This window comes from Piscinibacter sp. PDB1-1, assembly GCF_056675995.1.
Genome location: NZ_JBWVZJ010000001.1, coordinates 56,620 through 970,552 on the forward strand (window position 1 = coordinate 56,620; position 913,933 = coordinate 970,552).

At 65.7% G+C, this 913,933-nt stretch carries 802 protein-coding genes, 14 tRNA genes, 2 other RNA genes, 3 pseudogenes and 3 riboswitches (2 of these 824 running past the window's edge); of the genes and pseudogenes, 356 read left to right on the plus strand and 465 right to left on the minus strand.

The features are described 5' to 3' along the window. From AC1KAR_RS00245 to AC1KAR_RS00295, 11 genes are all read right to left on the minus strand, one after another. Positions 1-829 carry the 5' portion of a cation diffusion facilitator family transporter gene (locus tag AC1KAR_RS00245; protein WP_480313584.1) on the minus strand. It extends 143 nt beyond the left edge of the window, so 829 of the gene's 972 nt are visible here — the first part of the coding sequence; the start codon lies at positions 827-829; its stop codon lies beyond the left edge, outside the window. Between the two features lie 11 nt (positions 830-840). Continuing rightward, entirely contained in the window at positions 841-1,158 is a 318-nt protein-coding gene (locus AC1KAR_RS00250) for a hypothetical protein (RefSeq protein ID WP_480313586.1), read from the minus strand. Positions 1,159-1,181: 23 nt separating this feature from the next. Continuing rightward, positions 1,182-1,553 (minus strand): hypothetical protein, encoded by a 372-nt coding sequence (locus AC1KAR_RS00255; protein WP_480313588.1) that lies wholly within the window; start codon positions 1,551-1,553, stop codon positions 1,182-1,184. A 93-nt stretch (positions 1,554-1,646) separates the two neighbouring features. Further along, positions 1,647-1,985: a P-II family nitrogen regulator gene (locus AC1KAR_RS00260; RefSeq protein WP_480313590.1), complete on the minus strand. Its 339-nt coding sequence runs from the start codon at positions 1,983-1,985 to the stop codon at positions 1,647-1,649. After that, positions 1,982-5,128, minus strand: a complete 3,147-nt coding sequence (locus AC1KAR_RS00265; RefSeq protein ID WP_480313592.1) for an efflux RND transporter permease subunit — start codon at positions 5,126-5,128, stop codon at positions 1,982-1,984. The genes AC1KAR_RS00260 and AC1KAR_RS00265 overlap by 4 nt, the downstream gene beginning before the upstream one ends. Positions 5,129-5,143: 15 nt before the next feature. Continuing rightward, entirely contained in the window at positions 5,144-6,370 is a 1,227-nt protein-coding gene (locus tag AC1KAR_RS00270; protein ID WP_480313594.1) for an efflux RND transporter periplasmic adaptor subunit, read from the minus strand. Beyond that, a complete protein-coding gene (locus AC1KAR_RS00275) occupies positions 6,367-7,668 on the minus strand; it encodes a TolC family protein (RefSeq protein ID WP_480313596.1) in 1,302 nt (433 codons plus the stop codon). The genes AC1KAR_RS00270 and AC1KAR_RS00275 overlap by 4 nt, the downstream gene beginning before the upstream one ends. Before the next feature lie 55 nt (positions 7,669-7,723). Further along, on the minus strand, positions 7,724-8,122 hold the full coding sequence (locus AC1KAR_RS00280; RefSeq protein WP_480313598.1) for a hypothetical protein: 399 nt from the start codon (positions 8,120-8,122) through the stop codon (positions 7,724-7,726). A 179-nt stretch (positions 8,123-8,301) separates the two neighbouring features. Continuing rightward, positions 8,302-8,772 (minus strand): ubiquitination-like system serine protease family protein, encoded by a 471-nt coding sequence (locus AC1KAR_RS00285; RefSeq protein ID WP_480313600.1) that lies wholly within the window; start codon positions 8,770-8,772, stop codon positions 8,302-8,304. Continuing rightward, positions 8,769-9,950 (minus strand): ThiF family adenylyltransferase, encoded by a 1,182-nt coding sequence (locus AC1KAR_RS00290; protein ID WP_480313602.1) that lies wholly within the window; start codon positions 9,948-9,950, stop codon positions 8,769-8,771. Before AC1KAR_RS00290 ends, AC1KAR_RS00285 begins: the two co-directional genes overlap by 4 nt. Further along, positions 9,925-10,227: a multiubiquitin domain-containing protein gene (locus tag AC1KAR_RS00295; protein WP_480313604.1), complete on the minus strand. Its 303-nt coding sequence runs from the start codon at positions 10,225-10,227 to the stop codon at positions 9,925-9,927. Before AC1KAR_RS00295 ends, AC1KAR_RS00290 begins: the two co-directional genes overlap by 26 nt. Before the next feature lie 160 nt (positions 10,228-10,387). Between AC1KAR_RS00295 and AC1KAR_RS00300 the strand changes: the two genes are divergently transcribed. From AC1KAR_RS00300 to AC1KAR_RS00310, 3 genes are read left to right on the plus strand one after another with little or no spacing between them, the layout of a single operon-like run. Then, entirely contained in the window at positions 10,388-10,978 is a 591-nt protein-coding gene (locus AC1KAR_RS00300; RefSeq protein ID WP_480313606.1) for a hypothetical protein, read from the plus strand. Further along, positions 10,975-11,394: a hypothetical protein gene (locus tag AC1KAR_RS00305; protein ID WP_480313608.1), complete on the plus strand. Its 420-nt coding sequence runs from the start codon at positions 10,975-10,977 to the stop codon at positions 11,392-11,394. Before AC1KAR_RS00300 ends, AC1KAR_RS00305 begins: the two co-directional genes overlap by 4 nt. Beyond that, entirely contained in the window at positions 11,391-12,221 is an 831-nt protein-coding gene (locus AC1KAR_RS00310; protein ID WP_480313609.1) for an ImmA/IrrE family metallo-endopeptidase, read from the plus strand. The genes AC1KAR_RS00305 and AC1KAR_RS00310 overlap by 4 nt, the downstream gene beginning before the upstream one ends. Before the next feature lie 252 nt (positions 12,222-12,473). On the opposite strand, the gene AC1KAR_RS00315 is transcribed toward AC1KAR_RS00310, so the two are convergent. After that, on the minus strand, positions 12,474-13,637 hold the full coding sequence (locus AC1KAR_RS00315; protein WP_480313611.1) for a hypothetical protein: 1,164 nt from the start codon (positions 13,635-13,637) through the stop codon (positions 12,474-12,476). 256 nt (positions 13,638-13,893) lie between these two features. Here AC1KAR_RS00315 and AC1KAR_RS00320 point away from each other — a divergent pair, with 256 nt between their 5' ends. Together AC1KAR_RS00320 and AC1KAR_RS00325 are read left to right on the plus strand one after the other, a co-directional pair. Then, a complete protein-coding gene (locus AC1KAR_RS00320) occupies positions 13,894-14,118 on the plus strand; it encodes a hypothetical protein (RefSeq protein WP_480313613.1) in 225 nt (74 codons plus the stop codon). Continuing rightward, positions 14,118-14,675, plus strand: coding sequence for a GNAT family N-acetyltransferase (locus AC1KAR_RS00325; protein ID WP_480313615.1), 558 nt, complete (start codon positions 14,118-14,120; stop codon positions 14,673-14,675). Before AC1KAR_RS00320 ends, AC1KAR_RS00325 begins: the two co-directional genes overlap by 1 nt. Positions 14,676-14,705: 30 nt before the next feature. Here AC1KAR_RS00325 and AC1KAR_RS00330 read toward each other — a convergent pair whose 3' ends face one another. Then, positions 14,706-15,200 (minus strand): N-acetyltransferase, encoded by a 495-nt coding sequence (locus tag AC1KAR_RS00330; RefSeq protein WP_480313617.1) that lies wholly within the window; start codon positions 15,198-15,200, stop codon positions 14,706-14,708. 287 nt (positions 15,201-15,487) lie between these two features. On the opposite strand from AC1KAR_RS00330, the gene AC1KAR_RS00335 reads away from it, so the two are divergent. Next, a complete protein-coding gene (locus tag AC1KAR_RS00335; RefSeq protein ID WP_480313618.1) occupies positions 15,488-16,504 on the plus strand; it encodes a DNA-binding protein in 1,017 nt (338 codons plus the stop codon). A gap of 235 nt (positions 16,505-16,739) precedes the next feature. Here AC1KAR_RS00335 and istB read toward each other — a convergent pair whose 3' ends face one another. The 3 genes from istB to AC1KAR_RS00350 all read right to left on the minus strand — a co-directional run bounded on the left by istB (position 16,740) and on the right by AC1KAR_RS00350 (position 19,383). Next, entirely contained in the window at positions 16,740-17,573 is an 834-nt protein-coding gene (istB, locus tag AC1KAR_RS00340; protein ID WP_480313619.1) for an IS21-like element helper ATPase IstB, read from the minus strand. Next, positions 17,570-19,075, minus strand: coding sequence for an IS21 family transposase (gene istA / locus AC1KAR_RS00345; RefSeq protein ID WP_480313621.1), 1,506 nt, complete (start codon positions 19,073-19,075; stop codon positions 17,570-17,572). Before istA ends, istB begins: the two co-directional genes overlap by 4 nt. A 92-nt stretch (positions 19,076-19,167) precedes the next feature. Continuing rightward, a complete protein-coding gene (locus AC1KAR_RS00350; protein WP_480313622.1) occupies positions 19,168-19,383 on the minus strand; it encodes a hypothetical protein in 216 nt (71 codons plus the stop codon). Positions 19,384-19,719: 336 nt separating this feature from the next. On the opposite strand from AC1KAR_RS00350, the gene AC1KAR_RS00355 reads away from it, so the two are divergent. The 13 genes from AC1KAR_RS00355 to AC1KAR_RS00415 all read left to right on the plus strand — a co-directional run bounded on the left by AC1KAR_RS00355 (position 19,720) and on the right by AC1KAR_RS00415 (position 37,595). Beyond that, entirely contained in the window at positions 19,720-20,109 is a 390-nt protein-coding gene (locus AC1KAR_RS00355) for a hypothetical protein (protein ID WP_480313623.1), read from the plus strand. A gap of 267 nt (positions 20,110-20,376) precedes the next feature. Further along, a complete protein-coding gene (locus AC1KAR_RS00360) occupies positions 20,377-20,751 on the plus strand; it encodes a hypothetical protein (RefSeq protein ID WP_480313624.1) in 375 nt (124 codons plus the stop codon). Further along, entirely contained in the window at positions 20,732-21,232 is a 501-nt protein-coding gene (locus tag AC1KAR_RS00365) for a hypothetical protein (RefSeq protein WP_480313626.1), read from the plus strand. The genes AC1KAR_RS00360 and AC1KAR_RS00365 overlap by 20 nt, the downstream gene beginning before the upstream one ends. A 9-nt stretch (positions 21,233-21,241) precedes the next feature. Continuing rightward, positions 21,242-21,820 carry an RES family NAD+ phosphorylase gene (locus tag AC1KAR_RS00370; protein WP_480313627.1) on the plus strand — a complete coding sequence of 193 codons (579 nt, stop codon included), beginning with the start codon at positions 21,242-21,244 and terminating at the stop codon, positions 21,818-21,820. A gap of 617 nt (positions 21,821-22,437) precedes the next feature. Continuing rightward, positions 22,438-23,169, plus strand: a complete 732-nt coding sequence (locus tag AC1KAR_RS00375; protein ID WP_480313628.1) for a hypothetical protein — start codon at positions 22,438-22,440, stop codon at positions 23,167-23,169. Next, entirely contained in the window at positions 23,166-25,163 is a 1,998-nt protein-coding gene (locus AC1KAR_RS00380; protein ID WP_480313630.1) for a hypothetical protein, read from the plus strand. The genes AC1KAR_RS00375 and AC1KAR_RS00380 overlap by 4 nt, the downstream gene beginning before the upstream one ends. 15 nt (positions 25,164-25,178) lie before the next feature. Continuing rightward, positions 25,179-26,282 carry an ATP-binding protein gene (locus AC1KAR_RS00385; protein ID WP_480313632.1) on the plus strand — a complete coding sequence of 368 codons (1,104 nt, stop codon included), beginning with the start codon at positions 25,179-25,181 and terminating at the stop codon, positions 26,280-26,282. A gap of 9 nt (positions 26,283-26,291) precedes the next feature. Next, complete coding sequence (locus AC1KAR_RS00390; RefSeq protein ID WP_480313634.1) at positions 26,292-27,731, plus strand: hypothetical protein; 1,440 nt, start codon at positions 26,292-26,294, stop codon at positions 27,729-27,731. Continuing rightward, on the plus strand, positions 27,728-29,068 hold the full coding sequence (locus AC1KAR_RS00395) for a hypothetical protein (RefSeq protein ID WP_480313636.1): 1,341 nt from the start codon (positions 27,728-27,730) through the stop codon (positions 29,066-29,068). The genes AC1KAR_RS00390 and AC1KAR_RS00395 overlap by 4 nt, the downstream gene beginning before the upstream one ends. A 49-nt stretch (positions 29,069-29,117) precedes the next feature. Further along, positions 29,118-30,155 carry a hypothetical protein gene (locus AC1KAR_RS00400; protein ID WP_480313638.1) on the plus strand — a complete coding sequence of 346 codons (1,038 nt, stop codon included), beginning with the start codon at positions 29,118-29,120 and terminating at the stop codon, positions 30,153-30,155. Positions 30,156-30,465: 310 nt separating this feature from the next. After that, positions 30,466-32,214 (plus strand): sensor histidine kinase, encoded by a 1,749-nt coding sequence (locus tag AC1KAR_RS00405; RefSeq protein ID WP_480313640.1) that lies wholly within the window; start codon positions 30,466-30,468, stop codon positions 32,212-32,214. Between the two features lie 195 nt (positions 32,215-32,409). Then, a complete protein-coding gene (locus AC1KAR_RS00410; protein ID WP_480313642.1) occupies positions 32,410-33,549 on the plus strand; it encodes a response regulator in 1,140 nt (379 codons plus the stop codon). Further along, positions 33,546-37,595: a response regulator gene (locus tag AC1KAR_RS00415; RefSeq protein WP_480313644.1), complete on the plus strand. Its 4,050-nt coding sequence runs from the start codon at positions 33,546-33,548 to the stop codon at positions 37,593-37,595. The genes AC1KAR_RS00410 and AC1KAR_RS00415 overlap by 4 nt, the downstream gene beginning before the upstream one ends. Before the next feature lie 256 nt (positions 37,596-37,851). On the opposite strand, the gene AC1KAR_RS00420 is transcribed toward AC1KAR_RS00415, so the two are convergent. From AC1KAR_RS00420 to mltG, 9 genes are all read right to left on the minus strand, one after another. Next, entirely contained in the window at positions 37,852-39,222 is a 1,371-nt protein-coding gene (locus AC1KAR_RS00420) for a nitrate- and nitrite sensing domain-containing protein (RefSeq protein ID WP_480313646.1), read from the minus strand. 108 nt (positions 39,223-39,330) lie between these two features. Next, complete coding sequence (nirD, locus tag AC1KAR_RS00425) at positions 39,331-39,672, minus strand: nitrite reductase small subunit NirD (RefSeq protein WP_480313648.1); 342 nt, start codon at positions 39,670-39,672, stop codon at positions 39,331-39,333. Positions 39,673-39,692: 20 nt separating this feature from the next. Further along, a complete protein-coding gene (nirB, locus tag AC1KAR_RS00430; RefSeq protein WP_480313649.1) occupies positions 39,693-42,215 on the minus strand; it encodes a nitrite reductase large subunit NirB in 2,523 nt (840 codons plus the stop codon). A 558-nt stretch (positions 42,216-42,773) separates the two neighbouring features. Continuing rightward, the gene (locus AC1KAR_RS00435; protein ID WP_480313651.1) at positions 42,774-43,001 is read right to left on the minus strand and encodes a hypothetical protein; all 228 of its coding nucleotides are present in this window, start codon (positions 42,999-43,001) and stop codon (positions 42,774-42,776) included. A 208-nt stretch (positions 43,002-43,209) separates the two neighbouring features. After that, complete coding sequence (locus AC1KAR_RS00440) at positions 43,210-44,010, minus strand: TatD family hydrolase (RefSeq protein ID WP_480313653.1); 801 nt, start codon at positions 44,008-44,010, stop codon at positions 43,210-43,212. Positions 44,011-44,071: 61 nt separating this feature from the next. Beyond that, on the minus strand, positions 44,072-44,476 hold the full coding sequence (locus AC1KAR_RS00445; protein ID WP_480313655.1) for a PilZ domain-containing protein: 405 nt from the start codon (positions 44,474-44,476) through the stop codon (positions 44,072-44,074). Continuing rightward, positions 44,473-45,522 carry a DNA polymerase III subunit delta' gene (gene holB / locus AC1KAR_RS00450; protein ID WP_480313657.1) on the minus strand — a complete coding sequence of 350 codons (1,050 nt, stop codon included), beginning with the start codon at positions 45,520-45,522 and terminating at the stop codon, positions 44,473-44,475. Before holB ends, AC1KAR_RS00445 begins: the two co-directional genes overlap by 4 nt. Beyond that, a complete protein-coding gene (gene tmk, locus AC1KAR_RS00455) occupies positions 45,516-46,127 on the minus strand; it encodes a dTMP kinase (protein WP_480313659.1) in 612 nt (203 codons plus the stop codon). Before tmk ends, holB begins: the two co-directional genes overlap by 7 nt. A 5-nt stretch (positions 46,128-46,132) precedes the next feature. Next, positions 46,133-47,119 carry an endolytic transglycosylase MltG gene (mltG, locus tag AC1KAR_RS00460; RefSeq protein ID WP_480317693.1) on the minus strand — a complete coding sequence of 329 codons (987 nt, stop codon included), beginning with the start codon at positions 47,117-47,119 and terminating at the stop codon, positions 46,133-46,135. 75 nt (positions 47,120-47,194) lie between these two features. On the opposite strand from mltG, the gene ygfZ reads away from it, so the two are divergent. From ygfZ to AC1KAR_RS00475, 3 genes are read left to right on the plus strand one after another with little or no spacing between them, the layout of a single operon-like run. Beyond that, on the plus strand, positions 47,195-48,103 hold the full coding sequence (gene ygfZ / locus AC1KAR_RS00465; protein WP_480313661.1) for a CAF17-like 4Fe-4S cluster assembly/insertion protein YgfZ: 909 nt from the start codon (positions 47,195-47,197) through the stop codon (positions 48,101-48,103). 57 nt (positions 48,104-48,160) lie between these two features. Beyond that, positions 48,161-48,463, plus strand: a complete 303-nt coding sequence (locus tag AC1KAR_RS00470; RefSeq protein WP_480313663.1) for a DUF4936 family protein — start codon at positions 48,161-48,163, stop codon at positions 48,461-48,463. Further along, positions 48,451-49,416: an NRDE family protein gene (locus AC1KAR_RS00475; protein ID WP_480313665.1), complete on the plus strand. Its 966-nt coding sequence runs from the start codon at positions 48,451-48,453 to the stop codon at positions 49,414-49,416. The genes AC1KAR_RS00470 and AC1KAR_RS00475 overlap by 13 nt, the downstream gene beginning before the upstream one ends. Before the next feature lie 43 nt (positions 49,417-49,459). Here the strand turns inward: AC1KAR_RS00475 and AC1KAR_RS00480 are convergent, their stop codons facing one another. Both AC1KAR_RS00480 and AC1KAR_RS00485 read right to left on the minus strand, forming a co-directional pair. Next, the gene (locus AC1KAR_RS00480) at positions 49,460-50,323 is read right to left on the minus strand and encodes a YbgC/FadM family acyl-CoA thioesterase (RefSeq protein WP_480313667.1); all 864 of its coding nucleotides are present in this window, start codon (positions 50,321-50,323) and stop codon (positions 49,460-49,462) included. After that, entirely contained in the window at positions 50,320-51,231 is a 912-nt protein-coding gene (locus tag AC1KAR_RS00485) for an alpha/beta hydrolase (RefSeq protein ID WP_480317695.1), read from the minus strand. Before AC1KAR_RS00485 ends, AC1KAR_RS00480 begins: the two co-directional genes overlap by 4 nt. A gap of 165 nt (positions 51,232-51,396) precedes the next feature. Here AC1KAR_RS00485 and AC1KAR_RS00490 point away from each other — a divergent pair, with 165 nt between their 5' ends. The 4 genes from AC1KAR_RS00490 (at position 51,397) to AC1KAR_RS00505 (ending at position 56,225) form a co-directional block, all read left to right on the plus strand. After that, a complete protein-coding gene (locus tag AC1KAR_RS00490; protein ID WP_480313669.1) occupies positions 51,397-52,545 on the plus strand; it encodes an iron-containing alcohol dehydrogenase in 1,149 nt (382 codons plus the stop codon). A 129-nt stretch (positions 52,546-52,674) separates the two neighbouring features. Then, on the plus strand, positions 52,675-53,649 hold the full coding sequence (locus AC1KAR_RS00495) for a TAXI family TRAP transporter solute-binding subunit (protein WP_480313671.1): 975 nt from the start codon (positions 52,675-52,677) through the stop codon (positions 53,647-53,649). Between the two features lie 80 nt (positions 53,650-53,729). Next, positions 53,730-55,766, plus strand: coding sequence for a TRAP transporter permease (locus AC1KAR_RS00500; RefSeq protein WP_480313673.1), 2,037 nt, complete (start codon positions 53,730-53,732; stop codon positions 55,764-55,766). 6 nt (positions 55,767-55,772) lie between these two features. Beyond that, positions 55,773-56,225, plus strand: a complete 453-nt coding sequence (locus tag AC1KAR_RS00505; RefSeq protein WP_480313675.1) for a DUF1850 domain-containing protein — start codon at positions 55,773-55,775, stop codon at positions 56,223-56,225. Between the two features lie 75 nt (positions 56,226-56,300). Here the strand turns inward: AC1KAR_RS00505 and aceA are convergent, their stop codons facing one another. Continuing rightward, on the minus strand, positions 56,301-57,617 hold the full coding sequence (gene aceA / locus AC1KAR_RS00510) for an isocitrate lyase (protein ID WP_480313677.1): 1,317 nt from the start codon (positions 57,615-57,617) through the stop codon (positions 56,301-56,303). 414 nt (positions 57,618-58,031) lie between these two features. On the opposite strand from aceA, the gene aptA reads away from it, so the two are divergent. The 9 genes from aptA (at position 58,032) to AC1KAR_RS00555 (ending at position 68,739) form a co-directional block, all read left to right on the plus strand. Beyond that, positions 58,032-59,336, plus strand: coding sequence for an omega-aminotransferase AptA (aptA, locus tag AC1KAR_RS00515; RefSeq protein WP_480313679.1), 1,305 nt, complete (start codon positions 58,032-58,034; stop codon positions 59,334-59,336). A gap of 133 nt (positions 59,337-59,469) precedes the next feature. Continuing rightward, positions 59,470-60,267: a gamma-glutamyl-gamma-aminobutyrate hydrolase family protein gene (locus tag AC1KAR_RS00520; RefSeq protein ID WP_480313681.1), complete on the plus strand. Its 798-nt coding sequence runs from the start codon at positions 59,470-59,472 to the stop codon at positions 60,265-60,267. 61 nt (positions 60,268-60,328) lie between these two features. Further along, on the plus strand, positions 60,329-61,696 hold the full coding sequence (locus tag AC1KAR_RS00525; RefSeq protein WP_480313682.1) for a glutamine synthetase family protein: 1,368 nt from the start codon (positions 60,329-60,331) through the stop codon (positions 61,694-61,696). A gap of 124 nt (positions 61,697-61,820) precedes the next feature. Then, positions 61,821-63,194, plus strand: a complete 1,374-nt coding sequence (locus AC1KAR_RS00530) for an aspartate aminotransferase family protein (protein ID WP_480313683.1) — start codon at positions 61,821-61,823, stop codon at positions 63,192-63,194. 181 nt (positions 63,195-63,375) lie between these two features. Then, positions 63,376-64,482 (plus strand): ABC transporter ATP-binding protein, encoded by a 1,107-nt coding sequence (locus AC1KAR_RS00535; protein WP_480313685.1) that lies wholly within the window; start codon positions 63,376-63,378, stop codon positions 64,480-64,482. After that, the gene (locus AC1KAR_RS00540) at positions 64,479-65,408 is read left to right on the plus strand and encodes an ABC transporter permease subunit (RefSeq protein WP_480313686.1); all 930 of its coding nucleotides are present in this window, start codon (positions 64,479-64,481) and stop codon (positions 65,406-65,408) included. The genes AC1KAR_RS00535 and AC1KAR_RS00540 overlap by 4 nt, the downstream gene beginning before the upstream one ends. Further along, a complete protein-coding gene (locus AC1KAR_RS00545; RefSeq protein ID WP_480313688.1) occupies positions 65,405-66,232 on the plus strand; it encodes an ABC transporter permease in 828 nt (275 codons plus the stop codon). Before AC1KAR_RS00540 ends, AC1KAR_RS00545 begins: the two co-directional genes overlap by 4 nt. 91 nt (positions 66,233-66,323) lie before the next feature. Next, positions 66,324-67,820: an aldehyde dehydrogenase gene (locus tag AC1KAR_RS00550; protein ID WP_480313689.1), complete on the plus strand. Its 1,497-nt coding sequence runs from the start codon at positions 66,324-66,326 to the stop codon at positions 67,818-67,820. Then, positions 67,813-68,739: a DMT family transporter gene (locus tag AC1KAR_RS00555; protein ID WP_480313691.1), complete on the plus strand. Its 927-nt coding sequence runs from the start codon at positions 67,813-67,815 to the stop codon at positions 68,737-68,739. Before AC1KAR_RS00550 ends, AC1KAR_RS00555 begins: the two co-directional genes overlap by 8 nt. 4 nt (positions 68,740-68,743) lie before the next feature. Here the strand turns inward: AC1KAR_RS00555 and dusA are convergent, their stop codons facing one another. Continuing rightward, a complete protein-coding gene (gene dusA / locus AC1KAR_RS00560; RefSeq protein ID WP_480313693.1) occupies positions 68,744-69,763 on the minus strand; it encodes a tRNA dihydrouridine(20/20a) synthase DusA in 1,020 nt (339 codons plus the stop codon). Positions 69,764-69,883: 120 nt separating this feature from the next. Between dusA and AC1KAR_RS00565 the strand changes: the two genes are divergently transcribed. Together AC1KAR_RS00565 and AC1KAR_RS00570 are read left to right on the plus strand one after the other, a co-directional pair. Further along, positions 69,884-70,978, plus strand: a complete 1,095-nt coding sequence (locus tag AC1KAR_RS00565; RefSeq protein WP_480313695.1) for a mechanosensitive ion channel family protein — start codon at positions 69,884-69,886, stop codon at positions 70,976-70,978. Positions 70,979-71,094: 116 nt separating this feature from the next. After that, positions 71,095-72,567: a sensor histidine kinase gene (locus AC1KAR_RS00570; protein WP_480313697.1), complete on the plus strand. Its 1,473-nt coding sequence runs from the start codon at positions 71,095-71,097 to the stop codon at positions 72,565-72,567. A gap of 30 nt (positions 72,568-72,597) precedes the next feature. On the opposite strand, the gene AC1KAR_RS00575 is transcribed toward AC1KAR_RS00570, so the two are convergent. The 9 genes from AC1KAR_RS00575 to rimP all read right to left on the minus strand — a co-directional run bounded on the left by AC1KAR_RS00575 (position 72,598) and on the right by rimP (position 83,588). After that, entirely contained in the window at positions 72,598-73,347 is a 750-nt protein-coding gene (locus tag AC1KAR_RS00575; protein ID WP_480313699.1) for an esterase/lipase family protein, read from the minus strand. Between the two features lie 78 nt (positions 73,348-73,425). After that, entirely contained in the window at positions 73,426-74,514 is a 1,089-nt protein-coding gene (locus tag AC1KAR_RS00580) for an enoyl-CoA hydratase/isomerase family protein (RefSeq protein WP_480313701.1), read from the minus strand. A 3-nt stretch (positions 74,515-74,517) separates the two neighbouring features. Continuing rightward, positions 74,518-75,417, minus strand: coding sequence for a DMT family transporter (locus AC1KAR_RS00585; protein ID WP_480313703.1), 900 nt, complete (start codon positions 75,415-75,417; stop codon positions 74,518-74,520). A 17-nt stretch (positions 75,418-75,434) separates the two neighbouring features. Then, positions 75,435-77,264, minus strand: coding sequence for a translational GTPase TypA (typA, locus tag AC1KAR_RS00590; RefSeq protein ID WP_480313705.1), 1,830 nt, complete (start codon positions 77,262-77,264; stop codon positions 75,435-75,437). Further along, positions 77,261-78,244 carry a tRNA pseudouridine(55) synthase TruB gene (gene truB, locus AC1KAR_RS00595; RefSeq protein WP_480313707.1) on the minus strand — a complete coding sequence of 328 codons (984 nt, stop codon included), beginning with the start codon at positions 78,242-78,244 and terminating at the stop codon, positions 77,261-77,263. Before truB ends, typA begins: the two co-directional genes overlap by 4 nt. Continuing rightward, entirely contained in the window at positions 78,219-78,584 is a 366-nt protein-coding gene (rbfA, locus tag AC1KAR_RS00600) for a 30S ribosome-binding factor RbfA (RefSeq protein ID WP_480313709.1), read from the minus strand. The genes truB and rbfA overlap by 26 nt, the downstream gene beginning before the upstream one ends. Positions 78,585-78,665: 81 nt before the next feature. Then, positions 78,666-81,506: a translation initiation factor IF-2 gene (gene infB, locus AC1KAR_RS00605; RefSeq protein WP_480313711.1), complete on the minus strand. Its 2,841-nt coding sequence runs from the start codon at positions 81,504-81,506 to the stop codon at positions 78,666-78,668. A gap of 67 nt (positions 81,507-81,573) precedes the next feature. After that, positions 81,574-83,052 carry a transcription termination factor NusA gene (gene nusA / locus AC1KAR_RS00610; RefSeq protein ID WP_480313713.1) on the minus strand — a complete coding sequence of 493 codons (1,479 nt, stop codon included), beginning with the start codon at positions 83,050-83,052 and terminating at the stop codon, positions 81,574-81,576. Further along, the gene (gene rimP, locus AC1KAR_RS00615; protein WP_480313714.1) at positions 83,049-83,588 is read right to left on the minus strand and encodes a ribosome maturation factor RimP; all 540 of its coding nucleotides are present in this window, start codon (positions 83,586-83,588) and stop codon (positions 83,049-83,051) included. Before rimP ends, nusA begins: the two co-directional genes overlap by 4 nt. Before the next feature lie 317 nt (positions 83,589-83,905). Here rimP and fabI point away from each other — a divergent pair, with 317 nt between their 5' ends. Both fabI and AC1KAR_RS00625 read left to right on the plus strand, forming a co-directional pair. Further along, positions 83,906-84,688, plus strand: coding sequence for an enoyl-ACP reductase FabI (fabI, locus tag AC1KAR_RS00620; protein WP_480317697.1), 783 nt, complete (start codon positions 83,906-83,908; stop codon positions 84,686-84,688). Positions 84,689-84,744: 56 nt separating this feature from the next. Next, entirely contained in the window at positions 84,745-85,350 is a 606-nt protein-coding gene (locus AC1KAR_RS00625) for a DUF2239 family protein (protein WP_480313715.1), read from the plus strand. 15 nt (positions 85,351-85,365) lie between these two features. On the opposite strand, the gene AC1KAR_RS00630 is transcribed toward AC1KAR_RS00625, so the two are convergent. Further along, entirely contained in the window at positions 85,366-87,630 is a 2,265-nt protein-coding gene (locus AC1KAR_RS00630) for an Orn/Lys/Arg family decarboxylase (protein WP_480313717.1), read from the minus strand. A 96-nt stretch (positions 87,631-87,726) separates the two neighbouring features. On the opposite strand from AC1KAR_RS00630, the gene AC1KAR_RS00635 reads away from it, so the two are divergent. The 3 genes from AC1KAR_RS00635 to AC1KAR_RS00645 all read left to right on the plus strand — a co-directional run bounded on the left by AC1KAR_RS00635 (position 87,727) and on the right by AC1KAR_RS00645 (position 89,231). Further along, positions 87,727-88,167 (plus strand): NfeD family protein, encoded by a 441-nt coding sequence (locus AC1KAR_RS00635; protein WP_480313719.1) that lies wholly within the window; start codon positions 87,727-87,729, stop codon positions 88,165-88,167. A gap of 21 nt (positions 88,168-88,188) precedes the next feature. Next, positions 88,189-89,100, plus strand: a complete 912-nt coding sequence (locus AC1KAR_RS00640) for an SPFH domain-containing protein (RefSeq protein WP_480313721.1) — start codon at positions 88,189-88,191, stop codon at positions 89,098-89,100. Positions 89,101-89,140: 40 nt separating this feature from the next. Beyond that, positions 89,141-89,231, plus strand: a tRNA-Ser gene (locus AC1KAR_RS00645). Between the two features lie 157 nt (positions 89,232-89,388). Here the strand turns inward: AC1KAR_RS00645 and AC1KAR_RS00650 are convergent. The 4 genes from AC1KAR_RS00650 to AC1KAR_RS00665 all read right to left on the minus strand — a co-directional run bounded on the left by AC1KAR_RS00650 (position 89,389) and on the right by AC1KAR_RS00665 (position 93,089). Beyond that, complete coding sequence (locus tag AC1KAR_RS00650; protein ID WP_480313723.1) at positions 89,389-90,594, minus strand: branched-chain amino acid ABC transporter substrate-binding protein; 1,206 nt, start codon at positions 90,592-90,594, stop codon at positions 89,389-89,391. Positions 90,595-90,740: 146 nt separating this feature from the next. Next, the gene (locus AC1KAR_RS00655) at positions 90,741-91,163 is read right to left on the minus strand and encodes a hypothetical protein (RefSeq protein WP_480313725.1); all 423 of its coding nucleotides are present in this window, start codon (positions 91,161-91,163) and stop codon (positions 90,741-90,743) included. Continuing rightward, entirely contained in the window at positions 91,160-91,603 is a 444-nt protein-coding gene (locus tag AC1KAR_RS00660; RefSeq protein WP_480313727.1) for a DNA polymerase III subunit chi, read from the minus strand. The genes AC1KAR_RS00655 and AC1KAR_RS00660 overlap by 4 nt, the downstream gene beginning before the upstream one ends. A gap of 22 nt (positions 91,604-91,625) precedes the next feature. Continuing rightward, positions 91,626-93,089, minus strand: a complete 1,464-nt coding sequence (locus AC1KAR_RS00665) for a leucyl aminopeptidase (protein ID WP_480317699.1) — start codon at positions 93,087-93,089, stop codon at positions 91,626-91,628. Positions 93,090-93,115: 26 nt separating this feature from the next. Between AC1KAR_RS00665 and lptF the strand changes: the two genes are divergently transcribed. Genes lptF through AC1KAR_RS00690 form a run of 5 tightly spaced genes read left to right on the plus strand, consistent with a single transcriptional unit; the run spans position 93,116 to position 97,891 of the window. Beyond that, the gene (gene lptF / locus AC1KAR_RS00670; protein WP_480313729.1) at positions 93,116-94,222 is read left to right on the plus strand and encodes an LPS export ABC transporter permease LptF; all 1,107 of its coding nucleotides are present in this window, start codon (positions 93,116-93,118) and stop codon (positions 94,220-94,222) included. After that, positions 94,219-95,331, plus strand: coding sequence for an LPS export ABC transporter permease LptG (gene lptG / locus AC1KAR_RS00675; protein ID WP_480313731.1), 1,113 nt, complete (start codon positions 94,219-94,221; stop codon positions 95,329-95,331). The genes lptF and lptG overlap by 4 nt, the downstream gene beginning before the upstream one ends. Continuing rightward, positions 95,328-95,732, plus strand: coding sequence for a sirohydrochlorin chelatase (locus tag AC1KAR_RS00680; protein WP_480313733.1), 405 nt, complete (start codon positions 95,328-95,330; stop codon positions 95,730-95,732). The genes lptG and AC1KAR_RS00680 overlap by 4 nt, the downstream gene beginning before the upstream one ends. Positions 95,733-95,766: 34 nt before the next feature. Continuing rightward, a complete protein-coding gene (locus tag AC1KAR_RS00685) occupies positions 95,767-96,711 on the plus strand; it encodes a CysB family HTH-type transcriptional regulator (protein WP_480313735.1) in 945 nt (314 codons plus the stop codon). Positions 96,712-96,721: 10 nt separating this feature from the next. After that, the gene (locus tag AC1KAR_RS00690) at positions 96,722-97,891 is read left to right on the plus strand and encodes a pyridoxal phosphate-dependent aminotransferase (RefSeq protein WP_480313737.1); all 1,170 of its coding nucleotides are present in this window, start codon (positions 96,722-96,724) and stop codon (positions 97,889-97,891) included. On the opposite strand, the gene AC1KAR_RS00695 is transcribed toward AC1KAR_RS00690, so the two are convergent. Continuing rightward, positions 97,872-99,740, minus strand: coding sequence for a type IV pilus assembly protein FimV (locus tag AC1KAR_RS00695; protein ID WP_480313739.1), 1,869 nt, complete (start codon positions 99,738-99,740; stop codon positions 97,872-97,874). The genes AC1KAR_RS00690 and AC1KAR_RS00695 overlap by 20 nt on opposite strands. Positions 99,741-99,877: 137 nt before the next feature. Here AC1KAR_RS00695 and AC1KAR_RS00700 point away from each other — a divergent pair, with 137 nt between their 5' ends. The 3 genes from AC1KAR_RS00700 (at position 99,878) to AC1KAR_RS00710 (ending at position 102,736) form a co-directional block, all read left to right on the plus strand. Further along, complete coding sequence (locus AC1KAR_RS00700; protein ID WP_480313741.1) at positions 99,878-100,657, plus strand: oxepin-CoA hydrolase, alternative type; 780 nt, start codon at positions 99,878-99,880, stop codon at positions 100,655-100,657. A 40-nt stretch (positions 100,658-100,697) separates the two neighbouring features. After that, a complete protein-coding gene (locus tag AC1KAR_RS00705) occupies positions 100,698-101,402 on the plus strand; it encodes a Crp/Fnr family transcriptional regulator (RefSeq protein WP_480313743.1) in 705 nt (234 codons plus the stop codon). 95 nt (positions 101,403-101,497) lie between these two features. Further along, positions 101,498-102,736: an acyl-CoA dehydrogenase family protein gene (locus AC1KAR_RS00710; protein WP_480313745.1), complete on the plus strand. Its 1,239-nt coding sequence runs from the start codon at positions 101,498-101,500 to the stop codon at positions 102,734-102,736. A 19-nt stretch (positions 102,737-102,755) separates the two neighbouring features. Here AC1KAR_RS00710 and AC1KAR_RS00715 read toward each other — a convergent pair whose 3' ends face one another. Beyond that, positions 102,756-103,496, minus strand: coding sequence for a hypothetical protein (locus tag AC1KAR_RS00715; protein ID WP_480313747.1), 741 nt, complete (start codon positions 103,494-103,496; stop codon positions 102,756-102,758). A 64-nt stretch (positions 103,497-103,560) separates the two neighbouring features. On the opposite strand from AC1KAR_RS00715, the gene AC1KAR_RS00720 reads away from it, so the two are divergent. Both AC1KAR_RS00720 and AC1KAR_RS00725 read left to right on the plus strand, forming a co-directional pair. After that, positions 103,561-104,253, plus strand: a complete 693-nt coding sequence (locus AC1KAR_RS00720) for a glutathione binding-like protein (protein WP_480313749.1) — start codon at positions 103,561-103,563, stop codon at positions 104,251-104,253. Between the two features lie 150 nt (positions 104,254-104,403). Beyond that, positions 104,404-105,708: a serine/threonine protein kinase gene (locus AC1KAR_RS00725; RefSeq protein WP_480313751.1), complete on the plus strand. Its 1,305-nt coding sequence runs from the start codon at positions 104,404-104,406 to the stop codon at positions 105,706-105,708. Between the two features lie 37 nt (positions 105,709-105,745). Here the strand turns inward: AC1KAR_RS00725 and AC1KAR_RS00730 are convergent. The 3 genes from AC1KAR_RS00730 to hrpA form a co-directional block, all read right to left on the minus strand. Beyond that, a tRNA-Arg gene (locus AC1KAR_RS00730) sits at positions 105,746-105,822 on the minus strand. 26 nt (positions 105,823-105,848) lie between these two features. Next, positions 105,849-105,925: transfer RNA gene (locus AC1KAR_RS00735), tRNA-Pro, on the minus strand. Between the two features lie 46 nt (positions 105,926-105,971). Further along, a complete protein-coding gene (gene hrpA, locus AC1KAR_RS00740) occupies positions 105,972-109,823 on the minus strand; it encodes an ATP-dependent RNA helicase HrpA (RefSeq protein WP_480313752.1) in 3,852 nt (1,283 codons plus the stop codon). Between the two features lie 63 nt (positions 109,824-109,886). Between hrpA and argA the strand changes: the two genes are divergently transcribed. The 6 genes from argA to AC1KAR_RS00770 all read left to right on the plus strand — a co-directional run bounded on the left by argA (position 109,887) and on the right by AC1KAR_RS00770 (position 117,559). Further along, positions 109,887-111,227 (plus strand): amino-acid N-acetyltransferase, encoded by a 1,341-nt coding sequence (gene argA, locus AC1KAR_RS00745; protein ID WP_480313754.1) that lies wholly within the window; start codon positions 109,887-109,889, stop codon positions 111,225-111,227. A gap of 40 nt (positions 111,228-111,267) precedes the next feature. Next, positions 111,268-111,543, plus strand: coding sequence for an oxidative damage protection protein (locus AC1KAR_RS00750; protein WP_480313756.1), 276 nt, complete (start codon positions 111,268-111,270; stop codon positions 111,541-111,543). Between the two features lie 120 nt (positions 111,544-111,663). Then, a complete protein-coding gene (locus AC1KAR_RS00755) occupies positions 111,664-111,972 on the plus strand; it encodes an H-NS histone family protein (RefSeq protein WP_480313757.1) in 309 nt (102 codons plus the stop codon). A gap of 76 nt (positions 111,973-112,048) precedes the next feature. Then, a complete protein-coding gene (gene dnaG, locus AC1KAR_RS00760) occupies positions 112,049-113,887 on the plus strand; it encodes a DNA primase (RefSeq protein WP_480313759.1) in 1,839 nt (612 codons plus the stop codon). A gap of 347 nt (positions 113,888-114,234) precedes the next feature. Further along, positions 114,235-116,457 carry an RNA polymerase sigma factor RpoD gene (gene rpoD / locus AC1KAR_RS00765; protein ID WP_480313760.1) on the plus strand — a complete coding sequence of 741 codons (2,223 nt, stop codon included), beginning with the start codon at positions 114,235-114,237 and terminating at the stop codon, positions 116,455-116,457. 157 nt (positions 116,458-116,614) lie between these two features. Continuing rightward, complete coding sequence (locus AC1KAR_RS00770) at positions 116,615-117,559, plus strand: adenylate/guanylate cyclase domain-containing protein (RefSeq protein WP_480313761.1); 945 nt, start codon at positions 116,615-116,617, stop codon at positions 117,557-117,559. A 23-nt stretch (positions 117,560-117,582) separates the two neighbouring features. On the opposite strand, the gene AC1KAR_RS00775 is transcribed toward AC1KAR_RS00770, so the two are convergent. Continuing rightward, positions 117,583-118,263, minus strand: coding sequence for an HAD family hydrolase (locus AC1KAR_RS00775; protein ID WP_480313762.1), 681 nt, complete (start codon positions 118,261-118,263; stop codon positions 117,583-117,585). 96 nt (positions 118,264-118,359) lie between these two features. Between AC1KAR_RS00775 and AC1KAR_RS00780 the strand changes: the two genes are divergently transcribed. The 9 genes from AC1KAR_RS00780 to AC1KAR_RS00820 all read left to right on the plus strand — a co-directional run bounded on the left by AC1KAR_RS00780 (position 118,360) and on the right by AC1KAR_RS00820 (position 131,160). Further along, positions 118,360-121,908, plus strand: a complete 3,549-nt coding sequence (locus tag AC1KAR_RS00780) for a PAS domain-containing protein (RefSeq protein ID WP_480313764.1) — start codon at positions 118,360-118,362, stop codon at positions 121,906-121,908. Positions 121,909-121,937: 29 nt separating this feature from the next. Beyond that, positions 121,938-122,999, plus strand: coding sequence for a ferrochelatase (gene hemH, locus AC1KAR_RS00785; RefSeq protein ID WP_480313766.1), 1,062 nt, complete (start codon positions 121,938-121,940; stop codon positions 122,997-122,999). Further along, a complete protein-coding gene (locus tag AC1KAR_RS00790) occupies positions 122,996-123,409 on the plus strand; it encodes an RNA-binding S4 domain-containing protein (protein ID WP_480313768.1) in 414 nt (137 codons plus the stop codon). Before hemH ends, AC1KAR_RS00790 begins: the two co-directional genes overlap by 4 nt. Positions 123,410-123,533: 124 nt before the next feature. Next, positions 123,534-124,082, plus strand: coding sequence for a nucleotide exchange factor GrpE (gene grpE / locus AC1KAR_RS00795; protein WP_480313770.1), 549 nt, complete (start codon positions 123,534-123,536; stop codon positions 124,080-124,082). Between the two features lie 87 nt (positions 124,083-124,169). Next, entirely contained in the window at positions 124,170-126,122 is a 1,953-nt protein-coding gene (gene dnaK / locus AC1KAR_RS00800) for a molecular chaperone DnaK (protein WP_480313772.1), read from the plus strand. A gap of 138 nt (positions 126,123-126,260) precedes the next feature. After that, positions 126,261-127,409: a molecular chaperone DnaJ gene (gene dnaJ / locus AC1KAR_RS00805; protein WP_480313774.1), complete on the plus strand. Its 1,149-nt coding sequence runs from the start codon at positions 126,261-126,263 to the stop codon at positions 127,407-127,409. A 58-nt stretch (positions 127,410-127,467) separates the two neighbouring features. Further along, positions 127,468-128,148 (plus strand): response regulator transcription factor, encoded by a 681-nt coding sequence (locus AC1KAR_RS00810; RefSeq protein WP_480313776.1) that lies wholly within the window; start codon positions 127,468-127,470, stop codon positions 128,146-128,148. Beyond that, positions 128,145-129,473, plus strand: a complete 1,329-nt coding sequence (locus AC1KAR_RS00815) for a sensor histidine kinase (protein ID WP_480313778.1) — start codon at positions 128,145-128,147, stop codon at positions 129,471-129,473. The genes AC1KAR_RS00810 and AC1KAR_RS00815 overlap by 4 nt, the downstream gene beginning before the upstream one ends. A gap of 16 nt (positions 129,474-129,489) precedes the next feature. Next, the gene (locus AC1KAR_RS00820) at positions 129,490-131,160 is read left to right on the plus strand and encodes a phosphoethanolamine transferase (protein ID WP_480313780.1); all 1,671 of its coding nucleotides are present in this window, start codon (positions 129,490-129,492) and stop codon (positions 131,158-131,160) included. A 41-nt stretch (positions 131,161-131,201) separates the two neighbouring features. Here AC1KAR_RS00820 and AC1KAR_RS00825 read toward each other — a convergent pair whose 3' ends face one another. The 12 genes from AC1KAR_RS00825 to ppsA all read right to left on the minus strand — a co-directional run bounded on the left by AC1KAR_RS00825 (position 131,202) and on the right by ppsA (position 143,794). After that, positions 131,202-132,344, minus strand: a complete 1,143-nt coding sequence (locus AC1KAR_RS00825; protein ID WP_480313782.1) for a PA0069 family radical SAM protein — start codon at positions 132,342-132,344, stop codon at positions 131,202-131,204. Positions 132,345-132,402: 58 nt separating this feature from the next. Then, on the minus strand, positions 132,403-133,545 hold the full coding sequence (locus AC1KAR_RS00830) for an AraC family transcriptional regulator (protein WP_480313784.1): 1,143 nt from the start codon (positions 133,543-133,545) through the stop codon (positions 132,403-132,405). Continuing rightward, positions 133,505-134,608, minus strand: coding sequence for a lipase secretion chaperone (locus tag AC1KAR_RS00835; RefSeq protein ID WP_480313786.1), 1,104 nt, complete (start codon positions 134,606-134,608; stop codon positions 133,505-133,507). Before AC1KAR_RS00835 ends, AC1KAR_RS00830 begins: the two co-directional genes overlap by 41 nt. A 13-nt stretch (positions 134,609-134,621) precedes the next feature. Next, positions 134,622-135,545, minus strand: coding sequence for a lipase family alpha/beta hydrolase (locus AC1KAR_RS00840; RefSeq protein WP_480313787.1), 924 nt, complete (start codon positions 135,543-135,545; stop codon positions 134,622-134,624). A 196-nt stretch (positions 135,546-135,741) separates the two neighbouring features. Then, entirely contained in the window at positions 135,742-137,166 is a 1,425-nt protein-coding gene (gene dnaB / locus AC1KAR_RS00845; protein ID WP_480313789.1) for a replicative DNA helicase, read from the minus strand. 160 nt (positions 137,167-137,326) lie between these two features. Beyond that, the gene (gene rplI, locus AC1KAR_RS00850; protein ID WP_480313791.1) at positions 137,327-137,779 is read right to left on the minus strand and encodes a 50S ribosomal protein L9; all 453 of its coding nucleotides are present in this window, start codon (positions 137,777-137,779) and stop codon (positions 137,327-137,329) included. An 11-nt stretch (positions 137,780-137,790) separates the two neighbouring features. Continuing rightward, positions 137,791-138,081: a 30S ribosomal protein S18 gene (gene rpsR / locus AC1KAR_RS00855; protein ID WP_047496240.1), complete on the minus strand. Its 291-nt coding sequence runs from the start codon at positions 138,079-138,081 to the stop codon at positions 137,791-137,793. 63 nt (positions 138,082-138,144) lie between these two features. After that, complete coding sequence (priB, locus tag AC1KAR_RS00860; protein ID WP_480313793.1) at positions 138,145-138,426, minus strand: primosomal replication protein N; 282 nt, start codon at positions 138,424-138,426, stop codon at positions 138,145-138,147. Positions 138,427-138,463: 37 nt separating this feature from the next. Further along, positions 138,464-138,832 carry a 30S ribosomal protein S6 gene (gene rpsF / locus AC1KAR_RS00865; RefSeq protein WP_480313795.1) on the minus strand — a complete coding sequence of 123 codons (369 nt, stop codon included), beginning with the start codon at positions 138,830-138,832 and terminating at the stop codon, positions 138,464-138,466. Between the two features lie 172 nt (positions 138,833-139,004). Next, positions 139,005-141,077 carry a sodium:solute symporter family protein gene (locus AC1KAR_RS00870; protein ID WP_480313796.1) on the minus strand — a complete coding sequence of 691 codons (2,073 nt, stop codon included), beginning with the start codon at positions 141,075-141,077 and terminating at the stop codon, positions 139,005-139,007. Further along, positions 141,070-141,333 (minus strand): DUF4212 domain-containing protein, encoded by a 264-nt coding sequence (locus tag AC1KAR_RS00875; protein WP_480313798.1) that lies wholly within the window; start codon positions 141,331-141,333, stop codon positions 141,070-141,072. The genes AC1KAR_RS00870 and AC1KAR_RS00875 overlap by 8 nt, the downstream gene beginning before the upstream one ends. A 64-nt stretch (positions 141,334-141,397) precedes the next feature. Beyond that, positions 141,398-143,794 carry a phosphoenolpyruvate synthase gene (gene ppsA, locus AC1KAR_RS00880; RefSeq protein WP_480313799.1) on the minus strand — a complete coding sequence of 799 codons (2,397 nt, stop codon included), beginning with the start codon at positions 143,792-143,794 and terminating at the stop codon, positions 141,398-141,400. 205 nt (positions 143,795-143,999) lie between these two features. Here ppsA and ppsR point away from each other — a divergent pair, with 205 nt between their 5' ends. Then, positions 144,000-144,818 (plus strand): posphoenolpyruvate synthetase regulatory kinase/phosphorylase PpsR, encoded by an 819-nt coding sequence (gene ppsR / locus AC1KAR_RS00885; RefSeq protein WP_480313800.1) that lies wholly within the window; start codon positions 144,000-144,002, stop codon positions 144,816-144,818. Between the two features lie 3 nt (positions 144,819-144,821). Here the strand turns inward: ppsR and AC1KAR_RS00890 are convergent, their stop codons facing one another. From AC1KAR_RS00890 to rpsB, 16 genes are all read right to left on the minus strand, one after another. Beyond that, positions 144,822-145,604, minus strand: coding sequence for a TrmH family RNA methyltransferase (locus tag AC1KAR_RS00890; protein WP_480313801.1), 783 nt, complete (start codon positions 145,602-145,604; stop codon positions 144,822-144,824). A gap of 2 nt (positions 145,605-145,606) precedes the next feature. Continuing rightward, the gene (rnhB, locus tag AC1KAR_RS00895) at positions 145,607-146,230 is read right to left on the minus strand and encodes a ribonuclease HII (RefSeq protein ID WP_480313803.1); all 624 of its coding nucleotides are present in this window, start codon (positions 146,228-146,230) and stop codon (positions 145,607-145,609) included. Then, a complete protein-coding gene (gene lpxB, locus AC1KAR_RS00900) occupies positions 146,202-147,350 on the minus strand; it encodes a lipid-A-disaccharide synthase (RefSeq protein WP_480313804.1) in 1,149 nt (382 codons plus the stop codon). Before lpxB ends, rnhB begins: the two co-directional genes overlap by 29 nt. Positions 147,351-147,359: 9 nt before the next feature. Beyond that, positions 147,360-148,142 carry an acyl-ACP--UDP-N-acetylglucosamine O-acyltransferase gene (gene lpxA / locus AC1KAR_RS00905; RefSeq protein WP_480313805.1) on the minus strand — a complete coding sequence of 261 codons (783 nt, stop codon included), beginning with the start codon at positions 148,140-148,142 and terminating at the stop codon, positions 147,360-147,362. A 15-nt stretch (positions 148,143-148,157) separates the two neighbouring features. Beyond that, entirely contained in the window at positions 148,158-148,598 is a 441-nt protein-coding gene (gene fabZ / locus AC1KAR_RS00910; protein WP_480313807.1) for a 3-hydroxyacyl-ACP dehydratase FabZ, read from the minus strand. Then, a complete protein-coding gene (gene lpxD, locus AC1KAR_RS00915) occupies positions 148,595-149,629 on the minus strand; it encodes a UDP-3-O-(3-hydroxymyristoyl)glucosamine N-acyltransferase (protein ID WP_480313809.1) in 1,035 nt (344 codons plus the stop codon). Before lpxD ends, fabZ begins: the two co-directional genes overlap by 4 nt. A gap of 3 nt (positions 149,630-149,632) precedes the next feature. Continuing rightward, positions 149,633-150,103 carry an OmpH/Skp family outer membrane protein gene (locus tag AC1KAR_RS00920; RefSeq protein WP_480317701.1) on the minus strand — a complete coding sequence of 157 codons (471 nt, stop codon included), beginning with the start codon at positions 150,101-150,103 and terminating at the stop codon, positions 149,633-149,635. Between the two features lie 44 nt (positions 150,104-150,147). Next, positions 150,148-152,466 (minus strand): outer membrane protein assembly factor BamA, encoded by a 2,319-nt coding sequence (bamA, locus tag AC1KAR_RS00925; protein WP_480313811.1) that lies wholly within the window; start codon positions 152,464-152,466, stop codon positions 150,148-150,150. Between the two features lie 7 nt (positions 152,467-152,473). Then, positions 152,474-153,847: an RIP metalloprotease RseP gene (gene rseP / locus AC1KAR_RS00930; protein WP_480313813.1), complete on the minus strand. Its 1,374-nt coding sequence runs from the start codon at positions 153,845-153,847 to the stop codon at positions 152,474-152,476. 5 nt (positions 153,848-153,852) lie between these two features. Further along, the gene (gene ispC, locus AC1KAR_RS00935; protein WP_480313815.1) at positions 153,853-155,049 is read right to left on the minus strand and encodes a 1-deoxy-D-xylulose-5-phosphate reductoisomerase; all 1,197 of its coding nucleotides are present in this window, start codon (positions 155,047-155,049) and stop codon (positions 153,853-153,855) included. An 8-nt stretch (positions 155,050-155,057) separates the two neighbouring features. Continuing rightward, on the minus strand, positions 155,058-155,912 hold the full coding sequence (locus AC1KAR_RS00940) for a phosphatidate cytidylyltransferase (protein ID WP_480313817.1): 855 nt from the start codon (positions 155,910-155,912) through the stop codon (positions 155,058-155,060). A gap of 4 nt (positions 155,913-155,916) precedes the next feature. Next, positions 155,917-156,690 (minus strand): polyprenyl diphosphate synthase, encoded by a 774-nt coding sequence (gene uppS / locus AC1KAR_RS00945; RefSeq protein WP_480313819.1) that lies wholly within the window; start codon positions 156,688-156,690, stop codon positions 155,917-155,919. Next, entirely contained in the window at positions 156,690-157,250 is a 561-nt protein-coding gene (gene frr / locus AC1KAR_RS00950; RefSeq protein ID WP_480313821.1) for a ribosome recycling factor, read from the minus strand. The genes uppS and frr overlap by 1 nt, the downstream gene beginning before the upstream one ends. An 18-nt stretch (positions 157,251-157,268) precedes the next feature. After that, entirely contained in the window at positions 157,269-157,979 is a 711-nt protein-coding gene (pyrH, locus tag AC1KAR_RS00955) for a UMP kinase (RefSeq protein ID WP_480313823.1), read from the minus strand. 98 nt (positions 157,980-158,077) lie between these two features. Continuing rightward, a complete protein-coding gene (gene tsf, locus AC1KAR_RS00960; RefSeq protein ID WP_480313825.1) occupies positions 158,078-158,974 on the minus strand; it encodes a translation elongation factor Ts in 897 nt (298 codons plus the stop codon). A gap of 119 nt (positions 158,975-159,093) precedes the next feature. Beyond that, on the minus strand, positions 159,094-159,840 hold the full coding sequence (gene rpsB, locus AC1KAR_RS00965; protein WP_480313827.1) for a 30S ribosomal protein S2: 747 nt from the start codon (positions 159,838-159,840) through the stop codon (positions 159,094-159,096). Positions 159,841-160,008: 168 nt separating this feature from the next. Between rpsB and AC1KAR_RS00970 the strand changes: the two genes are divergently transcribed. Genes AC1KAR_RS00970 through AC1KAR_RS00980 form a run of 3 tightly spaced genes read left to right on the plus strand, consistent with a single transcriptional unit; the run spans position 160,009 to position 164,257 of the window. Continuing rightward, a complete protein-coding gene (locus AC1KAR_RS00970) occupies positions 160,009-161,361 on the plus strand; it encodes an amidase (protein ID WP_480313829.1) in 1,353 nt (450 codons plus the stop codon). Continuing rightward, positions 161,361-162,701 (plus strand): FAD-dependent oxidoreductase, encoded by a 1,341-nt coding sequence (locus AC1KAR_RS00975; protein ID WP_480313831.1) that lies wholly within the window; start codon positions 161,361-161,363, stop codon positions 162,699-162,701. The genes AC1KAR_RS00970 and AC1KAR_RS00975 overlap by 1 nt, the downstream gene beginning before the upstream one ends. Positions 162,702-162,757: 56 nt before the next feature. Continuing rightward, a complete protein-coding gene (locus AC1KAR_RS00980; RefSeq protein WP_480313833.1) occupies positions 162,758-164,257 on the plus strand; it encodes an NAD(P)H-hydrate dehydratase in 1,500 nt (499 codons plus the stop codon). Here the strand turns inward: AC1KAR_RS00980 and rnr are convergent. Then, entirely contained in the window at positions 164,240-166,510 is a 2,271-nt protein-coding gene (gene rnr / locus AC1KAR_RS00985; protein WP_480317703.1) for a ribonuclease R, read from the minus strand. The genes AC1KAR_RS00980 and rnr overlap by 18 nt on opposite strands. 25 nt (positions 166,511-166,535) lie before the next feature. On the opposite strand from rnr, the gene AC1KAR_RS00990 reads away from it, so the two are divergent. Next, positions 166,536-166,620: transfer RNA gene (locus tag AC1KAR_RS00990), tRNA-Leu, on the plus strand. Between the two features lie 189 nt (positions 166,621-166,809). Here AC1KAR_RS00990 and AC1KAR_RS00995 read toward each other — a convergent pair. From AC1KAR_RS00995 to AC1KAR_RS01080, 18 genes are all read right to left on the minus strand, one after another. Then, positions 166,810-167,331, minus strand: coding sequence for a phosphoribosyltransferase (locus tag AC1KAR_RS00995; RefSeq protein ID WP_480313835.1), 522 nt, complete (start codon positions 167,329-167,331; stop codon positions 166,810-166,812). Between the two features lie 16 nt (positions 167,332-167,347). Beyond that, entirely contained in the window at positions 167,348-168,670 is a 1,323-nt protein-coding gene (locus AC1KAR_RS01000) for an adenylosuccinate synthase (RefSeq protein WP_480317705.1), read from the minus strand. A 52-nt stretch (positions 168,671-168,722) separates the two neighbouring features. Then, complete coding sequence (locus tag AC1KAR_RS01005) at positions 168,723-169,886, minus strand: ATP phosphoribosyltransferase regulatory subunit (protein ID WP_480313837.1); 1,164 nt, start codon at positions 169,884-169,886, stop codon at positions 168,723-168,725. 114 nt (positions 169,887-170,000) lie between these two features. Continuing rightward, positions 170,001-170,189, minus strand: a complete 189-nt coding sequence (locus tag AC1KAR_RS01010) for a DUF2065 domain-containing protein (RefSeq protein WP_480313839.1) — start codon at positions 170,187-170,189, stop codon at positions 170,001-170,003. Between the two features lie 11 nt (positions 170,190-170,200). After that, positions 170,201-171,094, minus strand: a complete 894-nt coding sequence (gene hflC / locus AC1KAR_RS01015; protein WP_480313841.1) for a protease modulator HflC — start codon at positions 171,092-171,094, stop codon at positions 170,201-170,203. A 17-nt stretch (positions 171,095-171,111) separates the two neighbouring features. After that, the gene (hflK, locus tag AC1KAR_RS01020; protein WP_480313842.1) at positions 171,112-172,473 is read right to left on the minus strand and encodes an FtsH protease activity modulator HflK; all 1,362 of its coding nucleotides are present in this window, start codon (positions 172,471-172,473) and stop codon (positions 171,112-171,114) included. Beyond that, on the minus strand, positions 172,445-173,632 hold the full coding sequence (gene hflX / locus AC1KAR_RS01025; protein ID WP_480317707.1) for a GTPase HflX: 1,188 nt from the start codon (positions 173,630-173,632) through the stop codon (positions 172,445-172,447). The genes hflK and hflX overlap by 29 nt, the downstream gene beginning before the upstream one ends. 88 nt (positions 173,633-173,720) lie before the next feature. After that, entirely contained in the window at positions 173,721-173,963 is a 243-nt protein-coding gene (gene hfq / locus AC1KAR_RS01030) for an RNA chaperone Hfq (protein ID WP_047496328.1), read from the minus strand. A gap of 82 nt (positions 173,964-174,045) precedes the next feature. Then, positions 174,046-175,380 carry a ribosome biogenesis GTPase Der gene (gene der / locus AC1KAR_RS01035; RefSeq protein ID WP_480313845.1) on the minus strand — a complete coding sequence of 445 codons (1,335 nt, stop codon included), beginning with the start codon at positions 175,378-175,380 and terminating at the stop codon, positions 174,046-174,048. 16 nt (positions 175,381-175,396) lie between these two features. Next, positions 175,397-176,515 (minus strand): outer membrane protein assembly factor BamB, encoded by a 1,119-nt coding sequence (gene bamB / locus AC1KAR_RS01040; RefSeq protein WP_480313847.1) that lies wholly within the window; start codon positions 176,513-176,515, stop codon positions 175,397-175,399. Between the two features lie 11 nt (positions 176,516-176,526). Next, positions 176,527-177,213: a YfgM family protein gene (locus AC1KAR_RS01045; RefSeq protein WP_480313849.1), complete on the minus strand. Its 687-nt coding sequence runs from the start codon at positions 177,211-177,213 to the stop codon at positions 176,527-176,529. 28 nt (positions 177,214-177,241) lie between these two features. After that, positions 177,242-178,564 carry a histidine--tRNA ligase gene (gene hisS / locus AC1KAR_RS01050; protein WP_480313851.1) on the minus strand — a complete coding sequence of 441 codons (1,323 nt, stop codon included), beginning with the start codon at positions 178,562-178,564 and terminating at the stop codon, positions 177,242-177,244. A 106-nt stretch (positions 178,565-178,670) separates the two neighbouring features. Then, complete coding sequence (gene ispG, locus AC1KAR_RS01055) at positions 178,671-179,960, minus strand: flavodoxin-dependent (E)-4-hydroxy-3-methylbut-2-enyl-diphosphate synthase (protein ID WP_480313852.1); 1,290 nt, start codon at positions 179,958-179,960, stop codon at positions 178,671-178,673. Positions 179,961-179,965: 5 nt separating this feature from the next. Then, a complete protein-coding gene (locus AC1KAR_RS01060; RefSeq protein ID WP_480313854.1) occupies positions 179,966-180,919 on the minus strand; it encodes a RodZ domain-containing protein in 954 nt (317 codons plus the stop codon). Next, positions 180,912-181,721 carry a type IV pilus biogenesis/stability protein PilW gene (pilW, locus tag AC1KAR_RS01065; RefSeq protein ID WP_480313855.1) on the minus strand — a complete coding sequence of 270 codons (810 nt, stop codon included), beginning with the start codon at positions 181,719-181,721 and terminating at the stop codon, positions 180,912-180,914. The genes AC1KAR_RS01060 and pilW overlap by 8 nt, the downstream gene beginning before the upstream one ends. Further along, positions 181,718-182,869, minus strand: a complete 1,152-nt coding sequence (rlmN, locus tag AC1KAR_RS01070; RefSeq protein WP_480313857.1) for a dual-specificity RNA methyltransferase RlmN — start codon at positions 182,867-182,869, stop codon at positions 181,718-181,720. The genes pilW and rlmN overlap by 4 nt, the downstream gene beginning before the upstream one ends. Before the next feature lie 71 nt (positions 182,870-182,940). Next, on the minus strand, positions 182,941-183,366 hold the full coding sequence (gene ndk / locus AC1KAR_RS01075; RefSeq protein ID WP_480313859.1) for a nucleoside-diphosphate kinase: 426 nt from the start codon (positions 183,364-183,366) through the stop codon (positions 182,941-182,943). An 83-nt stretch (positions 183,367-183,449) separates the two neighbouring features. Then, a complete protein-coding gene (locus tag AC1KAR_RS01080) occupies positions 183,450-184,706 on the minus strand; it encodes a pseudouridine synthase (RefSeq protein ID WP_480313861.1) in 1,257 nt (418 codons plus the stop codon). Here AC1KAR_RS01080 and AC1KAR_RS01085 point away from each other — a divergent pair. Continuing rightward, positions 184,680-184,994: a hypothetical protein gene (locus AC1KAR_RS01085; RefSeq protein ID WP_480313863.1), complete on the plus strand. Its 315-nt coding sequence runs from the start codon at positions 184,680-184,682 to the stop codon at positions 184,992-184,994. The genes AC1KAR_RS01080 and AC1KAR_RS01085 overlap by 27 nt on opposite strands. A 416-nt stretch (positions 184,995-185,410) precedes the next feature. Here AC1KAR_RS01085 and scpB read toward each other — a convergent pair whose 3' ends face one another. Then, positions 185,411-186,301: an SMC-Scp complex subunit ScpB gene (gene scpB / locus AC1KAR_RS01090; protein WP_480313865.1), complete on the minus strand. Its 891-nt coding sequence runs from the start codon at positions 186,299-186,301 to the stop codon at positions 185,411-185,413. Positions 186,302-186,564: 263 nt separating this feature from the next. Further along, positions 186,565-187,536 (minus strand): RluA family pseudouridine synthase, encoded by a 972-nt coding sequence (locus tag AC1KAR_RS01095; protein WP_480313867.1) that lies wholly within the window; start codon positions 187,534-187,536, stop codon positions 186,565-186,567. 115 nt (positions 187,537-187,651) lie between these two features. On the opposite strand from AC1KAR_RS01095, the gene AC1KAR_RS01100 reads away from it, so the two are divergent. After that, positions 187,652-188,425, plus strand: coding sequence for an outer membrane protein assembly factor BamD (locus AC1KAR_RS01100; RefSeq protein WP_480313869.1), 774 nt, complete (start codon positions 187,652-187,654; stop codon positions 188,423-188,425). Positions 188,426-188,445: 20 nt separating this feature from the next. On the opposite strand, the gene yoaA is transcribed toward AC1KAR_RS01100, so the two are convergent. Then, positions 188,446-190,422 (minus strand): DNA repair helicase YoaA, encoded by a 1,977-nt coding sequence (gene yoaA / locus AC1KAR_RS01105; RefSeq protein WP_480313870.1) that lies wholly within the window; start codon positions 190,420-190,422, stop codon positions 188,446-188,448. Then, positions 190,419-190,622, minus strand: coding sequence for a YdcH family protein (locus tag AC1KAR_RS01110; RefSeq protein WP_480313872.1), 204 nt, complete (start codon positions 190,620-190,622; stop codon positions 190,419-190,421). The genes yoaA and AC1KAR_RS01110 overlap by 4 nt, the downstream gene beginning before the upstream one ends. 49 nt (positions 190,623-190,671) lie before the next feature. On the opposite strand from AC1KAR_RS01110, the gene AC1KAR_RS01115 reads away from it, so the two are divergent. Further along, positions 190,672-191,436, plus strand: a complete 765-nt coding sequence (locus tag AC1KAR_RS01115) for a PP2C family protein-serine/threonine phosphatase (protein ID WP_480313874.1) — start codon at positions 190,672-190,674, stop codon at positions 191,434-191,436. 24 nt (positions 191,437-191,460) lie between these two features. Here the strand turns inward: AC1KAR_RS01115 and AC1KAR_RS01120 are convergent, their stop codons facing one another. The 9 genes from AC1KAR_RS01120 to AC1KAR_RS01160 form a co-directional block, all read right to left on the minus strand. Continuing rightward, positions 191,461-192,063 carry a hypothetical protein gene (locus AC1KAR_RS01120; protein ID WP_480313876.1) on the minus strand — a complete coding sequence of 201 codons (603 nt, stop codon included), beginning with the start codon at positions 192,061-192,063 and terminating at the stop codon, positions 191,461-191,463. After that, the gene (gene zapE / locus AC1KAR_RS01125) at positions 192,060-193,169 is read right to left on the minus strand and encodes a cell division protein ZapE (protein WP_480313878.1); all 1,110 of its coding nucleotides are present in this window, start codon (positions 193,167-193,169) and stop codon (positions 192,060-192,062) included. Before zapE ends, AC1KAR_RS01120 begins: the two co-directional genes overlap by 4 nt. Position 193,170: 1 nt before the next feature. Continuing rightward, on the minus strand, positions 193,171-194,598 hold the full coding sequence (gene lpdA / locus AC1KAR_RS01130; protein ID WP_480313880.1) for a dihydrolipoyl dehydrogenase: 1,428 nt from the start codon (positions 194,596-194,598) through the stop codon (positions 193,171-193,173). A gap of 10 nt (positions 194,599-194,608) precedes the next feature. Then, positions 194,609-195,880: a 2-oxoglutarate dehydrogenase complex dihydrolipoyllysine-residue succinyltransferase gene (odhB, locus tag AC1KAR_RS01135; protein ID WP_480313882.1), complete on the minus strand. Its 1,272-nt coding sequence runs from the start codon at positions 195,878-195,880 to the stop codon at positions 194,609-194,611. Between the two features lie 112 nt (positions 195,881-195,992). Then, positions 195,993-198,851, minus strand: a complete 2,859-nt coding sequence (locus AC1KAR_RS01140) for a 2-oxoglutarate dehydrogenase E1 component (protein ID WP_480313884.1) — start codon at positions 198,849-198,851, stop codon at positions 195,993-195,995. Positions 198,852-199,410: 559 nt separating this feature from the next. Continuing rightward, the gene (locus AC1KAR_RS01145; RefSeq protein WP_480313886.1) at positions 199,411-200,370 is read right to left on the minus strand and encodes an NAD(P)H-dependent flavin oxidoreductase; all 960 of its coding nucleotides are present in this window, start codon (positions 200,368-200,370) and stop codon (positions 199,411-199,413) included. An 84-nt stretch (positions 200,371-200,454) separates the two neighbouring features. After that, entirely contained in the window at positions 200,455-202,248 is a 1,794-nt protein-coding gene (locus AC1KAR_RS01150; RefSeq protein ID WP_480313888.1) for an acyl-CoA dehydrogenase, read from the minus strand. 76 nt (positions 202,249-202,324) lie between these two features. Further along, positions 202,325-203,257, minus strand: a complete 933-nt coding sequence (locus AC1KAR_RS01155; protein ID WP_480313890.1) for an electron transfer flavoprotein subunit alpha/FixB family protein — start codon at positions 203,255-203,257, stop codon at positions 202,325-202,327. Positions 203,258-203,279: 22 nt separating this feature from the next. Further along, complete coding sequence (locus AC1KAR_RS01160; protein ID WP_480313892.1) at positions 203,280-204,029, minus strand: electron transfer flavoprotein subunit beta/FixA family protein; 750 nt, start codon at positions 204,027-204,029, stop codon at positions 203,280-203,282. A 176-nt stretch (positions 204,030-204,205) separates the two neighbouring features. Between AC1KAR_RS01160 and murI the strand changes: the two genes are divergently transcribed. Beyond that, entirely contained in the window at positions 204,206-205,006 is an 801-nt protein-coding gene (gene murI / locus AC1KAR_RS01165; protein ID WP_480313895.1) for a glutamate racemase, read from the plus strand. Between the two features lie 5 nt (positions 205,007-205,011). Here the strand turns inward: murI and AC1KAR_RS01170 are convergent. The 3 genes from AC1KAR_RS01170 to AC1KAR_RS01180 all read right to left on the minus strand — a co-directional run bounded on the left by AC1KAR_RS01170 (position 205,012) and on the right by AC1KAR_RS01180 (position 207,525). Further along, a tRNA-Leu gene (locus AC1KAR_RS01170) sits at positions 205,012-205,103 on the minus strand. Positions 205,104-205,144: 41 nt separating this feature from the next. Continuing rightward, entirely contained in the window at positions 205,145-205,822 is a 678-nt protein-coding gene (locus tag AC1KAR_RS01175; protein WP_480313897.1) for a general secretion pathway protein GspB, read from the minus strand. 11 nt (positions 205,823-205,833) lie between these two features. Continuing rightward, positions 205,834-207,525, minus strand: a complete 1,692-nt coding sequence (locus tag AC1KAR_RS01180) for an ExeA family protein (protein ID WP_480313899.1) — start codon at positions 207,523-207,525, stop codon at positions 205,834-205,836. A gap of 66 nt (positions 207,526-207,591) precedes the next feature. On the opposite strand from AC1KAR_RS01180, the gene AC1KAR_RS01185 reads away from it, so the two are divergent. Further along, entirely contained in the window at positions 207,592-208,635 is a 1,044-nt protein-coding gene (locus AC1KAR_RS01185) for an MBL fold metallo-hydrolase (RefSeq protein WP_480313901.1), read from the plus strand. Between the two features lie 12 nt (positions 208,636-208,647). Here the strand turns inward: AC1KAR_RS01185 and AC1KAR_RS01190 are convergent, their stop codons facing one another. Continuing rightward, complete coding sequence (locus tag AC1KAR_RS01190) at positions 208,648-209,961, minus strand: UDP-N-acetylglucosamine 1-carboxyvinyltransferase (RefSeq protein WP_480317709.1); 1,314 nt, start codon at positions 209,959-209,961, stop codon at positions 208,648-208,650. Positions 209,962-210,182: 221 nt separating this feature from the next. Between AC1KAR_RS01190 and AC1KAR_RS01195 the strand changes: the two genes are divergently transcribed. Beyond that, positions 210,183-210,809 (plus strand): hypothetical protein, encoded by a 627-nt coding sequence (locus AC1KAR_RS01195; protein WP_480313903.1) that lies wholly within the window; start codon positions 210,183-210,185, stop codon positions 210,807-210,809. 77 nt (positions 210,810-210,886) lie between these two features. On the opposite strand, the gene AC1KAR_RS01200 is transcribed toward AC1KAR_RS01195, so the two are convergent. From AC1KAR_RS01200 to AC1KAR_RS01240, 9 genes are all read right to left on the minus strand, one after another. Then, positions 210,887-210,960, minus strand: a tRNA-Cys gene (locus AC1KAR_RS01200). Positions 210,961-211,027: 67 nt separating this feature from the next. Then, positions 211,028-211,103, minus strand: a tRNA-Gly gene (locus AC1KAR_RS01205). Between the two features lie 109 nt (positions 211,104-211,212). Then, positions 211,213-213,633, minus strand: a complete 2,421-nt coding sequence (gene lon / locus AC1KAR_RS01210) for an endopeptidase La (RefSeq protein WP_480313905.1) — start codon at positions 213,631-213,633, stop codon at positions 211,213-211,215. 112 nt (positions 213,634-213,745) lie between these two features. Next, positions 213,746-215,014 carry an ATP-dependent Clp protease ATP-binding subunit ClpX gene (gene clpX, locus AC1KAR_RS01215; RefSeq protein WP_480313907.1) on the minus strand — a complete coding sequence of 423 codons (1,269 nt, stop codon included), beginning with the start codon at positions 215,012-215,014 and terminating at the stop codon, positions 213,746-213,748. A gap of 127 nt (positions 215,015-215,141) precedes the next feature. Further along, positions 215,142-215,768: an ATP-dependent Clp endopeptidase proteolytic subunit ClpP gene (gene clpP / locus AC1KAR_RS01220; protein ID WP_480313909.1), complete on the minus strand. Its 627-nt coding sequence runs from the start codon at positions 215,766-215,768 to the stop codon at positions 215,142-215,144. A 145-nt stretch (positions 215,769-215,913) separates the two neighbouring features. Continuing rightward, positions 215,914-217,221, minus strand: coding sequence for a trigger factor (gene tig / locus AC1KAR_RS01225; protein ID WP_480313911.1), 1,308 nt, complete (start codon positions 217,219-217,221; stop codon positions 215,914-215,916). Between the two features lie 30 nt (positions 217,222-217,251). After that, a tRNA-Leu gene (locus AC1KAR_RS01230) sits at positions 217,252-217,338 on the minus strand. A 74-nt stretch (positions 217,339-217,412) separates the two neighbouring features. Continuing rightward, entirely contained in the window at positions 217,413-220,559 is a 3,147-nt protein-coding gene (locus AC1KAR_RS01235) for an efflux RND transporter permease subunit (protein WP_480313912.1), read from the minus strand. After that, positions 220,560-221,693 carry an efflux RND transporter periplasmic adaptor subunit gene (locus AC1KAR_RS01240; RefSeq protein ID WP_480313914.1) on the minus strand — a complete coding sequence of 378 codons (1,134 nt, stop codon included), beginning with the start codon at positions 221,691-221,693 and terminating at the stop codon, positions 220,560-220,562. Between the two features lie 161 nt (positions 221,694-221,854). On the opposite strand from AC1KAR_RS01240, the gene hpnC reads away from it, so the two are divergent. The 4 genes from hpnC to AC1KAR_RS01260 all read left to right on the plus strand — a co-directional run bounded on the left by hpnC (position 221,855) and on the right by AC1KAR_RS01260 (position 225,667). Continuing rightward, positions 221,855-222,712, plus strand: coding sequence for a squalene synthase HpnC (hpnC, locus tag AC1KAR_RS01245; protein ID WP_480313916.1), 858 nt, complete (start codon positions 221,855-221,857; stop codon positions 222,710-222,712). Continuing rightward, positions 222,709-223,551: a presqualene diphosphate synthase HpnD gene (gene hpnD, locus AC1KAR_RS01250; protein WP_480313918.1), complete on the plus strand. Its 843-nt coding sequence runs from the start codon at positions 222,709-222,711 to the stop codon at positions 223,549-223,551. The genes hpnC and hpnD overlap by 4 nt, the downstream gene beginning before the upstream one ends. Continuing rightward, entirely contained in the window at positions 223,551-224,825 is a 1,275-nt protein-coding gene (gene hpnE / locus AC1KAR_RS01255; protein WP_480313920.1) for a hydroxysqualene dehydroxylase HpnE, read from the plus strand. The genes hpnD and hpnE overlap by 1 nt, the downstream gene beginning before the upstream one ends. Positions 224,826-224,899: 74 nt before the next feature. After that, positions 224,900-225,667 (plus strand): IclR family transcriptional regulator, encoded by a 768-nt coding sequence (locus tag AC1KAR_RS01260; protein ID WP_480313922.1) that lies wholly within the window; start codon positions 224,900-224,902, stop codon positions 225,665-225,667. A 70-nt stretch (positions 225,668-225,737) separates the two neighbouring features. On the opposite strand, the gene pbpG is transcribed toward AC1KAR_RS01260, so the two are convergent. The 7 genes from pbpG to AC1KAR_RS01295 form a co-directional block, all read right to left on the minus strand. Then, positions 225,738-226,859: a D-alanyl-D-alanine endopeptidase gene (pbpG, locus tag AC1KAR_RS01265; protein ID WP_480313923.1), complete on the minus strand. Its 1,122-nt coding sequence runs from the start codon at positions 226,857-226,859 to the stop codon at positions 225,738-225,740. Between the two features lie 154 nt (positions 226,860-227,013). Further along, on the minus strand, positions 227,014-228,555 hold the full coding sequence (locus tag AC1KAR_RS01270; RefSeq protein ID WP_480313925.1) for a 2-isopropylmalate synthase: 1,542 nt from the start codon (positions 228,553-228,555) through the stop codon (positions 227,014-227,016). A gap of 43 nt (positions 228,556-228,598) precedes the next feature. Further along, a complete protein-coding gene (gene leuA / locus AC1KAR_RS01275; RefSeq protein WP_480313927.1) occupies positions 228,599-230,296 on the minus strand; it encodes a 2-isopropylmalate synthase in 1,698 nt (565 codons plus the stop codon). 188 nt (positions 230,297-230,484) lie between these two features. Continuing rightward, positions 230,485-231,309, minus strand: coding sequence for a CDP-diacylglycerol--serine O-phosphatidyltransferase (pssA, locus tag AC1KAR_RS01280; protein WP_480317711.1), 825 nt, complete (start codon positions 231,307-231,309; stop codon positions 230,485-230,487). 120 nt (positions 231,310-231,429) lie between these two features. Continuing rightward, on the minus strand, positions 231,430-232,446 hold the full coding sequence (ilvC, locus tag AC1KAR_RS01285; protein ID WP_480313929.1) for a ketol-acid reductoisomerase: 1,017 nt from the start codon (positions 232,444-232,446) through the stop codon (positions 231,430-231,432). A gap of 46 nt (positions 232,447-232,492) precedes the next feature. Next, complete coding sequence (gene ilvN / locus AC1KAR_RS01290; protein ID WP_480313931.1) at positions 232,493-232,984, minus strand: acetolactate synthase small subunit; 492 nt, start codon at positions 232,982-232,984, stop codon at positions 232,493-232,495. Between the two features lie 160 nt (positions 232,985-233,144). Continuing rightward, on the minus strand, positions 233,145-234,920 hold the full coding sequence (locus AC1KAR_RS01295; protein ID WP_480313933.1) for an acetolactate synthase 3 catalytic subunit: 1,776 nt from the start codon (positions 234,918-234,920) through the stop codon (positions 233,145-233,147). Between the two features lie 251 nt (positions 234,921-235,171). On the opposite strand from AC1KAR_RS01295, the gene AC1KAR_RS01300 reads away from it, so the two are divergent. Genes AC1KAR_RS01300 through AC1KAR_RS01325 form a run of 6 tightly spaced genes read left to right on the plus strand, consistent with a single transcriptional unit; the run spans position 235,172 to position 238,514 of the window. Next, positions 235,172-235,738, plus strand: a complete 567-nt coding sequence (locus tag AC1KAR_RS01300) for an RNA polymerase sigma factor (RefSeq protein ID WP_480313935.1) — start codon at positions 235,172-235,174, stop codon at positions 235,736-235,738. Further along, entirely contained in the window at positions 235,735-236,190 is a 456-nt protein-coding gene (locus AC1KAR_RS01305) for a DUF3619 family protein (RefSeq protein WP_480313936.1), read from the plus strand. The genes AC1KAR_RS01300 and AC1KAR_RS01305 overlap by 4 nt, the downstream gene beginning before the upstream one ends. Positions 236,191-236,201: 11 nt before the next feature. Next, positions 236,202-236,978 (plus strand): DUF3106 domain-containing protein, encoded by a 777-nt coding sequence (locus AC1KAR_RS01310; RefSeq protein ID WP_480313937.1) that lies wholly within the window; start codon positions 236,202-236,204, stop codon positions 236,976-236,978. 44 nt (positions 236,979-237,022) lie between these two features. Beyond that, a complete protein-coding gene (locus AC1KAR_RS01315) occupies positions 237,023-237,523 on the plus strand; it encodes an RDD family protein (RefSeq protein WP_480313939.1) in 501 nt (166 codons plus the stop codon). A 32-nt stretch (positions 237,524-237,555) separates the two neighbouring features. Beyond that, positions 237,556-237,933, plus strand: coding sequence for a diacylglycerol kinase (locus tag AC1KAR_RS01320; RefSeq protein WP_480313941.1), 378 nt, complete (start codon positions 237,556-237,558; stop codon positions 237,931-237,933). Then, positions 237,915-238,514, plus strand: coding sequence for an LOG family protein (locus AC1KAR_RS01325; protein ID WP_480313943.1), 600 nt, complete (start codon positions 237,915-237,917; stop codon positions 238,512-238,514). Before AC1KAR_RS01320 ends, AC1KAR_RS01325 begins: the two co-directional genes overlap by 19 nt. Before the next feature lie 70 nt (positions 238,515-238,584). On the opposite strand, the gene AC1KAR_RS01330 is transcribed toward AC1KAR_RS01325, so the two are convergent. Both AC1KAR_RS01330 and AC1KAR_RS01335 read right to left on the minus strand, forming a co-directional pair. Next, a complete protein-coding gene (locus AC1KAR_RS01330; RefSeq protein ID WP_480313945.1) occupies positions 238,585-238,923 on the minus strand; it encodes a P-II family nitrogen regulator in 339 nt (112 codons plus the stop codon). A 35-nt stretch (positions 238,924-238,958) separates the two neighbouring features. Beyond that, complete coding sequence (locus tag AC1KAR_RS01335; protein WP_480313947.1) at positions 238,959-240,632, minus strand: NAD+ synthase; 1,674 nt, start codon at positions 240,630-240,632, stop codon at positions 238,959-238,961. On the opposite strand from AC1KAR_RS01335, the gene AC1KAR_RS01340 reads away from it, so the two are divergent. Continuing rightward, entirely contained in the window at positions 240,633-241,802 is a 1,170-nt protein-coding gene (locus AC1KAR_RS01340; protein WP_480313949.1) for a GNAT family N-acetyltransferase, read from the plus strand. It abuts the gene before it with no gap. Here AC1KAR_RS01340 and AC1KAR_RS01345 read toward each other — a convergent pair. Both AC1KAR_RS01345 and ppa read right to left on the minus strand, forming a co-directional pair. Further along, the gene (locus AC1KAR_RS01345) at positions 241,792-244,521 is read right to left on the minus strand and encodes a M16 family metallopeptidase (RefSeq protein ID WP_480313951.1); all 2,730 of its coding nucleotides are present in this window, start codon (positions 244,519-244,521) and stop codon (positions 241,792-241,794) included. The two genes, AC1KAR_RS01340 and AC1KAR_RS01345, sit on opposite strands and share 11 nt — an antisense overlap. 167 nt (positions 244,522-244,688) lie before the next feature. Next, complete coding sequence (ppa, locus tag AC1KAR_RS01350) at positions 244,689-245,225, minus strand: inorganic diphosphatase (RefSeq protein ID WP_480313953.1); 537 nt, start codon at positions 245,223-245,225, stop codon at positions 244,689-244,691. A gap of 249 nt (positions 245,226-245,474) precedes the next feature. On the opposite strand from ppa, the gene AC1KAR_RS01355 reads away from it, so the two are divergent. The 3 genes from AC1KAR_RS01355 (at position 245,475) to AC1KAR_RS01365 (ending at position 250,335) form a co-directional block, all read left to right on the plus strand. Continuing rightward, on the plus strand, positions 245,475-247,934 hold the full coding sequence (locus tag AC1KAR_RS01355; RefSeq protein WP_480313955.1) for a sodium-translocating pyrophosphatase: 2,460 nt from the start codon (positions 245,475-245,477) through the stop codon (positions 247,932-247,934). Positions 247,935-248,122: 188 nt separating this feature from the next. Beyond that, entirely contained in the window at positions 248,123-249,268 is a 1,146-nt protein-coding gene (locus AC1KAR_RS01360) for an acyl-CoA dehydrogenase family protein (protein ID WP_480313957.1), read from the plus strand. Beyond that, positions 249,265-250,335, plus strand: a complete 1,071-nt coding sequence (locus tag AC1KAR_RS01365; RefSeq protein ID WP_480313959.1) for a CaiB/BaiF CoA transferase family protein — start codon at positions 249,265-249,267, stop codon at positions 250,333-250,335. The genes AC1KAR_RS01360 and AC1KAR_RS01365 overlap by 4 nt, the downstream gene beginning before the upstream one ends. Positions 250,336-250,381: 46 nt before the next feature. Here the strand turns inward: AC1KAR_RS01365 and AC1KAR_RS01370 are convergent. The 12 genes from AC1KAR_RS01370 to AC1KAR_RS01425 form a co-directional block, all read right to left on the minus strand. Beyond that, positions 250,382-250,458: transfer RNA gene (locus tag AC1KAR_RS01370), tRNA-Pro, on the minus strand. Positions 250,459-250,501: 43 nt separating this feature from the next. Continuing rightward, on the minus strand, positions 250,502-250,954 hold the full coding sequence (locus AC1KAR_RS01375; RefSeq protein WP_480317713.1) for a MerR family transcriptional regulator: 453 nt from the start codon (positions 250,952-250,954) through the stop codon (positions 250,502-250,504). A 34-nt stretch (positions 250,955-250,988) separates the two neighbouring features. Beyond that, positions 250,989-251,363, minus strand: a complete 375-nt coding sequence (locus tag AC1KAR_RS01380) for an integration host factor subunit alpha (protein ID WP_480313961.1) — start codon at positions 251,361-251,363, stop codon at positions 250,989-250,991. Positions 251,364-251,376: 13 nt separating this feature from the next. Then, the gene (pheT, locus tag AC1KAR_RS01385) at positions 251,377-253,797 is read right to left on the minus strand and encodes a phenylalanine--tRNA ligase subunit beta (protein WP_480313963.1); all 2,421 of its coding nucleotides are present in this window, start codon (positions 253,795-253,797) and stop codon (positions 251,377-251,379) included. A 14-nt stretch (positions 253,798-253,811) separates the two neighbouring features. Next, positions 253,812-254,855 (minus strand): phenylalanine--tRNA ligase subunit alpha, encoded by a 1,044-nt coding sequence (gene pheS / locus AC1KAR_RS01390; protein WP_480313965.1) that lies wholly within the window; start codon positions 254,853-254,855, stop codon positions 253,812-253,814. A 137-nt stretch (positions 254,856-254,992) separates the two neighbouring features. Next, positions 254,993-255,349, minus strand: a complete 357-nt coding sequence (rplT, locus tag AC1KAR_RS01395) for a 50S ribosomal protein L20 (protein WP_028359507.1) — start codon at positions 255,347-255,349, stop codon at positions 254,993-254,995. Between the two features lie 22 nt (positions 255,350-255,371). Next, positions 255,372-255,575: a 50S ribosomal protein L35 gene (gene rpmI / locus AC1KAR_RS01400; protein WP_480313967.1), complete on the minus strand. Its 204-nt coding sequence runs from the start codon at positions 255,573-255,575 to the stop codon at positions 255,372-255,374. Positions 255,576-255,696: 121 nt separating this feature from the next. Continuing rightward, positions 255,697-256,215 (minus strand): translation initiation factor IF-3, encoded by a 519-nt coding sequence (gene infC, locus AC1KAR_RS01405; RefSeq protein ID WP_480313968.1) that lies wholly within the window; start codon positions 256,213-256,215, stop codon positions 255,697-255,699. 100 nt (positions 256,216-256,315) lie between these two features. Beyond that, entirely contained in the window at positions 256,316-258,235 is a 1,920-nt protein-coding gene (gene thrS, locus AC1KAR_RS01410) for a threonine--tRNA ligase (RefSeq protein ID WP_480313970.1), read from the minus strand. Between the two features lie 186 nt (positions 258,236-258,421). After that, positions 258,422-259,192, minus strand: a complete 771-nt coding sequence (locus AC1KAR_RS01415; protein ID WP_480313972.1) for a class I SAM-dependent methyltransferase — start codon at positions 259,190-259,192, stop codon at positions 258,422-258,424. A gap of 75 nt (positions 259,193-259,267) precedes the next feature. Next, entirely contained in the window at positions 259,268-260,350 is a 1,083-nt protein-coding gene (locus AC1KAR_RS01420; RefSeq protein WP_480313974.1) for a patatin-like phospholipase family protein, read from the minus strand. Positions 260,351-260,363: 13 nt separating this feature from the next. Next, positions 260,364-262,700 (minus strand): Tex family protein, encoded by a 2,337-nt coding sequence (locus tag AC1KAR_RS01425; RefSeq protein WP_480313976.1) that lies wholly within the window; start codon positions 262,698-262,700, stop codon positions 260,364-260,366. 362 nt (positions 262,701-263,062) lie between these two features. Here AC1KAR_RS01425 and AC1KAR_RS01430 point away from each other — a divergent pair, with 362 nt between their 5' ends. Together AC1KAR_RS01430 and AC1KAR_RS01435 are read left to right on the plus strand one after the other, a co-directional pair. Continuing rightward, the gene (locus tag AC1KAR_RS01430; protein ID WP_480313978.1) at positions 263,063-263,962 is read left to right on the plus strand and encodes an alpha/beta hydrolase family protein; all 900 of its coding nucleotides are present in this window, start codon (positions 263,063-263,065) and stop codon (positions 263,960-263,962) included. A gap of 159 nt (positions 263,963-264,121) precedes the next feature. Beyond that, positions 264,122-265,024, plus strand: coding sequence for an alpha/beta hydrolase family protein (locus AC1KAR_RS01435; RefSeq protein ID WP_480313980.1), 903 nt, complete (start codon positions 264,122-264,124; stop codon positions 265,022-265,024). 5 nt (positions 265,025-265,029) lie between these two features. On the opposite strand, the gene AC1KAR_RS01440 is transcribed toward AC1KAR_RS01435, so the two are convergent. The 9 genes from AC1KAR_RS01440 to AC1KAR_RS01480 form a co-directional block, all read right to left on the minus strand. Then, positions 265,030-266,316 carry a TIGR03862 family flavoprotein gene (locus tag AC1KAR_RS01440; RefSeq protein WP_480313982.1) on the minus strand — a complete coding sequence of 429 codons (1,287 nt, stop codon included), beginning with the start codon at positions 266,314-266,316 and terminating at the stop codon, positions 265,030-265,032. A 17-nt stretch (positions 266,317-266,333) separates the two neighbouring features. Continuing rightward, entirely contained in the window at positions 266,334-267,242 is a 909-nt protein-coding gene (locus tag AC1KAR_RS01445) for an SDR family oxidoreductase (RefSeq protein WP_480313984.1), read from the minus strand. Continuing rightward, the gene (locus tag AC1KAR_RS01450) at positions 267,239-268,186 is read right to left on the minus strand and encodes a glutathione S-transferase family protein (RefSeq protein ID WP_480313986.1); all 948 of its coding nucleotides are present in this window, start codon (positions 268,184-268,186) and stop codon (positions 267,239-267,241) included. Before AC1KAR_RS01450 ends, AC1KAR_RS01445 begins: the two co-directional genes overlap by 4 nt. A gap of 21 nt (positions 268,187-268,207) precedes the next feature. Beyond that, entirely contained in the window at positions 268,208-268,651 is a 444-nt protein-coding gene (locus AC1KAR_RS01455; RefSeq protein ID WP_480313988.1) for a PaaI family thioesterase, read from the minus strand. Positions 268,652-268,656: 5 nt separating this feature from the next. After that, positions 268,657-269,448 carry an SDR family oxidoreductase gene (locus AC1KAR_RS01460; RefSeq protein WP_480313990.1) on the minus strand — a complete coding sequence of 264 codons (792 nt, stop codon included), beginning with the start codon at positions 269,446-269,448 and terminating at the stop codon, positions 268,657-268,659. Next, positions 269,445-269,660, minus strand: a complete 216-nt coding sequence (locus AC1KAR_RS01465) for a hypothetical protein (protein ID WP_480313991.1) — start codon at positions 269,658-269,660, stop codon at positions 269,445-269,447. Before AC1KAR_RS01465 ends, AC1KAR_RS01460 begins: the two co-directional genes overlap by 4 nt. A 1-nt stretch (position 269,661) precedes the next feature. Beyond that, positions 269,662-271,491 carry an acyl-CoA dehydrogenase gene (locus tag AC1KAR_RS01470; protein ID WP_480313993.1) on the minus strand — a complete coding sequence of 610 codons (1,830 nt, stop codon included), beginning with the start codon at positions 271,489-271,491 and terminating at the stop codon, positions 269,662-269,664. Between the two features lie 173 nt (positions 271,492-271,664). After that, entirely contained in the window at positions 271,665-271,988 is a 324-nt protein-coding gene (locus AC1KAR_RS01475) for a hypothetical protein (protein ID WP_480313995.1), read from the minus strand. 17 nt (positions 271,989-272,005) lie between these two features. Beyond that, complete coding sequence (locus AC1KAR_RS01480; protein WP_480313996.1) at positions 272,006-274,387, minus strand: DUF3141 domain-containing protein; 2,382 nt, start codon at positions 274,385-274,387, stop codon at positions 272,006-272,008. A 106-nt stretch (positions 274,388-274,493) separates the two neighbouring features. Between AC1KAR_RS01480 and AC1KAR_RS01485 the strand changes: the two genes are divergently transcribed. Then, positions 274,494-275,435 (plus strand): bifunctional enoyl-CoA hydratase/phosphate acetyltransferase, encoded by a 942-nt coding sequence (locus AC1KAR_RS01485; protein WP_480313999.1) that lies wholly within the window; start codon positions 274,494-274,496, stop codon positions 275,433-275,435. Between the two features lie 24 nt (positions 275,436-275,459). On the opposite strand, the gene AC1KAR_RS01490 is transcribed toward AC1KAR_RS01485, so the two are convergent. From AC1KAR_RS01490 to AC1KAR_RS01530, 9 genes are all read right to left on the minus strand, one after another. After that, positions 275,460-276,635 (minus strand): acetyl-CoA C-acyltransferase, encoded by a 1,176-nt coding sequence (locus AC1KAR_RS01490; protein WP_480314000.1) that lies wholly within the window; start codon positions 276,633-276,635, stop codon positions 275,460-275,462. Between the two features lie 29 nt (positions 276,636-276,664). After that, positions 276,665-277,243: an HD domain-containing protein gene (locus tag AC1KAR_RS01495; RefSeq protein ID WP_480314002.1), complete on the minus strand. Its 579-nt coding sequence runs from the start codon at positions 277,241-277,243 to the stop codon at positions 276,665-276,667. 58 nt (positions 277,244-277,301) lie between these two features. Then, the gene (locus AC1KAR_RS01500) at positions 277,302-279,407 is read right to left on the minus strand and encodes a 3-hydroxyacyl-CoA dehydrogenase NAD-binding domain-containing protein (RefSeq protein WP_480314004.1); all 2,106 of its coding nucleotides are present in this window, start codon (positions 279,405-279,407) and stop codon (positions 277,302-277,304) included. Positions 279,408-279,574: 167 nt separating this feature from the next. Next, positions 279,575-280,270 (minus strand): ABC transporter ATP-binding protein, encoded by a 696-nt coding sequence (locus tag AC1KAR_RS01505; protein ID WP_480314006.1) that lies wholly within the window; start codon positions 280,268-280,270, stop codon positions 279,575-279,577. Positions 280,271-280,278: 8 nt separating this feature from the next. Next, entirely contained in the window at positions 280,279-281,082 is an 804-nt protein-coding gene (locus tag AC1KAR_RS01510) for an ABC transporter ATP-binding protein (protein ID WP_480314008.1), read from the minus strand. Next, positions 281,079-282,374, minus strand: coding sequence for a branched-chain amino acid ABC transporter permease (locus AC1KAR_RS01515; protein WP_480314010.1), 1,296 nt, complete (start codon positions 282,372-282,374; stop codon positions 281,079-281,081). The genes AC1KAR_RS01510 and AC1KAR_RS01515 overlap by 4 nt, the downstream gene beginning before the upstream one ends. Position 282,375: 1 nt before the next feature. Further along, entirely contained in the window at positions 282,376-283,323 is a 948-nt protein-coding gene (locus tag AC1KAR_RS01520; RefSeq protein ID WP_480314012.1) for a branched-chain amino acid ABC transporter permease, read from the minus strand. A gap of 317 nt (positions 283,324-283,640) precedes the next feature. Continuing rightward, complete coding sequence (locus AC1KAR_RS01525) at positions 283,641-284,888, minus strand: branched-chain amino acid ABC transporter substrate-binding protein (RefSeq protein WP_480314014.1); 1,248 nt, start codon at positions 284,886-284,888, stop codon at positions 283,641-283,643. A 129-nt stretch (positions 284,889-285,017) separates the two neighbouring features. Beyond that, complete coding sequence (locus AC1KAR_RS01530; protein WP_480314016.1) at positions 285,018-286,664, minus strand: 3-(methylthio)propionyl-CoA ligase; 1,647 nt, start codon at positions 286,662-286,664, stop codon at positions 285,018-285,020. A 119-nt stretch (positions 286,665-286,783) separates the two neighbouring features. Here AC1KAR_RS01530 and AC1KAR_RS01535 point away from each other — a divergent pair, with 119 nt between their 5' ends. The 5 genes from AC1KAR_RS01535 to AC1KAR_RS01555 all read left to right on the plus strand — a co-directional run bounded on the left by AC1KAR_RS01535 (position 286,784) and on the right by AC1KAR_RS01555 (position 290,562). Then, positions 286,784-288,289 carry a protein adenylyltransferase SelO gene (locus AC1KAR_RS01535; protein ID WP_480314018.1) on the plus strand — a complete coding sequence of 502 codons (1,506 nt, stop codon included), beginning with the start codon at positions 286,784-286,786 and terminating at the stop codon, positions 288,287-288,289. After that, the gene (gene msrB, locus AC1KAR_RS01540; protein WP_480314020.1) at positions 288,286-288,687 is read left to right on the plus strand and encodes a peptide-methionine (R)-S-oxide reductase MsrB; all 402 of its coding nucleotides are present in this window, start codon (positions 288,286-288,288) and stop codon (positions 288,685-288,687) included. Before AC1KAR_RS01535 ends, msrB begins: the two co-directional genes overlap by 4 nt. A 37-nt stretch (positions 288,688-288,724) precedes the next feature. Beyond that, positions 288,725-289,378: a septation protein A gene (locus AC1KAR_RS01545; RefSeq protein ID WP_480314022.1), complete on the plus strand. Its 654-nt coding sequence runs from the start codon at positions 288,725-288,727 to the stop codon at positions 289,376-289,378. Positions 289,379-289,387: 9 nt separating this feature from the next. Next, positions 289,388-289,654 (plus strand): BolA family protein, encoded by a 267-nt coding sequence (locus AC1KAR_RS01550; protein ID WP_480314024.1) that lies wholly within the window; start codon positions 289,388-289,390, stop codon positions 289,652-289,654. A gap of 98 nt (positions 289,655-289,752) precedes the next feature. Continuing rightward, complete coding sequence (locus AC1KAR_RS01555; protein ID WP_480314026.1) at positions 289,753-290,562, plus strand: peptidylprolyl isomerase; 810 nt, start codon at positions 289,753-289,755, stop codon at positions 290,560-290,562. Between the two features lie 48 nt (positions 290,563-290,610). On the opposite strand, the gene AC1KAR_RS01560 is transcribed toward AC1KAR_RS01555, so the two are convergent. Next, a complete protein-coding gene (locus AC1KAR_RS01560) occupies positions 290,611-291,285 on the minus strand; it encodes an ABC transporter ATP-binding protein (protein ID WP_480314028.1) in 675 nt (224 codons plus the stop codon). Positions 291,286-291,301: 16 nt separating this feature from the next. Between AC1KAR_RS01560 and AC1KAR_RS01565 the strand changes: the two genes are divergently transcribed. Then, positions 291,302-291,943, plus strand: coding sequence for an arylesterase (locus AC1KAR_RS01565; protein ID WP_480317715.1), 642 nt, complete (start codon positions 291,302-291,304; stop codon positions 291,941-291,943). A gap of 49 nt (positions 291,944-291,992) precedes the next feature. Here AC1KAR_RS01565 and AC1KAR_RS01570 read toward each other — a convergent pair whose 3' ends face one another. Then, a complete protein-coding gene (locus tag AC1KAR_RS01570; RefSeq protein WP_480314030.1) occupies positions 291,993-294,038 on the minus strand; it encodes a DUF6600 domain-containing protein in 2,046 nt (681 codons plus the stop codon). Between the two features lie 387 nt (positions 294,039-294,425). Beyond that, positions 294,426-294,962: a peptide deformylase gene (def, locus tag AC1KAR_RS01575; protein ID WP_480314032.1), complete on the minus strand. Its 537-nt coding sequence runs from the start codon at positions 294,960-294,962 to the stop codon at positions 294,426-294,428. Between the two features lie 105 nt (positions 294,963-295,067). On the opposite strand from def, the gene AC1KAR_RS01580 reads away from it, so the two are divergent. The 3 genes from AC1KAR_RS01580 (at position 295,068) to AC1KAR_RS01590 (ending at position 298,678) form a co-directional block, all read left to right on the plus strand. Then, complete coding sequence (locus AC1KAR_RS01580) at positions 295,068-295,451, plus strand: hypothetical protein (protein WP_480314034.1); 384 nt, start codon at positions 295,068-295,070, stop codon at positions 295,449-295,451. A gap of 106 nt (positions 295,452-295,557) precedes the next feature. Then, positions 295,558-297,627 carry a TonB-dependent receptor gene (locus AC1KAR_RS01585; RefSeq protein ID WP_480314036.1) on the plus strand — a complete coding sequence of 690 codons (2,070 nt, stop codon included), beginning with the start codon at positions 295,558-295,560 and terminating at the stop codon, positions 297,625-297,627. A 118-nt stretch (positions 297,628-297,745) separates the two neighbouring features. Continuing rightward, positions 297,746-298,678, plus strand: coding sequence for an alpha/beta hydrolase (locus tag AC1KAR_RS01590; protein WP_480314038.1), 933 nt, complete (start codon positions 297,746-297,748; stop codon positions 298,676-298,678). Positions 298,679-298,694: 16 nt separating this feature from the next. On the opposite strand, the gene AC1KAR_RS01595 is transcribed toward AC1KAR_RS01590, so the two are convergent. The 5 genes from AC1KAR_RS01595 to smc all read right to left on the minus strand — a co-directional run bounded on the left by AC1KAR_RS01595 (position 298,695) and on the right by smc (position 307,106). Beyond that, positions 298,695-299,303 carry a DUF4124 domain-containing protein gene (locus AC1KAR_RS01595; RefSeq protein WP_480314040.1) on the minus strand — a complete coding sequence of 203 codons (609 nt, stop codon included), beginning with the start codon at positions 299,301-299,303 and terminating at the stop codon, positions 298,695-298,697. Between the two features lie 22 nt (positions 299,304-299,325). Beyond that, on the minus strand, positions 299,326-300,042 hold the full coding sequence (locus tag AC1KAR_RS01600; protein ID WP_480314042.1) for a J domain-containing protein: 717 nt from the start codon (positions 300,040-300,042) through the stop codon (positions 299,326-299,328). A 79-nt stretch (positions 300,043-300,121) separates the two neighbouring features. Next, a complete protein-coding gene (gene ligA / locus AC1KAR_RS01605) occupies positions 300,122-302,200 on the minus strand; it encodes an NAD-dependent DNA ligase LigA (RefSeq protein WP_480314044.1) in 2,079 nt (692 codons plus the stop codon). 258 nt (positions 302,201-302,458) lie between these two features. Beyond that, entirely contained in the window at positions 302,459-303,565 is a 1,107-nt protein-coding gene (locus AC1KAR_RS01610) for a cell division protein FtsZ (protein WP_480314046.1), read from the minus strand. Positions 303,566-303,590: 25 nt separating this feature from the next. Then, complete coding sequence (gene smc, locus AC1KAR_RS01615; protein WP_480314048.1) at positions 303,591-307,106, minus strand: chromosome segregation protein SMC; 3,516 nt, start codon at positions 307,104-307,106, stop codon at positions 303,591-303,593. 171 nt (positions 307,107-307,277) lie between these two features. Here smc and queF point away from each other — a divergent pair, with 171 nt between their 5' ends. From queF to prmB, 7 genes are all read left to right on the plus strand, one after another. Next, entirely contained in the window at positions 307,278-307,754 is a 477-nt protein-coding gene (queF, locus tag AC1KAR_RS01620; RefSeq protein ID WP_480317717.1) for a preQ(1) synthase, read from the plus strand. Between the two features lie 113 nt (positions 307,755-307,867). Next, on the plus strand, positions 307,868-308,425 hold the full coding sequence (locus AC1KAR_RS01625) for an NADPH-dependent FMN reductase (protein WP_480314050.1): 558 nt from the start codon (positions 307,868-307,870) through the stop codon (positions 308,423-308,425). A 53-nt stretch (positions 308,426-308,478) separates the two neighbouring features. Continuing rightward, positions 308,479-309,666, plus strand: a complete 1,188-nt coding sequence (gene dapC / locus AC1KAR_RS01630; protein WP_480314052.1) for a succinyldiaminopimelate transaminase — start codon at positions 308,479-308,481, stop codon at positions 309,664-309,666. Between the two features lie 22 nt (positions 309,667-309,688). Next, positions 309,689-310,513 carry a 2,3,4,5-tetrahydropyridine-2,6-dicarboxylate N-succinyltransferase gene (gene dapD / locus AC1KAR_RS01635; protein WP_480314054.1) on the plus strand — a complete coding sequence of 275 codons (825 nt, stop codon included), beginning with the start codon at positions 309,689-309,691 and terminating at the stop codon, positions 310,511-310,513. A 57-nt stretch (positions 310,514-310,570) separates the two neighbouring features. Further along, positions 310,571-311,794, plus strand: a complete 1,224-nt coding sequence (locus AC1KAR_RS01640; RefSeq protein WP_480314056.1) for a PilT/PilU family type 4a pilus ATPase — start codon at positions 310,571-310,573, stop codon at positions 311,792-311,794. Continuing rightward, on the plus strand, positions 311,794-312,951 hold the full coding sequence (gene dapE, locus AC1KAR_RS01645) for a succinyl-diaminopimelate desuccinylase (RefSeq protein ID WP_480314058.1): 1,158 nt from the start codon (positions 311,794-311,796) through the stop codon (positions 312,949-312,951). The genes AC1KAR_RS01640 and dapE overlap by 1 nt, the downstream gene beginning before the upstream one ends. A gap of 103 nt (positions 312,952-313,054) precedes the next feature. Continuing rightward, positions 313,055-313,945, plus strand: coding sequence for a 50S ribosomal protein L3 N(5)-glutamine methyltransferase (gene prmB / locus AC1KAR_RS01650; protein ID WP_480314060.1), 891 nt, complete (start codon positions 313,055-313,057; stop codon positions 313,943-313,945). Positions 313,946-314,056: 111 nt separating this feature from the next. Here prmB and AC1KAR_RS01655 read toward each other — a convergent pair whose 3' ends face one another. Continuing rightward, positions 314,057-315,289, minus strand: a complete 1,233-nt coding sequence (locus AC1KAR_RS01655; protein WP_480314062.1) for a cystathionine gamma-synthase family protein — start codon at positions 315,287-315,289, stop codon at positions 314,057-314,059. 38 nt (positions 315,290-315,327) lie between these two features. On the opposite strand from AC1KAR_RS01655, the gene AC1KAR_RS01660 reads away from it, so the two are divergent. Next, complete coding sequence (locus AC1KAR_RS01660) at positions 315,328-317,277, plus strand: ABC-F family ATP-binding cassette domain-containing protein (RefSeq protein ID WP_480314064.1); 1,950 nt, start codon at positions 315,328-315,330, stop codon at positions 317,275-317,277. 39 nt (positions 317,278-317,316) lie between these two features. Here the strand turns inward: AC1KAR_RS01660 and AC1KAR_RS01665 are convergent, their stop codons facing one another. Further along, entirely contained in the window at positions 317,317-318,615 is a 1,299-nt protein-coding gene (locus tag AC1KAR_RS01665) for a serine hydrolase domain-containing protein (protein ID WP_480314066.1), read from the minus strand. 134 nt (positions 318,616-318,749) lie between these two features. Here AC1KAR_RS01665 and AC1KAR_RS01670 point away from each other — a divergent pair, with 134 nt between their 5' ends. Together AC1KAR_RS01670 and AC1KAR_RS01675 are read left to right on the plus strand one after the other, a co-directional pair. After that, positions 318,750-319,238 (plus strand): MarR family winged helix-turn-helix transcriptional regulator, encoded by a 489-nt coding sequence (locus tag AC1KAR_RS01670; RefSeq protein WP_480314068.1) that lies wholly within the window; start codon positions 318,750-318,752, stop codon positions 319,236-319,238. A 40-nt stretch (positions 319,239-319,278) separates the two neighbouring features. Continuing rightward, complete coding sequence (locus AC1KAR_RS01675) at positions 319,279-319,704, plus strand: organic hydroperoxide resistance protein (protein WP_480314070.1); 426 nt, start codon at positions 319,279-319,281, stop codon at positions 319,702-319,704. Here the strand turns inward: AC1KAR_RS01675 and AC1KAR_RS01680 are convergent. Then, on the minus strand, positions 319,685-320,641 hold the full coding sequence (locus AC1KAR_RS01680) for an asparaginase (RefSeq protein WP_480314072.1): 957 nt from the start codon (positions 320,639-320,641) through the stop codon (positions 319,685-319,687). The genes AC1KAR_RS01675 and AC1KAR_RS01680 overlap by 20 nt on opposite strands. Before the next feature lie 93 nt (positions 320,642-320,734). Between AC1KAR_RS01680 and lexA the strand changes: the two genes are divergently transcribed. From lexA to AC1KAR_RS01695, 3 genes are read left to right on the plus strand one after another with little or no spacing between them, the layout of a single operon-like run. Then, positions 320,735-321,412: a transcriptional repressor LexA gene (gene lexA, locus AC1KAR_RS01685; RefSeq protein ID WP_480314074.1), complete on the plus strand. Its 678-nt coding sequence runs from the start codon at positions 320,735-320,737 to the stop codon at positions 321,410-321,412. Positions 321,413-321,419: 7 nt separating this feature from the next. Continuing rightward, positions 321,420-321,740, plus strand: coding sequence for a helix-hairpin-helix domain-containing protein (locus AC1KAR_RS01690; protein ID WP_480314076.1), 321 nt, complete (start codon positions 321,420-321,422; stop codon positions 321,738-321,740). Positions 321,741-321,768: 28 nt separating this feature from the next. Further along, on the plus strand, positions 321,769-322,170 hold the full coding sequence (locus AC1KAR_RS01695; RefSeq protein ID WP_480314078.1) for a DUF3224 domain-containing protein: 402 nt from the start codon (positions 321,769-321,771) through the stop codon (positions 322,168-322,170). Positions 322,171-322,192: 22 nt separating this feature from the next. On the opposite strand, the gene AC1KAR_RS01700 is transcribed toward AC1KAR_RS01695, so the two are convergent. The 3 genes from AC1KAR_RS01700 to AC1KAR_RS01710 are packed head-to-tail and all read right to left on the minus strand — an operon-like array spanning position 322,193 to position 325,797. Beyond that, positions 322,193-324,610, minus strand: coding sequence for a penicillin acylase family protein (locus AC1KAR_RS01700; RefSeq protein WP_480314080.1), 2,418 nt, complete (start codon positions 324,608-324,610; stop codon positions 322,193-322,195). 31 nt (positions 324,611-324,641) lie between these two features. Then, complete coding sequence (locus tag AC1KAR_RS01705) at positions 324,642-325,286, minus strand: LysE family translocator (RefSeq protein WP_480317719.1); 645 nt, start codon at positions 325,284-325,286, stop codon at positions 324,642-324,644. Positions 325,287-325,290: 4 nt separating this feature from the next. Further along, a complete protein-coding gene (locus AC1KAR_RS01710) occupies positions 325,291-325,797 on the minus strand; it encodes a DUF1993 domain-containing protein (protein ID WP_480314082.1) in 507 nt (168 codons plus the stop codon). Positions 325,798-325,876: 79 nt separating this feature from the next. On the opposite strand from AC1KAR_RS01710, the gene AC1KAR_RS01715 reads away from it, so the two are divergent. Together AC1KAR_RS01715 and AC1KAR_RS01720 are read left to right on the plus strand one after the other, a co-directional pair. Then, positions 325,877-326,887 carry a D-2-hydroxyacid dehydrogenase family protein gene (locus tag AC1KAR_RS01715; protein ID WP_480314084.1) on the plus strand — a complete coding sequence of 337 codons (1,011 nt, stop codon included), beginning with the start codon at positions 325,877-325,879 and terminating at the stop codon, positions 326,885-326,887. Beyond that, a complete protein-coding gene (locus AC1KAR_RS01720; protein ID WP_480314086.1) occupies positions 326,884-328,107 on the plus strand; it encodes an MFS transporter in 1,224 nt (407 codons plus the stop codon). Before AC1KAR_RS01715 ends, AC1KAR_RS01720 begins: the two co-directional genes overlap by 4 nt. Before the next feature lie 45 nt (positions 328,108-328,152). Here AC1KAR_RS01720 and AC1KAR_RS01725 read toward each other — a convergent pair whose 3' ends face one another. From AC1KAR_RS01725 to AC1KAR_RS01750, 6 genes are all read right to left on the minus strand, one after another. After that, positions 328,153-328,614 (minus strand): DUF302 domain-containing protein, encoded by a 462-nt coding sequence (locus AC1KAR_RS01725; protein WP_480314088.1) that lies wholly within the window; start codon positions 328,612-328,614, stop codon positions 328,153-328,155. 184 nt (positions 328,615-328,798) lie between these two features. Further along, positions 328,799-329,425 carry a uracil phosphoribosyltransferase gene (gene upp, locus AC1KAR_RS01730; RefSeq protein WP_480314090.1) on the minus strand — a complete coding sequence of 209 codons (627 nt, stop codon included), beginning with the start codon at positions 329,423-329,425 and terminating at the stop codon, positions 328,799-328,801. Positions 329,426-329,435: 10 nt separating this feature from the next. Beyond that, positions 329,436-330,173, minus strand: coding sequence for an SIR2 family NAD-dependent protein deacylase (locus AC1KAR_RS01735; RefSeq protein ID WP_480314092.1), 738 nt, complete (start codon positions 330,171-330,173; stop codon positions 329,436-329,438). A gap of 17 nt (positions 330,174-330,190) precedes the next feature. Continuing rightward, entirely contained in the window at positions 330,191-330,940 is a 750-nt protein-coding gene (rlmB, locus tag AC1KAR_RS01740; protein ID WP_480314094.1) for a 23S rRNA (guanosine(2251)-2'-O)-methyltransferase RlmB, read from the minus strand. Positions 330,941-331,041: 101 nt separating this feature from the next. Further along, entirely contained in the window at positions 331,042-331,404 is a 363-nt protein-coding gene (locus AC1KAR_RS01745) for a response regulator (RefSeq protein WP_480314096.1), read from the minus strand. A gap of 34 nt (positions 331,405-331,438) precedes the next feature. Further along, complete coding sequence (locus AC1KAR_RS01750) at positions 331,439-334,330, minus strand: response regulator (RefSeq protein WP_480314098.1); 2,892 nt, start codon at positions 334,328-334,330, stop codon at positions 331,439-331,441. A 185-nt stretch (positions 334,331-334,515) separates the two neighbouring features. Here AC1KAR_RS01750 and AC1KAR_RS01755 point away from each other — a divergent pair, with 185 nt between their 5' ends. Together AC1KAR_RS01755 and AC1KAR_RS01760 are read left to right on the plus strand one after the other, a co-directional pair. Then, entirely contained in the window at positions 334,516-335,769 is a 1,254-nt protein-coding gene (locus tag AC1KAR_RS01755) for a glycerophosphodiester phosphodiesterase (protein WP_480314100.1), read from the plus strand. A gap of 148 nt (positions 335,770-335,917) precedes the next feature. Continuing rightward, entirely contained in the window at positions 335,918-336,175 is a 258-nt protein-coding gene (locus AC1KAR_RS01760) for a hypothetical protein (RefSeq protein WP_480314102.1), read from the plus strand. 26 nt (positions 336,176-336,201) lie between these two features. Here AC1KAR_RS01760 and AC1KAR_RS01765 read toward each other — a convergent pair whose 3' ends face one another. Beyond that, the gene (locus tag AC1KAR_RS01765) at positions 336,202-336,978 is read right to left on the minus strand and encodes a heparan-alpha-glucosaminide N-acetyltransferase (protein ID WP_480314103.1); all 777 of its coding nucleotides are present in this window, start codon (positions 336,976-336,978) and stop codon (positions 336,202-336,204) included. A gap of 119 nt (positions 336,979-337,097) precedes the next feature. Between AC1KAR_RS01765 and AC1KAR_RS01770 the strand changes: the two genes are divergently transcribed. Then, positions 337,098-337,520, plus strand: a complete 423-nt coding sequence (locus AC1KAR_RS01770) for a cupin domain-containing protein (RefSeq protein ID WP_480314105.1) — start codon at positions 337,098-337,100, stop codon at positions 337,518-337,520. Positions 337,521-337,631: 111 nt separating this feature from the next. On the opposite strand, the gene AC1KAR_RS01775 is transcribed toward AC1KAR_RS01770, so the two are convergent. Beyond that, positions 337,632-338,453, minus strand: coding sequence for a glutathione S-transferase family protein (locus tag AC1KAR_RS01775; RefSeq protein WP_480314107.1), 822 nt, complete (start codon positions 338,451-338,453; stop codon positions 337,632-337,634). A 138-nt stretch (positions 338,454-338,591) separates the two neighbouring features. Here AC1KAR_RS01775 and AC1KAR_RS01780 point away from each other — a divergent pair, with 138 nt between their 5' ends. Next, a complete protein-coding gene (locus AC1KAR_RS01780; RefSeq protein WP_480314108.1) occupies positions 338,592-339,827 on the plus strand; it encodes a polyhydroxyalkanoate depolymerase in 1,236 nt (411 codons plus the stop codon). Between the two features lie 131 nt (positions 339,828-339,958). Here the strand turns inward: AC1KAR_RS01780 and AC1KAR_RS01785 are convergent, their stop codons facing one another. The 4 genes from AC1KAR_RS01785 to AC1KAR_RS01800 are packed head-to-tail and all read right to left on the minus strand — an operon-like array spanning position 339,959 to position 343,307. Continuing rightward, entirely contained in the window at positions 339,959-340,978 is a 1,020-nt protein-coding gene (locus AC1KAR_RS01785; protein WP_480314110.1) for a TRAP transporter substrate-binding protein, read from the minus strand. 30 nt (positions 340,979-341,008) lie between these two features. Then, positions 341,009-342,298, minus strand: a complete 1,290-nt coding sequence (locus tag AC1KAR_RS01790; RefSeq protein WP_480314112.1) for a TRAP transporter large permease — start codon at positions 342,296-342,298, stop codon at positions 341,009-341,011. Next, complete coding sequence (locus AC1KAR_RS01795; RefSeq protein WP_480314114.1) at positions 342,295-342,795, minus strand: TRAP transporter small permease subunit; 501 nt, start codon at positions 342,793-342,795, stop codon at positions 342,295-342,297. The genes AC1KAR_RS01790 and AC1KAR_RS01795 overlap by 4 nt, the downstream gene beginning before the upstream one ends. Beyond that, complete coding sequence (locus AC1KAR_RS01800) at positions 342,792-343,307, minus strand: gluconokinase (RefSeq protein ID WP_480314115.1); 516 nt, start codon at positions 343,305-343,307, stop codon at positions 342,792-342,794. The genes AC1KAR_RS01795 and AC1KAR_RS01800 overlap by 4 nt, the downstream gene beginning before the upstream one ends. Positions 343,308-343,509: 202 nt before the next feature. Here AC1KAR_RS01800 and gntR point away from each other — a divergent pair, with 202 nt between their 5' ends. After that, on the plus strand, positions 343,510-344,532 hold the full coding sequence (gene gntR, locus AC1KAR_RS01805) for an HTH-type transcriptional regulator GntR (RefSeq protein ID WP_480314117.1): 1,023 nt from the start codon (positions 343,510-343,512) through the stop codon (positions 344,530-344,532). An 11-nt stretch (positions 344,533-344,543) separates the two neighbouring features. Here the strand turns inward: gntR and AC1KAR_RS01810 are convergent, their stop codons facing one another. From AC1KAR_RS01810 to AC1KAR_RS01825, 4 genes are all read right to left on the minus strand, one after another. Further along, positions 344,544-347,753 (minus strand): efflux RND transporter permease subunit, encoded by a 3,210-nt coding sequence (locus AC1KAR_RS01810; protein WP_480314119.1) that lies wholly within the window; start codon positions 347,751-347,753, stop codon positions 344,544-344,546. 11 nt (positions 347,754-347,764) lie between these two features. Further along, entirely contained in the window at positions 347,765-348,955 is a 1,191-nt protein-coding gene (locus tag AC1KAR_RS01815; protein ID WP_480314121.1) for an efflux RND transporter periplasmic adaptor subunit, read from the minus strand. A 243-nt stretch (positions 348,956-349,198) separates the two neighbouring features. Further along, on the minus strand, positions 349,199-350,299 hold the full coding sequence (gene aroC / locus AC1KAR_RS01820; protein WP_480314123.1) for a chorismate synthase: 1,101 nt from the start codon (positions 350,297-350,299) through the stop codon (positions 349,199-349,201). Between the two features lie 95 nt (positions 350,300-350,394). Further along, positions 350,395-350,904 carry a CBS domain-containing protein gene (locus AC1KAR_RS01825; protein ID WP_480314125.1) on the minus strand — a complete coding sequence of 170 codons (510 nt, stop codon included), beginning with the start codon at positions 350,902-350,904 and terminating at the stop codon, positions 350,395-350,397. A gap of 83 nt (positions 350,905-350,987) precedes the next feature. Here AC1KAR_RS01825 and AC1KAR_RS01830 point away from each other — a divergent pair, with 83 nt between their 5' ends. From AC1KAR_RS01830 to AC1KAR_RS01845, 4 genes are all read left to right on the plus strand, one after another. Further along, positions 350,988-352,289 carry an O-acetylhomoserine aminocarboxypropyltransferase gene (locus AC1KAR_RS01830; RefSeq protein ID WP_480314127.1) on the plus strand — a complete coding sequence of 434 codons (1,302 nt, stop codon included), beginning with the start codon at positions 350,988-350,990 and terminating at the stop codon, positions 352,287-352,289. Beyond that, positions 352,286-353,107 carry an alpha/beta fold hydrolase gene (locus AC1KAR_RS01835; RefSeq protein WP_480314129.1) on the plus strand — a complete coding sequence of 274 codons (822 nt, stop codon included), beginning with the start codon at positions 352,286-352,288 and terminating at the stop codon, positions 353,105-353,107. The genes AC1KAR_RS01830 and AC1KAR_RS01835 overlap by 4 nt, the downstream gene beginning before the upstream one ends. Beyond that, complete coding sequence (locus tag AC1KAR_RS01840) at positions 353,104-353,433, plus strand: Mpo1-like protein (RefSeq protein ID WP_480314131.1); 330 nt, start codon at positions 353,104-353,106, stop codon at positions 353,431-353,433. Before AC1KAR_RS01835 ends, AC1KAR_RS01840 begins: the two co-directional genes overlap by 4 nt. Before the next feature lie 84 nt (positions 353,434-353,517). After that, positions 353,518-354,795: a diguanylate cyclase domain-containing protein gene (locus AC1KAR_RS01845; RefSeq protein ID WP_480314133.1), complete on the plus strand. Its 1,278-nt coding sequence runs from the start codon at positions 353,518-353,520 to the stop codon at positions 354,793-354,795. On the opposite strand, the gene AC1KAR_RS01850 is transcribed toward AC1KAR_RS01845, so the two are convergent. Further along, positions 354,749-356,020 carry a YihY family inner membrane protein gene (locus AC1KAR_RS01850; protein ID WP_480314135.1) on the minus strand — a complete coding sequence of 424 codons (1,272 nt, stop codon included), beginning with the start codon at positions 356,018-356,020 and terminating at the stop codon, positions 354,749-354,751. The genes AC1KAR_RS01845 and AC1KAR_RS01850 overlap by 47 nt on opposite strands. A 19-nt stretch (positions 356,021-356,039) precedes the next feature. Between AC1KAR_RS01850 and AC1KAR_RS01855 the strand changes: the two genes are divergently transcribed. After that, complete coding sequence (locus tag AC1KAR_RS01855) at positions 356,040-356,435, plus strand: DUF2069 domain-containing protein (protein ID WP_480314137.1); 396 nt, start codon at positions 356,040-356,042, stop codon at positions 356,433-356,435. Next, positions 356,432-357,835 (plus strand): FAD-binding oxidoreductase, encoded by a 1,404-nt coding sequence (locus AC1KAR_RS01860; protein ID WP_480314139.1) that lies wholly within the window; start codon positions 356,432-356,434, stop codon positions 357,833-357,835. Before AC1KAR_RS01855 ends, AC1KAR_RS01860 begins: the two co-directional genes overlap by 4 nt. A gap of 38 nt (positions 357,836-357,873) precedes the next feature. On the opposite strand, the gene AC1KAR_RS01865 is transcribed toward AC1KAR_RS01860, so the two are convergent. The 24 genes from AC1KAR_RS01865 to tsaD all read right to left on the minus strand — a co-directional run bounded on the left by AC1KAR_RS01865 (position 357,874) and on the right by tsaD (position 381,154). Beyond that, the gene (locus AC1KAR_RS01865) at positions 357,874-358,323 is read right to left on the minus strand and encodes a DUF1178 family protein (RefSeq protein WP_480314141.1); all 450 of its coding nucleotides are present in this window, start codon (positions 358,321-358,323) and stop codon (positions 357,874-357,876) included. 19 nt (positions 358,324-358,342) lie between these two features. Next, positions 358,343-358,948: an NUDIX domain-containing protein gene (locus AC1KAR_RS01870; protein ID WP_480314143.1), complete on the minus strand. Its 606-nt coding sequence runs from the start codon at positions 358,946-358,948 to the stop codon at positions 358,343-358,345. Positions 358,949-358,958: 10 nt separating this feature from the next. Then, a complete protein-coding gene (nuoN, locus tag AC1KAR_RS01875) occupies positions 358,959-360,440 on the minus strand; it encodes an NADH-quinone oxidoreductase subunit NuoN (protein ID WP_480314145.1) in 1,482 nt (493 codons plus the stop codon). Between the two features lie 25 nt (positions 360,441-360,465). Beyond that, on the minus strand, positions 360,466-361,941 hold the full coding sequence (locus AC1KAR_RS01880) for an NADH-quinone oxidoreductase subunit M (protein WP_480314147.1): 1,476 nt from the start codon (positions 361,939-361,941) through the stop codon (positions 360,466-360,468). 21 nt (positions 361,942-361,962) lie between these two features. Next, positions 361,963-363,984: an NADH-quinone oxidoreductase subunit L gene (nuoL, locus tag AC1KAR_RS01885; protein WP_480314149.1), complete on the minus strand. Its 2,022-nt coding sequence runs from the start codon at positions 363,982-363,984 to the stop codon at positions 361,963-361,965. A gap of 4 nt (positions 363,985-363,988) precedes the next feature. Then, complete coding sequence (gene nuoK, locus AC1KAR_RS01890; protein WP_480314151.1) at positions 363,989-364,315, minus strand: NADH-quinone oxidoreductase subunit NuoK; 327 nt, start codon at positions 364,313-364,315, stop codon at positions 363,989-363,991. Beyond that, on the minus strand, positions 364,312-364,962 hold the full coding sequence (locus AC1KAR_RS01895) for an NADH-quinone oxidoreductase subunit J (protein ID WP_480314153.1): 651 nt from the start codon (positions 364,960-364,962) through the stop codon (positions 364,312-364,314). The genes nuoK and AC1KAR_RS01895 overlap by 4 nt, the downstream gene beginning before the upstream one ends. A 57-nt stretch (positions 364,963-365,019) precedes the next feature. Continuing rightward, on the minus strand, positions 365,020-365,517 hold the full coding sequence (nuoI, locus tag AC1KAR_RS01900; protein ID WP_480314155.1) for an NADH-quinone oxidoreductase subunit NuoI: 498 nt from the start codon (positions 365,515-365,517) through the stop codon (positions 365,020-365,022). A gap of 12 nt (positions 365,518-365,529) precedes the next feature. Then, positions 365,530-366,627, minus strand: a complete 1,098-nt coding sequence (gene nuoH, locus AC1KAR_RS01905; RefSeq protein WP_480317721.1) for an NADH-quinone oxidoreductase subunit NuoH — start codon at positions 366,625-366,627, stop codon at positions 365,530-365,532. Positions 366,628-366,629: 2 nt separating this feature from the next. After that, positions 366,630-368,948, minus strand: a complete 2,319-nt coding sequence (gene nuoG, locus AC1KAR_RS01910; RefSeq protein ID WP_480314157.1) for an NADH-quinone oxidoreductase subunit NuoG — start codon at positions 368,946-368,948, stop codon at positions 366,630-366,632. 31 nt (positions 368,949-368,979) lie between these two features. Beyond that, positions 368,980-370,335 carry an NADH-quinone oxidoreductase subunit NuoF gene (gene nuoF, locus AC1KAR_RS01915; RefSeq protein WP_480314159.1) on the minus strand — a complete coding sequence of 452 codons (1,356 nt, stop codon included), beginning with the start codon at positions 370,333-370,335 and terminating at the stop codon, positions 368,980-368,982. A gap of 14 nt (positions 370,336-370,349) precedes the next feature. Then, positions 370,350-370,853: an NADH-quinone oxidoreductase subunit NuoE family protein gene (locus AC1KAR_RS01920; protein WP_480314161.1), complete on the minus strand. Its 504-nt coding sequence runs from the start codon at positions 370,851-370,853 to the stop codon at positions 370,350-370,352. Next, a complete protein-coding gene (locus tag AC1KAR_RS01925) occupies positions 370,850-372,103 on the minus strand; it encodes an NADH-quinone oxidoreductase subunit D (protein WP_480314163.1) in 1,254 nt (417 codons plus the stop codon). Before AC1KAR_RS01925 ends, AC1KAR_RS01920 begins: the two co-directional genes overlap by 4 nt. Positions 372,104-372,187: 84 nt before the next feature. Further along, positions 372,188-372,784: an NADH-quinone oxidoreductase subunit C gene (locus AC1KAR_RS01930; RefSeq protein ID WP_480314165.1), complete on the minus strand. Its 597-nt coding sequence runs from the start codon at positions 372,782-372,784 to the stop codon at positions 372,188-372,190. Between the two features lie 7 nt (positions 372,785-372,791). Further along, positions 372,792-373,268 carry a NuoB/complex I 20 kDa subunit family protein gene (locus tag AC1KAR_RS01935; RefSeq protein WP_480314167.1) on the minus strand — a complete coding sequence of 159 codons (477 nt, stop codon included), beginning with the start codon at positions 373,266-373,268 and terminating at the stop codon, positions 372,792-372,794. Positions 373,269-373,280: 12 nt separating this feature from the next. Next, positions 373,281-373,640 carry an NADH-quinone oxidoreductase subunit A gene (locus tag AC1KAR_RS01940; protein ID WP_480314169.1) on the minus strand — a complete coding sequence of 120 codons (360 nt, stop codon included), beginning with the start codon at positions 373,638-373,640 and terminating at the stop codon, positions 373,281-373,283. A gap of 59 nt (positions 373,641-373,699) precedes the next feature. Beyond that, positions 373,700-373,784, minus strand: a tRNA-Leu gene (locus AC1KAR_RS01945). 151 nt (positions 373,785-373,935) lie between these two features. Beyond that, positions 373,936-374,349: a preprotein translocase subunit SecG gene (secG, locus tag AC1KAR_RS01950; RefSeq protein ID WP_480314171.1), complete on the minus strand. Its 414-nt coding sequence runs from the start codon at positions 374,347-374,349 to the stop codon at positions 373,936-373,938. 65 nt (positions 374,350-374,414) lie between these two features. Further along, the gene (gene tpiA / locus AC1KAR_RS01955) at positions 374,415-375,155 is read right to left on the minus strand and encodes a triose-phosphate isomerase (protein WP_480314172.1); all 741 of its coding nucleotides are present in this window, start codon (positions 375,153-375,155) and stop codon (positions 374,415-374,417) included. 20 nt (positions 375,156-375,175) lie between these two features. Continuing rightward, on the minus strand, positions 375,176-376,162 hold the full coding sequence (locus AC1KAR_RS01960; protein ID WP_480314174.1) for an NAD(P)H-quinone oxidoreductase: 987 nt from the start codon (positions 376,160-376,162) through the stop codon (positions 375,176-375,178). A 40-nt stretch (positions 376,163-376,202) separates the two neighbouring features. Continuing rightward, positions 376,203-378,320: a polyribonucleotide nucleotidyltransferase gene (pnp, locus tag AC1KAR_RS01965; RefSeq protein WP_480314176.1), complete on the minus strand. Its 2,118-nt coding sequence runs from the start codon at positions 378,318-378,320 to the stop codon at positions 376,203-376,205. 204 nt (positions 378,321-378,524) lie between these two features. Continuing rightward, a complete protein-coding gene (gene rpsO / locus AC1KAR_RS01970) occupies positions 378,525-378,794 on the minus strand; it encodes a 30S ribosomal protein S15 (RefSeq protein WP_480314178.1) in 270 nt (89 codons plus the stop codon). A 148-nt stretch (positions 378,795-378,942) separates the two neighbouring features. Further along, a complete protein-coding gene (locus AC1KAR_RS01975) occupies positions 378,943-380,094 on the minus strand; it encodes a pyridoxal phosphate-dependent aminotransferase (RefSeq protein ID WP_480314180.1) in 1,152 nt (383 codons plus the stop codon). A gap of 28 nt (positions 380,095-380,122) precedes the next feature. Beyond that, positions 380,123-381,154: a tRNA (adenosine(37)-N6)-threonylcarbamoyltransferase complex transferase subunit TsaD gene (tsaD, locus tag AC1KAR_RS01980; protein ID WP_480317723.1), complete on the minus strand. Its 1,032-nt coding sequence runs from the start codon at positions 381,152-381,154 to the stop codon at positions 380,123-380,125. A gap of 152 nt (positions 381,155-381,306) precedes the next feature. On the opposite strand from tsaD, the gene AC1KAR_RS01985 reads away from it, so the two are divergent. The 5 genes from AC1KAR_RS01985 (at position 381,307) to AC1KAR_RS02005 (ending at position 385,610) form a co-directional block, all read left to right on the plus strand. Continuing rightward, positions 381,307-381,624: a hypothetical protein gene (locus AC1KAR_RS01985; RefSeq protein WP_480314182.1), complete on the plus strand. Its 318-nt coding sequence runs from the start codon at positions 381,307-381,309 to the stop codon at positions 381,622-381,624. Positions 381,625-381,709: 85 nt separating this feature from the next. Next, entirely contained in the window at positions 381,710-382,357 is a 648-nt protein-coding gene (locus tag AC1KAR_RS01990) for an ANTAR domain-containing response regulator (RefSeq protein WP_480314184.1), read from the plus strand. A gap of 285 nt (positions 382,358-382,642) precedes the next feature. After that, positions 382,643-383,866, plus strand: a complete 1,224-nt coding sequence (locus AC1KAR_RS01995) for a CmpA/NrtA family ABC transporter substrate-binding protein (protein ID WP_480314186.1) — start codon at positions 382,643-382,645, stop codon at positions 383,864-383,866. A gap of 20 nt (positions 383,867-383,886) precedes the next feature. Continuing rightward, positions 383,887-384,786, plus strand: coding sequence for a nitrate ABC transporter permease (gene ntrB, locus AC1KAR_RS02000; RefSeq protein WP_480314188.1), 900 nt, complete (start codon positions 383,887-383,889; stop codon positions 384,784-384,786). 23 nt (positions 384,787-384,809) lie between these two features. Further along, positions 384,810-385,610, plus strand: a complete 801-nt coding sequence (locus AC1KAR_RS02005) for an ABC transporter ATP-binding protein (protein ID WP_480314190.1) — start codon at positions 384,810-384,812, stop codon at positions 385,608-385,610. Positions 385,611-385,818: 208 nt separating this feature from the next. Here the strand turns inward: AC1KAR_RS02005 and fdx are convergent, their stop codons facing one another. The 9 genes from fdx to uvrB all read right to left on the minus strand — a co-directional run bounded on the left by fdx (position 385,819) and on the right by uvrB (position 393,887). Then, positions 385,819-386,157 (minus strand): ISC system 2Fe-2S type ferredoxin, encoded by a 339-nt coding sequence (fdx, locus tag AC1KAR_RS02010; protein WP_480314192.1) that lies wholly within the window; start codon positions 386,155-386,157, stop codon positions 385,819-385,821. A 9-nt stretch (positions 386,158-386,166) separates the two neighbouring features. Continuing rightward, complete coding sequence (gene hscA / locus AC1KAR_RS02015; RefSeq protein ID WP_480314194.1) at positions 386,167-388,023, minus strand: Fe-S protein assembly chaperone HscA; 1,857 nt, start codon at positions 388,021-388,023, stop codon at positions 386,167-386,169. Between the two features lie 4 nt (positions 388,024-388,027). Continuing rightward, positions 388,028-388,546, minus strand: a complete 519-nt coding sequence (gene hscB / locus AC1KAR_RS02020; RefSeq protein ID WP_480314196.1) for a Fe-S protein assembly co-chaperone HscB — start codon at positions 388,544-388,546, stop codon at positions 388,028-388,030. A 70-nt stretch (positions 388,547-388,616) separates the two neighbouring features. Continuing rightward, positions 388,617-388,940, minus strand: coding sequence for an iron-sulfur cluster assembly protein IscA (iscA, locus tag AC1KAR_RS02025; RefSeq protein ID WP_296689542.1), 324 nt, complete (start codon positions 388,938-388,940; stop codon positions 388,617-388,619). A gap of 1 nt (position 388,941) precedes the next feature. Further along, complete coding sequence (gene iscU / locus AC1KAR_RS02030) at positions 388,942-389,328, minus strand: Fe-S cluster assembly scaffold IscU (protein ID WP_480314199.1); 387 nt, start codon at positions 389,326-389,328, stop codon at positions 388,942-388,944. A 38-nt stretch (positions 389,329-389,366) separates the two neighbouring features. Beyond that, positions 389,367-390,581 carry an IscS subfamily cysteine desulfurase gene (locus AC1KAR_RS02035; protein ID WP_480317725.1) on the minus strand — a complete coding sequence of 405 codons (1,215 nt, stop codon included), beginning with the start codon at positions 390,579-390,581 and terminating at the stop codon, positions 389,367-389,369. Between the two features lie 26 nt (positions 390,582-390,607). After that, positions 390,608-391,141, minus strand: a complete 534-nt coding sequence (gene iscR / locus AC1KAR_RS02040; protein WP_480314201.1) for a Fe-S cluster assembly transcriptional regulator IscR — start codon at positions 391,139-391,141, stop codon at positions 390,608-390,610. Between the two features lie 185 nt (positions 391,142-391,326). Next, positions 391,327-391,794: a low molecular weight protein-tyrosine-phosphatase gene (locus tag AC1KAR_RS02045; protein WP_480314203.1), complete on the minus strand. Its 468-nt coding sequence runs from the start codon at positions 391,792-391,794 to the stop codon at positions 391,327-391,329. Next, complete coding sequence (uvrB, locus tag AC1KAR_RS02050; RefSeq protein WP_480314205.1) at positions 391,791-393,887, minus strand: excinuclease ABC subunit UvrB; 2,097 nt, start codon at positions 393,885-393,887, stop codon at positions 391,791-391,793. Before uvrB ends, AC1KAR_RS02045 begins: the two co-directional genes overlap by 4 nt. 177 nt (positions 393,888-394,064) lie before the next feature. Between uvrB and AC1KAR_RS02055 the strand changes: the two genes are divergently transcribed. From AC1KAR_RS02055 to nth, 4 genes are all read left to right on the plus strand, one after another. After that, on the plus strand, positions 394,065-395,264 hold the full coding sequence (locus AC1KAR_RS02055; RefSeq protein WP_480314207.1) for an amino acid aminotransferase: 1,200 nt from the start codon (positions 394,065-394,067) through the stop codon (positions 395,262-395,264). Positions 395,265-395,454: 190 nt separating this feature from the next. After that, entirely contained in the window at positions 395,455-396,831 is a 1,377-nt protein-coding gene (locus AC1KAR_RS02060) for a polyhydroxyalkanoate depolymerase (RefSeq protein ID WP_480314209.1), read from the plus strand. Then, entirely contained in the window at positions 396,828-397,409 is a 582-nt protein-coding gene (gene rsxB / locus AC1KAR_RS02065; RefSeq protein ID WP_480314211.1) for an electron transport complex subunit RsxB, read from the plus strand. Before AC1KAR_RS02060 ends, rsxB begins: the two co-directional genes overlap by 4 nt. Then, positions 397,406-398,062 (plus strand): endonuclease III, encoded by a 657-nt coding sequence (gene nth, locus AC1KAR_RS02070; protein ID WP_480314213.1) that lies wholly within the window; start codon positions 397,406-397,408, stop codon positions 398,060-398,062. The genes rsxB and nth overlap by 4 nt, the downstream gene beginning before the upstream one ends. Here nth and AC1KAR_RS02075 read toward each other — a convergent pair. Genes AC1KAR_RS02075 through AC1KAR_RS02115 form a run of 9 tightly spaced genes read right to left on the minus strand, consistent with a single transcriptional unit; the run spans position 398,008 to position 407,029 of the window. Next, positions 398,008-398,577, minus strand: a complete 570-nt coding sequence (locus tag AC1KAR_RS02075; RefSeq protein ID WP_480314215.1) for a histidine phosphatase family protein — start codon at positions 398,575-398,577, stop codon at positions 398,008-398,010. The two genes, nth and AC1KAR_RS02075, sit on opposite strands and share 55 nt — an antisense overlap. Beyond that, entirely contained in the window at positions 398,562-399,341 is a 780-nt protein-coding gene (locus tag AC1KAR_RS02080) for an adenosylcobinamide-GDP ribazoletransferase (protein WP_480314217.1), read from the minus strand. The genes AC1KAR_RS02075 and AC1KAR_RS02080 overlap by 16 nt, the downstream gene beginning before the upstream one ends. Beyond that, positions 399,338-400,378, minus strand: coding sequence for a nicotinate-nucleotide--dimethylbenzimidazole phosphoribosyltransferase (gene cobT / locus AC1KAR_RS02085; protein ID WP_480314219.1), 1,041 nt, complete (start codon positions 400,376-400,378; stop codon positions 399,338-399,340). The genes AC1KAR_RS02080 and cobT overlap by 4 nt, the downstream gene beginning before the upstream one ends. Beyond that, on the minus strand, positions 400,375-401,838 hold the full coding sequence (locus tag AC1KAR_RS02090; RefSeq protein ID WP_480314221.1) for a cobyric acid synthase: 1,464 nt from the start codon (positions 401,836-401,838) through the stop codon (positions 400,375-400,377). Before AC1KAR_RS02090 ends, cobT begins: the two co-directional genes overlap by 4 nt. 1 nt (position 401,839) lies before the next feature. Continuing rightward, positions 401,840-402,604, minus strand: coding sequence for an ABC transporter ATP-binding protein (locus AC1KAR_RS02095; RefSeq protein WP_480314223.1), 765 nt, complete (start codon positions 402,602-402,604; stop codon positions 401,840-401,842). After that, complete coding sequence (locus tag AC1KAR_RS02100; protein ID WP_480314225.1) at positions 402,601-403,620, minus strand: FecCD family ABC transporter permease; 1,020 nt, start codon at positions 403,618-403,620, stop codon at positions 402,601-402,603. The genes AC1KAR_RS02095 and AC1KAR_RS02100 overlap by 4 nt, the downstream gene beginning before the upstream one ends. Continuing rightward, on the minus strand, positions 403,607-404,503 hold the full coding sequence (locus AC1KAR_RS02105; protein WP_480314227.1) for an ABC transporter substrate-binding protein: 897 nt from the start codon (positions 404,501-404,503) through the stop codon (positions 403,607-403,609). Before AC1KAR_RS02105 ends, AC1KAR_RS02100 begins: the two co-directional genes overlap by 14 nt. Continuing rightward, positions 404,500-405,063 (minus strand): bifunctional adenosylcobinamide kinase/adenosylcobinamide-phosphate guanylyltransferase, encoded by a 564-nt coding sequence (locus tag AC1KAR_RS02110; protein ID WP_480314229.1) that lies wholly within the window; start codon positions 405,061-405,063, stop codon positions 404,500-404,502. The genes AC1KAR_RS02105 and AC1KAR_RS02110 overlap by 4 nt, the downstream gene beginning before the upstream one ends. 4 nt (positions 405,064-405,067) lie before the next feature. After that, a complete protein-coding gene (locus AC1KAR_RS02115; protein WP_480314231.1) occupies positions 405,068-407,029 on the minus strand; it encodes a TonB-dependent receptor in 1,962 nt (653 codons plus the stop codon). Positions 407,030-407,098: 69 nt separating this feature from the next. Then, a riboswitch (cobalamin riboswitch) is annotated at positions 407,099-407,333 on the minus strand. Positions 407,334-407,385: 52 nt separating this feature from the next. Between AC1KAR_RS02115 and AC1KAR_RS02120 the strand changes: the two genes are divergently transcribed. From AC1KAR_RS02120 to AC1KAR_RS02130, 3 genes are all read left to right on the plus strand, one after another. Then, positions 407,386-407,613, plus strand: a complete 228-nt coding sequence (locus tag AC1KAR_RS02120; RefSeq protein ID WP_480314233.1) for a DUF904 domain-containing protein — start codon at positions 407,386-407,388, stop codon at positions 407,611-407,613. Continuing rightward, complete coding sequence (locus AC1KAR_RS02125; RefSeq protein ID WP_480314235.1) at positions 407,610-407,921, plus strand: cell division protein ZapA; 312 nt, start codon at positions 407,610-407,612, stop codon at positions 407,919-407,921. The genes AC1KAR_RS02120 and AC1KAR_RS02125 overlap by 4 nt, the downstream gene beginning before the upstream one ends. A gap of 316 nt (positions 407,922-408,237) precedes the next feature. After that, positions 408,238-408,708 (plus strand): EVE domain-containing protein, encoded by a 471-nt coding sequence (locus tag AC1KAR_RS02130; RefSeq protein ID WP_480314237.1) that lies wholly within the window; start codon positions 408,238-408,240, stop codon positions 408,706-408,708. Between the two features lie 6 nt (positions 408,709-408,714). Here AC1KAR_RS02130 and AC1KAR_RS02135 read toward each other — a convergent pair whose 3' ends face one another. Continuing rightward, positions 408,715-409,749, minus strand: a complete 1,035-nt coding sequence (locus AC1KAR_RS02135) for a sensor domain-containing diguanylate cyclase (RefSeq protein WP_480314239.1) — start codon at positions 409,747-409,749, stop codon at positions 408,715-408,717. Positions 409,750-410,054: 305 nt separating this feature from the next. Between AC1KAR_RS02135 and AC1KAR_RS02140 the strand changes: the two genes are divergently transcribed. Next, complete coding sequence (locus AC1KAR_RS02140) at positions 410,055-411,272, plus strand: MFS transporter (RefSeq protein WP_480314242.1); 1,218 nt, start codon at positions 410,055-410,057, stop codon at positions 411,270-411,272. 11 nt (positions 411,273-411,283) lie between these two features. Here the strand turns inward: AC1KAR_RS02140 and AC1KAR_RS02145 are convergent, their stop codons facing one another. Further along, complete coding sequence (locus AC1KAR_RS02145; protein WP_480314244.1) at positions 411,284-412,993, minus strand: bifunctional protein-serine/threonine kinase/phosphatase; 1,710 nt, start codon at positions 412,991-412,993, stop codon at positions 411,284-411,286. A 185-nt stretch (positions 412,994-413,178) separates the two neighbouring features. Here AC1KAR_RS02145 and nirB (AC1KAR_RS02150) point away from each other — a divergent pair, with 185 nt between their 5' ends. From nirB (AC1KAR_RS02150) to ybiB, 4 genes are all read left to right on the plus strand, one after another. Then, entirely contained in the window at positions 413,179-415,638 is a 2,460-nt protein-coding gene (gene nirB, locus AC1KAR_RS02150; RefSeq protein ID WP_480314245.1) for a nitrite reductase large subunit NirB, read from the plus strand. A gap of 46 nt (positions 415,639-415,684) precedes the next feature. Continuing rightward, the gene (nirD, locus tag AC1KAR_RS02155) at positions 415,685-416,110 is read left to right on the plus strand and encodes a nitrite reductase small subunit NirD (RefSeq protein ID WP_480314247.1); all 426 of its coding nucleotides are present in this window, start codon (positions 415,685-415,687) and stop codon (positions 416,108-416,110) included. Positions 416,111-416,133: 23 nt separating this feature from the next. Continuing rightward, positions 416,134-418,899: a nitrate reductase gene (locus tag AC1KAR_RS02160; RefSeq protein ID WP_480314248.1), complete on the plus strand. Its 2,766-nt coding sequence runs from the start codon at positions 416,134-416,136 to the stop codon at positions 418,897-418,899. A gap of 78 nt (positions 418,900-418,977) precedes the next feature. Then, a complete protein-coding gene (gene ybiB, locus AC1KAR_RS02165; protein ID WP_480314250.1) occupies positions 418,978-419,931 on the plus strand; it encodes a DNA-binding protein YbiB in 954 nt (317 codons plus the stop codon). Positions 419,932-420,054: 123 nt separating this feature from the next. On the opposite strand, the gene nadB is transcribed toward ybiB, so the two are convergent. Then, positions 420,055-421,785 (minus strand): L-aspartate oxidase, encoded by a 1,731-nt coding sequence (gene nadB, locus AC1KAR_RS02170; RefSeq protein ID WP_480314252.1) that lies wholly within the window; start codon positions 421,783-421,785, stop codon positions 420,055-420,057. Positions 421,786-421,907: 122 nt separating this feature from the next. On the opposite strand from nadB, the gene AC1KAR_RS02175 reads away from it, so the two are divergent. From AC1KAR_RS02175 to AC1KAR_RS02190, 4 genes are all read left to right on the plus strand, one after another. Beyond that, the gene (locus tag AC1KAR_RS02175; protein WP_480314254.1) at positions 421,908-423,191 is read left to right on the plus strand and encodes a roadblock/LC7 domain-containing protein; all 1,284 of its coding nucleotides are present in this window, start codon (positions 421,908-421,910) and stop codon (positions 423,189-423,191) included. A 74-nt stretch (positions 423,192-423,265) separates the two neighbouring features. Beyond that, positions 423,266-423,967 carry a hypothetical protein gene (locus tag AC1KAR_RS02180; protein ID WP_480314256.1) on the plus strand — a complete coding sequence of 234 codons (702 nt, stop codon included), beginning with the start codon at positions 423,266-423,268 and terminating at the stop codon, positions 423,965-423,967. A gap of 120 nt (positions 423,968-424,087) precedes the next feature. After that, entirely contained in the window at positions 424,088-425,059 is a 972-nt protein-coding gene (gene surE / locus AC1KAR_RS02185; RefSeq protein WP_480314258.1) for a 5'/3'-nucleotidase SurE, read from the plus strand. A gap of 11 nt (positions 425,060-425,070) precedes the next feature. Next, complete coding sequence (locus tag AC1KAR_RS02190) at positions 425,071-425,712, plus strand: hypothetical protein (protein WP_480314260.1); 642 nt, start codon at positions 425,071-425,073, stop codon at positions 425,710-425,712. A gap of 63 nt (positions 425,713-425,775) precedes the next feature. On the opposite strand, the gene clpB is transcribed toward AC1KAR_RS02190, so the two are convergent. From clpB to AC1KAR_RS02205, 3 genes are all read right to left on the minus strand, one after another. Further along, positions 425,776-428,367 carry an ATP-dependent chaperone ClpB gene (gene clpB, locus AC1KAR_RS02195; protein ID WP_480314262.1) on the minus strand — a complete coding sequence of 864 codons (2,592 nt, stop codon included), beginning with the start codon at positions 428,365-428,367 and terminating at the stop codon, positions 425,776-425,778. A gap of 66 nt (positions 428,368-428,433) precedes the next feature. After that, positions 428,434-428,814 carry a fluoride efflux transporter CrcB gene (gene crcB / locus AC1KAR_RS02200; RefSeq protein WP_480314264.1) on the minus strand — a complete coding sequence of 127 codons (381 nt, stop codon included), beginning with the start codon at positions 428,812-428,814 and terminating at the stop codon, positions 428,434-428,436. Continuing rightward, complete coding sequence (locus tag AC1KAR_RS02205; RefSeq protein WP_480314266.1) at positions 428,811-429,293, minus strand: molybdenum cofactor biosynthesis protein MoaE; 483 nt, start codon at positions 429,291-429,293, stop codon at positions 428,811-428,813. The genes crcB and AC1KAR_RS02205 overlap by 4 nt, the downstream gene beginning before the upstream one ends. A gap of 263 nt (positions 429,294-429,556) precedes the next feature. Here AC1KAR_RS02205 and dapA point away from each other — a divergent pair, with 263 nt between their 5' ends. Continuing rightward, entirely contained in the window at positions 429,557-430,441 is an 885-nt protein-coding gene (dapA, locus tag AC1KAR_RS02210) for a 4-hydroxy-tetrahydrodipicolinate synthase (RefSeq protein WP_480314268.1), read from the plus strand. On the opposite strand, the gene AC1KAR_RS02215 is transcribed toward dapA, so the two are convergent. Genes AC1KAR_RS02215 through AC1KAR_RS02240 form a run of 6 tightly spaced genes read right to left on the minus strand, consistent with a single transcriptional unit; the run spans position 430,438 to position 436,421 of the window. Next, complete coding sequence (locus AC1KAR_RS02215) at positions 430,438-430,689, minus strand: MoaD/ThiS family protein (RefSeq protein ID WP_480314270.1); 252 nt, start codon at positions 430,687-430,689, stop codon at positions 430,438-430,440. The two genes, dapA and AC1KAR_RS02215, sit on opposite strands and share 4 nt — an antisense overlap. Then, positions 430,686-431,918 carry a molybdopterin molybdotransferase MoeA gene (locus AC1KAR_RS02220; RefSeq protein WP_480314272.1) on the minus strand — a complete coding sequence of 411 codons (1,233 nt, stop codon included), beginning with the start codon at positions 431,916-431,918 and terminating at the stop codon, positions 430,686-430,688. Before AC1KAR_RS02220 ends, AC1KAR_RS02215 begins: the two co-directional genes overlap by 4 nt. Continuing rightward, the gene (mobB, locus tag AC1KAR_RS02225; protein ID WP_480314274.1) at positions 431,881-432,420 is read right to left on the minus strand and encodes a molybdopterin-guanine dinucleotide biosynthesis protein B; all 540 of its coding nucleotides are present in this window, start codon (positions 432,418-432,420) and stop codon (positions 431,881-431,883) included. Before mobB ends, AC1KAR_RS02220 begins: the two co-directional genes overlap by 38 nt. 4 nt (positions 432,421-432,424) lie before the next feature. Then, complete coding sequence (gene thrC, locus AC1KAR_RS02230; RefSeq protein WP_480314276.1) at positions 432,425-433,831, minus strand: threonine synthase; 1,407 nt, start codon at positions 433,829-433,831, stop codon at positions 432,425-432,427. Between the two features lie 11 nt (positions 433,832-433,842). Next, complete coding sequence (locus AC1KAR_RS02235) at positions 433,843-435,159, minus strand: homoserine dehydrogenase (protein WP_480314278.1); 1,317 nt, start codon at positions 435,157-435,159, stop codon at positions 433,843-433,845. A 32-nt stretch (positions 435,160-435,191) separates the two neighbouring features. Continuing rightward, on the minus strand, positions 435,192-436,421 hold the full coding sequence (locus AC1KAR_RS02240; protein WP_480314280.1) for a pyridoxal phosphate-dependent aminotransferase: 1,230 nt from the start codon (positions 436,419-436,421) through the stop codon (positions 435,192-435,194). Between the two features lie 94 nt (positions 436,422-436,515). Between AC1KAR_RS02240 and AC1KAR_RS02245 the strand changes: the two genes are divergently transcribed. The 4 genes from AC1KAR_RS02245 (at position 436,516) to AC1KAR_RS02260 (ending at position 439,971) form a co-directional block, all read left to right on the plus strand. Next, positions 436,516-436,887, plus strand: coding sequence for an Mth938-like domain-containing protein (locus AC1KAR_RS02245; RefSeq protein WP_480314282.1), 372 nt, complete (start codon positions 436,516-436,518; stop codon positions 436,885-436,887). 103 nt (positions 436,888-436,990) lie between these two features. Beyond that, the gene (locus tag AC1KAR_RS02250) at positions 436,991-437,470 is read left to right on the plus strand and encodes a peroxiredoxin (RefSeq protein ID WP_480314284.1); all 480 of its coding nucleotides are present in this window, start codon (positions 436,991-436,993) and stop codon (positions 437,468-437,470) included. Positions 437,471-437,699: 229 nt separating this feature from the next. Next, positions 437,700-439,355, plus strand: a complete 1,656-nt coding sequence (locus AC1KAR_RS02255) for a PhoH family protein (protein WP_480314286.1) — start codon at positions 437,700-437,702, stop codon at positions 439,353-439,355. A gap of 19 nt (positions 439,356-439,374) precedes the next feature. Beyond that, a complete protein-coding gene (locus AC1KAR_RS02260) occupies positions 439,375-439,971 on the plus strand; it encodes a hypothetical protein (RefSeq protein WP_480314288.1) in 597 nt (198 codons plus the stop codon). Here the strand turns inward: AC1KAR_RS02260 and AC1KAR_RS02265 are convergent. Then, positions 439,953-441,851, minus strand: a complete 1,899-nt coding sequence (locus tag AC1KAR_RS02265; RefSeq protein ID WP_480314290.1) for a propionate--CoA ligase — start codon at positions 441,849-441,851, stop codon at positions 439,953-439,955. The genes AC1KAR_RS02260 and AC1KAR_RS02265 overlap by 19 nt on opposite strands. 175 nt (positions 441,852-442,026) lie before the next feature. Between AC1KAR_RS02265 and AC1KAR_RS02270 the strand changes: the two genes are divergently transcribed. Genes AC1KAR_RS02270 through mobA form a run of 3 tightly spaced genes read left to right on the plus strand, consistent with a single transcriptional unit; the run spans position 442,027 to position 444,410 of the window. Further along, complete coding sequence (locus AC1KAR_RS02270) at positions 442,027-442,674, plus strand: C40 family peptidase (RefSeq protein ID WP_480314292.1); 648 nt, start codon at positions 442,027-442,029, stop codon at positions 442,672-442,674. A gap of 37 nt (positions 442,675-442,711) precedes the next feature. After that, the gene (gene moaA, locus AC1KAR_RS02275; protein WP_480314294.1) at positions 442,712-443,836 is read left to right on the plus strand and encodes a GTP 3',8-cyclase MoaA; all 1,125 of its coding nucleotides are present in this window, start codon (positions 442,712-442,714) and stop codon (positions 443,834-443,836) included. After that, positions 443,829-444,410, plus strand: a complete 582-nt coding sequence (gene mobA, locus AC1KAR_RS02280) for a molybdenum cofactor guanylyltransferase MobA (protein WP_480314296.1) — start codon at positions 443,829-443,831, stop codon at positions 444,408-444,410. The genes moaA and mobA overlap by 8 nt, the downstream gene beginning before the upstream one ends. 15 nt (positions 444,411-444,425) lie before the next feature. Here the strand turns inward: mobA and AC1KAR_RS02285 are convergent, their stop codons facing one another. The 4 genes from AC1KAR_RS02285 to AC1KAR_RS02300 all read right to left on the minus strand — a co-directional run bounded on the left by AC1KAR_RS02285 (position 444,426) and on the right by AC1KAR_RS02300 (position 450,125). Next, the gene (locus tag AC1KAR_RS02285) at positions 444,426-447,509 is read right to left on the minus strand and encodes an efflux RND transporter permease subunit (protein WP_480314298.1); all 3,084 of its coding nucleotides are present in this window, start codon (positions 447,507-447,509) and stop codon (positions 444,426-444,428) included. 15 nt (positions 447,510-447,524) lie between these two features. Further along, on the minus strand, positions 447,525-448,718 hold the full coding sequence (locus AC1KAR_RS02290; protein WP_480314300.1) for an efflux RND transporter periplasmic adaptor subunit: 1,194 nt from the start codon (positions 448,716-448,718) through the stop codon (positions 447,525-447,527). A gap of 64 nt (positions 448,719-448,782) precedes the next feature. Next, positions 448,783-449,247: a ribonuclease HI gene (gene rnhA, locus AC1KAR_RS02295; protein WP_480314302.1), complete on the minus strand. Its 465-nt coding sequence runs from the start codon at positions 449,245-449,247 to the stop codon at positions 448,783-448,785. Positions 449,248-449,297: 50 nt separating this feature from the next. After that, positions 449,298-450,125, minus strand: coding sequence for a class I SAM-dependent methyltransferase (locus tag AC1KAR_RS02300; protein WP_480314304.1), 828 nt, complete (start codon positions 450,123-450,125; stop codon positions 449,298-449,300). Between AC1KAR_RS02300 and gloB the strand changes: the two genes are divergently transcribed. Both gloB and AC1KAR_RS02310 read left to right on the plus strand, forming a co-directional pair. Next, entirely contained in the window at positions 450,124-450,897 is a 774-nt protein-coding gene (gene gloB, locus AC1KAR_RS02305) for a hydroxyacylglutathione hydrolase (RefSeq protein WP_480314306.1), read from the plus strand. The two genes, AC1KAR_RS02300 and gloB, sit on opposite strands and share 2 nt — an antisense overlap. Beyond that, positions 450,894-452,435 carry a transglycosylase SLT domain-containing protein gene (locus AC1KAR_RS02310; protein ID WP_480314308.1) on the plus strand — a complete coding sequence of 514 codons (1,542 nt, stop codon included), beginning with the start codon at positions 450,894-450,896 and terminating at the stop codon, positions 452,433-452,435. The genes gloB and AC1KAR_RS02310 overlap by 4 nt, the downstream gene beginning before the upstream one ends. Before the next feature lie 25 nt (positions 452,436-452,460). On the opposite strand, the gene recR is transcribed toward AC1KAR_RS02310, so the two are convergent. The 3 genes from recR to dnaX form a co-directional block, all read right to left on the minus strand. Continuing rightward, positions 452,461-453,048 (minus strand): recombination mediator RecR, encoded by a 588-nt coding sequence (recR, locus tag AC1KAR_RS02315; RefSeq protein ID WP_480314310.1) that lies wholly within the window; start codon positions 453,046-453,048, stop codon positions 452,461-452,463. Positions 453,049-453,142: 94 nt separating this feature from the next. Then, positions 453,143-453,469 (minus strand): YbaB/EbfC family nucleoid-associated protein, encoded by a 327-nt coding sequence (locus tag AC1KAR_RS02320; protein ID WP_480314312.1) that lies wholly within the window; start codon positions 453,467-453,469, stop codon positions 453,143-453,145. 16 nt (positions 453,470-453,485) lie between these two features. Then, positions 453,486-455,279: a DNA polymerase III subunit gamma/tau gene (gene dnaX / locus AC1KAR_RS02325; RefSeq protein ID WP_480314314.1), complete on the minus strand. Its 1,794-nt coding sequence runs from the start codon at positions 455,277-455,279 to the stop codon at positions 453,486-453,488. 78 nt (positions 455,280-455,357) lie between these two features. Between dnaX and AC1KAR_RS02330 the strand changes: the two genes are divergently transcribed. Continuing rightward, entirely contained in the window at positions 455,358-456,479 is a 1,122-nt protein-coding gene (locus AC1KAR_RS02330) for an AIR synthase-related protein (RefSeq protein ID WP_480314316.1), read from the plus strand. Positions 456,480-456,533: 54 nt separating this feature from the next. Then, positions 456,534-456,631, plus strand: an RNA gene (ffs, locus tag AC1KAR_RS02335) — signal recognition particle sRNA small type. 47 nt (positions 456,632-456,678) lie between these two features. On the opposite strand, the gene AC1KAR_RS02340 is transcribed toward ffs, so the two are convergent. The 3 genes from AC1KAR_RS02340 to AC1KAR_RS02350 all read right to left on the minus strand — a co-directional run bounded on the left by AC1KAR_RS02340 (position 456,679) and on the right by AC1KAR_RS02350 (position 458,003). Beyond that, the gene (locus tag AC1KAR_RS02340) at positions 456,679-456,984 is read right to left on the minus strand and encodes a hypothetical protein (RefSeq protein WP_480314318.1); all 306 of its coding nucleotides are present in this window, start codon (positions 456,982-456,984) and stop codon (positions 456,679-456,681) included. Continuing rightward, positions 456,981-457,223: a hypothetical protein gene (locus AC1KAR_RS02345; RefSeq protein ID WP_480314320.1), complete on the minus strand. Its 243-nt coding sequence runs from the start codon at positions 457,221-457,223 to the stop codon at positions 456,981-456,983. The genes AC1KAR_RS02340 and AC1KAR_RS02345 overlap by 4 nt, the downstream gene beginning before the upstream one ends. A 372-nt stretch (positions 457,224-457,595) precedes the next feature. Continuing rightward, positions 457,596-458,003, minus strand: a complete 408-nt coding sequence (locus AC1KAR_RS02350) for a BLUF domain-containing protein (RefSeq protein ID WP_480314321.1) — start codon at positions 458,001-458,003, stop codon at positions 457,596-457,598. 104 nt (positions 458,004-458,107) lie between these two features. Here AC1KAR_RS02350 and AC1KAR_RS02355 point away from each other — a divergent pair, with 104 nt between their 5' ends. After that, on the plus strand, positions 458,108-458,845 hold the full coding sequence (locus AC1KAR_RS02355) for a Crp/Fnr family transcriptional regulator (protein ID WP_480314323.1): 738 nt from the start codon (positions 458,108-458,110) through the stop codon (positions 458,843-458,845). Positions 458,846-458,929: 84 nt separating this feature from the next. On the opposite strand, the gene AC1KAR_RS02360 is transcribed toward AC1KAR_RS02355, so the two are convergent. The 4 genes from AC1KAR_RS02360 to AC1KAR_RS02375 all read right to left on the minus strand — a co-directional run bounded on the left by AC1KAR_RS02360 (position 458,930) and on the right by AC1KAR_RS02375 (position 468,197). Beyond that, the gene (locus AC1KAR_RS02360; protein ID WP_480314325.1) at positions 458,930-460,120 is read right to left on the minus strand and encodes an ABC transporter substrate-binding protein; all 1,191 of its coding nucleotides are present in this window, start codon (positions 460,118-460,120) and stop codon (positions 458,930-458,932) included. A gap of 283 nt (positions 460,121-460,403) precedes the next feature. Continuing rightward, entirely contained in the window at positions 460,404-462,245 is a 1,842-nt protein-coding gene (locus AC1KAR_RS02365) for a serine/threonine protein kinase (RefSeq protein WP_480314327.1), read from the minus strand. Positions 462,246-462,447: 202 nt separating this feature from the next. Then, positions 462,448-465,681: a UvrD-helicase domain-containing protein gene (locus tag AC1KAR_RS02370; RefSeq protein WP_480314330.1), complete on the minus strand. Its 3,234-nt coding sequence runs from the start codon at positions 465,679-465,681 to the stop codon at positions 462,448-462,450. Continuing rightward, positions 465,678-468,197 carry a PD-(D/E)XK nuclease family protein gene (locus tag AC1KAR_RS02375; protein ID WP_480314332.1) on the minus strand — a complete coding sequence of 840 codons (2,520 nt, stop codon included), beginning with the start codon at positions 468,195-468,197 and terminating at the stop codon, positions 465,678-465,680. The genes AC1KAR_RS02370 and AC1KAR_RS02375 overlap by 4 nt, the downstream gene beginning before the upstream one ends. Before the next feature lie 132 nt (positions 468,198-468,329). Here AC1KAR_RS02375 and trxA point away from each other — a divergent pair, with 132 nt between their 5' ends. The 4 genes from trxA to AC1KAR_RS02395 all read left to right on the plus strand — a co-directional run bounded on the left by trxA (position 468,330) and on the right by AC1KAR_RS02395 (position 472,326). Beyond that, positions 468,330-468,659: a thioredoxin TrxA gene (trxA, locus tag AC1KAR_RS02380; RefSeq protein ID WP_480314334.1), complete on the plus strand. Its 330-nt coding sequence runs from the start codon at positions 468,330-468,332 to the stop codon at positions 468,657-468,659. Positions 468,660-468,916: 257 nt separating this feature from the next. Then, positions 468,917-470,179 (plus strand): transcription termination factor Rho, encoded by a 1,263-nt coding sequence (gene rho / locus AC1KAR_RS02385; RefSeq protein ID WP_480314336.1) that lies wholly within the window; start codon positions 468,917-468,919, stop codon positions 470,177-470,179. A 102-nt stretch (positions 470,180-470,281) separates the two neighbouring features. Next, positions 470,282-470,536 (plus strand): type B 50S ribosomal protein L31, encoded by a 255-nt coding sequence (locus AC1KAR_RS02390; protein ID WP_480314338.1) that lies wholly within the window; start codon positions 470,282-470,284, stop codon positions 470,534-470,536. A 113-nt stretch (positions 470,537-470,649) separates the two neighbouring features. After that, complete coding sequence (locus AC1KAR_RS02395; RefSeq protein ID WP_480314340.1) at positions 470,650-472,326, plus strand: hypothetical protein; 1,677 nt, start codon at positions 470,650-470,652, stop codon at positions 472,324-472,326. A gap of 169 nt (positions 472,327-472,495) precedes the next feature. Here AC1KAR_RS02395 and phoR read toward each other — a convergent pair whose 3' ends face one another. The 11 genes from phoR to AC1KAR_RS02450 all read right to left on the minus strand — a co-directional run bounded on the left by phoR (position 472,496) and on the right by AC1KAR_RS02450 (position 484,254). Then, positions 472,496-473,842: a phosphate regulon sensor histidine kinase PhoR gene (phoR, locus tag AC1KAR_RS02400; protein ID WP_480314342.1), complete on the minus strand. Its 1,347-nt coding sequence runs from the start codon at positions 473,840-473,842 to the stop codon at positions 472,496-472,498. Between the two features lie 4 nt (positions 473,843-473,846). After that, the gene (phoB, locus tag AC1KAR_RS02405; protein ID WP_480314344.1) at positions 473,847-474,548 is read right to left on the minus strand and encodes a phosphate regulon transcriptional regulator PhoB; all 702 of its coding nucleotides are present in this window, start codon (positions 474,546-474,548) and stop codon (positions 473,847-473,849) included. Positions 474,549-474,561: 13 nt separating this feature from the next. Next, a complete protein-coding gene (phoU, locus tag AC1KAR_RS02410) occupies positions 474,562-475,269 on the minus strand; it encodes a phosphate signaling complex protein PhoU (RefSeq protein ID WP_480314346.1) in 708 nt (235 codons plus the stop codon). 16 nt (positions 475,270-475,285) lie between these two features. After that, positions 475,286-476,071, minus strand: coding sequence for a phosphate ABC transporter ATP-binding protein PstB (gene pstB / locus AC1KAR_RS02415; RefSeq protein ID WP_480314348.1), 786 nt, complete (start codon positions 476,069-476,071; stop codon positions 475,286-475,288). A 15-nt stretch (positions 476,072-476,086) separates the two neighbouring features. Continuing rightward, positions 476,087-476,953 (minus strand): phosphate ABC transporter permease PstA, encoded by an 867-nt coding sequence (gene pstA, locus AC1KAR_RS02420; protein WP_480314350.1) that lies wholly within the window; start codon positions 476,951-476,953, stop codon positions 476,087-476,089. Then, positions 476,950-477,927, minus strand: a complete 978-nt coding sequence (gene pstC, locus AC1KAR_RS02425; RefSeq protein WP_480317727.1) for a phosphate ABC transporter permease subunit PstC — start codon at positions 477,925-477,927, stop codon at positions 476,950-476,952. Before pstC ends, pstA begins: the two co-directional genes overlap by 4 nt. 125 nt (positions 477,928-478,052) lie before the next feature. Next, positions 478,053-479,090: a phosphate ABC transporter substrate-binding protein PstS gene (pstS, locus tag AC1KAR_RS02430; protein ID WP_480314352.1), complete on the minus strand. Its 1,038-nt coding sequence runs from the start codon at positions 479,088-479,090 to the stop codon at positions 478,053-478,055. Between the two features lie 132 nt (positions 479,091-479,222). After that, positions 479,223-480,551: a phosphoglucosamine mutase gene (gene glmM / locus AC1KAR_RS02435; protein ID WP_480314353.1), complete on the minus strand. Its 1,329-nt coding sequence runs from the start codon at positions 480,549-480,551 to the stop codon at positions 479,223-479,225. A 32-nt stretch (positions 480,552-480,583) separates the two neighbouring features. Beyond that, a complete protein-coding gene (folP, locus tag AC1KAR_RS02440; RefSeq protein ID WP_480314355.1) occupies positions 480,584-481,438 on the minus strand; it encodes a dihydropteroate synthase in 855 nt (284 codons plus the stop codon). A gap of 92 nt (positions 481,439-481,530) precedes the next feature. Beyond that, positions 481,531-483,414 carry an ATP-dependent zinc metalloprotease FtsH gene (gene ftsH, locus AC1KAR_RS02445; protein ID WP_480314357.1) on the minus strand — a complete coding sequence of 628 codons (1,884 nt, stop codon included), beginning with the start codon at positions 483,412-483,414 and terminating at the stop codon, positions 481,531-481,533. 159 nt (positions 483,415-483,573) lie between these two features. Then, positions 483,574-484,254 (minus strand): RlmE family RNA methyltransferase, encoded by a 681-nt coding sequence (locus AC1KAR_RS02450; RefSeq protein ID WP_480314359.1) that lies wholly within the window; start codon positions 484,252-484,254, stop codon positions 483,574-483,576. 32 nt (positions 484,255-484,286) lie between these two features. Between AC1KAR_RS02450 and AC1KAR_RS02455 the strand changes: the two genes are divergently transcribed. After that, a complete protein-coding gene (locus AC1KAR_RS02455) occupies positions 484,287-484,760 on the plus strand; it encodes a YhbY family RNA-binding protein (RefSeq protein WP_480314361.1) in 474 nt (157 codons plus the stop codon). A gap of 16 nt (positions 484,761-484,776) precedes the next feature. Here the strand turns inward: AC1KAR_RS02455 and AC1KAR_RS02460 are convergent, their stop codons facing one another. From AC1KAR_RS02460 to carA, 4 genes are all read right to left on the minus strand, one after another. Beyond that, positions 484,777-485,226: a DUF4149 domain-containing protein gene (locus tag AC1KAR_RS02460; RefSeq protein ID WP_480314363.1), complete on the minus strand. Its 450-nt coding sequence runs from the start codon at positions 485,224-485,226 to the stop codon at positions 484,777-484,779. 11 nt (positions 485,227-485,237) lie between these two features. After that, a complete protein-coding gene (greA, locus tag AC1KAR_RS02465; protein WP_480317729.1) occupies positions 485,238-485,714 on the minus strand; it encodes a transcription elongation factor GreA in 477 nt (158 codons plus the stop codon). Between the two features lie 89 nt (positions 485,715-485,803). Continuing rightward, positions 485,804-489,058 (minus strand): carbamoyl-phosphate synthase large subunit, encoded by a 3,255-nt coding sequence (gene carB / locus AC1KAR_RS02470; protein ID WP_480314365.1) that lies wholly within the window; start codon positions 489,056-489,058, stop codon positions 485,804-485,806. Further along, positions 489,051-490,208: a glutamine-hydrolyzing carbamoyl-phosphate synthase small subunit gene (carA, locus tag AC1KAR_RS02475; RefSeq protein ID WP_480317731.1), complete on the minus strand. Its 1,158-nt coding sequence runs from the start codon at positions 490,206-490,208 to the stop codon at positions 489,051-489,053. Before carA ends, carB begins: the two co-directional genes overlap by 8 nt. A gap of 288 nt (positions 490,209-490,496) precedes the next feature. On the opposite strand from carA, the gene bfr reads away from it, so the two are divergent. Together bfr and AC1KAR_RS02485 are read left to right on the plus strand one after the other, a co-directional pair. Beyond that, positions 490,497-490,976, plus strand: coding sequence for a bacterioferritin (gene bfr, locus AC1KAR_RS02480; protein ID WP_480314367.1), 480 nt, complete (start codon positions 490,497-490,499; stop codon positions 490,974-490,976). Positions 490,977-491,103: 127 nt separating this feature from the next. Continuing rightward, positions 491,104-491,322 (plus strand): (2Fe-2S)-binding protein, encoded by a 219-nt coding sequence (locus AC1KAR_RS02485; RefSeq protein ID WP_480314369.1) that lies wholly within the window; start codon positions 491,104-491,106, stop codon positions 491,320-491,322. Positions 491,323-491,340: 18 nt separating this feature from the next. On the opposite strand, the gene AC1KAR_RS02490 is transcribed toward AC1KAR_RS02485, so the two are convergent. Next, positions 491,341-491,754 carry a GlcG/HbpS family heme-binding protein gene (locus AC1KAR_RS02490; RefSeq protein ID WP_480314370.1) on the minus strand — a complete coding sequence of 138 codons (414 nt, stop codon included), beginning with the start codon at positions 491,752-491,754 and terminating at the stop codon, positions 491,341-491,343. Between the two features lie 142 nt (positions 491,755-491,896). Between AC1KAR_RS02490 and AC1KAR_RS02495 the strand changes: the two genes are divergently transcribed. Further along, positions 491,897-492,598, plus strand: a complete 702-nt coding sequence (locus tag AC1KAR_RS02495) for a Bax inhibitor-1/YccA family protein (protein WP_480314372.1) — start codon at positions 491,897-491,899, stop codon at positions 492,596-492,598. 81 nt (positions 492,599-492,679) lie between these two features. On the opposite strand, the gene rlmD is transcribed toward AC1KAR_RS02495, so the two are convergent. From rlmD to surE (AC1KAR_RS02520), 5 genes are all read right to left on the minus strand, one after another. Beyond that, positions 492,680-494,032, minus strand: coding sequence for a 23S rRNA (uracil(1939)-C(5))-methyltransferase RlmD (gene rlmD, locus AC1KAR_RS02500; RefSeq protein WP_480314373.1), 1,353 nt, complete (start codon positions 494,030-494,032; stop codon positions 492,680-492,682). Between the two features lie 30 nt (positions 494,033-494,062). Further along, positions 494,063-495,025, minus strand: coding sequence for an RNA polymerase sigma factor RpoS (gene rpoS / locus AC1KAR_RS02505; RefSeq protein ID WP_480314375.1), 963 nt, complete (start codon positions 495,023-495,025; stop codon positions 494,063-494,065). 134 nt (positions 495,026-495,159) lie between these two features. Beyond that, positions 495,160-496,107 (minus strand): peptidoglycan DD-metalloendopeptidase family protein, encoded by a 948-nt coding sequence (locus AC1KAR_RS02510; RefSeq protein ID WP_480314376.1) that lies wholly within the window; start codon positions 496,105-496,107, stop codon positions 495,160-495,162. Continuing rightward, positions 496,107-496,916 (minus strand): protein-L-isoaspartate(D-aspartate) O-methyltransferase, encoded by an 810-nt coding sequence (locus AC1KAR_RS02515; protein WP_480314377.1) that lies wholly within the window; start codon positions 496,914-496,916, stop codon positions 496,107-496,109. Before AC1KAR_RS02515 ends, AC1KAR_RS02510 begins: the two co-directional genes overlap by 1 nt. Continuing rightward, the gene (gene surE / locus AC1KAR_RS02520; RefSeq protein ID WP_480314378.1) at positions 496,913-497,668 is read right to left on the minus strand and encodes a 5'/3'-nucleotidase SurE; all 756 of its coding nucleotides are present in this window, start codon (positions 497,666-497,668) and stop codon (positions 496,913-496,915) included. Before surE (AC1KAR_RS02520) ends, AC1KAR_RS02515 begins: the two co-directional genes overlap by 4 nt. A gap of 95 nt (positions 497,669-497,763) precedes the next feature. Between surE (AC1KAR_RS02520) and AC1KAR_RS02525 the strand changes: the two genes are divergently transcribed. The 4 genes from AC1KAR_RS02525 to AC1KAR_RS02540 all read left to right on the plus strand — a co-directional run bounded on the left by AC1KAR_RS02525 (position 497,764) and on the right by AC1KAR_RS02540 (position 502,939). After that, on the plus strand, positions 497,764-498,741 hold the full coding sequence (locus AC1KAR_RS02525; RefSeq protein ID WP_480314379.1) for an NADPH:quinone oxidoreductase family protein: 978 nt from the start codon (positions 497,764-497,766) through the stop codon (positions 498,739-498,741). Positions 498,742-498,804: 63 nt separating this feature from the next. Further along, positions 498,805-499,794 (plus strand): phosphate/phosphite/phosphonate ABC transporter substrate-binding protein, encoded by a 990-nt coding sequence (gene phnD, locus AC1KAR_RS02530; protein WP_480314380.1) that lies wholly within the window; start codon positions 498,805-498,807, stop codon positions 499,792-499,794. 70 nt (positions 499,795-499,864) lie between these two features. Then, positions 499,865-500,608, plus strand: a complete 744-nt coding sequence (locus tag AC1KAR_RS02535) for a LuxR C-terminal-related transcriptional regulator (RefSeq protein ID WP_480314381.1) — start codon at positions 499,865-499,867, stop codon at positions 500,606-500,608. 27 nt (positions 500,609-500,635) lie between these two features. Beyond that, positions 500,636-502,939, plus strand: a complete 2,304-nt coding sequence (locus AC1KAR_RS02540) for a sensor histidine kinase (RefSeq protein WP_480314382.1) — start codon at positions 500,636-500,638, stop codon at positions 502,937-502,939. A 60-nt stretch (positions 502,940-502,999) separates the two neighbouring features. Here the strand turns inward: AC1KAR_RS02540 and AC1KAR_RS02545 are convergent. The 8 genes from AC1KAR_RS02545 to uvrC all read right to left on the minus strand — a co-directional run bounded on the left by AC1KAR_RS02545 (position 503,000) and on the right by uvrC (position 509,698). Continuing rightward, positions 503,000-503,075: transfer RNA gene (locus AC1KAR_RS02545), tRNA-His, on the minus strand. A 43-nt stretch (positions 503,076-503,118) separates the two neighbouring features. After that, complete coding sequence (locus AC1KAR_RS02550; RefSeq protein ID WP_480314383.1) at positions 503,119-505,047, minus strand: peptidylprolyl isomerase; 1,929 nt, start codon at positions 505,045-505,047, stop codon at positions 503,119-503,121. Positions 505,048-505,195: 148 nt separating this feature from the next. Then, positions 505,196-505,271 (minus strand) — tRNA-Val (locus tag AC1KAR_RS02555). Between the two features lie 12 nt (positions 505,272-505,283). Further along, positions 505,284-505,556: an HU family DNA-binding protein gene (locus AC1KAR_RS02560; protein WP_480314384.1), complete on the minus strand. Its 273-nt coding sequence runs from the start codon at positions 505,554-505,556 to the stop codon at positions 505,284-505,286. 203 nt (positions 505,557-505,759) lie between these two features. Beyond that, the gene (locus AC1KAR_RS02565) at positions 505,760-506,638 is read right to left on the minus strand and encodes a DMT family transporter (protein ID WP_480317733.1); all 879 of its coding nucleotides are present in this window, start codon (positions 506,636-506,638) and stop codon (positions 505,760-505,762) included. A gap of 42 nt (positions 506,639-506,680) precedes the next feature. Then, the gene (gene pgsA / locus AC1KAR_RS02570) at positions 506,681-507,247 is read right to left on the minus strand and encodes a CDP-diacylglycerol--glycerol-3-phosphate 3-phosphatidyltransferase (RefSeq protein ID WP_480314385.1); all 567 of its coding nucleotides are present in this window, start codon (positions 507,245-507,247) and stop codon (positions 506,681-506,683) included. 59 nt (positions 507,248-507,306) lie between these two features. Continuing rightward, positions 507,307-507,795: a hypothetical protein gene (locus tag AC1KAR_RS02575; RefSeq protein WP_480314386.1), complete on the minus strand. Its 489-nt coding sequence runs from the start codon at positions 507,793-507,795 to the stop codon at positions 507,307-507,309. Beyond that, the gene (uvrC, locus tag AC1KAR_RS02580) at positions 507,782-509,698 is read right to left on the minus strand and encodes an excinuclease ABC subunit UvrC (RefSeq protein WP_480314387.1); all 1,917 of its coding nucleotides are present in this window, start codon (positions 509,696-509,698) and stop codon (positions 507,782-507,784) included. Before uvrC ends, AC1KAR_RS02575 begins: the two co-directional genes overlap by 14 nt. A 35-nt stretch (positions 509,699-509,733) precedes the next feature. On the opposite strand from uvrC, the gene earP reads away from it, so the two are divergent. The 4 genes from earP to mnmC all read left to right on the plus strand — a co-directional run bounded on the left by earP (position 509,734) and on the right by mnmC (position 514,328). Next, the gene (earP, locus tag AC1KAR_RS02585; protein ID WP_480314388.1) at positions 509,734-510,744 is read left to right on the plus strand and encodes an elongation factor P maturation arginine rhamnosyltransferase EarP; all 1,011 of its coding nucleotides are present in this window, start codon (positions 509,734-509,736) and stop codon (positions 510,742-510,744) included. A 72-nt stretch (positions 510,745-510,816) separates the two neighbouring features. Continuing rightward, complete coding sequence (gene efp / locus AC1KAR_RS02590) at positions 510,817-511,371, plus strand: elongation factor P (RefSeq protein WP_480314389.1); 555 nt, start codon at positions 510,817-510,819, stop codon at positions 511,369-511,371. 69 nt (positions 511,372-511,440) lie between these two features. After that, a complete protein-coding gene (locus AC1KAR_RS02595) occupies positions 511,441-512,367 on the plus strand; it encodes a heme-dependent oxidative N-demethylase subunit alpha family protein (protein WP_480314390.1) in 927 nt (308 codons plus the stop codon). After that, positions 512,364-514,328 (plus strand): bifunctional tRNA (5-methylaminomethyl-2-thiouridine)(34)-methyltransferase MnmC2/FAD-dependent 5-carboxymethylaminomethyl-2-thiouridine(34) oxidoreductase MnmC1, encoded by a 1,965-nt coding sequence (gene mnmC / locus AC1KAR_RS02600; protein WP_480314391.1) that lies wholly within the window; start codon positions 512,364-512,366, stop codon positions 514,326-514,328. Before AC1KAR_RS02595 ends, mnmC begins: the two co-directional genes overlap by 4 nt. Positions 514,329-514,353: 25 nt before the next feature. On the opposite strand, the gene AC1KAR_RS02605 is transcribed toward mnmC, so the two are convergent. Beyond that, positions 514,354-514,545, minus strand: a complete 192-nt coding sequence (locus AC1KAR_RS02605; protein ID WP_480314392.1) for a hypothetical protein — start codon at positions 514,543-514,545, stop codon at positions 514,354-514,356. A gap of 86 nt (positions 514,546-514,631) precedes the next feature. Then, the gene (gene rpiA, locus AC1KAR_RS02610) at positions 514,632-515,288 is read right to left on the minus strand and encodes a ribose-5-phosphate isomerase RpiA (RefSeq protein ID WP_480314393.1); all 657 of its coding nucleotides are present in this window, start codon (positions 515,286-515,288) and stop codon (positions 514,632-514,634) included. Positions 515,289-515,369: 81 nt separating this feature from the next. On the opposite strand from rpiA, the gene AC1KAR_RS02615 reads away from it, so the two are divergent. Further along, a complete protein-coding gene (locus AC1KAR_RS02615) occupies positions 515,370-516,410 on the plus strand; it encodes a quinone-dependent dihydroorotate dehydrogenase (protein WP_480314394.1) in 1,041 nt (346 codons plus the stop codon). A gap of 36 nt (positions 516,411-516,446) precedes the next feature. Here AC1KAR_RS02615 and AC1KAR_RS02620 read toward each other — a convergent pair whose 3' ends face one another. Then, positions 516,447-517,085 (minus strand): CoA transferase subunit B, encoded by a 639-nt coding sequence (locus AC1KAR_RS02620; RefSeq protein WP_480314395.1) that lies wholly within the window; start codon positions 517,083-517,085, stop codon positions 516,447-516,449. Between the two features lie 25 nt (positions 517,086-517,110). Beyond that, positions 517,111-517,812, minus strand: a complete 702-nt coding sequence (locus AC1KAR_RS02625) for a CoA transferase subunit A (RefSeq protein WP_480314396.1) — start codon at positions 517,810-517,812, stop codon at positions 517,111-517,113. Positions 517,813-517,936: 124 nt separating this feature from the next. Here AC1KAR_RS02625 and AC1KAR_RS02630 point away from each other — a divergent pair, with 124 nt between their 5' ends. Then, entirely contained in the window at positions 517,937-518,500 is a 564-nt protein-coding gene (locus AC1KAR_RS02630; protein ID WP_480314397.1) for a LuxR C-terminal-related transcriptional regulator, read from the plus strand. Here AC1KAR_RS02630 and AC1KAR_RS02635 read toward each other — a convergent pair. The 4 genes from AC1KAR_RS02635 to AC1KAR_RS02650 all read right to left on the minus strand — a co-directional run bounded on the left by AC1KAR_RS02635 (position 518,490) and on the right by AC1KAR_RS02650 (position 522,862). After that, on the minus strand, positions 518,490-520,874 hold the full coding sequence (locus tag AC1KAR_RS02635) for a transporter substrate-binding domain-containing protein (RefSeq protein WP_480314398.1): 2,385 nt from the start codon (positions 520,872-520,874) through the stop codon (positions 518,490-518,492). The two genes, AC1KAR_RS02630 and AC1KAR_RS02635, sit on opposite strands and share 11 nt — an antisense overlap. A gap of 5 nt (positions 520,875-520,879) precedes the next feature. Beyond that, positions 520,880-521,308: an acyl-CoA thioesterase gene (locus AC1KAR_RS02640; RefSeq protein ID WP_480314399.1), complete on the minus strand. Its 429-nt coding sequence runs from the start codon at positions 521,306-521,308 to the stop codon at positions 520,880-520,882. A 21-nt stretch (positions 521,309-521,329) separates the two neighbouring features. Then, positions 521,330-521,992, minus strand: coding sequence for a YceH family protein (locus AC1KAR_RS02645; protein WP_480317735.1), 663 nt, complete (start codon positions 521,990-521,992; stop codon positions 521,330-521,332). Between the two features lie 87 nt (positions 521,993-522,079). Further along, positions 522,080-522,862 carry an SDR family oxidoreductase gene (locus AC1KAR_RS02650; protein WP_480314400.1) on the minus strand — a complete coding sequence of 261 codons (783 nt, stop codon included), beginning with the start codon at positions 522,860-522,862 and terminating at the stop codon, positions 522,080-522,082. A gap of 162 nt (positions 522,863-523,024) precedes the next feature. Between AC1KAR_RS02650 and AC1KAR_RS02655 the strand changes: the two genes are divergently transcribed. From AC1KAR_RS02655 to gcvP, 4 genes are all read left to right on the plus strand, one after another. After that, positions 523,025-524,710, plus strand: coding sequence for an electron transfer flavoprotein-ubiquinone oxidoreductase (locus tag AC1KAR_RS02655; RefSeq protein ID WP_480314401.1), 1,686 nt, complete (start codon positions 523,025-523,027; stop codon positions 524,708-524,710). Positions 524,711-524,730: 20 nt separating this feature from the next. After that, a riboswitch (glycine riboswitch) is annotated at positions 524,731-524,831 on the plus strand. Positions 524,832-524,853: 22 nt separating this feature from the next. After that, a riboswitch (glycine riboswitch) is annotated at positions 524,854-524,967 on the plus strand. A 60-nt stretch (positions 524,968-525,027) separates the two neighbouring features. Beyond that, a complete protein-coding gene (gene gcvT / locus AC1KAR_RS02660) occupies positions 525,028-526,164 on the plus strand; it encodes a glycine cleavage system aminomethyltransferase GcvT (RefSeq protein ID WP_480314402.1) in 1,137 nt (378 codons plus the stop codon). Positions 526,165-526,220: 56 nt separating this feature from the next. Beyond that, positions 526,221-526,595 (plus strand): glycine cleavage system protein GcvH, encoded by a 375-nt coding sequence (gene gcvH / locus AC1KAR_RS02665; RefSeq protein WP_480314403.1) that lies wholly within the window; start codon positions 526,221-526,223, stop codon positions 526,593-526,595. A 41-nt stretch (positions 526,596-526,636) separates the two neighbouring features. Further along, positions 526,637-529,570, plus strand: a complete 2,934-nt coding sequence (gene gcvP / locus AC1KAR_RS02670; protein ID WP_480314404.1) for an aminomethyl-transferring glycine dehydrogenase — start codon at positions 526,637-526,639, stop codon at positions 529,568-529,570. A gap of 6 nt (positions 529,571-529,576) precedes the next feature. Here gcvP and otsB read toward each other — a convergent pair whose 3' ends face one another. Beyond that, positions 529,577-530,332 (minus strand): trehalose-phosphatase, encoded by a 756-nt coding sequence (gene otsB / locus AC1KAR_RS02675; RefSeq protein WP_480314405.1) that lies wholly within the window; start codon positions 530,330-530,332, stop codon positions 529,577-529,579. 9 nt (positions 530,333-530,341) lie between these two features. After that, positions 530,342-532,561, minus strand: a complete 2,220-nt coding sequence (locus AC1KAR_RS02680; protein WP_480314406.1) for an alpha,alpha-trehalose-phosphate synthase (UDP-forming) — start codon at positions 532,559-532,561, stop codon at positions 530,342-530,344. A gap of 113 nt (positions 532,562-532,674) precedes the next feature. Here AC1KAR_RS02680 and AC1KAR_RS02685 point away from each other — a divergent pair, with 113 nt between their 5' ends. Next, entirely contained in the window at positions 532,675-534,471 is a 1,797-nt protein-coding gene (locus tag AC1KAR_RS02685; RefSeq protein WP_480314407.1) for a glycoside hydrolase family 15 protein, read from the plus strand. 15 nt (positions 534,472-534,486) lie between these two features. Here the strand turns inward: AC1KAR_RS02685 and AC1KAR_RS02690 are convergent, their stop codons facing one another. Then, positions 534,487-534,894: a hypothetical protein gene (locus AC1KAR_RS02690; RefSeq protein WP_480314408.1), complete on the minus strand. Its 408-nt coding sequence runs from the start codon at positions 534,892-534,894 to the stop codon at positions 534,487-534,489. Positions 534,895-535,024: 130 nt separating this feature from the next. Between AC1KAR_RS02690 and AC1KAR_RS02695 the strand changes: the two genes are divergently transcribed. Further along, entirely contained in the window at positions 535,025-535,852 is an 828-nt protein-coding gene (locus AC1KAR_RS02695) for a helix-turn-helix domain-containing protein (protein WP_480314409.1), read from the plus strand. 55 nt (positions 535,853-535,907) lie between these two features. Then, the gene (locus AC1KAR_RS02700; RefSeq protein ID WP_480314410.1) at positions 535,908-538,118 is read left to right on the plus strand and encodes a molybdopterin-dependent oxidoreductase; all 2,211 of its coding nucleotides are present in this window, start codon (positions 535,908-535,910) and stop codon (positions 538,116-538,118) included. Positions 538,119-538,259: 141 nt separating this feature from the next. On the opposite strand, the gene AC1KAR_RS02705 is transcribed toward AC1KAR_RS02700, so the two are convergent. After that, entirely contained in the window at positions 538,260-539,078 is an 819-nt protein-coding gene (locus AC1KAR_RS02705; RefSeq protein ID WP_480314411.1) for a metal-dependent hydrolase, read from the minus strand. 99 nt (positions 539,079-539,177) lie between these two features. On the opposite strand from AC1KAR_RS02705, the gene AC1KAR_RS02710 reads away from it, so the two are divergent. Next, positions 539,178-539,771, plus strand: a complete 594-nt coding sequence (locus tag AC1KAR_RS02710; RefSeq protein WP_480314412.1) for a TetR/AcrR family transcriptional regulator — start codon at positions 539,178-539,180, stop codon at positions 539,769-539,771. Positions 539,772-539,775: 4 nt separating this feature from the next. Here AC1KAR_RS02710 and AC1KAR_RS02715 read toward each other — a convergent pair whose 3' ends face one another. From AC1KAR_RS02715 to purL, 3 genes are read right to left on the minus strand one after another with little or no spacing between them, the layout of a single operon-like run. After that, a complete protein-coding gene (locus AC1KAR_RS02715) occupies positions 539,776-541,011 on the minus strand; it encodes a flavin-dependent oxidoreductase (RefSeq protein ID WP_480314413.1) in 1,236 nt (411 codons plus the stop codon). Between the two features lie 4 nt (positions 541,012-541,015). Beyond that, complete coding sequence (locus AC1KAR_RS02720) at positions 541,016-541,258, minus strand: hypothetical protein (RefSeq protein WP_480314414.1); 243 nt, start codon at positions 541,256-541,258, stop codon at positions 541,016-541,018. A 23-nt stretch (positions 541,259-541,281) separates the two neighbouring features. Further along, positions 541,282-545,256, minus strand: coding sequence for a phosphoribosylformylglycinamidine synthase (gene purL, locus AC1KAR_RS02725; RefSeq protein WP_480314415.1), 3,975 nt, complete (start codon positions 545,254-545,256; stop codon positions 541,282-541,284). A gap of 95 nt (positions 545,257-545,351) precedes the next feature. Here purL and map (AC1KAR_RS02730) point away from each other — a divergent pair, with 95 nt between their 5' ends. The 3 genes from map (AC1KAR_RS02730) to asd are packed head-to-tail and all read left to right on the plus strand — an operon-like array spanning position 545,352 to position 549,736. Continuing rightward, complete coding sequence (map, locus tag AC1KAR_RS02730) at positions 545,352-546,173, plus strand: type I methionyl aminopeptidase (RefSeq protein WP_480314416.1); 822 nt, start codon at positions 545,352-545,354, stop codon at positions 546,171-546,173. A 3-nt stretch (positions 546,174-546,176) separates the two neighbouring features. Further along, entirely contained in the window at positions 546,177-548,816 is a 2,640-nt protein-coding gene (locus AC1KAR_RS02735; protein WP_480314417.1) for a [protein-PII] uridylyltransferase, read from the plus strand. A 56-nt stretch (positions 548,817-548,872) separates the two neighbouring features. Continuing rightward, a complete protein-coding gene (gene asd, locus AC1KAR_RS02740; RefSeq protein ID WP_480314418.1) occupies positions 548,873-549,736 on the plus strand; it encodes an archaetidylserine decarboxylase in 864 nt (287 codons plus the stop codon). On the opposite strand, the gene AC1KAR_RS02745 is transcribed toward asd, so the two are convergent. The 5 genes from AC1KAR_RS02745 to phaC form a co-directional block, all read right to left on the minus strand. Beyond that, a complete protein-coding gene (locus AC1KAR_RS02745) occupies positions 549,674-550,633 on the minus strand; it encodes a pseudouridine synthase (RefSeq protein ID WP_480314419.1) in 960 nt (319 codons plus the stop codon). The two genes, asd and AC1KAR_RS02745, sit on opposite strands and share 63 nt — an antisense overlap. Continuing rightward, positions 550,575-551,369, minus strand: a complete 795-nt coding sequence (gene trhO, locus AC1KAR_RS02750; protein WP_480314420.1) for an oxygen-dependent tRNA uridine(34) hydroxylase TrhO — start codon at positions 551,367-551,369, stop codon at positions 550,575-550,577. The genes AC1KAR_RS02745 and trhO overlap by 59 nt, the downstream gene beginning before the upstream one ends. 93 nt (positions 551,370-551,462) lie before the next feature. Beyond that, positions 551,463-552,200, minus strand: coding sequence for an acetoacetyl-CoA reductase (gene phbB / locus AC1KAR_RS02755; protein ID WP_480314421.1), 738 nt, complete (start codon positions 552,198-552,200; stop codon positions 551,463-551,465). Positions 552,201-552,293: 93 nt separating this feature from the next. Beyond that, on the minus strand, positions 552,294-553,472 hold the full coding sequence (locus tag AC1KAR_RS02760) for an acetyl-CoA C-acetyltransferase (RefSeq protein WP_480314422.1): 1,179 nt from the start codon (positions 553,470-553,472) through the stop codon (positions 552,294-552,296). Between the two features lie 63 nt (positions 553,473-553,535). Further along, positions 553,536-555,221, minus strand: a complete 1,686-nt coding sequence (phaC, locus tag AC1KAR_RS02765; RefSeq protein ID WP_480314423.1) for a class I poly(R)-hydroxyalkanoic acid synthase — start codon at positions 555,219-555,221, stop codon at positions 553,536-553,538. A gap of 46 nt (positions 555,222-555,267) precedes the next feature. On the opposite strand from phaC, the gene AC1KAR_RS02770 reads away from it, so the two are divergent. After that, positions 555,268-555,606: a hypothetical protein gene (locus tag AC1KAR_RS02770; RefSeq protein WP_480314424.1), complete on the plus strand. Its 339-nt coding sequence runs from the start codon at positions 555,268-555,270 to the stop codon at positions 555,604-555,606. Here AC1KAR_RS02770 and pgeF read toward each other — a convergent pair. From pgeF to AC1KAR_RS02785, 3 genes are read right to left on the minus strand one after another with little or no spacing between them, the layout of a single operon-like run. After that, complete coding sequence (gene pgeF / locus AC1KAR_RS02775) at positions 555,538-556,242, minus strand: peptidoglycan editing factor PgeF (protein WP_480314425.1); 705 nt, start codon at positions 556,240-556,242, stop codon at positions 555,538-555,540. The two genes, AC1KAR_RS02770 and pgeF, sit on opposite strands and share 69 nt — an antisense overlap. A gap of 49 nt (positions 556,243-556,291) precedes the next feature. Then, the gene (maiA, locus tag AC1KAR_RS02780; protein WP_480314426.1) at positions 556,292-556,930 is read right to left on the minus strand and encodes a maleylacetoacetate isomerase; all 639 of its coding nucleotides are present in this window, start codon (positions 556,928-556,930) and stop codon (positions 556,292-556,294) included. 10 nt (positions 556,931-556,940) lie between these two features. After that, a complete protein-coding gene (locus tag AC1KAR_RS02785; RefSeq protein ID WP_480317737.1) occupies positions 556,941-557,648 on the minus strand; it encodes a fumarylacetoacetate hydrolase family protein in 708 nt (235 codons plus the stop codon). A gap of 114 nt (positions 557,649-557,762) precedes the next feature. Between AC1KAR_RS02785 and AC1KAR_RS02790 the strand changes: the two genes are divergently transcribed. The 3 genes from AC1KAR_RS02790 (at position 557,763) to AC1KAR_RS02800 (ending at position 562,086) form a co-directional block, all read left to right on the plus strand. Further along, on the plus strand, positions 557,763-558,308 hold the full coding sequence (locus tag AC1KAR_RS02790; RefSeq protein ID WP_480314427.1) for an NUDIX hydrolase: 546 nt from the start codon (positions 557,763-557,765) through the stop codon (positions 558,306-558,308). Between the two features lie 18 nt (positions 558,309-558,326). Continuing rightward, positions 558,327-560,534, plus strand: a complete 2,208-nt coding sequence (locus AC1KAR_RS02795) for a type I secretion system permease/ATPase (RefSeq protein ID WP_480314428.1) — start codon at positions 558,327-558,329, stop codon at positions 560,532-560,534. Positions 560,535-560,616: 82 nt separating this feature from the next. Beyond that, positions 560,617-562,086, plus strand: coding sequence for an HlyD family type I secretion periplasmic adaptor subunit (locus tag AC1KAR_RS02800; protein ID WP_480314429.1), 1,470 nt, complete (start codon positions 560,617-560,619; stop codon positions 562,084-562,086). Here AC1KAR_RS02800 and AC1KAR_RS02805 read toward each other — a convergent pair. Then, positions 562,065-564,047, minus strand: coding sequence for a sensor domain-containing diguanylate cyclase (locus AC1KAR_RS02805; RefSeq protein WP_480314430.1), 1,983 nt, complete (start codon positions 564,045-564,047; stop codon positions 562,065-562,067). The genes AC1KAR_RS02800 and AC1KAR_RS02805 overlap by 22 nt on opposite strands. Before the next feature lie 386 nt (positions 564,048-564,433). Between AC1KAR_RS02805 and AC1KAR_RS02810 the strand changes: the two genes are divergently transcribed. Then, positions 564,434-581,926 (plus strand): VCBS domain-containing protein, encoded by a 17,493-nt coding sequence (locus AC1KAR_RS02810; protein ID WP_480314431.1) that lies wholly within the window; start codon positions 564,434-564,436, stop codon positions 581,924-581,926. A gap of 106 nt (positions 581,927-582,032) precedes the next feature. Here AC1KAR_RS02810 and AC1KAR_RS02815 read toward each other — a convergent pair whose 3' ends face one another. Both AC1KAR_RS02815 and AC1KAR_RS02820 read right to left on the minus strand, forming a co-directional pair. Continuing rightward, a complete protein-coding gene (locus AC1KAR_RS02815; RefSeq protein WP_480314432.1) occupies positions 582,033-583,952 on the minus strand; it encodes a bifunctional diguanylate cyclase/phosphodiesterase in 1,920 nt (639 codons plus the stop codon). Positions 583,953-583,980: 28 nt separating this feature from the next. After that, positions 583,981-584,667, minus strand: a complete 687-nt coding sequence (locus AC1KAR_RS02820; RefSeq protein ID WP_480314433.1) for a transglutaminase-like cysteine peptidase — start codon at positions 584,665-584,667, stop codon at positions 583,981-583,983. Between the two features lie 286 nt (positions 584,668-584,953). On the opposite strand from AC1KAR_RS02820, the gene AC1KAR_RS02825 reads away from it, so the two are divergent. After that, the gene (locus AC1KAR_RS02825; protein ID WP_480314434.1) at positions 584,954-586,801 is read left to right on the plus strand and encodes a TolC family outer membrane protein; all 1,848 of its coding nucleotides are present in this window, start codon (positions 584,954-584,956) and stop codon (positions 586,799-586,801) included. Between the two features lie 15 nt (positions 586,802-586,816). Here AC1KAR_RS02825 and AC1KAR_RS02830 read toward each other — a convergent pair whose 3' ends face one another. The 5 genes from AC1KAR_RS02830 to aceE form a co-directional block, all read right to left on the minus strand. Continuing rightward, positions 586,817-587,827: an alpha/beta hydrolase family protein gene (locus AC1KAR_RS02830; protein WP_480314435.1), complete on the minus strand. Its 1,011-nt coding sequence runs from the start codon at positions 587,825-587,827 to the stop codon at positions 586,817-586,819. A gap of 99 nt (positions 587,828-587,926) precedes the next feature. After that, a complete protein-coding gene (gene lpdA, locus AC1KAR_RS02835) occupies positions 587,927-589,726 on the minus strand; it encodes a dihydrolipoyl dehydrogenase (RefSeq protein WP_480314436.1) in 1,800 nt (599 codons plus the stop codon). Between the two features lie 26 nt (positions 589,727-589,752). Further along, positions 589,753-590,325, minus strand: coding sequence for an MFS transporter (locus AC1KAR_RS02840; RefSeq protein WP_480314437.1), 573 nt, complete (start codon positions 590,323-590,325; stop codon positions 589,753-589,755). Positions 590,326-590,409: 84 nt separating this feature from the next. Then, positions 590,410-591,792, minus strand: a complete 1,383-nt coding sequence (aceF, locus tag AC1KAR_RS02845; protein ID WP_480314438.1) for a dihydrolipoyllysine-residue acetyltransferase — start codon at positions 591,790-591,792, stop codon at positions 590,410-590,412. 42 nt (positions 591,793-591,834) lie between these two features. After that, positions 591,835-594,543 carry a pyruvate dehydrogenase (acetyl-transferring), homodimeric type gene (gene aceE / locus AC1KAR_RS02850; protein WP_480314439.1) on the minus strand — a complete coding sequence of 903 codons (2,709 nt, stop codon included), beginning with the start codon at positions 594,541-594,543 and terminating at the stop codon, positions 591,835-591,837. Between the two features lie 171 nt (positions 594,544-594,714). Between aceE and AC1KAR_RS02855 the strand changes: the two genes are divergently transcribed. The 5 genes from AC1KAR_RS02855 to AC1KAR_RS02875 all read left to right on the plus strand — a co-directional run bounded on the left by AC1KAR_RS02855 (position 594,715) and on the right by AC1KAR_RS02875 (position 601,506). Next, complete coding sequence (locus AC1KAR_RS02855) at positions 594,715-597,243, plus strand: PAS domain S-box protein (protein ID WP_480314440.1); 2,529 nt, start codon at positions 594,715-594,717, stop codon at positions 597,241-597,243. Between the two features lie 10 nt (positions 597,244-597,253). Continuing rightward, a complete protein-coding gene (locus AC1KAR_RS02860; RefSeq protein ID WP_480314441.1) occupies positions 597,254-597,877 on the plus strand; it encodes a response regulator transcription factor in 624 nt (207 codons plus the stop codon). Positions 597,878-597,939: 62 nt separating this feature from the next. Next, positions 597,940-598,794, plus strand: coding sequence for a bifunctional methylenetetrahydrofolate dehydrogenase/methenyltetrahydrofolate cyclohydrolase FolD (gene folD / locus AC1KAR_RS02865; protein WP_480314442.1), 855 nt, complete (start codon positions 597,940-597,942; stop codon positions 598,792-598,794). Positions 598,795-598,807: 13 nt separating this feature from the next. Then, positions 598,808-600,826, plus strand: coding sequence for a M3 family metallopeptidase (locus tag AC1KAR_RS02870; protein ID WP_480314443.1), 2,019 nt, complete (start codon positions 598,808-598,810; stop codon positions 600,824-600,826). Positions 600,827-600,876: 50 nt separating this feature from the next. Further along, on the plus strand, positions 600,877-601,506 hold the full coding sequence (locus AC1KAR_RS02875; protein WP_480314444.1) for a glutaredoxin family protein: 630 nt from the start codon (positions 600,877-600,879) through the stop codon (positions 601,504-601,506). Between the two features lie 53 nt (positions 601,507-601,559). Here AC1KAR_RS02875 and AC1KAR_RS02880 read toward each other — a convergent pair whose 3' ends face one another. Beyond that, positions 601,560-601,997, minus strand: coding sequence for an Lrp/AsnC family transcriptional regulator (locus AC1KAR_RS02880; protein WP_480314445.1), 438 nt, complete (start codon positions 601,995-601,997; stop codon positions 601,560-601,562). Between the two features lie 129 nt (positions 601,998-602,126). Here AC1KAR_RS02880 and AC1KAR_RS02885 point away from each other — a divergent pair, with 129 nt between their 5' ends. Next, the gene (locus AC1KAR_RS02885; protein WP_480314446.1) at positions 602,127-604,307 is read left to right on the plus strand and encodes a hypothetical protein; all 2,181 of its coding nucleotides are present in this window, start codon (positions 602,127-602,129) and stop codon (positions 604,305-604,307) included. A 46-nt stretch (positions 604,308-604,353) separates the two neighbouring features. Here the strand turns inward: AC1KAR_RS02885 and AC1KAR_RS02890 are convergent, their stop codons facing one another. The 4 genes from AC1KAR_RS02890 to AC1KAR_RS02905 all read right to left on the minus strand — a co-directional run bounded on the left by AC1KAR_RS02890 (position 604,354) and on the right by AC1KAR_RS02905 (position 608,328). Next, complete coding sequence (locus AC1KAR_RS02890) at positions 604,354-605,802, minus strand: DNA recombination protein RmuC (protein WP_480314447.1); 1,449 nt, start codon at positions 605,800-605,802, stop codon at positions 604,354-604,356. 12 nt (positions 605,803-605,814) lie between these two features. Next, positions 605,815-606,816: a 2-hydroxyacid dehydrogenase gene (locus AC1KAR_RS02895; RefSeq protein ID WP_480314448.1), complete on the minus strand. Its 1,002-nt coding sequence runs from the start codon at positions 606,814-606,816 to the stop codon at positions 605,815-605,817. Between the two features lie 127 nt (positions 606,817-606,943). Beyond that, a complete protein-coding gene (locus tag AC1KAR_RS02900; RefSeq protein WP_480314449.1) occupies positions 606,944-607,393 on the minus strand; it encodes an acyl-CoA thioesterase in 450 nt (149 codons plus the stop codon). Beyond that, the gene (locus AC1KAR_RS02905) at positions 607,390-608,328 is read right to left on the minus strand and encodes a histone deacetylase family protein (protein WP_480314450.1); all 939 of its coding nucleotides are present in this window, start codon (positions 608,326-608,328) and stop codon (positions 607,390-607,392) included. The genes AC1KAR_RS02900 and AC1KAR_RS02905 overlap by 4 nt, the downstream gene beginning before the upstream one ends. Positions 608,329-608,474: 146 nt before the next feature. On the opposite strand from AC1KAR_RS02905, the gene phaP reads away from it, so the two are divergent. Further along, on the plus strand, positions 608,475-609,029 hold the full coding sequence (gene phaP / locus AC1KAR_RS02910; protein WP_480317739.1) for a TIGR01841 family phasin: 555 nt from the start codon (positions 608,475-608,477) through the stop codon (positions 609,027-609,029). 195 nt (positions 609,030-609,224) lie between these two features. Here the strand turns inward: phaP and AC1KAR_RS02915 are convergent, their stop codons facing one another. Beyond that, on the minus strand, positions 609,225-610,175 hold the full coding sequence (locus AC1KAR_RS02915; RefSeq protein WP_480314451.1) for a patatin-like phospholipase family protein: 951 nt from the start codon (positions 610,173-610,175) through the stop codon (positions 609,225-609,227). A gap of 151 nt (positions 610,176-610,326) precedes the next feature. Here AC1KAR_RS02915 and AC1KAR_RS02920 point away from each other — a divergent pair, with 151 nt between their 5' ends. The 18 genes from AC1KAR_RS02920 to AC1KAR_RS03005 all read left to right on the plus strand — a co-directional run bounded on the left by AC1KAR_RS02920 (position 610,327) and on the right by AC1KAR_RS03005 (position 627,981). Further along, entirely contained in the window at positions 610,327-611,094 is a 768-nt protein-coding gene (locus AC1KAR_RS02920; RefSeq protein WP_480314452.1) for a sulfite exporter TauE/SafE family protein, read from the plus strand. 10 nt (positions 611,095-611,104) lie between these two features. Beyond that, positions 611,105-612,808 carry a nitrite/sulfite reductase gene (locus tag AC1KAR_RS02925; protein WP_480314453.1) on the plus strand — a complete coding sequence of 568 codons (1,704 nt, stop codon included), beginning with the start codon at positions 611,105-611,107 and terminating at the stop codon, positions 612,806-612,808. Between the two features lie 14 nt (positions 612,809-612,822). Further along, a complete protein-coding gene (locus tag AC1KAR_RS02930) occupies positions 612,823-613,356 on the plus strand; it encodes a DUF934 domain-containing protein (protein ID WP_480314454.1) in 534 nt (177 codons plus the stop codon). Continuing rightward, the gene (locus AC1KAR_RS02935; protein WP_480314455.1) at positions 613,353-614,120 is read left to right on the plus strand and encodes a phosphoadenylyl-sulfate reductase; all 768 of its coding nucleotides are present in this window, start codon (positions 613,353-613,355) and stop codon (positions 614,118-614,120) included. The genes AC1KAR_RS02930 and AC1KAR_RS02935 overlap by 4 nt, the downstream gene beginning before the upstream one ends. Continuing rightward, entirely contained in the window at positions 614,117-615,076 is a 960-nt protein-coding gene (gene cysD / locus AC1KAR_RS02940) for a sulfate adenylyltransferase subunit CysD (RefSeq protein ID WP_480314456.1), read from the plus strand. Before AC1KAR_RS02935 ends, cysD begins: the two co-directional genes overlap by 4 nt. 2 nt (positions 615,077-615,078) lie before the next feature. Further along, positions 615,079-616,368 (plus strand): sulfate adenylyltransferase subunit 1, encoded by a 1,290-nt coding sequence (locus AC1KAR_RS02945; protein WP_480314457.1) that lies wholly within the window; start codon positions 615,079-615,081, stop codon positions 616,366-616,368. Positions 616,369-616,370: 2 nt separating this feature from the next. Next, positions 616,371-617,192, plus strand: coding sequence for a uroporphyrinogen-III C-methyltransferase (gene cobA, locus AC1KAR_RS02950; RefSeq protein ID WP_480314458.1), 822 nt, complete (start codon positions 616,371-616,373; stop codon positions 617,190-617,192). Beyond that, on the plus strand, positions 617,189-617,515 hold the full coding sequence (gene fdxA, locus AC1KAR_RS02955) for a ferredoxin FdxA (RefSeq protein ID WP_480314459.1): 327 nt from the start codon (positions 617,189-617,191) through the stop codon (positions 617,513-617,515). The genes cobA and fdxA overlap by 4 nt, the downstream gene beginning before the upstream one ends. A 16-nt stretch (positions 617,516-617,531) precedes the next feature. After that, a complete protein-coding gene (locus AC1KAR_RS02960; protein WP_480314460.1) occupies positions 617,532-618,638 on the plus strand; it encodes an NAD(P)/FAD-dependent oxidoreductase in 1,107 nt (368 codons plus the stop codon). Positions 618,639-618,844: 206 nt separating this feature from the next. After that, positions 618,845-620,992: a TonB-dependent siderophore receptor gene (locus AC1KAR_RS02965; RefSeq protein WP_480314461.1), complete on the plus strand. Its 2,148-nt coding sequence runs from the start codon at positions 618,845-618,847 to the stop codon at positions 620,990-620,992. A 36-nt stretch (positions 620,993-621,028) separates the two neighbouring features. Continuing rightward, positions 621,029-621,104: transfer RNA gene (locus AC1KAR_RS02970), tRNA-Asn, on the plus strand. Between the two features lie 224 nt (positions 621,105-621,328). Next, complete coding sequence (gene napE, locus AC1KAR_RS02975; RefSeq protein WP_480314462.1) at positions 621,329-621,493, plus strand: periplasmic nitrate reductase, NapE protein; 165 nt, start codon at positions 621,329-621,331, stop codon at positions 621,491-621,493. A gap of 1 nt (position 621,494) precedes the next feature. Further along, positions 621,495-621,821 (plus strand): chaperone NapD, encoded by a 327-nt coding sequence (locus tag AC1KAR_RS02980; protein WP_480314463.1) that lies wholly within the window; start codon positions 621,495-621,497, stop codon positions 621,819-621,821. Continuing rightward, a complete protein-coding gene (gene napA / locus AC1KAR_RS02985; protein WP_480314464.1) occupies positions 621,793-624,300 on the plus strand; it encodes a periplasmic nitrate reductase subunit alpha in 2,508 nt (835 codons plus the stop codon). Before AC1KAR_RS02980 ends, napA begins: the two co-directional genes overlap by 29 nt. Next, the gene (locus tag AC1KAR_RS02990; protein WP_480314465.1) at positions 624,297-624,824 is read left to right on the plus strand and encodes a nitrate reductase cytochrome c-type subunit; all 528 of its coding nucleotides are present in this window, start codon (positions 624,297-624,299) and stop codon (positions 624,822-624,824) included. The genes napA and AC1KAR_RS02990 overlap by 4 nt, the downstream gene beginning before the upstream one ends. A 12-nt stretch (positions 624,825-624,836) precedes the next feature. Beyond that, entirely contained in the window at positions 624,837-625,493 is a 657-nt protein-coding gene (locus AC1KAR_RS02995; RefSeq protein ID WP_480314466.1) for a NapC/NirT family cytochrome c, read from the plus strand. A gap of 177 nt (positions 625,494-625,670) precedes the next feature. Further along, positions 625,671-627,056 (plus strand): class II fumarate hydratase, encoded by a 1,386-nt coding sequence (gene fumC, locus AC1KAR_RS03000; protein WP_480314467.1) that lies wholly within the window; start codon positions 625,671-625,673, stop codon positions 627,054-627,056. Positions 627,057-627,327: 271 nt separating this feature from the next. Beyond that, positions 627,328-627,981 carry a response regulator transcription factor gene (locus AC1KAR_RS03005; protein WP_480314468.1) on the plus strand — a complete coding sequence of 218 codons (654 nt, stop codon included), beginning with the start codon at positions 627,328-627,330 and terminating at the stop codon, positions 627,979-627,981. Between the two features lie 36 nt (positions 627,982-628,017). On the opposite strand, the gene AC1KAR_RS03010 is transcribed toward AC1KAR_RS03005, so the two are convergent. The 19 genes from AC1KAR_RS03010 to AC1KAR_RS03100 all read right to left on the minus strand — a co-directional run bounded on the left by AC1KAR_RS03010 (position 628,018) and on the right by AC1KAR_RS03100 (position 647,402). Further along, positions 628,018-628,464 (minus strand): hypothetical protein, encoded by a 447-nt coding sequence (locus AC1KAR_RS03010; RefSeq protein WP_480314469.1) that lies wholly within the window; start codon positions 628,462-628,464, stop codon positions 628,018-628,020. A gap of 201 nt (positions 628,465-628,665) precedes the next feature. Beyond that, positions 628,666-629,823 carry a BamA/TamA family outer membrane protein gene (locus AC1KAR_RS03015; RefSeq protein WP_480314470.1) on the minus strand — a complete coding sequence of 386 codons (1,158 nt, stop codon included), beginning with the start codon at positions 629,821-629,823 and terminating at the stop codon, positions 628,666-628,668. 219 nt (positions 629,824-630,042) lie between these two features. After that, entirely contained in the window at positions 630,043-631,125 is a 1,083-nt protein-coding gene (locus AC1KAR_RS03020) for a TonB family protein (RefSeq protein ID WP_480314471.1), read from the minus strand. A gap of 2 nt (positions 631,126-631,127) precedes the next feature. Further along, positions 631,128-631,613: an ExbD/TolR family protein gene (locus AC1KAR_RS03025; RefSeq protein ID WP_480314472.1), complete on the minus strand. Its 486-nt coding sequence runs from the start codon at positions 631,611-631,613 to the stop codon at positions 631,128-631,130. 13 nt (positions 631,614-631,626) lie between these two features. Beyond that, entirely contained in the window at positions 631,627-632,127 is a 501-nt protein-coding gene (locus AC1KAR_RS03030; protein WP_480314473.1) for an ExbD/TolR family protein, read from the minus strand. Between the two features lie 84 nt (positions 632,128-632,211). After that, positions 632,212-632,862 carry a MotA/TolQ/ExbB proton channel family protein gene (locus tag AC1KAR_RS03035; RefSeq protein ID WP_480314474.1) on the minus strand — a complete coding sequence of 217 codons (651 nt, stop codon included), beginning with the start codon at positions 632,860-632,862 and terminating at the stop codon, positions 632,212-632,214. 51 nt (positions 632,863-632,913) lie between these two features. Continuing rightward, the gene (locus tag AC1KAR_RS03040; RefSeq protein ID WP_480314475.1) at positions 632,914-633,228 is read right to left on the minus strand and encodes a hypothetical protein; all 315 of its coding nucleotides are present in this window, start codon (positions 633,226-633,228) and stop codon (positions 632,914-632,916) included. Beyond that, positions 633,225-633,932, minus strand: coding sequence for a tetratricopeptide repeat protein (locus tag AC1KAR_RS03045; protein ID WP_480314476.1), 708 nt, complete (start codon positions 633,930-633,932; stop codon positions 633,225-633,227). The genes AC1KAR_RS03040 and AC1KAR_RS03045 overlap by 4 nt, the downstream gene beginning before the upstream one ends. Next, positions 633,919-636,720, minus strand: a complete 2,802-nt coding sequence (locus AC1KAR_RS03050; RefSeq protein ID WP_480314477.1) for a tetratricopeptide repeat protein — start codon at positions 636,718-636,720, stop codon at positions 633,919-633,921. The genes AC1KAR_RS03045 and AC1KAR_RS03050 overlap by 14 nt, the downstream gene beginning before the upstream one ends. Beyond that, positions 636,707-638,674: a tetratricopeptide repeat protein gene (locus tag AC1KAR_RS03055; protein ID WP_480314478.1), complete on the minus strand. Its 1,968-nt coding sequence runs from the start codon at positions 638,672-638,674 to the stop codon at positions 636,707-636,709. The genes AC1KAR_RS03050 and AC1KAR_RS03055 overlap by 14 nt, the downstream gene beginning before the upstream one ends. 19 nt (positions 638,675-638,693) lie before the next feature. After that, positions 638,694-639,290, minus strand: coding sequence for an AraC family transcriptional regulator (locus tag AC1KAR_RS03060; protein WP_480314479.1), 597 nt, complete (start codon positions 639,288-639,290; stop codon positions 638,694-638,696). A gap of 17 nt (positions 639,291-639,307) precedes the next feature. Next, the gene (locus AC1KAR_RS03065; protein WP_480314480.1) at positions 639,308-640,474 is read right to left on the minus strand and encodes a DUF3570 domain-containing protein; all 1,167 of its coding nucleotides are present in this window, start codon (positions 640,472-640,474) and stop codon (positions 639,308-639,310) included. After that, positions 640,461-640,703 carry a DUF4266 domain-containing protein gene (locus tag AC1KAR_RS03070; RefSeq protein ID WP_480314481.1) on the minus strand — a complete coding sequence of 81 codons (243 nt, stop codon included), beginning with the start codon at positions 640,701-640,703 and terminating at the stop codon, positions 640,461-640,463. The genes AC1KAR_RS03065 and AC1KAR_RS03070 overlap by 14 nt, the downstream gene beginning before the upstream one ends. Positions 640,704-640,708: 5 nt before the next feature. Further along, positions 640,709-641,230, minus strand: coding sequence for a TlpA family protein disulfide reductase (locus AC1KAR_RS03075; RefSeq protein ID WP_480314482.1), 522 nt, complete (start codon positions 641,228-641,230; stop codon positions 640,709-640,711). Positions 641,231-641,251: 21 nt separating this feature from the next. Then, a complete protein-coding gene (locus tag AC1KAR_RS03080) occupies positions 641,252-641,911 on the minus strand; it encodes an outer membrane beta-barrel domain-containing protein (protein ID WP_480314483.1) in 660 nt (219 codons plus the stop codon). An 8-nt stretch (positions 641,912-641,919) separates the two neighbouring features. Further along, positions 641,920-642,693, minus strand: coding sequence for an SH3 domain-containing protein (locus AC1KAR_RS03085; RefSeq protein ID WP_480314484.1), 774 nt, complete (start codon positions 642,691-642,693; stop codon positions 641,920-641,922). Beyond that, positions 642,690-643,325 carry a hypothetical protein gene (locus AC1KAR_RS03090; protein ID WP_480314485.1) on the minus strand — a complete coding sequence of 212 codons (636 nt, stop codon included), beginning with the start codon at positions 643,323-643,325 and terminating at the stop codon, positions 642,690-642,692. Before AC1KAR_RS03090 ends, AC1KAR_RS03085 begins: the two co-directional genes overlap by 4 nt. Then, positions 643,316-646,357: an HzsA-related protein gene (locus AC1KAR_RS03095; RefSeq protein ID WP_480314486.1), complete on the minus strand. Its 3,042-nt coding sequence runs from the start codon at positions 646,355-646,357 to the stop codon at positions 643,316-643,318. The genes AC1KAR_RS03090 and AC1KAR_RS03095 overlap by 10 nt, the downstream gene beginning before the upstream one ends. Before the next feature lie 43 nt (positions 646,358-646,400). Beyond that, complete coding sequence (locus AC1KAR_RS03100) at positions 646,401-647,402, minus strand: FAD:protein FMN transferase (RefSeq protein ID WP_480314487.1); 1,002 nt, start codon at positions 647,400-647,402, stop codon at positions 646,401-646,403. Between the two features lie 427 nt (positions 647,403-647,829). Between AC1KAR_RS03100 and ccmE the strand changes: the two genes are divergently transcribed. Genes ccmE through ccmI form a run of 5 tightly spaced genes read left to right on the plus strand, consistent with a single transcriptional unit; the run spans position 647,830 to position 652,511 of the window. Further along, positions 647,830-648,300, plus strand: coding sequence for a cytochrome c maturation protein CcmE (ccmE, locus tag AC1KAR_RS03105; protein ID WP_480314488.1), 471 nt, complete (start codon positions 647,830-647,832; stop codon positions 648,298-648,300). After that, positions 648,297-650,240, plus strand: a complete 1,944-nt coding sequence (locus AC1KAR_RS03110; RefSeq protein ID WP_480314489.1) for a heme lyase CcmF/NrfE family subunit — start codon at positions 648,297-648,299, stop codon at positions 650,238-650,240. Before ccmE ends, AC1KAR_RS03110 begins: the two co-directional genes overlap by 4 nt. Then, positions 650,237-650,764 (plus strand): DsbE family thiol:disulfide interchange protein, encoded by a 528-nt coding sequence (locus AC1KAR_RS03115; RefSeq protein WP_480314490.1) that lies wholly within the window; start codon positions 650,237-650,239, stop codon positions 650,762-650,764. Before AC1KAR_RS03110 ends, AC1KAR_RS03115 begins: the two co-directional genes overlap by 4 nt. Continuing rightward, positions 650,761-651,231 carry a cytochrome c-type biogenesis protein gene (locus AC1KAR_RS03120; protein ID WP_480314491.1) on the plus strand — a complete coding sequence of 157 codons (471 nt, stop codon included), beginning with the start codon at positions 650,761-650,763 and terminating at the stop codon, positions 651,229-651,231. Before AC1KAR_RS03115 ends, AC1KAR_RS03120 begins: the two co-directional genes overlap by 4 nt. Then, positions 651,231-652,511 carry a c-type cytochrome biogenesis protein CcmI gene (gene ccmI, locus AC1KAR_RS03125; protein WP_480314492.1) on the plus strand — a complete coding sequence of 427 codons (1,281 nt, stop codon included), beginning with the start codon at positions 651,231-651,233 and terminating at the stop codon, positions 652,509-652,511. The genes AC1KAR_RS03120 and ccmI overlap by 1 nt, the downstream gene beginning before the upstream one ends. Positions 652,512-652,526: 15 nt before the next feature. Here ccmI and AC1KAR_RS03130 read toward each other — a convergent pair whose 3' ends face one another. The 3 genes from AC1KAR_RS03130 to AC1KAR_RS03140 form a co-directional block, all read right to left on the minus strand. After that, positions 652,527-652,853: a hypothetical protein gene (locus AC1KAR_RS03130; protein ID WP_480314493.1), complete on the minus strand. Its 327-nt coding sequence runs from the start codon at positions 652,851-652,853 to the stop codon at positions 652,527-652,529. A gap of 245 nt (positions 652,854-653,098) precedes the next feature. Next, positions 653,099-653,899 (minus strand): alpha/beta hydrolase, encoded by an 801-nt coding sequence (locus AC1KAR_RS03135; RefSeq protein ID WP_480314494.1) that lies wholly within the window; start codon positions 653,897-653,899, stop codon positions 653,099-653,101. Continuing rightward, positions 653,896-655,347: an RNB domain-containing ribonuclease gene (locus AC1KAR_RS03140; RefSeq protein WP_480314495.1), complete on the minus strand. Its 1,452-nt coding sequence runs from the start codon at positions 655,345-655,347 to the stop codon at positions 653,896-653,898. The genes AC1KAR_RS03135 and AC1KAR_RS03140 overlap by 4 nt, the downstream gene beginning before the upstream one ends. A 77-nt stretch (positions 655,348-655,424) precedes the next feature. Between AC1KAR_RS03140 and AC1KAR_RS03145 the strand changes: the two genes are divergently transcribed. Then, the gene (locus AC1KAR_RS03145; protein ID WP_480314496.1) at positions 655,425-656,024 is read left to right on the plus strand and encodes a M15 family metallopeptidase; all 600 of its coding nucleotides are present in this window, start codon (positions 655,425-655,427) and stop codon (positions 656,022-656,024) included. Here the strand turns inward: AC1KAR_RS03145 and AC1KAR_RS03150 are convergent. Next, positions 656,008-656,886 carry a YihY/virulence factor BrkB family protein gene (locus tag AC1KAR_RS03150; RefSeq protein ID WP_480314497.1) on the minus strand — a complete coding sequence of 293 codons (879 nt, stop codon included), beginning with the start codon at positions 656,884-656,886 and terminating at the stop codon, positions 656,008-656,010. The genes AC1KAR_RS03145 and AC1KAR_RS03150 overlap by 17 nt on opposite strands. Positions 656,887-656,925: 39 nt before the next feature. Further along, positions 656,926-657,363 (minus strand): hypothetical protein, encoded by a 438-nt coding sequence (locus AC1KAR_RS03155; RefSeq protein WP_480314498.1) that lies wholly within the window; start codon positions 657,361-657,363, stop codon positions 656,926-656,928. Positions 657,364-657,639: 276 nt separating this feature from the next. Here AC1KAR_RS03155 and AC1KAR_RS03160 point away from each other — a divergent pair, with 276 nt between their 5' ends. Genes AC1KAR_RS03160 through AC1KAR_RS03170 form a run of 3 tightly spaced genes read left to right on the plus strand, consistent with a single transcriptional unit; the run spans position 657,640 to position 660,189 of the window. After that, positions 657,640-658,635: an XdhC family protein gene (locus AC1KAR_RS03160; protein WP_480314499.1), complete on the plus strand. Its 996-nt coding sequence runs from the start codon at positions 657,640-657,642 to the stop codon at positions 658,633-658,635. Positions 658,636-658,669: 34 nt separating this feature from the next. After that, entirely contained in the window at positions 658,670-659,449 is a 780-nt protein-coding gene (aat, locus tag AC1KAR_RS03165) for a leucyl/phenylalanyl-tRNA--protein transferase (protein WP_480314500.1), read from the plus strand. Further along, positions 659,446-660,189, plus strand: coding sequence for an arginyltransferase (locus AC1KAR_RS03170; RefSeq protein WP_480314501.1), 744 nt, complete (start codon positions 659,446-659,448; stop codon positions 660,187-660,189). Before aat ends, AC1KAR_RS03170 begins: the two co-directional genes overlap by 4 nt. A gap of 19 nt (positions 660,190-660,208) precedes the next feature. Here AC1KAR_RS03170 and AC1KAR_RS03175 read toward each other — a convergent pair whose 3' ends face one another. From AC1KAR_RS03175 to AC1KAR_RS03185, 3 genes are read right to left on the minus strand one after another with little or no spacing between them, the layout of a single operon-like run. Beyond that, positions 660,209-661,504 (minus strand): TRAP transporter large permease, encoded by a 1,296-nt coding sequence (locus AC1KAR_RS03175; protein ID WP_480314502.1) that lies wholly within the window; start codon positions 661,502-661,504, stop codon positions 660,209-660,211. Beyond that, positions 661,501-661,971 carry a TRAP transporter small permease gene (locus tag AC1KAR_RS03180; RefSeq protein ID WP_480314503.1) on the minus strand — a complete coding sequence of 157 codons (471 nt, stop codon included), beginning with the start codon at positions 661,969-661,971 and terminating at the stop codon, positions 661,501-661,503. The genes AC1KAR_RS03175 and AC1KAR_RS03180 overlap by 4 nt, the downstream gene beginning before the upstream one ends. A 7-nt stretch (positions 661,972-661,978) precedes the next feature. Next, on the minus strand, positions 661,979-662,965 hold the full coding sequence (locus AC1KAR_RS03185) for a sialic acid TRAP transporter substrate-binding protein SiaP (protein ID WP_480314504.1): 987 nt from the start codon (positions 662,963-662,965) through the stop codon (positions 661,979-661,981). 170 nt (positions 662,966-663,135) lie between these two features. Between AC1KAR_RS03185 and AC1KAR_RS03190 the strand changes: the two genes are divergently transcribed. The 12 genes from AC1KAR_RS03190 to AC1KAR_RS03245 all read left to right on the plus strand — a co-directional run bounded on the left by AC1KAR_RS03190 (position 663,136) and on the right by AC1KAR_RS03245 (position 675,538). Next, entirely contained in the window at positions 663,136-664,233 is a 1,098-nt protein-coding gene (locus AC1KAR_RS03190) for a PEP-CTERM sorting domain-containing protein (protein ID WP_480314505.1), read from the plus strand. Continuing rightward, positions 664,230-665,315, plus strand: a complete 1,086-nt coding sequence (locus AC1KAR_RS03195; protein WP_480314506.1) for a PEP-CTERM sorting domain-containing protein — start codon at positions 664,230-664,232, stop codon at positions 665,313-665,315. Before AC1KAR_RS03190 ends, AC1KAR_RS03195 begins: the two co-directional genes overlap by 4 nt. Before the next feature lie 88 nt (positions 665,316-665,403). Beyond that, entirely contained in the window at positions 665,404-668,007 is a 2,604-nt protein-coding gene (gene mutS / locus AC1KAR_RS03200; protein ID WP_480314507.1) for a DNA mismatch repair protein MutS, read from the plus strand. After that, entirely contained in the window at positions 668,004-668,840 is an 837-nt protein-coding gene (locus tag AC1KAR_RS03205) for a proteasome-type protease (RefSeq protein ID WP_480314508.1), read from the plus strand. The genes mutS and AC1KAR_RS03205 overlap by 4 nt, the downstream gene beginning before the upstream one ends. 2 nt (positions 668,841-668,842) lie before the next feature. Then, on the plus strand, positions 668,843-669,673 hold the full coding sequence (locus AC1KAR_RS03210) for an alpha/beta fold hydrolase (RefSeq protein WP_480314509.1): 831 nt from the start codon (positions 668,843-668,845) through the stop codon (positions 669,671-669,673). 73 nt (positions 669,674-669,746) lie between these two features. Further along, entirely contained in the window at positions 669,747-671,414 is a 1,668-nt protein-coding gene (locus tag AC1KAR_RS03215) for a CTP synthase (RefSeq protein ID WP_480314510.1), read from the plus strand. Then, on the plus strand, positions 671,411-672,268 hold the full coding sequence (gene kdsA / locus AC1KAR_RS03220) for a 3-deoxy-8-phosphooctulonate synthase (protein WP_480314511.1): 858 nt from the start codon (positions 671,411-671,413) through the stop codon (positions 672,266-672,268). The genes AC1KAR_RS03215 and kdsA overlap by 4 nt, the downstream gene beginning before the upstream one ends. Positions 672,269-672,285: 17 nt before the next feature. After that, a complete protein-coding gene (locus tag AC1KAR_RS03225) occupies positions 672,286-672,573 on the plus strand; it encodes a DUF1330 domain-containing protein (RefSeq protein ID WP_480314512.1) in 288 nt (95 codons plus the stop codon). A gap of 58 nt (positions 672,574-672,631) precedes the next feature. Continuing rightward, entirely contained in the window at positions 672,632-673,915 is a 1,284-nt protein-coding gene (gene eno, locus AC1KAR_RS03230; protein WP_480314513.1) for a phosphopyruvate hydratase, read from the plus strand. An 87-nt stretch (positions 673,916-674,002) separates the two neighbouring features. Then, on the plus strand, positions 674,003-674,281 hold the full coding sequence (gene ftsB, locus AC1KAR_RS03235; RefSeq protein ID WP_480314514.1) for a cell division protein FtsB: 279 nt from the start codon (positions 674,003-674,005) through the stop codon (positions 674,279-674,281). A gap of 10 nt (positions 674,282-674,291) precedes the next feature. Next, the gene (gene pnuC / locus AC1KAR_RS03240) at positions 674,292-674,921 is read left to right on the plus strand and encodes a nicotinamide riboside transporter PnuC (protein ID WP_480314515.1); all 630 of its coding nucleotides are present in this window, start codon (positions 674,292-674,294) and stop codon (positions 674,919-674,921) included. Continuing rightward, positions 674,918-675,538 carry an AAA family ATPase gene (locus AC1KAR_RS03245; RefSeq protein WP_480314516.1) on the plus strand — a complete coding sequence of 207 codons (621 nt, stop codon included), beginning with the start codon at positions 674,918-674,920 and terminating at the stop codon, positions 675,536-675,538. The genes pnuC and AC1KAR_RS03245 overlap by 4 nt, the downstream gene beginning before the upstream one ends. A 6-nt stretch (positions 675,539-675,544) precedes the next feature. Here AC1KAR_RS03245 and AC1KAR_RS03250 read toward each other — a convergent pair whose 3' ends face one another. The 3 genes from AC1KAR_RS03250 to AC1KAR_RS03260 all read right to left on the minus strand — a co-directional run bounded on the left by AC1KAR_RS03250 (position 675,545) and on the right by AC1KAR_RS03260 (position 677,615). Beyond that, positions 675,545-676,021: a CopD family protein gene (locus AC1KAR_RS03250; RefSeq protein ID WP_480314517.1), complete on the minus strand. Its 477-nt coding sequence runs from the start codon at positions 676,019-676,021 to the stop codon at positions 675,545-675,547. Positions 676,022-676,030: 9 nt separating this feature from the next. After that, positions 676,031-676,987 (minus strand): Hsp33 family molecular chaperone HslO, encoded by a 957-nt coding sequence (hslO, locus tag AC1KAR_RS03255; protein ID WP_480314518.1) that lies wholly within the window; start codon positions 676,985-676,987, stop codon positions 676,031-676,033. Positions 676,988-677,090: 103 nt separating this feature from the next. Further along, complete coding sequence (locus AC1KAR_RS03260; RefSeq protein ID WP_480314519.1) at positions 677,091-677,615, minus strand: gamma carbonic anhydrase family protein; 525 nt, start codon at positions 677,613-677,615, stop codon at positions 677,091-677,093. A 38-nt stretch (positions 677,616-677,653) separates the two neighbouring features. Here AC1KAR_RS03260 and AC1KAR_RS03265 point away from each other — a divergent pair, with 38 nt between their 5' ends. From AC1KAR_RS03265 to AC1KAR_RS03280, 4 genes are all read left to right on the plus strand, one after another. Continuing rightward, positions 677,654-678,454: a ferritin-like domain-containing protein gene (locus AC1KAR_RS03265; RefSeq protein ID WP_480314520.1), complete on the plus strand. Its 801-nt coding sequence runs from the start codon at positions 677,654-677,656 to the stop codon at positions 678,452-678,454. Between the two features lie 120 nt (positions 678,455-678,574). Further along, positions 678,575-679,432: a basic amino acid ABC transporter substrate-binding protein gene (locus tag AC1KAR_RS03270; RefSeq protein WP_480314521.1), complete on the plus strand. Its 858-nt coding sequence runs from the start codon at positions 678,575-678,577 to the stop codon at positions 679,430-679,432. A 15-nt stretch (positions 679,433-679,447) separates the two neighbouring features. Then, positions 679,448-680,200 (plus strand): amino acid ABC transporter permease, encoded by a 753-nt coding sequence (locus AC1KAR_RS03275; RefSeq protein ID WP_480314522.1) that lies wholly within the window; start codon positions 679,448-679,450, stop codon positions 680,198-680,200. 172 nt (positions 680,201-680,372) lie between these two features. Next, positions 680,373-681,338, plus strand: a complete 966-nt coding sequence (locus AC1KAR_RS03280; RefSeq protein WP_480314523.1) for a porin — start codon at positions 680,373-680,375, stop codon at positions 681,336-681,338. Positions 681,339-681,406: 68 nt separating this feature from the next. Here the strand turns inward: AC1KAR_RS03280 and AC1KAR_RS03285 are convergent, their stop codons facing one another. Next, a complete protein-coding gene (locus AC1KAR_RS03285; protein ID WP_480314524.1) occupies positions 681,407-682,000 on the minus strand; it encodes a MarC family protein in 594 nt (197 codons plus the stop codon). A gap of 24 nt (positions 682,001-682,024) precedes the next feature. Further along, positions 682,025-683,860 carry a DNA mismatch repair endonuclease MutL gene (gene mutL / locus AC1KAR_RS03290; RefSeq protein WP_480314525.1) on the minus strand — a complete coding sequence of 612 codons (1,836 nt, stop codon included), beginning with the start codon at positions 683,858-683,860 and terminating at the stop codon, positions 682,025-682,027. Positions 683,861-683,898: 38 nt separating this feature from the next. Between mutL and AC1KAR_RS03295 the strand changes: the two genes are divergently transcribed. Beyond that, positions 683,899-684,552: a DedA family protein gene (locus tag AC1KAR_RS03295; RefSeq protein ID WP_480314526.1), complete on the plus strand. Its 654-nt coding sequence runs from the start codon at positions 683,899-683,901 to the stop codon at positions 684,550-684,552. A 7-nt stretch (positions 684,553-684,559) separates the two neighbouring features. Here the strand turns inward: AC1KAR_RS03295 and AC1KAR_RS03300 are convergent, their stop codons facing one another. Further along, positions 684,560-685,876, minus strand: a complete 1,317-nt coding sequence (locus tag AC1KAR_RS03300; protein WP_480314527.1) for an N-acetylmuramoyl-L-alanine amidase — start codon at positions 685,874-685,876, stop codon at positions 684,560-684,562. Next, positions 685,873-686,340: a tRNA (adenosine(37)-N6)-threonylcarbamoyltransferase complex ATPase subunit type 1 TsaE gene (gene tsaE / locus AC1KAR_RS03305; protein WP_480317741.1), complete on the minus strand. Its 468-nt coding sequence runs from the start codon at positions 686,338-686,340 to the stop codon at positions 685,873-685,875. The genes AC1KAR_RS03300 and tsaE overlap by 4 nt, the downstream gene beginning before the upstream one ends. Between tsaE and queG the strand changes: the two genes are divergently transcribed. Beyond that, the gene (gene queG, locus AC1KAR_RS03310; protein ID WP_480314528.1) at positions 686,341-687,444 is read left to right on the plus strand and encodes a tRNA epoxyqueuosine(34) reductase QueG; all 1,104 of its coding nucleotides are present in this window, start codon (positions 686,341-686,343) and stop codon (positions 687,442-687,444) included. It begins immediately after the preceding gene. Here the strand turns inward: queG and AC1KAR_RS03315 are convergent. Further along, on the minus strand, positions 687,437-688,327 hold the full coding sequence (locus AC1KAR_RS03315) for an AEC family transporter (protein WP_480314529.1): 891 nt from the start codon (positions 688,325-688,327) through the stop codon (positions 687,437-687,439). The genes queG and AC1KAR_RS03315 overlap by 8 nt on opposite strands. Positions 688,328-688,430: 103 nt before the next feature. Between AC1KAR_RS03315 and AC1KAR_RS03320 the strand changes: the two genes are divergently transcribed. From AC1KAR_RS03320 to AC1KAR_RS03345, 6 genes are all read left to right on the plus strand, one after another. Then, entirely contained in the window at positions 688,431-689,399 is a 969-nt protein-coding gene (locus AC1KAR_RS03320) for a tripartite tricarboxylate transporter substrate binding protein BugE (RefSeq protein ID WP_480314530.1), read from the plus strand. 109 nt (positions 689,400-689,508) lie between these two features. Further along, positions 689,509-690,417: a site-specific tyrosine recombinase XerD gene (gene xerD, locus AC1KAR_RS03325; protein WP_480314531.1), complete on the plus strand. Its 909-nt coding sequence runs from the start codon at positions 689,509-689,511 to the stop codon at positions 690,415-690,417. A gap of 117 nt (positions 690,418-690,534) precedes the next feature. Continuing rightward, positions 690,535-691,356: an alpha/beta hydrolase gene (locus tag AC1KAR_RS03330; protein ID WP_480314532.1), complete on the plus strand. Its 822-nt coding sequence runs from the start codon at positions 690,535-690,537 to the stop codon at positions 691,354-691,356. A gap of 66 nt (positions 691,357-691,422) precedes the next feature. Next, positions 691,423-692,991 (plus strand): pseudouridine synthase, encoded by a 1,569-nt coding sequence (locus AC1KAR_RS03335; protein WP_480314533.1) that lies wholly within the window; start codon positions 691,423-691,425, stop codon positions 692,989-692,991. Further along, positions 692,988-693,644: a 4'-phosphopantetheinyl transferase family protein gene (locus AC1KAR_RS03340; RefSeq protein ID WP_480314534.1), complete on the plus strand. Its 657-nt coding sequence runs from the start codon at positions 692,988-692,990 to the stop codon at positions 693,642-693,644. The genes AC1KAR_RS03335 and AC1KAR_RS03340 overlap by 4 nt, the downstream gene beginning before the upstream one ends. A gap of 254 nt (positions 693,645-693,898) precedes the next feature. Continuing rightward, a complete protein-coding gene (locus tag AC1KAR_RS03345; protein WP_480314535.1) occupies positions 693,899-695,026 on the plus strand; it encodes an ABC transporter substrate-binding protein in 1,128 nt (375 codons plus the stop codon). A gap of 13 nt (positions 695,027-695,039) precedes the next feature. Here the strand turns inward: AC1KAR_RS03345 and AC1KAR_RS03350 are convergent, their stop codons facing one another. The 3 genes from AC1KAR_RS03350 to AC1KAR_RS03360 all read right to left on the minus strand — a co-directional run bounded on the left by AC1KAR_RS03350 (position 695,040) and on the right by AC1KAR_RS03360 (position 697,835). Beyond that, positions 695,040-696,119, minus strand: a complete 1,080-nt coding sequence (locus tag AC1KAR_RS03350; protein WP_480314536.1) for a type 1 periplasmic-binding domain-containing protein — start codon at positions 696,117-696,119, stop codon at positions 695,040-695,042. Positions 696,120-696,485: 366 nt separating this feature from the next. Further along, positions 696,486-697,409, minus strand: a complete 924-nt coding sequence (locus tag AC1KAR_RS03355; RefSeq protein ID WP_480314537.1) for a PA2778 family cysteine peptidase — start codon at positions 697,407-697,409, stop codon at positions 696,486-696,488. 15 nt (positions 697,410-697,424) lie between these two features. Beyond that, positions 697,425-697,835 carry a PA2779 family protein gene (locus AC1KAR_RS03360; RefSeq protein WP_480314538.1) on the minus strand — a complete coding sequence of 137 codons (411 nt, stop codon included), beginning with the start codon at positions 697,833-697,835 and terminating at the stop codon, positions 697,425-697,427. Positions 697,836-697,930: 95 nt separating this feature from the next. Here AC1KAR_RS03360 and AC1KAR_RS03365 point away from each other — a divergent pair, with 95 nt between their 5' ends. From AC1KAR_RS03365 to AC1KAR_RS03390, 6 genes and pseudogenes are all read left to right on the plus strand, one after another. Beyond that, positions 697,931-698,227 (plus strand): hypothetical protein, encoded by a 297-nt coding sequence (locus AC1KAR_RS03365; RefSeq protein WP_480314539.1) that lies wholly within the window; start codon positions 697,931-697,933, stop codon positions 698,225-698,227. Further along, positions 698,224-699,480, plus strand: coding sequence for a multidrug effflux MFS transporter (locus tag AC1KAR_RS03370; RefSeq protein ID WP_480314540.1), 1,257 nt, complete (start codon positions 698,224-698,226; stop codon positions 699,478-699,480). The genes AC1KAR_RS03365 and AC1KAR_RS03370 overlap by 4 nt, the downstream gene beginning before the upstream one ends. After that, complete coding sequence (gene miaA, locus AC1KAR_RS03375) at positions 699,477-700,436, plus strand: tRNA (adenosine(37)-N6)-dimethylallyltransferase MiaA (RefSeq protein ID WP_480314541.1); 960 nt, start codon at positions 699,477-699,479, stop codon at positions 700,434-700,436. The genes AC1KAR_RS03370 and miaA overlap by 4 nt, the downstream gene beginning before the upstream one ends. 1 nt (position 700,437) lies before the next feature. Next, positions 700,438-701,085 (plus strand): ABC transporter ATP-binding protein, encoded by a 648-nt coding sequence (locus AC1KAR_RS03380; protein ID WP_480317743.1) that lies wholly within the window; start codon positions 700,438-700,440, stop codon positions 701,083-701,085. Between the two features lie 4 nt (positions 701,086-701,089). After that, positions 701,090-703,593, plus strand: a pseudogene (locus tag AC1KAR_RS03385) (FtsX-like permease family protein). 115 nt (positions 703,594-703,708) lie between these two features. Continuing rightward, positions 703,709-705,283, plus strand: coding sequence for a methyl-accepting chemotaxis protein (locus AC1KAR_RS03390; RefSeq protein WP_480314542.1), 1,575 nt, complete (start codon positions 703,709-703,711; stop codon positions 705,281-705,283). Between the two features lie 7 nt (positions 705,284-705,290). On the opposite strand, the gene ppk2 is transcribed toward AC1KAR_RS03390, so the two are convergent. Further along, entirely contained in the window at positions 705,291-706,196 is a 906-nt protein-coding gene (ppk2, locus tag AC1KAR_RS03395) for a polyphosphate kinase 2 (RefSeq protein WP_480314543.1), read from the minus strand. Positions 706,197-706,269: 73 nt separating this feature from the next. Here ppk2 and AC1KAR_RS03400 point away from each other — a divergent pair, with 73 nt between their 5' ends. After that, positions 706,270-706,863, plus strand: a complete 594-nt coding sequence (locus AC1KAR_RS03400) for a DUF1415 domain-containing protein (RefSeq protein ID WP_480314544.1) — start codon at positions 706,270-706,272, stop codon at positions 706,861-706,863. Positions 706,864-706,891: 28 nt separating this feature from the next. Here the strand turns inward: AC1KAR_RS03400 and AC1KAR_RS03405 are convergent, their stop codons facing one another. After that, on the minus strand, positions 706,892-708,322 hold the full coding sequence (locus AC1KAR_RS03405) for an aminotransferase-like domain-containing protein (protein ID WP_480314545.1): 1,431 nt from the start codon (positions 708,320-708,322) through the stop codon (positions 706,892-706,894). Positions 708,323-708,499: 177 nt separating this feature from the next. Between AC1KAR_RS03405 and AC1KAR_RS03410 the strand changes: the two genes are divergently transcribed. Together AC1KAR_RS03410 and AC1KAR_RS03415 are read left to right on the plus strand one after the other, a co-directional pair. After that, positions 708,500-709,123: a glutathione S-transferase family protein gene (locus AC1KAR_RS03410; RefSeq protein WP_480314546.1), complete on the plus strand. Its 624-nt coding sequence runs from the start codon at positions 708,500-708,502 to the stop codon at positions 709,121-709,123. Continuing rightward, entirely contained in the window at positions 709,120-709,395 is a 276-nt protein-coding gene (locus AC1KAR_RS03415; RefSeq protein WP_480314547.1) for a hypothetical protein, read from the plus strand. The genes AC1KAR_RS03410 and AC1KAR_RS03415 overlap by 4 nt, the downstream gene beginning before the upstream one ends. A gap of 63 nt (positions 709,396-709,458) precedes the next feature. Here the strand turns inward: AC1KAR_RS03415 and AC1KAR_RS03420 are convergent, their stop codons facing one another. Next, on the minus strand, positions 709,459-710,469 hold the full coding sequence (locus tag AC1KAR_RS03420) for a Bug family tripartite tricarboxylate transporter substrate binding protein (RefSeq protein ID WP_480314548.1): 1,011 nt from the start codon (positions 710,467-710,469) through the stop codon (positions 709,459-709,461). A gap of 128 nt (positions 710,470-710,597) precedes the next feature. Here AC1KAR_RS03420 and AC1KAR_RS03425 point away from each other — a divergent pair, with 128 nt between their 5' ends. Beyond that, entirely contained in the window at positions 710,598-710,960 is a 363-nt protein-coding gene (locus tag AC1KAR_RS03425) for a DUF1304 domain-containing protein (protein WP_480314549.1), read from the plus strand. Positions 710,961-710,991: 31 nt separating this feature from the next. Here the strand turns inward: AC1KAR_RS03425 and AC1KAR_RS03430 are convergent, their stop codons facing one another. Continuing rightward, complete coding sequence (locus AC1KAR_RS03430) at positions 710,992-712,416, minus strand: alpha/beta fold hydrolase (RefSeq protein WP_480314550.1); 1,425 nt, start codon at positions 712,414-712,416, stop codon at positions 710,992-710,994. A gap of 123 nt (positions 712,417-712,539) precedes the next feature. On the opposite strand from AC1KAR_RS03430, the gene AC1KAR_RS03435 reads away from it, so the two are divergent. Both AC1KAR_RS03435 and AC1KAR_RS03440 read left to right on the plus strand, forming a co-directional pair. After that, on the plus strand, positions 712,540-713,088 hold the full coding sequence (locus AC1KAR_RS03435; RefSeq protein ID WP_480314551.1) for a DUF3617 domain-containing protein: 549 nt from the start codon (positions 712,540-712,542) through the stop codon (positions 713,086-713,088). 163 nt (positions 713,089-713,251) lie between these two features. Continuing rightward, positions 713,252-714,250 (plus strand): hypothetical protein, encoded by a 999-nt coding sequence (locus AC1KAR_RS03440; protein WP_480314552.1) that lies wholly within the window; start codon positions 713,252-713,254, stop codon positions 714,248-714,250. Positions 714,251-714,277: 27 nt separating this feature from the next. Here AC1KAR_RS03440 and AC1KAR_RS03445 read toward each other — a convergent pair whose 3' ends face one another. The 3 genes from AC1KAR_RS03445 to AC1KAR_RS03455 form a co-directional block, all read right to left on the minus strand. Then, positions 714,278-714,682 (minus strand): type II toxin-antitoxin system VapC family toxin, encoded by a 405-nt coding sequence (locus tag AC1KAR_RS03445; protein ID WP_480314553.1) that lies wholly within the window; start codon positions 714,680-714,682, stop codon positions 714,278-714,280. Next, positions 714,682-714,945 (minus strand): antitoxin, encoded by a 264-nt coding sequence (locus tag AC1KAR_RS03450; RefSeq protein ID WP_480314554.1) that lies wholly within the window; start codon positions 714,943-714,945, stop codon positions 714,682-714,684. The genes AC1KAR_RS03445 and AC1KAR_RS03450 overlap by 1 nt, the downstream gene beginning before the upstream one ends. A gap of 79 nt (positions 714,946-715,024) precedes the next feature. After that, positions 715,025-717,856, minus strand: a complete 2,832-nt coding sequence (locus AC1KAR_RS03455; protein ID WP_480314555.1) for a DEAD/DEAH box helicase — start codon at positions 717,854-717,856, stop codon at positions 715,025-715,027. 56 nt (positions 717,857-717,912) lie between these two features. Between AC1KAR_RS03455 and AC1KAR_RS03460 the strand changes: the two genes are divergently transcribed. Both AC1KAR_RS03460 and AC1KAR_RS03465 read left to right on the plus strand, forming a co-directional pair. Further along, positions 717,913-719,001 (plus strand): lipocalin-like domain-containing protein, encoded by a 1,089-nt coding sequence (locus AC1KAR_RS03460; protein ID WP_480314556.1) that lies wholly within the window; start codon positions 717,913-717,915, stop codon positions 718,999-719,001. A gap of 118 nt (positions 719,002-719,119) precedes the next feature. Beyond that, positions 719,120-719,947, plus strand: coding sequence for a diguanylate cyclase domain-containing protein (locus tag AC1KAR_RS03465; RefSeq protein WP_480314557.1), 828 nt, complete (start codon positions 719,120-719,122; stop codon positions 719,945-719,947). Positions 719,948-719,987: 40 nt separating this feature from the next. Here AC1KAR_RS03465 and AC1KAR_RS03470 read toward each other — a convergent pair whose 3' ends face one another. Further along, positions 719,988-721,283: a hemolysin family protein gene (locus tag AC1KAR_RS03470; RefSeq protein ID WP_480314558.1), complete on the minus strand. Its 1,296-nt coding sequence runs from the start codon at positions 721,281-721,283 to the stop codon at positions 719,988-719,990. A gap of 92 nt (positions 721,284-721,375) precedes the next feature. On the opposite strand from AC1KAR_RS03470, the gene AC1KAR_RS03475 reads away from it, so the two are divergent. Both AC1KAR_RS03475 and AC1KAR_RS03480 read left to right on the plus strand, forming a co-directional pair. Then, complete coding sequence (locus tag AC1KAR_RS03475; protein ID WP_480314559.1) at positions 721,376-722,197, plus strand: symmetrical bis(5'-nucleosyl)-tetraphosphatase; 822 nt, start codon at positions 721,376-721,378, stop codon at positions 722,195-722,197. A gap of 49 nt (positions 722,198-722,246) precedes the next feature. After that, a tRNA-Ser gene (locus tag AC1KAR_RS03480) sits at positions 722,247-722,334 on the plus strand. A 26-nt stretch (positions 722,335-722,360) separates the two neighbouring features. Here the strand turns inward: AC1KAR_RS03480 and AC1KAR_RS03485 are convergent. The 4 genes from AC1KAR_RS03485 to AC1KAR_RS03500 are packed head-to-tail and all read right to left on the minus strand — an operon-like array spanning position 722,361 to position 729,526. Beyond that, positions 722,361-722,993 (minus strand): hypothetical protein, encoded by a 633-nt coding sequence (locus AC1KAR_RS03485; RefSeq protein WP_480314560.1) that lies wholly within the window; start codon positions 722,991-722,993, stop codon positions 722,361-722,363. Between the two features lie 45 nt (positions 722,994-723,038). After that, positions 723,039-724,742, minus strand: a complete 1,704-nt coding sequence (locus AC1KAR_RS03490; protein ID WP_480314561.1) for a sensor domain-containing diguanylate cyclase — start codon at positions 724,740-724,742, stop codon at positions 723,039-723,041. Between the two features lie 31 nt (positions 724,743-724,773). Beyond that, positions 724,774-727,032, minus strand: a complete 2,259-nt coding sequence (locus AC1KAR_RS03495; protein ID WP_480314562.1) for a putative bifunctional diguanylate cyclase/phosphodiesterase — start codon at positions 727,030-727,032, stop codon at positions 724,774-724,776. Between the two features lie 19 nt (positions 727,033-727,051). Continuing rightward, entirely contained in the window at positions 727,052-729,526 is a 2,475-nt protein-coding gene (locus AC1KAR_RS03500) for a response regulator (RefSeq protein ID WP_480314563.1), read from the minus strand. Positions 729,527-729,633: 107 nt separating this feature from the next. On the opposite strand from AC1KAR_RS03500, the gene AC1KAR_RS03505 reads away from it, so the two are divergent. Further along, complete coding sequence (locus AC1KAR_RS03505) at positions 729,634-730,800, plus strand: sensor histidine kinase (RefSeq protein ID WP_480314564.1); 1,167 nt, start codon at positions 729,634-729,636, stop codon at positions 730,798-730,800. Positions 730,801-730,920: 120 nt separating this feature from the next. On the opposite strand, the gene AC1KAR_RS03510 is transcribed toward AC1KAR_RS03505, so the two are convergent. From AC1KAR_RS03510 to flgB, 14 genes are all read right to left on the minus strand, one after another. Further along, a complete protein-coding gene (locus AC1KAR_RS03510; protein ID WP_480314565.1) occupies positions 730,921-731,517 on the minus strand; it encodes an ANTAR domain-containing response regulator in 597 nt (198 codons plus the stop codon). 115 nt (positions 731,518-731,632) lie between these two features. Then, positions 731,633-735,259, minus strand: a complete 3,627-nt coding sequence (locus tag AC1KAR_RS03515; protein WP_480314566.1) for a PAS domain-containing sensor histidine kinase — start codon at positions 735,257-735,259, stop codon at positions 731,633-731,635. A 119-nt stretch (positions 735,260-735,378) separates the two neighbouring features. After that, positions 735,379-736,584: an EAL and HDOD domain-containing protein gene (locus tag AC1KAR_RS03520; RefSeq protein WP_480314567.1), complete on the minus strand. Its 1,206-nt coding sequence runs from the start codon at positions 736,582-736,584 to the stop codon at positions 735,379-735,381. A gap of 25 nt (positions 736,585-736,609) precedes the next feature. Next, the gene (gene flgL / locus AC1KAR_RS03525; RefSeq protein WP_480314568.1) at positions 736,610-737,803 is read right to left on the minus strand and encodes a flagellar hook-associated protein FlgL; all 1,194 of its coding nucleotides are present in this window, start codon (positions 737,801-737,803) and stop codon (positions 736,610-736,612) included. Positions 737,804-737,830: 27 nt separating this feature from the next. Next, a complete protein-coding gene (flgK, locus tag AC1KAR_RS03530) occupies positions 737,831-739,798 on the minus strand; it encodes a flagellar hook-associated protein FlgK (protein WP_480314569.1) in 1,968 nt (655 codons plus the stop codon). 120 nt (positions 739,799-739,918) lie between these two features. Next, positions 739,919-740,812: a flagellar assembly peptidoglycan hydrolase FlgJ gene (gene flgJ / locus AC1KAR_RS03535; protein ID WP_480314570.1), complete on the minus strand. Its 894-nt coding sequence runs from the start codon at positions 740,810-740,812 to the stop codon at positions 739,919-739,921. A 213-nt stretch (positions 740,813-741,025) separates the two neighbouring features. Then, on the minus strand, positions 741,026-742,171 hold the full coding sequence (locus AC1KAR_RS03540; protein ID WP_480314571.1) for a flagellar basal body P-ring protein FlgI: 1,146 nt from the start codon (positions 742,169-742,171) through the stop codon (positions 741,026-741,028). Positions 742,172-742,210: 39 nt separating this feature from the next. Beyond that, complete coding sequence (locus AC1KAR_RS03545) at positions 742,211-742,888, minus strand: flagellar basal body L-ring protein FlgH (protein WP_480314572.1); 678 nt, start codon at positions 742,886-742,888, stop codon at positions 742,211-742,213. Then, positions 742,888-743,670 (minus strand): flagellar basal-body rod protein FlgG, encoded by a 783-nt coding sequence (gene flgG, locus AC1KAR_RS03550; protein ID WP_480314573.1) that lies wholly within the window; start codon positions 743,668-743,670, stop codon positions 742,888-742,890. Before flgG ends, AC1KAR_RS03545 begins: the two co-directional genes overlap by 1 nt. 28 nt (positions 743,671-743,698) lie before the next feature. After that, on the minus strand, positions 743,699-744,427 hold the full coding sequence (flgF, locus tag AC1KAR_RS03555; protein WP_480314574.1) for a flagellar basal-body rod protein FlgF: 729 nt from the start codon (positions 744,425-744,427) through the stop codon (positions 743,699-743,701). A 156-nt stretch (positions 744,428-744,583) separates the two neighbouring features. Next, positions 744,584-745,846, minus strand: a complete 1,263-nt coding sequence (gene flgE, locus AC1KAR_RS03560; RefSeq protein ID WP_480314575.1) for a flagellar hook protein FlgE — start codon at positions 745,844-745,846, stop codon at positions 744,584-744,586. 34 nt (positions 745,847-745,880) lie between these two features. Next, positions 745,881-746,528: a flagellar hook assembly protein FlgD gene (locus AC1KAR_RS03565; RefSeq protein ID WP_480314576.1), complete on the minus strand. Its 648-nt coding sequence runs from the start codon at positions 746,526-746,528 to the stop codon at positions 745,881-745,883. Between the two features lie 29 nt (positions 746,529-746,557). Then, positions 746,558-746,980, minus strand: coding sequence for a flagellar basal body rod protein FlgC (flgC, locus tag AC1KAR_RS03570; protein ID WP_480314577.1), 423 nt, complete (start codon positions 746,978-746,980; stop codon positions 746,558-746,560). Between the two features lie 52 nt (positions 746,981-747,032). Further along, the gene (flgB, locus tag AC1KAR_RS03575) at positions 747,033-747,446 is read right to left on the minus strand and encodes a flagellar basal body rod protein FlgB (RefSeq protein ID WP_480314578.1); all 414 of its coding nucleotides are present in this window, start codon (positions 747,444-747,446) and stop codon (positions 747,033-747,035) included. Between the two features lie 138 nt (positions 747,447-747,584). Between flgB and flgA the strand changes: the two genes are divergently transcribed. From flgA to AC1KAR_RS03600, 5 genes are all read left to right on the plus strand, one after another. Continuing rightward, entirely contained in the window at positions 747,585-748,304 is a 720-nt protein-coding gene (gene flgA, locus AC1KAR_RS03580) for a flagellar basal body P-ring formation chaperone FlgA (protein ID WP_480314579.1), read from the plus strand. A 115-nt stretch (positions 748,305-748,419) separates the two neighbouring features. Next, complete coding sequence (gene flgM, locus AC1KAR_RS03585; RefSeq protein ID WP_480314580.1) at positions 748,420-748,740, plus strand: flagellar biosynthesis anti-sigma factor FlgM; 321 nt, start codon at positions 748,420-748,422, stop codon at positions 748,738-748,740. A gap of 39 nt (positions 748,741-748,779) precedes the next feature. After that, positions 748,780-749,202 (plus strand): hypothetical protein, encoded by a 423-nt coding sequence (locus AC1KAR_RS03590; protein ID WP_480314581.1) that lies wholly within the window; start codon positions 748,780-748,782, stop codon positions 749,200-749,202. 121 nt (positions 749,203-749,323) lie between these two features. After that, positions 749,324-749,878: a methyltransferase family protein gene (locus tag AC1KAR_RS03595; RefSeq protein WP_480314582.1), complete on the plus strand. Its 555-nt coding sequence runs from the start codon at positions 749,324-749,326 to the stop codon at positions 749,876-749,878. Positions 749,879-749,913: 35 nt separating this feature from the next. Next, positions 749,914-750,783 (plus strand): helix-turn-helix domain-containing protein, encoded by an 870-nt coding sequence (locus AC1KAR_RS03600; RefSeq protein ID WP_480314583.1) that lies wholly within the window; start codon positions 749,914-749,916, stop codon positions 750,781-750,783. Positions 750,784-750,819: 36 nt separating this feature from the next. Here the strand turns inward: AC1KAR_RS03600 and AC1KAR_RS03605 are convergent, their stop codons facing one another. From AC1KAR_RS03605 to flhF, 9 genes are all read right to left on the minus strand, one after another. After that, a complete protein-coding gene (locus AC1KAR_RS03605) occupies positions 750,820-752,058 on the minus strand; it encodes a complex I 51 kDa subunit family protein (RefSeq protein WP_480314584.1) in 1,239 nt (412 codons plus the stop codon). A gap of 8 nt (positions 752,059-752,066) precedes the next feature. After that, positions 752,067-753,719 carry an FAD-binding protein gene (locus AC1KAR_RS03610; RefSeq protein ID WP_480314585.1) on the minus strand — a complete coding sequence of 551 codons (1,653 nt, stop codon included), beginning with the start codon at positions 753,717-753,719 and terminating at the stop codon, positions 752,067-752,069. 13 nt (positions 753,720-753,732) lie between these two features. Continuing rightward, positions 753,733-754,374 carry a 2Fe-2S iron-sulfur cluster-binding protein gene (locus AC1KAR_RS03615; RefSeq protein WP_480317745.1) on the minus strand — a complete coding sequence of 214 codons (642 nt, stop codon included), beginning with the start codon at positions 754,372-754,374 and terminating at the stop codon, positions 753,733-753,735. A 25-nt stretch (positions 754,375-754,399) separates the two neighbouring features. After that, entirely contained in the window at positions 754,400-755,905 is a 1,506-nt protein-coding gene (locus tag AC1KAR_RS03620; RefSeq protein ID WP_480314586.1) for a DASS family sodium-coupled anion symporter, read from the minus strand. Between the two features lie 166 nt (positions 755,906-756,071). Next, positions 756,072-756,773 (minus strand): class I SAM-dependent methyltransferase, encoded by a 702-nt coding sequence (locus AC1KAR_RS03625; RefSeq protein ID WP_480314587.1) that lies wholly within the window; start codon positions 756,771-756,773, stop codon positions 756,072-756,074. Positions 756,774-756,836: 63 nt separating this feature from the next. Beyond that, entirely contained in the window at positions 756,837-758,189 is a 1,353-nt protein-coding gene (locus AC1KAR_RS03630) for a methyl-accepting chemotaxis protein (protein ID WP_480314588.1), read from the minus strand. Between the two features lie 61 nt (positions 758,190-758,250). Then, on the minus strand, positions 758,251-758,964 hold the full coding sequence (locus AC1KAR_RS03635) for an RNA polymerase sigma factor FliA (protein ID WP_480314589.1): 714 nt from the start codon (positions 758,962-758,964) through the stop codon (positions 758,251-758,253). A 17-nt stretch (positions 758,965-758,981) separates the two neighbouring features. Next, positions 758,982-759,761 (minus strand): MinD/ParA family ATP-binding protein, encoded by a 780-nt coding sequence (locus tag AC1KAR_RS03640; RefSeq protein ID WP_480314590.1) that lies wholly within the window; start codon positions 759,759-759,761, stop codon positions 758,982-758,984. Between the two features lie 43 nt (positions 759,762-759,804). Then, positions 759,805-761,430: a flagellar biosynthesis GTPase FlhF gene (gene flhF / locus AC1KAR_RS03645; RefSeq protein WP_480314591.1), complete on the minus strand. Its 1,626-nt coding sequence runs from the start codon at positions 761,428-761,430 to the stop codon at positions 759,805-759,807. A 405-nt stretch (positions 761,431-761,835) separates the two neighbouring features. Here flhF and AC1KAR_RS03650 point away from each other — a divergent pair, with 405 nt between their 5' ends. The 7 genes from AC1KAR_RS03650 to AC1KAR_RS03680 are packed head-to-tail and all read left to right on the plus strand — an operon-like array spanning position 761,836 to position 772,096. Then, positions 761,836-767,865 carry a protein kinase domain-containing protein gene (locus tag AC1KAR_RS03650; protein ID WP_480314592.1) on the plus strand — a complete coding sequence of 2,010 codons (6,030 nt, stop codon included), beginning with the start codon at positions 761,836-761,838 and terminating at the stop codon, positions 767,863-767,865. A gap of 28 nt (positions 767,866-767,893) precedes the next feature. After that, positions 767,894-768,622: a methyl-accepting chemotaxis protein gene (locus tag AC1KAR_RS03655; protein WP_480314593.1), complete on the plus strand. Its 729-nt coding sequence runs from the start codon at positions 767,894-767,896 to the stop codon at positions 768,620-768,622. Between the two features lie 5 nt (positions 768,623-768,627). Continuing rightward, a complete protein-coding gene (locus AC1KAR_RS03660; RefSeq protein WP_480314594.1) occupies positions 768,628-769,227 on the plus strand; it encodes a hypothetical protein in 600 nt (199 codons plus the stop codon). 55 nt (positions 769,228-769,282) lie between these two features. Continuing rightward, positions 769,283-769,651 (plus strand): response regulator, encoded by a 369-nt coding sequence (locus AC1KAR_RS03665; protein WP_480314595.1) that lies wholly within the window; start codon positions 769,283-769,285, stop codon positions 769,649-769,651. An 18-nt stretch (positions 769,652-769,669) separates the two neighbouring features. Further along, positions 769,670-770,263 (plus strand): hypothetical protein, encoded by a 594-nt coding sequence (locus AC1KAR_RS03670; RefSeq protein WP_480314596.1) that lies wholly within the window; start codon positions 769,670-769,672, stop codon positions 770,261-770,263. 58 nt (positions 770,264-770,321) lie between these two features. Further along, positions 770,322-771,728 (plus strand): sensor domain-containing diguanylate cyclase, encoded by a 1,407-nt coding sequence (locus AC1KAR_RS03675; RefSeq protein ID WP_480314597.1) that lies wholly within the window; start codon positions 770,322-770,324, stop codon positions 771,726-771,728. 2 nt (positions 771,729-771,730) lie between these two features. Then, on the plus strand, positions 771,731-772,096 hold the full coding sequence (locus tag AC1KAR_RS03680) for a response regulator (RefSeq protein WP_480314598.1): 366 nt from the start codon (positions 771,731-771,733) through the stop codon (positions 772,094-772,096). A gap of 23 nt (positions 772,097-772,119) precedes the next feature. Here AC1KAR_RS03680 and AC1KAR_RS03685 read toward each other — a convergent pair whose 3' ends face one another. The 4 genes from AC1KAR_RS03685 to AC1KAR_RS03700 all read right to left on the minus strand — a co-directional run bounded on the left by AC1KAR_RS03685 (position 772,120) and on the right by AC1KAR_RS03700 (position 776,538). Continuing rightward, on the minus strand, positions 772,120-772,626 hold the full coding sequence (locus AC1KAR_RS03685) for a cupin domain-containing protein (RefSeq protein ID WP_480314599.1): 507 nt from the start codon (positions 772,624-772,626) through the stop codon (positions 772,120-772,122). A gap of 71 nt (positions 772,627-772,697) precedes the next feature. Then, positions 772,698-774,785 (minus strand): flagellar biosynthesis protein FlhA, encoded by a 2,088-nt coding sequence (flhA, locus tag AC1KAR_RS03690; RefSeq protein ID WP_480314600.1) that lies wholly within the window; start codon positions 774,783-774,785, stop codon positions 772,698-772,700. After that, positions 774,782-775,945, minus strand: a complete 1,164-nt coding sequence (locus AC1KAR_RS03695; protein ID WP_480314601.1) for an EscU/YscU/HrcU family type III secretion system export apparatus switch protein — start codon at positions 775,943-775,945, stop codon at positions 774,782-774,784. The genes flhA and AC1KAR_RS03695 overlap by 4 nt, the downstream gene beginning before the upstream one ends. Before the next feature lie 173 nt (positions 775,946-776,118). Continuing rightward, on the minus strand, positions 776,119-776,538 hold the full coding sequence (locus tag AC1KAR_RS03700; RefSeq protein ID WP_480314602.1) for a GNAT family acetyltransferase: 420 nt from the start codon (positions 776,536-776,538) through the stop codon (positions 776,119-776,121). 110 nt (positions 776,539-776,648) lie between these two features. Here AC1KAR_RS03700 and AC1KAR_RS03705 point away from each other — a divergent pair, with 110 nt between their 5' ends. The 5 genes from AC1KAR_RS03705 to AC1KAR_RS03725 all read left to right on the plus strand — a co-directional run bounded on the left by AC1KAR_RS03705 (position 776,649) and on the right by AC1KAR_RS03725 (position 779,236). Then, positions 776,649-776,897 carry a DUF6868 family protein gene (locus AC1KAR_RS03705; RefSeq protein ID WP_480314603.1) on the plus strand — a complete coding sequence of 83 codons (249 nt, stop codon included), beginning with the start codon at positions 776,649-776,651 and terminating at the stop codon, positions 776,895-776,897. 17 nt (positions 776,898-776,914) lie between these two features. Beyond that, complete coding sequence (locus AC1KAR_RS03710; protein ID WP_480314604.1) at positions 776,915-777,265, plus strand: DUF2200 domain-containing protein; 351 nt, start codon at positions 776,915-776,917, stop codon at positions 777,263-777,265. Positions 777,266-777,329: 64 nt separating this feature from the next. After that, on the plus strand, positions 777,330-778,076 hold the full coding sequence (gene map, locus AC1KAR_RS03715) for a type I methionyl aminopeptidase (protein ID WP_480314605.1): 747 nt from the start codon (positions 777,330-777,332) through the stop codon (positions 778,074-778,076). A gap of 41 nt (positions 778,077-778,117) precedes the next feature. Then, positions 778,118-778,579: an SRPBCC family protein gene (locus tag AC1KAR_RS03720; RefSeq protein ID WP_480314606.1), complete on the plus strand. Its 462-nt coding sequence runs from the start codon at positions 778,118-778,120 to the stop codon at positions 778,577-778,579. Between the two features lie 3 nt (positions 778,580-778,582). Further along, positions 778,583-779,236: an SOS response-associated peptidase gene (locus AC1KAR_RS03725; protein ID WP_480314607.1), complete on the plus strand. Its 654-nt coding sequence runs from the start codon at positions 778,583-778,585 to the stop codon at positions 779,234-779,236. Between the two features lie 51 nt (positions 779,237-779,287). Here the strand turns inward: AC1KAR_RS03725 and AC1KAR_RS03730 are convergent, their stop codons facing one another. Further along, positions 779,288-779,788: a hypothetical protein gene (locus AC1KAR_RS03730; RefSeq protein ID WP_480314608.1), complete on the minus strand. Its 501-nt coding sequence runs from the start codon at positions 779,786-779,788 to the stop codon at positions 779,288-779,290. A gap of 11 nt (positions 779,789-779,799) precedes the next feature. On the opposite strand from AC1KAR_RS03730, the gene AC1KAR_RS03735 reads away from it, so the two are divergent. After that, positions 779,800-781,149, plus strand: coding sequence for a hypothetical protein (locus tag AC1KAR_RS03735; protein ID WP_480314609.1), 1,350 nt, complete (start codon positions 779,800-779,802; stop codon positions 781,147-781,149). A gap of 16 nt (positions 781,150-781,165) precedes the next feature. Here AC1KAR_RS03735 and fliR read toward each other — a convergent pair whose 3' ends face one another. From fliR to fliF, 14 genes are all read right to left on the minus strand, one after another. Continuing rightward, positions 781,166-781,927, minus strand: coding sequence for a flagellar biosynthetic protein FliR (fliR, locus tag AC1KAR_RS03740; RefSeq protein WP_480314610.1), 762 nt, complete (start codon positions 781,925-781,927; stop codon positions 781,166-781,168). Between the two features lie 34 nt (positions 781,928-781,961). Next, entirely contained in the window at positions 781,962-782,231 is a 270-nt protein-coding gene (gene fliQ / locus AC1KAR_RS03745; protein ID WP_480314611.1) for a flagellar biosynthesis protein FliQ, read from the minus strand. 194 nt (positions 782,232-782,425) lie between these two features. Further along, entirely contained in the window at positions 782,426-783,214 is a 789-nt protein-coding gene (fliP, locus tag AC1KAR_RS03750; RefSeq protein ID WP_480314612.1) for a flagellar type III secretion system pore protein FliP, read from the minus strand. Then, a complete protein-coding gene (locus AC1KAR_RS03755; protein WP_480314613.1) occupies positions 783,204-783,560 on the minus strand; it encodes a FliO/MopB family protein in 357 nt (118 codons plus the stop codon). The genes fliP and AC1KAR_RS03755 overlap by 11 nt, the downstream gene beginning before the upstream one ends. Positions 783,561-783,564: 4 nt before the next feature. Next, positions 783,565-784,011, minus strand: a complete 447-nt coding sequence (gene fliN, locus AC1KAR_RS03760; RefSeq protein WP_480314614.1) for a flagellar motor switch protein FliN — start codon at positions 784,009-784,011, stop codon at positions 783,565-783,567. Beyond that, positions 784,001-785,005, minus strand: a complete 1,005-nt coding sequence (gene fliM / locus AC1KAR_RS03765) for a flagellar motor switch protein FliM (protein ID WP_480314615.1) — start codon at positions 785,003-785,005, stop codon at positions 784,001-784,003. Before fliM ends, fliN begins: the two co-directional genes overlap by 11 nt. Positions 785,006-785,142: 137 nt before the next feature. Then, entirely contained in the window at positions 785,143-785,721 is a 579-nt protein-coding gene (locus AC1KAR_RS03770) for a flagellar basal body-associated FliL family protein (protein WP_480314616.1), read from the minus strand. A 173-nt stretch (positions 785,722-785,894) separates the two neighbouring features. Then, positions 785,895-787,076 carry a flagellar hook-length control protein FliK gene (locus AC1KAR_RS03775; RefSeq protein WP_480314617.1) on the minus strand — a complete coding sequence of 394 codons (1,182 nt, stop codon included), beginning with the start codon at positions 787,074-787,076 and terminating at the stop codon, positions 785,895-785,897. 23 nt (positions 787,077-787,099) lie between these two features. Then, positions 787,100-787,573, minus strand: coding sequence for a flagellar export protein FliJ (gene fliJ / locus AC1KAR_RS03780; RefSeq protein WP_480314618.1), 474 nt, complete (start codon positions 787,571-787,573; stop codon positions 787,100-787,102). Continuing rightward, entirely contained in the window at positions 787,570-787,764 is a 195-nt protein-coding gene (locus AC1KAR_RS03785) for a hypothetical protein (RefSeq protein ID WP_480314619.1), read from the minus strand. The genes fliJ and AC1KAR_RS03785 overlap by 4 nt, the downstream gene beginning before the upstream one ends. A 19-nt stretch (positions 787,765-787,783) precedes the next feature. Further along, on the minus strand, positions 787,784-789,223 hold the full coding sequence (fliI, locus tag AC1KAR_RS03790; protein ID WP_480314620.1) for a flagellar protein export ATPase FliI: 1,440 nt from the start codon (positions 789,221-789,223) through the stop codon (positions 787,784-787,786). Continuing rightward, on the minus strand, positions 789,220-790,005 hold the full coding sequence (locus tag AC1KAR_RS03795; RefSeq protein ID WP_480314621.1) for a FliH/SctL family protein: 786 nt from the start codon (positions 790,003-790,005) through the stop codon (positions 789,220-789,222). The genes fliI and AC1KAR_RS03795 overlap by 4 nt, the downstream gene beginning before the upstream one ends. After that, a complete protein-coding gene (fliG, locus tag AC1KAR_RS03800; RefSeq protein ID WP_480314622.1) occupies positions 789,992-790,987 on the minus strand; it encodes a flagellar motor switch protein FliG in 996 nt (331 codons plus the stop codon). The genes AC1KAR_RS03795 and fliG overlap by 14 nt, the downstream gene beginning before the upstream one ends. A 12-nt stretch (positions 790,988-790,999) precedes the next feature. Next, positions 791,000-792,691: a flagellar basal-body MS-ring/collar protein FliF gene (gene fliF / locus AC1KAR_RS03805; RefSeq protein ID WP_480314623.1), complete on the minus strand. Its 1,692-nt coding sequence runs from the start codon at positions 792,689-792,691 to the stop codon at positions 791,000-791,002. A gap of 157 nt (positions 792,692-792,848) precedes the next feature. On the opposite strand from fliF, the gene fliE reads away from it, so the two are divergent. Continuing rightward, positions 792,849-793,178: a flagellar hook-basal body complex protein FliE gene (gene fliE, locus AC1KAR_RS03810; protein WP_480314624.1), complete on the plus strand. Its 330-nt coding sequence runs from the start codon at positions 792,849-792,851 to the stop codon at positions 793,176-793,178. A 72-nt stretch (positions 793,179-793,250) separates the two neighbouring features. Here the strand turns inward: fliE and AC1KAR_RS03815 are convergent, their stop codons facing one another. Continuing rightward, complete coding sequence (locus AC1KAR_RS03815; RefSeq protein ID WP_480314625.1) at positions 793,251-793,892, minus strand: response regulator; 642 nt, start codon at positions 793,890-793,892, stop codon at positions 793,251-793,253. Positions 793,893-793,962: 70 nt separating this feature from the next. Next, positions 793,963-795,129 carry a hybrid sensor histidine kinase/response regulator gene (locus AC1KAR_RS03820; protein ID WP_480314626.1) on the minus strand — a complete coding sequence of 389 codons (1,167 nt, stop codon included), beginning with the start codon at positions 795,127-795,129 and terminating at the stop codon, positions 793,963-793,965. 226 nt (positions 795,130-795,355) lie between these two features. Between AC1KAR_RS03820 and AC1KAR_RS03825 the strand changes: the two genes are divergently transcribed. From AC1KAR_RS03825 to AC1KAR_RS03870, 10 genes are all read left to right on the plus strand, one after another. Further along, entirely contained in the window at positions 795,356-795,820 is a 465-nt protein-coding gene (locus tag AC1KAR_RS03825) for a hypothetical protein (protein WP_480317747.1), read from the plus strand. A 61-nt stretch (positions 795,821-795,881) separates the two neighbouring features. Beyond that, complete coding sequence (locus tag AC1KAR_RS03830) at positions 795,882-796,244, plus strand: response regulator (RefSeq protein WP_480314627.1); 363 nt, start codon at positions 795,882-795,884, stop codon at positions 796,242-796,244. Between the two features lie 57 nt (positions 796,245-796,301). Next, positions 796,302-798,440, plus strand: a complete 2,139-nt coding sequence (locus AC1KAR_RS03835; protein WP_480314628.1) for a chemotaxis protein CheW — start codon at positions 796,302-796,304, stop codon at positions 798,438-798,440. A gap of 42 nt (positions 798,441-798,482) precedes the next feature. Beyond that, on the plus strand, positions 798,483-800,051 hold the full coding sequence (locus AC1KAR_RS03840) for a methyl-accepting chemotaxis protein (protein ID WP_480314629.1): 1,569 nt from the start codon (positions 798,483-798,485) through the stop codon (positions 800,049-800,051). A gap of 27 nt (positions 800,052-800,078) precedes the next feature. Beyond that, positions 800,079-801,629 (plus strand): methyl-accepting chemotaxis protein, encoded by a 1,551-nt coding sequence (locus tag AC1KAR_RS03845; protein ID WP_480314630.1) that lies wholly within the window; start codon positions 800,079-800,081, stop codon positions 801,627-801,629. Positions 801,630-801,675: 46 nt separating this feature from the next. Next, positions 801,676-803,487: a methyl-accepting chemotaxis protein gene (locus tag AC1KAR_RS03850; RefSeq protein WP_480314632.1), complete on the plus strand. Its 1,812-nt coding sequence runs from the start codon at positions 801,676-801,678 to the stop codon at positions 803,485-803,487. Between the two features lie 61 nt (positions 803,488-803,548). Then, positions 803,549-805,309 carry a methyl-accepting chemotaxis protein gene (locus AC1KAR_RS03855; RefSeq protein WP_480314634.1) on the plus strand — a complete coding sequence of 587 codons (1,761 nt, stop codon included), beginning with the start codon at positions 803,549-803,551 and terminating at the stop codon, positions 805,307-805,309. A 137-nt stretch (positions 805,310-805,446) separates the two neighbouring features. Next, positions 805,447-805,965, plus strand: a complete 519-nt coding sequence (locus AC1KAR_RS03860) for a chemotaxis protein CheW (protein ID WP_480314636.1) — start codon at positions 805,447-805,449, stop codon at positions 805,963-805,965. Between the two features lie 86 nt (positions 805,966-806,051). Then, positions 806,052-807,983 carry a methyl-accepting chemotaxis protein gene (locus AC1KAR_RS03865; protein ID WP_480314638.1) on the plus strand — a complete coding sequence of 644 codons (1,932 nt, stop codon included), beginning with the start codon at positions 806,052-806,054 and terminating at the stop codon, positions 807,981-807,983. A gap of 37 nt (positions 807,984-808,020) precedes the next feature. Continuing rightward, positions 808,021-809,571: a methyl-accepting chemotaxis protein gene (locus AC1KAR_RS03870; protein ID WP_480314640.1), complete on the plus strand. Its 1,551-nt coding sequence runs from the start codon at positions 808,021-808,023 to the stop codon at positions 809,569-809,571. Between the two features lie 18 nt (positions 809,572-809,589). Here the strand turns inward: AC1KAR_RS03870 and AC1KAR_RS03875 are convergent, their stop codons facing one another. Beyond that, entirely contained in the window at positions 809,590-809,877 is a 288-nt protein-coding gene (locus AC1KAR_RS03875; RefSeq protein ID WP_480314642.1) for a hypothetical protein, read from the minus strand. Positions 809,878-809,987: 110 nt separating this feature from the next. On the opposite strand from AC1KAR_RS03875, the gene AC1KAR_RS03880 reads away from it, so the two are divergent. The 7 genes from AC1KAR_RS03880 (at position 809,988) to AC1KAR_RS03910 (ending at position 817,223) form a co-directional block, all read left to right on the plus strand. Then, on the plus strand, positions 809,988-810,863 hold the full coding sequence (locus AC1KAR_RS03880; protein WP_480314644.1) for a helix-turn-helix domain-containing protein: 876 nt from the start codon (positions 809,988-809,990) through the stop codon (positions 810,861-810,863). A gap of 143 nt (positions 810,864-811,006) precedes the next feature. Continuing rightward, positions 811,007-812,665: a carboxylesterase/lipase family protein gene (locus AC1KAR_RS03885; protein ID WP_480314646.1), complete on the plus strand. Its 1,659-nt coding sequence runs from the start codon at positions 811,007-811,009 to the stop codon at positions 812,663-812,665. Positions 812,666-812,694: 29 nt separating this feature from the next. Next, positions 812,695-813,933, plus strand: a complete 1,239-nt coding sequence (locus AC1KAR_RS03890) for an alpha/beta hydrolase family protein (RefSeq protein ID WP_480314648.1) — start codon at positions 812,695-812,697, stop codon at positions 813,931-813,933. 6 nt (positions 813,934-813,939) lie between these two features. Next, positions 813,940-814,557 carry a hypothetical protein gene (locus AC1KAR_RS03895; protein WP_480314650.1) on the plus strand — a complete coding sequence of 206 codons (618 nt, stop codon included), beginning with the start codon at positions 813,940-813,942 and terminating at the stop codon, positions 814,555-814,557. Positions 814,558-814,622: 65 nt separating this feature from the next. Further along, on the plus strand, positions 814,623-814,787 hold the full coding sequence (locus tag AC1KAR_RS03900) for a hypothetical protein (RefSeq protein ID WP_480314652.1): 165 nt from the start codon (positions 814,623-814,625) through the stop codon (positions 814,785-814,787). A 41-nt stretch (positions 814,788-814,828) separates the two neighbouring features. Continuing rightward, a complete protein-coding gene (locus AC1KAR_RS03905) occupies positions 814,829-815,743 on the plus strand; it encodes a CE1 family esterase (RefSeq protein ID WP_480314654.1) in 915 nt (304 codons plus the stop codon). Between the two features lie 25 nt (positions 815,744-815,768). After that, positions 815,769-817,223 (plus strand): DUF3237 family protein, encoded by a 1,455-nt coding sequence (locus AC1KAR_RS03910; protein ID WP_480314656.1) that lies wholly within the window; start codon positions 815,769-815,771, stop codon positions 817,221-817,223. Positions 817,224-817,287: 64 nt separating this feature from the next. Here AC1KAR_RS03910 and AC1KAR_RS03915 read toward each other — a convergent pair whose 3' ends face one another. The 4 genes from AC1KAR_RS03915 to AC1KAR_RS03930 all read right to left on the minus strand — a co-directional run bounded on the left by AC1KAR_RS03915 (position 817,288) and on the right by AC1KAR_RS03930 (position 822,357). Further along, on the minus strand, positions 817,288-818,916 hold the full coding sequence (locus AC1KAR_RS03915) for a DHA2 family efflux MFS transporter permease subunit (protein ID WP_480314658.1): 1,629 nt from the start codon (positions 818,914-818,916) through the stop codon (positions 817,288-817,290). A gap of 24 nt (positions 818,917-818,940) precedes the next feature. After that, complete coding sequence (locus AC1KAR_RS03920) at positions 818,941-820,248, minus strand: EmrA/EmrK family multidrug efflux transporter periplasmic adaptor subunit (protein WP_480314660.1); 1,308 nt, start codon at positions 820,246-820,248, stop codon at positions 818,941-818,943. 60 nt (positions 820,249-820,308) lie between these two features. Continuing rightward, a complete protein-coding gene (locus tag AC1KAR_RS03925) occupies positions 820,309-821,790 on the minus strand; it encodes an efflux transporter outer membrane subunit (RefSeq protein ID WP_480314662.1) in 1,482 nt (493 codons plus the stop codon). Positions 821,791-821,874: 84 nt separating this feature from the next. Then, positions 821,875-822,357, minus strand: coding sequence for a MarR family winged helix-turn-helix transcriptional regulator (locus tag AC1KAR_RS03930; RefSeq protein WP_480314664.1), 483 nt, complete (start codon positions 822,355-822,357; stop codon positions 821,875-821,877). 116 nt (positions 822,358-822,473) lie between these two features. Here AC1KAR_RS03930 and AC1KAR_RS03935 point away from each other — a divergent pair, with 116 nt between their 5' ends. The 12 genes from AC1KAR_RS03935 (at position 822,474) to AC1KAR_RS03990 (ending at position 834,026) form a co-directional block, all read left to right on the plus strand. Continuing rightward, positions 822,474-824,270, plus strand: coding sequence for an ABC transporter transmembrane domain-containing protein (locus AC1KAR_RS03935; RefSeq protein ID WP_480314666.1), 1,797 nt, complete (start codon positions 822,474-822,476; stop codon positions 824,268-824,270). A gap of 120 nt (positions 824,271-824,390) precedes the next feature. Beyond that, positions 824,391-825,053: a YiaD family glycine zipper/OmpA-like lipoprotein gene (locus AC1KAR_RS03940; RefSeq protein ID WP_480314668.1), complete on the plus strand. Its 663-nt coding sequence runs from the start codon at positions 824,391-824,393 to the stop codon at positions 825,051-825,053. A 171-nt stretch (positions 825,054-825,224) separates the two neighbouring features. After that, complete coding sequence (locus tag AC1KAR_RS03945) at positions 825,225-825,551, plus strand: ArsR/SmtB family transcription factor (RefSeq protein ID WP_480314670.1); 327 nt, start codon at positions 825,225-825,227, stop codon at positions 825,549-825,551. A gap of 8 nt (positions 825,552-825,559) precedes the next feature. Further along, on the plus strand, positions 825,560-826,060 hold the full coding sequence (locus tag AC1KAR_RS03950) for an arsenate reductase ArsC (RefSeq protein WP_480314672.1): 501 nt from the start codon (positions 825,560-825,562) through the stop codon (positions 826,058-826,060). A 1-nt stretch (position 826,061) separates the two neighbouring features. Beyond that, positions 826,062-826,559: an arsenate reductase ArsC gene (locus AC1KAR_RS03955; RefSeq protein WP_480314674.1), complete on the plus strand. Its 498-nt coding sequence runs from the start codon at positions 826,062-826,064 to the stop codon at positions 826,557-826,559. A 2-nt stretch (positions 826,560-826,561) separates the two neighbouring features. Next, the gene (arsB, locus tag AC1KAR_RS03960; protein ID WP_480314676.1) at positions 826,562-827,641 is read left to right on the plus strand and encodes an ACR3 family arsenite efflux transporter; all 1,080 of its coding nucleotides are present in this window, start codon (positions 826,562-826,564) and stop codon (positions 827,639-827,641) included. A 52-nt stretch (positions 827,642-827,693) separates the two neighbouring features. Continuing rightward, positions 827,694-828,017 (plus strand): ArsR/SmtB family transcription factor, encoded by a 324-nt coding sequence (locus tag AC1KAR_RS03965; RefSeq protein WP_480317749.1) that lies wholly within the window; start codon positions 827,694-827,696, stop codon positions 828,015-828,017. 26 nt (positions 828,018-828,043) lie between these two features. Then, positions 828,044-829,573 (plus strand): NAD(P)-binding domain-containing protein, encoded by a 1,530-nt coding sequence (locus AC1KAR_RS03970; protein WP_480314678.1) that lies wholly within the window; start codon positions 828,044-828,046, stop codon positions 829,571-829,573. A gap of 18 nt (positions 829,574-829,591) precedes the next feature. Continuing rightward, the gene (gene arsH, locus AC1KAR_RS03975; protein WP_480314680.1) at positions 829,592-830,314 is read left to right on the plus strand and encodes an arsenical resistance protein ArsH; all 723 of its coding nucleotides are present in this window, start codon (positions 829,592-829,594) and stop codon (positions 830,312-830,314) included. Between the two features lie 9 nt (positions 830,315-830,323). Then, a complete protein-coding gene (locus tag AC1KAR_RS03980) occupies positions 830,324-831,520 on the plus strand; it encodes an MFS transporter (RefSeq protein ID WP_480314682.1) in 1,197 nt (398 codons plus the stop codon). Between the two features lie 163 nt (positions 831,521-831,683). Beyond that, on the plus strand, positions 831,684-832,580 hold the full coding sequence (gene thyA / locus AC1KAR_RS03985; RefSeq protein WP_480314684.1) for a thymidylate synthase: 897 nt from the start codon (positions 831,684-831,686) through the stop codon (positions 832,578-832,580). 195 nt (positions 832,581-832,775) lie between these two features. After that, entirely contained in the window at positions 832,776-834,026 is a 1,251-nt protein-coding gene (locus tag AC1KAR_RS03990; protein ID WP_480314686.1) for an alpha/beta fold hydrolase, read from the plus strand. A gap of 21 nt (positions 834,027-834,047) precedes the next feature. Here AC1KAR_RS03990 and AC1KAR_RS03995 read toward each other — a convergent pair whose 3' ends face one another. The 6 genes from AC1KAR_RS03995 to scpA all read right to left on the minus strand — a co-directional run bounded on the left by AC1KAR_RS03995 (position 834,048) and on the right by scpA (position 842,243). After that, positions 834,048-834,518, minus strand: a complete 471-nt coding sequence (locus AC1KAR_RS03995; RefSeq protein ID WP_480314688.1) for a VOC family protein — start codon at positions 834,516-834,518, stop codon at positions 834,048-834,050. Between the two features lie 37 nt (positions 834,519-834,555). Then, a complete protein-coding gene (accC, locus tag AC1KAR_RS04000) occupies positions 834,556-836,556 on the minus strand; it encodes an acetyl-CoA carboxylase biotin carboxylase subunit (RefSeq protein WP_480314690.1) in 2,001 nt (666 codons plus the stop codon). 130 nt (positions 836,557-836,686) lie between these two features. After that, entirely contained in the window at positions 836,687-838,219 is a 1,533-nt protein-coding gene (locus tag AC1KAR_RS04005) for an acyl-CoA carboxylase subunit beta (RefSeq protein ID WP_480314692.1), read from the minus strand. A 35-nt stretch (positions 838,220-838,254) separates the two neighbouring features. Further along, positions 838,255-839,058, minus strand: a complete 804-nt coding sequence (locus AC1KAR_RS04010) for a hypothetical protein (RefSeq protein WP_480314694.1) — start codon at positions 839,056-839,058, stop codon at positions 838,255-838,257. Beyond that, positions 839,052-840,071 carry a methylmalonyl Co-A mutase-associated GTPase MeaB gene (gene meaB, locus AC1KAR_RS04015; protein WP_480314696.1) on the minus strand — a complete coding sequence of 340 codons (1,020 nt, stop codon included), beginning with the start codon at positions 840,069-840,071 and terminating at the stop codon, positions 839,052-839,054. The genes AC1KAR_RS04010 and meaB overlap by 7 nt, the downstream gene beginning before the upstream one ends. A gap of 6 nt (positions 840,072-840,077) precedes the next feature. After that, a complete protein-coding gene (scpA, locus tag AC1KAR_RS04020; RefSeq protein ID WP_480314698.1) occupies positions 840,078-842,243 on the minus strand; it encodes a methylmalonyl-CoA mutase in 2,166 nt (721 codons plus the stop codon). Between the two features lie 260 nt (positions 842,244-842,503). On the opposite strand from scpA, the gene AC1KAR_RS04025 reads away from it, so the two are divergent. After that, positions 842,504-843,172, plus strand: coding sequence for a GntR family transcriptional regulator (locus AC1KAR_RS04025; RefSeq protein WP_480314700.1), 669 nt, complete (start codon positions 842,504-842,506; stop codon positions 843,170-843,172). A 16-nt stretch (positions 843,173-843,188) separates the two neighbouring features. Further along, a complete protein-coding gene (locus AC1KAR_RS04030; protein ID WP_480314702.1) occupies positions 843,189-843,695 on the plus strand; it encodes a dihydrofolate reductase in 507 nt (168 codons plus the stop codon). 87 nt (positions 843,696-843,782) lie between these two features. On the opposite strand, the gene AC1KAR_RS04035 is transcribed toward AC1KAR_RS04030, so the two are convergent. After that, positions 843,783-844,334, minus strand: a complete 552-nt coding sequence (locus AC1KAR_RS04035; RefSeq protein ID WP_480314704.1) for a hypothetical protein — start codon at positions 844,332-844,334, stop codon at positions 843,783-843,785. Positions 844,335-844,700: 366 nt separating this feature from the next. Between AC1KAR_RS04035 and AC1KAR_RS04040 the strand changes: the two genes are divergently transcribed. After that, entirely contained in the window at positions 844,701-845,102 is a 402-nt protein-coding gene (locus AC1KAR_RS04040; RefSeq protein ID WP_480314706.1) for a response regulator transcription factor, read from the plus strand. 89 nt (positions 845,103-845,191) lie between these two features. On the opposite strand, the gene AC1KAR_RS04045 is transcribed toward AC1KAR_RS04040, so the two are convergent. After that, positions 845,192-845,824 carry a response regulator gene (locus AC1KAR_RS04045; RefSeq protein ID WP_480314708.1) on the minus strand — a complete coding sequence of 211 codons (633 nt, stop codon included), beginning with the start codon at positions 845,822-845,824 and terminating at the stop codon, positions 845,192-845,194. Between the two features lie 57 nt (positions 845,825-845,881). Here AC1KAR_RS04045 and AC1KAR_RS04050 point away from each other — a divergent pair, with 57 nt between their 5' ends. The 5 genes from AC1KAR_RS04050 to AC1KAR_RS04070 all read left to right on the plus strand — a co-directional run bounded on the left by AC1KAR_RS04050 (position 845,882) and on the right by AC1KAR_RS04070 (position 849,107). Then, positions 845,882-847,237 (plus strand): CHASE3 domain-containing protein, encoded by a 1,356-nt coding sequence (locus tag AC1KAR_RS04050; RefSeq protein ID WP_480314710.1) that lies wholly within the window; start codon positions 845,882-845,884, stop codon positions 847,235-847,237. 168 nt (positions 847,238-847,405) lie between these two features. Beyond that, the gene (locus AC1KAR_RS04055; protein WP_480314712.1) at positions 847,406-847,570 is read left to right on the plus strand and encodes a DUF1328 domain-containing protein; all 165 of its coding nucleotides are present in this window, start codon (positions 847,406-847,408) and stop codon (positions 847,568-847,570) included. 73 nt (positions 847,571-847,643) lie between these two features. Continuing rightward, complete coding sequence (locus AC1KAR_RS04060; RefSeq protein WP_480314714.1) at positions 847,644-848,015, plus strand: hypothetical protein; 372 nt, start codon at positions 847,644-847,646, stop codon at positions 848,013-848,015. Positions 848,016-848,034: 19 nt separating this feature from the next. Continuing rightward, positions 848,035-848,418 carry a hypothetical protein gene (locus AC1KAR_RS04065; RefSeq protein ID WP_480314716.1) on the plus strand — a complete coding sequence of 128 codons (384 nt, stop codon included), beginning with the start codon at positions 848,035-848,037 and terminating at the stop codon, positions 848,416-848,418. Continuing rightward, positions 848,415-849,107 (plus strand): hypothetical protein, encoded by a 693-nt coding sequence (locus tag AC1KAR_RS04070; protein ID WP_480314719.1) that lies wholly within the window; start codon positions 848,415-848,417, stop codon positions 849,105-849,107. Before AC1KAR_RS04065 ends, AC1KAR_RS04070 begins: the two co-directional genes overlap by 4 nt. A gap of 121 nt (positions 849,108-849,228) precedes the next feature. Here the strand turns inward: AC1KAR_RS04070 and AC1KAR_RS04075 are convergent, their stop codons facing one another. Further along, complete coding sequence (locus AC1KAR_RS04075) at positions 849,229-850,620, minus strand: phospholipase D-like domain-containing protein (RefSeq protein WP_480314721.1); 1,392 nt, start codon at positions 850,618-850,620, stop codon at positions 849,229-849,231. Between the two features lie 94 nt (positions 850,621-850,714). Next, the gene (locus tag AC1KAR_RS04080; RefSeq protein WP_480314723.1) at positions 850,715-850,873 is read right to left on the minus strand and encodes a DUF3309 family protein; all 159 of its coding nucleotides are present in this window, start codon (positions 850,871-850,873) and stop codon (positions 850,715-850,717) included. A 388-nt stretch (positions 850,874-851,261) separates the two neighbouring features. Here AC1KAR_RS04080 and AC1KAR_RS04085 point away from each other — a divergent pair, with 388 nt between their 5' ends. The 5 genes from AC1KAR_RS04085 (at position 851,262) to AC1KAR_RS04105 (ending at position 862,686) form a co-directional block, all read left to right on the plus strand. After that, positions 851,262-851,507, plus strand: a complete 246-nt coding sequence (locus AC1KAR_RS04085; protein ID WP_480314725.1) for a hypothetical protein — start codon at positions 851,262-851,264, stop codon at positions 851,505-851,507. 3 nt (positions 851,508-851,510) lie between these two features. Next, positions 851,511-860,180: a glycoside hydrolase family 94 protein gene (locus AC1KAR_RS04090; protein WP_480314727.1), complete on the plus strand. Its 8,670-nt coding sequence runs from the start codon at positions 851,511-851,513 to the stop codon at positions 860,178-860,180. A 284-nt stretch (positions 860,181-860,464) separates the two neighbouring features. Continuing rightward, the gene (locus AC1KAR_RS04095; RefSeq protein WP_480317751.1) at positions 860,465-860,974 is read left to right on the plus strand and encodes a ferritin-like domain-containing protein; all 510 of its coding nucleotides are present in this window, start codon (positions 860,465-860,467) and stop codon (positions 860,972-860,974) included. A gap of 68 nt (positions 860,975-861,042) precedes the next feature. After that, positions 861,043-861,360 (plus strand): BON domain-containing protein, encoded by a 318-nt coding sequence (locus tag AC1KAR_RS04100; protein WP_480314729.1) that lies wholly within the window; start codon positions 861,043-861,045, stop codon positions 861,358-861,360. Between the two features lie 126 nt (positions 861,361-861,486). Beyond that, entirely contained in the window at positions 861,487-862,686 is a 1,200-nt protein-coding gene (locus tag AC1KAR_RS04105) for an AI-2E family transporter (protein WP_480314731.1), read from the plus strand. 40 nt (positions 862,687-862,726) lie between these two features. Here AC1KAR_RS04105 and ntrC read toward each other — a convergent pair whose 3' ends face one another. The 10 genes from ntrC to AC1KAR_RS04155 all read right to left on the minus strand — a co-directional run bounded on the left by ntrC (position 862,727) and on the right by AC1KAR_RS04155 (position 873,151). Beyond that, on the minus strand, positions 862,727-864,265 hold the full coding sequence (ntrC, locus tag AC1KAR_RS04110; RefSeq protein ID WP_480314733.1) for a nitrogen regulation protein NR(I): 1,539 nt from the start codon (positions 864,263-864,265) through the stop codon (positions 862,727-862,729). 40 nt (positions 864,266-864,305) lie between these two features. Continuing rightward, a complete protein-coding gene (glnL, locus tag AC1KAR_RS04115; protein ID WP_480317753.1) occupies positions 864,306-865,328 on the minus strand; it encodes a nitrogen regulation protein NR(II) in 1,023 nt (340 codons plus the stop codon). Between the two features lie 74 nt (positions 865,329-865,402). After that, a complete protein-coding gene (locus AC1KAR_RS04120) occupies positions 865,403-865,933 on the minus strand; it encodes a hypothetical protein (protein ID WP_480314735.1) in 531 nt (176 codons plus the stop codon). 175 nt (positions 865,934-866,108) lie between these two features. Next, a complete protein-coding gene (gene glnA, locus AC1KAR_RS04125) occupies positions 866,109-867,524 on the minus strand; it encodes a type I glutamate--ammonia ligase (RefSeq protein WP_480314737.1) in 1,416 nt (471 codons plus the stop codon). Between the two features lie 264 nt (positions 867,525-867,788). Continuing rightward, positions 867,789-868,610 (minus strand): competence/damage-inducible protein A, encoded by an 822-nt coding sequence (locus AC1KAR_RS04130; protein WP_480314739.1) that lies wholly within the window; start codon positions 868,608-868,610, stop codon positions 867,789-867,791. Further along, positions 868,607-869,479 carry an EI24 domain-containing protein gene (locus AC1KAR_RS04135; protein WP_480314741.1) on the minus strand — a complete coding sequence of 291 codons (873 nt, stop codon included), beginning with the start codon at positions 869,477-869,479 and terminating at the stop codon, positions 868,607-868,609. Before AC1KAR_RS04135 ends, AC1KAR_RS04130 begins: the two co-directional genes overlap by 4 nt. Before the next feature lie 36 nt (positions 869,480-869,515). After that, positions 869,516-870,505: a sterol desaturase family protein gene (locus AC1KAR_RS04140; RefSeq protein ID WP_480314743.1), complete on the minus strand. Its 990-nt coding sequence runs from the start codon at positions 870,503-870,505 to the stop codon at positions 869,516-869,518. Between the two features lie 13 nt (positions 870,506-870,518). Beyond that, complete coding sequence (locus AC1KAR_RS04145; RefSeq protein WP_480314745.1) at positions 870,519-871,289, minus strand: polysaccharide deacetylase family protein; 771 nt, start codon at positions 871,287-871,289, stop codon at positions 870,519-870,521. After that, positions 871,273-872,268, minus strand: coding sequence for a YncE family protein (locus AC1KAR_RS04150; RefSeq protein WP_480314747.1), 996 nt, complete (start codon positions 872,266-872,268; stop codon positions 871,273-871,275). The genes AC1KAR_RS04145 and AC1KAR_RS04150 overlap by 17 nt, the downstream gene beginning before the upstream one ends. 67 nt (positions 872,269-872,335) lie before the next feature. Continuing rightward, positions 872,336-873,151 (minus strand): TIGR00266 family protein, encoded by an 816-nt coding sequence (locus AC1KAR_RS04155; protein ID WP_480314749.1) that lies wholly within the window; start codon positions 873,149-873,151, stop codon positions 872,336-872,338. Between the two features lie 175 nt (positions 873,152-873,326). Here AC1KAR_RS04155 and AC1KAR_RS04160 point away from each other — a divergent pair, with 175 nt between their 5' ends. Beyond that, positions 873,327-874,991, plus strand: coding sequence for a Na/Pi cotransporter family protein (locus tag AC1KAR_RS04160; protein ID WP_480314751.1), 1,665 nt, complete (start codon positions 873,327-873,329; stop codon positions 874,989-874,991). 88 nt (positions 874,992-875,079) lie between these two features. Here AC1KAR_RS04160 and ssrA read toward each other — a convergent pair. From ssrA to ompA, 4 genes are all read right to left on the minus strand, one after another. Further along, positions 875,080-875,451, minus strand: a transfer-messenger RNA (tmRNA) gene (gene ssrA, locus AC1KAR_RS04165). 13 nt (positions 875,452-875,464) lie between these two features. Then, positions 875,465-876,133, minus strand: a complete 669-nt coding sequence (gph, locus tag AC1KAR_RS04170) for a phosphoglycolate phosphatase (RefSeq protein WP_480314753.1) — start codon at positions 876,131-876,133, stop codon at positions 875,465-875,467. Continuing rightward, the gene (ubiG, locus tag AC1KAR_RS04175; RefSeq protein WP_480314755.1) at positions 876,130-876,834 is read right to left on the minus strand and encodes a bifunctional 2-polyprenyl-6-hydroxyphenol methylase/3-demethylubiquinol 3-O-methyltransferase UbiG; all 705 of its coding nucleotides are present in this window, start codon (positions 876,832-876,834) and stop codon (positions 876,130-876,132) included. Before ubiG ends, gph begins: the two co-directional genes overlap by 4 nt. A 99-nt stretch (positions 876,835-876,933) precedes the next feature. Continuing rightward, positions 876,934-877,587: an outer membrane protein OmpA gene (gene ompA, locus AC1KAR_RS04180; RefSeq protein ID WP_480314757.1), complete on the minus strand. Its 654-nt coding sequence runs from the start codon at positions 877,585-877,587 to the stop codon at positions 876,934-876,936. A 270-nt stretch (positions 877,588-877,857) separates the two neighbouring features. Here ompA and gyrA point away from each other — a divergent pair, with 270 nt between their 5' ends. The 12 genes and pseudogenes from gyrA (at position 877,858) to AC1KAR_RS04240 (ending at position 891,401) form a co-directional block, all read left to right on the plus strand. Continuing rightward, entirely contained in the window at positions 877,858-880,485 is a 2,628-nt protein-coding gene (gyrA, locus tag AC1KAR_RS04185; RefSeq protein ID WP_480314759.1) for a DNA gyrase subunit A, read from the plus strand. Beyond that, positions 880,482-881,093, plus strand: a complete 612-nt coding sequence (locus AC1KAR_RS04190) for a DUF2059 domain-containing protein (RefSeq protein WP_480314761.1) — start codon at positions 880,482-880,484, stop codon at positions 881,091-881,093. Before gyrA ends, AC1KAR_RS04190 begins: the two co-directional genes overlap by 4 nt. 74 nt (positions 881,094-881,167) lie before the next feature. Further along, positions 881,168-882,274: a prephenate dehydratase gene (gene pheA, locus AC1KAR_RS04195; RefSeq protein WP_480314763.1), complete on the plus strand. Its 1,107-nt coding sequence runs from the start codon at positions 881,168-881,170 to the stop codon at positions 882,272-882,274. Between the two features lie 18 nt (positions 882,275-882,292). Then, on the plus strand, positions 882,293-883,177 hold the full coding sequence (locus AC1KAR_RS04200) for a prephenate dehydrogenase (RefSeq protein WP_480314765.1): 885 nt from the start codon (positions 882,293-882,295) through the stop codon (positions 883,175-883,177). A gap of 29 nt (positions 883,178-883,206) precedes the next feature. Beyond that, a complete protein-coding gene (locus tag AC1KAR_RS04205) occupies positions 883,207-885,201 on the plus strand; it encodes a bifunctional 3-phosphoshikimate 1-carboxyvinyltransferase/cytidylate kinase (RefSeq protein WP_480314767.1) in 1,995 nt (664 codons plus the stop codon). Between the two features lie 176 nt (positions 885,202-885,377). Beyond that, positions 885,378-887,066, plus strand: a complete 1,689-nt coding sequence (gene rpsA, locus AC1KAR_RS04210; RefSeq protein WP_480314769.1) for a 30S ribosomal protein S1 — start codon at positions 885,378-885,380, stop codon at positions 887,064-887,066. 11 nt (positions 887,067-887,077) lie between these two features. Further along, positions 887,078-887,440: pseudogene (locus AC1KAR_RS04215) on the plus strand (integration host factor subunit beta); the annotation flags it as partial. A gap of 15 nt (positions 887,441-887,455) precedes the next feature. Beyond that, the gene (locus AC1KAR_RS04220; RefSeq protein ID WP_480314771.1) at positions 887,456-887,809 is read left to right on the plus strand and encodes a LapA family protein; all 354 of its coding nucleotides are present in this window, start codon (positions 887,456-887,458) and stop codon (positions 887,807-887,809) included. Further along, positions 887,799-888,956, plus strand: a complete 1,158-nt coding sequence (gene lapB / locus AC1KAR_RS04225) for a lipopolysaccharide assembly protein LapB (protein ID WP_480314773.1) — start codon at positions 887,799-887,801, stop codon at positions 888,954-888,956. The genes AC1KAR_RS04220 and lapB overlap by 11 nt, the downstream gene beginning before the upstream one ends. Next, positions 888,956-889,897, plus strand: coding sequence for a D-glycero-beta-D-manno-heptose-7-phosphate kinase (gene rfaE1, locus AC1KAR_RS04230; protein WP_480314775.1), 942 nt, complete (start codon positions 888,956-888,958; stop codon positions 889,895-889,897). Before lapB ends, rfaE1 begins: the two co-directional genes overlap by 1 nt. After that, positions 889,894-890,895: an ADP-glyceromanno-heptose 6-epimerase gene (rfaD, locus tag AC1KAR_RS04235; protein ID WP_480314777.1), complete on the plus strand. Its 1,002-nt coding sequence runs from the start codon at positions 889,894-889,896 to the stop codon at positions 890,893-890,895. Before rfaE1 ends, rfaD begins: the two co-directional genes overlap by 4 nt. A 185-nt stretch (positions 890,896-891,080) precedes the next feature. Continuing rightward, positions 891,081-891,401: a ComEA family DNA-binding protein gene (locus AC1KAR_RS04240; protein ID WP_480314780.1), complete on the plus strand. Its 321-nt coding sequence runs from the start codon at positions 891,081-891,083 to the stop codon at positions 891,399-891,401. 160 nt (positions 891,402-891,561) lie between these two features. On the opposite strand, the gene AC1KAR_RS04245 is transcribed toward AC1KAR_RS04240, so the two are convergent. The 4 genes from AC1KAR_RS04245 to dnaE all read right to left on the minus strand — a co-directional run bounded on the left by AC1KAR_RS04245 (position 891,562) and on the right by dnaE (position 900,091). After that, positions 891,562-893,988, minus strand: coding sequence for a membrane-bound PQQ-dependent dehydrogenase, glucose/quinate/shikimate family (locus tag AC1KAR_RS04245; RefSeq protein ID WP_480314782.1), 2,427 nt, complete (start codon positions 893,986-893,988; stop codon positions 891,562-891,564). Positions 893,989-894,266: 278 nt separating this feature from the next. Beyond that, positions 894,267-895,517 carry a patatin-like phospholipase family protein gene (locus AC1KAR_RS04250; RefSeq protein WP_480314784.1) on the minus strand — a complete coding sequence of 417 codons (1,251 nt, stop codon included), beginning with the start codon at positions 895,515-895,517 and terminating at the stop codon, positions 894,267-894,269. Then, positions 895,414-896,409: a 2OG-Fe(II) oxygenase gene (locus AC1KAR_RS04255; RefSeq protein WP_480314786.1), complete on the minus strand. Its 996-nt coding sequence runs from the start codon at positions 896,407-896,409 to the stop codon at positions 895,414-895,416. The genes AC1KAR_RS04250 and AC1KAR_RS04255 overlap by 104 nt, the downstream gene beginning before the upstream one ends. A gap of 184 nt (positions 896,410-896,593) precedes the next feature. Further along, on the minus strand, positions 896,594-900,091 hold the full coding sequence (gene dnaE, locus AC1KAR_RS04260; protein WP_480314788.1) for a DNA polymerase III subunit alpha: 3,498 nt from the start codon (positions 900,089-900,091) through the stop codon (positions 896,594-896,596). A 42-nt stretch (positions 900,092-900,133) separates the two neighbouring features. Between dnaE and AC1KAR_RS04265 the strand changes: the two genes are divergently transcribed. Continuing rightward, positions 900,134-900,931, plus strand: a complete 798-nt coding sequence (locus tag AC1KAR_RS04265) for a sulfurtransferase (protein ID WP_480314790.1) — start codon at positions 900,134-900,136, stop codon at positions 900,929-900,931. On the opposite strand, the gene AC1KAR_RS04270 is transcribed toward AC1KAR_RS04265, so the two are convergent. Then, the gene (locus tag AC1KAR_RS04270) at positions 900,898-901,617 is read right to left on the minus strand and encodes a DUF599 domain-containing protein (RefSeq protein WP_480314792.1); all 720 of its coding nucleotides are present in this window, start codon (positions 901,615-901,617) and stop codon (positions 900,898-900,900) included. The genes AC1KAR_RS04265 and AC1KAR_RS04270 overlap by 34 nt on opposite strands. A gap of 27 nt (positions 901,618-901,644) precedes the next feature. Beyond that, a complete protein-coding gene (locus tag AC1KAR_RS04275) occupies positions 901,645-902,346 on the minus strand; it encodes a pirin family protein (protein WP_480314794.1) in 702 nt (233 codons plus the stop codon). A 134-nt stretch (positions 902,347-902,480) separates the two neighbouring features. Here AC1KAR_RS04275 and AC1KAR_RS04280 point away from each other — a divergent pair, with 134 nt between their 5' ends. The 4 genes and pseudogenes from AC1KAR_RS04280 (at position 902,481) to AC1KAR_RS04295 (ending at position 905,729) form a co-directional block, all read left to right on the plus strand. Continuing rightward, positions 902,481-903,488 (plus strand): LysR substrate-binding domain-containing protein, encoded by a 1,008-nt coding sequence (locus AC1KAR_RS04280; protein ID WP_480314796.1) that lies wholly within the window; start codon positions 902,481-902,483, stop codon positions 903,486-903,488. Positions 903,489-903,514: 26 nt separating this feature from the next. Next, positions 903,515-904,381: pseudogene (gene gluQRS / locus AC1KAR_RS04285) on the plus strand (tRNA glutamyl-Q(34) synthetase GluQRS); the annotation flags it as partial. Between the two features lie 51 nt (positions 904,382-904,432). Then, positions 904,433-904,780 carry an FKBP-type peptidyl-prolyl cis-trans isomerase gene (locus tag AC1KAR_RS04290; RefSeq protein ID WP_480317755.1) on the plus strand — a complete coding sequence of 116 codons (348 nt, stop codon included), beginning with the start codon at positions 904,433-904,435 and terminating at the stop codon, positions 904,778-904,780. A gap of 58 nt (positions 904,781-904,838) precedes the next feature. After that, a complete protein-coding gene (locus tag AC1KAR_RS04295) occupies positions 904,839-905,729 on the plus strand; it encodes a transglutaminase family protein (RefSeq protein WP_480314798.1) in 891 nt (296 codons plus the stop codon). Between the two features lie 80 nt (positions 905,730-905,809). Here the strand turns inward: AC1KAR_RS04295 and AC1KAR_RS04300 are convergent, their stop codons facing one another. Together AC1KAR_RS04300 and orn are read right to left on the minus strand one after the other, a co-directional pair. Further along, positions 905,810-907,420, minus strand: a complete 1,611-nt coding sequence (locus tag AC1KAR_RS04300; protein WP_480314800.1) for a DEAD/DEAH box helicase — start codon at positions 907,418-907,420, stop codon at positions 905,810-905,812. Positions 907,421-907,781: 361 nt separating this feature from the next. Then, positions 907,782-908,351: an oligoribonuclease gene (gene orn, locus AC1KAR_RS04305; protein WP_480314802.1), complete on the minus strand. Its 570-nt coding sequence runs from the start codon at positions 908,349-908,351 to the stop codon at positions 907,782-907,784. Positions 908,352-908,398: 47 nt separating this feature from the next. On the opposite strand from orn, the gene AC1KAR_RS04310 reads away from it, so the two are divergent. The 3 genes from AC1KAR_RS04310 to rsgA are packed head-to-tail and all read left to right on the plus strand — an operon-like array spanning position 908,399 to position 910,888. Further along, a complete protein-coding gene (locus tag AC1KAR_RS04310) occupies positions 908,399-909,667 on the plus strand; it encodes a M48 family metallopeptidase (protein ID WP_480314804.1) in 1,269 nt (422 codons plus the stop codon). Between the two features lie 50 nt (positions 909,668-909,717). Further along, positions 909,718-909,999: a 4a-hydroxytetrahydrobiopterin dehydratase gene (locus AC1KAR_RS04315; RefSeq protein ID WP_480317757.1), complete on the plus strand. Its 282-nt coding sequence runs from the start codon at positions 909,718-909,720 to the stop codon at positions 909,997-909,999. Further along, positions 909,989-910,888 (plus strand): ribosome small subunit-dependent GTPase A, encoded by a 900-nt coding sequence (rsgA, locus tag AC1KAR_RS04320; RefSeq protein WP_480314806.1) that lies wholly within the window; start codon positions 909,989-909,991, stop codon positions 910,886-910,888. Before AC1KAR_RS04315 ends, rsgA begins: the two co-directional genes overlap by 11 nt. Before the next feature lie 23 nt (positions 910,889-910,911). Here rsgA and AC1KAR_RS04325 read toward each other — a convergent pair whose 3' ends face one another. The 5 genes from AC1KAR_RS04325 to rimM all read right to left on the minus strand — a co-directional run. Further along, positions 910,912-911,901, minus strand: coding sequence for a CobD/CbiB family protein (locus AC1KAR_RS04325; RefSeq protein WP_480314808.1), 990 nt, complete (start codon positions 911,899-911,901; stop codon positions 910,912-910,914). A gap of 36 nt (positions 911,902-911,937) precedes the next feature. Further along, positions 911,938-912,624 carry a CoA pyrophosphatase gene (locus AC1KAR_RS04330; protein WP_480314810.1) on the minus strand — a complete coding sequence of 229 codons (687 nt, stop codon included), beginning with the start codon at positions 912,622-912,624 and terminating at the stop codon, positions 911,938-911,940. Positions 912,625-912,694: 70 nt separating this feature from the next. After that, positions 912,695-913,048: a 50S ribosomal protein L19 gene (gene rplS, locus AC1KAR_RS04335; RefSeq protein WP_436020181.1), complete on the minus strand. Its 354-nt coding sequence runs from the start codon at positions 913,046-913,048 to the stop codon at positions 912,695-912,697. Between the two features lie 97 nt (positions 913,049-913,145). Continuing rightward, positions 913,146-913,898 carry a tRNA (guanosine(37)-N1)-methyltransferase TrmD gene (gene trmD / locus AC1KAR_RS04340; protein ID WP_480314813.1) on the minus strand — a complete coding sequence of 251 codons (753 nt, stop codon included), beginning with the start codon at positions 913,896-913,898 and terminating at the stop codon, positions 913,146-913,148. Between the two features lie 14 nt (positions 913,899-913,912). Next, positions 913,913-913,933 carry the 3' portion of a ribosome maturation factor RimM gene (gene rimM / locus AC1KAR_RS04345; protein ID WP_480314815.1) on the minus strand. It continues 573 nt past the right edge of the window, so the window shows 21 of its 594 coding nt (coding positions 574-594); the start codon falls outside the window, past its right edge — the gene reads right to left on this strand; it ends in the stop codon at positions 913,913-913,915.

The window sequence follows — 913,933 nt, forward strand, 5'->3', positions numbered from 1 at the left end:
TGAAGCGGTCTGCCAGGGCCTCTTGAATGCGCTTGATCAGTTCGCTGCCGCCCGCTTCGGGCGTGTGAACGACGTGCGCCGTCAAGGCGTTCTTCCCGCTGGTCAGCACCCAGACGTGCAGGTCGTGAACGCTGGTCACCCCTGGAACGGCCAGGATCTGGCGCTGGACGTCCGCCACCTCCACGCCTTCGGGCGCACCTTCCAGCAGGATGTTCAGGCTGTCGCGCAGCAGGATCCAGGTACGCGGCAAAACCCACAAACCGATGCCAACGGCCACCACCGTATCGATCCACACCCAGCCACTGACTCGGATGATGAGGGCGGCAGCGATGACACCAATCGAGCCGAGCATGTCCGCCCAGACCTCCAGGTAGGCGCCTTTCACGTTCAGGCTGCTGTCCTTGCCGCCGCGCAGAAGCCGCATGCTGAGCAGGTTCACGCCCAGGCCGATGCCGGCCACGACGAGCATGCCCATCGATTGCACTTCCTGTGGCGAACTCAACCGCTGATAGGCCTCGTACAGGATGTACACCGCCACGGCGAACAGCAACACGGCGTTGAAGGCGGCCGCCAGGATTTCGAAGCGGTGGTAGCCATAGGTGCGCTGGGCGTCTGCCGGCCTGCGGGCCACGCGCACGGCAGCCACCGCGATGGCCAAGGCGGCGGTGTCGGTGAACATGTGGGCTGCATCGGCCAGCAAGGCCAGGCTCTGAAACACGATGCCGGCAACCACCTCGGCCACCAGGAAGAGGGATGTCAGGCCGAGCGCTGCCCACAGGGCGCGTTCGTTGTCGTTCAAAGGGATTGCGTGATCGTGGGCTGCGCCCATGGCACCTCCTGTCAGTGTTTGCGTTCGGCGTGGTGCCGCTTTCGTCGGTGCTTGGCGTGCTGCTTCGAGTGACTTGGAGACTCGTCGTCGATCCCGGGCGCGTGGCGGTACTCGTCATCTTGCAAGCCGCCATGGCCACTCGCCGCGCCGTCCTTGCCATGCGCGAGCCGATCTCGCAGCGAGCGCGCATAGCTCGGGTGTGCCTTCGCAGGCACATCAGGGCGTCGGAACCTTCGTTTCAGCCACCATGCCACGGCCACGACGCCAACGACGCCCAGCCAGATCCACAGCATCGTCAGAGCGAGCCCCTGATCGAGGTGCCGGAACATCTCAGCCCTCTGACACCTGCGACTTACTTCAACGTAAAGCGTGCCGACGCGGCAGGCTTGCCGTTGACGGCGACTTCCGCCAAGACCTTGGTGCCCGGGGCGACCTTGAAGCTGCCCTTGGCTTCGAGCCTGTCGCCCACCAGCGCCAGCGGCGCCTCGGTCTTGTTGTTGCCATTGAAGACCGTCACCTTGCCGGTGCCACTGGTGAGCTTCATCGGCTTGCCGTGGTCGCTGACGTGGATGACGATGACGTCTGGCTTGGCGACCAGTTCCAGGTCACCGGCCTTGGTTTCCATCACGACGCCACCGTGCTTGGGGGCATGGTCGTCGGCGGCATAGGCCGGAAGCGCAGCGGCACACGCAGCGATTGCAAGGGAGAGAAGATTGCGGTTCATTGGAAATTCCTTTGTTCAGTAGGACGGGGGTGTCACGAAAGATGGGGTCACGGCCGTGGCGGCCGTGGCGGCCGTGGCGTTCTGACTCCGAACTCAGTGGATGGGAATGGCCTGGTTGATGTCGCTCACGGTGATCAAGCCTCCGTTGGGTTTGCCGGTGTGCGCGGCCGTGACGAGGATGCTGACGATCTCGTCAACCTCCTGGTCTTCGCACAGCAACTCGAGCTTGAACTCGTGGACGACTTCGTGCCCGAGGTCCATGGAGTAGTGCAGTTCCCACTGATCTGCCGGCAATATCAGACTCCTGATCTGACACACGGCGAGGTTGTGGCGCCGGTCACCAAGCTCGCCCCCCCAGTTGGGGCTGTCCTTCAGCGCAGCAATCACGTTGGCCACGTGGCCGCGATGCACATAGGCCGATATTTTTTTCATGGTGTCTCCTTGGTGAGTTGCGGAGGTGGGGTGTCGAGAGCGTTTTCTCGTGCAAGGCGTTTGACTTCAGCGCGCGATTCGCTCCATTCCCAAATCAGAGGCAGGAGCAAGAGGGTCAGCAGGGTTGAAGTGATCAGCCCACCAACGACCACCGTGGCCAACGGACGCTGCGTCTCCGCACCGACCCCGGTGGAGATCAGCATCGGAACTAAGCCGAGGATGGCTACCGAGGCGGTCATCAACACCGGCCGCAGCCGCAGGGCCGCGCCTTGGCGCACGGCGTCGCGGATCGACAAGCCATGCCGGCGCTGGTCGTTCAGGAAGGTCACCAGCACGATGCCGTTCAGCATCGCCACCCCGAAGACCGCGATGAAGCCGATGGCCGACGGGACGGACAGGTACTGGCCGGTGATGAACAGACCGACGATGCCGCCGATGATGGCGAACGGCACGTTGGCGATGATCAAGGTGGCGTGCCGAACCGAGTTGAACGCGGTGTAGAGCAGGATGAAGATCAGGCCGATGGTCAGCGGCACGATCAGACCCAAGCGGGCCATGGCACGCTGCTGGTTCTCGAACGCGCCACCCCATTCCACCCAATAGCCAGCGGGCATCTTGACCTTGGCGGCGATGGCCGCGTTGGCGTCCTTGACGAAGCTGTCCACGTCGCGGCCTTGCACATCCATCTGCAGCACGGCGTAGCGCTGCAGGGCTTCCCGGCGCACGAAGGTGTAGCCCTCATCAAGTTCGATCTTGGCCACCTGGGAGAACGGCACGATGGCGCCTTCGGCGGTGCGGATCGGGATGGCCGCAATCGCCGCCGGGCTGCGACGGAACTCCTCGCCCAGGCGCACCGAGATATCGAAGCGGCGCGTGCCCTCGATCAGGGTCGACACGGTCTCGCCGCCGATGCCCGCCTGCACCACGGACAGGATGTCATCCGCGTTCAGCCCGTAGCGGGCGGCTGCGGCACGGTCCACCTTGATGACCATCTGCGGCTTGCCCTTGTTGGCTTCGGCCGAGAGGTCGGCCACACCCGGCACGCCGCCGATGACGCTCTTGACGGAGGTGGACAGTTCCTCGAGCTTGTCCAGGTCCTCCCCGTAGACCTTCAGGGCCAAAGTCGCCCGCACGCCCGAGATGAGCTCCTCGACGCGCATCTGGATGGGCTGGGTGGCACCGAACACGGCGGTTTGAACCTGGGTCTCCAGGTACTCCTGCATGTCCTTGCCCAGCGCACCATAGGACTGCTTGGTCGGCCACTCCGATTGCGGCTTCAGGTCGAGCAAGACCTCCATGTAGTTCACGTCGGCCGTTTCGCCTTTCTCGGCGCGGCCGATGGTGGCCAGGACCGAGCGCACTTGCGGGTACTGGGCGCGCAGCTTGGCGTCCATCACGTTGGACACCCGGATCGATTCCTCGAGCGACGTGGACGGGATGCCGACGACGCGGAACATGATGGCGCCCTCCTGCAGGGTCGGCATGAACTCCTTGCCCAGGAAGGGGAACAGCGCCAGCGACGCCACGAGCAGGCCCACGGCCGCGCCGATCACGGCCTTCTTGCGATCCAGTGCCCAGTCGAGCGCCGGCAGGTAGAGCCGCTTGGCGTGGCGCACCAGCCAGGTGTCCTTCTCCTCCTTGGGCTTGAGGATCAGGGCGGCCAACACCGGCACCAGCGTGAGCGACAGCAGGAGCGAGCCCGCCATGGCGAACGTGATGGTCAGCGCCATGGGCTTGAAGAGCTTGCCCTCCAGGCCGGTCAGAGAGAACAGCGGCAGGAAGACGACGATGATGATCATGATCGCGAAGGCGATCGGATTCGCCACCTCACGGGCGGCTTCGAGCGCGATGTGGGTGCGGTTGATCGGTCGTCCCGACTCGCGTGCGTGCGACAACAGCCGGAAGGCGTTCTCCACCATCACCACGGCACCGTCGACCATCATCCCGATGCCGATCGCCAGGCCCGCGAGCGACATCAGGTTCGCCGACAGGCCGAAGCGGTTCATCATGATGAACGCGAACAACATGGCCAGCGGCAGCGTGACGATCACCACAACGGCCGATCGGAACTCCCCGAGGAAGAGGAACAGGATCACCGCCACGAGGATCGAGCCTTCGATCAAGGCGTTGGTCGACGTGGACAGCGCCTTGTCGACGATCTCGGTGCGGTCGTAGACCGGCTTGAGCTCGATGCCCTTGGGCAGCGCGGCCTGGGCGGTGGCGAGCTTGGCCTTGACCGCCTGGACCACGGTGGCCGCGTTCTCGTTCACGCGCGCCAGGGCGATGCCCAGCACCGTTTCCTGGCCGTTGCGGGTGACCGCGCCGAATCGCACCGCCGGCGCTTCCTTGACCTCGGCGACGTCGCGGACGTAGATCGGCGCCCCGTTGCGCTCGGCCACCACGATGCTGCCGATGTCGGAGGCGTTGCTGACCAGGCCGAGGCCGCGCACCAGGTACTGCTCGACCCCGATGTTGAGGTACTGCCCGCCGACCTGCTTGTTGTTGGCGGCCAGGCGCTCCATGACCTCCTTGAACGACAGGCCGTACTTCACGAGGCGCCGCGGATCGATCTGTACCTGGTACTGCTTCTCGTGACCACCCCAGGTGGTGACGTCGTCCACGCCTGGCGCCGTGCGCAGGATGAGGCGCACGGTCCAGTCGTGCAGCGTGCGCAGATCCATCGCGCTGAGCTTCTTGTCGGCGTCTTCGATCGTGTACCAGAACACCTGGCCTAGACCGGAGCTGTTCGGCCCGAGCACGGGCTCTCCGTAGCCGGCGGGCAGGCGACCCTTGACCTCCTGCAGCTTCTCGCCGACCAGCCTGCGGGCGAAGTAGATGTCGACCTCGTCCTTGAAGTACACGCCGACGTAGGACAGCCCGAACAGCGAGACGGAGCGAACCACCTCGACATCGGCCAGGCCGGCCATGGCGCCCTCGATCGGCACGGTGAGCAGCCGTTCGATATCCTCGGCGGCGACACCTGGCGACTCGGTGTAGATGTTCACCTGGGCAGGCGTGACATCGGGGAAGGCATCGACCGGCACCTGCCGATAGGCCATGACCCCGAGGCCGACCAGTGCGGCAAACGCAACCAGCACCAGCACCTTGTAGCGCAGGCTGGCATCAACAATGGCATTGAGCATGGCGTGAGTTCCCTCTCAATGGCCGTGGCCGAGCTGTGACTTGAGCTTGCGGGCCTTCAATGCGTAGGCGCCAGCAACCACCACCTGCTCGCCGGCCTTGATGCCGGACTTCACGATCGTGCGACCGGCAATGCGATCTCCCGGCTCCACCTGACGCGCCTCGTACGCACCTTGGTGCAGCACAAAGACGTTGGGCTGTCCGGCCAGCATCACGATGGCGTCGTCGGGCAAAGCAATGCCTTCGCGCTTGTCACCGGCAACTTCGATGCTGGCGGTGGCGAACATCTCGGGCTTCAGGCGCCCATCCGCATTGGCCACCTCGATCCGCGCGGCCACCGTACGGGTGTCCTTGTCGAGCGAGGCACCGATGTAGGCGACACGGCCGCTGAACACTTCCGACGGGTAGGCCGGCACGGTGACCTTGGCGTTCGCGCCGACCCGCACCTTCGCAAGCGCCGCATCGGGCAGGTCGGCCTGGATCCACAGGTGGCTCAGGTCGACGACCGTGAACATCGGCTCAGCCGGGTTCGCAAGGTCGCCCAAGGTGGCTTTCTTCTCGATCACGGTACCGGCGAATGGCGCCGTCACCGCGAAGCCGGACACGCTCTTGCCGCTGGCACGTGGTGCCCCGCCCAGCAGGCGGAGCCGATCCTCGGCGGCTCGCAGTGTGGCTGCGGCCTTGTCGCGATCGGCTTGGGCACGCAGGAAGTCCTTGCGCGGGATGATCTCGTCCGCGCTGAGCGATTCCGCCCGCTTGAAGCTGTCTTCGGCGATTCGCAGTTCCGACTGCGCCTGCGCCCACGCCGAGTGGGCTTCTCCCACCTCGACGCTGTCGAGTGTGGCCAGCGTTTGGCCGGCGCTCACGCGGTCGCCGAGTTTGGCCGGTGCGGACGTGATGCGTCCGCCGATGCGCGGTGCCACCCGGGCGAGGCGGTCCTGGTCCGGGCGGATCGTCGCGGTCACCTCAACTGCATCGCCCAGGGGCTGCGACTTGATCTCTTCGACCTTGATGCCGGCAGTTTCTGCCTCTTCGGTCGTCAGGGTCAGTTCCTCTTCGCCCTCGGCGTGTCCGCCTTCCTTCTTCTCGCCACCCGCTTCGGCGTGCCCGCCAGCCTCGGTGGCTGCTGCTTGCGCTTGGTCGCCTCCCTTGCTGCAAGCGCCTAGAGCCAAGGCAGCGGCGACAGCCAGCGTGAGCGATGCCAGCCGCCAGGGACGCTGTGCGTTGTTGTGCAGCGTGATCATTTCGTGGATCCTTCCTGCGACCATCCGGCCGCGTTTTCGAGTTCGATTCGGGTGGTGTGCAGTTCGCCCAGGGCGTCGTTCAGATCGCGCTCGGCGTCCAGCGCCTGGCGGTTGACGAGCAACTGGTCCAGAACGCCGATCTGGCCGGCCTGGCGCGATTTCGTGGCCAGCTGCTGGTTGTCGAGCGAAGCCGGGCCGAGGGTCTTCTGGAGCCGTGCCACGCGATCCCGCTGGCTCTCCAGTCGGTTCCACAGGCGGCGCACCTGGGCCTGAGCCTCTCGCAAGCCTGACGTGCGCTCGATCTCGGCCTGGGTGGCCTCGCTCATGGCGCTGCCGATGGCGGCATCGTTGCGCTTGAAAAACGGCAGCGGGACCGACAGCGACAGGGTGGTGACCTTCTCGCGGACGATCTCGGGGCCTTCGCGGCCGACGCTCAGGCCGACCGTGACGTCGGGATAGCGGCTGGCACGCTCCAGTCCGAGCTTGGCGCGTGCGGCGTCTTCTCGGGAGGCCAGCGCGCGTTGGCGAGGCAGGTTCTGGACGGAGGCGAGCAGCTGGTCCAGGCCGCCGTAGGGGAGGGCGTCGCCGAACGGCATCGTGAGTTCGCCCATCACCTCGGGCGCCGCCGATGGCGGGAGCTGCAAGGTGTTGGCCAACTCGACGCGCGCGTCCAGCAGGTGCTCGCGCGCCACCGCCAAGGCGTTGCGCGCTCGCTCGGACTCGATCAGTGCGACGTTGGCGTCAAGCCGGGTGTCTTCGCCAGCGACTCGGCGTTTGGCGACTGCCTGCGTGGTGCTCTCGAAGAGCGCCATCGAGCGTTGCTCGATCTGAACCCGTTGCTGAGCGGCCAGCACGGCGTGGAACCGCAGCGCCGCTTCGGTACGCGCAGCCCGGCGCGCATCCTCGATCTCGGCTTGCAGGGCGTCCATGGCCGCAGAAGCTGCCTCGCGTCGCCGTGACTGCTGGCCACCGATCTCGAAGGGTTGTGCGATGCCCGCGCTCCATTCATTGACGCGGCCTTCGGCGGCCTGTCGGCGCGTTCGATCGGCACTGAGCGCTGGGTTGTTGAACAGCAGCGACGAGGCCTCACGGCTCACTCCTTCGGCTGCAGAGAGCTGCGCTTCGCGCGCGCGCACCGCGGGGTGCACGATTTGCGCCAAGCGCAATGCCTCGGCCAGCGTCAGCGGCGCCGAGGCGGGGATTGCAGGGGGTGGCGCCGCATTCGCGGGCGCCTGGGCACGGGCGGGGTGGGTCGTGGTCGCCAGCACAAGCGCCAGCGCCAAGATGGGGAATCGCATCGAATCATCCTTCTCGTCTCAGTGAGAAGCGATTCGAGGGCGACGTCGGGGATCGTCAGGTAGTCACGAGATCGAACGCAACGTCGCCGCCGAATCGCGCGGCAGCGAGGTGGTTGGTTCGATCGGGACGTTCGGGTCCTGAAGGGACGTGTGAGGCGTAGGAGGAAGCGCCGCCGCCTATGACGACGACGTGGTTGGGCATCGGCGTGATGTCGACACCCATGGCCGGGAGCGTCACGCTGCAGCCGAGATGGCAGCTTTCGCAGTCGAGGTGGTTGCCGTTGCTGCCATTGCCGGAGGCGCTATTCGCACCTTGGTGCTTGTGCTCATGGTGGCCGAAATGCTTCGCTGCGGCCGTAGATTTGGCTTCGTGCGCGCAATACGGAGCGGCCGCAGCCCAGACCATCTGGAACGGTACGATCAGAAGCAGAGCGATGATGAGCCAGCGACGCATTGCGCAAAGATTGTAGTCGGATCAATGTATGGAGGGGCCTCTGTCGGCATGAGCCATGCACCGAGCAAGCGTTCAATCCTGCGGAATGCGAGCTACCGACGGCGCCGATGGCCGGCGTCAATCCCAAAGCGGCTACCCCTGAGTGTTGACCTTCGGCAGTGCTCGACAACACCCAGTCTCTACCCAATGCGCAGCCAATTCGCCACACGCGACAACCATCCAGGACGGTGCTCCTCGGCTGGCACGACCGCAGACCGGCCAGCCGATGGGGTGCTCGCGCGGGGCACACCACGATCACCGTAGTAGGCAGCTTTCAACTGGCGATCACGAGCGCGCCCGGCATCGATCAGCTGCTGTGGCATGTCGCCACTCCATTCGACCCGGTTGCGGTCGATCCAGTAGTGCGAGCGACAAGGGAAGCCCCAGTTCCCTACCGAGGGCGAAAGAGAGACCGATTCGCCGTCGAACGTGAGCTGCCAATCCGTCGGCGACAACGGTGTCACCACCTCACGGCCGCAGCCGCAACAGCATCGATGCGCTGCGGTTGCATAGGTCGTCGACACGTAGAGCACACCTTCCTGCAGTGTTTCGGGCACGAACTCGACGAACTCATGCGACAGGCGTTGCCTGCCGGTGCCTCGCTTGTTCATGTCGTGTCGTCCCCAGTGAGCAAGTTGCAGTTGGTGGTGTAGGTGCTGTCGTGCTCGTGCTCCAGATCCTGATAGAAGCCGCAGAACTTCTTCCATCTGATCACCGCAAGGGCAGCGGTCAGTGCGTTCAGATCAGCAATCTGAATGTTGCGCTCGTAGTCGCCGTCGTCGGCTGGAGCCGCGAATGAAACCCGCCGTGGCACATGGTCGGTCATTGCGGCCGTACTGGTTGTGACGCGGCAAATGGCCCACAGTTCTAGGCTTTCCTCGATCGTCTGCACGCCCAAGCCGGTGTCGATGAACGGAGTTCCACTGGCATGCAAGACCTCAATGATCAGCTTCTTTGCCGGCCCGGTGTCCATGCACAGGAACACGAAGTCGAAGCCTTGGAGCTGGGCGACGTTCTCTTCGCCGATGTACTCGTGGTGCGCGTGGATGCCTCGGCGCATCTTGGCGTAGTTGGTGTAGTGGTAGTCCACCTTGCTCGGGCGGTCGCGAAGCTCTTCGACCGACGCGGCACCAGGAGACCGGAACGCGTTGTGCTGCAGGAAAAGATCTCCGTCGTAGAGGTGAATCTCAACAACCGGTGTCTTTGACACGAGATCGAGAACAAACGACCCCGTCCCACCCAACCCAACGATGGCCACACGCTGCATGGCCAGCTTGGCGGTGATCGCGCCAATGCCGGCCCGGGAGGAGGCGGTGTCCACGTAGTTGAAGACGCCGTCGCCGTCTGCAGCCTCGATGACCTTGTACGTGCGGGCCGTCACATCTGCGCAAAGTGATGCGGCCGGCGCGCTGATGATCGCGATATACCGGGTTAACTTTTCGTGGTAGTCCGCATAGCCCTGGGGCGGCTTGTTGGAGAACGAGTGCTGCGCAATGAGGTCAGGCGCCAGCGTCATCTGATGACTCTGGTGCTTGATTTGCGCGATCTCGGTGCCATCGCGGTTGCAGGGGTGCTCGCCGATGAACATCATGATGTGACTGCCGGGGCGGCTCGTCACGTCGCCTGCAAGGGTAAGTTCCGACACGGCGCAGCCAAGGGCAACGTCGCCCCGGGCGTTGACGTAGGGCACCGAATGCACGAGCAGGTGCCCCGATCGAACCTCGACCTCGTAGCCGTCGTTCTGCAGCCGCAGCAGATCCGGGCTACGACTTATCAGTGCGCGCGACATTGAAGATCATCCCTTCCTTGACCTTGACCGTTTCACCTTCGACAAGCGTGCCTTCCGGTTTGTCGCCGTGGCCGCGCTTGAAGGTGACCGTGTAGATAGTCACGTCGTTGAACACCGCGTCGTCAAACGCCAAACGCACGACTTCCTCGAAGCTGAGTTCCTTGGCGGAGGTCTGCTTCTGGCGTCCGTTGACGATGATGTTGGTGAGCTTGGCAGGCGGGGCGCCTTTGCCGTCATGTCCGGGTTCACCCCGGTCGGGGGTTGCAGCTGACTGCATGGATAATTTCCTTTCCAGGTTCGCGTGCCGCCTTGAAAGTGGTGCCCGCTTACTTGGTAGGACTCCTGAGGCCCGCTCCGTGGACGCGCCGCCCAGAAAAAAATTCTCAGACCCGCATCCATAGAGGGGTGGTGGGGAGTCCAAGCGAGGGAGAACCACTATGTCTTCGCCACCACCACCCGACGACGACCTGAGCCTGGCCGAGGTCGACGCCACGCTGCGAGCGCTGTCGCCGGCCGACTGGGAGCGTGCGCTGCGAATGGCACGCTTTCGCGTCAGCGGCTTGGCCGACTGGACGCCAGAATCACTGCTCGCCGAAGCGCTGGCCAAGCTGCTTTCTGGCGAGCGCGTCTGGAGGCGCGGCGTTCCTGCGCTCCAGACGCTCAAGAACGTGCTGCACAGCCTGGCCAGCAACGACCGGAAGAAGCAGAAAGGTGCGCCAATCGACCGGTTTGCATCGGTCGACGTCGGCGTTGGGGACGACGAGGGCGATGACCGCGTTCCCGGTGTTGCTGCCGTGGATGATCGCTCGCCCGAGCGCATCATGGATGGACGGAGCCAGCTGGCGGCGATCGAGAAGTTGGTGGCGGACGACGAGGATGCCCAAATGGTTCTCTTGGCTTGGTCGGAGGGAATCCGAGGCAAGGAGGCCGCCGCCGATCTGGGCTTCGACTCGAAGCGATACGACGCGGCCAGGCAACGGCTGCTGCGCAAGTTAGAGCCCATCGCGAATCTGAGGAAGAACCCATGACTGCTACGCGCAAGCCCGATCCGATGGAAGTTCTGATGGATATCTATCTGGCAGAGCTGACTGAGATGAGCGATGAAGCGGTTCTCGACGGCAAAGATCCAGATTCGGTTCAGGCTGCAGGACTTCAGCTGTTGGACGGCGCCCGAGGTGAAGCTGGTCGCCGCCGAATGGCGGTAGCCCGCCAGAAGCTGCAGGCGAGGAACGCTGCGCAGGACGATGGGGCACAGGCGGCAGGCATCTCGGCAGCCGATGCCCGAGCGGCGCTTCGACGCGCTGCGGCATCGAACGATGGACGCTATACCTTGGCTGCGCGTCAGCTGGACGAGATGGCTGACGAAGATGTAATTCGCGCCTACGTGCAACTCCGCCGGCTTGAGGCCGAGGACAGTTCAGGCAACCCAGGTGCCGTCGAATGACACCGGGGCAGCGTGCTGAGGTACGCATCGCCGGCCTGGGCATCACCGATCCGCGCGACCTGGATGTCGATCTCATCGCCATGGATGCGAACATGGAGGTGATCTACGAGCCACTGAAGGGCTGTGAGGCAACACTCATCGGTGTTGGCAACCGTGCGATCGCCACAGTGCGACGTTCAGCGGTGCGAGGAAGAGAGCGGTTCTCGGTGGGTCACGAGCTTGGGCATTGGGACATGCACCGTGGCCGCTCGTTTCGCTGCCGCCTCGACGACCCCGATCAAAACTGGGCGTCCGACATTCAGTTGGAGAAGGAAGCCGATATCTACGCCTCGCACCTGTTGATGCCTGCAACGATGTTCAATCCTCGCGTTCAAGCGCTGGGGCGGCCGGGCTTCAGGGAGATCGAGGACTTGGCAGAGGTCTTCGCGACGAGCGTACTGGCGACGTGCATGCGGCTGGCGGATATCAACAAGCTTCCGGTGATTCTTGCGTGCTACAGCGCGCGCGGGATCCTCCGGTGGCAAAAGCCGGCTGCTGACTTGCCGCGTCGGTGGTGGCTTCGAAAGCAACTGGACGACGACAGCTTCGCACACGCCCTTCTGCAAGGCGGGAAGGCTCACCCCAACCTGGGGAAGCAACCTGGCGAGGTCTGGTTCGAGAACCAAGACGCTGAGAGGTATGAGATGTCGGAGGCTTGCATTGCGGGTCGCGCTGGCGAGGTCGTGGTTCTGTTGTACCTGGGATCCTCAATGCTCGACGCGGGGTACGACGCCGACGTCGGTCACCGCAAGTTCAACGAGTATGGATCTCGCCTGACACGCCGGTAGGGCAGCAAGCCTCGCTGTCGGTCAAACCAGAGGCGCCAGCGCGGTTGAGTGCGGTCGTTCTGTAGGTGTCGGCGCGGCAGGCTGGCTCCTCAACGTATGCCGTAGCGAGCAGGGGTTGTCCCGCAGGCGTCACCGCAATCTTCTGCATCGGAATTGAGATCACCCCGACACCGCACAGACATCTTCAGACCAGCTAGAAACGGACGGCCCACGCGACAGCAGCGGCTTGCAGCCCTGAGATCGAGGACGCGCTCAGGTCGTCGATCGGGCACGTGCCGCCCAGTCAAAATAAGACGCTTGCATCTCGGCCTTCAACACGGCGATTTGATCTTTCACAGGGCTCGGATCCTCGCGCAGGGCCGCAACCTGCCGGGCTGAGTTGATTACCTGCCATGCGGGATAGTCGTGGAACGGGTTGAGACCAATCAGATTTCCTTCAACCCCTGTCGCGGCGGTGGGCAGCGTGCTCAGCGTCGAGAACATGACGCTGGCGCGGTCAACGTCCCAGTCGCTCATGAATAGCAGCAGTGCGCTCAATGCCAGAAGCGAATGGCCATGTGATCCCCAGTCGGAAACGTGCCCAGTGAAAACCTTGGGTGCCTTCGCGCCGGCGACGTTGAAGACGTAGTTCGCCGCAAACCCCGCCAGCAGCACGACGGCTGCGTACTTGTCGCGTAGCGCCGTCGGATCGAGCACTTTGGTGCCTGCGTACTGGGCGAGCAGTTGCAAGGGGCGCTGAACCGTTTGCTTCCTGAAATGCACGCGCCACTCCACAGCCTTGAACAGGTGGGCGTTGCGCCGCGCCCACTCGCGCCCAGCGACACCGTCCCAGTCGAAACCAGGAAGCTGCCCATGCTCGGGTCGGAATGTGATCTGATCCAGCGACCAGAATCGGTCGGCGGCGTACATGTCGACGCACCAATGGATCAACTCGGGTGTGACGTCCAGCGTGATGGCGTGCTCGGTCCTCTCCTGCAGGAACCATAGGCGCATACGCCGCATGTCCGCCTGGCTGAACAAGGCGGCATGGATGCCTCGACAAACGAGATCGCGAACCGCGCGGGTCAGCGCGGTCTTCTCGCTCGCAAAGTTGGCCCGGTACTCGGTCCCGCGCTCGGTTTGATCGTCGTAGAAGTCGCAGAGCGGGTCGTGCGGATTGGCGCCGCCAGCAGCACCAAACCGGAAATGCCCCTGGCTCACTGCGCGCCCAATTCCTTTGGCGCGAGCGACTCTGACCAGAGTTGCACCGCGAGCGAGGCAGCCGCTGCACTCGAGATCCATAGCCGCCTTGGCACGCAGCTCGGACGGCATGCGCGCCAGCAGTGGATCGTCTTGCGTCGAGTAGCCGTTCAGCGCCAGCCACTGCTCCAGATCCAGCTCGCGCGAGGCTTCGTTCGAATACGCAGTGATCGGCATCGTTTCTCCAGTTGGGCTGATATGTTGCGTCTTCGGAGCGGGTGCAACCCGGCATCGATTATCGGGACGGTGTCCGGTGCGGGCCGGCTGCCATCGCTGCAATGGGAACCGTTCAAGAACTGTAGCCTTGATCCTTTTTGTCTTAATAAACAACAACTTAGCCCGCTTTTTGGCGAGCTGCTAATTCCCGGCCACCCTGGTCATGCGCCTCACACTTGCTTGCGCACAGGAAAAGCTGAGCGGTTAGACTTCCAACATGTTCAAGAAGAAGCCATCGCTGACCAAGCCTGCAGAGCAGCGCCTGCAAAAGGTGGCTGTGAAACGGGTGCGTGTTGCCAAGGCGCAGCGGGCCACTTTTCTTGCTCAGGTGAAGGCCACACAGCCCACGGAAGCCACCGAACAAAAAGCAGGTCGCTTGGTCGAGCGCGTTCGCGCAGCCAAGTCTGCGGACTTCCTGCAGCAGTACCGCACCGTCGGCTGATGCCGTTGCCGGAGGACGGACATGGCCTGCTGCCGGCCATTGAAGTTGACCCCGTTCTGTTGGCCGCATTCCACTGTGGCAAGGCTCACCTCGACACATTTCTCTCGCAGGCGGCCGACTTTCATCGTGCCCGGCTCGGTCTCACTACGGTGGCTTTCCACCGCGACGTGGCCGGCGTTATCGGCTACTTCACACTGGCCAATGACGCGCTTCCTCTGACAACGTCCGAACAGTTGGAACTCAACGTCGACGTGGCTCTCAAGGCCTATCCGGCGGTGAAGCTCGGTCGTCTGGCTGTAGCTAGCCACCTGCAAGGCCAGGGGATCGGTGAGCAGCTCATGTCGTTCATTCACGGCGAAATTCTCGACTCCGATTCACTGTCGGCGGCTCGCCTGGTCATTCTGGATGCCGACAACGAACCCCGCGTCGTGGCCTTCTATCGCAAGTCTGGCTACCAAGAGTCTCTCTGGGCCGAAGCCCAAGCGAAGAACCACCGTCCGGGCAAACCAGGCGCACCGCCGTCAACGGTGAAGATGATCAGGGACATCCTTGCCTAGCGAAACCCAGGGCAGCACTCAGAAGACCCGTCAGCTGCCGTCACACCTCGTGGAAAGTTGCACGTCCGGCACTTGAAGAGGTTGGACAGGAACACGCCACCGCTGCGCTTCCTGACCCATGTCACCCGCTCGCAGATCCGTCGTCACCGTCAGTCCTGGGACGGCTCCGCTGCGAAGCGCAGACCAAAAATCGTTCGAAGCCCAAACCTCGTGGAGGGCAGTGATGACCAAGCGACCACTAGGTGGCGACATGCGCTTGCCCACCGCCAAGAGCAGAGCGCCGGCATAGCCCTGGCGACGAAACTTCTCGTCAACCCACAGCCCGTCGACGTAGATGCGATCCTGCAGGGGCGACACACCGAAGCTAACCCGGCACACCGGGTTCGTGTGACCCGGCGCGCGGCCCTCCGCTCGCTGCCATGGGTTGGGAGCAACAAAGGATCCAGTGACGAAATCGACTTCGATGTCGACGTCCAAGTGCGGTGGCACCCGTTGCCGCCTTATCAAACCCAGCCAGCCAAACATCACGGATTTCCTTTTCTGGCAGCGCCTTGGTCTTGTGGAACTGCCGAACACGGTGGCACCACATAACGCCACTGTCGAGTGGATTACGAACCATGTGGAGCGGTTTCAGGCTGTTTGAAGAGGATTACGGGCAATTTTTCAAAGAAAGCGTCTCATGGAGTCGCCTCAGATGAGCTAATCCTTTATTAACCGATGTCAGAGATAGCCTCATTTTGCCTTGCACCTTCAGTCACTTCCATATGTAATATGCCAATACGTACTACAGTACGAAATCCGCGGAGAGGTACATGGCCCGAGCCGGCATCTATAAATCAGACGTGGTCCGCGCCCGGAACGCCCTGGTCGCGCAGAGGCGCCATCCATCGATCGACGCAATACGTATCGAACTTGGGAACACGGGGTCCAAGGGCACCATTCACCGCTTCCTCAAAGAGATCGAGGAAGAAGAGTCAGGCACGTCGTCCAAGGTGAAGACCAGCGAGGTCGTCCAAGACTTCGCGTCGCGTTTGGCCGAACGGCTTGAGCTGGAAGCCCGCGAGCAGTTGGTGGAAGCGGAAGGCCGCCACACCGAGCGGGTGGGGCAGATGCAGGCCCTGATCAACACCGGAACCCTGGCCTTGGCGGACACCCAGGCCAAGTTAAAGCGGGCAGAGGCCGGCCTGGCGCAGGAATCGACACGGTTGGCCGAGGCGGCCGCGCAGGTCTCCCAGCTGAATCTCGAGCTCACTCAGCTGAGGGCTCAGCTCGCAGGCCAGCAGGGGCTTGTGACCGAGCTGCAGGCCCATTCGGCCTCCCTCGAGGCGATGCACCAACACGCCCGGGAAGCCCTGGAGCATTTCCGGGCCGCCGCCAAGGAGCAGCGCGAGCGAGAGCAACGTCAGCACGAGCAGCAGGTGCAACACCTGCAATCCGAGCTGGCCAGGTCGAACGAGGCCTCGGCGGGCAAGCAGGTGGAGGTGCGGGCGGCCCTGCAGGACAAGATGGATGCACTGACGCAGGTCCAGGTGGCTCGCGCAGAGGCGCGGCAGCTGGAAGAGCGCATCCGGGAGTCCAAGCCGCTCAAGGACCAGGTGGCGGCGCAGACCCAGTTGGTCGAGCAGTTGCGAGCCCAGCTGGCCCAGCAGGTCGAGCGGCAGGACGAGACCCGGGCACGCAACCAGGACCTGGAGCGGCGTAACCTAGAACTCGAACGCCAGCTCGCCTCGGCCACGGCCGCCAGCGACGCCAGAGACGGCTTGCTGAAGGACGTCATGGCGCGGCTCTCCGATCCAAGACTCACGACCAGCACCGGTCAAAGCAGCTAAGCACGGAGGAACCATGGCCGAATCCGCGATTGAATGGACTGAGCACACCTGGAACCCGCTGAACCGGGCCCATAGCGGGCTGTTCAGCACGCTGATCTGTCGCATCAGAGCCTGAGTTCGGGAGCGCGACTCGCTACCTCCTTCGCGACGGCCCGCCAGCGGCAAAGGCCTGAGTGTTGATGCTCGCGGTGAACTGACCCGGTCTGCTCGTTCAATACTGACCCACCCCTGAAGGCTACCCGAGGGAGCCTGTGTCTGTGGATATCTCTGAGGTCTTGGGGGTCGGTGAGGTTCCTTTCCTGCGTTGAACCGATGGTTTGGTGCGAGCTGCCGCGACGGCCGTGCTGCTGTGCTTGAAGCGCCAAGACTCGTTGCCGCTCTCGACGATGTGGCAGTGATGCGTGAGCCGGTCCAGCAGCGCGGTGGTCATCTTGGCGTCGCCGAAGACGCTAGCCCATTCGCCGAAGCTCAGGTTGGTCGTGATGACCACGCTGGTGTGCTCGTAGAGTTTGCTGAGCAGATGGAACAGCAGCGCTCCGCCGGCCTGGCTGAACGGCAGGTAGCCCAGTTCGTCCAGGATGAGCAGATCCACGTAGGTGAGCCGGTGCGCGATCTGCCCAGCCTTGCCCGCGGCCTTCTCCGCCTCCAGCGCATTGACCAGTTCCACCGTCGAGTGGAAGCGCACCCGCTTGCCATGGCGCTGGATGGCCTCGATGCCCAGCGCCGTGGCCAGGTGTGTCTTGCCTGTGCCGGGCCCGCCGATCAGCACCACGTTATGTGCGACCTCGGTGAACGCGGTCGTATGCAGCTTGCGCACCAGCGCCTCGTCCACCGAGCTGGCCTGGAAGTCGAAGCTCGCCAGGTCACGGTGCGCGGGGAAGCGAGCTGCCGTCATCTGGTACGCGATGGAGCGCACATTGCGTTCGGCCCCCTCGGCGTCCAGTAGTTGCTCGATCAGTTGCTCAGGCTCCAGCGCGGCGTGCCGGCAATGCGCCAGCAGCTCAGGCCAGTTCGACGCCATGCCGTGCAGCTTGAGAGCCTTGAGCCTTGCCACGATCTCTGTGCTCATGGGCGAGCCTCCTGCTTGCTGCGCAACGCGTCGTAGCGTTGCACATCGGCGCGTGGCTCTTCCTTCAGTGCCGGTGTGGGCTGCGCCAGGTCACGGATGGCGGATGCCCCGTCCTTGAGGCGAGCCACCACGTTGAGTACGTGCTCGGCACTGGGCCGCCCCGCCTCCAGCGCAAGCTCCGCGGCCACCAGCACCGCTTCGAGCCCGTGCACCGGCACGGCCGCCAGCACCTGCGCCATCACACGGTCACCACCCGCATGGCGCAGCAGATGGCGTTGCAGGGTCTGAAGCACCTCGGGCATAGCCTTGAACGGCGCACCGTTGCGCAAGGCCCCGGGCTTGGTCTGCACCAGCGGGATGTAGTGCTGCCAGTCGTAGAAGGTCAGGTCGCGCTCGAAGCTGCGGATGTGCCGGGCCACCTCGACGCCGTCGGCCACCAGCGCCAACGTGTCGGGGTAGGCGCGCAGGCTGAGCACGGCGTTCACATGCCGCGTCGGCACGCTGTAGCGGTTGCGCTGGAAGTGCACCAGGGCCGTGGCAGAGACGCGCACGGGTTGCTCGACGTAGCCGTCGAAGGGCTTCGGGCATGGCATCAGTCGCGCCTGTTCGTCCTCAAGAACCTCTGCCACGGTGAGGCCAGACCACTCGGGGTGACTCGTCTCGGCCCAGATCGCTTGGCAGCGTTCGCCCAGCCAGGCGTTGAGCGTGGCCAGATCGGGCCAGCGCCGCTCGCAGGCTTCGCGCCAGATCTGGCGTCGGCGGTCTTGCACGTTCTTCTCGACGATGCCCTTCTCCCAGCCAGACGCCGGGTTGCAGAACTCGGGCTCGAACAGGTAGTGCGAGCACATGGCCTGGAACCGCGCGTTGACCGCGCGCTGCTTGCCCACGCCGACCTTGTCAACAGCGGTCCTCATGTTGTCGTACACGCCCCGCCGCGGCACCCCGCCCAGCGCCTGGAAGGCGCGTGCATGGGCGTCGAACAGCATCTCGTGGCTCTGGGTCGCGTAGGCCGTGAGCCAGAAGGCCCGGCTGCTGGCGAGCTTGGTGTGCGCGACTTCGAGCCGACGGCGCAGACCGCCAACGAAGACGTACTCGCAGCTCCAGTCAAACTGGAAGGCATCTCCCAGCTCGAAGCTCATCGGCACGAAGGCCGCTCGTCGTGGCGCCGCGTCCTGCTCGGCCCGCCAGGTGCGCACCCAGCGGGTCACGCGGGCGTAGCTGCCGGCGTAGCCCAACGCCCGGATCTGCTCGAACAGCATCTTGACCGTGCGCCGCTCGCGCACCGGCCGGTTCTGGTCGGCCTTCAAGGCTGACCCGAGATGCTCGGCCCAGGCGTCCACAACGCTCTTGGTCTCGCGCTTGAGGTACTTCGGCTCGGTCACGCCCTCTTGGCGCAACCACTGGCGCACGGTGTTCCGGGACAACCCGGTCTTGCGGCTCACCTCGCGGATGGACAGTCCATCGCGCAGGTGCATCCTTCTGATCTTGGCCAACATGCCCACGCTGATCACTCCTGCTTCCCCTGCTCATCCATTGAGCAGGTCAGTGTGTTTGCGTGGGTCAGTTTTAAGCGAGCAGCACCCAGGTAGGAGGGTCAGTTTTCAACGAACATCAACAGGAAGTCCCTTGCCAGGTCCGATAGCCGCGTCGTCGCCAAGGTGCTGGCTAGTTGGCCGTGCGTCAGCCAAGCTGCCACAAAGAGCACCGCACGGCGACGGACCTGGCTGGAAAAGCGGTCAACAACCTGGTCCGAAGCCACCAAAGCAATCAGCTCATCGGTATCGACGCGGTGCAGCGGTGTTGGGCTCAACTAGATTGGCGAATGGGTTGTTGGAAGCAGGACAGTCCGAAGTGCTTCTGGAATGAGAAAGATGGGGCTATGCTGCATTCAAGCGACCATTTCATCCAGAGCACCCTCACTCAGCTCCAGAAAGTCAGCACGCCATGGATACGTCGACCGCACAAGTTTTGGTGTTTGGGATCCTAGCGCTCCTATTCTTCGGATTCGCCTCATACATGGCGGATCGCGAAGCGCCATCCACGAAGGATCGGGAAAAAGCCGAAGAGCCACCGACGCTCCTCTGATGGTGCGCGATTTGCGTGCTGGTCATAAGGGTCGTGCGCAACTTCCGAGCAAGTTACTGACATGCCGCAACCCACACGCAGTTCGCTGAGATCCAAGGCACTGGTCGAGTTTGCGGGTGGGCCAGCTGATGCGCGGATCTCTGTCATCGTTGAAGCGAGACGACCGCCTGTGCCGTCGTCGCTGGTGCAGGCGATTAAGCACCCGGGCCGGCGGATCGGCTCCCATGCGAAAGCGGCCAGTAGCCTGCAAAGCATGGCCCGCCAGCCGACGCAGATGACTGAGGTTGAGGCCGAGCTCAGGCGCTTGGGGCTGGAATCGAAGGCACGTCGACTCGAACTGGCTGGTTCATTTGTGGTCGAGGTCAGTCCCCAACAACTGAGTCAGTTGGCGGCAGTTCCTTCAGTGCAGGCTATTCGGCCCAACCGCTTCAATCGGCGAACCGTGCTCTGATCGCCAAGCCGCTCTGGTTCACCACAGTTTTCTCGATGGCGTGCCCCAGTTCGAAATTGCGCTCAGTTTTACTTCGCGGTATGCGCTCTGTTTCACTTCGCTCGACGAAGATCGACCACATCAACGCCAAGCGCCAACGCAAGCCTCTCGACGTTGTCCAGCGCGACGTTGCGCTCTTGTCGTTCGATTGAGCATCACGAGTTGGGCTTGCAACCGCTGGTCGGTTGAGTTAAATTGACAAACTTAACGAACTTGTCCAACTGAACAATGCTAACCATCAACCGGATCATTCTGGTCGGCAACCTGGGGCGTCTGAGTAGCCCCTCAAAGTGGGACGGGGACAGCATCCGTGCCGCTCAGGCAGAGTTGCACGAGGCAATCGCACGCTACGGCCGGCTGTTTCGCATCAAGTTCGGAATGACGGACCTCGAGGTGCTGCGTGAGTGCGAGGCGCGCGGCCTAGCCTCGGACACACTCAAGGCGATCGCTCAACGCCTTGCGGTCGCTATCCAGCAATGGCAGGAGGCGATCTCCAAGGTTCAACCCGCTGTCCAATCCATCCTGACGCCGCGCCTGCGGACCGTCGCTCGCGCCTCAGCGTTCTTCCACGCTAACAAGGTCGATGAGCGCAACTTGCCCTGAGGTTGATTTGAAGTCTGCTGCCACCCTCATCGCAACCGATTCCCGTGCCAATGCCAGGAATCGACGACCCAAAGCCAAAGAATCAAATGACTTCGTGTCGCTCTCTGAAACGCGCGCCTTGCTCGCCGGCAGTGCCGTCGTACGCCAGCAGCGTCTCCAGGCGGGTGACATGATTTCCACAGATGACGCCGCAGAAATGATCGGTACGAGTCGCGTAACGATGAACGCTTGGATTGCCAAAGGCCGCGCGATCGGCCTGACGCAAATCAAGCGCGGTTTTCGCATGCCTGCTTGGCAGTTCGACCACCCCATGTGGGACGCGCTGCCGGCGGTATCGAAGGCCCTCGGTACGCCAGAAGGCTGGGCGCTGCTGGCATTCCTCGAGACACCCATCGGAGGGCTCGACGGACGCACGCCTCGCGCGGCCATCGAACAAGGCGAAGCTGAACGGGTAGTCGATCTGGCATCGCGGGGTAGCTGACCCGCCCAGATGCTTCTCCAAGACCTCGAATATCTCAACCACTACACCATTGCAGCAGGGCAATCGTTCTATCGCATCCAGCGTGTGCGTTCGGTTGCTGCGACGGTGAAAAGAGGCCCGCTCAAGCTCGCCCCCGCGGGCACCTTGAGCGGACGCTTCGACCTACAAAACCAGCCGACGGCTTACCTCGCCGAATCGCCCGACACCGCGCTGTACGAGTCCGTCTTCCGCAGGGAAGCGGCCTTCGTCTCACTGGCGCTGCTTGCGCAGCGCGAACTGATCGCGGCGCAGCTTGTCGATGAGCTTCGGCTGGGGGACTTGCGCCCGCACTGTTCCACCTGGCCGGTGCTGCAGTCACTGCGCCACTCCGTGACACAGCAACTTGCGGAGGATGCGCAGGCAGCGGGTTTCGCGGGGCTCGTCTATCGCTCCGCGCAGCAGTTTGGCCAAGACTGCATTGTGCTTTTCAACCCACCAGCCAACGTGGTGAAGCTGCTGTGGCGTTCTCCGCTCGTGAGTGCCGCAGGCGCCTTGAACCGTTGGGTCGCCATGGCAGCGCGTGGCTCACAGGTGCCACTGGTGCCGTGAGCGAAGCGCTGTTCGACACGCCCACGCCCAAGACATGAAAAGTTTGGCGCCGAAGACGCGCCAACGGTTTAGTCGCGAAAGCTAAGGAGGCGAGAACAACTTTGCCTTCAAGAGCGGGAACAAATTTAGGTTTCCGCACGGCTGCAGCGAGTTTCGATTCTGTGCACAACGAACGAAACGCACAGATCTCTTTGAGCCTCGGAATCACGCTCCCGCGCGATAAACCCGACGAGTCGAGCGACTCAAAATCCTCTTGATGTTTGGTAAGCGGACGCCTATCAATAGCACTCCATCAATCCGGAAGGAGTGCGCGTCACCACAAGGTCGAAAGGCCAGCTGCGGGAACAGCTGGCCTTTCCAATGTCCAAATATCAAGCCTCCACACGCCAGTGTTTCAGCCCCTTGAAGACTAGGCCTCGACAGGTCTGATGTCAAGGGCAGGGGATCGTTTCGCCAGAAGTTTCAAACGTTCAAGTTAACGATAGACCAGGACACCTTGCCAGGTGATCGCGTGCAGACCTTCCGACCAGCGTTCGGAGGCTTTGCATGTGCTTCGACATTCACAACGGTGCAGCCATTTGCCCTGAAGGCTGCAGGTTCGCGATCGGCGCTGCGCCATGAGCGCCGCGACGAAGAAGGGCGCCGCCAAGCGCTCGGGACGTCTTGGCACGCAACTGCGCGGCAAGCTGCAAGAGGACTACGACGCGCGCGGCAAGCAAAAGACCAGCCTCTGGTACGTCTATAGCCCGAAGGGCCGCCGCGACTTCGTGTTGCACGGCGACCTCCGCTATGGGCACTTCTTGTATGTCGAGTCCGACACCGCGGTCGAGCGCATCGACTACAAGCCGCGCGAACGCGTGGCGCGCATCGTTGGCGAAGACATCGCACGCTGCATCGATGCCGAGCTTCATCTGCATGACGGCGCGGTGGTGTGGCGCAGCGTCCGCTCCAGCGCGACCGCAGGGCGTGCCGCCCAGCCGCTCGCGAGTCTGCAGCTCCTGATCGACACGCGGTCGCGATCGGACCTTCCAACCCGGCTGGAGTGCCTGACCGAAAAGGAGATCTACGCGCAGCCGCTGCGCATCCAGAACTGGAACCGGATGGTTCCGTGGATGGCACAAGCGCGCAGCCTGCCGCTGCATGAGCACGGCAACGACGTCGCGACCCTGCTGCACACCCACCGCGAGGTCCTGCTTGGCGATGTGCTGGCTCTCGGCAAAGGGGACCAGCGCGCGCTTTACGTCGCCGCGCTTCTGCACGGCCTGCAGCTGGGGCGCTTTGAAAGCGATCTGAACGAGCGGCCCTGGAGCTTGCGCTCGCGCTTCTACGTGCGGGAGGCCGCGTCATGAGCAAGCGAACCTCCACCCCCAACGCCCCCGCCATCACGCCCGCCCAGCCCCGCAGGGAGGCCTACACCTTCAAGACGGTACCGTTCGAATGGCGTGACTGCGGCGCCTGGCCCAGGGTCAGCGTGGAACACCTGGACGACGACGATCGGACCCGTTTCGACCGCCTGGAGAAGGCCATCCGCGTCTACTTGGTCGATGGCTCGCTTCGAAAGGCGGCCGACGAAGGTGCTTGCGCGAAGCAGACCGTGCTCGACAAACTCAACCGCTGCTTGACGCTCACGGAGGAGGGCACACCGGTCGGCTGGCGCGGACTGCTGATGCATGAGCGTTTGGGCATCACGTACTCGCGCTGTGAACTGCCGGCCGGCGCGCGCGCCGCCGAATCGGGTGCGGCGGGCGCCTTTGAGCGTTTCCTGCAGGCATGGCCAGAGATCCGCGAGAAGCTCCACGCGGCCATCCGCTCGGGCGGATCGCCCACAAAGACCAGGTCGCGGCTGCCTACCTTCCGCAGCGTCTTCGCCAGGTTCACTGATGCCTGCAGGGACGCTGAACTGACCGACAAGGACTATCCGCTCAACTCCAAGAGCAAGGGGCGTCGCTCGGTCGAGCGCTATGCCGTGGCATACATCCGGCAGGATCCGGCATCAGTCGAGACTTGGTACGGCCAGGACGCTCGCGACGGCATGTCCCTAGGCACCGGCAAGAAGGGATTCCCGCTCGCGCTGGCTCCTCTGGACTACGCCGGCGCCGATGCACACAGCTTCCACTGCGTCGGTGTCGTCGTGATTCCCGGGCCCGCTGGCCCGCAGCGGGTACCGATCGAGCGCATCTGGGTCTTCCCCGTGCTCGACAAGGTGTCGAAGTGCGCCTATCGCTATGCCGTCTCGATCTCCAGTGAGATCTCGGCCGCCACCATCGAAGAAGCCCTCGAAGCCTGCTCGGTTCCCTGGACGCCTCGCGAACTGAAGGTGACCGGGCAACAGTACGCGCCGGGTGCGGGCTTTCCGGTGGGCTCGATCGAGGGGCTCAGCGAGTGCCGGCCAGCGGTGCTGCAGGTCGACAACGCCGCCCAGCACTTCGCGAACGCCATCGCGACCGGTGCCCGTCGTGCCTGGGGCTGCGCTGTGACCTGGGGACCGATCGGCGCCTGGTGGCGCAATGGCTTCACCGAGCGCTTCTTCCGCACGCTCGAGATGTACGGCTTCCAGTGCTTGCCGTCGTCGACCGGATCGAACACGCAGGACGTGCGCCGCGGCAAGCCCGCCGCCAACGCGATCCGCCACGAAATCACCTGGGAGGAACTGCTCGACCTCTGCGACGTGCTGTTCGCCAACTACAACGGCCGCTCGCACTCGAGCTTGGGCGGGCGCTCACCGCTGGAGGTGATGCGCAGCGGGCTGAGGGAGCACCAAGCCACCTACGTGCCGCGGCTGCCGGTGCCCGTGACCGTGCACTCGCCGGCGATGGGCGTGACGGTCGAGACCCGCCCCATCCGCGGCGGCATGAAGAAGGGCGCCACGGTGCTGCCATACGTGCAGATCGACGAAGTCCGCTACACGGCGCCCCCGCTGTCGTCGCGCCTCGAGCTCATCGGCCAGCCCATCGTGGTTCACATCCGCGAGCGCGACATGCAGGTGCAGGGCTTCCTTGAGAACGGCCAGGCGCTGGGCGTGCTGACCTGCATGGATGCTGGCTGGGCGGCGCATCCGCACTCGCGCGACATGCGCAAGGCGATCAACGCGTTGATTCGCAACGGCGACCTGCCTGGCGTCGCCCCGATCGCCGAGTACGTGGCGTACCTCGCCAAGAAGGCTTCCGCCGAAGCCCGCAAGAACCCGAACAAGGTGTCCGCCGCGGGCACCCAGCTCGCACAGGCGAGCCGCGTGACCGGCCTGAGCGTGCCGGCGGTGCCGGCGCGCCCCGTCCTCGTCCAGATCCCACCCCGCCCGATTCCCGGGCACATCCAGCGTCCCACCTGGGGCGCCCGCCGTTGACCAAAGGAGATTGCCATGAACGAAACTCTGACCGACGATCGGACCGAACAGCTCGATGCTGCGCCCGAACTGGCGCAGGAAGCACCCAAGCGCAAGCGCCGTCCAGCTGACACTGCGCGCGAAGCCGACGCGCCCGTCGAGGCACTGCGCCGCGATGCGCTTGAACCCGGCGAGACCCGGAACCACTTCTATGAGAACCACCCGCTGACCAGGAACGAGGTGGCGGTTGCCACACCGCCGCTCAAGGCCGCGTATGACGTGATCCAGGATGTGGTTGTGCACCGCGACTCGGGCACTTGCTTGCTGGCGGCGTTCCGTGTCGGCAAGACCACGGCCATCGAGGCGGCCGTCCTCGAGCTGAGCCGGACCTTCCCGAAACTGCCGGTGGGGATTGCCTTTGCCAAGGCCCACGACGCCTTCACGCAGGGGGTGTACTTTTCCGATCTGCTGCATGACTTCGGCCATGCCGGTGCCCTGCGCGGGACGGCGCAGGAGAAGCGGCTTCGCCTGTTGAACATGTTCATCACGCAAGCCCGACAGTGCGGCAGCGACCGTTATCTCCTTCTCGTGGACGAGGGTCAGAACTGGGGCGAGGCGCAGTTGACGTGGCTGCGCGATCTGGCCAATGACCTGCAGGCCAAGCAGGTTCGGCTCATCACGGTGACCTTTGGGCAGACCACCGAGATGCTGCTCCTGCGCGCTCGCCTGATCAGTCGCGCCCGCACCGACCTGGTCGGGCGCTTCTTGCTGACCCCGCGCGAGTTCCACGGCATCCGCTCGCTGGAGGAGCTTCACGAGACGCTGGCTGCCTACGACGACCCCGAGCAAAGCGAGTACCCTGCACAGAGCGGCATCAGCTACACCGAATTCTTCATGCCCACGGCGTGGAAGTCGGGCTGGCGCCTGGCCAAGGAAGCCGGGACGATGTGGACGGAACTGCGTGCCGTTGCTGCACGTAAGGATCAGCCCCACTGCAACATCGGCATGAACTGGATCGGCGGCACGATCCGCAATTTCCTGTTCTCCCAACTGCAGAACGACGGCGCCGGCTTCGCCGGCACTCCGGAGGTCTGGGCCCAGGCCGTGGAGGCGAGCGGCTACGAGTCGACGCTGTTCTAGGCCGGCGCCATGCCCTTGAACCGCAGCTTGTTCACCACGGTCGAGGACGGCCTGGTCGGGGCGCAACCCTGGCTGGCGCCGTGGGAGGGCGCGTACACGCGGGTGGCCAAGCTGGCGATCCTCAACGCGCTGGACGCGAAGGTAATGTGCGAGCTCCTGTTTGGGAAGCGAGTCTTGCAAGCGAGCTACAGCAGCGTGCACGGGCGCAGCTTCCTGAACAGCGCATGGGCGGTGCCGGGCGCCAAAGGCGCGGTCGGCGCCTCGGCCATTGCCGGCTTCCTGGACGGCACCTGCGGTCGCTGGGCTGTGCGCATCGCTTCGGATCGAAGGCTCCGATTGTGCTGCAGCTGTGCGGATCAGGGCTTCCAGTCGGCCCTGTTCCAGATCGAGGCGCTCAAGGCGTGCCCGATTCACGGCGAACCCTTGATCGACGCCTGCCCGCACTGCCAGGCTCCGACGCCTCGCTACGCGCTGACGGTGGAGGGATTCGACACGCCGATGCAGTGCGTGCACTGCGGCATGGGGTACGGGCGTGCATGGACAGGTGCCGCTGATCTGGACCACTGGTACGGTCCGCGGGACCTCTCTGCGTTGGCGGACATCGGCCAGCGATTCGCCGCCCTGGAGCGCAGCCACGTCGACTGGCCCATGGCGACCAGTTGGGTGGTCGACCCAACACGGACCGACGACACAGGCTCCAAGGCCCAGGTGTATGAGGTCCTGTGCGGGATGGCCCCCGAGGTCGACGACACGGCCCAGGACGCCCACCAGCCAGGGCAGGGGACCGTGGCGCTGCGCAGTTGGCCTTGCGACCCTCCGGGGGTGTTCTTCATCTCAACGGAGAACGAGGCGCGGGACACGCGCATCGCCATCTACAAGTCCATCCGGCGGCACGTGATGCGACGGTTTGGGCTGCGTCCGCGACTTCAGAGCAAGCGTCTCGAAGACGACTTCTATTTCCACCGTGTCACTGAAGCGCTCCTCCCAAGGGCGTCCAGCAACTGCCCGCCAGCGCTGCACGCCTTCGTGCTGTGGTCGCGACGCTGCGAAGAAGGGGACCATCACATACCGCGGGAGCGCTGGCGTTGGCACCGCAGCGGGGTTCGCCTGCGGCAGCGCATCTTGCGCTGGCCCACCGACCGACACGTGTGCCATGCCGCCTGGGGGCACTTCATTTGGAGCAGCTTCTTGGAGGACCTCTGGACAGCACAGCGCTGGGCGACCCACAGCGCCCCGCTCGGCGATCCGTTCGATGAAGAGATGCCACAGGACGAGGAGAACCAGCGTCGGCGAACGGCCTACCTGGAGTTGCTTACCACCTGGACGCCGCGCTTGAGCTCACTGATGCAGGCGTGGTCGAGCGGCATCACCTACCTGTTGTGGCGTCACGACCAAGGGCCTGAGCGCCTGTGTCTGGCCACGATCAACCGACAAGGAGATTTGCAATGACGTCATCGTCCTTCCTGGACAGTTTGAACGCGCGGAGCGCAACACCTGCAGCGCCCGCGATCCCGGTCGCCGCTTCCCCGCGTTCACATGCCAACGCAACCGCAGCGCGCAAGCAGGGCCATGCAGGAATCGCCTCGCTGGAGCACTTTGTCAGCCCACCGGCCTTGGATGGGCAGAACGGTCTGCACCGCTGTACCGTCACCGCTTCGATCGACGCCAATGACGACCTGGCGGCCATCAGGTGCTGGGTCGAGACTGCTGAGATCGAAGACACGGCCCGGGCGCGCCGCTCTGCGGGCGAGAAGCTCATCAACTGGGCCAACCATGTGTGCGGCAAGGCGGTCTCTTCGCTGGACGTCGAGGACTTCGCGGCCTTCTCGCGCTTCCTGGCCGACCCGCATCCAGTCGAACTCTGGATTCATCCAGACCGGGTGCCACGCGACAGCCCCCAATGGCGGCCGTTCAGGCGCGTGCCATCGCTCGGCGCCCGCAAGGCCATCTTGCAGCAGGTCTCGGCGCTGGCGAGTTGGCTTGAAGAAAAGCGCTACGCCCAGCTTCAGCCACTCTACGGCGTTCGGAACATGAATCAAGGCTTCAGCCGCAGTGCCTTGGCCGAGTTCACGGCCGGCAAGCACAAGGCGGAGGACAGCATGAGCCTGGCCGAGTGGGAGTGCATCCGGCAAACGCTGGACGCGGAGTATCCGAAGGAGCAGGCTTCGGCGGAGCGACTGATCGTCGAACTCCTGTACTACGCCGACTGCTTCGCCTCCGATCTTGCGAAGCTCACGCATGCGAATTTCGCTGCCCCGGACCGCTGGCGCGGCCGCTGGCGGCTCCTGCGCGGTGGTCAGCCTGCGCTTCGGGATATCACTCGCGACCACCGAGATGGCCTGCTGGCTGAGCCGCTGAGCCAGACACTGTCGGCGTGGTTTGCGGTTCTCGAGCCGCGACACCTCGGTTACCTCACGATGCGACTGCGACCGCTACACGATCCGCTCTTTGCCATGACAGCAGCGCAGATCGCGGCCAAGGGAAAACAGGTGATCCGCCATGCAGCGCGTCGCGCGCTGCAGGCGGGCAGGGTGGAGCTGGGCCTGCAACTGCGCGAGCGGTCCCTGCTCGGATTCCGGGGGGCGTATCAGAAGCACCAGTTGCCAAAGCGAGAGCAGCCTGGTGCCGAATACGACCTGACCCGTGAAGCGCGCTTGAGCCCGGCGCTGCTTCTGCGGCTGTACCGCCATCTGCATGAGCGCCCGTCGGACTTCGGCGAACAACATATGAAGTGCGCTGGTGCGGCTGCGGGCGTTGCTGGAAAGGACCATCGTGGGCGCGCGTGAGGATGGGCAGGGCAACGCGGGCCGGGTCCGATCTCGGGCGCTCCCGAAGGTGGCGGAAACCACCACGGCAGAAGCCGCGCGCTTCGATCCGGACAGCGACCCCTGTTGGGATTACAGCTATGCGGCTCAGCGGGCAACGTTTCTGCTGTACCGACCGGTGCACCGCTTCGTGGCCAAGCACGTGCTCGGCAAGGCGCACCGACGGGTTCGACGCTTGCTGGAGCTGAGGACGCCGGAAGCGCTCGGCAGGGCCCTTGCCGACGACCCACGCGACCGGGATGCGTGGGCACTCGCGATGTGGCAGATTGCGATCGAGCCTGACGCCCAGCAGCGGCTGTGGATCAGCCATGAGCCGAGCGTGTACCGCTCGTATAAGCAAGAGCCGCTGTGGGTGAAGCTCGGTCATCAGCTCAACTTCGAGCTGAAGGTGGACGTGGGCAACAGGCAACTCAACCTGACGCACGCCGACTGGCTGCTGGCCCACGCCGCCGGTACCGCGATGCGAGCCTTGTGGGCGGACGCAAAGAATCTCGCCAAAGGCATGGCGCGCGCCGCCGACGGGTACTGGGATCCCGAGATGCTCTGTCAGACCGTGCCTCTGCAGCTAAACGGTCGCCTCAGTCCGTCTGGCGCCGTGAGTGTCACGTACGAGGGCGCGGCCATCGGACCGGTGATGCAGCCCAGACTGCATCGGAACAAGGCAGCACGCCGTCGTGCCATCGAACAAGCTGATGCAGTTCGGCTTCAGTCGGTCCGCGACCTGTGCAAGGGACCCTGCCTGCGGTTTTCGTTCGAGCATGGCTGGCGAGCGGTCGACTCCAGCGAGCCAGCCAGACAGGCGGTGCCGTTGGACGTCCGCAAAATGCGGCTCTTTGCCCCCGGGCGGCCACACTTCTATTGCTTCAAGACCGACAGGGACCAGTGGTGTGCGCGGCTCAAGGATCGCCCGCTGGAAGTGATTGAGGACGAACGCTGGAAGGCAGTCGACACCCTGCGGCATGCCGGAGCACGCTACCTGAAGATGTATGGGCAGCTAGTCGGTCCGAAGGATGCGTCCAGTGGCGCTGCGGTCCGCGCCAGCGCCTAATTCCGAGCCGGTTGCGTTCGGGGAGTCGGGGATTTCTGTCGTACGACATGATTTCCCGAATTGCCGGAGATTCGGTCAGGTCGGGACTTTCTGTCGCATTTCCCCGGGGAGCGTTAAGTGAAATTGCGTCGCCGGACTTAGATGGCCCGACCTCAACGCATGCACACTCTCTTAGACTTTACATAATATACATTGTGGCGCTTTGGTAAATGCCTGAAAAGCCGGAACATGTTGATGGCCCCGTCACAATGCAACACCCCGTCGGTGATCCACAGCATTGGGGCGAACTGGCCTAACCCGGGAGGTAACTGTGTCGCAAACCAAATCGCACGCGCGAGTTTCTCCGCCAGCAGACACACTGCATCTGCACGATGTGATCGCGACACCGCTTTTGCAGCAGCGGCTCTCCCGAGCGCCTGACTACCAACGAGAAAGCGAAGCCTTGAGCTCGCTGGCCACAACGTTGTCTGAAGCGCCTTACGAGATTCCACAGCAATTGGTGGATTTGGCTTGCGCCCTGACCGGAGCGGGCTCTGCTGGCATCAGTCTTCAAGAACGAGTCAACGATGAACCTGTGTTTCGCTGGGTTGCCACTGCAGGAGCGTTCAAGGCGCTAGCAGGCCAGACCCTCCCGCGACACTTCAGTCCTTGCGGCGTGGTTTTAGATCGCGGTGACGCGCTTCTGATGAATGAGCCCGTCCGCAGCTTTCCCTATATCGCGGACCTGCCGGTGCCAGTGCGCGAAGTCCTGCTCGTTCCGTTCATGCAAAACGGTGTGCCCAATGGCACCGTGTGGGTTGTCCACCATGACGAGCACAGGCAATTCGACAGCGAAGACCTGCGTCTTGTCCGCAGCCTCAGCGCATTCGCAGCTGCTGCATCCGGAACTGTCGGATTGGTCGGCAAGCTGCTTGACAGCAACGCCAATGGAAGACGGCTCCTCGAGGCATCCCAAGAGCAAAACCGCATCCTTGCCCAGTGGTTCAAGCAGGCACCTGGGTTTGTCGCACTGCTGCGCGGTCGAAAGCATGTGTTCGAGGTGGTCAACGACGCCTACTACCAAGTTGTGGGTCGTCGCCCTCTCTTGGACAAACCGGTCATCGAGGCGCTTCCTGAAGCTGCAGGCCAGGGTTTCGTGAAGCTTCTTGACCAGGTCTACGAGACCAACGAGGCGTATGTCGGGCGCGACGTGCCAGCCCTGTTGAGCCGCGACCCTCAATTGCCGCCTGTGCTGGCGTATTTGGACTTCGTCTATCAACCCGTCCAGGACGAGGATGGCAGGGTCACCGGCATCTTCGTTCAGGGCAACGATGTGAGCGATCGTCACCGACAGATGGAGCTGCTCCAGCAAGAGGACGCGCGCAAAGACGAGATGCTTGCGGTTGTCGCCCATGAGATGCGCAACCCTCTGTCGCCTATGGTCGCAGCGGTCCACCTGTTGAAGAAGAGGATCGTCGACCCGATCGACAGAAAGAACCTGGCCATCCTGGAGCGGCAGACAGGCCAGCTGAGTGCCTTGATCAGTGATCTGTTGGATGCAACCAGCATTCGCACCGGCAAGGTTTCGTTGCGCCTCACACCGGTGTCGCTCCAGGATGTTGTCGTACGGGCCGTCGAGGGATGCAAGGACGAGCTGGAGAAACGACGCCACGACTTGACACTCGATGTTCCGCAAGAAAGCGCGATAGTGGAAGGGGACGTCGCACGCCTCACCCAGGTGCTGATCAATCTTCTCAACAACGCGATCAAGTACACGCCTGAAGAGGGAAGCATCACCGTGGCAATCGAAGCTGTTGGCGAGTCCGCTGAACTCAGCGTCCACGATTCCGGCCTCGGGCTCGCGCCTGAACTCCTCACACGTGTTTTCGACATGTTCATGCAGGTCCCGGAGGCCTCACGGCATGCAGGAGGCGGGTTGGGGATCGGCTTGGCGCTGGTGCGGCGAATTGTCGAGTTACACGGCGGTGCGGTTCGCGCGGAAAGCGCTGGCGTGGGTCTGGGGAGCCGTTTTGTGGTCTCTCTTCCGCTTTGTCGAAGCCAACCAACAACAGAGACCTAACCTCTCAAATGGCTATCGCATTGCCTTGGGGCTGCGCCGGTAGGTGTCCGTCGAGCGAAGTTAGTCGGCCGCTCGACCGATGTTCCCTTGACCTGCGCCTGAAGAACAGCGAGTTGCAGGCCGTCAGCTACATTTCGCGAGAGCAACAATCGATTCGACTCGCCCCATGGTGCGGGTCCATCAACGGGAGGCAGCATGACCGAAGCAAACGGCGGCGAGCTCAGGCAGACGATCCTCGTGGTCGACGACACTCCGGACAACCTGAGCCTCATGGCGGGCCTGCTCAAGGACCTTTACCGGGTCAAGCTTGCCAACAGTGGCCAGAAGGCGCTGCAACTTGCCCGGCAATCGCCGTCACCCGATCTGATCCTGCTCGACGTGATGATGCCGGAGTTGGACGGCTACACCGTGTGTGCCAAGCTGAAGAGCGACCCGGACACGAGCGACATCCCGGTGATCTTTTTGACCGCCCTCACCGACTCGGTGGACGAGGAGTTCGGCCTCAGCCTGGGCGCGGTGGACTTCATCACCAAGCCGGTGAACCCGCCGATCCTGATGGCCCGCGTGGCAGCGCAGTTGCAGCTCAAGCGTGCCGCCGATGTGCTGCGCGACCAGAATGCGTTTCTCGAAGGCGAAGTCGCCTGGCGCACGCGGGAGCTGGCGGCCATCCAGGACGTGACCATTCTTGCTATGGCCTCGCTGGCCGAGACGCGCGACAACGAAACCGGCAACCACATCCGCCGCACGCAGCTTTACGTGAAGCTGCTCGCTGAGCGCCTGCAATCGCACCCGCGGTTTGCGCCGGTTCTAACCGACGCCTTCATCGCCACGCTGTACAAGTCGGCGCCTTTGCACGACATCGGCAAGGTAGGCATCCCGGACCACATCCTGCTCAAGCCCGGCAAGTACGAGCCGCACGAGTTCGAGATCATGAAGACCCACTGCAAGGTGGGCCGCGACGCCATCCAGCAGGCCGAAGACCGGCTGGGGATCAATGTCGACTTCCTGACGGTGGCCAAGGAGATTGCCTACAGCCACCAGGAAAAATGGGACGGCTCTGGCTACCCCGAGGGCTTGAAGGGCGAGCAGATCCCGGTCTCCGCACGGCTCATGGCGCTCGCCGATGTGTACGACGCATTGATCAGCCGCCGTGTCTACAAGGAAGGCATGCCCCACGAAAAGGCCGTGCAGATCATCGTGGAGGGGCGCGGTCGCCACTTCGACCCCGACGTCGTCGATGTGTTCATTGACGCGTCGACCACGTTCCATGAGATCGCCAGGCGCCATGTGGACACCGACGCAGACTTGCAGGCCAAAGCCAAGAGCGCGCAATGATCGGCCTGCGCTGGCTGGAGCGCCGGCAACTGCGAACCAGGCTCGTGCTCGGCCTGGGCACCTTGATCGTGATGCTCGTGGTGCTGGAGGTGGGCAACCTCATCACGCAGCACGAACTTCGCACGCAGATCGAGCAGATCTACGAGCGTGACTTGCTGGGTGTCTCGAACGCCAAGGACGCGCAAGCGGCCTACATCACCATCGGCCGCGAACTGCGCCAGGCGCTGATTGCCGACACCGCCGCCGATCGCGCAGCCGCCATCGGCCGGGTGAACGAGCTCGATGCAAAGCTGAAGGAAGAACTGGCCCAGCTGCGGCCGAGGGTCTTTCGCACAGAGAGCAGGCGTTTGCTGGTGCTGTTCGAAGACGCCTACGGCCTCTACAAGCGCAACGTGACCCACGCGCTCACGCTGCTGGAGCGCGGTGACGCCGCGCAGGCACGCACCTTCATCACCTCGCAGAGTTTTCAGGACACCGGCGACACCGTGCGCGCGCGCATGGACGAACTCGTGCAGGGCAAGGAAGACGGTGCCCGCTTGAACATGGCCGAAGGCTTGGCCCAAGCGAACCGTGCACGCACGCGCACGCTGGTGCTGCTGGTAGGCGGCGCCACACTGGGTTGCCTGCTCGCCTGGATGACGGCCGCGTCAATCCGCCGCCCTGCTCTGCGCGTTCGAGACGCCGTCGAAGACCTGGCCCGCGGTCAGCTTGCCACCGAGGTGCCCCACCAGGACTATGACAACGAGCTGGGCGACATGGCCCGCTCCATCCATGTTCTGCAGACGGTTGCGCAGGAGATGCAGACCGAGGGCTGGCTGAAGAGCCATCTGGCGCGTATCTCGGCCCTGCTGCGAACCGCCACGCAGCCGGCCGAGTTGGCGCAGACCTTCTTCGCGCAGCTAGCGCCCATCGGTGGCATCGCCCAGGGCCTGCTTTACGGGCACGACGAAGCCCTGGGCCGGTTGAGCCTCGTGGGCAGCTATGCGCCCCACGACGCGCCGTCGAGCGCGCCCGGCTTCGCGCTCGGGCAGGGTCTGGTCGGAGAGTGCGCGCAGCAGCAGGCCGCCATCGTGCTGAGCCCGGCACCGGCCGGCTACCTGCGCATCACCTCCGGCCTGGGCGAGGCGGCGCCGGGCACGATCGCCCTCTTCCCGTTGCTGCGCGGCGAGCGACTGCTGGGCGTACTGGAGCTGGCCACGCTGTCGAGCTTTGGCGAGCGCGAGCGGGCCCTGCTCGACGCGTTGACACCCGTGCTCGCCACCAACCTCGAGATCCTCGATCGCGCGGCGCGCACGAACACACTGCTCGAAGAAACGCAGCGGCAAGCCATCGAGCTTGAGGCGCAGAAGGCCGAGATCCAGGCCACCGAGACCTGGTACCGCGGCGTGATCGAGGCGGCGCCCGATGGCATGTTGATCGCCAACGCAGACGGCCTGATCGTGATGGTCAACCCGCAGCTGGAGCGCATGTTCCGGTACGCGCCGGGCGAGTTGCCGGGCCAGCCCCTCGAATGCCTGGTGCCCGAAGACCGGCGCGCCCAACACCCTTCCCTACGCCAAGGGTTCATGCAGCACGGAGGCACGCGCGCCATGGCGGCGCGCGGCGGTGTGCTGCACGGCCGCCGCAAGGACGGCAGCCTGTTCCCGGTCGACGTGGGGCTCTCGCAGCTGCCGCCTCTGGGCGGGCGGGGTATGTGCGTGTGTGCGTCCGTGCGCGACGTGACCGAGCGCATGCAGATGCAGGGCGAAATGGCCCGTGCCAAGGAGGCCGCCGAAGAAGCCACCCGCGCCAAGAGCGAGTTCCTCGCGAACATGAGCCACGAGATCCGCACGCCGATGAACGCGATCATCGGCATGTCGCACCTGGCGCTGCAGACCTCGCTCGACAAGAAGCAACGCAACTACATCGAGAAGGTGCATCGCTCGGGCGAGAACCTGCTTGGGATCATCAACGACATCCTCGACTTCTCGAAGATCGAGGCCGGCAAGATGACGCTGGAGGTGGTCGACTTCCGTCTCGAAGACGTGATGGACCATCTGGCGAACCTCGTGGGCCTGAAGGCCGACGACAAGGGCGTGGAGCTGCTGTTCAACGTGAGCCCCGAGGTGCCTACTGCCCTGCGCGGCGATTCCCTGCGGCTGGGCCAGGTGCTGGTCAACCTGGGCAGCAACGCGGTCAAGTTCACGGAACAGGGCGAGGTGGTGGTCGGCGTGGAAGCCGTATCGCGCGACGCACAAGGCGCCGAATTGCACTTCTGGGTGCGCGACACGGGCATCGGCATGTCGCCCGAGCAGTGCGAACGCATGTTCCAGAGCTTTGCGCAAGCCGATGCCTCCACCACGCGGCGCTACGGCGGTACGGGCCTGGGCCTGGCGATCTCGCGCAACCTGGTCGAACTGATGGGCGGCCACATCTGGGTCGACAGTGCGCTGGGCCAGGGCTCGACGTTTCACTTCCGCGCACGTTTCGAGGTGCAGAGCCACCCACAGGAACGCCGCATGTTCCGCGCCGACGAACTGCTGGGCACGCGCGTGCTGGTGGTCGACGACAACGCCTCGGCGCGCGAGATCCTTTCGGGCATGGCCCGCACCTTCGGACTCGAGGTCGACGCCGCGTACAGCGGGGCCGAGGCTCTGCGCATGGTCGCCCACGCCGACGAGCAGGGCCTCCACTACGACCTGGTGCTGATGGACTGGAAGATGCCGGGCATGGATGGCGTGGAGACCATGCGCCGCCTGAGCACCGAACGCCTCAGCCGCGTGCCCACCGTCATCATGGTCACGGCCTACGGCCGCGACGAAGCGCTCGGCGCAGCGCAGCACCAAGGCCTGCTGCCGGCCACGGTGCTGACCAAGCCGGTGACGCCCTCGAACCTGCTCGAAGCCGTGGCCGAGGCGCTTGGCAAGGGCGGCATGGTCGAAACACGCGCCGTTGAAAAGGCCGACCTGCATGCGCAAGCCATGGCACAACTCGCCGGTGCGCGGCTCCTTCTTGTGGAAGACAACGACCTGAACCAGGAGCTCGCGCTCGACCTGCTCAACGACGCCAACATCCAGGTGGTCTGCGCGAACCACGGCCGCGAGGCGCTCGAGATTCTGGAGCGTGACGCCGAGTTCGACGGCATCCTGATGGACTGCCAGATGCCCGTGATGGATGGCTACACCGCCACCGAGCAGATCCGCGCGAACGCAGCGTGGCTGCACATTCCCATCATCGCGATGACCGCCAACGCCATGGCCGGCGACCGCGAGCGGGCGCTGAACGCGGGCATGTGCGACCACGTGCCCAAGCCCTTGAATGTGGGCACCATGTTCATGACCATCGCCAGATGGGTGGTGCCATCAGCCAGGCGCGAGCGGCCTGCCGCTGAGTCCACCGTCGCCAACCCGGAGCCCGGCCCATCGGCGGCATCGGTGGCAGCTGCGGCGCACTTCCCTGCCCTGCCCGGCATCGACGTGGCCCGCGGCCTCGCCACGGCGGCGGGCAAGCCTGCGCTTTACCGGCGGCTGTTGCTGAGGTTCCGGAGCAGCCAGGCCGATTTCGAGGCCGCCTTCGCCGCCGCGCAGCACGCTGCCGACCCGGGTGCGGCACAGCGCGCAGCGCATACGCTCAAAGGCACAGCCGGCAACATCGGCGCGGCGCGTCTGCAGGCCGCAGCGGCACGGCTCGAATCTGCCAGCGGGCCGGGTGCTGAACCCACGGCCATAGGCGCCTCGCTCGATGACGTGCGCAAAGCCCTCGCGCCAGTGCTGGCGGGGCTCGATGAATGGGCAACAAACGAACCAGTGGCCGCGCAGGATCACGCCAAGGCAGCCCCCGGTGCTGCGGCCGAATCGCCCACGGCGCTGGATACGCGCTCGCGCGAGTCCATCCAGCGGCTCGTGCAACTTCTCGAAAGCGGCGATGCGGAATCCGCCGACCTGGCCGACGCGTTGCTGGAGCAGGCGCACGAGCCGCGGTTGCGCCATGCCCTGCGGCTCGCTGTGCAGGCGCTCTCCGACTTCGATTTCGATCGGGCGATCGCCGCGTTGCGCGAGTCGGTCTGAGCGACCGCCCGCAGCTCGGTGCGGGTGCAGATGCGCAGGCAATGACGAAGACAGGTGACAAACTGCGCTGCCGGAGCGATACTGTATGCACATACAGTACTCACGGAGCTCAGCATGTCCAAAGCCACCCTGCGCCAGAACTTCGTCCCACCACCGCGCATGCCCCAATGGCTGGAGCGGGTCTGGCGCTGGCTATGAGCCCTGTGAGGCCCGCTTGGTCTGCACCTTGACCGGCTGCGACCAGGGCGCGACGCCGCTAAGAGCGCCCGGCCTCCAGCGCCCGATCCACCCCTGAGAGCCCCGAAAACGCGAAGTTCGGCAGCGAGAGCGTCGCCTCGGCCACGTCCACCAGGCGCCGGTTGTGGTCCATCGAGGTCTTCTGCAGCGCGCGGAACGCGTCTTCTTCGCTGAGCCCGAGCCGGGCCATCAGCATGCCCTTGGCGCGCTCGATCACCTTGCGTTCGTTGAGCGTGCGGCGCGCACTCTCCAGCTCGGTCTCCATGCGCTGCAGGCGCTGGCTCTGCGCCTGCAGCAACTCCAACAGCGAGGTCGATTCGTCGCCTTTGCTGGTACTGACGAGTTCAGGCGCCGCCTGAGGCGCCGTGCCGATGTCGAAATAGCGCTCCACCGCGTGGGTGTGGGGCGGCGGGTGGTCGCGCAGGTTGTGCAGCAGCGCTTCGGAGTTCGACAGGTCTTGCTCGGCAGCACGGATCTGCGCATCGCATTCGTCGCGCAACTGCTTCACGAGTTCGATCTGCAGGTGCCACAGCTCGGTGATCCGGTCGCTGCAGACATCGAACCAGGTGTCGCTCGCGTTGCTGTCGAGCATGCCGCCCGATTTGGCGGTGTACAGCGCACGGCGCAGGCGCTCGAGCTTGGCGACACCCGGCAGCACCTGTTGCTGCTCCCAGCGGGCTTGCAGCGTGTCGTCGGCAAACTCGCTGAAGACCTGCAGGCTGCGCTCCTGTACATCGATCAATTGCGCCACGCGCTGCTGGTGCGCTTCGCTGCAGATGCCAGAGGCAAAAAGCAGCGCACCCACGGCCCGCTCTTGCCCAGCAGCTTCCTGTGCCTGCATCAGGTGCAGGAACGCCACCATCTGGCGCGAAATGCGCGGCAGCAAGGTGGCATCGGCCACGTGAAAAACCAGCTCGATCAAACCGGCGATGAGCCGGCTGAACGCCGCCACCGAATCGTGTGCACTGAGGCCCTGGCGCTCGATCTGCGCGCGCAACTCGTGCATGGCGTCAAGCCCGATCAATGCCCAGGCCATCAGCGAAAGCATGCGCGCGGTGGCACCTTTCTCCGGGGCCAATTGCGCGGCAATGAGCTTGCGCAACTGCGCCTCGACGGGCATCGCTTCTTCGACCGCGGCACGCCGCACATCCGCAAACCTTTGGCCGCGCGAGGCAAGGTAGATGCTCGTGGCACCACGTTCGCGTTGCAGCGCGTGCATCAACTGGCCGATCACGTCGACGAGTTCGGCGCGCCCGGCAAGGTGGCGAACGGCGTCGATCTCAAGCCGCTTGGCTTGTAGGACGAGGCGGGAGACGTCGTCCGAGGGCGCGCCCGGCGACGGGTTGGAAACTGGCTGCGAGGGCGACTCGGGCACGGCCGGCTGGGTCATGCACACACTCCTGGAAACGGGGCCGCCGCTTACTGTGCTGCGGCGAGATAGCGCGATTGTCCCTTGCCCGCGCCGCCCCCGCTCCCGCGTGTGGTGCGCCGAGGCGCGTCAGCCCCCCAGCGCCACCCTCACCCGCCCGCCGTCGAGCGCCACCGCATGAGCCTTCACCGAGAACTCGGGCAGTTCCAGGCACGCGCCGGTGCGCAGGTCGAAATGGTTCTTGTAGAGCGGCGAGGCCACGACGATGCTGTCGCCGAGGTTGCCGACCAGCCCACGCGACAGCACGCTCGCACCGGATTTCGGGTCGACGTTGTCGATTGCGTAGAACTGCTCGCCACCCACGCGAAACACGGCCACATGGCGGCCCTCGACCAGCGCGCACACGCCGGTGTTGGGCAGGATCTCTTCGGCCGCGCACACGTCGGTCCAGGTCAGGGTCTCGGTGTTCATGATGGGTCTCCGGTTGCGGCTCAGGTGGGGGTGGTTTCGGCCACGCGCTCCTCGGGGCGCGCCGGGCGGATCTGCCCGCGCTCCTTGACGAAGATCACATGCTCGTCGGGCTTGTCGCTGTTCACGAACGAGCGGAAGCGCTTGCGGGTCTCGGCGTCGTTCACCGCCGTCTTCCACTCGCACTGGTAGGTGTCGACCACCGACTGCATCTGCGCTTCGAGTTCGGCGCCAATGCCCAGCGTGTCGTTGATCAGCACGCCCTTCAGGTAGTCGAGGCCACCCTCGAGGTTCTCGCGCCAGGTGCTGGTGCGCTGCAGGCGGTCGGCCGTGCGCACGTAGAACATCAGGAAGCGGTCGACCAGCTTGAGCAGCTCGGCCTTGGTCAGGTCGGTCGCGATCAGCTCGGCGTGGCGCGGTTTCATGCCGCCGTTACCGCAGACGTAGAGGTTCCAGCCCTTCTCGGTGGCGATGATGCCAACGTCCTTGCCCTGCGCTTCGGCGCACTCACGGGTGCAGCCCGAGACGCCGAACTTGATCTTGTGCGGCGCGCGCAGGCCCTTGTAGCGGTTCTCGATCTCGACCGCGAGGCCCACGCTGTCGTCCACGCCGTAGCGGCACCAGGTGCTGCCCACGCAGCTCTTCACCGTGCGCAGCGACTTACCGTACGCATGGCCCGATTCGAAGCCGGCGGCGATGAGCTCTTCCCAGATGAGCGGCAGCTGCTCCAGGCGCGCACCGAACATGTCGACCCGCGCGCCGCCCGTCACCTTGGTGTACAGGCCGTACTTCTTGGCGACCTGGCCCACCGCGATCAGCCCGTCGGGCGTGACTTCGCCGCCCGGCATGCGCGGCACCACCGAGTAGGTGCCGTCCTTCTGGATGTTGCCCAGGAAGTAGTCGTTGCTGTCCTGCAGGCCGGCGAGCTCCTTCTTCAGCACGAACTCGTTCCAGCACGACGCGAAGATGCTGGCCGCCGCGGGCTTGCAGATGTCGCAGCCCATGCCCTTGCCGTGCTTGTGCAGCAGGTCGGCAAAGCTCTTGATCTCGCCCACGCGGATCAGGTGGTACAGCTCCTGGCGCGAGTAGGCGAAGTGCTCGCAGATGTGGTTGTTGACGGCCATGCCGCGCTTGCTCATCTCGGCCTTCATGACCTGGGTGACCAGCGGCACGCAGCCACCGCAGGTGGCGCCGGCCTTGGTGCACGACTTCATCTGCGCGATGGTGCAGTTGCCCTCGCCCACCGCGGCGCAGATCTGGCCCTTGGTGACGTTGTTGCACGAACAGATCTGGGCGGCATCGGGCAGCGCATCGACGCCCAGGCCCGGCTTGGCCTTGCCGTCGCTCGACGGCAGGATCAGGAACTCAGGGTCTTCCGGTAGCGTGATGCCATTGAGCGCCATCTGCAGCAGCGTGCCGTACTCGTCGGCATTGCCCACCAGCACCGCGCCGAGCAGCTGCTTGCCGTCTTCGCTGACGACGATCTTCTTGTAGACCTGCTTGCGCTCGTCGATGTACTGGTAGTTGCGGCAATGCGGCGTGCGGCCATGGGCGTCGCCGATGCTGGCCACGTCCACGCCCATCAGCTTGAGCTTCGTGCTCATGTCGGCGCCCACGAACTGGGCGTCTGTTTCACCGGCGAGGTGGCGCGCCGTCACGCGGGCCATGTCGTAGCCCGGCGCAACGAGGCCGAAGGTCTGCTCGTTCCACGACGCGCATTCGCCAATCGCGTAGACGTTGTGATCGCTCGTGAGGCAGTTGCTGTCGATCACCACGCCGCCGCGCGGGCCGATGGCCAGCACGCATTGGCGGGCCAAGTCGTCGCGCGGGCGGATGCCGGCCGAGAACACGATCATGTCCGTCTCAAGCCAGGTGCCGTCGGCGAACACCATGCGGTGGCGAGCGGTGGCGCCATCGGTGATCTCGGTCGTGTTGCGACCGGTGTGCACCTTCACGCCGAGTTCTTCGATCTTGGCGCGAAGCACCTTGCCGCCGCCGTCATCGACCTGCACCGCCATCAGGCGCGGCGCGAACTCGACGACGTGAGTCTCCAGGCCCATGTCGCGCAGCGCCTTCGCGCACTCCAGGCCCAGCAAGCCACCGCCCACGACCACGCCGGTCTTTGATTTGGCTCCCGAGGCCTTCATGGCCTCCAGGTCCTCGATGGTGCGGTAGACGAAGCAATGCGGGCGGTCACGGCCGGGCACCGGGGGCACGAAGGCGTTCGAGCCGGTCGCCATCACGAGCTTGTCGTAGCTCAGCACCTCGCCATCGGCGGTGGTCACAGTGCGATCGCGCCGCTCGATGGCCACGGCACGCGCCTTCAGCTTCAGGTTGAAGCGAGTGCGCTCGAAGAAGCCGGGCTCCACCAGCGAAAGCTCGTCGGCCGACTTGCCACTGAAAAACTCGGAGAGATGAACCCGGTCGTACGCCGCCCGAGGCTCTTCGCACAACACCGTGACGTCAGCGCCAGCAAGGCTGGTCTCGGCCAGGCTTTCGAGGAACTTGTGGCCCACCATACCGTGGCCGACAACGATGATCTTCATGTCTGATCCTGCACAAGGAGCGGGCAACGGAGCTGTGCAGGGACACTGCGCCTCGGCCCACCCGGGTAAGGTCCGTCTCCGGACCGAAAGGGCGAACGAAATGGGTTGGAACCTCACCTGGGCGCGCGAATGCGACACCTGGGTCAGGGTTCCGCCGTCATCAGCGGAGGCTCAAACGAGTCCACAGCACCGTTACTGCGGACGGCAGTCAGTTCGCAAGGTCTGTGCCCGCTCGTGCTTCGGGGCTGCGCCCTCGGGAACGGGGCGCGACACCGGAGCAGCGCACGAACACCGTACTCCGCGAGGTATCAGCGCTCACCTGTTTTGGTGCGCGAAAGCCCCATCTAGGCGCGCAATCGCTACGCTGGGCACCGCAAGGGAGCAAGGCTTCGGGCGCGGCCCGGGAGTAGATGGTGGCCAGTGCTTGGGCAGTGTTGCTGCAACTTGGTTTGCCGCAACAGTGAACTGCGGCGGGCGACAAGCCCAACAGCGCAGCGGCGTCTCACGACGCCTCACTGATAGCACCGGCTCGGAGAGAACCGGTGCCGTCTGGTCAGATCAGGGCATCAAGCCTTCATCGCTCTCGTTCTCTGCATCGATCGCGCGGTCGTATTCGCCTGCGTCGATGACCGACCCTTCCTTGCGGGCAATCAGAGGCTTGTCCAGCGGGCGGCAGACGCGGCGTTGCAGTCGGTCGAGGCGCGTCGAGCGCTCCATGGCCTGGACGACTTCGGCCGGATTCATCATCAGCGCGAACGGGTTCGACAGGATCTCAGCGGTCTGCATGGTCAGCTCCAAAGAACTGTGGTTGGTGCATTCAATGTAGGCGTCGCCTCATTCCAGGGGCAGTCGTCCGGGCACCAAAGCAGGGGTCGGAATTTCCCTGACAAACGTGTCAGTGCGAGCCCCTTCGGTGACCAAGGCGCCCTGATATAAAAACCAATGACGACATCAACTTAGAGACACTACGTAATGTTTTACGTGAGGTCATATTTCACGCATTTTCAGTATCAATTTGGGCCCCTCGAATGAGCGGAAACAGCCGCTCGAAGTTGCGGCTCGTCTGGTCGCCGATCTGCTCCGCGCTGCACCCCTTGAGCTGCGCGATCTGCTGCGCAACGAAGGGCACGAAGGCCGGGCTGTTGGTCTTGCCGCGATGGGGCACGGGCGCGAGGTAGGGGCTGTCGGTCTCGATGAGGCAGCGGTCGAGGGGCACATAGCTGGCCACCTCGCGCAAGTCGGCCGCGTTCTTGAACGTCAGGATGCCGGAGAACGAGATGTAGAAGCCGAGGTCGAGCGCCGCACGCGCCACAGCCATGGTCTCGGTGAAGCAGTGAAAGACACCGTTGCCGGCGCCCTCTTCCTTCAGGATGCCGATGGTGTCGTCCGACGCGCTGCGCGTGTGGATCACCAGCGGCAGACCGGTTGCCTTGGAGGCATGGATGTGCGCGCGAAAGCGATCTCGCTGCCAGGCCATGTCGGCCACGCTGCGGCCGTTGAGGCGGTAGTAGTCGAGGCCGGTTTCGCCAAGGCCCACCACGCGCGGCCGTTTGGACAGCTCGATCAGGTCGGCACTGCTGGGCTCGCGCACGTCTTCGTTGTCGGGGTGGACGCCGACCGTGGCCCAGAAGTTGTCGTAGCTCATTGCGAGGCCGTGGACCTCGTCGAACTCTTCAAGGGTGGTGCAGATGCACAGCGCGCGGTCGACCTGCGCTGCGGCCATGGCCGCGCGGATCTCAGGGAGCTTTGCCTTCAGCTCAGGAAAGCTCAGGTGGCAGTGGGAGTCGACGTACATCCGGGGATTGTCCGGCAGGCTGACGCAAACGTGGCGCAGCCGAGCCGGGGCCGCCACGCGGTCAGATCGTCTGTGTCGGCTTGGCCGATGCGATCGACGTGCCGAGGATCTCTTCGATCTTCAGCTTGAGCAGTCGGGTCTTGTCGTCGGCCGGGAACCGGACCCCCACGCCTTGCGTGCGACCGCCCGAGGCGTTGACCGGGGTGATCCAGGCCACCTTGCCTGCCACCGGGTAGCGCTGCGGGTCGTCGGGCAGCGAGAGCAGCAGGTAGATGTCTTCGCCCAGCTTGTACTCGCGCGTGGTCGGCACGAACAGGCCGCCGTCGGCAAAGACCGGGATGTAGGCGGCGTAAAGCGCGCCCTTTTCGCGAAACACCAGCTGAATGACGCTCGGCCGCGCCCCGCCTGCACCGGTTGCAGGCGCGTTGCCGGCTGTACGAATGGGGCTGGCGGAGGCTTCGCTCATCGCGCCGAGTGTACAGAAGGGGCCTTGCGCGAGGCGGGTTCCGCAAGGGCCTGACGGGCCTGAAGTACCAAGGATTCCACCATCACGGGCAAATTCCACGGATGCTCGGCATGCCTGAGGGCCTGGCGCAACTCTCGCGACCAGGCCACCAGCGCCGGGAGCTTCGCACCGCCCGGCATCGACGCCTGCGGAAAGTAACGAGGCGTTGCTCCGTTGGCGATGCACATGGCGTCATGGCAGAGCTTGTTCATCGCGTCGAGAAGGCGTGGCAGCGGCCATGACGACAGACCCGCCGCCTCGCCGGCCGCAAGCTGCCGGGGCAGGCGCGTCCAGGCGACGGCATCGAGCCCGTCGCGCACCCACTCCAGCGCCTCCAGGGGCTGACCACCGGCCGCGGCAAGCAGAACCGCCGGTTGCGCAACCTGATGCTGGGCCAGCCATTTCACGGCCACGTCGGTATCGGGCAATGCCATCGGTACGGCCTGGCAACGGCTGCGGATCGTTGGCAACAGATCGTCCGGCGCGCCGCAACTCAGTACGAAACGCGCATCGCCGGGCGGCTCTTCGAGTGTCTTGAGCAAGGTGTTGGCTGCGATGGCGTTCATGCGCTCGGCCGGGTGGATCAGCACCACCTTGCGCCGCCCGCGCGATGAGGTGCTCTGCGCGAATCCAACTGCCGCGCGCACGGCCTCGACCTTGATTTCCTTGCTGGGCTTGGCCTTCGATGCCTTGGTCTCGCCGCCCTCGCCTGATTCGTCGCCCGCTGCGGCCCAGCCGAGGGATTCGACCAGCGCCTCGGGCAACAACACCAGCAGGTCGGGGTGCGAATGGGCCTGCACCAGCCGGCAACTGGCGCAGGTGCCGCAAGGTTGGCCTGTCGGTTCGGTGTCGCACAACCAGGCCTGCGCCAGCGTGAGTGCAAGCTCGAACTGGCCGATACCTTGTGGGCCGTGGATCAGCAGGGCGTGCCCTCGCTGGTTGCGCAATGCCTCTTCGAGAGGTGCCGCAAGCCAGGGCAGCGGCAATGCGCCGTCGGGGCCTACCACCCGCGCTGCTCCATGGCCGCTGCGATCTGCGACCAGACTTGCTCGCGCGTCTGTGACGCATCGAGCCGAGCAAAGCGCTCAGGCGCCGCGCGCTGGCGAGCGGCGTAGCCCTCGCGCACGCGGTTGAAGAAGGCGACGTCGAGCTGCTCGAAACGATCGGGCGCACGTGCTGCGGCGCGGCGATCGGCGGCCGTCTCGGCGGGCAGGTCGAACCAGAAGGTCAGCGCGGGTTGCAGCCCCTGCTGAACCCAGCCTTCGAGAGTGGCAAGTACGCCCAGGTCGAAACCGCGGCCGCCACCCTGATACGCAAAGGTGGCATCGGTGAAGCGATCGCACAGCACGGTGTGCCCTTGCGTGAGCGCCGGCGCAATCACCTGTCGGATGTGATCGTGCCGCGCCGCAAAGACCAGCAAGACTTCGGTGAGCGGGTCCATGGCCGTGTGCAGCACCTGCTCGCGCAACGATTCGGCCAGCGGCGTGCCGCCCGGCTCACGGGTGCACACGACCTGCTCGCCACGCGCGCGGAGGCGCTCGGCCAGGGCGTCGATGTGCGTCGACTTGCCCGCGCCGTCGATGCCTTCGAAGCTGATGAATCGCCCTGGCATGGCCGTCACTTCTGGTATTGATTGACGGCGCGATTGTGCTCGGTGAGCGAATCGCTGAAATGGCTGCTGCCGTCGCCCCGTGCCACGAAGTACAGCGCCTTGGTCACGTCGGGCCGCACCGCCGCAAAGAGCGATGCACGGCCGGGCATCGAGATTGGCGTGGGTGGCAGCCCGCCTCGGGTGTAGGTGTTGTAGGGCGTGTCGGCGAGCAGGTCTTTCTTGCGCAGGTTGCCGTCGAATCGCTCGCCCAGGCCGTAAATCACGGTCGGGTCGGTCTGCAAGGGCATGCCGATGCGCAGGCGGTTCACGAACACGCCGGCCACCAGGCCTCGGTCCTTGGCCGCGCCGGTTTCCTTCTCGACGATGGAGGCGAGCGTCAACGCCTCGTCGGCGCTGCGCAGCGGTGTGTTGGCGGCGCGCTCGGCCCAGGCGGCCTCCAGTTGCTTTTGCATCGCGCGGTAGGCGCGCTTGAGTACGACGACGTCGCTCACGCCCTTGCTGAAGGCGTAGGTGTCTGGGTAGAAGCGGCCCTCGGCTGCAACGCCCGGGGCGCCGATGGCCGTCATCACCTCGGCTTCGGTGAACTGGGCGGTCACCTGTTTAAGGTCAGGCGCCTTGGCCAGTTCGGCGCGGAATTGCTTGAAGGTCCAGCCCTCGATGAGCCGCACGGTGGCCATGACCTCATCGCCACGCACCATCTTGTCGAGCAGGCCACGCGGGGTGATGCCCCGCTCGATCTCGTAGCTGCCCGCGCGGATCTTGCGGGCCTGGCCCGACCAGCGAAACCATTCATACAGAAGGCGCGGGTCCGAACGCACGCCCGCTTGCACCCAGGCCTGGGCCACATCGCGCGGAGACGTCTTGGGTTCGATGGAGACCTCGACCGAGTTGCCGGCGAGATCGAGCGGCCGTTCGAGCCACCACATCGTTGCTGCTGCCACCCCCACCGCAGCCAGCACGGCCAGCAACAGCAGGCGGCGCAGAAGCTTCATCATCATCGTCGGGCGGCCCGGGGGCGCATCACCCCTGTAGGCAGTTGGCACATGGGGGCTGATGATAATCGGCGCATGACGACCCCCTACCCTCTCGACGGCGCTGCGCCGCTGCCCCGCTGGGGCGTGATCCGTGCCCAGGGCGCCGATGCGGCGAGCTTCCTGCATGGCCAGCTCACCAACGATTTCGTGCTGCTCGACGGCACCCAGGCGCGGCTCGCCGGCTACTGCTCGGCCAAGGGCCGGCTGCTCGCGAGCTTCATCGGCTGGAAGCGCTCGGACGACGACATCCTTCTGATCTGTAGCGCCGATCTGCTCGCCCCCACGCTGAAGCGCCTGTCGATGTTCGTGCTGCGCTCCAAGTGCAAGCTCAGCGATGCGAGCACCGAATGGCGCCTGCTCGGTTTGGCGGGCGCCTCGGCAACTGCCTATGCAGGCGCCGCATCGGTGTGGTCCCACTCGACCCGCGATGGCGCCGACATCATCCGCCTGCCCGACGCCGCAGGCGTTGCCCGCTACCTGTGGGCCGCGCCGCTCGACACCCCGGCGCCCGCCCTGCCCGCGCTCGATGCGGCCGCCTGGCGCTGGAGCGAAGTCGCAAGCGGCGTGGTGACGATCGAAGCCGCCACGGTCGACCAGTTCGTGCCGCAGATGCTCAATTACGAACTGATCGGCGGCGTCGACTTCAAGAAAGGTTGCTACCCCGGGCAAGAGATCGTGGCGCGCAGCCAGTACCGCGGCACCATCAAGCGGCGTACCTTCCTGTTCAGCAGTGAGGCCCAGGCCAGCGCCGGCCAGGAGGTTTTCCACAGCGCCGACCCGTCACAGCCGGCGGGCTTGGTGGCCAATGCCGCTGCCCAAAGCGCGTTAGTCGAGATGAAGCTCTCGGCCCTGGGCGGCGGCAGCCTGCACCTGGGCACGCCCGACGGCCCGCGCATGCACCAGGCCGAGATGCCATACACCGTGCCGATCGAGGCCGCCTGAGAACGGCAGCGCCCATCCGCGGCAACAGTTCACACCCCACCCTGTTTGTGAACCATCGTGCGCGAACTGTTCATCTACTATCGAGCGACGATAGAAAACGCCAGCGTTCTGCGCGATGCGGTGCTCGCTCTGCAAGCTGATCTGCAAGAGCGGACACCGGGCCTGCAGGCCCGGCTCTTGCGCCGCCCCGACGCGGCAGACGGTATGCACACCTGGATGGAAATCTACGCTGCGCCCGCACGCCCACAAGGCATTTGCGAGTCTCTGCAACACGAGATCGAATCAGCAGCCGCGGCGACACTCGCCACGCTGATTCACGGCCCTCGCCACATTGAAAGCTTCGTCGCATGTGCCTCGTAGCCATCGCCCTCGATCAGTCACGCCGTTTCCCGCTGGTGCTGGCCACCAACCGCGATGAGTTCTACCGTCGCCCGGCAGCCCGGCTCGGCTGGTGGTCGCCCGGCGCGGGCCTGCCCGACATCCTCGGCGGGCGTGATCTCGAAGCCGGTGGCACCTGGCTCGGCCTGACGACGCAGGGCCGCCTCGCGCTCGTCACCAATGTGCGGGAACCCGGCAACAAGGATGGCAGCGCGCCCTCACGCGGTGGCATCGTGCCGCGCTGGCTGGCCGGCGACCTGACCCCTGATCGTTTCTGGATGCACACCGCGCTGTCGGGCTACAACGGCTTCAATTTGCTCGCGGCCGATTTCCAACGCGGCGAATGCTTCTGGGCCTCGAACAACCACGCGCACCCGATGCGCCTTGAACGCGGCCTGTACGGTTTGTCCAACGCATCGCTCGACACACCCTGGCCCAAGGTCGTCGCGCTCAAGGACGACATGCGCGAGGCCATCGAGGCCAGCGAATCGACCGACGATCTCATCGCGCGTCTCTTCGAGGCACTCGGCGACCGCACCGTGACGCCGGATCAGCACCTGCCCTCGACCGGCATCCCGCGCGAACTGGAGCGCGCGCTGTCGCCCGCGTTCATCCGCACGCCAGACCAGGCCTATGGCACGCGTTGCAGCACCTTGATCGTGACCGAGCGCGTGAGCAAGCGCATGGTCACGCATGTGCTGGAGCGCACGTACAGCGCCTCGGGCGGCATGGCCCTGCTTCGCCGCTCGACGCTCAAGGACTGGCCACCGCGTTACACCGAAGAGACACCGGCCGAGGCGGTGATGCAAGGCGCCGTCACCGAAAGCGAAGACCGCGCGGGGGACCCGCCTGCCGCTCGCAAGACCCGCGTGCGCAGCCTGCTCAAGCCGGAAGGCTCGCGCCGCAAGCGCGGAGCGCCGATCACCGTCTATTGACGACCACTGCCGGGCGCGGGCCAGGCGCCTGCAGTGAGCCGGATCAGAGGCTTCGCACCATCTCGATGTGCGGGATGCCGACCTCTTCGAACACCACGCCCCGCGGCACAAAACCGGCCCGGGCGTAAAAGGATTCGGCCGAGGTCTGCGCGTGCAGCACCGCCTCCCGGTAGCCGTTGTCGCGCGCCGTCTTCATGAGCGCATCGAGCACCGCGCGGCCCACGCCGCTGCTGCGCATGGTCTGCGCAACTGCCATGCGGCCGATCTTGGCCACGCCGGGCACGTGCTCCATCAACCGGCCGGTGGCCAAGGGCATGCCGAAGCGGTTGTAGGCCACCGCATGCACGCAACCCGGGTCGGGGTCGGCCTCGTCCCACTCCATCTGCATCGGGATGCCCTGCTCTTCGATGAACACCGCGGTGCGAATGCTGCGCGCGTCGCGCTCCAGTTCGCCCCAGGCGCCCACGCGCACGTCGACCATCGGCTTGCCGGCCTCGAAGGCCTGCAGCAGGTCGCGCAGCTCCTGCGGCACAGGCTTTGAGGTTTGCGTGATGGGGTCGGCGAACACGTAGACCAGTTCACCGCTGACCAGCATCTGTTCTTGCTTGAACACGGCGCAGTTGAAGACCATCGACGAGTTGCCGATGCGGCCGCAGCGCACGCCGATGTCGAGCAGGTCGTCGTAGCGCGCCGAGCCTTCGTACTCGACAGTGGCCTTGCGCACGAAGAGATCGCCGCCCAGGTACTGCATGGTCTGGCCGTAGGGCATGGCCATGGCGCGCCAGTAGCCGCCGACCGCAGTGTCGAAATACAGCAGGTAGTGGCCGTTGAAGACGATCTTCTGCATGTCGACTTCGGCCCAGCGCACGCGCAGGCGCTCTGCAAATCGGAACTCGCTTCGTTTCATGTGCTGAATGCTTCTTTGAGGGCGGCCGCGGCGGCATCCAGGGCCGCCGTAGCCTCGGGCAACGATCGGCCCATCTTGATGAAATCGTGCGTGACCCCGCGGTACAACTCGAGCGCGACCGGCACGCCCGCCGCACGCAGCTTGTCGGCATAGGCGACGCCTTCGTCGACCAGCGGGTCGCACTCGGCCAGGATCACGCAGGCGGGCGCCACGCCCTCGACTGCATCGCGCAGCAGTGGCGCAAAACGCCAGTCGGTGCGCTGCTCACGCGGGATGTAATGGTCGAAGAACCAGGAGATGCCTTCAGCCTCGAGCAGGTAGCCCTTGGCGAAGCGCGTGTGCGAGGGCGTGTCCTGGTGCGCCGTCGTGCCGGGCGTGATGAGCAATTGCAGGGCCAGAGGGATGCCGGTGTCGAGCGCATGCAAGGCGCTCACCGCAGCCAGCGTACCGCCGGCGCTGTCGCCTCCCACCGCGAGCCGCGAGCCATCGAGGCCGAGCGCATGGGCCTCGGCCCGCAGCCACTTCATCGCGGCCCATGCGTCATCGACCGCCGTCGGGAACCGGTGCTCGGGCGCGAGCCGGTAGTCGAGCGACACGACCGCCGCGTCGCTTCGCAGCGCCAGTTGGCGGCACAGGCTGTCGTGCGTTTCGAGGTTGCCGATGGTGAAGCCGCCGCCGTGCAGGTACAGCAGCACCGGCAGGCGCTCGGTGCTCGGGGCGTACAGGCGTGCTGGCAATGGGGTGCCGTCTGCGGCGGCGATGGTCAGCTCTTCGACGCGCGCGAGCGCAGCGCGTGGCAGGTCGAGCACCTCGGACACCATCGTGTACATCTGGCGCGCCGCCTGTGGCGGCATCTGGTGCATCGGCGTGGCGCCGGCGCGAGCGATGCGGGTGAGCACGCTGCGCATGGAAGGAGTCAGGAGCGGGTCGTTCACGAAAGGCCACCGGGCTGTGGGTGCCAAGGCAGCGTGTGCCGAGGCGATGTGGCAATGGGCATGTACCAATGCAGCGGGCAGTGTGCCAGAGCATACTGATGGGCTCCCACACGGCTGATGCGCACTGCGCCCCCACCCATGGCATTCATCAACTACCTCACGCAGATTCATCTCGACTTCGGCGCCGTCTCGCTGCTGCCGCAGGAGTGCGAGCGCGTCGGCATTCGCAAACCGCTGGTGGTGACCGACGCAGGCGTGCGCGCGGCAGGCGTACTCGATCGTGCGCTGGCCGCACTCGGCAAGCTGCCGCACGCGGTGTTCGACCAGACACCCTTCAACCCGACCGAAGCTGCCGTGCGAGCCGCGGTCGATGTCTACCAGGCCGAAGGTTGCGACGGCCTGATCGCCGTCGGCGGCGGCTCGAGCATCGACCTGGCCAAGGGCGTGGCCATCGCCGCCACGCACCCGGGGCCGATGAAGACCTACGCCACCATCGAAGGCGGCAGCACGAGGATCACCGACGCCGTGGCGCCGCTGATCGCCGTGCCCACCACCGCCGGCACCGGCAGCGAGGTGGCGCGCGGTGCGATCGTGATCGTCGACGATGGCCGCAAGCTCGGCTTTCACAACTGGGGCCTGGTGCCACGCGCCGCCATCTGCGACCCGGAGCTCACGCTGGGGCTGCCAGCCTTCCTGACGGCCGCCACCGGCATGGACGCTATTGCACATTGCATGGAGACCTTCATGGCCCCGGCCATCAACCCACCCGCAGACGGCATCGCCCTCGACGGCCTGGAACGCGGCTGGAAGCACATCGTGCGAGCCACCGAGAACGGCGGCGACCGTGAGGCGCGCTGGAACATGATGTCGGCCAGCATGCAGGGCGCGATGGCGTTTCAGAAGGGCCTGGGCGCCGTGCACTCGCTCAGCCACAGCCTGGGTGGCGCCAACCCGAAACTGCACCACGGCACGCTGAACGCGATGTTCCTGCCCGCAGTGGTCAAGTTCAACGCGGGGGCCGAATCGATCCAGAAGGAGCAACGCTTGCAACGCATGGCGCACGCCATCGGCATCGGGTCGTGCGACAGCCAAGGCACCGAATTGGCCGAGGCGTTGCGCGACCTGAATCAACGCCTGGGCCTGCCCTCGGGCCTGCGTGCGATGGGTGTCACCGAGGATCTCTGCGACCGCATCATCGAAGGCGCGATGAAGGATCACTGCCACAAGACCAACCCGCGCGTCGCCACCGAAGCGGAGTACCGGGAGATGATCGCGGCGTCGATGTGAACTCCGAGATGGTGTGTGGGGACTACGGATGCCCGGGCATGCCTGGGCGCAGTAGGGTAAACGACCCGCCGCCTACGCGCCCCGACCCGGAGCGGTGGCAGCGCGAACCGACCCCACAAAGGAGACACCATGCACCCGATCGACACCAACCCTTCCGCCCTGCGACGCACCCTGGTACTCGGCGCGCCCCTGCTGGCGCTCACGCCGCTCGCACAGGCCCAAGGCAAGTTCATCAACGTGTTGACGGGCGGCCAGAGCGGTGTGTACTACCCGTTGGGCGTGGCCCTCAGCCAGATCTACGCCAAGGCCATCCCTGACGTGAAGACCAGCGCCCAGGCCACCAAGGCCTCGGCCGAGAACCTCAACCTGCTGCAGGCGGGCCGCGGCGAAGTGGCCTTCTCGCTGGGAGATTCGCTCTCCGACGCCTGGAAGGGCGACGCCGAAGCCGGGTTCAAGGCACCGCTGACCAAGCTGCGCACCCTGGCCGGCATCTACGCCAACTACATCCAGATCGTGGCCACCGCAGACTCGGGCATCAAGACCCTGGCCGACCTCAAGGGCAAGCGCATTTCGGTGGGCGCCGCCAAGTCGGGCACCGAACTCAACGCCCGCGCGGTGCTCAAGGCTGCGGGCCTGAGCTATGGCGATTTCGCGAAGGTCGAGTACCTGCCGTTCGGCGAATCGGTCGACCTGATGAAGAACCGCCAGCTCGACGTCACGCTGCAATCGGCCGGTGTCGGCGTGGCGTCGATCCGCGACCTGGCCAGCGCCGTGAAGATCGTGATCGTGCCGGTGCCGGCCGACGTCACCGCCAAGATCGGTGATGCGGCCTACCAGCCGACCACCCTGCCGGCCAACACGTACACGGGCCAGACGAGCGCGGTGCCCACAATCGCCATCAAGAACTTCCTCGTCACGCACGAGGGCGTGCCGGCCGATCTGGTCTATGCGATGACCAAGGCGCTCTTCGACAACCTCGACACCATGGTCGCCGCCCACTCGGCCGCCAAAGGCATCGCAAAGGAAGAAGCCGCCAAGGCCCCGCCGGCCCCGCTGCACCCGGGCGCCGAGCGCTACTACAAAGAGGTGGGCTTGCTGAAGTGACTGGCTCGCTGAACTGACGCCCCTCCCCCCGGGCCGCTATCGCGGCCCGTTTTGCATGATGCTCGCCCGAGGTGCCTCCCATGAGCCCGAACCCCGCTCCGCCTGCAGACGAACCGCACACCGCCCAGCCACTGGTGGGCGCCATCTTCGCCGTGGCGGTCCTGTTCTCGACCTTCCAGGTGATCACGGCGGCCTTCAGCCCCTTGTCGAGCATCGTCGTGCGCGCCATGCACGTGGGCTTCTTGCTGCTGATGGTGTTCGTGATGTACCCGCCGCTGCGGCAACGCTGGGCGGGCTGGCTGCTGGGCGCCGCGGCCATGGCCACCGGCGTGTACCAATGGGTGTTCGAGGCCGATCTGATCCAGCGCTCGGGCGAACTCACGCAATCCGACATGGTCGTTGGCGTGGTCGTACTGGTGCTGGTGTTCGAAGCCGCGCGGCGCACGCTCGGCCTGGCGCTGCCGGTGATCTGCCTGGGCTTCTTGCTCTTCGGCCTCTTCGGTCAGTACCTGCCTGGAGCGCTGGCGCATCGCGGGTACGGCATCGACCAGATCGTCTCGCAACTCAGCTTCGGCACCGAAGGGGTGTACGGCACGCCAACTTACGTTTCGTCGACGTACATCTTCCTGTTCATCCTGTTTGGCGCCTTTCTTGAACAGGCCGGCATGATCTCGCTCTTCACCGATTTCGCGCTCGGCATGTTCGGCCACACGCGCGGCGGCCCGGCCAAGGTGGCGGTGGTGTCCTCGGGCCTGATGGGCACGATCAACGGTTCGGGTGTGGCCAATGTGGTGACCACCGGCCAGTTCACCATCCCGTTGATGAAGCGCTTCGGCTACAAGTCGGCGTTCGCGGGCGGCGTGGAGGCTACCTCCAGCATGGGCGGCCAGATCATGCCGCCGGTGATGGGCGCCGTGGCGTTCATCATGGCCGAGACGATCGGCGTGCCCTACGTGGAGATCTGCAAGGCCGCCATCATCCCGGCCCTACTGTATTTCGTCACTGTCTTCATGATGGTTCACCTGGAGGCCGGCCGCCTGGGCTTGCACGGCATGCCCAAGGACGAGATCCCCGACCCCTGGGCCGCCGTGCGCAAACGCTGGTACCTGCTGCTGCCGTTGGGCATGCTGGTGTGGTTGCTGTTTGCCGGGTACACGCCGCTCTTCTCGGGGCTGGTGGGCCTGGCGCTGACGGTGGTGCTGATCTTCGGTGCGTCGCTCACGCGCACGGTCGGGCCCCTGGGCATGCGCGTGCTGATCTGGATCGCCATCGGCAGCGCCTGCTCGGGCTTCTTCAAGTTCGGCATCGGGGCGGTGATGGTCTTGCTCGCCGTGATGACCGTCCTGCTTTTCGTGGCCCGCGGCGGGCGCGACACCTTGCGCGTCGCGCTCGGCGCGCTGGCCGAAGGGGCGCGCCACGCCATCCCCGTGGGCGTGGCCTGCGCGCTGGTGGGCGTGATCATCGGCGTGCTCGCCCTCACTGGCTCGGCCACCACCTTCGCGGGCTACATCATCGGCCTGGGCGAGAAGAGCCTGATGCTCAGCCTGATGCTCACGATGGTGGTCTGCCTCGTGCTCGGCATGGGCATCCCGACCATCCCGAACTACATCATCACCAGCTCGCTCGCTGCACCCGCGCTGCTCAAGCTGGGCGTGCCGCTGCTGGTGTCGCACATGTTCGTCTTCTACTTCGGCATCCTGGCCGATCTCACGCCGCCGGTGGCATTGGCAGCGTTCGCCGCGGCGCCCATCGCGCGTGAGACCGGCACACGCATCGGGGTGCAGGCGGTGCGCATCGCCATCGCCGGCTTCATCGTGCCCTACCTCGCGGTGTACGACCCGCAGCTCATGCTGCAAGGCGACTGGACACTGCTGGGCGTGGCCTACATCGTGTTCAAGGCGCTGGTGTGCATCTGGCTCTGGGGCGGTACCGCCATCGGCTACTGGTTCGACAAGCTGAGTCTGGCGGAGCGGGCCATCGCGTTCGTGGCGGCGGCGATGCTGATCGCCTCAGTGCCGAGCACCGACGAGATCGGCTTCGCGCTCGCCGTTGCGATCACGGCGTGGCACGTATGGAAGTCCCGCCGGCACGCGGCACTGCGAAGCCGCTCGGGCTGAGCCTTCATGGCGCCGGCGGTGTTGTGCCTGTGGGCCGCGCTCTCGGCTTCGCCGCAACCACAGCCGCAGCGCGTTCCCCTGCCCGACGGCCGCTTCACGTTGGTGTGGATGCATTCGATCGAAAAGATCGACTGGGAAGAAGACTACCTCGTGGCCGGCGGCTGGCTGCTGCTCGAAGAGGCCCGCATCCGCGGCAACGGCGCCGGCATGGACGTGCCGGACGACGCTCGGCGGATCCCGGGCGGCTGGCGATACCGGCCCGCCTTGCGCTGGCAGCAGGCCTTGAGCCTCACGCGCTCGACCTTCACACCCGACTACCGGCTCTGCGTCGGCGGCCAGTGCGCCCCGCTCACACGTTGGTTGCCGCTAGACGGCGAGGTGACCGCAGTCACCGATTGCACAAGCGCTCCCGACAAAGCGGGAGCATCAGAGCAACCTGGAGCCTCCGGCCAGAAATGAAAAAACCCGGGTGCCTTGCGGCCCCGGGTTCTGCGCTGTGCGGCAAGGCCGTGGCCCTGCCGCGCAACGTCGATCTCAGTGGAACTGCTCTTCTTCGGTCGAGCCGGTCAGCGCCTTCACCGAGGACGAACCGCCCTGGATCACGGTGGTGACGTCGTCGAAGTAACCGGCGCCCACTTCCTGCTGGTGCGACACGAAGGTGTAGCCCTTTTCGCGCGCTGCGAATTCCTTCTCTTGCACCATGTCGGTGTAGTGCTTCATGCCTTCGCCGCGGGCGTAAGCATGGGCGAATTCGAAGGTGTTGTACCAGTTGATGTGGATGCCAGCCAGGGTGATGAACTGGTACTTGTAGCCCAGGTCCGACAGCTTCTGCTGGAACTCGGCGATGGCCTTGTCGTCGAGGTTCTTCTTCCAGTTGAACGACGGCGAGCAGTTGTACGACAGCAGCTTGCCCGGGCACTTGGCGTGCACGGCTTGCGCGAACTCACGGGCGAAGCCGATGTCCGGCGTGCCGGTTTCGCACCACACCAGGTCGGCGTAGGGAGCGTAGGCGACACCGCGGCTGATGGCTTGCTCGAGGCCGTTCTTCACGCGGTAGAAGCCTTCTTGCGTGCGCTCGCCGGTCAGGAACGGCTTGTCGTTCGCGTCGTGGTCGCTGGTGATCAGGTTCGCAGCTTCAGCGTCGGTACGGGCCAGAACGATGGTCGACACGCCCATGACGTCAGCGGCGAAACGAGCCGAGATCAGCTTCTCGCAGGCTTCTTGCGTCGGCACGAGCACCTTGCCGCCCATGTGACCGCACTTCTTCACGGCAGCCAGCTGGTCTTCGAAGTGCACGCCGGCAGCGCCCGCGGCAATCATGTTCTTCATCAGTTCGAAGGCGTTCAGCACGCCGCCGAAACCGGCTTCCGCGTCAGCCACGATGGGCAGGAAGTAGTCGACGAATTCCTTGTCGCCAGGGCCCACGCCACGCGACCACTGGATCTCGTCAGCGCGCTTGAACGTGTTGTTGATGCGGCGAACCATGGTGGGCACCGAGTCGTACGCATAGAGCGACTGGTCGGGGTACATGGTTTCGGAGGTGTTGCCGTCGGCGGCGACTTGCCAGCCCGACAGGTAGACGGCCTCGAGGCCCGCCTTGGCTTGCTGCATGGCCTGGCCGGCGGTGATGGCACCGAAGGCATTGACGTAACCCTTCTTGGCGCCGCCGTTGACCTTGGCCCACAGCGTTTCAGCGCCGCGCTTGGCCAGCGTGTACTCGGGCTGCAGGCTGCCGCGCAGGCGCACCACGTCGGCAGCGGTGTAGCCGCGCTTCACGCCCTTCCAGCGCGGGTTGGTGGCCCAGTCCTTTTCGAGGGCGGCGATTTGTTGCTCACGGGTCAGAGTGGTCATGTCGAACTCCAGAGGTTTGAGAGAGAAGGAACGAAACGAAGAAATCTGGTGAAGAAGGATAGCCGTGCAATCCAAAAAGGGGAAGACTTATGTCTTATATAAGACATAAACGCACATTCAATTAAATCAAAGACTTAGGGTTCATTTTTCTGTATGTGAAAGCAAGTTCTCTCATACGGAAGAAATTGCCGCAGCGCAGCACGCACCTCTCTTGCATTGTGAAACGAGCTTTCTTCTATGTGGAAGCCATCGGATCACGCCAGCGCTGCAGCGATGGAATTGCCAAGTCACCCGACGGCTCACGCAGGCGCGTCGTACGATGATTCGCATCCGCCTCGATTCATTCAACCTTCAACCGAAACGGCGGATTAATATTCATCCGACATATCAATGCCACCCACTAAGGAGCCTTCGATGAACGACAAGCTCGCGGCCTACTGGATGCCCTTCACCGCCAACAGGCAGTTCAAGCAAGCTCCGCGCCTCGTGTCGCGCGCCGAAGGCATGCATTTCTGGACGCCCGAAGGCCGCCAGGTGCTCGATGCGGTGGCCGGCCTGTGGTGTGTCAACGCCGGGCACTCGCGCCCAAGGATCGTCGAGGCCATCCGCCAACAGGCGGGCGAGCTCGACTTCGGGCCGCCGTTCAACATGGGCCACCCCAAGCAGTTCGAGCTGGCAGAGCGCCTGGTGCAGCTCGCACCGCCCGGCATGAACAAGGTGTTCTACACGAACTCGGGCTCCGAATCGGTGGATACGGCCCTCAAGATGGCGCTCGCCTACCACCGCGCCCGCGGCGAAGGCTCGCGCACACGCCTCATCGGCCGTGAACGCGGTTACCACGGCGTCAACTTCGGTGGCATCTCGGTCGGTGGCATGGTGGCCAACCGCAAGATGTTCGGCACGATGCTCTCAGGCGTGGACCACATCCGCCACACGCACGACGCGCGCAACGCCTTCAGCCGTGGCCAGCCCGAGCACGGCGCCGAACTCGCCGACGACCTGGAGCGCCTGGTCGCCCTGCATGACGCATCGACCATTGCCGCGGTGATCGTCGAGCCGGTGGCGGGCTCCACGGGCGTGCTGGTGCCGCCCAGGGGCTACCTGGAGCGGCTGCGCGCGATCTGCGACAAGCACGGCATCCTGCTGATCTTCGACGAGGTCATCACAGGGTTCGGGCGGCTCGGCTCGGCTTTCGCCGCCACGCACTTCGGCGTGACGCCCGACCTGATGACCACGGCCAAGGGCCTGACCAACGGCTGCGTTCCCATGGGCGCGGTGTTCGCGAGCCAGAAGATCCACGACACCTTCATGACCGGGCCGGAGCACCTCATCGAGTTCTTTCACGGCTACACCTACTCGGGCCACCCGCTGGCCTGCGCGGCGGCCCTGGGCACGCTCGATACCTTCGCCGAAGAAGGGTTGCTCACACGCGGCGCGCAGATGGCGCCTGCGTTCGAGAACGCCGTGCATTCGCTGCGCGAGCTGCCGAACGTGGTGGATGTGCGAAACATCGGTCTCGTCGGCGGCATCGAACTCCAACCCATCGCGGGTGAGCCGGGCAAGCGCGCCTTCTCGGTGTTCCTCGACTGCTGGGAGAAGGGCGTGCTGATCCGCACCACCGGCGACACGATCGCGCTCTCGCCCCCGCTCATCATCGAGAACAAGCACATCGACCAGATCATCGGCACCGTGTCCGATGCGATCAAGCGCGCAGCGTGATCTGAGGCGTATGCCCCTGAACGACGCAATGACGAGGTTGACTTCACGAATCAGCTAGGCACACTGATTGCTCAGGAAACGGTATACAGAAAAGCCCAGTGCGCCGGCCAAGAACCGAAGCGCAGCAAGCCCAATGAACGCCACGACAGCCAGTGTGCCGGCCCGAAAGCCGGTGGTTTTGATCCCCGCCTGCAACCGCATGATCGGAGCCCACCCGTTCCATGTGGCGGGCAAGAAGTACATCGACGCCGTTCGCCTCGCGGGTTGCCTGCCGCTCGTCGTGCCCTTCGTGCACGCAACTGAAGTCGACGAACTACTCGACCACGCCGATGGCGTGCTGCTCACCGGATCACCCTCCAACGTGCACCCCAGCCACTTCGGCGAAGAGGTGTACGACACCACCCTCCCCCTCGACCGCGACCGCGACGCCTGGGTGCTGCCGCTGATACCTCGGGCGCTGGCGCGCGGTATCCCGCTGTTTGCCATCTGCCGCGGGTTCCAGGAGGCCAACGTGGCGCTCGGGGGCAGCCTGTACCAGGCGGTGCAGGAGATTCCCGGCCAGCATGATCACCGCGGCATCACCGACAAGACACCCGACGATCAGTACGGCTTTGCGCACGACGTGATCGTCGTGGCCGGTGGCGCACTGGACAGCATCGTCGAGCAGACGGAGTTCAAGGTGAACACCGCGCACGGACAGGGCGTTCGCGACCTGGCGCCAGGCCTGCGTGTCGAGGCGCGCGCCCCTGATGGGCTGGTCGAAGCGTTTTCGCTGCCGTCCGCCCAAGGCTTCAACCTCTGCGTGCAGTGGCACCCTGAGTGGCGCGCGGCCGAAAACCCGGTTTCGCTGCGCCTGTTCAAGGCGTTCGGAGCCGCCTGCATGTCCTTCCGAGACCGTCACCGGGAGCGCCACCAAGACCCTGATCGATAGCGCCGCCTTCGGGCGAACCCGCCAGTGCCGCCCCCTGGCCCGCAACTCAGACAGGTGTCCCATGGTGGAACAGAAGAACTTCAGCTTCAGCGACCTGGAGCAATGGCTCAACGAACGGCGGGTGACGGAGATCGAATGCCTGGTGCCCGACCTCACCGGCGTGGCGCGCGGCAAGATCCTCCCCCGAGAAAAGTTCACCGAAGACCGCGGCATGCGCCTGCCCGAGGCCATCGTCGCCATTGGCGTGACGGGTGAGTTCCCCGAAGAAGGCCCGTACTACGACGTCATCCACGCCACCGACCGCGACATGCACCTGCGTCCGGACCCGAGCACGGTGCGCATCGTGCCCTGGGCCGTGGACCCGACCGCACAGGTGATCCACGACTGCTTCGACCGCCACGGCAACCTGATCCCCTACGCGCCGCGTTCGGTGTTGCGGCGCATCTGCGACCTCTACGCCGCCGAAGGCTGGTTGCCGGTGGTCGCGCCCGAACTGGAGTTCTATCTTGTCGAGCGCAACTCCGACCCCAACACGCCGCTGCGCCCGCCCAAGGGTCGCAGCGGCCGGGCCGAGACCTCGCGGCAGGCTTACTCCATCGACGCGGTGAACGAGTTCGACCCGCTGTTCGAAGACCTCTACGCGTACTGCGAGCAGATGGAACTGAACGTCGACACCCTCATCCACGAGGTGGGTGCGGGGCAGATGGAGATCAACTTCTTCCACGCCCACCCGCTGGGGTTGGCCGACGAGGTGTTCTTCTTCAAGCGCACCATCCGCGAGACCGCGCTGCGCCACGAGATGTACGCCACCTTCATGGCCAAACCGATGGCCAACGAACCGGGCAGCGCCATGCACGTTCACCAGAGCGTGGTGCAGCAAGGCAGCGGCCAGAACATCTTCAGCAACGCCGACGGCAGCCCGAGCAAGGAGTTCTACTGGTACATCGGCGGCCTGCAGAAGTACACGCCGGCCGCGATGGCGCTCTTTGCGCCCTACGTCAACTCGTACCGCCGCCTCGCGCGCTCGATGGCCGCGCCGATCAACATCCAGTGGGGCACCGACAACCGCACGGTAGGCATCCGTTCGCCGGTGGCATCGCCCGCCGCACGCCGCATCGAGAACCGCGTGATCGGCGCCGACGCCAACCCCTACGTCGCGCTGGCCGCCACGCTCGCCTGCGGCTACCTGGGCATGAAGAACCGCATCGAGCCCTCGCCCGAGTTCAAGGGCGACGCCTACCTGTCCGAATACCAGCTCCCGCGTTCGCTGTCCGAGGCGCTGGGCTGGCTCGACGACGAGAAGGATCTGCACGACGTGCTGGGCAAGCAGTTCATCACCGTCTATTCGGAGATCAAGGACATCGAGCACGAGGAGTTCATGAAGGTGATCTCGCCATGGGAGCGGGAGCATCTGCTGCTGCATGTGTGAGATCTGAACCGGGCTTCGATACCTCCGCCTGAGCGGCCAGGGAGTGTTTGAAGACCCTCGCGCACAACCACCCGCTCAGGCCGAGGTATCGACGCCCAGACCCATTCGTCGCAGGACAACTCACATGACCCGCACCACCAAAGACCTTCAGGCCGCCGACGCCGCGCACTACCTCCACCCCTTCACCGACTTCAAATCGCTCTCGGCCAAGGGCTCGCGCATCATCACGCGCGCCGACAACATCTACCTCTGGGACAGCGAGGGCCACAAGATCCTCGACGCGATGAGCGGCCTGTGGTGCGTGAACGTGGGGTACGGGCAGCGTGAGCTGATCGACGCCGCCACGAAGCAGCTCGAAATCCTGCCCTTCTACAACTCGTTCTTCCAGACCGCCACGCCGCCGGCCATCGAGCTGGCGGAGTTGCTGGCGGAGGTGACGCCACCGCAGTTCAAGCACGTGTTCTTCAGCGGCTCGGGCTCGGAGGGCAATGACACCATCGTGCGCATGGTGCGCCGCTACTGGGATCTGCAGGGCCAGCCGCAGCGCAATGTGATCATCAGCCGGCACAACGCGTACCACGGCTCCACCATGGCCGGCGCATCGCTCGGCGGCATGAGCGGGATGCACGAGCAAGGCGGCTTGCCGATCCCCGACATCGTGCACATCGAGCAGCCGTTCTGGTTCGAGAGCGACCGCAGCCTGAGCCGCGAGGACTTCGGGCTCAAGGCCGCACGCGCGCTCGAAGCCAAGATCACCGAGATCGGCGGTGACCGCGTGGCCGCTTTCATCGGAGAGCCCATCCAGGGCGCCGGCGGCGTGATCGTGCCGCCCGCCTCCTACTGGCCGGAGATCCAGCGCATCTGCGATCAGTACGGCATCTTGCTGGTATCGGACGAGGTGATCACCGGGTTCGGCCGCACCGGCAACTGGTTCGGTTGCGAGACGCTCGGCTACAAGCCTGACCTGATGACCTTCGCCAAAGGCGTGAGCTCGGGCTACATCCCGCTTGGCGGCGTGATGGTGGGCGAGCGCGTGGCGCGCGCCCTCATCGACCAGGGCGGTGAGTTCACGCACGGCTACACCTACTCGGGCCACCCGGTGGCCTGTGCGGTGGCGGTGGCGAACATCAAGCTGATCCAGCGCGAGCGGCTGGTGGAGCGGGTACGCGAGGAACTGGGGCCGCACCTCGCCCGCCGCTTTGCCGAACTGGCCGAGCACCCGCTCATCGGCGAGGCGCAGACCTGCGGAATGATGGGCGCGCTGCAGATCGTGAAGGACAAGGCCACCGGCCTGACGTTCGACAGCGCGCTGGAGGTGGGCATGCTCTGCCGTGCGCACTGCTTCGGCAACGGCCTGATCATGCGCGCCGTGGGCGACCGCATGATCGTCGCTCCGCCTCTGGTGATGACCACCGCGCAGATCGACGAGATGGCAAGCCTGATCCGCAAGTGTCTCGACCTGACGCTGGCTGAACTCAGGCAACGCGGCTGGCACTGACGCTCGGCCGCGCCCGGCCCGGGTGGGGTGCTGACTCCATGGAAAATCGCGCCTGTTGCCCAGAAGTTCCGCCAAACGGCTCGGCCGGCGGCGCACCTGCCTGGGTGGCTTGAAAGATGCATCCATTAAAGTCTGCGGCCGTGGTCAGAACAGCCGGCCGCCGGGCCCACCCTCACCTGAAATGAACAACACCTCTGCACCTGCTGCGTCTGCCTTTCTGCAGATCCGCGATGTGGTCAAAGATTTCGGCGCCCATCGGGCCGTCAACAACGTCAGCATCGACATCGCCAAGGGCGAGATCTTCGCGCTGCTGGGCTCCTCGGGCTGCGGCAAGACCACGCTCTTGCGCATGCTGGCGGGTTTCGAGACGCCGACCTCGGGGCAGATCGTCCTGAACGGCCAGGACCTTGCCGGGATGGCACCGCACGTGCGGCCGCTGAACATGATGTTTCAGAGCTACGCGCTCTTCCCGCACCTCACGGTGTGGGACAACATCGCCTTCGGCCTGAAGCGCGACGGCCTGCCGGCCGATCAGATCGCCACGCAAGTCGAGGCCATGCTCAAGCTGGTGCAGCTCTCCAAGTTCGCCAAGCGCAAGCCACATCAGCTCTCGGGTGGCCAGCAGCAGCGCGTGGCGCTGGCCCGCAGCCTGGCCAAGAAGCCGCAACTCCTCTTGCTCGACGAGCCGCTGGGCGCGCTCGACAAGAAGCTGCGCGAGGAAACGCAGATCGAGCTCGTCAACATCATCGAGAACGTGGGCGTGACCTGCGTGATGGTCACGCACGACCAGGAAGAAGCCATGACCATGGCCTCGCGCATCGCGGTGATGAGCGAAGGCCGCTTCCTGCAGGTCGGCACGCCCAGCGAGATCTACGAGACGCCGGCCACCCGCTTCGTGGCGGACTTCATCGGCAACGTGAACCTGATGGACGGCACGCTGACGAGCGACCAGCCCGATCACGTGGTCGTGACCTGTGCCGACTGTGTGCACTACGTGGGCCACGGCATCACCGGCACCGAGGGCATGCCCGTCACCGTGGCCGTGCGACCCGAGAAGATCCGACTGCAGTCCACCGAGCCCAGCGGCCCGCACAACCATGCGCGCGGCACCATCAAGGACATGTCGTACTTCGGCAGCTACACCGTCTACCACCTCGCGCTGCCCAGCGGCCAGGTGCTCAAGGTGAGCCAGAGCAACACCGAGCGGCACCACGAGACGGCCCTGACCTGGGGAGACACCGCATGGGCCTGCTGGACACCCACCGCTCAGGTGGTGCTCACGGCATGAGCCTCACAGACCGACTGCGCTCCCTCGCTCGCGGCCGCGTGGCCGTGATCGGCATTCCCTACGTGTGGCTGCTGGTGTTCTTCCTGCTGCCGTTCCTGATCGTGATGAAGATCAGCGTCTCCGAGATGGAGACCGTGGGCTTCAAGGACCTCACCACCTGGAGCGACGGGGTCCTGCAACTCTCGCTGCGCCTGAGCAACTACATCTTCGTGGTGCAGGACGACCTGTACTTCGAGACCTACCTCTCCAGCATCAAGTACGCAGCCGTCACGACCGTGCTGTGCCTGTTCATCGGCTACCCCTTCGCCTACTTCATGGCGCGCGCCAAGCCCACGGTGCAACCTGCGCTGCTGATGCTGGTGATGCTGCCGTTCTGGACGTCCTTCCTGCTGCGCGTTTATGCCTGGAAAGGGTTGCTCACCGACAACGGCTGGGTCCACAGCGCCATCACCGGCATCGGCCTCGATCGCGTGCTGGTATCGCTGGGCCTCATCCCGGCTGCCGGGCAGCTGATGAACACGCCCTTCTCGCTGGTGCTGGGCATGACCTACACCTACTTGCCCTTCATGATCCTGCCCCTGTACTCCAACCTCGCCAAAATGGACCTGCGCCTGCTCGAAGCCGCGTCCGACCTGGGCGCCACCGCCTGGGTGGCCTTCTGGAAGGTGACGGTGCCGCTGTCCAAGGCCGGCATCATTGCCGGCAGCATGCTGGTGTTCATCCCGTGCGTGGGCGAATACGTCATCCCAGAGCTGCTCGGCGGGCCGCAGACGCTGACGATCGGCCGTGTGATGTGGGACGAGTTCTTCAGCAACAACGACTGGCCCATGGCATCGACCGTGGCCGTGATCATGGTGCTGCTGATCCTCGTGCCGCTGGCGATCTTCAACAAGTACCAGGCCGAGGCGCAGGAGGGCCGCAAGTGAAGACGGCATGGTTTGGCCGGGGCTGGCTGCTCGCGGGTTTCGTCTTCCTGTACCTGCCCATCGTGGCGCTGGTCGTCTTCTCGTTCAACGACTCGCCCGTGCCCAACGTGTGGCGAGGCTTCACGCTGAACTGGTACACCAAGCTGGCCGCCGACGGCGAGATCCTGAGTGGCTTCTGGCTCTCGCTGAAGATCGCGTTTCTCACCGCGACCACCGCCGTCGTTCTCGGCACGCTCGCGGCCTTCACGCTGGTCAAGTACCGCCGCTTCGGTGGCCGCACCCTGTTCTCGGGCATGGTCAACGCGCCGCTGGTGATGCCCGAGGTGATCGTCGGCCTGTCGCTGTTGTTGATGCTCGTGTCCGTCCAGCGGGTGCTTGGCTTCCCCGAACGGGGCATGCTCACCATCTGGCTCGGCCACCTGCTGCTGGGCATGGCCTACGCCACAGTGGTCATTCAGGCGCGCCTGACCGACCTGAACCCGCAGCTTGAAGAAGCCGCGCTCGATCTCGGGGCGCGCCCCTGGCAGGTGTTCTATCTGGTCACGCTGCCCATGATCGGGCAGGCCCTGCTCTCGGCCTGGCTGCTCACCTTCACGCTCTCGCTCGATGACGTGGTGCTCTCGGCCTTTCTCTCGGGGCCCGGCTCGACCACCTTGCCATTGGTGATCTTCTCGCGCGCACGACTCGGCCTGAACCCGAGCGTGAACGCGGTGGCCACCCTCATCGTGCTGGTCGTCTCGATCGGGGTGGTCGCTGCCAGCCTCTGGATCGCGCGCAACGAGCGCCGTCGCGCCCGCGAAATGGCCGAGGCAGCCCGCGGCTGAAGGGCCATTCACCTGGGATCGCGCCCTTGAGGCTTCACGGGTTCTCCATCAGCGGCTAGCCTTGGGACTGCCGCCGACACTGGAGACCCCCATGAACACGCCCGCCCCCGACTGGCATGCCAAGGCCGACGCCCTTGCTCTCGACGGGCGAGCGTTGATCGCTGGCCGGCGCACCGCAGCCGCGTCCGGCGAAACCTTCGACAAGACATCGCCCCTGCACGGCCGCGTCATCGCGCAGATCGCCCGGGGCCAGGTGGCCGATGTGGACACAGCCGTTGCCTCCGCCCGCCGCGCCTTCGACGACGGGCGCTGGACTCATCAGCCGCCGGCTGCGCGCAAGAAGGTGCTGCTCCGCTTTGCTGAAAAGATCCTGGCGGCGAAAGACGAACTCGCCCTGCTCGAAACGCTCGACATGGGCAAGCCCATCAAGTACAGCCAGTCGGTCGACGTGCCTTCCGCCGCACGCTGCATCGCGTGGTACGGGGAGGCGGTCGACAAGGTCTATGACGAGATCGCGCCCACGCCGCGCAGCGGCCTGGCACTCATCACGCGCGAGCCGATGGGCGTGATCGGCGCCGTGGTCCCCTGGAACTACCCGATGATCATGGCCGCCTGGAAGCTCGGCCCGGCGCTGGCGGCTGGCAACTCCGTCGTGCTCAAGCCGAGCGAGAAATCACCGCTGACCGCCCTGCGCCTGGCCGAACTTGCGCTCGACGCCGGCCTGCCCGAAGGCGTGTTCAACGTGGTGCCGGGGTTCGGCCACGAGGCCGGCGAGGCGCTCGCGCTGCACATGGACGTCGACGCGATCGGTTTCACCGGTTCCACCCGGGTCGGCCGCAAGATGCTCGAGTACGCCGGGCGCAGCAATCTGAAGCGGGTCTACAACGAGCTGGGCGGCAAGTCGGCGTTTCTCATGTTCCCCGACTTCGACGACATCACGCGCGCTGCCAAGACGGTGGCCGGCAGCATGTTCTTCAACCAGGGCGAATCGTGCAACGCGCCCTCGCGCGTGCTGGTGCACGAGAGCGTGGCCGACGAGTTCGTGCGTGTCGTGGCAGCCGAAGCACCGGCCTATCAGCCGGGTGACCCGCTCGACGCCAGCACCGAGATGGGCGCTCTTGTCGACGAGACCCAGTTGCGCACCGTGCTCGGCTACATCGAATCCGGCCGCGACGAAGGCGCACGCCTCGCCGTCGGCGGGCGGCAGGCACGCGCCGAGAGCGGCGGCTACTTCGTGGAGCCCACCGTATTCGATTCGGTCAGCAACGGCATGCGCATTGCACGCGAAGAGATCTTCGGCCCGGTGCTCTCGGTGATCCGCTTCAAGACAGAAGAAGACGCCATCGCGCTCGCCAACGAGTCAAGCTACGGCCTGCAAGCGAGTGTCTGGAGCAGCAACATCAACCGCGCCCACCGCGTGGCACGCGCGCTGCGCGCCGGCACCGTGCATGTCAACCAATACGACGAGGACGACATCACCGTGCCCTTCGGCGGCTACAAGCAAAGCGGCAACGGGCGCGACAAATCACTGCACGCCTTCGACAAGTACACGGAGCTGAAGACGACCTGGATCCGCATCGATGGCTGAGGCCTTCCCGACGCGTCACGCGCCCTGGCTGGCCTTTCTGTGCCTGGGCAGCAGCATGGCCCTGGTGGGCAGCTACGTGGGGTTCTCCAAGCTGCTGGTGCTGGTGTTCCCGGTCTTTCTGCTTGCATGGCTGCGCTTTGGCATCGGCGCGGTCGCCATGGCGGGCTGGGTGAAGCGCGCGCCAGGCGAGGCACCTCTCAGCCGCCATGCCCGCTTGTTGCTGTTCTTCGAGTCATTCCTGGGCAACTTCCTGTTCTCGATCTGCATGCTGTACGGCGTGTCGATGACATCGGCACTCGCGGCTGGCGTCATCATGGCCGCCTTGCCGGGCATGGTCGCCTTGCTGTCCTGGGCCCTGCTGCACGAGCGCATCACCCGTCGCGTGGCCTGTGGCATCGCATGTGCCGTTGGCGGCATCGCACTGGTCTCGCTGACACGGCACGACGATGGCTCCGCGCAGACCTCGCTCCTGGGCAATCTGCTGCTGTGCGGTGCCGTCACCTGCGAGGCGAGCTACGTCGTGATCGGCAAGAAGCTCACCGGGCAGGTCTCGGCCAAGCGCATCAGCGCGCTCGTCAACCTGTGGGGGCTGTTGCTGGTGACGCCATTCGGTCTGTGGCAGGCGTGGCATTACGACTTCGCCGCTGTCACTCCCACGACCTGGACGCTGCTACTCTTCTACTCGCTGGCCGCGAGCATGGTGACCGTGTGGCTGTGGATGACCGGGCTGCGGCATGTGCCGGCCTCGTCGGCGGGGATCTTCACTGTGCTCTTGCCGGTAAGCGCTGCCGCGGTTGGCGTGGCCTTTCTCGGCGAACGCTTCAGCGACGTTCAGGTGGCCGCCTTCGGGCTGGCACTGGCTGGCGTGGTGCTCGCCACGTGGCCGGCGCGCGCGCCGCTGGCCGTCAACGCACGCTGAACCCCTACGCCGCCTGCGCCGATACCAGCCCACGCGCCAGGCGGCTCACGAGTTCGGGGGCCTCACCCTTCAAGCGGTGGTCGGACCACACCTGCCGCCACCGGCGCGCACCGGGCAGGCCGTGGCGCAGCCCGAGCATGTGCCGCGCCACGCGTGACCACGGCTCGCCGGCATCTGCGCCGCGCTGCATGTAGGCCACCATCGCGGCTTCCACGGCGTCGCGGTCGGGCGCGCTGTGCTCGTCACCGAAGAACTGCGCATCCCACTCGGCCATCACCCAGGGGTTGTGATAGGCCTCGCGCCCGAGCATCACGCCGTCGATGTGCCGGAGATGCTCGTCGACCTCGGCATTGGTGGTCACGCCGCCATTGATCACGATGGTGAGCGACGGGAACTCGCGCTTCAGCCGGTACACCGTGTCGTACCGCAGCGGCGGGATCTCGCGGTTCTCCTTCGGGCTCAGGCCCTTGAGCCACGCATTGCGGGCATGCACGATGAACACCTCGCACCCGGCCTCGGCCACCGTGCCCACGAAGTCACGCACGAATTCGAAGTGCTCGATCTGGTCGATGCCGATGCGGTGCTTCACCGTCACGGGCAGAGAAGTCGCATCGCGCATGGCCTTCACGCTGTCGGCCACGAGCGGGGCTTCGTTCATGAGGCAGGCGCCGAACGCGCCGCGCTGCACGCGCTCGCTCGGGCAACCGCAGTTGAGGTTGACTTCGTCATAGCCCCACTGCTCGGCCAGCTTCGCGCAATGCGCCAGGTCACCGGGCTCGCTGCCTCCGAGTTGCAAGGCCACCGGGTGCTCCTCGGCGTTGAAGTCGAGATGCCGCGGCACGTCCCCATGAAGCAGCGCGCCGGTGGTCACCATCTCGGTGTAGAGGCGCGTGTGGCGGGTCAGCAGGCGGTGGAAGTAGCGGCAGTGCCTGTCAGTCCAATCCATCATCGGGGCAACGGAGAGGCGCCACGGAGAGACCGGCGGGGTTTCAGTGCTTTGCACGGCAAGCGTCAAGGGAACCATGGAAGGCCGGTATTGTCCCAGGCACTGGACCCGAGCGCCCCGTCCCGGAAATATCCGCGTGTACCCAGCTTTTATCGGGCCTGCCGATTGCACGTCACAGATCACTCACGAACGCTCGCCATGAACCTCAGCGCCTTGCCCCCTTGGTGGCACCTAGCCCTTCTCGCCGTCGCGATAGTTCTTGCCGCACAAATTGCGCATCGCATCACGCGGCCCATCGTCGTGCGGCTCAGCAGCCATTCCTTGCTGCTGAGTGCGATCACCAGGCGGTGCGACAAGCCCCTGCAGTGGCTGGTGCCCCTGCTGGCCTGGCAAGTTGCCCTGCAGGGGATGCCGGAAGACCTGAAAGGGCTGGCGCAAGTGGAGCACCTGACCGGGGTCGTGATCATCGCGGCGGCCACATGGCTCATCGCCTCGGTCATCCGCGGAGTAAGCGACGGTGTGGTGGCCCGACACCCCTCAGACACGGCAGACAACCTCGCCGCCCGCCGCATCCAGACCCAGACCCGCATGCTGGCGCGCATGGCGGTCGGCCTCACGCTCTTCGCGGGGGTCGCCTTCATCCTGATGACGTTCCCGAAGGCTCGGCAACTCGGCGTGAGCCTGCTGGCATCGGCCGGGGTGGTCGGTCTGGTGGCCGGTATCGCAGCGCGATCGGTCTTCAGCAATCTGCTTGCGGGCATGCAGATCGCGCTCGCCCAGCCCATTCGGATCGATGATGTCGTGATCGTCGAAGGCGAATGGGGCCGGGTGGAGGAGATCACCGCCACCTACGTCGTCATCAAGATCTGGGACGAGCGCCGCCTGATCGTGCCGCTGTCGTGGTTCATTGAGCACCCGTTCCAGAACTGGACGCGGCGCAGTGCGGACATCCTCGGCACCGTGTTCCTGTGGGTCGACTACACGCTGCCGGTCGAAGCCATCCGCGCTGAGGCACGCCGCATGTGCGAGGCATCGCCCAACTGGGACAAGCGCGTGTGCGTGGTCCAGGTGACCGACACCACCGACCGCGCGATGCAGCTGCGCATTCTCGTGAGTTCGGTGGCATCCGGCACCAACTTCGACTTGCGCTGCGAACTGCGCGAGGGGCTCATCAACTACATCCAGCGCGAGCACGGCCAGGCCCTGCCGCGCATGCGCGCCGAGATGGATGGCCTGCAGGTCACGCCCGGCGACCAGGGCGCTGTCACGGGCCTTGCGCCTTCCCCGGAGTGATCCGCTTCATCGTTCTCGCCACACCGGCCCTGCGTTTCAGGGGGAGCCAGCAGGCATAAGCCCGTGCGGGCGGGTGAGAATTCCCGGGGCCCTGCAGGCCCGCCCTGCCCTTACCCATGCCCACTGCCCCGTCCGGCGCCCTTGCCGACCCAGACATTCCGTTGAACGCCAGCGTCTGGCTCGCGCACATGGATGCGTTCGAGTCCTTCGCGGTGGTGACCGGCACGGTGATGCTGGTGATCGCAGCCGCCCAATGGCTCGCGTCGTATGCCACCGACCGGCGCGCGCTGCGGCTCTTCTCGCTGCGCTACGCACTGGCCGCGCCGGGCTGGTACTTCGCGCACCCCGCCGCGTTGTTCACCGGCACGGCCGTGCCCTTCGCCTCGGTCGCCGTGGCGATCGCGCTGCTCGCGCTCAACGTCTGCGCGCTCGATGACTACATCGGCAACGCCAGCCGGCGTCGTGTGCTGATCACCCTGTCCGCGTCGCTCGCCACCGGCACGGCGCTGTGGTTCTACCTGGGTGCGAATCCGACCGACGGCATGGCGGTGTACCTCGTGCTCGGGGCAGCGATGGCGTGGTGTGCTGGCATGTCGTGGCGTGCTTCGCGCCGCGAGCCGCACGCCGGCCACGCATGGATTGCCGCGGCATTTGCCACCTATCCCATCGTGCTGCTGGCCACCCTGTTCTTCCCCCTGGCCAAGCAGCGCGTGGAGTTGGCCTACCTTGTGGCCTTTCCTGCCACGGTGGTGGGCATCACCATCCTCGTGGTGAGCCTGATGCGAGCGTGCCGGCGCGTCGAGAACGAGCTTCAACTGCGCCTGCAGGCCGAAGTGGCGCTGCGCGAACTCAACGGCAGCCTGGAGCAGCGCGTAGAGAGCCGAACGGGCGAGCTGCAGACCATGATCGAGGGGCTGGAGTCCTTCACCCGCAACGTGTCGCACGACTTGCGTGGTCCGCTCGCCGGCCTGGCCGGCCTGGCGCAATTCGCCACCGAGGCGCTGGACGAAGGCGATGCCACGCGCTCACGCGAACTGATGGGCGCCGTGAGCGACCAGGCGCAGCGGCTGCAAGCCATGGTGCAAGACCTGCTCACGCTGTCGCGCGTGAACAGCGTGGAGTTCGAGCGCGGCCCGCTCGCACTGCGCGACGCGGTGAATGCAGCCGTGCGGCAACTCGAACTCACGCCCGAGAGTAGCCGCGACCTGAAGCAGGTACATCTGCAGGTCGACGCTCTGCCCCAGGTACTGGGTGACGCCGATCTCCTGCGCCAGGTGTTCGTCAACCTGATCGGCAACGCGGCGCGCTTTGCTGCATCGGGGCCGCAGGCTCCGGGTACGGTGCGCGTCGGCAACCGCCAGCGTGATGGCGAGAACGCCTTCTACGTGAGCGATGACGGCCCGGGCTTCGACCCTGCACGCGGCGAAGATCTGTTCAAGCCGTTTCGCCGGCTCCACGACGCGCGCCTGTCTCACAACGGCATCGGGCTGTCGATCGTGCGGCGCATCGTCGAGCGCCACGGCGGGCGCGTATGGGCCGAAGGCAGGCCCGGAGCCGGTGCGACCTTCTGGTTCACGCTCGGGCGTTGAGGCGTCGGGCGTGTGAACACCATGGGTGAATCAGTTGACCTTGAAGAACCACTTGCGCCGGCCATCGACGTCGAAACGTCGCCACCCCCCGGGCTTCTGCGCAAGCCGATCGGCCAGCGCGTAGAGCGCGAGCGGGTTCATTCCCATGCCGAAGTGGCTGGACTGGACCGCGATGTTCTCGGTGTGCGGTGCAGGCTCGTTGAGGCTGCACCGCCATGACACCACCCCATCGGTGCGTGAATAGATCGAGGTGGTAGGCACGCTCGGCGCCTTGCGCACCTCGGCCATGAGCGTGTCGTCGTCGAGTTTCTGGCCGCTCACCAGTTCGTACAGCCACCACGCGTTGTTGGCGCGCGGGTGGCCGCCGAAGGGCGTGCCGAGCGTGACCACGCAGCGCGACACGTCAGGCAGCATCTTCGCCACCTCGCGCGCGTAGATGCCACCCAGGCTCCAGCCCACCAGGCTGACCGGTTCGCCATGCTTGGCGAAAATCTCTTCCGCCCGCGCCCGGCAGCCGTCGAGCACGCCTTCGCGCGGGCCGAGGTTGAAACCCTGCTCCCAGGTGTAGGCCTCGTAACCGTGCGCTCGCAGGAAGTTGCGCAGCGGAAAGGTCGTCACGTCCGGCGCGCCGAGACCGGGGTAGACCAGGACGGGGTGGCCGTCGCCAGCCGGCAACTTGTTCAGCCAGGGGGTGGACGCCATCATCGCAGCCAGCTCCCATGGGGCGCGGCCTTCCAGAAGCATAAGCAAGGCATTGGGTGCCTTGGGTTCGGCGGTCATGGGGTGTCGGGCCTCGACGTCAGGCCGGATGGAATACACGGCCCGATGGTACCCAGCGGGTATGACTGGTTGGTGGAGCTAGCGGTCTAGATTGCGCAGGGGATGGGCAGCCGCGGGCCAGGGGCTGGTAAAGAAGGCGGCCACGTCTTCGGCCCTCACGTCCTCCAGCCGCGCGGGATTCCAGCGTGGCTGATGGTCCTTGTCGATGGCGAGGGCCCGGATACCTTCCACGGTCTCGCCAGCGCGACCGGGGCGCAGATGAAAGCAGTGGCGCACCATGTCGCGCTCCATGCGCAGCTCGTCCGCCAGTACCATCATGCGCGCCGCGCGAATCTGCCTCAGGGTGACTTCGAGCATCAAGGGGGAGCGCTTGCGCAACTGGGCCGCGACATGTCTGGCGAAGGGCTCACGGTCGGATTCAAGCGCGCGGACGATCTGCAAGGCCGTTTCCTGTGCGAAGTGGGTGTCGATGAGATCGCGGTGCCCCGCCTCGAACTCACCCGCCGGCGGCGTAAGCCCCCTCGCCTTCACCGTGGCAAGCGCCTGCGCGCCGCTCTCCATTGGCTGGTCGGCCAAGGACTCGACCAAGGTCGGCAGCATCACACTGGGCAGGTACACATCGGCCAGGCCCCACCCGATCGCGTCGCCCGCGCCCAGCACCTGACCGGTCAGCGCGAGAAATTCACCCACGCGGCCGGGGCAGCGAGACAGGAACCAGCCGCCCCCGACATCCGGAAACAGCCCGATCTGGGTCTCGGGCATGGCCAGTTTGCTGTGCTCCGTGGCCACACGCAGGCTGCTTGCTTGCGCCAGCCCCATGCCGCCACCCATGGTGACGCCGTCCATCAGAGAGATGGTCGGCTTGGGGTAGTTGTGAAGAAGATGATTGAGGCGGTACTCCTCGGTGAAGAAGTCGTCCAGTGCCGCATCACCTGCCAGCGCGGCCTGGTGAAAGAAGCGGATGTCGCCGCCCGCGCAGAAGGCAGGCGCCTTGCCTTCACGGCCCGCACCCCGCAAAAGCACCGCAGTCACCTGTGCGTCGTCACGCCACTCCAGCAAGGCCGCGGTGATGTCGCACACCATCGGCAGCGACAGCGCATTCAAGGCCTGAGGCCTGTCGAGCGTGATGACGCCCAGGTTGCCTCGCAACGCGCTCAGCACACTCATGGCTCAAGCCCTCTTCCGCTGCGTCACGCGCAGGGCAACCAGTTCATTGGCCACCAATGCGCCGATGACCAGTGCGCCGCCGGTCAGGGCCGTGGCACCTGGGGCTTCGCCGGCGAACCACCAGGCCCACAGCACACCGAAGATCACCTCCAGCAAGCCGAGCAGTGCGAGTTCGGGTGCCGGCAGCACGCGGCTGAGCCGCACGACCAGCATGCAGGGCACCGCAAGCTGGAAGACGCCCAGCAGCGCAAGCAACCCCAGATCGCTGGCACTGGCTCGAAACGGAGCCGCCAACGGGAGCGTGACGAGGGCAGAGATTGCCGCGCCGATGAGCACGGCGGGCAGCATGTCCTGCCCTTCCTCGCGTTCACCATGCCCGACATGCTGCAGCACCGTCCAGTTGATGGCCGCCGCCACAGGCACCGCCAAGGCGACCAGCGTGCCGATCAATGACTGCGCATCACCGGCACGCGCACCGTGCCCGAACATCCAGGCAATGCCCAGGCCCGCCACCACGATCGCGGCCCAGGTGCGCCACGCCAGCGGCTTGCGCAAGAAGATCCGGGAAAAGAGTGCCGTGATCAACGGCCCGAGCGCCATGGTGATCAGCACGTTGGCCACCGTCGTGAGCGTGATGGCCACCATGAACGCGGTGAACATCACCGACCAGCACAGGCCCGAGACCGAGACCGGCCAGCGGGCTCTCGCAATGCGGCGCCAGATGGCGGGGCCGCGCATCCAATGCAGGGCCGCGCCGAGGGCAAGCGCGTTGAAGGCGCTGCGCCAGAAGGTGACTTCGAAGCTGCGCGCTGAATCGAGGTGCCGCGCCACGACGCCCGCAACGCTCCAGAGGAGCGTCACCAGCACCATGAGCGCAGCGGCGCGGCCGTGGGTCAGCCGCATGACTCACCCCCGGTGGATCAAGCCGCTTCGCGCGAGGCGCGCTTGCGATCGTGTTCCTTCAGGTGGCGCTTGCGCACGCGGATGCTCTTGGGCGTGATCTCGACGAGCTCGTCGTCGTCGATGAACTCGACGCCGTATTCCAGCGTGAGGTCGATCGGCGGCGTGATCTTGATCGCGTCTTCCTTGCCGGAAACACGGAAGTTCGTGAGCTGCTTGGTGCGCGTTGCGTTCACGACCAGATCGTTGTCGCGGCTGTGGATGCCGACGATCATGCCTTCGTACACCGGGTCATTCGGCTTCACGAACATGCGGCCGCGGTCGTCGAGCTTGCCCAGCGCGTAGGTGAAGATCTCCCCGTCGTCCATCGAGATCAGCACGCCGTTCTTGCGCCCGCCGATCTCACCCTTGTGCGGCTCGTAGCCGTCGAAGATGTTGCTGATGAGGCCCGAACCGCGCGTCAGGTTCATGAACTCGTTGGCGAAGCCGATCAGGCCGCGCGCAGGAATGCGGTACTCCAGGCGCACGCGGCCACGGCCGTCCGGCTCCATGTTCACGAGTTCGCCCTTGCGTTCGCCCATGGCCTGCATCACGCCGCCCTGGTGGCCTTCTTCGATGTCGGCCGTGACCAGCTCGATCGGCTCGCAACGCTCGCCGTTGATCTCGCGGAAGACGACGCGCGGCTTGGACACGGCCAGCTCGTAGCCTTCACGGCGCATGTTCTCCAGCAGGATGGTCAGGTGCAGTTCGCCGCGGCCCGACACTTCGAAAATGCCGTCTTCACCGGTTTCGCGCACGCGCAGTGCCACGTTGTGCTGGAGCTCCTTCTGCAGGCGGTCCCAGATCTGGCGGCTGGTCACGTACTTGCCTTCGCGGCCGGCCAGCGGGCTGGTGTTGACGCAGAAATTCATGGTCAGCGTGGGCTCGTCGACCTTCAGCATGGGCAGCGGCGAAGGCTCGGTGACGCTGGTGATCGTCACGCCGATGCCGATGTCCTCGATGCCGTTGATCAGCACGATGTCACCGGGGCCGGCTTCGGCCGCCTGAACGCGGTCGAGGCCCTGGAAGGTCAGCACCTGGTTGATGCGCCCCTTGAGCGACTTGCCGTCCGGGCCTTCCATCACCATCACGTCCATCGACGGCTTGATCGTCCCCTGGCTGATGCGGCCCACGCCGATGCGGCCAACGAAGGTGGAGAAGTCGAGCGCGGAGATCTGCAGTTGCAGCGGAGCTTGCGGGTCACCGCTGTTGGGCGGCACATGCTTCAGGACGGTGTTGAAGAGGGCCGACATGTCGGGGCCCCATTGCGCGCCGGGTTCGCCTTCGGTCAGCGAAGACCATCCGTTGATGCCCGAGGCGTAGACGACCGGAAAGTCGAGCTGCTCGTCACTCGCGCCGAGCTTGTCGAACAGGTCGAAGGCGGCGTTGATGACCGCGTCAGGCTTCGCGCCGGGTTTGTCGACCTTGTTGACCACGACGATCGGCTTCAGGCCGAGGGCCAGCGCCTTCTTGGTCACGAAGCGCGTCTGCGGCATCGGGCCTTCTTGCGCGTCGATCAGCAGCACGACGCCGTCGACCATGGAGAGCGCGCGCTCCACTTCGCCACCGAAGTCCGCGTGGCCCGGGGTGTCGACGATGTTGATGTGCGTGCCTTCCCAGCTGACCGCGCAGTTCTTGGCCAGGATGGTGATGCCCCGCTCGCGTTCGATGGCGTTGTTGTCCATCACGGTGTCGACCACCTTCTCGTGTTCGGCGAAGGTGCCCGACTGGCGAAGCAGTTGGTCCACCATGGTGGTCTTGCCATGGTCGACGTGGGCGATGATGGCGATGTTGCGAATCTGACGGGTCATACCTTGCTCTCTGCAGTTTCTGTGGTCAGGAGGCCTTGCACCTCGATCGGGCTCAGCAGCCTGGTTGAAATGAGTTCGCCACCGGCGATATGGCCGCTGCCCAGAAAGGCGCGCGGCTGGGGTCCATAGACACGCACACACGGCGCGTCGGCCAGCGGCAACCGGCGGCGCACGCCGCTCAGGAACCGGCCGGCGCCTTCGTCATCGAGCCGCACCACCGGCCAATCGGCCAGCAGCGTGTCGGCGCGCATCAGCTTGCTGTCACGCTCGGGCTCGCTCATGTCGGCGAGTTGCTCCAGCGTGCAAGCTCCGGCCAGTGTCAGCGGGCCGCTCGCCATGCGGCGCAGCGCACTGAGGTGGGCGCCGCAGCCAAGTGCCTCGCCAATGTCTTCGGCGAGCGTACGGATGTAGGTGCCCTTGCTGCAACGCACGTCGATCGTCAGCGCGTCATGCTGCCAATCGATGATGTCGATGCTGTGAATCGTGACCTGCCGGGCCTCGCGTTCGACTTCGACCCCCGCCCGCGCGTACTCGTAAAGCGCCTTGCCGTCACGCTTGAGCGCCGAGTACATCGGTGGCACCTGGGCGATCGGGCCGGTGTATCGGCCGCAAGCCGCCTCGATCTGCTCAAGCGTGACCTGCACCTCGCGAATCTGGAGAACCTCGCCTTCGGCGTCGCCGGTACTGGTCTTGGCGCCCAGCATCAGGGTCGCGCGGTAGGTCTTGTCAGCGTCCAGGCTCACCTGCGAGAACTTCGTCGCAGCACCGAAGCACAGCGGCAACAGGCCGGTGGCAAGGGGGTCGAGGGTGCCGGTGTGCCCTGCCTTCTCGGCACGGTACAGGCGCTTGGCCTTCTGCAGCGCGTCGTTGCTCGACAGGCCCAGCGGCTTGTCGAGCAACAACACGCCGTGTACGGCACGCCTGGGGATGCGAACACGATCGGTCTTCACGATCTCAGTCTTCCTTGGCGCGTGTCGCATTGGCCTGCTGGATCAGCGCGCTCAACTCCGCGGCGCGCTCGGTCGTGCGATCGAAACTGAAGTGCAGCGTCGGCACCGTGTGGATCTGCAGACGCTTGAAGAGCCCGTTGCGCAGGAACCCTGCGGCCTCGTTGAGCGCAAGCTCCGTTTCCTCGACGTCACCCACCAACACCGAGAAGAACACCTTGGCGTGGGCGTAGTCAGGCGACACCTCGACAGCCTGGAGCGTCACCATGCCGACGCGCGGATCTTTGAGCTCGCGGATCAGCTCGGCCAGATCGCGCTGGATCTGGTCGGCCACTCGAAAGCCACGGTTGGGGATGGAGCGCTTGTGTCGCATGAGGTTCCTTCTCGCCGCCTACAAGCACAAACCCCGCCGTCTTTTGGGAGGGCGGGGTTTGCGACCGTGGGCAAATCCGCCTTACAGCGTTCGGGCCACTTCCTTCAATTCGAAGAACTCGAGCTGATCGCCTTCCTTGATGTCGTTGTAGTTCTTCAGCTTGATACCGCATTCGAACCCGGCTGCGACCTCGCGGACGTCGTCCTTGATGCGGCGCACCGACTCGACCTCGCCGGTGTAGACCACCACGTTCTCGCGCAACAGGCGGAAGCGTGCGTTGCGGCGCACGATACCGGCCGTGACCATCGAACCGGCGACCGTGCCGATCTTCGACGCCACGAACACGGTGCGGATTTCGGCGGTACCGATGACCTCTTCGCGCTGCTCGGGAGCCAACATGCCCGACATCGCCGCCTTCACGTCATCCACTGCGTCATAGATGATGTTGTAGTAACGAATGTCGACGCCGTTGTTCTCGGCCAGCTTGCGCGCGCCGGCATCGGCTCGGGTGTTGAAACCGATGATGACTGCCTTGGAGGCAATCGCCAGGTTGATGTCCGATTCGCTGATGCCACCGACGGCACCGTGCACGATCTGCACCTTGACCTCAGCGGTCGACAGCTTGAGCAGCGACTGCGAGAGCGCTTCCTGCGACCCCTGCACATCGGCCTTGATGATGAGCGGCAGCGTCTGCGCCTGGCCTTCGCCCATGTTCTCGAACATGTTCTCCAGCTTGGCGGCCTGCTGCTTGGCCAGCTTCACGTCGCGGTACTTGCCTTGGCGGAAGGTGGCAATTTCGCGGGCGCGGCGCTCGTCGCTCAGCACCATGAACTCGTCACCTGCTTGCGGCACATCGGTCAGGCCCTGGATCTCGACCGGCAATGACGGGCCGGCTTCGAGGCACGGCTTGCCGTTCTCGTCCAGCATCGCGCGCACGCGGCCGTAGGTCGATCCGGCAAGCACGACATCGCCGCGCTTGAGCGTGCCCGACTGGACCAGCACGGTCGCGACCGGGCCACGGCCCTTGTCGAGCTGGGCTTCGATCACGAGGCCCTTGGCTGGGGCATCCTTGGCAGCAGTGAGTTCGAGCACTTCGGCCTGCAGCAGAACCTGCTCGAGCAGATCATCGATGCCTTGGCCGGTCTTGGCCGACACGGGCACGAACGGAGAATCGCCACCGAACTCTTCCGGCACGACTTCTTCGGCCACCAATTCGCTCTTCACGCGCTCAGGGTTGGCTTCGGGCTTGTCGATCTTGTTCATCGCCACGACGATGGGCACGCCCGCCGCCTTGGCATGGTGAATCGCCTCCTTGGTTTGCGGCATCACGCCGTCGTCGGCAGCCACCACCAGGATCACGATGTCGGTCGCCTTGGCGCCGCGCGCACGCATCGCCGTAAAGGCCGCGTGACCTGGCGTGTCAAGGAAGGTGATCATGCCCCGCGGGGTGTCCACGTGGTACGCACCGATGTGCTGGGTGATGCCGCCGGCTTCGCCCGCGGCCACCCGCGCACGACGAATGTAGTCGAGCAGCGAGGTCTTGCCATGGTCGACGTGGCCCATCACGGTCACGACTGGTGCGCGCGGCAGCACCTCGTGTGCGGACTCGACGGACTCGTCTTCCAGGAAGGCTTCCGGGTCGTCCAGCTTCGCGGCAAATGCCTTGTGCCCCATCTCTTCGACGAGGATCATGGCGGTCTCCTGATCGAGCTGCTGGTTGATGGTGACCATCTGGCCCAGCTTCATCAACTGCTTGATCACCTCGGAGGCCTTGACCGACATCTTGTGCGCCAGATCGGCCACGCTGATGGTCTCGGGCACATGCACCTCTTGCACTTGCTGCTCGACCGGCGCGACGAATGTGGAATGCGAGTTGTCGCCACGATCACCGCGACGGCCGCTGCGCGGCGCACGCCAACCGGGGCGCGCACTGGCACCGCCAGGCGCGTCGGTGCGCCCCTTGACCGCACGCTTCTTGGCGGCGTCATCGGCCCAACTGGACGACAGCTTCTCGGATTTGATCGACTTCTTGTCGCCTGGCTTGGCCGCGGTCGACGAAGGCGCCGCACCCGGCGCGGCCGTGGGCTTGTGAATCGTGCCCTTGATCCCTTCCTTGGCGCCCTCGGCGGGCTTGGGCGGCTCGTCCTTCTTGGCCTGCAGCACGCGCTTGGGCGCGTTCATCATCGCGCGAATGGCTTGCGCCTCATCCTCGGCAGCCTTGCGGCGCTTGGCGAGGTCGGCAGCGCGCTGCTTTTCTTCGTCGACCACGTCGGCAGCCTTGATGACGCGCAGTGCCGGCTTCGCAGGCTCGGCGGGTGGCGCCACGGGCGCTGGTGCGGCGGCCTCAGCCGGCGCTGCCTTCGGGTCCGCTTTGGGTGCAGCGGCAGCAGCAGCGGCCGCCTCGGCAGCAGCCTTGGCCGCGGCTTCAGCAGCTTCGCGCTGACGGGCTTCGGCCGCCTCGCGCTCGCGCTGCTCCTGCTCTTCACGCAGGCGGCGCTTCTCGGCCAGCTCTTCTTCCTGACGGCGCAGTAGTTCGGCCTGGGCCTGGGCCTCATCTTGGCGTCGCTGCAGTTCTTCCTCGCTGATCACCGGTTCGGCCGGTTCGTCCGCGACCGTGTCGTCACGCTTGACGAAGGTGCGCTTCTTGCGCACCTCGACCTGGATCGTCCGCGCCTTGCCGCTGGCGTCCGCCTGCTTGATCTCGCTCGTCGACTTGCGGGTCAACGTGATCTTCTTGCGCTCGGTGCCCGCCCCCGTTCCGTGCGCAGTGCGCAGGAAGTCGAGCAGCCGCTCCTTGTCGGACTCGGTCAGCGCGTCGTCGGTCGACTTCTTGGCGACGCCGGCCGACTGGAGCTGTTCGAGCAGTGCCGCGGCAGAGCGGTTGAGCTCGGCGGCGAACTGGGCGACGGTGGTCACAGCCATTGTGGATATTCCTTGCTTATTTAGCTTGCGGTGCTGCGGTACGGGTTCGATTCAGATGGCCGAGGGCTCAGGTGGTGAACCAGTGCTCGCGCGCCTTCATGATCAGCGCCATGGCTTCTTCTTCGCCCACGCCAGTGAGCTCGGTCAGTTCGTCGACGGCCAGATCGGCAAGATCGTCACGCGTGTGCACACCGCCGTCCGTCAGCTTGGCGATCAGCGCGGGCGTCAGACCTTCAAGGTCGCGCAGGTTCTGCGACACGTCGTCGACCTTTTCCTCACGCGCGATCTCCATCGTCAACAGCGCATCCTTTGCGCGGGTGCGCAGTTCATTGACCGTGTCTTCGTCAAAGCCTTCGATCTCCAGCATCTCCTGCATGGGCACGTAGGCCACTTCTTCGAGACTGCTGAAACCTTCGGCGATCAGGATGTCGGCCACCTCGGTATCTACGTCAAGCTTGTCGACGAACAAGGTGCGGATGGAATCCGACTCTTCGTTCTGCTTGGCCTGCGATTCCTCGGCCGTCATGATGTTGATGCGCCAGCCGGTCATCTCGGAAGCGAGACGCACGTTCTGGCCACCGCGGCCGATGGCGATTGCGAGGTTCTCCTCGTCGACCACCACGTCCATGGCATGGCGCTCTTCGTCCACCACGATCGACTGCACATTGGCCGGAGCCAGCGCGCCGATCACGAACTGGGCCGGATCTTCGGACCACAGCACGATGTCCACACGCTCGCCCGCCAGTTCGTTCGTGACGGCATTGACGCGCGAACCTCGCACGCCAACGCAGGTGCCGATCGGATCGACACGCTTGTCGTGGGAGACGACGGCAATCTTGGCGCGCGAGCCCGGGTCGCGAGCGCAGGACTTGATCTCGAGCAGACCTTGTTCGATCTCCGGCACCTCTTGCGCGAAGAGTTCGATCATGAAACCCGGAGCGCTGCGCGACAGCACGATCTGCGGGCCACGCAGCGTCGGGTCGACTTCGGCGATGAAGGCACGCACGCGGTCGCCCGAACGCAGGTTTTCCTTCGGGATCATTTCGCTGCGCTTGAGGCGCCCTTCGACACGACCGGATTCAACGATCACGTCGCCCTTGTCGAGGCGCTTGACTGTGCCGACAAAGATCTTGTCACCGCGCGACAGGAAATCGGTCAGGAGCTGCTCGCGCTCCGCATCGCGAATCTTCTGCAGGATGACCTGCTTGGCGGCCTGCGCACCGATGCGGCCGATGGTGACGGATTCGACCGGTTCTTCGATGTAGTCGTCGACTTCGATATCCGAGATCTGCTCTTGCGCTTCGAACAAGAGGATCTCCGAATCCGGCAATTGCAGGCCAGCCTCGTTGGGCACCACGTGCCAGCGGCGGAAAGTGTCGTACTCGCCGTTCTCTCGGTCGATGGTGACGCGGATGTCGACCTCGCCGCCATGCAATTTCTTGCTGGCCGAGGCGAGCGCGGCCTCGACCGCATTGAACACGACTTCGCGATCCACGCTCTTTTCGCGCGAGATGGCGTCCACCAGCATCAGCAGTTCACGATTCATTGCTTGTGATCTCCGTCAACGTCACTGCCCGCAGGTGCGTCGCCTTGCGATGGTTCGACAGGCTGAAAGCGCCGGCCTTTGAAGTCCACCACAGGCACCAAACGGGCCTCCTTTACTTCTTCGAGCGAAAAATCCAGTGCCTGATCGGCCTTGCCGTCATTGAAGACGAGGCGCCAACCCTCAGGCAGGGCCTCCAGGACACCGCGGTAATGCTTGCGGCCCTGAAAGGCCAACTTGAGACCCAATTCAATCTCTTGGCCCACAAAGCGCTGGTAGTCGGCCAGCTTCTTCAGCGGGCGATCCAGGCCTGGAGACGAAACCTCCAGACGCTCGTAGGCGCAACCCTCGACCTCGAGCACGTGTTGAAGCTGGCGTGTGACCTTCTCGCAGTCTTCGACCACGATGTACTCACCTGCCGGATCATTCGCCACGCGATCGATGTACACGCGAAGCAGCCCCTTGGGGCTGCGTTCACAGTCCACGAGGTCGTAACCGAGACCGGTCACGGTGTTCTCAACTACGGTTTGCCAGTTCACGCTTTGCTGTCGCCTACTTGCCTTGGCTTGCGCCTTCAGTCCTGCTCAGCTTGCTCAGGCCTGCTCGTTCCGTGCGCCGGTCAAAAGCCGGCTCAAGGCACCACTGCAAAGTCGATCAAGCAAAAAAAAAGGGCTGGAAGAATCCGCCCATGCAGTTTTCTTGCGAAAAACGCATTGTAGCGCGGGCAGGAATTACCGGCAACCCCTGGGTTTGTCAAGCCAGCATGAAACAGCGCTGGTGGCAAGGTACGCGGGCCTCTCAGAACAGGCAGCGTGCCAGAATCACGCCTCATTTTTCACTACAGCGCGGAGACAGTATGGGATTCCTGGCCGGCAAACGCTTTCTTATTACCGGCGTCCTTTCCAATCGCTCCATTGCCTACGGCATTGCGAAGGCATGCCGACGCGAAGGGGCGGAACTCGCGTTCAGTTATGTGGGCGAGCGCTTCAAGGATCGCATTGGCGAATTCGCCGCGGAGTTCGATTCCAAGCTGGTGTACGACTGTGACGTCGGTGATGACGCCCAGATCGCGGCCCTGTTCGAGCAGCTTGGTCAGGTCTGGCCGCAATTCGACGGCTTCGTGCACTCGATCGGCTTCGCGCCGCGCGAGGCGATCGCTGGCAATTTTCTCGACGGCCTGAGCCGCGAGAACTTTCGGATCGCACACGATATCTCGTCCTACAGTTTCCCCGCGATGGCCAAGGCGGCCCTGCCCTTGCTTCGCCCCGGCAGCGCGCTGCTGACGCTGACCTACCTGGGAGCCTTGCGCAGCATGCCCAGCTACAACACCATGGGTCTCGCCAAGGCGTCGCTCGAAGCGAGCGTGCGTTATCTGGCCGCCGGCCTCGGGCCCAAGGGCGTGCGGGTGAACGGCATCTCGGCCGGCCCGATCAAGACGCTGGCGGCGTCCGGCATCAAGGGTTTCGGCAAGATGCTCGAGATGACCGCGCAGTCACCGCTGGGTCGCAACGTGACGATCGACGACGTCGGCAATGCCGCGGCCTTTCTGCTTTCTGACTTGGCCGCCGGCATCACGTCCGAGATCACCTACGTCGATGGCGGTTTCAGCCAGACGGCACTGGGCGGTTTGACGGAGTAGTCGGGTTCGTTGCAATTTATCCGGGTGAATTTATTTCACCCGGATATAATTAGGGAATGAACACCGCGCCCACCCAGGCCCTCGCCTTCGAAGGCACAAACCAGATCGCAGCGGGCCCACTCGGCGTCGTCGCAGTCGCTGTCAAAGCAGCTGTCAAGCGTAGCGACCATGGCCCCATCCTGATCGTTGACGCCCGAACGAGCGCACTGATAGAGATCGACACCCAGGGAAGCGAGGCCGATGTCGCGGCTCGGTATCCACCGGCCCTCGAACCAGCACCCGCAGCCGAACCCACCGCTGACGAGACCGCGCCCCGCTCCCGCGGTCGCCCTCGCCTCGGCGTGGTCGCGCGTGAAGTCACCCTGCTTCCGCGTCACTGGGAGTGGCTTGCGGATCAACCTGGCGGTGCCTCTGTCGCACTGCGCAAGCTGGTCGAAGAAGCCCGCCGCGCTCATGCCAGCAGCGACGCTCGCCGCGCGGCACGCGATGCTGCTTACCGCTTCATGTCGGCTCTGGCCAGCTCGTTTGCGGGCTTCGAAGAGGCCACGCGAGCGCTCTTCGCCGCAGACCAGCAGCGCTTCGAATCGATCACCACCACCTGGCCCTTGGACGTCGCCCGGCACGCCGTTGCTCTGGCGGGCCCGTCGTTCGCTGCCGACTGAGCGCAGCTCACCAAGTCAGGCGTCGTCGCGAACGCAGTCGACGTAGTACGAGTGCGTCTCGGCGTCACCGTCTTCCTCGACCAGGCCGTGGACGTCGGTGTCGAACCCCGGGAACTGCGCATTGAAGGATCGGGCGAAGCGCAGGTAATCGACGATCTTTCGATTGAAACGCTCGCCCGGGATCAGCAGCGGGATTCCCGGGGGATACGGCGTCACCAGCGACGCGGTAATGCGCCCTTCCAGATCGTCGATGGCCACGCGCTCTGTCTGGCGATGCGCAATGCGTGCAAACGCGTCGCTCGGCTTCATGGCGGGGTGAAGATCCGAGAGGTACATCTCGGTGGTGAGCCGCGCGATGTCACTCTTCGCATAGGCCTCATGGATGGCCTGGCTCAGGTCGCGCAGGCCCATGCGCTCGTAGCGCGGGTGGGCTGCCACGAACTCCGGCAACACACGCCACAAGGGCGCATTGCGGTCGTAGTCGTCTTTGAACTGCTGCAGGGCAGTCAACAGCGTGTTCCAGCGGCCCTTGGTGATGCCGATGGTGAACATGATGAAGAACGAATACAGCCCGGTCTTTTCGACCACCACGCCGTGCTCGGCGAGGAACTTGGTGACGATGGCCGCCGGAATACCCGTCTTGGCGAACTTGCCCGACATGTCGAGCCCCGGCGTGATCAGCGTGCACTTGATCGGGTCGAGCATGTTGAAGCCTTCGGCCAGATCGCCGAAGCCATGCCACTTTCCACCGGCCTTGAGCACCCAGTCTTCGGCCTCGCCGATGCCGCCCTCGGCCAGCTTGTCCGGCCCCCAGACCTTGAACCACCAGTCCTTGCCGTACTCCTTCGCCACCTTGCGCATCGCACGGCGGAAATCGAGCGACTCCTGAATGCTTTCCTCGGCCAGCGCCTTCCCGCCCGGCGCTTCCATCATGGCGGCCGCCACGTCGCAGCTCGCGATGATGGCGTACTGCGGGCTCGTGGAGCTGTGCATCAGGTACGCCTCGTTGAAGAGGTGACGGTCGAGCTTGCGCGTCTGCGAGTCCTGCACCAGCACCTGAGAGGCCTGGCTGATGCCGGCCAGCAGCTTGTGCGTCGACTGCGTCGCGAAGACGAGCTGGTCCTTCGGGCGCGTGCGGTGGCGGCCCATCGAGTGATAGAAGCTGTAGAACGGGTGGAACGCCGCATGCGGCAGCCAGGCTTCGTCGAAGTGCAGCGTGTCGATGTAGCCGTCGAGGCCGTGCTTGATGGTCTCGGTGTTGTAGAGCACACCGTCGTAGGTGCTCTGCGTCAGAGTGAGGATCCGCGGCTTGACCTTCTTGGCGTCGACGCCCTTGAGCAAAGGGTTCGCGGCAATCTTTTTCTGGATCGCGGCCTTCGAGAACTCGGCCTCGGGGATCGGGCCGATGATCCCGTAGTGGTTGCGCGTTGGCCGCAGGAACACGGGCACCGCACCGGTCATGATGATCGCGTGCAGGATCGACTTGTGGCAGTTGCGGTCCACCACCACCACATCGCCCGGCGCCACCGCGTGGTGCCACACCATCTTGTTGCTGGTGCTCGTGCCGTTGGTGACGAAGAAGCAGTGGTCGGCGTTGAAGATGCGCGCAGCGTTGCGCTCGCTCTCGGCCACCGGGCCGGTGTGGTCGAGAAGCTGGCCCAACTCATCGACGCTGTTGCACACGTCGGCCCGCAGCATGTTCTCGCCGAAGAACTGGTGGAACATGCGGCCGACCGGGCTCTTGAGGAAGGCGACGCCGCCGGAATGGCCGGGGCAGTGCCATGAGTAAGAGCCATCCTGAGCGTAGTCGACCAGCGCACGGAAGAACGGCGGCGCCAGCCCATCGAGATACGACTTGGCCTCACGGATGATGTGGCGCGCCACGAACTCCGGCGTGTCCTCGAACATGTGGATGAAGCCGTGCAACTCGCGCAGCACGTCGTTCGGCAAGTGCTGCGAGGTCTTCGTCTCACCGTACAGATAGATCGGGATCTCGGCGTTCTTGAACCGGATCTCCTGGATGAACTTGCGCAGGTTCAGGACGGCAGGGTCGATCTCCGGCCCGCCAGCGACCTCTTCGTCGTCGATCGACAGGATGAATGCGCTCGCACGGCTTTGCTGCTGCGCAAACTGCGACAAGTCGCCGTAGCTCGTGGCTCCGAGCACTTCGAAGCCTTCTTTCTCGATGGCCTGCGCCAACGCGCGAATGCCCAAGCCCGAAGTGTTCTCGGAGCGGTAGTCCTCGTCGATGATGACGATGGGAAAACTGAAGCGAAGCATGGCCACCCCGGAGCACTGAAGCTGAAAGAGCGCGAAGTGTAGAGCCGTTCGATGACGCGCATACACTGCCGCCACACGCTGCACGGAGGAGATCGGATGGACCTTTCTGAATCGACGTTCTGGTGGGTGATGGCCGGAGTGGCCGTCGCGGTCGAACTGGCGACCGGCACCTTCTATCTGCTCATGCTCGCACTGGGCATGGCGGCCGCAGCGATCGCCGCACACCTCGGTGCACCAATCAGCGCGCAGATCGTCACGGGGGCAATCGTCGGAGCAGGAGCCACCGCGATCTGGCATTGGCACCGTATGAAAAATCCGCGGTCACAACCGGCCGCCGAGAACCGGGACGTCAACCTCGACATCGGAGAGCGAGTCCAGGTGGATGCCTGGGGCTCGGACCGCACGGCGCGTGTGCTCTACCGCGGCTCACTGTGGACCGCGCACCTTCAACCCGATTCCCCTGCCCAGGCCGGGCCCCACGTGGTCAAGGCTGTCGAAGGCAACTGGCTGGTTCTCGCCCCACTTTCGTCCCACTGAACCCTAGCAAGGGCAACGCACATGCAGATTGCAATCATCATCGCGGTCATTGCGGCCATCTTCATCTTCCAGACCTTCAAGATCGTCCCGCAGCAAAACGCCTGGGTGGTCGAACGCCTGGGCAAGTACGACCGCACGCTAACGCCGGGCCTCAAGTTCGTCGTGCCATTCATCGAGCGGGTCGCCTACAAGCATTCGCTGAAGGAAGTGCCGCTCGACGTGCCCAGCCAGGTCTGCATCACGCGCGACAACACCCAGCTGCAGGTCGACGGAATCCTGTACTTCCAGATCACCGACCCGATGCGCGCGAGCTACGGCTCGAGCAACTACATCATGGCCATCACGCAGTTGGCGCAGACCCTGCTGCGTTCGGCCATCGGCAAGATGGAGCTCGACAAGACCTTCGAGGAGCGCGACGCCATCAATGCCACGGTGGTGAACGCGCTCGACGAAGCCGCCGCCAACTGGGGCGTGAAGGTCTTGCGCTACGAGATCAAGGACCTGACTCCGCCGGCAGAGATCCTGCGCTCCATGCAGGCGCAGATCACGGCCGAACGCGAGAAGCGCGCCCTGATCGCCGCATCCGAAGGCCGCAAGCAAGAGCAGATCAACATCGCTACCGGCGAACGCGAAGCCTTCATCGCCCGATCCGAAGGCCAGCGCCAGGCCGAGATCAACAAGGCCCACGGCGAAGCCGCCGCAATCGTGGCGGTGGCCGATGCCACGGCAGATGCCATCCGAAAAGTCGCCGAAGCGATCCGCGCGCCCGGAGGCGAGCAGGCCGTTCAGCTCAAGGTTGCAGAGAAGGCAGTAGAGGCCTTCGCACAACTCGCCCAGAAGAACAACACGATGATCGTGCCGGGCAACATGAGCGAGGTGTCCTCGCTGATCGCGACTTCGATGGCACTTATCAAGAACAAGACGCCGAGCTGACGCGAAGTGCTCGCCGCGTCGGCTAGAATCCGCGGCTTCCGGAGAGGTGGATGAGCGGTTTAAGTCGCACGCCTGGAAAGCGTGTGTGGGTTAATAGCCCACCGCGGGTTCGAATCCCGCCCTCTCCGCCAGATCGAGCACAAGCCCGCAGCAGCGGGCTTTTTTTGTTGCTCGCTCGGTCATCGCGCGTGAGTCCGCTCGGGGCCCAACTCGCCCATGCAGCGCTTGCTGCCCAGCAAGACAAAGGGCGCCCGAAGGCGCCCTTTGAAGTTGGATACCTACGCTGGCTCAGCGAACCACGGCGATCTGCTCGCGCTTGTCACCCTTGTAGGTGTAGAGCGTCAGTGCACCGTTCTTGACGTCACCCTTCTCGTCGAACGAGATGGTGCCAGTCACGCCCTTGTAGTCAGCCGTCTTGGCCAGCTCAGGCAGGTACTTGGCCGGGTCGGCCGAATCCGCCTTGACCATGGCAGCCACCATCACGTTCAGCGCGTCGTACACGTACGGTGCGTAGATCTGAACGTCAGCGTTGAACTTGGTCTTGAACTTGGTCTTGAACTCTTCGAGGCCGGCCTTTTGCTCGCCTTCGACACCGCCCGCTTCAGCGCAGACCACTTGGCCGTCGGCCATCGCGCCACCGGCCAGCTTGGGCAGTTCGCCCGTGCAGATGCCGTCGCCACCCATGAACTTGGCCTTGATGCCGAGTTGCTTGGCCTGGCGAATCATCGGGCCGGCCACTGCGTCCATGCCGCCGTAGAACACGACATCAGGCTTGGACGCCTTGATGGCAGTCAGGATGGCGGTGAAGTCCGTGGCCTTGTCGGTGGTGAATTGACGTGCGCCAACCTTGCCGCCAGCGGCAACAACGCCCTTCTCGAACTCTTCGGCGACGCCTTGGCCATAGGCCGTGCGGTCGTCGATGACGGCGATCGACTTGCCCTTCAACTCGGTGATCGAGTACTTGCCCAGCGTGCCACCCAGATGCACGTCATCGGCCACCACGCGGAACGTGGTCTTGAAGCCCTGACGGGTGTACTTGGGGTTGGTTGCCGACGGCGAGATCTGCGGGATGCCGGCGTCGCTGTAGATCTTGGAGGCCGGGATGGTGGTACCTGAATTCAGGTGACCGATCACGCCGTTGACCTTGGAGTCGACCAGCTTCTGGGCGGCCGCGGTACCTTGCTTGGGGTCGCCTGCGTCGTCTTCGGCGATGAGTTCGAACTTCACCGTCTTGCCGCCGATGGTCACGCCCTTGGCGTTGAGTTCGTCGATCGCCATGCGCGCGCCGTTCTCGTTGTCCTTGCCAAGGTGGGCGATGGCGCCGCTGGTGGGGGCCACGTGGCCGATCTTGACGATGGCGGATTCGGGCGCTGCGGCCACGGGGGCGGCAGGTGCTGCGGGCGCTGCTGCGGCGGGCTCCTCTTTCTTGCCGCATGCCGACAACGCCAGCGCGACGGAGGCTGCGGCGGAGAGCGCGTAGATCGATCTCTTCATATCGTTTCCTTCAGGGTTGGGAAAACTAACTAGCAAAGCTTGTGCCGATGCTTGCTGCTCAAGCAGGCCGCCATGATCACGAATGCCGCAGGAGAAATCAAGACACGTTGTTGCTCATACGGCGCACCTTCAGCGTCCGAACGGCGTCAGCGCTTCTGCAGGCGATCGAGCTCGGCGGATACCGCCTTGGCCACCATCTCGCGCAGACTGCTGGCCAACTGGTTGCGCATCTCGCGCAGCAGGGTGTCGGTCGTGCGCGTGAGCACGGGCGTGAGCGCCTCGCGCAGGCGCTGCTCGAACATGAGGTCGAGCTGGCGGTCCAGATCGGCCAGCACGCGTTGGGCGACCGCTGCCTCGTCGAGCGTGGCCATGGCCACCGGCTCTAGCGCGCGCCTGGCTGCCGGCTGGGGATCGAAGGCCGCCGGTGCCGTGGCCGCGTAGGCCGCGTCCGAAACGGGGTCGAGAAGCGGCGACTCGTAACCGTCATCTTCCGGCGCTGCACTCTCGGGCAGCACCACCACCTCGGTGAGCACCGGAACGCTGCGCGGCGGCTGGGCTGTGGGCTTCATGCGGGCGCATCCTGCGCCACGTCGTGGCGCGCGATCGAGTAGCCGCGGTCGCTGTAGTGCTTCCAGCGCGCCCTGCCAGCCATGCGGTCGTCACCGTCGGCCGAGACCAGCTCGAACACTCGCTCGAACGTCTCGAACCCCTCGACAAGCTCGTCGCCCAGGTTGAGGAGCATTTCGTGGTGCGGCGCCTGGTTCACCCGCTCGGTGAGCCACACAGGCGTTGCCAGGAGCCGCGGGGCAATCGCCTGCCCGGGCTTGGCATGCAGGTGGGGCACGAAATCGAGTGGCTCGAAAGTCCATAACTGGCGGTCCAACGCCGCCAGGGTGGGTTCCGGTGCAGAAACGACCACCCGCGCCCCCTTGCGCACCGCCTTGCGCAACAGGCGGCACGCGTACCCGATGCGATCGGGCACGTTGAAGTGGAAACTGACCTCGGTCATGGCGCCTGGCGGCAGCTGCTGATCAACCCGCCTGCGACAGCACGAAGTGCGTCAGGAGCGGGACGGGGCGGCCTGTCGCACCCTTGCTCGCACCCGACTTCCAGGCCGTACCCGCGATGTCAATGTGCGCCCAGCGGTACTTGCTCGTGAAGCGCTTCAGGAACATGGCCGCCGTGATCGCGCCGCCCGGGCGCGGCCCCACGTTGCCCACGTCGGCAAAGTTGCTCTTCAGCCCTTCGGCGTATTCGTCATCGAGGGGCATGCGCCAGGCAGGGTCGAGTGCGGCCTGGCTGGCGGCCAGCAGATCCGCCGCCAAGGCGTCGTCCGGGGAGAACAGCCCGGAGTTGATGGCGCCGAGCGCAATCACGCACGCGCCGGTGAGCGTGGCCACATCGACCACCACGGCGGGCTTGAATCGCTCCACGTACGTGAGCGCATCGCACAGGATCAGGCGCCCTTCGGCGTCTGTATTCAGGATCTCTATCGTCTGGCCGGCCATGCTCGTGACCACGTCGCCGGGTTTGACGGAGCGACCGCTGGGCATGTTCTCGCAGGTCGGGATGACGCAGATCAGGTTGAGCTTTGGCTTGAGTTCGGCCACGGCCTTCAAGGTACCGAGCACGCTGGCTGCCCCGCCCATGTCGTACTTCATCTCGTCCATCTCGGCGGCCGGCTTGAGCGAGATACCGCCGGTGTCGAAGGTGATCCCCTTGCCCACCAGCACGATCGGAGCCTGCGCCTTGGTGGCGCCGGTATACCGCGCCACGATGAAACGCGGTGGCTCGTACGACCCCTGGGTGACCGCCAGGAAGGCGCCCATGCCGAGCTTCTCGATCTCCTTGCGATCGAGCACCTCGATTTTGAGTTGCTCGTAGTGCTTGCCGAGCTTCTTGGCCTGCTCGGCCAGGTGGCTTGGCGTGCAGACGTTGCCCGGCCGGTTGCCAAGCTCGCGCGCGAGCGCCACGCCGTCGGCGACGGCTTTCCCGCGGATCAGCCCGGCCTGGACAGCCTTGGCCTGAGCCCTGTTGCACAGCAAGGTCACTTGCGACAGGCCGGAGGCGGCAGGCGCGCTCGGCTTCGTGTGGCGATAGATGTAGGTGGCGTCGGCAGTTGCAGTGACAGCGGCCTCGGCGTACTGATCGTCGAGTTCGGAGCCACCGACCCCGGCGATGGCAACGCTCTTGGCGCCGCTCCCCTTGATCTGGTTGATGCCCTGCGTGACGGCCGCCTTGAATGCCTTGACCGTCGTGCCACCCGCTACAGCCACGAGCACGCGCGCAGCCTTCACGCCGGTCGGGCGATGAAGATACAAAGTGCGGCCGGCCTTGAGCACGAGATCACCGTGAGCCACGGCATCGTTCAGGGGGGCGGCGAGCTTCGCATCGAGCGACGCGTCGATCGCCTCGCCGGAGACCACGAGAACGAGCGCGTCAGCCGACTGTGTGGAGATGGCGCCGAGGGAAGAAACCTGATGTCGGAAGTCCATAATGCGGCCCATTCAAGAATCCAACGATGTTATTCGATTCCTCTCTGAGGCGAGACCTCTCGCGGACCTTCGGCGCCACGCTGGTCGTCATCCTGACGATCGTGCTGACGATGATGCTGATCCGCACCCTCGGCCAGGCCGCGCTCGGGCGAATCTCACCGCAGGATGTCGTCCTGTTGCTGGGCTACTTCGCGCTGGGGCACCTGCCCACGATGTTGACCTTGTCGCTCTTCATTTCGGTGGTCTCGACGATGAGCCGCATGTACCGCGACACCGAGATGGCCATCTGGTTTGCAAGCGGCGTGGGTCTCTCTCGCTTCGTGCGGCCCGTGCTCATGGTCAGCTGGCCGGTGCTGCTGGTGATCGCCCTGCTCGCGCTCTTCGTGTGGCCTTGGGTCAACCAGCGCAGCACCGAGATGCGCGAGCGATTCGAGCAGCGATCCGACCTGTCTCGCGTCGCGCCGGGACAGTTTCAGACTTCGCGTGACGGCCAACGCGTCTTCTTCATCGAACGCTCGACCGACGACGGCCGCGAGGGGCGCAACGTGTTCATCCTCACGAAACAGGGTGACGCGGAGTCCGTCACGTCTGCGCGCAGCGGCCACATCGAGAACACGCCCGAGGCGAGCTTTCTGGTGCTCGATCGCGGACAGCGCAATGAAGAAAACCTCAAGACGAACGAGAAGACCGTCGCGCGCTTTGAAACCTACCGCGTGCAGGCCGGGGAGCGCGCGCTGAGCAAGGTCGACAAGCTGCCGCCCAAGGCGCAGCGCACGATCGAGCTGCTGCGCGGCGCGGAGCCACGGGCCCAAGGTGAGCTGGCGTGGCGCCTCGGCCTGATGTTGGGTGCGGCCAACCTGCTGCTGCTGGGCATTGGCTTGTCGGCCTCCCAGCCCCGGCGCGCCAGCAACTGGAATCTGTTGTTCGCGCTGCTGGCGTTCGTCATCTACTACAACCTGATCAATCTCTCGCAGGCCTGGGTGGCCAACGGCAAGCTCGAGATGGGTGCCGCGCTGGTGCTCACCCACGGCAGCGCGTTCCTGCTCGCGCTGGGCCTCATATGGTGGCGAGAGAACGGCACCAACATCGCGCTGTGGCGCGGGTGGCCTCGCGTTACAAGGGCGGCCGCATGAAGACGGTCCGCCGCCTGCTCTATGCAGACATCGTCTCGGCCGTGGCGTTCGTCGCGATCGCTTTCCTCTCGCTCTTCTTCTTCATCGACTTCGTCGACGAGCTCGCGGACGTCGGCCAGAACTACTCTGCCCTGCACGCCGCTCTCTACTCCGTACTGGAGTTGCCGGGGCACCTCTACGAGCTGTTACCCATCGCCGTGCTGATCGGTGCGATCTACGCCCTCGCCCGGCTCGCGCAGTCGTCCGAGTTCACCATCTTGCGCACGGGCGGCCTCGCGCCCGGCCGTGCACTGGTGCTTCTTGCCGGGCTGGGCGTGGCCTTTGGCGTGATGACCTTCCTCGTGGGCGACTACCTTGCCCCGCTCAGCGAACGCACAGCGGCCCTCCTGCAAGCTCGCTTCAAGGGCGGCTTCAGCTTCGGTGAATCCGGCGCCTGGCTCAAGGACCGGGCCGTCACACCAGAGGGCGAGCGCTCGTACTCTGTCAATGTGGAACGCGCCTCGGCCGACGGCGAACTGCAGAACATCCGCATCTTCGAGTTCGACGAGAACGGCCGGCTGCTGCGTCGCATCGGTGCAGAAACGGGCCGCGTGGGCGCGAACGATGTCTGGAACCTGAGCAAGGTCAACATCACTGACTGGAGCCAGGCCGCCAGCTCGACCGATCGCGTGAATGTGACGGACCAGACCCTGGCCACCCACAACTGGGCGAGCACCCTGCGGCCAGGGGTGGTCGCCGCTGCGGTGCTGCCAGAGAACTCCATGTCCACGCTGGAGCTCTTCCGCTACATCACCCACCTGTCGGACAACGAACAGGCCGCGCAGCGCTACGAGATCAAGTTCTGGAAGCGCGCGCTCTACCCGCTGGCTTGCCTGGTGATGATGGGCCTGGCCCTGCCCTTCGCCTACCTGCACGGGCGCGCCGGTGGCGTGAGCCTCAAGGTTTTCGGCGGGATCATGCTGGGCATCAGTTTCGTGCTGCTCAACAACGTGGCGGCGCACATCGGTCTGCTGAAGGATTGGACGCCCTGGATCGTGGCTGCCACGCCGAGCCTGATCTATCTCGTGCTCTCCTTTGCGGCTTTCAGTTGGCTGGTGCGCTACCGATGAAACCACCGACGAGGCACGGCCTGCTCCTGTTCGCGCACGGCGCACGCGACCCGGCATGGAAGCAGCCCTTCGAGGCGGTTGCCGAGATCGTGCGCCGTCAGCGGCCCACGCTGCACGTCGAGCTGGCATTTCTCGAGTTCATGGCCCCGACACTGCCCGAGGCCTGCGAGCGCCTGGCCGCCGACCACTGCAACCAGGTCGACGTGGTGCCGCTGTTCCTGGGGTCGGGTGGCCACGTGCGCAAAGACCTGCCCCAACTCCTGGGGGAGATGGCACAGCGCCACCCGCGCGTCACCTGGCGATTGCAGCCGGCCATCGGAGAGGTACCCAGCGTCATCGACGCCATGGCGCAGGCCACCGTGACGATGGCCATTCAGAGCGCGGCTTCAGACACAAAGTGAAATAATCCGGGCAGTTCACATACTGCTTTGGAATATGAACCTGCACCAGTTTCGGTTTGTCCAAGAGGCGGTTCGGCGCGACCTGAATCTCACGGAAACCGCCAAGGCCCTGTTTACCTCGCAGCCCGGCATCTCCAAGGCCATCCTGGAGCTCGAAGGCGAACTCGGCGTCGACATCTTCGCGCGGCACGGCAAGCGCCTGCGTCGCGTCACCGAACCGGGCATGCACGTGCTCAAGTCGATCGAGATCATCATGCGCGAGGTTGGCAACCTGAAGCGCATCGGCGAAGAGTTCTCGAAGCAGGACAGCGGCACTCTATCCATTGCCACCACGCACAGCCAGGCACGCTACTTTCTGCCAGAGCCGCTCGCGCAACTCAGGAAGCGCTTCCCCAAGGTCAACATCAGCCTGCATCAGGGCTCCCCGGCGCAGGTTGCGCAGATGCTGCTTGAAGAAGTGGCGGACATCGGCATCGCCACCGAGGCCATCGGCGACGTGGATGAACTCGTCTCCCTGCCCTGCTATGAGTGGCAGCACGCGCTGGTGATGCCGGCCGGCCACCCCTTGGCGCAGGTCGAACGGGTCTCGCTCGAAGACCTGGCGCGCGAGCCACTGGTGTCGTACCACCCGTCGTTCAGCGGTCGCACGCGCGTCGACGAAGCCTTTGCCGCGCGGCGGCTGAAGCCGAACATCGTGCTCGAAGCCATCGACGCCGACGTGATCAAGACCTACGTGCGCCTCGGCCTGGGCGTGGGCATCGTGGCCGAGATCTCCGTTCGAGACGACCCGCCAGGAGGCGACCTGGTGTCGCGCCCCGTCGGCTACCTCTTCGGGCAGAGCATCACCCGCGTGGCGTTCAAGCGCGGCGCGTACTTGCGCAACTTCGTCTACGCCTTTGCAGAGATGCTGTCCGATCGACTCTCGCGAGCCCTCATCACGCGTGCGCTGAGCGGCGACTCCAACGACTACCAGCTTTGACCTGAGCCCGATGAGCACCACGTACGCACCGCCCGCCCTGACGAGCCGCTTGCCCCAGGTGGGCACGACCATCTTCACCGTGATGTCGGCCCTGGCCCAGCAACACGGCGCCGTGAACCTGGGCCAAGGTTTCCCCGACTTCGATTGCGACCCGCGTCTGCTCGATGCGGTCAACGCCGCCATGCGCCGCGGGCTGAACCAGTACCCACCCATGGCGGGCGCCGTGCCGTTGCGCGAGGCAGTAGCCGCCAAGATCGCGGCGCTCTACGGCCACAGCTACGACCCGGGTAGCGAGATCACGATCACGGCCGGCGCCACGCAGGCGATCTTGACCGCGATCCTCGCCATCGTGCACCCGGGCGACGAGGTCATCGTGCTCGATCCCTGCTACGACAGCTACGAGCCGAACATCGAACTCGCGGGTGGCAAGGCAGTGCACGTGCCGCTCGTGCCGCGCAGTTTCCGGCCCGACTTCGATCGCATCGCCGCCGCGATCAACCCGCGCACTCGGGCCATCCTGATCAACACGCCGCACAACCCGAGCGCCACGATCTGGAGTGAGGCCGACATGCAGCGCCTGGCTGCGCTCCTGCGGCCGACGAACGTCATCGTGATCGCCGACGAGGTCTACGAGCACATGGTGTTCGATGGGCAGCGGCACGAAAGCGTGTCACGCCACCCCGAACTGGCGGCGCGCAGCTTTGTGGTGTCGAGCTTCGGCAAGACCTTTCACGTGACCGGCTGGAAGGTGGGCTACGTGGCGGCGCCGGCTCCGCTCATGGTGGAGTTCCGCAAGGTGCATCAGTTCAACGTCTTCACCGTCAACACGCCGATGCAGCATGCGCTGGCGGACTACATGGCAGACCCTCAGCCCTACATGGGGCTGCCTGCGTTCTATCAACGCAAGCGCGACCTGTTTCGCTCCGGTCTGGCATCGACCAAGCTGCAACTGCTGCCCAGCGCCGGCAGCTACTTCCAGAGCGTGGACTACTCGGCCGTGAGCGACCTGCCCGAGGAAGAGTTCTGCCGTTGGTTGATCACCGAGGTGGGCGTGGCCGCCATTCCGCTGTCGGCGTTCTATCAGGGCGGCTTCGACCAGAAACTCGCTCGCTTTTGCTTTGCCAAGAAAGACGAGACGCTCGAGCTGGCGCTGAACCGCCTCAACGCCCGGTTTTCTTGAGGTCGTCGGCGCGATCTTCCAGCGTGAAGAGTGGCGGCCGATCGGTCGATACGTCGAGATCGAGCGAGAACGGCACGAAGCCCGAAGCCGTCGCGCCGGTCGGCGCTGAACTGGTCATCCCTGCACCACCTGGCGAGGGAGACAGGTTGCTGAAGGTCGCCGACAGTCCCGAGTCGTCGAAAGGCAGCAGGAGGTCGACACCGCCCTCCCCGGCACCGTGCTCCGCCAGATCGCGCGCAATGCCATACAGGAATAGCAATTCGCGGTAGGCGGGCACTTCGAATGTCGGGCCGGCATCCCGGCGGAAGAGCGCCGTATCGAGCAACTCCATCGCTCGCGAAGGAGCCTGCCAGGCCTTCTCGATGCGGCTCATCACCTCGGGATAGTCGTCGAGCTTGAGGCCCGCGTCTGGGTCCACGCCCCATTCGGGCGCATAGGCATTGAAGCGGCGGTTGAAGCGCTCCCGCATGCGGTCGTACGGCTCTCGTTCGTCGCGCCGGCGGTAGATCTCGAGCAACTTCAAGTAGGGCAAGGGGCTCACGCCGCCAGTGCTGCGTACGTGCCCCATCAGCAAGTCAATGGCCGCATCGTCCTGCCCCAGCACGACGAAGAATTCAGCCTGTTGCTCCAGGTCGATCAGCTCTTCTGCCGACATGGGCCGGCGGGGCTCGTCTGCTGACTCCGACGCCGAAGTGGGCGGGGTCGCGATGCTCGTCGAAGGGGCCAATGGCGCGAACAATGGCGGAGATGCCTCCGGCCGAGGGGGCGGCATCGGTGCCGAGGGCATGGGCTGCGGCTCTGAGAGATCCGGGATGTCCAGCTCGCCGCCGCCACGGGTCGACTGGCGAGACGCCGGCGCGCCGGCCGTTTGCGGCGCCCACCAGCCGGCCGCCATGCGATCGCGGCGGCGCAACCACCACATGCCGGCGAGGCCAGCGGCCAGCACGGCGCACAGCAGGGTCAGCAGGTAGACCAAGGGGTTGGCGTAGCGGCCAGCGTCTGCCTCGCGCAGGCGGAGCTGCATGTCGGCCAGGGCATTCTGCGTGGCCTCGCTCTCGCTGCGAAGCTTGAGCAGCGTCGCCTCCATCGATTTGAGACGCTCCAGCTCATGCTGGCGTTCTTGGGTTTCGGGGTCGACGAAGCGCGGGGCGCTGCCACTGGCGGGCGGCGGCTCGCTGAGCTTGGTCGCAAGCTTCAGCGAGGGGAAGATCAAGGCATCGGACTCCGCCGGATCGAGCTTGAGCACCGGTCCGGCGGGGGGCTTGCCTCCGGCGGCGTCACTCTTGCCTGCGCGCGCAGCCGGGGTCGCCTTGCGGCCCGATTCCGCACGGCTGGCAGGGCGGCTGGCCCGGCCTGCCGCAGGACGCGTTGGCGAAGCAGCGGCCACGATGCCGCTGACCGGTGTGTCGGCCCGTTCACTCGACCACGCGCCATCGGCACCGCCTGGTGGCGGCTCGGCGACGGCAGCACGCGCGGGCGGGTCGGCAAACACTGGGAAGGTGCCCGACAGGGTAGAGGCACAGCCTATGTGCACCACCACGTTGAGGACAGGCTCATCGACCGCGACGGAAGTCGTGACCTTGACGCGCCGCTCACCGCTGGTGGCCGCGGTTTCGATGCGGGCCTGCACTTGCGCATCGGCCAGCTGCCGATCGCCGAAGCTCACCTCGGCCTTGACGCAACGGGGTTCGACGCTCTCGCTGGCATCCAGCCTGAGCCCGACCGTGAGGTTGAGCGGCTGACCCAGCGTGGTATTGGAGCTGACCTTGCCAAAACCCACCGCCATCGCATCGCCCATGCCCAAACCAAGAGCAAGGATGAGGGTGAGCGAGGTCTGAAATCGCGTCATTCGGCGGGTTGGAAGGAAGCGTTTCACTCTAGCACGCGGCCTCGGTTTTCAGAGGTGCCGCCCTGGCACAAACACGAGCAAGCATGCTGCATGACACAATCTGCGAACCCCCGTTGCGCGCGCCCTGCCCCTCGCCCATGCCTTCTGAATTGCACGCCGAACGACGCGACAGCACGCTGATCCTGAGCATCAGCGACGCGACCTCACGCAACGCGCTTTCCGAGCAAGTGTTCGCAGCCGGGATCGAGGCCCTCGGAGTGGCCGAAACCGACGCCGAGATTCGCTGCGTGATCCTGCGAGGCGATGGCGAGCACTTCAGTGTCGGCGGCGATCTGCATCAGATCAAGTCGCGGCGCGAGGCCGACCCCTCGGTGCAGGACGGCATGCTCCGGCACTTCCACGATTTCGTCGAAGTGCTGCGTGTGTTCCCCAAACCCGTGATCGCCGCTGTCGAAGGCGCCGCTGCCGGGGGTGGCTTCTCGCTGGCGCTGGCGTGCGACATGATCGTTGCCGCGGACACCGCCAAGTTCGTCATGGCCTACGGGCGCATCGGCTTGTCGCCAGACGGCGGCGCGAGCTGGCAACTCATGCAGCGCCTGCCTCGAAACCTCGCGCTCCAGTTGCTGTGGCTGGCGGAACCGATCTCTGCTCAACAACTCCATACACATGGCATCGTCAACTGGGTCACCTCGACCGGGCAGGCGCTGGCCAAGGCGATCGAGGTGGGTGAACGCCTGAGGGACTGTGCGCCCAATGTCATCGCCAGCGTCAAGGACTTGGTGAACCAATGGCCCGCACACAGCCTGTCCGAGCAACTCGATGCGGAGCGCGTTCACTTCCTCGAGAACTTCTTCAACACCCACTGCGGCGAGGGCCTGCAATCCTTTCTGGACAAGCGGCCTCCTCGCTTCGTTTGACGGTCGGCCGGTCATTCGCCTGTCGCATCTGAGACCCACCATGAGCAACCCCGTTCTTACAATCGAAGAGCAGTCCAACATCGAGTCAGGCGCGTGGTTCTCGAAGCTCTCACAGCCCTTGCGCGAAGCCATTCTGTCGAGGTCGCATGTGCGTCGCCTCGCAGATGGCGCGATGCTGTCCTCGCGTGGCGCGGCACCCGATTCGTGGTGTGGCGTGGCCAAGGGAGCGGTGCGTGTGAGCTCGGTGTCGCTCTCCGGCAAGGAGATCGTGCTGACCTATGTAGAGCCGGGCGTCTGGTTCGGCGACATCTCACTGTTCGACAGTTTCCCGCGCACGCACGACTCCAACGCTCACGGCGAAACCACCTTGCTCGTGGTGCGCAAGGCCGACTTCCACGAGTTGCTGGCGCAGCATGTCGAGCTCTACGAGGCGCTCTTGCGCCTGAACTGCCGGCGCCTTCGTCTTATGTTCGACATGATCGAAGACCTCAACACCCGCCCGCTCTCGGCGCGGCTGGCCAAACAGATCCTGCTGCTGGCGCGCGGCTACGGCGTCAAGCAAGGCGACGAGACGCGCATCGGCCTTCAACTCGCGCAGGAAGATCTGGCACAGCTGCTCGGCGCCTCGCGCCAGCGTGTCAATCAGGAGCTCAAGGGCTTCGAGCGCGAGGGTGCACTGCGCATCGAACCCACGCGGCTCGTGGTGATCTCCAAAGAAAAGCTGCTGGCACTCGCCGAGCGCTGACCCTCCCGATTCGGTCTTCCACTCGAGGCGCGGCGCGAACCACTTCGCGCCGCGCTGGCTGAGCTCACTCCGCGTTCCAACTGAAGGAGATCATGATGGACTTTTCCTACTCGCCTCGCACGCAGGAACTCCAGAGCAAGCTGCTGCGCTTCATGGAGGAGCACATCTACCCGGCCGAAGCACGCTACGCCGCCGAGATCGAAGCCAACACCCAGGCTGGCAAACGCTGGACGCCGCTGCAGACCATCGAAGACCTGAAGCTCAAGGCGCGAGCCCAGGGGCTGTGGAATCTGTTCTTGCCCCCGAGCGCCGACGGCTCTGCGCGCGAAGCGGAGTACGGCCCCGGCCTGAGCAACCAGGAGTACGCGCCCTTGGCCGAAATCATGGGCCGCGTGATGTGGTCGAGCGAGGTGTTCAACTGCTCGGCACCAGACACCGGCAACATGGAAACCATCATTCGGTACGGCACACCCGAGCACAAGCGGCGCTGGGTCGAGCCGCTGCTCGACGGCAAGATCCGCAGCGCGTTTGCCATGACGGAACCCGCGGTCGCCTCGTCCGACGCCACCAACATCGAAGCTCGCATCGAGCGCCATGGCGACGACTATGTCATCAATGGCCGCAAATGGTGGATATCCGGTGCAGGCGATCCGCGGTGCGCGATCTACATCTTCATGGGCAAGACCGACCCCACGGCGCCCAAGCACAGCCAACAGTCCATGGTGCTGGTGCCGGCCGACACCAAAGGCATCACGGTGAAACGCGCCTTGCCTGTCTTCGGCTACGACGACGCGCCGCACGGTCACTGCGAGATTGATTTCAAGGACGTCCGCGTCCCAGTGAGCAACATCCTCCTCGGCGAAGGCCGCGGCTTCGAGATCGCCCAGGGCCGCCTTGGGCCAGGCCGCATTCACCACTGCATGCGCCTGATCGGCCTGGCCGAACGCGCGCTCGAATTGATGTGCAAGCGTGCATCTTCACGGGTGGCTTTCGGCCGCACCTTGGCCGAACAAGGCGTCACACGCGAGCGCATCGCCGAGGCCCGCTGCATGATCGAGCAGGCACGCCTGCTGACGCTCAAAGCCGCCTGGCTGATGGACGTCGCCGGCAACAAGACTGCCAAGACCGAGATCGCGATGATCAAAGTGGTGGCTCCCAGCATGGCCTGCCAGGTCATCGACTGGGCGATGCAGGTTCACGGCGGGGGTGGCGTGTCGGACGACTTCCCGCTCGCCTACTTCTATGCGATGGCTCGCACGTTGCGGTATGCCGATGGCCCGGACGAAGTCCACCGCAACGCCATCGCCAAGATGGAGCTCGGGCGCTACGCCTGATATCCCGAGTCCAAGTGGCTCAGCGCCGCTTGGACTCTTCGGCGTCGAGTTGGTTTTGCCAAGCGGTTGAACCGGTCGATGACCAGTCACCGCCTTTCTCGTTGCCGAGGTTCGCCACCCGCAGGGCCTGCAAAACAGCCGTCTCGAACACGCCGATGGCCGCGCCGATGTGCCTCACATCCGGGTCGGCAAGCTGAAGGCGCAAGTAGGCGCGCCCGCGCAGCAGCATCAACACGAAAGGAGGCTCGTGCCGCAGAAAACCCTGCGAGGCGGCTTCCATCTGATGCGCCAAGGCGCCTTCGACCCAGGCAGCCGCCTCGCCCGGCACGTTTCCCAGAAGGCCGAAACGCATGCGCAAGTCTTTGGACGCGCTGTATGGCACCTTGGGGAACATGGCGAGCCAGCGCATCTCTTCGGGAGTCGCACCATCGATGATGGTCTGCGTGCTTTCGGTGTAGCGCTCGAAGGTCTGGCGCTCCAGCGTCTCGAGCAGCGGCTGCGAGATCAGCAGCATCTGCAGGTTCGGCGACAGCCCCAATTCCATGCGCAGGCGCAACTCGTTGCCCTCGATGTAGCTGCGCTGCGGCGGGCCCCATTCGAGCCGCCAGGGCTTGCTCTCCATGCCGCCGATGAGAGCGAAGCCGTTCCCTTCGGACTCGCGCTTGAAACCGAGCTTGTGGCGCTTGGCCCATTCAGACACTTCACGCCAATCGGGGCCGGGTGGCGGCCGCGAGATCAGCTTCTTGAAAGCGTCAAGCATCTTGGGTTCGCATCAACTAGAGTGGCACACACGGCAGGTGCCGCGTCGACAGGAGTACAAGGCGATGATCGAAGTGTATTCGTGGCCCACGCCCAACGGCCACAAGGTTCACATCATGCTCGAAGAATGTGGGCTCGCCTACCGAGCCCACCCCGTGAACATCGGGACCGGGGACCAGTTCAAACCGGAGTTCCTGGCTATCAGCCCGAACAACAAGATCCCCGCGATCGTGGACCCTGAGGGCCCCGAGGGACAACCGATCTCGATGTTCGAGTCGGGCGCGATCCTGCTTTACCTTGCTGGCAAGACGGGCATGTTCCTGCCTCAGTCCGTCACCGAGCGCTATCAGATGCTCGAGTGGCTGATGTTCCAGATGGGCGGTGTGGGCCCCATGCTCGGCCAGGCGCATCACTTCCGCATCTACGCGCCGGAGAAGATCGAGTACGCCATCAACCGCTACACCAACGAGGCCAAACGGCTGTACGGCGTGATGGACAAGCGCCTGTCCAAGAGCAAGTACATCGCCGGGCCGCAGTACACGATTGCCGACATCGCCATCTTCCCGTGGCTTCGCTCCTGGAAGAACCAGGGCATTGACTGGAACGACTACCCGCACCTCAAGGGCTGGTTCGATGAGATCTCTGCACGCCCCGCCGTGAAACGCGGCGTGGAGGTTCTCGCTGACCTGCGCAAGCCACTTGTAGACACCCAGGCCCGTGACGCGCTCTTTGGCGCCCAGCAGTACGAGCGCCGCTGAACGGCCCAAGGGCCCCCGAACCGAGGTGCGCGCAGTGGCCTTGGGCCCCGTCAATCGCGGCAAAATGCACGCTTTCAGCCACTCGGGTCCTGAATTCAGCCTGCCGCGATGAACCTGAACGAACCGCTTCAGCCGTCTGCACACCTGCCCGTGGGCGCAGGGCGCGCGATCGCGGTCGGCGCCACGCTCGAAGACTTCCAGGTCACGCAGGTACTGGGGCTCACGCGCGCCAGCGCCCTCTATCTCGCAACCCGTGGGTCCGATGGCGGCAAGGTCGTCATCAAGGAGTACCTGCCATCCGCCATCGCCGACCGTAGCGCTGACGGCCAGGTGCGCCTGCTCGACCCGTCGCACTCACTCTCCTTCCAGCGTGGGCTGGAGTCGTTCGCGGCCGAAGCGCTCACCCTGTCGCAGTTTGATCATCCCAGTCTGCTTCGGGTGAACTGCATCTGGGAAGGCAACGGAACGATCTACCGGGCGATGCCGTACCTGACGGGCACGCACCTCATGGCTTGGCGAGTACGTGCTGATGGCCCCGCGAACCAGGAGCAATTGCTGGTGCTGATGGAGGCTCTGCTGAGCGCCCTGCGCCCGCTTCATGGCGCCGGCCTGGGGCACCTGCGCGTCGACCCCGGCAATATCGTGATGACAGACGACGCGCAGCCCGTGCTGATGGACTTCGATTCTGTGCACCAGGCTGTGGCAAGCGACGTTCGTCAGCCCTACATGGACGCGTACGCCAATCCGGCCAGAAAGCAAAAACAAGCCGATGACCTGTACAGCGTGGCCGCGGTGCTGCACTTCGCCATCAGCTGCGAGTGGCACCCCGCCGCGGCTAGGTACACACCGCTTGCGGACGTGCTCGCACGCCTGAAGGACAAGACATCGGTGCTCGGCTACCAGCCTGAGTTCCTGGGTGCGATCGACGCCATCCTCGCGCTTCCGCCCGCGGATCGCCCCCAGAACGAAGCGGCTTTTCGCGCCCTGTTCGAGCACAAGCCCGCCGTGGACGCACCCGCGACGAGCGAACAAGCTCAGCAGCAGCCGCCAAAGACAGCCGAACCGCCGAGGCATCCGCGCCCGGAAGCTCAGAAGAGCCAGCCGCCGGCAGTCAATGCCTCTGAGAGCGTGTTGGCGCTGCTGGCGAAGTTCGACAACCGGCCTTCGGATGGCATCGACGACATCGAGCCGTTTCAGCCCCCGCCTCTGCCAACACTGACCGACGAGGCCGAGCCGGCCCTGCCCCCGTTGCGCGAAAACCCGTTCGACACGATCGAGACGAATGACATGCGTGCACAAGAGGAAAGGGAAGCGTCCGCCACGTATACGCCATTGCCCTACCGCCCGATGCCGACGACGCGGGTCAACCGCTGGCACCGAATCAGGCTGATCGCCGGCCTATGCGCTGGTACAGCGCTGTGCATTGGCGCGCTCGGCTGGGTCTTGCTCAGCTGAGCACCAGCGAAAGGCAGAGGGGCGAAAGGACAGAGGCTGGCCTGCCCGGAGGGACTCGAACCCCCGACCTGCTGCTTAGAAGGCAGCTGCTCTATCCAGTTGAGCTACGGGCAGTGCGGGGGATGGCCAAGAGAAGATATTGGTCGGAGCGGCGGGATTCGAACTCGCGACCTACTGGTCCCAAACCAGTTGCGCTACCAGGCTGCGCTACGCTCCGATCAGCCGCGCATTGTACTCAGAAGCGGGCCGCTTCCGGCCGACTCTCATGCATTGATTTGCTGCCAGCTCTTTTCGAGGCGTTTCACACTGACGGGCTGTGGCGTACGCAACTCCTGGGCGAAAAGGCTCACCCGCAGTTCCTCGATCAACCAGCGGAACTCGTCGAGGCGAGCGTCATGCACACCGCGCCTTTCGGCCACGAGGCGCAGATAGCGCTGCTCGATGGGGCGCAACTCGCTCGAGCGCGCAGCATCGCGCGTGGGGTCGGCGCGCTGCTTGTCCAGGCGCAACGTGATCGCCTTCAGGTAGCGCGGCAGGTGCGCGAGTTGCGCCCAGCTCGTGTTCGCCACAAAGCGTTTGAGCACCAGCCGCGACAACTGCGCCTGAATGTCGTCGGCCACATCCTTGGGCGCTCGCGCATCCTTGAGCTTGCGCGCTGCCGCCGCGTACTCCGTCAGCACGGCCATCGCACTGCGCGCCACTTCGTTGGCAATCAGCGTGAGGCGCCCTCGCCCCTCGTCGAGACGCCGCTTGAAGGCAATCGCATCGGTGGGCAGCGGGTCGGCGAGAAAGGCCCGATCCAAGGCGACATCGATGACCTGCTCTCGCAACTCTTCAGCCGTGCCGAGCGAGGCATAGAACATCGACATCTTCTGCAGATCAGGGATGTTCTTCTCCAGGTACTTGAGCGCGTCGCGGATCTGCACTGACACCAGTCGACGCAAGCCCGCGCGATGCTTTGCCGCAGCGATATCGGGCTCGTCGAACACCTCGATCACCACGTGGTCGCCACGGTCGATGAGTGCCGGGAACCCCACGAGCGTCTGAGCGCCTCGGCGAACCTCCATCAGTTCGGGCAGCTCACCGAAGCTCCAGTCGGTGAACTTCTGATCGGCCGGCGTCGCCGGCGCGCTGTCTGCCGCGGGCAGCGCAGCGGCCGCGGGCGACTTCACCGCGGCGCCATGCACCTTCGGTGGCGACTCGGGGGCTGCGGGTGTGGTCGTGCGCAACGCCGCCAGCGCCTGGAAGGCCGAGCGCGCCTGGCCGCCGAGCTCAGCCTTCAGGCTCGCGAGGTTTCGCCCCGTGCCCAACTGCCGACCGTGCTCGTCGACCACGCGGAAGTTCATGAACAGATGCGCGGGCAACTGGTCCAGCTTGAAGTCGTTGCGCTGCACCGCAATCTGCGTGCGCTCGCGCACGGCCTTCAGCAGCACGTCGAGCAACGCACCCTGCGCGAAGGGCGTGAGCTCGCAGAACTCGCTGGCGTAGTCGGGCAGCGGAACGAGACGCGAGCGCGGCCTCTGGTGCAAGCTCTTGACGAGGGCCAGCACCTTGTCGCGCAGCATGCCCGGCACCAACCATTCGCAACGCTCCTCGTTGACCTGGTTGAGCGCAAAGAGCGGGATCGTGACGGTGACGCCGTCCTTTGAATCGCCGGGCTCGTGCAGGTATGTCGCGCCGCAATCGATGCCGCCCAGCCGGATGGTTTTCGGGAACGCAGCGGTGGTGATCCCGGCCGCTTCGTGGCGCATCAGTTCCTCGCGGCCGAGATGCAGCAGCTTGGGGTTCAGCTTGGCGGCCTCACGGTACCAGCGCTCCAGGCTGGGGCCGCTGCAGACGTCCGCAGGGAGGTGCTGGTCGTAGTAGGCGTAGATCAGCTCGTCATCGACCAGCACGTCTTGCCGGCGCGACTTGTGCTCCAACTCCTCGACCTGGGCGATGAGCTTGCGGTTGGCGGCGAGAAAAGGCAGGCGGGACTCCCACTCCCCATTGACCAGCGCCTCGCGAATGAAGATCTCTCGTGCTGCAGCTGGGTCCACCTGGCCGAAGTTCACCCGCCGGTTGCTGTAGATCACGATGCCATAGAGCGTGGCGCGCTCCAGCGCGATCACCTCGCCGGCCTTCTTCTCCCAGTGCGGCTCCAGCAGTTGCGTCTTGATCAGATGCCCGGCGATCCCTGGCAGCCATTGCGGCTCGATGGCGGCCACGCCACGCCCGAAAAGTCGCGTCGTCTCGACCAGTTCCGCCACAACGATCCACCGCCCCGGCTTCTTGCTGAGGTTGGCGCCGGGGTGCTTGTAGAACTTGATGCCACGCGCCCCGAAGTACCAGTCTTCGTCGTCGCTCTTGAGACCGATGTTGCCCAGCAAGCCCGCGAGCATGGACAAGTGCAGTTGCTCGTAGGTGGCTGGCGAGCCGTTCAGGCGCCAGCCGTGCTCGGCCACCACCGTGTGCAGTTGCGAATGAATGTCGCGCCACTCGCGCACCCTGCGGGGCGAGATGAAGTTCTCGCGCAGCAACTGCTCCTGCTTGCGGTGCGAGAGCTTGTGTTCGCCCTGCCCGCCCTTGGCGTCTTCGAGCCATTTCCAGAGCCTGATCGTGCCGAGAAACTCAGACTTCTCGTCGTCGAATTTCTTGTGGGCAGCATCGGCGGCGTGCTGATGCTCCAGGGGTCGGTCGCGAACATCCTGCACGCTCAGCGCCGATGCAATGACGAGCACTTCGGCCAGCGCCTGGCGGCTGCGTGCCTCCAGGATCATGCGGCCCACCCGCGGGTCCAGCGGCAGCTTGGACAACTCCCGCCCGGTCGGCGTGAGGTCATTCTTGTCGTCGACCGCACCCAATTCGTTGAGCAGTTGATAGCCATCGGCCACCGCCCGGCGCGGTGGTGGCTCGATGAAGGGGAAGTCTTCGACCAGGCCCAGCCCAAGCGACTTCATGCGCAGGATCACACCCGCAAGCGAGGAGCGGAGGATCTCGGGATCGGTGAATCGCGGGCGCTCGTTGAAGTTCTTCTCGTCGTAGAGGCGGATGCATATGCCATTGCTCACCCGGCCGCAACGACCGGCCCGCTGGTTGGCCGCGGCCTGGCTGACATCCTCGATCTGAAGTTGCTCGACCTTGTTGCGGTAGCTGTAGCGTTTGACGCGGGCGGTTCCGGCATCGATCACGTACTGGATGCCTGGCACCGTGAGCGAGGTCTCGGCTACGTTCGTCGCCAGCACCACGCGGCGCGCACTGTGGGGCTCGAAGACCCGGTCCTGCTCCTGCTGGCTGAGGCGGGCGAAGAGCGGCACCACCTCGACCCCAGGCGGGTGGTGCTTGCGCAGGTGCTCGGCGGCTTCGCGAATCTCCCGCTCGCCGGGCAGGAACACCAGCACATCACCCGAGCCCTCGCGCCAGAGTTCGTCCACGGCATCGCCGATGGCGTCGTTCAGGCCGTACTCGCGGCTCTCCTCGAAGGGGCGATAGCGCTGCTCGACCGGAAACAATCGGCCCGAGACCTGGATCACCGGCGCCGGGCCATGGCGCGAGGCGAAATGCTGCGCAAACCGATCGGCATCGATCGTGGCCGAGGTGACGATCACCTTCAGGTCGGGCCGACGCGGCAGGATCTGCCGGATGTATCCGAGCAGAAAGTCGATGTTCAGGCTGCGCTCGTGGGCCTCGTCGATGATGAGCGTGTCGTAGGCCTTGAGCAAAGGATCTGTTTGCGTCTCGGCCAGCAAGATGCCGTCCGTCATCAGCTTGACGCTCGCGCCCGGCGACAAGCGATCCTGGAATCGAACCTTGAAACCGACGTGCTCGCCCAGCGGCGAGTTCAACTCCTGGGCGATGCGCTTGGCCACGCTCGACGCGGCAATTCGCCGTGGCTGGGTGTGGCCGATCAACCCCTTGCCACCTGCGCCACGGCCCCGCCCCAGTGCCAGCGCAATCTTCGGCAACTGGGTGGTCTTGCCCGAGCCCGTTTCCCCGCACACGATGACGACCTGGTTCGCCTCGATCGCCCGCGCGATCTCGTCGCGGCGGCCGGAGACGGGCAGCGATTCGGGAAAGGTGATCGGCGGTATCGGGTTCGCCTGCGGCGGGTTGCCGCGGCACGCGGGAAGATTCATCAGGTGTGCCCCGGTTTGAAAGGGGCCTTCGTGCAAAATCATTGATTATTTCAAAGTAACGCCATGAGCCTTGTCTTTCCACATACCTTTGTTCCGTGGTTCCGTGCGGTTGCGCCGTATATCCACGCGCACCGAGGAAAGACCTTTGTCGTGGCGATCGCCGGCGAACTGGTGGCCGCAGGCAAGCTGGCCACCTTCGCACAGGATCTGGCCATCCTGCATGCCATGGGTATCAAGCTGGTGCTCGTGCACGGCTTCCGCCCGCAGGTCGAAGAGCAGCTCAAGGCCAAGGGCCACACCTCCCGCTTCAGCCACGGCATGCGCATCACCGATGCCACGGCGCTCGACTGCGCCCAGGAGGCTGCCGGCCAGATGCGATATGAGATCGAGGCCGCGTTTTCGCAAGGGCTGCCCAACACGCCGATGGCCCACGCGCAGATCCGGGTCGTCTCGGGCAACTTCATCACCGCACGCCCGGTTGGGATCGTCGATGGCGTGGATTTCCAGCACACGGGCTTCGTGCGCAAGATCGATGCGGCCGGCATTCGGCGCGCAGTCGACTTCGGCGCGCTGGTCATGTTGTCGCCCTTCGGCTTTTCACCGACCGGCGAAGCCTTCAACCTGAGCATGGAAGACGTGGCCGCCAGCACGGCCGACGCACTGCAGGCCGACAAGTTGATCTATGTCACCGAAGTGCGAGGTATCCCGCTCGACCCCGCCGACCCCAACAGCGAGATCGACACCGAACTGGCGCTGGCCGACGCCAAGAAGCTGCTCGCCAACCTGCCTAACCCGGTGCAGCCCACCGACACCGCGTTCTATCTGCAACACGCCGTCAAGGCATGCGAGGCGGGGGTGGAGCGCGTGCACATCGTTCCGTTCTCGGTGGATGGATCGGTGCTGATGGAGTCGTTCACCCACGACGGCGTCGGCACCATGATCGTGGACGAGAAGCTGGAGAGCCTGCGCGAAGCCACTGCCGACGATATCGGTGGCATCTTGCAGCTCATCGAGCCTTTCGAGCGCAATGGCACGTTGGTCAAACGCGACCGCACCGAGATCGAGCGCGATATCGATCACTACACCGTGATCGAGCATGACGGCGTGATATTCGGCTGCGCGGCGTTATACCCCTATCCGGAAGCGCGCACAGCCGAAATGTCGGCGTTGACCGTATCCCCCCATGTGCAAGGGCAAGGCGACGGCGAGCGGATTCTCAAGCGCGTCGAGCAGCGCGCCAAGGCCAGTGGGCTCGACAGCATCTTCGTGCTGACCACCCAAACAAAGCACTGGTTTCTCAAGCGCGGGTTTGCGCTTGTCGACCCCGATTGGTTGCCCGAGGCCCGCAAACGCAAATACAACTGGGACCGGCGTTCGCTGGTGCTCGTCAAGAAACTCGGCTGACACCCGAGCGCCTCACGATTCATTTTTCAAGGAGTACTCCATGGCCCGCACCGTTCAATGCGTTCATCTCAAGAAGGAAGGCGAGGGCCTGGATTTCGCCCCGTATCCGGGTGAACTGGGCAAGCGCATCTACAACGAAGTCAGCAAGGAAGCCTGGCAGCTGTGGATGAAGCACCAGACCATGCTCGTCAATGAAAACCGACTGAATCTGGCCGACCAGCGCGCCCGTCAATACCTCGCACGCCAGATGGAGCGCTTCTTCTTCGGCGAAGGAGCGGAACAACCCGCCGGATATGTTCCACCGAGCAATTCCTGAGTATTGCCGGGGGTGTTATTGACTTCCGCGGGTTAAGGAAAACCTCACGACATACCCCATATCTCCTGAACTAGAATCTGCGGCATAGTGGCTTGTGCCGCATATTCAAGGAGGTACGACATGTCATCACTACAAGATTTGCTGGCGAAACGCGCGGCCCTCGAGCAGGAAATCGAGGCCACTCAAAAGCGCGAACGCCAAGACGCCATCAGCAAAGTCAAGGCGTTGATGTCTGAGTATGGTTTGACGGTGGCCGACCTGTCGGCCAAAGGCGGCCCCAGCAAAACCGCCTCCAGCAAGGGTGCCAAGGTGGCTCCGAAATACCGCAATGCCGCCACGGGCGATACCTGGAGCGGTCGCGGCCTGCAACCCAAATGGCTGAAAGCCGCCGTCGCTTCGGGCAAGAAGATCAGCGATTTCGCCATCTGACCGCCGACCCAATTGCTTCACAAACGCCGCCTTCGGGCGGCGTTTTGCTTGGGCGCCCCTTCGTTAGACTCCCCCAGTGATCCCAGCCACCTTCGTACAAGAACTGATCTCGCGCGCCGACATCGTCGAGATCGTGGGCCGGTACGTGCAGCTCAAGAAGGCGGGCATCAATCACAAGGGCCTCTGCCCTTTTCACGGGGAGAAGACCCCGAGCTTCATCGTGAGCGCAACCCGCCAGACGTACCACTGCTTCGGTTGCGGTGTGCACGGCAACGCCATCGGCTTCCTGATGGAGTACTCGGGGGTAGGCTTCATCGATGCGGTGCGCGACCTGGCGCAACAGGTCGGGCTGACGGTGCCCGAAGACGATCGCTCGCCCATGGAGCGCGAGAAGGCGGCTGAACTCAAGGCCCGCCAGGCCACGCTGAACGATGTGCTGGCCAAGGCGGCCGAGCACTACCGCCGCGAACTGAAGGCGAGCCCGCGCGCCATCGAGTACCTCAAGGGCCGAGGCCTGACAGGCGAGATCGCTTCGGCCTTCGGGTTGGGCTATGCGCCCGAAGGCTGGCGAGGTCTGGCCAGCGTGTTCCCGAAGTACGACGACCCGCTGCTGGAAGAAGGCGGCCTCGTCATCGCCACGGGTGAAGACGAGGCGGACCGCAAACGCTACGACCGATTCCGCGACCGGATCATGTTCCCGATCCGGTCAGTCCAGGGCGACGTGATCGGCTTCGGTGGCCGTGTGCTCGACAAGGGCGAACCCAAGTACCTCAATTCGCCCGAAACGCCAGTGTTCGTGAAAGGCCGCGAGCTGTATGGCCTGCACGAGGCGCGCTCGGCCATGCGCCAGCGCGGCTACGTGCTCGTCGTCGAGGGCTACATGGACGTGGTTGCGCTCGCCCAGCTCGGCTTTCCGAATGCCGTGGCCACGCTGGGCACCGCCTGCACGGCCGAGCATGTGCAAAAGCTCTTTCGCTTCACCGATTCGGTCGTGTTCAGTTTCGACGGCGACAGCGCCGGGCGCCGGGCGGCCGGCCGCGCGCTCGAAGCGGCCCTGCCGCACGCGAGCGACACCCGCACCGTGCGCTTCCTGTTTCTGCCACCGGAGCACGATCCGGACTCCTACGTGCGCGAACACGGCACCGAAGCGTTCGAGAAGTACGTCGCCCAGGCGGTGCCCCTCTCTCGGCAGTTGATCGAAGCCGCGCGCGATGGCGAAGACCTCGACAGCGCCGAAGGCCGCGCCAAGCTGCTGGCCAATGCGAAGCCGCTGTGGTCCGCCCTGCCCGAAGGCATGTTGAAGCTCCAGCTGCTCGGCGAACTCGCCCAGCTCGCAGGGCTGGCGGCAGCGGATCTGGGGCAGATCTGGCAGGCCGGCGCTACCGCAGAGCGGCAGGCCGCACCTCCGCGAGCCGCCCGCCTGCGCGATCCGCTCGCACCGGCTGGGTCGCTTCGGCCCCGACGCCTGGCCACGCGCGCGGCGCCGGCCAGCCCGGCCGACATGGCGGTACGCCTGCTGCTGCTGAACAGCGCATGGTGGCAGCAGCTTGATGCCGACGACCACGAGTTGCTCGCCGGCATGCCCGACCCCCATGGCCCGCTGTGCGCGTGGTTGGAACGACACCTCAACGAGCACGGCAAGACCCCCTGGGCCGTTCTGGAACAGGCGCTCCAAGAGACCGAATGGGCTGCAACGTTGCCCCGAGTGCTTCCCGAGAGCGCTCTGGCCGACGAACTGCAGTTCTCTGACCTTCGCCGCGTCGTCGACGGCATGTGGATCAAATCCCTGCAGGCCGAGCAAGAGTCACTCATTCAGCAGGCAGCGACCAACCCCGAGGCGCTCAAGCGCTGGCGTGAACTCGAAACGCGTAGAAAGCACCTCTTAAGCCTTGCGCAACAGAGCGCTTTGACGTAAGGCTTACCTTCGACGATAATTAAGGGTTTGTTACGCGGCAAGAGTGACAGCAGCACCTCCGGGCCCCGGCCACCCTTTGAACCAGGGTCCCCACACAAGGCCAACCTTCCCCGCAAGGGCTGCAACTCATGGGATGGTCACGCCAGCTTGTCCGCCAATGTGTCAGAGCCATGAGCCAACCCTGTGCAGGCGAGCCGCTGCATTGGATGGCTTTGCTTGATGCCCACCCTGCCGTCGCACCAGAACGATTGCGCTTCGTCTTCGTCCAGACACGAAGCTGAATCCGTACGCGTGCGCGCGGGCCAGGAGCAGAAAGCCGTGACGCCCACCACCATTCGAGGATTTGCATGACCGCAAAGAAGAGCGCTCCCGTCAAGGCAGCCACCCCTGCTGCGCCCACCAAGGCAACGAAGGCTGCCAAGGCCGAAGTCGAAGAAAAGAAGAAGCCTGCGGCGAAGGCCGCTACTGCCGCTGCGAAGCCAGCCGCCAAGGCGGCCGCCGAGCCCAAGGGCAAGCCTGGCCGCAAGCCGAAGGCCGCCGCCGCCAAGAAGGAAGAGATCGCCGAAGAAGATTTTTCCGACATCGAGGCCGATCTGCAGGGCGAGCCCGAAGCCGAAGTTGACGCCACAGACGAGAAGGCCGCCAAGGCCAAGCCCCTGCGCATGAAGGTGTCGCGCGCCAAGGAGCGCGCCCTGATGCGTGAGTTCGGCCTCGACGAGACCGCGCTCACCGAAGAAGAAGTCGCCAAGCGCCGCCAGGAGCTCAAGACGCTCATCAAGATGGGCAAGACGCGTGGTTTCCTGACTCACCAGGAAATCAACGACCACTTGCCCGAAAAGCTGGTCGACGCCGAAATCCTCGAAGCCATCGTGTCGATGCTCAACGACATGGGCATTGCGGTCTACGAGCAAGCCCCTGACGCGGCCACGCTGCTGATCGCAGGCGGCGGCACCACCACCGCCACCGAAGAAGAAGCCGAAGAAGCCGCTGAAGCGGCGCTCTCTACCGTCGACTCCGAGTTCGGCCGCACGACCGACCCGGTCCGCATGTACATGCGCGAGATGGGTACCGTCGAGCTGCTGACGCGTGAAGGCGAAATCGAGATTGCCAAGCGCATCGAAGGCGGCCTGCAGGCCATGATGCTGGCCATCAGCGCCTCGCCGACCACCATCGCCGAGATCCTGGTCTACGCCGACAAGATCATCGCCGGCGAGATGCAGATCTCCGAGGTCGTCGATGGTTTCGTCTCGGAAGACGAAGCCGACGACTACGTGGCCGAAGAAGACGTGGACTTCTTCGACGAGGAAGACGACGACGACGGCCAGGGCGGCAGCAAGGCGCTGACCAAGAAGCTCGAAGAGCTGAAGACGGCCGCCGTGGCCAAGTTCGAGAACCTGCGCGGCAACTTCGACAAGATGCGCAAGTCCTTCGAGAAGGACGGCTACCAATCACCGGCGTACAACAAGTCGCAGGCGGCCATCAGTTCCGAGCTGATGACGATCCGCTTCACGGTCAAGACCATCGAGAAGCTATGCGGCATCCTGCGCTCGCAGGTGGACGACGTTCGCCGCTACGAACGCGAGCTGCGCAAGATCCTGGTCGACAAGTGCGGCATGCCGCAGGAATACTTCATCAAGCATTTCCCGCCGAACCTGCTCAACACCAAGTGGCCCGAGAAGGAAGCGGCCGCCGGCAAGCCGTACAGCGCGATCCTGTCGCGCAACCTGCCGGCCATTCAGGAGCTGCAGAAGAAGCTGAGCGACCAGCAGGCCCGCGCCGTCGTGCCGCTGGAAGACCTGAAGGGCATCAACAAGCGAATGAGCGAAGGCGAGAAGTCTTCGCGCGATGCCAAGAAGGAAATGATCGAGGCCAACCTGCGCCTCGTGATCTCCATTGCCAAAAAGTACACCAACCGCGGACTGCAGTTCCTCGACCTGATTCAAGAGGGCAACATCGGCCTGATGAAGGCGGTGGACAAGTTCGAGTACCGCCGCGGCTACAAATTCTCGACCTACGCCACGTGGTGGATCCGCCAGGCCATCACCCGCTCGATCGCCGACCAGGCGCGCACCATCCGCATCCCGGTGCACATGATCGAGACGATCAACAAGATGAACCGCCTGTCGCGCCAGCACTTGCAGGAGTTCGGCTTCGAGCCCGACGCCCCGACGCTGGCCGAGAAGATGGAGATCCCCGAGGACAAGATCCGCAAGATCATGAAGATCGCGAAGGAGCCGATCTCGATGGAGACCCCCATCGGCGACGACGACGATTCGCACCTAGGAGACTTCATCGAGGACACCAACAACACCGCGCCGATCGAAGCGGCAATGCAGGCCGGCCTGCGCGATGTGGTGAAGGACATCCTCGACTCGCTGACCCCGCGCGAAGCCAAGGTGCTGCGCATGCGCTTCGGCATCGAGATGAGCACGGACCACACGCTGGAAGAAGTCGGCAAGCAGTTCGACGTGACGCGCGAGCGCATCCGCCAGATCGAAGCCAAGGCCATTCGCAAGCTGAAGCACCCGAGCCGCAGCGACAAGCTGCGCACGTATCTGGACAACCTGTAAGGCCTGGCTGGATGCGTGGCTCGCGACAGTGAGCTGCTCTGATTAGTTCGAAGCCGCTGCGCCTGTCGCCCACGCGTCAGGTGCAGTCAGCACAACCCCCAAGCCTCGGCGCCTGTCGCCGGGGCTTTTTTCATACGTGTTGCCATAAACTTCACGGATGGCGCAGATTCTTCAGCGAACCGTCCTGTTTGCCGATTTGCGCGGCAGCACTGCGCTCTACGAAACCCTCGGCAACACCGAGGCCACCACCGTCGTCACGCGGTCCGTTTCACTGATCGCCCAGATCGTTTCCACCTCCGGCGGCGTGGTCGTCAAGACCTTGGGCGACGGCCTGATGGCCGTCTTCGCGGAACCCGATGGCGCCGTGGCCGCGGCCGACGAGATGCACGAGTCGCTCGATCGCCTGATCCCGCCGAACGCACACAGCCCCCAGCGCCACATGCCGGTGCTTAAGCTGCAGGTCGGGCTCGCGCATGGCGAGGTGGTCGAGATGTCGGGCGATTGCTTTGGCGACGCGGTCAACGTCGCAGCCCGCCTGCTCGATCACGCGGGTGACAACGAGACGCTCGTCACCGCCAGCGTGCTCGCTCGCCTGCCGAGCGATCTGCGTCTGCGCTTTCGAAGCCTCGACAAGGTGCAATTGCGCGGTCGCGTCGAACCCGTCCACGTGCATCTGCTTGAGAGCAAGCGGTTCGGCGACACCGCCGCCACGGCCTATGGCGAATTGATGCCGACCGTCGAACCCGAGGGCATCCGACTCGTGTGGCTGGACATGAACCGCGTCTATGCCGGGCCGAGCCTTCCGGTGGTGCTGGGGCGCAGCCCTCAGGTCACGTACTGCATCGACGACTCACGGGTCTCGCGTTCGCATGCCCGCATCGACTGGCATGGTGGCGCGTTCCAGCTCACCGACCTGAGTTTCAACGGCACCTACGTGCGCTTTTCCAATGACTCTGAGGTGGTGTCCCTGCGCCGCGGCACCTGCACGCTGCACGGGTCCGGCCTGATCGGGCTGGGCGCCACGCTCACCGACCCGACCTCGCCTTCCGTGCGCTTCGAGATCCTTCGGTTTTCGGACACACAGCCGCAAGAGGCCTACTAGCGCCCAAGCGGGCGCGGCCCAGACTACGGCAAGAGTTCGTCAGCCAGCTCGCCCAGCGTGCGATAGGTGCGGTAGCCCGCACCATGCACCGCCTCGCCTTCGCGGCGCAACCAGGCGGCTCGCATGCCGGACTGCACGGCACCGACAACGTCGAGTTCGTAGTCGTCGCCGATGTGCAGCACGTCCGCCGGTTCGCAGCCGAGTTCTTTGCAGGCCTGCAGAAAGATGCGCCGATCCGGCTTGGCCACGCCCGCCGTGCGTGCCGTGACGCTGCCACTGAAGTAACGCGCGAGCCCGACCCGCTCCAGGTTGGCGTTGCCATTGGTCAGTGCGACGATGGGGTAGCGCTGGACGAGCCGATCGAGCACGCCGAGCACCTCGTCGAAGAACACGACCTGCTGGCGCGCCTCGAAGAAGATGTCGAAGGCGACCTCGGCCAGCGATTCGTTGTCGCCCGCATGGCGCAGTGCGCGGCGCAGGCATTCGAGTCGCAGCGCACTCAGATCGTGGCTCAGATGCGGGTTGTCCAGTTCCACCTCGCCGCGCAATGCGCGCATCCCCACCCGGTCGAAGCGGCCGGCCGTAGCGGGCGCATTTGCACCGAGCCAGTCGTGCAAGGCGATCTCGGCCCGCTCGATCGTCGGGCCGATCGGCCACAGCGTGTCGTCGAGATCGAGTGTCAACGCGCGGGGAAGTGTGTGCATGAGTCGACGATGTTGCGGGGGAACCTGGGACCTCAGCGCGCATTGTCTCCGCTACATTGATCGGCGAGAGAGGGACGCCATAGCGGTGGTGATGGGATGAATGCCGTGTCCGATGATGCCGGTCGTCAGCAGGTGCTGACCGAACTGGCCAGACTCGCTGGGCGGTCTTTGCCGACGCTCGATGCACTGGTGCGGCTGGCAGCATCGCATCTGCGTTGCCCGATCGCATGGGTCGGGCTCTTCGACGGAAGCGAATTCGCGCTCTTCGCCCGCACGGGGCTCGCCATCGAGCGCATGCCGCTGCCGCCGGCCGAAGGACTCCAGGCCCTTACCGCGCGCGAAGGGGTGCAGCTTCTCGGCGCCGAGTTGTCCGGCGACGCCGCCCACTGGCTGGCCGCCTGCGGCGCCGTTCGATCACTCGTGGCGGCCCCGCTGCGCGTGGCCGGCCACACCGTCGGCCTGATCTGCGCGATGAGCCCCGAGCCGCGGGCCAAGTTTGAGCAAGCCGACATCACCAGCCTGCTCGATCTCGCCCGCGTCGCAAGCGGCACGATCTCGGACCGCCTCAACGAAGCACGCCTGCACGCCCACGGCGAGCGCGTGCGACAGGCGGGCCTGTCCAGCAGCGATTGGCTCTGGGAGAGCAACGAGCACGGGCGCGTGCAATGGGTATCAGCCGGGGTGGAATCGCACACCGGGTTTCCGCCCAACCGGGTTCTGGGGCGTTCTCTTGCCGAGATCAACCGGCCCTGCCCCGCCGACACCACCAACTCGTGGCAACGCTACGCAGACGCCCGCGCCAGGCTCGCCCCTTTTCGCGACGTCATCTTCGATCGCGAAACCAGCGCCGGCGAGTCGATCACGGTCAGCATCAGCGGCACGCCCGTGTTCGACGACGACGGCGGTTTTCGGGGCTACCGGGGCACCACCAGCAACATCACGCAACGCATGGCCGAGCGCCTTGCGGCCGTCAAGGCCGAGCGGCTGCTCGAGGGGGCGCTCGACAGCCTGAATGTGGGCGTGATGATCAGCGACGCCGATGGCCGCGTGCTCCACGCCAACTCGCGCTGGCTCGCGAGCATTGGCGAGTACATGCAAGACGGCGCCACATGGCCTGAGATCGTCGAGCGCCTGGCAGCTGCCGGCCACTACCCCGACATGCGCGACCCTCGAGAGTTCGTGCGCTGGCGCCTCAACCTGGCCTCACCGCGCGGCGAACAACACGAGCTGCGCTGGCGTGACCGCTGGGTGATCGTGAGCGACCGCCGGCTGCCCGATGACACCGTGGTTCATCTGTCGATCGACATCACCGACCGGAAGAACGCTGAACTTGCGCTGGCCGAGAAGCAAGTGCAGCTCACCGAGTCGCGTTCGCAGCTCAGTGCCGTGCTGGGCGCCGTGCCCGACCTGTGGTTCGTGCTCGATTCCGAAGGGCGCTACCTGCAGTGCAGCTCCGACAAGCACCCCTTTCTCGTCCACAGTTGGGAGAGCGTTCGCGGGCAGCCCTTCGAGGCTGGCGTACCCAAGCCACTGGCCGACCGGGTGGTTGCGGCGGTCAGGCGGGCGCTGGATACCGGTCTCGTGCAGCGGGTCGACTACGACCTCACCATGTCCAGCGGCGAGTTGCACTTCTTCGAGGCACGCATCTCGCCGATGGCGCAGGACCGGGCGCTCTACGTCACGCGCGACCTCACCGAGCTGCGCAACCTCGAACGCGACGTGCTCATCATGCAGCGCGCGCTCGAGGCCGACGCCTCGTTGCCCATCAGCGTGGCCGATGCCACCCAGCCGGGCATGCCGCTGATCTACGTCAACCCGGCGTTCGAGCGGCTGACCGGGTATGGCCGTGGCGAGGTGCTGGGGCGCAATCCGCGCTTCCTGCAAGGGCACCTGACCGGGCAAGCCGGCGCGACCACGCTGCGCGATGCATTGGCCGCGGGTCGGGCCGCCAGCGTCACGCTGCACAACGTCCGCAAGGACGGCACGGTGTTCAGCAACGCGCTGCACGTGGCTCCGGTGCGAGACGCCGCGGGCCAGCTCACCCACTACATCGGCGTTCAACGCGACGTGACCGAACAAAGCCGCTCGGCCGACAAGCTGCGCCTGAGCGAGGAGCTGTACCGCTCGGTTGCATCAGCGATCAGCGACGGCCTGCTGGTGGTCACGCCGGGGCTGTCGATCATTGCCGTCAACCCGGCCGGCTGCGACATCCTCGGCGTCGAGAGCAGCGCCCTGGTGAACCAGCCCGGTGCCTGGCCATTCGAGTTTCTCGATTCCGAGGGGCTGGCGCTGCCGCCGCAATCGCACCCCGTGCACCAGCTGGTGGCCGCGGATCGGCCGCTCATCAACCAGATCCATGCGCTGCGCCGGCCCGACGGCCAGTTGCGCTGGTTGGCGCTCAACGCACACCCGCTTCAGTTGCGGCCCGAGGGCAGCACGTTCTCGGTGGTGCTGACGTTCCGAGACATCACCCAGCAGCGCCTGGCCGAGCAGATGCAGCGCGAGAAGCACGCCGCCGAACTGGCCAGCCGTGCCAAGAGCGAGTTCCTCTCGCGCATGAGCCACGAGATGCGCACGCCCTTGAACGCGGTGATCGGCTTCTCGCAGCTTCTGGCGATGGACCCGGACACCCTGGGCTCGAAAGGCGTGCGCGACTACGCCGGCCACGTGCTCGATGCGGGCGAGCACCTGTTGAGCCTCGTGAATGATGTGCTCGACCTGCAGAAGATCGAGGAAGGCGCGCTCACCTTGCACATGGGCGTCATCGAGTTGCGCCACGCGGTGTCGCGCTCGATGGAACTGCTCTCACCGGGGTCGCAGGCCCGCCAGGTGGCGTTCGACAACACAGTGGACGCAGGCGTCTGGGTGCACGCCGACGCCCAGCGGCTTCGCCAGGTGCTGCTCAACGTGGGCTCGAACGCCGTCAAGTACAACCGCGACGGCGGTCGCGTGCGCTGGAGCGTCGAGCAACACCGCGCGGGCAGGGTCACCCTGTGCATTGAAGATACCGGAGACGGCATCAGCCCCCTGCAGATGGGCCGCCTGTTCCAGCCCTTCGAGCGGCTGGGCCGTGAGACATCGGGCATCGACGGTACGGGGCTCGGCCTCATCATCGCGCGCAGCCTGGCCCAGGCGATCGGTGGCCGGCTGAGCATCTCCAGTCGCGTGGGCCACGGCACCTGTGTGCGCCTTGACCTGCAACAGGCCGAGGCGCCGTCGGTCGCCGCGCCGGAGGTGGCGGTGCCGATCGAAGCGCCCCAGCCCGCGGGGCTTCGCATGATGTATGTCGAAGACAACCGCATCAACGCCCTGCTCTTCGAGGAGGCCATGCGCATGCACAGCCGGCACATCGAGTTGCGCGTGGCCGAAGACGGCCCCGAGGCGATCGAGCTGGCCCAGGCGTGGCAACCCGATGTGCTGGTGCTCGATGCGCACCTTCCGGGCATCACGGGGTTCGAAGTGCTGCGCCAGTTGCGCTTGCTGCCCGGGCTCGACAACGTGCCGGCCTACATGTGCTCGGCCGACGCAATGCCCGACGACATCCAACGCGCTTACGAAGCCGGTTTTGCCGGTTACTGGACGAAGCCCATCAACATCGGCGCGATCCTGGCCGACCTCGAATCCCACTTGCAGCGGGCACGATAATCGCGGCCTCCCCGCTCGCCCCGCCCTCCATGCCGTTTGCCCGCGAACCCGCCCCCGCCTCGTCGGGGTCGGCGCCAGACACTGCGATCCTGCTGTGCAACCTCGGCACACCCGACGCGCCCACGGCCGGCGCCGTGCGGCGCTACCTGGCGGAGTTTCTGAGCGACCCACGGGTGGTCGAGATCTCGCGCCTGCTGTGGTGGCCGATCCTGCACGGCGTGGTGCTGCGGGTGCGGCCCGCCCAGTCGGCCAAGCGATACGCAAGCGTCTGGACACCCGAGGGCTCGCCGCTCACGGTCTGGACGGACAAGCAGGCCAAGCTGCTGGCTGGCTATCTCGGCGAGCGCGGGCACCGCGTCACCGTGCGATTCGCCATGCGCTATGGCTCGCCCGCGATCGGGCAAGTGCTGGACGAGCTCAAGGCCACCGGCGCCAGGCGGGTGCTCGTCATGCCCCTGTACCCGCAGTACTGCGCAGCCACCACCGGCAGCGTGATCGACGCCGTGGCCACCTGGGCCACCAAGGTGCGCAGCCTGCCGGAGTTGCGCTTCGTGAACCGCTACCACGACGAACCGCGCTACATCGACGCCCTGGCCCAGCGGCTGCTCCAGCACTGGCAGACCCACGGCCGGGCCGACAAGCTGGTGATGAGCTTTCACGGCATGCCCAAGCGCACCCGAACGCTCGGTGACCCGTACTACGACGAGTGCCAGCAGACGGCGCAGGCGGTGGCGCAGCGCGCCGGCATCAAGCCCGAACACGTGCTCGTAACCTTCCAGAGCCGGCTCGGCCGCGCCGAGTGGCTGCAGCCCTACACCGAGCCGGCGCTCGTCAAGCTGGCACGCGAAGGCGTTCGCCGGGTCGACGTGATGTGCCCCGGCTTCGCCGCCGACAACCTCGAAACGCTCGAAGAAATCAACATCGAAGCGCGTGAGGCCTACTTGAAAGCGGGTGGGCAAGAGTTCAACTACGTGCCTTGTCTCAACGACCAGCACGAAGGCATGGCAGCCCTCACCGCCCTCGCCCTGCAGCACATGCAGGGCTGGGACACCCGGGCCGACCCATCCCCGACGCAACACGGCAAAACATGAGTTCCGCACCGCAGGCCGTGCGCCTGGACAAATGGCTGTGGGCCGCGCGCTTCTACAAGACGCGCGGCCTGGCCACGCAGGAGATCGACAAGGGCCGCATCCAGGTGAACGGGCAGGTGGCCAAGCCATCGCGTGATCTCAAGCCCGGCGATCGCGTCGAGATCCGCCAGGGCCCGGTGCTGCGGGAGATTCAGGTCCGCGCCCTGAGCAGCGTGCGCGGCCCGGCGCCGGAGGCCCAGGCGCTCTATGAGGAAACGCCCGAAAGCCTGGCCCGGCGCGAAGAAGCCGCGAGGCAGCGCCGTGAAACCCCCGAGCCGGCGCTCGCGATCGGGCAGGGCCGCCCCACCAAGCGCGACCGCCGGCAGCTGGCCGACTGGAACCGCTGGAGCGCCTCGGCCGATCCAGACTGAGCGCCGGCCGCCTCAGCAGACCGAAATCGCCCGTCTGGCCCGGATTTCTTCGGAAATCTTCAGAAAGGGCCCTTGAAAACCGCAGCGAGGCACCCAGATGCCCGCCTTCCAAAGGGATATGCGCATGCAGAACACAGAAGACAACACCCAGAACCCCGGTGCCGCCGACTCCGCGACCGCTCAGTCCGGCGCCCAGCCGACCCCTGAATTCGCAACCGCGGCCACCGGCACCGAGCCGTCGGTCGACGCCCGTCTGGCCGAGATGTCGGACGCCTACCTCCGGGCCAAGGCCGAAGCCGAAAACGTGCGCCGCCGCGCCGAAGAAGAGATCAGCAAGGCCCGCAAGTTCGCCGTCGAGAGCTTCGCCGAGAGCCTGCTCCCCGTGAAAGACAGCCTCGAGGCCGCCATCGCCATCCAGGCCGCCACGCCCGAGCAGTTGCTCGAAGGCGTGCACGCCACGCTGCGCCAGCTCGCGCAGGCCCTAGAGCGCAACAAGGTCATCGAAATCAACCCCCAGCCCGGCGCCAAGTTCGACCCCCACCAGCACCAGGCGATCAGCATGGTGCCGGCCGACCAGGAGGCCAACACGGTCGTGGCGGTCCTGCAGAAGGGCTACTCCATCGCCGAGCGCGTGCTGCGCCCCGCCCTGCTGACGGTGGCCGCGCCCAAGTAAAGAAATCCACAAGCGGCATTACTTGAAATTGCCGCAGTTATCCACAACTCGAAGACATCCAGTTTTTTTGATTCAGGAGAGCACAACATGGCAAAGATCATCGGTATCGACCTCGGGACGACCAATTCCTGCGTGTCCATCATGGAAGGCAACACCACCAAGGTGATCGAGAACAGCGAGGGTGCACGCACCACGCCGTCCATCGTGGCCTACCAGGAAGACGGCGAGATCCTCGTCGGCGCCTCGGCCAAGCGCCAGGCCGTCACCAACCCCAAGAACACGCTGTACGCGGTGAAACGCCTGATCGGACGCAAGTTCACCGAGAAGGAAGTTCAAAAGGACATCGACCTGATGCCCTACAAGATCGTGGCCGCCGACAACGGCGACGCCTGGGTCGAAGTGCGTGGCCAGAAGCTGGCAGCGCAGCAGGTCAGCGCTGAAATCCTGCGCAAGATGAAGAAAACGGCTGAGGACTACCTCGGCGAAGCCGTCACCGAAGCGGTGATCACGGTGCCCGCGTACTTCAATGACGCGCAGCGCCAGGCCACCAAGGACGCCGGCCGCATCGCGGGCCTGGACGTCAAGCGCATCATCAACGAGCCGACCGCGGCCGCGCTGGCCTTCGGCCTCGACAAGAACGACAAGGGCGACCGCAAGATCGCCGTGTATGACCTGGGCGGCGGCACCTTCGACATCTCGATCATCGAGATCGCCGATGTCGACGGCGAGAAGCAGTTCGAAGTGCTGTCGACCAACGGCGACACCTTCCTGGGCGGCGAAGACTTCGACCAGCGCATCATCGACTACATCATCACCGAGTTCAAAAAGGAACAAGGCGTCGACCTGTCGAAGGACGTGCTGGCCCTGCAGCGCCTGAAGGAAGCCGCTGAAAAGGCCAAGATCGAGCTCTCGAACAGCGCGCAGACAGACATCAACCTGCCTTACGTGACGGCCGATGCCTCGGGCCCGAAGCACCTGAACATCAAGCTCACCCGCGCCAAGCTCGAAGCCCTGGTCGAAGAGCTGATCGAGCGCACGATTGCGCCTTGCCGCACCGCCATCAAGGACGCCGGTGTCAACGCGAGCCAGATCGACGACGTGATCCTCGTCGGCGGCATGACCCGCATGCCCAAGGTGCAGGAGAAGGTCAAGGAGTTCTTCGGCAAAGACCCGCGCAAGGACGTGAACCCCGATGAAGCCGTTGCCGTGGGCGCGGCCATCCAGGGCCAGGTGCTGGCCGGCGACCGCACCGACGTGCTGCTGCTCGACGTGACCCCGCTGAGCCTGGGCATCGAGACCATGGGCGGCGTGATGACCAAGATGATCAAGAAGAACACCACGATCCCGACCAAGTTCTCGCAGGTCTTCTCGACCGCCGAGGACAGCCAGCCGGCCGTCACGATCAAGGTGTTCCAGGGCGAGCGCGAAATGGCGTCGGGCAACAAGAGCCTGGGCGAGTTCAACCTCGAAGGCATCCCGCCGGCACCGCGCGGCACGCCGCAGATCGAGGTCACGTTCGACATCGACGCCAACGGCATCCTGCACGTGAACGCCAAGGACAAGGGCACCGGCAAGGAGAACAAGATCACCATCAAGGCGAACTCGGGCTTGAGCGAAGACGAGATCCAGCAGATGGTGAAGGACGCCGAGCTGAACGCCGCCGAGGACAAGAAGAAGCTCGAACTGGTGCAGGCACGCAACCAGGCCGACGCACTCGTCCACAGCGTGAAAAAGTCCCTCGGCGAACACGCCGAGAAGCTCGATGCTGGCGAGAAGGAAAAGATCGAGGCCGCGCTGAAGGATGCCGAGGAAGCCCTCAAGGGTGAAGACAAGGCAGACATCGAGGCCAAGACCGAAGCCCTCATGACGGCCAGCCAGAAGCTGGGCGAGAAGGTCTACGCCGACGCGCAGGCAGCGCAGGCTGCAGCGGGTGCCGCTCAAGCGGAGCCGCAGGCGCAGGGCGGTGGGTCTTCTTCGTCGAAGCCGGCTGACGACAACGTGGTCGACGCCGAATTCACGGAAGTGAAGGACAAGAAGTAAGGCAGCCGAGCCATTTGGCCCGATGCATGCTTCCCCCGTGGGCTGTCACCAGCGCACGGGGGAATTTGCGTTCAGCTGGCGCAACAGTTGACGCAACTGACGACGCCCCGAAAGTGACCCCCAGCGGTAGCAAAGCACATGGCAAAGCGTGACTATTACGAAGTTCTCGGCCTGGCGAAGAACGCCTCCGACGACGACATCAAGAAGGCCTACCGCAAGCTGGCCATGAAGTACCACCCTGACCGCAACCAGGGTGACGGCGCCAAGAAGGCAGAAGAGCAGTTCAAGGAGGTCAAGGAGGCCTACGAGATGCTCTCGGACGAGCAAAAGCGTGCCGCCTACGACCAGTACGGCCACGCCGGCGTCGACCCGAACATGGGCGGCGGCTTCCGCCCAGGCGGACCGGGCGCTGAAGGCTTCGGTGGCTTTGCCGACGCGTTCGGCGACATCTTCGGCGACATCTTCGGCGGCCAAGGTGGCCCGCGCCGCGGCGGCCAGCAGGTCTATCGCGGCTCTGATCTCAGCTACGCGATGGAGATCACGCTCGAAGAGGCCGCGCAAGGCAAGGAGACGCAGATCCGCATCCCGAGCTGGGACGAATGCGGCACCTGCCATGGCAGCGGCGCCAAGCCCGGCACCAGCGCCAAGACCTGCCCCAGTTGCAATGGCGCCGGCCAGGTGACGATGCGCCAGGGCTTCTTCAGCATCCAGCAGACCTGCCCGCATTGCCACGGCACCGGCAAGATCATCCCCGAGCCCTGCGCCACCTGCCATGGCCAAGGCAAGGTCAAGAAGAACAAGACGCTGGAGGTGAAGATCCCCGCCGGCATCAACGAAGGCATGCGCATTCGCTCGGCCGGCAATGGTGAGCCTGGCACCAACGGCGGCCCGGCCGGCGATCTCTACATCGAGATCCGCATCAAGCAGCACGAGATCTTCGAGCGCGATGGCGACGACCTGCATTGCACCGTGCCCGTCGGCCTGACGACCGCGGCGCTCGGTGGGCAGATCGAGGTGCCCACGCTCGGCGGCAAGGCTGAGATCGACCTCCCGGAAGGCACGCAGCACGGCAAGACCTTCCGCCTGCGCGGCAAGGGCATCAAGGGCGTGCGCTCCAGCTACCCGGGCGACCTGTACTGCCACGTGAGCGTCGAGACGCCGGTCAAGCTGACCGAGCACCAGCGCAAGCTGCTGCGCGAACTCGACGAGTCGCTGTCCAAGTCGGCGGACCGCCACTCTCCCAACAGCAAGGGCTGGGCGAACCGGGTGAAGGATCTCTTCAAGTAAGCCCTCGGTCTGCGATGTTCAGATTGCAGTCAGTGGAAGCAGTAGCAGAATCATCGCCATGCACATCACGCTGATCGAAGACGATATCGATCTCGGCCAAGCGGTCGCAGATCATCTCGTGGCCCAGGGCCACGCCGTGGAATGGCTCAAGACAGCCGCGCAGGCGCGCGACGCGATCGGGCGGCTGAACGAAGAGCGAAGCAGCGACCTGGTGCTGCTCGACCTCGGCCTGCCCGATGGCGACGGCATGGATCTGCTGAGCGTCGTGCGCGCGCAGACGCCGCCGTTTCCGGTGCTGATCCTGAGTGCCCGCGATCAATTGCGCGATCGGATCCAGGGCTTGTCGTCGGGGGCTGACGACTACCTCGTCAAGCCCTTCGATCTCGAAGAACTGAGCGCACGCGTGGATGCCGTGGCACGGCGCTACGCGCTGACCTTGGCGCCCGTGCTGCTGCTGGCCGGCGGCGCGCAGGTCGAGTTCCATGCTCAGGTGGCGCGGCGTGATGGCATCAACCTCTCGCTGACAGCCATGGAATGGGCCCTCTTGCGCTGCCTTGCCGTCAACCCGGGCCAGACCTGGAGCAAGGACGCCCTCACCCGCCGGCTCTACACGCAAGGCGAGACCAGCGACAGCAACACACTCGAAGTGCTGATCAGCCGACTGCGCAAGAAGCTCGGGCCTGAGTCCATCAGCACCACGCGCCAACTCGGCTACCGGCTCGAACGCGCTCCCGAATGAAGCCTCGCCGCTGGAGCCTGGCGCGCGTGCTTCGGCGCCGCCTGCTGGCTGCGGTGGCTGTGTTGTGGTCGGCGGCCGCTGTGGTGGCAGCTGTCGCCGTGCGATTCGAACTCAACACCGTTCTCGACAGCGCCCTGGTCGCGGTGGCCGACCAGATCCCGCTGGAAGGCGCCGCCTCGGCGCTGCAGCCGCCTGCGGCGAACCACGTGCCGGCCCTGCTGCCGAACGCCTTGCCCGACGAGGTGATGCACGTGCTGATCCGAGATGGCCAGGGCACGGTGCTCTGGCACAGCGGGCCGCGCACCAGCCTGCCGTGGCCGCTCGATGCCAAGCCAGGCCTGCAGACCTTCGATGGCTGGCGGGTGGCGACGCGCAGGCGCGACGACAACCATCTCATCGTGCAAGTCGGCGAGCCGCTGGCCGAGCGACGCGAGGCGTTGGGCGAAAGTACCGCAGCGCTCGTACTGCCGCTGCTGGCGCTCCTGCCGCTGGCTGCGCTGCTGATCGATCTGCTGCTGCGCCGCTCGTTCACTGGCGTGAACCAGGCCAGCGAGCAACTTCGCGCCCGACCCGAGGGCGACATATCGCCCCTGCAGGCCAACGACCTGCCCACCGAGTTCGAGCCGATGATGGCGTCGATCTCCGCGCTGGTCGCGCGACTGCAGGGCATGGTGCGGGCCGAACGTGCGTTTGCTGCCAGCAGCGCGCATGAATTGCGAACCCCTCTTGCGGCGGCACGCGCCCAGGCGCAGCGGCTGGTGGCCGAGTTGCCGGGCAAGGATGCGCAGGAGCGGGCCTTGGGCCTGGTGCGATCGCTCGATCGCCTGAACAACACCGCGACAAAGCTCTTGCAGCTCTCGCGCGTGGAGTCTGGCATTGCTCTGGCCCGCGAGCCGGTCGATCTGAGCCAGCTTGCAACGCTGGTGCTCGATGAGTTCCGCCACCACGCAGGCGCGATGCACCGCATCACCCTCAAGTTGCCCGATGACCCCATCGTGGTGAACGGCGACATCGACGCCCTCGGCATCGCCATCCGCAATCTGATCGAGAACGCACTCAAGCACGCGCCCGGGGCTCAGGTGGAGGTCTCGGTCGAGGCACCCGGGCGGGTGCTGGTGTCCGACAACGGGCCCGGCGTGAGCGCCGATGTGCTCGGCACCTTGTCGCAGCCTTACCAGCGGGGCACCACCCGGATCGAAGGCACCGGGCTCGGGCTGGCGATCGTCGCGCGCATCGCGCAGCAGCAGCGAGCCAGCCTGAAGCTGGAGTCGCCGCCACCGGGCGTGGACAGGGGCTTCCGTGCCACACTGACCGTTGCCTCCTGACCCTGCACGTGCGCCCATGCGACTGTTTCATCGATCAGCCTCCGATGGCCGATCCGCTCACACCACCGACGGCTGGAACCCGCTGACCCTCAGTTGGCTGGCCAGCCTGTGGATGGCGGCGCTGGCCAATTGGCCGCTGTGGAGCGCGCTCACCCACCTGCCCGAGATGGCATCGGTGCGCGGCAAGCTCTTCATGCTTGCGTTCTTCGGCATGGTGGCCGGCCTCACGGCCCTCGTCCTCACCCTCTTCAGCTGGCGCTGGGCGATCAAGCCCGCGCTGCTTGTGTTTTTGCTCACGGCAGCGTCGGTGGCCTATTTCATGGGCACCTACAACGTCGTCATCGACAGCTCGATGATCGTCAACATGCTGCAGACCGACGCGCGCGAAACACGCGATCTGCTGAACCTGCGATTTCTGCTCACGCTGCTGATCCTGGCGGGCGCCCCTTTAGCCTGGCTGATGCGCGTTCGAGTGCAGTCGCTCGGCACGTGGGGGCAACTCAAGAGAAACCTGCTGGGCGCTGCTGCCGCGCTGGCCTTGCTGGCCGTTCTGCTGTTCACCTTCTTCGCTGACATGTCGGCCACCATGCGCAACCACAAGCCCCTGCGCTACATGATCAACCCGCTCAACGCCTTCTATGCGCTGGGCAACGTGGCGGCCCAAGCCAGCGCCAAACCGAGCGGTCCACCCGCCGCCGTGGGACTCGACGCCGTACTCCCGGACCGGCCCGCCGGCAAACTGCCACCGCTGGTGTTGCTCGTGGTGGGGGAAACGGCACGGTCCGACCACTTCTCGCTCAACGGCTATGCACGGCCCACCAACCCGCAGCTTGCGAAGCACGACGTGGTCAGCCTGCGCGAGGTGCGGTCTTGCGGCACCAGCACGGCCACCTCGCTGCCATGCATGTTCTCGGTCTTCGGCAAGGCGAGTTTCGAATCCGAAAGCCATGAACGCGAGAACCTGCTCGACGTGCTGCAGCGCGCCGGCCTGGCGGTGCTGTGGCTCGACAACCAGGCGGGCTGCAAAGGCATCTGCGATCGCGTGCCCAACGCCTATGCGCACGACGGCGCCCAACTCCCAGCCGCCCTGTGCGACGGCGCCGAGTGCTTCGACGAAGCCCTTCTGCATGGCCTGGACGCGCGCCTCGCAGCGCTGCCCGCCGAGCGCCGCGCCAGGGGTGTCGTGATCGTGCTGCACCAGATGGGCAGCCACGGCCCGGCGTACTGGAAGCGTTCGCCGGACGACAGCAAACCCTTCAAGCCCGAATGCCAGACCAATGTCTTGCAGCAGTGCGATCGGCAGGCACTCGTCAACACCTACGACAACTCGATCGCCTACACCGACCGCGTGCTGGCAGGCGCCATCGAGTGGCTGCGGGCCAGGACGAACACCTATGCGGGCGCCATGGTCTATGTGTCCGACCACGGTGAATCCCTGGGGGAGAACAATCTCTACCTGCACGGCCTCCCTTATGCGTTTGCGCCGCGAGAGCAAAAGCACGTGCCATGGGTGATGTGGTTCTCGGCCCCGGCGGGCGGCAGCCAAGCGGCCACCTGCCTGCAGGCGCAACGTGACACCGCATACAGCCACGACAACCTGTCGCACACCGTGCTGGGGCTCACAGGCGTGCACACGTCGGTGTACCAACCCGCGCTGGACGTGGCGGCCACCTGCCGCTCACGCTGATCCCGGCCGATCTTCGATTCTTCGATTGGCGGCAAGTCAGATCAGAACAGCTCGCCTTGGTCTGATGACGACGCGGCGGCGGCCACGGGAGGCGCAGCACGGCCCGGTTTGCGGAACAAGGACAGGTCGAGCTCGATGCGCGTGCGGTTCAGGCCGAAGCGCGCGCAGGCCTTGTGGAAGCGCTGCCGCAACAACTGCGCCCACACGCCTTCGCCCACCATGCGCGAGCCGAAGCTCGCGTCGTAGTCCTTGCCGCCCCTCATCTCTCGCACGCGCGCCATGACCCGCGCGGCACGATCGGGGAAGTGCTGCTCCAGCCACTGCTGAAACAGCGGATTCACCTCCCAGGGCAAGCGCAGCACCACGCTGAAGGCAGAGGTGGCGCCAGCTGCCGCCGCAGCTTCGAGAATGCGTTCGACCTCAGGCTCGTTGATGAACGGGATCACGGGCGAAACGCTCACGCCTACGGGCACGCCAGCTCGCGCCAGCGTTTCGATGGTGCGCAGCCGGCGGTGCGGCGCGGCCGCCCGAGGCTCCAGGATGCGAGAGAGCTTGGCGTCGAGCGAAGTCACCGACACGTAGACCGCGACGAGACGGTCGGCCGCCATGGGTGCGATCAGGTCGAGATCACGCTCCACGCCCGACGATTTCGTGACGAGCGAAAAAGGGTGCCGGCATTCCGAAAGCACCTCGATCACCGAGCGGGTGATGCCCAATTTGCGCTCGACCGGCTGATAGGCGTCGGTCGCCGATCCGATGTTGATCATCGACGGCTCGTAGCTTCGCTTGGCGAGCGCTTCTCTCAATCGCTCGGCCGCATTCACCTTGGCCACGATGCGAGTTTCGAAGTCCAGACCCGGGGACATGTTCAGGTAACTGTGCGTCGGCCGCGCGAAGCAATAGATGCAGCCGTGCTCGCAGCCGCGATACGGGTTCACCGAGAGGTCGAAGTTGATATCAGGCGAGTCGTTCGACGCGAGAACCGACTTGGCGTGCTCCTCGATGATCTGAGTCTCGCGCGGCAGGTGCGCCTCTTGCGCCATCTGGTCCACCGTACCCCAGCCGTCGTCGAACTCCTCGCACCCCTGACCTGCGAAGCGGTGAAGGATGCTCCAGCCCGTGCCGCGCCCCTTGAGCGCGTCTTGCCCGGTGTGCTTGGGTTTGTCGGCTGGCTGGTGGTTCATCTGGCGCGCTCGGTAGGCGCCAGTATGCATCAAACACTGTATACACGTACAGCTTCCATCAACGCCCGTTGTGGCGCCGACGCCAGTCGCCCGGCGTGAGCCCCGTCCATCGCTTGAACGCGTGCTGGAACGCCGACTGATTGGCAAAGCCCAGGGCCAACGCGATCTCGCTCAGGCTCACCTGCGGCTCGGCCAGGTGCAACTTGGCCTGCGCCTCGCGGATGCCATCGAGCAATGCGCGAAACGTGAGGCCGTGCTCTTCGAGACGACCCTGCAAGGTGCGCGGCGCCATATCGAGGTCGGCCGCCAGGGCTTCGAGCGTCAAAGCTCCGGTACCCAGCCGCTCGCGTAGCCGGCGGCGCAGTCGGCCCAGCACGGTCGTGGCGCCGCCATCGATTCGATCCAGTTCGGCCGCGGCTTGGGCGCGCAGCACGCTGTTGACGCACGGATCATGCTGCCGGACCGGCAACGACAAATAGTCGCTCGCCGCCCGCACGGCAGTGATGGGGCTGTGAAAACTCACCCGGCCCCCGAAGCAGCGCTTGTAGGTGGCCATGTCGGCGAGCGGCGACCCCTCGAAGCGAGCGTCGAAGCTCACCTCGGGCTCGCCGGTCAACCAGCGGGCACGCCAGACCCACCCACCCATCAGCAGATGGGCGAGCCGCGGCGACACGGTGTCGCTGGTCGCCACGAGCCGCATCTCGAATTGGCGGTCGTCGAGCGAGGCCTTCACGCGGTAGGCATTGCTGAACAGGCGCTGGAAGCGCACGAGCAGGGCACCGACCTCGGCGATCGACGGGCTGGTCATCAACGCGAACCCGAGCACGCCGCCTTCGTAGGTCTGGATGAATTCCGACGCCTTCAGCGCGATACCCGGGTCGCCAAGACGCTGTTCGGCCAGGTCGAGCACCGCGTGGAACTCATCGAGCGCGATGGCCGGCACGGTGTCTGCGCGCTCGATGCGTTGCAGGATCGACGCGGCGTACACACCCGCCGGGTCGACGCCCTGCTGGCGCAGGTATGCGAGCACGGCCCTGCAGTAACCCACGTGAACGTTCAACACCCGGGGAGCCACGAGTTCGCGCGCGGTGCGCCGACCCGGCAGCACCTCGTTGGCAGCATGCGAGCCTGCGGGGTGAGCGACGTGCGGGCCGGCGTCGTCAACCGGGAGCGGCAGGTCGAGAGGCCGAGGAAGCGTCACGGGCGTTCGACTCCTTGATACGTTCGATCGACTCGATGCGGATGCGCTCGCCACCGATGAAGGCCTCGTTGCGCAGCGCCTCGACCTGCTGGAAGCGCGTCGCTTCGGCCAGGCTCGCGTCAGCGAAGATCTCCGCGCGCCGTTGCAGGTAGGCAGCCACGCGACTATCCCACGCAGAGGTTTCGCGATCCAGTGTTTCGAGGCGATCGGCGGCGTCGCGGCCCACCAGGGTTTCCCTGATCTCGTGCAGTTCGCCCGCGTTGCCACCCCGCTCTCGCCACGCCGTGGTGAGTTCGTCCAGCGTCTGCACTGTTTCGACGATGCCCATCTGCTCGCGCACAGATGCCGGCAGTGAGGCCTGCAGTTCGGCCATTCGCGCCGCCTTCTGCACAGGCGTCAGGCTCGCATCGTTCAGGATCGCGACCTTGTTCAGGCTGTGCCGATCGTAGGCCTCGTCGTCAGCAAAGAAGGCAGTTGCCACCTCGGGCTGAAAGTGGCGCGCTCGCAGTGCCGATGCCGTGGCCAATCGGCCCTGCAACTCGGCCAAGGTCGTCGCCCTCGCGCCCGACAGACTGCGCGCAAGCTCCCTCTTGTAGTCGACATAGCTGTCGAAGAGCGCAAGCGCCTGCGTGCCTGCCGGCGCACCCGCCGCGAGGCGGCCCAGGTGGGCCCGCACGCGATCGCGAAGGCGCGCGTCGGGTTCTTCGCCGCTGGCCGAAAGGAAGTAATCGAACATCAGCCGCAAGCCCCGGGTGGGCTTCAAGTTGCCGCGTTCGTCCATGGCCAGCTCACCCGCGATCTCGGTGCCCTGCAGCGACGCAGGCAACATCTCGAGGCCGGTGCGGAAGACGGACTGTGCTTCGTCCACCACCGCGCCCGAGGTGCCGGCGCGCAACCACACATCCACGCCGGCCGAGTCGGCATGGGCCACAGTGGGCGGAGCGGCTGCCTCGCGGCGGCCACCCCAGGCCCACAGCGCCAGCGTCGCCAACACGACGATGGCGCCGCCGACCCACAGGCGGCGCCGCGACGCATCGATCCGAAGGATCTGCGCGTGCTTCATCGCTGTGCCCCGATCAAAGGCCGGCGAGCTTCAGGCGGTTGGCGTGCTGCCGGTACAGCGCCACCGGGTCGGTGAAGCCCGTCACGCCGAAGAAGTGATTCATCGTGTCGATGTGGTTCAGCCCGTAGTTGCTGCGAAGCACCACGCCGAGGTGGCTGTCGCACTGCCCGACCAGGCCGTCGTTGGGCTGCCCCTTGAAGGCCAGCGCCGTCAAGGACAGCGCGTAGTCACCCGGGTCGAGCAGGTTGGTGATCGGCGAGGTGCCGCTCCACGAGTAGTAGCGCACGCCGTTCACCACCGCGGCGCCTTGGCCGCAACGGGTCGTCGGGACACCCTGCGGGAAGTTGCGGTTGAAATTGGCGGCCCCCGCTGTCGTGAGCGAACTCAGCACGCCATTGCCGTCGGCCGGCAGGCCCGAGCTGCCCGAGAGCAGGTCGATGATCTGGCCCAGGCCGGACACGACGGAATTCAAGACCGCGTTGGTGAAGCTGCCGCCTGGCGCCACGCCCGCAATGACGTCGGCCACAGGCGAGCCTCCCGTGGTACCGCTGACAGACGTGACCGACGCCACCTTCTGCGGCGCCACTGCTGCCACATAGCGCGTCGACTGGTTGCCTTGGCTGTGGCCGATGAGGTTCACCTTCTGCGCGCCGGTGATCGCGAGAATGGTGTTCACCTGCGCCAGCAGCTGTTCACCGCGCACCTCGGACGAATTGACGGCCGAAACCTTGGTCGTGTAGACCTTCGCGCCGTTGCGCTGCAGGTCACCGGTGATGCCATACCAGTAGTCGATACCGACCATGGTGTCCCAGCCCATCAGGCCATGGCCGAGAACGATGGGGTACTTGGTGGCGGCGTAGGTGCCGGCGGCGCCGGCAGAGGCGGATGCGCCGATGAGTGCGGCGCAGGTCAAGGCGCCGAAGAGGTGGCGGTTCATGCGAGTCTCCTGTTGTCGTCGGGTTCTGCCGGCCAGAATCCTGGCCTCGGCAGGGGGCGATGGTGTGCGCCCTCCCCCAACGCGTATTGCCCGTACGCGCGAATGTTTTGCTCAGACGCGTGGAGCTAGGGCAAACACGGAGCCTCGCTCCGACCGGATTCGGCCTGCCACAGCACCCGCGGCGGAACGCCGTCGATCAGTAGAAGTCGCCGCCGGAACTACCCGGCGCCATGTTCTCGAACTTGGTCAACGGCTTGAGGAAGGCCAGCTTCACCGTCCCGGTGGGGCCATTCCGTTGCTTGCCGATGATGATCTCGGCTACGCCGGGTTCCTTCGACTGCTCTTTCATGTAGTAGTCGTCCCGGTAGATGAACATGATCACGTCGGCATCCTGCTCGATGGCGCCGGACTCGCGAAGGTCGCTCATCATCGGGCGCTTGTCGGTGCGGGTTTCAACGCTCCGGTTGAGCTGCGACAACGCGATCACAGGGCACTTGAGCTCCTTGGCCAGCGACTTCAGGCCCCGCGAGATCTCGCCGATCACCGTGGCCCGGTTTTCTTCGCTGCCGCCACCGCTGCCGCTCATGAGCTGCAGGTAGTCGACCACGATCAACCCGAGCTGGCCGCATTGCCGTGCTTGGCGGCGTGCGCGGGCCCGCAGTTCGCTGGGGCTCAGGGCCGATCCCTCGTCGATGAACACAGCTGCCTTGCCGAGCTTCTCGACGGCCTCGGACAGGCGGCCCCATTCATCGTCCTGCAGCTTGCCGGTGCGCAGGTGGCCCTGGTCGATGCGACCGAGCGAGCCGACCATACGCAGCGCCAATTGCGCCGCACCCATTTCCATCGAGAACACCACCACGGGCAGGCCTTCGTTGACCGCGACGTTCTCGGCGATGTTCAACGCGAAGGCGGTCTTGCCCATTGATGGTCGCGCCGCCAGAACGATCAGATCGCCGGGCTGCAGGCCGGCGGTCATCTTGTCCATGTCGTAGAAACCGGTGCGCACGCCTGTGACTTCCTCGGCGCCGTTCTCGTGCAACTCGTTCACGCGGTCGATCAACTGGACCACCAGGGTGTCCATGCTGATGAAGCCCTGGCGCGACCGAGATCCCTCTTCACCGATCTTGAATATCTTGCTCTCGGCCTCGTCGAGGATCTGCGGCACCGGCCGGCCTTGCGGGTTGAAAGCCGCCGTGGCGATCTCGTCACTGACTGCCACCAGCTTTCGAAGCACTGCCCGCTCGCGAACGATCTCGGCATAGCGGCGCAGGTTGGCCGCACTGGGCACGCTCTGCGCCAGCGCATTGAGGTAGACGAGACCGCCGCAGTCCTCGGCCTTGCCAAGGCTTTGCAGCTGCTCGAAGACGGTGATCACGTCGGCCGGCTTGGCGGCATTGATCAAGCCACCAATGGCGGCGTAAATGAGGCGATGCTCATGGCGATAGAAGTCGCTGTCGTTGAGCAGGTCCCCCGCGCGATCCCAGGCGCTGTTGTCGATCAGCAAGCCCCCCAGCACGCTCTGCTCGGCCTCGATCGAGTGCGGAGGGATGCGCAGGCGAGCAACCTCGTCGTCGGGACGGGAAGCACCTGGGAGTTCGTTGCTGGAGAAGACTGCGGCCATCGCGGGATCATACGAACGCCTCGCGCCACGGCTGTGGACAAGGCTGGGGATAAGCGGGGGGCTTCAGGTGGAAATGCGATACCACCAATGAAAAAGGGCCGGCAGAGCCGACCCTTCGTCGCAGACTGCGGGTAAACCGCAGTCGCTCGTACTTCGATGATCAGTCGGTTTCGCCGACGACGACCACCTTGACCTCGACCACCACATCGGTGTGCGGAGCCACATTGACGACGTGCTCGCCAACGGTCTTCAGCGGGCCATTGGGCAGGCGAACCTGAGCCTTGGCGACCTTGAAGTCGATGCGCGTGAGCGCTTCGGCAATGTCGAAGTTGGTGACGGAGCCGAACAGACGGCCATCGACACCCGCCTTTTGCGTGATGTGGACGGTGCGACCGTTCATCTTCTCGCCCAGAGCTTGAGCAGCAGCCAGCTTTTCAGCGGCAGCCTTCTCGAGTTCGGCGCGACGGGCTTCGAATTCCTTGATCGCGGCCTCGGTGGCACGGCGAGCCGTGCGCGTGGGGATCAGGAAGTTGCGTGCGTAGCCGTCCTTGACCTTGACGACATCGCCAAGGTTGCCGAGGTTGGCGACTTTTTCCAGCAGGATCACTTGCATGTCGTTGCTCCTCAGACCTTGTGCTGGTCGCTGTAAGGCAGCATCGCCAGGAAGCGAGCGCGCTTGATGCAGGTGGTCAGCTGGCGCTGGAAGAACGCACGCGTACCCGTCAGGCGGGCCGGCGTGATCTTGCCGTTTTCGCCGATGAAGTCGCGCAGCGTGTCGATGTCCTTGTAGTCGATCTCTTCGACGCCGGTCACCGTGAAGCGGCAGAAGCGCTTGCGGCGGAACAGCAGGGATTGTTGGTTGCGCTTGGGCTTGCGGTCCTTCGAGAACCGACCTTTACCACGTGGCGGGGGCATATTTCACCTCACTTGAATATCTATCCGGAACAAACATTGAGCGAAGAACGGTTGGGTTCTGGCTCACTCGAATTCAGTCACATGCAGAACAGTGCCGCGGCCGTTTCGCTGGTGGGTCAGAAAGCCGGCAAAGGTGCCAGCCGCTCCGATCTCCAGCCGGGCCAAGCGCTGCGCGATCTCCCCGATGGCCACCGCGCGCATCTCCAGGGAGACCTTGCGGGGTTGTCCGGCTTCGCTGACTTGCGACTCGTGCTTGAGGCCGAGATCGCAGGCCGGCAGGCCGGCGGGGGTGTATCGCATCGCGCCCCGCTCCACCATCTGGGCCGACAGAACCACGCGGTTCATGCCGCCTCAGGCGTGTGAAGCGCCGGGCACTTCGGCGTCAGGCCGAAGCCTCCTGTTGCTGAGCTGCCTTGCGGGCATCTTCCTTCTCGACCGACTTCATCATCACCGAGGGGCCGGTCTCGGCCTTGCTCTTGACGACGGTCAGGTGACGCAGGACGGCATCGTTGAAACGGAAACCCGTTTCGAGCTCGGCGAGGACTTCCTTGCTGGCTTCGATGTTGATGCACAGGTAGTGGGCCTTGGCGAGCTTCTGGATCAGGTAAGCCATTTGGCGGCGGCCCCAATCTTCCACTCGGTGCACCTTGCCACCACCGGCGGTGACGATGCCCTTGTAGCGCTCCAGCATGGCCGGAACCTGTTCGCTCTGATCCGGATGGATGAGCAGGATGATTTCGTAATGACGCATTGAGACTCCTTCTGGTTTCCTGTGTCCCGCCGGACATCGACGGGCTTTCAGGGCAGCCACCCCGTAGGCGTCTGTGACAGGCAATCAGCTGCTGCTGAGAAGCCCGATCAACCGGGTGTGGCAAGGTGAGCCTGCGATTCTACTCCGAAACGACCCTCCCCCGCCAGGGCGCTCACCTCGGCAAGCGGATGCCGTCGACGAAGCTCTGGGCGCGCGCTCCGCCGGGCGCGCTGAGCAGGCTGCCGATGACCAGACCGAGGAACCCGGCAAGTACGCCGAACACACCGGCAGAGATCGGCTGGATGCCGAACCAGAGCTGGATCGGCATCGAGATGCCAAAAGCTTCACGGATCCAAGCTTCGTTGCGCGCCATGTAGTAGATGGTGACCAGCATCCCGGCACTCATTCCCAGCACAGCGCCACTCGCAGTCGCGCGCTTCCAGAAAATGCCGAGCACCAGCGCCGGAAAGAGCGCAGAAGCCGCCAGAGAGAACGCTGCCGAGACCAGGAACACGATGTCCGCCGGCTTCTGCGCGGCAACCGCTGCAGCGCCCAGCGCCCCCACCAGCAACAGCATTTTCGAGGCCGTCACCCGGCGACCGTTGGATGCCTGCGGGTCGATGATCTTGAAGTACACGTCGTGCGACAGCGCGTTGGAGATGGTCAGCAGAAGCCCGTCCGCCGTCGACAGCGCCGCCGCCAAGGCCCCGGCAGCCACCATGCCCGAGACCACGAATGGCAGCCCCGCGATCTCGGGAGTGGCCAGCACGACCATGTCGGAGCCGAGCCGGATCTCGCCCAGTTGCAAGATGCCATCGCGGTTGATGTCGTGCACCGACAGCAGGCCCGGGTCGACCTTCGACCAGTTGGCGATCCACGCCGGCAGTTGGTCGAACGGTGTCCCCACCAGCACGTTGAACACCTCGAACTTCACGAGCACTGCCAAGGCCGGGGCCGACAGGTAGAGCAGCAAGATGAAGAAGAGCGACCACGTCACCGACTGCCGCGCCTGCCGCACGGAAGGCGTCGTGTAGCTGCGCATCAGGAGGTGTGGCAAGGCCGCGGTGCCAATAGTGAGGCAGAACACCAGAGCCATGAAGTTAAGGCGCGAATCATTGAAATCTCGACGCCCGGCCTCCGTTCCCTGCGGGTCACCCGCAAACGGCAATGCATGGGGCGGCAGACCGCCCAGCGGTTGGGCTCGTGATTCGTTGCTGGACTTGGCCTGTTCCCACATGCGGCGCGCCGACGAGACGTCGCGCGGGAGCGCCAGCAGGGCCTTCTCGGCGGCTTGCACCTGCGCAAGCGCGGCGTCAGCGGCACGCAAGTCGCTCACCCGCTGTCGCGCCGTCTGTTGCTCGCGCGCCAGCGCCGCAGGCACATCCTTGAGCTTCTCGGCGTACTCCTGCGCCCGCATTTCGTAGAGCGCAATGACTTCGAGCTCCTTCGGGTCGGTGCTTAACACCTGTTCTCGCGCTGTCACCTTCTCCAATTGAGCGCCGTAGATCGCCTGCGGAAATGGCACGCCGGTCTGCTTGATCGACAGCCAGAACACCGGCACGAGAAAGGCGACGATGATGACCGTGTACTGCGCAATCTGTGTCCACGTGACTGCCCGCATCCCCCCCAGGAAGGAGCACACGAGCACGCCGCCCAGTCCGAGAAATATCCCGATCTCGAACGCCACCCCGGTGAGGTGCGCCGTGATCAGCCCGATCGCGTAAATCTGCGCGACGACGTAGGTGAACGAGCAGAGGATGGCGGCCACGACTCCCACCAGGCGCGGCCAATGGCTGCCGTAGCGCTCACCCAGAAAGTCCGGGATCGTGTACTCCCCGAACCGCCGCAGATAGGGCGCCAGCAACAGCGCAACAAGGCAGTAGCCCCCCGTCCAACCCAGGATGAAGGCCAAGCCAGCGTAGCCCTGCAGGTACATCGTGCCGGCCAGGCTGATGAAAGATGCCGCCGACATCCAATCGGCCGCCGTGGCCATGCCGTTGTAGACAGCCGGCACTCGCCGCCCCGCGACGTAGTAGTCGTCGGCATTCGTCGTCCGGCTCATCACGCCGATGCCGGCGTACAGCAGCACCGTAGACAGCAGAAAGATCGCACCGATCCAGCGGCGCGAGACCCCCAGCATCTCGAGCCCGGACAGCGCCGCGATGAAGCACAGCAACGCCAGCAGGTAGCCGCCGTAGATCCGATGGAGCCGCCGGGTGAACGCGATCTGAGGCACGTCAACCATGGGTCTCGTCGCTCTCCAGCGTGGCATCGAGCCGGTTCATCGCCCAGGCGTAGTAGCCAATGAGCGCCAGGTACACCAGCAGCGCGCCTTGTGCCGCGACCCAGAAGCTGAAAGGCCAGCCGAAGAAACTGAAGGCGAGATCACGTGCAAAGAAGACGCCGCCGAACGTGACCAGAACCCACACGCACAGCAGTGCGGCGGTGATTCTCAAGGTCTTGCGCCAATAGGCGGCGCGCGGGTCGTCGAGTTGCCCCATGGTCGGGGGCGATTCTCAAGCGCCGGGCCGTGCCGGCGCCATCCTCAACAACCCGCGTCAGGGCTCAACGCCGCGCCAGACGCCGCCAGGTGTCGACAACAGTGTCGGGGTTGAGCGAGATCGAAACGATGCCCTCGGCAGCGAGCCAATCCGCGAAGTCGGGGTGGTCGCTCGGGCCCTGGCCGCAAATACCGACGTACTTGCCGACCGCACGGCAGGCAGCAATGGCGCGCGAGATCAAGGCCTTGACCGCCGGATCGCGCTCGTCGAAGTCTTGCGCGAGGATCTCCATGCCCGAATCGCGGTCGAGGCCCAGGGTGAGCTGGGTCAGGTCGTTCGAGCCGATCGACATGCCGTCGAAGTACTCGAGAAACTGCTCAGCCAGAACGGCATTGCTCGGTACCTCGCACATCATGATGATGCGCAGGCCGTCTTGCCCTCGCTTGAGGCCCTTCTCGGCCAGCATCTCCGTCACACGCTTGGCCTGGCCGATCGTGCGCACGAACGGCACCATGATCTCGACGTTGTTCAGGCCCATGTCGTTGCGCACGCGCTTGAGAGCCTCGCACTCCATCGCGAACGCTTCGCCGAAACCTTCACTGACGTAGCGCGATGCGCCGCGAAAGCCCAGCATCGGGTTCTCTTCCTCGGGCTCGTAACGCGAACCGCCAATCAGCTTGCGGTACTCGTTGCTCTTGAAGTCCGACAGCCGCACGATCACCGGCTTGGGCCAGAAGGCAGCCGCAATGGTGGCGATGCCTTCGGTCAGCTTGTCGACATAGAACGCACGCGGCGAGGCGTGCCCGCGCGCCACCGACTCCACCGCCTTCTTGAGATCGCTGTCGATGTTGGGGTAGTCGAGGATCGCCTTCGGGTGAACGCCGATGTTGTTGTTGATGATGAACTCGAGCCGCGCGAGGCCCACGCCGCTGTTGGGCATTTGCGCGAAGTCGAAGGCCAGCTGCGGGTTGCCCACGTTCATCATGATCTTGATCGGGCAGTACGGCAGTTCGCCGCGCTCGACCTCGGTCACTTCGGTCTCGAGCAGGCCGTCGTAGATGTAGCCGGTATCGCCTTCGGAGCATGCGACTGTCACCAGCGCCCCGTCCTTCAAGGTGTCGGTTGCGTCACCGCAGCCCACGACTGCGGGGATGCCGAGTTCGCGCGCGATGATGGCCGCGTGGCAGGTGCGCCCGCCGCGGTTGGTCACGATGGCGGCGGCGCGCTTCATCACCGGCTCCCAGTTGGGGTCGGTCATGTCGGTCACGAGCACGTCACCGGGTTGCACCGTATCCATCTCGGCCAGGCTGTGCACAATGCGCACGGGTCCGGTGCCGATCTTCTGGCCGATGGCGCGGCCTTCGGCCAGCACGGTGCCGGTGCCCTTCAGCTTGTAGCGCTGCTCGGCCTTGCCCTCTTGCTGGCTCTTCACCGTCTCGGGGCGCGCCTGCAGGATGTAGAGCTTGCCGTCAGCGCCGTCCTTGCCCCATTCGATGTCCATCGAGCGGCCGTAGTGCTGCTCGATGATGAGCGCGTACTGCGCCAGCTCGGTGACGTCGGCATCGGTGAGCGAGTAGCGGTTGCGTTGCTCGGTGGCGGTATCGACCGTCTTGACGAGCTTGCCTGAGGCTGCCTTCTCTTCAGGCGTGGCGAACTCCATCTTGATCAGCTTGGAGCCCAGGTTGCGGCGAATCACGGCCGCCTTGCCCGCCTTCAACGATGGCTTGTGCACGTAGAACTCATCGGGGTTCACGGCGCCCTGCACCACCGTCTCACCCAGTCCATAGCTCGAGGTGATGAACACCACGTCCTTGAAGCCGCTCTCGGTGTCGATGGTGAACATGACGCCAGCAGCGCCGACGTCGGAGCGCACCATGCGCTGCACGCCCGCCGACAGCGCCACATCGGTGTGCGCGAAGCCCTTGTGCACCCGGTAGCTGATCGCACGGTCGTTGTAGAGGCTCGCGAACACCTCTTTCATCTTGTGCAGCACGTCGTCGATGCCGACCACGTTGAGGAAGGTCTCCTGCTGGCCGGCGAAGCTCGCGTCGGGCAAGTCTTCGGCGGTCGCCGAGGAGCGCACGGCGAACGACGCGCCAGGGCTGCTCGCAGTCAGCTTGGCGAACTCCGTCGTGATGGCAGCCTGCAAGTCGGCCGGGAACGGGGTGTCTTCAACCCATTTGCGGATCTCCGCACCCGCCTGGGCAAGCGCGCGCACGTCTTCGGTGTTGAGGGCAGCAAGCCGCGCATTGATCTTGTCGGCCAGACCGTCGTGCGCCAGAAAACGGCGGAATGCGTGGGCCGTGGTGGCGAAACCGCCAGGCACCCGCACCCCGGACGCAGCCAGCTGACTGATCATTTCGCCGAGCGAGGCGTTCTTGCCGCCTACGGTCTCGACGTCAGTCATCCTCAGATGTTCAAACGGTACGACCAGGGCGGTCGCCGGGTTTGTGGTTGACATGGGAAAACTCCGTGATGTTGCAAAACCGGGGGTTCCCAGGCCAGTCGCGAGCCGAAAGGCGGCTCAAGCGTTTGCGTTGCGGCCCGCTGCGCGATGCATTCTTTAAATGGAGCAGGCGGCTGCATGGTGGTTAGCTGGGAAACGTCGATTTCATTCTACGGGTGATTGCCTATGATCGGACATCCTATGACTTTGGCCCGGAACCATGCCAAACCGCACGGTCTACTTCGTTTCAGACGGCACTGGCATCACCGCTGAAACTTTCGGCAACTCGATCCTGGCGCAGTTCCCGGGCAAGCCGCGGCACGTGCGCAGGCCGTTCGTTGACACCGCCGACAAGGCCCATCAGGTGGTTCGCGAGATCAACCATTCGGCTGATCTCGAAGGCGTGCGCCCGGTCGTGTTCCTCACCCTGGTCGAGCCTGAATTGCTGCAGATCCTGAAGGACAGCAGGGGCTTCGTGCTGGACATGTTCAATACCTTCATCGAGCCGCTTGAAGCGGAGTTCGGCGTCAAGTCGAACCACCGCGTGGGGCGGTTTGCGGACGTGTCCAAGAGCCAGGAATACACCGACCGCATCGAAGCCATCAACTTCTCGCTGGCCCACGACGACGGCCAGTCAGCCAAGAACCTCGAACAGGCAGATGTCATCCTGGTCGGCGTAAGCCGTAGCGGCAAGACACCTACCTCGCTCTACCTGGCAATGCAGCACGGGATCAAGGCGGCGAACTACCCGCTGATCCCTGAAGACTTCGAGCGCGATGAGATTCCGCGCAGCCTGGCGCCGCACAAGGGGAAATGCTTCGGGCTCACCATCGCCCCGGAGCGACTGGCCGAGATCCGGCATGAGAGGCGCCCGCACAGCAAGTACTCCAGCCTCGACAACTGCCGCCAGGAGGTGGCCGCAGCCGAAGCGATGATGCGCCGCGAAGGCATCTCGTGGCTCTCGTCCACGCACAAGTCGATCGAAGAGATCGCAACCACGATCCTGCGCGACATCCGGCCCGATCGCCTGATGTACTGAGGCCTAAGGCGCCGCCCGCTGCCGCGCCGACTCGTACAGGCAGACGGCCGCGGCGGCCGCCACGTTGAGCGATTCTTCCCCGCCCGGCTGCGGGATGCGCAGTGCCTGCGCGCAGCGCTCCATCAACGCGGTCGACACGCCCTGCCCCTCGTGACCCAGCACCCAGGCGCAGGGCCAGGGCAGCGCCACTTGCTGGATCGCCTGATCGGCGTGCGAGCTCGTGGCGAGCAAGGGCACACCGATGGCGTCGAGTTGCGCCAGATCTGCCGCTTCCACCAGGTGGAGCCCGAAATGCGCCCCCATGCCTGCCCGCAATACCTTTGGTGACCAGAGCGCGGCCGTGCCCTTGAGGGCGACCACCTGCGCAAAGCCAAATGCTGCTGCGCTGCGGATCACCGCACCCACGTTGCCGGCATCCTGCAGGCGATCGAGCACGACGGTCGCAGCGCCGGGGCGCAAGTCACCCGCGCCGGCCCAGGGGAGCGCGAATGCGAGCGGAGCAGGTGACTCGAGGGTGCTCAGGCCGGCCATCAGTGCCTCCGAGACGACGGCGACCGCCCCCGCTTGCGAGGCCAGTTCGCGCATCTCCGGCCGTTCCCAGGCCGCCTCGGTGATCACTGCCTGCGGGGCGACGCCGCCGCGCTTGAGATAGGCGGAGCAGAGATGGTCGCCTTCCAGCCAGATCTCGCCGAGCTTTCGATAGGCGGCCGGGTCGGCGGCCAGCTTGCGCAGCCGGACGAGCAAGGGGTTGTCACGCGAGGTGACCGACTTGATGGCGGCCGCCATGTTCAGAGGCTGCCAAGTACCTCGCGCACGGGCGCGAACGAGCGACGGTGGTACGCGCAGGCGCCGTGCGCGCGCAGGGCCGCCAGGTGCTCAGGCGTGGGGTAGCCCTTGTGACCATCGAACCCGTATTGCGGGTGGTGCGCGTGCAGCACCATGCAAAGGCGATCGCGGTGAACCTTGGCCAGGATCGACGCCGCAGAGATCGACTTGATCTTGGCATCACCCTGCACGATGGCTTCGGCCGACACCTTGAGCACCGGCAAGCGATTGCCATCGACAAGCACCTTGGCAGGCTTGAGACGCAAACCCTCCACCGCGCGCCGCATGGCCAGCATGGTCGCCTGGAGGATGTTCAGTGTGTCGATCTCTTCCACCGATGCCTCGGCCACTGCAAAGCACAAGGCCTTGGCCCGGATTTCGTCGTAGAGATGCTCGCGTTTGGCTTCGGAGAGCTTCTTGGAATCGTTCAACCCCCGTATGGGCTGCAGATCATCGAGGATCACCGCGGCCGCGACCACAGGACCGGCCAAGGGGCCGCGCCCGGCCTCATCCACCCCGGCGATTAGGCCCTGGACCTCAAACCTCAGGCCGAGCTGTTCAGGCATTGAGAACCTTCTCGATGACATCGGTGGCGGCCTGGGCGGTGTTGCGGCGAAGTTGCTCGTGCAGCGTGACGAATCGCTCGCCAAGGGCTGCGGCGGCCTGCGGATTGTCCAACCACTCGAAGGCCGCGCGCGCGAGTTTCGGCGCCGTCGCGTCGCCCTGGAGCAACTCGGGCACGGCGAACTCACCCAGCAGGATGTTCGGCAAACCGACCCAGGGTTGGTAACCCATGCGCTTCATCATCTGCCAGCTGATCCAGTTCATCGTGTACGTGATGACCATGGGCCGCTTGAAGAGCGCCGCTTCCAGCGTAGCCGTGCCGCTGGCGATCAGGGTGACATCGCAGGCCGCCAGGGCCTCGTGCGATTGTCCGTCGAGCAACGCGATCCCCGCAGACGGGGCGTGTGTGGAAACCAGCGGCTCAACGAGGCTGCGCAATCCCGGGACGATCGGCAGAACGAAATGCAGCTCGGGTCTCTCACGCTTCATGGTTGCAGCCGCGGCCAGGATGCTTGGCGCCACGTACTCGATTTCTGAGCGGCGGCTGCCAGGCAGCAGCGCCACCACGTGCGCGTCCTCGGGCAAGCCGAGCTTGTGGCGAGCCGCGTCGCGCGGAACGTCCATCGGGATGGCATCCGCGAGCGGATGCCCCACGTAGCTGGCCGGAATGCCTTGCGCCTCGTATATGGCCGGCTCGAACGGGAAGATGCACAACACGTGATCGGCAGCGGCACGGATTTTCTCGATCCGCTTGGCGCGCCAGGCCCAGATCGAGGGGCTCACGAAGTGAATCGTCTTGACGCCTTCAGCCTTCAGCCGTGTCTCGAGCCCCAGATTGAAATCGGGAGCATCGACCCCGATGAATGCATCTGGCCGCTCGCTCAGCAAGCGATCTCCGAGCGACTGACGGATGCCGACCAACTCACGGTAGTGACGCAACACCTCGACATAGCCGCGAACTGCAAGCTTCTCGTGCGGCCACCAGGCATTGAAGCCGTGCTCGGCCATGCGTGGCCCGCCAATGCCGAAGGACTGCATCCCAGGCCAACGCGCGCGCAGGCCACCGAGCAGAAGACCCGCCAACAGGTCGCCAGATGCCTCACCAGCCACCAACCCGAGTCGTGGCGCTTTCGCCTCAGTCATGAACGCCGTTCAGCGCACCAGGCCGCGGGTCGAGGCTGCGAGGAAGCCCAGCATCGTCTGGATGTCCTCGTCACCGCCCTGCCCGCGCAACGCCTCGATGTCCAACTTGGCCTGCTCAAGGGTCGCACCGCTGCGAAACATCAGCTTGTGCATCTGCCGGATTAGGCGCTGGCGCTCGTCGCTGAAACCGCGTCGCTTCAGGCCGGTGAGGTTGACGGCGCGCACGGCGAGCGGGGAACCATCCACGGTCATGAATGGAGCCACGTCTTGTGCGACGTGCCCCTGGAAGCCGATCATCGCGTGGGTGCCCACATGAACGAACTGGTGCACCCCCGACAGCCCACCGATCACGGCCCAGTCGCCCACGTGCACGTGGCCAGCAAGCGTCACGTTGTTGGCCAGCACCGTATGGCTCCCCAGGCGAACGTCGTGCGCCACATGCACGTAGGCCATGATCCAGTTGTCACTGCCCACACGCGTGATGCCATCTTCCTTGAGCGTACCCAGGTTGATGGTGCAGAACTCGCGGATGGTGTTGCGGTCACCGATCTCCAGCGACGTCGGCTCGCCGGCGTAGCTCATGTCCTGTGGCACGGCGCCAATCGAGTTGAACTGGAAGATGCGGTTGTCGCGGCCGATGCGGGTCCGACCCTCGATCACGCAATGGGCGCCGATAGTCGTGCCCTCGCCCACCACCACATGCGGGCCGATGATCGAGTACGGACCGACGCTGACCGACTCGGCGAGTTGAGCATTCGCGTCGACGATGGCTGTGGGGTGGATGTTGGCCATGCCTCAGCCCTTCGATCAGGCGATCCGGCGCATGGTGCAAGTAAGCTCGGCTTCGACCGCCAGCTCTTCGCCAACGAGTGCCCGTGCCTTGAACTTGCACACGCCCGCCTTCATGCGCTCCAGAGTGACGTCGAGCATGAGCTGATCGCCGGGTTCGACCGGGCGCTTGAAACGAACGCCATCGATACCGGCGAAGTAAAAGACGGTCTGATCGTCGAGGCGAATTTCCAGCGTCTCGATCGCAAGAATGGCCGCGGCCTGTGCCAGTGCCTCGAGCATCAACACACCCGGCATGACTGGTCGGTGCGGAAAGTGGCCCGCAAAGAATGGCTCGTTGATGCTGACGTTCTTGTACGCCAGGATGTGCTTGTTCTTCTCGAGAGAAACCACCCGATCCACCAGCAGGATGGGGTACCGGTGCGGAATGATTTTGAGGATCTGGTGAATGTCGATCATGGTGAGCCAATCTTCTTTTCCAAGGCCTTCAAGCGCTCGCGCAAGGCGTGAAGTCCACGCAGCGTTGCCGCGTTCTTTTCCCAGGCCGCATTGTCGTCGATGGGGAAGAAGCCGGTATACGTTCCCGGCTTCAAGATCGAACGTGTGACCGCGCTGCCCGCCGAGATGATCACACCATCCACAAGCGTGAGATGACCCATGACCATGGCCGCCCCACCCACGATGCAGCGCGAGCCGATCACGGTGCTGCCCGCCACGCCAGCGCAGCCCGCCACCGCTGAGTGCTTGCCGATCCGCACGTTGTGGCCAATCTGGACCAGGTTGTCGATCTTCACTCCGTCATCGAGCACGGTGTCGTCGAGCGCGCCTCTGTCGATGCAGGTGTTGGCGCCAATCTCGACGTCGTGGCCGATGCGCACGCCACCCAACTGCTCGATCTTTACCGCCCCTTGCGGGCTGGCCGCAAAGCCGAAGCCGTCCGCGCCGATGACCACGCCGCTGTGTACGAGGCCGCGGTCGCCAACGTGGCAGCCATGCTCGAGCGTAACGCGCGGCGCGAATCGGGTAGCACAGCCCACGCTTGAGCCGCGCCCGATGAAACCGTGAGCGCCAATCACGGCGCCTTCACCGACAGAGGCACCCGCTTCGATCACCACGAAGGGGCCGATGCTCACGCCCTCTGCCAGCGACGCCGTCGGGTCGATCACCGCGGAGGCATGCCGCCCCGGCACCGGCACCGGGCGCTCACGTGCCGCCCACCACTGAGTCAGCCTGGCAAATGCGACATAGGCGTCCGGAACGACGAGGGCTGCTCCTCGTGCAACGGCCGCGTCTCGAAATGCCGGCGACACAATCACGCAGCCTGCCGCTGTTGCAGTCAGCTGATTCAAGAAGCGTTGATTCGAGAGGAACGAAATGCTGGAGGGCGTCGCGCTGTCCAGCGGGCTGATGCGCTGGACACACAGCCCTGCGTCGCCGATCAGTTCACCGCCGAGATGCGCGGCGATCTCGCCGAGCGTGGCCTCAGCCACCGATCACTTGCCGCTTTGGGCGTTGAGCGCCTTCACCACCTTGTCGGTGATGTCGATACGCGAACTGGCGAACACAGCTTCCTGCACGATCAGGTCGTACTTATCCTGGTCGGCAATCTGCCGGATGATCTTGTTGGCGCGATCCACCAGAGCTGCCATCTCTTCGTTGCGGCGTTGGTTCAGGTCTTCCTGGTACTCGCGGCGCTTGCGCTGGATCTCGCGGTCCTGGTCAACCAGCTCACGCTGGCGCCGAACGCGTTCGGATTCAGCCAGGGTTGCGCTTTCCTTGTCGAGCTTGTCGGCAGCAGACTTCAAACGGGCCGACATTTCGCTGAGATCCTTCTCGCGCTTGCCGAACTCGGCTTCGATCTTGGTGTACGCCGCACGAGCGGGCAATGCGTCACGCAAGACCCGATCGCTGTTGACGTAGCCGATCTTCATCTCCTGCGCTTGCGCGCCCCAGGCCGCCACCATCAAACAGGTGGCAGTCACCAAGAATCTGATGATTGAGCTGTTCATTAGAAAGCGGTCCCGATCTGGAATTGCAACTTTTGAATTCTATCTGTTGGGACGTAACGGATCGGCTTGCCGTAGCTGAGCTTCAGAGGGCCCACCGGGGAAATCCAGCTGAGGCCAAGACCGACCGAGACGCGCAATGGGTCGTCCATGGCCTTTTCCGTCTCTCCCCAAACGTTACCGGCGTCGAGATAGGCAAAGAAGCGCAAGGTGCGATCGTTGCCTGCGCCAGGGATCGGCAGGTAAAGCTCGTTGTTGATGTTCAGCCGCTTGTTGCCGCCCGTATACCCGCCCAGCGCGTCCACCGGACCCAAGGTGCCCTGGTCAAACCCGCGAACGGTTCCGAGGCCGCCGCCGTAGAAGTTCTTGAAGACGGGATACGGCTTCCCGTCCAAGCCGACTCCATAGCCGAGTTCGGCATTGAACGCGTAGGTGTATTTCTTGGTGATGGGGATGAACTGCTGGAGCTGAAAGTTCGTCCGCAGGTACCGCGTGTCGCCGGCGGCACCCCATTCGGCGTTGATGCGCTGGAAGCGCCCTGAGGTCGGTACCAGCGCGCTGTCCCGGCCATCGCGCGTCCAACCGACAGTGATCGGCACCGAGTCGGTCACCTCACCGAACTTGGCGACCTGGGTCCAGTAGTTGTTCGGCAAGCCAACCGAGCCACGGATCTCGGTACGCTCGTAGCCGATGCCGAAGTACACGGTGTCGTACTCGCTGAACGGCACACCAAAGCGGGTCGAGGCCCCCTTCGTCACGAACTCGTACTCTTCGCCCTGGCTGTTGATCGGCTTTTGCGTCCGGTAGTACAGGTCAAATGCTCGCGAGATGCCGTCGATCGTGAAGTACGGGTCAACGGCGCTGATGACAAGGGTGCGCGCAGATTTGCTCGTGTTGATGTCGATACCGAGATAGTTGCCGGTGCCGAAGACGTTGTCCTGCTTCATCGAAGCGGACAGGGCAAGCTTGTCCGCACTCGAGAAACCGGCACCGAGCGAAATGTTGCCAGTGGGCTTCTCGACCACGGTCAGTGTCAGGTCAACCTGGTCCGAGGTGCCAGGAACCTCATTCGTCTCGACACTCACCTCGCTGAAATAGCCGAGCCTGTCGACGCGATCGCGCGACAACTTGATGCGCCGTGCGTCGTACCAGGACGATTCGAACTGGCGGAACTCTCTTCGGATCACCTCATCACGCGTCCGACTATTGCCGGCGATGTTGATGCGACGGACATACACACGCCGCTGGGGCTCTGCCACCAGCACCACGACAACCTGCCCTGTAGTGCGGTCAATTTCTGGCCGGGGTTCGACGCGAGCAAATGCGTAGCCGTATGCGCCGAACCGGTCGGTAAAGGCCTTGATGGTTTCGGCCACCGTCTCGGCGCGGTACGGCTCACCCGGCTCGATCTTCACCAGGGACTTGAACTCGTCCGCCTTGCCGAAGTATTCGCCTTCGAGCCGGACGCCCGTCACGGTATAGGGCTGCCCCTCGTTGACGGTGATCGTGAGCGTGATGTTCTGTTTGTCGGGCGAGATCGCCACCTGGGTTGATTCAACATTGAATTCCAGATACCCGCGATTCAAGTAGTACGCACGCATCGTCTCCAGATCGGCCGTCAGCTTGGAGCGCGAATAGCGGTCACCCTTGGTGTACCAGTTCAACCAGCTACCGTCGTTGAGGTCGAACAGGCCTTTGAGCGTGCCTTCCGAAAAGGCCTTGTTGCCCAGGATGCGTATCTCGTTGATCCGGGATACGCCGCCTTCGGTGACGGTGAACGTGACATTCACGCGGTTGCGCTCTTGCGGCGTTACCGTCGTCACCACCTCGGCGCCGTACAGGCTGCGCGTGAGGTACTGGCGCTTCAACTCCTGTTCCGCGCGATCGGCAAGAGCCTTGTCGAAGGGCAAGCCTTCGCCGATCCCGAAGTCTTTCAAGGACTTGATGAGGACGTCTTTCTCGAACTCCTTCAGGCCGACGAAATCGATGTTGGCAATGACGGAGCGCTCGTCGACGATCACGACGACCACATCGCCATCGACTTCGACGCGCACATCCTTGAAGAGGCCGGTGGCGAACAAGGCACGCAGTGCGGCCGCCCCCTTCTCGTCGGTGTAGGTGTCGCCGATCCGAAATGGCAAAGATGCGAAAACCGTACCGGCATCGGACCGCTGGAGCCCTTCGACCCGGATGTCCTTCAAGACGAAAGGAGCAACCGCCCATGCAGAGCCAACCTGCAACGCACCGGCGAGCGCAACCGCGAGAACGGTCGGGCGCAAAAAGGGCAAACGGGGAGAGAACAAGAGAGGGGGATTGCGCATGCGGTAATCAGTGCAGGCCCAGTAGGCGGGCCACATCGTTGTATAGCGCGAGTGACATCATCATGAGCATGATGGCCACCCCACCGCGCTGCAGCCGCTCAAGCCACACATCCGAGAGAGGCCGCCCAGTCACCGCTTCAAAAAGATAATACATCAGGTGCCCCCCATCGAGGATGGGCAAGGGGAGCAGGTTCAGCACACCCAGACTCACGCTGACGATGGCAAGAAAGCCCAGGTAGTACGCAAGGCCGAGCCGCACCGATTGACCGGCGTAATCGGCAATCGTCAAGGGCCCACTCAGGTTCTTTAGAGAGGCTTCGCCAATCAGCATTCGGCCGAGCATTCGCAGCGTCAGTGCCGAGGCATCCCAGGTACGGGTCACCGCCTGGGCGAAACCATCCCAGGCGCCGTAGCGCACCACAACCATCTCCGGCGGGCGCCCGAGGCCTGCCTCGATACGGCCAATGCGCTTGTCGCCATCCAGGATGACCATGGGGTGCACATCGAGTTCAACTGCTTCGTCACCACGTTGAACGCGCCAATGCAGAGGAGCCGACGATACGCGGTCGGCGCTCGCGCGGATCGTGGCCAGGAGTTGCGCCGTGCTGCGAATGGGCTCGCCGTCGACGCTCAGGACCACGTCACCTTCACGCAGGCCTGCCAGCGCTGCGGGCCCGCCAGGCTTCACTCGGCTGATTTCTGCGGCGTCGCCCGTATAGGGCGCACCAAGGCCGATGCGGCGCATCGTCGCGGCATCCAGATCCTTCGCATCGAGACTGTCCAGATCGAGCACGGCAACCCGCTGCCCATGCCCTTCACCGTCGCTCAGCAAAAGGTGGAGGCGTTGGCCGCGCAGAACGGCTTGTGTGACCTCCCAGCGCAGGTCCGTCATCGAACGGACGTCTTCCCACTGGGCTCCGTCATAGGAGAAAGCCCTCACCCAGTCGCCCGACCGAAGGCCAGCGCGCTCTGCGAGGCTCTGAGCCTCGGGCGCCCCGAAGCGCGCCTTGGGTTCATCTACGCCGATCCAGTGCTGTCCGGCATACAGCAACACGGCCAGCAGAAGGTTGGCAACTGGCCCGGCGGCGACCACGGCTGCGCGCTGCCACAGCGGCTTTCGGTTGAACGCGAGGTGCAGCTCATGGGGAGGCACAGGTCCCTCACGCTCGTCCAGCATCCGCACATAGCCGCCTAGGGGCAACGCCGAGAGAACGAACTCCGTACCACCCGGCCGGGGCTGGCGGCGCCAGATCACCTTGCCGAAGCCAACAGAAAAACGCAGCACCTTGACGCCACATGCAACTGCCACGCGGTAGTGCCCGTACTCATGAATGACGATGAGCACGCCAAGCGTGAGCAGGAATGCCAGTACGGTGATCATGCCGATCAGACTTGGGTCAGCAAACCTTCGGCAATGCGCCGCGATTCGGCGTCGAGAGCCAGCAGGCCGTCGACAGAGCTGCACGCGTTGGCAGAAGGAGAGAGAGCGTCCAGAGTGCGGGCATTGACGCTGTGAATCTGATCGAAGCGAATGGTTCCCGCCAGGAAGGCAGCAACGGCCACCTCGTTTGCGGCGTTCAGAACGGCTGTCGATCCTTCAGGCCCACGCAAGGTATCCCAGGCCAGTTGCAGACCGGGGTACCGACCGATATCGGCGGGCTCGAAATGAAGCCCCGCAATCCGAGTGAAGTCGAGCACCGAAGCGCCGGACTCGATGCGCTCCGGGAACGACAAACCGTAGGCGATGGGAACCCGCATGTCCGGCGTGCCAAGCTGCGCGAGCACCGAGTTGTCACGGCAGACCACCATCGAATGAATGATGCTCTGCGGATGGATCACGACGCGGATCTGCTCGGGCCTGAGATCGAAGAGCCAGCGCGCTTCGATCACCTCCAGCGCCTTGTTCATCATCGTCGCCGAATCGACGGATATCTTGCGGCCCATCACCCAGTTGGGATGCGCGCATGCTTCATCTGGCGTGACGGCATGCAGCGTCGATACGTCACGCTGCCTGAACGGCCCGCCCGATGCGGTGAGCACGATGTGATTGATGCGACTCGCCCACGAAGATCGGTCCTCAGGCAGGCATTGGAAGATGGCCGAATGTTCGCTGTCGATCGGGAGCAGCGTGGCACCACCCTCCTTCACGGCCCGCATGAAGAGCGCGCCACCCACGACGATGGCCTCCTTGTTGGCAAGCAGCAGGCGCTTGCCTGCGCGCGCCGCAGCAATACACGGCTCCAGGCCAGCCGCGCCCACGATGGCAGCCATCACAACGTCCACATCCGCGTGAGCGGCAAGCTCAGTCAGCGCAGTGGCACCGTCGAGCACTTCGGTGCGCAGGCCCGCAGCGCGCAGGCCGTCACGAAGGGTGCTCGCAGTGCCCGGATGGGTCATCACTGCATAGCGAGGCTTCCACGTTTGGCATTGCGAAAGCAATTCGTCGACACGGCTGTGCGCGGTGAGCGCGAAGACTTCGAATCGATTCGGATGACGCGAAAGCACGTCGAGCGTGTTGACGCCAATGCTCCCGGTCGAGCCGAGAACGCAGACACGCTGAAGTGCACCAGAGGCGAGTGACATGTGTGCGATCAGTGCGTACCGAGCGAGCTGAGCGCCATGGCGATCGGAAACACCGGCAGCAGCGCATCCACACGATCGAGCACTCCACCGTGCCCCGGAAGCAGGTTGCTGCTGTCCTTGGCGCCGGCGCTTCGCTTGACGAGGGATTCAACGAGGTCGCCCACCACGCTCATCGCGCTCAGGAAGACCAAGGCCAGGACCAGGCTGGGCGCGCCGAGAGCAGCGAGCAAAGTGGTGAAAACGCTCGCTGACTCGCGCGCAGGCAGGTTCCAGTAGGTGTCAGCCCCAATCCAGCAGAACGCGAGCACTTGAACGCCCAGCATGCCGCTCCAAACCCCTTCCCAACTCTTGCCTGGGCTGATCGCCGGCGCCAGCTTGCGCCGGCCAAAGGCCTTGCCGCCAAAGTAAGCGGCGATGTCGGCCACCCACACGAGACAAAAGATCGACAGCAGGAAGTTGATCCCCGCGACCTTGGCGCTGGACAAGGCAAGCCAGGCCATCCAGATGGCCGTGACACCCAGCAACCATCGGGCAACGCGCGGGATCCCGGGCCAGGACGCAACGCCAAGCTTCAGCGCGAAGACGCCCCCGAGCACCCAGACCGCGCAGGCAATCCACCAGGTGACGTTCGGAGCCGTGCTCACCCAGCCCGCCCACATGGCTGACGCGCAGGCGACGGCCGCCACCCCACCAAGCAGCACGGAAACCAAAGGCGATGCGCCATTCAAGCGCCCCCACTCCCAGGACGCCGCGCCTGCCATGACCAACATCAGCAGGGCGAATGGCCAAGCAGACGGCGCAAACAGGGTCGGCAACAGAACCAACAGCAGGATGACCGCTGTGATGACGCGCTGCATGAGCATGGGGTCAGGCCCTCGTCGTGGACGCAGCATCTGCCGCGGAGACCAGACCGAAACGCCGGTCGCGCCGGGCATAGTCGGACAAGGCGGCGTCGAGCTCGGCTTCACCGAAGTCAGGCCAAAGACAATCGCTGAACACCAGTTCCGAGTAGGCAACCTGCCACAGCATGAAGTTGCTGATGCGAACCTCGCCACCCGTGCGAATGAAGAGATCCGGGTCGGGCGCGAAATTCATCGCCATGTAGTGCGACAGCGCACCCTCATCGAGAGATGCTGGGTCCAAGCCATCGGCGAGTGCCTTGCGGCAAGCCTGCAGCACATCCCACCGTCCACCGTAGTTGAATGCCACCGAGAGGTTGATGCGCGTGTTGTGGCGAGTCGACTCCTCTGCATGCTCGAGCGCGGCGCGGACTGATTCGGCCACGTGGGAGCGATCCCCGATGATTCGGATTCGCACACCCTCGCCGATCATGCGCGTCAGGTGCTTCGAAACCGTCGAGATCGCCAGGCCCATCAAGCCAGAGACCTCTTCCGCGGGCCGCTTCCAGTTCTCGGACGAAAAGGCGAAGACCGTGACGTATTCGATGCCTCGATCAGCGCAGGCCTTGACGATCCCGACCAACGCGTCAACGCCGTACTTGTGCCCCACGAAGCGCGGCATGAAGCGCTTCTTCGCCCAGCGACCGTTGCCATCCATCACGATGGCGACGTGCCGTGGAACGCGTCGTTCGGTGCTCAAGGGCTTTGTCGCCAAGACAGATTCAAGAGACGACGGCCGCATCAGACGGCCATGATCTCCGCTTCTTTGCCGGAGGTCAGCCGATCGATCTCTGCGATCACGCGGTCAGTGAGCTTCTGCACTTCGTCGAGCGAGCGCCGCTCTTCGTCTTCGGTGATTTCCTTGTCCTTCAGCAGCTTCTTGGCCTGTTCGTTCGCGTCTCGACGCAGGTTGCGCACGGCGATCTTGGCGTCTTCGCCTGCCCCACGCACCACCTTGGTCAGCTCACGGCGACGCTCTTCGGTCAACGCGGGCATCGGCACGCGGAGCAGATCGCCCTGCGTGGAAGGGTTCAGGCCGAGATCCGACTCACGAATCGCCTTCTCGATCTTCTGGCCCATGCCCTTCTCCCACGGCTGCACGCTGATCGTGCGCGCGTCGAGCAGGGACACGTTGGCCACCTGGCTGATGGGAACCATCGAACCGTAGTAGTCGACCTGCACCTGATCCAGGATGCCCGGATGCGCACGGCCGGTGCGAATCTTCTGCAACTCGCTCTTGAACGATTCGATTGACTTGGCCATTTTTTGCTCGGCCGTAGTGCGAATGTCTGCAATGCTCATGTCGATACTCTCCTGAGATCAAACGTGGACGAGCGTGCCCTCGTCCTCACCCATCACCACGCGCTTGAGCGCACCCGCCTTGAAGATGCTGAACACCTTGATCGGCAGCTTCTGGTCGCGGCACAGCGCGAACGCGGTGGCATCGAGCACCTGGAGGTTTCGTGTGATGGCCTCGTCGAAGCTCACTCGCGAATAGCGTGTGGCGGTCGGGTCCTTCTGGGGATCGGCCGTGTAGACGCCATCGACCTTGGTTGCCTTGAGGACAATCTCCGCCCCGATCTCTGCGCCGCGGAGTGCGGCCGCCGTGTCTGTCGTGAAGAACGGGTTGCCAGTACCGGCCGCGAACACAACCACCTTGCCCTCTTCGAGGTACTGCAAGGCCTTGGGCCGCACGTAAGGCTCCACGACTTGCTCGATGCCGATTGCGGACATCACGCGAGCAGTCATGCCTTCCTGGCGCATCGTGTCGGCCAAGGCCAGCGAGTTCATCACCGTCGCCAGCATGCCCATGTAGTCAGCCGTGGCGCGATCCATACCGACCGACCCACCCGCCACGCCGCGGAAGATGTTGCCACCGCCAATGACGACAGCAACCTCGCAGCCCAGTTGGGTGATCTCTTGAATCTCGCGCACCATTCGAACGATGGTGGCGCGGTTGATGCCGTAGGCATCCTCGCCCATGAGGGCCTCACCCGAGAGCTTGAGCAGGATGCGCTTGTACGCTGGCATGCGGATTACCTCCAGAGGTGGCTGTCTAGGGTGCGGTGCAGTCTATCCGCGAAGACGGGGGGTTCGCGCCCCCCTTTCAGTCTGGCTGATCGCCTCTCTCAGGCGCCCTTCGCTGCCGCGACCTGAGCAGCCACTTCGGCCGCGAAGTCATCGACCTTCTTCTCAATGCCTTCGCCCACGACGTAGAGGGTGAAACCCATCACGTCGGTCTTGGCTCCCTTCAGGTACTGCTCGACGGTTTGCTTGCCGTCTGCCGCCTTCACGAACACCTGATTCAGGAGGCTGACCTCCTTCAGGTACTTCGCGACGGACCCTTCGACCATCTTGGCCACGATGTCGGCCGGCTTGCCGGATTCGGCTGCCTTGAGAGCAGCGACCGAACGCTCCTTCTCGATGAGCGTAGCCGGCACGTCGGCGGAAGACAGCGAGACCGGCTTCATGGCAGCCACGTGCATGGCCACGTCCTTGGCGGGGACGTCTTCGCCCTCGAACTCCACGATGACGCCGATACGGGTGCCGTGCAGGTAGCTTGCCAACTTGCCACCGCCGGCATAGCGCTTGAAGCGGCGGAACGACATGTTCTCGCCGATCTTGCCGATCAGACCCTTGCGTACGTCCTCGAGCGTCGGGCCGAAGCCGTCCTGCGCGTACGGCAGGCCACCCAGTGCCGCAATGTCGGCCGGGTTGTGCTTTGCGATCAACTCTGCCGCGGCCTTGGCCAGGGCCAGGAAGGAGTCGTTCTTGGTGACGAAGTCGGTTTCGCAGTTGACTTCGAGGATGGCACCAGTGTTGCCTTCAACAGCCGCCGCCACGACGCCTTCTGCAGTGACGCGTGACGCGGCCTTGCCAGCCTTGCTGCCCAGCTTGACGCGCAGAAGTTCTTCAGCCTTGTCGAAGTCACCTTCGGCTTCGGTCAGGGCCTTCTTGCATTCCATCATCGGCGCATCGGTCTTGGCGCGCAGTTCGGCGACCATGCTTGCGGTAATTGCAGCCATCTCAAATCTCCTATCGACGAAGCGAACAGCGCATGCTGCTCGCCAGAATCACGTTGAAAAAAAGGGGCTGAAGCAGCCCCTTTTGATGCTCACCGTTTCGGTGAAGCAGGGGCGTTCGCTCAGGCGTTCTCGCTGACTTCCACGAACTCGTCACCCTCGCTCGACACTGCCTGCACCACCTCATTGTTGGCGTTGGCCTTGCCTTCGAGAACGGCGTCAGCCACGGCACGGGCGTACAGGGCGACAGCCTTGGAGGAGTCGTCATTGCCAGGGATCACGTAGTCGATGCCATCGGGCGAGTGGTTGGAGTCCACGACGCCGATCACCGGGATGCCAAGCTTCTTGGCTTCGGCAACGGCAATCTTGTGGTAGCCAACGTCGATGACGAAGAGCGCGTCGGGCAAGGCATTCATGTCTTGAATGCCGCCAATGTCCTTCTCAAGCTTTGCCAGTTCGCGTTGGAACAGCAGCGCTTCCTTTTTGATACGGATCTCGGTGCCGGCCTCGATCTGGGCCTGCATGTCCTTCAGCTTCTTCAGGGAACCCTTGACGGTCTTGAAGTTCGTCAGCATGCCGCCCAGCCAGCGCTGGTCGACGAAGGGCATGCCGGCGCGCTTGGCTTCCTGGGCGATCACTTCGCGCGCTTGACGCTTGGTGCCGATCATCAGGACGGTGCCGCGTTTGGCGGACAGCTGGCGAATGAACTTCATCGCGTCCGTGAAGAGCGGCTGCGTCTTCTCGAGGTTGATGATGTGAATCTTGTTGCGATGGCCGTAGATGTACGGGGCCATCTTCGGGTTCCAGAAGCGGGTTTGGTGGCCGAAATGGACGCCGGCTTCCAGCATCTCACGCATGGTGACTGACATGAATAACTCCAAAGGTTGGTTCTAGAATCCGGCCTGAATTGCGGCCCTCCGGGAAGGAGAACGCAACACCTTTCAACAGCCGGATTCGCGATTTGTTGACCTTTGCTCGCTCGACATGAGGAGCACTGAGGTAAACCCGCGGAGTATAGCAGGCCTTCACCCCACTCCATGCTGAAAGACCTGGTTTCCGCCCGCAACGCCATTCTCGAACGGCGCCTTCGTGCCGCTGACGCGCTTTCAATCTGCACCGAGCGCGCGGAATCCCCCGAAAACACGCACACCTACCTGCGTCGATTCGACGCACAGGCCCGTGCGGCGGCAGGCACCGCCGACACCATGCTCGATGCCGGAGCACCCCTTGGGCGACTGGCCGGCCTTGCCGTGAGCGTGAAGGACCTCTTCGCGGTGCACGGCCAACCGGTAACCGCGGCGTCGCAAGTCCTGCAGGGGAGCGCACCGTCGGAATCGGACTGCCCGGCCGTGGCCCGCTTGCGAGCCGCCGGCGCGGCGCTGACCGGGCACACCAACATGACGGAATTTGCGTTCTCGGGCGTGGGAATCAACCCGCACTTCGGCACGCCCGCCAACCCGGCACCGGCATTCGTCGGACAGACTCCGCGGATACCGGGCGGATCCACTTCCGGCGGGGCCGTATCTGTCGCGACAGGCGCGGCCTGGGCGGCATTGGGGTCCGATACCGGTGGGTCCATTCGCATTCCCGCGGCGCTGCAAGGCCTGGTCGGATTCAAGAACACGGCTCGCCTCACGCCCACCGCGGGAGCCATACCACTGTCCACCACTTTGGACACAGCCTGCGCCATCACGCATTCAGTGCGAGATGCGGTGCTCCTGCATGAAGTGCTCGCTGATCGACGCGTGAATCTCACCGCTCACCCGATCTCGACGCTGCGGCTGGGCGTGCCGACCGAGCTGCTTGCGGGCATTGATGCAACCGTGGCAGCCGCTTTCAACCAAACCCTCGCGGCACTGCGCCAAAGTGGCGCGCGCCTCGAAGAGATCTCCTTGAACGAACTCGACGATCTGGCCGCCATGAACGCTACCGGCGGATTCTCCGCTGCTGAAAGTTGGGCGTGGCATCGCCACCTGCTCCGCGAACGCCCATCCGATTACGACCCGCGTGTCGCCGCTCGCATACACCGCGGCGAATCCATGAGCGCGGCTGACTACATAGATCTGTGCGCGGCTCGGGAACGCTGGATCGATCGCATGCGGTTGAGGCTCCAACGATTCGACGCCCTCCTGAGCCCCACGGTACCGATAGTGGCACCCACCATCGCCAGCCTGGCGAGCGACGAAGCCTTCTTCGCCACGAACGCGCTTCTTCTTCGCAACCCTTCGATCGTCAACATGCTGGATGGGTGCGCGCTGTCACTCCCCTGCCATTCACCCGATCAGATGCCAGTCGGTCTGATGATCTGGAGCTATGCCATGCAAGACGACACCGTGCTCGATGTATCACTCGCCATCGAGCATCTGTTAGCCATCGAGAGGATCCACTGATGCGCGTCGCTGTGATCGGCGCCGGCATCGTCGGCGTGACATCAGCCTATGAGCTCGCGGCCGATGGCCATGAAGTGACCGTGTTCGAGCGACGAGGCAGCGTCGCTGCCGAGACGAGCTTTGCCAACGCCGGCATCGTGGCGCCTGGCTACGTGACGCCATGGGCCGCACCAGGAATGCCTTGGCACGTGGCTCGACACCTGTTCGCCCGCCACGCACCGGTGCGCTTGAACGCACAACTCAGCCCTGGAACGCTGCGCTGGATGTGGCTCTGGTGGCGCGCTTGCGGCAAACACACCCACAAGTTGAACCGCACGCGGCTGCAGCGCCTGGCGGCGTACAGCAAGACCCGCCTTAACGCCCTCACCCACCTGCTGCAGCTCGACTACGAGCGCGCGGAGGGCTACCTGGTGCTGCTGCGCACAGCCCAGGACACCGCAACCGCCCAGCATGGGCTGTCGATGCTGAAGGAAATGGGCGTGCGACATCAACTGGTCGATGCTGCTCAATGCCGTCGCATCGAGCCCGGCCTGAATGCCGACGCGGAGTTGGATGCCGGCATCCACCTCGCGAGCGACGAGGTCGGCAACTGCCGCCAGGTCGCCCTGCTCATGCGCGATGAAGCCGAGCGCTTGGGCGCAAGCTTCCGTTTCCATACGACCGTTCAATCGATCCAGCCCGGCAAGCCAGCCACCGTCACATCGATGTACGCACCGATGGAGGAGTCGACCTGGGTCAATGCCGATGCCGCACGCGCTGACAGTACGCCGAGCGAGGCACACGGTCCGGAACCCGAAACACAGAGCTTCGATGCCATCGTGGTTTGCGCGGCCCTCGGCGCGCCCGATCTCCTGGCGACACACGGCGTGAAGCTGCCGCTGGCACCGGTGTACGGGTATTCCGTCACAGCGCCTCTGCGCCGGCTGGATGCCCACCCAGACCTGGGCCCACACTCAGCCGTGATGGACGAGCGATACAAGGTCGCCATCAGCCGCCTCGGATCGAGGCTGAGAGTGGCCGGCAGCGCCGAGTTGGGTGGCAACCCGCAACAGCACAACCGTGCAGCGCTCGAAACGCTCTATAAGGTGCTCAACGACTGGTACCCCGGTGCTGCGCACATGAGCCAGGCCCAGGTCTGGAAAGGCGCTCGGCCCATGCTCCCCGACGGGCCGCCCGTCCTTGGAGCAAGCGGCCTGCCCGGCGTGTGGCTTAACCTGGGCCATGGTTCGAGCGGTTGGGCACTGGCTTGCGGATCGGCGCGTGTGATCGCCGATGTGATCTCCCAGCGCTCGGCCGCCATCGACACCGAGGGCTTGGGTGTGGAGCGATTTCGACACTGAGTGCCAGCGTCAGCAGCAGGCCGGGACAGGCAACCGCCACACCCTCGTCAACACCCATGAAACGCATCACGCTCGATGGTGGCGACTGGGACTTGCACGATGCCGCCAGCACTCGGCGCGTCGAACAACAAGCGCTCGCCGCATCCGCTCCTCATGAACTGATGCGGCGCGCCGGCCTCTCCGTCGCGCGCCTGGCACGTGCGCTTGCGCCCCACGCACGAACGGCGTGGATTGCTTGCGGCCCTGGCAATAACGGCGGCGATGGCCTGGAGGCTGCGTGCCATCTCCACACGCTAGGAATCAATGTCGAGCTGACCTTGCTTGCCGATCCAGCAAGACTGCCTGATGACGCTCTGGATGCCCACGCCCGGGCGCAGGCAGCAGGCATTGCCATCACGCCCCAACCCCGCCCCACCACAACGCCCGACCTTGTGATCGATGCCCTGCTTGGCCTCGGCAGTGCCAGAGCACCCTCTGGCGCGCTGGCTGCCTGCATCCGAACGATCAACGCGCAAGCGTGCCCCATCCTCGCCGTCGACCTCCCTTCAGGGCTGGCTCCCGATACCGGTCAGCCGTACGGCGATATCTGCGTGCAGGCGTCGCACACACTCGCGCTCCTCACGCTGAAGCCGGGTCTGTTCACCGGCACAGGGCGGGATCATGCTGGCCAGGTGTGGCTCGACGACCTCGGCACGAAGACGACGGCGCCGTCAACTGCCAGCCTGTATGCCAGCCCCCCGCAATCCTCGAATCGTCGCCATGCACAGCACAAAGGCAGCTTTGGCGATGTGGCCGTTGTAGGTGGAGCCCAAGGCATGACCGGTGCCGCCTGGCTCGCGGCACGCGCCGCGCACGCCGCAGGCGCTGGCCGCGTCTTTGTCGATCTGCTTGACCGGACGGCATCGGGCATCGACCCCGGCCGACCCGAACTCATGTTTCGCGACGACTGGTGGCAATCAGATGCGCAGGCACTCAAGAACTCGACCGTGGTGTGCGGCTGCGGTGGCGGAGACGCAGTACGCGCCGCACTCCCGCGCTTGCTGGCTCTTGCCGGTCAATTGGTGTTGGACGCCGACGCACTCAACGCCGTGGCGTACGACGGTGCCTTGCAGCAGCAACTGATGGCACGGCACGCGAGGGGACTGCAAACGGTCATGACACCTCACCCACTTGAAGCGGCGCGGCTGCTCTCAACCACGACAGCCGATATTCAAGCCGATCGGATCCTTGCGGCGACGCGACTCGCCGAACACTTCGAGTGCGTCGTCGTTCTCAAGGGCTCGGGCTCAGTGATCGCAACGCCCCATACAGCGCCGAGCATCAACGCCACAGGCAGCGCCGCGCTTGCCACCGCCGGCACAGGCGACGTACTGGCCGGATGGATCGGCGGCTTGTGGTCGGTATCAAAGTGCGACGCACTTCAGGCCACCAGGCAGGCCACTTGGCTGCACGGATACGCGGCCAACCAGAGCGACCGCCCGTTGATGCGGGCGGCTGACCTCATCGAAGCAATGGCGGCCCTGCCTCAGGCCAGGCGCTCAACTGCGCCGCTGTGACTTGCCAGCGGTCTTGCGTGCCGACGTCTTGGCCGCGCGAACAGGGTGAGCAGACGTCTTCTTCCCTGCAGATGATGCGCCTTTGCGCGCCTTCGTCGCCGCCTTGACGGCCCGATCTGCCTCTTTCACGGAGGCGAGCTCTGCCACCGCAGACCCTGACTTTTCTCTGCTGCCCCCCTTGTCGCGCCTGCTGCGCGAAATCACGGCGCTCTCTTCGCCTTCGTGCACCATGCGGAAGTCGATCTTTCGACCATCCAGGTCCACTCGGCTGACCTGCACCCGCACGCGCGAGCCCACGACATAGCGGATGCCAGAACGCTCGCCGCGAAGTTCCTGACGAGCCTCGTCGAACCGGAAGTATTCGCCGCCCAGTTCAGTGACGTGGATCAGGCCTTCTACATAAAGGCTGTCGAGCGTGACGAACAAGCCAAAGCTCGTCACAGCGCTGACGGTGCCGCCGAACTCTTCGCCGAGGTGTTCGCGCATGTAGCGGCACTTGAGCCAGGCCTCGACATCGCGTGAAGCCTCGTCGGCGCGCCGTTCGTTGGTGCTGCAGTGCACTCCGACAACTTCCCATTCTTCCTGCTCTGTCACGCCCCCTTTGCCCTTTCGGGCCTTGGATGGCGCCTCGACTGCACCCGTCTGCAGGTTGTAGCGTTTGCCGAGCAACAGTGCCTTGATCACACGGTGCACGAGCAGATCAGGGTAACGCCGAATCGGGCTGGTGAAGTGCGTGTAGGCCTCGTAGGCCAAGCCGAAATGGCCGCTGTTGGTGCCGGTGTAGATCGCCTGCTGCATCGAGCGAAGCAGCATGGTGTGAATCTGCTGCGAATCGACACGATCCTTGGTGGCCAACGCGATGGCCTGGAACTCACCGGGCGTCGGATCGTCGCCGATGCTCAAGCCCAGCCCGAGCTGCTTCAGATAGCTCTGCAGGACTGCCCTCTTCTCGGGTGTGGGCCCCTCATGTACACGGTAGAGCGACGAGTGCTTGGATTGCGCGATGAAGTCGGCCGAACACACATTGGCCGCCAGCATGGCCTCTTCGATCAATCGGTGCGCTTCGGTTCGCGTGCGCGGCACGATCTTCTCGATACGCCCGTTGTCGTCGCAGATGATCTGCGTCTCGGTCGATTCGAAATCAACCGCCCCGCGTTTGGCTCGTTCCTTCAGCAATGCGCGGTACACGTCGTGCAAGTTCAGGAGGTGCGGAACGAGGTCCTTGCGTCGCGCGGCCTCGGGGCCACGCGTGTTCGACAAGATCGCCGCCACCTCGTTGTAGGTGAACCGCGCGTGCGAACAAATCACTGCAGGAAAGAACTGGTACGCATGGATCTCGCCAGATTCCGTGATCAGCATGTCGCACACCATCGACAAGCGGTCTTCGTTGGGGTTCAGAGAACAAAGCCCGTTTGAGAGTTTCTCCGGCAGCATCGGGATGACCCGGCGCGGAAAGTACACCGACGTGGCGCGCTCGTACGCGTCTTCATCAATCGGCTCGCCCGGCTTCACGTAGTGGCTCACGTCGGCGATCGCCACCACCAAACGCCACCCTTCGAATGCGCTCTTGCCACGGCCCAGCTTGGCGGGCTCGCAATAGACGGCGTCATCGAAGTCGCGTGCATCTTCGCCATCGATGGTGACGAGAGGCACATCGGTCAGGTCGATGCGATCACGGCGGTCCACCGGCCTGATGCGATCGGGCAAGCCCGCTGCCTGCGCCAGGGTCTCCGGCGAGAAGCGGTGCGGCACTTCGTACTTGCGCACCGCGATCTCGATCTCCATGCCCGGGTCGTCGATTTCGCCCAGTACCTCGGTCACGCGACCCATCGGTTGCGAGTAGAGCGAGGGCGGCTCGGTCAACTCGATCGCGACCACCTGGCCAACAGTCGCGTTGGCGATCGCATTCTTGGGCACCATGATGTCTTGCCCGTATCGCTTGTCTTCGGGCGCGACGAGCCAGACACCACTCTCGTGCAACAGGCGCCCGATGATCGGCGCCTTCTTGCGCTCGAGGATCTCGAGCACGCGGCCTTCGGGTCGCCCCTTGCGGTCATAGCGAATGACGCGCGCCTTGACACGATCGCGGTGCAGGACCGCACGCATTTCCTGCGGCGACAGGTAGAGATCGGGCTGCCGGTCATCGCGCACGATGAAGCCATGCCCGTCACGATGACCCTGCACCGTGCCCTCGACTTCACTCATCAGCTCAGCGCCGATTGAAGAAGCATTTGAAAAGTTGTTTTGTTTGATGATATGATCCAAGACTTCCTGAAATGCCCAGGTGGCGGAATTGGTAGACGCACTAGTTTCAGGTACTAGCGGGTAACTCCGTGGAGGTTCGAGTCCTCTCCTGGGCACCAAGATAAAAAGAAAAGTTAGTAGCCAACGAGGCCTGCATGCAAATGCAGGCCTTTTTGTTTGGCCACGCTTGATGCGGCCGATTGCTCGACTGCCGTCTGCAGTTGCAGCTCGTGACTTGGGAGCCTGCTGCGCTCAACGAACTCAATGCGAATGGTGCCGACACGGTCGCATTATTCGAGCGTTTCCCGTCAAATCGCAAACTTCTTTGCGAGGCCGTCGGGGCGCAACTCGTCGTACTCTTCGAACGGCTGATGAATCCACGGGCTCGTGGGAAGCAGCTCGACGTAGTAGTCGGGTGTGTAGCTCGACACACCCTTGGTCCAGATCACCGCCGAGCGCAACTCTGCAATCGCCGGCATGCTCCGCAGCCGCTCGACCACAGCGCGCAAAGTGACGCCCGAGTCCGCGAGGTCATCGACGAGCAACACGCGCCCCGCAAGCTCACCCTTGGGCAAGGTGATGTACTTGGCCATGTCCAGCCGACCCTGGATCGTCCCGCTTTCTGCACGATACGAACTGGTCGACATGATGCCCAGCGGCTTGTCGAACACGCGCGACAGCACATCGCCAGGGCGCATGCCGCCCCGCGCAAGGCAAAGGATCTGATCGAACTCCCAGCCGGATGCGTGCACCTTGAGCGCAAGGCGTTCGATCAGCAGGTGGTACTCGTCCCAGGAAACGTAGAGGTGCTTGCCGTCATCGGTCAGCATGAGTGAACTCCTTGGCTCAGCCTTGGTACGGGTGGCGCAGCAGGATCGTGTGGTCGCGGTCCGGGCCCGTGGACACCATGTCGACCGGCGCGCCGATGAACTCCTGCACGCGCTCGAGATACCGCCTGGCGTTGAGCGGGAGTTGATCCCACTGCGTGATGCCAGCCGTCTTCTCTGTCCAACCCGGGAAGGTGTCGTAGATCGGCACGCAGGCCGCGATGTCGTCTGCGTCGAGCGGCAGGATGTCGATGCGCTTTCCATTCAGCTCGTAGCCGACACACACCTTGATCTCGGGCAAGCCATCGAGCACGTCGAGCTTCGTGATGCACAGGCCCGAGATGCCGTTGATGATCATCGACCGCTTCAACAGCGCAGCATCGAGCCATCCGCAGCGGCGGGGGCGCCCGGTGACGGTGCCACGCTCCTGGCCTACCGTCGACAGGTGATGGCCCACGGAGCCCGGCGTATCCATGTCGAGCTCGGTCGGAAACGGGCCGCTACCGACACGCGTGGTGTAGGCCTTGGTGATACCCAGGATGTAGTGCAGGAAGTCGGGGCCAACGCCCGCACCTGCTGCCGCATTGCCCGCCACGCAGTTGCTGGACGTGACATACGGATAGGTGCCGTGGTCGATGTCGAGCAGGGTCCCCTGCGCCCCTTCGAACAGAATATTCGCGCCCTTCTTGTGCGCAGTGAAGAGCGTATAGCCCACGTCCGCCAGCATCGGCTTGAGCTGTTCCGCGACCTTCATCGCGTGATCGAAGATTGGCTGGAACTCCAGCGGCTTGGACTTGAGGTACCCCGAGAGCGCAAAGTTGTGCAGTTCGAGCAACTCGCGCAGTTTCTTGGCGAACCGATCCGGGTGCTTGAGATCCTGTACGCGCAACGCACGGCGCGCGACCTTGTCTTCATAGGCGGGGCCGATGCCCTTGCCAGTGGTGCCGATCTTCCCTGCCCCGCTGGTCTCGCGCAGCGCCTCGCGCGCACGGTCAACCTCAACGTGAAAAGGCAGGATCAACGGGCACGACTCGCTGATGAAGAGGCGCGAGCGAACTTCCACGCCGATCGCTTCGAGCCGTTCAATTTCGCTCAACAAGTGCCCGGGATCGACGACCACACCGTTGCCGATGTAGCAGGCTACGCCCTCGCGCATGATTCCCGAAGGAATCAACTGGAGGGCCGTCTTCACGCCCTTGATCACCAAGGTGTGACCCGCGTTGTGCCCACCTTGAAAACGCACCACCGCCTGCGCGTGGTCCGTCAACCAGTCGACGACCTTGCCCTTGCCTTCGTCACCCCATTGGGTGCCAACGACGACTACGTTGTGGCCGCTGCGCATCTGTTGCATAACTTGAAAGTCCGTTTACTTGAGAGTTCGGTAGCGGCGGAAGTCAGAGCGCACGAACGCGCCATTGACCGCCCACTTCGGCCAGTTCCCGATCGCAGGCGAATTCTTCGCCCTCGTGCTCGTGACCGGGGAGGATGCAGACAACGGTCTCACCTTGCGCGCGTAGTTGGCGAACCGCGAGCCGCAAGGCAGCGTCCTCGCCCCACGGGGCGCGGACTGCGGGGCGCAGAGCTCTCGCGGGAGTCAACGCGACCAGTTGCTTCAGATCCATGCTGAAACCCACTGCTGGCCGATTCCGGCCGAACACGGCGCCCACTTCGTCGTAGCGACCGCCCCGCACGATGGCATCGCTGGAGCCAGCGGCATAGATCGCAAAGCGCGCACCACTGTAGTAGGCGTATCCGCTCAGGTCGGCCAAGTCGAAACCGACCCGCACCTCAGGATAAGCCTGCCGCAGATGCTGCGTGAGCCAATCCAGATCGTCCAGAGCCGCTTGAATCAATGGATGCCCAGGCAACTCGCGCCGAGCCGCGGCGATCACTTCCTCGCCGCCATAGAGTCTCAGCAAGGCGAGCAGGCCCTGGCGAACACTTGCTCCCAAGGCCGCGGTAGCGGCCTGCAGCGCCGAGGAGTCCTTGGCTGCCAGAGCCGCGTAGACCTGCCCGAGCGTGCCAGCGTCGAGAGCGACGTCGCCCAGCACACCGCGCACGATGCGAGCGTCGCCCAAATCCAGCGTGATCTCGGAAACGCCTGCACGCTGCAAGGCGTCCAAAGCCAACTCCTGGACTTCTAGATCGGCCTCCAGGTCGCCATGGCCATAGATTTCAGCCCCGAACTGCAACGGCTCGCGGGTGCCATGCAGCTTGTCCGGCCTCGTGTGCAAAACAGGGCCGCAATAGCAAAGGCGTGTCACCCCGCCGCGGTTGAGCAAGTGGGCATCGATGCGAGCCACCTGAGAGGTGGTGTCGGCCCGCACGCCGAGAGTGCGCCCGCTGAGCTGGTCAACCAGCTTGAATGTCTTGAGATCGAGTTCTCGCCCGGCACCAGACAGCAAGGAGTCCAAATGCTCCAGCAAAGGCGGCATCACGAGTTCGAATCCGTAGCCCCGAGCCGCGTCGAGCAGATCACGACGGAGTTCTTCGATGCGCCTGGCCTGTGCGGGCAGAACATCGGCAATGTGCTCGGGCAGAAGCCAAGCAGACGACATGTGAAATGACCGGGGGGTTAAAAAAGAGATTGTACCGGCCTGAATTGGCCGGTTCCGAGATTTGGCCGGGTCGGGAAGCGAACGGCCCGGGTGACGAAAGTTATCCGGACAGCTTCAGGGCCACACCACTAACAGGGCAAGCAATCCACCCACCAGTCCAGTGAGCCCCAAGAATCGAATCTGGCCGTCGGTCATCTGAAGGGCGCGCTCAAACACACGCCGCCACGTCGTCGGGCTCAGAAACGGCAGCAAGCCTTCGATCACGAGCGCCAAGGCACAGGCTGCGAGCAGCACGTCCCACATGGAACCCTGCATCAGTTCCTGGTGCCACCGGGGCCCGTATCCCCCACCCCGCGCATCACGCGGAAGAATTCGCTCGAGGGGTCGACCACGATCACATCGGATTTACCTTGGAAGGTGGTGCGGTAGGCCTCGAGGTTGCGATAGAACTTGGCGAACCGAGGGTCGCGGCCGAACGACTCGGCATACAAGGCAGAGGCCTTCGCATCGCCTTCACCCTTGACGGTCTGCGCATCGCGATACGCCTCGGCCAAGATGACGTCGCGCTGGCGTTCTGCATCGGCGCGAATCTTCTCGGCCTCGGCGGAGCCAGTCGATCGCAGTTCATTCGCCACGCGCTTTCGCTCTGACTCCATCCGACCGTAGACAGAACTCGTGATGTTGGCGGAGAAATCCACACGCTTGATGCGCACATCGATGATCTCGATACCGAAGGCTTTGGCCTCGTCGGCGAGACGCGATCGCACGCCCTGCATCACGTTGTCGCGGTCAGTCGAGAGCATGGCCTGCACCGTCCGCTTGGTGACTTCTTCATTGAAGGCGCCCTGGATGATGGGACTCAGCCGAGCTTCGACATTTCGCATGTCGTTGCCGTTGTTGCGGATGAACTGGCGTGGATCGGTGATGCGCCATTTGATCAACCAGTCAATCACCAGACTCTTCTTCTCGGCGGTGAAGATCGGCCTCGTTTCGGGGCTGTCGAGTGTTTGCACGCGCCGGTCGAGGAAGACCACGTTCTGCAAAGGCGGGGGCATCTTGAACTTCAAGCCAGGTTCGTTGATGACCTGCTTGATCTCACCCAGTGCGTAGATCACAGCGAACTGTCGCTGGTCGACGATGAAGAGCGTGGAGTAGAGAACCATCAGTGCCACGATGGCACCAATCACGATAGGACCGATTCGATTCATTCTTCTTCTCCCTCCGTTCACCGCGCGTCACGGTCACGACTGCGCTGACCTTCGCGCAGACGATTCTCGGCAGAACCACTCGACCCAGGCGTGGCGCCCTCTGGAGCCGTTGCGGCCGGCGACGTAGGCGTCGACGTGCCACTCGCCGCTGACTGCTGAATGAGCTTGTCGAGCGGCAGGTACAGCAGGTTGGAGTTGTTGCGGCTTTCGACCATCACCTTGGTCACGTTGGAGTAGATCTGCTGCATGGTGTCGATGTAGATGCGGTCACGGGTGACGCCTGGAGCCTTCTGGTATTCCGCCAGAACCGCGTTGAACCGCTGCGCGTCACCTTCGGCACGCGCGACCACGCGTGCCTTGTAGGCTTCGGCCTCCTCATGCAAGCGTGCGGCACTCCCCTTTGCCTTGGGAATCACGTCGTTGGCGTAGGCCTGGCCTTCGTTCTTCGCACGCTCACGGTCAGCGCCGGCGCGAACCGCATCGTCGAAGGCGGCTTGAACCTGCTCAGGAGCCTGGACGCTCCCAACGTTCACGTTGACCACCAAGATGCCTGTATTGAGGCGATCCAGCTGCGATTGGACAGACTGGACGAGTTGACTGGAGATCGCATCGCGTTGCTCGTACAACACCGAATCCATCTCGCTCTTGCCGACGATTTCACGGACCGCCGATTCGGCAGCTTGGACGACGGCATCGTCTGGGCTTCTGTTCTCGTACAGATAGGCTCGCGCATCTTTGAGGCGGTACTGCACGGTGAACCGGATGTCGACGATGTTCTCGTCCTTGGTCAGCATCGACGACTCACGCAGGCCCGTGGCCTGGACTACAGCATTACGCCCCACTTCGACCGAACGAAGCTGGGTGACCGCCACGACCTCGTTGGCCTGAAACGGATACGGAAAGCGCCAGTTGAAACCCGCATCGACCGTGCGAGTGAACTTGCCAAACGATGTCACGACCGCTTGATGACCTTCCTGCACGATGAAGAACCCACTTGCGGCCCACACAAGCACTACCAGCCCGGCGACAAGGCTCACGCCCACGCCGGCGTTCTTCATGTCCGGCTGAAAGCTCGGACCACCGCTGCCGCCCGGGTCGCTAGGTCGCTGCCCCCCTTTGCCGCCAAACAGACCACTGAGCTTGCGATTGAAGTCGCGCCATAGTTCATCCAGATCCGGAGGCCCATCGCCTCGCCCCCCGCTGTTTTGGATCGGTTGCGGGCGGCCCAGGAGCCGGCGGGCTGCACTGCGGCCGAGGCCAGCAACCAGCGCCAGTGTGGCCTGCGCCACGAGTGTCACGCGGGCTGTCAGATCGCCGGGGTATGAAGAAGCGCTCATGTTCATGGGGAGGTCAGAGTTGCCTTCTTTGCGCGGGTTCATCAAATGGGTCGAAATTACTGTCAGGGGATTCGAATCGAGGGTCTCGCTCACCATCTTCCGGGCCGGATGGAAGAGTGCCCGCAATCGCGGCGGACAACAAACGCCGCAGTTCCAGCAGGCCGTTGCCGTGGATCGCGCTCACGAAGACTCGCGGAACACGCACGCCGCCATCCATTTCGAGAACGTCGCTTTCGACCAGAGGTCGTTGAGACTCGTCGAGATTATCGAGCTTGTTGTAGACGAGGATCTGCGCGATGCCCTCTGCCCCGATGTCACCAAGAACGCGCTGCACTTCTGCCATTTGCTCGTCGAGCACCGGGCTGGCCGCATCGACCACATGGAGCAGCAGGTCTGCGTCCGCAGCCTCTTGCAGCGTAGCTTCGAATGCCTCGACCAATTTGTGAGGCAGATCGCGGATGAACCCGACCGTGTCGGAAAGCGAAACCGAGCGCCCCACGTCTTCGAGATAGAACTGACGTGTGGTGGTGTCCAGCGTGGCGAAAAGTTGGTCGGCGGCGTACGTGCGCGCCTTCACGAGGGCGTTGAACAACGTCGACTTGCCCGCGTTGGTATAGCCAACCAGCGAGACACGGAACGTGCCGCTGCGCTCACGCGACTTGCGTTGTGTGCCGCGCTGCCGCTTGACGCGAACAAGCCGCTCCTTCACGGTCTTGATGCGCTCGGAGATCATGCGGCGATCGAGCTCGATCTGGGCTTCGCCGGGGCCCCCGCGGGTTCCGATGCCGCCACGCTGGCGCTCAAGGTGACTCCACCTGCGCACGAGCCGCGTCGAAAGGTATTGGAGCCGGGCCAACTCAACCTGGAGCTTGCCTTCGTGGCTCTGCGCCCGGGCCGCGAAGATCTCGAGGATCAGCATCGTGCGATCCGCCACCGCAACACCCAGATGCCGCTCGAGATTGCGTTGCTGAGCGGGGGACAAAGCCTGATCGAAGATCACGGCCTCGGCCTGGTGGCCTTCGACCAAGGCCTTGATTTCATCTGCCTTGCCCGACCCGACGAAGAGCGCCGGGTCTGGTGCCTTTCGGCGAGCGATCACTCGGGCCACAGGTGTATCGCCAGCCGATTCCGCGAGCAAGGCAAGCTCATCCAGGGAATCGTCGAAGTACGACCTGCCGCCGAAATCAACGCCCACGAGGATGGCGCGAGGAGGGGTACCTGCCGATGCGTCGGCAGAGCTTGCCGCTGAAGTCAAGTGGAGTACCGCCTCAGCAACCGGGATCGCGTCTTCAGGTTTGCTCCGGCGTCTCGGCAGCGTGGAAGTTCACGGCCCGGCCCGGCACCACGGTGGAGATGGCGTGCTTGTAGACCATCTGGGTCACGGTGTTGCGCAGCAGGACGACGTATTGGTCGAAAGACTCGATGTGGCCCTGCAGTTTGATGCCGTTCACAAGGTAGATCGACACCGGAACGTGCTCCTTGCGAAGCAGGTTCAGAAACGGGTCTTGTAGAAGCTGCCCTTTATTGCTCACGATATGCTCCGTGATGAAAAGTGAAGAGGCTGGCACGTTAACACAGCCCCATGCGGCAGTGCCGCATGCACCGTCAATGCACCTAGTCTTTGTCGGCGAACGGGTTCTTCGACAGGCGCATCTCGATTCGCAGGGGTGTTCCGACCAGCTTGAAGTGCTCGCGGAATCTCGCCTCCAGGTAGCGCTTGTAGACATCGGATACGTGTTCCAGCGAATTGCCGTGGATCACGATCACGGGCGGGTTCATCCCACCTTGGTGCGCGTAGCGCAGCTTGGGGCGGAAGGTACCGGCGCGCTTGGGCGTCTGGAACTCGACGGCCTCGTGGAGCAACCGGGTCAACACCGGCGTACTCATCTTGCGGTGGGCCGATGAGTACGCGTCGGCGATGGCCTGCCAAACCGGGCCGAGGCCTTGGCGACGCAAGGCCGAGATGCGCAGAACCGGTGCGAACTTCAGGAAAGCCAGCCTCTGCGCAATGGAACGCTCCAGCGTTTCGCGCTGATAGTCGTCGATCGCGTCCCATTTGTTGACGGCAATCACCACCGCCCGACCGCTCTCGAGCACGTAGCCGGCAATGTGTGCGTCCTGTTCCGACACGCCTTGTGTGGCATCCAGCAGCAGGAGCACGACATCGGCGCTTGCGATGGCCTGAAGAGTCTTGACCACCGAGAACTTCTCGATGGCTTCGAACACCTTGCCCTTGCGACGCAGCCCCGCCGTATCGATGAGCTGGAACTTCTGACCATGCCGCTCGAACGGGACAGTGATCGCATCCCGAGTGGTGCCCGGCATGTCGAAGGCCACCAGACGTTCTTCACCCAGCCAAGTGTTGATGAGCGTCGACTTGCCCACATTCGGTCGCCCCGCGACCGCAAGGCGGATCACGGTACTTTCTTCGTCGACCTCTTCCGATTCGTCCTCCGGCCCGAAATCATCCAGCACTGCATCGAGAAGGCTGCGGATACCCTGGCCGTGCGCAGACGAGATCGGGTGCGGCTCGCCCATGCCGAGTTCGTAAAGCTCGCCCAGAAGCGGCGACTCGATCATTCCCTCGGCCTTGTTCGCCGCCAGAATGACCTTCTTGTTGGCCGTTCGCAGATAACGCGCGATGTCGTGATCTTGCGCCGAAACGCCGGCACGGATGTCGACGACGAAGATGACCGCATCCGCCTCGGCCACCGCTTGCCGGGTCTGCTTGGCCATCTCTTTGACGATGCCGGTGGAGCTGTCGGGCTCGAACCCACCGGTGTCGATCACGATGAACTCGCGATTGCCCAGGCGACCGTCACCGTAGTGACGATCTCGCGTGAGGCCCGAGTAGTCGGCAACGATGGCGTCCCGGCTCTTGGTCATCCTGTTGAACAAGGTCGACTTGCCCACGTTGGGCCGGCCGACCACCGCGATGACGGGTTTCATGCGTGTTGTGCCCGGGTCATTCGGGCCGGAAGGCGTAGACGCCGCCCTTGCTGGTCACAACCAGCAAGGTCAGGCCTGATGCGACGGGCGCCGTCTTGATGGCCGAGCCATCTGTGGGCAGGCGCAGAACCGGTTCACCCTTGCTGCGCGTGAACCAGTGCACCATGCCGTCGACGTCTCCGACCACGAAGGACTCCGCGATAACGAGAGGCGCAGTCAAGTTGCGGTAGAGAAGCTTCTCGTTCGTCCAGCTCACGCTGCCGCTGCTGAAGCTCCAGCCTGAGATCCGATCCGAGGCGTCGGCGCCAACGACCATTTCCGAATCAGCCCCCACGCCCACGATGCCCCCGGTATTGCGCGACCACACGGTGGTGGCGCGTTCGGCGTTGACGCATGCCACCGCCGACTGGAATGCGCGCGCGCAAATGACCTCACCCACGCGGGCTGCAGGCGCCACCAATTCGGCCAGTCGCTCCACTTCATTCGTGCCGCGCGGTGCCGAGACAGTGGCTTCCCACCGCACGCCGCCGCGCAGCGGGTCGAGGCCGGTCAGCCTGCCTCCCTGCCCAACGACCAATGTGTCCTTGTACGGCATCAGAACACCTGGGCTCGACAAGATCAGCGCGTCGCTCGGCCGCTGAAAGGTCCACAGTTTGCGCCCATCGATCGCGTCAAACGCCAGCACGGTGCGATCGATCATCAGCACGAACACGCGCTCGCCCGCGACCAAGGGCGCGGTCGCCACCCGGGAGGGCAATGCCTGGCGCCATGACACTTTCCCGGCGTCCAGGGTGACGAGTTCATTGTCGCGCGTGACCACGCTGGCGAAGCGCCCGTCGCTGCCCACGCCCGCGCTCAGCTTCGCGCCGACGTTGGCCCGCCAGACTTCTGTCCCATCCTCGGCCTGGATGGCCATCACGTCGCCGCTGTCATCGGCCACGGTGAACACGCCACGATTAACTGCGACAGACAGCGGAAAGCGCACCGTGTCCATGTCGAGCTTCCAGATCTGACGCCCCTTGATCTGAGGCTCCAGCGGCTCGAGCGGGGTCGGATCTGGCCGACCGGTCCCGGCGCAACCCGCCAGCACAACGCCGAGAAGCGCCGCGGCGAGCGGAAACGACCAGCGGCCCATGCGGCTCACCCTCATTTGCCCGCCTCGGCAGCCGCGCCGGTCTTGGCTTGTTCGGCCGACGGCGCTGCGCCCAGCGCCATCAGCTTGGATTCGACCATACGGCGGTACTCGGCCGTTTCGTCCATCGACCTCCAGGCTTGTTCGTATGCCGCCTTGGCCTCGTCCTTCTTGCCCTGGGCCAATAGCACGTCGCCGCGACGGTCGGCGACCAGTCCAGCAAACTGTTTCGACGTGGCGCCATCCAGTGCCTTGAGCGCCTCGTCGTACTTCTTCTCGTCGAGCAGCAAACCCGCCAAGCGCAAACGCGCGATGCTGCGGTACTCGTCCTCGACGGCGTTCTCACTCACCCAGGCCAGGGTCGCGCGAGCCGGTTCGAACTGCTTCTTGTCGAACTGGACCTTGGCGGCTAAAAGCGCCGCTTGCTGGGTGTAACCGGTGCTGGGGAAGCGCTCTTTCATGTCGGCAAAGACGCGCGAAGCCTTGTCGACATCACCCTCGCGCGCGGCCCTGTCGAGCTCGTCGTAGAGAGCCCCGGCCTTGACGGCTTGCTCCTGCTTCCAGTTGGTCCAGACCGTCCAACCGACGTAACCGGCCAGCACCAGGATCAACACCCACGTGATGAGGTTGCCGTACTGCTTCCAGAAGGCTTTCAGCTGGTCCAGCTGTTCTTGTTCTTCAAGGTCGAGATGCGAGGCCATGGCAATGAGCTTTCAAACAGATCGAGGATTATGCGTTGAGCAGGTCGGCAGACCACGTGGCCACCTGGGCGAGAGCAAGGCTGCGCTGTTCGGCAGACGGGTCCCGCAACGACTTGAGCGACACCTCACCGCGCGCCACCTCGTCGTCGCCGAAGATCAGCGCATAGGCTGCGCCGCTGCTGTCGGCACGCTTGAACTGCGACTTCATGCTGCCACCACCGGCATGCATGAGAGCCGATACGCCGGCCTGACGCAGGGTCTCGAGGGCCGCCATCGCCTGGGGCACGACAGCCGCCGATGGCACGATGGCGTACACACGCGGCGCGCTGCTTGGCACGGGAACCGCGAGCTCTTGCAGCAGCAGCAACAAGCGCTCGATCCCGAGACCGAAGCCCACCGCTGGGCTCGGCTTGCCACCGAGCTGCTCGAACAGGCCGTCGTAGCGGCCACCCCCGCAAACCGTGCCTTGCGAGCCGAGTTGGTCCGTCACCCACTCGAACACGGTCAGGTTGTAGTAGTCCATCCCGCGGACCAGACGCGTGTTCACGCGATACGTGAGACCCGCCGCGTCGAGGACCGCGCGCACCGCATTGAAATGCGCTAAAGACGCCTCGCCGAGAAAGTCCATCAGCTTCGGCGCGGCTTCGACGAGCGACTGCATCGCGGGGTTCTTGCTGTCCAGGATTCGCAGCGGGTTGCTGTGCAGCCGACGCTTCGCGTCATCGTCGAGCAGGTCGGCGCTTTGTTCGAAGTGGCGGATCAGCGCCTCGCGGTGGGCTCGCCGTTCCTCGGGCTGGCCAAGGCTGTTGATCTCAAGTCGCACGTGCTCGCCTTCGACAAGGCCGAGTTCGCGCCACAGGCTGCGCGCCATCAGGATCATCTCGGCATCGACATCAGGCCCGGCGAAGCCCAGAGCCTCGACGTCGAGTTGATGGAACTGCCGGTACCGCCCCTTCTGGGGTCGCTCGTGGCGGAACATCGGCCCCATCGTCCAGAGCCGCAACGGGCCGTTGTACAGGGCGTTGTGCTCGACCATTGCGCGCACGATGCCAGCGGTGGCCTCGGGGCGCAGCGTAAGTCGGTCGCCATTCATCGAATCGGTGAACGAATACATCTCCTTTTCGACGATGTCGGTCACCTCGCCCAGGCCACGCACGAAAAGCGCAGTGGGCTCGACGATAGGCGTCAGCAAATATTGGTAGCCGTAGCGAGACAGCACCTGGCGCACCGTGGTCTCGAACCAGGCCCAAAGCGCGGAGTCAGGCAACTTGTCCTTGCGCGGCACGCTGGCCGGCAGGATGTCATTCATGCCCTTGACGGCTTGCAGAGCTACGTTGTTTTTATCGGCCATTTGGGCAAATCAGGAAGAGAGCGAAACACGAAGAGACCACTACGCGAAGACGAGCGGCGGCGGCACTTGTCTCACCCGAACTGTCACGCGTTGCTACGCGGTGGGGTCAGACCGGAGCCGTCGTATGCTGGCTGGTGGCAGCGCCGTAGCGCTTCTCGATGTAGTCCTCGACCAGGGTCTGGAACTCCTGCGCAATGGCCGGCCCACGCAATGTGAGAGCTTTCTCACCGTCGATGAACACGGGCGCAGCAGGCGCCTCGCCGTTACCTGGCAGGCTGATGCCGATGTCCGCGTGCTTGCTCTCGCCCGGCCCGTTGACGATGCACCCCATCACCGCGACCTTCATCTTCTCGACGCCTGGATAGCGTGCGCGCCACACCGGCATCTGAGCGCGCAGGTAGTCGTCGATCTGCTTGGCCATCTCCTGGAAAGTAGTGCTCGTGGTACGACCACACCCCGGACACGCAGTCACGCTCGGGTTGAACGAGCGCAAACCGAGAGCCTGGAGGATCTCGAGCGCCACCACCACTTCTTGCGTACGGGCCTCACCAGGCTGCGGCGTGAGCGACACACGGATGGTGTCGCCAATGCCCTCTTGCAGCAACAAGGAAAGCGCCGCGGTAGACGCCACGGTGCCCTTGGTACCCATGCCGGCCTCGGTGAGCCCCAAATGCAAGGGGTAGTTGCAGCGTTTGGCAAGCGCGCGATACACCGAGACCAGATCCTGCACGCCAGACATCTTGCAAGACAGCACGACCTGATCACCACGCAGGCCGATCTCTTCGGCGCGCTTGGCCGACTCGAGCGCCGAAGTGATGATGGCGCGATACATGATCTGCTGCGGCTCGAAAGGCTCGGCGCGCTTGCCGTTCTCGTCCATCATCTGGGCGAGCAACTCCTGATCGAGACTGCCCCAGTTGACCCCGATTCGAACGACCTTGTCGTACTTGGCAGCGGCTTCGATCATCTGCGCGAACTGCTTGTCGCGCTTGTCACCCTTGCCCACATTGCCGGGGTTGATTCGATACTTCGAAAGGGCCTCGGCACACGCCGGGAACTCGCTCAGCAAGCGGTGCCCGTTGTAGTGGAAGTCTCCGACCAGCGGCACGTCGATGCCCATCCGATCGAGCTGCTCGCGAATATGCGGCACGGCCGCAGCGGCTTCAGGCGTGTTGACGGTGATCCTCACCATCTCGGAGCCTGCAACGGCGAGCTCCTTGACCTGGATGGCCGTCTCGATGACATCGACCGTGTCCGTGTTCGTCATGGACTGAACGCGCACGGGTGCACCACCGCCCAGCGTCACAACGCGCTCACCCCATCGCACCCGCGCCTGAAGCGATGGCCGCGCTGCCGGGCTCGCCGGCTCGATGAAATCGTCGATCGCTTCAGTCATGGCAATTACTTGAGTTCGAACCTGGCCACGTTGTCGCGGGCAGCGGCCAGATCCACCGCCCTGCCCTTGTATGAAACCTTCGTGGCCGCCGCGTTGCCGATTTTCACCCGCAGCGGAGAGGCCCCATCGAGACCGACGCTTTCCCCCCGCTGGAGCACACGCGAGATGAGCGCATTGCCATTGCCATCGATCACCTCGACCCAAGACTCGGCCGTTGCGCTCAACAGAAGCGCACCCGACGCGGCAGGCGCCGGCGCGGATGCAGCGGGCGTCGCCATGGCCACGGAAGACGAAGGCACCGCGGAGACAGCCTCGATTGACGCAGGCGCCGAGGCTGGGTTGATCGGCTCGACGACGATGGTCGAAGTTTGTTCTGGCTCTGACGCAGCGTCCGCCACGACAGGCGCATCTGCCGTCGCAGACTCGGGGACCGCAACAGCCTCGGTGGGGCTCGCCGTGACGGGCGAAGGGGCTACGCGCTGGGTCAAGTCATTGATCCATCCCGCGGGGAATAGGTAAAGCGCAGCACTGGCGAGGACCAGAAGCGCGGCGCCCAGGATCACGGGGTTCTTCACGAACTGCAGATCGTTGGGGACATGCCTGCCAGGCTTGTCACGGAAGGGTGCGTTCAAGCCCCTGCTGAGCTGGGTCAGGTTCTGGTCATTGGTGACCGGCAACAGTGCCAGGACAGGCCCTGCGTCGATCTTCAGGGTCCGGCACACGGTCTGGGCCAGCGCTCGGGTGAACGTGGCGCCGGGCAATTCGTCGTAGCGGTCAGCTTCGAGCATCTCGAGCTTGCGGGGCGCGACCTTGATCGACGTGGCAAGTGCTGCGATGTGAAGGCCCTTGGCCACGCGGGCATCACGCAACAGCGAGCCAGCCGTGGCGGCGGCTGGCGCCCCGCCCACCACCGGTGCGTCTTCGTTGCTGGGCGTGTCGCGCAACGGCTCGTCACTCATTGAACTGCCCCCGGTCGAACGCAGCCGATTCGCGAGACTGAGGGAAGCGGTTGCGCAACTGCAGGCCGTACTCGTTGGCCGCAGTCCGATTTCCCATCTTCATCTCGATACGCGCCGCCAGCCACAGGGTCTGCGCCGTCGATTGATTGGGAACCGAATTGACGCGCCGAATGTAGAAGCGCGCGCGCTCCGCATCGCCGCGACGCAGCAGCACTTCTGCCAGGTTGGTGGCCGTGGCCGGGTTCGTCGGGTCGCGCTCGTAGGCGCGGGTGAGCGTTGCCTCGGCCTCGGCCCACTTGCCGGCGTAGGCCTGGCAGATGCCACTCGTCAGCAAGGTGCGCGTGGTGCCGAAATAGTTCGGCAGTGCCATCGCGCGCTGGAACAGCGCCTCGGCTTCGGTGTAGCGCTTTTGCTGGCACATGTGCCAACCGTAGTTGTGCATCGTGTCGCCGTCGTTCGGATTGATCTGAAGCGCACGGTCGAAGCTTTCGGTGGCGAGGCGATCGTCCCCAAGGCCAGAGTAGATGAGCCCGCGCAGGTTGTAGGCCTCACCCATGGTCGGGTCGGCCACCAGCGCCAGCTTGACTTCGTCGAGGGCCGTGGTCAGCTGGCCGCGGCTGAAATACGCCATCGCCAGCTCCATGCGGGTGCGCGCACGTTTGCCGACGTCAGTCTCGTCGGACGCCGTCACGCGATCCTTGCTCGACCCCGACGCACCACCCGGGGCGGCACAGCCGGAAAGCAAGGAACTGAACACCCAGCAAACGGCAGCAGCCCACAAGCTCAAGCGTCCAACAGTCATTGATGCTTCTCCGGCGATTTGGATTCGGATTTCTCTGAGGTCGTGCGATGGATCTTGATCGGTGCCCGAGTCATCCGGCGGGATACGTTGGTGCGGTCTTGCACCTCGCCAGCGAGCTGGCCGCACGCCGCGTCGATGTCATCGCCGCGGGTTTTGCGAACCGTGGTAACCACACCGGCATCCTGCAGCACGCGAGCAAAGGCCGTCACACGCTCGCGCGGCGAGCGCTTCAAGCCAGACTCGGGGAACGGGTTGAACGGAATCAGGTTGAACTTGCAGGAGATGCGCGTGCTCAGGCGAACCAGCGCCTGGGCATGTGCGGGGGTGTCGTTGACGCCATCGAGCATGCAGTACTCGAACGTGATGAAGTCGCGCGGCGCCTTGTCGAGATAGCGCTGGCAGGCGTCGAGCAGTTCTGAAATCGGGTACTTGCGGTTGAGAGGCACGAGGTCGTCGCGCAGCGCATCGTCGGGTGCGTGGAGCGACACGGCCAGGGCCACAGGGCAGTCTTCGCGCAGGCGATCGATCATCGGCACCACACCCGAGGTCGACACGGTCACGCGCCGCCGCGAAAGGCCGTAACCATGGTCATCGAGCATGACCCGCAATGCCGGCACGAGCGCCGAGTAGTTCTGCAGCGGCTCGCCCATGCCCATCATGACCACGTTCGTAATCGCGCGTTCGCCTGGGGCCAGATCGAGTCGCTTGCGCAAGTGGTGCTCGGCAAACCACAACTGGGCAACGATCTCTCCCGTCGAGAGGTTGCGGCTGAAGCCCTGGTGCCCGGTGGAGCAGAAACGGCAACCGACTGCGCAACCCGCCTGCGATGACACACACAGGGTGCCTCGATCGTCTTCCGGGATGAACACGGTCTCGACGGCATTTCCGCCGCCCACGTCGAACAGCCACTTGATGGTGCCGTCGGTCGAGGCTTGCTCGCTGATCACCTCGAGCGATTGGACGACCGCCACGCCCGCGAGCTTGTCGCGCAGCGATTTGGCCAGGTCGGACATGGCCGAGAACTCAGCCGCGCCCTTCTGGTGAATCCAGCGGAACAACTGGGTCGCGCGGAAGCGCTTCTCACCGAGTTGCTCGCAAAACGCGGCCAATCCGTCGAGGTCGAAATCGAGGAGGTTGGCCGGTGTCATGGGGTGATCCTTGCGCTGGGCTGCGGGCAAAGCCTCAGCGAGGCGCAAGGCGTTGCCCGATTCTTCAGGCCTCAGCGGCTGAAGACATTCATGCCGGGGAAGAAGAACGCCACTTCGACAGCGGCAGTCTCGGGAGCATCCGAGCCGTGCACGGCGTTGGCGTCGATGCTGTCGGCGAAGTCGGCGCGGATGGTGCCCTTCTCGGCCTTCTTGGGATCGGTCGCGCCCATCAGGTCGCGGTTCTTGGCGATAGCGCCCTCGCCTTCGAGCACCTGGATCATCACGGGGCCAGACACCATGAAGTCGACCAGATCCTTGAAGAAGGGACGTGCCTTGTGCACAGCGTAGAACTCTTCGGCTTCACGGCGCGACAGATAAGCCATGCGCGAAGCAACGACCTTCAGACCAGCGCCTTCGAAGCGGGCGTAAATCTGGCCGATCACATTCTTTGCGACCGCGTCGGGTTTGATGATGGAAAGAGTACGTTCGATCGCCATGATTTTTTCTCCTGAATCAAGCACTTGGCAAAGCCTTGGATTCTAACGCTTGAACCCGAGTTCCTTCGTGTCAACCCGAACAATCAGCGCCCGCGACGGCCACCGCCACCGCCGCCACCACCGCCCCCAAAACCACCACCGCCGCCGCCGCCCCCACCACCACGGTTGCCACCGCGGCCGCCGCGATTGCCCTTGTTGCGGAAAGCATCCGCTCCGATGTACCCCACCGAGGTTTGCAGCGGATCAGGCTCGCGCGGCCCGCCCTTCTTGTTGCCGCCCTGTTGCTGCGAGCGCACCGGGCCACTGCCGCCAGCGCCGAACCCACCGCCGCCACGACCAAAGCCCGCACCACCTACCGGCCCGCGCGCCTTGCCCTGCACGAAACGCTTGTCAAAGGTCTGCTCCAGCGGATTCGGAATCTTGCTTGGATCGAAGTCGAGGTCTTCGTCGTCCCGCTCGACATCGGCGAAGCCAGAGTCACGGGCCTGTGCCGGCATCTGGTTGCCCTGCCGTTGCTGACCCTGCGGGCCGCGCTGCTGGCCCCTGTCGTTGCGCCCACCGCGATCATTGCGCTGCTGGTTGCCGCGGTTATTGCGGTCGCCGCTTCGCTCATTGCCACGGTTGTTGCCTTGTTGGCGTTGGGCGCCTGCCCCACCGGCATTGCCCCCGCCACCGGCAAGCCGGCGAATGGTGCGCACGTCGTTCTCGTCGAGATCGACCCATACGCCACGCTTCAGACCACGAGGAAGCACCACCGTGCCGTAGCGAATGCGGATCAAGCGGCTCACGGTCAGGCCGACAGCATCGAACAACTTGCGGACTTCGCGGTTGCGACCCTCCGTGATCACCACGCGGTACCAGTGGTTGGCGCCTTCGCCACCACCATCTTCGATGGACTTGAAGCTGGCCGACTGGCCTTCGATGTTGACGCCGTTCAGCAGCTCCTGCTTGCTTTCTGCGCTCAGGGTGCCCAGCACACGAACAGCGTATTCGCGCTCCACACCGAAGCGGGGGTGCATGAGTTGGTTGGCGAGTTCACCCGATGTCGTGAAGAGAAGCAGCCCTTCGGTATTCAAGTCGAGGCGGCCGACCGATTGCCATTTGCCCTGCTGCAATCGGGGCAACCTGCGGAATACAGTGGGGCGGTTCTCCGGATCGTCGAGCGTGACCACTTCGCCCACCGGCTTGTGGTACGCAATGATCCGAGGAGGCGGAGGCACGATGCGCACCCGAACCGGCTTGCCATTGACCTTGATCTGGTCGCCGAAGGAGATACGTTGCCCCACGTGCGCGGGCTCGTCGTTGACGGTCACGTGGCCGTCTTCGATCAACTGCTCCATGTCTCGGCGCGAGCCGATGCCAGACTGGGCCAATACCTTGTGCAGCTTGGGAGCATCCGGCTCGGCGGACAGCACGCGCTTGTACTCGCCCGCGCCTTCTTCTGCTACCTCGGCCAGTTCTTCCTCGACAGCGGGAGGTTCCACGTCGAAGTCGCCCGCCAGAACCTGGGCGAACACCTCGCCCACCTGGGCCGCCGACGCCTGATCCTGCGCAACGGCACCTTCAGCGCTCGCTTCGCGCTCTTCACCGCGCTGCCGATCCTTGCGGCCTCGGCGGCGATTCCTTGAGCGAGGCCGGTCGGAAGATGCACCACCTGCCTCGTCCCCGCCGCCCCCCTCACCAGGACCACCACCCTCATCGCCACGATCGCTCGCGGAATGCTCAGCAGCGCCACTGGCGTCGCCAGGCAGACTTGCCTGGGCCGCCGCAGCCGGGGAATCCATTGCTGCGGGCGTCGTCGGCGACTCTTGGCTGGGTTCGCCTTCTGCCTTCGGCGCAGCGCGACGTTTGCGGGCCGGCTTCGCAGGGGCCTCTGACGCGGGCTCGTCGGCTGGCGAACTCGCATTCCCTTCGCCCTCACCCGGAGCGCCTGCCGAAGCGTCGGCCTTTGGTGCGCGACGGCGACGCGCAGGCTTGGCCTCCGCGGTCGTCGCGTCTGCTGTGGCGCCCGGCGCTGCGGCCGGGGTGTCGTCTTCGGGGAAATTCATGCTTGGGGATCCATCGGCGCGGCACCAGCCGCAGACTCGGGGTGAGAGGAGAGTTCTTGGCGGTCGGATTCCGCCGAATTGGTGTTCGTTGTGTCTTCGGAGCCGCTGTTGACGTCGGCGGCCTGTGCCCCTGCCGCAGAGGCTTCCTCGGGCGGCTCTGGCGGTGCATCGTCGTCAGCGGGCAGAGCTTCGGGCATCTCAGTCGGGCCAGCCAAGGCAGCGACTACTTCCACGGGATCAGCGCCCGAATCCGCGACGTCTTCCACCGGCGCCGCGAGTCCCGCCTCGTCGTCCAGCAACAGCGCACCTTGCGTTGACTCTTCAATGAGCGACGCTTGGTCCGGCATCGCGTCGGCCAGGGTGGCGATGCCCTGGGAGCCGCCTTCGAGCATGGGCAACTGCTCCAGGCTGGCCAGGCCGAGATCGTCGAGAAACCCCTTGGTCGTGGCAAACAGCGCGGGGCGCCCGGGGGCCTCGCGGTAGCCGATCGCTTCGATCCAACCGCGATCCTCGAGCTGCTTGATGATCTGGCTGTTGACCGTCACGCCTCGGATGTCTTCGACATCGCCACGGGTGACCGGCTGACGATAGGCAATGATTGCCAGCGTTTCCATCACCGCACGCGAGTACTTGGGCGGCTTTTCCGGGTTGAGGCGATCGAGATAGTCGCGCATCTCGGGCCGGCTTTGAAAGCGCCAGCCCGTCGACAAGGCCACGAGCTCGACACCTCGGCCCTCCCAGTCGCGCATCAACTCGTCGAGCAGCGCCCGCAGGCTGTCCGCGCCGAGTTCGTCGTCGAAAAGTGTGCGCATGTCCCGTAAAGGCAGGGGCTGCTGCGCGCAGATGAGCGCGGTCTCTAGGACGCGCTTCGCATCCTGTGTGTTCATGGGCGTCGTCTGTATCCTCGGTCAGGACAGGCCAGAAGGGGATCTGGGGAACGGGCTCTTTCACAGCAGCTTTTGCGCGGACAGGCCGAATGCGGCGGGTCCATGACAGGCTGCTCAGTGGGTGACCTCAAGGCTCGTGCGACCATCGCGACGAACCGCTCGTCGCGCCGCTATCGGCGCGGTCGCTTCCGTGGGCGGCCAGTTTGGGTGGCGAGAACGCTCGCGCGTCACGGAAGGGTTGGAGCGCATTGTATCGAACCTGCTCAAGCCACGCCATGCCTGGTATCCACCTGTTGCCAGGCGAGGGCCATGTCGGCCGGCAGCGTGGCGTCGAACCACAACTCGCGCCCAGTGTCTGGATGAACCAGACCCAGGCGCGCGGCGTGCAGTGCCTGCCGCGTCAACCCGAGCGCTGGACGGCCGCCATACATGGCGTCGCTGATCAACGGATGACCGCGAGAAGCGAGATGCACGCGGATCTGATGCGTTCGCCCCGTGTGCAGCTTGCACCGCACGGCGCTCACCCAGCTGTCGTTCCATTCGGCAGCAGCCACCTTGAACACATCCGTTTGCGCAGGCTTGCCACCGGCGACGATGGCCATCCGGACGCGCGACTGCGGATCACGGGCCAGCGGTGCGTCAATGAGGAAAGAATCCTCCTTGAGCCGGCCGTGGACGAGGGCCTGGTACTCCCGATGCACCTCGCGCACTGAGATCGCGCGCACCAGCGCCGTCACGGCCGGCAGCGTCTTGCCCACGACCATCAGCCCGGAGGTGTCCTTGTCGAGGCGGTGAACAATGCCAGCGCGCGGCAAACTTGCCGCGCCTGGGTGGTGCGCCAGCAATCCGTTCAGCAGCGTGCCCGACCAATTTCCAGCGGCCGGATGTACCACCAGGCCCGAAGGCTTGTTGACAATGAGGACGTGTTCATCCTCGAACACGATCGGCAGGGCCATGGGCTCCGCGCGAAACGCTCGGCTCTCGGGCGTCGGCACGAGCTCGACCTCGATCGCCTGCCCGGCGCGAACCTTGCGCGACGGCGAACTGGACACCGCGCCATCGACGAGCACCCTGCCATCCTCGATCAGGCCTTGCAAGTGGCTGCGCGAAAACTCGCCGGCCATCGTGACGATGACCTTGTCGAGTCGCTGGCCGTGCAGCTCGCTGCTCACCATGGCACTGCGGCGCTCGGGTGCATCGTCGACTTCTGGCTCTGCGAGCAGGGTCTCGTCCATGGGCGCGGGGGGGTGAACCATATAATCTTCGCTCTCTTTGTCTCACTGAAAGCATCGCTCCCGCGGTGCGATGTCGCGCATGAATCGGAACCGCTCGGTAGGTCGCCTTTGGGGCATGGCTGCTTTGGCCGCTTTGGCGATGTCGCTCGGCGCCTGCGATTCCATCCCCAAGGACGAAACCGCCGGGATGAGCGTCGAGAAATTGTATGCAGAGGCGCGAGACGAGGCCGCCGCCGGTAGCTACGAGCGCGCGCTGAAGCTCTACGAGCGCCTCGAAGGGCGCGCCGCCGGCACCTTGCTCTCGCAACAGGCTCAGCTTGAGCGCGCCTACATCAACTACCGCACCGGCGAAAAGGCACAGGCTCTGGCGATCGTCGACCGCTTCATCAAGCTGCAGCCCACCAGCCCGGCGATGGACTACGCGCTGTACCTGAAGGGCATCATCAACTTCAACGACAACCTCGGCTTGTTTGGCAACCTCGCGAACCAGGATCTGACCGAGCGTGACCAGCAGGCGTCGCGCGACTCCTACCAGTCGTTCAAGCAACTGAGCGAACAATTCCCGAACTCCAAGTACACGCCCGATGCGCTCATCCGCATGCGGTACATCGTGAACTCCCTAGCGTCGTACGAAGTGCACGTGGCGCGCTACTACATCCGGCGCGGCGCGTATCTCGCAGCTGTCAACCGCGCCAAGCAGGTGCTTCAGGACTTCCAGCAGACGCCGGCCGCCGAAGAGGCGCTGTCGATCATGGTGCAAGGCTACGACCGCCTCGGCCTCACGCAGCTTCGCGACGACTCGGCCCGCGTGCTGCGCCAGAACTTCCCCAACAGCAGCTTCCTGGCTTCGGTGCCTGCCCCTGCGGCCGAAGCGACGACCACGAAGTAACCCCGGCCGACCGCGACCGATCAGAACGGCAGCGCCGCCGCGCCCAGGGTGTCGAGCCAGGCGATGGCTTCGGCCTCGGAGGCAAGGCGCGTCATGGGCGGCAAGGCCTCGCGCAAGCGGCGACCATAGTTCATGCCCGCCATGCGGGGATCGCAGATCACGAGCAAGCCTCGATCCGTCTCGCTGCGAATCAAGCGCCCCGCGCCCTGCTTGAGCGACACGGCCGCTTCGGCCACGAAGTAGTCGGCAAACGGATTGCGGCCTTCGCTCTCCAGTCGTTTGACCCGCGCCTCGACCAGCGGATCATTCGGTGGCGGGAACGGAAGCTTGTCAATCAGCACGCATTGAAGCGCGTCACCGGGCACGTCGATGCCTTCCCAAAAGCTCTGGGAGCCGACGAGCACCGATCGCGGTTGATTCAGAAACTGCTGCAGCAGTTGCCGCTTGGGGGCACTGCCTTGCAGCAGCACCTGGATCGAGTCGCCTTGCGCTTCGAACTCCTCGCGCAAGCGCTCCCCGATCGCCTGCAAGGCTCGCAGTGTTGTCGTCAACACGAACGTGCGGCCACCGAGCGATCGCGCACAGCGAGCCGCAAGCTCGGCAACGGCCACAGGGTGGCCAGGCTCGTTGGGCTTGGGGAAGCCGCTGGGGATGTACAGCCGCGCGTGGGCGGGGTAGTCGAACGGGCTCCCCACGCGCAAGGTGGTGGCGTCATCGAGACCTGCGGATTCGGTGAACCAACTCAGCCGATCATCGTCGCCCAGAGTTGCCGACGTGAAGATCCATGCCTTGGGCGCCGCCCCGATCTGCTCTCGCAGCGCCTCGCGGATGTCGAGGGGTGACTCGACGAGCCGTGCCTGATGCGCCGACAGGTCGATCCAGCGAACCCGCCCGGGCGTCACGCCCCCGGCAAACAGACGTGCCTGCCGGGCAAGCACGGTTGCGCGCTCGGCGAGCTTGGTGAAATCGGGAGCGGCTTCGTCTACCGTCTCCAGCCCCGCACCCGCAGCCGTACAGGCGTTGGCAATAGCGTCGAGCGCTGCGCCAAAATCCGCGCGCCCTGCTCGATCCTCCCACCGCAGCTTGAGCGTGCCGCGAACTTCCCGCATGGGTCCGGCTGCGGCCAGGCGCAGCTCCCGCGCGGCCACGTCGCACGCGCTGGCCAGCTCCTGCCACGGCACGAGGCCGCGCGCATGTTGCAAGCCGGCCGCCAGCATGTCACGCGCGAAGTCGATCACCTGGCCGGTGCCGAGCGTGGTGCCTAGAAACTGCACACCGGCCTCGGCGAGCTGATGGGCCTCGTCGAAGACCGCCACCTCCACGCTCGGCAGCAGTTCGGCCACACCGCTGTCGCGCAAGGCCATGTCGGCGAAGAACAGGTGGTGGTTGACGACCACAACGTCTGCCGCCATGGCCTCGCGACGCGCCTTCATGACGTGGCACTGCCGGTACTCCGGGCATTCGCTGCCCAAACAGTTCTCTCGCGTGGACGTGACCAGCGGGATCACGCTGGACCGTTCGTCCAGGCCTTCGAGTTCGGCCAGATCGCCACTGCGAGTCACCTGCGCCCAGGCTTCGATCTTGGCGAGCGTTCGCACAGCCCATCGGTCGGGCAACTGGGCCGACTCGCGCGCGATGGTCATGCGGTGCGTGCAGAGATAGCTTGCCCGCCCCTTCAGCAGCGCCAGCGTCACGGGCAGTTGCAGGGCGTCACGCAGGCGCGGTAGATCACGCAGAAAGAGCTGGTCTTGCAGGCTTTTCGTCGCCGTACTCACGAGCGCTCGCTTGCCCGACAGCAGCGTTGGCACGAGGTACGCAAAGGTTTTGCCGACACCCGTTCCCGCCTCGGCGACCAGAACTCGGCGGTCGTCGATGGCCGTGGCCACATCATGCGCCATGCGCTGCTGCACCTCACGCTCGACGTAGCGCTCGTCGGCTTGCGACAGCGGCCCGCCCGGCGCAAAAGCTTGCGCCACATCCTCACGCAATGGGCTCATGCGGGTTCCGGGGGGTCGAGTTGGATCTCGAGCCTGGCGATCTGATCACGCAGGACGAGCCGTCGCTTCTTCAAGCGGCGCAGCACCAGATCATCGAGCGGTCGATCGTCGGCAGCTTGATCAATGAGTGCATCGAGATCGGCGTGCTCCATGCGAAGCTCGATCAATCGGCGCTGTGGCGAATGCAGGTTGTCATCCATGAAAGCGCGAATGCGAGCGAAAAGGGCAAAGCGATTATAGTTTTCGCCCATGAGCACCCCCCCTGGCTATCGCCTGTCAGCCGCCACTGGCATCCACCGCGGTGACCGCGCCTACCAGCAAGACCAGGTCGATATCCTCCCCCACCACCGTGTGCCCGGGTGCGCCCTGGCCGTGCTGGCAGACGGCATGGGTGGCAAGAGCGGCGGGCGCAAGGCGGCCGACCAGGTGATCCTCACGGCCAAGCAGCTCTTCGAGCGCTACAGCCCCAATCAGGACGACCCGTCGGAGCTGCTCAAGCAACTGGTGCTCGAAGCCCACCTGATGATCAAGCTCACGGCAATTACCGCCGAAGAAGAGCCGCACAGCACGGTCACGGCCTTCCTCATCAGCCCCTCACGGGAATGCGATCTGATCCACGCCGGCGACTCGCGCGTCTATCACTTTCGCGGGCCCGACATGGTCAAGCGGACCATCGATCATTCGTTCGTGCAGCGGCTTGTCGACGAAGGCCAGATCACCGAAGACGAGGCCAACACGCACCCGCAGTCCAACTTGCTGACTGGTTGCCTCGGCACGCTGCAAGACCCACCTCTCACCCTGCACCACATCGATCGCCTGGAAGTGGGCGACACGATGCTCGCGTGCTCCGACGGCCTGTGGCACTACTTCACGCCCAAGGAGCTCGGCGCGATCGTGCACACCCTGCCGCCGCGCGAGGCCAGCGAGATGCTCGTGAGCAAGGCGCGCCAGCGTGCGCGCGGTGCCGGCGACAACCTCTCGCTCGCACTGATCCGGATCGACGCGCTGAGCTGATCGGCGCCGACTTCGGCCCGCCCGTCAGAACTTGCTCGTATTGGCCGGGACCGGCAAGGGTTGGGGCGGCTTGTCACCTCGACCCGCGTTTCGCTTCTCAATCTCTTCGCGGTGCGCTTCGATCTCACGCTGGCGAGCTTCATAGGCCTCGCGCTTGCGTGATTCTTCGGCGTTGCGCTCGGCGGCAGACACTGTGTCCTTCTTCGGCTGCTTCGCCGTTGCCTTTGGCGCCTTGGGTGTCTTGGAACCCTTGGATTCGCTGCTCACTTTCGGGGCTTCAGCGGCTCGCTCGGCGCCCGCCTGGCGAGCTTCCTGATCTCGGTCAGCCGCCGCGCTGGCCTTCTCGGCCAGACGCTCGTCGCGGGCCTTTGCGCGCTCGCGGCGTTCGGCGTCATCGACCCGTGCTTCGCGCTCGCGCAAGGGCCTGAGCTGGCTCGCGCGATCGGCGCGTGCCTTCTCAAGACACGAAGTCACCACGAACTGCTTGCGGCACGCGTCTTGTTGTTGCGAATAGCGCAGTTCGAGCGCGTCACGATCCTGCTTGATCTGTGCCCGTTCCGCCTCATGGTCAGCAGCATGCGCCAGCGCACACCCCAACAACAGCATCGAAACCAGCCCGCCCTTCATGTGATGGAGGTATCGACGTCGCGCCGGGCCAATGCGAGGAACTCGGCGGACTGCATCTCCTTGAGGCGAGACACCGTGCGCGGGAACTCGTGGGCAAGGGGGCCGTCCGTGTACAACATCTCAGGTTGGACTTCGGCCGACATGATGAGTTTCACGCGGCGATCGTAAAGAACGTCGACCAGCCAGGTGAACCGCCGCGCCTCGGAGGCCAGGCGGGGTGACATCTGCGGCACATCCGACAGCAGAACGGTATGGAACTGCGAGGCCAGCTCCAGATAGTCGTTCTGCGATCGAGGTCCGCCGCAGAGTTGCTTGAAGTCGAACCAGACCACGCCGCCAGCCTTGCGGCGAGCGTGCAATTCGCGGTGCTCGATGTGCAGCACGGGCGGTTCGTCCTTGCTCTCTGCAAGCCTGCCGAAGGCCTCCGTCATGGCTGCATCGGCCGCCTCACCCAATGGCGAGTGGTAGAGGGCGAGCTGCTCCATCGTCCGGCCGCGGTAGTCCGTGCCGTTGTCGACGTTGATGACCTCCATCTTCTCCTTCAGGAGCTCGATGGCCGGCAGGATGCGATCGCGATGCAAGCCATTGGGATAGAGCTCGTCGGGCTTGAAGTTGGAGGTGGTGACGATGCTCACGCGATGCTCGAACAAGGATTCGAGCAAGCGGTGCAAGATCATCGCGTCGGTCACGTCTGCGACATGAAACTCATCGAAGCAGATCAGGCGGTACTTCCGTGCCATGCGCTTGCCGAGCGCATGCAGCGGGTTCACGGTCCCTTTGAGTTCGGCCAGCTCGCGGTGCACCTCGCGCATGAACTCGTGGAAATGCAGCCGCGTCTTGCGGGTCAGCGGGACGGCATTGAAAAAGCAATCCATCAGAAAGCTCTTGCCCCGCCCCACCCCACCGTACATGTAGACGCCCCGGGGAATCTCGGGCCTTACCATCAGCTTGGTCAGCGCGTTGCCGCGCCGCGCCTTGTAGGCAATCCACTCCTGCTCGCAGCGCTCAAGCGCATCGATGGCGCGGAGCTGGGCCGGATCGGCCTTGAAGCCCCGCTCCCCGAGGGTCTGCTCGTAGAGCGCCCTGACCCCCACGGCCTTCCCCACGTCAGAAGTTCAGCGTGCGCTTGTCGACTGCGAGCGCTGCTTCCTTGGTGGCTTCGCTCAGGCTCGGGTGAGCATGGCAGATGCGGGCGATGTCTTCGGCCGAAGCCTTAAACTCCATCGCGACGACGGCTTCAGAGATGAGTTCAGAAGCCATGGGGCCGACGATGTGCACACCCAGAATCTCGTCCGTTTTGGCATCGGCCAGGAACTTGACCATGCCCGTGGTGTCACCCAGCGCGCGCGCACGGCCATTGGCCATGAACGGGAAGGTGCCCGCCTTGTAGGCACGGCCCGACGCCTTGAGCTGCTGCTCCGTCTGGCCGACCCACGCGATCTCCGGTGACGTGTAGATCACCCATGGGATGGTGTTGAAGTTGACGTGCCCGTGCTGGCCGGCGATTCGCTCGGCCACCGCGACACCCTCTTCTTCGGCCTTGTGCGCGAGCATCGGCCCCCGCACCACGTCACCCACCGCCCACACGTTCGGCACATTGGTCTTGCAGTCGTCGTCGACAACGATGGCGCCACGCTCGTCGAGCTTCAGGCCGACGGCTTCGGCGTTCAGGCCAGTGGTGTTGGGCACGCGGCCGATCGACACGATGAGCTTGTCGACCTCGAGCGTCTGGGCCTCGCCTTTGGCGTTGGCATAGGACACCGTGACGCCCTTCTTGCCCGACTTGACTTCGCTGATCTTCACGCCCAGCTCGACCTTCAAGCCCTGCTTGACGAAGGCCTTCTGCGCCTCCTTGGCAATCTGCTCGTCGACTGCGCCGAGGAAGGTCGGGAGCGCTTCGAGGATGGTCACCTCGGCGCCCACTCGGCGCCACACCGAGCCCATCTCCAGGCCAATCACGCCGGAGCCGACCAGGCCCAGCTTCTTCGGCACGCCGGCGATGCGCAAGGCACCGTCGTTGCTCAGGATGTTTTCTTCGTCGAACGGAGCGCCGGGCAAGGCCCGCGCACTGGAGCCAGTCGCCAAGATGATGTGCTTGCCGGTGATCGTCTCCTCAGCCGAGCCCGCCACCTTGATCTCGTAGGCGCCATCGGCCGCCTTCGCGAATGAGCCTCGGCCATGGAAGAACGTGACCTTGTTCTTCTTGAAGAGGTACAGGATGCCGTCGTTGTTCTGCTTCACGACGGTGTCCTTGCGAGCCAGCATCTTGGACACGTCGATGCTCAGGTCCTTCAGGCCGATGCCGTGCTCGGCAAAGTGCTTGCCGGCATGTTCATAGTGCTCGCTCGACTGCAACAGCGCCTTCGAGGGGATGCATCCCACGTTCGTGCAGGTGCCTCCGGGTGCGGGGCCGCCCTTCTCGTTCTTCCACTCGTCGATGCAGGCGGTGTTGAAGCCAAGTTGCGCGGCGCGGATGGCAGCGATGTAGCCACCAGGGCCGCCGCCGATGACGACCACGTCGAATGATTTGCTCATGCTCGGGTCCTTAGATGTCAAAGAGGAGGCGTGCCGGGTCTTCCAGCGCTTCCTTCATCGCCACCAGGCTCAGCACGGCTTCGCGGCCGTCGATGATGCGGTGGTCGTAGCTCATCGCCAAGTAGTTCATCGGGCGGATGACGATCTGGCCGTTCTCGACCACGGCTCGGTCCTTGGTGGCGTGCACGCCCAGGATGGCCGACTGCGGCGGGTTGATGATCGGCGTCGACAGCATCGAGCCGAAGGTGCCGCCATTGCTGATGGAGAAGGTGCCGCCGGTCAGGTCATCTAGCGAGAGCTTGCCGTCCTTCGCCTTCTGGCCGAACTCGGCGATCTTCTTCTCGATGTCGGCGAAGGTCATCTGGTCGGCATTGCGCAGAATGGGCACCACCAGGCCGCGCGGCGAACCCACCGCAATGCCGATGTCGAAGTAGCCGTGGTAGACGATGTCGTTGCCATCGACCGACGCGTTGACGACCGGGTAGCGCTTGAGCGCAGCCACGGCGGCCTTCACGAAGAAGCTCATGAAGCCCAGCTTCACGCCGTGCTCCTTCTCGAACTTCTCCTGGAACTTCTTGCGCATCTCCATCACCGGGGCCATGTTCACTTCGTTGAACGTGGTCAGGATGGCGTTGGTCGACTGCGACTGCACGAGGCGCTCGGCCACGCGGGCGCGCAGCCGGCTCATCGGCACGCGCTGCTCAGGGCGGTCGCCCAGGTTCATCGCAACAGGGGCGGCCACGGCGGGCAGCGGCTTGGCCACGGCGGCATTCACCGGGGCACTCACGGGCGCGGCCACAGCGGGCTTGGCGCCGCCACCGGCGATCGCGCCGAGCACGTCGCCCTTGGTCACACGGCCATCCTTGCCCGTGCCGGGCACCGAGCCGGCGGCCAGGTTGTTGTCGGCCATCAGCTTGGCCGCGGCAGGCATGGCCACGTCGCTCTTGCTGCCACCTGCGGCAGGCGCGGCCGCCGCGGCGGGGGCCGGTGCGGGCGCTGCGGCGGCCGCAGCCGCGGCGGGCGCGGCTGCGCTGGCCTTGCCTTCGGTGTCGATTCGAGCGATGACTTCATCGCTCACCACGCTGGCACCGTCGCCCTTGACGATCTCGCCGAGCACGCCGGCAGACGGTGCCGGCACTTCGAGCACAACCTTGTCGGTCTCGATCTCGATCAGGATCTCATCGATCGCCACGGCTTCGCCGGGCTTCTTCTTCCACTGCAGCAGCGTGGCTTCGGCCACGGATTCAGAGAGCTGCGGAACCTTGACTTCTACGATTGCCATTTCAATTCTTCTTTCGTTCGTTCACATCACCCCGCGCGAATGGCCGTCTTGTTGACGCGGCCGAGCGCACGAACGACGGTGGCGCAGGGCAGCCACCGCCGTTGTGTGAACCTTATTTGCTGAGGACGAAGCCCTTGAGCTTGCCGAAGGCCTGATCGAGCAGCGCCTTCAGTTGCTCCTGGTGCAGGTGCGAGTAGCCGACGGCCGGCGAGGCGGACGCCGGGCGACCGGCATAGCCCAGCTTCTGGCCTTCGAGCATGTTCTCGTGGATGTAGTGCTGCACGAAGAACCAGGCACCCTGGTTCTGCGGCTCGTCCTGCGCCCACACCACCTCGGTGGCGTTCGGGAATTTCTTCAGTTCGGCCGCGAATGCCTTGTGCGGGAACGGGTACAGCTGTTCCACACGAAGGATCACGGTGTCGAAGGCCTTCTTCTCGTCGCGGCGCTTCATCAGGTCGTAGGCCACCTTGCCTGAGCAGGCGATGACTCGCTTGACCTTCTGCGGGTCGATCTCAGGGTGGTTCGGCCCGATGACCGTGCGGAACTCACCCTTCGTGAACTCGGACAGCGGTGACGACGCATCCTTGGCGCGCAGCAGCGACTTGGGCGTCATGATGACCAGCGGCTTGCGGAACATGCGCACCATCTGCCGGCGCAGCAAGTGGAAGATCTGGCTCGCCGTGGTGGGCTGCACGACCTGCATGTTGTTGTCGGCGGCCAGCTGCATGAAGCGCTCGAGGCGGGCCGACGAGTGCTCAGGGCCTTGGCCTTCGTAGCCGTGCGGCAGCATCATCACGAGGCCATTGGCGCGGCCCCATTTCACTTCACCAGAGGCGATGAACTGGTCGATCACCACCTGGGCGCCGTTGACGAAGTCGCCGAACTGCGCTTCCCAGATCACGAGCGTGTTCGGGTCGGCGGAGGCGTAGCCGTACTCGAAACCGAGCACGGCCTCTTCGGACAGCAGCGAGTCGATGACGACGAACGGAGCCTGGTTGTCGGCGATGTGCTCGAGCGGCGTCCAGGTGCCCTCGTCCCACTTCTCGCGGTTCTGGTCGTGCAGCACAGCGTGGCGGTGGGTGAAGGTGCCGCGGCCGCAGTCTTCACCCGACAGCCGCACCGGGTAGCCGCTGGCCACGAGCGAGGCGTAGGCGAAGTGCTCGGCCATGCCCCAGTCGACATTGATCTCGCCGCGGCCCATGGCCGCGCGGTCGGCCAGCACCTTCTCGACGAGTGGGTGCGGCTTGAAATTGACCGGCAGCGATGTGATGCGCTCAGCCAGCCGCTTGACCTCGGCCAAGGGCAGCGCGGTGTCCGCGGAGTCGGTCCACTTTTTGTTGAGGAACGGCGACCAATCGACCGCGTACTTGCTCTTGTAGTTGGTGAGCACCGGGTCGACCGTGTGCTTGCCGGCGTCCATGGCGGCGCGGAAGGCCTTGACCATGTTGTCCGGGCCATCAGCTGCGAGCACGCCTTGGGCGACCAGCTTGTCGCCGTAGAGCTTGCGCGTGCCGGGATGCTGGCCGATCTTCTTGTACATCAGCGGCTGGGTGAGCGAGGGGGTGTCCTGCTCGTTGTGGCCCAGCTTGCGGAAGCAGACGATGTCGACGACCACGTCCTTGTTGAACTCCTGGCGATAGTCGAGCGCCAGCTGGGTGCAGAGCACCACGGCTTCGGGATCGTCGCCGTTCACGTGCAGCACGGGCGCTTCGATCATCTTGACGACGTCGGTGCAGTACAGCGTGGAACGGGTGTCGCGCGGGTCGCTGGTGGTGAAGCCGATCTGGTTGTTGATAACGAGGTGCAGCGTGCCGCCGGTGTAGTAGCCGCGGGTCTGCGCCAGCGCCAGCGTTTCCATCACGACGCCCTGCCCTGCGAAGGCCGCGTCGCCGTGCACCAGCACGGGAAGCACGGTGTCGCCTTCCTTGTCGCCGCGGCGGTCCAGGCGGGCCTTCACCGAGCCTTCGACGACCGGGTTCACGATCTCCAGGTGCGAGGGGTTGAACGACAGGCTCAGGTGCACCGGGCCGCCGTCGGTCGACACGTCGCTCGAGAAGCCCTGGTGGTACTTCACGTCACCCGAAGGCAGGTTCTCGGGGGCGGTGTGGTCGAACTCGGCGAACAGGTCCTTGGGCATCTTGCCCAGGGTGTTGACGAGCACGTTCAGACGGCCGCGGTGGGCCATGCCGATCACGACCTCTTGCACGCCCTTCAGGCCCGAGCGTTGCACCACCTCGTCCATCGATGCGATGAAGCTCTCGCCACCTTCGAGCGAGAAGCGCTTCTGGCCGACGTATTTGGTGTGCAGGTAGCGCTCCAAACCTTCGGCAGCGGTCAGCTTCTCGAGAATGTTCTTCTTCTCGTCGGGGGTGTAGTTGGGCTTGGAACGGATCGACTCGAGCTTCTGCTGCCACCAGCGCTTCTCGACCGGCTCGGTGATGTGCATGAACTCGGCGCCGATGGAGCCGCAGTAGGTTTCACGCAGCGCCTGCAGGATCTCGCGCAGCGTTTGCTGCTCGGCCGTGGTGAAGTAGGTGTTCGTGGCGCTGAACGTGATGTCCATGTCGGACTCGCTCAGGTCATAGAACGCCGGCTCCAGTTCCGGGATCTTGGGGCGCTCCTGGCGCTTGAGCGGGTCCAGGTCGGCCCAGCGGGCGCCGATCGAACGGTAAGCCGCAATCAGCGACTGCACGTGGACCTGCTTGCGTGCGACGGTCAGCTCGGAGCTGCTGGTCTTGACCGCGAAGGCATTGGCCTTGGCGCGTTGAGCGAATGATTCAACAACCGGCGCGTGCGCAACGTCGCGGGCTTCGGAGCCGTCGGTCGCCGGGACGTTCTGGAGGGCGTCGAAATACGTACGCCAGTTGTCGGGCACGGAGCCCGGGTTGTCGAGGTAGGCCTCGTACATCTCTTCGACGTAGGGCGCATTACCACCGAACAGGTACGAATTGGACCTGTATTCCTGCATCATTTCGCTCACCTTTCGCACCGGTTTCCGGGGCTGTAGTGGGTTGATAAACCTTCCGCGACACGGCTTAACCGACTGGCGGATTGCGACCCGCCTTGACTGACATCAAGGGGACGGGAAGGACCTGAAAAGTCTGGGCGCGACTGTAACACCGGGATGGATCCACTGTCACTTCGCGGATTCTGACCATCCGCCACTTCGCACAATGTGAACAGGGACAAATCTCGAGTTCACATGCACGAAATCATCCTCATCCATGCGCAGGCTCAGCCAAAACCCGCGTTTGGCGCAGCGTGCAATGGGTGTGGTGTGTGCAGCCTGGCCGAGCCGTGCCCGATCGGGATGCTGCTGAGCCGCCGGCGGCGTGGTGCCTGTGCGGCACTTCAGTGGGATGGAGCCGCAAGTCGCTACTGGTGCGGGGCGATCCGCGAGCCGCAGCGGTACATCAAGCCTCGTTGGCTTGCCGCGATGCTCGCCCGCTGGGCGATGCGCATGATCGCCGCGGGCCAGGGATGCGATTGCGACATCACGGCCGAAGCGCAACCCTGAGGGGGGGCCGTCGTCAGGCCAAGGCCAGGCGAGACCGCGCGGCGTTGTACTCGTCTGAGAGGCGCTGCACCAGTTCCCTCGTGGGGACCACCTTCTTGATCGCGCCGATGCCCTGGCCCGAACCCCAGATCTCCTTCCAGGCCTTGGGCTTGGCGCGGTCGGAGCCGAAGCTCATCTGGCTGGCATCGCTGACTTCCAGATTGTCCGGGTCGAGGCCGGCCGCACGAATCGAGGGCGCCAGGTAGTTGCCGTGGACGCCGGTGAAAAGGTTCGAGTAGACGATGTCGTCCGAGGTGCCGGCCACGATGGCCTCCTTGTAGCCGTCGACCGCACGCGCTTCCTCGGTCGCGATGAAGGCCGTGCCGATGTAGGCAAAGTCGGCACCCAGTGCCTGCGCTGCCAGCACGGCATCGCCGGTAGCGATCGAGCCGCTCAACGCAACGGGGCCGTCGAACCACTCGCGAATTTCCGAGATCAGCGCGAACGGGCTTTTCACACCGGCATGGCCGCCGGCACCGGCTGCCACGGCGATCAGACCATCGGCGCCCTTCTCGATCGCCTTGCGGGCGAACTTGTTGTTGATGATGTCGTGCAGCACCACACCGCCCCAGTTGTGCACGGCCTGGTTGACGTCTTCACGCGCGCCGAGCGAAGTGATCACGATGGGCACCTTGTACTTGGCGCACAGCGCCATGTCGTGCTCCAACCGGTCATTGCTTTTGTGCACGATCTGGTTGATGGCGAACGGTGCCGCGGGCTTGGTCGGGTTGGCCCTGTTGTATGCCGCCAGCGTCTCGGTGATCTCGGCCAGCCATTCGTCGAGCAATTCCGCGGGCCGCGCATTCAGAGCCGGCATCGAGCCGACGACGCCTGCCTTGCATTGCTCGATCACGAGCTTGGGGTTGCTGATGATGAAGAGCGGCGAACCGATGATGGGCAAGGGCAGGTTCTGCAGAACGGGAGGCAGGGCCACGGAGATCTCCGAAATGTGTTTTTGAGTGAGGCCGAGCGTGCGGCAGACGCCCGGCGCTTGCAGTCACGCGCGTGACGAGAACGATCAGAAGGCTTCGAGCGCGAGCGCCGTGACGCTCTCTGCGCCCTCGATGATGGCGTCGCGCTGGCCAGGGACGCGGCTCAGGATGTGGTCGGCGTAGAAACGCGCGGTCGTGACCTTGGCCTTCAGAAAGGCTGCATCGCCCTCGCCCGCCTTGAGTTGCGACTCTGCCACCAACAGCGCTCGTGCGAGTTGCCAGCCTGCCATCAGGTTGCCGGCGAGCATCAGGTAAGGCACCGACCCCGCGAATACCGCGTTGGGGTTGCCCTTCGTGCCGCCCGCCACGAAATCGACCACCGCCTCGAAGGCCACGCGGGCTGCGCTCAGGCGCTTGGCCATGGCGTGTGCTGCCACGCTGTCGCGCCGGGTCAGCTCGGCTTCAGTGGCCTCGATCTGCTTGGCGATGCCCTTGGCCGTCTGGCCGCCATCGCGCGCCGTCTTGCGGCCGACCAGGTCGTTGGCCTGAATCGCGGTCGTGCCTTCGTAGATGGTCAGGATCTTCGCGTCGCGGTAGTACTGCGCGGCGCCAGTCTCTTCGATGAAGCCCATGCCGCCGTGCACCTGTACGCCGAGGCTCGTCACCTCCAGGCTCATCTCGGTGCTGTAGCCCTTGACCAGCGGCACCATGAACTCGTAGAAGGCCATGTTCTGCTTGCGCTCCTCGGCATCCGGGTGGGCGTGGGCAGCGTCATAGGCGGCAGCGGCGGTGAGAGCCATCGCGCGGCAGCCTTCGACTTGTGCGCGCATGGTCATCAGCATGCGCTTCACGTCGGGGTGGTGAATGATGGGCGCGCTCTTGTTGATGGAGCCATCGACCGGGCGCGACTGCACGCGGTCCTTCGCGTAGGCCACGGCCTTTTGGTAGGCGCGCTCGGCGATCGCGATGCCCTGCACTCCCACGGCGTAGCGAGCAGCATTCATCATGATGAACATGTACTCGAGGCCGCGGTTCTCCTGGCCCACCAGCGTGCCGATGGCACCGCCGTGGTCGCCGAACTGCAGCACGGCCGTCGGGCTGGCCTTGATGCCCAGCTTGTGCTCGATGCTCACGCAGTGCGCGTCATTGCGCTCGCCCAGCGAGCCATCGGCATTGACCAGGAACTTCGGCACCACGAAGAGACTGATGCCCTTCACGCCCTCCGGCGCACCGGCCACGCGGGCCAGCACGAGGTGCACGATGTTCTCGGCCATGTCGTGCTCACCATAGGTGATGAATATCTTGGTGCCGAAGATCTTGTAGGTGCCGTCGGGCTGCGGCTCGGCGCGGGTGCGCACCAGGGCCAGGTCGGAGCCGGCCTGCGGCTCGGTGAGGTTCATCGTGCCAGTCCAGGTACCCTCGATCATCTTGGGCAGGTAGATGGCCTTCTGCTCGTCGGAGCCGGCGGTCAGCAGCGCCTCGATGGCGCCATCGGTCAGCAGCGGGCACAGCGCGAAGCTCATGTTGGCGCTGTTGATCATCTCGATGCAGGCTGCGCCGATCGTCTTGGGCAGGCCCTGGCCGCCGAAGTCGGCCGGGTGCTGCAGGCCCTGCCAGCCGCCTTCGGCGAACTGGCGGAAGGCTTCCTTGAAACCCGGTGTGGTGAACACCTTGCCGTCTTTCCAGTACGAAGGGTTCCTGTCACCCTCGAAGTTGAGGGGCGACAGCACGTCCTGGTTGAACTTGGCCGACTCTTCCAGCACCGCCTGCGCCGTTTCCAGCCCAGCTTCCTCGAAGCCCGGCAGTTGCGCCACGGCTTCGATGCCAGCGAGTTCCTTCATGCAGAAAAGCATGTCCTTGACGGGAGCGACGTAGCTCATGGTGTCTCCTTCAATACTTCACACAGACGAGAAAGCCCGTCAGCTCATGACCGACGGGCTTGGGTTCAACTGGCGCTCAGAGCGCCTTGACGAGTTCCGGCACAGCCGTGAACAGATCGGCTTCGAGGCTGTAGTCGGCCACGCTGAAGATCGGTGCCTCGGGGTCCTTGTTGATGGCCACGATCACCTTGCTGTCCTTCATGCCGGCCAGGTGCTGGATCGCTCCCGAGATGCCGGCGGCGATGTACAGCTGGGGTGCCACGATCTTGCCGGTCTGGCCGACCTGCCAGTCGTTGGGGGCGTAGCCCGCATCGACCGCGGCGCGGCTGGCGCCGAGCGCAGCGCCGAGCTTGTCGGCCAGCGGGGTCAGCACTTCGTTGAACTTGTCGCTGCTGCCCAGCGCCCGGCCACCGGAGACGATGATCTTGGCGGCGGTCAGCTCGGGGCGGTCGTTCTTGGCGATCTCGCTGCCCACGAAGCTGCTCTTGCCGCTGTCGGCTGCTGCAGCAGCGGTTTCCACGGCGGCGCTGCCACCGGTGGCAGCCGCGGCGTCGAAGCCGGTGGTGCGCACGGTGATGACCTTCACCTTGTCACCGCTTTGCACGGTGGCGATGGCGTTGCCGGCGTAGATGGGGCGCTCGAAGGTGTCGGGGCTGACGACCTTGGTGATGTCGCTGATCTGGCCGACGTCGAGCTTGGCCGCCACGCGCGGGGCGACGTTCTTGCCGCTGGCGGTGGCGGGGAAGAGGATGTGGCTGTAGTTCTGGGCAATCGCCAGCACTTGCGCGGCGACGTTCTCGGCCAGGCCGTGGTCGAGCTGGGCGCCGTCGGCGTGGATGACCTTGCTCACCCCGGCGATGGCGGCAGCGGCCTGGGCGGCTTCGCCTGCGTTGGCTCCGGCGACGAGGACGTGCACGTCGCCGCCAATGGCAGCGGCGGCGGTCACGGTGTTGAGGGTGGCGCCCTTGATGGATTTGTTGTCGTGTTCAGCGATGACGAGGGATGTCATGGTTCTTGTCCTTCCCGTGTTCTCAGATGACCTTGGAGACGTTCTTGAGCTTGTCGACCAGGGTGGCGACATCGGGCACCTTGATGCCGGCGCTGCGCTTCGGGGGCTCGGCAACCTTGAGGGTCTTGATGCGCGGGGCGACGTCGACGCCCAGGGCCTCGGGCTTGACGGTCTCCAGCGGCTTCTTCTTGGCCTTCATGATGTTGGGCAGGGTGACGTAGCGCGGCTCGTTGAGGCGCAGGTCGGTGGTGACCACGGCCGGCAGGCTGAGCTTCAGGGTCTCGAGGCCGCCGTCGACTTCGCGGGTGACGGAGACGCCGTCGGCCGAGAGTTCGACCTTGCTGGCGAAGGTGGCCTGGGGCAGGTCGCCGAGGGCGGCGAGCATCTGGCCGGTCTGGTTGCAGTCGTCATCAATCGCTTGCTTGCCGAGGATGACGAGGCCGGGTTGTTCCTTGTCGACCAGGGCCTTCAAGAGCTTGGCGACGGCCAGGGGCTGCAACTCGGCGTCGGTCTCGACCAGGATGGCGCGGTCGGCACCGATGGCCATGGCGGTGCGCAGGGTCTCCTGGCACTGGGTGGGGCCGGCGGACACGGCGATCACTTCGGTGACGACACCCTTCTCCTTCAGGCGAACGGCTTCTTCGACCGCAATCTCGTCGAAGGGGTTCATGCTCATCTTGACGTTGGCGATGTCCACACCGCTGCCGTCACTCTTCACACGTACCTTCACGTTGTAGTCCACCACGCGTTTGACGGCTACCAGCACTTTCATATCGCACTCTCCTGAGACATGGATTGAATGAAACCTTGGGCTGCCCTGAAGGGGCTGAAAACGAGCGTTCGGGCGATGGCAATCGCATAAAAACGAACGATCGTTCGATTCCGTGATTGTCTCACGACTTGGCGCGAAAACGCAGCCTTTGCCCCCACTGCTAGACTGCGCGCCCCATGAGCCCCCCACAAGCCCCACTCGTCGGCGTATTCGATTCGGGTGTCGGTGGCTTGTCGGTGCTGAAGGCGCTCCACCAGCACCTGCCGAGCACCCCTCTGCTCTATGTGGCCGACTCCGCGCATGCGCCGTACGGCGAGCGGTCGGACGAGTTCATCATCGATCGCACGCACCGCATTGCCAGCCATCTGCTTGCGCAGGGTGCGGGGCTGTTGGTCCTGGCGTGCAACACCGCCACCGCCATGGCCGCCGCCAGCCTGCGCGCTCGTTGGCCTGGCGTGCCCGTCGTCGCGGTCGAGCCCGGCATCAAACCGGCCGTGGCAGTCACCCGCAATGGCCGCATCGGCGTGATGGCCACGCCCGCCACGTTGCGCAGCGACAAGTTCAAGCGTCTTTTGAGTGCGCACGGGAGCGGCATCGAGGTGCATCTCCAGCCCTGCCCGGGCCTGGCGGGCCTGATCGAACGAGGTGATCCGACGGCGCCAGCTCTGCTCGCGCTGATCGAAGAGTTCAGCGGCCCGCTGATGCACGCGCAGGTCGACACCGTGGTGCTGGGATGCACGCACTACCCCTTCGTCGCAGCCCAGATCCAGGCCGCCTTCGGCAGCGACGTGCAGTTGATCGACACCGCCGAGGCCGTGGCGCGGCAGGCCGCGCGCGTCATCGGGAGCTTGGGCGCCGCTGCCAGCTCGGCGCGCCACGTCATGCTTCAGACCACCGGGGATGCGACCCACCTTGCTGCGCTCGCGTCGCGCTGGCTGCCCTTCGAGTGCGAGACCGCCCACGCGCTGTGCCTTTGACTCGATGGTGCCTGGGACGGGGGTCGAACCCGTACGCCCTCTTTCAAGAAGCGGCGGAGTTTAAGTCCGCTGTGTATACCAATTTCACCACCCAGGCGGCGGCTGGATTATCGGCCGGCGCTGCCGGCCTGCTGCGCATCAGTAGCTGATGCTGTAGCGATGGCCCTTGTACGAGAGCACTGCCGATTTCAATCGGATCTGCTCGAGCGTCATCAAGCCCGCCACCTTGTCGCCCTCATGGAACACCTGCCCGTTGAGGATAAGCATACGGTTGGCAGGTGTCTTGGAGTACATCGCGCCGCCAATGATCAGTTGGGGCAACTCGCGCTTGATGTTCTCGGGCAGCGTTGCGTAGTCGGGCACACGCTCCTCCGTGGCGGACACGGCGGGTGCTGCCGAGGCCTTGGTATCGGGCTTCGCGGGTGCGCGCTCCGCGGGCTTGGGTGGCGGCGCCGGCACTTCCGGGGGCGCTTGCACCAGCAGAGGCGGCGGAGGCGGTGGCTCTGTCGCGGCTACGGGCGGTACGGGCTCCGGGTTGGGCTGCACAGCGGCGGGCGGCGGGGGAGGCGTATAGGTGACGGCCGGTGTAGACAAGTCCTTGAGCGCAGTCCGCCCCAGGAGCAACCAACCCAGAACGGCGGCCAGTACCACCGCCAGGCCAATCACGGCCCACAGCAATGGGTGCGCGCGGCGCTCCCTCGGCTCGTCGTCACCATCGGCAACGGCCGAAGGCATGGTCTTGGCATGCAGGTTGGGGACAGCGCCTCGTTCTCGTTCGGAGTCGGCGCGCCTGAGTGCATCGAGGATGTACGACATCGACTCGCCTTTCAGTTGGACACCGGCTCAGCCTGCAGGCGTGGCTCGGCCACGCCCACCGCACGATTGAGCTGCATGAGCGTGAATGGCCCTGCCCGGCCGTCAGGGCGCAGGCCCTGCGCCACCTGAAAGGCCGACACCTGGGCCTGCAATGTCGAATCGAAGCGCTGCCTGCCCGAGGGCGGCTTCTCGTTGCTGGCCTTCGCCAACTGCACGGCAAGCCAGTCGACGGCTTGGCCCGTGCTCCCCGGGGAGATCTTGCTGTCGAAGCCGGGAGGTGTGCGCCACAGGGTCGCGAACTCACCGCGCCAGATGCCGGAGAGCGCCTGCAGGCTGATGGCCTGCGTCACGCCACCGGCACGCAGCCTGGCGCTGTCGCTCGTGAGCCCGACGAGCAAGGCGTAGCCAGGGCGGCCCGTGTCGTCATACAAGGTCAAGATGGCAGGCCGCGCCAACTGGCGGATCAGCGTCAGCCCGCCGTCGCTCTTGAAGCACTGCAGTTGCTGGCGCGGCGCGGTGGCGCAGGGGTCACCTTCGCCCAGGGTGGCTTTCCACAGTGACGCGAGTTCGTACCACCCGGCACTTTCCGCGATCAGGTTGAGCCGCACGGGCACGTTGGGTTCGGGCACTGCCTCGCTTGCCGCCTTGGCGGAGACAACACCGGATGCCACGCGCGATGCGTTGGCAGGCCGAGCACTGGCAGCGAGAGCCGGGGAACTGGCCGCCGCGGACACCGGTGCCCCTGCCGACTTGCCACCCGAACTCCTGTCGGCGGCCCAATTCACAAGGCCGAACAAAAGCGCCCCAAGCACCACCCCGGCCACCGAAGCCATCACCGCCACGCGTGCGAGTTTGCCTTTGGGCACGGCGGGCACTTCATCATCCTGACCGAAGACCTCGCGTGCCGCCTTGTCGACGGTCGCCAGATCCACCCGCCCCTGGCCTGCTCCGTAGGCTCCCAGCAACGCGCGATCGCACAACAGGTTGATTCGCCGCGGCACGCCGCGTGACAGCTGATGGATGCGCTTGCGGGCATGCCGATCGAACGGGATCAGGCCACGCAGGCCCGCCACGCCCAGGCGGTGGCGGATGTACTGCATCGTCTCCGTCTCGGTGAGCGCCGCGAGGTGATAGCGCGCCGTCACCCGCTGCGCGAGCTGCTCGAGCTCGGGGCGGGCCAGCATGTCGCGCAGCTCCGGCTGGCCGATCAGGATGATCTGCAACAGCTTGCGCTCGTTGGTCTCCAGGTTGGTGAGCAGGCGCAGCTGCTCGAGAACTTCGCTCGAGAGGTTTTGCGCCTCGTCGATGATCAGCACGTTGCTCTGCCCTTCGGCATGCGACTTGATCAGGAAGTCGTTGATCGGATCGATGTATTCCTTCACCGTCTCGCCATGCGGGTGCTCCGCAGGCTGAGGAATCCCGAACTCGTCGCACACGGTGCGCAGCAGTTCGATGACGGTGAGCTTGGGGTTGAAGATGTAGGCGAAATTGCAGGTCTTGGGGATCTGCTCCAGGAAGCAGCGGCAGACCGTAGTCTTGCCGGCACCGATCTCCCCGGTGAGCAGAACGAAGCCGCCACCACCCCGCAAACCGTACAGCAGATGCGCCAGGGCTTCGCGGTGCCGCTCGCTCATGTACAGATAGCGCGGGTCGGGCGCAATGGAGAACGGCTCGTGACGCAGACCGAAGAATTTGGCGTACATGGTGTCCGCGAGTCTATCCGCGCGCCCAAGTCTCGCCGCAGCCCGCCCCGCTATGCTGCATGCCGCATGAACCCTTACTTCGACCCTGCCAAGCCCCACCATCGCCCAGATGGCTTTCAGAACCGCCACGGCGAGTTCACGCCAAAGACGCTTGCCGAGGTGCTGCGCTGGCGGTTCGATGCCATGCGCCACGGTTTGCCCCGGCCGCCAGCGCGCCCGATCCCGCAGGTCGCAGCCGACCTGGGCTTCCTGCACGGCAACCTCGGGCAGGGCATGCAGCCCGCGGTGACATGGGTCGGGCACGCCACCGTGTTGGCGCAGATGGGCGGCATCACCCTGCTCACCGACCCGATCTTCTCGAACCGAGCTTCACCCAGCCAGTGGATCGGTCCGAGACGCCATCAGCCGCCCGGCGTGGCATTGCATGATCTGCCCCGGGTGGACGTGGTCCTCGTCTCACACAACCACTACGACCACCTTGATGCAGCGTCCGTGGAGGCACTGAACCGTCAGCGCGGTGGCCCACCTGTGTTCGTGGTGCCTCTGGGCTTGAAGCCATGGCTCGCCTCGCGCGGGGTCTCGAACGCCGTGGAGCTCGACTGGTGGGACAGCCATCGTGTGGCTTCGGCCAGCGGCGAGATCGAAGTCATGCTCCTGCCGGCACACCACTGGTCCGCCCGCGGGCTGAACGACCGCATGAGCACGCTCTGGGGCGGGTTTGCGGTGCTCTCCCCCGATTGCCACCTCTTCTACGCGGGCGATACCGCGTACTCGCGCGACTTCATCGACATCCGCGAGCGCCTGATCGATCGCCAATCGGCCGCCGAGGGCGGTGGCTTTGACATCGCATTGCTGCCCATCGGTGCCTACGAGCCGCGCTGGTTCATGTCGCAGCAGCATGTGAACGTCCCCGAGGCCGTCAAGATCCACATCGACGTAGGCGCCAAACGATCACTGGGCGTGCACTGGGGCACTTTCGCACTCACCGACGAGCCCCTGGACGAGCCACCCCGCGTGTTGGCGGCCGAACGCCACGCTCGTGGGCTGGCCGATGATGCATTCGTCACCATCGCCATCGGCGAGACCTTGCGGATTGCACCGCGCCGCTGAGCAAAGCTCCCCTCAGTTCACCCATTCGATGTCCGCCCCGAGGGCGCGCAGGTTCTCCACGAAGCGCGGGTGAGCGCGCCGGATCGGCGCCGCATGGCGGATCACCGAGCGGCCCTCGATGCTGGCCGACAGCATCAACATCGCGATGGCCACGCGGATGATGTAGGGGCTGTCGACTTGCGCAGGTACCAAGGGTTTGCCGCCGAACGTGACGACGCGATGCGGGTCGGAGAGGAATGTGTGCGCGCCGAACTTGGCCAACTCCGCGGTCCAGCCCATGGCGCCGTCGTAGACCTTGTTCCAGAACATCACACTGCCTTGGGCCCGCACGCCGAGTGCGATGAAGATGGGCAAGAGGTCGACCGGCAGGTACGGCCAGGGAGCGGCTTCGATCTTCTGTAGCAGGTTGGCGGTGAACGGCTGGCTCACCTTGAGTTCGCCTTGCAGCCGTGCCCTCGACCAGCCGTCTTGGTGCGTGACCTCCACCCCGAGCTTGGCAAAGCAGCGATCCAGCAGCGGGAAGTGCTCCGGTGCCGTGTTGCGAACCGCCACGTCGCCGCCGGTGATGGCACCTAGCGCGAGGAAGGTCGCCACTTCGTGAAAGTCTTCGACGAAGGAGAACTCTGCGCCGCCCAGGCTCCCATCCACGCCGTCGATGGTCAGCCGCGACGTTCCAATGCCCTCGACGCGTACCCCAAGCTTCTGCACAAACGCACAAAACTCCTGCACATGCGGTTCGCACGCCGCATTGGTCAGCACCGAACGCCCGCAGGCGAGCACCGCGCAGAGCACGAAGCTCTCTGTCGTGGTGACCGATGCGTAATCCAGCCAGTGCTGGTTCGCGCGCATCGGAGCGTCCATGCGCAGGACCAACGCGTCCACGCTGCGATCGACCCGTGCGCCAAAGCGCTGCAAGACCTCGACGTGAGGGTCGATCTCGCGCATCCCAAGCGTGCACCCCTTGACGTCATGCTCGATCCGCACTTCCCCAAATCGTGCGAGCAGCGGTGGCACCAGCATGATCGAGGACCGCATGCCAGCGGGGAGCCGGTGCAATTGCGGATCGAAACTGCACGCGCCGTGGTGATGCACGTCCAGAAGGCCTTGGTCGAAATCCACTCGAACCAAGCTGCCGAGTTGTCCGAAGAACTCGAGGATCTTGCGCACGTCCGTGATGTCCGGCACACCATGCAGACGAACGGGCTCGCGGGTGAGCAAGGTGCCGCACAGTATCGGCAGCACGGCGTTCTTGTTTGCGGACGGGAAGATGCGCCCGGCAAGGGGCTTGCCGCCGCGAACGACAAGGTGATCGCCATGGGCCGCCATTTCAGGACGGCACTGCGGTGATGGGAGAAGTTGAACTGGCACAAGGGGTCTCCTGGCTGGGCGCCACCCAGGTGGGGCGCAGCGCAAGGATCGGCGGCGGACACGAACGCGGTATGAAGTGATCGGCACGCGTGTGAAGCCTGCGTGAACACCGCTATTGCCCATGCTGCCGAAACCCGACACCATGCGTACAGTTTCCCGTTGGCAGTCCGGATATCCGCATGACCATTCGACATTCAACTCTGATCACCGCCCTGCTCGTGTGCTGCGGCACTGGTGCGCATGCTGCTTCGCCAGCGACAGAAGCGGCACAGGCCGCCGAGAAGTGCGAGGCCGCAGTCGTCGACACCATCAAGGAAATGAGAGGCCGCGACGCACAAGATGTCCAGTTCAGCAAGGACAAGCGAGTTCTGGCACCCACCACCGGCGACGACACCGACGTCAAGGGCGCCGGCCGCTACCGCGGCCCCGGCGGCGCGTCGATGCCGTTCACCTACGGGTGCGCCTACAACGGCAAGACCGGAGACACGTCCGGCATCGTGTTTCGTGACTCCGCGGCACTCCGCGCATCGGAAGAGAAGCCCTGGCAGCCCGACTTGATGAGCATCTCGCCCGAAGCCTGCGAAGCGGCCGTAGCCTCGGCGCTCAAGGGCAAGCACCCTCGCGTCGGCCGCATCACGTTCGGCTCAGATTCAAGGCAGTTGCGCCCGGCTCCATCGGGCCGCTCCAGCCTCGAAGGCATTGGCGCCATCCAGCGCGCCCCCGGCATGAACCTCAATCAGTTCAGCTATCGCTGTGAGTTCGAGCCTGCCAACGGAAAGCTCGCCGCGGTGCAGACGTTCGAGTAGGTCTGGCGCATGCCCGCAGAACCGTTCCACGCAACGAAAAACGCCCCGGCTAACCGGGGCGTTTTTCGTCGAATGTTTGGAGGCGCGAGCCGGAGTCGAACCGACCTACACGGATTTGCAATCCGGTGCATAACCGCTTTGCTATCGCGCCCCGAAATCTGGAGTCTAGCGGCGGATCTGAATTGGCAAAAAGGGAAGCCGAAGCTTCCCTTTGAATTTGGAGCGGGATAAGAGGCTCGAACTCTCGACCTATACCTTGGCAAGGTATCGCTCTACCAACTGAGCTAATCCCGCTTTGTGCCTTCGATCAAATCAGACAGTGTCTGAATCAACCGAAGCTCGCATTATAGGACGAAAAATCTGTGGAAATCAAGAGCCTCCACAGAAGTTTTTCGCCGTTCTTTCAATGCTTCAACGAGTCACCCGGGGCTGCCGCGGCGGGCTCCGCCTTCACGCCCTCGACCTTCGGGGGCTCCTCTTCGGCGAGCGGCTCCGGAACCGATTCAAGTGCGACTTCGAGCACTTGATCAATCCACTTCACCGGCACGATCTCCAGATGGTTCTTCACGTTCTCAGGAATGTCCTGAAGATCCTTTGCATTCTCCTCAGGGATCAGAACCGTCTTGATGCCACCGCGGTGTGCTGCAAGAAGCTTCTCCTTCAAGCCGCCGATCGCAGTGACCTCGCCACGAAGCGTGATCTCGCCCGTCATGGCCACGTCGGCGCGCACGGGGATGCCAGTCAACGCGGAAACGAACGCCGTCGTCATGGCTGCACCCGCACTTGGGCCATCCTTCGGTGTGGCACCGTCGGGCACGTGAATATGGATGTCACGCTTCTCAAAGAGTTCGTCCTTGATGCCGAGGCGGCGAGCGCGGCTACGCACAACCGAGCGAGCAGCTTCGACGGACTCCTTCATGACGTCGCCGAGCGAGCCGGTTCGAAGGATGTTGCCCTTGCCCGGCATCACCGCGCTTTCAATGGTGAGCAAATCGCCGCCGACTTCCGTCCACGCCAGACCGACCACCTGTCCGACCTGGTTCGCCTTCTCCGCGCGCCCGTAGGAGTACTTGCGCACGCCCAGGAAATCGTTGAGATTGTCCTCGGTCACCACCACCTTACCCGTGAAGGTCTTGAGCTGAAGCCCCTTGACGACCTTGCGGCAGATCTTCGACACCTCGCGCTCGAGTGAACGCACGCCAGCCTCACGCGTGTAGTAGCGAATCACGCCGCGCACCGCCGATTCGGTGACGTCGAGTTCTTCATCCTTCACGCCGTTGTTCTTGCGTTGCTTGGGCAACAAGTAGCGGGTGGCGATGTTGACCTTCTCGTCTTCCGTGTAGCCGGAGAGGCGGATCACTTCCATCCGATCCAGCAGGGCCGGCGGAATGTTCATCGAGTTCGACGTTGCGATGAACATCACATCGCTCAGGTCGAAATCGACCTCGACATAGTGATCGCTGAACGTATGGTTCTGCTCAGGGTCGAGCACCTCGAGCAGCGCCGAAGACGGATCACCGCGGAAGTCCATACCGAGCTTGTCGATCTCATCGAGCAGGAACAGCGGGTTGCGCGTACCGACCTTCGACAGGCTCTGCAACACCTTGCCCGGCATGGAGCCGATGTAGGTGCGGCGATGGCCGCGGATCTCCGCCTCGTCGCGCATGCCACCCAGCGCCATGCGCACGAACTTGCGTCCGGTGGCGCGCGCCACACTCTGGCCGAGCGATGTCTTGCCCACACCCGGAGGGCCGACCAGGCACAGGATAGGTGCCTTGACCTTGTCGACGCGCTGTTGCACCGCGAGGTACTCGAGGATGCGATCCTTGACCTTCTCGAGGCCATAGTGGTCCTCGTTCAGCACGTCCTCGGCATGCGCCAGATCGTGCTTGATCTTGGTCTTCTTGGTCCACGGCAGGTTGATGAGCGTGTCGATGTAGTTGCGCACCACGGTGGCCTCGGCCGACATGGGCGACATCAGCTTGAGTTTCTTGAGCTCGGCATCGACCTTCTTGCGCGCATCCTTGGGCATCTTGGCCGCAATGATCTTCTTCTCGAGCTCCTCCATGTCGGCGCCTTCTTCGCCGTCACCGAGTTCCTTCTGGATCGCCTTGACCTGCTCGTTCAGGTAGTACTCGCGCTGGCTCTTTTCCATCTGGCGCTTGACGCGGCCACGGATGCGCTTTTCCACCTGGAGGATGTCGACTTCATGCTCGAGTTGCTCGAGGAGCTTCTCCAGTCGCTTGTCGACCGCGAAAAGGTCGAGCACCGACTGCTTGTTCTCGAGCTTGAGCGGCAGGTGCGCCGCGATGGTGTCGGCCAGCCGGCCGGCATCATCGATACCCGCGATCGAAGTCAAGATCTCGGGCGGGATCTTCTTGTTGAGCTTGACGTATTGGTCGAACTGCTGAGTCACAGCGCGCCGCAGGGCTTCGACCTCCGGCTTGGCATCAGCCTCGGGCGGAACGGGGCTGACCTCGGCCATGAAGTGCTCGCCGTTGTCACTGATCGACAGCGTGTTCGCGCGCTGAATGCCTTCCACCAGCACCTTCACCGTGCCGTCGGGCAGCTTGAGCATCTGGAGGATGCTGGACACGCAGCCCACCTCGAACATGTCGTCAGGCTTGGGCTCGTCCTTGCCGGCGGCGCGTTGCGCAACCAGCATGATCTGGCGACCGGCCTCCATCGCAGCTTCAAGCGCCTTGATGGATTTGGGGCGACCCACAAACAACGGAATCACCATGTGGGGGAACACCACAACATCCCGCAAGGGGAGCAGCGGCATGGTGATCGGCTCAGCAGGCAAAACAGGATGTCCGGACATTGGAACCTCTCTTTCTCAGACCCATTTAGGGCCCGAGCATTGATTTGCAAGATGCCCGCGCCTTGCAGCGCGCGGGCCATTCAGGGTCCTCAGTCTCAGCAACGAGGCGGCTTCAGGCACTGGCCTTGGCCTGTTCGCGATACACCAACAAGGGCTTGGCGTTCTCTTCAATGGTGTGCTCATCGAGCACCACCTTGTCCACACCATCAAGCGTAGGCAACTCGAACATCGTGTCGATCAAACTCAGTTCCATGATCGAACGCAGCCCGCGGGCGCCGGTCTTGCGGGCCAGCGCCTTGCGCGAGATCGCAGCAAGGGCCGAGGGGCGAATCTCAAGCTCAACCCCATCCATGGCGAACAGCTTCTGGTACTGCTTGACCAGGGCGTTCTTCGGTTCCGTCAGGATCTGGACGAGCGCGTCTTCGGTCAGCTCGCCCAAGGTGGCTACCACGGGCAGGCGCCCCACCAACTCGGGAATGAGACCGAACTTGATGAGGTCTTCGGGCTCGACCTCACGGAACACCTCGGAGACCCGCTTCTCGCTCTTGGTATGCACCGTGGCACCGAATCCGATGCCCGACTTCTCGGAGCGGTTCTGGATGACCTTTTCCAGGCCATCGAATGCCCCGCCGCAGATGAACAGGATGTTGGTCGTGTCGATCTGCAGGAAATCCTGGTTGGGGTGCTTGCGCCCACCTTGCGGTGGCACCGAAGCCATCGTGCCTTCGACGAGCTTGAGCAGTGCCTGCTGGACCCCCTCACCCGAAACGTCGCGCGTGATGGAGGGGTTGTCCGCCTTGCGCGAGATCTTGTCGATCTCGTCGATGTACACGATGCCTCGCTGTGCCTTCTCGACGTCGTAGTTGCAGTTCTGCAGCAGCTTCTGAATGATGTTCTCGACGTCCTCACCCACGTAGCCAGCCTCGGTCAGCGTGGTGGCATCAGCAATCACGAAGGGCACGTTGAGCAGGCGCGCTAGGGTTTGGGCGAGCAAGGTCTTGCCGGAGCCTGTGGGTCCGATCAAAAGAATGTTGCTCTTGGCCAGCTCCACCTCGTCCTTGGTGGCGGCCATGTGCTTCAGGCGCTTGTAGTGGTTGTAGACCGCGACTGCCAGCGTGCGCTTCGCCGCGTCTTGTCCGATCACGTACTGGTCAAGGCTGGACTTGATGTCGCTCGGAACGGGCAGATCGGATTTCGCTGCACGGGCCTCAGGGGCATCCGCCGGGACTTCATCGCGAATGATGTCGTTGCACAGCTCGATGCATTCGTCGCAGATGAACACCGAGGGGCCTGCGATGAGCTTCTTCACCTCGTGCTGGCTTTTGCCGCAGAAGGAGCAGTAAAGAACTTTCTCGCTGGAGGAGCCTTTTTTTTCGGCCATGAATGGGTGCGCTGAGGCGTAGAAGAAGAGGCTGAGTGAATGATAGAGCAAAAGGAAACGGGGCCCTGGAGGTAAAAAAGGCCCCGTTTCGATCGCAGTTACGGGCCTTGGCCCGGGGTGCGCAATGTCAGGGCGCGGCGCCCGGCATCGCACGCCGGTTCACGACCTGATCGATCAGGCCATAAGCCTTTGCCTCCTCTGGATCCATGAAAAAGTCACGTTCCATGTCGGCACGGATCTTCTCCAGGGGTTGCCCGGTACGCTCCGCGTAGATCTTGTTGAGCTGCTCGCGGGTCTTCAGGATTTCACGGGCATGGATTTCAATGTCGGTGGCCTGACCTTGAGCACCGCCCGACGGCTGGTGAATCATCACCCGTGCGTTCGGCAGCGAGAAGCGCTTGCCTTTGGCACCCGCCATCAGCAGGAATGAGCCCATGCTCGCGGCCATGCCCACGCACATGGTCGACACGTCAGGCTTGATGAACTCCATGGTGTCGAAGATCGACATGCCGGCAGTCACCGAACCACCGGGCGAGTTGATATAGAAGTGGATGTCCTTGTCCGGGTTTTCGCTTTCGAGGAAGAGCAGCTGCGCGACGACCAAGCTGGCCGTCTGGTCGTTGACGGGGCCGACCAGGAAGATGATGCGCTCGCGCAGCAGACGGCTGTAGATGTCGTAGGCGCGCTCGCCGCGGCCAGACTGTTCGATAACGACGGGCACCATGCCCAGACCTTGAGTTTCCAGCGCGCTCATGTGTCGGATCCTTGAAGAATGAACGGTACAGATTGGGTTGGATTATGTCGCGTCAAGAGCAGCGCCATGAAACCGAGCCCAACAATGACAAAGGGCACCAAAGCCTCGCGGCCTGGCGCCCTTTTGGGACAGCGGTTCGACCCGATCAGCCAGCCATCAGTTCGTCGAACGGAACAGCCTTGTCGGTGACCTTGGCCTTGCCGAGCACGAAGTCGGTGACGTTGTTCTCGATCACGACACCCTCGACCTCGGCCATGCGCTCACGGTCGCTCAGGTACCAACGAACAACCTCTGCCGGCCGCTCGTAGCTTTGGGCCATCTCTTCGATGTGCGCCTGAAGCTGCTCGGGCTTGGCCTGGAGGTTGTTGGTGCGAACCAGTTCGGCGACCACGAGACCCAGGCGAACGCGGCGCTCGGCCTGCGGCGTGAAGAGTTCTTCTGGGATGGGCGCCTTGTCGGCGTCCTTGATGCCGCGCTTCTTGAGGTCGGCACGTGCGTTCTCGATCATGCGATCGGTCTCGCCCTTGACCAGCGCCACCGGCACGTCGAGCTCAGCGGTCTTGGCGACCGCATCCATCACGGACGCCTTGTTGCGCGCCAGGACACGGAACTTCACTTCACGCTCGAGGTTCTTCTTGATGTCGGCGCGCAGCGCCTCGACAGTGCCGTCGGCGATGCCCAGGGCCTTGGCGAAGGCCTCGTTCACTTCGGGCAGGTTCTGGGCTTCGACCTTGTTCAGGGTCACCATGAAGTCGGCTTCCTTGCCAGCGACTTCCTTGCCTTGGTAGTCCTCGGGGAACTGCAGCGGGAAGGTTTTCGAATCGCCGGTCTTCATGCCGCGCACAGCCTTCTCGAAGGCTTCAAGCATCTGGCCTTCGCCGAGGATGAACTGGAAGCCATCAGCCTTGCCGCCGTCGAACGGCACACCATCGATCTTGCCTTCGAAGTCGATCGTGACCTGGTCGCCGTCGGTTGCCGCTTCGGACTTGGCGCGCTGGGCAAAGGTACGGCGCTGCTTGCGCAGGATGTCGACAGTCTTGTCGACTGCGGTTTCGGTGACTTCGCTGCTGATGCGCTCGACTTCGGCGCCGCTCAGATCGCCGAGCTTGACTTCGGGATAGACCTCGAAGGTGGCGTCGAATGCCATCTGGCCTTCAGGGGCCGATTCCTTCTCGGTGATCTTGGGGGTGCCGGCCACGCGAAGGTTGGCCTCGTTGGTGGCCTGCTGGAAAGCCTGGCCGACCTTGTCGTTCATGACTTCGTACTGCACCGAGTAGCCGTAGCGCTGGGCCACGACGCTCATGGGCACCTTGCCCGGGCGGAAACCGTCGGCCTTGACCGTGCGGGCCAGCCGCTTCAAGCGCGATTGCACTTCGTTGTTGATGGTGTCGGCGGCGAGCGTCAGCGTGATGCGGCGTTCGAGCTTCTCGAGGGTTTCAACAGTGACAGCCATGATGTTCTGGACTCTCTGGTTTGATATTGCTGGTGCGCGGGGCGGGACTCGAACCCGCACACCATTGCTGGCGTCAGGACCTAAACCTGGTGCGTCTACCAATTTCGCCACCCGCGCAGGTATCAGAAGGGAAGGGGGGCCGCCGCGGCGCCCCCTTCTCGATCCGGTGGGAATTCGGTGAACCGCGGATTTTAGCCGCTTGCGGCCGTGCGTTCCAATTCCGCCGGTTTGACGCGGAACCAGGCCGCGTACAAAGCGGGCAGCGCCAGCAAGGTGAGCGCGGTGGCAACGATCAGTCCACCCATGATCGCGACCGCCATCGGCCCCCAGAACACGCTGCGCGACAGGGGGATCATGGCCAGCACCGCGGCCGCGGCAGTCAGGATGATCGGCCGAAAGCGCCGGACCGCAGCCTCCACGATGGCGTCCCAGGTAGGCACGCCACGTGCGCGATCCTGTTCGATCTGATCGATCAGGATCACCGAGTTGCGCATGATCATGCCCATCAGCGCGATCACGCCCAACAGGGCCACGAACCCGAACGGCCTGTCGAGCACCAAGAGCGCGGCGGCAACACCCGCGATGCCCAGGGGGCCCGTGAGGAACACCAGCACCGCACGGCTGAAGCTTTGCAGTTGCAGCATCAGCAAGGTGAACATGATGAACAACATGAGCGGCGCGCCGGCTGCGATCGAGCCCTGACCCTTGCTGCTCTCTTCGACCGCGCCGGCCACTTCGACGCGGTAGCCCTGAGGCATCTTGGCGCGAAGCGGGCCGAACAGCGGATCAAGCTGAGCCGTGACGGTGGCGCCTTGCAGGCCATCGACCACATCGCCTTGCACGGTTGCCGCGTAGTCACGGTTCTCGCGCCAGAGCACGCCGGGCTCCCACACGAAGCTCCCCTTGGCGATCTGCCCCAGCGGGATGCTCCGGCCAGTGGTCGTTGGCACATAGGCGTTGGCAAGGTCGGTGAGAGCGTTGCGCTCTTCGAGCGGCTGGCGCAGCACGATGTCGATCAGCTTGTCGCCGTCGCGGTACTGCCCGATCGGCGTGCCGCTGTTCAGGGTGCGCGAGGCTTGCGCGATGGCCTGGCTCGACACACCCAGCGCTCGGGCCTTGTTCTGGTCGACCTCCAGGCGCAGCACCTTGATCGACTCGTTCCAGTTGTCGTTCACGCCGCGCATGTTGGGGTTGGCACGCATGATGGCCTTCACCTCGTCGGCATATACGCGCACCTTGGCCGGATCGGGGCCGACGACGCGGAACTGCACCGGGTACGGCACCGGCGGCCCGTTCGGCAACAGCTTGGGCCGCGCGCGCACCTCCGGGAACTCGGTGGCCAGCAGCGCGGGCAGCTCGCGCCGCAGGCGCTCGCGCGCACGCAGGTCCTTGGGCAGCAACACGATCTGGCTCACGTTGCTCTGCGGGAAGATCTGATCAATCACGAGTGCGAACCGGGGCACGCCGCTGCCCACCCAGGTCGTCACGTGGTTCACGCCATCGAGCGTCATCAGCCTGGCCTCGACACGCCTGGTGACGGCTTCGTTGGCGCTGTACGAGGTGCCCTCGGGGTACCAGAGGTCGATCAGCACCTCCAGGCGATTCGAGTCGGGGAAGAACTGGTTCTGCACCTTGCCCATGCCCACGAAGCCGAGCAGGAGCGTGCCGATGGTGAGTGCAATCGTGATCCAGCGGTGCGCGACGCACCAGTTGACCAGCCGCCTGAAGCGCGCATAGAACGGCGTGTCGAAAAGCTCATGCGGCTGGCCTTCGGCATGCGGCCTCGTCTTGAGCAGCAAGGTGCCGAGGTATGGCACGAAGTACACCGACACCAGCCAAGAAATCAACAGCGCAGCCGCGGTGACGGCAAAGATGGCGAAGGTGTACTCGCCCACCATCGACCTGGCCATGCCGATCGGCAAGAAGCCGACTGCGGTGATCAAGGTGCCGGTGAGCATGGGCATGGCGGTCGCCTCGTACGCAAAGGTCGCCGCCCGCGCCTTGTCGTAGCCTTCTTCCAGCTTTCGAACCATCATCTCGACGGCAATGATCGCGTCGTCCACCAACAGGCCCAGAGCAATGATCAGCGAGCCAAGCGAGATCTTGTGCAGGCCCACGCCCCAGTAGTACATGGTGACGAAGGTGATGGCGAGCACGAGCGGAATGGTGATCCCCACCACCAGGCCCGGGCGCCAATCGAGTCGCAGTGGCTTGAAGTGGAGGCCGAGGCTGACAAAGCTCACCGCCAGCACGATCACCACGGCCTCGATCAGCACGCCGACGAACTCGTTGACGGAACGAGCCACCACGGTCGATTGGTCCTGGAACTGGTGGAGTTCGATGCCCGCCGGCAGGTCGTCGCGAATGGCCGCTGTCGCCTTCTTCAGAGCCTTGCCCATCTCGATGATGTCGCCGCCCTTGGCCATCGAGATGCCCAGCGCAATCACCTCGTGGCCTTGATGGCGTACCTTCACCTGCGGCGGGTCCACGTAGGCTCGTTTCACCTGCGCAATGTCACTCAGCTTGAAGGTCGCGCCATTGGCGCGTATCGCGAAGTTCTCGAGCTGCTCTACCGAGTTGAACTGCCCGCCCACGCGCACTTGGACATAGTCGGTCGGCGAGTTGATGACACCGGCGGACTCCACCGCGTTCTGCTGCCCTAGCTGCGCCAGCACCGCGTTGAAGTCCAGGCCGAGCTGTGCGAGTCGCCTCTGGGAGATCTCGACGAAGATCTTCTCGTCTTGCGCGCCAAAGACCTCAACCTTGTTGACATCCTTCACCTTCAGCAGGCGCTGACGCACCTGGTCGGCATGGTCCTTGAGTTCGTCGTAGGTGAAGCCATCGCTCGACAGCGCGTAGATGGACCCGTACACGTCCCCGAACTCGTCGTTGAACAATGGCCCCAACACCCCGCTGGGCAAAGTGCTGCGCACGTCGCCGATCTTCTTTCGCACCGTGTACCAGGTCTGTTGGACTTCCTTGGGCGGCGTGGAATCCTTCAACTGGAAGATGATCAGCGCCTCGCCCGGCTTGGAGTAACTGCGGATCTTGTCGGCGTAGGGCACCTCTTGAAGCGTCTTCTCCAACTTGTCGGTGACCTGTTCGGCCATCTGCTGCGCTGTCGCGCCCGGCCAGTAGGCTCGCACAACCATCGCGCGGAAGGTGAATGGCGGATCCTCGTCCTGGCCCAGCTGGAAGTAGGCCGCCAGCCCCAGCAGGAGCAGCACGACGAGCAGGTAGCGCGTCAGGGCCGGATGCTCCAGCGCCCAACGCGAGATGTTGAAACGGTGTGCGGCGATTTCCGCTGGTGCTGAAGAGCTCACTGGCTGATCGCTCATTTACTTCACCGTCACCGGCGTGGCTACCGAAGCACCCAGTCCTGAAGGCACTGCGGGGTCGACATAGAACTTGACCTTCTGGCCCGGGCTCAGCACGTGCACGCCAGCCGTCACGACGATCTGGCCTGGCGCGACACCGCCGGCGATCACCGCGTCGTTGCCGTCCGCGCCGGTAATCTGCACGGGCACCGAGGAGACCGTCATGGTCGATTTGTCCACCAGCCACACGCTCGTGCGGCCTTGATCCTCTCGCAGGGCTGAGAGCGGCAACTTGGTCACACCCGCGGTGCGAGGCAGTTGCACCACGACGGTCGCGGTCTGGCCCAGCCGCACCGTGCTGGAGGTGGCCGTGGGCAAATCGGCCTTGACGGTGAAGGTGCGCGTGACAGGATCGGCTGCCGCCGCGATCTCACGGATGTGCGCCGGAGCGAGCTCCGTGCTGCCCCACATGCGCACAGCCACCGGGAGGTGCGCTGCAGACAGCGACTTGATTCGGCCGACCTGATCTTCGGACACGTTGAAGACCACATCGCGGGGGCCGTCGTGCGCTAGCCGGACGATGGGCATGCCCCCCGAGACCACCATGCCGGGTTCGGCTTCGACCACAGTGATCACGCCGCTCACGTCCGCCACCAGGGCCGCATAGCCCGCCTGGTTGCCTTGCACGGCGAACTGCGCCCGGGCTTGGTCGAACTGCGCCTGCGCTGACTTCACCGCGGTTTCACGCCGCTCCAGGTCAGCCGAGCTGATGAAACCCTGGTCACGCAACTCCTTGAAACGCTTGAAGTCCGCCGCGTTCTGTTCAAGCGTCACGCGTGCAGCGACCAGCGTCGCGTTTGCAGCCTCCTGCCCGAGCCTCAGGTCTTGCGGGTCGAGTTGTGCGATCAGCTGGCCGGCCTTGACTGCATCGCCCACGTTCACCAATCGCTTCACCACCTTGCCGCCAACCCGAAACCCCAACCGGGATTCGGTTCGCGGGCGGACTTCGGCGGCATATTCGTACGCCGCGCCCGCACTCTCCGTGGCAACCACCACGGTACGCACGGCGCGTATGGGCACAGGTGGCGTTTCGGCTTTCGTGCAGGCTGCCAGGGCGGCAGCGGCCGTCAGCACGAGGGGCAAAGCAAGGCGCATGGATCTTCTCCGGACCGCAGGTTGAACGGGTTGATTGTCATTTGCAACTGACTGACCGGTCAGTACTCTATGCGGGTGATCCCGCACTGTCAAACGCGAAATGCGTGCCGAATCCACGTCACGGAGCGCTACAGGAGACGCGGCGACAATGTGCGCTGCCCATGAGCGTCGATCACTACGAAAACTTCCCCGTTGCCTCGGTGTTGTGCCCTCCGGCGCTGCGCCCTGCGGTGTCCGCGATTTACTGGTTCGCACGCACGGCCGACGATATCGCCGACGAGGGCGACGCACCCGCAGCCCAGCGCCTGGCAGATCTCTCGGACTACAGGGCTGAACTGCGCGCCGTGGCTTCCGGTGCCACGCCTGCGGTCCGGTGGATGCAGGTGTTCCAGCCATTGCGTACGGCGCTGAGCCAGTACGCCCTGCCCGTGCCGCTGCTCGAAGACCTGCTCGACGCCTTCGAGCAAGACGTCCGCCAACACAGCTACGCGGATCGCGGCGACCTCCTCGCCTACTGCCGCCGCTCCGCCAACCCGATCGGCCGGCTGCTCTTGCACCTGTACGGCGTGGGCGACAGCACCGCACTTCGCCAGTCAGACGACATCTGCAGCGCGCTGCAGCTCATCAACTTCTGGCAGGACCTGAGCATCGACACGGCGCGCGGCCGCGCCTATGCCCCGCAAGCGGACCTCGATCGCCACGGCGTGCCGCTGGCCGCCCTGCTCGGGCGGCAAGAATCTGTGCAGTCACGGGCTCTGGTCGCCGACCTCGTGAGCTGGGCCAAGGACATGATGCGAACCGGAGCGCCGCTGGTACACGCCCTGACCGGCCGAGCCGGCTGGGAACTGCGATTGGTGGTCCAAGGCGGGGTGCGCATCATCGAGAAAATCGAGCAGATGAACTACCGAACCCTCGTCGAGCGCCCGCGTCTGCGCTGGTACGACGCGCCCCTTCTCATCTGGCGCGCCTGGCGCATGCGGCCTGCGGCCCCGTCTTCACTGAGCGAGGCCCGCCCGTGACCACGACACCCGAGCAGTATGTGCAGGAGAAGGCCGCCAAGAGCGGATCGAGCTTCTATTACGCGTTCTTGTTCCTGCCCCCGGCGCGTCGTGCCGCGATCACGGCGTTCTACGCCTACTGCCGCGAGGTGGATGACGTGGTCGACGAGGTCATGGACCCGAGCGTCGCCGCGACCAAGCTCGCCTGGTGGCGCAAGGAGGTCGTCGCCTCATTCGCCGGGCAGCCCACCCACCCGGTGATGAAGGCACTGATGCCGCACACCAAGGCATTCGACATCCGCGCCGAACACCTGCTGGCCGTGGCCGAGGGGTGCCAGATGGACCTCGACCAGGCTCGGTACCTCGACTTCGCCGGGCTTGCCCGCTACTGCCACCTGGTGGCCGGCGTGGTCGGCGAGGTAGCGTCGGGCATCTTCGGCCGCACGGAAGCTGCCACCGTGCAGTACGCGCACAAGCTGGGGCTGGCCATGCAGCTGACGAACATCATCCGCGACGTGGGTGACGACGCGCGGCGTGGTCGCATCTACCTGCCGGTCTCCGAGCTCCAGCGCTTCGACGTGAAGGCGCAGGAGATCCTCAACCGCGGCTACAGCGATCGCTTCACCGCCCTCATGCGCTTTCAGGCGGAGCGCGCACATCGCTGCTACGACGAAGCCTTCGCGCTGTTGCCCGCAACTGACCGACGCAGCCAGAAGCCGGGCCTGATGATGGCCAACATCTACCGCACGTTGTTGCGCGAGATCGAGGCCGACAATTTCCAGGTGCTGCACCAGCGCACCTCGCTCACCCCCTTGCGCAAGCTCTGGATCGCGGCGCGCACCAACTGGCAGGGCCGCTGATGCCATCGGGCAAGCGCGTGGCCGTCATCGGGGGCGGCTGGGCCGGCTTGGCCGCCGCCGTCGAAGCCACTCGCCGCGGGCACCACGTCATCGTGTATGAGATGGCCCCGCAGTTGGGCGGCCGCGCTCGCGCGGTTGATTTCGGCAACGCCGTGCTCGACAACGGCCAGCACATCCTGATCGGCGCGTACACGCAGACGCTGGCGCTGATGCGGCTTGTCGGCGTGGACACCGATTCCGCATTGATGCGAACGCCGCTGCGCATCACCTACCCCGATGGCGCCGGGCTGCAACTGGAAAGTGGTTCGCCCGTCGTGTCCTTCGTGCGAGCAGTGCTGCGCTATCCCGGCTGGCGCTCGCGCGACAAACTCGCCCTGCTGGCCGCAGCCACTCGTTGGACCGTGCAGGGCTATCGCTGCGATGCGGCCCTCACGGTCGCGCAACTCACTTCGGGCATGCCGCCCGTCGTCCGCCACGAGTTGATCGACCCGTTGTGCGTGGCGGCGCTCAACACACCCGCGCCGCAGGCCAGCGCAGCCGTGTTCCTGCGCGTGCTCAAGGATGCTCTCTTCTCAGGCCCCGGTTCGGCCGACCTGCTCCTGCCCCGCCAGCGCCTGAGTGCGCTATGGCCCCTGCCGGCCGCACGCTGGCTGCAGGCACACGGCGCGACGATCCTGCTTTCGACGCGTGTGGAGCAGATAGAACGAATGGCGAGCGGGTGGCGCGTCAACCACGCTGCCGTCGACGCCGTGATCCTGGCCTGCACCGCTCACGAAGCCGCCCGTCTGACGGCCGCCATCGCTCCAGACTGGTCGCGAGAGGCGGCCGCCTTGAACTACGAGCCGATCATCACCGTGTACGCGCATGGCGCGAACGCTCGATTGCCACAGGCCATGATGGCGCTGCACAGCGACGACGCCTCGCCCGCGCAGTTCGCCTTCGACCTGGGCCAGATTGCCGGGCTTGATGGCGTGATCGCCCTGGTCGTGAGCGGCGCTGCGCCCTGGGTGACGCGAGGGATGGATGCCACTGCGGCGGCCGCCCTCGCACAAGCGAATGCCGCGTTCGGTGGTCGGTCGACCGAGCCGCTGACGCTCTTGCGCGGCACCACAGAGAAGCGCGCCACGTTCCTGTGTACGCCGCAGTTGCGGCGCCCCTCGGCTCAGGTGCTGCCACACCTCGTGGCCGCGGCCGACTACGTGGCCGGTCCTTACCCAGCCACGCTTGAAGGGGCCATGCGCTCCGGGCTGGCCGCGGCGGCATCTATCGGTTGAACGGCTCGGAAGAGTAAACCGCGAAGTGCCGTTTCGCGATGCAAAATCAAGCGAAACTGCGTCAGAATGGCCCCATGAAAAGCAAAGAGGACCAAAAGCCCGCCATCCAGGTACTCGAGCGCATGTTCTCGCTGCTGGATCTGCTGGCCTCGCACCAGGACCCCGTGTCGCTCAAGCTCATCAGCGAGCAAACGGGCCTGCACCCCTCCACCGCACACCGCATCCTGAACGACCTCACCGTCGGCCGCTACGTTGATCGCCCGGAGGCCGGAAGCTACCGCCTCGGAATGCGGCTCTTGGAGCTGGGCAATCTCGTGAAGGCGCGCCTCGACGTGCGCGACGCGGCGCTCGGGCCGATGCGGGAGTTGCACAAGCTGACCCACCAGCCCGTCAACTTGTCGATGCGCCAGGGCGATGAGATCGTCTACATCGAGCGCACCTACAGCGAACGCTCCGGCATGCAGGTCGTGCGCGCCGTCGGCGGGCGTGCGCCATTGCACCTCACCTCGGTCGGCAAGCTGTTCCTCGCCCACGACGACCCGCAACGCGTGCGCGCGTATGCCACGCGCACCGGCCTGGCCGGTCACACGCGCAACAGCATCACCGAGGTCGGAGCACTGGAGCGCGAACTCTCAAAGGTGCTCCAGTACGGCACCGCGCGCGACGACGAAGAACTCGAACTAGGCGTGCGCTGCATGGCGGCAGGCATCCTTGACGACCAGGGCAAGCTGGTAGCGGGTCTGTCAATCTCCGCCCCCGCTGATCGGCTCGAAGACGCGTGGCTCGAGCGCCTCAAGGCGACGGCCTCTCAGATCTCCGCAGCGCTCGGTCACCGCGGCTGATAGATCCTCAGACCACCAAAGCAAACAGCCCGGCAGTGCCGGGCTGTTTGCTTTGGTGGCCGGTTCTCGATCAGGAGGTGAGCTTGGGCAGCTCGCGCACGCTGGCCTCCGCGGGCACTGCAGGCGCCGCCTCCGGCATCGGAGCCGCGACAGGAACAACCGCTGGGTGGGAAGAAGCCTTGGTCGCAGCCGGCGTCGTCGTACCCACCACGGGCAGTTCGCTCACCCAACGGCGAACGCGCTCGGCGTCGCCGATCCGCGAATACTTGCCGGCCGAGTCGAGGAAAACCATGATGAGCTGACGCCCAGCCAACTTGGCCTGCATCACAAGGCACCGGCCAGCTTCACTGATGTAGCCGGTCTTCTGCAAGCTGATGTCCCACATGGGGTTGCTCACCAGGCCATTCGTGTTGCGGTACTGCAGGTGGCGACGCCCCACAGCGACCTGGTACTCGGTCGAAGTCGACAGCTCGCGGATGAGAGGATAGTTGTGCGCCACGCTAACCAGCGTCGCCAGATCGCGCGCGCTGGACTGATTGCGGCTCGACAGCCCCGTCGGCTCGACATAGCTGGTACTCGACATCCCGAGCTCGACCGTCTTGCGGTTCATCGCCGCGACGAACGCATTCAGCCCACCCGGATAGTGACGGCCGAGCGCATGGGCAGCACGGTTCTCGGAAGACATCAGCGCCAGGTGCAGCATCTCGCCCCGAGTCAGCTGCGTGCCGACGACGAGCCGCGACGAGCTTCCCTTCTCGGTGTCAACGTCGTCTGCGGAGACGGTGAGCACTTCATCCAGCGGAAGGTTGGCTTCGATGACGACAAGGGCCGTCATTAGCTTGGTCAGCGACGCAATCGGAAGCACCGCCTGCGAGTTCTTGCTGAACAAGACTTCATTGGTCTCTTGATCGACCACGAGCGCAACACTGGACTTCAGATCGAGCGGATCGGACGTGCCGTGCAGGCCATTGATCTGGCCGAACGAAGGACGCGCCGGCTCGGCACGAACGACACGAGCCGAGCGGGTTCGCACGCTGGCGCGCTTGCTGCTGCGAACGGTGACCGCTTTGACCTTGGGCTTGGACGCCGACGACTGCGACACCGCGCTCACGCGCTTCTTGGTCGATTTTTCGGCAGCGCCGACGGAGAGAGGCAGACAGGCGGCAATCGCCAGCGCAATCAGGGCGCGCAATAGAAACGATGCCGACTTTTGTGTAGATACCACCACAAGACCCCTTTACATCCGGTCAACCCAGTGTAGGTGAAAGAAAAAAACCACGCAAGATCAAAAACTTGCGTGGTTTTCCTCAAGTCCGGCAATGGCCTTGTCAGGTCTGTGACAAAGATCACCCTTGGGCGGCCACCCGCTCGTTCTTGCTATGCAGCTTGTTCAACGCAGCGAGATAGGCCTTGGCAGACGCCACCACGATGTCTGGATCTGCGCCCACGCCATTGACGACTCGGCCACCATGTTGCAGCCGGACCGTCACCTCGCCCTGGGATTCTGTGCTTCCGGAGGTGATGGCATTGACCGAATAGAGCAGCATTTCAGCGCCAGACTGGAGCTTCGCCTCGATCGCCTTGAGGCTTGCATCGACGGGCCCGTTTCCGTCGCTCTCTGAGTGATGCTCTACCGATCCCGCTGCGAACGCGACCTTGGCGTGCGGCCGTTCGCCCATCTCGGATTGCTGCGACAGCGCGAGCAAGCGATAGAACTCCGATTCAGCCGTCACGGATTCATCCATCACCAACGCCAGGATGTCTTCGTCAAAGATATCGCTCTTGCGGTCAGCCAGCTCCTTGAACTTGGCAAATGCGGTGTTGATTTCCGCCTCCGACTGCATCTCGATGCCCAGGTCTTGCAGGCGCTGCTTGAACGCGTTGCGCCCCGAGAGCTTGCCCAGCACGATCTTGTTGGCCGTCCAGCCCACATCCTCGGCGCGCATGATCTCGTAGGTATCGCGCGCCTTGAGAACGCCGTCCTGATGGATGCCCGACGCGTGCGCAAAGGCATTGGCACCAACCACCGCCTTGTTGGGCTGCACCACGAAGCCCGTGGTTTGTGAAACAAGCCGCGAGGCGGCCACGATCTGCGAAGTGTCGATGTCGAGCGAGAGCCCGAAGTAGTCCTTTCGCGTACGTACGGCCATCACGATCTCTTCGAGCGCGCAGTTGCCGGCGCGCTCGCCAAGGCCGTTGATCGTGCATTCGATCTGCCTCGCCCCACCGATCTTCACGCCCGCCAGCGAGTTGGCGACGGCCATCCCCAGGTCGTTGTGGCAGTGAACAGACCAGACGGCCTTCTCCGAATTCGGAATGCGTTGGCGCAGGTCGAGGATGAAGTTCCCGTAGAGCTCCGGGATCGCGTAGCCCACGGTGTCGGGGATGTTGATGGTGGTGGCCCCCTCGGCAATCACGGCTTCGAGCACGCGGCAAAGGAAGTCGGGATCAGAACGGTAGCCGTCTTCTGGCGAGAACTCCACATCGCCAGACAGGTTGCGCGCAAATCGGGTGGAGAGTCTGGCCTGCTCGAACACCTGGTCGGGTGTCATGCGCAGCTTCTTCTCCATGTGCAACGCGCTGGTCGCGAGGAACAGGTGGATTCGGGTGGAGTTGCCATCCTTGAGCGCCTCGGCTGCACGCGAGATGTCGCGGTCGTTGGCGCGGGCGAGCGAACAAACCGTGCTGTCCTTGATGGCCTGCGCAATCGCGCGCACCGCTTCGAAATCACCATTGGAAGACGCGGCAAAACCTGCCTCGATCACGTCGACCTTCAGTCGCTCCAGTTGGCGCGCAATGCGCAGCTTCTCGTCCTTGGTCATCGAGGCACCCGGCGACTGCTCGCCATCGCGCAAGGTGGTGTCGAAGATGATGAGCTTGTCGGTCATGGGTGGACTCCTCAGTAGGCTGTTCGAACTGTTGTCTGCAATGTTAGGCGAGCGCAGGCTGCGGGAAATGCAATCGGCCCTGCCGCCGTGCACGCTGCAGGCCGGAGGTGATGGCTTTCAGTGACGCCGAGACGATGTTCGAATCGATGCCCACGCCGAAGAGGGTGAGGCCGTCGCCGATGCGCAGCTCGAGGTAGGCCACCGCCTTCGCATCGGCGCCGCTGCCAATGGAATGCTCGTGGTAGTCAAGCACACGGACCTTGCTGGCGAGCTGGCGGTTCACACCTTCGACGAAGGCCTCGATCGGCCCGGTGCCCTGCCCTTCGACATGCATGCCGTGGCCGTCGACATGCACACTCGTCGAGAGCTTCACCTGCCCGCCTGCCAGCGGCGTGATGCTTGCATGCACGATCTGCGCATCCCACGCGCCAGTCGCGCTGTACTCGCGTTGGAAGATGCTCCAGAGCTCGGCGGCGGTTTGCTCCTTGCCGGTGTCGTCCATCACGGCTTGCACGACCTGGCTGAACTCGATCTGCAGACGGCGCGGCAGCTCGAGGCCGTACTCATTCTCCAGCAGGTACGCGATGCCACCCTTGCCGGACTGGCTGTTGACGCGGATCACCGCGTCGTAGCTGCGGCCGAGATCCTTCGGGTCGATGGGCAGGTAGGGCATGTTCCAGACGTCGCCCTCCTTTCTTGCAGAGAAGGCCTTCTTGATCGCGTCCTGGTGCGAACCCGAGAACGATGTGTAGACCAGGTCGCCAACGTAGGGATGGCGCGGGTGCACGGGCAGCTGGTTGCAGTGCTCAACGCAGCGGCGCACTTCGTCGATGTCCGAGAAATCGAGCATCGGCGACACACCTTGCGTGTAGAGATTGAGCGCGACGTTCACGATGTCGAGGTTGCCGGTGCGCTCGCCATTGCCGAAGAGGCAACCTTCCAGGCGATCGGCACCGGCCATCAAGGCCAGCTCACCGGTGGCGGTGCCGGTGCCGCGGTCGTTATGCGGGTGCACCGAGAGCACGATGCTGTCGCGGCGTGCCAGATGCCGGTGCATCCACTCGACCATGTCGGCAAAGATGTTCGGCGTCGAGCGCTCGATGGTGGTGGGCAGGTTGATGATGCACTTGCGCTCGGGTGTGGGCTGCCACACGGCAGTCACCGCATCGACGATGCGACGGGAGAATTCGAGCTCGGTGTCGGAGAACGTCTCGGGCGAATACTCGAAGCGCCACTCGGTCTCGGGTTGTTCGGACGCGAGCTGGCTCATGAGGCGGGCATGCTCCACCGCGAGGGCGACCACACCATCCTGATCAAGACCCAATACGACATCACGCATCACGGGCGCGGTGGCGTTGTAGAGGTGGACGATCGCACGCTTGGCGCCTTTCAACGACTCGAAGGTTCGGCGAATCAGGGGCTCTCGTGCCTGGGTCAGGACCTGGATCGTCACGTCGTCTGGCACCAAATCTTGCTCGATGAGCGTGCGCAGGAAATCGAACTCCGTCTGCGAGGCCGAAGGGAATCCGACCTCGATCTCCTTGAAGCCCACGCGCAGCAGCATCTCGAACATGCAAAGCTTGCGCGAAATGTCCATGGGCTCGATCAGCGCCTGGTTGCCATCGCGCAGGTCAGTGCTGAGCCAGACGGGGGCCTGCGTCAGCACGGCGTCGGGCCAGGTGCGATCGCGCAAGGCAATGGGAGCGAACGGGCGGTACTTCTGCTGTGGTTGCTTCAACATGATCATCCCTGAGAGAGTTGAACGGCAACCAGCAAACCAAAATGCGAAACGGCCCGATGCTGGTTGCAAACGGGCCGTTGGGAGCGAAAACGATGGACGTGAACGATCAGCGGGCCCGGGGCACCTCTAGTAGGGCTAGCGCGAAAGCGGTCGAAAACGTCATGGCGGCGAATATAGCACGCTGAATATCAGCGGTGCAGCCCTTCTTCATCCGGCTCGTCGGTCGAGGTCGCGATCACGCTGACCGGCCTGCCCTTGACCCGCTTCCAGACGTACACGGCGTACCCCGACAGACCGTAGAAGCAGAACAGGCCGAACAACACCGAAGGGGCATGGATGTTGATCACCGCAATGCCCAATGCGATGGCCACGATGACGATGAATGGAACGGTGCGCTTGAAGCTCACGTCCTTGAAGCTGTAGAACGGCACGTTGGTCACCATCGTCAGGCCGGCGTACATCGCAAACGCGAACGCGGTCCAGCGCAGCCACTCGCCCTCGTTGGCCACTTTGAATCCCAAGTCGTCCATCAACCAGATGAAACCCATCACGAGCGCTGCCGCTGCGGGGCTGGGCAAGCCCTGGAAGAAGCGCTTGTCAACCACTGCGAGGTTCGTGTTGAAGCGGGCGAGTCGCAAGGCGGCACAAGAGCAATAGACAAAAGCCGCGATCCAACCCAGTTTGCCAAGGCCCTTGAGCGCCCACTCGTAGATGATCAGCGCCGGCGCCGCGCCGAAGGAGACCATGTCGGACAGGCTGTCCATCTGCTCGCCAAACGTGCTCTGCGTGTTCGTCATACGTGCCACGCGGCCATCGAGGCTGTCGAGCACCATCGCGCAGAAGATGCCGATGGCCGATTGCTCGAAGCGCCCGTTCATCGCCATCACGATCGCGTAAAAGCCCCCGAACAAGGCTGCAAGCGTGAAGAGGTTCGGCAGGATGTAGATGCCCTTGCGCCGCGGGCGCGCAGGCGCATCATCTCCGTCGGCAACGGGTTGGACGCCATCGTGCATGTCATTCATGTGCCAAACGTTGATCGGGTGCTTGCAAGCGGCGAAGGATACCGCAGCGCGAAACAAAAACGCCGCAAGGGAAGCCCTTGCGGCGAGTCCTGGATGACAGGCCAATGTCGATCAGTTCTTGCTCTGGTCGACCAGGCGATTCTTCTTGATCCAAGGCATCATCGCGCGAAGCTGCTCACCGACCTGTTCGATCGGGTGCTCGGCCGTCAGGCGACGGCGCGACAACAGCGTGGGAGCACCGGCCTTGTTCTCGAGGATGAAGCTCTTCGCGTATTCGCCGGTCTGGATGTCCTTCAGGCACTGGCGCATTGCGTTCTTGGTGTCTTCGGTCACCACGCGCGGGCCGGTGACGTACTCACCGTACTCGGCGTTGTTGGAGATCGAGTAGTTCATGTTCGCAATGCCGCCTTCGTAGATCAGGTCGACGATCAGCTTGAGTTCGTGCAGGCATTCGAAGTAGGCCATCTCGGGCGCATAGCCGGCTTCGGTCAGCGTCTCGAAACCTGCCTTGATGAGTTCGACAGCGCCACCGCACAGCACAGCCTGCTCACCGAAAAGGTCAGTTTCCGTTTCTTCGCGGAAATTGGTCTCGATGATGCCGGCCTTGCCGCCGCCATTGGCCGCAGCGTAGCTCAGCGCCAGGTCGCGCGCCTTGCCGGTCTTGTCGGCGTGAACGGCGATCAGGTGAGGAACACCGCCACCTTGGCTGTAGGTCGAACGAACCGTGTGGCCCGGCGCCTTGGGGGCAACCATCCAGACGTCAAGGTCGCCACGAGGAATCACCTGCCCGTAGTGCACGTTGAAACCGTGAGCGAACGCGAGCGAGGCGCCTTGCTTGATGTGCGGTTCGACGTCGTTCTTGTAGACCGATGCGATCTGCTCGTCGGGCAGCAACAACATGACGATGTCTGCCGACTTCACAGCCTCGGCGATCTCGGCGACCTTCAGGCCAGCCTTCTCGACCTTGCTCCAAGAGGCACCGCCCTTGCGTAGACCGACCGTGACCTTCACGCCGCTGTCGTTCAGGTTCTGGGCATGAGCGTGGCCTTGCGAGCCATAGCCAATGATCGTGACGTTCTTGCCCTTGACCAGGCTCAGGTCGGCGTCCTTGTCGTAGTAAACCTTCATCTCTATCTCCTTCGGATCAGTTCAATGCGGGGTTTCGGGGGGTCACTTACGCGCGCAAGATGCGCTCGCCGCGACCGATCCCGCTGGTGCCGGTGCGTACGGTTTCCAGAATGGCGGTGCGATCGATGGCTTCGATGAAGGCATCGAGCTTCGAGGCATCGCCGGTCAATTCAATGGTGTAGCTTTTTTCGGTAACGTCGATCACGCGGCCACGGAAGATGTCGGCCATGCGCTTCATCTCCTCGCGCTCCTTGCCAACGGCGCGCACCTTGATCAGCATGAGCTCGCGCTCGGTGTAGCTGCCCTCGGTCAGATCGACGACCTTCACGACTTCGATGAGTCGGTTCAGGTGCTTGGTGATCTGTTCGATCACCTCGTCGGAACCCGAGGTCACGATCGTCATGCGCGAAAGAGACGGATCCTCGGTGGGCGCTACTGTGAGGCTTTCAATGTTGTAGCCGCGGGCAGAAAACAGCGCAACGACGCGAGACAAGGCGCCGGGCTCGTTCTCGAGCAGCAGGGCAATGATGTGTTTCATATCGGTTGATGCGCGCTCTTCAGAACGTTGGCGGTAACCAACGCCCCTTGGCGGCGCTCTCCAGAATCAAGGTTTAGAAAATTCGCTGAAGCAGATCGGGGCTTCTCCGCCGGGTTCGGGTGCGCGCGGTAACGCGCACGCTTGCCAGCGGTTCAGCACGTCACAAGTCTTCAGAACCCAGCAGCATTTCACTGATGCCCTTGCCCGCCTGCACCATCGGCCAGACGTTCTCGGTCGGGTCGGTGCGGATATCGAGGAACACGGTCCGGTCCTTGAGCTTGATGGCTTCGCGCAAAGCGGGTTCGACATCGGAAGGCTTCTCGACCAGCAAGCCGACATGGCCATACGCCTCGGCGAGCTTCACGAAGTCGGGCAGTGCGTCCATGTAGCTGTGCGAGTAGCGGCCTTCGTAGTCGAGCTCTTGCCACTGCCGCACCATGCCCAGGTAGCGGTTGTTGAGCGACACGACCTTCACCGGCGTCTTGTATTGCAAACAGGTCGAAAGCTCCTGAATGCACATCTGGATCGAGCCCTCGCCGGTCACGCAGAATACGTCGGAGTCCGGCTTGGCGAGCTTGATGCCCATGGCGTACGGCAGGCCCACGCCCATCGTGCCCAGGCCGCCGGAGTTGATCCAGCGGCGCGGCTCCTCGAAGCGGAAGAACTGCGCAGCCCACATCTGGTGCTGGCCGACATCCGACGTGATGTAGGTGTCGCGGTTGCGCGTCAGCTCGCACAGCGTCTCGACCACGTACTGCGGCTTGATGACTTCTGCGCTGTTCTTGTACTTGAGGCACTCGCGCTTGCGCCATTCGTTGACCTGGCCCCACCAAGCCGACAGAGCCTGGACATCGGGCTTGGCTTGCGATTCCTTGATCTGGGCGATCAGCTCCTGCAAGACATCCTTCACGTCACCCACGATCGGAATGTCGACCTTCACGCGCTTGGAGATCGAAGACGGGTCGATGTCGATGTGGATGATCTTGCGTTCGACCGAGGCGAAATGCTTGGGATTGCCGATGACCCGGTCATCGAAGCGAGCACCGACGGCAAGCAGGACGTCGCAGTTCTGCATTGTCATGTTGGCTTCGTACGTGCCGTGCATGCCGAGCATGCCGAGGAACTTGGGATCGCTGGCCGGAATGGCACCGAGCCCCATCAGCGTGTTGGTGCACGGATAGCCGAGCAGGTCGGCCAGTTCACGCAACTCAGCTGAGGCGTTGCCCAGAACCACGCCGCCGCCTGTGTAGATGTACGGGCGCTTGGCCGAGAGCAGCAACTGAACGGCCTTGCGGATCTGCCCACCATGGCCCTTGCGCGCCGGGTTGTACGAGCGCATCTCGACGGTGGCCGGGTAATGAAACGGCGTCGTCTTGAGGGACACGTCCTTCGGGACGTCCACCACCACCGGCCCGGGCCGGCCAGTGCGCGCGATGTGAAAAGCCTTCTTCAGCGTCAGCGCGAGGTCCCGCACATCCTTCACGAGGAAGTTGTGCTTGACGATGGGGCGGGTGATGCCCACGGTGTCGCACTCCTGGAATGCATCCAGCCCGATCGCGGGCGTTGGAACCTGCCCGGTGATGATCACCATCGGGATCGAGTCCATGTAGGCCGTGGCGATGCCCGTGATGGCGTTGGTGACCCCGGGGCCCGAGGTGACAAGCGCCACGCCGACGTCACCAGTCGCGCGGGCATAGCCGTCAGCAGCGTGTACCGCCGCCTGTTCGTGGCGGACGAGCACGTGCTCGATGCTGTTTTGCTTGTAGAGCGCGTCGTAGATATAGAGGACCGCGCCACCTGGGTAGCCCCAGAGGTACTTGACGCCTTCGGCCTGAAGGCAGCGGACCAGGATTTCCGAGCCGTTGGGCTCGGCGGAGGAGGAGTTTTGCGGCTGCGCCGTGGCGGCGCGCTTGATGTCCGCGGCAGACATGTCCATGTTGAACCTTTGTGAATTTCTCTAACGAAAAACCATTGGTGCACCTCTCCTCGCCCTCGTGAGGCGGGTGTGGTACCTGCTGGGTCAAGAAACAGGGCACCCAGGTCGGGCAGCCGAATTCAGACCAAATGATAGGAATCGAGCATTATAGGGTGCATAGCTGCGTGCGTGCGTTCTGCTCCGTGCGACACCAGCCGCGGTGCGATAATCAAGGCTGTTTTTGACCGGCTTGCCGCGGCAGGCACACCCTCTTGGCGTCTGACAAAGAGCTCTCCGAGTTTCTGAAAAGCATAGAGAAGCGCGCTTTCAAGCGTGTGGCCTACGCTGTGCGAGACGAAGATGCTGCGCTGGACATCGTCCAGGATTCGATGATCCGCCTGGCCGAGAAGTATGGCGACCGGCCTGCCGCCGAGTTGCCCCTCATTTTCCAGCGAATCCTGTCCAACGCGACCATGGACTGGTTTCGACGGCAGAAAGTCCGTCATGCGGTGGTCAGGAATTTCTCCGACTTCGACCGAGTGGATGACGACGGCGACTTCGATCTCCTCGAAACGCTGGAGACTCAGAATGAGTCAAGCGCCACAGAAAGTGCCGCCGAATCGGTCTCCCGGGCTCAGATTCTGCTAACCATCGATGCCGAAGTGGCGCGGTTGCCCACTCGTCAACGGGAAGCGTTTCTATTGCGTTACTGGGAGGAACTCGATGTCGCCGAAACCGCTGCTGTCATGGGTTGCTCGGAGGGAAGCGTCAAGACCCATTGCTCGCGCGCAGTGCACGCCTTGTCCGACGCCCTGAAGGCAAAGGGAATTGAGCTATGACCACCTACCAACCTCGAAACTACGCCCCAGCCGAACTGGACGCCCAGGAGGCGCGCCTCGCCTTTCGGCTGACCGCGGCGCTCACCGAGCGCACGGCCAGCCTGCCGGCCGACGTCAGCGAGCGCCTGCGCTTCGCCCGCGAGCAGGCGCTTTCTCGCGCCCGCGCGGCGCGATCCACCACAGCGGCCGAGGTGGACGTGATCGTGTCCAACGGGCGCTCACTCTCGATAGGCCGGGGTTCGAGCGGCAAGCCGGGTTGGTGGATGCAACTGGCTGCGCTTGTGCCTCTCGTAGCTCTGGCTGCGGGCCTAATCCTGATCCAAGGGCTGCACGACAGCGACCAGATCGCGGCCGCCGCGGAGATCGATGCGTCGCTGCTGGCTGACGACCTTCCGCCTGCTGCCTACAGCGATCCAGGGTTCCTGGAGTTCTTGAAGACCCCCCAAGATTGACCGGCCCCTCCATGCCTGACCCCGTGGTCGCGCCTTCCTTCCGACGTAGATCGACATTGCACCTGCTGGCCTGCGGCAGCTTCGTGCTTGCCGGGGGGTGCGCCTTCCCCGCCATGGCTCAGGCGCAGCCGGCCGCGGTGAGCCAGACGGCGAAGCCCGTACCCGATGCTTCCTGGAACACGCTCACCCCCGCCCAGAAAAACGCGCTTCGGCCGTTGGAGCGCGAATGGGGGAGCATCGACGCCGAACGCCGCAGCAAGTGGCTCGATATCGCCAAGCGATTCCCCAACATGCCACCTGACGAGCGGGCCCGCATCCAGAATCGCATGGAGGACTGGGCCAGGCTTTCTCCGCCTGAGCGCGGCCAGGCACGCATGAATTTCAAAGAGGCGCAGCAGGTGCCGGCCCAGGAGCGCAAGAGCCGATGGGAGGCGTACCAAGCCCTGCCGCCAGACCAGCGCGAGGCGCTGGCCCAACGCAAGCAACACGGTGTGCAACGGCCCTCCAATGCAGATGGCACGAAGTCCAACCTCGTACCGAACCCGTCCTTCGCGCCCCGCCCCAAGGCGGTCGCACCCACGGTCTCGCAAGCAAGGCCAGGTGCAACCACGAACCTGCTCACCAATCGACCCAACCCTCCTCCGCACCAACAGACCGGCCTGCCCAAGATCGCGGCTTCGCCGGGCTTCGTCGACCAGTCGACGCTGCTTCCGAAGCGGGGCCCGCAGGGCGCCGCCGCGCGCTCGGCAACCGAGCCTGCACAGCAAGCGCCCTCCTCTCGCAAATGACGGGCGCCGCGTACACGCCCGCCGCCCTCGCGGAGGTGCCCAGCTTGCGACGCCGCTTGGCGAGCTTCACGTATGAAGGGCTCATCCTCTTCGGCATGTTGTTGATTCCGGGGGCGTTGGGCGCGGTACTCGTGGCCATCACCGGCGAGCAGCACTCACGCCAGAGCGACCTGATCCTCGGGGTGTTCAGCTTTCTGCTCTACGGTGCTTACTTCACTTGGTTCTGGTGGAAGCGGGGTCAGACACTGCCGATGCAAACATGGCACATCAAGTTGGTGGCGGCGGATGGTCACTCGATCGGCGCCGGCCGCGCCATCGCTCGCTACATCGCCAGCTGGCTCTGGTTCGGGCCGGCGCTACTCGTGGCCACGGCCAATGGGTGGAACATGCATGACCAACCTCGCCTGATGGTGGGTTGCCTGGTCGTTGGCGTCGCCGCCTATGCACTGATCAGTCGTTGGCTGCCAAACCACCAGTTCCCGCACGACCTGATCTGCGGTACTCGCCTGATCACCGAGAAGGTGCAACCCCGCCACCGCCCGTAGGCTTTCAAATGCCCAGGGCACAATCGCCGCCCATGAGCAATCCATACAAGGGGCGCACGGGCCTGGACCGCATCCGCCGCGCCACGGGCTATTCGTTCGACGGGCTGAAGACAGCGTATCGGGGTGAAAGCGCGTTTCGCCAGGAAGTCTGGCTCGCGGTATTCATGATCCCGGCAGCCTTCTGGATCGGTACCAACTGGGTCGAGGTGGGCATGCTGATCGGCGCGGTGCTGCTGGTCATGATTGTCGAGTTGCTCAACTCGGGCATCGAAGCCGCCATCGACCGCGTGTCGTTCGAGCTGCACGACCTCTCCAAGCGCGCCAAGGACCTGGCCAGTGCCGCCGTGTTCCTCTCCCTGGTCTTGTGCGGCGGACTGTGGGGTGCAGCGCTATGGAATCGATTCCTGTGAGCCGACTCACCCTGTGCGTGTACTGCGGCTCGCGCCTTGGCGCACAGCCTGAGTTCCAAGCCGCCGCGAGCCGCGTTGGCGCGCTGATCGGTGAGATGGGGTGGCAATTGGTCTACGGCGGCGGCAACGCCGGCCTGATGGGCACCGTGGCCAACGCGGCCCTCGCGGCTGGCGCGCGCGTCGTGGGCGTGATCCCGAGCACCTTGATGGAACGCGAACACGGCCACAAGGGCTTGGCCGAGTTGCATGTCGTCGAGACCATGCACCAGCGCAAGCAAATGATGGCCGAGCGCGCAGAAGCCTTCCTCGCCCTGCCCGGCGGCATCGGCACCTTCGAAGAACTGTTCGAGGTCTGGACTTGGCGCCAACTCGGCTACCACGACAAACCCCTGGGCCTTCTCAATGCCGGTGGGTACTACGACGGCCTGCTGGCGTTCATGGACAAGGCGACTGTCGATGGCTTCGTGCAACCGGCGCAGCGCGATCTGCTGCTGACTGGGAGCGACCCCGCCGAGCTGCTGCACCGCCTTGGGGAACAAGCATGTCGGGCCTCTGCACCCGACGACTACGGCCGGATCTGACGCGTTCCGCAGCAATCAACAAGAAGGCCCGCGTCGAGCGGGCCTTTGTCTTGGATCGATCGAGGCCGCTTCAGACGGCAGCCTCGTCGGTCTCACCGGTACGGATACGAACCACCTGCTCGACAGCCGTCACGAAGATCTTGCCGTCGCCGATCTTGCCCGTCTTGGCCGCCTTTACTACCGCCTCGATGCAGCGCTCGACGTCGCTGTCCTTTACGACGACCTCGACCTTCACCTTGGGCAGGAAGTCGACCACGTACTCGGCACCGCGGTAGAGCTCGGTGTGGCCCTTCTGGCGCCCGAAACCCTTGACCTCGGTGACGGTGAGGCCCGTCACGCCCACATCCGCCAGCGCCTCGCGCACCTCTTCGAGTTTGAACGGCTTCACGATTGCGGTGATCTGCTTCATGGCGGGTCTCCAGGGGCGAATGAGATGAACGTAGTTTAAGCGCGGAACTTCGAAGTGATCGGGTAGCGCCAGTCACGCCCGAAGGCGCGGTGGGTTATCCGGATGCCGATCGGCGCCTGCCGCCGCTTGTACTCGTTGACTTTGATCAGGTGAGTCACGCGTTCGACGTCGGCAGGTGCGTATCCGGCGGCCACGATCTCCTCGATGCTCTGGTCGTCTTCCATGTAGCGCTGCAAGATTCCGTCCAGCACCTCGTACGGCGGCAAGCTGTCCTGGTCGGTCTGGTCGGGGCGCAATTCGGCCGAAGGTGGGCGGGTGATGATCCGTTGCGGGATGACCTCCTCGCCCTGCGCGTTCTTCCAGGTGGCCAGGCGGTAGACGAGTGTCTTGGCCACGTCCTTGATCACGGCAAAACCGCCGGCCATGTCGCCATACAGCGTGCAGTAGCCGGTGGCCATCTCGCTCTTGTTGCCCGTGGTCAGCACGATCGAGCCGAACTTGTTCGACAACGCCATCAGCAGCGTGCCCCGGATACGCGCCTGGATGTTCTCCTCGGTCGCGTCCTCTTTCAGACCGGCGAACTCCTGGGCCAGGCTGCGCTTGAACTCCTCGAACATCGGGACGATCGATATCTCGTCGTAGCGCACGCCCAGGCGCTCGGCCATGTCTCGGGCATCGATCCATGAGATGTCTGCGGTATAGGGCGAAGGCATCATCACGGTGCGCACCCGTTCGGGGCCCAGTGCATCGACCGCCACGGCGAGCACCAAGGCGGAATCAATCCCGCCGCTCAGGCCCAGCAAGATGCCGGGGAAGCCGTTCTTGCCGATGTAGTCGCGCACGCCCGTCACGAGGGCGCCCCAGGCCTGGGCTTCGATCTCGGGCACTGGCGCGACCTCACCGCTCACGGTGGTCGCGTCGAGCTCGACCATCAGCAAGGCCTCTTCGAAGAACGCAGCCCGTGCGCCTACGCGGCCCTGAGCATCGAGCGCAAACGACGCTCCGTCGAAGACGACCTCATCCTGGCCACCCGTGAGGTGCGCGTAGAGCACCGGCATGCCGACGTCGCGTGCGCGCTCGCCCATGCGCTCTTCGCGCTCTGACACCTTGCCCAGATGGAAGGGCGATGCATTGAGCACGCAAAGCACTTGGGCGCCGGCCGCCTTGGCCGCGCGGGCCGGTTCATCGAACCATGCGTCCTCGCAGATGTTTAGCCCGAACTTGATGCCACCGACGTCGAACACGACGGCACCGTGCCCGGCGTCGCGGCCGGACGCGAAATAGCGTCGCTCGTCGAACACCTGATAGTTGGGCAGCTCGCGCTTGGCATAGGTGGCCAGCACCTTGCCCCCTGAGAGAACCGAGGCCGCGTTGTAGCGCTGCTGCACGGCATGCGACTTCGACCTAACATCTCCGCGCTCACCCCATTGATGCGGATGCCCCACCACTACATGCAAACCCGGCAGATCGGCCAGCGCCTGCGCGCACTCGGCAAGGCTCGTCGCGCAGGCCTGCATGAAGGCCGGGCGAAGCAGCAAGTCTTCGGGCGGATAGCCGCACAGGGCCAGCTCGGGCAAGAGCACCAACTGCGCTCCTTGCGCGTGGGCGCGGCGCGAAAACTCGATGATCTTGCGGGCGTTCCCGGCCAGGTCGCCCACCGTGGCATTGATCTGCGCGAGTGCGACTTTGACCCGTGGTTTGGATGACATATGCGTGATGAAAAAGGCTCGAAAGATTATGTCATTCGGGTCTTCGACCACCCTGCTCACATTGATGCCGGAAGCTGGAACGCCCTGCTTGCAGATCAGCCCAGCGCCACGCCCTTCATGCGGCACGAGTACCTGGTGGCGATGCACGAGTCAGGTAGCGCCACCCAAGGCACGGGGTGGTCACCGCAATTCCTGGCCGTGCACCAAGGTGGAGAGTTGGTCGCCGCCTGCGCGGTCTACCTGAAGGCGCACTCCTACGGCGAGTACGTCTTCGACTGGGCGTGGGCCGATGCCTACCAACGCCATGGTCTGCGCTACTACCCCAAGTTGCTCTGTGCCGTGCCTTTCACGCCCGTGCCAGGGCCGCGGCTGATGGCCCGCGATGGCACGGCTCGGCTCGCCTTGCTCGACGCGATGACGCAGTTCAGCCGCCAGGCCGAGTTGTCGTCGGCCCACCTCCTGTTCCTCGACGAAGCGGACCAGGAAGCTGCGCGCGCGGCCGGCTGGATGATGCGCAGCACGGTGCAGTTCCACTGGATGAACCGCCAGCCGCAGGCGTATGCGAGCTTCGAGGAGTTCCTCGCGAGCCTGCAACGCGAAAAGCGCAAGAAGATCCAGCAGGAGCGCCGCCGCGTGCAGGAGTCAGGCGTGCAATTCAGCGCCCTTCAAGGCGAGCAGATCGGCCCGGACGACTGGGACTTCTTCTACCGCTGCTACGCCCTGACCTACCGCAATCACCATTCGTCGCCTTACCTCACGCGCGACTTCTTCAGCCGCATGGCGCAGACCATGCCGGGGAACTGGCTGCTGTTCATTGCGCGGCGCGGCGGCGAACGGGTCGCCGCCTCGCTGATCGCGATCGACCCGGAGCGCCGCGCCGCTTACGGCCGCTACTGGGGCGCGACGGAACACATCTCCTGCCTTCACTTCGAGGCCTGCTACTACCAGCCTCTCAGCTGGTGCATCGACAACGGCTATCAACGCTTCGAAGGTGGTGCCCAGGGCGAGCACAAGATGGCGCGAGGACTTCTCCCGGTGCAGACGTGGTCGGCGCACTGGCTCGACCACCCGCAGTTCGCCGAGGCCGTGGCCGACTTCCTGGCCCGCGAAGGCGCCGGCGTGTCGAACTACCTCGACGAACTGAACGAGCGCCAGCCCTTCAAGGCTTGAAGTCGCCCGCAACGGCACTGGTGAAGCCCTCCGGCTTGACGTAGGTGCGCAGCGCCGCATTGACCTGTTCCAGAGTCAGCTTGCCCAGGGCATCGTCGACCCGGGCCGACACCGCAAAGGTGCGGCCGAGATCGAGGTTGCTCGCGAGCGCACCGGCCAGGTTGCCGTCTTGTGCGCGTGCCAGTTGGCGATAGCCGAGCAGGCCATGCTTGCCTTCATCGAGCTCCTGCGCGGTAAAGCCTTCTTTCAACGCACGAGCCACTTCCTCCTTGAATGCCGTTTCGACCTTCGCAAGGTTCTGCGGCGCGAAGATGGCGTGGGCCTGCCACAGCGAATTCGAGTCCTGGTTGCTCCACGACACGCTGCTTCCGACGTCGTACGACAAGCCTTCGGTCTCACGGATGCGCTTCCACAAACGCGATTGCTGGCCCGAGCCGAGCATGAAGTTGGCCATCGTCAGGGCCGGGTAGTCGGCATCGGCGTCCGACAGGGGCATGCTCTGGCGAACGAGCATCGTGGCGTTCTGCTTGTCCGGCGTGGCCAATTGCAGGCGCTGCGCCTTCACCGCCACGAGCAGCATCGCGATGCGGGTGTAAGGCTGCGCACTTGCCCAGCCGTTGAAGCCCTTGTCGAGCGCGGCACGCACTGCTGCCACGTCCATGTCACCGACGGCCCCGAACTCGGCCCGGCCAGCACCATAGAAGCGCTTGTGGAAGGCCTTCAACTGGTCGACGGTGATCGCATTCATGTCGCTCACCATCTCATCGAAGGTACCCACATAGCGCACGTCACCACGTGGGTAGGTGCTTCGTGCGCGAGACAAGGCGTTGTCGGCCACCATGCCGGGCTCCTTGCGCTGCTGCTCGATATCGGCCACGGCCTGGCGCTTCAATTCATCCAGCGCGTCGGCGGGGAACGAAGGGTTTCGCAACAGATCGGCCGCGAGCGCAATGGCCGCAGCCAGGCTCTCGCGCCTCGAATTCAGTGCGATGGTGACGCTGCCCGGCCCGCCCCCCACGCCCATCTGCGTCTTGAGTTCGTCGAGCTGATCCTGGATCTGCTGGCGACTGCGTGTCGCGGTTCCCTTGTCGAGCATCGCGGCCACCATGTCGCCAACATCGCCCTGACCGAAGAGGCTCTTCTCGTCACCGTAGTGGAGGGTGAGAACCGCATGCACTGCTTCACCGCGCGCCGGCTTGGGCAGAACGGCCACCTTCAAGCCCCCGAGGTCGAAGCGCTGCGTGAGCTTGTCGATGTTGGCCGGGGATGCATCGAACGCAGCGACGGCCGCCGCTGCAGCGGCGGGCTTGAACGCCTTCATCTGCTCGGCCACATCGACCTTGGCCGGCGCCGGGGCGCGCAGCGGCGCCTCTGTGGGCAAATAGGTGCCCAGCGTGCGGTTCGACGGAATCAGGTACTGCTCCGCCACGCGTTGCACGTCGGCGAGCTTGAGGTCACGGACCCGGTCTCGCAGCAGGAAGAAGAGGCGCCAGTCACCCATGGCCACCGACTCGCTCAATGCGACACCCACCGTCTCGGGGTTGGAGAACGCATGCTCCCAGGACTTGGCCCATTGGGCTTGTGCGCGCTTGAGCTCTTCGTCGGTGATGGGCTCGCGCGCCGCGGACTCGAGCGTGGCGAGGAGCTCCTTGCGTGCAGCCTCCACATCCTGCCCCGGTGCGAGTTGCGCGCCGTAGATGACGAATCCCGGGTCAGCCAATGACTGCGTCAAACCGAAGGTGGCTGCGGCGAGTTGCTTGGCCGTCAGTCGCTTGTGCAGACGACCTGAGGGGTTGTCGCTCATGATCGGCTGCAGCACTTCCATCGCCGCGTAGTCAGGATGAGCCGCCGGCATGATGTGATACGCCGCCATCAGCACGGGCACACCGCCCGCACGGCGCAGGTTGACGGCGCGGTCGCCGTCTTGCACCGGGTCGAGCGTGTAGCGCACCGGCAGCTTGCGCGTGGGTCGCTTGATCTTTCCGAAGGACTTTGCCACCCAGCCCTGTACCTTGGCCTGGTCGAACTTGCCCGCGATGATCAGCGTGGCGTTGTCGGGCTGGTAGTGCGCGCGGTAGAAGGCCTGCAGGCGCGGGATGTCGACGTTCTCCACGTCTGCTCGCGCGCCGATGGTGCTCTTGCCGTAGTTGTGCCACTGGTACATCTCGGCGACTGTCTTCTCGTAGAGGATGCGCTCCGGGCTGTTTTCGCCCATCTCCATCTCGTTGCGCACCACCGTCATCTCGGTGTCGAGATCCTTGCGTGCGATGAGGCTGTTGACCATCGCATCGGCCTGCCAGTCGAGATACCACTTCAGGTTGTCGTCATTGCTCGAGAAACTGGCGTAGTAGTTGGTTCGGTCGTACGAGGTGGTGCCATTCGCGGCCAGGCCGCGCTTGGAGAACTCGCCGAGCAGATTGCGGTGCGTGGGCGTGCCCTTGAACATCAGGTGCTCGAGCAGGTGCGCCATGCCGGTCTCACCGTAGTTCTCGCTGCTGGAGCCCACGTGGTACGTCATGTTCACCGTGGTGGTCGGCTTGGAGCCATCCGGCACCAGCAAGACCTGCAGGCCGTTCGACAGCTTGTACTCGGTGATTCCTTCGACCGACTGCAAGCGAGTCATCCCGGCGGGCAGTGTCTGAGACATCGCCATCGGAGCAACGGCGGCCATAACCACCATCGCAAGCACGCACCGAATTCGAAGCAGCTGAAGCAGCATGACACTGATCCCGAAAGACAAAGAGGCAGTGTAGAGGCCCGACCCCGTGCGGCAGTTCCCTTCGCAATGCGTGCCGGCATCCCCAGAAACGACAAAGGGAGCCGAAGCTCCCTTTTGCGTGAATGCATGTGCGCGAAAGTATGCGCACAGACGCGTTCAGCTCTCGATCAGGCTGCTGCCTTCTTGTAGGCCTCGATGCCCGAGCGGATCTCTTCCTTGGCCGATTCCGGGCCTTCCCAGCCCTTGACCTTCACCCACTTGCCGGCCTCGAGGTCCTTGTAGTGCTCGAAGAAGTGCTGGATCGCCTTCAGGCGCATCTGGTTGATGTCTTCCGGCTTCTGCCAGTGCGTGTAGATCGGCAGCACCTTGTCGATCGGCACGGCAAGCAGCTTGCTGTCGCCACCGGCTTCGTCTTCCATCTTCAGCACGCCGATCGGTCGGCAGGTGACCACCACGCCAGGCGAGAGCGGGAACGGCGTGATGACCAGCACATCGACCGGGTCGCCATCGTCCGACAGCGTCTGCGGCACATAGCCGTAGTTGCACGGGTAGTGCATGGCCGTCGTCATGAACCGATCGACGAACAACGCACCGCTTTCCTTGTCGACTTCGTACTTGATCGGGTCGGCATTCATCGGGATCTCGATGATGACGTTGAACTGGTCGGGCGCCTTGGCGCCGGGGGTCACGTTGTGCAGGCTCATGGTGTCTCTTCTCGGTAATAAGTGCGCGGGAAAACCCGAATTTTAGCCGCGCCTTTCAGGCCGCCCTTCGCGCCCTAACGCACCGATCTGGAACCGCTGGAAAACACCATGCGGTGTTCGTTGCCTTGACACAGGCCTTCCCGTAGCATGCCCCGCGGACCCGCCCATACCTGCACGCCGGGTGAAGTAGCGACGGGCCTTCGTCTCTCTCCCTTTGTGTTGTGAACAACGAAACGAGGAGTCCCACCGATGTCGACGAACTTGGCGCTGTACTTTGCGCTTGCCTGCGGCGTGGCCGCAGTGTTGTATGGCTTCGTGCAGCGAAGCTGGATCCTGAGCCAGAGCGCGGGCAATGCGCGCATGCAGGAGATCGCCGCGGCCATTCAGCAAGGCGCCGCTGCTTATCTCGCCCGCCAGTACAAGACCATCGCCATCGTCGGCGTGGTTCTGGCCGTGCTCATCGGCATCTTTCTTGATCTCACCACCGCCGTCGGCTTCGTGCTTGGTGCCGTGCTCTCGGGCGCCTGCGGCTTCATCGGCATGAACGTCTCTGTGAAAGCCAACGTGCGCACGGCCGAGGCCGCGACCAAGGGCATTGCCCCGGCGCTCAATGTCGCCTTCAAGGGCGGCGCCATCACCGGCATGCTGGTGGTTGGCCTCGGGCTGCTGGGCGTCACGCTGTTCTTCCAGTACCTCACGGGCAACGGCACCAACACCGCCACGCCCTTGGCCGCACAGCTGAAGCCCCTGCTCGGCCTGGCATTCGGCGCCTCGCTCATCTCGATCTTTGCGCGGCTCGGCGGCGGCATCTTCACCAAGGGCGCCGACGTGGGCGCCGACCTGGTCGGCAAGGTCGAAGCCGGCATCCCTGAGGACGACCCCCGCAACCCGGCCGTGATCGCCGACAACGTGGGCGACAACGTGGGCGACTGCGCCGGCATGGCGGCCGACCTGTTCGAGACCTACGCCGTCACGCTCATCGCCACCATGGCGCTCGGCGCCCTGATGATCAGCGGAGCGTCCACCCTCAATGCCGTGATCTACCCGCTGCTGCTCGGCGCCGTGTCGATCATTGCCTCGATCATCGGCTGCAGTTTCGTCAAGGCCTCCCCGGGCATGAAGAACGTGATGCCCGCGCTCTACAAGGGCCTGGCGGTGTCCGGTGTGCTGTCGTTGATCGCCTTCTACTTCGTCACGACCACCATGTTCCCGCAAGGCGCGGCGCTCGCCAGCGGCACCATCGTGTCGGCCGGCGCGCTCTTCGGCACCTGCATCGTCGGCCTGGTGCTCACGGCCGCCATGGTCTGGATCACCGAGTTCTACACCGGCACGCAATACAAGCCGGTACAGCACATCGCGAAGGCCTCGACCACCGGCCACGGCACCAACATCATCGCGGGCCTGGGTGTCTCGATGCGCTCCACCGCCTGGCCCGTGATCTTCGTGTGCATTGCGATCCTGGTTTCGTACTGGCTCGCTGGCCTCTACGGCATCGCCATCGCTGCCACCTCGATGCTCAGCATGGCCGGCATCGTGGTCGCACTCGATGCGTACGGCCCGATCACCGACAACGCCGGCGGCATCGCCGAGATGGCCGAACTGCCCAAGGAAGTACGCGACGTGACCGACCCGCTCGACGCCGTGGGCAACACCACCAAGGCCGTCACCAAGGGTTATGCCATCGGCTCGGCCGGCCTCGCCGCGCTGGTGCTGTTTGCCGACTACACCCATTCGCTCGAAGGCCGCGGCATCAGCGTGAGCTTCGATCTGAGCGACCCGAAGGTCATCGTCGGCCTGTTCATCGGCGGCCTGATCCCTTACCTGTTCGGCGCCATGGCCATGGAAGCCGTGGGCCGGGCCGCGGGCGCGGTGGTAGAAGAAGTCCGCCGCCAGTTCCGCGACATCAAAGGCATCATGGACGGCACCGGCAAGCCCGAGTACGGCAAGGCCGTCGACATGCTGACTGGCGCGGCGATCAAGGAAATGATCGTCCCCAGCCTGCTGCCAGTGATCGTTCCGATCCTCGTCGGCTTGCTGCTCGGCCCCGCCGCTCTGGGCGGCCTGCTCATGGGCACCATCGTCACCGGGCTGTTCGTCGCGATCTCGATGTGCACCGGTGGCGGCGCCTGGGACAACGCCAAGAAGTACATCGAAGACGGCCACCACGGCGGCAAGGGCTCCGAGGCGCACAAGGCCGCCGTCACCGGCGACACCGTGGGCGACCCCTACAAGGACACCGCTGGCCCGGCCGTCAACCCGCTGATCAAGATCATCAACATCGTCGCGCTGCTGATCGTGCCGCTGTTGCCCGCAGCCTCGGGCAGCGGCAACGCCGTTGTGCACGCTGCGCCCGCGTCATCGCCGGTCGTCGTCCTCTTGGAGGTCGCGTCGTTCAAGGTGGTCGACGGGGTGGTGAAGTTCTACTTCGCGACCGGCAAGCACGATGTCGCCACAGGCGCCGAAGGGGCTCTCGCAGAGGTTGCCCGAAGCGTCAGCGAAGGCAAGACCGCCGTGGTCAGCGGGTATACCGACGCCACAGGTGACCCCGCTCAGAACGAAGAGCTCGCCAAGTTGCGCGCATTCGCCGTGCGTGATGCGCTGAAGGCCGTCGGCGTCCCCGAAGACAAGATCGAGTTGAAGAAGCCCGAAGTCACCACAGCCGGCGGGAGCAATGTCGAGGCGCGCCGCGTGGAGGTCTCGCTGCGATAGCGCGCAAAGCCAGTACCCAATCTGGCACCCCGAATCGATGGCCCAGGTGAGCAAGCCCTGGGCCTTTTTCTTTCCTGGTCCGACCGTCACGGCCACCCTCCCCCGTTCAAACCACCATCGCGCTGCCCAGCGACGAAGACTAGGATCGCGATGGGCCGCGCACCGGCTTTCACTGAGGACCCGACAGCATGCTGCCTCAACTTCATCGTCACGCGTGGATGGACGAATCCATCGAGGCGTTCCGAGACCAACTGCGCCGCTACATCGGCGCCGAGCTGGTTCCATGCCTCGACGGCTGGCGCCGTCAAGGCTTTGTTCCGCGGGAGGTGTGGCGCAGGTTCGGCGAGATGGGCTACCTGCTGCCCGAACTTGCCGAAGCCTATGGGGGCTCAGGCGCAAGCCTCGCCTACCAGATGGTGGTGCAGGACGAACTGGCCCGCGCCGAGATGCCACCTTCGACCGCGGTCCACACGATCGCTGCACACTACATCGAGGCCTACGGCACCGAACCCCAGAAGCAACGATGGCTGCCTCAGTTGGCCAGCGGCGAGAAGATCGCCGCCATTGCCATGACCGAACCAGGCGCTGGCTCGGACCTCAAGGCCCTGCGAACAAGAGCGGTTCGCGAAGGCGATCACTACGTGATTGACGGCGCGAAGACCTTCATCACGAACGGATCGACCTGCAACCTTCTCGTCGTTGTTGCGCGAACGAGCGACAACGGCAGCAAGGGGCTCTCCCTCATCGTCCTGGAGACCGATGCCTTGCCAGGTTTCCGAGTCGGACGCGTGCTGGAGAAGATCGGCCTGCACGCGTCCGATACCGCCGAACTCTTCTTCGACGCCGTACGTGCCCCGGTAGCTCACCTCATTGGCGAACAGGAAGGCGACGGCTTCAAGCAACTCATGGGGCAACTGCCCTACGAACGCATGCTCATCGCCGTGCCGGCAGCAGCGGTGATCGAGCAGGCGCTCGCGTTGACGGTCGACTACACACGCCAGCGCAAGGCCTTCGGCCAACCCTTGCTCGACTTCCAGAACACGCGATTCAAGCTCGCCGAGGTGGCGACGGCGGCGCACATCGTCCGCACCTTCGTCAACGACTGCATACAACGCCTGGTCGACGGCACGCTGGACGACCAGGCCGCCTACATGGCGAAGTGGTGGTGTACCGAACAACAATGCCGCGTCACCGACGAATGCCTTCAGCTCTTCGGTGGCTACGGTTTCATGGAGGAGTATCCGATCGCGCGCATGTATGCGGCGTCGCGCGTGCAGAAGATCTACGGCGGTTCGAACGAGATCATGAAAGACCTGATCTCGCGCTCTCTGTGAACGCGCCCGCGGCACTCGGCGCGCCATTGCAGGGCGTGCGCATCATCGAATTCGAAGGCATCGGGCCCGGCCCGCTGGCAGCACGCATGCTCGCGGACATGGGCGCTGACGTGACTGCCATCGTGCGCCCCGGTGGGTCGGCCACCGCAGAGCGCCTCGGCGGCACGGGAGCCAACCCGCTGCGTCGCGGCAAGCGCATCCTCGTGATCGATCTCAAGTCGCCAGCGGGCCGGGCGCAGGCGCTGGACCTGTTGGTCGATGCCGACGCGCTGATCGAAGGCAACCGCCCCGGGGCCATGGAGCGACTCGGCCTCGGTCCGCACGATTGCGCCGCACGCAACCCGCGCTTGGTCTATGGGCGCATGACCGGTTGGGGCCAGCATGGGCCGCTCGCGCACGCCGCCGGCCATGACCTGAACTACGTGGCGCTCACCGGGCTCCTGTCACTGGCTGCACGGTCTGGCGTGCCGCCCATCGTTCCACCCACCGTCGTCGGCGATGCAGCGGGCGCGCTGGGCTTGGCGTTCGGCATGGTCTGCGCCCTGCTCGATGCGCGCGCCACGGGCCGAGGACGGGTGGTGGACGCAGCCATTGTCGACATCGTCGCCATGCTCGGTGGGTTGGTGCAGTGGGTGCGGGCCGCAGGCCAGATCGACGGCAACGAACCCAGCCCGTTCCACGATTCACCGTTCTACGACACCTACGAATGTGCCGACGGCGGCTTCATCACCCTCGGCGCACTGGAGCCCCAGTTCTACGCGCTCTTGCTGACCAAGCTCGGCATGACCGACGTGGACCCCGCGGCACAACACGACAAATCCGCCTGGCCCGCCCTCAAGGCCCGTTTCACCACTCACTTTCGCAGCCAGCCCCGCGAGAACTGGAGCGCGCTGCTCGAAGGTACGGACGCCTGCTTCGCACCCGTGCTCACGCTTGCCGAAGCGGTCTCGCACCCGCACATGGCGGCACGAGGTGTTCACGTCAGGACAGAGAACGGCGAGACCGACATTGCACCGGCACCTCGGTTTCTCCCGCTGAACTCGCCGGAGGGTCACCACGAGTTCTGAAAAGCAAAAAGCCCGGCACCTTTCGGTGCCGGGCTTTTACTTTTCTTGGTCGGGGTGGCGGGATTCGAACTCGCGACCCCTTGCACCCCATGCAAGTGCGCTACCAGGCTGCGCTACACCCCGACGTAAGCCGCGCAGTATAGCCTGAAACCAGGCTTCAGCCCCCTCAGACGACAAGCAAGCCGCGAATCGAAATCAACTCCTGGCGCATCTGAACCATGGACAGCTCAGTCGTGACGACCTCGGGAACTGGCACCTCGAGATCGGCTTTCGCGTGCTCCTCGGCGGCAGCGGCCATCTCGTCGGCAAGCTCGGCATCCTCAGGCCTGCTGTCGTGAGGCGCGGCAATCTCGTGGCGTGAGTGGACGAGTTCTGTGAGCCGGTTTCGCGCTCCGCTGATGGTGAACCCCTGTTCGTACAGGAGTTCGCGGATCCGGCGGATCAGCAGCACCTCATGGTGCTGGTAGTAGCGACGATTGCCCCGGCGCTTCATGGGCTTGAGCTGCGTGAACTCTTGCTCCCAATAGCGCAGCACATACGGCTTCACGCCGCACAAATCGCTCACTTCTCCTATGGTGAAGTAGCGTTTGGCAGGGATGGCGGGAAGCGCTTTCTCCATGTAAATCAATAAGATCGGGAGAGAAAGCTAGACTTTACTCGAAGTCGTCTCCCGAAGGGATGTCGCCTTGAACAACCCCCTTAAGTTTGTGACTGGCGTGAAATGTGACGACATTGCGCGCCTTGATCGGGATGGCTTCGCCCGTCCGGGGGTTCCGGCCGGGCCGGGGCGCTTTGCGCCGGATGTTGAAGTTGCCGAAGCCCGACATCTTCACATCATCCCCGGCAACCAGCGTTCCATGGATGATGTCGAAGAACGCTTCGACCATGTCCTTGGATTCCCGCTTGTTCAGCCCGAGACGCTCGAAGAGCAACTCGGCGAGTTCCGCCTTTGTGAGGGTGGGCGTTTCCAGCGTGGACAACAGCGCGATGCGCTCGGGCGGTTTTTCGTCTGGTGGGTTGGTGGTCATGGGTACTTCAAGGTCAACCACGAAGGCGAACCCCCAGCTTGGACTGGAGAACGTTCAGGACATCTGACTTGACCGCTTCGATGCGGTCGTCGGTCAGGGTGGCGGTGTCGTCGAGCACCTCCAGACGGATCGCCAGGCTGCGCTCGCCCGCGGCCATGTCGGTCGATGCCCCCGCGGAAGGCTTGTAGACGTCGAAGAGCTTCACGGACCGGATCAGGCTGGCGTTGGCCGACTTCACCGCGTCGATCAACGCATCGTGCGTCACGGCTTCGCCGGCGATGACGGCGATATCGCGCCAGGCCGATTGCTGGCGCTGAATCGCTTCGAACACCGGCACATCGCGTTGCTGGAGTGCCGCAGCGTCCATCTCGAACACGATCGGTGCCGTGGGCAACTCATAGGCCTGGCGCCAGCGCGGATGGAGTTCGCCAACCACGCCGATCGGCTTGCCGTCGACTTCGATCGTGGCAGATCGGCCCGGGTGCAAGGCGGGGTGCTCGCTCGGAGTGAACCGCGCGACACGCGGGCGGAGCATGGCTTCGATATCGCCCTTGACGTCAAAGAAGTCGACCGCGCGCTCCTTGCTTGCCCACTGGGTCTCGTCTGCACTTCCGTAGGCCAGGCCGCCGACGCGCACCGGTTGTTCAATGCCCGCCACGGCAAAGCTGCCGTCGACGGCATTTGCATTGCGAGAAAACACGCGCCCTACTTCAAAAACTCGCACGCGAGTGGCCTTGCGCGCGAGGTTGAAGCGCAGCACCGCCACCAGGCTGCCGAGGAGACTCGATCGCATGACGGACAGCGGGCTGGCGATCGGGTTCAGCACGCGAATCGGGTTCTCGTTGCCTGCGAGTTCACGCTCCCAGCGCTCCTCGACAAAGCTGAAGTTGATCGTCTCTTGATAGTCGAGTTGAGCGATCTGACGCCGAACGGCGTGCAGGCTGCGCTGCGCTTCGGGGCGCACGCGCGCCGTAATGGGTGCCAGCGGCGGCGACAGCGGCAGCGTTTGGTAGCCCAGCACACGAATGACCTCTTCGATCAGGTCTTCTTCGATCTGCAGATCAAAGCGCCAGCTCGGCGGCGTCACAGTCAACACACCCGGTACAGACGAGAGGGGAAGACCGAGTCGAGTCAGGACACCGGCGCATTGCTCTTGCGTGACGGGCATCCCGATCACCTTGGCCGCACGATCAACGCGCAGGCTCACCGGTTTGCGCTCGGGCAGGTTGACGAGCTGGTCGTCCATGGCGGCAGCCTCGCCGCCGCAGATATCGAGGATGAGCTGGGTGATGCGCTCGATGTGCTCGACGGTCAGCGCAGGGTCCACGCCTCGCTCGAATCGGTGGCTCGCATCGGTGCTGAAGTTGAAACGACGAGCCCGTCCGGCGACAGATTCGGGCCACCAGAAGGCTGCCTCCACGTACACGTTTCGCGTGTCGTCTGACACCGACGTCGCGTCACCACCCATGATGCCGGCCAGCGACTCGACGGCCTGGTCATCGGCAATCACACCGACGCTTGCGTCGAGTTCGATGGTGGTGCCGTTCAGCAGTTTCAGGGATTCGCCAGCGCGCGCCCAACGCACGTTCAGGCCACCATGGATCTTGTCGAGGTCGAAGATGTGCGACGGCCGGCCGAACTCGAACATCACATAGTTCGAGATGTCCACGAGCGCGGTGACCGAACGTTGGCCGCAACGCGCCAGGCGATCGACCATCCAGACAGGCGTGGCGGCCCGCGTGTTGACGCCACGAATGATGCGCCCAGAGAAGCGCCCGCACAGATCGGGGGCCTGCACCTTCACCGGCAGCTTGTCGGCGTGCACGACACGTGCCGCAGGAAAACTTGGTTCCACCAACGGCGAACCAGTCAGGGCAGCCACTTCACGAGCGATCCCGTAGACACTGAGGCAATGCCCCAGGTTCGGCGTGAGCTTCAGGGTGAACAGCGTGTCATCCAGTCGCAGATGCTCGCGGATCGAGGCGCCAATGGGCGCGTCGTCGGCCAGGATCAGCAGTCCGCCGTGATCTTCCGAGAGCTTGAGCTCGCGAGCCGAGCACAACATGCCCTGGCTCTCTACTCCACGCAGCTTGCCAAGTTTGATGTTGAACGGTGTGCCACCTTCTTCAGCCGGAGGAAGCTGTGCGCCCACCAGGGCACATGGCACCTTGATTCCAGCGCGCACGTTCGGAGCGCCGCACACGATATTCAGTACCGAAGAACCGCCAGCATTCACGCGGCAAACGTTCAGGCGATCGGCATCCGGATGGCGGCTCACCTCCAGCACTTCGGCGACAACGACCTGGGTGAATGGCGGCGCCACTGGCCGCAACACTTCGACCTCCATGCCCGCCATCGTCAGGGTGTCGGCCAGCTGCTCCGTCGTGATCGGGGGGTTGCAGAACTCTCGCAACCAGGACTCAGGAAATTGCATCTCGTGTCTCTGCCTTACTTGAACTGCGACAAGAAGCGCAGGTCACCTTCGAAGTACAGGCGCAGGTCATTCACGCCATAGCGGAGCATCGTCAGACGGTCCGGCCCCATGCCGAATGCGAAGCCGATGTATCGCTCGGGGTCGAGCCCGAAGTTGCTCACCACCTTCGGATGCACCTGACCCGAGCCGGCGACTTCGAGCCATCGGCCCTTGAGCGGGCCGCTCGTGAAGGCGATATCCACCTCGGCTGACGGCTCGGTGAAGGGGAAGAACGACGGACGAAAGCGCAACTGCAGATCGTCGGTCTCGAAGAAGCTGCGAAAGAAATCCGTGAAGACCGACTTGAGGTCCTTGAAACTGACGTTCTCGCCGATCCACAGGCCTTCGCACTGATGGAACATCGGTGAATGGGTGGCGTCACTGTCGATGCGGTACGTGCGGCCCGGCGCGATGACGCGAATCTCGGGCATCTCCGCCTGGCCCGCATACTTTGCGGCGTGCGCGCGCGCGTGACGGATCTGCATCGGTGACGTGTGGGGGCGCAGATTGAGCCAACGACCCTCGCTGTCCTTCATGTCGACGTAGAAGGTGTCCTGCATCGAGCGGGCCGGGTGGTTCTCCGGGTTGTTCAGCGCAGTGAAGCTGAACCAGTCGGTCTCGATCTCGGGGCCATCGGCCACATCGAAGCCCATGGAGCCAAAGATGGCCTCGATGCGCTCCATGGTGAGCGAGATCGGGTGCACGCTCCCCGTGCCACGGCCGCGCCCCGGCAGGGTCACGTCCAGGGCCTCGGCCTTCAATTGCTGCGCGAGCTCGGCATCAGCCAGCGATTGCCGGCGGGCATTCAGCGCCGCTTCGACCTGCTGCTTGGCCACATTGATCTGCGCGCCGCGAGACTTCTTCTCTTCGGGAGGGAGTGCGCCCAAGGCCTTGAGCAACTCGGTCAGCCGACCGGCCTTGCCGAGATATCTTGCCTTGGCGTTTTCCAGATCGGCAGGTGCCGCAGCCTGCGCGAATTCAGACTGCGCGTCTTGCACCAGTTGATCGAGGTCATTCATCGGTTCAGTGATCTGTCTCGGACATGAAAAAAGGCCGCACACGAGGTCGGCCTTTGAGAGCTTGCCTCAGCTGGCAGAAACCAGCCGAGGGCTTGCGGTGGTGCCGAGCAGTACTGCACTCGGCACGATCACGGCATTCAAGCGAGCTGGGCCTTCACCTTCTCAACGATGCTGCCAAACCCGGCAGGATCATTCACAGCCATGTCGGCAAGGACCTTGCGGTCGATGTCGATGTTTGCCTTCTTCAGGCCAGCCATGAACTTGCTGTAGGTGACGCCCAGGCCCCGGCTTGCCGCGTTGATACGGGCGATCCAGAGCTGACGGAACACACGCTTCTTCGTACGGCGATCGCGATAGGCGTATTGCCCAGCGCGCATGACCGCTTGTTTGGCGATGCGAAATACGTTCTTGCGGCGGCCACGGTAACCCTTGGCGAGTGCGAGAACTTTCTTGTGACGAGCACGTGCGGTTACACCACGTTTGACGCGAGGCATGTCGTTTCCCTTCTAGAAGTGGTCAAAGACCAGCGAACGGCAGCATTTGCGCCATACCGCTCATGTTGGTCTCATGGACGGAGACAGCACCGCGGAGCTGGCGCTTGTTCTTCGTCGACTTCTTGGTCAGGATGTGGCGCTTGAACGCTTGACCGCGTTTGACAGTGCCACCCGGACGCACGCGAAAGCGCTTCTTGGCGCTGCTCTTGGTCTTCATTTTGGGCATGAACTGCTCCTTTTAAATTGCTCCTGCAGGCGCCCGCAAACCAACTTGCGGTCTTGTAAGCCTGCAGAGGCTTCTTGCGGAACCTTGGCGACCAAACCAAGGTACCGAAACTCACATCAAATCACGAACGCTTTTTCGGGCCCAGCACCATGATCATCTGGCGCCCTTCGAGCTTGGGCATGTTCTCGACCACTGCCACATCGGCCAACTCATCACGAATACGCTCCAGGAGGCGCATGCCGATCTCCTGGTGGGTAATTTCGCGGCCGCGATAACGCAACGTCACCTTGCCCTTGTCGCCGTCTTCACCGATGAAGCGCCGAAGATTGCGCATCTTGATCTGGTAGTCGCCTTCGTCCGTACCCGGGCGGAATTTGACTTCCTTGATTTCGATGACCTTCTGCTTCGACTTTGCTTCCGCAGCGCGCTTTTGCTCCTGGTACTTGAACTTGCCGTAGTCCATCAAACGGCAAACAGGAGGATCAGCCTGCGCGGCGATCTCGACGAGATCGACGTCCAGTTCGCCGGCCATGCGCAAGGCTTCTTGCGTAGGGACGATGCCCAGCGGCTCGTTGTCGACACCGTTGAGCCGAACTTCCGGCGCCATGATCTCGCGATTCAGTCGGTGCTTGCGCTCCACATTGGGCGCGCGGCGATCAGCAAAAGTAGCGATAGCTCAAATCCTTCAACGGATTCCAAGGCAAGGAAATCCAAAAACCATCAAATCGCGGGCTCCGCTGTCAGACCCGATTGGCGATGTCACCCGCGATCTTCGACTGGAAGTCGGCGAGAGACATGACACCGAGGTCTTGGTTGCCACGAGCGCGCACGGCAACAGCCCCGTTTGCCTTCTCCTTGTCGCCAACGACGAGGAGAAACGGGGCCTTTTGCATGGAATGCTCGCGGATTTTACGGGTAATTTTCTCGTTGCGCAAATCGCTCTCAACTCTAAGCCCTTGTTTTTGCAGCGTTTTCGTTACTTCACGAGCGTAATCGGCCTGGTCGTCGGTGATATTCATGACCACCGCTTGAACCGGCGCCAGCCATGTCGGTAGCGCGCCGGCATGCTGCTCGATGAGGATTCCGATGAATCGCTCCAGGCTGCCGACGATGGCGCGGTGCAGAACAAGGGGCGTTTTCCGCTCACCGGATTCATCCACATACTCGGCGCCCAGGCGTTCGGGCATGTTGGGGTCGACCTGAATCGTCCCGCACTGCCACTGGCGCCCGAGCGCGTCTTTCAGCGTGTATTCGATCTTCGGCCCGTAAAAAGCCCCCTCGCCGACCGCAATCTCGAACTCGCAACCGGAGCGGCGCAGGCTTTCCATCAAGGCGTGCTCGGCCTTGTCCCAGGCTTCGTCACTACCGATGCGGGCCTCTGGCCGCGTGGCGACCTTGTAGATGATGTCGGTGAACCCGAAGTCCTTGTAGACCCGCTGCAGCAGCTCCGTGAACGCGGCGCATTCCTCGAAGATCTGCGCTTCGGTGCAGAAGATGTGGCCGTCGTCCTGGGTGAAGCCGCGCACGCGCATGATCCCGTGCAAGCCACCCGTCGGCTCGTTGCGATGGCACTGGCCGAATTCGCCAAACCGCAGGGGCAGGTCGCGGTAGCTCTTGATGCCCTGCTTGAAGATCAGGATGTGCCCGGGGCAGTTCATCGGCTTGAGCGCGTAGTCACGCTTTTCCGACTCGGTGGTGAACATGTTGTCGCGGTACTTGCCCCAGTGGCCGGTCTTCTCCCACAGCGACTGGTCGAGGATCTGCGGGCCTTTCACCTCTTTGTAGCCGTTGTCGCGGTAGACGCGACGCATGTACTGCTCGACCTCCTGCCACACGGCCCAGCCCTTGGGGTGCCAGAAGACGGTGCCGGGCGAGTGTTCGTCGATGTGGAACAGGTCGAGTTCCCGGCCGAGGCGGCGGTGGTCACGCTTCTCTGCCTCTTCGAGCATGTGCAGGTACTGCGCCAACTCCTCCTTGCTGGCCCAGGCCGTGCCGTAGATGCGCTGCAGCATCTCATTGCGGTGATCGCCACGCCAGTACGCGCCTGCCACCTTCATGAGCTTGAAGTGCTTCAGCTTGCCGGTACTGGGCACATGCGGGCCGCGGCACAGGTCCTCGAACTTGCCTTCGCGGTAGAGCGAGACGTCTTCGTTGGCGGGAATGCTGGCGATGATCTCGGCCTTGTAGAACTCGCCCAGACCCTTGAAATACTTCACCGCTTCGTCGCGGGGCAGCACGCGGCGCTCGACGCGTTCGTCCTTCCTGGCCAGTTCGCTCATCTTCGATTCGATGGCGACGAGGTCCTCGGGCGTAAACGGCCGCTTGTACGCGAAGTCGTAATAAAAGCCGTTCTCGATCACCGGACCGATCGTGACCTGGGCTTCAGGAAACAACTCCTTCACCGCATACGCCAGCAAGTGGGCCGTCGAGTGGCGGATGACCTCCAGGCCATCGGCGTCCTTCTCGGTGACGATGGCCAGCGCCATGTCCTGGTCGATGCGGTAGCTGGTGTCCACCACGCGGGCATCGGCCCCCTGCCCCACGCGGCCAGCCAGCGCAGCTTTGGCTAGGCCGGTGCCGATCGACGCAGCCACCTCGGCCACAGTGACCGGGCCTTCGAACTGACGCTTGGACCCATCGGGCAGTTGGACGGAAATCATGATCTGGAACTCCAAAAACAGAAAAGCGCGGGGGTAAGCCGCGCTTTCGAGAGATGACGAGAAAAGAGACGTGACGGAGCCGCGGCCGACTAAAGCTGTACCTGCTTGGTCGTAGTTCGCGGTGTCATAACCATGGTGCCCTTCTCGCTCTTGTTCGTTGACGAAACCCGAATTGTAGAGGAGGCCTCAACCGCGCGCCGTGTACTCGGAGAAGATCCCGACCTCGACATAGCGATTGGCTTCATGCAAACCGGCGGCGGCAAGCGTGGCGAGCACCTCTGGCGGAGCCACGCAGGTGTCGATCGTGTCCCAGTAGTAGCGCCAGAGCATCGGCGTGGCAGGCGCCTTCGAGACAAAGCGCGCAAGGAAAGGTGCCAGGCCACGCATGTACGCCTTGAGGACGGCGGTGGCGATGCGGCCCTTCGGCCGGGTGATCTCCAGGATCAGCAAGCGGCCACCCGGCTTGAGCACCCGGCGGAACTCCGCGCAGGCGACCGAAAAGTCGCTGATGTGGCGCAGCGCATAGCCCATGACGAGGAAGTCGACCGATGCATCCGGCACGGGGATCTCTTCAGCGCGGCCAATGCGGCAAGACACCTGCGCCGGCAGGCGCGCCTGGGCCATCATGCCCTGGCTCGGGTCGACGCCGACGAGGTTCTGCGGCTCGTGCGTCACGTTCAGGATCTCTTGCGAAACCAGGCCCGTTCCCATGCCCACGTCGACGACTTGCATGCCCGGCTTCAGGCCTGCGCGTAGCAAGGCCATGCGACGGTAGCGCGAGCCGGTACCCAGTCCAAGAATCCGCTCGACGCGGTTGTAGTCGACGGCGGTGTCGTCGAAGTTCGAACGCAGGAATCGCTCGCGTGCGGCCATGTCGCCACTTGCGTAGTACTCAGGCAACGGGCTGTGCGGAAGGTGAACCACGGGCTTGCCGTCGTTGTTTGGGCTGGGCTTCATCTGCGTCGGGCGGGGTCGAAAGGCGGTAGTGTCGCTCAGACTTGCGCGCCGTCGGCCGACGGGCAGCCCAACCTTTCAGAGGGCTTGCGCCTCGATGGGCTTGCCCGTACCGACCAGGGAGTCGAACTCGTCAGCCAAACGCTGGCTCTCGGATACGGCGCGTGACCACGCCTTGATGCGGGCCGGGATGTCCCGGTCGTAGCGCTTGAAGTCCGATCGATCCGGCAGCTTGCCGTTGGGCAGCGTGGCAACCCACTCCGCGCTCGGCGCCAGCACCACCACGTTGTCGAGGTGGGCACTTGCCCGGTGGCGGTACTTCAAGGCCTTGTCGAGCCACCCGGGGATGACTGCGCGCTGGAAGTGCGGGTACAGCACCAAGCCGTCGCTCATGGACGCGTAGTTCAAATGCAGGTGGTAGTCGGTGATGCCGCCATCCCAGTAGGCCCCCCGCGGCGCTCCAGGTATGTCATGCACTGCGTCGAGCCAGAACGGAATCGAACAGCTGGCCAGGATGCTGGGCTGCAGGTTGCCCGCATCCAGCGGGACCGTCTGGCTGCGGTAATCCTGCAGATGCAGCGGCAGTGGCTCGCGCGGATCGGAGAACACCACGCGCTCCAGCCAGGCCCCCATGGCGCGGCGGCTGATCGCGTTGGTGGCAAACGCGCCCAGGTAACCCAAAGGGGTCGTCAGCCCCGACAGGCGCCGCCCTTCGCGCTTGAGCATGTGCCGCCCGCGGCTCGTGACCACATGCAGCCTGAAGCGTGGGTGCGTCAGCAACTCGCTCTCGCGCCCCGCGAAGGTCTCTGCGAGCTTTGCACCGAACACTTCGCTCACGTGCGTGGGCGTGGGCGATCTGCCGTGCTTGTGCTCGTATTCCTGGCGGATGTAGTCATCGGCCATTCGGGCGAACGCCTGCCTGGGGTCATGGAGACACGCGGTCGCCATGCGCCACGCACCGATCGACGCCCCGACGAGGTGAACGGTTTGATCGCTCTGCGGGAGCCAGCCCCCAAAGAGGTGCTGGTCAAGCGCGCTGAGCACGAGGCCCTTCGGGCCGCCTGCCGCCCCGGGCACGATGCGAACGTCGTGCGGCTGCAGGCCCTTGTCGCGCAAGGTCGCCAGCGCGCGTGGGCCGGCATAGATCTGCAGAGCCTTCATCGTCAAGCCGGCGTCAACGCTTGGTCTGGAGCTTGGCAAACGCCGCAGCCATGGCCGACGCACCTTGCGGCTGGCTCACTCCGCGCGAGCCAGCGTTCGAGCGCTCGCCGCGCGCCGGCGGCCGATAGCTGTTGTCGCTGCGCTCACCGCGCGGCGCCACGGCGGCGTCGAGCTTCATGGTGAGCGAGATGCGCTTGCGAGCCAGGTCCACTTCCAGCACCTTCACCTTCACGATGTCGCCGGTCTTGACCACCTCGCGAGCGTCGTTGACGAACTTGTTGCTGAGCTGGCTCACATGCACGAGGCCGTCCTGATGCACGCCGAGGTCGACGAACGCACCAAACTGCGCCACGTTGCTGACCGTGCCTTCGAGCGTCATGCCGGGTTGCAGGTCCTTGATGTCTTCCACGCCGTCGTTGAAGCGGGCGACCTTGAAGTCCGGCCGCGGGTCGCGCCCAGGCTTCTCGAGCTCGGCCAGGATGTCCTTCACCGTGATCGCACCGAACTTGTCGTCGGCGAAGGCATCCGGCCTGAGCGTACGCAAGACATCGCTGCGCCCCATCACTTCGGCCGCCGGCTTGGCGACGGACTTGAGGATCTTCTCGACAACCGGGTAGGTCTCCGGGTGCACGCCGGTTTGATCGAGCGGGTTGTCGCCACCGCGGATGCGCAGGAAACCAGCGCTCTGCTCGAAGGTCTTGGCCCCGAGGCCGCTCACATCGAGCAACTGCTGGCGGCTGCGGAAGGCGCCATTGGCATCACGCCAGCGCACGATGCTGCTGGCCACGGCCGTGCTCAGCCCGGACACGCGCGACAGCAGCGGCGCAGAAGCGGTATTGAGGTCCACCCCCACTGAGTTCACGCAGTCTTCGATGACAACATCTAGGCTGCGAGCCAGCTCGCTCTGGTTCACGTCATGCTGGTACTGGCCGACGCCGATGCTCTTGGGGTCGATCTTCACGAGTTCGGCCAGGGGGTCTTGCAGTCGGCGCGCGATGCTTACGGCGCCGCGCAGGCTCACGTCGAGTTCGGGCAACTCCTTGCTGGCGTACTCGCTGGCCGAATACACCGACGCGCCGGCCTCGCTCACGACCACCTTCTCGATGTGCGTGCCGGGTGCGAGTTGCTGGATGCGCTTGATCAGGTCGGAGGCCAGCTTGTCGGTCTCGCGGCTGGCGGTGCCGTTGCCGATGGCGATCAGGTTCACGCCGTGCGTTGCGCACAGGCGGCCCAGCGTGTGGATGGAGCCTTCCCAGTCGTTGCGCGGCTCGTGCGGGTAGACGGTGTGGGTGTCCAGCACCTTGCCCGTGGCGTCGACCACGGCCACCTTCACACCGGTGCGAATGCCTGGGTCCAGGCCCATCACCACGCGGGGGCCGGCGGGCGCGGCCAGCAGCAGGTCGCGCAGGTTTTCGGCGAAGACCTTGATGGCGACCTTCTCTGCCTCTTCACGCAGACGGCTGAAGAGATCGCGCTCCAGGCTCAGGCTGAGCTTGACCTTCCAGGTCCAGGCGATCGTCTTGCGGATGAGGTCATCGGCGGCACGCTTGGCGTGGCTCCAGCCGAGGTGAATGGCGATGCGGCCCTCAGCCTTCGACGGTTGCCCCGGCACCAGCTCTTCATCGAGCACCAGCTTTGCATCCAGGAACTCCTGCGTGCGGCCGCGAAACACGGCGAGCGCGCGGTGCGAAGGCACGCGGTTGATCGGCTCGTCGTAGTCGAAGTAGTCGCGGAACTTGGCGATGTCGGGGTTGTTCTCGTCCTTGCCGTCCATCAGCTTGGAGCGAAACAGACCTTCGTCCCACAGCCACTCACGCAGCTTGCCGATCAACGCGGCATCTTCGGCCCAGCGCTCGCTCAGCAGATCGCGCACGCCGTCGAGCACGGCCAGCGCATCGGCAAATCCCCCGTCGGCGTTGATGAACGCGGCGGCTTCGTCCAGCGGCAAGAGTGTCGGGTCGGCAAAGAGCTTGTCGGCCAGGGGTTCGAGGCCGGCTTCGCGGGCGATCATGCCCTTGGTGCGGCGGCGCGGCTTGTAGGGCAGGTAGATGTCCTCAAGGTCTTGCTTGGTGGGCGCGGATTCGACCAGGGCGCGCAACTCCGGCGTGAGCTTGCCCTGTTCATCGATGCTCTTGAGCACGGCAGCGCGGCGGTCTTCGAGCTCGCGCAGGTAGCCGAGCCGTGCTTCCAGGTCGCGCAGTTGCGTGTCGTCGAGGCCGTCGGTGGCCTCCTTGCGATAGCGGGCAATGAAGGGCACCGTGGCGCCACCGTCCAGCAGCTCCACGGCTGCGTTCACTTGCGCCGGGCGAACCTTCAGTTCGGCGGCCAACTGCAGAAGAATCTTGTTCAAAACGAGGGGCCCGTGGCAGGGCTGCAGAGGGAAAGCGGGGCAGTTTGCCATATGCGAATCAGGCCTCGGCGAGCACCCTGTCCGGCCTGCCGGACACCCGTGCAAAACACTCGACACCCTGATCGGCTCACGGTTACCCGCACACTTTCCACAGCAATCAGCGGCGCGGACTCAGTTAGTAGTCATATGCAATTTCGGCTTCTTTCCGCGACATTGAGCCTGAATTGCGTATGAACCGAAACCATTCATATCCGGCTCAGGGAAACCGATATACGCGCCAAACTGCACGGCCGTTCATGATTGGACGGTCGGTCACAAATTGCGATCGACCAACCTAAACCAAAAGACAGACAGGAGACATCATGAACATCACAGCGCAGAAGTTCGCGCATCGCGCCACCGCCTTCGCCAAGGCTTCGTTGGTCGTGGCATCACTGCTGGCATCGAGCTATGCCGCAGCCCAGTACGAGAAAGGGCCGGACCCCACGGTCGCCGGCCTGGAGCGCGACGGTTCCTTCACCGTGCGCACCACCACCGTCTCGCGCCTGAGCGCCAGCGGCTTCGGCGGCGGCACCATCTATTACCCGAGCGCCACCGGCACCTACGGCGTGGTTGCCATCTCGCCTGGCTTCACCGCCTACCAGTCATCTATCAGCTGGATCGGTCGCCGCCTGGCGTCGCACGGCTTCGTGGCCATCACGATCGACACCAACACCACTTCCGACCAACCTGACAGCCGCGCCCGCCAACTGAAGGCTGCGCTCGACAAGGTGGTCAGCCTGAGCGCCGGCCGCACCAACGTGCTGTACGGCAAGGTCGACAGCTCGCGTCTGGCCGTGGCCGGTCACTCGATGGGCGGCGGCGGCACTCTGGCGGCCGCACGTGACTACCCGCAGCTGAAGGCAGCTGTGCCGCTGGCTCCGTGGCACACCACCAAGAGCTTCTCGTCAGTTCGCGTTCCCACGCTGATCATCGGCGCTGACGGCGACACGGTCGCTGGCGTTTCCAGCCACTCGATCCCGTTCTACAACAGCCTGCCGAGCTCCACCCCCAAGGGCTACCTCGAACTGCAGAACGAGGACCACTTCTTCCCGCAAGACAGCGGCGAATACGGCCTGGTCGGCAAGTACATGATCTCGTGGTTCAAGCGCTTCGTCGACAACGACGCTCGCTACAGCCCGTACCTGTGCGGCGCCCCTCACCAAACCCAGGTGGCCAACACCCTGCGCGTCTCCGATTCGCGCACCAACTGCCCGTACTGATCGGGTCTGAGCGGCAGGGCGCAAGCCCTGCCGCTTTTTCTTTGCTTGTCTGACTTCCTGTCCCTCACGAAATCCCCCGGACGTCAGCGTCCACCCTGACGGCCGGTCACGAGCGTCTCGAAGGCGCCTTCATTCAACCCGGTGGACCCAGGAGACAGTATGAAAATCACAACGCATGCATCCATGCGCAGCGTCAAGGCTTTCGCCCAGGCTTCCCTCGTCGTCGCCGCGATGGCGGTGTCGTCGCTGGCGAGCGCCCAGTACCAGAAGGGCCCGGACCCCACGACATCCGCCCTGGAGCGCACGGGCAGCTTCACCGTTCGCACCACCACCATCTCGCGCCTGAGCGCCAATGGCTTTGGCGGCGGCACGATCTATTACCCCACCGCATCGGGCAGCTATGGCGCGATCGCCATCTCGCCGGGTTTCACGGCCTACCAGTCGTCGATCAGCTGGATGGGCACCCGCCTCGCGTCTCACGGTTTCGTGGTGATCACCATCGACACCAACACCACCTCTGACCAGCCTGACAGCCGTGGCCGCCAGCTCAAGGCCGCGCTCGATCGCGTGGTGGCTCTGAGCCGCTCGACCAGCAGCCCGATCTACAACAAGGTCGACAGTTCACGCCTGGGCGTCGCCGGGCACTCGATGGGCGGTGGCGGCACGCTGTCCGCGGCACGTGACAACCCGTCGTACAAGGCAGCCGTCCCCATCGCTCCGTGGCACACCACCAAGAGCTGGCGCACGGTCGGGGTTCCGACTCTGATCATCGGTGGCTCGACCGATACGATCGCTGGCGTGTCATCGCATTCGATCCCGTTCTACACGAGCCTTCCATCGAGCACCGACAAGGCGTATGCCGAACTTCGGGGGGAAGGACACTTCTTCCCGCAGCTGTCGTCCAATTACCCTATCGTCGGCCGCTACATGATTTCGTGGTTCAAGCGATTCATGGACAACGACACGCGGTACAGCCCGTTCCTGTGCGGCGCACAACATCAGTCTGACCTCGGCGGTCTCTTCGGCCCCTTCTCCGACTACCGCGAGAACTGCCCGTACTGATCGGCTCAGGCCGATGCACGCGCCGCGTCGGGAGACGCGCGCCGTGCAGCCAGCCAGGCCAGGGCACCAGCCCCCGCCGCGCGCCCTGAGGCGAGGCAGGCCGTCAACAGGTAGCCCCCGGTGGGGGCTTCCCAATCAATCATCTCGCCGGCGCAGAACACGCCCGGTGCAACTTTCAGCATCAACCCCTCGTCGAGTGCGTCGAACGACACACCGCCCGCCGTACTGATGGCTTCGGCGATCGGGCGTGCCGCCACAAGGCGTAGCGGCAAGGCCTTGATGAAGCTCGCGAGCCGAGTCGGGTCGCCCATCACGTCGCGGGGAACCACCTCGTGCAACAACCCCGCTTTCACGCCGTACAGGCCAAGCCGTGTCTTCAGATGGGTCGACAGCGAACGCGAGCCACGCGGATGGGCCAGTTCGGACTGCACCCACTCGTGGCTGCGCGCCGGGAGCAGATCGAGTTCCAGGGTGGCGTGGCCCTGCGAAAGCAACTCGTCACGCAAGTGTCCTGAGGCGGCATAGATCAGGCTGCCTTCCACGCCCGACTCGGTCACGACGAACTCACCCAGTTGGTGGAATGCGGGGCCGTTGCGATCGTCGCTACCGCATGACACACCCACCGACTTGAGCGCATGCCCCGCATACCGGCTACGGAAGTGCTCCGTCCAGCCGATGTCGAACCCGCAGTTCGACGGCTGCAAGGCCGCGATCGACACACCACGCTTCGCAAGCCAAGGCACCCAGGCACCGTCCGAACCGAGGCGCGGCCAACTCGCGCCACCCACGGCGACGAGTACGGCATCACCATGCACGTGCAATGCGCCCTCGGGCGAATCGAACCGAAGCTGCGCCTGCTCGCCAGCTGCGCCAAAGCCCACCCAGCGGTGCCGCATGTGAAAGCGCACGCCTTTCGCGCGCAGCCGCTGCAGCCACGCGCGCAACAGCGGGGCAGCTTTCATGTCGGTCGGGAACACGCGACCCGATGAGCCGACGAAGGTGTCGATGCCCAGGCCATGCACCCAATCGCGCAAGGCCTGCGGGCTGAACTGGTTCAACCAGGGCTCGACGTTCGCTTGGCGCTTGCCATAGCGCGCCGCAAAGGCCTGGAAGGGCTCACTGTGGGTAAGGTTCAACCCGCCTTTGCCCGCCAGCAGGAACTTGCGGCCCACCGAAGGCATGGCGTCATAGACATCGACTTGCGCGCCGCCCTCGGCCAGCACCTCGGCGGCCATGAGGCCGGCCGGGCCGCCGCCGATGACGGCGACACGAGGTGCAGCGAGCGCGGGCAAAGCGGGCGAGGCGCGTGTCAGTCCGCGGCGCGCAAGGCTTCGCGCAGTTGCGCGCCCACTTCGGGGCGTGCGGCGAATGGGTCCGACGGGTTGCGGCCCGCCATCGCGTCTTCAAGGCGCGTCTGCACGCCACCCAGCGCATGGGGGTGGCTGAAGATGTAGAAGCGCCCTTCTGCCACGGCATCGAACACCGACTGCGCCATTGTGGCCGCCGTCACCTTGCCGCTGGTTACCGCCTTGGCGCTCATGGCGCGGGCAATGATCTGGCTCTTGGTGAGCTTGCCTTCGGTCTGCATGTCGGCCGGGCGGTTGCGCGCGCTGTTGTGGATGCCGGTGGGGATGAAGTACGGGCACAGCACCGAGGCGCTGACCTGGTCGGTGACGAGGCGCAGGTCTTGGTACAGCGTCTCGCTCAGCGACACCACCGCATGCTTGGTGACGTTGTAGACGCCCATGTTCGGCGCATTGAGCATGCCGGCCATCGACGCGGTGTTGACGATGTGCCCTTGGTAGGACGAGTCCTTCTTGGCCGCATCCAGCATCATCGGCGTGAACACGCGAACGCCGTGTGCAACCCCCATCAGGTTCACGCCGACGATCCATTCCCAATCCTTGACCGACTGTTCCCAGATCAGGCCACCACCGCCCACGCCGGCGTTGTTGAAGACGAACGAGGGAGCCCCGAATCGCTCCAGCGTCGCGGCCCCCATGGCTTCGACCTGCTCCGCCTTGGAGACGTCGAGCTTGAAGGGCAGAACCTGCGCGCCCAGCCCCTTGATCTCGGACGTGGCCAGTTCCAGCGCGTCGGCCTGCACGTCGGCCATGACGACATTCATGCCGAGCTTGGCTGCAATGCGCGAGGCCTCCAGCCCGAAGCCCGAGCCGGCGCCGGTGATGACGGCGGTACCGCCCTTGAAGTTCTTCATTTGCTATCTCCTGATTCGACTTTGGGTTTCTTGATCTGGTAGCCGATGCGCGGGAAGTGAACATGCACCGTGCCCGCGCGTTCGTCGGTGCGTTCGATGACGACTTCATGCGTGTTGAGACCGATGAGCGTGCCCGACACGATATCGGTGGCGTAGTCGGTCGGCGCCACAGTGACCGCGTCGCCAGCCGCGAAGCCGGCACCCGGTTCAACCTGTGCGGCAGCGAACTTCCGGGTTCTGGCCGACAACTCGAGCGCGTCGGAACTCGACATTTTCTCCGAGCTGCCATGCCCGAACGCCGCCACCCGCTCATACCACGCGATCAGCTTGTGGAAGGGCGCGAGCACCGTCGCCACCGGGGGCGCGCGGCGGATGTACCAGACCGACTGAGCCACCGAAAAGTCGGCGATGCAAGGCTTCTCGCCAAGCAGGTAGCTGCGCCCGTCCGCGAGCTCGGCCTCCAGCCAGCCGAAGTAGCTGGCGAGTTGCGCGGCCGCGTCGGCCACGGTCGCGCGACGCACGCCGGCCGTCATGGCAGCACGGTCGGCCCCGAAGGCCTTGAGGAAATCAGGCGGTGCGCCCTGGAACATGTGCGCCGCACCGGCCGGCTGCATGGTGTACGGGATCGCCGTCCAGAACAGGGTGCTGTCGGCCCACTGAGCCAGCACATGTTGAGCGCCCGAGGCCGACACCGGGTACAGCGGAGGCTGCGGTGCCACGGACTCGATGACGCGACACATCAGCGCCGTGTCGCAGTAGATATCGGCGCCGACCTGCAGGAAAGGCGTGCGGCGGTATCCGCCGGTGAGCGCCACCACATCGGGTTTGGGCAGCATGACCGGCACCTTGACCGACTTCCACGCCAAGCCCTTGAAGCCCAGGATCAGGCGCACCTTCTCCGAGAAGGGCGAACTGTCATAGTGGTGAAGAATCAAGTCAGACATGGCGTGGCTCTCGAAAAGCGCTCAATCGGATGCATCGGGGCGCATGATCTTGCGCCCACCCGCGGGCAGGCCCTTGAGGTACTTGAAGGTGCCGCTGGCTTGCGCCACGAGCGCGCCCTTCTCGTCGAAGACCTGTGCTTCGCAAAACGCCAGCGACGCGGTGCCGTGCACACGCCGGCCCTTGGCGTGCAGGCGGCCCAAGCCGGGTCGCATGAAACTCGTCTTCATCTCGATGGTGACGACGCCGATGCCGTTGCTCTGCCCTTCCCCGCCGAGACCCTGTGCGCGAGCGGCATGCGCCATGGTCACGTCAAGCAAGGTCATGGTCACGCCGCCGTGGGCCACGCTCCACGAGTTGCACAGCTCCTCGCGCAAGGTGACGGCGATCTCGGCCTCGCCGTCTTCGAACTTCAGCAACTCAAAGCCCAGGTGCTCGACGAAGGGGATGAAGGTATGAAACTTCATCTCGCTCAACCACCGTGGATGGCACTCACCCCGCCGTCCACGGCCAGGATCTGCCCGGTGATGTGCTTGCCCGCCGCCGAAGCGAACAGCAGCACGGCGCCCTTCAGGTCGTCGTCGTCGCCAATGCGTTGCAACGGTGCGCGCGAGGCCATCTTCTCGGCGCCCACGCGCTCCAGCGTGCCCATGGTCATCTTGCTCGGGAAGAAGCCTGGCGCGAGCGCGTTGACGGTGATGCCGTACTTGCCCCATTCGCCGGCGAGCGTGCGCGTGAAGTTGACAGCCGCGCCCTTGCTCGTGCCATAGGCGATGTACTGGATGTCGGGGCCCGCGCCCGAGAGGCCTGCGATCGATGCCACGTTGATGATGCGGCCCTGGCGGCGCGGGATCATGCTCAGCTTGCCCACCGCCTGGCTCATCAGGAAGATGCTGCGGATGTTGAGGTTGAGCACCTTGTCCCAGGCTTCGAGCGGGTGGTCTTCGGCGGGTGCGCCCCAGGTGGCTCCGGCGTTGTTGATGAGGATGTCGACCTGACCCAGGCGCTGCATCGCATCGGCCGCCACGCGCTGGATCTCTTCGGGTTGGCTTGCGTCGGCCGCAACCCACATCGACTCGATGCCGCGCGACTTCAGATGCGCAGCAGCCTCTTCGAGATCGCCGGCCTTGCGCGAGGTGAGCAGGATCTTCGCGCCCGCTTCGCCGAGCGACTCGGCGATCTGCAGGCCCAGGCCTCGCGAGCCGCCGGTGACGAGTGCGGTCTTGCCGGTGAGGTCGAACAGCTTTTGAACAGGAGTGCTCATGTCTTCTTATCCGAGGTTGGAGGTATCTCGCCCTTCATGCGCGAGCGAACGTAGATGAGTGCCAGGCCGAGTGCAGCGATCACCACACCCACCGAGACCAGAATGCCACTCAGGGAGCCGTCGCTGCCCCGTACCGAGAGGCCCAGCGCCACGCCAATCAGCCCGCCGTAGATCAGCACCCAGATCCAGACCTCCAGCGTGCTGGCTTTCATGTCAGAACCAGGCGTCGTTCATGGTGCGGCAGGTGGCGTCACGCGTCTCGACCACCTTGAGCCACGCAGGAACTCGCGGCAACTCGTAGCGGAAGAAGTAGCGCGCCGCGGCAAGCGAACCCTGGCGCACGTTCTCTTCGGCCTGGCTCGCCTGCGCGCACAGCGCCACATCGAGCCACACCCACGCCAGCACCGCGTGGCCGAAGGCCTGCAGGTACGGCACGGCGTTGGCCAGAGCTTCCTCAGGCACGCCTGTGGCCCATGCCGACTTGGTGGCGTTGCCCAGATGCTTGAGTGCGCCCGCCAGGGCGTTCGCTTCTTCGGCCCACTCGGGCAGCTGCAAGGCGCGCTGGAGTGTGGCGTTGATCGTATTGGCCAGCAGGGCCAGGCCCTTGCCACCATCCATGAGCACCTTGCGGCCGAGCAGGTCCAGGCCCTGGATGCCGTGGGTGCCCTCGTGGATCATGTTCAGGCGGTTGTCGCGCCAGTACTGCTCGACCGGGTAGTCGCGCGTGTAGCCATAGCCACCGTGGATCTGGATCGCCAGGCTGTTCGCCTCCAGACACCATTCGCTCGGCCAGCTCTTGGCAATGGGGGTGAGCATCTCCAGCAGCAGGCCAGCCTCTGCCTTCTGGTCGCCTTCGCCGGTATGCAGTTCATCGACGAGGCGCGAGCAATAGAGCTCCAGCGCGAGCGCACCTTCGCAGTACGACTTCTGCGCGAGCAGCATGCGCTTCACGTCGGCGTGCTGAATGATCGGCACCTGCGCCTGCTTCGCGTCCTTGCCGCCCACGCCGATCGGGCGGCCCTGGGGGCGGCCCTGGGCGTACGCCAGGCTGGCCTCGTAGCCTGCGTAGCCGAGCATCACGGCGCCCAACCCGACACCGATGCGCGCCTCATTCATCATGTGGAACATGGCCTTCAGGCCATCGCCCGGCTTGCCCACCAGGTAGCCGATCGCCCCCGGCTTGCCACGCACCGCGTACTTGCCTTCACCGAAGTTGAGCAAGGTGTTGGGAATGCCGCGGTACCCCAGCTTGTGATTCAGCCCCGCAAGCGCCACGTCGTTGCGCTCACCGGTGAGCCTGGCGTCGGTGTCGACCAGCTTCTTGGGCACGATGAAGAGCGAGATGCCCTTGGTGCCGGGGATCAGGTTGCCATCCGGGCCGGGGATCTTGGCCAGCACGAGGTGCACGATGTTCTCGGTCAGCTCGTGCTCGCCGTTGCTGATCCACATCTTGTTGCCGCGAAGGCGGTAGCGTGGGCCGAGCGGGTCGGTCTCGAAGTCGTCACCATCGGGTGTGGCGCGCGTGACGATGTCTGACAGCGACGAGCCGGCCTGCGGCTCGCTCAGGCACATGGTTCCGAAGAAGCGGCCGGAGAACTCGTTCTTCGCGAACACCTCTTGCTGTGCCGGCGTGCCGTGCGCCATCAGCAAGTTGGCATTGCCGGCGGTCAGCATGCCGCCGCCGCCCAAACCGATGCTCGCCTTCGAGAAGAAGGTATTGGCCGCCATCTCGACCACGCAGGGCAGCTGCATGCCGCCGATCTCGTAGTCTTGCGCGGCGGCCAGCATGCCCGACTCCACGTACGCCTTGGCCGCATCGTGCGATGCCTGCGGCAGGATCACCTTCTCGCCGTCGAAGTGCGGCTCCTGGGTGTCCGACAGGCGGTTGAACGGCGCGAACTTCTCGCGGGCGATGCGCTCGCAGGTGTCGAGCACCGATGAGAACGTCTCGCCCGAGTGGTCGGCGAAGCGCGGGCGCTGCGAGAGCGATTCGACCTTCAACCAGTCGAACAGCAGGAAATCCAGGGTGGTGCGGTAGCTCATGATCAGCGCGGCGGTTCGATGAGGTGCGAACCCCGCACTATGCCGCAGTGAGCCGCCCGTGAACTATCGCCATGGCGACTGCCCGGCGCGTGGCAGTGCCATAGGGCAGCGCTGAAAAGCGCCCCGCGAGGTGGGCTGCGCTTGCGGCTTGTCCCGCGTCGCCCCGAGGGCAGTCAGAGCCCGCCCAACTGATCGCCGATGCGCGGCGCCAGGTGCTCACGCACCTTGGCGCCGATGGCCTCGGCCTCTTCTTCACCGAGCGCCAGCGCGATCTCCTGTCGAGCCGTGGCATGCATGTTGAGCAGCCCGCGCAGCTTGCGAAACGCCGCCGGGTTGTCGGCACCGCACACACTGGCGTCGTCTCGAAGCACACGCTCCACGACGCCCGGGTCGAGGAGCTTCACGTGGCAGATCACCGCCTCCTGGACGATGCACAGGTCGATGCTCTCCAGCAGCGTGGCCCAATGGTCGTGGGTGAAGTGGTCGGAGCCTTGCATGTCAGATCGAAGCGCACTCACGCGGTGGCGCTCCCACGGCGGGCTTTGGAGGCCGGCGCGCGGCGTGCCGACGGCATGCGCGCCACTGCCGGCGCCTTGGTGCGGGCTGCCCCGCGCTTGGCCGGCATCGGCGTGACGCCAGGTACAGACTCGGCATGCTCTCCGGCGGCCCGCGTCGCAACCGTCTGTGCGAGCGATACGGCAAGAGCCGCCACACGCGCCGGATCGACACCCAGTTTCTTGCCGATCTTTGCCATGGCGGGAGACTCGGCCCGGCGCGGCGCGGCCAACAGCACGGCAGCGGCGACAGCCAGCGCCTGTTCGCGCTCGACCCGGCTGGGCAGCAGGTGCGGCAGCGCGGCCAGGGCTTCGTCGTGCGCGAATGTCATCACGAGGGTCTGGCCGTCCAGCAATTGCTCCCAGTCGTCGCGCCGGCTGCTCGCCGGCGGCACGATGGCGTGGTGCGCCAGTTCGGTATGCGATTGCGCGATCAGCTCACCCAGGCGCAGGCTGCGACGCTCGATGCCGCCGCCTTGCTCGATGCCAGCCAACACCATGCGGCACACCGCTTCGGCGAAGCCGCCTTCATCGGCACGGGCCAGCGCGACCAGGCGAGCGGTTTGCTCGTCGCCCTTGGCGCGCTCGAGGGCCGCCGCCTCGCCCGGCGGTTCCGGCCTGAGCACGGCACCCAAGCCTTGCGGGCTGTAGGCAGCGGTAACCCATTGGGCGGAGGCATCGTCGCGCACGCCCCCGACGAAATCCAGCGCCTGGACGATGCTGTCCGAGACCAGTTTCTCCCAGCCGCGCCAGAGGTTGTCACTTTCGGTCGGCTTGCGATCGCTGCGTGCCTGCTCGGCCGCCTGCCTGAGCCAGGGTGCCATGAGGTTGAGCGACGAGAACGCCAGGTGCTGTTGCCGCAAGGGGTGCATCCAGCGCATGGCGTCCCCCAGCGCCCTGCTGCCTACGGCACGCACGAAAGGCTGTGCCCACTGGCGATAGGCCTGCATGTTGAGCTCCGACAGTTGCGCGACCGTGCTGAACAGGGCCTCGTCGCGACGCCCTTCGACGTTGAGCGCGCGGATGTCGTCGAAGCTGCGGTCTTCGAAGCGCACCGTGAACGCGCCCGATTCCAGTTCGGCAAAGGGTGCCTTCGGGTCCTTGGCTTCGATCTTCATCTCGAACAGACCGGGCGGAAGGGCTTCGATCTGGTCGAGCGTGTTGACGATCTGATCGTGCTCCTTGCGGGCCGTAGCACCGCCCACGAAGATGCCCAGGTGCCCGATGGTGGGGTGCAACATGTACACGATGGTGCGGCCGGCGGCGATGAGCGCCTTCTCGTCGCCCCACACGTCGAGCATCCAGTCGAGCGCTTGTTGCGGCGGCGTGATGTTGTCGCCCCACGAGGCAAAGATCACGAGCGGCGCGGTGATGTTGCGCAGGTCGACCCGCTTGCCATCCACCACCACCTCACCCCGCGCCAGCTTGTTGCCGACGAACAGGTTCTCGACGATGGACTCGATCTCTTCGCCCGTCATGCGGAAGTAGCCACCCCACCACCGCTCGAACTCGAGAAAGCGCTCGCGCTCGGTGTCGACATTGGCGTAGAGGTTATATAGCTTGCCCCACAGCGTATTGCCGAGGTTCAGGTTCTCGAAGTTCTCGACCAGCCAGGCGCCGTCGAATCGGTCGCCCGACAGATCGGCCGTGAACGCGGAGAGCCACGCACCGCCCAGCATGCCGCCCGAATAGCGCATTGGGTTCTGCTTGGCACTGCCGGCCCAGTACGACAGCGGCGCCCCATTGAGCACCAGCGGCCCCATGATGTCGTTGCGCACCGACGCCAGCGCCGCCACGGCCCAGCCAGCCTGGCAGTTGCCGATGACGGCGGGCTTGTCCGGGCACCTGGGGTGGCGGCGGATCACTTCTTCGATGAAGGCGGCTTCGGCACGCGCCACGTCGAGCAGCGTCTGGCCATCGACAGGCTCGGGGGCAAAGGTGATGAAGTAGACCGGGTGCCCCGCATGCAGTGCCACACCGACCTCGGAGTCGGGTTTGAAGCCCCCAATGCCAGGCCCGTGCCCCGCGCGCGGGTCGACGACGACGATCGGGCGATGGGCGTCATCGACGCTCACGCCGGCCGGCGGCACGATGCGCAACAGCGAATAGTTGCAGGGGTGCGGCAAGAATTTGCCGTCGATCAGCAGTTCATGCTCGAACTTCAGCAAGGGCGGCTTGCCCGCGATGAAGTGAGCGATGAAGATGTCACCGCGCTCACGCAGCACGTCGAGCGTCAGGACGCCGCGCTGCCAGGCATCGAGCGCGTATGAGGTGGTGTCCTGCGCGAGCCGCGCGAGTGCGCCGCCGTGTGGCGCGGATGAAGTAGGTTCGGGCTTGGCCATGAAGAATCGCGTCCGGGTCTTGATCTGTTGCATTGCAGCATGCAGGATGCAACTTTCAAACCTGCTATTGCCCTGAACCGATCAGGGCCTCTACACCGAGCTGCACATGCCAAGCACCCACCCCCACTACGACCGACTCATCTCCGCAGCGCGCGAGCGCCCCCCGCTGAGGGTCGCCGTTGTGCACCCATGCAGTGATGTGGCGCTACAGGCCGCGCTGGAATCGGCCCGGCTCGGCTTGATCACGCCGCTCCTGATCGGCCCGCGCGCCAAGATCGAGAGCACGGCCGCCGAGGCAGGTGTCGATCTGTCGGGCCTGCTCGTGATCGATGCGCCGCACAGCCATGCCGCCGCCGACACCGCCGTGACCATGGCGCTCAAGGGCGAGGTCGACACCTTGATGAAAGGCAGCCTGCACACCGACGAGCTGATGTCTGCCGTGGTGCGAAGCCAGGGCGGGCTGCGCACCTCTCGCCGGGTGAGCCACTGCTTCGTGATGGACGTGCCCGGCCACGCCAAGCCGCTCATCATTTCAGACGCCGCCATCAACATCGCGCCCACGCTCGAAGAGAAGGCGGACATCGTGCGCAACGCCATCGACCTGGCTCAGGCGCTGGGCATGCAGGACATCCGCGTGGCGGTGCTGTCGGCCGTGGAGACGGTGAACTCGCGCGTGCCCTCCACCATCGACGCCGCCGCGCTGTGCAAGATGGCCGATCGCGGCCAGATCACGGGCGCGCACATCGATGGCCCGCTCGCCATGGACAACGCCATCGACATGGACGCCGCACGCATCAAGGGCATCGTCTCGCCGGTCGCCGGCCAGGCCGATGTGCTGATCGTGCCGGATCTGGACGCCGGCAACATGCTGGCGAAGAGCCTGAGCTTTCTGGCCGGGGCCTACTCGGCAGGCATCGTCCTCGGGGCCAAGGTGCCAGTCATCCTGACGAGCCGCGCAGATTCGGAACCATCGCGGCTGGCATCGTGCGCCGTGGCGTCGATGCTGGCCACCGCATCCCGCGAGGGCCGCATCAAGGCGGTGGGCTGAGCGCCCTGCCCGCCGCGCCTGGGTTTACAAGACTTCGAACACGCCGGCAGCGCCCATGCCGCCGCCGATGCACATCGTGACCACCACGCGCTTGGCGCCGCGGCGCTTGCCTTCGATCAGCGCATGGCCGGTCAGGCGCTGGCCGCTCACGCCGTAGGGGTGCCCCACCGCGATGGCACCGCCGTTGACGTTGAGGCGGTCCATCGGGATGCCCAGCGTGTCGGCGCAGTACAGCACCTGCACGGCGAAGGCTTCGTTCAACTCCCAGAGGTCGATGTCGCTGACCTTGAGGCCCAGCTTCTTCAACACCTTGGGCACGGCGAACACCGGGCCGATGCCCATCTCGTCGGGCTCGCAGCCTGCGACCGCAAAACCCAGGAAGCGGCCGAGCGGCTTGTAGCCGCGCTGCTCGGCGAGTTTTTCGCTCATCAGCACGCAGGCGCCCGCGCCATCGCTGAACTGGCTGGCATTGCCGGCCGTGACCAGGCCACCGGGCAGCGCGGGCTTGATACTCGAGATGCCTTCCTTGGTGGTGCCTGCGCGCAGGCCTTCGTCTGCGCTGATGGTCACCTCTTTCGTGCGCAGCCCCAGCACCGGGTCGGCAACGCCGGCGCTGGTGGTCACGGTGACCATCTCGTCGTTGAACTTGCCGGCTTCTTGTGCAGCGCAGGCTTTCTGCTGGCTGGCGGCACCGTACTCATCCATGCGGTCGCGTCCGATGTTGTAGCGCTTGGCCACTTGCTCGGCCGTCTGCAGCATGCTCCAGTAGATCTCGGGCTTGTGCTCCTTGAGCCAGCCATCGGCCGCCATGTGGCGGTTGGCTTCGTTCTGCACGCAGGAGATGCTCTCCACGCCGCCGGCCACGTAGACGTCACCCTCGCCCGCGATGATGCGCTGGGCGGCGGTGGCGATGGTCTGCAGCCCGCTTGAGCAGAAGCGGTTGATCGTCATGCCGCTCGCGGTGATCGGCAGCCCCGCGCGCAGCGCGATCTGGCGGGCGATGTTGCCGCCGGTGGCACCTTCTGGCGTGGCGCAGCCCATGATGACGTCATCGACCTCGGCCCCTTCGATGCCGGCGCGCTCCACCGCCGCCTTGACGGCGAAACCGCCCAGCGTCGCGCCATGCGTCATGTTGAAGGCACCCTTCCAGCTCTTGGCGAGCGGCGTGCGGGCGGTGGAAACGATCACGGCTGATGTCATGGGGTACTCCGGGGGTGGCGGTTGTGGTGTCAGGCCGCCTTCTGGGCCGGCATGTAGATGCTGTTCTTGGGCTTGGCGAACACGGCACGCAGTGCGGGTTCGAACTCGTTGATGGGCAGTGTCTCGCCCTTGGGGTCGAAGGCCGGGTTGTCATACAGCGCGCAGAACTCGGCCGTGCGTTCGTACGACGGGTGGCCACTGAACTGGTCGCGCAGGTTGCGGTCCAGCCCGAGGTGATGGAAGAAGTAGTAGCCCTGGAAGATGCCGTGGTTCTGCACCATCCAGAGGTTCTCGGCGCTCACGAAGGGCTTGAGGATGGCCGCGGCAATGTCGAAGTGATTGGCCGGTCCGAGTGTGTCGCCAATGTCGTGCAGCAGCGCGCAGACAACGTACTCGTCGTCGCGGCCATCCTTCAAGGCACGCGTGGCGGTCTGCAACGAATGGGTATAGCGGTCGACCGGGAAGCCGCCGTAGTCACCTTCGAGCAGCTTCAGGTGCGCCATCAGCCGCTCGGGCAGGCCGCGCTGGAACGCACCGGCCTCCTCCTTGATGATGGCCCAGTCGTCGGCCGTGCTGGTTTCCATGCGGGTGAAGGTGGCGCGCTTCATGGTGTGTGTCTCCTGGGTTCTGCCTGGGATCTGATGCGTGTCGTTCGTCAACGCGGGTTCAGCTGAACGTCTTGCCCTCGGCGGCGAGCTTGGCGAGCAGTGGTGCCGGCTCCCAGAACTTCGCGTCGTCGAGCGGGTTCTTCTGGAAGCGCTTCATCGCCGCCACCACGTTGAAGAGGCCCTGCGTGTCGGCGTAGCACATGGGGCCGCCGCGGTGGGCAGGGAAGCCGTAGCCGGTGAGGTAGACCATGTCGATGTCGGAGGCGCGTGACGCGATGCCTTCCTCCACGATCTTGGCGCCTTCGTTCACGAGCGCGTACACTAGGCGCTGCACGATCTCTTCGTCGCTGATCTTGCGCGGGGTGATGCCTTTCTCGGCACGCACTTTCTCGATCATCTCGACCACCTCCTTCGAAGGGATGGCGTCGCGCTTGCCCGGCTTGTAGTCGTACCAGCCTGCGCTGGTCTTCTGGCCAAAGCGGCCCATCTCGCACAGCACATCGGCGGTCTTGCTGTAGAGCATGCCGGGCTGCTCGATGGCGCGGCGTTTGCGGATATACCAGCCGATGTCGTTGCCGGCCAGATCACCCATGCGGAAGGGGCCCATCGCAAAGCCGAACTTCTCGATCGCCTTGTCGACCTGCTCGGGCGTGGCGCCCTCTTCCAGCAGGAAGCCGCCCTGGCGCGAGTACTGCTCGATCATGCGGTTGCCGATGAAGCCATCGCACACGCCCGAGACCACGCAGGTCTTCTTGATCTTCTTGCCAAGCGCCATCACGGTGGCGAGCACGTCCTTGGCGGTCTTCTCGCCGCGGATCACCTCCAGCAGCTTCATCACGTTCGCCGGGCTGAAGAAGTGCGTGCCGATCACATCCTGCGGGCGCTTGGTGAAGGCGGCGATCTGGTTCACGTCGAGCGTGGAGGTGTTGCTCGCGAGGATGGCACCGGGCTTCATCACCTCGTCGAGCGCCGTGAAGACCTTCTCCTTCACGGCCATGTCCTCGAACACGGCCTCGATCACCATGTCGGCGTCTTTCAGGTCGGCGTAGCTGAGGGTGGTGCTCAGCAGCGCCATGCGGGCGTCGAGCTTGTCTTGCGAGAGCTTGCCCTTCTTGACCTGCGCCTCGTAGTTCTTGCGGATGGTGGCGATGCCGCGATCGAGCGCCTCCTGCTTCATCTCGAGGATAGTCACCGGGATGCCGGCGTTCAGGAAGTTCATCGAAATGCCACCACCCATGGTGCCGGCCCCGATCACCGCGATCTTCTTGATGTCGCGCAACGGCGTGTCGGCGGGCACGTCGGGAATCTTGCTCGCCGCGCGCTCGGCCACGAACACGTGCCGCAGGGCGCGGCTTTCGGGTGTGAGCATCAGCGCCTGGAAGGCCACCAGTTCCAGCCGCATTCCTTCGTTGAACGGCTTGTAGACGGCATTCGCCACAGCTTCGACGCACTGCAACGGCGCAGGATAGTTGCGCGACATCGCCCCCACCGTGTTGCACGCAAACTGGAAGTAGCCATCCGGGTTGGCATGCGTGGCCTTGAGATTGCGCACGAGCGGGAGCTGTCCGTTCTTGCCACCACGATCAGCGACTTCAGCCGCGAATGTGAGGGCGGCCGCGACGACATCCGCATCCACCAGCTCGTCGAAGAGCTTCTGGCCGGGCAGCGCCGCCAGCATCTCGGCCTTCACCGCATCGCCGCTCACGATCATGTTGAGTGCCGCCTCGACGCCGATCACGCGTGGCAGGCGCTGCGTACCACCCGCACCAGGGATCAGTCCGAGTTTCACTTCAGGCAAGGCGACCTGCGTGCCCTTGGCCACCACGCGGTAGTGGCAACCCAGAGCCAGTTCCAGCCCGCCCCCCATGCATACGCCGTGGATGGCAGCCACCACCGGCTTGCTGCACGCTTCGAGTGCCGCGATCACGCTCAGCAGGTTGGGCTCGGCCAGCGCCTTGGGCGAGCCGAACTCCTTGATGTCCGCGCCACCGGAGAAGGCATTGCCGGCGCCAGTCACCACGATCGCCTTGACGGCCGTATCAGTCGAGGCTTTCTCCAGGCCCTCGGTGATGCCCAAACGGGTCGCGAGCCCGAGCCCGTTCACGGGCGGGTTGTTCAAGGAGATGACAGCAACGCTGCCGCGCAGTTCATAGGTGGCGCTCATGGCGGTGGCCCTCAGAGGTTGCCAGACAGGCAAAAGAAAAAACGAACGATCGTTCGAGTCTAGAAAGCACAACGGCCGGCTCCTGTCTCGTCAGCGACAAAACGCACGTGCGATTTGTCGTTCGGAGCCAGTGCCGGCCGGTGTGGCGGCTGAGACTGCGGTCGATCTTAGACCTCCAGCCACTCCTTGCGAACGCTCGTATTGGCGCGCAGTTCGTCAGGGGTGCCCTCGAACACCACCTGCCCATGCCCCATCACGTAGCAGCGCTCGGAGATCGACAGCGCGATGGTCAGCTTCTGCTCGACCAGCAACACAGAAATCCCGCGGCGCTTGAGTTCCTTGAGGTACTCGCCGACCAACTCGACGATCTTCGGGGCCAGACCTTCGGTCGGTTCGTCGATCATGATCAGGTCGGGGTCGCCCATGAGCGTGCGGCACAGCGTCAGCATCTGCTGCTCGCCACCCGACAGCACGCCAGCCTCGGTGTGCTGACGCTCCTTCAGGCGCGGAAACATCTGGTACATGTCGTCGAATGACCAGCGCGGCTTCTTGCCCTTGCCCTTCTCGCCGAGCATCAGGTTCTGGTGCACGGTGAGCTTGGGGAAGATGTCGCGGTTCTCGGGCACGTAGCCAATGCCGGCATGCGCGATCTCGAAGGCCTTCTTGCCGAGGATCTCCTTGTCGCGAAACTTCACCGACCCATGGCCATCGACCAGGCCCATGATGGTCTTGACCGTCGTCGAACGACCCGAACCATTGCGGCCCAGAAGCGCCACGATCTCGCCCGGCCTCACGTTCATGTTCACGCCATGCAGCACATGGCTCTTGCCGTAATAGGCGTGCAGATCTTGCAGTTGAAGCATCGTCATGTTCAGTGCCCCGCAGCTTGCTGATCGGCCAGCACGGAGCCAAGGTAGGCCTCTTGCACACGCGCATTGGCGCGCACGGCTTCTGGCGTGTCGAAGGCAATCACTTCGCCGTACACGAGCACGGCGATCTTGTCGGCGAGGCCGAACACCACGCCCATGTCGTGCTCCACCGTGAGCAGCGTCTTCCCGACGGTGATCTCACGAATGAGGTCGATGAAGCGCGACGTTTCGCTCTTGCTCATGCCGGCCGTGGGCTCGTCGAGCAGGATCACGCTCGCGCCACCGGCAATGGTGATACCCACTTCGAGCGCACGCTGCTCGGCATAGGTGAGGTTCATTGCCGACTCGTTGCGCTTGGTCTCCAGCTTGATCATCTTGAGCACCTGCTCGGCGCGATCATTGGCATCGTGCATGTTGGCAAGGAAATGCCAGAACACATAGCGATAGCCCATCGACCACAGCACGGCGCACCGGATGTTCTCGAACACCGACAGGCGACCGAACAGGTTTGATACCTGGAAGCTGCGCGCCAGTCCACGGCGATTGATCTCGAACGGCCGAAGCCGGTCGATACGCTCACCGTGCAGCTTGATCTCGCCACTGCTGAGGCCGAAGCGGCCGCTGATCAGGTTGAACAGCGTGGATTTGCCGGCACCGTTCGGGCCGATCACGGCCACACGTTCGCCTTCCTTCACCTTGAGTGAAGCACCACGGATGATCTCGGTCTTGCCGAAGCTCTTGCGGCAGTCGTTGAGCTCAAGCGCCCAACCGCCCTTGTTGTTTGTTGCCACGTTGCCCTGGCTCATGCAGCACCTCTGCGGTGATTCGCTTTCTCGATCTCTTCCTGGATGCCGTCCCACGTCAGCTTGAAGTGGCGACGCACCACTTCAAACAGGCCTCCGCCCACCACTAGCAGCGCAGCCGCCGTCAACCAGTGAGACATCTCCTTGACGTTGAGCACCTGACCAAGGAACTTGACGGTGTCGCCCGTGCCCGACTCCAGCTGGTAGTGATAGACCATCTCGATGATGGCCGACAGGCCGAGCAACCACATCACCGTGGTGACGATCAGCCCCGCGTATGGCAACAGCAAGCGGCGGAACTTGCCGAAGCTGGCCACACGAATGTTCATCACCACCAGGCTGGCGATGCCGCCCGGCGCGAACATCACCATCACCAGGAACACGATGCCCAAGTAGAGCAACCAGGCCTTGGTGATCTCGGACAACAGCACAAAGGCCAGCACTGACAACACCGCGCCGATGATCGGGCCGAAGAAGAAGAGTGCTCCGCCCAGGAAGGTGAACAGGAGATAGCCACCTGAACGCGTTGCGTGCACCGATTCGGCCGTCACGATCTCGAAGTTGAGCGCGATCAGACCGCCACCGATGCCGGCGAAAAAGCCGGCAATGATGAACGCCATGTAGCGCACCACCTGCGTGTTGTAGCCAATGAACTCGACCCGCTCCGGGTTGTCGCGTACGGCATTGAGCATGCGACCCAGCGGGGTGCGAGTCAGCATGAACATGAGGCCCGTGCAGATGAAGCAGTACACGGCGATCAGGTAGTACACCTGGATCGCAGGCCCGAAGGTGATGCCGAAGATGGGCTGACCCACCACCCGGTTGCCGCTCACGCCACCTTCGCCCCCGAAGAAACCGGAGAACATCAGCGACATGGCAAACACGAGTTCACCGACGCCCAAGGTGATCATCGCAAAGGTATTGCTCGATTTCTTGGTCGTCACCCAACCCAGGATCGCCGCGATGGCCGCACCAGCAATACCACCGACCACGGGCACCAAACTGACCGGAATCGGCAGCGTGCCGGCGCTCGCAAGATTGAGTGCGTGAATGGCGAAAAAGGCGCCCAGGCCGGTGTAGACGGCGTGACCGAAGCTCAGCATGCCGCCCTGACCCAGCAGCAGGTTGTAGCTGAGGCAGATGATGATCATGTAGCCGATCTGAGACAGCACGGTGAGCGCGAGACTGCTCTTGAACAGCAAGGGCGCGATCAGCAACACGAGCGCGAACCCGCCCCAAACGAACAGGCGGCCAAAGTTGAAGGGCTGGAACTGGAAATACTGTGTCTTGCTCATGTCAGCCCTCGCGCGTACCCATCAAGCCCTTCGGGCGGAAGATCAGCATCAGCACCAGCAGCAGATACGGCAGGATCGGTGCAACTTGCGAGATCTTCAGGTCGAGCAGCGCATAGCCAAAGGTGGAAGGAGAAACGTTGACGTTCATCGTGTTCAGGGCGCCGAGCAGTGATTGGTCCATCGCCACAGCGAACGTCTGAACGACGCCGATCAGCAGCGACGCGGCGAACGCCCCGGCCAGTGAGCCGAATCCGCCAACCACCACCACCACGAAGATGATCGGGCCGACGGCCGCCGCCATGCCCGGCTCCGTGACATAGGCATTGCCACCGATCACGCCCGCAAGGCCAGCCAAGGCGGCACCTCCGCCGAACACCATCATGAAGACGCGCGGCACGTTGTGGCCGAGCGATTCAGACATATCCGGGTGAGTCAGCGCGGATTGAATGACCAGGCCGACGCGCGTCTTGGACAGCAGGAGCCACAGCGAGAGCAGCATCAGGAATGCCACCAGCATCATGAAGCCGCGATACATCGGGAACTGCGTTCCGTACAAGGTGAATAGCGGGCCACTCAGTGCCTCGGGCACCTTGTAATCGACTGGCAGGCGGCCCCAGGTGAGTTGCACCAGTTCGAGCATCACGAAGGACAGACCGAAGGTCACGAGAAGTTCAGGCACATGGCCGAACTTGTGCACGCGCCGCAAGCAAAAGCGCTCGAACGCCGCGCCCAGCAGGAAGGCCACGAGTGGCGCGACGATCAGCGCCGGCCAGTAGCCCACGTATTTCGTCGTGGTGAAGGCCGTGTAGGCCCCGAGCATGTAGAAGCTCGCGTGGGCGAAATTGAGCACGCCCATCATGCTGAAGATCAGGGTCAGCCCCGAGCTCAGCATGAACAGCAGCAGCCCATAGCTGACGCCGTTCAATAGCGATATGGTGAAGAACTCCATCGCGTCGTTTGGTCCAAAGGTGAGAGTGAAAAACTCGCAAGCGCACGCGTGGGAGTGCGGCCTTGCTCGAAGCGGCGTCCTGACGAAATGGGCGCCAGCGTACTACGTGGCGCAGCGCAAAGCGCGTCGCGGTCGAGACAAATCAATCGTCTCTTTTGCGGCAACCCAATACAAATCGGACCGTAGTTGAAATTCTTGAGGCGTGCGCTAGGGAGTACCCCGTTGCAACGCACAAAAGAGGCAAGCCCGTGAAGGCTTGCCTCTTTGCTCGGAAGGCAGTCCCACGGCCTAACGAGGCCATCGGACTTTCTGCGCGATCAGCCCGGACGCTTCATCTGGCAAGTGGTCGGGGTGCTGGCCACATAGGGCTCGAACACCTTTTCCGCGATCCAGGTATTGCCGGTGTTCTCGCGGTTCACCGGGTTCTTCTTGTCGACCTTGCCCCAGCTTGCCAGGTACAGGGTCTGCTGAAGCTGGTGATCGCTGGCGCGCATCTGGACATCGCCCGAATACGCCTTCACCGTCAGACCTTCCATCGCCTTGGCAACCTTCACCGGATCGGTGGACTTCGCCTTGGAGATCGCTCCGCCAAGAACGTCAAACACAGACAGCGAGGTGGCGGTGCTGAAGTCTTCACCCTTGAAGCGGGTTTCGAAGGCCTTCATGGTGTTCTGGTACTCACCCGGCAGGTTGGGGTAACCCGGGTACACATAACGGATCTTGCCCAGGCCGTAGTCGCCAATGGCTGCAGGCGTGCCTGCTGCACCAGCGTAGTAGGTGTACCAGTTGACGTCCAAGCCAGCGTCCTTCGCAGCCTTGAACAGCAGGGCCATGTCATTGCCCCAGTTGCCGGTGATCACGGTGTCGGCACCCGACTGCTTGATCTTGGCAACGTAGGGTGCGAAATCCTTCACCTGGGCGATCGGGTGGAGGTCTTCACCGACGACTTGCACATCGGGACGCTTGCGAGCCAGGTTTTCCTTGGCGAACTTGGCGACCTGGTGACCGTGCGAGTAGTTCTGGCCAATGATGTAGACCTTCTTGATGGACTTGTCGTCCTTCATGTAGGTCGTCATGGCTTCCATCTTCATGGACGTGTCAGCGTCGAAGCGGAAGTGCCAGTAGTTGCACTTGCTGTTGGTCAGGTCGGGATCCACTGCTGCGTAGTTGAGCAGGACGACTTCCTTGCCGGGGTTGCGCTCGTTGTGCTTGCTGATTGCATCGACCAGTGCCATGGCGGGCGCTGAGCCGTTGCCGTTGACGATGTAGCGGATGTTCTGGTCGATGATTGCCTTCAGGACGCTCAGGCTTTCCTGTGCCGAACCCTTGTTGTCGAAAGGAACGATCTCGTACTTCACGCCAGCTGGGTTGCCCTTGCCGCTCTTGAGGTCCGCGACCGCCTGGAAGGTGTGCAGGATGTTGGTACCGATATTTGCCATCGGGCCCGAAAGGGGGTCGACAAAGGCCAGCTTGACAGTCTCACCGGCCTGGGCGAACGCCGCGCTTGCGCTCAGCGCAAGCGCCGCCACGCCTGCCAGACCTACCACGTTTTTGCGGAACTTCATCAACTTCTCTCCTTGAGTACGAAATGCGAACTGCGCAACATTAACTGAAGATTTTGCTGGGTAGATTCAAGGATTACCCGGAATTTGCACAACAGTGCAATACAAACCGCACTGCAGAACTGCCCATTTTCAGGACGCGGGCAACCGATGCTCTTTGAACGATTCCCGCAGCTTGAGTTTCTGGATCTTGCCGGTGGCCGTATGAGGGATTTCGCTAACGAAGACGACGTCGTCGGGGATCTGCCACTTGGCAATTCGACCCTCGAAGAAGCCCAGCACCTCATCGCGCGAGACCTCGGCGCCCGGCTTCTTGACGATCACGAGCAGCGGCCGTTCGTCCCACTTCGGGTGTCGACAGGCGATCGCCGCGGCTTCGTGCACTGCCGGGTGCGCCATGGCGATGTTCTCCAGGTCGATGGAGCTGATCCACTCGCCGCCGGACTTGATGACGTCCTTGCTGCGGTCGGTGATCTGCATGTACCCGTCGGCATCGATGGTGGCCACATCGCCGGTCGGGAACCAGTCGAGCCCTTCGACCTTGACCAAGGGGGAGTCGCTGCGCTGAAAGTAGCTCGCGATCACCCACGGCCCGCGCACAACCAGATTGCCTGACGACTTGCCGTCCCAGGGCAGCGGCTTCTCGTCGTCGTCCAGGATCAGCATGTCCACGCCATAGACCACGCGCCCCTGGGTGAACTGCAGCTTCTCCTTCGCGTCCTTGGACAACTCCACATGCTTGCCCTTGAGTCGCGCGAGCGTGCCCAGCGGCGACATCTCGGTCATGCCCCACGCATGGATGACTTCCACGCCGAAATCGTCTTGAAGAGTGCGCAGCATCGAGGGCGGGCAGGCCGACCCGCCAATGACGGTGCGCTTGAAGGTGCTGAACCTCAGCTTGTTCTGCACCACGTAGTTGATGAGCCCCAGCCACACGGTGGGCACGCCCGCGCTGAAAGTGACCTTCTCCGACTCGAACAGTTCGTAGAGCGATTTGCCGTCGAGATGCGGCCCGGGCATGACCAGCTTCGCACCGACGAGCGGGCCTGAATATGGCAGGCCCCATGCGTTGACATGGAACATCGGCACCACCGGAAGAATCACGTCCTTGGCGGAGCAGCCGAGCGAATCCGGCAAGGCGCTCGCGTAGGCGTGAAGCAGCGTGGAGCGATGGCTGTACACGGCGCCCTTCGGGTTGCCGGTGGTTCCGGACGTGTAGCAGATGCTCGAAGCCGTGCTCTCGTCGAACTCGGGCCACGCGTAGTCGCCGTTCTCTGCGTCGACCAGCTCGTCATAGCAGAGCAGCTTGTCGATCGTGGTGCTGGGCGGCATGTGCGCCCGATCGGTCATCAGCACGAAGTGCTTGACGCTCTTGAGCATGGGCGCAAGCTTCTCGACGAGCGGCAGGAAGGTCAGGTCGAAACACAGCACGCCGTCCTTGGCGTCCTCGGCGATCCAGACGATCTGCTCCGGAAAGAGCCGCGGGTTGATGGTGTGACACACCAGTTCCGAACCAGACGCGCCGTAGTAGATCTCCAGATGGCGGTAGCCGTTCCAGGCCAGGGTGCCGACCCGGTCGCCGGGCTTGCAACCCAGCCGTGCGAGGGCCTGCGCGAGCTTTCGTGAACGCAGTTCGCAATCCTTGTAGGTGTAGCGGTGGATGTCACCTTCGACGCGCTTGGAGACGATCTCCGTGTCCGCCGAATGGCGCGCCGCATGCTTGATGAGCGACGAGATCATCAACGGCATTTCCATCATCTGACCGAGCAAACGCGACATGTCCAACTCCAGGAAAAAACTGCTGCGATGCAACGATGATAGGAACGCACGAAGGCGCTGAATTCCTGCTGTTTACCCCTAGGCCCGCCCGGTCAAGATCCCGTCGCTAAACTGCCGCGATGCCTGCAGTATTCGACGACGTTTCCGCCCCCCCTGTGCTGGGAGCGCGCTGGACGAATCGTTTCGCGTCGCTCGGCGACACCTACTTCACTCCCCTGCCCCCGCAAGGTCTCCCGAGCCCGCATTGGGTGGCCTGGAGTGAAGCTTGCGCACAGGCACTCGGCCTGACGCATCAACCACGCGACGACCTCACCTTGCAGGTGCTGAGCGGCAACGCACTTGGCACAGGCATGCAGGCGCTGGCCAGTGTCTACAGCGGCCACCAGTTCGGTGTGTGGGCGGGCCAGCTCGGCGATGGCCGCGCGCACTGGCTGGGCGAGCTGGATACGCCGAGCGGTCCGATGGAGATTCAGCTCAAGGGTGCCGGGCTCACGCCGTACTCGCGCATGGGCGATGGCCGGGCGGTGCTTCGTTCATCGATCCGCGAGTTCCTGGCGTCAGAGGCAATGGCGGCTTTGGGCGTGCCAACGACGCGAGCCTTGTGCGTCACCGGGTCGAGCCTGCCGGTGCGGCGCGAGACCGTAGAGACCGCGGCGGTGGTCACGCGCGTGGCGCCCAGCTTCATCCGGTTCGGCCACTTCGAGCACTTCGCTCACACCGCCGAGAACGTCGAGGCGTTGCGCGGGCTGGCGGATTTCGTCATCGCTGCGTACTACCCGCAGTGTCGCGATATGCCACAACCTTACGTGGCGCTGCTCGAGGCGGTGTCGATCCAGACGGCAGAGCTGATGGCGCATTGGCAGGCGGTCGGCTTCTGCCACGGCGTGATGAACACCGACAACATGTCCATCCTGGGGCTCACCATCGACTATGGCCCGTATGGCTTTCTCGATGCCTTCGACCCCGGGCACGTCTGCAACCATTCCGACCACCAGGGCCGCTACGCCTACGCGCGGCAGCCCAACGTGGCGTTCTGGAACCTCCACGCGCTGGCTCAGGCGCTCCTTCCCCTGATTGGCGAGGGCGAAGCTGCGAGCGAGTCGGCGCTTGAGGCGCTGGAGGTCTACAAGGCGCGATTCCAATCGGCGATCGAGAACAAGATGCGCGCCAAGCTGGGTCTGGCAACCGCACAGCCCAGCGATCGCGATCTCATCGACGGCCTGCTCAAGCGCATGGCGAGCGACAAGTGCGATTTCAGCATCACCTTTCGCAGGCTGGCCGAGTTCGGGGCCGCGGCAGATGCCGGTGGGGCATCCGTTCGCGACATGTTCATCGACCGCGAGGGTTTCGACGCCTGGGCCGGCGACTACGCAATCCGCCTGCGTGCCGAGGGCAGCATCGACGCCGAACGGCGAGAGCGCATGAATCGCACCAACCCCAAGTACGTGCTGCGCAACCATCTGGCCGAAGAGGCCATTCGGTCCGCGCAGCAAGGCGACTTCAGCGAGACGAATCGCTTGCTGAAAGTTCTGATGCGCCCGTTCGACGAACAGCCCGAACATTCGGCGTACGCCGACTTCCCGCCCGAGTGGGCGCAATCGATCGAGGTGTCCTGTTCATCATGAGTGATTACAAAGTCAAGAAGACCGACGCCGAGTGGCGCGCGCAGCTCGACCCCATGCAGTACGAGGTGGCCCGCCATGCAGCCACCGAGCGCGCGTTCACCGGCAAGTATTGGGATCACTTCGAGCAGGGGCAGTACAACTGCGTCGGTTGCGGCATCCCGCTGTTCCGGTCCGACACCAAGTTCGACGCCGGCTGCGGCTGGCCCAGCTACTGGGAGCCGGTCAACAGCGAAGTCATCGAGCGCGTGGTGGACAAGAGCCACGGCATGGTGCGGGTCGAAGTCCGCTGCAACAACTGCGGCTCGCACCTCGGCCATGTATTCGAGGACGGCCCCGAGCCCACCGGCGAGCGCTTTTGCATCAACTCCGCGGCGATAGACTTCAAGCCCACTCCCTGAACGACGGTTCGACTCCCTCGAACCCGCCCCCGCGCCGATGAAACTCCTCCTCGATTTCCTGCCGCTGCTGCTGTTCTTCGGCACCTTCAAGTTCGCCGAGGCCCACAAGGATTGGGCGGCCACCTTCGCCAGCACGCACCTGGGCTTCATGGTGTCGGGCGGCGTGGTCGGCGTCGAAGAGGCGCCTGTGCTGCTGGCCACCTTGATCGTGATCGTGGCTACGGTGGTCCAGGTGATCGTGCTCAAGGCCATGCGCCGCAAGATCGACCTGATGCTGTGGATCACCCTCGCGCTGGTCGTGGTGCTGGGCGGCGCCACGGTGTGGTTCCACAACGCAACCTTCATCAAGTGGAAGCCCAGCGTCGCCTTCTGGGCCATGGCGTTGGCGCTGTGGGCCAGCCAGACCCTGTTCGGCAAGAACCTGCTCAAGTCGATGATCGGCGGGGAGCTCAAGCTGCCCGATGTCATCTGGCAACGCCTCAACTTCGCGTGGGTGGCGTTCTTCGCGATGATGGGCTTGATCAATGTGTACGTGGCGTACAGCTACTCCACGTCGACCTGGGCCACCTTCAAGGTCTTCGGCGTTTACGGTCTGATGATCGTCTTCACGGTGGCGCAGGTGCTCTACCTGAGCAGGCACCTGAAGGAAGAAGGCGCGGGCGAAGCGGCCTCGCCCGATCAGCCGAGCTGAGGTCTCGCCATGGCCGTATCTGCTCAAGACATCGAATCTGCGCTGCGCGACTCACTGCAGCCCAGCGCCCTCGAGATCACCGACGACAGCCACCTGCACGCCGGCCACGCCGGGGCCCGTGAAGGGCGCCACTTCAGCGTGCGCATCGTCAGTGAACGCTTCGCCGCTGTGCCCCGCGTACAGCGGCATCGGCTCGTATATGATGCCCTTCACCTCTTGATTCCGCGCGGCATCCACGCGCTTGCCATCGACGCCCGCGCGCCGGGCGAAAGCTGACCTCTCTGCTCCTGCGCTCCAACCCGGCCTCGGGTGCAGAGTCGGTGCTCTCGGCCCCCACCCCTTTCCCTCTCTCCGCTGTCGAAAGACCCTCGCCCATGAAGAACCTGTCCTTTGCCGCCCGTGCTTCGCTCGTGGCCGCCGCCATCGCCCTGGCCTGCCCGCTGGCCGTTCAGGCACAGAACATCGCCATCGTGAATGGCAAGCCGGTGCCCAAGGCCCGCGTCGATGCCCTGATCGACCAGGCCACCAAGCAAGGCCAGCCCCGCACGCCTGAGCTCGAAGCCCAGGTGCGCGACGAAGTGGTGCTGCGCGAGATGTTCATGCAAGAGGCCGAAAAGCGCGGCCTCGCCGGATCGCCCGAATACAAGACCCAGATGGAACTGGCTCGCCAGAGCATCCTGATTCGCGAACTCTTCGCCGACTACACGAAGAAGAACGAAGTGACCGATGCCGAGATCCAGGCCGAGTACGACAAGTTCAAGGCGCAATCGGGCGGCACCGAATACCACGCCCGCCACATCCTGGTCGAGAAGGAAGACGAGGCGAAGGCGTTGATCGCCCAGATCAAGGGCGGCGCCAAGTTCGATGACCTGGCCAAGAAGTTCTCCAAGGACCCGGGCTCGGGCCAGAACGGCGGCGACCTCGACTGGGCCAATGCCAACTCGTACGTGCCCGAGTTCTCGCAAGCCATGCAGGCGCTCAAGAAGGGCGAGATGACGCAGACGCCGGTGAAGAGCCAGTTCGGCTATCACATCATCTTGCTCGAAGACACCCGCACCGCGCAGTTCCCGAGCCTGGAAGAAGTCAAGCCGCGCATCAAGCAAGGCCTGAACCAACAGCGCCTCGCCAAGTTCCGCGAGGAGGTCAAGGCCAAGGCCAAGACCGACTACAAGTTCTCCAACTGACGAGCCGCAGCTTCGTCAACAAAGGCGCTCTTCGGAGCGCCTTTTGTTTTATGCGGCAGCGAGGCGCCCGGCCTCGATGCGCAGTTGGCGGTCGCAGCGGGCGGCAATGCCCCGGTCGTGCGTGACGAGCACAAGCGTGGTGCCGGCTTCGCGGTTCAGCTCGAACATCAGCTCCATCACCTTCTCACCGGTGGCGAAGTCGAGGCTGCCGGTGGGTTCGTCTGCGAGCAGCACGGAAGGCTTCACGACAAACGCGCGGGCCAGCGCCACGCGCTGCTGTTCGCCACCCGACAGCACCTTGGGGTAGTGCCCCAGCCGCTCGCCCAGCCCCACGCGCTGGAGCATTTCGATGGCCAGGATGCGCGCGTCGTTGCGGCCCTGGAGTTCCAGCGGGAGCATCACGTTCTCGAGCGCCGTGAGGTTGCCGAGGAGCTGGAAACTCTGGAAGACGAACCCGAGCTGCGCCGCACGCACGGCCGCGCGTGCGTCTTCGTCGAGCTTGAAAAGATCGTGGCCGGCGAGGCGAACTGTTCCGGTGCTCGGCGTGTCCAATCCCGCGATGATCGACAGCAGTGTGCTCTTGCCAGAACCACTGGCGCCCACGATCGCGGCCGACTGCCTTCGTGCCAGCGTGAAATCGATCTCGTGGAGTATCGTGAGCGTGCCACTGGAGTCTTGAACCTGCTTGGTGACGCGCTCGACGGCAATGATGGTTTCAGACATGAAAGGCGTGTCTCGGATGGGAATGTCGCGCAGGAAGATGCTGTTTCACTGTACCGCGCTCGCGCTGGCGACGGCGGGCCTGCCGGTGATGGCCGCAGGCGACCCGGTGATTCTGGTCGTGGGCGACAGCCTCTCGGCCGAGTACGGGCTCGAACGTGGCAAGGGATGGGTGGCGTTGCTGGAGCAGCGGCTGGCCAAGCAGAAGCTGCCCGGCAAGGTGATCAACGCCAGCATCAGCGGCGACACCACCTCGGGTGGCCGCTCGCGGCTGCCGGCCTTGCTCAAGCAGCATCAGCCCAGCATCGTGATCCTCGAACTCGGTGGCAACGACGCACTGCGCGGCCTGCCCCTGAGCATGACGCGCGACAACCTCACCGCCATGGCCCGCGCTAGCAAGGCGGCCGGTGCCAAGGTGCTGATCGCCGGCATGCAGGTGCCACCCAACTACGGGCGCAAGTACGGTGACGATTTCGCGGCGCTGTTCGCTGGCGTGTCGCAGGCCGAAGGCACTGGCCTCGTCCCGTTCCTGTTGAAGGGCGTGGCCGACGCACCGAACGCCGAGTCGCTGTTCCAGGCAGACCGCATCCACCCTCGCGAACAGGCGCAGCCCGCGATGCTCGACAACGTCTGGGTGGCGCTCAAGCCGATGCTGCGCTGATCGCGCACTGGCCGCAGCGCTCCTGCCAGCGCTCCAGACACCGCCCCCGCTACCGCGCCTGATTGCGGGGCATTCCGCGGTCACCGCCCGGGCTGTTGTCGGAGCGCTGCTGTTGCGGCGGGCCCGACCGGTCGTGCCCACGCCCACCCACCTGCGGTTGCTGCTGCGGCGCCTGTTGGGGCGGCTGCTGCGGCGGCTGGCGGAAGACCGGCGGCTGCGCCACCTGGGGCATCTGATGCGGTGCCTGGATCTGCGGCGCCTGCATTGGCGGGGATTGAACGGCACGCGGGGGCGGCCCTGGCATCTCGTGATGGCGCCGGCGCTCATCGCTGCGGTACACCGGTGGCGCTGTGGCGCGATCCGGTGGGCCGCCTTCGTACGGGGGTTGGCGGCGCGTGCGTTCATCGCGGTCGTGCCGGTCATTCCTGTCGTCGCGGCCATCGCGCTCGCGGGGCGCAGCCCAGGCGGGTTGGTTCACCTGTGGCATCGCATTCGCACCGGGCGGAGGTCGGCCGTTGTCGCGCGGGCCATTGCCGTAACGCGGCGGATCGTGGGGCCGCGGCGCGGGCGTGGGCTCGATGCCACCAGGCGGCCGGGGCCGGCCCGGGCCGTTGTAGTCGCGCCCCGGGGGCGATCCAGGCAACTGGCCAGCCACCGGGCGATCGGGCGCGCGGCCAGGCACATGCCCAGGCGCAAATCCGGGGCGCCAGCCGCGCGGGTCGACGGCCGCCGGGCGCTGGCCGCCTGACCAGCGCGGCGGCCCGGCCACGGGCGCCTCGGCGCGCGGGCGGTCGTGGGCCATGTCGCGCAGCACCTGGTCGTTGACGCGGCCGATGGATGGAGCCACCGGTTGCCGGCGCTCCATCACCGTGCTCGGCACCACCGTGACGGCACGCGACACGCCGCGATTCATGTAGCGCGCGCTGGCCATGTACTGACCCGGGTTGTTGATGATGGTGGTCACGTTGGTGATGTTCGTCACGTGCGTCACGTTGACGTTCTGAACATACCGCGGGCTCACACGATAGCCGGGCACATATACCTCGCGGGGCCCGAGCGGGAACCAACCCACAGTCGGCGGCCCACCCACGCGCACCGAGACGTTCACGCCCGGCCCGCCCATCCAGGCCACCAGTGCCGGCGCGTAGACAGGGCGCGCCACGTAGCGGCCCGGCGCCCAACCCCAACGGTCACGGTAGTAGACCCAGCGGCCATAGTGAAACGGCGCAAAGCCCCAGGGAGCATCGTCGACCCAGGTCCAGCCCCAGGGGCGCACCCAGGCCCAATGACCCATGCGGTAGGGCGCCCAGCCGGAAGCCACGACGCGCGGCGTCCAGAGCACGCCGTACTCGGTGGTCTGTTGCCATGCGCCGTACTGGTCGAGGTCTTCGACGCCCGTCATCTCGGGCGACACGTAGCGCGTGGCCACGGCGCGGTCTTCCATCTCGTCGCGTGCGAGGCCCCAGGTGGTGAAGGCATCGCGCGCAGGGCTGCTGATCACGTACTGCGGCGCACCCCGCTCCTTCCAGAACTCGGCCTGCTGCCCCTGCATCACGGTGAGCGCAGTGCCATCGCTTTCGTACACGGCCTGCCCGCTCAAGGCGGTGGCGTGGCTGGTTTCGCCGTTGCGGTCGAAACGGTAGTTGCCCACCGATTCGAGGCGGAACCGGCCCTCGTCGGTGACGACGCCAAACTCGCTCGCGGATTCACGCGTTCGCACGCGTGCGCTCAGACTGCCGGCGCGCAGGTTCAGGTCGATGCGCTCATCGTCGAGGCGCAGCACATCGACTTCGGTGTTGGCGGCCACGCGGAACACGCTGGAGCCCACCCTCACCTCGGCCCGGCCATCGCCTTCGGTGGAGATGCGGTCCCCGGTGGTGATCGGGCGGTTGCGCACGGCGGTGATCCACTCGTTCGCTTCCGTGTCGAAGACCCAGACCTTGCCATTCAATTCGGACACCCGACCCACACGGCCCGGAGGGTCCTCACCATCGGCCGCGAGGCACGCGAACGACAGCAACCCGGCCAATGCCAGGCCGAGAAGGCGCCCCAGCCAAAGCCAGGGTGAAGGGGAAGTGACCAGGTTCTTTTGCATGAGCGTGTCTCGATTCGATGGCACGGAACCGCCGAGGTTCCTCCTTCAACGCACGCAAATGAACTCAGGCTGACGACAGAAACGTTTCTTCGCAATCGGCGGCCGGCGCCGCACGCGGATTAGGGCCTGTTCACACTAAATGAGCCCCCACGTGACTCATCAAAAGCCCGCCAACAAGGCGCAAAGCGCAGCTGTAGCACTTGCTACAGCGAGCATTTGCAACGCCGTGGGCGGGCTTTTGATGAGATCACCCGAAGGGCCAAGGCCTGTGGGCGCGCACGGCGGCGTTGCAGCCTCGTTGTGTGCCGCGGGCACACGGCCTCGGCCGCGCCTTGCCGTCCACGCCCACAGGCCTTGGCGTGGGGGCTCATTTAGTGTGAACAGGCCCTAGTCGTCGTCCGACGCGTCCAGGCCGGGGAACAGCACGCTGGTGTAGCCAAAGCGCGAGAAGTCGCGCACCCGCATCGGGTAAAGCTTGCCGATCAGGTGGTCGCACTCGTGCTGGACCACTCGCGCATGGAAGCCCTCGGCCTCGCGATCAATGGCCTGCCCTCGCGGGTCGAAGCCCGTATAGCGGATGCGGGCAAAGCGCGGTACGACCCCACGCAGGCCGGGCACGGAGAGGCACCCTTCCCAGCCTTCTTCTTCCGCCTCCGACAACGGCGTGATCGTCGGGTTGATGAGCACAGTCTCGGGCACGGGCGGCGCCTCGGGGTAGCGATCGTTCTTCTTGAAGCCAAAGATCACCAGCGCGAGATCGACGCCGATCTGCGGCGCCGCCAGGCCCGCGCCATTGGCCGCGTGCATGGTGTCGAACATGTCGGTGATCAGCGCCTTCAACTCCGGGGTGTCGAAGTGCGTCACGGGTTGGACCACGCGCAGCAGGCGCGGGTCGCCCATCTTGAGGATTTCGCGAACAGTCATGCGTGCATTCTGATGGATGCTCGCCGCACGCAAGCACGGACACACACGGCCGCGACAGTCGCATGTGGTAGTTTCCGAGCCTCGCGCGCCGCCCCTCCCTGCCCCATGCACCGCCTTCAACATGCTCGACTCCGCCGCTGGATGATCCAGTGGTCGCTGTCCTTGCTGGTGCTGGTTCAGTTCCTGGGCCTGCTGCACGGCGTGGCGCACCGTCCGCACCTGTCGGCAAGTGCCGCCACGCTGGCGGAGCGGGCCAGCACGGGCGCGGACAGTCGCGCAGTCAGCCACAACCCGGGCTTCGGCCACGAGCACGGCACCCTCGAGTGCCGGATCTTCGATCACCTCGCACACGCTGACCTCGCCTTCGGTGACGTACCGGCGCTGCATTGCGAGGTGGGCGCCACGCCGCAAGCGGCGCATACCGCCGAAGGGCACACGCCCCGGTTCGAGCGCACCTACGCCGCCCGAGCGCCGCCCGCTGCGGCCTGACGCGGCAACGCGTCTTTCTTCCTCCTCCCCTTCGTTTCCTTCCATCGAGCGTGGCCGCGCCTGTGCGCGCCGCGCATGCACGCCTATTTTTCCGAGAGCCACTCTCATGCATACCCCTGCCCGTTTTCCTCGTGCCGCGCTGGCCAGCGCCATCGGCACCGCCCTGGCTTCCATCACCCTGTCGTCCCTCGCCCAAACGCAGACGGCGGCCCCCGCGCCGGCGCCAGCCGCCAGTTCATCGACAACCACGCTGCCGCCCGTCGTCGTCACCGGCAACCCGCTCGGCAGCCGCGACCTCGCCCTGCCGGTCACGGTGCTCGAAGGCGATGCGCTCACGCTGCGCCGAGGCAGCACGCTCGCCGACACACTGAGCGGCACGCCCGGCGTGTCGTCCACATGGTTCGGCCCCAACGCGAATCGCCCGGTGATCCGCGGCCTCGACGGCGACCGGGTCCGCATGCTCAGCAACGCCGGGGCTTCGCTCGATGCCTCGGCACTGAGCTTCGACCACGCCGTTCCCATCGACCCGCTGCTCGTCGAGCGCGTCGAGGTGCTGCGAGGCCCTGGCGCCCTGCTCTACGGCGGCAATGCCATCGGCGGAGTGGTCAACGCGATCGACAACCGCATCCCCGCCGACCGCGTGGACGGCGTCGGCGGCGATGTCGAATTGCGCGGCGGCGGCGCTCAGTCGGAGCGAGGCGGCGCCGCGCTGGTCGAGGCGGGCAACGGTCGTCTCGCCTTTCACGCCGATGCCTACAGCCGCGAAACCAGCGACCTGCGCGTGCCGAACTACACCCCCATCGAAGACGGAACCCCACTCGCACCCACCGAGCGGGTGCGCAACTCCGCGAGTCGCACACGAGGCGGTGCCGTGGGCGGCACGGTGTTCTTCGACCAGGGGCACCTCGGGCTCTCTGCGGACACCTACGACAGCCGCTACGGCGTGGTCGTGGAGCCCGACGTGACGATCGACATGAAGCGCGATCACGTGGGCCTCGCCGGCGAGCTGCGCTTCGACGGCGCACCGATCCGAAAGCTCAAGGCGCTACTCAACCATACGCGCTACGAACACCAGGAGCTGGAAGGCACGGGCGAGGTCGGCACCACGTTCGAAAGCTCCGGCAACGAAATCCGTATCGAGGCACAGCACGCCCCGATCGGCGCCCTGCGCGGCACGGTCGGCGTGCACACCGAAGACATCGATTTCTCGGCCCTCGGTGAAGAAGCCTTCGTCCCGTCGACCCGCACGCATCGCCAAGCCCTCTTCTTGCTGGAAGAACTGCCCTGGAGTGGAGGCACGCTGAGCGCCGGCCTGCGCCTCTCACGCGAACGGGTGGCCTCCGATGGCGACGCCGACCCCGCAGACGCTCGCTTCGGCCAGGCGATGGAGCGGCGCTTCTCGCCCCAGAGCGCCTCGCTGTCCAACGTTTTCAAGCTGACGCCCGAGTGGTCGCTGAGCGGCGCCGTCAGCCTGAGCGAACGTGCGCCGACTTCGTACGAGCTGTACGCCAACGGGGTGCACGTGGCAACAGGCGTGTACGAGCGCGGCGACTCGGCGCTCGACACCGAACGCGGCACCAATCTCGACGTGGCGGTGGAATGGTCTTCCGGCCCGAGCCGCTGGCGCCTCGGCGCCTTCGGGGCGCGGTTCTCGAACTACATCGCACTCGAGTCGACGGGGACCGACATCGATGTCGATGGCGAAGGCTTCGGCGAGTACGCCTACCGCCAGATGCGTGCGCGCCTCTACGGCATGGAGCTCGACGGTCAGCAGCGCCTGATCGACGGCCCCACCACGCTGGACTTCACCGGCAAGGTGGACCTCACGCGCGGCGACAACACCGAATCGGGCGAACCGCTGCCCCGCCTCGCGCCGTTGAACGTACGGGTCGGCCTCGACGTGGGCCACGGCCCCTGGAGCGGGCGCATCGAACTCGACCACGCCGGCCGCCAGGACCGCGTACCGGCCGACGACGTGGCCACGCCGGGCTACACGCTCGTGAACCTGTCGCTCTCGCGCAAGTTCACGCTCGCGGGCAGCGCGGGCCTGTGGTTCGTTCAGGTGCAGAACGCTGGCGACAAGCTGGCCTACAACGCCAGCAGCATCCAGACGGTGCGCGAGCTCGCGCCGCTGCCCGGACGAGCGCTGAAGGCGGGCGTGCGCCTGAGCTTCTGAGCGGCGGCCGGTCGCCCGCCGGATTCGTGCGGCAATTCGCGAGTGCCGCACGGGCGGCGGAACTTTGTCATCATGGCCGTCATCTGTGCCAGCACATTCGCTCGCGACAGAACGGTCCATGACGACACGCTTCGCCATCCAACCCAAGGGCTCGCGCCTCTTAACTCGCATCTTCACGCGCCTCTCCTCGCGCACCCGGCTCGCGCTGGGTGCCGTGGCCATCGGCGTGGCCCTGGGGCTCCAGCTCGGCTGCAGCACACTCGACGAGAAGCAGCGCTCATGGATCTTCCAGCCCAGCGACCGCACCTGGGCGGGCGGGTTGGCTGCCGCCGAAGGCATGGAAGACGTCTGGGTCAGCTTCTCGCCCCAGGCGCCAAGCCTCGGCACCCATGAGCCCGTCAAGCTGCACGGTCTGTGGCTGCCGCAGGCCGATGCCGAGGCGCCCGTGCTGCTTTACCTTCACGGTGCCCGCTTCGATGTGCGCGGCAGCGCCCCCCGCATGCGGCGCATGCACGAACTGGGCTTCTCGGTGCTGGGCATCGACTACCGCGGATTCGGGCGCAGCAGCGCTGGCCTGCCCTCGGAGGCGATGGCCGTCGAGGATGCCCGCGCCGCCTGGGATTGGCTCGCCAAGCAGCACCCGCAGTCGCGCCGCTACATCTTCGGCCACTCGCTGGGGGGCGCCATCGCGGTGCAACTCGCGTCAGAGGTCGGCGATGAATCGGGGTTGATCGTCGAGGGCAGCTTCACCTCCATCCCCGACGTGGTGAGCACCTTCCGCTGGGGCTGGTTGCCGGTCTCGCCCTTGATCACACAGCGCTTCGACTCAGCCTCGCGGATCGCTGACGTCGGCTCGCCGGTGCTGATCGTTCATGGCAGCAACGATTCGCTCATTCCACCGGCGCTTGGACAGGGCCTCTACGAGCGCGCGCGCGAGCCCAAGCGCTTCGTGCTCGTCGAAGGCGGTTCACACCACAACACCAATTCGGTCGGGCAATCGCAGTACCGCCACGCCATGGGCGAGCTGTTCGGGCTGCCGGCCACGCCCTGAGGCTGAGGCCGCGAGCTCAGTTGCGCGGCGCTGAGGCAGGCGCGGCGGTGGCTTCGGGCGCTGGCATGTCGCTGATCTCGGCGATGCGGATCTCGCCGCCTTCGAGGGTGAGGCGCACCAATTCGAGCTTTTCGGTGCTGTTGGAGCGGCGCATTGCATCAACGCGCTCGACCCGGCGGCACGCCATGCGCAGCGTCTGCGACAAGGCCTCGGGCCGGCCCTCGCTGCAGGCCCGCTCGCTCTGGTAGCGGTGAGACGCCATCACCACGCGGGTGACGGCATCCATGTAGGCCGCCTGCCCCACTTCGTTGCGGCCGCGCTTGTCCAGTTGCATCGACTTGAAGTTCATGGCCAGAAGGCGCCCTGCCGACGCCATGTCGCGCTCGTTCACCGCGCCGTCGAAGCGGCGCAAGGTTTCGAGCGCACCTTCGGTCGTGAGCTCGGCCGCCTTGACCGCTTCCCACTTGGCAGATGGCGCCTTGGCCTCGCAGGGCCGATCTTGAAAGCTCACCTTGCCGGCCGCGTTGGTGCAGGTCCAGGCGGCCGTGGCGCTGAACGGCAGGCACGAGGCCAGCACGGTCGCAAGCGTCAGGGCGATGCGAAGCGGGGAGCGGGACGGGTGCATGGTGCGGGGCGTGGGGCGCGGGTTAGCGGCTGCAGGTGAGGCGCTTGCCTTCGCCACGGTTGATGACCAGGCGTTGTGCCGCCAGTTCTTCGACGGCGAAGCTGTTGGACTGCCCCTCGTCGCTGAACACGAGCGTGCTCGCCGTGAGCTTGTAGTAGCCGCGGATCGGGTCGCCATCGGCGTGTCCGGCATAGGTGCCCTCCGGCGCGAAGCTCAGATCAAGGCCACGCCCCGTCAGCGGGCCCTTGCAGTGCCAGCCGCCGCCGTACAGGAGCGTTTCAGGCGACGGCGCGACCGAGGCGGCTTCGACAGCCACGGGCTCGACGACGGGTGCGACCGCCGCCGTAGCGACCGGCATTGCAAGCTTGGCATCGGGGTTTGACTTCGCAGGGGCAGCAGGTGACTTCATGAGCCACCAGCCTGCGATCAGCAGCACGGCGGCGGCGCCCACCAGCAACAGCTTGCGCCTGCGGCCGGTGATCTCGTCGGCGGCGGCGTCGTCGTCCAGCGCCTCGACGGGCGGCAGCGCGCGCTGGCGCAACTCGTCGTCGTAGGCGGCGCGGCGGCGTTCGCTGGACAGAACGCGATGCGCTTCTTTCACGGCCAGGCGCCGCGCCTCGTCTGCTTTCGTCGATGCGGCCGACAAGGCATCGAACGCCGCCTGGATCTCGGCAGGCGTCGCCTCGGGTTTCACACCCAGGATCTCGTACAGGGTCTTCTTGCGGGACGCTTCTGTCATGGGCTCCATCCTGTGGAGCCCCGAGTCTAGGTTTGGATCGCTGCACGGCGTTGCCGGCCGTGCAGCGATTGCGCACCGTTCATCCGGCCGCCGGCAGCAGGGCGCGCAGCGCCGCCTCGTCGATCACCTCGATGCCGAGTTCTCGCGCTTTGTCGAGCTTGCTGCCGGCCTCGTCACCGGCCACCACGTAGGTCGTCTTCTTCGACACCGAACCCGACACCTTGCCGCCTGCGGCTTCGATCATGTCCTTGGCTTCGTCGCGCGAGAGCGCGGGCAGCGTGCCGGTCAACACGAAGGTCTTGCCCGCCAGCGGCTTCGGCGCCAGGTCGCCAGCGCCCTCCGACTCCTGCCACGACACGCCCACGGCCTTGAGTCGCTCGACCACCTCGCGGTTGTGCGGCTGTTGGAAGAAGGTATGGATGCTTTCGGCAACGATCGGCCCGACGTCGGGCACCTCGAGCAACTGCTCGACGCTCGCACCCATGATGAGATCGAGCTTGCCGAAGTGCTTGGCCAGATCCTTGGCCGTGGTCTCGCCCACCTGCCGGATGCCCAGCGAGAAGAGAAAGCGCGCGAGCGTCGTCTTCTTGCTCTGCTCCAGCCCCGCGAGCAGGTTCTGTGCACTCTTCTCGCCCATGCGTTCCAGCGCCGTCAGCTTGGCAAGCCCGAGGGTGTAGAGCTCGGGCAGCGTGCGCACGAGGCCCGCGTCGATCAGCTGATCGACCAGCTTGTCGCCCAGGCCCTCGATGTCCATCATGCGGCGCCCGGCAAAGTGCAGGATCGCCTGCTTGCGCTGCGCGGGGCAGAAGAGACCACCGCTGCAGCGCCAGTCGGCGCCACCCTCCTCGCGTGCGATGTCGCTGCCGCACACGGGGCATTTGCCGCCGAGGCGCTTGTAGAGATCGAATGGCTCGCCCACGTCGGCCGGCCGCTTCTCCAGCACCACGGCGACCACCTCGGGGATCACGTCACCGGCGCGTCGCACGATCACTGTGTCGCCGATGCGAACGTCCTTGCGGCGGGTTTCGTCTTCGTTGTGCAACGTGGCGTTGCTGACCGTCGTGCCACCCACGAACACCGGCTCCAGCTTCGCCACCGGCGTGAGTTTGCCGGTGCGGCCGACCTGGATGTCGATGTCTCGCACAATCGTCATCTGCTCCTGCGCCGGGTACTTGTGCGCCACCGCCCAACGCGGCTCGCGCGACACGAAGCCGAGCTTCTTCTGCAAGTCCCGCGAGTTGACTTTGTAGACGATGCCGTCGATGTCGAAGGGCAGGCTGTCGCGCTTGTCGCGAATCTTCTGGTGGAAGGCGACCAAGCCCTCGGCCCCCTGCACCACCACGCGGTCCGTGTCCACAGGCAGGCTGAAACCTTGCAATGCATCGAGCATGGCGCTGTGCGTGGGCGGCACCTCCCAGCCCTGCACATCGCCGAGACCATAGGCGAAGAAGCTGAGCGGCTTCTTGGCAGCAGCGGCCGAATCAAGCTGGCGCACGGCACCGGCCGCGGCATTGCGCGGGTTGACGAAGGTCTTCTCGTTCTTCGCGCCACCCGCGATCAACTCGCGCTGCCGCTCGTTGAGCTTCTCGAACTGGTCGCGGCTCATGTAGACCTCGCCGCGCACCTCAAGCACCGGCGCATCCACTCCAATGAGTCGCAGCGGGATCTGCCCGATCGTGCGGATGTTGTGGGTGACGTCTTCGCCCTTCTCGCCATCGCCACGCGTGGCCGCCTGCACGAGCACGCCGTGTTCGTAGCGCAGGTTGATGGCAAGCCCGTCGAACTTGAGTTCCGCCGCGTATTCCACCGGCGGATCGGCGTCAGTCAACTTGAGTTCGCGGCGCACGCGTGCGTCGAAGGCCACAGCCCCACTGGATTCGGTGTCGGTCTCTGTGCGAATGCTCAGCATCGGCACGGTATGGAAGACCGGCGTCAGCCCATCGAGCACCTGCCCGATGACCCGCTGGGTGGGCGAATCGGGGGTGAGAAGTTCGGGGTGCTCGGCTTCCATCGCCTGCAGCTCCTGGAACAGGCGGTCGTACTCGGCGTCCGGGATCTCCGGATCGTCGAGCACGTAGTAGCGGTGCGCGTGGTGGTTGAGCTTCGCGCGCAACTCGGCGGCGCGCGCTTCAGGGCTGGGGGCGGAGGACGGCGGCATGCGCCAAGTTTAGGCGTCCGCCTCTCCTCGCAAGCACATCAGAAGATGAGCCAGAGCAGCAGGATGACGGGGATGGGTACGCCGATGGCCCAGAGAAGAATCGTTTTCATGGCAGGACTCCAAAGTCTCGATAAGGAGCCCCGAGCGTAGGGAACGCCACGGCCTGCAGATACCGGACGGCGCGCGGCATCAGCGCCACCGAAGCCCGCGCTTGCGTGTCGGAGCGCTCCGACACGGCACGACGCTCGCAGCCGCCTGTCAGCTGAACAGCCGGCGGGCCACCATCGAGCCGGCGGCGATGTCGCGCGACTCCAGCGCTTCGTAGAGCTTGCCCAGTTCGCCACCGATGGAGGCGAAGCCTTGCGCGCTGAGCAGCTGGCCGTTGTCGTCGACGATGGAAGCATCCATGCCGAGCGACAAGGCCTGGGCGCTCGCCTGCCAGGCCGAGAACGGCTCGGCAGACGCCGCCGTCTGCGGCACATCGAAGCTGAGCATCACATCGCGCACGGCGGCACGGTTCGGGTCGTCGGCGAGTGCAGCTTGAGAATCGAAGGTCAGGGTGAGCACCGGTGGCGCGCCCTCTTCATGCGATGGGAGCACCAGCCGGCCGGGCACCATGCCCTGCACGAAACCATGGCGTGCAGCGTGCTGCTGGATGTAGCCCACGCTCCACGCCGCAGCGCGCGCCTGCAGGTGAACCGCCAGTTGCGCATCGCATTCGCTGGCGAAGGCGTCGAGCTCCTTGGCGCGCGAGGCAGCGTCGAGCATGTCCGGGAAGTCCGCCATCGCACCGATGGCTTCGGCGAAGGGCTCGATCTTCTGCACGAACTCGGAGTACTCGATCTGGTTCATCGGCCCGGTGCGGTTGGCGAGTTGCACGCCGATCTGAAGTTCACCGTACTGCTGACCGGGCACGGGCGCTTCCCACTCGCCCGTCTGGGCGTTCAGCCCTTCGATGAGAAACGGCTTGCTGCCGGCGCGCCGGCTGGGCGGCTGATGCGCGAGCACCATGTCACCACTCACCGGGGCGTCGAGCGACAACGTGGCGATGGCGTCGATGAGCGCATCCACGCGCTGCACGGGCCGGCGCGGCAGGGGAACGGCGAGGGTTGGCTCCTCGCGATCCGAGACGCCTGCCGAACGCTCAGCGCGCACGGTGTCGCCGGCGATCGGGGCACCGGCATCCGGCTCGCCCGGCGCATCGCCCAGCACCGGTTCGCGTACCTCTCTCGGCTCACGCGCATCCGCAGGAGCGGCCTCGGGCTTCTTCGGGCCAGCCTTGCGGGCCTGCCAGGCACCATGCGCCACGACACCGGCGAGAACCAGCCCCCCGAGGCAGGCCAGTGCGATGCTGAGACTGTTCATCTGGCCGCCCTGTGTCGCCTGCGGATCAGGCCGCTTCGGCCATGCCGACGGCCGATTCCATGTCGACCGCCACGATGCGCGACACGCCCTGCTCCTGCATGGTCACGCCGATCAGTTGCTCGGCCATCTCCATCGCGATCTTGTTGTGGCTGATGAACAGGAACTGCGTGCCCTTGCTCATTTCGCGCACCAGCTTGGCGTAGCGCTCGGTGTTGGCGTCGTCCAGCGGCGCGTCCACTTCGTCCAGCAGGCAGAACGGGGCCGGGTTCAACTGGAAGATCGCAAACACCAGCGCGATCGCGGTGAGCGCCTTCTCGCCACCCGAGAGCAGGTGAATCGTGCTGTTCTTCTTGCCCGGCGGCTGGGCCATCACCTGCACGCCGGCGTCCAGGATTTCGTCGCCCGTCATCACGAGCTTGGCCTGGCCGCCGCCGAAGAGGCTGGGGAACATGCGACCGAAGTGGTCGTTGACCTGGTTGAAGGTATTGCCCAGCAGGTCGCGCGTCTCCAGGTCGATCTTGTGGATGGCGCCTTCGAGCGTGGTGATGGCTTCGTTGAGGTCGGCGTTCTGCGCGTCAAGGAAGGTCTTGCGCTCGCGCGACGAGGTGAGCTCATCGAGCGCCGCCAGATTGACCGCACCCAACGCATTGATCTCGCGGTTGATGCGGTCAATCTCGCCTTGCAGGCCATAGAGCTTCACGTTGTTGTCGGCGATGTTCTGCGCGAGCGCTTCGAGATCGACGCTGGCCGCCGTGAGCTGGTCCATGAACTGCGCACCGCCGAGCTGCGCGGCCTGCTCTTCGAGCTGCAGCTTGGTGATGCGGTCACGCAGCGGCTGCAGACTCTGCTCGTGCTGCAGGCGCTGCTCGTCGGCCCTGCGCAGGCGCAGGGTGAGATCGTCGTACTCGCTGCGCTTGGCGCCGAGCGCCGATTCGCGCTCCAGCTTGACGGAAAGTGCCGCTTCGAGCCCTGCCTGGGCCGATGCGTCGGTCAGGCGAGTCAGTTCTTCCTGCAGCTGCACCGCCGATTGCTCGTTGGACGCCACCTGCTGCGTAGCCGTCTCGATGCTGCGCTGCAGCTCGTTGCGCCGCGCCGCTAGGGAGCGTGACGAGAACTGTGCCTCTTGCGCCTGGCGCTCCAGCGAACGCAACTGTTCGCGCGCCTCGGAGAGCTTGCGTTCGGCCGAAATGACGGCCTCTTCGAGCTCGGCGTGGCGCTCCTGTGTGTTGGCGAGCTGCATGTCCAGCTCCTCGAACTTGGCTTCGCCGGTGGCGCGGCGCTCGTTCAACTCTTCGAGCTGGCCATCGACCTCGGCGAGTTCGCCATCCAGTTGGCCCCGGCGCGTGCTGGTCTGCTCGGCCTGCTGCGACAGGCGCAACAGCTCCACGTGCAGTTGGTGGGCGCGGGTCTGCGTTTCGCCCGCTTCACGGCGCGCGATCACCAGGCGCTGCGACGCATCGGTGTAGGCCGCTTCGGCGCGCACCAGGCCACTCTTGGAGTCTTCGGCGATCAGCGCCTGCGCCTTGAGTTGCCGCTCCAGGTTCTCGATCTCCTGCGCGCGGGCCAGCATGCCAGCCTGCTCGGAATCGGGTGCGTAGAAGGCCACCGCGAACTGGCTGACCGCGTGGCCTTCGCGGGTCATGATGACTTCGCCGTGCGTGAGCTTGCTGCGCTCGGCCAGTGCTTCATCGATGCTCGTGGCGGTGTACACACCCTCCAGCCAGTCGTTCAGCAGCGCCTTCAAACCGGCGTCGCCCAGGCGCAGCAAGTCACTCAGGCGCGGCAGCGTCTGGTGCGTATTGGTCAGAGCGGCCTGCGGCGGTGTGTAGAAAGCGAGCTTGGCCGGCGGCGCATCGACGGCAAAGGCGCGGACCATCTCGATGCGGCCCACCTCCAGCGCGTTGATGCGCTCACGCAGCGCCGATTCGAGCGCGGTCTCCCACCCGGTCTCGATATGAATCTTGGTCCACAAGCCTTGCAGGCCTTCGAGGCCATGCTTGGCGAGCCAGGGCTTGAGCTTGCCTTCGGTCTGCACCTTCTCTTGCAAGGCACGCAGCGCTTCGAGGCGCGCGCTCAGGTCGGACTGCCTGGCCGTTTCGGTGTTGACCAGTTCCTGCTTGCCGCGGCGGTCGTCATCGAGCACAGGCACCTGTTCACTCAACTCGTGCAGGCGTTCGTCGGCCACCGCCTGGGCCTCGTCGGCCACGGCGGTCTGCTGCTTGAGCTCTTCGAGCCGCACCATGTCGGGCGTGGCGAGCTGGCGGCGCTCGCCATCGAGACGCTCACGCCGCGCGTTGAGCTGGCGGCTCTGGTCTTCGATATTGCGGCTCTCTGCTGCCAGCACCTGGATCTGCTGCTGCACGCTGGCGACCGAGGTGCGCTGCTCATTGGCGCGGTTCTGCGCCGCACGCACCGCGTCTTCGGTGTTGGGCAGGTTGCCGGCTTGCTCTTCCGCCTGCGCGGCGAGGATCTCGCTCTGCTCGTCGGCCCCGGCGATCTGCTCTGCGATGTGTTCCAGCTCGGCCTGTCCTTCGGCCTGCCTTTCGCCCCACTGCTCGTTCTGCGCCTTGATTTCGACCAGGCGTTGCTCGACACGCTGGCGGCCTTCGACCACGTAGCGGATGCGCTCTTCCAGGCGGCTCACTTCGAGCGAGGCTTCGGCCAGCGAACCCTGCGCGGTGTGCAACTCGTCGCTTGCGGCGTAGTGCGCCTGGCGGATGGTCTCCAACTCGGCCTCGCCATGGCGCAACTCGGCCATGCGCGCTTCGAGCGCATTGGTGGCCTCGAGCACCTCTTTCTTGACCCGCTCCTGCTCGCTCGCCGCGTCTCGGTGCTTGAGGAACCACAACTGGTGCAGCTTGAGCGTGCCGCTCTCCTGCAGGCCGCGGTATTGCGCGGCCACCTCGGCCTGCTTCTCCAGCTTCTCGAGGTTGGCGTTGAGTTCGCGCAGGATGTCTTCGACGCGGGTGAGGTTCTCGCGCGTGTCCTTCAACCGGTTCTCGGTTTCTCGGCGGCGCTCCTTGTACTTCGAGACACCGGCGGCTTCTTCGAGGAAGAGGCGCAACTCTTCAGGCTTGGATTCGATGATCCGGCTGATCGTGCCCTGGCCGATGATGGCGTAGGCACGGGGGCCCAGGCCGGTGCCGAGAAAGACGTCTTGCACGTCACGGCGGCGCACCGGCTGGTTGTTGATGAAGTAGCTGCTGGTGCCGTCGCGCGTGAGGGTGCGCTTGACCGCGATCTCGGTGAACTGGTTCCACTGGCCACCCGCGCGAGCGGTGCTGTTGTCGAACACCAGCTCCACGCTGGCGCGGCTCGCACCCTTGCGGTTGCCCGAGCCGGCAAAGATGACGTCCTGCATCGACTCGCCGCGCAACTCGCTGGCCTTGGATTCACCGAGCACCCAGCGCACGGCGTCCATGATGTTCGACTTGCCGCACCCGTTGGGGCCGACGACGCCGACGAGCTGACCCGGGAGCTGGAAATTCGTGGGCTCGGCAAATGACTTGAAGCCCGAAAGCTTGATGGAGTTCAGACGCATGGAGAGAGCGGCCCACGGCACACGCCCGCAGAACACAGGGCGCAACTAAGTACTTGATTTATTTGAGAAATATCGGGTTTCCCCGAGCTTTCAGCGAGGCGCGATGATACCATCGCCCCCTCGCGCAGACGCCCTATCTGAAACCTCTCGAAACCGATCCCCATGGCCAAGATGTCCGCCAAAGTGCCCGCCCCCAAGCTGCCCCTGAAGCAGCGCGAAAAACCGGCCAAACCGCCCACCGCACCGAGCAAGCAGCTCGACGTGTTCCCGAACCCGAGCCCGAAGCGCGACTACGTGATCCAGTTCCAGGTACCCGAGTTCACCTGCAACTGCCCGCTGACCGGCCAGCCCGACTTTGCGCACTTCACCATCGACATGGTGGCCGACAAGTTGTGCATCGAGCTCAAGAGCCTGAAGCTCTACTTCTGGAGCTACCGCAACGAGGGCGCGTTCCACGAAAAAGTGACCAACACCATCCTCGACGACATCGTCAAAGCCATCGACCCGCGCTTTGCTCGGGTCACGGCCAAGTGGTACGTGCGCGGCGGCATCTACACGAACGTGGTGGCCGAGCACCGCAAGAAGGGCTGGAAGCCGCAGCCGGTGATCGACATGCCGGCCCACGGCCACGCGACCGGCCTGCTCTGACTGAGTTCGGCCCGCTGAATTCCTGCTGAGCGCCATCAAGACCCGCCACGCCACCGGGACACCCGGCACGGGGCACCATCCGTTGTCGTGCACGCCCCCCAAGGAGAACCCTCATGGCAACAACGCGAAACATCGCCCTGCTGATCGGCAGCCTGCGCAAGGAATCCATCAACCGCAAGATGGCCAACGCGGTGGTGGCCGCAGCGCCGGCCAACTTGAAGTTCACGATCATCGAGATCGGCGACCTGCCGCACTTCAACCAGGATTGGGAGAACGACCCGCCCAAGGTGGTGAGCGACTTCAAGGCAAGCATTGCGGCGTCTGATGCGGTGCTGTTCGTCACGCCCGAGTACAACCGCTCGATCCCGGGCGTGCTGAAGAACGCGATCGACGTCGGGTCCCGGCCCTATGGCAAGAACTCGTGGAGCGGCAAGCCGACGGCCGTGATCACCGTCTCGCCCGGCGCCATCGGAGGTTTCGGCGCCAACCACCACTTGCGCCAGGCGTTCGTTTCCCAAAACGTGCCGGTGATGCCGTTCGAGGCCTACATCGGCAACGGCAACACGCTGTTCGACGACGGCGGCAAGCTGGTGAAGGACGATACGCGCGAGTTCATCGGCAAGTTCCTGGCCCAGTTCGAGAAGTGGATCGATAGCAACGCGCCACGCTGAGGCGCGCGACTGGAGCGTCCGCGGGCCAGGGTGGGGGCCGATAATCCGCCGCCATGAACCCGCTGCTGTCCAAGCTCCACCCCTACCCCTTCGAGCGCCTGGCGGCGCTGACCAAGAGCATCACGCCGAACCCGGCCTACAAGCCGATCAGCCTCGGTATCGGCGAACCCAAGCACGCCACGCCCAAGCTGGTGCTCGAAGCCATCACCCAGGGCTTTGGCGCGCTGGCGGGTTACCCTGGCACGGCCGGTGAACCCGCCCTGCGGCAAGCCTGCGCGGCATGGCTGAAACGCCGCTACGACGTGAGCGTCGACCCGATGACGCAAGTGCTCTCGGTGAACGGCTCGCGCGAGGCGCTGTTCGCTCTGGCTCAGACCGTGATCGACCCGACGCGCCCCGGCGCGACCGTCGTCTGCCCGAACCCGTTCTATCAAATCTATGAAGGCGCCGCGCTGCTTGCAGGCGCCACGCCGTACTACGTCAACAGCGTGCCGGAGCGCAACTTTGGCGTCGACTGGGCCTCGGTACCTGAAGAGGTGTGGGCGCGCACGCAGCTCGTCTACGTCTGCTCGCCCGGCAACCCAACCGGCGCGGTGATGCCGCTCGACGAGTGGAAGCTGCTGTTCGAGCTGAGCGAGCGACACGGCTTCGTGATCGCCTCCGACGAGTGCTACTCCGAGATCTACTTCCGCGACGAACCGCCGCTCGGCGGGCTGCAGGCCGCCAGGCTGCTGGGCCGCGAATTCCGCAATCTGATCGTGCTGACGAGCCTCTCGAAGCGCTCCAACGTGCCAGGCATGCGCTCGGGCTTCGTCGCAGGCGACGCGGATCTGCTCAAGCAGTTCTTGCTGTACCGCACCTACCACGGCAGCGCGATGAGCGGCACCTTCCAGCGCGCAAGCATCGCGGCCTGGAATGACGAAACACACGTGATCGACAACCGCGAGAAGTACCGCCGCAAGTTCGCGCAGGTCACGCCGGTTCTCGCCGAAGCGCTCGACGTGGCGCTGCCGGATGCAAGTTTTTACCTCTGGGCGGGTGTCCCCGGGGGTGACGACGTCGACTTCGCCCTGAAACTGCTGGCTCAATACAATGTTGTGGTCCTTCCGGGCAGCCTTCTGGCGCGCCACGCCCATGGCATCAACCCCGGCGCCGGGCGAATCCGGCTGGCCCTGGTGGCCGAAGTCGACGAATGCCTGGAGGCGGCGCAACGCATCGTCTCCTTTGTCAAATCGCTCTGATCCGCAATCGCTGTAGAACCCCATGACCCAACAACTGCAAACCCTGATCGACGTCGCGTGGGAAGACCGCGCCAACATCTCCGCGCAAAACGCCAGCAAGGAAACGCGCGAGGCCGTCGAACACGTGATCAATGAGCTGAATTCCGGTCGCATCCGCGTCGCAGAACGCCAGGGCGTGGGTCAGTGGACGGTCAACCAATGGATGAAGAAGGCGGTTCTGCTGTCCTTCCGCCTGAACGACAACGCACTGATGCACGCTGGCGAGTTGGCCTTCTTCGACAAGGTGAAGACCAAGTTCTCGAACCTCGACGAAGCCAAGGTGCGTGAAGCCGGCGTGCGCATCGTGCCGCCTGCCGTGGCTCGCCACGGTTCGTTCATCGCCAAGGGCGCAGTGCTGATGCCCAGCTACGTGAACATCGGCGCCTATGTCGATGAAGGCACCATGGTCGACACCTGGTCCACCGTGGGCTCGTGCGCCCAGATCGGCAAGAACGTGCATCTGTCTGGTGGCGTGGGCATCGGCGGCGTGCTGGAGCCGCTGCAAGCCAACCCGACCATCATCGAAGACAACTGCTTCATCGGCGCCCGCTCGGAAGTGGCCGAGGGCGTGATCGTCGAAGAGAACTCGGTCATCTCGATGGGGGTGTACCTGGGCCAGAGCACCAAGATCTTCGATCGCGCAACAGGCGAGGTCATCTACGGCCGCGTGCCGTCGGGCTCGGTCGTGGTGGCAGGCAACATGCCCAGCAGCGACGGCAGCCACAGCCTGTACTGCGCCGTGATCGTCAAGCGCGTGGACGCCAAGACCCGCAGCAAGACCAGCATCAACGAACTGCTGCGCAGCTGATCTGACACACCACCTTCCCCTTCTTCTTGATCGATCCATGGGCCTGAAAGGACATCCATGAACACCACGACGAACGGCGCAGCCTCCGCGGGCAGCGGCGGCAACATGGAACGCGTTCTTCGGCTGATGGCCGAAAAGGGCGCGTCCGACGTCTACCTGTCGGCGGCCACGCCGATCCTGATCAAGATCAACGGGCAGATCCTCCAGCTCTCGGATCAACCGCTGTCCGCCGCACAGCCCCGCCAGCTGCTGGCCGAACTGCTCACGCCGAGCCAGCTCGAAGACCTGGAAGACACCGGCGAACTCAACGTCGGCATCGGCATCACGGGCGTTGGCAGCTTCCGCTTGAGCGCGTTTCGGCAACGCGGTTCGATCGCTGCAGTGTTTCGCTGCATTCCACACGACATCCCGGCGCTGGGCAGCCTGAATCTCCCGCAGATCCTCAACACGCTCGTACTCGAGAAGCGCGGTTTGATTCTGCTGGTGGGCGCCACCGGCACGGGCAAGAGCACCACGCTCGCATCGATGCTGGAGCAGCGCAACCAGCAGCTCGCTGGGCACATCCTCACGATCGAAGACCCGATCGAGTTCATCTTCCACAACAAGCGCTCGATGGTGAACCAGCGCGAAGTGGGCCGCGATACGCAGTCACTTCAGATTGCGCTGAAAAACGCACTGCGCCAGGCGCCGGATTGCATCTACATCGGCGAAATCCGCGACCGCGAAACCATGACGATGGCGATTTCGTATTCGCTGTCGGGCCACCTGGTCGTGTCGACCCTGCACGCCAACAACAGCTACCACGCGCTCGGCCGGATCCTGTCGTTCTACTCGCCCGAGTCGCGCCCTGCTCTGCTGGCCGACTTGGCGGCGGGGCTGCGCGCCATCGTCTCGCAGCGCTTGGTGCGTTCCACGGCCGGCGGGCGCCGCCCGGCGGTCGAGGTCATGCTCAACACCAAGCTCGTGTCCGAGTTGATCGAGCAGGGTGATTTCAACGGCGTGAAAGAAGCCATGGAGAAGTCGCTTGCCGAGGGCTCGCAGACCTTCGAAGCCGACCTGGCTCGCCTGATCGGCGAAGGCGTGATCACCCGTGACGAAGGCCTGGCCTACGCCGACTCGCCCACCAACCTGATGTGGCGCCTGCAGAACGACATGGAGCCTGTGTCGCGCCTGCAACCCAAGCGCGAAGAGGTCGATGACCAGCCGACCTTCACCGAGATCACGCTCGACGTGCCCGGCGACGACGGCCGCAACAGCGGATTCCGCGCCACGCGCTTCTGATGTCGCTTGTGTTGTCGTCCGCCCTCTCGCTCACTGAACAACTGATCGCACGACGCTCGGTCACACCCGAGGACGACGGCTGCCAGGAGTTGATCGCCGTCCGCCTGAAGCCACTCGGCTTCGAATGCGAAGCACTTGCCTTCGGGCCGGACGACTTTCGGGTGACCAACCTGTGGGCCGTGAGGCGCGGCCGGCCGGGCAGCAAGCTGCTCGTCTTCGCAGGCCACACCGACGTCGTGCCGACCGGGCCGCTGGCCCAGTGGTCCAGCGACCCGTTCGTACCGACACATCGCAACGGCCAACTCTATGGCCGCGGTGCCGCCGACATGAAGACCTCGATCGCGGCGATGGTCGTGGCCATCGAGGAGTTCGTGGCGCGGCATGGCGAGCGGTGCGGTGGCATCGCGCTGCTGATCACGAGCGATGAAGAAGGCCCTTCGGTGGACGGCACCGTCAAGGTCTGCGAAACGCTCAAGTCGCGCGGCGAGAAACTTGATTACTGCATCGTCGGTGAGCCGACCTCGGTGAACCGCCTCGGCGACATGATCAAGAACGGCCGCCGCGGCTCGCTCTCGGGCAAGCTCACGGTGAAAGGCGTGCAAGGCCACATCGCCTACCCGCAACTGGCCCGCAACCCGATCCACCTCGCAGCGCCCGCCCTCGCCGAGTTGGCTGCCATCGAGTGGGACCGCGGCAATGAGTACTTCCCGCCGACGAGCTGGCAGATGTCGAACATCCACGGCGGCACCGGCGCAAGCAACGTCATCCCGGGCGAGCTGGTGGTCGACTTCAACTTCCGCTTCTCGACCGAGCAGACGGTCGACACGCTGAAAGCGCAGGTCCACGCCCTGCTCGACCGCCACGGCCTGGAGTACAACCTGGCGTGGTCGCTGAGCGGCGAGCCGTTCATCACGCCACGCGGTGCCTTGGTCGAATCCCTAGAGGCGGCGATTCGCAGCGAGACCGGCGTGTCGACCGAACTCTCGACCACAGGCGGCACGTCGGATGGCCGCTTCATCAGCAAGATCTGCGGGCAGGTCGTCGAGTTCGGACCGCTCAACGAGAGCATTCACAAGATCGACGAGCATGTGCGGGTAGACGACATCGAGCCGCTCAAGAACATTTACCGCAAGACTCTGGAAGGTTTGCTCTTATGAACGACTTCAAGACTTCAGAGCGAGCCCGAGCACCGGGCCGCCCCAGGCCGGGCGAGCCCCTCTCGGAGGGTCGTTCGGCGTTTGCGCCGAACGGGGAGTTGTCATGACGCTCATCGACTGCATCACCGCACAAGCTGCCCGCCTCAAACAGGCGGGCGTTTCATTTGGGCACGGCACGACCAACGCCTTCGACGAAGCCGCATGGCTGGTGCTGTGGTCGCTGGGCATACCGCTCGATGAATTGGAGCCGCACGCCAAACGCGCACTGAGCGATGCCGAGCTGGCAAAGATCGAAGCTGTCGTCACCGAACGCATCGACAGCCGCCGCCCCGCCGCCTACATCACCAAGGAGGCGTGGCTGCAGAACGTGCCCTTCTACATCGACGAGCGCAGCATCGTGCCGCGCTCCTTCATCGCCGAACTGCTGGCCGATGGTGAAGGCGAAGGCACGCTGGATTCGTGGCTCTCCGATCACACGCAACGGGTTCTCGACCTGTGCACCGGCAACGGCAGCCTGGCGGTCATCGCTGCGATGGCCTACCCCGAGGTGACGGTTGAGGCGGCCGACATCTCCGACGATGCGCTGGCGATCGCCAAGATCAACGTCGAGAAGCACAAGCTCGCCAAGCGCATCACGCTGCACAAGAGCGACCTCTTGAGCGATCTGACCGGCCCTTACGACCTGATCGTCTGCAACCCGCCCTACGTCAACGAGACGAGCATGGGCGAGCTGCCACAGGAGTACCGCCACGAACCGCGTCTGGCCCTTGCCGGTGGCGACGACGGCATGGACGTCGTGCGCCGCATCCTGAAAGATGCCCCTTCACGCCTGAGCGACATCGGCGTGGTGGTGCTGGAGATCGGCAACGAGCGCGCGCACTTCGAGCATGCTTTCCGCAAACTTGAAGTGGTGTGGCTGGAGACGAGTGCGGGCAGCGACCAGGTGCTGCTGGTGACGAGGGATGCGCTCGCGCGTTGGGTGGCGAAGGCTTGAGCGGGGCTTCGATACCTCAGCCTGAGCGGCTCGAGTGTGTTTGAGGGATCAACGGGAACACACACCTCCGCCCGCTCTGGCTGAGGTATCGAAGCCCGGTTGTCCTGCCCCTCACACCTTCGCGAGCGCCTGCTCGAAATCCGCCTGCAGATCGGCGTAGTCCTCGATCCCCACAGAGATCCGCACCAGCGACTCGCTGATCCCCATCTTCTGGCGCTTCTCCAGACCCATCTCCCAGAAGATGGTTTGGGCGACAGGAATGGCGAGCGTGCGGTTGTCCCCCAGGTGGCTCGACTTGATGACCAGTTCGAGCGCGTCGAGCATGGCCAAGGTGTCGTGACCGTCCTTCAGCTCGAAGCTCATCAGCGTGCCGAAGGCTTTGAACCGACGCTTGGAATCTTCGTGCTGGGCGTGGCTCTCCAGGCCGGGGTAATGCACCGCGGCCACCTTCGGATGCCGCTCCAGCCAGGTCGTCAGCTTGAGGGCGTTGTCGCAACCGCGGTCCATACGCAGCGCCAGCGTCTCGGCCCCGGTGGCGATGCGGTGCGCCGCCTCGGCGCCCAGCGTGGCGCCGAAGTCGCGCAGGCCCTTCTTGCGGATCTGCAAGAGGCCCCACGTCTTGGGTGCGCCCTTCTTGTACGGCGCCTGTATGTTGGGAAAGGTGGTCCAGTCGAAAAGCCCGGTGTCGGTGATGGCGCCGCCCAGCGCGTTCCCGTGGCCACTGATCGATTTGGACAGCGAATTCATCACCAGCCCCGCCTTCACCGATGACGGGCGAAAGAGGTACGGCGTGGTCATGGTGTTGTCGATCACGTAGAGAATGCCGCGCTGCGCACACAAGTTGCCGATACCTTCGAGGTCGGCCACCTGGGTCCGCGGGTTGGCGATCGTTTCTGCGAAGACAATACGCGTTTGCGGCGTGATGGCCTGGGCGACCTGGTTCACATCGGTGGCGTCGACCAGCGTCACCTTGCAGCCCAGCGTTTCGAGGGTCTGCATCAGGCTCGCGGTGTTGCCGAAGAGGTACTGGCTCGACACGATGTGATCGCCCTGCTTCAGCAACGCGATGAGCATCGAGCCGATGGCACCCATGCCTGTTGCGAAGCTCACGGTCCCCACGCCGCCTTCGAGCATGGTGATCTTGGCTTCCATGGCCTGCGTGGTGGGGTTGCCCTGGCGGGCGTAGACGTGGCCGTTGCGCTCGCCCTGGAATACGGCGGTCAGGTCGGCCGCCGTCTCGTAGCCGAAAGCTGCCGAGGTGTGCAGGGGTTTGTGGGTGGCGCCGTGCTCCACGCCGGCCAGGCGGTCGGCATGGAGAAGTTGTGTGGTGAGGCCGCGGCTCATGTCAGGTCTCGAATGAATTGGATTGAAGCAGTCTCAGCATGATAGTCATCAAGAACGTCACCCTGCGCCGCGGCACGAAGATCGTGCTGCAGGACGCAAGCGTCACCCTGCAACCGGGCGAGAAGATCGGCCTCGTGGGTCGCAACGGAGCGGGCAAGTCGTCGCTCTTCTCCCTGCTGACGCATCGGCTGCAGTCGGATTCCGGCGATGTGAGCATCCCGCCGCGCTGGCGTGTGGGTGAAGTGGCGCAGAACATGCCCGAAACGGAACAGGGCGCGACCGATTTCGTGCTCGAAGGCGACACCCGCCTGATGGAGGCCCAGGCCGCGCTCGTCGTTGCCGAGGCCGCCGACGACGGACACGCCATGGCCGAGGCCCACCACGAGATCGCCGAGGCGGGCGGCTTCGAAGCCCGCCCCAAGGCACAGGCACTCCTGATGGGCCTGGGCTTTCGCCTCGACCAGCTCGATGACCCGGTGAACAGCTTCTCGGGCGGCTGGCGCATGCGCCTGCAACTCGCCCGCGCGCTGATGTGCCCGGCCGACCTGATGCTGCTCGACGAACCCACCAACCACTTGGACCTGGACGCGCTCGTCTGGCTCGAAGCCTGGCTGCAAAAGTACGAAGGCACGATGTTCGTGATCAGCCATGACCGCGAGTTCCTCGACGCGATCACCAAGGTCACGCTGCACCTCGACGAGACACGCCTCACCCGCTACACCGGCAACTACACCGCCTTCGAAGAGATGCGCGCCGAGCGCCTCCTGCAGGCCCAGGCCAATTTCGCCAAGCAGCAGGAGCGCATGGCGCACCTGCAGAAGTTCATCGACCGCTTCAAGGCCAAGGCCAGCAAGGCCAAGCAGGCGCAGAGCCGCGTGAAGGCGCTCGCCCGCATGGAAAAGCTCGGCCCGGTGCTGACCAGCAGCGACTTCCAGTTCGAGTTCCGCGAACCGCAGAGCCTGCCCAACCCAATGCTCGCGTTCTCGATGATGAACTGCGGCTACAACGGCACGGCCATCGTCAAGGACATCAACCGTTCGGTGCTCGCCGGTCAGCGCATCGGCATCCTCGGCGCCAACGGTCAGGGCAAGTCGACGCTGGTGAAGACCATCGCGAAGGAGATCCCGCTCATCTCGGGCGAAGTCACCGAAGGCAAGGGCCTGTCGATCGGCTACTTCGCCCAACAGGAGCTCGACGTGCTCTCGCTCGACGATGGCCCGCTGATGCACATGGTGCGGCTCGCGCGCGACGTGGGCCCCTCCGGCCGCGAACAGGAGCTGCGCGATTTCCTGGGCTCGTTCCGCTTCGTGGGCGACATGGTCCAGCAGGCAGTCGGCACGCTCTCGGGCGGCGAGAAGGCGCGCCTGGTGCTGGCGATGCTGGTGTGGCAGCGCCCCAACCTGCTGCTGCTCGACGAGCCAACCAACCACCTGGACCTCACCACCCGCGAGGCGCTTTCGATGGCGCTCAACGAGTTCGAGGGCACGGTGATGCTGGTGAGCCATGACCGCGCCCTGCTGCGAGAGGTGTGCGATGAGTTCTGGCTGGTGACCGAGGGCACCGTGAAACCCTTCGACGGCGACCTCGACGACTATCAGAAGTGGCTGCTCGAAACCTCACGCGAGATGGCGCGCGCGGCCAAGGAAGGTGCCTCAGCCAAGTTCAAGGAGAAGAAGGCCGCCGCGGCCGCACCTGCGCCCGCCACCTCGGCCAAGCGCGACGACCGCAAGACCTCCGGCCAGGCACGCCAGAAGATTGCCGAGCAGACCAAGCCTCTGCGGCGCGAACTCGACACGCTGGAGAAGCGCATCGCCGCGCTGAACCAGGAGAAAGGCAATATCGAAGCCGCCTCTGCGCGATCGGACATCACGCCAGCGCAGCGCGTCGAGCAAGGCAAGCGGCTGAAACAGATCGGCGATGAAGTCGATCAAGCCGAAGGCCGCTGGCTCGAACTGACAACGCAGATCGACGAACTGACCGCAGGCTGAGACTTGCGCGCGGCCTTCGGCGCTACCCTTTGTGGAGCATCAGCCTCGGAGCGCCTGCGCGACCGCGTGGTACGCCGGCAAGGCGACTGGGTCGTTGAGCCCGTTGGCCGCGCCCGGGTGCGACGCAAACCTTGCGATCACCACTTCGGCCGCCGGGTCTACGTAGATCGCCTGCCCGTGGATGCCGCGGGCCATGAACGCGCCATGCGGGTTGTGCGAGACCCACCACATGCTGCGGTAGCTCCAGCCGTCGAGGATGGGAAAGCCCGCACGCGCGCACTCGCCCGCTTGCCCGCCCCGGCGGATGTCGGCCACCACCTGCGCCGGGATCACCTGCCGGCCGTTGAACGTGCCCTCGCAGCGCATGGCTTCACCAACGCGCGCCATGTCGCGCAGCGCGAGGCTGAGGCCGCCGCCCGCAAACTCGGTGCCCCAGGCATCGATGGTGAAGTAGGCGTCGAACTCCATGCCCAGCGGTGCCCACAGCCGCTCGTGCAGTAGCTGCGACAGGCTCACGCCGCTCACCCGCTTGAGCACCCACGCCAGCACATCGGTATTGGCGGTCTTATAAGCAAAGGCCTTGCCGTGCTCGCCCTGCTTGCGCACGCCGATTAGAAAGTCGGTGAGCGAGGCGGCATCGCCCGGCTCGCGCGGCGACAGGCCCGCTGCGCGGCCCATGCGGATCGCACCGGCGTTGGGGTCGAGGTAGTCCTCGGAGTAGTCGATGGCGGTCTGCATGTCGAGCACCTGGCGCAAGGTGGCGTCGCCGAAGCCGCTGCCGGTCAACTCGGGCACGTAGTGATCCACGCGCTTGCCTTCGTCGATCGCGCCCTCGGCGATCAGCATCGCAGCCACGGTTGCCACGAAGGACTTCGTGACCGACATGGCCAGATGCGGCCGGTGCGCAGCCAGGGCACCGAAGTAGCGCTCGTCCACGATGCGGCCCTTGTGGAGCACGACCACGCCGTCGCTCCAGGTAGCCTTGAGCCCCTGTTCCCAGCCCATGGCGGCGCTGCCCGCGATGGGCGTGAACCGAACGCCGTCAAGGCTGTGCTGGGCCCGGGGCAGCAGCGACGCCGGTGCATCCCCGCGCCAGACCTCGCTGGTTGGCTGAAAGTGCCGCTGGTTACTGAACGACCACCTGATCTGCGGAAAGCGGTGGCGGCTGTTGTCGGCGAACAAGATGCGGCGCTCGGGCTGCGGGGGCGCCCCGCTCATCCAGCCCATGCGCTGCGGGTCGGTGGCGTCGGCATCCGGGTATTGCGCGCTGAACGCGGCTGCAGCCTTCGCGGCGGCCAGGGCAGCGTCACTGTAGGGAGCGGGTTGAGCGGGGGTCATTCGAGGTCTCCGTTTGGCTTCACCCCACCATAGCCCGAGCCGTGAGACCCCACCAACCCGGTACAACCCTGCGGCGCGCGCGGCTTTTATATTGCACACAATTTAATTGTTCAGCATTCACTAGACTTCACCCCATGCCATCGACGACCACGCGCACCGAAGGCCAGACCGACTGGCTGCAGCTCGACCGCCAGTTGTGCTTCGCGCTGTATTCCAGCTCGCTTGCCATGACCAAGCTGTACAAGCCGCTGCTCACGCCGCTTGGGCTCACCTATCCGCAATATCTGGCTCTGCTGGTGCTGTGGGAGCGCGACGGCCTCGCAGTGGGCGAGCTCGGCGAGCGGCTGTTTCTCGACTCCGGCACGCTCACGCCACTGCTCAAGCGCATGGAGGCGGCCGGCTGGATCCGACGCGAGCGCGCCGCCGAAGACGAACGCCGCGTGCGGGTGAGCCTCACGCCCGAAGGGCGCGCGCTGCGCCAGAAGGCACGCCGCGTGCCCCTCCAACTGGCCGAGGCCACGCGCTGCGATGCGCGCGAACTCGCCAGCCTCGTACAACGCCTGCAGGAGCTGCGCACGCAGTTGCTGGGCGCTGCGGACGATGCGGCCACACCGCCGCATTGATCGATCCTCGTTCCCACAACACCACTGAATGGAGCTTCACATGGCACTCGACAAAGTTCTCTACACCGCCACCGCCACCGCCACGGGCGGCCGCACCGGCACGGCGTCGTCGTCCGACGGCGCACTCAAGGTCGATCTCAGCACGCCCAAGGAATTGGGCGGCGCGGGCGGTTCGGGCACCAACCCCGAGCAGCTGTTTGCAGCCGGCTACTCGGCCTGCTTCATCGGCGCGATGAAGGCCGTCGCCGCAGGCCAGAAGATTAAGCTGCCCGACGACGTGTCGATCACGTCCGACGTAGGCATCGGCCCGATCCCGGCTGGCTTCGGCATTCAAGTGGCGATGAAGATCACCATCCCTGGCTTCGAGAAGGCGCAGGCCGAGGCGCTGGTCGCTGCGGCCCACAAGGTGTGCCCGTATTCGAACGCCACCCGCGGCAACATCGACGTCACGCTGACGGTGGTCTGAGCTCCGCCAGGATCGAGAGCATCAACTCGATCCGCGCCTTGACCGGCGTGAGTTCTCCGGCCGACGGCAAGGTGTCGCCGGCCTTCTCGAACACCTGCCCATCCAGGCAACGGCTGCTGCGAAGCACCCGCACGCCGCGGCCCTGCGCCTCTTGCAGGGCCGCTTCGAGTTCTTGGTGGACTGTGCCGCCGCCGGTGGTAGCGACCACCAGACCCTGCACGCCTGCGGCCTGCAATGCGCGCACTGCCGCGCCGCCTGCTCCGGCATGGCTGCCGACGATCTCGACGTACGGCCACGCCTTCTCGTCTTCAGGCAGAGCCTGCACACCGAGCGCGCCACCCTGCGGCCAAACACGCCATTGGCGCACCTGCCCTTCTACGATCACGCCCAGCGGCCCCGCCTCGCCGGAATTGAAGGCATCCAGCCGGTAGGTGTGAGCCTTGCGCACGGCGTGGGGGGAGTGGATGGTCCCTGCGACAACCACGACGGCGCCGCTCACCCCCGCATGCGCCGCCACACGAACCGCGTCGAGCAGGTTCTGCGGGCCATCGGCTTGCAACGACGTGGCCGGGCGCATCGCGGCCGTCAGCACCAGGGGCTTGGCCGGTGCCAGCACGCGTTGCAGGAAGTACGCGGTCTCCTCCAACGTGTCGGTGCCGTGCGTCACGACCACGCCAGCCACCTCGGGCCGCGCCAAGTGGTGCGCCGCGCGCAGCGCCAATGCGCACCACACGGCAAACCCCATGTCCTTGCTGTCGATCTGCGCCACCTGCTCGCACTCGACTGCCAGGCGAGCCAACTCGGGAACGGCGGCCACCAGCTGATCGACACCGATCTGCGCCGCCGTGTAGCCAAGGTTGTCAGCAGCCACGCTCGACGTGCCGGCGATGGTGCCGCCGGTGCCCAGGACCACGATCAGGTGTGCGTCTTTTTGCATTTTTTGATAAGCTGGATGAAAATACAGCCACTGGATGGAAATTCAGTTGTACACCACAGCCGCAGCGCCCACCCCGTATCCACAAGGATCGCCATGTACGAAGCGCCCAAACTCACCGATCGCCAGCAGCAGATTCTCGACCTGGTGCAAAGCGCCATCGAGCGCACCGGCGCACCACCCACCCGCGCCGAGATCGCTGCAGAACTCGGGTTTCGCTCCGCCAACGCGGCCGAAGAACACTTGCAGGCCCTCGCCCGCAAAGGCGTGATCGAGCTCGTGGGCGGCACCTCGCGAGGCATCCGTTTGAAGTCTGACACATTGCGTGCGCTCAACGAGAGTCGCGGCAAGCAGTTCAGCCTGCCCTTGCCCAGCCTGTCGCAACTCACGCTGCCGCTGGTCGGGCGCGTAGCGGCCGGCAGCCCGATCCTCGCGCAGGAGCACATCGACCAGACCTACCTCATGGAGGCCAGCATGTTCCCGCGCCGTCCCGACTACCTGCTCAAGGTCAAGGGCATGAGCATGCGCGACGCCGGCATCATGGACGGCGACCTGCTCGCCGTGCAGAAGGCCAAGGACGCCAAGAACGGCCAGATCGTCGTGGCGCGGCTGGGTGATGAGGTGACCGTGAAGCGCTTCAAGCGCACACGCACCAGCATCGAGCTGCTGCCCGAGAACCCTGACTTCCAACCCATCGTCATCCCGTTCGGCGATGTCGACTTCGAGCTCGAAGGCCTGGCCGTGGGTTTGATTCGCAACAACATGCTGATGTGAGGCGCTCATGGTGTCGAGCAAATCGATCCGACCGATCAAGTCGCCCAAGGCTCACAGCGCCGAAGAGTGCGAACGCCTGGAGCAACTGCCCAACATCGGCCCGGCCTTGGCCGAGGACCTGCGCCTGATCGGCATTGCCCACCCGCAGCAACTGCGTGGCAAAGATGCCTTCGTGCTGTACCAGAAGCTGTGCGACGTCACGGGCCAGCGCCATGACCCCTGCGTGCTGGACACCTTCATGGCAGCCACCGACTTCATGAGCGGCGCTGCCCCCGCCCCGTGGTGGACGTACACCGCCCAGCGCAAGGCGCTGTTCGGGCAGGTCTGATCGCGGTCATCAAGGCAGGCAGGCAGGCATGCTCCGCATCCGCGCCACCGGGTCTTTCGAGGTCAAGCTCACCCCGCAAGCCACGGTTCACTCGGGCGAGGGCCTGGGCCGCATGTCTCTCGACAAGACGTTCAGCGGCGATCTACAAGGCACGGGCCGGGGTGAAATGCTCTCCGCGATGACCGCTGTGACCGGGTCCGCCGCTTATGTCGCGCTCGAATTCGTGGCCGGCAACCTGCACGGCAGGCGGGGGAGCTTCGTCCTCCAACACACCGGTGTGATGGACCGCGGTGCGCCACAGCTTGTCGTCACGGTGGTGCCAGATTCGGGCACCGGCGAACTCACGGGGCTGTCCGGCAGGCTGGCCATTGACATCGTCGACGGCCAGCATCTCTACACCTTCGACTACACGCTGCCGGAAGCGCCCTGAGCGCCCCGCTGGCAACCCTCCCTCAGGGTCGCGGCTTCAGTATCAGCGTGCGCCGGGCCTCACCGACCCAGACCGGCACGTCCTTCACCTGCGCCCAGGGTTTGACGAACGCCCGATACAGCGGCGAGAACACGATCCCCGACTGCCCACTCGATTGCATGAAGCGTGAGTTGGCCGGGTCGCCCAGGTCGTAGAGCGCCCGGAACGACGGCCCGTGCTCATCCAGGTACAACTCGCCCGTCGTCGGGTCGGGCCGCAGGCTGACGCGGGACACGTCCACGGTGTAGGTGTCGCCCCCCACCGGCGTGCGCGATTCGAACCAGCGGTTGAGCGGTTTCACGCGGCTGAACGGCCGGTGTTCGCTCCGCGCCTGGTGCGCCTTTCCCCATTGCCACTTCGACACGTCCGAACCGTGGGCGGCCTGCAACTCGTCGAGCGCACGGGTGAAGGCTTGGTTGACCTGCTCGCCGCAGCTCTCGGCCACTGGCGTGGCCTTGTTGTCGCACCACCAAGCGTTGCCTGATTCCAGCACGCCCTCCAGCGCCTCACGGAAGCTGCGCGTGGCGATCTGCTGGCGGTACAGCGGCTCACCCAATTCGTCGCTGAAGATGCCCTGCGTGAGCTGTCGCGCCCAGGCCCACGCAATCAGCGGGGCGGCCTTGTCTGCCGTGACCTTGCCACCGAACGACCCCAGTTCCCGCTGCGCCGCCTCGGCCAGCGGGTGCGCAGAGGTGGCTTTGCGAAGGATGGGCATCAGGCGCATCGTGCCGATCGAATACACGTCGGCCTGGATCTCGCGCAGGCTCGCGAGCGTGTGCTTCGGCTTGGCCGCGAGCAATTGCTCTATGCGCTGGTGGCGGTACGGAGCCGCCCATTCGCTGGTGATGAAGTGGGGGTAGTCGACCGGGTGGATGCGCTGGTTGGCGGTGGCGATCCAGCCGCGCGGCGGATCGATCTCTCTCGGCGTCCAGGTGGGTTCCAGCACGCCGGCCCAGTCGTACTTCGCATCCCAGCCGGGCGCGGGCACGAGGCCCTTGAGGTCGTTCTCAGGCTTGCGCACCGGCACGCGCCCGGCAGACACCACGCCGATGTGGCCCTGGTCGTCGGCCACGGCCATGTTCTGCATGGGCGCGAGATGCTTGCTGGAGGCAGCCACGAACTCGGCCACGCTGCGCACGGTGTTCAGCTCGATCGCCGCGTCGATGGTGCCGGAGTCCAGGTCGAGCGCCGTCCAGCGCATCGCTAGGGCATAGCTCGGCTTCGAGGTCGGCCCGGTGAGGCCGGTCGTGGCTGGAGCACCTGAGTCGGAGATCACAGGCCCATGGCGCGTGGCGCGGGCCAGCAGCGTGACGTCAGGCTTGCCTTTGACCTTGATGATCTCCTCGAAGGTCTGGAACCTGGCCCATCCGTCGGGTGTCTGGTACTGCGTAGAGTCATCGGGCTTGATGCGCTCGAGATACATGTCTTGCACATCGGGCGCGGTGTTCGTGAAGCCCCAGGCCACATGCTCGTTCTGGCCTAGCACCACGAAGGGCAACCCCGGCATGGTCGCACCCGCCACCTTGAACCCGGGGGCTTCCATGCGAGCCAGGTACCACAGCGCAGGCGATGTGAGCTTCAGGTGCGGGTCGTTGGCCAGCAGCGGCTTGCCCGATTCGGTATGGGACCCCGCCACGACCCAGTTGTTGGAGCCCACGCCTTCCACGCCCGACTCCGGCGCGAAAAGAAGCGCCTGCTGGCCGATCTCGCCACTCACCTTGAGGCCGCGAAACAGCGCCGCATAGTCTGCGGTGGGCAGAGGCTTGTCGCCCTCGTACGGCGGCAGCAACTCGTTGATGCGCTCCACCGGCAGCTTGAGCGAGACCCGCATGCGCAGCAGCTCGGCCGACCAGTTGGCGCCCAGGTCCCAGGCCATCATGGTCGCCCAGGCCATGCTGTCTTCAGGCACCCAGGGTTCAGGCTGGACGCCGAGCAGCATGAACTCAGGCGGGCGGGCGCTGAGTTCGTTCTGCACGAATGCGTTCACCCCGGCGGCGTAGGCCGCCAGGGCATCACGGGCCGGGGCACTCACCTGCGCGTACTGCTGGGCCGCGATGCGACGCACGCCGAGAGCGCGCAGGAACTTGTCCGTCTCGAGGGCCGACTCGCCAAAGGCCTCGGCCAGGCGTCCCGATGCGATCCGCTTGTGTGTTTCGAGCTGCCAGAGGCGATCCTGGGCGTGTACGTAGCCCAGGCCGAACATGGCGTCTTCCCGAGATGACGCCTTGATGGTCGGGATGCCGTGCTCGTCGCGCTCGATGCGCACCTCGGCCGTCGGCCCGGGCAGCGTCAGCGTTCCTTGGGTGATCGGCAACGCACGACGGCTGTACACGAAGAGCGTGATCGCCACGAGCACCACCACCAGCAAGACACCCCGCACGATGCGGCGCAGCCATTTCATAAGACTCGATCTCCAAGGAACCGGCAACTCGTCAGCGGCCACCGATTGCAAGTCGAACACCCATGCCCACGAAGAGCGCACCCGCCGCGCGATTCAGCCACAGGCCCCAGCGCGCTGCATGACGGTTGCCCGACCAACGCTGGTGCGCCATACCGGCCAGCCAGCCCAATGCCAGTGTGACGAGCGTGCCGTTCAGCGTGAACACGATGCCCAGCAACGCGAACGCCCAGGCCTGGTGGGCACTGCCCGGCGCGATGAACTGCGGCAGGAAGGCCAGAAAGAACAAGGCCACCTTGGGGTTCAGCACGTTGGTGAGCACACCGCGCCAGAACACGCCCTGCCCCCGCTGCTCGGCAGGCGCAGCGCTCGCCGGCGCACCGCTCTCACGCGCGCGCAGCATGCCCACGCCCATCCAGACCAGGTAGGCCGCACCCACCCACTTCAGCGCTGTGAAAGCCAGATCAGAGGCGGCGAGCAGCGCAGACAAGCCCAGCGCCGCGAGGGTCACATGGAAGAGGCAACCCGCACCGATGCCCAATGCCGCCATCGCGCCCGCCCTGCGGCCGCCCGAGGCGGCGCTGCCTGCCACATAGAGCAGATCGGCGCCTGGCGTGAGGTTGAGCAGCAGCCCTGCCACCACGAAGAGCGACAGGTCGTGAATGCCGAGGTTGGCCAGCAAATCAGGTCAGGCCCAAGAAGTCGCCCTTGCCCAACTCCACGCCGTTGTGGCGCAGCAAGCCATAGGCGGTGGTGACATGGAAGTAGAAATTGGGCAGCGCGTAGTGATTGAGGTAGGCCTCGCCCTTCATCATCATCGTGCCGTCGCGGCGCGGCACGGCGATGTCGTTGGCATCAGAGCCCGCGATCTGCGCTTCGGGCACCGACTTCACGAAAGCGATGGTCGAGGCGATACGCTCCTTGAGTTGCGCCAGGGTGGCTTCGCTGTCGTCGTGCTTGGGCGCCTCGATGCCGGCCAGGCGAGCGATGCAGAACTTGGCGGTGTCGCACGCGATCTGGACCTGCTTGGTGAAGGGCAACATGTCGGGCGCCAGGCGAGCCACAAGGTACACGCTGCCGTCGAATTTCTTGGCCTGTGCGTGGGCCTCGGCCTTGTCGATCCATTTGCTCAGGCTGCCGAGCTTGCGAACGAACACCGGCACGCTGGCGGTGTACATGGTGTTTTGCATGGTGTCTCCGTGTTTCTGCAGGTCGCATGCTACTGCGGGAGCGGGCACAATGCTTCGTCCCTCTCAGCAGTGTTCCGTGATGAACATCATCATCCTCGACGACTACCAGGACGCGGTCCGCAAGCTCAAGTGCGCCTATCGCCTGGAGGAGCTCAACGCGAAGGTCTTCACCAACACCGTGAAAGGCATCGGGCAGTTGTCGGTGCGCCTGCGCGATGCCGAAGTGCTGGTGGCGATCCGCGAGCGCACGCACTTCCCGAGGCAACTGCTCGAGAAGCTGCCCAAGCTGAAGCTCATTGCGCAGACCGGCCGCGCCGGCCCGCACATCGACATCGAGACCTGTACGCGCCTTGGCATTGCCGTGGCCGAAGGCGTGGGTTCGCCGGTGGCACCGGCCGAGCTCACCTGGGCGTTGATCATGGCGTCGATGCGCCGCCTGCCCCAGTACGTGGGCAACCTCAAGCACGGGGCGTGGCAACAGTCGGGGCTGAAATCGGCCTCGATGCCGCCCAATTTCGGCATCGGCATGCTGCTCAAGGGCAAGACGCTCGGCATCTGGGGCTACGGCCGGGTGGGTGAACTGGTGGCCGGCTATGGCAAGGCCTTCGGCATGGAGGTGATCGTGTGGGGCGGCGATGCCTCGCGCGAACGTGCTCGGGCCGCCGGTGTCGCGACGGCCGAATCGCGAGAAGCGTTGTTCGAGACCAGCGACGTGCTCAGCCTGCATCTGCGCCTGTCGGACAGCACGCGCTCCATCGTCAAGCTCGACGATCTCTCGCGCATGAAGGCCACCTCGCTGCTGGTGAACACCTCGCGCGCCGAGCTGATCGAAGAAGGCGCGCTGGTGTCAGCGCTGAACCGCGGTCACCCCGGCATGGCGGCGGTCGACGTCTTCGAGACCGAGCCCATCCTGCAAGGCCACCCCTTGCTGCGGATCGAGAACGCGGTGTGCACGCCCCACATCGGCTACGTGGAGCAGGACAGCTACGAGCAGTATTTCGGTGCGGCGTTCGACAACGTCGTCAACTTCGTCAACGGCAACCCCACCGGCATCATCAACCCCGCCGCATTGAAAGTGCTGCGCGGATGAGCGCTGCTCAGGCGAGCGCTCTCACGCCTCACCAGCAACTCGCCCGCGCCCGCTGGGCGCTGATGTTCGGCAACTTCTCCATCGGCTGCGGCGTCATGGTCGTGGCCGGGTCACTCAACGATCTGGTGCGATCCCTGGAGGTGAGCGTGGCGCTGGGTGGCCAGCTCATCTCGGTGGCTGCGGTGCTGATGTGCTTCGGCGCGCCGGTGGTCGCGGCGCTGGTGGGGGGTTGGGACAGGCGCCGTCTCCTCACGTTTTCGCTGGTGTGGTTCGCCATCGGCCACGCACTGTGCGCCCTGGTCCCCAACTACGCCTTGCTCCTGCCGCTTCGCGCGCTGTGCGTGATCGCGGCCTCGGTGTTCACGCCGCAGGCCGCCGCCGCCATCGGCTATGTGGCCCCGCCCGAGGAACGCGGGCGCGCCATCATCTTCATCTTTCTGGGCTGGTCTGTCGCCTCTGTGGTGGGCATGCCGGTGCACAGCTTCATCGGCGAGCAGTTCGGCTGGCGCTGGGCCTTCTGGCTCGTCACGCTGCTGTCGGGTGGCGCGGCGTGGTGGGTGTGGAAGGTGATGCCCGACGGCGTCAAGCCGCCCGCCATGCGCCTGGCCACCTGGCGCGAGGTGTTCACGCACCCGGTGCTGATGGCGATCGTGCTGGTGACCGCGCTGTCCGGCGCGGGTCAGTTCTCGCTCTTTGCCTACATGGCCCCCTACTACCGGCAGGTGATCGGCGCGAACGCCGCCGAGACGAGCTTCCTGTTCTTCTGGTTCGGTGCCTTTGGCCTGCTCGGCAACCTGCTGCTGTCGCGCTACATCGACCAGGTGGGGGCTGCGCGCATCGTGGCGCTCTCGTTGAGCGCCATGGCTCTCAGCATGCTGGTATGGCCGCTTGCGACGAGCGTGATCGCAGTCGCGCTGGTGATGGTGCCCTGGGGCCTGGGCGGATTCGCCTCCAACTCGGCGCAGCAGGCCCGATTGGGGCTGGCCGCCCCGGAGCTGGCCACGGCACTGATGGCCCTCAACACATCGGCCATCTACCTCGGGCAAGCGGTGGGCGCAGCCGGCGGGGGCGTGGTGGTGGCGGCGCACACGGCCCTTGGCCACTCAGGTCAGGAGGTGTACGGCAGCTTGCACTGGATCGGGCTGGCCTGGACAGTTGTCGCCATTGCGCTCAGCCTGTGGGCGCAGAGCAAGATGCGAAAGAGCGGCGGTCGGGTCTGAGCCGTCGCGGTGCGCCGCGCGCACTGTCTCGCGAGGGGTCGTCATTCAAGCTCGCAAGGCCTCGTCCAGCATCGCCGGCAACTCGGCCAGATCGCCCTGCACCTGGGCAGGCAAGTCTTCAGGCAGATCACGCAGCGCGCCTTCGTGCAGGAAGATCTCGGTGCCGCCCTGGCGATCACGCCGCAGGTACACGCTGAGCAGCAGATCGGGCTGCGAATCGGCCGTGACCATCTGAACCGGCGTGCCACCCTGCGAGGACTCGAGCACGATCAGATAGTGCTGCGATTCGCCGGTCAGCCTGTTGGCCTGGTCCGGCAAGCAGGCCAGCACATGCATGCCGTGCCGCTGGGCTGTGGCCTCGATTCGGTGCACGGTCTCGGTCACGCTGAATCTGCTCACGCGGATTGGCGCCACGCGCTCCTCGGCGGCGAAGCTGCGACCCCCGCCGACTGCTGCGACCATGATGGCCACGCCACTCGTCATCCAGAAGCGAAATGGTTTCTTCATCAGACTTCCTTTGCGCTTTGAGCAAGAACCTTAGCGGCGTACCTCGCAGCGAACAAGCATCCGACTGCGAAGAAACGTAAACGTTCCCATCGGAACGGCGCCACTCGCACGGCACCAGGGGAGCCGAATATCCGGTATGCCCGTGACAAGCGCTTGACCAGCAGCAGCGTGCGGGCTTTCAACCCTACTTCGTGCCGAAGATCTTGTCGCCCGCGTCGCCCAGCCCCGGAATGATGTAGCCCAGTTCGTTGAGATGGCTGTCGATGGCGGCCGTCCAGCAGCGCACGTCTGGGTGTGCCTTTTGCAGTGCGGCAACGCCCTCGGGCGCAGCCACGAGCACCAGCGCACGCACATCGCTGCAGCCCCGGCGCTTGAGCAGATCGATGGTCGCGATCATCGAGCCCGCAGTGGCAAGCATCGGGTCGACGATGAGCGCCGTGCGTTCGTCGAGGTGACCAACGAAGCGCTCGAAGTAGTGCTCCGGTTGCAAAGTCTCGTGGTTGCGAGACAGCCCGACCACGCTCACCTTGGCGTTGGGCACCATGTCGAGCACGCCATCGAGCATGCCGAGGCCAGCGCGCAGGATGGGCACGACCGTCACCTTGCGGCCCTTGACCTGATCGACATACACAGGGCCGCTCCAGCACTCGATGGTGGTCTTCTCAAGCGGAAAGTCGGCCGTGGCTTCATAGGCCAGCAAACGGCCCAGTTCGTTGGTCAGTTCGCGAAAGTGCTTGGTCGAGATGTCTCGATCGCGCAGCAGGCCGATCTTGTGTTTGACGAGCGGGTGCTGGACTTCGATGACGGGCATGGCGCGGCTTTCAAGTCGGGTCGAGCGGGCCCATCAACATAGGCAACATCCGTGCCGCCGTGCCCCGAAGCAACAGGTGCGCTTCACTGTCGATCTCGCTGGCCTCGGGGTTGAGGATGATCACCTTGGCGCCCGCCTGCCGCGCGATGCGTGCAAAGCCCGCCGCAGGGTAGACCGCACCCGACGTGCCGATGACCAGCATCACGTCGCAGCTCTCGGCCAGCAGTTGCGCGCGATCCAGCGCCTGGGCCGGCAGCATCTCGCCGAACCACACCACACCCGGTCGCAGCATGTTGCCGCACACGGCACAGCGCGGCGGGCTGCCGGGCTGCACGCGGCTCATGTCGCAGGGCCGGCAGCGCCCCGCATCGAGCCACGAGTCTTGCAGGATGTCGCCATGCAGGCGGATCACGTCGGTGCTGCCGGCGCGCTGATGCAGGTCATCGACGTTCTGCGTGACGATCGTCAGGCGCCCAGGATGACGGCTCTCGAACTCCGCCAACGCGACGTGTCCCTCGTTGGGCAGCGCGCGTCGGACACCCTCGCGGCGCTCGGCGTACCAGTCCCACACGAGCGACGGGTTCTCGCGGAAGCCCTCGGGGCTGGCCAGTTGGCCGGGGTCGAACTTCGACCACAGCCCGGTCTGCGCATCACGGAAGGTCGCGATGCCGCTCTCTGCCGACATGCCCGCACCCGTGAGCACCGCCAGCCGGCGCGCGCCATGCACCAGCGCGCGCGCATCGTGCATGGGCGCGGCCGTCGGGGTCAATCCTGCGATCCCCCGTGCGCCTCGCGCTGGCGCAGTGCTTCGTACAGGCACACGCCGGAGGCCACCGACACGTTCAGGCTTTCGACCGCGCCCTTCATCGGCAGCCGCACGAGCTCGTCGCAGGTCTTGCCGGTGAGTTGGCGCATGCCAGAGCCTTCGGCACCGAGCACCAAGGCCACTGGCCCCGTGAGGTCGATGTCGTAGAGCGACTTCTCGGCCGAATCCGACGTGCCGATGACGCGAACGTCACGCTCCTTCAACTCGTTCAGCGTGCGCGCGAGGTTGGTCACCATGAAGTACGGAACCGTCTCGGCTGCGCCGCTGGCCACCTTGGCCACGGTGGCATTGACCCCCACGGCGTGGTCCTTGGGCGCAATGACTGCGTGCGCGCCAGCGCCGTCGGCCACGCGCAGACAGGCGCCCAGGTTGTGCGGGTCGGTGATGCCGTCGAGCACCAGCAGCAACAAGGGTCCCTCGATGGCGTCGAGCGTGTCGTCGATCGAGTGGCTCATCGCGACCGCTTCGACGCGCGCCACCACCCCTTGGTGGCGGTGTGTCCCGCACATCTTGTGCAGGCGCTCGTCGTCGCTGTCGACAAGGCGCACACCGGCTTCTTTCGCGCGCTCGACGAACTGCCGCATGCGCTGGTCGCGCCGTGTGGCGTCGACATGGATCTCGATGATCGAACGCGGCGCCGTCTTCAGGCGCACAGTGATGGCGTGGAAGCCGAAAAGGATCTTGCTCATGCGCCGATGGTAGTCCCCTACCCTCAGGCGACGCTGAACGTGTCGACGAGAAACGCGCCGTCCGCGCGGGGCATGTTCAGCGTTGCCTCGGTTCGCCCGCGTCAGGTGAGCGCGGCCTGAACCACCTGAGTCAACTCTTCGTAGCGGTAGGGCTTGGCGAGGTAGCCATCGCAGCCGCCCGCCAAGATGCGCTCGGCATCGCCCTTCATCGCGGCCGCCGTGATCGCCACCACCTTGATGTGTGCCGTGCAGGGGCTGTTCTTGAGGAGTCGCGTCACGGCCAGGCCGTCGAGCCCGGGCATCTGCACGTCCATGAGCACCAGATCGGGCTGGCGCTCGCGCGCCATGGCCAGGCCGGCCTCGCCGCTGCCGGCCGAGAGCACGCCGTAGCCCGCCTGCGTGAGGACGACTTCCGCGAGCTTGAGGTTCTGCGGGTCGTCTTCGACCACCAGGATGGTTGTCATTGCGCTGCCACCTTTCGCTTGGTCTGGGTCCTGTTCACAAGGGACTCACCTCGCGCCGCCGGCGTCGCGCAACCAAGGCCCGCTTCACTTCGGCCACCAGCGCGCCGGCGTGGAAGCTGGTCTTCTCCATCACCTGCTGGACCTGGCCGCGCAGCAGTTCCCGATCGGCCGGGGTCAGCGTCTTGGCGGTGAGCACGACGATGGGCACATCAGACGTCAGCGGGTGCGCCCGCAATCCGCGCACCACGTCGAAGCCCGACACCCTGGGCATCGTCAGATCGAGGATCACGAGCGCAGGAGGGTCGGTGCAGGCCACGTCGAGCGCCTCTTGCCCCCCATAGGCACCGAGCGGCGTGTAGCCGGCCGCCGACAGGTGCTCACTGACGAGGGTGACAGCCTTCGGGTCGTCGTCGACGACCAGCACGCAGGCCTCGCCGTCGGGCTCGTCCAGACCGGCGGCGGCCAGCGCGTCCAGCAGGTCGTGCTTCAGGACCGGCTTCACCAGCACCTGTGCCGCACCGAGCGCAAAGCCGCGCCGCGCATCGTCGGTCACGGAGGTGATGACCACCGGGATGTGGCGGGTCTCATCGCGCTCCTTCAGCCGCGCCAGCATGTCCCAGCCGTCCATCCCGGGGAGGACCACGTCGAGGACCAGCGCAGACGGTCGAAGCTGCGCCGCCATCGCCAGCCCGTCTTCGGCAGTGCGGGTGAAGCGCAGGCGATAGCCGTGCGAGCGCAACTGCGCCTGAATCAGGCTGGCTGCGCGCGGGTCGTCTTCGACGACGAGCACCAGCGGCGCCTCAGGCGCGGCGCCCGGATCGACGTCATCGAGCGCGCCAGGTTGTGTCGCTGGGCCTGCCCGAGCGGATCGATCATCTTCAAGACCTTCTTCGGCCACCGCCCGTTCGGCACCCGGGTCACGCCAGGGCAACCACACGGTGAACACCGAGCCCCCCCCGCGCACGCTGCGCACGGTGAGCCCGCCGCCGTGCAACTCGGTCAGGCGCTTGACGATGGTGAGGCCGAGCCCCGTGCCAGCGTATTGGCGCGACAGCGATGAATCGATCTGCACAAAGGCATGGAAGAGCTTGGCCAGGTCGTCGGCGGCGATGCCGATGCCGTTGTCGCTGACACGTATCTCCAGGTAGCACGCGTACGTGAGGTCGAGCGGCTCGAACACGCGCGTGCCCAAGCCGTCACGCGAGAGCATCACGTGGTCGCGCGACACCTTCTCAAGCTCGAGCGAGACCTGCCCGCCCTCGGGCGTGAACTTGAGCGCGTTGGCGAGCAGGTTGTAGATGATCTGCTTGACCTTGCGTGAATCGATCTCGAGCACCCCTAGGTCGCTCGGGCAGTTGAAGCTCAACTGCACGCGCGCGGTGTCGGCCCGTTCGCGCATCAACGTCTGCGCCGCAGCGGCCAGGGTCGATGGTTCGATCTCCTCGAGCGCCAGCGACACCTGGCCCGACTCCACCTTGGAGAGGTCGAGGATGTCGTTGATCAGGGACAGCAAGTGCCTGCCGCTGGTATGGATGTCACCCAGATACTCGCGCTGCTTGGGCTGCATCGGCCCCGTCAGGCCGTCTCTCATGATCTCCGAGAAGCCGATGATCGCGTTCAAGGGTGTTCTTAACTCGTGAGACATGTTGGCGACGAACTCGCTCTTGGTGCGGCTGGCTCGCTCCAGCTCGGCGTTCTTGCGCAGGATGTCTTCGCCACGGCTTCGCAGTTGCTCGGCGAGCAGCGACAGCTCTTCGAGCTGACCCAGGTTGTGCAAAGCCACCCCGAGCTGGGCACACAAGCGCTCGACGAACTCGCGGTCACGTGCCGTGAGGCGTGCACCCGAAGAGAGGGCCAGCACGCCCATCAGTCGATCATGGTGCTCGACCGGACACATGAACAAGGCGGCAGGTTGCAGCGTGGCCAGGCCGGTTTCAATGCGCAGGCCTTTCGTTTCGGTGTGTGCGTCATCGAACCTGCCGTCGCCCGAGTCGATGTAGACCGGCCGGCCTTCACGAGCAGCAGTGCCGACGAGGCCTTCGTCCAGGCGGAGCGTGGGCCGGATGTCGGCCGACACTCCGCGAGACGCCGCCAGGCTCAGCGCGCCGCCCCACTCCTCGTGCGCGTAGAAAGCGCTCACCTGAAACTGCGGCTTCTCGGCCAACAGCGAGAGCGTGCCCTGAAGCACGGCCTCGCGGCAGTTCTCGGCATTGAAGAGCGTCAGGGCGCGCGCGTGCATGGCATCGAAGGCACGCTCTTCGGCCACCTGCAGTTCGGCCCGACGCCGCGCCGTGTTGTCCCGGTGCAATCGCCACAAGAGCCCCGGCATCACCACCAGCAACACCAGCATGAACGCCGCGAAGAGCGTGCCGGTGGTGCGGGCGTGTTGTCGTTGCTGCTGTTCGCCTTGCGCCAGCAAGCGATCCTCGGCATCGGCCAACGCATAGATCATGGGCTGAACACTTTGCAGCGCCTGGGCTCCCACCTCGATGTGACGATCGGCCGACCCGTCGCCCGCCCGGCCGTCGCTACGCAGCACCTGCGCCTCGTTCTGGCGGTACAGCTGGGTGCGCACGCTCAACTCCCGGCGCAGCGTGGCGGCACGCTCGACCTGGCCCGCGTCGCCAGGAACCAAGGCTGAAAGCGACGCCATGTTCTTGTCGAGCAGATCGAGCGCCAGGTTGCGCTCCCGGCGATAGACCGTATCGCGCGTGGCGAGGAACGCCCGCTGCCCGGCCTCGGCTCGGTAGAGGCTGGCTTCCAGCTCGTGGATGGCGACCTTGACACCATTCGAATGCGCCACCCGCGCCGCCGCGTCCACGCTCAGCCGCGCGAAGTGCCAGGCCAAGCCGGCCAAGGCCAGGATCACGGCGGTGGCCACCGCGATACCGGCCAGGGGGAGCTCTCTGTTGCTCGATTGCGTCATTCGTGCTCCCGCCTGGCCATGCCCCGGCTGTGCTGCTGTCGTCTGCTTTTCCTCACCGCCCCGACGGTATCGACGCGGCCGCCCGGCTTCAACTGACATATCTGTCAGGGCCCATGCCGGAACCCGCGTTCATGGAGGTGTCATTCCTCGGTCCTATGGTTCGGCACCCAACCAGGAGGACTCGCATGAACCCGATGAAATGCCTGCAACGCACGCTCGTGGCTGCGCTTGGCTGCGCCGCACTCGCCACGCCCGCCTTCGCCGACCCTTCCGACCGCCATGGAAGCCACGATCGCAACGCCCGTACGCCAGCGCCTCTCGTGATCGGACACCGCGGCGGCGCGACCGGCTACCTGCCCGATCACACGCTGGAGAACTACGCGTTGGGTATCGAACTCGGGGCCGACTACATCGAGCCTGACCTTGTGGCCACGAAGGACGGCCATTTGATCGCCCGCCACGAGCCCAACCTGATCGACACGACCAACGTGAAGGACCTGCCGCAGTTCGCCAACCGCCGCCGCACGGTCGTGGTGGATGGCGTTGCGACCGACGGGTTCTGGGCCAGCGATTTCACGCTGGCCGAAATCAAGAAGCTGCGCGCCATCCAACCGCAAGGCGACCGCGACGCATCCTTCAACGGCAAGTTCGAGATTCCCACCTTCGCCGAGGTGATCGATCTCGCCCGGCGCAAATCGCGCGACGAAGGCCGCACGATCGGCATCTACCCGGAAACCAAGCACCCCACCTACCACCAGCAGATCGGCCTGCCGCTCGAAGACCGATTGCTCGCAGCGCTCAGCCGCGTGGGCTGGAACCACCGAAACGCGCCGGTGTTCATCCAGTCGTTCGAGACTGCCAACCTGAAGTACCTGCGCTCGCGCACCAGTGTTCGCCTGGTGCAACTGGTGGACGCCAACGACGTGAACGCGGATGGCTCGCTCGACTTCAGCAAGCCCTACGACAAGCCCTACGACTGGGAGGTCTCGGGCCGCGCCGGCTTGTTCAAGGATCTGCTCACGCCCCAGGGCCTGGCCGAGGTACGCACGTATGCAGACGGCGTCGGCCCCTGGAAGACCTATCTCATCAGCAGCAAGTGCAAGGTGCTGGCCGGCTCTGCTTGCGCCGACAGCAACGGCGACGGCGTGGTCGACGAACGCGACCGCGAACTGCTCCCGGCCACCGACATCGTCGCCAACGCACACAAGGCCGGCCTTCTGGTGCACCCGTACACCTTCCGCAGCGAGCAGCGCCGTCTCGCCGGCAACTATGGCGGCAGCGCAGTGAACGAGTACCAGGCCTTCTACAAGCTGGGCGTGGATGGTGTGTTCGCCGACAGCGCCGACGACGCCTATGTAGCCCGCGCGATCCACCTGCTCAAGACCGACGCCGGCTACGCCCGCTGCCTGGTGAACGAGCGGCGTTGCGGTCGCGATTGAGTCATAGCGCGGCGGTCCGATCCGAGGCAACGCAATCCGAGAAGTAATCGGCACGAGGCCCGCATCTTGCGGGCCTCGTACGCCACGGGCCCCCTCCCCCCGGCGGGGCGAACGGCACAATGGCGCCACCCACGTACCCGGAGCAAAGATGTCTCGTTACCTCACTCTCGTTCTACCGCTGCTCTTGATGGCGGGCTGCGCGAGCAATTCTTCCAAGCCAGAACAGGATCAAGCCACCGCAGGCAGCGACCAGGCGGTCTGCAGCCGAGAAGTCCGGGTGGGCTCGAACATCGCGACCACCGTGTGCCGCACGCCGCAAGCCGAGGAAGAACGCAAACGCGGGCTCGAGGAAATCCGGAACCGGCAGCAGATGAGCAAGCCCCCGGCGGGCTCTGCGGGCGGCTGACATCTCGACGCACAGGGCGGCGCAAATCAGCCGGCGGGCAGCATCGCCCGCACGGCCATCAGCAACCCGATCAGCACCGGCTGGTGCACCATGTAGACGCTCAACGACCAGCGGCCGAGCGTGGCCAGTGGTGCCATCGGGCTGGCCAGCGGGCCGGTGAGCCATTCGCGACGGCGCTTGAGCACCCATTGCCCCGCGGCCAGGCCCCACCACATGACGCCGATCCAGGGCAGCACGGGGGCGTAGTCCTCGGTGATGGGCTTGCGCGTGATGAGGCCCACCCAGTTGGTGAGGCGCGTGTCGAAGAACTCGTGTTGCGCCACGTGCGGTAGCAGCACGGCCACGGCGCCCATCAGCCAGAGCCAGCGGCCCGCACCCGCGGTGAGCCGGGTGATGATCAACATCACCGCCATCCCATGCAGGATGCCGAAGCTGATGTAGCTGCGCGGGAACATGAAGTACGAGCCTGCGCTGACCAGCAATGCGCAGCCCGCCACCTGTGCCCAGCGCCGCCAGAAGCGCGGCCACCCTTGCTGCTGCTCCCAGGCCACTGCCTGGCCCAGGCCCGCGCAAAAGACGAAGAGGCTCACGATCATCGTGCGCTGCACCGTCCAGAACGGGTCACGGTAGAAGTTCTCCGAGATGAACCCGAAGTGGTTCAGGTCGAAGCAGAAATGAAAGGCCACCATCCAGACGATGGCTGCGGCGCGCAGCGCATCGAGCCGCTCGAAGCGCGTCGCGCGTGGTGCCTTGGCGGCAGGCTGGCCGTCTGCGAAGGTGGAGGTCACGCCCCAGGGGTTCATGGCAGCGCATTGTGAATGCGTCCGCGGCAGCCGGCACCGCGCGGGCCCTCAAAAGATGCACGGGCGATGGAACGCTTCATGCATGAGCCGCGGCATCCATGCACCCCTGGAGGCCCGCGATGTTGGACACGACGACGACCCTGTTTTCTCACGTGAAGCCGGCAGACACCGGGTGGCGATCCGACGGCCTGCGCGATTTCTTTCTCTACAAGGACCTGGGCGTGGCCGAGGCGACCCACGGCAAGGTCATCGCCCACCTGGTCAAGGCCAACATGGCACCCGAAAAGGGCACCGGCTGGCACCGCCATGAGGCGCAATTCCAGATCGTCATCATGACCAAGGGCTGGGCCAAGTTCATGTACGGCGACAAGGAGACGCTGGTCGAGGCAGGCGACTGCGTGCACCAGCGCCCTGGCATCGTGCACTACCTGTTCGACTACTCGCCCGACATGGAGTACCTGGAGATCGTGAGCCCGGCGGACTTCAAGACGATCGACATGCCCGCGCCGTGTGAGGTACCACCCTTCACCCCCTGGAAGTAAATAGAGCGAGCGAAGCAAGCGACCGATCAAGCAACGCCCGCGGATCCGGCTCTGCCGGTCCGCTGGGCGGCGCCCCTTTGGGGCAGGAGCGTCAGCGACTGGGGGGCTCGATCAGAAATCCATGTCCAGCTCTTCGATGTCGTCGGGCTCCGCCTTGGCCGCCGCCACCCACTCCTTCATCTCTGGCATCGCCATGATGGTCTGGCAGTACATGATGCAGGCCTTGTTGAGCTTCACGTCGTAGGTCAGGAAGCGCGTGGCCACCGGCGCGTACATCGCGTCGGCCATGGTGCGGTGCTTGCCGAAGAGATAGGGGCCGCCATAGGTGGCCAGGCATTCGGTCCAGATTTCGATGATGCGGTCGATGTCGGGCTGCGCACCGGCCCAGATCTTGTAGCCGGGGTGGTGTGCCTTGAGATTCATCGGCAGCGAGGCGCGCAGGTTCGAGAAGCCCGAGTTCATCTCGCCGCTGATCGAGCGGCAGTGCGCGCGGGCGATGCGATCGTCCGGCATCAGGCCGGCATTGGGCTTGATCTCGTTGAGGTACTGGGCAATTGCAAGCGTGTTCCACACCCTCGCGCCATCGTGGGTGAGGCATGGCACCCGGATCGACGGGGCGAGAAGGAGCAGCTCCTTGCGCACGTCGGCGTCGTCGGGCGAGACCATCACTTCCTCGAAGTCGAGCCCCACGAACTTGGCCATCAGCCAGCCGCGCAGCGACCACGACGAATAGTTCTTGCTCGAGATCGTCAGCGAGGCCGACGGCCTGCTCGCCTTGCGTGCGGCGGCAGCGGCTTTGGCGGCGGGTTTCTTGGCTGCAGGTTTGGTGGTGGATGCCTTGGCGGGCGTCTTGGCAGCGACAGGCTTCGCAGCCGGCTTGCTGGTCGTCTTGGCGGCCGTCCTGGCCGGTGCCTTGGTGGCGACTTGCGACATGGGCGGCATCTCCTCGGTGAGGTGTTGATGTGGATACGTACAACCTGCAAGGCGTGTGCCATCTCTGTGCATGGCAACGGGGCAGATGCTGGCGCGCAAGTTGCAGATGAACGGGCATCTACAAATGCAGGAGACCTCATGTACCAGGCCTATCAAGCTCACGCTGATCTGATGTGGCCGTTGCGCACCTGGGCCAAGAACGCCCTGCCGATGTTGCAGGACCAGACCTACGGCTGGGCCGGCCTGGACGCCAACCGAAAGGTGGCCGCTGCGTGCGCCGTCATCAAGCTCGGCGAGATCACCCACAAGCGCCCGCCCTTCGGCATCAGCAGCGTCGTCTGCGAAGGCGAGCCCGTCGCCGTGACCGAAGAAGCCAGCCACGTCACCCCGTTCGGCACCCTGCTCCACTTCAAGAAAGAGAAAACCTTCGCCACGCCGCAGCCCCGCGTCTTGATCGTGGCGCCCATGTCGGGCCATTTCGCCACGCTCTTGCGCGACACGGTCGAGACGGTGCTGCCCGACCACGACGTCTACATCACCGACTGGCACAACGCACGCGATGTGCCTCTCGCGGCGGGCCGCTTCGGCCTCGACGAATACACCGAGCACCTGATCGAGTTCCTCGGCGTGATCGGCCCGGGCGCTCACCTGATGGCGATCTGCCAGCCCTGCGTGTCGGCACTGAGCGCAGTGGCGCTGATGTCTGAGGACAACCACATCGCCACCCCGCTCAGTCTCACGCTGATGGCCGGCCCGATCGACTGCCGAATCAGCCCGACCGAGGTCAACAAACTCGCCATGACGCGCGGCATCGACTGGTTCGAGAACAACCTGGTGAGCCAGGTGCCCTGGCGCTTCGCAGGCGGCGGCCGGCGCGTCTACCCCGGCTTCATGCAGCTCACGGCGTTCATGTCGATGAACAAGGAGCGGCACGTGAACGCCTTCAAGGAGTACTACGAGAACCTCGCGCAACCCGAGCCAGACGAAGAGACGGTGCAAAAGGCGGAGCACACCCGCCGCTTCTACGAGGAGTACTTCGCGGTGGCCGACCTGCCGGCCGAGTTCTATCTGGAGACCGTGAGCCTGGTGTTCCAGGAGTACGCGCTGCCGCTGGGTGAACTCAAGTTCCGAGGCCGCACCATCAACCCGGCGGCGATCCGTCGCACGGCACTGCTCACGGTGGAAGGTGAGCGCGACGACATCTGCTCAACCGGCCAGACGCTGGCCGCGCAAGACCTGTGTTCAAGCCTGCGGCCCTACATGCGCACGCACTACGTGCAGGCCGGCGTGGGGCACTACGGTGTGTTCAGCGGGCGGCGGTGGAAGAGCCAGATCTACCCGGTGGTGCGGGATGTGATCCACGTGTCGCAGTAGTTGGTGTGCGACGGGCTGAGTAGGGCTTCGATACCTCAGCCTGAGCGGACTGAGAGTGTTTCTAGCCCGCCGCATGCCACCGCCCGCTCAGGCTGAGGTATCGAAGCCTCGCACCCCAGCCCGCAAGCCCCTCACTTCTTGCGGATCTTGGCGAGCTCCGCCTGCGTCTCGTTCCACAGGTCGTGGCCCACGTTGTCGGCCACCGACTTGTTGATCGCACCCAGCTTGTCGCGCATGCGGCCTGCCTCGGCCGGTGAGAGTTCGTTGATCTGCATGCCCTTGGCCTTGAGGTCGGCCAGCGCCTTGGCGGCCTCGTCGCGCGTGTCCTTGCGCTCGTAATCTCGGCTCTTCACGGCAGCATCGGTCAGCACCTTCTTCTCGGCCGGCGAGAGCTGATCCCAGAACTTCTTGCTCACGGTCACGATCCACGGGCTGTAGACGTGGTTGGTGACGGTGAGGTACTTCTGGACCTCGTAGAACTTGCTCGAGAGGATGGTGTTGAACGGGTTCTCCTGACCGTCGACCGCCTTCGTCTCGAGCGCCGTGAAGAGCTCGCTGAACGGCAGCGGCACGGCGTTGGCGCCGAGCGTCTTGAAGCTGTCGAGGAAGACCGCGTTCTGCATCACGCGCAGCTTGATGCCGTCGAGGTCTTCAAGCTTGGTCACCGCGCGCTTGTTGTTGGTGAGGTTGCGAAAGCCGTTCTCCCAGTAGACGAGCCCGACCAGGCCCTTCTCTTCGAGCTTGGCCTTCACCTTGGTGCCCACCGGGCCGTCGAGCAGCGCATCGGCCTCTTGCGCGTTGTTGACGAGGAAGGGCGTGTCCCAAAGCGCCATCTCCTTGGTGATGCCGACCAGCGTGGCGGTGGAGCCAACCATCATCTCCTGCGCGCCGCCGATCAGCGCCTGCTGCATCTGCACGTCGGTGCCCAGGCTGGCCGCACCGAAGGCGCGCACCTTCATCTTGCCGCCCGAGAGCTTTTCGACCTCGTCGACGAAGACCTTGGTGGCGCGGCCCTGGTTCGACTGCTCGTTGAGGCCGTAGCCGAAGCGGATGAGGCGCGGCTTGATGTCCTGCGCGAAGGCGGGCGCGATGGACGCGGTGGCCAGCAGCACGGCGATGGCGAGCAAAGAGCGGCGGATCAGGGTCTTCATGGATGTCTCCTTCTGGTGGGGATCAACAAGTCAGCGCAGCCACGCGAGCGGCGCGATCACGATCTGCGGGAACACAACGAACAGCGCGAGGATTGCGACGTAGGTGATGAGAAACGGGTTCACGCCGCGGATCACCTCGTCGAGCCGCATGCGGCCCACGCCGGCCACGACGTTGAGCACCGTGCCCACCGGCGGCGTGATCAGGCCAATGGCGCCGTTGAGCACGAACATCAGACCGAAATACACCGGGTCGATGCCGGCCTTGACGGCGATGGGCAGCATCACCGGCGCGAAGATCAGGATGGTGGGCGTGAGGTCGAGCGCCGTGCCGATCGCCACCAGCACCAGCATCATCACGGCCATCAACACCTTGGGGTGATCGACCAGCGGGCCCAGCCAGCCGGTGAGCGTGGCCGGCAGGTCGGCCAGGGTGACCATGTAGCTCGCCACCTGCGCGCCGGCGCACAGGAACATGACGATGGCGGTGGTCTTGGCCGCACGCACCAGCACGCCGTGCAGTTGGCCGAGCGTCATCTCGCGGTGCACGAAGAAGGCGATCACGAGCGCGTAGAACGCGGCCACGACCGCCGCCTCGGTCGGGGTGAACAAGCCGCTCTTCATGCCGCCGATGATGATCAGCGGCATCAGCAGTGCCCAGAACGCCTTGGCCGTCGCACGCAGGCGCTGTGCCATCGGCACTGGCTGCGCGCCCGGCAGGTCGAGCTTGCGAAGCTGCAGCTTCCATGCAACCACGAGCCCGGCCCCCATGAACAGCCCCGGCACGATGCCCGAGAGAAAGAGCTGCGAGATCGAGGTGTTGGTCGTGACGCCATAGATCACGAACGGCATCGATGGCGGGATGATCGGCGCGATGATCCCGCCCGAGGCCATCAGCCCGGCCGAGGTGGCCATCGGGTAGCCATGCGCTCGCATCATCGGCAGCAGGATGGTGGCAAGCGCCGCGGTGTCGGCCAGCGCCGAGCCGCTCATGCTGGCCATCAGGATGGCCGCGCCGATGGTCACGAACCCGAGCCCGCCCTTGATGTGGCCCACCCAGGCCTGCGCCATCTCGATGATGCGGCGGCTGATGCCGCCGGCATTCATCAGCTCACCCGCGAGGATGAAGAACGGCACCGCCAGCAGCGGAAAGCTGTCGACACCCGCCACGAGGTTCTGCGCAAAGAGCTGGGTGTCGAAGAACCCCAGCGCCCAGGCCATCGACGCACCGGTGAGCACGAGCGCGAACGCCATGGGCACGCCGATGCCCATGAACACCAGCATGGCCACGATGAAGATGGCAGCGACGAGTGCTTCGTTCATTCAACCTCCGCCTCGTGACCGAAGTCGATGCCCTTGCCGCGAAGCAGATTGACCAAGGCCATCACGCCGATGGCCGCCGACGCCAGCAAGGCAGGCAAGGGCAACAGCGCCATGGGGTAACCCATCACCACGCTCTGGCTGTCCAGCCCCACCACCACCTGCTGCCAAGCGCCCCACCCCACCAGCGCGCAGCTCAGCACCACCAGCGCATGGATCACGCTCGTCATCGCCTTCAACACGGCCGGCCTGGATTGCAAGGGGCGCAACAGGCTGGTGAACGCCATGTGCTCGCCGAGTGGATACGCGGCCGTGGCGCCGAGGAACACCATCCAGACGAACAGCAGGCGCGAGAGCTCTTCACTCGCCGCGATGCCGCTGCCAAATCCGTAGCGCAGCACCACGTTGATGAACACGGCACAAGCCATCACACCCAGGGTGATGGCCATGGCCGTTTCGGCGAGTCGCTGCATGCGATCTCTCGGGGCAGGGTTGTTCATGCGGGTCTCCCAGGAACGAGCCACTCGGCAATCTCGCGGGCCAGGTCCTCACGATCGCGCAGTGCGTCGACGCACAGCACACCCGGCTCGCCGTGCGGTGGCTCCAGCGTGGCGAACTGGCTGTCGACCAGGCTTGGCGGAAAGAGATGCTCGGCAGCACGCGCAGCCACGCGTTCGAGCGCGTGCGGCTTGTCGATCTCCAGAAACACGAAGCGCAACCCGACGCAGCGGCTGCGCAGCAGATCGCGGTAGCTGCGCTTGAGGGCCGAGCAGGCCAGCGCCATCGGTGCCCCACGCTGTTGCGCCTGGGCGAGCAGGCTGCCGAGTTGGGCCAACCACGCGGCGCGGTCGGCGTCGTCGAGCGCGATGCCCTCGCGCATCTTGTCCTTGCTGGCAGCGGAGTGGAAATCGTCGCCTTCGACAAGCCGCCAGCCCAGCCTGGCCGCGACCGCCCCCGCGGCGCTCGACTTGCCGCAACCGGCGACACCCATGAAGACAGCGGATGTGAACATGCTGAGGAGTCCGGGTTTTGGATAGCGCTATCTCGTGGATTCGAAATAATCAGCCCAAACGCTGCTCTTGGGCCGATGACGTAATTTCATCCTTGCTGGTGCATCGCCCTCTTGCACGACTTGTCGCGCACCATCGGATAGCGCTATCCTAGGCGCCGATTCATCTCCTACCCATGCGGGATAACCCGCAATCTTCTTGCCCATGACATCTCACCGACGCCCTCGTGCCACTGGGCGCGTCACGCTCGGCGACGTCGCCAAGGCCGCCGGCGTGAGCCCGATCACGGTCTCGCGTGCCCTGCGCGGCGAACGCAGCGTCGCCACCGAGCTGGTGGAACGCGTGCGGGCCGCTGCCCAGCAGCTCGGCTACGTGCCCGACCCTGCCGCCCGGGCGCTGGCGTCCAGCCGCAGCTCGCACGTGGCGGTGCTGATCCCGCTGCTGACCAACACGCTCTTTGTCGACCTGCTCGAAGCCGTGCATCGCACCCTGCTGCCGGCGGGCTTCCAGACGCTGATCGGCGTGACCCACTACGACCCAGCCGAAGAAGAACAGCTGCTCCACAGCTACATGGCTCATCGGCCCGCCGGCTTGCTCGTCACCGGCTTCGACCGGACCGAGGCGAGCCGCCGCCTCATTGCCGCGAGCGGCGTTCCGTGCGTGCACGTGATGGAGACCACCACGGCTGAAGGCGTTCACAGCGTGGGCTTTTCGCAAGCGGAGGCGGGGCATGCCATCACTGCACACCTGATGGCGCGCGGCCGAAGGCGCATCGCCTTTGTGGCGGCCCAACTCGACCCACGTGTGATGCAGCGCGCCGAGGGCTACCGCCGCTGCCTGCGCGACGCCGGGATCTACGACCCGAAGCTCGAACTGCTCAACCCCGAGCGCTCATCGCTCGCGCTCGGTGGCCAATTGTTCGAGCACACGCTCAAGAACAACCCCGAGGTGGACGCGATCTTCTTCTGCAACGACGACCTGGCCCAGGGTGGCCTGCTGGCAGCGCTGCGCCTGGGCGTCCCCGTGCCCCAGCGCGTCGCGGTGGCGGGCTTCAACGACTTGAACGGCAGCGACCAGATGCTGCCGCCTCTCACGACGGTGCACACACCGCGCACCGAGATCGGTGAACAGGCGGCGCAGATGCTCCTGCAGCTGATGCGACGCGAGCCGCTGCAACGCACGCACGTCGATGTGGGCTACCGGCTCGTCGTGCGCGGTAGCAGCTGAGCCGGCGGGTTCTACTTCGCGATCAGGTCACCCGGCAGCACCGCCGATTTCACGACCTGCGCCTTCGCCTTCCGGTCTCTCGCCAGGTACGAATACAGAACCGGCACCACGACGAGCGTGAGCAAGGTCGACGTGATCACCCCGCCGATGATGGCTCGCCCCATCGGCGCCTGAATCTCGCCGCCATCGTTGAACGCCAGCGCCAGGGGCAGCATGCCGAACACCATGGCCGCCGTCGTCATGAGGATCGGCCGCATGCGGGTGAGGCCCGCCTGCATCACCGCCTCTTCCATGCTCGCGCCCGCCTTGCGAGCGTGGTTGGCAAAGTCCACCAGCAGGATCGCGTTCTTGGTCACCAGACCCATCAGCATCACCAGGCCGATCATCGAGAAGATGTTCAAGGTGGAGCGCCAGAACAGCAGGGCGAGCATCACGCCGATCAGCGAGAGTGGCAGGGAGGCCATGATCGCGATGGGCTGCAGGAAGCTGCCGAACTGGCTGGCCAGCACGATGTAGATGAACACCACCGCCAGCAGCATGGCGCCGAGCATGGCCGTTGTGGCGTCCGCCTGCTCCTTGGTGTCGCCACCCACGTCGAAGCTGAACCCCGGCGGCAGGTTCGTCTGCGCCACGAGCTTTTGCACCTCGTTGCCCACATCGCCCGATGGCCTGCCCTGCACCCCGGCAAAGATCGCCTCGCGGCGCTGCAGGTTCTGGCGCCGGATCACATCGGGGTTCGAGACCGGGTCGATGGTGGCCACGCTCTCGAGCGTGATGGGGGTGCCATCCTTGGTGAAGGCAACCGGCAGCTGACGCATCTGCGCCACCCGTTCACGCTGGGCTTCGGGTAGCCGCAACAGCACCTGCACCTGCTCGCCGTCGGGCGTGGTCCAGTAGGTGGAGATGTCGCCATTCACGTAGGCTCGCAAGGACGAAGCCAGTTGCGGGGCCGTCAAGCCCAGCTCGCGAACAGCGCTCGGGCGCAGCCGCACGGCATAGGCCGGCAGGCCGGGTTTGGCCGAGAGGTCGACGTCGACGATGCCAGGGATCTTCTTGACCTTGTCGGCGAACTCCTGCGCCACACGGGTCAGGCCCTCCGGGTCGCTGCCCAGGATCGCCACGTAGATCGGCCGGTTGAAGCCCACCGAGACCTCCACGCCGGGGATCTTGGCGATGCTCTCGCGGATCGCGTCTTCCACCTGCTTCTGGGTGCGCTTGCGCTGCGCGCGCGGCACGAGGCCGATGTTCAGCGTGGCCTGGCCGCGGCCGACCGAGAAGCCGTTGCCCTGCCCGCCCACGTTGGTGGAGACGCTCGCCACCTCGGGGAAGGTGGAGACGATCTCCTCGACCTGCCGCACCTTGTCGTCGCTGCGCACAAGGCTTGAGCCGATCGGCATGCGCAACGAGAGCTGGGTGAACCCCTGGTCGGTCTGCGGCATGAACTCCGTTCCCACCAGCGGCGCGAGCATCAAGGCCACGACGAAGCTCAGGCCGCCCGCCATGAGGATGAGCCCGCGCGGCGACACGGTGAGCCACCGCCAGCGGCGCGGCTGCGTACGGTCGCGCTTGCCATCGACCACCGGCCGCGCGTAGGCCGCGATGGGCGGCACGAACAGCCGATAGCGCCGCTTGGAGAAGGCCCAGTGGATCAGCTTCTCGTAGGCCGAGTGCATCAGGTCGAGGCCGCGGTCGGTGCCCGAGATCAACTGCTTGATCACAGGCATGTTGCGCAGGCGCTTGCTCGGTGGGTCGTGCCACACGGCCGACAGCATCGGGTCGAGCGTGAAGCTCACGAAGAGCGAGATCAGAACTGCCACCGCCACCGTCACGCCGAAGGGGTAGAAGAACTTGCCGACAATGCCGCCCATGAACGCGACCGGCACGAACACCGCGCAGATGGCGAATGTGGTCGCCATCACGGCCAGGCCGATCTCGTCGGTGCCGTCTCGCGCAGCGGTGTGGTGGTCCTTGCCCATGTGAACGTGGCGCACGATGTTCTCGCGCACCACGATGGCATCGTCGATCAACAGCCCGATGCATAGGCTGAGCGCCATCATGGTCATGAAGTTCAGCGTGAAGCCGAACGCGTACACCGCGATGAAGCTGGAGATCACCGCAATGGGCAGCGTGAGCCCGGTGATGATGGTGCTGCGCCAGGAGTGCAGGAACAGGAACACGATCGCCACCGTCAGCAGCGCGCCCTCGATCAGCGTGTGCTGCAGGCCGGTGAGCGAGTTCTTGACGAAGTCGCTGTTGGCGTAGATGAGCTTGAGCTCCATGCCGCTCGGCAGCGACTTCTCCAGCTCCGCCCTCGCCTCCTTCACCGCCTCGCCCGTCGTCACGATGTTGGCGTCTTGCTGCTTGAAGATATTGAACGTCACGGCCGGCTGGCCGTTGATGCGCGAGATCGACTCCGGCTCCTGCTCGCGCTCGATCAATTCGCCCAGGTCACCCAACAGCACAGGCGACCCGCCGCGATGCGCGACAACCACCTCGGTGAACTGCTTGGGGTCACGCACGCGGCCCTCGACGCGAAGGATGGCGTCCTGCGTCGAGTTGGTGAGCAAGCCCACGGGCTGGTCAGAGTTGGCGGCGGCCAGCGCCGCGCTTACGTCGGCTGGTGTGATGGCATAGGCGCGAAGGCGCGCAGCATCTAGATTGATGCGAACCTCGCGCTTGGTCAGGCCTGAAATGTTGACCATGGCAACGCCTTCGACCCGCTGGAACCGCTTGCTCACGATCTGGTCGGCCACCAGAGACAGCTCACGCGGGCTGCGAGTCTTGGAGATCAGCGCCATCACGACCACCGGTTGGTCGTTCTCGCTGTCGAAGCGCGAGACGGTGGGCATCTTCGCGTCTCTCGGGAACGCGGCCTGCACCATGCCCAGGCGGTCGCGCACGTCCTGCATGGCTCGCGCCATGTCGGCGTTGAGCGTGAACTCCACGCTCGTCTGGCTGCGGCCCTCGAAACTGCGCGAGGTGATCCGCTTGACACCCGCAATGCTGTTGAGCGACTCCTCGATCAGCTTGGTGATCTCGCGCTCGACCGCCTCGGGCGAGGCGCCCGGGTAGGCCACGTCGACAAATGCCACCGGCACGGTCACGTCGGGCGTTTGCTCCAGCCCCAGTTTGCTGTACGAAAACAGGCCGAGCACGCACAGCGCGACCATCACCATGGTGGCGAAGACCGGGTTGTTGATCGCCACACGGGTCATCCACATGTCGCGGCCCCTTATTTCAGCGCAGGGCTCGAGGCCGCCGCCATCGACACAGACGCCGCCGAAGCCGCCTTGGGCGCTGCCACCGACGCCTTGGCGCCGTCGCGCAGATTGTCGAAACGAGCGGCAAGCACTGTCGCACCGGGCTTGAGACCTTTCAGCACCTCGACCCGGGCCGTCGCGTCATCGCGCCGGCCGGTGGTGATGGATCGCCTCAGCAAGGCGCCGTCTTCGATCACCCAGACCTGTTCCTGACCGGACGTGGTGCCGATCGCAGCCACCGGCAGCGTCAGGCGCTGCGTGTCGTCTGCGAGCACGACGCGCGCCATGGCATACAGCCCGGCGCGAAACTGCTCAGTCTTGTTGTCCAGCGCCACCACGACGCCGATCGAGCGGCTTCCCGCCTCGGCCGCGGGAGCGATTCGGTCGATGCGTCCTTTCACCGGTTGCGCGGCTCCCTCGATCTGCACATCGACCTCCTGCCCGGGCTTGAGCTGGGCCACCGCGTAGGTGCCGACCGAACCCGCCAGTTCGAGTGATGAGAGATCGACGACGGACAGCAGTTGCTGCTCGGCGCTGACCTTTTCTCCCGGCACGGCATATCGCTTCCCGACGATGCCGGTGATAGGTGCAATCAAGGCAGCCTCTTTCACGCCCAGCCTCACGGTGGCGAGTTGCGCCTGAGCCGCCTTGTACTGCGCGCGGGCGGATTCGAGCCGCGCTCTCGATGACTCCAGGCCGGTCGATGAGATGAAGCTCTGGCTCGCCAGGCCCTCGTTGGCAGCGTGCTGGCGCTCGGCCTCGACGAGGGCGGCGTGCGCGGCGTCAACGCTCGCGCTACGCTCGGTCACGCGGCTGTGCAGGTCAGCCAGGTCGATCTGGCCAAGCATGTGCCCCGCCTTCACCCGATTGCCTTCGGAAACCGCCAGGCTCAGGAGGGTTCCGGGCGCCTTGGCACGCACGATCGCCGTGCGGGGAGCCACCAACGGACCCGAGAACTCGATCACCAGCGGCATGCTGGTGAGAACGGGCCGCACCACCTCGCCGGCGGCGAACTCCAACGGGACCTCGGGCTTCTTGCTGTCGCCGGAGGGCGGGCGCTTCGCTCCATCCCCCCTGCTCGATACGACCGCCAGGGCGATGCCGGCGAGCACGCATGCCGCAATGCCGCTGCCGATCCAGAGGCGGCGCTTGTTCATTCCCATCCCGTTCACTCCTGTGGGCGCGGGCCCTTGTGAGGCCGCGCCGGTTGTTTGTCTGATCTGGTCACGGCCGGCAGTCTAGGCGCGGGGTTACCTGGCGCCAGCCACGCTGCGACAAACTGCAGTTTGAGCGGCCCGAACCGTGCCGGCGTGCGACAGGCGGGGCCAAAGGAATGCGCAGTTTAGTGGCCAGCTGCCCCGGCAAATCCCCCTAGGACAGGGCGGTGCGGCGCGACTTCGATCGCCTCAGCCGGCCTGGCCGGGGATCGGCGCGCCTGGCACGCTCACGTCGGCGCATTGCGCGCGGTGACGCAATGCGTGATCCATCAGGACGAGCGCGAGCAGCGCCTCGGCGATCGGCGTGGCACGGATGCCCACGCAGGGGTCGTGGCGCCCGAATGTCTCGACCGTCGCCGGCTGGCCCTGCAAGTCGACCGACTGGCGGGGGCTGCGGATCGAGCTGGTGGGCTTGATCGCAATGGACACGGTGATGTCCTGGCCGCTCGATATGCCGCCCAGGATGCCGCCCGCGTTGTTGCTGCGAAAGCCCTCGGGCGAGAGCTCGTCGCCATGCGTCGTGCCGCGCTGCGCCACGCTGGCGAACCCTGCACCGATCTCGACGCCCTTGACCGCATTGATGCCCATCATCGCCTTGGCGATGTCGGCGTCGAGCCGGTCATACAGAGGCTCGCCCCAGCCCACCGGCACGCCGTGCGCGCGCACCGACAGCCGCGCGCCGCAGCTGTCGCCGGCTTTGCGCAGTTCATCCATGTAGGTTTCGAGACGCGCGATGTCGCTGACGTTGGCCGCGAAGAAGGGGTTGTTCGGCACATGCGCCATCGACTCGAACGGGATCTCGATCTCGCCGATCTGCGTCATGTGGCCGGAGAAGGTGGTGCCGTACTGCTGCTGCAGCCACTTGCGCGCGACCGCGCCCGCCGCCACGGTGGGCGCAGTCAGGCGAGCCGACGAGCGGCCGCCCCCACGCGGATCGCGGATGCCGAACTTGTGCCAGTAGGTGTAGTCGGCGTGCCCCGGTCGAAATGTCTGCAGGATGTTGCCGTAGTCCTTGCTGCGCTGATCGGTGTTGCGGATCAGCAGGCAGATCGGCGTGCCGGTGGTCTTGCCCTCGTACACGCCCGAGAGAATTTCAACCGCATCGGCCTCGTTGCGCTGCGTGACGTGGCGCGACGTGCCCGGGCGCCGGCGATCGAGTTCAGGCTGGATGTCTGCCTCGGACAAGGCCATGCCCGGGGGGCACCCATCGATCACGCAGCCGATGGCCGGGCCGTGGGATTCACCGAAGTTGGTGACACAGAACAGGGTGCCGAGGGTGCTGCCGGACATGGAAACCTTGGAGGGTGCGCGCAAGAACCGGCAATTTTACGAGCAGCACACATGCCTTCCGCGCGAGCGCAGCGAAGCGCCCCTCAAGCCACAAGCTACGTACGGGTTGCCCGGACGTCAGCTTGGCGCCCCTCGGGGGCAGGAGCGACAGCGACTGGGGGGCTGTCATCCTCGACCGGCCAGTCGCGGATGTACGCCTTGAGCATGCGGTTCTCGAAGTCCTGGCTTTCGACCACGGCCTTGGCCACGTCGTAGAACGAGATCACGCCCATGAGGGTGCGCTGGGTCATCACCGGCATGTAGCGAGCGTGGCGCTCGAGCATCATGCGGCGCACTTCGTCGATCTCGGTCTCAGGTGTGCAGGTGAGCGGGTGGTCGTCCATCACGCTGCGCACACGTGTGTTGCCCACCGTGCCGCCGTTCTTCACGACGGCCTGGATCACCTCGCGAAACGTGAGCATGCCCACGAGGTCACCGTGATCCATCACCACGAGCGAGCCGATGTCGCGCTCCGACATGATCTGGACCGCTTCGCCGAGTGCGTTCTCGGGCGTGGTGGTGAACAACGTGCCGCCTTTGACACGCAGGATGTCTGCGACTTTCATGGTGATCTCCCCGGGCAGGTGACGGTTCATATTAGCCCACAATGGTTTGCAGCAAAAGACGTAACTCCGCACGGAGAACTGCCATGCCCGGCCATTCCGACCCCGGTTTCGACACGCTGTCGCTGCATGCCGGCGCGACACCCGACCCCAGCACGGGTGCGCGGGCCGTACCCATCTACCTGAGCACCAGCTTCGTCTTCGAGAGCAGCGACCATGCGGCCGCGCTGTTTAACATGGAGCGCTCAGGGCATGTGTACAGCCGCATCTCCAATCCGACGACTGCGGTGCTCGAAGAGCGTGTCGCGGCGCTCGAAGGCGGCGTGGGTGCGATCGCTACCGCAAGCGGCCAGGCCGCGCTGCACCTCGCCATCGCCACCCTGGCGGGGGCGGGATCGCACATCGTGTCGAGCAGCGCTCTCTACGGGGGCTCGCACAACCTGCTGCACTACACGCTCGCGCGCTTCGGGATCGAGACCACGTTCGTCAAGCCGGGCGACATCGACGGCTGGCGCAATGCAATTCGCCCCAACACGCGGCTGCTGTTCGGCGAGACGCTCGGCAACCCGGGGCTCGACGTGCTCGACATCCCCGCCGTGAGTGCCATCGCCCACGAGCGTGGGTTGCCCCTCCTGGTCGACTCGACCCTCACATCGCCCTACCTCATCAAACCCTTCGACCATGGCGCCGACCTGCTTTACCACTCGGCCACCAAGTTCCTGAGCGGCCATGGCACCGTCGTGGGCGGCGTGCTGGTGGACAGCGGTCAGTTCGACTGGGCTGCAAGCGGGCGCTTCCCTGAGTTGAGCGAGCCCTACGCGGGGTTCCACAACATGGTGTTCGCCGAAGAGAGCACGGTGGGTGGCTTTCTGCTGCGCGCGCGCCGCGAAGGGCTGCGCGACTTCGGTGCCTGCATGAGCCCGCACACCGCCTGGCTGATCCTGCAAGGCATCGAGACCTTGTCGCTGCGCATGGAGCGCCACGTGGGCAACACACGCAAGGTGGTCGAACACCTCGCCTCGCATGCGATGGTCGAGAGCGTGGGGTACCCCGAACTGCCGGGCCACGCCAGCCACGCGCTCGCCGCTAGGCTGCTACCGCGCGGCTGTGGTTCGGTCTTCAGCTTCAACCTCAAGGGCAATCGCGCCCAAGGCAAGGCGTTCATCGAAGCATTGAAGGTGTTCTCGCACCTTGCCAATGTGGGCGACTGCCGCTCTCTCGTCATCCACCCGGCGTCGACCACTCACTTTCGTATGGACGACTCGGCGCTCGCGCAGGCGGGCATCACTCAGGGCACGATCCGCCTGTCGATCGGGCTCGAAGATGCCGACGACCTGATCGACGACCTCTCCCGCGCACTGAAGGCCGCGCAGAAGGCAGGCGCATGAAGCTCAACGTCCAGGGCCGCGAGGCGTTTGCGTATACGGGTGGCAAGCCCTTCGACGCCGGCTTGCCGGTCGTCACCTTCATCCACGGCGCGCTCAACGACCACAGCGTCTGGGGGCTGCAGACGCGCGCCCTCGCCCACCATGGCCATGCCGTACTCGCGGTCGATCTGCCCGGGCACGGGCGCAGCCCGGGGCCCGCGCTGGTGAGCGTGGAAGACGCGGCCCGGTGGCTGGTCGATCTGTTGGCCGCAGCCGGCGTGCAGCGCACCGCGCTGGTCGGCCACAGCCTGGGCTCGCTGATCGCGCTGGATGCCGCGGCCCGCCTGGGCGAGCGCGCGAGCCGCCTGGTCATGGTCGGAGCGGCCTTTCCGATGAAGGTGACACCCGCGCTGCTCAGCACCTCGCTCGATGCCCCGCTGAAGGCCATCGACATGGTCAACGCCTTCTCGCACTCCACCCTGGGTGCCACGCCCTCTGCGCCCGCGCCGGGCTTCTGGCTGCAAGGCGGCAACCGCGCGCTGATGCGCCGCATGCAGGCCGGCTACGCAGCAGCGGGCCACGGCAACCTGTTTCATCAGGATTTCCTCGTCTGCGATGCCTATGCAGGCGGCCTGGAAGCAGCATCCAACGTACGCTGCCCCACGCGCCTGATCCTCGGCGAGTACGACCAGATGACGCCCCCCAAGGCCGCCTCGGCGCTGGCCGCCGCCCTCGGCGCGGAATGCGTCACGCTCCCCGCGGGGCATTCCCTGATGGGGGAGATGCCCGATGCGGTGTTGAATGGCATCCAATCCTTTCTTTGTGCGAGCCGATCATGAGCAGTACCTCCGCACCCGTCGATCCCAAGACGATCAAGACGTTCAATGAGTTCTACCCTTTCTACCTGAGCGAGCACAGCAACCGCACCTGCCGCCGGCTGCATTTCATCGGCTCGACCCTCGCACTGATCTGCTTCGCGACAGCAATCGTTCGGGGTGAACCGATCTACCTCCTCTATGGCCTGCTGTGCGGCTACGGCTTTGCCTGGCTGGGGCACTTCGGATTCGAGAAGAACAAGCCTGCGTCCTTCAAGCGCCCGTTGTTCAGCTTCATGGGCGACTGGGCCATGTACAAGGACATCTGGACTGGCAAGATCCGGCTGTGATCAGATCGCTCTGACCCACTTTCCCTGATCGCCCCCATACCCGCCCGTCAGCCCCGCGGTACCCCGCTTGCCAGTTCGCTCGCGATGTCAGCCCATCTCCTGCCGACAACCGACCGCCTCGCGCACATCGAGCGCCTGGTCGACGCCATCGATCTGCCCATCGGGCGCTGGGATCGCAACAACCGCCTGGTCTTCTGCAATACGCCCTATCTCCAATGGGCCGGCCGGGGCCGCGATGAGCTGATCGGCCGCACCCTGCAAGAGTTGTTCGGTGACGACGCATGGGCCAGCGCGCACGCCGCCTTCGGGCAGGCGTTCGCCGGGCAGACGGTGCACTACGAGCGCAGGCTGACCCACCGCGAGGCGGTGCGCTGGGCACGGATCCAGGTGTTCCCTGACGCCGATTCGAACGGCGAGGTCGAAAGCGTCTTCACGATTGCCGTCGATATCCACCAGGACGTGCTCGAACGCGAAGCACTCTCGGCGGCGCGCCAGCGCCTCGCTCACTTCACCGAGAACATCCCCTACCCGCTCACATACGTCGATCGCGAGTTCGTCCTGCGCTTCGTCAACAAGGCCTATATCGACGCAACCGGCCAATCCCCCGCGGACATGCTCGGCCGCACGATCGGCGACGTGCGTGGCGCGCAGCGCTGGGCCGAGCACAAGGCCTACTTCGAACGCGCCCTCGAAGGCAAGACGGTGCAGTACACCCGCCTGGTCGACCTGCCGGAGCAGGGCCCGCGCTGGGTGCGGACCAGCTACGTACCGGACTTCGACAGCACCGGCGACATTGCCGGCCTGTACACGGTGACGGTCGACGTGCATGAACTGACGCTCAGCCAGGAGAACCTCAAGCGCAGCGTCGAGCGCGACCCGCTCACCGACGTGCTGAGCCGCCGCACGATGATGGATCGCCTCGAATCCGCCATGGCCACCGCCCCAGAGACTCCGGTGGCGCTGTTCTTCGTCGATCTCGATGGCTTCAAGGCCGTGAACGACAGGCTCGGGCACCGAGCCGGCGACGCCCTGCTCGTGGCGGTGGCGCAGGCGCTGCAAAGTGCAGTGCGCGCCGAGGATTCCGTCGGCCGATTCGGCGGTGATGAGTTCCTGGTTCTGGCCGCGCTACGCGACCCGGCTGGTGCCGACACGCTGGCGATGCACATGCTGGCCGCCGTGCACAGCGTCACGACCGAATCGGTGAGCGCGAGCATTGGCTACGCGCTTGCACCCTTCGATGCGCAGCAGCCCCTCAAGCTGCTGCAGCTCGCCGACGAGGCCATGTACGAAGCCAAGCGCCAGGGCAAGGACCGCGTCATGCGCGGGCGGGCAGCTCCGCAGGCGCAACAGGCGCAGGCTTGAGCAGGTCTTGCAGCGTCATCTCGTCGAAGCCCGCGTGGCGCCAGAAACCCTGCAGTTCGACCGAGGGCTCCACCAGCACCTTGGCCAGCAGCTTGTTCGCCTTCGTCGTGGCCGGGTCGCACAGCAGCACATAACGCGCGCTGCCGTCTTCGTCGAGCCGGCCCGCCCAGTCGATCTCGACCAGAGCATCGAGCAAGGGTTCTATCTGCAGCGGGTCGGTGCGAAGGCGGCGTGACAAACGCGCGGCGCTGAGGCCGTGGTCGTCGGCCGAACGGGCCTGCCACAACTCGCGCAACATGCCCACCACGAGTTGGAACCGATAACCCGGCACTGCGGGCCGCCGCACCACCCTCATCTGCAAACTCGGTGCGTAGGCCGCGATCACCGCCCCGAGCAAAACCACGACCCAGCTCAGGTAGACCCAGATCAACAAGATGGGCGCCGTGGCAAAAGCCCCGTAGACCGTGCTGTACGTGGGCACGCTGCCGAGATACAGGCCCAGGCCACGTTTGGCGAGTTCGATGCCCACCGCCACAAAAATCCCGCCCGCCCAGGCGTGCCGCCACTCGACCACCGTATTGGGCACATAGTGGAAGAGGCTGGCCATGGCGCCCGAGAGCATCACGAATTCGATCGTGTTCAGCAGAAACGACACACCCCCTGGCATCGTACCCACGAAGCCCTTGCCCGCAGAGATCGCGTATGAGGTCATCGTGAGGCTCACGCCCAGCAGCAAGGGGCCGAGCGTCATGGCCGCCCAGTAGACCAGCACGCGCTGAGCGATCGGCCGCGGCGTGCGCACGCGCCAGATGTTGTTGAGCGTGCGGTCGATGGTGAGCATCAACGCGAGCGCCGTGAAAAGCAGCAGCACGAGACCGAACGTGCCCAGGCGGTTTGCCTTGGTGGCGAACTGCGTCAGCGCGCCCAGCACCGGCTTGGCGATGCTGTCGGGCACCAAGGCTTGCAGGAAGTACTTGTTCAGCGAGTCCTGGAACTTGGCGAACATCGGGAACGCGGTGAACAAGGCCAGCATGACCGTGACGAGCGGCACCAGCGAGATCAGCGTGGTGAAGGTGAGGCTGCCGGCCGTGAGGCCCAGGCGATCTTCGCGGAAGCGCTGGCGAAGCGTGCGCAGGGTGTCGCGCCATGGCCAGTGCTGAAGAGTCTCAAGCAACTCAGCGATGCGCTCCTGCATGCTCTGCTTGAAAGGGGTCGGCACATTCATTTGCGGCATCATAGCCACCGTGATTACCTCCGCCCCCGACGCCATTCCCCCCTTCGTCAACCGCACACGCGCGGCTGCCGTCGCCAGCCTGCTGGCCCTGATCGTTCTGTGCATCGCATGGGAGCTGTGGCTGGCCCCGCTGCGACCCGGCGGCACCTGGCTCGCGCTCAAGGCGCTGCCACTCACCTTGCCGCTCGCAGGCTTGCTCAAGAACCGCATGTACACCTACCGTTGGGTCAGCCTGCTGGTGTGGATCTACTTCACCGAAGGCGTGGTGCGCGCCACCAGCGACCGCGGGCCGAGCGTGCCGCTGGCCGTGATCGAGGTGCTGCTGTGCCTCGTGCTCTTCACGGCTTGCGCCATGCATGTGCGTTGGCGGCTGAAACAGGCCAAGGGGCGATCGGTCGCGCCATGAGCGATCTGCTGCAGGCCCTGCGCACGGCGGTAGGCGCAGCCCATGTGCTGGTCGGCGGCGATCTGTCTGCTTACGAACACGACTGGCGCAAGCGCTACCGCGGCCGCGCACTGGCCGTCGTGCGCCCGGCCACCACCATTGAAGTCGCCGGCGTGGTCAGGCTTTGCGCGCGCTATGGCGCCGGCCTGGTTCCGCAGGGCGGCAACACCGGGCTGGTCGGCGGCTCCGTGCCCGATGCCAGCGGCTCGCAGGTGCTGCTCAGCCTGGGTCGCATGAACCGCGTACGCGAACTGGATGACGCGAACCTCACCCTCACGGCAGAGGCCGGCTGCGTGCTTCAGGCCGTGCAGGAAGCTGCCGCCGCACGAGGCTTTCTGTTCCCGCTTAGCCTTGCTGCCGAGGGCAGTTGCACCATCGGTGGCAACCTTGCCACCAACGCTGGCGGCACGCAAGTCCTGCGCTATGGCAATGCGCGAGAACTGTGTCTCGGCCTTGAAGTCGTCACCGCTCAGGGCGAGGTGTGGGAAGGTTTGAGCGGCCTGCGCAAGGACAACACCGGCTATGACCTCCGCGATCTGTTCATCGGCAGCGAAGGCACACTGGGCATCATCACCGCCGCCACGCTGAAGCTGCATCCGCAACCCGCAGCGCGGATGACCGCGCTCGCCGCCCTGCCCTCGCTGGAAGCCGCCGTTTCCCTGCTGCAGATGGCGCAAGCCCGGCTCGGTGCCGGGCTGACGGGCTTCGAGGTCATGAACCGCTTCTCGCTCTCGCTCGTACGCAAGCATTTCCCGCAACTGCGCCAGCCGCTGCCCGCGTCGGATTGGACCGTGCTGCTGGAGCAATCCGACACCGAGGGCGAACTGCACGCGCGGGGCTTGTTCGAAGCCCTGCTCGAATCAGCCATCGAACGCGCGCTGATCAGCGATGCCGCGGTCGCAGAGAGCATCGATCAATCGCGCGCCATGTGGCACCTGCGCGAGTCGATCCCGCTCGCACAGCCGGAGGAAGGCCCGAACATCAAGCACGACATCTCGATCCCGGTGTCGCTCATCCCCGCTTTCGTGGCAGCTACCGACGCGGCCTTGCAGGCAGCCCACCCCGGCACGCGCTCGGTGAACTTCGGCCACCTGGGAGACGGCAACCTGCACTACAACCTGCAGGCGCCGGTGGGCACGGACGGCGCGGCTTTCCTGCGTCAGCACGAACCTTCGGTGAACCGGATCGTCTACGACTCGGTGAGTCGATACGGCGGCTCGATCTCCGCCGAGCACGGCGTGGGCGCGCTCAAACGCGACGAGCTCGCGGCGCGCAAGTCACCGGTGGCCATGCAACTGATGCGGGCCATCAAGCGCGCGCTCGACCCGCAAGGCACGATGAACCCCGGCCGCATGCTCTGAGGCGCCGAGAACTCGGCGCCGCATCTTCGGCTTCGCGCTTACTGGATGCGGCCCTTCGCGCCGGCCGGCAAGGCCAGCGACATCACCTCGATGCCCTCTTCCTGCAGGACCACCGCATCTTCGCGACTGGCCTGACCACGAATTGCACGCTCCTCCACCTCGCCATAGTGAATGCGGCGAGCTTCCTCCGCGAAACGCTCACCGACGTCATCGGTGTGGGCCAGAACGTGCTGCACCGCACGCAGCCACATCGACTGCATCGTCATAGCCTCCGGCGTCATGCCAGGCGGATTGCTGCTCTGGGGGTCGGCCCCACGCGCACCCGAGACGTTCAGACGCGGCGCCGTCGGCATCTTGCTGATGGCCTTGTCGGCGCACAGAGGGCACTCGACCAAACCGCGATCGAACTGCGATTGAAAGTCGTCTTCGGACGCAAACCAGCCTTCGAACTGGTGATCGTGGGTGCAGCGCAGGTTCAGGACCTTCATGGCACCGAATTATGGACAGCTATGCAGTTGGCGCAGCTTGCCAGGTGATTTGCCAACGGCCAGAACGCCAACTTTGCAACCACATGAGGCCAATCAGCGTCTTGGCATCGGTGAGATCGCCACTCTGAGCCATGTCGTCCAGCGCTTCCACGCTGCTCGTGTCCACATCGAGGAACTCGCCTGCGTCGAGGCTGCGGTCACCGAGCTCCAGGCCTCGGGCAAACCAGATCTCGATGCCTTCGGTGGAATAAGCTATGGCGTTGTGGAGGATCCCCGCTCTCGCCCACTCCCGTGCGGTGTAGCCCGTCTCCTCGGTGAGCTCACGAATGGCGCATTGCAAGGGCGGCTCGCCCGCGTCGATCTTGCCGGCCGGAAACTCGAGCATCACCCGGCCCATCGGGTATCGGAACTGGCGCTCCACCACCACGCGCCCGTCATCAAGCAGCGGAACGATCATCACCGCGCCGGGGTGGACGATGTACTCGCGAGCAGCCTGGCCGCCATCGGGCAGGCGCACTTCGTCGCGCCGAACGTCGAGAAAGTGCCCTCGGTACACCTGGCTGGTGCTGACCTGTTGCTCGCGCAGGTGCGCGTCGTCGTCAACCTTGCTCACGCCGTCACTCATGGCGTGGCGTTCAAGTCTTCAGGGCCTGCAGAACCGCGTTGGCGCACAGCGTCATCAGCCAGCCCGGAAGGATGCCGAAGGCCAGCACGGCAGCGCCGTTGAGTGACAGGAGCACGCGCACTTCGCCGGTAGTGGAGATGGGTGCCGTTTCCTTGGGTTCGTCGAAATACATCACCTTCACCATACGAAGGTAGTAGTAGGCCGCCACCAACGAGAGCAACACGGCGACGACTGCCAGAACGATGTAGGCGCTGTCGTTGGTCGACACCAGCGACTGAAGCACGGCCAGCTTGGCGTAGAAACCGACGGTCGGCGGAATACCGGCCAGCGAGAACATGAACACCGCCATCACGGCCGCATACCAGGGACTGCGCTTGGCCAGCCCTTTGAAGTCATCGATGTTCTCGCTCTCGAAGCCAAGTCGAGACAGCAACATGATGACGCCGAAAGTACCCAGCGTGGTCAGCACGTAGCTGACCAAGTAGAACAGCGCCGACGAGTAGCCGTTCGCCGCAGAGAAGGTGTTGTTGGAGATGACGGTCGGCGTGAAGCCGAGCAGCATGAAACCCACCTGCCCGATGGTCGAGTAAGCCAGCATGCGCTTGAGGTTGGACTGCGCAATGGCAGCCAGATTGCCCACCAGGAGCGAAGCCACCGACAACAGGATGAGCATCTGCTGCCAGTCGGTTGCGACACCGGACATGCCCTCCACCAGCAGGCGGAAGGTGATGGCAAAGGCGGCAAGCTTCGGGGCACCGGCAATCAACAGCGTCACGGCCGTCGGCGCACCGTGGTAGATGTCGGGGATCCACATGTGGAACGGGACCGCGCCAAGCTTGAATGCCAAACCCGCGACGACAAACACCACGCCAAACACCAGTACGGCCTTGTTGATCTGCCCCGTGGCGATGGCATTGAAGACCTGCGGGATGTCGAGCGAGCCCGTTGCGCCGTACATCATCGACAAGCCGTAGAGCAGGAAGCCGCTCGCAAGCGCACCCAGCACGAAGTACTTCATCGCGGCCTCGGTGGCTTCGATGTTGTCGCGGCGCAGGGCAGTCAGCGCGTAGAGCGACAAGGACATCAACTCCAGACCCAGGTAGACGATCAGGAAGTTGTTCGCCGAGAGCATCACCGAGATGCCAAGGTAGGAGGTGAGGCTCAGCGTGAACAACTCACCCTTCAGGATGTCGCGATGCTCGGCGTAGGGGCGCGCGTAGGCGAGCGCGATCATCAAGGCCACGCCAGCAAACGCACCCAGCAAGTGGCCCAGCGGATCGGACACGACCATGCGCTGCATTCCATAGAGCACCACACCGCCGTCGAAATACAGCCAGTGCATCAGCGCCACCACGGCCAGCGTGGCCTGCGTCAGAAGGTAGGTCGGCGTGCGGCGCGGGTGCGTGACCCACAAGTCCACCATGGCCACGAAGCAGGTCATGCCCAGCAGCACGAGCTCGGGGTAGATGGCCAGCCAGTTCATGTCGTTCATGTTCTTGCGCTCAGTTCAGCTTCGCTCAATTGAGCTTCGATTGGGCAACGTGCTTCAGCAGTTCGGTCACGCTCACATGCATGGTGTCGGTGAACGGCTTCGGGTACAGGCCCATCCACATGACCGCAATCGCCAGCACCGCCAGCATCAGGTACTCACGCGCATTGATGTCTTCGAGCGCACGCACGTCTTCGTTCGCCACCGGGCCGAAGTACACGCGCTTGACCATCCACAGCGTGTAGGCAGCGCCGAACACCAGCGTGGTGGCCGCAAGCGCACCGAGCCAGAAGTTGACCTTGACGGTGCCGAGGATGACCATCCACTCGCCCACGAAACCGCCTGTGCCCGGCAGGCCGCAATTGGCCATAGCGAAGAACACCGCGAAGGCCGTGAACTTGGGCATGGTATTGACCACACCACCGTAACTTGCGATCTCGCGCGAATGCACGCGGTCGTACAGCACGCCGATGCACAGGAACATCGCCCCCGAGACAAACCCGTGCGAGATCATCTGCACAAGGCCACCGGAGATGCCGAGTTCGTTGAACAGGAAGAAGCCCAGCGTCACGAAACCCATGTGGGCGATTGACGAATAGGCAACCAGCTTCTTCATGTCCTGCTGAACCAGCGCCACCAGGCCGATGTAGACCACGGCGATCAGCGAGAGGCCGACCACCACCCAGGTCCACTGATGGCTCGCATCGGGCGCGACCGGCAGCGAGAACCGAAGGAAACCGTAAGCACCCAGCTTGAGCATGATCGCCGCCAGCACCACCGACCCGCCCGTAGGCGCCTCGACGTGGGCATCCGGCAGCCAGGTATGCACCGGCCACATCGGCACCTTGACCGCGAACGCCGCGAAGAAGGCGAAGAAGAGCAAGGTCTGCTCTGTCATCGTGAGCGGCACGCTGTGCCAGGTCTGGATCGAGAAGCTGCTGCCCGACTTGAAGTACAGGAAGATCAGCGCGATCAGCATCAGCAAGGAGCCGGCCAGCGTGTAGAGGAAGAACTTGAACGCCGCATACACCCGACGCGGCCCGCCCCAGATGCCGATGATGATGTACATCGGGATCAGCGTGGCCTCGAAGAAGACGTAGAACAGCAGGCCATCGAGCGCCGAGAAAACACCCACCATGATCCCCGAGAGGATCAGGAACGCGCCCATGTACTGGTTGACGCGCTCGGTGATGACTTCCCACGCGGCGATCACGACGATGATGGTGATGAACGCCGTCAGCAAAACGAACCACACCGAGATGCCGTCCAGGCCCAGGTGGTAGCGCACGTTGAAGCGCTCGATCCATGCCAGATTCTCCTGGAACTGCATGGCCGCGGTGCTGTTGTCGAAGCCCAGGATGAGCGGGATCGTGACGACGAAGGCAAGCACGGCGGCCACCAGCGCAAACCAGCGCACGGCCGTGGCGTGGTCATCGCGACCGAGCGCAAGCAGCAACACGCCGGCCAGGATCGGCAACCAGATGGCAAGGCTAATCAAACCCATGTTCTTGTTCTCCGTGACCGATCAGCGCGCGAGCATCGCGTTGAGGTAGGGCCACAACTGCCAGGTCATCAACCCGATCACCCCGAGGATCATCACCAGCGCGTACCAGTAGAGGTGGCCTGTCTGCACGAGGCGAACCACCGACGCGATACCGCCGATGCCGCGAGCCGTGCCGTCGATCAGCACGCCATCGATCACGGCCCGATCACCGCCCTTCCAGAGGCCCGTACCGAGCAGGCGCGCGCCAGCGGCGAGCACGTTCTCGTTGAACCAGTCGAAGTAGTACTTGTTCTCGAGAACCTTGTCGATGAACGAGAAGCGGGCCTTGATCCAGGCCGGAATCTCGGGCTTGATCATGTAGAAGAAATACGACGTAACCACGCCGGCCAGTGCCAGCCAGAACGGCAGCGTGCTCAGGCCGTGCAATGCCATCGCGCCCGCGCCGTGGAAGGCTTCGGCCAACTCTTTCATCGCGTGGTGCTTGTCCAGGTCGATGAAGATCGAATCCTTGAAGAATTCGCCATAGAGCATGGGCGCGATCGTCAGGTACCCGATCACCACCGACGGGATCGCCAGCAGCACCAGCGGCAAGGTCACGACCCACGGAGACTCGTGCGGCGTGTGGGCGTGGTCACCGTGATCGTCGTGGTGGTCGTGTTCACCTGGGAATGGCTTGTGATGGAAATGCTCCTTGCCGTGGAAGACAAGGAAGTACATCCGGAACGAATAGAAGGCGGTCACGAAAACCCCGGCCATTACCGAAAAGTTCGCGAAACCGGAACCCCACAAGTGGCTCTCATGCACCGCCTCGATGATGCTGTCCTTCGAATAGAAGCCCGAAAAGAGCGGCGTGCCGATGAGCGCCAGCGAGCCAAGGAGCGAAGTGATCCAGGTAATGGGCATGTACTTGCGCAACCCACCCATGTTGCGGATGTCCTGGTCGTGGTGCATCCCGATGATGACGCTGCCAGCCGCAAGGAACAGGAGCGCCTTGAAGAACGCATGCGTCATCAGGTGAAACACGGCGACCGAATACGCCGACGCGCCGAGCGCGACCGTCATGTAGCCCAGCTGCGAGAGCGTCGAATAGGCCACAACGCGCTTGATGTCGTTCTGGATGATCCCGAGGAAGCCCATGAACAGGGCGGTGATGGAGCCGATCACCATCACGAAGCTCAGGGCCGTGTCCGACAACTCGAAGAGCGGCGACATGCGCGCGACCATGAAGATGCCAGCCGTCACCATGGTGGCGGCGTGGATCAGCGCGGAGATGGGCGTGGGGCCTTCCATGGAATCGGGCAGCCACACATGCAGAGGGAACTGCGCGCTCTTGCCCATCGCACCGATGAACAGGCAGATGCAGGTCACCGTGATCAGCATCCACTCGGTGCCAGGGAAGGTGAGCTTGGCGAGTTCGCCTGCCTTGGCGAAGGTCTCGTTGTAGTTCAACGTGCCGGCGTAGGCGACGATGAGGCCGATGCCGAGGATGAAACCGAAGTCACCCACACGGTTGACCAGAAACGCCTTCATGTTGGCGAAAATCGCTGTCGGCTTGGTGTACCAGAACCCGATCAGCAGGTACGACACAAGGCCCACCGCTTCCCAGCCGAAGAAGAGCTGCAGGAAGTTGTTGCTCATCACGAGCATCAGCATCGAGAAGGTGAACAGCGAGATGTACGAGAAGAAACGCTGATAGCCGGCGTCTTCCTCCATGTAGCCGATGGTGTAGATGTGCACCATGAGCGAGACGAAGGTCACCACGCACATCATCATCGCGGACAGTCCGTCGATCAGGAAGCCGATCTCCATCTTCAGGCCTCCCAGCACCATCCACTCGTAGACCGTGGCATTGAACCGGGCACCCGCGATCACATCCTTCAGCGTGATGGCCGACAACACGAAGGCGATGAACACGCCGAGGATCGTCGCGATGTGCGCACCGCGCCGGCCCACAGCCTTGCCGAAGAAGCCCGCGATGATCGCGCCGGCCAGGGGCGCCAAGGGCACCGCCAGCAGCAGGCCCGGAGAAAGTTGAGCGGACATCGGCTTAGCCCTTGAGCACGTCGAGCTCTTCGACGCTGATGTTGGATCGGTTGCGGAACAGCACGACCAGAATGGCCAAGCCGATGGCCGATTCAGCCGCTGCAACGGTCAGGATGAAGAACACGAAAACCTGGCCGGCCATGTCGCCGAGATAGTGCGAGAAGGCGACGAAGTTGAGATTGACCGCAAGCAGCATCAACTCGATCGCCATGAGCAGCACGATGAGATTCTTGCGGTTCAGAAAAATGCCGATGACCGACAAGGCGAACAACATCGCCCCCACGGTGAGGTAGTGCCCCAGCGAGACGGAGCCAAGCGCGAGACCGGTCATTTCGTTTCTCCAGTGGGCGAGGCAGGCGGCGCGGGTGGCGCGGGCGGCGGCTCGACGACGGGCTTCATCTTGACGATGCGCAAGCGGTCGGCCTTCTTGACCTTGAGCGCCAGCGCCGGATCGATCGCCTTGCTGTCCTTGCGCTTGCGCAGGGTGAGCGCGATTGCCGCAATGATCGCCACCAACAGAACGAGCGCGGCAATCTGCAATGGATAGAGGTACTGGGTGTAGATCTCGATGCCCAGCATCTTGGTGTTACCGAGTTCGATGGCCTTGGCATCGGGCGCAGGCGCTGCGCGGAGATCGAAGCCAGGGATGAGCACCAGTGCCATCTCCAGGGTGATCACCACGCCCACCAATGCGGCGACGGGGAAGTGCTTCCAGAACCCCACACGCAAGGCATCGACGTTGATGTCGAGCATCATCACGACGAATAGGAACAGCACCATCACCGCGCCCACGTACACGAGCACCAGCGAGATGGCCAGGAACTCGGCACGCAGAAGCATCCACACGCACGATGCCGAGAAGAATGCGAGCACGAGAAAGAGCGCCGAATGCACGGCACTGCGCGCCGTGATGACGCGAAATGCCGCCAGCAGCATCACTGCCGAGAACAGATAGAAGAGCGCGGTCGATGTAGCCATGTTGTTCTTGAGCGCAAGATCGTCGACGGGCGAGCCGGCAGCCAGCCGGCCGAGCCTTCAGCGATAGCGCGCGTCAGCCTCCTTGTTGGCGGCGATTTCTTTCTCGTAGCGGTCGCCCACGGCGAGCAGCATGTCCTTGGTGAAATAGAGGTCGCCCCGCTTCTCACCGTGGTACTCGAAGATGTGGGTCTCGACGATCGAGTCGACCGGGCAACTCTCTTCGCAGAAACCGCAAAAGATGCACTTGGTGAGGTCGATGTCGTAACGGGTGGTGCGGCGCGAGCCGTCGTCGCGCACATCGGACTCGATGGTGATCGCGAGCGCCGGGCACACGGCTTCGCACAGCTTGCAGGCGATGCAGCGCTCTTCGCCGTTCTCGTAGCGGCGCAGCGCATGCAGGCCGCGAAAGCGCGGGCTCAGGGGCGTCTTCTCTTCGGGGAACTGGACGGTGATCGTGCGCGACAGAAAGTGCCGCCCCGTCAGCGCCATCCCCTTGAGGAGCTCGGTGAGCATGAAGCTCGAAAACAGCTCTTTGACGGAAGCCATAGCAGCCATGGTTCTCTTCCTTTACTTCCAGATGTTCCAGGGCGACTGAATCCACAGCCCGACGACAAGCAGCCACACCAGCGTGACGGGGATGAAGATCTTCCACCCCAGACGCATGATCTGGTCATAGCGATAGCGCGGGAAGGTGGAGCGCACCCACAGGAACACGGTCACGACCGCGAAGGTCTTGCCGAACAACCAGAACCAATCCCAGAACCAGGACGTGGCTTCGATCCATGCCGGCGTTTGCATGCCAATGGCCGCAAACGAGATCGGTGCCAGCCAACCGCCCAGGAACATCGTCACCGCCAACGCGGACACGAGGATCATGTTGGCGTACTCGGCCAGGAAGAACATCGCGAAGGCCATGCCCGAGTACTCGATCATGTGGCCGGCCACGATCTCCGACTCGCCCTCGACAACGTCGAACGGGTGGCGGTTGGTTTCGGCCAGGCCAGAGATGAAATAGACAACGAAGATGGGCAGCAGCGGCAGCCAGTTCCACGAGAGGAAGCTGAAGCCCCGGTCGGCGAACATGCCCTTGCCCTGCCCCATCACGATGTCGCTCATGTTCAGGCTGGCTGACACCATCAGCACGACCACGAGCGCGAAACCCATGGCGATCTCGTAGCTGACCATCTGTGCCGACGCGCGCAGCGCGCCCAGGAACGCGTACTTCGAGTTAGAAGCCCAGCCGGCGATGATCACGCCGTAAACCTCGAGCGAGGTGATGGCCATCAGGAACAGCAGGCCGGCATTGATATTGGCCACCGCAACATCCGGGCCGAACGGCACCACGGCCCACGCTGCCAGAGCCGGCATGATCGTCATGACAGGGCCGAGCAAGAAGAGGCTGCGGTTCGCCGCCGACGGAAGAATGATCTCCTTGAAGATCAACTTCACGGCGTCGGCGATGGGTGTCAACAGACCGAACGGGCCGACGCGGTTGGGGCCGGGGCGGATCTGCGTCCAACCGATCGCCTTGCGCTCCCACAGGGTGAGGTAGGCGACGCAGATCATCAGCGGCGCCACGAGCGCAATGATCTTGATCAGCGACCATACGGTCGGCCAGAGGCCACCGAGCATTGAACTGCCAAAAGCATTGAAGCTGTCGATCATGCTCAAGCCCTTTCGACAGTGATCGGGCCGAACATGGCGCCCAGCGTAGCCGTGAGAGGGTGTCCCGCCGGCACGCGAACGGCGGTCGTCGCGAGCGTTTCATCGACTTTCGCAGGCAACACGGCGCTTGCCTGGCCCTGTGCCACGCGTACGGTCGCCCCCTCCGCGAGACCCATTTGCGCCCAAAGGGCCGTGGGCAGGCTCACGACCGGCGGCTGTGCATCGGCGGTGAGTTGCAGCGAGGTAGCGCGACGCACCAGCGAATCGGTGGCGTAGATGGGCACGTCGGCGACACGTTCGAGCGACGCGGTCTCTGCGCTGGGCTGAGACACCGCGGCACTGGGCGTGTTGCTCAGGCGGGACGCGATCGTCGACACGTCACCCAGCGCTTCGGCGCGGACTTCTTCAGACGTCTCGTACTCGAACCCGCTCAATCCGAGCATGTTGCCCAGAACTCGCAGCACCTTCCAGGCGGGGCGCGTATCGCCGAGCGGCTTCACGACACCATGGAAGCTTTGCACGCGGCCTTCGGCGTTCACAAAGGTGCCCGAGGTTTCGGTGAACGGAGAAATGGGAAGGAGTACGTCTGCACAATCGACGGCCGCCGTCTTGAACGGAGTGAGTGCAACGACCATGTCCGCCGATTGCAGCGCAGCCCGCGCGGCAACGGGGTTGGCGGCATCGAGCGTGGGCTCCAGGTTCAGCAACACGCAGGCCTTGAGCGCCGAGCCGCCGAGCATTTGCCCGGCATGAAGGCCGCCTTGCCCCGGCAATGCGTTGACGAGTTGCGCACCCACCGTGTTGGCCGCTTCGGTGAGATAGCCCACCGATGCTCCGGTCTGCTCACCGATCCAGTTGGCCAACGCCAGAAGTTGAGCTGCCTGCGGATGCTGCGCCGCGGCGTTGCCCAGCAGGATGGCCTTTTGCTCGCCTTGCAGCAGCGCCGCCGCCACGGACTGGGCTTCCTGCCCTGCGCTTGCCGAGACAGGCGATGCGACGCCCTTGCCCGCGGCAACCGCCGAGGCCACCTCGGCCAGCACCTTCAGCCATTGGCTCGGCGCTGCGCTCATGCGCGCCGACATGGGCATCAACCAGTCGTCATGCGCCGCGTTGATGCTGAAAATCTTGGCACCCTTGCGTGCCGCCTGGCGAAGGCGCTGCGCGAACAGCGGGTGGTCCTTGCGCAGGAAGGAGCCCACCACCAGCGCAGACTGGAGCGAAGACAATGAGGCCACCGCAGTCCCCAGCCAGCGGACGCCACCGGTGTTGCTGAAATCGGCGTATCGAGTGCGGTGGTCGATGTTCTCGCTGCCCAGGCCACGGGCGAGGCGAGCGAGAAGGTGCAGTTCCTCCACCGTGCTGTGGGCGGAACCCAAAACGCCGATGGCCTTGGCGCCATGATCGGCCTTGATCTGCTTCAGGCCATTGGCCACGTATTCGAGCGCGGTGGTCCAGTCGACCGTCTTCCACTCGCCGCCCTGCTTGATCATCGGCGAGGTCAGGCGCTCGTCGCTGTTCACTGCCTCATACGAAAACCGGTCGCGGTCGGCCAGCCAGCACTCGTTCACGTCCTCGTTCTCGAGCGGAACGACGCGCAGCACCTTGTTGTTCTTGACCTGGACGATGAGATTGGCACCCGTGCCGTCATGCGGGCTCACACTCTTGCGGCGTGACAGCTCCCAGGTTCGCGCGCTGTAGCGGAAAGGCTTGCTGGTGAGTGCGCCAACCGGGCAGATGTCGATCATGTTGCCCGAGAGCTCCGAGTCGACCGTGTCGCCCACCACCGTGGTGATCTCGGAGTGTTCGCCACGATGGATCATGCCGAGTTCCATCACGCCCGCCACTTCCTGGCCGAAGCGAACGCAGCGCGTGCAGTGGATGCAGCGGCTCATCTCTTCCATCGAGATCAACGGGCCCACATTCTTGCGGAACACCACGCGCTTCTCTTCGGCATAGCGCGATGAAGAAGCGCCGTAGCCAACCGCGAGATCTTGCAACTGGCACTCGCCGCCCTGATCGCAGATGGGGCAGTCGAGCGGGTGATTGATCAGCAGGAACTCCATCACGCCCTGCTGCGCCTTGATGGCCTTGTCGCTCTTGGTGCGAACGATCATGCCTTGCGTCACGGGCGTGGCGCAGGCCGGCATTGGCTTCGGCGCCTTCTCCACATCGACCAGGCACATGCGGCAGTTGGCGGCGATGGAGAGCTTCTTGTGATAACAGAAGTGCGGGATGTAGGTGCCGGCCTTGTCGGCGGCATGCATCACCATGCTGCCTTCGGCGACCTCCACCTTGCGGCCATCGAGTTCGATTTCGATCATGTCGTCGTTCTTTGCTTAGACCGTGCGTTGCTCAGACATGAGCCGGTACCACGGCGGTCTTGTGCTCGATGAGATGAACAAACTCATCGCGGAAGTGCTTGATCATGGCGCGCACCGGCATGGCAGCGGCGTCGCCCAAGGCGCAGATCGTGCGGCCCTGGATGTTGTCGGCCACCGAGTTCAACAGGTCGATGTCTTCGATGCGGCCCTGGCCGTTGGCGATGCGATCGACCATGCGAAACAGCCAACCCGTGCCTTCGCGGCACGGCGTGCACTGGCCACAACTTTCATGCATGTAGAAATACGAGAGGCGCAGCAGGCTCTTGACCATGCAGCGCGAGTCGTCCATCACGATCACCGCACCCGACCCCAGCATCGAACCGGCCTTGGCGATGCTGTCGTAGTCCATGGTGAGTTCGTTCATGATGGCCGCCGGCAACACCGGCGATGAAGAACCACCCGGGATCACCGCCTTCAGCTTGCGGCCGGTGCGCACGCCACCAGCGAGTTCCAGCAGCTTGGTGAAAGGCGTGCCCATCGGAATCTCGAAGTTGCCGGGCTTGTTGACATCACCCACCACCGAGAAGATCTTGGTTCCGCCATTGTTCGGCTTGCCAACCTCCAGGTACTTCTGGCCACCGTTGCGGATGATCCAGGGCACGGCCGCGAACGTTTCGGTGTTGTTGATCGTCGTGGGCTTGCCATACAAGCCATAACTCGCCGGGAACGGCGGCTTGAAGCGCGGCTGGCCCTTCTTGCCTTCGAGGGACTCCAGCAACGCGGTTTCTTCACCGCAGATGTAGGCGCCGAAGCCATGCGACGCATGGAGCTGGAAGTTGTACGAAGAACCCATGACCCCGTTGCCGAGGTAACCCGCCGCGCGCGCCTCTTCCAAGGCCGCTTCGAAGCGCTCGTAGACCTCGAAGATCTCGCCGTGGATGTAGTTGTAGCCCACGCTGATTCCCATCGCGAACGCGGCGATCGCCATGCCCTCGATCACGATGTGCGGGTTGAACATGAGGATGTCGCGGTCTTTGCAGGTCCCCGGTTCGCCTTCGTCAGAGTTGCAGACGAGATACTTCTGGCCCGGGAAGGCGCGCGGCATGAAGCTCCACTTCAAGCCGGTCGGGAAGCCTGCCCCACCCCGCCCGCGGAGGCCAGACGCCTTGACCTCGGCGATGACCTGGTCCGGCGTCATCGGCTCGAGGCCGTCGCCCCCTTGCAAAATGCGACGCAGCGCCTGGTAGCCACCACGCGCTTCGTACTCTTTGATCGACCAATTCTTGCCGTCGAGATCGGCGTAGATCTGCGCGCCGATGTGGCGATCGTGAAAGCAGGTCTCCGTACCGGTCGACTGGAACTTGGAGAGGTCCAACAGGGGTTGCATCGTTGACACCTCAGTCAGTTCTTGGCGCCAGTGCGCAGGGTCTCGACCAGCGCGTCCAGCCGCGCTTCGTCCATGAAGCTGCACATCTGGCGATCGTTCACCAGCAACACGGGTGCGTCTGCGCAAGCGCCGAGGCACTCGCTCTTCTGGATCGTGAAGACGCCGTCAGCCGTGGTGCCGCCCTCTTCTACACCGAGCTTGCTGCAGAGGTGATTGAGTGCCGTCTGGCCGTTGCGCAACTGGCACGGCAGGTTGGTGCACACGTTGATCTTGAACGCACCCAGCGGCTGCTGGTTGTACATGTTGTAGAAGGTCGTGACCTCATGCACCGCAATGGGCGGCATGCCGAGGTAATCGGCGATGAGCTTCTCGCTCTCGGCCGACACGAATCCTTGCTCTTGCTGCACGATCGCCAGGCAGGCCATCACGGCCGATTGCTTCTGCTCGGCCGGGTACTTGGCCACTTCGCGGTCGAAGCGGATGCGAGTCGCATCGGACAAGGTGGCGACGGAACTCATCGGTCGATCTCTCCAAACACAATGTCCATGGTGCCGATCACCGCAACGGCGTCGGCAATCATGTGGCCTCGGGCCATTTCGTCGAGCGCGGCCAGGTGCGGGAAGCCTGGCGGACGAATCTTCAGGCGATACGGCTTGTTGGCACCGTCGCTCACGAGGTAGATGCCGAACTCGCCCTTCGGGTGCTCGACGGCGGCATACACCTCGCCTTCGGGCACGTGGAAGCCTTCGGTGAAGAGTTTGAAGTGGTGGATCAACTCTTCCATGCTCGACTTCATGTCGACGCGAGAGGGCGGAGCCACCTTGTGGTTGTCGGTGATCACGGGACCGGGGTTCTTGCGAAGCCACGCGGAACACTGTTGGATGATGCGATTGGCTTCACGCATCTCGTGCACACGAACCAGATAGCGGTCGTAGGTATCGCCGTTGGTGCCCAGAGCCACGTCGAAGTCCATGTGCTCATAGACGTCGTAGGGCTGGTTCTTGCGCAGATCCCACTGCACGCCCGAGCCGCGCAGCATAGGCCCGGTGAACCCGAGATTCAGCGCGCGCTCAGGTGACACGACGCCGATGCCTACGGTGCGCTGCTTCCAGATCCGGTTGTCGGTGAGCAGCGTCTCGTAGTCATCGACGTTGGCCGGGAATCGCTTGCAGAAGTCGTCAATGAAATCGAGCAACGAACCGGAGCGGTTCTCGTTGAGCCTATCGATTGCCTTCGCGTTGCGGATCTTCGAGACCTTGTACTGCGGCATCGAGTCGGGCAGGTCACGATAGACGCCACCCGGACGGAAGTAGGCCGCATGCATGCGCGCGCCCGAAACGGCCTCGTACATGTCGAACAGGTCTTCACGCTCGCGGAAGCAGTAGATGAGCATGTTCATCGCACCGCAATCCAGCCCGTGCGCACCCAGCCACATCAGATGGTTCAGCAGGCGCGTGATCTCGGCGAACATCACGCGGATGTACTGCGCACGCTCGGGAACGTCGATACCCAGCAGCCGCTCGATCGCGAGACAGTAGGCATGTTCGTTGGACATCATCGACACGTAGTCGAGACGGTCCATGTAGGGCAACGACTGAATGAAGGTCTTGCTTTCGGCCAGCTTCTCCGTGGCGCGGTGGAGCAGCCCGATGTGCGGGTCGGCGCGCTGAATGACCTCACCGTCCAGCTCGAGAACCAGGCGCAACACGCCGTGCGCGGCCGGATGCTGAGGGCCGAAGTTGAGGGTGTAGTTCTTGATCTCTGCCATGTCAGGCTTCCTGCCGGGCCGACCCATGGGTGGCCTGCGCCCCCACGGGGGGCAGCGGACGAATGTGAGCGCGGGGGCGGTTCATCAGTGAAGGCCGCCGTAGTTGTCTTCGCGAATGATGCGCGGTGTGATCTCTCGCGGCTCGATGGTCACCGGCTGGTAGATCACGCGCTTCTGCTCGGGGTCGTAACGCATCTCCACGTGGCCGGACACCGGGAAGTCCTTGCGGAAAGGATGGCCGATGAAACCGTAGTCCGTGAGAATGCGACGCAGATCGACGTGACCCTCGAACAGGATGCCGTACAGGTCGAAGGCTTCACGCTCAAACCAGTTGGCGGAGTTCCACACAGGAGTAACTGACGCAACCGACGGGAGGTCGTCGTCGGGGCAGAACACCTTCAGGCGCACGCGCCAGTTGTGCTTGACCGACAGCAGATGCGAGACAGCCGCGAAACGCGGAGCCTCGCGCGGCTCGTCCTTGTACGAAGAGTAGTCGACGCCGCAGATGTCGACCAACTGCTCGAAGCGCAACGATGGGTCGTCGCGCAGTTCGGTGGCTACGGCCAGATAGTCGGCGGCAGCGACGGTGAGCGTGAGCTCGCCCCGATCGCGGACTAGGCTCTTGATGCGCGCGCCGAAGGCCGCCTCCAGAGCAGCCTGAAGTGTGTCAAGTTTGCTCATGCGTGCCTCAGCGGGCGATTGTGTTTTCGCGACGGATCTTGGCCTGCAACTGCAGGATGCCGTAGAGCAGCGCCTCTGCCGTCGGCGGACAGCCCGGAACATACACGTCTACCGGCACGATGCGATCACAACCGCGCACGACCGAGTAGCTGTAGTGGTAATAGCCGCCACCGTTCGCGCAGGACCCCATCGAGAGCACCCAGCGCGGCTCGGCCATCTGGTCATAGACCTTTCGCAGCGCCGGCGCCATCTTGTTGCACAGGGTCCCGGCAACGATCATCAGGTCACTCTGACGCGGGCTGGGGCGGAACAACATCCCGAATCGGTCGATGTCGTAGCGCGCCGCGCCAGCGTGCATCATCTCGACCGCGCAGCACGCGAGACCGAAGGTCATCGGCCAGAGGGAACCGGTCTTCGACCAGTTGATGACGGCATCGACCGAGGTGGTGACGAAGCCTTCCTTCAGAACGCCTTCAATTCCCATGGTGGTACTCCGTCACTCCCAATCGAGGGCACCCTTTTTCCACTCATAGGCGAAGCCTACGACCAGAATGCCCAGGAACATCATCATGGCCCAGAAGCCCACCGCGCCAATCTCGCGCAAGGCGACGGCCCAAGGGAAGAGAAACGCAATTTCCAGGTCGAAAAGAATGAAGAGGATGGCAACCAAGTAGTAGCGCACATCGAACTTCATGCGGGCGTCTTCGAAGGCCTCGAAGCCGCATTCGTAGGGGGAATTCTTGGCGGCGTCAGGGCGACGCGGGCCGAACAAGAAGCCAAGCACCTGTGGGGCTACACCCACCGCCACACCAACCAGGATGAACAAGATCACAGGCAGGTACGGTTCCAGATTCATGGTGCGTTCTTTGGCTTGAGATTCCGACAAGGCACCGATAAGCGCCTTGTCGATAGATCTGGTGCCGACGGCGAGACTCGAACTCGCACAGCTTTCGCCACTACCCCCTCAAGATAGCGTGTCTACCAATTTCACCACGTCGGCCTAACTGCATTGCCAGTTTGACGGCATCTGGATTGCATGAGGAGTCGCTCACCAGACAGCCGCAAATTCTAACCTCAAACACATCGTGTCGCAGCTGACTGCTGCAACGCAACAGTCGACTATTGAGCGAACTGCGCGCGTGAGGGGAGCCTTATTTGGTAGGGATCGCGGGCGCCGAAGCAGCGGGCACGGATGCCGCAGCAGCTGCGGCAGCTGCCGAGGCAGAAGGCACTGCACCAGGGATAGGCATCGCGCTCCCGCTAGGAGCGCTCGCCGCAACACCGGCGCGATCCAGCACGCTCCCACCTGCCGGGCTGCTGCGGCCGCGATCATTGGCCGAGTAGGCCAGCGCCAGCGTGCAGCAGAAAAACACCGCGGCACACACGGCCGTCGAGCGCGAAAGGAAGTTGGCGCTGCCCGTGGCACCGAAGAGGCTTCCGGACGCGCCACTACCAAAGGATGCACCCATGTCCGCGCCCTTGCCATGCTGAACCAGCACCAGACCGATCATGCCCAGAGCGGCAAGGATCTGCAGGACCACTACAACGTTCATCAACACATGCATTTCTTATTGCTCCAGAAAACTCTTCAGCTTCGATTCAAGTTCGTGCTCGGCAAACCGCGACGCGTTCAACCGGCGGCTTTGCAAATGGCGGCAAAATCCGATGCCTTCAGCGAGGCACCACCAATCAGGCCGCCGTCAATGTCAGGCTGCGAGAAAAGTTGCACCGCGTTGTCTGCCTTGACACTGCCGCCGTAAAGAAGCTGCATGTCCGCCGACTTCTCGGTGGCCGCATGCAATTGAGCGCGCAGAACGGCGTGAACTGCCTGCGCCTGCTCCGGCGTCGCCGTCTTGCCGGTGCCGATGGCCCAGACGGGCTCATACGCCACGACCACTTGTGAGATGCAGTGGCCCAGCGTGTGGATCACGGCAGACAGTTGACGCTTGACCACCGCATCGGTCTGGCCCGCCTCACGCTCGGCCAGCGTTTCGCCCACGCACACGATCGGGGTGAGCTTGTGCGCGAGGACGGCCTTCGCCTTGTCGGCCACGAGTTGGTCTGACTCGCCGTGATAGGCGCGCCGCTCGGAGTGCCCCACGATCACGTAGTGGCAACCGAACTCGACCAGCATCGACACCGACACCTCGCCCGTATACGCACCCGACTCATACGCCGAACAATCCTGCGCACCCCAAAGAATGCGGCTGCCCTGCAGCGACAGGGCAACGTCACCCAGATACGGGAAAGGCGCGCACACCGCGACGCCTGCATCCCAGGGTTCCGCGGCCTTCAGTGCGGCCAGCAGTTCAGCATTGGCGACGCGGCCGCCATTCATTTTCCAGTTGCCTACCACCAGCTTGCGACGCATGGATTTGCCTTCTCTCTGATTCACCACGTCAAAACGAGCTTGCCGATGTGCTCGTTCGACTCCATCAACGCATGGGCCTGCGCAGCCTGCGCCGCCGGGAACACCTTGTAGATCACGGGCTTGACCTTGCCCGCGAGCAACCACGGCCAAACGGTCTGCTGCAGAGATCGCGCGATCGCAGCCTTGAACGACACGGGGCGCGGCCTCAAGGTCGAACCGGTGACGGTGAGCCGCCTGCGCATCACGACACTGGCATCGACTTGCGCATCGACACCGCCCTGCACCGCGATAACGACGAGGCGGCCATCCTCGGCCATGCACGCCAGCTCACGCGCCACGTACGAACCCGCCACCATGTCGAGCACGACATCGGCGCCACGCTGCCCGGTGACCCGCATCACCTCGGCACTGAAGTCCTGCGCACGGTAGTTGATGGCGTGGTCTGCGCCGAGTTGCACGCAAGCTGCACACTTCTCGTCGCTTCCGGCCGTCGCGATCACGGTGGCGCCCCAGGCCTTGGCCAGTTGAATCGCAGTGACACCGATTCCACTGGTGCCGCCTTGGATTAGCACAGTCTCGCCGGGCTGCAATCCGCCGCGATCGAACACATTCGACCAAACGGTGAAGAAGGTTTCCGGCAGGCTGGCCGCTTCGATGTCGCTGAACCCCTCAGGAACCGGAAGGCACTGGCCAATGGGCGCGACACACAACTGCGCATATCCACCGCCCGCAACCAGCGCGCAGACGCGATCACCCACCCGCAAGCCCGCGTCCGCCATCGCAACGGCATCGCCACCCACGATGGCGCCTGCCACCTCGAGACCGGGCAGATCCGAGGCACCCGGCGGCACCGGATAGCGGCCCTTGCGTTGCAGCACGTCCGGACGGTTCACGCCGGCCGCCGCAACGCGAATCAAGACCTCGCCAGCGCCGGCGACCGGATCGGGCCGCTCGACAAGGCGAAGTACCTCCGGGGCTCCGAAGGACGAGATTTCGATGGCGTTCATGGGGCAGACCTGACATCGGGCCCACGCGGGCCCGGTGCCATTACTCCTGTGCGGGCTGCTGTGGCTCGCGATCGATCAGAGCCTTCATGGACAGCTTCACACGACCCTTGTCGTCCGTTTCGAGCACCTTGACCTTCACGACCTGGCCTTCCTTCAGGAAGTCCGTGACCTTCTCGACGCGCTGGTGCGCGATCTGGCTGATGTGCAGCAGACCGTCCTTGCCGGGCAGCAGGTTGACCAGCGCACCGAACTCGAGGATCTTGGTGATCGGGCCTTCGTAGATCTTGCCCACTTCGACTTCAGCGGTGATCTCTTCGATGCGCTTCTTGGCGTAGGCCGCCTTGTCGGCATCGGCCGAAGCGATCGTGATGGTGCCGTCTTCGCCGATGTCGATCGTGGTGCCGGTCTCTTCGGTCAGCGCGCGGATGGTGGCGCCGCCCTTGCCGATCACGTCACGGATCTTCTCGGGGTTGATCTTCATCGTGTACAGGCGCGGAGCGAACTGCGACACCTCGGCCTTGGCCTCGCCCATCGCGTCGGTCATCTTGCCGAGGATGTGCAGGCGGGCTTCTTTGGCCTGCGCCAGTGCGACCTGCATGATTTCCTTGGTGATGCCCTGAATCTTGATGTCCATCTGCAGGGCGGTCACGCCAGTGGTCGTGCCAGCCACCTTGAAGTCCATGTCGCCCAGGTGATCTTCATCACCCAGGATGTCGGTCAGCACGGCGAAGCGGTTGCCGTCCTTGATCAGGCCCATGGCGATACCGGCCACGTGCGCCTTGAGCGGCACGCCAGCGTCCATCAGCGCGAGGCAGCCGCCGCACACCGAAGCCATTGACGACGAGCCGTTCGACTCGGTGATTTCCGAGACGACGCGCATCGAGTACGGGAACTCGGTACGGTCCGGCAGCACGGCGACGAGCGCGCGCTTGGCCAGGCGGCCGTGGCCGATTTCGCGGCGCTTCGGCGAGCCCACGCGACCGGTTTCGCCGGTGGCGAACGGAGGCATGTTGTAGTGAAGCATGAAGTGCTCGCTGAACTCGCCGGCGAGCGCATCAATCTTCTGCGAATCGCGGTCGGTGCCGAGGGTGGCAGCAACCAGTGCCTGCGTTTCGCCACGGGTGAACAGCGCCGAGCCGTGCACGCGCGGCAGCACGCTGTTGCGGATCTCGATCGGGCGCACGGTGCGCGTGTCGCGGCCGTCGATGCGGGGCTCGCCCGACAGGATCTGGCTGCGCACGATGCGGGCTTCGATCTCGAACAGCACGTTCTCGACCTTCACCTTGTCGTAGGCAACACCCTCGCCGTCGAGCGCGGCGAACACGTCGGCCGTGGCTTGGCGGGTGGCTTGCGTACGGGCTTGCTTGGAGCGGATCTGGTAGGCCGCGCGCAGCTTCTCTTCGGCCAGCGAGGTGACCTTGCCGATGAAGGATTCGTCCTTCGCAGGGGCTTGCCAATCCCAGGCCGGCTTGCCGGCGTCACGCACCAGCTCGTTGATCGCGGCGATGGCGATGTTGCCCTGTTCGTGACCGAAGACCACGCCGCCGAGCATCACTTCTTCGCTCAGTTGCTGCGCTTCGGACTCGACCATCAGCACGGCAGCCTGCGTGCCGGCGACGACCAGATCCATTTGCGATTCGAGCAGTTGGGTCTTGCCCGGGTTCAGCACGTACTGACCGTTGACATAGCCCACGCGTGCGGCGCCGATCGGGCCGTTGAACGGGATGCCGGAGATGGCCAGCGCAGCGCTCGCGCCGATCAGCGCGGGGATGTCGGCCGAGACCTCAGGGTTCAGCGAGACCACGTGGATGACGACCTGCACTTCGTTGTAGAAGCCATCCGGGAACAGGGGGCGCAGCGGGCGGTCGATCAGGCGCGAGGTCAGCGTCTCGAGTTCGCTCGGGCGGCCTTCGCGCTTGAAGAAGCTGCCGGGGATCTTGCCGGCGGCATAGGTCTTTTCGAGATAGTCGACGGTCAGGGGGAAAAAATCCTGGCCGGGCTTGGCGTTCTTGGCGCCGACCACGGTCGCCAGGATGACGGTGTCTTCGACATCGACGAGCACCGCGCCGGAGGCTTGACGGGCGATTTCACCGGTCTCGAGCTTGACGGTGTGCTGGCCCCATTGGAAGGTCTTGGTGATTTTATTGAACATGCTCATGCGTCTCTCCTTTGCTTGTCAGCGCCTCTTGGGCGGCGCCTTGTGGCCCGGAGCATCAGCAACCTGGCGCGATGCCATTCCAGCGAGACTCCACAGTGGTGAAACGCCGCTGGAATGACACATCGTCATCGATGGGTGCCTGGCTCCAAATGCAAAGAGCCTGTGCTGGTGGATCCAGACAGGCTCTTCACTCTTGTGCGCGAATTACTTGCGCAGACCCAGCTTCTGGATCAGTGCGGTGTAGCGATCCGCGTCCTTGTTCTTCAGGTAGGCCAACAGGCTCTTGCGGGTGTTGACCATCTTCAGCAGACCACGGCGACCGTGGTGGTCCTTGAGGTGGGTCTTGAAGTGGGGGGTGAGTTCGTTGATGCGTGCGGTCAGCAGGGCGACCTGGACTTCGGGCGAACCCGTGTCAGCAGCGCTGCGGGCGTTGGCCTTGACGATCTCGGACTTGTTGATATCAGCGACAGACATGTCAGTTTCCTGGTTTCCGGCCGCAGGATGCTGACACTTTCGCCAGATGTGCACTGCGGTTTCGGAGGTTGCGACTTGCGGTAGCGGGAGAAACCTTCCCGCGCCGTGCTAGGGTTCTCTGCACAGGCGAGCTGCACAGAACTGGGGATTATAGCCCAAGCGCTCGCCCCAGCCGGGCCGCCCCTTCTATCAAACGCCCGGGCTCACGAGACGCGAAACACCAGCGCAGCCAGCCCTCGGCCTCCTCCCCGAAAGCCACACCCGGCGCCAGGCCAAGTCCGTGCGTTTCCACCAGCCGTTTGGCAAAGGCAAGCGAGTCATCCTGCCCTTCGACACGAAAGAAGGCGTACATGCCACCGCGCGGTGTAGCCACGCTCACGCCAGGCAGGGCCGCCAGACGCGGGATCAACGTGTCGCGGCAAACCTTGAGGCGCGCCGCGAGATCCGGCACAAACCCGTCTGACCCTCGAACCGCCGCCAAACCAGCGCGTTGGACAAAGACCGGCGCGCACGACGTATTGAACTCGATTAGCTTGGCAATGTCGCCCTGCAGCCCCGCAGACAGCACCAGCGATCCCAAGCGCCACCCCGTCATCAGGAAGCTCTTGGAAAAGCTGTGCGCCACGATCAGGCGATCCTGCGGCTCGGCAATGTCGAGAAAGCTCGGCGCCGCGGTCGCTCCCTCTTCAAAGTAGAGACGTTCGTAAACCTCGTCCGCCACGATCCAGGTGCCAGTGCGGCGGCAATGCACCAATACGGCCTCCTGTTCGGCGCGCGTCATCGTCCAACCGGTGGGGTTGTTCGGCGCGTTGATCAAGACGGCGCGCGTTTGGGGTGTGATGGCCTCCAGCAGCGCCGGAAGGTCCAACTCCCAGCCACCATTCACGACGCGCAGGGACACCCGCCGCACGGATGCCCCAAGGATGGCAGGCTGCGCGGTGATGTTCGGCCAGACCGGAACCACGGCAACAACCTCGTCGCCGGCACCCACGAGCAGCTGATTGGCCAGCATCAAGGCGCTCACGCCCGAGGACGTGACGGCGACCCGCTCGGCATCGATCGGCGAATGCAAGCGGCTCAGGTATCCAGCCAGAGCCTCTCGCAGTTCGACGAGGCCGAGGTTGTGGGAGTAGAACGTTTCGCCCGCGCGGATCGACGCGGCGGCAGCCTCGCCAATGAATGCAGGAGTGACTTCGTCGCTCTCGCCGAACCAGAAGGCGAGCACATCGCTGCGGCCCAGCCCGGCATTGGCCACCTCTCGGATCTTCGAGGCAGGAAGGTCGGCAATCACAGATCTCATCAGCCCTCCCGTTGACGCTTGCGGTTGCTTAGGCCGCGACCAGATCCCACCGCGGCTGCACGTTGAACGCATAGTCGTGGCCGGGATTGGCCAGGCCACGCTGCAGGCGCATCGCGGCAGCGAGAGCAATCATGGCTCCGTTGTCGGTGCACAGCGCCAGTTCAGGGTAGTGCACGCGAAATCGCCGCTTGGCACATTCCGCATCGAGCATCTCGCGCAGCCGCGCATTCGCCCCGACGCCGCCGGCAACCACGAGACGATTCAGCCCGGTGGATTTCAGGGCTGCGAGCGACTTCCTGACCAGTACTTCGACGATCGCCTGTTGGGTCGATGCCGCCAGGTGAGCCTTGTCCTGTTCACAGACATTGCTTCCCAGCTTCAACAACTGGGTGCGCACGGCCGTCTTCAGGCCTGCGAAGGAGAAATCGAGGTTGCCGCTGTGGAGCAGCGGCCGGGGCAGATCGAAAGTGGCCGGGTCGCCGAACTCGGCCAGTCGCGCAAGCGCCGGCCCGCCCGGGTAACCAAGACCCATCATCTTGGCGGACTTGTCGAAGGCTTCGCCCGCAGCATCGTCGATGGTCTCGCCCAGCAACTCATAGCTTCCGACATCGTCAACCCGCATCAATTGGGTGTGACCGCCCGACACCAGAAGCGCCACGAACGGAAACTCGGGCGGATCGCTTGCCAGGAATGGCGACAGCAGATGCCCTTCGAGGTGATGCACGCCGACCACCGGCCGCGACAGCGCCGCCGCAAGCGAGCAGGCCACGCCCGCACCAACGAGCAAGGCACCCGCCAAGCCGGGGCCTCGCGTGTAGGCGACGACATCGATCTCGTTCAACATGCTGTCCGCCTGCTCCAGCACATGCTGCGTCAACGGGAGTACGCGGCGAACGTGATCGCGCGACGCCAATTCGGGCACCACACCGCCATAGGCCTGGTGCATGTCGATCTGGCTGTGCAAAGCGTGAGCGAGCAGGCGCGGCACGCCCGACACACCGGCGTCGACCAAGGCCACGCCGGTTTCATCGCACGAAGACTCGACGCCCAGGACTTTCATGTGCCAAAGTGTACCGAGCGCAACACTTTGAGCCCTATCAGCTGTACTTACCCACAGCACCCCACCCGTGTTTGCCCTAAAAGAGTGCCCGGACACTTTCAGGAAGTGCACAGCCGGTCTAATCTGTGTCTCCGAGTCGTCACCTCGATGTGATGACCGAAACCAAAGTCGTTGGGATCACCATGAAGGAATACCGGCTCGTCGCCTGGGCGGAGCTTCCGGCGCCCTATCACCGCACGGCTTACCGCCGCATGCTGACCGACATGTCGCACCGGCACATGTCGCCCGCCCGCTTGGCGACGTGCAGCGGCCTCAAACGCAAGGACGTCCAGCAGTTTCTCGAGATGCTCGATGGCCGCGGCCTGCTCGCCGAGCGTGATCTGTTCGCCCCCGACTCGGTGTTCGACTCACTGCGCCCCCTGGGTGGCTGGATCAAGAAGGCGTTGGGCCCGACCGCCAGCGACCACTAACACAAGCCCCCGCCCGCCTCCGCCACGAGCCCGCGTTCACGCGGGCTTCTTTGTGTCTGGCGTGGATGTTGCTGCCTCATGCACCATGAAAGTGCCACGAACGAGCTTCCCGCCCCCTGCTCTACGCATCGTGATCGTGGCTCCGGACTTGGCACCGGATGGCACCGACGCTCAAGCCGGTACCGAGGCCGAGCGCTCCCGTCGGCTGCGAATCGGGCTGCTGGAGAACGGCTACAACATCGTGGCCGTGCTGCCTGTCGATGTCTTCCTGCCTGACCGGCTGGCGCAGATCGCCCCCGACATGATCATCGTGGACGCCGAAAGCCAGGCCCGCGACACACTGGAGCACGTGGTGCTCGCAACGCGCGACGCACGGCGGCCGATCGTGCTTTTCACCGAAGACGAAGACATGAGCCACATGCCCGACGCCATTGCCGCCGGCGTGACGGCCTATGTGGTGGCGGGGCTTGCATCGGAGCGTGTCAAACCCGTTCTCGACGTGGCCATGGCCCGCTTCCGCCATGAAGAAGGGCTGCGGCGCGAGCTGGCCGACGCCCGCACTGAACTCTCGGAACGCAAGCTCATCGAGCGCGCCAAGGGAATCTTGATCAGCCACCACTCTCTCACCGAAGCCGAGGCCTACGCGCGTCTTCGCAAGACGGCCATGGACAAAGGCCTCAAGCTGGCCGAAGTGGCGCAGCGCCTCATCGATGTGAGCGACCTGATCGGCTGATGCGCACAGCGCGCGTGCGCAAACCTCGCGAAAACCCACGATTGGTGCAGCGCAACGCGCAAACCGCGGCAATCAGGGTGGCACAGGCTTTGCGTACTTGAGCGCAGAAGATCAACGGCGATCTTCTGGAGACATCGGCTCGCACCAAGGAAGGTGCTTGACCGATGGGACGACGGCGTCCCCACGAGTTCGGGTTCTACCCGGCAACGTGCGGACGCCTTTTTGTTTTTGTCATTTCCTTCCGAGATTCACATGACCCGCCCACTCGACCGAAAGACACCCCTCATGAGCCGTCGAACCCTCATCAAAGCCGCTGCCGCTGGTAGCGCCGCAGGCTTGGTGCCCGGACTGAACACCGCCGTATACGCCGCCGGCTCCGACAAACCCGAGAAAGCAGAAGTCAAGATCGGCTTCATCCCGTTGACCGATTGCGCATCGGTCGTGATGGCCTCGGTGCTGGGCTTCGACAAGAAGTACGGCGTGAAGATCATCCCCACGAAAGAGGCTTCGTGGGCTGGCGTGCGTGACAAGCTCGTGAACGGCGAGCTCGACATGGCGCATGTGCTGTACGGCTTGGTCTACGGCGTGCATCTCGGTATCGCCGGCCCCAAGAAAGACATGGCCGTGCTGATGAGTTTGAACAACAACGGTCAGGCCATCACGCTGTCGAAGGCCCTGGCCGACAAGGGCGCCGTCGACGGCCCTTCGCTCGCCAAGCTGATGGCCAAGGAGAAGCGCGAGTACACCTTCGCGGGCACCTTCCCGACCGGTACGCACGCCATGTGGATGCACTACTGGCTGGCCGCCGCCGGCATCAACCCGCTGAACGGCGCCAAGCTCATCACCGTGCCGCCGCCGCAGATGGTGGCGAACATGCGAGTGGGCAACATGGATGGCTTCTGCGTCGGTGAGCCCTGGAACCACCGCGCCATCATGGACGGCATCGGGATCACCGCCAACACCACGCAGGACATCTGGAAGGACCACCCCGAGAAGACACTCGGCACCACGGCGGACTTCGTCAAGAAGAACCCCAACACCTGCCGCGCCGTGATGATGGCCGTGCTCGAAGCCAGCCGGTGGATCGACGCCAGCCTTCAGAACAAGATGAAGATGGCCGAAACGGTGGCCGAGAAGTCGTACATCAACACCAGCGTCGACGTGATCAACCAGCGCATCCTGGGCCGATACCAGAACGGCCTGGGCAAGACCTGGGACGACCCCAACCACATGAAGTTCTTCAACGACGGCGCGGTCAACTTCCCGTACCTGAGCGACGGCATGTGGTTCCTGACCCAGCACAAGCGCTGGGGCCTGCTCAAGGAGCATCCGGACTATCTGACGGTGGCCAAGCAGATCAATCAGATCGACCTCTACAAGGAGGTGGCAGGCGCACTCAAGATCAACGTCCCCAAAGACGTGCTGCGCACCAGCAAGCTCATCGATGGCGTTGTCTGGGACGGCAAGGATCCCAAGAAGTACGCCGAAGGCTTCGCCATCAAGGCTTGATTCACTTCCAGGAGAACACCATGGTCAGTGCCGTCTTTCACTCCCCGCTCGAGGCTTCGAAGCAGCTGCGCGCTGCCGCCGCAGCCAGCAAGGGCAACCCGGCCACGCCGGTGGCCGCCCAGCCCGCTGCAGCCAGGACACCATTCGATTGGTCCGCGCTGTGGCTCAAGGTCTTGCCACCGATCGTCGGTGTGGGCCTGCTGGTCGGGATATGGGCCTTGTTCACCATCAAGAGCACTACGTTCCCGACACCTATGGCCACCTTCGAAGAGGCCTTGAACGTGTTCTCCGACCCGTTCTACAGCAACGGGCCCAACGACCAGGGGATCGGCTGGAACATCCTGTTCTCGCTTGAACGCGTGGCGGTTGGCTTCGGCCTGGCGGCGCTGGTAGGCATCCCGCTCGGCTTCATGATCGGCCGCTTCAGCTTCCTGAACAGCATGGTCTCACCGCTGATCAGCCTGTTGCGCCCGGTGTCGCCGCTCGCGTGGCTGCCGATCGGCTTGCTGGTGTTCAAGTCGGCAAACCCGGCGGCCATCTGGACGATCTTCATCTGCTCCATCTGGCCAATGATCATCAACACGGCCGTCGGCGTGCAGCGCGTGCCGAGCGACTATCTCAACGTGGCGCGGGTGCTGAACCTGTCCGAGTGGAAGGTGATCACGCAGATCCTGTTCCCGGCCGTGCTGCCCTACATGTTGACCGGCGTGCGCCTCTCGGTGGGCACCGCGTGGCTGGTGATCGTGGCGGCCGAAATGCTGACCGGCGGCATCGGCATCGGATTCTGGGTGTGGGACGAGTGGAACAACCTCAACGTGAAGCACATCCTGATCGCCATCTTCGTGATCGGCATCGTGGGTCTGCTGCTCGAATGGGCGCTGATCTCGATCGCCAAGCGGTTCACCTACAACGAAGCCTGACGCACTACGAAAGAGAGCCAGCCATGCAGAACTTCATTCAAGTCCAAGGCGCCGAGATGGTGTTCAACACCAAGAAGGGCCGCTTCCATGCCCTGCGCGAGATCAACCTGAACGTTGCCAAGGGTGAGTTTGTCACCCTCATCGGCCACTCGGGCTGCGGCAAGTCGACACTGCTCAACCTGATTGCCGGCCTCACGCTGCCGAGCAGCGGCGTGCTGATCTGCGACAACCGCGAGATCGCCGCGCCCGGGCCCGAACGGGCGGTGGTGTTCCAGAACCACTCGCTGCTGCCGTGGCTCACCTGCGAGGAAAACGTGCACCTGGCCGTCGAGCGCGTCTTCGGCCGCAGCGAAACCAAGACCCAGTTGAAGGAACGCACCATGGCGGCCCTTCAGCTCGTGAACATGGGGCACGCCGCCACCAAGCGGCCGCACGAGATCTCTGGTGGCATGAAGCAGCGCGTGGGCATCGCCCGGGCCCTGGCCATGGAGCCCAAGGTGCTGTTGATGGACGAGCCCTTCGGTGCACTCGACGCCCTGACACGCGCCCACTTGCAAGACGAGCTGCTGAAGATCGTGGCACGCACGCACAGCACGGTGGTGATGGTCACGCACGATGTGGACGAGGCCGTGCTGCTGTCGGATCGCATCGTGATGATGACGAACGGCCCCGCGGCCACGATCGGCGAAATTCTGTCGATCGACCTACCCCGCCCCCGCAATCGTGTCGACCTGGCGGAAGACGCCAAGTACGTCCACTACCGCAAGGAAGTGCTCGACTTCCTGTACACGCGCCACGGGCATGTGGAAAAAGTCGCAGCCTGAGGCTTTGCTGCGCCGCGTCGCTCAAAACGGGCACGGGCCTTGCTGATGTACTTGCGGCAAAAGCGATGCGATTGCCGACTGTCTCCTCAGTAGGGCCCCCGGCCCTTTCATCAAACCCCTGGTCGAAAACCAGGGGTTTTTTTTCGATCCGAGGCTAGACACGCAACAAGCGTCACCGTGCTGGTGCGCCCGTGCGCGCGCTTGCGGCTCAGTGCTTTTCTTTGGCGTGGTTGATGGAGTACTTCGGGATCTCGATGGTCACGTCCTGCTGAGCCAGGATGGCTTGGCAGGACAGGCGCGAGCTCGGCTCCAGGCCCCAGGCGCGGTCGAGCAGGTCTTCCTCGACTTCATCGAGGTCACCGAGCGAGCTGAAGCCCTCGCGCACCACCACATGGCAGGTTGTGCAGGCAGCGCTCATCTCGCAGGCGTGTTCGATCTCGATGTCGTGCTCGAGCATGGCTTCGCACAGCGAGGTGCCCGGCGTCGCTTCGATCTGCGCGCCCTGTGGGCAGTACTCCGGGTGGGGAAGGATCTTGATGATGGGCATGGCGGCTTTCTAGACTTCTTCGACACGCCGGCCGGCCAGCGCCTGGCGGATGCCTCTGTTCATGCGTTGGGCGGCGAAGGACTCGGTGCCCTTGGCCAGAGCCTCCACTGCAGTGTCGATGGCGGCATGGTCTTCACCCTGGCGGGTCGCTTCCAGAGCGGCGAGCAAGCCGTCGATCTGCGCGCGCTCTTCGTCAACCAGCAGATCGCCATCGGCATGCAGGGCGGACCGGGTGGCGAGCAGCATGCGTTCGGCCTCGACGCGTGATTCGCGCAGGCTGCGCGCGCGCATGTCGCTCTCGGCGGTGCTGAAACTCTCGGTCAGCATGCGCGCCACCTCATCGTCGGTCAGGCCGTAACTTGGCTTCACGTCGATCGAGGCTTCGACACCCGCGCCCTCTTCTCGGGCGCTGACCGACAGCAGCCCGTCGGCGTCTACCTGGAAGCTCACACGAATGCGCGCAGCCCCGGCGACCATCGGCGGAATGCCACGCAACTCGAAGCGGGCGAGCGACCGGCAATCGCTCACCAGCTCGCGCTCACCCTGCACGACGTGGATGGCCATGGCCGTCTGGCCGTCCTTGAAGGTGGTGAAGTCCTGGGCACGCGCCGTCGGGATGGTGCTGTTGCGCGGGATGATCCGTTCGACCAGCCCGCCCATGGTCTCCAGGCCCAGCGACAGGGGGATCACATCAAGAAGCAGCAGGTCGGCCGCACCGGCGTTGCCTGCCAGCGCATGCGCCTGGATGGCCGCACCCAAGGCGACGACCTCATCGGGGTTGAGATTGGTCAAAGGCGTCTTGCCGAAGAACTCGCCCACCGCGGTCTGCACCAGTGGCATGCGGGTCGAGCCACCGACCATCACCACGCCATGCACGTCGTCCTTCGATGCCTTGGCGTCACGCAGCAGCTTGCGCATGATGCCCACCGTGCGTGTCACCAAGTCGCGCCCGAGCTGGTCGAAGTCAGCGCGCGTGACACGCACCGACAACTCGCCACCGCTCAACGGGCAGGCGAGCGTCGCGTGATCGCTCGACGAGAGCTTCTCCTTCGCCGCACGGGCGGCCACCAGCACAGCCCGCTTGTCTTGCGGCGTCGAGGCCTGAAGGTTCGCCTTGCTCAGCGCCCAGTCAGCCAGCAGGCCGTCGAAGTCGTCGCCGCCCAGCGCGGAATCGCCGCCAGTGGCGACGACCTCGAACACGCCTTCGCTCAAGCGCAGCAGAGAAATATCGAAGGTGCCGCCGCCCAGGTCATAGACGGCGTAAAGGCCTTCGGAGCTGTTCTCCAGGCCATAGGCAATCGCGGCGGCGGTGGGTTCATTGATCAGGCGCAGCACGTTGATGCCCGCGAGTTGCGCGGCATCCTTGGTCGCCTGCCGCTGTGCATCGTCGAAATACGCCGGCACGGTGATCACGGCACCGAACAGCTCGTCGTCGAAGGTGTCTTCGGCACGGAACCGAAGTGTGGCGAGGATCTCGGCCGACACCTGCACCGGCGACTTCACGCCATCGACGGTGTTCAATTGAACCATGCCCGACGCATCGACGAACTCGAAAGGCAGCTTCTCGCGTTGAGCAATGTCAGCCAAGCCGCGACCCATAAAGCGCTTGACCGACACGATCGTGTTGCGCGGGTCGGTGGCGGCCTCGCGCAAGGCGTCGTGGCCGATCTGGCGCCGCCCGCCTTCGAGATACCGCACGGCCGAAGGCAGGATCACGCGCCCTTCGCTGTCGGGCAGGCATTCGGCAACGCCGTTGCGCACTGCAGCCACGAGTGAGTGCGTGGTGCCGAGGTCGATGCCGACTGCAATGCGGCGCTGATGGGGGTCCGGGCTGCCACCGGGTTCTGAAATCTGAAGCAAGGCCATGGCGCTATTGTCCCAGCGCTTCGAGGCGCTGTTCCACATCGTCGGCAAAGCGCTCTACGAACATGAGGGCTCTGACTTGCGCCGCGGCATCGCTGAAGTTGCCTTCGCCATCGATGGCGGACTGCAAGCGCGCCAGCGCCTGCACGCGATGGGTAGAGACTGCATTGGCCAAGGATTCGATCTCTTTCAGCGAGGTTGCGTCGTCGAGGAACTCGCGCCACTCCATCTGCTGCATCAAGAAGTCGGCCGGCATGGCGGTGTTGTTCTCGGCGTTGATGGCCGAACCGTTCAGTTCGCACAGATAGGCCGCGCGCTTAAGCGGATCGCGCACACGCTGGACCGCCTCGTTCACACGCACCGCCCATTGCATGGCGATGCGTTGCGCGGCCGCGCCATCCGCTGCAAAGCGGTCCGGGTGGACCTTGGCCTGCAATTCACGCCATCGCGCGTCGATCAGCGAGCGTTCCTGCGCGAAGCGCCGCGGCAGACCCAACAAGGTGAAGTCATCGTCGTCCAGCTTCACGGCGCGCTCGATTCGTCAGAAACGGAAAGGCGCGACCTTGGCCGCGCCTGGAGTAGAGAGAAGACGGCAATCAGACGCGGAAGGATTCCCCGCATCCGCAGCGGTCTTTCTCCCGCGGGTTATGGAACTTGAAGCCCTCGTTCAGGCCTTCGCGAACGAAGTCGAGTTCGGTGCCATCGAGGTACGGCAAGCTCTTGGGATCGATCAGCACCTTCACGCCATGCCCCTCGAACACCACGTCTTCGGGCGCCACGTCATCGGCGTACTCAAGCTTGTAGGCCAGGCCCGAGCAGCCCGTGGTCTTGACGCCCAGACGCACCCCCACGCCCTTGCCGCGCTTGGTGATGTAGCGAGACACATGGCGAGCCGCAGCTTCGGTCAGCGTAACCGCCATTTCAGTGTGCTTTCTTCGCCTTGTAATCGTTCACTGCGGCCTTGATCGCATCTTCGGCCAGGATCGAACAGTGGATCTTCACCGGCGGCAACGCCAGTTCTTCGGCGATCTGCGTGTTCTTGATCGTCAATGCTTCGTCGAGCGACTTGCCCTTCACCCACTCGGTGACGAGCGAACTCGATGCGATCGCCGAGCCACAGCCGTAGGTCTTGAACTTGGCGTCTTCGATGAGGCCGGTGGCGGGGTTCACCTTGATCTGCAGCTTCATCACGTCGCCGCACGCTGGCGCACCGACCATGCCGGTGCCCACGGTCTCGTCACCCTTTTCGAACGAACCCACGTTGCGGGGGTTCTCGTAATGCTCAACCACTTTTTCGCTGTAAGCCATGTCAGTTCTCCAATCTCATTTCCAGTTCGCCAACCGATTCAATGGGCAGACCATTGAATCGTGCTGATGTCGATGCCATCCTTGTGCATCTCCCACAGCGGCGACAACTCGCGCAGCTTGGCCACGCGGTCTTTCAGCGTGGCAATCACGTAGTCGATCTCTTCCACGGTCGTGAAGCGACCGATGGTCATGCGCAGCGACGAATGCGCAAGTTCATCACTGCGGCCAAGTGCGCGCAGCACATAGCTGGGCTCCAAGCTGGCCGAGGTGCAGGCGGAACCCGACGACACCGCGATGCCCTTGATGCCCATGATCAGCGACTCGCCCTCGACAAAGTTGAACGACATGTTCACGTTGTGCGGCACGCGTTGCGTCGGATGCCCGTTCAGAAAGGTCTGCTCGATGTCGGACAAGCCTGCGATCAAGCGCTGCTGCAGCATGCGGATACGTTCGCTCTCCGCGCCCATCTCGGCACGTGCAATGCGATAAGCCTCGCCCATGCCGACGATCTGGTGCGTGGCCAACGTGCCCGAACGCATGCCGCGCTCGTGACCGCCGCCGTGCATCTGCGCCTCGATGCGCACGCGAGGCTTGCGGCGCACGTACAGCGCGCCGATGCCCTTCGGCCCGTAGGTCTTGTGCGACGCCAGGCTCATCAAGTCGACCGGCAATGCGGCAAGATCGATCGCCACCTTGCCGGTCGCCTGGGCACCGTCGACGTGGAAGATCACGCCGCGCTCGCGGCAGATCGCGCCGATGGCCGGGATGTCCTGAATGACACCGATCTCGTTGTTGACGAACAGCACCGACACGAGGATCGTGTCCGGCCGCAACGCCGCCTTGAACGTGTCCAGATCGAGCAAGCCGTCTTCCTGGACATCCAGGTAGGTCACTTCGAACCCCTGGCGCTCCAGTTCACGCATGGTGTCGAGCACGGCCTTGTGCTCGGTCTTCAGCGTGATGAGGTGCTTGCCGCGTGTCTTGTAGAACTGCGCCGCACCCTTCAGCGCCAGATTGATCGACTCCGTGGCCCCAGATGTCCACACGATCTCGCGCGGATCGGCATTGACCAACTCCGCGACTTGCTCGCGTGCCTTCTCGACGGCAGCCTCCGCTTCCCAACCCCATGCATGACTGCGAGAGGCCGGGTTGCCGAAGTGCTCGCGCAACCACGGAATCATTGCGTCCACCACGCGTTGATCAACGGGCGTGGTGGCGCCGTAGTCCATGTAGATCGGGAAATGCGGGGTCATGTCCATAGCGGTACAGCGGAAACGATTTACTTGTTGAACGCGTTGCCCAAGGCAAAGACCGAGTTCGGGGCGGTGATCTTGATGGGCTTGACGACCGGCTGAGTCGAGATGGCGCGCTTGACCGGGTGCTCCTCGATCGAGATGCCCTTGGCCAATTGCTCTTCGACCAGCTTGCGCAGCGAGATGGAATCGAGGTACTCGATCATCTTGGAGTTGAGGCTCGCCCACAGGTCATGCGTCATGCAACGACCCGAGTCTTCGCCCATGCAGTTTTCCTTGCCGGCGCAACCGGTGGCATCGATGGGTTCGTCGACGGCGACGATGATGTCGGCCACGGTGATCTCTTCGGACTTGCGTCCGAGCGAGTAACCGCCGCCGGGGCCACGGGTGCTTTCCACCAGTTCGTGGCGGCGCAGCTTGCCGAACAACTGCTCAAGGTAGGACAGCGAAATCTGCTGGCGCGCACTGATGGCGGCCAAGGCAACCGGACCGGTGTTCTCGCGCAGGGCGAGATCGATCATGGCGGTAACAGCAAAACGGCCTTTTGTGGTCAGACGCATGAAATCCTCCTGGTGCCGATAAGACACAACAATTCAATGAAAGCGAGCAAGGTTGGCTTCACGCTTCTCGAACCCGCCCGATGAGCGGGATAACCCTCGGCTTGAATCCGACAGGTTTACTCAAGTATAGCCGAAGCCTAGTGATTCGGTCGGCATTGGCTGGGGAAGTTCCCCTGCCGTCGTCCTTACTTTTTGCGTAGCAGCATGGCGACAATCCCGTCGCAGGCGTCTTCGACCAGATCTAGCACATGCTCAAAGCCAGCGGCCCCACCCTGATACGGATCGGGCACGACGCGCACCCCGCTCCGAGCCCCGTGATCGGTCAGCCGCCCCAGTTTGGTGCAATGCGGCGATGGACAGCGCTCGCGCAGGATGCTCAAGTTGTCGTCGTCCATGGCCAGGATGAGGTCGAAGTCACTGAAGTCGCTGGCCAAAACCGGGCGGGAGCGAATGCTGGAGAGGTCGTAGCCACGCCGGCTTGCATGCGCGATCGAACGAGAGTCAGCAGGCGCACCGTCATGCCAGCCGTGGGTACCGGCCGAGTCGACTGTCACTGATTCGCCCAAACCCGCCGCAGCCAGCTTGTGGCGCAGCACGGCCTCGGCGGTGGGAGAGCGGCAGATGTTGCCCATGCAGACCATCAGGATCTTCATTTCGAGGCCCCGGAGTCTGGCGGCACGTGGTCACCTCCAGGCGCCCCGAAGGCCTGTTCGCGCAATAGGGCCAACTGGTCGCGGACACGAGCAGCCTTCTCGAATTCGAGATTGCGCGCGTGCTCGAGCATCTGCTTTTCAAGTTGCTTGATGCGCTTGCTCAAGTCCTTCTCCGACAGTGCCTCGACAGCGGCCGCCTCCAGGTCTCGCTGCTGGCCCTTGGTCTTCTCGGAGTACACGCCATCAATCAGGTCTCGCACCTGCTTGTGCACGCCGCGCGGAGTAATGCCGTGTTCGGTGTTGTGCGCGATCTGCTTGGCTCGGCGCCGCTCGGTTTCGCCCAACGCAAGCTTCATCGAATCAGTGATCCTGTCGGCATAGAGGATCGCCTTGCCATGCAGATTGCGCGCCGCCCGCCCGATGGTCTGGATCAGCGAGCGCTCCGAGCGCAGGAAGCCTTCCTTGTCGGCATCCAGGATCGCCACGAGAGAGACCTCGGGAATGTCGAGCCCCTCACGCAGCAGGTTGATGCCGACCAGCACGTCGAACGCGCCGAGGCGCAGATCACGGAGGATCTCGACCCGCTCGACCGTGTCGATGTCGCTGTGCAGGTAGCGCACCTTCACTCCGTTATCAGCGAGGTAGTCGGTGAGCTGTTCGGCCATGCGTTTGGTGAGCGTGGTGATCAGCACGCGCTCGTTCTTCTCGACCCGTTCGCGGATCTCCTGCAAAACGTCGTCGACCTGGTGCGTCGCCGGCCGAACCTCGACGACCGGATCGATCAGCCCGGTAGGCCGCACCAACTGCTCAACGACCTGCCCCGTGGTTCGCTTCTCGTAATCGGCAGGCGTGGCTGAAACGAACATCACCTGCCGCATCTTCTTCTCGAACTCCTCGAACTTCAGCGGTCGGTTGTCGAGCGCACTCGGAAGGCGGAACCCATATTCGACGAGCGTGGTCTTGCGTGCGCGGTCGCCGTTGTACATGCCGCCGAGCTGGCCGATGAGCACATGAGATTCGTCGAGGAACATCAGCGCATCGCTGGGCAGGTAGTCCACCAGCGTTGAGGGCGGCTCGCCGGGCAAGGAACCCGAGAGGTGCCGCGTGTAATTCTCGATGCCTTTGCAATGCCCGATCTCCTGCAGCATCTCAAGATCGAAGCGCGTGCGCTGCTCAAGTCGCTGGGCCTCGACCAGCTTGCCGTCCTTCACCAGTTGATCGAGCCGTTCGCGCAACTCCTGCTTGATGGTGTCGATGGCCGCGAGCACACGATCGCGCGGCGTCACGTAGTGGCTCGACGGGTAGACGGTGAAGCGGATGATCTTCTGCTTGATCCGCCCGGTGAGCGGGTCGAAGAGTTGCAGCGTTTCGACTTCGTCGTCGAACAGCTCGATGCGAACGGCCAGCTCCGAATGCTCGGCCGGGAAGACGTCGATGGTGTCGCCGCGCACGCGGAAGGTGCCGCGCGAGAAATCCTGCTCGTTGCGCGTGTACTGCATGCGGATGAGTTGCGCGATCACGTCGCGCTGACCCATCTTGTCGCCGGTGCGCAGCGTCATCACCATGCGGTGGTAGTCACTCGGGTTGCCGATGCCGTAGATGGCCGAGACGGTCGCCACGATCACCACGTCGCGCCGCTCCAGCAGGCTCTTGGTGGCGCTCAAGCGCATCTGTTCGATGTGCTCGTTGATCGAGCTGTCTTTCTCGATGAAGAGATCGCGCTGAGGCACGTAGGCCTCGGGCTGGTAGTAGTCGTAGTAGCTGACGAAGTACTCCACCGCGTTCTTCGGGAAGAACTCGCGGAACTCGCTATAGAGCTGGGCCGCCAACGTCTTGTTCGGAGCGAACACGATGGCGGGCCGGCCAAGCCTCGCGATCACGTTCGCCATGGTGAAGGTCTTGCCGGAGCCCGTCACGCCCAGCAGCGTCTGGTACGACAGGCCGTCGTTCACGCCTTCTACGAGATGCGCAATTGCCGCAGGCTGGTCGCCCGCCGGTGGGTACGGCTGGAAGAGCTGAAAGGGTGAATCGGGAAAGCTGACGAATTCCCCTTGCGGAGCTTCTTCGACAGGGGCATCGGACAGTTCGGCCATGGCAGATAAAATTCTCGGGTTTCCCCGCAATTGGGGCCTACTGGGCAAACATCCAGAGTAGCCCAATTCCTGTTCCCGCTCTACTGACAGCCCCCAGGGCTCGTCCAGCCGAGCCCGCCCCCGAGGGGTCAAGAAACTCGGGAGCGGCCCTTCGCCTTCTTGAGACAAGGACTGTCCATGACCTCGCTGTTCGCCGCCGTTGAAATGGCCCCCCGTGACCCGATCCTGGGCCTCAACGAACAGTTCAACGCCGACCCCAACCCTGCCAAGGTCAACCTCGGCGTCGGCGTCTACTACGACGACAACGGCAAGCTGCCGCTGCTCAAGTGCGTGGCGCAGGCCGAGAAGCAGATGATGGAAACGCCCACGGCGCGCGGCTATCTGCCCATCGACGGCATCGCGGCGTACGACAAGGCCGTGCAAGGCCTGGTGTTCGGGGCCGACAGCGCAATCCTGAAAGAAGGCCGCGTGGCCACCGTGCAGGGCATCGGCGGCACCGGGGGCCTGAAGATCGGCGCCGACTTCCTGAAGCGCGTGAACCCCGCCGCCAAGGTGCTCATCAGCGACCCGAGCTGGGAGAACCACCGCGCCTTGTTCACCAATGCCGGCTTCACGGTCGATGCGTATCCGTACTACGACGCCGCCAAGCGCGGGGTCAACTTCGACGGCATGCTCGCCGCGCTGAAGGCCGCCCCTGCGGGCACCATCGTCGTGCTGCACGCCTGCTGCCACAACCCGACCGGGTACGACATCACGCCGGCGCAATGGGAACAGGTCGTCGAAGCGGTGAAGGCGCAGAAGCTCGTGGCCTTCCTTGACATGGCCTACCAGGGCTTTGGCGAGGGCATCGCCGAAGACGGCGCCGTCATCAGCCAGTTCGTGGCCGCCGGGCTCGATTTCTTCGTCTCTACGTCGTTCTCGAAGAGCTTCTCGCTCTACGGCGAGCGCGTCGGCGCATTGAGCGTGGCCTGCGCCAGCAAGGACGACGCCGCCCGCGTTCTGAGCCAGCTCAAGATCGTGATCCGCACGAACTACTCCAACCCGCCGACCCACGGCGCCCAGGTGGTGGCCACTGTGCTCAACATGCCCGCGCTGCGCGCCATGTGGGAGGAAGAACTCGCCGGCATGCGCATCCGCATCAAGGAAATGCGCGTGCAGCTGCTCGCCAAGCTGCAGGCCGCCGGCCTGAAGCAGGACATGAGCTTCATCACCCAGCAAAAGGGCATGTTCAGCTACTCGGGGCTCAGCAAGGAGCAGATGCAACGCCTGCGCAGCGAGTTCGGCGTCTACGGCGTCGACTCCGGCCGCATCTGCGTCGCCGCGCTCAACAGCAAGAACATCGATGCGGTGGTCAGTGCCATCGCCAAGGTGAGCTGACGCGCACCAAACTGTCACACGCGTGACACCAGTGCGTGCCAGAGCGCACGCACTGGGTGCAAGAACAGGTCCTTTTTGGGGTTTCTCCCCGCGGGCACCCGATGCACGATCTTGGTTAGCTGCCTAGAATGTTGCAACGCACAATCGTGCGCCGCCCCATTCGGCACCACGATCTCAAAAGGGAGCCCCGATGCTGTACCAGCTCTACGAAACCCAACGCGCGCTGCTGAGCCCATTCTCGGAGTTCGCGGCCGCGTCCGCCAAGCTGTACAACCACCCGCTTTCTCCCTTCACGCACACGCCGATGGCGCACCGCGTGTCGGCCGGGCTGGACCTGATGCACCGGCTGAGCAAGGAGTATGAAAAGCCGGAGTTCGGCATCACCTCGGTCAAGGTGCGCGGCACCGACGTGGCGGTGCAGCAGCAAGTGGCCGTCGAGAACCCGTTCTGCCGGCTGCTGCGCTTCAAGCGCTACACCGACAACGCCCCTCTGCTCGACGCCATGAAGCAGCAGCCCACCGTACTGGTGGTTGCACCGCTGTCGGGCCACCACTCCACGCTGCTGCGCGAAACGGTCAAGATGCTCTTGATCGACCACAAGGTCTACATCACCGACTGGACTGACGCCCGCATGGTGCCCATCGAGGCCGGCCCGTTCCATCTGGATGACTACATCGCCTACGTGCAGCAGTTCATCCGCCACATCGGCCCCGAGGTGAACGTGATCTCGGTGTGCCAGCCGACGGTGCCGGTGCTGGCGGCCATCTCCCTGATGGCCAGCAAGGGCGAGTTCACCCCACGCACCATGGTGATGATGGGCGGCCCGATCGACGCTCGCAAGTCGCCCACCGCGGTGAACAACCTGGCGATGAACAAGAGCTACGAATGGTTCGAGAACAACGTGATCTACCGTGTGCCGGTGAACTACCCCGGCAACGGTCGCCGCGTGTACCCGGGCTTCCTTCAGCATGGCGGGTTCATCGCGATGAACCCAGACAGGCACCTGAAGTCGCACTACGACTACTTCATGGACCTGATGCGCGGCGAGGATGAGAGCGCCGAGTTCCACCGCTCGTTCTACGATGAATACAACGCCGTGCTCGACATGCCGGCCGAGTACTACCTCGACACCATCAAGACGATCTTCCAGGACTTCGCGCTGGTCAACGGCACCTGGGAGGTGGACGGCCAGCTCGTGCGCCCGCAGGACATCACGACCACCGCCCTGCTGACGATCGAAGGCGAACTCGACGACATCTCGGGTGCCGGGCAGACACGCGCCGCGCACGACCTGTGCACGGGCATTCCGAAGTCACGGCAGTTCCACTACGACGTGGAAGGCGCGGGCCACTACGGCATCTTTTCGGGCCGCCGCTGGCGAGAGAAGGTCTACCCGGAGCTGCGCGATTTCATCGCCAAGTTCCAGGCCGAAGGCAAGGCGGCAGACCAATCAACGCGCAAGCTCGCCGCGCCGGCGAAGGCAGCGGCCGCCAAGACAGCCGCAGCCAAGAAGCCCACTGCCAAGACGGCAAGCGCACCGCGAAGGCACAGTAAGCTTCGCGGGTGAACCGCCCCGACCTTGCCCCGCCTGCTCTTGTAGACGCGCTGAACGACGCACTGCCACAGACGCAGTGCACCCGTTGCGGCTACCCCGACTGCCATGCCTATGCACAGGCCATGGCCGACGGCGACGCCGAGATCAACCAATGCCCGCCGGGCGGTGCCGAAGGCATTGCCCGGCTGGCGCGCATCACCGGGCGCCCTGCCCTGCCGCTGAACCCCGAGCACGGGCTTGAAGGCCCGCGCCAGCTCGCGGTGATCGACGAGGCCTGGTGCATCGGCTGCACGCTGTGCCTCAAGGCCTGCCCTGTCGATGCGATCGTGGGCGGCCCCAAGCTGATGCACACCGTGATCGACCCCCAGTGCACGGGCTGCGAACTGTGCATCCCGGTATGCCCGGTCGATTGCATCTCGCTCGTCAATGTGAGCGGTGAACAGACGGGCTGGCGCGCCTGGAGCGGCGAGCAGGCACACGAAGCGCGCGACCGCTACGCGTTCCATACCTTTCGCGAGCAGCGCGACGAGCGCGAGCGCGTGGCGCGCCTGGAAGCGGCCGCGCGCGCACGCGCGGCCAGGCAGCCATGAAGCAGGCGGACATCGAACCCTTCTTCGCCACGCTGAAGGCCGCCAACCCGCACCCGGTGACCGAGCTCGAGTACACCAACGCGTTCGAGTTGCTGGCAGCGGTGCTGCTCTCGGCGCAGGCGACCGACGTCGGCGTCAACAAAGCCACCCGCAAACTCTTCGCCGTCGCCAACACGCCGCAGAAGATGCTGGCCTTGGGCGTCGAAGGTGTCAGCGACTACATCAAGACGATCGGCCTGTACCGCAACAAGGCCAAGAACCTCGTCGAGACCTCGCGCCTGCTGATCGAGCGCCACGGCGCGCAGGTGCCACGCGACCGCGAGGCGCTCGAGGCCCTGCCCGGCGTGGGCCGCAAGACGGCCAACGTGGTGCTCAATGTGGTGTTCGGCGAGCCGACGATGGCCGTCGACACGCACATCTTTCGCGTCAGCAACCGCACCGGTCTCGCGCCAGGCAAGAACCCCTATGAAGTGGAGATGCGCCTGCTGGAGCGCGTGCCCTCGCACTACCTGGAGCATGCGCACCACTGGCTGATCCTGCATGGCCGCTATGTGTGCCAGGCACGGCGGCCACTCTGCGAGCAGTGCAGCGTGGCACGCTACTGCGATTCGGCCCCGGTGGCCTTGCGCTCAAGAACGAGCGAAGCGGCGTAGGGCAGCGCGCGCGGCCACTCGGTGGCGCTCGACGGCTCAGGCAGGTTCGCGCACACGCGCAGCGCGGCATTGATCCAGCCTGCGTGGCCCACGACGCAGCATCGATCCGCCGCCACCTCGTTCAGGAACGCACGACTGCGCACCATCAAGTCAGTCACCGACTCTCCGCCGCCCGGCGCATGGGTGGCGAAGGCGTCGGTCCATGCGCCCACCTCGGGCTGCGCGATCGACGACCACAGGCGACCCTCCCAGGCACCGAAGTCGAGTTCACACAAGCGCTCATCGACACGATGGCGCCAGCCCCAGCGGGCCAGCCATTCCCCCACCGCTGCACCACGGCGCAGGGGCGAAGTCCAGACCACGCGCGGCAGGTGTTCACGCCGAGCGCGCGACCGGATTCGATGCGCGAGCCGCTTGGCTTTGCGCCGGTCCACCGGTACATCGGTCCGACCGATGCAGCGCCCGACTACGCCTTGCGGGCGCGGGTGGCGCCACACGACTAAAAGCGCACCCATGCCAGACACCCGAGCAGGATTGCCAACTCGCTGACTTGCTGCGTGGCGCCAAGGGTGTCGCCCGTCATGCCCCCCAGGCGGCGCTTCAGCCAGCGCGTGCTGGCCACGGCACTCATGAATGCCACCGCAAGACCGAGCACGGCAATTTGCCACCAAGGCGCGCGACACAACGCCACCGCGGCAGCCACGCCGATCGCCCCGGCCCACGCCCACGCCAGGTCGGAGCGCGAAGCACGCTGCGCCAGCGGCTTGGCCTTGGCGTGCGCCGCGTCACCGGCATAGGGCAGCCACCGGATCACGGCCACGGCGCTGGCGCGAGAGAAGGTGTGACCCAGGACAAGCGCGGCATACGCGAGTGGCGCAGGGAGCGCTGCGAGAGCCGCCGCCTTCAGGCCCAGCACCAGAATCAGCCCGACGGCCCCGTAGGTGCCGATGCGCGAGTCCTTCATGATCTCGAGGGCGCGCTCGCGGCCGACAGCGCCGCCCAGGCCGTCGCAGGTGTCGGCCAGGCCGTCCTCGTGGAACGCGCCCGTGAGCAGCACGGTCGCGGCCATCGACAGGCCCACGGCCACCGGCATCGGGAACACCCAGAGCGAGGCCCACAGCACACCCGCAGCCGCCATGCCGACGACAGCGCCCACCAGCGGAAAGTAGCGCGTGCTCTGTTGCAGCCACTCAGGCTCGAACCCCACCCATCGCGGCACCGGCACGCGCGTGAAGAACTGCAGCGCCACGAAGAAGAGGCGCAACTCGTGGCGGATCATGGGGCGCGGTCCGACACGCCCGCCGACTCGAAGCTGGCCATCTCATCCAGCACGCGCACCGCGCTCTCCAGCAGCGGCCAGGCGAGCGCCGCGCCGGAGCCCTCGCCCAGGCGCAGGTCGAGATCGAGCAGGGGCTGGGCACCCAGATGGCGCAGCAACAGGCCGTGGCCACTCTCGGCCGAACGGTGCGACCACACGCAATAGCCCAGCACGGCAGGCCTCAGCTTGGCCGCGACCAGCACGGCGGCGCCGGTGATGAACCCGTCGACCACGACCGTGCGCCGCTCGCTCGCGGCCTGGAGCACCGCGCCCGCCAGCGCAGCGATCTCGAAGCCCCCCAGGGCCGCCAACACCGCCAGGGGTTCGACCGCCGCCGCGTGCTTGCTCAGCACCCGCGACAGCACATTGCGCTTGTGCGCGAGGCCGGCGTCGTCGAGCCCGGTGCCACGGCCCACGCACTGAGCGATCTCTGCGCCCGCGAGGCGCGACAACAGCAGCGCCGCACTCGACGTGTTACCGATGCCCATCTCGCCCAGCAAGACGGCGTTGCCGGGTAAGGAGCGCACCACCTCGCGGCCGAGGTGAACGGCGGCCAGGCACTGCGCCTCGGTCATGGCCGGCCCGCCCAGCGAGTCGGCCGTACCGCCGGCCACCTTGCCAAGCCAAAGGCCAGGGCGCGGCGCGAACTCGTGTCGAACGCCGGCGTCGACCACCGTCAGCGCCAGGCCATGCTGGCGTGCCAACACGCTCACCGCTGCGCCACCAGCGAGAAAGTTCTCGACCATCTGCCAGGTGACATCGCTGGGGTAGGCCGAGACGCCGTGCGCAGCAAGACCGTGATCGCCTGCGAACACGATGAGTTGCGGCGCCCGCCAGCGTGGCGAGTCGGTCTGCTGGATCAGGCCCGCCTGCACGGCCAGGGCCTCCAGGCGGCCGAGCGCGCCAAGCGGCTTGGTCTTGCGGTCGATGCGGTGTTGCAGCCGCTGCTCGAATTGCGGGTCGTGCACCGCGGCGACGAATGGGGTATCCAGTGTCATGGCGTCAGCAAGCTCATCAAGGAACCTGGTTCGAAGTGTGGGTCGATAAAGTCGGCGAGCCCGTCGAACACTTCGTCGTGGCTGCGGACCTTTGCCTTGAAGAGCACATTCAACAGCTCGGCCGATTCGAACAGGCCGTGCGCGTAGACACCCAGCACGCTGCCGCGCTGCCAGCCGATGGGCTCGCCCTCGGCATTGCGCAGCGCCACCGAGCCGCTGTCCGACTCGGTGCGGCCGTGACGGATCTCATAGCCCTCGAAGGCAAGGCCCGACAGCGCCGACCACGGTTCACCAAGCGACTGCCACTGCGCGCAGCCATGGCGCAGCAACTTGTCTGGCGAGAACTGCGTGCGCACGGGCAACAGGCCCAGCCCCGTGGCATTGCCGTCTACACCGTGCGCATCGACCAAGCCCTCACCGAGCATCTGCAGGCCACCGCACACGCCCAACACCGGCCGTGAGGCGGCGGCGTGGCGCGCGATGACGGCATCCATGCGCTGCTCGCGCAACCATGCCAAGTCGCCGCTGGTGTGCTTGGAACCAGGCAGCACGATCCAGTCGGCACCTTCGAGCTGCGAGGCATTGCGCGCCCAGCGCAGCGACACGCCGGGAACGTGCCGCAGCGGCTGGAACTCGTCGAGGTTGCTGATGCGCGGGTAGGCCACCACGACCACGCGCAACGCACCCGACCCGGAGCCGCCCTCGTCGAACACACCGTCTTCTTCGGGCAGACCGTGGTCGCGCCACATGGGCAGAACAGCCAGCGTGGGGACACCCGTGAGCTGCCGCAATTGCTCAGGGCCGGGTGCGAGCAGGCTGGCGTCTCCGCGAAAGCGGTTCAGCACGTAGCCCCGGATCAAGCGGGCTTCGGACGGCGGCAGCAACTGGTGCGTGCCGAAGAGGTGGGCGAATGCGCCACCTCGGTCGATGTCGGTCACGAGAAGGCATGCCGCGCGTGCTTCGAGCGCGGTGCGCATGTTGACGTAGTCGCTCGCATGCAGGTTGATCTCGGCTGGCGAGCCGGCGCCTTCAATCACCACCACGTCGTTCTCGGCCATCAGCGCATGCAGCGCGGAGCGAGCATGTGGCCACAAGGCCTCGCTGCGCTCCCGCCAAGGCACGGCAGCCAGGTCGGCGCGCACCTCGCCCATCACGATCACCTGGCTGGCGGTGTCGCGCTCGGGCTTGAGCAGGACCGGGTTCATGCGCACATCCGGCACGCGCCGCGCGGCCAGCGCCTGGAAGTACTGGGCGCTGCCGATCTCGCCCGATCGGCCGCCCGGACCCGGCACAACGCGCGCGTTGTTGCTCATGTTCTGCGCCTTGAATGGCGCCACCCGCAGGCCCTGGCGCGCGAACCAGCGGCACAGGGCGGTGGCCAGCCAGCTCTTGCCCGCCGCGCTGGTGGTGCCGAGCACCATCACGGCACGCGCCTGAGGCCTGGGGTGCTGGCTTGTCATCTCAGTCCAGCCGCGGCAGAGCCACCCAACGATCGCCCACCCGCTCGATCTGGATCGCGTGGTCGAACACTGCCAGCAGCGCAGCCTGAACCTGCGCGTCGCCGACCGGGCCCTCTGCGATCACGCGTCCCGCCTGGAGGATCACCAGGCGATCGGCCTGCAGCGCGAGCGGCAAGTCGTGCAGCACGCTGACCACCGTGCGTTCGTGCGCCAGCCGCTTGAAGAGCCGCACCAGCGCAACCTGATGCTGGGGGTCGAGGTGCGTGGTGGGTTCGTCGAGCAGCAGCATGGGAGCCTCCACTGCCAGCGCACGCGCCAACAGCACGCGCTGCCGCTCGCCCCCGGAGAGCTGGTGCAAGCGCCACTGCGGCCACGCATCGCATTCCGCAGCCAGCATGGCCCGCAGCACGGCAGCCGCGTCTTCGGGACCGGGCTCGGCGAACATGCCCAGGTGAGGCAGGCGGCCCAGTTCTACGACTTCGCGCACGGTGAGATCGCCCGTAGCCGTACCTTGTTGCGCCAACCAGGCAATCTGCCTTGCACGCTCGCGGTTAGGCCAGGCGTCGATCGCTTGGCCTTGGATCAGCACACGGCCGGAGTCCAGCCGCTGCAAACCGGCCAGGCTGCGCAAGAGCGTCGACTTGCCCGCGCCATTGGGGCCGACGATGGCTGTCCAGCCCTTGCCCAGCGTGACAGACACCCCGTGCAAGACGCGCGTGCCGCCCAGCGACACGCACACGTCATGGGCTTGCAGCGCAGCGCTCATGCGATCTTGCGCCTGTGCAACAGCCACAGCAGGTATCCCCCACCGAGCACGGCTGTGAGCACACCGACTGGCAACTCACGCGGCGCAAGCATCGCGCGCGCCAGCACGTCAGACGCCATCAGGAGGACACCCCCCATCGCGGCGCTCGCCACCAGCGTGTAGCCATGCGCCGCTGGCGCAAACCGCCGCACCAGATGGGGCGATACGAGCCCCACGAACGCGATCAGGCCCGCCTGCGACACGGCCATGCCCGTGGCCAGCGCGAGCGCGCTCACGAGCGCCACGCGCACAGCCGACAGCGAAAGCCCGAGGCTCTGGGCGCTCTCTTCACCCAGCGTGAGCGCATCCAGCGCACGCGAGAGTCGCCAGGCGAGTGGCAAGGCCACCGCCAGCCCACCCGCCATCAGCACGCAGTTGCTCCACCCGAGAAATGCGGTCGAGCCCAAAAGAAAGGCCTGCTTGCCTCGCAAGGCATCGGGCGCCACGTTGGTCAGCAGGTCGCTCAGTGCACCAAGCAGCACCCCCACCACCACGCCCGCCAACAGCAGGCGCGTCGTCTCCTGCGCCCCCCGGGCCAGGGCGAGCGTGAGCAACACGCCGAGCAGCGCCCCGATGAACGCGGCCCCCACCAGCCCGAGCTGAGCGATCAAGCCCGCCGTGGCCAGGCTGAGGCCCTGGCCTGCCAGCATGCTCGCGGCCAGCACCAGCACCACGCCCAGCACCGCGCCGGACGCCGAGCCCAGCAAGTAGGGGTCGGCCAGCGGATTGCGGAACAGGCCTTGCGCCACGGCACCGGCCAGCCCCAGCAACGCGCCGGTGAGCCACGCACCCAGGGTGCGTGGGGCGCGGATGTCGCCGACGATGAGAGCGCCATCGGGGCCCGCCAGCAACGCCCAGGTCTGGGCGAGCGACCATCCTTCGCTGCCTGCCGCCAAACCTGCCACAACGAGCAGCAGGCTCAGCCCCCCCAGCGCCGCGCCGAGCCGCAGCCGTGCGCGCCGCTCAGCGGCCGACATGCCCGCGCTCCCGCTGCCGCGCCGCGACTGCCACCAGGCAATCAGCCAGCAGGTTGGCCGCTTCGCCCATGCGCGGGCCGGGGCGGACGATCAATTCATAGCGATCCAGCTCGAAACCGCAGGTGCGGCCATTCATCAGCGCCTGCAGCCTGGCCCACCCCGGGCGTTGCGGCATCTCAACGAGGTTGCGTTGCGCCGCGATCACGATGTCCGGCCGCGCCCTGATCACGAACTCCGGGTTCAGCCGCGGGAACGGCCCCAGCTCCGGCGGCACGATGTTGCCCATGCCCAGGCGCGACAGTGTCTCCCCGATGAACGACCCTGCACCTGCCGCGTAGGGCGTCGAATCGACTTCGAAATAAACCCTCTGCCCCCGCAGCGATGCCGGCACGCGAGCGCTGGCCCGCGCCATCTCGGCCTCGATCCGCGCCCAGGTCGGCGCCACATCGGGTTGCCGCTCCAGCAGCTCGCCCAGAAGCTGCAAGCTGCGTTTCACGTCGGCGTGCGTCTTGGCGTCGATCACCAGCACCTTCAAGCCCAGCGATTCAAGGCGCTCGATGGCGCGCGCCGATGGCTCGACCAGCACCACGTCGGGCCGCAGGGCGGCGATGCGTTCGACCTGCGCATCCTCGATGCCCCCGAGCTTGGGCAGCGACTTCACCTGCTCCGGCGCGTTCGAGAACCGATCGGTCCCCACGATCCGGTCACAGGCCCCCAGCGCGCAAACGCTCTCGGTGAGTGAAGGCAACAGGCTGACGATGCGCTGCGGGCTGCGTGCCCAGGCGAGCGTCACACCCCGGTCATCGCGAATGCGCACATCGGCCAGCGCCTGCAGTGGCAGCAGCAGGCAGCACAGCCACAGCGCCATCAGGCGTCGGGTCATGGCACGCTCCGCTTCACAGGCATTTCGATCCCGGCCACCATCCACGTGACGGCGTCACAGCATGCGGCGACCGCCTGGTGCAAGCGGCCCAGGTGATCGACGAATCGGCGCGCCTCGCGCGACAGCGGTGAAACACCCTGGCCGATCTCGTTCGAAACGATCACGAGCGGTCCGGCCGCGTGCGCGACGGCCTCGCACAACGCCTCGCCTCGCAACTGCCAATCGGCGTCATCGAGGCCCGAAGCGTCCATGGGCATCAGCAGATTGGTCGCCCACAAGGTCAGGCAATCCACCACCACCAGGCGGTGCGCAGCACTCCACCGGCGCAGCGCGGCCGGCAGGTCGAAGGGGACTTCTTGCGTTGCGAGATCGGGTGCGCGTTGCGCACGGTCGACGCGATGGCGCTCGATGCGAGCGCGCATCTCGTCGTCGTGCGCAAGCGCCGTGGCCAGCACGACGGCCGAACGACCTGGGTGCCGCAACCAGGCCGCAGCCCGCTGCTCGGCGCAGCGCGACTTGCCGCTGCGCTGGCCACCCAGGATCAGTTCGGCCCGCGTCATCGGCTCAGAACGCCACCCGCAGCGACGCAGTGACCTTGCGCCCTGCCTCCGGGTAGATGGCGCCGGGCTGCCCGCCTGCGCACGCGTAGGCCAGCGTGTAGTACTGCTTGTCGGTGATGTTGGTCACGCCCAGAGAGAACTCCGCCGGCCCGGCCTGATAGGCGTAGCGCAGGTCGGCCGTCGTGTACGACGGGACCTTGCAGGTGTTCTCGAAATCGACGTACTGCGAAGACACCGTGTTGACCTGCCCGTTCAGTTTGTGCGCCGCGGCGATCTGCCAGTCGGCACCGAACGATAGGGTGTACTTGGGCACCAGCGCAACGCTCTTGCCGTCGTTCGGGCCTTCGGTGAACTCGGCCTGGCGCGCCGCCGCGTTCAGGCGCAGCAGCCACTGGGCAGTGAGGTCATGGCGAAGCTCGACCTCCGCGCCCTGCCGCCGCGTGCCGGGGTAGTTCACGTTGGCACCAAAGCCACCGTAGCTGTTGGCCGCCTCGGGGTCGTACCCGATCTCGTCCGTCAGATCGTTGCGATAGAAGCGCAACTCGGCCCGCCCTGGGCCATAGGCCCAACGGGCACCGAAGTCGAGATCGCGCGACGTCTGCGGCTTGAGATCGACACCGGGCGACGTGAAGCTGAACTCATCGGCATTGGGGTAGCGGAAGCTGTTCCCGTAGCGCGCGAACAGCGCAGCGCCCTGGCCCACGGGCTGAAGAATGCCGAGGTCCCAGGCCGTGCGGCGTTCGTCGACCGGCGCCAGCGTCGAGAACGCGTCGGTCAAGGTCTTCTCGACGTGCTGAGTGCGCACACCGGCGCCGAAGGTGGTGCCGCCCGCGAGCTTGAAGTCGTCGCGCACATAGAAACCGGTGGAGGTCTGATCGGCGGTGGAACCGAAATCGCCGCGAACGACGCGCGTCCAGTCATCACGGTCGACACCCGCGACGAAGGTGTTGTGCATGTCGCCGACCGGCGCCGCATGACGTGCGCGCAAGCTGCGGGTGCTGGCGTCGATGTCGTACGCGTAGGTGTACGACTGCTGGCTGACCAGCGTCTTGGTGCGATCGTTGGTATCCAGCGCGATCTGCCAGTTGCCAAGCGTGACCTCGCCGAACAGGCCGCGCGAGTGGTTGTCGATGTCGGCGTAGTCGTTCGGGTTGTTCGTCTGCCGCGGGTTGTCCTCGAACTGCTGAAGGGAAAGCGACCCCGGCAGGCCCGAATGCAGCTTGTCCTGGGCCGTCCGCACGCCCACGCGCAACCATTCATTGCGCCACTGGCCCGTGAGCGAGAGGCCTTCCACATCCGACGCGAAGTTGTCGCGGTAGCCGTCGGTGCTGCGCTTGTTGCCCGCCACATCGAGCGAGAACCCACCGGCCGCGAGCGTGGCGGTGCCGCGCAAGTCGAGAAGGGAGTCGCTGCCCATGCCCACGTAGGCCGAGGCGCCATTGCTCGCGGCCACGCCGCGCGCCGCAGCCTTGGTGGTGATGACGATGGCGCCGCCCGTCGCACCTTCGCCATACAGCACGGCGCTGCTGGCGCGGACCACCTCGATGCGCTCGACGCTGTCGATGGGGATGCCCGCCAGGCGCGTGCCGCCCATGTCGGCCTCGCTGATGCGAACGCCGTCGATGATCACCACCTGGTTGCTGTCGGCCGTGCTGCCAAAGCCGCGCAGGTCGAGGCCGTAGTTGCCGCCGCCGTAGAGATCCGCCCGGCCCGGAACGCCAAGCAATCGGATCAGCGCTTCGTTCACTGTGGCAACGCCAGCGTTGCGGATGTCGGTCGCGCGAATCACGCTGACGCCGAAGGGCAAGGTGTTGGCGTCTTCGACGAACCGCGTGGCCGTCACGGTGACCGGTGGCAGCAACGTTGAGGCCGGAGAGGCCTGCGCCACGGCCATCGTGCAGGCGGACGCAAGAACGGACAGGGCGAACACCTTGGTCGGTGCGCCCGCAGGAATGGGAAGAATCATGAACTACTCACAGAACGAACTGTGCGCATCGGGTTCCCCGCCGACACACACGACATGGCATGCGGCGAGCCGCATGCCTCCTTGTTGGCCGGTATCCGGGCTGGCAGACGAACCATGAGAACCTTCCCGGCACTTCGCAGCACCAGTGGCGTTTGCACATGATCGAGAGTCAGGCTCTCGTCTGCTTACCGTTGCGGGGGCAGCGCAGGTGGGTCTTCCGCCGTGGCGGCTGGGCGACCTCTGCTTCCCGTTTAACTGCGCCGATGTGAAAACCGGCACGTGCACCAACGGGCGAGATTGTAAGCAGCCGCGTGCCGGCCCCCTACAATGAACCATTCGCAACCCCCCAGGGCGCCATGTCGAATACCCAAGAACTCGCGGATCGCGTGGAGCGCTTGCTGCTTCGCCACGAAGAGCTCAAGCGCACCAAGGAATTGCTCGAACAGCAAGTGAGCACGCTCACGAACGAGCGAGACAACTTGCGCTCGCGCCTCAACGCCGCGCGCAGCCGCATCGATGCGCTGCTCGACCGCCTGCCGGTCGACGCCCCGACGGCTGGCGACAGTGAAGGGAATGCACCGTGAAGCAAATGGAAGTCACGATCATGGGGCAGAGCTACATCCTCGCCTGCCCGGAAGGCGGCGAGGCTTCTCTCCTCGAAGCGGTGAACAACGTCGACCGCGAGATGAGCGGCATCCGCGACAGCGGCCGCGTGAAAGCCCGCGAGCGAATCGCCGTGCTGGCGGCCCTGAACCTGGCCTATGCGCTGGCAGAACGCCCCCTGCCCAAACCCGCCGCCGAGCGTGGCCAGGAAGCGACCGATGACGTGGATGTGGACGCCCTCATCCGCCGCATCGATCAAGCCCTTGGTGCCGACGGTCAATTGCTCTGATCGCTGGCCCACTCGCGAGGGCGACGCGTAAAATCACCGTGTCCGTTGCGTTCGCGTGAGTCTTATATTTCCTTGAACCGATGCTCGCAAGAGCAAGGGCTTGGAACATCGCCTCGTTGGTGTGATCGTCTCGCGTCAGATGAACCCGAAGCTTGGCTGACCTCGCCCACCTGAACTGCCTGGGTTCAGGAATGCGGCTCATGGTTCGTGACGGACACCTCACACGACACATCCGACGCTCCCGCGCACCAAGTCGCCCAATCGGGCGCCATCACGTCTGCGATCGGCGGATCTCCACGATGGCACAGGCCCCGACATGCCCCAGTACTGGTTGATGAAGAGCGAGCCCAGCGAATGCTCGATCGATGATCTGGCGGCAGCGCCCAATCAAACCGTTGCATGGTTCGGCGTTCGCAACTACCAGGCGCGCAACTTCATGCGCGACCAGATGCAAGTGGGCGACGGCGTGCTCTTCTATCACTCGTCGTGCCCCGAACCGGGCATCGCGGGCCTGGCCACCGTTGCGAGCGCGCCCTACCCCGACGACACCCAGTTCGACTCCAAGAGCCACTACTTCGACGCGAAGTCTTCGCGCGACAACCCGCGTTGGAGCCTGGTGGACGTCAAGCTAGACCGCAAGACGAGGCTACTGTCTCTGGGCGAGATGCGGCTTTCGCCAACGCTGGCCAGCATGGTGGTGCTCAAGCCAGGCAATCGGCTGTCGATCACGCCGGTGACGCCGGCTGAATGGAAGGCGGTCGGCAAGCTGCTGCAAGCAGCCCGATAGCAGCGTTCAGCCTTCGAAGCGGATGCTCGCGAGCGTGACGTGGTTGCCTCCGCGCTTTTGCGACTGTTCGAGCGCCATGTCGGCCGACAGCAGCAAGTCTTCCTGCGTGTGCGCTGTGTGAGGGAAGCTCGCTACGCCCATCGACACGGTGAAGCCCATGTCCTGCCCATTGAGCATGACGATCTGGGTGGCGCATTGGCGGCGCAGGCCTTCCATGCGCGCATGCGCCGTCGCCAGGCCAACGCCTGACAGCAGGACGGCGAACCGGTCTTCGCTGAGGCGGCATGAGGCATCCATGGCGCGGGTTCCGCTGCGCAAGAGGCGGCCGAGCGCTTCGAGCACGCGTGTACGGGCCTCCCCGCCCGCGGCACGGGTGGCGTCGGTGAGCGGATCAAGTGCCACCGAAACGAGAGCGAACTCGCGGTGCTCGCGCGATGACAGGTCCACCTCGCGGCGCAGCTGGTCGTCGAAGTGCACCCTCTGGTACAGACCGGTCACGTTGTCGCGCACGGACTGGTCCTGCATCTCACGACGCAGGGTTTCATTGGCCTGCTGCTGGTCTTCGAGTTGCTTCAGCGCCGTGTGCAACTGCGCCTCGGTCTGGCGATGGGCGGTGTGGTCCACCCACACACTGCAAAGGTAGCGTGGCGTAGCACCGGCCTGGGCATCGGCCAGCGGCAGCCGCGTCACGGTGAACTCTCTCTTGGTGCCGGAGACGTCGAGCGCGTGCTCGCTGATCTGGGGGACGGTCTGCACCATCGCCGACTGATCGGCCACACGCAGCGTCGCACACGCATCGGTCTCCAGCCAGTCTTCGTCCGCCAGGCCCTCCACCGGGCGGCCGATGAGTGTGGCCATTCGGGTGTTGCCGAAGACGTAGCGGCCGGTCTCGCTGTCCTTGATGGCCATCATGGCGTCGGCACGCTCAATCAGCGTCATGGCCACCACGCCCCAGGCGTGCGGCGCCAATCCCAGTGAGCGGGTCAGCGCCTGCGATTGCTCACCGCGCGCCGACAGTGCCTGCTGGATGGATTCCGTCATTCGTGCCTCATATTTGCCCGCAGGCTGCCAACGATGGCGGGAGGGTCTACGCCCACGTCATTTATGCACTGCGAGGCCGGTCTGCAAACCCCTAGGTTGATCATAGCGGGCGGGTTTGGCCCGACGGAGCGCACACCTGATGTGCGGGGTGTGCAGATTGCGCACAAGACAGAGGCTCAATGCCCACCCTGGGTGCAACAGCCGGCGCACAGAGCGCACATCTTTGGCACGGCTTTCGCTTGTGCACGGCAGAACAAAAACACCGCGCCCGCAAACAGGGCGTACCACCTGCCTGAGGATCTTCCGTGTCTGGTTTCAAGAGCTTCCTGAAGACGGGGCATGCCCCCACCCTTTTCGCCGCATTCCTCTACTTCTGCTTCTCCTGCTGCATCTGGGTTCTCAACGGCGCCATGGCGCCTTTCATCAGCGAGACCTTCAATCTCACGCCCGCGCAAAAGGGCCTGATGCTTTCCATCCCGATCATTGCCGGCGCACTGATGCGCTTCCCGCTGGGGGTGCTGGCGCAGTACATCGGCCGCAAGAAAGCCACGCTGGTGGAGATGGGCTTGATCGGGGTGGCCATGTTGTTCGGCTTCTTCTTCGTCAACACCTTCAACGACTTGCTGGCCATGGGCGTGCTGCTCGGCATTGCCGGCGCGAGTTTCGGCGTGGCCCTGTCGCTTGGCTCAGGCTCGTTCCCCCCGCGTCACAAAGGTCTGGCGATGGGTCTGGTGGGCGCGGGCAACATCGGTACGGCCCTTTCGGTGCTGGTCGCCCCGCCGCTCGCGCAAGCCTTCGGCTGGCAGGCGGTGTACGGATTCGCGGCCGTGGCGATCCTGATCCCGATGATCGTCATGATCGTCTTCGCGCAAGAACCGCCTGATCTCGACGCGCATGCGAGCCTCCGCCAGCACGTGGCCTGCCTGTTCGAAAAAGACGGCTGGGCGTTCAGCCTGATCTACGGCATCACCTTCGGCGGCTTCATCGGCCTCACGACCTTCTTGCCCACCTACTTCTTCGACCAGTTCCACGTGAGCAAGGTGCAGGCCGGCCAGCTGACGATGCTGGCTGCCTTCATGGGTGCCACGGTGCGCATCTTCGGCGGCTGGATCTCCGACCGGTGGGGCGGCATCAACACCTTGACTGCCGTGCTCATCACGGTCATGGTCTCACTCGTTGCCTGCGGCTTCGCCGACCACTCGCTCGCGCTCTCGACACTGCTGTTCATGGTGTGTTTCGCGGCATTGGGCGCGGGCAACGGCGCGCTGTTCCAGCTCGTGCCTCTGCGCTGGCCGCTGAGCACGGCCGTGGCCGGCTCGATGATTGGCGAGATCGGGGCGCTCGGGGGCGGCCTGGTGCCCAACGCTATGGGCCTGTCCAAGCAGTACACAGGCACGTATGCCTGGGGCTTCGTGGTCTTCGCGGTGCTTACGCTGGTCGTGCTCGTGATGATGCGCACGATGCAGATGCGCTGGACGCGCACCTGGGCTGAAAAGGGCGGTCGCGCCCGCGTGTTGGCCTGATCGCGTCTGGCTTACCGGGTTGGCAGGAACAGCAACCAGTAGATCAACAACAGGTTGAAGAGCACCGACACGGCGAGCCCGGCCTTCCAGAGCAGGCTGGGGTCGCGCGCGATCAGCGGTGCGTTCGCCTGTGCAGCCAACGGGCGCGATGCGCCGCGCTGCAGCGCCAGCTGGAACTCTTCGGCCGTTTCGAAACGCTGCTTCTTGTCGAAGGCGATGGCCTTCAGCACGATGTGATCGAGCCAGATCGGCACGTCGGGTCGGTGCCGCGACGGCGGCCGCGGCGGGCGACGGTAGCGCGCCGTCTGGTAGGGCTCGATGTCGCCGAACGGTAGATGTCCGGTGAGCAATTGATAGAGGCTCACGCCCAGCGCGAACAGGTCGGTCTGTGGGTCGACCGGCTCATCGCTCCACAGCTCCGGGTTCATGTAGCTGGGCGTGCCGGCATGCAGGCTGCGCTGCTCGGCAGGTTCGTTGCCTGACACTGCCACACCGAGATCGAGCAGCCGCAATTGGCCGTCTTCGCCCAGATGCAGGTTTCCAGGCTTGATGTCGCGATGGACGACACCCAGCCGATGCAACTGCGCGATGGCCTTGGTGGCAGTCAGGCACCAGCCCACCACGTCGCCCACAGGGATCAAGCCCTCGCCGCGCTGTGCGGCGATCTGTTCCAGCGTTTTGCCGGCGTGCCAGTCGAACAGCAGGTAGAACGCGCTGGCATCCTTCACCTCATGCAGCTTGACGAAGCCAGCCCCCGCCCGCTCATTGACGCGCATGCCCAGCCAGGCCTCGTGCGCCAGCATCGCGCGCTCTTGAGGATCGCCGGCGCGCGACGGATGAAGTGTCTTGACCACACGCAAGCTGCCGCTGGCATGGTGTCGAACCTGGTACAACAGGTGTACACCCGTGTCAGCCACCAGCCCCGTGACGCTCAGGCCATCGATCTCGTCGCCCACCTTCAATCGGGGTGGCGCAGGGAGCTGGCGGCTGAGCAGCATGGCGTCTTCGAGGCGGGAACGAGCGAGGCCGAGTACGCGCACCACGAGCGCTGTCGCATTGTCTGGCGTGCCCGCCGCCAGGGCGGCCCGCACGATGGCCGCGCTGGCATCCTGCGCCGACAACGAGGGCTGATCCAGCAGCTTCACCATCTGCTGGCTGGAGAGCCTGGCGTGAACGCCGTCGGACACCAGGACGAAGGTGTCCCCCAGATGCAACTCGCCCTGGATGTAGTCGACGCGAACCGCGTCTTCTTGCCCCATGGCGCGGGTGAGCTGACTGCGCAGATCAGGGTGGTCGAGACAGTGGTCTTGCGTGAGACGCCGGCACTCTGCCCCGCGCACCAGATAGGCGCGCGTATCACCGACGTGCGCCACCGTCCAGCTCTGACCGCGCAGCGCGAGGGCCGTCAGCGTGCTCATGGCAGCACCGACATGGCGCCGGTTGTGCATGGCGAGCCAGCTGTTCTGCGCCGTGATGATGCGGTCCAGCACCACGCTGGTGTCCCACGTGGGGGGCGCTGAAAAGTAGTCCTGAACGAGGGAGACCACACTCGTCTGAGCGGCCATGAGGCCGTCGCCACCGGCCGACACGCCGTCGGCGATGGCGGCGATGAAGCCCAGCGCTTCCTCGTGTTCAGCGGGGCGCATGGCCGCCGCGAAATCTTCGTTGTGAGTGCGCGGGCCACGATCGCTCGTGTAGCCCATGTCGATGTCAAAGCTCATGGCGGGGGCCTGCGCACTCAGGCGGGGCGCTTGGTAGATGCGCACCCTGGCTAGCAAGATGCTTGCCCGAACTTAGTGCGCCAGGCACCAGATTGCAGCCGAATTGGGGTAACCCCCTGGCACCATGTTTGCTTCCTTTAGGGGCACTGAGAACAGTGTTGAACAGTGTCAGAGGAAGCACCTGCATGAAGAAGATGAAGCTGGTGATGGTCGGGAACGGGATGGCCGGGGTTCGCACCCTGGAAGAGCTCTTGAAGATCGCTCCCGATCTGTACGACATCACCGTGTTCGGCGCCGAGCCGCACCCCAACTACAACCGCATCCTGCTCTCGCCGGTGCTCGCGGGTGAACAGACGCTGGAAGAGATCGTCCTCAACCCGCTGAGCTGGTACGAAGAGCACAACATCAAGCTGCACCTGGGCAAGAAGGTGGTAGATGTCGACCGCCGCAACCGAATCGTCAAGGCCGCAGACGGCACCGAAGAACCCTACGACCGCCTGCTGATCGCCACCGGCTCCAACCCTTTCATCCTGCCCGTGCCGGGCAAGGACCTCGAAGGCGTGATCGCCTACCGCGACATCGCCGACACCAACACGATGATCGAGACGGCGCAGAAGTTCAAGCATGCCGTCGTGATCGGTGGCGGGCTGCTCGGCCTCGAAGCTGCCAATGGCCTGATGCTGCGAGGCATGACCGTCACCGTCGTCCACATCATGCCGTGGCTGATGGAGCGCCAGCTCGACAACACCGCCGGCAAGCTGCTGCAGAAGTCGCTGGAAGACCGTGGCCTCAAGTTCATGATCGGTGCGCAGACACAAGCCCTGATCGGTGATCAAGACAGCGGCAAGGCCGGCCGCGTGATGGCGGTTCAGTTCAAGGACGGCACCGAAGTCCCGGCCGACCTCGTCGTGATGGCCGCCGGCATTCGCCCCAATACCGAACTCGCGCTGAAGATCGGCCTGCACTGCTTCAATGACGGCCGAGGCGGCATCGTCGTCAACGACACGATGCAAAGCATCACCGACCCACGCATCTACTCGGTCGGCGAATGCGCTGCGCACCGCGGCATCGCCTACGGCCTGGTGGCGCCGCTGTTCGAGCAGGGCAAGGTGTGCGCCACGCATCTGGCCGAGTTCGGCATTGGCCGCTACCAGGGTTCACAAACCTCCACCAAGCTGAAGGTCACCGGCATCGATCTGTTCTCGGCCGGCGAGTTCATGGGCGGAGATGGCTGCGAAGAGATCGTGATGAGCGACCCCTACGGCGGCGTCTACAAGAAGCTCGTCATCAAGGACGACAAGCTGATCGGCGCCTGCATGTACGGCGACACGGTCGATGGCAGCTGGTACTTCAAGCTGCTGCGCGAAGGCCGAACGGTCAACGACATCCGCGACAAGCTGATGTTCGGCGAATCGAATATTGGCGACACCGGCCACGAGGGCCACAGCAAGGCCGCCGCCATGGCCGACACCGACGAAGTCTGCGGATGCAACGGCGTCACCAAGGGCGCCATCTGCAAGGCCATCACCGAAAAGGGCCTGTTCACGCTCGAAGAGGTGCGCAAGCACACCAAGGCCAGCGCATCGTGCGGCTCGTGCACAGGCCTGGTCGAGCAGCTTCTCATGTTCACCGCCGGCGGCGACTACTCGGCCACGCCCAAGAAGAAGGCCATGTGCGGCTGCACCGACGCCAGCCACCAGGAGGTGCGCGACGCCATCCGCGAGCAGAAGCTGATCACCATTGACAGCACCTACAAGGCGCTCAACTGGCGCACGCCCAACGGCTGCTCGAGCTGCCGCCCGGCCGTCAACTACTACCTCATCAGCACCTGGCCCAAAGAGGCCAAGGACGACCCTCAGTCGCGCTTCATCAACGAGCGCAGCCACGCCAACATCCAGAAGGACGGCACCTACTCCGTCGTTCCGCGCATGTGGGGCGGTGAGACCACGGCCGATGAACTGCGCCGCATCGCCGATGCGGTCGACAAGTACAAGATTCCCACCGTCAAGGTCACCGGCGGCCAGCGCATCGACTTGCTGGGCGTGAAAAAGGAAGACCTGGTCAATGTCTGGAAGGACATCGGCATGCCCAGCGGCCACGCCTACGCCAAGGCCTTGCGCACGGTGAAAACGTGCGTGGGTAGCGAGTGGTGCCGCATGGGCACGCAAGACAGCACCCAGATGGGCAAGGATCTCGAGCGCGCCATGTGGCGCATGTATGCCCCGCACAAGGTGAAGTTCGCCGTCTCGGGCTGCCCGCGCAACTGCGCCGAATCGGGCATCAAGGACGTCGGCATCATCGGGGTCGATTCCGGCTGGGAGATGTACATCGCCGGCAACGGCGGCATCAAGACCGAGGTGGCGCACTTCCTCGTGAAGCTGAAGACCTCCGCCGAGGTACTCGAGTACACCGGCGCCTTCTGTGAGTTGTACCGCCAGGAGGGCTGGTACCTGGAGCGCACGGTGCACTACGTGAACCGGGTGGGCCTGGACTACGTGAAGAAGCGCATCCTCGATGACGCCGAGGGCCGCAAGGCGCTGTGGGAGCGCTTGCAGTTCGCGCTCGATGGCGAACCCGACCCCTGGTTCGAGTTCGACAAGGCCCAGTTGGACACCCGCCAGTTCACGCCGGTTCATGCGGCCTGAACAGCGATCCGCCCGCACTGCTCACGACCCTATCGAGACTCGCTTCATGCCCCACTGGACTCTCATCTGCCACACCGAAGACATCACGCCGCTGGGCGCGCGTCGCGTCACGCGCGCCAAAGGTGCGCCCGTAGCCGTGTTTCGCGCCCAAGACGACCAGATCTTCGCCATCCTCGACCGCTGCCCGCACAAGGGCGGCCCTCTCAGCCAGGGCATCGTCTTTGGCACCAACGTCGCCTGCCCGCTGCACAACATGAGCATCGGCCTGGCTGACGGCCGTGTGAAGGAGCCCGACGAGGGCTGCGTTCCCAAGTTCGCCGTCAAGCTGGAAGACGGCGCGATCTATCTCGACTCCGACGAGCTCGGCTCCCTGGGTGTCGACCTGGCCCTGCCTGTGGCCGGTCCGTGTGCGACCCGCGGCGCTGTAGGCGGTGGGCAAGTCTTCGACGTACAGACACCCCATACACCTTGAACCTGCCCAGCAGGGGAGTCGACATGCAGGAAACACGTACCACCTGCCCGTACTGCGGCGTGGGATGCGGCGTCATCGTCGAGAGCGACGGGACGCAGATCACCGGTGTGCGGGGCGACCCCGATCACCCCGCCAACTTTGGCCGCCTGTGCACGAAGGGCAGCACCCTGCACCACACGGCCAGCCAGCCCATCACGCTGCAGGCCCGCCTGCTGCAGCCCGCCCATCGCCCTGCCCGCAAGCAACCCGCACAAGCGATGTCATGGGATGCCGCACTCACCCTGGCAAGCGACAAGTTCGCCAGCGTGATCCGTGCGCACGGGCCCGACGCTGTGGGCTTCTACATCTCGGGCCAGTTGCTGACCGAGGACTACTACGTCTTCAACAAGCTCGCCAAGGGGTTGATCGGCACCAACAACGTCGACACCAATTCGCGCTTGTGCATGAGCAGCGCGGTGGCCGGCTACAAGGCCACGCTGGGCGCCGACGCGCCACCGGCCTGCTACGACGACGTCAAGCACGCGACCACGCTCTTCATCACGGGGTCGAACACCGCCTACGCGCACCCGATCTTCTTCCGCCGCATCGAAGACGCGAAGCGCGCCAACCCCGGCATGCGGATCATCGTCGTCGACCCGCGCCGCACCGAGACGGCCGAGATGGCCGACCTGCATTTGCAGATCCTGCCCGGCACCGATGTCGCGCTCTATCACGGCATGCTGCACGTGATGCTCTGGGAAGGCCTCATCGATCAGACCTACATCAACGCCCACACGCAAGGCTTCGACGCGCTGCGCAACCGAGTGCGCAACTTCAATGCCAAGGAAGTCGCCACCGTCTGCGGCATCACCGAAGACGCCCTGCTGCAGGCCGCGCGCTGGTTCGGCGAGGCGAATGGCCGCACGCTCTCGCTCTACTGCCAGGGGCTCAACCAGAGCAGCAGCGGCACGGCCAAGAACGCCGCACTCATCAACCTGCACCTGGCCACTGGCCAGATCGGCAAGCCGGGTGCGGGCCCCTTCTCTCTCACCGGGCAACCCAATGCGATGGGTGGCCGGGAAGTCGGCGGGCTCGCAAACCTGTTGAGCGCCCACCGCGACCTCGCGAACGCCGCTCACCGCGCCGAAGTGGCCAGCCTGTGGGGTGTCGACGACGTGCCCGCCGCCCCGGGCCAGACCGCCGTCGAGATGTTCGAAGCGGCGGCCGACGGCCAGATCAAGGCGCTCTGGATCGCCTGTACCAACCCGGCCCAGTCCATGCCCGACCAGACCACCGTGCGCCGCGCGCTGGAACGGGCCGAGTTCGTCGTCGTGCAGGAAGCCTTCAACTCGACCGCCACCTGCGACTACGCCGACCTTCTGCTCCCGGCCACCACCTGGGGCGAAAAGGATGGCACCGTCACCAACAGCGAGCGCCGCATCACCCGCGTGCGCCCGACCATCACCGCGCCCGGCGCTGCCCGCCACGACTGGGCAACGGTGGTCGATTTCGCTCAGCGCCTTGAGAAAGTACTCCGCCCAGGCCGCCCCACGCTGTTCCCGTACGACACGCCCGAGTCGGTGTGGAACGAGCACCGCGAAAGCACCCGCGGCCGTGACCTCGACATCACCGGCCTGAGCTATGCCCGCATCGAAGCCAAGCCCGCGCAGTGGCCATTCCCCGAGGGCGCCAGCGACGGGCGCGTGCGCCTGTACGAAGACGGCGTCTTCCCGACAGCCAGCGGGCGCGCGCAGTTCGCCGACGTCGACTACGACAAGGTGGCCGAACCGCGAGACGCGCGCTACCCGTTCTCTCTCAACACCGGCCGGCTGCGCGATCAGTGGCACGGCATGAGCCGCACGGGCACCATCGGCCGTCTGTTCGGCCACGTGCCCGAACCCTGCGTCGAGCTGAACGCGCAGGACATGACGCGCCTGTCTCTCAACGAAGGCGACCTCGTCTACCTGACTTCGCGCCGGGGCTCGATCGTGATGCCCGCCCGCGCCAGCGAGCAAGTCGCCACCACACAGGCGTTCGTGGCCATGCACTGGGGCGAGGAGTACGTATCGGGCAGCACCAGCACGGGTGCGCGCATGACGGGCATCAATGCGCTGACCACGCCGGTGTTCTGCCCCAAGTCCAAGCAGCCCGAACTCAAACACGCCGCCATCAAGATCCTGAAGGCCGAGCTGCCATGGCGGCTGCTCGGCGTGGCTTGGTTGCCCGAAGACAAGGCCATGCTCGCACGCCAGCAGCTCAAGGCCGAGATGGGTGCCTTCACCTTCGCGAGCTGCGTGCCCTTCGGGCGCGAGCGTACGGGTGTGCTGTTCCGCGCCGCCGCGTACGAAGCGCCACCCGACGAACTGATGGCGCGCATCGAAGGCATCCTGGGCCTGGGCGGCGCCGAGGTGCTGCACTACGTCGACAAGCGGCGTGGCCAGCGCCGCACCATGCGGCTGGCGCAGGTCGGCGAGAAGGTGCAGCTCGAAGGCTTCTTGCTCGGCGGCGACATCAGCGCCGAGGTCTGGATCAAGCCGCTGTTGCAAGACGAGTTGCCCGCGCAGGCCTATGGCCGCCTGCTGCTGGTGCCTGGCGCACGCGCGCCGGTGGCGGTGCAATCGCGCGGGCGGCAGGTCTGCACCTGCTTCAACGTATCGGAGCCCGACATCCTCGGCACGCTCGAAAGCTGCCAGGGCGAGCCCGACGAGCAACTCGCGCAACTGCAAGGTGCGCTCAAGTGCGGCACCAACTGCGGCTCGTGCATCCCTGAACTCAAGCGCATGATCCGCATGCAGGTTCGCGTGGGGTGACCGCCGGTTTCTAGAATCGCGGTCCCCGGTGTGCATTGCATGGCCCGGGTCTTGCGGATACGGAATCAGGGACACACCATGAGCATCAGCCACTACATCAAGGAAATCGGCCGCGGCAAGGACGGCGCGCGGTCGCTCGGCGCAGAACAGGCGCACGACCTGATGTGCCAGGTGCTCGATGGCCGCATCACCGATCTCGAACTCGGCGCCTTCGCGCTGGCCATGCGCATCAAGGGCGAAACCGTGGCCGAGACCGCCGGCTTCCTGAAGGCCGCCACCGAGCGCTGCGTGCCCATCGCCACCAGCCGGCCGGCGGTGATCCTGCCGTCGTACAACGGTGCGCGCAAGCTGCCCAACCTGACTCCGCTGCTGGCCCTGTTGCTGGCGCAGGAGGACATCCCGGTGCTCGTACACGGCATGCCCGAAGACCCAAGCCGCGTGACCACGGCCGAGATCTTTCACGACCTGGGTCTGCCCATGGCACGCGACGCCGAAGACGTGGCCGCGGCCTGGCAACGCCACGAGCCGGTCTACATGCGCACCGACGCGCTCTGCCCGCCACTGGCGCGATTGCTCGACGCGCGCTGGACCATCGGCCTGCGCAACTCGGGGCATACCGTGGCCAAACTGCTCGACCCCTGTGCTGCGGGCACGGCACTGCGCGTGGTGAACTACACGCACCCCGAATACGCGACCATGCTCACCGAGTTCTTGCAACACACGGTGGCCAACGCCATGCTCATGCGCGGCACCGAAGGCGAGCCGGTGGCCGACCCGCGCCGCACACCGCGGCTCGATGTATTCATCGACGGCGTGCTGCGCAGCGATCTCAGCACGTCAGCGCACGATGGCGTTCTGCGTGAATTACCAGTGTTGCCGCGCACCTGCGACGCCGCCACCACGGCGGTGTATATCCAATCCGTCATCAGCGGCGAGCAGCCCGCTCCCGCGCCGCTGGTGCGACAGGTTGAAGCGCTTCGCACCGCCCTTGCCGCCTTGCCGAACGCACACCCGCAGGAAAAATCCGCATGAGCAGGCGCCTCGGCCGGGTCATGCTCGCGGGGGCTGGGCCCGGCGCCCCGATCAGCTGACGATCAAGAGCGTGACTGCCATTCACGCATCTCGCTGCCGTCAACTCACTCGCAAGCCGCCTGATCAGCGCCAGAGGCCCGTCGGCCCTGCCCCCTGGGCCTGCGGCTTGCCACGCGAGCGCCCCGCCGGGCGCATCAGGATCGTCGGGAAGCTCACCGGCAGCGTCTGCGGGAAGTCGCGGCTGTAGTGCAGGCCGCGGCTCTCGTGGCGCATCAGGGCCGAGCGCACGATCAGCTCGGCGCAGTCGACCAGGTTGCGCAGTTCGAGCAAGTCGCGCGTGACACGGAAGCTGCCGTAGTAGTCGTCGATCTCGCTGCGCAGGAGCTGGATGCGGTGCAGAGCGCGTTCCAGGCGCTTGGTGGTTCGCACGATGCCCACGTAGTTCCACATCAGCAGGCGCAGTTCGTCCCAGTTGTGGGCGATGACGACCTGCTCATCGGCGTTCTCGACCTGGCTCTCGTCCCAGGCGGGCAGCACGGGTGTCGACTCCGCCGAGCGCGCCATGATGTCGTCGGCGCAGGTCTTGCCCAGCACCACGCACTCGAGCAGCGAGTTGCTTGCCAGCCGGTTCGCGCCATGCAGGCCGGTGTAGGTGGTCTCGCCCACGGCATACAGGCCGGGCAGGTCGCTGCGGCCCTTCAGATCGGTGACCACACCTCCGCAGGTGTAGTGCGCCGCCGGCACCACCGGAATGGGCTGCTGCGTGATGTCGATGCCGAGCTTGAGGCAGCGCGCATAAATGGTCGGGAAGTGCTCCTTGAGGAACTCGGCGCCCAGGTGCGTGGCATCGAGCAGCACGTAGTCAACGCCATGCTTCTTCATTTCGAAGTCGATCGCGCGGGCCACGATGTCTCGCGGTGCCAGTTCACCGCGCTCGTCGTGCTCGAACATGAAGCGCGTGCCGTCCGGCAGCTTGAGCTGCCCGCCCTCGCCGCGCAGGGCCTCGGTAATGAGAAAGCTGCGCTCCTGCGGGTGGTACAGGCAGGTCGGGTGGAACTGGATGAACTCCATGTTGCCCACGCGCGCACCGGCCCGCCAGGCCATCGCGATGCCATCACCCGTCGACGTGTCGGGGTTTGTGGTGTAGCGGTAGACCTTGCCCGCGCCGCCCGTTGCCATCACGACCGCCGCTGCAGGCAGGGTCTCGACGCGCTGGGCGGCGATGTCGAGCGCGTAGACGCCGTAGCAGCGCGGCTGTTCGTCGATCTTGAGGTGCCGCGAGGTGATCACATCCACCGCCATCCAGCGCTCCAGCAGGCGGATGTTCGGGTGGCGCGCCACTTCATCGAGCAGTACATCGTGGATGGCCTTGCCGGTCGCATCGGCTGCGTGGGCGATTCGGCGCACCGCATGGCCGCCTTCACGTGTGAGATGCAGGCCGAGCGGGCCGTCGGGGTCGGGCGAGAACGGAACACCACGCGCCACCAGCCACTCGATCGCCGCTGCGCTGTGTTCGGCAATGAAGCGCGCGGTGTGCTCGTCGACCAGGCCGGCGCCGGCGTCTTGCGTGTCGCGTACATGGGATTCGATGCTGTCGTCCGTGCCCAGCACGCCGACGATGCCGCCCTGCGCCCAGGCCGTCGCGCCCTCGTTCCTGCTGCGCTTGGCCAGTACGACCACCGGCTGGGTCTCCGCCAGATGCAAGGCCACGGTCAGGCCCGCGAGCCCCGCACCGACGATCACCACGGGGAGCTTCGACGAGGCGGACACGGGGGTGGTCATGGCGGTTCGGAGCCGAAGTTCGAGGGAGCCGGAGATTCTATCGACGGGGTGCCTCGCAGACCGGCCAGGCACACGACGCCCTGCTTGGCCTTAGGGATGTGCGCAGCCGCCCAGCCGTTGTGAAATCGTCCGCATCGCATCACGTCACACTTTGAAACATTCGCCCTACACTGCGGCGATTGGCAAGGCCACTCATGTCGACCTACCCCACCAGCCACCCCTCAACCCCCACCGGCGACGACGACGGCTGGCAGGCCACGCGCGCGCAGACCATCGTCGCGACGCAACTGCTGGAACGCGACGACGACCACGAGGGCGGTGCGGCGCCCGACATCGGCCGCCAGATCAACCCGGTGCAGCGCGAGCTGTTCGTCTCGTGCGACCCGGGCGAAGCGCTGCAGCAGCAGTTCGACCACCTGCAGCCCGAGTTCATCGCGCTGCATGACGTGGGCACGCAGTCATCGCGCAAGCTCCTCGCGGGCGTGGCCGCAGCCAGCAGCCGCCATGTGCAGAAACTCGTCGTGCGCCGCCAGGGGTATGGCACCTCGCTCGCCACGATCGAGTTCATCGACTTCACCGAAGGCCGGCGCTCGTTGCGCATTTACTCCACGGAGACCGATGCCGACACCGTCGCCCGGCAGGAAATCGCGCGCGTTCTCTTGAGCTACAGCCGCCTCGGCGTGATGCTGGTGGGCGACATGCCGCCGCACCTGCTGCAGTCCACCTTCGAGCCGCTGCGCGAGGCGATGATCCGCAACACTTGGCACAACCGGCAGATGCTGCTGCTGCCGTTGGCGACCTCCACCGCGCTCACTCAACAAGGCACCGAGCTCAGCCGCGGCACCGGCGTGCACGTGCGCACCACACCGCAGGTGACACGGCCCGCCGACGCCTGGGCCTTCATCAGCGGCACATGGAACCGGCTGCGCGAAACCCTGCACACGGATGCTCGCGGCCCGCTGCCTCAATTGCCCGGCGCCAGCAACCGCCCTGCCGGTGCGGCGCCGGTTGCGCCCGTCGCGCAGCCACCCGCGCCCGCCCCATCGCCCACCGCCCCCCTGGCCATGAAGCCCATGCCCACCGTAGGCCAAGCAGAGCCCAAGCCAGCGGATTCGCTTTTGGCACGGTACGTGGAACAACTCGTCGGGCTGACCGGCATGGTGAGCGTGGCGATCTTCGACGTGGCTACCGGCCAGCCGGTGCTGCATGCCGGCGCGCGGCCCGGCGCCGACGAACTGGCGCAACACGGTGCCACCCTGCTTGCCGCCATGTCGCAGACCAGCCGCACACTGGGCCTCGGCCACACGCTGCCCGAAGCCGCGATCACGCTCGGCACCCATCACTTGCTGCTGCGCGCCGTGCACAAGCACCCCGGCCTGGCGCTCCACGCCGTGCTCGACAAGACGCACGCCAACCTGACGCTTGCGCGCTTGCAGATCCAGCGCATGGACGCGGTGCTCGACAACTCCGGAAGCTGATCGCTTACAGGGTATCGGCGCCCTCCACAGCCGCCCCGGCAGGCGGCGAGCACGTGGCGAGACACAATCCACAGATGGACCGCCTCGCCACCCAACTCGACCGCCTCTACGGCCCGCTCACCACCGAGCCGCAGCAAGCGGTGCGAGCGCTCGTTCTCGAACTCACCGGCACCGACGCCTGGCAACGTCTATCGAACGTCTGGCAGGGCGTGCAAGAAGCGCTCGAACTCCCCGCCCCAGCCATCGCGGTGTCGGGCACGAACGGCTTCCAGTTGTGGTTCGCTTTGGCCACGCCAGTCACACCTGCCGCTGGGCAAGCGTTCCTCGACGGGCTGCGTGCTCGCCACCTGTCAGACCTGCCCGCGCCCCGCGTGCACACGTACATCGGCGAGGCACGCCCTCGCGTGCCCGCCGAACAAGCCGGCGGCAACTGGTCAGCCTTCATCGCGCGCGATCTCGCACCAGTGTTTGCCGAAACACCCTGGCTGGACATCCCGCCAGGCGCCGACGGGCAAGCCGATCTGTTGACCGCGCTGCGCACCATCTCTGCGGACCAATGGGGAGCGGCATCGGCTGCGCTGAGCACACCACCGCCCGCGGCAGAACCGAGCGCGCTGACACAGGCCGCTTCCTCGACCGCGGGAGCATCCACCTCGTTCACCGACCCGCGCAGCTTCCTGCTGCATGTGATGAACGACCTTGCCGCGCCCCTCGCTCTGCGGATCGAGGCCGCCAAGGCTCTGCTCACCGCATCGCGGCCCTCCGACGCGGAATGAACGCTGTTCGCACGGCTTCGCGGTTCTGAAGCGAGCGCGTCACCGAGTCGTCACGAAGCATCGGGATGATGCGGCCCGGTCTGCCAAGCCCGGCAGTCGCCTCAACCCGCATCACACCCCATGCCTTCGCAGTTCCGCGCCCTCGCTGGTGCCGCCCTGCTCGCCCTCGCGAGCCCCGCCTTCGCCCTCAACATCCTGGTCACGAACGACGACGGCCTGACCAGCAACCTCAAAGCGCTGTACGACGCGCTGAAGGCTGACGGCCACGACGTCATCGTCTCCGTGCCGTGCAGCCCGCAGAGCGGCCGCAGCGGCGGCATCGTGATGTACAGCAGCACCGTGATCGCCGCGACGAACGATGCACAAATCACCGCCGAGAACGGCTGCCACAACGGTGCGGCGCCGGTTGGCGCACCCGCGGCCGGCCCCTTCACCAAGGCCGGCTACACGAACGGCGACTTCTTCTACGCCCACGGCACGCCGGTGATGGCGGCGATGTACGGCCTCGACATCGTTGCGCACCAGCGTTGGTCCAAGGCGCCCGACTTGGTGCTCTCCGGCCCGAACGAAGGGCAGAACATCGGCAAGCTGGTGCTGAACTCCGGCACCATCGGCAACGCGCAGGCGGCCGCGATTCGCGGCATCCCGTCGATCGCTCTGAGCGCCGGGTCGAACACCGTGGACGACACCAACCTCGCCAACGCGAACTCGGCCGTCGTCGCCCAGCAGACGGTCAAGCTCATCAGGGAGTTGGTCGCGAAGGCCGGCGCCGGTGCGCTGCTGCCCAGCGGCCTGGCGCTGAACGTCAACTTCCCGAGCAACGTCAGCGCGACCACGCCATTCGCGTTCTCGCGCATCGGCAGCTTCGATCAGTACACGCTGAAGTTCAACGTGTCGACGGCCAACGGCGTCACGACCTACGGCATGGGCGGCGCCATCAATCAGGCGCAGCCGAGCGCCGCGCAGGCCGAGGACGAATCCGTCGTCAACCGCACCAAGATCTCGGTCAGCGCGATGCAGCTCGCATACGACCACCGCCCAGCCGGACAGCAGTGGCTGCGCCTGCGCCTGCGCAACCTGTTTGCGCAATGAGGGGCGACTGGATGAACCGACTTCTCCTGAGCGGCCTCGCGTGCGCGCTGCTGGCCGCGCTTGCCGCCTGCGGCGGTGACGACGCCGCAGAACCAGCGCCGACCATCGCCGTCGAAGACGCTGGCACCGGCACCTACGCTGTCTCCGTCGGCACCGCCGAAGCACTGACCACCGGCAAGTACTACGCCGCCGCCGACGGCAGCCGCCTGCTCGTGCTTCAAGGTGCGGACGAGCGCACGCACCAGGTCTATCGGCGCGCGGCCAGCGGCGGCGCGTGGACCGCCGTGCCGGCCGCCGCGAATGCCGTCAATGTCGCTCTCGCCACCAAGAGCGCCGTGGCCGTGAGCACGCCTACCGTGGCCGCACTCGCCGGCAGGTACCGCGTCGCGCTCGACAACGGCAGTGCCGACTTCACGCTCGCGGCCGACGGAAGCCTCGCGGCAGGAACGTCCACGTGCAAGCTGAGCGGCACCGTAAGCGCAGGCAGCTTCGCCGGGACGCTCAAGCTGACGCTTGCCACGAGCGGCTGCGGCACGCTGCCGGCATCGGCCAGCGGCGTGCTGGTGACCGATGCCGATGACCAGCCCGCGGCTTTCCGGCTCGTCGCAGACGACGGCCGCACCGTGGTCGACCTCTGGGCGTACGCAGACTGACGCCCCCTCAACGACAAAGGCCCCGGTGTCGCCACCGGGGCCTTTGTCTTGTGGATCGACCGCTCAGTGCACCACGCGGCTGAACGTGAACTGCCCGTCCTCCACGTCGACCGGGATCACATCCTTCGGCCCGAAGCGCCCCTCGAGAATCAGCTTGGACACCGGGTTCTCGATGCGCTGCTGAATCGCCCGCTTGAGCGGCCGCGCACCGAACACCGGGTCGAAGCCGACCTTCGCCAGTTCGCTGAGTGCGGCCTGCGACACGTCGAGCTTCATGTCCATCTTCTCCAGGCGGCCCTCCAGCACCTTGAGCTGGATCTTCGCGATCGATTCGATGTTGCTGCGGTCGAGCGCATGGAACACCACCGTCTCATCGATGCGGTTCAGGAACTCTGGGCGGAAGTGCTGCTTCACCTCGACCCACACCGCTTCGCGGATGATCTCGCTGTCCTGCCCCGCCATCTGCATGATCTGGTGCGAGCCCAGGTTGCTCGTCATCACGATCACGGTGTTCTTGAAGTCGACCGTGCGGCCCTGGCCATCGGTGAGGCGGCCGTCGTCGAGCACCTGCAGCAGCACGTTGAACACATCGGGGTGAGCCTTCTCCACCTCGTCGAGCAGGATCACGCTGTAGGGCTTGCGGCGCACGGCTTCCGTCAGCGCACCGCCTTCGTCATAGCCCACGTAGCCAGGCGGCGCACCGATCAGGCGGCTCACCGAATGCTTCTCCATGTACTCGCTCATGTCGACGCGGATCAGGTGATCCTCGCTGTCGAACAGGAAGCCCGCCAAGGCCTTGCAGAGCTCGGTCTTGCCCACGCCCGTGGGGCCGAGAAAGAGGAACGAGCCCGTCGGCCGGTTCGGATCGCTCAAACCCGAGCGTGAACGGCGGATGGCGTTGGACACGGCGCTGATGGCTTCCTCTTGCCCCACCACTCGCTCGTGCAGTTTGGTCTCCATGTGCAGCAGCTTCTCGCGCTCGCCCTGCATCAGCTTGGACACGGGGATGCCGGTCGCGCGCGCCACCACCTCGGCGATCTCTTCGGCACCGACCATCGTCCGCAGCAGCTGCGGGCGGCCCGGCTGGGCGCCCTTCTTCAGCTCCTTGGCCTGCGCGTCCTTGAGCGTCTTCTCAAGCTCGGGCAGCTTGCCGTACTGCAGCTCGGCGACCTTGTTGAAATCGCCCTTGCGCTTGAACTCCTCGATCTGCGTTCGGATGCGGTCGATCTCTTCCTTCACATGGGCCGACCCCTGGGCCGCGGCCTTCTCGGCCTTCCAGATCTCTTCGAGATCGGCGGCCTCGCGTTGCAGGCGGGTGATCTCTTCCTCGAGCAGGCCGAGCCGCTTCTGCGAAGCCTCGTCCTTCTCCTTCTTCACCGCCTCGCGCTCGATCTGCAACTGGATCAACCGGCGGTCGAGCTTGTCCATCGCCTCCGGCTTGGAGTCGATCTCGATCTTGATCTTGGCCGCGGCCTCGTCGATCAGGTCGATGGCCTTGTCGGGCAGGAAGCGGTCGGTGATGTAGCGGTGCGAGAGCTCGGCCGCGGCCACGATGGCCGGGTCGGTGATCTCCACGCCATGATGCACCTCGTACTTCTCCTGCAGGCCGCGCAGGATGGCGATCGTGGCCTCGACGCTCGGCTCGCCGACCAGCACCTTCTGGAAGCGGCGCTCCAGTGCTGCGTCTTTCTCCACGTACTTGCGGTACTCGTCGAGGGTGGTCGCGCCGATGCAATGCAACTCGCCACGCGCGAGCGCGGGCTTGAGCATGTTGCCGGCGTCGATGGCGCCCTCGGCCTTGCCGGCGCCCACCATGGTGTGGATCTCGTCGATGAAGACGATGGTCTGGCCTTCGTCCTGCGCCACTTCCTTGAGCACGCTCTTGAGCCGCTCCTCGAACTCGCCGCGGAACTTGGCGCCGGCCAGCAGCAAGGCCATGTCGAGCACCAGCACGCGCTTGTTCTTGAGCGAATCGGGCACCTCGCCCGCGATGATGCGCTGCGCCAGCCCTTCGACGATGGCCGTCTTGCCCACGCCCGGCTCACCGATGAGCACGGGGTTGTTCTTGGAGCGCCGCTGCAGCACCTGGATGGCGCGGCGGATCTCGTCGTCGCGGCCGATTACCGGGTCGAGCTTGCCCTGGCGCGCACGCTCGGTGAGGTCGAGGGTGTACTTCTTGAGAGCCTCGCGCTGGCCTTCGGCCTCGGGGCTGTCGACCTTCTGGCCGCCGCGCACCGCCTCGATGGCGGTGTCGAGCGACTTGCGGGAAACACCGTGCTCCTTGAGCAGCGGCCCGATGCTGGTCTTGCTGTCAGCCGCGGCCAGGATGAACATCTCGCTGGAGATGAACTGGTCGCCGCGCTTGCTGGCTTCCTTCTCGGCGCCTTGCAGCAGCGCGGCCGTGTCGCGGCTGGCCTGCACCTGCTCGCCGCCTTCAACCTGAGGCAGCTTCTTGATCTCGCCTTGCAGCGCCGCCTGCAGTTTGGCGGTGTTCACGCCGGCGCGGTCGAGCAAGGCTCGGGGGCCGTCGGCCTGGGCCAGCATGGCCGCCAGCACGTGGACGGGTTCGATGTAGGGGTTGTCGCCAGTCACGGCCAGGCTCTGGCCTTCGCCCAGCGCTTCCTGGAACTTGGTGGTGAGTTTGTCGAGACGCATTGAAATCCTCCGAATTGCAACGGATGTGAGGCGAATGGCCTCGTTTTCAAGCCTCGGGGCCGGATCTCAGCCCAGCAGGGCACGCATCAATCTAAAGCCAAGTGCCGCGCACGCAAGAGAGCCCACCACATGGGCCAGGGCATGCGCCATGGCGAGCGCGACGTGACCGCGCTGCAGCAGAGCGAGCGATTCGCCCGAGAACGCAGAGAACGTGGTCAGCCCGCCCAGAAAGCCCGTGACCAGCAACAAGCGAAGAAGATCGTTGGGCGTGCGCGCGAACCAGGCCAGGGCAGCGCCCATCAGCAGGCCGCCCACGCAATTGACCAAGAGAGTTCCGAGCGGGAAACCCGCCCAGCGTGCGTTCAGCCAGACACCCACGCCCCATCGCACCCACGCGCCACAGGCGGCCCCAACGCCCACCGCAACGAACTGCCCCGCCGCGCTCATGCGGCAGCGTTCCCGCTGGCAATGCCCCAGCGCTGCAGCGCGGCGTCGTCCTGGGATCGCGCGTCCACCCAGTGGGCCCCTTCGGGCGTGTGCTCCTTTTTCCAGAAGGGGGCCTGGGTCTTGAGATAGTCCATCAGGAACTCGCAGGCCTGGAAGGCCTGCCCGCGATGGGCGGATGCAACGACGACGAGCACGATCTGATCTTGCGGAGCGAGGGGCCCCACCCGATGGATGATGCGCACGCCCCGAATGTCGAAGCGCTCGTGCGCATCGTCGACCATCGCCTCGATCGCACGCTCGGTCATGCCGGGGTAGTGCTCGAGTTCCATTCGTTGCACCCCTTTGCCATCGCTCAGGTCGCGCACCGTACCCACGAAGCTGACGACAGCCCCTACACCGGCATCTGCGGCGCGCAGCGCGGCGACTTCCGTGGAAATGTCGAAGTCCTCGGTCTGGACGGTGACGTTCTTGGTGACCATGCATCGCATTGTCGGCCACAATGCCGCCCATGCTTTCGCGCTCCTTCTTCCACGCTCCGCGCTGCCCAGGCACGGCTGCATGCGCGCGCAAAGCCAAAAAGCAATCGCTCACCTGACCGGAGCGTTGCGGTTCCGTCCTCAGATGAGCGACGGAACCAGCGCAAGGCGTCAGACCCTTCTTCTTTCTTACCCGCCCCAGCCTGATCCCATCGCTCCTTTGAACGGGCCTGTCATCGGTCAATTCACGTTCAAGGAGATGCCCTGTGGCTCAGTTCGATTTCAATGGTTTGTGGATTCCCCTCGTCACGCCCATGCGTGACGGCGCTGTCGATGTGGAGGCGTTGCGCCGCCTCACAAGACATCTTGCGGACGAAGGCGCCAACGGCTTCGTTGCCTGCGGCAGCACGGGCGAAGCGCATTCGCTCAGCCATCGCGAGCAATTGCTGGTACTGGATACGGTGATCGGCAGCGCCGACACCAGGCCCGTGATGATGGGCCTGGCCGGCACGCAATCAGCCGAGATGCTGGAGCGGCTGCACCAGTTTGCGCAGGCCGGTGCGGGTGCCGCCCTGGTTTCGGCGCCCTACTACCTGCGGCCTTCGCAAGCGGGGCTGCTGGCTCACTACCGGCAATTGGCCGATGGCAGCACGCTCCCCGTCGTGCTCTACGACGTGCCCGCCCGCACCGGGGTCACGATCAACCTCGACACCTTGCTGGCCCTGGCGGCCCACCCGCGCATCGTGGCCATCAAGGATTGCGGGGGCGATGCAGAGAAGACGCGCGCTCTGATCGAAGACGCCCGCCTGGCCGTGCTGGCGGGCAACGACGAGGCAATCTTCTCTACGCTCTGCCTTGGCGGAGCCGGGGCGATCGCCGCGTCGGCTCATGTGTTGACGAGCAGTTTTGCCGGCTTGGTCGCCGCGCTTCGCGCATCCAAGCTGACCGAAGCACGGCGTTTCTGGCATGCGCTGGCGCCCGTCGTTCACGCCTTGTTTGCAGAACCCAACCCGAGCGTCTTCAAGGCCGTATTGGCTCGGCAGGGATGGCTGGCGAACGAGCTTCGTGCGCCGCATGCCTTGGCAAGCGCTGAAGGCGCGGCGCGTGCACTGGCGGCGCTGGACGCCGCGAAGCGCTCCCTTGGCGTTTAGCCGCCTGTGACGGGGGGGAAGAACGCCAGTTCGGCCCCATCGCGCAGGGCAGTGCTCTCGGCGCACAGCACTTGGTCGAGAGCGCAACGCACGGCCCGCCCGCGCGCCAGGGCCTGGGCGTGCGCACCACCACGTGCGATGAGGGCATCGCGCAGTTGGGCGATGGTGCTGCCTTCGGCAGCCTCAACGGATTCGGCGGCGCCGAGCGCCTCGCGCAACGAGGCGAAGTAGCGCACCGAGACCTTCATGCCACCCACTCCGCAAGCGAAATGAAGCGCACGGGGTCGCCACGCCGGATCGGGTTCTCCGGCGGGTTGTCGACCAGCCCATCGGCCCAGACGGTGGAGGTGAGAACGCCCGACCCCTGGTTGTCGAAGAGTTCGACGCCGCCGTCGGCATTGCGGCGAACGCGCAAGAACTCGCGGCGCTTGTCGGCGCGCGGCCAGTCGAAATCGGCACGCAAGTCCACGGCTTGCGGGCGCGCCGCATCAGCGCCTTGCAATCGCATCAACACCGGCCTCACAGCCAGCAGGAAGGTGATGAAGCTCGACACCGGGTTGCCAGGCAGGCCGATGAACCAGGCGCTGCCCTGCCCCGATCGCCGAACACTGCCGAACGCCAGAGGTTTGCCGGGCTTGATGGCCATCTGCCAGAGGTCGAGCGAGCCCTCCGCCTGGACGGCAGGCTTCAGATGGTCTTCCTCGCCTACCGAAACCCCGCCACTCGTGACGATCAGGTCGTTGCCCTCGGACGCCGCCCGCAACGCCTCGCGCGTGGCGGCGAGCCGGTCGGGCACGATCCCGAAGTCGGTGCACTCGCAGCCCAGCGACTGCAGCAAGGCGCGCAGCACGAATCGATTGGAGTTGTAGATGCCGCCGGGCTTGAGCGCCTCGCCGGGCATGGCGAGTTCATCGCCTGTGGAGAAGAGCGCCACGCGGGGACGACGAACCACGGTGAGCGTGGCAGCCCCCGCGGCGGCCGCCAACCCGAGCGCCTGCGGGGTGAGACGCATGCCGCGCCGCAGCACCTGGGCTCTGTGGGCCAGGTCTTCGCCACGGCGGCGAATGGCCAGGCCGGGCACTGGCACGGTGTTCACACGCACCGCACCATCGAGAGCCTCGCACTGCTCCTGCATCACGACGGCATCAGCACCAGGCGGCACCGGTGCGCCGGTGAAGATGCGCGCGGCGGTGCCGGGCTGCAGGGTCGTACCGACCGCCCCCGCTGCCACGCGCTGGCTCACCGGGAGAAGCGTGCCGGCGGCCGGCACGTCGGCACAGCGCATCGCGTAGCCGTCCATCGCGCTGTTGTCGAGCGGCGGGACGTCGACAAGCGAGCTCACGTCAGCCGCGAGAACGCGGCCAAGCGCATCGAAGGTCGAGACAGTTTCGCTGCCCGCGAGGGGCGTTACGGCAGCCAGCAGCCTCGCCAGGGCCTCGTCAAGCGTCAGCAGCGTCGAAGGGCGAGAGGTAGTCATAGCGGCTCGGGTCGGCCATCAGGAAATCAACCACCGCCTGCGGCTCGCTCAGGCCGAGCACGGGCAGTGAAGTCGGCTTGGGCAGCTTGCTCGGGTCGTCGGTGGCCACGGCCACGATGAAGGGGTCGTCGCCATAGCGCGCGGGCTCGCCGGTTTCTGCACGCCAGATCTCGATCTTGAGCAGGTCTGCGTGCTTGAAGCCTTCGACCAGCGCCCAATCGCAATCGGCCAGTTCGGCCAGCAGCTGATGAACCGTCGGGTCACCTTCGACCTCGTACTCGCGAATCTTGGCGAGCCTCTTGTTCGAGGCCACCACCACCTCGAAGGCCCCGGCCTGCCGGTGGCGCCAGGAGTCCTTGCCGGGTTGGTCGATGTCAAAGCTGTGGTGCGCGTGCTTGATGACCGACACCCGTTGCCCCGCTGCACGAAAGCAGGCGATGACCTGTTCGATAAGGGTCGTCTTGCCCGAACCCGAGAACCCGCTGAAGCCGATGACCTTCATGGCTTTACGCGTGCGCCGCGATGTAGGCCTTGACCGCTTCCGCATCGGCCTGCATCACCTCGAACCGCTTGGGCAGGCTCTCGATGCCTTGAAGCGCCGCCGGGCGATCGGGTTCGCGGCCCAGCGCCTCCACGATCGTCTCTGCAAACTTGGCCGGCAGCGCGGTCTCGAGCACGATCATCGGCACGCTGGCCTCGAGGTACTCGCGGGCCACCTTCACGCCATCCGCCGTGTGGGTGTCGATCATCAGGCCATGCTCGTTGTAGGTCTGGCGGATCGTGGCCACGCGATCGGCGTGCGTGCTGTGGCCAGAGAGGAAGCCGTACACCGAGATGCGCTCGAACTCGGCGGGGTCAAGCTGGAAGTGGCCCCGCTGCTCGAGTTGCGTCTTGAACATCTCGCGGGTGCGATCGCCATCCCGGCCGAGCAGGTCGAACACGAAGCGCTCGAAATTGCTGGCCTTGGAGATGTCCATCGACGGGCTCGACGTCTCGTACGTCTCTGCACTCGCGCGCGGGCGGTACGTGCCAGTACGGAAGAACTCGTCGAGCACGCGGTTCTCGTTGGTGGCAAGCACCAGCCGCTTGATCGGCAGGCCCATCATGCGCGCCACGTGCCCCGCGCAGATGTTGCCGAAGTTGCCCGAAGGCACGGCAAAACTCACGCGCTCCTCGTCGCTCGCCGTCGCCTGGAAGTACCCCGCGAAGTAGTACACCACCTGGGCCAGCAGCCGCGCCCAGTTGATGGAGTTCACCGTTCCGATCTTGTAGCGGCGCTTGAACTCCAGGTCGTTCGACGTGGCCTTGACGATGTCCTGGCAATCATCGAACACGCCTTCGATGGCGATGTTGTGGATGTTGGCGTCTTGCAGGCTGAACATCTGCGCCTGCTGAAAGGGGCTCATTCGGCCGTTCGGCGACAGCATGAACACGTTGACGCCCTTCTTGCCCCGCATCGCGTACTCGGCCGCGCTGCCCGTGTCACCGGAGGTCGCGCCCAGGATGTTGAGCGTCTCGCCACGTCGGCCGAGTTCGTACTCGAACAGGTTGCCCAGCAACTGCATCGCCATGTCCTTGAAGGCGAGCGTCGGACCGTTGGAGAGCGCTTCGAGAAAGAGCCCCGGCTGCACGGGCTTGAGCGGCGTGATCTCCGGGGTGCCGAAGACCTCGGGCGTGTACGTCTTCTCGACGATGCGGCGCAGATCGGCCTCGGGGATGTCGTCTATGTACAGCGAGAGGATCTCGAACGCCAGCTCGTGGTACGGCAGCGCTCGCCACTGCGCCAGCATCGAGCGTGTGACGATCGGATAGTGCGTGGGCAGGTAGAGGCCGCCGTCGGGCGCCAGGCCCTCAAGCAAGATGTCGGAGAAGCCGCGGGGGGTCTTGTCGCCCCGGGTGCTGAAGTACTTCATGGTCGCCTGGTTCAGTTCAGCTCTTCTTTGCGAATTCGAACGATTGGCGCCAGCACGGTGGGCAGCGCCTGCATCTGCGCGATGGCCTTGTTCATCTCGCCTTCGACGGTGTCGTGCGTGAGGATGATCACATCCGTCTGCGCCTCACCCTCGGCCGACTCACGCTGGAGCAATGCATCGATCGAGATGTTGTGTTCGGCCAGGATGCCGGTGATGCGCGCGAGCACCCCTGCCTGGTCAGCCACCTGCAGGCGCAGGTAGAACGAGGTGATGACTTCGTCCATGCCGAGGATCGGCGTGCTCGACAGCTCCTTGGGCTGGAATGCCAGGTGCGGCACGCGGTGATCGGGGTCGGCGGTGTGCAGGCGCGTGATATCGACCAGGTCGGCAATCACGGCCGACGCGGTGGGCTCGGCGCCAGCGCCCTTGCCGTAATACAGGGTCGTGCCGACGGCATCGCTTTGCACGACCACGGCATTCATCGCGCCTTCGACGTTGGCGATGAGGCGCTTGCTCGGAACGAGCGTGGGGTGGACGCGCAGCTCGATGCCGCCCTTGTCGTCGCGCCGCTTGGTGATGCCCAGCAGCTTGATGCGATAGCCGAGCTGCTCGGCGTAGGTGATGTCGGCGGCCTGCAGCTTCGTGATGCCTTCGACATGGGCCTTGTCGAACTGCACCGGGATGCCGAACGCAATGGCGCCCATGATCGTGACCTTGTGGGCCGCGTCCACGCCTTCGATGTCGAAGGTCGGGTCGGCCTCGGCGTAGCCGAGACGCTGCGCCTCCTTCAGCACCACATCGAAGTCAAGGCCCTTGGCCCGCATCTCCGACAGGATGAAGTTGGTGGTGCCATTGATGATGCCGGCGATCCACTCGATGCGGTTGGCCGTGAGGCCTTCACGCAGCGCCTTGATGATCGGGATGCCACCCGCGACAGCTGCCTCGAAGGCAACGATCACGCCCTTCTCGTGCGCGGCCGCGAAGATCTCGGTGCCATGCACGGCGAGCAGCGCCTTGTTGGCCGTGACCACATGCTTGCCCGCAGCGATGGCTTCCATCACCAGGACCTTGGCGATGCCGTAGCCACCGATCAGCTCGATCACGATGTCGATCTCGGGGTTGGCAATGACCTCCCTCGCGTCGCTCACCACCTTGGCGGCATCGCCCACGACCGCCTTGGCACGGGCGGTGTCGAGATCGGCCACCATCGTGATCTGAATGCCGCGGCCCGCGCGGCGGCGGATCTCTTCCTGATTGCGCTGAAGCACGTTGAACGTGCCGCTGCCGACGGTACCGATGCCCAGAAGGCCGACTTGGATGGGTTTCATATCGTTCGCTCTTGTCGCTCTTGCGGTGGGGGTCAGTGGTGACGCTTGGCGTATTGATGAAGGAAGCGCGCGATGCGTCCGATCGCATCGGTGAGGTCGTCGCTATTGGGCAGGAAGACCACTCGGAAGTGATCGGGCTGCGCCCAGTTGAACCCGGTGCCCTGCACGATGAGCACCTTCTCCTCGGCCAGCAGTTCATACGCGAACTGCTGATCGTCGCTGATCGGGTACATCTTCGGGTCGAGCCTCGGGAACATGTACAGAGCAGCCTTCGGCTTGACACACGTCACGCCAGGAATATCGGTCAGCAACTTGTAGGCAAGGTCGCGCTGGCGGCCCAAGCGGCCGGTGGGCGCAACCAGATCCTTGATGCTCTGGTAACCGCCGAGCGCGGTCTGGATCGCGAGCTGCCCTGGCGTGTTGGCGCACAGGCGCAGCGACGCCAGCATGTTCAGGCCTTCGATGTAGTCCTTGGCGTGACGCTTCTCGCCTGACACCACCATCCAGCCCGCGCGGTAGCCGCAGGCACGGTAGTTCTTCGACAGGCCGTTGAACGTCACGAACAACACGTCGTCGGCCAGCGAGGCCATGCTGGTGTGGGTGTGGCCGTCGTACAAGGTCTTGTCGTAGATCTCGTCGACCAGCACGATCAGCTGGTGCTGGCGCGCCACTTCGATGATGTCGAGCAGCACGCTTTCGGGGTACAGCGTGCCGGTCGGGTTGTTTGGGTTGATGACGACGATGGCGCGCGTATTGGGCGTGATCTTCTTGCGAATGTCCGCCACGTCGGGCATCCAGTCGGCCTGCTCGTCGCACATGTAGTGCACAGGTGTGCCGCCGGACAGCCCGGTCACGGCCGTCCACAGCGGGTAGTCGGGCGCCGGAATCAGCACCTCGTCACCGTTGTTGAGCAGCGCGTTCAGGCTCATCGCGATCAACTCGGAGGCCCCGTTGCCGAGGTACACGTCGTCGACCTTCACACCGGCAATACGCTTTTCCTGCGTGTAGTGCACGACCGCCTTGCGCGGCGCGAACAAGCCCTTGCTGTCGGTGTAGCCCGCGGCCACCTGCGACGGCAGGTTGCGGATCATGTCCTGCACGATCTCGTCGGGCGGCTCCAGGCCGAACGCGGCCACGTTGCCGATGTTCAGCTTGATGATCTTGTGGCCCTCTTCTTCCATCGCCCGCGCCTTCTCCAGCACCGGGCCGCGGATGTCGTAGGCCACGCTGGCCAATTTGCCGGACTTGACGATGGGCTTCAACGAGGTCTCCTGAACGGCGCAAAGCCTAGAATTATCAACGATCACCCTACCCGCCACACTCTGTGGCGGCCATCCATTTTCGCGAGCCCGTGAATTGAAGCTGCAACCTGATCGCATCGAAGGTGTGAACGTCATTTCCGGGATCCTGACGGACACGGTTTCGGTCAACGGCGTGAGCTACCGGAGCGGCATCGTCGTCCCCTGGGTGGGTCAGGTGGCTGCTTGGGGCGAAGCCGGTTTCGAAGCCCTCACGGCCGAAGATTTCGACCGCCTCGGAGAGCTCAGCCCGGAGCTGATCATTTTCGGCAGTGGGGCTCGGCTGCGCTTTCCGCCGCCCGCACTCATGCGAGGCCTGATGGCCCGCCGCATCGGCGTCGAGACCATGGACACGGGTGCCGCCTGCCGCACCTACAACGTGCTGGCTGGCGAGAGCCGCCGCGTGGTCGCTGCGCTGCTTCTGGGCTGACCCGTCGCCCCCCAATTTCCGTGCCTTGCCGAGCCGAACCGGGGCCACCTCTGGCCTTATAATGACGGGCTACGCCTGTCGGGGCGCAACTCCAGATTTCTTCATGACGCCAGCTCTCAATAAACCCCTCCCGGAATTTGAAGCGCTCGCAACCGGTGGCGTGAAGTTCACGCCGCAGGCTTTCGCCGGGCAAACGGTCGTTCTGTACTTCTACCCCAAGGACAATACCCCTGGCTGCACCACCGAAGCCATGCAGTTCCGCGATCGCCACAAGGACTTCCTGAAGGCTGGCGCCGTCGTCTTCGGCGTGTCGCGCGACAACATGGCTTCGCACGACAAGTTCAAGCAAAACCTCGAACTGCCCTACGAGCTGATCGCCGACACCGAAGAAAAGCTCTGCCACATGTTCGGCGTCGTGAAGAACAAGATCATGTACGGCAAGAAGGTCAAGGGCATTGAACGCAGCACCTTCCTGATCGACGCGGCGGGCGTGCTTCGTGCCGAGTGGCGTGGAATCAAGGTGGCCGGGCATGTGGACGAAGTGCTCAAAGAGGTCAAGTCGCTCAAGAAGGCTGCTGCCTGAGTCTGATTTGATTTGCACTCAGCGCCGTCCGTTGGGCGCACTCAACAAAAGGCCGCTGATGCGGCCTTTTTTGTTTTTCAACCACGCTCGATTCATGGCGGTTGAGTCGACACCTCACATGTGCATAATGGTTTCATGCCCGTGAGTTGTGACTCCCGCACACTAAAGACCAAGCCGCACAGGCGACTGTGCGGCTTTTTTGTTTCCGCAGCCCACCTGAACACAGCCCATGCCACTGCCTAAGCCGCCTGTCAAACGAGCCGCCCTCCTCACCCCCGCCGATTTCGAATCACAGGCCGCCCCAAAACCGGGCAAAAGAACGCAAAAAAACGCCGCGTCCGAGCCCGCCGGCCCGGCCGTACTGGATCTGCTGGAGCCCCCGCGCGAAGCCGCGCCACTCGCCGCCAAGTCAATACCAATCCAAACCAGGGCACCCGCCCGCCCACCCGCCCCCGAACCGCGACGCCGCAAGCCGCGCGGCGACGGCCCGGCCAAGCTCTTCGTGTTGGATACCAACGTGCTCATGCACGACCCGATGAGCCTCTTCCGCTTCGAAGAGCACGACGTGTATCTGCCCATGATCACGCTCGAGGAGCTCGACAACCACAAGAAGGGGATGTCGGAAGTCGCCCGCAACGCGCGCCAGGTGAGCCGCGATCTGGATGCCCTGGCGGCGAGCCTGTCCGACCGCGAATCGGCCGACATGGCCGATGGCCTGCCGCTGAACTACACGGGCCACAAGGACGCCGGCGGCAAGTTGTTCTTCCAGACCACGCTCGTCAACATCAGCCTGCCCGCGGGCCTGCCGCAGGGCAAGGCGGACAACCAGATTCTTGGCGTGGTTCAGGCCCTTCGCGACCAGAATCCCAAGCGCGATGTGGTGCTGGTGTCGAAAGACATCAACATGCGCATCAAGGCGCGCGCCCTGGGACTGCCCGCCGAGGACTACTTCAACGACAAGACGCTTGACGACGGCGACCTGCTCTACACCGGCGTGCTGACACTGCCTTCGGATTTCTGGGAGCAGCACGGCAAGACGATGGAGAGCTGGAACCAGGGCGGGCTCACCTACTACCGCATCAGCGGGCCGCTCGTGCCCTCGCTGATGATCAACCAGTTCGTCTACCTCGAGGCGCCTGGCGCCGCGCCGTTATACGGAAAGGTCACCGAGATCACCGGCAAGACCGCCGTGCTGCGCACGCTGCGCGAGTACACCCATCAGAAGCACTCGGTCTGGGGCGTGACGGCGCGCAACCGTGAACAGAACTTCGCGCTCAATCTGCTGATGGACCCGGAGGTCGACTTCATCACCCTCACCGGCACCGCCGGCACCGGCAAGACGCTGATGACGCTGGCGGCCGGCCTCTCGCAGGTGATGGACGACCGTCGCTACACCGAGATCATCGTGACGCGCGTGACCGTGCCAGTCGGCGAAGACATCGGCTTCTTGCCAGGTACGGAAGAAGAGAAGATGGGCCCCTGGATGGGCGCACTCGACGACAACCTCGAAGTGCTCTCCAAGACCGATGGCGGCGCCGGCGAATGGGGACGTGCGGCGACCAACGACCTGGTGCGCAGCAAGATCAAGATCAAGAGCCTTAACTTCATGCGCGGGCGCACCTTCCTGAACAAGTTCGTGATCATCGACGAGGCGCAGAACCTCACGCCCAAGCAAATGAAGACACTGATCACGCGCGCTGGCCCGGGCACCAAGATCGTCTGCCTCGGCAACCTGGCGCAGATCGACACGCCCTACCTCACCGAAGGCAGTTCGGGCCTGACCTATGCGGTCGACCGCTTCAAGGGCTGGCCGCACTCGGGGCACGTCACCTTGGCCCGCGGCGAGCGTTCACGGCTCGCGGACTTCGCATCCGAGGTGCTCTGAGAGGTGCGTCGCCCTGCGCATGGACCTCACCGACCGCGAACTGATCGAGCGCTCTTCCAACTTCACCATCAAGCTGCTGACGCCAGATGAGAAGCGGGAGGGCGGGCTTGACGCTCGGCACGCCATCCATGAAACCGTGCTGAGGCCGCTGCTCGCGATGGCCGATGGCTGCTGGGCCTACGGCATCGTCAAGGACGGCCCGATCTGGAAGCGGGCTGCCGACATCCTGGTTCCGGACCGTGGCAAGTTCCGGGTTGACCTGACCGGCGACCCCATCCGGCGGCGCGAACGGCTCTGGAACGCCAGTGGCGGCAAGCGGGGCACCATCGTCATCACGGTGCCGGTGGGTCGGTTCGACGGCGCGGCCCTGTTCCCGAACTGCATCGGCGTGACGGTGTTCGACAACTACCGCGCCGGGCACACACCGGCTGCCATCGCCCTGGCGAAGAAGCGCGCCGACGAAGGCGGGCACGTCGTCGTGTGCCTGCCGCGAAACAACGGCATCGAGTGGGCCGAGGTGTTCGCGCCGCGGCCCGTCGTGTTCACGCTGCATGCGCAGGCCGTCGCCGCCACGGCGGCACCGAGGCGCGTGGCCTCTCAGGCCACGTCGAGCTGATCGCGGATCTGCTGCAGCGCGGCCGGGTCTTCGATCGTTGTCAGGTCGCCCGGGTCGCGCTGCTCGCACACCGCCTGGATGGCGCGGCGGAGCAGCTTTCCCGAGCGCGTCTTGGGCAGCAGGCTCACGAATCTCACGCGTGAAGGCCGCGCAAGCGCACCGAGTTGCTGGTCGACGGTCTTCATGATGTCGCCCTCAAGCTGCAGTCGGCTCGCCTCGTCGCCCACGGCGCTCGCGTCTCTCAGCACCACGAAGGCCATTGCCACCTGGCCTTTCAGCGAGTCGGCCAGGCCAACCACGGCGACCTCGGCCACGGCCGGGTGGCTGGAGATGCTTTCCTCGATCTCGCGCGTGCCGAGACGGTGCCCGGCCACGTTGATGACGTCATCGGTGCGGCCCAGGATGAAGTAGTAGCCATCGGCGTCGCGCACGCCCCAGTCGAAGGTGCTGTAGACCAGGCGGCCAGGGATGGTCTTCCAGTAGGTGTTGACGAACCGCTGGTCGTCACCCCACACCGTCTGCATGCAGCCTGGGGGCAGCGGCCCTTCGATCACGACCACGCCCTTCTCGTTGGGGCCGGTGATCTCCTTCCCGGTGGCGTCGTCGATGAGCTTCACGTCATAGCCGTACATCGCGAAGCCCGGACTCCCGTAGCGGCTGGGCGCGCGCTCCACGCCGTCGGCGATGGTGAGGATGGGCCACCCCGTTTCGGTCTGCCAGTAGTTGTCGACCACCGGCTTGCCCAGGCCGCGCGAGATCCACTGGGCGGTGGGCTCATCGAGCGGTTCACCCGCAAGGAAGAGAGTCCGCAGCGACGACAGGTCGTGCTTGGTCAGGTACGCCGCATCGTGCTTTTTCAAGATGCGAACTGCGGTCGGCGCGGTGAACATGAGGCTCACCTTGTACTTTTCGATCAGGCTCCACCAGATGCCGGCATCCGGGCGCATGGGCAGGCCTTCGTACATCAGCGTGGCCATGCCGGCGATCAAGGGACCGTAGACGATGTAGCTGTGGCCGACGACCCACCCGATGTCGCTCGCGCAGAAAAACGTCTCGCCCGCCTGACCCTGGAAGATGTGCTTCATGCTCGCCGCCAGCGCCACGGCGTAGCCACCGGTGTCTCGCTGCACACCCTTCGGCTTGCCGGTGGTGCCGCTCGTGTAAAGCGTGTAGCTCGGGTGGGTGGCATCGACCCACGTGCAGGGCACATGCGCCTTGAGGTGCCGCTCGCGCAACGGTGCGTAAAGCTGGTCCCGCCCGTCCTCCAGCGGCATGGGCGCCAGGCCCCGGTCTATCAGCAGAACATGGGCCGGCTTGTGGCTGGACAAGCGCAGCGCCTCGTCGAGCAAAGGCTTGTACTCGATGACCTTGCCGTTGCGGCTGCCGGCATCGGCGCTCACCACGATCGTGGGCGCGGCATCGTCGATGCGGCTGGCAAGGCTGCCACTCGCAAAGCCGCCAAACACCACGCAGTGGATCGCCCCGATGCGGGCGCAAGCCAGCATGGCGAATGTGGCCTCCGGGATCATGGGCATGTAGATGAGCACGCGATCGCCCTTGCCCACGCCGAGCGCGAGCAGGATGGCGGCCATCCGCTGGACCTCCTGATGCAGCTCGCGGTAGGTGAAGGTGCGCTCTTGCCCGACTTCGGTCGACACCCAGATCAGTGCATTCTGGTCGGCACGCGAGGCCAGATGCCGATCGACAGCGTTATGGCACAGGTTGGTGCGACCACCGACGAACCAGCGGGCAAACGGGGGGTTGCTGTAGTCGCACACCTCATGGAAGGGCTGCTGCCAATCGATCAACCCGGCCTGTTCGGCCCAGAAACTCTCGGGATCGCGCAGCGAGCGGGCGTGGAACTCCGCGTAGGTCGTCATGGATTGTCTCCCCCTGGCGTTTTGAGTGTCGGCGCAGCTTAGGCCGTGAATCTTGCGCCAAACTGTCCCTGCCGCCCCGCCCACCCTGGGGAAAACATTAAGAATCGCACCCAAGTTGGCGCCAGCGTTAACTTTTTAATTGACTGCAGAACAGGCGGCATCTATTCTTTCGCCCATGTTTGGCGTGACCCCCGTTTCGGTTCGCACGGTGCTGGTGGCGCTGGCTCTCGGCCTGCCTGCCGCGTGGGTGCAGGCGGCCCCCGACTCAGGCGACCCGATCGCGCAATTGCTCGCCGACAAGGGCGTCAACCAGGTGCGAGACGCCACGTCCGATCTGGTGGTTTCTGCCATGAACTTCCTCGGGGTGCCCTACAAGCGCGGCGGCAACACCGACGCGGGGTTCGACTGCAGCGGGTTCACGCGCCACATCTACGAAAGCAGCCTGGGCCTGCTGCTGCCACGCAAGGTGGACGAGCAGGCCAAAGCCGCCGGGTTGGCGCCTGTCCAGCGCACCGAGCTGCGGCCGGGTGACCTGGTGTTTTTCAACACGCTCAAGCGCACTTTCTCGCACGTGGGCATCTACATCGGCGGCGACAAGTTCATTCACGCGCCCCGCCCCGGTGGCGAGGTGCGCGTCGAAAGCCTGGACGTTCGCTACTGGGCCAAGCGGTTCACCGGCGCACGGCGGCCCGACTCGGCGAGCCCGGTGGCTACCCTGACGGCCAAGCCGGCTGGGCCCAGCCTCTCGCCGGCGAACGCATCCATGCCTGCTACGCCGCAGGCCGCCATCGGCACCGGCTTCCCTGGCGACATTCCGCCCTGAGCGGCAGAGGCCGCCCCCACAGGGGCACAATGAGCCGATGACCGAGAAAGTCATTCCTCTCGCGGACCACCGTTATGCAGCGGCCGTGCCGCACATCCCGGCCCAGGCCATCCCCGGCACGGGCCTGCTTTCCGACCGGCTGGGGCGGCCGCTGCGCGATCTGCGCATCTCGGTGACCGACCGCTGCAACTTCCGCTGCGGCTACTGCATGCCCAAGGAAGTCTTCGACAAGCACTATGCTTTCCTGCCCCAGCAATCGCTGTTGAGCTTCGAAGAGATCACGCGCGCGGCCCGGCTGTTTGCCTTGCACGGCGTGCAGAAGATCCGCCTGACCGGCGGCGAGCCGCTGCTTCGCAAGCACATCGAGGTGCTGATCGAGATGCTGAGCCAGCTGCGCACCGCAGATGGGCAGGTGCTTGATCTCACGCTCACCACCAATGGATCGCTGCTGGCCCGCAAGGCGCAGGCGCTGAAAGACGCCGGCCTGAAGCGCGTCACGGTCAGCCTCGATGCGCTGGACGACGCCACCTTTCGCCGCATGAACGACGCCGATTTCCCGGTCGCCGACGTGCTCGCAGGCATCGAGGCGGCGCAGCGCGTGGGCCTGGGCCCGATCAAGGTCAACATGGTGGTGCAGCGCGGCGTCAACGACCACGAGATCGTGCCGATGGCGCGTTACTTCCGCGAGCACCATGGCGGCCAGGTCGTGCTGCGCTTCATCGAGTACATGGATGTGGGCGCCACCAATGGCTGGCGCATGGACCAGGTGCTGCCCTCGGCCGACGTGCTGGCACGACTGAACTCCTACTTCCCCTTGCAGGCCATCGGTGCCAACCAGGCGGGCGAAACCGCCGAGCGCTGGCGCTATGCCGATGGCGGCGGCGAGTTGGGCGTGATCTCCAGCGTCACGCAGGCCTTTTGCCGTGACTGCAACCGCGCGCGGCTTTCCACCGAGGGCAAGCTATTCCTGTGCCTCTTCGCGAGCCAAGGGCATGACCTGCGGGCACTCCTTCGGGGCGACTTCAGTGACGAGCAGATCGCAAGCGCCATCGGCCTGATCTGGCAGGGGCGAGGCGACCGCTACTCCGAGTTGCGCAGCGAGAGCCCCGATCCCGCCGCCCCGGGCGAGCGCCGCGTCGAGATGCACTACATCGGTGGTTGAGGCCCAGGGCATCACCGGACTGATCCTCGCCGGTGGCCAAGGCACCCGCCTGGGTGGCATCGACAAGGGCCTGCAGGTGTTCGAAGGCCAGCCGCTGGCGCAGCGAGCACTCCAGCGCCTGCAGCCCCAGGTGGGCCAGATCATCATCAGCGCCAATCGGCATCTGGACCAGTACCGGCGCTTGAACGCCGACGTGTGGCCCGATGAGGACGCGCCCGGCAGCTTCGCCGGACCGCTGGCGGGCTTCGTGACGGGCTTGCGCCACTGCCAGACGCCCTACCTCCTGAGCGTGCCGTGCGACTGCCCGCACTTCCCGGTCGACCTGGCCGCACGACTGGCCCATGGCCTGAACGCGGCCGATGCGGATCTCGCCATCGCGCGCACGCCCGCAGGCCTGGAGCCGGCCTTCTGCTTGATGAAGCGAGAGTTGCTCGCGAGCCTGGAGCGCTATCTGCACTCTGGCCAGCGCAAGATCGAGCGCTGGACGGGCAGCGAGCGCCGCGTCGAAGTGACCTTCGACGACAGCGCCGCCTTCCTCAACATCAACACGCCTGACGACCTCGCCCGCGCCTGAGCGGCGCGCACACCTTCAGGCGTGTGCGGTATCGCTGCCCGCGTCGGGTTCTTCAGGTGTTTCGATCGCACCCGGCACCTGACCGCGTGCGAACAGCGTGTAGATGGTGGGCACCACGAAGATCGTAAGCACCGTGCCGAGCGACATGCCTCCCACGATCACCCAGCCGATCTGTTGGCGGCTCTCTGCCCCCGCCCCCTGAGCAAGGGCCAGGGGTACCGCGCCGAGCACCATCGCCCCGGTGGTCATGAGGATGGGGCGCAGGCGCAGCGATGCTGCCTCGACCACCGCGTCCAGCAGCGGCCGCCCCTGCTGCCGCAGCTGGTTGCTGAACTCCACGATCAGGATGCCGTGCTTGGTGATGAGGCCCACCAACGTGATGAGCCCGATCTGCGAGTAGACATTGAGCGTGCCCCCGGCGAGTTGCAGCGCGCCCAACGCACCCACCATCGACAAGGGAACGGCAAGCATGATCACGAGCGGGTCGACAAAGCTCTCGAACTGCGCGCTCAGCACCAGGAAGATGAACAACAGCGCCAGCACGAAGACCAGGGCCAGCGCCCCGCTCGACGACCTGAACTCGCGCGACACGCCGTTCAGTTCGGTCGCATAGCCCGGCTGGAGCACCTTGCGTGCAGTGTCGTCCATGAATTGCAGCGCCTCGCCCAGTGAATAGCCCGGAGCCAGATTGGCTGTGATCGACACCGACCTGCGCTGGTTGAAGTGATTCAACTCGCGCGGGCTCACCGACTCGCGAACCTTCACGAGGGACGACAGCGGCACCATCGTGTCCCCTCGCCCGCGCACGAAGAGCTTGTCGATGTCTTCCGGCGTCGTGCGGCCGCGCATCTCGGTCTGCACCAGCACGTCGTACTGCTCGGCGTCGCGCTTGTAGCGGGTGACGGCGCGCCCGCCAAGCATGGTCTCCACCGTACGCGCCACCTGGTCGACGCTCACGCCGGCGTCGGCCGCCCGGTCGCGATCGACCTCCAGCAAGATCTCGGGCTTGTTGAGCTTCAGATCGGTGTCGACTTGGACGAAACTGCCCTGGCGGTTCATCTCGGCCACCATCTGCTGCGACACCTTCGACATGTTCTCGTAGCTGTCATTGGTGACGATCACGTAGTTGATCGCCCGCTCACGAAAGCCCTGCCCCAGGCTCGGTGGTGTGACCGTGAAGGTGCTGACGCCGGGCAGCCCGGACAGGCGAGGCTGCAACTCGCGCGCAAGATCGAGCGTGCTGCGCTTGCGTTCGTCCCAATCGACCGTGCGCAGGAACGAGGTGCCTTGCGAGACAGTCGGGTTGCCCGCAACCACGAACACCCGATCGAACTCGGGGTACTCGCGACCGATGTCCTCGATCGCGCGCAGGTAGCGCGCGGTGTACTCCAGCGTGGCGCCATCGGGGGCACTCACGTTGGCGAGGATCACGCCACGGTCCTCCATCGGCGCCAGCTCGCTCTTGGCGGTGCGAAAGAGCCACCAGCTCCCGCCCGCGGCCACAGCCATCACCAGCAGCACCACCCAGCGGTGCGCCAGGGTCCAGCGCAACGCGCCGGCATACGCATTGGTGAGGCGGTCGAGGCCGGATTCCATCCAGACGTCGAACCGCGTGGGCCGAGCCTCGTGGCGCAGCAGCTTGCTGCACATCATCGGCGTGAGCGTGAGTGCCACGAATCCCGAGACGATCACCGCCCCGGCCAGCGTCAACGCGAACTCGGTGAACAGCCGCCCGGTGCGGCCCGGTGCGAAGGCCAGCGGCGCAAACACTGCGGCCAGCGTCATCGTCATCGCGACGACCGCGAAACCGATCTCCTTCGAGCCCTTGATGGCCGCCTGGAACGGCGGCATGCCTTCCTCGACGTGGCGGAAGATGTTCTCGAGCACCACGATGGCATCGTCGACCACCAGGCCGATGGCCAGCACCAATGCCAGCAGCGTCAGCGTGTTCACCGTGAAGCCCGTGGCGGCCATGATCGCGAAGGTGCCGATCAGGCTCACCGGGATCGTGACGAGCGGGATCACGGCCGCGCGCAGGTGCCGCAAGAAGACGAACACCACGAGCGCCACCAGCACCACGGCCTCGGTGATGGTGCGGTACACCGACTGCACCGAGCGATCGATGAAGACCGAGTTGTCGTTGGCCACCTGCACGGTCAGACCGGCCGGCAGATCCTGCTGCAGCCTCGGCATCATCTCGCGCACCCCGGCAGACACCTCCAGCGGGTTGGCGGTGGCCTGGCGGATCACGCCGGCCGACACTGAAGGCACGCCATTGAGCCGCACGCTGCTGCGCTCATTGGCGGCGGCCTGTTCTATGCGGGCGACATCACGCAGACGTACCGTGTAGTTGTCGACCGTCTTGAGCGCGACGGCCGCGAACTGCGCTTCGGTGTTGAGGTCGGTGCGGGCCGTGACGCTGAATTCGCGCTGCTGACTCTCGATGCGGCCGGCAGGCACCTCCAGGTTCTGCTTGCGCAGCGCCTCCTCGACGTCCTGCACCGTCAGCCGGTACGAGGCCAGCTTGTCGGGGTCGAGCCAGATGCGCATGGCGAATGTGCGGTCACCGTTGACGCGGACATCGGCGACGCCAGAGACCGTCTGCAGCCGCGGCTTGACGATGCGGTTCACCACGTCCGTCACCTGCAGCGGCGAGAGCGTGTCGCTCGTGAACGCGAGCCAGATGGTGGGTGTCGCATCGGCCTCCACCTTGGCAATCACGGGCTCGTCGACCGCATCGGGCAGGCGAGCTCGCACGCGCGAGACGCGGTCACGCACGTCGGCCGCGGCGTCGTCGGGGTTCTTCTCGAGCTTGAAGCGCACCGTGATCTGGCTTTGCTCCGGGCGCGAGATCGAGGTAAGGATGTCCACGCCATCGATGCCGGCAATCGAATCTTCGAGCGGCTTGGTGACCTGCGACTCGATCACCTCGGCCGACGCACCGATCAGGCGTGTGTTGACGGTGACCGCGGGTTCGTCGATGCGCGGGTACTCGCGCACCTGGAGCCGCATGTACGACACCGCCCCCACGAGAACGATCAGCAGCGACAGGACGGTCGCGAAGACCGGCCGGCGAATCGCAGTGTCGGAGAGCAGCATGCGTGCGTCTCCGGGTCAGGCCGGTGTAACGCCGGCCACCCGCCCAACGCCTGATGCCGGCACGGGCGAGCCGGCCGATGCACCACTTGCGGGCCGCGCAGGGAGCGCGATGTCCACCACCTTGACCGGCACAGGCTCCGCCCGCATCACGCGCGCCTGGCCGGCCGTCACGACCACATCGCCACGCGAGAGGCCGCTCAGGATCTCGACCTTGCCCGGCAGGCGCAGGCCAATCTGCGCCTCGAGCCGGTGGGCCATCTTGCGGCCATCGGGGCCATCGACCACCTTGACGAGGTACTGCTTGCCGCCCTGGGGCACCAAGGCCTCTTCGGGCACGACCGCCGCGTTGGCACGCGAGGCGAACACCACACGCGTGCGAGCGAACATGCCCGAGCGCAACTCTCCTTTCGGGTTGGGCAGGCGCGCACGGACCAAGAGCGAGCGCCCGTCCGCGTTGAGCAGCGAATCGATGGCGTCGACCTGTCCCTTGAACGACTTGCCCGGCAGTGCATCGAGGCGCGCCTCGACCGGCTGCCCCGCCTTGAGCCGAGAGACGTAGCGCTCGGCCACCCGAAAGTCGAGCAGCACCGAAGAGAGGTCTTCGACGTTCACCAGATCGGTTCCGTCTTTCACGTAGTCGCCCACGTTCACGCTGCGAATGCCCGCCACGCCGTCGAACGGCGCCTGGATGCGCATGCGTGCGAGTTGGGCGCGTGCCAGGGCCACCTGGGACTCGGCCACCTGCATGGCGGCCTCGCTTTGGTCGACCACACTGCGGCTCACGAAGTTGGCGGCGAGCAGTTCGCGGTTGCGCTGCAGATTGGTACGCGCAATGCTGGCCTGGGCCTCGGCTTGCTGGGCCTGCGCGGCCTGCAAGGTGTCGTCGAGTTGCACGAGCATCTGGCCGCGCTTGACGGGCTGGCCGTCGCCAAAACCGAGTTTGGAGATGCGCCCGCTGACCTCGGGGCGCAATACCACGCCCTGCTTGGAGCGGACAGCGCCCACGCCCTGGGCGTCATCGTCGATGGAGATGAACTCCACGTTGCCCACTTCGACGGTCAACGGCTCACCTGCACTCGCTGGCTGTGCTGCCAGCGGGGTGGCTCCCGATGACGGTTGCGTGCCTGTGTTCCGGTTCTGAACCCACCAGGCCACGCCGCTGGCGACCGAAATGCCAACGATCGCCACCACCGTATGCAAAGTCTTCACGCTCGATCCTGGGTTTGCTGCTTCGCGATTCTGCCGGACCGTACGGCCGCGAAGGAGCCGGTTTTCACGTAGTCGCCGACTCCACGCCTCGGTTGGCCAGTGCGTCGGCCCGCTCGTTGCCTGGGTCGCCCGCATGCCCCTTCACCCAGCGCCAGTCCACGTGATGGAGATTGCGCAAAGCGTCCAGGCGTTGCCAGAGGTCGGCATTCTTCACCGGCTTCTTGTCGGCGGTCTTCCAGCCTCGCGTTTTCCAGCCGTGAATCCATTCGGTGATGCCTTGGCGAACGTATTGGCTGTCGGTGTAGACGATGACGTCGCAGGTGCGCTTGAGTGTGCTGAGTGCCTCGATCACCGCGGTGAGTTCCATGCGGTTGTTGGTCGTGAGCTTCTCGCCACCAAACAGTTCCTTCTCGTGCTGACCCATGCTCAACCAGGCCCCCCAGCCGCCGGGGCCGGGGTTTCCCTTGCAGGCCCCGTCGGTGTAGATGGTGACGGCGGGGCGTTGCGGAGCGGGTCGGGAATCAGTCATGGGCGGAGGGGATGATGTGAGGTCTCGAGAGGCGATCAAGAAAAGGGCGACTACGCGTGATCGCGACGATGGTGTCGATGGCTGCTCGCCACCGCAGGCGCTGCCTTGGACTTGGTCCGTTGCCGCTTGGCGAGGCCCACCAGGCGCATGCCCCGCACGCGCTTCACCGCCACCAGCATGTAGACGGCTCCGAGCACGGGCCACCATCGGTCGCCGGTGGTTTCAATCCACTCGAGGCGCGCGAGCCATTTGTCGGATCGGAAAGGCGGCCGATAGCAACCGAATCGCCCGCCTTCAATCTCGAAGCTGAGCAAGCGAAGCCAGTCGCGCAACCGCCAATAGCCGAGCAATTCGCCTTCGCTGGGCATGAAGAGCGCACGCTCCTTGCTAAGGCCCAGGCCACGCCCCATGCGCCCGGCGTGCTGCCGCAGGGCCCACATGCTGCCGGGGTTGAACCCGAGGATCACGACCCGCCCCTCGGGCATCAGCACCCGCTCGACTTCGCGCAGCGCCTGGTGCGGGTCGCGTGCCCGCTCGAGCGCATGGGGCAGCACCACCAGATCCAGGCTGTTGCTGTCAAAGGGCAGTGCCTCTAACTCGCAGTGCAGAACGGCCGCGCGTGGCCGTGCTTCTGCGGGAACTTCCGTCGCCGCACTCGACTCCATTGGCGGCGCCAGGTGGTCTACTGCCAACCAGCGGTGAGGCATGCGATTGGCGCGCAGCGCATCGAGTTCGGGCAAGCCGAGTTGAAGCGCGTGAAAGCCGAAGATGTCGGCCACGCAGCGATCCAGCTGCGCCTGTTCCCAAGCCAGCAGATAGCGGCCCGGCGGCGTCTTCAGCCAGGGGGCCAAACTTATAATCCCGCCGAGTTCCACCATGAACCTGCTAGCACTGCCTGCCTTCAGCGACAACTACATCTGGATGCTCCACGATGGCCGGCAGGCGATCGTCGTCGATCCGGGGGAAGCAGCACCGGTGGCGCACGCGCTCGACGCGCACGGCTTGGTGCTCGCAGGGATTCTAGTGACCCACCACCACGCCGATCATGTCGGCGGGCTTTCGCAGTTGCGGCCCCGGCTGCAGGGGCCGGTATATGGCCCCGCGCGTGAAGAAATACCGCAACCCTGCATCGCGCTCCGTGGCGGTGATCACATCGAACTCCTGGGCTGCCGATATGACGTGATCGACGTGCCCGGCCACACGGCTGGCCACATCGCCTACTTTCATGCACCCACCGATGGCGAAGCACCGATCCTCTTCTGCGGCGACACGCTCTTCTCAGGTGGCTGCGGCCGCCTGTTCGAAGGCACGCCGGAGCAGATGCATCACTCACTGTCGCACCTGGCCGCCCTGCCCGGCGCCACGCGGGTGTGCTGCGCCCACGAGTACACCTTGTCCAACCTGAAGTTCGCACGCGCCGTCGAGCCGCACAACGACGACCTGCTCGCGTACACCGCGCATTGCGAGGCCCTGCGCGAACGAGGCGACGCCACGCTGCCCAGTTCGATCGAGCGCGAGCGTCGCATCAATCCCTTCATGCGCTGCAATCAACCCCAGGTGGTTCAGGCCGCACTGGCCCAAGGTGCCCACAGCGCCAGCGAAACCGATGTCCTGGCCGCCCTGCGCCACTGGAAGAACAATTTCCGATGATTCGAATCCTCCCCTGCCTCCGGCCTCTCGCCGTTTCCACCCTTGCGCTCCTGCTGAGCGCCTGCGCCACCTTCATCGAGCCGCCCGACCAGCGCGGCGACATCCCATCCGCCATCGCGAATGCGCCGTTGTCGGCTGACTCAGCGGCTTCGGCCGCTACGGCCGCAGCGTCTGCGGCATCGAGTGCCGCATCGGGCGTGGCCGAAGCGCCTGTCGCTGCCGCGCCGGTTGACCCCTTGCGTCCCGAAGAGGCTGTCGACCTCGATTCCAAGGCCGCGTCGATCGATCTCTGGGAGCGCTTGCGCCGGGGATACGCCATGCCCGACCTCGACACCGATCTCGTGCGCACCGCCGAAGGCTGGTACGCCTCGCGCCCCGACTACGTGCAACGCATGACAGAGCGCGGGAGCCGCTATCTCTTCCACATCGTCGAAGAAGTGGAGCGCCGTGGCATGCCCACCGAGCTCGCCTTACTCCCCTTCATTGAGAGCGCCTTCAACCCGCAGGCCGTGTCATCGGCCAAGGCTTCGGGCATGTGGCAGTTCATGCCAGCCACGGGCAAGGACTACGACCTGCGCCAGAACGTGTTCCGTGATGACCGCCGCAACGTCCTGGCCTCCACGCGCGCTGCTCTCGACTACCTGCAGCGCCTGCATGACATGTTCGGCGACTGGCACCTCGCGCTCGCCGCATACAACTGGGGCGAAGGCAATGTGCAGCGCGCCATTGCGCGCAACGAACGCGCCGGCAAACCGACCGACTACCTCAGCCTGCGCATGCCCAACGAGACGGCCTATTACGTGCCCAAGCTGCAGGCCATCAAGAACATCGTGCGCCAGCCCACGTCTTTTGCGCTGACCCTTCCGCCGCTGGCCAACCACCCTTACTTCCTCAGCGTGCCCATCGAGCGGGACATCGACGTCTCCGTGGCCGTCGCACTGTCGGGCGTGTCGCTGGACGAGTTCAACACACTCAACCCGCAGATGAACAAGCCAGTGATCCTGGCTGCCGGCACACCGCAGATCCTGCTACCCTACGACAACGCCAGCCTGTTCGTGCGCAACAGTGCAAGGCACCGCGGCCCGTTCGCCACCTGGACAGCCTGGGTTGCGCCGAAGACGCTCAAGCCTGCCGACGCCGCCAAACAGGTCGGCATGTCAGAGCAGGAGCTGCGCAGCGTCAACAAGATCCCGCCACGCATGCTCGTGAAGATGGGCTCGACGCTGCTCGTGCCCCGCGCGGAGCACCTGGTGAAAGACGTGTCGCTGCACGTCGCCGACAACGCGATGATGCTTCTGGCCCCTGAAGCGCGCCCGCCGCGCAAGGTGACGCATCGCGCAGCCAAGGGTGACACTGTGACCAGCGTGGCCCGGCGCTATCGCGTCAGTGCAGCCGACGTGGCGAAGTGGAACGACGTGTCATCTGGCGCGCGTTTCAAGACGGGCCAGAGCGTGGTGGTGTACGTGCCGCAGCGGGCCGCGGCCGCCAAGAGCAAATCGACAAAGAAACCTGCGTCGGCCAAGCGCAAGTCGCGCTGAAGGCTCACCGCAGGCGGCGATCGCCTCAGCGGCGATCGACCAGGGCGTGTGCGATCGTGCCCAGATCCACGTACTCGAGCTCACTGCCGATCGGCACGCCGCGCGCCAGGCGGGTCACGCGCAAGCGGCGGGGTTTCAAGGTTTCTGCAATCACGTGCGCCGTGGCCTCGCCTTCGGCGGTGAAGTTCGTTGCGACGATCACTTCATCCACGGAGCCATCGGCCACGCGATCGATCAGCTGCTGGAGGCCGATGTCTCGCGCGCCGATGCCATCGAGCGGGCTCAGGCGCCCCATCAGCACGAAGTACAGGCCGCGGTAGCTGCCCGTGCGCTCCATCGCGGCCTGGTCGGCTGGCGTCTCGACCACACAAAGCAGGCGGTGATCGCGGGCCTCGTCAAGGCAGGTGCGACACATCGGCGCCTCGGTGAATGTGTGGCAGCGCTCGCAATGGCGGATGTTGTTGACGGCACCTTGCAGCGCCTGCGCGATGCGGCCCGCGCCCTCGCGGTCGTGCTGAAGCAGGTGAAACGCCATGCGCTGGGCCGACTTCTGGCCCACACCCGGCAAGCGGCGCAGGGCTTCGATCAGTGCATCGAGCGCAGGTTCTGTCATTGGGCGCGAGTTGGCTGCTGCCGCGCCACCCCAAGGCGGGCGAGCCCGCCCGGTGCTTGGTGAAGCGTCGAAGCGGCAAGCCTGGGAGAACGCATCAGAACGGGAACTTCATGCCAGGGGGCAGCGGCATGCCCGCGGTGAGCTTGCCCATCTTTTCCTGCGACACGGCTTCGGCACGCCGGATGCCGTCGTTGAATGCGGCGGCCACCAGGTCTTCGAGCATGTCCTTGTCGTCACCGAGCAGGCTGGGGTCGATCGCGACGCGCTTCACGTCGTGCTTGCAGGTCATGGTCACCTTGACCAGGCCTGCGCCGGACTGGCCCTCGACCTCGATGTTGGCGAGCTCGTCTTGTGCCTTCTTCAGGTTGTCTTGCATCGCCTGGGCCTGCTTCATGAGGCCCGCGAGTTGGTTCTTCATCATGTAGAGTTCTCCTGGATCAGTGGGGCTTGACCGACCCCGGCACGATGCGCGCGGTCTTGAACTGCTGCATCAAGGCCTGCACCAGCGGGTCGTTGTGAATGATCTGTTCGGCTTCAGACTGGCGTCGTGCGCGTTCGGCAGCGGCGCGCTGCGCCGGGGTGTCGCTTGCTGTGCCCGCCTCGACTTCCACCTGCACGGCGCGTTGCAGCAGCTCGGTCATCGCGGCCTGCAGCTTCTCGCGGTGCGCCGGAGCGCGCAGCGTCTCTCGCTCCACACGCAGGCGCCAGGTGGCACGCTCACCAGCTTCGTCGATGGCGGTGCATTGGGCCTGCATTGCCATTTCGCGCACCAGCGCGCTGATGCTGTTGGTCTGCACGAGTTGCAGCACCAGGTCGTTCCAGCGATCACCCAAGGGCGTGCGCGCGACTGCAGAAGGCTGCGGGGTTGTCGGTACGGCCGGCACGGCTTCCTGCGCTCTGGGTGGCGCGGCGACGGTCGGTTCTTCGTCCGGCACGTCCAGCCAGGGAGGGGGCTCATCGCTCGCGGCAGGCGCGCCTTGCGCAGGCTTGGGGGGCGCAGCGGGAACGGGCTTCGCGACTTGCGCTGGGGCACGAGGCGCCACGGGTGCCGACGCGCGCGCCGGCGCCACCGCGACGGAGGCCTTGGCTGGCGTGGTTGCCACGGCAGGACGCGCAGCCTGTGTCGACGCGCTCCCCGGCTTGAAGGCCAGCATGCGGAGCAACACCATCACGAGGCCGCTGTATTCATCGGGCGCCAGGCCCAGCTCGGCGCGCCCATGCAGCACGATGCTGTAGAGAAACTGCGTTTCATCTGGCGCCAACAAACCTGCCAACCGGGCCGCCGTGGGCGAGTCGGGATCGCTCTCATCGGCCGCCTCGGGCACGGCCTGCAGCACCGCCATCTGCTGCAGCAAGGCTGCCATCTCTTCGAGCGTGCCAGTCGCCGAGAGCCCGAGGCTTCGCAGGTCGTCGACGGCAGCGATCACCTCGGCGCCCTGGCCTGCAGCAAGCGCTTCGACAATGCGCACGGCGTGGCTGCGGTCGACGGCACCGAGCATCTGGCGCACGCCGGCTTCGGTCAGGTGACCGGCACCGAACGCGATGGCCTGGTCCGACAGCGACAAGGCATCGCGCATCGAACCACGCGCCGCGCGCGCCAACAGACGCAGCGCGCCTGTCTCGGCTTCGATCTGCTCGGCCGCCAGCACGCTGGCAAGGTGCTCCTGCACGGTCTGGGGCGCCATCGGGCGCAGATTGAACTGCAGGCAGCGCGACAACACCGTGGGCGGCACCTTCTGGGGGTCGGTCGTCGCGAGCACGAACTTGAGGTACTCAGGCGGCTCCTCCAGCGTCTTGAGCATCGCATTGAATGCGGTGTTCGAGAGCATGTGAACTTCGTCGATCAGGTAGACCTTGAAGCGCCCCACCACCGGCTTGTAGACGGCCTGGTCGAGCAGCTGGGAGATCTCTTCGACGCCGCGGTTCGAAGCGGCGTCGAGCTCCACGTAGTCAACGAATCGGCCGGAGTCGATGTCGCGGCAGGCGCTGCACACGCCGCACGGGTGGGCCGTGATTCCGCCGTTGCCGTCCGGCCCGGTGCAATTGAGGGCCTTGGCCAGGATGCGAGACACCGAAGTCTTGCCCACGCCACGCGTGCCGGTGAACAAATAGGCGTGATGCAAGCGCTGCTGCGTGAGCGCATTGGTCAGCGCCTGCACCACATGCTCCTGGCCGACAAGCGCTTCGAAATCGCGCGAACGGTACTTGCGAGCCAGGACGAGATAGGACATTGGTCGATTCTATAAGTGCGACCGACCCCGACCAGCGTGTGCCGGATAATCCTGCTTTTGCCAGCTCAGCCTCTTGCGATGAACCCCACGCCCCCGAACGACAGCACCCTCAGCTACGAACAAGCCGGCGTCAACTACGACCTGATCGACCCGCTGAAAGTGGCCGCCCAGCGCGCGGCCAAGGCCACCGGCACCCACCTGGCAGCGCATGGGTTCAGCGAGGTCGAGGCGTCGCGGGGTGAGTCGGCCTATGTGGTCGACGTGGGGCCGTTCTACCTGGCGTCGATCGTGGAGTGCCTTGGGTCGAAAGCACTCGTCGCCGACGAGATGATGACCCTCACGGGCAAGAGCTACTACGACAGCATCGCGCAGGACACCATCGCGATGGCGATCAACGACCTCATCACCGTGGGCGCCACGCCGCTCGTGGTTCAGGCGTACTGGGCCGCGGGTGGCTCGGACTGGTTCTCAGACGCCCAACGCGCGCAGGCCCTCGTGGCCGGCTGGAAGCGCGCCTGCGATGTCTGCAGCGTGTCGTGGGGCGGTGGTGAAACGCCCGCGCTCGCGGGCATCGTGGCCGAAGGCCGCATCGACCTTGCGGCCAGTTGCACCGGCATCATCAACCCGAAGGAGCGGCTCTCGGTCGGCGACAAGCTCGCCCCGGGCGATGCCATCGTGTTGCTCGCCTCCAGCGGCATCCATGCGAATGGCCTGAGCCTCGCGCGCAAGCTGGTAGAACGCTTGCCCCAGGGCTACCTGACCGAGGTGGAACCGGGCCTGAGCTATGGCGACGCGCTGCTGGCACCGACGGTGCTGTACTCACCCGTGACGGAAGCCCTCTACAAGGCCGGCATCACGCCGCACTACTGCGCCAACATCACGGGCCACGGTTGGCGCAAGCTCCTGCGCCACCCTGCGACGCACACCTACCGCATCCACACCGTCCCTGACGTGACGCCTGTACTGAAATTCATCCAGCAACACGCCAAGCAAGATGACCAAGAGGCCTACAGCACGCTCAACATGGGTGCGGGCTTTGCGCTGTTCGTCAAGGCCGAAGACGCACAGTGCACCGTCGAGGTGGCGCAAGCGCAAGGCGTCAACGCAGTGATCGCAGGTCAGGTGGAAACGGGGCCGAAGAAGCTGATCATCGAGCCGCTGAACATCGAGTTCGGAGACGACGCGCTGCAACTGCGCTGAGCTCGAAGGCCTTTCAAGCGCGAGGCCGCGATGGCCTCGCCTACAATCCGCGTTGACGGGCCTCCCCGCATGGGAGCGCGCCCAAACGGGTCAGGTGGGGAACCAAGCAGCCCTAAGCGTTGCAACCAGTGCCGGGGGTAAGGCTCGTCAACTCTCCCTTCCCCTTCTTGTCTCGCGCGGCCCACTCGGGCCTCTGGGCTCAACCCAGCGCGAAGCACCTCATCTCGAACGCCGCAGGCTCGGCCGCCACCAACTGGCGGCACGCATCCAATGCGATGTCCGTCGGCGCCGCACAGGCCTTGCCGAAACGCGTGAGGTTCTCAATCACCATTCCGTCGTCGTCGATCACTTCGGTCAGGTACTGGTGATCCATGCCAAAGAGCAGTGCCCTTTGCGTGATGCGACCGGTAGTGCAAGCAGCAGTGCGGTCACTCAATAAAACGAGGAAGCGGGCGTTGTAGCCACTGTCTTGTTCTGTCGGTCGATTTTTAGATATGAACTTCACCTTCGTTCGCTCTTCTTTTCTTTGGTAGGGGTCTTCTGCCGCTGATAGGCGGCATCCATGGGCACGCCTCGATCGGTATCGACCTTTCCGGAGACCACATCGGCATGGGCCTGATGCATCTCGGGCCGCTCGACTTCGCTCACCTGGCTGTCGGACGACTCGTCGTGCTCATGTGGCAGGCGCGGCGCCGATTCGGTCTCGACGACCGGCTTGGTCTGCCCGCGGGGGCGCCGGCTCACCACCGTTGTCCGGTTGACGCGCCGCGCGGGTGCGAGCCGCCGAGTTCTTCTGCATCCATCAGGTCCTCGGCATCGCGCGCATTGCGGGGCCAAGCCTTGCGGGAGTCCTCTCCCATTCGGGCACCATTTGCCATGCCGTGCCTCGATTTCTCGTGGCGGCGGCCGGTTTCGCGGTCACGCTCGCCATGTGCGCGGTTCTTTCGAATCGACTCTCTCATGACTCGTCTCCCAGGATGGGTGTGAACATGGGCGAGACGATAGGCGTCATGCGCGGCGTGCACCACGTATGAGCAGCGCGGCTACGGGTCGGATCGGGTGCCTGCGTCCGGTAGGAACTCTCCGACGCGGCTTGCGCACGCAAGTAGCGGGGCCTCAGGTCGACATCACACAGCGGGTGACCATCTGCAGGAACGCGTCGACGGCGGGTTCGCCTTCGAGTGCGAAGGGGCCACAAAAGATGTCCAGCCCTGCGTCGTCGCAATACCCGCTGCGCCACTCGCCCATGCGACGTGGCACAGGAGTCAGCGCCACGTAGAGCATGCGCACCCCGAGGTGGCGCGTGTCGAACTCAAGGTCACGACACACCTCGGACAAGGCTTCGCTGCTGCCCTCGAGCAACTCGCAGAAACGTTCGCCGTCGAACACCATGGCGCCTGTGAGACCGAGCCGCGCATTGCGCTCGCGCGCGGCGCGCCAGATGGGAGACACCGCACTCACATGCAGCAGCGGCGAAAGGTGGCTGAGCCACAACACACAGCAAACCGATTCGTCTCGAGACACGTCATCCCCACCCGGAAGCCCGCGCGAATCTAGCGCCAGTGCGAAACCGCCGTTATGTCGTTTGACACATACTTCAGGCGGCAAGATTCAAGCGGGAGGACGAGATGACGCCTGTGCCCTGCAAGGACTGCCCCTTGCGCACACTCACGCTGTTCACTCCGCACACCGATGCCGAGTTGAACCTGATCCAGTCGCTCAAGCGAAGCCAGATCTCCGTGCGCGCCGGGGCCGACATCATTCGCGAAGGCGAGGCCGATTCGGCGCTCTTTACGCTCTGGTCCGGTTGGGCGTTTCGCTACAAGACGCTGGCAGACGGGCGGCGGCAGATACTGAACTTCCTGTTGCCGGGGGATTTCATCGGCGTGCAGCAGAAGATGTCCGACGCACTGAGCCACGGCGTCCAGGCGCTAAGCGACACACAGCTCTGCGTGTTCGCACGAGACGCGCTCTGGGAGTTGCACCGTGCGCACCCGCTGATGGGGTTCGACATCACCTGGATCACCGCACAGGAACAAGCCCTGGTCGACGAGGGCCTGCTCTCCGTCGGGCGGCGCAACGCCGAAGAACGGGTCGCCGCACTGCTCATCCTGCTGTTCAAGCGCGCAGCCGCACTGCTGCCCGACGGCGGACGCGGCGGCGTGCCCTTCCCTCTCACGCAGCAGCACATTGCCGACGCCCTTGGGCTCTCACTGGTGCACACGAACAAGACGCTGCGCAAGCTCGAACGCCGCGGCCTGCATCACATCGAGAGCGGCCTGCTGTTCCTGAAGGACAGCCAGGCACTGGCGCAGACGGCCTCGCTCTACGGAGATGGCCAGCCGTCGCCACGGCCGCTCGTCTGACCGCCGCCCACAAACGCCAACGGCAGGCCGCAAGGCCTGCCGTTGTCTCACCACAGGCGATCGAACGCCCGCAGCGAAGGAGAGTCAGCGCATCCAGCGGCCGCCAGGGCCCACGATGGTGATCTCGACCCAGTTGGAGCCGTGATGCTTGTTCGGCCCATAGCTGACGCTGTAGCCACCCAGGTCGTAGCGGGTCATGCCCTCCATGGCCCGGGTGATGTTGGCTGGCGTCACCGACTTGCCGGCGCGGCGCAGGCCTTCGATCAGGATGCGCATGTTCATGTAGCCGAACATGTAATCGTAGGCCGGCTCCAGCTTCTCGCGCGACAGCGCGGCCCCCAGATCACGCGTGAGTGCCGTGGTCTGGCGATACGGGTAGGGCACGAGCTGCGTGAAGGCCAGGCCGCGAGCGTCGTCGCCCAGCGCCTTGAGGATCTGCGGCGAGTTCGAGATGGACACGCAGTAGATCGGCACGCCAACGTGCGCGCGTACCGCCTTCACCATGGGGATGATCGACGGGCCGAACGCCATCACGATGACAGCCTGAGGGCGGCCGACTGCGAGCGACTGGGCGCACGCCACGGCGTCGCTGCCGTTGGCTTCCAGCGGAGACTGAGCGACCAGGTGGGCGCCCTGCTCCTTGACGACCTCTTCAACCACCGGCTTCATGAGCTGGCCGAAGGCGGCGTTCTGGTAGACAAGGCCGATGTCCGACTTCTGCAGCGTGACCAGGTTGCGCACCATCTGCACGACTTCGTCGCGGTAGCTGGCCATCGTGGTGAAGAAGTACGGATGCTGCTTCATGCGCAACACGGGCGAGCCGGTGTACACGCACACCAGCGGCACCTTCTTCTCGGTGAGGATAGGCAGCGTGGCCATCACGTTCGGCGTGGAGGCCAGGCCGTACAGCGCCACGACCTTCTCGTCGTCGATCAGCTTGTTCACGTTCTCCACGCACCTCTTGGTGTCGTAGGCGTCGTCGAGCGTGATCAAGCGGAGCGGTCGGCCGTTGATGCCGCCCTTGCGGTTGATTTCATCGATGGCCAGTTGCTGGCCCTTGATCACCGGAACAAGCGCGGGGCCGAGCGGGCCGGTCAAGTGCGCGCTCTGGCCGATGCGAATCTCATTGCCGCTCGCAACCGCGATGGCGGGCGCACCCGATGCAGCAGCAGCGGGCTCCTTGGCGTCTTGCGCACGCACTGGCAGTGCGGCCACGGCACTGGCTGCGGCCACAGCGTTCAGCGCTTGGCGACGGGTCCATTTCGTTTGGGTCATTTTCTTCTCCGTGGATGGATGGGCTGTTGACGGCGCGATCCTGCATGCGGCCTCAGACCCACACAAGAGGGCCTTCATCGAGTCCACCCTACACAGACAGAACAAGCGTGACCGGCATCACGACATTGCGTCGCGCCGTGTTGCGTGGCTGTTCAATTCGCCTGCGCGATGGCTGCGAACGACTCGCAACTCGCCGCGCTCCGCGGTGAGAGTTCCCTCTCACTTTGCGTGATGGCCGCGTGGCAGCGCAGGGGCTGCGAGCAGCGGAACCAGCCTCGAGCCCCTATCGCGTGCCGCGTTCAGCGATCAGCGCCGAGAACTCGGTCGTCCCCGGGTCACCCTGCGGCACGTCTTCACGCTTGGGCGCCTGGGGCACGGGCGCAGACGCCCCACTCCTGAGGGCAGCACGCGCTTGCTGGAAGCCCTCGGTGAGGTCCTTCACCGTGATTGACAACGGGCGTGCGTAGCGCTGTGCGATCTGGTTGAGCGCAGCACCCAGGCGTTGAGCGGGTTGCTGTGTCATCGCGTCGATGACTTCGTTCGCCGCGCTGGCCGTCAGGCGCAGCATTTCGCCGTCGGTGTCGGCCACGCGCACGGGGCGATCCACCGGCAGACGGCGGATCATGTGAAGCACCTCCTCGGCCATCCCCCAGTGCTTGGCGACAGCGGCGCCCAGTTGCTCCGTCGCTGCGCCGAGCACGGCGAAGGATGCTGCCTCTTCCGTCATGCCATGCAGGTCGGGCTCGCCTTCTTTCTCGGCGGCGTGGTGCTTCATCAGCTGGCGAATCTGTTCGGCCTCGTCCGGGAAGTGGTACTGGACCATCAATCGGCCAAGGTTCTGCATCACGGCGATGAGATAGACCACCTCGGGGTCGTAGCCCGCGGGGCGCAGCGCCTGCGCCATGTGGCCGGCCAGCCGAACTTGTTGCATAACCCGCTGCATGACCGCAGCGTGCACATCGTTCAGCGGCCCGGGCCATGCACGCAGCGTTGCCGCCGCCTGCCGAACACCTTTGAGACCCACCAGCGAAACCGCGCGGCGAATCGTGAGCACTGGCCCGTTTCCGGCGATCTGCGTGCCCTGCACTTGGGCAGAGTTCACGGAGCGGAGCAACTCGAAGCTCAGGCCGAGGTCTTGAAGGATCTGCTCGGCCATCTCGTCGGTGCGCTGCCCCTCGGCCACCGCCAGCCGCGCCACACGTGCCCCCACGCCAGGCGATGCGGGCAGATGGCCGATGCTGCGTAGGCGGTCGATCAGCAGCCCGAGCGCTCCGTCCTTGTCCTGCGCGTTCGCGTCGGTCCAGCCGCGCAATGCGGCCAGCAGCGTGCGTGCGTTGTGGTACCGCTGGCGTTCTTGCGTGGTGGTGCTGCGATTGACGATCGCCCGGAGCGCCTCCGGCACGGGCTGAGGCGTCGTCCACGGCAGGCGCACGATCTCGCGCGACAGGCGCGGGATGACACGGGAGCCATCGTGCTCTTCGAGGGCCGGCGCACCGGCCAGCATGTGGTGCAGCACCAGACCAGCGCTGAGGACATCGCGCACGGCGGCCTCACGTGTCGCGCGCAAGTGGTTCGGGTCGAGCGGCATGGCGCGGTCATGCGCGTGCTCGGCGCCGTGCGTGGCGAGCAGGCTCGCACCCACGGCCATGAGTCGCACCGTGCCCTGCTCGCTGACCAGAACCTGGTGCAACTGCACGTCGCCATGAGCCATGCCGGCTTCGTGCGCAAAGGCCATTCCTTCGAGCAACTGCATCGCCCAGGCCACGATCTGCTCTGGCGCCGGATGGCTTGCGTCGGCAAGGCGCTCGCCCAGGGTCATGCCAAGCGCGCGATCAACCGCGACGAAGGGCCAGTGGTCATGCGCCCCCACCTCCACCACATGGGCGAGGTTCGGGTGATTGAGTTTGGCCGCGTGCCGGGCATCGGCCGCCCACAGTTCCAGGGCAGCTGCGTTGTCCGGCTGCACGCGAGGCAAGGTGAGCATCAGCTCCTGGTTCGTGCGGGGATCGAAGGCCAACCACGACATCGTGCGATCGCTCTTGCCCAGGAGCTTGCGCAGCTCGAATCGGCCGAAGGTCCGATGGGGGTTCGGCTTGGCAGCGGGTTGGTCGGTGGTTTCAAGCATGGGAGCGCATCGGCACGGGTGCGGAATGGCAGGCGTAGAGGCAAACGTACAGGCAGACGATCAACAGTCTGGCGAACGATAGATGGACAGACAGCAGCGTGATCCGATTGGATCGCGCCCCCGCGTGACGCAATGCGCGAATCAGGATCGAAAACACCGCTCTTTTCGACGGCCCGGTGCTCACGCGCCGGGTCCAATCGGATCACGTGACTTCGATCACGCTCCCTGCGCCATTCACCAGGGCGCAGCGCACTGCGTCCCCGGGTTGCAAAGCCATCACCGCCGCGCGGTAACGCTGCATCTGGTCGCGATATCCGCCCTGTTCTTCGGGCCTGAGGGCCAGCTTGTAATCCAGCACCCACCACACCCGTTCGCCGTCTTCATCCAGTTGAACCAGCCGGTCGATGCGCAACAACTCGCCGGCGTCCGACACCGGCACCTCGTTGCCTGCCCACTTCAGGGCCGGCCCGCTGAAGAACCGCTGGCAGGCTGGGCTGCGCCAGATGCCACCTGCCAGGCGCTCGACCTCGGCCATCGGTGCCCCGAACTCGGCCGCCGCCGCCTGGGCCAACTCTGCAAAGGCCGCAGCATCCCTGTGCGCAGGCGCACTCGCCGCCGCCCATTCCAGCACGCGGTGCACGGCCTGGCCGAGACGGGTGACAGCGCTGTCGGGATCGCGCGGCGGCCGCACCGATGCCGCAGGCTGAGTCCACGTGGGCAGGCCCGGCAGCTGGAAGGCAGACGCAACTGCGCCTCGTACCGCGCCGTGCGCTTCGGCAGGCACCCAGGCCCGCACCAAAGCTTCGACCCGTTCCCACCAGGATGGCCCCGAACGAAAGGGCTGGGTGCGGCTGAACACCAGCATCTCGCGCGCGCGGGTCATGGCCACGTACAGGCCGTTCAGCTCCTCGCGCCGGCGCTCGACGTGCTCCGCTTCGAGCACGATCTTCAACGAGGGCGGGCACTCCTTCTCTGAATAGATGAACGCGCAGCGCTCTGGCCGCTCGGCGTGCACGGGCCAGTCGATCAGCAGGGTGGCGTTCTCGGCCTTGGGGGCTTCGGGCTCGCTGTCCATCACGAACACGACCTTGGCCTCGAGCCCTTTGGCGCCGTGCACCGTGAGCAATTGCACCGCGTCGGCCTGTACCGGGGCGGCCACGTGGATCGCCCGGCGCTTGAGCGCACGCACGAAGTTGTAGGGCGTGGCATAACGCGCCCCATCGAGCATCAAGGCCTGGCCGAGCAACGCGGAGACTGCGTCGAGCGCCGCCACGCGCCTCTCGGCCGGCACGGCGGCCACAACGCGCTCGCGGTAGTCGCCTTCGAACACGATGCGGTCGAGCAGGTCGTGCGGTGGTAGCCGGCGCGCGGCCTCTTGCCACGCCAGCATGAGGTGCTGCGCCCGCTGCAGCGCCGGCCGACCGACGTGATCCGCCTCGGTGAGCACGGCCCACCAGTCGCGCCCGTCTCGCACCTGCAGCGCAATCGCGATCAGGTCTTCATCGCTCGCACCAAACAAAGGGCTGCGCAGGGCCTGAGCGAGCGAAAGCTTGTGCGATGGCGACGCCAGTGCATCCAGCGCCGCCACCAGGTCGCGCACCTCGGGAGCATCCATGAGAGCGAACTCCTCGACCGCGGCATAAGGCAGGTGCAAGGCCTGCAGCGCCTGCGCCAGCAGTCGCAGCGAGGCACGCTTTCGACACAGCACATAGACCTCACCGGCAGCGGCGCGGCCCGCCCTGATCAGTTCATGGATCGCGCTGGCCACCCAGCGAGCTTCTTGTTCGCGCAAGAGTTCGTCGGGTTCGTGGCGTGGTGTCGTGAGGCTGTCGCGCCACGCGAGCCCTTCCGTCTCGTCAGCTTGGTCGGGCTTGCCCGGCCGCAAGACAGGCGGCAACGCGAGCAAGCCCGCACCCGGCACGGGTGCGAGTTCGGTGGTGTGGGCCCGATAGCCGCTGTACTCACCCGCTTCGCTGGCACGCAAGAACACATCGTTGATGGCCGAGAGCACCTCGGGTGCATTGCGCCGCGTGTGGTCGCAGGCGAGCCACGTCCCGCCCAGGCCGTCGACAACGAAATCGCGCGCCGCCGCAAACACGCGAGGTTCGGCGCGGCGAAAGCGGTAGATGCTCTGCTTGGGATCGCCGACGATGAAGACCCCCGGCGGACGCTGCCCACTCGCCCCGCCACCTGCACCGGCATAGGCCGAGAGCCAGCTGTGCAAGGCGTGCCATTGCAAGGGGCTGGTGTCCTGGAACTCGTCGATCAGCACATGGCGGATTCGCGCATCGAGGCGCTCTTGAACCCACGCCGAGAGCGAACTGTCGCGCAAGAGCGCCAAGGCGCACCGCTCCAGGTCGGCCATGTCCGCGAGGCCGCGTGCGCGCTTGTAGACCGCAAGCTCACGCAGCAGCACGCGAGACAGTCGCACAAGGCGCATGTGCTCCAGGTGAGCCTCGTACTGATGTACCCGCGCGGCCAGTGCCTCGACCTCTGACTGCGTCGATTCGAGGTCTGGCACCTTGCCGAGTTGTTTGCGTGGGGAGCCGCTCTTGGTGAAGAGCGCTTCTCGCACGCCGGTGAAGGTAGCCATGGGGTCGGGCTGGGCGATTGCCATCACGAGCCCCGTGGCGGCGTCCTGCGCCTTGACGCCGCCCCGCCCAAGCGCCATGGCCAGCTCGCGAAGCGTGTGGCGCCAGGCCGCGCCATGAAGGGCGCTCGCGGGGTGGCCTTCGCCATCGGGCGCGGGCACGCTGCTTTCAAGCACGCCGGCATCGTCGGCGAGTTCCAGTTCAACCCGCTTGTTGAGCGCCGCGTGGAGCCACGCGCTTACCCTGTCGCGGCCGCGCCTTTTGACCAGTTCAGCGTAGTCGGCGCGCAGGGCATCGTCGGCCAGGATCGCCGCATGCAAACGCCGGAACACCGCAGGCAGATGCTCATCGAGATCTTCCATGAGGCTCATCCCGGGCGACAGGCCCAGCTCGCTCAGCAGATCGAGCGGCGCCGCCCGCAGGAGCTGCGAGAACCACGCGTGGAAGGTGCGGATCTCAACCGCGCGCCCTGCTTCGAGCAAGGTCTCGTGCAAGCGCCCCAAGGCCGGCGCCAGCGAGACGGCCTGCTCTTGCGGAACGCCGCGCACCTGCAGCTCTTGCGCGCGCTGCTCGTCGCTCATCTCGAGCTCGGAGAACGCGCGCAGCCAGTCGGTCAGGCGATCGCGCATCTCACCTGCGGCCTTGCGGGTAAAGGTGATGGCCAGGATCTCTTGCGGCTGCGCGCCTTCGAGCAGGGCACGCAGAATGCGCGAGACAAGCATCCAGGTCTTGCCTGCCCCCGCGCATGCCTCGACCACCACGCTGCGCCTCGGGTCGCACGCGATGGCATAGAAGGCCTCACGCGAAGTCGGCCGGCCATCGGCTTGATAGGCGGGTGTCGTCATGGCGTGTCGGCCCAGTGGTCGCGCCGGCACAGGCCACGCGCTTCGCAGAACTCGCAAACCTGCCCCTCGCCAAGCGCAGGCAGGCCCGCGCCATCGCGCATGCGCGCGAGCTCGCCCGCCAGCCCCTCGACAAGCGCACGAGCGCTCTCATCCACATCCGGGTGCTCAACGGTTTCAATCTCGCGCCCCAGGCTGAGGTACGCCGCCTGCCGCGGCGCGGCCGAATCACTGCGCATCAAGGCGGCGTAGAAGGCGAGCTGCGTGTCTTCGAGCGGCTGCCTGACCTTCTCCTTCAACCCCTGCGAGCTGCCGGTCTTGTAGTCGATCAACTCCGTTGCGCCATTGCGCAAGGTGTCGATGCGGTCGATGCGACCGAAAAGCGAGATGCCATGCCACTCGGGCGGCGCGGTCTGCCGTTCGATCTCGCCCTGCGCCCACTGCGCGCCCTCGCGGTCGCGTTCATGCACCCACGTGATATAGCGGGGCGCAAGTTCGGCGAATGCCGCCATGTACGGCAAAAAATCGGCTGCATCGAACCCATGATCAGCCTGCTGCGCGTAGGCGATCTCCATCAACCGCACGCACTCTTCCTGCGCGCTGCGCGGCTGTCCTCGCTCCTCGTGAAAGGCCATCAGCACCGCATGCAGCCAGGTCCCGTAGTCGCGCTGGGCCAGTTCGGTCTCCAGTTCATCCGCTTCGCGCAACTTCAAGAGATGCAGCGCATGGAATCGATACGGACAGGCACGCAAGGCCTCGCACGCACTCGCCGACAGTCGCGCCGGCAGCAGGCTTGCGCCGCTGGGCGCCGGCATGGTGACAGGACGCGGCTCGACCGTATGCGACGCTCGCACATCGGCCCACTCCGCGAAATCTCGCCCCGCGCGCCGCAATCGCAGCCGCAGGCGCTCGATAAGTGGGCTCGCAGCGAGTGGATCGGCACCGTCACTTCTGCGATGAAACAGGTAAACCGGCGGGCCGCTCACGGCGTGCGCGAACGCAAGCGCCTCGGACTCGCGCCGCTGCGCGGCCGTGGGCACGCCAAGCACCTCGGCTTGCGCATCGCTCAATAGAGCTTGCGGGGACGCTGCTGCACCCAGGTGGCGGTCGTCCGCACCCGGAAAGACAATGCCCGCGAACGGCCGCAGCGCAATACGTGTCAGCGGCGTGATTACCACGGTCACCGGCTCGGTGGGGGGCGCTGGCAGAAACGCTTCGTCCTCCAGCACACCATCAACCCAGGCGCTGAAGTCTTCCAGGCTCATCAGCGTCTGCGCGGCCTGCTGGCTTGCCCATGCAGGATCGGTCACGCGAAGCGCGCGCAGGACCTGGCTGCCTGCCTCGTCTTCCGAGAGCCCATCCCAGGCGTTGGCGGACTGCAGGGCCGCCCGCAGTGCTGCGAGCCAGGAAACCAGAGCCTGACGCCGTTCGACATGCAGCGGGCGCAAGACATCAAGCGCTCTGCCATAGGCCTCGGCCGCAACCGTACCCAACCGCGTCGCGTTCACATCGGTCACGCGCCGCCAGCCGTAACGTCGGCATGCGGCCTCCAGTTCAACCACGCCTGCGGTCAGGCCGGGGCCGGAGCCTGCCTTGAGCCAATCCAGTAGCAAGTCGCTTCCCGCTTCGGCTGCGGCGGCCCGCAAGAGGCTCATGACCTGCGCTGCGGCTCGCGTCGTCGACAACTTCCAGCCCGTCTCATCGACAAGGGCGACCCGCTGGCGCTCCAAGAGTGCTCGCACGCGGCGCACCAGAACGCGGTCCTGCGCCACCAGTGCGACCGGTGAAGCGCCTTGCCCCAGCGATGCCATCACCTGGGCAGCGGCGCATTCGGCTTCTTGCTCGAAACCATCACAGGCTGCGAACGAGACTTGCGAAGGCACCGCCGAACGCGCTGCAACATCACAGTCCACAACCAGGCCCGGCGCGGTGGCGAGCAGTGCACGCGCCAGGGGATCAACCCCACCCGCTTGAATGACGATCCAGGCGCTTGGCGAGAGCGTGAACAGACGATCCGTCAACCTGGGCGAGGCGAGCGCCGCCCACTCGAGCGCCAGCAGCGCCAACACGCGCTCGCTCGCACCCGGCCCGACCCCACGCCCCAAGGCGTCGCGCCCCCGCTGCCAGTGCGCAGCACGCTCCGCTGGCGCGACAGCAGAGGCCGCCTTCACCATGGCGTGGGCCGTTGCGACGACAGCCGCCACCGCTTCGTCGAAGGCCAGCGGGTCCATGCGCGCCAAGGGTTGCGATCGCAGCATGCGCGCGGCGGTCAATCGGTCGGTGCTGGCATCGAGTGTGATCTGACCGTCTTCGGATCGGGGCGCAGGCCCGAGGGCCGCCGCCAAGGTATTCGTCGTCTCGATGCGGGGCTGCCAGCCACCCTGCTGCGCCCAGGCGCGTCGGGCCGGCGCAAGCTGCTGCGCGTAGGGCACGAGCACGACGGCGGCCCGCACGTCGACGCCACCGGAACTCGCCCACTCCGAGGCACGGCGGGCGATGTCGTGCCAGGCCAGCGGCATTTCAAGTGAGTCGCTCGCTATCAATGCCATAGAAAAGGTACGGGCTGCGCAAGGGCACGCCGCAGGGGGCTTTGTGTCAGAATCATTCCGCCTTGTCGCTCGCAACGAGCGACGAAAGTAGAGGACAGGACAATGAGCAGTGACTTGATCAAACACACCACCGATGCGTCGTTCGACGCCGATGTGCTGAAGGCATCCAAGCCGGTGCTGGTGGATTACTGGGCCGAATGGTGTGGCCCGTGCAAGATGATCGCGCCGATTCTCGACGAAGTGTCGAAGGATTACAGCGATCGACTGCAGATCGCAAAGATGAACGTCGACGAGAACCGTGACGTGCCTGCGAAGTTTGGCATCCGGGGCATCCCCACGCTGATGCTGTTCAAGGGTGGCCAACTCGCCGCCACCAAGGTGGGCGCCCTTTCCAAGGCCCAGTTGACGGCCTTCCTCGACGGTCATCTATAATCTTCGGCAATCGTGGTCGGCGCTGACCGCGGGCTCAAGAGGCCCACCAGCGCTACCGCCTGAAGACATGGCCACGGCGCCCATCTGAGACGCGCCGGCTCGGCCCCAAACTCCAGCGTTTCGTTCTTCGTTAGCGTCTTTTCGCTCGCAACGCGGCTTTCCCCCTCGGCGCATTTTTCCGGCCGCTGGTGGGCTCAGCCCCAACGCCGGCCCGGCTGCACGCAGCCCACACGGCATACACCCCAGGGTCCCCGCCCATGCATCTTTCCGAACTGAAAGCCCTCCACGTCTCGGCCCTCATCACGATGGGCGAAGAGCTGGAGATCGAGAACGTCTCGCGCATGCGCAAGCAGGAGCTGATGTTCGCGATCATGAAGAAGCGCGCCAAGGCCGGCGAACAAGTCTTCGGCGATGGCGTACTCGAAGTGCTGCCCGACGGCTTCGGCTTCCTGCGCGCGCCCGACACGAGCTACATGGCGTCGACCGACGACATTTACCTCTCGCCCAGCCAGATCCGCCGCTTCAATCTGCACACCGGCGACATGATCGAAGGCGAAGTGCGCGTTCCGAAGGATGGCGAACGCTATTTCGCGCTGGTGAAGGTCGACCGCGTGAACGGCCTGACGCCCGAGGAGAGCAAGCACAAGATCATGTTCGAGAACTTGACGCCGCTCTTCCCGAAAGAGGCGTTCAAGCTCGAGCGTGACATCAAGGGTGACGAGAACATCACCAGCCGCATCATTGACCTCATCGCACCGCTCGGCAAAGGCCAGCGCGCTCTGCTGGTCGCGCCGCCCAAGAGTGGCAAGACGGTGATGATGCAGCACCTTGCCCACGCGATCGTGGCCAATCACCCCGACGTGCACCTCATCGTGCTGCTCGTCGATGAACGCCCCGAAGAAGTGACCGAGATGCAGCGCACCGTGCGCGGCGAAGTCATCAGCTCGACCTTCGACGAACCCGCGGCTCGCCATGTGCAAGTGGCCGAGATGGTGATCGAACGCGCCAAGCGCCTGGTCGAAATGCGCAAGGACGTGGTGATTCTTCTCGACTCGATCACCCGCCTCGCCCGCGCGTACAACAACGTGCTGCCCTCTTCCGGCAAGGTGCTCACCGGCGGCGTGGATGCCAACGCGTTGCAGCGCCCCAAGCGCTTCTTCGGCGCTGCTCGCAACATCGAAGAAGGCGGCTCGCTGACCATCATCGGCACGGCACTCGTCGACACCGGCAGCCGCATGGATGAGGTGATCTACGAAGAGTTCAAGGGCACCGGCAATTGCGAAATCCATCTGGATCGCCGCATGGCCGAGAAGCGCGTGTACCCGTCGATCTTGCTGAACAAGAGCGGAACGCGCCGCGAAGAGCTGCTGCTCAAGCCCGAGATCCTCCAGAAGACCTGGATCTTGCGCAAGTTGCTCTACCCGATGGACGAGATCGAGGCGATGGAATTCATCCTCGACAAGATGAAATCGACCAAGAACAACCTCGATTTCTTCGACATGATGCGCCGCGGCGGCTGATGGCCGTCGTGCTCGTGGCATAATCGCGGGTTTTCCGCATTCTGGAAAGTGCGCCAAATGGTTTGGCGTGGCTCCCGGCACTCACCAGCGTAGAGGTACCCCATGAAAGAAGGCATTCACCCCAACTATCGCGACGTCTGCTTCGTCGACCTGTCGAACGGGTTCAAGTTCGTGACGCGTTCGTGCGCACAAACCAAGGAAACCACCAAGCTTGACGACGGCCGTGAAGTGCCTCTCTTCAAGCTGGAAACCACCAGCGAATCGCACCCGTTCTACACCGGTACGCAAAAGAGCGTGGACTCGCTGGGCGGCCGCGTCGAGAAGTTCCGCAACAAGTTTGCGCACCTCAAGAAGTAAATCGACCGCGCCCTCGGGCACAGAAAAGGCAGCTTCGGCTGCCTTTTTCTTTGGCGCCGGCGATCGCCACGCCAAGTTGCTGCATCATCGCCGTCTGTTGATTCCGTGACATCTTGAACACTCCCAAGCCCGCCCTGGTCACCGAACGCGCCGCGCGCCGATTGCCGCGCGTGGCCCTGCTGCTCCTCTGCGCTGCCTATCTGCTGCCCGGCCTGTTCGGCCGTGACCCGTGGAAGAGCGCCGATCTGATCGCATTCGGCTACATGTCCAACATCGCGCAGGGGCACACGCCGTGGCTTGCACCGATGGTGGGGGGGCTACCCGCCGATGCAGCGCTTCTGCCCTACTGGCTGGGTGCGGGATTCATCAAGCTGTCGGGCGGGCTCATCGCTCCCGAGCTTGCTGCACGCGTTCCGTTTGCCCTGCTGCTCGGCCTGAGCATTCTGCTGACCTGGTACAGCACCTACCACTTGGCTCGCACCGACGCCGCCCAGCCCGTGCCCTTCGCATTCGGCGGCGAAGCCAGCCCGGTCAACTACGCCCGCGCGATCGCCGATGGCGCGCTGCTGGCACTCATCGCTTCGCTCGGCCTGTTGCAGCTGGGGCACGAGACAACGCCGGAGCTCGGGCAGCTCGCAAGCGTGTCCCTGTATCTCTACGCCCTATCGGCCAGCCCGTTTCGCGCCTGGCAAAGCCGTATCGCCGTCCTGATCGCACTGCCTGGGCTGGCAGCCAGCGGCGCGCCGAGCATCGCGCTGCTGCTGGCTCTCGCAGGCGTGATCGCCTGCTGGCGGTCCAGCTACGAGACGACCCGCCGATTCACCCTCTGGATCATGGCCGGCGCGGTGCTTGCCGCGGTCGCCGCCACCGGGCTCGGCGCCTGGGGCTTTCGGCTGGAAACGTACGATGGCGCTCGCATCGGCAGCGTGGTGCGCCTGCTGGCCTGGTTCACGTGGCCAGCGTGGCCATTGGCGTTGTGGACGCTCTGGCGCTGGCGCGCGCAACTTCTGCACCGGCATATTTCGGTGCCGCTGGGCTGCGCGCTGGTCAGCCTCGTGGCATGCCTGTCCATGGGTGGCTCTGACCGCGCCCTGATGCTCGGCCTGCCGCCCCTGGCTGTTCTGGCATCGTTCGCCCTGCCCACCCTGCACCGCGGCACCTCCGCCGCGATCGACTGGTTCTCCGTCTTCTTCTTCAGTATCTGGGCGATCGCCATCTGGGTGATCTACGCATCGGTGTACTCGGGCTTCCCCGCCAAACCCGCCGCCAACGTGATGCGGCTGGCACCCGGCTTCGTACCGAGCTTCTCTGCGTTCGCCTTGGTCATCGCAATGCTGGCGACCGTGGCATGGCTGTGGCTTGTGCAATGGCGCACCGGCCGCAACCGACACCCGCTGTGGAAGAGCATGGTGCTGCCGGCCAGCGGGGTGTCACTGTGCTGGCTTCTTGTGATGACACTCGGCCTGCCTCTGTTCGATTACGCCCGCAGCTACCGCCCCCTGATCACGCGCGTGATGCAGTACGTGCCACTGGACACGTGCATCGCCGCCCCTGGCATGACGCGCGCGCAGCTCGCCGCGCTGGAGTTCTTCGGCGGATACCGAGTAGATGGCAACGCGACCCACGACAACGCGAGTTGCGAGTTCTTGCTTCTGGCGGAGACCGTGTCGCGCCGCGCGTCCGTCGGTCCCGGATGGCAACTGGTGGCACGCGAGCAGCGCCCATCCGACAAGGAAGAGGTGATCGCCATCTACCGGCGCAGCGCTTCAGACTACCCCGAGCGCCCCTAGGGCGGCGCCAATCAAGTCCCACGCGGACGGCACAACCTTGTCTCGGGCGGTCCGCGACGTTGCAGATGCGCTCGATACCAACGGGTGTCGCTCTGCCTTGCGCCTTGCAGCCCCTCCCGAGACAAGGCACCCGCCTCGCGGGGACTTACCGGCGTCGCGCAACCGCCCGCTAGCCGGCGTGCGCCGGCTGGGTCAGCGTCGCAGCATCTCCGAGGCGAAGTCGCGCCGCCGGGAAAATGAGGCTGAAGCTCGATCCTTTGCCCGGCTCGCTTTGCACGTCGAGTTCGCCGCCGTGCCGCTGAACGACATGCTTGACGATGGACAGGCCGAGCCCGGTACCACCGGTTTCACGCGAGCGACTGCCGTCGACACGATAGAAGCGCTCTGTCAGCCGCGGAATCTGATCCCGGCTGATGCCGATGCCGGTGTCGTTGACCGTCACGACACCTGACCCATCTTCACGAATCCGCCAGGCAATGCCGATGCGCCCGCCCTCTGGCGTGTAGCGCACCGCGTTGGTGACCAGGTTGCCGACGGCGCTCAGCAACTCGCTTTCAATGCCTGCAAGTTGAGCCGACCCGGCCTCGGACACACTGAACTGATGCCGCCCCATCGACAAGGCGACGGCGTCGGCATGCGCCTGACCAATCAGCTTGCTCACGGCCACCCAACGGTCGCTCGGCGGCCGCGGGCTGCCCTCGAGCTGCGCGAGCGTCAGCAGGTCGCTCACCAGGGTCTGCATGCGCTGAGTCTGCTGCCCCATCAAGGTCAGCACCCGGCGCCGCTCCACTTCGGTCAGCGGCAGGTTGCTCATGGTTTCGATGAAGCCCGACAGCACGGTGAGTGGCGTGCGAATCTCGTGCGACACATTGGCGACAAAGTCTCGCCTCATGCCGTCAGCCTGCTCGCGCGCAGTCACGTCCTGTGAGAGCACGAGCTTCAGGCGATCGCCGTAGCCGCGCACCAGCACCGACAGCGTGCCGCGACCGCGCGCCTGCGGGATCAGGATCGCCTCGTCAAACCGCCCGGCCTGCAGGTAGGTCACGAAGGCGGGAGCCCGCACAAGATTGGTCACGCGCTGGTGCCTGTCTCGAACCGGGTCCAGGCCGAACTGGTCGGCCGCCAGCGAGTTGCACCAGAAAATCTGGTCGACCTCGTTGAGCAGCATCACACCGTTAGGCGACGCTTCAATGGCCGACAGGAATTCGGCCAGGCGGGCCTGTTCGCGTGCGACCGTCTTCTCATGGCCGCGGATGGTGCGCTCGATGCGGTACCCGATCTCACCCCAGAGGCCGCGAATCCGCGGCGCAGGCTGCTCCTGCGTTCCGCTCAGCCATCGAATCACGCGGTAGCCGCGCAAGGTGTCGATCACCGCCAGCAAGCTGACGCCGATCGCCCCGCCTGCCACCGCGCCGATCACCGGCGCATGAATGAATACACCCACCACGTAGCCCGCACATCCACCAGCCAGCATGGCCAGCACGCCGGCAAGCAATCGCGGCAGAAGCCAGTCCACGCGATCAGGCAGACAGCGTCTGCGCTTGCTGGGTCAAACGGTAGCCAGCACCGCGCACGGTCTCGATCATGCTCGAGCAGCTCACGGGGCCGAGCGCTTCGCGCAGGCGCTTCACGTGGACGTCTACCGTGCGTTCTTCGATGAACACATGGTCGCCCCAGACGCGATCCAGAAGCTGCGAGCGGCTGTGCACTCGCTCCGGGTGCGTCATGAAGAAATGCAGCAGACGGAACTCCGTCGGACCCAGGCGAACCTCTTGCCCATCGCGAGCGACGCGCCGCGTCGAGGGGTCGAGCTTCAGCGCGCCCACTTCAACGGCCGAGTCGAGTGCCTCAGGGGCCTTGCGGCGCAGAACGGCGCGGATGCGCGCCATCAGCTCATGCGGCGAGAAGGGCTTGGTGAGGTAGTCATCGGCACCCGCGTCGAGGCCGGCAACCTTGTCGGCCTCTTCGGCACGCGCCGTGAGCATGATGATGGGGAGCTCGCGCGTACGCGCCTGGGCGCGCCAGCGCTTGGCGAGCTGCACGCCCGATTGCCCAGGCAGCATCCAGTCGAGTACGACGAGGTCTGGCAGTACGCGGTCCACCTGCACCAATGCTTCGTCCGCGGTGGCAGCCACCACCACCTCGTAGCCGGCATGGCGCAGGTTGATCGCCATCAGCTCGGCAATTGCCGATTCGTCTTCGACCACCAGAACTTGGCTCATGCTCGGCTCCTGATCACTTGACCATCGATTCGACGGTCTCGACAGGGTTGTGACGTACGTCCATGCCCTTGACGATGTAGATGATGACCTCGGCGAGGTTCTTCGCATGGTCGCCCACGCGCTCGATCGCCTTGGCCACGAACACCAGGTCGATGCTCGACGAGATGGTGCGCGGGTCTTCCATCATGTAGGTGATCAGTTTGCGCATCAGGCCATCGAACTCCTGATCGATCTTGTCGTCCTGCTTGAGCACTTCGACCGCCTTGACGGTATCGAGCCGGGCAAAGGCATCGAGCGCCTTGCGCAGCTGGGCGATCGCCAGGTCGCATTCGTAGCTGAGGTCGCTGACGGGCAGACGCAGGCGTGTCGAGACACCGGTATTGATAAGGCGCTGAACCGTGCGCGCGATGCGGGCCGCCTCGTCACCGACACGCTCGAGGTTCGCGATGGTCTTGGAGATGGCGATCAGCAGGCGCAGATCGCGTGCCGTCGGCTGGCGCCGCGCAATGATGGTCGACAGATCCCGGTCGATCTCGACCTCCATCGCGTTCACGCGTTCTTCGTTGCGCAAGACCTCGGTGGCCACGTCGCCGCTGAAGTTCGTGAGCGCGTAGACCGACTGCGAGACTTGCGACTCGACCAGCCCGCCCATCTCGAGAACGCGGGTGGAAACGCCGCTCAGTTCGGCATCGAACTGTGTTGAAAGGTGCTTTTCTGACATGGTGCAGTCTCCGCCTTCAGCCGAAGCGGCCAGTGATGTAGTCCTCGGTGTCCTTCTTCTTGGGCTTCATGAACAGCTCCGAAGTCGGACCGAACTCGATCAGGTCACCCAGGTACATGTAAGCCGTGTAGTCCGAGCAGCGTGCGGCCTGCTGCATGTTGTGGGTGACGATGACCACGGTGTACTCGTTCTTGAGTTCGTGGATCAATTCTTCGATCTTGCCCGTGGAGATCGGGTCCAGCGCCGAGCAGGGTTCATCGAGCAGCAAGACCTCAGGTTTGATCGCAATGCCTCGGGCGATGCACAGGCGCTGCTGCTGCCCGCCCGACAGGCCCGACCCGCTTTGCGTGAGCTTGTCACGCACTTCGGTCCAGAGCGCGGCCTTCTTGAGCGCCCACTCGACCCGCTCATCCATCTCGACCCGCGAAAGCGACTCGAACAGGCGCACGCCGAATGCGATGTTGTCGTAGATCGACATCGGGAATGGCGTGGGCTTCTGGAAGACCATGCCGATCTTGGCGCGAATCAGCGACACATCCTGCTTGCTCTTCAGGATGTTTTCGCCGTCGATGACGATCTCGCCCTCGGCTCGTTGATCTGGGTAGAGCTCGAACATGCGGTTGAAGGTGCGCAGCAAGGTCGACTTGCCACAACCCGAAGGGCCGATGAAGGCCGTCACCTTGTTCTCCGGGATGTCGAGATTGATGTGCTTGAGCGCGTGGAAGGCGCCGTAGTAAAAGTTCAGATCGCGGATGGCCAGCTTGACCTTCTGGCCGCTTGCCGCTTCGACTTTGGTGTCCATGAGGTGAACTCCGATTCAGTACTTGTTGCGCAGGAACACCCGCGCCAGGATGTTGAGAGCGAGCACGCCCAGCGTGATCAGGAAGACGCCGGCCCAGGCCAGTTGCTGCCAGTTCTCGTACGGGCTCATCGCAAACTTGAAGATCGTCACCGGCAGGCTGGCCATCGGCGCGCCCAGGTTGCTCGACCAGAACTGGTTCGACAGCGCAGTAAACAACAACGGAGCGGTCTCGCCGGCAATGCGCGCGAACGCCAGCAGGACGCCGGTCAGAACCCCCGCCCGCGCGGCCTTCAGCGTGACGGTGGAGATCACTTTCCACTTGGGCGTGCCCAGCGCGTAAGCCGCCTCGCGCAGCGAGTTCGGAATCAGCGAAAGCATGTTCTCGGTAGTGCGAATCACGACCGGGATCACGATCAGAGCCAACGCGAGCACCCCGGCGAAGCCGGAATACGTCTGCATCTTCGCCACGACCACCGCATAGATGAAGAGGCCGATCACGATGGAAGGTGCCGACAGCAGGATGTCGTTGATGAAGCGCGTGATGAAGCCCAGCCAGCCCTTCTGACCGTACTCGGCCAGGTACACACCGGCCATCACACCCACCGGCGTACCAATGAGCGTCGCGAGAGACACCATCACGAGGGAGCCGAAGACGGCGTTGGCCAGGCCACCGGTCTCCGCTTGGGGCGGGGGCGTCATCTCGGTGAGAACCGCCAGAGACAAGCCGCCCAAGCCCAGGCGCAACGTTTCAAAGAGGATCCACGCCAGCCAGAAGAGGCCGAAGGCCATGGCCGCCATGGACAGCGTGAGCGCCACGGCGTTGATGGTCTTGCGGCGCCGTTGACGGGAAGAGCGAGCAGCGCTCTGTGCAGAGATGTTCATGTGCGTGCTCCCTCGCCCTTCTTCAGCCTGAGCAACAGCAGCTTCGAGAGCGCCAGCACGACGAAGGTGATGAAGAAGAGGACCAATGCGAGGTACAGCAGCGAAGCCTGATGCAGGCCGGGGCTCGCCTCGGCGAACTCGTTGGCGAGCACCGAGGTGATGCTGTTTGCGGCCTCGAACATCGACAAGCCCGCCAGCTGGTTGGCATTGCCAATGACGAAGGTGACGGCCATGGTCTCGCCCAGGGCGCGCCCAAGGCCCAGCATGATGCCGCCGATGACACCGGTCTTGGTGTATGGCAGGACCACCTTGAACACGACTTCCCAGGTCGTCGAGCCCAGGCCATAGGCGGATTCCTTGAGCAGGGGTGGCGTGACCTCGAAGACGTCGCGCATGACCGAGGCGATGAAGGGGATGATCATGATCGCCAGGATGATCCCGGCCGAGAGGATCCCGATGCCGACCGGAGCGCCGGATACCAACCCCTTCAGATACGGCGTGGTCCCGATCAGCGACTGCAGCGGCTGCTGCACGTAGGTGGCCAGCACCGGGCTGAAAACCAGCAGGCCCCACATGCCGTAGACGATTGACGGAATGGCCGCCAGCAACTCGACCGCAGTGCCAAGCGGCCGACGGAGCCAGCCCGGCGCGAGTTCAGTCAGAAAGAGCGCGATGCCGAAGCTCACCGGCACCGCGATCAGCAGTGCGATCAGCGACGTGGCCAGCGTGCCGTAGATCATCACAAGGCCGCCGTACTTGTCCTGTACCGGATCCCAGTCGCTGCTCCAAAGGAAGCTCAGGCCGTACTCGCGGATCGCGGGCATGGCACCGAACAGCAGTGAGAGAAGGATCCCGGCCAGCAGAGCCAGCGTCAGGATGGCTGCGCCATGCGCGAGCACCGAGAACACGGTGTCGGCCCAAGGCGACGCCCGCCGTGCGGCGGGGGGGCGCCCCATCGGGTCGGAGCGATCCATCTTGTCAGGGTCGTAGTGGGATGCGGGAAGTGTAGCGGCCACGGCTCTACTCCGAAGTGGTCGTAGGCGGCGCTCCGCTGGGGAGCGCACGCCGCTTGTGCGTCAGACGCAGGAACAACCGATGGTCAGTTCGAGGCGACGGCCTTGCCAGCGCCGTCCTTTACCTCGGCCCATTGCTTGCGGACCAGGTCCTTGACCGACGCCGGCAGAGCCACGTACTCCAGATCGGCGGCAGCCTGGTCTCCATGCACATAAGCCCAGTCGAAGAACTTCAGGGCAGCCGCGGCCTGGGCCGGCTTGTCCTGTTGCTTGTGCATCATGATGAAGGTGGCCGCAGTGATGGGCCAGGCATCCTTGCCAGGCTGCTCGGTCAGGACCTGATAGAAGCTCTTTGCCCAGTCCGCACCGGCAGCAGCCGCCTTGAAGGTTGCGTCGTCAGGAGCGACAAAGTTGCCGTCCTTGTTCTTCAACAGCACGTGCGACATCTTGTTTTGCTTGGCGTAGGCGTACTCCACGTAGCCGATCGAGTTCGGCAGGCGTTGCACGAAAGCCGAAACGCCTTCGTTGCCCTTGCCGCCCGCACCGGTCGGCCAGTTCACGGCCGTGCCCTCACCTACCTTTTCCTTCCACTCGGCGTTGACCTTCGAGAGGTAGTTGGTGAAGTTGAAGCTGGTGCCCGAACCGTCAGCGCGGCGCACCACGGAGATGGCGGCATCCGGCAGCTTGACGCCCGGGTTGAGGCCCGTCACAGCTGCATCGTTCCACTTGGTGATCTTGCCGAGGTAGATGTCACCCAGCACCTGGCCGGTCAACTTGATCTGGCCGGGCGTGATGCCGGCGATGTTGACGACGGGCACCACACCGCCGATGACGGTCGGGAACTGGATCAGGCCGCTCTTGGCGAGATCGTCGTCCTTCAGGGGCGCGTCGGAGGCGCCGAAGTCGACCGTCTTGGCCTGGATCTGCTTCATACCGGCGCTGGAGCCGACGGACTGGTAGTTGATCCGGGCGCCGGTGGCCTTGTTGTACGAGTCGGCCCACTTGGCGTAGACAGGGGCCGGGAACGAGGCGCCGGCGCCGGTAACGTCTTGCGCCAGGGTGGCAAACGGCACGAGGCCCAAGGCTGCGGAAATGGCTGCAACGCGCAGCGTGATCTTGTTCATGTGAGCACCTTTCCAGACGACTGGTTGTGGAATGGCGCCACTGTAAGAATCACATATGACAGCGTCGTGACACGCCGGAGCGACTTGTCATCGTCACGCAAACGTCATGCAACAGTCACAAGCCCCGTTCGGTCAGCGAAACAAGGCGGCGAGCCGATCCGCACAAGCCCTGGCCTGGGCCGAATCTCGGGCTTCGACCATCACGCGGACCAGCGGCTCCGTGCCAGAGGGGCGGATCAGCACACGGCCTGCGTCACCCAGGTCGCGCTCCACTTCGGCCTGGGTCTCGGCCAAGCGAGGGGCCAGCTTCCAGTCCTGGCCAGGCTGCAGCTTCACATTGACGAGCACTTGCGGAAAAAGCCGCACCGGCGCCAACAACTCGGCCAGCGTCTTGCCACTGCGGCTGACGCTTTGCAGCACCTGCAGCGCGCTGACGATGCCGTCGCCCGTCGTGTGCTTGTCGAGCGCCAGCAGATGGCCGGAGCCTTCGCCGCCGAGAAGCCAGCCACGGGCGGCGAGCTCTTCGAGCACGTAGCGGTCGCCAACCTTGGCCCGCACAAATTCGACATCCAATGCCTTGAGGGCAAGTTCCACGGCCTTGTTAGTCATCAAGGTGCCCACGGCACCCGGCACCCGCTGCCCTTGCGCAAGGCGGTCGACCACCATCACGTACAGCAGTTCATCGCCGTTGTAGAGGCGGCCAGAGCTGTCGACCAGTTGCAAACGGTCGGCATCACCGTCGAGCGCCACGCCGTAATCCGCCTTGTGCTCCTTGACCGCTTGCACCAGCGCGGCCGGTGCCGTGGCACCGAAACCGGCGTTGATGTTGATCCCATCGGGGCTGCAGCCAATGCCGACCACCTCGGCCCCGAGTTCGTGAAAGACCTCGGGCGCGATCTGGTAGGCCGCGCCATGCGCCGCATCGACGACGACCTTCAGCCCCTTCAGCGACAAATCGTTGGCAAACGTGCTCTTGCAGAACTCGACGTAGCGCCCGCGGGCGTCGTCGATCCGTCGGGCCTTGCCCAATTGAGCGGATTCCACGCAGCCCAGGTCCTGCTCCAGGGCCGACTCGACATCGCGCTCCCAGGAGTCCGGCAGCTTCTCGCCCGCGGCCGAGAAGAACTTGATGCCGTTGTCGGGGTAGGCGTTGTGCGACGCACTGATCACGACGCCCAGGTCCAGCCTCAAGGCGCGAGTCAGGTACGCGACCCCCGGTGTCGGGAGCGGCCCGGTGAGCAGCACATCGACACCGGCAGAAGCGAACCCGGCCTCCAGCGCGGATTCGATCATGTAGCCCGAGATGCGGGTGTCCTTGCCAATCAGCACGCTCGGGCGCGCGATCTTCGCCTTCAGCACGCGCCCCACGGCGTAACCGAGGCGCAGCATGAAGTCGGGCGTGATGGGTGACTGGCCCACGGTCCCGCGAATGCCGTCCGTGCCGAAATAGGTTCTGCTCATATAAGTACGCCCCTCGTTGGGGCCCGATTGTGTCAGTGCGAGCTGGCCGGTTGCGCGCTCAGCAAACCCGCCGCCGTCACCACCTTGAGGGCATCGACGGTGGCGCCAACGTCGTGAACTCGCAGGATCTTGGCGCCGCGCTGTGCCGCCGCCACGGCCGCCGCCACGCTTGCGGCCAGACGGTCGCCAGGTGGCCTGCCCGTCAGTGTGCCCAGGCTGCTCTTGCGCGACCAGCCGAGCAGCAAGGGGTAGCCCAGACGCAAGAGTTCGTGCTGACGCGCAAGCAATTCGAAGTTGTGCTCGACGGTCTTGCCGAAACCGATCCCGGGATCGAGTGCGATGCGTTGGGAAGCGACCCCCGCAGACAGAAGGCCACGCGCCCGCTCGTCGAGAAACTGCGCCACCTCATCCAGCACATCGCCATAAATCGGCTTCGCCTGCATCGACAGCGGCTCGCCTTGCATGTGCATCAGGCAGACGCCACACGAATCGTGGGCCGCCACCGCTTCCAGAGCGCCAGGCCATCGCAGGGCGTAGATGTCGTTGACGATGTCTGCACCGAGGTCGAGCGCTGCGCGCATGACCTCGGGCTTGTAGGTGTCGATCGAAATCGGGGCGCCAAGCGTCACCGCCTCGCGCAGAACCGGGAGCAAGCGATCGAGTTCCTCGTCCAACGGCAGGGCCTCCGCCCCCGGACGGCTGGACTCGGCCCCCAGATCAAGGATGTCTGCCCCCTCTGCAAGGAGCCGCTCGCAATGAGCCAGCGCACCCGAGGCCGTGGCGAATCGGCCGCCGTCCGAGAACGAATCGGGCGTCAGGTTGACGATGCCCATCACCTGCGGTCGACTCAGGTCGATGCGAAATCGAGTGGTCTGCCAAGCTGACATGCGGCCTCGCTGCCAAGAAGGGTCGCGCTGGAACGTCGCAACAAACAAAAACGGGGCCGAAGCCCCGTGGTCACTTCAGATGCCTGAGCGCATCAGGCCGCTGCCGGTGCGCCGTCCGGCTTGACCGGGGGCGTCGGGCCGCCGGGCTTGCTGGTCGTCGACGACCAATCCTTCGGCGGGCGCGGCGGCTTGTCGCTCATGATGTCGTCGATCTGATCGCTGTCGATGGTTTCCCATTCGAGCAGGGCCTTGGCCATGGCGTGCATCTTGTCCTGGTTGTCCTCGATGTGCTTGCGCGCAACGGCGTATTGCTCATCGATGATGCGGCGCACTTCCGCGTCGACCTTCTGCATCGTCTCTTCAGACACGTTGGTCGTCTTGGTCACCGAGCGGCCCAGGAAGACTTCGCCTTCGTTCTCGGCATACACCATCGGGCCCATGGCCTCGCTCATGCCGTAACGCATCACCATGTCACGAGCGATCTGAGTTGCTCGCTCGAAGTCGTTGCTGGCGCCGGTCGTCATCTCATTCATGAAGACTTCTTCGGCAATGCGCCCACCGAACAGAATGGAGATGGTGCTCAACATCCGCACCTTGTCGCTGCTGTACCTGTCACCCTCCGGCAACTGCATCGTGACGCCGAGCGCGCGTCCGCGCGGAATGACCGTCACCTTGTGCACCGGATCGGCCTTGGGCATCAGCCGGGCAACCAAGGCGTGACCCGACTCGTGGTACGCCGTGTTGCGGCGCTCTTCTTCGGCCATGGCCATGGACTTGCGCTCCGGGCCCATCATGATCTTGTCCTTGGCCTTCTCGAAGTCGACCATGTCGACCACCCGACCGTTGCGACGGGCAGCGAACAGTGCCGCCTCGTTGACCAGGTTCGCCAAGTCGGCACCCGAGAACCCCGGGGTACCGCGCGCCAGGATGTCAGCACGGATGTCTTGCCCGACAGGCACCTTGCGCATGTGCACATTGAGAATCTGCTCGCGGCCGCGCACGTCGGGCAAAGTCACGTAGACCTGACGGTCGAATCGGCCCGGGCGCAGCAGCGCCGGGTCGAGGATGTCGGGCCGGTTGGTCGCCGCCATCACGATCACGCCGAGATTGGTCTCGAAGCCATCCATCTCGACCAGCATCTGGTTCAAGGTCTGCTCGCGCTCATCGTTGCCGCCACCCAGGCCCGCGCCACGATGGCGGCCCACAGCGTCGATCTCATCCACGAAGATGATGCAAGGGGCACTCTTCTTGGCCTGCTCGAACATGTCGCGCACGCGAGCTGCGCCCACGCCGACGAACATCTCGACGAAGTCGGAGCCTGAGATGCTGAAGAAGGGTACCTTGGCCTCGCCGGCAATCGCCTTCGCAAGCAAGGTCTTGCCGGTGCCCGGAGGGCCGACCAGCAACACGCCACGAGGAATGCGCCCGCCCAGTTTCTGGAACTTCTGGGGGTCCTTCAGGAAGTCGACCAACTCCTTGACCTCTTCCTTGGCCTCGTCGCAGCCAGCGACATCGGCGAACGTGGTGCTGTTGTTGGCCTCGTCAAGCATGCGCGCCTTCGACTTGCCAAAGCTGAATGCACCGCCCTTGCCGCCACCTTGCATCTGGCGCATGAAGTAGATCCAGACGGCGATCAGCAACAGCATCGGGCCCCAGGAAACCAGCATGCTCATCAAGATGGAGGGTTCTTCGTCGGCCTTGCCGGTGACTTGAACGCCGTACTTCATCAGGTCGCCGACCATCCACAGGTCGCCCGGTGACGCGATGGTGTAGGGCTGCCCGTCCCCAGGCGTGACCTTGAGGTTGCGGCCTTGAACTTCGACGCGCTTGACCTTGCCCGCCTTGGCGTCGTCCATGAACTGCGTGTAGGTCACGCTTTCCACAACGCGAGGCTTGTCGAACTGTTTGAAAACGGTGAACAGCACAAGCGCGATCACCAACCAAACAGCGACTTTGGAGAACCATTGATTGTTCACCGCGGCTCCTTTAGCAAATCAATACTTCCGCACAGGCGCACGACGTGCTCCTCGTCCACGGCATATGGGGCGGATTCTAGTTCAGACAAGGGGATTCGCCGGTTGACAGCGCCCCTGCCCTTCAAGGGTGAAAGCGGGTCGAATCGCAATTTGTCACGTTCAGCTTTCGGATGGGGTCGCAATTCTTTTCAGACCGATTCCGACGAGAAAGGTTTCGGCCGACTTGTCTCGCGAGGCCTTGGGTTTAATGGGTTTCACGACCCGGAATGTGTCTTTGAACAGTTCGGTCAATGTGGTATGGCTGCCGCCATGGAACACCTTGGCAACCAGCGCGCCACCCGGGCGAAGGCGATTCTGGGCAAAGTCCACCGCGAGCTCCACCAGATGCTCGATGCGCGCCGCATCCGTCGCGCCGATTCCTGACAGGTTCGGAGCCATGTCGGACACCACCACATCGACCGGGCGCCCGCCCAATACGGCGTCGAGCTCGGCGAGGATGGCTTCCTCGCGGAAGTCCCCCTGGATGAAATGCACACCTTCGATCGGCTCCATGGGCAGGACGTCGAGGGCAATGATCGTGCCGTTGAGTTCGCCCACCGCCGCGCCGCCACTGCCGACGAACTTGCGGCGCACATACTGGCTCCAGGCACCGGGCGTCGAACCGAGGTCGACCACCAACTGACCCGGGCGGATGAGCTTCAGGGTTTCGTCGATCTCCTTGAGTTTGTAAGCGGCACGAGCGCGATAGCCATCCTTCTGCGCCAGCTTCACATAGGTGTCGTGGACATGGTCGTGCAACCACGCCTTGTTCACCTTCTTGCTTTTTGTCTGTGTTTTCATGTGTGTGCTCTGCGCCGGTCGATAATAGAGCCATGCCTGCCCTCGAACTCCGCCCTGCACAACGCAAGGAAAAGCGCGCCGAAGCCCATCACCTCGAACCCGTGGTTCGAGTTGGGGGCGACGGTCTGACACCCGCCGTGATCAAGGAAGCCGATGCGGCGTTGTCTGCGCACGGCCTGATCAAGGTGCGCGTGTTCTCCGACGAGCGCGAGGTTCGCGAGGCCATGTTGGTCAAGTTGAGCGATGAGCTGAACGCCGCGCCCATCCAGCACATCGGCAAGCTGCTGGTGTTGTGGCGGCCGATCCAGCCGAAGGAAAAGGTCGAACGCGAGGACCGTGGCGCTGGCCCCAAGGTTGTGAAGGTCCTCAAGTTCTCCAAGAGCGGGAACAACCGGCCGCAGATCAAGAAGATCAAGCTGCTGGGCAACCAACGGCTCGCTGCCGGCGGTGAAGTGAAGCGTGCTCGCAAGCGCGTGACCAGCGTCAAACGCACGGCCGCCGAGTAAGTCTGTTCTGGGGTGTTCAGCGCGTTGACGACAAGCGCCACGCCAATGCCAAGGCCAGTAGGCCCTTAAGGCCAAAGAACACCACCGAGACCGCGTGCAGGGCAGCAAACGACCACACCCCCTGCCCGGCGCGAGCCGCGGTCATCATCGGCTGCACGGCGAAGTAGCCAAACAGCGTGCAGAACAGCGACCCCAGCGCCAGAACCATGTTGGTGCTGAAGACCGATCCACGGCCGCTCTGCGCATCTGCGCGCGCCAGCGACTTGGCGATCAGCAGCAAGACGACCGATACCGCCAAGCCTAGGTAGGCCTCGTGCTTGAACATCCTGCCGACAATTCGCCCCGCATCCGCGGCGGCGACGTTGGCAAACACCGCCGGCGCTGCGATCGCGGCGATGGCGACAATCAGGCCGGCCCAAAGCCCGGCCAAGCAAGCCCCCAACCGGCGCGTGTCGAGGCCTGCCATCCGGCGCGACATCAGATGTAGCGCACCTTGACGACTTCGTAGCTCTTGATGCCGCCGGGTGCCTGTACTTCGGCCACGGCGCCTTCTTCCTTGCCGATCAGCGCCCGCGCAATCGGCGAGCCGATGGAGATGCGGCCTTGCTTCAGGTCAGCCTCATCCTCGCCGACGATCTGGTACGTGACCTTGGTGCCGGTTTCCTCATCTTCGAGATCGACCGTTGCGCCGAACACTACGCGGCCTTCCGCATTGAGAGCCGCCGGATCGATGACCTGCGCTGCCGCCAACTTGGCTTCGACTTCGAGGATCCGGCCTTCGATGAAGCCCTGCTTGTCTTTGGCCGCTTCGTACTCGGCGTTCTCGGACAGGTCGCCTTGTGCGCGCGCTTCGGCAATCGCCTGGACGACGGCATGGCGCTCAACCGTCTTCAGGCGATGCAGTTCTTCCTTCAGCAGTTGGGCTCCGCGTACGGTGATGGGGATGGTAGCCATGGTGAAACCTTGAAACTCAAAAATGGAACCGCCGCCCACTCCCTTGCGGGAGGGTTGGCGGCGGCCGATGGATGAAAGATCGGAAAAGTCTAGTGCAGTTCCGCGTGCAGTTCTTGCAGGGATAGCACCACCAGATCATCCTGGTGCTTCATGCCCTCCACCGCTGCCTCGCAGCCGGCCATGCTGGTGTAGTAGGTGATGCGGTTGGCCAGCGCAGCCTGGCGGATGTGTCGCGAATCGGCAATTGCCGTGCGCGTTTCATCGACCGTCGTGAACACCAACTGGATCTCGCCAGCCTTGATCATGTCCACGATGTGCGGTCGGCCGTCCTTGACCTTGTTGACAGCAGTAACCGGGATCCCACCTTCGGCGATGGCCGCAGCCGTCCCCTTGGTCGCCACGACCTGGAAGCCAAGTGCATGCAGGTCGCGTGCGACCGCCACGGCGCGAGCCTTGTCGTTGTTCTTCACGGTGATGCAGACCGTGCCCTTGGTCGGCAGGCGCGACCCCGCGCCAAGTTGGCTCTTGAGCATGGCTTCGCCAAAGGTCCGGCCTGCGCCCATCACTTCGCCGGTCGATCGCATCTCCGGCCCGAGGATCGGGTCCACGCCAGGGAACTTGTTGAACGGGAAGACCGCCTCCTTGACCGAGAAGTACGGCGGGATCACTTCTACCGGCGCGCGGCCGCGGCGATCCTTCTGGTCAGCGAGTTTCTGCCCCACCATGCAGCGCGCTGCAATCTTGGCCAGCGGCTGGCTGGTGGCCTTGGACACAAAAGGAACGGTGCGCGAGGCACGCGGGTTCACTTCGAGCACATAGACGATGGCGCCTTCACCCTCGCCCTGGATCGCAAACTGCACGTTCATCAGGCCCTTGACCTTGAGGGCCTTGGCCATGGCGATCGTCTGGCGACGCAACTCGTCCTGCAGCGATTTGGGCAGCGAGTACGGAGGCAAGGAGCAAGCCGAGTCGCCTGAGTGGATGCCGGCCTGTTCGACGTGCTCCATGATGCCGCCGATCATGGTGGCCTCACCGTCGCTGATGCAGTCGACATCGACCTCGATCGCGTCATCCAGGAATCGATCCAGCAGCACGGGTGACTTCTCGCTCACCTTGACGGCTTCGCGCATGTAGCGTTCGAGGTCCTTGTCGCCGTGCACGATTTCCATGGCGCGCCCACCCAGTACGTAGCTGGGCCGCACGACCAGCGGGTAGCCGATCTCCTGCGCCAACTGCAGCGCCTGCTCCTCGGTGCGCGCGGTGCGGTTGGGTGGCTGCTTCAGGCCGAGCTCGTGCAACAGCTTCTGGAAGCGCTCGCGGTCTTCTGCAATGTCGATGCTGTCGGGCGAGGTGCCGACGATGGGCACACCGGCACGCTCCAGGTCGAGCGCGAGCTTCAGCGGGGTCTGCCCGCCGTACTGAACGATCACGCCGACCGGCTTTTCCTTGGCGACGATCTCGAGCACGTCTTCCAGCGTAACCGGCTCGAAGTACAGACGATCCGAGGTGTCGTAGTCGGTGGAGACGGTTTCCGGATTGCAGTTGACCATGATGGTCTCGTAGCCGTCCTCGCGCATGGCGAGCGCAGCATGGACGCAGCAATAGTCGAACTCGATGCCCTGGCCGATGCGGTTCGGTCCACCGCCCAGCACCATGATCTTCTTCTTGTCCGTGGGCTCGGCTTCGCACTCCTCGTCGTACGTGGAGTACATGTAGGCCGTTTGCGTGGCGAATTCGGCGGCGCAGGTGTCCACCCGCTTGTAGACCGGGCGCACGTTCTTCGCCCAGCGGGCTTCGCGTACGGCGTGCTGGTTTGTGCCCATCAGCTTGGCCAGACGCTTGTCGGAGAAGCCCTTCTGCTTGAGATAGCGCAGCTCGTCGGCGCTCAGGCTGTCGAGCGCTCGGCCCGTGATGGCCTTTTCGATCTGCACCAGTTGCTCGATCTGCGCGAGGAACCAGGGGTCGATGGCTGTCTCTTCAAAGATCTCGTCCAGCGACATGCCGATGCGGAAAGCGTCTCCCACGAAGAGGATGCGCTCCGGGCCTGGCTCGCCGATCTCTTCGATGATCTCGTCGCGATCCGTGCTGCGCTCAGTGAGGCCGTCGATACCGGTTTCCAGACCACGCAGCGCCTTCTGGAAGCTCTCCTGGAAGGTGCGGCCCATCGCCATCACCTCGCCCACCGACTTCATCTGCGTGGTGAGGTGGGAGTCGGCAGCCGGGAACTTCTCGAATGCGAAACGCGGAATCTTGGTGACGACGTAGTCGATGCTGGGCTCGAACGATGCCGGGGTGGCACCGCCAGTGATGTCGTTCTTCAATTCGTCGAGCGTGTAACCCACTGCCAGCTTGGCCGCCACCTTGGCAATCGGGAAGCCGGTTGCCTTGGAGGCCAGCGCAGACGAGCGGCTCACACGCGGGTTCATCTCGATCACGACCATGCGACCGTTGTCGGGGTTGATCGAGAACTGCACGTTTGATCCGCCGGTGTCCACACCGATCTCGCGCAGGATAGCGACCGACGCGTTGCGCAGCAGCTGGTATTCCTTGTCGGTCAGCGTTTGGGCGGGGGCCACGGTGATCGAATCACCGGTGTGGATGCCCATCGGGTCGAGGTTCTCGATGGAGCACACGATGATGCAGTTGTCGGCGCGGTCGCGCACGACTTCCATCTCGTATTCCTTCCAGCCGATGAGGCTCTCTTCAATCAGCAGCTCTTTGGTGGGCGAGAGGTCGAGGCCGCGCTTGCAGATCTCTTCGAACTCTTCGGGGTTGTAGGCGATGCCGCCGCCCGTGCCACCCAGGGTGAAGCTCGGGCGAATCACCATCGGGAACCCGGTGCCGCCAATGTCTTGCATGATGCGACGCTGCACCGCAAGTGCTTCTTCCATCGAGTGCGCAATGCCGCTCTTGGCCGAGTGCAGACCGATGCCGGTCATCGCATCCTTGAACTTCAGGCGGTCTTCGGCCTTCTCGATCGCCTTTTCGTTGGCGCCGATCATCTCGACGTTGTATTTGGCGAGAACGCCGTTCTTGTGCAGGTCGAGCGCGCAGTTGAGCGCTGTCTGGCCGCCCATTGTGGGCAGCACCGCATCGGGGCGCTCCTTGGCGATGATCTTCTCGACCACCTGCCAGGTGATGGGTTCGATGTAGGTCACATCGGCCATCTCCGGGTCGGTCATGATCGTCGCGGGGTTGCTGTTGACGAGGATGACGCGGTAGCCCTCCTCGCGCAACGCCTTGCAAGCCTGGGCGCCGGAGTAATCGAACTCGCAAGCCTGGCCGATGATGATCGGGCCAGCTCCGATGATGAGGATGGACTTGAGGTCTGTGCGCTTAGGCATTCTTCTTCTCCATCAGCGCAGTGAAGCGGTCGAACAGGTAGCCAATGTCATGCGGTCCGGGTGAGGCCTCGGGGTGGCCCTGGAAACAGAAAGCAGGTTTGTCGGTGCGGGCCAGGCCCTGCAGCGTGCCGTCGAAGAGGCTGACGTGCGTGGCGCGCAGGTTGGTGGGCAGCGTCGTCTCGTCCACGGCGAAGCCGTGGTTCTGGCTCGTGATGCTGACGCGGCCATCGTCCAGGTCTTTCACCGGATGGTTTGCACCGTGGTGGCCGAACTTCATCTTGAATGTCTTGGCGCCAGAAGCCAGCGCGAGGATCTGGTGCCCCAGGCAGATGCCAAAGGTGGGAATGCCGGTCTCGATCAACTCCCGCGTGGCACGGACGGCGTAGTCGCACGGCTCAGGGTCACCGGGGCCGTTGCTCAGGAAGATGCCATCGGGTTTGTAGGCGAGCACATCAGCGGCCGAGGTCTGCGCCGGGACCACCGTGACCTTGCAGCCACGGCTTGCGAGCATGCGCAGGATGTTGCGCTTGACGCCGAAGTCAAACGCCACCACATGAAACCTGGGGGATGCGAGCGAGCCGTAGCCGCCTTCGAGCTCCCACTCTGTTTCGGTCCATTCGCTGACACCGGTCTGACTCACCACCTTGGCGAGGTCAAGGCCGCTCATCGAAGGAGCCGATTGGGCCAATTCCACCGCCTTGTCGGCGTGCGCAGCAGTCAGCGACTCGCCTAGTGGCAGGGTGAAGATGCAACCGTTCTGGGCGCCCTTACTGCGCAGGATGCGCGTCAGCCGGCGCGTGTCGATGCCGGCGATCGCGACCGTGCCTTCATCGCGAAGATAGTCGGACAAACCGGACGTCTGACGGAAGTTGCTGGCGGCGATCGGCAAGTCCTTGATGATCAAGCCGGCGGCGAAGACCTTCGAGGCCTCGACGTCTTCAGGATTGACGCCGTAGTTGCCGATGTGCGGATACGTCAGCGTGACGATCTGGCGGCAGTAACTCGGATCGGTAAGGATCTCCTGGTAGCCAGTGAGCGATGTGTTGAACACCACCTCACCAACGGTGTGCCCGGCAGCGCCGATGGACACACCTTTGAAGACCGTTCCGTCCGCAAGTGCTAGGAGAGCCTGAGCTTGATTTGGCAGCAATGGCGGGGGCACACGATTCTCCGATTTGTGCGCGCCCAGCTCTGCTCTGCAAGCACGAGTCCGGTTGAGAAAACTGGGGGAGTTTTCGGCAAGAAACAGCGAGAGTTCGCTGGGCGGTGGGGGTTGCGGGTAAACCTTCGAATTGTACCCGAGGGTTGCCCCTCAAGTCCCCTCCACGACTAGGAACGCTTATCGTTTCTAGAGCCCTGCGGCCACTCTGGGGCAACCATCCTTTGTGCAGGGTCGGCTTCGATAATCGGCGGTGATCACAACCTACCGGAGAGAACAATGAAGGGCGACCCGCGAGTCATCGAACTGCTCAATGCTCAACTCAAGAACGAGTTGACGGCGATCAACCAATACTTCCTCCACTACCGCATGTTCAAGCACTGGGGCCTGGACAAGCTTGCCGCGAAGGAATACGCGGAATCCATCGGCGAAATGAAGCATGCCGACAAGCTCATGGACCGCATCTTCACGCTGGACGGCCTGCCGAACCTGCAAGACCTCGGAAAGTTGCTCGTTGGTGAAGAAACGGTCGAAATCCTGACTTGCGACCTCACCTCCGAGACGGCCGCGCAGGCGACCATCAAGGAGGGCATTGCCCACTGCGAATCGGTTCGCGACTATGTCTCTCGCGATCTTCTCCAGGAGATCCTCGACGACACCGAGGAGCACATCGACTTCCTCGAGACTCAACTCGACCTGGTCACCAAAGTGGGGCTGCAGAACTATCTACAAACCCAGATGGGCGAGATCCAAAGCTGACCGGGCGGCCCAAAGCGTGCAAAAGCCCCACCCCCTCGCATGGGCGTGGGTGTGACGCTTGAATTACGAATCATTCCCATTTAAGATCGCACCCAGCGGCCTGCAATTTGGGCCGGGAGCGATTCGAATGATCGTCTGCGTGTGCAACAGGGTTTCAGACCGCGACATTGAGCGCCATGCTCATAACGGCTGCGCCAGCTTTGACGACCTCCAAATGGACAGCGGCGTCGCCTCGTGCTGTGGTCGCTGCACCGATTGCGCCCGCAGCGTGTTCGAGTCGGCTCGCGCTGCCGGCGGCCGCCCCCACCACGCGGCAACCTTTGCGCTGATTCCCGTCGCTGCCTGAGCGGGAGCTGGGCAGCGCTTAGCTGCTGGCTCCCAGTGCGGCAATACCAGCCTTGGCCACTTGCGCGTCTTCGACTGCCTTGACGCCGCTCACGCCTACAGCGCCTACGCACTGCCCCTGCACCAGGATGGGAACGCCGCCCTCGAGCAGGCCGTCGACCGTCGGGACGCTCAAGAAGGCGGCACGCCCCTGGTTGATCATGTCTTCGTACACCTTGCTTTCGCGCTGACCCATTGCCGCCGTACGCGCTTTCGCCGGCGCAATATGCGCCGAGATCGCTGCAGCCCCGTCGAGACGCTGTAGCCATAGCAGGTGGCCGCCGTCATCGGTGATCGCTATGGTCACCGGCCAGCCCTGCGCGACCGCTTCGGCCTCCGCCGCAGAGGCGATCCTCTTGATGTCTTCCAATTCGAGCACCTGTTTCGTCTTCATGAACACTCCTTCAAGTACCCTTTAGCCAGCATGGGCTGTGCCAAGAATCCGCCGAATTCGGGTTTCGTTCAGACCCGTGCAAGGAACTAGAATCTGTTACGTCGACTCCCAGTCCCGGTAGTCCATTCCCTTAGGAGGCTTCATGAACGACAACCTGCAGAACGCGTACGGTTTCACCGGCACGGTCTCGTCCACCGCCCAGCGCAACCGTGTTCTGCGCAACACGTACTGGTTGCTGGCACTCTCCCTCGTCCCCACCGTGGCTGGCTCGTGGGTCGGCCTCCAGATGGGGTTCAGCTGGTTCGGTGCCAACCCATTCATCGGTTTCATGGTGTTCATGGGCGTGGCGTTCGGCTTCTTCTTTGCCATTGAAAAGACCAAGAACTCCGGTCTGGGCGTCGTCCTGCTGCTTGCCTTTACGTTCTTCATGGGGTTGATGTTGTCTCGCCTGCTTGGCGGGATTCTTGGCAACTTCCGCAACGGCAGCCAACTGATCACGATGGCTTTCGGTGGCACGGCGCTGGTCTTCTTCGGCATGGCCACCTTGGCATCAACCATCAAGCGCGACATTTCGGGCCTTGGCAAGTGGTTGTTCGTGGGGCTGATCGGCATCATCCTGGCAAGCGTGGCCAACATCTGGCTTCAAATGCCCGCGCTCATGGCGACAGTCTCGGTGTTGGCCATCCTGATCTTCTCAGCCTATCTGCTGTATGACTTGAAGCGAGTCATCGACGGCGGCGAAACGAACTACGTCACCGCCACGCTGGCGGTGTATCTGGACGTCTACAACATCTTCACGAGCCTGCTGAGCCTGCTCGGCATCTTCGGCGGGGAACGCGACTGATCTCGAGGCGCTGACTGTCCATTGAAAAGGGGCCCGTCGGGCCCCTTTCTCGTTGTCCACCACGTGTGCTCGCCACCCTGCTCAGGGAGTGTCAGCCTTCTCGAAGACAGCCATGCTCTCCACATGCGCAGTGTGAGGGAACATGTTCACCGCACCCGCCGCTATGCAACGGTAGCCCGCTTGATGCACCAGAAGGCCAGCGTCGCGCGCCAAGGTGGCCGGATTGCAGCTGACGTAGACGATGCGCGAAGGCAGCACATAGTTCGCAGGCAAGCTGGGGGCGTTGTGCAGATCGGCCAGCGCCTTCGCCAAGGCGAATGCCCCTTCTCGCGGTGGATCGACCAGCCATTTGTCCGCGGGGCCGTAGCGCACCAGATCTTCCGGTGCCATCTCGAACAGATTGCGGGCCACAAAGCTCGTCTTTGCCTCCAGCCCGTTGGCGAGCGCGTTCTCGCGCGATCGCGCCACCAATGCCTCGCTCCCTTCGATACCCAGCACCTCGCGCGCCTGCGTGGCGATCGGCAAGGTGAAGTTGCCGAGACCACAGAACCAGTCGATGACCCGCTCATGGGGCTCGGCCGCAAGCAAGCCGAGTGCGCGACTCACCAGGACTCGGTTGATCTGGTGGTTCACCTGCGTGAAATCGGTCGGCTTGAACGGCATCGTGATGCCGAACTCGGGCAGCGAGTACGACAGTGCCGCGCCCCCCTCATCCAGCAGGTGGACCGTGTCGGGCCCCTTGGGTTGAAGCCACCACTGCACCTGGTGCTGCCCCGCGAAATCCCGCAGGCGCTTGAAGTCGGCATCACTCAGCGGCTCGAGATGGCGCAGCACAAGTGCGGTCACCCCTTCGCCCACGGCGACTTCGATCTGCGGCAGGCGATCGCGTTGGTCCATGCCAGCCACCAAGTCCCGCAATGGGATGAGCATCGCGCTCAGGCGCGGTGGCAGAACCTCGCAGCTGTCCATGTCTGCCACGTAACTCGACTTCCGCTCGTGAAAGCCCACCAGCACCTTCTGCTTCTTGACGACATAGCGCACCGAAAGTCGGGCGCGATAGCGATAGCCCCAGGCGGGCCCTTCGATCGGGCGAAGCATGCGCTCGGCCTTGACCTTGCCGAGATGCCAGAGAGCATCTTCGAGTGCGCGCTGCTTGGTCGCCACCTGCGCACCCACATGGAAGTGCTGCATCTTGCAGCCACCACACGTGCCGAAATGTCGGCATGCGGGTTCGACGCGCTGCGAGCTCTCGCGGCGCATCGCCACCGGTGTGGCCAGTTCCCAGTTGTTCTTTTTGCGCTGTACGCTGACCTGGACCTCTTCACCGGGCAATGCCCCGTCGATGAAGACCACCTTGCCTTCTGCGTTGTGCGCCACGCCTTGCGCTTCGAGGTCGAGCGACTCGACCTTGAGCCATTCATCTGCTGCTGTCATGGGGCCGATTGTCTCAGCCCCGAACGGCAGCTAGAACACCGAGTCGCGATGGATTCCGCTACGCGCCATGCGGCGCTTCAGCTTGACCAGAGCTTCCTGCTGGATCTGGCGGATTCGTTCGCGCGTGAGCCCGAGGCGCTCCGCCAGTACCTCCAGCGTCTCAGGTTCACGGTCTCGCAACCCGTAACGGCCTGCCAGCACTTCGCGCTCCCGGTCGTTGAGCTCGTCCAGCCCGTGCTGCAAAAGCACGCCCACTTCATGACTCAATGTCAGGCTGACCGGATCGCTGGCGCCCTCGTCGGCGACGCTGTCGAGCATCGACTCGGTGCCGTCGCGGTCGAGCGGCGCATCCAACGAGGCAGGGGATTCCGAAAACTTCAGGAGTTCCGCCACCTCTTGCACAGGGCGTCCGATGCGCGCAGCGATGTCTTCGACCCGCACCGCCTGATCGCCGCCCTGGAGGTGTGACACCTCGGCCTCGATGGCACGCCGTGCTCGCAGCACCTGGTTCAGTTCGCGCACGACATGCACCGGCAGACGCACGAGGCGCGCCTGATGCATGATGGCCCGCTCGATGCTCTGGCGTATCCACCACGACGAGTAGGTCGAGAAACGAAACCCGCGTTCTGGCTCGAACTTGCCGATGGCATGCATCAGCCCGAGGTTTCCTTCCTCGATGAGATCGGTCATTGGCAAGCCGCGCCCGAGGTAATTCTTCGCGATGCTCACGACCAGGCGCAGATTGCGCTCGATCATCGCTTGGCGCGCTGCAAAGTCGCCCGCCCGCGCCCGCGTGGCCGTCTCGAACTCTTCTTGTGGCGTCAGGAGCGGCGCGCGACGGATCTCGCGGAGATAGGTCTGGAGCGTGTTCCCGACTTCTCCCTCGCCCGCGGCCAGCTCGATGTTGTTCGGCAGGTCTTCGGTCGGTGCTGCGTCTGCGCCATCGGCACGGTCACCGCGATCGGCCGCCGGTTCGATGCCGACTTGCAGCACCGACTGCAGGCTCAGCGGCGCAAAGGGCGGCAGTGGCGCACCTTGCGCGCCCCCGGTGGCCAGACCGTTCCCCGTGGTGCTGCGTCGCTTGCTCATCGTTGCGCACAGTGGGGTCAGGCCGCAGCGTCAGTCGCTCAGCGCGGCGGGAGAAGCTTGGCCGGATCGACCGGCTTACCTTGCTTGCGGACCTCGAAGTGCAGTTGCACCCGTTCCGCGTCCGTCGAGCCCATCTCGGCGATCTTCTGACCGCGCTTCACCGTCTGCTCTTCCTTGACCAGCAGGGCCTGGTTGTGGGCATAGGCCGTGAGGTAGGTGTTGTTGTGCTTGAGGATCACGAGATTGCCGTAGCCGCGCAGGCCAGACCCGGCATACACAACCTTGCCGTCGGCAGCGGCCATGACGGGGTCTCCCGCCTTGCCGGCGATCGCCACGCCCTTGGTGCGCGATTCGTCGAAACTCCCGACGATCGGCCCGCTCGCGGGCCAGAGCCAGTTGACGTCGTCATCACCGTCGCGTGGTGCAGGTGCGGTCGGCAATGAGGACGGCGCGGCAGCGACCGACGCCGTGGGGGTCACGGCCACCCCAGATCCGGCCGCGGCTTGCGGCTTGGGAGCATCGAGCCCGCGCGATTCAACCTTGGCCGAGCTCACACCTCGCGTCGCCACCGCGTTGGGGTCGACACCGGGCGGCACCACGCGCAGCACCTGCCCCACCTCGATGACATTCGGGTTGTCGAGGTTGTTCCACTTGATGATGTCTTTCCAGTTCTGGCCGGTCTCCAGGCCGATTCGGATCAGCGTGTCGCCGGGCTTGACGGCATAGAAGCCCGGCTTGCCCGCGTTCTCGGCACCGGGCAACGGCTTGACGTCCGGAGCTGCACTTGCGGCACTCGCCGCGGCACCAGGTGCAGGTGCAGCGCGGCTGGAGGCGGCACGGTCCTCGACCGGCGCGCGGTACTTGTTGGGCGATGCGCAGCCCACGAGCGCCAGTGCGGCCAACGCACCGATTGCGAGCCGCACGAAGCCAGAGACGCGCTCACCGCGCACTGTGCTTGTTCGGTATCCCATCATGGCCAATGTCATCAATCCGTTCCTGATTTTAGAGGGACGAAGTTCACGGCCTCATGCACTGAGCGCTCGTAAGCTTCTTCTGTTCGATCCACCACCACCAGCACCTGACGGCGACCGCTGGCATCGTGCACGGGTGCCACGAGACGGCCACCGATTGCGAGTTGCGCGAGCCATGCGTCGGGCAGAGACTCGCCTCCTGCGGCGGAGATGATGCTGTCGTACGGTGCGTTGGGGGCATGCCCTCGCATCCCGTCACCATACACTAGGCGGATGTTCGTGAGACGCAACGGCCCCAGCAACTCACGTGCTTTGTCGTGCAGCGGCTTGAGTCGCTCGATGCTCATGACCTGGCGAGACATCTGCGACAGCACGGCCGCCTGGTACCCACAGCCCGTACCGATCTCGAGCGTGTGCCCGAGCGAGCCGCGAGCGCGCGCCGATGCACCAGCCATCAGGAGTTCGATCATGCGGGCTACAACCGACGGCTTGGAGATCGTCTGGCCAAGCCCGATCGGCAGACTCGTGTCCTCATAGGCCTGCGTCGCAAGCGCGGTATCCACGAAGAGGTGCCTCGGGACCTTGCCCATCGCTGCGATCACGACCTCATTGCGCAGACCAGCCGCCTGCAGGCGCACCACCATGCGCTGCCGCACGTCGGCCGAATCGAGGCCGATGCCCGAAGGCCTGACGGCACGTGCCGAGTCGGTAGCGGCCTGATGCAAGGGTTGCTGCGGTCGAAGCAGCGCACGCTTCTGCGCCGGCGGACTCAACCCGTCGAGCTGCAGTGGGAAGCGGGGGCGCGGACGCTCTGGCTTGTTCATGCGCGCACCCCGCCTGCCCAGTCGCGCCAAGCGCCCAGCCGTGCATGGTCGGTCAAGTCGATCTGCAAGGGCGTGATGGACACGCTGCCGTGCGCCGTGGCATGGAAGTCGGTGCCGTCGGCTGCGTCGCGCGCGTCGCCAGCCGGGCCGATCCAGTAGATGGGTTCGCCGCGCGGGTTGGACTGGCAGATCACCGGCTGGCTCGCATGGCGCCGGCCAAGTCGCGTCACTACGCGCGGCAGGCCCGGCGCATCGGGGCGGTTGGGGATGTTGACGTTCAGCAGCCAAGGGCCTGCCGCGGGCGGGGTGGCCAACACCTGTTCGACGATGGAGCGCGCCGCCTTGGCCGCAGCGTCCACATGCGCCCACCCTTTCTCAACCTGCGAGAACGCGATCGCCGGGATGCCGAACAGGAAGCCCTCCATCGCCGCGGCCACCGTGCCCGAGTACAGCGTGTCATCACCCATGTTCGCGCCGTTGTTGATCCCAGAGAGGATGAGATCAGGCCGATGTTCGAGCAAACCAGTGAGCGCCACGTGAACGCAGTCGGACGGTGTGCCGTTCAGGTAGCGATAGCCGTTGCTTGCCGCGTAAACCGACAGCGGCCGGTTCAGCGTGAGTGAATTCGACGTTCCGCTGGCGTTCTGCTCCGGGGCCACGACGTCAATATCGCCGAGCCCTTCGCAAGCCTTGACGAGAGCCGCGAGCCCAGGTGCCAGGTAGCCGTCGTCGTTGGCGATGAGAATGCGCATCCCGAAGATTGTAAGGACTCGTCACCTCCGGGACGGGCTCATCAATCACTGCCTGCTTATCATCGGCAGCGATCAAAACCTCAGTGGAGACGAACATGAAGGCATGGCTTTGCGAGAACCCGACCGGCCCCGACGCACTCGAGTGGAAGGACCTGCCGACACCTGAGCCCAAGGCGGGCGAAGTGCGCATTGCAATCCGGGCCGCAAGCCTGAACTTTCCGGATCTGCTGATCGTCCAGAACAAGTACCAGTTCAAACCACCCCTGCCCTTCGTGCCCGGCTCCGAGTACGCCGGTGTGATCGAAGCCGTCGGCGAAGGCGTCGCCAACTACAAAGTGGGCGATGCCGTGGCGGCCTTCGGCGGCGGCGGCGGATTCGGCACGCACGTGGTCTCGAAGCCTGCGATGCTGATGCCGCTGCCGCAAGGCTTCGCCTTCGACGACGCCGCAGCCTTTCTCTGCACGTATGGAACCACCCACCATGCGCTGATGGACCGCGGCGAACTCAAGGCCGGCGAAACGGTGCTGGTGCTCGGCGCGGCAGGCGGCGTGGGCACCGCAGCCATCCAGATCGCCAAGGCCGCGGGCGCCAAAGTGATTGCCGCCGCATCCACCGACGAGAAGTGCGCGCTTTGCAAGGAGCTCGGCGCCGATGCCACCATCAACTACAGCACGGGAAACCTGCGCGACGAGTTGAAGGTGCTCACCGAAGGCAAGGGCCCCGACATCATCTATGACCCCGTGGGCGGCGACATGGCCGAACCGGCCTTCCGTTCGATCGGCTGGCGCGGGCGCTACCTGGTGATCGGCTTCGCGCAAGGCGGCATTCCTGCGCTGCCGCTCAACCTCGCCCTGCTCAAGGGCGCATCGATCGTCGGCGTGTTCTGGGGTGAGTTCGCCCGCCGCGAACCTCAGAACAATGCAGCCGCACTGGCGGAACTGGCGACCTGGTATGCCCAAGGCAAGATCAAGCCCGTGATCGACACCCGCCTGCCGATGACTGGCCTGAAGGACGCCTTCACCCGGATGGGCAGCCGCCAGGTTCGCGGCAAACTGGTTCTGGTCAACGAGTGACGGCCCCGACGGCGCACCGCTGATAATCCGCCGCGCGAGCTTCTTCGCGGAGGACGATTTCCGGTGCGCCGACTGTTTCTCCATCTACCGCTCATCACGTTGTGGCCGCAGGTCGTACCGGCCCAATTCCGCAGCGAGCCACTGCACTTCGGTGTCATCACCACATCCACGGTCGAAGACTCGCGTAGGACCTGGGAGCCCTTCTTCGCCGACATGCGCGCCGCCACCGGCGTGAACGTGCAAGGCTGGTATGCCAAGAGCTACAGGGACGCAGCCGAAGCGCTGGTAACCAACCAGGCGCAACTCGCATGGGTATCGAGCAAGGCAGCGCTCGAGTGCATCGAACGCGCGAACGTGGAGGTGTTCGGCCAACTGGTCGACTCGAACGGCTCGCTCGGCTACCGCGCACTCGTGATCACCCGGCGCGACTCCGGCGTTCATTCGATCGAGCAACTGCTGTCGCGGGCCAAGGTTCACAGTTTCGCCCTTGGTGAAGATATCTCAACCAGCGGGCACCTGATGCCGTCGTACGCCCTGTTCGTACCTCGCAACATCCGGCCGGACATGTTCTTCAGTTCGCTGACACGAGGAACGCACGCACAGACGGTCGAGGCCGTGCTGTCAGGCGGCGCCACCGCGGGCACATACAACACCGAGGAGCTCGACCGGCTCAAGATCCGCCAACCCGCCCAGGCCGCCCAGATCCGCGTCTTGTGGGAGTCGGCCTTGATCCCCAAGGACCCATTGCTCTGGCGCACGGACCTGCCGTTGTCGGTGCGTACGCGCATCGCGAACTTTCTCTTCTCGTATGGCAAGAACGCTCAGGAGAAAGAGCGGCTCGCGCAGATGTTCGACCTGGCGGGCTTCAAGGCCTCGAGCAATCAGCAGTTGAAGTTCGTGTTGGAAATCGAAGACTTCAAGCTGCGATCTGAAGTGCTCCTCGACAGCCGGCTGAGCGAGGCGCAGAAGAACGAAAAGCTGCTCGATTTACGCGATCGTTACGGTCGCCTCGCCAAGGCGCTTCAGCCCAGTGCAAACGGCCCCCGTCCCTGAGAACTGAGGGATATCCGCTCCCGGGTGTCTGCGCTACGATGGACGCTCCCTTTCGAGAGCACCCTACGGCATGGCCATCAAGGTATTGATCGTCGAGGACAACCCGGTTGCCCGGAGCTTCCTGTGCCGCGTCGTGCGCGAGAGCTTCAGCGACGTCATCGTCATCACCGAAGCCGGTGATTTGGAATCCGCACGCCGCCAGGTCGGCGTACTCGATCCGCAACGCGGCGAGCCGCCGTCGGATCACTTCAAACTGATCCTCGTCGACCTCGAACTGCCGGACGGCAACGGCATGGAGTTGCTGGCCGAGCTGGCGCGCTATCCGGCCACCAAGATAGTCACCACGCTGTACTCCGACGACGACCACCTCTTCCCTGCGCTGCAATGTGGTGCCGATGGCTACCTACTGAAGGAAGACCGCTTCGAGGTCCTCGTCGAAGAGTTGCAGAAGATCGTACGCGGGCAACCACCGTTGTCTCCGGCCATCGCGAGGCGCCTGCTCGGCCACTTTCGCCAAGGGCCGGGCAGCGTGAGCGGCTTGTCCGAACCCGGTTTGGCAGGCAGTTCGGGCTTTCAGAGCAGCCGTCCCATGCCTCTGGGCCGTGGCGCACCTCTGGATCACGAACGACTGACGCCCCGCGAAAGCGAGGTTCTGACGTACCTCAGCAAGGGCTTCACCATCAAGGAAATCGCAAACCTGATGGGCATCAAGTGGTTCACGGTCAATGACCACATCAAGTCGATCTACAAGAAGTTGAACGTCTCGAGCCGCGCCGAAGCGGCCGTGCTGGCCAGCAAGCAAGGCCTGGTCTGAGCGCCAGCGCCGCTGAAACTCATCAACATGGAGATGCGCTCGCGCGGTGAGCTCGGATCGATTCCGAGTTCCACCCTTGGCGAGCCGAGTGGTTTCGGCGTTACCCCGGAGGGCGACGCCACAAGCGTCGCGGCGGATTCCCGCGCCCTCGAAAGCCTTGCCAGCGGCGACGAACCCTTGTCGCGCTGGATGGGCTGGCGACTGCGCCTGCTGGTCGGCGCTGCATTGATCGGCTGTGTCGGCGTGCTCTTGCTGGCGCGCTGGCTGGCGGAATCGCCTCGCATCGACGCCCGCTGGAAAGCAGGATCACAAGGCCAGCTCGAACTCGTCAGCTCGCCCGACGCTGCGCTCAATCTCCAGGCCGGCCGCGCCCTCATAGGCGTGATCGGCGGCGCAAACAGCGTCGCCGTTGTCGATGGGCTCACGCTTCAGCGCTCCTCGCGGTGGCTGAGCGACGACGTCGAGCGTGACCGCCACCGCGCCATGCACCAGCAACTCGACGCCACACTGTCAGGCGAGAGCGTGAAGCTCTTCTTCTCGGAAGGAGCCATGGTCGAGCAGCCGCTGCACGCGCGAGGCTTGGGCTCGCTGGGCATCACGTTCTGGCTGATGTGCGCCTTGGCGCTGGTGCTCTATCTCGTCGCGATGGTGGTGCTGCTGGCGCGCCCTTCGGCGCGCAACTGCCTGTATTCGCTGGCGTCCTTGTGCCAGGCAGGCAATCTTGCCTTCATCGCAGCCGAGTCGACCATGAACCTCGCCCTGCCCTGGCCGATGCCAGCCCTGGATATGCCCGTGCGGACCAGTCTCGATCTGGTCACGGCTGCGGCCGTCGTTCACGTCTCAGCGTTGCATCCGCGGCATGTACCCGGGGCCACGAGCATCGCGTGGGTCACTTGGCTGGCTGTGGGCGCACTCATCGCATCGATGACGCGCGGTGAGCTGTCCAACGGATGGTGGTGGGCCCAGGGTGGCGTCACAACCTTGTGCCTCGCCACGATCGCGATACAAACGCTCTCGCACCGCATCGAGCCGCATCCCTTTGCCATCGTGATACGGCGCCTCAGTGTGCTGGCCGTAGCCACCTGGGTGCTGCTTACGGTCTCGCTCACCACTGCGTCGAGCATGCCGAGCGTGCAGCAGCAGATCGCCGCGGTGGGACCGACGATCTGGTATGTGTTCCTGGCATCGCTGCTGTTGCTGCTGCCCTTCCTGTCCAAATCGCAGCAGGTCATGCGTGAGTTTTCGCTGCTGGCCGCCATCAGCACGATCGCCACGTCACTCGACCTGCTCTTCGTCGCTGTCTTTTCGCTGGGCCAGTTCGCCTCACTCACGTTGGCATTGTTTCTATCGCTCGGCCTGTACTCGGGTGCCCGGCAGTGGTTGCTCAACCAGTTGCGAAACCAGAACGTGCTCACGACCGAGCGCATGTTCGAGAAGCTTTACCGCATAGCCCGGGAGGTCGAGGCTCACCCCGAGCGCACGCCCGCCCTGCTGACACAGTTGCTGAAGGAATTGTTCGAACCGATGGAAGCCTCGGTGATCGAGAAGCACAGCCCTGGCGCACGCGTCAGCGGCGGCGGTTCGACACTGCAGATCCCCGTCCCTGAGCTGGCCGGTAACACGTCGGAAGGCACCTCCATCGTCATTCGGTATGCACATCATGGGCGTCGCCTCTTCACAACCGAAGATGCACGCTTGGCCGAGCGCGTCGTCGAGCAACTCCGCCGCGCGGTCGCGTTCGACAAGGCCGTGGAGCAGGGCCGCAGTGAAGAGCGCCTGCGCCTGGCGCAAGACCTGCACGACGACATCGGCGCGCGCCTGCTCACGCTCATGTACAAGGCGCAGTCGCCGGAGATGGAGAACTACGTTCGCCACACCCTGCAAGACCTGAAGACGCTGACCCGAGGCCTGGCCGCACCCAGCCACCCGCTCTCCCACGCCGCAGCCGAGTGGAAGGCCGATCTGACCCAACGCCTCACCGCAGCCCACATCTCCCTCGGTTGGGACTTCAGTGCCGACCGGGACATTTCACTCAGCGTGGTGCAGTGGTCCGCCCTCACCCGCGTGATGCGTGAGTTGGTCAACAACGTGATCTCACACTCGCAAGCCCGCCGCGTGGAGATCGCCTTTCAGCTCGAAGGAGACCGCCTCGATCTCAGCGTCAGCGACAACGGTGCGGGGCGCAATCCTCAGGCGTGGGCGCACGGACTCGGCTTGGGCGGTGTCCGCAAGCGCGTGAAGCAACTCGGGGGAGAGGTTGAGTGGCGCGAGGTCCCCGGCGGCGGAATCTGCTGCCGGGTCTGCATCCGACAGCTTTCTGAGCCCATCTGACCCACGGGGAGCCCCAGAAAGCAAAAGGCCCTCAGCGAACTGAGGGCCTTGCTTATTCCTTGGGGTGGCTGATGGGACTCGAACCCACGACGACCAGAATCACAATCTGGGACTCTACCAACTGAGCTACAGCCACCGCAGAGCCGCAGATTATAGCGGACCGCGGCGCCCACTCATCATTACTTGCCTTGGGCCCCGTCGGCCGTGCCGGGAAGATGTTCTTCGACCTTGAAGCGCGCCTTCAGCGCTGCGTAGTAGGCCTGAGCCTCCGCGGCGGCCCAACTTTGCGAATACTGCGCTTCAGTACGCGCCTGATCGGCAGCGACCGGATCACGCCCGAGCACCTTCAGAACGCGAACGACAGCAAATCCCTGATCCGCCAGGTCGACCCCCTCCACAGCCGGCAATGACGTTGTCGGCGCCTTGAGTGAGGCCTCGATCAGCGGGCGCGGGACATCCCTCGCGGCAGCGCGCGAGACCGTTTGCGTGGGGGTACCCAAATCCGTCGCAGGCGCCTTGCGCAGTTCAGCCAGGCGTGCCTCGCCTTCCTTGCGCGCCATGGCAGCCGCCTGAATGGCAACGACCTTCTCCCGCACGCGCGCGCTGACCTCGGACAGCGGCGGCGTGGCGGCCGGGCTGTACTCGGTAATGCGGGCCGAGACCAGGGTACTCGGGCCGGTTTCGACGGCTTCGGTATTGCGCTTGTTGCGCAGCGAGTCGGCATTGAACAAGGCGTCGAGCAGCTTGGGCGAGGCGAGCGGGCCTTGCGCGTCTGGCGCAGGCGCACGCGTCACGCCCTTCGCCGTTTGCAGTTGCAGCTTGAACTTGTCGACCACAGGCTTGAGGCTGTCGGCCTGTTCGTAGACCATGTTGCCGAAATCGCTGGCCGCCCTGGCGAACTCCACCTGTGCCAACTGCTTCTTGCGCAGCGCCTCGATCTCGCTGCGCACGCTTTCAAAGCTGCGCTTCTCGCCGCCCCGTACACCCTTCAGCTGGACGATGTAGTAACCCTCCTTGGTCTCGGTCACGGGACTTACGTCGCCGGCCCTCTTCAGTGCGAAGAGCGCATCTTCATAGGCCTTGTTCGTGTCGCCGCGAGCCAGGAACAGACCGAGCTCGCCGCCCTTCTCTGCCGAGCTTGCGTCTTGCGAGTTCTTGCGCGCCGTATCGGCAAAGGCGGCGGGGTTCTTGACCAACTCCGCGTGAAGCGCATCCGCCTTGGCTCGGGCTTTGGCACGCTCATCGGCAGAAGCATCCGGTGCTGCTTTGATGAGGATGTGACTGGCCTGGCGCTCCTCGGCCACGGTATAGCTCTTCTCGTTCTCGGCGTAGTACTTCTTGAGCTCCTCTTCCGGCACCTTGATGTCCTTGGAGATGCTGTCGAGGTTCAGTACGACGTACTCGATGTCGGCTTTCTCCTGCGTTTGAAACTCCGCCGCATGCGCCGGGTCCTTGTAATAGGCCTCGAGATCTGCCTCGCTCGGGGTCACCTTGCTCAGGTAGTCCTTGGTGGCGAAGCGTTGAACCTGCACTTCGCGTTGCTGGAACATCGCGTCGATGGCAGCCGATGCCGATGTGGCCGGCGCGATGGCGCTGCCGAGAAGGCCCATCTGCACCTGACGCATCATGAGTTCTTCGCGCTTCAGGCGATCGAAGCCCTGCTTCGTGAGGCCTTGCTGAGAGAGCGCCATCTCCAGCGCCTCGATGTTCAGGCTGCCGTCGGGCCGACGGAAGGTGTCGAACTGCCTGTCGGTCTGGTACTCGCGCAGCAGGCGATCGTCGGTCGTCACGTACCCGGCCTTTTCAGCCGCCGTCAGCATCACACGTTCGCGCACGAGGTTGTCGAGCGTGTTGCGCTTGGCCTCCGGCGTATCGAAGAGCTTGACGTCGACGGTGGGCATCTGCGCACGCAGCATGTCGACCTGGCGACGATGCGCCGCATCAAGCTCGGCTTGCGTGATCTTGTGACCCGCCACATTGGCTACCGCTGTGTTGCCGGCCTCGCTGCGGCTGTAGCCCTGGATGCCGAAGAAGACGAACGACGGGAAGATCAGCAGCACGAGGACGAACTGCAGGATGCGCGTGTGCTTGCGGACAAAATCAAACATCAATGACCTCGAACGTTGGGGTCGCGAAGCGAGAAACTGAAGCACCCCAGATGCAACAAAGGCGAACCAAGGTTCGCCTTTGAGGGGTGGACACTGACAATTTTAGCGGATGGCCCGAAGCCCAATTTCAGCTGGCCTGGCGTCTCGCTGGTGGGTGCTGAGGGGCTCGAACCCCCGACCTACGCCTTGTAAGGGCGCCGCTCTACCAACTGAGCTAAGCACCCGAGAAACCGATATCAGTTGACCGCGTCCTTCAGGGCCTTGCCCGGACGGAACTTCGGCACCTTGGCCGCCTTGATCTTGATCGTGGCGCCGGTGCGGGGATTACGACCCGCACGAGCGGCGCGCTTGCTGACGCTGAAGGTGCCGAAACCCACCAGCGACACGCTGTTGTTCTTCTTGAGCGTTGATTTCACGCCACCAATGACAGCTTCCAGTGCGCGCGTCGCTGCCGCTTTGGAAATGTCAGCCTGCTTGGCGATGTGTTCAATCAATTCGGATTTGTTCACGAAGGTTACCCCCTCTAAAAAGGTGTCTCGAAAGATTCGGTTGGGATGATCTGGGCCGCAGATCAGGTGGCACGATGGCTCAATTGATTACAGCCTCGCACTCACCCAGTGTCAAGCGCGGAAGCGGATTCTATGCGTAATCAACTGCTTCCTCGGGGCGCTGTGCCGCGTGCTTCCTCGCTTGACAAGGTAGGCCCCCCTGCCTAACCGGGGGGCCTTGTCGCCGAGGCCTCTTCGGGCTTTCCCTCGGCTCCAACTACCAACGAGACTCCCACCGCGGTCAACGCCACACCGACCAGCATCGCGATGGTGATGGGCTCACTGAACAGAGCCCAGGCCATCAAGGCGGTGGTGGGCGGCACGAGGTAGAGCAAGCCCGTGACCTGGGTCGCCGCGCCGCGCTGAATCAGTAGGTAGAGCAAGGAACTGCCACCCAAGGTGAGGCCGATCACAGACCAGACCATGGCACCAATGAAGTGCGGGTGCAGCACGATGGTTTCAGACTCCAGCAGCGCGAGTGGCACGCTCACCAGCAGCGCAGCGATCAACTGGACCGTGTTCGCCGTGCGCACGTCGCACGGCGCCACGAACCGCTTCTGGTAGAGCGTGCCAGCCGTGATGGAAAAGAGTGCCAACGCCGCGAGCGACAGGTTCACGCCGGACAGTTCGCCTCCACCCAGCTTGTTCCAGAGCACGAGAACCAGGCCGCCGAACCCCAACAACAGGCCCAGCCACTGCCTTGGCGACACCCGCGTACGCGCCATCGCGCTGAGCCAGACAGCCGTCAGCACGGGCTGCAAACCGACCAGCAGGGCCACGGTGCCGGCTCCCATGCCTGCCTTCACTGCGGCCCATACGCCGCCGAGGTAGCCAGCATGCATGAGCACGCCAGTCAGACCGAGGTGAGCCCACTGCGCGGGCGTCGTCGGCCATGCGGCGCCGCTGAGCGCGATCCAGACTCCGAAGCACAACACCGAGAAGAGGTAACGAAGGCAAAGGAAGCTGATCGGCGGCGCGTACGGCATGCCATAGCGCGCGACGATGAACCCGGTACTCCAGATCAGCACGAACACCACCGGCATGGCACGCAGCAGCGCGCTGCGTTGGTCCTGCGTCACGACGTGCTACCGGGCCTTGGCCCGGATCTCCGGCAGCGCCTTCTGGAGGTAATAGACCATCGACCAAATGGTGAGCACCGCCGCAATGTAGATGAGCACCGTGCCCCAGAGATGGGTGTCGATGAGACCGAACAGCGTGCCGTTGTAGAGCAGGAACGGTATCGCCACGAGCTGAACCGTCGTCTTGAGTTTGCCGAGCATATGCACGGCCACGCTGCGCGATGCGCCGATCTGCGCCATCCACTCGCGCAAGGCCGAGATGGCGATCTCGCGGCCGATGATCACGAGTGCCACAAAGGCACCCACACGGTCGAGCTGAACAAGGATCAGCAATGAGGCGCAAACCAGGAACTTGTCTGCCACCGGGTCGAGGAAGGCGCCAAACGACGATGTCTGGTTCAGCTTGCGTGCGAGAAAGCCGTCGGCCCAATCCGTAAGGGCCACGACGATGAACAAGACCGTGGCCACCAGGTTCTTGGTCGGCTCATGGCCTTCCCAATAGAAGATGCCGACGATCAGTGGAATCGCGACGATGCGAGCCCATGTCAGCAGAGTCGGCAGATTGAAGAACATTCAGGGATTGTGCCCAAGTTGCCCGTCATGAACGGGCGTGTGCTCATTGCGAAGCGCGATCAGCGGACGTCGAGCGTGCGCGGCTTGAAGCGGCGATCATCGTTGAAGAGGAAGACCTCCGAAAACTTCCAGGGTCTGGGCAAGGCGCTCACATCACCAAAGGGCGCGGCGCGCTTGACCGCATCGATCGCCATCTGAAGCGTTTCAGGGGCCTGCCCAGGGCGGCGCATGACGTCGATGCGACGGATGCTGCCATCGGCATTGAGTTCGACTTCAAGCACCGGAATGGCCAACAGAACCTGCGGCACCTCACCCAGGTACACGCCGTTGGGGTTGGTCTGAACGAGGCGGTTCGCCGCGTACACCTTGAACTCGTCCCACGTGCGGTGTGCCTTGGGCGACGCACTCGTCGACTGGCCGGCAGAGGTGGGCGAGGCGGGCAGGAGCGGCACGCCGCCACAACCAGCCAGCGCGAGCGTCAATGCAAGAAGCACCGACCAAGCCGTGCCATTGCGGCGTACCGGGAATGTGACGTCAGTGAAGCGCACGGTAGATCTCCTCCGCAAGTTCTCTTGATATGCCATCCACGCTTGCGAGATCTTCCACGCTTGCATGACCCACGCCGCGAGCCCCTCCGAAGCGCTGGAGCAGTTTCGCACGCTTCTTCGGGCCGATACCCGGGATGTCTTCGAGCACGCTGCTGCCCGTACGCACGCTCGCTCGCCTCGCGCGCATGCCTGTGATCGCGAAGCGGTGCGCCTCGTCGCGGATCTGCGCCACGAGCATCAGCGCCGCCGAATCGTGGCCAAGGTAGACCTTCTCGCGCCCATCGGCGAACACGAGTTCCTCCAGGCCGACCTTGCGGCCCTCGCCCTTCTCCACGCCCACGATCAAGCTGAGGTCCAGGCCGAGCTCTTCGAAGACCTCTCGCGCCATGCTCACCTGGCCCTTGCCGCCGTCGACCAGCACCAAATCGGGCAGGCGCGACTCGCCGGCCTGCGCTGCAGCGGCCAGCTTGCTGTAGCGACGCGTGAGCACCTGGCGCATGGCGGCGTAGTCATCGCCGCCCGTCACGCCTTCGATGTTGTAGCGGCGGTACTGTGAGTTCTGCATCTTGTGGCCCTCGAACACCACACAGGATGCCTGGGTCGATTCGCCCGCCGTGTGGCTGATGTCGAAGCACTCGATGCGGAAGGTGTCGAGGTTCTCCGCCGCCAAATCCAGCGCGTCGACGAGGGCCCTGGTGCGCGCCTGCTGCGAGCCCTCTTCAGACAACAGCCGCGTGAGCTTGATCTCCGCGCCCTGGATGCACATGTCCAACCAGGCCCGGCGTGCGTCACGCGGCTGGTGCTGCATGGTCACCTTGTTGCCGCTGTGCATGGAGAGCGCCTCGATCAACGCCTTGTCCACGGCATGGCTCACCACCAGCAAGGGCGGCACCGCACTTTGCAGGTAGTGCTGGGCAATGAAGGCTTCGAGCACCTGCACCTCTGGCGAGGCGCGCTCCTCTTGCTGCTCGAGATCCACCGTGGTGCCCTCGTCGACGTGGCTAGGGAAGTACGGCCGGTCACCCAGATGGCGCCCGCCGCGCACCATGGCAAGGTTGACGCACGCACGCCCGCCCTGCACCTTCACGGCGAGGATGTCGGCGTCCTTGGTCGAGACACCGGTGTTGTCTTCGACCGCCTGCTGGTGCAGCACCTTGGACAAGGCACCCAGCTGGTTGCGGATCTCCGCGGCCTGCTCGAACTGCAACGCGTCGGCATGCGCCATCATCTGCGCCTGCAGGGTGTCCATGACCTCCTGCTGCTCGCCCAGCAAGAAGCGTTCGGCATGGGCCACATCGCGCGCGTAGTCCTCTGCGCCGATGTACTGCACGCAGGGGCCTGAACATCGCTTGATCTGATACAGCAGGCACGGCCGGGTGCGGTTGTTGAAGACCGTGTCTTCGCAGGTGCGCAGCCTGAACACCTTCTGCAGCAGCTGGATCGATTCCTTCACCGCCCACGCGCTCGGGTAGGGCCCGAAGTAGCGGTGCTTGCGATCCACCGAACCACGGTAGTACGCCATGCGCGGATAAGCGTGCGAGGCGATCTTGAGGTACGGGTAGCTCTTGTCGTCGCGGAACAGGATGTTGTAGCGCGGGTTGAGCGTCTTGATGAGGTTGTTCTCGAGCAGCAAGGCCTCGGCTTCAGACCGCACGACCGTCGTCTCCATCCGAGAGATCTTGCTGACCATGTGCCCGATGCGCGTTCCGCCGTGGTTCTTCTGGAAGTAGCTGGACACGCGCTTCTTGAGGTCGCGCGCCTTGCCCACATACAGAACACCGTCCTGCGCATCGAAGTAGCGGTACACGCCAGGCCGTGCAGGCAGCGCGGCGACTTCGGCCAGCAGCCGCTCGTGTGCCGGATCAAGCGCGTCGCCGTTGTCGTTAGGGGGGGCTTCACTCATCGCGACGGCGATTGTGCCGCCTCGATAATCCACGCATGCAATGGGATGTGTTCTGTCGCGTGGTCGACAACTTTGGCGACATCGGCGTGTGCTGGCGGCTTGCGGCCGACCTCGCGGCGCGCGGCGAGCAGGTGCGCTTGTGGACGGACGACAGCTCGGCGCTTTCATGGATGGCTCCCGGCGGCCAGCGCGGTGTGACCGTGCACCACTGGGAAGAGGCTTATCACGCAGAGCAAGTCGGCCAGGTCGTCATCGAGGCCTTCGGTTGCGAGCTGCCTGACGCATTCGTGACGCGCATGGCGCAGTCGCGCCCGGTGTGGGTCAACCTCGAATACCTGAGCGCCGAATGCTACGTCGAGCGCAGCCACCGACTGCCATCTCCGCAGTCGACCGGGCCCGGTCGCGGGTTGGTCAAGCACTTCTTCTACCCCGGGTTCACTCCGGCCACGGGCGGGTTGATCCGCGAAGAGGGTCTGATGCAGGCACGGCACGCCTTCGAGCGCACGACCTGGTTGCGCTCACACGGCGTCGAGGTGCGCGAGGGCGAACGGCTGGTCAGCATGTTCAGCTACGCCAACCCCGCCTTACCCGCCATGCTCGAAGCGCTGACCGACGCGCCCACCCTGCTCCTGCTGACACCTGGCACGCCCGAACCCGCGCACCTGCCGCCTGGCATGCGCCGCGAGCGGCTGCCGTACCTCGCGCAGCCCGACTACGACCGGCTGCTCTGGAGTTGCGATCTCAACTTCGTGCGGGGCGAGGATTCCTTCGTTCGCGCACAGTGGGCCGGGCGCCCGTTCGTCTGGCACATCTATCCGCAAACCGACGACGCGCACTTGGCCAAGCTCGCTGCCTTCCTCGATCGCTTCCCCGGTGTTCCCGGCCTGCGCGAGACCTGGAGCGGCTGGAATGGACCGGCGCCCATCCCTCTCCGCTTGCCCCCGCTGGATGCCTGGCAATCGGCTTGCGAGGCGTGGCGTGAACAGTTGCTCTCACAGGTGGACTTGAGCACCCAACTGATGGGTTTCGTCGCTGAATCGGGCTAAAATGCTCGGCTTTGCGCGTTCTGGTGAAGAAACCCGGTGCGCGCCCCAACAGCTCCCGCATCGGAAATCGCTATGAAGATTGCTCAAGAAATTCGCGCTGGCAACGTCATCATGCAGGGCAAGGACCCGATGGTCGTGCTCAAGACGGAATACAGCCGCGGTGGCCGAAACGCCGCCACGGTGCGCATGAAGCTCAAGAGCCTGCTCAACAACTCGGGCACCGAAGTCGTCTTCAAGGCCGACGACAAGATGGACCAGATCATCCTGGAAAAGAAGGAGTGCACCTACTCCTACTTCGCCGACCCGATGTACGCGTTCATGGACGCCGAGTACAACCAGTTCGAGGTCGAGGCCGAGAACATGGGCGACGCCATCCAGTACCTGGAAGACCAGATGCCCGTGGAAGTGGTGTTCTACGAAGGCAAGGCCATCTCTGTCGAGTTGCCGACCAGCCTGGTGCGCGAAGTGACGTACACCGAACCCGCCGTCAAGGGCGACACCTCGGGCAAGGTGCTCAAGCCCGCCAAGCTGGCCACCGGCTTCGAGGTCTCGGTGCCGCTGTTCGTTGAGACCGGCGACAAGATCGAAATCGACACCCGCACGCACGAGTACCGCAAGCGCGTGTAACGCCTGTCGGCGTGAGGGAAGGTGGGCCCGCTCTGCGGGCCCTTTTCGTTTTCTGGGCATGATTTGCGAATGGCCTTTGATTTCGCGAGCGTCAGCGCCCCGTTCCGCATGCAGCCCGGATTGCGCCGGCTCGCGCCCGGCGCGGCTCAGCTGACGCCCAATGCACCCGGCGATCGGGCCCTGCGCGAGAAGCTGGCCGTGCTCAGTGCGTATCCAGAGCAGGCCTTGCTGCAGGTGAGCGGCTTTGACGCGCAACCCGCGCTCGAGGCGCTGAGCAGGCAAGCGGCCGTCGAGCATCCGTCGGCTTGGTCCATTGGCCCTGATGGCGCACTGCATGCCCTGCGGCTGGGCTGTTCGCTGCACGGTGACGACGTGGTGCAGCATGGCGCCGCCATGCCAGAGGTTGTCGCGTGCGTGAAGGCGCTGCCGCCGCCATGGCGCCACGCTGCCCTGCTCTGCCTGGCCTTCGCCGAAGACTTCGCCATCATCGATGGCCGCCATGCCACGATCCCCTGGTTGGCCGTGTGCCTGCCGTCGGGGTGGGCACCTGAAGAGAAGATTGGCCGCCACTTCGCCGAGGTGCACGCGCCTGTCGCCGACAACCAAATGCTGCTCGGCGCGAGCGAGCATCTGGCGCGGCTCGTCACGGGCCCGGAGCGGTGGGAGCGCTTCGTGTGGACGATCACGCGCCACCCACGCTTGCACGCACACCCCGCGCGCAAGGAGCACTCTGCCTGGCCGGCGAACGCATCGCCCGATGAACTCGTGCGCGAGACTCGCTTCCGCACCGAGCGCCAGACCTTCATTCCATTGCCTCAGTTGGGCCAGGCGGTGTTCACCATCCACGTCGAACTGACACCCTTGACACTGGCCTTGTCGACGGCCGAGCAACGAATGCAGGTGCACGACGCCCTCGCGAGCATGAGCGCAGCCGTGCTCGCCTACCGTGGCCTGACAGATGCTCGCGCTCGCCTGCTGGAGTGGCTGGGCCGATGAACTCGCAGCCGATCATCCCGGCCCTGCTGAGATTCACCGATGAAGGCCTGCCGTATTCACCGGAGTTCCAGGACGTCTACAACCCGCAGGCCGACGCCTTCTCGCAGACGCGACATGTGTTCCTGAACGGCAACGACTTGCCAAGGCGCTGGCATGGCCGCGAGCGATTCGTCGTGCTCGAGACGGGCTTCGGCCTGGGCAACAACTTTCTCGCTACCTGGCAGGCGTGGCGCGAAGACCCGGCGCGCTGTCAACGACTGGTGTTCCTCTCCATCGAGAAGCACCCGTTTCGCGCGAGCGACATGCGCCGAGCCCACGAGCGCTCCCCGCTCGCGTCGCTCGCCAGCGAACTCATCGCAGCCTGGCCGCCGCTCACCCACAACCTGCACACGATGCACTTCGAAGGCGGTCGGGTGCAGCTGATGCTGGCACTGGGCGACGTGCAGGCGTGGTTGCCCGAACTCACCGCACGCGTCGATGCCTTCTACCTCGATGGTTTCAAGCCTGCGTGCAATCCGCAGATGTGGCAACCGCAAGTGCTGAAGGCGCTGGCGAGATTGGCCGCGCCCGACGCGACCCTGGCCACCTGGACGGCCGCCGCCGCCGTACGAACGGGGCTGCGCACCGCCGGCTTCGAGGTGCGCAAGGCGCCGGGCAGTGGAGGCAAACGAGACATCACGCTCGCCCGATACGCACCGGCGTTCGTGCCGCGAAGCGCGCCGGTTCGGCGCGGTTCGAGCAGCACTGAACAACGCGCACTCATCGTCGGCGCGGGGCTGGCCGGCAGCGCCACGGCCGCGGCGCTTGCGAAGCAAGGCTGGCACAGCGTCGTCTGCGACCGCCACGCGCACGCCGCGCAGGAAACCTCGGGCAACCCGGCCGGTCTCTTCCACGGGGTCGTCAACTCGCAAGATGGCACGCACGCGCGCTTCAACCGTGCGGCTGCCCTGCTTGCGCAACGCGGGATTGCAGATGCGCTGCAGGCTGGCGCTGTCGCAGGCTCAGCGACCGGCCTGCTGCGGCTGGACGATGGCGACCCCGTCACCATGGCCGCCACCTTGACCCGCCTCGGCCTGCCCACCGACTACGTGCGCGCCCTCTCGCCCGGCGAGGCCAGCGAGATGTCCGGCCTGCCACTCGATCAGGCGGCCTGGTTCTACCCCGGCGGCGGTTGGGTCGACCCTGCCGCGCTGGCCCGCCACTGGCTCGATCGCGCACGCCCCTGGGCGCTTCTTCGCGGTGACACGCGGGTCGAGGGGCTGCGCCGGCACGGCCCCCGCTGGCAATTGCTCGATGCGCACGGCAGCGTCATCGACGAGGCCGAGGTCGTGGTCCTGGCCAACGCCGGCGACGCACAACGCCTGCTTGGCCACGCGCTCTGGCCGATCGCCCCGCTGCGTGGCCAACTCAGCCAGATCGACGCCACCCGGTTGCCGCGCACACGGCTGCCTATCGCGGGTGCCGGATACCTGCTGCCGCCCGTCGATGGCCGCACCACGTTCGGCGCGACCTCGCAAGCACACGACATGGACCCCGCGGTGCGCGAGATCGACCACCGCGCCAACCTCGAACAACTGGCGCGGCTGCTGGGTGTACCGGCCATCGAACTGCCGATGTCCGAACTGGATGGCCGCACCGGCTGGCGCTGGTCGACGCCCGACCGCCTGCCCTTGGTCGGTGCGGTGCCAGACATGCAGGCGACCTCTGCCATGGCCCGCCCGCTGGACCAGCCTCGTTTCGTACCTCGGTTGGATGGGCTCTATGTGCACGCCGCGCTCGGCTCGCGCGGCATCACCTGGTCAGCCCTGGGCGCTCAGACCGTGGCGGCGCTGATCTCGGGCGCACCCTGCCCGATTGAAACCAGCCTGCTCGATGCGATCGACCCCGCGCGCTTCATCAGCCGCGCGGTGCGGCGCGCGTCGCGGCCGGGAGATGCGGCGCCGGCGGCGTCGGCGGACTGAGCCGCCGGCCGACGCAGCCCACGCTTCAGACCTGGTTGGGCGGCGGCGCGGCGCCTTCCTCGGTCGTCTCGGAGCCGGCTTCTTCGCCCGGCTCGGCCTCGTCCTGCCCCGGCCCGCCCGATTTGCGTTCGGCGCGTTCCTTGATCTTCTCTTCTTTCTTCTTCTTCTTCGCCAGTTCTCGCTGGCGCTTCTCGAACGAATAGTTTGGTTTGGCCATGGGCCGTCCTTCCTCTGAGCGCAGCTCGGTTCGCTGTGAAACAGCCCCGAGGGTACGCGGTGTTGGATCGCGCTGGAAGTGCGCGATCAGAAAGTCAGCGTTTTCACGCCCTGCGCCGTGCCCAGGAGGCACACGCTCGCCTTGTTGCGCGCAAAGATGCCCACGCTCACCACGCCCGGCCACTGGTTGATGTCGCGCTCCATGGCAGTGGGGTCGGTGATCGACAGCCCGCGCACATCGAGGATGTGGCACCCGTTGTCCGTCACCCCGGCGCGGAGCTGCGCGTCACCACCCAGCGTGCGCAGCCGACGGGCCACTTGCGCTGCCGCCATCGGGATCACCTCCACCGGCAGCGGGAAGCGCCCCAGTGTCTGTACGAGCTTGGACTCATCGGCGATGCAGATGAAGCGCTCGGCGATGTCGGCCACGATCTTCTCGCGCGTGAGCGCCGCGCCACCACCCTTGATCATGTGGCCGCCGTGGTCGATTTCGTCGGCCCCGTCGATGTAGACCGGAATGCTGTCGACGCCGTTGCTGTCGAGCACCGAGATGCCATGCGCGCGCAGGCGCTCGCTGCTTTTCTCGCTGCTGGAGACGGCACCGGCGATGCGGTCCTTCATGCCGGCGAGTGCGTCAATGAAGCAATTGACGGTCGACCCGGTACCGACACCGACCACACTGCCGGGCACCACGTAGGCCAGCGCGGCCTGGCCTACCAGGGCCTTGAGTTCGTCTTGAGTCATGGGGTTGCGTGGCACCGGTGGGGCCACGGGCGTTTGAGACAATCCGGTGATTATCCAAGACCCCTTCTGCGTCGCCTCGGCATGTCCTTCGTTCCCTACGCCCTCACCCGCCCTTTCCTCTTCGGCCTCGATCCCGAGCAGGCCCACGACCTGACCCTGGGTGCGCTCGCACGCATCCAGCACACCCCGCTGATCTGCGCCGTGGCGCAGACGCCGGTGGAGGACCCGCTGACGCTGGCCGGCCTCAAGTTCCGCAACCGTGTGGGTCTGGCCGCGGGGCTGGACAAGAACGGCCGCGCGATCGACGCGTTCGGCGCCATGGGGTTCGGCTTCGTCGAAGTGGGCACGGTCACGCCCAAGGCGCAGCCGGGCAACCCCAAGCCGCGCATGTTCCGCCTGCCCGAAGCCCAGGCGCTGATCAACCGGCTGGGCTTCAACAACGAAGGCCTCGACACCTTCGTCGCCAACGTCAAGCGCAGCCGCTTCCGCCAGCAAGGCGGCATCCTGGGCCTGAACATCGGCAAGAACGCCGCCACGCCCATCGAGCGGGCAGTAGACGACTACCTGATCTGCCTCGACGGCGTGTACCCGCACGCCGACTACGTGGCGGTCAACATCTCGTCGCCCAACACCAAGAACCTGCGCGAATTGCAAAGCGATCAGGCACTCGATGCGCTGCTGGCCGCCGTGCAGGAGCGCAAATCGAAGCTCGCCCAGACGCACGGCAGGCAGGTGCCGATCTTCGTGAAGATCGCGCCCGATCTCGACGAGTCGCAAGTGGCGGTGATCGCCACCTCCATCCGCGAGAACGGCATCGATGGCGTGATCGCCACCAACACCACGCTGGCGCGCGATGCCGTGAAACACCTGCCGCATGGCGAAGAGACTGGCGGCCTCTCTGGCGCGCCGGTGTTCGAGGCCAGCAACCGGGTGATTGCGCAATTGCGCGCCGCCCTGGGTGCCGGCGTTCCGCTCATCGGCGCCGGCGGCGTGATGAGCGGCGCCGATGCGCAGGCCAAGCTTGCGGCCGGCGCCGACCTGGTGCAGCTCTACACCGGCTTCATCTACAAGGGCCCGCCGCTCGTGACCGAGGCTGCGCAGGCCATGAAAAAGGGCCGCTGAACGCGGCCCGTCTTCGTGGGTTTGGGCGTAAGCGGCTCAGTGCAGCGGCACGCCGGTCTTGCTCTGCAACTCTTCGCGGCTCACACCTGGAGCCATCTCTACGAGCTTCAGGCCTTGAGGGGTGACGTCCATCACCGCCAGGTCAGTGATGATGCGGTTGACCACGCCGACACCGGTGAGCGGCAGCGTGCACTTGGGCAGGATCTTGAGGTCGGTGCTGCCGTCCTTCTTCTTGGCCACGTGCTCCATCACCACCAGCACGCGCGGCACGCCGCCCACCAGGTCCATGGCGCCGCCCATGCCCTTGACCATCTTGCCGGGGATCATCCAGTTGGCGAGGTCGCCCTTCTCGCTGACCTGCATGGCGCCGAGGATGGCGAGGTTGATCTTGCCGCCACGGATCATCGCGAAGCTGTCGTGCGAGCCGAAGATGCTGGTGCCGGGGATGGTCGTCACGGTCTGCTTGCCGGCGTTGATGAGGTCGGCGTCGACTTCGTCTTCGGTCGGGAAGGGGCCGATGCCCAGCATGCCGTTCTCGCTTTGCAGCCACACCTCGATGTCGGCCGGCACATGGTTCGCCACGAGCGTGGGGATGCCGATGCCGAGATTCACGTAGTAGCCGTCCTTCAGCTCGGAGGCGGCCTTCGCGGCCATTTCGTCTTGGGTCCAGGGCATGTCGTTCTCCTTCTTGTGCTCAGGGTCAGGCCGCCGGGCGGGTGAGGCGCTTCTCGATGCGCTTCTCGGGCGAAGCGTTCACCACGATGCGGTGCACGTAGATGCCGGGCAGGTGGATGGCATCCGGATCGAGCGCGCCGGTCTCGACGAGTTGCTCGACCTCGACGATGGTGATCTTGCCGGCCATCGCGCACGCCGGGTTGAAGTTGCGTGCCGTGCGGCGAAAGACGAGATTGCCGCTCTTGTCCGCAATGTGCGCCTTGACGAGCGCCACATCGGGCACCAGCGACTTCTCCATCACGTAGAGCTGGCCGTCGAACTCGCGCGTCTCCTTGCCTTCGGCGACCATCGTGCCGACACCGGTGCGGGTATAGAAGGCCGGGATGCCCGCACCGCCTGCGCGCAGCTTCTCGGCGAGCGTGCCCTGCGGCGTGAACTCCAACTCCAGCTCGCCGGCCAGGTACTGGCGCTCGAACTCCTTGTTCTCGCCCACGTAGCTGGAGATCATCTTCTTGATCTGGCGTGATTCGAGCAGCAGGCCGAGGCCGAAACCGTCGACCCCCGCGTTGTTCGAGATGGCCGTGAGGTCCTTCGCGCCGCTGTCGCGCAGCGCTGCAATCAGTGCCTCGGGGATGCCGCACAGGCCGAAACCGCCAACAGCCAGCAACTGGCCATCCTTGACGACCCCTTTCAGCGCCTCGGCGGCACTGGGATAGACCTTGTTCATGTCCTGTCTCTCCTCACGGTGGATTGCAGCCGGCAAGGGTACTACTTAACGAATTACGTAGTCGTTACGTAGAATTCATTACACACATACCCGGCACCTGGCCGGCGAAGCGGTGCCTCACACGATGACTCTGAACGCCGACGACTACCGAACCGCCTTCGACCTCGCCCCCGTGGGCATGGTCTTGTCGCGCAACCGGCTGATGGTGGACTGCAACCAGCAGCTGCTGGAGATGTTCGGTGCGTCGATCGAGCAACTGCTGGGCCAATCCTTCGAGATCCTCTACCCCACCCACGACGAGTTCGAGCGCACCGGCGCGCGCATCGTGGCCAGCCTCAACGCCAACGGCTGGTATGCGGACGAACGCGTCATGAAACGGGTGAGCGGCCCGCAGGGTGGCGAGCTGTTCTGGTGCCACGTGGCAGGCCGCGCGCTCGACCCGAAACAGCCCCACGCCGCAGGCATCTGGACGTTCGAAGACCTCTCGCCGGTGCGCCAGCTCAAGGCCGAACTCACGGCACGCGAACGTGAGATCGCCGCCCTGTTGATCGACGGCCTGACCAGCAAACTGATCGGCAAGAAGCTGGGCATCAGCCCCCGCACCGTGGATGTCTATCGCGCGCGGTTGATGCGCAAGTACGCCGCCGCCACCACACCCGAACTGGTGCACAAGCTGCTCAGCGTCTGATCGCGAGCGGCACCCGGACGGTGAACACCGCCCCTTGACCGGGCGTGCTGCGTGCCTCGACGCGCCCGCCCATTGCCACAACAATCTGGCGCGCGATCGCCAGGCCCAGGCCCGCGCCATGGCGCAGCCGCAGCCCTTCGGCACCCTGCGCGTAGGGCTCGAATATGCGCGTGATCTCATCGGCCGACATGCCGGGGCCGTTGTCGGCCACGGTGATCTCGAAGTCACGCAAGATGGAATCCGCGTTGCCGCTCACCCATCGCCCCCGAACACTGACGCCACCCTTGTCGGTGAACTTGACGGCGTTGTGCAGCAGGTTGCTCATCACCTGCTGCAGCCGTGGGCCGTCAACGTTCACCGTTTCGCCATGGGCTTCGCACCGCGACTCGAAGCCGATGCCCTTCTGGTGCGCCGCCAGCTGGCCCGGCGCGACCATGCGCGTCCACAGAACCGACAGGCTCTGCAACTGCGCTTGCAGTTCGATTGGCTTGGCCAGCGTCTGCTCGTAGGCCAGCGTGGACTCGAACACCTGGCTCAGGCCGTGCATCGATTCGGACATCGCATCGAGCAGCGAGCCCCGGAATGTCTCGTCGGGGTGGTCCTTGGCCATTTCCGCCGCGCTTGCCACCGTGCCCAGGGTGCCGCGCAACTCGTGCGCCAGGTAGGACAGGAACTTGCTGCGCGTCGCCGCCGCGTCCTCGGCCAGCTTTCGGCCCTGCGCCTCGATCGCGCGCGCCGCCGCCATCTTGCGGCGGCTGTGCCAGAGCAGCGCCATGCCCACGAGCGCTGCCAGCAGGATCGGCGCGCCCCAGGTGATGAGCTTGCGCAGCGAGACACCGGGCTGCACTTTCACCACCAGCCAGCGTTCGGCGATGTCGCTCGACTCGGCTTCGCTCACGGCGTCGAGCCCCTTGCGCAGGATCTGCTTGAGTTCCGGCTGGCCGGCGCGCACCCCGAAGTACAACTCGCTGTCACCCCCCGCGACCGTGCCGGTGATGCGCAGCACGCCACCGAAGCGGCGCTCGATCAGCTCGTTGACCACCTTGACGTTGCCCAACGCCACGTCGGCCCCGCCCTCGGACAGCGCCTCGAGCACCTGATCGATCCGCTCCAGCTCCACGAGATGGATGCCCGGGTAGCGCGCCTTCAGTTCGGGGATCAGAAAGTGCCGCTTCATGACGGCCACCTTGCGAACGCCGAACTCGCGCACATCGCTGAGCAGGCTCGGGTCGTCTGCGCGCATCACGATGGCCGTGGGCACGCGCGAGAAGGGGCCGACGAAGTCGTAGTCGGGCCGACGCTGCGGGATGCGGGCCAGCCCCACGAGGACGTCGAACTTGCTGGCCACCCCGTCGGAATAGATGCTGGTGAAATCACCGCCCTGCTCGGTCTGTATCGACAGGCCGGTCTTGCGCGCCACCAGCCTCATGTAGTCGATCGCCAGGCCCTGGGCCTCGCCCAGGTCACCTTGCCGCGAGATGGGCGAGAAGTTCGCGTCGTAGCCGATGCGCACGCGGCCATTGCGGCCCACCCAGTCAGCTTCGGCCGGCGTGAGCTCGGCCTTGGCGCCGCTCGGCGACGCCAGGCGACTGGCTGGCAACCAGCGTGCAGCCAGGGCCGATCGGTCGGCGGCGGTCACCGTACCGATGGCCTTGTCCAGCACCTCGCGCAGCAACTGCGCGTCGCGCCGCACTGTGGGGCCGATGACGACGCTGCCGGGCCCGAGGTTGCGGCGGATCACCAGGTTGGCCAGAAAGAGCTTCTCGACGTGGTAGACCACCACTTGCTGGTACCCGATGAAAAGATCGGCTGTACCGGACGCAACGGCCCTCAGCGCATCCTCGGGCGTTGCAAACAATGCGACCTTGGCGCCCGGGTAGCGGGTGGCCAGCATCGCCGCAGCCGGCGAGCCCTCGACAACGGCCACGCTGTGCTGGCCGAAATCGCCGTTGGCCGAGACGTCGGGCACGTCACGCCGCGCGACCAGCACCTGGTCGGCCGAGAACACCGGCAGGGTCGCCAGCGCATTGCCCGCCTGCGGCAAGGCGTAGGGGACCATGTCGATCTCGCCTGCCAGCAAGGCACGAACGGCTTCGTCGTTGTTCTCGAAACGACGCAAGTCGACCGACATGTCCAGCCGCTCGGCCCACAGGTCGATCATGCTGATCACGAACCCATGCGGACGCTCCGGCGCTGGCGGCACAAAGTAATACGGCGGGTATTCGCGCGACACACCGACTCGCAGTTGCGGATGGGTCTGCACCCAGGCACGCTGCACGGCCGTGAGGTCGATTCCTTGCACTGGCTCCTGGGCCCGCGCGGCGGCGGCCAGCGCCATCACAGCCATGAGCATGAGGGCGCGAAGGAGCGGCATCGTGATCACACGGTCGGGTCGATCAGAGTGCGCAGGCGATCGGGGAACGGCATCGACTTCTGTTGCGGAAAGTTCACCCACACGATGGTGGCCCCGCCCGCCGCGCTGACCACGCCGGGTTGATCGAGGCGCTCCAGCGTGGTGAAGGAATCGAAGCTGCTGCGGCCGAGATTCGCCGCGTAGGTCTTGGCGAGGATCTCGCCGGGATACTCGAGCTGCTTCAGGAAGTTGCAGAAGGCATTGATGATCACGAAGCCTTCGCCGCCCGGGTCGGGCTGGAAGCCCGCTTCATTGAGCCACTCGATACGTGCCGTCTCCAGGTAGCGGAAGTAGCTCACGTTGTTGACATGGCCCATGGCGTCCATGTCGCCCCAACGGATGGCAATCTGCATCTGGTGAACCAGTCGCTTGTGCTCCGGGATCTCGATGCGCATGCGCCCTCCCTCTCCTTGGCCTCAAGTCTTACCGACGCCCAGCTCGACGTAAAGCCTTTCCACGAGGGATCGCAGGTCGTGTAGTTCGCTCTGCATGGCTTGCTGCTGCGCGCGAAGCGCGGCCAGCTCCGTCGCCGCGACGAAATCTTCAGGCGCGGCCGACACCGCAATCGCTGCCACGTCGACCTCACCGCACAGCAGGTGTGTCCAGCGCGCTTCGCGGGCGCCTGGCGCGCGCGGCAGCTTGAGCGCCAGGGCGCCGCCCTTCTCGTCGGATCGATTGGCCAGTTCGTCGAGAAAGGCCTCCACCGACGACACGTCCGCAAAGCGATGCAGGCGATCGCAGTTGGCGCGCAATTCGGCGCTGGTCTGCGCCCCGCGCAGCATGAGCACAGCCAGTATCGCGACCGATTGCGATGGGAGCGCGAGCGTGCGGCCGAGGTTGTGCTCATAACGAGCTACCCGGGAGCCGCTGGACTCGAATACCAGGTGCAGCTGCTTCAACGCATCGACGGCCACCTGCACCTCGGCGTCGGTCGCGTTCATCACCGGGTCGCGTGCGGTCTTCTGGTTGCAGCCCGACGCCAGCGCGTTGAGCGAGAGCGGGTAGCTGTCTGGGACGGTGTGCGCCTTCTCGATCAGCACGCCCAGCACGCGCGCCTCAAGCAGCGACAAATCACGCATGCGCGCCGCCCAGCGCCGGGTCGCCCCAGTCAAGGCGGCATCCCCTCGCGGGATCGACGGGTGTACTCATCCGGCGACGGCTCGCCATCAGAGCGCGAAGCCGTCGTCGGCCTGGATCACGGCGCCGTTCACGAAGTGACTCTGGTTGGAGCAAAGCATCATCAGCACCACGTCCAGGTCCTGCGGCTGGCCGACGCGCTTTCGCGGCAGCATGCTGATGAGTTTCTGGCCCTGGTCGGTATGCCAGTGGTGGTGGTTGATCTCGGTGTCGATGTAGCCGGGGCAGATGGCGTTCACGTTGATGCCGTAGCGGCCCCATTCGAGCGCCATGGCGCGGGTCATGTGAACCACCGCGGCCTTGCTCATGCAGTACACGCCGATCTGGCCGAGCACCTTGAGCCCCGCCATCGACGCAATGTTGACGATGCGCCCACCCGTGAAGGTGCCGGGGGCCGCGCCCCGGGAGCGCGCGATCATCCGCTTGCCAACCTCTTGCGCCACGAAGAAGGCACCCTTCGTGTTGGTGTCCATCACGTGGTCGTAGTCGTCGGGCGAGACCTCGGTGAGCTTCTGCGTGGTGCTCACACCCGAGTTGTTGACCAGGATGTCGATGGTGCCCACCTCGGTCTCGGCGTGCGCCACGGCTGACTTGATGCTGTCGTGGTCGGTCACGTCGAGTTCGACCACGTGGGCATCGCCGTCCGAGGCTTCGATCTCGGCGCGCAGCGCTTTCAGCCGCTCGACGCGGCGACCTGCGAGGACAACTGCGGCCCCTGAAGTCGCCAAGGTCTTCGCGAATTGGGTGCCCAACCCACTCGAAGCACCGGTCACCAGGGCCACACGGCCCGACAGATCGATGGTGTAGCCCATGTCGTACTCCTCAACGTCGTCTTCGGAAAGTGGCGATGAAGATATCACGCAGCCACGACATCACTGGCCTCGCGCCTGCACAGCGAAACAGAAACGAACGACCGTTCTTTTCGGTCTTCTCCGCAATTAGAATGCGCGGTGATGCTTAATCAAGGAGACTGCATGACCCCCGCCGAAATTCTTGCCCAGTACGGTCCTCGCGAGGCCATGGAATATGACGTGGTCATCGTCGGCGGCGGCCCGGCGGGCATGGCAACGGCGATTCGCATCAAGCAACTCGCGGCTGCCCAGGAGAAGGAAGTCTCCGTGGTCGTGCTCGAAAAGGGCTCCGAGCCCGGCGCACACACGCTGAGTGGCGCGGTGATGGACCCGAAGGCCCTCACCGAACTGATCCCAGACTGGAAGGAAAAGGGCGCACCGCTCAACCAGGCGGTCACCGGCGACAAGCTGCTGTGGCTGACGCAGGGCGGCGCGTTCGACACGCCGCAGTTCCTGATTCCCAACTGCTTCCACAACGAAGGCAACTACATCGTCGGCCTGGGCAACGTGGTCAAGTGGCTCGGACAGCAGGCCGAAGCGCTCGGCGTGGAGATCTTCCCCGGCTTCGCGGCCGCTGAGGTGCTCTACAACGAAAACGGGTCGGTCAAGGGCGTGGCCACCGGCAATGTCGGCATCGGCAAGGACGGCCAGCCCAACGAGAACTTCCAGCTCGGCATGGAGCTGCACGGCAAGTACACCGTGTTCGCCGAAGGCTCGCGCGGCCATCTGGGCAAGCAGCTCATCGCCAAGTTCCACCTCGACGAAGGCCGCGACCCGCAGGCCTACGCGATCGGCGTGAAGGAGCTGTGGGAGATCGCCCCGGCCAAACACAAGGCCGGCCTCGTGATCCACACCGCTGGCTGGCCCATGAAGGACGACACCTATGGTGGCGGCTTCATGTACCACCTGGAAGACAACAAGGTCACGCTCGGGCTCGTCACAGGCCTCAACTACAGCAACCCCTGGCTGAGCCCGTTCGAGGAGATGCAGCGCTGGAAGACGCACCCGCGCATCAAGCAGTTCCTCGAAGGCGGCAAGCGCCTGAGCTACGGCGCACGCGCCATCACCACGGGCGGCATCATGAGCCTGCCCAAGACGATCTTCCCGGGCGGCGCGCTCGTGGGCTGCGACGCGGGCTACCTGAACGGGGCGCGCATCAAGGGCAGCCATGCGGCGATCAAGAGCGGCATGCTGTGCGCCGAATCGTTGTTCAAGGCTGTGACGGCTGGCCGCGAGGGCGACGAGCTCACGGACTACCCGCAGGCCTTCGAGAAGAGCTGGCTCAAGCAGGAGCTGGAGGGCTCGCGCAATTTCAAGAGCTGGTTCAAGTTCGGCAACCTGTTCGGTGCGCTGATGGTGGGCATCGAGCACTGGGTGCTGCCGCGCCTGGGCTTCAAGGCGCCGCCGTGGTCCTTCCACCGCGAGAAGGCCGACCACCTGTACCTCAAGCCGGCCGCCGAGTGCGAGCAGATCGCCTACCCGAAGCCTGACAACAAGATCACCTTCGACCGCCTGGGCTCGGTGTTCGTCTCGAACACCAACCACGAAGAGCACCAGCCCTCGCACCTGACGCTGAAGGACCCCAGCGTGCCGGTGCAGATCAACCTCGCCAAGTACGCGGGCCCGGAGAGCCGCTACTGCCCCGCTGGGGTGTACGAGTTCGTCAAGAACGCGGACAACACCGACCGCCTGCAGATCAACGCGCAGAACTGCGTGCACTGCAAGACCTGCGACATCAAGGACCCGACGCAGAACATCGTCTGGGTCACCCCGGAAGGCGGCGGCGGCCCGAACTATTCCGGCATGTAAATCGCCGCGGGGGGACTACACTCCCCCAGCCAGGAGAGAGCTTCCCCGAGAAGCCGCCGAAGGCGCAGGGCCCAGCAAATGCCGGGCTCGAACGCTCAGGCAAAAGGACTGGCAAACGCTTCGCGTCATGTGCACGACGTGTGGCGTACCTCGCTGGAGAGAGGCCCACCCCGAGTGGGCCCACCGAAGGGGCAAGTGCGAAGCCGGTCTGACCGGCCCGCATCAATCTCTCAGGTAGAGCGGACAGTGAGGGCATTAAGGCATTCATCGCGCAGGCGATGGATGCTTTGACAACAACAATGCCCTCGGAGATCGTCATGTCCGCCCAACCCTTGCCGCATAGCCCCGCCCTGCTGACAACGCCGCTCTACGCGCTCCACGTCGAACTCGGGGCCAAGATGGTGCCTTTCGCTGGCTACGACATGCCGGTGAACTACCCCGGCGGCATCATTGCGGAGCACAAGCACTGCCGAGAATCGGCGTCGCTGTTCGATGTGTCTCACATGGGCCAGGTACGACTCGTGGGCGCCGATGCCGCCAAGGCGCTCGAATCGCTGGTGCCGGTCGACGTGGTCGATCTGGCGGTCGGCAAGCAGCGCTACGGCTTCTTCACCAATGCCAGCGGCGGCATCCTCGACGACCTGATGATCACGCGGCGCGAAGACGACCTCTTACTCGTCGTCAACGCCGGCTGCAAGGCGGCCGACGTCCGCCACCTCACCACCCACATCGGTCACCGCTGCAGCGTGCAAGCGTTGCCCGACAACGCCCTGCTGGCGCTGCAGGGGCCGAAGGCCGTGACGGCCCTGCGCCGCCTTAACCCGGCCGTGGCCGATCTCACCTTCATGACCGGCATGCACGCGCACATTGCCGGTGCCGATTGCTTCGTCACGCGGTCCGGCTACACCGGCGAAGACGGCTTCGAGATCTCGGTGCCGGCCGACGTGGCCGAGGCGCTGGCACGCGCACTGCTTGCCCTGCCCGAAGTCAAGCCCGCCGGCCTGGGGGCACGCGACACGCTGCGCCTGGAGGCCGGCCTGTGCCTCTATGGACACGACATCAACGACAGCACCACACCGGTCGAAGCCGGTCTCACCTGGGCGATCCAGAAGGTGCGCCGTGCCGGCGGCGCCCGCGCCGGTGGCTACCCCGGGGCCAACGTGATCGACAGCCAGATGGCGCATGGCGCCAGCAACAAGCGCGTGGGCCTGCTCGGCCTGGAGCGCGTGCCGGTGCGCGAGGGCGCCAGTCTGGTCGACGCCAAGGGTCACAAGCTCGGCCACGTGACGAGCGGCACGCTGTCGCCCACCGTCAATCAGCCCATCGCGATGGCCTACCTCGCCAGCAACCATGCGCTGGCGCACCACGAGGTGTTCGCCGAGGTGCGCGGCAAGGCACAACCCATGCGGGTGACCACAATGCCTTTCACGCCACACCGCTACCACCGCGGTTGATCGGCTTTCCTCTTTCTTTCCAGCCCTCTTCGTTTCTTCCCATACCAGGAGCACCCATGACGACCATGTACACCCCCGATCACGAGTGGATCAACATCGAAGACCACGAGGCCGCCACGGTGGGCATCACGCTGCATGCGCAGGATGCTCTGGGCGACGTGGTGTTCGTGGACCTGCCCGAGGTGGGCCGCAGCTTCAAGAAGGGCGAAGTGGCCGGCGTGGTCGAGTCCGTCAAGGCGGCCGCCGACCTGTACATGCCGGTCAGCGGCGAGATCGTCGAAGTCAACGAGGCATTGCGCGCCGACCCGGCCCTGGCCAACACCGATCCGCTGGGGAACGGCTGGTTCTTCAAGGTCCGCGTGGCCGACATGGCCGAGTTCGAGCACCTGCTCGATGCGCCCGCCTACGACGAGCTCGTCAAGAACGCCTGATCCTTCTTTCTCCGACAGCTATTCCCCTGCCCTGCACCGCCATGTCGACGCCTGCGCTCCAATCTCTCGGTGAGCTCGAGAACTCCAGTGAATTCGTTGCCCGCCACATCGGCATCGAACCCGAGGACGAACGGCGCATGCTGTCCGCCATCGGTGCGGCCTCGCGCCAAGCACTGATCGAGGCCATCGTGCCGCGCGCCATCGCGCGCCCCAAGCCGATGGATCTGCCGGCGCCGCTCACCGAGGCCCAGGCGCTGGCCGAACTCAAGGCATTGGCGGGCAAGAACAAGGTGCTGAGGAGTTTCATCGGCCAGGGGTACCACGGCACGCACACGCCGGGCGTCATCTTGCGCAACATCCTCGAGAACCCCGCCTGGTACACCGCGTACACGCCCTACCAGGCCGAGATCTCGCAAGGGCGCATGGAGGCGCTGGTCAACTTCCAGACCATGGTGTGCGACCTCACCGGCATGTCGATCGCCAACGCGTCGATGCTCGACGAGGCCACCGCCGCCGCCGAGGCCATGACGCTGGCGCGCCGCAGCGTGCGTGCCAGCGGCAACGTGTTCGTGGTGTCGGGCGATACCCACCCGCAGACGCTCGAAGTGCTGAACACCCGCGCGCAGCCGCTGGGCATCACCGTGAAGGTGGCGAATTCGCACGACGAGTGGACGGCTGCCGTCAACGCCGACGACTACTTCGCGGCGATGGTGCAGTACCCGGCCAGCAGCGGCTGGATCTACGACTGGACGGCTGAAGTCGAAACGGTCCACGCCAAGAAAGCTGCGTTCATCATGGCGGCCGACCTGTTGGCACTGACGCTGCTCAAGACCCCGGGCGAGATGGGCGCAGACATCGTGCTCGGCACCACGCAACGCTTCGGCATGCCCATGGGCTGCGGTGGCCCGCACGCGGCCTACCTGGCCACCAAGGACGAGTTCAAGCGCTCGCTGCCCGGCCGGCTGGTCGGCGTGAGCGTCGATGCGCACGGCAACCCGGCCTACCGCCTGGCGCTGCAAACGCGCGAGCAGCACATCCGCCGCGAAAAGGCCACCTCCAACATCTGCACGGCGCAGGTGCTGCCCGCCGTGGTGGCGAGCATGTACGCCGTCTACCACGGCCCGCAGGGCCTCACGCGCATCGCGCAGCGCGTGGCGCGCTACACCGCGATCCTGGTGGCCGGCCTGCAAAAGCTTGGCCTCGACCTCTCGACCACGGCCACGCACCACCTGGAGCGCGGCACCTTCGACACCTTGTGCATCCGCACCGGCGACAACACCGAGCGCCTGATGCAGCGCGCCGTGTCGCTCGGCGCCAACCTCCGTCGCGCATGGGACGGCTGGGTCTGCATGTCGCTCGACGAGACCACCACACGCGACGACCTCGCGCTGCTCTGGCGCGTGTTTGCCGACGACAAGCAAGCGCTGCCGAGTGTGGACGACCTGGCCGGCGCGCCCGACCTCATCCCGGCCGCGATGCGCCGCAAGACGCCTTTCCTCACGCACCCGGTCTTCAACACCCACCACTCCGAGACCGAGATGCTGCGCTACATCCGCAGCCTGTCGGACAAGGACATCGCGCTCGACCGCAGCATGATCCCGCTGGGCTCGTGCACGATGAAGCTCAACGCGACCAGCGAGATGATCCCCATCACCTGGCCCGAGTTCGCCAACGTGCACCCCTTCGCGCCGCAGGATCAGCTGCAGGGCTACGCCGAGCTTGACCAGCAGCTGCGCGACTGGCTCTGCCAGGCCACCGGCTACGCCGGCATCAGCCTGCAGCCCAACGCCGGCTCGCAGGGCGAGTACGCCGGCCTGCTGGCCATCAAGGCCTTCCACGAGGCCAAGGGCCAGGGCCACCGCAACATCTGCCTGATCCCCGAATCGGCCCACGGCACCAACCCCGCCAGCGCGCAGATGGTGGGCATGCAGGTGGTGGTGACCAAGTGCGACGCCGACGGCAACGTCGACCTCGCCGACCTCAAGGCCAAGTGCGAGCAACACAGCGCCCACTTGGCCTGCGTGATGATCACCTACCCCAGCACTTACGGCGTGTTCGAGACGCGCGTGAAGGAGCTGTGCGCGCTGATCCACCAGCACGGCGGCCGCGTCTATGTCGACGGCGCCAACATGAACGCGCTGGTCGGCATTGCTGCGCCGGGCGAGTTCGGCGGCGACGTGAGCCACCTCAACCTGCACAAGACCTTCTGCATCCCGCACGGCGGTGGTGGCCCGGGCGTCGGCCCCGTCTGCGTGGTCGAAGACCTCGTGCCCTATCTCCCGGCGCACCGCGCGGCCGGCCTGGGTGCCGAGACCAACGTCGGCGCCGTCAGCGCCGCACCACTCGGCAACGCAGCCGTGCTGCCGATCAGCTGGATGTACGTGCGCATGATGGGCGCCGATGGCCTGAAGCAGGCCACCGAGACCGCCATCCTGAGCGCCAACTACATTGCGGCGCGCCTGGCCGAGCACTACGACATCCACTACAGCGGCAACATCGCCGGCGTGAAGGGTGGCGGCGTGGCGCACGAGTGCATCCTCGACCTGCGCCCGCTGAAGGACAGCTCGGGCGTGACCGCCGAAGACGTGGCCAAGCGCCTCATCGACTACGGCTTCCACGCGCCCACGCTGAGCTTCCCGGTGGCCGGCACGCTGATGGTCGAGCCGACCGAGAGCGAGCCTCTGGTCGAGCTCGATCGCTTCTGCGACGCAATGATCGCCATTCGCCAAGAGATCGCACGCGTCGAACAGGGCCAGTGGCCGCAGGACGACAACCCGCTGAAAGCCGCGCCGCATACCGCACCAGCCTTGCTCAAGAACGAGTGGCCCCACCCGTACACGCGAGAAGAGGCGGCCTACCCGGTGAAGAGCCTGCGCCTGCAGAAGTACTGGGCGCCGGTGGGTCGTGTGGACAACGTCTACGGCGACCGCAATCTCTTCTGCAGCTGCGTGCCACTCAGCGAGTACGAGGGCTGACGCAGCTCAGGCGTTGTTCGCCCGGGCCAGCTCCAACAGGCGCTGCAGCAACTGGCCCATGTCGTCCTGTGAGTCGACGACGAAGCGCGCCTTGCTCGGGTGGCCGTCGTTGCCGACCTTGATCGTGAGCCAGTCGGACGGCACGCGCTCGAAGACGGGCTCGTCGTTGATGTCGTCGCCAGCGAACAGCGCGGCATCCACGCCGCTGCGCCGCACGAGCGACATCACCGCATCGGCCTTGTCGTCGGCATCGTCGGGGGCGATGTTCAGAACACACTTGCCGTGGAACAGGTGCAGCCCGGTGTGCGCCCCATCGAGCAAGTTGTCGATCCACGCCCGAGCGGCGCGCTGGTCAGGCGCCTGACGGTAGTGCAAGGCGAGCGAGAAAGTCTTGTCTTCAAGCGAGATGCCCAGGGCGTGCCATTCAGACGAGAGCGCCCCCAGCTTGCTGCGCACATCGTTCAGGCGGTGCAGCGAGCCCGCCGCCATCGCGCCGTGCGGGTCTTCGGCGCCGTGGTTGCCGAGGATGTAGCGCGGCGAGAACGGCAGGCGGGTGGAGACGTCGGTCACGGACCGGCCGGTGACGATGGCTGTGGGCAACAACGTGGCCAATTCGGCGAGCGTGTCCGACCAATCCGCAGGCACGCGCGCGCGCTCCGGGCGCGTGACGATGGGTGACAGCGTGCCGTCGAAATCAAAGGCCAGCAAAGGCTTGCGCCGCATCAGTTCGACCAGCGCCTGATCGCCTTGTGGCGAGAACATCGGCTCCATTCAATCCACCCGATGCTTCAACATGCGCGCCTCGACACGGCTTCGCAGGCGCAGGCGTGCCGCGTGCGACAGCATCCGGCCGGCCCAGCGGAAGACGTTCGACTCGCGCACCGTGGCGCGCATGTTGGCCATGCGCTCGCGCTGTTCGGCGGGCGGCATGTTGATGGCGCGGTACAGCGCTTCGGCCGTCTCCTCGACGTGGTACGGGTTCACGATCAAGGCCTCGCCCAACTCGCGCGCTGCGCCGGCGAAGCGGCTGAGCACGAGCACGCCCTGCTCGTCGTCACGTGCAGCGACGAACTCCTTGCACACGAGGTTCATGCCGTCGTGCAGGCTGGTCACGGCACACACGTCGGCCGCGCGGTACAACTCTGTCAGCGCCTGGTGCCCGTGGTGCTTGGCCAGCAGGTGCACCGGCTTGTAGCCCGTCTTGCCGTAGCGGTCGTTGATGCGCTGCGTGACCTGCATGATGCGGTCCTGGAAGACGCGGTACTCCTCCAGCGACGACCGCGTAGGCGCAGCGACCTGAACGAATGCGAACTGACCCACGCACTCGGGGTGCTTGGCCAGCAGGTTCTCGACCGCGTGCAAGCGCTCCAGGATCCCCTTGGTGTAGTCGAAGCGATCGACGCCCACCGCCAGCTTCAAGGTGGGCGCAAAACCCATGCGTGCGAACACCTGCTCGCGGCACACCGCGGCCGGCGCCACGGCCTGACTCTCTTCGATGCTCGGCCATGCGATCGAGATGGGGTAGCTCTCGATAAGTGTCTCGTCAGCCTGGTACGAGATGGTTGAGTGTTCGTGCTCGATGCGCGCTTCGAGGTTGCGGTCCACCGTCTCGATGAAGTTCTTGCAGTGAAAGCGCGTGTGAAATCCAAGGATGTTGCTGCCGAGCAGGCCCTGCAGCAACTCCTGCCGCCACGGGCAGATGCTGAACGACTCGGGGTTGGGCCAGGGGATGTGCCAGAAGGTGATGATGGTTGCGCGCGGCAGCTTCGCGCGCACCATGGCCGGCACCAATGCGAAGTGATAGTCCTGCACCAGCACGATTGGGTCTTCACCACGCGCCTCGGCCACAACAGCGTCCGCAAAGCGCTGGTTGACCTCGCGGTACATGCGCCAGTCTGATTCGCGGAACACAGGGCGCACGTGCGCCACGTGACACAGCGGCCACAGGCCTTCGTTGGCAAAGCCGTAGTAGTAGCCCTGCTCTTCTTCCTGCGTGAGCCAGATGCGGCGCAGCACGTACTCGGGCTTGCCGGGCGGCACCTGCACACGGTCGTTCTCATCGACGGTGCTGCGGTCGGCATCGCCGCTGCCATGCGCGATCCAGGTACCCGCGCAGGCTCGCACGACCGGCTCCACTGCCGTCACGAGGCCGCTGGCCGGTTGCTCGATGACGATGCCATCGGGCGTATTCACATGGATGTAGGGCTCCCGGTTGGAGACGACGATGACCTGGTCATCGCGCATCTGCGTCTGCAGCAGCGAGCGAAGGCGATCGGGGTTCCATTCTTCGTCGCTGCCGAGGGCGCGACGGTACTCGTCTTCGAGGTCACGCAGCCGGGCGCGCACGTCGGCCGCCAGGGGCGCAAGCTCGGGGGGCGCGCCGCCACCCGGCAGCGGCTTGATCAGGCCTTCGCCGCGCAGGATCGAGCGCATGCCCTTCACCCAGCCATGCCAGCTCAGCTGCGCCACGACCATGGTGATGATGGCCATCATCACGCCGATGGCCACGATCAGCAGGATGAGGTAGCGCCGCGTGTCCTGGCTGCGCCTGTCGATGAAACTCAGGTCGTGCAGGAGGATCAGGTCGGCGACATGTCGCCCCTCGTTGTCGACAGGGTAGAGCCCCACCTGCAGCGCGCCGCCGGAGACTCGCAGCAGCGGCTCCTTCGACGACGCCGTGTCCTGTGCCGCGCGACAGTCGAGCGTCTTCGGGTAGCCCGACGTGTGTTGCAGCAAGCGGCCGTCCTCGGCACACAAACCGACGGCCACCAGGCGCTCGTCTTGCACTGCGCGATTGAGCAGCGTCTGCACGCGCGAATCGCGGCCCTGCTGGAGGGCGTCTTCGATGGATTCGGACAAGGCGCTCGCGACCAGCGCGCCGCGCATGTTGAGATCGCGTGCGAACCATCGCAGCGTCAACTTGTCCATCAAGGGCAGCGCGATGTAGGCCGCGGCCGTGAGCGTGAGCACCAGCGGGACCAAAAATCGCAACTGCAACCGCAGCGTTTTCAATGAGAATAAATCGGACAGCAGAGCGAGCCTTTCGAAAGAGGGGCACCTTACCACCAGCAACAAATGCAAGACCTATTCCCACGAAGGAAGCCATGAAGAACTCTGCATCTCTTTCGCTCGGCGTCATCGGCAATTGCGCCATCAGCGCGCTCGTGGACAAGCAAGGCCGCATTGGCTGGTGCTGCTGGCCGCGCTTCGACGGCGACCCCATCTTCCATTCACTGCTCAATTCGACAGAAGGTCTTGCCGATTCCGGCAGTTTTTCCATCGAGATCGAGGAGTTCGCCCGCAGCGATCAGGCCTACGACGCGGGCACGGCGATTCTTCGCACGCAGCTGCACGACACCCACGGCAACGCCGTCGAGATCACCGACTTCGCGCCGCGCTTCTTCAACCGCGACCGCGTGTTCCGCCCGGCCCAACTGGTGCGCCGCGTGCGCGTGCTGGCCGGCCGGCCGCGCATCCGCATCGTGGTGCAGCCTGTGGGCCGGTGGGGCACCGTTGCTCCGGTGCTCACCCACGGAAGCAACCACATCCGCTACGTCGGTCCCGACCAGACGCTGCGCCTGACCACCAACGCGCCGCTCACCTACATCGGCAAGGAGAACTGGTTCGCGCTGCACGTGCCCATCAGCCTGGTGTTCGGCCCGGACGAGACTCTCGCCGGCGGCATCGAAGAAACCGCGCGCGACTTCGAGGAGCAGACCGCCCTCTACTGGCGCACCTGGACACGCCGCCTCGCGCTTCCGCTGGAGTGGCAAGACGCCGTGATCCGGGCGGCCATCACGCTCAAGCTGTGCCAGTTCGAGGACACCGGCGCCATCATCGCCGCCATGACCACCAGCATCCCCGAGGCGCCGCACAGCCAGCGCAACTGGGACTACCGCTACTGCTGGCTGCGCGATGCGTTCTTCGTGGTGCGGGCGCTCAACAGCCTGTCCGAAGTAGGCACGATGGAGGAGTACCTGCGCTGGCTCAACGACGTCGTGCGCGGCTCCAACGGCGATCACGTGCAGCCGCTGTACGGCATCGGCATGGAGAAGGAACTCCCCGAAAGCATGCTCACCCACCTGAGCGGCTACCGCGGCATGGGCCCGGTGCGCGTGGGCAACCAGGCGGCAGAGCACTTCCAGCACGACGTGTACGGCAACATCGTGCTCGGCGCGGCGCAGGCCTTCCACGACCACCGGCTCTTCCGCCGCGGCGATGCCAACGATTTCGCCCTGCTCGAAGGCATGGGCGAGCAAGCCTGGAAGCTGCACAACCAGCCCGACGCCGGCATGTGGGAGCTGCGCACCCGCTCGCGCATTCACACCTCGTCGTCGCTGATGTGCTGGGCAGCCTGCGACCGCCTGGCCAAGATCGCGCGCACGCTGGGGCAGGCCGAGCGCGCCGCCTTCTGGGGCGGGCGCGCGACGATCATCCGGGACACCATCCTCGTCAACGCCTGGAGCGATTCGCGCCAGGCGTTCGTCGAGAGCTTCGGCGGCAAGGACCTCGACGCCAGCGTGCTGCTGATGGCGGAGGTGGGCTTCATCGACCCCCGCGACCCGCGCTTCGTGAGCACCGTCGAGGCGCTCGAGAAGTCGCTGTGCGACGGCCCCTTCATGCGCCGCTACGAGGCACCCGATGACTTCGGCCTGCCCGAGACAGCCTTCAACGTCTGTTCGTTCTGGCGCATCGATGCGCTTGCGCGCATCGGCCGCACCGCGCAGGCACGCGAGATCTTCGAAGCCTTGCTCGCGAGCCGTAACCACCTGGGCCTGCTGTCCGAAGACCTGCACACCACCACGGGTGAGCTGTGGGGCAACTTCCCGCAGACCTACTCGATGGTGGGGGTGATCAACGGCGCGGTACGGCTGTCCACGCCCTGGGACACGGTGGTCTGACTCACGGCGGCCCGATCAGGCCATCGCGCGGGGTTGCGCGGCGCGGCGCAGGCAGGTGAACTGCAACTCGGCGAACACCAGCACCGCGACGATCTGCACGCCAAGGAAGGCCTGCCCCAACGCCGTGGGCGTGAATGCGCCGCCGAAGCCGACCACGCCGCACTCGACAGCCCAAGCGGTGTTGCCGACAACCAGCACCCACAGCACCGGCCGCGGAAGGCTCTCGCGGCGCGAGAGCCAGGCGAGTGCCGCTGCGTAGCCGAGCAGGAACACGCCCGCCGGCATCAGCAGCGCACCGGGCAGGCCGAGGAGCGACAGCAACGCAGCGCCACCGAACACCATCAATGCACCGGCTGCGGCGCTCACGCCAGCGTCGGCGAGCAGCACGTTGCGAACGAAACGGGTCACGAGAACGTGGGACATGGTGGATCTCCTTGGTGAATCGCCACCGCGAAGGCGATGGCAAGGCCCGCATGCTGCGCATCGGCTGGCGCAAGGTCCATGACCTGCGAGGTCATGGGCTCGGCGCAGCGCCTGCGCTAAGGTTGCTTCCATGCAGACCGTACACACCTCCGTCTCGGCCCCCGTGGGCACGCTGCTGCGCGAGTGGCGCCAGCGCCGGCGTTTGAGTCAGCTCGATCTGGCCACCGACGCCGACATCTCCACCCGCCACCTGAGCTACATGGAGACCGGCCGCGCCACGCCCAGCCGCGCGATGGTGTTGCACCTGGCCGAGCAGCTCGAGGTGCCGCTGCGCGAGCGCAACGCCCTGCTCACCGCCGCGGGTTACGCGCCGCTGTACCCCGAGCGCAAGCTTGACGACCCTGCCTTGCAGGTGGCGCGGCAGGCGGTGGAGCAGTTGCTCAAGGCGCACGAGCCCCACCCTGCGCTGGCCGTCGACCGCCACTGGAACATGCTGGCGCACAACCAGCCTGTGCTGCTGATGCTCGATGGCGTGTCGCCCGAACTGCTTCAGCCGCCGGTGAACGTGCTGCGGCTCAGCCTGCATCCGAAGGGCGTGTCGCCCCGCATCGTCAACCTGCGGTCGTGGCGCGATCACCTCTTTGAGCGCTTGCGCCACCAGATCAACGTGAGCGCGGATCCCGTGCTCGCCGACTTGCTGCGAGAACTTCAGTCCTACCCCGCCCCGGACGAGGGCGAATCCCACGCGCCCATCGCCAGCGACGCGGTGGCCATCCCCTTGAAACTGCGCTCGCCGCAGGGCGTGCTGTCGTTCCTGAGCACCACCACCGTGTTCGGCACGCCGGTCGACATCACACTGTCCGAGTTGGCGCTGGAGACCTTCTTTCCGGCGGACGCGTTCACCACCGCAGCGCTGCGTCGCCTGAGCGACGGACGGGCGGGCTCGCCGCAGGCATAACGCCGCATCGGAACAGGACCCAAAGCGCAAGGCACAAGGCACAAGGGAGACCAACATGAGTACGACGCACCACCACATCTGCCCCGTCTGCGAAGCCACCTGCGGCCTGGAGGTGCAGGTGGATCACGGCAAGGTCATCGCCATCCGCGGCCAGGCGAGCGACAGCTTCAGCAAGGGCTACATCTGCCCCAAGGGCGTGGCGCTCAAGGATCTGCACGACGATCCGGACCGCCTGCGCACGCCGCTCATCAAGCGCGATGGCCGCTTCGTCGAGGCGAGCTGGGCGGAAGCCTTCGACGAGATCGAGCGGCGCCTGATGCCGCTGCGCGCAACCCACGGCAACGACAGCGTCGCCCTCAGCGTGGGCAACCCGGCAGGCCACAAGTTCGGTGTGATGCTCTACCTGGGGCGGCTGGCCAAGGCGATGGGCTCGCGCAACATCTTCTCCGCCTCCACGCTCGACCAGATGCCCAAGCAGCTCTCGGGCGGGCTGATGTTCGGCCACTGGCTCACCATCCCCATCCCCGACATCGAGCGCTGCGACTTCCTGCTGATGCTGGGTGCCAACCCGATGGCGAGCAACGGCAGCCTGTGGACGGTGCCCGACTTCCGTGCCAAGGCCAAGGCCCTGCGCGAGCGCGGCGGGCAGTTGATCGTGATCGACCCGCGCCGCACCGAGACGGCCGAGATCGCCAGCCGCCACCTCGCCATCCGCCCCGGTGGCGATGCCTTCCTGATGCTGGGCATGGTGCACACGCTCTTCGCCGAAGGCCGGGTGCGGCTGGGCCGCATCGCAGAGCACGTGGCGGGTGTGGATGATCTGCAGCGGGCGGTGAAGCCCTTCACGCCTGAAGCCGTGTCGGCTCGCTGCGGCATTGCGGCGGATGACATCCGCCAGCTGGCGCGCGACCTCGCGAAGGCCGAGCGCGCGGCGGTCTACGGCCGGCTGGGCACCTGCACGCAGGCCTACGGCACGCTGGCCAGCTGGCTGATCGACGTGCTCAACGTGCTCACAGGCCACCTCGACGAGCCGGGCTGCGCGATGTTCGCCAAGGCCGCGGCCTTCTCGTCCAACACCGAAGGCACGCCGGGCATCGGCAAGGGCGTGAGCACGGGCCGCCACCGTTCGCGGGTGAGCGGCGCGCCCGAGGTGTTCGGTGAGATCCCGATGGGTTGCCTGGCCGAAGAAATCGAGACCGGTGGCCCCGGCCAGGTGAAGGCGCTGATCACCTTCGCCAGCAACCCGGTGCTGTCCGCGCCCAACGGCGCGCGGCTCGCGCAGGCGCTCGACCAGCTCGACTTCATGCTCAGCTACGACATCTACCTCAACGAGACCACGCGCCACGCAGATGTGATCCTGCCCGGCCTCGCGCCGCTGGAAGATGCGCATTTCGACGTGGCGCTGCCCCAGTTCGCCTACCGCAACCACGTGCGCTACAGCGCCCCGGCCCTGCCTGCCCCCACGGGCCACCTGCGCGACTGGCAGATCATGGTCAAGCTCATTGGCCTGTTCAACGGCAAGGGGGCGCGTGCCGACGTGCAGCAGCTCGACGACGAGATGGTCTTCGCCGAGCTGCAGCGTGGCTTCGGCGAGCAGGCACAGGCGGTTATGCGCGAGATCTCGGCCCACACCGGCCCGGAGCGCAGGCTCGATCTGTCGCTGCGCAGCGGGCCCTACGGAGACCGCTTCGGGCAGAACCCAGAGGGCCTGACGCTCGCCAAGGTGGCGGCGGCCGAAGGCGGCATCGACCTCGGGCCCCTGCAGGCACGCATCCCCGAGGTGCTGCGCACGCCCAGCGGCAAGGTCGAACTCGCACCGCCGCTGCTGCGCGACGACCTGCAACGCGCAGCCGCCGATCTGACTGCGCCGCTGCCCGAGATGGTGATGATCGGCCGCCGCCACGTGCGCTCGAACAACAGCTGGATGCACAACCTGCCGCTGCTGGCCAAGGGGCCGTTCCGCTGCACCGCGATCGTGAACCCAACCGATGCGGCGCGGCTTGGCTTGTCAGACGGTGCGACCGCACGCATCGCAGGCCACGAGGGCGCAGCCATCGAGGCACACGTGGAGGTGAGCGACAGCGTGATGCCCGGGGTCATCTGCCTGCCGCATGGCTGGGGCCACCACCTGCCCGGCGCCCGCCTGGGCGTGGCAGCCGAGCGCCCGGGGGCAAACTTCAATGCGGTGCTGGACGAGCGCTTGCGTGATCCGCTGTCGGGGAATGCGGTGCTGGGAGGGGTGGCGGTGGAGGTTTCCGCGGCGTAGGTGTGCGGCGTAGGTATGCGGGGTTGGTGAAGGGGTTGGCGTGGGGCTTCGATACCTCAGCCTGAGCGGGTGGTGATGCGCGAACGCTCTTCTTCGAGCACCTCTGTCCGCTCAGGCTGAGGTATCGAAGCCCCGCTCCACCTACCGCCCCACCACCGAGAACTGCCCCGCGTTCTCCTTCAACCACGCCTGCGACAAGGCATCGTCCTGCTGCCGCGGGTGAAAGTCTTCGCGCAGATACGCCTTCCACGGCCCATACGTCTTGCGCACCAGCCCGCTCTTGCCGAACAGGTAGCCCCAGGCGCTGCGCCAGGTCTTGAAGCTGAAGAGCGCCCCGTCGTGCCACAGGTTGCGCACGGTCTGGCGCGCCACATCCGTGAGGAAGAGCGTGGTCACGCGCTTGAACCACTTCACGCGCCATTCGTGGTTGCCACCCAGCGCCACGTAGACATCGAACGCGGTGCTGCGGTGCTCGCTTTCTTCGGAGGCGTGCCACATCCACATCGTGCGCAGGCGCGGTTCGGCATCGGCCAGTGCCCAGGTGTTCTCGAGCATCCATTCGGCCAGGATGGCGGTGAAGTGCTCGGTGGCCGCGGTGGTGGCGACCACGTGGCGCGCATCAACCTGATCGAAGATCGGCGTGCGCTTCGTGATGCGCTGTTCCCAGGTGTTGGTGTAGCCCTGCTTGTCGAGGTGGCCGTTGAAAAGGCCGTGGATGCGCCGGTGCGTGGCCTCCTGGCCGATGAAGCCCTGCACTTCCTTCTCGAAGCGCTCGCGCTCGTTCTCGGGCAGCTGCTTCATGCCTGAGCGCAGCGAGTCGATGAAGAACTGCTCGCCCACCGGGAAGCTCATCGACAAGGCATTGAACAAGGCGGTGCGAAAGGCGTCGCCACCGCACCAGCGGCGCGGGATGGGGGCTTCCAGGTCGATCAGCAGGCGGCGAACCACGAGGTCGGTCACGTTCAGTCTCCATGATCTGGTACGCGTGGGTACCAATGCCGTGAATCTGCCGGCCACCCGTGGTACTGTCAAGTACCAATTTCGACCGATCGTGATCTCATGCCTCATTCAGCCGCACCGGATGCCAGCCACCGCCGCCGCCTGCTCGACGCAATGGGCGAAGCCGTTGCCCGCAAGGGTTACGCCGACACCACCATCGCCGACCTGGCCGCCATTGCGCGAGTGTCGCGGCGCACCTTCTACGAACACTTCGCGAGCAAGGAAGACTGCTTCGTGGCGCTCTACGAGGCCGCCAGCAAGCAGGCGCTGGGCGTGCTGCGCGATGCGCTCGACACGACCCAGGACCCGCTCACCCAGGCCGAGCGGGCGCTGACGGCGTACCTCACCACCATGGCCAGCGCCCCCGGCCTGATCAAGACGTTGTTCATCGCCATCCTCAGCCTCGGCCCGCTCGGGCTGCAGGCGCGCCGACGCGTCAACCAACAGTTGGCCGACTTCATCGTCGAGGTGGTCAACCGCCCGCACGACGGTCGCCAGCACCCCCCGCTCTCAGGCGAACTGGCCATGAGCATCGTCGGCGGCGTGAACGAACTGGTGCTGCAGAAGGTGGAGCAAGACCGCGTTGACGAACTGCCGCAACTCGGCGCCACCACCGCCGAGTTCATCCGCGCAGTGGTGTACGGGTCGCGCTGACCACTCAGCGTTTCTGGGCGACCTGGCTCTTGTCGAAGCCCGCCACCTGCTTGTAGCGGGCGGCGATGCCTTCGAGTTCTTCGCGCGGCATCACGTCGTGGATGTGCTTGAAGCCCTCGGGTGCGCGCTGCTCGGCGATGGCCATCACCTGCTCGGGCCCGTTCTGGCGGTTGAGCAGCACGATGTTGGCCGTCTTGGGCAGGCGCTCGGCCTCGTAGGCGTCGAGCGCGGCTTCGATCTGGCCCTTGCCGGTCAGCGCGTCAGCGAGCGCCCGCACGTCGAGGATGGCCTGCGAGGCACCGTTCGAGCCGATGGGGTACATGGGGTGCGCCGCATCGCCCAGCAAGGTGACGCGGCCCTGGCGCCAGTGCGGCAGCGGGTCGCGGTCGACCAGCGGGAACTCGTAAACCTTCGAGGCGCCGCGGATCAGCGCCGGGATGTCGATCCACTCCCACTTCCAGCCCTGGAAGGGGCCGGCGAAGACGCTGGGGTCGACCTCGCGGTTCCAGTCGGTGCGCGACGGCATTTCGGGGACCGACAGCTCCGCGATCCAGTTGATGCGCGAGCGGCCCTGCTCGGCCAGCTTGCGCGAGATCGGGTAAGCGACGAACTTCACGTCGGGGTGGCCGGCCATGAACATCGAGCGGCCGTCGCCAAACGGCTCGCCCTCGGTGATGGCGCGCCACAGCACGCGCTTGCCGTAGCGCGGGGCGCCTTCGTCCGTCCACATCTGCTTGCGCGCGGCGGAGTGGATGCCGTCGGCGGCGACGAGCGCATCGGCTTCGACAGTCACCGCAGTCCCATCGCTCAGGCGCTGGAAGCTCGCCTGAACCTTCTGCCCCGCATTCAGGAAGCCGGTGAGCTGGTGGCCCAGCACCACGCGCTCTGATCCCAGACGATGCAGCACCGCCTCGAGCAGGATCATGTGCAGCTCGCCACGGTGGATGGAGTACTGCGGCACCGGGTAGCCCGCGGCCAGCCCGCGCGGCTCGCTCCAGATCGTGTGCCCGAACTTGTTGTAGTAGGTGAGCGATGCAGTCTCGATGGCAGTCGCCGCCAGCGATTCCTGCAACCCCAGATCGGCGAGCTCCTTCACCGAGTGAGGCAGCAGATTCACGCCCACGCCCAGCGGGCGAAGCTGCGGCGCGGCCTCGTAGACCGTGCACGAGATGCCACGCTGATGCAATGCGAGGGCCAGGGTCAGGCCGCCGATGCCACCACCGGCAATTGCGATGTCCATGGGCTCAGACGTCCAGCGTGAAGACCTGTGCTGCGCGGCGTTCCGGCTCGCCGTGGCCCACCAGCACCTTGGCCCAGGTCGCGTTGTTCGCGTCCTTGGCCGGGGTGAGGCCCTTGGTCATCACGGCCACCTCTTCGGAGCCGGCGTCGATGTCGTTCACGTGAACGAAGGCGCTGTCGTAGAGCTTGGCGACCATGGCGCCATCGGATTCGATCAGGACCAGGTACTTGACCGGCGTCTTGTGCATGAAATCTGTCTCCCTGATTTGATTCAATCGGCCCAGCGACGGGCATTGCGGAACATCTGCATCCACGGGCTTTGCTCGCTCTTGTCGCCCGAGGTCCAGCTCATCAATACATTGCGGAACACACGCTCGGGGTGCGGCATCAGCACGGTGAAGCGGCCGTCGGGCGTGGTCACCGAGGTGAGGCCGTCGGGGCTGCCGTTGGGGTTGGCCGGGTAGGCTTCGGTGGCTGCGCCGGTGTTGTCGACGAAGCGCATGGCGCGGTGCACTGCCTTCGCGTCGCCGCGTTGCGAGAAATCGGCGAAGCCCTCGCCGTGCGCCACCGCGATGGGCAGGCGGCTGCCGGCCATGCCCGTGAAGAAGATCGACGGGCTTTCCAGCACCTCGACCAGGCTCAGGCGTGCCTCGAACTGCTCGCTCTTGTTGCGGGTGAACTTGGGCCAGGCCTGCGCGCCAGGGATGATGGGCGACAGCGCAGCCATCATCTGGCAGCCGTTGCACACACCGAGCGCGAAGGTGTCGGTGCGCTGGAAGAAGGCGGCGAACTGCTCGGCCAGCACGGGGTTGAACATCACCGAGCGCGCCCAGCCTTCTCCGGCGCCCAGGGTGTCGCCGTAAGAGAAGCCGCCGCAGGCGATGAAGCCCTGGAACTGGTCCAAGCGTGCGCGACCGGTCTGCAGATCGCTCATGTGCACGTCGAAGGTGTCGAAGCCGGCCTGGTCCATCGAGTAGCTCATCTCGATGTGGCTGTTGACACCCTGTTCGCGCAGGATCGCCAGCTTGGGGCGCGTGGCCTTGATGGCCGGCGCCGCGGGCGTGAACGTGAGGTGGACGTGCAGGCCGGGGTCGTCGGCACGGCCCGCGGTTGCGTGCTCGGCATCGGCGCAGGCGGGGTTGTCGCGCAGCTGGGCGATGCGCCAGCTCACCTCGTCCCAGGCTTGGTGGAGATCGCGCAGCGGCGCATTGAAGATGGATTGCGCGTCGCGCCAGACCTCGACCACGCCCTTGTCATTCGGCTTGCCGACGAAGTGGCTGTGCTTGGACAGGCCGTGCTCGCGCAGCACCTGCATCACGTCGTTGCGCACCGCGGTCGGCACCTGGATCAGGGCACCGAGTTCTTCGTTGAAGAGCGCGCGCAGGCTAAGCTCGGCGCGCCGCGCACTTACCTGGCCAGCCCAGTTCTTGGAGTCGCCGAACTCGGCGCGGCTGTCGCTGATGCCATCGCCCTCGGTCACGAGCATGTCGATGTTGAGGCTGACACCGAGGTGGCCGGCGAAGGCCATCTCGCAGGCCGCCGCCCACAGGCCACCGTCGCTGCGGTCGTGGTAGGCCAGCAGCTTGCCTTCGCTGCGCAACTGGTTGATGGCATCGACGAGCGCCTTCAATTGCTGCGGTTCGTCGAGGTCGGGAACTTCGTTCCCGAACTGGTTGAGGACCTGGGCCAGCATCGAGCCACCCATGCGGTTCTGGCCATTGCCGAGATCGATCAGGATCAGCGTGGTGTCGCCCGGTTGCAGTTGCGGCGTGAGCGTGGGCCGCACGTCGGAAAGCGTGGCGAAGGCCGAGACGATCAGGCTCACCGGGGCGGTGACCTGTTTGCTCGCGTTGCCGTCGCTCCAGCGGGTGCGCATCGACAGGCTGTCCTTGCCGACCGGCACGCTGATGCCCAAAGCCGGGCAGAGATCCATGCCGACGGCCTTGACCGTGTCGTACAGCGCGGCGTCTTCGCCCGGCTCGCCGCAGGCGGCCATCCAGTTGCAGCTCAGCTTCACACGCGGCAGCTCGATCGGCGCCGCCAGCAGGTTGGTGATCGCCTCGCCCACCGCCATGCGGCCCGAGGCCGGCGCGTCGAGCGCGGCCAGCGGCGTGCGCTCGCCCATGCTCATGGCCTCGCCGCGGAAGCCGCTGTAGTCGGCCAGCGTGACGGCCACGTCGGCCACCGGCACCTGCCAGGGGCCGACCATCTGGTCGCGGTGATTCAGGCCACCCACCGTGCGGTCGCCGATGGTCACGAGGAAGCGCTTGCTGGCCACGGTCGGGTGGCGCAGCACGTCGAAGGCCACCTTGTCGAGCGACACGTCGTTCAGGTTCAGCGCGGGCAGCGTGCGGGTCACGCGCTCCACCTTGCGATGCATCTTGGGCGGCTTGCCCAGCAGCACCTCCATCGGCATGTCGATGGCGCGGTCGTCAGTGTCGGGCTGATCCAGCGTGAGTTGCTTCGCATCGGTGGCGATGCCCACGATGGCAAACGGGCAACGCTCCCGCTCGCACATGGCCTGGAACAGCGGCAGCGCGTCGGCGCGCACCGCCATGACGTAGCGCTCCTGGCTTTCGTTGCACCAGATTTCCTTCGGCGCCAGGCCGCTCTCTTCCAGCGGGACCTTGCTCAGGTCGAAGCGCGCGCCGCGGCCGGCGCCGTCTACCAACTCCGGGAAGGCGTTGGAAATACCGCCCGCACCCACGTCGTGGATCGCGAGGATGGGGTTCACGTCACCCAGCGCCCAGCAGTGGTTGATGACCTCTTGCGCACGGCGCTGGATCTCGGGGTTGCCTCGCTGCACCGAGTCGAAGTCGAGCTCGGCGGCATTGGCGCCTGCCGCCATCGAGCTGGCTGCACTGCCGCCCATGCCGATGCGCATGCCGGGGCCGCCCAGCTGGACGAGCAGCGTGCCAGCCGGGAACTCGATCTTTTGCGTCTGCGAATCCGAGATCGTGCCCAGGCCGCCCGCGATCATGATGGGCTTGTGATAACCGCGCACCAGGTCACCGACCTGCTGCTCGTAGACCCGGAAGTAGCCACCCAGGTTGGAGCGTCCGAACTCGTTGTTGAACGCCGCGCCACCCAGCGGGCCGTCGACCATGATCTGCAGCGGGCTGGCGATGTGCTCGGGCTTGCCGTAGCGCACCTGCTCCCAGGGCTCCTTGGTGCCGGGCAAGTGGAGGTTGGAAACGCTGAAACCGGTCAAGCCCGCCTTGGGCTTGGAACCCCGGCCGGTGGCGCCTTCGTCGCGGATCTCGCCGCCAGCGCCGGTGGAAGCGCCCGGGAAGGGCGAGATGGCCGTCGGGTGGTTGTGCGTCTCCACCTTCATCAGCACGTGCACCGTCTCCTGGCGAGCACCGTACTGCGGGGCGTTGGTGTAACCCTGCGGCAGCCAGCGCTCGGTGGGGCCGCCCTCCATCACCGAAGCGTTGTCGCTGTAGGCGATGACCGTGTGCTGGGGCGCGAGCTGGTGCGTGTTGCGGATCATGCCGAACATCGACTTCTCTTGCGCCACGCCGTCGATGGTGAACTGCGCGTTGAAGATCTTGTGACGGCAGTGCTCGCTGTTGGCCTGCGCGAACATCATCAGCTCGACGTCGGTCGGGTTGCGCTTGAGGCCGGTGAAAGCGCTGACCAGATACTCGATCTCGTCGTCGCTGAGCGCCAGGCCGAACGTGGTGTTGGCCTGTTCCAGCGCGGCACGGCCCCGGCTCAGCACATCGACGTGCTCCATCGGTTTTCCGGGTTGTTCGTCGAAGAGATGCGTGGCGTCATCGCGGGCCAGCAGCACGCTTTCGGTCATGCGGTCGTGCAGCAGCGCGGCTGCGGCCTGCAGATCGTCGGCGCTGAGGGGCTTGGTGCCGCCGAGCAGCCCGCTCTTCAAACTGAGCCGGTATTCGGTGACGCGCTCCACCCGCTTGATGGCCAGACCGCAGTTGTGGGCAATATCGGTCGCCTTGGAAGCCCAGGGCGACACGGTGCCCAGGCGCGGTGCCACCACGATCAACGCGCCGTCCTGCGGGCCTGCGTAGGCATCGCCGTAGGCCAGCAAGGCAGCCAGCTTGTCGCGGGCAGATGCATCGAGTGCCGACTCGCTCCAGACCCAGTGCACATGCCGGGCGTGGACGCCGGTGATGCGCGGGTTCACCGCTTGAAGCCTTGGCAGCAAGGCCTGGACGCGGAATGCGGACAAGGCGTTGCCGCCCTCGAAATGCAGCAGATGCTTGGGGGTGGAAGTCACGCTGGGGCTCGGGTGCGGTTGGGTGGCCCGCCCGGGGATGGGGCTTGGCCGTGGAAACCCTGCATTTTACGGGGCCGGTGAGATAATCCCGCCCCATGACGATCACGATCAAAACCGCAGCCGACGTCGAAGCCATGCGCATCGCCGGACGGCTCGCCTCCGAAGTGCTGGACATGCTCACGCCGCACGTCAAGCCCGGCATCAGCACCGAAGAGCTCGACCGCCTCGCGCACGACCACATCGTGAACGTGCAGCAGGCCATCCCGGCGCCGCTGCACTACCAGCCGCCGGGCTACACGCCCTACCCCAAGTCGATCTGCACCTCGATCAACCATCAGGTGTGCCACGGCATCCCGAACGACCGGCCGCTGAAGAACGGCGACATCGTCAACATCGACGTCACCGTCATCAAGGACGGCTGGCACGGCGACACCAGCCGCATGTTCGTGGTGGGCGACGGCTCGATCGCCGCCAAGCGCCTGTGCGCGATGACGTATGACGCCATGTGGAAGGGCATCGCCAAAGTCAAGCCTGGCGCTCGCCTGGGCGATATCGGCCACTCGATCCAGACCTTCGCCGAGAACGCGGGCTTCACCGTCGTGCGCGAGTTCTGCGGCCATGGCATCGGCCAGAAGTTCCACGAGGAGCCGCAGGTTCTTCACTACGGCCGCCCCGGCACGCTCGAAGAGCTGGTGCCGGGCATGGTGTTCACCATCGAGCCGATGATCAACGCCGGCCGGCGCGACATCCGCGAGACGGGCGACGGCTGGACCATCGTCACGCGCGACCGCTCGCTCTCGGCGCAGTGGGAGCACACGGTGCTCGTCACCGAGACCGGCTACGAGATCCTCACGCTGTCCGCCGGCAGCCCGCCCCCGCCGGCCTTCGTGACGGCGCCTGACAAGGCAGCGGCCTGAACGATGTCCGCTGTGCCGGAGTCGGGGGCGCCTCCCGCAGGCGTTCGAAGCATCAGCGAGCAGCGCGCTCGCTTTCGTGAAGGCAAGGCAGCGCTGCTGGATCATTTCCGGCAGTCGCGGGCAACGGCACCGGCGGCTGCGCGGCTCGTGCGCGCACTGGCACGCCACGTCGACCAGACCCTGAACCAGCTCTGGGAGCACGCGATGATGCCCCCCGGCGCGGCGCTGGTGGCGGTTGGTGGCTACGGCCGTGGCGAGCTCTACCCGCACTCCGATGTCGACGTGCTCGTGCTGCTGCCCCCCGGCGACGCGCTGGCAAACGCGCGGCTGGCGGGCTCGTCGAACGACGCACTCAAGTCCTCCGTCGAAGGCTTCATCACCGCCTGCTGGGACATCGGCCTGGAGATCGGCTCCAGCGTGCGCACGGTCGACGAATGCGTGGCCGAGGGGCTGGGTGATGTGACTGTGCAGACGGCGTTGCTCGAATCGCGCTTCCTGTGCGGATCGCGGCGCCTGTTCGGCACCTTCCGGCGCGCCAACGACGAAGCCATGGACCCCAAGGCCTTCTTGCGCGCCAAGACGCTCGAGATGCGCCAGCGCCATCAGAAGTACGAAGACACGCCCTACTCGCTGGAACCCAACTGCAAGGAAAGCCCGGGCGGCCTGCGCGACCTGCAGATGCTGATCTGGGTCGCCCGCGCTGCAGGCCTCGGCAAGAGCTGGACCGAACTGGCCGCCAAGGGCCTGATCACGCCCTTCGAAGTGAAGCAGTTGCAGCGCAATGAAGGCCTGCTTCGGCTGATCCGCGCGCGGTTGCACATGGTGGCGGGCCGGCGCGAAGACCGGCTGGTGTTCGACCTGCAGACCGCGGTGGCCGAGAGCTTCGGCTACAAGGCGACCAAGGGCCAGCGAGTCTCCGAAGTTCTGATGCGCCGCTACTACTGGGCCGCCAAGGCGGTGGCGCAGCTCAACCAGATCCTGGTGCTCAACATCGAGGAGCGTGTGTACGGCTCGCAGGATGCGCCGATGCGGCCGATCAACGAGCACTTCCTGGACCGCGCCGGCATGCTCGAAGTGGCCAGCGACGACCTGTACGAACGCAACCCGCACACGATCCTGGAGACCTTTCTCGTCTTCCAGCAGTCGCACGGGGTCGAAGGCCTGTCGGCGCGCACGCTGCGTGCGCTCTACAACGCCCGCGAGGTGATGGACAGCGAGTTCCGCCGCGACCCGGCCAATCGCGACACCTTCATGCAGATCCTGAAGGCGCCCGAAGGCCAGACGCACGCCTTTCGCCTGATGAACCAGACCAGCGTGCTCGGGCGCTACCTGTGGGTGTTCCGCCGCATCGTGGGACAGATGCAGCACGACCTGTTCCACGTCTACACGGTCGACCAGCACATCCTGATGGTGCTGCGCAACGTGCGCCGCTTCTTCATCGCCGAGCACGCGCACGAATACCCGTTCTGCTCGCAGCTAGCCTCCACCTTCGACGACCCGTGGGTGCTGTACGTGGCCGCCCTGTTCCACGACGTGGCCAAGGGCCGCGGTGGCGACCACTCCGACCTGGGCGCGTTCGAGGTGCGTCGCTTCTGCCGCGATCACCTCATCGGCCGCGAAGACGCCCTGCTGATCGAGTTCCTGGTGAAAGGCCACCTCACCATGTCGCGCATCGCCCAGAAAGAAGACCTGAGCGACCCCGACGTGATCGAGTCCTTTGCCAAGCTGGTGGGCAACGAGCGCCGGCTGACGGCGCTGTACCTGCTGACGGTCGCCGACATTCGCGGCACGAGCCCCAAGGTCTGGAACGCCTGGAAGGGCAAGCTGCTGGAAGACCTGTACCGCCTCACGCTGCGTGCGCTGGGCGGCTCGCGGCCCAACCTGGACGCCGAGATCGAGGCCCGCAAGCAGGAAGCACGGCACACGCTCAACCTGTACTCGATGCTGCCCGACACCGAGACGGCGCTGTGGAAGACGCTGGAGCTGAGCTATTTCGTGCGCCACGATGCGGGCGACATCGCCTGGCATGCGCGCTCGCTGTTCCGCCACGTCAGCACCACCGAACCGATCGTGCGTGCGCGGCTGTCTTCGCTCGGCGAGGGCTTGCAGGTGCTCGTCTACGCGCCCGACCGGACCGACCTCTTCGCCCGCATCTGCGGTTACTTCGAAAGCGCCGGCTTCAACATCCTGGACGCGAAGATCCACACCACCACCGCGGGCTACGCGCTCGACACCTTCCAGGTGATCAGCCCGCAGGTCGATCAGCAGCACTATCGCGACCTGATCTCGCTGGTCGAGACGCAGGCCACTCTCGCGCTCAAGGCCGACGGGCCCCTGCACGAACCCTCGCGCGGGCGGCTCTCGCGGCGGGTGAAGTCCTTCCCCGTCACGCCGCGCGTGACGCTGCGGCCCGACGAGCGCGGGCAGCGCTGGCTGCTGGGCGTATCAGCCAGCGACCGCTCGGGCCTGCTCTATTCCATCGCGCGCGTGCTGGCGCGCCACAGCATCAACCTGCAACTCGCCAAGATCACGACGCTGGGCGAACGGGTCGAAGACACCTTCCTGATCGACGGCTCGGCCCTGCAGCAAAACAGGGCCCAGATCGAGATCGAGACCGAACTGCTCGACGCCATCTCCGCCTGACCCATATAGGCCCGCTGGCTAGAATTCCGCCCCTTTCCTCACCTTGGGTGACCGCCTTGTCCGACCGCCTCGCCGTCCTGCCGCAATACCTCATGCCCAAGCAGGCGCTCACGGCCCTGGCTGGCCGGGCGGCCCGCGCACAGGGCGGCACGCTCACCACCCAGGTGATCGACTGGTTCGTGAAGCGCTACGGCGTGAACATGAACGAAGCGGCCAACCCCGACACCGCCAGCTACCCGACCTTCAACGAGTTCTTCACGCGTGCGCTGAAGCCAGGCGCGCGACCGTTGCTCGACGCCGACCTCACCTGCCCGGTAGACGGCGCCATCAGCCAGTTCGGCGCCATCGAACGCGACCTGATCTTCCAGGCCAAGGGGCACCGCTACACCACCACGGCGCTCGTGGGCGGCGATGCCGCGCTGGCCACCCGCTTCGACAACGGTCATTTCGCCACGCTGTACCTGAGCCCGCGCGATTACCACCGCATCCACATGCCTTGCGACGGCCGCCTGACTCGGATGATTCACGTGCCGGGCGCGCTGTTCTCCGTCAACCCGACCACCGCGCGCGGCGTGCCGGGGCTGTTCGCGCGCAACGAGCGCGTGGTGTGCGTCTTCGAGACGGCAGGCGGCCCGTTCGTGCTCGCGCTGGTGGGTGCCACCATCGTGGGCAGCATGGCGACGGTGTGGCACGGCGTCGTCAACCCGCCGCGCCCCGGCCATCTGCGTGAATGGCACTACCCTGAATCGAACCAGGGTCAGCAGATCACGCTCAGGCAAGGCGAGGAGATGGGCCGCTTTCTGTTGGGCTCCACGGTGGTGATGCTCTTCCCGCAAGGGCCGCTGCAGTTCAACCCGTCATGGAAGCCCGGTGGTGCCATCCGCATGGGCGAGGCGATGGCGGCTCTCAAATCGGCGTAGTTCGCCGCTGATCGGGTCGGTGAACGCGAGCGAGCGAGCCAGCAACTGCAAGGGCCGCGTGTAGTCGGGCACCGCGGCCTCGGGCTGCAGAGTCGGATAGATCTGGTCGTTGACGATGGGCACGCCCAGTGCCGCCATGTGCGCGCGCAACTGATGTCGCTTGCCGCTCAAGGGGCGCAGGCCGTAGCGCGCCAGTGCGCCATGGCGCTCCAGCAGCTCGACGGTCGTTTCGGCATTCGGCTCGCCGGGCGCTTCATGCATCGTCATGAATGAATCGCCCTCTTCCAAGCGGCTGCGGTAAATCGAAGGCAAGCCTGCCCGCCAGGGGGCGATGGCTTCGTAGCGCTTTTCAGCCGCGCGCTCGCGAAACAGCGCCTGGTAGCGGCCCCGGGTAGCGGGTTGCACCGTGAACAGCACCAGGCCGGCCGTCTCGCGGTCGATGCGGTGCACCGGGGCCAAGGTGTCGATGCCGAGCTTGCGCTTCAGGCGCACCAGCAGCGTCTCTTGCAGGTAGCGGCCCGATGGCGTGACGGGCAGGAAGTGCGGCTTGTCGGCCACGACGATGAAGTCGTCCTGGTACAGCACCGCCTCGTCAAAGGGAATGCGCGGCTCGGCGGCCAGCCGCCGGTAGTAGTACAGCTTGCGATGCGGGGTAAACGGCGACTCTGGCCTAACAGCCGCGCCGGACTCATCGACCACGTCACCGCTTTCCACCCGAGCCAGCCATTCGCTGCGCGCGATCTGCGGAAAGCGGTGAGCAAGAAAATCGATCTGCGTGGGCCAGTCGCCATGCCCCGGCAGGGCCACGCAACTGCGACCCACGCCATCGCGCACCTCGTCAACCGGCGGCATCGAGGCGCCGTGCGCGCTGCAGACGCCATTCGCCGTCGGGTTCATCGGCATAGACCTGTTCAGCCGTGGTGTCGGTCTCTTGCAGGCGCGTGTCGAGCGCAATGCGGTTGTCGAACACGAAGCACTCGCCGTCCCACTCGCGCTCGGCATCGGGCAGGCTTTGAAAGTAGTTCAGGACGCCGCCCTCGAGTTCACGCACGCGCAGCCCCAGGCCCTGCATCCATGCACTGGTCTTCTCGCAGCGAATGCCCCCGGTGCAGTACATCGCCACCGTCTTGCCTTCGGCCTGCCACTGCGCTGCGTGCGCCTGCACGTAGCGCGGGAAGTCGCGGAAGTTGGTGACGCCCGGGTCGATGGCGTTCCTGAAGTGGCCCAGCCGGTACTCGAATCTGTTGCGGTTGTCGAGCACGACCACATCGTCTCGCGCGATCAACTCGCGCCAAGCTATCGGGTCGACGAGGGTATCGGCCGACGCCCCTCCGCCAGGCACACCCACGGCCACGATCTCCGGTTTGACGTGAACCTTCAACCGCGCAAACGGCGGCGTGCGGCAGGCACTGCGTTTGAAAACGATGCCGGCGAAACGAACGTCTTGCTGCAGCCCGCGCTCGAAGGCGTCGAGCGCGCCAGCGGGCCCGGCAAGCACGCCGTTGATCCCTTCATGCGCCACCAGCACGCTGCCCAGCAGATCGGCGGCGAGCAGGCGAAGGTTCGCCGCGACAGCATGCGGGTCATGCAGCGCGGCGAAGCGGTAGAACGCAATGTGAAAGGTGGCAGACATGCAATCGGTGCGGTGTCCCGGCGATCGCCGGGCCCCGCATTGTCGCAAGCCGTGCCTGCAGCAGGCCCCGGCATGCGCCGGGGCGACGCCGCATCAGCCCATGTGCAGGCCGCCGTTGACCGAGAAGTCGGCCCCGGTCGCAAAGCCGGATTCGTCGGAGGCCACCCACGACACGATGGAGGCGATGTCGTCCGGCGTGCCCAGGCGCTTGACCGGGATGCCGGCCACGATCTTGTCGAGCACGTCCTGGCGGATGGCCTTGACCATGTCGGTCGCGATGTAGCCCGGGCTCACGGTGTTCACCGTCACGCCCTTGTTGGCCACCTCTTGCGCGAGCGCCATCGTGAAGCCGTGCATGCCCGCCTTGGCCGCGGAGTAGTTGGTCTGTCCGAACTGCCCCTTCTCGCCGTTGACGGACGAGATGTTGATGATGCGGCCCCAGCCGCGCTCGAGCATGTCGTCGATGACCTGCTTGGTCACGTTGAACAGGCTGGTCAGGTTGGTCTCGATGACCGCGTCCCAGTCGGCGCGGCTCATCTTGCGGAACATGCCGTCGCGAGTGATGCCGGCGTTGTTGACCAGCACGTCGATCGGGCCCAGCTCGGCCTTGGTCTGCTGGAAGGCAGCGACCGTGGAATCCCAATCGCCGACGTTGCCGACCGAGGCGTGGAAGGAGTAGCCGAGTGCCTTCTGCTCGTCGAGCCACTTCTTGAAATCGCGGCTCGGGCCGCAACCGGCCACGACCGTGAAACCATCCTTGTGCAAACGCTGGCACATGGTGGTTCCGATGCCACCCATGCCCCCGGTGACGTATGCGACCTTCTTGCTCATTGTTTTTCTCCTTTAAAGATTCGATTCTGTAGCGTCGCGCCCGGCGACAACCCGGTCAACCGGGTTCCCCCCATAGCAGTGCAATTCCGCGGCTCAGCGCTCCACCGTCAGTGCAACGCCCATGCCGCCGCCGATGCACAGGCTGGCGATCCCCTTCTTGGCGTTGCGGCGCTGCATTTCGTGCAGAAGCGTCACCAGAATGCGGCAACCCGATGCACCGATGGGGTGCCCGATGGCAATCGCACCGCCGTTGACGTTGACCTTGCTCACGTCCCAGCCCATCTCGTTGTTGACGGCGCACGCTTGTGCAGCAAAGGCTTCGTTGATTTCGAGCAGGTCGAGATCGGCCGGCTTCCAGCCAGCGCGTTGCAGCGCCCGCTGCGACGCCGGGACCGGGCCCATGCCCATGAGGGAAGGATCGAGCGCGACCGTGGCAAAGCTCTTGATGCGCGCCAGCGGCGTGAGGCCCAGCTGATCGGCCTTCTTGGCGGTCATGACGAGCACCGCCGCGGCACCATCGTTGATGCCTGAGGCATTGCCGGCGGTCACGCCGCCGGCCTTGTCGAAGGCCGGGCGCAGGCCCGCGAGCGCTTCGGCATTGGTCTTGCGATTGATGAACTCATCGGCCGCGAAAACCAGCGGATCGCCCTTCTTCTGCGGGATGACGAACGGCACGATCTCGTCCTTGAACTTGCCGGCGTCCTGAGCGGCCACCGCCTTCTGCTGCGAGGCCAGCGCCAGCGCGTCCTGCGCTTCACGGCTGATGCTGTACTTCTTGGCCACGTTCTCGGCCGTGATGCCCATGTGGTACTGGTTGTACACGTCCCACAGGCCGTCGGTGATCATCGAATCGACGAGCTTCCAGTCGCCCATGCGCTGGCCGTCGCGCGAGTTGGGCAGCACGTGGGGCGCGAGGCTCATGTTCTCCTGGCCACCGGCGATGACGATCTCGGTGTCGCCGTCGCGGATAGATTGGGCCGCGAGCATCACGGCCTTCAAGCCCGAGCCGCACACGGCGTTGATCGTCAGGGCGGGCACCGACTGGGGCAAGCCGCTCTTGATGACCGATTGGCGCGCGGCGTTCTGGCCGGAGCCGGCGGTGAGCACCTGGCCCAGGATCACTTCGCTGATCTGGTCGCCTGTGAGCTTGGTGCGCTTGAGCAGGTCGGCGATCACGGCGGCGCCCAGTTCGGGCGCGGGCACCTTGGAGAGGCTGCCGCCGAACTTGCCCACGGCGGTGCGGGAGGCTGCAACGATCACGATGTCAGTCATGGTGTTCTCCTGTTTGTCGGGTCTGGGTGTGAGAGGTCTCTGCAGGAAGCGGGCCGGCTTGCGTCAGGCCTTCTGCTTGACGTAACGCCCCGGTGCGGGTTCGGTCGGTTTGTATTGTCTGTTGCCGGGTGACTTGGGCGCAGTCACTTGCTTGCCGGAATGGCCTTTGAGCCATGCGTCCCAGTCGGGCCACCAGCTGCCAGCTGTCTCGGTCGCCTTCTCGATCCACGCCTGGTGCGTGGCCGGCAGCGTGGCGCCGCCAATCCAGTGGCTGCGCTTCTTCTTGGCGGGCGGGTTGATGACCCCTGCGATGTGCCCCGAAGCGCCGAGCACGAAGCGGCACTTCGCGCCCTTGAGCACCTGCGTGTTGCGGTAGGCACCGTCCCACGGGACGATGTGGTCCTCCTTGGAGCCATACACGTACGTGGGTGTGGCGATGCGCCCCAGATCGACCGGCACGCCGCACACGCTGGTCTTGCCCGGTTTGACGAGGTTGTTCTCGAGGTAGGTGTTGCGCAGGTACCAGCAGTACATCGGCCCCGGCAGGTTGGTGCTGTCGCTGTTCCAGTAGAGCAGGTCGAAGGCAGGCGGCGTCTCGCCCTTGAGGTAGTTGCCCACCACGTAGTTCCAGACCAGGTCGTTGGGCCGCAAGGCACTGAAGGTCGAGGCCAGCTCCTGGCCCTTGAGCAGGCTGCCGCCGCCCGCGCTGTCGGGGCCGAGCGTGAGCTCACGCATCTGCACCATGGCTTCGTCGACGAAGAGATCGAGGACACCCGTGTTGGTGAAGTCCAGGAAGGTCGTCAGCAGGGTCATGCTGGCGGCCGGCTTCTCGCCGCGGGCGGCTAGCACGGCCAGCGCCGTAGCGAGGATGGTGCCCCCCACGCAGAAGCCGAGCGTGTTGATCGTCTTGGCGCCGGTGATGCCCTGCACCACACCGATCGCCGCGAGCGGGCCTTCGGTGATGTAGTCGTCCCAGGTCTTGCGGGCGATGCTCTCGTCAGGGTTGCGCCAGCTCATCACGAACACCCGGTGCCCCTGGTCGACCGCGTGGCGGATGAGCGAGTTCTCGGGCTGCAGATCGAGGATGTAGAACTTATTGATGCACGGCGGCACCATCAGCAGTGGCCGCTCGTAGACGGTCTTGGTGGTGGGCTTGTATTCGATGAGCTGGAACAGCTCGTTCTCGAAGACCACGCTGCCTTCGGTGACGGCCACGTTGCGGCCCACCTCGAACACCGATTCGTCCGTCTGCGACAGGTGCCCCTGCTGAAGGTCTTGCCACAAGTGCTTGATGCCCTGCGACAGGCTCTCGCCTTGCGTCTTCATGGCCAAGCCCATGGCCTCGGGGTTGAGCGCGAGGTAGTTGCTCGGCGAGGCCGCGGCCAGCCACTGCTGTACGGCGAAGCGCACACGCTGGCGCGTTTTCTCGTCGCCCTGCAGGCTCTCGGCCAACCGGGTCAGGGTGCGTGCGTTGAGCAGGTACAGCTCGGCGTTGAATGCCGACATGGGGTTGCTCGCCCACGACGGGTCGGCAAAGCGCTTGTCTTCGAGGTTCGGCTTGGCCGACGCCGCCTTGGCCGGGTTGACCACCCGGTTCCAGAGCTCGGTCGCCTCCCTGAGGTACTCGCCCTGCACTTCACTCAGGGCCGGGAATGGCAGGTTCAGATCGGTCAGGGCCTTGAACGCGACACCCACCGTTGAACCGTAGGCCTGCGCCGCCGGGCGTTCACTCGTTGTCTTGTTGCTCATGTGTCTCCTTGCGGGCTCGTATTGGCGGTGCCGGCAACGCTACAGTGTGCGCCGCAGCCTGCGTCACTTTCATGATCAGGCGGGTGAAAGAACAAAAATGTATCTCGTGGCCATCGGTTGGATGTTCGTGGTTGTGATGATGGCGGCCGCCGAAGCGATGAGCCCCGTCGGCACGGTATTGGGCGCCTTCTTCACGCTGATGCTGTACGGCGTGCTGCCGCTGTCGATCGTGCTGTACGTGATGGGCGCGCCCATGCGGCACCGCGCCCGCAAGGCCGCCGAGCGTGCGCAGGCCGATGCGTCGGCCGAGGCGGCGTCAGGTTCGCCAGATGGCAGCGGCCATGCGGCCGGTGATGCCATCGCGTCGGAACGAAAAGAACCTTGAGCGGCCGCCGTGGGTGTCACCGACGGTGCACCACTGGCCACCCGTGACCTGCCCCACGCCCAGCGCGGCCAGGCGGTCACGCGCGAGTAGCGGCAGGTTCGCAAGCCACTTGCCGGGCCGCAAGGGCTTGAAGCGCAGCTCATCGGCCTGCGCCGGATCGGCATTGAAACCTTCGAGAACATCGGCCCCCACTTCGAACGATGCAGGGCCAATGCAAGCTCCGAGCCAGGCGTCGATCTCGCTCGAGGCGCAGCCGCTTGCATCGCACATTGCCCGCACCGTAGCTTCGATCACGCCACCGGCCAGGCCTCGCCAGCCCGCATGCGCGGCCCCCACCACGCCAGGGCCGCACAGCAGCACGGGCATGCAATCGGCGATCTGCACCGTGCATGCCAAACCGGCCTCGGTGGTGATGCAGGCGTCGGCCTCTTGAACGGGCCGGCCGAGGTCAGCCTCGACCAGGCGCAGCACGCGCGTGCCATGCACCTGCTTCATGAATACCGGGCGCGCGCCGCCGAGCGCCTGCTCGAACCGCGCGCGGTTGTGCGCCACGTGAGCCGGGTCGTCGCCCACGGCGACCCCGAGGTTCATGCTGTCCCACGGGGCTGCACTGCAGCCGCCCGAGCGCGTGCTCATGAGGCTCGCGACGCCGGGTTGGCGCCAATCGGCCCTCAGCCAGTCTGGATCAGGCTGCATCGGGGCACGCCGAGGGCTGCGCCGCCTTGAACGCCTCGTGCTTCATGCACTCGTCGAACACGCGCATCACCTCGGGGACGTGATCGGTGCGGCAGTCCACGCGCTGGGCATTGAAGATCTGCGGCACCAGGATCACGTCGGCCATCGTGGGCGTGTCTCCGTGACAGTAGCGGCCAGTGGCAGGGTTGGCGGCGAGTTGGCGCTCCACCGTCTCCAGACCCGACTCGACCCAATGCCGGTACCAGGCGTTCTTCTGCTCCTCGCTCAGCTTCATCTCGTGCACGAGATAGCGCAGCACGCGCAGGTTGTTGAGCGGGTGGATCTCGCAGGCGATGTCGAGCGACAAGGCCCGCACTCTGGCGCGCCCCAAGGCATCTGCCGGCAGCAACGGCGGTTCGGGGTGGGTTTCGTCCAGGTACTCGATGATCGCGAGCGACTGCGTGAGAAGCTCGCCGCCGTCTTCGAGCGCGGGCAACAGATGCGCTGGCAGGAACTTGTCGTAAGGCGCCTTGAGATGCTCGCTCCTGACCAGGTGCACCGGAACATAGTCGTAGCTCAGGCCCTTCAAGGCCAGCGCAATGCGAACGCGGAACGACGCCGACGAGCGAAAGTAGTTGTAGAGCTTCAAGACAGGCCGCTCAGTTGGCGCTGATCTTGACCTGCAGCGTGCCCACACCGTCGATGCGGGCATGCAGCACATCGCCTTCGAGCACCGCAGCCACGCCTTCGGGCGTGCCGGTGAAGATGAGGTCGCCGGGCGCCAAATCCCACGCGGTCGAGAGCTGCTCGATGATCTCGGGCACGCTCCAGATCAGCTTGCCGATGACACTGCCCTGCCGGGGCGTGCCGTTCACGTCGAGCGCAATGCGCGTGGCCGAGTTGACATAGCACTGCGCCGCCGGGCGCACCGGGCCGATGGGCGCTGATTGATCGAAGCCCTTGCCAATGCACCAGGGGCGGCCGAGCTTCTTGGCCTCGCCCTGCAGATCACGCCGGGTCATGTCCAGGCCCACGGCGTAACCCCATACATGGCTCAGCGCGTCGGCCGCGCGGATGTCTCGCCCGCCCTTGCCGATGGCCACCACCAGCTCGACCTCGTGGTGCAGGTCGCGGGTGAGGCTCGGGTAGCGCATCTCGCCCACCTCGCCCTCGGCCACGGGCAGCACGGCGTCGGCCGGCTTCATGAAGAAGAACGGCGGCTCGCGCCCGCTGTGTCCCATTTCGATGGCGTGGTCGACGTAATTGCGGCCGACGCAGTAGATGCGGTGGACAGGGAACTGAGCCCCCGGCTCGGTGCCGGCAACAGGCACGGCGGGCGTGCGGGGCACTTGCAGCACGTAGGTCATCGGCGGCGACTCCAGGGTGGGCAGACGCATTCGATGATGCCACGCGGGCACACACGTTGCCGAGGCAGGGCTTGCGCCTACACCCATTCCTCGCACACGCTCTAAACTGCCCCGATGTTCACCCCACGCAGCTTCAAACACTGCAAGGCCTGCGGCTCGGCAGTGGAGTACACGATCCCCGCCGACGACAACCGCGAACGCGCCACCTGCACGGTGTGCGCGACGGTCCACTACGAGAACCCGCTGAACGTAGTCGGCACCGTGCCGGTGTGGGGCGAACAGGTGCTTCTGTGCCGCCGCAACATCGAGCCGCGCCACGGGTTCTGGACGCTGCCCGCAGGTTTCATGGAGATCGGCGAGACCACCGAAGAAGGCGCCGTGCGCGAGACCGTCGAAGAGGCGGGCGCCCGCATCGAGCTTCAAGGCCTGTTCAGCCTGCTGAACGTGGCCCGCGTCGGGCAGGTGCATTTGTTCTACCGCGCGCGCCTGCTCGACACCGAATTCGACCCCGGCCCCGAGACCATCGAGGTCCGGCTTTTTGCTGAAGACGAGATCCCATGGGAAGAACTCGCCTTCCGTACTGTGCGCGAAACCCTCAAGAGCTATTTCGAGGACCGGCGGCAAGGCTGCTTTGGTCTGCATTGTGGCGACATCGCCTGAGCGAACACACCCCACACGATGCCCAATACCGGACCTGGACCCCACCCTTCGCAAGCCGCTGCTGCAGGCGGTGCCACCACGCACCTGCGCGAAGACCTCATCAACCCCGACCCGCTTCTCGACTGCCTGGTCGAGGTGTGCCGCCTGCACGGCCAGGCGGCCTCGCGAGCTTCGCTGTCGGCGGGGCTGCCGCTGGGCAACAACGGCAAGGGCCTGCTCACGCTCGATCTGGCCGAGCGCGCCGCCTCGCGCGCCGGCATGTCGGCCAAGCTGCAGCGTCTGTCGCTGGACCGGATCAACGCGGCCTCGCTGCCGGCGATCCTGGTCCTGCGAGACAACCAGGCCTGCGTGCTGATGGGCTGGGAGGCCGGTGGCGAGATCGCCCGCGTGCTGCTGCCCGAGACCGGCCAGGGCACGGTCAGCATCGGCCGAGGTGAACTGGCGGCGCTCTACACCGGTGTGGTGCTGTTCGTGCGCCCTCATTTCCGCTTCGATGCGCGCACGCCCGAAGTACGCAACGTCAAGGTCAAGCACTGGTTCTGGGGCGCGATGGTCGGCCAGCGATTCGTCTACCGCGACGTGCTCTGGGCCGCGCTGCTCATCAACATGTTCGGTCTCGTGTTCCCGATGTTCAGCATGAACGTCTACGACCGCGTGGTGCCGAACAACGCGACCGAGACACTCTGGGCGCTGTCGGTCGGCGTGGTGCTCATCATGTGCGCCGATGTGTTCATGCGCAGCCTGCGCAGCCACTTCGTGGACGAGGCGAGCGCGCGCATCGACGTGCAGATCTCCTCGCGCCTGATGGAAAAGGTGCTCGGCATGCGGCTCGAGAACCGGCCCGAGTCAGTGGGCTCGTTCGCATCGAACCTGCGGGGCTTCGAGCAGATGCGCGACTTCATCGCATCGTCCACCGTCACGGCACTGATCGATCTGCCCTTTGCGCTGATCTTCATCCTGGTGCTTGCATGGATCTCTCCCTGGCTGGCGATCCCCGTGGTGGTGAGCTTCGCTCTGATACTCATCATGGGTTACGTGCTGCAGTACCGCCTGCACGAGCTGGCCCAGACCACCTACCAGGCCAGCGCGCAGCGCAACGCCACCCTGGTCGAAAGCCTGACCGGCATCGAGACCATCAAGTCGCTGGGCGCCGAAAGCGTGGTGCAAGCCAAGTGGGAGCGCGCGAACATCTTCCTCTCGCGCACCAACGTGAAGATGCGCGAGATGTCGTCCACCGCCACATCGCTGACCGGCTGGCTGTCGCAGGCCGTCACGGTGTCCATCGTGATCATCGGCGTCTACCTGATCGGCCACCGCGAGCTGACGATGGGCGCGCTGATCGCAGCGTCGATGCTCGCCGGCCGGGCGCTCGGCCCCGCAGGCCAGATCGTGGCCCTGCTGATGCAGTACCAGGGCGCACGCACCGCGCTCGAATCGCTCGACAAGATCATGGAGAAACCCGTCGAGCGGCCGGTGGGCGGCAACTTCATCCAGCGCCCCCTGCTGCGCGGCGACATCGAGTTCCGCAACGTCAAGTTCAGCTACCCCAACCGGCAGGATTCAGCACTCGACGGCCTGAGCTTCAAGATCACCGCCGGCGAACGCGTGGCGCTGATCGGCCGCGTGGGTTCGGGCAAATCGACCATCCAGCGGCTCATCATGGGCCTATACCAACCGACCGAAGGCGCGGTGCTGCTCGACGGCATCGACCTGCGGCAGCTCGACCCGGCAGACGTGCGGCGCAACCTGGGCTACGTCTCGCAGGACGTGACGCTCTTCTACGGCACCCTGCGCGAGAACGTGACCTTCGGCCTGCCCTACGCCGACGATTCCGCGATCGTGGCAGCGGCCGAACTGGCGGGCATGTCGAGCTTCATCAACCGGCACCCGCGCGGCTTCGACATGCCGGTGGGCGAGCGGGGCGAATCGCTCTCGGGCGGGCAGCGCCAGGGCATCGGGATCGCCCGCGCCGTGCTTCACAACGCGCCCATCCTGTTGCTCGACGAACCCACCAGCGCGATGGACTTCACCACCGAAGCGCAGATCACCCAGAACATCACCCACTTCGCGCACAACAAGACCGTGGTGCTGGTCACGCACCGCACCTCGCTGCTGTCGCTCGTGACGCGTGTGATCGTGATCGACGGCGGCAAGATCGTGGCCGATGGCCCGCGCGACCGGATCATGGAAGCCCTCTCCACGGGCCGCATCGCGAGGGCCGCATGAGAATGACCGCCACCCAGTCGCTCCGCTCCTGCCCGGCAGGCCGTGCTGGGCCAGAGGCCCAGCTCTTCGCGAGGTGCAACGCATGAGCCCAGAGACTCCAGAGCAGCCGCAAGGCCGCACCTACGCGCAGCTAAGCAGGGCCGGTAACCGGGTGCTGGCCGTGCTGGAGAAGGTGCGCGTCGCCATCACGCCGCTCACCGATCGCGTGTTCGGCGGTTCGGCCACCGACCCCAACGCCGCACAGGCAACTGGTTTTCGCAGCTTCGAGAACCAGGCCGACGAAGTCATGTCGCGTAGCAAGACGCAGCGCGCCCAGAAGATAGTGCGGGCTTCGGTGGTGGTGGTACTGCTGCTCCTGCTCTGGGCGGGGCTCGCGCAGGTGGACGAAGTGACGCGCGGGGAAGGCAAGGTCGTGCCGTCGCGCCAACTGCAGGTGTTGCAGTCGCTGGATGGCGGCGTGGTGTCGGAGATCCTGGCCAAAGAGGGCCAGGTGGTCGAAGCCGGCCAGTTGCTGCTCAAGATCGACGAAACGCGTGCCACGTCCGGCGTGCGCGAGAGCGCGGCGCAGGGCTTCGCATTGCGTGCGCGCCAGGCCCGCCTGAGCGCACTCGCCGACGGCGCCGAGTTCCAACCACCCGCGCTGACCAACAACGACCCCGAGGAGGCGCGAATCCTCCAGGGCGAGCGAGCCTTGTACGAGGCCAAGCGCACCGAGCTGTCGACCATGCTGTCGATCAACAACCAGCAGTTGCAGCAACGCCAGCAGGAGCTGGCCGAGATGCGCTCGCGCAAAAGCTCGGCCGAACGCTCGCTCGATCTCGGGCAACAGGAGCTGGCCAAGACACGCCCGCTGCTCGCCACGGGCGCCGTGAGCGAGGTCGACATCCTGAGGCTGGAGCGCGAGGTCTCGCGCAGCCGTGGTGAAGCCGAACAGTCCACGGCGCAGATCGCCCGCGTGCAGGCCGCCATCGGCGAGGCGCAGCGCAAGGTCCAGGAGACCGAGATCGCCTTTCGCAACGAGGCGCGCAAGGAGCTGGCCGAAGTGGTGGGCAAGCTCAACGCGCTGAACGAAGGCCAGGTGGCGCTGACGGACAAAGTGGAGAAGTCGCAGGTGAAGTCGCCGGTGCGGGGCCGGGTGCAGCGCCTGCTGGCCAACACGGTGGGCGGGGTGGTCCAGCCCGGCAAGGACATCGTCGAGATCGTGCCGCTCGACGACCAGCTCGTGCTCGAAGCGCGCATGGCGCCGAAAGACATCGCCTTCATCCGCCCCGAGCAAAACGCGCTGGTCAAGTTCACCGCCTACGACTTCTCCATCTACGGCGGGCTCGAGGCCAAGGTCGAGAACATCAGCCCCGACACCGTGATCGACGAGAAGGGCAACGCCTACTACCTGGTGCGGGTGCGCACCACGCGCTCGAACTTCAGCGAGAAGCTGCCCATCATCCCGGGCATGACGGCCGAGGTGGACGTGCTCACTGGTCAGAAGTCGGTGCTGTCGTACCTGCTCAAGCCGGTACTCAAGGTGAAGGCCTACGCGCTGCGCGAGCGCTGAGCTGCACCGGCCGTGCCGGCGAGAACACAGCGGTTGCGGCCGGCGTCCTTGGCGGCATACAAGGCAGCATCGGCGTCGGAGATGAACGCCGAGGCGTCCTGGTTCGGCTGCGCGACGGCGGCCTTCACACCCAGACTCACGCTGAGCGGCACGCGGCCACCGCGATAGATGAACTCGATGCCCTCGACCGCCTTGCGGATGCGCTCGGCCACGTCCATGGCATGCGCACCGTCCGTGGCGGGCAGTACCACCACGAACTCCTCGCCGCCGTATCGAGCCACGAGGTCGGTGGAGCGGCCGACGCAGGTGGTGAGCGCAGCAGCGACCAGCCGCAGGCATTCGTCGCCACCCAGGTGGCCGATGCTGTCGTTGATGCCCTTGAATCGATCGATGTCGATGAGCAGCAGCGCCAGCGGCAGGCCAGTGCGCGCTGAGCGGTCGAGCTCCTTGCCCAGCACCTCGTCGAAGTAGCGGCGGTTGTGCACCTTGGTGAGTGCATCGGTCACGCTGAGCTTGGCGAGCTGCACGTTGGCAAGCTCCACGTTCTCCATCGCGCGCTTGAGTTCGGCGGTGCGGTCGAGCACGCGCAGCTCCAGGTCTTCGTTCGCCTTGCGCTGCACGTCCAGCGCGTGGTCCTGCGCGCGGATCTTCTCTTCACGCTCTTGCTCGACCTTGCGCGCCAGCACCAGGGCTTCGCGCTGCGCACGCATGCGGCTGCTGCGTTCGCGCTTGATGCGGTCGGCCAGCGCGATCGACAGCAACACCGTCTCGACGACGAAGCCGATGTGCTGCGAGTTCGTCACCAGCAGGTTGCCCTCGATCACACCGGTCAGGAACAACAGCGTGACCGAGGTCGCCGCGATGAGCGCGCCCCAGGCGATGGCGAAGTACAGCGCGATGCGGCTGCCGCGCACGGCGAGGTAGACGGTGGTGTACAGGGCGAGCACCCCAGACACCAGGCCACCGACGCTGACGCACACCGACAACGCCATGCCGCTCGTGAACGCGCTCATCACCGTGCAGCCCACGAAATAGCACAGCAACCCGAGGTTGATCACGTTCAGGTGCCGCTTGGCCTGCCGCAACTCCAGCAGGTGGCGCACGAAAACCGTGGCGGTCAGGAAGCTCATGCTGGCAAAGAACAGATAGCCGCGCTCGCGCAGCGGCTCGATGCCACCCCAGACGTAATGCAGGCCGTACCCGGTGACCGCCAGCTCGTACAGGATGATCGAGATCAGGTACGCGCTGTACCAGCCGTAGCTGGCGTCGCGCGTGAAGACGAAGAGGCTGAGGTTGTAGAAGAACATCACCCCCAGGATGCCGAACAGCAAGCCCATGAACAGGGCATCGTTGCGGCTCTCGGCGTTGAAGGCTCGCTCTTGCCAGACCTCCATGGGTGCCGCGATCTGCGCCTCTGAATCGAGACGGATCAGCAAGGTGGCTTCGGCCCCACTCTCGAGCGCGAGCGGGAATGGTGCCTGCGGGCCAAAGAGCGTCTGGTGGGTGGGCGGCCGCGCGCTGCCGGCCTTGAACGACGCCAGTTCGCGGCCACTCGCCGCATCGAACAGGTGGTAGTCGACCCACTTGATGAGCGGTGAGCCGATCGAGAGCAGCCAGCGCACCTCGGGCCCCGCCTCGTTGCGCAGCTTGAACCGTACCCACACGGGGTGGGCCTGGATGCCCAGGTTGAACCGCTCGTTGGCGTAAGTCAGCCACCGGGACTCAAGCTCGGGTGACAGGACCCGACCCGGCGTCAGCCCTTCATCGGGTCCTTCCATCAGGTACTCGATCCCGCGGCCGATGGGCCGGGAGGTCTCGCCCTGCTGGAGCACCACGGTCAGCGCGGGGGCCGCGAACGCCCCGCCCGCACCCGCCAGGGCTGCCAGCGCCAGAACGAATACCGCGGCCATGCGCAGCGCACCACGCACAGACCGATTGATTGCAGGGACGAACAATGCCACCCCAGGATTGTCTGGCGGTCGCGCCGGGCAGGCCAGCCACTACTTCACGCCAACACCGACAGCGAGAAGGTGAAGACCCTAGTTACAAGTGCGGCTCAACAGAACGCCCCTGCACGACGGGCCTCAAGTTCTTCAAACTTTTGCCGACAACCGAATCTGAGGGTTTGCGGCTGGGTATTTGTTCACGCGCCCAGTTCAGCCGGCCGGGTTTCTTATACGACCCGATCCCTGGCAAGACGGTGATTCAGTTCACGCAATCTGCCGGTTACAAAGCACATAAGGCGGGAGCCCGCCGGTATCCTGCCCAAGCACTCTGAGTGATATCTCGACCGAGGTCTATGCGCATGCCCACCATCTTTCAAACTGCCAACGGGAAAATCGTCGCTATGTGGGGCACCGCCCTGCGCAGGCTTCCCAACGGCAAACTGGTTCCGCTGCAGATCGGGGACGAGATCCATCGCGGCGACGTGATCCTGACCACGCAGGCAGGCATCGTCGAGATCGGCCCGGCACCCGAGCTTGAGACCAAGGCCGCAGCGGCCCCCAAAACCGACGACGACGACATCGATCGCGTCATCGCCGGCCTGAACGAATCCGACGAAACCACCGCGCCTGGCGCCGGCGTCTACGGTGGCGACGGCTCGGGCATGCAACCGGGCCTGCGCGTGGAGCGCGTGTCCGAGAACGTCACCGCCGCGTCGGCCTTCGTGCAGACCAATGAGCTCGCGCGTACGCAGTTCGAGCAGACGCGTGCCGTCAACGGCGATCAAGCCGCGCCCGCACCCGGCCCCGACCCGATCACGCCTGTACCGCCGCCCCTGCCGGACCCGAACGTGGCGCCAACCGCCAACGCCGGCACCGCCACCGGCCTGGAAGACAGTTCGCTGCCTATCCCGCTCACCGGTCAGGACAGCGACGGCAGCATCGCGAGCGTGCGCATCACCGCGATGCCCGCCGCTGGAAGCGTGTTCCTTGCCGATGGCACCACCCCCGTCACGGTGGGCCAGGTGCTCACCCCCGCCCAGGCCGCCGGCCTGGTGTTCGTGCCTGCAGCCGACTTCAATGGCGGCACCGTGATCAGCTTTGTCGTCACCGACAACGAAGGCCTCGATTCCGCCCCGGCTTCGGTCCAGATCAACGTGACGGCCGTGAACGACGCGCCGGTCGCGCGTGCCGACAGCTTCACCACCGACGAAGACACCGCCCTCACCGGCAACGTGCTCACCAACGACAGCGATGTCGACGGCCCGGCCGCCCTGAGCGTGGTGCAGTTCAGCGTCAACGGCGCCAATCAGGCGGCCGGCACGGCCGCCGCCCTGCCCGGCGTGGGCACGCTGCTGATCAACAGCGACGGCAGCTTCGTCTTCACGCCCGCCGCCAACTACAACGGCCCGGTGCCCGTGGTCACCTACACGGTGAGCGATGGCAGCCTCGCCACCACCTCCACGCTCACGCTCGGCGTGGGCGCGGTGAACGACGCCCCGGTGGCCGGCGACAGCACGGTCGCCACGCCGATCAACACGCTCACCACCATCAGCGTGGTCGCCACCGACGTCGACGGCGACCCGCTGACGGTCGGCAACGCCACGTTGAGCGACCCGACGCAGGGCACCGTGACGATCAACGCCAATGGCCAGATCGTCTACACGCCGGCCAGCAACGTGACCGGCCCGGTGACCATCACCTACACCGTGACCGACCCCTCGGGTGCGAGCGACACCGCCACCGTCACCGTCAACGTGGGAGCCAACACGCTGCCCACCAGTGCGGATGTCAGCCGCACGATCGCCGAAGACACGAGCTACACCCTCCAGACCAGCGACTTCGGCTTTGCAGACGCCGACGCGAGCCAGAGCTTCGCCGGTGTACGCATCGACAGCCTGCCGGCTGCTGGCAGCCTGCTGCTCAACGGCGCGGCCGTCGTGGCCGGCCAGGTGGTCTCGGCCGCCGACATCGCCTCGGGCGCCCTCGTCTACAGCCCCGCTGCGGATGCCAACGGTGCGCCCTACGGCAGCTTCGGCTTCAGCGTGCAAGACAGCGCGGGCGCCTTCGACGCCAGCCCCAACACCGTCACCTTCAACGTCACTCCCACACCTGATGCACCGGTCATTGCCGGATCGCTCACCGGCGCCGTGACCGAAGACGGCACGCTCGCCGCCACGGGCGCGTTGACCGTCACCGACCCCGATGCGGGCGAATCCAGCTTCGTTGCACAAAGCGCGACCGGCACCTACGGCGACTTCAGCATCGACGCAGCGGGCAACTGGTCATACACCCTGCGCAACGCCGACGCCAACGTGCAGGCGCTCACCAGCAGCCAGCACCCGACCGAGGCGTTCACCGTCAGCACGGCCGACGGCAGCACGCGCGTCATCACCATCACGGTGAACGGCGCCAACGAGGCGCCCACGGCCACCGTCACCGCCGCCAGCGGCGACGAAGACACACCCATCGCCGTGACCCTCGCGGCCAGTGACGCCGATGGCTCGATCGCCAGCTTCACCCTCACCGCCCTGCCCACCAACGGCACGCTCTACTTCAACGGCACGGCCGTGGCCGTCGGCGACAGCATCCCCGCAACCGCCGGTGCCGCAGTCCTGAGCTTCGTGCCCACGGCCAACTGGAATGGCAGCACCTCGCTGAGCTTCAGTGCCACCGATGGCGAAGGCGCCAGCTCGCCTGCCGTCAACCAGTCGATCACGGTCAACCCCGTCAACGACGCACCCGTCGCCGTGGCCGACGCGGCTTCGACCGCCATCAACACGCCGCTCACCAACATCGACGTGCTGGCCAACGACAGCGACATCGAGGGCGACACGCTCAGCGTGGTCTCGGCCACGCTCGCCAACGCCGCACTCGGCACCGTCTCCATCAACCCCGACGGCACGCTGAACTTCACCCCGGCGCTCAACGTCGTCGGGCCGGTGCTCGTCAACTACACGGTGCAAGACCCGGCCGGTGCCAGCCACACCGCCACGCTGACCGTCACGGTAGGCACCAACACGCTGCCCGCCGGCAGCGACGCCACCATCACGCTGCTTGAAGACGGCTCGCGCGCCTTCGCACCTGCCGACTTCGGCTTCGCAGACCCCGACGTTGGCCAGAGCCTCGGCGCGGTGCGCATCGACACCCTGCCCGCGGCAGGCAGCCTCACCTACGGCGGCGCGCCCGTCACGGCCGGCCAGCTGATCCCGGCTTCTGACCTCGCGAACCTCGTCTTCACCCCGGCCCCTAACGCCAACGGCACCGGCTACGCCACCTTCAGCTTCAGCGTGCAGGACAGCGCGGGTGGCTTCGACGCCACGCCCAACACCGTCACGCTGAACGTGACGCCAGTGAACGATGCGCCGGTTGCCAACGCCGATCACTACACGATCGACGAAGACCAGCCGCTGGCGATCACCCTGCCCGGCCTGCTGGCCAACGACACCGATGCCGATGGCGACACCCTGGTCGTGTTCTCGGCCGGCAACATCCAGCACGGCACGCTCAGCTATGTCGGCGGCGTGCTGACCTTCACGCCCGAAGCCAACTACAGCGGCCCCGCCTCGTTCACCTACGGCATCCACGACGGCCACGGGGCCACCGCCTTCGGCACCGTCAACATCACCATCAACCCGGTCGACGACCCGAGCGTGCTCGTGGCCGACACGATTGCCATCAATGAAGACGGCGGCCCTGCCACCGGGAACGTGCTGAGCAACGACTCCGACGTCGACAGCGTCTTGAGCGTGGACGGGTTCCAGATTGCCGGCCTCTCCGGCAGCTACACCGCCGGCCAGGCGGTCGCCATCCCCGGCGTCGGCACCTTCACGCTCGGCGCCGATGGCGCCTACAGCTTCACCCCGCTGGCGAACTGGAACGGCACGGTGCCGCTGGTCACCTACACCACCAACACCGGCGCCAGCAGCACGCTGACCATCGACGTGACGCCGGTGAACGATGCACCGGTCGCCAACGACGACGCCTACACGATCAACGAAGACCAGCCGCTGGCCATCTCGCTGCCCGCCCTGGTGGCCAACGACACCGACATCGACGGCGACACGCTGGTGGTGTTCACGGCGGGCAACGTCCAGCACGGCACGCTCAGCTATGTCGGCGGCGCGCTGACCTTCACCCCTGACGCCAACTACAGCGGCCCGGCCTCGTTCACTTATGGCGTGCACGACGGCCACGGCGGCGTCGACTACGCCACCGTCAACATCACCGTCAACCCGGTCAACGACCCGGCCGTGATCGGTGGCGACGACAGCGGTGCCGTCACCGAAGACGTGGCCGTGCTGGCCGGCCTGCTGAGCGACAGCGGCGCGTTGACCGTGAGCGACGTCGACACTGGCGAAGCCGCGTTCAACGCCGGCCCCGCCACGCCGGTCGGCAGCAACCTCGGTGCGCTCTCGGTCACTGCCGGCGGCACATGGACCTACACCGTGGCCAACGCCGACGTGCAGTACCTGGCCGCCGGCCAGACGCGCACCGAGTCGTTCACCGTGAGCAGCCTTGATGGCACCACGCACGTCGTCACCGTCACCATCACCGGCACCAACGACACGCCGGTGACCACCGGCAGCAGCTTCACCGTGGCCGAAGACGCCGCGCTGGTGAGCGGTGCCGTCACAGCCACCGACGCCGACACCGGCGCCACGCAGAGCTTCGCCTTGAGCGGCGCGGCGCCCGCCGGCTTGGTGTTCAACACCAACGGCTCCTACAGCTTCGATCCCTCGAACGCGGCCTACCAGTCGCTGGGCGTGGGCCAGTCGCGCGTCATCACCGTGCCCTACACCGTGACTGACGACCAGGGTGCCAGCAGCACGGCCAACCTCGTCATCACCGTCACCGGCACCAACGATGCGCCGGTCGCTGCGGCCTCCAGCTTCACCGTCGCCGAAGATGCCGCGCTCGTGACCGGCAGCGTCACCGCCAACGATACCGACGCCAACACCACCCTCGGCTTTGCCCTGAACGGCACGGCCCCGGCCGGTCTCGCGTTCAGCAGCAACGGCAGCTACAGCTTCGATCCGTCCAACGCCGCGTACCAGTCGCTCGGCGTGGGCCAATCGGTCACGCTGACCGTGCCCTACATCGTCACCGATGACCAGGGCGCCACCAGCAGCGCCAACCTCGTCATCACCGTCACCGGCACCAACGATGCACCGGTCGCTGCGGCCTCCAGCTTCAGCGTGGCCGAAGACAGCGCCGTGGTGAACGGCAATGTGAGCGCCACCGACGTCGATGCAAACGCCAGCCTGAGCTACGCACTGAATGGCACGGCACCTGCCGGCCTCGTGTTCAGCAGCAACGGCAACTACAGCTTCGACCCGTCGCATGCGGCCTACCAGTCGCTCGGCGTGGGCCAGTCGCAGGTCATCACCGTGCCGTACACGGTCACCGACGACCAGAGCGCGACCAGCACTGCCAATCTCGTCATCACCGTTACCGGCACCAACGATGCGCCGGTGGCCCAGCCTGCTTCGTTCGCGATCGCCGAAGATGCGGCCACCGAGACGGGCTCGGTGCTCGCGACCGACCTCGACGCCAACGCCAGCCTGAGCTTCGCGCTCAACGCCAGCGCCCCCGCGGGCCTGGTGTTCAACACCAACGGCACCTACAGCTTCGACCCATCGAACGCGGCCTATCAGTCGCTGGCCCGGGGCCAATCCCTGACGTTGACGGTGGCCTACACCGTCACCGACGACCAGGGCGCCACCAGCAGCGCCAACCTCGTCATCACCGTCACCGGCACCAACGACACGCCAGTGGCGCAGGCAAGTTCCTTCACGACGGCCGAGGACGCCGCGGTGGTCACCGGCTCGGTGCTCGGCACCGACGTCGACGCCCTCGCCACGCTCACCTACGCGCTGACCAACGCTGCGCCGGCCGGCCTGGTCTTCAATTCGAACGGCACCTACAGCTTCGACCCGTCGAACGCCGCCTACCAGTCGCTGGCCGTGGGCCAGTCGACACAGCTCACGATCCCGTTCACCGTGAGCGACCAGTACGGCGCCAGCAGCACGGCTGATCTCGTCATCACCGTCACCGGCACCAACGATGCCCCCGTGGCCGTCGACGACGTGCCCAGCTTCGGCGGCTCGCCGCTGCTGGTGCCCGAGGGCAGCAGTTTCGTGACCGTGCGCGCCACCGGCGTGCTGCGCAACGACAGCGACATCGACAACGGCGACACGCTGCAGGTCTCGGGCGTGTCGATCGGCGGCAACACCGCCAACGTGGGCGACACGCTGGTCGGCACCTACGGCACGCTCGTGATGCAGTCCAATGGCGCCTACCGCTACGAGGCCACCACCGCGGCGGCCGATGCGCTGCGCGCCGGGCAGACCGGCACCGACGTCTTCACCTACACCGTGCGTGACACCGCCGGCGCCACCGCCACCGCCACCCTCACGCTGACGGTTGCCGGCAGCAACGACGCCGCCGTGATCGGCGGCGTGAGCAGCAGCGCCGTCACCGAAGACCTCGGCGTGCTCGCCGGCCGCCTGGCCACGGGTGCCGCGCTGACCATCTCTGACCCCGACACCAGTGAAGCCGCCTTCGTGTCAGGCACGGCCACGCCGATCGGCAGCAACCTGGGCACGCTCACCATCGCCAGCAACGGCGCCTGGGGCTACAGCGTGGCCAATGCCGATGTGCAGTACCTGGCCGAGGGCCAGACACGCACCGAATCCTTCCGCGTGAGCAGCATCGACGGCACCACGCACGTCATCACCGTCACGATCAACGGCACCAACGATGCGCCGGTGGCCGCAGGCAGCAGCTTCTCGGTGGCCGAAGACGCCGCCGTGGTGAGCGGCGCCGTCAGCGCCACCGACGTCGACACCGGGGCCACGCTCAGCTTCGCCCTGAACGGCGCAGCCCCGGCTGGCCTGGTGTTCAACACCAACGGCAGCTACACCTTCGATCCGTCTGCCGCCGCCTACCAGTCGCTGGGCGTGGGCCAGTCCCGCGCGCTGACGGTGCCCTACACCGTCACCGACGACCAGGGCGCCACCAGCACCGCCAACCTCGTCATCACCGTCACCGGAACCAACGATGCACCGGTGGCCGCGGCATCGAGCTTCAGCGTGGCCGAAGACAGCGCCGTGGTGAACGGCAGCGTGAGCGCAACCGACATCGACGCCAACGCCACACTCGGCTACGCACTCGATCTTGCCGCCCCGGCAGGCCTGGTGTTCAACGCCGACGGCAGCTACAGCTTCGACCCGTCGCATGCCGCCTACCAATCGCTCGGCGTTGGCCAAAGCGCCGTGCTGACCGTGCCCTACACCGTGACGGACGACCGCGGCGCCACCTCGGGCGCCCAACTCGTGATTACCGTCACCGGCACCAACGACGCGCCGGTCGCCCAAGCCGCCGCCTTCAGCGTGGCCGAAGACGCCGCCGCCATGACCGGCTCGGTGCTCGCCACAGACACCGATGCCAATGCAACGCTGACCTACGCGCTGAACAACGCCGCCCCGGCAGGCCTGTCATTCAACACCGACGGCAGCTACAGCTTCGACCCTTCGAACGCCGCCTACCAATCGCTGGGCGTGGGGCAGTTCCAGATCATCACCGTGCCCTACACGGCCACCGATGACCAGGGCGCCACCAGCACCGCCAACCTCGTCATCACCGTCACCGGAACCAACGACGCACCGGTGGCCGCCGCCTCGGCCTTCAGCGTGGCCGAAGACAGCGCCGTGGTGAACGGCAGCGTGAGTGCAACCGACATCGACGCCAACGCGAGCCTCAGCTTCGCGCTCGATGGCACGGCACCAGCCGGCCTGGCCTTCAACGCGGACGGCAGCTACAGCTTCGACCCATCGAACGCCGCCTATCAATCGCTGGCCGCAGGCCAATCGCTGCAGCTCACCATCCCCTACACCGTGACCGACGACCGCGGCGCCACCTCGGGCGCCAACCTCGTGATCACCGTGACGGGCACCAACGACGGCGCCACCATCGGCGGCATCGTCGCGGGCAACGTCGTCGAATCGGGTGGCGTCAACGCGAGCGTGCCCGGCACGCCCACGGCCAGCGGCACGCTCACCATCGCCGACGTCGACGCCGGCCAGGCCGCGTTCGACACGCCGGTCAGCCTCAATGGCACCTACGGCAGCTTCAGCTTCAACACGGCCACCGGCCAGTGGGTCTACACGCTCGACAACACCCGCGCTGCCACGCAGGCCCTCAACGCCGGTGACACCGCGCAAGACACCCTCACCGTGGCCAGCCTCGACGGCACGGCCAGCCGCACCATCACCGTCAACATTGACGGCGCGAACGACAACGCCAGCATCTCCGGCAACGCCAGCGGCAACGTGACCGAATCGGGTGGCGCGAACGACGGCACGCCGGGCGTGCCGGCTGCAAGCGGCCAGCTCGCCGTGAGCGACGTCGACGACGGCGAGAGCAGCTTCCAGGCCCCCAACACCGCGCAGCTCGACCGCATCTACGGCAGCTTCAGCTTCGACGCCGCCACCGGCGAGTGGACGTACACCCTCGACAACACCCGCGCCGCCACGCAGGCCCTGGGCAACGGCGACGTGGTCTACGACACGCTCACCGTGACCAGCCTCGACGGCACGGCCACGCAAGTGATCACCGTCACGATCAACGGCAGCGACGACGACGCCACCATCGACGGCACCGCCACCGGCACCGTGATCGAAGCCGGCGGCGAGAACAACGCGCTGCCGGGCACGCCCACGGCCAGCGGCCAGCTCACCGTGACCGAGCTCGACGGCGCCCACACCGGCTTCCAGCCGCCGCCGTCGCTGAACGGCACCTACGGCAGCTTCAGCTTCGACGCCGGCACCGGCGAGTGGACTTACTCGCTCGACAACGCGCGCGCTGCCACCCAGGCGCTCGCGGCGAACCAGCAGGCCCACGACACCTTGACCGTCTACAGCGCCGACGGCACCGCCTCGCGCGTGATCGACGTGACCGTGGTCGGCTCGAACGACAACGCGTTCATCGACGGCAGCATCTCGGCCACCGTGACCGAAGCCGGCACCGCGAGCGCGGGCACGCCCACCGCCAGCGGCACGCTGAACGTGCGCGACGTGGACACCGGCGACGAAGGCTTCCGCACGCCAGCCGGCCTGACCGGCACCTACGGCGCGTTCACCTTTGACACCGCCACCGGCGAGTGGACTTACGCGCTCGACAACACCCTCCCCGCCACGCAGGCGCTGATCGCCGGCCAGTCGGTCAGCGACACGCTCACCGTCTACAGCGACGACGGCACCGCGTCGCAGGTCGTCACCATCACCGTCAACGGGACCAACGACGCCGCGAGCATCGGCGGCACCGCCACCGGCGACGTCACCGAGGCCGGGGGGCTGAACAACGCCAGCGCCGGCACGCCGACCACCGGCGGCACGCTCACCATTGCCGATGCAGACGCCGGCGAAGCCGCCTTCCAGGCACCCGCGAGCCTTGCGGGCAGCTACGGCAGCTTCACCTTCAACGCCAGCACCGGCGCTTGGACCTACGCGCTCGACAACAGCCTCGCCGCCACCCAGGCGCTGCGCGCCACCGACACCGCCACCGACTCGATCACCGTGACGAGCCTCGACGGCACCGCCACGCAGGTGATCAGCGTCACGGTCGCGGGTTCGAACGACACGGCCAGCATCAGCGGCACCGCCACCGGCACGGTCACCGAAGCCGGTGGCCTCAACAACGCCAACGCCGGCACGCCCACCGTGAACGGCACGCTGAGCGTGGCTGACGTGGACTCCGGCGAGGCCGCGTTCCAGACGCCGGCCAGCCTGAACGGCACCTACGGCAGCTTCAGCTTCGACGCCAGCAACGGCACCTGGAGCTACACGCTCGACAACAACCGCATTGCCACGCAGGCGCTCGTCACCGGCCAGAGCGTGAGCGACTCGCTCACCGTGCGCAGCCTCGACGGCACTGCCTCGCAAGTGATCTCGGTCACCGTGCGCGGCAGCGACGACACCGCCACCATCGGCGGCACCGCCACCGGCGATGTCACCGAGGCCGGCGGCGCCGGCAACGCCAGCGCCGGCACGCCCACCACGGGCGGCACGCTCACCGTCGGCGACGAAGACGCCGGCCAGGCCCTCTTCCAGGCGCCGAGCAGCCTGAACGGGCTGTACGGCAGCTTCAGCTTCGACAGCGACACCGGCGCGTGGACCTACACGCTCGACAACACCCGCCCCGCCACGCAGGCCCTCAACGCGGGCGACGTGACGCACGACACGCTCACCGTGGCCAGCCTCGACGGCAGCGCCACCCAGGTGATCGACGTCACCGTGCGCGGCAGCAACGACAACGCCAGCATCGGCGGCACCGCCACCGGCACCGTCACCGAAGCTGGCGGCGTCAACAACGCCACGCCGGGTACGCCCACCGCCACCGGCACGCTCACCGTCAGCGACGTCGATGACGGCGAAGCCGGCTTCGGCACGCCCACGACACTGGCAGGCACCTACGGCAACTTCAGCTTCAACACCGCCACCGGCGTGTGGCAGTACCAGCTCGACAACACCCGCGCTGCCACGCAGGGCCTCGCGGCCAATCAGTCGGTGCAGGACACCCTCACCGTCACCTCGACCGACGGCACCGGCTCGCAGACCGTCACCGTCACCATCGTCGGCACCAACGACGCGGCGCTCATCACACCGGCCGTGGTCAACCTGACCGAGACCAACGCGGCGCTCAGCACCGGCGGCACCCTGGCCATCACCGACGTGGACAGCCCGGCCACCTTCACGGCGCTGACCAACGTGGCCGGCTCCAACGGCTACGGCGTGTTCAACGTTGCCACCGATGGCACCTGGACGTACACCGCCAACTCGGCCCACAACGAGTTCGTGGGCGGCACCACCTACGCCGACCAGATCACCGTCACCTCGGCCGACGGCACCACCAGCACGATCACCGTCAACATCCTCGGCACCAACGACGGCGCGGGCATCACGCCGGCCGTCATCGGCCTGACCGAAACCGATGCAGTCCTGACCACGGGTGGCACGCTCGCCATCGTTGACGTGGACAGCCCTACCACCTTCACGGCACTGAACAACGTGGCCGGCTCCAACGGCTACGGCGTGTTCAACGTTGCCACCGATGGCACCTGGACGTACACCGCCAACTCGGCCCACAACGAGTTCGTGGGTGGCACCACTTACACCGACCAGCTCACCGTCACCTCGGCCGACGGCACCACCAGCACGATCACCGTCAACATCCTCGGCACCAACGACGCCGCTGTGATCACCGGCACCGCCATGGGCAACGTGACCGAAGACAGCACCGCCACCGCCACCGGCACGCTCACTGCCACCGACGTGGACAGCACGGCCACCTTCACCGCTGCCTCCGCCACCGGCACCTACGGCGACTTCTCGATCAACGCCGCCGGCACCTGGACGTACACGCTGCGCAATGGCGACGCCAACGTGCAGGCCCTCACCAGCGCCCAGCACCCGACCGAGAGCTTCACCGTCACCACGGCCGACGGCACGCAGCAGACCATCACCGTCACGGTGAACGGCGCGAACGAGGCGCCGACCGCCACCATCACCAACGCCAGCGGCAACGAAGACGCAGCGGGCATCCCGGTCACGCTGACCGGCAGCGATGTCGACGGCTCCATCGCCAGCTTCACCGTCACCAGCCTGCCGACCAACGGCACGTTGTACTTCGGTGCGACCGTGGTCACCACCAGCACCTTGATCACCGCCACCAGCGGCTCCGCCACGCTGAGCTTCGTGCCGAATGCCGACTGGAACGGCAGCACCACGCTGAGCTTCCAGGCGGTTGATGCGGAGAACGCCTCCTCGCCGGTCGTCAGCCAGACCATCACGGTCCTCGCCGTCAACGACGCGCCGATCGGCGCCGACAACAGCGGTGCCGTGGCGGAAGACGCCACGCTCAACACCACCGCCGCCACCGGCGTGCTCGCCAACGACAGCGACGTGGACGGCAACCCGCTCAGCGTGAGCGCCATCCGCACCGGCACCGAAGGCGGCACCGGCTCGGCCGGCAGCGTGGGCTCGGCCCTGGCCGGCACCTACGGCTCGCTGACGCTCAACGCCGACGGCTCCTACACCTACGTGGCCGACAACGCCAACAGCCTCGCAAGCGGCCAGACGGCGACCGACACTTTCACCTACACCGTCTCCGACGGCCAGGGCAGCACCGACCGGGCACAGCTCACCATCACCATCACCGGCACCAATGACGCTGCCGAGATCACCGGCGCCGCCACCGGCAGCGTGACCGAAGACGGTGTGGTCACGACCACCGGCGCGCTCAGCGCCACCGATGTGGACAGCCCCGCCACCTTCACTGCGGCGTCTGTCACCGGCACCTACGGCAGCTTCTCGATCAACGCCGCCGGGCAGTGGACCTACACGCTGAACAACGGCGCCGCCAACGTGCAGGCGCTCACCAGCAGCCAGCACCCGACCGAAAGCTTCACCGTGCGCACGGCCGACAACACGGCGCACACCGTCACCATCACGGTGAACGGTGCGAACGAGGTGCCCACCGCCACCATCACCGCCGCCAGTGGCAACGAGGACACCTCGATCGCCGTCACGCTGGCCGCAAGCGATGTGGATGGCTCGATCGCGAGCTTCACCGTCACCAGCCTGCCCACCAACGGCACGCTGTACTTCAACGGCAGCGCGGTGACCACCGCCACCGTGATCACCGCCACCGCCGGCGCGGCAGCACTCTCCTTCGTGCCCACCGCCGACTGGAACGGCAGCACCTCGATCAGCTTCCGCGCGGTCGACGGCGAAGGCGCCACCTCGGCGCCCGTCAGCCAGTCGATCACCGTGAACGCCGTGGCCGACATCGCGGCCGACGCCTTCACGCTGAACGCCAACGGCAGCGCCACGCTGAACGTGCTGGCGAACGACAGCTTCGAGAATTCAGGCCACAGCATCACAGCCATCAACGGCACGACGATCACGTCGGGCGGCTCGGTCGCGGTAAGCAACGGCACGGTCACGCTCGCCGCCAACGGCCAGTTGCTCTTCACGCCGACCGCCAACTACACGGGCCCGGCCAGCTTCAGCTACACCGTCAGCAGCGGCGGCACGACCGAAACGGCGAACGTCAGCCTGACAGTCGCACCGGAAACCAATACCCCGCCGATCAACAACGTGCCGGCATCGATCACTGCGCGTGAAGACGTGTCCACGCCCATCAGCGTGTCGGTGAGCGACAGCAACACCAGCAGTGGGCTGCAGGTCAACAGCGTGCAACTCAGCGTCTCGAACGGCACGCTGAGCGTGGCACTCACCGCTGGCGTCACGATCAGCGCCGGCACCAACGGCAGCGCCAGCTTCACGCTCTCGGGTAGCCAGGCCGGCATCAACGCCACGCTGGCGTCACTGAACTATCGCGGCAACCCCAACTACAACGGCGGCGACACGCTGGTCATCGGCACCACCGACGGCGCCAGCGGCAACGACTGGGACAGCGTGCCCATCACCGTCACGCCGGTCAACGATGCGCCCGCCGGCACCAACGCCACCGTCACCCTGCTCGAAGACGGCATTCGCACGCTCACCGTGGGCGACTTCGGCTTCCACGAAGCGGCCTCCAACGAGTACAACAACCTGCTCGAAGTGCGCCTGAGCGCACCGAGCGCAGGTGTGCTCACGGTCAACGGCGTGGCAGTCACCGGCACCGTGACCATCACCCCTGCCCAGCTCTATGCAGGCCAGGTTGTCTTCACGCCGGCAGCCAATGCCAACGGCAGCGGCTACGCCACACTCAACTTCCAGGTGCGCGATGACGGCGGCACCGCGAACGGCGGCGTCGACACCGACCCCACCCCGCGCACGCTGACCTTCGACGTGACACCGGTGAACGATGCACCGGTGGGCGTGAACGACACCGTCAGCACGCCAGAAGACACGCCGCGCACCGGCAACGTGCTGGCCAACGACACAGACATCGACAGCACGCTGAGCGTCACGCAGTTCGTCGTCAACGGCACCACCTATACAGCCGGCAGCACCGCCACCATCACCAACGTGGGCACATTGCTCATCAACGGCAACGGCAGCTACACCTTCACCCCGGCGGCCAACTACAACGGCACGGTGCCGGTGGCGACCTACACGCTCAGCGATGGCAGCCTGACCACGACCGCCACGCTCGCCATCACCGTGACACCGGTCAACGACGCACCGATTGCGGCGAATGACAGCACCACGACCGCCGAAGACACGGCCGTGTCGGGCAACGTGCTCGCCAACGACAGCGATGTCGAAGGTTCCGCGCTGAGCGTCACGCAGTTCGTGGTCGGCGGCTCCACCTACGCCGCCGGCGCGTCCGCTGTACTGGCGGGAGTCGGAACGCTCGTCATCAACGGCAACGGCAGCTACTCCTTCACGCCGGCCGCCAACTACAACGGCACCGTGCCGGCGGCGACCTACACCGTGAGCGACGGCAGCCTCACCTCCACCGCCACGCTGGGCATCACCGTCACCGCCGTGAACGACGCGCCGGTCAACACCGTGCCGGGTGCGCAGGCCACCGCCGAAGACACCTCGCGCGCCATCACCGGCCTGAGCGTCTCCGACGCAGATGCCGGCTCCAACCAGGTGACAGTCACGCTGGCCGTCACGAACGGCACGCTGAGCGTCTCGGGTGGCACGGCATCGATCACGGCCAGCGGCACGAACAGCGTCACGCTGACCGGCACCCTGGCGCAGATCAACGCCACGCTGGCCGCCAACGTGACCTACGTGCCCACCGCCAATTTCAACGGCGCGGCCACGCTGACCATGACCACCAACGACGGTGGCAATGCCGGCACGGGTGGTGCGCTCAGCGACACCGACACCGTGGCCATCTCGGTCACGGCCGTCAACGACGCGCCCGTCAACACCGTGCCGAGCTCCATCACCCTGGTGGAAGACACCCCCACCGCCATCACCGGCATCAGCATCAGCGATGTCGATGCCGGCTCGAGCACGATGACCGTGCAACTGGGTGTGCCCTCCGGCACGCTCGCCGCGGTCTCGGGCTCCGGTGTCACGATCACCGGCTCGGGCACCGGCAGCCTGTTGTTGAGCGGCTCGTTGGCCAGCATCAACAGCTTCATCGCTGCGTCGGCCGTGATCTATACGCCGGCGGCCAACGCCAACGGCAACGTCACGCTGACCGTGACCACCAGCGACCTGGGCAACACCGGCGCGGGCGGCACGCTGACCGACGTCGACACTGTCACGCTGGCCATCTCGGCCGTGAACGACGCGCCGATCAACATCGTGCCGGTTGCGCAGGCCACCGCCGAAGACACCCCACGTGCCATCACAGGCTTGAGCATCTCCGACGTGGACGCGGGCTCCAGCCAGATGAGCGTCACGCTCGGCATCACCAACGGCACGCTGACGGTTTCGGGTGGCACCGCCACCATCGCCAGCTCGGGCACGAACAGCGTCACTCTCACGGGCACGATGGCGCAGATCAACGCCACGCTGGCCGCCAACGTGACCTACGTGCCCACGGCCAACTTCAACGGGTCGGCCACGCTGACCATGACCACCAACGACAACGGCAACACCGGGTCGGGTGGGGCACGCACCGACACCGACACCGTGACGATCACCGTCACCCCGGTCAACGACGCCCCGGTGGCCGGGAACGACGCTCGCACCACCGCCGAAGACACACCCCTGACGATCACGACCGCGTCCCTGCTCGCCAACGACTCCGATGTGGACGGCGACACGCTGAGCATCACCAGCGTGCAAGGCGCCGTGAACGGCACCGTGAGCCTGAGCGGCGGCAACGTGGTCTTCACCCCCACGTCCAACTACAGCGGCCCGGGCTCCTTCACCTACACCGTGAGCGACGGCCGCGGAGGCACCGCCACCGCCACAGTCAACGTGACGGTCACGCCGGTGGTCGATGCCCCGAACCTGGTCATCGGTGCCGCAGCGGACATCGGCGGCACCTTCACGCCCCCGGCCAGCACCGGGCTGACGCGGCAGTTCTACGACAACGTGGCCACGGTCGGCAGCAACAACGCAGCCAATATCTCGGTCGTCGAGGCCAACATCGAGGCGACGACGCCCACCTCGACCACCATCACCACCGGCTCGGTGGACATCGCCGACGTCGGCACCGACGACGCCTACCGCTACACCGGCTACATCTACCTCGCCGCCGGCAGCAGCTACACCGTCACCGGTTCGCGCGACGACACGCTGCTGGTGAAGCTGGGCGGTACCGCGGTCTACAGCGTTGGCTTCAACAACTACGGCAACTTCACCGCCACGACATTCACGCCAACTGTGTCGGGCTACTACAGCCTTGAAGTCATCGCCTACAACGGCGACGGCGTCGGCAACCTGGATCTCAACGTCTCGGTGAACGGCGGCGCAGCGCGCGACCTCAGCAGCTCCAACTTCAGCCTGTACGCGGTGAACGTGGACGTCGTGAACAGCGGCACCACCACCGGCAGCGCCGTGACCAACGGAGACGGCAGCTACTACACCGTGGTGGCGAACGGCACGGCCACCGAGGCCATCGCACTGAACGCCGTCTCGGCCACGCTGCGAGACACCGACGGTTCGGAGTCACTGGCCGTGTCGATCTCGTCGATCCCGGTGGGCGCCCTGCTCAGCGACGGCACGCGCAGCTTCACCGCCACGACCACCAGCACGACAGCATTGGTGACGGGCTGGAACCTGTCGACGCTCACGATCACCCCGCCCGCCAGCGCGGCTGGCACCTACGCGCTGACGGTCACCGCAGTCGCCACCGAATCGGATGGCACAACGGCAAGCTCCAGCGGCACGCTCACCGTGCAGGTGAACCCGGCTGCCGACACGCCCGCACTGGCCGTGCCGAGCGCCGTGATCGCCGTGGGCCAGGGCAGCGGCGCCTATTCCGTCGATCTGCCGATCATGGCGGCGCTGCGCGATACCGATGGCTCTGAGACGCTCAGCATCCAGGTCAGCGGCCTGCCCACCGGTGCCACGCTCAACCACGGCAGCGTGAGCGGTGGCGTGTGGACAGTCGCCGCAAGCGACCTGCACGACCTGACGCTCAACCTGGCCTCGGGCTACAGCAACGACGCCACCAACGGCACCACGCTCACCATCACCGCCATTTCCACCGAATCGGTGGGCGGCGACACGGCGACGACATCGTCGACGGTAACGCTGTTCGCGGACTACACGACCACGTCGACGACGGTGTCCGTCTTCCAACCTGACGGTACCGTCACAGGCGGGGGCACCGACGACTACATCGTCGGCCGTGGCGGCGCCAACACACTCACCGGTGGTGACGGCAACGACCTGATCTACGGCCGCGCCGGCAACGACTCCATCACTGGCGGCAACGGCAACGACGTGCTGTTCGGTGAAGACGGCATCGACCGCATCTACGGCGGCGCCGGCCGCGACCGCATCGTCGGCGGCGCCGGCAACGACATCATGACCGGCGGCACCGGTTCGGGCGCCGACAACATGACCGACGTGTTCGTGTGGAACCTCGCCGACAAGGGCACCACCAGCGCCCCGGCGACCGACACGATCACCGACTTCGACAACACCACCGGCCGGGGAGACACGCTCGACCTGCGCGACCTGCTGCAGGGCGAAACCTACGCGATGAGCGGCTCCAACGGCAGCTACAGCGGCAACCTGGACCACTACCTGCACTTCTCGTACAGCGGGACCGACACCACCATCCAGATCAGCTCGGCCGGCTCGTTCGCGGGCAACGGCGTGGTGAATGGGTCGGTGTCGTCGAACACGGTCGATCAGACCATCGTGCTGCAAGGCGTGAACCTGACGAGCGGCTTCACCACCGACACGCAGATCATCAACGACCTGCTGCAGCGCGGAAAGCTGATCACCGACGCGGGTTGATCGGGCGAGGGAGCCTGTGTCACTCCGGCCCATGCCGGGGTGACACAAGCGCAGGCCTTTCGCTCACCAGCCGCGCGGCCTCGTGTGTGAGGCTACGGCCGTACGCTCACGCCCGCTGCTGCGCACTCACCCACGGCCCGGTGACGCCATCGATGCCGCACTGCCACAGGCAGGCCGCGTCGGCCGCGTCCGTCACGCCCTCGGCATAGACCTGCAGCGACAGGCCGTGCAGCAGCGTGACAGTGCTGCGCACGAACACCTCGCGGTTCTGGTCGGCAGCCACGCCGCTGGCCATGGCGGCGTCGAGCTTCACGTAGTCGAGCCCGGCTTCGAAAAGGCGCGGGATCATGCCCAGGCGCTCGCCCGCGTGCTCGAGCCCCAGGCGCACGCCGGTGGGTCGCAACTGGCGGCTCAACTCCTGCAGCAGATCGAAATGCTCCACCGCGGCGATCTCCGAGACCTCCAGCGAGATCAGGCGCGCCACGCGCGGTGAATCCCACAACAGGGCACGCAGGCGCGAGGCAAAGCTGCTGTCGGCGAGCGACGCCGGCGAGAGGTTCACGCAACGCGGCTGGCCGTCGCTGCCGGATTCGGCCAGCGCCAGTGCCAGCGCGCGCTCGTCGATCTCGACCGTGAGCTTGCTGCGCATGGCCAGCGGCAGCCAGCGCGCGGCGGGCTCGAACCCGCCCTGCTCCTCGAGTTGGAGGCGCAAGGGGCATTCGAGGTGGATGAGGTCGTTGCGCGCATTGACCACCGGGTAGCTGACCAGGTGCACGCGCCCCTGCGCGAGCGCCTCGCGGATGCGCAGGCGCCAGGCGCCCTCGCCCTGCATCACGACGTCGTCGACCGCCTCGTTGCCCAGTTCGACGGCGTAGGCCCCGCGGGCCTCGGCGCGTGCGAGCGCAGCGTCGGCGGCGCTCATCACCTGGCCCGGCGTCATGTCGCGCCTCAATTCGACAGCCCCCACGCTGACCGCCACGCCCGAACCCAGGCTCGGCAACACGCTGGCCAGCGCATCGGAAAGTGCCTGCGCCGTTTCGCGCGCCATGCCGGCCACCGGCAGGCACATCGCGAAGTCGGAGCCGTTCAGGCGGCCCAGAAAGCAGCCTTTGACTCGCTCGGCGTAAGGCACCAGCGACTGGGCGATGGCCGTGATCACCCGATCGGTGGCCACATGGCCGAGGTTGCGGTTGATGCCCGCCAGATCGAGCACGCGCAGCAGCACCAGGCCGCCTTCGGCCGTTCCGTCTTCGCGCTGCAGCGCCGTGCCGAGCTGGCCGAGAAAGTGCGCACGGTTCGACAAGCCCGTGAGCCGGTCGCAGTTGGCCTGCCTGCGCAGGCTGTCGAGCTGCTCGGCCTGCGCCTGGAAGGTCACGCGCAGGCGGCCCACCATGCTGTTCATGGCACGCGTGAGCCGCTGCAGCTCGGGCACCCGCGGCTCGGGCACGATGCGGAACTCGCCCTCGACCAGCGCGTGCGCCTGCTCCACCGTCGAGTCGAGCGGCTTGCGAATGCGCCGCACCACGAGCATGGCCACGCCACCCGCGATCAGGCCCACCCCCGCCAACGCGAGCGCCGACCGCAGGCTGCTGGCCCAGAGCTCGTCGTAGGCGAAGTAGGTGTGGCTCACCACCTCGACTTTGCCGAGCGCACGCCAGCCATCCGACACCTGCGCGAGGCCCGGCTCCGACTCGATCGGCACCAGGTTCACGAACCAGGCCGGCGCCCGCGTGGCCGTGGGCTGTGCCTCGCGAACGAACCCGACCTTGCCATCAGCCGCGGTGAACTTCACGCGGCGGTAGAACCCGGTATCGAACTGGGCCGACATCAGCAAGCCCATCAACTCGCTGTCGCCCTTTTGCTGCGAGAGCGCCAGCGCCAGCGAATTGGCGTTGTCGGCGTTCTTCAGCCGAAGCTGGGTCTGCAGGTAGCCGCGCGCCGATTCGACCGCCACGGTGACGCTGCCCACGAAAGCCAGGAGCACGGTGCCCAGCAACAACAACCAGATCTGTCGGATCAGCGACATGCCGTCTCCTTGTTCTCAACCCTCGACATCATTGGAACCCCTCCGCCCGCGCCTTCTCGAGCACGCCCCGCCAGCGCGAGAGGCGCGCGCTCGGGTCACCGGCCGCCTGCGCCCCCACACCTTGCCACAAGCCTTCGCTGTTGAAGCTGAACACGGGCACGAGGTCGGGCCGGCGCGAGGCGGGCCGCACCTCGGTGATGAGGTTGTCGAGGATCAGCGGCTCGGCCCCCGGCGCCGCATAGTAGGCCAGCACCATGTGCGCCTGCTGCACGCCATGAGGCCCACCAATCTGCGCCCGCACGTATACGAGCCGAAGCTTGTCGATCGGCATGCCGATGGCCAGCAGGCTGAAGTACTTGGCGATGGCAAAGTCCTCGCAGTCGCCCTGGCCCTTGTCCAGCGTCTCGAGCGGGCTGGCCCAGTAGTCCACCTGGCCCCAGGCCTCGGCGTCGTCGCGGAACAGCACGCGGCGATTGAAGAACTCGTTGACCGCCTGCAGTTGCACCACCTCGCCCTGGTCGGCCGCCTGGGCGATCAGCGGCTGCAACGCCTGGGCGCCGGCCACGGCCCGCGGCGACATGCGCTTGGCCGCCGCCAGCATGCGCACCGAATCCCAGGCCTGCAAAGGCGCGAGCGGGCCGCACAGCAGAACGAACAGCACCACCGCCACCCGCAACGGCGCCCCGCGCCACCGACGCCGCAACGCGCCGGCCATGCAGGGTCTGCGCAGAGAGGGGGGCGAAGGGGGCACGGGCTGTGAGCGGATGGCCGGGTCAACGTCTCGTTGTCGACAGCGGCGCTGCCGACTTGAGCTCGCCGCACCTCGTGGGGACCCAGACCTTCCCCGAAGCTGCATTCGGTTGCAAGTTGCGTGAAATAGTCCCAGGCGCGCACATGGACAGGGGGGCGTTGGGGACAGGGGCCGATGGCTAAACTCGACCGCCAGTGAAGGAACCCCTCACTACGCAGTACTTTTCGACCCTGAGAGAGATCCGAAACTGATGCCGTTCAAGACCCAAGCATTGTTCGTCGCGGCCATGTTGGCGTGCGTCCCTCACGCCCAGGCCCAGACCAACGAGGTCTTGAAGGCCGCAGCGCAGAAGGCCGTCAACGTCAACCCGGACGTCACCGCCCGCTTCAATGCGTACCGTGCCGCTGTCGATGCGGTCGATGCCGCCCGCGGCGGCTACTACCCCCGTCTCGACCTGAATGCTGCCGTCGGCCAGGACCGCGACAGCATCAACTCGCGCACACCCGAAGACCAATCGATCAACCGCAGCGGCGCAGCGCTCTCGCTCACGCAGCTTTTGTGGGACGGCTTGGCCACCAAGAACGAGGTCGGCCGGCTCGACCACGAGCGGCTTGCGCGCTACTTCGACGTGATCGAGATCACCGAAACCACCGCGCTCGAAACCACCCGCGCCTACTACGACGTGCTGCGCTTCCGCCGCCTCGTGCAATTGGCCGAAGACAACTACGTGCAGCACAAGAGCGCGTATTCGCAGATCCAGTCGCGCTTCAAGGCGGGTGTCGGCCGCGGTGTCGACCTCGAACAGGCCGGGGCGCGCCTGGCGCTGGCCGAGTCGAACCTCAGCACCGAGTTGTCGAACCTGCACGACGTCTCCACGCGCTACCAGCGCATCGTGGGCGATGTGCCGCCGGCGAGCATGCCGCTGCCAGTGCCGCTCAAAGACGGCATCCCCGTGAGCGCCAGCGATGCGTCGACCGAAGCCGTGCGCCGCAGCGCCGCCGTCAGCGCCAGCATCGAGTCAATGCGCTCGGCACGCTCGCTCGCATCGGTGCGCGAATCGGCCTACCAGCCCAAGGTCGAGGCCCGCGTGCGTTCGGGTGCCGGCAACAACTTCGACGGCGTGCGCGACCAGAGCCGCAACTCCACCGGCGAGATCGTGCTCACCTGGAACCTGTTCAACGGCGGCAGCGACATGGCACGCGTGCGCCAGCAGGCCAACCTGGTGAACCAGGCCGCCGACGTGCGCGACCGCGTCTGCCGCGACGTGCGCCAGCAGGTCGCCATCGCGTACAACGACACCCGCAAGCTGACCGATCAACTCACCTACCTCGACCGCAACACCATCGCGATCGAGAAGGCACGCGACGCCTACCGCCAGCAGTTCGGCATCGGCCAGCGCAGCCTGCTCGACCTCTTGAACTCCGAGAACGAGCTCTACACCGCCCGCCGCTCGTACGCCAATGCGGAGTTCGATCTGGGCATTGCCTACGCGCGCACGCAGGCAGGCATCCAGCGCCTGGGCGCTCAGCTGGGCCTCATGCGCGGCGACGACACCCCCGTGCCGCCCGACGCGCTCGACAACTGGGGCGCCGGTGAAGACGGCCCCGGCCGCTGCCCCACGCTGGCCATCAGTACGCCCGAGATGGACTACGCACGCCTGGACAAGCGTGCCGCCGACATCACACCGTCAGCCACCGTGGTGCCCGTGTCACCCGCGGCAAGCACGCCAGCCGGCGCGCGGCCGGCCGTTGCGCCCGGCTCACCCGCCGCCCAGACGGCGCAGCGCCTGAACGCCTGGGCGCAAGCCTGGGAGGCCAAGGACGCCACCCGCTTCCTGAGCTTCTACGCGCCGAGCTTCGTGCCCAGCAGCGGAGACCTCACCACCTGGAAGGCCCAGCGCCGCACCCTGATGAACCGGCCGGGCAACACCACCGTGCGCCTCGAAGACGTGACCGCCAACGTCGTCGCACCCGACCGCGTCGAAACCCGCTTCAACCAGATCTACCGTTCGCAGAACATGGACGACGTGACGACCAAGCAGGTGACCTGGCAGCTCATCGACGGCGAGTGGTACATCGTCAGGGAATTGACCCGCTGAGCTTGCACCCGCGATCTACAGCGCGAGCGTGCGGTCGAAGAAGGCCCGCACCGCGGCGTTGAGATCGCGGTGGAACGCCACCCGATCGAAGCCCGGCGCGCTGGCGCACAAGGGCGGCGCGAGGGCCGCGAACGCAGCCGAGCACGGCGCCAGGAAGTCGAAGTGCCCCGCATTCGGCACTTCGCGGTAATCCACCGACCGCACCGGCAATCCGGCCCGCACGGCCTCCGCATACCAGGGATGCGGCAACACCTCGTCGTTCTCCGCACGCCATAGCTGCACCGGCAGATGGATGGCGTGCAGTGATTCACGGCTGAAGGTGAAGCCCAAGGCCGGTGCCAGCGACACGATGGCTTTCACGCGGGCATCACGCACCGGCTTGGCCGGGGCTTCCGCAGCCGCCCGCGCCACCTCGGCATTGCGTTTGATGACGGCGCAGGCGTAGTGGCTCGGGTGTTCCGTGCAGTGCGGCACCACGCGCCGCAGGTCCGCATCGCCACCGGCGAGCGCCAGCACGGTGAAGCCACCCGACGAGAAGCCCAGGGCACCCACGCGCGAAGGGTCGATCCGCTCGCGGCCCGGCCAGATCGCCAGCATCCCGTCGAGCGCACGGCTGAGATGCACCGGCCGCTCGAGCACAGCCGCCGAGCGGCTCTGGTCGGCGTGGTTGTCCCCCGGGTGTTTGACCGCAGCGACCACGTAGCCCGCCTCGGCCAAGGCCACCGCCGTGTCGTGGTGGCTGAGCGCCGAACCCCCGTTGCCGTGCGACACCAGAACAAGAGGCAGACTGCTGCCCACGACCGGCGCGTTGCGCGCCACCGTCATCGTGAAGGGGCCGAACTCGCCGGCCGACGCCGGCGCGTCGGTCGGGTACCAGACCGACACCTCGATGGCCGGACCTTCAGCGGTGGCCGGCAGCGTCAGTTGCGCATAACCGGCCGAACCGGCCCACGCCGACAGACCGGCCCACGAGAGGCCCACGGCCCCGAGGAATCGCGCGGTGCGACGCAGAATGGATTTGTTCATGGCGACAGGCCGTCGTGGAGGAGAGGCGCATTGAAGCATCCCCCTCCGTGGCCTGCATGCGGATCGCGACGAAACGCCGCACCGGAGCGTGAACTGCAGTCAGCGCTTCGTCGGCGGCAGGTCGGTGCAGACGCCCTCGGCGGCCTCGGCAGCCATGCCCAGGCTCTCGCCGAGCGTGGGGTGCGGGTGGATGGTCTTGCCGATGTCCACCGCGTCGGCGCCCATCTCGATGGCGAGTGCGACCTCGCCAATCATGTCGCCCGCGTGCGTGCCGACGATGGCACCGCCCACGATGCGGTGCGTCTCTTCGTCGAACAGCAACTTGGTGAAGCCTTCGTCACGCGTGTTGGCGATGGCGCGGCCCGAGGCCGTCCACGGGAACAGGCCCTTCTTGACCTTGATGCCTTGCGCCTTGGCCTCGTCTTCCGTCAGGCCGACCCACGCGACCTCCGGGTCGGTGTAGGCCACGCTCGGTATCACGCGGGCATCGAAGGCTGCGTGCGCATCACCGGCTGCCACCTCGGCTGCGACGTGCGCCTCGTGCACCGCCTTGTGCGCGAGCATGGGCTGGCCGACGATGTCGCCGATCGCAAAGATGTGCGGCACGTTGGTGCGCATCTGGATGTCCACCGGGATGAAGCCGCGATCACTCACCGCCACACCGGCCTTGTCGGCCCCGATGCGCTTGCCGTTGGGCACGCGGCCCACCGCCTGCAGCACCAGGTCATAGAGCTGCGGCTCCTTCGGGGCGTTTTCGCCCTCGAACTTCACGAGGATGCCCTTCTTCGTCGCCTCGGCCCCGACCGTCTTGGTCTTGAGCATGATGTTGTCGAAGCGCGGCGCGTTCATCTTCTGCCAGACCTTCACCAGGTCGCGGTCGGCGCCTTGCATCAGGCCGTCGAGCATCTCGACCACGTCGAGTCGCGCGCCCACGGTGCTGCTGTAGACCGTGCCCATCTCCAGGCCGATGATGCCGCCGCCGATGACGAGCATGCGCTTGGGCGCCTGCCGCAGTTCGAGTGCGCCGGTGGAGGTGACGACGCGCGGATCATCCTTCGGCAGAAACGGCAGCTTCACCGCCTCGGAGCCCGCCGCGATGATCGCGTTCTTGAACTTGATCACCTGCTTGCCGCCGTCGGCCTTGGTGACGCCCAGGTGATAGGGGTCGAGGAACTCGCCCGTGCCCTGCACCACCGTGACCTTGCGCATCTTGGCCATCGCGCTGAGGCCGCCGGTCAGCTTGCCCACCACCTTGTCCTTGTGGGCCTTGAGTTTGGCGATGTCGACCTTGGGCTCGCCGAAACTCACGCCGAGCGCGTCGAAGTGCTTCACCTCGTCCATCACGGCGGCCACATGCAGCAGAGCCTTCGACGGGATGCACCCGACGTTCAGGCAGACGCCGCCCAGCGTTGGGAAGCGCTCCACCAGCACCGTCTTCAAACCGAGATCGGCCGCGCGGAAGGCGGCGCTGTAGCCGCCGGGGCCTGCGCCGAGCACGAGCACGTCGCACTCGAGGTCGGAGCCGCCGCTGTGCGTGGCGGCGGGGGGCGCGGCCACGGCGGGAGCCGCTGCGGTGGCTGCCTTGGCAGCGCTTGCGGGCGATGCCGGGGCGGAAGCCGCGGGTGCGGGTGCGGCTGCGGGTGCCGGTCCAGAAGAAGCGCCCTCGCCTTCGAGCACGAGAAGCGGCGAACCCTCGCTGATCTTGTCGCCGATCTTGACGCGCATCTCCTTCACCACGCCGGCGTGCGACGATGGAATCTCCATCGAAGCCTTGTCGCTCTCGACCGTGACGAGCGACTGGTCCTTGGCCACGGTGTCGCCGGGCTTGACCAGCACTTCAATGATGGCGACGTCTTTGAAGTCACCGATGTCCGGGACCTTGATCTCGATGGCGGGCATGGCTTGTCGTCTTTCTCTTGGGTGTCTTATGTGTCGAGTGCGAGCGTCTGCACCTTCACCGGGCCGGAGGAGTTCTTGTCGAACTCGCAGCCGGCGAGCACGCCGATCTCGGCCAGCTCCTTCGCGCTCGCGGTGCGGTCGAACGCGGCGTGCATCGCGCCCAGCGCAAACGCGCGCCCGGAGCCAATGGCCCAGAAGCGATCGAACTCGAACACCTCGCGGTACGAGTACACGCCGTAGATGCCGCTGGCGTTGGCGATGAGCGCGGTGAACTGCGAGCTCTCGTAGGGGTCGGCGTCTTCTTCCTTGGGGTTGAGGTAGAAGACTTCCTTCAGCTTCGGGTGGATGCGCAGAAAGGTGTCGAACACGTCGTCGCGCGAGTGCAGCTTGAGTTCTTCGGGCGTCAGCCAGTTGAGCGCGCGGCGCAGCACCGGAAAGTGCGCCGTGCTGCCCGCCATGCCAATCCACGAGTCGGCCACCTTGAACAACTTCTCGTTGTTTTCGTAGCCATGCGGCAGGCGGGTGTCGCCGAAGGTGACGAGGCTGTCCCCGGCGATGGCCACCTGGCCGGCTTTGCGGACGACGACGACTGTCGTCACAGCCCGATCCTCCGCAGGGCCGCCCCAAGGAGGATCGCGCCCCCTCGGGGGGCAGGAGCGAAGCGACGTGGGGGCATCATGAAATTAGAGAATCACGCGCCGGAAGTCGGCGAGCACCTGCGCCAGGAAGGCGTTGAAGCGTGCAGCCGCCGCGCCATCGATCACGCGGTGGTCGTAGCTCAGGCTCAGCGGCAGCATCAGGCGCGGCTGGAACGCCTTGCCGTCCCACACCGGTTCCATCACGCCACGGCTCAGGCCGAGGATGGCCACCTCGGGCGCGTTGATGATGGGCGAGAAATAGCGCCCGCCGATGCCGCCCAGCGAGCTGATCGAGAAGCAGCCGCCGCTCATGTCGGCCGGGCCCAGCTTGCCGTCGCGCGCCTTGGCGGCCATCTCGCTCATCTCCTTGCTGATCTGCAGGAGGCCCTTCTTGTCGGCGTCTTTCAGCACCGGCACCACCAGCCCATTCGGCGTGTCGGCGGCGAAACCGATATGAAAGTACTGCTTGAGCACCAGCGCGTCGCCATCGAGCGAAGCGTTGAACTCAGGGAACTTCTTGAGGGCCGCCACCACCGCCTTGATCACGAACGCGAGCATGGTCACCTTGACGCCGCTCTTCTCGTTCTCCTTGTTGAGCTGCACGCGCAGGGCTTCGAGCTCGGTGATGTCGGCGTTGTCGTGGTTGGTGACGTGCGGGATCATCACCCAGTTGCGGTGCAGGGCTGCGCCGCTGATCTTCTTGATGCGGCTCAGGTCCTTGCGCTCGATCGGGCCGAACTTGGCGAAGTCGACCTGCGGCCAGGCTGGCAGGCCCGGGAAGTTGCCACCACCCGATGGCGCAGCCGCGCCGCCCTTGGCCGATTGAGCCTTGGTCTGCACCTGGCCGGCCATCACGCCCTTGACGAAGCCGTGCACGTCGTCGTGCGTGATGCGGCCTTTGGGGCCACTGCCCTTCACCTCTTCGAGCGGCACGCCGAGTTCACGCGCGAGCTTGCGAATCGTGGGCGAGGCGTGCGGCAGATCGCCGCGCGGGGCGGTCGGTTCGTGCGCTGGCAACGCGGCGGTCGGCAGCGTGCGTTCTGCTGCGGGCGCCGCCAGCGGGGCCGGTGCGGGCGCCACGGCGAGCTCCACGGGCGCGACCTTCTGCGTCGATACATCGGGCTCGGATTGCGGTGCTGGTTCAGGCGCCGCGGCTGGAGCGGTCGCCGCACCGGAAGCCGCTGCGCCACCGGCCGCTTCGATCATCAGCAACAGAGAGCCTTCGCTGATCTTGTCGCCGAGCTTGACCTTCATCTCCTTGACCACGCCGGCGTGCGTCGAGGGGATCTCCATCGAAGCCTTGTCGCTCTCGACCGTGACGAGCGATTGTTCGGCCTTGATCGTGTCGCCGGGCTTGACCAGCACCTCGATGATCTCGACGTCCTTGAAATCACCGATGTCCGGGACCTTCACTTCCACCAGGGCCATGTTCTTGTCTCTTTCTTGCGTGTTGTCTGGAGGTCGGTCGCGTCAGGCGTACAGCGGGTTGACCTTGTCGGCGTCGATACCGTACTTCTTGATGGCCTCGGCCACCTTGGCTGCCGGGAGAGTGCCCTCATCGGCCAGGGATTTGAGAGCAGCCACGACGATGTAGTGGCGATTCACCTCGAAGTGCTCGCGCAGCTTGCTGCGGAAATCGCTGCGGCCGAAGCCGTCGGTGCCCAGTACCTTGTAGGTGCGGCCCTTGGGGATGAACGCGCGGATCTGGTCGGCGTAGTTCTTCATGTAGTCGGTGGATGCGATCACCGGGCCGGCGTACTTGTCGAGCTGCTGCGCTACGAACGGCACGCGAGGAGTCTCGGTCGGGTGCAGGAGGTTCCAGCGCTCGCAATCCTGGCCGTCGCGGGCCAGCTCGTTGAAGCTCGGGCAGCTCCAGATGCTGGCCGACACGCCCCACTCCTTGGCGAGCAACTCCTTGGCGGCAATCGACTCGCGCAAGATGGTGCCGCTGCCCAGCAGGTTCACGCGCGGGGTCTTCTTGGCACCCTCGTCGAGCAGGTACATGCCCTTGATGATCTGCTCCTCGGTGCCCACCTTCAGGCCGGGCATCGGGTAGTTCTCGTTGAGCAGGGTCAGGTAGTAATAGACGTTGTCCTGCTTCTCGACCATGCGCTTCAGGCCGTGGTGCAGGATCACGCCCACCTCGTGAGCGAAGGTCGGGTCGTAGCTGATGCAGTTGGGGATGGTGCCGGCCAGGATGTGACTGTGGCCGTCTTCGTGCTGCAGGCCCTCGCCGTTGAGCGTGGTGCGACCCGAGGTACCGCCGAGCAGGAAGCCGCGCGCTTGCATGTCGCCGGCCGCCCAGGCCAGGTCACCGATGCGCTGGAAGCCGAACATCGAGTAGTACACGTAGAACGGGATCATGATCCGGTTGTTCGTGCTGTACGAGGTGGCCGCCGCGATCCAGCTGCTCATGCCGCCGGCCTCGTTGATGCCCTCTTGCAGGATCTGGCCGGCCTTGTCTTCCTTGTAGTACATGACCTGGTCCTTATCGACCGGCGTGTACTTCTGGCCTTCGGGGTTGTAGATGCCGATCTGGCGGAACAGCCCTTCCATGCCGAAGGTGCGCGCCTCGTCCACCAGGATGGGCACGGCGCGCGGGCCGATCTCCTTGTCGCGCAGCAGCTGCGTCAGGAAGCGCACATAGGCCTGCGTGGTGCTGATCTCGCGGCCCTCCGCCGTGGGTTCGAGCACTGCCTTGAAGGTCTCCAGGGCCGGCACGGCGAGCGTTTCATCGGCCTTGGTGCGGCGGTGCGGCAGGTAGCCGCCCAGCTCCTTGCGGCGCTCGTGCAGGTAGCGCATCTCGACCGTGTCGTCGGATGGCTTGTAGAAGGGGATGCCCTTGTCGATCTGCTCGTCGCTGACCGGGATGTTGAAACGGTCGCGGAAGCTCTTGATGTCGTCGTCGGTGAGCTTCTTGGTCTGGTGCGCGGTGTTCTTGCCCTCGCCGCTCTTGCCCATGCCGAAGCCCTTGACGGTCTTGATCAGCAAGACCGTGGGCTGGCCCTTGGTGTTGACGGCCTTGTGGTACGCCGCGTACACCTTCTGCGGGTCATGGCCGCCGCGCTGCAGGCGCCAGATGTCGTCGTCGCTCATCTTGGCCACCATCTCCAAGAGCTTGGGGTGCTGGCCGAAGAAGTGCTTGCGGACGAAGGCACCGTCGTTGGCCTTCATGGCCTGGTAGTCGCCGTCAATCGTGTCCATCATCACCTTGCGCAGGATCTCTTCCTTGTCGCGGGCGAGCAGCGGATCCCAGTAGCTGCCCCACAGCAGCTTGATGACGTTCCAGCCCGAGCCGCGGAACTCGCCTTCGAGCTCCTGGATGATCTTGCTGTTGCCGCGCACCGGGCCATCGAGGCGCTGCAGGTTGCAGTTAACGACGAAGATCAGGTTGTCGAGCTTCTCGCGCGCTGCGAGGCCGATGGCACCCAGCGACTCGGGCTCGTCCATCTCGCCGTCACCGCAGAAGACCCAGACCTTGCGGTTCTCGGTGTTGGCGATGCCGCGTGCGTGCAGGTACTTCAGGAAGCGCGCTTGGTAGATCGCCATCAGCGGGCCGAGGCCCATGCTGACCGTGGGGAACTGCCAGAACTCGGGCATCAGCTTGGGGTGCGGGTAGCTGGAGAGGCCCTTGCCATCCACCTCTTGCCGGAAGTTGATCAACTGCTCTTCGCTGATGCGGCCTTCAAGGTAGGCGCGGGCATACACGCCGGGTGAGCTGTGCCCCTGGATGTAGAGCAGGTCACCGCCGTGGCCCTCGCTCTCGGCGTGCCAGAAGTGGTTGAAGCCCGCGCCGAACATGGTCGCCAGCGAAGCGAACGACGAGATGTGCCCGCCCAGATCGCCACCATCGGCCGGGTGAAGGCGGTTGGCCTTGACCACCATCGCCATCGCGTTCCAGCGCATGTAGGCGCGCAGTCGCTCCTCGATCTCGACGTTGCCCGGGGTGCGTTCTTCCTGGTCCGGCGGAATGGTGTTCACGTAGGCCGTGCGGGCTGAGAACGGCATGTCGATGCCGGCCTGGCGCGCATGGTTGATCAGCTCTTCAAGGAGAAAGTGGGCGCGCTCGCCCCCTTCGGTCTGGATCACGGCGGAGAGGGCGTCCAGCCACTCACGGGTTTCCTGCGAATCGGCGTCGTTTGCGGACGCGCCAAGAAACGCCTCGGGCATTGCAGACATGCTTGTCTCCTTGTGATTTGGCTGTACTTGAACTTGCGCGGCAGTGTCGCATAAGGCAAGAAATTTTCAAATAGCGCCAATCGCTTTCATATTGCGAACTTCTCGTTTCGTCAGACGCATCGGGGTGGCCACCGTAACGGCCCATCGGCCCCACCCTCGATAATTCGCGCCATGCCTTCGTCACCCGCGCCTGCCTCCCGAAAACCCATCTCCACCTGGGTCCGCCGACTGTTCGGCGGGTGGTGGCGCCGCCAGTCGCCTTCACGCCAGGACCGCTACGCGACGCTCGGCCCGCTGGTGTCGGTGCTGCTGTTTCTCGCCGCGATCATTGCGGCCTTCTGGTATCTGCGAAACGAGGAGTTCGAACGCGAGCAGGAGTCCGTACGACGCGATACCGAGATCGCGCAGCAGCAGATCCGCCTGCGCCTGATCGAGAACCAGGAGCAGCTCGTGCGAATCGCGCGCGAGATCGTCACCCGCACCATCGACCAGGACGAGTTCCTCGGCCAGGCCGCCAGCTTCACGCGCGAGCGGCCCGAGGTGACCAACCTCATCTGGGTCACCGGCAACGGCACGCGCCGGGCCAGCTACTCCACGCTGATGGCGCAGACCGAACTCGGCATGCCGGTGGCCGAGATCGGCCGCTCGCTGCCCGAGCAGGCCAACAAGGAAGCGCACGACGCATTCAAGGCCGCACGCGAACTGCGGCTGCCGGTGTACTCGCGGACCTTCGCCGACTCCTACGGCAACACGGTGTTCCAGGTGCATGTGCCGCTGCTGGATCGCAGCGCGTTTTCGGGCTCGCTGATCGCGGAGTACTCGATCGACTCGCTGGTGCGCTACTTCATCCCGACCGAAGTTTCGCGCCGCCACACCATGACCCTGCTCGACGCGCAGGACCGCGTCGTCGCGAGCACCATGCCCGTGACGCCCGGGCAGGCCGCCAAGCCCGCGTCCATCCTGTACGACGTGCCGCTCGCACCCGCCAGCAATGGCCTGGTGCTGCGCGGCCAGGGCCACCGCACCTCCATCGGCCTGATCAGCAACACCCTGTTCTGGATGGTGGCCGCGCTGAGCGTGCTCACCGTGTGGATGCTTCTCGGCACCTGGCGCCACATGCGCCGGCGCCTGCAAATGCAGAACACGCTGGTGTCGGAGACGAACTTCCGGCGCGCGATGGAGAACTCCATGCTCACCGGCATGCGCGCCATGGACATCGAAGGCCGCATCACCTATGTCAACCCGGCGTTCTGCGCGATGACCGGGTTCAGCGAGTCCGAACTCATCGGCCGCACGTCGCCCTTCCCGCACTGGCCGCCTGATCGCTACGAAGAGAACATGCGCCTGTTGCAGCAAGAGCTCCAGGGCCGCAGCCCCGCCGGCGGCATCGAAGTGAAGGCCATGCGCAAGGACGGCACCCTGTTCGACGCGCGCATGTACGTCTCGCCGCTGATCGACCCAAAGGGCATGCAGACCGGCTGGATGACGTCGATGACCAACATCACCGAGGCCAAGCGCGTGCGCGACCAGCTCTCGGCGTCGCACGAGCGCTTCACCACGGTGCTCGAAGGGCTCGACGCGGCGGTGTCCGTGCTGTCGGTGCAGCAGGGTGAACTGCTGTTCGCCAACCGCTCCTACCGGCTCTGGTTCGGCGCCGATGCGCGCGGCCACGGCCTGCTGGCCGGCGGCGAGGCAGGCCTGCCGCTGATCGCCGACCTGGGCGACTCCGTGGACAGCTTCGGCGGCATCCCCACGCAGGAGCTCACCAGCGCCGGCTCCGACCCACGCGAGGTGTTCGCCGAGCCGCTGCAGAAGTGGTTCGACGTCCGCGCGCGCTACCTGCAATGGACCGATGGCCGGCTCGCGCAAATGCTCATCGCAACCGACGTGACCTCGCGCCGTCAGGCCGAGTTGCAGGCGCAGCAGCAGGCCGAAAAGGCGCAGGTGACGAGCCGCCTCGTGACCATGGGCGAGATGGCGTCATCGGTGGCGCACGAGCTGAACCAGCCGCTCACCGCCATCACCAACTACTGCAACGGCATGGTGTCGCGGGTGAAGAGCGACGCCATCGCCAAGGATGACCTGGTCGCAGCGCTCGAAAAAACGGCCAAGCAGGCCGAGCGCGCGGGCCAGATCATTCGCCGCATCCGCGCCTTCGTGAAGCGCAGCGAGCCGCAGCGCCAGGCGTCGGAGGCGCGCAACATCGTCGAAGACGCCGTCGAACTGGCCGGCATCGAACTGCGCCGCCGCAACGTGTCCATCCATGTGTACGTGGCGCAGCGCCTGCCCACGCTGATGTGCGACCCGATCCTGATCGAACAGGTGGTGCTCAACCTGCTGAAGAACGCCGCCGAGGCCATCGACATGGCCGGCCTGCCCCCGGCGAGACGCAACATCGAGCTGCGCGTGGTGCCCAAGCACACGCCCGAAGAAGGCGGCGTGATCGAGTTCGGCGTCACCGACACCGGGCCGGGTTTGAAAGAGGAAGTCATCTCGCGGCTCTACGAAGCCTTCTTCTCGACCAAGGCCGAAGGCCTGGGCATCGGGCTGTCCTTGTGCCGCTCGATCATCGAGAGCCACCGGGGCCGGATCAGAGCGCAGAACTTATACAATGGCGACCTCGCTGTCGGCTGCCGTTTTACCTTTACGCTGCCGGTCGAAACCGCCAAATCCACAGGCCTTGAACCGGCCATGACATGAGACAGCACCCATGAGCTTGATTCCGAAAAAAGGCACCGTGTACGTTGTCGACGATGACGAAGCCGTGCGAGATTCGCTGCAATGGCTGCTGGAGGGCAAGGATTACCGCGTGAAGTGCTTCGACTCCTCCGAGTCGTTTCTCTCGCGCTTCGACCCGCGTGAAGTCGCCTGCCTGATCGCCGACATCCGCATGGACGGCATGAGCGGCCTGGAGCTCCAAGACCGCCTGCTCGAGCGCAAATCGCCGCTGCCCGTGGTTTTCATCACAGGTCATGGCGATGTGCCGATGGCCGTGAGCACCATGAAGAAGGGCGCGATGGATTTCATCGAGAAGCCCTTCAAGGAAGAAGAACTGCTCAGCCTCGTGGAGCGCATGCTCGACCAGGCCCGCAGCGCCTTCTCGCACCATCAAGAGGCAGCCAGCCGCGACGCCCTGCTGTCGCGCCTGACCACCCGCGAGTCGCAAGTGCTCGAGCGCATCGTCGCCGGCCGGCTCAACAAGCAGATCGCCGACGACCTGGGCATCAGCATCAAGACGGTCGAGGCGCACCGCGCCAACATCATGGAAAAGTTGAACGCCAACACCGTGGCCGACCTGCTGAAGATTGCACTCGGCGCCCAGTCCAAGGCCTGACGCACCGCAAACCCCGAAGGGCCGCTCGCAGCGGCCCTTTTTAGTTTCAAAGGACCATTCCCATGACTGCACAACTCATCGACGGCAATGCACTCGCCAAGAAGATCCGCGCCGAAGTGGCCGAACGCGCCGCTGCACTCACCGCCAAAGGCCACCAGCCCGGCCTGGCCGTGGTGCTGGTCGGTGACGACCCGGCCAGCCAGGTCTACGTGAGCCACAAGGTCAAGGACTGCGAAGGCAGCGGCGTGCATTCGGTGCTCGACCGCTACCCCGCCGACATGCCGGAAGCCGCGCTGCTCAAGCGCATTGCCGAACTGAATGCCGACACGAGCATTCACGGCATCCTGGTGCAGATGCCCGTGCCCAAGCACATCGACCCGCAGAAGGTCATCGCCGCCATCGCGCCCGAGAAAGACGTAGACGGCTTCTCGATCCTCAGCGCCGGCGCCCTGGCCAGCGGCCTGCCCGGCTTCAAGTCTTGCACGCCGTATGGCTGCATGAAGCTGATCGAAACCACCGGCATCGACCTGCGAGGAAAGCACGCCGTCGTGATCGGGCGCAGCAACACCGTCGGCAAGCCGATGGCGCAATTGCTCTTGCAAGCCAATGCCACCGTCACCATCTGCCACAGTGCGACCGCCGACCTCGGGCACCACACGCGTCAGGCCGACGTCGTGGTGGCCGCCGTGGGCCGCCGCAATACCTTGACGGCGGACATGGTGAAACCCGGTGCCGTCATCATCGACGTGGGCATGAACCGCAATGACGAAGGCAAGCTGTGTGGCGACGTGGACTTCGCCGGCGTCTCGCAGGTCGCCGGCCACATCACCCCCGTACCGGGTGGCGTGGGCCCGATGACCCGCGCCATGCTGCTCGCCAACACCATCGAAGCTGCGGAACGCGTCGCCGCCAACTGATTCATATTCATCCATGAGCAACCCTCTCCTCGCGTTCGACGGACTGCCCCATTTCGCCGAGATCCGGCCCGAGCATGTGGGGCCAGCGATCAAGCAACTGCTCGCCGAAGCCGACGCGGCGCTGGAGAAGGCCACCGGGGCCGATGTACCCGCCGACTACGACGCCATGTCGGCCGTGCTCGACGTGGCCACCGATCGCCTGCGCAGCGCCTGGGGCGCGGTCTCGCACCTGACCCAGGTGGCCGACACGCCCGAGCTGCGCGCGGCCTACAACGAGAGCCTGCCGGCTGTCACCGAGTTCTACACGCGCCTTGGTGCCGACGAGCGGCTCTACGCGAAGTACAAGGCCATCCACAACAGCCCGGCCCACGCCCAGTTGAATCCGGCGCGCCGCCAGGCGCTGTCGAACGCCATGCGCGACTTCGTGCTCTCGGGCGCTGAGCTGCAAGGTGCCGCGCGCGAACGCTACGCGCAGATCCAGGAGCGTCTGGCTGCGCTCTCGCAATCCTTCTCCGAGCACGTGCTCGACGCCACCGATGGCTACGCGCTGTACGTGAGCGAAGACGAGCTGTCGGGCGTGCCGGCCGACGCCAAGCAGGCCGCCCGTGAGGCTGCCGAAGCGCAGGGCAAGGAAGGCTACAAGCTGACGCTGCACTTCCCGAGCTACTTCCCGGTGATGCAGTACGGCGAGAACCGTGCACTGCGCGAGAAGCTCTACACCGCCTATGCCACCCGCGCAAGCGAGCTCGGCCCGGCCGAGCAGGACAACGGCGCCGTGATGCGCGAGTTGCTGGCGCTGCGTCAGGAAGAGGCCCGGCTCCTCGGGTACGCCAACTACGCCGAGGTCTCGCTGGTGCCGAAGATGGCCGACTCGCCCCGGCAGGTGAACGAGTTCCTGCGCGACCTCGCCCAACGCGCCCGCCCCTTCGCCTTGAAGGATCTGGCCGAGCTGCGCGAGTTCGCCCGCGCCGAACTCGGCCTCGCGGAACTGCAGTCGTGGGACCTCAGCTACGCCGGCGAGAAGCTCAAGGAGGCACGCTACGCCTTCAGCGACCAGGAGGTGAAGACGTATTTCACCGAGCCCAAGGTGCTCTCCGGCCTGTTCGGCATCATCGAAACGCTGTTTGAAGTCAGCATCCGGCCCGACACGGCCGAGGTGTGGCACCCCAGCGTGCGCTTCTTCCGCATCGAGCGGGCAGGCCAACTCGTCGGCCAGTTCTATCTCGACCCCTACGCCCGCCCCGGCAAGCGCCCCGGCGCCTGGATGGACGACGTGCGCGGCCGCTGGGCCCGCCCGGAAGGCACGATGCAAACGCCCGTTGCGCACCTGGTGTGCAACTTCACGCCGCCCGCGGGCGGCAAGCCGGCGCTGCTCACGCACGACGAAGTAACCACGCTGTTCCACGAGTTCGGCCACGGCCTGCACCACATGCTCACGCAGGTGGATGAAGTGGGCGTTGCCGGTATCTCCGGCGTGGAGTGGGACGCCGTCGAGCTGCCCAGCCAGTTCATGGAGAACTTCTGCTGGGAATGGGAGGTGCTCAAGCACCTGACGGCGCACGTGGACACCGGCGAGCCGCTGCCCCGTGCCCTGTACGACAAGATGCTCGCGGCCAAGAACTTCCAGAGCGGTCTGCAGACGCTGCGCCAGATCGAGTTCTCGCTGTTCGACATGCGCCTGCACGGCGAACCGGGTACCGAAGACCGCATCCAGGCCATCGTGGACGAAGTGCGCTCCGAAGTCGCGGTGTTCCCGCCGCCCGCGTTCAATCGCTTCCAGCACTCGTTCTCGCACATCTTCGCGGGCGGCTATTCGGCCGGCTACTACAGCTACAAGTGGGCCGAGGTGCTGAGCGCCGACGCCTGGGGGGCCTTCGAGGAGACCGGCGCGCTGGACCGCGGCACCGGCCGGCGCTACCGCGAAGCCATCCTCGAGGCCGGCGGCAGCCGCCCGGCGATGGAAAGTTTCAAGGCATTTCGCGGCAGAGAGCCACGAATTGACGCACTTTTGCGGCACCAGGGGATGGCCTGATGCATAGAATTTCCGGCGCGCGCAGTATCGAGCGCACACGGAGCATCCGCATGACCTCACGTAAGCAAGCAGTCTTCACCTTGGCCACTTCGGTTGCCGCAGCCGCGCTCTTCACGGCCACGCCGGCCTTGGCGCTGTACAAGGTGGTCGGCCCGGACGGCAAGGTCACCTACACCGATCAGCCGCAGGTCGCCCCCGAGAACAAGGTCCAGACGATGGGCACCCGGGGTGGCGTCGCCAACGATGTCTCGCTGCCCTACGAGCTGCGCCAGGTGGCCCAGCGCTACCCGGTCACGCTGTACGTCGCAAGCGAATGCGGCCCCTGCGACTCCGGCCGCCAGTTTCTGCGCCAGCGCGGCATTCCCTTCGCCGAGAGGCTCGTCACCACCGCAGACGACAGCAAGGCGCTGGAGCAACTCACCGGCGGCAACAACCTGCCGGCCATGACCATCGGCGGCCAGGTGGTGCGCGGGTGGCAACGTGAGCAATGGGCGTCGTACCTCGACGCGGCCGGCTACCCGAAGGAGTCGCGCCTGCCGGCCAACTTCCCACAGGGCAAGGCCGAGCCACTGACTGAAGCCAAACAGGCCACGCCACAGCCGGCGCCTGCAACTCGCCCGACTCCCGCCCCGGCCGCCGAGCCTGCACCGGCACCGCCGCCCTCGGGCATCCGCTTCTGACGCACCCGGAGGGCGGCTGAGGCGCTAGCGCTTTGGCCCACGCCCCGCCGCGCTCATACCATCCCCGACAGCTCGATCTCGCGCAACACCAGGCGCGTGTAGGTATCGCTCACGCCTGGGTGTTTGCGCAGCGCCTCGGTCACCTGCATCAGTTCATTGCTGTTCTCGCAGGCCACGCGGATCGCATAGTCGAACGACCCCGTCATCAGCGCAGCCTCCATCACCTGAGGCATGTGCCGCAGCGCGTTCTCGAATTCGAGCGCTGAAGTCTGCGCACTCAACTTGATCTCGATCTGGGCTTCCAGACTGCGGCCCATCGCCTGTGGGTCGAGCACGGCTCGGATGTGCCGGATGGTGCCGCTCTCTTGGAGGCGGCGGAACCGCTCGGCCACCGCGTTGGCGCTCAGGTGCACGGCTTCGCCGAGCTCGCGGAAACTCAGGCGGCCATCCCTCGTGAGGTGTCTGAGTATTTCGTTGTCAATTCTGTCCATGGCAGCGTTTAGCTCCGCTCAGTTACGCCATTTGACCTGATAACCGCATTTCCGGAATCAGCAATCTCCATAAAGTTTGAAGCATTCCTTCACAACGACCCGGATGCGCGCTGGCCCGCAGCACGCCGTATGAGCTCCAGACGACGCCCTCCCTCCGAATCGACTCGCATCAGCCGCCGTACCCTGCTCGGCTGGGGTGGCAGCAGCGCACTTCTGACCGCCTGCGGCGGCGGCGGTGGCGACGGGGACGGTGGTTCGCCATCGCTGCCTGACCCACCCGAGCCGACGCTCCCTGCCGCCCAGCGCCTGCTGGCCCTCCAAGCCGTGGCCGCCGAGTACCAGCGCCTGTGTGACGGCGCCATCAGCGCCTCCAGCGAGACCGTAGCGGCGTTCATGCGCACCCGGCCGGAATACCGGCGCGTCACCGTGATGCCCGACGGTTGCGTGTGCGGTGAGTTCACTGATGGCCAGTTGCACGTTGTCGGCAACAACCAGCGCAGCGGCCAGCCCCAGGCGCGCACCACCGCAAGAGCCTATGCAGAATCGCCGGCACGACGCCGCGAGGCCCTGCGCAGCGCCGACTCCGGAGACACCCGTGCCACCGCAGTGGGCGATGCCGCACTGACGGGTGTGCCGTCATCCGCAGCCGGCGTCTCGACCAGCAGCTTCGGTGGCTACGCCAGAACCGACGGATCCGATGGCGACATCGACCGCTACACGAGCCTGTTGACGGCCGCAGGTCTCGATCTGTTGCCCGACTGGTCGCCCACCGTCGAGAACCTCAAGTACTTGCCCGAGTTGGGCTTCTTCAATTGGATCACGCACGGCGGCATGCTGCGGGCCGACGGGGGCATCACCCACGCCCTGATGACGGACACCCTGGCCGACATCGAAGGCATCGTCGCGCACCTGCTGGACCTGCAGGCAGGCAACCTCGTCTACTACACCGCGCAGTACACGTTCAATCGCGGCAAATGGTGGATCGACACCTACCTCGCCATCACGCCGGCCTTCATCCAGCGCTACGCATGGCGCTTCAGTGCCAACAGCATCGTGCTCATCCATGCGTGCGCGAGTGATTTCGTGGGGTTTCGCGACGCGTTTCGCGGTGCAGGGGCCGGCGTCTATGGCGGATGGTCGAAGCCGGTATTTGTTTACGCGGCCGTCGACGCCATGCACTGGATGCTCGACAAATTCGTGGCCAGCAACCTGGCCGTTCCCACACCGTCACCGCGCAATCGTCCGCACGACTACGAAGTCATCAAGCGCACCGGCGACGAAGCAGGCTACCTGACCTATGACGACCCGAGCGAAGGCGGCGCGGTGGAATTCCGCTTCACGCGCGTGAACGACACCCCCGGCGGTCTGCTGCCGAGCATGGTGCGCATGGCCGTCAACGAAACCCTGGGCCAGCTCGTGCTGCACGGCAGCTTCGGCCAAGTACAGGGCAAGGTCGTTGTCGGCACCTCGCTCGCGACCGAACCGAACGGGCTCCACAATTTCTTGCCATGGCGCCCGGCCGAAACGCTGACCGAACTGACAGTGATGCAATGGGCCTCCGACGAAGTGATCGTCGAGCTTCCTCGCACCGGCGCCGGGTCAGCCGGCCATGTAGCCGTTCAGGTCGGCAGGCGCTTCAGCAACGCGCGCGCCCTGACCCGCTGGAACGGCGAGATGCTCGTGCGTTCGCAAGGGCCTGGCAACCTGCTGTTGACGCACACGCTGCAGTACAGCGCGCGCTGCGACATCGGCCTGTGGCGAGACGAGCCCGACGGCCCGCTCCAAGACGCGCCAGCGGCCTGGACCGCCACACCCGACGAAGCCCCGTCGAGCTGGACGTGGGCCGCTTCCGGGCAGCATTCCCACACCGAGCCGGGCCCGGTGACGACCACGGTGAGCTGGAGCGGCACACAGCGCTTCGACTTGCCCGCAACGCCCGGCTCCACGCCGACGCAGTACTACAGCGTGTTCGGCGTCGTCGATCGCACGCTGGGCCAGTTCAGGTTTGCGATCTCGGGGGGCGCTTTGGGCGCGATGCCTGCCACCCTGGTGATCACGACGCCGGACAGCAGCACGCGGCTCGACAACCTCGTCAACATCGGCCTTCCCCTCGCTCTCTCGCCCACCACCTACCCACCGGGCATCGCATGCGCGCTGGCCGCAGACTATTCCGTGGCGGGCGGCGCCCTCGACGTGTCGGAGCCCACTTTGCTGCCCCTGGCTGACCCGGCGCTCAACCGCCTGAATCACCGCATCGACTGGGATGAGATGAGCGCGGAGTACCCACCGCAACGCTTCGGCGGCGATTGAGCTTCGCCGTGAGAACGGCGATCAAAGAGGGGCACCGAAACGACGATCAGGGGTCGAGCAGGTCGCCTGAGCTGACTTGCCCGCCGTCGGCAGGCAGCGGCAGCACGAGCTTGGCCTTGGCTTCTGGCAGCGCCTCGACGGAGCGCAGCTCCCGCGCCATCACCCGCGCACGCGTCTCGGCCTGAGAGATGTTGTTGCTGGCCTCGTCGAGCTTCTTCTTGGTCTTGGCGAGCACCTCGCCAAACTTGCCGAACTCGGTCTTCACCGCACCCAGCACCTCCCACACCTCCACCGAGCGCTTTTCCAGCGCCAGGGTGCGAAACCCCATCTGCAGGCTGTTGAGGGTGGCCAGCAGGGTGGTCGGGCCGGCCAGCATCACGCGGTACTCGCGCTGCATCGACTCCATCAGGCCCGGGCGACGCAAGGCTTCGGCGTACAGCCCTTCGGTGGGCACGAACAGAATGCCGAAGTCGGTGGTGTGCGGCGGGGCGACGTACTTGTCGCGGATGTTCTTCGCCTCCAGGCGCAGCCTCCCCTCGATCGCCTTGGCGGCCGCCTCGGCGGCTGGCGCGTCGGCCAGCGCCTGCGCGTCGAGCAAGCGCTCGTAGTCTTCGCGCGGGAACTTGGCGTCGATCGGCAGCCACAGCGGCACGCCGTCGGCGCGCTGGCCCGGCAATCGGATGGCGAACTCGACTCGCGCGCCGCTGGCCGGCACCGTCTCCACATTGGTCCCATATTGCTCGGGCGTGAAGACCTGCTCCAGCAGCCCGGCGAGTTGCACCTCGCCAAAGATGCCGCGCGTCTTGACGTTGGTGAGCACGCGGTTGAGCGAGCCCACGTCGCGCGCCAGGCCCTGCATTTCACCCAAGCCCTTGTGCACCTGCTCCAGGCGATCGGCCACCTGCTTGAAACTTTCGCCGAGCCGCTGCTCGAGCGTGGCGTGCAGCTTCTCATCGACCGTGGCGCGCATCTGTTCGAGCTTTTGCTCGTTGCCCTGCTGCAGGGCGGTGAGGCGCTGCTCCACCGTGCCACGCACTTCGGTCAGCCGGCGCTCGTTGCCCTCGGACAGCGCCCGCAGTTGCTCGCTGAGCGTGTCGCCGAATCGCTTCAGGCTCATGTCCTGCGCATCGCGCGAGGCGGCCGATTGCGCCACCTGCGAACTCGCCGCCTGCTGCAGGGCATCGTTCACCGACTGCTGCATGGTTGCGAGCTGCACGCGGAAGCTGTCGATCTGCTCGTTCTGAAGCCGCGCGACGCCGGCCTGCGCGCTGGTGAGCGTCTGCTGCAGGTGGGCCAGCGTACTGGCCACCTCCTGGCGCGTGCCCTGCGCGCTGCGGCCAAGCTCGTCGCGCAGTTCGCGCTCCAGGCGTTCGGTGCCCGATCTCAGCTCGCTCCTGAGCGATTCATCGACCGGCGCGCGCCGCAACGCAATCCACAACAACAGCAACAGATTGACCGCGGCCAGCGCCGCCATGACCCACCAGAGTGTCTCCATCTGGGGATTGTCTCAGCCGGCCGGGCGCATCACTTCGGGGTTGAGCGGCGTGGGCGGGCGGCCTGCATGGGGGCCGGCGCCCAGTGCAGCGATCAGGTTGTCAGCGGCCAGATCGGCCATCGCCCGGCGCGTGGCAATGGTCGAGCTGGCGATGTGCGGAGTGAGCACCACGTTGGGCACCTTGAGCAGTTCAGGGTTCAGTGCGGGCTCGCCCTCGAACACATCCAGGCCCGCGGCGGCAATCTGCCCGGCGGCGAGGGCCTTGGCCAGCGCGGCGTCGTCAACCACGCCACCGCGAGCGATGTTGGTCAGCGTCGCGGTCGGTTTCATCGTCGCCAGCTCGGTCGCGCCAATGGCATGGTGCGATGCGGGCGAGTACGGCACCACGATCATCAGGTGATCGGCGTTCTGGAGCAGGTACTCCTTGCTCACGTAGCGGGCCTGGCATTGCTGCTCCACCGCCGGATCGAGCTTGCTGCGGTTGTGATAGATCACCTGCATGCCAAAGCCGAGCGCACCGCGCCGAGCGATCGCCTGGCCGATGCGGCCCATGCCCAGGATGCCCAGGGTCGCACCATGGACGTCGCTGCCGGCGAACATGTCGATCGCCCACTTCGTCCACTCGCCGCGGCGCAGGTAGTGCTCGGACTCCGTGACGCGGCGCGCCGCGGCCATCATCAATGCGAAGCCGAAGTCGGCCGTGGTCTCGGTGAGTACGTCAGGGGTGTTGGTGCACAACACACCACGCGCAGTCGCGGCGGCCACGTCGAGGTTGTTGAAGCCCACGGCGATGTTGCACACGGCACGCAGATCGGTGCAGGCCGCCAATACGCCCTCGTCGATGCGCTCGCTGCCCGTGGTGAGCACGCCCTGTTTGCCCTGCAGCCGGGCGATGAGTTCGTCACGGGGATAGATGTCGTCGGTGGCGTTCACTTCGACCTCGAAGTGTTCACGCAAGCGCGTCACCACCTCGGGCTGGATGGCGCGTGCCACCAAAACTGCGGGTCGATTCATGGCAAGAACCTCACGTTGTTGGCTACTGGCGCAGCGCCCTCGATCGCATGTGAATCGGCATGGCCCGGCGCCGTGCCGCAGAAGTGCATCTCGATCGACGACGCGGATGCCGCCTTGCATGCGAGCCTCATCGCGGCGTGATCTCCTGCAGCGCCCGGGTCAGCGCAGGCGGCAAGGGGACAGGCCGGCGCGTATCGCGGTCCACGTAGACATGCACGAAGTGTCCGCGCGCAGCGCACAGCGGCTCGCCGCCCGCGAAGATGCCGATCTCGTAGCGCACGCTCGACGAACCCTGGTGCGCCACACGGATGCCCGCCTCCACCATCTGCGGGAACTCGACCGACGCGAAGTAGTTGCAGTGCGTCTCGACCACCAGGCCGATCACCTCGCCGCGGTGGATGTCCAGCGCGCCGGCCTCGATCAAGTAGCGGTTCACCGCCGTGTCGAACAGGCTGTAGTAGACGACGTTGTTGAGGTGCCCGTAGGCATCGTTGTCCATCCATCGCGTGGCAAGCGGCGTGAAGTGGCGATAGGCGTCGCGGCCGTCGGGCTGGGGTCGGGGGGTCGAGGTGCTCATGGGCGGTCATTGTTCCACTGGCGCCAGCTTGCGAGGGCCTCGCCCAGCGTGTTGATCTGCACCTGCACGGTGGTCGCGATGTCGCGCCCGTAGCCGCCTGCCATCGACATGGCCACAGGGATGCGCCGCTCCCGGGCCGCCGCGAGCACGCGCCGATCGCGCTCGGCCATTCCCTCGGTGCTCAGCTTGAGTCGGCCCAGTCGGTCGCCTTCGTGCGGATCGGCTCCGGCCAGGAAGAAGATCAGGCCGGGTGCGCCATCGCGATGGCGGTGCCAGAGTTCATCCAGGGCGCCGTCGAGCGCCTCCAGGTAGTGAGCATCGCCGCAGCCGTCGGGCAGGTCGACATCCAGGTCACTCGGCTCCTTGCGGAAGGGGAAGTTCTTCGCGCCGTGCATCGACAGCGTGAAAACCGTCGGGTCGTCACTGAAGATGGCAGCGGTGCCATTGCCCTGGTGCACATCGAGGTCGACCACGGCCACGCGCAGCAGCCGCCGATAGAGCCGATGCCACTCGGCCTGCATCAGCCGGGCGGCCACCGCCACATCGTTGAACACGCAGTAGCCACCGCCCTTGTCCGCGCTGGCGTGGTGCGTGCCCCCGGCCAGATTCGCCGCCAGCCCGTGCTTCAAGGCCGCGCGGGCGGCCTGGACCGTGGCCCCGACCGAACGGCAGGCCCGCTCGGCCATCCGCTCCGACCACGGGAACCCGATCTCACGCTGCTGCGCCGCGCTCAGGTGGCCCTGCAGCACGGCAGTGATGTAGTTCGGCGAATGCGCCAGGGCCAGCTCGCCCTCGCTGGCTGGCAAGGCCTGCTCCAACCGAAGGCCCGGCAACTCGCTGGCCACCCGCTCGCGCAGCAGCCGGTACTTCTGCATCGGAAAGCGGTGCCCCTCGGGCAACTGCAAGACAAAGTGGTCGGCGTAGAAGGCCTGCATGCAGGTAATTTAGGGCAAGGCACCTAAATTGGTGCATTGCAGCAAAAAGTGCTTGTAATGCCAGACCAGCTCCGTATACTTTGCCTCATGGTGCAGCGCAACAAAAGCTGTGTCAGTCCCCTGAATCTAACCAATGGAGATTACGAATCATGCTGACCGCTGAACAAGTCATTGCCGCCCACAAGGCCAACGTAGAAACCCTTTTCGGCCTGACTGGCAAGGCATTCGAAGGCATCGAAAAGCTGGTGGAACTGAACCTGCAAGTGGCCAAGACCGCTTGGGGAGAAGCCGCCGAGAACACCAAGGCTGCACTGTCCGTGAAGGACGCGCAAGAGCTGCTGGCCCTGCAAGCCGGCCTGCTGCAACCGGCCGCCGAGAAGGCCGCTGCGTACGGCCGCTATGTCTATGACATCGCCGCCAGCACCAATGCCGACATCAGCAAGGTTGCCGAAGCACAAGCCACCGACGCCCAGAAGAAGTTCATGGCGCTGGTCGACACCGCCGTGAAGAACGCGCCGGCTGGCTCCGAGAACGCCGTGGCCCTGGTCAAGTCGGCCGTGGCCGCTGCCAACAACGCCTACGAATCGGTGCACAAGGCTGCCAAGCAGGCGTCCGAAGTGGCCGAAGCCAACATCCAAGCCCTGACCAGCACCGCTGTGAAGGCCACGCAAGCCGCCACCAAGACCAAGCGCGCTGCCTGATCACAAAACTTTTTGGCTGTGAGGTTGAACTTCTTGCCGAGAGCCGTATCTGAAAGATTCCACGGGCGATGCTCGTGGTCTCCCTGAAAGGTTGTCTCCTCGGTATCCACGAATTTCTTCGTTACAGATACCTTTTCGGCCCGGTGGCAACACCGGGCCGTTTTGTTTTTCAGGGCAGAACTCGGCTCTAGGCGCTCAGTGCATCTTGGCGGCGATCCGCGACTTCAGTTCCGGGAGCATCGCCAGAGCCACCTCGCGCCCCGCCTGGATCGAACGCTTGCGCGACGAGAAATCGGCGCTCGATACTCCGGCCAACTTGGGCCGCATCACCACGTCGGCCTCGCGCAGTTCGAAGCTGTTGATGCTCTTGCCCATGATGGCGAAGGTCTGCAGCAGCATGCGCATCGGGTCACCCGTGGGATTGCCGTCGGGTATGGCCGATATATCCACCGCAACGACTACCTCGGCGCCCATCTGACGGGCGAAGCGAACCGGTACGGGTGACACCAGGCCACCATCCACGTACTCGCGCGTGCCAATGCGCACGGGCGTGAACACCGCCGGCACCGCGCTGGAGGCCCGCACGGCCACGCCCGGGTCGCCCACCTGGAACAGGATGGGCTGACCGTTGTCGAGGTCGGTCGCGACGATGCCGAGCGGGATCAGCATCTGCTGGATCGATCGCCCACCGGTGTGCGTGCGGACGAAGCGCGCCAGTGCCTCGCCACGGATCAGACCGCGGCCGGGGAACGCCCAGTCGGCGAACGCCGATTCGTCCATGCTGTCGGCCATGGTCGCAAGCGCCTTGCCGTCCTTGCCCGAGGCATACAGCGCGGCCACAAGACTGCCGGCGGAGGTGCCGGCGACGCAATCGACCTTGATGCCGTTCTCTTCCAGCACCTGGATGACGCCGATGTGCGCGAACCCTCGGGCTGCGCCCCCGCCCAGTGCCAGGCCGACCCGCGGCGGCCGCAAAGTGGGGGCAACGGGCGCCGGCGCGGCGGTATCAGGAGGAGTGCTGGTTCCGACTGACGGAACGGGCGACGTGGGAGCGATGGGAGCGGTCTGACAGGCGGCCAGGGCCGCAAGGCAAAGCGGCAGGCCTATGCGCCGGGCGCTGCGCGCAAGATTCGAGCGTTCAAGCATGCGGCGGATTCTAGGTTTGTGCTTGCACGCCCAACCCGACTTATCCTCTACTGGAATAAGCACCCTACATATTTGTACTTTCTATATATATAGACGCTGAATAAAGTGCGGCCCTGCTCGCGTGCCCTTGCGCGAGCCCACCGGGCATTCCATGGACTTGATTGCGATCGTGAGCGGTTTCGGGGTTGGCGCCATCGTCGGGCTGACCGGCGTGGGTGGCGGCTCCCTGATGACGCCCCTGCTGCTGACCGTGTTCAAGCTGAACCCGGCGGTCGCCATCGGCACCGACCTATGGTTCGCGGCCATCACCAAGACCTCGGGCTCCATCGCCCATCACCGCCACGGTCACGTCGACTACAAGATCCTGTGGCAATTGCTGGCCGGCAGCATCCCGGCCGCCATCGCCACGCTGGCACTGATGCACTTCACTGGCGTGACCAAGGGGTGGGCAAGTGCACTCACCTTTTCGCTCGGCATCGCACTGCTGCTGACGGCCGTCACGGTGGCCTACAAGAAGGCGTGGCACAACGTCGGGCTGAAGCTCGAGCGATGGATCCCCGAGTCGCGCAAGCCTTATTTCACGGTCCTGTCGGGGCTGATCCTGGGCGTGCTGGTCACGCTGAGCTCGATCGGCGCGGGCGCCATCGGGGCGACGCTGATCCTCTTGCTGTACCCGCGCCTCGAAGCTCGCCGCCTGGTCGGCACCGACATCGCGCATGCCGTGCCCTTGACACTCGTGGCCGGCGCCGGGCACGCCATGATGGGGCACATCGATTGGTCGCTTCTGGCGGCCTTGCTGGTGGGTTCGATCCCGGGCATCTGGGTCGGCGCCCAGTTAACGCGGAAAATGCCGGACCGCCTGGTGCGCACGCTGCTGTGCGTTTCACTGGTGACGGCCGGCCTGAAAGTCATTCACTGAGTCTCCAACGATGTACCAGTACACCCCCTTCGACACCCAGTTCGTCAAGCAACGCGCAGCGCAATTTCGCGATCAACTCGAGCGCAATCTCGCCGGCAAGCTGGCAGAAGACGATTTCCGCGCGCTGCGCCTGCAAAACGGCTGGTACATCCAGCGCCACGCACCGATGGCACGCATTGCTGTGCCCTACGGCGAACTGAGCAGCGCCCAGTTGCGCATGCTGGCACGCATCGCCCGCGAGTTCGACCGCGGCTACGCCCACTTCACCACGCGCCAGAACTGCCAGTACAACTGGATTCCACTGCCCCAGGCAGCCGACGTGATGGACCTGTTGGCATCGGTCTCGATGCACGGCATCCAGACCAGCGGCAACTGCATCCGCAACATCACGAGCGACTGCTTCGCCGGCGTGGCGGCCGACGAGATCGTCGACCCGCGCCCGTACTGCGAAATCATGCGCCAGTGGAGCACGCTGCACCCAGAGTTCGCGCACCTGCCGCGCAAGTTCAAGATCGCCGTCAGCGGCGCCAAGGAAGACCGCGCCGCCATCGCCTGGCACGACATCGGCCTGCAGTTGCTCAAGAACGACGCGGGCGAGGTCGGCTTCAAGGTGCTCGTGGGCGGCGGCATGGGCCGCACGCCGATCACCGGTACGGTCATCAGCGAGTTCACGCCCTGGCAGAACATCCTCGTGTTCATCGAGGCGATCGTGCGTGTGTACAACCGCTACGGTCGCCGCGACAACATGTACAAGGCGCGCATCAAGATCCTCGTCAAGGCCGAGGGCCAGAAGTTCATCGACGCAGTCGCGGTTGAATACAAGAACATCCTGGAGCGCGACCTCGACGGTTCCTCGCACATCCTCACTCAGGCCGAGTTCGACCGCGTGAACGCCTGCTTCGTGCGCCCCGCCGGCGTGGCACCCATCGCAGGCAGCAAGCTCGTGGTGCCCAGCGATGCGCCCGACGCGTTCAAGCGCTGGACCGAGCGCAACGTGCACGCGCACCAGGTGACCGGCTACCGCGCCGTGACGCTTTCGCTCAAGCGCACCGGCCAAGCCCCGGGGGACGCGACCGACACGCAGATGGAACTCGCCGCAGAACTCGCTGACAAGTTCAGCCATGGCGAATTGCGCGTCTCGCACGATCAGAACCTCGTGCTGCCCTGGGTGAAAGAGAGCGATCTCTTCGCGCTGTGGGAGGCCGCACGCGCCGCGAGCTTCGCCACGCCCAACATCGGCCTGCTCACCGACATGATCGCCTGCCCCGGTGGCGACTTCTGCGCACTGGCCAATGCACGCTCCATCCCGATCGCTGCCGACATCACCGAGCGCTTCGACGACATCGACGAGCTCTACGACATCGGCGACATCGATCTGCACATCAGCGGCTGCATCAACAGCTGCGGGCACCACCACAGCGGGCACATCGGCATCCTCGGCGTGGATAAGGACGGCAAGGAGTGGTACCAGGTCTCGTTGGGTGGACTCGATGGCTCGGCCATCAGTGGCCACGCCTCCACGGCCGGCAAGGTGATCGGCCCTTCGTTCTCGGCCGACGAAGTGGCCGACGTGGTCGAAGCGGTGCTCGACACCTACCGTGCCCAGCGCAGCAGCGCGGCCGAGCGCTTCATCGACACCGTCAAGCGCATCGGCCTCGACCCCTTCAAGACCGCCGCCAACGCCCAGCGCCGCACGACCGCCCAGCACGCCTGAAAGAGATCGACAGCATGAAGTTCATCGTTACCACCCACGACAGCTGGCACACCCTGAGTGGCGAGGACGGGCCGCTCGTCACCGTGACCCCCGCCGCCAACAGCCTGCTCACCTGGAGCCAGTGGCAAGGCACGCGGGCCAGCTGGCCGCAGGGCATGCCCGTTGGCGTCATCTTCCCCAACGACGCCGACATCGAAAGCCTCGAAGCCGACCTGCCCCGCCTCAGCCTCGTCGTGCTGCAGTTCCCCAAGTGGACAGACGGCCGCGCGTACAGCCAGGCGCACATCCTGCGCGCGCGCTATCGCTTCGCGGGCGAGATCCGCGCGACCGGCGAAGCCTTGGTCGACATGGTCACCCTGATGGAGCGCAGCGGCTTCAACGCCGTCGCGCTGCGCGCTGACCAGTCGCTCGAAGCGGCGGACCGTGCGCTGCACTTCTTCCCGGGCTACTACCAGGGTGACGTGAACGAGCGCCGCCCGCTCTTCGCTCGCCCGACCGGCGAGGAGTACGCGAAGGAAGAGTTCAACCAGGCCGGTTCATCGATATGAGCGCCATCGACCTCTACGACCGGCTCACCCCCGATTTCGACCGGCGCGTGGCCAACGCCTTGACCGTGCTGAAGCAGGCCGCGGCCGAGCACCCCGGCAAGGTGGTTCAAGCCACGAGCCTCGGTGTCGAGGACATGGTGCTGACCGACCTGATCGCCCGTCACCAGATTCCCATTGCGCTGGGCACGCTCGAAACCGGCAAGCTGCACGCGCAGACGTCGGCGCTGATCCCGCGCATCGAATCGCACTACGGCCTGCAGGTCGAGGTCTACCGCCCTGAAGCCGACGCAGTGATCCATTTCGTCAAGAACCACGGCGAGAAGGCGATGTACGAGAGCATCGACCTGCGCAAGGGTTGCTGCGGCATCCGCAAGCTGGAGCCGCTGTCGCGCATGCTCGCCAACCGCACGGCCTGGGTCACCGGCCTGCGCCGCGAGCAGAGCAACAACCGCGGCGACGTGCCCTTCAGCGAGCTCGACGACAAGGGCCGCACCAAGTTCCAGCCGCTGGCCGACTGGACCTGGAACGACGTCTGGCATTACGTGGCCATCCACAACGTGCCCTACAACCCGCTGCACGACGAGTTCATGCCCAGCATCGGCTGCGAGCCCTGCACGCGGGCCATCGCCGTGGGTGAAGACTTCCGCGCCGGCCGCTGGTGGTGGGAAGACGAAAAAGCAAAGGAGTGCGGCCTTCATGTGCATGGTGCAGATGCCCTTGGCTCAGAGACGGCCGCTGTCTCGATGATCGGAGAACGCAAATGAATGCCCCCCTGACCGTGGAGCAACTGCTCCCCGAGCTGGATCACTCCCACCTCGACTGGCTCGAAGAAGAAGCCATCTTCATCCTGCGCGAAACCGTGGCCGCCTTCGAGCGCCCCGCCCTGCTGTTCTCGGGCGGAAAGGATTCGTGCGTGGTGCTGCGCCTGGCCGAGAAGGCTTTCAAGACCCGTGGCAAGGACGGCGAGTTCAAGGGCCGCCTGCCCTTCCCGCTGCTGCACGTGGACACCGGCCACAACTTCCCGGAAGTGATCGAATTCCGCGACCGCCGCGTGGCCGAGATGGGCGAGCGCCTGGTGGTGGGCCACCTCGAAGACTCGATCAAGCGCGGCACGGTTCGCTTGAGCCACCCGCTCGAATCGCGCAATGGCCACCAGACCGTCGCCCTGCTCGAAGCCATCGAAGAACACCGTTTCGACGTGCTGATGGGAGGTGCCCGCCGCGACGAAGAAAAGGCGCGCGCCAAGGAGCGCATCTTCAGCCACCGCGACAGCTTCGGCCAATGGCAGCCCAAGGAGCAGCGCCCCGAACTCTGGACGCTGTTCAACACCCGCATCAAGCCGGGCGAGCACATGCGCGCCTTCCCCATCAGCAACTGGACCGAACTCGACGTGTGGCTTTACATCGCCCGCGAGAACATCCCGCTGCCGAGCCTGTACTACGCACACGACCGGCAGATCATCCGCCGCAAGGGCCTGCTGGTGCCGCTGACCGAGGTCACGCCGCCCGAGGGCGACGAACAGATCGAGACCGCGCAAGTGCGTTTCCGCACAGTGGGCGACATGACCTGCACCTGCCCGGTCGAAAGCCCCGCCGCCAACGCCACAGACATCGTGGCCGAGACGCTCAAGGTCACCGTGAGCGAGCGCGGCGCCACCCGCATGGATGACCGCACCTCGGATGCTTCGATGGAGCGCCGCAAGAAGGAAGGCTATTTCTGATCATGAGCAGTACCGCAGCCCCCCAAGTGAAAGACCACCGCGCCCTGCGCTTCCTGACCGCAGGCAGCGTGGACGACGGCAAGAGCACCCTCATCGGCCGCCTGCTGTATGACAGCCGAGCTATCCTCGCCGACCAGCTCGATACGCTGGAAAAGCGCGCCGCCGGCGCACCGATCGACCTCTCGCTGCTGACCGACGGTCTCGAAGCCGAGCGCGAGCAAGGCATCACGATCGACGTGGCCTACCGCTACTTCGCCACCAAGCAGCGCAAGTTCATCATTGCCGACGCCCCCGGCCACGAGCAGTACACGCGCAACATGGTGACCGCCGCGGCCGGCAGCGACGCCGCCGTGGTGCTGGTCGACATCACCAAGCTCGACACCTCGGTGAACCCCGTGCCTCTCTTGCCGCAAACGCGCCGCCACGCGCTGCTCGCGCACCTGCTTCGCGTGCCCAGCATCGTGTTCGCCGTGAACAAGCTCGATGCGGCCGCCGACCCGGCGCACGCCTTCAAGGCCGTGAGCGAGTCGCTGACCGCGTTCGCCCAGCAGGCTGGCATTGCCGTCGCCGGCATCATCCCCGTCTCGGCCCTGCGTGGCGACAACGTCACCCAGCCGCTCGATGCCGACTGGTACGACGGCCCCTCGCTGCTGCAATTGCTCGAATCCCTGCCGGCGTTGCAGGAGCGCAAGGACGGTGACCTGCTCATCCCCGTGCAGTACGTCGCCCGCGAAGGCGAAGGCACGGGCAACCAGTCACGCCAACTCTTCGGCCGCGTGGCCCATGGCCGCGTGAAGCCCGGTGACGAGGTGCAGATCTTCCCGAGCGGCCAGACCGCCGTCGTCGCCGAGGTTCGGCTCGCAGGCGAAGCCGTCGGCGAGGTCGAGGCTGGCCGCTCTGCCGGCGTGGTGCTCGACCGGCAACTCGACGTCTCGCGCGGCGACTGGATTGCCACGCCCAAGACCATCCACGAAACCACCCGCTTCAGCGCCACGCTGGCGTGGCTCGACACCGAGCCCGCGCAGGTGGGCCGCAAGTACTGGGTGCGCCACGGCAACCGCTGGGTGCAGGCGCGCATCGCCAGCATCGAGAGCCGCCTGGACATCCACTCGCTCGAAGCGACCGAAGCGCACCAACTCGCGGTGAACGAGATCGGCCACGTGATCGTCGAGACACAGCAGCCGCTGCCGGTAGAGCCCTTCGAGTCCAACCGGGTCGGCGGCGCGCTGATCATCGTCGACCCGGCCAGCAACCGCACCAGCGGTGCGCTGCTGGTGAAGGGCCAGGCCTGAGCATGACCGGTCGTGTGATCTTCATCGGGGCAGGCCCTGGAGCCGCCGACTTGATCACCTTGCGTGGCGCGCGACTGCTCGCCACTGCCGACGTCGTTCTGTTCGACGCACTCACCGACCCGGCCCTGAAGGCGTTTGCACCTCAGGCCAACTGGGTCGATGTGGGCAAGCGCGGCTTTTCAGACAGCACGGCCCAGACGGAGATCAATGCCCTGCTCGTCCAGCATGCCCGCGAAGCCGCCACGGTCGTACGGCTGAAGGGCGGCGACCCGAGCATCTTCGGCCGGCTGGAAGAAGAACTCGACGCCCTGGCCGAAGCCGGCATCTCCTGCGAAGTGGTGCCAGGCGTCACAGCCGCCATTGCGGCGGCCGCCAGCAGCCTGCGCCCGCTGACGCGCCGGGGCACGGGCCGCAGCGTGAGCCTGGCCACCGCCATGACGCGCAGCGGCGACATGCACGCCACCCGCACCGCCGACACCGAGATCTACTACATGGCCGGCAAGCAACTCGCCGCGCTGTCGCGCCAGTTGCTCGACGCCGGCTGGCCTGCCGACACACCCGCCAGCCTGGTGTCGCGTGCCGGCTGGCCAGACGCCCTGCACACCGAGCACCGGGTTGACGAGCTTTCGCAGGCGAGCATGCTGCACGCCGGCCGCCCGACCGTCGTGACCGTGGGGGCTGGCGCTCGCGCCTTGACCTGCACGCCAGCCGGGGCTTCAGGGGATTCCTCCCTCTCCGTGGAAACCCTCGACCGACTAAAATACGCGGTTTCGCTCCCGGGCGAAGCATCGCCACCTGCCACTTCTACCAAGCAAGAGCCATGACCCACGTCGTCACCGAAGCCTGCATCCGCTGCAAATACACCGACTGCGTGGACGTGTGTCCCGTCGATTGCTTCCGCGAAGGCCCGAACTTCCTGACCATCGACCCCGACGAATGCATCGACTGCGCCGTGTGTATCCCCGAGTGCCCGGCCAACGCGATCCTGCCGGAAGAAGACGTGCCTGCCGATCAACTGCACATGATCAAGCTCAACGCAGAACTCGCAAAGAGCGGTTGGCCGAGCATCACCAAGCGCAAGCCCGCGCTCCCCGACGCCGATGAATGGAAAGACCGCACCGGCAAGCTCTCGGAGCTGATCAAGTAAGTCTCGCCGTCACCCGATGGACCTGAGCGTCAACAGCACCGAGGTATCGGCTGCCAGCAGCCTGCAAGGCAGCCCGATCGAAACTGACGCGCTGATCGTTGGCGCCGGCCCCGTCGGGCTGTTCCAGGTGTTCGAGCTCGGCCTGCTTGAGATCAAGGCCCACATCATCGATTCGCTCGCCTACCCGGGCGGACAGTGCATCGAGCTGTACCCCGACAAGCCGATCTACGACATCCCGGCCGTGCCCATGTGCACCGGCAAGGAACTCACCGACAACCTGCTCAAGCAGATCGAGCCCTTCGGCGCTACCTTTCACCTTGGCCACGAAGTGAGCGTGGTGCGCAAGCTCGACGACGGCCGCTTCCACGTCGAAACGAACAAGGGCACCCGCTTTCTCGCCAAGACCATCTTCATCGCCGGCGGCGTGGGCGCTTTCCAGCCGCGCATGCTGAAGATCGACGGTCTCGACAAGTACGACGGCAGCCAGCTTCACTACCGCATCAAGAACCCGGCGCAGTTTGCCGGCAAGAACCTGCTGATCGTCGGGGGCGGTGACTCCGCGCTCGACTGGACGCTCAACTTCGCGCAAGACGGCCCCAACAAGGCCGCAAGCGTGATCCTGATGCACCGCCGCGATGGCTTCCAGGCCGCGCCGGCCAGCGTGGCCAAGATGCGCGAGCTGTGCGAAGCAATGGAGATGCAGTTCATCGTCGGCCAGGTTACCGGCATCGAGGAGGCCGACAGCCGCCTCACGGGCGTCAAGGTCACCGGGAGCGACGGTGTGACGCGCGTGGTACCGCTCGACATGCTTCTGGTGTTCTTCGGCCTGAGCCCCAAGCTCGGCCCCATTGCCGAATGGGGGCTCGATCTCGAACGCAAGCAGATCGTCGTCGACACCGAGAAGTTCGAGACCAGCACGCCCGGCATCTTTGCGGTAGGTGATGTGAACACCTATCCGGGCAAGAAGAAGCTGATCCTCTCGGGCTTTCACGAGGCTGCGCTCGCGGCCTTTGCTGCGGCGCCGTACGTGTTCCCGGACAAGCGCATCCAGCTGCAGTACACGACCACCAGCCCGAAGCTGCACAAGGTCCTGGGTGTCGAGACGCCGAGCTTCGACGACTGACCGATAATCCCGCCGCTGCGCACTCTGCGCGGCACTCGCTAGGGGTGTTGAACACGGTGGCCTGCAAGGCCTCGGGTTTGACTGAGAGAGTCCCTTTGAACCTGATTGAGGTAATCCTCGCGCAGGGAAGCATGCACCGGGCCCCACGCCCCCGCGCCGAAGCGGCCTGTGCTCGCCAACCTGCCATCGCTTTCCCGGACCACACGATGGCAACGATCCGCCCGCTTCACGTCTCCCGTACACCCCTTGCCGCCGCCGCCCTGCTCCTGACCGCAGCCACTGGCGCGCAGGCCCAGAGCGCAACGCTCGCACCCGTCACCGTCACCGGCCGCATCGAGCCGGTGGCGTCGGTCGCGGGCTGGGGTGACACCCCCCTCTCAGCCACACCCGTGCAAGGCACGGTCATCTCGGCCGAGCAATTGCGCGATCGGGGCGCGCAGCGACTGGCCGACATCGTGAAGTTCGACCCTTCGGTCAGCGACGCCTACAACTCCGATGGTTACTGGGACATGCTCAGCGTGCGCGGCTTCGTGCTCGACAACCGCTTCAACTACCGGCGCGACGGGCTGCCGATCAACGCCGAGACCTCCATTCCGCTCGACAACAAGGCCACCGTTGAAGTGCTCAAGGGTCTGAGCGGTGTGCAGGCGGGCACCAGTTCGCCCGGCGGCCTGGTCAATCTGGTTGTCAAGCGGCCCACCGATGCGCCCGTGCGCGAGGCACAACTCGCCTGGCGTGAAGCGGGCTCGGTGCTCGGGAGCGTCGACCTCGGGCAGCGCTTCGGCGATCAGGGTGCATTCGGCGCGCGTGTCAACGCAGCCTACGAGCACCTCGACCCCCAACTGCGCAGCGCGAAGGGCGAGCGATACCTGTTCTCGGTGGCCGGCGATTGGCGCATCAGCCCGGCCACGCTGCTCGAAGCCGAGTTCGAGACCAGCCACCGCTCACAGCCCAGCCAACCGGGATTCAGCATGCTGGGCGCCAACGTGCCAGGCCCGACCGACCCGCGCATCAACCTCAACAACCAGCCGTGGTCGCAACCGGTCGTGATGGATGCCGACACCGCGTCTCTGCGCGGTACCCACAAGATGGACGGTTGGAGCCTGAGCCTTCACGCCGCCACGCAGCGCCTGAAGACCGATGACCGGCTCGCCTTCCCCTACGGATGCGAGGCCGAAGGCAACTGGGATCGCTATTGCAGCGACGGCACCTACGACCTCTACGACTTCAGAAGCGAGAACGAGCGCCGCCAGACCGACACGCTGCAGATCGCCGCGCGGGGCGAGGCCGTGACAGGCAGCCTGCAACACACCTGGGAAGCCGGCACACTTTTCACCCGCATCAAGAACCGCTTCGGTGAGCAGACCTACGACCGCAGCTTTGCCAACCCCTTCGAGACCGTGCCCTCGGGCATCGGCAACATCGAAGGCACACTCGCCACCTACCCGAACAACAGCCACAACGACACCGGCACCAACCGCGACGAACGATCCACCGAGCTTTTCATGCGAGACGCGATGCGGCTTACCGACAGCCTCACGTTGTGGCTGGGGCTGCGCAACACGCACCTCAAGCGCGAGTCAGTGCGTACAGATGGCACCGAATCCACCAGCTACTCGCAGTCGTTCACCACGCCCTCGGTCGCGGCCACCTATACCTTCGCGCCCGAACAGATGATCTACGGCAGCTGGGGCCAGGGGGTCGAGAGTGAAGTCGTCCCGAATCGCCCGAGCACCTACAGCAATGCGGGCCAGGCCCTGCCCGCATCCAAGAGCCAGCAGTACGAGGTGGGCGTGAAGGTCGGCACGGCCCAGGCGAACTGGGGCTTCGCCTGGTTTTACATCGAGCGGCCCGAGTGGGGCACGGTGAGCGGTGAACTCAAGGAAGACGGCGAAGCCGTGCACCAAGGCATCGAAGCCAACGCCGCGTGGCGCGCCGGCCCATGGATGTTCCAGGGCGCGCTGCAAGCGCTGCGCGCCCGCCGACACGGCAGCGTGGGCACGCCCGAGTCCAATGGCCAACGCCCGGTCAACGTGTCCGCCCAGACCGCCAAGCTGCAGGTGCGCTACGACCTGGCGGCCCTACCCGGCCTCAGCCTGCAAGCCGACGCCCTGGGCGTGAGCGACCGCATGGTGCTGCCCGACAACAGCGCCCGCATCCCCGGCTACGGCCTGGCCGACCTGTCGGCCCGCTACGAGCAGAAGCTGTCGGGCACGGCGCTCATCTGGCGTGCCGGCGTCGACAACGTGTTCGACCGCCGCGCCTGGCGCGAATCGCCCTACCAGTACGACCACGTCTACCTCTATCCTGTGGCGCCGCGCACCTTCCGCCTGTCGCTTGAATTCGCACTCTAAGCGCTGGCCAAAAGTCAGGCTATAATGCGAGGCTGTTCCTCGATAGCTCAGTCGGTAGAGCGCCGGACTGTTAATCCGTAGGTCCCTGGTTCGAGCCCAGGTCGAGGAGCCAATATTCAAGAGGGGCCCACTGCAAAGTGGGCCCCTCTTTCGTTTGGCACGTCTGTTGAGCCATGCCAGTCGGCCGCCTCGCGGCGGTCGATGCACCAACGGCAGCACTGGCCTGCCCTTTGGTGCCGCGATGGCACCGGCTCATTGACCATCCTGGTGCATGGCGCTAAAACCGGCCCCGACGCCCGACCCCTTGTTCGGGCTCAAGCCAGCCGGAGGTCCAACGTGGACGATAGCCAGCCCGTCACCAAAGCCGAAGAAGTCAAGAGCTTCCTCTTCCTCACAGCCGTGATGGCGCCCCTTCTGGCGGTGATCATCGTGGCCGGCTATGGGTTCCTGGTATGGATGTACCAGGTGTTCGCGGGCCCGCCCGGGCCCATGGGGCACTGAGATGCGCAGCATTTCCGCCGCTGCGCCCGACGCCGCGGACGAAGTCCACATCGCCAGCTTCATCGTGCACGCCATGCCCGCCCAGGTGCTGAACGTGGCCGCCAGCGTCGCCGAGATCCCCGGCGCCGAAGTGCATGCCGCCACGCCCGAAGGCAAGGTGGTCGTCACGATGGAGGCGCTTGGCAGTGGGCCGATCCTCGATGCCGTGTCAGCCATCCAGCAGTTTCAGGGCGTGATCAGCGCAGCGCTGGTGTACCAGTGCGCGGATACCGCCGAATCCATGAACGAGGAGGTTTCAGATGCCGATCGCCCGCAGGGACTTCATTAGGCAGACCGCCGCTTCCGCCGCGGCCGCCGCCGCTGGCGTGACATTGCCCGCCACGGCGCAGCAGGTGTGGCCCGGCGAAGAAGCCGGGCCGGCCAATCTCAAGTGGTCGAAGGCACCCTGCCGTTTCTGCGGCACAGGCTGCGGGGTGATGGTGGCGGTGAAAGACAACCGCGTGGTTGCCACCCACGGCGACCGCGATGCCGAGGTCAACCGCGGCCTGAATTGCGTGAAGGGCTACTTCCTCTCGAAGATCATGTACGGCGAAGACCGCCTGACACGACCGCTGCTGCGCAAGAAGAACGGCAAGTACGCGAAGGATGGCGAGTTCGAGCATGTGTCGTGGGACGAGGCCTTCGACGTGATGGCCGAGCAGTTCAAGCGCGTGCTCAAGGAGAAGGGCCCGACCGCCGTGGGCATGTTCGGCTCGGGGCAGTGGACGGTCTGGGAAGGCTACGCCGCCGTCAAGCTGATGAAGGCGGGCTTTCGCTCCAACAACCTCGACCCCAACGCACGCCACTGCATGGCATCCGCCGTGGTCGGGTTCATGCGCACGTTTGGCATGGACGAGCCAATGGGCTGCTACGACGACATCGAAGCCACCGACGCCTTCGTGCTCTGGGGCTCCAACATGGCCGAGATGCACCCGGTGCTGTGGACTCGCGTGGCCGACCGCCGCCTGAGCGCCCCGCACGTGAAGGTGGCCGTGCTCTCGACCTTCGAGCACCGCTCTTACGAGCTGGCCGACCTGGAACTGACCTTCACGCCGCAGACGGATCTGGCGATCCTGAACTACATCGCGCATCACATCATCAAGACGAACCGCGTGAACAAGGAGTTCGTCGCCAAGCACGTGAACTTCAAGCTCGGCAACGCGGACATCGGCTATGGCCTGCGGCCCGAGCACCCTCTGCAGAAGGCGGCGAAGAACGCAGGCGACGCCAACGGCTCCAAGCCGATCACGCTGGATGAGTTCGCAGCGTTCGTCTCCAAATACGATCTCGACTACACCGCCAAGCTCACCGGCGTGCCGAAGAACCGCCTGGAGGCGCTCGCCGAGCTGTACGCCGACCCGAAGACCAAGGTGGTGTCGTTCTGGACCATGGGTTTCAACCAGCACACCCGCGGTGTGTGGGCGAACAACATGGTCTACAACATCCATCTGCTGACCGGAAAGATCAGCACCCCCGGCAACAGCCCGTTTTCGCTCACCGGGCAACCCTCGGCCTGCGGCACGGCGCGCGAGGTGGGCACCTTCTCGCACCGCCTGCCTGCCGACATGGTGGTGACCAACCCCAAGCACCGCGCGCACGCCGAGGAGATCTGGCGCCTGCCCGAAGGCACCATCCCAGACAAGGTGGGCTACCACGCCGTGCTGCAGAACCGCATGCTCAAGGACGGCAAGCTCAACGCCTACTGGGTGATGGTCAACAACAACATGCAGGCGGCCGCCAACCTCTCGCAGGAGGGCTACCCCGGCTACCGCAACCCGGACAACTTCATCGTTGTGTCGGACGCGTACCCCACTGTCACCGCCGTGGCGGCCGATTTGATCCTGCCTTCAGCGATGTGGGTCGAGAAGGAAGGCGCGTATGGCAACGCCGAGCGCCGTACGCACTTCTGGCACCAGCTCGTGAACGCGCCCGGCGAGGCGCGCTCCGACCTGTGGCAGTTGATGGAGTTCAGCAAGCGCTTCAAGACCGACGAGGTCTGGCCGGCCGAGTTGCTGGCCAAGAAGCCCGAACTCAAGGGCAAGACGCTGTTCGAAGTGCTGTACCGCAACGGCAATGTCGACAAGTACCCGGCCAGCCAGATGGAAGCCGGGTTCGCGAACGACGAGTCCAAGGCCTACGGGTTTTATGTGCAGAAGGGCCTGTTCGAGGAGTACGCCGCCTTCGGGCGTGGCCACGGTCACGACCTGGCGCCGTTCGACAGCTACCACCAGGTGCGCGGCCTGCGCTGGCCGGTCGTCAACGGCAAGGAAACGCGCTGGCGCTACAAGGAGGGCACCGACCCCTACGTGAAGGCCGGTACCGGTTGGCAGTTCTATGGCAACCCGGATGGCAAGGCCAACATCTTCGCCCTGCCCTACGAGCCGCCCGCCGAGTCGCCCGACAAGGACTACCCGTTCTGGTTGTCGACCGGCCGCGTGCTGGAGCACTGGCACTCCGGCTCGATGACGCGCCGCGTGCCCGAGCTGCACAAGGCCGTGCCCAATGCCGTTTGCTACATGCACCCCGATGACGCCGAGTCGCTGGGCCTGCGGCGCGGCTCCGAGGTCGAGATCGCCTCTCGGCGCGGCGCAATGAAGGTGCGCATCGAGACGCGCGGGCGCAACAAGCCGCCGCGGGGCCTCGTGTTCGTGCCCTGGTTCGACGCGAGCGTGCTCATCAACAAGGTCACGCTCGACGCGACCGACCCGCTGTCCTTCCAGACCGACTTCAAGAAGTGCGCGGTCAAGATCTCGAAGGTGGTGGTATGAGCGCGCGCCTCATCCATATCGCCCTCGCCGCGCTTTGCCTGGTGGCCGGCCAGGGCCATGCGCAGCAGCAGGCGGCGGCTGCCGCCTCAGCGCCCTCGTTCATCGATGCCGCACGCGGCCCGACCCCCATCCCCGAAACGACCACCCCACCCCGGCTCACGAACTGGGTCAACAACGACGAGCGGCGGCCCCGCGCCTACGACATGCAGCCGCCGACGATCCCGCATCGGATCGACGGCTACCAGGTGGACCGCAATTTCAACAAGTGCCTCGACTGCCATGCGCTCGAACGCACCGGCTTCACGCAGGCGGTGCCGATCAGCCCGACGCACTACATCAATCGCGCCGGCAAGACGCTGCCGACGATCTCCACGCGACGCTACTTCTGCCTGCAGTGCCACGTTGCGCAGGAGCCTGTGCGCCCGATCGTGGGCAACAGCTTCGAGACCATCCAGACCTTGATGGGCAAGAGCCCCGCGGCCGCGCCTGCGACGGCGCCCGCGAAGACACCCGCCAACAAGTAAACGGGGGCCGACATGCTCATCAAACTCGCCAAGCGGTACTGGAAAGTCATCAGCCACCCGGCCACGCACATCAGCCTGGGCGTGCTCACGATCGCGGGCTTCGTGGCCGGCATTGTGTTCTGGGGCGCCTTCAACACGGCCATGGAGGCCACCAACACCGAAGCCTTCTGCACGGGTTGTCATGAGATGCGCGACAACGTCTTCGCCGAACTGAAGACCACCATCCACTACAGCAACCGATCCGGCGTGCGCGCCGTGTGCTCCAACTGCCATGTGCCGCACGACTGGACGTCGAAGATGGCGCGCAAGATGCAGGCGTCCAAGGAGGTGTGGGGCAAGATCTTCGGGACCATCAGCACGCAGGACAAGTTCCGCGACAAGCGGCTCGAGCTGGCGCAGCACGAGTGGGCGCGCTTCAAGGCCAACGACTCGCTCGAGTGCCGCAACTGCCACAACTACGAGTCGATGGACTTCACGCGCCAGAGCCCGCGCGCACAAGAGATGCACACCAAGTACCTCGTGACGAGGGAGAAGACCTGCATCGACTGCCACAAGGGCATTGCGCACCACCTGCCGAACATCCCGGCCGGAGAGGGGCCCAGCGACACGCCGGGGCAGACCAAGCCGACGCCCGAGCCATTCGAGCCGGCTGCGAGTTCAAGCTCCTGACGGCCGCGGCGGGGCTGGCGCCCCGTCGCTCGCCAAGCCGCTGCCAGGGATGGGGTCATGGCCCGCAGGCTGGCGGGCGGTCGCACCAGATGACTAAGCTCTCGCTCCCGGGCGAATCGGCTGCGTGCAGGTGCGCGCCCACAGCCAGCCTGCCAGCCTCACTGCGGAGCACTCATCATGGCGACACGAATCGAACGCGACACCTTCGGCCCCATCGACGTACCGGCCGACCGGCTCTGGGGCGCCCAGACACAGCGCTCGCTGCAGAACTTCGACATCTCCGGCGAGCAGCAGCCGCGCGAGATCATCCGCGCGCTCGCGCAGGTCAAGCGCGCGTCGGCCACGGTGAACCACGCGCTCGGCCTGCTCGACGTCAAGAAGAAGGACGCCATCGTCGCCGCCGCCCAGGAGGTCATCAACGGCAAGCACCCTGGCGAGTTCCCGCTCGTGGTCTGGCAGACCGGCTCGGGCACGCAGACCAACATGAACCTCAATGAGGTGATCGCCAACCGCGCGAGCGAACTGCTCGGCGGCGAGCGCGGAGAGGGCCGCCTGGTGCACCCGAACGACGACGTGAACAAGAGCCAGTCGTCGAACGATGTGTTTCCGACCGCGGCGCACGTGGCCGCCGTCGATGCGCTGACGAACAAGCTGCTCCCCTCCATCGACCTGCTCCACGCCACCTTGCAGGCCAAGGCCGAGGCGTTCGACGACATCGTGAAGATCGGCCGCACCCACTTGCAAGATGCGACGCCGCTCACGCTGGGCCAGGAGATCTCGGGCTGGGTGGCGCAGCTCGCGCACGGCAAGAGGCACGTTCAAGCCTCGTTGCCGCACCTGCAGGAGTTGGCGCTGGGCGGCACGGCAGTCGGCACCGGTCTGAACGCCCCCAAGGGCTACGCCGAAGGCGTGGCGGCCGAGATCGCCACCATCACCGGTTTGCCCTTCATCACCTCACCCAACAAGTTCGAGTCGCTCGCTTCGCAAGACGCGCTGGTACACGCCCATGGCGCGCTGAAGACCCTCGCTGCGAGCCTGACCAAGATCGCCAACGATGTGCGCTGGCTCGCCAGCGGCCCGCGCAGTGGCATCGGTGAGTTGACGATCCCCGAGAACGAGCCAGGCTCGTCGATCATGCCGGGCAAGGTCAACCCGACGCAGAGCGAAGCGGTCACGATGCTGGCCGCGCAGGTGTTCGGCAACGACGTCGCCATCAACATCGGCGGCGCCAGCGGCAATTTCGAGTTGAACGTGTTCCGCCCGGTGGTGGCGCACAACTTCCTGCAGAGCGTGCGCCTGCTGGCCGATGGCATGGTGAGCTTCAATAACAACTGCGCCGTCGGCATCGAGCCCAATCGCGAACGCATTGCCCAGCTGGTGCAGGGCTCGCTGATGCTCGTAACCGCCCTCAACCCGCACATCGGTTACGACAAGGCGGCCTACATCGCCAAGAAGGCGCACAAGGAAGGCACGAGCCTGCGTGAAGCCGCGATCGCCTCGGGTCACCTCACCGGCGAGCAGTTCGACAGGTGGGTGGTGCCGCAGCACATGGTCGGGCGCTGAACCTTCGAGCAATCCCCCAACAGGTTCACGGCACCTTGGGGCAGAAAAAAGGGCGGCGATTGTGCTCTGTAATTTCGTGAAACTGCTTGCCTCCGACCCAAACCCGTGAGGACTGTCATGGAATTGGAACTTGTCACAGGTTGGCGCTAGATTCGCACCCACCCGCCCTTCGTTTCAGGGGCCCCGCACCAAAGGGCACTTGAAATTCGGGGCCCACGGCGGCGGCGCCCAACCCAATGAAAAATGAGGTTAGCGAATGCTCGAGGCAGTGGTGAGTTCCCAGCCGAAGGAGTCACCCATCGTTCGTCTGATCGACGACGACGCTGCGTACCGTACGTCCGTCGCACGTGTCTTCCGTGGTGCAAACCTGCAGGTTGCAGAGTACGCCTCGGTCGGCCAGTTGTTGCTGGAGGGCATTGGCCACGCACCTGGTTGCCTGGTGCTCGACATCCATCTCCCCGGCCCCAGCGGCCTCGATCTGCAGCAAATGATCTCGCTGGAGCCTCAGCCTCTGCCGGTGATCTTCGTGACCGCCGAGGCGACGGTCCACGAGACCCTGCGCGCCATGAAGGCCGGCGCGGCCGACTTCCTCTTCAAGCCAGTCGACAAGCAGGCACTGCTGGGGATCGTCGAGCGAGTGGTGGAGAACGACTCGGCGCGACGCGCTTCCCAGCAGCGGCTGGTGAGCCTGCACGCCCGCTACGCCCGACTGACCAACCGCGAGCGCGATGTGCTTGAAATGGTGGTCGGCGGCGCACTCAACAAGCAGATCGGCTGGAAGCTCGGCGCGGCCGAGCGCACGGTCAAGGCACACCGGGCTCGCATCATGGAGAAGATGGAAGTGGACTCGCTCGCCGAACTGGTGCGGGCGGTCTCCATGCTCAGCCTGCAGGTGGCACCCGTGCGCAGCGTCGTCAACGCCTGAGCGCCGGCGCCCCATCGGGCGGAGTCGGCAAGACGGTCAGCGCGGAATCACCCGCGCCTGCTCGCCCGACCCCTCGATGTAGACCCGCTGCCCGACGCTCAGCTCGCGCGTGAGCGGCTGGGTCACGAACAACAGCACGCCGTTGCCGATGCGCACCACGATGTCATGGCCGTCGATGGGTTGCTCGTACCTGCGCTGGATATCGTCGCCATTGGGCGGGTTGCCCCCCAGGGCACCGATCACATCGGCCACGTCGCGCCCCGTGCCGCCCCCCACGAGGTTGCCGATGCCCAGGCCAGCCACGCCGCCGACGACAGCGCCCACCCCGGTGTGGCTGGCGCCCGCAATCTGTGTCGGCGTGATCCGCTCGATCGTGCCTTGGCGCATGGGTTGCAGTTCGGGCGAGAGCGCACTGCTGGCGCAGGCCGCAAGAAACAAGGTCGGCAACAGCGCGCCGACGAGTCGGTGGCAACGGGAGATCATCGGTGGTGCGGCTTCCTTGGCGTGGGCGTCGGGCGGATCATGGACCGAAGTGCTGGCTTCGTGAAGTGGTCGGTGCAGATTCTCTTGCCGGCTCGCAGTCTGACGTGGGCCGGGCACAGTGTCGGTCAGTGCCCTGCCCTTTGATGAAGGCCGGCGCTGCAGGCGTGCACATGGGTTCGGGAGGATCCCGCTCCACGCCCCTCAACGCCAGGCGTTGCCCACCTGGATGTAGCCGGCACCACCCTCGGGTCCGCGCGCGTAGTCGACGCCCACCCAGATGCCCAGCCGCCGCGCGATCTGGTAGCGAAAGCCAACCCCCTTGCTGACCAACGAAGGCGCCTCGTCGAACTCGACACTTCGCCCCCACACGCGCCCCGCGCCGATGAAGCCCACCACGCCCCAGCGCGGCGTCACGCTCCAGCGCAGCTCGGTTTCGAGCAGGCCGGTGTTGTCGTCCTGATAGCGCGCGGCCGGTATACCGCGCATGTCGATGAAGGGCAGCATGTAGAACGGCGTGCGCCCGCTCACGCTTCGGCCATCGGCGCGCCCTGCGACCACCAGGTCCTTCGCCGCAGGCCAGTAGGCGAATACGTGGGCGCGGTAGGCCTGGAAGCGCGTATCGCTGCCCCAGTCGGGGTCGTAGAAGCTCGCGTTGAGCGCCCCGAGCCAGCCCCGCGAGGGAGTGAAGATGTTGTCGCGCGAATCGTGCTCGAGCGTGAGGCCGAGGCCCGAAGCCTTGCGGCTGAATTCGTGAGGCAACAGGTTGGAGATCGGCCCGCCGGGCGTGTCGAAGGCGCTGTCGAGATCCAGGTAGATCCAGCGAAAGCCAAGCCAGTTGTTGGTCTGCCCCAGCCGACGCAGCACCTGCTGCATCGACATCCAACCGTCTAGCGAGTAGCCCACACTGTTGGCACCGGTGGTGCTGTTGCCGATGCCGTAGAAGTCGAGGTTCACGTCCGCCCGGCCGACGCCGCCGCGGTAGCGCCAGCGCCCTTCATCGAAGCTGGCCATGCCGCCCGCGAATCCGACCTTGGTGCCGTTCTCCGTGGCCGCACCGCCCACCACCCAGATGTCTGGCGGCTCCAGCAGGCCGGTCTCCTTCGCCTTTTCGGCGCTTTCGCGCATGGAGTTGCGCAGGAACATGAGCGCCAAGCCGCCGCCATAGCCGACGGCAGGCTCGGTGATGATGATCGGAACCGGCAGAAAGCCCTTCCGGTCAACCAACCACTCCGAGAGATCGAGTTGCTGGTCTTCGGGGTCGCGGAACGCCTCGGGGAGGGCATGCGCCACCGGAGCGAACGCCCCCTGCAGCAAGGCGGCCATCGCCACGGCGACCAGCCGGATCAAGGGACGTTTCATATGGAATGACGATTGCTCAAGGTGAGAACGGGGCGGCCCGAACGGCTACCCGCAGTCCCTCACATCATGCGGGACCCGAAAGCTCAGAGCAATCCGCTGGGTGACTCGATCGGCCTGCCCTTTGGTGCAGATCCACGTTCCCCCACCCCAAATCGACGACGGGAGGCTGTTGCCCCCTGCGCGATCAAGCGATCTGATCCGGCCGATCGCGCCCAGCCCTTACGACGGCAGGAAGTCCATCGGGTAGGTCGCCACCATCGGCTCGACCTGCTTGGCCCCGAAGTCGAACTGCTTGATGCGCGCCAGCAGCTTGCGCTCCAGGTCGGGCGAGTTCAGTTCGCTCGACTCGATGCGCAGGTCGGTCACTTCGCCCGAAGGCGCGATCGTCAGCTTGAGCACGACCTTGCCTTGCAGCGTCGGATCTTCGCGCAGGGCACGGTTGTAGATCGCGTAGATCGAGCCCTTGTTGCGCTCGAATACGAGGCGGATGTCTTCGATCGAGCGTGAGGCCTTGCCACCGGCGGCGCGCTGCAACGTGCCACCGCCACCGCCCTGGCCAGAACCGGCGCCCGTGCCGCCACGGCCACCACCACCCAGGCCACCGCCCCCACCGCCACCGGCCACGCCTTCGACCAGCGTGGTCGATCGACCCGCCAGGCCGCCGCCGCCCGTGTCGCGGCTGTAGCCGGCGGTGTTGATGCCACCGCTGCCGCCCGTGGCGTTGGAGGTGATCATGGCGCGATCGGGCACGCCGGCATCCTTGCCGGCCCCGACACCCACGCCCACACCCGAACCCACGCCAGGGCCCTGCTTCACGTTGGGATTGAGCTGCACCGCGGTGGGCGCGCTGTGCATCTCGGCCAGTGTTTCCTTCATGGCGAGCAAACCCACGCCGGCAGCCTTGCGGCGCGCACCTTCGATCTCACCCGGCGGGCGGTTCGGCTGCGGCACACGCGCCTCGGGCACGGGGGCGGCCTTCTTTGCCGGCTCGGGTCTGACTGGCTCGGGCGTACCCGGCTTGGCCTCTGGGACGGGAGCGTCGGTGTTCTTGGTGAGCTCCGGTGCCTTGGGCGGCGGCTTGGGAGGCTCGCGCTGCTCGATCAGCAGCTTGGCCACCGGCACCGACAGTTCGACCGGCGCGGCGCGGTCGACGACTGGCTTGGGCATCAGCAGCAAGAAGATGCACAGCAGCGCGACGATCGCCAGCACCACGTTCAGGATGCGTCGGAAGCGCTGGTCGTCTTCGGGCACGCTGGCCCAGGCCAGCACATCGGGACGGAAGGTGATTGCGAGAGCGGCCATGGTCAGGTCTTCCTCTGCACGGCGAACGCGATCTCGGTGAAGTTCGCGCGGGCGCTCGTGTACATCACCTTGCGCAGCAGGCTGTAGGGGATGTTCTTGTCGCCCATGATCGTCACCGCCCTGGCTGCGCCGTCCTTGTCGGCGCCGAGCACCTGGCGGCTGGCGAGCAGGTCGAGCTCGGCCTTGAGGCCGGGGATGAGGTCGTCCTTCAAGGCGCTCGCTTCGGCCACGCTCGCCACCTTGCGCCCTTCGACCACGATGTCGGTGTCGCTCACCGCCACCACGATGGTCTGGCGCGGCACCTTCTCGGACGTGGACAGCGGCAGCTTCACGGAGCGCGCGTTGGTCAGCACCTCGATGCCGGTGCTCGACATCAGGAAGAAGATCAGGATCGTGAAGATGTCGATCAGCGCCACCAGGTTCATGTCGAGCCCGGACTGGTTGCGCGCCAGCCGTGCGGCGCGCTTCTCGATCGGCGTCATTTTCATGGGAGGCCCTTCGCTATTTCTTGGCGGCGCTGACAGGCGCGTCGCCGACCGAGATGTCCGGGAACAGCTCGAAGTTCGGCGTCTTGGCCTTGGCATCGGCAGGCCGTGTCTCTCGCACCGCATCCATGACCTGCACCAGCACGTCGTAGGCGGTGTCGGGCTGCGCGAGCACACTGGCCGACTTGGTGTTCGGGAACTTGGTCTTGATCTGCTGCATCAGCGTGGAGAGCGCGGTGTAGTCATAGCCCTGCGCGTTGTTCGGGATGTGCTGGATCAGGCCGCCGATGCGGTCTCCCACGTCCATCGCGTTGGGGCGGATGACGACCTCCAACTTGAGATCGTCGACCTTCAGTTGCTCCACGCCCGAGTTCTGCGCCGGCAACGAGAGCTCCAGCGTCGACAGGTGCGAGAACACCGCCGTGGACAGCAGGAAAGGCACGAGCACCACGATCACGTTGATGAATGCGGTGACCTCGAGGTGCACCGGTTCCTTGCGCAAGCGTCTGCCAGCCATGGTCAGGACTCCGGCTGGGCCGCCCCAAGGGAGGCCTGCGCCCCCTCGGGGGGCAGCGAACGAATGAGAGCGTGGGGGCTCATCTCAGCGCGCCCCGACCTGCTGCTCGGCCTTGATGCGCCCGGTCACGTTGAGGAAGCTGATCTTGGCGGCTTCCAGCCCGTCGACGATCTCGGTGGTGCGCGCCTGCAAGAAGGCGTGGATCAGCAGGAACGGAATGGCCACCGACAGCGCGAACGCGGTGTTGTTCATCGCGATCGAGATCGATGCCGACAGCAGCTCAGCCTTCTCCGCCGGGTTGACCGCAGCCACCGCCGTGAAGCCCTTGATCAGGCCGATGATGGTACCGAGCAGACCGACCAGCGTGATCACGTTGGCGAGCGTGGCGATGTAGTGCGTGCGCTTTTCCAGGCGCGGCACGATCTCCATCATCCCTTCTTCCATCGCGGCGTCGATGTCTTCACGCCGGGCCGGGCTTTGCATGCGCTCCAGGCCGTTGGTCACGATCTTGCCGATGGCGGCGTGGCTGCCCGCAGCGGCGTTGTGCACTTCCTTGAACTTGCCGCTTTGCAGCATGGGCAGCACCTTCGCCCAGAGCTTGCGGTTCTCGCTGCGTGCACGACGCAGGAAGACGAAGCGCTCGATGGCGATCGCCAGGCCCACCGCCATGATGGCAATGCTGAAGTAGATGGCAACGCCACTGTCCTGAAAAAACTTGACTGCGAAATCGATCATGGGGCTCTCCTATTGCGGCTAATTCGGGGCATGTTCGGGGGTGATTGGGGGCTACTTGCCGGGCTGCGGCGCGGCGGGCGCTGCCGAGCCTGGCGGGGTGCCAAGCATCTGCGTGTCGTACTGCACCTGGCGGCGGAACACGTCGCGGTCGATCGGTGCCAGCGCCTCGTCGAGGATGCTGGCCATGGGCTTGCCCGCGAGGTCGCTGGGCAGCGGCTTCTTCCAGGGCACGATGTACAAGACCTTGGGCAACTCGCGGTTGCCGATGATCTTGGTGCCGTCGATGTCGGCGCGGTCTTGCGCGCAGGCCGGCGCGGCGCAGACGATCGCTGCCGCGATGGCCAGGGCCTGGGGCAGGTGCTTCATTCCTTCTCCTTGCGCGCGCCGGCGTTGGCAGCGGGTGCCGCCGCCGTTGACTTGGTGCGGTTCTTCAGGTCGGCCACCCATTTGTTCACGGTGGCGTCGCCGCCAGGCGTGAGCGCGAGGTAGCGGTCATAGAGTTCGAGGGCGCGCTTGGCGTCCCAGAGATAGAGATCGCTGAGGATGCCGAGGTTGAGCGTCGCGGCGCTGTAGTTCGGATCGAGTTCGATAGCGCGCTCGTAGGCTTCGCGCGCCTTGGCGAACTGGCCCTGATGGCGGTAGGTGATGCCCAACTGGTTGAAGTACACCGGCTGGCGCGGGCTCGCCTTGGTGGCGAGTTCGAGCTCGCTGGCAGACTGCGGCAGCTTGTTGGCCTGGCGGTAGATCACACCCAGGTTGGCGTGCGGTCCGCCGAGTTCGGGCTGCAATTGCACCGCGGCCTTGAATCCGCGCTCGGCTTCTTCCACGCGGCCGGCACGCAGGGCGCGCCGTGCGTCGTCGAACGCGCGTTGGGCGGCGGGGTTGACGACCACGTCTGCCGGCGACGCTGTCGGTGTCGCTGCCGGCACCGAGGCGGAAGACTTGGACGGGGCGGCCGCCGCGCTGGCCGGCGACGCGGTGCCATCCGCGCCGGGCATGAGGCCGCAGGCCGCCAGGCTGGCGCAAAGGGCCAGCGCCGCCGCACGGGGGGCCATGTCAGCGGATCGCATCGACCACTCCTTCTGCGCGCTCGGTCTTTCCGTAACGGGCCGGACGCAAGGTTTTGAGCGCGTCGAAACTGCGCTTGACCCAATCGTCGTAGATGCCGTCTGCCGTGCGCTTGACGTTGATCTCGTGCAGTTCGATCGACTTCTCTTCGAACGGGTAGGCCTGCTCTTCGAGCATCACGTTGTATTGCTCCAGTTCCAGCTTGGAGAGCTTCTTGGGCCGCTGCGAGCTCATCATGGCCTTGCCGAAGTCCTGGTACAGCGCCGCGATCTGGTACGTGGCCGCGGTGGCCACATCGGCCACGCCCGAATTGGCGGCCACGCTGTAGGCCTGGAGCACGTCGTCCATGCGGGCCTTCTTGAGCTTCAGGTTCTTGGCCAGCGGCTCCACCAGCGCCACCTTGCGGTAGGCCTCGTACGCGGGCTCGGCCATCGAGAGAGCGCCCAGCGCACCCAGATAGCGCGTGCGATCGGTGCGTGCGCCGCCGCCGGCCTGGTCGGCCACGTAGATCTCGCGCATCAGCGTGGCCTCGCGGGCGGTGTTGCCGTCCTTCTTGGCGATCTGGGCGATGCGGTAGCGCGCTTCGAGGTTGGTCTCCAGCGGATCGGGGTACTGCTTCAGGAAGCGTTCGTAGGCCTTGGCCGCCTGCGCACTCGCCCCGCCCTTCTCGTGCAACTCGGCGGCCTGCCACAACGCGGCACGCGCCGCCTTGGGGTCGGTGCTGCTTGCAGCAAAGCGCTCCAGTTCGCCAGCAGCCTGGCTCCAGTCGCCCTTCTCCAGGTAGATCACGCCCAGCTTGCCGCCCACCTCGGCCTGCAGCGGGTGCTTGGGGTAGCGCGTGCGGAAGTCTTCGAGCGAGCGGGCGGCGGCGTCCCAGTCCTTGAGCGCGATGAGCGCTGCCGCGGCGTCGAACTGCGCATTGGCGCGCACCGACGACTGCGGTGCCACCGTGGCCACGCGATTGAAGTGCTCGACGGCTTCGCGCAGGTTGCCGGCGTCGCGCGCCTGTTCACCCTGCTTGTAGATCGACGCCGCCAGCCGCTCGGTGAGCTCACCGCGGGCGGCATCTTTCTCGGGCGTGAGCGCGAGCACCTCGGTGTAGGCCCTCTCGGCGTGCAGGTAGTCGCCCTTGTCGAACGACGTGTGGGCGACGACCGTCCAGGCGACACGCCTCTGCCCCGCTGGAGCCGGCGGGTTGAGCGCCAGTACCTGGCTGGCCACATCGGCCGAGCGTGGGTCGCGCAGCGCAAAGAGCTTCTCTGCCGCATTGGTCAAGACGGTGGGCGTGCGGTTGTCGGCCGGGAAGCCCTTGGCAAAGCGCAGCGAGCTCTCGACACCGGTGCGTTGCAGCGCAGTGGCCTCGGAGGCCGGCGCGCGCTTCTCCAGCGCGGCGTAGCTCAGCAAGGCCGAGTAGCCGGCATCGGCGCTCTTGGCGTGCGTGGGGTATTGGTAGGCGGCTTTCTCGTACTCGACTGCGGCCTCGCTGAACCGGTTGTCTTCGTAGAGCAATTCAGCCAGCAGGAAGTTGTTCTGCGCGGCCTCGGGGTCGGTCGGGAAGGACGTGAGGTACGCGCGGTACCACTTGACGGCCTCTTGATAGTCTGCGCTGGCCTTGCTCTTTTGCGCAGCCGCGTGATAGTGGCGCGCCAGCTCGGCCATGTGCGTCTTGACCAGCGGCTGGGCGGCCTCCCAGCCTTCGGGGTTGGCCTTGCGGAAGTCACTCTCGACGCCGTAGCGGGTGACGTAGTCCTTCTTGGCATCGAGTGCGAGCGTGGCAAAACCTGTGCTCTGGTAGATGTCGATCACGCGCGCCTGCAGGATTGGCGCCTGTGCATGCAGCGGCTGGCGCTTGGCGAAGGCCCCGAAGGCGTCGGCTGCGTCTTTCGGGCGCTCCTGTCGGATGTAGAGCTCGCCGAGCTGCTGGTACACGCGGAACTCGTAGGCGCGCCGAACGTCGTTCGTGATGTACGCCGGGATCGACTCGGCGCCTTGCAGGTTGGCGAGGCTCAGGCTCGTCACCCGGAAGGTGTCTTCGACCAGTTCGCGCTCGGCGCGAGTCAGGCCTTCGATGCTGTCGAGCTCGGTGCCACCTTCGCGTTGCCCGATCTTGAGGTCGAGCACGCCGAAGAAGCTTTGCAGCGACTCCTCCATCTTGCCCTGCTTGAACTGCGACCAGCCCTGCATGTAGAGCGCGCGGTCGTGGTACACGCCGCCTTCACCCGCCTTGAGCACGATGGCGTAGGCCTGTTCGGCCTTCACGTAGTCGCGCGTGGTGAATAGCAACTCGCCGCGGCGGAACTGGGCTTCGGCCAGGTAGGCCGTGTTGGGGTACTGCGCGACCAGCACGTCGAGCGTCTTGAGTGCCGATTCGAGATCGCCGCCCTGCTCGTACGCGCGGGCGATCTGGTAGTGCACGCGGTCGTTGCCCTTGTCGTTCGGGTAGGCCGCGAGGTAGGCCTGGTAGCGCGCGATCGCGGCCTGGTAGTCGGGGTTGGTGGCGTCACCGTTGGCCAGCTTGTTGTCGGCGGTGTCCATCTCCAGGTCGCCGAGGCGACGCATGGCCTCGGAGCGCTGCGGTGCCTTGGGCGCGACCTCGAGGAATTTGTTGTAGGCGGCAATGGCCTTCTGCTCATCGCCAAGCGCCACGCCCTCATCGGGGCGCACCTCGACCTCGCGGCCCGCCAGCGTCTTGATGGTGGGCGGCTCGGGTTCGCTGCGGAAGAAGCGCTTGCCCGCACACGCGCTCAGGCTCAAGGCCAGCGCCAGAACGGCTGCGTTACTTGCGCGCATTGGTGGGCGCGTCCTTCGGCGCATCGTCGGCTTCCTTGGGCTTGCTGCCGCGGTCATAGAGCTGCGCCACGGCAAATCGCGCCTGCATGGCATATGCCACCAGGCGCTCTTTCTGGCGGGTGAGCTCGGCCACGGCTTGCTCCTGCAACGCGCCCTGCTGCTCCTTGGCGAGCGCATCCACGCGCGGCATCAAGGCCTGAACGCGTTTGTCGAGTTCGGCGATGCGTTGAGCGTAGCGATCGAACTTGGCCGGTTCGTCACGCTGCGCCTGAGCCAGCCTGCCTTCGCTCGCGCGCGCCGACTCCAGGCCGGACTGCAGCGCCTGAAGATCGCGCCTGGCATCGGCCATGCGCGCGGGGTACGACTGGGCCAGGCGCCAGATGAGCGCACCGGCGCTCAGGCGGTAGCGCTCGCGCGCCGCAGCGGTCTCGGGGGTGTCGCCCAATGCCGCCAGATTGGCTTGCACGCTCTCCAGGCGCTCGCGCAGATCGCGCTCCTGGGCATCGGCAAATGCGACGCCATCGGCACGCTCTTCGGCGGTGCTGAGTTCGCTGGCGAGGCCGGTGGCACGTTGGGTCATCTCGCCCAGGCCGGAGTTGTTGTCGCGCAGTTTGTCGAGGATGCCGGGCAGTCGCTCGGCGTAGGCCTTGCGGCGGTTGTCGAGCACCTCGCCGAATACGCCGAGGCTTTCCTTCCACTGCTGCAGGTTGCGGCCCAGGAACTGCAGGTCGCGGTAGTTCTTGAACGCCTCCTGGAACTCATGCCCCGCCAGCACCTGCGTCAGGTGACCGGCATGCGGCATCTCGGGCAGCTCGTCGATGTTCCAGAACCAGCCCATCTCTTCGCCGGGATTGCGTTCGAGCAGGCCTTCGAGGAACTTGCCAGAGCGAATCGCGGCGATGGATTCGTCGAGCCCGGTGTTTTCGCGCTCGTAAGTGGCGATCGCGTTGTTGTAGCCCTCGAGCGCCTGACCGTGCGCACCGAGTTGGCCGAAGGCGTAGGGCGCTGCGATCTGCGCTTCGAGCACGGCGGAATCGCTCGTATCGCGGCCGGCGAGTTCTGTCCACGGCACGAGCGCCTGCTTGTAGTTCTTCTGCGAGGCGGAGGCCCAGCCGAAACCCAGCAGGGCCTTGTTCGATTGCGGGCCGTTCAGGCGCACGCGTTCGAGATACGGCCCGGCCGCTTCGGGGCGATCGGCCTGCAGCGCCGTGAAGCCGAGCGCCACATTGGCCTTGTCGCGCAGGGCGCGGAACTCTTCGGTGGCGCCGTTGGGCGTCGGCGCCTTGCCCAACTGATCGAGCAAGACACTGCCGCCATCGGGGTTGCCGCTGCGCACCAGGGCCACGCCGAGGTTGTAGCGCGCATAGAGGCTGGCGGTGGTGGTGCCCTTGGAGATCTCTTTGTTGACATCGGGCAGCGCATTGAGAACCGCAGCGGCACCGGTGTAATCACCCAACGCCATCAGAACGTTGGCTTGCAGCAGCACGCGCTCCTCTTCCATCGCGGGCGGCAGGTTCTTCTCGATGCGCTGGAGTGCGTCCTGCGCCTCGGCATTGAAGCCGCGCTGGTAGCGAATCTTGGCGAGGAAGTACCAGGCGCGGTCGCGCACCGCAGGCGATGCGCCTTTCTCGATGAGTTGCGCAAAGATCTCGCCGGCCTCCTTGTGCATGCCGTAGGAGAGCAGCAGGCCGCCGCGCAGCACCTCGGCCTCGTCGGCGTGCTGCGACACGCGCTCGAAATGCTGCGAGACCATCAAACCGGTGATGGCGCTGAAGTACTTCTCCTGGAAGAAGTAGAACAAGGTGTCGCCGTAGTGCGGGTCCTTGATGGAATGGTCGGGCTTGGGGTCGGCGGCGAGCGCTGCGCCCTGGCTGGCCACGGTGACACCGACAGCGATGGCCGCGACCGCGCCCAGGCGACGCAGCAAACTGCTCGACGAGAGCGGGAGCTTCATGAAGTCGCGTTGCCCTCGCTCACTGCCAGACCTTGACCACGAACTCCGGCTGCAATTTGCCGGTGGAGTCCTTGATCTGCAGCTCGATGTACTTGGGCTCGGTGCCCTTGTCAAACTTGACGGTGGCTCCGCGCTTGTAGTCGCGGTAGTGCGGGCCGCCGCCGGTGAACAGCGCCACCAGCTCGTGCGTGCCTGCCTTCAGGTTGCCGATGTACATGCGCTGCACGCCGCCGCGGTGCAGCGCCTTCACCTCGGCGGGCGTGTAGAGGTAGTTGGCGACGACCTTGTCATCGAGCTTCACCTGCACCGAGCCGAGTTCGAACATCTTGCCCACGTCCATCGACACGAACACCGCCACCTGGGTGTTGGCCGGGAACAGGAGCTCTTCTTCGAGTACCAGGAGATCGCGGTTGAGGCGGATCACATCGCCTTTGGCCTCTTGAATACGGGTATCGAGGCTGGCCGTCGACGCAGGCGCGCTCGCAGTGGCTGCGGGCGCGGAGGCCACGGTGGTCGGCGCGCTCGCGGCAGCCGCAGGCGCATCGGCGGCCCATGCGGTGCAGGCCAGCGAGAGCGAAGCGGCGGCGAGCCATTTGAAGAGGTAATCGAGGTGCATGAAGCAAACCTTCATCATCAGAAAACGATGGTTGCGAACAGCTGAAGCACGTTGCCGTTGTGCTGATACAGCGAGCCGTCGCGAACGTCGGTGAAATCGGCGTACTTGTACTGAGTGAACTCGTAGGCCGCGTTGAGGCGGATCTCGTAGCTGCCCGGCACCTGCTTGACGGTGTAGGCCGCCTTGGCGCCGAGGCTCATCGATTTGAAGGTACTGAGCTGGCGATTGCGCGAGATGTAGGTCATGTCGCTGGTGGCGTCGTCGCTGTAGAAGAGCGCCTTGCTCTGCGAGTAGTAGCGGCCGTACCAGTCCACCAGCCAGCGCTCGCCGAACTGCCGCGTGTAGCCGGCGTCCAGCGTGTGGGCCCCGATCTCCCAGTTGTCCCAGAAGTAGCGATAGCCGGCGCGCACCGCGTTGCCCGGCGTGATCTCGCCGATGGCCGAAAGCTTGAGCGCCCGGCTGCTGCGCGTGCGAGGGTTGTTCTCGGGCACGGTGGTGCCGAAGGCGCGCGCCGCACGATACGGGTTGCCGAGGTAGCCGTCGTCGGACACCGCTTCGAGGTTCGCGCTCATCAGCCACGTGGGGCTCAAGATCTGCGTCACACCAAGGCGATAGCGCCAGTGGGTGGCGTTGTCGAAGAAGCCCTCGCCCTTGCGGCCGACGTCGTCCTGCCCGCGCGTGAAGCCGAGGTTGATCGTCGTCATGCCACCGAAAACCTCTTGCGAGATGTCGAGGCTGGTCGCGTCGGCGATGTAGTCGGGCTCCTTGCTGTGCGAGGTCTTGAGCGAAATGATCGAATCGCGCGTGAGGTAGTCGAAGCCGATGGCGTACTCGTTGCGCGTTTCCTTGTACGGGCTGGCCGTGGTCACGACGTCGATCGACGCGTTGCTGACCATGTCGACGTAGTAGCTGCCCGTGAGCGAGAGGTTGTCGGTGACCTTCTTGCGCACCAGCAAGGCTGGGCCATCGGCGACCAGCCCATCGGCGTCGTAGCGGTGGTACATCAGGTCGGCGCGGTCTTCGGCCAGCGTCGGTGCCGCATGCGCCACGCTGCCGGCCAGTGCGCCGCCGATCAGCCCGGCCGCGCGCATCGCATGCAGACGGCGCCGGCGCAACCCCGCCAGACGGCGCAGCAACTGCCGCCACACGTGCACTGCCGGTCGCCAGGTCTTAGTTGCAGCCACAGCCACCCCCTTGCACACCAGTGGCGCCGCGGGCCCCCTCGCGTACTTCGCGCACGTGCTCGAAGTGCTTGTCGGACAGGCCATCGCGCGCGGTCTGCATCACCGGTGCGGCCAGGCGCTCGCGCTCGTAGGGCTTGACCCAGGGTTCGGCGGAACTGCAACCGACAGCCAGCAGAGCGCAGCCCATCGCCGCGGCGCAGCGCATGAGGGCCGTGGAGAGTTGCGGCATGGTGATCATTCCTTCAGCAGATCGCGGATCTGCTTGTCGTAAAGGTTCTCGTAGCCGCTCTGGTAGCCGCGGTGCACGTAGCGCACGCGGCCGCTGCGGTCGATCACGAGCGTGGACGGCATGCTGCTCAGGTCGTACAGGCGGCTGACCTTCTTGTCGGTATCGAGCAGCACAGGGAAGTTGACGCCCAGCTTGGTGGCGACATCTGCCGCCTTGCGCACGTCGTCGTCGATGTTCACGCCCAGCATCACCAAGCCGGCCGACCGGTACTTGTCGGCGATGCGATTGAGGTGCGGCATCTCCTGGCGGCACGGGCCGCACCAGGTGGCCCAGAAGTTCACCAGCACCACCTGGCCGCGCTGCTCCTGCAGGCGCAGGTTGGGGCCCGAGAGCGAACGCAGCGTGAAATCAGGGGCCGCTTGCCCGACGGACGTGGCCGCGACAGCCAGTGAGCCGGCCGCGCTCAGGATCAAGGCCGTGGCCGCGAGGGCAGCGCGGCGTAGGGGCAAGGTGTTGCGGGTGGTCATGACTGCACCGGTCCGTGGAAATCAGAAGAAGAAGGTCGCACCAATCGTCATCTCGAGGTTCTGCGTGCTCTGGCTCTTGCCCAGCAGGTCGAGCGTGAAGAAGTGGTCTCGCACGTCGACCTGGAACGCCGCCCAGTCCTTGACGAACACGCGCGCACCGAAACCGAGGTTGAAGGTCTGCTTCTTCTGGTTGTTGAAGTCGGTGCTGCCGGCGCCGCCGATGATGTAGAGCGCCGAGGCCATGGCGGTGTTGCGGCCGATGAAGACCTCGCCGGGCAGCACGTTGTAGCCCAGCGAGATGTTGTAGTAGCTGAGCTTCTCTTCCTTGTCGACGAAGATGCCGCCCGGCAGGATCTGGCGGAAGGTCTCGTCGTTCACCTTGGTCTGGCCGTACGCACCTTCGACGAAGAAGTCTTCGGTGATGTGATACCCCAGGCGCACACCGCTCACGAGGTTGGAGCCGAAGTTCTGGGTGGCGTAGGTGCCCACGAACAAGCCGATCTCGAAGTCGTTCGACGGGATCTTGGGCACGCGCACCTCGCGGCGATCGACCTCGGGCACGATGACCTGTTCGTTTGCGGGCTTCGGATCCTTGGGGGCGGCGTCCTGCGCGAAGGCGGCGAGAGGCGTGGCCAGCAGAGCACCGGCCAGCAGCAAGGGGACGATGGAAGTATTAGGCATGGATGGCATCAGAAGAAGAACAAGAGCCCGGCGCTGATGGCGCGGTACTCGCCCGATCGGGTGTCGGAAAGGAAGGCGGTGTAGAAGGTGTAGTCCAGCCGCGCAACGAAGCGATCGCTGATGTAGTAGCGCATGCCCAGCGTGCCCACCGCCATGTTGACGTTGGTGGTCTGGTCGTCGACGAGGCTGTCGTTGGGGATGTTCTTGAACTTGCCCACACCGATGCCGAAGTACGGCGACCAGCGCTGGTTCGACCAAGGCTCGGAGTTGATGTTGACGTGCCAGAACTCGGTGCCCGAATACACGCCCTGCACCTGGCCGATGGTGGCTTCGAGCGCGAGCGTGTCCGACAGCCGATAGGCAGTCCAGACCTTGAACATGGGCTCCGACTTGAACTGCCCCCAGGCCGCGCCCATCTCGACCCGACGCACGAGGTAGTCATCGACGGCGATGTCGCGGAAGGTCTTGGCACTGCCCGCCGCGGTGAGCGTGGCTTCGAGTTGGCGGCGCGTGACCCAGCCTTGCTTGCCGCTGTCCGTGCGCACCTTGAACCAGTCGGTGTGGCGCAACTCCACCTCGATCGAATCGCCTCGCTCGACCACATGGAACACCGGATAGCCGCGGCCGGGGCCGGTGTGCATTTCGAGGTAGGGGTCGGCCACCGTCAGGCGCTCGAGTGGCTCCTCAGCCGCGAGCGCAGGCGTCGCAGCGCCCAAGGCCACCAGGAGCCCCAGCACGCAGGCCACGCATGCATTTCTCGAACCCGCGAACAAGGAACTCATGACGTGCTGCAGGTACCGTTGCCCGGGTCGGCGCTGAACTCGGTCTGCCCGACCGGCGCGGGGTGCGACATCCAGTAGCGCATGAGCACGACGTGCGGGTCGGCGTCGCTCGAGAAGATCAGCCCGCCCCCATGCAGCACGCCCTGCACGCGCGGCTTGGTGATGAGGCGGCTCTGGGCCACGTTGCCCATCACGACTTCGCCCTGCGCCGAGTAGAAGTTCTTGTACATGTCGCTCGCCTGGATGGCGGTGATCTGCGCCGGCGTGAGCGTCGACAGATCGGCCGGCAGCGGGATCGCCGCGGCGTTGGGGATGACGCGAAAGGCACCACCCGTGCCGTTGGTGTTGTCGTGGCAGCCCGATCCGGCGCAGGTGTTGGTGGTGGCAGTGCCGATGATCGGCAGCAGCTCCAGGAAGATCGGGTTGATGCAACGCTGGAAGTAGGCAAAGGAGAGCTTCTGCCCTCCCGTTCCTGCTTCGTTGGTGATGTCCGGCGGGTTGCCGAGCGGGCCGCCACCACCGCAGCCGGTGGCGAGGGCCGCCACGGCGGCGCATGCAGCGCCCCAGCGGATGTACGTGGGGGCAATGCGCCTGGGTGGCGTGGTGCGGGGTACTTCTCTCGTCATCGACATCCCGTGGCGATCCAGGCCGCAATCGTGTTGTAGTTGGCGCTTCCCACCGGCAGGACGGCCGTGGTCTGCGCGCCGGCACCGGCCGGGTGCGGCACGGTGGACGGCCGGCTCAGCAGGTAGTTCGATGCCGCGTTGCAGGTGTCCGAGATCATGGACAGCGTGACGCCGTAGTCACCCTCGGCGCTGCCCGTCAGCACGAAGCGGTTCTCGCGGAACGATGCACCGGCCGGCGTGGTCTGGTCGCTGCCGATGGCCTGGTGGCAGCTGGCCGCGCAGGTCGAGCGCAGGATGGGCTGGATGGTGGTCTCGAACGCGGTCTCGCTCAGGCCGTAGACAGAACGCACGCCGCCTGCAGGGTCGAACGGGTCGTTGTAGTACTGGCCTCCCAGGTCCATCCACTCGGTCAGCACGCGCTTCTCGGCGGCGTTGAGCATGGTGGCGTGGTTGGGTGCGCTGGCAGGCGGGTTCGGGTGCGCCGTGGTGGCAGCCGCCCCGGCCAGCAGGGTCTCGCCGAACATGATCTCGGCAAGGCGGCTCTTGCGCGCACCGCCAGCCGAGTTGGCGGCACTGGAGCTGGTTTCCACCAGCGCCGCACCACGCACGATCATGGGCACGCCGTCTTCGAGGCGGAACTGCGGCAGGCCGGTTGCCGAGTCGATCACCGGGTCACCGAGCACGAGTTCTTCGTAGGCGGTGACGCGGCCGGTGCCGGCGATGGTGCCGCGCAGGTCAAGCTTGGCCGGGTCGGCGTGGCAGGTCGTGCACTGATTGTCACCGCCACCCGCCACCGGACGCGAACGCGTGAACAGCGGAGCGATGTGGTCGCGGAAGTTGATGACGCCGGCCTTCACGCCGGTGGTTGCCGGCGCCGGCGTAGCCAGGTCGTCGGCCGCGTTCGCATTGCCCGTGTAACGCACCAGGTAGCTCGCGCGGGCCTGCGCCGCGTCGGCCCAGACATCGGTGAAGGTCGGGTCGGCCGCCAGGGCCAGCAGCGTGTCGTTGAGGCGCGTGCGCGTGGCGGCCATGGTCTCGCCGGAGGCGTGTTGGTCGCGCAGGGCCGCGACCAAGGCGGCGGGCATGGTGTTCACCACGGTGCCCGAGTTCAACGAGGCGCCGCGGCGTGGGCTGTGGCAGCCGTCGCACGTGCGGCGCTCGCCCGGGCGCACCTGAATCCAGTTGGTGTGGGTCTGGATCGCGCGGCCCTTGTTATCGATCACTGAAAGCGCGATCGGCGTGTCGGCCGGAACGTGCATCTTGAACGACCCATCGGGTTCGATCGGGGCATAGCCGAGGATCTGCTGCTGCTCGAAATCGGTCTCACCGATCGAGCCGCGCAGGCCGGTCATGCCAGCCGGCGGGGCCACAGCGCGCATGACGCGCACCATGCGCACCGGCGAGCACTTGTAGGCCGGGTCGGCCGGGTCTTTCATGCGCACGAGATCGGCCACCGAGCTGCGGGTTTCGTTGGGCTCGTGCGGCGGCGAGGTCATCGCGATGCCGCGGCTGCAGCCGGCCGGCAGGTCAGAGGCCGCCAGCATGCCTTCGCTCATGCGGCCAAGGCCGTCGGTGTCGTACACGCTGCGCACTTCGATCAAGGCCAGGCCTTTGGCGGCCAGCGCGTCGTCGACCGCGGTCGGTTGAGCCGCGTTGGGCTCGGCGCGAGCCTGCAGCGGGATCGGATCGGTGTACATGAACCCAGGCGGCGGCGCCGCGACCACACGCCAGGTCTGGTTGGCGGGGTTGAACATGTAGACCGCGTAGGCGGCGGGTGCGTTGTCGCGCAGTGGGTCGGAGGCGACGTCGGCGGCCATGCGGTTACGGTTGCTGACGCGGGATTTCTCTTCGGCCGTCAATGTGGCGCAGGCCACGACCACGCCATTGCGCGTGACTTCACAGGGGCGGTAGGACACCAGGATGCGGTTCGTGCCATCCCACAGCGGGTATGGCGTGGTGACGCGACCGAACTCCGACAGGCCCATGCCGTCGTTGAGGGCCTGGGCCGTCACCGACCGCTGCCCCCCGTTGCTCGGCACCGACGTGAAGGCCGGCGTGTTGTTCTCCGAATAGTTGAAGGCATCGACCACCATCAGGGCGCCGCCTTCTTGTGTGCGCGACAGCGGCATCAGCGAGCTGGCCAGATGGCCCTTGTAGGGCCCGCTCGGGTCCATGTCGCGCGGGTGCAGGAAGCTGTTGCCCGGGCTTTGCGCGCCGTAGAGCACGAACATGTCGGTGCCGTCGGGCTTGACCTTGAACACGGCGAAGCGGTTGCGGTCGCCCACGTGCTCCCAGCGGGAGAACATGATCGTGCCGTCAGGGCGCACCACCGGGTTGCGGTCGTGGCTCTGGTTGAACGAGATCTGCTTGATGTCGCCGCCGTTGACGTCCATCGTGTGCAGGTTCATGACCTGCTCGCGCTCGTACTCGTCGAGCGCCTTGTAGTCCACGCCCAGCGCCTGGTTGACCGCCAGGCCCTGGACCTGGTTGCGGCGGGCCTTCTCCTGGCGGTTGGACGAGAACACGAAGCCGCCACCCGCGGGCAGGTAAGCCGGATCGACGTCGTCGTCCTGGGTCGAGCTGGTGATGCGACGCAAGGTGCCGCCGGCCATGCCGCCGGTCGACATGTCGTACTCCCAGATGTTCCAGCGGCCGGTACAGGCGCGCGCGGAGCCGATCATCGACGTGTTCGAAGTGGGGCAGCGCAGCGCAAAGACGAGCTTCTTGCCGTCGTACGAGACCTCGGGGTCGGAGGCATCGCCCACGCCTTGCGTGATGCGCGTGGTGATGTTGTGCTCGGGGGCGCTGGGTGACGACTTCTCGCGCACCATCAGGTCGCCGCCCGGTGCGCTGGGGTCGCCATCGGTGGGGTTCATGCTGAGCGCGGTCGAGCGCTTGACATAGGCCAGCGGCACATCGCCTTCGACGGTGACGGTGTCTTCGCCGTCGGCGCTGCTGCCGCTGCCGCAACCCACCAGCAAGGTGGCCGCAACCGTGGTGCACGCCAGCGTGCAGATTCTTGCCAGGACTTTTTTCATTGTTTCCTCCATCCGGTCCGTTCGATCACAAGCTTCTTGGGGCTCATTGGCGCGGCTTCGCCGCAGACAGCAAGCCCGACGAGTAGTGCAGCGCGCCGTGCGCGTCCACCACCACTGCATCCACATTCGGTTGCGACTCGATCAGCCGCATGCCGCGTTCGACACCCATCACGAACAGGCACTTCGACAGTGCCTCGGTGGTGAGCCCGTCGTCGGCGAGGATCGTCACGCTGCGCACGCCCGTGGGCGACTTCCCCGTGCTCGGGTCGATGAGGTGGTGGCACCGCTCGCCGTCCTGGTCGAAGTAGCGCTCGTAGTCGCCCGAAGTGGAGATCGACACGTTTTCGAGTGGCAGGACCGCCACCACGCCGCCCGCTCGGCGCGGGTCGCGGATGCCGATGCTCCAGGGGCGCCCACCGCGGTCGCCCATCACGTAGCTGTCGCCACCGGCTGCCACCGTCGCATTGGCGATCCCCAGGCGGCGAAGGATGGCCACGCTGTTGTCGACCGCATGCCCCTTGGCAAAGCCGCCGAGATCGATGCGCACGCCCGGCCGGGCGAAGCGCAGCGTGCGCGCCCGGGTGTCGAGAATCAGGTTTCGGTAGCCCACCGTGGCACGCCCCGCGGCCAGGGCCTCGTCGCTCGGCTTGATGCCCAGGCGGTAGTCGTAGAGCTGGCCGACACCGGCGTATGTGATGTCGAAGGCGCCCGCCGAGAATTCCGAGAACCAGATCGCCCGAGCGATCAGGCGGGTCATCTCGTCGCTCAGGGCCACCGGGCCGTTCGCGGCTTCGCGGTTGATCGCCGACAACTCGGAGTCCGGCTTGTGCGGGCTCATGGTGCGGTCGATGCGGTGCATCTCGGCCATCACGGCGTCGATGGCCACGCGCCCGGCATCGACCGAATCGGCCCACAGCTCGACGCGAACCGCCGTGCCCATGATGGCTTCTTCGCGCTCGAACCAGCCGCCTGCAGCAATGGCGCGCGCGCCGCCCCGGGCCGCATGGGCCGGGTTGGGCAGTCGCCTGGAGGTGCCGAACAGCATGGCTACTGCGGGCGCCCCGAGTGCATGGGGTTGGTGAACACGCGTGACTCCGATCTTGTTGTCTGTCAGGCCGTGCGCGCCTCTGAATGGCGGGCGCGCCAGCTCCCTCTTCTCTCGCTCCGGCCGGATCATCGGCGTTCGCGGCCGGGAAAATAACGTCAATAGTTGGCAAACGTCAGCAGGCTTACAGACGGTCGCACAAGATACCCAGCGCGGTGATCTCGCCGCCCTCTCGCCGCCGCGACGCTGCGTCGCGGAACTCAGCAGGCCGGATCAGGCACTGAGGGGGGCCGGTAGATAATCCGGCGTTCGGCGAGACCTGCCCGTGCACGCCGCCGCGCAGAGTTCGTCACGAAACTCAGAGAGCCGTTGCTCACATGTTCAGCCCAAGCCACACCTCGCCTGGCCTCGACCAGGCCGCGCAGCCATGAAGCCCCGACACAAACGCATTGCGATCATCCTGGGGGCGCTGGCCGGCCTCGGTGTCGCCGCGGCCCTCGTGCTCAATGCCTTGCAGAGCAACGTCGCCTTCTTCTTCACGCCGACTCAGGTGTTGGCCGGTGAGGCCCCCAAGGGCCGCGCCTTCCGCGTCGGCGGGATGGTGCGCGATGGCAGCGTCAAGCGAGAGCAGATGACGGTGCACTTCGTGATCACCGACACCGCCAAGGACGTGCGCGTGAGCTACACGGGCATCCTGCCCGACCTCTTCAAGGAGGGCAAAGGCGCCGTGGTGCAGGGCAAGCTCGACGCCAACGGCGAGTTCCTGGCCACCGAAGTCCTGGCCAAGCACGATGAGAACTACATGCCGCCCGAAGCCCAGCACGCCGTCGATCAGGCGCACAAGGCGGGCAAGTCGATGAAGCAAGGCGGCGCGACGCCATACGAGGCCAAACCATGACCCCTGAACTCGGACACCTCGCGCTCATCCTGGCGCTGCTGATCTCGGTCGTGCAGGGCACGCTGCCGCTGATCGGCGCGCACCGCGGCCACACCGGCTGGATGGCGATTGCGCGCCCTGCGGCGCAGACGCAGTTCGTACTCGTCGCCTTCGCGTTCCTGTGCCTGATGCAGGCCTTCGTCGCCAATGACTTCTCGGTTTCGTATGTGGCGAATCACTCCAACTCCAAGTTGCCGCTCGCGTATCGCGCCGCGGCCGTCTGGGGCGGCCATGAAGGCTCGTTGCTGCTCTGGGAGCTCATGCTGACCGGTTGGGCCTGCGCGGTGAGCCTGCTGTCGCGCCAGTTGCCACTGGCCATGGCAGCCCGCGTGCTCGGCGTGCTCGGCCTCGTCGGCACGGGTTTCCTGCTCTTCATGCTGCTCACCTCCAACCCCTTCGAGCGGCTGCTGCCGCCTGTGGCCGAAGGCCGCGACCTGAACCCGCTGCTGCAAGACCCGGGGCTGGTCGTCCACCCGCCGCTTCTCTACATGGGTTACGTGGGCTTCTCGGTGGCCTTCGCATTCGCCGTGGCTGCCCTGCTGGCCGGCAAGCTCGACGCCACCTGGGCGCGCTGGTCGCGCCCCTGGACCAACGTGGCCTGGGTGTTCCTCACCCTCGGCCTGGCCCTCGGCTCGTACTGGGCCTACTACGAGCTGGGCTGGGGTGGCTGGTGGTTCTGGGATCCGGTCGAAAACGCCGCCTTCATGCCCTGGCTGATCGGCACGGCGCTCATCCATTCACTGGCCGTGACCGAAAAGCGCGGCAGCTTCAAGAACTGGACGGTGCTGCTCGCGATCTCGGCCTTTTCGCTCTCGCTGCTGGGCACCTTCCTCGTGCGCTCGGGCGTGTTGACTTCGGTGCACGCCTTCGCCACCGACCCGCGGCGCGGCATCTTCATCCTCGCCTTCCTGGTCATCGTGATCGGCAGCTCGCTGCTGTTGTTCGCATGGCGAGCCTCCAAGGTGAGCATGGGCGGCGCCTTCGGGCTCTTCTCGCGCGAGACGCTGCTGCTGATCAACAACGTGCTGCTGGTCGTGGCCTGCGGCTCGGTGCTGCTGGGCACGCTTTACCCGCTGTTCATCGACGCACTGGGCCTGGGCAAGCTGTCGGTCGGGCCGCCGTACTTCAACTCGGTGTTCGTGCCGATCATGGTGCCACTGCTGTTCCTGATCGCCATCGGCCCGCTGGCTCGCTGGAAGCACGCCGACCCACGCGACATGGCCCAGCGCCTGCGGCTGGCAGCCGTGCTGGCGGTCGCAGCGGGCGTCGGCCTGCCCTTCCTCATCGGCACGTGGAGCCCACTGGTGGCGCTCGGACTGCTGCTGGCGGTCTGGATCGGCGCGAGCACCGTCTTCCAGGTGCGTGAACGCCTTCGCTCGGGCTGGCCGCCGCGCTCGTTCTGGGGCATGCACATCGCGCACTTCGGCATGGCGGTGTTCGTGATCGGCGTGACCATGGTCAAGGGCTACGAGGTCGAGAAAGACGTCCGCATGGCCATCGGCGACACGGTCGAGATCGGTGGCTACACGGTGCGCCTGCGCGGTGTGTCCGAGGTGCCGGGCCCGAACTACATCGCACAGCGCGGCGACATCGAGCTGCTCAAGGGCGGCCAGTCGGTGCGCGAGATGCACCCCGAGAAGCGCAACTACTTCTCCTCGCAGATGCCGATGACCGAGACCGCCATCGACACCGGCATCACCCGCGACCTCTACGTTTCCCTCGGAGAACCGCTGGACGCCCAGGGCAGCGCCTGGAGCGTTCGCGTCTACTACAAGCCCTTCGTGATGTGGATCTGGGGCGGCTGCCTGCTGATGGCCATTGGCGGCTCTGTCGCCGCCGCCGACCGGCGCTACCGCGTCAAGGCCTCCAGCCAGCTCGCCGCGCAAGGGGCGCCGGCATGAAGCGTTTGTTGATCCTGGTGCCGCTCGCGCTGTTCATCGCGCTGGCGGTGTTCCTCGCCATCGGCTTGAACCGCGACCCGCGCGAGGTGCCCTCGCCGCTCGTTGGCAAGCCTGCGCCCGACTTCTCATTGCCGCAACTGGGCACCGAGGGCCGATTCGGCCCCAAGGATCTGGCCGGCAAAGTCTGGATGCTCAACGTGTGGGCCTCGTGGTGCGTGTCGTGCCGCGAAGAGCATCCGCTGCTGGTGGAGTTTTCCCGCTCGAAGCTCGCCCCGCTGATCGGCCTCGACTACAAGGACACGCCCGACGCCGCCATGAACTGGCTGGCGCGCCACGGCAACCCCTACGACTTGTCGGCGGTCGATGCCGACGGCCGCGTGGGAATCGACTACGGCGTGTACGGCGTGCCCGAGACCTACGTGATCGACAAGGCCGGCACCATCCGCTTCAAGCAGATCGGCCCGGTGACCCGCGACGTGCTCGACAACAAGATCGTGCCCCTGATCAAAGAGCTGCAGAAATGAAGATGCCCAAGCCGCTGGTGGCACTGGTGTTGATGCTGTCGCTGGCACTGCCTGCCCACTTTGCATACGCCGACGAGGCCGCGCCGCTGGCCGAAGACCCGGTCGTCGAACAGCGCCTGACCCACATCGCCGAAGAGTTGCGCTGCCTGGTGTGCCAGAACGAATCTCTCGCGGGCTCGCGCGCCGATCTGGCGATGGACCTGCGCCGCGAGGTCCGCTCCCTCATCAAGCAAGGCAAGTCGGACCAGGAGATCCGCGACTACCTCGTCAGCCGCTACGGCGACTTCGTTCTCTACCGCCCGCCGGTCAAGCCGACCACCTGGCTGCTGTGGGGCGGGCCGTTCGTGCTGATGGTCCTGGCGGTGGCAGGCCTGCTGATCTTCGTGCGCAAGCGCGCACCCGCCGCCGCGCCGCTGACACCCGAAGACCAACGCCGGGCCGAAGCCCTGCTCAAGGGAGATTCCTGATGACGGCTTTCATGCTGTGGGCCGCGGCGCTGGTCGCCGCCACCCTCTTGCTGCTGCTGCGTCCCTGGCGCCGTGCGGCGCAGAACGGCACCGCCTCCTCGGCCGGCGATGCCAACACCGGCATCTACCGCGATCAGTTGCGTGAACTCGACCGCGACCTCGCCGCCGGCACCCTGAGCCCCACCGATCACGAACAGGCGCGCGCCGAGCTGCAACGCCGCCTGCTCGAGGACGCCGCAGACAGCGCCGCGCCGGCATCCCCGGCCACGTCAGCATCCGGCCCGTTCGGCATGCGCCGCACCGCGCTGGCGCTGATGTTCGTTCTGCCCGTGGCGGCCGCCGGCTTGTACGCCTTGATCGGCACGCCGGCGGCACTGGCGCCGTTCGCCACCGCCGCACCCACACAGCAAGACGTCGAGCAGATGGTTTCGTCGCTCGCCGCGCGGCTCGACAAGAACCCCGGCGACACCAAGGGCTGGGTCGTGCTCGCCCGCAGCTACCGCGTGATGGGCCGCCTGCCAGAGGCCGCCGCCGCCTACGAGCGCGCCGGGCCTGAGGTCGAAGGCAACGCCACCCTGCTCGCCGAGTACGGCGATGTGCTGGCCACGCGCGCCATGGGCAACTTCGAGGGCAAACCGCAAGAGATCGTCGACAAGGCGCTCAAGCTCGACCCCGAAAACCCGATGGCCATCTCGCTTGCCGCCACGGCCGCGTACAACCGCAACGATTTCGCCGGCGCTGTGAAGCACTGGGAACATCTGCTGAAGATCGTGCCGGCCGAATCGGACGACGCCAAGTGGCTCAACGAAGCCGTGGCCAAGACACGCGCCCAGATGCCCGGCACGCCCGGAGTGAAGACCGTAGCCGCCAGCACCGACAAGCCTGCCGCGCCGGCAAGCGCCAGTGAAACCAACAACAGCCCGGTCGCCAGCAGCCAGACCGCCATCAGCGGCCGCGTGGCACTGGCGCCCGAACTGGCCTCCAAGGTGCAGCCCACCGATACCGTCTTCATCTTCGCGCGGCATGCGCAGGGCCCGCGCGTACCGCTGGCGGTGCTGCGGGTGAAGGTGTCCGACCTGCCGATGGACTTCAAGCTCGACGACTCGATGGCCATGAGCCCCGAGTTCAAGCTCTCCAGCGCGACCGAAGTGCGCGTCGAGGCCCGCGTGTCCAAGACCGGCAGCGCCACGCCCGCGTCGGGCGACCTGGTCGGTGCCGGCCCGGTTGTCAAGCCGGGCGCGAACCAGGTGACGGTGACGATCGACCAGACCCGCCCCTGAGCGGGGTACGGTCGATCAGGCGATCTCGCCTTCACCCACGGGCTCGTCGGAACTCGAGATGCGCGAGTTGTTGTAGCCGTTGTCGTTGTTGAAGAACACGGTGATCGGCTTCTCGTTTCGCAGCATGTCGATCAGGTGCGGCAACTGGCTGTGGTGGTAGTAGAAGGCGTAATAGTTGCTCGCCACCACCGAAGCCGGCGGCAGCAACGCCGACGGGTCTTCGACGAACCACACCGAGCAGGTCTTGCCGCTGCCCTTGAGAATCAGGTTGGTCTTGCCCGTGCTGCGTGACGACCAGTTGTAGTACTGGTAGGTCGAGACCTGGAAGCTGTCGGTAGCCATGGTGTGTCTCCCCTTGAATGCATTCGGCTGGCGCCGTGATCTCAGGCGACGCTGAACGGGTCCCCGCGAGGCGGCGCGCCTTGTCTCGGGATGGGCTGCAAGGCGCAAAGCACAGCGATACCCGCAGGTATCGCGCGCATTTGCAACGCTGCAGACCGCCCGAGACAAGGATGCGCAGTCCGCGTGGGACTTGTTCAGCGTTGCCTCGACTTTGGGCGCTCACCGCGTGCACTTCAACTGCCATCCTAGGGAGCCGGGCCGCGCATCCCCCGCACACAAGTGGTGTCTCGCGCGAACACGCCAGCGTCGAGCACCTGCTGCCACAGGCGCCGCCATGGCGCCCACTCGTGGCCGCCGGTGGTGATGAACGCGCGATCGTCGGGCAGCGCCTCGCGCAGCACGCTCGCATTGAAGGCGAACCGGTCGTCGAGGCCGTAGCCCAGGTAGATCGGGAGCCTCTTCCCGCCGCGAGCGGCAGGGGCGGTCTGGCCTTGCAGCCAGCGCCACACACGTACGTCGGCATCGTCACCGTTCGATTCGGGCGGCGCCACCCAGGCGCCCAGCCCGCCGGCATCGCGCACCCGCTGGGCCGTTTCGCGGCTGCCCAGGTATGGCGCCAGCAGAACGATGCCGTCGATCTCGCCCGGGTGCTCTTCAGCGGTGAGCATCGCGCCGAGACCACCCAGCGAGATGCCGATCAGCCAGATGTGTTGATAACCCGCGCGGCGTGCCGGTTCGATCACATCGGCATTCAGGCGGATGACGATCGAACGCTGCTCGTAGTAGCCGCGGTGCGCGTCCACCAACAAAACGTCCGCGGCGATCTGCCGCGCACGCACCGCCTGCACGAAGGCCTCGCGCTGGAACTCCTCGGGTTGCGAGTAGATGCCCGGCAGCATCACCAGCAAGGTGTCGGGACGCACCGGGCACGGGGCGGGTTCGGCAAGGGTGCGCAGAGGCACCGTGGGTTCTCGCGTGGTGGCGCAGCCGGTCAGCAAACCGACCGCGGCAACCACCCCTGCAATCACCCCGCGCAGGCCACTCATGCGCGCTCGAAGTCGATGAAGCGCTGCGCGGCGTCCACGCTGCGCAGTCGAACTCGCAGCGTGTCGCCCACGTCGAGCCCCTCGAAGCCGCCCACCACGCGTCCTTCGACCAGCGGCGAGGTGATGCGCACGAAGGTGCCCTTGGTCGCCACGCCGGTGACGATGGCATCGAAGGTCTCGCCGATGCGCCCCTGCAGCAAGAACGCCGCGGCTGCCTTCAAGACACGCCGCTCGATGGTCGACGCCTTGTCTTCCTGCACGGTGCAGTGCTGTGCGATGGCGTCCAGTTCGGCCAGCGAATAAGGCGAAGCCGCACCGGCCAACGCGGCCTTCAGTAAGCGCTGCGTCACGAGATCGACATAGCGCCGGTTGGGCGCCGTGGAGTGCGCGTAGTCGTTGACGGCCAGGCCAAAGTGCCCGGCCGGCGGCGCACCCGGCGACGCTGCCGCGTACGCTCCGGAACCCAGCAGCTTGACGACCGAGAGCGAGAGGTCTTCGAAGCCCGCTGCGTCGGCCTGGCGCCGCCCGGTCAGAAACCCATCGAGCGCTAGCGCATCCGGCTGCGGCGGGAGCGTGTGTCCGTACTGCGCCGCGAGTGCAATCAGCCGATCCCACCGGCGCGGCTCTTGCAACACACGGCGCAAGGACGGCAAGCCGCGCTGGGCCAGGAACCGCGCCGTGGCGCCGTTGGTCGCGATCATCAGGTCGGCAATCATGTCCTTGGCGCGGTTCTTGTGGTCAGCGCGCAGGTCGACGAGTTGGCCGCCTGCGAACACGGGGCGCGCTTGCGCGGTGGCCACGTTCAGCGCGCCGCGGCGGTGGCGCCACTGGCGCAGCGAACTGGCCACGCGGTCGTGCAGATGGATCTGTGCCTGGAGCGCCGGGCTGGCCGCCACCTCGGCGGGCGCCGCGCCCGTGCCGTCGAGCCATGCGGCCACGCTGTCGTAGGCCAGCTTGGCCTGGTTGCGCACGATGGCGCGGCAGATCTGCGCGGACTGCACTTCACCAGCACCATCGATCGCCATGTCGACCACCATGGCCAATTTGTCCAAGCCGGCATGCAAGGAGCTGCGGTCGTTGGAGAGAAGCTGGGGCAGCATCGGGAACACACCGGCTGCGGTGTAGACCGAGGTGGTGTTGGCGGCCGCATGCTCGTCGAGCGCGCCGCCGCGCGGGGCGAACACATCGACCTCGGCCACGGCCACCGAGACCAGTGCACCGCCATCAGGGCGCGCCTCGGCCCAGCTCAGCTGGTCGATGTCGAGCGTGTCGTCGTTGTCGATCGAGAACCACAGACGCTCGCGCAGATCGACGGTGCCGGGGCCTACGCCAGCCACCGGGTCAGCCGTGGCCTCGGCCTCTTGCAGCACCGCGGCCGAGAACGTCGGGCGAAGCCCTTTCGACTGCATCTCGTCGGTGGCGATCCGTGCAAGCTCGTTGGCATCCATGGGGAACGTTCGTTGGTGGAACGGGTCGATTGTGAAGGGCTTGCCCTTTGGCCTTGCATCACTCCACACTCGTCCTCATGCGCTGCGAAGACATCGGCTCCCACCCCAGCTTCCGCCGGCTGGCCTCGATCCCCGCCATCGGCGTCGACCTGCGCTATGCCGGCGTTCGCAACTTCGTCGGCCGCGATCTCTACGGCAGCCTCGATTGCGCCTGGCTCCACCACCTCGCCGCCACAGGCATCGAGCAGGCCGCCGCTTTGCTCGAACGCGAGGCTCCCGGGCATCGCCTGCTGGTGCTCGACGCCCTGCGGCCGCACCGCGTGCAGATCGAGCTGTGGGATTTCCTGGACGGTACCGGCCTGCGCGAGTACGTGGCGGACCCGGCGCGCGGCTCGATCCATTCCTTCGGCATGGCGCTCGACGCGACCATCGTCGACGCCCAGGGCCGCGAACTCGACATGGGCACCGGCTTCGACGAGATGACCGCGCTGTCGCACCCGGCGCTCGAGGCCCAGCACCTGGCCAGCGGCGCGCTCACACCCCGGCAGCATCGCAACCGCGACCTGCTGCGGCGCGTGCTGCGCCACGGTGGATTCAACGGCATCGACAACGAGTGGTGGCACTTCGACATGCTCGACCGCAGCCACGTGCGGCAGCACTTCACCCGCGTGGACTGAGTTTGGCCTCAATCCGTTCGTACTCTGAAATCACCTGCGCGCCGAACAGCAGCAGCGCGGCGGCGATCTCCAGGCTGAGCAGCACCACAATCGCCGTCGTCAGCGAGCCATAGACAATGTTCACCTGCGAGAGCGTGCTGAAGTACCAGACCAGCGCGTGGCGAGTGATCTCCCAGAGCAGGGCTGCCGTCAGCGCGCCGATCAGTGCGTGGCGCAGCGCGAGCTGGCCTACAGGCATCACGAGGTAGATCGAGGCCAGCACGAACACCTCGCCGGCCAGCCCGAGCAGGTACAGCAGCGTCCCCGAGAAGCCACTCAGGGACCACTCGCGCCCGAACAGCGACACGCTCTCCTGCCCGATGGCCTGCAGGCTGCCAGCCACCAGCGTGACCAGCAGCAGCCCCGCTCCCAGCGACAGGATGTAGGCATACGGCAGCAAGGCCGACACCATGAAGTGCCGCCGCCTCACCTGCATGCGGTGCAGAAAGATCACCGACATCGCGTTCTCGAGCACCGTGAACGCGAGCGAGCTGAAGAACAGCATCGTGGCGAGCAGCACCCAGCCCATGTAGCCGCGGTGCGTGAGGAAGTTGCCCAGCTCCCCCACGATGGCACGCGACTGGCCGGGGATCAGCCAAGCGATGTATCGCTCGATCGTGCCCAGCAACTCGCGTTGATCAATGAGGTGCGACAGCGCGATCACGAACAGGATCAGCAGCGGCACGATCGACAGCAACGCGTAGTACGCCACCGCCCCGGCAAGCAGCAGGCCCTGATTGGAGCGAAACGCCTTGAGGCAGTTCAGCAGGAACGTGCCGGGCGCTGCCAGCACATGCCTGGCGGTCGGGCCGATGATTTGCATCGGCCCACCATAGCGCAAGGCGAGAAGCCCGGCCCGCCCTCACCAGGGATGGGCATGCCCCACCGAATGGATATGCCCGAGCAGGCGTGGTGGCACGAAGATCTGCGAGGCCCCGCCGCCGCCGCCGATCTCATGCTGCCAATCGTGCGCCAGACGCGAGGCCGTGCCTTCGAGCACGGTCAGCTCGGCGCTCACCACGAAATGGTGCAACTCGCGCCCGGCCAGGCCATCGAAGATGCCCAAGCCATCGCGCCCCGCACCGCGCAGGCAGAACCAGTTGCCTACATTCAGGCCCGGCCGGCCACTCGCCGGGCGGCGCATGTACTGGTACAGGTCAGCGCCGGGTTCCAGACGTTGCTCGTACATGGGCTGCGCAGGGTCGAAGCCCGACAGCACGTTGTCCACCAGGGTCGGGTGGGCCACGCCGTTTCGCTCCAGATAGTCACGTACTGCCGCCCTGTTGACCAGCAAGGTCATGCCGCGCCCCTCTCGTGTGATGGTCCTCGGAAAGGGCACGAGTCTGCGCAGGCGGTGTCGCGCAGGCATCCATCAACGAGAGGATGCCTGAGGCGTCAGGCGGTTGACCGCAGGCGGCCGGGCGGGCGCACAGGCTGTAGGAAGACGCAACACCAAATCTCCCCACGAGCACCTCTTGGCACCATCATGGTGCACAAGATTTCGCCGGGGAAACCTCGCTCTGCACCCATCTCCGCCTGCAAGCTACGATCCTCTGACTCCTGCCGCAACCCCTCGATGGACAGCCTCGATCTCCAAGTTCTGACACAAGCCCGCGCATGGCATGCCGACGGCCACGCGGTGCGACTGGTCACGGTGATCGAAACCTGGGGCTCAGCCCCGCGCCCCCCCGGCGCCCTGCTCGCCATGCGTGGCGATGGTCTGGTGGTGGGCTCCGTGTCGGGCGGCTGCGTCGAAGACGATCTCATCGAGCGCGTGCGCGCCGGCGACGCGGTGACCGCACCCTCGCTCGTGACCTACGGCGTCACCAAGGAGGAAGCCGCTCGCTTCGGCCTGCCTTGCGGCGGCAACCTGCGTCTGGTGCAGGAGCCCGTACGCGACACCGCCTGGATCGACGAGGTGCTCGCCCGCACCCAGCGCCACGAACTGGTCGCGCGCCGCCTCGACCTGCGCACAGGGCAGGTGACCGTGGAGGCCGCCACGCGTGGGGAAGCCTTCAGCTTCGACGGCCAGGTGCTGCGCGCACTGTTCGGCCCGCGCTGGCGCATGCTGGTGATCGGCGCGGGTCAACTCTCGCGCGTGCTGGCGCAGATGGCGCTCGCCCTCGACTTCGAAGTCATCTGCTGCGACCCGCGCGAGGAATACCACCTCACCTGGGACGTACCCGGCACCCGGTTCAGCCGCAGCATGCCCGACGACCTGGTGCTGGAGCTGCAGCTCGACCCGCACAGCGCGGTGGTGGCCGTGACGCACGACCCCAAGCTCGACGACATGGCCCTGCTCGAGGCACTCAAGTCACCGGCCTTCTATGTGGGCGCACTGGGCTCGCGCAGCAACACCGCCAAGCGCCGTGAACGCCTCAAGCTCTTCGACTTGTCGGACGACGAGATCGCCCGGCTGCACGGACCCATCGGCCTCGATCTGGGCGGGCGCACACCGGCAGAGATCGCGGTGTCCATCCTGGCCGAGATCGTCGCCGTGCGCCATGGCGTGTTGCTCACGCAGAAGAAGCCGGTCCAGTCCGGCGAAACCTGCCCCGCACGAGAGGCATGAGAACACCGCAGGGCACTGGCCTGAAGGAGCCAGCATGATCCCGTGGCTGCGCCACCCGCTCGACCCGCTGCCTGACACGCAGCAGGCGCTGCCGCCCGACTCCGATGCGCCGGGCCTGCTCGCCGCCGGTGGCGAGCTCACCCCCGAGCGCCTGCGCGAGGCCTACAGCAAAGGCGTGTTCCCCTGGTACAGCGCGGGCCAGCCCATCCTGTGGTGGTCACCCGACCCGCGCATGGTGATGTTCGTGGGGGAGTTCAAGCTCGCCCGCTCGCTGCGCAAGACCGTGCGCCGCTTCGCGCTCGACAGGCACTGCGAGATTCGCATCGACAGCGCCTTTCGCCGCGTCATCACCGCTTGCGCGCAAACACCGCGCGATGGCCAGGCCGGCACCTGGATCGTGCCGGAGATGATCGACGCCTACTGCGCCTGGCATGCGCTCGGCACGGTGCACAGCTTCGAGACCTGGGTCGACGGCCAGCTCGTCGGCGGGCTGTACGGCATCAACCTCGGCCGCATGTTCTTCGGGGAATCGATGTTCTCGCACCGCACCGACGCCTCCAAGCTGGCCATGGCCGCGCTGATCTGCTTTTGCCGCAGCCACGGCATCGACCTCATCGACTGCCAGCAGCGCACCGGCCACCTCGCCTCGCTGGGCGCACGCGAGATCCCGCGCAGCGAGTTCGAGGCCCTGGTCTCCCCACGGATCAGGGAGCCTTCGGTCGATGATTGGTCCTATCATCCGGCGATGTGGGCGCAACTTGAAGTCGATGAGGCCGCCCCGCAGATCCCGCCGATGCAGGAGCCTGGCACGTGACGCACCCGAAAGAGCTTCCGCTCTCATCGATCCAGTTCTACGCCACCGCGCCCTACCCGTGCAGCTACATCCCTGGGCGCATGGCGCGCTCGCAGGTGGCCACCCCCAGCCACCTGATCCATGCCGACGCTTACTCCGGCCTGGTGGCCAACGGCTTTAGGCGCAGTGGCATGTTCACCTACCGGCCCTTCTGCGATGGCTGCCGCGCCTGCGTGCCGCTGCGCATCCCCGTCAAGAGCTTCGAGCCAACCCGCAGCCAGCGCCGCGCCTGGAAGCAGCACGCCAGCCTGCAAGCGCGCGTGCTGCGCCTCGGGTTCGTGCCCGAGCACTACCAGCTCTACCTGCGCTACCAAGCCGGCAGGCACAGCGGCGGCGGCATGGACAACGACAGCGTCGACCAGTACACCCAGTTCCTGCTGCAAAGCCGCGTCAACTCGCGGCTGGTGGAGTTCCGTGAGCCCACGGCCGACGGCACGCCCGGCGCGCTGAAGATGGTCTCCATCCTCGACATCCTCAACGACGGCCTGTCGGCGGTCTATACCTTCTACGAACCCGAAGAGCGCACCAGCTACGGCACTTACAACGTGATGTGGCAAATCGAGCAGACCAAGCTGCTCAAGCTGCGCCATGTGTACCTGGGCTACTGGATCGGCGACAGCGACAAGATGGCCTACAAGGCGCAGTTCAAGCCGAACGAATTGCTGGTGAACGAGCGCTGGGTCAGCGGCTCGAACGCCTGAGTCCCGCGCGCGCCGCGCGCTACTTCAGCCCGTAGCCCAGCGCCTGCGGCAGCCACAACACTGACTGCGGCACGAAAGTCACGATCGTCAGTGCGGCGATCAACATCCCGATGAACAACCAGCTCTCACGGATCATGGCCTTGAGCGGCACACCGGCGAGCGCGTTGATCACGAAGAGCAGCATGCCGAAAGGCGGCGTGACCATGCCCACCATCATGTTGACGACCACCATCACGCCGAAGTGAACGAGATCGACGCCCAGCAACCGTGCTGTGGGCAACAGCATGGGCACCAGCACCAGCAGCATGATCGAGGTGTCGAGAAAGCAGCCCAGCACCAGGAACAGCAGGTTCACGCCGATCAGAAAACCCAGCGGCGAAAGGTTGTAGCCATTGAGCCAGGTGGCCAATGCGTTCGGTACGTTCTCGGCAGCGAAGGCGTAGTTGATGAGGTACGCGGCCGCCACGATCAAGGTCACCGAAGCACTCGATTTCGACGACTCGACGAGCACCTGATAGAAGCGCCGCAGGCTGAGCGCGCGATACACCACCGCGGCAAGGAACAGCGCATACAACGCCGCCACCGCGGCGGCCTCGGTCGGCGTGAACACCCCCGTGTAGATGCCCCCCAGCAACAGCACCGGCAGCGAGATCGGCAGCGCGCCACGCCAGAGCACACCGGGCAGCGCCTTCGCCGCCACGGGCTCGCCGCGCGGCAGGCCACGCCGCCGCGCCACGAAATGCACGCCGAGCATGAGCGACGCGGCCATCAACAGGCCCGGGATCACGCCACCCAGGAACAGAGCGCCGACCGAGGTGTCGGACACCAGCGCATAAATCACGAGCGGGATCGACGGCGGAACGATCGGCCCGATGGTCGACGAGGCCGCCGTGATCGCACCGGCAAACGCGGGCGAGTAGCCGTGCTTTGTCATCGCGCGGATGCTCACCAGGCCGGGGCCGGCCGCATCGGCGATCGCGCTGCCGCTCATGCCGGAGAAGATCACGCTCACCACCACGTTGACCTGCGCCAGCCCCCCGCGCAACCTGCCGACCAGCGCTTGCGCGAAGGCGAACAAGCGGTCGCTGATGGTGCCGGAGTTCATGATGCCCGCCGCGAAGATGAAGAGCGGCACCGCCAGCAGCACGTAACCGTTGTACAGGCCGTTGAGCACCTGCTCGGCGGCGAGGCCCACGTCCTGCCCCTTCACCAGCAGGTAGGCCACCCCGCTGGCCAGCATGCCCAAGCCGATGGGCAGGCGCAGCAGCAACGTCAGCAGCAGCATGCCGAGCAGAACGACCAGCGCGAGGCTCACAGCGCCTGCTCCCAGTCGCGCGACAGTAGGCGGCATGCCTTGCGCAGGTACATCAGCACCACCGCGAACACGAACACGAGGAACGGCGCGAACACGTACGAGAAAGGCACGCCCAGCACCGCCGTGGGCTCACGGTGCATGAAGCTCACGTAGTCATACGCGTAGGGCAGGAGCACGCCTAAAAGGCCCGCCATCAACAAGGCGCCCAGCAGGGCCGCAATGCGCCGGCCCTGCGGGGGCAACGTGGCATAGACCAGGTCGAACATCACGTGCTCGCGCTCTTGAAGCAGCCAAGCGGCCGACCAGAACACCATGGCGATGTAGAGCACGACGACCAGTTCGTCCGTCCACGCCAGGGGGCGGTCGAAGAGATAACGTGCGCTCACCTGCAAGACGAAGGTGATGAACAGCAGCGCGAACAGCGCCGCGGCAACGGCCTGCGCCGCCTGGACGAGCCTGGCCCGCATCGACCGCCTACTTGACGGCGTTGATGCGGTCGAGCAGCCCGGCCGGCCAGGCCTTGGCCTGCTCGGACGCGACGTACCTCGCCTGTACAGCCTTGCGGAAGGCCTCGACATCCGGTGTGCTCACCTGCAGCCCCTGCTGCTTGAAGAAGGCGATCAGCTCGGCCTCGTCGCGGATGCGGTTCTCGTCGTTGTACTGGGCAGCCGCCACGGCGGCGGCGCGCACCTTGGCCTGCTGGTCAGGTGACATGGCCTTCCAGGTCTTGCTGGCGATCGAGATGAAAAGGCCATCGACCAGGTGGCTGGTGAGCACGATTTGCTTCGTCACCTCGTGGAACTTGGCGGAGCGAACGGTCGGCAGCGGGTTGTCTTCGCCGTCGATGGTGCCCGTCTTGAGCGCCAGGTACACCTCGCCGAAGGCCATCGGCATCGCGGTCGCTCCGAGCGCGTCGCCGAGAAAGAGCCATTCCTTCGTGGCCGGCATGCGCAGCTTCACGCCCTTCAGATCGGCCGGCGTCTGAACCTTGCGCGGCTCGCGCAGCGCGAGCTGGCGCGTGCCGAGGTAGGCCACGGTGAGGATCTGCACATCCATCTTGGCGGCCACGGCCCGGGCGAACTCCTCGCCGATCGGGCCGTTGAACACCTTCTTCTGGTGGGCCGGGTCGCGAATCAGGTAGCCCGCGGTGTAGATCGAGTACTCGGGCAGGATCTTGGCGATGTCCTGCGCAGAGACAGTCGCCATCTCCAGGCTGCCACGCGCCATGGCGGTCGGCTCCGCGCCTTGCTTGAAGAGCGAGGCATTCAGGTGCACCTGCACATCGAACTGACCCGGTGCGGACTTCTCCAGCTCGCCCTTGAACACCGTCCACATCTTCGCGTGCCAGTCTTCCGGCACGGCGGGCGTGGAGATGCGAAGCGGGATCTTCGTCTGCGCGAGGGCGCTGCCGGCCAGCAGCAGGCCTCCCAACGCGACTGCCCAGAGGCGGCGGCGGTTCATGGTGTCTCCTCGTTCGAGTGGTTTTGATGACAAGCCCGCGATGGTAGCGACTGGCCTGAACCGGAACGCCGATTGCCGGCCTGCGGCAGCGCCAGCCATCGCCATGCTCGAAAGCAGTCCAGAGACGCTGCCCTGACTTGCGCGCGCACCCATCACTTGAGGAGACATGCATGCCACGGAATCCATCACGCGGCCGCGCTGCAGTTCTTGCCGCACGGTCTGTCGTTCTTGCCGCTTTGTTCGCCCTGGGGCCGCTGGCGGTCCAGGCGCAAGTCCTGCCGGACTACAGCTTCAACTTCTTGCCGTCCGAAGGCGGCACCCATCTGCAGCCGGCCGACATCAACAACCATGGTCTGGTGGCGGGGACGGTCGGGCAAACCCACGTCCCGCAAGCCGTGATCTGGGACGCTCTACAGCCCTCGCAGGGCCCGCGCTATCTGCCATTTGCCGGCCCGTGCTGCGGGAACACGCAGACCTCGGGACTCGCCATCAACGACCTCGGGCAGGTCGCCGGCGTAGACGCATCCCGCGCCGCCGTCTGGACCGGGCAGAACACGCCCACCCTGTTGGCCGGGAACATGTTCATCGATTCCGTGGCCCGAGGACTGAACGAAACCGGCGCCGTGGTGGGCCGGTCTTCACTGGGCGCCACGCTGTGGGATGGCACCGGCGCACACGCGCTGGGCTCGCTCGGCGGCTCGTACAGCGAAGCCTTCGCGATCAACGAGGCCGGTGCGGCGGTGGGCATGAGCACCGTTGCCGGGCCCGACTACGAGTCCCGCGCCGTGCTGTGGCGAAACGGAGGCATCACGGACCTGGGTGAGGGTATTGCCCTCAGCGTGAACGACCACGACGTGGTGGTCGGGCAGAGCGACCAGCGCGCCGTGGTCTGGAACGGCGGTCAGGCGAGCTTCCTCGATGGCCTGGGCTCCGAGGCGTCGGACATCAACAACAGCGGCTGGGCCGTAGGCAGTTTCTACGACGAGGACGGCAGCCCAACGCGCGCCATGCTGTGGCGAGACGGCCAGGCCATCGACCTCAACAGCTTCCTGGGCCAGGCCGAGCGCGATGCGGGCTGGCAACTCGTGTCGGCCAGCGGCATCAATGACCTCGGATGGATCGTGGGCAAGGCTTTCAACAACGGGAACACCTCAGCCTTCGTGCTGTCGATCCCGGCGGTGCCGGAGCCAGCGTCGATGCTGCTGCTGTTCACCGGTTTGGGCGTCATCGGCGCTGCAGCGCGCCGCACCCGGAGGAGTCGGCCATGAGCCCGACTTCGCTTCGCTCCCTCGGCCTGTCGATGGCTCTGCTGGCCTGCGCCGCAAGCGCAGATGCGCAGCGATATCAGTTGAGCATTCTTCCTACCGACGCCTTCGGCACGGGCATGTGGGACACCGGAAGCGGGATCAACAATGCGGGACAGGTCGTCGGCACCGCCAGCGGCACGCATGAGAGATCCGGGCAGCTCTGGACCACCCCGACGACCGTCGTCGCCTTGCCCACCTCGCGCTGCTGCACGCACACTGAGACATACGCGCACGACATCAACAACGCCGGCTGGATCGTTGGAGAAGACACCTATCGAGCCGCGCTGTGGATCAACAACCAGTCCAGCCTGCTTCCAGAGCTTGCGGGCGGGCGGGCCTCCACGGCCTGGGCTCTCAACGATTCCGGCCAGGTGGTGGGCCAGACGGCTACCCCGTCCGGTACACGAGCCACGCTCTGGGCAGGGGGCCAGGCGATCGATCTAGGTACCTTGGGTGGCAATGCCAGCTACGCCTTCGACATCAACAGCAGCGGCATGGTCGTGGGCTCCAGCCGCGTGGACGCCACCAACAGCGAAGCACCCACCCTGTGGCACAACGGGACGATCACGCGCCTTGGCGCGGACGGAACGGCCACGGCGATCAACGACGCGGGGCACGTCGTCGGCAGCAGTGCCGGGGTTGCGACCCTCTGGGGGGACGGAACCATGTCCCGCATCAGCAACGTGAACTCCGCTGCCAACGACATCAACAACCGCGGCCAGGTGGTGGGCTGGGCCTTGTACGCCACCCCAGACGATGCCGAGAGCTGGGATGACCGCCAAGCCACGCTGTGGAACGGCACCCGCGCCATCAACCTGAACAGCTTCCTGAGCCAGAGTCAGCGAGACGCGGGATGGGTGCTGGAAGACGCGCTCGCTATCAATGACCTTGGATGGATCACCGGCATGGCCTACAACCCCCTGACCTTCGGGCGCGTGCCCTACCTGTTGTCGATCCCGGCCATCCCAGAGCCGGCGTCGATGATCCTGCTGCTCGCCGGCCTTGGCGTGATCGGCACGGCGGCGCGCAGACGCCGCGCCTGAAACGCGCGCCCGTGAGCTCGCGCACGGCCCTGGCGAGTGCATGACAATTGGCGGCTACGCCTCCAGCCGCCCTTTGTCGCCCCTTCGCATGACCCTCGCGCCCGCCGCCGACGACCTCGCGCACCACACGCCGATGATGCAGCAGTACCTGCGCATCAAGGCCGAGCACCCCGACACGCTCGTCTTCTACCGAATGGGCGATTTCTACGAGCTCTTCTACGAAGACGCCCGGCGCGCCAACCGCCTGCTCGACATCACGCTCACGCAGCGTGGTCAGAGCGGCGGCGAGCCGGTCGTGATGGCCGGCGTGCCGGTGCATTCGGTCGAGAGCTACCTTGCCAAGCTCATCAAGCTGGGCGAAGCGGTGGCGATTGCCGAGCAGGTGGGCGATGTGGCCACGGCCAAGGGGCCGGTGGAGCGCAAGGTGGTGCGCGTCGTGACCCCTGGCACCGTCACCGACACCGAACTGCTGGCCGACAAGCGCGATGCCTTGCTGCTGGCTGTCTCGCAGCAAACCAGGCGCGGTGTGGTGAGCTACGGTCTCGCCTGGCTGGGCCTCTCGAACGGCCAGCTGGGCATGACCGAATGCGGAGAGCGCGAGCTGGCCGGTTGGCTTGCCCGACTGAACGCCGCCGAAGCCCTGGTCGACCGCGAACAGATCCCTGTTGCATTGGCGCAGTCGCGCATCGCCCTCACGCCGCGCCCGGCCTGGCAGTTCGACACCGCCCTCGGCCTGCGCAAGCTGTGCGAGCAGCTGCGCGTGGCCAGCCTCAGCGGCTTCAACGCGCAGGACATGGCGATCGGCCAGGCCGCGGCCGCGGCCCTGCTGAGCTACGCCGAACACACGCAAGGCCAGGCACTGGCCCACGTGCGCACCCTCACGGTCGAGCGCGCGAGCGACCTGCTCGATCTGCCGCCCACCACCCATCGCAACCTCGAACTCACGCAGACGCTGCGCGGCGACGAGGCCCCAACTCTCCTCTCTCTGCTGGACACCTGCCGCAGCGGCATGGGCAGCCGCGCGCTGCGTCATTGGCTCACGCACCCGCTGCGCGAGCGCGCCGTTGCCACGCAGCGCCACGATGCCATCGAGGTGCTGCTCGACACCTCACCCGAGCCGTTGCGTGAAGCCCTGCGCGGCGTGAGCGACGTCGAACGCATCACCGCCCGCGTTGCGCTTCGCCAGGTGCGCCCGCGCGAGCTGACGGGCCTGCGCGCCACGCTGCAGGGCCTGCCTGCGCTGCGCGAGCGCGTACCGCTCGACAAGGCCGTGCTGCTCGACATGCTGGCCGAGGCGCTCACCCCCTCGGCCGAGATCGAGGCCCTGCTAGGCCAAGCCATCGCCGACGAACCTGCCGTGCTGCTGCGCGACGGCGGCGTGATCGCCACCGGCTACGACGCCCAGCTCGACGAGCTGCGCGGAATCAGCCAGAACTGCGATGCCTACCTGCTCGACCTCGAAGCCCGGGAGCGTACGCGCACCGGCATCGCCAACCTGCGCGTGCAGTTCAACAAGGTTCACGGCTTCTACATCGAGGTGACTCAGGGTCAGGCGAGCAAGGTGCCGATGGACTACCAGCGCCGCCAGACGCTGAAGAACGCCGAGCGCTTCATCACCCCCGAACTCAAGTCCTTCGAGGACAAGGCGCTGTCGGCGCAGGAGCGGGCGCTGGCGCGCGAGAAGCTGCTCTACGAAGCCGTGATCGACCAACTGCAAGCCCACATCGACGCCCTGAGCGGTCTTGCCCGCGCGCTCGCCAGCCTCGATGCGCTGGCGGCGCTCGCCGAGCGCGCCAGCACGCTCAGGTGGTGCCGCCCGCAGTTCGTGCGCGAGCCCTGCATCGACATCGAAGCCGGCCGCCACCCGGTGGTCGAGGCGCGGCTCGCCGAGACGGGCGCCGGCAACTTCATGGCCAACGACTGCCGGCTCGACGCCACCCGCAAGATGCTCGTCATCACCGGCCCCAACATGGGCGGCAAGAGCACCTTCATGCGCCAGGTGGCATTGATCGTGCTGCTGGCCGCCGTGGGGTCGTTTGTGCCGGCGAGCAGCTGCCGGCTCGGCCCCATCGACGCCATCCACACCCGCATCGGCGCGGCCGATGACCTGGCCAACGCGCAATCGACCTTCATGCTCGAGATGACCGAAGCCGCCGCCATCATCCACAGCGCCACCGAGAACTCGCTGGTGCTGATGGACGAGATCGGCCGCGGCACCAGCACCTTCGACGGCCTGGCCCTGGCCGGCGCCATTGCCAGCCACCTGCATGAGCGCAATCGCGCCTTCACGCTGTTCGCCACGCACTACTTCGAGCTGACGGAGTTCCCGGTCAAGCACGAGCGGGCGATCAACGTGCATGTGTCGGCCGCGGAGAGCGGTGACGACATCGTCTTCCTGCACGAGATTCTGGCTGGCCCCGCCAGCCGCAGCTATGGCGTACAGGTAGCGCGCCTCGCCGGCATGCCCGGTGGGCTGGTGCGGCAGGCGCGCGCCTCGCTCGAAGCGCTGGAGGCGCAGCAGAAGTCGGGGGATGCTCAGATCGATCTCTTCGCTGCGCCAATTCCTCCCGCGCAAGCTGAACCCTCGGCCGTGGACAAGGCGCTGACGTCGATCAATCCCGATATGCTTTCGCCCAAAGAAGCGCTCGACGCGCTCTACCGCCTCAAATCTCTCCAGGAAAACCTCTCATGACCTACTGCGTGGGCATCAAACTCGACGCCGGTTTGGTGTTTCTCTCCGACTCGCGCACCAACGCAGGGCTCGACCAGATCAGCACTTTCCGCAAGATGATGGTCTACGAGAAGCCGGGCGACCGCTTCATGGTGCTGCTCTCGGCGGGCAACCTGTCGATCTCGCAATCGGTGCGCGAGATCCTGCAGGTCGAGAAGCTCGACAACGGCGACCCTGAATCGACAGAGCCGCCCATCACCATCTGGAACGCCAAGAGCATGTTCGACGCTGTGCGCGTGCTGGGCAGCGCGGTGCGCCGTGTGTACGACCAGGACGGCCCGTCGCTCAAGCAGGCTGGGATCGATTTCAACGCCTCGATGATCTTCGGCGGGCAGATCGAGGGTGAGGCCATGCGCCTCTTCCTCGTGTATTCGGCCGGCAACTTCATCGAGGCCACCCGCGAGACCTGCTACTTCCAGGTCGGTGAATCCAAGTACGGCAAGCCCGTGCTCGACCGCATGATCACGCCACAGACGCCGCTGGCCGAAGCCGCCAAGTGCGCGCTCGTCTCGATGGACTCGACGCTCAAGTCCAACCTCTCGGTGGGGCTGCCGCTCGATCTGCTGGTCTACGAGGCGGGCAAGCTCGAAAGCGACCAGCTCGTGTGCATCGACGAGCAGAACCCGTACTTCCACATGATCCGCACCTCGTGGGGCCAGAAGCTGCGCCAGGTGTTCGAGTCCATCGACGACCCGCAGTGGAACGGCAGCACCTCGGAGCACCCACTGTGCGCCAGCGCCGGCCGCTACGAGCCGATGCGCAAGATCACCACCCCGAGCGAGAAGATCATCTGACGATGGCCAAGCGCGCCCACCGAGGCACCATCGTCTTCTCGCACGCCAACAGCTTCCCGGCGGGCACCTACCGCGTGCTGTTCGAAGCCTGGCGCGCCGCGGGGTACACCGTTCACGCGCTCGAGAAGTACGGCCACGACCCCGACTACCCGGTCACCGAGCACTGGCCACGCCTGCGCGATCAGCTCGTGCACTTCGCGCAGCAACATGCCAGGGAGCCGGCGTTCTTCGTCGGACATTCGCTGGGTGGGTTCTTGAGCGTGCTGGCTGCGGCCAAGCACCCCGAACTCGCCCGCGGCGTCGTGCTGCTCGACTCGCCGCTCATCGGTGGGCTGCTCACGCCCACGATCCAGTTCGCCAAGATGACCGGTTTTGCCGAGCGCTTTTCGCCCGCCAATATCTCCAAGAGCCGACGCACGCACTGGGCCGACAAGCAGGCCGCGTATGCCCATTTCGCGGCCAAGCCCAGTTTTGCCCGCTGGGCGCCCGAGGTTCTGCACGACTACATCGAAAGCGGCATCCAGCCCGATGCCGCCGGTGGCGTCACGCTGAGCTTCAGCCGCGAAGTCGAGACCGACATCTACCGCACGCTGGCGTACGACATCCCGCGATTCCTGCGCCGCCACCCGCTGCAGCATCCGCTCGCCTTCATCGGCGGCACGCGGTCGACCGAGGTAAAGCAAGTGGGCATGCTTGCCACGGAGCGCGTGGCCGAGGGCCGTGTCTCGTGGATCGAAGGCACGCACTTGTTCCCGTTCGAGCAGCCCGCTCTCACCGCCGCGGAGGTCGTGCGCTGGTTGAAGACCCTGTCCGAGGTGCCGGCGACCGCCTGAGCCTGCCGGGGTAGGCGCCTATAATCGCGCTTTACCACCAGCGCATTTGCGACACTCGCAAGTGCCACCAGCAATGACCAAGTTCGTCTTTGTCACCGGCGGTGTGGTGTCCTCGCTGGGCAAGGGCATCGCGGCTGCATCGCTCGCGGCGATTCTCGAATCGCGCGGCCTCAAGGTCACTCTCATCAAGCTGGACCCGTACCTCAACGTCGATCCGGGCACGATGTCGCCCTTCCAGCACGGCGAGGTCTTCGTCACCGACGATGGCGCGGAAACCGATCTCGACCTCGGCCACTACGAGCGCTTCATCACCACCAAGATGAAGAAGTCGAACAACTTCACGACCGGCCAGATCTACAAGAGCGTGCTCGAGAAAGAGCGCCGCGGCGACTACCTCGGCAAGACGGTGCAGGTGATCCCGCACGTCACCAACGAGATCCAGGAGTTCGTGAAGCGCGGCGCCGGGCTGGGTACCGACCACGCGGTCGACGTGGCCATCGTCGAGATCGGCGGCACGGTGGGCGACATCGAGTCCCTGCCCTTCCTCGAAGCGGTGCGCCAGATGAGCCTGCGCATGGGCCCGAACAGTTGCGCCTTCGTTCACCTCACGTATGTGCCCTATATTGCGGCCGCCGGTGAACTCAAGACCAAGCCCACGCAGCACACCGTGCAGAAGATGCGCGAGATCGGCATCCAGCCCGATGCGCTGCTGTGCCGCGCCGACCGCGTCATCCCCGACGAAGAGCGCGCCAAGATCTCGCTTTTCACCAACGTGCCCGAATGGGGCGTGATCTCGGTGTGGGATGCCGACACCATCTACAAGGTGCCGCGCATGCTGCACGAGCAGGGCCTTGATGGCCTGATCTGCGACAAGCTGCGCATCAACACGCCGCCTGCCAATCTCAAGCGCTGGGACGATCTCGTGAGCGAGGTCGAGCACCCGCAGCGCGCGGTCACCATCGGCATGTGCGGCAAGTACACCGACCTGTCGGATTCGTACAAGTCGCTCAACGAGGCGCTGCGCCATGCGGGCATTGCCAACCACGCCAAGGTCAACATCGAGTACATCGATTCCGAGACGCTGAGCACCGGCAACATCGCTCAACTGGAGCGCTTCGACGCCATCCTGGTGCCGGGCGGCTTCGGCAAGCGCGGCGTCGAGGGCAAGATCCTCACTGCCCAGTTCGCACGCGAACACAAGCTGCCCTACCTCGGGATCTGCCTGGGCATGCAGGTCGCCACCATCGAGTACGCACGCCACAAGGCCGGCCTGAACGACGCCAACAGCACCGAGTTCGAGCCCGAAACGCCACACCCGGTGATCGCGCTGATCGAAGAGTGGCAAGACGCCGACGGCTCCATCCAGAAGCGCACGGCCAACTCCGACCTCGGCGGCACCATGCGCCTGGGCGCTCAAAGCTCGGACGTGAAAGCAGGCACGCTGGCGCACGAAATCTATGGTGACGTGGTCACCGAGCGCCACCGCCATCGCTACGAGGCCAACGTCAACTACCTCGACAAGCTCACTGAAGCGGGCCTCGTGATCTCTGCCATCACGCAGCGCGAGAAGCTGACCGAAATCGTGGAGTTGCCGCGTACCGTGCACCCGTGGTTCATGGGCGTGCAGTTCCACCCGGAGTTCAAGTCCACGCCTTGGGGCGGTCACCCGCTCTTCAAGTCGTACATCGAGGCGGCGCTCAAGCACCAGGCCTCGCGCACTGAGAAGAAGGTGGCAGCATGAAGCTCTGCGGATTCCCCATCGGCGTCGACCAGCCGTTCTTCCTGATCTCTGGCCCCTGCGTGGTGGAATCCGAGCAGTTGCAAATGGACGTGGCCGGGCGGCTGAAGGAGATCACCTCCGCGCTCGGTATCCCGTTCATTTTCAAGAGCAGCTACGACAAGGCCAATCGCTCCTCGGGCACCTCGTTTCGCGGCCCGGGCATGGACAAGGGCCTGGAGATCCTGGCCAAGGTCAAGCGCGAGCTGAACGTGCCGGTGCTGACCGATGTGCACAGCGAAGCCGAGATCGCTACCGTCGCGTCGGTGGTCGATGTCCTGCAGACGCCCGCCTTCCTGTGCCGCCAGACTGACTTCATCCACGCCGTGGCGCAGTCGGGCAAACCGGTGAACATCAAGAAGGGCCAGTTCCTCGCGCCGCACGACATGAAGAACGTGATCGACAAGGCTCGCGCGGCCGCCAAGGCCAAGGGCCTGCCCGAAGACAACTTCATGGCCTGCGAGCGTGGTGCGAGCTTCGGCTACAACAACCTCGTCTCCGACATGCGCTCGCTGGCCATCATGCGCGAGACCGGCGCGCCAGTGGTGTTCGACGCCACGCATTCGGTGCAGCTGCCTGGCGGCCAGGGCACGAGTTCGGGCGGTCAGCGCGAGTTCGTCCCGGTGCTGTCGCGCGCAGCGATTGCCGTTGGTATTGCGGGTGTCTTCATGGAGACGCACCCCGACCCCAAGAACGCCATGAGCGACGGCCCGAATGCTGTGCCGCTCCAGCACATGAAAGCGCTGCTGGAACAACTGGTTGCGCTCGATCGCGTGATCAAGAAGCAGCCGCTGCTCGAGAACGACTTTTCCTGCTGAACCCGCGATACCAGCCCATGAGCGCCTACATCATTGCCGACGTCACCGTCACCGATGCCGAGAAGATGGCGAAGTACCGCGAGTGGAGCACCCGCGCCATGCAGGAACACGGCGCCGAGGTGCTGGTGCGCGGCGGCGAGTTCGAGGTGCTCGAAGGCCCTTGGACGCCCAGCCGCATCATCGTGCTGCGCTTCGCCGACCGCGCCAAGGCCAAGGCCTTCTATGCCAGCGAGACCTACACGCACGCTCGCACGCTGCGCGAAGGCGCTGGCGTCATGCGCATGATCGTTGTCGACGGCGTGTAGTTCGTCTCGACCGACAATCGCCCCACAAGATCACTGATAACTGCCAAGAGGAAGATAGATGAGTGCCATCGTTGACATCGTCGGCCGCGAGATTCTCGACAGCCGCGGCAACCCGACCGTCGAATGCGACGTGCTGCTTGAAAGCGGCACCATGGGCCGCGCTGCCGTGCCCTCGGGTGCGTCCACCGGCTCGCGTGAAGCCATCGAGCTGCGCGACGGCGACAAGGGCCGCTACCTGGGCAAGGGCGTGCTCAAGGCCGTCGAGCACATCAACACCGAGATCAGCGAAGCCGTGCTCGGCCTCGATGCCTCGGAGCAGGCGTTCCTCGACCGCACGCTGATCGACCTCGACGGCACCGAGAACAAGGGCCGCCTGGGCGCCAACGCCACGCTGGCCGTCTCGATGGCCGTGGCCCGCGCCGCAGCCGAAGAGTCGGGCCTGCCGCTGTACCGCTACTTCGGCGGCTCGGGGGCGATGCAGATGCCGGTGCCGATGATGAACGTCATCAACGGCGGGGCGCACGCCAACAACAACCTCGATCTTCAAGAACTGATGATCATCCCGACCGGCGCACCGAGCTTCCGCGAAGCGGTGCGCTACGGTGCCGAGGTGTTCCACGCACTGAAGAAGATCATCGATGCCAAGGGCATGAGCACCGCCGTCGGCGACGAAGGCGGTTTCGCCCCCAGCGTGGCCAGCCACGAAGCGGCAATCCAGCTGATCCTCGAAGCCATCGACAAGGCCGGCTACACCCCGGGCGAGCACATCGCCATCGGCCTCGATTGCGCCGCCAGCGAGTTCTACAAGGACGGCAAGTACCACCTCGAAGGCGAAGGCCTGCAGCTGACCGCGCCCGAGTGGACCGACATCCTCGCCACCTGGTGCGACAAGTACCCGATCATCAGCATCGAAGACGGCATGCACGAAGGCGACTGGGACGGCTGGAAGCACCTCACCGAGCGCCTGGGCAAGAAGGTCCAGTTGGTGGGCGACGACCTCTTTGTCACCAACACCAAGATCCTGCGCGAAGGCATCGAGAAGAACATCGGCAACTCGATCCTCATCAAGATCAACCAGATCGGCACGCTGACCGAGACCTTCGCCGCGATCGAGATGGCCAAGCGCGCCAACTACACGGCCGTGATCTCGCACCGCTCGGGCGAAACCGAAGACTCGACCATCTCCGACATTGCCGTCGGCACCAACGCCGGCCAGATCAAGACAGGCTCGATGTCTCGCTCCGACCGCATCGCCAAATACAACCAGCTGCTGCGCATCGAAGAAGACCTCGGCGACGTGGCCAGCTACCCCGGTCGCGCGGCGTTCTACAACCTGCGCTGAACATGACCCGCGCTCGCAAGTTGCTGCGCTCGAGCTCCCACTCGGGGCCGAGCAAGGCTTCTGGCGGCCGGGAACCGGGCTGATCCCTTGCGCTTCATCACCGTCACCCTGCTCGTGCTGCTCGGGCTCGTGCATGCCGAGCTCTGGCTCGGCAAGGGCGGGGTGGCGCGCGTCATGGAGCTCGAGGGCAAACTGCACGAGCAGACGGCACAGAACGATGCCGCCCATGCGCGCAACGACCAGATCACCGCAGAGGTGAACGATCTGAAGGAAGGCCTGGAGATGGTGGAAGAGAAGGCCCGCTTCGAATTGGGCATGGTCAAGCCGGACGAGATCCTCGTTCAAGTCTCCACCGCCAAGCGCTGATCCATCGCCGATGGACGCGCTGCTGCAATCGATGCAGCCCATCTTTGCCCCCGCGTTCATGCTGTGGGGAGCGCCCGTCACCTGGCTGGAGATCGTGGCCTTCGTGCTGGCCATCTGGATGGTCGTTGCGAACATCCGCGTCAACCCGATCGGCTGGCCGCTTGCCATCGCAAGTTCGCTGCTCTACTTCGCCCTTTTCTGGAGCAGCAGGCTATACGGCGATGCCAGCCTGCAGATCGTCTTCGCCGTGGTGGCGGGTTGGGGCTGGTGGCAGTGGTTGCGTGGCACCCAAGCCGATGGCTCGGCGCTGCGAGTACGCCACCTCGGCCCACGCGGGCGTTGGGCCGCAGTCGCCGTCTTTGCCGCGGCCTGGCCGGCGATCGGCCTCTTCCTGCGCCACAACACCGACACCGACGTGCCCTGGTGGGATGCGTTCCCAACCGCCGCAAGCCTCATCGGGCAGTGGTTGCTGGGGCGCAAGTACGTCGATAACTGGCCGACCTGGCTCGTGGTCAACACTGTGTGCGTGGGCCTCTTCGCCTACAAGGGCCTGTGGCTCACGACGCTGCTGTACGCGATCTTCGCCGTGATGTCAGTGGTCGGATGGCGCGCCTGGAAGCGGGCGGCAGCGCACCCATGAGCCGCGTGATCGCCATCGTCGGGGCCGAGAGCACCGGCAAGACGACGCTTGCGGCGGATCTCGCCGCTGCACTCCAGGCGCAGGGCCACAACGTTGCGCTCGTGAGCGAATACCTGCGCGAGTTCTGCGCCGCTCAATCGCGCACCCCCAGCCAGAGCGAACAGGCCGCAATCGCAGAAGAGCAGTCGCGCCGCATCGCCCAGGCCGCAGCGGTGAATGACATCGTGGTCGCAGACACCAGCGCCTTGATGACCGCCGTCTACAGCGAGATCGTATTCAACGACCGCAGCCTTTACGCTGATGCCGAGGCCACGCAGCGCACCTACACGCTCACCCTGCTCACTGCGCTCGACTTGCCGTGGGTCGCTGATGGACTTCAACGAGACGGCGCGCATGTGCGTGAACCGGTCACTAAACTGGTACGTGCCAGCCTTGCGCGCGCCGGAGTGGCGTACTCCGTCGTGAGTGGCATCGGGGAGGCCCGCCTCCGCTGTGCCCTGTCGGCGGTTCGACACACACTTTTCACTCCGCCAGAACCCGTTGCGACGCGTTGGACATGGGTGTGCGACCGGTGCGGCGACACCGACTGCGAACGGCACCTCCTGCCGCGGCTCTGACGCGCGTCAGGTCGCTGCGCCGAGCACCACCACGACAACGATCAAAGCGCCGAAGGCCAGGTTCACACCGACCCAAAAGCGAATCTCGGTGAGCGCGGCCCCGCCGGCGGGCCAATCCTGAGCCGCCACCGCCCGCTGCAGGCGGCGATAGAGGGCAAACCGGATGTGGCCGAACACGGCAAGCATCAATACCCCCAGCCCAGCCATCACCATCCAGTCGGCCGGCATGTTGAATGGGGCGCCTGTCAGACGAGTGGTCTGCGCGACACGTATCACCATGGCCACGCCGCTGGCGAGCGCCGCCAGCGCTACCCAGACCACCACAGCGAAGAACCGGCCCAAGGCATCTGCCATGAACGGCACCCTCACGGGCGGCTCCAGCTTCGCGGCCGCAGGGCGCAGGCAGTACAGCGCGAAGAACATGCCGCCGATCCACACGATGGTGGACGCGAGGTGAATCAGCTTCAGCAGTGCATAGCCCATGCTAGGACTTCAGTTGAGAGAACTCGACCCTGGCGCCTGCCGGCCGTGCGGGGTGAACAATCCGCCCACGTCGATGCTGTCGAAGTGGTACTTGGTACCGCAGAAGTCGCAGGCGATCTCGACGCGCCCCTGCTCGTCGATCACCCCGTCGACCTCTTCACGCCCCAGGCTCTTGAGCATGTTGCCCACGCGTTCGCGCGAGCAGGTGCAGGCAAAGTGCGGGTGCGTGGGCTCGTAGCGCACGACCTGCTCTTCCCAAAAAAGACGCCGAAGGATCGTGTCGGCGTCGAGGGTGAACAGCTCTTCGCTGGTCAGCGTCGACGCCAGGTGCGCGATCCGGTTGTAGTCTTCATTCGCGCCGATCTCGTCTTCGTTGCGCTGGCCGATGTTGCCTTCGCCCTCGACCGGCAGGCGTTGAATCAGCAGGCCTGCCGCGATGTCGTCGTTGGCGGCGAGGATGAGCTTGGTGTCGAGCTGTTCGGACTGCAGCATGTAGTGCTCCAGCACGTCGCTCAGGCGATGCAGCGGCTCGCGCTGGTCACCATGCAAGGCCACGACGCCCTGGTAGGGCTGCTGGCCGGGCAGGCGGTCCTTCGGATCGAGGGTGATGGCGCAGCGGCCTTGGCCGCCCTCATTCACCAGCGCGTCGAGCAAAGCCTTCTCGGGCACCTCGCCGACCACCTTGGCCGTGACGCGGAAGGCGAGGTCGGGCTGCGCCTCAGCCACGGCGAGCTTGACCGGCCCGTCCCCGTGAATCTGCATGACCAGCGCGCCGTTGAACTTGATGTTGGACTGCATCAGCACGCTAGCCGCCGCCATCTCACCGAGCAACGCGCGCACCGGCTGCGGGAACGCATCTTGTGCGTCAGCGCGGCGCTTGAGCACCTCCCGCCAGTCGCCGGTCAGGCGAACCAGCAGGCCGCGAACCGGCATGCCTTCGAACAGGAACTTGTGCAACTCACTCATGACAACCCCTCGCTCGCGGCATAACGCGAGCGATCCCCCGTGGGGATCGAGCCCGCCTTGGGGCGGCCCGGCGCCGGGCTCGCACGCATCTTCAACATGTCGTTCATACGATCTTCTTCAAACCCGCCTTGAAGCGGCTGGCGTTATCAACGTAGTGCTGGGCGCTTCGCTTCAGGCCCTCGATCTGCTCGGGCGTGAGCGTTCGAACCGCCTTGGCAGGCGAGCCGATGATCATCGATCCATCGGGGAAATCCTTGCCCTCGGTGATGAGCGCGCTGGCGCCCACCAGGCAGTGCTTGCCGATCTTCGCGCCATTGAGCACGACCGCGCCGATACCAATGAGCGAACCTTCGCCGATGGTGCACCCGTGCAGCATCACCTGGTGGCCCACCGTCACGTTCTCGGCGATCGTCACCGGGTAGCCGAGGTCGGCATGGATCACCGTGCCGTCCTGAATGTTGGAGTTGGTGCCAATGGTGATTCGCTCGGTATCGCCACGAAGCACCGCGCCAAACCACACGCTCGTGTTCTCGGCCAGCGTGACAGCCCCCATCACCTGCGCGCTGTCGGCGACCCAGGCCGAAGCCGCGATGTCGGGCGTCTCGTCGCCTAGTTGATAGATGGCCATGGGCTGACTCTCGGGGTTCGAAGCCGATAATTCTAGGGATGAACCCGAGACGACGCGCCCTGGAGGTCTTGTGCCTGCGCGACCCAGTCGCCAAGGCGCGCGAGGCGCGCGCGTTGTTCGATCAGCTTGACCCGCACAGCATCGACCCACAAACGTCGTTCGAAGCCCCGCCAGACCTGCCCGGCCGACCCGATCGGCCCGCACTGCGGCCACCCCGTGAAGTTCCGTCTCGCACGCCCTTCACGCCCGAGGGCCGCGCCGCGCTCGTCCACGCCATCGCGCACATCGAGTTCAACGCGATCAACCTGGCGCTGGATGCAGCGTTCCGCTTCGCTGGCATGCCGGCCCAGTTCTATACGGACTGGCTGCGTGTGGCGAGCGAGGAGGCGCTGCACTTCAGCCTGCTGCGCGAGCACCTCAACAGCCTCGGGCACGAGTACGGCGACTTCGATGCGCACGACGGCCTTTGGTTGATGACGGCGCGCACTGCCGACAGCGTACTTGCCCGGATGGCGCTGGTGCCGCGCACGCTGGAGGCCCGGGGGCTCGATGCCACCCCGCCGCTGCAGGCCAAGTTCGCGCGGGCGGGCGATCAACGCGCGGTCGAGATCCTCGGTGTGATCCTGCGCGATGAAGTCGGCCATGTCGCCATAGGCAACCGCTGGTACCGCTGGCTGTGCGAACGCGAGGGCTTGGACCCGGTGGTGCACTACGACGTCCTGACGGAGCGCTACGAAGCACCGAAGCTGCGCCCGCCCTTCAACCTGCGCGCCCGCGAGGCCGCGGGGTTCACGCCGGCCGAATTGGCTCGGCTCGACGAGGCCGGGCCAACCGCCTGAACGCCACCGCCGCGTGGCTCGCATCTTGCTGCCGCGAGAGCTGGCCGCCATTACACTGGTGCCCCGCAACGGCAGCCACCCTGCCAAAACCCCCAAAACCTCACACCGAGGAAGCCCACGATGACCTACCCCACCCGTCGTTTCCTGCAAGTCAGCGCACTCGTTCTCACCGGCCTGATCCTGTCGGCCTGTGGCAAGAAGGAAGAAACTCCCCCGCCATCCGCCGCGCCGGCAGTGGTCGCATCAGCGCCGGCACCGGCCCCAGCCAAGGTGTACGTGGTCGGCACCGATGCTGCCTACGCTCCGTTCGAGTTGCAGAACGAAAAGGGCGAGATCGTCGGCTTCGACATCGACGTCGTGACGGCGGTAGCCAAGAAGGCCGGCATCGAGGTGAAGTTCGTCAACACGCCGTGGGAAGGCATCTTCAACACGCTGCAGCAAGGCGACCGCGACTTCCTCGTCTCTTCGATCACGATCACCGAAGAGCGCAAGCAGACCATGGATTTCAGCGACCCGTACTTCGATGCGCAACAGCTCATCGCCGTGAAGCAAAACTCCAAGGTGAGCAAGTTCGACGACCTGAAGAAACTGAAGGTCGGCGTGCAGACCGGCACGACCGGCGACGAGGTCATCACCAAGCTGCAGGGCAAGAACAGCGCCAACATCAAGCGCTTCGAGTCGACCCCCTTGGCGCTGAAGGAGCTTGAATCGGGTGGCGTGGACGCCGTCGTGGCCGACAACGGCGTCGTCATCAACTACGTGACCAACAACGCCGGCAGCAGCTTCAAGACGGTGAACGACAAGGCCTTTGCGGCCGAGCAGTACGGCCTGGCCGTGAAGAAGGGCAACACCGACCTGCTGGGCAAGCTGAACAAGGGTCTGGCCGACATCAAGGCCGATGGCACCTACGATCAGATCTTCGCCAAGTATTTTGGTGCCGCAGCAGCTGCTGCACCGGCCTCCGCCGCTTCGAAGTAAGAAGCGCACCTGGCCGTGGGCTTGCGGTGGGAGATCCTGGCCGGCTACGGGCCGCTGTTCCTGGCGGCGCTGTTCACGACCGTGGAGCTCACGATCGTCGCAATCGGTGCCGGCCTGCTGCTGGGGGTGGTGCTCGGGCTGATCAGCAGTTCGCGCGATGCGCCTCAGCCTGCCAACCCCATCCTGGCGGCGCTCCTCGGCATCGCGCGCTGGATCACGCTCGCGTATGTCACGTTCTTCCGCGGCACGCCGTTGTTTGTGCAGATCCTGCTGGTCCACTTTGCGCTGATGCCGATGCTGGTGCAGCCCGACAGTGGGCTGCTGCTATCAGGCGAGGCAGCGCGTGAGTTCCGCCAGTCGCACGGCGCCTTCTTCTCCGGCGCGCTGGCGCTGACCCTGAACGCCGGCGCATACATCTCCGAGATCTTCCGCGCCGGCATCCAGAGCATCCACGCCGGCCAGACCCAGGCCGGCTACAGCCTGGGCCTCACCCACCCGCAGGCCATGCGCTACGTGGTTCTGCCGCAAGCGTTCCGGCGCATGCTGCCGGCCCTGGTCAACGAGGGCGTCACGCTGATCAAGGATTCATCGCTCGTGTCGGCCATCGGCCTGGCCGAACTGGCCCTGGCCGCGCGCACGGTGGCCGGTGCCTACTCCCGTTACTGGGAGCCCTACCTGGCAATTTCGGCCGTCTACCTCGTCCTGACGGTCCTGCTCTCGCTCCTGGCCAAGCGCCTCGAGGCCCCCGCGCACCAACGCGGCCGCTGAGCCTTCACAAAATCGCGTTCCAACCGTTGCCGGCGAGCAACGGCAAGAGGGGTTTTCCTGTAGCCCCGCGCATAAACTCATGTTCCGCGCACATGTGCGATCGCACATGTGCCGAGAGTTCCGTCCAGCGGAGACCATCCGCCCACACCTTTCTTATCCAAAAAGGACCTCTATGAAGCGCTCTCTTCTCGCTGTGGCCGCCCTGACTACCCTCGCAGCAGGCTCGGTTTCCGCTCAAAGCTCCATCACCGCATGGGGTCGCTTGAACACCTCCGTCGAATTGGAAGACGACAGCGCCAAGTCGGACACGATCTGGCAACTCCGCAATAACGGTTCGCGCCTCGGCTTCCGCGGCGTCGAAGATCTGGGCGGTGGCCTCAAGGCTGGTTTCGCCCTCGAACACCGTTTCAACTCCGACGACGGCCGTGCCACCAACGCTGCCTTCTGGGGTGGAGCCGGCGAAAGCTCGGTCCATCTGGCAGGCGCGTTCGGTATGTTCAAGGCTGGCTACTACACCAGTGAGTCGTACTTCGCCACGTCGGACGTTACCGACCTGATCAACCACGGTACGGGTACGTCGGCTGACGCCCTGTACAAGGACATCTCCTACTACGGCAACAAGGTGTCGTACCGCACGCCGGAGATGTTCAACGGTTGGGCGGAACTGGCCGTGATTCTGGGCGAAGGCCAGGCGCCGAACCGCGCTTACGACTTCGCCGCCAACTGGGCGCTCGGCAACTTCGGCGTCGGCCTGGGTTACCAGAAGAACGAAGTTCTGGACACGCAATACGCCATCCGCGGCTCGTACATTGCGTCAGCCTTTGCGGTCACAGGCTACTTCCAACGCTTCTCGAGCGAAGGCGGCGATGCGAGCAAGAAGATCTATCGCCTGTCCGGCCAGTACAACATCGGCCCGTTCGAGCTGCACGCGGCCGGAGGCTTCGCCGATGAACTCGACGGTGCCGGCATTGCATTCGACGAACCCGAGCAAAAGCAATACACCTTCGGCGCCAACTACAACCTCAGCAAGCGCACCAAGGTCTACACCTACTACTCCAAGCTCGAACTGGAAGGCATGAACGGCGCTTCTTCCCGCGACGTGTCGTACCTGGCGGCGGGCCTGCGCCACAACTTCTGATCTCCCCGGATCAGCCAGTGCGCATGAAACGGCCGGTCGAAAGACCGGCCGTTTTTCATTCCGGGTCGTCAGCCCAGAAAGTAGCGTTTCAAGCCGGCAAGGATCATCTCGACCGCGATCGCGGTCAAGACAAGGCCCATGAGCTTCTCGGTGGCCGAGACCACTGAATCGCCAACCCAGCGCCGTATCCGCTCACACAGCAAAAGGACGGCGAGCGATACCCCCAGCGCGCAGCTCAGCGCGGCCACCCAGGTCATCACCTTGTCGGGCTGACGCGAGGCCAGCAGCAGCACGGTGGCCATGGCCGATGGCCCCGCTAGCAAAGGTACGGCCAGCGGGAATATCAGTGGCTCCTTGCCCTCGGGCGAACCGTAGACCGTTCCACCCTGACTGAAGATCATGCGGATGGCGACCATCAGCAGGATCACGCCACCCGCCACTTCGAGCGAGCGCTCGGACAGGTGCATCACGCGCAGAAAGGCGTCGCCGAGAAACATGAACACGATCAGCACCGCGAACGCGATGCCGACCTCGCGCAGCGCCACCCTGCGCCTTCGCTGTGGCGGCACCTGGCGCATCACCGGGATGAAGATCGGCAAGCTCCCCAAAGGGTCGAGCACCAGCAACAGCAGGATGAAGGCAGACAGGAAGTTGTGGTCCATCGCGCTTGGCTGTGGATCAGCGCGTCAGCGCCCTCGCCAGAAGAGCCCGTCGAGCTCTTTCATCGTGATTTGCCGCCAGGTGGGGCGTCCATGGTTGCACTGGTCGGCGCGATCGGTGCGTTCCATGTCTCGCAACAACGCATTCATCTCGTCGAGCGTGAGCTGACGGTTCGCCCGAACGGCGCCGTGGCACGCCATGGTCGAGAGGATCTCGTGCTGGGCGCGCTGGATGACGCTGCTCGCGTCGTACTGCGATAGCTCCGCGAGCACGCTGCGAGCCAGTTCGACCACATCGCCCGCCGCCAACGCCGCCGGGCGGGATCGCACGGCCAGCGTGGTGGCTGAGAGCACCGAGATGTCCAAGCCCAAAGTGAGCAGGTTGTCGGCCTGCGCCTGCGCGGTCGCGATCTCATGCGGTGTCGCCGCGAAGGTGGCCGGGATCAGCAAAGGCTGCGACTCGATCGAAGCCACACCGAGGCTCGCCTTCAGTCGCTCGTAGACGATGCGTTCGTGGGCCGCGTGCATGTCGACCACGACAAGGCCTTGCGCGTTCTCTGCCAGCACGAAAACACCGCCGACCTGGGCGAGTGCCCTGCCCAGCGGCCAATCGCCGGCGGGAATGGATTGGGACACTGGCACCGGCGCCGGCGCCGCAGTGGCGTTGCTCTCGAACGCCCACGCGGCCGGAGCCTCCTGCGCGTACAGGACGGCAACCTGCTCCAGCCCGAGCGCCCGCTGCGACTGCGCTGGCCATGCCACCGTGGGCCTGTCGATCGCCGGCCCGCCCTGTGGTGACGCGATGGAGGCACTGCCTGTCATCGCCGCCATCGGGGGTACAGCCCCCTCGCCCGCCTGCGGCGGTGCCAGACCCGACTCCACCGCACGACGAACTGCCTGGTGAACCTCGCGCGAATCGCGAAATCGCACTTCGATCTTGGTCGGGTGCACGTTCACGTCGACCCGTTCGGGTGCGATCTCAATAAAGAGCACATAGGCCGGCTGGCGACCGCCATGCAGCACGTCTTCGTAGGCGGAGCGCACGCCGTGCGCGATCAGCTTGTCGCGCACGTAGCGCCCGTTGACGTAGACGTACTGCTGATCGGCCCGCGCGCGCGCGGCAGCGGGGGTGCCCGCACGGCCAATGATGCGCATCGGTCCGAGAACGAGCGATACCTCGCGGCTATCGCCCACGAACTCCTCGCCCATCACCTCACGCACCCGCTGATCGGCGGCCGTTGAACGCCGCCAGTGCTGCACCAGCTTGCCCTCGTGCCACACCCCGAAGCCGACATCAGGCCGCACCAGCGCGTGTCGTCGAACCGCTTCGATGCAGTGCGCCAGCTCGGTGGCATCGGTCTTGAGGAACTTGCGCCGCGCCGGCGTGCTGAAGAACAGTTCGCGCACTTCGACGCTCGTGCCCACGCCGCGGGCGGCGGGCACCATCTCGCCGGTGCGCGCGTCGATCCGCTGGGCGTGCGCCGCGCCTTCGGTGCGGCTGAGGATGCTCAACTCCGCCACCGAGCCGATGGCCGCCAAGGCCTCCCCGCGAAAGCCCATCGTGGCGACGCTCTCCAGCTCATTCAGCGACGCGATCTTGCTCGTAGCGTGGCGTCGCAGCGCGAGCGGCAGCTCGTGGGACGGGATGCCTGCGCCATCGTCTTCCACCACGATGCTGCGCACGCCGCCGGCCATCAGCTTGATGACCACCTCGCTCGCACCGGCATCGAGTGCGTTGTCAACCAGCTCGCGCACCACTGAAGCGGGGCGTTCGACCACCTCGCCGGCCGCGATCTGGCTGATCAGTTCATCGGGCAACTCACGGATCGGCCGACGGGATCGGGGCTCGGGCACGGCATTCATCGGGGCATTGTATGAAGCCACCCTGATAATGCCGACGCATGGACATCCTCGCCTTCCTGATCGATTTCATCCTGCACATCGACGTGCATCTCGCCAACTTCGTGGCGACCTACGGCATGTGGGTGTACGCCCTGCTCTTCCTGGTCATCTTCGTCGAGACCGGCGTGGTCGTGATGCCGTTCCTGCCGGGAGACTCGCTGCTCTTCGTCGTGGGAGCGCTGTGCGGTGCCGGGTTGATGAACCTGCCGATTGCGATCGGGCTGCTCGTGGTGGCGGCGATCCTCGGAGACCAGTGCAACTACAGCATCGGGCGCTACTTCGGACCCAAGGTGTTCCAGTGGGAGAACAGCCGCTTCTTCAACAAGCAGGCATTCAACCAGGCCCACGCGTTCTACGAGAAGCACGGCGGCATCACCATCATCCTGGCGCGCTTCTTCCCTTTCCTGCGCACCTTTGTCCCGTTCGTGGCGGGCGTGGCCGAGATGACCCGAAGCCGCTTCACCTTGTTCAACATCGTGGGGGCCACGATCTGGGTCTGTGGCGTGACGCTGGCGGGCTACCTGTTCGGCAACATTCCGTGGGTGAAGGAGAACCTCGACAAGATCATCTGGGGCGCCATCCTCATCCCGGGTGTCATCGTGATCTTCGGTGCCTGGAAGGCACGCCGCAAGGCGGCCACTGCCGCCTCGTGAGGCAGCGTCAAAGCTGGCGGTTGCGCGCCAGCGGCGGGTTCTTGGCGAAGTAGCGCTTGATGCCCGTGGCGAGCGCGTCTACCAGGCGGTCCTGGTAAGCGTCGCTGCGCAGCTTGGCCTCTTCGTCGGGATTGGAGATGAAGGCCGTCTCCACCAGGATCGACGGCACATCGGGCGCCTTGAGCACCGCAAACCCGGCCTGCTCCACCGCGGCCTTGTGCAGCTTGCCCACTCTGCCGATCTGCCCCAGCACTTCGCTGCCAAGCTTGAGGCTGTCCTTGATCTGCGCGGTAGTGCTCATGTCGAGCATGGTGCGCAGGACGGTGGAGTCCTTGGCCTTGAAGTTGACGCCGCCCACCACGTCGGCCGCGTTCTCCTTGTTGGCCATCCATCGAGCGGCCGAACTGCTCGCGCCCCGATCCGACAAGGCAAAGACCGACGCCCCGCGTGCCTGCGGCTTGAAGAAGGCATCGGCATGGATGGAGACGAACAGATCCGCCTGCACGCGCCGCGCCTTGTGCACGCGGTCGTGCAGCGGCACGAAGAAATCACGATCGCGCGTCAGCATCGCGCGCATGCCGGGCACGGCGTCGATCTTGTCGCGCAGCTTCAGCGCGATGGCCAGGACCACATCTTTCTCGCGCAGGCCCGAGGGGCCGATCGCGCCGGGGTCTTCGCCGCCGTGGCCGGGGTCGAGCGCCACGATGATGAGCCGGTCGATGCGCGCCTGGCTGATCGGCGGCGGCGGGGCCGACACCACCACAGGGGGCGTTGGAGGAGCCGCGGGCGCGGGGCCCACGGGCTTGTTCATCTTCTCGATGAGATCGCCCAGTGCGTCTTGTACCGCTTCGGCGGCACGCTGCTCGGCCTGGTGCTTCTCCTGAATCAGCGCCAGCAGCGGGTCACGTTCGTGCGTAGGCTTGAGGTCGAACACCGCCCGATGCTGGTAGGCGGCCACCGGTTCGAGCGTGAAGAGTTGCGGCGCCGTCGCCTGCTTGAGATCGATCACCAGACGCACCACGCGCGGCTGGTTCTGGCCCACCCGAACGCCGGCGATGTACGGGTCGTCGGAACGTACCTTGCCGACGATCTCGCGCAGCTCGGGGCTCAGCTCCAGGCCGTCGATGTCGATCACCAGGCGGCTCGGGTTCTCGGCCATGAAGTGACGCAAGGTGAGTGCCTTGTCGGACTCGAGCGTCACGCGGGTGTAGTCTTCGGCGGGCCACACACGCACGGCCAGGATGCTCGCGCCGAAGGCGATCTGGTGTGCACCGAGCAGCAGCACCACACTGCCCGCGCCACGCAGCAATTCGCGGCGCCTCAAGGCAGCAACTCCAGTCCGCGGGGGGTCAGGGCATCAAAGGTCACGCGGCGTTCGTCTCCATCCAGCGCAATGAGTTCCATCCGCAGATCGGCCTGCGGCAAAAGGCCGGCAGCCTGTTCGGGCCATTCGGCCAATTTGAGGCCGGGGCTCGCGAAGACATCGCGAAAGCCGGCGTCTTCGAACTCCTGCGGGTCCTTGAAGCGATAGAAGTCGAAATGCCAGATCGGGCCGCCCGCAAGCTCGTACGACTCCATCACCGCGTAGGTCGGGCTCTTGATGCGCCCTTGCACACCGAGCGCGTGCAGCAGGTGGCGCACAAAGGTGGTCTTGCCTGCCCCGAGCGTGCCGTGCAGCTCGATGAACGCCTCGCGGAGCGCCGGACGCTGCGCCAGCGTATGCGCGGTGGCATCGCAGGCGGCTTCATCAGCCCAGTGCACGCTACGGGTTCCTAGAATCGACGACAAATGACGGGCGCTCGCGTATTGGATGGAGAACACCTGCTCACGCAATTGCGCGAGTGGGCGGCAGCGCTCGGATTTTCCCAGATCGGTGTGGCCGATGTCGACCTGTCATCGGCAGAAGACGGGCTGCTGGCGTGGCTGCAACACGGATTTCACGGTGACATGGCCTACATGGCCACCCACGGCGTGAGGCGCGCGCGCCCTGCGGACCTGGTGCCTGGCACCGTGCGCGTGCTCACCGCACGCATGGACTACCTGCCGCGCGCGGCACTGCAGGGCGATGCGCCCAGTGAGTGGCAGGCCATCGAGTGGGCAGAGATCGAACAACCCAGACAGGCCTACGTGTCGATGTACGCGCGGGGCCGCGACTACCACAAGGTGCTGCGCTCGCGCCTGCAAAGGCTCGCAGACCGCCTGACCGAGGCGATCGGCCCCTTCGGACACCGGGTGTTCACCGATTCGGCACCGGTACTTGAGGTCGAGCTCGCATCGCGCAGCGGGATCGGCTGGCGCGGCAAGCACACGCTCACGTTGCATCGCGAGGCGGGCTCGATGTTCTTCCTCGGCGAGATCTACGTCGACGTGGCGCTGCCGCTCTCAGAGCCGGTGTCGCCGCACTGCGGCAGCTGCAGCGCCTGCATCGATGTGTGCCCCACACAGGCCATCGTGGCGCCTTACCGACTCGACGCGCGGCGCTGCATCTCGTACCTCACGATCGAGCACGACGGCCCGATCCCCGAAGACCTGCGCCCCCTGATCGGCAACCGCATCTATGGCTGCGATGACTGCCAGCTCATCTGCCCCTGGAACAAGTACGCGCAACGCAACGAGCTGCCCGACTTCGACACGCGCTCGGCGCTCACGCACCGCAGCCTGCTGCAGCTCTGGGCCTGGAGCGAGGCCGACTTCCTGCGCCACACCGAAGGCAGCGCGATCCGGCGCATCGGGCACGCCCGCTGGCAGCGCAACATCGCTGTCGCGCTTGGCAATGCCTTGCGAGCTGCGCCAGATGCCGAGATCAGCTCGGCGCTGAAGGGCGCCCGCGAAGGCGCGAGTGACCTGCTTCGCGAGCACATCGACTGGGCCCTGGCGCAAGCGCCTAGATGAACGACAGCCAGATCGGGATGCTCAGCATGCCGATCAGGGTCGACACCGTCACGAGCGCCGCCACGTAGGGCCCGTCGCCCCCCATGCGCGCCGCGAGCACGAAGGCGCTCGACGCCGTGGGCATGGCGGCAAACAGCACCGCGATGTGCCGTTGCTCGGGCGGCAGCGCCAGCAGCAGCGTGATCGCGAGACCGAAGGCCGGCAGCACCACATGGCGGATCGAGAGCAGCGTGGCGGCAAGCCAGGGCCCCTTGTTCAGACCGCCGATGCGCAAGCCGGCGCCTACCGCCATCAGGCCGATGGGCAGGGCCGCCACGCCGATGCGTTGCAAGGCCGTGGACACCGCCTCCGGGAAGCTGACACCGGCCGCATTGGCGGCCAGGCCTGCCACCGTGCTGATGATGAGCGGGTTGCGCGCTATCTCGCGCAGGTAGTTGTGGCCGCCGTGCCGCGCAAGCGACCACACCGCCGCCACATTGGCCAGCGGCACGCACAGGGCGATCACCAACGCCATCCAGGCCACGCCCTGGGCGCCACCGAGGCGCTCCGCCAGCGCAAGCGCGATGTACGAGTTGAAGCGAAAGGCGACCTGCGCGCCCGAGGCATGCAGTCGTGCATCGACGCCCGGCCAATACTTGAGCGACAGGGCCAGCACGATGCCGCACAGCATCACCGATACGCCCGCCACGGCCAGGTCGAAGGTCTGCGCAGGCTGCAGCGGCGTCTTGACGATCGAGTTGAACAGCAGCACCGGGAACAGCAGGTAGTACACCAGCCGCTCCGCACCTTCCCACACCGGCCGGCCGAGCGCGGTGTAGCGGCACAGCAGGTAGCCACAGGCGATCAGCAAGAAATCCGGCAGCAGCAAGAGGCTGTTCGACATCGCAGCAGTGTGCCAGCGGGCGTGCTGCGTAGTTTCCACAGCACCCACGCACCCTGCGGCGTGCAGCATGCAAGCCTCATTCATCTGCCCGTAAGGAGATCGCATGCATCGCAGACCGCTCGCTGTGGCCGCACTCGCCTTGTCTATGGCCACCCCGGTGGTTTGGGCTCAGGCCTACCCCGGCAAACCCGTGCGACTGGTGGTCCCGTTCGCTCCAGGAGGCACCACCGACATCGTCGCCCGCGTGGTGGCCGAGAAGATCGGCGGCCCGCTCGGGCAGACCATGGTGGTGGAGAACAAGGCCGGCGGTGGCGGCTCGATAGGAGCGAATGAAACGGCCAAATCGGCCCCCGATGGCTACTCGCTCGGCATGGCCACGGTGTCGACCACGGCGGCCAACCCGGCAATCAACCCGAAGATCCCGTACAACCCGCTGACGGACTTCACGCCCATCATCAACGTGGCGGCCACGCCGAACGTGATCGCGGTGCACCCGAGCTTCCCGGCGCGCGACTTCAAGGGCTTTCTCGCCGAACTGAAGAAGAACCCGGGCAAGTACTCTTTCAGCAGCTCGGGCACCGGCGGCATCGGACACCTGCAGATGGAGCTGTTCAAGAACCTCACGCAGACCTTCGTGACCCACATTCCCTACCGCGGTGCCGGCCCCGCACTCACCGACACCGTGGCCGGCCAGGTGCCGATGATCTTCGACAACCTGCCTTCGGCCCTGCCCTTCATCAAGGACGGCCGGCTGATCGCTATCGTCGTGGCCGCGCCAAGCCGACTTGCTGTGCTGCCCAACGTGCCCACCTTCAAGGAAGTGGGCTACGAGCCGGTCAACCGCATGGCCTACTACGGCATCTACGGGCCCAAGGGCTTGTCGAAGGAAGTGGTCGAGAAGGTCCACGGAGCCGTCAAGAAGACCGTCGAGGACCCGGCCGTCAAGAAGCGCATCGAAGACACCGGCTCGCTGATCGTGGCCAACACGCCGGCGCAGTTCGGCGAGCAGATCAAGGCCGAGTTCGAGGTGTACAAGAGGGTCGTCGCGCAACAGAAACTGCAGCTCGATTGAGGATGACCACCGCCCAGTCGCTGCGCTCCTGGCTCCGAGGGCGTTGTTTGATAGGTCGCTTTGCTGCCAACGCTCGCGCCGGTTCGGCGTTGGCTGCGATCATGCAGACATGCGCGAGCCTCATCTGACAAGCAGCCAGCAGTCCATCGACCGATTCGTCGACGCGCTGTGGATCGAAGACGGGCTCTCGCCCAACACGCTGGCCGCCTACCGCCGAGACCTCACGCTCTACGCGCAGTGGCTCGCCCAGTCGGCGGCCAAGTCGTTGAACGACAGCACCGAGACCGACCTGCGCGAACACGCCATCGTGCAGCATGCGAGCACCAAACCCACCAGCGCCAACCGGCGGCTGACAGTCTTCAAGCGCTACTTCCGCTGGGCACTGCGGGAGCACCTGGTGGGTAGCGACCCGACGCTCAAGCTGCTCAGCGCCAAGCAGCCGCTGCGCGTACCCAAGACACTGAGCGAGGCTCAGGTCGAATCGCTCTTGGGCGCGCCCGACGCCGACACCCCACTCGGGCTGCGCGACCGGACCATGCTCGAGTTGATGTACGCAAGCGGCCTGCGCGTGAGCGAACTCGTCGGGCTGAAGAGCGTGCACCTGAGTCTGGCCGAAGGCGTTTTGCGCGCCACCGGCAAGGGCGCGAAGGAACGGCTGGTCCCCTTCGGTGAAGAGGCGCATGCCTGGCTCACGCGCTACCTCGCCGAAGCGCGCGCCACGATCCTGCATGGCCAGGCGAGCGATGCCCTGTTCGTGACGGGGCGCGGTGGGCCGATGACGCGCCAGATGTTCTGGCAGATCGTCAAGAAGCACGCGCTTCACGGCGGCGTGAACGTGCCACTCTCGCCGCACACGCTGCGCCACGCCTTTGCCACGCACCTGCTCAACCACGGCGCCGACCTGCGCGCGGTGCAGATGCTGCTCGGCCATGCCGACATCTCCACCACCACGATCTACACCCACGTGGCACGTGAGCGACTGAAGTCGCTGCATGCGCAGCACCACCCGCGCGGCTGAGTGCCATGCGAGGCGCGCCGCATGTGCCTTTCGTCACGAAAGAGCGGCCTGAACCCCTGCTCTGGCTAGCATGAATCGGGGATGTGCGAGGCCCACGCACACGCGGAATATGGCGCCATGTTCACGCGGCCCCATGCACCCACCCCGAAACGCTGGCTCGATGCGCTGGAGTGCAAGCTCATCTTCGGGCCGAAGGGATCGCGGCCGAGCCAGCACAAGCGCTCGCTGCGGCGTGGCGACGACATCGGCTCGGTGTGGATCCGCTTTCACTCGGCGTGCACGCAAGGCGAGGCCGTGCTGCACGGCGAGTGGCACGCACACCGCAACCCAGACGCACCGGCGCTGCTCTTTCTGCACGGCTCGCGCTCCGACCTGCACGACAGCGCCGCGCGCATCGACCACCTACAGGCGCTCGGTTTCGGCGTCCTCGCCATCGACTACCGCGGATTCGGCCAAAGCGGCCGCGAGCTGCCATCCGAGTCCACCGCCTGTGAAGACGCCCACGCCGCCTGGCGCTGGCTCGCGGAGCACCAGCCGAACAGGCCGCGCTACATCTTCGGCCACTCGTTGGGCGGCGCGATCGCCATCGACCTCGCGGCCGACGTGGCCGACGCAGCGGGGCTCATCGTCGACAGCAGCTTCACCTCGCTGGCCGACGTGGTGCAGCACTTCAACTGGGGCTGGCCGCCGGTGTTGCGGCGAATCACGCAACGATTCGAGGCGGTGCGCAAGATCGCGCGGGTTCGGGCACCGGTGCTGGTGGTCCATGGCGACGAAGACCGGCTCATCCCGCCCGCGCTCGGCCAGGCCCTGTGTGAAGGCGCGACAGCACCCAAGCGCTTCGTGCTCGTGCCAGGCGGTTCGCACCACGACACCCACGCCAAGGGTCATGCGCCCTACCGACAAGCCTTGCAGGAGCTGTTCGGATTGCCCGCGTAGCGCGTGTTGGAGGCCGTGCGCGGCCCCTGTGCATGTTCCAATCGGTGTCGCAACTCGGACGACACCATGGCCACGCTGAAACTCAAGAAGCCCGCCGGCCCCAAGCAAGCCCCCGACAAGGCCGACCGCGCGCCGGTGCGCGGCGCCGGCACGGGGGTGAAGAAGCGGCCCACGCTCGCCTCGGCCCAGGCCGAACGCGCCGAGCGTGAGGCGCGCTACCAGGAGCAACTGCGCCAGCGCTTCGGCGACAAGCCGCCGGCTGGCTTCACGCGCCGCGGCGAACCCGAACCGCAGCGCGACGCACGCCGCGCGCCGCGTCGCGACCCCCAGCAGCAGGACACGCGTCGCGATGCGCCCCGGCCCGAGCGCAACACACGCCGGCCGGCGCCGGAGCACCGCGGCGGGCACGATCACGGCGCCCCCGATCAGCGTCGCGCACCGGCCGACGAGCGATCGATGCGTGGCGCTGCGCCACGCCCGGGCACCAACACGGCCTTCGGCGGCCCGCGCTCATCGCCTGCGCAGCCCGCGCGACAGTACGGGCGGCCGGCCGATCGAAACACTGACCGCAACACTGACCGGAGCGCCGATCGGGGCGCTCATCGCCCCTTCGACCGTGCCGCGCCCGACCGCGCCCCTTCCGAGCGCTTCCCTGATCGCTTCCCTGATCGCGCTTCTGATCGCTCCTCTGGTCGCTTCCATGATCGATCCGCGGACCGCACGTCGCCGCGCCCGCCCGCACGCCCCCCTGCCCGCCACGGCCAGCCCGACATGGCCCGCCCGCAGCCCCCCCGGCAACGGCAGCCCATGCGGCCTTCGCGAGACGATGACGACGATGATTTCGACACGCCGCATCGCCCCGAGCAGCCGGGCAGCATGCGCCTGTCCAAGCGCATGAGCGAGCTGGGTATCGCTTCGCGCCGCGAGGCCGACGAATGGATCCCCAAAGGCTGGGTGCGGGTCGACGGCAAGGTGGTCACCGAGCTGGGCTCGCGCGTGATGCCCGGGCAGCTCATCAGCATCGAGGCCAAGGCGCGCGACGCGCAGGCGCTGAAGGTCACCGTGCTCATCAACAAGCCGGTGGGCTATGTGAGCGGGCAGGCCGAAGACGGCTACGAGCCGGCCTACGTTCTCGTCACGCCACAGAACCAGTGGCGAGAAGACCGCTCGGGCATCCGCTACCTGCACAGCCACCTGCGTGGGTTGGCGCCCGCGGGCCGGCTCGACATCGACTCCGTGGGCCTGCTCGTGCTCACGCAGGATGGCCGCATCGCCAAGCAACTCATCGGCGAGGACAGCGAGGTCGAGAAGGAGTACCTGGTGCGCGTCGAACCGCTCGACGGCCAGCCACTGCCCGAGGATAAGCTCGCGCTGCTCAACCACGGCCTCTCGCTCGACGGCGAGGAACTGCGCCCGGCGCTCGTGGAATGGGTGAACGCCGACCAGCTTCGTTTTGTGTTGCGCGAGGGCAAGAAGCGGCAGATCCGCCGCATGTGCGAACTCGTCGGCCTGAAGGTGCTGGGCCTCAAGCGCGTGCGCATCGGCCTGGTGATGCTGGGCGACCTGCCGCCCGGCCAGTGGCGCTACCTGCGCGGCGACGAACATTTTGCCGAGCGCGCCCCCACGGCGCCATGAGCCGCATCGAGCTGGCCGCGCCGCATCCGTTTCGGCTCTGGAAGCTGTCGCTCGACACCTGGCCTACCGATCAGGCCGTGGCCATGCTCTCGCAGGATGAACGCGACCGCGGGGAGCGTTTCCGCTTCGACCACCTGCGCCGCCGCCACCTCACCTCGCATGTGGCGCTGCGCGAGGCGATCGAGGAGTTCTGCGGCGAGCCCGCGGCAGCGCAATGCTTCGTCACTGGCGCGCATGGCAAGCCCGCACTGCGTTCCGGGGCCTGCGCCTTCAACCTGAGCCACAGTGACGACGTGGCCCTGATCGGCGCAGCGCCGGCCGGCGAGATCGGTGTCGACATCGAGGTGATGCGCCCCATGGCCGACGGCCTGGCCATCGCCCGGCGCAACTTCACGCCCGGCGAGTGCGAAGAGCTGCTGGCGGTGCCCCCGGAGCAGCGCGACCTCGTCTTCATGCGCATCTGGACGCGCAAGGAGGCCTGCCTCAAGGCGGTGGGCAGCGGCTTCTCGATCGCGCCCGATTGCTTCGAGACCGGCGCCAGCCCGGCGCCACGCAGCCTGGCCATTCCGACACCGGCTGGCGAGGTGCGGGTTCATGTGGAGTCGCTGCCCGAAGCCGAAGGCTGTGCCATGGCGGTGGCCTGGGTGCTCTGAGAGCGTCCGCCGCGCCGCTTGGCGCGCAGAAAACGCGGTGCGTTCCAGCCCACAGAATGCAAAAAGGCACGCCCGTCCATCGATTCGTATCTGCTCGTAACCGAGTCGAACGGGGTTAACCCGGAGCCTCTTTCCCCCCTGAATTAGGGATTGAATCCCCCCTAACGCCCCCATCGCCTTGCAACAAACAGTCACGAGGTGACCCCCCATTCGAGTGGCTAATGGTCGCTTCAGGGAAACGGGAGCAGATCGTGATGAAGCGCAGAAGTCTGGTGTTCGGCGGCTTGGCGGGCGGCATGGTTGCAGGCTTTCCAGGGATCGTCCGGGCGCAACCCAACGTCATCAAGTTTGGCCAGTCGGCCGCTATGACCGGTGAGTTCGCCGATCGCGGCAACGCCATCCGCGCCGGCATCGTGGCCGCATTCGATGCCGCCTCCAAGGCCGACGGCGGCCGCGGCTACCGCTTCGAACTCGTCACGCTCGACGACGCCGGCTCCGCGGCGCGCTGTGCCCAGAACGTGAACACCTTGCTAGGCTCGAACGTCACCGCCCTCATCGGCCTGACCAGCGGCGCGGGCGCAGAGGCGTCGATGAGCGCCATCGACGCCGCTGACATGCCACTGCTCGGCCCGGCCAGCGGCAGCATGGGCCTGCGCAGCGACAAGGCGGCAGCCGCCTTCCACGTGCGCGCAGGCTACGACCTCGAGTTCAAGCGCATGGTGGCCTACGTGAAGGAACGCGGCCTGCTGCGCGTGGGGCTGGTCTCGCAGAAGGACACCAGTGCGACGAACCTCGCCGCCATGATGAGCGCGCTGGCCGCTGCGGGCATCACGCCCAAGGAAGTGATCGCGCTGGACCACACTCCGGCCGCCTACCAGGACGCCTCGGACAAGCTGATGGCGGCCAATCTCGATTGCGTGCTGTTCGTGGCGACCGCCGACCCGGTGAGTGCCGTCATCGACCACATGACCAACGCCAAGTACCGCGGCCTGTACTACGCCTCGTCGATGGCAGGCCAGGACCTGATCGACACGCTGGCCGAGCGCAAGCAGAGCGCCATCCTGAGCGTGGTGGTGCCGCGCCCGAGCGCAATCGCATTGCCGGTCGTGAGTCGCTGCCGCCAAGACTTGATGGCTATGGCCACGCCCGCCAAGCTCACCGTCACCACGCTGGAGGGCTACATCGGCGGGCGCATCGCCATCGAGGCCGCACGCAATGCCATGCGCATCGGCTCGGTCAACAAGCGCAGCCTGAAGGACACGCTCAGCACGCTGCGCGCCGACCTCGGCGGCTACACGGTGCAGTTCACGCCCGGCAGCACGCAGGGCTCGAAGTACGTCGAACTCGTCGCGCTCGACCGCTACGGCCGCCTGGTGGGTTGAGACCGGCGAGCATTCAGCCCAGCAGTTTGCCGTCGCCGCGCAGCATGGTCTGCGCGACGAACTCGCTGCCACGCGGCGAACGCGCGAAGTCGAATCGCCAGCCGTCGAGGTCGAGCGGCGGCCTGCGGCGCAATGCGGCCAGAACAGCGGCCCGGTTCGACGAGCCATCGACGCGTGACAGGGCGTGCGCCGCGAACCGCCCTGCCAGGTAGCCCGCGAGGTTCACTGGCGACGGCGCTTCATCCATGAACCTGCGCAGGCTTTGACGATAGGCACGCACGATCGGCTGTGTGTCCGATTGCGGGTTGGGTACGACCTGCGTGAGGATAAGCGGCACGCCTTTCCCCGGCCCCAACTGCGCCAGCGTGGCAATGTCGATGTCGGCCAGGCAGACGACATATCGCATCATCCCGCGCGCGGCCAGGCCCTGGGTGAACAAGGCGAGTTCGATCGAACCGCCGAAGAACAGCAGGATCGCAGGAGTGGTCACCGGCAACGCCTGGGCGAACGCGCCGGCATCCTGGCCAGCCGGTACCGCATAGCGCTGCGCGCGCAAACGCGTGCGCTGGGCGATGGCTGCCACGCCGTCGTGCAACGCGCGGGCCGTGCGGCCGTCCGCATAGACGAGCCCGACCTCCGTCACGCCGATGCCCGCCAGACTGGCCAGCGCCTTGCCGATCTGCGTCTCGCGCGAGGCGAACAGCGGCACCACGGACTCGTCGGCGTCGTAGCGTGTGTCCGCCATCCAGGGGCCGATGTGCGCGATCTCCAGCCCGATCTTCTTCGCCACGCTCATGGCCGTGAGTGAAAGGCGCTCGCCCACTGTTCCCACGAGCGCCAATCGGCTGGCATCGCCGGCCACGGCCCGCAGGGCCCGTTCGACGGATGCGTCGCTTCCGTCGGACTCCACGGTCGTGAGGCGTGGCACGCGTGTGCCCGCCTTCTCCAGCTCGGCGAGGGCCAGGCGCACGCCGGTGGAGTAGTCGCGCGACAGCTCCTGCTGGTCGGCGGAGGTATCGATGAGCTGCGTGACACGAAGCTCGCGGCCGCTCGCCTTCGCAGGCTGCGCGAGCGAGATTGCCGGGAACGCCATGCTCGCGACACTCGCTGCGACACCGAGCAAGCAACGCCGCTGCGGGTCGTGCTGGCATGGGTGAAGGTGGCGCGGTGGTCGATGCTTGGGTTGCGATTGGCAGATCGTGCTCGGTTCGAGGGGCATGGTGAAAAGTCTGCGAGAGCGGCTTTCGAAGGACAACCCGGGATGCTGGCACGCACCAATGGCGTTGCGTGCCTCCCGACACGCGTGCACCGTGCGGCCGATGCAACTTCGTGCATGCCGCACGTGGAAGGCCAGGTGACACGCCACCGTCACACGGGCGTCATCACGGGCGATGGAGCGCGGGGCACCAACCAAACCACCATGGCGGCCGGGCGAATGCGCCTTGCGCGTGCACCCTGCTCAGCGCGGCGCCAGGGTCGTCTGAAGAGATTGCGCCCGCGCACCCCAGACCGGGTCACCCAGCGCATGCCTTGCCGCATCGAGCGCTGCGTCGCGCTCCCCGAGGTCGGCCAGCACCTGCGCGAGGTTGACCCAGGCAGCCCCGCTGCCATGCGTCTCGGCCGCTGCCCGGAATACATCGGCCGCACGCCGCTTGTCGCCTGCCGCGTAGGCCGAGTTGCCGAGCCCCATGGCCAGGATCAACTGATCGGGCCATCGCTGCAATGCGCTCTCATATACCCGCACCGCCCGTTGCGGCGCCGCATTGCGCTCGAAGCCCATGGCGGCCTGCACGACCGCATCGGCCTGGGCCGTCGCGGGCCACTGCCCCGGTGGCAACGCGACGAAGGCCCAGAAGCCCGAGCGGGCCCAGGTGTGCTCGAGTGTGCGCAGGGCGGTGACGTGCCGCTGGTTTCCGCCCGACCGCAGCACCGCCTCGCCGCGATCGAGGTCGTAGCCGATCAGCACGGCGTAGTGCCACACCGGCAAGAAGCTCAGGCTCAGGTTCTGCAGCACCACGACCACATGCCCCGCAGCCACCTCGCGCAATGCGGACTCCAGCGTGGCGGGGATCTGCGTGGCCACCGCCCCGTGGCGTCGTGCGCCCGCGAGCATCTCGGTCTGCAGGCTGCCTTCGCGCGCCGGAAGAAAGACTTCCTCAGCAAGTGTCACAGGGGACGCCGTGATACCGACGGCCCCCAGCGCGGTGGCCAGCGCGGCCGGGCCGCACTGGTATTCCGTCTGCGGGTGGAACGGGGTGGCGCTCAACTCTGCGCGCCGCGGCAAGTCAGGCGGCGCACTGTCGCCGCGCAAGGCGTCGGTCTGCACGGCACAGCCGGCCAGCAGGCCAGCCCAGACGACACAGACGGCCAGCCATGCCCGCACCGCAGCGCTCCGGGTTCAGTTCGCCGGCTTGATGAACGGGAACAGGTTCGTGAAGCCGAGGATGTCGCAGAACACGAGCACCACAACGACGAGGATCACCGTGCCGATCAGCTCGCTGCCGCCGGCAGGTGCCTTGTCGATCTCTGCGGCCAGGCGCTGAACCTCGGTGTCGCTCAGCGAGCGCACGCGGCTGCGCGCCTGTTCGACACTCACGCCACGTTCGCGCAGCATCGCGGCCACGTCCTCGCGATCGAGCGTGGCCAGCAGGCGCGTGCGGTCTTGGTGTGCATCTCGCACATCGATGCTGGCTGCGAGCTCCTCCGTGCTGATCAGCCCACCCGAGGCGAAGGCGGGCCGCGCCACACCGGCGAACGCGATGCAAACGGCGACTGAGGCGGCCACGAGGCGCCGGCTTGGGGACAACATGGACAACTCCTGCACGGTCGAGAAACGTCGAGAAAGGCACCGATCCTAGCAACCGCCGGCTCAAGCAACCCCCGGAAGAGGCCGAGAATCGGCCCATGTCGTTTTCCGCAGAGCTTCTGTTCGCAGCCGCCATCGCGGCCGCGGCCTTCCTGGTGGGCGTGCTGTGGGTGCGCACCCGCGCCAGCCGCACACGCAGCGTCGGTCTCCAGCCCTCGGCCATGCCCAAGAACCTGCGCTACAAGTGCGTGGGCTGCTCGGGGCAGTTCACCCATACGCGACGCACCCTGGGTGCATGGCAGCGCGGCGAGCGCAACTTTCACTGCCGGGCCTGCATGACGAAGGCGGCCGGCACACGTGAGCTGCCCGGCAGCAAAGTAAGGCGCCGCCCATGAGCCGCGCCACGCCGATGAACCCGGTGACCGTGGTGGTGGTACTCACGCTGCTGTTGGGCATCCAGCCGGTCACGACCGACCTCTACCTGCCTGCGCTGCCCACCTTGACGCGCGAGTTGCAGGCGCCCGTGTCGGCCGCGCAGGCCACCTTGTCAGCGTTGATGGTGTGCTTTGGCATCGGCCAGCTGATCTGCGGCCCGCTGGCCGACCGCTTCGGCCGACGGCCGGTGCTTCTTGTCGGTCTGTCGATCTACACCCTGGCCAGCGTGCTGAGCGCCGTGGCGCCGACGATGGGCCTGTTGATCATGTGCCGAGCGCTGCAGGGCTTCGGCATGGCCGCGGCCGTGACAGGCGGGCGTTCGATCGTGCGCGACCTGTTCGCGCCGCACGACGGCGCGCGGGTGATGTCGCGCGCGCTCACCGGGCTGGGGTTCATCGCCATGGCGAGCCCGCTGCTGGGTGGTCTCGCCGTCCATCACATCAATTGGCACGCGGCCCTGACCGTGCCGGCTGCCTTCGGTGTGCTGGCGTGGGTCTACGTGGCGCGGCGTTTCGAAGAGACCGCGCCACGACTCAACCGCGAGGCCACGCGGCTGCGCCCGATGCTGCGCAACTGGTGGAGCGTGCTGCGCGACCGCTGTTTCCAATCGTGGGTCGCTCTATCGATGCTCACCTACGGCGGCCTGTTCTTCACGCTCGCAGGCTCGTCCTTCGTGTTCATCGAGGTGCTGGGCACATCCCGCCTGGCCTACGGCGCGTTCCTCTTCTCCAGTTCGGTCGCCTACGTGAGCGGCACCTTCCTGTGCCGCCGGCTGCTGCTCGCCCTCGGGCTGCGCGGCGCGGTGGCGGTGGGCGGCGGGCTCTCGCTGGTGGGTGGCGCGAGCATGGCGGCGTTCAGCCTCTTCGGCTGGCACAACGTCTGGGCGATCGCGGTGCCGCAGTGGGTGTACGCGCTGGGCCACGGCATTCACCAGCCCTGCGGGCAGGCCGGCGCGGTCGGCCCCTTCCCGGAGAAAGCTGGCACGGCGGCGTCGCTCTCGGGTTTCGCGATGACCTTGGCCAGCCTGTTCGTCACCTGGTGGCTGGGGCGGCACCTCGACGGCACGGTCTACCCACTGACGCTGGGCGTGGGTGTGTTCGGCGTCGGTGTCGGCCTCGTCGCGTGGACGCTGGTGCAGTGGCACGGCGACCCGCATGGGCGATCGGGGCCGGGCTCGTCGGCGCCGCCCTCCACCCTGCCCGCCGCGCCATGAGCAGCACGCCCCTGCAGTGCGTGTGCCTCGCCGGGCCCACCGCCTCGGGCAAGACCGCCGCCGCGCTCGCCCTCGCCGAAGCGCTTTTTGCCACGCGGCCGGTGGAGATCGTGAGCGTCGACTCGGCGCTCGTGTACCGCGGCATGGACATCGGCACCGCCAAGCCCAGCGCCGCCGAGCGCGCCCGCGCGCCGCACCACCTGATCGACATCATCGAGCCCACCGAAGCCTACTCTGCCGCACGCTTCGTGAGCGATGCGCGCCGGCTCGTCGCCGAGATCACCGCACGCGGCCATGTGCCCTTGCTGGTGGGCGGCACCATGCTGTACTTCAAGGCGCTGTTCGACGGCATCGACGAGATGCCCGCGTCCGCCCCCCACATTCGCGCCGAACTCACCGAGCTGCAGGCGCGCGAAGGCCTGCACGCGCTCTACGCCGAACTGCAGCGCGTGGACGCGATCACCGCTGCGCGCTTGCAACCCACTGACCAGCAACGCATCCAGCGCGCGCTGGAGGTCTACCGCGTGAGCGGCCAACCGATCTCCGCCTTCCACCAGCGCGAGAGAGCCGCGGCCGAGCCGCCCCCCGCACTGATCTCGCTCGAACCCGCCGACCGCGCGTGGCTGCACGAGCGCATCGCGCAGCGCTTCGAGCAGATGCTGGCGCAGGGCTTCGTCGACGAGGTGAGGGCCCTGCGCGCGCGCGGCGACCTGAACGCCGACCTGCCTTCGATGCGTTGCGTGGGATACCGACAGGCCTGGGAGGCCCTCGACACCGGCGACATGGCCGCACTGCCCGAGCGCGGCATCGCCGCCACCCGGCAGCTCGCCAAGCGGCAGATCACCTGGCTGCGCAGCATGCCGCAGCGCCAGGTCATCGCCTGCGACGCACCCGACGCGCTCGGGAAGGCCACCGCGCTCGGCGTGCGCCTGGCCACGGAGTTGCGGCTTGGCTGAGCTGCTCCGCGTGCACGGCCTCGCCAAGCACTATGGCGAGTCGGTGGTGTTCAGCGGTGTGGATCTGAACGTGGCGGAGGGCGAGTTCGTCGCCATCCTCGGCGAGTCGGGCGTCGGCAAATCGACGCTGCTCAACTGCATCGCCGGACTCGACAGCGTCGACGCCGGCACCGTGCACATCGCCGGCCGCTGCGTCACCGACATGCCGGAGGCCGAGCAAGCGAGACTGCGGCGCACGCAACTCGGCTTCGTGTTCCAGGCGTTTCATGTGCTGCCGCACCTGAGCGTGGCGCACAACGTCGCCCTGCCCCTGCTGCTGCAAGACCAGGCCGACGATCAGCGGGTGGATGCCCTGCTGCGCGCCGTGGGGCTGCCGGGCATGGGTGAACGGCTCCCGCAGACGCTCTCCGGCGGTCAGCTACAGCGCGTGGCGCTGGCACGTGCGCTGATGCACCACCCGCCACTGATCCTGGCCGACGAGCCCACCGGCAACCTCGACCCCACCACAGCCGAGAAGATGCTCGACCTGCTGGTCGAACAGGTGCGCGAGCACCGCGCCGCCTGCGTACTGGTCACGCACTCGGGCACCGCTGCAGCACGCGCCGACCGCGTGCTCACCCTCACCGCGCACGGCATGCGCGAGGGCTGACGCCATGCGGGGCCGCCTGCTTCGCCAGCTTTCGTGGCCCGAGGTGCGCCACCAACCATGGCGCCACGTGGCGGCCTTGCTCGCGGTGATGCTCGGCGTGGCGCTGGCGTTTTCGGTGCACCTCATCAACCAGTCCGCGCTCAGCGAGTTCAGCTCGGCGGTGCGCTCGGTCAATGGCCAGCCTGATTTCGAACTGCGCGGCCAGCGCAGCGGGTTCGACGAGATGCTCTACGCGCGCACGGCGCAGCACCCCCAGGTGGCGTGGGCGAGCCCGGTGGTCGAGATCGACACCTACGCCTTCGATGCGCAGGGCCAGCGCGTGCCGCTGCGCGTGATCGGGCTCGATGCGCTGGTGGCGGGCGCGCTGTCGCCCGCGCTGCTGCCGCAACCCGCGCAAGCCGGTGACCGGCTCGGCTGGCTGGACCCGGCCGCCCTGTTCCTCAACGCGCCCGCACGGCAACGGCTGGGGGGCGACACCTTGCGTGTGCAGACACCCCAAGGCGACGCCCGGCTGCCCGTGCGCGGCGGTGTGGCCGCTGGCGGCCCGCCGCTGGCGGTGATGGACATTGCCGGCGCGCAAGAGCGCTTCGGCTGGGTCGGCCGCCTGAGCCGCATCGACGTTCGCCTGCGCGCCGGCGCCGACCGCCACGCCGTGCTGCGCTCACTCGCACTGCCGCCCGGCGTGCGTGCCGCCTCGCCGGACGAAGCGGCGCAACGTGTCTCGAACCTGTCGCGGGCCTACCGCGTGAACCTCACGGTGCTGGCGCTGGTGGCGCTCTTCACGGGCGCCTTCCTCGTCTTCTCGATTCTTTCGCTCTCGGTGGCCAAGCGGCAGCCGCAGTTCGCGCTGCTCGGCGTACTCGGCTTGGGCGCACGCGATCGGATGCTGCTGGTGCTGGCCGAATCGGCCGTGCTCGGCGTCGTGGGCAGCGCGCTGGGCCTGGCGCTGGGAAGCGCGCTCGCCGCGCTGGCCCTGCGCCTGCTCGCGGGCGACCTGGGCGGCGGCTACTTCCCGGGCGTCACACCGGTGCTGCAGTTCAGCGCGGTTGCGGCGCTCGTGTACGGCACGCTGGGCATCGCCGCCGCGCTGCTTGGGGGCTGGTGGCCGGCGCGGGCCGCGCAGCAGATGGCACCGGCCCTCCCATCAAGGGCCTGGGCAGTTCGGGCGGGCCGGCGCACCCCGCATTCGGCCCCGCCTTGCTGCTGATCGGCGTGGTGTTCGCCTTGTTGCCACCGGTGGCCGAGCTGCCGCTCGCCGCCTACGCCTCGGTCGCCTGCCTGCTGTTCGGCGGCATCGCCTGCGTGCCGGCGGGCGTGGGCGCGGTGCTGCGCGTGCTGCCCACGCCGCGGCACGCGCTCGGCCTGCTCGCGTTCTCGCGCGCACGCCACGAGCGGCAAGCCGCCACGATCGCCGTCGCAGCGGTGGTGGCAAGCCTGAGCCTTGCAGTCGCGCTCACGGTGATGGTGACGAGCTTTCGCGACTCGATGACGCACTGGCTCGACACCGTGCTGCCGGCCGACCTGTACGTGCGCGCCGCGGCCAGCAGCAGCGCCGGCGAACTGATCACGCTGCCCGAGGCCGTGCTGCCCGGTGCGGCCACGCTGCCCGGCGTGCGCCACGCCAAGGCCCAGCGCGTGAGCAGCCTGCAGCTCGCACCCGACCGACCGCCGGTGGCCGTGATTTCGCGCGAGCTGGCCGACCCCGCGCAGGAGCTGCCGCTGGTCGGTGAGCTGCTGCCGCTACCGCCGGGCGAGACGGCGGCCTACGTGAGCGAGGCCATGGTGTCGCTCTACCGCGCCCAGCCCGGCAGCCACCTGGTGCTGCCCATCGCGCCGCAGGGCGCTCCCGTGGCGGTGTTCGTGCGCGGCGTGTGGCGCGACTACGCCCGCCAGCACGGCGCCGTCACCCTGCACGCTGCCGACTACCAACGCCTCACCCATGACGCCCGCATGAACGACCTCGCCCTGTGGCTGCAGCCCGGTGCCGACGCCGGCGCGGTGCAGCAGGGCCTGCGAGCGGTCGCCGGCCCGGAAGGCGCCACGCTGGAGTTCGCCACCGCCGGGCAGGTGCGCGCGCTGTCACTGCGCATCTTCGACCGCAGCTTTGCCGTCACCTACTGGCTGCAGGCCGTCGCGATTGCGATCGGCCTGTTCGGCATCGCGGCCAGCTACTCGGCCCAGGTGCTGTCGCGCCGCAAGGAGTTCGGCCTGCTGGCCCACCTCGGCCTCACCCGGCGGCAGGTGTTGCGCCTGGTGGCGGCCGAAGCCGCGGTGTGGACAGCCGCCGGCGCACTGCTCGGCTTGCTGCTCGGGCTGGCGGTCAGCGTGGTGCTGGTGAAGGTGGTCAACCCGCAGAGCTTTCACTGGACGATGGAGATGGCGCTGCCCTGGGGGCGCCTCGCCCTGTTGTGCACCTCGGTGGTGCTTGCCGGCACCTTGACGGCCGCTTTGGCAGCCCGCGGCGCCGCCACCCGTGAAATGGCACGCGCGGTCAAGGAAGATTGGTGACAGCGCTCCAGGAAATCCCGCGCAAGTTCTCTTCAACTTCTGGCGGCGCCATGCCGATATGACCTACACGTCAACCAGCCGCGTCATGCCAGTCGGCGACAAGAGGGAATCGGGAATGAACATCAGGGATCTTCGGGTCAAGTCCAAGCTGATGCTGGGCTTCGCCCTGCTGGCTGTCTTCGTGCTGGCGGTGTCCGCCCTGGCGCTTCGCTCCTTGGCCAGCGCCAACGATCGCTTCACAGGCTTCCTGGAGGGCGTTGCGCAGCGCGAAAGCTTGGCGCAGGACATTCGTGGTGCGGCCATGCGCCGGGCCATCGCCGCACGCAATCTCGTGCTCGTGAGCCTGCCCGCGGACCGAGACCTGGAGCACAAGGCCGTGCAGGCCTCGCACGACGAGATGAACGCCGCGCTCAAGGCCTTGCGCGAGGCGATGTCGCATGCCGCCGACCTGGGCGAGCGTGACCGCAGCCTGGTTGCCGAGATCGAACGGATCGATGCGGCCTACACGCCGGTGGCACTGGCCATCGTCGGCATGGCGCTCGAAGGCCGCCGCGAAGAGGCCGTCGCCAAGATGAACGCCGAGTGCCGACCGCTGCTGGCCGCACTCATCAAGGCCAACAACGACTTCATCGATCACAACAAGCAACTCGCCAGCGAACGCGTGGCGGCAGCGCAGGCCGCCTACGCACGCGACCGTGCACTGATGGTGTTGGCCTGCGTGGTGGCGGTGCTCGCCGCCGTGGGCCTGGGCCTGCTGATCAGCCGGGCCATCACGGGCCCGCTCACCCGCGCCGTGCAACTGGCCGAGGCCGTGGCCTCGGGCGACCTGAGCTCCCGGATCGTGGTCGATCGCAATGATGAAACCGGCCAACTGCTCGCTGCACTCAAGAAGATGAACGAGAACCTGGCGACGATGGTGGTGCAGTTGCGCCAATCGGCCGACGGCATCGCCACCGCATCGGACCAGATCGCCTCAGGCAACATGGATCTCTCGGGCCGCACCGAGCAGCAGGCGAGCGCCTTGCAGGAAACCGCCGCCTCGATGCAGCAGATGACCTCCACCGTGCAGCAAAACGCCGAGCACTCGCAGCAGGCCAACGAACTGGCCCACTCGGCCGCGCAGGCCGCCGGCCGCGGCGGCGAGGTCGTGCAGCGCGTGGTGACGACCATGGGCGAGATCACCGAATCGAGCCGCAAGATCGCCGACATCATCGGCACCATCGACGGCATCGCCTTCCAGACCAACATCTTGGCGCTGAATGCCGCCGTCGAGGCGGCGCGAGCCGGCGAACAGGGCCGAGGCTTTGCCGTGGTGGCCGCCGAGGTACGCAGCCTCGCGCAGCGCTCGGCGCAGGCGGCCAAGGAAATCAAGGGGCTCATCGGCAGCAGCGTCGAGCGCGTAGAGGCCGGCAGCCAGCTCGTCGGCCAGGCGGGCGAGTCGATGAGCGACATCGTGGCCCAGGTGCGCCGCATGACGAGCCTGATGGCCGAGATCAGCAGTTCCACCGCCGAGCAGAGCAGCGGCATCGCCCAGGTGAACCAAGCCGTGGCCTCGATCGACGTGGGCACGCAGCAGAACGCGGCACTGGTGGAAGAAAGCGCCGCCGCGGCCGAGAGCCTGCGTCAGCAAGCCCAGGGCTTGATGGCGGCGATCGGCGGGTTCAAGACGGCGGGCGCTGCGCTCGCCTGAGCGGGCTTCAGTACAGCTCGGGCACGATCAATTCGGGGGGCACGGCGCGGCGCGCGTAGTCGTCATGCCGCTCGCGCTCAGGCAGCGCGATGGCCGGGTGATCGACCTCTTCGTAGGGAATCTGGTGCAGCAGGTGGTGGATGCAGTTCAGCCGCGCCTTCTTCTTGTCGTCCGCCTGCACGATCCACCACGGCGCTTCGGCAATGTGCGTGCGCGCCAACATGATCTCCTTGGCGCGGGTGTAGTCCTCCCAGCGGCGGCGTGACTCCAGATCCATCGGGCTCAGCTTCCACTGCTTAAGCGGGTCGTGGATGCGGCCCAAGAAGCGCAAGCGCTGCTCGTCGTCGGAGATCGAGAACCAGTACTTGATCACCTGGATGCCCGAGCGCACCAGCATGCGCTCGAACTCCGGCACGGAGCGGAAGAACTCCTCGTACTGGTCGTCGGTGCAAAAGCCCATCACCCGCTCGACGCCGGCGCGGTTGTACCAACTGCGATCGAAAAGCACCACTTCGCCCGCCGCCGGCAGGTGCGCCGCGTAGCGCTGGAAATACCACTGCGTGCGTTCACGGTCGTTCGGTGCCGGCAGCGCCGCCACGCGGCACACACGTGGGTTCAGGCGCTGCGTGATGCGCTTGATCACGCCGCCCTTGCCCGCCGCGTCGCGGCCTTCAAACAGGATCACCACCTTGTGCCGGCTGCTGACCACCCAGTCCTGCAGCTTGACCAGCTCGCCCTGCAGACGGAACAGCTCGCGAAAGTAGAGCCTGCGCGCTGCTTTGGCTGCGTCATCCGGTGTAGCGTCGTAGTCCTCGTGCTCCCGGTCTTCGAGTTCGAGTTCCAGTTCTTCGTCGTAGCTGTCGCGCAGGTCTTCGTGGATGCGCAGGACGAGGTCACGGTCTTCGGTGGTCATGGGGCGCAGCCTCGGCTAGTGTGAGACCGGGCACGTTATCTGCCGGGTGTGGCAGGCGTATGACGCGACCGCCATGACATCATCTGCCGCCATGCACCCGAACAACGCCGACACCGCCCTGATCGAAACCCAGGCCTGGATCACCCGCGCGGTGATCGGCCTGAACCTGTGCCCTTTCGCCAAGGCGGTACAGGCCAGGAACCAGATTCGCTACGTGGTGAGCGAGGCGCGAGACCCCGAAGCGCTGCTCACCGAATTGGTGAGCGAGATGCACCAGCTTGCCGCCACCGACCCGAGCGTGGTCGACACGACGCTGCTCATCCACCCGCACGTGCTCGGCGACTTTCTCGAGTTCAACGACTTCCTCGACATCGCCGATGCCGCCCTGGTGGCCAGCGGCTACGAGGGCGTGCTGCAGATCGCGAGCTTCCACCCGCAGTACCAGTTCTCTGGCACCGACCCCGAGGACGTCACCAACGCCAGCAACCGATCGCCCTACCCCACGCTGCACCTGCTGCGCGAGGCGACGGTCGACCGCGCCGTGGCGGCCTTCCCCGAGGCCGAGGCGATCTTCGAGAACAACATGCAAACGCTGGAGGACCTGGGCGCCGAGGGTTGGGCAAACATCCAGCGGCAGTGCAAGGCCGACGCCGAACGCCAGACGTGAGGCGCGGCTCACCGAGCGCACCCGCTGCTCAGGCTCCGGCAATGCGCCCCAATTCGCGAAGTGCCTGCTCGGCGGCCTGATCGAACGGAAAGCCGCAGCTGATGCGCATGAAGTGGTCGTAGCGGCCCGAGTTCGAGAAGAGCGAGCCCGGCACGAAGCGGATGCCGCGTGCCAACGATGACTCGAACACCGCCTGCGCCGGGCGGCGATCGGGAAGCTCCACCCACAAGAGCAGGCTGCCTTCGGGCACGCTCAGTCGCGTGCCCTGCGGGAAGCAGCCGGCGATCGCCTCGGCCATCTGCTCGCGTTGTGACTTGAGCAGGCGGCGCAGCCGTGCAAGGTGGCGGTCGAACGCGGTGGAACCCACGAACTCCGCGGTGACGAGTTGCGGCAGCAACTCGTTGGCGCGCGACTGCGCGTACTTGAGCATCTGGATGCGCGCGTGCCAGCGCCCGCCGCTGATCCAGCCCACGCGCATGCCCGGGGCGAAGGTCTTGCGCAGCGACGCGCAGTGGATCACGCCGCCTTGCTGGTCCCAGGATTTCACGGCCTTCAAGGGCACGCCGTCGGAGGTGAGCGCGCTGTAGGTGTCGTCCTCGATGATCGGCAGCTCGTGGCGCGCGCACAGTTCGACCAGGCGCTGCTTGTGCGCATCGGGCATCACGCAGCCGAGCGGGTTCTGGAAGTTGGGCACGACCACCACGGCCTTGATGCGCTCGTGCGTCTGCAGTGCAAGGTCGAGCGCCTCGACCGACAGGCCGGTGGTCGGGCTGGTGGGGATCTCGAGCGCGCGCAGGTTCAGGCTCTCCAGCACCTGCAGCAGGCCGTAGTAGGTAGGTGACTCGACCGCGATCGTGTCGCCGGGCTGGGCCACCGCGCGCAGCGCCACGTTGAGCGCCTCGATGCAGCCGTGGGTGACGACGATCTCGTCGGCCGTGAGGGCCATGCCCGATTCGATTGCGCGCCGCGCGAGCACCGCACGCAGGCGGGCGTCGCCGGGTGATGCCGCAGGCCGCACCAGCAGGTCGGGCTGGCGGCGCAGCGCGCGCATGGCGGCCGTGCGCAGTGCTTCGCCTGCGTAGGCCTCGGGCGCAGCATAGGCAGCAGCAAAGTCGACCTTCACCGCATGGCGCTCGATTTGGGCCACGTACGCCGACACGCGGTCGTGGATGCCGACGTACTGCGCCGCATCCAGCGCCTGTGCCGGGTCGGGTTCGCGCACCGGCGCCATCGCGGCGCGCCGTGGCACGCGAACGAAGTAGCCCGAACGCGGCCGCGCTTCGAGCAGCCCTTCGTCTTCGAGGTGGCGGCAGGCCTGCAGCGCGGTCGACAGGCTGACCTGGTGCAGCCGGGTCAGTGATCGCACCGAGGGCATGCGCGCGCCCGGCGCCATCACGCCGGATCGGATGGCACCGCGGTAGTGGTGCGCAACGCGCTGGTAGAGCGGCTGGAGATCCATGTGAGCCATGTTGCACGCGCCCTGCGGCGCCGGACCGGAACAGATCGCAGCTTATGGCGCCATAACAGCGCTGACAACCGCGCGCTGATACGCAACACGCGAACCCTGGCTGTGCCTGTTCGCGCGCGCCTGCTCTGCCTACGCTTGCGGCATCGACACCACACGCCGTCCATCGACATGCTCCACCTCCTCGGCCGGGCCACTTCAATCAACGTTCGCAAGGTGCTCTGGCTGTGCCACGAGCTGGGCCTGCCCTTCGTTCACGAGCCGTGGGGCGAAGGGCCGCTCTCCTTGCAGTCGCCCGCGTTCCTTGCACTCAACCCCGCGGGCCTGGTACCCGTGCTCCGCGACGGCGATCTGGTGCTGCGGGAGTCGAACACCATCTGCCGTTACCTCGCGCAGCGCGCGGGGCGCACCGACCTGCTGCCGGCCGATGCCGCCGGCCGTGCGCGCGTCGAGCAGTGCATGGACTGGCAGGCCACCGAACTCAACAACGCCTGGCGCTACGCCTTCATGGGCCTGGTTCGGCGCAGCCCGGCCCATGCCGACCCGCAAGCGGTCGACGCCAGCGTCGCGGACTGGAACCACCAGATGCAGCTGCTCGATGACCAACTGGCCCGCACCGGCGCGTTCGCGGCCAGCGATGCCTTCACGCTGGCCGATGTGGTGCTCGGGCTGTCCACGCACCGCTGGTTCATGACGCCGATGGAACGGCCGCGGCTCGAAGCCGTGGCCGCGTACTACGAGCGCCTCAGTCAGCGCTCCGGCTTTCTTCTCTACGGCAGGAACGGAACACCATGAGCCTTCACACCCCCGACGCCTTCACCCTCCCACCCGGCATGGAGCGCCTGCTGCAATTGCCGCGCGGCTCATCTCTCGTGGCCGTGCGCGGCCGCGTGCATGTGCTCGTGGGCCCCGACTGGCTCGGCGAGCGCGCGTGGCAAGCCCGGCTGACGCTGCATGAAGGCGACGCCTACATCGCAGAACGCAGCTGCTGGCTGCGCCTGGCCGCGCAGGGCACGCAGGCCCAGCTGCGTTGCGTGGCTGCAGCGAGCCCCGATCCGACGCCCTGAACACGGGCAGCCACGCACCTCATCGGCCGCCTGCGGCGCTGGGTCGGGCTGCGCCTGTGGCAGCTACTCGGCGCGCGCGCCTGAGCGCTTGACCACGCGGGCCCACTTGCGCGTTTCGGTCTGGATGAGCCGCGCAAAGGCCGACGGGATCATGCCGCTCGGGATGGCCCCCTGCGCCAGCATCTGCTCGCGCAAGGGCGCGCCGCCGAGTGCGCGCTCGATCACCTGCTGCAAGCGGCTCACCACGTCGGGTGGGGTACCGGCCGGGGCCAGCAGGCCGAACCATGCGGTGGCCTCGTAGCCCTTGAGCGAGCCTCCGCCGGCTTCGTCCACGGTCGGCACCTCGGGTAGTGCCACCGAGCGCGTGCTGCTCGTGACGGCCAGGGCCTTCAGCCGGCCCGCCTTGATGTGCGGCATCGACGACGGCAGGTTGTCGAACATCAGATCCATGCTGCCCGAGACCAGGTCGATCAGGGCCGGCGCCGACCCCCGGTAGGGGAAGTGAACCATCCGCGTGTCCGTCAGCGACATGAACATGTCGCCGGCGAGCTGCGTCGACGTGCCGTTGCCCGAACTCGCGAGGTTCAGCGTACGCGGGTGGCTGCGGGCGTAGCGGATCAGGTCGGTCACGTTGGCGATCCTGGCGCTGCGCGCCTTCTCCGGGTTGATCACCAGGACGTTGGGCACATTGGCAATCAGGGTGATCGGCGCGAAATCCTTGACGGGGTCGTACGGCAACTTGCGATACAGGGCCGCGTTGATGGCATGCGTGCCCACGGTGCCGAGCAACAGCGTGTAGCCGTCGGGCGCCGCTTTCGCGACTTCTTCGGCCCCGATGTTGCCGCCCGCGCCGGGCCGGTTCTCCACCACCACGGGCTGCCCCAGCGTGCGCTGCAGTTCGGGCGCGAGCATGCGTGCAAGGGCGTCGGTCGTCCCACCCGGTGCGAACGGGGCCACGATGCGAAGGGGCTGGGTCGGCCAGCCCTGAGCCCACGCAGCGCCGCCAGGCCACGCCCATGCGGGCGATGCCAGCGCCGACATCAGGAGGCGGCGGCGGGCGGAGTCCTGGGTCATGGCGCGGCGCGGCGAGCGCAAGAGTCGGGTTGCAAGCCACTATGCGGGGCGGCCCGCGCACTGCACAGCCGGGTATGCCCTGAACCGGCGTGCTACCTTCGCGACCACTCGCTGAAGGAGCCATTTCGATGCTGATCGCTGCCGTCCTCGTGGGCTTGATCGCCCTCCTCCACCTCTACATCCTGGTGCTGGAGATGTTCCTGTGGGACACGCCCAAAGGCCGCAAGGCCTTCGGCACCACGCCGGAGTTCGCCGCCGAGTCGAAGGCACTGGCCGCCAACCAGGGGCTTTACAACGGCTTCCTCGCGGCCGGCTTGATCTGGTCGCTGCTGCTCGGCCTGGGCAGCGGGGGCCGGCCGATTGCGCTGTTCTTCCTTGGCTGCGTGGTGGTGGCGGGCGTGTATGGCGCGGCGACGGCCTCGCGCAAGATCCTGTATGTGCAGGCACTGCCTGGGGCCATTGCCTTGGCGGCGGTCTTGATCCTGAGCTAACGCCAGAACGCCAGGGAGGGCCGCACGCGGTTCAGCGCTTGTCGGCGGGCGGTGGCCAGATGAAGTGGGCGTCGCCGGTGTAGTCGGGGGCGCGGATGTCGCTCACCGAGAAGTACAAGCGGCTGGGCGTGAGCAGCTCCACCGCCTGCTCGCTTGCCTGGACGCTCACGCCGGCGAGATCGAGCCGGCTCGCATCGGCACTGATCGCCACCCGCCCCGCAATGCGCAGGCTGGTGCCGGTGACCTGGCTGTCCTGTGCCGACAAGCCCACGCTGTCGGCGGCGTCGATCTGGCTGTCGCTCAGCGTGACGGTCGACCCCTTCACCACCAGATTCTTGATGCGCGCACTCTCGACGCGAACGTTGGTGCAGGTGTCGAGCGTGAGTGTGTCGAAGCTGCCCGTGAATCGGCGGCCGGGCTCGTTGTGGCATCGCACGTCGCCTTGCGAGACGAGCGGGATATCGACCGCGTAGCGGGGCGCCATCGGCGCGGCCACCAGCGCATCCATCAGCAGGCGCACGAAGGCGCGCGGCTCGTCTTGCATCGGCGTGTGGCCCACGCCCTCGATTACCTGGAGCCGGGCATCGGGCATGCGGGCCGCCAGCAGTTGCCCGGTTCGCAAGGGCGCAACCGGGTCGCGGCCGCCCCAGATGATGGTGGTGGGTGCCCGGGCTTCTCGGATCGCCGCGGTGAAGTCGTGCTCGACCAGCCCGAGGCCGGCTTCGACCTGCGTGTAGCGCCCCAGCAGCACGTTGCGCACGCCGGGGTTCTGCGCGAGCCAACGGCTGAAGTCGAAGCGATCGTCGAGCCCGCCGAACATGTCGCGGCGGAACTGGTTGATGCGCTCGTCGAGCCCCTTGAGCACGCGGTCGACCGAGTCGATACCCAACTGCGGGCTGCGCATGCTGACGATGTGCTGGGCGAAGACCATCTTGAGCAGGATGCCGGCGGCATCCACGAGCACCAGACGCTCCACTTTCTCGGGCCGCGCGTGCGCAAAGTACAGGCTCACGGCCCCGCCGAGCGAATGGCCGACCACGTGGGCGCGCTGCTTGGGCGCCGTGAAGTCGAGCACATCGCCCAATACCGCGGCCATCGACTGGAACGAGTACCCCTGCGGCCCGGCTGGCGTGCCGCCGAAGCCCGGGAGATCGATTGCCACCACATGAAACTGGCGCGACAGCACAGGAATGACGTTTGCCCAGTCGCGGTGGGCGTTGTTGCCCAGGCCGTGCACCAGCAGCACAGGCGGCGCCTGCTGCTCGCCGGCTTCTCCGATCAGCACCGGCTGGCCGCTTCGCAGCTTGACGCAGGTGTAGCGCAGGCTGGGCAGGCGCGGCAGTGGCTGGCCGGTGGCGTCCACGCTGCGGTCGGGGCATGAGGGCTCGGCTGCGTGAGACGTGGCTGCAACGCAGAGCACGCAGGCGACGAACAGGTTCCACACAATCATGCGCATACGACACTTCAGGACACAAGGTCGCCAGATTCTCATGGATGCTGTTGACCGCACGAAACATCAGGCGTTCCCGGCCTCTGCATACTTGCGGCCGCAACGCACATCACGGAGCGAAGAAGACCGATGAAGACATACGCAATTGCCGCCCTGCTGACGGCCACAGGCCTCGGCGCGATGGCCCAGGGCAACGCGGGCCCCAAGATCGAACCGGGCCTGTGGGAGATCAACATCGCCATCAAGAGCCAATCGGGCAAGGCCGAGGCGGCGATGAAGAAGGCCCAGGAGCAGCTCGCGCGGCTGCCACCCGAACAGCGCAAGGCGGTCGAAGACATGATGGCCGAGCAAGGCGTGCAGCTCGGTGACTCGGGCAGCGCCGTCAAGGCCTGCATCAGCAAGGAAGACGCCGAGCGCGGCGTGGTGCCGCAGCAGGCCGGCGATTGCACGCAAGAGGTGACGGAGCGCAGCGGCAGCTCGATGAAGCTCAAGTTCGCCTGCACGAGCACACCTCCGGCCAAGGGCGAGGCGACGGTGACCTTTCAGAGCCCCACGGCCTACACCAGCCAGGCCCTCGTTGATACCGAGGTGATGGGCGAGCCCGAACGCGTGAACGTGAGCCAGACCGGCCGCTGGCTCGGTGCGCAGTGCGGCAGCGTCAAGGCGCTGGGGCGCTGAGGATCGCGTGTCGGCTGGGCGTGAAGCGCGATGGCGCGGTGAGTGCTTGGGGGATTGGCGGCTTCATCGGTTAGCGATTGGTAACGCAGGTTTGCACGCGAGAAACACGCCGATTGCGATCACTCGTTAGCCTGTTCGCCAGACCAGACGACCCACTGACGCCATGCACCACGCCTTGCTGAAACCCTCCATCGCGCTTGCGCTGCCGGTGGCCCTCGCGGCCTGCGGTGGCGGCTCGGATGACACCCCAGCGCCCGCACCCGACGTGGCCGCGCGCAGCGCTGCGGCCACAACCACCGCGCAGAACAACGCGGCTTGCACGGCGATCCGACCGTTCTACTGGGAGATCGGCGACAGAACACAGCGCCTCGCGGCGGCCTCCGTCAACCAGCCCGGCAACACCACCACCTACACCGCCAGCACCGTGATGCCGATCGCCTCGGCCTCCAAATGGCTGTACGGTGCCTACGTGGCCGAGCGGCGCAACGGCGCGCTCACGCCCGAAGACGTCCAGTACCTGCACTTCCAGAGCGGTTACGTGAATTTCGCAGCCATCGGCTGCACCGCCAACGACACCATCGACTCCTGCCTCGCACGCAGCGACAACGGCGTGCAGGCACCGGCCGCGGTCGGCAAGTTCTTCTACAACGGCGGACACATGCAGAAGCACGCGAGCCTGCCCGGTGGCATGGCACTCGGCACGCTCGACAGCGCGGCGCTCGCCACGGAGCTGCGCCGCCTGCTGGGCACCGAGATTTCGCTCAGCTACAGCCAGCCGCAGCCCGCAGGCGGCGTGCGCACCACGCCAGGCGACTACGCGATCTTTTTGCGCAAGCTGCTTGGCAACCAGCTGCGGCTGGGCGCCCTGCTCGGCAGCAACAAGGTCTGCACCAACCCCGATACCTGTGCGAGTGCCCTGAGCACACCCATCACCAACGGCCTGAACTGGAACTACTCCCTCGGACACTGGGTGGAAGACGATGCCACCCGCGGAGACGGCGCATTCAGCAGCGCAGGCGCATTCGGCTTCTACCCGTGGATCGATGCCGGCAAGGCCTGGTACGGCGTGGTCGCGCGCGTGGACCTGGCGGGCAGCGGCAACGAATCCGCAGCGTGTGGCGCTGTCATTCGCAAGGCCTGGGTGAGCGGCACCGCCCAGTGACACCGCGCGGCATCACGCCACAGCCGCTCACGAGCCGCGTATCCAGTTCTCTGCCCGAAGGCCCTCGACGCGCTTGAAGTGGCGCATGTTGTCGGTGACCAGCACCGCGCCAAGCGAGAGCGCGTGCGCCGCGATCATCTCGTCGAAGTCGCCCAGCGCATGCCCCTTCGCGCGGAGCTGAGCGCGAACGACGCCGTGGAATTCTGCGCAGTCGGCATCCCAGGGCTCCGTACGCGCCACGGCCAGAAAGGCGTCCACGTAGCGCTCCAGCTTGATGGCACTGCCCTTGAGCGCCACGCCATAGCGCAATTCGGCGGCCGTGATGGCCGAGATGCACCAGTCTTCGGGCTGCAGGCGCTGCAGTCGGCTGTCCAGCCCCGCGGTGCCGCGCATGGCGGCCGCGGCGGTGTTGGTGTCGAGCAGATACAGCATCATTCCACCCAGGTATCGAAAGGGTCGCGCCGCTGCGTGTCCTGCGCGCGCTCGCTCATGAAATCCTTGGGCAAGTCGCCGAGCTGATGACGCAAGGCCACGAACTCCAACCACGAGGGCTCGGGCCGGCTGGACAGGATCACGTTGCCGGTGCGCGGGTCGCGCCGGATGTAGACCTCATCACCCTCGAAGCGAAACTCCGCCGGCAGGCGCACGGCCTGGCTGCCCCCGTTGGTGAAGAGTTTGGCGGTCTTGGTGCTCATGAGGTCTCCTTGCGGCCACTGTATCTATTTCAGTATAGACAGCAGGTGGTCTAGGACCAAAGGCGCATTGGCGGCGCAGTCAATCCGCCCCCAGCGGCTTGAACAGCTCGTCGAAATCCTGCGAGGTGAGCGCCGCATCGCTCGCCACGCCGGCCATCAGCGCGTCGGCGAGGCCGGCCTTGCGGGCCTGCAGTTCGAGCATCTTGTCTTCGACGGTGCCGCTGGCCACCAGCTTGTAGACGAACACCGGTTTGTCCTGGCCGATGCGGTAGGCGCGGTCGATGGCCTGCTGCTCCACGGCCGGGTTCCACCACGGGTCGTAGAGGATCACCGTGTCAGCCGCGGTGAGGTTCAGGCCCACGCCACCGGCCTTCAGGCTGATGAGGAACAGCGGAACCTCGCCCTGCTGGAAGCGCGCCACGAGCGAGCCGCGGTCCTTGCTCTCGCCGGTGAGCATGAGGTAGGGCAGCTTCAATCGGCCGAGTTCGATCTCGATCAGCGACAGCATCTCGGTGAACTGCGAGAACAGCAGCACGCGCCGGCCGTCTTCGATCAGCGTGGGCAGCAGGTCGAGCAGCAGCTCCATCTTGGCCGACGGATGGTGCGGCCGCGCGGGGTCGGTCTGGCCCTCGCCGAGCTTGAGCAAGCGCGGATCGCAGCACACCTGCCGCAGGCGCAGCAGCGCATCGAGGACCATGATCTGGCTGCGCGCCAGGCCCTGCTGCGCGATCACGTCGCGCAGCTTGCCGTCCATGGTGGCGCGCACGGTCTCGTACAGGTCGCGCTGGGTGCCGTGGAGTTCAACGCGAAGTAGCGATTCCGTCTTGGCGGGCAGCTCCTGCGCCACCTGCTGCTTGGTACGGCGCAGCAAGAAGGGCCGCACGCGCCGGGCCAGCTGCTGCGCGCGCAGAACGTCGTGCCGCCGCTCGATGGGGGTGCGGTAGTGCTCGCGGAACTGCGCCTCGCTGCCCAGCAATCCGGGGCAGACGAAATCCATCAGGCTCCACAGCTCGCCCAGGTGGTTCTCCAAGGGCGTACCGGACAAACACAGCCGGTGGCGCGCGTTCAGGCCCTTCACCGAGACAGCCGCCTGACTGCGGCTGTTCTTGATGCGCTGGGCTTCGTCGAGCATGAGGTAATGCCACTCCTGCGCGCCGAGCGTGGCCACGTCACGCATGGCCAGCGGGTAGCTGGTGACGACGAGATGCGCTCCGGGGATGTTCTTGAAATGCCGCGCCCGGTGCGCCCCGTGCAGCACCACGAGCTTGAGCTGCGGCGTGAAGCGGCGGGCTTCGGTCTCCCAGTTGCCGATCAGGCTCGTGGGCACGACGACGAGGCTGGGGCGGTCGAGCCGCCCCGCATCGAGCTCGCCCTGCAGCAAGGCGAGCGCCTGCAGCGTCTTGCCCAGGCCCATGTCGTCGGCCAAGATGCCACCCAGGCGCGCGCTGCGCAGGAAGCTCATCCACGACAAACCGTCGGCCTGGTAATGGCGCAGGGTGGCCTGCACGTTCGGCGACACCTCGACCGGCGGCAGGCTCTGGCCGCTGCCCAGCAGGCGCACCTGCTCGATCAACTCGGTGAAGCTCGGTGGCGCCTTCACGCGAGCGCCGCTCGCCAGCGATTCGAGCGTGCCCAGGTCGAAGCGCGACAACCTCAGGGCCGACGCCGGCGGCCGGTCGCCCAGGCGGAACACCGTGCGCAGCCACTCCATGAGCGGCGCCACACGCACCACCGGCAGGCGCAGCAAGCGCTGGCGCGGTGCGGTTCCGGGCTGCGCCGGCGCGTCGCTGCCCCAGGGCACGAGCACGTCGCCCGTGTCGCCGTGGCGCATGGCCGCATCGACGTTCAGCCAGCCGCTTTGCACCAGGCTCACCAGCAGCGGCACCAGATTCACCGGCTGGCCTTCGACATTGACCTGCAAGCCCACGCTGAACCAGTTGCCGCCGGCTTCTTCTGAGATGTCGACATCCCACTCGTCAGGTGTGTGCAGCTCGAAGGGGAAGTCGGCTGCCACCTCGACCACCCAGCCACGCGCTTCGAGCGCAGGGATGTGGTGCGCCAGCAGTTCGGGCCAGCGCTCGCGGCGCTGAGGCACGAGCAGCATCGGCGTGTTTTCCATGGCCGCAGGCAGCACCGACGACTGAACCCGCGCGGCCTGCAAGCGGGTGAGCCTCTCCATGGCCATGCCGGCCGAGAGGCTCCAGGGCCGCATCTCCAGTTCACCCAGCAACGTGCGAAAAGCGCCCGCCTCGGCCGGCGACTGGCGCTGAAAATGCCCCATCACGACGCCCCCCGGCCGCGCCGGGTCGTTGATCTCGGCCAGCGTGGTGGTCGCGCTGCCGGCCGGGAAGTGGTAGTCCAGCGCCTTGCCGGTTGGCGGCTGGTAGCGGTAGATGAGTTGCGCCGCCCCCTGGCGAACCGTGGTGTTGCGCGACGTGGCCGAGCCATAGCGGTGGTGCAGCAGCGCCTCGGAGGCCACGTCCACACAGGTCGTGAGCCGCAGCACGGGCACGAGGGCCAGCGTGCCGAGTTCGACCATGGCCGGTGGCGGCGGGTCGGCCGGGCGCACCGTGGGCGAGGCCACACCGGGCGTCTCGGGCAGGCCCCGTTTGATGCGGATCTGCTGGGCCTCGTAGGCCATGAGCGCCGCCGCCACATGCTGACAGTTGACGCCCACGGGGCAGCTGCAGCGGCCCTCGAGCCGCAGCCCCAGGCGGCGATCGTTCACCCACGCAATGCTCTGCTGGTGCGCCGTCGGGCCGATGCCGTGCACCCGCGTCACGAGGCGCGGGCCGTCGACCTGCATGGCCAGCACCGCCTGCTGCGGCTTGAGCGCCATGGCCTTGGTGAGGGTGCTGTGATCGAAGTGTTCGCCCAGATCAAAGTCTTCGGGCAGGGAGAATTGGGTCATCGGCAGCAAGCACAGGGGAACCCTGCATTGTGATCTGGCATGCCATGCTTGGCCACATGAAACGCCGAGACCTGCTGTGGGCTCTGGCCAACGCCGCCTTCATCGCACCGCGGCCCGCCCTGGCGCAGGGCGGACCGGTGCGGCCTCGCCCGCTGGTTTTCCCCGCAGATTTCGGCGCTCACCCCGATGCCCGCATCGAGTGGTGGTACCTCACCGGCGCGCTGCAGGCCGGCGAGCGGCTCCATGGATTCCAGCTCACCTTCTTTCGCACCCGTACCGGCCTGGGGCCCGAGATGCGCAGCCGCTTCGCTGCTCACGAGATCGTGTTCGCCCACGCCGCGCTGAGCGACGTGCAGGGCCGGCGCCTGCGGCACGACCAGCGCATTGCCCGTGCGGGCTTCGGCATCGCCGAGGCGGCCACAGGCGACACCCGATTGCAGTTGCGCGACTGGTCGCTGCGCCGCAACGTGACCGGCCGCTACGACGCCACGCTCCAGAGCGATAGCGCCGGGTTTGCCCTCAGGCTCAGCCTGCAGCCCACCCAGCCACTGCTGCTGCAGGGAGACGCCGGCTACTCCCGAAAGAGCGCCCCCCAGGGCCCCCACCCCGAATCGGCCAGCCACTACTACAGCGAGCCACAGCTGGCGGCCAGCGGCACGCTCACCGTCGACGGCCACACGCAACCCGTGCAAGGCCGCGCCTGGCTCGACCACGAATGGGCCGACACCCTGCTCGACCCCGCCACCCAGGGCTGGGACTGGATCGGCATGAACCTCGGCGACGGCAGCGCCCTCACCGCTTTCCGCCTGCGCCGCAATGACGGCAGCACGCTCTACGCGGGTGGCAGCCTGCGCCGCCCCGGCGGCAGCGTGCGCGTCTTCGCAGCAGATGAGGTTCGCTTCGAGCCGCAGCGCGTCTGGCAAAGCCCTGCGTCGCAGGCCCGCTACCCGGTGGACTGGATGATCGAAACCCCGGCCGGCCGGCACACCGTGCGCGCACTCTTCGACGCCCAGGAGCTCGACAGCCGCGCCAGCACCGGCAACTTCTATTGGGAAGGCCTGAGCGATCTGCTCGACGAGCACGGCAGCGTGGTCGGGCGCGGCTACCTCGAAATGACGGGCTACGCAGCCAAGCTGATGCTTTGAGCACACTCTGTTTCGAACAGAGCGGCAAAAAGCGTGCTTATTGCCGCGACATCGCCCGATCACGCATTCGACAATTGAGCACACGCGCTCACGCATGTAGCGGGGCGCAACCCTCACGATGAACAGCCCCGCCACCGCCCCGATGCACACCCGGTCGCCAGCCCAGGCGGCCGCCACGCGCGCCGCCCCCGGTGCGCTGGCGCTCGTCGGCGCGATCGCGGCAGCGCAGAGCGCTTTCGCCGTGGCCGTGTGGGCCTCGTGCCTCGCCGTGGGCCTGATCGCACATCGCCTGGCGCGCCGCAACGCCCCGACCACGCCGGCCCTGCCCGCCATGGCCGAAACCGCGCAAGCCACCCGCCCCGCACGCCGTCGCACCGACCGCATCGAACGCACTTCCCCAAGTACCGGGCCGCGCTCGCTCACCGCAGAGCCCTTGCTCAAGGTTCATCGCGACAGCCTGACCAACGTCTGCGGCGCCGAGTCGGTCGCGCTGAGCGCCGACTATCTTTCGCAAGACCTGCAGTCGCGCGAACAGACTCTGTGCTTGCTGCAGGTGGGCTTGGACGGCTTCGGCCCCCTCATCGAGAACTACGGGCGCGAGGCCGCTCACCAGGTGCTGATCCAGACCGACCGGCGCCTGCGCCACCTGACCCGCCGAGAAGACAAGGTGTTCCGCCTCGGCGACACCGAGTTCGTGCTGCTGCTCGGCGGCCCGGCCGGCGACTGCAGGCCCTTCCTCTTTGCGATGAAGGCCCGCGTGATCGCCGAATTGCAGCGCAGCTTCTCGTACCGCACCTTGAGCAACTTGCGCATCACCTGCCGCGTGGGCTACGCCATTCACCCGCTGGACGGCACCACCGGCCAGGAACTGCTGCAGAGCGCCGAAACATCGCTCGCCGAGTCGCGCAGCGATCAGGCCCTCGCGAACCAGGCCCGAGTCGCCTGAGCATCGCGCTCCGCGCCTGCGCGCATGCGAGGGCTCAGCGTCATTCCGTGGCGTTTTGCAATTGCGAGGCCAGCACCTTGTCCACGCGCTTGCCGTCGAGGTCGACCACCTCGAAACGCCAGCCTTCCCACTCGACTGCGTCGGTCGTCTTGGGCAAGCGCCCCAGCAGCAGCATGACCATGCCCGCCAGCGTGTTGTAGCGGCCGCGATCTTCTTCGGGCAGCTCCCGCAGGCCGAGCCGGTCTTTCAGCTCCGGCACCGGGATCAGGCCATCGAAGAGCCAGCTCCCATCTTCTCGGCGAATGGCCCAGGCGTCTTCCGCCGCGGGCGTGGTGAACTCACCGGTGATCGCCTCCAGCACGTCGCGCACGGTGATCACACCCTGCACCTCGCCGTACTCGTCGACCACGAACACGAGCTGCGCACTCGATGCACGGAACTGCTCCAGCAGCTCCATGCCCGACAGCGTCTCGGGCACGAACACCGGCGGCTGCAGCTTGCTGGTGAGCGAGAGCGGTTGGCCCTGCATGAGTTGCTGCAACAGCGTCTGCGCCGAGATCACGCCCAGCACATCGCTCAAGCCGCCCCGGCACACCGGGTAGCGCGAATGCTCGGCCTGCGCCATGGCGCGCAGCAAGTCGTCGGATTCGGCATCCACATCGAGCCAGACGATGTCCGTGCGCGGAATCATCATCGAGCCCACCGTGCGGTCATCGAGGCGAAACACGTTGCGAACCATCTGGTGTTCGGTCGCCTCGATCACACCCGCGTCCAGCCCTTCTTCGAGGCTGGCGGCGATCTCTTCTTCAGTCACCGACCGGTTAGGGCCGCCGCGAATGCCCATCAGGCGCAGCGTGCCCTCGGTGCACCACGACAGCACGCGCACGAACGGCCGCGCGATCAGCGAGAGCCACTCCATCGGGTAGGCCACGAAGCGGGCCACCACCTCCGGGTACATCTGACCCAGGCGCTTGGGCACCAGTTCGCCGAAGATGATCGTGAGGAAGGTGATGCACATCACCACCAGGCCCGTGGCCGAGATGCCGGCCGCGCGCTCCGACACATGAAAGCTGTCGATCAGCCACACCGAGAGCGGCTGCGAGAAGGCCGCTTCACCGACGATGCCGTTCAAGACACCGATCGACGTGATGCCGATCTGCACCGTGGACAGGAACTTGGTCGGGTTCTCGTGCAGGTCCATGGCAATCTTGGCGCCGGCGTCGCCGGTCTCCACCATCACTTGCAGCCGTGCCCGGCGGCTTGCGGTGAGCGCCATCTCCGACATGGCGAACAACCCGTTGAGCAAGATCAGGAAGACGAGAAGCGCTGTATCCATGAACCGGGGCCCACCCGGAATGCCGTACCGAGAAGCAAGGAAGCGTATCAGAGTGCGCTTGCGCCACCGCGACAAGCCCGCAGAATGTCGCCATGAACTACCTGATCGGCGACCTCCAGGGCTGCTGCGACGCCTTGGAGCGGCTCTTTGCACGGATCGACTTTTCTCCCTCGCGCGACCACGCCTACTTTCTGGGCGACCTGGTCAACCGCGGCCCGGCATCGCTTCGCACGCTGCGCCTGCTCAAGAAGCTCGGCAGCGCCGCCACCTGCCTGCTCGGCAACCACGACCTGCACCTGCTCGCGGTCGTCCATGGCGTACGAAAGGTCGGCCGAAGCGACACCCTGGGCGAGTTGCTCGAAGCACCTGACCGCCCCGAACTCATCGAGTGGCTGCGCCAGCAGCAGATGGCGATACAGGCGCACGGGTGGCTGATGGTTCACGCCGGTGTACCACCGCAGTGGGACGCGGCCACCACCTTGCTGCTGGCCGGCGAAGTGGAGCGCTGCCTGCGCGGCGCAGATGCAGGCGACTTCCTGGCGACCATGTACGGGAACGACCCCGCCATCTGGGACCCAGCGCTTCGCGACACCGAGCGGCTGCGCTTCGCCGTCAACGCCCTCACTCGCATCCGATTCGTCTCGGCCGATGGCTCACTCGAACTCAAGTCCAAGGAAAGCGCTGCCCGTGCGACCGCCGATCACATCCCCTGGTTCGAGGCGCCCGGGCGCCAGACGCAGGGCGTGCCCATCGCCTTCGGACACTGGTCAACGCTGGGTCTCGTGAACCGACCCGACCTGCTGGCCATCGACACCGGCTGCGTCTGGGGCGGGCACCTCACCGCCGTGCGCATCGATGGTGACCAACGTGAAGTCATCCAGGTGAAGTGCGAGCAGGCACAGCGCCCGGGGTGACTACAATCGCGGGTCTCACTCACACCTGCATTCGCAGGTGTTCGATCCAGGAAGCGTGGCAGAGTGGTCGATTGCACCGGTCTTGAAAACCGGCGACGGGCAACCGTCCGTGAGTTCGAATCTCACCGCTTCCGCCAGGGCCCCCACGTTAGGCCCAGTCCCGTCAGAACACCCCCGCCTTCCCCGCCGAGGTGACCAGCACGCGCGCCAGGTCACCGAGTTGCATGTTCACGTCGTTCGACGGCGGGGCGCTTGCACGGCCCGTCCACATCACGCGGCCGCTCGCGCTGTCGGTGATCGTGCCGTTGGCCGCGTAGCCGGTCGAAACGGCGCCACCGCCCACGGGCGCGGACACGCCCATGCCGCCGAAGCCGCTGCCGCCACCGCCGCCCATGCCCAGGCCGATCGAGAAACCCGGGCTGACCACGGTGCTGTTCTGGGCCACGGTGGTCACGATCACAGCCTTGGCGCCGGCAGTTTTTGCGGCTGAAACGTACTGAGCGGACGTGACCGGGCCGGTCGCGGGCACGTCTGGCGCGTCGACTGGCGTGGCATTGAAGATGCGAAGTTGCGCGCCGATCTGGTCTTGGCAGATGCGTCGCAGCACGAGATCGGTGGCCTCGCAGACGACGAGCACCCGCGCGCCGCGCAGCGGTGCATTGGCGGCCAGTTGGGGGTCGGCCCATTGAGCGTCGAGCTGCGTCGAGGCACAGCCCGAGATGAACCCTGCCGCCACCACGGCGCCTGCCAGGGCGAGGGTCTTGCTGCGATGCACAAGGCTGTTTTCAACTGTCATGGCGCTCTCCGTGAGAAGGGTGACAGTGAATGTAGGGCAAACGGCTCACCCGACGCAGGTGCGATTCTTTCCGGTTCGTTTGGCCTCGTACAAGGCTTCGTCGGCGCGCTCCAGGGCGACTTCGATCCGTTCGCCCGGCCGATAGGCGGTGACCCCGGCCGAGAAAGTGACGAACACCTGCTTTTGCTCGTGCATGAACAGGCCGCCGCTCAGCGAGCGCTGCAGCCGCGTCAGGATCTGCTCGCCTTCGGCGACGGGCGTGTTGGGCAGCAACACGACGAACTCCTCGCCACCGTAGCGCGCCACCAGGTCCATAGGACGCAAGGCCTTGCTCACCACGGCGGCGAGCGACTTCAGGGCGGTGTCGCCCGCGTTGTGGCCGAGCTCGTCATTGAGCCGCTTGAAGTTGTCGACGTCGAGCAAACCGATCGACAGCGCCGTGCCCTCGCGTTCAAGCCGCGCCTTCTCGGCGTCGAAGGCCTGCATCAGGCCGCGGCGGTTGGCGATCTTGGTGAGCTGGTCGGTCGAGACTTCTTCGGAGAGGCGGCGAAGCTCGGTCTCGAGTTCGACCACGCGCTCCGACAGGTCGGTGGCGCGCTCGTGCTCGTACTGCATCTTGCCCTGCGCAAGCTTCACCAGAGATTGCACGGTGCGGCTTTCCTCGACCATCTCGCGCACGACGCCGGCCAGGCTTTCCAGCGAATCGGCCTTCTCGATCACGTCGGCATAGCGGCCGAGGTTGTCGTGGAAGCGGCCCGTCTGCGAGCCGAGTTCGCCCAGTTCACTGAGCATGCGCGTGATGAGCAGCTTGAGCTGCTGCTGCGCGGCCGCGCGCTCGACGCGAAGTTGCCGCTGGCGCTCGCGGGTGTTGTCGAGCAGCTCGTTCACCGAACGCACGCTGCGTGCGGTGAGGCCGAACTCGATCTCGTTCTTCATGGCCTCGCACTGGCCCTGCGCCCAGCTTTCGTCTTCGGCCAGGTCGGTGAGGCTGGCGGTGAGCTTCTCGCACAGGCCGCTCAACTGGTCGATGAGGTGATGGCGGTGTGCGAGCACGCGCGCGGCGCGTTTGCACAGCTTGTCGATCTCGTCGCTCTGGCCGATCGTCGGGCCACGGGCACGGATGCGTGCGGTGATTTCAGCCAGCTCGTCGGCCAATTCGCTGCTGGGCGCGGGCGGCGGCGGCAACGCCTGCTGCAGGGTGCCGCCTAGGTGCGCGATGAGCTCGTGCCAGATGGGCGTGGATTCGTCTGCCGCCGGCGTGGAACCCGCCGCGTCTATCAGCGGCGCCGGTTGCGTCGGGTCGGCCCAAGGTTGCTCGACAACGGCATCCATCGCTTCGGGATCGACCGCGCCCTCGATGGTGTCGGTCTCCCAGCCAGCCAACAGTTGCCCGAGCCTCTGCTGCAGTCGCTGCGGGTCGCTGCGCGAGCTCGTGAGCACGCGTTGCAGGCTGTCCTTCTTGCGGGCAGTGGTCCATTGCCGTCCGCCGCGCTGAACCCCACGCACCACGCGTTCGATCAGCCCGGCCAGCGCTGCGCCCTGCGTCGCCAGCTCCTCGCGGCTCGGTGCGGCGGAGGCTGTGGGTGTGGCAGGGGGCTGAGTGCCGGCCTCCTGGTAGTAGGCCCGGGCGTAGTTCTCCGGGGTGGGCTCCAAGCGCTCCATCACCAGGCGGCGGAGCGCGGCCTTGGCTAGTTGGGGCGGCAAGGCTTCGCCGGCAGCTCGAGGCGCAACGGCGCGTGTCGTGTCCATCGCAGTGCTATCGGCCTGAATCGGCCAGTCTTTAGCCCTGGGGGCCGAAGCGTGAGCGGGCCTCGATGGCCGCGCGCAGGGCGTCGGTGGCGTCGGCATCGTCGGCATTGACGATCCACGGCGCCTTGCGCGGCAGCACCGTCTGCTCCAGCCACTGCTCCAGCATTTCAGGGGGCTGGGCCTTGCTGAACAGGAAGCCCTGCATCACCACGCAACCGAGGCGGTGCAGCACCTCCATCTGGCGCATGTTCTCCACGCCTTCGGCGATCACACGCAGGCCGAGCGATCGGGCCAGCGCAATGATGGCGGTGACGACCGCCGAGCTCTGGGGCGTCATGCCCAGATCGCGCACGAACGAGCGGTCGATCTTCAGCTCGCTGATGGGCAACGTGGTCAGGTACGCGAGCGACGAGTACCCGGTACCGAAGTCATCGATGGAGATCTCGACCCCGATCTCGTTGAGCCGGTGCAGCGAGGGGATGACGTTCTGCAGGTCTTTCATCAGCCCGGTCTCGGTGATCTCGAGCTCGATGGCATGGTGCGACACACCGTAGGTCGTGACGGCCTGATGGATGTGTTCGACCAGATCGGTGCGCTCGAACAGCCGGTTGGGCAGGTTGACGGCAATCGAATCGGTAAAGCCGAAGCTGTCTTGCCACAAGCGCGCCTGGCGGGCCGCCTCGCGGATGGCCCATTCGCTCAGCGGGATGATGAGGCCGGTCTCTTCGGCGAGCGGGATGAACTCACCCGGCGGCACCAGCACGCTGCCACGCTGCCAGCGCATCAGCGCCTCGACGCCCACCATCTTCGCGCCACGCACGTCGACCTTGGGCTGGTAGTGCAGAACCAGTTCGTTGCGCTCGATGGCCTTGTGCAGCGCGCTTTCGAGTTCGAGCTTCTCGCGGCCCTTGCCTGCCAGCGCCGGGCGGTAAAGCAGCGCGGCGTTGCGGCCCTGTGCCTTGACCGAGTACATGGCCACGTCGGAGTTGCGCATCAGGTCGGCGACCGTGGCGCCGTCGCGCGGGAACATGGCGATACCCACGCTCGCGGTGACGAAGCACTCCTGGCCACCCACGAAAATCGGCTCGCGCATGACGGCCAGGATGCGATCGGCCACGCGCTCGGCATCAGCTTCGTCAGAGACTTCGGGCAGCAGCGCCACGAACTCGTCGCCACCCAGGCGGCCCACGGCTTCGAGCGTGCGGTGCGAGCGCGAGCCCATCGACTCGATGGAGCTTTCCATCACCTGGTCGGAGTGGCGCACGCACGAGCGCAGCCGGCGCGACACCTCCATCAGCAACTCGTCACCCGCGCCATGGCCCAGGGTGTCGTTAATGATCTTGAAGCGATCCAGATCGATCAGCAGCAGCGCCACCGGGTGGTTGAGCCGTCGAGCATGTTCGAGCGCGCGCTCGGTGCGCCAGATGAGCTGGCGGCGGTTGGGCAGGCCCGTGAGCGCATCGAAGTTCGCCAGGTGGCGGATCTTGTCTTCTGCCATGCGGCGGTCGGTCACGTCCTGGACGATGCCCGTGTAGCCGGAGAGGTTGCCGTGCTCGTTGAACTCGGGCTCGGCCTCGACATGGATGATGCGCTGCTGCCGCCCGTCTCGAAGCAGCACGGGGATGTCGGTCGCGAGCACGGAGCTGTGGCGGTACACGTCGTGCAGCACCATCATGAAACCCTCGCGCCCGTCGGCCGGGATCATGCGCAGCACATCGCGCATGCCCATGCGCTCACCAGGGCTGAGCCCGAACACGCGCATGCCTTCGATCGAGAAGATCGGGCTGCCCGTGCCCACGCGCCAGTCGAAGCTGCCCATGCGCGCCAGGTCTTGTGCGCGAGCCAGCTTGGCCTTGCTGCGTTCCAGCTCCATTCGCGTGCGCGATGAGCGCAGCAGGTAGCGCAAGCGGCCGGCGAGCAGGCTCCATTGGGTCGACTTGACAAAGAAGTCGGTGGCCCCGGCCTCGTAGGCGCGGGTGATGGAGGCGTCGTCGTCCAGCCCGGTGAGCATGAGCACGGGCAGGGACTCGAAGCCCGGCAGGTGACGCAGCTCCTGGCAGGTCTCGAAACCGTCGAGCCCGGGCATCAGGGCATCCAGCACCACCACGTCGGGCAGCCACTCGGTGAGCAGCTGTATGGCGCGCTCGCCGCTGGTGGCTTCGGTGATCGAAAAACCGCGCTCACGAAGCGCGATGGCGGTGAGCAGGAGGTTGACCTCGTCGTCGTCGACCAGCAATACCTTGGGCCGACCCAGCAGGTCTTCATCGCCCAGGGAGGTGCTGAAACTCATCTCGTCTGCGCCTCGCGCCTCAGCCCTGCACCAGCCGCAATGCGGCCCGCACGACTTCGACCTCCGCCTGCATCTCGGCGATGCGTTCGGCCATGCCGTCGGCCTGCTCGTGGCGGGCTCGGGTCTCGACCTCTGCGCAGATCTTCGAGAGCTTCATGGCCCCGATGCTGGCAGACGACGACTTGAGAGTGTGCGCAACATGGCGGATGCCCGAGAGGTCGCCGGCCTTCAACGCGTCTTCGATCTGCGGCATCAGCCGGCCAACCGAGGTGTCGAAGGCGTTGACCACCCGGCTCATGAGCTGGTTCTCGCCGGTCGGGTCGAGCTCGCGCAGGCGTTCGAGCGCCTGTGCATCGAGCACGCCGGCATCGCCACCCGCGGCCGATGCATGGGCGGGCGCTTCGGTCTGCCCTCCCCCGGACGCGCCCAGGCCACCCGATTCGGCGGCAGCAACGGGGCGCAGGCGTTTGGTCAACATGGCAAGCAATTGGCTCTGGCGGAAAGGTTTGGACAGGTAATCATCGAACCCCATGCCGAGGAAGCGCTCTTCGTCGCCCCCCAAGGCATTGGCCGTGACAGCAATGATCGGAGTATCTGCCGAAGTCAGGAAGTTGAACCGCCCCGGGCTGCCGCGACGGAACCAGTTCAGCGCCTCCACCCCGTCCATCCCAGGCATTTGTATGTCCATGAGCACCAGATCGAAGGACTTTTCGCACATGGCCCGCAAACCCGCCAGCGCGCCGTTGCAGACCTGAACCCGGCATCCCAGCATGCGGAGCATCTGCCCGATGACTTCCTGGTTGACCGCATTGTCTTCGACCACAAGGATGTGAGCGTTCAGGCGTGGCGTCAATCGGTCGGTCTCCGCAATCGTGGCAGAAATACCCAGAATGGCCTGCCGCAAGTCGACCTTGCGGATCGGTTTGGGCACGAAACGGTGGAAACCGGCCTGGTGGGCGGCCCGCACGTCGTCTGGCGCGGAAAGCGAAGACAAGAGCACCTTCTTCAGGTTGGGTTGCGTGCCGGCCGCCTGCAGGGCCAGCGCGAGCCCCATGCCATCGAGCTGCGGCATGCGCATGTCGATGAGGGCCAGATCGAAGGTCGGCGCGATCGCCGTTCGACCCTGCAGAATGTCCAGCGCCCGCCTGCCGTCTTCGGCCTGCTCCACCGCCATGCCCCAGGCGGTGAGCATGTCGAGCAGCACGATGCGGTTGGTCTCGTTGTCATCCACCACCAGCACGCGCAGGCGCGGCATGGTCACCAGATCCAGACCGAAGGCGCCCGGGCCGGTATCCGATGTGGTGTCGACCAGGCCGAAGGGCAGCACGAAGCTGAACTCCGACCCCAGGCCGGGCCGGCTGCTGGCCGAGATCTCGCCGCCCATCAACTCGACGAGTTGCTTGGAGATGCTCAAGCCCAGGCCCGTGCCACCGTACCTCCGCGACATGCCGGCGCTGGCTTGCGTGAACGCGCTGAACAGGCGGGGCAAGACCTCGCCTTCGATGCCGATGCCGGTGTCTCGCACACTGAAGGCGTAGCAGCCAGGCAGACCGCCAGGCGCCGCAGCGAGCGACACGACCACCTCGCCCTGCTCGGTGAACTTGATCGCATTGGCCACCAGGTTGGTCAGCACCTGACGCAGCCGCAGCGGATCGCCGCGCACGACCACCGGCAGCCCGGGTTCTTCTCGAAAGCCGAGCTCCACGCCCTTTTCGTGCGCACGCGGTGCCAGCAGTTCGAGCGTGTCTTCGACGACCGTGCGCAGTGCGAAATCGACCTGCGCCAGCTCCAGCTTCCCGGCCTCGATCTTCGAGAAGTCGAGCACGTCGTTGATGATTTCCAGCAACGACTCGCCCGAGCGGTACACCGCCTGCACGAAGCGCCGTTGCTTGTCGGACAACTGCGTCCCCATCAGCAGCTCCGTCATGCCGAGGATGCCGTTCATGGGTGTGCGGATCTCATGGCTCATGCTGGCCAGGAACTGGCTCTTGGCCTGGCTGGCCTGCTCTGCGGCCGAACGCGCCCTTTGCAGCTCCAGGTCGCGCTCATGGTCGGTCGTGACGTCGCGCGCCAGCAGGATCATCACGGTGGGATCGCCCTGCGCGTCGCGCAGCGCAAGGTAGCGCGTCTCGACGACGCGGGGCCCTTCAGGTGCGTTGACCTCGAAGTCACGATCGACCGAGCTCAGGCTGGCCATCGCATCGGCCATGGCCAGCTCGACCGGCTCGCGCAGGTGTTCGCCGAAGACGTCCGGGAGCGTCTTGCCCACCACGTCATCGCGCCGCACGCCGAACTCGCGCTCCGCATGGGCATTCATGCGCAGCACTCGGCGGTCTTTCAGGTCCAGCACGAAGAGGCTGGCCGGCAGATGCTCCATCAGGTCGTGAGAAAAGCCCGAAACCGGCACCTCACCAGGGTGCGCCGTCGCAGGCGCCGTCGTGCCGGCCGAGGCGGAAGTCTCGGCAATCGGCGGGCGGGATGTCAGTGAAAGCATGGAGTCGGGATACGGGATACCGCACCAGTTTTCGGCACAAACCCGCAGTGACTTGACCCCTGCTTGCAACGCAGGATGCGCGTGGGTCAGTCCTTACAATCATTTCGATGACTTTTGCGTTGCTCTCCGCGCTGGCGTTGCTCGCCCTGGCTGCAGCCGCCGGTGCGGCGACGTGGGCGTGGCAATCACAGCGCCGGCTGCAGGAGCTCGCATCCGATTTGCAGGCCAGCCGCGCCCAGGCCCAGGCACTCGCAAGCAGCGTCGACGCGTGGGTCTGGCACACCAACGCCGAACACCGGCTCATCCTGTTGCGCCCGCCGGCGTCCAGCGGGGCCGCGGGCGCACCGCTCGCAGGCAAGCCGTTGTTGTGGGAGCACTTCAAGGTGCCCGACGACAGCTTGCGCACGCGCCTGCAGAGCCAGGCCCACCTGCCGGCCGTGAGCGTTTCCCAGCCGGATGACCACGGCCGCGCCGTACCGCTGCTCCTGCGCGGCGTGCCGGTGCTCGATGCCGAGGGCCGCTACGCCGGCCACATTGGCACGGCTAGCGCACTGCCCGCCGAAATTCAATCGCCCATCGAAACGGCAGAGCCCGCCGCCGACGCCACCACTGGCGACCACGAGGCGTTCGGCTACACGATCTCGCACGACCTGCGCGCCCCGATCCGCGTGGTCGAAGGCTTCACCCGCATCCTGAAGGAAGACTACGGGCGCTTGCTCGACCGCATCGGCAACGACCACCTCGACCGTGTGCTCGGTGCCGCCGCGCGCATGAACAGCATGATCGACGCGCTGCTGGCGCTGTCGCAGCTTTCCGCGCGGCCGCTGGCGCGCCAACCAGTGAACCTGAGCCAGCTCATCGGCTACATCGTCGACGACCTGCGCCGGCAGTCACCGGGCCGCAACGTCGATGTCCACGTGCAGCCGGGCATGCAAGTCCAGGGAGACGCCACCTTGCTGCGCGTGGCACTCGAAAACCTGCTCGGCAACGCCTGGAAATACACCGCCAAGGCGCGCGAGCCGCGCATTCGCTGCGAGCAGGTGCTGCACGAGGGCCGCCCCGCCATCTGCGTGAGCGACAACGGCGCGGGTTTCGACATGCGCTTTGCCGACCGCCTGTTCGGTGTGTTCCAGCGCCTGCACAGCGCGACCGATTTCCAGGGTACCGGCGTCGGCCTGGCCTCGGTGCGGCGCATCATCCGCCGCCATGGCGGCGACATCTGGGCCGAAGGCGAAGTCGATCGCGGGGCGCGCTTTGTGTTCTGGGTGAGTTAGCCCCAGGTCGCTGCGCTCCTGCCCCCAAGGGGCTGAGCACGGACTCATCTTGCCCAGTGGACAAGATGTGGCTGGCGCCGCGCGCGTTGCTTGATGGAGGCGATTCGCTGCGCTTTCGCCTCAGGCCTCGCCCGGCTTCGAGAGCAATTCCACGGCTTCCAGCAAGCGCTCGGCCTGAACGGTCAAGGGGCGCGATTCGGTCGTTGCCAGCTTTTGCAGGCGCTGCAGTGCCGCCGCGCGCGGGAGCGAATAGCGGTGCATCAGCACGCCGACCGCCATCGCGACGGTTTGGCTCAGGGCCTCCCCGAGCGGCGGTGATTCGGCGGGGGCGTCGGTGTCGCGCAGGGCGATCTGGGCGAAGGCGGCTTCGACGGCCGGCACGATCTGGTGGATGTCGAGGGGCTTGACGAGATACGCCACGGCGCCCAGGGCCTTGACCTGCGCCACCGTGTCGTCGTCGGAGAAGGCCGACAAGAACATGAAGGGCATCTGGCAGTACTCGCGCAGGTAGGCGGCAACGTCGAAGCCGCTCTTGCCTTCCATGCGGATGTCGAGCAGCGCGAGCTGAGGGCGCTGAGAGCGAGCAAGCAGGATGGCGTCGTCGCCGTTGTCGGCGTCGATGACTTCGTAGCCGGCGGCGGTCAGGCCGTGCGCCAACGTGGCCAGCACCAGCCGGTCGTCATCGACCACGAGAATCTTGCCCTTTTGAACCGTCACGCAAACCCCTGCCGCAGAGGGACTTCATTGTGGCTGAAACCCCCTTCGCCCACCACGGGCAAAGGATGGCGCGTGTGTAAGAAGGCGCAGCCGGGCGTGCTTCGCAGCGACAGGTTCAGGCGGGTTCGAGCCGCGTCACGCCGGGCACCACGAGATGGATGCTGGCCACCACCTCGTTGCCTTGCTGCTCGATGCTCAGGCTGGCACTGCGACGCGGCAGCAATGCGCGCACGAGCCCCAGCCCCGACACGCCGCCAGGCACACGCGCCAGGTTGAAGCCGTCCGGCAGCATGCCGCGATTGGCGATCACGATCTGGATCGAGGCGTCGGCGCAGACCAGGCGGCATTGCACGTCGGGCGCCCCGAACGCGGCGCTGTGCTTGATGGCATTGGTGAGCAGTTCGTTGATGGTGAGCGCGATCGGGATCGACTCCGCCTCGGGCAGCGCCCACACATGCGGCGCCGGGCCTTCCACCGTGAGCGTGATCGTGCGGCCGAAGGTCCGCTGCACCGAGCTCGTGATGGCCTCCAATACGCTCTTCACCCGCAGCGGCCCGGTCACGCCCACCTGCAGGCCGTAGACCTGCGCGATCGCCTGCACCTGGCCCACCACCTCGGCAATGGCCGGCGCCATCTCGGGCTTGCGCGCGCCGATCTGCTGGAGCAGGCCGGCCACGCCCTGCAGGTTGTTCTTGATGCGGTGGTGAACCTCCTTGACCAGCATCTCGCGCTGCGCGATGGCGGCCTCGAAGCGGGCCTCCTGCGCGGCGCGCTGTTCGGTCACGTCCGTGGCCACCAGCAGCAACTGGTCGGGGGGCGCACCGGGCGCGGCCAGTGGGAGGTAACGCGCGTCCAGGACGTAGCTCTCGCCCCTGGCCTCGAATCGGTACTCACGCACCGTGACCTCGCTCGACGCCAATGCCGTGGTCATGTCTTCGCGCCGCTGGGCTGCCAGGGTTGGTTCGTAGATCTCCTCGGGCGTGCGGCCAACCAGGTCGTGCATGTCGCGCCCGAGGATCGTCAGCGCCGCCTGGTTGATGCGCTCCAGGCGCAGGCTGTCGGCCTGGTACAGCGCGATCCCCATCGGCGCGGCCTCGATCACTCGCTGCAGCGAGGCCTGCGCCTCGGCCGTGCGCGCCTCGGCCTGGCGGCGCCGTTCGATGTCGAGCAAGGCAAAGGTGAGCTGGCGCCCGGTGGCTTCACGACCGGTGACCACCGCATTGCCCACCACCCAAAATTCGCGGCCATCGCGGGCCTTCACTTGGCACTCGAAGGTTTCGGCCTGGCCTTCGACCAGATCATCGAGGTAGCTCGTGCGCTTGAACGGGTGGTCGTCGCCAGGCATCGCCACCGTGCTGATCGGCTGGCCGATGAAGTCGGCGAGGTCCCCACCGAACATGCGGCGCGCCGAACGGTTCATCCACTCGATGCCGCCTGCTCCCACCGTGACGATGCCCACCAGCACCGAATCGAGGATCGCGCGCGTGCGTTCGGCCTGCACGGTGAGCGCCTGTTGCGCACGGCGGCGCTCGTCCACGTTCACATAAGAGGCGATCAGACCCAGGTCGGGCCGCTCCTCGTCGACCACGCGCGTGCTGACCTGCACCCAGATCATGCTTCCATCGCGCCGGCGCAACTGGCGCTCGCCCGTCCAGCGGCCGCGCACGCGCAGGGCCTCCTGGATCACCTCGCGCGATTGCTCATGCTCGGTGGGCGTCACGTAGAGCGAGGCCACTTTCAGGCCCACGCATTCATCGGCACCGTAGCCCGTGAGCCGGCACAGCGCCTCGTTCGCGCGGTGGATGGTCGATTCGCGCACGAAGGCGATCCCCACTTCGGTGAGGTCGAACATCAGCGCACGGTCGCGCACCACGGAGCGCAGTTCGCGCTGCTGGGCCTTCAGGCGTGTGATGTCGGACAGCACCGCAATCGCCTCCGACTCGCTGCCGGCCTGGCGCACGGTCATGGCCAGCCATTGGCGCTCGCGGCCCGGCAGGTCCATGGGAATTTCGACCTCGAATACCTCATTGCGCTCGAGCGCCGCTTCGATCTCACGCACCAGCGACTGCGCCTGCGGCTGGTTGCCGAACAGCTCCTGCACGCTCGACCCGGCGGCCGTGCCGGCGGGCAGGCCCAGCAGCGCCTCGAAACGACTGTTGCAACGCATCAGCACCCGACCGCGCACATAGGCCATGCCGGCGGTCGCGCTCTCCAGGATCGTGGTCAGCTCGCGCAGCAGCATCTCGTTGCGCATCTGCGAATGGTGCTGCTCGGTGATGTCGAGCGTGACGACCGAGGTGGTTCGCTTGCCAGACGACAGCGTGGCAGGCTCCACCCGCGTGAGCAGCCAGCGCGGACCGAGCTCGGGGTGGCGGATCGCATACCGCACCTCGGCGCGCTCGGCGTGGCGCAGCGCGTATTGCAGCCGCTCGTACTCGGGCAGCGATTCGGGCAACACCAGTTCGCGGCGGATCGATTGCAGCGCGGCCGACGTCGGTGCATGGCCTTCAGCCCCCTCCCCCGCAGCGCTCAGGGGCGCCGAGTGCTGCACCCAGCCCGACGATTCCTGGAACGTGGCCAGGCCGACACCGGCCGTATCGAGCAAGGCGCCGATCTGCATCTGGGCGAGGTCGCGCTCTTCCTCGGCGCTGCGGTCCTCGACCACCGCCATGTAGCGGCGATGGCGGTTGGGCGTGAGGTAGCTGCGCACCGCGGAGCGCAGCCGGCGCAGGCTGCCATCGGCGTGCATCACCCAGGTCTGCGCCTCGTCGGGTGGTGAGCCCGGCAGCAGGGTTGGCCGCGGCGCGCCGTCTTGCCAGCACAGCAGCTTCTGCACACCCGGCTCGGCATCGCTGAGCATCACCGGCACCTGCCCGACCATCGCGTCGAAGGCCGGGTTGGTGCGAACGAGCAGGCCCTGTTCGTCGAACAGCACCATGCCCACCGGGCTCAGGTCGAACCAGTCGTCGAGCTCGCGCACCGAGCGGTCGGCCCGTTCGCGCGCGACGTGCTCGGCCGTGCTGTCCTGAAGCACGCTCAGATAGCGCAGGCGGCCCTGTTCATCGACCCAGGTGCGCCAGGCGGCGCGGTACCAACGCTCGCGGCCGTCCGGGTGCATCAGGCGACGCTCGACGAGGTGGTGCGCCTGGGCGCCGGCTTTCTCCAGCTCATCGAACTGCGCGCGGTAGGCCACGGCCAACTCGCGGTCCTCGGGCGGCAGGTCATCGATGGGGTCCCGGCCGATCAGCGACTTGGCCTCATGGCCCGTGAACTCGGCATAGGCCTGGTTGACCTGGACGATGCGGAAGTCGGCACCCTGCACGCACATGGGGTACGGCGACTCCCAGAAGAAGCGCAGCAGCTCCTGGGCGAGCGACGCATCCACTGTGGGGAGAGCGGTGTCAGCGACAGGCTTGCGTGCAATCCGCAGTGCCCAACGCTCGCCTTCGAGCGCCGTGAGCGTGAGGTCGCACACGGTGCCATCGGGGAGCGTGGCCGTGTCGGGCACGCCCGCCGCCTTGGCATCGACGCGCTGCACACCCTTGTTGAGCACCTGCTGCATCGCTTGCACCAGCGCCTCGCCCAATGTGGCCTGAAGTGACTGCAGCGTGCTGCTCGGGCCGGTGTGCAGCCAGCGCTGGGCGGCGGCATTCGCGTGGTAGACGCGAGCGCCGCGATCGATCACCAGGACTGCATCGGGGAGCGTGTCGAGAAACTGACGCAGTGACTTGGGGTCGAACATGGGGCCAGTTTAAGCAGGTGCAGCGCGTGCAGGAGCGCACTTGCTCGCAGCAGCCTCGCACCGGTGCACCACCCCGGCAGCATGCATGGCAGCGGATCCCGGTGGGCACCGGGATGGCTTCATTCAACCTGGGAGGCGAACGTCAATGCCGACAGCACGCAGCGGTTGATCTCGGACACGCTGAGCATCAGCGTATCTGCCGCCGACTGGAAGTCGTACAGCGACTCGTTCTCGACCGCTTTCACCAGGGCGAAGTAAGGCTGGTACGGCCCGGTCTGATCGACCAGTGCCTGGTATACGCGCTCAGGGACCGGGATGGTCTTGAGCAGCTCAGAGAACGACTGCTTGAACATGCGGTCGAGCAGCGAGAACACGCCGCAGATGAACATCTCGTTGCGCATCTCGTCGTCGCCGGACGAGCGCACGAGTTCTTCCATCAGCATGCCGCGCCGCACGGCGGCGAACATGACCGGCTTCATGTTGCTGTCCTTGGCCGCCGTCGCCAACAGCAGCGCGAGCCAGCGCTTGAGGCGCTGGTAGCCGAGCATCATGATCGCGTGCCGGAAGGAACTGATCTCCACCCGCAGGCCGAAGGCCGGCGAGTTGATGTAGCGCATGAGCTTGAAGGCGAGCGAAGGGTCGCGCTTGAGCGTGGCTTCGAGCTTCTCGATCGGCTCTTCCTTGTCGACACGCTGGATCAGCTCGACGATCACCTGCAGATCGGTCTGCGGCGTCTTGCCTTTGCTGAGCGCGTCGTTGATCACGTCGTCGATCGGCCAACCCAGCACGGCGGCAGCGCCGCGCTTGAAGCTGCCTTCGAGCTCTTCGATGGTGCGCACGCCCGATTGCACGTGCTGGATGTTGCGCACCACGCCGGCAGGCGCGGCGGCGCTGGTTTCGTTGATGCGGCGGTCGTCTGCCAGGTCGATCACCGAGTAGGTGAAGCACGGCAGCACCTCGCGCGGCAGCTCCTTCAGCGGGCGGCCCTTGATGAGCAGCACGGTGCCTGCGGCGTGCAGGTCCTGGAGCACGCCGATGTTGGCCGGGTCGGTGGCCATGAAGGACGGCACCTCGACCATCAGGTTGGGCGCGGGTTGGGCGCGCATCAGGTCTTGCAGCAGCGTCTCGCTGAGCACATTGAGCGACACGCGGCCGCCATTGGCGGGCCACACGCCGCCCACCGCGTGCAGCAACTGGGCCACATCGGGCGTGGCCTGGGGGTGCAGCGGGAACACGGTGAGCCGCGTGGCGGTCACTGCGCGGCTGCGGTCGATGAAGGGGGAATAGCCGAGTGCGACCTGGCCAAGAATGGAGGTGTCGTTCACGAGAAAGTCTCAGGAGATGAAAGGCTCACGAGATGTAGTTGAAGAGCGACATCTTCTGAACCATCGAGTAGCTCTTCAGCGCTGCATCGTAGCCCGTCTGCTTGTTCTGAAACTCGGAAAGAGCGCGAACCATGTCCAGATCTTCGGCATTACTTCTCTCGGTCTGGCTGGCCAGCCTCAGATCGTCGAGGCGGCCGGTGGCGCCTTCGATGCGGTTGAGCGTTTCGCCCACCTTGCTGCGCATCGAACCCAGCTGGTTCATGGCCGAATCCACAGCCCCGAGATACATCGAGTTGCTTTGCGCGATCTGCGCCGTGGTGCGCATGGGCGTCCGGAGCGCGGCCACGGCTTGGTCGATGGCATCGAAGACGTTGAGGTCAGCCGTCGACGGCGTGAAGTCGAACTGGTCCCCGGTGGCGGGCGTGCCGGTCACGGTGGCCGACAAGCCATCGACCTGGATCGCCTGGCCCGAGGTATAGGGCGCGCCGGTGATGGCCGTAGGGCTGCCGTCTTGCAGGACTGAATACGTGATCACGCCCGCGGTGTTGTCGAACACCAGGCTGTAGGTGGAGCCGGTGACGAGGCTGGGGTCGGTCACGCGGCCAGTGTCGACCCACGCGCCACCCGAGCTGACCGTGGGGGTGGCGGCGAACACGCCGTTGCCGGTGCGAGCGCTCATCCAGGCCGCGCGGCCATCGACGGTGAGCGGCAGCGGGTCGCCCGATGCGGCATCGATCTGCCCGGTGGTGCCGCGGTAGCTGACGCCGCCGCTGCCGTCGATGAACGGGGCCTGGTCTGCGGACTGGCCGCCGAAGAGATAGGTGCCCGAGCCATCCTGCCGGTTGGCCACTGAAAAGAGCTGCTGGCGCAGGCCCGCGATCTTGTCGGCCTGGGCCTTGCGCTCGGCGTCGGTGTAACTGCCATTGCCTACGGCCACCAGGGTCTCGCGGATCTGCTGCAGCAGCTCGCCGGCATCGCCGAGCGCGCTCTCAGCCAGTTGCATGGCGGTCTGGCTGGCGTTCACGGCGCGCTGCGTTGCGTCGGTGTGCAGCTCGGCGCCGAGCGCGCGTTCGGCGCGTGCCGCCGCGGCCGGGTCGTCGCTCGCCCGGTTGACCCGCTTGCCGGTGGTGAGCTGCTCCTGCGTGTTGACCAGCGATGTCTGGCGGCGCATCAGCGTCTCGATCGACGCGTCAAAGGCGTTGGCGGTGCTCAGGCGCATGGTGTGGGTCTCGTATCAAGGTTGCGATCAACGTCCTGCCGTCTGGAGCAGGGTGTCGAACACGGACTGCGCCACCTGCAGCATCTTGGCCGCTGCCTGGTAGCTCTGCTGGAACTGGATCAGCCGGGCGGCCTCTTCATCGAGGTTCACACCCGACTTGTTGACGCGCGCCGACTCGGCGGTGGCCGCCGCGGCGCTGGAGATGTTCGACGACGCGCGTGCGCTTTGCACCCGCACGCCGATGTCGGACAAGGCGCTCGCGTACGCATCGGTCACGGTGCGACCGGGCACGAGGGTGCCGCCCGCCAGTGTTTGCGCGCCCACGAAGGCGGCGCTGCCGAGCGCCACGAAGGCCAGTGCATTGCCGTTGTTCGACGCGGGTGAGCTGGTCGCTGCCACGTCGACGACATCGCCGCCGCGCGGCACGCCGCTCAACTGCAGAGAGAAGCCGTTGATGTTGATCGGCGAGCCTGCTGTCCAGGTGCCCGTTCCGCTGCTGACGACGGTGTTGCTCGCATCGAGCATGTCGTAGCTGTAGTCGCCGGTGTCGTTGTTAAACGTGATGCGCGTACTGAGCGCCGGGTCGTAGGCAGTCGGATCGACCAGGCCCAATGAGCCCGCCGTTGCGGTGCCGGTGTTGGTGACGGCAAAGCTGCTCGTGACGGCCGACGCGGCAGCAAGGCCGCGCGGGTCGCTGAGCATGGTCTTCATCTCGGCCGCGGCGGGGCCGGCGGCTTGCAGGAGGTACCGGTCACCGACGGCCGAGGCCCCGCCCGTCCATTGCAGCGTGAGGCCGTCGACCTGCACCCCGGCGGCGAGGTCAGCCGCCGCGAACGGGCTGCCCACGGCGGCCGAGCCATCGGACAGGCGCGTGATCGAGTAGTTGGCGCCGTCGAAGCGCACTTCGTAATCGCTCGCCTGCACGTGGGTGAAGTCGCTCACGCTCAGGCCGAACTGCGCGTTGCCGGCATTGCCCGCCGCCGACAGCGTGCGCGGCGCTCCCACCGAGAACAAGGCCGAGCCGGCGCCGGGCGGCGTGCGGCCATCCAGGCCGAGCGACTGTTGCTGGTTGATCGCGCCGCTGATCGACACGGCCAGTTGGCCGAGCAGGTTGCGCGCCGCGTTGAGGTCTTCGTTCTGGAAGCGGATCAGGCCGGCGATCGAGCCACCCGCGATGCTGCCGGTGGGAACGGGCCGATCGACGCTGCCCTCGCGCAGGGCAAGCTGCGTCAGCGCGGGGTCGTATTCGTCGGGCTTGCCGACCAGCTTATTGGAGGTGGATCCCAGCACCAGCGACTGCCCGCCACCGATGAACAGGCCCACGCTGCCGTCGTCGGCCTCGATGGTGCTGACATTGATGTACCCGCTGATCTGGCTGATGAGGCGATCGCGCTCGTCGAGCAGGTCGTTCGGGTTGTGGCCCGTGCCATTGAGCGCCGAGATCTGCTTGTTGAGGTTGGCCACCTGCGAAGCCAGCGTGTTGACGCTCGCGATGCTGGAGCGGATGTCGTCCGACACACCGCTCTGCAGCGTATTGATCTGGTCGCCGGCGGCCTTCATGCGCGAGGCGAGCTCCTGCGCACGCGTCAGCACCACCTGGCGGGCCGAGGCGTCTTGCGGGTTGTTGGCCACGTCGACGAACGCGTCGAGCACCTCGCGCGCCGATTGGCCGATGCCGCTTTCGCCGAGCTGGAACACATTCTCCAGTTGGGTGAGCTGCGACAGCCGCGCCATGTCGGCCGAGGCGATCGAGTTCGTGGCGGCCGCCTGCGTGGTCAGGAATCGGTCGTACGAGCGCACGACCGTGGTCACGTTCACGCCCTGCCCGAAGAAGCCCGCGCCGGTGTACATGCCCTTCGCGGTGGCGAGTTGCGTGTCCTGGCGAGAGTAGCCGGCGGTGTTGGCGTTGGCGATGTTGTTGCCGACGGTCGTGAGTGCCGCGTAGTTGGCAAACATCGCCTTGGTGCCGATGCTCATCAGGCTGGAAGCTGCCATGTCAGTTGCTCCTCGAACGAAGTAAGACTGCAGACGCGACCAGGCTGCCGCCGGGCCGCCCCGAGGCAGCCTGAGCCCCCTCGGTGGGCAGTGAACGCAGTGAGCGTGGGGGCTTCACGTTCATGCCGAGGCCCGTTGGAGGCGCAGGGTGGTGTTGATCATGCGAGTGAGCTTGTCGGCGTAAGCCGGGTCGGTCGCGTAGCCGGCCTTCTGCAGGCCTTGCGCGAAGCCCTGCGCCGACGCGCCCGACTCCACCACCTTGGCGTAGCGCGGGTTGTTCTTCATCATCTGCGCGTAATCGGCAAAGGCCTCTTCGTAGCTGCCGTAGGCGCGGAACTTGGCTTTCACCTTGCGCGCCTCGCCGTTGATCACCTCGGTGGTGGTGATCTCGGTGGTGGCACCCTTCCAGTTGCTGCCGGCCTTGATGCCGAACACGTTGTGCGAGGTCGAGCCGTCGCTGTTCTTGATCTCGCGGCGGCCCCAGCCCGACTCGTGCGCGGCCTGCGCCACCATGAAGTTCGCCGGGATGCCGGTGGCCGCCTCGGCCGCCTTGGCCGCCTCGTCGTGCAGCTTCAGGAAGCCGATCTGGCGCTCCTTGCCTTGCAGGTCCTTGCTGAGCGGCTCGTCCGTGGTCACCTTGGCCGGTGGCTTCGCCAGCGTGGTCACGTTGGCGGCCTTCGCCGCGGCTTCGGCCGCCATGTTGGCCAGCGGCTCGCCCATCTGGCGTTCGAGGTGCTTCGCGATCGCGTCCGACAACCCGCCCGGCAAGCCGGTCAGCTTGGTGGCGAACTGCGTGTCGAGCAGGTCGGTGCCCATCTTCGTACCCTCGTTGTCGAGCATGCCGGAGGACATGCTCGCCTCGCGCATGCTCTTCAACAACTGCTGCATGAAGATGCCTTCGAACTGCTTGGCCGTCTCGCGCACCGCCGCCTTGGGGTCGGCAGACGCCGTGCTGCGCAAGCTGGCCAGCGAGCGCGCGTCACCAGAGATGGATGAGCCTGAATAAATCGCCATGTCAAACCTCTCGCGCGATGGAGCGCAGGGCCTTGCCCGCGCGACTCATCAAGCAACAACGCGCGGAACGGGCTTCGCCCGGCCGCAGAGTTGGCGCCCCCTCGGGGGGCAGTGAACGCAGTGTGCGTGGGGGCAACATCAGGCCGACGCCGGGCCGCCCCAAGCCGGCCTGCGCCCCCTCGGGGGGCAGTGAACGAAGTGAGCGTGGGGGCCTCATATCACCTCGATCTCGGCATTGAGCGCGCCAGCGCTCTTCATCGCCTGCAGGATGCCCAGCAGATCCTGCGGCGTGGCACCCAGCGCGCTCAGCGCCTTCACCACGTCGGCCAGCTTGGTGCCCGAGGGCAACTGGATCAGCGCACCGGGCTCCTGCTTGATGCTGATGTCGGCGATCTCGCTCTTGACCGTCTCGCCGCGCGAGAAGGGCGCGGGCTGGCTCACGACCGGCGTGGAGTTGATGGTGACGGACAGACTGCCGTGCGCCACCGCGCAGGCACTGAGCGTGACGGCCTGGTTCATCACCACCGAGCCGGTGCGCGCGTTGATCACCACCTTGGCCGAAGGCGCCGCCAGGTCGAGCGGCAGGTTCTCGATGTCGGCCAGGAAGGCCACGCGCTGCGACAGCGACTCCGGCATGCGAACGCTCACCACGCGGCCGTCCATGGCCTGCGCGGTGCCTTCACCCATCTTCTTGTTGATGGCGCGCACCACCTCGCGGGCGGTGGTGTAGTCGCTCGACTTCAGATCGAGCTGCAGCGCCTGGCCCTGGTTGAGCGGCGTGGGCACCGAGCGTTCGACCGTTGCGCCCTCGGGCACGCGGCCGGCATTCAAATGATTGATCTGCACCTTGGAGCCGCCCGCCGCGGCACCGGCGCCGCCCACGATCAGGTTGCCTTGCGCCATGGCGTAGATCTGGCCGTCGGCGCCCTTGAGCGGCGTGGCGATTAGCGTGCCCCCGCGCAGCGACTTCGCATTGCCCATCGACGACACGTTGATGTCGATCGCCTGCCCCGGTTGGGCGAAGGCCGGCAGCTGCGCGGTCACCATCACGGCGGCCACGTTCTTGACCTGCACGTTCTGTCCCGGAGGCACCGTCACGCCCATCTGCTGGAGCATGGCGCCGAGGCTTTGCGTGGTGAAGGGAGCCGAGGTGCTCTGGTCGCCCGTGCCGTCGAGGCCGACGACCAGGCCATAGCCCACCAACTGGTTGGTCCGCACGCCCTGCACCGCGGCCACTTCCTTGATGCGGACCGCATGGGCGGTGGCAGGCCACCAGAGCGCGGCGCTGGCAGCGAGCGCGGCCATGGCGATCAGGCCGTTGACGAATGCGCGGAGCAGCTTTTCAGGTGTGGTTTCCATGGCGGTGACAGCAAGTCCTGTCACCGATTCTGGGTTTCTTTAGAACGGCATAACGTTCAAAAAGAAGCGCCCCAACCACCCTATTCCTTGGGCATCGGCCTGGGCGCCCTGGCCCCGGTGGTCCAGACGCACGTTGGCGATCTGTGCCGAAGGCACGGTGTTGCCCGGCTGGATGGACTTGGGGTCGACCTGGCCCGAGAAGCGAAGCACGTCGACGTTCTGGTTCACGCCGATCTGCTTCTCGCCGGTGATGAGCAGGTGCCCGTTGGGCAGCACGTCGGTCACGACCGCCGTGATGATCCCCGTGAAATCGTTGGTGTTTTCGGTGCTGCCCTTGCCAGCGAAGGTGTTGGTCGAGCTGCCCTCGGCGCTGGCGCGTGCGAACGCGGCCGGCTTGATGCCCGGCAAGGCGGTCACGCTGCCCGAGATGGAGCCCCCCTTGTCGATGGAGCTGGTGCTCTTCTGGCTGGCTGCGACTTTCTCCACGATCTGCACGTTGAGCGTGTCGCCCACGAGGCGTGCGCGGTGGTCTTCGAACAGCGGGCGGTACTGGGTGGACTGAAAGATCGAGCCGTTGCTCACCACCGGGGTGGGCATGGGCTGCGGGCGCGTGGTGGGCGAGCCCGTCACGTCGACCTTGGGCACCGGGTATGGCGTCTCGCAGCCGGCCAGGGCCAGGCAGGCCAGGGCGATGGCAGCGGCCGCAGCAGTGCGCATCACAGCTGGGCCAGACGCTGGAGCATCTGGTCGGAGGTCTGGATCGCCTTCGAGTTGAGCTCGTAGGCGCGCTGGGTCTGGATCATGCCGATCAGTTCTTCGACCACGTTCACGTTCGAGGTCTCGACGAACCCCTGCTGCAGCGCACCCAGGCCGTTCAGGCTGGGCGTGCCGGCGGTCGGCGCGCCCGAGGCTTCGGTCTCGACATAAAGGTTTTGCCCCTTGGCCTCGAGGCCGGCCGGGTTGATGAAGTTCGTCAACTGCAGCTGCCCCAGGCGCTGCGGCTGCGCCTGGCCCGCCATCGTGGCGGTGACGGTGCCGTCGGCGGCGATCGTCACGGTCTGCGCATTGGGCGGGATGTTGATGCCAGGCTGCACCGGGTAACCGTTGTTGGTGACGAGCTGGCCCTGCGAATCGACCTGGAAGGAGCCGTCGCGCGTGTACGCCGAGGTTCCGTCGGGCATCTGGATCTCGAAGAATCCCTGGCCGCGCACGGCCACGTCGAGCGTGTTGCCGCTTTGCTGCAGGTTGCCCTGCGTGAAGCTGCGCGACGAGGCCACCGCACGCGTGCCCAGGCCCACCTGCAAGCCGGTGGGCAGCGTGGTCTGCTCGCTGCTGTTGGCGCCGGCCTGGCGCAGGTTCTGGTACATCAGGTCCTCGAACACGGCGTGCGACTTCTTGTAGCCGTTGGTCCCCGAGTTGGCGAGGTTGTTCGAGATGTGGTCCAGCTGGGTCTGCTGAGCCTCCATGCCGGTCTTTGAGATCCACAGGGAACGCATCATGGTGATTGCTCCTTCTTCGTACGACTGATCAATTGGTGGAGAGCAGCTGCGCGGCTGCCTTCTCGCCGCCTTCGGCGGTCTGCAGCATCTTCATCTGCGTCTCGAACTGGCGTGCCGCGGCAATCATCGAGATCATGGTCTCGACCGCGCTCACGTTCGAGCCTTCGAGCGCGCCGTCCTGCACACGGGCGTTCTCGTCGGCCGGCAGATCGCCATCGGGCGAGCGGAAGAGACCATCGACGCCGCGCTCCAGCCGCACCTCGGGCGTGACGAGCTTCAGCTTGCCGACGGTCGTCACCTTGCCGGTGATGGTGCTGCGCGCACTCACGGTGCCGTCTTCGCCAATGCTCACTTCGTTGTCGGGCGGCACCTGGATCGGGCCGCCGTCGCCCATCACCGGCAGGCCGCTGCGGGTGACGAGGTTGCCTTCGGCGTCCATGTCGAACGCGCCACCGCGGGTGTAGGCCTCGGTGCCGTCGAGTGACTGCACGGCAAGCCAGCTGTTGCCCTTCACGGCCACGTCGAGGTTGCGCCCGGTGTTGGTGACGACGCCCGGCGCCGGGTTGTAGCCCGGCGTGGTTTCGAGCGCGTAGACGCGGGTGCTGGCGCCGCTGCCCTGCACGGGCACGGCGCGAAAGGCGTTCAGCTCGGCACGAAAGCCCACCGTCGACACATTGGCCAGGTTGTTGGCCAGCGTGTCCTGGCGCTGCATCATCGCCTTGGCGCCGGACATCGAGAGGTAGATCATGCGATCCATGCGGTCGCTCCTTGGTGTGCTTGGATTGAGCGGGGCTTCGATACCTCGCCCTGAGCGGGGGATGGCATGCGGGCATCCAACAGCCCGCGCGTCGCAGGCCGCTCAGGCTGAGGTATCGAAGCCCCGCTCATCAGCATCCCCATCACTCAAAACTCATCAACGCAGATTCACCAAGGTCTGCAACACCTGGTCCTGCGTCTTGATGGTCTGAGCATTCGCCTGGTAGATGCGCTGCGCGGTGATCATGTTCACCAGTTCGGCGGTCAGGTCCACGTTCGACTCCTCAAGCGCGCCCGACTGCAGCACGCCCAGGTTGCCCTGGCCCGGCGTGCCCACGATGGGGTCGCCCGATTCATACGTGCGCGCCCACAGGTTGCCGCCCAGCGGCTTGAGGCCCTGCGCGTTGCGGAAGGTCGACAGCTCGATCTGGCCGGCCGGCTTGGATTGGCCGTTCGAGTAGGTGGCCATCACGGTGCCGTCCTTCTCGATCGACAGGCCCGAGAGCTGGCCCGGCGCGTAGCCGTCCTGCGTGAGGTTGGTCACGCCGAAGGGCGCACCGAACTGCGAGGCGGCCGAGAGGTCGAGCTGGATGCCGGGGATGGCCAGCGTGGTCGCGCCGGCCGCGTTGGTCGAGGCCGGCACGTTCAACGTGATCGGGCCGGCCGGTGCGGTGGGGGCGCCGCCATTGGGCGGGAAGGTGATGGTCGTCACCGGGGCCGGGTCGCCGGCGCCGTTGGTGGCGACCGAAGTGCCGTTCGCCGTGACGTACACATTCCAGTTGTCGGTGCTGGTCTTCTGGAAGTAGTAGGTCAGCGCCACATCCTGGCCCAGGTCGTCGTAGACGGTGAGCGAGGTGGCGTTGTTGTACGTGGTGGCGTCGGTGAGGTCGATCATGGGCGCCGTGGCCGGCAGCGTCACGCCGCTGCGCGAATCCAGGTTGAACTCCATGTCGATCGCGCTCGTCGCGTTCGGGTCGATGCCGGCGGTGGGCAGTTGCAGCGGCACTGCGAGGCCCGGCTGGATCACGCCCTGGTCGTCGGCCGGGTAGCCGAGCAACTGGCCGCCCTGGTTGGTGACGAGGTAGCCGTCCTTGTTGACCTGGAACTGGCCATTGCGGCTGTAGAGCGTCTGGCCGCCCTGGCTCACCTCGAAGAAGCCCGCGCCATTGATGGCGATGTCGAGCGAGTTCGCGGTGGTGGTGATGTTGCCCTGCGTGAACTGCTGCGTCACCGCCTGCAGGTTCACGCCGATGCCGATGTTGCTGGAGCCGCCGGCCGACAGCGCGGCGGCGTACATGTCGCCGAACTCGGCGCGCGATGCCTTGGCGCCGAAGGTGTTGGCGTTGGCCACGTTGTTGCCGATGACGTCGAGGTTCTTGCTCGCCGCGTTCAGTCCGGAGAGACCTTGCTGGAAGCCCATGGAATGTCCTTTCTAGGTGCCGAAGCGGCGGATATCAGTTGAATGCCTTGACCTGGCTGTAGGGCACCGCGCCGGAGCTTGCGAGCTCCAGCGTGAGCGTGTCGCCTGCCGTGCTGACCGCGTTGACGCGGTCGCGCATCAGCGGTGTGGCGGTGAGTTGCGTGGCCCCGCTGGTGGCCGTGACGCGGAAGGTCACGCCGCTGGCCGTGGCGTTGTTTCCGGCGATCCAGTCGAAGCTGTTCATGCCGGCCGGCGTGGCGCCCAGGTTCATGGTCTCGAGCACCTGGCCGCTCGGGCCCAGCACCTCGACCTTCACGTTGTCTGCCGCACTCGTCAGCTCGAAGCCACCCTGGCCCACGCCTTCGCTCATGCTCATCTTGTTGCCCGGCACGATGACGTCGTGCCCGACCAGGCTCGCGCCCTGCAGCGCCTGCATCTGAACGAACTGGCCCGACAGGCCCTGCACGGTGCCATTGAGCCTTTCGATGCCGGTGACGGTGTTGATCTGCGCCATCTGGCTCGTGACCTGCGCGTTGTCCATCGGCGAAAGCGGGTCCTGGTTCTGCATCTGGGCGACCAGAAGCTTCAGGAAGCGGTCGGCAGCCTCCGAGCTGTTGGCAGCGGCGACCTCGTTCTTGCTGTTCAGCGCCGCGTAGGTGGTTTGAACGTTGTTGACGGCCATGGTGGGTGCTCTCTCTCAGTTCACGAGGGTCATTGACCCATCTGCAGCGTCTTGAGCAGCAGCGTCTTGGCCGTGTTCATGACTTCGATGTTGTTCTGGTACGAGCGCGAGGCCGAGATCATGTTGACCATCTCCTCCACCGCGTTCACGTTGCTGTAGGTCACGTAGCCCTCGGCATCGGCCTGCGGGTGGCTCGGGTCGTGCACGCGCCGCCCAGGCGTCTGGTCTTCGCTGATGCTGCTCACCTTGACGCCGGCCATGCCGGCGTCGGCCACCTGGCCGGTCTTGCCCATCAGCTCGGTCTGGAAGGTGACCTGCCGCGCCTTGTAGGCCTGGCCATCGGGGCCTGCCACCGTGTCGGCGTTGGCCAGGTTCGAGGCGACGACGTTGAGCCGCTGCGATTGCGCAGAGACCGCGCTCCCGCTCACGTTGAAGATCTGGAACATGCTCATGACAGCCCCTCGTCCGATGATTTGACGGCCGCTTCGCTACGAATGCCGTTATTCATGATTGCCCCCTGATTGCATCGAGCATCGTGCGCACGCCGCCGTTGATGAAGCGAAGCGTGGCCTCGTAGCGCACCGAGTTGTCGGCGAAGCTCGCGCGCTCACGGTCCATGTCGACGGTGTTGCCGTCGAGGTTGGTCTGGCTGGGTTGCGCGTAGACCAGGTTCGATTGCACCGCCCCGGCCGCTCCGCTCGGGCCTGCGATGTGCCCGGGCTGGCTGGCGGCCAGTGCCGGTGCGCCCTGCACCTGGCCTGTGGCCTGGCGCAGCGCAGCGGCAAAGTCCATGTCGCGGGCCACGAAGCCCGGCGTGTCGGCGTTGGCGATGTTGCTGGCGAGCAGGCGCTGGCGCTCCGAGCGCAGGCTCAGCGCCTGGCCTTGGAAATCGAGCGTACTGGTGAGTCGGTTCAGCATTTGGCGTGTCCCACTTGACCCATGGGGTGATGTCAATGGATTGTGGGCAGCGCCTTCAAAAACATTAGCGGGAATAGGCCGCCCTTTCTGCGCCAATTCCGGGCCTCGCGGGTGCAACGCCACTTCTAAAGTGTCAGCGTGGAAAAGACCCCCTTGTATGTGCTGCGCATGTTCCTGCTGGCCGGGCTGATAAGCTTGGCGGGGCTGGCGCGCGCGCAAGGGAATGCCAGTCTTGAAGAACAACTCGTTGAGGCCGCACAGAAGTTCTTGCAGCAGCGTCTCGGCGAGGCGAGTGCGGCGCGCACCGAGATCGTCCCAGGTCGGGTGGACATCCGCCTGCGACTGAACCCCTGCGAGCAACTCAAGCCCTACCTGCCCAACGGCGCGCGGCTCTTCGGCAAGACCCGCGTGGGCCTCAAATGTGAGAAAGGCGTCACGCCCTGGAACGTTTACCTGCCGATGACCGTCAAAGTCTTCGGCCCGGCGTTCGTGGCTTCAGGTGAGCTGCCCGCCGGCCATGTGCTTGGCGAAGACGATTTCCATCAAGCCGAGGTCGATCTGGCCGAAAACCCGAGAGACCCGCCGCTGACGGACAGCAGCCTGCTGCTCGGGCGAACCCTGAGCCGCGCCCTGGCGGCCGGCCAGAGCCTGAGCGGCAACGCGCTCAAGTCTCGCCAATGGTTTGCGCCCGGTGACCCGGTGCAGATCCGCGTGGCAGGCAAGGGTTTTGCAATTGCAGGCTCGGGCCAGGCGGTGACGGCAGGGGTCGAAGGCCAGACGGCCCGGGTGCGCACGGAAAGCGGGCGCGTGGTCACAGGGCGGCCCGTGGCAGACCGGCAGTTGGAGATCGCATTGTGAAATTTCGACCCTCAAATCACAATTCGCAAAAATTTCCTAAAGTTTCGTTCGGGACGGGCCGATACACCGTCCATGTTGAGAGCTCGGGGCGGTTTCCCGGCCCAAGGAGTACATGATGAAGATCGGCAACCCCGTAGACAAACCCGCAGGTGTTGGTGGCGTTGCGCCCACCCGTGGCACGCAGGCTGGCGAAACCGCCAAGTCTCAGGAAGCAGCCCAGGAAGCCGCAGCCCAGCATGACGCCAGCGCCAAGGTGGAGTTGTCCAACACCGCCTCCACGCTGCTCTCGAGCGATGCGAGCGCCGAGTTCGACGCCGACAAGGTGGCGCGCATCGCGCAGGCCATCGCCGACGGCAAGTTCGAGATCAACGCCGAGAAGATCGCCGACCGCCTGATCGCCAACGCCCATGAGGTGTTGGGCAAGACCCAGCACTGATCTCGCGTTCTCCGCCCGGTTGCCTTGACGCCTCGCTCGATGTCCACGTTCCTTCAACAGACGCACAACCCCATCCTCATGAACACGCCCGACGCAGGCAGTTCATCAGTACTCGAATCCACCCTTGCAGCGGTGGAGAGCCAGCTTCACGCGCTGGGTGAATCGCTGCGCGCCAACGACAGCGTGGCGATCGACCGGCACGCAAGCGAGCTGCACCGCGCCCTGGCGCGCGCGATCGAACATTTCACCCTGGCCGCACGCAGCGGCCCGGTACCGCCGCCCCTGCGAGAACGCCTCAAGCTCGCCGGAGGCCTGGTGGCCTCACAGCGCGAGTCGCTCGCACGCGCCACCGCCGCGCTCGACCGCGCAATGGACGTGCTGATGCCGCGCGAACGCGTCTCGGCCGTTTACTCCGCAAGCGGTGCCGACCGCAGCGTGCGCAGCGGCGCCGTCCAGGCCTGAAAAGAACGACCGCCTCTCGTCCGGCGGGTAGGTCGGACCGGCGTGGGCGCGGCGCGGCGCGTCAGCCTGAACCCTGCACCAATGCGACACTGCGGCCCCACTGAGGGCCGCTTTTCATTTCATGGGCACGACACAACTCGCGATCTTCCTCGCCGGCACCGGCTACTTCGCCTATGTCTCGCGCCACGCCTTGCGCAACCCGCGATCGCACGGCTTCTACCGCTTCATTGCGTGGGAGTGCATGCTCGCCTTGGTGCTGACCAACTTCCCGATGTGGACCGTCGGTCCGTTCTCGCCACGGCAGATCGCATCCTGGGTGCTGCTGCTGCTGTCGGTCATTCTGGTGATCGAGGCCGTGAAGCTGCTCAAGAAGGTCGGCCGCCCGAGCGATGGCCGCGCCGACGCCGAACTGTTTGCCTTCGAGAAGACCTCGACGCTGGTGACGAGCGGCATCTTCCGATTCATCCGTCACCCGATGTACGCCGCCCTGCTCTACCTCACGTGGGGCGCCTACCTGAAAGACATCACGCTGCCGACCACGCTGCTGGCCGCCGTGGCCAGCCTTGCGCTCTGGATCACCGCGCTGCGCGACGAGGCCGAATGCCTGCAGCACTTCGGTGACGAGTACGCGCAGTACATGCGCGCGAGCAAGCGCTTCGTGCCCTACGTGTTCTGACGACAAGCCGACCCCGTCTGCAGGCTGCCCCTCTCGTGACCACCCCCGGCCCCATCGACCCCCTCGCGCCGGTCTTCCGCCGATTCAAGGCGCAGGCGCGGCAGTTCCAGGCCGGGCCGCTGTGCGGTGCAATCCAGTACGGCGATGAGAACGGCCTGGCGTTCTTGCATGTGCTGCGCCAAGGCCGGCTCGAGGTACGCCATCGTGATCGCGCGCCGGGCCTGCCCGAGACGCTGGTCGTCGACGAACCTTCGCTCTTGTTCTACCCGCGCGCGTGCCTGCATGAGTTCGTGAACCCGGTGGACGTGCGCAACGACTTCGTCTGCGCCACCGTGGCGTTCGAAGGGCGCGAGCTGCACCCCATCGCCCGCGCGCTGCCGCCGCTGCTCGTGCTGCCCCTGGCTCACTTCGAGGGCGGCGCGCTCACCTTGCAGATGCTGTTCGCTGAAGCCGACCGCACCGGCAACGCGCCGTCGCTTCTGGCCGACAAGCTGTTCGAGGTGCTGCTGATCCAGGTGCTGCGCTGGGTGATCGAACGCGATGGCCCCAAGGCGGTGTCGGCCGGGCTGCTCGCTGGGCTGGCTCACCCTGCGGTGGCACGCGCGCTGCACGGCATGCACACGCAGCCACAGTCGCCCTGGACGGTGCAAACCCTCGCCGAGGCCGCCGGCATGTCGCGCAGCGCCTTTGCGCAAGCCTTTCGAGAGACCGTGGGCGACACACCGGTGGACTACCTCGCGCGCTGGCGCATCTCGCTCGCGCAGCAACTGCTTGGGCAGGGCAGGCCGTTGAAATCCGTGGCGAGCGAAGTTGGCTACGCCAGTTCGGCCGCGTTGTCGCGGGCGTTCACGGCGCACTTGGGCGTGTCGCCGCGCGTGTGGCTGCAGCAGCACCGCGCTCGCTGATCGGCAGGCTGCGCACGGAGTGCCGCTCGCGTGGCGCTAGCGGATCAGCAGGCTCTCGTATTCGTTGCGAAACTGCGTCAGCGAGCTCGCCACCACGGTCACCGCGCCGTCGATGAGGCCGCAGCGGCCGCTGCCCGGCAAGAGACCGCAGAGGTTCTCGATCGCTTCGAGGTCGGCCGGCACGCCGCGCCCGGTGTCGATGCGGTTGAGCAATCGCGTGAGCTGAAAGGTACCGCCCTTGCACGGCGGGCACTGGCCGCAGGAGCCGTGGGAGAAGAAGTCGACGTACTCGGCCACCTTGCGCACGATGCTCGTACCTTCGGACACCACGATCATGGCCCCGGTGCCGAGGCGAGATTGCCGCGCGCGCACGGAATCGAAGTCGAGCGGCACATCAAGATCGCGCCGCGTGAGCAGCGTGTTCGATGGGCCGCCGGTGAACACCGCCTTGAACTCCTTGCCCAGCAGCATGCCGCCACCGTGCTCGAACACGAGTGACTGCAGCGGCGTACCCATCGGAAGCTCGTAGAGCCCGGGGCGCAGCACGTCGCCCGAGAGCGAGTACAGCTTGGTGCCCGCCGCGCCGCCCAGGCCAAGGCCGCGGTACCAGGCGGCGCCATGACGCAGGATGCCGGGCACGTGCGCCAGCGTCTCGGTGTTGTTGACGATGGTGGGCTTGCCGTGCACCCCCTGCTCGGCCGGGAACGGCGGCTTGCGGCGCGGGAACGGGAAGCTGCCTTCGACGCTTGAGATCACCGCAGTCTCTTCGCCACCGATGTAGAGACCCGAGCTCGGCACCACCTCCAGTGACAGCGGCCCGCCAAGCTGCGCCTCGATCGCCGTGAAATGGGCATGCCCGCGCCACTGCTGCACCGCCTCGCGCACCACGGTCATCGCTCGTTGCTCGTGGGGGTTGATGTAGAGAACCACATGGTTGGCGCGGGTGGCGAGCGCCGCGATCAGTGCGCCTTCGATCACCGTGTGCGGCGTGTGTTCGAGCAGGAAGCGGTCCTTGAAGGTGCCGGGTTCGTCTTCGTTGCCGTTGCAGATCACGTACTTGTCGGCACTTGCGGAGGCCGCCACCGGTGCCCACTTGCGATGGGTGGCGAAGCCAGCTCCGCCCATGCCGCGCAAATCGGCCTGCTCGATGGTGGCGAGAATGCCTGGCGGGTCCTGCAAGGCGTTCGCCAACCCCAAGCCCCCGCCGTACGCCAGCCACGCGGAAAGATCGGCACCGACGCGGGCTTCCTCTCTCAGCAAGACCTGATTCAACACAGCCGCGCTCACCGCAGGCCCCCCATCATCGGCATCGAACGGCGCGTGCCCAACCCGGCGTCGGCCGCGAGATCGAAGTTCGCATAGCTCGGGAAGAGCAAGGGCGCCTTCACACCCAATGGCAGCCCCGCGAGCGTCAACTCGCGCTGCCAGGCGTGCACGTGGCCGATGCCCGCGCGGCCGAGCAAGGGGTTGCCCGGGCCATGCGCGGCCGCGGAGCCGGCACGGCGGCCCATGCTGAGGATGTCGAGCAAGGCATTGCCCATCAGGCGGTTGCGGCCGTGGATGCCGCCGGACACTTCGCCGACGCCGTAGAGCCCTTCCACACGTGTTGCGCCGGTCTTGTCGATCGACACGCCACCGTTCTGGTAGTGCAGCGTGGGGTAGACCATGAACGGCTCCACGGCAGGGTCGTGCCCGCATTTCTTGGCCAGGTGCCCCACGGTGACCAGGCGCTTCTTCAGGATGCCGGGTTGCTGCGCCTCCAGCGTGGGGATGTCCAGGAACACGCCCACCTGCCCGCCGCGTTCAATGCCGCGCCCTTGCGCGCATTCGCGCAGGATCGCCGCGGCCACCACGTCGCGCGGCTGCAGTTCGTCCACGAAACGCTCGCCCTCGCCATTGAGCAGCTTGGCGCCGGCCGAGCGCGCCGCCTCCGAGATCAACCCGCCCGACAGATGCGGCGGGTAGGCGATGCCGGTCGGGTGGTACTGGAAGGAGTCGAGCTCGCGCAGATGCGCGCCGGCCCGGTAGGCCACGACCAGGCCGTCGCCCGTGGCGCCGAAGTGGTTGGAGGTAGGGAACTCATTGAAATGCAAGCGCCCTGTTCCCCCGGTCGCCAATACGACCGAGCGCGCGCGCACGAGCACGAAGCTGCGCCATTCCAGGTTGTAGACCACCGCACCGGCGCACCGGCCATGGTCGTCGGTCAGCAGCTCCAGCACGGGGCTGCGGTTCCACAGCGAGATGCCCGGGTCCAGGTCGACCGCCTCGCGCAGCACGCGCATCAGCTCCAGGCCCGTGTAGTCGCGGTACGAGAGGATGCGCGCCGCAGTGGCACCACCCGGCTTCTTGCGCAGCAGCTTGCCGCCGAAGGAGTTGTGGCCGTCCTCCAGGTCGAACTGCATGCCCAGGCGAATGAGCCAGCGGATCACGTCCGGCCCGTCCATCGCCATCTGCGCCACCAGTTCGGGCACGCCGGCGAAGTGGCCGGCGCGCAGCGTGTCTTCGAAGTGCCGCTGTGGGCTGTCGTCGGCACCCACCGCCGCCTGGATGCCGCCCTCGGCCATCACGGTGTTGCTGTCGCCCAGCCGAAGCTTGGTCGCGAGGATGACGCGCGCACCCTCCTTCGCAGCCGTGAGCGCTGCGGCGCAGCCGCCCCCACCGCCACCTACCACGAGCACATCGGTGCTCACGAGCTGGGCGCCGGCGATGTCGACATCGTCGACCTGTGCGTTCGCCTGCAGCAGCTGCGCCAAAGCGGGCTGGCAGGCGTCGCCACGGTTCACGCCCACGGCGAGTGCCACGCGGGCATTGGCGCCATGGTCGGGGTGGTAGGCCTTGAGGAGATCGGCGACGCTGCCCGTCTCTCCGCGCAGGGCCGGCGTGGCACCCACGCAGTAGCGCTGGCGGGCAATGTCGTAAGGGATGCCGTTGACCATGAGAGACCGCCGCTCAGGGTGCAGGCGGCTTCGCGCCGGGCGCGTCGAAGTCGATCGTCTGCTCACCGCGCTCGATCTCGTCCAGCCGCAGCAGCAGGTCGGAGGGCCGCAGCGACATCGACGCCCGCATGCGCCGCACGAAGACGCCCAGGTGATTGGGGCTGATGTGCTCGGGGCAGGCCAGCGTGCAGAGGTTGCACATCACGCACTCGTCGAACACCTCGCTCGCCGCCGCCAGCTCGCCCGCGGCGGCGTGGTTCACGCCGCGCTGCACCTCCAGCCCCTTGGGGCAGGCGCGGTCGCAGCCGCTGCAATGGCGGCAGTGGGCCGCCTCCGGGAAGACCTCGTTGATCTGAGGCATGGCCCGCCAGCTGTCGGTGATGTCTTCGATGCGGTAGCGATGGCGCACCGCCGAGGTGAAATAGTCGATAAAGGCCACTTGCATGCCCTCTTCCACCAAGGTCTCGCAGGCGAGCGCGGTGTTCACGTCGCGCTCGCCCGAGCGTCGAACCATCACGCGGCAAGAGCCGCACACGCCCTGGCCCATGCAGCCCACGCCTTCCACCAGCGTCAGCCCCGCATGCAGCATGGCCTGCAGGATGGAGCTGGTGGCCGGCGCCTGCAACGTGCGGCCGTCGATGCTGAGCTGGACCATTTGCTGCGTGGTGCTCATGGCCGTGTCACCAGTAACCCAGCACCTTCCACCACGCCGCGCCGACGAACACGTAGACCAGCAACTCGAGCACGCTCATGATGAAGCCGACCCGCCACCACACGCCCAGCGTGACGTAGCCGCTGCCGAACACGATCGGCGAGGTGCCGGTGGCGTAGTGCGTGAGCGTCATCATGATGGTGGAGCTGGCGATCATGATCAGCACGAAGAGCCCCACGTACTGCGGCGGCATCAGGCTCACACCCACTGTCAGAAAGGCCAGCATCATGGCGCTGACGTGCGCCGTGGTGCTGGCGAAGAGGTAATGCGAATACAGGAAGGCCAGCACCAGCACCGCCGCCGTGGCGCCCCAGCCGATGCCGCTCGAGACGATGACGTCCTTCATGCCCTCGGAGAACCACTTGATGACGCCGAGCTTGTTGAGCTGCTCGGCCAGCATCACCAGCGCACCGAACCAGATCAGCGTGTCCCAGGCAGACTTTTCACCGAGCACGTCGTCCCAGTCGATGGTGCCGGTGATGATGAGCACGAACACGCCAAGAAAGGCGACCACCGTGGGGTCGAGGTTGTAGGCGGTGCCGAAGATCATTTCGGGCACGTTGGCCCAAAGAAGCAGCAAGAGGCCGAAGGTGCCCATCATCACCTTCTCCTTGGCCGACACCGGGCCCATGCGCGCCAGCTCGCTGCGTGCGTAGTTGATGGCATCGGGCGTGACCTTGAGCTCAGGCGGCTTGAGCAGGTAGATCACCATCGGCATGGCCAGCAGGCACAGCAGGCCGGGCACCAACATGCACAGCGCCCAATCCGTCCACGACAGCGAGATGCTCGAGTTGGTGACCTTGGCCACGTAGTCGACCACCAGTGGGTTGGGCGCGGTGGCGGTGATGAACATGCCCGAGGTGATGGTGTTGGCGTGGTAGTTCACCAGCGCCAGGTAGGTGCCGACCTTGCCCTCGGTGCCCTTCTCGGGGTCGGAGTCGAAGGCGTTGGCGATCGACTTCATGATCGGGTGCACGATGCCGCCGCCGCGCGAGGTGTTGCTCGGCGTGAAGGGCGCAAGCAGCAGGTCGCAGAAGGCCAGGCCATAGCCGATGCCGATGGTGCGTTTGCCCAGCGCCCTGATGAACAGCAGGCCCATGCGCTGGCCGAGGCCCGTCTTCTTGAGGCCGCGCGAGATCAGGATCGCTGCCACGATGAGCCAGATCAGCGTGCTGTCGAAGCTGCTCAGCGCATCGGCGATGGCACCTTTGGAAGTGTCGGACGTGACCTCCGACAGCGATACGATCACGATCGCCATCAGGGCCATCACGCCGATCGGCATCACCTTCAGGATGATGGCCACGATGGTGGTCAGGAAGATCGCTACCAGCGCCCAGGCATTGGGCTTGAGGCCTTCGGGGGCGGGGATCAGCAGCAGGATCACCAGCACGGCCGTGGCGATGAGCGCCGGGACCAATCGGAACGGCACTGCGCTATTGAAGTAACGCAGCATCGCTGTCAGCTTCGCAAACATCCGGACTCCCTCCGTCGTTGTCGCCGCACAAACAGCCAGCAGGCCCGCGCATTAGAGACCCGCTACGGATGGTTTGGCAATAGGCGGTAGGCAATAGGCGACAGCGGATCGGCGAGCGGCTGACGCGCTGCCGATGACCCAACCACGAGAGCGCCGTGCGGCCCGCTCAGGCTCGTGCGTGGGAGTCGCGCAACTTGAACGGCGCCTGGTACAGCCACAAGGGGCGGCCGTCGGCGCACTGGTGCACGGCCGTTGGCTGCAGGTCGGTCGCCTCGAATTCGAGGCTGGCCATCCAGGCGCCACAGCGCAGCTCGCGCGCGGCCTTGCGCACGGCGCGTTGCATGCTCTCCGGGCGCTGAAACAGGTAGACCATCGCGTAGGGCTTCCAGTCGGCCTTCCAGATGTCGCCGCGCTTCACGCGTGCAGGCACTCGCAGCAGGCGGCATCGGATGGCACAGGCCATGCGCAGCGGCCAGCTCCATTCGATGCCTTCGAGCCGTGCCTGAGGAAACTGCGTGTGAAGCTCGCGCAAGCCGTCGCCGAGGCCGCAGCCGGCATCGACCACGCGTGGCGATTCGCCGTCGAGCCAGACCACGCGCGACAGCCCCAGCAACGCGCCCGATGGCGTGGGGAACATCGGCGCATCGCGCCACGCGTGCAAGGGGTACACGGTGAGCAGGGCCAGGAGCGGCAGCAGCCAGGCCCACGCCGGCACGCTGCCGGCCATGCCCGACGCAAGAACGGAAACCGGGAAGCCCAGCGCCATGATGATGCGGCGCCACCGGCGGCTGCTCAGGATGCTGAGCAGCGCTCCGATCGACGTGGCCAGCAGCAGTGCGGCCCAGTCACGGGCGCCGGCCTCCTGCATGCCCAGAAAAGCTCCCCAGCAGGCCGCCCACAAAAGCAGCGCAGGCAATGGCCACATGGTCGGTCAGAAGTTGAAGGCGAGGCGCAAGCCGCCCCAGTGCCTGCCGTTCACCGTGATCGGCGCGGCGGCTTCCTTCAGCAGCACGAACTTGCCACCGCCCATGTCGCGGCGATAGGTCTGCAGCAGGAACGGGCGTTCGTTGCGCGCCGAGGCGAGCCCGGTGCGGTCATTGAAGATGCGGCGATAGCGGCTGTTGGCGGTGTCCCAGGCCACATCGCCACGCTGCGGGTGGCAATAGACCTTGTTGTGCGTGGCCACGTAGCCGTTGCGGTCCACCGAGATGCAGAACACGATCTTGGCGTGGCTCGCAAGCACGCGCTCCTGCACCTGCGGGAAGAGGCGGTCGGCCAGGTCCACGAAACGCGTGGTGCATTGCGCCGGGTTCGTGCGTGGGATGGGCTTGTACTGCTCGTCGAACAGCTCGGCCTCGGTGATCGTGCCGGTGCGCACCGCGTCTTCGAGCAGCTTCGAGATCTGGCCTGCGGCCTCCTTGGCCGACTGGATGAACGGCGTGTCTTCGGTCTCGAAGCCGCACTCGGCCACGAGTTCGATCAGGTGCTCAGACACTTTCAGGAAGGATTCGCTGCGCACCAGGGCTGTGTCGAGCGAGCGCGTGGCGCTGTGCATCTCGCCTTCGATGGCCGACATCTGGCCGTTCAGCCCGTTGCAGATGGTGCGGCTTTGCGCAGCTGCGTCGTTGATGCTCGACACACCGCCTTCGAGGTCGGCCAGCGCGCGCTGGAAGGCGCCCTTCTCGGCCGAACCCGGCTGGGCCTGAATCTCGCGCGACAAGGCTTCGATACGCCCGTCGAGCTCGGCCACGGTGCTCATGATGGCCTTGGACGAGGCCTCGACCTTGCCGGCCAGGTCTTTCACGGCATCGGCCACCACGCCAAAGCCACGACCGGCCTCGCCGGCGCGCTTCGCCTCAACGGAAGCGTTGAACGCCACGAGCCGCGTCTGCAGCGCCACTTGGGTGATCTGCCCGGCGGCGTCCGACACATTGCGCAAGGTGTCGACGATGCGGCTGACCTCTTCGCCGATGCCCTCGACGGCCTGGCGCGCACGCGCCACGGCATCAAGGCTGCCGGCCGTCACACCGCGGATGTCGTCTTGTGCCTGGGTGACGCTCCTCACCTGCTCAGCGAGAGCCGCCACGGCCTGGGCCTGGCGTGTCGCGCCCTTGGCGGTGTCGTCGAGCTGGCCCCGCACTTCGGCCACTTCGCGGCCCATCGACGATGCCTGCTTGCCGATGGACTGCACGGCGGCGCGCAGATCGGTCTGCGGCGCCACCACGGGCTCGGCGGATGTCACGGGCGCCTGGCCGCGCGACGACTTGAATACCTGGAACAGCATGGGGCCCCGCCTCTCGCTTACTTGTCGCGTATCAATCGCCTGACACGTGCCTCACACGCGCCTACCACTCGCGCAGCTTCACGCGCAGGCGCGCGATCGACTGGCTGTGCAGCTGGCACACGCGCGATTCGGTCACCTTGAGCACGGCGGCGATCTCTTTCAGGTTCATGTCGTGCTCGTAGTACATGCTCATCACGTACTGCTCGCGCTCGGGCAGGTTCTTGATGCCTTCGACCAGGGCCTCGCGCATGCGCTGGTCTTGCAGTTGCGCGAGCGGGTTGAAGCTTTCGTCGGCCACGTGGCGGTCGAGGTAGTCGTTGTCGCCATCGTCGCCCGACATGTCTTCGAGGTAAACGAGCTGGGTACCACGCACCTTGCCGAGCAGCTCCTGGTATTCGGTGAGCGTGACGCCCATCTCGCGGGCGATCTCGCTCTCGGCCGGCGCACGGCCGAGCTTTTGCTCCAGCTTGTGCACGGCGCCCTCGATGCTGCGCTGCTGCTTGCGCACGCCGCGCGAGAGGTAGTCGTTGCCGCGCAGCTCGTCGAGCATGGCGCCGCGGATGCGCTGGGTGGCGAAGGTCTCGAACTGCACGCCTTGCGCGGCATCAAAGCGGCTCAGGGCATCGGTGAGCCCGATCATGCCGACCTGGATCAGGTCGTCGAGCTCGACGTTGGCAGGCAGCTTGGCGATCATCTGGTGGGCCAGGCGGCGCACCAGCGGGCTGTACTGCTTGAGCATCGAGTTGACGTCGAGTTGGCCTTTGGCGGTGTACATGGGTCGGCTCCGAGAGGTCAATTCATGGCGTGTTGTGGCGCCCAGGCGCTCGCAGCGCCCGGCAGCGGCTGCGGGCCGGCCGGTGCGTTGACGAGCGCTTCGCGGGCCCAGCGGCGCAGCGCGCTCGTGGGGGCCTCGCGGGCGTCTGACGCGGGGTCGATCTGCAGCCAGTCGCGCAACACGGCACCGATGTAGCTGTCGGCGCAGGTGGCGAGTTGCAGGGCAATGCGCTCGGCGCGCGGCGAGGTCGGCGCGGCGCACAGCAGCAGGTCGAACACCACCAGCCCGGCGCGCTGCGTGAGCAGCTTCATCGCGGCGTAGGCGTGCGTCACGCTGGAGGGGCGGTCGTCGGCCAGCAGCAAGGGGCGCGCTGCACTGCGCGGGAAGAGACGGCACAGGTCGGTTTCGGTCGCGTGCACGAGCACCACGTCGGCCTGCGGCGCGGCATCGGCCACGGCCTGCAGAAAGCCCGCGGTCGAACCCTGCGCGTCCACATAGCGCACCGGCAGGCCGCGCGCGGCGAGGTAGGAGACCTGCGGCGACAAGGTTTCGATGCACACGCCCAGGTCGAGAGCGGCCATCTCGGCGGGCGTGGGCGCGCGGTCGCTGGCGTCGATCACCAGCACGTGCGCACCCATCTCGCCAAAGGCGGTGCAAAGCCGTTCAAGCATCACGCCGCCGAACGCGACGTGCGGGTTGGCGACGACCGGGACGTAGCGCACGCGGGCGTGGGCGAACATCTGGCGCAGGCCATGGGCCTGGTCGGCCGGGTAGGACGAATCGAATGCGTCGTGCATGAAATTCTGTTCGGGTGGTGGCTCGTTCAGATCGAATGCGGAATCAAACCTGCAGCGAAGGGCGCGCACGTTGCGCCTGCTGGCGGGCCGTGAAGATGAGGTTCACGTCGCCGGCTTCCACGCGGTAGGCCGGGTTCACGTTCACGCGCATGGCGCGGTGCACCAGGGCGTGCGACGAGAGGCGGTGCCAGTCTTCGGGCACGCGCTGGCCGTTGGCCACGCCCACCACCTTCAGCTTGTGGCGGATCAGCGCGTCGAGCGCCGGGGCGAGCTTGACGGCTTCGTCCATCTTCGAGAGAACGATGCCCTTGCAGGCGGCGGCGCGGTACGAAATCATCACGTCTTCGATCGTCTCGCCTTGCGCCGAGGCGTTGATGACGAGCAGCTTCTGGATCGAGCGGTGCGAGAGCATCTCCAGCAGCTCGCGGGTGCGGGTGTCGCGTTGCGCCATGCCGGCGGTGTCGATCAGCACCATCTTCTTGCTGGACAGCAACTCCAGCAGGTCTTCGAGCGAGGCACGATCGTGTGCGGTGTGCACCGGCACGCCCAGGATGCGGCCGTAGGCGCGCAGTTGTTCGTGGGCGCCGAGGCGGTAGGCGTCGAGCGTGATCAGGCCGAGCTGGTTGGCGCCGTGCTTGGAAGCAAAGGCGGCCGCGATCTTGGCGGCGCTGGTGGTCTTGCCCACGCCGGTGGAGCCGATCAGGGCATAGACGCCGCCCTGGTCTTCGAGCGCGTGCTCGGCTTCGCCGGTGAGCAGGTTGCGCTCAAGCACGCTGGCGGCCCAGGCGGATTCATCGGGCACGTCGGCAGGCAGCGATTCGACCAGCTTGCGCGTGAGGGCCGGCGAGAAGCCGCAGTCGAGCAGCTTCTGGATCAACTGGGCCTGCTGCGGCTGGCGCTGCATCTTCTCCATGAAGGCGAGCGCACCGAAGCGGTCTTCGATCAGGCCCTTCATCGAGCGCAGCTCATTCATCATGTCTTGCTGCTCGCGGCGCGCGGCGGCCTGGTTGACGGCGCTCGATGCATCGGCCAGAGAAGGCACGGCGGCAGGCGCTGACATGGGTGCATGCATCGGCGCATGCACAGGGGAAGTGGCGGCGTGCTGGACGGCTTCGCGCAGAACCGGCGGCTCGCGCAGCGCGGCGCGTTGCGGCGCGGGCTGTGCGTGCATCGCAGGCTGGGGCATCTCCTGTTGCGGCATGACGGCATTGCGAACCGCCAGGCGGTGTTCGAGCGCGCCGGGCAGGTCGGGGTCGAGGTCCTGGCGCGAATCGGCAAAGCCCGAATCGGGCTGGCGCGCGGTCTGCGCGTTCATTGCGGCCTGGCGGCGCTTGAGCATGCGCTCACGCACGTAGTCCTGGAACGAGAGCGTGCTCATCGACAGGCGAGCGACGTCTTCGGTCACTTCCTGCTCGGCCACTTGCACGGGCGCGGCGGCACGGGCCGGTGCGGCAGCACGGCCGGCAGGCTGCTGGGGCTGGCTGCGAGCGGCGATCGACGAGGCCGACAGGCGCTCGATCTGCTGCACGCTTTCGGGGGCCATGGCGAGCACCTCGACACCTTCCGGGCAGGGCTTGGTGGACAAGACCACGGCGTCTTCGCCGAAAGCCTGGCGCACCAGGGTCAGGGCGTCGCGCGAAGTGCGCGCTGTAAAGCGTTTGACGTTCATGGCTTGCTCCGCTTGGCCGGGCCGCGGGTGCGGGCCTGGCATGGCATCAAGTGTGTAAGAGGGTGTGCCTCGACGGTCGGGCGATCAGCGAGCCGAAACCCGGCCAATTGGTCGGCATGGGCTGGCAGTACGGCGTGTTCAAGGCATCGGGTCATGGGAACGGTCGCCGTGGTTGTGGCGCTGACTCATTGTTCCGGTGCGCCGAAAAAACTTGAGCGCGATGAAGGGGCGGGATCCGGGGCTTTTCCGGCTTTGAACCGCCAGGTGTGACGCCGCGCACGAAATGCGGCCTGGGCCTGGGGTTCGCCCGCACTCAATTCCGCGGGTTACGTGTCGATACAGATGCAGCTGTCCCCAGCGCGACTACCCCTGCGCCGGACCACTCCACAACAAAAGAGGTGATGTGTGACAACCCAACACGGCGCAACCCAGGCTGCTGGCGACAACACCGAGACCGTTCTCTACAACAACGACCATGCACGCGTGTCGCGCCGCGCGCTGCCCGGCGGTGGCCATGTGGTGATCAAGCAGGCCATCGGCGTGCAGGCGATCCGCCGGCTGAGCCATGAGGCAACCATGCTCGCCCGGCTGGCGCGGATCGAGGGCGTGGTGAAGCTGGCTGTGGGCGTGCCGGCCGAACCCAACACACTGGCGCTGCAAGATGAAGGCGGCGAGTCGCTGGCCGATTTCTTGCGCGGCAAGACACTGGGTGTGGCGCAGGTGCTGGCCTACGGCATCGCCGTGGCCACCACGCTGGCCAAGGTGCACAAGGCGGGCGTGATCCACAAGGACATCTGCCCGGCCAACCTGCTGATCCACCCGCAGACGCTGGCGCCCACGCTGATCGACTTCAACATCGCCGCCGAGCTGAGCGCGCAGCAGGCCGCCACCGACGAGCAGGCCGGCGGCATGGCCGGCACCTTGTCCTATATGTCGCCCGAGCAGACCGGGCGCACCGGTCGCACACCCGACCAGCGCTCCGACCTGTATTCGCTGGGCGTCACGCTGTATGAGTTGTTGACGCAACGCAAGCCCTTCGAAAGCACCGACCTGCTGGAACTGGTGCACGACCACCTGGTGCGCGTGCCTGACGCGCCCGAGACCGTGAACGCGGCCGTGCCGCCCATGCTCTCGGCCCTGGTGCTGCGCCTGCTCGAGAAGGAGCCTGACCAGCGCTACCAGAGCGCCGAAGGCCTGATCCAGGATCTGAGCCTCATCGCCGCGGGCCTGGCTGCCGGTGGCGTCGAGCCCTTCACGCTGTGCCGCTACGACTTCGGCGCGCGCCTGCAGGCGCCGGCCCATCTGATGGACATCGAGCCCCAGCGCGCCGCACTGCGCGAAGCCTTCGAGGCCGCGCGCCGTGGCGAAACGCCCATGGTGCTTCTCGAAGGCTCCACGGGTGCCGGCAAGACGGCGCTGATCGATGACTTTCGCAGTGCCATTGCGGCCCACCGCCCGTGGGTCGTCTCGGTCAAGTCGACCGCCGAACTGCAACGCAGCGAGGGCAGCGGGCAAGACACGCTGCAAGCCCTGGGGCGCCAGCTGCTGGCCCTGCCCGAAGAGCAACTCGCGGTCTACCGCGCCCGCATCCTGAAAGGCCTGGAAGGGCACTTGGGCGTGGGCCCCTCGCTGCTGCCCGAATACCAGATGCTGCTGGGTGAGCACCCTGCCGTCGAGCTGGCCCCCGAGGAAGCGGGCAAGCGCGTGGCCCTCGCCACGCTCGCGCTGCTGCGCTGCATTGCCAGCCCAGAGCGCCCGCTGGTGCTGATCTATGACGACGTGCACTGGGCGCCCGCGCTGTCGCTCAAGTCGCTCGACTCCAGCTTCATGGGCAAGCAGGCGGTCGCCAGCATGATGCTGCTGTGCAGCGTCAACACCGACGCCATGGCCGCCGACACCGAGCTGGCCACCCGCATCGCGCGCTGGAAGACCGGCCCGCGCACGCGAGCGGCGCTGGCACTGGCGCCGCTCAGCCCGGCGTCGTCGGGCGAGTTCGTGGCCGGCATCCTGCGCCTGCCGCAGGCCGAGGCCCGGCTTCTCGCCGACGCGCTGGCACTGCGCGCCCACCACAACCCCGGCCGCAGCCTCGCGCTGCTCAACGCCCTGCGCGACGACGGCGTGCTGGTACAGCACCTGGGCGAGTGGCGCTGGAGCGCCGACGCCTTGCGCCGCTACGCCGGCCAGGCGAGCCCGGCCGAGTTGGCGCAGCGCATCGCCAGCCTGCCCCAAGACAGCATCGCCTTGCTGCAGGCCGTGGCCTGCCTGGGCGGGTTGCGCTCTGCGGCCACGCTGGGCGCTGCCACCGGCTGGCGCGATGCCGGCCTGAAGAAGCGCGCCGCACCCGCCATCGACGAAGGTCTGGTGCTGCAAGGCGACGACGGCCTGCAATGCGCCAACGAGCGCGTGAGCCGCGCTGCCCTCGCGTCCATGAGCCCCGACGCGTGCGCGGCCCTGCACCTGTCGCTCGCCCGCAAGCTGTCGGCGAGCAAGAAGGTGGAGTTCGAGAGCCTCGCAACCGAGCAATACCTGCTCGCGCAAGACGCCCTCGGCGACGAATCCGAGCGGCGCCACGCAGCCGCCCTGATGGAAGCCGCGGCCAAGCAACTGCGCCTGAGCAACCCACCCGCCGCCGAGCGCTACCTTGCCGCCACCATCAAGGCGCTGGCCCCGGTGAGTGGTGCGAACGATGCCGAGCACCTGCTCGCGCTCAAGATCGACCACCACCGCGCGCTCTTCGAGCAAGGCCGCCTCGCCGACTGCGATGCCTTGTACGAAGACCTGCAGGCGAGCGTCACCGACCCGACCCCGCTGCTCGAAGCCACGCGCGTCCAGATCTACAGCCTGATGAACCGCCGCCGCATGGGCGACGGCATGAACCTCGGCCTGGGCGTGATCGACCGCCTCGGCCTGAGCAAACCCGAGAACGTGTTGCCCGCCCTCGGCGAAGGCTTCAAGCGCGTGACCATCTGGTACCGCGGCGAGGCCAAGGAACGCGAGATCAGCGAGCTGGCCGAGATCGCCGACCCGCGCCTGGTGGCCCTGACGCGGATGCTGCCGGAGACCACCAACCCGGCCTACTTCGTCGATCTCACCACCTGGGCATGGCTGACCCTCGAATGCCACCGCATGTGGGTCGAGTACGGCCCCTCGCCGCGCCTGATGAGTTCGCTCGGCGCGATCCAGATGATGATGGTCGGCACACCGCAGGACTACCGCGGCGCCTACACCATCGGTCGCCATCTGCTGAAGGTGGGCGAGGCCCGCGGCTACGAGCCCTCGACCTCGTTCGTGCGCGCGCTCTTTGGCATCTCGGCCGCGCACTGGGTCGACCCGATCGAATCGGTCGTCGACACTTTCTTGCGTGCCCGCGCCGACCTGCGCGCACAGGGCGACGAATCCTTCATCGCCTACACCCATGTGGTGGTCGATCCGATGATCGACTGCAAGCCCACGCTGGAGCCGGCGTGGAAGGACCTGGAAGAAGGCCTTGAGATGGCCGAGCGCACCAAGAACATCGAGTTCGAACAGCGCTACCTCCCGCGCCGCCAATTCATCAGGACACTGCGCGGGCAGACCGAGAAGCCCGGCCACTTCACCTGCGAGCTCTTCGATGAAGACGCTTACGTGGAGAAGCTGAAGGCCGACCCGACCAGCGCGACGGCCGCCACCTACCGTGCCTTCCGCGCCATGAGCGCGGCCATCTTCGGCGACATGCCCACGATGGCTGGCAACGTGGCCGCCGCCATGGCGCTGTCAGCGCGCCTGCCTGGCTACTACATCACGGGCATGCTGCGTGCGCTGCAATGCCTGGCGCTGGCCGACAAGGCCCGCAAGCTGTCGGCCGACGAACGCGCCCCGGTGCTGGAAGAGTTCGACAAGCACTTCGCCTGGCTGGCCGCCCGCGCCGCCGATGCGCCCGACAACTTTTTGCACCTGCAACGCTGGATCGAGGCCGAACGCGCCTGGGCCGCCGACACGGTGTGGGCCGCGGGCGCCGCCTTCGACGCCGCCGTGAAAGAGTCGACCCTGCACGCGCGCCCTTGGCACACCGCCATCATTCACGAACGCGCCGCGCTCTTCCTGCTCGCCCAAGGCATGGAAGAAGCCGCCCGCCCGCTGCTCGCCCACGCCTCGGAGACCTACGAAGCCTGGGGTGCCTCGGCCAAGGTGAAGGAACTGCGCCGCCAGCACGCTTTCCTGCGCGCCACCAGCAAGCTCGGCAAGGGCGGCGGCGGCACGCAAAGCACCGTGGTCGACACCGAGATGGTCGACATGATGGGTGTGCTGCGCGCCTCGCAGGCGCTGAGCTCCGAGACCAGCCTCTCGCGCCTCACCGCGCAGGTGGGCAAGGTGCTGGGCGCCATCACCGGCGCCACCGGCGTCTACCTGGTGGTGCGCCCCGAAGAAGGCAGCCATGCCTGGGTGATGGCCAGCTCGCTTGGCGAAGGCCTGGACGCCGTCACGGTGGAGCAGGCTGGCACCGACGGCCTGCTGCCGCTGTCTGCCTTCCGCTATGCCGAGCGCACCAAGGAAGTTCTGGTCATCGACGACGCCCCGAGCGACGACCGCTTCGCCAACGACCCGTATGTGGAGAAGTTCGCGCAGTGCTCGCTGGTGCTCGCCCCGATCCTGAAGCAAGGCAACCTGAACGCCATGCTGGTGCTTGAGAACCACCAGCGCCGCGCGGCCTTCAGCGCGGAGCGGCTCAATTCGGTGTCGATGATCGCCGGGCAGCTGGCCGTGTCGCTCGACAACGCGCTGCTCTACGCCTCGCTCGAAAAGCGCGTGGCCGAGCGCACCGCGCAGCTGCGCCAGAAGACCAACGACATCAACGCCATGCTGCAGAACATGCCACAGGGCGTGCTCACGGTGGTCAACGGCGGCGCCATCCACCCCGAATACTCGGCGTACCTGGAGACCATTCTCGAGACCAGCGACATCGCCGACCGGCATGTCATGGAGCGGGTGTTCGGCCAGAGCAGCCTGGGCGCCGATGCGCTCTCGCAGCTCGACGCCACCATCGCTTCGGTGATCGGCGAAGACGCGATGAACTTCGAGTTCAACTCGCACCTGCTCGCCACCGAGTTCGACATGACGCTCGCCGACGGCCGCGTGAAGTCGCTCGCACTGAGCTGGTCGCCCATCACCAACGACGAGGCCGGCACGGTCGAGAAGCTCATGCTGTGCGTACGCGACGTGACCGAACTCAAGCGCCTGGAGGCCGAGGCCACCACCCGCAAGCGCGAGCTGCAGTTGATCGGCGAAGTGCTCGCCGTGACGCAAGAGAAGTTCCACGAGTTCATCGACGGCTCGCGCGCCTTCGTCGACGAGAACCAGCGCCTGATCGAGGCGGCCCCGGTGCGCGACCTGGAGACGGTGAACCTGCTGTTTCGCAACATGCACACCATCAAGGGCAACGCCCGCACCTACGGCCTGCTGGGCCTGACCAACCAGGTGCACGTGGCCGAACAACGCTACGACACGCTGCGCAAGGACGAGGCCACCGAGTGGCAACCCGATGCCCTGCTGGCCGAGCTGGCCGAAGTGCGCACGCTGCTCGACACCTACTCGCACGTGAACGACACGGTGCTCGGCCGCAAGGGCCCGGGCCGCCGCGCGAGCGTCGACAAGTACCTGATGGTCGAGCGCGACACGCTGCGCCAGGCGGTGCAGATGCTGATGTCGGTCGACCGTGAAGACACCACCGCCATGCGCGACACGCTGGGCCGCGTGGGCTCCGCGCTGCACATGATCGGCACGCAGCCGCTCGGTGAGATCCTGGCCGGCCCGCTGGAGTCGCTGCCCTCGCTGGCCCGAGAGCTGGGCAAGGAGGCGCCGCAGATTCGCATCGAAGACCACGGCATTGCAATTCGCACGCAAGCCGCCGGCCTCTTGAAGAACCTCTTCACCCACCTGCTGCGCAACTCGGTCGATCACGGCCTCGAAGCGGCCGAGGACCGACAGGCTGCCAACAAGCCGGCCGCCGGGCAGATCGGCATGCAGCTCTCGGTGGACGACGGCAAGCTGTGGATCCGCTTGCGCGACGACGGGCGCGGCCTGGCGGTCGCCAAGATCCGCCAGCGCGCAGCCGACCAGAACCTGCTGACGCGCGGCGCGAGAACCAGCGACGACGAGGTGGCGCAACTCATCTTCCGCTCAGGTTTCTCGACTGCGGAGCAGGTGACCGAGATCTCCGGCCGCGGCGTGGGCATGGACGCGGTGCGCGGCTTCCTGGAGAAGGAAGGCGGCAGCATCGCCATCCGCTTCCTCGACGACCGCGAAGACGCGGACTTCCGCGCCTTCGAAACCGTGATCGCGCTGCCCGACAAGTACGCCGCCTCGCTCAGCGCCGCGATGTCGTTCGATGCGCTACGCGCACGCCTGCAATCCGGCCAGGGTCACCCCGACTACAGCCTGGGCAGCGGCGGCCGATAGAACTGCGTAGAACCCGAGAAATCAGCCCATGATCTCCACCCTCTCCTTCATCGCCATCGGTGTGCTCGCCGGCGTGCTCGGCACGCTGTGGTGGGCGCACAGGCGCACCGCGACCGCCGTGGCCCAGGCCCGGCAGGCCGCCACGAGCGAGGTCGAGCGCCATGCCCAGGCCAGCATCGCCGAGTTGCAGTCCCAGATCGACGCGCTGCACGAGGCGGCCGAGCGTGAGCGCGCCGGCCTGCAAGCCCAGGCCCATGAGCAGCAGCGCGCGCACGAGCAGATGCTCAACCGCGCCACGCATGGCGTGAAGGCCCTGCGCAACCAGGCGCAAAGCGGCTACACCCAACTCGGCGCGACCATCGACAAGCTGCTCGGCCTGATCGTCACCTTCGAACGCTGGAACGGCGAGCTCGACCAGCTGCTGCGCCACAACCGCGAGATGCACGACAAGAATGACGAGTTCGCGCAGATCGTCAACCAGGTGATCATCGTGGCGCTCAACGCCTCGATCGAAGCCGCTCGCGCCGGCGAGCAGGGCCGCGGCTTCGCGGTGGTGGCCTCCGAGGTGCGCGCACTTGCCACGCGGGCCGACAAGCTCAGCAAGGACTACCGCAGCAACCTCTACAAGAACGACCTCATCACCGGAGCCACGTTCCAGGACCTGCAGGCCGGCGGCAAGATGATCGCCGGCGCCCTGGCCGAACTGCGCCTGCTCAACGGCAAGGCTCGCCAGTCGGTGATGGCCGAGGCCGCATGAGAGCCATGAGAGCCGTCGCCCACGCCCAGGTAAGCGAGCGCGCCAGCGCCGGCTTCGACCATTTCATCGCGCAGGCGGTGAAGGGCTCGCTGGCCGGCAGCAGCGCCAGCAGCGCCAGCAGCTTCAGCGTGCAGCCCAGCGACACGGCTGTCGCGGTGGGGCGTGCACCGGCCGAGGTGGTGATGCTCACCATCTCGTCGTACATGTTCCGGGTGCTGCTGCTGGTGCACTGCGACCGCAGCCCTGCCATGCGCGCCCACCTCGCATCGCTCGCGCATGTGGACCCGAGCGCAATCGACGACGCCCGCTTCACCGACGAGTTGCTGGAGCACGGCAACCTGTGCTGCGGCGCGCTCAATCGCGATCTGTCGCAACACTTTCCGCACATCGGCATGTCCACGCCCTGCGTGCTCGAACACGGTTCGGTGGACCACCTCACGGCGGTCCACCCAACCTTGCTGCGGCACTACCACGCCGATCTGGGCGATGGCGTGGGCATGGGGCTGAGCCTCGCCGTGTGCGCGTTCGAGGACCTGGACTTCCCATTCGACCCTGCCAGCGCCGCAGCGGAGGAAGACACCGCCGGCGAACTCGAAATGTTCTGAACCTGCATCCACCCACCTCTCACCCAGCTATCACCCACTATCAAGAGATCAAAACATGGCTCAAATCCTGGTTGTCGACGACTCGAGCACCGTGCGTGTCGAAGTGAGCGACTTTCTCAAGAAGAACGGCCTGGCCGTCGAGACCGCGATCGACGGGCGCGACGGCCTGAGCAAGCTCAAGGGTGACCCTCAGATCAAGCTGATCGTGAGCGACGTCAACATGCCCAACATGGACGGCCTGACGATGGCCGAGAAGATCCGCGGCGAGCTCAACAACGCGGCCGTCAACATCGTGATGCTGACCACCGAGAACTCGCCCATCATGAAAGAGCGCGGCAAGGCTGCCGGCATCAAGGGCTGGATCGTCAAGCCCTTCAAGGGCGACGCCGTGCTGGCCACCTTCAAGAAGCTCGCCGGAGCCTGATCGACCATGAACGCGCCGATGCCCCACCCCACCCTGGCCGGCCCGCACCCCACGGTGCAGCAGCTCGGCTCCTTGCTGCGGGAAGCATCGCGCCTGCAGGCCGCTCAGTACTTCGACGATGAAAGCGTCACCCTCGCCGAACCCGAAGACGGCCTGCGCCTGGGCCAGGTGCTGCGCCGCTACATGTCGATGGTGATCCTGAACAGCCACGACCTGCGCATCGCGCTCAAGCTGCACTTCGACCTGGAGCACATGCAGAAGTACCGCGAGGCCAGCGGCGCGAGCGGCCACGACCTCGAACCGGCGCAGGTGATCGACTACCTCAAGGAATTGAGCAACCAGGTCGGCGGGCGGCTGTGCCGCGCCTTCGATGCCAGGCAGCTGCCCATGGGCATGAGCGTGCCGCTGTGCACCCGCGGCATCTACGAGATCTACGCCGACTACAGCGAGCGCAACGGGGCGGTGATCAAGGGTGGCGACGTGTGGCGCCTGAGCGGCAGCTTCGGCACGCTCTACTGCAGCTGCTACTGCGAGGTGCCCCCGGGCGCCGACTACACCGCCGTGAGCTGCGAAGACGACACCGCCGACGCGGGCGAACTGGATTTCTTATGAGCGCGCCCGGCCGCTCCCTCGCATTCATGCCGCGGCACACCGCGCGGGGGGCTCGCGCATGAGCGCCAAGAACGAACTGCTGGCGTCGCAACGCATCCTCTCGATGCTCGAGGGCGCCTGCGAGCACAGCGAACAGGTGCTCGACAACGTGCCGAGCGTGTTCGTGGTGATCAACCAGGACAACCGCATCATCCGCAGCAACCGCCTGTTCTGCGACCTCGTGGGTGCGAGCATGGGTGGGGTGCTGCACCTCGATTTCGCCTCGTTCTTCAGCGACGAGAGCCGCGCGATGCTGCTGCATCACTTCAACGAACTGCGCGCCAACACCGACCCGCGGGCCCAGGCCAATGCCAAGCTGGAGATCCTGTGCGAGGGCGAAGGCGGCGCCAGCCGCCCGTTCTTCTGGCGCATGCAGCGCATGGAAACCCCGGGCAGCGCCGAAGGCGCAGTGATCTCGGTGATCGGCAGCGATCTCTCCGAGCTGTATCAGTCGGAGCTCAAGCTCATGAGCATCTTCTCGAGCATCCCGCTCGGGCTGCTGCTGATTGCCCCTGACGGCACGGTGATGGAGGTGCTGTCGGAGTACTGCGCCGTGCTGCTCAACCAGAAGGAGCTGAACGGCTGGTCGTTGCGTGCGCTGCTCCAGCGTGACAACGAAGGCCGCCTGCGCGAGATTGACGGCGTGTTCGAGCGCCTGCGCGGCCACGCGCATCGCCCGGCACTCGAGTTCCAGGAGCTAGCGCCCCACTCCGACCAGATCGATCGCCTGTGCATCCAGCAGAACGGCGGCAGCCCGCGCTGGCTGCGCGTTCGCTTCCAGCCCATCGTGCGCAACCAGGTGATCGACTACTACCTCGCGGTGCTCGAAGACATCACCGCGAGCCAGCAGGCGCAAAGCGAGATCGAGAAGGCCGCGATGCTCGGCCGCCAGGCCAAGGCCATGTACGAGAGCGCCATCCGCGACCCACTGTCGGGCCTGTACACGCGCCTGTTCATGACCGACAGCGTCAGCCCGCTGATCGCATCGGCCAAGCGTGGCCACCTGATGGAGCTCGCGGTGGTGATGCTCGACATCGACCACTTCAAGAAGATCAACGACACCTACGGGCACGACGCCGGCGACACCGTGATCCGTGCCGTCGGCCAGGTGATCAAGTCGTGCGTGCGGGCCACCGACATCCCCATCCGCTTCGGTGGCGAGGAGTTCGTTCTCGCCCTGCCCAACAGCGACGCGGCCGGGCCCGGCGGCGCGGTGGTGGCAGAGCGCATCCGCGCGCATCTGGAGGCGCACCCGATCGACATCGGAGGCGGCCAGCGCGTGCATGTGACCACCAGCTGCGGCGTAGCCTTCTGCCAGAACATCGACACGCTGGATTCACTCATCCAGCGCGCGGACAAGTACCTGTATCAAGCCAAGCACAGCGGCCGCAACCGCGTGTGCGTGCAACCCAACTCCGGAGCCTGACCATGCCACGCATTCTTGTGGTTGACGATGCACACGCCATCCGCAGCGCCTTGCGCAACCTGCTCACCCAGCACGGCTACGAGGTCTTCGAGGCCGAGAACGGCGAGAAGGCGCTCGAAGCCATCACCCAGCAGCCGGTGGACTTGGTGATCTCCGACCTCAACATGCCCGGCATGGATGGCCTCACCATGTGCGGCCACTTCAAGCAGCAAGGCATCACGGTGCCGATCTTCATGCTGACCACGCAATCCAGCCCCGAGCTGAAGGCACGTGGCAAGGACAGCGGCGTGGTGGCCTGGATCGTCAAGCCGCACAAGGATGAGATCCTGCTCAAGGGCATTCAGAAGGTGTTGAACCTCCCGGCTTGAGCTGCAAACGCGAGGCGGGAAGCTCAATCCCGGCCCGACGGTGGCTCGTTGCTCTCCCGGTCGTAGTAGTCGACCGTGTCTTCGGAGGAGAACATCTTCCACAAGCCATGCTCACCGCGTCGACCTGCACTGATCATGATCTTGTTGGAGTCCGGGTACTCGCAGGTCTCGATCTCCACCACGTTGGAGACGGCCAGGTACCGCAATGGCTCCGTTCCGGTGTTGATGATCTGGTGCGCCACCTCCGGCCCGCCCGTCGGGCAGGCGATGACGTCGTGCTTGCGGATCGGGTAGCGGTCGGCACCGAAGCGCAGCTCCCCCTGCCCTTCGAGGATGAGGAACATCTCCTCTTCGCCATGGTGGTTGTGAAAGGGGCACTGCGCCTTGCCGGGAGGCAGCACCGTCAGGTTGTAGCCGAGCTTGCTGGCACCGATTCCATCGCTGAACTGAGCACGCTTGGACGTGAAGTAGCCGTTCTCCTCGATGTCGGTGAACTCCACTTCGTCGAGGTTGGCGATGGGCTTGGGCATGGTTGGCTTCCTGAGTGTTGGCGCGCGAGGCGACAGCGTAGACCATCTGCCCAGGACGAGCGAGCAGCGCTTCAGCCCTGAGCGCCAATGATCGAGCCGATGCGGATCGAGTGCGTCTCGGGGATCTCGCTGTGGCCCAGCACGCGCAGGCGCGGCGCGGCGCGCTTGAGCAGGCGGGCCATGGGCGCGCGGATCATGTCGGGCACCAGAAGGCAGGCCGGGTGGCCGAGGTCTTCCTGGCGCTTAGCGCTTTCTGCGGCGCTGCGCGTGAGGGTGTCGGCCACGCCAGGGTCGAGCGCGGCGCCGTGCGGTGAGTTGAGCGCCTGCGTGACAAGCCGCTCCAGTTCGGGTTCGAGCGCGATCACTTCGAGCTCCTGCGTGGGGCCATAAATCTGCTGCACGATCGCGGGGGCGATGTGGATGCGGATGCGGCGTGCCAGCTCGGCCGGGTCGCTCACGGTGGTCGAGTGCTCGGCCAGGCACTCCACGATGCTGCGCATGTCGCGGATGTGCACGCCCTCTTCGAGCAGAAGCTGCAACACCTTTTGCAACGCCGGGATGCTCACCATCTTGGGCACCACGTCTTCGATCATCTTCGGGGCCAGCTTGGTCACGTGCTCGACCAGTTGCTGCACCTCCACCCGGCCCAGCAGGCGCGCAGCGTGCATCTGCATCAGGTGCGACAGGTGGGTGGCGATCACGGTGGAGCAATCGACCACCGTGAAGCCGCTCATCTGCGCGGATTCGCGCTGCCGCTCCTCGATCCACACCGCCGGCAGGCCGAAGGCGGGGTCGGTGGTCTGGGCGCCGATCAGCTTGGTGGTGGCACCACCCGGGTTGATCGCCAGCAGCATGCCGGGGAAGGCTTCGCCCTCGCCCACCACGGCACCGCGCAGCGTGAGGCGGTACATGCTGGGCTTGAGTTCGAGGTTGTCGCGGATGTGCACCGGCGGCGGCAGGAAGCCCACGTCTTGCGCGAACTTGCGGCGCACGCCCTTGATGCGCTGGAGCAGGTCGCCCTGGCGCGCCTTGTCCACCAGCGCGATCAGGCGGTAGCCCACTTCCAGGCCCAGCGTGTCCACGGGCTGCAGGTCGTCCCAGGTGGCTTCGGCGTTCGGCTCGGGTGCGGCCACGGGTGCGGGTGGGGCAAGCTTGGCGCGCTGATTGCGCTTGTGCATCGCCCACGCACCGTAGCCCAACCCGCCCGAGATCATCAGGAATACCAGGTGCGGCATGCCCGGGATCAGGCCGAGCATGCCGATCACACCCGAGGTGATGGCCAGCGTGCGCGGCGAGTTGAACACCTGGTTGCCGATCTGCGTGCCGACGTCTTCTTCCTTGCCGACGCGCGAGACCACCATCGCCGCCGCCACCGAGATCAGCAGCGCCGGCACCTGCGCCACCAGCGCGTCGCCGATCGCCAGCAGGATGTAGCTGTTGGCCGCCTGCCCGGCCGACAGGCTGTGCTGCGCCACGCCGATGACGAAGCCGCCGATGATGTTGATGAAGAGGATCAGCAGGCCCGCGACCGCATCGCCGCGCACGAACTTGCTCGCGCCGTCCATGGAGCCGAAGAACTCGGCCTCGGCACCCACCTCGGCGCGGCGGCGCTTGGCTTCCTTGTCGTCGATGAGGCCGGTGTTCAGGTCGGCATCGATGGCCATCTGCTTTCCCGGCATGGCGTCGAGCGTGAAACGCGCCGCTACTTCGGCAATGCGCTCGGCACCCTTGGTGACCACCACGAAGTTGATGACCACCAGAATGGCGAAAACGATCAGGCCGACCGCGAAGTTGCCACCAATCAGGAAGTGCCCGAACGACTCGATCACCTTGCCCGCCGCGCCCGGGCCGGTGTGGCCCTCCATGAGCACCACGCGCGTAGAGGCGATGTTGAGCGACAGGCGCATCAGCGTGGAGAGCAGGATCACCGTCGGGAAGGCCGAGAAATCGAGCGGCCGCACCATGTAGGCCGCCACCACCATCACCATCAGCGCGATGGCGATGTTCACGGTGAAGAGCATGTCGAGCGCGAACGACGGCAGCGGCAGCACCATCATCGCAAGCACGAGGATGATGAACACCGGCGCCATCAGCGCCTTCATCGCGCCAGCGTGCTGCGGGCCCAGCCACGACTGGATCTGTTTCATGAAGCCGTTCATTCGAGCACCTCGTCAGGCACGAAGCCTGGCTTGTTGTGCGGGTCCAGCTCGGGCGGCACGAAGAGCTCGGGCAACTCGCCCGGCATCGCCACGCGGCCACTCATGGCCGCGCGCAGCTGGTACACGTAGGCGAGCACCTGGGCCACGGCCGAGAACAGCGCGGCCGGGATCTCGCGGTCGAGTTCGGCGTGGGCGTAGAGCGCACGCGCGAGCACCGGCGCCTGCAGCACCGGCACTTGTGAATCCTTGGCGATGTCGCGGATCTTCATCGCGATCAGGTCGGCACCCTTGGCCACCACGCGCGGCGCGCCCATCTTCACTTCGTCGTACTTGAGCGCCACGGCATAGTGGGTCGGGTTCATCACCACCAGATCGGCGTTCGGGATGGCGGCGAGCATGCGCTTGTTGCTCATCTCGCGGGCACGGGCGCGCTGCTTGGACTTGACCTCCGCATTGCCTTCCATTTCCTTGTGCTCTTGCTTCACTTCCTGGTGGCTCATCTTGAGCTTCGAGGCGTGCATGTGCTTCTGCAAGGGCAGATCGATCGTGGCGAACGCGGCCAGGGCCAGCAGCAGGAGCAGCAAGCCGCCGACGATCGCGCTGCCCGCGTGCGACAGCGCCGCAGGCAAGGCCATCGCCAGCGAGCCGCCAAAGGTCTCGATGTTGGCGCGCAGGTAGAACCCGCCGATGGCAAACAGCACGAGCGCGAGCAGCGAGGCCTTCAGCGCATCCACCAGCTGCTGCTTGGACAACAGCCTCGGCAGGCCGGCAATCGGGTTGAGCTTCTCGAAACTCGGCATCAGCGGCTTGAGCGACCACACCCAGCCCCCGGCGGCGATCGCCATGGCCAAGGCCACAAGCGCCATCAACACGCCCAGCGGCACGACGATCCACATCATCTGCACCACCAGCTCCGAGAGGCGCTCGGTCATGAAACCGGGGTCCTGCACCGAGGCCGCGTTGAACCGCAGCCCGCGCGAGAGCAACCCGGCCGACCAGTGTGAAATCTGCGGTGCCAAGGCCACCAGCAAGGCGCCGCCCACCGCGATGGCCGCGAAGTGCCCGAGATCGCGCGAGCGGACGACCTGGCCCTCTTTGCGGGCCTTGTCGAGCTTTCGCTGCGAGGCAGGTAAGTTGCGGTCTTGGTCGGAGGCGGCCATGGAGGAAGGTTCTGGGCTTCCTCCCATTGTTCGCGGCGCCGGCGCGAACTTGAGCCGGATTAGAGGGGGATCAAGGGGTCAGTTCATGGCCTCGGGAGCGGGGCCTGGCCTGCGGGCGAGCTCAGCTACCTGCCTGCCGGTCAAAGCGTGAAATCGTTCGCAGCCTGCGCGGGTCAGGTGTCGGAAATGAGCCGCTTGCCAAGAGGTACGGCTTCATCGGCCGCGTAGCCCAGGCGGCGGTAGAACGCGAGAACGGGTTCGTTGGTCGCTCTGACCAACAGGTTGACCTTGGGGCAGCCCGCGGCGGTGAACTTCTCTTCGACCAACTTCATCAGGGTGGCACCGTAGCCACGCCCGCGCATCTCGGGCGCCACGGCCAGGTAGTTGACCCAACCCCGGTGCCCCTCGAACCCCGCCATCACCGAGGCAACGACCATCCCGTCGGTTTCACCCACAAAGAAGAGTTCGCGTTGAACCGTGAGTTTGCGGGCAATGTCCTTGTGCGGGTCGTTCCATGGGCGGGTGAGGCCGCAGATGTGCCAGAGCGCCACCACGGCTTCTTCGTCGGACTCGCGGTAGGTTCTGATCTGCATCGGGTAATCGGGGAGTTGCAAGCCATGCGAGATTAGCAGCCGGTCCGTCAAGGAATGGCCTCGACCTTGAACTCGAAGCCGCCGCAGAATCGGCCCTGAGGAGAACGCCCATGGACCTGCCCACACTCTGCCGCTTCCTGCTCTGGTGCCTGGCATTCAACTACGCGCTTCTGTTCGTCTGGTTCTTCGCCTTCGTCTTCGCCCGCTCCTCGATCAAGCGCCTTCACGGGCGATGGTTCGCGCTGTCGGATGGCGCCTTCGCCGCCGTGCACTATGGCGGCATGGCCTTGCTCAAGATTCTGATACTGGTGTTCAACCTGGCACCGCTGTTCGCGCTCTGGATGATGCAAGGCCGTTGATCACCGCAGGAGTACCGATGCGACACGAAAAGCTCTTCGCCATGAAGTTCTCGGCCCTGTACCCGTTCTACGTCAAGAAGGCGCAGTCGAAGGGGCGCTCGCAAGAAGAAGTCGATCAAGTCATCTGCTGGCTGACGGGCTACAGCGAGGGCGGGCTGCGCGATCAGCTGGCGAGCGCCAACGATGTGGAAGCATTCTTCGCGCAGGCGCCCGAAATGAACCCGAACACCTCGCTGATCAAGGGGGTGGTCTGCGGTGTGCGGGTCGAAGAGGTGGAGCACCCGCTCATGCGCAAGATCCGTTACCTGGACAAACTCGTCGACGAACTCGCCAAGGGCAAGGCGATGGACAAGATACTTCGGGTTTAACCCGCAACCCACACCGCGATTCGATGCCGGCCGCGTCGAACACTTCACCCCTCCGAGGACCCACATGACCATCGAATCCCAAGACGACATCGACGCCCTCAAGCGGATCGGCCGCATTGTTTCGTTCACCCTTCAGCAGATGCTCGACGCCGCACGGCCCGGCATGCACACGGCCGAGCTCGACGAGATCGGCGAACGCCTGCTGGCCGAGCATGGCGCCCAGCCGGCACCGCGGCTGGCCTACAACTTCCCGGGCGCCACCTGCATCAGCATCAACGAAGAGGCGGCGCACGGGATTCCGGGCGACCGCGTCATCCAGGCGGGCGACGTGCTGAACGTCGACGTCTCGGCCGAACTGGGCGGCTACTTCGCAGACACCGGCGGCACGGTCGTCGTGCCACCGGGCAATGCGCAGAAGACCCGCCTGTGCCACGCCACACGCGCCGCACTCGCTGAAGCCATGAAGGGCGCGCGTGCCGGGCAACCCATCAACCGGATCGGCGCGGCGATTGAACGCACCGCCAAGGCCTATGGCTTCAAGGTGATCGAGAACCTGGGCAGCCACGGCGTGGGCCGCTCGCTGCATGAGGCACCCGAGCACATCCCCGGCTACTTCGATCCGGCCGACAAGCGCCTTCTTCACGAAGGCATGGTCATCACGATCGAGCCCTTCCTGTCGACCAAGAGCCGCATCGTGACGGAAACATCCGACGGCTGGACCCTGGTTGGTGCCGACGGCAATCTCTCTGCCCAGTACGAGCACACGATGATCATCACCAAGGGTGCGCCGATCGTCGTCACGCAGCATTGATGCGCCGACATGCGAGTCGGTGACACCGGGAGCACATCTACGTGGCGCAAATCCTCACGAGCATCGAGATCAACGCATCGGCCGAGACCGTCTGGCGGCACCTGACCGACTTTGCGGCCTACCCCTCGTGGAACACCTTCATCCGCAGCATCTCGGGGCCGCTCGAACGCGGGGCGGAGCTGCGCGTGACCGTGCAGCCCAGCGGCGGCAAGCCGATGTCATTCAAGCCCCGCGTGCTGATCTGCAATCCGGGCGTGGAGTTGCGCTGGCGCGGCAAGTTCTTTCTGCCGGGCGTGTTCGATGGCGAGCACTTCTTCCAGATCAGTGAGTCGAAGACAGGCAAGCTGCTCTTCACTCACGGCGAGAGGTTCAGCGGCCTGCTGGTGCCGATGGTCTTCCAGGGCAGGATGAAGCAGACCACCGAGGCGGGCTTCGAGGCCATGAACCGCGCATTGAAGCTGCGCGCACAGGGCAGCGACACCGCCCCTGCCCCCGCGGCCTGAACCATGTGTTCCAACTACCAGCCCGTGACCCGCATGGACAGGCTGCTGTCGTTCTTCGGGATCGAGCGCGCGCCGGGCCAGCCCACGCCGCCCGAGATCTGGCCGCTGGGCCTCGCGCCTTTCATCCGTCTGCATGAAGACGGCTCGGGCAACAAGGTGATCGACGACGGGGTGTTCGGCCTGCTGCCGCACTTCGCCAAGGAGCTGGCGTACGGGCGCAAGACCTACAACGCTCGCAGCGAGACCGTCGACAAGCTGCCGAGTTTCAAGGCCGCCTGGGCACGCGGGCAGCGCTGCATCATCCCCGCCGAAGCCATCTTCGAGCAGTGCTACGAGACCGGAAAGGCCGTGCGCTGGTGCGTGCAGCAGCCGGGGCAGATCCCGATGGGCCTCGCCGGCATTTACCAGACCTGGCGCGCACCCGATGGCGCACAGCTCTTCAGCTTTGCCATGCTGACCGTCAACGCCGACGGCCACCCGGTGTACCAGCGGCTCCACGCCCCGGGCGAAGAAAAGCGGATGGTGGTCATCCTCGACCCCAACGATTACGACGCGTGGCTTCGCTGCACGCCGGCAGAGGCCAAGCAGTTCTTCAGGCGCTGGATGGGGCCGCTGGACGCGTCACCTGCGCCGCTCCCGCCTCGGCGCCCGCGCTGAAGAGGCCCTGCGAGATCAATGCGTGTCGCGCCGCCGACCCGCGCCGGGTGATTAGCGGATTGCGCTCCACGCCGCCCCGACGACACCGGCGGCCAGCGCCATCCACAGCCAGCCCACCAGGCGAAGCGGGCCCACCATCGCGTACATCAGCGAGTCAACCGCGTGCAGCGAGACGGCCTCGATGCCGAACAGGCTCATGACGGCGGCGCCCGCCACTGCGGCGTAGCGCACTGGCCGGCCTGCCCCGCGCAAGCTGCGAAGCCACCAGACTGCGCGCGCCATCAAGAGTGCCCACAAGAGCAGAAGGCCGGCCTGAACAGTCGACCGCCCCGCGTACAGATCCATCGCCTGCAACGACTGCCCCGCGATGTCGTGCACCTTGTGGCGGATGCCCACGATCGTTTCGACCCCGCAGAGCGCGAACAGCACGGACAGCACCCACCAGGGCGATTCGCGCGTGGCCACAGCAGCCCGCGCACAGGCCCCGCACGCGATGCCGAACGCAAAAAGACCCGCGAGTTGGGTGGGGTTGATGTCATGGAGTTCATTCATGATCTGGCGCGATGAATACGGAACTGACCTACTTGCTGTTTGCGGGAGTCGCCCTCGGCGTCTTCCGATTGTTGCCGCCCGCCGTGGCCGTGCTGACCGTCGTTCTGGGGGGATGGATCGTTCTGCCGGTGGGTATCTACCCGGCGGGCTCGTCGGCGGTCGACTTCCCGTACTGGATCACCGGCCTGGCGGTGCCATCGGACATGCAAATCGCCAAGTCGTGGGTCGCGCCTTCGGCCGCCCTGCTCGGCGCCTTGCTGTTCGATCGCGGCGCCTTGCTGCGCCTGCGGCCCGTCTGGCCCGATGCGCCAGTGCTGCTGTGGTGCCTGTGGCCCTTGCTTCAATCGGCCCTGGTGCCGGCTGCCCAGCCGGCGGGCTGGGTGTCAAGCGCCTACCTGGCTGCCAGTTGGGGTGCCACCTATCTGCTCGGGCGCATGTATTTCGGCACGGTGCAGGGCCAGTGGCTGCTGATCAAGGGCCTGGTCTGGGCCGGCGTGGCCTGCCTGCCGTTCAGCCTGATCGAGGGCGTTCTGGGGCCCGTCACTTACGGCTGGGTGTATGAGCTTCACCCGTTCCGCACCGACGGCGCATCGCGCTACCTGGGCTTTCGACCGATCGGCTTCTTCGAGCACGGCAACCAGTTCGGTCTGTGGATCTCGCTGTGCGCGCTCGCCGCGGTGTGGCTGGCCTGCACGGTCACACAGGGGCGCGCCGCGGCGGTCTACCGTGCACTCGCCGTGCTGACGGTCGCCATGGCCGTGATGGCGCAGTCGGTGGGCGGGATCATCATCTTGGGCCTTGGCGCTGCCCTGCTGTTGGCCAGCCGCTGGGTCAGGCCGCGCTACATGCTCGCCGGGGCCTCCGCGGCGCTGGTACTCACGGGCGCCGTGTACGTGTCGGGCGTGGTCCCCGTCACCCGCCTCGCCAAGGAAACCTACATCGGCCAACAAGCAGTCAGCGCCTTCAAGAAGATCGGGCGGGGTTCGTTCACATGGCGCATCGCCCTCGACCAACGCCTGATGGGCGAGGCGACGAAAAAGCCGTTGACGGGCTCTGCCGATTGGGCCTGGTGGCGTGCCAAGGAGATGCGCCCCTGGGGCCTCACCGTGCTCGTGGTCGGCCAGTTCGGCCTGCTGGGCCTGGCAGCCTGCCTCGGTACGCTGCTGTGCCCGGCGTTCGCTGCCGCGTGGCGTGCGCCGAAGGGCGACCCGTGGCATGAAGCCGGCCTGCCCTATCTGCTGGCGCTCATCCTGGGTCTGACCGTGACCGACGCCCTGATGAACTCGTTCATCTTCTTCCCCGCGCTGCTGGTGGCCGGCGGCATGGCTGCGAGCGGGCGACTGACTGCGCGAGCGAGATAGCGCGCGACCCAGGCCGCTACTGGAACCGCGCCAGCATCTGCTCCAGCGCCATCGTGAAGGGCCCCTGCATCATCGGCAGGGTGAGCAGCACGCCGATCAGGCCCACGCTGAGGGTGATCGGGAAGCCGATCGCAAAGATGTTCATCTGCTGCGACACGCGCGAGATCACGCCGAGCACCATGTTGACGAAGAGCAGCATGGTGACCATCGGCAGCGCGATCCACAGGCCGAGCTTGAAGACTTCGGCGCCCCAGGTCTGGGGTTGCAAGGCGCGTAGCAGCGAGAACGGCTCCGGGCCGACCGGGAAGGCCTCGAAGCTTTGCACCAATGCCAGCACGATCAGCAAGTGGCCGTTGATGATGATGAAAAGCCACGACACCGTGATGCCGAAGAAACGGCCGAGCGCGGTGCCTTGCCCGCCGGTGGATGGATCGAAGAATCCGGCGTAGTTGAGGCCCATCTGCAGGCCGACCAATTCACCGGCGAACTCGATCGCCGCGAACACGATGCGCGCCGCAAAGCCGAGCGTGGCGCCGATGATGACCTGCTGGATGACCACCAGCACCGCCACCGGCGAATCGAGCGCGATCACCGGCATCTCGGGCAATGAGGCCTGTGCGCACACCGTGATGAGGAATGCCAGCCCCACGCGCACGCGCAAGGGGATCTCGCGGCGCGAGAGCACCGGCACCGTCATGAACAACGCGAGCACACGCAGGAACGGCCACAGCAGTGGCGCGATCCAAGCGGTGACCTGGGCTTCGCTGAAGGTCAGCATCGCGCTGCGCTCGAAAGGCCGGGCCGGCGGGAGCTCAGCCCACTGCCCCGGGGATGGAGGTCAGCGTGCGCTGCAGGTACTCGACGAGCGTCGTCAACATCCAGGGGCCGGCCACGGCCAGCACCGCCACGGCCGCGATCATCTTGGGCACGAAGGACAAGGTGGCCTCGTGGATCTGCGTGGCCGCCTGGAAGATGCTGACGATCAGCCCGACACCGAGCACCACGAGCAGCACGGGTGCGGCCACCATCAACAAGAGGTAGAGGCCTTGCTGGCCAAAGGTGAGGACTTGTTGCGAATCCATGTTTCGATCTTTCCAGTTGCACCAGCTTCTCGACGAACCTCAGTCCGCGCATCCATACCGCTCGCCTGACCACGTGGTTCGCGCATCTCATACCGCTCAGCCTGAGGTATCGAAGGCCCGCTCGGCGCCCGCATGGCGCGGGGCTTCGATACCTCAGCCTGAGCGGGTGATATGTGTTCGTGACCCCGTCAGAGCTAAGTCGCAAAGCTCGCCGCCAGCGACCCCAGCAGCAGGTTCCACCCATCGGCCAGCACGAAGAGCATCAGCTTGAACGGCAGCGCCACCAGCACCGGGCTGAGCATCATCATCCCCAGGCTCATCAGCACACTGGCGACGATCATGTCGATCACCAGGAAGGGAATGAAGATCAGGAAACCGATCTGGAACGCGCTCTTCAACTCGCTCGTCACGAAGGCCGGCACCAGCACCTTGAAGGGCACGTCGGCGGCCTTCACGCTCGGGTCGACTTTGGCGAGCTTGGCAAAGAGCGCCACGTCGGACTGGCGCGTCTGCTTGAGCATGAACTCGCGCATGGGCACCTCGCCGCGCTTCAAGGCTTCGTCGAAGGCGATCTTGTTCTCGCTGTAGGGCTGGTAGGCCTGCGCGTAGACCTTGTCGAGCGTCGGGCTCATCACGAAAAAGGTGAGGAAAAGGCTCAAGCCCACGATCACCTGGTTCGGCGGCGCCGACTGCGTGCCCAGGGCCTGGCGCAAGAGGCTCAGCACGATCACGATGCGGGTGAAGCCGGTCATCAGCAGCAGCACCGCCGGCAGGAAGCTCAGGGCGGTGAAGAACAGCAGCGTCTGGATCGGCACCGAGTAGCTTGTGCCGCCGGCCGACTGGCTCACCACCAGCGGCAGGCTCGCGCCGCCACCGGCCTGCTGGGCTAAAGCCACGCAAGGAAGTGCCGACAACAACGACAAGCCGGCGATGCGCGCCACGCGGCTAGCGCGGCACAAAAAGAAGTTGCGGTCAGAGTTCACCGCGGGTCCCTTGGTTGTCACGGCGCAGCTTCGACAGCAGTTGCGCAAACGGCGGCACGGGCGCACCGGCCACGGGCGAGGCGTCGGCCTGCGGCGCCATGGTGTGCAAGGTGGTGATGCTTTGCGGGGTCACGCCCAGCACCAGCCATTGGCGATCGGCGCCCTGCCCCACCTCGATGGTGACGATGCGCTGGCTAGGCGACAGCGGCAGCATCGCCACGCTGCGCATCACACCCTGTGCAGCCCCGCCGCCCATCGGCGTGCGCTTGAGCAGCCAGAGTGCCAGCGGGATCAACGCGATGATCGCGATGAACCACAGCACAGACGTGATCCCTGTAGAAACCATGGGATCAGGCGCTCTTGCTCAGGCGGCGCATGCGCTCGCTCGGGGTCACGATGTCGGTGAGGCGGATGCCGAACTTGTCGTTCACGACCACCACCTCGCCTTGGGCGATCAGGTAGCCGTTGACCAGCACGTCCATCGGCTCGCCGGCCAGCGCGTCGAGCTCGACCACCGAGCCTTGCGCGAGCTGCAGGATGTGCTTGATCGGGATGCGCGTGCGACCCAGTTCCACGGTGAGTTGCACCGGGATGTCCAGGATCATGTTGATGTCGTTGCCCGCACCCGCCGCCGCCGTGGCGTTGAAGTTGGTGAAGGCCACCGGCGCGGCGCTCTCGGCGGCGCTCTGCACCTCGGATGCCACTTCGGGTTTGGACTCGGCCAGCGCCGCGGCCCACTCCGCGGCCATTGCGTCCTCAGCAGACGACGCGCCTGCGCTTGCTTCTTCAGCCGACATTGTTCTCTCCTAGCCAACCCATGTTCGAGCTGGACAACATTTGATCGATCTTCAAGGCGTACTTGCCGTTGGAGGTTCCGTAGTGGCAATCGAAGATGGGCACGCCCACCACCTTGCCCTGGATGCTGGCGTCGAGATCGAGCTCGATGAAGTCGCCGGCCTTGAACGCGAGCAACTGCTCCACTGTGGCCGGCGCGCGCGCCAGTTCGGCCACGATCTCGACCTCAGCAGACTGGATCTGCTGCTTCATCAGCGTGACCCAGCGGCGATCTGGCTCGTTGCTGTCGCCCTGGATGGTCGAATACAGCACGTCGCGGATCGGCTCCAGCGTGGCGTACGGAATGCAGAAATGGATCGTGCCGCTGGTCTCGCCAATCTCGAGCGTGAAGCTCGTGGTGACGACGATCTCGCTCGGCGTGGCGATGTTCGCGAACTGTGGCTGCATCTCGGAGCGCTGGTACTCGAGCTCCAGCGGGTAGATGCCCTGCCAGGCCTTCTTGTACTCGGCCGTCACGACCTCGACCAGCCGCGTGATGATGCGTTGCTCGGTGGGCGAGAAATCACGCCCTTCAATGCGGGTGTGAAACTTGCCGGCGCCGCCGAACAGCGCGTCGATCACCGCGAACACCAGCGTCGGGTCGCACACGATCAGGCCCGAGCCGCGCAAGGGGCGCACCGACACGATGTTGAAGTTGGTCGGCACCACGATCTCGCGCAGGAAGGCGCTGTACTTCTGCACCTTGATGCCACCGATCGAGATCTCGGGGCTGCGGCGGATGAAGTTGAACAGCCCGATGCGGATGTTCCGAGCGAATCGCTCGTTGATGATCTCCATCGTGGGCATGCGCCCACGCACGATGCGCTCCTGGCTCGCGATGTCGTAGTCGCGGATGCCGCCAGTCGGCACTTCTTCCTGGTCGAGCTTCTGGCTCTCGCCGGTGATGCCTTGCAGCAGCGCATCAACTTCGTCTTGCGAAAGGATTTGCTGATTCATGCCAAGGCCTTCACATCACTACCCGCGACAACGCCGAAGGCGTTGAACGCGGACATCGGGCCACACCCGAGGGACGGGTTTCCCGGCCTAATGGGTGGCGCCCCTTGGGGGCAGGAGCGAAGCGACTGGGGGGCCATTTACTGGACGATGAAGTTGGAGAAGTGCACGTGCTTGACCGGGTTCGGTGGTGCAGCCCGGCGGCGCTTGCGCGGCTTCACCTCGTCCTGCACTTCGTCGTCCACCTCGATACCCAGCGGCAGAACCGCCTCGCGCATGATTTCGCGGGCCAGGTCGAGCTTTCCTTCGCGCGACAGCAGCTGCGCCGACGTCTTGTGCGCCAGCACCATCAGGATGCCGTTGCGGATGGCCGGCATGTAGGCCTTCATCTCTTCGGCGAACTGCGCGTCTTCGACCTCCAGCGTCACGCCGACCTGCGCAAAGCGGTCGGCTTCCTTGTCGGCCAGGTTGACGACGAAAGGTTCGAGCGGCACGAACACCGGTGGTGTCTTGGGGTGGTCGCGGCGCTTCTCGACCGCCGCCACGGGCGCATCGCCCTCTTCGTCATCTGCGGCGGCCGCGGCAGCGGCCCGTTGCTTCATCACGACCACAGCCGCTGCGCCCCCAGCCAGGACGATGGCGAGAACGATCCCGATGATGATGATCAGCTTCTTGTTGCCACCCTTGGGGGCGACATCGGCGACGGCTGCAGTGGACATGAATGTTCCTTGAATGGCAGGGCGACGAGAGCCCTGCGTGCAAGGAAATTATGAAAACTGGCCCCGATTCCGATGGCTCGATAAGCGGGTGGAAAGCCTGCCTTCAACGCAGCCGGCGGCGGGGTGCCAGGCCGACCAGCGAGCCACGCGCCGACCCAGGCGGCCTGATGGCGTCAGGCGTAGAGGTCCACCCCACCGGCCGACACACGGGCCTGCGTGCGGCGCGGTGTGACTTCCGTCTCAGCCGTGGCGCTTGCGCGACCCTGCGAGCCATCGTTGCCGCCCGAATTGCCACCTTCGTCACGCCCACGGGCCTGGCTGTGCACGCCACCGCCCGAGAGCGTGAAGCCGGCATCGCGCAGTGCCGCGGCGAGCTCAGGCAGGCCGCTTTCGATGATCTGCCGCGTGGAGGCCGAATCTGCACCGAAGTTGACCTGCGCCTGCGTGCCATCGAGCGCGATCTGAACCGAGATCGGCCCCATGTCAGCCGGATTGAGATGCAACTCGGCCTGCTGGATGCCATCGCGTGCCAGCACGCTCACCTGCACACCGAGTGCCTGCGAGAAGTCGGGCGCGGTGGCGGGCGTGGGCACCGTCACGGCCACCGGGGCGGCCATGGCTTCGCTGCGCGGCGTGTGGCCGGTGCCAGGCGCGGCCGCCGGGATGCCGTTCACGCCGGGCGCCTCTGGCTTGCCGTGAGCCACTTCTGTGGCGCCGGCGTGCTCCAGGGCGGCTTGCCAGTCGCTGCGTGCGGATTCAGCCGCCGCTGCGGCGGGGGTGTCTTCGCCAGCTTGCCCGCGTGCCTCGCGGGCGGCTTGGGCTGCATCGGCTGCCGGGTCGTTCGATGCGGCGCTGCGTGCGTCCAGGCGCTGGAGCGAGCCGCCGGCTGCGTCGGCCTGGTCGCCTTCGCCCTGCGCGGCGCCCAGCTTGCCTTTGCCCGCCGCGCGCTCAGTGGACACGGGCTGTGCCGGCAGGTTGAGTGCGGCCATCCATTCGGCAATGGCGGGGTCGATGGGCTCCTGCTTGTCTTGCGGCGCAGACTCTTCGGTGTCGGCAGTTGCCTCGGCGTTGGCTGGCTTGGCTTCTGGCTGCGCCGGCTTGGCCTTCTCAGGTCTGGCGGGTCGATCGTCGGGCGTCTCGGTCTTGGCCTGTGGGCGCTGGACCTTTGGCGCCGCCACTTCGGAGTCTGGCTGCGTGGGCGTACCGGCGCCATGCTGTGGGCCGGTGGCGTGCGCCATGGCTTGCCGCTGGCTGAGCATGCGCGCGAAGCCTTGGCCGCCCTGCGGCGCGGGAGCCGGCGCGGGCGCGGCTTGTGGGGTGACGGGCGGCGCGAACGAAAGAATGGCAGCGGTCATGGCAAGTTTTTGCTGTGGATCGATCAGGCGGCCGAAGTCATCGAGCGCGCCTGCAGGTTGTTCCAGGCGGCACGGGCCGCAAACTCGTCGGTCTGCTTCTGGTCGCGGCGATCGGCCGCCACGCGCAGTTCGGTCAGGCGGCGCTCGATCAGCTTGCGCACCGAGGCGACACGCATCTCCTGGTCGAGCAGCGCAACGCGAGCCTTCTCGAGCCGCAGTGCGGCGTGCGCCACCACCTGCTGTTGCTGGTCGATGGCCTGCCCAAGGCGATTGCCGAAACCCTGGTAGCACTGCAGGATTTCGATCGCGCCCTGGCGCGAGAACTGTTGCCGGTAGCGCGCTTCGTACTCGCCGCGGTAGGTCACGAGTTGCTCGGCCTGGCTCTGCGCGGCGAGATGGCCTTGCGCGCATTGCTGCATCGCTGCCAAGGCATCGTCACGCTCGCGTTCGGCTTGGCCGAGAAGTGCCATCAAGGGGTCGAGTGCCGGATTGGTCATGACAGCACCCCGCTCGCCGAGTACGTCGATCGACCCTCCGGGAGGGTCGGGCCTTGCTTGGGGCGGCCCGGCGCGGCGGCCAGGAATGACAGCACCCCGCTCGCCGAGTACGTCGAGCGACCCTCCGAGAGGGTCGGGCCTTGCTTGGGGCGGCCCGGCGCGGCGGCCCGTGCGGTGTTCGTGATCGTCATGTGCGATTCCTCAGGGAAGTCATCGAGAAACGAGCTCGTGCAACTCGCGCAGGCTCTGTGTGAGTGAAGCGGGCTTGTGCATGCCCTGCTGGAGCAGACTGACCATCTGCGGGTGCAGGCGCACGGCGGTGTCGAGTTCGGCGTCGTGGCCGGGCGTGTAGGCGCCGAGCTGGATCAGGTCGCGCGCCTTGTTGTGGCGGGCATAAAGCTGGCGGAAGCGGCGCGCCGCGTCGATGTGCTCACCGTCGCTCACGTTGTTCATCACCCGCGAGATCGAGCGCTCGATGTCGATGGCGGGGTAGTGGCCGGCCTCGGCCAGATCGCGGCTGAGCACGATGTGCCCGTCGAGGATGCCTCGCGCTGCATCGGCGATCGGGTCCTGCTGGTCGTCACCCTCGCTCAGCACCGTATAGAAGGCGGTGATCGAGCCCGCGCCGTGCATGCCGTTGCCGCTGCGCTCCACCAGCTGCGGCAGCTTGGCAAAGCAGCTCGGCGGGTAGCCCTTGGTGGCCGGCGGCTCGCCGATGGCGAGTGCGATCTCGCGCTGCGCCATCGCGTAGCGGGTGAGCGAATCCATCAGCAGCAGCACATGCTGGCCGCGATCGCGGAAGTGCTCGGCGATGGCCGTGGCGTAGTTGGCGCCCTGCATGCGCGTGAGCGGCGGCGCGTCGGCCGGTGCGGCCACAACCACCGAGCGGCGCAAGCCCTCTTCGCCCAGGATGTCCTCGATGAACTCTTTCACTTCACGGCCGCGCTCGCCAATCAGGCCGACCACGATCACGTCGGCCGCGGTGTAGCGGGCCATCATGCCCAGCAGCACCGACTTGCCCACGCCGGTGCCTGCGAACAGGCCGATGCGTTGCCCACGGCCTACCGTGAGCATGGCGTTGATGGCGCGCACGCCCGTGTCGAGCGGCTGGCGGATCGGATCGCGGTCCATCGCGTTGATGGCGCGGCGAATCAGCGGCTCCTTGTGCACGTGGTCGAGCGGGCCCTTGCGGTCGATCGGGTGGCCGTGCGAATCAATCACTCGGCCGAGCAGGCCATCGCCCACCGGCAAGTGCTGCGTGCGGTCTTCGCCGCGGCGCCATGGGTGGTGCGGTGTGCCGAGCTTGAGCGGCACGATGGGCGAGGGGCGCGGCACCACGCGGGCGCCACTGGCCAGGCCCTGCACGTCGCTCGTGGGCATGAGGTAAGCGCGGTCGCCCGAGAAGCCGACCACTTCGGCGAGCACCGGGGGTTGGCCTTCGGCGCCGCGCTCGTCCATGTAGATCTGGCACACCGAGCCCACCGGCACGCGGATGCCCGCCGCTTCGAGCACCAGGCCGGCCACGCGAACCAGGGTGCCTTGCGTTTCGAGTGACACGGGTTCGGCCGAGAAAGATTGCAGGTCGCGCAGGTAGCGGTGCCAGTTGTCGGCACTCGCCAGGGCATGCGCTTCGATGGGCGAAGTGATCATTCGGCAGCCTCGCGGTCGTCGGTGTCGCCGGGTGCGCCGTTCCAGCCTTCGTCGATGCCGATGGACGCCGCCGCCCGGCGCCAGCGCGCCTCCAGGCTCGCGTCGACGGCACCGATGTCGGATTCGACGACGCAGCCACCGCGCGAGACGGCGGTGTCGGCGAGCAGGCGCGCTCCTCGCGCGGCGAGCACGTCAGCCGCCCCCTGTGCCACGAGCGCGTGGTCATCGGGGTGGACGCGCAGCGTGATGTGGCGTGCGCTCAGCAGCAGTGTGTCCACGGCCTCCTGGGCCACCCCAGCCACCAGTTCGGGGCGCAGCACGAGTTCGCTGCGCACCATCTGGCGGGCCAGGTGGGTGGCAGAGACGGCCAGGGCACGCGCCATCTCCTGCTGCAACTGATCGAGCTGCGTGGTGTACGACTGCATGAGAGCGCCGATCTGTGCCGTCATCTGCGTGGCAAAGCTCTGCTTGAAGCCTTCGAGCGCGACCAGGCCGTCACGGTAGCCATCCTGATAGCCCGCGTTGCGCGCCAGACGCACGTGTTCGGCCAGTTGCTCGGCCGGCGACGGCTGCGGTGGCGCGGGTGGGGGCGGCGGCTCGGCGCGTTGCACCGGGGGCACGGGGTTGTCTTCGCCACCCGAGAGCGCACCGGGCTTCCATGCCGCGAAGGAATTGAGCTCCTCGCGCGGGATGAAGCGGCTGTACGGCGCAGCGGCCTTGGGGGCACCGGCACCGGTACCCGGTGGCGGGGGCGCGGGTCGGGTCGGCTTAGAGGAACTCATCGTCCCCACCCGAGGCGAGCATGATCTGGCCTTCGTCGGCCAGGCGTCTCACGATCTTGAGCATTTCCTTCTGTTCGGCCTCGACCTCGGAGACACGCACCGGGCCGCGGCTTTCCAGGTCTTCGCGCAGCGTTTCGGCAGCGCGGCTGGACATGTTGCGGAACACCTTCTCGCGCATCTCGGGCGTGGCGCCCTTGAGTGCGATGACCAGCGATTCGGACTGCACTTCCTTCATCAGCAACTGGATCGCCTTGTCGTCGATCTTCTCCAGATCGTCGAAGGTGAACATGTTGTCCATGATCTTCTGGGCGAGCTCGTTGTCGGCCTCGCGGATGTAGTCGAGCACCGCGGTCTCCACGCTCGCACCCATCAGGTTGATCATCTCGGCGGCGGTCTTCACGCCACCGAGCGAAGCCTTGCGCAGCTTGTCGCCACCGGCCAGCACTTTGCTCATGACCTCGTTCAGGTCCTTCAGCGCCGAAGGCTGGATGCCGTCGAGCGTGGCCACGCGCACCAGCACCTCGTTGCGCTGGCGTTCGGTGAAGCACTTGAGCACACCCGAAGCCTGGTCGAAATCGAGGTGCACCAGGATCGCGGCCACGATCTGCGGGTGCTCGTTGCGCAGCAGTTCTGCGACCGAGCTCGCATCCATCCACTTCAGGCTCTCGATGCCGGAGACGTCGCCGCCCTGAAGGATGCGGTCGATCAGCAGGTTGGCCTTGTCGTCGCCCAGCGCTCTGCGCAGAACGGTCTTCACGTATTCGTCGGTGTCGGTCACGAGCATGCTCTGCTCGGAGGCGACGGTGGCGAACTTCTCCAGCACGGCCTCGACCTTCTCGCGCGGGATGCTCTTCAGCTTGGCGATGGTCTCGCCCAACCCTTGGACTTCCTTCGGGGTGAGGTGCTTGAAGACCTCGGAGGCTTCTTCCTCCCCGAGGGACATCAAGAGAATGGCTGAGTCTTCCAGACCTTGTGCGTCCATGTCTTGTTCTCGTTAGCTCTTCATGGTGTCGCCATGCACCCAGCCGCGCACGATATTGGCCACTGCGGTCGGGTTCTCCTTGGCGAAGGTGCGTGCGCTGCTGAGCTGCGCGCTCACCTTGGGAGACTCGATACGCAGGATCTCTTCTTGCGGCGCAGGCAGCAGTTCGTCATCGGCCACGACGGCGTCGAGCGTGCTGCCGCGCGGGTCGACCGGGGGCGGCGGCTGCAGCGCGGCCTTGAGTGCCGGGCGGATCAGCGTGAACACGATCACCAGCGCGACCAGGGCGAGCGCTGCAGGCATGGCGGCGGCGCGCAGCATCTCCAGGGTTTGCGGCTGCTTCCACAGCGGCGTGTCGTCCTTCGGCGTGGCATCGACCTTGAACGGCGCGTTGATCACCTTCACCGAGTCGCCACGCTCCTGCTTGAAGCCGATGCTTTCCCGCACCAGGGCGTTGAGCTTGTCGAGGTCGTCGTTGCTGAGCGGCACGTTCTTCGTCACGCCCTTGGCGTCGGTCACGCTGCGGTGGTTCACCACCACGGCGGCGTTCAGGCGTCGCACGGTGCCGGTGGCGTTGCGCGTCACCTTGACCGTCTTGTCGACCTCATAGTTGGTGACGGCATTGCGGCTGCTGGTGCTCTGGCCTGCACCACCGTTCTGGGCGGCCTGCAGCGGCTGCGAAGCGCCGGTGAGCGGCGCAGTGGCGGCCTGCGGCGGTTGGTTGGAGGCCGCACCCGGGATGCCCGAGGGGCCTGCGCCATTGCTGCCAGTCTGCTCGCTCGACTGCGTGCTGCGCACGCTGACCTCGGCATTCGGTCCCTGGTTGGGCTTGAACTCTTCCGAGGTCGATTCGGTCTGCGAGAAGTCGATGTCGGCCGTGACCTGGGCGCGCAGGTTGTCGCGCCCGACCACCGGCTCCAGGATGTCGAGGATGCGCTTGTTGTAGCTCGCCTCGATCTGGTTCACGTACTGCAGTTGCTGCGCGTCGAGGCCGGCGCCGCCGTTGCCTTCGGGCGAGCCGGAGATCAGCGTGCCGGTCTGGTCGAGCACGCTCACCGCCTTGGGGTTCATCTCGGGCACGCTGCTGGAGATGAGGTGCACGATGCCCGCCACCTGCGCGCGATCGAGCGTGCGGCCAGGGTAGAGCGTGAGCATCACCGAGGCGCTGGGCTTTTGCTGCTCGCGAAAGAAGCCGTTCTGGTTGGGCAGCGCCAGGTGCACGCGTGCGTTCTGCACGGCCGGCATGGCGGTGATGGAGCGGGTGAGCTCGCCCTCCAGGCCGCGCTGGAAGGTCAGGCGTTCCTGGAATTGCGTCTGGCCGAAACGAGCACCGTCCATCAGCTCGTAGCCCACCACCGAGCCCTTGGGCAGGCCAGCCGATGCGAGCTTGAGCCGCAGATCGTGAACTTGTGCCGCCGGCACGAGGATCGCCCCGCCGCCTTCTGTATAGCGGTAAGGCACATTCATCTGCGAGAGCTGGGCAATGATCGCGCCACCGTCCTTGTCGGACAGGTTGGCGTAGAGCACCTTGTAGTCACCCTGGCTGCTCCACATCGTGAGTGCCACCAGCACCGCCACCAGGGCGGCGGCGCCCACCGCCAGGCCGGCGCGGCTCTTGGCCGGCAGCGCAGCCAGGCGCGCACCGAAACCTGCCGCCGGGTTCGCGAGGGGGGTTGGGTTGGCAATGGCGATCGCGTTGTCCATGTGATTCTTGGATTCGTGTCCACGACGAGCAGGCAGACCTCGCCCGAATGGAAACGATTATTTGGAAACTTGAGGGGCTCAGATGGCCTGAACAGGCGCCCAATCCGCGGCCAGTTCCAGACATCACCGCTTACACAAACCCCTAAAGTTCGATCCCATGGAAGTCACCCTCAAGCCCTTCAACTTCGCCCAGGCCGCCGCCCGCGCCGGCCTCGGGACGAACGGCTTGCCGCTGACCAAGGGCGCCACGCAGGCGGTGGAGGCCGGCGGCTTCCAGCAGCAGTTCACGCAGGCGCTGCGGGCCGTCAGCGACAGCCAGAATCAGGTGACCGAAATGCAGCGGCAGGTGCAGCTGGGCAACCCGACCGTGAGCCTCGAAGAGACGATGGTCGCGATGCAGAAGTCACAGATCGGCTTCCAGGCCACGCTGCAGGTGCGCAACAAGCTGGTTCAGGCGTACTCTGAAATCATGAACATGCAGGTGTGATGCCTGCACGGAGCGGCACGGCCGCTCCGGCATTGGCGGCCACCGATCGCCTCGGCAGCAGCCTCTGGGCTCTTACTCGCCGCCCACGAGCCCGTTGCGGATCGCGTACACAGTCATCTCGGAGTTGTTCGAGAGCCCCAGCTTCTCGAGCACGCGCGCCCTGTAGACCGACACCGTCTTGGGCGACAGCGTCAACTCCTCGGCGATGTCCGACAGCCGCTTGCCCGAGGCAATCATCACCAGCGTCTGCAATTCGCGGTCGGACAGCTTCTCGTGCGCGGCCTCAGCCCCCGGCGTGGTGAGCGACTCCACCAGCATCTGCGCGATCTCGGGCGTGACGTACTTGCGCCCCTGCCCCACCGTGCGCACCGCCTGCACGATGAGCTGCGGGTCACCGCCCTTGTTCACGTAGCCAAACGCGCCGGCACGCAGGGCGCGGATGGCGTACTGGTCTTCGGGGTACATCGAGACCACCAGCACACGCATCGCCGTGCCTTCGTCCTTGAGCACGTGCAGCACGTCGAGGCCGCTGCGCCCGGGCAGGTTGATGTCGAGCACCAACACGTCGGCATCGCCCACGCTGCGCATGAGCGAACGCAGTTCGCCATAGTCGGCAGCCTCGCCGATGACCTGGATGTCGGGCGCGTCTGAGAGGGTGTCCCGGATGCCACGCCGGATGAGCGCGTGGTCGTCGCAGATCAAGACTTTGATCATGTTGGTGAGGCGAGGTGGGTGGCTGATCGATCTTGTGGGATGTCGTTCTGGCGTTCTGGCGTTCTGGTGCTCAGAGCCCCCCCCACACCGTCGGGTCGTACGGTCCGGCCGAAGGGGGTGGTTCATCGTGCTGTGACAAGGCGTCGCCGTCCACCCCTACCTCGGGGCCCAGCGGCACAGAGAGAATCAGCGTGGTGCCACCGGGCCCGCTGCTCAGGTCGACCCAGCCGCCCACCGTGCCGGCGCGCTCGTGCAGGCCGCGAATGCCGAACGAGCGCTCCTTGGCCAGGTCGTCTTGCACCAGGCCGCGGCCGTTGTCGCTGATCTCGAGCGAGAGCACGCCCCCCGCCAGCGACAGGTCGACATGCACCTGCGTGGCGCCCGCGTGCTTGGTGATGTTGGTCAGCGCCTCCTGCGCCGTGCGGTAGGCCACCAGCGGCACGCCGGCGGGCAAGCTGAGGTGATCGTGGCGGGTGCGGAACTCGCACATCACGCCGGTGCGCCGCTCGAAGCGGCTTGCCATCCACTGCAGCGCCGCCACCAGGCCCTGCTCCAGGATGGCGGGGCGCAGGTTGTGCATCACCCGCTGGCTGGCCTCGATGGCATGGTTGACGGTTTCGAGCGCCGAGTTCACCCGCGCCACCACCTCGGGCGTGTCGCAATGGCGGGCGATCCAGGCCAGGTCGAACTTGATGGCGGTGAGCGAGCCGCCCACGTCGTCGTGGATCTCGCGGGCAATGGCCGCGCGTTCGTGCTCCACGCTGGTCTGCAAGTGCTGCGCGAGCTCGTGCACCCGGCGCTTGGATTCACCCAGCTCGCGGTCGGTGCGCTGGCGGTCGCGCATCAGCTCGTAGGTCTCGACGGCGTGCAGCACGGCCGGGCCCAGGCGCATGAGGTTGTTCTTGAGCAGGTAGTCGCTCGCGCCATTGCGCATGGCCTCGACCGCGGTGTCTTCGCCGATCTCGCCCGAGACCAGCACGAAGGGCACCACGTGCGAGCTGGCCTTGAGCAGGTCGAGTGCCACCAGGCCCGAGAAGCCGGGCAGGTTGTAGTCGGAGATGACCACGTCCCAGTGCTGGCCGGGCTCGATCGCCTGCAGGAAATCCATCTCCGAATCGACACGCACCGAATCGGGCTCGACGCCGCTGCGCCGCAGGTGCGCCAGCATGAGCTGGTGGTCCAGCTCCGAATCCTCCAGGTGGAGAACGCGCAGCCGCTTCTTCGACAGGGGTGTCATGCCACCCAGTATGCCAACTGCGGCCCGGCGCGCCAGCCCGTGCGGGCTTCGCGCTTGGCGGGGCGCGACGCGGCCTCATTTGGCGGTCGCACGAATTGGCGGCAGGAAAGGGGCGTGATTCCCCTAATGAATCTGAAGCCGCTGCCGAAAATGACTTTCAGATGAATCCGTCATGTGCAGCAGACCCGCCGCACGCGACACCCCGGAACGTGGAGATCCGACGCTGATGGACAACGCGAACGAAGCTCAGCTGGCCCCGTCAGCCAGTAGCGGCATGCCCCTGCTGGCGGCCGCCGACCTGCAAGACCACCTGATGACCGCGAGCAACGATCTCGACCGGCTGCAGACCCTGCTGTCCGACGCCTGCGACACGCTGATGCAACGCTTTCATGGTGCGACAGAGCACGTGCGTGCACTGCGTGCCGGATCTCACACCACCGACGACAGCGAGGCGACCTACGCCGACCTGATGCACAACCTGGGCGGTGCCGTCACGGCGCTGCAGTTCCAGGACATGGCCTCGCAACTGATCAACCACACGCACAAGCGCCTGCGCAGCTGCGTGGACCGCCTGGCCCGCGAAACCTTTGCCGACGACGAGGACGGCATGGCCGCAGCGGAAGAAGTGCCCCTGCGCCCCAACCCCGTGACCCAGGCCGAGATGGATGTCGGATCCATCGAGCTGTTCTGAACGACACCCCTTCCCCGACATCCACCCCCTTCGAACTCAACGAGAAATCCCGGAGAAAGCCATGCATTCCATCCTCGCGGTCGACGATTCCGCCTCCATGCGCCAGATGGTGTCCTTCACGCTCAAGAGCGCGGGCTACAACGTCGTGGAGGCCGTGGACGGCCAGGACGCGTACGAGAAGTCCAACGGTCGCGATTTCGACCTGGTTCTCACCGACCAGAACATGCCGCGCATGGATGGCATCAGCCTGACCAAGAAGCTGCGCGACAACCCCAAGTTCAAGAGCACGCCGATCCTGATCCTGACCACCGAGTCCAGCGACCAGATGAAGCAGGCCGGCCGCGCCGCGGGCGCCACCGGCTGGCTGGTCAAGCCCTTCGATCCGGCCAAGCTGATCGAAGTGATCAAGAAGGTCGTGAAGTAAGCGTCACTGCTCCTTCCTCTCATCCAGACAACAGAAATCCAGCAGGAGCACGACGCCATGGGCGAGATGACTTCCGAGGGCTCGAACCTGAGCGCCGGCATCGACCTGAGCCAGTTCTATCAGGTCTTCTTCGAAGAGGCGGGCGAGAACCTCGACCGCATGGAGCAGTTGCTGCTCGACTTCGACGTGGACGCGGCCGACGACGAGGAGATGAACGCCATCTTCCGCTGCGCGCACTCGATCAAGGGCGGCGCCGCCACCTTCGGCTTCAAGGACGTGGCCGAACTCACGCACCAGATGGAGACGCTGCTCGACAAGCTGCGCCGCCACGAACTGGCCCCCACCTCGGCCATGGTCGATGTGCTGCTGCAATCCGGCGACGCACTGCGCGCCCAGCTCGCACGCCACCAGACCGGCGGCGCGGGCGATGAGCCCGATACCACCGAGCTGCTGTTCAACATCCGCGCCATGGTGGCCGGCGAGACGCCCGTTGTGGCGGCTGCGGCGGCCCCGGCGCCAGCACCGAAGGCGCCCGAACCTGCGGCTGCAGCATCCGCCACGCCGGCTCCTGCAGCCGGGCCGGCCGCCCGCGCCATCGAACTGCGCGTCGGGCCGATGGACAAGCCCGAGCAGGCCGACAACGTGGTCGACCTCTTCAAGGAAATCACCGACCTCGGCACGATCGAACCGCTCGACAACGGCATGCACGCCGATGGCGTGCGCCGCTTCAAGGTCGTCACCACCAGCACCGACAGCGACCTGCTGGACCTGCTGACCTTCCATGTGGCGCGCGAACAGGTGACCATCCTGCCGCTCGGCCCCGGCTTCGGCTTCCACAGCGGCGCGCCCGGTGCACCCGAGCCCGAACAGGCCGAGGTGGGCTACGGCTTCTTCGACGACGCTCCGGGCTCGCCCACGCAGGCCACCCCGACTGCAGCCGATGCCGCCAGCGCCGCACCAGCAGCCGAATCCACCGCCGCCAAGCCGCCTGCCAAGACAACTGCGCGCACCGACAAGCCCGCCGCCGCGGTCGAGACATCGACCCTTCGCGTGTCGGTCGAGAAGGTCGACCAGCTCATCAACCTGGTGGGCGAACTCGTCATCACCCAGGCCATGCTGGCCCAGAACACACAGGGCATGGATCCGGCCCTGTACCAGCAGCTCGCTGCCGGCCTGGCCGACCTGGACCGCAACACGCGTGACTTGCAAGAGTCGGTGATGTCGATCCGCATGATTCCGATGTCGGTGGTGTTCAGCCGCTTCCCGCGCATGCTGCGCGACCTGGCCGCCAAGCTCGGCAAGAAGGTCGACTTCGTGACGCAAGGTGAAGCCACCGAGCTCGACAAGGGCCTGGTCGAGAAGATCACCGACCCGCTGACCCACCTGGTTCGCAACTCCTGCGACCATGGCATCGAGCTGCCGGCAGATCGCCTGTCCAAGGGCAAGCCCGAAACCGGCACCATCACGCTCGCCGCATCGCACCAGGGCGGCTCCATCGTCATCGAGGTGCGCGACGACGGCCGCGGCCTCTCGCGCGAGAAGCTGCTCAAGAAGGCACGCGAGCGCGGCATCCCCTGCTCCGACTCGATGAGCGACCAGGACGTGTGGAGCCTGATCTTCGCGCCCGGCTTCTCCACCGCCGACGTGGTGACCGATGTGTCCGGCCGCGGTGTGGGCATGGACGTGGTCAAGAAGAACATCACCGCACTCGGCGGCTCGGTCGAGATCGACTCGGCCGAGGGCTACGGCATGAGCGTCAAGGTGCGCCTGCCGCTCACGCTGGCCATCATGGACGGCATGTCGATCGGCGTGGGCGAAGAGGTCTACATCCTCCCGCTCTCTTCAGTGGTCGAGTCGTTCCAGGTGCAGGCCGACATGATCAAGACCATCGGCGGCAGCGGCCGCGTGGTCGAGGTGCGCGACGAGTACATGCCGGTGCTCGAGATCGAGCACGTGTTCAACGTGCCGAGGTTCGACTTCGAGCATGTGAGCGGGATCATGGTCGTCGTCGAAGCCGAGGGCGGACGTGTCGCATTGCTGGTGGACGAACTGCTCGGCCAGCAGCAGGTGGTGGTGAAGAACCTCGAAGCCAACTACCGCAAGGTCAACGACGTGTCGGGCGCCACCATCATGGGCGACGGGCGCGTGGCCTTGATCCTCGACGTGGGCAGTCTCGTGCGCCGCACCCGCCACTGACACGCTGCCGTTCGAAACAACGCTTGGACAGGGACACTTCGAATGAACGCCATTGATCGCCTGATGCGCCAGCACACCATCCGCCTGCGGATGGTCAGTGCGATCGCCATGGTGGTGGTGCTCCTTGTCGGCCTGGGCAGCATCGGCCTGTACGGCATGAAGCGCACGCAGGTCGACGCACAGCAGATGGCCGAACACAGCGTGACGCTGAACGGCCACCTCAGCCAGTTGTCGGCGCAGATCGGCCAGCTTCGCCGCCACGAGAAGGACCTGATCATCAACTATGAGAAGCCCGAAGCGATCGCCAAGGTGAAGCTTCGCTGGCAAGAGTCTCTCAAGGGCGCGAACGACGAACTCGCGGCCATGACATCGGGTACGGTCAAGTTCGACGGCGAGGCGCTGGGCAAGGTGCAAGAGCGCATCAAGGCCTATGAGGCCGCCTTCCTGCCGGTGCTGCGCCAGATCGAGGCCTCGTCGTACGACACGGCCACCGCCATCAACCGCGTGACCGGCCCTGCCGTCAAGGAGATCGAGGCCGCAGAGGCAGGCATCGCCGCCATGCGCCAGGCCAACGCCGACCAGGCGCTTGCCATGCAAGCCGACATGGACAAGGTGGCCAACCGCGTGGTCTACGGGTTCTGCGCTGCGCTCGCCGCCGCCCTGGTGCTCGTGGTGCCGCTCACCATCGCGAACTTCGGTTCCATCCTGCGCCCCATCGGCCGCGCCAACGAACTCGCCCGCGCCATTGCAGGCGGCGACCTCACGCGCCACGTCGAAGAGACGGGCCGCGACGAGACCGCCGACTTGATGCGCTCACTCTCGGCCATGCAGGCACAACTGCGCAACCTGGTGGGCCAGGTGCGAGGCGCCACCGACAACATCTCGGTGGTCTCTTCGGAGATCGCCCATGGCAACCAGGACCTGAGTGCGCGCACCGAACAGACGGCGAGCAACCTGCAGCAAACCGCAAGCTCGATGGAGCAACTCACCGGCACGGTCAAGCAAAGCGCCGACTCGGCCCGCCAGGCCAATCAACTCGCCGCCTCGGCCGCCGAAGTTGCCCAGCGTGGCGGCAGCGTGGTCTCGCAGGTCGTGACCACCATGGACGAGATCAACGCGAGCTCCAAGAAGATCAACGACATCATCGGCGTGATCGATGGCATCGCCTTCCAGACCAACATCCTCGCGTTGAACGCGGCAGTTGAAGCGGCCCGCGCCGGTGAACAGGGACGTGGCTTCGCGGTGGTGGCAAGCGAGGTGCGCAGCCTGGCCGGCCGCTCGGCCGAAGCCGCCAAGGAGATCAAGGCCCTGATCGGCGCGAGCGTCGACAAGGTCGAGACGGGCTCGCGCCTGGTGGCCGAAGCCGGCACCACCATGGGCGAGATCGTGGGGTCGGTGCAGCGCGTGAGCGACATCATCGGCGAGATCACCGCAGCTGCCAGCGAGCAGAGCGAGGGCATCGGCCAGGTCAACAGCGCCGTCAGCCACCTTGACCAGATGACACAACAGAACGCCGCACTCGTCGAAGAGTCCGCAGCTGCCGCCGAAAGCCTCAAGCAGCAGGCCGTGAGCCTGACGCGGGTGATCGGCACCTTCCGTCTCAACGCTTGAGACGTTCATTCATTCAATCGATTCAACATGAAGACCCTCAACAATCTCAAGATCGGCACGCGCTTGAGCGTGGGCTTCGGTGCCGTGCTGGCCCTGCTACTCCTCTTGATGGCCGTGGCCTACTCGCAGATGGCGGCAACCACGCGCGCCATCGACAAAGCCGAATCGATTCAGCAAATTGCCAACCGGGTCGACGACTGGAAGGGCAAGACGCAGCTCAACCTGACGCGTACCGTGGCCATCGCCAAGTCGGCCGGCCAGCCCGACATCGAGGCCTACTTCACGCCGCTGATGAAGGCGACCTCGAAAGAGATCAGCACGCTGCAAAAGACGATCGACGACGATGTGGCGAGCGAAGAAGGCCGTGCACTGATGGCCAAAGTCGCGAAGCAACGCGACGTCTACATCGGGCTGCGCGGACAGCTCTACGAACACCTGAAGAACGCCGACCCACTGGCCGCCGACAGCCTTCTCAAGGAGAAGGTGCTGCCCGCGTCCGACACCTACCTGGGCGCGATGACTGCCATGCAGGAGTACCAGCGCAAGCAGGCCGACGACGGCAACGCCGCGCTGCGCAAGAGCCTGGCCACGGCCAAGATCATCCTGGTGGCGCTGGCGCTCATCAGCCTGGCCGTAGGTGCCGCCATGGCCTATGCGATCACCCGCTCGGTCACCGCGCCGATCGGTGAGGCCGTGCAAGCCGCCCGTGTGGTGGCAGGCAACGACCTGTCGCAACGCATCGAATCCAACCGCCGTGACGAGCTCGGCGACCTGCTGCGCGCGCTGTCCGACATGCAAGGCTCGCTGCAGCGCGTGGTGGGCCAGGTGCGCACCGCCACCGACAGCATCTCGGTTGCATCCGCCGAGATCGCCACCGGCAACTCCGACCTGTCGGCCCGCACGGAGCAGACCGCGAGCAACCTGCAGCAGACGGCTGCCTCGATGGAAGAACTGACCGCCACCGTGCGCCAGAGCGCCGATTCGGCGACCCAGGCCAACCGCCTCGCGGCGTCGGCCGCCGAGGTCGCGCAGCGCGGCGGCTCAGTGGTTTCGCAAGTGGTGAGCACCATGGACGAGATCACTGCCAGCTCCAAGAAGATCAACGACATCATTGGCGTGATCGACGGCATCGCTTTCCAGACCAACATCCTCGCGCTGAACGCCGCGGTGGAAGCCGCCCGCGCCGGGGAACAGGGCCGCGGCTTCGCGGTGGTGGCCTCCGAGGTTCGCAGCCTGGCCGGCCGCTCGGCCGAAGCCGCCAAGGAGATCAAGAGCCTGATCGGCGCGAGCGTCGACAAGGTCGAGACCGGCTCACGCCTGGTGGCCGATGCCGGCGCCACGATGAACGAGATCGTGAGCAGCGTGCAGCGCGTGACCGACATCATTGGCGAGATCACCACCGCCGCCAGCGAACAGAGCGATGGCATCGGCCAAGTGAACGTGGCCGTGACCAACCTCGACCAGATGACGCAGCAGAACGCCGCACTGGTGGAGCAATCCGCCGCCGCCGCCGAATCGCTGAAAGACCAGGCCACGCGCCTGACCCAGGTCGTCTCCACCTTCCGCCTGCACGCCTGAGCGTCGCACGTACCCAGCTGACCCATTTCCACCCGGAGTTCATTCCATGCTTGGCCGACTCACCATTCGCACCCGCCTCTTCGCCGGGTTCGGCACTGTCTTGCTGTTGTCCTTCCTGCTCGCATCGCTCGGCGCGTTCGGCCTGGTGATGGTGCAAAAGGCCTTCCAGGGCATCACGATGAAGATCCAGCCAGCCAACGCCGTGGCGGTGGGCGGCAAGTTCAGCCTCCTCGACGCGCGCACGGCCGGCGTGACCATGGTGGCCCGCATGGGTGACGAGGCCGCGATGAAGCAGGCCAAGGCCGCATGGGACGCATCGCAGGCCGAGCTCGACACCGCCATGGAGAAGTACGGCGTGCTGGTCGCCGGCGATCCCGAGTCGAAGGGCAAGCTGGACCAGTTTCGCGGGCACGTGCTGGCCTACCGCCAGGCATTCACGCCCGTCGCCGACAAGCTGCTGAACGGCGGTTACGCCAACCCCCGCGAAGCAAACGCTGCCCTCCAGGCCGCCGATGCGTCGTATGCCGAGGCAGGCAAGCTGCTCGCCAACGTGCAGAACGCCGTCGGCGAGGTGAGCGCCAAGGTCTTCGGCATGGCCGGCAACATCATGCGCAACGTGCTGATCGCGCTGGTGGTGGGCATCGTCGTGTGCACGGCCATCGGCATGCTGATCGCGTGGTCGATCAACCGCTCGATCCTGAAGCCGGTCGCACAGGCGCAGACACTCGCCAGCCGCATCGCTGACGGCGATCTCACGCACCAGATCAAGGTGCATGGCAACGACGAAGTCGCTCAGATGACGCTTGCGCTGCAACGCATGCAGCAGTCACTGGTCAGCATCGTGGGCCAGGTGCGCGAGTCGTCGGAGAACATCCAGGTCGCCAGCACCGAGGTGGCCGTCGGCAACCAGGATCTGTCGGCCCGCACGGAGCAAACCGCGAGCAACCTGCAGCAGACCGCCTCGTCGATGGAGCAGCTCACCGGCACGGTCAAGCAAAGCGCCGACTCGGCCCGCCAGGCCAATCAACTCGCCGCCTCGGCCGCCGAAGTGGCCCAGCGTGGCGGCAACGTGGTCTCGCAGGTGGTGAGCACCATGGACGAGATCAACGCAAGCTCCAAGAAGATCAACGACATCATTGGCGTGATCGATGGCATCGCCTTCCAGACCAACATCCTTGCGCTGAACGCCGCGGTGGAAGCGGCCCGCGCTGGTGAACAGGGCCGCGGCTTCGCGGTGGTGGCCAACGAGGTGCGCAGCCTGGCCGGCCGCTCGGCCGAAGCCGCCAAGGAGATCAAGAGCCTGATCGGCGCGAGCGTCGACAAGGTCGAGACCGGGTCGCGCCTGGTCGCCGATGCCGGCGCCACGATGAACGAGATCGTGGGCAGCGTGCAGCGCGTGACCGACATCATTGGCGAGATCACCGCCGCCGCCTCCGAACAAAGCGACGGTATCGGCCAGGTGAACCTGGCCGTGACCAACCTCGACCAGATGACGCAGCAGAACGCGGCGCTGGTGGAAGAGTCGGCCGCCGCCGCTGAAAGCCTCAAGCAACAAGCCGTGACGCTCGCAAAGGCCGTCGGCATCTTCCGCCTGGACGCGGATCAGGCCACCCGGCCTGCCCCAGCCCCTGTGCCGGCCCCGCAGCCCGCGGCCAAGACCGCACCTCTCAACCCGCCGATCGCCCGCAAGGCCATGGCCACACCGGCCGCCAGGCCTGCAGCCAAACCTGCCGCTTTCTCGGCACCTCAGGCCGACGCAGTCAAGCCTGCTGCGTCGCCCGCCCCCATGTCGACACCAGCACCGATGAAGGCCCCGGCCGCCACCGCCGCGAGCAACGACGACTGGGAAACCTTCTGATCACGAGGCGAGCCTTCTCGACCCTCCACGCCTACGCGCCTTCACTTTCCCTCTGACGAGCATGAACTTCCGCAACGTGAGCATTCGAACCAAGCTGATGGGCGGCTTTGGCATCGTGTTGGTGATCGCCCTGCTGCAAAGCCTGGTGTCGCTTTACCAGCTGAGCAACGTGAACGACAAGTCCAGCGAGATCGCGGGGGACTGGTTGCCCACTGTGAAGGTACTCGGCGAAATGAACGCCGACCTCGTCAACTACCGCTACACCCGTTTCCAGCTGGTGTCGGCCGAGGCCAGCGTGGCGCTGCCGGAGATCGAGCGCACGCTCGCCACGCTCGAAGGGCGCATGGAGAAGAATCGCCTCGCCTACGAGAAGCAGCTCAACGGCGCCAGTGAAGAAGCACTGTTCAAGGAGTTCGATGCGAGCTGGAAGCAGTTCCAGTCGATCAACCCCCAGCTCGTCAGCTTGATGCGCTCACTGAACTCGCTCGAGGCCAAGCAGCTCATGAACGAGGGCGGCCGCCAGGCGTTCGATGCGACGAGCGCGGCACTCGCCAAGCTCACCGAGTTCAACACCCGCGGTGCCGATGCCGCCAGTGCCCAGGGCGATGTGATCTACGGCCGGGCCCGCGTGGTCCTGTTCGGCAGCCTCGCCGTGATGATCGCCGTGGGCCTGAGCATCGGCTGGATGGTGTCTGGCAACCTGCTGGGCGCCACGAACAAGGCCATGAACGCAGCGCGCCGCATCGCCGATGGCGACCTGAGCCAGGACATCGTGGCCTACACGCGCGACGAGATGGGCCTGCTGATCGACGCACTGAGCAAGATGCAGGTGAATCTGCGAGGCATCGTCTCCGGCGTGCGCCAGAACGCCGACGGCGTGGCCACGGCCAGCGCCGAGATCTCGCAAGGCAACAACGACCTGAGCGCGCGCACCGAGCAACAGGCCAGCGCACTCGAAGAGACCGCCGCCTCGATGGAGCAGCTGGCCAGCACGGTCAAGCAGAACGCCGAGAACGCGCGCCAGGCGAACCAGTTGGCGATGAGCGCGTCGAGCGTCGCCGTCAACGGTGGCGAGGTGGTCGATCGCGTGGTGGACACCATGAAGGGCATCAACGATTCGTCCAAGCGCATCGCCGACATCATTGGCGTCATCGATGGCATCGCCTTCCAAACCAACATCCTCGCGCTGAATGCGGCGGTGGAAGCCGCCCGCGCCGGCGAGCAAGGTCGCGGCTTCGCGGTGGTGGCAAGCGAAGTGCGCAGCCTGGCGCAGCGCTCGGCCGACGCCGCCAAGGAGATCAAGAGCCTCATCTCGACCAGCGTGGAGCGCGTCGAGCAGGGCACGGCCCTCGTCGACCAGGCCGGCAGCACCATGCAGGAGGTGGTGGCCTCGATCCGACGCGTGACCGACATCGTGGGCGAGATCAGCACCGCCAGTGCCGAGCAGTCGGCCGGCGTCGCGCAGGTGGGCGAAGCCGTCTCGCAGATGGACCAGGCCACGCAGCAGAACGCCGCGCTGGTCGAGGAATCGGCCGCAGCGGCCGAGAGCCTCAAGTCGCAGGCTCAGCAACTGGTGGGCGCGGTGGCGGTGTTCAAGCTGAAGCAGGGTGAGGCCGTGCGAACGGCCACTGCCCCGGGCAGCGCACTGGCCTCAGCACCCGCCGCCCCCGCACGCGTTGCCACGGCCGCGCCGCTGGCAGCGGCGCCCCTGCCTGCACCCCGCGCCACGCCCAAGCCGGCGGTCAAGGTGGACAAGCCCACGCCGCCCGCAGTCGAGCGCGACAAGGCGGTGGCAGGCGCCGACGACTGGGAAACCTTCTGAGCGCCCAAGCCGCTCGTGAGCGATCCCATGAACTGACCCGCCCTGCCCCGCGATATCCATCCTTCAGTTCTCGACCAGAACGCCGATAGTCAACTCAGCAAAGCCCCGTAGCTGGCACCCGATTCAAGAGGAACCCCATGGAAATGATCAACGAAGCCGCCCACGTTGCGCGGCACGAAGCAGCCCGCGCCGCCCTGGCTTCCCAGTCGGGCAGCGAGTTCCTGACCTTCCGCCTCGGCGCCGAGGAATACGGCATCGACATCCTCAAGGTGCAGGAGATCCGCTCCTACGAAGCGCCGACCCGCATCGCCAACGCGCCGCAGTTCGTCAAGGGCGTGGTCAACTTGCGTGGCGTGATCGTCCCGATCGTCGACCTGCGCCTGAAGCTCGGTTGCGAGACCGCCGAGTACAACAGCTTCACCGTGGTGATCGTGCTCAACGTGAAGGGCCGCGTGGTGGGCGCTGTGGTCGACTCGGTCTCCGACGTGCTCGAACTCTCGGCAGACTCCATCAAGCCCGCACCTGAGATGGCATCGGCCGTGGATACCAGCTTCATCACCGGCATCAGCAGCGTGAACGACCGCATGCTGATCATGATGGACATCGAATCGCTGATGGCCAGCCCCGACATGGGCCTCATGGACGCATCCGTCTGACCCGCACACAGGCCCGAACGCGGCCTCCGAGCAAGACCCACGACGCCGGGCACGACCCGGCGTTCTTACAAGCGCAAGGGCACTAAGTGGAAACCCCAACTACGTCAATCAATGGCTCGGTCGCCCGCAAGGTGTCCGTGACCGGTGCGCTGTGCCTGGGCGTGGTGCTGGCCGCGATCGTCGTGGCCATGAGCGTCATCGCGGCCGATCGTTCACGCGATCGCCTCGTGACCTGGGTGGCCGACAAGACGCAGTCGGTGGCCGATTCGGTCGACGCCTTCGACATGACCAGCCGCGTGCTGGTCGAGAAGTTCTTCCAGAGCTTCAAGAGCGAGTTCAAGCAGCCATTCAGCCTGGACCAAGCCACCACCACCTTGAAGGTGGGCGACACCACCCTCAACGGCAACTTCACGGAAGTCGATCGCTTCGCGGCCGCGAGCGGCGGCGTGGCCACGGTGTTCGCGCGCAAGGGCGATGACTTCCAGCGCGTGACCACCTCGCTCAAGAAAGAGAACGGGGATCGCGCCATGGGCACCCTGCTCGGCAGCGCTCACCCGGCGCACGGCCTGATGCTCGAAGGCAAGACCTATACCGGTCGCGCCGTGCTCTTCGGCACGCCGTACATGACGCGCTACGAGCCCATCAAGAGCGCGGACGGCAAGGTCGTGGGCATTCTCTTCATCGGCTTCGACATCAGCGCTTTCCAGAATGCCATCGAGAAAATCGTGGCCGACACGCGCTTCTTCGACTCCGGCGGCGTGTACGTGATCGACCCGAAGAAGGCACCCGCCGACGCCGTGTTCGTGACGCACCCCACCGCCAAGGGCAAGAAAGTACTCGAGACCTACCCGCAGGCCGCGAGCTTGCTGGAGCGCCTGGCGTCCGCACCGGCCGACGGCTGGGTGCGCGAAGGCGGCGCCGTGTTCGACAGCCAGCACAGCGACCAATGGGCCGTGGTGCGCAAGCCGCAAAGCACGCCCTGGCTGGTGGTGGCAGAGGTGTCCGACGCCGAAGCCATGCGCACGCACTGGGCCACGATCATCCCGTTTGCCGCGTTGTTGGGCGTGGCCACGCTGCTGCTCGGCGGCGGCCTGTTCTTCATGATGAACCGCTCGGTCGGGGCACCGCTCAAGCAGCTCTCGGGCGCCGTGACCGTGCTGGCCAGCGGCGACCTGAGCAAACCCTTCCAGAGCGATCGGCGCGACGAGATCGGCCAGTTGATGCGTGACGTGGAAGGCATGCGCCAGCGCTTTCAGCACATGCTGGGCGCCGTGCGCAACAGCGCCGACTCGATCGGCGTGGCCAGCACCGAGATCGCCAGCGGCAACCTCGACCTGAGCCGCCGCACCGAGCAGACCGCAAGCAACCTGCAGCAGGCCGCCTCTTCGATGGAGCAACTCACCGGCACCGTCAAGCAAAGCGCCGATGCGGCGCGACAAGCCAACCAGCTTGCGTCGTCGGCCGCCGAAGTGGCGCAGCGTGGCGGCAACGTGGTCTCGCAGGTGGTGAGCACCATGGACGAGATCAACGCGAGCTCCAAGAAGATCAACGACATCATCGGCGTGATCGATGGCATCGCCTTCCAGACCAACATCCTCGCGTTGAACGCGGCAGTTGAAGCGGCCCGCGCGGGCGAACAGGGTCGTGGCTTCGCGGTGGTGGCAAGCGAAGTGCGCAGCCTCGCGCAGCGCTCGGCAGAGGCCGCCAAAGAGATCAAGAGCCTGATCGGCGCAAGCGTCGACAAGGTGGAAAGCGGCTCGCGCCTCGTGGCCGATGCCGGCGCCACGATGAACGAGATCGTGGGCAGCGTGCAGCGCGTGACCGACATCATTGGCGAGATCACCGCCGCCGCCTCCGAGCAATCCGACGGCATCGGGCACGTCAACACCTCGGTGACGCAGCTCGACCAGATGACCCAACAGAACGCCGCGCTGGTGGAGCAGAGCGCGGCGGCCGCAGACAGCCTCAAGGACCAGGCGCACAAGCTGGCCGAGGCCGTTGGCAGCTTCCGTCTCTGATCCTCCCTAGACCTTTTCCTGAAGACCTGGACACATCATGAACCTGAACAACATCCCCATCGGAAAGAAGCTCTGGGGCGCGATCCTTTTCCTTCTCGCCTCAATGCTGGTCATTGCGCTGCTGACCGCGCGGCAGGCCAGCGCGATCCAGGCCGAAACGCAGGCGTCGCTGTCGACCATGCAGGACGTGATCGAGCGCTCGATCCTGTGGAAGGGCCTGACCGACACCGCCGTGGCGCGCGGCATGGCCAACGCGATCAGCAGCGACCCGGCCGTGGGTGAACTGTTCCGCCAGAACCTGGACAACGACACCGCCAGGATCGCCAAGCTCCGCAGCGACCTCGCCAAGCAGGCCAACACCGACGAAGACAAGGCTGTGCTGAAGGACATCGTCGTCAAGGGCACCTCCTTGATCGCAGCAAGCAAGAAGGCCAACGACCTGGGGGCCGCGGGCGACCGTGCCGGGGCGGCCGCGCTCGTCAAGACCGACTACGCGACCAGTGCCGCTGCCTACTTGGCCGCCATCGACGACTTCGTCGCGTTGCAGCGCAAGAAGGGCGAGCAGGCACAGGCAGATGCCGCAAGCCAGCGCAGCAAGGTGATGGCACTCGGCGCCGTGGGCGCGGTGGTCGTCATCGCGCTCGGCATGCTGGTCGCCACGCTGCTCGTGCGCAGCATTCGCCAGCCGCTGAAAGAGTCGATCGAAGTCGCCCGCGCCATCGCCGAGGGCGATCTGACCCGCCGCATCACCTTCGAGCGCCGCGACGAGTTTGGCGCGCTGATGGGCGCCCTGCAGCACATGAACGAATCGCTCGGCAAGGTGGTGGGCAATGTGCGCTCATCGACCGACAGCATCAGCACCGCATCGACCGAGATTGCCACCGGCAACCAGGACCTGTCGGCCCGCACCGAGCAGACCGCGAGCAACCTGCAGCAGACCGCCTCGTCGATGGAGCAGCTCACCGGCACCGTCAAGCAAAGCGCCGACTCGGCCCGTCAAGCCAATCAACTCGCCGCCTCGGCCGCCGAAGTGGCCCAACGTGGCGGCAACGTGGTCTCGCAGGTGGTGAGCACCATGGACGAGATCAACGCGAGCTCCAAGAAGATCAACGACATCATCGGCGTGATCGATGGCATCGCCTTCCAGACCAACATCCTCGCGTTGAACGCGGCAGTTGAAGCGGCCCGCGCGGGCGAACAGGGTCGTGGCTTCGCGGTGGTGGCAAGCGAAGTGCGCAGCCTCGCGCAGCGCTCGGCAGAGGCCGCCAAAGAGATCAAGAGCCTGATCGGCGCGAGCGTCGACAAGGTGGAAAGCGGCTCGCGCCTCGTGGCCGATGCCGGCGCCACGATGAACGAGATCGTGGGCAGCGTGCAGCGCGTGACCGACATCATTGGCGAGATCACCGCAGCAGCATCGGAGCAATCGGATGGCATCGGCCAGGTCAACATGGCCGTGACCAACCTCGATCAGATGACGCAGCAGAACGCAGCGCTGGTGGAGGAGTCAGCCGCCGCCGCCGAGTCGCTGAAAGAGCAAGCCCGCCGCCTGGCCGACGTGGTGTCGGTCTTCAAGCTGGCGCGCGCCTGATCGCGCGGGTCAACCCGCTCAGCGGTTGGCCAATGCCTCGTGGATCGCCGCCGTCGTGTTGACGGCGTGATCCGCGATCTGCTCCGGGTTCATCGCCAGCACCTGCAAGGGATAGGTGCCCGAGACGATCCCGGCGTAGGCCACCTCCACGGCCACCACCTCGGGTGACAGGCCCTCCACGGCTGCCACCAGGCAGTGCATCACCGAGCTGAAGCCGGTGTCGTCGAACAGCAGTTCGGACTCGTGGGTGACGCGGTAGTCGAAGGCCTCGGGGCCGGTCTGGTCGATGTCGATGCGCGGAATCATGGCCGCGATTGTGCGCCGCACTGGATGAACGGCGCCCCGCCCCCGGGCCAACCCGTATGGAAGTGGGATTGCCCATCCAATTAGCATGGTCGTCCACTTTTTGGACTGCGATGGACGACCGGCAGATCCGCATCACGGTAGGCAACCAGGCGGTGCCGCTCGGCGGCCCGCATGCCGAAATGCTGCCTGGCTGGACAGGCCTGCGCATCGTGCGCTACCGGCCGCTCGAAGAGGCCACCGTGCGCCGATGGATGGTGCACCACCCGATGGTCACGCTGGTCTGCGCCGGGCAGGTGGACTCGTACCTTCGCATCGGCACCGATGAAATGCGCAGCCATCTGCGCACCGGCGAGATGATGTTCTACAGCGGCAGCAAGGAGGTCGACTTTGCCCACTGGAAGACGCACGACGCGACGCTGATCTCGGTCGAACTCGACCCGGATCGGCTGCGCCCCTGCTCGCCCGACGACACGCACCGCCTCTGGAAGCACCTGCAAGGCGTGCCCTGCTTCGCCGACCCCGAGCTCGCCGCCCTGATCCACCTGCTGTGGGGCGAGGGGCAGGCGGGGTTTCCGCACGGCCAGTTGTATGCCGACAGCCTGTGTCTCGGCCTCGCTGCGCACGTGCTGCATCGCTTCCAGCATGCCGAGGTCGGCACCAAGCTCAGCCTGAACCAGCTGCGCTGCATCAACGACTACATCGACCGGCACCTGGACCAGAACATCGGCCTGGACGACCTGGCCCAGGCCGTGGGCCTGAGCCGCTTCCACTTCAGCCGCGTGTTCAATAGCACCGTCGGCTGCAGCCCGTACCAGCACGTGATCCGCAAGCGGCTTGAACGCGCCCGCCATCTCCTGCTCAGCAGCGACCTGCCGGTGGCAGTGGTGGCGCTCACCAGCGGCTTCTCGAGCCAGGCGCACCTCAGCGCCCTGTGTCGGCGCGAGCTCGGCACCACACCGCGCCGCCTGCGCGAAGGCCTGGCCTGATTCGATCGGTAAAAAAGACGGGCGCACAAAAATTGCGCGAACCTGAGCAAGCTTATGAAAGACCGCGCCCGAGCGCACTCCTAGAGTCCGCCACTGACTGACCCCGCCCGAGGGTCGGCGGCCCCCCTCAGGAGACAACGTTCATGTCAGCGCGCTTTGCCGCGGCCACCGCCGTGGCCCTTTCACTCGCCCTCACCCAACTGCTGACCGCCTGCGGCGGCGATGACGACGACGGCACCCCCGTGACTGCGCAGACGCAGAACGGCACCGTCGAAGGTGAGCTGCACAGCAGCCGCACCATGAAGCAGTACCTGGGCATCCCCTACGCCGCGCCACCCGTCGGTGATCTCCGCTGGCGTGCACCCACCCCACCGGCCAACTGGAGCGGCACGCGCAGCGCCAAGGCCTTCGGCAACCACTGCCCGCAGAAGGACACGCTGCCCCTGTCCTACTACGGCAGCGGCGGCGGGCAGGAAGACTGCCTCTACCTCAATGTGTTCACCCCCACCACCGCCGGCCCGCACCCGGTGCTCGTGTGGATCCATGGCGGCGCCTTTCTCTACGGGCGCAGCAACGGCTACATCCCGACCCGGCTCACCGCACAGGGTGTGGTCGTCGTGACGATCAACTACCGCCTGGGTTCGTTGGGCTTTCTTGCGCACCCTGCCCTCGTCGACGGCCAGGGCCACTCAGGCAACTACGGCGTGATGGACCAGACGGCGGCGCTGCATTGGGTGAAGAACAACATCCGCGCCTTCGGCGGCGACGCGAACCAGGTGACCATCGCAGGCCAATCGGCCGGTGCCGCGAGCGTGCTCACGCAGCTCAACACCAGCAAGACGCTCGGCCTGTTCCACAAGGCCATCCTGCAAAGCGGTCCCGTGTCCGACATGCCCACCGGCGCCGCCGCGCAAACCAGCGGCGCCACCGTGGCAGCCACCAGCTTCGGCTGCCCGAACGATGCCAACGCCGCGGCTTGCCTGCGCGCACTTCCGGTGAGTGCCATCGTCGCCAACCAGCCGTCGGCCACGTTCTCGCCTACCAACTCGCCCAATGTCGATGGCGACTACCTCGTGCGCTCGAACCTCGCGGCCGTCAATGGCGGGCTGTTGGCCAACCGCGTGCCCGTGCTGATCGGCAGCACCACGGACGAGTACACCTCGTTGCTGGCCGGTGAAGAGACCGCGCTCAACAACCCCACCACCACGCCCAGCACGCCGGCGAGCACCCTGGTGCTGCCGGGCGCGCCGGGCTACCAGAACCTGATCGCCACCGACGCGGCGCTCACCGCACGCATGAGCGCCACCTTCGGCCCGGCGGCTGCAACCGCCGCCACCTTGTACCCGGCGGCCGCTTACGGCGGCTCGCGCCCGCTGGCGCTGAGCGCAGCCGTCACCGACTCGGTCTTCGCCTGTGCCGGCCGCCGCGCGGCCAAGCAACTGCTCGCCGCGGGCCATGCCGTGTACGCCTACGAGTTCAACGACCCCGCCGCGCCGATGGCGCTGCAGCCGCCGGTGAGCTTCCCGTTCAAGTCGTACCACGCCGCAGAGATCCAGTACCTGTTCGATCTGCCATCGACCGCCCTGCTCAATGCGCAGCAGCGCACGCTGGCCGATCAGATGGTCAGCTACTGGAGCACCTTCACCAAAAGCAGCACCGGCAACCCCAACCCCACCGGCACGAGCAACTGGCCTGCGTACGGCAGCGCCGAGCCGGTGCTGCAGTTCGCGCCGGCAGGCTCGGTGGTCATCAACAACTTCAGCACGGCCCACAAGTGCGCCTTGTGGACGCCCGGCGTCTGAGCCCGACCCACAACAACCAGGAGACAAGCATGCATTCGACTACCTTTCGCTGGCTGCGAGTTGCAGCCACCACTCTCGCGGCCGCGCTGAGCTTCGGCGCGGCCCAGGCGCAGGTCGTTCTGCTGCAGCAGAACTTCGCCAGCGGTCTGGGCAGCTTCACCTCGGCCGGCAGCGTCAGCACCGGCAGCGCCGGTGCGCGCATGACCGCCGCGCTGATCAGCGCCGACGGCGCCATCACTTCGGGCGCCATCAACACTCAGGGGTTCAACAACCTGTCGCTCAGCTTCACCCGCAGCACCAGCGGGCTGGACAGCGGCGAGGCCGGCATCGCCGCCTTCTCGACCGACGGCGTCAACTACACGAACCTCGAATCGGTGCAGAGCGCAAGCGGTGCCGTCACCGTGTCGCTGCCCTCGGTGGCCAACAACCAGAGCGCGCTGCGCCTGCGCTTCCGCGTGAGCGCGAACAGCGCCACGGAGAGCTACACCGTGGCGAGCCTGACGCTGCAAGGCGCGACCGGCACCGACCCGCAACCGCCGGTCGGCAGCCTGCCGCCGGTCAACAGCGTCGCCGCCGATGGCCCGTTTGCCACCACGGTGGCACAACGCACCGGCCCGAGCCGCGACGGCTGGGTCGTCTACCCGACCAACCTCGGCGCGAATGGCTTGAAGCACCCGATCTTCATCTGGGGCCCGGGTGCCGGCACCGGCCCGGCGGAATATGAGTTCCACCTGCGCCGACTGGCCTCGCACGGCTTCGTGGTGTTCTCGCAGACCTCCAGCAACAGCGGCAGCGAAATGACCGCAGCCATGACCTGGCTGATCAGCGAGAACGGCCGCGCCGCCAGCCCGTACTACGGCAAGCTCGACACCACCAAGATCGCCGCCGGCGGCCACTCGCGCGGTTCGATCGCAAGCTTTGCCATCGCAGCCGACCCGCGCCTGACAACCACCATCCACGTTTCGGGCGGCTCGTTCGACGGCAACGGCTCCAACAACCTGCGCAAGCCCGCCGCCTACTTGTGCGGTGGTGGCGATTCGTTGGCCCTGCCCAACTGCGACCGCGACTACCAGAACACCGACGTGCCGGTCTTCTACTCGGTGGTGGGTAACGCGAGCCACACGCAAGCGGCACGCGAAGCACTGCCGGCGATCACCGCCTGGCTGCGCTGGCACATCGGCGGCGAGAGCTTCCGCCGCAGCAACTTCCTCGACCGCAACTGCTCGTTCTGCACCGGCCAGTGGGTGTCGAAGAGCAAGAACTGGTAAGCCGAGATGCGCGGGCTGTGGTTGCTGGCGGGCGCAGTGGTCGGGATCGGCCTCGGCCGCCTGAGCGTGCCCGAGCCGGACACCGCTCCCGCGCTTGCAGCGCCAGCGGCAGAAGCAGCCACGGCGCCAATTGCGCCGGTAATCTCAACCGCCGCCTGCCCGCCCGCCGCGTTGCAAGCGGTGGCGGAGCCCAGCGACGCCGAATCGAAGCGGGCAGAGCGCGAGGCACTGTCGCAGGCCGCTGCAGCCAAGGCCGCGGCCGTCAAGGCTGCGCAAGATGCGCTCGCGCGCGAATCCGACCCGCAGCGCAAGAGCGAGCTCATCCGCGAGGTTGCTGCCTACAAATCGCAAGACGATCTCGGCGGCGCATGGGGCTGGGTCACGCAGCACCGCACCGACCCCGGCTATGCCGAGAACGTACGCAACCTGCTCTATCAGTGGTCTTACGACAAGCCGGAGCATGTGGCGGCCTTGCTGCCCCAGGTCGGCAGCCCCGAGGCGCAATCCGCTGCCGCGCAGCAGCTCGCGCAACTCTGGAACAAGAAAGACCCCCACGCCTATCACGCGTGGGTGGCGTCGCTGCCCGACGGCCCGTTGAAGGCCGCGGCACGCACGCCGTACTGACCCCGGAGCGCTTCGTCACACCGCGACAACACGAACACCCACGACACCCCTTTTTCCACACCGTCATGGCCAACGTCGACCACATCACGACGGCACGCGAAGCGTTGCCTGCAATGACCTCATGGCAGCGTTGGCACCTGGCCGGTGAAACCTTCCGCCGAGACGACTTCCTCTCGACCAACTGTGCGTTGCGCACCGGCAAATGGTCGTCGAAGAGCAAGAACGGGTAGCGAGCCCGGCACCTTCCAAAGACCCATTCAGGAGAGAGTTCATGAAGAAGCACTTGATGGCCACGGCCGTGGCCTTGGCCGCTGCATTGCCCGCGTTCGTTCAACCCGCCGCTGCCGCGCCGGTCTGCAACACCACGACGCAGGCCGCCGGCAACACCAGCTACACCATCACTCACGGCGGGGTCACCCGCACCTACCGGCTGCACGTGCCGGCCAATCTCACGACCCCGGCCGCCGTGGTGCTGAGCCTGCACGGGCTGTCCAGCTCGTCGTCGTCGCAGCAAACGGGCAGCGGCTGGGACGCCGTCTCGAACAGCTCGCGCGCTTTCGTCGTGGCCTATCCGGACGGCGTGAACGCACGCTGGAACGTGGCGGGTTTCAACCCGACCGTGGACGACACCGGCTTCATGAAGGCCATCGTCGACCACATCTCGCAGCGCGTGCGCATTGCGCCGAACCGCGTCTACATCAGCGGCACCTCGTTGGGTGGCGGCTTCTCGCACAAGATGGCCTGCACCCAGGCCAACTACTTTGCGGCGGCCGCACCGGTGGTCTTCCATCTGCACAGCAGCCCGCAAGACTATGTGTGCGCGCCGCAGCGCCCGATCAGCGTGCTCGAGTACGCCGGCCGCAATGACCTGCTGGTGCGCTACAGCGGCGGCACGAGCAGCGTGCAGGGCCAGACGGTCACGCACCTCTCGGCCAATGCGAGCTTCGAGAAATGGGCGCAGTTGAGCGGCTGCACCGGGAGCCCCACCACCGTGTGGTCGCGCCTCACGTCCAACAACAAGCAGTACCGCAATTGCCCGAACGGCGTGGTGGTCGGCCTGGCGAGCCTCTCGTGCGGCCACGGTTATTGCGCAGACACCTCGTTCGGCCCGCCGCCGGTCGATGCCTGGAAGGTCTTCCAGACCCAGGTGACGCCAGGCCTCAGGGCCGACGCCTGCGGCGCCTGACGTTCCAACGGAGGCCCCAGTGAAGATGAATCTCCATCAACATCTGCGCCGGGGTCTCCTCGGCGCGGCGCTGAGTGCGTGCGCATTCGCGGCACAGGCGGCGGTGCTGCTCGAACAGCAGTTCGCAAGCGGCTTGGGCAGCTTCGCCGCCACAGGCAGCGTGTCGCTCGTGTCGGAAGGCGCGCGGCTACGCGGCGGCAGTTCGCCCGGGCGACTCAACTCGCCCGCCATCAGCACCACCGGCCACAACGGCCTGGTGCTCACGGTCACCCGTGCCACCTCCGGCCTGGACACGGGCGAGAGCGCGGTGCTCACCGCCATCGTGAATGGCCAGACGCGCACGCTCGAATCGACTCGAAGTGCGTCGGGCTCGGCGAGCTTCAACCTCGGAGACGGTGTCAGCTCGGTCAGCCTGCAATTCGCGCTGAACGCCAGCAGCGTGCTCGAGAACTACACCATCGCTTCGGTGAAGCTCGAAGGCACCCCTGCGGGCGGTTGCGAGCCCAACTGCAACCCGAACCCGAGCGCCGGCACGACCATCGTGCCCGACGCAAGCTGGGCCTGCGGGCTGCCGGGGGGCATCCCCGAACCCACGGGTGGCACGCCGGTGTTCACCGCCACATTGGCGCGCGGCACGCCGCTCGCCGTGGGCAACACGCCCTATGGTGCGCGGCGCTTCACGCCCAACAGCGGCGGCAGCGTGAGTGGCTCGCGCGTGAGCGGCAGCATCCAGGGCGGCTCGATCGACTTCGACCTCACGCTGCCCAGCGGCGCGGTCGAGCACGAGAGCCGCTACGTGCTGCGGTCGAGCAGCGGTACCCTGGTCTACATGCGCAGTTGCGGTGTGGCCGACGGCAGCGATGTGCGCTTCGTGGCCGACTTCGAGGCGCCTTCGAGCAGCAGCCTGCAGTGGCTCAATGCCGGTACCTACGTCGGCAAGCGCCGCACGCTGGCCAATGGCAGCGTGGAGGTCTCGGTGTACGCGGTGTCCGCCACGCCCAACCCGGCCCACGCCATCGTGCGCGTGCCGGCCGACAACGGCGTGCGCCAGCAGGCCTGGAACTGCAGCTACCCGCCGGCCACCGCCACGCAAGGCAGCGAGGTGCTGCAGGCGCGCGTGAGCATCGGCAGCTCGCAGTCGGTAGGCAGCTCGAAGTCGGGGTCGCGCAACATCATCCCGATCACCGGCGGCAGCTTGAGTGGCTCGCTCGTCGGCGGCTCAGTGAACGCCGGCGGGGCCGACTACCAGCTCAACCCGGGCGGCGGCCTGCAGATCGAGGCACGCTACACGCTCAAGGCGAGCAACGGCGAAACCATCGTCGTGCGCAATTGCGGCAACTTCGCGGGCGGTGACCTCACGCAGGTGATGTTCGAGGCGAGGAGCGACGGCGCGTATGCCGCGCTCAACAACCGGCAGTTCGTCGGCACCATCACGCCCGGCTTGGGGCGGGTGACGATCCGGGTGTACGAGCAACGCTGAGGCCGCAGCTTCAGGGAACGGTGGCGTGCGTCTGTCCCGACGCACGCCACCTCATTGAGTTGCCTCAGTGCGCCCCGCCCGCATCGGCGGCCACACCGCCCTTCTCGGGCCGCGCCAGCCACACCACCGCGATCAGCGCGAGGAACAACATCGACGAGATCCAGAACAGATCCGTCGCCGCCATGGTGTAGGCCTGCTGGTCGATCAGGCGGTTCACGGTGCCGAGCGCCTGTTCGCGCGTGTAGCCGCCGGCTTCGAGCTGGGCGAGTGTCTGCACCGCCGTACCGCTGCCGAGGTTGATGGTCTCGGCCAGTTGCACATGGTGCAGCGTCGCGCGGCTGTCCCAGATCGTGGTGAAGAGCGATGTCCCCACCGCGCCGGCCGTGATACGCACGAAGTTGCTCAGACCGGCGGCCGAGGGCATCTCGTGCGGCTTCAGGCCCGAGAAGGTGATGGCCTGCAGCGGGATGAAGAAGAACGCCATGGCCGCGCCCTGCATCAGGGTCGGGATCATGATGGTCCAGAAGTCGGCCTGGGTGTTGAAGCGCGAGCGCATCCACAACACCAGCCCGAAGCCCAGGAAGGCCACGGTGGTGAGCTTGCGCGGGTCGATCACGCGCACGTTCTTGCCCACCCAGGGCGAGAGCACGATGGCCAGCAGGCCCACGGGCGCGAGCGCGATGCCTGCCCAGGTGGCCGTGTAGCCCATGAACTGCTGCAGCCACAGCGGCATCAGCACCACATTGCCGAAGAAGAGACCGTAGGCCAGCGACAGCGACACCGTGCCGATCCAGAAGTTGCGCCGCGCGAACAGGCGCAGGTTGACGATCGGGTGTTTCTCGGTGAGCTCCCACGCAAGGAAGAACAGAAAGCTCACCACCGCCACCACCGCCAGCGCAACGATCTCGCTGGATTCGAACCAGTCGAGCTCCTTGCCCTTGTCGACCATGATCTGCATCGCGCCCACGAACAGCACCAGCAACACGAGGCCGATGGTGTCGAGCGGCACGCGGCGTGGCCCCGGGTCGCGGCTGCGGTAGATCGACCAGGTGAGGCCTGCGGCGATCAAACCCACGGGGATGTTGATGTAGAAGATCCACGGCCATGAGATGGCATCGGTGATCCAGCCGCCGAGCAGGGGCCCGACCACGGGCGCCACGAGCACCGTCATGGCCCACATCGCCATCGCGATGCCCGCCTTGGCGGGCGGGTAGCTGGCGAGCAGGAGGGTTTGCGACAGCGGGATCATCGGACCTGCCACCAAGCCTTGCAGCACGCGGAACCCGATCAGCATCTCGATGCTGGGTGCGAGGCCGCACAGCCACGAGGCCATCACGAAGAGCAGGATGCTCGCCGTGAAAAGCCGCACCTGCCCGAAGCGCTGCGTGAGCCACCCGGTGAGCGGCACCGAGATGGCATTGGCTACGCCGAACGAGGTGATGACCCAGGTGCCTTGCGTCGGGCTCACACCCAGGTCACCCGCAATCGCCGGGATGGACACGTTGGCGATGGAGCTGTCGAGCACGTTCATGAACGTGGCGAGCGACAGCGCCACCGTGCCCAGCACAAGCTGGCCGCCGGTGAGCGGCGGGAATGACACGTGCGCAGGCTTGGCGGCCGATGCCGGCGGCTGAGCCGGCTCCGCGCTCGCGCTGCTCTGTGTGACTGCCTGATCGGCCGTGGTGGAAGACATGCTCAAGCCCTGCTGCGGTCCGGTTTACTTGGCGGCGCCGATGACACCCGCGGCACCGGCCGACGAGCCAAGCGCGGCAACAGGCGCCGGCGACGAGCGGTGTGTGCGGGCGGTGTCGCCGCCCTTGGGAGCGCGGCCGAGGTTGGCGGCGATGATCTTGCGCACTTCGGCATCGGCGTCAGGTTGGGCACCTTCGAGCGCCTGGCCAGGCACCACCGGGTGCGCTTCGTTCGCGCTGGCGAGCGTCTTGCCGCTGGTGTCGCTGATGTCCACGCGCGCTTCCATCGACAAGCCCACGCGCAGCGGGTGCTCGGCGAGCTGGGCCGCGTCGATCGACACGCGCACCGGCAGGCGCTGCACCACCTTGATCCAGTTGCCGGTGGCGTTCTGTGCCGGGAGCAACGCGAACGCTGCGCCCGTTCCCGCGCCCAGGCCTTCGACCTTGCCGTGGTACTCGACCTTGCTGCCGTACATGTCGGCGGTGAGCGTCACGGGCTGGCCGATGCGCAGGTTGCGCAACTGGCTTTCCTTGAAGTTGGCGTCGACCCACACATCGTTCAGCGCGATCACCGACATCAGCGGCGCGCCGGCCGGCACGCGCTGGCCGAGCTGCACGCTGCGCTTGGCGATGAAGCCATCCACCGGGGCGGTGAGTTCGCTGCGCTTGACGGCGAGGTAGGCCTCGCGCACGCGCGCCGCGGCGCGCTGAACGCTGGGGTGGTCTTCGACCGAGGTGTTGTCGGTGAGCGCCTGGTTGGCCGCCAGCTGCTCGCGCGCCGCGGTGATGGCCGACTGCGCCGCCGCCACCGCGCTCTTGGCGGCGGTGAGTTGCGATGTGCTGTGGTTGAACTCTTCCTTGCCGACGGCGCCGGTGGCGAGCAGCGGCGTGCGGCGGGCCACGTCGTCTTGCGCGCGGGCAACATCGCTCTGCGCGCGGGCCAGGTCGGCCTCGCGCAGTGCGATCTGCGCCTTCAGCGTGCCGTTGTTGCCGAACAGGGTGCGCACCTCGCGCACGGTCTGTGCGAGCTGGGCTTCGGCCTGGTCGAGCGCCACGCGGGCATCGGCCGGGTCGAGCTTCACGAGCACCTGGCCGGCCTTGACGAAATCGGTGTCGTCCACGCTGATGGCCTGCACCGTGCCACCCACCTGCGGCGTGATCTGCACGACATTGCCCTGCACGTAGGCGTTGTCGGTGTGCTCGTAGTGGTTGAGCACGAGCGCGTAGTAGGCGCCATAGGCCAGGCCGCCGACGGCGACGAGGGCGGCCACGGCGGCCAGCGCCTTCTTGCGTGCGGGGTTGCCGGCGGGTTGGGTGGTTTCAGGAGCGTTCATGGGTGGTTCTCCGGGGATCTGCGTTGTCTGCTTGTGGCAACTGAGGTTTTCTGTGGAAGGTCAGCGTGCGGCCGTGGCGATGCGGGTGTCGGGCGTGGAATAGCCACCCCCCAGCGCGCGGATCAGCGTCACTTGCGTGTCGATGGCGCGGGCCTTAAGGTCGGTGCCGTTGCGCCGCTGCGTGAGCACGTTGGTTTCGGCGTTGAGCACGGTGAGGTAGGTACCCAGGCCGGCCTTGTAGCGCTGCACGGCGAGGTCGTAGGCCGCCTCCGATGCCGTGCGCGCATTGGCCTGCTCGGCTTGCTGGCGCGCGATCGATTGCAGCGATGCGATCTGGTCCGAGACATCGCGCACCGCGTCGATCACGGTGGCGTTGTAGCTTTCGACGGCCGCGTCGAGATCGGCGCGCTTGCCGCTCAGGTTGGCACGCAGGCGGCCCGAATCGAAGATGGGCAGGCGGATCGCCGGGCCGATTCCGTACTGCTCGCTGCCGCTCTTGAAGAGGCGATCCAGCCCGATGCTGGAGACGCCCACGAAGGCGACGAGATTCACGTTCGGATAGAACTGCGCTCGGGCCGATGCCACGTCGCTGCTGGCGGCCTCGACGCGCCAGCGTGCGGCGCTGATGTCGGCGCGGCGGCCGAGCAGGTCGGCGGGCACGCGCGCCGGCAGCGGCACGGCCTGCACAGTCTGAAGCGGCGGCGCGAGCGTATCGAGCGCCTGCTGGGGCTGCGCGGTGAGCGCGGCCAGGGCGTGTCGGGTGAGCACGATCTGCTCGTCGAAGGCTTCGAGCGCCACGCGCGTCTCGGGCACCAGGCTCTCGCCCTGGCGCAGTTCGACCTGGGTGTCCAGGCCCGCCTGCACGCGCTGGCGGATCAACTCGAGCGTTTCTTCGCGTTGCGCGAGTGCGCGTGCGGCCACGTCGCGCAGCTCGACCAGCCGGGCAAGCTGCAGGTAGGCGTGCGCCACGTTGGTGGAAAGCAGCACGCGGGCTGCCTGCACGTCGGCTTCGGCGGCGCGTTCGGTGCCGATGGCGGCATCGAGCGCGGCGCGGTTGCGGCCGAAGAAGTCGAGCTCCCACGAGCCGCTGAGCTGCACCGTGGCGGTGTCACGCATGCTGCCGCCCAGTGGTGCGGGGATCATGCCGTTGGCGGTGTAGTGCTGGCGCGTCGCGTCGGCGCTGGCGTTGATCTGCGGGCCGTTGAGCGAGCGGGTGATGTCGGCACCGGCCTGGGCGCGGGCCAGGCGGGCTTGCGCCACGCGCAGGTTCGGGTTGCCCTCGAGCGCCTGCGTGATCAGCGCCGACATCGTCTCGTCGCCGAAGGCTGTCCACCAGTCGCCGGCAACGGCTTGGGCAGTGTCGGCGTCCGACAGGCCGAGCTTGGTTGGCGTGACCGGCTGCGCCGCCGAAGGTGGCAGGCCGGCGGTGCTGGCGCAACCGGCGAGCGTGAGCACCAGCGTGGATGCCAGGGCCGTCACCAGGGCGGTCAGCGCGGGCCAGTCGGCTCGCAAGCGGGCGAGGGTCAGGGTGGGTTTGTTCATGATGAGTGATCGATAACTTTGTTTAGGCTTTATTTGCTTAGGCATATAAATGAACGCAAACTGACACAAGCACTTGCTCAACAGTCAGGATTGGCCGCGCAGGGCCTCGCCGTTGTCCAGCATGCGCTGCAGGTAACCGAGCAAGGCCTGCCATTCGGTCTTCGAGAAACCGGCCAGGTGCTGGTTCATCACCTCGGACAGCACACCGGGGATCTGGTCAGCCACCTGCTCGCCGTCGGGCGTGAGCTCCAGGTTGACCACGCGGCGGTCTTCGGTGGAGCGCACCCGTTTGCACAAGCCCTTTGCCTCGAGGCGATCGAGCAGGCGGGTCGTGGCGCCGGGGTCGGTCTGCAGCTCGCGTGCGAGCTCCGCCACAGTCGACGCCGGGCCCTTGCGCAGCTTGAACAGCGGCTCCCACTGCGCGTGGGTCAGGCCGTGAGGCTCGAGTTGCTTGTCGGCCTCTTGACGGATCGAGATCAGCACGCGGCGCACGAGGTAACCCACGCTCTCGTCCGCGCCATAGGCGTTGGGGCGGTAGAACTCGGCGGGAGTCGGGGCTTTGGGCATGGTGAATGCAATCTCCTGCGCTCAATATACTTGCCTAGGCAACTACTGTCAAGGCGAATACTTGGCAAGCCAAGGTCGGCATGTGCATTCATGCACGCGCCGCCTAGACTCGCCAGATGCCTGAACTCCAATCCGCCCCCGGCCGTGCGCCCGGCCCCGAGCGCAACGTGCGCTCACTCTCCGGCCTGTGGCCCTTCTTGCAGCCCTACCGGTGGCAGATCGGCCTGGCGGCGCTGTTCCTGGTGCTGGCAGCGGGTGCCACGCTGGTGTTCCCGCTCGCGCTGCGCTCCTTGATCGACCAGGGCTGGGTCGCCAACGACCCCGGCGAACGCGCGATGGCGATGCAGGGCCACTTCTTCGCGCTCTTCGGCGTGGGCGCCGCACTGGGCGTCTTCTCGGCCGCGCGCTTCTACGCCGTGAGCTGGCTCGGCGAGCGCGTGACCGCCGACCTTCGCAATGCCGTCTACAGCCACGTGCTGCGTCAAAGCCCGGAGTTCTTCGAAACCACGCAAACCGGCGAGGTGCTGTCGCGCCTGACGACCGACACCACGCTCGTGCAGACGGTCGTCGGCTCCAGCCTGTCGATGGGGCTGCGCAACACCGTGATGGGCATCGGCGCGATGGTGGCCTTGATCATCACCAACCCGTACGTGATGTCACAGGTGCTGGGCGTGCTCGTGATCGTGGTGTTGCCGTCGCTCTACTTCGGGCGGCGCGTGCGCAAGCTCAGCCGCGCCAGCCAGGACCGCGTGGCCGATTCGGCCGCGATTGCCTCCGAGGTGCTGAACGCGATCCCCGTGGTGCAGAGCTACACGCAAGAGCAGCGCGAGGCCGCCCGCTTCGACCGCGCCACCGAGCATGCGTTCGGCACCGCCATCAAGCGCACACGCATGCGCTCGTTCCTGGTCGCCTTCATCATCACCGCCACCTTCGGCACCTTGCTGTGGGGCCTGTACCAGGGCACCCAGTCGGTCATGCGCGGCGAGATCTCGGCCGGGCACCTGGGCCAGACGGTGGTGTTCGTCATCATCCTGGTGAGCAGCGTGGCCGTGCTCTCGGAGGTCTATGGCGACCTGCTGCGCGCAGCCGGTGCCACCGAACGCCTGATGGAGCTGCTGGCCGCGCGCTCGCCCATCGAATCGCCCGCGCAACCCACCGCCCTGCCCGCACCGCGCAGCGGCTCGACGATCGCCCTGCGCGACATCAGCTTCCACTACCCGTCGCGCCCGACGCGGCCTGCGCTCTCGCACATCGACCTTGCTGTGCAGCCGGGCGAGACCGTGGCCCTGGTGGGCCCGAGCGGTGCCGGCAAGAGCACGGTGTTCCAACTGCTGCTGCGCTTCTACGACGCCGCCCAGGGCGAGATCACGCTCGACGGCGTGCCGCTGCGGCAGATCTCATTGCACGACCTGCGCGAACGCATCGGCATTGTTCCGCAAGAGAGCGTGATCTTCTCGGCCAACGCGATGGAAAACATCCGCTATGGCCGCCCCACCGCAACAGACGAAGAAGTGTTCGCGGCGGCGCAAGCCGCGTTCGCCGATGACTTCATCCGCCAATTGCCCGAGGGCTACAGCACGTTCCTTGGCGAGCGCGGCGTGCGCCTGTCGGGCGGCCAACGCCAACGCATCAGCATCGCCCGCGCGATCCTGAAGAACCCGCCGCTGCTCCTGCTCGACGAAGCCACCAGCGCACTCGACGCCGAAAGCGAACGCATGGTGCAGGCAGCGCTCGAATCGGCCATGCAGGGCCGCACCACGCTCGTCATCGCGCACCGCTTGGCGACCGTGCAGCGCGCTAATCGCATCGTGGTGCTGGAGCACGGCCACATCGTCGAGACCGGCACGCACGCCGAACTGGCCGCGGCCGGCGGCCTCTACGCCCAGCTGGCGGCCTTGCAGTTCGAGCTGTGACGGCATGCCACCCTTGTAGGCCTCACCTCACAGCGCCAGTTCGGGGTTTCTGACAGACACCCCCTCTGTGGCCCCGGCACACTTGAGAACAAACCCACAACGACTCTGAAGGAGATCGACATGAACACCCGTTGCATGCTGCACCCGCTCGTCGCCGCCCTCGCCGCCTCGTCCCTGCTGCTCGCAGGCTGCGAGAGCATGACCGCCGAGCAAAAGGGCACGGCCGCCGGCGCAGGCATTGGCGCGGCCACGGGCGCTGTGATCAGCGCAGCCACCGGTGGCAAGGCCGGCGTCGGTGCCGCCGTGGGCGGCGTGGTCGGCGCAGTGGCCGGCAACATCTGGTCGAAGAAGCAGGAAGAGCGCCGCGTAGCGATGGAGCAGGCATCCAAAGGCACGGGTGTGGAGGTGGAACGCACGGCAGACAACCAACTGAAGCTCAGCGCGCCGAGCGACATCTCCTTCGACACCAACCGGGCCGACATCAAGCCCGAACTGCGGGGCCTGCTCGATTCGTTCGCCACCAGCCTGCAGGGCGATCAAGGCGTGCTCGTGAACATCGTTGGCCACACCGACAGCACCGGCTCCGATGCGATCAACAACCCGCTCTCGCTCGAGCGGGCCCAGAGCGTGCGCGACTACCTGGCAGGCCGCGGCTTCCCGAGTTCGCGCGTGAGCACCTCAGGCCGGGGCTCGCACGAGCCCATCGCCGACAACAACAGCGCCGCGGGCCGCGCCAAGAACCGCCGGGTGGAGATCTTCCTGCGCGAGCCGGCGCAAGGCTGATCACGCCTGTCGCACAGCACGGGCGCCCAAGCGGTGCCCTGGAATAGCGATCGCAGCGCAGGCGCGAGAACGCGCTGGAGCACATCGCTTTGGAGCGCCCGTCGCACGCGCCGCGCCCGCCGTCATCAAAGTGTCATCAGTATTCTGCGACTTCCCTGGTAATGTCGCGGCATGGAAGAATTCGTTGTCGTGCAGGCCTTGAGCGGCCTGGCCCATCCCGTCAGGCTGAAGGTATTTCGTGCGCTCGTTGCCTCAGGCAGCCAGGGCTTGACGCCAGGGGTGATGCAAGAAGGGCTCGGCATTCCCGGAACCACGCTCTCCTTCCACTTGAAGGAGATGGCGACAGCCGGCCTGGTCACGCTGGAGCGGTCCAGCCGCAATCACATCTACCGGGCTGCCTTCGAGCACTTCAACGACGTCCTGAAGTACCTGACCGAGAACTGCTGCGACGGTGCCGCCTGCGCCATCGTGCCCGCCTCTGCTACGTGTGACTGCTGAGAAGCTCCATGGCCGACGACATCAAGCCCTACAACGTACTCTTCATCTGCACCGGCAACTCGGCCAGATCCATCCTTGCGGAAGCCCTGCTGAACCACGTCGGGAATGGCCGCTTCAAGGCTTATTCCGCGGGGAGCCAAGCCAAGGGTGAGGTGAACCCCTTCGCGCTGAGCGAGCTTCGGTCCCTGGGCATCCCGACGGATGGCTTGCGCAGCAAGAGCTGGGAAGAGTTCGCTGCTCCCGGCGCAGTGCACCAGGACCTCGTCTTTACGGTCTGCGATTCGGCCGCTGGCGAGGTGTGCCCGGTCTGGCCCGGTCAACCCCTGACGGCGCACTGGGGCATGCCCGACCCGGCAGCTGTCGTAGGCTCGGACGCGGCGAAGGCCAAAGCGTTCCACGACGCCGCCGTCACACTGAAACGGCGCATCGAACTGATGATGGCGCTGCCATTGGCAAGCCTTGACCGGTTGGCCATCCACAAAGAATTCAAAGACATCGGCAGGGCCTGACATGACCACCCACGTTCTCATCCTGTGCACGCACAACAGCGCACGAAGCGTCCTCGGCGAGGGCATGCTCAATCACTTGGCGAAGAAGCTCGGCAGGGACGTGCGCGGCCATAGTGCAGGCAGCACGCCGAGCGGCCGCATCAACCCGTACGCATTGGAAGCATTGGTCAACGCCGGGGTCGACGTCACCGAATTCCGTTCCAAGAGCTGGGATGAATTCACTGTGGCGGGCAGCGTGCCCCTTCGCGTGGTCATCACGGTGTGCGACAGCGCCGCCGCTGAGCAGTGCCCCGTCTTCTTCGGTGGCAATGGGCAGCCAGTCAAGGTGCATTGGGGTTACCCAGACCCTTCAAACGCGCCGGAGGCTGACAAGGCGAACGCGTTTGAGCTCACTCGCCAAGCCATCAGCTATCGGCTGCTTCAGTTGCTGCAGCTGCCGCTTGAGACCCTGAGCGACGCTGACCTCAAGCAGGCGCTCCTCGAAATTTCGGAAAGCTGAGCATGAGCACGTCAGAGCTAGTACGCACCAGCGCGCCGAATTCCGCGGCACCGGCGATCAGCTTCTTCGAGCGCTACCTGACCGTCTGGGTGGCGCTTTGCATCGTCGCGGGCATCTTGCTGGGCCAGGTGGCGCCAACGTTCTTCCAAGCGGTGGGCGCCCTTGATGTGGCCAAGGTCAACATCCCGGTAGGCGTGCTCATCTGGGTGATGATCATTCCGATGCTGCTGAAGATTGACTTCGCTGCGCTCGGCCAGGTCAAGGCCCACGCCCGCGGCATCGGCGTCACCCTCTTCATCAACTGGGCCGTCAAACCGTTTTCGATGGCGCTGCTGGGCTGGGTGTTCATCCGCCACGTGTTTGCGCCCTACCTCCCGCAAGACCAGCTCGACAGCTACGTGGCGGGCCTCATCCTGCTGGCGGCAGCACCTTGCACTGCGATGGTGTTTGTCTGGAGTCAGCTCTGCAAGGGCGACCCCTACTTCACGCTTTCCCAGGTCGCGCTCAACGACGCCATCATGGTCGTGGCCTTCGCGCCCATCGTCGCGCTGCTTCTGGGCCTGTCGTCTATCACCGTGCCCTGGGACACCCTCTTGACTTCGGTCGGCCTGTACATCGTCATTCCGGTCATCCTGGCGCAGCTGTGGCGAAAGCGCCTGCTGAGCAAGGGCACCCAGCACTTCCAGTCCGTCGCATCGAAGCTGGGGCCGTTCTCCATCGCTGCGTTGCTGCTGACCTTGGTGCTGCTGTTCGCCTTCCAGGGCGAGGCCATCATCAAGCAGCCGCTCGTCATCGCGTTGCTGGCGGTACCTATCCTCATCCAGGTCATCTTCAACTCGGGGCTGGCCTACTGGCTGAACCGCAAGCTCGGCGTGCAGCACTGCGTGGCCGGCCCATCGGCTCTCATTGGTGCCAGCAACTTCTTCGAGCTCGCAGTCGCCGCGGCCATCAGCCTCTTCGGCTTCCAGTCCGGCGCCGCGCTCGCAACGGTGGTGGGCGTTCTCATCGAGGTGCCCGTGATGCTGGCGGTCGTTGCGGTCGTGAATCGTTCGCAGGGGTGGTACGAGAGAAAAAACACCTAGCGTCCTGCAGCCTCGTTGACACAATTCAATGCTTCAAGTATTCTTGAAGCATATGCACAAAGACCAAGTCATCCGAGCACTCGGCGCCCTGGCGCATGAGATCCGACTCGATGTATTCCGGGAGCTGGTTGTCGCCGGGCCCGAAGGGGTGACGCCTTCCGTTCTGACCGAACGGCTTGGCGTCCCGCCCAACAAGTTGTCCTTCCATCTGAAGGAGCTGGCCATCGCCGGCTTGGTGACGTCCGAGCAAAAGGGACGCTACCTGCATTACCGCGCCGCCTACGAGCTCATGGACGGCGTCATCGGATTCCTCACCAAGAACTGCTGCAGGGGCTTGCCCGTCTCCAAAACCACGGACGCGGCCTCCTGCTGCTGAACCCACCTCTACGCCGGAGACACTTCATGTCGACCCCACTCGCGCATCTTCCTGTTGCCGTCCTCGGCGCCGGCCCCGTCGGCCTGGCCGCTGTTGCCAAGCTCATCGACCGCAGGCTGCCGTTCGTCGTACTGGAAGCGGGTGGCCGCGTCGGTGCGAACCTCATGGAGTACGGCCACGTGCGGCTGTTCTCGCCTTGGCAGTACAACGTCGACCACACGATGGCGGAGCTGCTGGAGCCGACCGGCTGGAAGCCTCCCGAGTCGAGCGAGCTGCCGCTGGCTGGCGAGGTGGTCGAGCGTGTGCTGCAGCCCTTCGCGCAACTGCCAGAGGTCGCCGCCGCGCTGCAACTGCGAACGAAGGCGGTCTCCGTGTCCCGCGAGGGCTTCGACAAAGTCAAGAGCAAGGGACGGGAGACCGCGCCCTTCGTCATCCGAGCAGTGCGCGACGGCAAGCCTATCGAGCTGAGGGCCCGCGCCGTCATCGACAGCACGGGCACCTGGAACTCGCCGAACCCCGTCGGTGCGAGCGGTCTGCCCGCCATCGGCGAGCGCGAAGTCGCGTCTCGTATCTTCTATGGCATCCCAGACGTCCTAGGCGCCCATCGGCCGCGCTACGAAGGCAAGAAGGTGCTGGTTGTCGGTGCCGGCCACAGCGCCGCCAACGCCCTGCTGGCATTGGCCGAGCTTTCACAGCAGACATCGACTACCAGGCTGGTCTGGAGCGTGCGCACGCCCGTTCTGACGCGCGTCTTCGGCGGCGGCGATGCGGATGCGCTGCCGGCGCGCGGCGCCTTGGGCGCTTCACTGCGGCGTCTGCGTGACACAGGCGCTTTGAAGTTCAATGCAGGCCTGCGCATCACCGAAATCACCCAGGAAGGCGGGAAGCTTCTCGTGTCTGGGCTCGACCGCAACGGCGAACCCAGGCACATCGACGCGGTGGACGAGATCGTCTGTGCCACCGGCCAACGGCCCGACCTGTCGCTCACGAGTGAACTGCGGGTGAAACTGGACCCATGGCTGGAGTCGACCGAAGCACTGGGCCCGCTCATCGACCCGAATGAACACAGCTGCGGGACGGTGCGCCCCCATGGCCATCGCGAACTCTCGCATCCCGAACCAGGCCTGTACACCGTCGGCGTCAAGAGCTACGGACGCGCGCCCACTTTCCTGATGGCCACCGGCTTCGAGCAGGTCCGCTCGGTTGTGGCCGCCATCGCCGGCGACCTCGAAGCGGCAGACCGCGTGGAACTCGAGCTTCCGCAGACCGGTGTCTGCAGCATTGGCGCGAGTGCCACGGCCAGCGCCGGCAGTGGTTCGCACAGGGGGCCAAGCGCCGCGCTCGACGTCGGTCTGCCCGTCAAAAAGGCGCCCGGCGGGTGCGGGACGTCTTCTTGCAGCACGCCAGCACCGGAGGCCGAACCTGCGGCCGTCACGGCCTCCGTGGCCCCAGCATCGGGCTGCTGCGGCGGCCCCGCCAAGGCGGACGCAAGTGCTTGTTGCGTGCTCGACGAGCAGAAGAAGTCCAAGGGCCTGAGCGGCTGCGGATGCAGCTGAGACCACGAAAGATTGAGCGTGTTCGAATCTGACCCGACCTTCCCGGCACTCCAGTCGGACCTCTTCGATGTGCCCGACCAGGCGCGGCTGACCGTCGCCGAGCCCTCCAGGCACCGCCCACGCTTCCTGCTGCTCTATGGCTCGCTGCGGGCCAGGTCATACAGCCGACTGCTGACGTTCGAAGCTGCGCGACTGCTTGAAGCGATGGGCGGGGACGTGAAGGTGTTCGACCCGTCCGGCCTGCCACTGCCCGATGATGCCCCGGACACGCATCCCAAGGTTCAGGAGTTGCGGCAGCTCGCAGCTTGGGCCGAGGGGATGGTGTGGTGCTCCCCTGAACGACATGGCGCCATGACCGGCATCATGAAAGCGCAGATTGACTGGATACCGCTCGCGGTCGGCGCCGTGCGTCCCACCCAGGGCAAGACGTTGGCTGTCATGCAGGTCTCAGGCGGCTCCCAGAGCTTCAACGCCGTCAACCAGCTCCGCGTGCTGGGTCGGTGGATGCGCATGCTGACCATCCCAAACCAATCCTCCGTCGCAAAGGCGTACGACGAGTTCACCGAAGACGGCCGAATGAAGCCCTCGGCCTACTACGACCGCGTCGTGGACGTCATCGAGGAGCTGTTCAAGTTCACGCTGCTTACACGAGACCTGGGACCGTACCTGCTGGACCGCTACAGCGAGCGCAAGGAAGCGGCTGAGAAGTTGTCCCAACGCGTCAAGCAAGCCGCCATCTGACGAGCATACATGGCTCTCGGGCGTTCGGGCACCGTCGCGGCACTGGGAACAGCGCAAACACTCGCCTGGGCATCCACCTACTACCTGCCGGCGATGCTGGCGATGCCGATGGCCAGGGACCTGGGTGTCTCCACGCCGACAGTGTTCGCCGCCTTCTCGGTTGCTCTCATCGTCTCGGCGCTCCTGGGGCCAAGGGCAGGCGCTGCCATCGACCGTCTCGGTGGCCGTCCAGTGCTCATGGGCAGCAGCCTCGTCTTCGCCGCTGGGCTGGCCGGCCTCGGCTTGGCCCAGGGCCCGATGGGCTTGTTCGCTGCCTGGGTCGTGCTGGGCCTTGGCATGGGGAGCGGTCTGTACGAGGCGGCCTTTGCGGCACTCGTGCGTCTCTACGGCAAGGACTCGCGAACGAGCATCACCGGCATCACGCTGGTTGCCGGGTTTGCCAGTACCGTGGGCTGGCCGCTGTCTACGTTTCTCGATGCGCAGTATGGGTGGCGAGGGACCTGCTTCGTGTGGGCTGGCTTGCACCTGCTGTTGGGCCTCCCGCTGAATGCCTTCCTCCCCAGAGTCGCGCCGCGAGAGCCGCACATTGCCCAGGTCGCGGAACCGTCGACAGCGGTGGAACCGCAGTCGTCGCTGCGTGCCACGCTGGCGCTGTCATTCGTGTTTGCGGCGACGTGGTTCATCAGTACCGCGATGGCGGCCCATCTGCCCCGGTTGCTGCAGGCGGCCGGAGTCTCGCTCGCTGGCGCCGTGTTCGTGGGGGCGCTCATCGGGCCGGCTCAGGTGGGTGCTCGATTGCTGGAGTTTGGTTTCCTGCGCAAGGTGCACCCATTGCTGTCAACCCGGCTGGCCGCGGCGATGCACCCACTCGGCGTGGCGCTGTTTGCCGTGTTTGGCGCGCCCGCGGCTGCCATCTTCGGAGTCCTCCACGGCGCCGGCAACGGCGTTCTCACCATCGCCAAAGGCACGCTCCCGCTGGTCATCTTCGGGCCGAAGGGTTACGGACACCGGCAAGGGCTGCTGATGGCCCCCGCGCGCATTGCACAGGCACTTGCGCCGTGGCTGTTCGGCTTGGCGCTTGACCGCTGGGGCAGTGGCGCCCTCGCAGTGTCGGCGACGATTGGTGTGTTGGCACTCCTGGCGCTGTTTGGCGTGCCGACGGCTGGCACGCACGGGTCGTCTACCCCCGCCGCCACCCGAACTTGATCATGTCCATCCGCGCCACATCGACTGCAATGCCGACCGAGTCGGTGGTCGAAGGCCGATCCTCATCGACCACCCCCAGCCATAGGGCGTGCGCGATACTTGTGGTCGCAGCCCCCGCCTCTACGGCGTTCCGCGTGGCTGCCTCTCATAGGACACCACCCTGATGCACACCCCAGAACAGCAGTACTTGGACCTGCTCGACCGTGTCCTCCGCTTCGGCGACCCAAGAGTCGACCGAACTGGAGTCGGAACGCGAGCGGTCTTCGGAGCGATGGCACGCTTCGATCTGTCAGAAGGCGACCTACCTGCCCTGACGACCAAGCGCGTGTACTGGAAAACGGCAGTCAAAGAGATGCTGTGGTTCCTTACCGGGAAGACCAATATCCGGGAGTTGCTTCAACAGAACGTTCGCATTTGGACTGACTGGCCGCTTCAGCACTACAGAAAGCAGGTCGACGCCGCCATCACACAGGAAGCCTTCGAGGCACTCATCCTTGCTGACGAAGCGTTCGCAGAGAAGTGGGGGGACCTGGGCCCGGTCTACGGGAAGCAATGGCGTCGCTGGTTGGGCGCCGACGGCAAGGAGCACGACCAGATCGCAGGGGTGATCGACGCCCTGAAGAACAACCCGGCGAGCCGTCGTATCTTGTTTCACGGGTGGAATGTTCCCGACATCGCTGCGATGTCGCTCCCGCCTTGCCATCTTCTCTATCAGTACCACGTGTCCAGCACCGGCAAATTGAGCTGCATCCTGTACCAGCGCAGCGCAGACGTTCTTCTGGGCGTCCCCTTCAACTGGGTCGGCGCCGTCGCACTGCAACACATGCTGGCTCAACAGGCGGGGCTCGAGTTAGGGGAGTTCATCTGGATGGGCGGGGACGTTCACCTGTACCAAAACCATGTGTCGCAGGCGCAAGAGCAGCTGTCCAGAGCCTTGCGCCCTACGCCGAAGATGCGGCTGGTGACCAAGCGCGATCGAATCGACGACTACACCATCGACGACTTCATCGTCGAGGGCTACGACCCGCACCCGCCAATCAAGGCAGACGTCGCAGTGTGATCGCATAGCTCGCGGCCTGAGCGCACTTCCGAGAGAGCACTCTCTGATGCGACCGACAGAGGACGCGCAACGTCGCCGCTCGCAGAGACGGACATCTGACATGCCGAAATCTCGCAATGCCGTCGTCGTGGCCATCTTGTGGCAGCTCGTCGCACGCCTGTGCCGCCCCGTGGCTCAGCGCAAAGGCGGCGCCGCATGACCCACCCGAATCGCTTCACGGCGCGCTGCGTGCTGGCTTTCGCCGCCGTGGCTTCTTACGCATCGGCCCTGGCGAGCGACAGCCCCTACATGCCTGCGCTGGAAGCCCCTGCCACGCCGCCGGCCCACACCTTCACACAGGAAAGCCAACTCGTCGCCTGGCCCACCTGGAGCGACATCGAGGCCGCCACGCTGCAACGCGCCGAGCTCACGCGCAGCAGCTTCGCTGGCGCAGGCGGCGCGAAGATCCACTATCGCCTCTACCGCCTGAAACCCGGCGGCAACGTGCCGCGCCGCGGTGGCATCGTGATCTCGTCGGGGCGCACCGAAGGCCTGGTGATGTACCAGGAGTTGATCCACGACCTGGTGCGCAACGGCTACTCGGTCTACATCCACGATCACCGTGGCCAGGGCTTCTCGCAGCGCTTGATCACGTCGGACACGACGATGGGCTATGTCGACTCGTTCGACAACTATGTATTGGACCTGGCGAGCTTCATTCAAGGCCCCGTGCGTGCCGCGCACGCCCCCGCCGATGGCCCGCTCTTCCTGCTGGCGCATTCGATGGGCGGCACGATCGCGAGCCTGTACCTCGAAGGCGATCCGGCCACCCCCGTCGCGGCCGCTGCGCTGGTCACGCCCATGATGCAGCCATGGGTCGCGCCACAGACCGATGCCAGCGTAGCCGTGCGGCTGGCCGACGCGTACTGCGAGAACCACAGCACGCCGGGCAGCGGGCCCGTGCTGTCGCTGGTGGACACGCACTATGCCGATGGCACCGACTTCGACACCGCCTACGCCGCCGTTCGGGGCCGCCGGGCCGACGCGCACAACGATCTCACGCACAGCGCTGTTCGCTTCGCTCGCCACTGGCAGGCGCGCAACGAAGCGCGCTGCGAGGGTACCGACTGCGGCTCACCGCACGCCAAGATCGGTGGTGTGTCGTACCGCTGGCTCAACGAAGCCTGCGCCGCATCGCGCCGCGCTCATGGCGAAGCGGCCCGCCAGATCACCCGCCCCGTGCTTCTGCTGCAAGGCGAGCTCGATCGCGTGGTCAAGCCGGCCGAGCAGAAGGAGTTCTGCGAGCGCCTGAACAGTGGCAAGGAGCCGGGCTATTGCGTCGGCCGCACCGTGACGCAGGCGCGGCACTCGGTCTTCATCGAGGCCGACACCTACCGCGAGCCCGCACTGCGGCGCGTGCTGGGGTTCTTCGACTGCATCCGAGCCGGGAGCGGGCGCTGCGAGTAGCGCTCGATCCACGCCGCTCGTTCAACCCAGCGCCGCGATCACCTCGGGCGGCGACTGCACCAGTTCGATCAGCACCCCTTCGCCGGCAATCGGGAACTCGTCATTGCTCTTGGGGTGCAAAAAGCAGATGTCGTAGCCTGCCGCTCCCTTGCGGATGCCACCGGGCGCGAACCGCACGCCTTGCGCTGTCAGCCACTCGACGGCCTTCGGCAAGTCGTCGATCCACAAACCCACATGGTTGAGCGGCGTGGTGTGCACCGCGGGCTTCTTCTCGGGGTCGAGGGGCTGCATCAGATCGACCTCGACCTTGAACGCACCCTTGCCCATGGCACAGATGTCTTCATCGACGTTCTCGCGCTCGCTGACGAAATTGCCGGTGACCTCGAGCCCCAGCTTGTCGACCCACAAGGTGCGCAGGCGCTCCTTGCTGGGCCCGCCGATGGCAACCTGCTGGATGCCCAGCACGCGAAACGGACGCTTTGTCACGAACATCTCCTCGGTATGCCGCAGCGTAGCGACTGGGGGATCGTCACTGAAACTTGATGATGACCTGGTCCACCGCCAAGCTCTCTCCCTTGGCGGCGGCCACCTCGGCCACCACGCAGTCCTGCGTGGCGAGCAGGATGTTCTCCATCTTCATCGCCTCGATGACCGCCAGCTTCTCGCCGGCCAGCACCTTCTGCCCAGGTGTGACCGCCACTTCGACCAGCAAGCCCGGCATGGGCGACAGCAGGAACTTCGACAGATCGGGCGGCTGCTTGAACGGCATGAGCGCGTTCAGTTCAGCCGCACGCGGCGTCAGCACTTTCGCCTGGATCTGCGTGCCGTTGTGCGAGATGCGGTACGACAAGCCCACGACTTCGATCTGCGCGCAGAACGGTTCACCGTCGAAGCTGCCGTGGATCACGATGTCGCGCAGCGGTGACTGCAGGGCAACACGGTAGGTCTTGTCGCCCACGGCAACGTCGAACCCGGCGCCCTGCGCCACGATGCGAACGGGCAACTGCTCGAACTGCCCTTCACCGAGCGAGGTGACCACCACATAGTCGTCACCCGGCTCGAACTCGTGGCCCGGCATCTGCCCGCTGATGCGCGTGACACGCTTGAGCAACCTGCGGTGCGCCACGGCGGCGAGCACCCGCAGGAACATCGGGTCGGCATGCGGCACGGCTTCCGCGGTGAAGCCCTTGCCATAGTGCTCGGCGATGAACCCGGTGTTGAAGTCGCCCGCCACGAACTTGGGGTGCGCCAGCAGCGCCGCCTGGAACGGGATGTTGGAGCTCACGCCACGGATGGCAAATGCATTCAGCGCCGCGCGCATCTTGGCGATGGCGTCGGCGCGGTCCTTTCCGTGCACGATCAGCTTGGCGATCATCGAGTCGTAGTACATCGGGATCTCACCGCCTTCGTAGACGCCGGTATCCACGCGCACGCCGTTGCCCTCGGCCGGGGGCGCGTACTTCACCAGCCTGCCGGTCGACGGCAGGAAGTTGCGGAACGGGTCTTCGGCGTTGATGCGGCACTCCATCGCCCAGCCGTCTCGCTTCACGTCGGCCTGCGCGAGTGGCAGCTTCTCGCCAGCCGCCACGCGGATCATCAGCTCCACCAGGTCAAGCCCGGTGATGCACTCTGTGACCGGGTGTTCGACCTGCAGGCGGGTGTTCATCTCCAGGAAGTAGAAGCCCTGGTCCTTGCCCACCACGAACTCCACCGTCCCCGCGCTCTGGTAGTTCACAGCCTTGGCCAACGCGACAGCCTGCTCGCCCATGGCCTTGCGCGTGGCTTCGCTGATGAAGGGCGACGGCGCTTCTTCGATCACCTTTTGATGGCGGCGCTGGATCGAGCACTCGCGCTCGTTCAGGTAGATCACGTTGCCGTGCGCATCGCCCAGCACCTGGATCTCGATGTGACGCGGCTCCTCGACGAACTTCTCGATGAACACACGGTCGTCGCCAAAGCTGTTGCGCGCCTCGTTCTGGCACGCCTTGAAGCCGTCGAACGCCTCCTTGTCGTTGTAGGCCACACGCAGGCCCTTGCCACCGCCGCCGGCGCTGGCCTTGATCATCACCGGGTAGCCGATGCCCTTGGCGATCTCCACCGCCTCTTTCGCGCCGGGGATGGCCGCGTTGTGGCCGGGAATGGTGTTGACGCGGGCTTCGCCGGCCAGCTTCTTGGACGCGATCTTGTCGCCCATGGCCGCAATGGAGGCGTGCTTCGGGCCAATGAAGACGATGCCTTCTTCTTCCACCCGCCGCGCGAACTCCTCGTTCTCGCTCAGGAAGCCGTAGCCCGGGTGGACAGCCTGCGCACCGGTCTGCTTGCAGGCCGCAATGATCTTGTCCATCACGAGATACGACTCGCGCGAAGGCGGCGCACCGATGTGCACAGCCTCGTCGGCCAGCTCGACGTGGCGCGCATCGCGGTCGGCGTCGGAGTAGACAGCCACCGTCTGGATGCCCATCTTCTTCGCGGTCTTGATGACACGGCAGGCGATTTCGCCACGATTGGCGATCAGGATCTTTGTGAACATGTGGATGTCTCGATGAGCAGGCAGGCGAGCAAAGCGAAGCCTTGATCAAGCAACGCCCGCGGATCCGGCTTTGCCGGTCCGCTGGGTGGCGCCCCTCGGGGGCAGGAGCGAAGCGACTGGGGGGCCCACATCAAAGCGGGATGTTGCCGTGCTTGCGCCACGGGTTCTCGATCTTTTTAGTGCGCAGCATGACCAGCGAACGGCAGATGCGCTTGCGCGTTTCGTGCGGCTGGATCACGTCATCGATGAAGCCGCGTGCGCCGGCCACGAAGGGGTTCGCAAACTTGGCCTTGTACTCGGCCTCGCGCGCCGCGAGCTTGGCGGGGTCGCTCTTCTCCTCGCGGAAGATGATCTCCACCGCGCCCTTGGCGCCCATCACCGCGATCTCGGCGTTGGGCCAGGCGAAGTTGACGTCGCCACGCAGGTGCTTGGAGGCCATCACGTCGTACGCACCCCCGTAGGCCTTGCGAGTGATGACGGTGATCTTGGGCACGGTGCATTCGGCATACGCGTAGAGCAGCTTGGCACCGTGCTTGATGATGCCGCCGTACTCCTGGCTGGTACCCGGCATGAAACCCGGCACGTCGACGAAGGTGACCACCGGGATGTTGAAGGCATCGCAGAAGCGCACGAAGCGCGCCGCCTTGATGCTGCTCTTGATGTCCAGGCAACCGGCCAGCACCAGCGGCTGGTTGGCAACGATGCCCACGGTCTGGCCTTCCATGCGGCAGAAGCCGATGACGATGTTCTTGGCGTACTCGGGCTGCAGCTCGAAGAACTCGCCGTCGTCGGCGGTCTTCACGACCAGCTCCTTGATGTCATAGGGCTTGTTGGGGTTGTCGGGCACCAGCGTGTCGAGCGAGAGGTCGATGCGGTCGGCCGGGTCGTTGCTCGGGAGCACCGGCGCCTTCTCGCGGTTGTTGAGCGGCAGGTAGCTGTAGAGCCGGCGCAGCATCAGCAGCGCCTCGACGTCGTTCTCGAAGGCCAGGTCGGCCACGCCGCTCTTGGTGGTGTGCGTGCTGGCGCCACCGAGTTCTTCGGACGTCACCTCTTCATGCGTGACGGTCTTCACCACGTCGGGGCCCGTGACGAACATGTAGCTGCTGTCCTTCACCATGAAGATGAAATCGGTCATCGCCGGCGAATACACCGCGCCGCCGGCGCTCGGGCCCATGATCATGCTGATCTGCGGGACCACGCCAGACGCGAGCACGTTGCGCTGGAACACCTCGGCATAGCCACCGAGCGAAGCCACGCCTTCCTGGATGCGCGCACCGCCCGAATCGTTCAGGCCGATGACCGGCGCGCCGACCTTCATGGCCTGATCCATCACCTTGCAGATCTTCTCGGCATGCGCCTCGGAGAGCGCGCCGCCGAAGACGGTGAAGTCCTGGCTGTACACGAAGACCAGCCGGCCGTTGATCATGCCGTAGCCGGTCACAACGCCGTCGCCCGGGATCTTGTTCGCCTGCATGCCGAAATCGTGGCAACGGTGGTCGACGAACATGTCCCATTCTTCGAACGTGCCTTCGTCGAGCAACAGATCGAGCCGCTCGCGCGCGGTGAGCTTGCCCTTGCCGTGCTGCGCGGCGATGCGTTTCTCGCCGCCGCCCAGGCGTGCGGCCGCGCGCCGGCGCTCCAATTCTTGAATGATGTCGTGCATGAGTTCTCCGGAGACGAACGCGGTGGTGGTTTGTGTCAGAGCCGCTGCGCAGTGCGGGACTGCCGGGCCCAGGTGTGCAGGAAGTTCATCGCGCGCGACGCTGAAGCCAGGTCGCGGCCCCACTTCGCACCGCTTGGCAGGTGGCGCATCCAGCCCATGCGGCGGGCGATCTGGCGCAGCACCACCAGCACCGGCTGCGCCTCGGCGGCCAATGCCTCCTGCCACACGCGCAAAGGTCTTGCGCCATTGGGCAGCAGCATCACGCTGGATTGCAGGTAGGTGAGCCAGTCTCGCGCCTGTGCCTCGGGCAGGGACATCACTTCGAGCGGGTCTTCCTCGAAATCGATGCACACCACGCGCTCGTCGTGCCACAGCATGTTGCGCGCGAAGGATTGGCTCAGGCACTGGTTCTTTCGGTGCACCCGAACAAGCGTGTCGAGGCCCGCGCGCCACAGCCGGATCACGAGCTCGGGTTCGTCGGCGGCTTCTTGCATCGCGCTGCGCAACTCGGGGCCCGACACGTACTCCAGGACCAGCCGGTCGGACCCTTCCAGGATCACACGCGGTACGTCGATGCCCGCCTCGCGCAACTCGCGCAAGCGGCGCACCTCGATGGCTTGCGCCTCGGCGCCACTGTGCGGCGGCACGCCGCGCAAGGCCGCGTTGCCAGCCACCTTGGCGATGGCGTCGAGCAGCTTGTAGCTGGCGCGACCGCGCTGGTCGCGCTGGGTCTTGACGACTACCGGGTCGCCTTCGGGTGTGTAGACGAGTTCGACGCGCGCATGCTGCGGGCGCGTCACCACATACTGCAAGGTTTCCTGGCTGATGCTGCCTAGCATGTCGTTGATGCTCCCTGTGTGGCTTCGGCAAGACCGGCCAGCGCGAGCAGGCGGCGTGCCGCGGCCGAAGGCGCGGTAGCGCCTTCGGCCACCTCTTGTCTCAATCGTGGCAAGGCTTCGCGCACTGCGGCGTGCCCGTTGAAGGCATGGCGCAAACCGGCATCGATGCGCTGGCCCATCCAGGCAAGCGCCTGGCGCGTGCGGCGCGCCGCCAGGGCGCCACTGTCGGTGCGGCGGGTGCGAAAGTCCTCGATCACGGACCAGAACTGCCCGACGCCATCACCGCGCAGCGCGCTGAGCGACATCACTTGCGGCGAGGCGAGTGCGCCGTCTCGCGCATGCGCGCCGAACAAGTGCATCGCGCTCGTGATCTGCGCCTGCGCGCGGGTCGCGGCGTCGGGGTCGATATCGACCTTGTTGATCACCACCAGATCGGCCAACTCCATGACGCCCCGCTTGATGGCCTGCAGGTCGTCGCCGGCATTGGGCAGTTGCAGCAGCACGAACATGTCGGTCATGCCGGCCACGGTGGTCTCGCTCTGGCCGACACCAACCGTCTCGACGATCACCACGTCGTAGCCCGCCGCCTCGCAGACCAGCATGGCCTCGCGCGTCATCTCGGCCACGCCGCCGAGCGTGCCCGAGGCGGGGCTGGGGCGGATGTAGGCTTCGGGCCGCGTGGAGAGCTGCTCCATGCGTGTCTTGTCGCCCAGGATGGAGCCGCCCGAGATGCTCGACGACGGGTCCACTGCCAGCACCGCCACCCTCGAGCCCCGGCCGATGAGGTACAGCCCCAGCGACTCGATGAAGGTGGACTTGCCCACGCCCGGCACGCCCGAGATCCCCAGGCGCAAGGCATTGCCGCTGTGGGGCAGCAGCGCGTTCAGCAGCGCATCGGCACGCAGCCGATGGTCACGCCGCGTGGATTCAATCAGCGTGATCGTCTTCGCGAGCGAGCGCCTATCGCACGCGCGAACGCCATCGAAGAGTTTCTGGTCGTCAGCCGGGAGCACGTTGCGTCAGGCTTTCGCGGCGAGGTTCGCCTTGATCTGTTCGAGCACGTCCTTCGCGCTCGCGGGGATCGGTGTGCCGGGCCCATAGACGCCCTTCACGCCGGCATCGAACAGGAACCCGTAGTCCTGGCGCGGGATCACCCCGCCGACGAAGACGATGATGTCTTCTGCGCCCTGCGCCTTGAGCGCCTCGATGATCGCCGGCACCAGCGTCTTGTGGCCGGCGGCCAGGGTGGACACACCCACCGCGTGCACGTCGTTCTCGATCGCCTGGCGCGCGCACTCCTCGGCAGTCTGGAACAGCGGCCCCATGTCGACGTCGAAGCCGAGGTCGGCAAAAGCCGTGGCCACCACCTTGGCGCCGCGGTCGTGGCCGTCCTGGCCGAGCTTGGCGATCATCACGCGCGGGCGGCGGCCCTCCTGCTCGGCGAAGGCGTTGATCTCGTGCTGGAGCTTCTCCCAGCCCTCGGCACTGTCGTAGGCGGCTGCGTACACACCGGTCACCTTTTGCGTATCGGCGCGGTGGCGCCCCCAGACTTTTTCGAGTGCATCGCTGACCTCGCCCACCGTGGCTCGCAGGCGGATGGCCTTGATGGCCAAGTCGAGCAGATTGCCCGAGCCACTGTCGGCGCAAGCGGTCAGCGCGTCAAGGGCGGCCTGCACGGCCGGCGCGTCGCGCCGGGCCCGGATGTTCTTCAGCCGTTCGACCTGCGCGTCGCGCACCGCGTGGTTGTCGATATCGCGCGCTTCGATCGGGTCTTCCTTGGCGAGCTTGTATTTGTTGACGCCGACGATCACGTCCTGCCCCGAATCGATACGTGCCTGCTTCTCGGCCGCGCTGGCTTCGATCTTGAGCTTGGCCCACCCGCTTTGCACGGCCTTGGTCATGCCACCCATGGCCTCGACCTCTTCGATGATGGCCCAGGCCTTGTCGGCCATGTCCTGCGTCAGCTTCTCCATCATGTAGCTGCCGGCCCAGGGGTCGACCACGTTGGTGATGTGCGTCTCCTCCTGGATGATGAGCTGCGTGTTGCGCGCGATGCGGGCCGAGAAATCGGTAGGGAGCGCGATGGCTTCGTCGAACGAGTTGGTGTGCAGCGATTGCGTGCCACCGAACACCGCGGCCATGGCCTCGATGGTCGTTCGCACCACGTTGTTGTACGGGTCCTGCTCGGTGAGGCTCCAGCCCGAAGTCTGGCAGTGGGTGCGCAGCATCAGGCTCTTGTCCTTCTTGGGATTGAACTCCTTCATGATGCGCCACCACAGCAGGCGCGCGGCACGCATCTTGGCCACTTCAAGATAGAAGTTCATGCCGATGGCCCAGAAGAAGCTCAGGCGACCGGCGAACTCGTCTACATCGAGCCCCTTGGCGAGCGCCGTCTTCACGTACTCGCGCCCATCGGCCAGCGTGAACGCCAGTTCCAGCGCCTGGTTGGCGCCAGCCTCCTGCATGTGATAGCCGGAGATGCTGATCGAGTTGAACCTCGGCATGTTCTTCGCCGTGTACTCGATGATGTCGCCCACCGCCCGCATGCTTGGCTCGGGCGGGAAGATGTAGGTGTTGCGGACCATGAACTCCTTGAGGATGTCGTTCTGGATGGTCCCCGACAGCTTGTCCTGCGGCACCCCCTGCTCCTCGGCCGCGACCACGTAGCCGGCGAGCACGGGCAGCACGGCGCCGTTCATGGTCATGGACACGCTGACGGTGTCGAGCGGGATGCCGTCGAACAGGATCTTCATGTCCTCCACGCTGTCGATTGCCACGCCGGCCTTGCCCACGTCACCAGTCACGCGCGGGTGGTCGCTGTCGTAGCCGCGGTGGGTGGCGAGGTCGAAGGCCACGCTCACACCCTGGGCGCCCGCAGCGAGTGCTCGGCGGTAGAAGGCGTTGGACTCTTCGGCAGTGGAAAAGCCGGCGTACTGTCGGATCGTCCAGGGCCGAACCGCGTACATGGTGGCCTGCGGGCCGCGCAAGAACGGCGCGAAGCCCGGCAGCGTATCGGCATGCGCAAGGCCTTGCGTGTCGGCCGCGGTGTAGAGCGGCTTGACAACGATGCCTTCGGGCGTGTGCCAGTTCAGCGCTCCGACATCACCACCAGGGGCGGATTTGGCGGCGGCCTTTTCCCAGGCGGCAATCGCCTCGGGGGTGAGCTTGGCGTCTTGGTTGGACATTTCCATCTCTTTGCAGAAAGCGGGTTGCGCGGCTGAACGTTCGGGCGATTTCCGGCGCGCGCTGCCATCGTCCACCCGCCAGATTCTGGACGACACCAGCCGCCGCGTGCCCCGGCGCACGCGGGGCGCACACCAGTGTCTCGGAACAACGCCCAGCACGCACATGGACCGACCTGACGGCCAGCGAGAAATCGGCAGAGATCGCTATGATAATGCAAAATTGAATTATATACTTCAGATCCGTCCAAGCCCGCCATCCCATGCCTGTCCAGCCGCTCGCCTCGCCACCCGCCCCCGCGCGCCTGCGGGAAAGTGCGCTGTATGAGCAAGTGGCCGAGCGCCTGCGCGCCAGCATCCTGGCCCACGACCTGGCGCCGGGCAGCTGGATCGACGAACAGGCGCTGACCACCGAGCTGGGCATCAGCCGCACGCCGCTTCGCGAGGCGCTCAAGGTGCTTGCCGGGGAAGGCCTGGTCACCATGAAGCTGCGCCGCGGCGCCTACGTGACCGAGGTGTCCGAGCGCGATCTCTCCGAGGTCTTCCACCTCCTCGCGCTGCTCGAAGCCGACGCGGCATCCCAGGTGGCCGCACAGGCCACGGAGGCCGAACTGGCCGAGCTCGAAGCCCTGCACCACGCGCTCGAGAAGACGGTCGACGACCGCGAGGCCTTCTTCCGGGCGAACGAGCACTTTCATATCCGCCTGCTCGAGATCGAGAACAACCGCTGGCGGCTGCAAATGGTGAACGATCTGCGCCGCGTGATGAAGCTCAACCGACATCACTCGCTCTTCAAGCAGGGGCGGCTCGAGGCCTCGCTCGCCGAGCACCGCGCAATCGTCGCCGCCCTCAGGGCACGCGACGGCTCGAAGGTGCGTGAACTGATGCAGCAACACATTCATCAAGGCCGTGCCGCCGCCACGCTCTCGTGACGTCCACAATGGCGGCATGAACCGCCCTGCCCTCAGCTTGATCGCCGCAGTCGCCCGCAACGGTGTCATCGGCCGCGACAACGCCTTGTTGTGGCGACTGCCCGAAGACATGCAGTTCTTCAAGGAGACAACCCTCGGCCATCCGGTCATCATGGGCCGCAAGACCTGGGACTCGATCCCCCCGCGGTTCCGCCCGCTCCCCGGTCGGCGCAACATCGTCATCACGCGCAACGCCCAATGGCGCGCCGAGGGCGCCGAGGGGGCGACATCGCTCGACGCGGCCCTCGCCCTGCTCGATGGCACCCCGCACGCCTTCGTGATCGGCGGCGCACAGATCTATGCCGAAGCCTTGCCGGTGGCCGACCGGTTGCTCCTCACCGAAATCGACCGCGACTACGACGGCGACGCGCACTTCCCCCGCTGGAGCCGAAACGACTTCGCAGAGGCTGCCCGCAAAAGCCACCACAGCGGTGAGCCGAATGACTTCGACTACGCGTTCGTCACTTACGAGCGCAAACGCTGATTCAAGGTTGCCGGCACGCCCAAAAAGAAAAGGCCCGCATCTGCGGGCCTTTCCCTTCAACAGAGAGATTGAGCGACAAGCCGTCGATCAGGACTTGCCGAACTTGGCCTTGGCTGCAGCCACGCAGCTGTCCTTCGCGTCACCTGCCAGCGCGTCGCAACGCTCTGCGGCTGCCTTGTAGTCGGCATCACGAACGTCCTTCGCCGCATCCTTGCGGACTTCGGCGGTTTCCTTGTTGACCTTGGCGCTGGCCATGGCCTGTTCCTTAGCGGCCTTGGCATCCTTCACGCAGACGTCCTTGTCGTTGCCGGCCTTGTCATCGCACTTCTCCTTGGCGACCTCGTAGGCAGCATCGGCCTTGGCCGTGGCGATCTTGTGCTGATCGCTCGCCTTGCCGGTGTAGCTGTATTCGAGTTCAGCCTTGGCAACCTTCTCCTTGCCGTCCGCTTCGTCCTGGCAAACGTCCTTGGCGTTGCCCGAGAGCGCATCACAGGCCTTCTTGTCGGCCTTGTGCGTCTCGCTGATGCGATCCTTGCCGGCCTTGTACTCGTCCTTCGAGATGTTCGCGGCGTGAGCCAGCGGCATCGCGAGCATGGCAGCAACGATCAGCGAGCACTTGAGCGTGTTGGTTTGATTCATGTCTCTGTCCCTTCAATGGTTTGTCAACACATGAGGGGCCTTGGGCTCCTCACGACGAGACCGAAGTATCAGAAGCGAGGCGCCTCACGCACAGCAGACGGCACCGCGGTGTGCTGTAGTGCCTGTCCTACGGCCACAATCCGTGCCCCGCTCCAGGAAAAAGTGACATCCCCGTGTAGGCTCTGTCCGACAAGGATTCGGGGCGTCGTTCAGATGGTCTGGCCGGGCGCCAGCAGTCACACTCACAAACAGAACTTTCGTCTTTCATGTCTTACGTTGCGCATGCAAGGAATTCCTCACCCGTCTGGGGTCTTGGCGACCCTGGGCCAGCCGCAGGCTCGCGACTCCAAGAAAGGTAGCCCGTCCATGCAGCCGCTCAGGACCTACATCGTCGAAGACAGTCAGGTCATCCGCGAGAACCTGATCGCCACGCTCGAGGAACTGGTCCCCGTCGAAGTCATCGGCACGGCCGAAGACGAAGCGAGTGCAGTGCAATGGCTTTCCAGGCCCGAGCAAGAGGTCGATCTCGTGATCGTCGACATCTTCCTGAAGTCGGGTTCCGGCCTGGGGGTTCTCAAGGCCACGAGCGAACTGCCACAGCATCACAACGTGGTGGTCCTGAGCAACTACGCCACGCCCGACATCCGCCGCAAGTGCATGGAACTCGGCGCGAGCAAGGTGTTCGACAAGTCGAACGAAATCGACGCGCTGATCCAGTACTGCGGGCGCCTCGCCACCGGTGAAACCGGCTTCGGCTCACTCGCCTGATCGCGCCATTGCGGCTCGACGCTCGGCATGAGTGCCGTTTCAAAGGCAAGGCCACAAAGGCACCGCGCGCCCACCGGGCGCACCGCCCGTCACTGGATCAAACCATTCTTCAGCGCGTAATAGGTCAGGTCGCTGTTGGACTCGAGCTTCATCTTCTCCATCACACGCGTGCGGTAGGTGCTCACCGTCTTCACGCTGAGCGACATGCTGTCGGCCATGTGGCTGATGGTCTCGCCCTTGGCCAGACGCAAGAAGACCTGGAGTTCACGCTCCGACAACTGCTCGTGCAAGGGCCTGTCGCCTCCCCCACCGAGGCCATCGGCAAGGCGTTCGGCCACGCCCGCAGTGATGTACTTGCGGCCGCGAGCGATCGTCCGGATGGCCTTGACCAGTTCTTCCGGATCGCAGTCCTTGTTGAGGTAGCCACTCGCGCCCTGGCGCAGCAGAGTCGTGGCGTAGTGCTCTTCAGGGAAACCACTCAGGATCAGCACCGGCAGATCGGGTGCGCGGGCCTTGATGCCGGCAAGGGCATCGACGCCGCTCTGGTCGGGCATGGAGATGTCGAGCAGGATCACGTCGACGTCGCCGGCCCGCACGATGTCGAGCGCGTCGCGGCCGTTGGCGGCTTCGGCCACGACGGTGAGATCGGGTTGATCCGCAAAGAATTGGCGCAGGCCTGCGCGAATCATGGCGTGGTCATCAACAATGGCGATTCGAATCATGGTGCGCCTCTGTGCTCATTCAATGCATGATCCCATGTTATCGGACGGACTAGGACCATGAGTATTTCGACTGTCGTCAGGCAAAACCCCGTCGTCTTTCCACTGGCCTGCCTGGCGGTGATGGCGATTCTCGCTGTCAGTGAGACGTCTTACTGGCGGTCCATATCTAGCATCTCCAATTTGACCGAGGTGGGCGCGGCGCGCGCCAATGTCCAGACCTTGGCGCAAGGCATGCTCGATGCCGAGAGTGGTCAACGCGGCTACCTGCTCACCAATCGAAAGGAATATCTTCTGCCGTACGACCGGGCCCTTGCGAAGATCAACGATTCGTTCAAGTTCCTGGATCAGTACTACAGCAAGGACGAAAGCTCCACCGCCATCCTGGGCAAATTGCATGCCGTTGTCGAGGGCAAGCTGTCAGAGCTGTCCGAAACGAACCGCCTGTACGACGAGGGGAAGCTCGAAGCGGCCATGCAACTGGTGCTGAGCGACATCGGCAAGGAGAAGATGGAAGCCGTGCGCCAACTGACCAACGAGTTGGTCGCGCGCGAGACCAGCAATGCCAACGCCACGCGGCTCGAAGTCGAGCAGACGCTGTGGCTCGCCCGCTGCGGCCTGGCGGTGCTGAGCCTGTTGAGCCTGCTGTCTCTTTTCATGTTCCTGCGCCAGCGCAGCGCGCTCGAAGCTCAGCGCGACGAGCAGCAGCGGCTCGTTCTCGGCGAACGCAACCGCCTGGAGCGCGAGGTCGAAAAGCGCACCGCCCAGCTGACCGAGTTGACCGCCCACTTGCAGACCGCCCGCGAAGACGAGCGCCACCGGCTCGCGCGCAATCTTCACGACGACCTGGGCGCCCTGCTCACCTCGGCCAAGCTCGACGCGGCACGCATTCGCCCCCGCTTGGTGGGCGCGGCACCCGAGGCGATGGAGCGTCTCAACCATCTGGTCGACACACTCAACAGCAGCATCGCGATGGGGCGTCGCATCATCGAAGACTTGCGCCCTTCCACGCTCGGCAACCTCGGCCTCATCCCCACGCTGGAGATCCTTTCACGAGACTTCGAAAAGAACACCGGCATCGACGTCCTTTGCATGCTCAAACCCGTGCGGCTTCTCCCGGATGCCGAACTCGTCGTCTATCGGCTGGTCCAGGAATCCCTCACCAACATCGCCAAGTACGCGCAGGCCAAGGCCGTGTGGATCGACCTCGATGCACACCACGGCTACGCGCAGATCAAGGTGCGCGACGACGGCGTGGGCTTTGACGTGACAGCCCAGCGCCGCTCGGCATTCGGCCTGGTGGGCATGCAATTCCGCGTGAAGAGCGTGGGCGGCACGCTGCGGCTGACCTCGGCGCGCGGCCGCGGCACGACAATCGAGGTCAACCTGCCCGAGGCGCACCAGGCCACGGCCTGATTCCCAGTCGCGCCATTTGGCGCGCATGCGGGCCCGTAGGCGTATTCCTACATGCCTGTGCAGGTTCGCCCGACATACGCAGGGCGACGTCACCTATCGCCGCGGCCTGCTCCTGTGCAGACACTGGCATCTCGAACTTGCCACCAACTCTCATCAGAGGAGCCAACCATGCTGCACTACGCCGTTGTCTTTTTCATCATTGCCCTGATCGCCGCGTTGTTCGGCTTCGGTGGCATCGCCGCCGGCGCCGTCGGCATCGCGAAGATTCTATTCATCGTGTTTGCCGTACTTGCGGTGGCCAGTTTCCTGGCCGGCCTGTTGCGAAAAGGCTGAAAACAGCGCATCGTTGCCGCTCTGCTTTCTCGCAGCGCGCCTTCACCTCGATCACCACTGAAAGGCTGACACCATGAAGACTGTCGAACAACAAACCAACTCGCTCACCGACGCCGCTGCAGAAAAGGCGGAGCACGCCATCCGCGCCACGCAACGGGTCACCAACGATGCCCTCGACGGGCTGTCGAACTCGGTGAGCACCACGCGCGATCGCGTCTCGCCGGCCATCACGCGCGCCACTGAACAGGCGGCTGCCTACGCCCATCGCGGCATCGACGCGGTGCGCAATGGCACGAACCAGGTTCGTGAACGCGCCGTGCATGCGACCGATGTCACCGCCGACTACATCAAGCACGACCCGATCAAGTCGGTTCTGATCGCAGCCGCTGCTGGCGCCGCGCTGATGGCCCTGGTTGGCTTGCTGAGCCGCCCGCGTCGCGATTGAACTTGCGCCGAGCGATTCAGTGATCCACCCCCTGCTTCGCCTGGTCGCGACGAAGCCGCAGCTCCTGGCCGACCACGCCGAGGCCTACGCCAATCTGATCGGCGAAGAACTCGGCGCGGTTTCAGTCATCTGGAAGCGCAGCGTTGCGTTGAAAGCGCTGGCCCTCTGCCTGATCGGCGTCTCAGCCGTTCTCGCCGGGGTGGCCCTGATGCTCTGGGCGGTGATCCCGCCCGCCGATATTCAAGCGCCTTGGGCGCTGATGGCCGCACCCGCTGTACCGCTCGTTGCCGCCGTGCTGTGCTGGCTGGTCAGCCGCAATGACGCGGCCAAGAGCGCCTTCAACGGCATCCGCCGCCAGGTCCGTGAAGACGTGGCCATGCTGCGTGAAGTGAGCACGCCTTGAGCCCGAACACCGACACCCCCGGCGGCACGCCCGCCACTGCCGCCGCTGAAGACCCTCTGGTCCAGGCATCGGCCGCCGAGCGCCTCGCGTTGTCCCGCGAGCGCATGCGCCGCGTGATGCACAGCTACATGCCACCCGTGTCCCGCCGGGGCGAGGAATCAGGCGCGCTGCCCGAGTGGCTGCAAGGCATGGCCGACACGCCCGTCGTCGCTGCGGTGATGGAAGCCACGCGCTCCTGGTGGGCGCACCATCCGCTGCGCCTGGCTACCCTGGTGGCCAGCGACGCAGGCAAGACGGTGCTCAAGCCGCTGGCCCAGAAGCACCCCTTCGCCGTCGTTGCCGGTGCGGTCCTTGTCGGGATCGTCGTCGCGCGCATGCGCCCGTGGCGCGGGCTCGTGAAGCCTGCCCTGCTGGTCGGTCTGCTGCCGCAGGTCATGTCCAAACTGGTGGCGCATGTGCCAGTGCAGTCGTGGCTGTCGGTGTTGAGCAGCTTCACCGACACGGTGAGGCAAGCGACCGGCAAGCCAGACGATATGAAAGCTGGTGGCGCCGAGCCGGCGAGCGCCCAGGCTGCGGCCGCGTCATCGGCCGCTCAGCAACCCACCGCGGCGGGTTCCGGCACGCCAGGAGCTGCGGGCATGAAGCCACCCATCGTGCCGACCGACGGCGGCGGCGGCACCTTGCACTGATTCAGCAGTCACTCATGCCGCCCAAAGTGGCCGGCATATCCCCACTCTCGCGCATCGAAAACGCCCCGCCTGCATGACGCAGCCGGGGCGTTCTTCTTGAGGCACTTCTGTCGTCTGCGCCTCAGAGCCAGTACTCCCAGATTCGAGCGAAGACTTCCTTCAGGCGCAGGCTGATTGCGCGCTGCTCCCATACATCGAGCGTGATCTCGTCAGATTCGGCGAGATCCCGATCGAACAGCGACCGCATCTGGCGGCCGAAGTCGGCACCCAGAACCACCGCGTTCAATTCGTCGTTGTGCAGGAAGCTGCGCCAGTCGAGGTTGGTCGAACCGATGGTCGACCACACACCATCGATCAGCGCCGTCTTGGAGTGCAGGATGGCACCGCGGCGCTCATAGAGCTTCACGCCAGCCCGCAGGAGTTCGTCGTAGTAATTGCGCCCGGCGTGGAAGACCAGCCACGAGTCGGTCTCACTGGGCAGGATCATCTTGACCGTCACGCCGCGCTGCGCTGCGGATTCGAGCGCGGCCAGCAGCTGCGGGTCAGGCGCGAAATAGGCATTGGTGAGCAGGACGCTGTGCTCCGCCGAACCTATGGCCGACATCAGCGTCACGTAGATCAGGCTGAACGGATCGTCGGGGGAACTGCCGATGGCGCGCACCACCTCCTGGCCCTCCTGTCGCGGCGGCGGGAAGTAATTGCGCCGCGGCAGCGCATCGCCCTTTTGCTTCTCCCAGCTGGAAAGAAACAACTTCTGCAGCTCGGCCACGGCCGGGCCACGGATCTCCAGGTCGGTGTCGCGCCACGGCAGTTCGGGCTCCTCGGTGCCATCGCCCTTTTGCTTCTTTTTTCCCGACGACGATCCGCGCGAGCCCGACGACCCGAACGAGCCACCGGAGTACACGTCACTGATGTTGATGCCCCCGAGGATGGCCACGCGGCCGTCGGCAATGAGCAGCTTTCGGTGATCACGCTGGTTCACCTCCCACCCCTTGCGCGCCTTGGCCGGGTTGACGGGGTTGAACTCCAGCACCTTGATGCCGGCGTCGGCCATGCGCTGGAAGAACTCCTTGGGGGTGCCGAGCGTACCCACACTGTCGCGGATCAGGTTCACCTGCACGCCTTGGCGCTGCTTCGCGATTAGCGCCTGCGCAAACTTGTGGCCTGCGTCGTCGTCGTCAAGGATGTAGGTCTCCATGTTGATGTGGTCGCGCGCGGCCTCGATTGCCGCGAACATGGCGCGGTAGGTCGCCGGGCCATCGACCAGCAGCGTCACCTTGTTGCCGGTGCTCAGTGGGCTGCCCACGACGGATTGCTCGACCTTCAGGTGCTTGTCGAGCACGGCGCTCTCTTCCTCGCCGGGAGCCAGGCTCTTGATCACCGCCGCGCTCTGAGCCACAGACATCTCCCCACGCGCGTTGTCGAGCCTCACCGGCGTCGGTGGTGCCACGGCGATGCTGCCTCCATCGGGCGGCACCTCCGGCAAGCTGCTGCAGCCGATCAGCGCGCTCATGAGTGCCCCGAGGCAGATGAGCGCGCCGTGGCGAAGCCTTTGCGATACGTGTTCGCTGTCCATCACAGCCTCGCGGCTGCCGAGACAGCGTCGCTCATATGTACCCCAGCAGCAGCAGAACGATCAGAACGACCACGATCAGGCCCAGGCCGCCCGTCGGGCCATAGCCCCAGCTGCGGCTGTGCGGCCAAGTCGGCAACGCGCCGATCAGCATCAGGATCAGCACGATCAACAGGATGGTTGCGATGCTCATGGTCACTCCTTTTTTGTGTCGAATGGTTGTGGAGCGGCCGGCTCGTGGGTGTTGCTGAGTCCGGGCCCGCGGAACGGATCGTCAGCGCAGAGCGCGCTGCGCACCATCAGCGCGCATGCGCTCACGCTGTGGGCCGATACCTACACACGCAGCATGGCGATCGACGTGTAACCACCGTGTAGGTGAAGTCCGACAAGGGCCGCAGGCCCCGTCCGAGGGACCGCGAAGGGCGCCGGCCATAAAGTGAGCCGATACACACACAAGTTGCATCGAGACTCATCTGGAGACCTCGCCTGCCCCTGCTTTTCTGGCGCGTTTTGCGTACGCGCACCCGTTCCTGCTTTTGTTCCGCACACGTTCTGCATCGATTGATTCACTGGAGCCCCACATGACCGCGCCGACGTCCGCTACACCCACCTGGAGCACCTCGTCTTTCGGCGACCGACCACACACCCTGCCCATGGACCTGACGGCCCTCGGCGAACACGTGCTGTCGTGCAGAGGTGCGCAACACCGGCTCTTCGACCTGCAGTGCGCGGGCGAGGTACTCAACCGCTTCTTCGCCGCACGATTCGTCACCACGCTCCTGATCGCCACCTGCGTCCTGGGTGCCGCCACCGCGTTGGTGTCGTGATCCATGGGCGACTCCGCGCTAGCGCGTCTGCTGCCCGAGGCGCCTGAGGCGCTGCAGCGCATCCTCGACGGCACGCGCGGCCCGGTCGACCCACCCATCCGCTCCGAGATCTTCGGCCCCGAGCGATTTGCTCAGCATGGCCGCAGCCTGGGCGAAACCCACCGCAACGCACGGGCGAGCTGGCGTTCGGCCACGTTCTACCCACGCGTTCGCAGCAACATCCGCACGCTGCGCGAAGCGCACAACTACATCGGCCTGCAGGCCAGCAGCGGCTACGACATCAGCCCGGCGGGCGAGTGGCTGCTCGACAACTTCCATCTGATCGACGCGCAGCTCAAGGAGATCCACGAGGGCCTGCCGCGCAGCTACTTCCGCACCCTGCCCCTGCTGGTCGACGAGCCCTTGGCTGGGCTGCCGCGTGTGTACGGCGTTGCGTGGGCGTTCGTCGCACACACCGACGGCGCCTTCGACGAAGGCCTGGCGCAGCGCTTTCTCGGCGCCTACCAGGAGACCTGCCCGCTCACGCTCGCCGAGATGTGGGCCATGCCGACCACCTTGCGCGTGGTGCTGATCGAAAACCTGCGCCGGCTGTCGGAGCGCGTGGCGATCACCAAGGCCGCGCGCGAGGCTGCCAACCTGTGCTGCGACCACATCGAGCGCTACACGGTGCCGAAGCTCGACGAACTGCTCGCCGAACTCAACCGCCGCGGCGTGGGCCAGGTCTTCCTGATCCAGATGGCGCAGCGCCTGCAAGACCGCCGCACCAGCGGCAGCGATACCGACGCCAGCGACTACCAGGAGTGGTTGCGCCAGGCGCTGCCCGACGTGGCCGTGCTGCGCGAGCAGCAGGCCGCCGACTTGGCAGCCGACAACCTGAGCGTGAGCAACGCAGTCATGTCGCTGCGCACGATCGGCGACGCCGACTGGCCCGACATCATTTCCCACACCAGCACGCTGATGCGCCTGATGCTCGGCTCCAAGGTGTTCGAGGCCGAGCACCCACGCACGCGCGACCAGACGCTGCACGGCGTGGAAGTGCTCGCGCGCCGCGCCGGGCGCAGCGAGGTCGATGTGGCCCACACGCTGCTGGGCCTGATGCGCGAGCACGAATCCACCGACCCGTCGGCCTCCGTGGCCAGCCACTGGCTGCGGGGCTCCGGCCGGCCGGTGTTGCTGCAGGCGCTGGGGCTGAACGAAGACCCGATCGCCGCACTGCGCAGTGCGGCATTCCGGTGGGCTTTGCCGATGTACTTGGGCTTGTTGCTCGCGACGCTGTGCGGCGTGGCCTGGCTGCTGCTGCGACACACGCCCACACAGACCGCCGCGGGCGCGCCACTGTGGCTGGGCCTGTGCGCGGCGGTGCTGCTGGTCTTCCCGGTGTCCGAAGCGGTGGTGGCGGTGATCAACCGACTCATCAGCGAGTCGGTGCGGCCGCAGCATCTCGCGCGCTATGCATTGAGCGAGGGCATCCCAGCGGAGCACCGCACGCTTGTCGTCATCCCCTGCATGCTGACGAACGAAGCCGTGTGCCGCGAACTGGCGCACCGGCTCCTGCTGCATCACCTGGCCAACCCCGAGCGGCATGCGCAGTTCGCGCTGCTGAGTGATTGGGCCGATGCACCCTCGCAACGCCTGGAGTCGGACGACGCCCTGCTCAATGTGGCACGCGGCCAGATCCGCGAACTCAACGCGCGCTATCCCACGGCCGAGGGCGATGCGCCGCGCTTCCTGCTGCTGCATCGCGAGCGCGAGTTCAATGCGAGCGAGCAACGCTGGATCGGCTGGGAGCGCAAGCGAGGCAAGCTGGAGCAGCTCATCGCCGCCATGGCCACCGGCACGCGCGGGCCCTTTCTCGACCTGGGCACCGAATCGCAGCTCATTCCCAACACGCCCTACATCCTCACGCTCGACAGCGACACGCAGCTCCCGCCCGGGCGTCTGCGCGATCTGGTCGGCGTGGCCGCGCACCCGATCAACCACCCTCGGGTGGACGAGCGCACACGCACGGTGAGCAGCGGCTACGGCATCTTCCAGCCCCACATCGCCACGCCGCTGCCTTCGCCGCGCGACATGACGCTCTTTCACTGGCTCTTCGCAGGCCAGTGCGGCATCGACCCTTACAGCATCGCCAGCTCGGAGGTCTACCAGGATCTCTTCTGCGAAGGCACCTTCACCGGCAAGGGCCTGTTGAACGTGCAGGCCATGCATGCCACCTTGCACGGGCGGTTGCCCGAATCACTGGTGCTGAGCCACGACCTGCTCGAAGGCTCGATGGCGCGCTGCGCCACCGTCACCGACATCTCGCTGATCGAAGACGCCCCCTTCCACGCCGACGTGGCCGCCTCGCGCGTGCACCGCTGGGCGCGCGGCGACTGGCAGTTGCTGCCGATCTTCTTCCGCCCGGGCAGCCACGCGATCGGCGCGCTCAATCGCTGGAAGATGTTCGACAACCTGCGCCGCTCGATGGTCGCGCCGATGTCGCTCGCGCTGCTGCTGCTGTCGCTCGCCACCGCAGTCATCTCGCCCTGGATGGCGCTGCTGGTGGTGCTCGCCGCCTACTGCGGCGGGCCCTTGATGGGCTCGGTGGCAGGCTTTTCGCCGAGCCGAGACGATGTCGCCATGCGCCACTTCTATGCGCGCGCTTCGGCCGACCTGCTGCGCACCGTGTGCACAGGGCTGTGGCACCTGGCCCAGCTGCTGCAGCACGCGCTGATGTCGCTCGACGCCATCGGCCGGTCGATCTACCGAATGACGGTCAGTCACCGCCACCTGCTGCAATGGACGACTGCGCAGGCCGCTCAGGCTGCTGCACAAACCACGCTGCCCGGGTTGCTGAACGCGCACCGGGCGGCACCGATTGCCGCCGTCGTGTTGCTCGCAGGGCTGCTCGCGATCGGCACCCCGCACCCGGTGCTGGCAACTGTGTTGTGCGTGCTGTGGGCGCTGTCGCCGGTGTGGACGTGGTGGGTCAGCCGCCCGCGCCCCGGCCGTGAAGAAGCCCGGCTACCCCCCTTCGAGCGCGCGCACCTGCGTGGCGTCGCGCGTGACACCTGGCGCCTGTTCGAGCGATGCGTCGGCCCCGAAGACAACCACCTGCCGCCCGACAACCTGCAGACCGTGCCGGGCGACATGGTGGCGCACCGCACCTCGCCGACCAACGTCGGGCTGTACCTGCTGAGCACCGCGTGCGCACGCGCCTTCGGCTGGATCGGCACGCAAGACATGCTCGCGCGGCTCGAGGCCACGATGGGCACGCTGCACAAGCTGCAACGCCACCGCGGCCACTTCCTCAACTGGTACGACACCCAGAACGGCGCGCCCCTGCTGCCGATGTACGTGTCCACCGTCGACAGCGGCAACCTCTGCGGCCACCTTCTGGCAGTGGCCCAGGCCTGCCTGCACCTCGCCCGCGACCCGAACGACACCAAGGCCAGCGAGATCGCCCTGCTCGCCTCGCGCCGCCGCCTCGAACCTCTGCTCGCCCATGTGCCCGAGCTGTTCTCGCCCACCTCGACGAGCGCACTCGCACGCGCGCTGGCCTGGCCCGACCCACTGGCCGAAGCGCAGCGCGATGCCGCAGGCGTTCAGCAGGTGCTCGACGCCGCCCAGGCCGAACTGGCCACGCTGTGGCCCGAGTCGGCCGCGCCCAATACAGCGGCCTTGCCCGGCTGGCGCGACGAACTCGCCTGGCTGCTGAGCGATCACCTCGCCACGCTGCGTTCGGTGCTGCGTGACGCGCGCGCCGACACAGCGCCCGTCGAAACCATCCGCCGCCTGCAGGCGCTGGCCTACGCCTGCGAGCAGCTCGCCTGGAGCGCGGAGTTCGGCTTCCTGTTCCATCGCAAACGCCATCTCTTCCACATTGGCTACCGCGTGGCCGAGCAGCAGCTCGACGCCGGCTTCTACGACCTGCTCTGCTCCGAAGCGCGGCTGACCAGCCTGCTCGCCATCGCCAAGGGCGACGTGCCGGTGCGCCACTGGGCCTCGCTCGGGCGGCCGTTCTACGCCGTGGGCACCCAGGCCGGCCTGCGTTCGTGGTCGGGGTCGATGTTCGAGTACCTGATGCCCAGCCTCGTGCTGAACGAGCCGCGCGGCAGCGTGCTGCGCGACGCCGGGCATGCGGCCATCCACGAGCAGATCGCCTTCGCCAAGTCGCACGCGGTGCCATGGGGCATCTCGGAATCGGCCTACGCCGGGCGCGACCATACGCTGGCCTACCAGTACGCGCCGCAGGGCGTACCACGACTCGCGCTGCGCCGCACACCCACCGACGAACTGGTGATCGCGCCCTACGCCACCGCCCTGGCATCGTTGATCGCGCCGCGCCGCTCGGCCTCGAACTTCCACCTGCTGGAGACGCTCGCCGCACGATCGCGCTACGGCTTCATCGAGGCGCTGGATTTCTCACCCGCCCGCCTCTCGGGCGGCGAGAGCTTCGCACCCGTCGGCACCTTCATGGCCCACCACCAGGGCATGAGCATCGTGGCGCTCACCAACGTGCTGCTCAACGGGCTGGTGCAGCGCTGGGGCATGGGCAACCCCTACATCGAAGCCGTGGGCTCCCTGCTGCACGAACGCGCGCCACGCGAGGTGTCGAAGCTTTACGCGCCGCTGCCGCTGCCGCCGCAAGACCTGCAGAAGCGCGGCCCGCGCATGTTGCGCGAGGTGGTGCCCGGCACCTCCGCGCTCGAGCCCACGCACGTGCTGTCGAACGGCCGCTACAGCGTCACGCTGCGCGCCAACGGCGCGGGCTGGAGCCGCCGCGGCAACACCGGCATCACGCGCTCGCGCGACGACGCCCTGCGCGATGCGCTCGGCAGCTTCTTCTACCTGCGCCGCGGCGCGCAGACGCACCCCGTCTCCATCACGCAGCATCCGGCGCCCGACCCCCAGGCGCACTACGAGAGCACCTTCCACGCCGACCGCGTGAACTTCGAGGCAATCTGGCCGACGCTGCAGGCGCACACCACGGTGTGGGTCAGCCCCGAAGACGACATCGAGTTCCGACAGGTCGAGCTGCGCAACCTGAGCGACGAGGCCATCGAGATCGAACTGATGTCGGCCTTCGAGGTGACGCTGGCCGACCCGCGCGCGGATGAAAGCCACCCGGCGTTCTCGAACCTCTTCATTCGCGCGCAGTGGCTTGAGGCGCACAGCGCGTTGATGTTCGAACGCAAGCCACGCCTGGCCACCGAACGCGGGCTGCTCGCGGCGCACTTCATCGCCGAATCCGACGCGAAGATCACGAGCCTTGGCGTGCAGACCGACCGCCAACGTTGGTGGGGCCGCAACCAGAGCGCCAGCCGCCCGGCCGCGCAGTTCGACGAGCCCCCGCAGCCGAATCAGTCGCCCCTGCCCGACGCGAGCGCTTCCTCGGACGCGGTCACGCTCGACACCGGCCTCGACCCGGTGTGCGCCATGTCGCTGCGCCTGTCGATCCCGCCGCGTGGCAAGGCCCGGCTGACCTTCGCGACGGCGGCGTCCGATTCCGAATCGACGCTGCGCTCGGTGATCGACAAGTACCGCCAGGCCATCCACGTGGAGCGGGCGTCGCTGATGTCGGCCACGCTCACCGGCATCCGCCTGCGCACGCTGGCGCTGAGCGCCGAGAACTTCGCTGCCATCCAGACACTGAGCACCGCGCTCGTGCAGACCGTCACGCGCCCGCAGAGCAGCCTGGCGCGACATGAGAGCGCACCGGTCGAGGTGTGCGACAGGCGTCTGCTGTGGCGCTTCGGCATCTCGGGCGACCGGCCCATCGTGCTCGTATCGGCCGGTGTGTCGCAGTCGCTCGGCCTGCTGCGCTCGCTCGCGCAGGCGCTGCGCGTCTGGGCATGGGGCAACATCCCGTGCGATCTGGTAGTCGTCAACTCGGAGCCGGCCTCGTACCTGATGGCACTGCACCACGAGGTGGCCGCACTGCGCGACCGCCACCTCGCCGAGGGCGGTGGCCAGGCCGGCCCGGGCAGCACCGGGTTCCACCAACTGCGCATCGACGAGATCTCGGCCGACGAGTTGAGCACCTTGCACTGCATGGCTCGGGTTCGATTGCATGCCGACGGCCGCCCGCTGGTGCACCACGTGGCCGAGTGGCAGGCACAGCATGAGCTCGCCAGCAACCAGCGCGACTCGACCTCGGCCGTCTCGGTGGCCGTGGCACCCGGCCCGCTCGCACCCACCGAACACCGCGGCGAGTTCTCGGCCACGACCGGTGAGTTCCGCTTCGATGCGGGCGCCGAAGGCCGGCCGCCGCGGCCGTGGATCAACGTGCTTTCCAACCCGCGCTTCGGCGGGCAGATCTCCGAAGCGGGTGGCGGCTACACCTGGGCGGTGAACAGCCGCCTGAACCAGCTCACCGGCTGGTCGAACGACCCGGTGGCCGACCCGCCATCGGAATGGTTCCTGCTGCAGGACCGAAAGACGCAGGAAGTCTGGAGCGTCACGCCCTCGGCCTGGGGTGGCGAGCAGTTGCACTACCGCGTCGCACACGGCCAGGGCTACAGCGTGGTGCGGCACCGCCGCGGCGACCTGGAGGTGTCGGTCACCTGGTGTGTCGACCCGGAGACCTCCATCAAGCAGGTGCGCCTCCACCTCGTGAACCGGGGCCACAAGACCCAGCAGTTGCGCGCCATCGGCATTGCCGAATGGGTGATGGGCGCCGGCCGCGCCGACCGCATCAGCGTGCGCACCGCGCTGCATACGAGCACCCAGGCCGACCGCCGGCTGACCGCCCTGATGTGCACGCAGCTCGATCGCTCGGCCGGCTTCGGCGAGGGCACCGCGTTCCTGGCGACGGCCACGAGCGACGAAGACTTCGCCGACTGGACCTGCGACCGCCGCGAGTGCTTCGATGCACGCGGGCGCTTGCGCATCCCCAGCCACTTCGGGCTGCAGCAGGGGCTGGGCCTTGACCCGTGCGCCGCGCTGAGCACGCGAATCAACCTCGCGCCAGGGGCGTCGGTGGAGCAGGTGTTCCTGCTGGGTTATGGCGACACGCCGGCCGAGGCACGCCAGCTCGCATCGCAGGCCGGCGGCGTGGATGCCGGGCAGCGCATGGAAGACGCTCGCGCGCAATGGGACAAGCTGCTCGGCGCGGCCGTCGTCAAGACGCCCGACCCGCTGTTCGATGCGATGGTCAACCGATGGCTGCTGTACCAGGCCGTGGCCTGCCGGCTGTGGGCCAAGGCCGGCTTCTACCAGGCCGGGGGCGCCACCGGCTACCGCGACCAGTTGCAGGACTCGATGGCGCTCGCCTGGGCCGCGCCGCAGATGCTGCGTGCGCAGATCGTGGTGGCGGCGTCGCGGCAGTTCCCCGAGGGCGACGTGCAGCACTGGTGGCACGCACCGCTGGGCGCCGGTGTGCGAACGCACTTCTCCGACGACCTGCTCTGGCTGCCACATGCCTGCGTGCACTACCTGCGCAGCACCGGTGACACCAGCGTGCTCGACGAGCAGGTGCACTTCCTCGCCGGCGCGGGCATCCCGGAAGGCGCCGAAGACGCCTACTACGTGCCCACTGTGGCGGAGCAGCAGGCGAGCGTCTATGAACACGCCGCGCGCGCCATCGATCGCAGCCTGCGCGTGGGCGCGCATGGCCTGCCACTGATGGGCACGGGCGACTGGAACGACGGCATGAACCGCGTGGGCCACGAGGGCCGCGGTGAGTCGGTGTGGCTGGGCTGGTTCCTGCTGCAGGTGGTGGAAGACTTCGCACCCATTGCGCGCGAACGTGGCGACGAGCCCCGCGCCCAGGCCTGGGAGGCCGCGGCGCGCGGCTGGCACACGGCACTCAATGGCGCCGCGTGGGACGGCAAGTGGTTCAAGCGCGCCTTCTTCGACGACGGCTCGCCGCTCGGCACGCACACCAACCCCGAGGCCAGCATCGACCTGATCGCGCAGGCCTGGAGCGTGCTTGCCGACGGCGCGCCCCTCGACCAGCAGACCATGGCCATGAGCTCCGTCGAAGAGCTGCTGGTGGACCACGATGCCGGCCTCATCAAGTTGCTGGACCCGCCACTGGCGCACGCCGAGCCGAGCGCCGGCTACATCCAGGCCTACCCACCCGGCATCCGCGAGAACGGCGGTCAGTACTCGCATGCGGGGGTATGGACGCTGATGGCGCAAGCTCGCCTCGCGCAAACCCAGGAAGGCGCACACGCCGAAGGCATGCGCGAAGCCGGCGACATGGTTTACCGCTACTTCACCTACCTGAGCCCCGCGCACCGCGCTCAGCACCCGACGCACGGCGCGGCCTATGCCATCGAGCCGTACGTGATGGCCGGCGACGTGTACACCCAACCGCCCTACGTGGGCCGCGGCGGCTGGAGCTGGTACACCGGCGCGGCCGCCTGGCTGCACCGCGCGGCGATCTCGTCGATGCTCGGCCTGCGACAGAGCGCCGAGACACTGAGCTTCGCGCCCTGCCTGCCGTCGCACTGGCCACAGGCCGAACTCACGCTGCAGCGAGATGGCCGCAGCATGCGCTTCATCTTGTTGCGCGGCCCGGAGAGCGCGGCACGCGAGATGGCCACCATGCTCGGCGCGCATGTGCTGCGCCCCGGAGAGTGGCTGCGCTGGCGCGGGTTGCCGCCGCAAAGCACGCACGTGATTCCGCTGGAGCGCGAGACGGCGGCACCACCGCAGCCGCAACCGCAAGTCACCGCCCACACCTGACATAGCGCTGAACAAGTGCCTGCATGCATGGCCGCGAATGCGCCGTGCGCGCGGGTCTTGTTCAGCGTTTCCCAGAGGCTCCGACATCGCACCGCGGTGCCGTCCTACAGCGGCTGAGGCGGCGCGCCGATGGGCGATCTGCAGCGTGATTCCTACAGTGTGTCCATGGCATCCATCGCACTCGCTTACCGCGCGGCGACAGACGCAAACACTGAAGGACCGTCACCATGCAAACCCATCAGCCTGACAACGTGAAGCAGCTATCGATCGCGGGACACGCGCCGATGGAGCTTGACGAGTCGGCCATCGAAGCGGCCAAGCGCAGCCTGGATGAAGCGTCCGTCACGCCGAGCTACGGCCCCTGGCGCACGGAGATCTGCAAGCTGTTGAACGATGCATTGGCCACTGAGTTGGTGTGCATCCTGCGCTACAAGCGCCACCACTTCACTGCGGTCGGCTTGGCCTCGCCCAAGATTGCTGACGAGTTCCTCGTTCATGCGAACGAAGAAGAGGCCCACGCCGACCGCATCGCCAAGCGCATCGTGCAGTTGGGCGGCAAGCCCGACTTTTCACCGGATTCGCTCACGGCCCGCAGCCACGCCGACTACGACGAGTCGGAAGACCTGAAGGCCATGATCAAGTCGAACCTGATCGCCGAGCGCGTGGCCGTCGAGGCCTACACGCAGATGATCGCGCTCGTCGGCGACAAGGACAGCACGACGCGCCGCATGCTCGAAGACATCCTGAGCGACGAGCAACAGCACGCCGACGAACTCGCCGACTGGCTGTCTTGAAGTTTTGAAGCCCCCTTTTGAATCACCCGCCACCCACGTCCAACCAAGAACCCTTGAGGAGCCACACCATGATCATTCGCAACACATTCATCGCCGCTGCCGCCGTACTCGCCCTGTCGCTGGGTGCCACCGGGTGCGCCGTCAAGCGTGACCAGCAGAGCGTGGGCGCGTATGTCGACGACGCATCCATCACCACACAGGTGAAGGCGCGCTTCGTGGACAACAAGCAAGTTGATGCCAGCAGCATCAAGGTCGAAACGCTCAACGGAACCGTGATGCTCTCGGGCTTTGCCAAGAACGCCACCGAGAAGGCGACCGCCGAGCAGCAAGCATGGAAGGTCGACGGCGTGAAGGCCGTCAAGAACGTGATCGAAGTGCGCCCCTGAGGCTGATGCGGGGCTCGCCTCGCCTCACTCCGCTTCGACATGGGTGACTGACCTCACCCGACCAAGCCCCGGGGTTCGACACGGACGCCGGGGCTTTTTTTCGTCAGGACATCTCGCCACCACATCATGAACGCGCGACAGAACTTCCCGGAAGAGGACGAATGCGCACCCTATGCCCGCGGTGCACGCAACCGCATCCGTGCGAGCCCCGCCATCAATCTGCTTGCCACACTGGCTGTGATTGCGGCGCTCTGGTGGGGCCAGAGCTTTCTGATTCCCGTCACCGCAGGGCTGATGCTCGTCATGCTGGTGGCGCCGTTGTCGGTGTGGCTGGAACACATGCTGCGCAGCCGCCTGGCCGCCACCCTGATCACGCTCGTCGTGGTGATGGGCGCCCTGGGCACGGCAGGCGTGGCCTTTGGTGGCCAACTGGTGCGCGTGGTCGAGCGCGTGCCCGAGATGATCAGCATGGCAGCGCAAAAGCTGGTCGAACGCGACCCGGCGGCCGAATCGGTGCTGGCACGAGCACGCGATGCGATGCACGAACTGGATCGTGCGGCCGAGCGCGTGATCGTCGGCAAGCCGCCCAGGCCGCAGCGCCGCAGTGCGGCAGCCGCTGCCGCTGCCGCCGCAGCGGCAGCCGCATCCGCACCCGCGCCGATCAGCACGAGTGCCACGGTGGTCTTGCGCGAAACCGCCGTCACCGGCTCCGGTGCGCTGTTCGGGTTCGCCGCCACCATGGGCATCGTGATGCTGATCGCCTTCTTTGTGCTTCTCGGCGGCAGGCCCTTGTCCGACCGCTTCCTCAATCTGTGGGGCGCGCGACCCGACACGCTGGCGCGCGCCGAACATGCCCTGCTCGCCTGTGCACACCAGGTGCGCATCTATGCGGGCGTGCTGCTCGTCACCAACATGCTGATCGGTCTGGCCGTGTGGGCCGCGTTCATGGCATCAGGGCTGCCTGACGCCGGGGGCTGGGGCATCGCGGCCGCGGTACTGCATGTCATCCCCTACCTGGGCATGGCGGTACTCACCGGCCTGGGGTCGGCCGAGACCTTTCTCGCGCACGGCACGCTCGGCTCAGCCTTCGCGATGGCGATCTTTCTCGTGACCATGTCGACCGTCATCGGCACCGTGGTGACTGCCTGGCTGCAAGGCAAGGCCGCCAAGATGAACCCGGCCGCCGTGTTCATCGGACTCGTGTTCTGGGGCGCGATCTGGGGGATGTGGGGCCTGTTTCTGGGCCCTGCGCTCGTGGTGGTGGTGAAGGTGGTGGCCGAACACACCAGCAGTGGGCAGCGGCTCGCCCATCTGATGAAGGGCTGAGCACCGCGGCACCGCCGCGGGTCCCTTGTGCCACACCAGGTCAGTCGTCGAGCCCGAGTTCCTGGATCTTGCGGGTGATGGTGTTGCGCCCGATCCCCAGCTTCTGAGCCGCTTCGATGCGGCGGCCGCGCGTGATCTCGAGCGCGGTGTGGATCAGCTGCGCCTCGAACTTGCGGGTGAGCGTGTCCCACACCTCGGGCACGCCGGCCTGCAGCATGGTGCGCGACTCGCGCTCCAGGTCGGCCAGCCACGTCGGGCTCAGCGCAGCGCCATCGGCCATTGCCGCCGCAACGGGAACGGGTGCCGGTGCGGACCAGGACACAGGGGCAGGCGAAGGCGAAGGCGCCAGTGCGGCAGGCGCGGCCACCGGTTCGCTCAGGATCTCGACCGGCGCGGGCGCACTCGGCACCGGCACGACGGCAGGCATCTCGCCGAGAAACTCTGGCGGCAAATCCTTGGGCTCGATCACCTGCGCTGGAGCCATCACGGTCAACCAGTGGCAGATGTTCTCGAGCTGGCGCACGTTGCCGGGGAAGTCGAACTTGACCAGCCGCGCCAGTGCCGCCTCGGTGATGCGCTTGGCCTCGACGCCCAGTTCCTTGGCACTCTTTTGCAGGAAGAAGCGCGCCAGCGCGGGCACGTCTTCGCGCCGCTCACGCAGCGCAGGCAAGCGCAGGCGGATCACGTTGAGGCGATGGAACAAGTCTTCGCGGAAGGCCCCGAGCTTGACGCGCTCCTCCAGGTTCTGGTGGGTGGCTGCGATCACACGCACATTGCTGCGCAACGGGTTGTGGCCGCCGACACGGTAGAACTGCCCATCGCTCAGCACGCGCAGCAGGCGCGTCTGCAGGTCGAAGGGCATGTCACCGATTTCATCGAGGAAGAGCGTGCCGCCATCGGCCTGCTCGAAGCGGCCGCGGCGCGTGGTCTGAGCACCGGTGAAGGCACCGCGCTCGTGGCCGAAGAGTTCGGATTCGAGCAGGTCCTTCGGGATCGCCGCCGTATTGATCGCCACGAACGGGCCATTGGCGCGCGGGCTGTGCTTGTGCAGCGCGTGCGCGACCAGCTCCTTGCCGGAGCCCGACTCGCCGGTGATCAGCACCGTGACGATGCTCTGGCTCAGCCGGCCGATGGCGCGGAAGACATCCTGCATGGCTGGTGCCTGCCCGAGCATCTCGGGCATCTGCGCGATGCGCTCGTCGCGCACCTCTTCACGCATGCTTTCGTCAAGCGCACGGCGAATCAGTTCCACCGCCTTGGGCACGTCGAATGGCTTGGGCAGGTACTCGAAGGCCCCGCCCTGGAAGGCACTGACGGCGCTGTCGAGGTCGGAGTAAGCCGTCATGATGATGACGGGCAGGCCGGGGTGGCGCTCCTTGAGCTTGGTCAAAAGCTCGATGCCCGAACCACCCGGCATGCGGATGTCCGACACCAGCACCTGGGGCACTTCGTCTTCGAGTGCGAGCAGCACGTCGCGGGGGTTGGTGAAGCTGCGGACTGCGAGGTCCTCGCGCGCCAGCGCCTTCTCCAACACGAATCGGATGGATTGGTCGTCGTCAACGATCCAGATGGGTTTCATGCCCTGCCTGTGGTTGGGCCGCCGACGAGAACCCGTGGATTCAGGGCAGCGGTATCACGATCTTGAAAAGTGTCTGGCCCGGTTCACTCACGCATTCGATCACGCCATGGTGCTGCTGCACGAACGTTTGCGCCAGTGTGAGCCCCAGACCCGACCCGCCGTCGCGCCCCGACACCAAGGGGTAGAAGATGCGATCGCGGATCGACTCCGGAATGCCCGGGCCGTTGTCCACAATATGCAATTCCAGTGCCAGTCGATAGCGCTGCTTGCCCAAGGTGACCTGGCGAGCGATGCGGGTGCGCAATGTGATGCAGGCATCGCCCTTCTGGATGCGATCGACCAGAGCCTGCGCCGCGTTGTGGGCGATGTTGAGCACGGCCTGGATGAGCTGCTCGCGGTCGCCGCGGAAGTCGGGCAACGAGATGTCGTAGTCGCGCTGGACGGTAAGGCCACGAGGGAACTCCGCCAGGATCAGCGAGCGAACCCGCTCGCAGACCTCATGCACGTTCACGTCGCTGACCACATGCGGCTTGCGGTGAGGCGCCAGCAGGCGGTCCACGAGGGCCTGCAACCGGTCGGCCTCCTGGATGATGACCTGCGTGTATTCGGTCAATGCCCGCGATTCGACCTCCATCTCGAGCAGCTGCGCCGCACCGCGAATGCCGCCGAGCGGGTTCTTGATCTCATGCGCCAGGTTGCGGATCAGTTCCTTGTTGGCCGCCGCCTGGTCGAGGGCGCGCTCCTCGCGGTCCTGCCGGGTCTGCTGCTCGATTTCGAGCAGCTCGATCACGACCTGATCGGCCCGGTCCATCTGGTTGACGATCACGTGAACCGGCAGCGGGTCGGTGTGGATGGACGCGGGGCGCTTGAGCAGGGCCTCGAAGCGGCTGCTCGAAAAGTCGTTGCGGGCGACGGCGCCCACGGTCTCGCGCACGACGCTCGCGTCCACGAACCAGTCGAAGATCGAGCCTCGCAGCACGCTGCGCCGCGACAAGCCCAGAACCGACTCGAATGCGGCGTTGGCGAAGACGCAGCGCCCCTCGAAATGAACCACCGCCACCATCGTGGCGAGGTGGTCGAAAGCCTGAAAAGCCGCCGGCGAGCTGGTCGTCGCGAGGCTGCGGGTGGGGGCGGGGCTCACTGGCCTTGCTTGGGCGCGCCAGACGGCAGGTTGCCCAACTCACGGCGCAGCGCGGCCACGTCGCCTTCCTTGCGGGCGATGGCGGCCTTCATGTCGGACACGCGGTCCAGGTACTTCTGGTAGTTCTTCTCGTCGCCCAAGCGCTCGGGCTCGCCGTTGTTGTAATCCTTCTTGAGCGCAGCCAGCTGGTCTTCTTCCTTGCGCAACTCGCTTTCGAGAATGCGGCGCGCATCGGTGTCGCGCGCACGTTGCTCGCTCGCGTCGACCTTCGGCCCCTCGGAGCGCGCGGTGGAACTGGGCACCGGCGTGCCGCCGCCACGCGGCCTGGACGACTGGATGACCGTGATCGGCGCGCCTTCAAGCGTGCGGCAGCCCTTCTCCTTGGCCTCCTTGGCCGACAGGGAGTCGGTATAGAGCGGCGGGTTGCCCGGGCAGCGATAGACCGCCTTGTCTCCTTGTGACCAGGCAGGTGCCGCGGCGGCGATGCTCGCAGCCGCCAGGATGTACTTGAATTGCGCTGATGTCATTCGTTCACCTTTGGCCCAGTAACGCTCACTCTACTGCGCGCGGCGACAGGGTTCGCCACAAAGATTGTGGCCGATTGCCGCGCCCTGGCGCCAAACGCCGGGCCGAACCGGTGCATCGCCAAAGAAAAAGGGACGGCCTGGGCCGTCCCTTCGATACACGAGAACCCGAAGAGGTTCAGAGCGTGTAGTACATGTCGAACTCCACCGGGTGGGTCGCCATGCGGAAGCGCGTCACGTCTTGCATCTTCAGGTCGATGTAGGCATCGATGAAGGCGTCGGTGAACACACCCCCCTTGGTCAGGAACGCGCGGTCCTTGTCCAGGTACTCCAGAGCCTGGTCCAAGCTGTGGCAGACGGTCGGGATCTTCGCGTCTTCTTCCGGCGGCAGGTGGTACAGGTCCTTCGTGGCGGCTTCGCCCGGGTGGATCTTGTTTTCCACGCCGTCAAGGCCAGCCATCAGCAGCGCCGAGAAGCCCAGGTACGGGTTCATCAGAGGATCGGGGAAGCGCGCCTCGACGCGGCGGCCCTTGGGGTTGGCCACGTGCGGGATGCGAATCGAGGCCGAGCGGTTCTTCGACGAGTAGGCCAGCTTCACCGGGGCTTCGAAGCCCGGCACCAGGCGCTTGTACGAGTTGGTGCCCGGGTTCGTGATGGCGTTCAGCGCGCGAGCGTGCTTGATGATCCCGCCGATGTAGAACAGGGCGTACTCGCTCAGGCCGGCGTAGCCGTCACCGGCGAACAGGTTCTTGCCGTCCTTCCAGACCGACTGGTGCACGTGCATGCCCGAACCGTTGTCACCGACGATCGGCTTGGGCATGAAGGTCGCGGTCTTGCCGTAGGCATGGGCGACGTTCTGGATCACGTACTTCTGGAGCTGGACCCAGTCGGCGCGCTGAATCAGCGTGCTGAACTTGGTGCCGATTTCCATCTGGCCGGCGTTGGCCACTTCGTGGTGATGCACTTCGCAGGGGATGCCCAGCGATTCGAGCACCAGGCACATCTCGGAGCGCATGTCTTGCATGCTGTCGACCGGCGGGGTCGGGAAGTAGCCGCCCTTGACGCTCGGGCGGTAGCCCGAGTTGCCATGCTCGTATTCCTTGCCCGTGTTCCAGGCGGCTTCTTCGGATTCGATCTTCGAGAAGCAGCCCGACATGTCATTGCCCCAGCGCACGCTGTCGAACACGAAGAACTCGGGTTCCGGGCCGAAGAAGGCGGTGTCGCCCAGGCCGGTCGACTTCATGTAGGCCTCGGCGCGCTTGGCCAGCGAGCGCGGATCGCGCTCGTAGGGCTTGCCGTCGGCGGGCTCGACCACGTCGCAGGTGAGGATCAGGGTCGGCTCTTCGAAGAACGGGTCGATGTTGGCCGTGTTCGGGTCGGGCATGAGTTGCATGTCCGAAGCTTCGATGCCTTTCCAGCCGGCGATCGACGAACCGTCGAAGGCGTGGCCCGACGTGAACTTGTCTTCATCGAAGTGAGAGACAGGCACGGAAACGTGCTGCTCTTTGCCGCGGGTGTCGGTGAAACGGAAGTCAACGAACTTGACTTCGTTCTCCTTCACCATCTTCATCACGTCGGCAACGGTCTTGGCCATCAGGAAACTCCTAGCGAGGTGCTGTGTATGAGGTTGGTTCGGGGTGTCGCTTGCAGGTTTTCGAGCGCAGCCGGCCTCGAAAAAGCGCACAGGAATGTAGCAGAAAGCATGCCTGCGACAGCCGCAGGAACGCCCCCTTAGCAGGGACTCACCCGGGGAACAGCCAGCGTGCGCGCTTGTTGGTGCATGGTTGGCCGACTACGCCGTCGAATCGGGCCGCCTTGGTGCATCTGAATGCACCAATGTGGGGTCATCTTGGTGCTGTCAGCGCACCAATTCTGGGCCAAGCTGTGCTCCGTGCGCGCGCAGGCCCGCGATCAGCGCCGCGTACGCGGCCATGGTTCGATCCAGGTCAAGCCCCTTCACGCCCAGTTCGATATGGCGACCCCATTCCGGGTGATCGACGCTTGGCAGGCTGAACACCTTCACGCCTACGTGATCGGCTTCGATGCGCTCCATCAGCGGCGTGAGCGCAGCCTCGATGGCGCCGAACACGATCACCGATTGCTCGCGTTGCGCCTGCGTGCGGTGCAGATGCGGGTAGTGCTGGTCGAGCACCCATTCGATCATTGGCCAGGCCATCACCGGGAACCCCGGCACGAAGTAGACGCCGCCTGGGCCAAAGCGCATCGCGAAGCCAGCGATCTTGTTGTACGGGTTGGGGATGATCTCCGCGCCCGCCGGGAACACACCCATGTTGAGGCGGTGAACGTTGTCATCGCGGTCCGGCTCGTAGGGTTCGCCGCGTTCAGCCGCAATGTCTCGCATGCGCTCCAGGATGAGATCGCGCGCCTGCGGGTGAAGCTCGAGCGGCCGGCCCAGGGCGCGTGCCGCGCACTGGCGCGTGTGGTCGTCGGGCGTGGCACCGATGCCGCCGCACGAGAAGATCACTTCGCCCCGCTCTCGAGCAGCCGAGAACGCGTCGCGAAGATCGGCGGTGATGCGGTCGGGATCGTCGCCCACGTTGCGCGCCCAGCTCAGCGACAGGCCGCGCGCCGCCAACAGATCGATCACTTTCGGCAGGTGCTTGTCCTGGCGTTTGCCCGAGAGGATCTCGTCGCCAATGATGATCAGCCCGAAGCTCATGCGCCCTCCAGTTCGTCTGCCGGCGGCAGCGCCGGCGCGGGGGCGGGCATGGGCATCGGGACGACAGGCGCGCCCTGCGCCACCCTGAGCTCTTGCAGCGCGGTCAACAGATAGTGGGCGAACCACAGCGCCGAGAACGCGAAGACCAGCGTGTAGACCCAGATGGCAACCGGAACGAGCACCGGCGCGAGCACGATGAACATCGCACCGGAGGCCCACAGCAACGACGGCGCCACACCCAGGTAGCCGGTAACGACGCCCAGCAGGAGCAGGTTGAAGCGATGACGCCGAATCAGCTCGCGGCGTTCGTCCTTGCTGGCGTGTTCGGCCAGCATGTCGTAGCTCATCACCCGGTAGGTGAGCCAGCCCCAGATCAACGGCGGCACCACGAGCATCACGGGCGGGATCAGCCAGAACGGGATGGACGCGACCAGGCACACGACCGCGATCACCGTCGAGCTGAGGCTGACGAACAGGCTGCCGATGAACGACCCGCCCTGGCGCCGCTCCAGCGCTGGAAACCGGCGCTTGGCCACGAGGTTGAGCATGGCCGGCGCCATCAGGAGCGCCACCGCGAGCAGCGAGAGCACCACCAGCGCCGGTGTGGCGAGTGCAATCACGACCAGGGGCCCCATAACGGTCTTGAGGCCGCCCATGCCTGCCGTGTCGAGCCAAGAAAACAGCGGGGCGAGCAGATCCCAGTTCTCCAAGGTGGCACGAACGCCATCGATCGCGGCGACCCAGAAAAAATATCCGAGGCCGAACGCCAGCGCGACCAGCAGCGCCAGCGGCAGCAATGAGTAGAAGATGACGACCGGATGCACGCAGTAGGCCGCGGCGCGCCAGGCTGAATCGAACAGGCTCTTCATGCCCGCAGGATACGTGAGCCGGCCTGTTGCTCGCGCTCAGCCGCGCCCGAACACCCGCAAGAGACCGAGCCATTGCTGCGACCAGAACCCTCGTCCGTAGTCGCGCCCGCCCTCTTCTGGCAACTGGTCGCGAATGCCGGTCGGGTCGTACCGCCGCTCGAAGTTGGCGGTGCCGAAGGCCACGTCCCAGATGGGGAACAACACTGCAAAGTTGTGCCCCCCGAGCGTGCCACGGCCTTCGGATTCGTGGCCCAGGCCGATGCTGTGGTGCAGGCGGTGGAAGCGCGGGCTCACGAGCACGCGCTCGACGACCGGGCCGAACCACAAACGCACATTGGTGTGCGCGAGGCTCTCCAGCAACTGCGTGCAGGCCACCACCGCAATGAACTGGCCTGGCGCGATGCCGATCAGCCGCGCCACGATCACGATGACGCTGTCGCGTATCAGGTCGTCGAGCAGGTGGTTGCGGTTGTCGCTCCAGAGCGTCATCTGGCGCTGGCTGTGGTGCAGCGCATGCAGGCCCCACCACCACCCGAACCCGTGCTGCGCCCGGTGCAGCCAATAGGCGATGAAGTCGAAGACCAGCAGGTAGGCGAGGAAGGCAAACCAGCCAGTATCGGTCACGCCGCGCCAGAGCGGCGCCAGCCACTCGTCGAGCTGCCACCCCGCCACACCGTGGTACGCCATGGTGCCGAACATCGCGTCCCACAGCGGGTCGATCGAGAAGAACAGCGCCAGCCGGAACAGGCCCAGGCGATGGATCAGCGTGTAGAGGATGTCGATGCGTATCGCCGCCCGGTCGGTGACCGGCTCCGCCGGCCGCCAACGCTCCAGTGCGCGAAAGCCAAGGACCATCACCAACAGTTGCAACAGGCCGACGAGCAGCCAACCCGTGGCATCGAAGGCGTCTTCAACGAGGTTGCCCATGCCCAGGCCAAACGCGATCGGCTGCACCACGCCCTCGAACAAGGCGAGTTGCGCCTGGCCGAAGAGGTCGGTGAACTTGTCAACAAGCTGGTCGATCATGGGTCGTGCGGCATCAGCGGCTTGCCGCTTCGCGGTAGGCGGGGTGCTCTCGCAGAGTGGCAAAGCAGAAGCCCTTGGACTTCAAACCCTGGATCAAAGGTTCCAGAACGGCGGGCGCCCACGGGTCCTTGCGTGACCAAATGCCCAGGTGCATGAGCAGGATGTCACCGCTGCGCACGCGGTCGAGTGCGCGCTGCAAGAGTTGCGCGTTCGGGTAGCGATCGCTCGGCAGTTCGTCGCCCAGAAAACCCGCCGGGCTCCAGGGCACGTGAGCCCAGCCGCAGGCCTGCGCGGCCTTGAGCAGCTTGGGCGATGTCTTGCCGCCCGGCGCGCGGAAGATATGCGGCATGGGCTGGCCCGTCATCGCCTGGAAGCGGTCGGCCGAACGCTGCAACTCGGCGCAGTACTGGGCTGCCGTCATCGAGCGCTCGCGGCCCGAGTCGGGGCCGGCGCTCGCCTTCACGCGAAAGCCGGTCGGCGTGTCGGCCATCCAGTAGGTGTGGTCGTAGGTGTGCGATCCGAACACATGGCCGTCCCCGGCGCGCGCCTTCCACCAAGGCGCCCAGTGGTCGTCGAGGCTGCTGCCGCCATCCAGGGTCTTCTCGTTGGCGAGGAAGAACGTGGCCTTCACCTGCTGTCGGGCCAGCACCGCGGCCACCAGCGGGGCGACGCCCATGTGGCCGGTGTCGATGGTGAGATAGACCGGCTTGTCGCAGGCCGCTCCGAACGCCGCCCCCGACAACAGCGAGAGCAGCAATGCGGCAGCGTCAGCGGCGCGACGCATGGTCTAGCGTCCACACGCCGTGCGGCGAACGGCCTACGCTGACCTGGCGAATGACCTGCTTCTTGTCGATGTCGATGAAGGTCAGCTTGCGCGCCCAGCGCGAAGTTACGAGCAGAGTCTTGCCGTCGGCGAGCACGTCGATGCAATCCGGGCCGCCCGGCGCGGCGAAGCTGGTCACCACGCTCAGGCTCGCGATGTCGATCATGCTGATCGTATTGGCCACGCGATTGCTCACGAACACATGCTTGCCATCGCCACGGCTACGAAAGGCATGCGCCCCGGCACCGGTCTGAATGCGCTTGACCAGTTTCGGCATGGGCAGGCTCACGTCATAGACCTCCACGAACTCGTCACCCGTCAGGGCCACCATCAGCAGCCGGTCGTCGGGCGTGAGGTACACGTCGGCCGGCATCTTGCCGATCGGGATCTTCCAGCGCGGCTTCTGCGTGTTCAGCTCGATGGCCATCAGCTCGTCGCTGTCCTGCATCGATGCATAGACGACCGTGCTCTTGCTGTCGATCGCCAGGTGGCTGGGCGTACGCGCCGCACGCACACGGCTTGCCAGCTTGAGCGGCGTGGAGGCATCCGCCGGTTGCCACTGATAGATGTCCACATGGTCGAGCCGATTCGCCGCGATCACGAACCATTTCATGTCCGGCGAGAAACGCAGGTGGTAAGGGTCGATGATCTTGGTGATCGTCCGCTGCACTTCACCTGTCTTCGGGTCGACCAGCGTCAGCGAATCACTGAGGGCATTGGCCACCACGAGCGACTTCTCGTCGGGCGTCAGGTAAAGGTGGTGAGGCTCCTTGCCGGTCGGGATGCGCCGAAGCTCGGCGTAACTCACCGGGTCGATCATGCTGATCGAAGCGTCGAGCGAATTGAGCACGAAGATCGGGCTCGGCGCCTTGTCGGCCGCCTGCGCGGCCGTACACGCCAAGGCGGCCACCAAAGCCAGGATTGCAGACAGCAGCTTCAAATCGAGCCCTCCCCAGGGCAAACCGTTAGTGTAGGTGGGCCACCTGCCGAGCACTGACGCAATGCGCTTACTCCTCGTCGCCGCCGAGGATGCCGCCCAGCAGCCCGCCCGCGCCGAAGCCACCCAGCACAGAGCCTTCCTCGCGACTGCCACCCCGCTGGGGTGCCGCAGCGAACACACGCGACGCCAGGCGGGAGAACGGGAGGCTCTGCAGCCACACCGTGCCCGGGCCCGTCACTTTGGCCAGGAACAACCCCTCACCGCCAAAGAGTGCCGTCTTGATCTTGCCGACGTACTGGATCTCGAAATTGACATTGGGCGTGAGCGCCACGATGCAACCCGTATCAATCAGCAGCGTCTGGCCCGCTGCAAGCTCCCTGCGCACCACGGTGCCGCCGGCATGCACAAAGGCCAGGCCGTCACCCTCGAGCTTTTGCATGATGAAGCCTTCGCCACCGAAGAAGCCGGTGGAGATCTTCTGCTGGAAATGAATGCCCAGCGACACCCCCTTGGCGGCGCACAGGAAGGCGTCCTTCTGGCAGATCAGCATGCCGCCAAGTTGCCGCAGATCCATCGGCAGGATCTTGCCGGGGTAAGGCGACGCAAACGCAACCCGCAACTTGCCGCGCCCCTGGTTGGTGTAGATGGTCGTGAACAGCGACTCGCCCGTGACGAGACGCTTCCCGGCGCCGAGCAACTTGCCGAACAAGCCGCCTGATTGGTTCTGCGAGCCATCGCCGAACACCGTGTCCATCGAGATGCCCGCATCCATGAACATCATGCTGCCGGCCTCGCCCACGGCCGCCTCGCCCGGATCGAGCTCGACCTCCACAAACTGCATTTCCGAGCCCTTGATCTCGTAGTCCACCACGTCCATTGCCACGGCCAAATCTCCTGTGTGCCAGCGAAGCGCAACCTGCGCCCGGGCGGGATTCTGACACCCGCCGGCGTCACCCATCGGGTCGGCAAGCTGGGCACCAATCTCGTCACCGGCAGGGTCGCAGAGACCTGGGTCCCGGGGCCTCAATCCGGCAAAAGCCGGCGATAGACTCGGCCTCATGCAACACCTGCTGAACCTGCTGGCCGCCATCGCACTGCTCGTCTGGGGAACCCACATCGTGCGCACCGGCATGCTGCGCGTGTTCGGCGAGAACTTGCGTCGCGTGCTGTCGGTCAGCTTCAGCAACCGGATCAGCGCCGCCCTGGCGGGGCTGGGTGTCACAAGCATCGTCCAGTCCAGCACAGCCACTTGCCTGATCGTGGCCTCGTTCGTGGGAAAAGGTCTCGTCACCACCGGCCCGGCACTCGCCGTGATGCTCGGCGCTGACATGGGCACGAGCCTCATGGCGGTCGTGTTCTCGTTTGACCTGTCGTGGTTGTCGCCTCTGCTGATCTTCGTCGGCGTCGTCCTGTTCATCTCGCGCCAGAACAGCGCGCCCGGTCGGATCGGTCGGGTTCTGATCGGGCTGGGGCTCATCACGCTGGCGCTGCAGCTCATCGTCGCAGCAACCAAGCCGCTGACGGAATCCCCTGCGGTGCGCACTCTGCTGGTGTCCTTGCCCAACGAAATCATGCTCGACATCGTGGTAGGCGCGCTACTCACGGTGCTGGCGTATTCCAGTCTGGCCATCGTCCTGCTGACGGCCACGTTGGCAGCTTCGGGGATGCTCACAGCCCAGGTGGCGCTGGGCATCGTCCTGGGCGCCAACCTGGGCAGCGGCATCCTCGCGATGATCGCAACCAGCGGCGCGGCGCCCCAAGTACGCCGGCTGCCACTTGGCAACCTGATCTTCAAGCTCGTGGGCGTGTTGCTCGTGATCCCGCTCATGCCACAGGTGCACGTCATGCTGCAGCAGCTGATACCCACGGTGCACCAGCAGGTGGTGGTGTTTCACCTGGCGTTCAACGTGGCGCTGGCGCTCTGCTTCATCAGCTTCACCGGGCTCGTCGGGCGAACGGTCGACCGGTGGCTTGTCGAGCGTCACACGGGCACGAGCACGCGGCCAAGGCACCTCGACCCAGTCGCGCTCGCCACGCCCTCGCTGGCCATCAGCTGCGCAGCCCGCGAGGCCCTGCACCAGGCCGATGTGGTCGAGACCATGCTGCGCGGCGTACTCCCGGTCATCCGAAACAACGACATCGACCTGGCCCATCAGCTGCGCCAGCTCGACGACACCGTGGACGAGCTCTACTCGGCCATCAAGTTCTACCTCACGCAAATCTCGCGAGAAGCACTCTCCGAACGCGAAAGCCGGCGCTGGACCGACATCGTCTCGTTCACCATCAACATGGAGCAGGTGGGCGACATCATCGAACGCGTGCTCCAAGACGTGGAAGACAAGAAGGTCCGCAAGAACCGGAGCTTCTCCGATGCAGGCATGGCCGAGATCGTGCACCTTCACGAGCGCCTGCTGTCGAACCTGCGCCTGAGCATGAGCGTGTTCCTCGATGGCCACGTGCGCGACGCACACAAGCTGCTCGAAGAGAAGGCGCGCTTCCGCGACCTGGAGCACGAGTACGCGGCCGCCCATATTTCACGCCTGCAGGACAACACAGCACAAAGCATCGAGACCAGCTCGCTGCACCTCGACCTCATCAGCGATCTCAAGCGCATCAACTCGCACATCTGCTCGATCGCGTACCCGATTCTCGAAACGGCAGGGGCGCTGTCCAAGACGCGCATTCGCGAGTCCCGCCTGTCGGCTCTGTCGGACGAACCTTGAGCGAACGAGGGTCCTCCCCGGTCAGCCGCGGGCACAGGAGCCCGGCGCAAATGGAAAAGCCAGCCGCGAGGGCTGGCTTTGGGTTTGATGGTGGAGCCGGCGGGAATCGAACCCGCGTCCGCAAGCCATTGCCGGACAGTTCTACATGCGTAGCTGTCTGATTTGGATTTAAGGCCTCAGATCGCGCAGCAGCACGCTATCTGAACCCCGAGTCACTTGATTTAGCTCTGTGCTGAGTGACCCAACTCAGAGCGAGCCAATGTGTATGACTTCGCAGCCTTCGGGTTACCCCTCAAGCCCGGCCCATCGGCCAACCGTTGCGAAGCTCACCGGTTTTAAGCGGCGAGGGCGTACGTAGAGTCGTTCGCAGTTACTTTGTTTCCAGATGGATTTACGAGGTGACTGGTCCTCGGCATGCCCTGTTCCAACTCCGCACCCACGTCGAAGCCAGGTCGGCCCCAGAAAGGACTAGTTTAGGCCAATCCAAGCAAGTTCAAGAGTTGACCCGGAGTTTCGATGACCCGCTCTGCTCCCCATCGCTCGATAGGTTCACCGTCGCCGAGGTAACCCCAGGTGGCCGCCACCGACCTCATGCCCGCGGCCTGTGCGGCCTGCGTGTCGCGAAGGTCGTCACCGACATAGATGCAGGCCTGTGGTTCGATACCCATGCGACGGGCCGCTTCAAGTAATGGGGCCGGGTGCGGCTTGGCGTGCGCGGTCGTGTCGCCGCTGATGACCGTCGCCGCTCTCGCATCGAGGCCCAAGTGCCGGACCAGCGGTTCCGTGAACCGCGCGGCCTTATTAGTGACGATTCCCCAAGGCATCGCAGCGGCTTGCAGGGCCGTCAGCACGGGCTCCATGCCTTCGAAGACGTGCGTCGAGCGCACCATGCGCGCCTCGTAACGCTGAAGGAACTCGGCACGCAGCGCCTCAAAGTCGGCGTCTGCAGGAGTCACACCCAATGCAACACCCACCATGCCTCGCGCGCCTGTACCAACCAGCGGGCGGAAGCTTTCATAGGGGAGCGTAGCCATGCCGCGGGCGATCCGCATGTCATTCCCGGCGCCAGCAAGGTCTGGCGCACTATCGATCAAAGTGCCATCAAGATCGAATAGAACCGCCTTCGTCGCGCCGACCATCATTGCGGCTTGCGGCAGGCGATGAGGTAGTTCACGCTGACATCGCCGGACAACCAGTAGCGCTTGGTGAGCGGGTTGTATTCCATGCCGCGCGTCGCGGTGAGGTCCAGCCCGGCATCCCGCGCCCACAGGGCCAATTCGCTCGGCTTGATGAACCGTGCGTACTCGTGCGTACCCTGCGGCAGGAGTTTGAGCATGTATTCAGCCCCGACGATTGCGAACAAAAACGCCTTGGGATTCCGGTTGATCGTCGAAAAGAACACCCAGCCGCCAGGTTTCGCCAGGCTCGCACAGGCGCGAACGATGGATGAGGGGTCGGGCACATGCTCCAGCATCTCCATGCATGTCACGGTATCGAACTCACCGGGCATCTCAGCGGCCAAGTCTTCGGCGGCCACTTCCTTATAGGCAACGCCTGTAGTACCCGCTTCTGCTGCATGGAGTTGAGCGACCTTCAGTGGCTTGGTGGCGAGGTCGATGCCAAGCACCTGCGCTCCCTTGCGCGCCATGGAGTCGGCCAGGATGCCGCCGCCACACCCGACGTCGAGTACGCGCCGGCCCTGGAGCGGCGCCATTCCATTGATCCAATCCAACCGAAGAGGGTTGATTTGATGGAGTGGCCGAAATTCACTGTCCGGGTCCCACCAACGGTGGGCCAGTTCACTGAACTTCGCAAGTTCTTGGGGATCGGCGTTCGTCATCATGAGATGGTAATCAACTGAAGCAGCCCGGCACCAGAAGGCCCGCCTGAAAACAAAAAACCCCGCCGAAGCGGGGTTTCGAGAAAGTGAACGCCGCGGCGTTTACTTCTTGGTGCGAGTACCGACCACTTCGATTTCGACGCGGCGGTTCTTGGCCTTGCCTTCCTTCGTCTTGTTGTCGGCGATCGGCGACTTCTCGCCCTTGCCTTCGGTGTAGACGCGGTTGGCTTCGACACCCTTGCTCACCAGATACGACTTGACGGACTCAGCGCGAGCAACCGAGAGCTTCTGGTTGTAGGCATCCGAGCCATCCGAGTCGGTGTGACCGACAGCGATGATGACTTCGAGGTTCACGCCCGAGGTCTTGCTGACCAGGTCGTCCAGCTTGGTCTTGGCGTCAGGCTTCAGAACCGACTTGGCGGTATCGAAGAACGCGTCGGCGGCGAAGGTGACCTTCTCGCTGACCGGTGCCGGCGGAACAACGACCGGAGCGGGCGTAGGTGCCGGAGCAGGTGCCGGCGCAACGGGGGCAGCCGGCGGCTTCAGGGCGCCATCGCACTCGGCGCGAGCCGTGGCGGGGGTCCAATAGGCATCACGCCAGCACAGATCACCAGCGCCGTTCTTCCAAACTTGACCGGAAGAGTTGACCCAGTTGTCTTCGCCCGTAGGAACGGGCTTTTGCGCGAAGGCAGCAGACATCGTGGCGGCGAGGGCGGCCGAGGCAAAGAGCGATGCAACTTTATTCAGATTCTTCATGATTCTCCTCTCAAGGAAAGGTGCAGATGTTCTAACAAAACGTCCAAACCGGAATCGGAAAGTACTGGCAAACCCCAAGTATCCCGGGCGTTTCCCACCGACGCGCGATTGTGCCATAGGGTATTCGGTGAATAGAAGTTTGCCTTCGTTGCATGAAATGACCAGCGCTGATGTTGCGCGACTGCTACAGCCATCCGCAGCAACTAGAATCGTCGTTTGCGCTCGCGGGCCCGCCTGGGCCTGTCTCTTCCGCTCAGACACTCATCACGCATGACCCAGTTCGCCAAGGAAACCTTGCCCATCAGCCTCGAAGAGGAGATGCGGCGCTCGTACCTCGACTATGCGATGAGCGTGATCGTCGGGCGCGCTTTGCCCGACGCCCGCGATGGCTTGAAGCCCGTGCATCGCCGCGTGCTGTACGCGATGCACGAACTGAACAACGACTGGAATCGTCCGTACAAGAAGTCGGCCCGTATCGTGGGCGACGTGATCGGCAAGTACCACCCTCACGGTGACCAATCGGTCTACGACACGGCGGTGCGCATGGCGCAGGACTTCTCCATGCGCCACATGCTGATTGACGGACAAGGCAACTTCGGCTCTGTCGACGGCGACAACGCCGCGGCCATGCGGTACACCGAAATCCGCCTGGCGAAGATCGCACACGAGATGCTGGCCGATCTCGACAAGGAGACGGTGGACTTCGGCCCTAACTACGACGGCTCGGAAAAGGAGCCGCTGGTACTGCCCACGCGCCTTCCCAACCTGCTCGTCAACGGGTCGGGTGGCATCGCCGTCGGCATGGCCACGAACATTCCGCCGCACAACCTCAATGAAGTCGTCGATGCCTGCCTGCATTTGCTGAAGAACCCGCAGGCCACGATCGACGAGCTGATCGAGATCGTCCCAGCGCCCGACTTCCCCACCGCCGGCATCATCTATGGCACGAGCGGCGTGCGCGATGGTTACCGCACCGGCCGGGGCAAGGTCGTCATGCGGGCGAAGTGCCACTTCGAGGACATCGACAAGGGCCAGCGCCAAGCCATCATCGTTGACGAGATCCCCTATCAGGTGAACAAGAAGAACCTGCTCGAGCGCATGGCCGAGCTGGTTCACGAGAAGAAGCTGGAGGGCATCAGCCACATTCAGGACGAGTCGGACAAGTCCGGCATGCGTGTGGTGATCGAACTCAAGCGCGGCGAAGTGCCCGAGGTGGTGCTGAACAATCTGTACAAGCAGACCCAGCTGCAAGACACCTTCGGCATGAACATGGTTGCGTTGATCGACAACCAGCCGAAGCTGTGCAATCTGAAGGATCTGATTGCCATCTTCCTGGAGCACCGACGCGAGGTCGTGACTCGCCGGACCATCTTCGAATTGCGCAAGGCGCGTGAGCGCGGCCATGTTCTGGAAGGCCTGGCTGTTGCGCTGGCGAACATCGACGAGTTCATCGAAACGATCAAGACCTCCGCCACCCCCCCTGTGGCCAAGGCAGCGTTGATGAGCAAGTCTTGGGATTCGTCGCTGGTCCGCGAGATGCTGGCACGCGCCGAGAACGAGACCCCGGGCGGCCGCGAGGCCTTCCGCCCCGAGGGGCTCCCCCGTGACTTCGGCATGCAGTCCGATGGCCTGTACCGCTTGTCGGAGGACCAGGCTGGCGAGATCCTGCAGATGCGCCTGCAGCGCCTGACCGGGCTGGAGCAGGACAAGATCGTCAATGAGTACAAGGAAGTGATGGCGCAGATCGCCGATCTGCTCAACATCCTGGCAACTCCTTCGCGCGTCACGACCATCATTTCCGACGAACTGCAAGCCATCAAGCTCGAGTTCGGCCAGACCAAGATCGGGGCGCGCCGAAGCACGATCGAGCACAACGCCCAGGATCTCGGCACCGAAGACCTCATCACGCCCACCGACATGGTGGTGACGCTCTCGCACACGGGCTACATCAAGAGCCAGGCGCTCGGCGAGTACCGCGCTCAAAAGCGGGGCGGCCGCGGCAAGCAGGCGACGCAGACCAAGGAAGACGACTGGATCGACCAGCTCTTCATTGCCAATACGCACGACTACATCCTGTGCTTTACCACCCGCGGCCGGGTGTACTGGCTGAAGGTCTGGGAAGTCCCGCAAGGGTCACGCGCCTCGCGCGGGAAACCCATCGTGAACATGTTCCCGCTGCAGCCCGGCGAGAAGGTCAACGTGGTGCTGCCACTGACCGACGGGTTCCGCAGCTTCCCGGCAGACCACTTCGTGTTCTTTGCCACCGCGCAGGGCGTTGTCAAGAAGACCTCGCTCGATGAGTTCAGCAACCCACGCAAGGCCGGCATCATTGCGGTCGATCTCGACGAGGGCGACTACCTCATCGGCGCCGCCCTGACCGACGGCAAGCACGACGTCATGCTCTTCAGCGACGGCGGCAAGGCCGTGCGCTTCGATGAAGACGATGTGCGCGCGATGGGCCGTGGCGCGCGGGGCGTGCGCGGCATGATGCTGGAAGAAGGGCAAAGCGTGATCGCCATGCTCGTCGCCGAGGACGAATCCCAGAGCGTGCTGACCGCCAGCGAGAATGGCTACGGTAAACGCACCAGCATCGTGGAATACACCCGCCACGGTCGTGGAACCAAAGGCATGATCGCGATCCAACAGACCGAGCGCAACGGCAAGGTTGTTGCTGCCACGCTGGTCCGCCCCAATGACGAGATCATGCTGATCACGGACACCGGGGTGCTCGTTCGGACCCGCGTGGCCGAGATCCGTGAACTCGGCCGAGCCACCCAAGGCGTGACCCTGATTGCGCTGGACAACGGCGCCAAGCTGAGTGGCTTGCAACGCATCGTCGAGAACGACGCCAACTCCGAATCGGGCGACGAGCCCACCTCTGAAAGCACTGAAGAATGAAGCGACTCATCGGAATCATCTTGCTCGCCGGCGCCAGCACCCTGGCCCAGGCTCAGGGCATCCCTGGCGCACCCGCAAGTGCCGCCAAGAAGGACCTGATCCAGCGTCTGCTGACGCTCCAACAGCCGGCATTCGAAAGCCTGGGGCGCGACCTGGTCGAGCGCCCCGCCCGCCAGATGCTCGGCGCAGCAGAGCAGGTTCTGCAGACCCGCGTCGCACCCGAGAAGCGCGAAGCGGTAGCCAAGCAGATCCAGGAGCACGTGCGCAAGTACCGTGACGAATCGAGCGCGATCGTTCGGGATCGCGCCGGCAAGATCGGCCAGGAAAGCCTGGGCCCGATCCTGGAAGACAAGTACACCGAGGACGAGCTTCGCCAGTTGCTGGCCGCGCTCGAGAACCCGGCCTACAAGAAGTTCCAGCAGGGCCTGCCCGAGATGACCAACGCGTTTGCCCAGAGCTTCGTAAAAGACCTGGAGCCCTCGGTCGAGCCCAAGCTCAAGACCCTGGAGAAGGGCGTGGCCACCGCACTCGGTGTGCCGGAAGCCGCGTCCGGCCAGAGTGGCAACAAGCCCGCCGCGTCAGCACCCGCCAAACCCGCCAAGAAATGACGTCGATCGCGCCTCGCACGGCCAGTTGCACTCGCCTGGCCGGCTAGGGCGCGTGCGAGAATTTGCCCCACGCCATGGCTGATTCCCCCTCCCACCCTGCCGCTGATTTGACGGGCTTGCGCTCGCAGATCGATGCGGTCGACCGCGAACTGCTCGCTTTGCTCAATCGCCGGGCAACGCTCGCGCAGCAGGTGGGTGAAGTCAAGAAGAAGGAAGGCTCGGTTGCCTTCCGCCCGGAGCGCGAAGCCCAGGTCATCGACGGCATGAAGGCGGCCAATCCGGGGCCGTTGATGACGGACAGCGTGGCCCCGATCTGGCGCGAGATCATGTCGGCCTGCCGCGCCCTGGAAACACCGACGCGCGTGGCCTATCTCGGCCCGGCCGGCACCTTCAGCGAAGAGGCGGCCCTGGGTTTCTTTGGGTCGTCGATTGCCAAGGTCCCCTGCGCCAGCTTCGATGAGGTGTTTCACGCCACGTCGACCGGCGCGGCCGACTTTGGTGTCGTCCCCGTGGAGAACTCGACCGAAGGTGTGGTCACCCGTTCGCTCGACCTTTTCCTCACGACCCCGTTGTTCATCATCGGCGAGACCAGCCTTTTCGTGCAGCACAACCTGCTGCGAAAGGAAAACTCTTCGACGGGCATCGACATCGTCTGCGCTCACCCGCAGGCCCTGGCGCAGTGTCACGGCTGGTTGAGCACGCACCTGCCCAACGCCGAGCGTCGGCCAGTCGCGAGCAATGCCGAAGGCGCACGCCTCGCGGCTGCCGACAGCAAGATTGCGGCGATTGCCAGCGCTCGCGCGGGCAGCGAGTTCGGCTTGCACCTTGTCACGCCGGCGATACAGGACGAGGCCAACAATCGCACCCGTTTCGCCGTCATCACCCATCCGCAGCGTCATCCGCAACCCAAGGCATCGGGGCACGATTGCACGAGCCTGGTCGTGTCGGTCACCAACCGACCGGGCGCCGTGCACGACATGCTTGTACCGCTCAAGGTGCATGGCGTGTCGATGACGCGATTCGAATCGCGCCCTGCCCGTTCTGGCCAGTGGGAGTACTACTTCTACATCGACCTGCAGGGCCACCCTGACCAGCCCCATGTCGCCACGGCCCTGCGCGAATTGCGCGAAGCCTGCGCATTCTTCAAGTTGCTCGGCACTTATCCGATCGACGCGCACTGAACGAGAGTACGAAGCACGATGTTCAACCAGCTTGGCGTGATTGGCTGTGGCCTGATGGGCGGCTCGTTCGCGCTCGCACTCAAGCGGGCCGGGCTCGTCAAGCGCGTCATTGGCTATAGCAAGTCGCCCTCCACCACCGATCGCGCCAAGAAGATGGGCGTGATCGACGACACCGCAGAATCCGCTCTGCTGGCAGTCTCCGGCTCCGACATCGTGCTGATGGCAGTGCCCGTTTCCGCAAGCGAGGCCACGTTCAAGGCGATCCGTCACATGGTGGAGCCGGGCGTGCTGTTTATGGATGTCGGCTCGACAAAGCGCGATGTGGTTGACGCCGCACGCCGCGTGCTCAAGGAGCGCGTGGGGTCGTTTGTCCCGGCCCACCCCATCGCCGGCAAAGAGGTCTCCGGCGTGACGCACGCCGATGCAACGCTGTACGCAGGCAGGCAGGTCATCCTCACGCCGCTGCCACAGACCGACCCAGATCTCGTGCAGAAGGCCACCGACGTGTGGTCGGCCATCGGCGCTCAGGTGCTGCGCATGACGCCCGAGAACCACGACGCGGCCTTTGCCGCGGTCAGCCACCTGCCGCACATGCTGGCGTTCGCGTTCTTCAACTCGGTAGCCAAGCAACCGGCCGGGCGAGACTTTCTCTCGTTGGCCGGCCCCGGCTTTCGCGATTTCACGCGCATCGCCGCGGGCGACCCAGAGATGTGGCGTGATGTGCTGATGTCGAACCGCGAAGAGATCCTCAAGCAGTCGATGCGGTTCCGTCATACGCTGGACGCGCTCGAGCATGTCATCAAGACTGGCAACGCCGAGGCACTCGAAGACCTGATCCGCAGCGCCTCCGACGCCCGCGCCAGTTGGCAGATGGGCGCCGCCAAGCCCGGCTCGTCGCGCTGAACCTTGGGCCCTCACCGGGCCCCGCTTGCATGTTCACCACGCCGTTCATCGACATCCCCCCCCTGCAGTCAGCCCATGGCACGGTGCGCCTGCCCGGCTCGAAGAGCATCTCCAACCGCGTTTTGCTGCTCGCCGGACTGAGCGAGGGCACTACGGTCGTCCACGACCTGCTGGAGTCCGACGACACCCAGGTCATGTTGGCCGCCTTGCGCGAACTCGGCTGCGGCATCGAACAATCCGGCACCGACCTGAGCATCACAGGTCTGGGGGGCCGGCTGAAGGTTCCCAAGGCCGACCTCTTTCTCGGCAATGCTGGCACCGCCATGCGGCCGCTCACGGCCGCACTTGCCGTGATGGCGGCCACACAGAGCGGCAACTTCAAGCTCAGCGGTGTTGCCCGCATGCACGAGCGCCCGATCGGCGACCTGGTCGACGCATTGCGCCAGTTGGGGTGCGAGATCGCGTACTTGGGCACCGACGGCTTTCCGCCGCTGCAACTGGGTGCCGGCACCCTCGACACCGAGGCGCCCATTGCCGTGCGCGGCGATGTTTCAAGCCAGTTCCTAACGGCGCTGCTGCTCGCCTTGCCGCTGGTATCGGCGCGCAACGCCATCACGATCGACGTCATCGGCGAGCTGATTTCCAAGCCCTACATCGAGATCACGCTGAACTTGCTCGCCCGCTTCGGCATCGAGGTACACCGAGAGGGCTGGCAGCGCTTCGTCATCCCCCAAGACAGCGTCTACCGCTCGCCGGGCCACCTCCACGTGGAGGCCGACGCCTCCTCCGCCTCGTACTTCATCGCGCTCGGTGCCATTGGTGCGCACGACGGGCAAACGATCCGCATCGAAGGCGTGGGCAGAGACTCCATCCAGGGCGACATCCGATTCGTGGAGGCGGCTCAGGCGATGGGCGCTCGCATCCGCAGTGGCGATGGGTGGCTTGAGGTCGAACGCGGCGAATGGCCGCTGCGAGCCATCAACCTCGACTGCAACCACATCCCCGACGCCGCCATGACGCTGGCCGTGATGGCGCTGTACGCCAAAGGCCGCACGCGCTTGACGAACATCGCGAGCTGGCGCGTGAAGGAAACCGATCGCATCGCGGCCATGGCCACCGAACTGCGCAAACTGGGTGCCGATGTACTCGAAGGCGCCGACTTCATCGAAGTTGAAGCGCCGCGGCGGTGGCAGCCCGCGGCCATCCATACCTACGACGACCATCGCATTGCAATGTGTTTCTCGCTGGCTGCGTACAACAGCGACCAGGTGCCGGTGCGCATCCTCGATCCGCGCTGCGCGGGCAAAACGTTCCCGGACTATTTCGAGACCCTCTTTGGTGTGGCGCAGACCGTCTCGACCGCCGTGCCCGTGATCACGATTGACGGCCCGACGGCGTCCGGGAAAGGAACCCTGGCCAGCGCCGTGGCGCAGGCGTTGGGCTACCACTTCCTGGATTCGGGTGCGCTGTACAGAGCGACGGCCCTGGCCGCCATGCGCGCCGGGGTTGCGGAGACTGACGGCGACGGCCTGGCGCGCACCGCCTTGGGCCTCAAGCTCCGATTCGCCGACCAGCGGATCTGGCTCGGTGACGAAGAAGTGAGTGATCAACTCCGGCGGGAGGACGTGGGCGCGATGGCGTCCAAGGTGTCCGTCTGGCCAGCGGTGCGGGCGGCGCTCCTGCAGCTTCAACTTGCCTGCCGACGCCTGCCCGGGCTGGTGGCCGACGGGCGCGACATGGGTACCGTCATCTTCCCGGCTGCCAACCTCAAGGTCTTCGTCGTTGCGAGCGCGGCAGTGCGCGCCGAGAGGCGGCATAAGCAGTTGATTTCTAAGGGAATTTCATCTAATATCGACAGTCTTCGCGCCGATTTGGAGATGCGTGACGCCCGTGACCAAACACGCAGCGTTTCGCCCTTGAAGCCGGCAGAAGATGCGTTGGTGCTCGACAACTCGGCACTCACCGTCGACGAATGCGTCGCCGTGGTGCTGGATTGGTGGCGGCAACGCCAGCCGTTCGGCTGAGCTGACTGGGCCTCCAGGCGGCGTCCGAACAACAGCCCGCTGCTTTCCCTCCTGTGCCTTTCTTGCCTCACAAGTTCAGGGCACGCTGAAGCAGCGGTTTTCGCAACCTAACCCGCAACTCTCCAGTTGCACCGAAAGTCCAAATGCCTCAAACCCAAACTACCGCCCCTGCCGGGATGGAATCCTTTGCCGCTCTGTTCGAAGAATCTCTGAACAAATCAGAGATGCGCGCCGGCGAAGTCATCACGGCCGAAGTCGTGCGCGTGGAGCACAACTTCGTGGTGGTCAACGCAGGCCTCAAGTCCGAAGCCTACGTTCCCATTGAAGAATTCAAGAACGACCAGGGTGAACTCGAAGTCCAGCCTGGCGATTTCGTTTCGGTGGCCATCGACGCCGTCGAAAACGGCTACGGCGACACCATCCTGTCGCGCGACAAGGCCAAGCGCCTCGCCTCGTGGCTGTCGCTCGAGAACTCGCTCGAATCCGGCGAGTTCGTGACCGGCACGGTCAACGGCAAGGTCAAGGGTGGCCTGACGGTCCTCGTGAACGGCATCCGCGCCTTCCTCCCCGGTTCCCTGCTCGACACGCGCCCTGTCAAGGACATGAGCCCGTTCGAAGGCAAGACCATGGAGTTCAAGGTCATCAAGCTCGACCGCAAGCGCAACAACGTCGTGCTGTCGCGCCGTGCCGTGGTCGAAGCCTCGATGGGCGAAGAGCGCAGCAAGCTGCTGAGCACCCTGTCCGAAGGCGCCATCGTCAACGGCGTGGTCAAGAACATCACCGAATACGGTGCGTTCGTTGACCTCGGCGGCATCGACGGCCTGCTGCACATCACCGACATGGCCTGGCGCCGTGTCCGCCACCCGAGCGAAGTCGTTCAGGTCGGCCAGGAGCTGCAAGCCAAGGTCCTCAAGTTCGACGCCGAGAAGAACCGCGTTTCGCTGGGCATCAAGCAATTGGGCGACGACCCGTGGCACGGTGTCTCGCGCCGCTACCCGAACGGCACGCGCCTGTTCGGCAAGATCACGAACATCGCCGACTACGGCGCGTTCGTCGAGATCGAGCCGGGCATCGAAGGCCTGGTGCACGTCTCTGAAATGGACTGGACGAACAAGAACGTCGCCCCGAGCAAGATCGTTTCGCTGGGTGACGAAGTCGAAGTCATGGTGCTCGAGATCGACGAAGACAAGCGCCGCATCAGCCTGGGCATGAAGCAGTGCAAGGCCAACCCGTGGGAAGAGTTCTCCGGCACGGTGCAGCGCGGCGACAAGGTCAAGGGCCCGGTCAAGTCGATCACCGACTTCGGCGTGTTCATCGGCCTGGCGCAAGGCATCGACGGCCTGGTTCACCTGTCCGACCTGTCGTGGAACGAGCCTGGCGAAGCCGCGGTTCGCAACTACAAGAAGGGCCAGGAAGTCGAAGCCGTCGTGCTGGCTGTCGACGTGGAACGCGAGCGCATTTCGCTTGGCATCAAGCAGCTCGACTCCGATCCGTTCACCAGCTACACCTCCGTCAACGACCGCGGCCAGACCGTGACCGGCAAGGTCAAGACGGTTGACGCCCGTGGCGCCGAGATCCAGCTGAACGACGACGTCACCGGCTACCTGCGTGCTTCCGAAATCAGCCGTGATCGCGTCGAAGACGCTCGCAACGTGCTGAAAGAAGGTGACGAAGTCTCGGCCATCATCATCAACGTCGACCGCAAGACGCGCTCGATCCAGTTGTCGATCAAGGCCAAGGACAACGTCGACCAGCAAGAAGCCATGCAGCGCCTGTCGCAAAGCAACGAGCGTGAAACGGCTGGCACCACCAGCCTGGGCGCTCTGCTGCGCGCCAAGCTCGACAACAAGGGCGACAACAACTAAGTCGCCGACAAACCCCGGAACTGGATCGACAGAAAAGAATGACGCGCTCCGACCTCGTTGCCCGTTTGGCCGAACAATTCGGCCAGTTGACGCACCGCGATACGGAGTTCGCCGTCAAGACGATTCTGGATGCGATGTCCGACGCGCTCGCGCGCGGGCACCGCATCGAGATCCGCGGTTTCGGGAGTTTCTCGATCAACCGCCGCCCGCCGCGGATGGGGCGCAATCCCCGTTCCGGCGAGCAGGTGGTGATCCCCGAAAAGCTCGTACCTCATTTCAAACCTGGCAAGGCCCTGCGGGAAGCAGTGGACGCACAGGTCAAGCTTGAAGATCCGGTGGCCCACCCTCAGGCCCCCACGGGTACCGATAGCTGATTCACTCCCTGGCGCGTGGGTCCCCTGACCCTAGAATCCAAGCCAGGAGTCGTGATGAAAATCATTGTTTGGCTCTTTCGGGCCGCCCTCTTTTTCGTATTGCTTGCCTTCGCGCTGAACAACCAGCACGAAGCGACCATCAAGTGGTTCTTTGGCCAGGAATGGCACTCGCCGATGGTGTTTGTGGTGCTGGCCGCCTTCACCCTGGGCTGCGCATTCGGCGTGCTCGCGATGGTGCCGAGTTGGTGGCAACACCGCCGTGCCGCCCGCAAGCAGCGCGACACCGATCCGCTCGACAACTCGCCAGAACCCCCTCGCCCCGACCCCTCGCTGCCGAGCGACGCCAAGCTACTCCAACATGAACTTTGATTTGCAGTGGTTGCTGCTCGGCTTGCCGATCGCATTCGCTCTGGGCTGGTTGGGCTCGCGCCTGGACCTGCGGCAGTGGAAGCGTGAGCAAACGGACTCGCCCAAGGCCTACTTCAAGGGCCTGAACCTCTTGCTCAACGAGCAGCAAGACAAGGCCATCGATGCGTTCATCGAGGCTGTTCAACACGACCCCGACACCACCGACCTGCACTTCGCGCTAGGCAATCTGTTCCGGCGGCGCGGCGAATACGAGCGCGCCGTGCGCGTACACGAGCACTTGGTCAGTCGCGCGGACCTGCCTCGCTCGGAACGCGACCGTGCTCAACATGCACTCGCGCAGGATTTCATGAAGGCCGGTCTGTTCGACCGCGCAGAACAGGCCTACAAGGAGCTCGAAGGCTCGGCGTTCGACACCGAGGCGCGCCTGGCACTGCTGACGCTGCACGAGCGCTCGCGAGACTGGCGTGCAGCTGTCGAGACCGCGCAGCGGCTCGAACGCAGCGGCACTGCATCGTTCGCTTCGCGTATCGCGCACTATTGGTGCGAGATCGCCCTCGAAGCCGACGCGCAGAAGCGGACCCAAGAGGCCGACGATGCTCTGATACAGGCGCGTGCTGCTGCGCCCAATGCGGCGCGCCCCAATGTGCTGGCCGGCCAGCGGGCTCATGCGCGCGGCGATCACGAGATTGCGCTGAAGGCCTGGGGTGACCTGATGACAGCTCACCCGGCCGCGTTCAATCTCGTGGCGCGCGACTACGCCGTCAGCGCCATGGCCTTGGGTGACACGTCCGACGCGCTGGAACGGCTGCAGGCGATCTACCGACGCGCACCGACCATGGACCTGCTCGCGGCCATCGCCGTGCTCGACCCCGGGCCAAAGGCACAACGCCAAAGGCTGCTCCACCATCTGCAGGAACAGCCCATACTTTCTGCCGCGCAGGAGCTGCTGCGCCAATCTGCCAGCGAAAGTGCGCCGCTCGACGCCGCCGAAACCCAAAGCCTCAGCACGGCCGTGACACGCGCCGCCAAGCCGCTGCAGCGCTACCGCTGCGCGGCCTGTGGCTTCGAGGCGCAGCACTATTTCTGGCAATGCCCCGGCTGCCTGAGCTGGGACAGCTACCCGCCGCAGAGATTGGAGGACATGTGATGAGTGCAAGCGCAGCCGTGAGCCGCGAGAGATTGGCCGCCGCGCGCGTGTTGGTGGTTGGGGATGCCATGCTCGACCGCTACTGGTTTGGCGCCGTGGAACGCATCTCGCCCGAAGCGCCGGTGCCTGTGGTGCGCGTGAATCGCGAAGAAGAGCGTCTGGGTGGTGCTGCCAATGTGGCCTTGAACCTCAAGACGCTCGGCGCACAGGCCACCTTGCTCACCGTAGTCGGTGAAGACGAACCCGCCCGCAAGCTGCAGCAGCTTCTGGAGCAAAAGGGCGTGAAGACGCTGCTTGGTCACGACCCGCAGCTGTACACCATCGTCAAGTTACGCATCATCGGGCGCTCGCAGCAACTGATCCGCATCGACTTCGAGAATGCGCCCGACCACGAGGTGCTGGCCGGCATGCTGCCGGAGTTCGAGAAGGCGCTGACCGTGCACGATGTCGTGCTGTTCTCCGACTACGGCAAGGGTGGCCTCGAGCACATCCCACGCATGATCGAGCTGGCCCGCAAGGCCGGCAAGCCCGTCCTGATCGATCCCAAGGGAAGTGACTACGCGCGCTACGCGGGAGCCACGACCATCACCCCCAACCGAGCCGAGTTGGCCCAGGTCATCGGCGACTGGACCAGCGAGACCCAGTTGCACGAGCGCGCCGAAGCGCTCCGGCAAAAGCTGCGCATCGACAACCTGGTGCTCACCCGCTCCGAAGAAGGCATGTCGCTTTTCGAAGCCACCGGCGAGACGCGGTTCCATGCGCAGGCGCGCGAGGTGTTCGATGTCACCGGCGCGGGCGACACGGTGATCGCAACGCTGGCGGCGATGCTCGCCTGCGGCTTGTCGACGCGTGATGCCGTGCCCGTTGCCAACAAGGCCGGCGGCCTCGCGGTCGGCAAGTTCGGCAATGCGACCCTGACCTACGAGGAGCTGTTCGAATGAGCACGAAGATCGTTGTCACGGGTGCCGCCGGCATGATCGGCAGCAACATCGTCCACGGCCTGAACGCACTGGGTATCGACGACGTGATCGCCGTCGACGACCTGACCGACGGTCCCAAGTACCGCAACCTGCTGGGCGCGAAGATCAGCGACTATTTCGACAAGAGCGAGTTCTACAGCCGATTCGCGCGCGGCGAGTTCGGCAACGTCGAGGCGGTGCTGCATCAAGGCGCTTGCTCCGACACCATGGAGCACAACGGGCGCTTCATGCTCGACACCAACTACCGCTGCTCGAAGGACCTGCTCGACGCCTGCCAGGCGCAGGGCGTGCGATTGCTCTACGCGTCTTCGGCCGCAACCTACGGTGGAAGCGACACCTTCCGTGAAGAGCCGGCGTTCGAGCAGCCGCTCAATGTCTACGGCTACTCCAAGCTGCTCTTCGACAATGTGGTCCGCCGCATGCTCGGTGGTGCGAAGGCCCAGGTGGCCGGCTTCCGGTACTTCAACGTCTACGGGCCGCGCGAGCAGCACAAGGGCCGCATGGCCTCGGTCGCCTTCCACAACTTCAACCAGTTCAAGGAGACCGGCAAACTCAGGCTGTTTGCCGAGTACGGTGGCTACGCGGCCGGCGAACAGTCGCGCGACTTCATCTACGTCGACGACGTGGTGGCCGTGAACATGTGGTTTTTGCAGCACCCCGACAAGAGCGGCATCTTCAACCTCGGCACCGGTCGGGCACAGCCGTTCAACGATGTGGCCATGGCTGTCGCGAATGCTTCGCGCGCACTCAACGGTGAAGAAGCGCTGGCGCTCGATCAGCTCGTGCGCAAGGGCCACATCGAATACATCGACTTCCCGCCTGCCCTCGTCGGCAAGTACCAGTGCTACACGCAGGCCGACATGTCGCGCTTGCGCGCAGCCGGCTGCGAACACCAGTTCGCCGATGTGGCCACGGGCGTGTCGCGCTACGTGGGCTGGCTCGCGCAGCAAAGGGCCTGACCCGCTCCGCCCCTCGCACCCTGCCCTCACACCCTCCCCTCACGCTCGCCCGCCCCACCCTCCCATGGATGCCCCTCTTCGGCGGCCCACCTCAAGGGGACTGTCAGAAGCAGGTGGCCTGACTACAGTGCCGCCAGGGATGCAGGAGGTCTGTGTCCCGCCAACAAGACTCCAGGGAGGAATCAATGATCAAGAAGTTTCTGTGCATGCTCGCCATGCTGATGGCGACCGCCACGGCGTGGGCCGCGGTGGAAGTGAACAAGGCAGACCAGGCCGCGCTCGAGTCAGTCAAGGGCATCGGCGTCAAGATGTCCGAACGCATCCTCGTCGAGCGCAAGAAGGCGCCGTTCAAGGACTGGACCGATCTGATGGGCCGCGTGAAGGGCGTCAAGGAAGCCACCGCCACCAAGCTGTCGAAAGAAGGCCTGACCGTCAACGGCACGAGCTTCAACACGCAAGCGGCCGTCAAGCCACCCGCGAAGAAGGCCGCCGACACGAAGAAGTAATACAACGCATCACACCGCGTCTCCGCTTGGCCTGCCGGCATCCTGCCCGCAGGCTTTTTTCTTCAGTCGAGTTCGGTGGTGTGAAAGTCGATAGCCCGCCCGGGTAGGTAAGCCAGCCGCGCGGCTCCAGGAAGGCACCGCACGGCCGCGGGTCGCAGCCTCAGTTCGGCTTCAGCGCATACGCCAGCACGTAGTCCCCCCGGTCCGGCGACTGGCGTGCGCCGCCCGCGGTGATCACCACGAACTGGCGGCCGCTCTTCGGTGACTGGTAGGTCATCGGCCCGCCCTGGCTGCCCACGGGCAGGCGGCCCTTCCACAGCTCCTTGCCGTTGCTGCTGTCGAAGGCGCGCAGGTAGTAGTCCTGCGTGCCGGCGATGAACACGAGTCCGCCCTGCGTGGCGAGCGTGCCACCGAGCGTAGGCATGCCGATGGGGACCGGCAGGTGCATCTTGATGCCCAGCGGCCCCGTGTCGCGCACCGTGCCTACCGGCACCTGCCATGCGATCTGGCGCGTCTTCAGGTCGATAGCCGACAGCGTGCCGAACGGCGGCGCCTGGCACGGGATACCGGCCACCGACAGGAAGCGGTTCTTGTTGACGGCGTATGGCGTGCCCTTGAGCGGCACGGCCCCCATGCCGGTGTTGACCGCCTCGCCACCTGCCGACGTGCCGCCCCGGTTCGCCGACGGGATCATCTGGACCCACAACCCGAGGCGCATGTCGTTGACGAAGATGAAGCCGTGTACCGGGTCGGTGGAAACGCCGCCCCAGTTCATGCCGCCCAGAGAGCCGGGGAAGCTCAGCGAAACGTCGGTGCCGGGCGCGGTGTAGAGGCCCTCGTAGCGCATCTTCCGGAACGCGATGCGGCACAGCAGCTGGTCGAAGGGCGTGGCGCCCCACATGTCCGACTCGGTCAGGTGCTGCGCGCCGATCTGCGGCATGCCGACAGACAGAGGTTGCGTGAGCGCGTACGGCTCGTCCGGGATGTCCGCCTTCTTGACGGGCACTTCGCGCACCTCGGTCAACGCCTGCCCCGTGGCACGGTCGAGCACGTAGAGCTGACCGGCCTTCGTGCCCACCACCAGCGCAGGCACGGTGCTGCCGTCCGCCTTGGCGAAGTCGACAAAGCTCGGCTGCATCGGCAGGTCGAAGTCCCACAGGTCGTTGTGCACGGTCTGGTAGACCCACTTCTGCGCACCGGTGGTGGCGTCCACCGCCAGGATCGAGGCGCCGTACTTGTGATCCAAAGCCGTGCGCTTGCCGCCGTACAGGTCGGTGGACGGGCTGCCCATCGGCAGGAACACCGTGTTGAGGGCGGCGTCATACGACATCGGGGCCCAGGAATTGGGCGTGCTGCGCGCGTAGGTCCGGCCTGGGGCCGGGGGCTCCTTGTCGGTTGGATGGCCCGGGTCGAAGGCCCAGCGCATCTGCCCCGTGATCACGTCGAACCCGCGAATGACGCCGCCAGGCATGTCGGCCTGCACGTTGTCGGCGACTCGGCCACCCACCACGACGGTGGTGCCCGCCATCAACGGAGGCGAGCTCAGTTGGTAGAGCGGATCGGGCGCTTCACCCAGCCCGGCCTTCAGGTCCACCTGGCCGTTCTGCCCGAAGCCGGCGCACAGCGCACCGGTGTCTGCGTCGACGGCGATCAGGCGGGCGTCGATGGTGTTCGTCAACAAGCGGCGCACGCAGGGGCCGCTCGCCGGCGACATGACCGGCTGGACCGGCGTGGCTCCTGACGCCACCGGCGGCAGCGGGGCCGTGCCATCGAAATACGCCAGGCCGCGGCAGCGCTGCCAGACCTTCGACGTCGCGGCGATCGGCTGCTTCCAGAGCTCCTTCCCGGTGTCGGCGTCGAGCGCGATCAGGTTGTTGTGCGGCGTGCACAGGAAGAGCTTGTCGCCCACCTGCAGCGGCGTCAGCTGGTCCTCCGCGCCGTTGCCGTCGCTCAATGCGACATCGCCCGTGCGATAGGTCCAGGCCACCTCCAGGCGGTCGACGTTGTTGCGCTGGATCTGGTCCAGCGCGGCGAAGCGGCTGCCGCCAACGGTGTTGCCGTAGTGCAGCCAATCCTTTTGCGCCTTCGCCGGATCGACCGGCGTCAGGCCGGGGCCAAGGCCCGTGGCCACCGTTGGGTGCGGCACGAACATCCCCGCGAACGACCCCACCAGCAACACGGCGAGCACCGCCGACACCCACTGCGCACCGCGGCGCCGCACACCCGCGAGCGCCGGGCTGACCAGAGCCACCAGGAGGCCGAGAGCCCCGAGCGCGAAGAGGCGGGAGAACAGCGGCCAGAAGTTCAGGCCGGCATCGACCAGCGCCCACACCGTGCTCGCGACGAGGATCGCGGCGTAGAGCCCTGCCCCGCTGGCGCGGCCTCGCCACAGCAACACGCCGGACACCAGCAGCGCCACCCCCGCCGCGGCGAAGTACCAGGTGCCGCCAAGCGTCAGCAGGTAGCCGCCGGCGACGAGGAAATAGAGCCCGAAAAGCAGGCAGAGCGCCGCCACGACTCGGCAGATCGCGCCCGACCCACGGCCCGAGTGGCGCGCACTTGCATCGTTCTTCACGCTGGAAACCATGGTTGACCTCGCAGAAGAGCCTTCAGCCATGACAGGCGGGGCCGTGACGACACGGCGTTAGGTCTTCCGCGGCCCCGGGGCCCGGCGCCGCTGAAAGGCCCCTGATACGGCGACGGAATGTTATGCCGGAGCTACCCGCCACGGCCATCCACGGCACGCGACACCCTGACGCGCTCCGGGTCGGATCGGCGCGGTGTCGCCAAGAGGGCGTACGCTCCCGACGCAAGAAAGGAAGCCGGCAAGTACTGAGAGGTGCGTGCCGGCGAACCCGGCCGCCGTTATTCGAGCTCGGCCGTGTAGAAACCGCTGTCGGGCACCGGCCCGCCACGGGGCTTCGAACGGCGCTCCCAACCAAAGAATGCGGTGACCTCGTCGCGCCGCGACATCGTGTCGGCGTAACCCAAATCCACCAGTTCGCGGGTGTAGCTCGACTCGAACAGCAGGTAGCTCGCGAGCGCCGCACCCCGTGTGTCGTGGCCCTTGCCGCTGACCCCCACGCCGCGCAGCAGCGCACGTATCGACGTCGGCAAGGCATTCACATGCTTGGTCGCCAGATCGTCGAGCCGCTGGGACGGCGCAATCACCAGCACCTGGATCGGCCGCAAACTCGTCGATGCGAGCGCCTCGGGCGGCAGCAGCGACAGCGTGTTGTTGATGCGCTGCAAGCGCTCCACATCGACCGCCAGCGCATCCAGAAAGATGTTCGACAACGCATGCCCGGCAATCTGCGCGAAGTTCGGGTACGCCCCGCTCACCTTGCGGCGGCCCGGAGGCTCGTGCATGCGGCCCGCACCGACCACCAGGATGCGCGAGGCCCCCAAGTGGACGGCCGGCGAGATCGGCGCCGATTGCCGCATCGACCCATCGCCAAAGTACTCGGTGATGCCGTCGAATTCGAGCGGCACCGCCGGGAAGACAAACGGGATCGCCGCCGAGGCCAGCAGATGCTGCACCGTGATCGGGCTTCGCACCGCCACGCGTTGCGAGCGGCTCCACGGCGCGAACTCCTGCCGCGAATCGTAGAAGGTGACGTGCGTGCCCGAGCTGTAGCTCGATGCCGTGACCGCCAAGGCCTGCAGATGGCCCGCCTGGATCACCTCGGGCAGCCGATCCACGGCCACCATGTCGCTCAGCAGCCCTTCGAGCGGGGCGTTGTCGAGCAGCGAGCGCAAACGAGCGCGCCGCCAGCGCGCGATCACCCAGCCGAGCGACATCATGGTGAGCCAGCGCGCACCGGTGCGGATCACGCCGATGGCATCGCTGCGATAGACCTGCTCGGCGCGAAAGTTCTCCCACACATGGGCCATCTGGGCGATGGCACCGTCAAAGTCATCGCAGTGCGTGGCCAACGCCGCAGCGTTGATCGCGCCGGCCGATGTCCCGGTGATCACCGGGAACGGGTTGCTGAAGTCCCACGGCGCCGCATCACGGCGGATCTTCGCAAGCGCCTTCAGCACCCCGACCTGATACGCCGCCCGTGCACCGCCCCCAGTCAAAATCAAGCCCGTCGTTGGAGTTGTTTGAGGCATGCGCGCTAGTGTAGATAGGCAGGCGGCCCCGGATCTCGGCGTTTGCATGCTTGCCAGCTCGCCGTTCCAACAGCGATTTGGCCGCTCCCCACAAGAGCGGTGGCGTCAGATTCTTGAGCAAGAGCTTGACGCGATCGGCCGGGGTCTGGTGAAGAAAAATCGTCGGCCTGCGACCTTGGTCGATCAACGGCACACGGTTGGAGTAGTAGTAGCTGGCCAACGAACGGCGGGCTCGATGGGAAGGCAGAGTCAGCGGTGCCTCGTGTCCGTGATAGCTGCGCGGTCCGTTGGGCAAGACGACGGTGCGACCGAACTCTGGCTGGATTGACTTGGCGCAGCGGCGCTCAACGGCGTCCCACAGATCCAGGGCGCCTTGCCACGCGGGGTCCCAGCCGCGGTTCAGGTAGGTGAGAAGCACCAACTCGTTGGCCAGGCCGGTGTGAGGGTGCTGATCAAAATCGCGGTGGATCTGGAATCGCCCACCGTTGCGTGACTCATGCAATCCGCCACCATGAAGCAAGGGATCCGGCACCAGGCCGGCGATACCCACGATCCGCGAGATCGCCTGAATGAACCAACCGCTGTTGACCAGGCTGAAATACAGGCTGGTCGCAGGCCCAAACCGCGCCGCTTGCGAGCGATAGGTCGATTCCCGCCTTGTGTGCACGTGCTGCAGTTGCGCCTCGGCATGGAGATCGAACTCCTCGTGCACCAAGTCCAGCAAGACAGGGTTGAAACAACCGTCGAGGACCAGATGCGGGAAAGGTGACGCAGCGAACAAGCGCTCCCGCAGCACCAGCAGGTACGCTTCGTCGAAGAAGCGCCGGTCCACCATGTCGTTGAGAGGCAGCTTCCTACCGCGGATCTCGACGCTGTCCTGAGGGGGGCTCACGCAATCACCGCAGGCTCAGCGGCTGCGACCAGGAGAGCACGGGCAAGGTTGTACATGACCTTGCATGAGCAAAGTACAGGCCCGAAATTGACGCGCTCAAAAGAGCGCTGGCAGGCAATTTGTGCAATGACCCCGGCAAACTTGCCGCACAGGCTTTCGCTTGGGCCCTGGCCGGACCTACGCCCTAGTCGTACACAACGCTCGCCTTACCGTGGCTGCCTTCGCGCCAACGCGCCAGCGCATCGTCGGTCGGGAAGAAGCGTCCGTCCTCCCCCAGATCGAGTTCGCCGCTGGCGGCATCGCGTTGCAACACCAGGCGCACGCCCAGCCCCTGCGCCACCGCGCCCTGTTCGGTGTCGATGCGCCGGCTCGGGAAGTCACGCAGCACCTCGGCCACCGGCGGTACGCTGCCGTTGACCTCCACACGCAGGTACTTGCCGAAGCGGCAGCGCGCGGTGGCCAAGTCCCACACCTGCTGGATGTTGAAACGCATGCCGCCCGAGAAGCGATCGGGCTGCACCTTGCCCAGCGCCACGATCAGCTCGTCGTCCTTGAGCAGGTCCTTGTTGGCGTTGAGCAGTTCTTCATTGATCACCGACTCGATCGCCTCGCTCTTGTCATCGAGCTTGAAGATGGCGACGCGGCCGCGCTGACCATTGATCACGCGCAGGTCGCCGATGATGCCGGCGAGCACCTGCGGCTCGCGTGAGTCGATCAGGTCGGAGATCTTCCGTTTGGCGAACTGCCGCACTTCGCCTTCGCACTGATCGAAGAGGTGGCCTGAGAGATAGAAGCCGAGGGCGACTTTCTCCAGGCTCAGACGCTCCTTGATGCTCCAGGGTCGCGCCTGCACCAGCTCCGGCTCCTGCGTCGAAGCGGCATGCGAATCGCCGAAGTCGAACAGCCCACCTTGATCGGCGTGCGCGGCCTGGGTTTCGGCAAAGTCGAATGCCAACCCGACGCTGGCCACCATCATCGACCGCTCGGCATGAAGCAGGTCGAACGCGCCGGCCTTGATGAGCGCCTCGACCGTGCGCTTGTTGATGCGGCTGCGATCCACGCGAGCGCAGAAGTCGAAAAGGCTCTTGAACGGCCCGCCTTCGGCGCGCGCGGCGATGATGGCTTCGATCGCGCTTTGCCCGGTGCCCTTGATGGCACCCAGGCCATAGCGCACAAGCTTGTCGCTGACAGGCTCAAACCGGTAGTTGCCAGTGTTGACGTTGGGCGGCTCGAACTCCAGGCCGAGCATCACCGCGTCGTCGTGGAAGATCTTCAGCTTGTCGGTGTCGTCGAGCGCAACGCTCATGTTGGCCGCCGTGAACTCGGCCAGGTAGTGCACCTTCAGGTAGGCCGTGTGATAGGCCAGCAAGGCGTAGGCAGCGGCGTGCGACTTGTTGAAGCCGTAGCCCGCGAACTTCTCCATCAGGTCGAAGATCTCGTTGGCCAGCGGCTCGGCGATGTTGTTCTTGGCCGCGCCAGCGGCGAAGGTGGCGCGGTGGGCCACCATTTCTTCGAGCTTCTTCTTGCCCATGGCGCGGCGCAGCAGGTCGGCGCCGCCGAGCGAGTAGCCGCCCAGGCGCTGCGCCACCTGCATCACCTGCTCCTGGTAGACCATGATCCCGTAGGTCTCCTTGAGCACCTCTTCCATCAAGGGGTGCGGGTACTCCACCTCTTCGCGGCCGTGCTTGCGCGCGCAGAAGCTCGGGATCAGGTCCATCGGGCCCGGGCGGTACAGCGCAACCAGAGCGATGATGTCTTCGAACACGCTCGGCTTGGCATCGCGCAGCATGCGTTGCATGCCGGTGGATTCAAGCTGGAACACGGCCACCGTCTTGCCTTCGCTCATCAGCCGGTAGGCTGCGCGGTCGTCGAGCGGGATGTTCTCGAGCAGGAAGTCGCGCTGGTCGGCGTGGCGCGCGCGGATGTACTCCTTGGCCAGCTCCAGGATGGTGAGCGTGGCCAGGCCCAAGAAGTCGAACTTCACCAGGCCGATGGCTTCGACGTCGTCCTTGTCGTACTGGCTCACCGCCGAATCACTGCCCGGCTGCATGTAGAGCGGGCAGAAGTCGGTGATCTTGCCGGGCGCGATCAGCACGCCGCCGGCGTGCATGCCGATGTTGCGCACCATGCCTTCGACACGCTCGGCCAGGGCCAGCAGTTCGGCCACTTCTTCTTCGTTCTTTTCGCGCTGCTCGATCTCGGGCGCTTCGGTGCGCGCGTAGATCAGGCCCGGGTCGGGTTTGTCGCCGGGGCGGGCCAGCGTCACCGTCTTGCCCGGCGGCGCGGGTACGAGCTTGGCGATGCCGTCCACATGGCCATAGCCCATGCCGAGCACACGGCCCACGTCGCGCAGCGCGGCCTTGGCCGCCATGGTGCCGAAGGTGGCGATCTGGCTCACCGCGTCGCGGCCGTACTTGTCCTTGACGTAGTCGATCACGCGATCGCGGTTGCCCTGGCAGAAGTCGATGTCGAAGTCAGGCATCGACACGCGGTCCGGGTTCAGGAACCGCTCGAACAGCAGGTTGTAGCGCAAGGGGTCGAGGTCAGTGATCTTGAGCGCGTACGCGACGAGCGATCCCGCACCCGAGCCCCGGCCCGGGCCCACCGGGCAGCCGTTGTTCTTGGCCCAGTTGATGAAGTCCGCCACGATCAGGAAGTAGCCGGGGAATCCCATCTTCAAGATGGTGTTGAGCTCGAACTCCAGGCGCTCCACATAGCGAGGCATCTGCCGCTCGCGTTCGCTCGCGTCGGGGAAGAGGTGGAGCATGCGCTCCTTCAGACCCTCGTGCGACGCGTACCGGAAGTACGCCTCCGGCTCCATGCGATCACCGTTCACCTCGGGCACCGGGAAGTTCGGCAACTGCGGCTTGCCGAGCACCAGGGTGAGGCTGCAACGCTTGGCGATCTCGATGGTGTTTTGCACTGCGCTCGGGATGTCGGCGAACAGCGCCTCCATCTGCGCCTGCGTCTTGAAGTACTGCTCACGCGTGAAACGCTTGACGCGGCGCGGGTTGGTGAGCGTCTCGCCCTCGGCGATGCAGGTGCGCGCTTCGTGCGCCTCGAAGTCTTCCGGCGTCTGGAACTGAACCGGGTGCGTGGCCACCACCGGCAACTTCATCTGCGCCGCGAGCGGCACCGCGGCGCGCACGTATGCCTCGTTGGTCGGCAGACCCGCGCGTTGCAACTCGATGTAGAAGCGCTGTGCAAAGGTGGCCGACAGGCGCGCAGCCACGGCCTGGGCCCGGCGCGGGTCTTCGGCCAGCAAGGCCTGGCCGATGGCACCCAGGTCGGCACCCGACAGCGCGATCAGACCTTCGTTCAGGGCGTCGAGCCACTCCCACTTGACGCACGCCTGGCCCCGGGCATTCGGTTGCAACCAGGCCCGCGACAGCAGTTCGCAGAGGTTGAGGTAGCCGGTCGTGCTCTGAACCAGCAGCAAGAGACGGCTGGCCTGCTTGTCGCCTTCGGTCGGCTCCAGCCAGACGTCGGCGCCCACGATGGGCTTCACGCCCTTCTTGCGCGCGGTGCTGTAGAACTTGACGGTACCGAACAGGTTCGACAGGTCGGTGATGGCCAGCGCGACCTGCTTGTCCTTGGCCGCCGCGCCGACCACTTCGTCGATCCGCAAGGTGCCATCGACGACGGAGAACTCGGTGTGGGTGCGCAGGTGAATGAAGGCCATCCGGGCATTTTAGGGAGGCACCGGCTCCGTAAAATCACGTTCGTGAACGCCGTCCTCAACATCTCTGCCTACTTGTTCGTCCCCTTGACGGACACACTCGCCCTGCGCGAGAGCATCCGCTCACAAGCTCAGGGTTTTGCCTTGAAGGGAACGGTGTTACTGGCCGAAGAAGGCATCAACCTGTTTCTGGCCGGCGCGCCTGAGAAGGTGCATGCCTTCGTGGCCTGGCTGCGCAGCGACGCGCGCTTTGATTCGCTCGCCCCGAAGGAAAGCTGGTCGGAAGCGGTGCCCTTTCGCAAGCTGCTTGTGAAGATCAAGCACGAGATCATCCGCATGAACCACCCGACCATCCGCCCGCAGACAGGTCGCGCTCCGGCCGTGGACGCGAAGACGCTTGCGCGCTGGCTCGACGCCGGCCGAGACGACGAGGGCCGCCCGGTGGTCACGCTCGACACGCGCAATGCGTTCGAAGTCGGCTACGGCAAGTTCAGCGACGCCATCGACTGGCACATCGACAGGTTCAGCGAGTTCCCGGCACAGGTGGCCGCGCACCGCGACGAGCTGCGTGGCAAGCGTGTCGTGAGCTACTGCACCGGCGGCATCCGCTGCGAGAAGGCGGCAATCTACATGGCCGAGGCCGGCATCGAGAACGTCGTGCAACTGGAAGGCGGCATCCTCAAGTACTTCGAGGAGGTCGGCGGGCGGCACTACGAGGGCAGTTGTTTCGTGTTCGATGAGCGCGAGGCGCTGGGCTCCTCGCTCGCACCCGACACCAGCCCCGTCCAGCCACCCACCCAGGCGCCAGCTCAGGCATTCAACGCGCCTAGCACCTCGGAGTGAAACTCGCGTTGATAAAGGATGTAGATCACCGCGGCCGTCGCGATGACGAAGATCAGCGGTGAGAAGAACCAGCCCACCGTCGCCAGAGCGAGGTAGTAGGCACGCAAGCCGTCGTTGAAGGTCTCGGCTGCCATGCCGACCACACGGCCGGCCTTGTCCGCGAAGGCCTGGCGCTTCGCATCGCCCTCGGCACCCAGCGCCTCGAACTGTTTCGCCTCAGGTGCGGCTGCGATCATCAGCGCGCCGAAGGTGTACTGGCGCATCGACCATGTGAAGCGAAAGAAGGCGTAGACGAACACCATCAGCAGCAGCACCAGCTTCAGCTCGAAGATGAGCACCGAGGTGCGCGCTGCGAATGGCAGGTCGCGCACCAGCTCGCTCGCCTTGTCCCCGGCACTCAAGGCGGCGAGCACGCCACCGATCAGCAGGATGGTGGTAGAGGCAAAGAACGAGGGGCTCGTCGACAGGCTCTGGATCACCACGCCATCGACGACGCGAACATCGCGGTAGGTGGTCTGCATCATCCAAAGCCGGCGATAGCGGTTGGTGGTGGCGAGCACCGAAGGCCGTGTTTGCGCGCGAGTCTTGGCGAATCGCACATAGCCCGACCAGGACACGAAGAACGTGGCCAACGCCGCCCAGTCACCCCAGGGCAGGATGCTGAAGACCTTGATCAGTGATTCCATGCGGTCACTGTATCAAGGCCCTCTTGCTCAGGGAGCGAGGTCAAACACCAGCACTTCGGCCTCTCGGCCCTGGTCGATCCGCAGCACGTCTTCGCTCGTCAGCAAGACGGCATCACCCGCCTCGGCTCGCTTGCCGTTGACCTGAACGGCACCGCGTGCCACATGCACGTAGGTCTTGCGCCGCGGGTCGAGCTGAAGCTCGGCGCGCTCATCGCCGTCGAACAGGCCGGCCCGCAAGGACGCATCGGCGTGGATCGTGACCGAGCCGTCGCGCCCATCGGGGCTGGCCACGAGCGCGAGCTTGCCTCGCTTGGCTGGCGCGTCGAAGCGCTTTTGCTCGTAGCCCGGCGCAATGCCGCGTTGGTCGGGGATGATCCAGATCTGCAGGAAGTGCGTGGTCTCGCCTTTCGCATGGTTGAACTCGCTGTGCTGCACGCCGCTGCCGGCGCTCATGCGCTGCACGTCGCCAGGCACGATCTCGGTGCCGTTGCCCATGCTGTCGCGGTGGCCGAGCGCGCCCTCGAGCACATACGAAATGATCTCCATGTCTCGGTGGCCATGGGTGCCGAAGCCTGTGCCCGGCGCAATGCGGTCTTCGTTGATGACGCGCAGGTTGCCCACGCCCATGCGCGCGGGGTTGTGATAGTCCGCAAATGAGAAGCTGTGAAAAGACTTCAGCCAGCCGTGGTCGGCGTAGCCGCGCTCGGACGATCTGAGAAGGCCGATCATTGAATGCTCCTTGTTTGAGTTGCCTGTCGAACGAGCCTCAATTTAGGTCGTGCAGCTGCGTCTGAAGCCGCAGCGCGGTGAAGCGTTCATTCAAATAAGATGAACGCGCTTCCTTCACAGTCGACCCCGCGCCCATGATCAGTGCCCGCAACGTGCTCACCCCCGAAGCCCTGGCGATGATGGATGTGATCGCGCGCACCGGCAGCTTTGCCGCTGCGGCGCGCGAGTTGGGCAAGGTGCCGTCGGCACTCACGTACAACGTGCGCCAGCTCGAAGACGCGCTCGACGTGCTTTTGTTCGACCGCCGTTCACGGCAAGCCAAGCTGACCGCCGCGGGCGAGGAGCTGCTCTCCGAAGGCCGGCGCCTGCTGGAGCAGGTGGACGCCGTGGCCAACCGCGTCAAGCGCGTCGCCACGGGGTGGGAGACCCAGCTCACCGTGGCCGTTGACGGGGCCATCTCGCGCGTGACGGTGTTCGAGATGTGCGAAGCCTTCTACGCGCTCAAGGCCGAAGGGGGCGACCCCGAACGCAGCGGCCCGGGAACGCGGCTTCGCTTGCGTACCGAGACGCTCGCTGGCACCTGGGAGGCCCTTATCAGCGGACAGGCCGACCTGGCCATCGGTGTGGGCGCCGACCAGCTGCCGCCCGCGGGCATCCAGATGCAACCGCTCGGGACCATCCCGTTCGTCTTCGCGGTGGCGCCACACCACCCGCTCGCAGCCGCCGCGGCGCCGATCAGCGACGCCGAGCTGATGCGCCACCGCGCCGTCGCCGTCGCCGACTCGGCACAACGCCTGGCGCCACTCACAGTCAACCTGCTGCCCGGGCAGGACGTGCTGACCCTCTCGACGATGCAGCTCAAGATCGAAGCCCTGCTGCGCTGCATGGGCTGCGGGTTCATCCCCGAGCCGATGGCGCGGGAGCACATCGCCGCGGGCGTCCTGGTGGCCAAGAGCGTCCAGCGCCCCCCGCTCATGGCGCGCATGGGATACGCCTGGCGCGGCGAGCCGCTGGGGAAGTCTCAGCGCAAGGCCCCCCAGGGCATGGCTCTGCGCTGGTGGCTCGCGCAACTCGAAAGCCCCGCCACCCGCAAGGCGCTGCTCGAGCGGCACACGGGCCGCATGCCGCTGGGCGGCGCCTGACGGGCGCCCGCAACGCCCGATTCCCCGTGTACCGCGGACGTTTCGCGCCCTCTCCCACCGGCCCCCTGCATGCCGGCTCGCTGGTGGCCGCACTGGCCAGCTGGCTGGACGCGCGCGCGCACGGTGGTCGATGGCTGGTGCGCATCGAAGACGTCGACACGCCGCGCTGCGTCGAGGGCGCCGATCGTCACATCCTCGCCCAACTCGCCGCCTGTGGTCTGCACCCGGATGAGCCGCCGGTCTGGCAATCCCGTCGCGGTGCGCTCTATCAATCGGCACTTGATCGGCTCACACGCGCAGACCTGGCCTACCCCTGCGGCTGCACCCGGCGCGATATCGCCCTGGCGCTGGCCGCGAGCGGGCTCCACAAGGAGCGACACGGCGATCTCGTCTACCCCGGAACCTGCCGCCACGGCCTCCACGGCAAACCGGCCCGGGCCATGCGGCTGCGCACCAGCGCTCAAGATGGCGGCGATGTGCACCTTACATGGGCGGACCGCCGCCTGGGCGAACAGTGGCAGAACCTCACGCAGGCAGTAGGCGACTTCGTCCTGCACCGTGCCGACGGCCTGTGGGCCTACCAGTTGGCCGTGGTCGTGGACGATGCCGAGCAGCGCATCACGCATGTGGTGCGCGGTCAGGACCTGGCCGACAACACCGCCCGGCAGATCCACCTGCAGCGCGCGCTCGGCCTGCCCACGCCGAGCTACCTGCATACGCCCTTGGTGCTCAACGCACAGGGAGAAAAACTCTCCAAGCAATCGGGCGCGATGGCGCTGGACATGCAGCAAGCTTTGCAGGCGCTGGCCGCCGCCGGTCAGGCACTCGAATTGCCACAGTCCGATGCCCCTGATGTGGGAGCCTGGCTGGCAAGCGCCGTGCTGTCATGGCGTGCGCAACACGGAGTCGCTAGCATCACAGGCTTTCAACCAAGGACCACCACCATGCAAACCACCGCCTCCGGCCTGCAATTCGAAGACACCACTCCCGGCACCGGCGCCGAGGCCTCGGCCGGTCAGAACGTCACGGTGCACTACACCGGCTGGCTCTACAGCGACGGCGTGAAGGGTGCCAAGTTTGACAGCAGCAAAGACCGCGGCGACCCCTTCGAATTCAATCTGGGTGCCGGCATGGTGATCCGCGGCTGGGACGAGGGCGTGCAAGGCATGAAGGTCGGCGGTACGCGCCTGCTCGTGATCCCGCCCACACTTGGCTATGGCGCACGCGGCGCTGGCGGCGTGATCCCGCCCAATGCCACCCTCATGTTCGAAGTCGAGCTGCTCGGCGTCTGACGCCCGGCCGAACGCGCTCGGCGATACCCCCCAACAACCCATCGCCGAGCGAGAACCCATGTTTGTCCAGTACGCCATCACCCACACCACCACGTACCGCTACACCAAGCCGGTGAGCTTTGGCGAACACCGGGTGATGTTCCGGCCGCGTGACAGCCATGACCTGCGCGTGCTGGCCACCGACCTGTCCGTCAGCCCAGAGGCCGACGTGCGGCTGATTCAAGACCCGTTCTCGAATTCCATCGCGCTCGTCCGGCCGCTGTCGGACGCGAGCGAGTTGAAGATCGTCTGCTCCTTCACCATCGAGCACGCGCACAGCAACAACCTCGAACTGCCGCTTGCGCCTTCTGCGGAGCACTATCCCTTCGCCTATACGGTGGAAGAACGCTTCGACCTCGAGCACTACCTCAGGCCCCACTACGACGACCCGGACGGAAAGCTCACGAGCTGGGCACGCCAGTTCATCCGCACCGATGGCCCGACGGCCACGCGCGACCTGCTCATCCAGATGAACCAGCACATCCGCGAGAACTTCACCTACGCCGCGCGCGACGAGGAAGGTACGCAGTGCCCTCTGGTGACCCTGGAGCGAGGCAGCGGCAGTTGCCGCGACTTCGCCCTGCTGATGATGGAAGCCGCCCGTCGGTTGGGCGTGGCATCGCGCTTCGTTTCGGGCTACCTGTACGACGCGGCGCTCGACCCTTCGGCCACGACCGGCCAGGCTGCGGTGACAGGCGCCGGCTCCACCCACGCCTGGCTGCAGACCTACCTGCCGGGGGCCGGTTGGGTGCCCTTCGATCCGACCAACAACCTGCTCGGCGGCTACCAACTCGTGCGCGTGGGTGTCTCCCGCGATCCCAAGCAGGCCGCGCCCGTCTCGGGGAGCTGGTTTGGTGAAGCCGATGCGTACCTGGGCATGTCGGTCGAAGTCGACGTCCGGCGCCTCTGAGCCGTCCGCTGGCCGCTACCGCCAGCGCATGAAAAAGGGCTCGCCAAGCGAGCCCTTCTTTTTCAGCCGATCAATGCAGATCAGCGGCTGAAACCACCCTGACGCGAACGCTGCGGCTTGGCAAACCCGCCCTTGCCGCCGGGCCCACCGGCAGGCTTGCGCGGTGCGAAGCCTTCCGAGTTGCGATCAGCCGGTGCACGGTCGAATGCGTGACGCTGCGCTGGCTGGCCATGCGGTGCGAAACCACCGTGGTGGCGCTCTTGCGGGCGCTCGGCATTGAAGCGGTGCGGTGCATTGCCACGGTCGAATGCCTGGCGCTCGAAGGGCGGGCGATCCTGCGACTGGCGCTCGAAAGGCGCGCGATCGCGTCCGAAGAACCCATCACCACCACCACGGTGATGCGCAGGCTTGCCGAACGGCTTGCCGCCAAACCCGCCCTTGCCCATGCCACCGCCACGGTGGGCACCGAAGCCCGGCTTGCCCTCGGGGCGGCCGGTGCCGCGCGGCGCGTGCAGGCGCGGCTCGGGCTGCTTCGGCTCGAGGCCAGCAATCGTGGTGACAGGAATGTCCTGCGTCGTGAAGTGCTGGATGCGGCGGATCATGCCCGCGTCCATGCGCTCAGCCAGGGTCACGGCCAGACCGTTGCGACCCGCACGGCCGGTGCGGCCGATGCGGTGAACATAGTCTTCTGCCTTCATGGGCAGGCCGTAGTTGATGACGTGGCTGATGGACGGCACGTCGATGCCACGCGCGGCCACGTCGGTGGCCACCAGCACGTTAAGTTGCCGGTTGCGCAGGCCTTGCAGCACGCGGGTGCGCCGGCCTTGCGGCATGCCTCCGTGCAGCGACGCCACCTTGTGGCCCATGTCGGCCAGGCGATCGGCCAGCCAGTCGGCGTCGCGCTGCGTACTGGTGAACACCACGGCCTGCTCCATGGCCTTCTCGGTCAGGATGTGGTCGAGCAACGCGTCCTTGTGGCCCTTGTTGTCGGCCCAGTGCAGGCGCTGTTCGATGTTCTCGTGAGTATCGGTGTGCGAGGCCACGTCGATGCGCATCGGGTCGCGCAGCAGGTCTTGCGCCAGGCGGCCCACGTTGCCGCCGAAGGTGGCGCTGAACATCACGGTCTGGCGGCCTTGCGGCAGTTGGTCAACGATGTGCTGGATGTCGTCGATGAAGCCCATGTCGAGCATGCGGTCGGCTTCGTCGAGCACGAGCATCTCGACGTTCTCGAGAATGGCCTTGCCCGAGCTCATGTGATCCATCAGGCGGCCGGGGGTTGCAATCAAAACATCGAGCGGGCCGCGCAGCGCCTTGAGCTGCGCGCCGTAGGGCACGCCACCGACGACGGTCGTGACGCGCAGACCTTGCACATGGCGGCCGTAGGTCACGGCGGCCTTGTCGACCTGCATCGCCAGTTCGCGCGTAGGCGCCAGCACCAGGATGCGCGGGCCGTAGACCACGCCCTTTTCGCGGCGCTTGGTGTTGTCGCCACGGGCGGCGAGGATGCGCTGCAGCGCAGGCAGCACGAACGAAGCCGTCTTGCCGCTGCCGGTGCTGGCCGAGACCATCAGGTCCTTGCCTTCAAGGGCTTGCGGGATGGCTTGCGCCTGCACTTCGGTGGCAGAGGTGTAACCAGAGTCGGTCACGGCGCGCAGGAGGGCCTCATTCAGGCCAAGGTTTTCGAAACTCATCGTCTACTTTCTTCACAAAACGGTGCCCGCGCGCCCGGCATTCCATGCAGGGCACGACAAAGACACCACAGGCTCACGGGCCTGGGGTCAGTCGCTGGGGAGAAGGTCCGAACCCTCACCGGCGCCATTGCGCCGGAGGACGGGTACCAAGGAACAGTCAAAGCGACGGCATCGCCGCCAACCGTTCCCTGGCCATTTGCCATGGGTTTCGAACAAAGCGCACAAGCCAGAACGGCTTGTGGCGAGACTCGATGAGGTCAGAGGGGATGAACGAATTGCTGAGTGCACGCAGGCACTTCAGCCAAGCCTATGATTGTAGCAAGAATCGGGGTTTTCCCCAAATCCTTTCGAGAGCACCCGGCTATTTGGCGAGAAAGTGCTCGCGGTAGTACACCAGTTCGTCGATCGACTCGTGGATGTCAGCCAGGGCCGTGTGCGCCTGCGCCTTCTTGAAGCCACCCAGGATGGCAGGCTTCCAGCGCTTGGCGAGTTCCTTCAGCGTGCTGACGTCGAGGTTGCGGTAGTGAAAGAAAGCTTCGAGCTTGGGCATGTAGTTGGCGAGAAAACGCCGGTCCTGACAGATGCTGTTGCCGCACATCGGCGAGGTGTTCTTGGGAACGTACTGCTTCAGAAACTCGATCACCTGGGCTTCGGCGGCCAATTCATCGACGGTTGATGCCTTCACGCGATCGATCAACCCGCTCTTGCCGTGCGTACCCTTGTTCCACGCATCCATGCCGTCGAGCGTGGCGTCGCTCTGGTGCACTGCGAACACGGGGCCTTCCACGCGCACCGTGAGGTTGGCATCCGTGACGACCACGGCGACTTCGATGATGCGGTCCTTGTCGGGGTACAGGCCGGTCATTTCGAGGTCGATCCAGATCAGGTTCTGATCACTGCTGGCGAGCGTGGCGGCGGCGGTTTCGGTCATGTGTCGGTTCTCCTAGGGGGCATTCTCGCAGCCTACACTTGCGGGCTATGCAAAGTACCGCGCTCACGCTGCTGTTTGCGGCGGCCCTGATGGCCTCGCTGCTCGTCAAGTTCTGGCTCGCGACGCGGCAGATGCGCCACGTCGCGGCTCACCGTGGCGAAGTCCCCGCGCCGTTCGCGCACACCATCACGCTGGCCGCTCATCAGAAGGCGGCCGACTACACGCTCGCCAAGGGGCGCCTGGGGATCCTGAGCACGGCGTTCGGCGCTGCGGTGCTGCTCGGTTGGACGCTGCTTGGCGGTCTGGACACCTTGAACGCCAGCGTACGCGACGCCGTCGAGCCACGGTTCGGCGCCATGGCCTACCAGTTGGCGCTCTTCGCCGTGTTCGCGCTGATCGGCGGCCTGCTCGATCTGCCGTTCGAGCTTTACAACACCTTCCGGCTCGAACAACGGTTCGGCTTCAACCGCATGACCTGGCGCCTTTACGTGACCGACGCGCTCAAGGGCCTCGTCGTCGGTGCGCTCATCGGCCTGCCCATTGCGGCCCTGATCCTGTGGCTCATGGGCGCCGCGGGTTCGATGTGGTGGCTGTGGGCGTGGGGCGCATGGATGGCATTCAACCTCGCCGTTCTGGTGCTCTACCCGACCGTCATCGCACCCCTCTTCAACAAGTTCAAGCCGCTCGACGATGAATCACTGAGGGATCGCGTGCAGACGTTGATGGCACGCTGCGGATTTCAGGCCAAGGGCCTGTTCGTGATGGATGGCAGCAAGCGCTCGGCGCACGCGAATGCGTACTTCACCGGCATGGGCGCGGCCAAGCGCGTCGTGTTCTTCGACACGCTGCTCTCGAAGCTGACCCCCGGCGAAGTCGAGGCCGTGCTGGCACACGAGCTGGGGCACTTCAAGTACAAGCACGTCACCAAGCGCATCGTGTCGATGTTCGCGATGAGCCTCGCCGGGTTCGCCCTGCTGGGTTGGTTGTCGAACCAGCTGTGGTTCTACACAGGCCTCGGCGTGCAACCCTCGCTTGGCACGCCGAACGATGCGCTTGCCTTGCTGCTCTTCCTGATGGTGGTGCCGGTGTTCGCGTATTTCGTCTCGCCGCTGTTCGCGCAACTCTCGCGCAAGCACGAGTTCCAGGCCGACGCCTACGCCTGCGAGCAGGCCCGAGGCAGCGACCTCGCGGCCGCGCTGCTCAAGCTGCACGAGGACAACGCCTCGACGCTCACACCCGATCCGATCTACGTGCGCTTCTACTATTCACACCCGGCGGCTGTGGAGCGCCTGGCCGCCATCCGACAGGCGGGCTGACCATGAACAATCTGCTCAACATGAAGTGCCAGGCTCTCTCGGGCGCCCCTATGGGTGAGACGGTGGTCAAGGACCACCTCGCGCAAGTCAGCGGCTGGCACCTGAGCAGCGGTGCGATCGAGAAGACCTTCACATTCAAGAACTACCACGAGACCATGGCCTTCGTGAATGCGCTGGCCTGGATCGCCCACACCGAAGACCACCACCCCGACCTCGCGGTGAGCTACAGCCGCTGTGTGGTGCGCTTCAACACGCACTCGGTGGGTGGCATCTCGATCAACGACTTCATCTGCGCGGCCAAGGCCGACGCGCTGGTGGCCTTTGTCGGCTGAGTTCGATCAGGGCCTGGTGGTGGCGGGCTACGGCCGCCACTACATCGTCGAGACACCCGAGGGCGAGCGAATCACCTGCCATCCGCGCGGCAAGAAGAGCGACTGCGTGGTCGGCGACCGGGTTCGCTGGCAGCCCACCGGTGATGAAGGCGTGATCGAACACGTCGAGCCGCGCCGAAACCTGCTGTACCGGCAAGACGAATGGAAGACGAAGTCCTTCGCGGCAAACCTTGACCAGATCCTGGTGATGGTTGCAAGCGAACCCGTGTTCAGCGAATCGCAACTCGCGCGCGCTCTGATGGCCGCCGAGAGCGCAGGCATCGCCGCGCGGATCCTGCTCAACAAGGCCGACCTGCCGCAGATTGCCGCCGCGCGCGAGCGCCTGCTGCCCTACACGCGCATGGGCTACGACGTCATCGAGGTGGCACTGAAGGCCCGGCCCGACGATGCCCGCTGGCAGTTGAGCTCACTGCTCGCCAATCGGGCCACGCTGGTTCTCGGCCCGAGCGGAACGGGCAAGAGCACGCTCATCAACCTGCTCGCGCCAGATGCCAAGGCGCAGGTGGGTGAGATTTCTCAAGCCCTGAATTCCGGCAAGCACACGACGACCTCCACACAGTGGTACTGGCTGGATACGGAACGTCGCACCGGGCTCATCGATTCGCCCGGCTTTCAGGAGTTCGGCCTGCGCCAGATCTCATCTCAAGAGCTGCCCCGCCTGATGCCGGACCTGGACGACGCCTCCAAGCTGTGCAAGTTCTACAACTGCACTCACTTGCACGAACCGGGATGTGGCGTCAGGGCGGCGCTTGAGCGCGGTGAGATCACTGAGTCGCGCTATCGCATCTACTCGGAGCTGTTCGCCGAACTCTCGGCCACGCGGTACTAGGTACTCGGCTCAGTGCCCGCGGCTCAACCCACCAGGTTGGCCACTGAGAGCAGGGCCAGCAAGAGCATCCACAAGATCACCGAGCGCCAGACCAGGCCCACGATGCTGCGCAGATGCCCCGGCTGCGGCAAGGCGCCCGGCGTGGAGCCAACGGCTCCCACGGTCTCGTCTGCAATGCCGCTGTCGAAAGTCTTCGAGCGATCAGGTGTGACGCCTGGTGCTGCGCTGCCGCCGAGTTGAACTCCCACGGCGCCAGCAGCCGCGGCGAGGATGATCCCTTCGTTGGCATGCAGCCACAACCCTGCATCGCGCCGCCAACACGACACGGCCTCTTCAAAGTTGCCGACGACCGCGAACCCGAATGCGGTCAGGCGCGCCGGGAGGTGATCGATCAGGCCGAACAGGCGCTGCGACAAGGCCAGCAGCCGCTCGTTGCTCGGCAGCCCGACCACGCGACTCTTGAACGACCAGTAGCGGCTCGCGAACTCGGCCATGCGATACATCACCGCGCCCGCCGGCCCGAGGCCCAGGGTGGACAGCACCACGAACCAGAAGAACACACCGAACACATGACGGTGCGCGGCGAGCAAGGAGTGCTCGATCACGTGACGCAAGAGTTCGGTGCGCGGCAACTCGCTCGCGTCCAGATGGCGCCATTCCGCCAGAAGGCTGCGGGCGCCGACCTCGTCACCTCGCTCCAGGGCATCGCGAATGTCGGTGAAGTAGTGGCTGAACTGCCGAAAGCCCAAGGTCACGTAGAGAACGGCCACGTTCCACGCAAGCGCGGCCATCAGGCTGTAGTGAGCAATGGCGAAATGGATCGCCCATGCAAGCAGCGCCGGCAGCAGCACCGAAATGCACCACACGACCCATGCGTGATGCTCCTTGCCAGCATCGAAATTGCGCCCGGTCCAGCGTATCCACCCCGTGAGCGCGTCGTGCACGAAGTTGTGCCGCGGCAGGGGCTTGAGTTGCTCGATCAGCAGGGCGAGAAAGACGGCGAAAAAGCTCATGTGGCGCGATGATAACGGCGCGCTTTTCGTGCCCGTCTATGCGGCGAGAAACCGATACAGATTGCGCAACATCGCGGCAGTGGCCCCCCAGACAAAGTAGCGGCGCGGCCGGCCGGCGGCATCGACACCCGTCCAGGGCATGGACAGGAATTCACGCGTCACCCCGCCCATCTCGATCGCATGCCAACGATGGTTCGCGGGGTTCATGAGGAACGCGAGCGGCACCTCGAACACTTCCGCCACTTCGAATGGGTCGAGGCGCAGATTCAGATGGGGCGGGACCAAGCCGACGACGGGAGTGACGACGAAGCCCGTGCCGGTTGTGTAGGTGGGCAACTGCCCGATCACATCAACAGAGGCGGGAGGCAAGCCGATCTCCTCCTCGGCTTCCCGCAGCGCCGTGGCCACTGCATCGGCGTCTTCGGGTTCCGCGCGCCCGCCGGGGAAGCTGACTTGGCCCGGATGATCGGTCAGGTGATCGGTGCGCTGGGTGAGCAGCACGCTCAAACCCTCTTCTCGTTGCACCAGGGGCACGAGCACCGAGGCCAGCGTCGAACGCCGCTCTGTGAACTGGCGCTCGACGGCAATCTCCGGCGACCACACCGGTGGCTGAACGAAACGGCGGCGAAGGGCTTCTGCCAGCAACTCGTCGCTACGCACGGAAGGCAGGTGGTCGTCCACCGACGCCACGGGCAACTCTTGGGGATCGAAGCTCAACGCCATGGAAATGCATTGGAAACGAAAAAGCCGCCTCGTGAGGCGGCTTTCGGAAGCAGCGAGGCTGACGAAAAGGTCAGGCCAGCTTTTCCTTGATACGTGCCGACTTGCCCGAACGCTGGCGCAGGTAGTACAGCTTGGCACGACGCACGTCGCCGCGGCGCTTGACCTCGATCTTCGAGATCAGCGGGCTGTACAGCTGGAAGGTACGTTCCACGCCTTCGCCGCTCGAGATCTTGCGAACGATGAAGCTGGAGTTCAGACCACGGTTGCGCTTGGCGATGACGACGCCTTCGTACGCCTGGACGCGCTTGCGCGTGCCTTCGACGACGTTGACGCTGACGATCACCGTGTCACCGGGGGCGAACGGCGGGATGGTCTTGTTCAGACGAGCAATTTCTTCTTGCTCAAGGGTTTGGATCAGATCCACAGGCTTTCTCCTTGTGATCGTGCCAGCTCGGGTGTTGAAATGTGGGGCCGGTCCGCAGACCAAGCCTCTCCGGGGCAGAGGATCGAAAAGCCTTTGATTATAGCCCAAGTGAGAGCAGGTACTTCTCGTCGGCCTTCGAGAGGCCTCCGCGTGCACGCAGCGTCTCGATCAGTTCAGGCCGCCGCCGCGCCGTGAGCGCAAGCGACTGCTCACGGCGCCAGCGGGCGATGTCTGCGTGGTGGCCTGAGAGCAGCACCGCCGGCACGGCCGCATCCCCTTCAGGCGTCGGAAGAACTTCAGGGCGGCTGAAATGCGGGCAGTCGAGCAGACCGTTGGAAAAGCTGTCCTGCTGGTGTGACTGCGCGTCGCCGAGCACGCCGTCCTGCAGGCGCGCCACCGCATCCATCAAGGCCAGAGCCGGGAGTTCACCGCCCGACAAGACGAAGTCGCCAAGACTGAGTTCGATGTCCACGTGTCGGTCGATGAAACGCTGGTCGATGCCCTCGTAACGACCGCACAGGAGCACTGCCCCTGGGCCTTGGGCGAACTGAGTGACCAGATCCTGGTCAATGCGCCGCCCGACGGGTGTGAAATGAATCACAGGGGCCGCGTCCGCTCGCGCCGATCGAATGGCCTGAAGCGCCCGCTCCAGTGGCTCGACCAGCATCACCATGCCCGGACCACCGCCGTAGGGGCGGTCGTCCACACGCCGATAGGCGTTGTCCGCGAAGTCGCGCAGCGGCCAGAGGTGCACATCGACCTGGCCGCTCTCGTACGCGCGGCGGGTGATGCCCTGCGTCAGATGCGGCGAGAACAGGTCGGGGAACAGGGTGATGACGTCAAAACGCATGCCGCCCGTCCGGATCAGTAATCCAGCCCCCAGTC

Bases quoted from the DNA above. Each gene is read 5' to 3' on its own strand.
- AC1KAR_RS02810 (WP_480314431.1), top strand. From the start codon at position 564,434: ATGTGGGGCACCGCCCTGCGCAGGCTTCCCAACGGCAAACTGGTTCCG.
- fdx (WP_480314192.1), bottom strand. From the start codon at position 386,157: ATGCCCATCATCAAGATCCTTCCCCACCCGGAGTACTGCCCACAGGGC.
- AC1KAR_RS03330 (WP_480314532.1), top strand. From the start codon at position 690,535: ATGTTCACGCGGCCCCATGCACCCACCCCGAAACGCTGGCTCGATGCG.
- AC1KAR_RS00570 (WP_480313697.1), top strand. From the start codon at position 71,095: ATGCCCACTGCCCCGTCCGGCGCCCTTGCCGACCCAGACATTCCGTTG.
- AC1KAR_RS01825 (WP_480314125.1), bottom strand. From the start codon at position 350,904: ATGAAAGTCGCAGACATCCTGCGTGTCAAAGGCGGCACGTTGTTCACC.
- AC1KAR_RS00680 (WP_480313733.1), top strand. From the start codon at position 95,328: ATGAAACCACCGACGAGGCACGGCCTGCTCCTGTTCGCGCACGGCGCA.
- lpdA (WP_480314436.1), bottom strand. From the start codon at position 589,726: ATGCCCGCCATCGAGATCAAGGTCCCGGACATCGGTGACTTCAAAGAC.
- AC1KAR_RS04330 (WP_480314810.1), bottom strand. From the start codon at position 912,624: ATGGCGTTGAGCTTCGATCCCCAAGAGTTGCCCGTGGCGTCGGTGGAC.
- AC1KAR_RS00445 (WP_480313655.1), bottom strand. From the start codon at position 44,476: ATGAGCGAAGCCTCCGCCAGCCCCATTCGTACAGCCGGCAACGCGCCT.
- AC1KAR_RS01340 (WP_480313949.1), top strand. From the start codon at position 240,633: ATGCGTGATGAAAAAGGCTCGAAAGATTATGTCATTCGGGTCTTCGAC.
- AC1KAR_RS00820 (WP_480313780.1), top strand. From the start codon at position 129,490: ATGCGACTGTTTCATCGATCAGCCTCCGATGGCCGATCCGCTCACACC.
- accC (WP_480314690.1), bottom strand. From the start codon at position 836,556: ATGTTCACAAAGATCCTGATCGCCAATCGTGGCGAAATCGCCTGCCGT.
- AC1KAR_RS02685 (WP_480314407.1), top strand. From the start codon at position 532,675: ATGAAGAACTCTGCATCTCTTTCGCTCGGCGTCATCGGCAATTGCGCC.
- nuoI (WP_480314155.1), bottom strand. From the start codon at position 365,517: ATGGCTGCTATGGCTTCCGTCAAAGAGCTGTTTTCGAGCTTCATGCTC.
- AC1KAR_RS01475 (WP_480313995.1), bottom strand. From the start codon at position 271,988: ATGCAAGGCTCCGACCACTTCACCCACGACCATTGGGCCACGCTGCTG.
- AC1KAR_RS00410 (WP_480313642.1), top strand. From the start codon at position 32,410: ATGACCGAAGCAAACGGCGGCGAGCTCAGGCAGACGATCCTCGTGGTC.
- phoB (WP_480314344.1), bottom strand. From the start codon at position 474,548: ATGAGCCAAGTTCTGGTGGTCGAAGACGAATCGGCAATTGCCGAGCTG.
- queF (WP_480317717.1), top strand. From the start codon at position 307,278: ATGTCCGCCAAAGTGCCCGCCCCCAAGCTGCCCCTGAAGCAGCGCGAA.
- hflK (WP_480313842.1), bottom strand. From the start codon at position 172,473: ATGAACCCGCGCAAAGAAGGCAACTCTGACCTCCCCATGAACATGAGC.
- AC1KAR_RS02300 (WP_480314304.1), bottom strand. From the start codon at position 450,125: ATGGTGGAACTCGGCGGGATTATAAGTTTGGCCCCCTGGCTGAAGACG.
- pgeF (WP_480314425.1), bottom strand. From the start codon at position 556,242: ATGAGCACGCGCTCGGGCGGCTGCAGTGCAGCCCCGTGGGACAGCATG.
- AC1KAR_RS03215 (WP_480314510.1), top strand. From the start codon at position 669,747: ATGACCAAGTTCGTCTTTGTCACCGGCGGTGTGGTGTCCTCGCTGGGC.
- queG (WP_480314528.1), top strand. From the start codon at position 686,341: ATGACGGGCGCTCGCGTATTGGATGGAGAACACCTGCTCACGCAATTG.
- AC1KAR_RS01780 (WP_480314108.1), top strand. From the start codon at position 338,592: ATGTACCAGGCCTATCAAGCTCACGCTGATCTGATGTGGCCGTTGCGC.
- AC1KAR_RS03455 (WP_480314555.1), bottom strand. From the start codon at position 717,856: ATGACCCAATTCTCCCTGCCCGAAGACTTTGATCTGGGCGAACACTTC.
- rfaE1 (WP_480314775.1), top strand. From the start codon at position 888,956: ATGAGTGCAAGCGCAGCCGTGAGCCGCGAGAGATTGGCCGCCGCGCGC.
- AC1KAR_RS02895 (WP_480314448.1), bottom strand. From the start codon at position 606,816: ATGAATCGACCCGCAGTTTTGGTGGCACGCGCCATCCAGCCCGAGGTG.
- AC1KAR_RS02565 (WP_480317733.1), bottom strand. From the start codon at position 506,638: ATGCCGGTGGTGTTCGTGCTGATCTGGAGTACCGGGTTCATCGTCGCG.
- miaA (WP_480314541.1), top strand. From the start codon at position 699,477: ATGAGCAGCACGCCCCTGCAGTGCGTGTGCCTCGCCGGGCCCACCGCC.
- AC1KAR_RS01120 (WP_480313876.1), bottom strand. From the start codon at position 192,063: ATGAAGGGCGGGCTGGTTTCGATGCTGTTGTTGGGGTGTGCGCTGGCG.
- AC1KAR_RS00980 (WP_480313833.1), top strand. From the start codon at position 162,758: ATGAAACGCATCACGCTCGATGGTGGCGACTGGGACTTGCACGATGCC.
- AC1KAR_RS04100 (WP_480314729.1), top strand. From the start codon at position 861,043: ATGATCATTCGCAACACATTCATCGCCGCTGCCGCCGTACTCGCCCTG.
- rlmD (WP_480314373.1), bottom strand. From the start codon at position 494,032: ATGACAGCAGCAGATGAATGGCTCAAGGTCGAGTCGCTCGACCTCGAA.
- AC1KAR_RS04205 (WP_480314767.1), top strand. From the start codon at position 883,207: ATGTTCACCACGCCGTTCATCGACATCCCCCCCCTGCAGTCAGCCCAT.
- AC1KAR_RS02145 (WP_480314244.1), bottom strand. From the start codon at position 412,993: ATGAGCTTTGACATCGACATGGGCTACACGAGCGATCGTGGCCCGCGC.
- AC1KAR_RS01430 (WP_480313978.1), top strand. From the start codon at position 263,063: ATGAACATCACAGCGCAGAAGTTCGCGCATCGCGCCACCGCCTTCGCC.
- AC1KAR_RS02825 (WP_480314434.1), top strand. From the start codon at position 584,954: ATGCCGTTCAAGACCCAAGCATTGTTCGTCGCGGCCATGTTGGCGTGC.
- AC1KAR_RS03015 (WP_480314470.1), bottom strand. From the start codon at position 629,823: ATGAAACGTCCCTTGATCCGGCTGGTCGCCGTGGCGATGGCCGCCTTG.
- AC1KAR_RS01565 (WP_480317715.1), top strand. From the start codon at position 291,302: ATGGGAATGTCGCGCAGGAAGATGCTGTTTCACTGTACCGCGCTCGCG.
- AC1KAR_RS03895 (WP_480314650.1), top strand. From the start codon at position 813,940: ATGCGCGGGCTGTGGTTGCTGGCGGGCGCAGTGGTCGGGATCGGCCTC.
- AC1KAR_RS02390 (WP_480314338.1), top strand. From the start codon at position 470,282: ATGAAAGAAGGCATTCACCCCAACTATCGCGACGTCTGCTTCGTCGAC.
- AC1KAR_RS03415 (WP_480314547.1), top strand. From the start codon at position 709,120: ATGAGCCTTCACACCCCCGACGCCTTCACCCTCCCACCCGGCATGGAG.
- AC1KAR_RS00480 (WP_480313667.1), bottom strand. From the start codon at position 50,323: ATGAAACGAAGCGAGTTCCGATTTGCAGAGCGCCTGCGCGTGCGCTGG.
- AC1KAR_RS00625 (WP_480313715.1), top strand. From the start codon at position 84,745: ATGAACACCGCGCCCACCCAGGCCCTCGCCTTCGAAGGCACAAACCAG.
- AC1KAR_RS02110 (WP_480314229.1), bottom strand. From the start codon at position 405,063: ATGACGCGGGCCGAACTGATCCTGGGTGGCCAGCGCAGCGGCAAGTCG.
- AC1KAR_RS04060 (WP_480314714.1), top strand. From the start codon at position 847,644: ATGAAGACTGTCGAACAACAAACCAACTCGCTCACCGACGCCGCTGCA.
- AC1KAR_RS03590 (WP_480314581.1), top strand. From the start codon at position 748,780: ATGTCCACGTTCCTTCAACAGACGCACAACCCCATCCTCATGAACACG.
- pstB (WP_480314348.1), bottom strand. From the start codon at position 476,071: ATGGACACCAAAGTCGAAGCGGCAAGCGGCCAGAAGGTCAAGCTGGCC.
- AC1KAR_RS03435 (WP_480314551.1), top strand. From the start codon at position 712,540: ATGAAGACATACGCAATTGCCGCCCTGCTGACGGCCACAGGCCTCGGC.
- AC1KAR_RS01800 (WP_480314115.1), bottom strand. From the start codon at position 343,307: ATGTTCACATCCGCTGTCTTCATGGGTGTCGCCGGTTGCGGCAAGTCG.
- AC1KAR_RS03905 (WP_480314654.1), top strand. From the start codon at position 814,829: ATGAAGAAGCACTTGATGGCCACGGCCGTGGCCTTGGCCGCTGCATTG.
- ispC (WP_480313815.1), bottom strand. From the start codon at position 155,049: ATGTCACTCGCCTCTGGTGCACTTCAGCGTGTCTGCGTTCTCGGCTCG.
- AC1KAR_RS03190 (WP_480314505.1), top strand. From the start codon at position 663,136: ATGCCACGGAATCCATCACGCGGCCGCGCTGCAGTTCTTGCCGCACGG.
- trxA (WP_480314334.1), top strand. From the start codon at position 468,330: ATGAGCAGTGACTTGATCAAACACACCACCGATGCGTCGTTCGACGCC.
- mltG (WP_480317693.1), bottom strand. From the start codon at position 47,119: ATGAAGCTTCTGCGCCGCCTGCTGTTGCTGGCCGTGCTGGCTGCGGTG.
- AC1KAR_RS03365 (WP_480314539.1), top strand. From the start codon at position 697,931: ATGTCGTTTTCCGCAGAGCTTCTGTTCGCAGCCGCCATCGCGGCCGCG.
- argA (WP_480313754.1), top strand. From the start codon at position 109,887: ATGAGCCTTGTCTTTCCACATACCTTTGTTCCGTGGTTCCGTGCGGTT.
- map (WP_480314605.1), top strand. From the start codon at position 777,330: ATGACCATCGAATCCCAAGACGACATCGACGCCCTCAAGCGGATCGGC.
- AC1KAR_RS01845 (WP_480314133.1), top strand. From the start codon at position 353,518: ATGTCAGCCCATCTCCTGCCGACAACCGACCGCCTCGCGCACATCGAG.
- AC1KAR_RS03270 (WP_480314521.1), top strand. From the start codon at position 678,575: ATGACCTACCCCACCCGTCGTTTCCTGCAAGTCAGCGCACTCGTTCTC.
- thyA (WP_480314684.1), top strand. From the start codon at position 831,684: ATGCACACCCCAGAACAGCAGTACTTGGACCTGCTCGACCGTGTCCTC.
- phoU (WP_480314346.1), bottom strand. From the start codon at position 475,269: ATGTCAGAAAAGCACCTTTCAACACAGTTCGATGCCGAACTGAGCGGC.
- der (WP_480313845.1), bottom strand. From the start codon at position 175,380: ATGAAACCCGTCATCGCGGTGGTCGGCCGGCCCAACGTGGGCAAGTCG.
- AC1KAR_RS03335 (WP_480314533.1), top strand. From the start codon at position 691,423: ATGGCCACGCTGAAACTCAAGAAGCCCGCCGGCCCCAAGCAAGCCCCC.
- surE (WP_480314258.1), top strand. From the start codon at position 424,088: ATGCCTTCGCAGTTCCGCGCCCTCGCTGGTGCCGCCCTGCTCGCCCTC.
- upp (WP_480314090.1), bottom strand. From the start codon at position 329,425: ATGCCCGTCATCGAAGTCCAGCACCCGCTCGTCAAACACAAGATCGGC.
- AC1KAR_RS03090 (WP_480314485.1), bottom strand. From the start codon at position 643,325: ATGTCGATGACGAGAGAAGTACCCCGCACCACGCCACCCAGGCGCATT.
- AC1KAR_RS01435 (WP_480313980.1), top strand. From the start codon at position 264,122: ATGAAAATCACAACGCATGCATCCATGCGCAGCGTCAAGGCTTTCGCC.
- iscR (WP_480314201.1), bottom strand. From the start codon at position 391,141: ATGCGTCTGACCACAAAAGGCCGTTTTGCTGTTACCGCCATGATCGAT.
- AC1KAR_RS01790 (WP_480314112.1), bottom strand. From the start codon at position 342,298: ATGAACGAAGCACTCGTCGCTGCCATCTTCATCGTGGCCATGCTGGTG.
- dusA (WP_480313693.1), bottom strand. From the start codon at position 69,763: ATGGTTCCCTTGACGCTTGCCGTGCAAAGCACTGAAACCCCGCCGGTC.
- nuoH (WP_480317721.1), bottom strand. From the start codon at position 366,627: ATGATCGACAGCTTCAATGCTTTTGGCAGTTCAATGCTCGGTGGCCTC.
- AC1KAR_RS00475 (WP_480313665.1), top strand. From the start codon at position 48,451: ATGTGCCTCGTAGCCATCGCCCTCGATCAGTCACGCCGTTTCCCGCTG.
- AC1KAR_RS03730 (WP_480314608.1), bottom strand. From the start codon at position 779,788: ATGAATGAACTCCATGACATCAACCCCACCCAACTCGCGGGTCTTTTT.
- AC1KAR_RS01865 (WP_480314141.1), bottom strand. From the start codon at position 358,323: ATGAAGGTCCTGAACCTGCGCTGCACCCACGATCACCAGTTCGAAGGC.
- AC1KAR_RS01550 (WP_480314024.1), top strand. From the start codon at position 289,388: ATGGCCGTATCTGCTCAAGACATCGAATCTGCGCTGCGCGACTCACTG.
- AC1KAR_RS03110 (WP_480314489.1), top strand. From the start codon at position 648,297: ATGACCCCTGAACTCGGACACCTCGCGCTCATCCTGGCGCTGCTGATC.
- AC1KAR_RS02220 (WP_480314272.1), bottom strand. From the start codon at position 431,918: ATGACTACCTCTCGCCCTTCGACGCTGCTGACGCTTGACGAGGCCCTG.
- AC1KAR_RS02105 (WP_480314227.1), bottom strand. From the start codon at position 404,503: ATGACCCGACGCCTGATGGCGCTGTGGCTGTGCTGCCTGCTGCTGCCA.
- AC1KAR_RS02870 (WP_480314443.1), top strand. From the start codon at position 598,808: ATGAGCAACCCTCTCCTCGCGTTCGACGGACTGCCCCATTTCGCCGAG.
- nuoK (WP_480314151.1), bottom strand. From the start codon at position 364,315: ATGACCGGTCTCGCGCTTGGCTCCGTCTCGCTGGGGCACTACCTCACC.
- AC1KAR_RS01100 (WP_480313869.1), top strand. From the start codon at position 187,652: ATGGCTGCTTTGGCCGCTTTGGCGATGTCGCTCGGCGCCTGCGATTCC.
- AC1KAR_RS02175 (WP_480314254.1), top strand. From the start codon at position 421,908: ATGTCGACCTACCCCACCAGCCACCCCTCAACCCCCACCGGCGACGAC.
- AC1KAR_RS02700 (WP_480314410.1), top strand. From the start codon at position 535,908: ATGAGTACGACGCACCACCACATCTGCCCCGTCTGCGAAGCCACCTGC.
- AC1KAR_RS01335 (WP_480313947.1), bottom strand. From the start codon at position 240,632: ATGTCATCCAAACCACGGGTCAAAGTCGCACTCGCGCAGATCAATGCC.
- AC1KAR_RS02120 (WP_480314233.1), top strand. From the start codon at position 407,386: ATGTCGAATACCCAAGAACTCGCGGATCGCGTGGAGCGCTTGCTGCTT.
- AC1KAR_RS01755 (WP_480314100.1), top strand. From the start codon at position 334,516: ATGAACCCGATGAAATGCCTGCAACGCACGCTCGTGGCTGCGCTTGGC.
- iscU (WP_480314199.1), bottom strand. From the start codon at position 389,328: ATGGCTTACAGCGAAAAAGTGGTTGAGCATTACGAGAACCCCCGCAAC.
- AC1KAR_RS01480 (WP_480313996.1), bottom strand. From the start codon at position 274,387: ATGGCCAAGCCCGAACCTACTTCATCCGCGCCACACGGCGGCGCACTC.
- mutS (WP_480314507.1), top strand. From the start codon at position 665,404: ATGACCCTCGCGCCCGCCGCCGACGACCTCGCGCACCACACGCCGATG.
- AC1KAR_RS01725 (WP_480314088.1), bottom strand. From the start codon at position 328,614: ATGAAGAAACCATTTCGCTTCTGGATGACGAGTGGCGTGGCCATCATG.
- AC1KAR_RS00280 (WP_480313598.1), bottom strand. From the start codon at position 8,122: ATGCGTCGCTGGCTCATCATCGCTCTGCTTCTGATCGTACCGTTCCAG.
- flgK (WP_480314569.1), bottom strand. From the start codon at position 739,798: ATGGCAGCTTCCAGCCTGATGAGCATCGGCACCAAGGCGATGTTTGCC.
- clpP (WP_480313909.1), bottom strand. From the start codon at position 215,768: ATGAGCGCGCTGGAAACTCAAGGTCTGGGCATGGTGCCCGTCGTTATC.
- AC1KAR_RS00775 (WP_480313762.1), bottom strand. From the start codon at position 118,263: ATGCACACACTTCCCCGCGCGTTGACACTCGATCTCGACGACACGCTG.
- AC1KAR_RS03595 (WP_480314582.1), top strand. From the start codon at position 749,324: ATGGGCACGACACAACTCGCGATCTTCCTCGCCGGCACCGGCTACTTC.
- AC1KAR_RS01060 (WP_480313854.1), bottom strand. From the start codon at position 180,919: ATGAGTGACGAGCCGTTGCGCGACACGCCCAGCAACGAAGACGCACCG.
- AC1KAR_RS04045 (WP_480314708.1), bottom strand. From the start codon at position 845,824: ATGATTCGAATCGCCATTGTTGATGACCACGCCATGATTCGCGCAGGC.
- AC1KAR_RS01665 (WP_480314066.1), bottom strand. From the start codon at position 318,615: ATGACCCCCGCTCAACCCGCTCCCTACAGTGACGCTGCCCTGGCCGCC.
- AC1KAR_RS02550 (WP_480314383.1), bottom strand. From the start codon at position 505,047: ATGTTTGATTTTGTCCGCAAGCACACGCGCATCCTGCAGTTCGTCCTC.
- AC1KAR_RS03140 (WP_480314495.1), bottom strand. From the start codon at position 655,347: ATGGATGCCAACGAGCTTGCACGGATCGCCACCGACGAGATGCAGTCG.
- pstA (WP_480314350.1), bottom strand. From the start codon at position 476,953: ATGAACATCTCTGCACAGAGCGCTGCTCGCTCTTCCCGTCAACGGCGC.
- nth (WP_480314213.1), top strand. From the start codon at position 397,406: ATGAAGCAGGCGGACATCGAACCCTTCTTCGCCACGCTGAAGGCCGCC.
- flgJ (WP_480314570.1), bottom strand. From the start codon at position 740,812: ATGGCGATTTATTCAGGCTCATCCATCTCTGGTGACGCGCGCTCGCTG.
- AC1KAR_RS02285 (WP_480314298.1), bottom strand. From the start codon at position 447,509: ATGCTGCTCTCCGACACTGCGATTCGCCGGCCGGTCTTCGCGACCGTC.
- AC1KAR_RS00290 (WP_480313602.1), bottom strand. From the start codon at position 9,950: ATGTCGCGCGCACTGATAAGTCGTAGCCCGGATCTGCTGCGGCTGCAG.
- lexA (WP_480314074.1), top strand. From the start codon at position 320,735: ATGTACGAAGCGCCCAAACTCACCGATCGCCAGCAGCAGATTCTCGAC.
- nirD (WP_480314247.1), top strand. From the start codon at position 415,685: ATGCCCCACTGGACTCTCATCTGCCACACCGAAGACATCACGCCGCTG.
- fabZ (WP_480313807.1), bottom strand. From the start codon at position 148,598: ATGATCGACATTCACCAGATCCTCAAAATCATTCCGCACCGGTACCCC.
- fliJ (WP_480314618.1), bottom strand. From the start codon at position 787,573: ATGACCAATCCGGCACTCGACCCCTTGATGGCACTTCTCGGCCAAGCC.
- AC1KAR_RS00325 (WP_480313615.1), top strand. From the start codon at position 14,118: ATGCCGTTGCCGGAGGACGGACATGGCCTGCTGCCGGCCATTGAAGTT.
- ubiG (WP_480314755.1), bottom strand. From the start codon at position 876,834: ATGATGACGAACGCCGATCCCCAAGAACTTGCGAAGTTCAGTGAACTG.
- rbfA (WP_480313709.1), bottom strand. From the start codon at position 78,584: ATGCGACACAAGCGCTCCATCCCCAACCGTGGCTTTCGAGTGGCCGAC.
- rho (WP_480314336.1), top strand. From the start codon at position 468,917: ATGCATCTTTCCGAACTGAAAGCCCTCCACGTCTCGGCCCTCATCACG.
- AC1KAR_RS03890 (WP_480314648.1), top strand. From the start codon at position 812,695: ATGCATTCGACTACCTTTCGCTGGCTGCGAGTTGCAGCCACCACTCTC.
- AC1KAR_RS02255 (WP_480314286.1), top strand. From the start codon at position 437,700: ATGCCACTGCCTAAGCCGCCTGTCAAACGAGCCGCCCTCCTCACCCCC.
- AC1KAR_RS03950 (WP_480314672.1), top strand. From the start codon at position 825,560: ATGGCCGACGACATCAAGCCCTACAACGTACTCTTCATCTGCACCGGC.
- AC1KAR_RS03060 (WP_480314479.1), bottom strand. From the start codon at position 639,290: ATGCACCTCGATTACCTCTTCAAATGGCTCGCCGCCGCTTCGCTCTCG.
- AC1KAR_RS04010 (WP_480314694.1), bottom strand. From the start codon at position 839,058: ATGCTAGGCAGCATCAGCCAGGAAACCTTGCAGTATGTGGTGACGCGC.
- AC1KAR_RS01835 (WP_480314129.1), top strand. From the start codon at position 352,286: ATGAAGCTCAACGTCCAGGGCCGCGAGGCGTTTGCGTATACGGGTGGC.
- AC1KAR_RS02375 (WP_480314332.1), bottom strand. From the start codon at position 468,197: ATGCCGCTGGCCTGGCACGACATCGCCCGCCGTGCCTCGGAGTGGGCG.
- AC1KAR_RS04085 (WP_480314725.1), top strand. From the start codon at position 851,262: ATGACCGCGCCGACGTCCGCTACACCCACCTGGAGCACCTCGTCTTTC.
- AC1KAR_RS02630 (WP_480314397.1), top strand. From the start codon at position 517,937: ATGACTCTGAACGCCGACGACTACCGAACCGCCTTCGACCTCGCCCCC.
- AC1KAR_RS01840 (WP_480314131.1), top strand. From the start codon at position 353,104: ATGAGCAGTACCTCCGCACCCGTCGATCCCAAGACGATCAAGACGTTC.
- dnaB (WP_480313789.1), bottom strand. From the start codon at position 137,166: ATGGCCGCAGTCTTCTCCAGCAACGAACTCCCAGGTGCTTCCCGTCCC.
- AC1KAR_RS03615 (WP_480317745.1), bottom strand. From the start codon at position 754,374: ATGGTCCAGCTCAGCATCGACGGCCGCACGTTGCAGGCGCCGGCCACC.
- AC1KAR_RS01660 (WP_480314064.1), top strand. From the start codon at position 315,328: ATGATAGTCATCAAGAACGTCACCCTGCGCCGCGGCACGAAGATCGTG.
- AC1KAR_RS02785 (WP_480317737.1), bottom strand. From the start codon at position 557,648: ATGACCTACGTGCTGCAAGTGCCCCGCACGCCCGCCGTGCCTGTTGCC.
- AC1KAR_RS01260 (WP_480313922.1), top strand. From the start codon at position 224,900: ATGAAAAGCAAAGAGGACCAAAAGCCCGCCATCCAGGTACTCGAGCGC.
- AC1KAR_RS03495 (WP_480314562.1), bottom strand. From the start codon at position 727,032: ATGAGTTTCAGCACCTCCCTGGGCGATGAAGACCTGCTGGGTCGGCCC.
- AC1KAR_RS04090 (WP_480314727.1), top strand. From the start codon at position 851,511: ATGGGCGACTCCGCGCTAGCGCGTCTGCTGCCCGAGGCGCCTGAGGCG.
- rpoD (WP_480313760.1), top strand. From the start codon at position 114,235: ATGACCGCAAAGAAGAGCGCTCCCGTCAAGGCAGCCACCCCTGCTGCG.
- gyrA (WP_480314759.1), top strand. From the start codon at position 877,858: ATGACCCAGTTCGCCAAGGAAACCTTGCCCATCAGCCTCGAAGAGGAG.
- AC1KAR_RS01095 (WP_480313867.1), bottom strand. From the start codon at position 187,536: ATGGACGAGACCCTGCTCGCAGAGCCAGAAGTCGACGATGCACCCGAG.
- AC1KAR_RS01735 (WP_480314092.1), bottom strand. From the start codon at position 330,173: ATGCACGATGCGCGCGCGCTGGTGCATGGCGCGCGCCGGCTGGCGGTG.
- AC1KAR_RS02795 (WP_480314428.1), top strand. From the start codon at position 558,327: ATGCCCAATACCGGACCTGGACCCCACCCTTCGCAAGCCGCTGCTGCA.
- AC1KAR_RS04035 (WP_480314704.1), bottom strand. From the start codon at position 844,334: ATGAATCAAACCAACACGCTCAAGTGCTCGCTGATCGTTGCTGCCATG.
- hflC (WP_480313841.1), bottom strand. From the start codon at position 171,094: ATGAATCGAATCGGTCCTATCGTGATTGGTGCCATCGTGGCACTGATG.
- AC1KAR_RS03135 (WP_480314494.1), bottom strand. From the start codon at position 653,899: ATGAGTGGCCTGCGCGGGGTGATTGCAGGGGTGGTTGCCGCGGTCGGT.
- AC1KAR_RS02090 (WP_480314221.1), bottom strand. From the start codon at position 401,838: ATGACAAGCCAGCACCCCAGGCCTCAGGCGCGTGCCGTGATGGTGCTC.
- flhA (WP_480314600.1), bottom strand. From the start codon at position 774,785: ATGAACGGCTTCATGAAACAGATCCAGTCGTGGCTGGGCCCGCAGCAC.
- lapB (WP_480314773.1), top strand. From the start codon at position 887,799: ATGAACTTTGATTTGCAGTGGTTGCTGCTCGGCTTGCCGATCGCATTC.
- AC1KAR_RS04280 (WP_480314796.1), top strand. From the start codon at position 902,481: ATGATCAGTGCCCGCAACGTGCTCACCCCCGAAGCCCTGGCGATGATG.
- AC1KAR_RS03285 (WP_480314524.1), bottom strand. From the start codon at position 682,000: ATGGACCACAACTTCCTGTCTGCCTTCATCCTGCTGTTGCTGGTGCTC.
- AC1KAR_RS00975 (WP_480313831.1), top strand. From the start codon at position 161,361: ATGCGCGTCGCTGTGATCGGCGCCGGCATCGTCGGCGTGACATCAGCC.
- AC1KAR_RS03655 (WP_480314593.1), top strand. From the start codon at position 767,894: ATGATCTCCACCCTCTCCTTCATCGCCATCGGTGTGCTCGCCGGCGTG.
- AC1KAR_RS01675 (WP_480314070.1), top strand. From the start codon at position 319,279: ATGGCACTCGACAAAGTTCTCTACACCGCCACCGCCACCGCCACGGGC.
- AC1KAR_RS03010 (WP_480314469.1), bottom strand. From the start codon at position 628,464: ATGATCTCCCGTTGCCACCGACTCGTCGGCGCGCTGTTGCCGACCTTG.
- AC1KAR_RS00355 (WP_480313623.1), top strand. From the start codon at position 19,720: ATGCCGCAACCCACACGCAGTTCGCTGAGATCCAAGGCACTGGTCGAG.
- folP (WP_480314355.1), bottom strand. From the start codon at position 481,438: ATGTCAGCTTGGCAGACCACTCGATTTCGCATCGACCTGAGTCGACCG.
- greA (WP_480317729.1), bottom strand. From the start codon at position 485,714: ATGGCTACCATCCCCATCACCGTACGCGGAGCCCAACTGCTGAAGGAA.
- AC1KAR_RS00275 (WP_480313596.1), bottom strand. From the start codon at position 7,668: ATGCGATTCCCCATCTTGGCGCTGGCGCTTGTGCTGGCGACCACGACC.
- AC1KAR_RS02035 (WP_480317725.1), bottom strand. From the start codon at position 390,581: ATGACCCCGCATTTCCCGATCTACATGGACTACGGCGCCACCACGCCC.
- rpsF (WP_480313795.1), bottom strand. From the start codon at position 138,832: ATGCGTCATTACGAAATCATCCTGCTCATCCATCCGGATCAGAGCGAA.
- AC1KAR_RS04310 (WP_480314804.1), top strand. From the start codon at position 908,399: ATGCAAAGTACCGCGCTCACGCTGCTGTTTGCGGCGGCCCTGATGGCC.
- AC1KAR_RS00640 (WP_480313721.1), top strand. From the start codon at position 88,189: ATGCAGATTGCAATCATCATCGCGGTCATTGCGGCCATCTTCATCTTC.
- AC1KAR_RS02875 (WP_480314444.1), top strand. From the start codon at position 600,877: ATGACCTCACGTAAGCAAGCAGTCTTCACCTTGGCCACTTCGGTTGCC.
- nirB (WP_480314245.1), top strand. From the start codon at position 413,179: ATGAAGAAGATGAAGCTGGTGATGGTCGGGAACGGGATGGCCGGGGTT.
- AC1KAR_RS00890 (WP_480313801.1), bottom strand. From the start codon at position 145,604: ATGGCGGCCGCCATCAAGTCGGTCACCTCGCGTGACAACCCCTTGCTC.
- AC1KAR_RS03440 (WP_480314552.1), top strand. From the start codon at position 713,252: ATGCACCACGCCTTGCTGAAACCCTCCATCGCGCTTGCGCTGCCGGTG.
- AC1KAR_RS01535 (WP_480314018.1), top strand. From the start codon at position 286,784: ATGCCTGCAGTATTCGACGACGTTTCCGCCCCCCCTGTGCTGGGAGCG.
- AC1KAR_RS04245 (WP_480314782.1), bottom strand. From the start codon at position 893,988: ATGGTTTCCAGCGTGAAGAACGATGCAAGTGCGCGCCACTCGGGCCGT.
- fliN (WP_480314614.1), bottom strand. From the start codon at position 784,011: ATGTCGGCTGAAGAAGCAAGCGCAGGCGCGTCGTCTGCTGAGGACGCA.
- rpsA (WP_480314769.1), top strand. From the start codon at position 885,378: ATGGAATCCTTTGCCGCTCTGTTCGAAGAATCTCTGAACAAATCAGAG.
- AC1KAR_RS04105 (WP_480314731.1), top strand. From the start codon at position 861,487: ATGAACGCGCGACAGAACTTCCCGGAAGAGGACGAATGCGCACCCTAT.
- ppsR (WP_480313800.1), top strand. From the start codon at position 144,000: ATGCCAAACCGCACGGTCTACTTCGTTTCAGACGGCACTGGCATCACC.
- AC1KAR_RS04240 (WP_480314780.1), top strand. From the start codon at position 891,081: ATGATCAAGAAGTTTCTGTGCATGCTCGCCATGCTGATGGCGACCGCC.
- AC1KAR_RS03625 (WP_480314587.1), bottom strand. From the start codon at position 756,773: ATGCAGGAGGCCGGCGCCCGTGACTGGGCCGCACTGCTGCTGGCCACG.
- AC1KAR_RS01555 (WP_480314026.1), top strand. From the start codon at position 289,753: ATGAAGAACCTGTCCTTTGCCGCCCGTGCTTCGCTCGTGGCCGCCGCC.
- AC1KAR_RS02690 (WP_480314408.1), bottom strand. From the start codon at position 534,894: ATGTCCCACGTTCTCGTGACCCGTTTCGTTCGCAACGTGCTGCTCGCC.
- AC1KAR_RS02920 (WP_480314452.1), top strand. From the start codon at position 610,327: ATGGACTTGATTGCGATCGTGAGCGGTTTCGGGGTTGGCGCCATCGTC.
- AC1KAR_RS03405 (WP_480314545.1), bottom strand. From the start codon at position 708,322: ATGGATCTCCAGCCGCTCTACCAGCGCGTTGCGCACCACTACCGCGGT.
- AC1KAR_RS02925 (WP_480314453.1), top strand. From the start codon at position 611,105: ATGTACCAGTACACCCCCTTCGACACCCAGTTCGTCAAGCAACGCGCA.
- yoaA (WP_480313870.1), bottom strand. From the start codon at position 190,422: ATGAGCCCATTGCGTGAGGATGTGGCGCAAGCTTTTGCGCCGGGCGGG.
- AC1KAR_RS01640 (WP_480314056.1), top strand. From the start codon at position 310,571: ATGAACACCACGACGAACGGCGCAGCCTCCGCGGGCAGCGGCGGCAAC.
- AC1KAR_RS00390 (WP_480313634.1), top strand. From the start codon at position 26,292: ATGCCCTTGAACCGCAGCTTGTTCACCACGGTCGAGGACGGCCTGGTC.
- AC1KAR_RS03245 (WP_480314516.1), top strand. From the start codon at position 674,918: ATGAGCCGCGTGATCGCCATCGTCGGGGCCGAGAGCACCGGCAAGACG.
- AC1KAR_RS03840 (WP_480314629.1), top strand. From the start codon at position 798,483: ATGAACGCCATTGATCGCCTGATGCGCCAGCACACCATCCGCCTGCGG.
- AC1KAR_RS03185 (WP_480314504.1), bottom strand. From the start codon at position 662,965: ATGAACCGCCGCCGCCTCTGGGCAGTCGCGTTGGGAGGCCTGCTGCTG.
- AC1KAR_RS03390 (WP_480314542.1), top strand. From the start codon at position 703,709: ATGAACATCAGGGATCTTCGGGTCAAGTCCAAGCTGATGCTGGGCTTC.
- AC1KAR_RS03080 (WP_480314483.1), bottom strand. From the start codon at position 641,911: ATGCCTAATACTTCCATCGTCCCCTTGCTGCTGGCCGGTGCTCTGCTG.
- AC1KAR_RS02625 (WP_480314396.1), bottom strand. From the start codon at position 517,812: ATGAACAAGGTCTATCCCAGTGCCGCCGAGGCGCTGAAAGGGGTCGTC.
- AC1KAR_RS03965 (WP_480317749.1), top strand. From the start codon at position 827,694: ATGCACAAAGACCAAGTCATCCGAGCACTCGGCGCCCTGGCGCATGAG.
- AC1KAR_RS02655 (WP_480314401.1), top strand. From the start codon at position 523,025: ATGACCCCCGCCGAAATTCTTGCCCAGTACGGTCCTCGCGAGGCCATG.
- AC1KAR_RS00630 (WP_480313717.1), bottom strand. From the start codon at position 87,630: ATGCTTCGCTTCAGTTTTCCCATCGTCATCATCGACGAGGACTACCGC.
- AC1KAR_RS02060 (WP_480314209.1), top strand. From the start codon at position 395,455: ATGCTGTACCAGCTCTACGAAACCCAACGCGCGCTGCTGAGCCCATTC.
- AC1KAR_RS02980 (WP_480314463.1), top strand. From the start codon at position 621,495: ATGCGCAGCATTTCCGCCGCTGCGCCCGACGCCGCGGACGAAGTCCAC.
- AC1KAR_RS04050 (WP_480314710.1), top strand. From the start codon at position 845,882: ATGAGTATTTCGACTGTCGTCAGGCAAAACCCCGTCGTCTTTCCACTG.
- pgsA (WP_480314385.1), bottom strand. From the start codon at position 507,247: ATGTTCTTCAATCTGCCGACTCTGCTGACATGGGCTCGCATCGTCGCG.
- AC1KAR_RS03095 (WP_480314486.1), bottom strand. From the start codon at position 646,357: ATGAAAAAAGTCCTGGCAAGAATCTGCACGCTGGCGTGCACCACGGTT.
- rplT (WP_028359507.1), bottom strand. From the start codon at position 255,349: ATGCCTCGCGTCAAACGTGGTGTAACCGCACGTGCTCGTCACAAGAAA.
- nuoF (WP_480314159.1), bottom strand. From the start codon at position 370,335: ATGCAACCCCTGTTGGACCTCTCCAAGTTCCAGTCGACCGGTACGGAG.
- AC1KAR_RS01700 (WP_480314080.1), bottom strand. From the start codon at position 324,610: ATGAAATGGCTGCGCCGCATCGTGCGGGGTGTCTTGCTGGTGGTGGTG.
- AC1KAR_RS00815 (WP_480313778.1), top strand. From the start codon at position 128,145: ATGAAGCCTCGCCGCTGGAGCCTGGCGCGCGTGCTTCGGCGCCGCCTG.
- AC1KAR_RS01600 (WP_480314042.1), bottom strand. From the start codon at position 300,042: ATGACAGAAGCGTCCCGCAAGAAGACCCTGTACGAGATCCTGGGTGTG.
- scpB (WP_480313865.1), bottom strand. From the start codon at position 186,301: ATGAACACACAGGATGCGAAGCGCGTCCTAGAGACCGCGCTCATCTGC.
- murI (WP_480313895.1), top strand. From the start codon at position 204,206: ATGAGCCCCCCACAAGCCCCACTCGTCGGCGTATTCGATTCGGGTGTC.
- AC1KAR_RS03925 (WP_480314662.1), bottom strand. From the start codon at position 821,790: ATGAACAAACCCACCCTGACCCTCGCCCGCTTGCGAGCCGACTGGCCC.
- mnmC (WP_480314391.1), top strand. From the start codon at position 512,364: ATGAACTCGCAGCCGATCATCCCGGCCCTGCTGAGATTCACCGATGAA.
- otsB (WP_480314405.1), bottom strand. From the start codon at position 530,332: ATGTTCTCGCCACAAGGCGATCAGGCGCTGGTCGAACTGATGCGGCGC.
- AC1KAR_RS00285 (WP_480313600.1), bottom strand. From the start codon at position 8,772: ATGAACAAGCGAGGCACCGGCAGGCAACGCCTGTCGCATGAGTTCGTC.
- AC1KAR_RS02450 (WP_480314359.1), bottom strand. From the start codon at position 484,254: ATGAAAACACAGACAAAAAGCAAGAAGGTGAACAAGGCGTGGTTGCAC.
- AC1KAR_RS00260 (WP_480313590.1), bottom strand. From the start codon at position 1,985: ATGAAAAAAATATCGGCCTATGTGCATCGCGGCCACGTGGCCAACGTG.
- AC1KAR_RS02130 (WP_480314237.1), top strand. From the start codon at position 408,238: ATGCCCCAGTACTGGTTGATGAAGAGCGAGCCCAGCGAATGCTCGATC.
- AC1KAR_RS00320 (WP_480313613.1), top strand. From the start codon at position 13,894: ATGTTCAAGAAGAAGCCATCGCTGACCAAGCCTGCAGAGCAGCGCCTG.
- tsf (WP_480313825.1), bottom strand. From the start codon at position 158,974: ATGGCTGCAATTACCGCAAGCATGGTCGCCGAACTGCGCGCCAAGACC.
- AC1KAR_RS01175 (WP_480313897.1), bottom strand. From the start codon at position 205,822: ATGTCGTACATCCTCGATGCACTCAGGCGCGCCGACTCCGAACGAGAA.
- AC1KAR_RS01495 (WP_480314002.1), bottom strand. From the start codon at position 277,243: ATGAAGCGCGCCACCTTCACCCGCATGGAAACCAGCACGGCCGACGAC.
- AC1KAR_RS00495 (WP_480313671.1), top strand. From the start codon at position 52,675: ATGCACCCGATCGACACCAACCCTTCCGCCCTGCGACGCACCCTGGTA.
- AC1KAR_RS01850 (WP_480314135.1), bottom strand. From the start codon at position 356,020: ATGAATGTGCCGACCCCTTTCAAGCAGAGCATGCAGGAGCGCATCGCT.
- AC1KAR_RS00270 (WP_480313594.1), bottom strand. From the start codon at position 6,370: ATGATCACGCTGCACAACAACGCACAGCGTCCCTGGCGGCTGGCATCG.
- AC1KAR_RS03915 (WP_480314658.1), bottom strand. From the start codon at position 818,916: ATGTCTTCCACCACGGCCGATCAGGCAGTCACACAGAGCAGCGCGAGC.
- AC1KAR_RS01415 (WP_480313972.1), bottom strand. From the start codon at position 259,192: ATGAAGCCCAGCCCAAACAACGACGGCAAGCCCGTGGTTCACCTTCCG.
- AC1KAR_RS01655 (WP_480314062.1), bottom strand. From the start codon at position 315,289: ATGAGCCGCGGCCTCACCACACAACTTCTCCATGCCGACCGCCTGGCC.
- AC1KAR_RS03160 (WP_480314499.1), top strand. From the start codon at position 657,640: ATGGACAGCCTCGATCTCCAAGTTCTGACACAAGCCCGCGCATGGCAT.
- AC1KAR_RS01525 (WP_480314014.1), bottom strand. From the start codon at position 284,888: ATGAAGTTCCGCAAAAACGTGGTAGGTCTGGCAGGCGTGGCGGCGCTT.
- pheT (WP_480313963.1), bottom strand. From the start codon at position 253,797: ATGCAATTTCCTGAGTCCTGGTTGCGAGAGTTCTGCAACCCCCCGATC.
- AC1KAR_RS03875 (WP_480314642.1), bottom strand. From the start codon at position 809,877: ATGATTCCGCGCATCGACATCGACCAGACCGGCCCCGAGGCCTTCGAC.
- AC1KAR_RS00305 (WP_480313608.1), top strand. From the start codon at position 10,975: ATGACTGCTACGCGCAAGCCCGATCCGATGGAAGTTCTGATGGATATC.
- AC1KAR_RS00665 (WP_480317699.1), bottom strand. From the start codon at position 93,089: ATGGACTTCCGACATCAGGTTTCTTCCCTCGGCGCCATCTCCACACAG.
- AC1KAR_RS01760 (WP_480314102.1), top strand. From the start codon at position 335,918: ATGTCTCGTTACCTCACTCTCGTTCTACCGCTGCTCTTGATGGCGGGC.
- crcB (WP_480314264.1), bottom strand. From the start codon at position 428,814: ATGAGCGCGGCGGGGCAGTTCGTTGCGGTGGGCGTTGGGGCCGCCTGT.
- tsaD (WP_480317723.1), bottom strand. From the start codon at position 381,154: ATGAAAGTCCTGGGCGTCGAGTCTTCGTGCGATGAAACCGGCGTGGCC.
- AC1KAR_RS02250 (WP_480314284.1), top strand. From the start codon at position 436,991: ATGACGCCAGCTCTCAATAAACCCCTCCCGGAATTTGAAGCGCTCGCA.
- AC1KAR_RS02270 (WP_480314292.1), top strand. From the start codon at position 442,027: ATGTTTGGCGTGACCCCCGTTTCGGTTCGCACGGTGCTGGTGGCGCTG.
- pyrH (WP_480313823.1), bottom strand. From the start codon at position 157,979: ATGCCAGCGTACAAGCGCATCCTGCTCAAGCTCTCGGGTGAGGCCCTC.
- AC1KAR_RS03775 (WP_480314617.1), bottom strand. From the start codon at position 787,076: ATGACCGCTGCCATTCTTTCGTTCGCGCCGCCCGTCACCCCACAAGCC.
- AC1KAR_RS03565 (WP_480314576.1), bottom strand. From the start codon at position 746,528: ATGGCCGTCAACAACGTTCAAACCACCTACGCGGCGCTGAACAGCAAG.
- ispG (WP_480313852.1), bottom strand. From the start codon at position 179,960: ATGACTGAAGCGATCGACGATTTCATCGAGCCGGCGAGCCCGGCAGCG.
- AC1KAR_RS03680 (WP_480314598.1), top strand. From the start codon at position 771,731: ATGCCACGCATTCTTGTGGTTGACGATGCACACGCCATCCGCAGCGCC.
- AC1KAR_RS03665 (WP_480314595.1), top strand. From the start codon at position 769,283: ATGGCTCAAATCCTGGTTGTCGACGACTCGAGCACCGTGCGTGTCGAA.
- AC1KAR_RS00375 (WP_480313628.1), top strand. From the start codon at position 22,438: ATGAGCGCCGCGACGAAGAAGGGCGCCGCCAAGCGCTCGGGACGTCTT.
- AC1KAR_RS00360 (WP_480313624.1), top strand. From the start codon at position 20,377: ATGCTAACCATCAACCGGATCATTCTGGTCGGCAACCTGGGGCGTCTG.
- AC1KAR_RS00485 (WP_480317695.1), bottom strand. From the start codon at position 51,231: ATGCGCAGCGTGCTCACCCGCATCGCTCGCGCCGGCGCCACGCCGATG.
- AC1KAR_RS03785 (WP_480314619.1), bottom strand. From the start codon at position 787,764: ATGACGATCACGAACACCGCACGGGCCGCCGCGCCGGGCCGCCCCAAG.
- AC1KAR_RS01445 (WP_480313984.1), bottom strand. From the start codon at position 267,242: ATGAAGAACTTCAAGGGCGGTACCGCCGTCATCACCGGCGCCGGCTCG.
- dnaE (WP_480314788.1), bottom strand. From the start codon at position 900,091: ATGGCCTTCATTCACCTGCGCACCCACACCGAGTTCTCCGTCGTCGAT.
- AC1KAR_RS00695 (WP_480313739.1), bottom strand. From the start codon at position 99,740: ATGACGCGATTTCAGACCTCGCTCACCCTCATCCTTGCTCTTGGTTTG.
- arsB (WP_480314676.1), top strand. From the start codon at position 826,562: ATGAGCACGTCAGAGCTAGTACGCACCAGCGCGCCGAATTCCGCGGCA.
- AC1KAR_RS02620 (WP_480314395.1), bottom strand. From the start codon at position 517,085: ATGCCCTGGACCCAAGACGAAATGGCCGCGAAGGCCGCCTCCGAGCTG.
- map (WP_480314416.1), top strand. From the start codon at position 545,352: ATGACGATCACGATCAAAACCGCAGCCGACGTCGAAGCCATGCGCATC.
- AC1KAR_RS02645 (WP_480317735.1), bottom strand. From the start codon at position 521,992: ATGCGTGATTTGTCGCTGCTTGAGGCGCGCGTGCTGGGCGTGCTGATC.
- AC1KAR_RS00365 (WP_480313626.1), top strand. From the start codon at position 20,732: ATGAGCGCAACTTGCCCTGAGGTTGATTTGAAGTCTGCTGCCACCCTC.
- AC1KAR_RS00395 (WP_480313636.1), top strand. From the start codon at position 27,728: ATGACGTCATCGTCCTTCCTGGACAGTTTGAACGCGCGGAGCGCAACA.
- AC1KAR_RS02820 (WP_480314433.1), bottom strand. From the start codon at position 584,667: ATGGCCGGCGCGTTGCGGCGTCGGTGGCGCGGGGCGCCGTTGCGGGTG.
- hpnC (WP_480313916.1), top strand. From the start codon at position 221,855: ATGAGCGTCGATCACTACGAAAACTTCCCCGTTGCCTCGGTGTTGTGC.
- AC1KAR_RS03695 (WP_480314601.1), bottom strand. From the start codon at position 775,945: ATGGCCGCCTCCGACCAAGACCGCAACTTACCTGCCTCGCAGCGAAAG.
- AC1KAR_RS01770 (WP_480314105.1), top strand. From the start codon at position 337,098: ATGTTGGACACGACGACGACCCTGTTTTCTCACGTGAAGCCGGCAGAC.
- AC1KAR_RS02095 (WP_480314223.1), bottom strand. From the start codon at position 402,604: ATGAGCGCTGCGCTGCAAGCCCATGACGTGTGCGTGTCGCTGGGCGGC.
- ndk (WP_480313859.1), bottom strand. From the start codon at position 183,366: ATGGCGATCGAACGTACTCTTTCCATCATCAAACCCGACGCGGTCGCA.
- AC1KAR_RS01000 (WP_480317705.1), bottom strand. From the start codon at position 168,670: ATGCGCAGCGGCCACAACGTAGTCGTCGTTGGCACCCAATGGGGTGAC.
- AC1KAR_RS03945 (WP_480314670.1), top strand. From the start codon at position 825,225: ATGGAAGAATTCGTTGTCGTGCAGGCCTTGAGCGGCCTGGCCCATCCC.
- AC1KAR_RS00920 (WP_480317701.1), bottom strand. From the start codon at position 150,103: ATGGTGGCGGCCTGGGGCGCGCAAGCGCAGGAGATGAAGATCGGCTAC.
- AC1KAR_RS02635 (WP_480314398.1), bottom strand. From the start codon at position 520,874: ATGCCGCTCCTTCGCGCCCTCATGCTCATGGCTGTGATGGCGCTGGCC.
- napA (WP_480314464.1), top strand. From the start codon at position 621,793: ATGCCGATCGCCCGCAGGGACTTCATTAGGCAGACCGCCGCTTCCGCC.
- priB (WP_480313793.1), bottom strand. From the start codon at position 138,426: ATGAACCGCGTGGTTCTGTCGGCCCAGATGGTGGAGCGGGGCGCGATG.
- AC1KAR_RS03155 (WP_480314498.1), bottom strand. From the start codon at position 657,363: ATGACCTTGCTGGTCAACAGGGCGGCAGTACGTGACTATCTGGAGCGA.
- AC1KAR_RS04040 (WP_480314706.1), top strand. From the start codon at position 844,701: ATGCAGCCGCTCAGGACCTACATCGTCGAAGACAGTCAGGTCATCCGC.
- AC1KAR_RS01380 (WP_480313961.1), bottom strand. From the start codon at position 251,363: ATGACCACCAACCCACCAGACGAAAAACCGCCCGAGCGCATCGCGCTG.
- AC1KAR_RS03195 (WP_480314506.1), top strand. From the start codon at position 664,230: ATGAGCCCGACTTCGCTTCGCTCCCTCGGCCTGTCGATGGCTCTGCTG.
- AC1KAR_RS03420 (WP_480314548.1), bottom strand. From the start codon at position 710,469: ATGACCCAGGACTCCGCCCGCCGCCGCCTCCTGATGTCGGCGCTGGCA.
- pstC (WP_480317727.1), bottom strand. From the start codon at position 477,927: ATGGATCGCTCCGACCCGATGGGGCGCCCCCCCGCCGCACGGCGGGCG.
- AC1KAR_RS02115 (WP_480314231.1), bottom strand. From the start codon at position 407,029: ATGATTCTTCCCATTCCTGCGGGCGCACCGACCAAGGTGTTCGCCCTG.
- cobA (WP_480314458.1), top strand. From the start codon at position 616,371: ATGACCGGTCGTGTGATCTTCATCGGGGCAGGCCCTGGAGCCGCCGAC.
- AC1KAR_RS04005 (WP_480314692.1), bottom strand. From the start codon at position 838,219: ATGCACGACATCATTCAAGAATTGGAGCGCCGGCGCGCGGCCGCACGC.
- AC1KAR_RS02995 (WP_480314466.1), top strand. From the start codon at position 624,837: ATGCTCATCAAACTCGCCAAGCGGTACTGGAAAGTCATCAGCCACCCG.
- AC1KAR_RS03345 (WP_480314535.1), top strand. From the start codon at position 693,899: ATGAAGCGCAGAAGTCTGGTGTTCGGCGGCTTGGCGGGCGGCATGGTT.
- scpA (WP_480314698.1), bottom strand. From the start codon at position 842,243: ATGTCCAACCAAGACGCCAAGCTCACCCCCGAGGCGATTGCCGCCTGG.
- AC1KAR_RS01160 (WP_480313892.1), bottom strand. From the start codon at position 204,029: ATGAAAGTGCTGGTAGCCGTCAAACGCGTGGTGGACTACAACGTGAAG.
- AC1KAR_RS01360 (WP_480313957.1), top strand. From the start codon at position 248,123: ATGCTGCCTCAACTTCATCGTCACGCGTGGATGGACGAATCCATCGAG.
- rnhB (WP_480313803.1), bottom strand. From the start codon at position 146,230: ATGTCATCGAGAAGGTTCTCAATGCCTGAACAGCTCGGCCTGAGGTTT.
- AC1KAR_RS01180 (WP_480313899.1), bottom strand. From the start codon at position 207,525: ATGTACGCCAAATTCTTCGGTCTGCGTCACGAGCCGTTCTCCATTGCG.
- flgM (WP_480314580.1), top strand. From the start codon at position 748,420: ATGAAGATCGGCAACCCCGTAGACAAACCCGCAGGTGTTGGTGGCGTT.
- AC1KAR_RS01585 (WP_480314036.1), top strand. From the start codon at position 295,558: ATGCATACCCCTGCCCGTTTTCCTCGTGCCGCGCTGGCCAGCGCCATC.
- AC1KAR_RS01240 (WP_480313914.1), bottom strand. From the start codon at position 221,693: ATGCGCCTTGCTTTGCCCCTCGTGCTGACGGCCGCTGCCGCCCTGGCA.
- rplI (WP_480313791.1), bottom strand. From the start codon at position 137,779: ATGCAAGTGATCCTGCTGGAAAAAGTCGCCAACCTCGGCAACCTTGGC.
- lpxB (WP_480313804.1), bottom strand. From the start codon at position 147,350: ATGACTGAGGCGAAAGCGCCACGACTCGGGTTGGTGGCTGGTGAGGCA.
- lptF (WP_480313729.1), top strand. From the start codon at position 93,116: ATGTTATTCGATTCCTCTCTGAGGCGAGACCTCTCGCGGACCTTCGGC.
- def (WP_480314032.1), bottom strand. From the start codon at position 294,962: ATGACTGTTCGCGAAATCCTCAAGATGGGCGACCCGCGCCTGCTGCGC.
- AC1KAR_RS03770 (WP_480314616.1), bottom strand. From the start codon at position 785,721: ATGTCCACTGCAGCCGTCGCCGATGTCGCCCCCAAGGGTGGCAACAAG.
- AC1KAR_RS00720 (WP_480313749.1), top strand. From the start codon at position 103,561: ATGATCGAAGTGTATTCGTGGCCCACGCCCAACGGCCACAAGGTTCAC.
- AC1KAR_RS01320 (WP_480313941.1), top strand. From the start codon at position 237,556: ATGAGCAATCCATACAAGGGGCGCACGGGCCTGGACCGCATCCGCCGC.
- AC1KAR_RS02535 (WP_480314381.1), top strand. From the start codon at position 499,865: ATGGCCATCAAGGTATTGATCGTCGAGGACAACCCGGTTGCCCGGAGC.
- AC1KAR_RS04160 (WP_480314751.1), top strand. From the start codon at position 873,327: ATGCAACACCTGCTGAACCTGCTGGCCGCCATCGCACTGCTCGTCTGG.
- AC1KAR_RS01720 (WP_480314086.1), top strand. From the start codon at position 326,884: ATGAGCGCTGCTCAGGCGAGCGCTCTCACGCCTCACCAGCAACTCGCC.
- AC1KAR_RS01935 (WP_480314167.1), bottom strand. From the start codon at position 373,268: ATGGGAATTGAAGGCGTTCTGAAGGAAGGCTTCGTCACCACCTCGGTC.
- AC1KAR_RS01150 (WP_480313888.1), bottom strand. From the start codon at position 202,248: ATGAGCTACGTCGCTCCCGTCAAGGACATGCTTTTCTGCATGAAGGAA.
- AC1KAR_RS02370 (WP_480314330.1), bottom strand. From the start codon at position 465,681: ATGACGACACCCGCCTATCAAGCCGATGGCCGGCCGACTTCGCGTGAG.
- AC1KAR_RS02595 (WP_480314390.1), top strand. From the start codon at position 511,441: ATGGCCTTTGATTTCGCGAGCGTCAGCGCCCCGTTCCGCATGCAGCCC.
- AC1KAR_RS01235 (WP_480313912.1), bottom strand. From the start codon at position 220,559: ATGAGCGATCAGCCAGTGAGCTCTTCAGCACCAGCGGAAATCGCCGCA.
- moaA (WP_480314294.1), top strand. From the start codon at position 442,712: ATGACCGAGAAAGTCATTCCTCTCGCGGACCACCGTTATGCAGCGGCC.
- lpdA (WP_480313880.1), bottom strand. From the start codon at position 194,598: ATGAGCAAATCATTCGACGTGGTCGTCATCGGCGGCGGCCCTGGTGGC.
- gcvP (WP_480314404.1), top strand. From the start codon at position 526,637: ATGTCGACGCCTGCGCTCCAATCTCTCGGTGAGCTCGAGAACTCCAGT.
- AC1KAR_RS01670 (WP_480314068.1), top strand. From the start codon at position 318,750: ATGCCATCGACGACCACGCGCACCGAAGGCCAGACCGACTGGCTGCAG.
- istB (WP_480313619.1), bottom strand. From the start codon at position 17,573: ATGAGCACAGAGATCGTGGCAAGGCTCAAGGCTCTCAAGCTGCACGGC.
- AC1KAR_RS03685 (WP_480314599.1), bottom strand. From the start codon at position 772,626: ATGCCCAAGCCCATCGCCAACCTCGACGAAGTGGAGTTCACCGACATC.
- AC1KAR_RS03370 (WP_480314540.1), top strand. From the start codon at position 698,224: ATGAGCCGCGCCACGCCGATGAACCCGGTGACCGTGGTGGTGGTACTC.
- smc (WP_480314048.1), bottom strand. From the start codon at position 307,106: ATGCGTCTGAACTCCATCAAGCTTTCGGGCTTCAAGTCATTTGCCGAG.
- gntR (WP_480314117.1), top strand. From the start codon at position 343,510: ATGACATCTCACCGACGCCCTCGTGCCACTGGGCGCGTCACGCTCGGC.
- AC1KAR_RS03485 (WP_480314560.1), bottom strand. From the start codon at position 722,993: ATGACAGTTGAAAACAGCCTTGTGCATCGCAGCAAGACCCTCGCCCTG.
- AC1KAR_RS03250 (WP_480314517.1), bottom strand. From the start codon at position 676,021: ATGGGCTATGCACTGCTGAAGCTGATTCACCTCGCGTCCACCATCGTG.
- odhB (WP_480313882.1), bottom strand. From the start codon at position 195,880: ATGGCAATCGTAGAAGTCAAGGTTCCGCAGCTCTCTGAATCCGTGGCC.
- AC1KAR_RS03425 (WP_480314549.1), top strand. From the start codon at position 710,598: ATGCTGATCGCTGCCGTCCTCGTGGGCTTGATCGCCCTCCTCCACCTC.
- hslO (WP_480314518.1), bottom strand. From the start codon at position 676,987: ATGAGTGAGTTGCACAAGTTCCTGTTCGAAGGCATGCCGGTTCGCGGC.
- AC1KAR_RS03885 (WP_480314646.1), top strand. From the start codon at position 811,007: ATGTCAGCGCGCTTTGCCGCGGCCACCGCCGTGGCCCTTTCACTCGCC.
- AC1KAR_RS01185 (WP_480313901.1), top strand. From the start codon at position 207,592: ATGAACCCTTACTTCGACCCTGCCAAGCCCCACCATCGCCCAGATGGC.
- AC1KAR_RS01960 (WP_480314174.1), bottom strand. From the start codon at position 376,162: ATGAACGCCATCGAAATCTCGTCCTTCGGAGCCCCGGAGGTACTTCGC.
- infB (WP_480313711.1), bottom strand. From the start codon at position 81,506: ATGGCTGTGACCACCGTCGCCCAGTTCGCCGCCGAGCTCAACCGCTCT.
- AC1KAR_RS01010 (WP_480313839.1), bottom strand. From the start codon at position 170,189: ATGTGGGACGTGCTGCTCGCAGCCTGTGCCTTGGCGCTCGTGATCGAA.
- AC1KAR_RS02515 (WP_480314377.1), bottom strand. From the start codon at position 496,916: ATGAACAAGCCAGAGCGTCCGCGCCCCCGCTTCCCACTGCAGCTCGAC.
- AC1KAR_RS03830 (WP_480314627.1), top strand. From the start codon at position 795,882: ATGCATTCCATCCTCGCGGTCGACGATTCCGCCTCCATGCGCCAGATG.
- AC1KAR_RS01450 (WP_480313986.1), bottom strand. From the start codon at position 268,186: ATGTCTGACTTGATTCTTCACCACTATGACAGTTCGCCCTTCTCGGAG.
- AC1KAR_RS03025 (WP_480314472.1), bottom strand. From the start codon at position 631,613: ATGAAAATGACGCCGATCGAGAAGCGCGCCGCACGGCTGGCGCGCAAC.
- AC1KAR_RS02990 (WP_480314465.1), top strand. From the start codon at position 624,297: ATGAGCGCGCGCCTCATCCATATCGCCCTCGCCGCGCTTTGCCTGGTG.
- AC1KAR_RS03075 (WP_480314482.1), bottom strand. From the start codon at position 641,230: ATGACCACCCGCAACACCTTGCCCCTACGCCGCGCTGCCCTCGCGGCC.
- AC1KAR_RS02905 (WP_480314450.1), bottom strand. From the start codon at position 608,328: ATGCAGGCCTTCTACGCCGACCACTTTGTCTTGCAGTTGCCCGAGGGG.
- AC1KAR_RS00825 (WP_480313782.1), bottom strand. From the start codon at position 132,344: ATGAACCACCAGCCAGCCGACAAACCCAAGCACACCGGGCAAGACGCG.
- AC1KAR_RS01420 (WP_480313974.1), bottom strand. From the start codon at position 260,350: ATGAAGGCTCTGCAGATCTATGCCGGCCCACGCGCGCTGGCGACCTTG.
- AC1KAR_RS01520 (WP_480314012.1), bottom strand. From the start codon at position 283,323: ATGGAGTTCTTCACCATATCGCTATTGAACGGCGTCAGCTATGGGCTG.
- AC1KAR_RS03210 (WP_480314509.1), top strand. From the start codon at position 668,843: ATGGCCAAGCGCGCCCACCGAGGCACCATCGTCTTCTCGCACGCCAAC.
- AC1KAR_RS01465 (WP_480313991.1), bottom strand. From the start codon at position 269,660: ATGAAAGCCAGCACGCTGGAGGTCTGGATCTGGGTGCTGATCTACGGC.
- AC1KAR_RS01515 (WP_480314010.1), bottom strand. From the start codon at position 282,374: ATGAGCAAGACACAGTATTTCCAGTTCCAGCCCTTCAACTTTGGCCGC.
- AC1KAR_RS00650 (WP_480313723.1), bottom strand. From the start codon at position 90,594: ATGAAGAGATCGATCTACGCGCTCTCCGCCGCAGCCTCCGTCGCGCTG.
- AC1KAR_RS03855 (WP_480314634.1), top strand. From the start codon at position 803,549: ATGAACTTCCGCAACGTGAGCATTCGAACCAAGCTGATGGGCGGCTTT.
- AC1KAR_RS01750 (WP_480314098.1), bottom strand. From the start codon at position 334,330: ATGACGCAATCGAGCAACAGAGAGCTCCCCCTGGCCGGTATCGCGGTG.
- msrB (WP_480314020.1), top strand. From the start codon at position 288,286: ATGAGTGATTACAAAGTCAAGAAGACCGACGCCGAGTGGCGCGCGCAG.
- AC1KAR_RS00810 (WP_480313776.1), top strand. From the start codon at position 127,468: ATGCACATCACGCTGATCGAAGACGATATCGATCTCGGCCAAGCGGTC.
- AC1KAR_RS03980 (WP_480314682.1), top strand. From the start codon at position 830,324: ATGGCTCTCGGGCGTTCGGGCACCGTCGCGGCACTGGGAACAGCGCAA.
- flhF (WP_480314591.1), bottom strand. From the start codon at position 761,430: ATGAACGTCAAACGCTTTACAGCGCGCACTTCGCGCGACGCCCTGACC.
- xerD (WP_480314531.1), top strand. From the start codon at position 689,509: ATGCGCGAGCCTCATCTGACAAGCAGCCAGCAGTCCATCGACCGATTC.
- AC1KAR_RS00710 (WP_480313745.1), top strand. From the start codon at position 101,498: ATGGACTTTTCCTACTCGCCTCGCACGCAGGAACTCCAGAGCAAGCTG.
- AC1KAR_RS01895 (WP_480314153.1), bottom strand. From the start codon at position 364,962: ATGGCTACATCGACCGCGCTCTTCTATCTGTTCTCGGCAGTGATGCTG.
- AC1KAR_RS03085 (WP_480314484.1), bottom strand. From the start codon at position 642,693: ATGAGTTCCTTGTTCGCGGGTTCGAGAAATGCATGCGTGGCCTGCGTG.
- AC1KAR_RS02695 (WP_480314409.1), top strand. From the start codon at position 535,025: ATGCAGACCGTACACACCTCCGTCTCGGCCCCCGTGGGCACGCTGCTG.
- AC1KAR_RS01580 (WP_480314034.1), top strand. From the start codon at position 295,068: ATGCACCGCCTTCAACATGCTCGACTCCGCCGCTGGATGATCCAGTGG.
- tmk (WP_480313659.1), bottom strand. From the start codon at position 46,127: ATGCCAGGGCGATTCATCAGCTTCGAAGGCATCGACGGCGCGGGCAAG.
- truB (WP_480313707.1), bottom strand. From the start codon at position 78,244: ATGCGACACGCGCCAAGGAAGACTGAGATCGTGAAGACCGATCGTGTT.
- AC1KAR_RS00435 (WP_480313651.1), bottom strand. From the start codon at position 43,001: ATGCAGACCGCTGAGATCCTGTCGAACCCGTTCGCGCTGATGATGAAT.
- ilvN (WP_480313931.1), bottom strand. From the start codon at position 232,984: ATGAAACACATCATTGCCCTGCTGCTCGAGAACGAGCCCGGCGCCTTG.
- AC1KAR_RS04075 (WP_480314721.1), bottom strand. From the start codon at position 850,620: ATGAGCGCGCTGATCGGCTGCAGCAGCTTGCCGGAGGTGCCGCCCGAT.
- AC1KAR_RS03670 (WP_480314596.1), top strand. From the start codon at position 769,670: ATGCCCCACCCCACCCTGGCCGGCCCGCACCCCACGGTGCAGCAGCTC.
- AC1KAR_RS01810 (WP_480314119.1), bottom strand. From the start codon at position 347,753: ATGTGGATGACCCGTGTGGCGATCAACAACCCGGTCTTCGCCACCATG.
- AC1KAR_RS01595 (WP_480314040.1), bottom strand. From the start codon at position 299,303: ATGCACCCGTCCCGCTCCCCGCTTCGCATCGCCCTGACGCTTGCGACC.
- AC1KAR_RS02915 (WP_480314451.1), bottom strand. From the start codon at position 610,175: ATGCTTGAACGCTCGAATCTTGCGCGCAGCGCCCGGCGCATAGGCCTG.
- AC1KAR_RS02935 (WP_480314455.1), top strand. From the start codon at position 613,353: ATGAGCGCCATCGACCTCTACGACCGGCTCACCCCCGATTTCGACCGG.
- fdxA (WP_480314459.1), top strand. From the start codon at position 617,189: ATGACCCACGTCGTCACCGAAGCCTGCATCCGCTGCAAATACACCGAC.
- fliM (WP_480314615.1), bottom strand. From the start codon at position 785,005: ATGAATCAGCAAATCCTTTCGCAAGACGAAGTTGATGCGCTGCTGCAA.
- gcvH (WP_480314403.1), top strand. From the start codon at position 526,221: ATGACGACCATGTACACCCCCGATCACGAGTGGATCAACATCGAAGAC.
- dnaJ (WP_480313774.1), top strand. From the start codon at position 126,261: ATGGCAAAGCGTGACTATTACGAAGTTCTCGGCCTGGCGAAGAACGCC.
- AC1KAR_RS04325 (WP_480314808.1), bottom strand. From the start codon at position 911,901: ATGAGCTTTTTCGCCGTCTTTCTCGCCCTGCTGATCGAGCAACTCAAG.
- AC1KAR_RS04135 (WP_480314741.1), bottom strand. From the start codon at position 869,479: ATGAAGAGCCTGTTCGATTCAGCCTGGCGCGCCGCGGCCTACTGCGTG.
- AC1KAR_RS01490 (WP_480314000.1), bottom strand. From the start codon at position 276,635: ATGACATCAGCCGTGATCGTTTCCACCGCCCGCACGCCGCTCGCCAAG.
- AC1KAR_RS00315 (WP_480313611.1), bottom strand. From the start codon at position 13,637: ATGCCGATCACTGCGTATTCGAACGAAGCCTCGCGCGAGCTGGATCTG.
- AC1KAR_RS03635 (WP_480314589.1), bottom strand. From the start codon at position 758,964: ATGTACACCGCCAAAGGCCAACTCGACGTCAACTCGATGCTCAAGCAG.
- fumC (WP_480314467.1), top strand. From the start codon at position 625,671: ATGGCGACACGAATCGAACGCGACACCTTCGGCCCCATCGACGTACCG.
- AC1KAR_RS04315 (WP_480317757.1), top strand. From the start codon at position 909,718: ATGGGTGAGACGGTGGTCAAGGACCACCTCGCGCAAGTCAGCGGCTGG.
- AC1KAR_RS04140 (WP_480314743.1), bottom strand. From the start codon at position 870,505: ATGATCGACCAGCTTGTTGACAAGTTCACCGACCTCTTCGGCCAGGCG.
- AC1KAR_RS01940 (WP_480314169.1), bottom strand. From the start codon at position 373,640: ATGAATCTGGAACCGTACCTGCCTGTGATCTTGTTCATCCTGGTTGGT.
- AC1KAR_RS03835 (WP_480314628.1), top strand. From the start codon at position 796,302: ATGGGCGAGATGACTTCCGAGGGCTCGAACCTGAGCGCCGGCATCGAC.
- bamB (WP_480313847.1), bottom strand. From the start codon at position 176,515: ATGGGCCGCTGGTCGTTTCCGCTCGCCGCGGCGCTTCTCGGCGTTGTG.
- AC1KAR_RS01860 (WP_480314139.1), top strand. From the start codon at position 356,432: ATGAGCGATCTGCTGCAGGCCCTGCGCACGGCGGTAGGCGCAGCCCAT.
- AC1KAR_RS02860 (WP_480314441.1), top strand. From the start codon at position 597,254: ATGAGCTTGATTCCGAAAAAAGGCACCGTGTACGTTGTCGACGATGAC.
- AC1KAR_RS00335 (WP_480313618.1), top strand. From the start codon at position 15,488: ATGGCCCGAGCCGGCATCTATAAATCAGACGTGGTCCGCGCCCGGAAC.
- AC1KAR_RS04190 (WP_480314761.1), top strand. From the start codon at position 880,482: ATGAAGCGACTCATCGGAATCATCTTGCTCGCCGGCGCCAGCACCCTG.
- dapD (WP_480314054.1), top strand. From the start codon at position 309,689: ATGACCCAACAACTGCAAACCCTGATCGACGTCGCGTGGGAAGACCGC.
- tpiA (WP_480314172.1), bottom strand. From the start codon at position 375,155: ATGCGTCGCAAGCTGGTGGTAGGCAACTGGAAAATGAATGGCGGCCGC.
- AC1KAR_RS03120 (WP_480314491.1), top strand. From the start codon at position 650,761: ATGAAGATGCCCAAGCCGCTGGTGGCACTGGTGTTGATGCTGTCGCTG.
- AC1KAR_RS00490 (WP_480313669.1), top strand. From the start codon at position 51,397: ATGGCATTCATCAACTACCTCACGCAGATTCATCTCGACTTCGGCGCC.
- AC1KAR_RS02045 (WP_480314203.1), bottom strand. From the start codon at position 391,794: ATGAAGATCCTGATGGTCTGCATGGGCAACATCTGCCGCTCTCCCACC.
- AC1KAR_RS02715 (WP_480314413.1), bottom strand. From the start codon at position 541,011: ATGGACATCGCAATTGCCGGTGGTGGCATCGGCGGCCTGACCCTGGCC.
- AC1KAR_RS03350 (WP_480314536.1), bottom strand. From the start codon at position 696,119: ATGGCGTTCCCGGCAATCTCGCTCGCGCAGCCTGCGAAGGCGAGCGGC.
- aceE (WP_480314439.1), bottom strand. From the start codon at position 594,543: ATGTCTGCAATGCCCGAGGCGTTTCTTGGCGCGTCCGCAAACGACGCC.
- AC1KAR_RS00420 (WP_480313646.1), bottom strand. From the start codon at position 39,222: ATGACCCAGCCGGCCGTGCCCGAGTCGCCCTCGCAGCCAGTTTCCAAC.
- AC1KAR_RS02760 (WP_480314422.1), bottom strand. From the start codon at position 553,472: ATGACTGACATCGTGATCGTTGCAGCCTCCCGCACCGCCGTGGGCAAG.
- AC1KAR_RS02215 (WP_480314270.1), bottom strand. From the start codon at position 430,689: ATGAAGGTCTCGGTGCGCTACTTCGCCTCGTTGCGCGAGGCGCTCGGC.
- AC1KAR_RS03970 (WP_480314678.1), top strand. From the start codon at position 828,044: ATGTCGACCCCACTCGCGCATCTTCCTGTTGCCGTCCTCGGCGCCGGC.
- AC1KAR_RS03900 (WP_480314652.1), top strand. From the start codon at position 814,623: ATGGCCAACGTCGACCACATCACGACGGCACGCGAAGCGTTGCCTGCA.
- pssA (WP_480317711.1), bottom strand. From the start codon at position 231,309: ATGCACGATGGCGTCCAACCCGTTGCCGACGGAGATGATGCGCCTGCG.
- AC1KAR_RS02260 (WP_480314288.1), top strand. From the start codon at position 439,375: ATGGACCTCACCGACCGCGAACTGATCGAGCGCTCTTCCAACTTCACC.
- AC1KAR_RS04025 (WP_480314700.1), top strand. From the start codon at position 842,504: ATGCCTGTCCAGCCGCTCGCCTCGCCACCCGCCCCCGCGCGCCTGCGG.
- folD (WP_480314442.1), top strand. From the start codon at position 597,940: ATGACTGCACAACTCATCGACGGCAATGCACTCGCCAAGAAGATCCGC.
- AC1KAR_RS04250 (WP_480314784.1), bottom strand. From the start codon at position 895,517: ATGCCTCAAACAACTCCAACGACGGGCTTGATTTTGACTGGGGGCGGT.
- AC1KAR_RS03100 (WP_480314487.1), bottom strand. From the start codon at position 647,402: ATGCTGTTCGGCACCTCCAGGCGACTGCCCAACCCGGCCCATGCGGCC.
- AC1KAR_RS02100 (WP_480314225.1), bottom strand. From the start codon at position 403,620: ATGTCGGCCGCTGAGCGGCGCGCACGGCTGCGGCTCGGCGCGGCGCTG.
- AC1KAR_RS02615 (WP_480314394.1), top strand. From the start codon at position 515,370: ATGTCCTTCGTTCCCTACGCCCTCACCCGCCCTTTCCTCTTCGGCCTC.
- AC1KAR_RS03315 (WP_480314529.1), bottom strand. From the start codon at position 688,327: ATGTCGAACAGCCTCTTGCTGCTGCCGGATTTCTTGCTGATCGCCTGT.
- pheA (WP_480314763.1), top strand. From the start codon at position 881,168: ATGGCTGATTCCCCCTCCCACCCTGCCGCTGATTTGACGGGCTTGCGC.
- cobT (WP_480314219.1), bottom strand. From the start codon at position 400,378: ATGACACTGGATACCCCATTCGTCGCCGCGGTGCACGACCCGCAATTC.
- AC1KAR_RS03630 (WP_480314588.1), bottom strand. From the start codon at position 758,189: ATGCTGTTCCAGGTATTCAAGTCGTCGCGCGGCCAGGCGCCCGTGACA.
- rpsB (WP_480313827.1), bottom strand. From the start codon at position 159,840: ATGTCAGTCACCATGCGTGAGATGCTGGAAGCCGGCGTCCATTTCGGC.
- AC1KAR_RS01930 (WP_480314165.1), bottom strand. From the start codon at position 372,784: ATGAGCAAACTTGACACACTTCAGGCTGCTCTGGAGGCGGCCTTCGGC.
- AC1KAR_RS03710 (WP_480314604.1), top strand. From the start codon at position 776,915: ATGCGACACGAAAAGCTCTTCGCCATGAAGTTCTCGGCCCTGTACCCG.
- AC1KAR_RS00780 (WP_480313764.1), top strand. From the start codon at position 118,360: ATGAATGCCGTGTCCGATGATGCCGGTCGTCAGCAGGTGCTGACCGAA.
- AC1KAR_RS00505 (WP_480313675.1), top strand. From the start codon at position 55,773: ATGGCGCCGGCGGTGTTGTGCCTGTGGGCCGCGCTCTCGGCTTCGCCG.
- AC1KAR_RS01325 (WP_480313943.1), top strand. From the start codon at position 237,915: ATGGAATCGATTCCTGTGAGCCGACTCACCCTGTGCGTGTACTGCGGC.
- rlmB (WP_480314094.1), bottom strand. From the start codon at position 330,940: ATGAGCAAGATCCTTTTCGGCTTCCACGCCATCACTGTGCGCCTGAAG.
- AC1KAR_RS00575 (WP_480313699.1), bottom strand. From the start codon at position 73,347: ATGACCGCCGAACCCAAGGCACCCAATGCCTTGCTTATGCTTCTGGAA.
- AC1KAR_RS01830 (WP_480314127.1), top strand. From the start codon at position 350,988: ATGCCCGGCCATTCCGACCCCGGTTTCGACACGCTGTCGCTGCATGCC.
- AC1KAR_RS01470 (WP_480313993.1), bottom strand. From the start codon at position 271,491: ATGAGCTACCGCACCACCCTGGATTTCCTGCTGTTCGACTGGTTGAAG.
- pnp (WP_480314176.1), bottom strand. From the start codon at position 378,320: ATGAGCATGTTCAATAAAATCACCAAGACCTTCCAATGGGGCCAGCAC.
- tig (WP_480313911.1), bottom strand. From the start codon at position 217,221: ATGGCTGTCACTGTTGAAACCCTCGAGAAGCTCGAACGCCGCATCACG.
- nirB (WP_480313649.1), bottom strand. From the start codon at position 42,215: ATGAAGATCATCGTTGTCGGCCACGGTATGGTGGGCCACAAGTTCCTC.
- AC1KAR_RS00835 (WP_480313786.1), bottom strand. From the start codon at position 134,608: ATGAAGCACGCGCAGATCCTTCGGATCGATGCGTCGCGGCGCCGCCTG.
- AC1KAR_RS03845 (WP_480314630.1), top strand. From the start codon at position 800,079: ATGAAGACCCTCAACAATCTCAAGATCGGCACGCGCTTGAGCGTGGGC.
- flgB (WP_480314578.1), bottom strand. From the start codon at position 747,446: ATGCTGAACCGACTCACCAGTACGCTCGATTTCCAAGGCCAGGCGCTG.
- AC1KAR_RS01560 (WP_480314028.1), bottom strand. From the start codon at position 291,285: ATGTCTGAAACCATCATTGCCGTCGAGCGCGTCACCAAGCAGGTTCAA.
- AC1KAR_RS01295 (WP_480313933.1), bottom strand. From the start codon at position 234,920: ATGGACATGTCTGCCGCGGACATCAAGCGCGCCGCCACGGCGCAGCCG.
- AC1KAR_RS03400 (WP_480314544.1), top strand. From the start codon at position 706,270: ATGACATCATCTGCCGCCATGCACCCGAACAACGCCGACACCGCCCTG.
- AC1KAR_RS01115 (WP_480313874.1), top strand. From the start codon at position 190,672: ATGAGCACCCCCCCTGGCTATCGCCTGTCAGCCGCCACTGGCATCCAC.
- gloB (WP_480314306.1), top strand. From the start codon at position 450,124: ATGAACCTGCTAGCACTGCCTGCCTTCAGCGACAACTACATCTGGATG.
- AC1KAR_RS03850 (WP_480314632.1), top strand. From the start codon at position 801,676: ATGCTTGGCCGACTCACCATTCGCACCCGCCTCTTCGCCGGGTTCGGC.
- AC1KAR_RS03930 (WP_480314664.1), bottom strand. From the start codon at position 822,357: ATGCCCAAAGCCCCGACTCCCGCCGAGTTCTACCGCCCCAACGCCTAT.
- AC1KAR_RS02160 (WP_480314248.1), top strand. From the start codon at position 416,134: ATGCAGGAAACACGTACCACCTGCCCGTACTGCGGCGTGGGATGCGGC.
- AC1KAR_RS00265 (WP_480313592.1), bottom strand. From the start codon at position 5,128: ATGCTCAATGCCATTGTTGATGCCAGCCTGCGCTACAAGGTGCTGGTG.
- AC1KAR_RS00370 (WP_480313627.1), top strand. From the start codon at position 21,242: ATGCTTCTCCAAGACCTCGAATATCTCAACCACTACACCATTGCAGCA.
- uvrB (WP_480314205.1), bottom strand. From the start codon at position 393,887: ATGGCCGAACTGTCCGATGCCCCTGTCGAAGAAGCTCCGCAAGGGGAA.
- AC1KAR_RS03130 (WP_480314493.1), bottom strand. From the start codon at position 652,853: ATGGCTACCGACAGCTTCCAGGTCTCGACCTACCAGTACTACAACTGG.
- AC1KAR_RS03870 (WP_480314640.1), top strand. From the start codon at position 808,021: ATGAACCTGAACAACATCCCCATCGGAAAGAAGCTCTGGGGCGCGATC.
- AC1KAR_RS04290 (WP_480317755.1), top strand. From the start codon at position 904,433: ATGCAAACCACCGCCTCCGGCCTGCAATTCGAAGACACCACTCCCGGC.
- AC1KAR_RS03490 (WP_480314561.1), bottom strand. From the start codon at position 724,742: ATGGACACGACACGCGCCGTTGCGCCTCGAGCTGCCGGCGAAGCCTTG.
- AC1KAR_RS00655 (WP_480313725.1), bottom strand. From the start codon at position 91,163: ATGAAGCCCACAGCCCAGCCGCCGCGCAGCGTTCCGGTGCTCACCGAG.
- AC1KAR_RS03410 (WP_480314546.1), top strand. From the start codon at position 708,500: ATGCTCCACCTCCTCGGCCGGGCCACTTCAATCAACGTTCGCAAGGTG.
- AC1KAR_RS01745 (WP_480314096.1), bottom strand. From the start codon at position 331,404: ATGACAACCATCCTGGTGGTCGAAGACGACCCGCAGAACCTCAAGCTC.
- AC1KAR_RS02075 (WP_480314215.1), bottom strand. From the start codon at position 398,577: ATGGGTGCGCTTTTAGTCGTGTGGCGCCACCCGCGCCCGCAAGGCGTA.
- ilvC (WP_480313929.1), bottom strand. From the start codon at position 232,446: ATGAAGGTTTACTACGACAAGGACGCCGACCTGAGCCTGGTCAAGGGC.
- AC1KAR_RS00500 (WP_480313673.1), top strand. From the start codon at position 53,730: ATGAGCCCGAACCCCGCTCCGCCTGCAGACGAACCGCACACCGCCCAG.
- AC1KAR_RS04295 (WP_480314798.1), top strand. From the start codon at position 904,839: ATGTTTGTCCAGTACGCCATCACCCACACCACCACGTACCGCTACACC.
- surE (WP_480314378.1), bottom strand. From the start codon at position 497,668: ATGCGCATTCTCATCGCCAACGACGACGGCTACCTGGCACCTGGGCTC.
- AC1KAR_RS03735 (WP_480314609.1), top strand. From the start codon at position 779,800: ATGAATACGGAACTGACCTACTTGCTGTTTGCGGGAGTCGCCCTCGGC.
- AC1KAR_RS01680 (WP_480314072.1), bottom strand. From the start codon at position 320,641: ATGCAAAAAGACGCACACCTGATCGTGGTCCTGGGCACCGGCGGCACC.
- dapE (WP_480314058.1), top strand. From the start codon at position 311,794: ATGTCGCTTGTGTTGTCGTCCGCCCTCTCGCTCACTGAACAACTGATC.
- AC1KAR_RS03820 (WP_480314626.1), bottom strand. From the start codon at position 795,129: ATGACACCCCTGTCGAAGAAGCGGCTGCGCGTTCTCCACCTGGAGGAT.
- eno (WP_480314513.1), top strand. From the start codon at position 672,632: ATGAGTGCCATCGTTGACATCGTCGGCCGCGAGATTCTCGACAGCCGC.
- ppk2 (WP_480314543.1), bottom strand. From the start codon at position 706,196: ATGACCACCGAAGACCGTGACCTCGTCCTGCGCATCCACGAAGACCTG.
- AC1KAR_RS01460 (WP_480313990.1), bottom strand. From the start codon at position 269,448: ATGAGCACTCCTGTTCAAAAGCTGTTCGACCTCACCGGCAAGACCGCA.
- AC1KAR_RS03610 (WP_480314585.1), bottom strand. From the start codon at position 753,719: ATGGTCAACGGCATCCCTTACGACATTGCCCGCCAGCGCTACTGCGTG.
- AC1KAR_RS02205 (WP_480314266.1), bottom strand. From the start codon at position 429,293: ATGGTCACCAAGAACGTCACCGTCCAGACCGAGGACTTCGACATTTCC.
- AC1KAR_RS01355 (WP_480313955.1), top strand. From the start codon at position 245,475: ATGTCGACGAACTTGGCGCTGTACTTTGCGCTTGCCTGCGGCGTGGCC.
- AC1KAR_RS00255 (WP_480313588.1), bottom strand. From the start codon at position 1,553: ATGAACCGCAATCTTCTCTCCCTTGCAATCGCTGCGTGTGCCGCTGCG.
- AC1KAR_RS02650 (WP_480314400.1), bottom strand. From the start codon at position 522,862: ATGGGCTACACCATCGATCTGTCGGGCCGTGTGGCCCTGGTGACCGGT.
- ompA (WP_480314757.1), bottom strand. From the start codon at position 877,587: ATGAAGAATCTGAATAAAGTTGCATCGCTCTTTGCCTCGGCCGCCCTC.
- AC1KAR_RS01330 (WP_480313945.1), bottom strand. From the start codon at position 238,923: ATGAAGCAGATCACCGCAATCGTGAAGCCGTTCAAACTCGAAGAGGTG.
- AC1KAR_RS03035 (WP_480314474.1), bottom strand. From the start codon at position 632,862: ATGATCGATTTCGCAGTCAAGTTTTTTCAGGACAGTGGCGTTGCCATC.
- phbB (WP_480314421.1), bottom strand. From the start codon at position 552,200: ATGAGCAAGAAGGTCGCATACGTCACCGGGGGCATGGGTGGCATCGGA.
- AC1KAR_RS01505 (WP_480314006.1), bottom strand. From the start codon at position 280,270: ATGCTTCAACTGCAAGATCTGCACGCCTATTACGGCAAGAGCCATGTG.
- AC1KAR_RS02710 (WP_480314412.1), top strand. From the start codon at position 539,178: ATGCCTCATTCAGCCGCACCGGATGCCAGCCACCGCCGCCGCCTGCTC.
- flgL (WP_480314568.1), bottom strand. From the start codon at position 737,803: ATGCGCCTGAGCACCGCCAACGCCTTTGACGCGTCGATCGAGACGCTG.
- AC1KAR_RS01570 (WP_480314030.1), bottom strand. From the start codon at position 294,038: ATGCAAAAGAACCTGGTCACTTCCCCTTCACCCTGGCTTTGGCTGGGG.
- AC1KAR_RS00565 (WP_480313695.1), top strand. From the start codon at position 69,884: ATGAACCTCAGCGCCTTGCCCCCTTGGTGGCACCTAGCCCTTCTCGCC.
- AC1KAR_RS00995 (WP_480313835.1), bottom strand. From the start codon at position 167,331: ATGCTGACCGATGACGGCAAGCACCTCTACGTTTCCTGGGACGAGTAC.
- AC1KAR_RS04120 (WP_480314735.1), bottom strand. From the start codon at position 865,933: ATGACATCAGCGCAATTCAAGTACATCCTGGCGGCTGCGAGCATCGCC.
- bfr (WP_480314367.1), top strand. From the start codon at position 490,497: ATGAAGGGCGACCCGCGAGTCATCGAACTGCTCAATGCTCAACTCAAG.
- dnaK (WP_480313772.1), top strand. From the start codon at position 124,170: ATGGCAAAGATCATCGGTATCGACCTCGGGACGACCAATTCCTGCGTG.
- AC1KAR_RS01990 (WP_480314184.1), top strand. From the start codon at position 381,710: ATGAAAGTGCCACGAACGAGCTTCCCGCCCCCTGCTCTACGCATCGTG.
- AC1KAR_RS01455 (WP_480313988.1), bottom strand. From the start codon at position 268,651: ATGAAGTTTCATACCTTCATCCCCTTCGTCGAGCACCTGGGCTTTGAG.
- AC1KAR_RS02640 (WP_480314399.1), bottom strand. From the start codon at position 521,308: ATGCGCATCGAGATCCCGGAGCACAAGCGACTGGTTCACCAGATGCAG.
- glmM (WP_480314353.1), bottom strand. From the start codon at position 480,551: ATGAGCAGAACCTATTTCGGCACGGACGGCATTCGCGGGACCGTGGGC.
- AC1KAR_RS03360 (WP_480314538.1), bottom strand. From the start codon at position 697,835: ATGTTGTCCCCAAGCCGGCGCCTCGTGGCCGCCTCAGTCGCCGTTTGC.
- typA (WP_480313705.1), bottom strand. From the start codon at position 77,264: ATGACCCGTCAGATTCGCAACATCGCCATCATCGCCCACGTCGACCAT.
- AC1KAR_RS03465 (WP_480314557.1), top strand. From the start codon at position 719,120: ATGAACAGCCCCGCCACCGCCCCGATGCACACCCGGTCGCCAGCCCAG.
- orn (WP_480314802.1), bottom strand. From the start codon at position 908,351: ATGACCGAAACCGCCGCCGCCACGCTCGCCAGCAGTGATCAGAACCTG.
- AC1KAR_RS03020 (WP_480314471.1), bottom strand. From the start codon at position 631,125: ATGGCCGCTCTCGCAATCACCTTCCGTCCCGATGTGCTGGCCTGGGCC.
- AC1KAR_RS03795 (WP_480314621.1), bottom strand. From the start codon at position 790,005: ATGAGTTCCTCTAAGCCGACCCGACCCGCGCCCCCGCCACCGGGTACC.
- AC1KAR_RS01140 (WP_480313884.1), bottom strand. From the start codon at position 198,851: ATGATGCAGGAATACAGGTCCAATTCGTACCTGTTCGGTGGTAATGCG.
- AC1KAR_RS00310 (WP_480313609.1), top strand. From the start codon at position 11,391: ATGACACCGGGGCAGCGTGCTGAGGTACGCATCGCCGGCCTGGGCATC.
- rseP (WP_480313813.1), bottom strand. From the start codon at position 153,847: ATGATCACCGTACTGGCATTCCTGCTCACGCTTGGCGTGCTCATCGTC.
- hisS (WP_480313851.1), bottom strand. From the start codon at position 178,564: ATGGCCGATAAAAACAACGTAGCTCTGCAAGCCGTCAAGGGCATGAAT.
- rnhA (WP_480314302.1), bottom strand. From the start codon at position 449,247: ATGACTGATTCCCGACCCGCTCCGCAACGCCCCGCCGTCACCATCTAC.
- AC1KAR_RS02310 (WP_480314308.1), top strand. From the start codon at position 450,894: ATGATTCGAATCCTCCCCTGCCTCCGGCCTCTCGCCGTTTCCACCCTT.
- AC1KAR_RS02455 (WP_480314361.1), top strand. From the start codon at position 484,287: ATGCCTGCCCTCGAACTCCGCCCTGCACAACGCAAGGAAAAGCGCGCC.
- flgF (WP_480314574.1), bottom strand. From the start codon at position 744,427: ATGGATCGCATGATCTACCTCTCGATGTCCGGCGCCAAGGCGATGATG.
- AC1KAR_RS00715 (WP_480313747.1), bottom strand. From the start codon at position 103,496: ATGCTTGACGCTTTCAAGAAGCTGATCTCGCGGCCGCCACCCGGCCCC.
- AC1KAR_RS00250 (WP_480313586.1), bottom strand. From the start codon at position 1,158: ATGTTCCGGCACCTCGATCAGGGGCTCGCTCTGACGATGCTGTGGATC.
- mobB (WP_480314274.1), bottom strand. From the start codon at position 432,420: ATGAAGGTCATCGGCTTCAGCGGGTTCTCGGGTTCGGGCAAGACGACC.
- hscA (WP_480314194.1), bottom strand. From the start codon at position 388,023: ATGGCCTTGCTTCAGATTTCAGAACCCGGTGGCAGCCCGGACCCCCAT.
- AC1KAR_RS00635 (WP_480313719.1), top strand. From the start codon at position 87,727: ATGGACCTTTCTGAATCGACGTTCTGGTGGGTGATGGCCGGAGTGGCC.
- rfaD (WP_480314777.1), top strand. From the start codon at position 889,894: ATGAGCACGAAGATCGTTGTCACGGGTGCCGCCGGCATGATCGGCAGC.
- glnA (WP_480314737.1), bottom strand. From the start codon at position 867,524: ATGGCCAAGACCGTTGCCGACGTGATGAAGATGGTGAAGGAGAACGAA.
- AC1KAR_RS03055 (WP_480314478.1), bottom strand. From the start codon at position 638,674: ATGAAGCTCCCGCTCTCGTCGAGCAGTTTGCTGCGTCGCCTGGGCGCG.
- AC1KAR_RS00440 (WP_480313653.1), bottom strand. From the start codon at position 44,010: ATGTACGTCGACTCCCACTGCCACCTGAGCTTTCCTGAGCTGAAGGCA.
- AC1KAR_RS01500 (WP_480314004.1), bottom strand. From the start codon at position 279,407: ATGAGCGCCACCTATGAACTGCGCGGCAGCGTTGCTGTCATCTCCTTG.
- AC1KAR_RS02745 (WP_480314419.1), bottom strand. From the start codon at position 550,633: ATGAACCCGACGGCGAATGGCGTCTGCAGCGCGCACGGCGCCTCGATG.
- AC1KAR_RS03995 (WP_480314688.1), bottom strand. From the start codon at position 834,518: ATGTTCGTGACAAAGCGTCCGTTTCGCGTGCTGGGCATCCAGCAGGTT.
- AC1KAR_RS01110 (WP_480313872.1), bottom strand. From the start codon at position 190,622: ATGGATGACAACCTGCATTCGCCACAGCGCCGATTGATCGAGCTTCGC.
- gcvT (WP_480314402.1), top strand. From the start codon at position 525,028: ATGTCCGCCCAACCCTTGCCGCATAGCCCCGCCCTGCTGACAACGCCG.
- AC1KAR_RS03115 (WP_480314490.1), top strand. From the start codon at position 650,237: ATGAAGCGTTTGTTGATCCTGGTGCCGCTCGCGCTGTTCATCGCGCTG.
- AC1KAR_RS02080 (WP_480314217.1), bottom strand. From the start codon at position 399,341: ATGATCCGCCACGAGTTGCGCCTCTTCTTCGTGGCGCTGCAGTTCTTC.
- AC1KAR_RS01775 (WP_480314107.1), bottom strand. From the start codon at position 338,453: ATGTCGCAAGTCGCCACCAAGGCACCGGCCAGGACGGCCGCCAAGACG.
- AC1KAR_RS03475 (WP_480314559.1), top strand. From the start codon at position 721,376: ATGAACTACCTGATCGGCGACCTCCAGGGCTGCTGCGACGCCTTGGAG.
- mutL (WP_480314525.1), bottom strand. From the start codon at position 683,860: ATGAATGCCGTGCCCGAGCCCCGATCCCGTCGGCCGATCCGTGAGTTG.
- nuoG (WP_480314157.1), bottom strand. From the start codon at position 368,948: ATGATCGAAATCGAACTCGATGGCCGCAAGGTGGAGGTCGCCGAAGGC.
- AC1KAR_RS04130 (WP_480314739.1), bottom strand. From the start codon at position 868,610: ATGAGCTTCGGGCTGATCATCATTGGCGACGAGATCCTCTCGGGCAAA.
- AC1KAR_RS02790 (WP_480314427.1), top strand. From the start codon at position 557,763: ATGTTCACCCCACGCAGCTTCAAACACTGCAAGGCCTGCGGCTCGGCA.
- ntrB (WP_480314188.1), top strand. From the start codon at position 383,887: ATGGTCAGTGCCGTCTTTCACTCCCCGCTCGAGGCTTCGAAGCAGCTG.
- AC1KAR_RS03260 (WP_480314519.1), bottom strand. From the start codon at position 677,615: ATGGCCATCTATCAACTAGGCGACGAGACGCCCGACATCGCGGCTTCG.
- AC1KAR_RS01270 (WP_480313925.1), bottom strand. From the start codon at position 228,555: ATGACCGACAAGCTCATCATCTTCGACACCACCTTGCGCGATGGCGAG.
- nuoL (WP_480314149.1), bottom strand. From the start codon at position 363,984: ATGTCCGCTCAACTTTCTCCGGGCCTGCTGCTGGCGGTGCCCTTGGCG.
- AC1KAR_RS02320 (WP_480314312.1), bottom strand. From the start codon at position 453,469: ATGATGAAGAACCAACTCGCGGGCCTCATGAAGCAGGCCCAGGCGATG.
- AC1KAR_RS02460 (WP_480314363.1), bottom strand. From the start codon at position 485,226: ATGGCAGGCCTCGACACGCGCCGGTTGGGGGCTTGCTTGGCCGGGCTT.
- AC1KAR_RS01155 (WP_480313890.1), bottom strand. From the start codon at position 203,257: ATGACATCCCTCGTCATCGCTGAACACGACAACAAATCCATCAAGGGC.
- AC1KAR_RS02965 (WP_480314461.1), top strand. From the start codon at position 618,845: ATGGCAACGATCCGCCCGCTTCACGTCTCCCGTACACCCCTTGCCGCC.
- fliQ (WP_480314611.1), bottom strand. From the start codon at position 782,231: ATGGATTCGCAACAAGTCCTCACCTTTGGCCAGCAAGGCCTCTACCTC.
- hpnE (WP_480313920.1), top strand. From the start codon at position 223,551: ATGCCATCGGGCAAGCGCGTGGCCGTCATCGGGGGCGGCTGGGCCGGC.
- AC1KAR_RS01695 (WP_480314078.1), top strand. From the start codon at position 321,769: ATGCTCCGCATCCGCGCCACCGGGTCTTTCGAGGTCAAGCTCACCCCG.
- AC1KAR_RS01690 (WP_480314076.1), top strand. From the start codon at position 321,420: ATGGTGTCGAGCAAATCGATCCGACCGATCAAGTCGCCCAAGGCTCAC.
- carB (WP_480314365.1), bottom strand. From the start codon at position 489,058: ATGCCTAAGCGCACAGACCTCAAGTCCATCCTCATCATCGGAGCTGGC.
- AC1KAR_RS03990 (WP_480314686.1), top strand. From the start codon at position 832,776: ATGACCCACCCGAATCGCTTCACGGCGCGCTGCGTGCTGGCTTTCGCC.
- rpsR (WP_047496240.1), bottom strand. From the start codon at position 138,081: ATGCCCCCGCCACGTGGTAAAGGTCGGTTCTCGAAGGACCGCAAGCCC.
- AC1KAR_RS03445 (WP_480314553.1), bottom strand. From the start codon at position 714,682: ATGCTGTATCTGCTCGACACCAACACCGCCGCGGCCGCCATGCGCGGC.
- AC1KAR_RS03050 (WP_480314477.1), bottom strand. From the start codon at position 636,720: ATGCGCGCAAGTAACGCAGCCGTTCTGGCGCTGGCCTTGAGCCTGAGC.
- AC1KAR_RS03910 (WP_480314656.1), top strand. From the start codon at position 815,769: ATGAATCTCCATCAACATCTGCGCCGGGGTCTCCTCGGCGCGGCGCTG.
- pnuC (WP_480314515.1), top strand. From the start codon at position 674,292: ATGGACGCGCTGCTGCAATCGATGCAGCCCATCTTTGCCCCCGCGTTC.
- AC1KAR_RS03145 (WP_480314496.1), top strand. From the start codon at position 655,425: ATGCGCTGCGAAGACATCGGCTCCCACCCCAGCTTCCGCCGGCTGGCC.
- ligA (WP_480314044.1), bottom strand. From the start codon at position 302,200: ATGCCGCCGTCCTCCGCCCCCAGCCCTGAAGCGCGCGCCGCCGAGTTG.
- AC1KAR_RS01530 (WP_480314016.1), bottom strand. From the start codon at position 286,664: ATGTCGCGTTTGCTCGGTCAGATGATGGAAATGCCGTTGATGATCTCG.
- AC1KAR_RS02900 (WP_480314449.1), bottom strand. From the start codon at position 607,393: ATGAGCACCTCGACCCCCCGACCCCAGCCCGACGGCCGCGACGCCTAT.
- AC1KAR_RS01005 (WP_480313837.1), bottom strand. From the start codon at position 169,886: ATGTCGTCTGCTTGGCTTCTGCCCGAGCACATTGCCGATGTTCTGCCC.
- ccmI (WP_480314492.1), top strand. From the start codon at position 651,231: ATGACGGCTTTCATGCTGTGGGCCGCGGCGCTGGTCGCCGCCACCCTC.
- AC1KAR_RS03340 (WP_480314534.1), top strand. From the start codon at position 692,988: ATGAGCCGCATCGAGCTGGCCGCGCCGCATCCGTTTCGGCTCTGGAAG.
- AC1KAR_RS03460 (WP_480314556.1), top strand. From the start codon at position 717,913: ATGAAACGCCGAGACCTGCTGTGGGCTCTGGCCAACGCCGCCTTCATC.
- AC1KAR_RS02890 (WP_480314447.1), bottom strand. From the start codon at position 605,802: ATGGAGACACTCTGGTGGGTCATGGCGGCGCTGGCCGCGGTCAATCTG.
- AC1KAR_RS02265 (WP_480314290.1), bottom strand. From the start codon at position 441,851: ATGACGACCTACGCGGAGTTCCACGCCCGCTCGCTGCGCGATCCCGAG.
- ppsA (WP_480313799.1), bottom strand. From the start codon at position 143,794: ATGTCAACCACAAACCCGGCGACCGCCCTGGTCGTACCGTTTGAACAT.
- AC1KAR_RS01795 (WP_480314114.1), bottom strand. From the start codon at position 342,795: ATGAACAACCCTGCCCCGAGAGATCGCATGCAGCGACTCGCCGAAACG.
- AC1KAR_RS01310 (WP_480313937.1), top strand. From the start codon at position 236,202: ATGCCTGACCCCGTGGTCGCGCCTTCCTTCCGACGTAGATCGACATTG.
- AC1KAR_RS02735 (WP_480314417.1), top strand. From the start codon at position 546,177: ATGTCCGCTGTGCCGGAGTCGGGGGCGCCTCCCGCAGGCGTTCGAAGC.
- gph (WP_480314753.1), bottom strand. From the start codon at position 876,133: ATGATGGTCGGCGCGACGAAGGCGGTTCTATTCGATCTTGATGGCACT.
- AC1KAR_RS03880 (WP_480314644.1), top strand. From the start codon at position 809,988: ATGGACGACCGGCAGATCCGCATCACGGTAGGCAACCAGGCGGTGCCG.
- AC1KAR_RS03955 (WP_480314674.1), top strand. From the start codon at position 826,062: ATGACCACCCACGTTCTCATCCTGTGCACGCACAACAGCGCACGAAGC.
- phaC (WP_480314423.1), bottom strand. From the start codon at position 555,221: ATGAGCAACAAGACAACGAGTGAACGCCCGGCGGCGCAGGCCTACGGT.
- AC1KAR_RS04300 (WP_480314800.1), bottom strand. From the start codon at position 907,420: ATGAGTTTCGAAAACCTTGGCCTGAATGAGGCCCTCCTGCGCGCCGTG.
- AC1KAR_RS02485 (WP_480314369.1), top strand. From the start codon at position 491,104: ATGATCGTCTGCGTGTGCAACAGGGTTTCAGACCGCGACATTGAGCGC.
- AC1KAR_RS03430 (WP_480314550.1), bottom strand. From the start codon at position 712,416: ATGCGCATGATTGTGTGGAACCTGTTCGTCGCCTGCGTGCTCTGCGTT.
- trhO (WP_480314420.1), bottom strand. From the start codon at position 551,369: ATGTCTGCCACCTTTCACATTGCGTTCTACCGCTTCGCCGCGCTGCAT.
- AC1KAR_RS02525 (WP_480314379.1), top strand. From the start codon at position 497,764: ATGAAGGCATGGCTTTGCGAGAACCCGACCGGCCCCGACGCACTCGAG.
- AC1KAR_RS00530 (WP_480313683.1), top strand. From the start codon at position 61,821: ATGACCCGCACCACCAAAGACCTTCAGGCCGCCGACGCCGCGCACTAC.
- AC1KAR_RS03705 (WP_480314603.1), top strand. From the start codon at position 776,649: ATGGACCTGCCCACACTCTGCCGCTTCCTGCTCTGGTGCCTGGCATTC.
- frr (WP_480313821.1), bottom strand. From the start codon at position 157,250: ATGAGCATTGCAGACATTCGCACTACGGCCGAGCAAAAAATGGCCAAG.
- AC1KAR_RS02945 (WP_480314457.1), top strand. From the start codon at position 615,079: ATGAGCAGTACCGCAGCCCCCCAAGTGAAAGACCACCGCGCCCTGCGC.
- nuoN (WP_480314145.1), bottom strand. From the start codon at position 360,440: ATGAACGACATGAACTGGCTGGCCATCTACCCCGAGCTCGTGCTGCTG.
- AC1KAR_RS00580 (WP_480313701.1), bottom strand. From the start codon at position 74,514: ATGAGTGTGCTGAGCGCGTTGCGAGGCAACCTGGGCGTCATCACGCTC.
- cysD (WP_480314456.1), top strand. From the start codon at position 614,117: ATGAATGCCCCCCTGACCGTGGAGCAACTGCTCCCCGAGCTGGATCAC.
- aceA (WP_480313677.1), bottom strand. From the start codon at position 57,617: ATGACCACTCTGACCCGTGAGCAACAAATCGCCGCCCTCGAAAAGGAC.
- AC1KAR_RS02180 (WP_480314256.1), top strand. From the start codon at position 423,266: ATGGACCGCCTCGCCACCCAACTCGACCGCCTCTACGGCCCGCTCACC.
- AC1KAR_RS02365 (WP_480314327.1), bottom strand. From the start codon at position 462,245: ATGCTTGAAACCACCGACCAACCCGCTGCCAAGCCGAACCCCCATCGG.
- AC1KAR_RS00525 (WP_480313682.1), top strand. From the start codon at position 60,329: ATGGTGGAACAGAAGAACTTCAGCTTCAGCGACCTGGAGCAATGGCTC.
- AC1KAR_RS02190 (WP_480314260.1), top strand. From the start codon at position 425,071: ATGAACCGACTTCTCCTGAGCGGCCTCGCGTGCGCGCTGCTGGCCGCG.
- ppa (WP_480313953.1), bottom strand. From the start codon at position 245,225: ATGAGCCTGCACAACGTGACCCCCGGCGCCAAGGCGCCCGACCAGTTC.
- AC1KAR_RS03045 (WP_480314476.1), bottom strand. From the start codon at position 633,932: ATGCGATCCGCTGACATGGCCCCCCGTGCGGCGGCGCTGGCCCTTTGC.
- AC1KAR_RS02135 (WP_480314239.1), bottom strand. From the start codon at position 409,749: ATGACGGAATCCATCCAGCAGGCACTGTCGGCGCGCGGTGAGCAATCG.
- AC1KAR_RS01710 (WP_480314082.1), bottom strand. From the start codon at position 325,797: ATGCAAAACACCATGTACACCGCCAGCGTGCCGGTGTTCGTTCGCAAG.
- dnaX (WP_480314314.1), bottom strand. From the start codon at position 455,279: ATGTCCTATCTCGTCCTGGCTCGCAAGTACCGTTCGCGCGATTTCGAA.
- AC1KAR_RS00540 (WP_480313686.1), top strand. From the start codon at position 64,479: ATGAGCCTCACAGACCGACTGCGCTCCCTCGCTCGCGGCCGCGTGGCC.
- AC1KAR_RS02830 (WP_480314435.1), bottom strand. From the start codon at position 587,827: ATGAACAAATCCATTCTGCGTCGCACCGCGCGATTCCTCGGGGCCGTG.
- AC1KAR_RS03505 (WP_480314564.1), top strand. From the start codon at position 729,634: ATGACTTTTGCGTTGCTCTCCGCGCTGGCGTTGCTCGCCCTGGCTGCA.
- flgG (WP_480314573.1), bottom strand. From the start codon at position 743,670: ATGATGCGTTCCCTGTGGATCTCAAAGACCGGCATGGAGGCTCAGCAG.
- hrpA (WP_480313752.1), bottom strand. From the start codon at position 109,823: ATGAATCTTCCCGCGTGCCGCGGCAACCCGCCGCAGGCGAACCCGATA.
- AC1KAR_RS00705 (WP_480313743.1), top strand. From the start codon at position 100,698: ATGAGCAACCCCGTTCTTACAATCGAAGAGCAGTCCAACATCGAGTCA.
- AC1KAR_RS01880 (WP_480314147.1), bottom strand. From the start codon at position 361,941: ATGGGTTTGATTAGCCTTGCCATCTGGTTGCCGATCCTGGCCGGCGTG.
- aroC (WP_480314123.1), bottom strand. From the start codon at position 350,299: ATGTCCGGCAGCACCCTCGGCACCCTGTTCTGTGTCACCAACTTCGGT.
- AC1KAR_RS01975 (WP_480314180.1), bottom strand. From the start codon at position 380,094: ATGAGATCTGTGATTGCCGACCTTCCTGCCTCGAAGATCCGAGAGGTG.
- AC1KAR_RS03225 (WP_480314512.1), top strand. From the start codon at position 672,286: ATGAGCGCCTACATCATTGCCGACGTCACCGTCACCGATGCCGAGAAG.
- AC1KAR_RS03515 (WP_480314566.1), bottom strand. From the start codon at position 735,259: ATGTTCGACCCCAAGTCACTGCGTCAGTTTCTCGACACGCTCCCCGAT.
- AC1KAR_RS04055 (WP_480314712.1), top strand. From the start codon at position 847,406: ATGCTGCACTACGCCGTTGTCTTTTTCATCATTGCCCTGATCGCCGCG.
- AC1KAR_RS01345 (WP_480313951.1), bottom strand. From the start codon at position 244,521: ATGCTGCTTCAGCTGCTTCGAATTCGGTGCGTGCTTGCGATGGTGGTT.
- nirD (WP_480313648.1), bottom strand. From the start codon at position 39,672: ATGAACACCGAGACCCTGACCTGGACCGACGTGTGCGCGGCCGAAGAG.
- AC1KAR_RS03040 (WP_480314475.1), bottom strand. From the start codon at position 633,228: ATGAAGCACCTGCCCCAGGCCCTGGCCATCGCGGCAGCGATCGTCTGC.
- AC1KAR_RS01985 (WP_480314182.1), top strand. From the start codon at position 381,307: ATGACCGAAACCAAAGTCGTTGGGATCACCATGAAGGAATACCGGCTC.
- AC1KAR_RS01920 (WP_480314161.1), bottom strand. From the start codon at position 370,853: ATGAGTTCCGTCGCCACCTTGTCCGATGCGACTCGCATCCGCTTCGAC.
- AC1KAR_RS03295 (WP_480314526.1), top strand. From the start codon at position 683,899: ATGGACATCCTCGCCTTCCTGATCGATTTCATCCTGCACATCGACGTG.
- AC1KAR_RS00300 (WP_480313606.1), top strand. From the start codon at position 10,388: ATGTCTTCGCCACCACCACCCGACGACGACCTGAGCCTGGCCGAGGTC.
- AC1KAR_RS03675 (WP_480314597.1), top strand. From the start codon at position 770,322: ATGAGCGCCAAGAACGAACTGCTGGCGTCGCAACGCATCCTCTCGATG.
- aat (WP_480314500.1), top strand. From the start codon at position 658,670: ATGATCCCGTGGCTGCGCCACCCGCTCGACCCGCTGCCTGACACGCAG.
- AC1KAR_RS01045 (WP_480313849.1), bottom strand. From the start codon at position 177,213: ATGGCCTCGCATCTCGACCTTGAAGAACAAGAACAGCTGGACCAGCTG.
- AC1KAR_RS03860 (WP_480314636.1), top strand. From the start codon at position 805,447: ATGGAAATGATCAACGAAGCCGCCCACGTTGCGCGGCACGAAGCAGCC.
- pstS (WP_480314352.1), bottom strand. From the start codon at position 479,090: ATGAACAAGATCACGCTGCGCGTTGCAGCCATTTCCGCAGCCTTGGGC.
- AC1KAR_RS00870 (WP_480313796.1), bottom strand. From the start codon at position 141,077: ATGGTTGACGTGCCTCAGATCGCGTTCACCCGGCGGCTCCATCGGATC.
- rpsO (WP_480314178.1), bottom strand. From the start codon at position 378,794: ATGTCTGTCGCTGATATCAACAAGTCCGAGATCGTCAAGGCCAACGCC.
- AC1KAR_RS02235 (WP_480314278.1), bottom strand. From the start codon at position 435,159: ATGAAACCCATCCAAGTCGGCCTTCTGGGCATCGGTACCGTCGGCAGC.
- nusA (WP_480313713.1), bottom strand. From the start codon at position 83,052: ATGAATCGTGAACTGCTGATGCTGGTGGACGCCATCTCGCGCGAAAAG.
- clpB (WP_480314262.1), bottom strand. From the start codon at position 428,367: ATGCGTCTCGACAAACTCACCACCAAGTTCCAGGAAGCGCTGGGCGAA.
- AC1KAR_RS03755 (WP_480314613.1), bottom strand. From the start codon at position 783,560: ATGGTTTCTACAGGGATCACGTCTGTGCTGTGGTTCATCGCGATCATC.
- AC1KAR_RS01190 (WP_480317709.1), bottom strand. From the start codon at position 209,961: ATGGCGGCCCATGGCGATCACCTTGTCGTTCGCGGCGGCAAGCCCCTT.
- AC1KAR_RS02490 (WP_480314370.1), bottom strand. From the start codon at position 491,754: ATGAAGACGAAACAGGTGCTCGAATTGGAAGACATCAAGAGGATCGCC.
- recR (WP_480314310.1), bottom strand. From the start codon at position 453,048: ATGACAGAACCTGCGCTCGATGCACTGATCGAAGCCCTGCGCCGCTTG.
- AC1KAR_RS00385 (WP_480313632.1), top strand. From the start codon at position 25,179: ATGAACGAAACTCTGACCGACGATCGGACCGAACAGCTCGATGCTGCG.
- AC1KAR_RS01510 (WP_480314008.1), bottom strand. From the start codon at position 281,082: ATGAGCCAGGGCAACGTGGCAACAAACAACAAGGGCGGTTGGGCGCTT.
- AC1KAR_RS00415 (WP_480313644.1), top strand. From the start codon at position 33,546: ATGATCGGCCTGCGCTGGCTGGAGCGCCGGCAACTGCGAACCAGGCTC.
- rpmI (WP_480313967.1), bottom strand. From the start codon at position 255,575: ATGCCCAAAATGAAGACCAAGAGCAGCGCCAAGAAGCGCTTTCGCGTG.
- fliE (WP_480314624.1), top strand. From the start codon at position 792,849: ATGGAAGTCACCCTCAAGCCCTTCAACTTCGCCCAGGCCGCCGCCCGC.
- AC1KAR_RS01375 (WP_480317713.1), bottom strand. From the start codon at position 250,954: ATGGAGAAAGCGCTTCCCGCCATCCCTGCCAAACGCTACTTCACCATA.
- AC1KAR_RS00690 (WP_480313737.1), top strand. From the start codon at position 96,722: ATGAGCACCACGTACGCACCGCCCGCCCTGACGAGCCGCTTGCCCCAG.
- AC1KAR_RS00770 (WP_480313761.1), top strand. From the start codon at position 116,615: ATGGCGCAGATTCTTCAGCGAACCGTCCTGTTTGCCGATTTGCGCGGC.
- AC1KAR_RS01305 (WP_480313936.1), top strand. From the start codon at position 235,735: ATGACCACCTACCAACCTCGAAACTACGCCCCAGCCGAACTGGACGCC.
- ccmE (WP_480314488.1), top strand. From the start codon at position 647,830: ATGAAGCCCCGACACAAACGCATTGCGATCATCCTGGGGGCGCTGGCC.
- AC1KAR_RS03280 (WP_480314523.1), top strand. From the start codon at position 680,373: ATGAAGCGCTCTCTTCTCGCTGTGGCCGCCCTGACTACCCTCGCAGCA.
- AC1KAR_RS00685 (WP_480313735.1), top strand. From the start codon at position 95,767: ATGAACCTGCACCAGTTTCGGTTTGTCCAAGAGGCGGTTCGGCGCGAC.
- AC1KAR_RS03935 (WP_480314666.1), top strand. From the start codon at position 822,474: ATGCCTGAACTCCAATCCGCCCCCGGCCGTGCGCCCGGCCCCGAGCGC.
- pilW (WP_480313855.1), bottom strand. From the start codon at position 181,721: ATGACTGTTGGACGCTTGAGCTTGTGGGCTGCTGCCGTTTGCTGGGTG.
- AC1KAR_RS01625 (WP_480314050.1), top strand. From the start codon at position 307,868: ATGGCAACAACGCGAAACATCGCCCTGCTGATCGGCAGCCTGCGCAAG.
- AC1KAR_RS01765 (WP_480314103.1), bottom strand. From the start codon at position 336,978: ATGAACCCCTGGGGCGTGACCTCCACCTTCGCAGACGGCCAGCCTGCC.
- AC1KAR_RS03640 (WP_480314590.1), bottom strand. From the start codon at position 759,761: ATGCACGACGCATTCGATTCGTCCTACCCGGCCGACCAGGCCCATGGC.
- AC1KAR_RS02055 (WP_480314207.1), top strand. From the start codon at position 394,065: ATGACCTCGCTGTTCGCCGCCGTTGAAATGGCCCCCCGTGACCCGATC.
- AC1KAR_RS01080 (WP_480313861.1), bottom strand. From the start codon at position 184,706: ATGGAGCAGTTGATCGAAGACGGCCACGTGACCGTCAACGACGAGCCC.
- AC1KAR_RS03540 (WP_480314571.1), bottom strand. From the start codon at position 742,171: ATGGAAACCACACCTGAAAAGCTGCTCCGCGCATTCGTCAACGGCCTG.
- AC1KAR_RS03320 (WP_480314530.1), top strand. From the start codon at position 688,431: ATGCATCGCAGACCGCTCGCTGTGGCCGCACTCGCCTTGTCTATGGCC.
- aceF (WP_480314438.1), bottom strand. From the start codon at position 591,792: ATGGCCCTGGTGGAAGTGAAGGTCCCGGACATCGGTGATTTCAAGGAC.
- AC1KAR_RS02880 (WP_480314445.1), bottom strand. From the start codon at position 601,997: ATGGACAGAATTGACAACGAAATACTCAGACACCTCACGAGGGATGGC.
- AC1KAR_RS03030 (WP_480314473.1), bottom strand. From the start codon at position 632,127: ATGGCTGGCAGACGCTTGCGCAAGGAACCGGTGCACCTCGAGGTCACC.
- fliF (WP_480314623.1), bottom strand. From the start codon at position 792,691: ATGGACAACGCGATCGCCATTGCCAACCCAACCCCCCTCGCGAACCCG.
- AC1KAR_RS01590 (WP_480314038.1), top strand. From the start codon at position 297,746: ATGACGACACGCTTCGCCATCCAACCCAAGGGCTCGCGCCTCTTAACT.
- AC1KAR_RS03940 (WP_480314668.1), top strand. From the start codon at position 824,391: ATGAACACCCGTTGCATGCTGCACCCGCTCGTCGCCGCCCTCGCCGCC.
- AC1KAR_RS03450 (WP_480314554.1), bottom strand. From the start codon at position 714,945: ATGAGCACCAAGACCGCCAAACTCTTCACCAACGGGGGCAGCCAGGCC.
- AC1KAR_RS00940 (WP_480313817.1), bottom strand. From the start codon at position 155,912: ATGCTCATGCAGCGCGTCATCACAGCGGTCATCCTGCTGTTGGTTCTG.
- AC1KAR_RS02815 (WP_480314432.1), bottom strand. From the start codon at position 583,952: ATGTCGCTGATCCGACAGATCTGGTTGTTGTTGCTGGGCACCGTGCTC.
- AC1KAR_RS03470 (WP_480314558.1), bottom strand. From the start codon at position 721,283: ATGGATACAGCGCTTCTCGTCTTCCTGATCTTGCTCAACGGGTTGTTC.
- lpxA (WP_480313805.1), bottom strand. From the start codon at position 148,142: ATGGCCAACATCCACCCCACAGCCATCGTCGACGCGAATGCTCAACTC.
- AC1KAR_RS03700 (WP_480314602.1), bottom strand. From the start codon at position 776,538: ATGCAGATCAGAACCTACCGCGAGTCCGACGAAGAAGCCGTGGTGGCG.
- AC1KAR_RS04095 (WP_480317751.1), top strand. From the start codon at position 860,465: ATGGAGCTTGACGAGTCGGCCATCGAAGCGGCCAAGCGCAGCCTGGAT.
- fliR (WP_480314610.1), bottom strand. From the start codon at position 781,927: ATGCTGACCTTCAGCGAAGCCCAGGTCACCGCTTGGATCGCGCCACTG.
- AC1KAR_RS00755 (WP_480313757.1), top strand. From the start codon at position 111,664: ATGTCATCACTACAAGATTTGCTGGCGAAACGCGCGGCCCTCGAGCAG.
- AC1KAR_RS01610 (WP_480314046.1), bottom strand. From the start codon at position 303,565: ATGAACAGTCTCAGCATCGCACTGGCCTGCCTCGGGGGGCTGGTTCTC.
- AC1KAR_RS01870 (WP_480314143.1), bottom strand. From the start codon at position 358,948: ATGAGTGACGGCGTGAGCAAGGTTGACGACGACGCGCACCTGCGCGAG.
- ygfZ (WP_480313661.1), top strand. From the start codon at position 47,195: ATGACGACCCCCTACCCTCTCGACGGCGCTGCGCCGCTGCCCCGCTGG.
- AC1KAR_RS01715 (WP_480314084.1), top strand. From the start codon at position 325,877: ATGAACATCATCATCCTCGACGACTACCAGGACGCGGTCCGCAAGCTC.
- AC1KAR_RS00330 (WP_480313617.1), bottom strand. From the start codon at position 15,200: ATGTTTGGCTGGCTGGGTTTGATAAGGCGGCAACGGGTGCCACCGCAC.
- AC1KAR_RS01925 (WP_480314163.1), bottom strand. From the start codon at position 372,103: ATGGCAGAGATCAAGAACTACACCCTCAACTTCGGCCCTCAGCATCCG.
- AC1KAR_RS03500 (WP_480314563.1), bottom strand. From the start codon at position 729,526: ATGCTTTCACTGACATCCCGCCCGCCGATTGCCGAGACTTCCGCCTCG.
- pheS (WP_480313965.1), bottom strand. From the start codon at position 254,855: ATGAATGACCTCGATCAACTGGTGCAAGACGCGCAGTCTGAATTCGCG.
- AC1KAR_RS04270 (WP_480314792.1), bottom strand. From the start codon at position 901,617: ATGGAATCACTGATCAAGGTCTTCAGCATCCTGCCCTGGGGTGACTGG.
- AC1KAR_RS02930 (WP_480314454.1), top strand. From the start codon at position 612,823: ATGAAGTTCATCGTTACCACCCACGACAGCTGGCACACCCTGAGTGGC.
- AC1KAR_RS03265 (WP_480314520.1), top strand. From the start codon at position 677,654: ATGAACCCGAGACGACGCGCCCTGGAGGTCTTGTGCCTGCGCGACCCA.
- uppS (WP_480313819.1), bottom strand. From the start codon at position 156,690: ATGCGGCCGTCGTCTCTTGAATCTGTCTTGGCGACAAAGCCCTTGAGC.
- AC1KAR_RS02005 (WP_480314190.1), top strand. From the start codon at position 384,810: ATGCAGAACTTCATTCAAGTCCAAGGCGCCGAGATGGTGTTCAACACC.
- aptA (WP_480313679.1), top strand. From the start codon at position 58,032: ATGAACGACAAGCTCGCGGCCTACTGGATGCCCTTCACCGCCAACAGG.
- AC1KAR_RS02605 (WP_480314392.1), bottom strand. From the start codon at position 514,545: ATGGCCAAACCAAACTATTCGTTCGAGAAGCGCCAGCGAGAACTGGCG.
- glnL (WP_480317753.1), bottom strand. From the start codon at position 865,328: ATGGTGGCGGTGGTTCATTTCGAGGGGCGCTGCGTCTTCGCCAACGCC.
- flgC (WP_480314577.1), bottom strand. From the start codon at position 746,980: ATGAGCATGTTCCAGATCTTCAACGTGAGCGGGAGCGCGGTCTCTGCG.
- AC1KAR_RS00700 (WP_480313741.1), top strand. From the start codon at position 99,878: ATGCCTTCTGAATTGCACGCCGAACGACGCGACAGCACGCTGATCCTG.
- AC1KAR_RS02495 (WP_480314372.1), top strand. From the start codon at position 491,897: ATGAACGACAACCTGCAGAACGCGTACGGTTTCACCGGCACGGTCTCG.
- AC1KAR_RS03620 (WP_480314586.1), bottom strand. From the start codon at position 755,905: ATGTTTGCGAAGCTGACAGCGATGCTGCGTTACTTCAATAGCGCAGTG.
- lptG (WP_480313731.1), top strand. From the start codon at position 94,219: ATGAAGACGGTCCGCCGCCTGCTCTATGCAGACATCGTCTCGGCCGTG.
- ntrC (WP_480314733.1), bottom strand. From the start codon at position 864,265: ATGAAACCCATCTGGATCGTTGACGACGACCAATCCATCCGATTCGTG.
- AC1KAR_RS03660 (WP_480314594.1), top strand. From the start codon at position 768,628: ATGAGAGCCGTCGCCCACGCCCAGGTAAGCGAGCGCGCCAGCGCCGGC.
- AC1KAR_RS02720 (WP_480314414.1), bottom strand. From the start codon at position 541,258: ATGCACAAGACGCCGGTCAAGTACCTGGTCCTGATCGAATCCGATGGC.
- lon (WP_480313905.1), bottom strand. From the start codon at position 213,633: ATGTCCGGACATCCTGTTTTGCCTGCTGAGCCGATCACCATGCCGCTG.
- AC1KAR_RS03825 (WP_480317747.1), top strand. From the start codon at position 795,356: ATGGACAACGCGAACGAAGCTCAGCTGGCCCCGTCAGCCAGTAGCGGC.
- iscA (WP_296689542.1), bottom strand. From the start codon at position 388,940: ATGGCGGTTACGCTGACCGAAGCTGCGGCTCGCCATGTGTCTCGCTAC.
- AC1KAR_RS03150 (WP_480314497.1), bottom strand. From the start codon at position 656,886: ATGCAAATCATCGGCCCGACCGCCAGGCATGTGCTGGCAGCGCCCGGC.
- AC1KAR_RS03920 (WP_480314660.1), bottom strand. From the start codon at position 820,248: ATGAACGCTCCTGAAACCACCCAACCCGCCGGCAACCCCGCACGCAAG.
- thrC (WP_480314276.1), bottom strand. From the start codon at position 433,831: ATGAAGTACTTCAGCACCCGGGGCGACAAGACCCCCCGCGGCTTCTCC.
- AC1KAR_RS00585 (WP_480313703.1), bottom strand. From the start codon at position 75,417: ATGCGGCTGACCCACGGCCGCGCCGCTGCGCTCATGGTGCTGGTGACG.
- AC1KAR_RS03205 (WP_480314508.1), top strand. From the start codon at position 668,004: ATGACCTACTGCGTGGGCATCAAACTCGACGCCGGTTTGGTGTTTCTC.
- AC1KAR_RS00520 (WP_480313681.1), top strand. From the start codon at position 59,470: ATGAACGCCACGACAGCCAGTGTGCCGGCCCGAAAGCCGGTGGTTTTG.
- AC1KAR_RS02540 (WP_480314382.1), top strand. From the start codon at position 500,636: ATGGAGATGCGCTCGCGCGGTGAGCTCGGATCGATTCCGAGTTCCACC.
- fabI (WP_480317697.1), top strand. From the start codon at position 83,906: ATGGGATTCCTGGCCGGCAAACGCTTTCTTATTACCGGCGTCCTTTCC.
- hemH (WP_480313766.1), top strand. From the start codon at position 121,938: ATGCCGTTTGCCCGCGAACCCGCCCCCGCCTCGTCGGGGTCGGCGCCA.
- AC1KAR_RS01545 (WP_480314022.1), top strand. From the start codon at position 288,725: ATGAAACTCCTCCTCGATTTCCTGCCGCTGCTGCTGTTCTTCGGCACC.
- rpiA (WP_480314393.1), bottom strand. From the start codon at position 515,288: ATGACTCAAGACGAACTCAAGGCCCTGGTAGGCCAGGCCGCGCTGGCC.
- AC1KAR_RS02360 (WP_480314325.1), bottom strand. From the start codon at position 460,120: ATGACCCAAACGAAATGGACCCGTCGCCAAGCGCTGAACGCTGTGGCC.
- AC1KAR_RS01195 (WP_480313903.1), top strand. From the start codon at position 210,183: ATGACCATTCGACATTCAACTCTGATCACCGCCCTGCTCGTGTGCTGC.
- AC1KAR_RS02355 (WP_480314323.1), top strand. From the start codon at position 458,108: ATGACGCCTGTGCCCTGCAAGGACTGCCCCTTGCGCACACTCACGCTG.
- AC1KAR_RS04030 (WP_480314702.1), top strand. From the start codon at position 843,189: ATGAACCGCCCTGCCCTCAGCTTGATCGCCGCAGTCGCCCGCAACGGT.
- AC1KAR_RS00295 (WP_480313604.1), bottom strand. From the start codon at position 10,227: ATGCAGTCAGCTGCAACCCCCGACCGGGGTGAACCCGGACATGACGGC.
- AC1KAR_RS04080 (WP_480314723.1), bottom strand. From the start codon at position 850,873: ATGAGCATCGCAACCATCCTGTTGATCGTGCTGATCCTGATGCTGATC.
- AC1KAR_RS04200 (WP_480314765.1), top strand. From the start codon at position 882,293: ATGTTCAACCAGCTTGGCGTGATTGGCTGTGGCCTGATGGGCGGCTCG.
- efp (WP_480314389.1), top strand. From the start codon at position 510,817: ATGAAGATTGCTCAAGAAATTCGCGCTGGCAACGTCATCATGCAGGGC.
- AC1KAR_RS00970 (WP_480313829.1), top strand. From the start codon at position 160,009: ATGCTGAAAGACCTGGTTTCCGCCCGCAACGCCATTCTCGAACGGCGC.
- AC1KAR_RS00750 (WP_480313756.1), top strand. From the start codon at position 111,268: ATGGCCCGCACCGTTCAATGCGTTCATCTCAAGAAGGAAGGCGAGGGC.
- uvrC (WP_480314387.1), bottom strand. From the start codon at position 509,698: ATGAGTGAAGCCCCCCCTAACGACAACGGCGACGCGCTTGATCCGGCA.
- AC1KAR_RS03725 (WP_480314607.1), top strand. From the start codon at position 778,583: ATGTGTTCCAACTACCAGCCCGTGACCCGCATGGACAGGCTGCTGTCG.
- AC1KAR_RS02800 (WP_480314429.1), top strand. From the start codon at position 560,617: ATGAGCCCAGAGACTCCAGAGCAGCCGCAAGGCCGCACCTACGCGCAG.
- AC1KAR_RS03180 (WP_480314503.1), bottom strand. From the start codon at position 661,971: ATGCGGGCCAGGCTCGTCCAGGCGGCGCAGGCCGTTGCCGCGGCGCTG.
- leuA (WP_480313927.1), bottom strand. From the start codon at position 230,296: ATGTTGAAGCAACCACAGCAGAAGTACCGCCCGTTCGCTCCCATTGCC.
- dapC (WP_480314052.1), top strand. From the start codon at position 308,479: ATGAACCCGCTGCTGTCCAAGCTCCACCCCTACCCCTTCGAGCGCCTG.
- AC1KAR_RS03070 (WP_480314481.1), bottom strand. From the start codon at position 640,703: ATGCCGCAACTCTCCACGGCCCTCATGCGCTGCGCCGCGGCGATGGGC.
- earP (WP_480314388.1), top strand. From the start codon at position 509,734: ATGCAATGGGATGTGTTCTGTCGCGTGGTCGACAACTTTGGCGACATC.
- prmB (WP_480314060.1), top strand. From the start codon at position 313,055: ATGACGCTCATCGACTGCATCACCGCACAAGCTGCCCGCCTCAAACAG.
- ybiB (WP_480314250.1), top strand. From the start codon at position 418,978: ATGAGCATCAGCCACTACATCAAGGAAATCGGCCGCGGCAAGGACGGC.
- AC1KAR_RS00840 (WP_480313787.1), bottom strand. From the start codon at position 135,545: ATGAACCGCCACCTCTTCGGCGCCTTGACCTGCGCCGCACTCATCGGC.
- AC1KAR_RS01815 (WP_480314121.1), bottom strand. From the start codon at position 348,955: ATGGGAATGAACAAGCGCCGCCTCTGGATCGGCAGCGGCATTGCGGCA.
- AC1KAR_RS02960 (WP_480314460.1), top strand. From the start codon at position 617,532: ATGGACCTGAGCGTCAACAGCACCGAGGTATCGGCTGCCAGCAGCCTG.
- AC1KAR_RS02855 (WP_480314440.1), top strand. From the start codon at position 594,715: ATGCCTTCGTCACCCGCGCCTGCCTCCCGAAAACCCATCTCCACCTGG.
- AC1KAR_RS02885 (WP_480314446.1), top strand. From the start codon at position 602,127: ATGAGCTCCAGACGACGCCCTCCCTCCGAATCGACTCGCATCAGCCGC.
- grpE (WP_480313770.1), top strand. From the start codon at position 123,534: ATGCAGAACACAGAAGACAACACCCAGAACCCCGGTGCCGCCGACTCC.
- AC1KAR_RS01485 (WP_480313999.1), top strand. From the start codon at position 274,494: ATGCCAAGCACCCACCCCCACTACGACCGACTCATCTCCGCAGCGCGC.
- thrS (WP_480313970.1), bottom strand. From the start codon at position 258,235: ATGATTTCCGTCCAACTGCCCGATGGGTCCAAGCGTCAGTTCGAAGGC.
- AC1KAR_RS00790 (WP_480313768.1), top strand. From the start codon at position 122,996: ATGAGTTCCGCACCGCAGGCCGTGCGCCTGGACAAATGGCTGTGGGCC.
- AC1KAR_RS00555 (WP_480313691.1), top strand. From the start codon at position 67,813: ATGGCTGAGGCCTTCCCGACGCGTCACGCGCCCTGGCTGGCCTTTCTG.
- kdsA (WP_480314511.1), top strand. From the start codon at position 671,411: ATGAAGCTCTGCGGATTCCCCATCGGCGTCGACCAGCCGTTCTTCCTG.
- flgE (WP_480314575.1), bottom strand. From the start codon at position 745,846: ATGGGCTTCCAGCAAGGTCTCTCCGGACTGAACGCGGCGAGCAAGAAC.
- clpX (WP_480313907.1), bottom strand. From the start codon at position 215,014: ATGGCCGAAAAAAAAGGCTCCTCCAGCGAGAAAGTTCTTTACTGCTCC.
- AC1KAR_RS01785 (WP_480314110.1), bottom strand. From the start codon at position 340,978: ATGAAGACCCTGATCCGCCGCTCTTTGCTCGCCATCGCCGTGCTGCTG.
- AC1KAR_RS02510 (WP_480314376.1), bottom strand. From the start codon at position 496,107: ATGACATTGGCCATGATGGGATACCGAACAAGCACAGTGCGCGGTGAG.
- AC1KAR_RS03815 (WP_480314625.1), bottom strand. From the start codon at position 793,892: ATGATCAAAGTCTTGATCTGCGACGACCACGCGCTCATCCGGCGTGGC.
- secG (WP_480314171.1), bottom strand. From the start codon at position 374,349: ATGCATGTGTTGATGAACGTTGTAGTGGTCCTGCAGATCCTTGCCGCT.
- AC1KAR_RS04275 (WP_480314794.1), bottom strand. From the start codon at position 902,346: ATGATCGGCCTTCTCAGATCGTCCGAGCGCGGCTACGCCGACCACGGC.
- fliI (WP_480314620.1), bottom strand. From the start codon at position 789,223: ATGATCACTTCGCCCATCGAAGCGCATGCCCTGGCGAGTGCCGACAAC.
- AC1KAR_RS04145 (WP_480314745.1), bottom strand. From the start codon at position 871,289: ATGCGTCGCGCCGCTGACGCTGCCGCATTGCTGCTCTCGCTGTTGTCG.
- rlmN (WP_480313857.1), bottom strand. From the start codon at position 182,869: ATGACACCGGCCAACCTCCTCGATTTCGACCTCGACGGATTGGCCGCG.
- AC1KAR_RS00380 (WP_480313630.1), top strand. From the start codon at position 23,166: ATGAGCAAGCGAACCTCCACCCCCAACGCCCCCGCCATCACGCCCGCC.
- AC1KAR_RS03545 (WP_480314572.1), bottom strand. From the start codon at position 742,888: ATGCGCACTGCTGCGGCCGCTGCCATCGCCCTGGCCTGCCTGGCCCTG.
- AC1KAR_RS00535 (WP_480313685.1), top strand. From the start codon at position 63,376: ATGAACAACACCTCTGCACCTGCTGCGTCTGCCTTTCTGCAGATCCGC.
- AC1KAR_RS00550 (WP_480313689.1), top strand. From the start codon at position 66,324: ATGAACACGCCCGCCCCCGACTGGCATGCCAAGGCCGACGCCCTTGCT.
- trmD (WP_480314813.1), bottom strand. From the start codon at position 913,898: ATGCGTTTTGACGTCATCACCCTGTTCCCCGACCTGTTCTCGCCGCAT.
- AC1KAR_RS00660 (WP_480313727.1), bottom strand. From the start codon at position 91,603: ATGACCGAGGTCAGTTTCCACTTCAACGTGCCCGATCGCATCGGGTAC.
- fliG (WP_480314622.1), bottom strand. From the start codon at position 790,987: ATGGACGCACAAGGTCTGGAAGACTCAGCCATTCTCTTGATGTCCCTC.
- bamA (WP_480313811.1), bottom strand. From the start codon at position 152,466: ATGCGCAATCCCCCTCTCTTGTTCTCTCCCCGTTTGCCCTTTTTGCGC.
- AC1KAR_RS01995 (WP_480314186.1), top strand. From the start codon at position 382,643: ATGAGCCGTCGAACCCTCATCAAAGCCGCTGCCGCTGGTAGCGCCGCA.
- AC1KAR_RS02330 (WP_480314316.1), top strand. From the start codon at position 455,358: ATGAACCCCACGCCCCCGAACGACAGCACCCTCAGCTACGAACAAGCC.
- AC1KAR_RS00875 (WP_480313798.1), bottom strand. From the start codon at position 141,333: ATGGGGCAACTCGACGACCCGCGCGCCGCCTATTGGCGCAAGACCTTG.